General features: G+C 50.7%; 565 protein-coding genes, 5 tRNA genes, 1 rRNA gene, 1 other RNA gene, 4 pseudogenes and 3 riboswitches. Of the genes and pseudogenes, 448 read left to right on the top strand and 128 right to left on the bottom strand.

Translation table 11 applies throughout. The annotated features are described in order from the left end of the window. Window positions 1–200, bottom strand: a pseudogene (locus F456_RS0102955) (DUF4372 domain-containing protein); the annotation flags it as partial. A 232-nt stretch (window positions 201–432) separates the two neighbouring features. Continuing rightward, entirely contained in the window at window positions 433–645 is a 213-nt protein-coding gene (locus F456_RS0102950; protein WP_018975515.1) for a hypothetical protein, read from the bottom strand. Window positions 646–1,082: 437 nt separating this feature from the next. On the opposite strand from F456_RS0102950, the gene F456_RS0102945 reads away from it, so the two are divergent. From F456_RS0102945 to F456_RS0102885, 13 genes are all read left to right on the top strand, one after another. After that, entirely contained in the window at window positions 1,083–1,886 is an 804-nt protein-coding gene (locus tag F456_RS0102945; RefSeq protein WP_018975514.1) for an alpha/beta hydrolase, read from the top strand. Window positions 1,887–2,510: 624 nt separating this feature from the next. After that, window positions 2,511–3,521 carry a LacI family DNA-binding transcriptional regulator gene (locus F456_RS0102940; protein WP_018975513.1) on the top strand — a complete coding sequence of 337 codons (1,011 nt, stop codon included), beginning with the start codon at window positions 2,511–2,513 and terminating at the stop codon, window positions 3,519–3,521. A gap of 198 nt (window positions 3,522–3,719) precedes the next feature. Continuing rightward, entirely contained in the window at window positions 3,720–4,652 is a 933-nt protein-coding gene (locus tag F456_RS0102935; protein WP_018975512.1) for an ABC transporter permease, read from the top strand. Window positions 4,653–4,670: 18 nt separating this feature from the next. Then, complete coding sequence (locus tag F456_RS0102930; RefSeq protein WP_018975511.1) at window positions 4,671–5,579, top strand: carbohydrate ABC transporter permease; 909 nt, start codon at window positions 4,671–4,673, stop codon at window positions 5,577–5,579. 85 nt (window positions 5,580–5,664) lie between these two features. Next, window positions 5,665–7,278, top strand: coding sequence for a type 2 periplasmic-binding domain-containing protein (locus F456_RS0102925; RefSeq protein WP_018975510.1), 1,614 nt, complete (start codon window positions 5,665–5,667; stop codon window positions 7,276–7,278). A 328-nt stretch (window positions 7,279–7,606) separates the two neighbouring features. After that, a complete protein-coding gene (bglX, locus tag F456_RS0102920; protein ID WP_018975509.1) occupies window positions 7,607–9,766 on the top strand; it encodes a beta-glucosidase BglX in 2,160 nt (719 codons plus the stop codon). Between the two features lie 69 nt (window positions 9,767–9,835). Beyond that, on the top strand, window positions 9,836–13,189 hold the full coding sequence (locus F456_RS0102915; RefSeq protein ID WP_018975508.1) for a GH36-type glycosyl hydrolase domain-containing protein: 3,354 nt from the start codon (window positions 9,836–9,838) through the stop codon (window positions 13,187–13,189). Window positions 13,190–13,289: 100 nt separating this feature from the next. After that, on the top strand, window positions 13,290–14,276 hold the full coding sequence (locus F456_RS0102910; RefSeq protein ID WP_018975507.1) for a LacI family DNA-binding transcriptional regulator: 987 nt from the start codon (window positions 13,290–13,292) through the stop codon (window positions 14,274–14,276). Between the two features lie 155 nt (window positions 14,277–14,431). After that, complete coding sequence (locus F456_RS0102905; RefSeq protein ID WP_018975506.1) at window positions 14,432–15,901, top strand: carboxylesterase/lipase family protein; 1,470 nt, start codon at window positions 14,432–14,434, stop codon at window positions 15,899–15,901. A 299-nt stretch (window positions 15,902–16,200) separates the two neighbouring features. Continuing rightward, window positions 16,201–18,219: a transketolase gene (gene tkt, locus F456_RS0102900; RefSeq protein ID WP_018975505.1), complete on the top strand. Its 2,019-nt coding sequence runs from the start codon at window positions 16,201–16,203 to the stop codon at window positions 18,217–18,219. A 314-nt stretch (window positions 18,220–18,533) separates the two neighbouring features. Next, complete coding sequence (locus F456_RS0102895; protein ID WP_018975504.1) at window positions 18,534–19,889, top strand: glucose-6-phosphate isomerase; 1,356 nt, start codon at window positions 18,534–18,536, stop codon at window positions 19,887–19,889. 203 nt (window positions 19,890–20,092) lie between these two features. Then, a complete protein-coding gene (locus tag F456_RS0102890) occupies window positions 20,093–20,725 on the top strand; it encodes a YigZ family protein (RefSeq protein WP_018975503.1) in 633 nt (210 codons plus the stop codon). Window positions 20,726–20,730: 5 nt separating this feature from the next. Then, a complete protein-coding gene (locus tag F456_RS0102885) occupies window positions 20,731–21,333 on the top strand; it encodes a TetR/AcrR family transcriptional regulator (RefSeq protein WP_018975502.1) in 603 nt (200 codons plus the stop codon). A gap of 130 nt (window positions 21,334–21,463) precedes the next feature. Here the strand turns inward: F456_RS0102885 and F456_RS0102880 are convergent, their stop codons facing one another. Further along, window positions 21,464–21,865: a secondary thiamine-phosphate synthase enzyme YjbQ gene (locus F456_RS0102880; protein ID WP_018975501.1), complete on the bottom strand. Its 402-nt coding sequence runs from the start codon at window positions 21,863–21,865 to the stop codon at window positions 21,464–21,466. Window positions 21,866–22,105: 240 nt separating this feature from the next. On the opposite strand from F456_RS0102880, the gene cysT reads away from it, so the two are divergent. The 9 genes from cysT (at window position 22,106) to F456_RS0102835 (ending at window position 33,438) form a co-directional block, all read left to right on the top strand. Beyond that, window positions 22,106–22,939 (top strand): sulfate ABC transporter permease subunit CysT, encoded by an 834-nt coding sequence (gene cysT, locus F456_RS0102875; protein ID WP_018975500.1) that lies wholly within the window; start codon window positions 22,106–22,108, stop codon window positions 22,937–22,939. A gap of 2 nt (window positions 22,940–22,941) precedes the next feature. Further along, window positions 22,942–23,739 (top strand): sulfate ABC transporter permease subunit, encoded by a 798-nt coding sequence (locus F456_RS0102870; RefSeq protein ID WP_018975499.1) that lies wholly within the window; start codon window positions 22,942–22,944, stop codon window positions 23,737–23,739. Window position 23,740: 1 nt separating this feature from the next. After that, window positions 23,741–24,805 (top strand): sulfate/molybdate ABC transporter ATP-binding protein, encoded by a 1,065-nt coding sequence (locus F456_RS0102865; RefSeq protein WP_018975498.1) that lies wholly within the window; start codon window positions 23,741–23,743, stop codon window positions 24,803–24,805. Window positions 24,806–24,878: 73 nt separating this feature from the next. Further along, window positions 24,879–25,958, top strand: a complete 1,080-nt coding sequence (locus tag F456_RS0102860) for a sulfate ABC transporter substrate-binding protein (protein ID WP_018975497.1) — start codon at window positions 24,879–24,881, stop codon at window positions 25,956–25,958. 397 nt (window positions 25,959–26,355) lie between these two features. Further along, window positions 26,356–27,291: a carbohydrate ABC transporter permease gene (locus F456_RS0102855; protein WP_018975496.1), complete on the top strand. Its 936-nt coding sequence runs from the start codon at window positions 26,356–26,358 to the stop codon at window positions 27,289–27,291. Window positions 27,292–27,312: 21 nt separating this feature from the next. Next, complete coding sequence (locus F456_RS0102850) at window positions 27,313–28,152, top strand: carbohydrate ABC transporter permease (RefSeq protein ID WP_018975495.1); 840 nt, start codon at window positions 27,313–27,315, stop codon at window positions 28,150–28,152. A gap of 177 nt (window positions 28,153–28,329) precedes the next feature. Continuing rightward, window positions 28,330–29,688 (top strand): ABC transporter substrate-binding protein, encoded by a 1,359-nt coding sequence (locus tag F456_RS0102845; RefSeq protein ID WP_018975494.1) that lies wholly within the window; start codon window positions 28,330–28,332, stop codon window positions 29,686–29,688. Window positions 29,689–29,825: 137 nt separating this feature from the next. After that, the gene (locus tag F456_RS0102840; RefSeq protein ID WP_018975493.1) at window positions 29,826–31,802 is read left to right on the top strand and encodes a cache domain-containing sensor histidine kinase; all 1,977 of its coding nucleotides are present in this window, start codon (window positions 29,826–29,828) and stop codon (window positions 31,800–31,802) included. Further along, on the top strand, window positions 31,795–33,438 hold the full coding sequence (locus F456_RS0102835; protein WP_018975492.1) for a response regulator transcription factor: 1,644 nt from the start codon (window positions 31,795–31,797) through the stop codon (window positions 33,436–33,438). The genes F456_RS0102840 and F456_RS0102835 overlap by 8 nt, the downstream gene beginning before the upstream one ends. Before the next feature lie 92 nt (window positions 33,439–33,530). On the opposite strand, the gene F456_RS0102830 is transcribed toward F456_RS0102835, so the two are convergent. Beyond that, entirely contained in the window at window positions 33,531–33,740 is a 210-nt protein-coding gene (locus F456_RS0102830; protein WP_018975491.1) for a hypothetical protein, read from the bottom strand. 186 nt (window positions 33,741–33,926) lie between these two features. Here F456_RS0102830 and F456_RS0102825 point away from each other — a divergent pair, with 186 nt between their 5' ends. Together F456_RS0102825 and F456_RS0102820 are read left to right on the top strand one after the other, a co-directional pair. Further along, on the top strand, window positions 33,927–34,727 hold the full coding sequence (locus F456_RS0102825) for an MBL fold metallo-hydrolase (RefSeq protein WP_018975490.1): 801 nt from the start codon (window positions 33,927–33,929) through the stop codon (window positions 34,725–34,727). A 56-nt stretch (window positions 34,728–34,783) separates the two neighbouring features. Then, the gene (locus tag F456_RS0102820) at window positions 34,784–35,074 is read left to right on the top strand and encodes a hypothetical protein (protein WP_018975489.1); all 291 of its coding nucleotides are present in this window, start codon (window positions 34,784–34,786) and stop codon (window positions 35,072–35,074) included. Window positions 35,075–35,428: 354 nt separating this feature from the next. On the opposite strand, the gene F456_RS0102815 is transcribed toward F456_RS0102820, so the two are convergent. Continuing rightward, the gene (locus F456_RS0102815; RefSeq protein ID WP_018975488.1) at window positions 35,429–36,235 is read right to left on the bottom strand and encodes a Cof-type HAD-IIB family hydrolase; all 807 of its coding nucleotides are present in this window, start codon (window positions 36,233–36,235) and stop codon (window positions 35,429–35,431) included. 192 nt (window positions 36,236–36,427) lie between these two features. After that, window positions 36,428–37,429 carry a lipoate--protein ligase gene (gene lplA, locus F456_RS0102810; protein ID WP_018975487.1) on the bottom strand — a complete coding sequence of 334 codons (1,002 nt, stop codon included), beginning with the start codon at window positions 37,427–37,429 and terminating at the stop codon, window positions 36,428–36,430. A 265-nt stretch (window positions 37,430–37,694) separates the two neighbouring features. Here lplA and F456_RS0102805 point away from each other — a divergent pair, with 265 nt between their 5' ends. The 5 genes from F456_RS0102805 (at window position 37,695) to F456_RS21650 (ending at window position 42,084) form a co-directional block, all read left to right on the top strand. Continuing rightward, window positions 37,695–37,883 (top strand): hypothetical protein, encoded by a 189-nt coding sequence (locus F456_RS0102805; protein WP_018975486.1) that lies wholly within the window; start codon window positions 37,695–37,697, stop codon window positions 37,881–37,883. 35 nt (window positions 37,884–37,918) lie between these two features. After that, a complete protein-coding gene (locus F456_RS0102800; protein WP_018975485.1) occupies window positions 37,919–38,170 on the top strand; it encodes a hypothetical protein in 252 nt (83 codons plus the stop codon). Window positions 38,171–38,373: 203 nt separating this feature from the next. Continuing rightward, a riboswitch (cobalamin riboswitch) is annotated at window positions 38,374–38,563 on the top strand. 217 nt (window positions 38,564–38,780) lie between these two features. After that, entirely contained in the window at window positions 38,781–39,926 is a 1,146-nt protein-coding gene (locus tag F456_RS0102795; RefSeq protein WP_018975484.1) for an ABC transporter substrate-binding protein, read from the top strand. Beyond that, window positions 39,923–40,966, top strand: coding sequence for a FecCD family ABC transporter permease (locus tag F456_RS0102790; RefSeq protein ID WP_018975483.1), 1,044 nt, complete (start codon window positions 39,923–39,925; stop codon window positions 40,964–40,966). Before F456_RS0102795 ends, F456_RS0102790 begins: the two co-directional genes overlap by 4 nt. Then, window positions 40,963–42,084, top strand: coding sequence for an ABC transporter ATP-binding protein (locus tag F456_RS21650; RefSeq protein ID WP_018975482.1), 1,122 nt, complete (start codon window positions 40,963–40,965; stop codon window positions 42,082–42,084). The genes F456_RS0102790 and F456_RS21650 overlap by 4 nt, the downstream gene beginning before the upstream one ends. An 811-nt stretch (window positions 42,085–42,895) precedes the next feature. Here F456_RS21650 and F456_RS0102780 read toward each other — a convergent pair. Further along, on the bottom strand, window positions 42,896–44,584 hold the full coding sequence (locus F456_RS0102780; protein WP_018975481.1) for a methyl-accepting chemotaxis protein: 1,689 nt from the start codon (window positions 44,582–44,584) through the stop codon (window positions 42,896–42,898). A gap of 420 nt (window positions 44,585–45,004) precedes the next feature. Between F456_RS0102780 and F456_RS0102775 the strand changes: the two genes are divergently transcribed. After that, entirely contained in the window at window positions 45,005–46,399 is a 1,395-nt protein-coding gene (locus F456_RS0102775; protein WP_018975480.1) for an L-cystine transporter, read from the top strand. A 325-nt stretch (window positions 46,400–46,724) separates the two neighbouring features. Then, entirely contained in the window at window positions 46,725–47,441 is a 717-nt protein-coding gene (locus F456_RS0102770; RefSeq protein WP_018975479.1) for a queuosine precursor transporter, read from the top strand. 85 nt (window positions 47,442–47,526) lie between these two features. Here F456_RS0102770 and F456_RS0102765 read toward each other — a convergent pair whose 3' ends face one another. Next, a complete protein-coding gene (locus tag F456_RS0102765) occupies window positions 47,527–48,621 on the bottom strand; it encodes a M24 family metallopeptidase (protein ID WP_018975478.1) in 1,095 nt (364 codons plus the stop codon). Between the two features lie 555 nt (window positions 48,622–49,176). Here F456_RS0102765 and F456_RS0102750 point away from each other — a divergent pair. Both F456_RS0102750 and F456_RS0102745 read left to right on the top strand, forming a co-directional pair. Then, window positions 49,177–50,637, top strand: a complete 1,461-nt coding sequence (locus F456_RS0102750) for an RtcB family protein (RefSeq protein WP_051086680.1) — start codon at window positions 49,177–49,179, stop codon at window positions 50,635–50,637. Between the two features lie 115 nt (window positions 50,638–50,752). Further along, the gene (locus F456_RS0102745) at window positions 50,753–51,979 is read left to right on the top strand and encodes an ATP-binding protein (RefSeq protein ID WP_157059980.1); all 1,227 of its coding nucleotides are present in this window, start codon (window positions 50,753–50,755) and stop codon (window positions 51,977–51,979) included. Between the two features lie 149 nt (window positions 51,980–52,128). Here F456_RS0102745 and phnE (F456_RS0102740) read toward each other — a convergent pair whose 3' ends face one another. From phnE (F456_RS0102740) to F456_RS0102725, 4 genes are all read right to left on the bottom strand, one after another. Continuing rightward, window positions 52,129–52,926 carry a phosphonate ABC transporter, permease protein PhnE gene (gene phnE / locus F456_RS0102740; RefSeq protein WP_018975473.1) on the bottom strand — a complete coding sequence of 266 codons (798 nt, stop codon included), beginning with the start codon at window positions 52,924–52,926 and terminating at the stop codon, window positions 52,129–52,131. Continuing rightward, complete coding sequence (gene phnE / locus F456_RS0102735; RefSeq protein WP_018975472.1) at window positions 52,923–53,777, bottom strand: phosphonate ABC transporter, permease protein PhnE; 855 nt, start codon at window positions 53,775–53,777, stop codon at window positions 52,923–52,925. The genes phnE (F456_RS0102740) and phnE (F456_RS0102735) overlap by 4 nt, the downstream gene beginning before the upstream one ends. Then, window positions 53,774–54,565, bottom strand: a complete 792-nt coding sequence (gene phnC, locus F456_RS0102730; protein WP_026293607.1) for a phosphonate ABC transporter ATP-binding protein — start codon at window positions 54,563–54,565, stop codon at window positions 53,774–53,776. The genes phnE (F456_RS0102735) and phnC overlap by 4 nt, the downstream gene beginning before the upstream one ends. Before the next feature lie 194 nt (window positions 54,566–54,759). Beyond that, entirely contained in the window at window positions 54,760–55,731 is a 972-nt protein-coding gene (locus F456_RS0102725) for a phosphate/phosphite/phosphonate ABC transporter substrate-binding protein (protein ID WP_018975470.1), read from the bottom strand. Window positions 55,732–56,009: 278 nt separating this feature from the next. On the opposite strand from F456_RS0102725, the gene F456_RS0102720 reads away from it, so the two are divergent. The 3 genes from F456_RS0102720 to F456_RS0102705 all read left to right on the top strand — a co-directional run bounded on the left by F456_RS0102720 (window position 56,010) and on the right by F456_RS0102705 (window position 59,895). Beyond that, window positions 56,010–57,899 carry a bifunctional 2',3'-cyclic-nucleotide 2'-phosphodiesterase/3'-nucleotidase gene (locus F456_RS0102720; RefSeq protein ID WP_040924845.1) on the top strand — a complete coding sequence of 630 codons (1,890 nt, stop codon included), beginning with the start codon at window positions 56,010–56,012 and terminating at the stop codon, window positions 57,897–57,899. A 117-nt stretch (window positions 57,900–58,016) separates the two neighbouring features. Then, window positions 58,017–58,754 (top strand): HAD family hydrolase, encoded by a 738-nt coding sequence (locus F456_RS0102710; protein ID WP_026293605.1) that lies wholly within the window; start codon window positions 58,017–58,019, stop codon window positions 58,752–58,754. 124 nt (window positions 58,755–58,878) lie between these two features. Then, the gene (locus tag F456_RS0102705) at window positions 58,879–59,895 is read left to right on the top strand and encodes an iron-hydroxamate ABC transporter substrate-binding protein (protein ID WP_018975466.1); all 1,017 of its coding nucleotides are present in this window, start codon (window positions 58,879–58,881) and stop codon (window positions 59,893–59,895) included. 162 nt (window positions 59,896–60,057) lie between these two features. Here F456_RS0102705 and F456_RS0102700 read toward each other — a convergent pair whose 3' ends face one another. The 4 genes from F456_RS0102700 to F456_RS0102685 form a co-directional block, all read right to left on the bottom strand. Next, window positions 60,058–61,536, bottom strand: coding sequence for a Mur ligase family protein (locus F456_RS0102700; RefSeq protein ID WP_018975465.1), 1,479 nt, complete (start codon window positions 61,534–61,536; stop codon window positions 60,058–60,060). A gap of 353 nt (window positions 61,537–61,889) precedes the next feature. Next, a complete protein-coding gene (locus tag F456_RS21645; RefSeq protein WP_018975464.1) occupies window positions 61,890–63,503 on the bottom strand; it encodes a glycine betaine uptake BCCT transporter in 1,614 nt (537 codons plus the stop codon). Between the two features lie 91 nt (window positions 63,504–63,594). Then, window positions 63,595–64,578: a Gfo/Idh/MocA family protein gene (locus tag F456_RS0102690; RefSeq protein WP_018975463.1), complete on the bottom strand. Its 984-nt coding sequence runs from the start codon at window positions 64,576–64,578 to the stop codon at window positions 63,595–63,597. A 74-nt stretch (window positions 64,579–64,652) separates the two neighbouring features. Further along, a complete protein-coding gene (locus F456_RS0102685) occupies window positions 64,653–65,171 on the bottom strand; it encodes a DUF421 domain-containing protein (RefSeq protein WP_018975462.1) in 519 nt (172 codons plus the stop codon). A 238-nt stretch (window positions 65,172–65,409) separates the two neighbouring features. On the opposite strand from F456_RS0102685, the gene F456_RS21640 reads away from it, so the two are divergent. The 3 genes from F456_RS21640 to F456_RS0102670 all read left to right on the top strand — a co-directional run bounded on the left by F456_RS21640 (window position 65,410) and on the right by F456_RS0102670 (window position 68,371). Beyond that, window positions 65,410–66,057: a cyclodeaminase/cyclohydrolase family protein gene (locus F456_RS21640; RefSeq protein WP_018975461.1), complete on the top strand. Its 648-nt coding sequence runs from the start codon at window positions 65,410–65,412 to the stop codon at window positions 66,055–66,057. A 139-nt stretch (window positions 66,058–66,196) separates the two neighbouring features. Beyond that, window positions 66,197–66,655: a hypothetical protein gene (locus F456_RS0102675; RefSeq protein ID WP_018975460.1), complete on the top strand. Its 459-nt coding sequence runs from the start codon at window positions 66,197–66,199 to the stop codon at window positions 66,653–66,655. Window positions 66,656–66,727: 72 nt separating this feature from the next. After that, window positions 66,728–68,371, top strand: a complete 1,644-nt coding sequence (locus F456_RS0102670; protein WP_018975459.1) for a hypothetical protein — start codon at window positions 66,728–66,730, stop codon at window positions 68,369–68,371. Between the two features lie 200 nt (window positions 68,372–68,571). On the opposite strand, the gene F456_RS0102665 is transcribed toward F456_RS0102670, so the two are convergent. Together F456_RS0102665 and F456_RS0102660 are read right to left on the bottom strand one after the other, a co-directional pair. Continuing rightward, on the bottom strand, window positions 68,572–69,561 hold the full coding sequence (locus F456_RS0102665) for an RluA family pseudouridine synthase (protein ID WP_018975458.1): 990 nt from the start codon (window positions 69,559–69,561) through the stop codon (window positions 68,572–68,574). 217 nt (window positions 69,562–69,778) lie between these two features. Beyond that, window positions 69,779–70,216, bottom strand: a complete 438-nt coding sequence (locus F456_RS0102660) for a carboxymuconolactone decarboxylase family protein (protein ID WP_018975457.1) — start codon at window positions 70,214–70,216, stop codon at window positions 69,779–69,781. A gap of 332 nt (window positions 70,217–70,548) precedes the next feature. On the opposite strand from F456_RS0102660, the gene recQ reads away from it, so the two are divergent. Then, entirely contained in the window at window positions 70,549–72,501 is a 1,953-nt protein-coding gene (gene recQ, locus F456_RS0102655; RefSeq protein ID WP_018975456.1) for a DNA helicase RecQ, read from the top strand. 163 nt (window positions 72,502–72,664) lie between these two features. On the opposite strand, the gene F456_RS0102650 is transcribed toward recQ, so the two are convergent. From F456_RS0102650 to mnmL, 3 genes are all read right to left on the bottom strand, one after another. Beyond that, a complete protein-coding gene (locus tag F456_RS0102650; RefSeq protein ID WP_018975455.1) occupies window positions 72,665–73,765 on the bottom strand; it encodes an alpha/beta fold hydrolase in 1,101 nt (366 codons plus the stop codon). 231 nt (window positions 73,766–73,996) lie between these two features. Continuing rightward, on the bottom strand, window positions 73,997–74,581 hold the full coding sequence (gene mnmM, locus F456_RS0102645; protein WP_018975454.1) for a tRNA 5-(aminomethyl)-2-thiouridylate-methyltransferase MnmM: 585 nt from the start codon (window positions 74,579–74,581) through the stop codon (window positions 73,997–73,999). Window positions 74,582–74,586: 5 nt separating this feature from the next. Further along, entirely contained in the window at window positions 74,587–75,549 is a 963-nt protein-coding gene (gene mnmL, locus F456_RS0102640; protein ID WP_018975453.1) for a tRNA modification radical SAM protein MnmL/YtqA, read from the bottom strand. Between the two features lie 298 nt (window positions 75,550–75,847). On the opposite strand from mnmL, the gene F456_RS0102635 reads away from it, so the two are divergent. Both F456_RS0102635 and trmB read left to right on the top strand, forming a co-directional pair. Further along, the gene (locus F456_RS0102635) at window positions 75,848–76,033 is read left to right on the top strand and encodes a hypothetical protein (protein ID WP_018975452.1); all 186 of its coding nucleotides are present in this window, start codon (window positions 75,848–75,850) and stop codon (window positions 76,031–76,033) included. Window positions 76,034–76,310: 277 nt separating this feature from the next. Then, window positions 76,311–77,105 (top strand): tRNA (guanosine(46)-N7)-methyltransferase TrmB, encoded by a 795-nt coding sequence (gene trmB / locus F456_RS0102630; RefSeq protein WP_018975451.1) that lies wholly within the window; start codon window positions 76,311–76,313, stop codon window positions 77,103–77,105. Between the two features lie 198 nt (window positions 77,106–77,303). Here trmB and F456_RS0102625 read toward each other — a convergent pair whose 3' ends face one another. Both F456_RS0102625 and F456_RS0102620 read right to left on the bottom strand, forming a co-directional pair. Next, window positions 77,304–78,446: an MGDG synthase family glycosyltransferase gene (locus F456_RS0102625; protein WP_018975450.1), complete on the bottom strand. Its 1,143-nt coding sequence runs from the start codon at window positions 78,444–78,446 to the stop codon at window positions 77,304–77,306. Between the two features lie 221 nt (window positions 78,447–78,667). After that, window positions 78,668–79,195: a phosphatase PAP2 family protein gene (locus F456_RS0102620; protein ID WP_018975449.1), complete on the bottom strand. Its 528-nt coding sequence runs from the start codon at window positions 79,193–79,195 to the stop codon at window positions 78,668–78,670. Between the two features lie 617 nt (window positions 79,196–79,812). On the opposite strand from F456_RS0102620, the gene F456_RS0102615 reads away from it, so the two are divergent. The 12 genes from F456_RS0102615 (at window position 79,813) to F456_RS0102560 (ending at window position 93,690) form a co-directional block, all read left to right on the top strand. Further along, complete coding sequence (locus tag F456_RS0102615; RefSeq protein WP_018975448.1) at window positions 79,813–81,051, top strand: glycosyltransferase family 2 protein; 1,239 nt, start codon at window positions 79,813–79,815, stop codon at window positions 81,049–81,051. A 294-nt stretch (window positions 81,052–81,345) separates the two neighbouring features. Continuing rightward, window positions 81,346–81,843 (top strand): translation initiation factor IF-3, encoded by a 498-nt coding sequence (gene infC / locus F456_RS0102610; protein ID WP_018975447.1) that lies wholly within the window; start codon window positions 81,346–81,348, stop codon window positions 81,841–81,843. A gap of 12 nt (window positions 81,844–81,855) precedes the next feature. Next, entirely contained in the window at window positions 81,856–82,056 is a 201-nt protein-coding gene (gene rpmI, locus F456_RS0102605) for a 50S ribosomal protein L35 (RefSeq protein WP_018975446.1), read from the top strand. A 33-nt stretch (window positions 82,057–82,089) separates the two neighbouring features. After that, window positions 82,090–82,449, top strand: coding sequence for a 50S ribosomal protein L20 (gene rplT / locus F456_RS0102600; RefSeq protein ID WP_018975445.1), 360 nt, complete (start codon window positions 82,090–82,092; stop codon window positions 82,447–82,449). Between the two features lie 432 nt (window positions 82,450–82,881). Next, window positions 82,882–83,925: a BMP family lipoprotein gene (locus tag F456_RS0102595; RefSeq protein ID WP_018975444.1), complete on the top strand. Its 1,044-nt coding sequence runs from the start codon at window positions 82,882–82,884 to the stop codon at window positions 83,923–83,925. Window positions 83,926–84,177: 252 nt separating this feature from the next. Then, complete coding sequence (locus F456_RS0102590) at window positions 84,178–85,713, top strand: ABC transporter ATP-binding protein (protein WP_018975443.1); 1,536 nt, start codon at window positions 84,178–84,180, stop codon at window positions 85,711–85,713. Next, window positions 85,710–86,786: an ABC transporter permease gene (locus F456_RS24640; protein ID WP_018975442.1), complete on the top strand. Its 1,077-nt coding sequence runs from the start codon at window positions 85,710–85,712 to the stop codon at window positions 86,784–86,786. Before F456_RS0102590 ends, F456_RS24640 begins: the two co-directional genes overlap by 4 nt. 3 nt (window positions 86,787–86,789) lie before the next feature. Continuing rightward, window positions 86,790–87,761 (top strand): ABC transporter permease, encoded by a 972-nt coding sequence (locus F456_RS24635; RefSeq protein ID WP_026293602.1) that lies wholly within the window; start codon window positions 86,790–86,792, stop codon window positions 87,759–87,761. A 746-nt stretch (window positions 87,762–88,507) separates the two neighbouring features. Next, window positions 88,508–90,268 (top strand): biosynthetic-type acetolactate synthase large subunit, encoded by a 1,761-nt coding sequence (ilvB, locus tag F456_RS0102575; protein WP_018975440.1) that lies wholly within the window; start codon window positions 88,508–88,510, stop codon window positions 90,266–90,268. Between the two features lie 14 nt (window positions 90,269–90,282). Continuing rightward, the gene (ilvN, locus tag F456_RS0102570) at window positions 90,283–90,768 is read left to right on the top strand and encodes an acetolactate synthase small subunit (protein ID WP_026293601.1); all 486 of its coding nucleotides are present in this window, start codon (window positions 90,283–90,285) and stop codon (window positions 90,766–90,768) included. Between the two features lie 256 nt (window positions 90,769–91,024). Next, on the top strand, window positions 91,025–92,017 hold the full coding sequence (gene ilvC, locus F456_RS0102565) for a ketol-acid reductoisomerase (RefSeq protein ID WP_018975438.1): 993 nt from the start codon (window positions 91,025–91,027) through the stop codon (window positions 92,015–92,017). A gap of 125 nt (window positions 92,018–92,142) precedes the next feature. Next, on the top strand, window positions 92,143–93,690 hold the full coding sequence (locus F456_RS0102560) for a 2-isopropylmalate synthase (RefSeq protein WP_018975437.1): 1,548 nt from the start codon (window positions 92,143–92,145) through the stop codon (window positions 93,688–93,690). Between the two features lie 179 nt (window positions 93,691–93,869). Here the strand turns inward: F456_RS0102560 and F456_RS0102555 are convergent, their stop codons facing one another. Then, window positions 93,870–94,850, bottom strand: a complete 981-nt coding sequence (locus F456_RS0102555) for an aldo/keto reductase (protein ID WP_018975436.1) — start codon at window positions 94,848–94,850, stop codon at window positions 93,870–93,872. Window positions 94,851–95,146: 296 nt separating this feature from the next. Between F456_RS0102555 and leuB the strand changes: the two genes are divergently transcribed. From leuB to F456_RS0102500, 11 genes are all read left to right on the top strand, one after another. After that, window positions 95,147–96,226 (top strand): 3-isopropylmalate dehydrogenase, encoded by a 1,080-nt coding sequence (gene leuB, locus F456_RS0102550; RefSeq protein WP_018975435.1) that lies wholly within the window; start codon window positions 95,147–95,149, stop codon window positions 96,224–96,226. Window positions 96,227–96,366: 140 nt separating this feature from the next. Beyond that, complete coding sequence (locus tag F456_RS0102545) at window positions 96,367–96,912, top strand: peroxiredoxin (RefSeq protein ID WP_018975434.1); 546 nt, start codon at window positions 96,367–96,369, stop codon at window positions 96,910–96,912. Between the two features lie 225 nt (window positions 96,913–97,137). Beyond that, a complete protein-coding gene (locus F456_RS0102540; protein ID WP_018975433.1) occupies window positions 97,138–97,548 on the top strand; it encodes a hypothetical protein in 411 nt (136 codons plus the stop codon). A gap of 366 nt (window positions 97,549–97,914) precedes the next feature. After that, window positions 97,915–98,883, top strand: coding sequence for an AAA family ATPase (locus tag F456_RS0102535; RefSeq protein ID WP_018975432.1), 969 nt, complete (start codon window positions 97,915–97,917; stop codon window positions 98,881–98,883). Continuing rightward, window positions 98,884–100,038 (top strand): DUF58 domain-containing protein, encoded by a 1,155-nt coding sequence (locus F456_RS0102530; RefSeq protein ID WP_018975431.1) that lies wholly within the window; start codon window positions 98,884–98,886, stop codon window positions 100,036–100,038. It begins immediately after the preceding gene. Further along, complete coding sequence (locus F456_RS0102525) at window positions 100,035–101,312, top strand: DUF4129 domain-containing protein (protein ID WP_018975430.1); 1,278 nt, start codon at window positions 100,035–100,037, stop codon at window positions 101,310–101,312. Before F456_RS0102530 ends, F456_RS0102525 begins: the two co-directional genes overlap by 4 nt. Before the next feature lie 96 nt (window positions 101,313–101,408). Beyond that, entirely contained in the window at window positions 101,409–102,545 is a 1,137-nt protein-coding gene (locus F456_RS21635; RefSeq protein ID WP_169577826.1) for a DUF58 domain-containing protein, read from the top strand. Next, window positions 102,542–103,810, top strand: a complete 1,269-nt coding sequence (locus F456_RS0102515) for a DUF4129 domain-containing protein (protein ID WP_018975428.1) — start codon at window positions 102,542–102,544, stop codon at window positions 103,808–103,810. The genes F456_RS21635 and F456_RS0102515 overlap by 4 nt, the downstream gene beginning before the upstream one ends. 319 nt (window positions 103,811–104,129) lie before the next feature. Then, entirely contained in the window at window positions 104,130–106,229 is a 2,100-nt protein-coding gene (locus F456_RS23410; RefSeq protein ID WP_018975427.1) for a putative bifunctional diguanylate cyclase/phosphodiesterase, read from the top strand. A gap of 163 nt (window positions 106,230–106,392) precedes the next feature. Further along, window positions 106,393–106,469, top strand: a tRNA-Pro gene (locus tag F456_RS0102505). 19 nt (window positions 106,470–106,488) lie between these two features. After that, a tRNA-Gly gene (locus F456_RS0102500) sits at window positions 106,489–106,559 on the top strand. A gap of 203 nt (window positions 106,560–106,762) precedes the next feature. On the opposite strand, the gene F456_RS21625 is transcribed toward F456_RS0102500, so the two are convergent. From F456_RS21625 to F456_RS0102480, 4 genes are all read right to left on the bottom strand, one after another. Then, window positions 106,763–108,799, bottom strand: coding sequence for a sucrose-specific PTS transporter subunit IIBC (locus F456_RS21625; RefSeq protein ID WP_018975426.1), 2,037 nt, complete (start codon window positions 108,797–108,799; stop codon window positions 106,763–106,765). Window positions 108,800–108,831: 32 nt separating this feature from the next. Further along, window positions 108,832–109,815: a carbohydrate kinase family protein gene (locus tag F456_RS0102490; RefSeq protein ID WP_018975425.1), complete on the bottom strand. Its 984-nt coding sequence runs from the start codon at window positions 109,813–109,815 to the stop codon at window positions 108,832–108,834. After that, a complete protein-coding gene (locus tag F456_RS21620) occupies window positions 109,812–111,359 on the bottom strand; it encodes a glycoside hydrolase family 32 protein (protein ID WP_018975424.1) in 1,548 nt (515 codons plus the stop codon). Before F456_RS21620 ends, F456_RS0102490 begins: the two co-directional genes overlap by 4 nt. Window positions 111,360–111,537: 178 nt before the next feature. Continuing rightward, window positions 111,538–112,536: a LacI family DNA-binding transcriptional regulator gene (locus F456_RS0102480; RefSeq protein ID WP_018975423.1), complete on the bottom strand. Its 999-nt coding sequence runs from the start codon at window positions 112,534–112,536 to the stop codon at window positions 111,538–111,540. Window positions 112,537–112,710: 174 nt separating this feature from the next. On the opposite strand from F456_RS0102480, the gene F456_RS0102475 reads away from it, so the two are divergent. From F456_RS0102475 to F456_RS0102375, 18 genes are all read left to right on the top strand, one after another. Beyond that, complete coding sequence (locus F456_RS0102475; protein ID WP_018975422.1) at window positions 112,711–112,917, top strand: hypothetical protein; 207 nt, start codon at window positions 112,711–112,713, stop codon at window positions 112,915–112,917. 425 nt (window positions 112,918–113,342) lie between these two features. Next, window positions 113,343–115,283 carry a ribosomal protection-like ABC-F family protein gene (abc-f, locus tag F456_RS0102470; RefSeq protein WP_018975421.1) on the top strand — a complete coding sequence of 647 codons (1,941 nt, stop codon included), beginning with the start codon at window positions 113,343–113,345 and terminating at the stop codon, window positions 115,281–115,283. 582 nt (window positions 115,284–115,865) lie between these two features. Next, window positions 115,866–116,882 carry a phenylalanine--tRNA ligase subunit alpha gene (pheS, locus tag F456_RS0102465; protein ID WP_018975420.1) on the top strand — a complete coding sequence of 339 codons (1,017 nt, stop codon included), beginning with the start codon at window positions 115,866–115,868 and terminating at the stop codon, window positions 116,880–116,882. Between the two features lie 85 nt (window positions 116,883–116,967). After that, window positions 116,968–119,397, top strand: coding sequence for a phenylalanine--tRNA ligase subunit beta (pheT, locus tag F456_RS0102460; RefSeq protein WP_018975419.1), 2,430 nt, complete (start codon window positions 116,968–116,970; stop codon window positions 119,395–119,397). A 379-nt stretch (window positions 119,398–119,776) separates the two neighbouring features. Next, window positions 119,777–123,778 carry a cell division protein ZapA gene (gene zapA / locus F456_RS21615; RefSeq protein WP_018975418.1) on the top strand — a complete coding sequence of 1,334 codons (4,002 nt, stop codon included), beginning with the start codon at window positions 119,777–119,779 and terminating at the stop codon, window positions 123,776–123,778. Window positions 123,779–123,786: 8 nt separating this feature from the next. Continuing rightward, window positions 123,787–124,887 carry a GGDEF domain-containing protein gene (locus tag F456_RS23405; RefSeq protein WP_018975417.1) on the top strand — a complete coding sequence of 367 codons (1,101 nt, stop codon included), beginning with the start codon at window positions 123,787–123,789 and terminating at the stop codon, window positions 124,885–124,887. A 221-nt stretch (window positions 124,888–125,108) separates the two neighbouring features. Beyond that, window positions 125,109–127,472 carry an endonuclease MutS2 gene (locus F456_RS0102435; protein ID WP_018975416.1) on the top strand — a complete coding sequence of 788 codons (2,364 nt, stop codon included), beginning with the start codon at window positions 125,109–125,111 and terminating at the stop codon, window positions 127,470–127,472. A 25-nt stretch (window positions 127,473–127,497) separates the two neighbouring features. Further along, on the top strand, window positions 127,498–127,917 hold the full coding sequence (locus F456_RS0102430; RefSeq protein WP_018975415.1) for a DUF350 domain-containing protein: 420 nt from the start codon (window positions 127,498–127,500) through the stop codon (window positions 127,915–127,917). A gap of 490 nt (window positions 127,918–128,407) precedes the next feature. Then, window positions 128,408–128,908: an Lrp/AsnC family transcriptional regulator gene (locus tag F456_RS0102425; protein ID WP_018975414.1), complete on the top strand. Its 501-nt coding sequence runs from the start codon at window positions 128,408–128,410 to the stop codon at window positions 128,906–128,908. Between the two features lie 79 nt (window positions 128,909–128,987). After that, complete coding sequence (locus tag F456_RS0102420) at window positions 128,988–130,163, top strand: aminotransferase class I/II-fold pyridoxal phosphate-dependent enzyme (protein WP_229675604.1); 1,176 nt, start codon at window positions 128,988–128,990, stop codon at window positions 130,161–130,163. A gap of 230 nt (window positions 130,164–130,393) precedes the next feature. After that, complete coding sequence (locus F456_RS0102415; RefSeq protein ID WP_018975412.1) at window positions 130,394–130,939, top strand: type 2 periplasmic-binding domain-containing protein; 546 nt, start codon at window positions 130,394–130,396, stop codon at window positions 130,937–130,939. 46 nt (window positions 130,940–130,985) lie between these two features. Further along, the gene (locus F456_RS0102410) at window positions 130,986–131,585 is read left to right on the top strand and encodes a cob(I)yrinic acid a,c-diamide adenosyltransferase (protein WP_018975411.1); all 600 of its coding nucleotides are present in this window, start codon (window positions 130,986–130,988) and stop codon (window positions 131,583–131,585) included. Beyond that, a complete protein-coding gene (locus F456_RS0102405; RefSeq protein WP_018975410.1) occupies window positions 131,582–132,610 on the top strand; it encodes an RluA family pseudouridine synthase in 1,029 nt (342 codons plus the stop codon). Before F456_RS0102410 ends, F456_RS0102405 begins: the two co-directional genes overlap by 4 nt. A 118-nt stretch (window positions 132,611–132,728) precedes the next feature. After that, on the top strand, window positions 132,729–133,106 hold the full coding sequence (locus tag F456_RS0102400; protein WP_018975409.1) for an arsenate reductase family protein: 378 nt from the start codon (window positions 132,729–132,731) through the stop codon (window positions 133,104–133,106). Beyond that, the gene (locus tag F456_RS0102395; protein WP_018975408.1) at window positions 133,103–134,035 is read left to right on the top strand and encodes a 5'-3' exonuclease; all 933 of its coding nucleotides are present in this window, start codon (window positions 133,103–133,105) and stop codon (window positions 134,033–134,035) included. Before F456_RS0102400 ends, F456_RS0102395 begins: the two co-directional genes overlap by 4 nt. Before the next feature lie 636 nt (window positions 134,036–134,671). Next, a complete protein-coding gene (locus tag F456_RS0102385) occupies window positions 134,672–135,781 on the top strand; it encodes a phosphodiester glycosidase family protein (protein WP_018975407.1) in 1,110 nt (369 codons plus the stop codon). Window positions 135,782–135,818: 37 nt separating this feature from the next. Next, window positions 135,819–136,478 (top strand): MOSC domain-containing protein, encoded by a 660-nt coding sequence (locus tag F456_RS0102380; protein ID WP_018975406.1) that lies wholly within the window; start codon window positions 135,819–135,821, stop codon window positions 136,476–136,478. Window positions 136,479–136,640: 162 nt separating this feature from the next. After that, on the top strand, window positions 136,641–137,747 hold the full coding sequence (locus tag F456_RS0102375; protein ID WP_018975405.1) for an HRDC domain-containing protein: 1,107 nt from the start codon (window positions 136,641–136,643) through the stop codon (window positions 137,745–137,747). 176 nt (window positions 137,748–137,923) lie between these two features. Here the strand turns inward: F456_RS0102375 and corA are convergent, their stop codons facing one another. Beyond that, window positions 137,924–138,865: a magnesium/cobalt transporter CorA gene (gene corA, locus F456_RS0102370; RefSeq protein WP_018975404.1), complete on the bottom strand. Its 942-nt coding sequence runs from the start codon at window positions 138,863–138,865 to the stop codon at window positions 137,924–137,926. Window positions 138,866–139,463: 598 nt separating this feature from the next. Continuing rightward, a riboswitch (SAM riboswitch) is annotated at window positions 139,464–139,569 on the top strand. A 380-nt stretch (window positions 139,570–139,949) separates the two neighbouring features. Between corA and metA the strand changes: the two genes are divergently transcribed. From metA to F456_RS0102340, 5 genes are all read left to right on the top strand, one after another. Then, window positions 139,950–140,894, top strand: a complete 945-nt coding sequence (gene metA, locus F456_RS0102360; RefSeq protein WP_018975402.1) for a homoserine O-acetyltransferase MetA — start codon at window positions 139,950–139,952, stop codon at window positions 140,892–140,894. 126 nt (window positions 140,895–141,020) lie between these two features. Further along, complete coding sequence (locus tag F456_RS0102355) at window positions 141,021–142,205, top strand: aminotransferase class I/II-fold pyridoxal phosphate-dependent enzyme (protein ID WP_018975401.1); 1,185 nt, start codon at window positions 141,021–141,023, stop codon at window positions 142,203–142,205. Between the two features lies 1 nt (window position 142,206). Next, entirely contained in the window at window positions 142,207–143,508 is a 1,302-nt protein-coding gene (locus F456_RS0102350; RefSeq protein ID WP_018975400.1) for a trans-sulfuration enzyme family protein, read from the top strand. Between the two features lie 227 nt (window positions 143,509–143,735). Beyond that, entirely contained in the window at window positions 143,736–144,872 is a 1,137-nt protein-coding gene (gene mqnC / locus F456_RS0102345) for a cyclic dehypoxanthinyl futalosine synthase (protein ID WP_018975399.1), read from the top strand. 170 nt (window positions 144,873–145,042) lie between these two features. Next, window positions 145,043–146,518 (top strand): alanine/glycine:cation symporter family protein, encoded by a 1,476-nt coding sequence (locus tag F456_RS0102340; protein ID WP_018975398.1) that lies wholly within the window; start codon window positions 145,043–145,045, stop codon window positions 146,516–146,518. A gap of 210 nt (window positions 146,519–146,728) precedes the next feature. Here F456_RS0102340 and F456_RS0102330 read toward each other — a convergent pair whose 3' ends face one another. Next, a complete protein-coding gene (locus tag F456_RS0102330) occupies window positions 146,729–148,549 on the bottom strand; it encodes a S9 family peptidase (RefSeq protein ID WP_018975396.1) in 1,821 nt (606 codons plus the stop codon). A gap of 160 nt (window positions 148,550–148,709) precedes the next feature. On the opposite strand from F456_RS0102330, the gene F456_RS23400 reads away from it, so the two are divergent. From F456_RS23400 to F456_RS0102280, 10 genes are all read left to right on the top strand, one after another. Continuing rightward, window positions 148,710–149,378 carry an HAD family hydrolase gene (locus tag F456_RS23400; RefSeq protein ID WP_018975395.1) on the top strand — a complete coding sequence of 223 codons (669 nt, stop codon included), beginning with the start codon at window positions 148,710–148,712 and terminating at the stop codon, window positions 149,376–149,378. Between the two features lie 443 nt (window positions 149,379–149,821). Then, a complete protein-coding gene (gene thrS, locus F456_RS0102320; protein ID WP_018975394.1) occupies window positions 149,822–151,759 on the top strand; it encodes a threonine--tRNA ligase in 1,938 nt (645 codons plus the stop codon). Window positions 151,760–152,017: 258 nt separating this feature from the next. Beyond that, complete coding sequence (locus F456_RS0102315) at window positions 152,018–152,206, top strand: hypothetical protein (RefSeq protein ID WP_018975393.1); 189 nt, start codon at window positions 152,018–152,020, stop codon at window positions 152,204–152,206. Between the two features lie 163 nt (window positions 152,207–152,369). Beyond that, window positions 152,370–153,677: a cell wall-active antibiotics response protein LiaF gene (gene liaF, locus F456_RS23395; RefSeq protein ID WP_018975392.1), complete on the top strand. Its 1,308-nt coding sequence runs from the start codon at window positions 152,370–152,372 to the stop codon at window positions 153,675–153,677. Window positions 153,678–153,689: 12 nt separating this feature from the next. Next, window positions 153,690–154,814: a sensor histidine kinase gene (locus F456_RS0102305; protein ID WP_018975391.1), complete on the top strand. Its 1,125-nt coding sequence runs from the start codon at window positions 153,690–153,692 to the stop codon at window positions 154,812–154,814. Next, window positions 154,726–155,385 (top strand): response regulator, encoded by a 660-nt coding sequence (locus F456_RS0102300; protein WP_026293596.1) that lies wholly within the window; start codon window positions 154,726–154,728, stop codon window positions 155,383–155,385. Before F456_RS0102305 ends, F456_RS0102300 begins: the two co-directional genes overlap by 89 nt. 299 nt (window positions 155,386–155,684) lie before the next feature. After that, on the top strand, window positions 155,685–157,340 hold the full coding sequence (locus tag F456_RS0102295) for a S1C family serine protease (RefSeq protein WP_018975389.1): 1,656 nt from the start codon (window positions 155,685–155,687) through the stop codon (window positions 157,338–157,340). 163 nt (window positions 157,341–157,503) lie between these two features. After that, the gene (locus tag F456_RS0102290; RefSeq protein ID WP_018975388.1) at window positions 157,504–158,196 is read left to right on the top strand and encodes a response regulator transcription factor; all 693 of its coding nucleotides are present in this window, start codon (window positions 157,504–157,506) and stop codon (window positions 158,194–158,196) included. Between the two features lie 19 nt (window positions 158,197–158,215). Beyond that, complete coding sequence (locus tag F456_RS0102285) at window positions 158,216–159,751, top strand: sensor histidine kinase (protein ID WP_018975387.1); 1,536 nt, start codon at window positions 158,216–158,218, stop codon at window positions 159,749–159,751. Window positions 159,752–159,863: 112 nt separating this feature from the next. After that, the gene (locus F456_RS0102280) at window positions 159,864–160,823 is read left to right on the top strand and encodes a 4-hydroxy-3-methylbut-2-enyl diphosphate reductase (RefSeq protein ID WP_018975386.1); all 960 of its coding nucleotides are present in this window, start codon (window positions 159,864–159,866) and stop codon (window positions 160,821–160,823) included. A 154-nt stretch (window positions 160,824–160,977) separates the two neighbouring features. On the opposite strand, the gene F456_RS0102275 is transcribed toward F456_RS0102280, so the two are convergent. The 3 genes from F456_RS0102275 to F456_RS0102265 are packed head-to-tail and all read right to left on the bottom strand — an operon-like array spanning window position 160,978 to window position 163,882. Beyond that, window positions 160,978–161,688, bottom strand: coding sequence for a LutC/YkgG family protein (locus tag F456_RS0102275; RefSeq protein WP_018975385.1), 711 nt, complete (start codon window positions 161,686–161,688; stop codon window positions 160,978–160,980). Then, the gene (locus F456_RS0102270; RefSeq protein WP_018975384.1) at window positions 161,685–163,121 is read right to left on the bottom strand and encodes a LutB/LldF family L-lactate oxidation iron-sulfur protein; all 1,437 of its coding nucleotides are present in this window, start codon (window positions 163,119–163,121) and stop codon (window positions 161,685–161,687) included. The genes F456_RS0102275 and F456_RS0102270 overlap by 4 nt, the downstream gene beginning before the upstream one ends. Beyond that, window positions 163,118–163,882 carry a (Fe-S)-binding protein gene (locus tag F456_RS0102265; protein ID WP_018975383.1) on the bottom strand — a complete coding sequence of 255 codons (765 nt, stop codon included), beginning with the start codon at window positions 163,880–163,882 and terminating at the stop codon, window positions 163,118–163,120. Before F456_RS0102265 ends, F456_RS0102270 begins: the two co-directional genes overlap by 4 nt. A 161-nt stretch (window positions 163,883–164,043) precedes the next feature. On the opposite strand from F456_RS0102265, the gene aldA reads away from it, so the two are divergent. The 6 genes from aldA (at window position 164,044) to F456_RS0102235 (ending at window position 171,158) form a co-directional block, all read left to right on the top strand. Beyond that, complete coding sequence (gene aldA, locus F456_RS0102260) at window positions 164,044–165,522, top strand: aldehyde dehydrogenase (protein ID WP_018975382.1); 1,479 nt, start codon at window positions 164,044–164,046, stop codon at window positions 165,520–165,522. A gap of 454 nt (window positions 165,523–165,976) precedes the next feature. Continuing rightward, window positions 165,977–167,041 (top strand): 3-deoxy-7-phosphoheptulonate synthase, encoded by a 1,065-nt coding sequence (gene aroF, locus F456_RS0102255; protein ID WP_018975381.1) that lies wholly within the window; start codon window positions 165,977–165,979, stop codon window positions 167,039–167,041. Between the two features lie 281 nt (window positions 167,042–167,322). Then, entirely contained in the window at window positions 167,323–168,747 is a 1,425-nt protein-coding gene (gene glnA / locus F456_RS0102250) for a type I glutamate--ammonia ligase (protein WP_018975380.1), read from the top strand. A 259-nt stretch (window positions 168,748–169,006) separates the two neighbouring features. Then, the gene (gene serC / locus F456_RS0102245; RefSeq protein WP_018975379.1) at window positions 169,007–170,095 is read left to right on the top strand and encodes a 3-phosphoserine/phosphohydroxythreonine transaminase; all 1,089 of its coding nucleotides are present in this window, start codon (window positions 169,007–169,009) and stop codon (window positions 170,093–170,095) included. A gap of 151 nt (window positions 170,096–170,246) precedes the next feature. Continuing rightward, on the top strand, window positions 170,247–170,714 hold the full coding sequence (trmL, locus tag F456_RS0102240) for a tRNA (uridine(34)/cytosine(34)/5-carboxymethylaminomethyluridine(34)-2'-O)-methyltransferase TrmL (protein ID WP_018975378.1): 468 nt from the start codon (window positions 170,247–170,249) through the stop codon (window positions 170,712–170,714). 189 nt (window positions 170,715–170,903) lie between these two features. Further along, a complete protein-coding gene (locus tag F456_RS0102235) occupies window positions 170,904–171,158 on the top strand; it encodes an AbrB/MazE/SpoVT family DNA-binding domain-containing protein (RefSeq protein ID WP_018975377.1) in 255 nt (84 codons plus the stop codon). Between the two features lie 113 nt (window positions 171,159–171,271). On the opposite strand, the gene F456_RS0102230 is transcribed toward F456_RS0102235, so the two are convergent. The 3 genes from F456_RS0102230 to F456_RS0102220 form a co-directional block, all read right to left on the bottom strand. Beyond that, window positions 171,272–172,336 (bottom strand): phosphodiester glycosidase family protein, encoded by a 1,065-nt coding sequence (locus F456_RS0102230; protein WP_018975376.1) that lies wholly within the window; start codon window positions 172,334–172,336, stop codon window positions 171,272–171,274. Continuing rightward, on the bottom strand, window positions 172,333–172,737 hold the full coding sequence (locus tag F456_RS0102225) for a hypothetical protein (protein WP_018975375.1): 405 nt from the start codon (window positions 172,735–172,737) through the stop codon (window positions 172,333–172,335). Before F456_RS0102225 ends, F456_RS0102230 begins: the two co-directional genes overlap by 4 nt. Window positions 172,738–172,876: 139 nt before the next feature. Beyond that, on the bottom strand, window positions 172,877–173,596 hold the full coding sequence (locus F456_RS0102220) for a DUF2161 domain-containing phosphodiesterase (RefSeq protein WP_018975374.1): 720 nt from the start codon (window positions 173,594–173,596) through the stop codon (window positions 172,877–172,879). A gap of 171 nt (window positions 173,597–173,767) precedes the next feature. Between F456_RS0102220 and F456_RS0102215 the strand changes: the two genes are divergently transcribed. The 5 genes from F456_RS0102215 to F456_RS0102195 all read left to right on the top strand — a co-directional run bounded on the left by F456_RS0102215 (window position 173,768) and on the right by F456_RS0102195 (window position 180,816). After that, complete coding sequence (locus tag F456_RS0102215; protein WP_018975373.1) at window positions 173,768–174,784, top strand: LacI family DNA-binding transcriptional regulator; 1,017 nt, start codon at window positions 173,768–173,770, stop codon at window positions 174,782–174,784. Window positions 174,785–175,040: 256 nt separating this feature from the next. Next, window positions 175,041–177,587 (top strand): beta-mannosidase, encoded by a 2,547-nt coding sequence (locus tag F456_RS0102210; protein ID WP_018975372.1) that lies wholly within the window; start codon window positions 175,041–175,043, stop codon window positions 177,585–177,587. A 198-nt stretch (window positions 177,588–177,785) separates the two neighbouring features. Then, window positions 177,786–178,310 carry an acyl-CoA thioesterase gene (locus tag F456_RS0102205; RefSeq protein WP_018975371.1) on the top strand — a complete coding sequence of 175 codons (525 nt, stop codon included), beginning with the start codon at window positions 177,786–177,788 and terminating at the stop codon, window positions 178,308–178,310. 143 nt (window positions 178,311–178,453) lie between these two features. Then, window positions 178,454–178,610, top strand: a riboswitch (FMN riboswitch). A 193-nt stretch (window positions 178,611–178,803) separates the two neighbouring features. Then, window positions 178,804–179,805, top strand: coding sequence for a DMT family transporter (locus tag F456_RS0102200; RefSeq protein ID WP_051086678.1), 1,002 nt, complete (start codon window positions 178,804–178,806; stop codon window positions 179,803–179,805). A gap of 96 nt (window positions 179,806–179,901) precedes the next feature. Beyond that, on the top strand, window positions 179,902–180,816 hold the full coding sequence (locus F456_RS0102195; RefSeq protein WP_342342022.1) for an alpha/beta hydrolase fold domain-containing protein: 915 nt from the start codon (window positions 179,902–179,904) through the stop codon (window positions 180,814–180,816). A 36-nt stretch (window positions 180,817–180,852) separates the two neighbouring features. On the opposite strand, the gene F456_RS0102190 is transcribed toward F456_RS0102195, so the two are convergent. Beyond that, entirely contained in the window at window positions 180,853–182,409 is a 1,557-nt protein-coding gene (locus F456_RS0102190; protein ID WP_018975368.1) for a phospholipase D family protein, read from the bottom strand. 201 nt (window positions 182,410–182,610) lie between these two features. Between F456_RS0102190 and F456_RS21590 the strand changes: the two genes are divergently transcribed. Then, a complete protein-coding gene (locus F456_RS21590) occupies window positions 182,611–184,515 on the top strand; it encodes a PAS domain-containing protein (RefSeq protein WP_018975367.1) in 1,905 nt (634 codons plus the stop codon). A gap of 106 nt (window positions 184,516–184,621) precedes the next feature. Here F456_RS21590 and F456_RS0102180 read toward each other — a convergent pair whose 3' ends face one another. Together F456_RS0102180 and F456_RS21585 are read right to left on the bottom strand one after the other, a co-directional pair. Continuing rightward, window positions 184,622–185,470, bottom strand: coding sequence for a DegV family protein (locus tag F456_RS0102180; RefSeq protein ID WP_018975366.1), 849 nt, complete (start codon window positions 185,468–185,470; stop codon window positions 184,622–184,624). 187 nt (window positions 185,471–185,657) lie between these two features. Beyond that, complete coding sequence (locus F456_RS21585) at window positions 185,658–186,224, bottom strand: DUF4064 domain-containing protein (protein ID WP_018975365.1); 567 nt, start codon at window positions 186,222–186,224, stop codon at window positions 185,658–185,660. Between the two features lie 241 nt (window positions 186,225–186,465). Here F456_RS21585 and F456_RS0102165 point away from each other — a divergent pair, with 241 nt between their 5' ends. Next, window positions 186,466–186,849, top strand: coding sequence for a DUF423 domain-containing protein (locus F456_RS0102165; RefSeq protein WP_018975363.1), 384 nt, complete (start codon window positions 186,466–186,468; stop codon window positions 186,847–186,849). Window positions 186,850–186,969: 120 nt separating this feature from the next. On the opposite strand, the gene F456_RS0102160 is transcribed toward F456_RS0102165, so the two are convergent. Beyond that, entirely contained in the window at window positions 186,970–187,581 is a 612-nt protein-coding gene (locus tag F456_RS0102160) for a hypothetical protein (protein WP_018975362.1), read from the bottom strand. A gap of 216 nt (window positions 187,582–187,797) precedes the next feature. Between F456_RS0102160 and F456_RS0102155 the strand changes: the two genes are divergently transcribed. The 6 genes from F456_RS0102155 (at window position 187,798) to sufB (ending at window position 193,753) form a co-directional block, all read left to right on the top strand. Continuing rightward, window positions 187,798–188,262, top strand: a complete 465-nt coding sequence (locus F456_RS0102155; protein WP_018975361.1) for a Dps family protein — start codon at window positions 187,798–187,800, stop codon at window positions 188,260–188,262. A 317-nt stretch (window positions 188,263–188,579) separates the two neighbouring features. Continuing rightward, a complete protein-coding gene (gene sufC / locus F456_RS0102150) occupies window positions 188,580–189,368 on the top strand; it encodes a Fe-S cluster assembly ATPase SufC (protein ID WP_018975360.1) in 789 nt (262 codons plus the stop codon). A gap of 32 nt (window positions 189,369–189,400) precedes the next feature. Continuing rightward, window positions 189,401–190,702, top strand: a complete 1,302-nt coding sequence (sufD, locus tag F456_RS0102145) for a Fe-S cluster assembly protein SufD (RefSeq protein WP_018975359.1) — start codon at window positions 189,401–189,403, stop codon at window positions 190,700–190,702. Continuing rightward, window positions 190,702–191,922 (top strand): cysteine desulfurase, encoded by a 1,221-nt coding sequence (locus F456_RS0102140; protein ID WP_018975358.1) that lies wholly within the window; start codon window positions 190,702–190,704, stop codon window positions 191,920–191,922. Before sufD ends, F456_RS0102140 begins: the two co-directional genes overlap by 1 nt. After that, window positions 191,912–192,337 (top strand): Fe-S cluster assembly sulfur transfer protein SufU, encoded by a 426-nt coding sequence (gene sufU, locus F456_RS0102135; RefSeq protein WP_018975357.1) that lies wholly within the window; start codon window positions 191,912–191,914, stop codon window positions 192,335–192,337. Before F456_RS0102140 ends, sufU begins: the two co-directional genes overlap by 11 nt. 18 nt (window positions 192,338–192,355) lie before the next feature. Beyond that, entirely contained in the window at window positions 192,356–193,753 is a 1,398-nt protein-coding gene (gene sufB, locus F456_RS0102130; RefSeq protein ID WP_018975356.1) for a Fe-S cluster assembly protein SufB, read from the top strand. Window positions 193,754–193,834: 81 nt separating this feature from the next. Here the strand turns inward: sufB and F456_RS0102125 are convergent, their stop codons facing one another. Further along, on the bottom strand, window positions 193,835–194,134 hold the full coding sequence (locus F456_RS0102125) for a hypothetical protein (RefSeq protein ID WP_018975355.1): 300 nt from the start codon (window positions 194,132–194,134) through the stop codon (window positions 193,835–193,837). 518 nt (window positions 194,135–194,652) lie between these two features. On the opposite strand from F456_RS0102125, the gene F456_RS0102120 reads away from it, so the two are divergent. Beyond that, window positions 194,653–195,222: a hypothetical protein gene (locus tag F456_RS0102120; RefSeq protein ID WP_018975354.1), complete on the top strand. Its 570-nt coding sequence runs from the start codon at window positions 194,653–194,655 to the stop codon at window positions 195,220–195,222. Between the two features lie 50 nt (window positions 195,223–195,272). Here the strand turns inward: F456_RS0102120 and F456_RS0102115 are convergent, their stop codons facing one another. Next, window positions 195,273–196,322 carry an HD-GYP domain-containing protein gene (locus F456_RS0102115; protein ID WP_018975353.1) on the bottom strand — a complete coding sequence of 350 codons (1,050 nt, stop codon included), beginning with the start codon at window positions 196,320–196,322 and terminating at the stop codon, window positions 195,273–195,275. Between the two features lie 678 nt (window positions 196,323–197,000). On the opposite strand from F456_RS0102115, the gene F456_RS0102110 reads away from it, so the two are divergent. The 20 genes from F456_RS0102110 (at window position 197,001) to F456_RS0102015 (ending at window position 220,664) form a co-directional block, all read left to right on the top strand. Then, complete coding sequence (locus F456_RS0102110; RefSeq protein ID WP_018975352.1) at window positions 197,001–198,437, top strand: bifunctional metallophosphatase/5'-nucleotidase; 1,437 nt, start codon at window positions 197,001–197,003, stop codon at window positions 198,435–198,437. A gap of 99 nt (window positions 198,438–198,536) precedes the next feature. After that, window positions 198,537–199,631, top strand: a complete 1,095-nt coding sequence (locus F456_RS0102105; protein ID WP_018975351.1) for an HD-GYP domain-containing protein — start codon at window positions 198,537–198,539, stop codon at window positions 199,629–199,631. A gap of 142 nt (window positions 199,632–199,773) precedes the next feature. Continuing rightward, window positions 199,774–200,910, top strand: coding sequence for a radical SAM/CxCxxxxC motif protein YfkAB (gene yfkAB, locus F456_RS0102100; protein ID WP_018975350.1), 1,137 nt, complete (start codon window positions 199,774–199,776; stop codon window positions 200,908–200,910). A gap of 102 nt (window positions 200,911–201,012) precedes the next feature. Then, window positions 201,013–202,380, top strand: coding sequence for a hemolysin family protein (locus F456_RS0102095; RefSeq protein WP_018975349.1), 1,368 nt, complete (start codon window positions 201,013–201,015; stop codon window positions 202,378–202,380). Window positions 202,381–202,418: 38 nt separating this feature from the next. Beyond that, window positions 202,419–203,111 (top strand): HAD family hydrolase, encoded by a 693-nt coding sequence (locus F456_RS0102090; protein ID WP_018975348.1) that lies wholly within the window; start codon window positions 202,419–202,421, stop codon window positions 203,109–203,111. A 52-nt stretch (window positions 203,112–203,163) separates the two neighbouring features. Beyond that, window positions 203,164–203,508, top strand: coding sequence for a YlbF/YmcA family competence regulator (locus F456_RS0102085; RefSeq protein ID WP_018975347.1), 345 nt, complete (start codon window positions 203,164–203,166; stop codon window positions 203,506–203,508). 176 nt (window positions 203,509–203,684) lie between these two features. Continuing rightward, window positions 203,685–205,019, top strand: coding sequence for a DRTGG domain-containing protein (locus tag F456_RS0102080; RefSeq protein WP_018975346.1), 1,335 nt, complete (start codon window positions 203,685–203,687; stop codon window positions 205,017–205,019). 28 nt (window positions 205,020–205,047) lie between these two features. Further along, window positions 205,048–208,683 (top strand): DNA polymerase III subunit alpha, encoded by a 3,636-nt coding sequence (locus F456_RS0102075; RefSeq protein WP_018975345.1) that lies wholly within the window; start codon window positions 205,048–205,050, stop codon window positions 208,681–208,683. A 188-nt stretch (window positions 208,684–208,871) separates the two neighbouring features. Next, a complete protein-coding gene (locus tag F456_RS0102070; protein ID WP_018975344.1) occupies window positions 208,872–209,060 on the top strand; it encodes a hypothetical protein in 189 nt (62 codons plus the stop codon). Between the two features lie 101 nt (window positions 209,061–209,161). Further along, entirely contained in the window at window positions 209,162–210,055 is an 894-nt protein-coding gene (accD, locus tag F456_RS0102065; protein ID WP_018975343.1) for an acetyl-CoA carboxylase, carboxyltransferase subunit beta, read from the top strand. A 4-nt stretch (window positions 210,056–210,059) separates the two neighbouring features. Then, window positions 210,060–211,034, top strand: a complete 975-nt coding sequence (locus F456_RS0102060; protein ID WP_018975342.1) for an acetyl-CoA carboxylase carboxyltransferase subunit alpha — start codon at window positions 210,060–210,062, stop codon at window positions 211,032–211,034. Window positions 211,035–211,302: 268 nt separating this feature from the next. Continuing rightward, on the top strand, window positions 211,303–212,721 hold the full coding sequence (pyk, locus tag F456_RS0102055; RefSeq protein ID WP_018975341.1) for a pyruvate kinase: 1,419 nt from the start codon (window positions 211,303–211,305) through the stop codon (window positions 212,719–212,721). A gap of 301 nt (window positions 212,722–213,022) precedes the next feature. Then, on the top strand, window positions 213,023–213,559 hold the full coding sequence (locus F456_RS0102050; RefSeq protein WP_040924887.1) for an acyl-CoA thioesterase: 537 nt from the start codon (window positions 213,023–213,025) through the stop codon (window positions 213,557–213,559). After that, entirely contained in the window at window positions 213,549–213,941 is a 393-nt protein-coding gene (locus tag F456_RS0102045) for an FxsA family protein (protein ID WP_018975339.1), read from the top strand. The genes F456_RS0102050 and F456_RS0102045 overlap by 11 nt, the downstream gene beginning before the upstream one ends. Before the next feature lie 407 nt (window positions 213,942–214,348). Beyond that, a complete protein-coding gene (gene citZ, locus F456_RS0102040; RefSeq protein WP_018975338.1) occupies window positions 214,349–215,461 on the top strand; it encodes a citrate synthase in 1,113 nt (370 codons plus the stop codon). A 189-nt stretch (window positions 215,462–215,650) separates the two neighbouring features. Continuing rightward, window positions 215,651–216,952 carry an NADP-dependent isocitrate dehydrogenase gene (icd, locus tag F456_RS0102035; protein ID WP_018975337.1) on the top strand — a complete coding sequence of 434 codons (1,302 nt, stop codon included), beginning with the start codon at window positions 215,651–215,653 and terminating at the stop codon, window positions 216,950–216,952. 107 nt (window positions 216,953–217,059) lie between these two features. Beyond that, complete coding sequence (gene mdh / locus F456_RS0102030; RefSeq protein ID WP_018975336.1) at window positions 217,060–218,010, top strand: malate dehydrogenase; 951 nt, start codon at window positions 217,060–217,062, stop codon at window positions 218,008–218,010. A 253-nt stretch (window positions 218,011–218,263) separates the two neighbouring features. Beyond that, entirely contained in the window at window positions 218,264–218,692 is a 429-nt protein-coding gene (locus F456_RS0102025; RefSeq protein WP_018975335.1) for a hypothetical protein, read from the top strand. Window positions 218,693–218,775: 83 nt separating this feature from the next. Continuing rightward, entirely contained in the window at window positions 218,776–219,648 is an 873-nt protein-coding gene (locus tag F456_RS0102020; protein WP_018975334.1) for an SDR family oxidoreductase, read from the top strand. Window positions 219,649–219,782: 134 nt separating this feature from the next. Then, window positions 219,783–220,664 carry an SDR family oxidoreductase gene (locus F456_RS0102015; RefSeq protein ID WP_018975333.1) on the top strand — a complete coding sequence of 294 codons (882 nt, stop codon included), beginning with the start codon at window positions 219,783–219,785 and terminating at the stop codon, window positions 220,662–220,664. A gap of 224 nt (window positions 220,665–220,888) precedes the next feature. Here F456_RS0102015 and yfbR read toward each other — a convergent pair whose 3' ends face one another. Next, the gene (gene yfbR, locus F456_RS21580) at window positions 220,889–221,521 is read right to left on the bottom strand and encodes a 5'-deoxynucleotidase (protein WP_040924844.1); all 633 of its coding nucleotides are present in this window, start codon (window positions 221,519–221,521) and stop codon (window positions 220,889–220,891) included. 147 nt (window positions 221,522–221,668) lie between these two features. On the opposite strand from yfbR, the gene F456_RS0102005 reads away from it, so the two are divergent. The 18 genes from F456_RS0102005 (at window position 221,669) to rpoD (ending at window position 239,780) form a co-directional block, all read left to right on the top strand. Next, window positions 221,669–222,643: a bile acid:sodium symporter family protein gene (locus tag F456_RS0102005; protein WP_018975331.1), complete on the top strand. Its 975-nt coding sequence runs from the start codon at window positions 221,669–221,671 to the stop codon at window positions 222,641–222,643. Then, window positions 222,640–224,445 carry a two-component system histidine kinase PnpS gene (gene pnpS / locus F456_RS0102000; RefSeq protein WP_018975330.1) on the top strand — a complete coding sequence of 602 codons (1,806 nt, stop codon included), beginning with the start codon at window positions 222,640–222,642 and terminating at the stop codon, window positions 224,443–224,445. Before F456_RS0102005 ends, pnpS begins: the two co-directional genes overlap by 4 nt. Window positions 224,446–224,606: 161 nt before the next feature. Continuing rightward, window positions 224,607–225,341 (top strand): response regulator transcription factor, encoded by a 735-nt coding sequence (locus F456_RS0101995; RefSeq protein ID WP_018975329.1) that lies wholly within the window; start codon window positions 224,607–224,609, stop codon window positions 225,339–225,341. A 113-nt stretch (window positions 225,342–225,454) separates the two neighbouring features. Beyond that, window positions 225,455–226,702: a methyl-accepting chemotaxis protein gene (locus F456_RS0101990; RefSeq protein WP_018975328.1), complete on the top strand. Its 1,248-nt coding sequence runs from the start codon at window positions 225,455–225,457 to the stop codon at window positions 226,700–226,702. Window positions 226,703–226,816: 114 nt separating this feature from the next. Next, window positions 226,817–227,572, top strand: a complete 756-nt coding sequence (gene pstB / locus F456_RS0101985) for a phosphate ABC transporter ATP-binding protein PstB (protein ID WP_018975327.1) — start codon at window positions 226,817–226,819, stop codon at window positions 227,570–227,572. 34 nt (window positions 227,573–227,606) lie between these two features. After that, on the top strand, window positions 227,607–228,266 hold the full coding sequence (gene phoU / locus F456_RS0101980) for a phosphate signaling complex protein PhoU (protein ID WP_018975326.1): 660 nt from the start codon (window positions 227,607–227,609) through the stop codon (window positions 228,264–228,266). Between the two features lie 323 nt (window positions 228,267–228,589). Continuing rightward, window positions 228,590–231,283, top strand: coding sequence for a DNA polymerase I (gene polA / locus F456_RS0101975; RefSeq protein ID WP_018975325.1), 2,694 nt, complete (start codon window positions 228,590–228,592; stop codon window positions 231,281–231,283). 126 nt (window positions 231,284–231,409) lie between these two features. Further along, entirely contained in the window at window positions 231,410–232,258 is an 849-nt protein-coding gene (gene mutM, locus F456_RS0101970) for a DNA-formamidopyrimidine glycosylase (protein WP_018975324.1), read from the top strand. Further along, window positions 232,255–232,851, top strand: coding sequence for a dephospho-CoA kinase (gene coaE, locus F456_RS0101965; protein ID WP_018975323.1), 597 nt, complete (start codon window positions 232,255–232,257; stop codon window positions 232,849–232,851). Before mutM ends, coaE begins: the two co-directional genes overlap by 4 nt. Then, window positions 232,848–233,408: a lytic transglycosylase domain-containing protein gene (locus F456_RS0101960; RefSeq protein ID WP_018975322.1), complete on the top strand. Its 561-nt coding sequence runs from the start codon at window positions 232,848–232,850 to the stop codon at window positions 233,406–233,408. Before coaE ends, F456_RS0101960 begins: the two co-directional genes overlap by 4 nt. 58 nt (window positions 233,409–233,466) lie before the next feature. Beyond that, window positions 233,467–233,937 (top strand): transcriptional regulator NrdR, encoded by a 471-nt coding sequence (gene nrdR, locus F456_RS0101955; RefSeq protein WP_018975321.1) that lies wholly within the window; start codon window positions 233,467–233,469, stop codon window positions 233,935–233,937. 201 nt (window positions 233,938–234,138) lie between these two features. Further along, window positions 234,139–235,143 carry an ABC transporter ATP-binding protein gene (locus F456_RS0101950; protein WP_018975320.1) on the top strand — a complete coding sequence of 335 codons (1,005 nt, stop codon included), beginning with the start codon at window positions 234,139–234,141 and terminating at the stop codon, window positions 235,141–235,143. A gap of 1 nt (window position 235,144) precedes the next feature. Then, a complete protein-coding gene (locus F456_RS0101945) occupies window positions 235,145–235,888 on the top strand; it encodes an ABC transporter permease (protein WP_229675603.1) in 744 nt (247 codons plus the stop codon). 105 nt (window positions 235,889–235,993) lie between these two features. Then, window positions 235,994–236,398: a GntR family transcriptional regulator gene (locus tag F456_RS0101940; protein WP_018975318.1), complete on the top strand. Its 405-nt coding sequence runs from the start codon at window positions 235,994–235,996 to the stop codon at window positions 236,396–236,398. Then, a complete protein-coding gene (locus F456_RS0101935) occupies window positions 236,382–237,083 on the top strand; it encodes an ABC transporter ATP-binding protein (protein WP_018975317.1) in 702 nt (233 codons plus the stop codon). Before F456_RS0101940 ends, F456_RS0101935 begins: the two co-directional genes overlap by 17 nt. Beyond that, the gene (locus F456_RS0101930) at window positions 237,077–237,835 is read left to right on the top strand and encodes a hypothetical protein (protein WP_018975316.1); all 759 of its coding nucleotides are present in this window, start codon (window positions 237,077–237,079) and stop codon (window positions 237,833–237,835) included. Before F456_RS0101935 ends, F456_RS0101930 begins: the two co-directional genes overlap by 7 nt. Before the next feature lie 30 nt (window positions 237,836–237,865). Then, window positions 237,866–238,567 (top strand): aspartate/glutamate racemase family protein, encoded by a 702-nt coding sequence (locus tag F456_RS0101925; protein ID WP_018975315.1) that lies wholly within the window; start codon window positions 237,866–237,868, stop codon window positions 238,565–238,567. A gap of 322 nt (window positions 238,568–238,889) precedes the next feature. Continuing rightward, window positions 238,890–239,780, top strand: a complete 891-nt coding sequence (gene rpoD / locus F456_RS0101920; RefSeq protein ID WP_018975314.1) for an RNA polymerase sigma factor RpoD — start codon at window positions 238,890–238,892, stop codon at window positions 239,778–239,780. 116 nt (window positions 239,781–239,896) lie between these two features. Here rpoD and F456_RS0101915 read toward each other — a convergent pair whose 3' ends face one another. The 11 genes from F456_RS0101915 to F456_RS23390 all read right to left on the bottom strand — a co-directional run bounded on the left by F456_RS0101915 (window position 239,897) and on the right by F456_RS23390 (window position 251,623). Further along, entirely contained in the window at window positions 239,897–241,066 is a 1,170-nt protein-coding gene (locus tag F456_RS0101915) for a hypothetical protein (protein ID WP_018975313.1), read from the bottom strand. A gap of 15 nt (window positions 241,067–241,081) precedes the next feature. Continuing rightward, window positions 241,082–242,536, bottom strand: coding sequence for an ABC transporter permease (locus F456_RS0101910; RefSeq protein ID WP_018975312.1), 1,455 nt, complete (start codon window positions 242,534–242,536; stop codon window positions 241,082–241,084). Continuing rightward, window positions 242,533–243,423, bottom strand: coding sequence for an ABC transporter ATP-binding protein (locus tag F456_RS0101905; RefSeq protein WP_018975311.1), 891 nt, complete (start codon window positions 243,421–243,423; stop codon window positions 242,533–242,535). Before F456_RS0101905 ends, F456_RS0101910 begins: the two co-directional genes overlap by 4 nt. Continuing rightward, a complete protein-coding gene (locus F456_RS0101900) occupies window positions 243,417–244,190 on the bottom strand; it encodes a hypothetical protein (RefSeq protein ID WP_018975310.1) in 774 nt (257 codons plus the stop codon). The genes F456_RS0101905 and F456_RS0101900 overlap by 7 nt, the downstream gene beginning before the upstream one ends. Further along, window positions 244,187–244,735 carry an RNA polymerase sigma factor gene (locus tag F456_RS0101895; RefSeq protein ID WP_018975309.1) on the bottom strand — a complete coding sequence of 183 codons (549 nt, stop codon included), beginning with the start codon at window positions 244,733–244,735 and terminating at the stop codon, window positions 244,187–244,189. Before F456_RS0101895 ends, F456_RS0101900 begins: the two co-directional genes overlap by 4 nt. A gap of 283 nt (window positions 244,736–245,018) precedes the next feature. Beyond that, a complete protein-coding gene (locus F456_RS0101890; RefSeq protein WP_018975308.1) occupies window positions 245,019–247,415 on the bottom strand; it encodes an ABC transporter permease in 2,397 nt (798 codons plus the stop codon). Window positions 247,416–247,420: 5 nt separating this feature from the next. Beyond that, on the bottom strand, window positions 247,421–248,179 hold the full coding sequence (locus F456_RS0101885; RefSeq protein ID WP_018975307.1) for an ABC transporter ATP-binding protein: 759 nt from the start codon (window positions 248,177–248,179) through the stop codon (window positions 247,421–247,423). Window positions 248,180–248,334: 155 nt separating this feature from the next. Then, complete coding sequence (locus tag F456_RS0101880) at window positions 248,335–249,768, bottom strand: HAMP domain-containing sensor histidine kinase (RefSeq protein ID WP_018975306.1); 1,434 nt, start codon at window positions 249,766–249,768, stop codon at window positions 248,335–248,337. Beyond that, window positions 249,765–250,514: a response regulator transcription factor gene (locus F456_RS0101875; RefSeq protein WP_018975305.1), complete on the bottom strand. Its 750-nt coding sequence runs from the start codon at window positions 250,512–250,514 to the stop codon at window positions 249,765–249,767. Before F456_RS0101875 ends, F456_RS0101880 begins: the two co-directional genes overlap by 4 nt. Window positions 250,515–250,682: 168 nt before the next feature. Next, window positions 250,683–251,177, bottom strand: a complete 495-nt coding sequence (gene ybaK / locus F456_RS0101870) for a Cys-tRNA(Pro) deacylase (RefSeq protein WP_018975304.1) — start codon at window positions 251,175–251,177, stop codon at window positions 250,683–250,685. A gap of 128 nt (window positions 251,178–251,305) precedes the next feature. Further along, a complete protein-coding gene (locus F456_RS23390; RefSeq protein WP_018975303.1) occupies window positions 251,306–251,623 on the bottom strand; it encodes a hypothetical protein in 318 nt (105 codons plus the stop codon). A 261-nt stretch (window positions 251,624–251,884) separates the two neighbouring features. Between F456_RS23390 and htpG the strand changes: the two genes are divergently transcribed. The 3 genes from htpG to F456_RS0101845 all read left to right on the top strand — a co-directional run bounded on the left by htpG (window position 251,885) and on the right by F456_RS0101845 (window position 258,641). After that, the gene (gene htpG / locus F456_RS0101860) at window positions 251,885–253,765 is read left to right on the top strand and encodes a molecular chaperone HtpG (RefSeq protein ID WP_018975302.1); all 1,881 of its coding nucleotides are present in this window, start codon (window positions 251,885–251,887) and stop codon (window positions 253,763–253,765) included. 664 nt (window positions 253,766–254,429) lie between these two features. After that, a complete protein-coding gene (locus tag F456_RS0101850; protein WP_018975300.1) occupies window positions 254,430–255,005 on the top strand; it encodes a DUF6097 family protein in 576 nt (191 codons plus the stop codon). A 234-nt stretch (window positions 255,006–255,239) separates the two neighbouring features. Further along, entirely contained in the window at window positions 255,240–258,641 is a 3,402-nt protein-coding gene (locus F456_RS0101845; RefSeq protein ID WP_018975299.1) for a DEAD/DEAH box helicase, read from the top strand. A gap of 135 nt (window positions 258,642–258,776) precedes the next feature. Here the strand turns inward: F456_RS0101845 and F456_RS0101840 are convergent, their stop codons facing one another. Beyond that, entirely contained in the window at window positions 258,777–260,489 is a 1,713-nt protein-coding gene (locus tag F456_RS0101840) for a methyl-accepting chemotaxis protein (protein WP_018975298.1), read from the bottom strand. A gap of 389 nt (window positions 260,490–260,878) precedes the next feature. Then, window positions 260,879–263,029, bottom strand: a complete 2,151-nt coding sequence (locus tag F456_RS0101835) for an ATP-dependent Clp protease ATP-binding subunit (protein WP_018975297.1) — start codon at window positions 263,027–263,029, stop codon at window positions 260,879–260,881. A gap of 292 nt (window positions 263,030–263,321) precedes the next feature. On the opposite strand from F456_RS0101835, the gene F456_RS0101830 reads away from it, so the two are divergent. From F456_RS0101830 to F456_RS0101820, 3 genes are read left to right on the top strand one after another with little or no spacing between them, the layout of a single operon-like run. Continuing rightward, window positions 263,322–264,128 (top strand): MerR family transcriptional regulator, encoded by an 807-nt coding sequence (locus F456_RS0101830; RefSeq protein WP_018975296.1) that lies wholly within the window; start codon window positions 263,322–263,324, stop codon window positions 264,126–264,128. A gap of 20 nt (window positions 264,129–264,148) precedes the next feature. Further along, window positions 264,149–265,186, top strand: coding sequence for an alpha/beta hydrolase family protein (locus tag F456_RS0101825; RefSeq protein ID WP_018975295.1), 1,038 nt, complete (start codon window positions 264,149–264,151; stop codon window positions 265,184–265,186). A 16-nt stretch (window positions 265,187–265,202) separates the two neighbouring features. Then, window positions 265,203–265,658 carry an NUDIX hydrolase gene (locus F456_RS0101820; protein WP_018975294.1) on the top strand — a complete coding sequence of 152 codons (456 nt, stop codon included), beginning with the start codon at window positions 265,203–265,205 and terminating at the stop codon, window positions 265,656–265,658. Window positions 265,659–265,752: 94 nt separating this feature from the next. Here the strand turns inward: F456_RS0101820 and F456_RS0101815 are convergent, their stop codons facing one another. The 5 genes from F456_RS0101815 to F456_RS0101795 form a co-directional block, all read right to left on the bottom strand. Further along, the gene (locus F456_RS0101815) at window positions 265,753–268,083 is read right to left on the bottom strand and encodes a putative bifunctional diguanylate cyclase/phosphodiesterase (protein WP_018975293.1); all 2,331 of its coding nucleotides are present in this window, start codon (window positions 268,081–268,083) and stop codon (window positions 265,753–265,755) included. A 272-nt stretch (window positions 268,084–268,355) separates the two neighbouring features. Then, window positions 268,356–269,822: a glycoside hydrolase family 1 protein gene (locus tag F456_RS0101810; protein WP_018975292.1), complete on the bottom strand. Its 1,467-nt coding sequence runs from the start codon at window positions 269,820–269,822 to the stop codon at window positions 268,356–268,358. Window positions 269,823–269,913: 91 nt separating this feature from the next. Further along, a complete protein-coding gene (locus F456_RS0101805) occupies window positions 269,914–271,821 on the bottom strand; it encodes a beta-glucoside-specific PTS transporter subunit IIABC (RefSeq protein WP_018975291.1) in 1,908 nt (635 codons plus the stop codon). Between the two features lie 219 nt (window positions 271,822–272,040). Continuing rightward, window positions 272,041–272,877: a BglG family transcription antiterminator LicT gene (licT, locus tag F456_RS0101800; RefSeq protein WP_018975290.1), complete on the bottom strand. Its 837-nt coding sequence runs from the start codon at window positions 272,875–272,877 to the stop codon at window positions 272,041–272,043. 256 nt (window positions 272,878–273,133) lie between these two features. Further along, window positions 273,134–273,970: a helix-turn-helix transcriptional regulator gene (locus F456_RS0101795; protein ID WP_018975289.1), complete on the bottom strand. Its 837-nt coding sequence runs from the start codon at window positions 273,968–273,970 to the stop codon at window positions 273,134–273,136. Between the two features lie 144 nt (window positions 273,971–274,114). Here F456_RS0101795 and fabF (F456_RS0101790) point away from each other — a divergent pair, with 144 nt between their 5' ends. Further along, window positions 274,115–275,359, top strand: coding sequence for a beta-ketoacyl-ACP synthase II (gene fabF / locus F456_RS0101790; RefSeq protein ID WP_018975288.1), 1,245 nt, complete (start codon window positions 274,115–274,117; stop codon window positions 275,357–275,359). Window positions 275,360–275,513: 154 nt separating this feature from the next. Here the strand turns inward: fabF (F456_RS0101790) and F456_RS0101785 are convergent, their stop codons facing one another. Next, window positions 275,514–276,065, bottom strand: coding sequence for a PadR family transcriptional regulator (locus F456_RS0101785; protein WP_018975287.1), 552 nt, complete (start codon window positions 276,063–276,065; stop codon window positions 275,514–275,516). A gap of 99 nt (window positions 276,066–276,164) precedes the next feature. Here F456_RS0101785 and F456_RS0101780 point away from each other — a divergent pair, with 99 nt between their 5' ends. Continuing rightward, entirely contained in the window at window positions 276,165–277,349 is a 1,185-nt protein-coding gene (locus F456_RS0101780) for a serine hydrolase domain-containing protein (RefSeq protein ID WP_018975286.1), read from the top strand. Between the two features lie 200 nt (window positions 277,350–277,549). Here the strand turns inward: F456_RS0101780 and F456_RS0101775 are convergent. Beyond that, window positions 277,550–277,622, bottom strand: a tRNA-Ala gene (locus tag F456_RS0101775). Window positions 277,623–277,793: 171 nt separating this feature from the next. Here F456_RS0101775 and F456_RS0101770 point away from each other — a divergent pair. Then, a complete protein-coding gene (locus F456_RS0101770) occupies window positions 277,794–278,957 on the top strand; it encodes a serine hydrolase domain-containing protein (RefSeq protein ID WP_018975285.1) in 1,164 nt (387 codons plus the stop codon). A 202-nt stretch (window positions 278,958–279,159) separates the two neighbouring features. Here the strand turns inward: F456_RS0101770 and F456_RS0101765 are convergent, their stop codons facing one another. After that, window positions 279,160–280,353, bottom strand: coding sequence for an AI-2E family transporter (locus tag F456_RS0101765; RefSeq protein ID WP_018975284.1), 1,194 nt, complete (start codon window positions 280,351–280,353; stop codon window positions 279,160–279,162). 259 nt (window positions 280,354–280,612) lie between these two features. Here F456_RS0101765 and F456_RS24715 point away from each other — a divergent pair, with 259 nt between their 5' ends. Further along, window positions 280,613–280,900, top strand: a complete 288-nt coding sequence (locus F456_RS24715) for a DUF6171 family protein (RefSeq protein WP_083923449.1) — start codon at window positions 280,613–280,615, stop codon at window positions 280,898–280,900. Between the two features lie 392 nt (window positions 280,901–281,292). Here the strand turns inward: F456_RS24715 and F456_RS0101760 are convergent. Further along, a pseudogene (locus F456_RS0101760) lies at window positions 281,293–281,976 on the bottom strand (NAD(P)/FAD-dependent oxidoreductase); the annotation flags it as partial. Between the two features lie 352 nt (window positions 281,977–282,328). On the opposite strand from F456_RS0101760, the gene F456_RS0101755 reads away from it, so the two are divergent. From F456_RS0101755 to F456_RS0101705, 11 genes are all read left to right on the top strand, one after another. After that, window positions 282,329–283,441, top strand: a complete 1,113-nt coding sequence (locus F456_RS0101755) for a GntR family transcriptional regulator (protein WP_083923447.1) — start codon at window positions 282,329–282,331, stop codon at window positions 283,439–283,441. Window positions 283,442–283,489: 48 nt separating this feature from the next. Continuing rightward, window positions 283,490–285,199, top strand: coding sequence for a ribulokinase (locus F456_RS0101750; protein WP_018975281.1), 1,710 nt, complete (start codon window positions 283,490–283,492; stop codon window positions 285,197–285,199). Between the two features lie 162 nt (window positions 285,200–285,361). Beyond that, window positions 285,362–285,445, top strand: a tRNA-Leu gene (locus F456_RS0101745). A 283-nt stretch (window positions 285,446–285,728) separates the two neighbouring features. Beyond that, entirely contained in the window at window positions 285,729–288,305 is a 2,577-nt protein-coding gene (locus F456_RS0101740; RefSeq protein ID WP_018975280.1) for an excinuclease ABC subunit UvrA, read from the top strand. A 151-nt stretch (window positions 288,306–288,456) separates the two neighbouring features. Then, window positions 288,457–289,083 carry a 50S ribosomal protein L25 gene (locus F456_RS0101735; RefSeq protein WP_018975279.1) on the top strand — a complete coding sequence of 209 codons (627 nt, stop codon included), beginning with the start codon at window positions 288,457–288,459 and terminating at the stop codon, window positions 289,081–289,083. A 212-nt stretch (window positions 289,084–289,295) separates the two neighbouring features. Further along, window positions 289,296–289,583, top strand: a complete 288-nt coding sequence (locus F456_RS0101730; RefSeq protein WP_018975278.1) for a Dabb family protein — start codon at window positions 289,296–289,298, stop codon at window positions 289,581–289,583. A 97-nt stretch (window positions 289,584–289,680) separates the two neighbouring features. Then, complete coding sequence (locus tag F456_RS0101725) at window positions 289,681–290,118, top strand: DUF86 domain-containing protein (protein ID WP_018975277.1); 438 nt, start codon at window positions 289,681–289,683, stop codon at window positions 290,116–290,118. Window positions 290,119–290,155: 37 nt separating this feature from the next. Beyond that, window positions 290,156–291,271: a DUF4261 domain-containing protein gene (locus F456_RS0101720; RefSeq protein WP_018975276.1), complete on the top strand. Its 1,116-nt coding sequence runs from the start codon at window positions 290,156–290,158 to the stop codon at window positions 291,269–291,271. 179 nt (window positions 291,272–291,450) lie between these two features. Beyond that, complete coding sequence (gene racE / locus F456_RS0101715) at window positions 291,451–292,257, top strand: glutamate racemase (protein ID WP_018975275.1); 807 nt, start codon at window positions 291,451–291,453, stop codon at window positions 292,255–292,257. 84 nt (window positions 292,258–292,341) lie between these two features. Continuing rightward, window positions 292,342–292,647 (top strand): HesB/IscA family protein, encoded by a 306-nt coding sequence (locus tag F456_RS0101710; RefSeq protein ID WP_018975274.1) that lies wholly within the window; start codon window positions 292,342–292,344, stop codon window positions 292,645–292,647. 27 nt (window positions 292,648–292,674) lie between these two features. After that, window positions 292,675–292,902 carry a YuzB family protein gene (locus F456_RS0101705; protein ID WP_018975273.1) on the top strand — a complete coding sequence of 76 codons (228 nt, stop codon included), beginning with the start codon at window positions 292,675–292,677 and terminating at the stop codon, window positions 292,900–292,902. A 110-nt stretch (window positions 292,903–293,012) separates the two neighbouring features. Here F456_RS0101705 and F456_RS0101700 read toward each other — a convergent pair whose 3' ends face one another. Then, window positions 293,013–295,076: an LTA synthase family protein gene (locus F456_RS0101700; protein WP_018975272.1), complete on the bottom strand. Its 2,064-nt coding sequence runs from the start codon at window positions 295,074–295,076 to the stop codon at window positions 293,013–293,015. Window positions 295,077–295,088: 12 nt separating this feature from the next. Continuing rightward, window positions 295,089–296,234 (bottom strand): THUMP domain-containing class I SAM-dependent RNA methyltransferase, encoded by a 1,146-nt coding sequence (locus tag F456_RS0101695; RefSeq protein ID WP_018975271.1) that lies wholly within the window; start codon window positions 296,232–296,234, stop codon window positions 295,089–295,091. Between the two features lie 302 nt (window positions 296,235–296,536). Between F456_RS0101695 and F456_RS0101690 the strand changes: the two genes are divergently transcribed. The 29 genes from F456_RS0101690 (at window position 296,537) to F456_RS0101550 (ending at window position 321,085) form a co-directional block, all read left to right on the top strand. Further along, window positions 296,537–297,196: an O-methyltransferase gene (locus F456_RS0101690; protein WP_018975270.1), complete on the top strand. Its 660-nt coding sequence runs from the start codon at window positions 296,537–296,539 to the stop codon at window positions 297,194–297,196. Between the two features lie 237 nt (window positions 297,197–297,433). Further along, the gene (gene hemE / locus F456_RS0101685; protein ID WP_018975269.1) at window positions 297,434–298,504 is read left to right on the top strand and encodes a uroporphyrinogen decarboxylase; all 1,071 of its coding nucleotides are present in this window, start codon (window positions 297,434–297,436) and stop codon (window positions 298,502–298,504) included. Window positions 298,505–298,625: 121 nt separating this feature from the next. Beyond that, window positions 298,626–299,579 (top strand): ferrochelatase, encoded by a 954-nt coding sequence (hemH, locus tag F456_RS0101680; RefSeq protein WP_026293589.1) that lies wholly within the window; start codon window positions 298,626–298,628, stop codon window positions 299,577–299,579. Next, window positions 299,572–301,002 carry a protoporphyrinogen oxidase gene (gene hemG, locus F456_RS0101675; RefSeq protein WP_018975267.1) on the top strand — a complete coding sequence of 477 codons (1,431 nt, stop codon included), beginning with the start codon at window positions 299,572–299,574 and terminating at the stop codon, window positions 301,000–301,002. The genes hemH and hemG overlap by 8 nt, the downstream gene beginning before the upstream one ends. A gap of 278 nt (window positions 301,003–301,280) precedes the next feature. Further along, window positions 301,281–303,020, top strand: coding sequence for a CapA family protein (locus F456_RS23385; RefSeq protein WP_051086668.1), 1,740 nt, complete (start codon window positions 301,281–301,283; stop codon window positions 303,018–303,020). A gap of 48 nt (window positions 303,021–303,068) precedes the next feature. Next, on the top strand, window positions 303,069–303,257 hold the full coding sequence (locus F456_RS24185) for a hypothetical protein (protein ID WP_018975266.1): 189 nt from the start codon (window positions 303,069–303,071) through the stop codon (window positions 303,255–303,257). Then, window positions 303,251–304,027 (top strand): glycerophosphodiester phosphodiesterase, encoded by a 777-nt coding sequence (locus F456_RS0101660; RefSeq protein WP_018975265.1) that lies wholly within the window; start codon window positions 303,251–303,253, stop codon window positions 304,025–304,027. The genes F456_RS24185 and F456_RS0101660 overlap by 7 nt, the downstream gene beginning before the upstream one ends. A 120-nt stretch (window positions 304,028–304,147) precedes the next feature. After that, window positions 304,148–304,768 carry a fumarylacetoacetate hydrolase family protein gene (locus F456_RS0101655; RefSeq protein ID WP_018975264.1) on the top strand — a complete coding sequence of 207 codons (621 nt, stop codon included), beginning with the start codon at window positions 304,148–304,150 and terminating at the stop codon, window positions 304,766–304,768. 36 nt (window positions 304,769–304,804) lie between these two features. Next, a complete protein-coding gene (locus F456_RS0101650; protein ID WP_018975263.1) occupies window positions 304,805–305,626 on the top strand; it encodes a DUF92 domain-containing protein in 822 nt (273 codons plus the stop codon). Continuing rightward, window positions 305,623–306,201, top strand: coding sequence for a TetR/AcrR family transcriptional regulator (locus tag F456_RS21565; protein ID WP_018975262.1), 579 nt, complete (start codon window positions 305,623–305,625; stop codon window positions 306,199–306,201). Before F456_RS0101650 ends, F456_RS21565 begins: the two co-directional genes overlap by 4 nt. 149 nt (window positions 306,202–306,350) lie before the next feature. Continuing rightward, on the top strand, window positions 306,351–308,315 hold the full coding sequence (locus tag F456_RS0101640; RefSeq protein ID WP_018975261.1) for an ABC-F family ATP-binding cassette domain-containing protein: 1,965 nt from the start codon (window positions 306,351–306,353) through the stop codon (window positions 308,313–308,315). A gap of 306 nt (window positions 308,316–308,621) precedes the next feature. Continuing rightward, window positions 308,622–309,626 carry a DUF4238 domain-containing protein gene (locus F456_RS0101635; RefSeq protein WP_018975260.1) on the top strand — a complete coding sequence of 335 codons (1,005 nt, stop codon included), beginning with the start codon at window positions 308,622–308,624 and terminating at the stop codon, window positions 309,624–309,626. Window positions 309,627–309,771: 145 nt separating this feature from the next. Then, a complete protein-coding gene (locus F456_RS0101630) occupies window positions 309,772–310,473 on the top strand; it encodes an HNH endonuclease (protein ID WP_018975259.1) in 702 nt (233 codons plus the stop codon). A 173-nt stretch (window positions 310,474–310,646) separates the two neighbouring features. Next, on the top strand, window positions 310,647–311,684 hold the full coding sequence (locus tag F456_RS0101625; RefSeq protein WP_018975258.1) for a hypothetical protein: 1,038 nt from the start codon (window positions 310,647–310,649) through the stop codon (window positions 311,682–311,684). 187 nt (window positions 311,685–311,871) lie between these two features. Continuing rightward, on the top strand, window positions 311,872–312,354 hold the full coding sequence (locus tag F456_RS0101620) for a hypothetical protein (protein ID WP_018975257.1): 483 nt from the start codon (window positions 311,872–311,874) through the stop codon (window positions 312,352–312,354). A 126-nt stretch (window positions 312,355–312,480) separates the two neighbouring features. Further along, window positions 312,481–313,041 (top strand): hypothetical protein, encoded by a 561-nt coding sequence (locus tag F456_RS23380; protein ID WP_018975256.1) that lies wholly within the window; start codon window positions 312,481–312,483, stop codon window positions 313,039–313,041. A gap of 225 nt (window positions 313,042–313,266) precedes the next feature. Then, window positions 313,267–313,800, top strand: coding sequence for a hypothetical protein (locus F456_RS0101610; protein ID WP_018975255.1), 534 nt, complete (start codon window positions 313,267–313,269; stop codon window positions 313,798–313,800). A gap of 353 nt (window positions 313,801–314,153) precedes the next feature. Continuing rightward, window positions 314,154–314,807: a hypothetical protein gene (locus F456_RS0101605; RefSeq protein ID WP_018975254.1), complete on the top strand. Its 654-nt coding sequence runs from the start codon at window positions 314,154–314,156 to the stop codon at window positions 314,805–314,807. A 159-nt stretch (window positions 314,808–314,966) separates the two neighbouring features. Beyond that, window positions 314,967–315,209, top strand: a complete 243-nt coding sequence (locus F456_RS0101600) for a hypothetical protein (protein ID WP_018975253.1) — start codon at window positions 314,967–314,969, stop codon at window positions 315,207–315,209. Continuing rightward, a complete protein-coding gene (locus F456_RS0101595) occupies window positions 315,210–315,587 on the top strand; it encodes a retropepsin-like aspartic protease (RefSeq protein ID WP_018975252.1) in 378 nt (125 codons plus the stop codon). It abuts the gene before it with no gap. 183 nt (window positions 315,588–315,770) lie between these two features. After that, window positions 315,771–316,217 (top strand): hypothetical protein, encoded by a 447-nt coding sequence (locus tag F456_RS0101590; RefSeq protein WP_018975251.1) that lies wholly within the window; start codon window positions 315,771–315,773, stop codon window positions 316,215–316,217. Window positions 316,218–316,390: 173 nt separating this feature from the next. Next, window positions 316,391–316,900, top strand: coding sequence for a GNAT family N-acetyltransferase (locus F456_RS0101585; RefSeq protein WP_018975250.1), 510 nt, complete (start codon window positions 316,391–316,393; stop codon window positions 316,898–316,900). Between the two features lie 21 nt (window positions 316,901–316,921). Further along, a complete protein-coding gene (locus tag F456_RS0101580) occupies window positions 316,922–317,611 on the top strand; it encodes a class I SAM-dependent methyltransferase (protein ID WP_018975249.1) in 690 nt (229 codons plus the stop codon). Between the two features lie 65 nt (window positions 317,612–317,676). Continuing rightward, window positions 317,677–318,210: a GNAT family N-acetyltransferase gene (locus tag F456_RS0101575; protein WP_018975248.1), complete on the top strand. Its 534-nt coding sequence runs from the start codon at window positions 317,677–317,679 to the stop codon at window positions 318,208–318,210. Between the two features lie 9 nt (window positions 318,211–318,219). After that, entirely contained in the window at window positions 318,220–318,867 is a 648-nt protein-coding gene (locus F456_RS0101570; RefSeq protein ID WP_018975247.1) for a hypothetical protein, read from the top strand. Window positions 318,868–318,898: 31 nt separating this feature from the next. Next, window positions 318,899–319,552: an SMI1/KNR4 family protein gene (locus tag F456_RS0101565; RefSeq protein ID WP_018975246.1), complete on the top strand. Its 654-nt coding sequence runs from the start codon at window positions 318,899–318,901 to the stop codon at window positions 319,550–319,552. A 189-nt stretch (window positions 319,553–319,741) separates the two neighbouring features. Further along, on the top strand, window positions 319,742–320,434 hold the full coding sequence (locus tag F456_RS0101560; RefSeq protein WP_018975245.1) for a DUF4085 family protein: 693 nt from the start codon (window positions 319,742–319,744) through the stop codon (window positions 320,432–320,434). Then, window positions 320,415–320,741, top strand: coding sequence for a hypothetical protein (locus F456_RS0101555; RefSeq protein WP_018975244.1), 327 nt, complete (start codon window positions 320,415–320,417; stop codon window positions 320,739–320,741). The genes F456_RS0101560 and F456_RS0101555 overlap by 20 nt, the downstream gene beginning before the upstream one ends. Window positions 320,742–320,776: 35 nt before the next feature. After that, window positions 320,777–321,085, top strand: a complete 309-nt coding sequence (locus F456_RS0101550; protein WP_018975243.1) for a hypothetical protein — start codon at window positions 320,777–320,779, stop codon at window positions 321,083–321,085. Between the two features lie 138 nt (window positions 321,086–321,223). On the opposite strand, the gene F456_RS0101545 is transcribed toward F456_RS0101550, so the two are convergent. The 6 genes from F456_RS0101545 to F456_RS0101520 all read right to left on the bottom strand — a co-directional run bounded on the left by F456_RS0101545 (window position 321,224) and on the right by F456_RS0101520 (window position 326,060). Beyond that, window positions 321,224–322,033: a hypothetical protein gene (locus F456_RS0101545; protein ID WP_018975242.1), complete on the bottom strand. Its 810-nt coding sequence runs from the start codon at window positions 322,031–322,033 to the stop codon at window positions 321,224–321,226. 115 nt (window positions 322,034–322,148) lie between these two features. Next, on the bottom strand, window positions 322,149–323,189 hold the full coding sequence (locus F456_RS0101540; protein WP_018975241.1) for a M42 family metallopeptidase: 1,041 nt from the start codon (window positions 323,187–323,189) through the stop codon (window positions 322,149–322,151). Between the two features lie 113 nt (window positions 323,190–323,302). Beyond that, window positions 323,303–323,689 carry a LapA family protein gene (locus F456_RS21560; protein WP_083923465.1) on the bottom strand — a complete coding sequence of 129 codons (387 nt, stop codon included), beginning with the start codon at window positions 323,687–323,689 and terminating at the stop codon, window positions 323,303–323,305. An 84-nt stretch (window positions 323,690–323,773) separates the two neighbouring features. Continuing rightward, window positions 323,774–325,576, bottom strand: a complete 1,803-nt coding sequence (gene pepF, locus F456_RS0101530) for an oligoendopeptidase F (protein WP_018975239.1) — start codon at window positions 325,574–325,576, stop codon at window positions 323,774–323,776. A gap of 64 nt (window positions 325,577–325,640) precedes the next feature. Continuing rightward, a complete protein-coding gene (locus tag F456_RS0101525) occupies window positions 325,641–325,823 on the bottom strand; it encodes a hypothetical protein (protein ID WP_018975238.1) in 183 nt (60 codons plus the stop codon). A 3-nt stretch (window positions 325,824–325,826) separates the two neighbouring features. Next, a complete protein-coding gene (locus F456_RS0101520; protein WP_018975237.1) occupies window positions 325,827–326,060 on the bottom strand; it encodes a hypothetical protein in 234 nt (77 codons plus the stop codon). Between the two features lie 168 nt (window positions 326,061–326,228). On the opposite strand from F456_RS0101520, the gene F456_RS0101515 reads away from it, so the two are divergent. Further along, the gene (locus F456_RS0101515; RefSeq protein ID WP_018975236.1) at window positions 326,229–326,426 is read left to right on the top strand and encodes a cold shock domain-containing protein; all 198 of its coding nucleotides are present in this window, start codon (window positions 326,229–326,231) and stop codon (window positions 326,424–326,426) included. Between the two features lie 89 nt (window positions 326,427–326,515). Here F456_RS0101515 and F456_RS0101510 read toward each other — a convergent pair whose 3' ends face one another. Continuing rightward, the gene (locus tag F456_RS0101510) at window positions 326,516–327,826 is read right to left on the bottom strand and encodes a hypothetical protein (RefSeq protein WP_018975235.1); all 1,311 of its coding nucleotides are present in this window, start codon (window positions 327,824–327,826) and stop codon (window positions 326,516–326,518) included. A 305-nt stretch (window positions 327,827–328,131) separates the two neighbouring features. Between F456_RS0101510 and F456_RS0101505 the strand changes: the two genes are divergently transcribed. From F456_RS0101505 to F456_RS0101495, 3 genes are all read left to right on the top strand, one after another. Then, window positions 328,132–329,214 carry a tetraprenyl-beta-curcumene synthase family protein gene (locus tag F456_RS0101505; RefSeq protein ID WP_018975234.1) on the top strand — a complete coding sequence of 361 codons (1,083 nt, stop codon included), beginning with the start codon at window positions 328,132–328,134 and terminating at the stop codon, window positions 329,212–329,214. Window positions 329,215–329,229: 15 nt separating this feature from the next. Continuing rightward, window positions 329,230–330,201 carry a 6-phosphofructokinase gene (gene pfkA / locus F456_RS0101500; protein ID WP_018975233.1) on the top strand — a complete coding sequence of 324 codons (972 nt, stop codon included), beginning with the start codon at window positions 329,230–329,232 and terminating at the stop codon, window positions 330,199–330,201. 211 nt (window positions 330,202–330,412) lie between these two features. Next, a complete protein-coding gene (locus F456_RS0101495) occupies window positions 330,413–331,276 on the top strand; it encodes a DUF72 domain-containing protein (RefSeq protein ID WP_018975232.1) in 864 nt (287 codons plus the stop codon). A gap of 66 nt (window positions 331,277–331,342) precedes the next feature. Here F456_RS0101495 and F456_RS0101490 read toward each other — a convergent pair whose 3' ends face one another. The 4 genes from F456_RS0101490 to F456_RS0101475 form a co-directional block, all read right to left on the bottom strand. Continuing rightward, on the bottom strand, window positions 331,343–332,719 hold the full coding sequence (locus tag F456_RS0101490) for an MATE family efflux transporter (RefSeq protein ID WP_040924878.1): 1,377 nt from the start codon (window positions 332,717–332,719) through the stop codon (window positions 331,343–331,345). Between the two features lie 141 nt (window positions 332,720–332,860). Next, window positions 332,861–334,063 (bottom strand): putative glycoside hydrolase, encoded by a 1,203-nt coding sequence (locus tag F456_RS0101485; protein ID WP_018975230.1) that lies wholly within the window; start codon window positions 334,061–334,063, stop codon window positions 332,861–332,863. A 311-nt stretch (window positions 334,064–334,374) separates the two neighbouring features. After that, window positions 334,375–334,569, bottom strand: a complete 195-nt coding sequence (locus F456_RS0101480) for a hypothetical protein (protein ID WP_018975229.1) — start codon at window positions 334,567–334,569, stop codon at window positions 334,375–334,377. 188 nt (window positions 334,570–334,757) lie between these two features. Continuing rightward, window positions 334,758–335,573 carry a YitT family protein gene (locus F456_RS0101475; protein WP_040924877.1) on the bottom strand — a complete coding sequence of 272 codons (816 nt, stop codon included), beginning with the start codon at window positions 335,571–335,573 and terminating at the stop codon, window positions 334,758–334,760. 414 nt (window positions 335,574–335,987) lie between these two features. Here F456_RS0101475 and cshA point away from each other — a divergent pair, with 414 nt between their 5' ends. From cshA to F456_RS0101460, 4 genes are all read left to right on the top strand, one after another. After that, a complete protein-coding gene (cshA, locus tag F456_RS0101470) occupies window positions 335,988–337,565 on the top strand; it encodes a degradosome RNA helicase CshA (protein ID WP_018975227.1) in 1,578 nt (525 codons plus the stop codon). Window positions 337,566–337,772: 207 nt separating this feature from the next. Then, complete coding sequence (locus F456_RS0101465) at window positions 337,773–338,543, top strand: YesL family protein (protein WP_018975226.1); 771 nt, start codon at window positions 337,773–337,775, stop codon at window positions 338,541–338,543. A gap of 64 nt (window positions 338,544–338,607) precedes the next feature. Then, a non-coding RNA gene (gene ssrS, locus F456_RS23900) (6S RNA) lies at window positions 338,608–338,797 on the top strand. Between the two features lie 181 nt (window positions 338,798–338,978). Beyond that, a complete protein-coding gene (locus F456_RS0101460; protein WP_018975225.1) occupies window positions 338,979–339,371 on the top strand; it encodes a DUF1499 domain-containing protein in 393 nt (130 codons plus the stop codon). Between the two features lie 98 nt (window positions 339,372–339,469). Here the strand turns inward: F456_RS0101460 and tpx are convergent, their stop codons facing one another. Then, a complete protein-coding gene (tpx, locus tag F456_RS0101455; RefSeq protein WP_018975224.1) occupies window positions 339,470–339,988 on the bottom strand; it encodes a thiol peroxidase in 519 nt (172 codons plus the stop codon). Between the two features lie 198 nt (window positions 339,989–340,186). Between tpx and F456_RS0101450 the strand changes: the two genes are divergently transcribed. Further along, on the top strand, window positions 340,187–340,834 hold the full coding sequence (locus tag F456_RS0101450; RefSeq protein ID WP_018975223.1) for a rhomboid family intramembrane serine protease: 648 nt from the start codon (window positions 340,187–340,189) through the stop codon (window positions 340,832–340,834). An 85-nt stretch (window positions 340,835–340,919) separates the two neighbouring features. Here the strand turns inward: F456_RS0101450 and F456_RS21555 are convergent, their stop codons facing one another. The 3 genes from F456_RS21555 to F456_RS0101435 all read right to left on the bottom strand — a co-directional run bounded on the left by F456_RS21555 (window position 340,920) and on the right by F456_RS0101435 (window position 344,043). Beyond that, window positions 340,920–342,638: a histidine kinase N-terminal 7TM domain-containing diguanylate cyclase gene (locus tag F456_RS21555; protein WP_157059965.1), complete on the bottom strand. Its 1,719-nt coding sequence runs from the start codon at window positions 342,636–342,638 to the stop codon at window positions 340,920–340,922. Between the two features lie 253 nt (window positions 342,639–342,891). Next, a complete protein-coding gene (locus F456_RS0101440; RefSeq protein WP_018975221.1) occupies window positions 342,892–343,572 on the bottom strand; it encodes a zinc metallopeptidase in 681 nt (226 codons plus the stop codon). A gap of 30 nt (window positions 343,573–343,602) precedes the next feature. Then, window positions 343,603–344,043 (bottom strand): MerR family transcriptional regulator, encoded by a 441-nt coding sequence (locus F456_RS0101435; protein ID WP_018975220.1) that lies wholly within the window; start codon window positions 344,041–344,043, stop codon window positions 343,603–343,605. Between the two features lie 312 nt (window positions 344,044–344,355). Here F456_RS0101435 and F456_RS21550 point away from each other — a divergent pair, with 312 nt between their 5' ends. The 3 genes from F456_RS21550 (at window position 344,356) to F456_RS0101420 (ending at window position 347,723) form a co-directional block, all read left to right on the top strand. Continuing rightward, window positions 344,356–345,783 (top strand): ammonium transporter, encoded by a 1,428-nt coding sequence (locus F456_RS21550; RefSeq protein WP_051086665.1) that lies wholly within the window; start codon window positions 344,356–344,358, stop codon window positions 345,781–345,783. Window positions 345,784–345,900: 117 nt separating this feature from the next. Then, window positions 345,901–346,989 carry a DUF294 nucleotidyltransferase-like domain-containing protein gene (locus tag F456_RS0101425; RefSeq protein WP_018975218.1) on the top strand — a complete coding sequence of 363 codons (1,089 nt, stop codon included), beginning with the start codon at window positions 345,901–345,903 and terminating at the stop codon, window positions 346,987–346,989. Further along, window positions 346,986–347,723, top strand: coding sequence for an exonuclease domain-containing protein (locus F456_RS0101420; protein ID WP_018975217.1), 738 nt, complete (start codon window positions 346,986–346,988; stop codon window positions 347,721–347,723). Before F456_RS0101425 ends, F456_RS0101420 begins: the two co-directional genes overlap by 4 nt. 462 nt (window positions 347,724–348,185) lie before the next feature. On the opposite strand, the gene cimA is transcribed toward F456_RS0101420, so the two are convergent. Further along, window positions 348,186–349,802, bottom strand: a complete 1,617-nt coding sequence (gene cimA, locus F456_RS0101410; protein ID WP_018975215.1) for a citramalate synthase — start codon at window positions 349,800–349,802, stop codon at window positions 348,186–348,188. Between the two features lie 149 nt (window positions 349,803–349,951). On the opposite strand from cimA, the gene F456_RS0101405 reads away from it, so the two are divergent. From F456_RS0101405 to F456_RS0101395, 3 genes are all read left to right on the top strand, one after another. Next, complete coding sequence (locus F456_RS0101405) at window positions 349,952–351,253, top strand: DNA polymerase IV (RefSeq protein ID WP_018975214.1); 1,302 nt, start codon at window positions 349,952–349,954, stop codon at window positions 351,251–351,253. Between the two features lie 131 nt (window positions 351,254–351,384). Then, a complete protein-coding gene (locus F456_RS0101400; protein ID WP_018975213.1) occupies window positions 351,385–351,627 on the top strand; it encodes a ferredoxin in 243 nt (80 codons plus the stop codon). A gap of 133 nt (window positions 351,628–351,760) precedes the next feature. Beyond that, entirely contained in the window at window positions 351,761–353,116 is a 1,356-nt protein-coding gene (locus F456_RS0101395; protein WP_018975212.1) for a L,D-transpeptidase, read from the top strand. A gap of 78 nt (window positions 353,117–353,194) precedes the next feature. On the opposite strand, the gene F456_RS24515 is transcribed toward F456_RS0101395, so the two are convergent. Further along, entirely contained in the window at window positions 353,195–353,332 is a 138-nt protein-coding gene (locus F456_RS24515; protein ID WP_018975211.1) for a hypothetical protein, read from the bottom strand. A gap of 181 nt (window positions 353,333–353,513) precedes the next feature. Between F456_RS24515 and F456_RS0101385 the strand changes: the two genes are divergently transcribed. The 9 genes from F456_RS0101385 to F456_RS21545 all read left to right on the top strand — a co-directional run bounded on the left by F456_RS0101385 (window position 353,514) and on the right by F456_RS21545 (window position 361,445). After that, a complete protein-coding gene (locus F456_RS0101385) occupies window positions 353,514–354,605 on the top strand; it encodes a quinone-dependent dihydroorotate dehydrogenase (protein WP_026293583.1) in 1,092 nt (363 codons plus the stop codon). Window positions 354,606–354,636: 31 nt separating this feature from the next. Continuing rightward, entirely contained in the window at window positions 354,637–355,449 is an 813-nt protein-coding gene (yjbM, locus tag F456_RS0101380; RefSeq protein ID WP_018975209.1) for a GTP diphosphokinase, read from the top strand. Continuing rightward, on the top strand, window positions 355,439–355,945 hold the full coding sequence (locus tag F456_RS0101375; protein WP_018975208.1) for a DUF309 domain-containing protein: 507 nt from the start codon (window positions 355,439–355,441) through the stop codon (window positions 355,943–355,945). Before yjbM ends, F456_RS0101375 begins: the two co-directional genes overlap by 11 nt. Before the next feature lie 180 nt (window positions 355,946–356,125). Continuing rightward, window positions 356,126–357,796 carry an RsmB/NOP family class I SAM-dependent RNA methyltransferase gene (locus F456_RS0101370; RefSeq protein ID WP_026293582.1) on the top strand — a complete coding sequence of 557 codons (1,671 nt, stop codon included), beginning with the start codon at window positions 356,126–356,128 and terminating at the stop codon, window positions 357,794–357,796. Beyond that, window positions 357,793–358,554 carry a pseudouridine synthase gene (locus tag F456_RS0101365; protein ID WP_018975206.1) on the top strand — a complete coding sequence of 254 codons (762 nt, stop codon included), beginning with the start codon at window positions 357,793–357,795 and terminating at the stop codon, window positions 358,552–358,554. The genes F456_RS0101370 and F456_RS0101365 overlap by 4 nt, the downstream gene beginning before the upstream one ends. 250 nt (window positions 358,555–358,804) lie before the next feature. After that, the gene (locus F456_RS0101360) at window positions 358,805–359,947 is read left to right on the top strand and encodes a glycosyltransferase family 4 protein (RefSeq protein WP_026293580.1); all 1,143 of its coding nucleotides are present in this window, start codon (window positions 358,805–358,807) and stop codon (window positions 359,945–359,947) included. 109 nt (window positions 359,948–360,056) lie between these two features. Further along, complete coding sequence (locus F456_RS0101355) at window positions 360,057–360,629, top strand: xanthine phosphoribosyltransferase (protein ID WP_018975204.1); 573 nt, start codon at window positions 360,057–360,059, stop codon at window positions 360,627–360,629. Between the two features lie 92 nt (window positions 360,630–360,721). Continuing rightward, entirely contained in the window at window positions 360,722–361,051 is a 330-nt protein-coding gene (locus tag F456_RS0101350; protein WP_018975203.1) for a hypothetical protein, read from the top strand. Between the two features lie 121 nt (window positions 361,052–361,172). Next, window positions 361,173–361,445 carry a hypothetical protein gene (locus F456_RS21545; protein ID WP_018975202.1) on the top strand — a complete coding sequence of 91 codons (273 nt, stop codon included), beginning with the start codon at window positions 361,173–361,175 and terminating at the stop codon, window positions 361,443–361,445. 224 nt (window positions 361,446–361,669) lie between these two features. Here the strand turns inward: F456_RS21545 and F456_RS21540 are convergent, their stop codons facing one another. Then, a complete protein-coding gene (locus tag F456_RS21540) occupies window positions 361,670–362,161 on the bottom strand; it encodes a YhjD family protein (protein ID WP_018975201.1) in 492 nt (163 codons plus the stop codon). A gap of 162 nt (window positions 362,162–362,323) precedes the next feature. On the opposite strand from F456_RS21540, the gene F456_RS0101335 reads away from it, so the two are divergent. The 5 genes from F456_RS0101335 to msrA all read left to right on the top strand — a co-directional run bounded on the left by F456_RS0101335 (window position 362,324) and on the right by msrA (window position 368,404). Next, window positions 362,324–362,407, top strand: a tRNA-Leu gene (locus F456_RS0101335). A gap of 152 nt (window positions 362,408–362,559) precedes the next feature. Further along, window positions 362,560–365,298 (top strand): ATP-binding protein, encoded by a 2,739-nt coding sequence (locus F456_RS23375; protein ID WP_018975200.1) that lies wholly within the window; start codon window positions 362,560–362,562, stop codon window positions 365,296–365,298. A gap of 14 nt (window positions 365,299–365,312) precedes the next feature. After that, window positions 365,313–366,719 (top strand): dipeptidase PepV, encoded by a 1,407-nt coding sequence (gene pepV / locus F456_RS0101325; protein ID WP_018975199.1) that lies wholly within the window; start codon window positions 365,313–365,315, stop codon window positions 366,717–366,719. 43 nt (window positions 366,720–366,762) lie between these two features. After that, a complete protein-coding gene (locus tag F456_RS0101320; protein WP_018975198.1) occupies window positions 366,763–367,776 on the top strand; it encodes an asparaginase in 1,014 nt (337 codons plus the stop codon). A gap of 115 nt (window positions 367,777–367,891) precedes the next feature. Further along, a complete protein-coding gene (gene msrA / locus F456_RS0101315; protein WP_026293579.1) occupies window positions 367,892–368,404 on the top strand; it encodes a peptide-methionine (S)-S-oxide reductase MsrA in 513 nt (170 codons plus the stop codon). A gap of 147 nt (window positions 368,405–368,551) precedes the next feature. Here the strand turns inward: msrA and F456_RS0101310 are convergent, their stop codons facing one another. Further along, window positions 368,552–370,054 (bottom strand): PTS transporter subunit EIIC, encoded by a 1,503-nt coding sequence (locus F456_RS0101310; RefSeq protein ID WP_018975196.1) that lies wholly within the window; start codon window positions 370,052–370,054, stop codon window positions 368,552–368,554. Between the two features lie 68 nt (window positions 370,055–370,122). After that, window positions 370,123–370,263: a hypothetical protein gene (locus F456_RS24175; RefSeq protein ID WP_018975195.1), complete on the bottom strand. Its 141-nt coding sequence runs from the start codon at window positions 370,261–370,263 to the stop codon at window positions 370,123–370,125. 461 nt (window positions 370,264–370,724) lie between these two features. Here F456_RS24175 and F456_RS0101300 point away from each other — a divergent pair, with 461 nt between their 5' ends. The 3 genes from F456_RS0101300 to F456_RS0101285 all read left to right on the top strand — a co-directional run bounded on the left by F456_RS0101300 (window position 370,725) and on the right by F456_RS0101285 (window position 372,700). Next, window positions 370,725–371,414, top strand: coding sequence for a hypothetical protein (locus F456_RS0101300; protein WP_018975194.1), 690 nt, complete (start codon window positions 370,725–370,727; stop codon window positions 371,412–371,414). Between the two features lie 206 nt (window positions 371,415–371,620). After that, the gene (locus F456_RS0101295; protein ID WP_018975193.1) at window positions 371,621–372,013 is read left to right on the top strand and encodes a GNAT family N-acetyltransferase; all 393 of its coding nucleotides are present in this window, start codon (window positions 371,621–371,623) and stop codon (window positions 372,011–372,013) included. 219 nt (window positions 372,014–372,232) lie between these two features. Then, window positions 372,233–372,700, top strand: a complete 468-nt coding sequence (locus tag F456_RS0101285) for a GNAT family N-acetyltransferase (protein WP_018975191.1) — start codon at window positions 372,233–372,235, stop codon at window positions 372,698–372,700. A 38-nt stretch (window positions 372,701–372,738) separates the two neighbouring features. On the opposite strand, the gene F456_RS0101280 is transcribed toward F456_RS0101285, so the two are convergent. Continuing rightward, window positions 372,739–373,926 carry an MFS transporter gene (locus F456_RS0101280; RefSeq protein ID WP_018975190.1) on the bottom strand — a complete coding sequence of 396 codons (1,188 nt, stop codon included), beginning with the start codon at window positions 373,924–373,926 and terminating at the stop codon, window positions 372,739–372,741. A gap of 171 nt (window positions 373,927–374,097) precedes the next feature. On the opposite strand from F456_RS0101280, the gene F456_RS0101275 reads away from it, so the two are divergent. Both F456_RS0101275 and F456_RS0101265 read left to right on the top strand, forming a co-directional pair. After that, entirely contained in the window at window positions 374,098–374,688 is a 591-nt protein-coding gene (locus F456_RS0101275) for a TetR/AcrR family transcriptional regulator (protein WP_018975189.1), read from the top strand. A 182-nt stretch (window positions 374,689–374,870) separates the two neighbouring features. After that, complete coding sequence (locus F456_RS0101265) at window positions 374,871–375,269, top strand: hypothetical protein (protein ID WP_018975187.1); 399 nt, start codon at window positions 374,871–374,873, stop codon at window positions 375,267–375,269. Window positions 375,270–375,305: 36 nt separating this feature from the next. On the opposite strand, the gene F456_RS0101260 is transcribed toward F456_RS0101265, so the two are convergent. After that, on the bottom strand, window positions 375,306–375,572 hold the full coding sequence (locus tag F456_RS0101260; protein ID WP_018975186.1) for an excalibur calcium-binding domain-containing protein: 267 nt from the start codon (window positions 375,570–375,572) through the stop codon (window positions 375,306–375,308). Window positions 375,573–375,779: 207 nt separating this feature from the next. Here F456_RS0101260 and F456_RS0101255 point away from each other — a divergent pair, with 207 nt between their 5' ends. From F456_RS0101255 to F456_RS23370, 6 genes are all read left to right on the top strand, one after another. After that, window positions 375,780–375,983, top strand: coding sequence for a hypothetical protein (locus F456_RS0101255; protein ID WP_018975185.1), 204 nt, complete (start codon window positions 375,780–375,782; stop codon window positions 375,981–375,983). Between the two features lie 16 nt (window positions 375,984–375,999). Continuing rightward, complete coding sequence (locus tag F456_RS0101250; RefSeq protein WP_229675600.1) at window positions 376,000–376,461, top strand: SRPBCC family protein; 462 nt, start codon at window positions 376,000–376,002, stop codon at window positions 376,459–376,461. 134 nt (window positions 376,462–376,595) lie between these two features. Continuing rightward, entirely contained in the window at window positions 376,596–378,020 is a 1,425-nt protein-coding gene (thrC, locus tag F456_RS0101245; protein WP_018975183.1) for a threonine synthase, read from the top strand. A 49-nt stretch (window positions 378,021–378,069) separates the two neighbouring features. Further along, window positions 378,070–378,839, top strand: a protein-coding gene (locus F456_RS23895; RefSeq protein WP_229675591.1) for an IS5 family transposase whose coding sequence is annotated in 2 segments (ribosomal slippage) — window positions 378,070–378,417 and window positions 378,420–378,839 — 768 coding nt in all. Because the reading frame shifts where the segments join, the coding sequence is not laid out codon by codon here. Window positions 378,840–379,023: 184 nt separating this feature from the next. Continuing rightward, on the top strand, window positions 379,024–379,908 hold the full coding sequence (locus F456_RS0101230; protein WP_018975180.1) for an NAD(P)-dependent oxidoreductase: 885 nt from the start codon (window positions 379,024–379,026) through the stop codon (window positions 379,906–379,908). Window positions 379,909–380,061: 153 nt separating this feature from the next. Continuing rightward, a complete protein-coding gene (locus tag F456_RS23370) occupies window positions 380,062–380,712 on the top strand; it encodes a hypothetical protein (protein WP_018975179.1) in 651 nt (216 codons plus the stop codon). Window positions 380,713–380,829: 117 nt separating this feature from the next. Here the strand turns inward: F456_RS23370 and F456_RS0101220 are convergent, their stop codons facing one another. After that, window positions 380,830–382,212, bottom strand: a complete 1,383-nt coding sequence (locus tag F456_RS0101220; protein WP_018975178.1) for an alkaline phosphatase — start codon at window positions 382,210–382,212, stop codon at window positions 380,830–380,832. Window positions 382,213–382,530: 318 nt separating this feature from the next. Here F456_RS0101220 and F456_RS0101215 point away from each other — a divergent pair, with 318 nt between their 5' ends. From F456_RS0101215 to F456_RS24170, 4 genes are read left to right on the top strand one after another with little or no spacing between them, the layout of a single operon-like run. Beyond that, on the top strand, window positions 382,531–383,091 hold the full coding sequence (locus tag F456_RS0101215) for a histidine phosphatase family protein (protein ID WP_018975177.1): 561 nt from the start codon (window positions 382,531–382,533) through the stop codon (window positions 383,089–383,091). Continuing rightward, entirely contained in the window at window positions 383,088–383,531 is a 444-nt protein-coding gene (locus F456_RS0101210) for a ribosomal maturation YjgA family protein (RefSeq protein ID WP_018975176.1), read from the top strand. The genes F456_RS0101215 and F456_RS0101210 overlap by 4 nt, the downstream gene beginning before the upstream one ends. Window positions 383,532–383,589: 58 nt before the next feature. Next, window positions 383,590–383,985 (top strand): hypothetical protein, encoded by a 396-nt coding sequence (locus F456_RS0101205; RefSeq protein ID WP_018975175.1) that lies wholly within the window; start codon window positions 383,590–383,592, stop codon window positions 383,983–383,985. After that, a complete protein-coding gene (locus F456_RS24170) occupies window positions 383,982–384,152 on the top strand; it encodes a hypothetical protein (protein WP_018975174.1) in 171 nt (56 codons plus the stop codon). The genes F456_RS0101205 and F456_RS24170 overlap by 4 nt, the downstream gene beginning before the upstream one ends. A 217-nt stretch (window positions 384,153–384,369) precedes the next feature. On the opposite strand, the gene F456_RS0101190 is transcribed toward F456_RS24170, so the two are convergent. Beyond that, the gene (locus F456_RS0101190; RefSeq protein ID WP_018975172.1) at window positions 384,370–385,089 is read right to left on the bottom strand and encodes a 3-keto-5-aminohexanoate cleavage protein; all 720 of its coding nucleotides are present in this window, start codon (window positions 385,087–385,089) and stop codon (window positions 384,370–384,372) included. A 279-nt stretch (window positions 385,090–385,368) separates the two neighbouring features. Here F456_RS0101190 and F456_RS0101185 point away from each other — a divergent pair, with 279 nt between their 5' ends. The 7 genes from F456_RS0101185 to F456_RS0101155 all read left to right on the top strand — a co-directional run bounded on the left by F456_RS0101185 (window position 385,369) and on the right by F456_RS0101155 (window position 390,473). Further along, window positions 385,369–386,397 (top strand): HD-GYP domain-containing protein, encoded by a 1,029-nt coding sequence (locus F456_RS0101185; RefSeq protein ID WP_026293577.1) that lies wholly within the window; start codon window positions 385,369–385,371, stop codon window positions 386,395–386,397. A gap of 277 nt (window positions 386,398–386,674) precedes the next feature. Continuing rightward, a complete protein-coding gene (locus F456_RS0101180; protein WP_018975170.1) occupies window positions 386,675–387,289 on the top strand; it encodes a histidine phosphatase family protein in 615 nt (204 codons plus the stop codon). Window positions 387,290–387,409: 120 nt separating this feature from the next. Beyond that, the gene (locus F456_RS0101175) at window positions 387,410–388,189 is read left to right on the top strand and encodes an ABC transporter ATP-binding protein (RefSeq protein WP_018975169.1); all 780 of its coding nucleotides are present in this window, start codon (window positions 387,410–387,412) and stop codon (window positions 388,187–388,189) included. Between the two features lie 133 nt (window positions 388,190–388,322). Then, a complete protein-coding gene (locus F456_RS24510; protein WP_018975168.1) occupies window positions 388,323–388,481 on the top strand; it encodes a hypothetical protein in 159 nt (52 codons plus the stop codon). A 246-nt stretch (window positions 388,482–388,727) separates the two neighbouring features. After that, window positions 388,728–389,207, top strand: a complete 480-nt coding sequence (locus tag F456_RS0101165) for a GNAT family N-acetyltransferase (RefSeq protein WP_018975167.1) — start codon at window positions 388,728–388,730, stop codon at window positions 389,205–389,207. A gap of 153 nt (window positions 389,208–389,360) precedes the next feature. After that, window positions 389,361–389,837: a GNAT family N-acetyltransferase gene (locus F456_RS0101160; RefSeq protein ID WP_018975166.1), complete on the top strand. Its 477-nt coding sequence runs from the start codon at window positions 389,361–389,363 to the stop codon at window positions 389,835–389,837. A 189-nt stretch (window positions 389,838–390,026) separates the two neighbouring features. Next, window positions 390,027–390,473, top strand: coding sequence for an Hsp20/alpha crystallin family protein (locus F456_RS0101155; RefSeq protein WP_018975165.1), 447 nt, complete (start codon window positions 390,027–390,029; stop codon window positions 390,471–390,473). 93 nt (window positions 390,474–390,566) lie between these two features. On the opposite strand, the gene F456_RS0101150 is transcribed toward F456_RS0101155, so the two are convergent. Next, the gene (locus F456_RS0101150; RefSeq protein ID WP_018975164.1) at window positions 390,567–391,637 is read right to left on the bottom strand and encodes a hypothetical protein; all 1,071 of its coding nucleotides are present in this window, start codon (window positions 391,635–391,637) and stop codon (window positions 390,567–390,569) included. Window positions 391,638–391,982: 345 nt separating this feature from the next. Here F456_RS0101150 and F456_RS0101145 point away from each other — a divergent pair, with 345 nt between their 5' ends. From F456_RS0101145 to F456_RS0101095, 11 genes are all read left to right on the top strand, one after another. After that, on the top strand, window positions 391,983–392,924 hold the full coding sequence (locus tag F456_RS0101145; protein ID WP_018975163.1) for a DnaJ domain-containing protein: 942 nt from the start codon (window positions 391,983–391,985) through the stop codon (window positions 392,922–392,924). Window positions 392,925–393,010: 86 nt separating this feature from the next. Continuing rightward, the gene (gene clpB, locus F456_RS0101140) at window positions 393,011–395,614 is read left to right on the top strand and encodes an ATP-dependent chaperone ClpB (protein ID WP_018975162.1); all 2,604 of its coding nucleotides are present in this window, start codon (window positions 393,011–393,013) and stop codon (window positions 395,612–395,614) included. A gap of 231 nt (window positions 395,615–395,845) precedes the next feature. Further along, a complete protein-coding gene (locus F456_RS0101135; protein ID WP_018975161.1) occupies window positions 395,846–396,532 on the top strand; it encodes an HD domain-containing protein in 687 nt (228 codons plus the stop codon). Between the two features lie 50 nt (window positions 396,533–396,582). Next, window positions 396,583–397,164: a GNAT family N-acetyltransferase gene (locus F456_RS0101130; RefSeq protein WP_018975160.1), complete on the top strand. Its 582-nt coding sequence runs from the start codon at window positions 396,583–396,585 to the stop codon at window positions 397,162–397,164. 61 nt (window positions 397,165–397,225) lie between these two features. Further along, window positions 397,226–397,957: a metallophosphoesterase family protein gene (locus F456_RS0101125; protein WP_018975159.1), complete on the top strand. Its 732-nt coding sequence runs from the start codon at window positions 397,226–397,228 to the stop codon at window positions 397,955–397,957. A 173-nt stretch (window positions 397,958–398,130) separates the two neighbouring features. Next, window positions 398,131–399,663: an NAD(P)H-binding protein gene (locus tag F456_RS0101120; protein WP_018975158.1), complete on the top strand. Its 1,533-nt coding sequence runs from the start codon at window positions 398,131–398,133 to the stop codon at window positions 399,661–399,663. Between the two features lie 264 nt (window positions 399,664–399,927). Continuing rightward, on the top strand, window positions 399,928–400,404 hold the full coding sequence (fur, locus tag F456_RS0101115) for a ferric iron uptake transcriptional regulator (RefSeq protein ID WP_018975157.1): 477 nt from the start codon (window positions 399,928–399,930) through the stop codon (window positions 400,402–400,404). 185 nt (window positions 400,405–400,589) lie between these two features. Continuing rightward, window positions 400,590–400,937 carry a hypothetical protein gene (locus tag F456_RS21525; RefSeq protein ID WP_018975156.1) on the top strand — a complete coding sequence of 116 codons (348 nt, stop codon included), beginning with the start codon at window positions 400,590–400,592 and terminating at the stop codon, window positions 400,935–400,937. A 168-nt stretch (window positions 400,938–401,105) separates the two neighbouring features. Then, on the top strand, window positions 401,106–401,567 hold the full coding sequence (locus F456_RS0101105) for a GNAT family N-acetyltransferase (protein WP_018975155.1): 462 nt from the start codon (window positions 401,106–401,108) through the stop codon (window positions 401,565–401,567). A gap of 5 nt (window positions 401,568–401,572) precedes the next feature. Beyond that, the gene (locus F456_RS21520) at window positions 401,573–403,183 is read left to right on the top strand and encodes an ABC transporter substrate-binding protein (protein WP_018975154.1); all 1,611 of its coding nucleotides are present in this window, start codon (window positions 401,573–401,575) and stop codon (window positions 403,181–403,183) included. A 276-nt stretch (window positions 403,184–403,459) separates the two neighbouring features. Further along, complete coding sequence (locus F456_RS0101095) at window positions 403,460–403,723, top strand: AbrB/MazE/SpoVT family DNA-binding domain-containing protein (protein WP_018975153.1); 264 nt, start codon at window positions 403,460–403,462, stop codon at window positions 403,721–403,723. A 228-nt stretch (window positions 403,724–403,951) separates the two neighbouring features. On the opposite strand, the gene ymzB is transcribed toward F456_RS0101095, so the two are convergent. Further along, window positions 403,952–404,296 (bottom strand): protein YmzB, encoded by a 345-nt coding sequence (gene ymzB, locus F456_RS0101090; protein WP_040924865.1) that lies wholly within the window; start codon window positions 404,294–404,296, stop codon window positions 403,952–403,954. 215 nt (window positions 404,297–404,511) lie between these two features. Beyond that, on the bottom strand, window positions 404,512–405,159 hold the full coding sequence (locus F456_RS0101085; protein WP_018975151.1) for a TVP38/TMEM64 family protein: 648 nt from the start codon (window positions 405,157–405,159) through the stop codon (window positions 404,512–404,514). A gap of 466 nt (window positions 405,160–405,625) precedes the next feature. Between F456_RS0101085 and F456_RS0101075 the strand changes: the two genes are divergently transcribed. The 3 genes from F456_RS0101075 to F456_RS0101065 all read left to right on the top strand — a co-directional run bounded on the left by F456_RS0101075 (window position 405,626) and on the right by F456_RS0101065 (window position 407,676). After that, complete coding sequence (locus F456_RS0101075) at window positions 405,626–406,663, top strand: HD domain-containing protein (RefSeq protein ID WP_018975149.1); 1,038 nt, start codon at window positions 405,626–405,628, stop codon at window positions 406,661–406,663. Beyond that, complete coding sequence (locus tag F456_RS21515; protein WP_018975148.1) at window positions 406,660–407,292, top strand: histidine phosphatase family protein; 633 nt, start codon at window positions 406,660–406,662, stop codon at window positions 407,290–407,292. The genes F456_RS0101075 and F456_RS21515 overlap by 4 nt, the downstream gene beginning before the upstream one ends. 90 nt (window positions 407,293–407,382) lie before the next feature. Further along, on the top strand, window positions 407,383–407,676 hold the full coding sequence (locus F456_RS0101065; protein ID WP_018975147.1) for an antibiotic biosynthesis monooxygenase family protein: 294 nt from the start codon (window positions 407,383–407,385) through the stop codon (window positions 407,674–407,676). 15 nt (window positions 407,677–407,691) lie between these two features. On the opposite strand, the gene glsA is transcribed toward F456_RS0101065, so the two are convergent. After that, a complete protein-coding gene (gene glsA / locus F456_RS0101060) occupies window positions 407,692–408,639 on the bottom strand; it encodes a glutaminase A (protein WP_018975146.1) in 948 nt (315 codons plus the stop codon). Window positions 408,640–409,037: 398 nt separating this feature from the next. Here glsA and F456_RS0101055 point away from each other — a divergent pair, with 398 nt between their 5' ends. Continuing rightward, window positions 409,038–410,099, top strand: a complete 1,062-nt coding sequence (locus F456_RS0101055; protein ID WP_018975145.1) for an ABC transporter ATP-binding protein — start codon at window positions 409,038–409,040, stop codon at window positions 410,097–410,099. 258 nt (window positions 410,100–410,357) lie between these two features. On the opposite strand, the gene F456_RS0101050 is transcribed toward F456_RS0101055, so the two are convergent. Beyond that, window positions 410,358–411,719, bottom strand: coding sequence for an MFS transporter (locus F456_RS0101050; protein ID WP_018975144.1), 1,362 nt, complete (start codon window positions 411,717–411,719; stop codon window positions 410,358–410,360). A gap of 256 nt (window positions 411,720–411,975) precedes the next feature. Between F456_RS0101050 and F456_RS0101045 the strand changes: the two genes are divergently transcribed. Further along, window positions 411,976–412,959, top strand: a complete 984-nt coding sequence (locus F456_RS0101045) for a DUF4261 domain-containing protein (RefSeq protein WP_018975143.1) — start codon at window positions 411,976–411,978, stop codon at window positions 412,957–412,959. A gap of 213 nt (window positions 412,960–413,172) precedes the next feature. Next, on the top strand, window positions 413,173–414,015 hold the full coding sequence (locus tag F456_RS0101040; RefSeq protein WP_018975142.1) for a DegV family protein: 843 nt from the start codon (window positions 413,173–413,175) through the stop codon (window positions 414,013–414,015). A gap of 103 nt (window positions 414,016–414,118) precedes the next feature. On the opposite strand, the gene F456_RS0101035 is transcribed toward F456_RS0101040, so the two are convergent. The 4 genes from F456_RS0101035 to F456_RS0101020 all read right to left on the bottom strand — a co-directional run bounded on the left by F456_RS0101035 (window position 414,119) and on the right by F456_RS0101020 (window position 418,856). Next, window positions 414,119–415,480 (bottom strand): dipeptidase, encoded by a 1,362-nt coding sequence (locus F456_RS0101035; RefSeq protein ID WP_018975141.1) that lies wholly within the window; start codon window positions 415,478–415,480, stop codon window positions 414,119–414,121. Window positions 415,481–415,606: 126 nt separating this feature from the next. Beyond that, on the bottom strand, window positions 415,607–416,047 hold the full coding sequence (locus F456_RS0101030; RefSeq protein ID WP_018975140.1) for a hypothetical protein: 441 nt from the start codon (window positions 416,045–416,047) through the stop codon (window positions 415,607–415,609). A gap of 158 nt (window positions 416,048–416,205) precedes the next feature. Beyond that, complete coding sequence (locus F456_RS0101025) at window positions 416,206–416,397, bottom strand: hypothetical protein (protein ID WP_018975139.1); 192 nt, start codon at window positions 416,395–416,397, stop codon at window positions 416,206–416,208. Between the two features lie 122 nt (window positions 416,398–416,519). Then, complete coding sequence (locus tag F456_RS0101020) at window positions 416,520–418,856, bottom strand: outer membrane protein assembly factor BamB family protein (protein ID WP_018975138.1); 2,337 nt, start codon at window positions 418,854–418,856, stop codon at window positions 416,520–416,522. Window positions 418,857–419,130: 274 nt separating this feature from the next. Between F456_RS0101020 and F456_RS23365 the strand changes: the two genes are divergently transcribed. The 9 genes from F456_RS23365 (at window position 419,131) to F456_RS0100975 (ending at window position 426,879) form a co-directional block, all read left to right on the top strand. Next, window positions 419,131–420,081, top strand: coding sequence for an alpha/beta fold hydrolase (locus F456_RS23365; protein ID WP_018975137.1), 951 nt, complete (start codon window positions 419,131–419,133; stop codon window positions 420,079–420,081). A 2-nt stretch (window positions 420,082–420,083) separates the two neighbouring features. Next, entirely contained in the window at window positions 420,084–420,815 is a 732-nt protein-coding gene (locus tag F456_RS0101010; RefSeq protein WP_018975136.1) for a DUF1361 domain-containing protein, read from the top strand. Beyond that, the gene (locus tag F456_RS0101005) at window positions 420,805–421,404 is read left to right on the top strand and encodes an HAD family hydrolase (RefSeq protein WP_018975135.1); all 600 of its coding nucleotides are present in this window, start codon (window positions 420,805–420,807) and stop codon (window positions 421,402–421,404) included. Before F456_RS0101010 ends, F456_RS0101005 begins: the two co-directional genes overlap by 11 nt. Before the next feature lie 137 nt (window positions 421,405–421,541). Beyond that, window positions 421,542–421,727, top strand: coding sequence for a hypothetical protein (locus tag F456_RS0101000; RefSeq protein ID WP_018975134.1), 186 nt, complete (start codon window positions 421,542–421,544; stop codon window positions 421,725–421,727). 37 nt (window positions 421,728–421,764) lie between these two features. Then, complete coding sequence (locus F456_RS0100995) at window positions 421,765–422,289, top strand: hypothetical protein (protein WP_018975133.1); 525 nt, start codon at window positions 421,765–421,767, stop codon at window positions 422,287–422,289. 275 nt (window positions 422,290–422,564) lie between these two features. Beyond that, window positions 422,565–422,900, top strand: a complete 336-nt coding sequence (locus F456_RS0100990; protein ID WP_018975132.1) for an antibiotic biosynthesis monooxygenase family protein — start codon at window positions 422,565–422,567, stop codon at window positions 422,898–422,900. Window positions 422,901–423,138: 238 nt separating this feature from the next. Next, window positions 423,139–424,113: a phosphotransferase family protein gene (locus tag F456_RS0100985; RefSeq protein ID WP_018975131.1), complete on the top strand. Its 975-nt coding sequence runs from the start codon at window positions 423,139–423,141 to the stop codon at window positions 424,111–424,113. A gap of 347 nt (window positions 424,114–424,460) precedes the next feature. Continuing rightward, window positions 424,461–425,522: a lactonase family protein gene (locus F456_RS0100980; protein WP_018975130.1), complete on the top strand. Its 1,062-nt coding sequence runs from the start codon at window positions 424,461–424,463 to the stop codon at window positions 425,520–425,522. Between the two features lie 199 nt (window positions 425,523–425,721). After that, window positions 425,722–426,879, top strand: a complete 1,158-nt coding sequence (locus F456_RS0100975; protein WP_018975129.1) for an ATP-binding protein — start codon at window positions 425,722–425,724, stop codon at window positions 426,877–426,879. 119 nt (window positions 426,880–426,998) lie between these two features. Here the strand turns inward: F456_RS0100975 and F456_RS0100970 are convergent, their stop codons facing one another. Continuing rightward, window positions 426,999–427,310 carry a hypothetical protein gene (locus F456_RS0100970; RefSeq protein ID WP_018975128.1) on the bottom strand — a complete coding sequence of 104 codons (312 nt, stop codon included), beginning with the start codon at window positions 427,308–427,310 and terminating at the stop codon, window positions 426,999–427,001. Window positions 427,311–427,533: 223 nt separating this feature from the next. Here F456_RS0100970 and F456_RS0100965 point away from each other — a divergent pair, with 223 nt between their 5' ends. Next, complete coding sequence (locus F456_RS0100965) at window positions 427,534–428,526, top strand: sugar kinase (RefSeq protein ID WP_018975127.1); 993 nt, start codon at window positions 427,534–427,536, stop codon at window positions 428,524–428,526. Window positions 428,527–428,667: 141 nt separating this feature from the next. Continuing rightward, window positions 428,668–429,546, top strand: coding sequence for an NAD-dependent epimerase/dehydratase family protein (locus F456_RS0100960; protein WP_018975126.1), 879 nt, complete (start codon window positions 428,668–428,670; stop codon window positions 429,544–429,546). A 103-nt stretch (window positions 429,547–429,649) separates the two neighbouring features. Here F456_RS0100960 and F456_RS0100955 read toward each other — a convergent pair whose 3' ends face one another. Continuing rightward, window positions 429,650–430,903 (bottom strand): nitrate/nitrite transporter, encoded by a 1,254-nt coding sequence (locus F456_RS0100955; RefSeq protein ID WP_018975125.1) that lies wholly within the window; start codon window positions 430,901–430,903, stop codon window positions 429,650–429,652. A gap of 423 nt (window positions 430,904–431,326) precedes the next feature. On the opposite strand from F456_RS0100955, the gene F456_RS21505 reads away from it, so the two are divergent. Then, complete coding sequence (locus F456_RS21505; RefSeq protein ID WP_018975124.1) at window positions 431,327–433,570, top strand: FAD-dependent oxidoreductase; 2,244 nt, start codon at window positions 431,327–431,329, stop codon at window positions 433,568–433,570. Between the two features lie 24 nt (window positions 433,571–433,594). After that, complete coding sequence (locus F456_RS0100945) at window positions 433,595–435,778, top strand: molybdopterin oxidoreductase family protein (RefSeq protein ID WP_018975123.1); 2,184 nt, start codon at window positions 433,595–433,597, stop codon at window positions 435,776–435,778. A 113-nt stretch (window positions 435,779–435,891) separates the two neighbouring features. Here the strand turns inward: F456_RS0100945 and F456_RS0100940 are convergent, their stop codons facing one another. Beyond that, the gene (locus F456_RS0100940) at window positions 435,892–436,320 is read right to left on the bottom strand and encodes a threonine/serine exporter family protein (RefSeq protein WP_018975122.1); all 429 of its coding nucleotides are present in this window, start codon (window positions 436,318–436,320) and stop codon (window positions 435,892–435,894) included. A gap of 41 nt (window positions 436,321–436,361) precedes the next feature. Then, on the bottom strand, window positions 436,362–437,117 hold the full coding sequence (locus F456_RS0100935) for a threonine/serine exporter family protein (protein ID WP_018975121.1): 756 nt from the start codon (window positions 437,115–437,117) through the stop codon (window positions 436,362–436,364). Window positions 437,118–437,549: 432 nt separating this feature from the next. Between F456_RS0100935 and F456_RS0100930 the strand changes: the two genes are divergently transcribed. From F456_RS0100930 to helD, 3 genes are all read left to right on the top strand, one after another. Then, complete coding sequence (locus F456_RS0100930) at window positions 437,550–438,620, top strand: FUSC family protein (RefSeq protein ID WP_018975120.1); 1,071 nt, start codon at window positions 437,550–437,552, stop codon at window positions 438,618–438,620. Between the two features lie 115 nt (window positions 438,621–438,735). Beyond that, a complete protein-coding gene (locus F456_RS0100925; RefSeq protein ID WP_018975119.1) occupies window positions 438,736–439,065 on the top strand; it encodes a four-helix bundle copper-binding protein in 330 nt (109 codons plus the stop codon). 254 nt (window positions 439,066–439,319) lie between these two features. Beyond that, window positions 439,320–441,680 (top strand): RNA polymerase recycling motor HelD, encoded by a 2,361-nt coding sequence (gene helD / locus F456_RS0100920; protein WP_018975118.1) that lies wholly within the window; start codon window positions 439,320–439,322, stop codon window positions 441,678–441,680. A 231-nt stretch (window positions 441,681–441,911) separates the two neighbouring features. Here the strand turns inward: helD and F456_RS0100915 are convergent, their stop codons facing one another. Both F456_RS0100915 and F456_RS0100910 read right to left on the bottom strand, forming a co-directional pair. Next, window positions 441,912–443,960, bottom strand: coding sequence for a methyl-accepting chemotaxis protein (locus F456_RS0100915; protein WP_018975117.1), 2,049 nt, complete (start codon window positions 443,958–443,960; stop codon window positions 441,912–441,914). A gap of 91 nt (window positions 443,961–444,051) precedes the next feature. Next, complete coding sequence (locus tag F456_RS0100910; RefSeq protein ID WP_018975116.1) at window positions 444,052–444,954, bottom strand: helix-turn-helix transcriptional regulator; 903 nt, start codon at window positions 444,952–444,954, stop codon at window positions 444,052–444,054. A 261-nt stretch (window positions 444,955–445,215) separates the two neighbouring features. Between F456_RS0100910 and yicI the strand changes: the two genes are divergently transcribed. The 3 genes from yicI (at window position 445,216) to F456_RS0100895 (ending at window position 451,659) form a co-directional block, all read left to right on the top strand. Next, window positions 445,216–447,531, top strand: coding sequence for an alpha-xylosidase (gene yicI, locus F456_RS0100905; protein ID WP_018975115.1), 2,316 nt, complete (start codon window positions 445,216–445,218; stop codon window positions 447,529–447,531). A gap of 110 nt (window positions 447,532–447,641) precedes the next feature. Beyond that, complete coding sequence (locus F456_RS0100900; RefSeq protein ID WP_018975114.1) at window positions 447,642–450,767, top strand: glycoside hydrolase family 3 protein; 3,126 nt, start codon at window positions 447,642–447,644, stop codon at window positions 450,765–450,767. A 163-nt stretch (window positions 450,768–450,930) separates the two neighbouring features. After that, on the top strand, window positions 450,931–451,659 hold the full coding sequence (locus F456_RS0100895) for an MBL fold metallo-hydrolase (RefSeq protein ID WP_018975113.1): 729 nt from the start codon (window positions 450,931–450,933) through the stop codon (window positions 451,657–451,659). 100 nt (window positions 451,660–451,759) lie between these two features. Here the strand turns inward: F456_RS0100895 and F456_RS0100890 are convergent, their stop codons facing one another. From F456_RS0100890 to F456_RS0100880, 3 genes are all read right to left on the bottom strand, one after another. After that, entirely contained in the window at window positions 451,760–452,248 is a 489-nt protein-coding gene (locus F456_RS0100890; protein WP_018975112.1) for a MarR family winged helix-turn-helix transcriptional regulator, read from the bottom strand. 197 nt (window positions 452,249–452,445) lie between these two features. Beyond that, window positions 452,446–454,269 (bottom strand): sensor histidine kinase, encoded by a 1,824-nt coding sequence (locus F456_RS0100885; protein WP_018975111.1) that lies wholly within the window; start codon window positions 454,267–454,269, stop codon window positions 452,446–452,448. After that, entirely contained in the window at window positions 454,266–454,997 is a 732-nt protein-coding gene (locus F456_RS0100880) for a response regulator transcription factor (protein ID WP_018975110.1), read from the bottom strand. Before F456_RS0100880 ends, F456_RS0100885 begins: the two co-directional genes overlap by 4 nt. 163 nt (window positions 454,998–455,160) lie before the next feature. Here F456_RS0100880 and F456_RS0100875 point away from each other — a divergent pair, with 163 nt between their 5' ends. After that, on the top strand, window positions 455,161–456,399 hold the full coding sequence (locus F456_RS0100875) for a DUF418 domain-containing protein (RefSeq protein WP_040924857.1): 1,239 nt from the start codon (window positions 455,161–455,163) through the stop codon (window positions 456,397–456,399). A gap of 106 nt (window positions 456,400–456,505) precedes the next feature. On the opposite strand, the gene fsa is transcribed toward F456_RS0100875, so the two are convergent. After that, on the bottom strand, window positions 456,506–457,186 hold the full coding sequence (gene fsa / locus F456_RS0100870) for a fructose-6-phosphate aldolase (RefSeq protein ID WP_018975108.1): 681 nt from the start codon (window positions 457,184–457,186) through the stop codon (window positions 456,506–456,508). A gap of 237 nt (window positions 457,187–457,423) precedes the next feature. On the opposite strand from fsa, the gene F456_RS23360 reads away from it, so the two are divergent. The 7 genes from F456_RS23360 (at window position 457,424) to F456_RS0100835 (ending at window position 463,262) form a co-directional block, all read left to right on the top strand. Further along, window positions 457,424–458,245, top strand: a complete 822-nt coding sequence (locus tag F456_RS23360; RefSeq protein ID WP_018975107.1) for a DsbA family protein — start codon at window positions 457,424–457,426, stop codon at window positions 458,243–458,245. Between the two features lie 169 nt (window positions 458,246–458,414). Continuing rightward, a complete protein-coding gene (locus F456_RS0100860; protein WP_018975106.1) occupies window positions 458,415–458,885 on the top strand; it encodes a DUF2500 domain-containing protein in 471 nt (156 codons plus the stop codon). An 86-nt stretch (window positions 458,886–458,971) separates the two neighbouring features. Continuing rightward, window positions 458,972–459,532, top strand: a complete 561-nt coding sequence (locus tag F456_RS0100855) for an O-acetyl-ADP-ribose deacetylase (RefSeq protein ID WP_018975105.1) — start codon at window positions 458,972–458,974, stop codon at window positions 459,530–459,532. A 36-nt stretch (window positions 459,533–459,568) separates the two neighbouring features. After that, on the top strand, window positions 459,569–460,534 hold the full coding sequence (locus F456_RS0100850) for an acetylxylan esterase (protein WP_018975104.1): 966 nt from the start codon (window positions 459,569–459,571) through the stop codon (window positions 460,532–460,534). Between the two features lie 220 nt (window positions 460,535–460,754). Beyond that, window positions 460,755–461,609 (top strand): VOC family protein, encoded by an 855-nt coding sequence (locus tag F456_RS0100845; RefSeq protein ID WP_018975103.1) that lies wholly within the window; start codon window positions 460,755–460,757, stop codon window positions 461,607–461,609. 202 nt (window positions 461,610–461,811) lie between these two features. Continuing rightward, a complete protein-coding gene (locus F456_RS0100840) occupies window positions 461,812–462,525 on the top strand; it encodes a uracil-DNA glycosylase (protein ID WP_018975102.1) in 714 nt (237 codons plus the stop codon). Beyond that, window positions 462,522–463,262: a YjjG family noncanonical pyrimidine nucleotidase gene (locus tag F456_RS0100835; protein WP_018975101.1), complete on the top strand. Its 741-nt coding sequence runs from the start codon at window positions 462,522–462,524 to the stop codon at window positions 463,260–463,262. The genes F456_RS0100840 and F456_RS0100835 overlap by 4 nt, the downstream gene beginning before the upstream one ends. Window positions 463,263–463,593: 331 nt before the next feature. Here the strand turns inward: F456_RS0100835 and F456_RS0100825 are convergent, their stop codons facing one another. Then, window positions 463,594–464,409, bottom strand: a complete 816-nt coding sequence (locus tag F456_RS0100825; protein WP_018975099.1) for a GNAT family N-acetyltransferase — start codon at window positions 464,407–464,409, stop codon at window positions 463,594–463,596. A gap of 184 nt (window positions 464,410–464,593) precedes the next feature. Between F456_RS0100825 and fumC the strand changes: the two genes are divergently transcribed. The 9 genes from fumC to F456_RS0100780 all read left to right on the top strand — a co-directional run bounded on the left by fumC (window position 464,594) and on the right by F456_RS0100780 (window position 476,448). After that, window positions 464,594–465,973, top strand: a complete 1,380-nt coding sequence (gene fumC / locus F456_RS0100820; RefSeq protein ID WP_018975098.1) for a class II fumarate hydratase — start codon at window positions 464,594–464,596, stop codon at window positions 465,971–465,973. A gap of 142 nt (window positions 465,974–466,115) precedes the next feature. Next, window positions 466,116–466,673: a YfiT family bacillithiol transferase gene (locus F456_RS0100815; protein WP_018975097.1), complete on the top strand. Its 558-nt coding sequence runs from the start codon at window positions 466,116–466,118 to the stop codon at window positions 466,671–466,673. A 223-nt stretch (window positions 466,674–466,896) separates the two neighbouring features. Next, window positions 466,897–467,586, top strand: coding sequence for a ribose-5-phosphate isomerase RpiA (gene rpiA / locus F456_RS0100810; RefSeq protein ID WP_026293566.1), 690 nt, complete (start codon window positions 466,897–466,899; stop codon window positions 467,584–467,586). 260 nt (window positions 467,587–467,846) lie between these two features. Further along, entirely contained in the window at window positions 467,847–468,974 is a 1,128-nt protein-coding gene (locus F456_RS21495; RefSeq protein ID WP_018975095.1) for a cobalamin-dependent protein, read from the top strand. Then, entirely contained in the window at window positions 468,964–470,640 is a 1,677-nt protein-coding gene (locus F456_RS0100800) for an ATP-binding protein (RefSeq protein WP_018975094.1), read from the top strand. The genes F456_RS21495 and F456_RS0100800 overlap by 11 nt, the downstream gene beginning before the upstream one ends. Window positions 470,641–470,718: 78 nt before the next feature. After that, window positions 470,719–471,153: a GNAT family N-acetyltransferase gene (locus F456_RS0100795; RefSeq protein WP_018975093.1), complete on the top strand. Its 435-nt coding sequence runs from the start codon at window positions 470,719–470,721 to the stop codon at window positions 471,151–471,153. A 56-nt stretch (window positions 471,154–471,209) separates the two neighbouring features. After that, window positions 471,210–472,535, top strand: coding sequence for a 5'-deoxyadenosine deaminase (locus F456_RS0100790; RefSeq protein ID WP_018975092.1), 1,326 nt, complete (start codon window positions 471,210–471,212; stop codon window positions 472,533–472,535). 293 nt (window positions 472,536–472,828) lie between these two features. Continuing rightward, entirely contained in the window at window positions 472,829–473,314 is a 486-nt protein-coding gene (locus F456_RS0100785; protein ID WP_018975091.1) for a MarR family winged helix-turn-helix transcriptional regulator, read from the top strand. Next, a complete protein-coding gene (locus F456_RS0100780; protein WP_018975090.1) occupies window positions 473,311–476,448 on the top strand; it encodes an MMPL family transporter in 3,138 nt (1,045 codons plus the stop codon). Before F456_RS0100785 ends, F456_RS0100780 begins: the two co-directional genes overlap by 4 nt. A 480-nt stretch (window positions 476,449–476,928) precedes the next feature. Here the strand turns inward: F456_RS0100780 and F456_RS0100775 are convergent, their stop codons facing one another. Beyond that, a complete protein-coding gene (locus F456_RS0100775) occupies window positions 476,929–479,016 on the bottom strand; it encodes an elongation factor G (RefSeq protein WP_018975089.1) in 2,088 nt (695 codons plus the stop codon). A 248-nt stretch (window positions 479,017–479,264) separates the two neighbouring features. Continuing rightward, the gene (locus F456_RS0100770; protein WP_018975088.1) at window positions 479,265–479,693 is read right to left on the bottom strand and encodes a hypothetical protein; all 429 of its coding nucleotides are present in this window, start codon (window positions 479,691–479,693) and stop codon (window positions 479,265–479,267) included. A 227-nt stretch (window positions 479,694–479,920) separates the two neighbouring features. Between F456_RS0100770 and F456_RS0100765 the strand changes: the two genes are divergently transcribed. Continuing rightward, a complete protein-coding gene (locus F456_RS0100765; RefSeq protein ID WP_018975087.1) occupies window positions 479,921–481,588 on the top strand; it encodes a glycoside hydrolase family 13 protein in 1,668 nt (555 codons plus the stop codon). Window positions 481,589–481,744: 156 nt separating this feature from the next. Further along, on the top strand, window positions 481,745–482,575 hold the full coding sequence (locus F456_RS0100760; protein ID WP_018975086.1) for a Yip1 family protein: 831 nt from the start codon (window positions 481,745–481,747) through the stop codon (window positions 482,573–482,575). 212 nt (window positions 482,576–482,787) lie between these two features. On the opposite strand, the gene F456_RS0100755 is transcribed toward F456_RS0100760, so the two are convergent. Continuing rightward, window positions 482,788–484,815, bottom strand: a complete 2,028-nt coding sequence (locus F456_RS0100755; RefSeq protein ID WP_018975085.1) for a beta-galactosidase — start codon at window positions 484,813–484,815, stop codon at window positions 482,788–482,790. 122 nt (window positions 484,816–484,937) lie between these two features. Here F456_RS0100755 and F456_RS0100750 point away from each other — a divergent pair, with 122 nt between their 5' ends. From F456_RS0100750 to F456_RS0100725, 6 genes are all read left to right on the top strand, one after another. Beyond that, window positions 484,938–485,765 carry an AraC family transcriptional regulator gene (locus tag F456_RS0100750; protein ID WP_018975084.1) on the top strand — a complete coding sequence of 276 codons (828 nt, stop codon included), beginning with the start codon at window positions 484,938–484,940 and terminating at the stop codon, window positions 485,763–485,765. Between the two features lie 118 nt (window positions 485,766–485,883). After that, entirely contained in the window at window positions 485,884–486,552 is a 669-nt protein-coding gene (locus F456_RS0100745) for an SGNH/GDSL hydrolase family protein (RefSeq protein WP_018975083.1), read from the top strand. A gap of 209 nt (window positions 486,553–486,761) precedes the next feature. Further along, the gene (locus F456_RS0100740) at window positions 486,762–487,664 is read left to right on the top strand and encodes an SMP-30/gluconolactonase/LRE family protein (RefSeq protein WP_018975082.1); all 903 of its coding nucleotides are present in this window, start codon (window positions 486,762–486,764) and stop codon (window positions 487,662–487,664) included. A gap of 363 nt (window positions 487,665–488,027) precedes the next feature. After that, window positions 488,028–488,627 carry a 16S rRNA (guanine(966)-N(2))-methyltransferase RsmD gene (gene rsmD, locus F456_RS0100735; protein ID WP_018975081.1) on the top strand — a complete coding sequence of 200 codons (600 nt, stop codon included), beginning with the start codon at window positions 488,028–488,030 and terminating at the stop codon, window positions 488,625–488,627. Further along, on the top strand, window positions 488,627–489,130 hold the full coding sequence (coaD, locus tag F456_RS0100730; RefSeq protein ID WP_018975080.1) for a pantetheine-phosphate adenylyltransferase: 504 nt from the start codon (window positions 488,627–488,629) through the stop codon (window positions 489,128–489,130). The genes rsmD and coaD overlap by 1 nt, the downstream gene beginning before the upstream one ends. 103 nt (window positions 489,131–489,233) lie before the next feature. Further along, the gene (locus tag F456_RS0100725; RefSeq protein WP_018975079.1) at window positions 489,234–490,262 is read left to right on the top strand and encodes a YlbL family protein; all 1,029 of its coding nucleotides are present in this window, start codon (window positions 489,234–489,236) and stop codon (window positions 490,260–490,262) included. A gap of 48 nt (window positions 490,263–490,310) precedes the next feature. On the opposite strand, the gene F456_RS0100720 is transcribed toward F456_RS0100725, so the two are convergent. Next, window positions 490,311–491,555, bottom strand: a complete 1,245-nt coding sequence (locus F456_RS0100720; protein ID WP_018975078.1) for a nucleotidyltransferase — start codon at window positions 491,553–491,555, stop codon at window positions 490,311–490,313. A 303-nt stretch (window positions 491,556–491,858) separates the two neighbouring features. On the opposite strand from F456_RS0100720, the gene F456_RS0100715 reads away from it, so the two are divergent. The 20 genes from F456_RS0100715 (at window position 491,859) to trmD (ending at window position 512,273) form a co-directional block, all read left to right on the top strand. Then, the gene (locus tag F456_RS0100715) at window positions 491,859–492,368 is read left to right on the top strand and encodes a YceD family protein (RefSeq protein WP_018975077.1); all 510 of its coding nucleotides are present in this window, start codon (window positions 491,859–491,861) and stop codon (window positions 492,366–492,368) included. Between the two features lie 154 nt (window positions 492,369–492,522). After that, complete coding sequence (gene rpmF, locus F456_RS0100710; RefSeq protein WP_018975076.1) at window positions 492,523–492,696, top strand: 50S ribosomal protein L32; 174 nt, start codon at window positions 492,523–492,525, stop codon at window positions 492,694–492,696. 500 nt (window positions 492,697–493,196) lie between these two features. Then, the gene (gene fapR / locus F456_RS0100705; protein ID WP_026293563.1) at window positions 493,197–493,769 is read left to right on the top strand and encodes a transcription factor FapR; all 573 of its coding nucleotides are present in this window, start codon (window positions 493,197–493,199) and stop codon (window positions 493,767–493,769) included. Between the two features lie 101 nt (window positions 493,770–493,870). Beyond that, window positions 493,871–494,884 carry a phosphate acyltransferase PlsX gene (gene plsX / locus F456_RS0100700; RefSeq protein WP_018975074.1) on the top strand — a complete coding sequence of 338 codons (1,014 nt, stop codon included), beginning with the start codon at window positions 493,871–493,873 and terminating at the stop codon, window positions 494,882–494,884. 11 nt (window positions 494,885–494,895) lie between these two features. Continuing rightward, window positions 494,896–495,885 (top strand): beta-ketoacyl-ACP synthase III, encoded by a 990-nt coding sequence (locus F456_RS0100695; protein WP_018975073.1) that lies wholly within the window; start codon window positions 494,896–494,898, stop codon window positions 495,883–495,885. 49 nt (window positions 495,886–495,934) lie between these two features. Beyond that, window positions 495,935–496,870 carry an ACP S-malonyltransferase gene (fabD, locus tag F456_RS0100690; protein WP_018975072.1) on the top strand — a complete coding sequence of 312 codons (936 nt, stop codon included), beginning with the start codon at window positions 495,935–495,937 and terminating at the stop codon, window positions 496,868–496,870. Window positions 496,871–497,089: 219 nt separating this feature from the next. Continuing rightward, complete coding sequence (gene fabG, locus F456_RS0100685) at window positions 497,090–497,839, top strand: 3-oxoacyl-[acyl-carrier-protein] reductase (protein WP_018975071.1); 750 nt, start codon at window positions 497,090–497,092, stop codon at window positions 497,837–497,839. 109 nt (window positions 497,840–497,948) lie between these two features. Further along, complete coding sequence (gene acpP, locus F456_RS0100680) at window positions 497,949–498,182, top strand: acyl carrier protein (RefSeq protein ID WP_018975070.1); 234 nt, start codon at window positions 497,949–497,951, stop codon at window positions 498,180–498,182. 120 nt (window positions 498,183–498,302) lie between these two features. Beyond that, entirely contained in the window at window positions 498,303–499,547 is a 1,245-nt protein-coding gene (fabF, locus tag F456_RS0100675) for a beta-ketoacyl-ACP synthase II (RefSeq protein ID WP_018975069.1), read from the top strand. 12 nt (window positions 499,548–499,559) lie between these two features. After that, window positions 499,560–500,249: a ribonuclease III gene (gene rnc / locus F456_RS0100670; RefSeq protein ID WP_018975068.1), complete on the top strand. Its 690-nt coding sequence runs from the start codon at window positions 499,560–499,562 to the stop codon at window positions 500,247–500,249. A gap of 274 nt (window positions 500,250–500,523) precedes the next feature. After that, complete coding sequence (gene smc, locus F456_RS0100665; RefSeq protein ID WP_018975067.1) at window positions 500,524–504,093, top strand: chromosome segregation protein SMC; 3,570 nt, start codon at window positions 500,524–500,526, stop codon at window positions 504,091–504,093. Between the two features lie 32 nt (window positions 504,094–504,125). Then, window positions 504,126–505,139, top strand: a complete 1,014-nt coding sequence (gene ftsY, locus F456_RS0100660; RefSeq protein ID WP_018975066.1) for a signal recognition particle-docking protein FtsY — start codon at window positions 504,126–504,128, stop codon at window positions 505,137–505,139. A 192-nt stretch (window positions 505,140–505,331) separates the two neighbouring features. Continuing rightward, window positions 505,332–505,973, top strand: coding sequence for a PAQR family membrane homeostasis protein TrhA (trhA, locus tag F456_RS0100655; RefSeq protein ID WP_018975065.1), 642 nt, complete (start codon window positions 505,332–505,334; stop codon window positions 505,971–505,973). A 443-nt stretch (window positions 505,974–506,416) separates the two neighbouring features. After that, complete coding sequence (locus F456_RS0100650; protein WP_018975064.1) at window positions 506,417–508,051, top strand: DUF1593 domain-containing protein; 1,635 nt, start codon at window positions 506,417–506,419, stop codon at window positions 508,049–508,051. 144 nt (window positions 508,052–508,195) lie between these two features. Next, a complete protein-coding gene (gene ylxM, locus F456_RS0100645) occupies window positions 508,196–508,552 on the top strand; it encodes a YlxM family DNA-binding protein (RefSeq protein WP_018975063.1) in 357 nt (118 codons plus the stop codon). 87 nt (window positions 508,553–508,639) lie between these two features. Then, on the top strand, window positions 508,640–510,016 hold the full coding sequence (gene ffh / locus F456_RS0100640) for a signal recognition particle protein (protein WP_018975062.1): 1,377 nt from the start codon (window positions 508,640–508,642) through the stop codon (window positions 510,014–510,016). 71 nt (window positions 510,017–510,087) lie between these two features. Next, entirely contained in the window at window positions 510,088–510,360 is a 273-nt protein-coding gene (gene rpsP / locus F456_RS0100635) for a 30S ribosomal protein S16 (RefSeq protein ID WP_018975061.1), read from the top strand. Window positions 510,361–510,383: 23 nt separating this feature from the next. After that, window positions 510,384–510,614 (top strand): KH domain-containing protein, encoded by a 231-nt coding sequence (locus tag F456_RS0100630; protein ID WP_018975060.1) that lies wholly within the window; start codon window positions 510,384–510,386, stop codon window positions 510,612–510,614. Between the two features lie 217 nt (window positions 510,615–510,831). Then, entirely contained in the window at window positions 510,832–511,353 is a 522-nt protein-coding gene (gene rimM, locus F456_RS0100625; protein ID WP_018975059.1) for a ribosome maturation factor RimM, read from the top strand. After that, window positions 511,353–512,273: a tRNA (guanosine(37)-N1)-methyltransferase TrmD gene (gene trmD / locus F456_RS0100620; protein ID WP_018975058.1), complete on the top strand. Its 921-nt coding sequence runs from the start codon at window positions 511,353–511,355 to the stop codon at window positions 512,271–512,273. The genes rimM and trmD overlap by 1 nt, the downstream gene beginning before the upstream one ends. A gap of 211 nt (window positions 512,274–512,484) precedes the next feature. Here the strand turns inward: trmD and F456_RS23890 are convergent. Beyond that, a pseudogene (locus F456_RS23890) lies at window positions 512,485–512,565 on the bottom strand (PadR family transcriptional regulator); the annotation flags it as partial. A 204-nt stretch (window positions 512,566–512,769) separates the two neighbouring features. Between F456_RS23890 and F456_RS0100610 the strand changes: the two are divergent. The 8 genes from F456_RS0100610 to F456_RS0100575 all read left to right on the top strand — a co-directional run bounded on the left by F456_RS0100610 (window position 512,770) and on the right by F456_RS0100575 (window position 521,760). After that, window positions 512,770–515,187, top strand: a complete 2,418-nt coding sequence (locus F456_RS0100610; RefSeq protein WP_018975056.1) for a TPM domain-containing protein — start codon at window positions 512,770–512,772, stop codon at window positions 515,185–515,187. Between the two features lie 201 nt (window positions 515,188–515,388). Continuing rightward, window positions 515,389–515,733, top strand: a complete 345-nt coding sequence (rplS, locus tag F456_RS0100605; RefSeq protein ID WP_018975055.1) for a 50S ribosomal protein L19 — start codon at window positions 515,389–515,391, stop codon at window positions 515,731–515,733. 199 nt (window positions 515,734–515,932) lie between these two features. After that, window positions 515,933–516,559 (top strand): signal peptidase I, encoded by a 627-nt coding sequence (gene lepB / locus F456_RS0100600; protein WP_018975054.1) that lies wholly within the window; start codon window positions 515,933–515,935, stop codon window positions 516,557–516,559. 85 nt (window positions 516,560–516,644) lie between these two features. Next, window positions 516,645–517,508 (top strand): ribosome biogenesis GTPase YlqF, encoded by an 864-nt coding sequence (ylqF, locus tag F456_RS0100595; protein ID WP_018975053.1) that lies wholly within the window; start codon window positions 516,645–516,647, stop codon window positions 517,506–517,508. A gap of 247 nt (window positions 517,509–517,755) precedes the next feature. After that, window positions 517,756–518,433 carry a ribonuclease HII gene (locus F456_RS21490; protein ID WP_018975052.1) on the top strand — a complete coding sequence of 226 codons (678 nt, stop codon included), beginning with the start codon at window positions 517,756–517,758 and terminating at the stop codon, window positions 518,431–518,433. A gap of 293 nt (window positions 518,434–518,726) precedes the next feature. Continuing rightward, the gene (locus F456_RS0100585; RefSeq protein WP_018975051.1) at window positions 518,727–520,913 is read left to right on the top strand and encodes a hypothetical protein; all 2,187 of its coding nucleotides are present in this window, start codon (window positions 518,727–518,729) and stop codon (window positions 520,911–520,913) included. Then, window positions 520,910–521,215, top strand: a complete 306-nt coding sequence (locus F456_RS0100580; protein WP_018975050.1) for an EscU/YscU/HrcU family type III secretion system export apparatus switch protein — start codon at window positions 520,910–520,912, stop codon at window positions 521,213–521,215. The genes F456_RS0100585 and F456_RS0100580 overlap by 4 nt, the downstream gene beginning before the upstream one ends. After that, a complete protein-coding gene (locus F456_RS0100575) occupies window positions 521,212–521,760 on the top strand; it encodes a YraN family protein (protein ID WP_018975049.1) in 549 nt (182 codons plus the stop codon). The genes F456_RS0100580 and F456_RS0100575 overlap by 4 nt, the downstream gene beginning before the upstream one ends. 125 nt (window positions 521,761–521,885) lie before the next feature. Here F456_RS0100575 and F456_RS0100570 read toward each other — a convergent pair whose 3' ends face one another. Beyond that, on the bottom strand, window positions 521,886–523,463 hold the full coding sequence (locus F456_RS0100570) for a YifB family Mg chelatase-like AAA ATPase (protein ID WP_018975048.1): 1,578 nt from the start codon (window positions 523,461–523,463) through the stop codon (window positions 521,886–521,888). Between the two features lie 317 nt (window positions 523,464–523,780). Here F456_RS0100570 and F456_RS0100565 point away from each other — a divergent pair, with 317 nt between their 5' ends. The 45 genes from F456_RS0100565 to F456_RS0100345 all read left to right on the top strand — a co-directional run bounded on the left by F456_RS0100565 (window position 523,781) and on the right by F456_RS0100345 (window position 566,535). Continuing rightward, window positions 523,781–524,248 carry a MarR family winged helix-turn-helix transcriptional regulator gene (locus F456_RS0100565; protein WP_018975047.1) on the top strand — a complete coding sequence of 156 codons (468 nt, stop codon included), beginning with the start codon at window positions 523,781–523,783 and terminating at the stop codon, window positions 524,246–524,248. A gap of 306 nt (window positions 524,249–524,554) precedes the next feature. Next, window positions 524,555–525,715, top strand: coding sequence for an ADP-forming succinate--CoA ligase subunit beta (gene sucC / locus F456_RS0100560; protein ID WP_018975046.1), 1,161 nt, complete (start codon window positions 524,555–524,557; stop codon window positions 525,713–525,715). A gap of 119 nt (window positions 525,716–525,834) precedes the next feature. Then, complete coding sequence (gene sucD, locus F456_RS0100555; protein WP_018975045.1) at window positions 525,835–526,764, top strand: succinate--CoA ligase subunit alpha; 930 nt, start codon at window positions 525,835–525,837, stop codon at window positions 526,762–526,764. A gap of 156 nt (window positions 526,765–526,920) precedes the next feature. Continuing rightward, entirely contained in the window at window positions 526,921–528,048 is a 1,128-nt protein-coding gene (gene dprA, locus F456_RS0100550; RefSeq protein WP_018975044.1) for a DNA-processing protein DprA, read from the top strand. A 111-nt stretch (window positions 528,049–528,159) separates the two neighbouring features. Beyond that, entirely contained in the window at window positions 528,160–530,259 is a 2,100-nt protein-coding gene (gene topA / locus F456_RS0100545; RefSeq protein ID WP_018975043.1) for a type I DNA topoisomerase, read from the top strand. Window positions 530,260–530,281: 22 nt separating this feature from the next. Further along, on the top strand, window positions 530,282–531,631 hold the full coding sequence (gene trmFO, locus F456_RS0100540) for an FADH(2)-oxidizing methylenetetrahydrofolate--tRNA-(uracil(54)-C(5))-methyltransferase TrmFO (RefSeq protein ID WP_018975042.1): 1,350 nt from the start codon (window positions 530,282–530,284) through the stop codon (window positions 531,629–531,631). Between the two features lie 27 nt (window positions 531,632–531,658). Beyond that, window positions 531,659–532,198 carry an ATP-dependent protease subunit HslV gene (hslV, locus tag F456_RS0100535; RefSeq protein ID WP_018975041.1) on the top strand — a complete coding sequence of 180 codons (540 nt, stop codon included), beginning with the start codon at window positions 531,659–531,661 and terminating at the stop codon, window positions 532,196–532,198. Window positions 532,199–532,267: 69 nt separating this feature from the next. Further along, on the top strand, window positions 532,268–533,680 hold the full coding sequence (gene hslU, locus F456_RS0100530) for an ATP-dependent protease ATPase subunit HslU (RefSeq protein ID WP_018975040.1): 1,413 nt from the start codon (window positions 532,268–532,270) through the stop codon (window positions 533,678–533,680). A 300-nt stretch (window positions 533,681–533,980) separates the two neighbouring features. Next, window positions 533,981–534,385 (top strand): flagellar basal body rod protein FlgB, encoded by a 405-nt coding sequence (flgB, locus tag F456_RS0100525; protein ID WP_018975039.1) that lies wholly within the window; start codon window positions 533,981–533,983, stop codon window positions 534,383–534,385. A gap of 2 nt (window positions 534,386–534,387) precedes the next feature. Continuing rightward, window positions 534,388–534,840 carry a flagellar basal body rod protein FlgC gene (gene flgC, locus F456_RS0100520; protein ID WP_018975038.1) on the top strand — a complete coding sequence of 151 codons (453 nt, stop codon included), beginning with the start codon at window positions 534,388–534,390 and terminating at the stop codon, window positions 534,838–534,840. Between the two features lie 84 nt (window positions 534,841–534,924). After that, window positions 534,925–535,236, top strand: a complete 312-nt coding sequence (fliE, locus tag F456_RS0100515) for a flagellar hook-basal body complex protein FliE (RefSeq protein ID WP_018975037.1) — start codon at window positions 534,925–534,927, stop codon at window positions 535,234–535,236. Between the two features lie 44 nt (window positions 535,237–535,280). Next, window positions 535,281–536,870 carry a flagellar basal-body MS-ring/collar protein FliF gene (gene fliF / locus F456_RS0100510; protein WP_026293560.1) on the top strand — a complete coding sequence of 530 codons (1,590 nt, stop codon included), beginning with the start codon at window positions 535,281–535,283 and terminating at the stop codon, window positions 536,868–536,870. 12 nt (window positions 536,871–536,882) lie between these two features. Continuing rightward, complete coding sequence (gene fliG / locus F456_RS0100505; protein WP_018975035.1) at window positions 536,883–537,899, top strand: flagellar motor switch protein FliG; 1,017 nt, start codon at window positions 536,883–536,885, stop codon at window positions 537,897–537,899. Then, on the top strand, window positions 537,892–538,713 hold the full coding sequence (locus F456_RS0100500) for a FliH/SctL family protein (RefSeq protein WP_018975034.1): 822 nt from the start codon (window positions 537,892–537,894) through the stop codon (window positions 538,711–538,713). Before fliG ends, F456_RS0100500 begins: the two co-directional genes overlap by 8 nt. Before the next feature lie 195 nt (window positions 538,714–538,908). Next, on the top strand, window positions 538,909–540,228 hold the full coding sequence (gene fliI, locus F456_RS0100495) for a flagellar protein export ATPase FliI (RefSeq protein ID WP_018975033.1): 1,320 nt from the start codon (window positions 538,909–538,911) through the stop codon (window positions 540,226–540,228). Between the two features lie 12 nt (window positions 540,229–540,240). Beyond that, window positions 540,241–540,684 (top strand): flagellar export protein FliJ, encoded by a 444-nt coding sequence (fliJ, locus tag F456_RS0100490; RefSeq protein ID WP_026293559.1) that lies wholly within the window; start codon window positions 540,241–540,243, stop codon window positions 540,682–540,684. 40 nt (window positions 540,685–540,724) lie between these two features. Continuing rightward, window positions 540,725–541,687, top strand: coding sequence for a MotE family protein (locus tag F456_RS0100485; RefSeq protein ID WP_018975031.1), 963 nt, complete (start codon window positions 540,725–540,727; stop codon window positions 541,685–541,687). Between the two features lie 34 nt (window positions 541,688–541,721). Further along, on the top strand, window positions 541,722–543,083 hold the full coding sequence (locus tag F456_RS0100480; RefSeq protein WP_229675597.1) for a flagellar hook-length control protein FliK: 1,362 nt from the start codon (window positions 541,722–541,724) through the stop codon (window positions 543,081–543,083). A gap of 21 nt (window positions 543,084–543,104) precedes the next feature. Continuing rightward, complete coding sequence (locus tag F456_RS21485; protein WP_018975029.1) at window positions 543,105–543,725, top strand: flagellar hook capping FlgD N-terminal domain-containing protein; 621 nt, start codon at window positions 543,105–543,107, stop codon at window positions 543,723–543,725. Window position 543,726: 1 nt separating this feature from the next. Continuing rightward, the gene (locus F456_RS0100470) at window positions 543,727–544,101 is read left to right on the top strand and encodes a TIGR02530 family flagellar biosynthesis protein (protein WP_018975028.1); all 375 of its coding nucleotides are present in this window, start codon (window positions 543,727–543,729) and stop codon (window positions 544,099–544,101) included. Window positions 544,102–544,273: 172 nt separating this feature from the next. Then, window positions 544,274–545,092, top strand: coding sequence for a flagellar basal body rod protein FlgG (flgG, locus tag F456_RS0100465; protein WP_018975027.1), 819 nt, complete (start codon window positions 544,274–544,276; stop codon window positions 545,090–545,092). A gap of 70 nt (window positions 545,093–545,162) precedes the next feature. Continuing rightward, window positions 545,163–545,387, top strand: a complete 225-nt coding sequence (locus F456_RS0100460) for a flagellar FlbD family protein (protein WP_018975026.1) — start codon at window positions 545,163–545,165, stop codon at window positions 545,385–545,387. Continuing rightward, the gene (locus F456_RS0100455; protein ID WP_018975025.1) at window positions 545,384–545,848 is read left to right on the top strand and encodes a flagellar basal body-associated FliL family protein; all 465 of its coding nucleotides are present in this window, start codon (window positions 545,384–545,386) and stop codon (window positions 545,846–545,848) included. Before F456_RS0100460 ends, F456_RS0100455 begins: the two co-directional genes overlap by 4 nt. Before the next feature lie 83 nt (window positions 545,849–545,931). After that, window positions 545,932–546,930, top strand: coding sequence for a flagellar motor switch protein FliM (gene fliM, locus F456_RS0100450; RefSeq protein WP_018975024.1), 999 nt, complete (start codon window positions 545,932–545,934; stop codon window positions 546,928–546,930). Next, window positions 546,920–548,254, top strand: coding sequence for a flagellar motor switch phosphatase FliY (fliY, locus tag F456_RS0100445; protein ID WP_018975023.1), 1,335 nt, complete (start codon window positions 546,920–546,922; stop codon window positions 548,252–548,254). The genes fliM and fliY overlap by 11 nt, the downstream gene beginning before the upstream one ends. 28 nt (window positions 548,255–548,282) lie before the next feature. Continuing rightward, window positions 548,283–548,648, top strand: coding sequence for a response regulator (locus F456_RS0100440; protein WP_018975022.1), 366 nt, complete (start codon window positions 548,283–548,285; stop codon window positions 548,646–548,648). Window positions 548,649–548,664: 16 nt separating this feature from the next. After that, window positions 548,665–549,207 (top strand): flagellar biosynthetic protein FliO, encoded by a 543-nt coding sequence (locus F456_RS0100435; protein ID WP_018975021.1) that lies wholly within the window; start codon window positions 548,665–548,667, stop codon window positions 549,205–549,207. Next, entirely contained in the window at window positions 549,204–549,977 is a 774-nt protein-coding gene (gene fliP / locus F456_RS0100430; RefSeq protein WP_018975020.1) for a flagellar type III secretion system pore protein FliP, read from the top strand. The genes F456_RS0100435 and fliP overlap by 4 nt, the downstream gene beginning before the upstream one ends. 37 nt (window positions 549,978–550,014) lie before the next feature. Then, complete coding sequence (gene fliQ, locus F456_RS0100425; RefSeq protein ID WP_018975019.1) at window positions 550,015–550,284, top strand: flagellar biosynthesis protein FliQ; 270 nt, start codon at window positions 550,015–550,017, stop codon at window positions 550,282–550,284. A gap of 12 nt (window positions 550,285–550,296) precedes the next feature. After that, entirely contained in the window at window positions 550,297–551,097 is an 801-nt protein-coding gene (gene fliR / locus F456_RS0100420; protein ID WP_026293558.1) for a flagellar biosynthetic protein FliR, read from the top strand. Between the two features lie 55 nt (window positions 551,098–551,152). Then, window positions 551,153–552,211: a flagellar biosynthesis protein FlhB gene (gene flhB, locus F456_RS0100415; RefSeq protein WP_018975017.1), complete on the top strand. Its 1,059-nt coding sequence runs from the start codon at window positions 551,153–551,155 to the stop codon at window positions 552,209–552,211. A gap of 23 nt (window positions 552,212–552,234) precedes the next feature. Next, entirely contained in the window at window positions 552,235–554,268 is a 2,034-nt protein-coding gene (flhA, locus tag F456_RS0100410; protein WP_018975016.1) for a flagellar biosynthesis protein FlhA, read from the top strand. Then, the gene (flhF, locus tag F456_RS0100405; RefSeq protein WP_018975015.1) at window positions 554,265–555,689 is read left to right on the top strand and encodes a flagellar biosynthesis GTPase FlhF; all 1,425 of its coding nucleotides are present in this window, start codon (window positions 554,265–554,267) and stop codon (window positions 555,687–555,689) included. Before flhA ends, flhF begins: the two co-directional genes overlap by 4 nt. Beyond that, a complete protein-coding gene (locus tag F456_RS0100400; protein ID WP_018975014.1) occupies window positions 555,686–556,582 on the top strand; it encodes a MinD/ParA family protein in 897 nt (298 codons plus the stop codon). The genes flhF and F456_RS0100400 overlap by 4 nt, the downstream gene beginning before the upstream one ends. A gap of 33 nt (window positions 556,583–556,615) precedes the next feature. Further along, complete coding sequence (locus F456_RS0100395; RefSeq protein WP_018975013.1) at window positions 556,616–558,133, top strand: protein-glutamate methylesterase/protein-glutamine glutaminase; 1,518 nt, start codon at window positions 556,616–556,618, stop codon at window positions 558,131–558,133. Between the two features lie 29 nt (window positions 558,134–558,162). Beyond that, complete coding sequence (locus F456_RS0100390) at window positions 558,163–560,247, top strand: chemotaxis protein CheA (RefSeq protein ID WP_018975012.1); 2,085 nt, start codon at window positions 558,163–558,165, stop codon at window positions 560,245–560,247. Window positions 560,248–560,379: 132 nt separating this feature from the next. After that, window positions 560,380–560,841 carry a chemotaxis protein CheW gene (locus F456_RS0100385; RefSeq protein ID WP_018975011.1) on the top strand — a complete coding sequence of 154 codons (462 nt, stop codon included), beginning with the start codon at window positions 560,380–560,382 and terminating at the stop codon, window positions 560,839–560,841. Between the two features lie 3 nt (window positions 560,842–560,844). Further along, the gene (locus tag F456_RS0100380; RefSeq protein ID WP_018975010.1) at window positions 560,845–561,471 is read left to right on the top strand and encodes a chemotaxis protein CheC; all 627 of its coding nucleotides are present in this window, start codon (window positions 560,845–560,847) and stop codon (window positions 561,469–561,471) included. Next, entirely contained in the window at window positions 561,464–561,961 is a 498-nt protein-coding gene (locus F456_RS0100375) for a chemotaxis protein CheD (protein ID WP_018975009.1), read from the top strand. Before F456_RS0100380 ends, F456_RS0100375 begins: the two co-directional genes overlap by 8 nt. Before the next feature lie 3 nt (window positions 561,962–561,964). After that, window positions 561,965–562,426: a hypothetical protein gene (locus tag F456_RS0100370; protein ID WP_018975008.1), complete on the top strand. Its 462-nt coding sequence runs from the start codon at window positions 561,965–561,967 to the stop codon at window positions 562,424–562,426. Between the two features lie 2 nt (window positions 562,427–562,428). After that, window positions 562,429–563,217, top strand: coding sequence for a FliA/WhiG family RNA polymerase sigma factor (locus F456_RS0100365; protein WP_018975007.1), 789 nt, complete (start codon window positions 562,429–562,431; stop codon window positions 563,215–563,217). A gap of 72 nt (window positions 563,218–563,289) precedes the next feature. Further along, on the top strand, window positions 563,290–564,693 hold the full coding sequence (locus tag F456_RS0100360) for a FapA family protein (protein WP_018975006.1): 1,404 nt from the start codon (window positions 563,290–563,292) through the stop codon (window positions 564,691–564,693). Between the two features lie 60 nt (window positions 564,694–564,753). Next, window positions 564,754–565,071 carry a hypothetical protein gene (locus F456_RS0100355; RefSeq protein WP_018975005.1) on the top strand — a complete coding sequence of 106 codons (318 nt, stop codon included), beginning with the start codon at window positions 564,754–564,756 and terminating at the stop codon, window positions 565,069–565,071. 67 nt (window positions 565,072–565,138) lie between these two features. Continuing rightward, a complete protein-coding gene (locus tag F456_RS0100350) occupies window positions 565,139–565,720 on the top strand; it encodes a hypothetical protein (RefSeq protein WP_018975004.1) in 582 nt (193 codons plus the stop codon). After that, a complete protein-coding gene (locus F456_RS0100345) occupies window positions 565,720–566,535 on the top strand; it encodes an endolytic transglycosylase MltG (RefSeq protein WP_018975003.1) in 816 nt (271 codons plus the stop codon). Before F456_RS0100350 ends, F456_RS0100345 begins: the two co-directional genes overlap by 1 nt. A gap of 58 nt (window positions 566,536–566,593) precedes the next feature. On the opposite strand, the gene F456_RS0100340 is transcribed toward F456_RS0100345, so the two are convergent. Together F456_RS0100340 and F456_RS24710 are read right to left on the bottom strand one after the other, a co-directional pair. Then, window positions 566,594–566,836 carry a PF20097 family protein gene (locus tag F456_RS0100340; protein ID WP_018975002.1) on the bottom strand — a complete coding sequence of 81 codons (243 nt, stop codon included), beginning with the start codon at window positions 566,834–566,836 and terminating at the stop codon, window positions 566,594–566,596. 133 nt (window positions 566,837–566,969) lie between these two features. Beyond that, a pseudogene (locus tag F456_RS24710) lies at window positions 566,970–567,101 on the bottom strand (IS1595 family transposase); the annotation flags it as partial. Between the two features lie 246 nt (window positions 567,102–567,347). Between F456_RS24710 and rpsB the strand changes: the two are divergent. The 41 genes from rpsB (at window position 567,348) to pduL (ending at window position 615,262) form a co-directional block, all read left to right on the top strand. Beyond that, complete coding sequence (gene rpsB, locus F456_RS0100335) at window positions 567,348–568,046, top strand: 30S ribosomal protein S2 (RefSeq protein WP_018975001.1); 699 nt, start codon at window positions 567,348–567,350, stop codon at window positions 568,044–568,046. A 138-nt stretch (window positions 568,047–568,184) separates the two neighbouring features. Continuing rightward, window positions 568,185–568,832, top strand: a complete 648-nt coding sequence (tsf, locus tag F456_RS0100330) for a translation elongation factor Ts (protein ID WP_018975000.1) — start codon at window positions 568,185–568,187, stop codon at window positions 568,830–568,832. A gap of 118 nt (window positions 568,833–568,950) precedes the next feature. After that, entirely contained in the window at window positions 568,951–569,679 is a 729-nt protein-coding gene (pyrH, locus tag F456_RS0100325; RefSeq protein WP_026293554.1) for a UMP kinase, read from the top strand. Beyond that, entirely contained in the window at window positions 569,679–570,233 is a 555-nt protein-coding gene (frr, locus tag F456_RS0100320; RefSeq protein ID WP_018974998.1) for a ribosome recycling factor, read from the top strand. The genes pyrH and frr overlap by 1 nt, the downstream gene beginning before the upstream one ends. 81 nt (window positions 570,234–570,314) lie before the next feature. Further along, entirely contained in the window at window positions 570,315–571,091 is a 777-nt protein-coding gene (locus F456_RS0100315; protein ID WP_018974997.1) for an undecaprenyl pyrophosphate synthase, read from the top strand. A gap of 28 nt (window positions 571,092–571,119) precedes the next feature. Beyond that, window positions 571,120–571,920: a phosphatidate cytidylyltransferase gene (locus F456_RS0100310; RefSeq protein ID WP_018974996.1), complete on the top strand. Its 801-nt coding sequence runs from the start codon at window positions 571,120–571,122 to the stop codon at window positions 571,918–571,920. 69 nt (window positions 571,921–571,989) lie between these two features. Beyond that, complete coding sequence (locus tag F456_RS0100305) at window positions 571,990–573,126, top strand: 1-deoxy-D-xylulose-5-phosphate reductoisomerase (RefSeq protein ID WP_026293553.1); 1,137 nt, start codon at window positions 571,990–571,992, stop codon at window positions 573,124–573,126. Between the two features lie 109 nt (window positions 573,127–573,235). Further along, on the top strand, window positions 573,236–574,522 hold the full coding sequence (gene rseP / locus F456_RS0100300; protein ID WP_018974994.1) for an RIP metalloprotease RseP: 1,287 nt from the start codon (window positions 573,236–573,238) through the stop codon (window positions 574,520–574,522). A gap of 178 nt (window positions 574,523–574,700) precedes the next feature. Continuing rightward, window positions 574,701–579,032 (top strand): PolC-type DNA polymerase III, encoded by a 4,332-nt coding sequence (locus tag F456_RS0100295; protein WP_018974993.1) that lies wholly within the window; start codon window positions 574,701–574,703, stop codon window positions 579,030–579,032. 206 nt (window positions 579,033–579,238) lie between these two features. Then, complete coding sequence (gene rimP / locus F456_RS0100290; protein ID WP_018974992.1) at window positions 579,239–579,700, top strand: ribosome maturation factor RimP; 462 nt, start codon at window positions 579,239–579,241, stop codon at window positions 579,698–579,700. Between the two features lie 34 nt (window positions 579,701–579,734). Further along, entirely contained in the window at window positions 579,735–580,832 is a 1,098-nt protein-coding gene (nusA, locus tag F456_RS0100285; RefSeq protein ID WP_018974991.1) for a transcription termination factor NusA, read from the top strand. A 32-nt stretch (window positions 580,833–580,864) separates the two neighbouring features. Then, window positions 580,865–581,176, top strand: a complete 312-nt coding sequence (gene rnpM / locus F456_RS0100280) for an RNase P modulator RnpM (protein ID WP_018974990.1) — start codon at window positions 580,865–580,867, stop codon at window positions 581,174–581,176. Next, window positions 581,169–581,492: a L7Ae/L30e/S12e/Gadd45 family ribosomal protein gene (locus F456_RS0100275; protein ID WP_018974989.1), complete on the top strand. Its 324-nt coding sequence runs from the start codon at window positions 581,169–581,171 to the stop codon at window positions 581,490–581,492. Before rnpM ends, F456_RS0100275 begins: the two co-directional genes overlap by 8 nt. After that, on the top strand, window positions 581,485–583,995 hold the full coding sequence (gene infB, locus F456_RS0100270; protein ID WP_018974988.1) for a translation initiation factor IF-2: 2,511 nt from the start codon (window positions 581,485–581,487) through the stop codon (window positions 583,993–583,995). The genes F456_RS0100275 and infB overlap by 8 nt, the downstream gene beginning before the upstream one ends. Before the next feature lie 18 nt (window positions 583,996–584,013). After that, window positions 584,014–584,409 carry a 30S ribosome-binding factor RbfA gene (gene rbfA / locus F456_RS0100265; protein ID WP_018974987.1) on the top strand — a complete coding sequence of 132 codons (396 nt, stop codon included), beginning with the start codon at window positions 584,014–584,016 and terminating at the stop codon, window positions 584,407–584,409. Beyond that, on the top strand, window positions 584,396–585,373 hold the full coding sequence (locus tag F456_RS0100260; RefSeq protein WP_018974986.1) for a DHH family phosphoesterase: 978 nt from the start codon (window positions 584,396–584,398) through the stop codon (window positions 585,371–585,373). The genes rbfA and F456_RS0100260 overlap by 14 nt, the downstream gene beginning before the upstream one ends. After that, on the top strand, window positions 585,370–586,284 hold the full coding sequence (gene truB / locus F456_RS0100255; RefSeq protein ID WP_018974985.1) for a tRNA pseudouridine(55) synthase TruB: 915 nt from the start codon (window positions 585,370–585,372) through the stop codon (window positions 586,282–586,284). The genes F456_RS0100260 and truB overlap by 4 nt, the downstream gene beginning before the upstream one ends. 70 nt (window positions 586,285–586,354) lie before the next feature. After that, complete coding sequence (locus F456_RS0100250; protein WP_018974984.1) at window positions 586,355–587,296, top strand: bifunctional riboflavin kinase/FAD synthetase; 942 nt, start codon at window positions 586,355–586,357, stop codon at window positions 587,294–587,296. Window positions 587,297–587,462: 166 nt separating this feature from the next. Further along, window positions 587,463–587,732: a 30S ribosomal protein S15 gene (gene rpsO, locus F456_RS0100245; RefSeq protein ID WP_018974983.1), complete on the top strand. Its 270-nt coding sequence runs from the start codon at window positions 587,463–587,465 to the stop codon at window positions 587,730–587,732. Between the two features lie 173 nt (window positions 587,733–587,905). Beyond that, the gene (pnp, locus tag F456_RS0100240; protein WP_018974982.1) at window positions 587,906–590,008 is read left to right on the top strand and encodes a polyribonucleotide nucleotidyltransferase; all 2,103 of its coding nucleotides are present in this window, start codon (window positions 587,906–587,908) and stop codon (window positions 590,006–590,008) included. A 230-nt stretch (window positions 590,009–590,238) separates the two neighbouring features. Then, window positions 590,239–591,504, top strand: a complete 1,266-nt coding sequence (locus tag F456_RS0100235; protein WP_018974981.1) for a M16 family metallopeptidase — start codon at window positions 590,239–590,241, stop codon at window positions 591,502–591,504. Beyond that, window positions 591,482–591,928 (top strand): dUTP diphosphatase, encoded by a 447-nt coding sequence (gene dut / locus F456_RS0100230; RefSeq protein ID WP_018974980.1) that lies wholly within the window; start codon window positions 591,482–591,484, stop codon window positions 591,926–591,928. Before F456_RS0100235 ends, dut begins: the two co-directional genes overlap by 23 nt. A 200-nt stretch (window positions 591,929–592,128) precedes the next feature. Continuing rightward, complete coding sequence (locus F456_RS0100225) at window positions 592,129–593,172, top strand: aspartate-semialdehyde dehydrogenase (protein WP_018974979.1); 1,044 nt, start codon at window positions 592,129–592,131, stop codon at window positions 593,170–593,172. Between the two features lie 15 nt (window positions 593,173–593,187). Beyond that, entirely contained in the window at window positions 593,188–594,408 is a 1,221-nt protein-coding gene (gene dapG / locus F456_RS0100220; protein WP_018974978.1) for an aspartate kinase, read from the top strand. A 68-nt stretch (window positions 594,409–594,476) separates the two neighbouring features. Further along, on the top strand, window positions 594,477–595,358 hold the full coding sequence (dapA, locus tag F456_RS0100215) for a 4-hydroxy-tetrahydrodipicolinate synthase (protein WP_018974977.1): 882 nt from the start codon (window positions 594,477–594,479) through the stop codon (window positions 595,356–595,358). Between the two features lie 411 nt (window positions 595,359–595,769). Continuing rightward, window positions 595,770–597,452, top strand: coding sequence for a ribonuclease J (locus F456_RS0100210; RefSeq protein ID WP_018974976.1), 1,683 nt, complete (start codon window positions 595,770–595,772; stop codon window positions 597,450–597,452). 205 nt (window positions 597,453–597,657) lie between these two features. After that, entirely contained in the window at window positions 597,658–600,447 is a 2,790-nt protein-coding gene (locus F456_RS0100205) for an FtsK/SpoIIIE family DNA translocase (protein ID WP_018974975.1), read from the top strand. Between the two features lie 296 nt (window positions 600,448–600,743). Continuing rightward, entirely contained in the window at window positions 600,744–602,030 is a 1,287-nt protein-coding gene (gene yfmF / locus F456_RS0100200) for an EF-P 5-aminopentanol modification-associated protein YfmF (protein WP_018974974.1), read from the top strand. A gap of 2 nt (window positions 602,031–602,032) precedes the next feature. After that, window positions 602,033–603,313, top strand: coding sequence for an EF-P 5-aminopentanol modification-associated protein YfmH (gene yfmH, locus F456_RS0100195; RefSeq protein WP_018974973.1), 1,281 nt, complete (start codon window positions 602,033–602,035; stop codon window positions 603,311–603,313). Next, window positions 603,313–604,086 (top strand): elongation factor P 5-aminopentanone reductase, encoded by a 774-nt coding sequence (ymfI, locus tag F456_RS0100190; RefSeq protein WP_018974972.1) that lies wholly within the window; start codon window positions 603,313–603,315, stop codon window positions 604,084–604,086. Before yfmH ends, ymfI begins: the two co-directional genes overlap by 1 nt. 153 nt (window positions 604,087–604,239) lie before the next feature. Beyond that, window positions 604,240–605,007, top strand: a complete 768-nt coding sequence (locus F456_RS0100185; protein ID WP_018974971.1) for a DUF3388 domain-containing protein — start codon at window positions 604,240–604,242, stop codon at window positions 605,005–605,007. A 64-nt stretch (window positions 605,008–605,071) separates the two neighbouring features. Continuing rightward, a complete protein-coding gene (locus tag F456_RS21480; protein WP_018974970.1) occupies window positions 605,072–606,232 on the top strand; it encodes a helix-turn-helix domain-containing protein in 1,161 nt (386 codons plus the stop codon). Between the two features lie 28 nt (window positions 606,233–606,260). Next, entirely contained in the window at window positions 606,261–606,752 is a 492-nt protein-coding gene (locus tag F456_RS0100175) for a YajQ family cyclic di-GMP-binding protein (protein ID WP_018974969.1), read from the top strand. 240 nt (window positions 606,753–606,992) lie between these two features. Then, window positions 606,993–607,580 carry a CDP-diacylglycerol--glycerol-3-phosphate 3-phosphatidyltransferase gene (gene pgsA, locus F456_RS0100170; protein ID WP_026293551.1) on the top strand — a complete coding sequence of 196 codons (588 nt, stop codon included), beginning with the start codon at window positions 606,993–606,995 and terminating at the stop codon, window positions 607,578–607,580. A gap of 38 nt (window positions 607,581–607,618) precedes the next feature. Then, window positions 607,619–608,884 carry a competence/damage-inducible protein A gene (locus F456_RS0100165; protein WP_018974967.1) on the top strand — a complete coding sequence of 422 codons (1,266 nt, stop codon included), beginning with the start codon at window positions 607,619–607,621 and terminating at the stop codon, window positions 608,882–608,884. Between the two features lie 273 nt (window positions 608,885–609,157). Then, the gene (gene recA, locus F456_RS0100160) at window positions 609,158–610,219 is read left to right on the top strand and encodes a recombinase RecA (RefSeq protein ID WP_018974966.1); all 1,062 of its coding nucleotides are present in this window, start codon (window positions 609,158–609,160) and stop codon (window positions 610,217–610,219) included. Between the two features lie 159 nt (window positions 610,220–610,378). After that, window positions 610,379–611,179, top strand: a complete 801-nt coding sequence (locus F456_RS0100155) for a regulatory protein RecX (RefSeq protein ID WP_018974965.1) — start codon at window positions 610,379–610,381, stop codon at window positions 611,177–611,179. A 311-nt stretch (window positions 611,180–611,490) separates the two neighbouring features. Beyond that, window positions 611,491–613,035 carry a ribonuclease Y gene (gene rny / locus F456_RS0100150; protein WP_018974964.1) on the top strand — a complete coding sequence of 515 codons (1,545 nt, stop codon included), beginning with the start codon at window positions 611,491–611,493 and terminating at the stop codon, window positions 613,033–613,035. Window positions 613,036–613,169: 134 nt separating this feature from the next. Continuing rightward, entirely contained in the window at window positions 613,170–613,967 is a 798-nt protein-coding gene (locus F456_RS0100145) for a TIGR00282 family metallophosphoesterase (protein ID WP_018974963.1), read from the top strand. A 188-nt stretch (window positions 613,968–614,155) separates the two neighbouring features. Next, on the top strand, window positions 614,156–614,416 hold the full coding sequence (locus tag F456_RS0100140; protein ID WP_018974962.1) for a stage V sporulation protein S: 261 nt from the start codon (window positions 614,156–614,158) through the stop codon (window positions 614,414–614,416). Between the two features lie 273 nt (window positions 614,417–614,689). Beyond that, window positions 614,690–615,262, top strand: coding sequence for a phosphate propanoyltransferase (pduL, locus tag F456_RS0100135; RefSeq protein ID WP_018974961.1), 573 nt, complete (start codon window positions 614,690–614,692; stop codon window positions 615,260–615,262). A gap of 104 nt (window positions 615,263–615,366) precedes the next feature. Here pduL and F456_RS21475 read toward each other — a convergent pair whose 3' ends face one another. Then, entirely contained in the window at window positions 615,367–616,437 is a 1,071-nt protein-coding gene (locus F456_RS21475; RefSeq protein WP_018974960.1) for a transglutaminase domain-containing protein, read from the bottom strand. Window positions 616,438–616,809: 372 nt separating this feature from the next. Here F456_RS21475 and F456_RS0100125 point away from each other — a divergent pair, with 372 nt between their 5' ends. The 8 genes from F456_RS0100125 to F456_RS23885 all read left to right on the top strand — a co-directional run bounded on the left by F456_RS0100125 (window position 616,810) and on the right by F456_RS23885 (window position 625,030). After that, complete coding sequence (locus F456_RS0100125) at window positions 616,810–617,268, top strand: YlbF/YmcA family competence regulator (RefSeq protein WP_018974959.1); 459 nt, start codon at window positions 616,810–616,812, stop codon at window positions 617,266–617,268. A gap of 104 nt (window positions 617,269–617,372) precedes the next feature. Then, the gene (locus F456_RS23355; RefSeq protein WP_018974958.1) at window positions 617,373–618,437 is read left to right on the top strand and encodes a GNAT family N-acetyltransferase; all 1,065 of its coding nucleotides are present in this window, start codon (window positions 617,373–617,375) and stop codon (window positions 618,435–618,437) included. A gap of 73 nt (window positions 618,438–618,510) precedes the next feature. Further along, on the top strand, window positions 618,511–619,296 hold the full coding sequence (locus F456_RS0100115; RefSeq protein ID WP_040924836.1) for an NUDIX hydrolase: 786 nt from the start codon (window positions 618,511–618,513) through the stop codon (window positions 619,294–619,296). A 47-nt stretch (window positions 619,297–619,343) separates the two neighbouring features. Next, window positions 619,344–619,883, top strand: a complete 540-nt coding sequence (locus F456_RS0100110) for a cysteine hydrolase family protein (protein ID WP_018974956.1) — start codon at window positions 619,344–619,346, stop codon at window positions 619,881–619,883. Window positions 619,884–619,996: 113 nt separating this feature from the next. Beyond that, window positions 619,997–621,463 carry a nicotinate phosphoribosyltransferase gene (locus tag F456_RS0100105; RefSeq protein WP_018974955.1) on the top strand — a complete coding sequence of 489 codons (1,467 nt, stop codon included), beginning with the start codon at window positions 619,997–619,999 and terminating at the stop codon, window positions 621,461–621,463. Window positions 621,464–621,720: 257 nt separating this feature from the next. Further along, a complete protein-coding gene (locus tag F456_RS0100100; protein ID WP_018974954.1) occupies window positions 621,721–622,722 on the top strand; it encodes an acrylyl-CoA reductase family protein in 1,002 nt (333 codons plus the stop codon). Window positions 622,723–623,605: 883 nt separating this feature from the next. Then, the gene (locus F456_RS0100095) at window positions 623,606–624,592 is read left to right on the top strand and encodes a CobW family GTP-binding protein (protein WP_018974953.1); all 987 of its coding nucleotides are present in this window, start codon (window positions 623,606–623,608) and stop codon (window positions 624,590–624,592) included. Window positions 624,593–624,685: 93 nt separating this feature from the next. Then, the gene (locus F456_RS23885) at window positions 624,686–625,030 is read left to right on the top strand and encodes a four-helix bundle copper-binding protein (protein WP_083923430.1); all 345 of its coding nucleotides are present in this window, start codon (window positions 624,686–624,688) and stop codon (window positions 625,028–625,030) included. Between the two features lie 168 nt (window positions 625,031–625,198). Here F456_RS23885 and F456_RS23350 read toward each other — a convergent pair whose 3' ends face one another. After that, window positions 625,199–625,588 carry a carbohydrate ABC transporter permease gene (locus F456_RS23350; protein ID WP_051086664.1) on the bottom strand — a complete coding sequence of 130 codons (390 nt, stop codon included), beginning with the start codon at window positions 625,586–625,588 and terminating at the stop codon, window positions 625,199–625,201. A gap of 644 nt (window positions 625,589–626,232) precedes the next feature. Between F456_RS23350 and argS the strand changes: the two genes are divergently transcribed. Next, window positions 626,233–627,918, top strand: coding sequence for an arginine--tRNA ligase (argS, locus tag F456_RS0100080; protein WP_018974951.1), 1,686 nt, complete (start codon window positions 626,233–626,235; stop codon window positions 627,916–627,918). Between the two features lie 92 nt (window positions 627,919–628,010). Then, window positions 628,011–628,946, top strand: coding sequence for a protease complex subunit PrcB family protein (locus F456_RS0100075; protein WP_018974950.1), 936 nt, complete (start codon window positions 628,011–628,013; stop codon window positions 628,944–628,946). A gap of 150 nt (window positions 628,947–629,096) precedes the next feature. Here F456_RS0100075 and F456_RS21465 read toward each other — a convergent pair whose 3' ends face one another. Continuing rightward, window positions 629,097–631,232 carry an ABC transporter ATP-binding protein gene (locus F456_RS21465; protein WP_018974949.1) on the bottom strand — a complete coding sequence of 712 codons (2,136 nt, stop codon included), beginning with the start codon at window positions 631,230–631,232 and terminating at the stop codon, window positions 629,097–629,099. Beyond that, a complete protein-coding gene (locus F456_RS0100065) occupies window positions 631,222–632,994 on the bottom strand; it encodes an ABC transporter ATP-binding protein (RefSeq protein WP_018974948.1) in 1,773 nt (590 codons plus the stop codon). The genes F456_RS21465 and F456_RS0100065 overlap by 11 nt, the downstream gene beginning before the upstream one ends. A gap of 554 nt (window positions 632,995–633,548) precedes the next feature. Between F456_RS0100065 and F456_RS0100055 the strand changes: the two genes are divergently transcribed. Continuing rightward, window positions 633,549–633,842 (top strand): HesB/YadR/YfhF family protein, encoded by a 294-nt coding sequence (locus F456_RS0100055; RefSeq protein WP_018974946.1) that lies wholly within the window; start codon window positions 633,549–633,551, stop codon window positions 633,840–633,842. A gap of 110 nt (window positions 633,843–633,952) precedes the next feature. Here F456_RS0100055 and F456_RS0100050 read toward each other — a convergent pair whose 3' ends face one another. Together F456_RS0100050 and F456_RS21460 are read right to left on the bottom strand one after the other, a co-directional pair. Further along, window positions 633,953–634,459, bottom strand: coding sequence for a hypothetical protein (locus tag F456_RS0100050; protein ID WP_018974945.1), 507 nt, complete (start codon window positions 634,457–634,459; stop codon window positions 633,953–633,955). 92 nt (window positions 634,460–634,551) lie between these two features. After that, complete coding sequence (locus tag F456_RS21460; RefSeq protein ID WP_040924849.1) at window positions 634,552–635,559, bottom strand: YpdA family putative bacillithiol disulfide reductase; 1,008 nt, start codon at window positions 635,557–635,559, stop codon at window positions 634,552–634,554. Between the two features lie 626 nt (window positions 635,560–636,185). Between F456_RS21460 and rsgA the strand changes: the two genes are divergently transcribed. Continuing rightward, window positions 636,186–637,193 (top strand): ribosome small subunit-dependent GTPase A, encoded by a 1,008-nt coding sequence (gene rsgA, locus F456_RS21455; protein ID WP_040924848.1) that lies wholly within the window; start codon window positions 636,186–636,188, stop codon window positions 637,191–637,193. 16 nt (window positions 637,194–637,209) lie between these two features. Here the strand turns inward: rsgA and F456_RS0100035 are convergent, their stop codons facing one another. Both F456_RS0100035 and F456_RS0100030 read right to left on the bottom strand, forming a co-directional pair. Then, window positions 637,210–638,457 carry a carbamoyl phosphate synthase small subunit gene (locus F456_RS0100035; RefSeq protein ID WP_018974941.1) on the bottom strand — a complete coding sequence of 416 codons (1,248 nt, stop codon included), beginning with the start codon at window positions 638,455–638,457 and terminating at the stop codon, window positions 637,210–637,212. Window positions 638,458–638,708: 251 nt separating this feature from the next. Next, window positions 638,709–639,029, bottom strand: a complete 321-nt coding sequence (locus tag F456_RS0100030) for a hypothetical protein (protein WP_018974940.1) — start codon at window positions 639,027–639,029, stop codon at window positions 638,709–638,711. 201 nt (window positions 639,030–639,230) lie between these two features. On the opposite strand from F456_RS0100030, the gene F456_RS0100025 reads away from it, so the two are divergent. The 3 genes from F456_RS0100025 to odhB all read left to right on the top strand — a co-directional run bounded on the left by F456_RS0100025 (window position 639,231) and on the right by odhB (window position 644,573). Next, entirely contained in the window at window positions 639,231–640,061 is an 831-nt protein-coding gene (locus F456_RS0100025) for a PPK2 family polyphosphate kinase (RefSeq protein WP_018974939.1), read from the top strand. Between the two features lie 308 nt (window positions 640,062–640,369). Then, window positions 640,370–643,249, top strand: a complete 2,880-nt coding sequence (locus F456_RS0100020) for a 2-oxoglutarate dehydrogenase E1 component (RefSeq protein WP_018974938.1) — start codon at window positions 640,370–640,372, stop codon at window positions 643,247–643,249. 4 nt (window positions 643,250–643,253) lie between these two features. Continuing rightward, window positions 643,254–644,573: a 2-oxoglutarate dehydrogenase complex dihydrolipoyllysine-residue succinyltransferase gene (gene odhB, locus F456_RS0100015; RefSeq protein WP_018974937.1), complete on the top strand. Its 1,320-nt coding sequence runs from the start codon at window positions 643,254–643,256 to the stop codon at window positions 644,571–644,573. Window positions 644,574–644,685: 112 nt separating this feature from the next. On the opposite strand, the gene F456_RS21450 is transcribed toward odhB, so the two are convergent. Next, window positions 644,686–645,795, bottom strand: coding sequence for an AI-2E family transporter (locus F456_RS21450; protein ID WP_083923428.1), 1,110 nt, complete (start codon window positions 645,793–645,795; stop codon window positions 644,686–644,688). Window positions 645,796–646,358: 563 nt separating this feature from the next. On the opposite strand from F456_RS21450, the gene F456_RS0100005 reads away from it, so the two are divergent. Beyond that, window positions 646,359–646,560 (top strand): 16S ribosomal RNA (locus tag F456_RS0100005); the annotation flags it as partial.

Genomic DNA, 646,560 nt, shown 5'->3' with positions numbered 1-646,560 from the left:
CCGCTGGCGGCCAGACGCGGTTCGGCATCCCGGTACCCCTTCCACTGCTGCAAAGCCGCTTCAGCCAAAAACAGAAACAAATCGTAACCGGTGAACTTCCGAGCCACATCGACATAGCCGATTTCCGCGAGCAACTCTTCGATTTGCTCGCGGGGAAATACAGTTTGCAGAACACTCGAGAATGTCGTAGACTTTGTCATGAGGTCGCCTCGTTTCGATGTTTGTAGGGGTACAAACAGCTTAACAAACAGGCGTCCTTTTTGCTATTTTTTGGTTAATCAACAGGCCTACGCTGATACAATTAAATGATCGCTTTTTTCTCCAACGCTTCATTTATTGAATAAATAATTGTATCCACGCACTTATTTCAAGATAAAGTTGATCTGACGCTCATTTAACTGCATATTTGCAGCTATTTCGGACTCTCCCAAACTATCTTCTCAATTCATAAAATTCGCAAGTTTGACGGTCATAATAGTCGAGATCGCTGACGCTTGATTGGACGGCGATCATCGAGTCATCAAAGCGGATAATCAGGCCGCCGGCATTGATCATTTCGTCATCACGAAACACACGGATGGTTCGTTCTTGATCCATCGCTTCTTGGAAATCCAGCTCGCTTTCGAGCCTGCGATTGGTGGCCATGAGGTTCCTCCCTGTCTGCAATTAAGCTTTTTTTACGGCATAGTTCAATCATTTTAACACAGAAAGAAGAAGAGGAGGACAGCGTTCAATTTTGAAAGTCGACGGCTTTGAACACTTCCCGATTTTTATGGTTTACCGTGGCATATATATAGCTCAACAAATTTTTGGAAATGGCAGTTTTTCTATAAGGGATTCGTAATTAACGGAACAGCACATATTTTCCGAAACCCCTTTCGCTACATTCTCCAAAGCGTATAATGGGAAATGTAAGCCGCGAAGTGGAAACGTAAACCAACGTTTCACTTCCGGTAAGCCGCGAACAGAAACGTAAATAATGTTTCTGCTTCCGGTAAGCCGCGAACAGAAACGAAATCAACGTTTCTGTTCCGCAGCAGGCCGCAAAACGGCGCAGAAGCGATCCATAGGAGGATGAACGAATGAATCCCATAATATTATGGCCGGAAGGTGCTCCCCATGCACTTGGAATAAGCGATGAAGATGTACCTGCAATTTTTCCCTATTTGGTAGAAGGGGATAATCGTGCAGCCGTCATTGTATGTCCGGGAGGAGGTTATGAATTTCGCGCGGATCATGAAGGAGAACCGATTGCCCTGTGGCTGAATACGCTGGGAATATCGGCCTTTGTGCTTCGCTATCGTGTAGCACCTTACCGTTATCCGAATGCGCTCTCCGACGTTAAACGCGCCGTGCGTACGGTGCGCCACCGCGCGCCTGAATTCGGTATTGATCCTCAGCGGATCGGTGTACTTGGTTTCTCGGCAGGGGGGCATTTGGCTTCGACAGCCGGAACTTTGTACGATGCCGGAATGCCGGAAGCGGCCGATCCTATCGAACGCGGCTCCAGCCGTCCGGATCTGCTGATGCTGTGCTATCCGGTCATCACGCTGCATGAACCCTACACGCATGCCGGATCCCGTATCGCCCTGCTTGGAGCGGATGCTTCTTCAGAACAAATCGAAGCGCTCTGCAGCGAACGCAATGTTACAAGCGATACGCCGCCGACTTTCCTATGGCACACGTCCGAAGACGGCCTTGTACCTGTAGAAAACAGCCTGCTGTTCGCGTCAGCGCTGGGACGCAGCGGTGTTCCGTTCGATCTGCATGTGTATGCGCTTGGCGGTCATGGTATGGGAATGGCTGAAGGGGACAACCACGTTCGGCGTTGGACTGAAGAGTGCGCGTCTTGGCTGCGCTTGAACGGATTTACATCCGAAGTCTAATTTGTCAGAAAGACAATTAGGTTTTTATAAGGATGTAAGTACGAATACCGAATAAGAATTTAGCATCAAGAAATTATAAACAGCCGGACAGTGATGCTGCTCCGGCTGTTTTGCGCTGTCTAAAGGGAACGGAACGTTCTTCGCCGCTGAAGCAGCAATCCAACTGAACAAACAAGAAAAATGGGATAAGACGTTTCCTTTATTAAGAAGCATAAGAAGAGAACAAGCGGCACAAACAGCAATTGTCAGAAAGACGAAAATATGTGGAAACGTTTCCTATAAACACACTGAAAGATTTAATATGAGCTTTTTAATCCTTTAGAAAAACAAAACAGCAACAAAATGACAACGCTTACTTTATAATAAAATTTTATATGATCACGCTTTGATCCCAAAATGACTGGAGCATGGCGGATTACGTGTTTTAGAAAGTTGAATTTCAAAAAAAAGGATGTTGACACTTCCAATATTCAGGTTTATGATGTGTATCGAAACGATTCGATTAAGTAAGAAAGCGTTTACTGAATAGAGGAAACGTTTCCTATGAATGATGAAAACTGAAAGGGATCGGCTTATGGATGCTTCAATCAGTCGATTCATAACCGAGGTGAAGCGGCAAATAAAATGAATATTAAAGACATTGCCAAAATTTCCGGTGTGGGCATATCTACCGTATCCAGAGTGCTCAATAACAGCGGCGTCGTCAGCGATACCACGCGCGCCAAAGTGCTGGCTGTAGTCAAGCAGTACAATTATGTTCCTAACAGCAATGCCCGCAATTTGAAAAAAACACAGTCCAACATGATTGCACTGATGGTCAAAGGTATTTCGAATCCTTTTTTCGGCAATATGATGAAGGAAGTGGAGCGCCAAGTCCACCTAAGAGGTTATCCGTTGATGATCCAGCATGTGGAGGACGGAGTCGATGAGATTGCCGCAGCGATGCAGTTGATCAAGGAGAAAAATCTGTGCGGCATTATCTTCATGGGAGGAACGTACGATCACTCCGAAGAAGAATTCCGGCAGCTTGGAGTTCCGTTCGTCTTGACTACGATTACAACGCTTAAGGATGTTGATCCGTCCGTGTATTCGAGCGTATCGATTGATGATGTGCAGAGCGCTTATCGGGCAACGAATTATTTGATTTCATTGGGGCATCGAAACATTTGTTTCCTAGCTCGCTTTCCTTTCAAGGAAAATACAATCGGCAGCCGCAGGCTGCTGGGCTACAAAAAAGCGCTTGAAGAGCACGGAATCGAATACGATCCGGCGCTTGTTGAAGATTGCGAGTATGCGCCAAGTTCCGGTTTTGCGGCTGCCAAGCGGTTGATGAACAAAAACCTCGGCATAACGGCAATGTTCTCCGCGTCGGACGCGATTGCAATCGGTACTGCAAAAGCGGTGCTCTCTTCGGGATTATCGATTCCGGGCGATATTTCGATCGTAGGCTTTGACGGGATTGAAATGGCAGAGTATTATCACCCGTCGCTGGATACGATCAGCCAGCCTGGCGTTGAAATGGCTCACGTCAGCATTGAGATTTTGTTTGATCTGATCGGAGGAGAGACAGCGAATCGGCATGTGGTATTCGAATCCATGCTCGTCAAGCGAGGTTCCAGTCGTAAAATCAATTGATCAGTCGCAAGCAGGGCACAGTATTAGCCACGCGATTGAAGCAAGTTCCGTACGTTCTTTTGACCACTCAAATAAGTAAGCGCTTGCTGAAACCGTCCGTTCGATGACGGCTTTTCATTTGACGTCAATCGAAACGATTCACCAAACCTAAGTAGAGTGAGGAGATGTCATGTGAAACCCACAGCTGCGTCCTCAGGCATGTCCAAAGGGGAAGAATCAAAATTCAAAAGGCTGTTCGTCGAAATCTGGAAGTACAGAATGACTTATACCCTGCTCATTCCCGGCTTGATTTGGCTGTTTCTGTTTGCCTATCTGCCAATGGGCGGTTTATCGCTGGCATTTAAGGAATACCGTGCCAACGACGGGATTTGGAGCAGTGAATGGATCGGAATGGAGAACTTCAAATACGTATTTCGCGATCCGGCGTTTGCCGATGCGGTCTGGCGTACTCTCTATATCAACATTATCAAGCTGTTCATTACCTTCCCGTTTCCGATTTTGCTTGCGCTGCTGCTGAACGAACTGCGGATGCGACGTTACAAAAAAGCGCTGCAAACTGCGTTCACGTTCCCGCACTTCCTGTCCTGGATTATTGTATCGGGCATCATCATCAACGTTCTAGCCTATGACGGCCTGGTCAACAGCTTCCTAGCTTTGTTCGGATTTTCGACAATCAACTTCCTCGGTTCGGAGCAGAACTTCTATCCGATGATTATCCTAACGGATATCTGGAAGTCGACCGGCTGGGGAGCGATCGTATTCATGGCCGCCATCTCGGGGATCGACCAAGAGCAGTATGAGGCGGCGCAGATCGATGGCGCAACCCGGCTGCAGCAGATGTTCCGGGTCACGCTTCCGAACATCATGCCGACGGTTACCATCATGTTTATCCTGTCGGTAGGCGGACTGATGTCTTCCGGCTTCGACCAGATCTTCAACTTGGCGAATGCCGCAACGCAGAATGTATCGCAGGTACTCGACGTATACATCTACCGGATCACGTTCCAATCTTCGACCGACTTCTCGTTCTCGACTGCAGTCAGCTTGTTCCGTTCCATTGTGAACATGATTCTGCTGCTGCTTGCCGATAGAGCGGCGAAGTGGATGGGTGGAGACGGCCTGTTCCGATAAGAAAGGAGAACGCAATCCATGAGTACTTTGGCGAGAAAAACAAAAAAAAACAAATTCAGTACAGACAGAGTAACCGGACTCGATATTTTCATCTTCATTGTGCTGACTCTCGGCGCGCTGTCGATTCTGATTCCTTTCTGGAACGTGATCATGATTTCTTTCGCAACCCAGCGGGAATATGCGGAAAATCCGCTGCTCATGTGGCCGAAAGACCCGACATTGGCTTCTTATAAAGCGCTGTTCGCGGACGGCAGTATTATTACGGGGTACTGGAACACGATCAAACTGATGGCGGCCGGTCTTCCATTAAGTTTATTTCTTACAGTCAGCATGGCTTACGGTCTCAGTCGTCCCAGCTTTCCGGGCAAAAAGCCGATTTTCTTCCTTGTGCTGTTCACGATGATCTTCAATGGAGGCATCGTGCCGCTGTATCTGGTTATGAGAGATCTTAATCTGACTGGTTCGCTGTGGGCGGTTATTTTGGCTGGAAGCTTCAGTGTATTCAATATGATTCTGATGATGAATTACTTCCAAGGGCTGCCGGAATCGCTGATGGAATCGGCAAGACTCGACGGTGCCGGCGAATGGAGAATTCTTGTTTCCGTCGTACTGCCGCTGGCCGCGCCAATTATGGCGACGATTGCCCTGTTCTATGGCGTGGCATTCTGGAACAGCTGGTACGATGCGATGATCTTCCTTCGCAAAGCTGAGCAGCTTCCGCTGCAGAACGTGCTGCGGGCGATTATCGTCGAATCGCAAACCAATGCCTCCAACGCAACAAGCGTCGGTCAAGGTGTGGCGCAGTCCTTCTCGACGGGCATGAAAATGGCAGCGGTGTTCGTAACGATCATTCCGATCATGGCATTCTTCCCGCTGCTGCAGAAGCATTTCGCTAAAGGGGTATTAACAGGGGCTATCAAGACCTGAAGATACAATATAACAACACGATACAAAGTTTTACACGGGGTAAAGATCGGGCTTGCAAAATCCAAACGAAAATGGGGGTACACACATGAAAGTGAACAAAATGTTTTCGGTCAAGGCGCTTTTTCTTCTTGCATTGTCTGTAATGATGGTGCTGGTGACAGCCTGCTCGGGCGGCGGTTCGAGCGAGTCGGCAGCGGGAACTGCGGACGAGAAAAACGAGGATGGTACGTACAAAAATAATTTGACCATCTCGTATGCCAGCGTAACCGATCCGTCCAAGGCCGATATGAACGACAAGTTCCACAAATACTTTACCGACAAATTCAATATTACTTGGGATTACAACTACATTGACTGGGATTCATGGCCGGAGAAAATGCGTCTGTGGATCAACTCCGGCGAGATGACGGATTTTGCAAGTTGGAACTACGTTCAAGGTGACGCAGTGAAGTACATCGATCAGGGATTGTTCTACAAGTTCCCGGATGATTGGAAAGAGCGTTGGCCCGAAACGGCTAAAGCTTATGCTTCCACAGGTCTCGGCGAGCGTCTGGAAGAAAAAGTGGGCGGAACTTACGTACTGCCTAAACCGGTCTACTTCCAAAACCAACCGGCCGATCCGCTGCTGAACCAAATCGGCGTTATCGCACTGCGCAAAGACTGGGCAGAAGCGGTAGGGTTTGAATTGAAAGATGCTTATACGGTAACCGAGCTGATGGAATATGCGAAGCTGGTTAAAGAACAAGATCCGGGCAAAGTCGGCAGCCGCTTGATTCCGATGTCGTTCAACGCCGGGGATCTGCTGACCGGTTTCGTAATGGCTAACAACGAACATGCACGCGTGGAATCGGCTTTCTATAAAGGCGAGGACGGCAAGTATACTTGGGGTCCAGCCGATGAATCGACATTGACAGGTCTGAAATTGATGCAGCAGGCGTACAAAGAAGGTCTGTTGGATCCTGAATTCTACACTTGGAAAAATAGCGAAGGCGGCGACGCATTCAAAGTAACGGGAATTTCCGCAATTGCGGGTCTGGGCGGCTTGGCTTCCTACAGACAAGATATGGACAATGCAATGAAAAAGAACCTCGACCTGGACAGCAGCGAAGTGGTACATGAAGCGCTGATTCTGGGCGAAGACGGCAAATATCGCAATCTAGAGCAGGTTAACTTCTGGTCGTCGCTTGTATTCTCTCCGGATATTTCTCAGGAGAAATTCGAACGCATCATGGATATGATCGAATATTCCGTATCGGAAGAGGCGCAGCGCATTCTGAATTTGGGCTTTGAAGGCGAAGACTGGAAGGAAGAAAATGGCGAGCTTGTGAGCCTGCTGCCGGAAGGTACAACGCTGGAAGACAAATATCCGGGCCGCTTCGAAGGTCTCTATGTCCTAGGAGACGACTTCAGTGTCATCAATCCTTCGATTAAAAAAGAATTCCGCGATCGTTCGGTTGAACTGTACAAAGAGAAAGCGGCACTGAGTACCGAAGGCGGAGAAATGGCTGTCTATGATTGGGACTTCCAGCTGTACACGTCCAGATCGAAAGATCAGGCGAACTTCGATTATGCGACCGAATACGCGAACCTGATTCTCCAAGCGGGAGACCTTGAGGAGAATTGGAAAAAATGGGTGGAAAGCAAGCAGTCGCTGGTACAGCCGGTCATCGAAGAGCTGAACAACGAATTTGCGCAGTAAAAGCGTCATTCCTCATTCGTAAACCCGGGTCTGGACGGTACCCTGCCTACAGGCCCGGCCGTATGCCAAACCCGGTGCGCGCGGAACTTCCGCACGAACCGGGTTTCTCTTCTTTATGGCCGGTATCAATCAGCATCGGTTTATTTTCTAAATGAGGAATTTGCATAATTGATTCCTAAACCTTATATTCCCGACAATTGTGCAAAATCCTGAAACAAGGAGAAAGCCAACCGGCATTTTCAAGCTTTTCAACCTGAACTTTATTAAAAATTAGTTGAAGAAAATGAATTGAACATATACTTGAATTTTAAAGCTTGGAGGACTCGTTATGGACAATCAGCAGCTTCTCGACCTGCTCGGCGCGATGACGCTCGAAGCGAAAGTCGCCCAACTGATTCAACTTGCTGCCCCCTTCTACGAAGGAGCGGACAAAGGTGGTCAGATTACCGGCCCTCTTGAAGCAATGGGAATTACGGAAGAGACGGTTGCGAGCAGCGGCTCCATTCTTGGCTATGCGGGAGCTGCCGGAGCGATCGCCGTACAGAAGGCACATTTGCAAAAAAATCCGCATGGCATCCCGCTGCTGTTTATGGCGGACATTGTACACGGATTCAAAACGATTTTTCCCGTACCGCTTGCGATCGGCTGCTCCTGGGATACGGAGCTGGCCGAGAAAAGCGCGGAAATTGCAGCACGCGAGGCGGCCGTCTCCGGTGTGCACGTAACCTTCGCGCCAATGGTCGATCTGGTGCGCGATCCGCGCTGGGGCCGTGTAATGGAGTCGACAGGCGAAGATCCGTATCTGAACAGCTTGTTCGCCCGGGCTTTTGTCCATGGTTTTCAGGGCAAGGATCTGACGAAAGAGACCGAGCGGGTCGCAGCCTGTGTCAAGCATTTTGCCGCTTACGGAGCATCGGAAGCCGGCCGTGACTACAACACGGTCGATCTCTCCGAACGCCAGCTTCGCGAGTATTACCTGCCCGCTTACCAAGCCGCACTGGAAGAAGGCTGCGAGATGGTCATGACCTCGTTCAACACGGTCGACGGCATACCGGCCAGTGCCAACGAAAAGCTGATGCGCAGCCTGCTGCGCGAAGAATGGGGCTTCGAAGGTGTATTGATCTCCGATTGGGGTGCCGTCAAGGAATTGATCCCGCACGGGGCAGCGGAGGATGAGCGCGAAGCGGCTTATCGTGCGATTCGGGCAGGAGTGGATATCGAAATGATGACCGCCTGCTACGTGCATGAGCTGCCGGAATTGGTGCGCAGCAGACGCGTGGACGAGGGGCTGATCGACGAAGCTGTGCTTCGCATTTTGCAGCTTAAGAACAAGCTGGGATTGTTCGACAACCCGTACCGGGGAGCAAGCCCCAAGCGCGAGACAGAAATCGTATTCAGCCCGGAGCATCGTGCAGCAGCTTACGAGTTGGCGGCCAAGTCGACCGTACTGCTGAAAAATGAAGGAGTGCTGCCCCTTAATCCGGACGCTCGCGTGGTCCTGATCGGTCCATTCGCTCAAAGCGGAGATCTCCTGGGTCCCTGGTCGTGGAGCGGATCGACCGAAGACGCCGTGAAGCTGAACGACGCATTGACCGAGAGGCTCCGCGGCAGCCTAAATATAGCAGAAGGCTGCGGCATCGAAGAAGGCACGGAAGAACAGCTGCGCGAAGCGCTGGAAGCCGCGGCTTCCGCCGATGTGATTGTATTGGCGCTCGGCGAAGCGTCAGAGATGAGCGGCGAAGCCGGGTGCCGGACAGATATTCGTCTGCCGGGAATCCAGCTTGAACTCACAGCCCGCATCGCGGAGATGGGCAAGCCGACTGCGGCCGTTCTGTTCAACGGGCGCCCGCTCGATCTGCACGGCGTATACGACCAAGTCGGTGCGGTCGTCGAAGCCTGGTTCCCGGGCAGCGAAGGCGGGGCTGCGGTAGCCGACATTCTGATCGGTGCCGTCAATCCATCGGCGCGGCTAACGATGTCGTTTCCGTACTCTGTTGGTCAGGTACCGGTATATTACAACCCCTTCAATACCGGTCGCCCCAAAGGAGCTCCCGATGCCCAAGTGCGCTACGTATCGCAGTATCTGGATGCTCCGAACGAACCGCTGCTGCCTTTCGGCTTCGGCTTATCGTATACAACATTCGACTACGATGATTTGAAGCTTTCTTCGAAGAAAATGACGACAGATTCTCCGATTGTCATCAGCGTAAATGTAACCAATACGGGAGATCGGACGGGAACAGAAACGGTACAGCTGTATGTCCGCGATATCGCGGGCGACGTAGTGCGTCCGGTGCGCGAGCTGAAAAGTTTCGTCAAACTGGAGCTTGCTCCGGGCGAACGCGGCACCGCCGTATTCACTCTAAACGAAGAGCAGCTGCGGTATCACCATTCGGACTTAAGCTTCAGGAGCGATCCCGGACAATTTGAAGTTTTTGTCGGCCGCAGCAGCAGGGATACGTTGAACGATTTTTTCAGATTGGTTTGAAGCGATGACCCATCATGCTAAACCATTCAAGGCGATCACAAACTGATTGAAATAGGAGTGAATGCATTTATGACGACCATAGCAAATCCGAACTTGAAATTCAGCGTACAGGCCGGAAGCCTGAACTTTACTTTCTGGCCGAGCGGCGACCTGTATCAGGCGCTGGGCGGCAGTACGATGCTGAACCAGCTGTTGTCTTCTCCACTCGACGGTTCGCTGAACAATCTGTACCTGCGTATTCACAGAGAGTCCGGAATTTCCTTTTACCCGCTGATCGGTATTCGTTCCGGGAGCAAAGTGAGCCGCGGCAATCAGCGTATCGTCTGGGAAGGACGCGCGGAAAACATCGAGTATACAGTGACATTCGCGGTAACGGAACAGGATGTATGGTTCTGGGATGTAAAGACACGCGGTGAAGGCGTCAGCATCGACATCGTATACGGTCAAGATATAGGGAATGCCGAGCCCGGTGCGGTACGCAGCAACGAAGCTTACTTGTCGCAGTATATCGATCATGCAGTTTTCGAAGACAAGCATAAGGGCTATGTCGTCTGTTCCCGTCAGAATCAACCGCAGGGCGGAACATTTCCTTATATGCAGCAGGGCTCGCTGACGCGCGCTTCCGGTTACTCGACCGACGGCTTCCAGTTTTTCGGCCAGTCCTACAAGGAAAGTAACGTGCCGGAGTCGCTCGGCCGCAGCCAGCTGGCAAACGAAGTCTACCAATACGAGTTCGCCTACACGGCGCTTCAATCGGAAATGGTAACACTGAGCGGTGAAGAACGTTTTGTTTTCTATGGTTTGTACCGTGGGGATCATCCTTCAGCGATTACAGCGCTTCAGTTTGCGGACGAGATTCAGACAGCCTGGGAAGCTTACGAAGCGGAGCCTATCGGGAAGCTGCAAGCACTGCCTGAAGTGTCGCTCAAAGCCCATATCGGCGAACCGCTGCAAACGCTGGATTTGACGGAAGCAGAAGTTGCGGAGCAGTTTCCGGAGCGCTATCAGGAAGAGCGGGAGAACGGCAAACTGCTGGCCTTTTTCACGGATACTTACGAACATATTGTATTGAAGGAAAAAGAACGGCTTGTCGAGCGTCCGCACGGCCATATCCTGATGAGCGGCGGTAATGTGACGTTTGGTGTACCGGTAATGGCGACAACCGCATACATGTACGGCATATTCAATTCGCAGCTTGTACTCGGCAACACTAACTTCAATAAAATGATGAGTAATGCGCGCAATGCGCTGAATATTCCAAAAACGGCCGGACAGCGTGTTTACATTGAAATGGACGGGGTATACCGTCTGCTGACGATGCCGTCGCTGTTCGAGATCGGCTTCAATTACGCGCGCTGGACGTACAAGACGGAAAGAGAAACGATTTTCGTCACGACTTACACAACTGTCGATAGTCCTGAAGTGCGCTTGACGGTCCGCTCGAAGAGCGGTAGGGCGTACCGTTATTTGGTCACGACGCAGATCACAATGAATGTAAATGAATTTGAATTCCCGCTGCATATGACCGAACAAGCCGGCGTTCTGACATTTACGGCCGATTCGGCTTCGCTGAGTGCGAATGCTTATCCGGAACTGGCGTACCGCTTGAAAGTAGACGGCGCAAAAGTATCGGTCGGCGACGAGTCGATACTGGCAAACGGTATTCTTTCCGGCGACGCTTCCTTGGTGACGCTGACGGTTGAACCGAGCACGGAATGGACGATGACGATTCAGGGACTGCTGGACGGAGCCGACATTCCTTTTGTCCAACGTTCCCTGGAAGACGAAATCGTCAAATACCGCGAATTTTACCGGGATGTCATGAACGGATTCCGCCTCTCGAAGAGCGGAAGCGGTACCGGTGGGGAGCTGTTCAAAGTCAATGCGCTCGCCTGGTGGTACACGCACAATATGCTCGTTCACTATTCCTCTCCGCACGGTCTTGAACAGTATGGCGGTGCGGCTTGGGGAACGCGCGACGTTTGCCAAGGCCCGGTCGAATACTTTATGGCCACGCAGAAATATGGACAGGTCAAAGACATTCTAAAGACCGTGTATTCGCATCAATACGAAGACGACGGTGCATGGCCGCAGTGGTTCATGTTCGACAACTACTTTGCGATTCAGCAGGAGGAGAGCCATGGAGACATTATCGTCTGGCCGCTTAAAGTTCTGGCCGATTATTTGAAAACGACACGCGACTTCAGCATTCTGGATGAAAAAGTCCCGTACACCGTTAAGCATGAATTTGGATTTACGAAGAAAGAGTTTACGGTGCTGGATCATGCCAAAAAAGAAATTTCCTATATTAAAGAGCACTTCCTGCACGATACGTTCCTGTCTTCCTACGGAGACGGCGATTGGGACGATACGCTTCAGCCGGCAAATGCACAGCTCAAGCAGTACATGGTTAGCAGTTGGACGGTTGCGCTGACCTACCAGGCTGTAAATGTGCTGTCCGGTGCCATTCGGGAGAAGGATGCTGCGTTTGCAGAAGAATTGGCTCAACTTGCGGAGGGGATTCGCGCCGACTTTGGCCGCTATATGCTGAATACGGATGTCATTCCGGGCTTCGTCTATATGGAAGAAGCCGACAAGCCCAAAGCGATGCTGCATCCAAGCGACAAGGAAACGGGGATCGCTTACCGTCTGCTGCCGATGACACGCAGCATGATCGCCGAACTGCTCGAACCGGAGCAGGCGAAGTCGCACTATGAGCTGATCAAACGCGAATTTTTCTGTCCGGATGGCGTACGTTTGATGAATCGTCCCGCACAGTACGAAGGCGGCGTAAGCACACATTTCAAACGTGCCGAGCAGGCTTCGAATTTTGGCAGGGAAATTGGGCTTCAGTATGTGCATGCTCATATCCGTTATGTCGAAGCGATGGCAAAGTTGGGCCGGACGGACGAGACCTGGAATGGATTGGCGATGATTAATCCGGTCGGCATTAAGGACGTTGTGCCCAATGCGGAGCTGCGACAGAGCAATGCCTATTTCAGCAGCTCGGATGGCAAGTTCAACAACCGTTACGAAGCGCAGGAGCGCTTCGGCGAATTGAAAAGCGGGAAAGCTGCGGTCAAGGGAGGATGGAGAATCTATTCCAGCGGCCCGGGGATCTACATGAACCAACTGATCGGCAGTGTACTGGGCATTCGTCAGGAGGGCGGCGATCTGATCGTCGATCCGGTACTGCCGGATTCACTGAATGGAGTGCACTTCGATTTTAGCTATGGCGGTACTCCGGCGACCTTTGTATACCGGATCGGTACCGGGAAGTCCGGAATGGTAAAGCTTAACGGTCAAGAGATCGGCGAAAGAGCCGGAGACAATCGCTATCGCGAAGGCGGAGTACGCATCAGGCGGGCCGAGTTTGAAGCTGCCGCTGTAAAAGAAATCAATATTGTTGAAATTTTTGTATAAAATTTGTCGAAAAACACAAGGCGATCTTGACGGATCGCCTTCGTTGTCTGTTAGATGGATATAATAAGAAAAAAGGCAACCAGACAGGGGAGCGAGTGGATTGGTAAGTATCAAGGATATCGCCAAGAGAGCGGGAGTATCGATTTCGACAGTGTCTTATGCGTTAAACGGAAGCAGCAAGGTGACGGACGAGACGAGCGCGCGCATTTTGGCTATTGCGGAAGAACTGAATTATGTACCTAACGCCGCAGCACGCACGCTGAAGAAGCGAGAATCCCGTATCATCGGCGTGTTCCTGACCGATTTTCGCGGTGAAGTCTACGGCGATCTGCTCGACGGCGTCAAAAATGTGCTGAATCGGGAAGGCTACGATATGATCGTCTGCAGTGGTATTCAATCGCATCGTATGCTGCCCGAGCGGATGATCGACGGTGCGATCATTCTCGATTCGGGATTCGACAGCGAAGAGATTCTACGTTACGCGGATCGCGGTCATCGGATTGTTGTCATGGACCGCGAGCTGATTCATCCGAATATTAATCGTGTGCTGCTGGACAATCAAGCTGGTGCGGCGGCAGCAATGAACTATTTGCTTGAGCGGGGACACCGCAGAATGTATGTGGTTACAGGACCGGAAGATTCTTACGACTCAAATCAACGGCTGGCTGTTGTGCGGCAGATGGCGGCGGAACGACCGGACTTGATACTTACCGAGATCCAAAGCAATTTTGAGAAAAAAGGTGGAGAGGTCGCCGCACAACAAATTATCGAGGAGTACAAAGAGCCGGTGGCGGTGTTCTGTCTGAACGATGAGATGGCTGTCGGAATCTGCAATGTGCTGACCGATACCGGACTTCGTGTCGGCGAGCAGGTGCATCTGATCGGCTTTGATAATATCGAGCTGGCCAAGTACCTGCAGCCCAGATTGGCAACCGTAGATTATTCCCGGACTAAGTGGGGGGCGGCGGCAGCGGAGCATCTGCTCAAGATTTTGGCCGGCGAGTCGGTCGAGCACGAACGCATGCAGATCAAGTTGATCGAGGGCGGTTCGGTCGGAACGCTGAATGTTGAAGATTCGGTTAATTGAAAACGCATTCGATTGGGTGTCCTTTCAAGAGAAGGACACCTTTTTTCAATGTCATTAGGAAAGGCCAATGGTTTGAACCGCTCCTGCGCTCTGTGTTTAAATGGAAGAGAAAGAATAAACATAAGTCGTTTGATGCGGGAAAGGCAGGAGAAACGATGGAATATAAAATGATTGATACCAAGCAGGGGAAACTTCGAGGATCGGCGGCAAATGGAGCCGTATCATGGAAAGGGGTACCCTATGCCCGCCCACCCGTGGGTGAACTTCGCTTTCGGGTGGCACAGCCTGCTGAAGCTTGGAATGGCGTTCGGGATGCGCTGACGTTCGGTCCGATTTGTCCGCAGCCTCAGTCTGAAGACACATCGTTGTTCGGTTCGGGCATGGCGGAGATGTCGGAGGACTGCTTGTATCTGAACATATGGGCACCCGAAGACGATGTGACGGGACTACCTGTTATGGTCTGGATTCACGGCGGGGCTTTTATGTCGGGTTCATCCAGTATTCCGCTGTATGATGGTGCGCAGTTGGCCTTCCGTGGAAATTGTATCGTCGTATCGATCAATTACCGGTTGGGACCTTTGGGATTCCTGCATCTTTCTCCGCTTGGAGAAGAATTCGATTCCAATACGGGGTTATCCGATCAGGTGCTTGCACTGAAATGGATTCGGGAGAACATCGGGGCTTTCGGCGGCAATCCGGATAATGTGACGGTGTTCGGCGAGTCGGCGGGTTCAATGAGCATTGCGGCGCTGCTGGCAATGCCGTCTGCCAAGGGACTGTTTCACAAAGCCGTGATGCAGAGCGGAGGCTCACAGTATCTGGCTCCGGCTCAGGCCGAAGGCGTGGCAGCCGCTTATCTGCGCTATCTTGGTGTAGACGGAGGCAGTCTGGATCGTCTTAAATCGGCGTCGGTGCAAGAGCTTCTGAGCGCGGCAGCCGCATTAATGCAAGGAGCGGAAGGCGGCTCGCCGGGTCTTCCGTTCCAGCCCACACTGGAACCTTCGACGCTGCCTGTCGACCCGGTGCAGGCCGTATCCGAAGGATCTGCCGCAGGCATTCCGCTGATTATCGGAACAAATCGCGACGAAGGCGCATTTTTCCTACGGGACGAGTCGCAGCGCATGGATCCGGAAGCATTCGCCGGCATGCTGCATAGACTGACCGGATTGGACAATGCGGAGGAATGGATCAACAGATACCCATCCTCCATCGAGGGTCAGGCTGGAATGATGACGGATTTGTATTTCTGGCGTTCAGCCCTGATTTTTGCGGAAGCGCAGTCGGCGCACGCTCCGGTATGGATGTACCGCTTCGATTGGTCGCTTTCGAATCATCCATTTTTCGGTAAAGCGGTACATGCCGCCGAAATTCCGTTTGTGTTCGGGAATCTGGTTCTGCTGCCGCGCATGGGTGTACGGATTGAGCCGGCGATGCAAAATTTATCCGATGCTATGCGCAGCGCCTGGCAGGAGTTTGCCAAATCCGGAGAGCCTTCCACAGCAGCCCTTCCTTGGGAGCGATATGAGGCAGAAAATCGGATTACAATGATCTTCGGCACGGAAATTTTGTCCGTGCAGGATTTGGAACGCGAGAAGAGAGAGCGGCTGTTCGGTCTGAATGTCTGATCGTTAACGTGTGATAGCTGTTAAGCAAAATGCTTGCCCTGTTCTTCATGCATTTGTACGAACAAATTGTTTTGTGGGCGAGTATCGGGACGGCAGTCCGGGTAAAGTTCTATGTGGACAGGAGTGAAATTGCATTTCGGCAGAAAGGCCAAACAAGTTATTTACCTGAGAAATCGGCAAATTTCCGGCTTTATTTCGAATGCTATGGAAATGAATGTTTCAAAGTGATATACTAGATCACAGGAGTCTTCACAATCCGTTACCGTTTATCCGGAAACGACCGAGGAGGATATTAGAATATGGCTAACAATGTCAAAATCGACGATCTGTCGATTGCTACAATTCGTACCCTTTCGATCGATGCGATCGAAAAAGCAAAATCGGGACACCCAGGTATGCCAATGGGTTCCGCACCGATGGGCTACCAGCTTTTCGCTAAAACGATGAACCACAACCCGTCCAACCCGAACTGGGTTAACCGGGACCGTTTCGTTCTGTCTGCCGGCCACGGTTCGATGCTGCTTTACAGCCTGCTGCACCTGTCGGGCTATGATCTGCCGATGGAAGAGATCAAGCAGTTCCGTCAATGGGGAAGCAAAACTCCGGGTCACCCGGAATTCGGTCACACAGCTGGTGTAGACGCGACAACCGGACCACTGGGTCAGGGCGTAGCGATGGCAGTAGGTATGGCCATTGCGGAAGCGCACACGGCAGCCGTTTATAACCAAGGCGACTATAAACTGATTGACCATTACACATACGCAATCTGCGGCGACGGCGACCTGATGGAAGGCGTTTCGCACGAAGCGGCTTCGATGGCCGGACATATGCAGCTCGGCAAACTGATTATGCTGTACGATTCCAACGACATTACGCTGGACGGCGAAGCTTCGCTTTCGTTCACGGACAGTGTTGCTAAACGCTTTGACGGTTACGGCTGGCAGGTACTGCGCGTTGAAGACGGCAACGATATCGATGCGCTCGACAAAGCAATCGCGGAAGCGAAAATGGATACGGGACGTCCGACACTGATCGAAGTAAAAACGATCATCGGTTATGGCAGCCCGAACAAGCAGGGTAAAGGCGGACATGCGGGTACTCACGGTTCCCCACTCGGTTCCGACGAAACCAAGCTGACAAAAGAATTCTACAACTGGGTTTACGAAGAGGACTTCTACGTACCTGACGAAGTTCGCGAACACTTCGCCAAAGTAAAAGAAAAAGGCGAACTGGCGAACAAGATCTGGGACGATCAGTTTGAGAAATTCCAGAAGGAAAATCCTGAACTGGCTGCTCAGTTCCAGATGGCTTTCAACAGCGAACTGCCGATCGAATGGGACAAGGAACTGCCTAAGTACACAGTGGAAGACAAAGAAATGTCGACACGTGTCGCTTCCGGTAAAGCTCTGAACGGTGTCGTACATCGTGTGCCTCAGCTGTTCGGCGGATCTGCCGACTTGGAAAGCTCGACAATGACGCATCTGAACGACGTGACCGTATTCACGCCGCAGGAGCGTACAGGACGCAATATCTACTACGGCGTACGCGAATTCGGTATGGCCGGCGCAATGAACGGTATTGCTCTGCATGGCGGTATCAAAGTCTTCGGCGGTACATTCTTCGTATTCACCGATTACCTGCGTCCGGCGATTCGTCTGGCCGCTCTGATGAAACTGCCTGTTACGTACGTACTGACGCACGACAGTATCGCTGTCGGCGAAGACGGTCCGACTCACGAGCCGATCGAGCAGCTTGCGTCCGTACGCATCATTCCAGGCCTTACGGTTATCCGTCCGGCGGATGCGAACGAAACGTCTGCGGCATGGGCATACTCCCTGCAAAACAAAGAAAATCCGGTTGCTCTGGTCCTGACTCGTCAGAACCTGCCGATCCTCGAAGGTTCGGTTGAAGGCGCATGGGAAGGCGTAACACGCGGCGCTTACGTTGTATCTGATGCAAAAGACGGCAAGCCTGCCGCTCAAATTCTTGCTACAGGTTCGGAAGTACAGCTTGCTGTTAAAGCACAAGCCAAACTTGCGGAAGAAGGTATCCAGGTTCGCGTTGTCAGCATGCCAAGCTGGGATCTGTTCGAGAAACAGGACAAAGCTTACAAAGATTCCGTAATTCTGCCTGATGTCAAAGCTCGTCTGGCTGTGGAAATGGCTAGTCCATTCGGCTGGGAGCGTTACGTTGGTGATGCTGGCGCAATCCTTGGCATCGATACGTTCGGCGCTTCGGCTCCAGGTGGCAAGGTCATGGAAGAGTACGGCTTCACGCCGGAAAACGTCGTGTCCAAAGTCAAAGAACTGCTTAAATAAAAAATTTGGGGATCAATCCTTGACCGCTTGATCCAATCATTTCGGTCAAGGAAACACCCGAGTTTTTCACCGCCCCTGCGGCGTCCGTGCAAAAGTGAGCATCCGGTAATGGACTCCGGCCGGATGACGATAGGGGTGTTTTTTATGTAATAGAATGTCATAAGCATGAACAGAGATAGGGCTTTTTCGGTTAGAAGTGTGCCCTGCCTCGCTTGTCAGTACTTAATAAATCCAGTATGCTGGTTCTGGATGTTTAAACGTGCAAGATGATTGCGGCAGTAAAAGAAGCAAATTTAGAGGAGGTTTTTTTAACCATGGCCAAAAACGTTTATTTTGATTACAGCAAAGCGCTCGAATTTGTCGGACAGCATGAAGTCGAGTACTTCGCGGAGCCGATCAAACTCGCTCACGAACAGCTGCATAACAAGACCGGTGTAGGTTCCGACTACCTCGGTTGGATCGATCTGCCGAAAGAATACGACAAGGAAGAATTCGCACGAATCAAAAAAGCTGCGGAGAAAATCCAAAGCGATTCCGAAGTGCTGATCGTAATCGGCATCGGCGGTTCGTACCTTGGCGCACGCGCTGCGATCGAAATGCTGACGAACTCGTTCTACAACGTGCAGGACAAGTCCCAGCGTAAGACTCCTCAAGTCTTCTTCGCAGGCAACAGCATCAGCTCGACGTACATCGCACATCTGATGCAGCTGATCGAAGGTAAAGACTTCTCCGTAAACGTCATTTCCAAATCCGGTACGACGACTGAACCTGCGATCGCTTTCCGTCTGTTCCGCGCCGCTCTGGAGAAGAAATACGGTAAGGAAGAAGCACGCAAGCGCATTTACGCAACGACTGACAAAGAGCGCGGCGCACTTAAAAAGCTGGCAACTGAAGAAGGCTACGAGTCCTTCATCATTCCTGACGATGTGGGCGGACGTTACTCTGTACTGACGGCTGTAGGCCTGCTGCCGATCGCGGCTGCCGGTGTAGATATCGACGCCATGATGCAGGGCGCTGCAGACGCTTCGGAAGAGTTCTCGAACCCTAATGTAGCCGAGAACGAAGCGTACCAGTACGCCGCTGTGCGTAACGCTTTGTACCGTAAAGGCAAAGGCACGGAAATCCTCGTAAACTACGAGCCATCGCTGCACTTCGTATCGGAATGGTGGAAGCAGCTGTTCGGCGAAAGCGAAGGCAAAGACTTCAAGGGGATCTACCCGTCTTCCGTAGATTTCTCGACCGATCTGCACTCTATGGGTCAATTCATCCAAGAAGGCAGCCGAAACATTTTCGAGACAGTCATTCAGGTAGAAAACGTATCTGAGCAGATCACAATCGAAGAAGATCCGGACGACCTGGACGGCCTGAACTTCCTCGCCGGCAAAACGATGGACTTCGTCAACAAGAAGGCGTTCCAAGGTACGATGCTGGCGCATACAGACGGCCAAGTGCCGAATCTGATCGTTAACATCAAGGATTTCAGCCCTTACACATTCGGCTACCTCGTATACTTCTTCGAGAAAGCCTGCGGCATTAGCGGCTACCTGCTGGGCGTTAATCCATTCGACCAGCCGGGCGTAGAAGCTTACAAAAAGAACATGTTCGCGCTGCTCGGCAAGCCGGGCTTTGAAAAAGAAAAAGCGGAACTGGAATCGCGTCTGTCCGAATAATTCCGCGGAATATTTCTGACATGAATCTTTACGTTAACGCAAATTCCTGTTTTAATAAGAGAATAACCACCGGTTAATTCGTATTAGTGCGAAAATCGGGCACAAGAGGAAAGCAGTTCACCCATCCGTATCACGGTTTTATCGTGCATGCGGAGATGGGGAACTGCTTTCTATTATAAAGAAAGAAAGGTTCGAACAACGTTATGCTGGAACGCTACAAAACGGTTAGACATGAAGGAAACAAAGAAATTGTGATCCGCAAGTCGCGTTTTATCGGTCATATTCGTCCTGTTACAACGGAAGAAGAAGCTAACGCTTTCATTAATGAAATTAAGAAGATTCACCGCGACGCTACTCACAACTGCTCTGCTTATCTGCTCGGCGAGCGCGATGAAATTCAGAAACAATCCGATGACGGAGAACCAAGCGGAACGGCTGGAAAGCCTATTTTGGAAGTGCTCAAAAATCGGGAATTGAAAAATGTAGCGGTTGTCGTAACCCGTTACTTTGGTGGAATTATGCTCGGTGCGGGAGGCCTGATTCGTGCTTACGCGGACGGCGCGGTCGCTGCGGTTGAAGCCGGCGACGAAATTACGCGCGTGCTGCATACGCAGGTGTTTGTTACGATCGACTATACCTGGCACGGCAAAGTAGAGAACGAACTTCGCAGCCGCGAAGTCCGTACAGGCGAGACGCAGTTCACAGACAAGGTGACCCTTCTCTGTCTGCCGCCTGCGAACGAGGCGGATCATTTCGTTACTTGGATCACGGATCTTACGCAGGGTCAGGCCGATATTGTGAAAGGGGATCCGGTTTATTACATCGAAGGGGAATAACGACTATGGCGAGAAGAGCAGTAGAGCAGGAATTGTCGCGAGAGCGAATTTTGGAGGCGGCCAGACACTTGTTCATTACCAAAGGATACCGCGCCATTTCCATGCGCAGTATCGGACAGCATCTCGGTTACAGCCACGGGTCGCTCTACTATCACTTTAAAGAAAAAGCGGAGCTGTTTTACGCCATCGTCATTGAAGATTTCGGCTATTTGTCGAGCTGCCTGAACAGTGTGATGTCTCTGCCGGAAACTGGCGAGTTCACGCGCACGGAAATGCTGCTGCTGGAATTTATTCGTTTCGGCTTGGAGCATCCGCATCAGTATGAGATCATGTTCATGACGCGCGACGAAGAGCTGTTGGCATATTGTCGAAGCGAGCAGGGACGATGTCTGGAACAGTTTGCATCCATTGTCCGTGGACATTTGGATGACAATATGCACACGGATGAATCGCTAAAGAGCATTCCGCTCAGCTTGTTTTTGTCGGCGCACGGTTTTATTTCCTATTACATCCAGGAGAAAGCTTCATTTGAAGAGGTTCGTCCGGCTGCGATGGTGCATGTGCGCATCTTGTGCAAAAATCTGCATCTTCCCGCTTCAAGGCGTTGAATAGTTAACTTATAAACGCTTCAATGCGTCGTCGTATGGAAGGGGAAGTGAAAATGCCCGTATCTGTGGAGATACGGGCTTTTCGTGTGTTCAAATAAGCGAAAAATACGCTGGGCATCGGATTGATCTTTTACCCTTCCATAATCTTTACTTTGAATGCTCTTGAACGCGGTCCGTCAAACTCACAGAAGTAAATGCCCTGCCAGGTTCCGAGAACCAATCGTCCGCTGTCAATAATGATAGTCTGTGACGAGCCGCACGTAATAGCCTTTAGGTGAGCGGCAGTATTGCCTTCGGCGTGACGGTATTTGGGATGCGTCCACGGATAGACTTCGTCCAGAATCATTAAAATATCCCGCTTCACGTCAGGATCGGCATTTTCATTGATGGCGATCCCAGCCGTAGTGTGCGGACAGTAGACAAATGCAAGGCCGCTGGATATACCGCTCTGACGGACAAGATTTTCGACCTGCGGCGTAATATCGACGATCTCATCGCGCCGAGAAGTAGTCAGTTCAAAAGTGTGCAGCATAGTTTTCCTCCTTATAAAACGGAAATATGTAAGTTGGTATGTGTCTAAATGCTCTCTCCAGTATATACCCGGCAATCAGGTAGACACCTTCGTCCGATATGGATTCCTTTTGAAAAAAGCAATTGACGCTGATCGCTAAGCCTGTTACATTATGCATTAAGTTAAACCGAGTAGTCTAATAGGAATAATGAAAAAATACTCCCGACATGTATATCATTCTGACTTCGCGGGAGTCTCTAAATGGAGGAGTATCCGGTGCAAACGACATGGCTGCGTCACAAAGGCTGGACCTATGGTTTTCGCACAACAGTCCTGCTGTATTTCGTCATTTTGATTGTGCTTCCGATCGCGGGCGTATATGCGTACTCTTTCTCCGAAGGCTGGACGCCGTTCTGGGAAAGCGTCTCCGATCCTATCGCTTGGAAAGCAGTGCTGCTGACGCTCAAGCTGGCTTTGATCGCCACTGCCATTAATGTTCTGATTGGCACAATGATCGCTTGGGTGCTGGTACGCTATCGCTTTCCGGGACGGGCAGTACTGAACAGTCTGGTCGACCTGCCGTTCGCACTTCCGACGGCCGTCGGCGGATTGATGATTCTGCTGCTGCTGGGACCTAACAGTTGGGTAGGAAGTATTGCCGAACGGCTCGGTTTTGACATTGTATTTCATCAGCCGGCGATTGTTATTGCCATGGTGTTCGTGACTTTCCCGTTCGTTATTCGTGCGATTCAGCCGCTGCTTGAAGAGATGGATCCTTCGGCAGAGGAGGCTTCGTATACGCTTGGCGCATCACGCGCGACAACCTTTCTCCGGGTCATTCTGCCGCAGATTTCGCCGGGAATCGTAGGGGGAGCGATGCTCGCTTTTTCCCGGGCGCTGGCCGAATTCGGAGCGGTTGTACTCGTTGCAGGCAATATTCCGGCCAAGACGCTGACCGCTTCAGTATTTATTTACGGCGAAGTGGAGAGCGACAACAACTTGGGAGCGGCGGCAGTGTCGGTGCTGCTGTTGACTCTGTCACTGATCATCCTGTGGCTCATTAATCGGGTGCAGCGCAGAGGAGGACGGTCCTAACGATGAAAAAACTATGGATTGTATTGACGTATCTTGTATTTGCCGTTCTGCTGGTGGCGCCGCTCGCAAAGATGACGCAGAGTGCATTCGCAAACGGCTGGTCGGGCTTTGTTGAAGCGATCAGCCGTCCCGAAGCGCTGCATGCGCTCATGATGACCGGGCTTGTCGTGGTCTGCGTGACGCTGCTGAACGGCATTTTCGGCATCATGACGGCGCTGTATCTCGTCCGGGGCAAATGGCTCGGCCGCAGACTTCGCAGCGTTATGAACAGTATCGTCGACCTGCCTTATGCGGTATCTCCGGTCATTGGCGGATTGATGATCGTGCTGCTGGTCGGTCCGGATACGGCGTTAGGGTCTTTTTTTGCAGGGATTGGTTTTAATATCGTGTATGCATTTCCGGGGATGGTCATCGCCACGCTGTTTGTTACTTTTCCGCTGATGGTTAGAGAAATCATGCCGGTACTGGAAGAGATCGGGGACGATCAGGAACAGGCTTCGGCCACGCTGGGCGCTTACGGATGGACGACGTTTCGCCGGGTGACCTGGCCGTCGATCCGCTGGGGAGTCGCCTATGGGGCGGTGCTGACCATCGCGCGTTCGATGGGCGAATTCGGTGCCGTGCTGGTCGTCTCGGGAAATATTATCAATCGGACACAGACGGCAACGACGCTTGTGTATCAGGATGTGGAAAACTTCAATATTGCGGCGGCAGGAGGCATTGCCCTGCTGCTCGCGGCATTCTCGGCCGGGCTGCTGCTGCTGATGGAATGGACGAAGAAGAGAAGGGAAGTGCACTAAGATGCATGTGGAAGTTCGCGGACTCGATAAACATTTCGGCAGTTTCCATGCGGTAAAGGACGTCTCGTTCGGCATTCAAAAAGGGCATTTGATCGGCCTGCTCGGCCCGAGCGGCGGCGGCAAAACGTCCATTCTGCGTATGCTGGCAGGTTTGGAAAGTCCGGACAAAGGCGAAATCATTTTTCATGGAAAAAGGGTTAACGAACTGCCGCCGCAGGAGCGAGGGATCGGATTCGTATTCCAAAATTACGCCCTGTTCAAGCATATGACAGTGTTCGAAAATATCGCTTACGGTCTCAAGGTTCAAAAAGCGCCGAAAGCGCAGATCCGTGATCGGGTTATGGAATTGGTCGAGCTGACAGGTCTCAAAGGCTTCGAGCAGCGTTATCCGCAGCAGCTTTCGGGCGGACAGCGGCAGCGTGTGGCATTTGCCCGTGCACTTGCTCCCGAACCGCAGCTGCTGCTGCTTGACGAACCTTTTGCGGCAATCGATGCCAAGATTCGTCAGGAGCTGCGTTCCTGGCTGCGCGAGCTGATCGAGCGGGTCGGCATCACGTCGATCTTCGTTACGCATGATCAGGACGAGGCAATCGAAGTCGCGGACGAAATTATGGTCATCAGTCAGGGCAGAGTCGAGCAAAAAGGCACACCGTGGGACATTTATAAAGAGCCTGCAACACCATTTGTCGCTTCGTTTATCGGCGAATCGACGCAGATCGAACACGCGGCGAAACTGCATGGCTTCGATCAGGCAGCGAAAGCATCCGGCACGCGGGCATTGATTCGGCCTGAATATGTGGAAGTCGGGCGGCGGAACGAGTTCACGCTGCTGTCGGCGACAGAAGAAGGCGTCGTACGGCATCTGCATTTCCGCGGCAGCCAGTGGCTCGTCGAAGTGGAGGTCGGCGACCAGAGCCTGATCACGTACCGTTCGCTGGAGAAAGATGCTTTGCAGGTCGGAGATTCTGTGCGGGTATTAGTGCATCGCGCTTATCTCTACAATAACGAACGCAGCTGGATTGCCGAGAACCGGTTCAAAGCCGACCCGATGTCAGTCATGATCTGATGCCGCGCAGCTCTGCGATCGCGTAAATATTGACTGAAGCGTGGGGAACACTTCAAGCAAAGGTGTGAGACCGATGGGATACAAGAAAAGAAACAGCGCCGGACAAGTTAAGCGTGTATCCGGACTGCTGGCGGCAGTCGTACTGTTCGGCTCGATGCTTGCCGGATGCGGTGGGCAGCGTTCAGCCGAAGGCAGCGGTGGAGCGTCCCAACAGGGGGATGTGACACTGGTGATCGGTGCATACAGCGTCGTCAAAGACTCGGTGCAGGATATCATTCCGCTGTTTCAGCAAAAGTGGAAAGAAGAGACCGGACAGACAGTTTTGGTCCAGGAATCTTATGAAGCGTCCGGTACGCAGGCACGCGCGATCGTAGGCGGCTTCGAAGCCGACGTGACGCTGCTGTCGCTGGAAGGCGATATCGATAAGCTGACGAAAGCGGGTCTCGTAGACAAGAATTGGAAAGAGAAGCCGGAAGGCGGTATGATCACCCGGTCGGTAGTAGCGATCGGTACCCGGGAAGGCAATCCGCTGAATATTGGAAGTTTTGCCGACTTGGCGAAGCCTGACGTTAAAGTGCTCTATCCGAATCCGAAAACGTCGGGCGGTGCCCAATGGGATATCAATGCGGTCTACGGCGCCGGATTGAAAGAATCCGAGCGGGCAACCGGAGCGAAAGATTCTGCTTACGCCAAAGCCTTTCTCGAATCCGTCCACGCGAATATTGAGTCGCTCGACAAGAGCGGCCGCGCTTCGATGGCGGCTTTCGAATACGGCGTCGGCGACGCACTCGTAACGTACGAGAATGAGCTGATTGCCCGTAACAATCAAGGGGCCAAGTACGAGGTAGTCATTCCTGACGATACGATTCTCATCGAGAACCCTGCCGCCGTTGTTGATGAGAATGTCGATAAACGCGGTACGCGCGAAGTTGCCGAAGCGTTCTTGGACTTCCTCTGGTCGGCAGAAGCCCAGCAAATTTTTGCGGAAGACGGATTCCGGCCGGTAGATCCGGCAGTATATGCGAAGTTCGAAGCGAACTATCCGGAGCCGCCGGGGCTGTTTGATATCGAGTATTTGGGCGGTTGGAGCGAAGTGAGAGAGACTTTGTATGCGAAGCGCGGAATATGGTATGAGGTGTTGGCGGGGATCTGAGGGGCTCGCTGATTTCGATTGTGGGGGCTCGCTGATTTCGATTGTCGCTCCGGCTTGTTTTCCTCCCCCTTGATTAGGTAAAAGATTCAGAGGAGGGGGAGGAAAGCCAAAAGTCGCTCCAATTCGAAATCAGCTCGCCCGGCGGACCCCCGCGGGACGGGGGAGGGAGAGCAGGCTCCGCTTCGGCTGCTCCGCCTGGGAAGGGCAGGGCTCGCGTGCCGCATCGCCGAATGAAAAGTGAAAAAGTTGACTTGGGACCGCCTTAGGGCGGTTTTTTTTGTATGGAAAAAGAAGGAAAGGTCAAGAAAACGCGATGATGGGTCAAGATCGCGGCATCAGAACTGGAAGCGTCTTCTTTATAATGGGGTCATTCCATTAGATTAAAGGGGTGAACGTTATGAGTACCGCTCCCGTTACGGTCAAGAAAGCAGAGGCGAAAAGCAAGCGAAAAGTTTCGCTGCAGCGAGGGGAGACGATCGCGGGATTGTTGTTTGTAGGGCCGATGTTTCTCGGTGTAACGATTCTTGTACTGCTGCCGATTTTGGCTACCGTTTTTCTCAGCTTTACCAAATGGAACTTTGTCGCAGGTATTCAAGGGATCGAATGGACAAGTGTCGGTAATTACCAGGAGCTGCTAAAGGACGATATGTTTATCAAGTCGCTTCGCAACAACATGATCTTCCTGCTTGTCGTACCGATCTATATGCTCGTTTCGATGGTACTTGCTGTAATCATTGATCGCTTCGTTTATTTCAAAGGATTTTTCAAAGTCGCTTACTTCATGCCCTACATTTCCAGTATCGTGGCGGTAGCGGTTGTCTGGCAGGTGCTGTTTGAGCCTTCCTACGGACCAATTAACGAATTTCTCAAAGCATTTGGGATTACGGATCCTCCAAAATGGATTGCTGATCCGAATTTTGCGCTAATTTCGATCATGATGATCACCGTCTGGGTATCGATCGGTTTCAATATGATCGTGTATATGGCGGCGCTGCAGTCTATTCCAAAAGATTTGTACGAAGCGGCCGAGATCGACGGAGCAAACAACTGGATCAAATTCGCTCGTATTACGGTCCCCCTGCTGTCGCCGACATCCTTTTTCCTCCTCGTTACTGGTATTATCTCTACCTTCAAAGTGTTCGATATCATTGCGGTTCTGACGCAGGGCGGACCGATTGGCTCTACAACAATGCTCGTCTGGTATCTGTACGACACAGCCTTCCAGAATCTGAACATCGGTTATGCCTCTTCAATCGCTTCGGTACTGCTGGTGCTGGTACTGCTGATTACGCTCGGACAATGGGTTGCACAGAAGAAATGGGTCAATTACTAAACGGAAGAAAGGAGGGCTACCATGCATGATTTTCGTGCACTGGATTGGCGCAAAGCACTAGTGACCATTCTCATGTTCGCAGCCAGTGTTCTGTTTCTACTGCCGTTTATCTGGATGTTGGTCACGTCGTTCAAGACGGAAAATGAAGTGTTTACTTATCCGATCCGGTGGATACCAACCAGTTGGAACGCGGCAGAGAATTATCGGCAGGTCTGGTTCGGCGATTATCCGTTCATTTTGTATTACTGGAATTCGATTAAGGTAAGCGTGCTGACAACCGTCATATCGTGTACGGTATCGGCTATGGCCGCTTACGGCTTTTCCAAAATTCATTTTAAGGGCAGCAAATGGCTGTTTCTGATTATTCTGACCACGTATATGATTCCGTCGCAGGCTGTACTCGTCCCACAATTTATTTTATACCGCTATATCGGACTGTTCGACAGTCACTTGGGGCTTGTTATTATCGGAAGTTTCAGTGTACTCGGTACCTTTATGCTGCGGCAGTTTTTCATGGGTGTCCATCAGGAATTTATTGAATCGGCGAAGATTGATGGAGCAGGTCATGGACGTATCTTCTGGAGTATTGCCATGCCTCTTGTACGCCCGGCGATCGCGACTTACGCCATTTTGCGCTTCATCTGGACATGGAATGATTATCAGGGGCCGCTTATTTTCCTTCGATCAGATAATCTGTTCACTATTCAGCTTGCTATGCAGAAGTTCACGTCGATGAGCGGGCAGTTCTACTCGTTGATCATGGCTGCAGCCGTTTCCGCAATTTTGCCTCTGCTTATTGTTTTTATCATCGGGCAGAAAAGTGTCGTGGAAGGCATTGCACTCGGCGGAGTGAAAGGATGAGCCTACACTTATTTCGCGGACAGCCGTAAGGAAAGCCGGCTTATTTTCGCGAACGACCCAGGAAATTTCGGGCCGACGCACTTCCTTTTTTGAAACGGGCTTACAATAGACGAAGGATGTTGACTACAGAAAACGTTTGTCAGGGACCGCAATTCATTTTCTACAAGGAGGGTTCATATGAAAAAGAATATTTGGTCTGGACTGCTGGGAATTACGTTGATTGGAGGGCTGCTCGCAGGCTGCGGAAGCGGATCGGGTGGAGAAACTCAAGGTGCGGCAGCCGATGGGAAGACCGAAGTTCGGCTGTATACGTACGGAACAGAGGAAGCCTACAATTGGACCGGAACATTTGCCGCATTTGAAGAAAAGCACCCTGAAATCAAAATGACGCTCGTACAGCTCAGTCCAAAGGGAGATACGCAGGAAGCGATGAAAAAGCTTGACCTCGCCGCAGCTTCGAATGAAGATATGGATGTGATCATGTTCAGCGACCCTGGCAGCTACGCGCAGCATGTTGGTCTTGGGATGGCTGAGCCGCTAGAGCCTTATTTGGAAAAAGACGGCTATAAAGTGGAAGAAGACTATAAGATCGATACTCACATTGACGGAAAAGTGTATGCGCTTCCAGGGAAGTTCAATTCCTGGTATGTGCTGCTGAACAAAACAATGCTGGACGAGGCGGGACTCGAAGTGCCGACCGACTGGACTTGGGACGAGTTTGCCGAATATGCCAAAAAGCTGACTCAAGGAGAAGGGGCGCAAAAAACATACGGTACGTATTTCCATGGTCCGCAAAACGGAAGCTGGACCGAATACATGAAACTGATGCTCGTCAATCAGCCGGACAATTCGGATTTTCTTAAGGCAGACGGAACTTCCAATCTGGATGATCCCAATTTCAAAAAAACGCTGGAGCTTCGGTGGAAAATGGAAAAGGAAGACGGTTCCGCCACGCCGTACGAAACGATGCTGTCGCAAAAGCTCAATTATCGAAACGAGTTTTTCAACGAGAAAGCCGCAATGATTATTACAGGAAGTTGGATGACAACGGAAATCGGAGGAACGGACCAGACTCCGCTGAATTTCGAAGTGGCAGTAGCGCCGATTCCGAAAAACGCGGAAGGCGACGAAATCGGATATTCACCGGTTACAACCGACTTCGTATCTGTAGCCGCAAGCTCGAAACATAAGGATGAAGCCTATACCTTTGTCCGCTGGTATACGACAGAAGGCCAAGAAGCCCAAGGAAAAAATATTTCTTCGTGGAAGCAGTCGGGCGACGACAAACTTGAATCAACAATCGATACCATTCTGTCGGGAACGAAGGCACCTGACAAAGTCGATAAGCAGTCGCTGGTCGATACGCTTAAAAACTCAAAAGCCTCCAAACTCGTTCCGCCTGTCACGTATCAGAGCGAAATCTACAAAGCACTCAGCGAAGAATTCGAAAAGTTCATCTTCGGTCAGCAGGACGTTGATCAGACAGTCAATGCCTCGCAAGAACGCGTGCAAAAATTGATCGATTCCAATTCATAAAACGCGGTTATCCGGCGGAAGCCGGACCGGACGCCAGTGTTACATCTTACAGCTCAAAGGGTGCAGAACCTCTGCCCCTTTTTGTCGTTCTGATACGTTTCGGCAGGTGGAGCCGCGAATCCGGAAGGAGAGCTGCCGTGTTTCAACAACTTCGATCCGCATTTCTGATGTCTTCCCTTCGTCGTAAATTGACTGCCGCAGCTCTGCTTTGTGTACTGCTTCCTTCCATATTGAATCTGTCCATTTATAACCGGCTGACCGAAGATGCTGTAAAAAAGCAGGCGATCTACAATGCGGAAGAATCGCTGCAGCTTGTTAACGGATCTACAACAAATCTAATGAAATCGATGCTGAACATTGCCAACTATATACAAATGAACGTCGATCTGAATGCGTACTTTAAGCAGCTTTCCACCGGCAATACGGATTTTGATGCGGAAGATAAGTATGCACGTTTTATTAAAGATAGCAGCGTAACCCGGCAGCTCGAAAATTTTGCGGTTGTCGGGGAACGCTGTTATGTAACGGTGCTGTTGACGAGCGGAGAAGCCTATACGAATTATCCTTACTGGGAGTACGATCCTCATCGTTTCGAACAGGAAGACTGGTTCGATAGACTTGAAGAGCTGGGCGGGTTGGAATCGTACTGGACCGGCGCAGTTCCAACCGTATTTGAATCGGAGAAAAAGGACAGTCCATATCAGATCTCTGTTGTGCGGGCGCTGCGACAGGATAACTCGGTCCCTTACGGATATGTAATCGTGACCGCAATGGAGACACAGTTCAGCCGCATTTTGCAGCGTGTAAACGGACAGGAAGAACTGATGATTCTGGATAAGCAGGGACATATACAGGCACATCGGAATACAGAGAAAATTGGTACGGAAGCGGTTTTCGTAACATCATCTTTGAAATCGTCCTCGCAGATTATGCCGTCCGAGAAAGGCGATTATCTGGTAACCGGGCTGCCGCTTTCTTTTGCAGGCTGGCAGCTTGTATCTGCCCAGCCTTATTGGAGCGCCACCGTCAATATCAGCTCGATTTTTCATCGAATGTTCCTGTTTCAATTGGTGTTTTTTGCATTGTTTCTCGGGCTGCTGCTGTATCTGTTGAGACATTTCACCCGTCCGCTCGTTCAATTGGGAAAGACGGCTTCCGCCGTACAGCTGGGTAGACTCAACGTGCGGTCGGAAGTGCGCGGAGATGATGAAATCGGCAGGCTGGGCTATTCATTCGACGGGATGTTGGATCGGGTAGAAGAGATGATCCAAGAGGTGTCGAGAACTCAAGCACGCAAACGGAAGGCCGAACTAGCCATGCTGCAGGCGCAGATTCATCCCCATTTTCTGTTCAACGCGCTGAACTCGATCCGTATGAAGACCATGCGACGAGGCGATATGGAGAGTGCAGCTATGATTGGCTCGTTATCCAATCTGCTTCGGGCTACGGTCGGTGCGGATCGGGATTTGCTGCCGCTGCATGAAGAGATTCAGCTCGTTCGGGATTATGTAGGGCTGATGAATATGCGGCAGAAGGAAAGAGCGGAGCTGCTTCTCTCCGTCGATCCGGAAGCACTGCTGATTCCGCTTCCGAGATTCTGTCTGCAGCCTGCAATCGAGAATGCTCTGATCCATGGGCTGGAGTCGGGGGCAGGGAAGATTACCGTAGAAGCAAGACTGGATAGAGGAATCCTCATGCTGAGTGTGTCCGATGACGGAGTCGGTATAGATCAGGGTCGGCTTGAATGGCTGCGCAATCGACTGCGACACGGCAGCGGCGAAGAGGACGGAATCGGAAAGGATGAGAGCGAACAAAAGAGGAGCGCAGAAAATGATACTGAAGCACAGCTGAGTTTGCAGAGTATGGAATCCCAATATACTGATCAATTCGAATCTTTCAATCAATCCGAGCGTTCCGGTTCATTCGACGGGAAGCTATCGACCGGAACGGGACGAAGCGGCCGCGGGTTTTCCGGCATCGGGCTGTGCAATGTGCGGGAACGGATGAGCTTGACGTTCGGTCCGGCTTTTCGGATGAAGGTGGAGAGCCGGCAGGGAAGCGGGACGGAGATCCTGATGATCATTCCGCGGAAAGAGGGAGAAGACGATGTATAGTGTAATGCTGGTCGATGACGATTATCCGGTACTCGAATTTCTGGCTGAAGACATCCCTTGGACGGAGCTTGGGCTCAGATTAATCGGAGTGCACGAAAACGGACTTCTGGCCTGGGAACACATGCAGCGCGAAATGCCGGACATTTTGCTGACGGATATCGGGATGCCAAAGATGGACGGATTGGAACTGATCGGGAAGACCAGAGAGAGCGGACCAGGCATGCGCATTGCCATCTTGTCCTGCCACAGCGAATTTCAGTATGCCCAGCAGGCGATGCGTCTTAACGTACAGGATTATTTGATCAAGGATACACTGAATCCGGAAGAGCTCTGTATGCTGTTGGCACGATTTAAACGAAGCTTGGACGAAGAAAGGGAGACCGATCATCGTCGTACCCATTTGCTTCAGCTGGAGCGGGAAACAAGCGAACTGCGCCGAACCCAGTGGCTCAGAAACTTTCTGGAGCAGCCGCTGCTCTCGCTAGAAGACCGGGTAAGGGAAGCGCGCGAACTCGGCCTGCTGTTGGAAGGCGAGCAATGCCTGCCCGCCGTCGGCTTTATTGATGCTTATCGTCAGGTCAAACAGCGATTCCATTCCGACCAAACGCTGTCTTTTGCTGTAAGCAATGTACTGCAGGAGGTACTGCGGGAGCCACCGTGTCTAGGCATTCGGGCGCTGTCGTTCGTAACCGGACCAAGGGAAGTCGTGCTGCTGTTCGCTTATCGCCCGAACTTGGCGCTCGACCTGAATAGGGAAGTCGAACATTACCTCAAACGAGTTCGGGACTTGCTGGGCCAAGTTCTCAAGGTGGGCATGTCGTTTCTGATAGAACGGCAGTGCGAAGATGCGACTGTGCTCAGAAGACGTTTGAATCGTCTGCTGGGTGCAGAGGCACAGCGTTTCTACTTGAGCCCCGGCAGTATTGCCGCTTATGAAGAGCATAAGTTCTCTTCGGGAGATCCATTTACGAGCTATGATCGCGACGGCGCAGAAATCGGAGGAGCTCTGCTGGAGCCGAATGCCGAGCCGCTGCGTACCGCAGTCAAGAGGCGCATGAAACAATTAGGCACAGAGCGGATCGAACCCGAAGCGGTTAAAGACTGGACTTTCAAGCTGCTGTTGGACTTGCGATTAAAGCTTCAGGCGGCTCCCTTTGCCCGTTCGGGATTTACCCCAGAGCAGCTGCATAAGGAAATAACGGCAATCGATTCGGTCGATGAGCTCACGGAATGGCTCGTCAGTTATTTGGAGGGAATGAGGGTGCTAGCCTGCGGTGGTTCCGGCCAGTCGGGTGTACGGGCAGAAATTGCAGAGGCCTGCCGATATGTAATGGCGAATTCCGACAAACGAATTGGGCTTGAGGATATAGCGGAACGTCTATTTATGAACCCGAGTTATTTCAGTCGGCTGTTCAAAAAAGAAACGGGAGAGACGTTTATTGAATATACAACCCGCTTGAAAATGGAAAGAGCCCAGGAGCTGCTGGAACGTACCGACGAGTCGGTCGGCCGAATCTGCGAGCTTCTGGGCTACGATAATCCAAGTCATTTTATCAAAGTTTTCAAAATGCATTCAGGCAGGACGCCGGCAGAATACCGAAGAAGGCTGCCTGCCGGCTCGTGTCGTACTCTATAGAAGGCTGCCTACTACCAATAGAGGTTTAGGTTACTGGTAAAGGCCCCTTATTGCTGGGGATCCAATCTATAACGTACAGCGCAGTAGAGAGCTTACTTCCTGCCGCGACGAATGCCGCTGATTTCGAACATCAGGTAGACAACGCCGCCGATAACAACACCGGCAATCAGAGCGGCGATGAGAGCGGAAGTCAGGGCGGACAGAATGTTCTGGTTGGAATAAGTGAAGTTCTGCCAAATGCCGAGAATCAGCACCAGGATGAACGGAATCCAGAAGGCTTTGGATGTGATGAATTTTTTCATAATTTCTCCTTTGTCGCAATCTATATCGCGATCATAATCAAGGGAAACGGAGACATGGCTGCCGCTTCCACACACTCTTCATTATAACGGAGAAGGAGTTCCGCGTCTGCCGGGAAAGTTTTTTGAGAGAAGAAAGTCGGGTATAATTTGGAGGTGAGCAGGAAAAGTTCAGGAAGGTGAGGAAGAATGACGGAAGATCGGTTGGTATTTTGGGGGACGGGCGATGCTATGGGAGTACCAAGAGTATACTGCGAATGCGAAGTATGCTTGGAAGCGCGCGCGGAAGGTGTGAACCGGCGGATGAGATCGATGGTATCCGTAGAAAACGAGGACAGCCGCTTTCTGATCGACTGCGGACCGGACTGGCGAATGCAGATGGAGACGCTGGGAATCCGTACTGTAGATACAATTTTGGTTACGCATGCGCATTTCGATCATATCGGGGGACTGCCGGAATGGGCTGATCAGTGCCGATGGACAGGAATCCGTGGAAAGCTGTATGCGCCGGGCGAAGTATTGGAAGCCATTCGAGCTCGATATCCGTGGCTGGATCGGAACGTGGAACTGCACGAAACGGAGCCCGGACTTCTTCTGAACGGCTGGAGTATTTTCGATTGGAGGGTCAATCACGGGCAGAACGGTTATTCATACGCATACCGACTTGAAAAGGAAAGCTTTGCCTGGGTGTACTGTCCCGACTCGATCGGATTGTCCGAAGAGGAGATCAGGCCGATGCGGGAGGCGCATCTGCTGGTGCTCGGAACGAGCTTTGTACAGGAAGATGCGGACTATTCCACCCGGTCGATATATGATATGCGCGAGGCGGCGGAATTGGTGAGAGAAGTGGCTCCGCTGCGCACGATATATACGCATATGTCGCACAATGTTGATCTGAACCGCCTGCCGGAACTTCCCCCGAACGTGTCGGCAGCGAGGACGGGAACCGTTGTGAAGCTGGAATCGGAAAAGTCGGCAGATCGGATCTGAAATCAAATTTGCGAAACGATGCGAAAGTCTAATTCTAACACCTGGAGGGATGAACAATGAGAGAAAAAATCCACAAAAAAATTGATCCGTCGTCGGATAATACGACAAATATGGTGGACGATGGATCAATCGAGGACAGAGAAGTCGAAACGGAGCATTTGGATGAGGAAGAGCGTCCGGACACCCATGTCGGTGCTGTTCATGGTGAAGTAGACCCTCGTATGGCACAAGCGGCAGCGGAGATCAAGGACGAGCACGATCACTTGGATGCACAGAATGCCGCCGACGAGTCGAGAGAGCAAAATCCGATTGACGACACACGCAGCGGCTATACAGATAAGCAATAGGGTAAACCTTGGAAGATGGCACTCGATAAAACTCATGAGCTGACGGCATAATCGAAGTCAGTCGAGTGAGCCAAGGAAATTATGAAAAAGAGAGGGACTCCATGAGTCCCTCTCAACGTGTCGAGAAAGTCAGATTTCGAGTGAAACGAGGAGGCGGAGGGAGGAGTTCGGTGAAGGAGTGCTAACGTTCGCCTTTGAAATCGAGAAAACCCAATTGTAAAGTTTAATCCATTTTCTCGATTTCAACACGCGACCGGAACGAATTTCTCCCGCAGCCATTGAGCTTGCGAAACGAATAGGACTTTCTCGACAGCCTGAGAGGGACTCCACGAGTCCCTCTCTTTTGTATACGAATTAGACTTCTTTACCCAATACGAATTTATCAATGACCACTTTCACGCCGTCATCATTGTTGCCCAGCGTGATAAAATCCGCAATAGCTTTGAGCGGCTCGATTGCGTTGCCCATCGCTACACCCAGACCGGCGGCTTCGAGCATCTCGTGATCGTTCCACGAATCGCCGATTGCAATCGTTTCTTCCAGTGTGCAGCCGAAGTAATCCGCAAGGAAGGACAGCGCATGGCCTTTTGTTCCTTCGTGGTGCATAATTTCGAGGAAGTGCGGCTTGGATTTGGTGATGTGAACTTGATCGCCGAGCAGCTCGTGCAGCTTCGGAGCCAGCTCGTCCAGGAAGTCCGGGTCATCAATGATGAGCATTTTTGGTGTCGGCTGCGAGAACAGCTTTTCAAAATCCGGCTCCAGATAGAATTGGGTATTGTTCAGCTGCGAGTAGGCGACCAGTTTTTCGTTTTCTTCGCGTGCATACAGTTTGTCATCGATGTACGTTTGCAGATGCAGATTGTTTTCAAGGCAGTATTTGCCCAGTTTAAGTGCAGCTTCGATCGGAACATGACGTTCCAGCAGTACTTTGCCGTCAAGCAGGTTTTTGACCAATGCGCCCTGGTATGTAATAATCGGCACATTCAATCCTGTCTGGGCAGCAAGCTGCCTGGCGGAAGCGTAGGCGCGTCCGGTAGCCAATGTCACGACGACCCCGGCTTCGACCGCCTGCTCCAATGCCGTCTGTGTAGCCGGCGTTACCTGTTTGTCGTCGTTGATCAGCGTGTCATCGATGTCGATCGCAATCAATTTATAAGTCATGATTTCTCTCCTATTCGGTGTTTCTCTATTTGGGTATCTCTCTATTTGGGCGTTTCTCTATTTGTTATGCGTCATTCTATATTCCGGTGTTTTGTTTACTGGGGTATCGTTCGAACTGTACAGTTTGTCTGCTTTGTCTGCTTTGTCTGCTTTGTCTGCTTTGTCTGCTTTGTGTGGCCCCTTTTTTATAGCTTAGTCTTCTAGGAATACAAGCCCGATAAACTCTTCGGTCTCGATGTTGCCGAAGTAATGCTTGAGATTGACGCCTTCCAGCGCTGCACGAATTTCCGACTCCTCATAACGCTTGCCTTTCAGCATATCCGCCACTTCTGATGCATCGCCTACGCCAAAGAAGTCGCCGAAGATCGTAATGTTCTCGATACGGCCTTCCTTCACGAACATTCGAAGGTCGATAATGCCCACCGGGAACTTTTTGGCGTGCTTGACGTTGTATTCCGGTGACTGGCCGTAGTTCCAATCCCAATTGCGGTAGCGCTCTTCGGAAATCTCGTCGATCTTTTTCCAGTCCTCTTCGGTCAGCTTGTACTCCGGTACTTCATGGGGTTCCACTTTGAAAATATGACGCAGGATGCTGTCGCGGAATTCCTGCATCGTCAGCTTCTCGTTCATAAACTCCGAGATGTTGGCGACGCGGCTGCGGACAGATTTAGTGCTTTTCGATTTAAACTTTTCCGGATTGGCTTTCAGTGCCGAGTGTACATTATCCAGTTCAGAGTCGAACATGAGCGTACCGTGACTGAACATCCGGCCACGAGTCGAGAACTGAGCATTGCCGGAAATTTTCTGCTCGCCGACCTGAAGATCGTTTCGGCCCGACAATTGAGCTTCAACGCCTATATCGTGCAGCGCTTCAACGACAGGCTCGGTAAATTTGCGGAAATTGTGGAACGACTGTCCGTCGTCTTTGGTCAGGAAGCTGAAGTTTAGGTTACCCAGATCGTGATAGACCGCTCCGCCGCCGGACAAACGACGTACGACGTGAATATTGTTGGCCTTGACATACTCGCTGTTGATCTCCTCGATCGTGTTCTGATGCTTGCCGATAATGATCGACGGTTCATTGATGTAGAAGAGCAGATAGCTGTCGTCCATCGGCAGATGACGCAGCACAAATTCCTCGATCGCCAGGTTGATCCGCGGATCGTTAATGCCTTGGTTGTCGATAAAAAGCATGGTATGGCCTCCCATTTCGATATGAGTTTCATAAGTTCCGCAGAAAGCGAGTTTGTGAAAATGAATCGTTCATTTTGCTCGTTGTATTGCCTTTACTATTGTAAACCATACAAATTGCATAAGACTAGTACTGAAGAGAGATTGAAGGGGAGAAAAGGGCTTTTTTCGTTTAACGAAGAAGTGGGCGGGTAATACATAACTATCCAGACTCAACACCAATCAGCGAAGGACGCGAGAGCGGCCGGCGTACAGGAGGTTGAACGATATGGACGACAAAGCAAGGAAGCTGCTGGATCAGAAGAAAGAACACGATCACAGCGGCGAACTGAAAAATTTTGTCGAGCATCAAGTTGAAGGAACAGAGTCCGCGCTGCCGAACCGTATGGAGGCGACCAAGGACCAAATGCAGGATCAGCAGCACCGACTTAAAGATCAGCAAAACATGAGAAGATAAGCGTAAATAGACGCGTAAATAGGAGGTTGAGTAAAATGGAAGATAAAGCCAAAGAACTGCTGGAGCAGAAAAAGGAATATGATGAGGAAAAAAGCGGACAGCTGAAACAGTTCGTTGAAAATCAGGTCGAAGGTAAAAGCGGGAATTTGCTGGAAGATGCCGAAACGATGGAAGATCAGCGGCTGGAGCATCAGAACCGTACGATCGACCAGCAAAACCGGATGAAATCGCAGGAGCACCGCGGTTCGAATCATACCGCAATGCCGACAACAGATCGTAAAGGTTGATCCCTAAAGCTGCGAATCAGATTTGGTGTTTTACCTGGTAGACGTTAAGAACCCGGCGTCCGGATTCTTTTCCCTAGGGAAGAGAATCCGGGCGTTTTTGCGCTGCCGCGCTTGTCACCTCTTCGGGCATCGCCTATAATCGGAAGACAATAACTGCAGAAGTACAGCTGCCGAGGTGCCGGAAAGCGGAAATGCGTAGGAAGAGACGGACAAATCTTCTTCGCGCCGATTTACGGTTAAAAGGGAAGCCGGTGCAAGTCCGGCGCGGTCCCGCCACTGTAACACGGGCAGGAATCCATCATGCCATTGCAGGCGAAGAAAAGTCTGCGAGAAGGCGGATTCTGAAGCATTTATCCCGTGAGCCAGGAGACCTGCCCGGCAGACCCGATGCTGGTCCCGTTCTTCGAGGAAAGAGCGTTCACAGTACGTACGCCGATATGCGGTCCGTCCTTTTTAAGTCTGGGGCGGGCTTCTGTTGGCGTGCGTCCCGAACAAACCCTTTCCGCGTACGGCCCGGAGAGGGCTTTTTGTTTTGTCTTTCCGAACAGCTCGGAAGTCAGAGGTGAGGCAGAACTGTACGGCTCGGACTTGAACCAAGGGGGAAAAAACGATGGGAACAGCCAAGAATACCAATTGCAAAAAGAACAGCAGACAGACGGAGAGAAAACAGATCCGTGTATTTGGAAATGATGAACAGGGACTGTTCGAACAGATTAGGACTTCTCAAATAGGCAGATCGCTGCTGACCGGATCGACGGCGCTTTTGCTGGCTCTGGGCCTTGCGGCATGCGGGCAAAATGAGACAGCGGAAGCTCCACAGCCAACAGCTTCCGAGACTCAGACTGCCAGTCAGTCGTCGACCGAAGCTCCCGGCACACCTGAAGCATCCGATGATGCAAAAGTTTCCGGTACGACAGATACGGCAGACGAAACCGCAGCCACCGTATATCCGCTGACGCTGACCGACGCCACCGGTACGGAAATAACGTTTGAAGCCGCTCCGTCCAAGATTGTATCGCTTGCGCCGTCGGAGACTGAGGCGCTGTTTGCATTGGGACTCGGCGAGCAGATTGTAGGCGTTTCCGACAACGACGATTATCCGGAAGAAGCCAAATCCAAGCCGAAAATGGGCGGTTATGAACTGAATACTGAAGCAATTCTAACGGCTCAGCCGGATATTGTATTTGCTGCCGATCTGACAGACGATGCAACGATCGATTCGCTGAGGGGGCTCGGCCTGCGGGTGTTCAAGTTCAATCCGGATACATTAGAAGATGTTATGAACAATATTTCGGTCTACGGAGAGATTACCGATCATCAGGCCGAAGCGAAAGAGGTAACCGACAAGATGCGGGCGGATATCGAGAAGGTGCGCAGTGCTGCCGCTTCAATTGACGAAAAAGACCGAAAGACCGTTTATCTGGAATTCTCACCGGGGTGGACCGTTGGGAAGGGCGAATTTATGGACGAGCTGATCGGAACGTCGGGCGCAATTAATGCGGCAGCTGCAACCACAGGCTGGAGCGAAGTGGATGCGGAAACGATTATTCGGACGAATCCGGATGTTATCCTTTACAGTAAAATGTCTGTTGATCCAAAAGATATCAAGGCGCGCAGCGGCTGGAACGGTATTAAAGCGGTGAAGAATGATCAGCTGTTTGCAATCGATGACAATCTGGTCAGTCGACCGGGTCCTCGATTGACGGAAGGGCTGATCGAAGTCTTTAACGCAATCTATCCGGACAAGCTGCAATGATCCGCAGGCTGGGCGGATACGGAGCGGTATTTGTGCTGCTGATTCTGGTCAGCCTTGTTCTGACGCTCAGAATTGGATCCGTCGAACTGCCAGCGGGCCGAATCGCGGCCATTCTGCTGCATGAGCTGCCGGGAATCGGCCGCTGGTTTCCACAAGTCTGGGAAGATTCGGCGGCGCAGATCGTATGGAAAGTTCGGCTGCCGCGCATTGCGCTCGCCGCATTGGTCGGTGCGGCGTTGGCGGTGGCCGGAGCGGCATTCCAGGGCGTGCTGCGCAATCCGCTCGCCGACCCGTTTACGCTTGGCGTATCGTCAGGCTCTTCGCTGGGTGCGGCGCTGATCATTTTCTTTGGACTGCGTACCGCCTGGATCGGACAGTGGACCCTGCCGCTGACGGCATTTGTCACAGGCGCGCTGACGCTGTTTGCCGTGCTGGCGCTGGCAAAGGATCGGGGCAAGCTTCCGGTTCACGGACTGCTGCTGGCTGGGGTCGTCATGCAGTCATTTCTTGGAGCGGCAGTTACTTTCCTGTCGGCGATGTCGGACCGGCCGGTCAATGAAATTTTGTATTGGACAATGGGCAGCCTGAATCTCCGGGGATGGAGTTACTCCGGGATACTGCTGCCTTACGTACTGCTTGGCGGAATGTTTCTCTGGGCAAACGCCGGAGCGATGAATTTGTTTGCGCTTGGCGAGCGGCGAGCCGGGCATCTCGGTCTGAATACGGAACGGACGAAGACCACTGTTCTGCTCGTTGCCACGCTGGTCACAGCCGCCGCCGTATCAGTATCCGGCGTCATTGGCTTCGTAGGCCTTGTCGTTCCGCATATGATTCGTCTGATTGCAGGTCCGGATTATCGGCTGCTTGTACCGCTGTCTGCCCTGGGCGGCGCTCTGTTCCTGATGTGGGCCGATACGTTGGCCCGGTCATTGTTTGGAGGAACGGAAATTCCGCTTGGTGTCGTAACGGCCTTTGCCGGAGCTCCGTTCTTCGCCATGCTGCTGCAGCGGAGCAAGCGGGGGAAGGGGGAGATGGGGTGAAACTTCCGGATTGGTGGAGAAGGGAACGTCATGCTCAGGAAGGGAAAGGCAGACCTGCAGGAACGAACAGGCAGTCTGGGCTTAAGGAGACAAATCAGTGGATCGGAGATCCGTCCGGACAGCTTCAGCAGAAGAGCTGGCAGATAGGGGACCCGTCCGAACAGGTTCGGAAGAAGGGCTGGCGGATTGGAGATCCAGCTAGGAAGACCGGGAAGGTGAGCCAACAGACAGGGGATTTAGGCAGTGAGAGCGCAGCTGACGCTTGGTCCGCCGAAGGATCGCGGGCAGCGAATGAGGCTGCGCCGCCTGCAATCCAGCTCATCGGCGCTGCCTGCACGTACGATGAGGTCCAGGCTGTTCAGCCGCTGAACTGGACTGTGCGCCGCGGCGAATTCTGGGCCGTGCTCGGGCCCAACGGCAGCGGCAAATCCAGCCTGCTGGGGCTGGTCTCTGGTTCGGAACGTCCATCGGCCGGCGAAGTCAGGCTGGACGGACGTCCTCTGGCGGATTACAGCCGCCGCGAACTGGCCCGTCGGCTGGCTGTGCTGCCGCAGGAAGGTCTGCCGCCGCTCGGCATTACGGTACGGGATGCGCTGGAGATGGGGCGCTTCCCGTACCGTGACCGCTTCGGCCGCGAGCAGAATCCGGCAGCCGCGGAAGAGCTGCTTGCCCGCATCGCCGGGCGGCTGGAGCTGACGGTGCTGCTGCCGCGCCGCCTGGATGAACTCAGCGGCGGTCAGCGGCAGCGTGCTGCGCTCGGCCAGGTGATGGCCCAGCAGCCGGGAATTCTGCTGCTGGACGAGCCGACAGCTTATCTTGATGTTTACTATCAGCTTGATGTGATGGAGCTGGTGCGGGAGTGGCACGCAGAAGAAGGACTGACTGTCGTAGCCGTGCTGCACGACCTCAATTTGGCTGCCCAGTATGCGCAGCAGCTGCTCTTGCTGCGTGAAGGACAGTGCGAAGCGGAAGGAACGCCGGAGACTGTGCTGACGCCCGGCAGGGTCGGCGCTCTATATGGCGTCGCACCGCCTGTCATTGTGCGGCGCGAAGAGATCGGCGCACCGCAGCTGCTGTTCCGAGCAGGGGAACGGCGAAGCACTGACAGCGGAAAATAGAAATCTGTGAAGAGCGAAACAGACCGGGGAAATAAATCCCCGGTCTGTTTGGTTAAGGCCTGTACGGAACCCTATTTAAGCCAGATCCCAATCAAGATCAGCGCCAAAAAAGCTTTAATCATGCTCGCTGTTTCGCAATTTTCCAGAACTAATTGGGAGAGCATTTCGTATCCTTTAACGGATTTGAGAGCACACTTGAATTTTACGTACACGTCCTAAAAGAATATTAAAAGTATGAGAAAGAGACTCGCGAGGGTCTTCGGATGAGTCTATTGAAGGTGTAAGAAAGAAGAAAGAAAAAAGAAAAAAAGAAGAAAGAAAAATAAGTGCACATGTACACTTATTTTTCTCGAATTTTTAAATTTCGCTGAAATAAGTGCTTCCATACACTTATTTCAGCTTTTTTGCGTCTCTAACCGTATTCCCTGTTAAATAGTTGCACCTGTGCACTTATTGGACGATTTGGCGAACTTTTGCGGAAATTAATTGCATATAAGCACTTATTGGGCTTTACGTTGAGTCTTATTGATGAAATCTTATTAGATACACCTTATTAGTCGTTTCTTATTAATCGAATCTTATTAATCGCTTCTTAATTAGACGCATCTTATTCATCATTTCTTGTTGGATGCGTCTCATTACGGCGTGTACGCGAACCAATAATCGACTTCGTATTTTACGTTCAACGCTTTAATTAAATGGGAAAACCGGAGCTGGGCGTTGAAGAAATCTTTTATTCGAAAAAGTTGATGAGTTTGCCTACACGCCCTAGTCAATCTGCTGGAATAAGGATCCCTATTCCAGAGACGGCTCAGATCTTGAAGCGGCGTACCGTTTCTTCCAGCTCGTCGGCTTGGCGGCTGAGTTCGCCTACAGTGTGGGCATATGACTCCATTTCTTTCAACTGCTGCGCGCTGCCTGCGGATACTTCCTGTACACGTTCCTGTACATGCTCTGTAATGCGGGCCGTTTCTTCGACCGACGCGCTGACCTGCTGGCTGCTGGCAGAGACTTGTTCGGTGGAAGAAGATACTTCCTGAACGGATTGATTGAACTGCTGCATCAGGTTAACCAGCTCGTCGAACGCGCTGCCGGCGCTGCGCACCGCTTCCGCACCGGACATGATCTCGGTATGTACCGAGCCGATCGCTTCGACAGAGCGGGTCGAATTTTCGCGCAGAGCCTCAAGCGACTGTTCAATTTGTCCGGTTGCCTGACGTGATTGATCGGACAACTTGCGTACTTCGTCCGCTACCACAGCAAACCCTTTGCCATGCTCGCCTGCTCGTGCGGCTTCGATCGAAGCATTAAGGGAAAGCATTTGAATCTGCTTGGAGATGCTTGTGATCGCCTGCAGTACCTGCGTGATTTCGTCCGAACTCGAGCCCATCGTTTCAATATAGGCACGGGCCTGCACGGTAGTTTCCTGCACACGGTTCATCTGTTCGACAGCTTGATGGGCCAGTGCATTGCCGGATACTGCTTCTTTGGAAGCTCGAGCAATCTGTTCGTTAACTTCGGCAGTGGATTCGGCGATGTGCTGAATGCCTCTGCTGATTTCTTCCATGGCTTTGGCATTCTCGGCAGTGCTAGTAGCAACCGTTTCGCTGCTTTCTGCGATCTGCACAGCCGAAGAAGAAGATTGTCCGCCGATTTCATACAGAAGGCCGATGCCTCGAGACAATTCGACAGAGTCGCTTTTGACACGGTCTGCAGCTTCAAGTACCTGGCCGATCATACTCCGGAGGTTGACTGTCATCTGTTGAAACGCGGAAGCCAGCTGTGCGATTTCATCGCGTCCTTTTACTTCAATGTTCTTTTGAAGATCACCTTCGGCAACCAGGCGGGCATGCTTGACCAGACGGCCGAGCGGCTTGGTCATCCGGCGGCTGACAGCTGCGGCAACAAGTGCACCCAAGATGACGACAGCGGCTGTAATGCCGATGCTTGTCCACAGAATACTTTGGGTAACCTGCGTGACGAAGTCGGCATCCAGTGTGCCGCCTATAATCAATGTACTCCCGGAAATCGCATGATAGCCTTGAAGTTGGGCATTACCGCCGCTCTGAATAAGCGGAGTGACGATGGTCTCCGTAGGAGTCTTCAACGCCTGCTGCATATGTACGGTTGCTGGCAGCTTGTCTCCGACTTTAATTTCGGAACCTTGGCTGACGAGCGCAGCGGTTGCTTCATTATCTTGAATATTGAGGATATAAACGTTTTCAAGTCGGAATTCGGAAGCAGCTTCGTTTAAGTAGGTTTGGAGTTTCATCGAAGCGCCTGCATTGGCTTTGGCTGCCATACTGGCCTCGATTGGATTAACACTGCGCTGAATCTCCGTAACGCTCAGGTCAAGCGTTTTGCTGAATTCCGGTATAATTCGGCTGTGCAGGGTATTATTGAATATGAAGAAAAAACTGCCGCACAACAGCAGGCTTACTACCAGAATGATCGCTCCCGACAAGGCAATAATTTTATGGCTGATTGAACGATTTAGCATAGGTAAAGCTCCCCCTTTGTTGTGAATGGCAGACGTATCTTGAACAAGGCAGCTAAGTTCAAAGCCCTATAGATCGTCAGCCGACATAGATAGTAAACGAACAAGACTTCGACTAAATCCAGAAATAATACAGAAAAACTGGATCAAAAGGTCTAATTTATTTAAATATACCTCCCAAAGTCTTGCTTGCTGTCTCATATCATACATGTAAATAGACAATTTTGACCAGATTTATGTAAGCTTTTTTTGCAACTTCCGAATATTTTCTTTCTTTTCTCTTATCTATAAAAATAGGTCTGTAAAAAGTCTACCGAAATGATCGGAATAATGTTATTATGAATGGCAGATTTAAGATTTCATAAGGAAGAACAGATTGGTACTGTTCAAATCACCAATATATACATAGAGAGGGATTGGATTATGGAAACCTTTTTCGTTATTTTGAACATAGCTGTTCTGGCTGGACTGGCCGTGCTGCTGTACATCATGCAAAAGCGCCATGTCTCGTTCAGCAAACGGGTGTTTACCGCGCTTGGACTCGGAATCATTCTTGGCGGTGCACTTCAGTGGATCTACTCGGCCGATTCGGAAGTCGTCTCGCGGTCGATGGATTGGTACAATCTGCTTGGCGGCGGTTATGTTCGACTGCTGCAGATGATTGTTATTCCGCTTGTTATGGTATCGATCATTACCGCGATCATGAACATCAAGGGGGGCAAGAAGCTCGGCAAGATCAGCGCTTCGATCCTGATTACGCTTGTTCTGACGACGGCGATCGCCGCGGTAGTCGGCATTGCGTCGGCGATGACATTTGGTCTCAACGCAAGCGATCTGCTGAGCGGAGAAGCGGAGGAAGCGCGCGGACAAGCGCTGGAATCGAGGCTCGGCGATGTCGAGGGTCTCTCGCTGCCGGATCAAATCTTGTCATTCATCCCGGCTAACCCATTTGAGGATATGACAGGAGCCCGTCCTTCGTCGACGCTGGCTGTAGTTATTTTCTCGGCCTTTATCGGTCTCGCTGTACTGGGCTTGGATCGGAAGAATGCGCAGCAGGCGGAAACGTTCCGCGGCATGATCAATGCTGTGCACGGGGTAGTTATGCGGATCGTAACGCTGATTCTGCGTCTGACTCCTTACGGCATCCTGGCGCTGATTGCCAAAATGATGGCGACGACCGATCCGGGAGGAATCGCTAGACTGGCTGAATTCGTAGCGGCTTCGTACGTGGCGCTGATCGTCATGTTCGTGATTCACCTGATCATTCTGCTGCTGTTCGGCATGAACCCAGTGACATATTTGAAAAAAGTCGTCTCAACACTCATCTTCGCCTTCACTTCGCGTTCAAGCGCAGCGACAATTCCGCTGAATATCGAGACGCAGACGAAGAAGCTCGGCGTATCCGAAGGGGTAGCCAATCTGTCCGCAAGCTTCGGGGCGACAATCGGTCAGAACGGCTGTGCAGGCATTTACCCGGCTATGCTGGCAGTTATGATTGCACCTGCTGCAGGCGTTGAGATTAACCTGTCGTTTATTGTAACGTTGATCGCAGTTGTAGCTATCAGTTCGTTCGGGGTAGCGGGTGTAGGCGGCGGAGCCACTTTCGCAGCATTGATCGTACTCTCCACAATGAACCTGCCAGTCGCACTCGCGGGGCTGCTGATTGCGGTTGAACCGCTGATCGATATGGGTCGTACGGCATTGAACGTCAACGATTCCATGCTTGCCGGTGTCGTAACGGGCAAAGTAACGGGCGAGATCGACAAAAACACGTACGATTCCCCGGATACTCCGGAACTGGAAGCGGCACGCGCGTAATAGCAAGATTGGAAACCGTAGATAAGGGCAATCCTTAAACAAGTTTGCTCTATGAACAGACAGCCTTCGGGCTGTCTGTTTGTTATTTATGAACCAAGACAATGAAGATGATCAACATGGGAACAGAACATAGAGGTACCATAATCTTTTTACTGGACCACTTTTTCAAAAAAAGATGGTGCAAATACGGTCCTTATGGTAAAGTGATACGGGATTTCGGGTTCCAAAAGGAGCGCGGGGTTTTTTGTTCTGCTCTTCGGGAACCTTATTATTCCATAACGCGGTTCGTAACCATCCCGCGATACCAAAACTAGGAGGATTCAACTTGTTTAACTTCACATGGGGCGTTTTTTTCGTCCTGGTCAATTTTGCGTTTTTCCTGCTCTGTTTCAAATTTTTCGGCAAAAAAGGGCTGTATGCCTGGGTAGGTGTCGCTACGGTTCTCGCGAATATTCAAGTAACCAAAACCATTGAGATGCTGGGCATCACGATGACGCTGGGCAACGCAATGTACGTCAGCATCTATATGACGACGGATCTGCTAAATGAACGCTACGGTGTTAAGGCGGCACGCCGCGCAGTCTGGTTCGGATTCTTCATGCTTGTTATGACGACAGTCATTATGCAGATGGTGCTGGGCTTCGAGCCTTCAGCAGTCGATTTTGCCCAAGGGCCGATGAGCGAATTGTTTGGTCTGCTACCTAGACTGGCATTGGGAAGTCTGACCGCTTATCTGGTCAGTCAACTTCTTGACGTCTATCTATATGCCCGGATTCGCCGCCGCTTTGCGTCCGCCAATCAGCTGTGGATTCGCAACAACGGAAGCGGCATGATCAGTTCCTTTATCGATACGCTGATTTTCTGCGCGATTGCATTCACGGGTCCTGAATACGGAGGGTTCTCCATCTGGATTCAGCTGTTCCTTTCGACGTATATCTTCAAATTCATTCTTACGGCTGCCGGAACGCCAGTGCTTTATTGGGCACGCGGCATGAAAGTACCTGCAGTGGAAGCCGATTCCGGTCTGCCGCCGAGCCGTTGATGAATAAAAAGCGGTCTCCCGTTTATGGGAGACCGCTTTTTATTTTCGGATATTTTGGTTTTGTATTCGCTTCTCCGAAACAGGCTCAGCCGATTACGGTTAGCTCTTTCGGGAAAGTGGTCAGCACATCGACGCCGTCTTTCGTTACGATCACATCGTCTTCGATGCGTACACCGCATTCGCCGGCGACATAGATGCCCGGTTCGACGGTAAAGCAGAGGCCTTCCGTCACAAGTTCTTCATTGGCACCGTGAACGGACGGATATTCGTGCACATCCATGCCCAGTCCGTGACCAAGTCGGTGCATAAAGTACGGACCGTAACCGGCTTCGGTGATCACTTCACGTGCGGCGGCATCGACCGAGGCCAGCGTTACGCCGGGGCGGGTATGGGCGATCGCAGCCAGATTAGCGGCCAGTACGGTCTCGTAGATCTTGACGGCTTCGTTGTTCGGCCGCTCGGCTACAGCGAATGTACGTGTAATGTCCGAGGCGTAACCGTCGAGATAGACGCCCATATCGAACATCAGCATATCGCCGGCTTCGATCTTCCGCTGACCGGGATTGCCGTGAGGCAGCGCCGTGTTGTCGCCGGTCAGCACCATTGTATCGAACGAAGGGCCTTCCGCACCGAGTTTCTTCATTTGATATTCAAGCTCGGCTACGATCTCAATTTCTGTCGCGCCGACCCGGACATGCTTCAATCCTTCGGTTAGCACAGCTTCAATCAATCGTACAGCCGCACGGAGCTTCTCGATTTCGTCCGGTGTTTTGGCTGCACGCAGTGCGCTGAGCACGCCGCCTACATCAGCATAGCCCGAAGCGCCGAGTGCGGCATTCAGACGCTCGAAGCGGGCAACGGACAGATGATCTTTTTCGATGCCAACCATGCCGCGGCCGCTGCCAAGCCAGCCATGCAGCAGCGTATAAGCATCGTCCGTATCGGTATGAGTTCGGATCGTCGGAACGGAGGAAACCGCTTTGGCCGCTTCAAGATCAAGTGCGGGTACAATAAGAAATGGCTCGTCTTCTTTCGGGATTGCAAGTCCTAGAAAGCGTTCATGAGGGTCGGACATAAACCCGGTCAGATAGCCGACATGCTTCGGGTCAGTAATCAGCAGGCAGTCGAGTGCGCGTTCGTCCATATGGGTTCTGAGTTGGGTCCAGCGGTGATCGTTCATCAGCAGTTCACTCCTGTAGATTCGTTTTTCTTTTCCGCCTGCGCGGAATATTCATAGTGCCCATTATACATTCATGCTGTCTATTATAGCCCAGGATGGACCGGTCGGCCAAAAAACAGAGGCTTCCAGTATTAGGGTTGACAGTTCTTAAGGGGAAGGGCTATGATAAGTTTACTATTTGGCAAAGGAGGATGGCAGCAATGATCGTCGTTAATCGTTTGAAAGCCCATTTGACAACCGAACACTCGCCTTTCGTTCTGCCTGTCCTCGACGGGTACGGATTGGCTTGAATGCGTCCGAAGACGCGGTTCTTTTTGCGGAATGTTTATGTTTCTGCAGAAAAACTGTACGTCTGTCTCGGTGAAGCTTTGTTTGTCCGCGTTTTGCGGAAGAAACATGGCGGAGCCGTGCATCTGCATGCAAGTTGAACCGGCATTAGCCGCGGACGAGAGGTCCGCGGCTTTTTGTTATGTTTTTTTATCCCATATCCCCGATTTGCTCAAATAGAGAGGAATGAATATTTAATTGAAATCTTTTAATCCCATTGAAGCTAACCTGCCGAAATCTAACGCAGCGTCCGAATTTCCGGCGGAAGCCAAATCCTGTTATCATGAAGTTAAGCTCCCTGCTGGCAGTGTTCATGTGTTCGCGGACGAGAATCTGTTTGCAGGGCTGGATTCCAGAATTTTTGAAATGGCTAATCACAATTTACAAATACCCGGTATCCGCTATATGGGTTATACGCCTGATGTACATGTGGGCATCGGAACGTGTATCGGCACAACGGCGGTCTGGGGAATGAATGATGGTATCGTTTCCCCGTCGATCGTTGGCAGTGATATCGGCTGCGGCATGCGCGTTCATCTGACGAATCTGCACCGGCGCGATCTGCAGGATTTGCGGCTGCGCCGGAAGCTGGTCAATCGGATCGAAAAGTATCTGCCGATGGAGTCACATAAAAAAGGTGCTTTTTCCGATCTGCGAATGGATCATATCGTGCAAAAAGGACTCAAAGGACTCCCGAGTAAATATTTGCCGGACAGCGCTTCCTCCAAACGTTCGCCTTCGCTGACCCACGTGGAGAGAGCAAGATTCGCTTTTGATCCGGAAGAATTGAACGCGGTACAAGAGACATATTGGGTAAAAGGGCTGCGCCAACTGGGTACACTGGGCGGCGGCAATCATTTTGCGGAAATCCAGTATCTTGAGATTGCGGAAGAGAACCGGCATATCGCGGAGCAGTGGGGTATGAAGGATGGCCAGGTAGTCGTGATGATCCATTCCGGCTCTCGCGCTTGGGGAGCGATGGTCAGCCAGCATTACACATCAACGGCTGCCCGAGCGATGAAACGTCTGGGCCTCGGTACAAGCGATCCGAAGCTGATCTTCGCGCCGCTGGATTCGCCGGAAGGACGCCGTTATACCAATATGATGGCCTCGGCACTGAATGTCGCGGTCGTTAATCGGCATCTGATCGCTTATGCGATCCGCGAAGCATTCCTCGATGTGTTCGGGCCTTCATTCAAAATGAATATTTTGTACGACCTAATGCACAATTACGCTTGGGAAGAGCAGCACGGAGGACAGGATTGGTTTGTTCACCGTAAGGGTGCCACTCGTGCGCTGCCTGCCGGGCATCCGGATAATCCCGAGGCTTACATGCAGACCGGACATCCGGCGCTGATTCCGGGTTCAATGGGCACAGCTTCGTATATCATGGCGGGTCTGCCGAGCGGGGCCGACAATTATCATTCCATCTGCCACGGTGCAGGACGCATTCGTTCGCGCAGTGCAACAAAGCGTCTGGTAACGGTAGACGAATTCGCCGCCGCACTCAAAGTGGGAACCGAAGAAGAAGTCATCGTTAATCATAACTCCCTGGGTGTAATTCTGGATGAGTCGCCTCAGGCGTATAAGGATGTTGATCAGATTATCGGCAGCGTAACGGGAGCGGGACTCGCCTCCGTCGTTGCCAAATGCAGGCCGCTTGCGGCAGTGAAAGGAGCGAGGTCTTAATATGGAAAGAAAAATGGAGCAGTACGATACGGGTCTGCAGCTTCCGGGTTCATCCGGTGCGGCTGAAGCCGGCGAAGAGCGGGCAATCATCGCTTACGAGCCTGGCAATCCGAATATGAGCGAATACGAATCCTATGCGCGGGTTACGCGGGGCATCGAAGATATGCTGGAAGAGCGATACGGGATGACCTATACGCTCTATGCCAGCGATGACGGCAACAGCGACTATTGGGATCTGCTTGAAGAAGATGTGAAGAAAGGGTCGCCGGAAGTGGAATGTGCGGGGCGCATCTATGAAGGAATCGAAGGCCGTACGTTCGCTTACGATGAAGACAGCAGCACACCGGAATACAGTATTCATCCGGCGATTCGCAACAACGTCTTTGTATACCCGGAGCAGGGTGTGGCGTTGGCTCGTATTCCGATGTTTCGCCAGCATGGGATTTACAGCGAAGACTTCGTGTTTGCTACAGGCGACGAAGCGATCAGCCGATTCCTCAGCGGCGTTCGCGACCGTCAGCGGAGCCGGGAGAAAACCCGGATTACGGTGTTTACGGATACCAACAACGGGATTCAGCGGGAGAGCGAGCCGATCACGAGAGCGGTGTCGCGTGACGATGTCATTCTGCCCGAACCGTTGAAAAAAGAAATTTACCGGTCACTCGATCAATTTTTTGCGTCGGACCGCAGTTTCTACCGCAAGCATAATCTGCCATTCAAACGGGGCATACTGCTCTATGGGCGTCCCGGCAACGGAAAAACGACGCTGGTGAAGTCGATTGCCGGCAGTGTGCAGGGACCCGCTGCTTACTGGCAGATTACAGAATATACGTCCAGTGTTTCCGTGCAGGAAGTATTTGAGACGGCAGCACGGCTTGCGCCGATGGTGCTGGTTATCGAAGATATTGATTCTATGCCCCAGAGCGTGCGCTCATTCTTCCTTAACACATTGGACGGTGCGACATCGAAGGAAGGGATCTTCCTGATCGGTACGACCAACTATCCGGAGAAGATTGATCCGGGCTTAATGAACCGTGCGGGCCGCTTTGATCGTTCGTACGAAATCATGCTGCCGGATGCGGACCTTCGACGTGCGTTCTTGGAACGCCGCGGGATGCTTGATTTCGTCTCGCCAGAAGAACTGGAACGTGCCGTTGCATTGGCCAAAGGCTTCAGTATGGCGCAGCTCGGCGAGCTGTACGTTTCGGCCGCTCTAGACTGGAACGAGCATGGCAAAGCCGACATTGACGGGATTGTCCGTTCAATGAACGGACAGCTGAGCAAAGAGAAAAGAGGCAATTGGCTGGATGGACGGGATGGCGGAATCGGGTTTCAATTATAAGCGCCGGTTATCCGTCGGTACCTATGTGCCATAACAATAATGGAAGTAAAAATAGAAACGAAAATACAAATGAAAATACAAACAAAAAAGCGTCCCGAAAAATTTCGGGGCGCTTTTTCTTGAGCTTTAACAGGTAATCTGACTATCGATTAGATAATACGGCGGCGCAGCCATCCGGAGATCAGGTCGATAATGACAACCAGAACCACGATACCGAGCAGAATGATACCAACGCGGCTCCAGTTACGAGTCTGGAGAGCGAAGAGCAGCGGCGTACCGATACCGCCAGCGCCGACAAGACCGAGCACGGTTGCGGAGCGGATATTAATCTCAAAACGGTACAGTGCGTAAGAGATAAACTGCGGGATAACCTGCGGCAGAACGGCGAAGCGCAGTACCTGCAGCTTGCTTGCACCGCAGGCCTGCAGGGCTTCGCGCGGACCGTCGTCGACGGCTTCAATCGTCTCGGAATACAGCTTGGCAAGCATACCGATCGAATGGACGCCGAGCGCCAGCACGCCGGCGAACGCACCGGGGCCGACGGCGACAATGAACAGGATCGCCATGATGATTTCCGGGAATACCCGGATCACTGTCAGCACGAACTTGCCGCTGCCGGAGATGGCTCTCAAGCGGCTCATATTGGCCGAGGCCCAGAACGCGAACGGGATACACAAGAATGCCGAAATGAATGTGCCCAGAATAGAGATCGTCAATGTCTCCAGCAGACCGCGCAGCAGATCTTCTCCGTCCGGCAGGTATACGTAATCCCAATCGGGATGAGTAAAGCCTTCCCAGATCGAGGCCATAACTTGAAAGCCGTATTCCTGTATACCTTCGAATTTAAGTCCCGACAGCGACCAGATGAATAGGAGGATTAAGGCGACGCCGATCAGCCAGCTGCGGATAATCGTGCTGCGCGCTTTGGAAGGAACGGTTTGATTCATAGTAATTTCCTCCGTAAATAGGTACTGGCGTAATCGATAAGCAGCACGATTACGAGCGTAAGAAGAATAATGATCGAAGCACGGTCATAACGCAGCGAATTCAGCTGCTGGTCCAGATGCAGACCAATACCGCCCGCCCCGACGAAGCCGAGCACGGCAGCTGCCCGTACATTGACTTCAAAAGCGTACAGTACGTACGAGAAGAAGTAAGGCAGCGCCTGAGGAATGACGCCGAATACGATCAGCTGGATTTTGTTGGCACCTACGGAAGTCATCGCTTCAAGCGGACCCGGATCGATTGCTTCGATCGCTTCGTACGTCAGCTTGGCTACAAGACCGAATGAGAAGAAGACAAGTGCGAGCATACCGGCGAACGCGCCGATACCGAATACCGCTACGAAGATCGCAGCGAACAGCAGGTCGGGAATAGTCCGAACCAGATTCAGTACCATACGAACAGGAATACTCACAATCTTTTTCGGAATCACATTGGTGGCCGCCAGCAGTGCAACCGGAACAGCAAGGATCGATCCGATAACCGTAGCGGCAATGGCGATTTGAACCGTTTCAATCATCGGTCCAAAGATATCTTCTGCGTAACTCCAGTCCGGTCGGATCATTTCATTCAAAATCCGATTCACGTTGTCCCGTGCATTGGCACTGAACAAATCGAAGATGTTCGCGTCGACTTGATAGAAGCAGGCTGCCAACACAAGGATGAACAACAGCCAGGTTGCAAGCGTCTTATAGCGCTGCGGCCCCTTAGAATCCATAGTGGGCGCAGGCTTTTTGGAAGGCGGAGGGGGCGGTGCTCCCACTTCCGCCGATTCCGGCTTGGGAGCAGGCGTCATACGGTTACGCCTCCCTTTGCAGCCTCGGCCGCGAGCAGCTCGTCTTCATTGATCGGACGGCCATAGATTTCGGCGAACTTGGCATCGGTCGCTTCGGAGACAGGACCGTCGAATACAACTTCCCCGGCGCGCAGACCGATAATACGAGTCGCATACTCGCGAGCCAAGTCAATGAAGTGCAGGTTGACGATCGTTGTAATCTTCAGCTCGCGGTTAATGCGCTGTAAGTCATCCATAACTTGACGGGTCGTCAGCGGATCGAGGGATGCGACCGGTTCGTCGGCAAGAATAACTTTCGGTTTTTGAGCCAAAGCCCGGGCAATCGAGACACGCTGCTGTTGGCCGCCAGAGAGCTGGTCGGCGCGGATATAGGCTTTTTCGCGAATATTGACGCGGTTGAGCGCATCAAGCGCAATATCGTGATCCTCTTTCGGGAAATAGCCAAACATCGTACTGAATGTGGAATGGTAGCCGACACGACCAGACAGCACGTTGCGCAGAACGGTCGCCCGCTTCACCAAGTTGAAGCTCTGGAAGATCATGCCGATATCACGGCGTATACGGCGCAGCTGCTTGCCGTTCGCACGGGTTACAGACTTGCCGTCGATCAGAATTTCGCCCGCACTGATGTCATGCAGACGGTTGATGGACCGCAGCAGCGTCGATTTGCCTGCGCCCGACAGACCGACGATTACCACGAACTCGCCTTCGCCGATCGTAAGGTTGATATTGTTGAGGCCAACTGTGCCGTTGGGATACTGTTTGACTACATCTTTGAATTCAATCATCATGGCCTGCTTTCTCCGGGTATGCTTCCTGCGTCAGGAATACCGGTCAAATTTATGTCTTCTCCAAACGCCGCACAGCGCCGCTTGCGGGAGTAAAACCCGCAAGCGGCGCTGCATGATGGGCTGAAAATGGCGTGTTAAATCAGTTTTGTCGAGATGATATCTTGACGCTTTAGAACCGGTGAAGATGAGGACTATTCGATCTTCTGGCCTACAGCTTTTGCGGATTCGCGAACGATATCGAAGTTAGCGTCGTCGCCTTTTGCGTAGCCTACGTGCGTGTATACATCATTGATGATTTTTTGACCTTCCGGATCTTCGCCGAGAGCGATGAACGCGTCGGAAATTTTCGTTTTCCACTCGTCCGTCATGTCACTGCGCACGCTGATCGTGTCATTCGGAATCGGGTCTGTCGAGAACAGAATTTCTGTTTGTTCGAATACGTCCGGAATATCGCCTTTTACGGTGTTGCGAGCGTCTTGGAAGACAGCAACTGCGTCAACCTGTCCGTTCAGCAGAGCCAGTACCGCTTGGTCATGGCCTTTCAGCGTTACGCCTTGAACATCTTTGGCAGGATCCATGCCGGCTTTGACCATGGCTGCAGCCGGGAATACGTAGCCTGCGGAAGAGGTAACGTCCTGCCAACCCATTTTCTTGCCTTTCAGATCTTCCAGGCTCTTGATGCCGGAATCTTTCTTAACAAGAATCAGGGATTTGTAGAAGTCGACTTTTTCTTCCGTTGGTGCGCCTGTTGCTTCTTCTACGCCATAGCGCTGTGCTTGCAGCAGCAGATCGGCTGCATTTCTAACGTCGTGAGCCAGTACATAGCCATTCGGAGGCAGGAAGCCTACGTCAACCTGTTTCGCGGACATCGCTTCGATGATTGTATTATAGTTAGGAGAAACGCTGACTTTTACCGGAATACCGAGCTCTTTGCCGAGGAGTTCCTCAAGCGGCTTTGCTTTGGCTTCGAGTGTTTCTGCGTTCTGCGAAGGAACGAATTGAACGCGCAGTTCTGTAGGGGTAAATCCAGCGGCCTCGGCTGTCGTATCGTTGCCAGTTGCTGCTTCGCCGCCCGCTGCGTTGTTGTTACTGCTGCTGCCACACGCTGCCAAGCTGGCTGTAACTGCAAGAGACATGCAGATCGTAAGTACTTTCTTGAACAAAATCTTTTCCCCCTTGGTTGGTTATGTGCTGTATGAACTTTGCGGCTCGAAGCCGACAAACAGAAGTGTACCAGCAATTTCCTCCGGATGAGTAAAGTTGGAACACGATTTTTGTTAAATTAATGTAAAGTTCAAATGCGATATCTTGCGAAAAATACTGTTCAGTGGCATCCTAGTTCAAGCCGGGAAAATGAGCGCTTTTCGTTAAGCGGGTTCCAAAACCCGTAAGCTTATGGCAAACAGTACGATCAAGCAAAGGTCTCATTCTATCTTACATAATGGGGGAGAGTAAACTGAGTATTAAAACCAGTCTAAGAATATTGGAAACGACAGATCTTCATGTTCATATGATGAATTATGATTATTATGGGGATCGGTCGGTATTGGAGTACGGATTTGCCCAGACGGCGGCTTTGATTCGGCAGGCAAGAGCGGAGAAGAAAAATGTGCTGTTATTCGACAACGGCGATCTCCTCCAAGGCAATCCGATGGGCGACTATATGGCATCGGGCGGTCTTGAAAGCAGCGGCATCCATCCGGTCTATCAGGCGATGAACATTCTTGGTTACGATGCAGGTACACTTGGCAATCATGAATTTAATTATGGGTTGGAGTATTTGGACAAGGCATTGGAAGGAGCGAATTTTCCGTATACGAACGCCAATTTGTATCTGGATGGAGAAGATCTGCCGAAGCACTCGCATTATCTGCCTCCTTATCTGCTGCTTGAGCGGTCAATCGAAGATGAGGCGGGAGACATACATCCGATCAAGATCGGGGTAATTGGACTGGTGACGCCGCAAATCATGAACTGGGACAAAGCCAATCTCGAAGGCCGCCTAAAAGCGGAAGATATGGTCGAGACGGCTAAAATGTTTGTGCCGAAGCTGAAAGCCGAAGGCGCCGATCTCGTCGTTTTGTTGGCACACTGCGGCTACGAAGATATTCCGGAAGCCCCGATGACGGAAAATGCGGTTCTGCATCTGAGCCGGGTACCTGATGTCGATGTTATTTTGTTCGGGCATGCGCATAAAGTTTTTCCCGGAGCGGCGTTCGAAGGGAAAACGGGTGTTGACCTGACTCGCGGCACGATAAACGGTGTTCCCGCTGTCGAAGCAGGTTATGCGGGCGATCATCTCGGCGTCGTGGATCTGGAGCTTGAACGGACGGTTGAAGGGTGGAAAGTGACCGGGAGCCGCGCCGAAGCCCGTCCGGTCTACGATACGATGCAGGCGGCTGCACGGGTGCGGACGGATGAGGAGGCGGCCAGAGCGGTGAGTGCGGCACACGAAGAGACGCTGAATTATATCCGCACAGCAGTTGGAGAAACGACCGAACCGATCAACAGCTTCTTCGCTCTGACGCTCGACAGCGCTTCGGTACAGATTGTTAACGACGCGCAGCGCTGGTATTTGAAAAAAGAAATGCAGGGTACCCCCTATGAAAATCTTCCCGTGCTGGCAGCCGGAGCGCCATTCAAGACCGGAGGCCGCTATGGCCCTTCTTTTTACACCGACATTCCCGCCGGTCCGCTGGCAGTCAAACATATTGCGGATTTATACAATTATCCGAATACTCTATGTGCGCTGCTGCTGACGGGAGCGGAACTGAAAGAGTGGTTGGAATGGGCAGCCGGTCTGTTCCGTACAATCGATCCGCAGGGAGAGAACGGACAAAGTTTGATTGATCCGGACTTTCCGTCATTCAACTTTGATATTATCGACGGGGTAACTTATACAATCGATGTGACACGTCCTGCGAAATATTCGGCTTCGTGTGAACTTCTGAATCCCGAGTCCGAGCGGATCGGGAAGTTATGCTATGAAGGACGTCCAGTTGAAGCAGGAGAAAAATTCATTATCGCGACGAATAATTACCGAGCGTTCTCGACACCGATTGCAAACCTAGACGGACAGCGCATCGTTCTGGCATCTCCCGACGAGAATCGTCAGATTCTGACCGATTATATTCGCAGTTCCGGACGGCTGATGTCAAAAGCGGACGGTAACTGGACACTGATCGGAACTCCAAAAGGATTGACGGTTGAGCTGCTGTCTTCTCCGGAAGCCCGCAAATCTGACATGCCGATAGGCATATCATTCGCCGGTATGGCGGAAGGCGGATTTGCCCGCTTTGAAATTGATCTGTCCACGCTCGGTGGAAAATAAATCAATATGCAGCATACTGCCGGAAGAGAAATGACAGCATATCGATCCTTCGACAATCTAACGGCGGCGGCGGATATTCCGCTGCCGTACTTTTATAATTGAAGCAAAGGAGAGGGAATGCACTTGAAAAAAGCTGTTTTTTTCGATTTGGACGATACTTTATATGATCATTTGGAGCCGTTGGAACTTGGAGTACGCGAGGTACTCGGTACAGGAGACAAATTTCCGTATGAGCGGTTGTATCACCGGGTACGCTATTACAGCGATCTATTGTCCGCGACACAAGGACTTTCTCCCAAAGAAGGAGGCAGCGTCGGTGCGGCAGGAACGATGACATTGGAGGAAATGCGGCGTGAACGTTTTCAATTGGCACTGGGAGAATTTGATTACGAACTGACTGACGAGAAAGCACAAGCGCTTCAGGATGCTTATTTGTCCAAGCAGTATGCGATTACGCTTTATAAAGGAGCGCGAGAGCTGATTATGGAACTTCAGGATGCGGGGCGATTGGTCGGCGTTATTACAAACGGTCCGCCGGAGCATCAGCTTCGCAAGGCGGAAGCATTGGGACTACAGGAACTGATTTCGCCGGAACTGATCTTTGTGTCAAGGGCAGTACGTATTGCCAAGCCCGATGTGCGACTATTCGAACATGTGAACCGGGCAACGGAAACGTCGCCGGAAAACAGCTTCTATATCGGGGATTCTTGGCGTAATGATGTTGTCGGTGCGATCGATGCCGGCTGGACGGTACTGTGGTTTAACCCTCGTCTCGCCAAGCGGGAAACGGATCATGAACCGCATTACACAGCCGCCGATTACTCGGAAATTCGCCGAATCGTTCTGGGCCTCTAAAGTTTGGATAATCTTCTTGTAAAACAGCTTGGATTGGGGTAATATTCGAGTTACGTCCTGGTATTGATAATCATTATCATAATAAAGGGGCGGAATTCAGGCGACAAAAGGGGAGCTCACACACATGAAAACCTGGAGAAAGCTCGGATTTCTACTAGGAACGGTTCTGCTGCTGATTATGTTGGCGGCATGTGGAAACCAAACGGATACAGCAGCGACCGATACACAGACGCAGAATGAGTCGGCTGTAACCGATCCGGCGACGGCACCTGCCGAAGACCGTGCAGCGAAAGAAGCCGCTGCAGACGATTCGGAAACGATCGTATATGCAGCGGCTAACGGAGATATTACGATTCCGAAAAATCCGAAACGAATCGTCGTTATTGCGGATAGTTACTTTGGCGATTTTGTACAGCTTGGCATTACGCCGGTCGGTGCACCGGATCATGTATTCCAGAGCGCGGTGCTCAAAGAGAAGACGGATGGCGTTACCAATATCGGTGACGGCTCTTCGGTAGAAAGTGTTCTGGGAGTTGATCCCGATCTGATTATCGTTTGGGTTGGCAACGAAAATCTGGAGAAGTTTTCGAAGATTGCACCGACAGTTGCATTCGAATACGGCAAGTTGAATACGAAGGAGCGCATGTTGGAGTTCGGACGGATGACCAACCGCGAATCCGAAGCACAGGCATGGGTCGACAGTTGGGATTCGCGGATCGCCGAACTGAAGCCTGAAGTGCAGGCGGCAGTCGGAGACAAGACCGTTTCGATTCTTCAACCTTACGATAAAGGTATCTACGTCATGGGCGACACATTCGGCCGCGGCGGCGAGATCCTGTATCAAGAGCTGGAATTGAAGGCGCCTGCCGGCACTCAGAAGGAAGCGATCGACAGCGGCGCAGGATTTGCCAGCATTTCGCTCGAAACGCTGGAAGACTTTGCGGGAGATTACATCTTCACTGCGCCATGGCAGAGCGCAGATGATGGCCCTGCCGTCTATAACAGCAGTATTTGGAAGAACCTTCCGGGAGTAAAAGCCGGTCAGGTGTTCGAAATCGACCCGGTTGCGTACTATTTTAACGATCCGATTTCTCTCGACTCGCAGCTGACGTTCATTACGGACAGCCTGCTGGGCAAGTAGGTAAGTAATTCATAAAAAGGCTGTTCCTACGTCGTGTCAGCGACCGGAACGGCCTTTTTTATGTGGGTCATCGGTTGAAAAAGAACCTTTAGCCTTCGAAATCCGGAATCGGCATCAGGATGCACGCAGAATAGGATTGAGCATGCATCGGCTTCTTCAGACTCAGCGTGCAGCGGCTTCTTCGGACTCAAGAAGAGCACGCTTCTGCAGATAACGTATAGTTTCGGGATCGGAATGAGTCTTCAGTCGGAAATCTTCTTTGTACAGTTCGGGTCCTTTGCCGGTAATTAGAATGCACTCTCCGGGAACAGCGTTGTTCCAAGCTTCTTCGAGGGCCAGCGTACGATCGGCGCGAATATCTGTTTCTCCGCGGCTGAGTGACCGGTAACGCTCCAGCATGCTTTCGGCAGAGGTGAGGTTCAAATCATCGAATGTGAGCACCGTGCGGTCACTGTAACGTCTGGACAGTTTCAGCATCGTTTCCCATTTGTCTTCATCACGACCTCCGCGGAATCCGAAGATATGGGTCAGCCGCTTGGGGCTATAAGCTTTTACGGCATGCAGGCATTGAAGCAGGCCGTCCGGGGTATGGGCGTAATCTACAATCAACAATGCGCCGTTCGGATGAGAGTAAGTTTCCAGACGGCCTGGAACGCCGGGGAAATGCTGCAGAGCGCTGGCAATGCTTTCCGCCGGAATCCCTCGGCTGCGTGCGAGCAGAATGGCAGCCGCAGCGTTCCAAACGTTATGCAGGCCCGGCAGCGGGATTCGAAAGCGGATTGGTACGGCAGACCGCATGCCTTTTTCGGCGATTGTAAATTCGGTTGTTGTGCCGGAATCGGCAGAAACTAGTCGGAGATCATCATCTTCCCTCCGGCCAAAGGTCAGCGTATGAATGCCTTCGCTCTTCAATTCACCGACAAGCAGCCGTCCCCAGCGGCAGTTCGTGCAGACGACGGCTGTTCCGCCCGGTTTCAGCAGCTGGAATAAACGGGCTTTGGAACGGAAATAGATCTCCAGCGTTTGGTGATAGTCCAAGTGTTCCCGGCTGAGATTCATAAACACGGCATAGTCGAAGCGAAGACCGCTTACCCGATGCTGGTCGAGTCCGTGGGAAGAGACCTCCAGCACGGCACAGCTGTCACGGCTTTCCCGCAGCCAACGTTGGATTTGCAGCGCATCATGTGTTGTCATGGAGGAGGGATAGGAGCGCCCGTTCATACGCCGCTCGACCGTGCCGAGCAGCATCGCAGGCTGTTCGGTGCTTTCCAGCACATGATGAATCAGGTGGGAGGTCGTCGTTTTTCCATTTGTTCCCGTTACCCCAATCAGGGTACGCTCTGAACCCGGATGACCGTAAAACTCGGCGGACAACAGCGCCAGCGCCAAGCGGGCGTTCGATACGCCAATGCAGGGAACCGCACAATAAGACGGGGGATGTTCGCAGACGACCGCGCATGCGCCGGCCTCAACCGCGTCGGCTATGTAGCGATGACCGTCTGTACCGGTGCCGGCTATGGCAACAAACAGATCTCCCTGCCTTACTTGTTCGGAATGAAAAGCAAGTCCGCAGACGTTCGGATCAGCATCTACGGGGCAGGAATGGTTCAGAGCCGTTCCGAGCAGGTGGCTAAGCTTCATAGGGACCGCTCCTTTCAAATCAGAAATTCGTATTTGGATATCGACAATATGCCGTCATTCCGGACTCCGGTCCGCAAAAGGATATGGACGGAGAATTTGGAGCAGTCGGAAATAGACCGGACGGCCTTGCTGATGATATACCCTTTGAAAGGCCGCTTGCCCCAACTGCCGCAGGTTCGATTTTTAAAGTGTCGGGACAGGAAACTGTCGGATTGAAAAAAGCCCCGCCCACTTTGAGGTGGAACGGAGCTTTTTGACCTAAATGATCATGAACTTATTCATCCGCCATAAGTTTGAAATTCAAGCGGTAGATCCACCAGTCCACTTGTCGCGTGAATGGTAAGGCTGTCCAATCAGTCAGGTTTTTGAGTGTTTTTCGATGCTTTAGGAAGCTTCGGCGCTTTCGGTGCTTTCAACGTACCATTTTCCTTCAATTGCTGCTCTTTTGCGGCATCGAAGATGGATTTGTATTCGGCGAGCATTCGCTTATCGCGTTTTCTGCTTTCACGATGTTCTTCCGAAAGAGCTTTGTGAAGCGATACGCACATGCCGATCATAATGATGGCAAAAGGCAGCGCTACGACAATTGAGGCTGTCTGCAGAGCACTGAGACCGCCGCTGACCAACAGCACAATGGCGATCGAGGACTGTACGATACCCCAAGTGACTTTAATTTTTCCTGATGGATGAAGATCGCCGTTGGAAGACAGCATTCCGAGCACAAAGGTGGCGGAATCGGCCGACGTAATAAAGAACATGGCGATCAGCATAAGTGCAAGGAACGATACAATGATGCCCATCGGAAGGTTTTGCAGCATCAGGAACAGGGCGGACGTTACATCGTTTTGTACGGCGTCGGCCAATCCGCTGTTCTGATAGCGTTCGGAGTAAATGCCTGCGCCGCCGAATACTGCGAACCACAAACAGCCGAATAGGCTGGGAACAAGAAGAACGCCGAGCACGAATTCGCGAATCGTACGACCTTTGGAAACCCGGGCGATGAAAGTACCGACGAATGGTGCCCAGGAAATCCACCATGCCCAATAGAACAGCGTCCAAGCCGCAACCCAGGTGCTGTCAGAGAACGGAGTCATGCGCAGGCTCATTTGGACCAGATTTTGCATATATCCGCCGAGCGTGACAGTAAACGTATCGAAAATGAATGAAGTCGGGCCGACGAACAGTACGAACAAGAGCAGCAGGACTGCGATAACCAGATTGGCGTTGCTCAAGATCCGAATGCCTCGATCTAAGCCTGTTGTCGAGGAACCCAGATACAGGACGGTGACGATCACAATGATGATGACCATCATGAAGGTACTGCTTTGATAGCCGAAAATCTGCTCGATGCCGCCCGCAATTTGCAGCGTGCCCAGGCCGAGCGAGGTCGCTACGCCGAAAGTTGTCGCGATAATAGCGAGCACGTCGATCGTTTTACCGATCGGTCCATTGACCCGTTCGCCGAGCAGAGGCACGAACGTAGAACTGATGAGGCCTTTGTAGCCTTTGCGGAATTGGAAGTAGGCTAGCGACAGCGCGATAACCGAATAGATGGCCCACGGATGAAGCCCCCAATGGAAAAAGGAATAGCGCATGGAAATCCGTGCCGCCAAAGCGGTGCCGCCCTCCAATTCTTCGGGAGGATCGATATAATGCGATACGGGTTCCGCCACTCCCCAAAATACGAGGCCAATGCCCATGCCGGCGCTGAACAGCATGGCAAACCACGAGGTGGTGGAATATTCGGGTTCGTCCTCGTCTTTGCCCAGTTTAATGCGCCCAAAGCGTCCAAACGCCAGGTACAGGGCAAACACGAGGAATCCGAAAGCGGTCAGCAGATAAAACCAGCCGAATTTTTCCGTAGAAAAATCAAGCGCAATCTGCGCCGAGTTCCCGAGCTGTTCGGGAAAGAAAGCCCCCCATAATACGAATGCGATAATGATCGTAAGGGCAACCACAAAAACCATAATCTCTGCTCCTTTCTTGGGAGGTTTCTTTCTTGAGAAACTCTCTTCCAGTAACCATTACCCAAGTAAGCAGATAAAGAAAAAGGCCGATTTAACGATCGGCCGGAAATACAAGTCCAAATTGTTTGCGTGCTTCTTCCATGACTTCTGCTACCGTCGTCGAGCATGCACGGGAATTGACAGAAGATTCGGAAGCGCCTGCCGTAATAACATCAACAAATTCTTGAATTTCATAAGTCATAACCGGTTTACCGGCAGGTTCGCTCAGATCTTCGACGCTGCCGTCCCGATAGCGGATCTGGACACTGCGGGGTTCGCTGATCTTGTCGATTACGATGCTGCCGAGCTCTCCCTGGATTTCTGAAGGGGCAAGCGAATCGGTAATTTTGGAGAACATGACGACCGCATCCATATTTGCGTAGCGGGCCAGAAGGCTGCCTTCGCCGTCTACGCCGGATTCGAGCATATAGGCCGATGCTTTAATCTCCTCAGGCTTGCCGAACAGCAGGACCATCGGATAAATACAATACAGCCCCAGATCCATCAGCGCACCGTTCGAGAACTCCGGACGGAATGCGTTCAGTACCATGCCTTCCTTATAAGCGTCGTAACGGGACGAGTACTGCCCGTAGTTGGCGAAGTAACGCCGGATCGGTCCGATCTTATGCAGATTCTGACGCAGCAGGGCGAAAGCAGGAAGCAGCGTTGTCTTTACAGCTTCCATAAGCACGGCTCCACCTTCTTCGGCGGCTGCGAACATTTCCCTGACTTCGCGCGCGTTGGAAGCCATCGGTTTTTCACAGAGGACATGTTTACCGTGCTTCAGAAGCAGGATAGCCTGCTCCGCATGCAGCGAATTGGGACTGGCAATATAAACGGCGTCGATCCGGTCCGAAGCGGCCATTTCATTGAGGTCCGTAAATGTAAGCTCAACTCCATAGCGGTTCGCGAATTCGCGCGCGCGTGCTTCGGTGCGGGAATAGATCGCGGTAAGTTCCAGTCCTTCCGCCTGCCGAGCTGCTTCAATAAAACGTTCCGTAATAAAATTTGTACCGACCATGCCGAATCGAATCATAAATAAATTCACTCCCGGTTCAAGTATTGAAGAAAGCGATAACGTTCCAGTCCATCATAACACGAGTCGTCAAGTTAGGATTCGTAATTTTTAACATTCCGCAGGGTCGATTCGTCGCTGTCTCCGTCGGGCTTTGAAATGATAGACAGACTGCCGTTCGGCTCCAGTACGACCGCATGAATTTTCCCCATGGAATCCAAGCCTTGGTTTCGGGCAATTTGCCAAACTTCATCGGGACTCATTCGGCCTTTTTTCATCGCATCCGGTAGAAAGTGATCGTTATAGTAGAGCAGGGTAGGAGCAGATTTGACCAACTTTTCAAACGGTCTGAAACGCGAAGTCATCCATGAAACAAGGAACTGCATGCCTATAAGGACCAGATAAGCGCTAAGACCGTCGGCCAGTGTAATCGAGTGATTGAGCAGGATCGTAGCGAGTGTGGAACCGATTGCCACGCTGACGACCAGATCGAAAGCGTTCATCTGCGTCAAAGTCCGTTTCCCGCCAAAGCGGAGCATAACGACGAGTGAGATATAAGCCAATACGCCGATCAGCAGTGTTCTGCCTATAGATTCCCAACTGTTAAAGAACATTGTCCAGCCTCCTTTTCCAGCACTATTACCCAAAGTTCAACATTTGTAATGCCTTACGGCGTCAAACTTCCAGAGAAGCGTCCACCCGGCAGGCTGAATGTCAGCATCGCGTGATCGTGAAGGTTATAAGGGATTACCGAGTCGTTTTTTTGCGCATTTGTGTTCATTTGGGGGTAATGTAACGGGAAATGGAGCGGCACAAGCAGGATTCAGAAATGCGAAAAGGAGGAAAAACTCAATGAACGAACAATCACCTTGGGATTTAACAATCCGTGAGTTTATCGGACGCGCCGGCAGCGCGAAAGCGATACCTGGAGGAGGAAGCACTTCGGCATTGGCAGCTGCTCTCGGATCGGCAATGACATCGATGGCGGCCAATCTGTCCCATCGGGAGCGCACGCCGGATCAGAGGGAGGAGATTGACGCGGCGGAGGTCGAGATGCAAGAAATTGCGGCGGAATGCGAAAAGCTGATGTCGGAAGATATGCGCGGCTTCGCGAAATATTTGGAAGCAAGTGAAGCGGCCGATACCCATGAAGACAAGGCACTGGTCGAAGCGGTAATGCAGACGATTGAAGTACCGCTGGCAATGATGGAAGTCTGTGTTAGAGGTCTTCAAAGTGCACGGGGAATTGCTGACGCGACACGGGAGCATGTCCTGTCCGATCTTGGCATTGGCATCGTCATGTTCGAGGCCGCAGCCCGCTCGGCTTATCTGACCGTACGCATCAATCTTCCGGCATGTATGGACGAGAAGAAGCGCGAGATTTACGGCGACCGTGCCGACAGGCTGCTGCTTCAGGCGGAGCGTCTGAAGGAATTGGCACTCAATGAAGTTACGCAGGCGATAGAGAAGGAGATGGAGAGCAGTCGGAATGGCGATTGAGCCGGTGACCCAATGCAAAGCGCGGAGAGTGGGAACGGGATAGCGCGCAGACAGCGAGAGTGGCATAATAAAAAGGCGGGACCGGAAGCGGCGCAGCTGTGAAGCTTCCGGCTTTTGGTCTGTGGAAGGAGAGAAACATATGGAAGACATACAGCCAGATGAGATCATAAACAGCGGACAGACGCCCGAACATTGGAAAAGGCGGCGTAGTGAGCTGGGCCGCTGGGCAGAACGCGAGAAAGTTCGCCGCGAATCCAAACGGACGGGAATGCTGAATGGCGTTGAAGTCGACGCCGAACTGCTGGAAGCGCTGCGTCTTCTGAATGCGGCTGGAGTAAAAACAGAATACTCTTGTGCGGGCGTAAGTCCCCTTGACGAGCCCGAAGAGCATTCGCTGTATGCGTACATCACCTTGATCGAGAGCGAAGCAGCTCGGAATTTTGTCGATTACGCAATGCGGCGGATGGGCCGGCGGCTGCTCGTATCTTATGAGCCGGCGGGCCGCCGATACGATTTGTCCTCGTTCATGCTTGGACAGAACCGTTCGTTCTGCCTGCTGCTGGAATCCTGCGCCCGCGAATTTGCGCAGCAGGGATAGGATCAAGACAAATACGGGATACTCGCGCAATGCGGGATCGTAATCGTATAGGAAGGAGCTGGATATCAAATCATGCAGACCGTTGAGAAAAGAAGCCGGCAGATCGTCGGTAAGCTGGCGGCTCAGGCCGCTGCGCGAGAACTGCTTCCAAGCGGGTTGTGGTTCCACGACGATATACGGAACAATTTTTATTACGCGTCTTATTTGTACGCGGCTGCGTCTGACCCGGATATTCGGGTCCGCTTTGACCGTGAAGGGGCTAAAGAGACAGCGACAGCGGTACTTGAGCGTGTATTGGAGCTGCAGGATCGCCGTGAAGGCAGCGAAACTTACGGTCACTGGCCGCTGGGCTTGGGCGATGAGCCGGAGAGAGCAGAGCCGAATACGCTGCCGGTTGAACTGATGGGCAGTCTGATGCTTTATTTTGTCGAGCGCTGCGGGGAGTCGCTGTCGCAGAAGCTGCGTAAAGCTTTTGAAGAGGCACTGAAGGCAGTATACGACAGCCGTTTCTATGACCGTCCGTTGAAGGAGTATGGTCATCATGAGGCTAAGTATACGGCTGCCAAGCTGCTGTTCGGAGCATTTTACGACGATCAGCCTCTGTTGGAGGACGGCCGCCGCTCACTGAAAGATCTGCTGGAGTATGTGCAAAATCGCGGTATGCACGAATATGGATCGCAGCCGTGGTTCTGGCATTGGGTGCAGGCATTTACCTGCGTGCGTCTGCTGCTTGATGATCCGGAGATTACGGATGATTTGAACCGGATGCTGGATCTGTTATGGCGTGAGCGATCGCTGCATTACATCGGCGGTGCCTGGGCCGGGCCGCATGCCCGGGGGTTGGCAGTGGATGCGCCGAGGGATCGGAATGCGGCATTCGATTATTTGCAGTACGGCGACTTCAGGCTGCCTCCTGAGCTGGTACGCGCCGAGTATGCGGGCTTCTTGTATTATGAAGCGCCGGAAGACGCCCGAATTGCGGCTATTGACCGCCTTGTACCGACGGAGGTCAAGAAGAAGATTCTTAAGCCTCAGCCTAACGGATCGGATCGCGAGCTGCACAGCTACACGTATCTGACCGATGCCTATGCAGCAGGCGGCATGTGGGAGCAATCGGAAGAATTCGACAATGAACAGCACCGCTGGGATATTACGTTCCCACTGTCGTATGAACTGGGAAATGCGGTGAACCAGGCTTACTTTATCCATCCCGGAAAAGGATATGCCGAGGGAGATCTGCGTCACGAAAGCCCGTATGCAAAAATTTTGCCGGACCGCAGCGTAGTGATGGCAATGTATCCGGTGCCGGAGGGAGAAGACCCGACGATTGTCGGTGTACTGCCGAAAGGCGAGTGGATTCGCGAAGAGCGGGCTCTGTTCGGCCAAGTCGGAGGCGCTTATCTGGCGGTCTATTTACGAAACGAATATGAGCTCGAGGAGACGGAGGATCGCCTTAACGTACGCAGCACGGGATCTCACGGAGCCGTCGTAATCGAAGCGGCAAGTGTTGAGGAGGCGGAGAGTCTGGACGCCGACGATCTGGAAGGCTTCGCTGTCCTGATGCGCGATCGGACACCGTCGTTTGCTCCGGACGGCAGAAGCGTAAGCTATCGCAGTCTGCACAGCCGAAGACTGGAACTGATCCTTGCCGAAACAGGCGAAGCGGAAGCGAAGATTAACGGGAAAGCAGCGGAATTTTCCGATTATGTACGATAGAACTACGGCAATACAGAATTACAGAAATACAGCATTGAATCAGGGCAGCAGCAGGGCCCAATAAGCGGATTCCGCCGCTGCTGCGTTTCTTTATCACTCAAAAAATACGCATTCTACGACAAAAAGTCACGCTTCTATGCAAGAAGCGTGACTTTTTGATATAAAGCAAACCGATGGTATCAGCCTGAACTTCCTTGAGCTTACTCCGGTTTGTTTTCCTGGAATGCCGCAAAGAAAGGCTTCGGCGCTTCCGTGTCGAACTTCATTGTCTTACCCGTTGTCGGATGGACAAAGGTCAGTTGGTGTACATGTAGTCCCAGACGACCGAGAGTGCGCAGCGTCGATCCGTATTTCTTGTCGCCAACGACCGGATGTCCGATGTCTTCGAACTGGGCACGAATCTGGTTTTTGCGGTTGGTTTCTGTCGTAACTTCAAGCAGCGACATCTGACTGCCTGATTTCAGGAGCTTGTAGTGCAGAACGGCATGCAGACCGTCGCCTTCCTTGCGGCTGGCGTACATCTTCATTGTCTTCGTCTCGCGAAGCCAAGAAGTCACGGTATCAGATTCGGTTTTGACTTTGCCTTCTACAAGTACCATGTAAGACTGCTTGGCGGTTCCTGTGTTCCACTGTTCATGCAGCGCTTCCTTGGCCGCTTCCGTCTTGGCGAGCAGCATGACACCGGAGGCGTCTTTCTCAAGCAGCTGCAGTGCGAAAAGGCGTCCCTGCTGATTGGTCTGCCGAATATGTCCCATCAGTTGACGGTAGACCGTATTGTCTTCTTCGCGCGAAGCGGACATGGACAGCAGGCCGGCTTCTTTGCGAATCACGATGACGTCGTCGTCTTCGTGCAGAATGCGCATACCGCTCAATTTCATTTTCGGCTTGGCCCGTTCCTTGCCGACAACGACAGTCTGGCCGGGCTCCAGCGGATGGTTGTACAAGGTAACGACGGTGCCGTCGACCCGAACTTGTCCATGAGCCAGTACGGATTTGACCGAGTTTCGGCCCATACCTTTCATATGCTCCAGCAGGAAAGCCAGCAGTTCGGCAGGCTGGGTCACAGTGAAGCTGCGGGATTGAGCATCTGTTTTCGCACGTCTTGCTTCTTCTCGAGCTGTGTAAGAATTATCTTTCTTGACGCCGGGAGGACGCTTCTTACCGCCCGGTCGTTTATTCGTATAAGCCATAATCGGATGAACTCCATTCTTGAAAAGGGATCGTAGGTCGTACGCGGCCGATCAAGAGGTTGAAAAGTCAAGCATGAAGCCGCGATTCGCCGAGTCCAATATACCAGAGCCGCCGCCAAAAGGCCAGAAAATACCGAATAAGCCCGCCGGGTACAGCGGGCTTTCGATTTGCGAAAAAAGTCTGATCAGAGGATATTCGGCAGCGGACTCGCTGGAGTCAGACCGGCATCAAACGGGTCGAGACGGCGATCCGGTTCCAGCCGTTGATCACTACAATTGCCATGATCAGTTTGGCAGTGCCTTCTTGTCCGAATAGGCGGACAGCTTCGTCATAGACGTCGTCAGGCACGCCATGACGATCCAGACGGGTAGCAGCTTCGGTCAGCGCCAGTGCCGCCCGCTCTTCATCGTTGAAGAACGGAGTTTCCCGCCAAGCCGCCAGAACATGCAGACGCTGTTCGGTTTCGCCCAACTTGCGCGCATCACGTGTGTGCATATTGAGGCAGAAGGCGCAGCCGTTCAGCTGAGATGCGCGGATTTTGATCAATTCGAGAATTGTCGAGTTCAGATTCGCGCCAGCGATTGCCATTTCAAGTTCCATCATTTTTTTGTAGACGTTGGGAAGCACCTGCTGCATGTTCATACGCTGTTCCATCGTTGTATAATCTCCTTTGTATGTCGAATGGTGGGCAGGAGAAAAGGATAGGCACCTTTAGCACATTTCTTTCTACGCCGTTAAGATACTTTGTCTGCCCTTACGATACAGGAGACAAAATGGAAAAGGGGGATGTGACGTTTTTTGCGAAAAAGAATATTTGTTCCCATTCGGTTGTTGCCCGATTGACGCATGCCCGGTAAAATATAGAAAGAACACGCTCCAATAAAGTTCACGGATCTGTATGATTCGGGCTTCTAGTCGGGCGTCTTGACGAACAGTGAATCTACGGGGATGCCGCAGGCGGCATTCCCTTTAAGGAGTTTTGCATAATGGCTATTGAAGAAACGGTGCTGATGGAGCAGGCAGGCGAACTGCTGCAGAAATATTACGGTTATCCCGATTTTCGCGAGGGCCAGAAAAAAATTGTCGAAAGTCTGCTGACCCGCCGAGATACATTGGGAATCATGCCGACGGGCGGCGGTAAATCGATCTGTTATCAAATTCCGGCGCTGATGATGGAAGGATTGACGTTGGTCGTCTCTCCGCTGATCTCGCTTATGAAAGACCAAGTCGACGCGCTTGTAACGAACGGAATTGCGGCGGCATATATCAACAGCACGCTGAGCGGACGCGAAGTCAATGAACGCATTCGGGCGGCGCAGCGCGGCGAACTGAAGCTGCTGTATGTTGCGCCCGAGCGATTGGAACTGGATTGGTTCCAAAACGAGATGGCGAATCTGCGCATTGACTGTGTGGCGGTCGACGAAGCTCACTGCGTCTCGCAGTGGGGACATGATTTCCGTACCAGCTATCTAGCGGTTGCGCCCTTTGTCGATTCGCTGCCGCACCGACCGACCGTAGCCGCTTTTACCGCGACGGCGACGCCGCAGGTCATGGACGACATCGTCAGACTGCTTCATCTGCAGGAGGCGAATACGTTTGTCACCGGGCTGGGTCGCGACAATTTGGCTTTCACCGTACTGCGGGGCGAGAGCAAGAAGGACTACATTTTCGATTATGCCAAAAGCCATGCAAGCGAAGCCGGCATTGTATACGCGGCAACGCGCAAGGAAGTGGATGAGCTGTACTCCAAGCTGTCGATGCAGGGGCTTGCGGCCGGACGCTATCATGCGGGCATGACGGATGAGGAACGCGAAAGCGCACAGGAAGCGTTTCTGTACGACGATGTACGGGTGATGGTCGCAACCAACGCTTTCGGTATGGGCATCGATAAGTCGAATGTACGCTATGTCATTCACTATAATATGCCGAAAAATATGGAAGCCTATGTACAGGAAGCCGGTCGTGCGGGCCGGGACGGCGAACCGAGCGAATGTATTCTGCTGTTCAGTGCGCAGGACATCGTCGTTCAGAAATTCCTGATCGAGCAGAACGGACAAGAAGAAGAGCGGCGTCATAACGAATACCGGAAGCTGCAGCAGATGGTCGATTATTGTTATACGACAAGATGCCTGCGCAGCGCCCAACTGGATTACTTCGGCGAGGAGCACGAAGACAAGCCATGCGGCAGCTGCAGCTCCTGCCGGGACGAGCGGGAGATCATCGATATTACGGTGGATGCACAGAAGATCTTCTCTTGTATTTACCGGATGAGAGAGCGCTTCGGAGCTTCGATGGTAGCCGGTGTGCTCAAAGGCTCCCGCAACAAAAAAGTGCTGCAGTACAAGTTTGACCAGCTGTCGACTTATGGAATGCTTAACGGCAAAACGGAAAAAGAAATCGTCGATATGATCAATGTGCTCGCTTCCGAAGGGTATCTGGAGCTGACGGAAGGTCAGTATCCGGTTGTGAAATTAAGACCGCTTGCTACGGAAGTGCTCAAAGGTGGCCGGCAGGTATTCCAGCGCGAAGCGCGCAAAGCAGCGTTCGCCGCATCTTCGGGTTCCCGGAGCAGTCGGCCGCGTGCGGACGAGAAGCTTTCAGCGGTCGAAGTGACCATTTTCGAGCAGCTGCGTCTGATCCGGCGCGAGTTGGCGGAGAAGGAGCATGTGCCGTCTTATATTATTTTCAACGATGCAACGCTCAGCGAGATGAGTATTCACAAGCCGAAGACAGAGTTTGAAATGCTGCGGATCAAAGGCGTAGGTGAAGTGAAATACCGCAAATATGGACGTCCGTTCCTGGAGTTTTTCCAAAATCGTGAAGGAGATGTAGGAGGAGGCGCTTCGGACAATGACGGCTACTACGATATGGAAGCCCCGCCGGATGAAGAATTGAACGACTCGAATATGTTCGCATACTACGAAGATTACGAAAACTGATCGGATAAGAACCGTCAGGAATAAATGAGCAAATGAACAAATAAAAAAATGAGCAAATGATAAAAAGGGAGCTTTCCGCTTATAAGCGGGAAGCTCTCTTTTTCGTCCGGTCTCGTCGGATTTCGTCCGAATGTTCTGAATAACTTTTGCCGCATAGACATTGTCAACGGTTCGGTATGTCAATGTTCGAAGGCGGAATCGTTCCAAAGTGCCGGTCCATCCAGTCGATCCAACCGGAGATAATCTCGCTGCGGTTGACTTCGAATGCTAATTCATGGCGTGCCCCTCGGTAAACGCGGCACTCAAGATTTCGAATTCCGGCCTTTTCATAGAAGAGCTTTAGACGACGCACGCCTTCTTCACCGCCTACCGGATCGTGTTCACCGGAGCACAGCAGAACCGGGCCGGTAAATTCGATCCGGTTCGGAAGCTCCGGGCGCTGAATATCCAGCAGCAGTTGAAAGAAGTCGCGGAAAAATCCGCAGCTGAACAGCTTCCGGCCGTAATGGCGGACAAAGTCGTCGACGGCTCGTTCGTCGCGCGACAGCCAGTCGAAGCGTGTCCGCCGGGGCTTAAAACCTCGGCCAAAGGGACCAAACACAAGCGCGTTCAGCGCAAACGACGCGAACGCGGGCGAGAGCAGCCGCGCCTCGGCCGCCGCAAATGCGCGTCCGAGCTTCAGCGGCAGCGCAGCTCGGCGGCCGGAACTGCCGGTCAAGATGAAGCCGGCATAATAAGCCGGCTGGTCGGCCATCAGCTTTTGGGCGAGAAACGAGCCCATGCTGTGGCCGAGCAGGATCACCGGCGCACCCGGATGGCGCCGGGAAATCTCTGCCGCGATGATCAGCAGATCGCGGCACATGCCGTTCAGCCCATCAGGCCCGGCATAGCCCTGGCGCAGCGGTCCGTCCGGCGTCTCGCCGGACGTCCGGCCGTGACCGCGGTGGTCGCCCGCGTACACGGCATAGCCCGCCGCATTCAGCGCCGCGGCGAGATCGGCATAGCGGCCGCCGTTCTCGCCCATACCGTGCGAAATTTGCACGACGGCCTTCGGCTGGGCCAGCGGCCATGCATGAACGAAGAGCGTCACGCCGTCGGCGCCGTCCAGCAGAAAGGGACTGGCACCTTCCGACTCACTATGAGTCTGCCGGGAGAGACCGGCGTCGGCGGCTGTTTCGGCCGATTGTACCGAACGTGGGAATGTCTGGCCGTTCGGCGAAGCAGGCGCCATAGAAGCCATAGGATCTGTAGAGCGGTGAAGCATGGCAGTTCCTCCCGGAAGATCAATTTATACAGCTTGTTTGCTTCTTACTCGATACATACTTGTTCTCATACATACCCGTTTTTGCATTCCACTATTTCTTTATGCATAAAAAAGCCGGAAAAGAGGGATGTTTTCCTCTTTTCCGGCTTAGTAAAGTGTATCGCCGGTCCAAAGCCGTATTCGGTTCGGAATTTTCAATCTTGTACCTGCAGGAGCTTATAGTCCCTCTGATTAAACTTTTTCCACTGCAATCAGATAAGGGGCTTCCGGCCTTTGGGGCTGGCGATACAAAATGCATCGTGCCGCTGATCCCGGCAGTTCGCCGGCCCAGCGTTCGACGGCGAGCGCCTCTGCGCCGCCTCCGTCGTGTCCGGGATAGAGCACCGCGGTCAGAATGCCCTTGGGCCGCAGGAGAGACAGCGCGGCTTCAAGAGCGGGCAGCGTGGATACCGATGTCGTCATTACACTCAGATCTTCCGCTCCCGGCAGATAGCCTAGATTGAACATGACAGCGGCAACCCGGCCTTGATGATCCGCCGGCAGCGCCTCCGCCATCTCCGCATGACTGCGCAGCAGCAGCTCGGTGGAAGCCAGCTTTGTACCGGCTTCCATCTCGCGTTCCAGGCGCATCACTGCTTGATCCAGCGCAGACTGCTGGACATCGAATCCGTAAACCCGTCCGCGAGCTCCGGCGGTCCGTGCCAGGAAGAGCGTGTCTGCCCCTGTGCCGACCGTAGCGTCGACAGCAATATCGCCCGGCTGAAGCCTTTTCTGAATCAGCTGCTGGGCAAAGTTAAGTACCGATACAAATCCCATCTTTCTTAACCCCTCCAGTACTTGCCCTGCCAGGTTCCGCGATTCTCCAGTTCGGCATCAATGCCGTTCAGCACTTCCCACTTCTTCAAGCTCCACATCGGACCGATCAGCAGGTCGCGGGGCGCATCACCGGTCAGTCGGTGCACAATCATTTCCGGAGGCAGAATTTCCAAGGTGTCGACAATCAGCTTGATGTACTCGTCGCGCTCCAGGAAGCGGAGCAGTCCGGCTTCGTACTGCTTGACCATCGGCGTTTTGCGCATCAAGTGCAGCAGGTGAATCTTGATGCCCTGCACATCCATATTGGCTACCGCGCGTCCGGTATCCAGCATCATCTCATGCGACTCCTGCGGCAGACCATAGATGATATGGGCACAGACACGAATGCCTCGTGCCCGCAGCTTCGCAACCGCCTCCTCGTAGCAGGCCGTATCATGTGCACGGTTAATCAGCGTAGAAGTCGACTCGTGGATCGTCTGCAGGCCCATTTCAACCCACAAGTAAGTTCGTTCGTTCAATTCGGCCAGATAATCGATCACATCGTCCGGCAGGCAGTCGGGACGGGTAGCGATAGCAAGTCCGACCACACCGGGCTGCTTGAGAATTTCTTCATAGTACTCACGCAGCGTTTCCAGGGGAGCATACGTATTTGTATAAGCTTGAAAATAACCGATATATTTTGCGCTCGGCCATTTCAGATGCTGACGATCGCGAATATTGTTGAATTGAGTAACGAGATCATCACGGCGGCTGCCTGCAAAGTCGCCCGATCCGCGCGCGCTGCAGAACGTACAGCCGCCTTTGGCGATGGATCCGTCGCGGTTTGGACAGGTAAAGCCTGCATCAAGCATAACTTTAAATACTTTGTCGCCGAATTGGTCATGCATTTCGGTATTCCATGTATGGAACCGCTTATCGCTCCAGAGTAGAGGCTTCTCTGATGCAAGAGCCGGAATATAAGAAAACATTAGTCGAACTCCTTTCAAAATGGACAGAGGTTCATTACCGAGAGACACCTTATCCGTCAATCTTTAATTATATCAAAATCGCTTGGGAGTAAAAAGAATAATTCTGTGAAAATGGATTCCTTGAACAAAAATATACGATAAAAAAATAAATTTTGCGCTTGATATATCTTACATCGATGTGTTATATTTAACTTGAGATCGGAACACGGAAAAATAGCGATATATCAATAATGGTAACGCTATCTTTAGATTCCGGGAAGTGCCGATTATTCTTATAGAAACGAAGAGGTGATTGATAATGACTACTCAATTTGCACCGGATCATTCCGAGGAAAAAATTTCGGTCCAGCTGACCCGTGAAGAAGCGCTTGCATTGACAGGCGTGCGTTTCAACAACGGCCATCAGATCGAAGTGGGAGCCCGCAAGAAAATTCGCAGCGCATTTGAAAAGGCATTTGATTTTGCCGCGGATCGCACGGAATAAACGAGAACCAAGCGCAAAGGCGCTCTTTCGCTTAACCGGATTATTATCCCGGCATAGATAAGCGGCATCGGCAGATCGACGATCGTGCCGACCGCTCCAGAAGCCCTTCCCGAGCGGAAGGGCTTCTTTTTCGTCTTTACTTTTTGCAGGAACTTCGGCACAATAAGGCGGAGGCTCGAGCGTACGGATAATCGGACGACGGATCCATGCGGCAAAGCGCCGGAAGCGGTATGCATCGGAGATGGCCGAGCCGAGATTTTTATAGCGGAGGAATGACATGCGTTTACGCGGAAGAAAAGGAATCCGGGAAAACCTGGAGGCACAACCGGAATTGGTTGTCCTCGAACCGGAACAGTATAAGGGACGTTGGGCCGAATTGTTCGGCAACGACCACCCGATCTATGTAGAGCTTGGTATGGGCAAAGGCCGCTTTATCAGCGGTACAAGCGTGCGCAATCCCCAAGCGAATTTCATCGGTATCGATATGTATGACGAACTGGTTCGCCGGGCAAGCGAGAAAGCGAGAGCGGCTTGGGCGGAACAAGGTCATGATACGCCGCCGAGCTTGATGCTGGCACGTGCCAACGTCGAGAAACTCGAAGATATTTTTGCTCCAGGCGAACTGGAGCGCATTTATTTGAATTTCAGCGATCCATGGCCGAAGAAAAAGCATGCACGCCGCCGTTTGACGCATCCGCGTTTTTTGGATATGTACAAGCGTGTGTTGAATGCTAACGGACAAATTCATTTCAAGACGGACTCCGAGACTTTGTTCGAATTCTCGTTGAACTCGTTTGCGGATTCGGGTCTGCAGATGACCAACATTAGTCTGAACCTGCATCGCGATGGCATCAACGAAGAACATGTGATGACCGAATATGAGCACAAATTCATGGGCAAGGGCATGAATATCCATCGCTGCGAAGTTGTAATCGGCGAAAAGGCACTTGAACGATACGAAGAGGTTCGCATGGAGCCTTACCGTATTTCTTCGGACGAAAGAGCCGCTATGGCTGCCGAAGAAGCGGAGAATGAAACTCCGGTCGTCGAGGAAGAAAAGTCCGAGGTCTGATCGCTTTAGAACAGTTTTCGATACGTTTTTCCATTCTTTCGTTCAAGTTTGTTCGGAGGAACCGGCAAGCCGCAAACTCGAATAAATGTTAGGCCCAAGGTCAGAGGGTTCGCAGAAGCAGTGTTTTGCGAGCTTTCTGACCTTTTGGTCTGGTCCTGCATTTTCTGTGCCAAAAAGAAAAAGCGCCTTTCCGATTTCTCAGAAAGGCACCTTGTTCGTTGTTTCCAATATTTCGATGATTCGCCGCGCACTTTGCATCGGACGCAGCTTTTCGATGTTCAGACGGCTTTCTGCGCGCCGGCGTACCAACTCTTCATAAGCTTCCGCGTCGGTTAGCCGTGCCATCCACTTTCCGACCACTTCCAACGAAGAAAGCCGCTCGCCCCAGCCTTTGCTGGTAAAGTACTCGCAGTTTTCTTCTTCTTGTCCGGGAAGAGGATTGTGGAACAGCATCGGAATTGCTTTGGCAAGACCTTCCGTACAAGTCATGCCGCCGGGTTTCGTAATCAGCAGATCGGAGACTTCCATGAGTTTATCGATTTCTTTCGTATAACCCATAACGCGAATATGTTCGTGTTGAAAGCGTGGATCGCGGTTCAACTTGCGCATCGCTTTTTCGTTGCTGCCAACGCAGAAAACGAGCTGCACATCTTGACGCCAACGCGTCAGATACGGATTAAGTACGTCTCCATTCATTAGTCCCCAACCGCCGCTCATGACAAGAACGGTCGGCATATCTTTGAGACCCATTTGCTGTAGAATGCTCGCTTTGACCGGATGTTCCCAGAAGCTTGGATGAACCGGAATGCCGGTTACATCGATGCGGAACGGGGAAACTCCGCGCAGCAGCACCTTGTTTTTGACTTCTTCGGTGGAAACGAGATAATGATCGACTTCTCCGCTGATCCATGTGCCGTGCGCATCGTAATCCGTAATGACCGTACAGAGCGGTACATTCAGGCCCAAGCGCTTCAACCTTGAAATAACCGCGCTTGGAATCGGATGAGTGCACACAACAAGATCAGGTCTGAGCTGCTGGATCACGTCGCGCGCATGGGTGTAGAACAGCCGATGCAGCGCCAGTGTCGCCAGACGATTGATCGACTTTTTATACTGCTGCTTGTACATCATTCGCACAAGACGGGGCTGTGTGATGACCGTTTTCTTGTAAGCGCTGATGAACAGCGGAGCAACTTTGGGATTGAGAAAGCTTCCAAGCTCCAGTACCCGGCTTTGAACATCGGGTGAAAGTTTGCGAAGACTGCCGGACAGGGCATAGGCGGCCCTTGTATGTCCCGCGCCGAAGCCTTCCGACAGGATCAGCACTCTGTATTTGGACACGTTTTCGTCACCTTTTTCGGAAAAGCCCGCTCCTGCGCCTGCGGCACGAAAGAGCTGGCCGATTTTTCGATTCGCCCCTTACATGAACAACCGCATTTGATCCGTTATTCCGGACTGGCGGCGCCTCGTATAAAAATGAGGAAAGAGGGCGCGAACCAGACGTTGGATACGGTCGGCGGACCGGGTTGTTTTAGGCTGCGTACCCTTCTACGATAGCGGCTTTAAGGCCATAATGCAACTGTCAGCCAAGCGGTCAGGGATCCGATCGCACAGCCGGCCAATACATCGGAAGGATAGTGCAGGCCAAGGTACATCCGGGAGGTTCCTACAATTAATGCGACAGGAAGCAGCACGGGAGTCGTCCAAGGAAGCAGAAGCATAATGGGAACCGTGACCGAAAAAATTGCTGTGGTGTGTCCGGAAGGAAACGAGTGATCCACAAGCGGATTACGAAAAGTGTTTGTCTCGGGCAGCGCAAGGTGCGGACGCACCCTTGGATACAGCTTTTTGACAATTGCGACCGGTACGTGACTTACAGCCAGTGCGACGAGCGAGTGCAGGGCTGCCGAATTCCAGGGAGCGGGTGCAAGCCAAGAAGCAAGCACGGTCGCCGTGATGGTAAAGGTGGCGCCGCCCAGATGAGTCAAATAGTAGAGCAGGATACTGAGAACGCGATGGTGCAGACGACCGTTCACCCATTTGAAGATGCGCTGGTCCAATTGGCTCAGCTTGATTAGCAAGCTACGCATAGCAACATACCTCCGGATAAAGAGCCCGGCGAATGAAAAAGGCGACGGGGCTATCTTTTTTTTCTGCCAACGCCGGTCGGTTTAGGCGATTTGTTTTCTCCAAAGCGCCAAATCCGAAACAGTGCGGGACGGCAGTTCCACATCAGGTTGTACTTGAAGTTGTACTTTTGACTCTATCAACCCCGAATTATACAATGATTCAAGGCAATTATAATAGGGTTAAAAAAAATTAACCGAATTTGCCCAACTTTTATCAGTACTCCGCGTTTAATTTGATGACAGAGAGAACGGGAGGCGGGTCTAAACTCGAAATCTGAAAGAAAATGAGCAAGAAACGAGCAACTCGGCGTAATAAGGATATAACCGGTGCTGCGCAAGCGAATCAGATAGACCCGGCTTGTAATTTGAGGGTAGAAGCTTCTTTTTTTGACTTGCAGCACGATTTCACGCTTTTGACAAATGTCTGCAAAATCGCCAAAATCGAAAAGAATGATTCATGTTTAATCCAAAATAACAAAAGGGTCATTTTAAAGTCGCTATGGACATTATGCACAGAAGACACACAAACAAAAACTTTCTGTGTACATAGGGGTAAAAAAAAGGGGGTTCAACCAACCATGCTGCAAGTAACATTCGTAACACTCCAGGTGCTGCTGGCCATAATCGGAGTGTACCAGTTCGGATTTGCGCTGTTCGGACTGTACAAAAAACAAAAACAAAAATCATTTGAGCCGCAAAAATCATTTGCCATTCTGGTTGCCGCGCATAACGAAGAAGAGGTCATCGGAGCGCTGATGGAAAACTTGAAACGTCTGCGTTATCCGAAAGAGCTGTACGATGTTTTCGTCATTTGTGATAACTGTACGGACAAGACGGCAGACATTGTACGCGAACACGGTTGGAACGCTTGCGTCCGCACGAATCCGAATTTGCGGGGCAAGGGTTATGCGATCGAGTGGATGCTGGAGGAACTGTGGAAGCTGGAACGCGAGTATGACGGCATCGTCATGCTGGACGCAGATAACCTGGCACATCCCGATTTCCTGCTTGGCATGAACGACGATCTCTGCCGTGGAGCCAAAGTTATCCAGGGATACATTGACACAAAAAATCCGGACGACTCTTGGATTACGGCTGCTTACGGAATTTCGTATTGGTACATCAACCGGTTGTGGCAGCTGTCGCGTCATAATTTGAATATGGCCAACTTCCTCGGAGGCACAGGCATGTGCTTTGACAATAAGCTGCTGCAAGAGATGGGCTGGGGCGCAACAAGCCTTGTCGAAGACTTGGAGTTCACGATGCGCTGTGTCAAACGCGGCGTTTATCCGAAATTCAACTACCATGCCAAAATCTATGATGAGAAGCCGCTGACATTCAAAGCTTCTTCCGTTCAGCGTCTGCGCTGGATGCAGGGTCACTTCACAGTAGCGCGGAAATATTTCTTCCCACTTCTGTGGCAGAGCATCCGTGATCGCAGTCTGGTCAAGTTCGATATGGCGCTGTATGCGGTTAACGTGTACATCGTACTGCTGACGTTGATGCTGACCGTCGTATTGTACGGCGATATCGCTTTGTTTGGCGGACCGCATCTTCTGACCGTTTACGATTACATGCCGCTGTGGGTTGCTGCCGTTGCTATTGTTGCCCAGGTTGCCGTATTCTTCGTTGCCATGTTCCTGGAAAAGGTCAAATCGTGGAAAGTGTATGCGTACATGCTGCTGTTCCCGATCTACCTGCTGTCATGGTTCCCAATCACGTTCTACGCCTTCTTCACGCAAAACAACAAGCAGTGGAGCCATACTAAGCATACCCGGGTCGTGCGTCTGGACGAAGTGCAAAGCGAGCAAAGCTAAAGACATACAAGCCTTCGTGAAATTTTTCAAAAAAATGTTTACAAGCGCTTGGTGATCTGGTATAGTTGTAAAAGTGTTGTTTAACAACTTGGATTCAAAAGCAGAAGCTCCGCTTCTCACCTGTTCGGCGTAAAGCTGACTGGTTCCCGATCCAATCATTTATGAAGAATTTTTCTCATGAAGATTGAAGATCAACAGGGATGCGGACTGTCTGTCCGTATCCCTTTTATTATGGGCAAATAAGCCCCTGCAACAAAATCGATTTGGAGGTGGACGGTTATTAGTAAGGACCATATGATCAATGAGGAAATTCGGGCGCGCGAAGTACGCCTGGTAGGCGCAGAAGGCGAACAGATCGGAATCAAGCCATTGCGTGAGGCTCTCCAGATGGCTGCAGATCTTAATTTGGACTTGGTGAACATGGCACCTCAAGCAAAACCGCCAGTTTGCCGGATCATGGATTATGGCAAGTTCCGTTATGAACAGCAGAAGAAAGACAAAGAAGCGCGCAAAAATCAGAAAATCGTTGAGCTTAAAGAAGTTCGTTTCAGTGCGAACATCGAGGAACACGATTATATGACAAAACTGCGCAACGTGGTTAAATTCCTGGAAGCCGGAGACAAAGTAAAATGTTCCGTACGCTTCCGCGGACGGGAAATTACACACGCTTCGCTTGGCCAGAAAGTGCTCGAACGGGTACGGGACGAAGTATCGGAGATTTCCGCGGTCGACCGTCAACCGAAACTCGAAGGCCGCAGCATGATTATGATTCTGGCACCGAAAAACCAATAGGGGGAAACGACAATGCCTAAAATGAAAACACACAGCAGTTTGAAAGGCCGCTTCAAGATCACGGGAACTGGTAAAGTGACGCGCTACAGCTCGCACCGCAACCACCTTCTCTCGCATAAATCGAAGCGTGCTAAGCGCAACCTGAAAGCCGATCATCTGATGGCTTCCGGCGACGTTAAGCGTCTGGCTCAAGGTCTTAAGCAGCTTAAGTAGTTCTAAACACAATCGACTGGGAGGTCTTTAGATATGGCAAGAGTTAAGGGCGGATTCGTGACGCGTCGTCGTCATAAAAAAGTATTGAAACTGGCAAAAGGTTATTTTGGTTCTAAACACCGCATTTTTAAAACAGCAAAAGAGCAAGTTAACAAATCCTTGATCTATGCTTACCGCGATCGTCGTCAGACGAAGCGCAACTTCCGCAAACTGTGGATCGTTCGTATTAACGCGGCAGCACGCCAAAACGGTCTGTCTTACAGCAAAATGATGCACGGTCTGAAACTGGCTGGTATCGACATGAACCGCAAAATGCTGGCTGATCTGGCTGTGAACGACCTTACGGCGTTCAACTCGCTGGCATCTGCTGCAAAAGAAAAAATCAACGCTTAATTAAAGCGTACGAAAGATCCCCTAAAGGAAATTCCTATTTCCTTTAGGGGATCTTTTTATATCTTTATACTAAGAAGAGAACGATAGAAAGAAAAAAAAGAGGATTTTCACTAAGAATGGCTCTGTTAAAGCTTTTGTATTATTTAACACTTTAAAGCGTTTTAACGATGTATCCTTAAATAAAGAAAGATATTGTTCGTTATTAAGTCACAACGCATGTTACGTCTAAAGATAGTAAGCGGTTACAGTTCAAAAAAAACGAATTTTATTTTTTGAAATCAATGTTTAATAGTAGATTTTGTTTCGTACTGAATGTATAATCTGAAAAGCGAAAGCATCCTGTGCAGAGAGACGTTCAACGTACAGTCAGCGTAGTTTAAACGGCGAACGCTCATCCAATCAGGCAAAGATCCTAAGGGGGAACTATCCAAAATGAAGAAAGCTGTAAAACTCTCGCTTTTCATGCTGTTGGCCTTTTCACTTGTTCTGGCCGCATGCGGCAACAATAACAGCGGCAACTCGGCTTCTACTGGTAGTGAAGGGGAAGGAAGCAAGGCCGGAAGCGACATCAAAATCGGCATGGTTACCGACACTGGCGGCGTAAACGACAAGTCTTTCAACGAAACCTCTTGGGAAGCCCTGCAGGCGCTTAAGGAAGAGCAGGGGATCAAAGTTGAATATCTGCAAAGTACAAGCGAAGCGGATTATCAGCCGAACCTGAACAAATTTGTAAAAGGCGGATATGATCTGACTTGGGGTATTGGTTTCGCATTGGAAAGTGCTCTGGGCGAAATTGCCAAGCAAAATCCTGATTCCAACTTCGCTATTATTGACGCAGCAGTTGACGCTCCGAACGTAGAGTCCGTTCTGTTCTCCGAAAACGAAGGTGCGTTCCTCGTCGGCGTTGTTGCCGGTAAAATGACGAAAACTAATAAAATCGGATTTGTTGGCGGTATGGAATCCCCGACAATCAAGAAGTTCGAAATTGGCTTCAAAGCTGGTATCGAAGCTTCCAACCCGGATGCTGAATTCACAGCCGTATACGCGAGCGGATTCGACAAACCGGATGAAGGTAAAGCAGCGGCATCCACTCTGTACAACGAAGGCGTGGACATCGTGTTCCAAGCTGCCGGTGGTACAGGAAATGGTGTATTCAACGAAGCCAAAGACCGCAAAGGTCAAGGCCAAGAAGTATGGGTTATCGGTGTAGACAAAGACCAATCGCTTGATTTCGGTGATGATATCACATTGACTTCCATGATCAAACGCGTAGACGTTGCGATCAAGACGGTATCTCAGCAGGTAATCGACGGAACGTTCAAGGGCGGCACAACGACTGTCCTGGGACTTAAAGAAGACGGCGTAGGCATTGCTGACACATCCAGCGCTAACGTACCGCAGGAAGTTCTTGACGAAGTCGAGTCTTACAAAGAAAAAATTGTTAGCGGCGAAATCGAAGTTCCTACTGTAAAGTAATCACCTCGTGCCATATCATATTTGTGACAAGGCCGGTTCCTTGAACCGGCCTTGTCGTTACGTTTACCGTTAAATGCAGGACCACTAGCTTGTCTCACTTAAATAGTAGGATTTCGCTTGGCTGAAACGCACACGGTTTAAGTGCGATTCCGTCGGAGACTTCGTACACGGGTTAGGTACGAAATCTCAGACAGGCGAAACCGTTCATCTGATTGAGACAAGCTACCACTACGAAAGATGAAGGGTGATCTCATGGCTGCTGCAGCTCCCGTTGTCGAGTTAAAGCAAATTACGAAGCGTTTTCCCGGAATCGTTGCCAACGATTCAATCAGCATTAAGCTGCATAAAGGCGAGATTCATGCTCTGCTTGGTGAGAATGGTGCAGGCAAATCGACGCTGATGAACATCCTTTTCGGGCTGTATCAGCCTGACGAAGGACATATTGAAATTAATGGACAGTCTGTAGCGATTGACAGTCCAAACAAAGCGATCGATCTCGGAATCGGAATGGTGCACCAGCATTTCAAGTTGGTTCAGCCGTTTACCGTAACCGAAAATATTATTCTCGGTATGGAGCCTTCCAAAGGCGGTGTACAGATTGACTACAAGACAGCTTCGGAAAAAGTTAAGCAGTTGTCCGACCAGTACGGATTCCGTGTTGACCCAAATGCAAAAATCGAGGATATCTCTGTCGGCATGCAGCAGCGTGTCGAAATTCTCAAAACGCTCTATCGCGGTGCGAATATTCTGATTTTTGATGAACCGACTGCTGTATTGACTCCGCAGGAAATATCGGAATTGATCGAAATTATGCGCCGGCTTGTGGCCGAAGGCAAGTCGATTATTCTGATTACCCATAAACTGAAAGAAATTATGTCTGTGTCTGATACGGTAACAATTATTCGTCGGGGCAAAGTGATCGATACAGTCAAAACGAACGAGACCAGTCCCTCCCAGTTGGCCGAGAAAATGGTCGGTCGGAACGTCTCATTTAAGGTGGATAAAACACCGGCGCAGCCGAAAGAGAAGATTATCCAAGTCAATAACGTATCGATCAAAAATAAAGACGGTATATCTCTGCTTGATGGCATGACGTTTGACGTACATGCTGGCGAGATTGTCGGTGTAGCCGGTGTGGACGGCAACGGACAAACGGAAATTATAGAAGCACTGTCGGGTCTGCGGAAGATCGACAGCGGTTCAATCGTGCTGAACGGCAAAGAAATCGGCAGCCATACACCGCGTCAGATTTCTGAAGCAGGCGTGGGACATATTCCGGAAGATCGGCATAAGCACGGTCTTGTATTGGACTTCTCGGTCAGCGAGAACATGGTGCTGGAAAGTTATTACAAGCAGCCTTACACGAAGCGTGGATTCCTGAATTTCCGTGCAATCAACGATCTGGCAAAGCGTTTGGTGGAAAGCTTCGACGTGCGTACGCCGAGCATTCATACAAAAGCCCGTTCGCTGTCCGGAGGCAATCAGCAGAAAGCAATTATTGCCCGTGAAATCAACAAAAATCCGGACTTTCTGATTGCGGCACAGCCGACTCGGGGGCTTGATGTAGGCGCGATTGAGTTCGTTCAGACGCAGTTGATTCGGCAGCGTGATCAGGGTAAAGCGGTTCTGCTCGTTTCGTTCGAACTGGATGAGATTTTGAATGTCTCCGACCGGATCATCGTCGTATACGAAGGCAAAGTTATCGGAGAAGTACGTCCGGAAGAAACAAACGATCAGGAGCTGGGCCTCATGATGGCGGGCAGCCGGCAGGGAGGAATTAAGGCATGAGTAAATTTCTGAAATGGTTTGCGAGCGATTCGTTTGTCGTTTCGCTGGCAGCCATCGTCATGGGTCTTCTGCTGGGCGCAGTTGTAATGCTTACCGGCGGTTATAACCCAATCACTGCATATATGGCTTTGCTAAAAGGAGTCTTCGGTTCTCCTTACGGCTTCGGCGAAGCGCTGCGCGAGATGGCCCCGCTCGTACTCACTGGTCTTGCGGTTGCTTTTGCTTTCCGCGCCGGTATGTTTAACATCGGTGCAGCAGGTCAAGTACTGCTGGGCATGACGGGAGCTTCATTGATCGGGATCAAGCTGACAGGTCTTCCGGCAATCATTCATGCGCCGCTGGCGATCATTGTAGGCGGACTGTTTGGTGGTCTGTGGGCAGCACTTGCCGGCTACATCAAAGCCAAGCGGGGCGTCAACGAAGTTATCACGACAATCATGTTGAACTGGATCGCGTTATTCCTCTGTAACTATATTGTTCGGACATTCCTGCTGCTGCCAGGCAACCAGCGTTCGCTTGATGTGGAGTCTTCGGCCTGGGTTTCTATCGGTTGGCTGTCGGAAATGATGGGCAATGCCCGTGTCCACTGGGGGATTCTGGTTGCTATCTTAGCTTCAATATTCTTCTATTATTTCCTGTGGAAAACGAAACAGGGCTTCGAACTGCGTGCCGTCGGCAGCAATCCGGAGGCCGCTCGTTATGCAGGGATCAATGTTAATAAAAATATTGTTAAAGCCATGTTCATCAGCGGTGTGTTTGCCGGTCTGGCGGGTGCGTTTGAGACATTGGGCGTATTCCATTACCAGAGCGTATATTCTTCACTGCCGGGCTATGGCTTCAACGGGATCGCTGTCGCGCTGCTTGGGATGACGCATCCATTCGGTGTGCTGGCCGGTGCGGGATTGTTCGGTACATTGACTTATGGATCTTCGGAAATGAGTTTTGAGGCGGGCGTACCGTCGGAGATTATCCAGATCGTTATTGGCTCGATCATATTCTTTATCGCGGCTCAAGGAATTGTACGTTATCTCCTTAAACCCGTTTACAAACGTAAGAAAGAGAAGGTGTTGTAAATGATCGATCTTCTTACATTCGGTAATCTGATCAATACGACGCTCGTCTTCTCGACAGCTCTAATTTTTGCCGCGCTGGGCGGACTCTTCTCGGAGCGTTCGGGCGTTGTCAACATCGGACTTGAAGGTTTGATGGTATTCGGAGCGTTCGCAGCAGCGATCGGTACGTATTATGCGGAAGAAGCCGGCATGGGCGGAGCTTCGCCGTGGGTTGGTCTCGTAACCGCGATCGTCGTTGGTGTGCTGGGATCGCTGATTCATGCTGTCGCTACCATTACGTTCAAAGCGGACCAGACGATTAGCGGTGTCGTTATCAACTTCCTGGCGACCGGCATCACTTTGTACTTGGTAAAACTTCTGTTTGAGGGTGCCGGCGAGAGTCCGCTGCTGATGAACCGTCTGGCGAAATTGAGTTTCCCTGATATTGCCGCTATTCCCGTTATCGGACCAATCCTGGGAACCGGTATTCTGAATTCGTACCCAACGACATTCATCGCCATTATTCTCGTATTTGTTACGTACTACGTGCTGTATAAGACTAAATTCGGTCTTCGGATGCGGGCCGTCGGCGAGCATCCGAGTGCAGCAGACACAGTGGGTGTCAATGTCAATCGTATGCGTTATATCGGCGTTATGCTGAGCGGAGCGCTGGCAGGTCTCGGCGGTGCAACTATCACACTGACGACGACAGGGCTGTTCTCGCACACGACGATCTCCGGCCAAGGCTTTATTGCTATTGCCGCTCTGATCTTCGGTAAATGGAATCCGCTCGGTATTTTCGGTGCGGCGCTGTTCTTCGGTTTCGCGCAGGCGATCCGGAACTATGTACAGCTGTTTGAATGGTCGGCCAGCATTCCGCAGGATTTCATTCTGATGCTGCCGTACGTTCTGACCGTTATCGTTCTGGTAGTTGCGGTTGGCAAATCAAGGGCTCCGGCAGCGCTGGGAGAACCTTACGATCCGGGAAAACGCTAAGGGAAGAGTTAAACTTACTTTTGGATTTCCTTCGTTATCCCTGTCTTCCCTACGGCTTCCACTTATATTCCAAAAAGTCAGGAAACTGGCTTGCCAAACCGTTCCTCGATAAAGAGGAACGGTTTTTTTGTCCTCGAATGACGGACAAATTGTACGCCGGAGAAGTATTTTTAAAATCAGTTTTTTAGTTTTTATCGAAAATAGGTGTTGACTTCCCCAAAACTAAAGTCATATAATAACCCTAACATTCAGCACCATACAGCTTGAATAACTGATCGGCTATGAAGAGGACGAAGTTTTAAGGGCTCTTTTGCCAGAGAGCGGGGGAAGCAGTACGCTGGAACCTACCGCCAAAATCCCTTATATACGAGCTCACCTCGGAGCTGTTTCCCTGAACAACGAACGACTTTTCCGGCTGCTGCCGATATGAACTCGTTACGGCCTATTAGGGGGAATCGTGAGGTTCGCGTTATGAACCGCGTATTTGAAATTGGAGGTTTCAATTTCAGATTCGCTTGAGGCTGCACACCGTAAGGTGTGAGCAAATTTGGGTGGTACCACGTGAGGCTTATAACCTTTCGTCCCTCGAAGCAGAAAATCTGCTTTGCGGGACGGAAGGTTTTTTGGTTTATAAGAAGGACTCGATTCCGTAGCCTTTATGCGAAAGAGCGTGAAAACACCGCTCGAAAGGCCTGTTACAATCCGATGATGTGAGATTGATGTAATCTTTGGAAGGGGGAATAACGATGAGCGCACAAATGCCAGAAGCGAGATCGACAGAGGAATTGAAAGAAAAATGGGTGGATAAGCAGGAAGTCCTGACGGGTTCGGATATTCTGCTCCGCAGTTTGGTGCTGGAAGGTGTCAAATGCGTATTCGGTTATCCCGGTGGAGCGGTACTGTATATCTACGACGCTATGTACGGCTTCAAAGATTTCCATCATCTGCTGACCCGGCACGAGCAGGGAGCTATTCATGCAGCGGACGGATACGCTCGAGCATCCGGCGAAGTAGGCGTGTGCATTGCTACTTCGGGACCGGGAGCGACCAACCTGGTGACAGGCATTGCGACTGCCTACATGGACTCGACACCACTTGTTGTCATTACCGGCAACGTCGCTTCAACGCTGATCGGAACCGACGCTTTCCAAGAAGCGGACATTACCGGTATTACGATGCCGATTACGAAGCACAGTTATCTGGTACGAAGTGTCGACGAACTTCCACGCATCATTCATGAAGCTTTTCATATCGCGAATACGGGCCGTAAAGGTCCTGTACTGATCGATATACCCAAAGACGTATCGGCGGCAATGACCCTGTTCCAGCCTCATACAGAGCCGGTTGCACTGAGAGGTTACAATCCGCGGATGACACCGAACAAGCTGCAGGTTGAACGTCTGGGTGAAGCCATCTCGAAAGCGGAGCGTCCGCTCATTCTGGCAGGTGGCGGAGTCGTATATTCCGGAGGACATGAAGCGCTGCTGGAATTGGTCGAGAAGACCGGGATACCGATCACGACAACGCTGCTGGGACTCGGAGGTTTTCCAAGCGGAAACGAGCATTGGTTGGGGATGCCGGGCATGCATGGAACATTCGCTTCGAACATGGCGATTCAAGAAACGGATCTGCTGATCAGCATTGGTGCCCGCTTCGACGATCGGGTAACGGGCAAGCTAAACGGATTTGCGCCGAAAGCGAAAATCGCGCATATCGATATTGACCCAGCCGAAATCGGCAAGAACGTCAAAACGGATATTCCAATCGTCGGCGATGTAAAAACGGTGTTGGAACTGCTCAATAAGTCGGTTAAACGGGCCGAATTGGCGGACGAGTGGAGAGCGAAGCTTCAACAGTGGAAAGCGGAGAAGCCGTTCCGTTATAAAGACGATTACAAAGAAGACGAGATCGGTCTGAAGCCGCAGTGGGTAGTAGAACTGCTGAACGAAACGACAAATGGTGAAGCGATCGTGACGACGGATGTCGGACAGCATCAAATGTGGGCGGCTCAGTATTACAGATTCAATAATCCGCGTTCATGGATTACTTCCGGAGGTCTGGGCACGATGGGCTTCGGCCTTCCATCCGCAATCGGCGCGCAGATGGCGCAGCCGGAACGATTGGTTATCTCGATCAACGGTGATGGCGGCGTGCAGATGTGTTCTCAGGAACTGGCGGTTTGCGCCATTAACAACATCCCAGTCAAAGTCGTTATTTTGAACAATCAGGTGCTTGGCATGGTTCGCCAGTGGCAGGAACTGATCTACGAGAATCGTTACAGCCATATCGATCTGTCGGGCAGCCCGGACTTTGTCAAACTGGCGGAAGCTTACGGGGTCAAAGGACTGCGGGCATCGACTAAGGAAGAAGCACGCAAAGTCTGGCAGGAAGCGCTGGATACTCCGGGACCGGTCGTGATCGACTTCGTTGTCGAGAAAGGCGAGAACGTGTATCCGATGGTGCAGCAGGGCAAGACGCTGGATCAAATGCTGATGGGGGACGAATGACCATGACGAATACGATGCAGACCAAACATACCATAGCTATACTCGTAAACGACCAGCCGGGCGTGCTGCAGCGTGTATCCGGATTGTTCGGCCGGAGAGGCTTCAACATTGAGAGCATTACGGTAGGCCAATCGGAAGAGCAGGGGCTCTCCCGAATGGTCATCGTAAGCATCGGCGATGACAAGACGATCGAGCAGATCGAGAAGCAGCTGTACAAAATTATCGACGTAATCAAGGTAGTTGACCTCAGCGCCAATCCAATGGTCAGCCGGGAATTGGCTTTGATCAAAGTGAAGTCCGAACCGGTTACACGGCCGGAAATTATGGGATTGGTTGAAACTTTCCGCGCAGCTGTAGTCGACATCGGTACTCACAGTCTGACGGTACAGGTTGTTGGAGATACCGAGAAGATTGACGCGATGATCGAGCTTCTAAGTCCTTACGGTATCCGCGAATTATCGCGTACCGGAGTAACCGCGATGGTGCGGGGCAACGCCTAATCGAATCTTGCTGCATTGAAACTGTAATAGAATAAATAACGCACATACGGATTGACGAGTAAACGTACGGACTCGGGAAAAGTTGGCAGCGCCCACGAATCCCGAAGGTCCGTGTACATTCGCCCGAACGGGCGGGGAGCTGAACGGAGCCGGCTCTGAAAATCAGAATTGCAAGCTCCGGCAGATTTCCGGTTCCGCTGAGCTACCCGCTTGTTTGGGCAGGGTTGAGGCTTTATACACAAAGGAGGAAACAAGAATGGCAATTACGACTTATTATGAAAACGATGCAGACCTGAGCGTGATTCAAGGAAAAACGATCGCAATTATCGGCTACGGAAGCCAGGGACATGCGCATGCGCAGAACCTGCGCGACAGCGGACTGCAGGTAGTTGTCGGTCTTCGCGAAGGCAAATCGGCGAATAAGGCAAAAGAAGACGGGTTCGAAGTGCTGTCGGTTGCTGATGCGACCAAGCGCGCCGATATCGTACAAATCCTCATGCCGGACGAAACGCAAGCCTCCGTGTATAAAAGCGAAATCGAACCGAACCTCAAATCCGATGCGACTCTGTTGTTCGCACACGGCTTCAACGTTCACTTTGGTCAGATCGTCGCTAAAGAAGGCAACGACGTACTGCTGGTCGCTCCGAAATCGCCAGGTCACATGGTCCGCAGAACTTATGAAGAAGGCTTCGGCGTACCGGGTCTGATCGCAATCCACCAAGATGCTACCGGCAAAGCGAAAGACATCGGTCTGGCTTATGCAAAAGGTATCGGCTGTACTCGTGCAGGCGTTATTGAGACTTCGTTCCGTGAAGAAACGGAAACCGATCTGTTCGGCGAGCAGGCTGTGCTGTGCGGCGGTGTGAGTGCTCTGGTCAAAGCCGGATTTGAAACGCTGACGGAAGCCGGATATGCACCGGAAATGGCTTACTTCGAGTGCCTGCACGAGCTGAAGCTGATTGTCGACCTGATGTATGAAGGTGGTCTGTCGACAATGCGCGATTCCATCAGCAACACAGCGGAATACGGCGACTATGTAACGGGTCCCCGCATCGTAACGGAAGATACGAAGAAAGCGATGAAAGAAGTGCTGTCGGATATCCAACAAGGTAAATTCGCACGCGATTTCATGTTGGAGAACCAATCCGGACGCGCGTTCCTGACCGCTACCCGCCGCAACGAGTCCGAGCATCAGCTTGAAGTTGTCGGATCGCAGCTGCGCGAAATGATGCATTGGATCAAAAAATAAGTATTGAAAGCCCAGGCTGTGTTTGAGTGCACACCATAGGGACGGGGCTATCCCGCACCGCAGCATGCTGCATGCGGGACGGCCCCTTTTCATATTCATTTGAACAGAATGAAGGAGGCCAAACCGTGCGAAAAATTTATGTCTTTGATACGACTCTGCGCGATGGCGAGCAGTCGCCGGGCGTCAACCTGAATACGCGGGAAAAGGTCGAAATCGCGCATCAGCTGGAGAAGCTGGGCGTCGACCGCATGGAAGCAGGATTCCCTGCTGCTTCGCCGGGCGATCTGGCCGCGGTAAATGCAGTAGCACGGGCAGTCAAAAATGTCAGTGTTATCGGACTTGCCCGATCGCGGGAAAATGATATTGATGCGGTGCGCGAAGCGTTGAAAGGCGCTGCCGACCCTTGTCTGCATGTGTTCCTGGCAACATCGCCGATCCACCGAAAATACAAGTTGAAAATGGAGAAGCACCAAGTGCTGGAAGCGGCCCAGTCCGCGATCCGTTATGCCAAAAAGTATTTCTCCAAGATTGAATTTTCGCTGGAGGATGCAGGCCGGACTGAAGCGGATTTTCGTGCTGAAGTTGTGGCGATGGCGGTGCGCGAAGGTGCATATGTCGTCAATATCCCCGATACGGTCGGCTATCTCAATCCCGAAGAATACGGTGCGATATTCCGTCATCTCAAAGAAAATGTGCCGGATATTGAGAAAGTACAGCTCAGCGCGCACTGTCACGACGATCTTGGCATGGCCACGGCCAATGCACTGGCGGCCATTTTGAATGGAGCGGACCAGATCGAAGGTACGATCAACGGAATCGGGGAACGCGCCGGTAATACCGCGATCGAGGAAGTTGCAATGGCATTGGAGACGCGCGCTGACTACTTCGGAGCGAAGACCGGGTTGACACTGAGCGAAATCGCCAGAACAAGCCGGCTTGTCAGCAAGCTGACCGGCATGAGCGTGCCGGGCAATAAGGCGATCGTCGGCGCCAATGCTTTTGCGCATGAGTCGGGGATCCACCAGGACGGGATGCTTAAGGAAAAGACGACATACGAAATTATGTCGCCGGAGACGGTTGGCTATAAAGAAAGCAAGCTCGTACTCGGCAAGCACTCCGGCCGACATGCCTTCCGCGAGCAGCTGCTTGAAATGGGATACATGCTGGAAGAGGAGCAGTTGAACGAAGCATTCGCCAGATTCAAAGATCTGGCGGACAAGAAAAAAGAAATTACCGACGACGATCTGCTGGCGCTGCTCGAAGAGCGGCTGGCGGATGCACCGGAGCAATATGTATTGGAATCGCTTAGTTTCTCGTTTGCGACCGAAGCGGCTCCGACGGCGAAAGTTACAGTTTCCGCAGCCGGTGAAGGCAGCCGTACGGCGGAGTCCGGCGGTAACGGTACGGTCGATTCGATCTATAATGCTATCGATCAGGCCGTTGGCGAAGAAGTGACTTTGGTCGATTACGCGATCCAGGCCGTTACGCTTGGCAAGGATGCGCTTGGCGAAGTGCATGTGACGCTTCGTCAGAACGAAACGGAAGTACGCGGCCGAGGCGTCAGCACCGACGTGCTTGAAGCCAGTGCCCGTGCTTACATCGACGCGCTCAATCGTTTGGCAGAGAAACGCCGTCTTCCCGGCAGCCGCAAGGGAGCCGAGAAGGTCTGGTAAACTGGTAGATCTGGTAGAATAAGAATAGAGATAACAAAAAGAACGAGCCCCGGAAGAAATCCGCTGGTTCGTTCTTTTGTTATCTTATACAGAAAAGCAAGCGTTTCACCGTGTTAAAGTTCAACCCGCTGATACTCGATATTTGGTTTACCAATATGAATCAACATCAAATGTTTGATCTACCAGGCATAAGCATTCGGGGCAGAACCGCCTGGTCCCGGGAAGATCTCGTCCAGACGCTTGAGCGAGGATTCGTCCAACTTAAGGTCGACGATCCGCAGCGCATCCTGAAGCTGCTCCAGTGTACGCGGTCCGATAATCGGCGCGGTAACCGCAGGGTTGGACAGCAGCCATGCGAGCGCCACCGTATCCTGTGCTTCGCCGAGTTCCCCGCACAGTTCCGCAAACTGCTCAAGCTGTGCTTTATGCTGTTCAACCCGTTCGGCATTGCCGCCGCTGCGAGATCCTTCAATCTTTTTCAGCGCATTGCGTCCGAGCAGTCCGCCGTCGAGCGGGCTCCATGGAATCACGCCAAGGCCGAGTGCCTGTGAAGCCGGCAGCACTTCAAGTTCAGGCTGACGGGTCAGCAGGCTGTATTTATGCTGCTCGGAGACGAGGCCGACAATGCCGCGTTTCTCCGCTTCCTTTTGAGCGACAGCAATGTCCCATCCCGCAAAGTTACTGGAGCCGACATAGCCAATCTTGCCTTGGACGACAGCGACTTCAAAGGCATTCCAGAGCTCGTCCCAACCGACGTTTCGATCAATATGGTGCATTTGGTACAATTCGACGTAATCGGTCTGTAGACGCTTGAGCGAGCCTTCGAGGTGACGACGGATCTTGTAGGCGGACAGTCCGCGATCTCCGTTCGGTCCGTCGTTTTCATCGCCCATACCGCCGTATACTTTGGTTGCCAGCACGACTTTCTCGCGGCGTCCGCCACCCTGCTTGAACCAGCGTCCGATGATTTCTTCAGTCAATCCCGCTTGATCCTTGCCTCCGTAAACGTTTGCAGTATCGAAAAAGTTGATTCCGGCATCAAGTGCTTCATCCATGATGCGGAAAGCGTCCTGCTCGCTGGTCTGGTTTCCAAAATTCATCGTTCCCAGACAAATTCTGCTGACTTTCAATCCCGATTTTCCCAAATACGTGTACTCCATCTTGTTCGCTCAGCTCCTTAAAGGGGATGGTTTTGCGAATCTTCTTCTTCTCTAGTGTAACAACCGTTCGATAAGGAAGCAAATTTCATTAAGAAAGAGAAGCGTTATAGAGGTGATAAGTGCATACGGTGAATATTATCTTATAGGGAAAACCTATGGAACTGATAGCTTCTATATCTTGGTCAATTCCTGAGTGGGTATGTTACTGTTTTTAAATAGAAGATTCAAGCCGGAACGGCAGCGGAAAACAATTGTTATGTCGACCGGAATTCTACGGAGAATAGGGAGTGCGACAGATGGCTGAGACGAAAAAAATCGCAGTAATCGCAGGAGACGGAATCGGACCGGAAGTAGTAGCGGAAGCGGAAAAAGTGCTGCAAAAAGTCGGAGAAGTATTCGGCTATTCGTTCGAAACGGAGCATGCGCTGTTCGGTGGCATTGCAATCGATGAGAAAGGTACACCGCTGCCGGCCGAAACGCTTGAGGTGTGCAAACGGGCAGATGCTGTACTGCTCGGTGCGGTTGGCGGCCCAAAATGGGACAACAATTCGAAAGAACTGCGTCCTGAAACAGGTCTGCTCGGCATTCGCAAAGAGCTGGGTCTATTCTCCAATCTGCGTCCGGCTGTTGTCTTCGACTGCTTGAAAGACGCTTCGACACTGAAGCCGGAAGTATTGGAAGGTACCGATCTGATGGTCGTGCGGGAACTGACCGGAGGGATCTACTTCGGCGAAAAGTTCCGGCGTGAGACAGAGTATGGCGAGGAAGCGGTGGATACCTGCGCTTATAATGTCACTGAAGTGGAGCGCATTGCGCGTCAAGCATTCGATATCGCGATGAAACGTCGAAAGAAGCTGGCTTCTGTGGATAAGGCGAACGTATTGGAAACATCCCGTCTCTGGAGAGAAACTGTGATTCGGGTGTCGGCGGATTATCCGGAAGTCGAACTGGAACATGTATTGGTCGACAACTGCGCTATGCAGCTGCTGCGCCGACCTTCCAGTTTTGACGTTATCGTAACGGAGAATATGTTTGGCGATATTTTGAGTGACGAAGCGGCGATGCTGACCGGATCGATTGGGATGCTGGCTTCCGCTTCTCTCGGTGAAGGCAGCTACGGTCTTTACGAGCCGGTACACGGCTCCGCACCTGACATTGCCGGACAAGGACTGGCCAACCCAATCGCAACCATTTTGTCGACTGCATTGATGCTGCGTATCAGTTTCGGTTACGGTGAAGCAGCGGATGCGATCGAACGAGCCGTGGCTGAGGTGCTTGATGCCGGACATCGGACGAGCGACATTGCCGCAGGACGTGTCGAAGCGCTGTCCACGAAGCAGATGGGCGAGCTAATTCTCAAAGCTATTCGCAAATGATAATGATTATAAAAGAACAAGCGTTATAATCTTGACTTTGAAAAATCCCGGTGATAACATATTGACATTGGGTTTTATGTTTCAGAATATTCAGAAAACACTCATCACCGGGTGTCATTTTGAAGGAGGATTTTACTAACATGGCAGAACGTTTGGTAGGTAAACCGGCTCCGGCTTTTACAATGGAAACAGTATCCGGGGACGGACAAGATTTCGGTAAGGTATCCCTCGAAGATTACCGCGGTAAATGGCTGGTATTCTTCTTCTATCCGCTCGATTTCACATTTGTGTGCCCGACTGAAATCACGGCATTGAGCGACGCTTATGGTGACTTCCAGACGCTTGACACTGAAGTTCTCGGTGTCAGCATCGACTCCGTACACAGCCACAAAGCATGGATCGCAGCTCCAACGGAAATCGGTGGTCTGGGCAAGATCAACTTCCCGCTCGCATCCGACATTACGAAAAAAGTTGCAAGCGACTACGGCGTTCTGATCGAAGACGAAGGTGTGGCCCTGCGCGGTCTGTTCATCATCGATCCGGAAGGCGAACTGAAGTACCAGGTTGTTAACCATAACGATGTGGGCCGCAGTGTAGAAGAAACGCTGCGTGTGCTTCAAGCCCTGCAATCGGGCGGTCTGTGCCCAATGAACTGGAAACCGGGCGACCAGAACCTGCAAGGTTAAGGTCGAAGCCGCACATCGGCATCTTTGCCGATATGCCGACGGTTCATAAGTAAAGCCTTCTTTCCGGAAAATACCGGAAAGAAGGCTTTTTTGCACCTTTTGCAGCTGGCATATCAGGGATTTACATGCTAATATGGGGCTGAACCGAACGTGAATGTTCAAAGCGTGGAAATTGGGTTGATAGATATAATATGATTAGAAATAGATGAAGGAGTGTGAACGGCCATGAGTTTCTGCTGCGGAGCCAGTATGATCGGAACGAAGGGGACGCTGAAGCATTATCGGACGCAAGTTCATAACGTTCCTCTGTTATATTGTCCGGTATGTCAACGGATTGAAGTTCATTATAAAGTGGAAAGCGAGTATGAAATTCTGGCCGAATACGCGCATGGAGATGGCGAAGCAGAGATCAACTTCCAGGATTACGTTTTGGAGGACGAAGCGGAGATGTTTGCCAACTGCGTCAGCTTGGAAAGCGAAGACAAGCTTGAATCGGTCCGAAATCAGATCGATATGTCGCTTGACCTGCTCGGTGTTGCCAAAGGCATGGGCGACAAGCGCTGGCAGGTTGATCTGAAACGTCGCCTTGCGGTAATGAGTCAAAAGCTAGAGAAACTGCAGCATAGTAAACGCTGATCGGTCTCTAATCAGGATTGAAGAAACTGCTGACAATGATGAATTTCCTATACCAACCGGAAGTGATCTTTCCCGATCCTTCCGGTTTTATTTGTGTTTTTAAGATCAAGACGATTGGCGAAGGCTGTTTCTGCCAACTTATATCGCTAAATATTTACACAAAATACTAGATATTTATAAATGAAGAAACGCTTAAACATATTTAGCGTATTACCCCTATAGAAAGTCCATGTTTGGAAAAGAGTATCAGGTTTGCTAGAATAAAATGAGGAAAAAATAGGAAGAATAAGCTGAAGCTTCGGTACATATCTGGAACTTGTCATTTTCGAATTGTAAGGAAGCCTATGCAAAGACGGAGGAATATTCATGAGAAGAGTACAAGAACTGGCCGCCGAACTCAAACAAAACATCGGGAAAATTATTGTAGGCAAAGACGAAGAAGTTGATCTGCTGCTGACTGCACTGCTCGCTTCGGGACATGTACTGCTCGAAGATGTGCCGGGAACAGGCAAGACGATGCTGGCCAAGAGTCTGGCCGCTTCGCTCAGCTTGACCTTCCAGCGTATCCAGTTTACGCCGGACCTGCTGCCATCGGACTTAACGGGTATCCATTTCTATAATCAAAAAGATGGCGAGTTTCATTTCCGTCCCGGTCCGCTGTTTGCGCGTATCGTGCTGGCCGACGAAATCAACCGGGCTACTCCCCGCACTCAATCCAGTCTGCTCGAATGCATGGAAGAACGCCAGATCAGCGTAGACGGACAGACGATGAAGTTGGAACAGCCTTTTATGGTGCTGGCTACCCAGAATCCCGTCGACAATCAAGGAACGTTCCCGCTGCCGGAAGCGCAGATGGACCGTTTCATGATTCGGATGAAGCTGGGTTATCCTTCGGCGCCGGAAGGGCGGGAGATTCTGCGGCGGACCATGCAGGCCGAAGGCATTTCGGCAGAGACAACGACGGCGACAGCCACTGCGCAGCAAGTGCTTGAAGCGCAGCGCCAGTGCCGCCAAGTGACGATTGCCGATGATCTGCTGGATTATATTGTGGCGCTTGCAGAGGCATCGAGAAGCCATCCGGAACTTGCGCTCGGTATCAGCCCGCGGGGCACTCAGTCGCTGCTGCGAGCCTGTCAGGCTTACGCAGCGCTCAAGGGCCGGGATTATGTACTGCCCGACGATATCAAAACGCTGCTCGTTCCGGTCTGTGCGCACCGCCTGGTACTGAACAACCGCTATGATCTGCAGGACAATCCTGCGGAACGCATCTTGGCGGAGCTGACGGATCGAATCCCGGTTCCAAGCGAAGAGGGACTGGAAAGCGAAGTGAGATAGATGGCGCTGCTCGGATTTCTGATTATGGTCTCGCTGATTGTGATCGTGCAGGGCTGGCTGTTAGGGAGGCCAGCCTTGGCACGGCTCGATTACAAGCGCGATTTCAGTAAATATGCCTGTCGTGCAGGTGAACGGATTGAGATGGTTGAGACCATTTCCAACCGTAAGCCGCTGCCTGTTCCTTGGTTAAGACTGGAGTCCATGCTGCCCTCGGCATTGTCTTTTGCCCGAAGTGCCGAGACCAACGTCAGTGAAGGTAATATTTATCAAAATCATACGAGCTTGTTTACGCTGCCGCCTCGAACCAGAATTACGCGAACGCATCGGATCACATGCCGGGAACGAGGGATCTATCCAATTGAATCGGCTACAATGACAGGTGGCGATTTATTTGGAATGTATGCGCCTTCAAAAAGGATTGACCTTCGCAGCAGAATAGTCATCTATCCCCGATTGCTGGGAGACGGAGAACTGCCGATATCATGGAAGACATGGCAGGGAGAACTGTCGGTGCGCCGCTGGATCGTAGAGGATCCTTTTCTGATGACAGGAGTACGCGAATATGCGCAGGGCGATCCGATGAACCGGATTCATTGGAAAGCCAGTGCGCGCACAGGTCAGCTTCAGGTACACAAGAGCGGATATTCGGCCGATCCCCGAGTCATGATTCTGTTGAACATCGAAGACTCGGAAACGATGTGGAGTGTTGTAACCCGCCCAGGACTGATCGAGCGGCAGCTGTCATTGGCGGCGACCTGTGCGGCTTCGCTGATCGGCCAGGGGATGGCTGCTGGGTTTGCACATAATGGAGATTCTCAGCTTGGCGAAGACGGATACCGACTGGAAACGGATTACGGACCGGTGCACCTCAACAGGATGATGGAGACGATGGCTGCGCTTGAAATGAAATCACGCCAACCCTTCTCTGATCTGCTGCTGCTGGAAACACGTCGTGAGGCTAGCGAGCCGATCGACTATTTGATCATTACGGCTCACCGTTCGGCCAAGCTGGAGGAAGCGATCGCTGCACTGGAAGCGCTCGGTCATCGGGTAGGTGTGACAGGATTTTCGGCCGATGGAACCCATACTGCAGCTTCCGGCACCCGTTCGTCACAGAACCGTGAAGCGCCGCGCAAAGAGGAGGCCGTATTATGAAAACGATGGAGAAAGAGCCGATTCGACCGCCTATGCTGCAGGGTTTGGGCCGTCCGGCTGCCTATTCGCTTCTTGAAACACTGTCTGTTTATTCAGCTGTCGTTCTGCTGGCGCATTACATACTGCAGCTGCCGGATCTGCTGCTGCTATTCCCTCTATTTGTTCTGCATGCGGCTGCCAGTCTGATAGGCCTGCGGCAGGCACAAAGGCGCATGGGCTCTTGGCCGACGCTGCTGCCCTTCGCATTCGGAATTCTAATTGCGCTGTTGATCCCGGCCGGTCTGCTGATTCGGGGAGCCGCAGCTGCAGCCCTACTGCTTGCTGCTCTCCGAGGACTGCTGACCGGCCGCAGACAGCTGTGGGACAATATGCAGCTTCGAATTCCGCTCAGCGGGCTGGGTGCCATGCTTATTCTGTACGTAGTCGCCGGACGAACAGCCGAGCTTTCCACTTATCGGCCGTTCTTGTATATGATCGCCGTGCTGCTGCTGGCGCTTACTCTACTGCTGATCAACGGCGATCGGGTACGAAATGCCGCGGGTCAGGAGACGTCATCGCTTGGTGGGGTTCTGATGATGAACCGACGGTTGACTTGGATGGTGGCACTGCTTGTCGTTGTAGTCGGTATTATTGGAGGGCCGACAGGCATACTGGGAGCTATTCGGGAATGGTGGCTGTCCATCTTCTCAAATACGGGGGGGCAGCCGATTCCGGAAATTCCAAACATGCCAGCTGTCGATTACTCGGCGATTCAGGCTCTCGGTGAAGAGGGAGGAGAAACGCCGCTCTGGTTGAAAAGGGTCGGACTTATCCTGCAAATCTTGTTTACGCTGGTTATAGCCTCCGTGATTCTCTGGCTGCTGTACCGTCTATTCGGCCGCTGGCTGCCAAACGGTCTTCGCAATCTGATTCGAAAGATCGCGACCAGATTAGGACTTATGCGAGAGATTCGCGCTTCGCAAGAGGGTAAGGATTACACGGATCGGGCGGAGAAGTTGACCGCCGAGCAGGCAGGAACGAAAAAGCGCCGCTTCCGCCCTTTTCGCCGCGCAGCGGAATATACCGGTGAAGATCCGAAGCTTCGTTATCGCAGCATCATTCTTCATGCGGCCCGGCGGGGCTTTCTCTTCAAAGCCAGCCGTACGCCGGCGGAGAATGGCCGCGAATTGTCCGGAGGCCGTTATACGGAGCTCTCTTCCGCGGAATTGGAGAAGTTGGTGGAACGTTATAACGATGCACGCTACCGCAGCGGAAAAGAGAAGGAGCGCGAATAACGCTTCTCTTTTTTTTCTATTTAAATTCTTATCACTTATAATGGAGGAATAAGGAATATTAGGATGCACGTCCTCTTGAAGAAAGAAGGGATGAATTTGGCTTTATTTTGGATGATTTTTACGGGCATTCTGTTGGCTGTGCTGCAGGCGCAGCTGATCGGGCGTTTCGCGCTGCGGGGAGTTCGCTACAGCAGACGATTTGACCGGGAAAGATGTCACGCCGGAGAAGATCTGGAGCTGATCGAAGTGATCGAGAACGATAAAAAGCTGCCAATCCCTTGGCTGCGGTTGGAATCTGAATTCCCTTCCGTATTTCGTTTTCGCGGTCAGAAGTCTGTAAAAATGGCAGTGGGCAGCGTTTATCAGACGCATACAAGCGGCTTTGCACTGATGCCCCGGCGGCGAGTAACACGAAGACATTTTATAACCTGCGAAGGACGCGGCATATTCAAGCTGTCTACCGTGTTTATGACCGCTGGCGATCTGCTCGGCTTCATGGAACGCTCGCGTTCCGAACACGTCGGAAGTCCGTTAATCGTTTATCCCAAGCTGCTGGACCAAGCTCGTATGCCGTACGAGTGGAGAAGCTGGCAGGGTGAGTTTGCCGTACGGCGCTGGATTATGGATGATCCCTTTATGATCGAAGGTTCGCGCGAATATGCGCCTGGCGATCCCATGAACCGGATCGATTGGAAAGCCAGTGCCCGAACCGGAGGACTTCAAGTGTACCGGCAGGGACATTCTGCCGATCCGTACGTCATGATCGTGCTTGATATCGGACAGGTCGTTGTCGGCCTTCAGGGCGGTGGTGGAGAAGCCGAAGCGGAACACGTAATTAGCTTGGCCGCTACCTGTGCTTCCCAGTTAATTGCAGACGGGGTGCCGGTAGGCTTTACGCATAATGCGCATACGCTGTCTGCACAGCGGATTCCTCCGGGCGGAGGCTCGGCTCATCATCAGCTTCTTATGGAAGCAATGGCCGGAATACGGCTCCATAAACGCAGAAGTCTGGCCGACTGTCTGATCGCCGAGACGGAAGAGCGGGGCGTATCACGGGATTACATCGTCATTACATCTGCGGATTCCACGGAGATTCGCCAAGCGTCCAAGCGGTTGGAGCGCCTTGGGCACAAAGTGGTTACAATTAATCCTGTAGAAGCGGCAGCTCCGCCTCGCGCTCGCGAAGCGAAAGACTCTGTATACTCGGCTTTACGGAAGGAGGCCGGCGCATGAAAAAGATACTGACGAATTCGCTGGCTGTGGCACTCGGCCAAACGGCACTTTTTTACCCCGTGCTGCTCCTTATATCTATGTACATATTGGATGTTTCGCCATTCATTATTACAGCATTTTTCGGACTGAGCGTATTTGCAGGAAGCATCGCCGGTCAACGCTTGTCGAAAGAAAAAGCGCATCTGGCTGCAGTGATCTTTCCCGCTCTGTTGGCTGTGCTTATGGCTGTGCTTGTATCTATGGATGGACGGATTATCTTTCTGCTCGCGCTGCTGATCGCTGCAGGCACAAGAGGCGTATATCAGATGATCCGGGCTTCGGAGGGACGCTGGGAAACGCTGCTTGTCGGCTGTTCTCTGATTGGTGCTTTCGCATTGTACACGTGGGCACTGAAGCCAGGCATTCTTCAACCTTATGCATTCTCAGTCTATGCGGCGGGTACAGCCACTTTGGCGGTTCTGCTGCTCCGCAGGAATACGAAAAAAGTGCGGGAAGCTCTAGGACTGTCGGACAGCGAAGAAATTCCTTCAGGCCGACTGCTGATGATAAACCGCGGCTTTATGGCAGTTCTACTGACGGTAATTATAATCATTGGCGGCGTAACCCAGTTTTCTGTCGTTCTAGAATGGCTGTATCGCCTCTGGCAGCAGATTCTCGGCTTTGACTTTGACAGCGGGACACTGCCGTCAGAGCCGCCTCCGGAGTCGTCTGGGCTTTCAGAGGCCTATATCATTCCCGAAGAGGGTGAAGACGATCAAGGAGAAGCCGGGTGGGAGCGCTGGGTCATTTGGGGAGTTGCCGGCATTTTCTCGCTTGCTGCTGCAACTGCCATTTTTATGCTGCTAAGATGGCTGTATGCCATATTGTTTGAACGCTTCCCGGCTTGGCTGAAACGTTTGTTGGCCAATTGGCGCATTGCGGCGCGTCCTCTGCAGCAGCCCGAACAGATCGCTTATGCGGATACGACTGAGAAACTGGATGTCGGGGCACGGAAAAAGGTGCGACGGACCACCAGTAAGAGCCTCGAACCACCTGAAGGCCCGAGAAGAGCTTATTTTCGACTGGTTCGCGAAGCGGGAAAACGAGGTTACCAGTTCAAGCCCGGACTTACACCTGCTGAAACGGGACGTGATATTGCCGATAGTCCGTTTGCTCAGGAGCCGGACAGCCAACAATTGGATAAGCTGATTGAACAGTACAATGAAACGCGTTATAGCGGCCAAGCAAAGGAGAGGAACGGGGATCGTCGGCGAAACACAGTATAGCCACAAAGTTCATCCACTTGAAGCCTAAAGTGTTCCCCAAAAATCAAACAAAGCTCCGGAATTCGACTTATTCGAACATCCGGGGCTTTTTGCCGAATATGCAGAACATGAGATGCAGGACAGCCGTAATGCTCTGCCAGTTTTCTGTGATAATATTGTTGTACGGTAGGAAGCTTTTTCTTTCTTTATGAATGAAATTAGAAGAAATTTGACCGATTAGCTGTAGAACGGGCAGGAGTTGGCCGGGAAGAGTAGAATTTAACAACGAAGACGATACAAATTTGACCAGACGACATCCCAGCAGGACGGAAGTGAATGAATGAAAACGACTTCGGCGATTCGCCAATTGACCTTTTGTATCTTTTCCGTCTGTGCCCTTTGGCTTGTATGCCAAGCAATCGAATATATGATTAATACCGCAGGTGCCGATCGTCCGTGGCCTTACGCTTTAATGCTGCTGACCGCCTGCTTCTCCGTTACAGCTTGTCTAACGGTCTATTTTCATGTGACTCCGCTGTTTGAGCACAAAATCGGCAGCTACAGCAAGCGTATGGTCAGATTGATGGGGGCCGTAGGATCGGTCGAGATTTTCTACGTATGGACTAAGCTGTATCCCCTGTTTACATCAGCTCCGGAATTGGGCCGAGCGGATAGCGAATGGCTGTTGTCACTGTCTGCGCTCATATATGCGACAGGTCTGCTGCTGCTGTTCGCTCTGCCTGACCGACCGAGCCGCCTTCCGGTACGCCTGTTATATTTCGGACTGCCGCTTTTGACTGCCGCCGCAGCGGGTCTATTGTTTTTGGCTCGCGATCAATTGAAGCCTGGCAGAACCGAGACTATCGATCTGACGCTGGCTGTTTTAGCGCTTGCCGCAGTTTTAATCGCAGCGGGAAGATTATACATATGTTATCGTAAAAAAAGGGTTAAAGTGCTCTGGATTGCGGTACAGTCCTTGAGCATTTTTGGGGTGAGTCAGATTTTGCTGCTTCAGACCGGAGATTCCTCGAATGGTCCTCTGCTAGTCGTTTCGGCACTGCATGCGCTGGCTTACAGCATTTTTGTGAGTCAGGGAATCCGACTATCGATCTCAGAGCCGCTGCGGGAAAGACGCGAAGCGGAGGAACGAATCGAGTTTCTCGCTTATAACGACGATTTGACCGGTCTGCCCAACCGCCGCAGCCTGCATATTCGTTTGAACTCCCATTTGGCAGAGTCAAGCAGCAGCCAAACGTCGATTATGGTTCTGAACATTAACCGTTTTAAGACGATCAACGATTCGCTGGGATACGAAGCCGGCGATCGGCTGCTCGGTATCGTTTCGGAAATGCTGGGGCATCATATAGAGGGGCCGGAGGAAGTGTTTCGTACCGGAGGGGACGAATTTGCTGTTGTGCTGCCGCTGAGCGGACGTGAAGAGACGATGCGGCGTGCCCGCGCTCTGCTGAACCAATTCGAATGCCCGGTCAACGTAGGCGGAATAGAATACTACGTAGCCCTGTCGGTCGGAATTGCTGTTTATCCCGAAGACGGACATGCAGCGGACGCTCTGCTGCAGAGTGCGGATGCGGCCGTACATCTGGCCAAAGAGCAGGGAACCGAAATCAAATGTTTCTGCGAAGGAATAACGACAGCAGCTCGCGAGAAACTTCTGCTGGAAAGCGATCTGCGCAAAGGATTGGAGCGGAAAGAATTTTACCTAGAATATCAGCCGAAAATGTCAGTGGAGCACGGCCACATCTTGGGCATGGAAGCTCTTGTCCGCTGGAACCATCCGCAGCGAGGCGTTGTTCCGCCTAATGATTTTATTCCGTTGGCGGAAGAAAGCGGCCTTATTGTACCTCTGGGCGAATGGGTCCTTCAAGAAGCCTGCAGGCAGAACAAAGAATGGCAGAATCAAGGTTACCAATCGCTCTGTGTATCGGTTAACCTGTCGATTCGGCAGTTCCGCCAGCCGGGGCTGGCCGACCAAATTGAACGTATGCTCAAATGGATTGGTCTTGATCCGCAATATGTGGAACTGGAGATTACCGAGAGTATGACCGAGGATAAGAATGCGGCCTTTGAACAGTTGAAACGCTTCAAACAGCTGGGCCTGCATATCAGCATCGACGATTTCGGAACAGGATACAGCTCGCTGCATTATTTGAAAAACATGCCGATTGATCGTCTGAAAATCGACCGTTCGTTCGTTAGCGAAGTGATGAGCGGCGAGAGCGATGCGGCGATCGTGTCGACCATTGCTTCGATGGCACATCATCTGAAGCTGAAGGTTACGGCCGAAGGGGTAGAGAACAAAGAGCAGCTCGAGTTTCTTCGCCTTCAAAACTGTCATGAAGCGCAGGGGTTTCTGTTCAGCCGTCCGGTACCGGCAAAGCTTTTCGAACAGTTGTTTTTGAGGCAGAAGCAGTTAGGGTAGACTCTTGGCAAGCTATAAACATTGCTGTATATGTAAAAGTATTTTGCCGTTTTTATTCGGTAAAATACTTTTTTTAAAATAAAGCTTGCAATTAAGTTCAGGGCATGGTATATTATTTCTTGTCCTCAAGAGGACGCAGCAGCCAAAAGGCAATAGCTAATGTCGGGATGTAGCTCAGCTTGGTAGAGCACCTGCTTTGGGAGCAGGGGGTCGCATGTTCAAATCGTGTCATCCCGACCATTTTATTTTATCTACATATGCGGGTGTAGTTCAATGGTAGAACTCCAGCCTTCCAAGCTGGTAGCGTGGGTTCGATTCCCATCACCCGCTTTCATGAAGAAGCCCTGAGGGGCTTCTTTTTTTGTGTAATTTTCTTGAATCTTTAACTTCCGCTTTAACTGCAACCATAACCATAACTTATCTATAACTTATGCCTAACAGAAAACCCGCCGAAAATTCCGGCGGGTTTTTGCTTATGCTTATTTTGCATTTGTTTCTATCCTGTAATCGAAAGCTTATTCTGCAGGTCTGGATTACAATGCGTTGGAAGAGCGAACTCCGAGAACCGTCTGCTCGCCTGCAGTGACAGGCCCCTGCGTCTGAGGCTGTACGTCCAGCACGCTGTCGATGCCGTCCGGCACCAGGATTGGCGTGACAGCCGAGAGACCTGCTGCACGGATTACATTCAGATCAAACTCCAGCAGAAGCTGTCCGGCTGTGACACGTTCTCCGCTCTTTACATGGGCGGTAAAGCCTTGTCCTTTGAGAGAGACGGTATTGATGCCGACATGGATCAGAAGCTGGGTGCCGTTGTCGTGCTCGAGAATAACGGCGTGCTTACTCTTGTCCATTACGTGAGCCACGGTGCAGTCGAACGGCGCGAGTACACGGCCTTCCGCAGGGTCGACGGCGATGCCGCGTCCCATATGGCCTTCGGAGAACGCCGGATCCGGCACTTCCGACAATGGAAGGGCAGTGCCGGTAATTGGCGACCGAACTTCCAGCAGAGTGCTTGGAGATTCAACGACTGTTTCCGCCGCTGCATAATCCGAAGCAGCTGGGGCTGCATTCGAAGCTGCAGCAGAAGTCGATACGGAAGCTGCCGTAACTGCAGCCTTCTGTGTACTGCTTGTAGACGATTCGCTGCCTTGGGCACTGCCAGCTGTCGACGTATTCTCTACAAGGTTCTGGTCATCCTTGTAGCCGAACAGCCAAGTCAGAGCGAATGCGACTGCCGCACCGACCACGTTGCACAGAATGTACAGCGGGAGCTGATTGTTCAGGTACAGCAGCGTACCCGGAATAACGGTTACGGCCATGCCAGTACCTGCAAGGTGCAGCAGGGAGGCCAGGAAGCCGCCGACTCCGCCGCCGATCAGACCCATAATGAACGGTTTCATGTAACGCAGGTTGACGCCGAAGATGGCCGGTTCGCTGATGCCGAGGAAAGCGGACAGCGACGAAGGCAGCGCGAGTGCCTTCAGCTTGTTGTTCTTGGTCTTCAGGCCGACAGCCAGGCAGGCTGCGCCCTGCGCCGCCATTGCGCAGGTAATGATGGCGTTGAACGGATTGGAGCCGGTCCGTTCCAGCAGCTGAATCTCCAGGAAATTGAAGATGTGATGTACGCCTGTTACTACGACGATCTGATGGAAGAATCCGATCAACAGGCCTGCAATGCCGAAAGGCAGATCGAGCAGGAATGTTGTTCCGTGCAGAACGACGTTCTCCAGCGAATGGAACACAGGTCCGATCACGAATAGTCCCAACGTAATCATGACGAGCAGCGTGATAAACGGTGTCAGGATCAGATCAAGCGCTTCGGGTACTCTTTTGCGCAAAAATTTCTCGAACTTGGCGCCGAGCAGGCCGACGAAGAAGGCGGGCAGCACCGAACCTTGATAGCCGACCACCGGAATAAATCCAAACATCGTCAAGGCTTCGGCGCTGCCGTCAGCGACAGCGTAAGCGTTCGGCAGCGCCGGATTGACCAGCATAAGACCGAGAACGATACCGAGGATGGGACTGCCCCCGAACACGCGGAACGCAGACCAGGCAATGAGCGCCGGCAGGAACGCGAAGGCTGTGTCGGTCAGAACCTGCGTGAACAGCAGGAAGTTAGGCGAAATGCTATCTGATGTCGCGCCGAACCAGGCCAAGACTTGATCCTGCGTCAGCAGACCGCGCAGACCCATAAACAGGCCAGTAGCGACCAGGACCGGAATAATTGGGACGAAAACGTCGCCAAATGTGCGAACAGCGCGCTGGAAAGCATTACCCTGCTTTTTGCCCTGACTCTTGATATCTTCTTGGGAAGTGCTTTCGATACCGAGCTTTTCTACTTCTTCAAAAATGCGATTGACCGTGCCGGTGCCGAAAATGATCTGATACTGGCCGGAATTGAAAAAAGCGCCTTTGACTTTATCCGTATTTTCAATACGGTTCTGATCGATCTTCTCTTGGTCGTGTACCATGATGCGAAGCCGGGTTGCGCAGTGCGCGAACGAGGCGATATTTTCTTTGCCGCCGATGGCTTCGACGACCTCACGTGCGATGTCGCGATTTTCGGACATGTCGTTCATTCCTTTCGGGAGTGGGCTATCATTCAGGATGTCAGTTGTTGAGATTTCATGAGGGCTTCGATCGCCGCTGTATCAGGCAGAGCGGAAATGGCTCCTTTATTTGTCGTGGTGAGCGCTCCGCTTGCATTGGCAAAGTGCAAAATTTCTTCATGATAGTTGTCGAGTATATCTGTGAGTCGATCCGGAGCGGCTTCCCGCTTCAGCAGATGGAACAGAAACCCGCCTACAAAAGCGTCGCCTGCACCGGTTGTGTCTTGAGCCTGTACTTTGAAGCCTGGAGCGGTGTAGCGTCCATTCTTGGTATATAGTTCTGCTCCTTCGCTGCCGCGTGTGTAGACGACGGCTTGTACATCGCCCCGGAACAGAGAAGAGATCGCCGTTTCGATATCCGAGATGCCCGTAATGAACTCCAGCTCTTCGTCGGAAATTTTGATTAAGTGCGCTTTAGGCAGGAATTCCAGAATCGCCCGGCGGCAGCTTTCGGCATCGCTCCACAGAGGCAGACGCACGTTAGGATCGAAGCTCACAAGTCCGCCCGCTGCCTTGACCGCATGAATTGCTTTGCGGTGCGCCTGTTTCATCGGGCTGTCGACAAGATCGACCGAACCGAAGTGCAGAATGTCTCCGGCTTCGAACAGGTTTCCGTCAATCTCGGTTTCCGACAGCAGCAGATCTGCCGACGGATTGCGGTAGAAGGAGAAATCCCGTTCGCCGTTCTCCTTAAGGGAGACGAAGGCCAAACCGGTATTGGCTTCGCTTGTCCGAAGCACATGCTGCGTATCCACGCCGGCATTTTGCAGCTCCTCCAACAAGAAGTCGCCGAAGGCGTCGCTGCCCAGCTTGGTCAGCAGGGAGGATGGAGCTCCGTATTTGGCGACAGCAGCCGCTACGTTCGCGGGTGCTCCGCCTGGTGCTCGTTCAAAAGCTGTTACATCTTTGAGCGCACAGCCTTTTTGCAAAGGAATAAAATCGATCAGTACTTCGCCAATCGCGTAGAGACGGCTCATGGTTTCACCTTCCCGTTATTATAAATGTCGGCCGGACGTTCTTGAGGAATTGCGCCTTTATGATATGGCCAGAATGAAGCTTCAAATGCTGCGCTTCCACCGTTCGCGAAGAACGAAATCCCCGTGCTTGACGGATCTGGGAAAATGCGGGCGGTGAATACTTCTTCGCCGTCGCCGACGAAAATTTCCACGGAGGAAACATCCACAAACAAACGGAATTCGAGTGACTTTCTGTCCGTCTCATTCTCCAGGGTACAGCTGCGGGTCGTGCCGTATGCCGGACTTGCCGGAGCACCCGAATTTGATCGGTCAAGTGTGACCGTGCCGCTGCCGGCCTCGTAGGAGAGCACTGTTCGTTCGGATTCGCTTGTACGGAATTCGATGCCGAATGTGCCGCTGCTGTCGAACTGCTCAATGGTGAAGCTCAATTCGTAAGAAGAACCTTCGGCTCCTTCGAAGCGGCGGGTTTCGTCGTTCAATAGAGTGGAGAAGGAACGTTCCTCGCCCCGCAGACCTGCCAGTCCCGCAGCAGGACGCTGAATCAATCGTCCGTTCCGGATAGAGAGTTCTCGTGGCAGCGTCAGGCAGTGTGCCCAGCCATTGTCGTCCGTCGGATATTCTAGATCGGGCAGCCCCATCCATCCAACGAGCAGCCTAGTTCCGTCCGGTCCTTCCGTCGTCTGCGGTGCATAGAAGTCAAAGCCCCGGTCCAATTCGATAAATTCGCCGTGGTTGAATTCGCGGGTCGCTGTATTCAGTGGAGAGCCAAGCAGATACCCCGATTGATAAATATTGCGGAAGCGATCGCCTTCCGGCTCCAGCCCCTGCGGACAGAGCAGCAGTACGCCTGTGCCGTCCAATTCGAAATAATCCGGACATTCCCACATATAGCCGAAGGAAGGGAGAGAAGTCTTAAGCTCTCCTTCAAACGTCCAGTTTATCAAGTCGTTTGAACGATACAGAACAGCGGCTCCTGTCAGGTCGCTGCGCTGGGCGCCGATGACGGACAGATAGGAATCGCCATCCTGCCAGACCTTGGGATCGCGGAAATGATCGGTATAACCTGCAGGGATATCCGTAATCACCGCTTGTTCGTGCTTCGTGATCGTGCCATCCTTGTCCATGATCGCAAGACACTGATACGGATGGCGAATCCAGTCGCTGTCCCGAGTGTTACCTGTATACATCAGATGCAGGCGATCGTCCTTGACGATAGCGCTGCCGGAATAGGCTCCGTGCGAATCGTAGGAGTCGCCGGGCTCCAGTCCGATTCCGGCATCTTTCCAGTGCGCCAGGTCGGAGGAGACGACATGATACCAATATTTCATGCCATGGTCCGTTCCGAGCGGGAACCACTGATAGAAGAGATGATATTCGCCGTTGAAATAGGCGAATCCATTAGGGTCGTTGAGCAGACCGGTATGCGGCTGAATATGATAGCTCTGCCGCCAATCGCAGAGATCGACTTTTTCGGCCAAGTGCATCAGCTCGCCCGGTTCCGCCTGCCGGAGCAGCCGGTATTTTTGTTCGCGTGTCATTTTCATATGAGCAGGCATCCTCCGGTTTTTCAGAACCGGTTCCGTTTCGAAATGAAATGGATCGAAATGAAAAAAGGAACCGGTTCCGTTTGTAAATAAAAAAATAAGCCTTCTGTCAATCTACGAAGTCGGTTCCAAGAAGCGGACGATTGTCCGAACAAAACTGGAACCGGTTCCGATTGCATTATACCGAAGGCTTGTTCAAATTGTCAACGCTTTCTTGAGAATGGAACTCAACGTCTAGTACTCTGGAATGTTCAACTTCTTGGCCCGCAGTCAGCTTCAAAATGCTTTGTGCCGCTAGCCTGCCTGCTTCAAAATACGGAAAACGTACGGTAGTCAGCGCCGGATGGATAATTTCGGTTACTTCATAGCCACCGAAGCCGGTAACCGACAGATCCGATGGGATCGAAAGGCCGCGTATATGAGCCGTTTTTACGACGCCTAGCGCGATATTATCGGTAGCGCATACGATAAGCGTAGGCGAATAGTGATCCAGAATCTGTTCTGCTGCCAGCCGGGCATCGGAAATCTTGAAGCTGCTCTCGAAATAACGAACTTCGCAGTTCGGATACTCCGCTGCTGCCTGACGGAAGCCTTCTTTACGATGCAGGCCGACCGCTTCGTCTTCTTCGGTAACGCCCAGATAAGCGATACGGCGATGCCCCATTTCCAGCACATGACGCCCCATAAGCAGCCCGGCCCGGTGATCGTCATAGACAAGACTATGCAGTTCCCGATGGCCCTGGCCGACGAGGAGAACGGGAATGCCTACTGCTTCTGCTGTCCGCAGATGCTGCTCCGTAACTTCAGTAGCCATAAGGATGATTCCAGCCACTTTTTGCCGGGCAAGATCGATCATTGCTTCAATCTCCCGCTGACGATCCTGTCCAGCATTGTACACGAGCATTCTGCCGCCGGATGTCCGCAGTTCTTCATCAATGCCGGTCATCGTCTGCGCAGCTGCGAACGAGTCGAGCCGCGGAACGATGGTTCCGATCAGATTTGTCCGTTTGGCTTTGAGGCTTTGAGCGAACGTGTTGGGCACATAACCGGATTCCCGGGTGATACGTTCAAGTTTTTGCTTTGTTTTGGCACTGACGGAGCCGCCGTTTAGGTAGCGGGACACCGTGCTTTTGGCAACGCCTGCCATTTGTGCAATATCCGATATGGTCTTATTCATGTCAGCTGATTTCTCCTTACGTTTTGCTATGCCGATTTTACCACGTTCACACATTGTTTGCAGATGCGGGGTATCGAAAACGTATCGAAATGCCGATAAAAGGAAGGAAGAGCTTTTTATCTGAGCAAGAATCCAAGATAACAGGCCCAATTGAGGAACGGAGAGTGGTCGATTATGGAAAACCGCATGCACGGGAAAAGGGAAGCCCGAATTGAAAAGCAAATCGAAAATCGCATCGAAAAGCGAATCGGCGGCGGAATCCGGATCGGAATCGCGCTGATCGCAGGCATCGGACTGCTCGTTTATTTGGCTTTTATCGCAGGCGTAATCTTGATGGCCGGGACGGGACTGCATGCGGTTTGGGGATTCATTTTCGGCTGATCGGTTAAAAGAGGTTGTCACCGCTTTCAAATTTCGTTATACTGGCGGTGTTTACACAATCTGTAGAATTTGAGAGGTAACCACTATACGATGAAGTATAAAACGCATGACCTCATCTAACTCGGCATACCCGCTTTTTTGCACCATTCGGTCAACCGACCGTTTATTCGAATATGCAAAAAAAGCGGAACATGACAGACGAGCGGCGAAACGTTCGACTGCGGCAGGAGTGAGAGAGGGATACGTGCGTCTTCCATCGGGAGTGTGTGCCTCTTTTTGCGTACCGTTTTTTTCGGAATCCTTCCGGCGGCGCGCCTATCCTCCCGTGAAATACGCAGGTTTCTGCTCAATCCTTTATTCTCCTAAGTCCGCAGCGGCATTTTCCGCTCTGCGGACTTTTTTATTTGGAGAGAGGATGGTTTTTTATGCGTACATGGATGATCGCCAGAGATTTAGAGAAGGACTGGAACGGCCGAACGCTTTTTGAAAAGGTGAACATGGAAGTGACGGAAGGCGAGCGGTTGGCTCTGTTCGGACGCAATGGCTGCGGGAAGACGACGCTGCTGCGCATCTTGGCCGGCATGGAAGAGTCGACAGGAGGAAGTGTAGAACGGCTGCTGCCGCTTGAAGAATGGGGCATGATGAAGCAGCACGAGGAGATTCCTGCAGAAGTGACCGCGCTGGAACGGGCTTATCGGGAGAATGGGGAGCTGTATGCGCTGAAGCAAAGGCTTGATGCTCTGACGCGGGAGATGAGTGGAACCGGCAGTGAGGCACAGCAGGCGCTGGAAGCCTACGGTCCGGCATTGGAAGCCTATGAAGCGCTGGGCGGATTCGATTGGGAAAATGAAGTCGAGAAGCAGCTTCAGCGCATCGGTCTGCCGCAGGAAACATGGAACCTGCCTTACGCTTCGCTGAGCGGAGGGCAGAAAACAAGAGTGCGACTGGCGGCGCTGCTGGCCAGATCGTCGAAACTGCTCATTCTCGACGAGCCGACCAATCATCTGGACGAAGAGAGTCTGCATTGGCTTGAAGAGCAGCTCAAAGCTTATGCCGGTACGCTGCTGTTCGTTTCGCACGACCGGCAGTTTATCGATGAGGTAGCGACGGCAGTCTGCGAGCTGAACCCGGACGGAATCCAGAAATACCGCGGCGGTTACACCGATTATAAAGGGCATAAGGAGCGCGAACTGCGGGAGCACGAGGCACTGCACAAGAAGCAGGAGCAGCAGAGAAAAGCGCTGGAGGAGTCGATCCGCAATTACCAGCAGTGGTTCAAGCAGGCACATAATGCCGCTACCCACCAAAGCGAGGTCAAGATTACGCAGAGCTACTACAAAGCCAAAGCGAAAAAGAACATTTCCCGTTACCACGCCAAGCAGAAGCAGTTGGAACGACTGGATGCCGAAAGCGTCGGCAGTGTGCGCCAAGCGCCGCAGCTCAAAATGAGCTTGGAAGACGAAGGCTTCGAGGCGCGTACGCTGCTGCGATTTGAGCATGTGCATTTTGCCTATGGACCTTGCGTTATTGTGAAGGATGCTCATTTTCAGTTGGATCGCGGAGACCGGCTGGCGGTGCGAGGACCGAACGGAAGCGGCAAGACGACGCTGCTGCGGCTGGCCACGGAGAAACTTGCACCGTCTTCCGGCAAGGTCAAGCTGCATTCCGGCGTGAAGATCGGATACTTTTCGCAGGAATTGGAAGGGCTGCCGCTGGAGCAGAGTCTGCTGGACAGTCTGCTGGAACTCCCAAACATGACGCAGACAGAGGCCAGGACGCTGCTGGGATGCTTCCTGTTTTCCCGCGAAGATGTATTTAAGAAAATCAGCGATCTCAGCATGGGCGAAAAATGCCGTGCGGCATTTATCCGATTGTATTTTGGTGGAGCCAATCTGCTGGTGCTCGACGAACCGAACAATCACCTCGATATCGACACACGCGAGGTGATGGAAAATGCGTTGATGCGATATCAGGGTGCGCTGCTGCTGGTGTCGCACGACCGGATGCTGGTTCGTAAAGCGGCCAATCGAATCGCGGAACTGGATGGAGAGGGCGGTTTTGAGCTGTTTGAAGGTACATTGGCCGAGCGGGAAGAAAGCCGGCGGCTGCGGGAAGAACATCCGGGCGGACGCGAAGAGAACGAGCGGCGGCTGATGCTGGAGCTGAAACTTTCGGAGTTAATGCGGGGAGAAGGAGAAAGCGGCAGTATTTCGGGTAGTCACGACAAAAAGGAAAATGATGCCGATAAGGCAGGGCATAAGAAAAAAGAGAACGCTGCCTGGCCCGGCACGTTCTCCGCTGAAGTTATGGACGAGATCCGCGAGGTGAAAAGGGAACTGGCGGAACTGAAGCATCCCGGATCTTGATCCGATATGCTCGTGATTAGCGGCACATTTCTCCGCAAAATCGCTGCAGCTTTTCTTCAGGTTTAGGACTGGATCGGCAGGCGACTGGGGTAGGAGGGAGTAGGGGGAATCGTTAGGTGGGATTTGAGATTGACGCCGCCTATTGCTTTTTAGTAGAATAGATGGGCATCTTCTATTGTATCTATCATATGACTTTCGCGATGATGGAGAAGAGTAAGCGCCGACGCCGTACAGGGAGAGAATGCCATGGATTGAGAGCATTCCCACGATCACGCCGACGCCGAAGTTCGCTCCGGAGCCGCTTTCTGAACCGGGAATTCCCGCACTAGGAAAGCCGGGTTGACGATCCGTTATCTTCGTCTCTGAGAGAAGTCCGGCCGCTGCGGCCGCGCTGTTTCCCTGTCGCATGACCGGAGGAAGGCTTCTGAATTAGGGTGGTAACGCGATCTTTTCGTCCCTTGGGGCGGGAAGATCTTTTTGTTTTACGGAGTTATTGCGCGGGTTGTCTTCGATGCGATGCCAATGTCGTGCGAAGCTGCGGCGCCTATAATACTTCCCCGGCGGGAAAGGAGTCTGCGGACGATGAGAGAACGTTTGGAACAATTGAAAGTCGAAGCGCTCGAAGAACTTCAGAGCGTAACGGACGCAAAGCATCTCGACGAGCTGCGTGTCAAATACCAGGGCAAAAAGGGCAAGCTGACTGAAATTCTGCGCGGAATGGGCGGATTGTCGGCCGAAGAACGTCCGGTGATCGGACAGTTGGCGAACGAAGTACGCGATGCGATCGACGCTGCTGTTACCGAACTTAGCGAACGGTTCGAGCGCGAAGAGACGGAACGTCGTCTGGCTTCTGAGACAATCGACGTGACGCTGCCAGGACGCAAGCTGCCGCGAGGTGCTGTGCACCCGCTGACGCGTGTTATCGAGGAGATCGAGCAGATCTTTATCGGTATGGGCTACCAGATTGCGGAAGGCCCGGAAGTCGAGACTGACTACCACAACTTCGAAGCGCTGAACCTGCCGAAGGACCATCCGGCGCGCGACATGCAGGATTCCTTCTATATTACGGAAGATCTGCTGATGCGTACACAGACATCGCCTGTACAGGTCCGGACGATGGAATCGATGAACGGCGAAGTGCCGGTCAAAGTCATCTGCCCGGGCAAAGTATACCGCCGCGACGACGACGATGCGACCCACTCCTTCCAGTTCAACCAGATCGAAGGGCTTGTCATCGGCAAAAATATCCGTATGAGCGACCTTAAGGGCACTCTGCAGCATTTCATGCGCGAGCTGTTCGGCAGCGAAACGGAAATTCGGATGCGTCCAAGCTTCTTCCCGTTCACCGAGCCTAGTGCCGAAGTGGACGTCACTTATAAGAAGAAAGGCGCGACCGAAGCCGGCTGGCTGGAAGTGCTGGGCTGCGGGATGGTGCATCCTCGCGTACTGGAAATGAGCGGTTATGATCCGGAACAGTACAGCGGCTTCGCATTCGGTATCGGCGTAGAGCGCATCGCGATGCTGAAATACGGCGTCGACGATATCCGTCATTTCTACAATAACGACGAACGGTTCCTGGAACAGTTCGCGCATCAATAGAGGAACTAATAAGCGAAACGAATATAAATTTTTGACAGCTTAAAATTGATCCATCATCCATAACGAATAAGGAAGTGAGCGGACAGTGAAAGTATCTACGCAGTGGCTATCCGAATACGTAAACTTTGAAGGCGTAACGCCCGAAGAACTTGCGGAAAAAATTACTCGCGCAGGCATTGAAATCGACGAAATCGAGCATCGCAATCAAGGAGTACAAGGCGTAGTCGTCGGCTATGTCAAACATAAGGAAAAGCATCCCGATGCCGACAAGCTGAACGTCTGCACAGTCGATGTGGGATCCGGTGAAGATCTGCAGATCGTATGCGGAGCGAAGAACGTCGACGCGGGCCAGAAGGTACCGGTCGCTATTGTGGGAGCCGTTCTCCCGGGGGACTTCAAGATTAAGAAAGCCAAGCTGCGCGGTGTGGCATCGCAGGGTATGATCTGCTCCGCGAGCGAACTCGGTATGAACGACAAGCTGCTGCCGAAAGACCAGCAGGAAGGCATTCTCGTGCTGCCGGAAAATACGCAGATCGGTCTGCCGATCGTGCAGGTGCTCGGCCTTGACGACGCGGTACTGGAATTCGATCTGACGCCTAACCGCTCCGACTGCCTGAGCATGATCGGCGCGGCCTACGAAACGGCAGCCATTCTTGGCAGCGATGTAAAGCTGCCTTCGATCGATCTGATCGAAGCTGGCGGTTCCGCTTCGGAGCATGTCAATGTCTCGATTGAAGACAAGGAACTCTGCTCGCATTACGCGATCCGTTACATTTCCGGCGTGAAGATCGGTCCTTCGCCGCAGTGGATGCAGAACCGTTTAATGGCTGCAGGCATTCGTCCGACCAACAATGTCGTCGATATTACGAACTACGTCATGCTGGAGTGCGGGCAGCCGCTGCATGCATTCGATGCCGACAAGCTTGGCGCAAGCATCGGCGTACGTTCGGCTAGAGAAGGCGAAATGCTGACGACGCTCGATGGCCAGGAACGCAAGCTGGATCCGTCGATGCTGCTCATTACCGGCGACGACCGTCCGGCAGCGCTGGCCGGCGTGATGGGCGGACTGGAAACTGAAGTTACGGAATCCACGGTCAATATTGCGCTTGAATCGGCCAAGTTCTCCGGTTCTTCCGTACGTAAGACCTCGAGAAAGCTCGGGCTGCGCTCCGAAGCGAGCCTGCGTTTCGAGAAGGAAGTCGATCCGTCGGCGGTCAATGCGGCACTTGATCGTGCGGCGCTGCTGCTGGCTCGTCATGCGGGCGGCTCGGTGGCACACGGCGTTATCGAGCAGAAGGGCGAAGCCATTCAGGAAAAAGTCATTTCTCTGTCGCTGCCGAAACTAAATGCTTACCTGGGTACAGACATTTCGATGCTCGAGCTTAAAGCGATCTTCGCCCGTCTGAACTTCAAATCCGCAGACAGCGCGCAGGGCGTACTTGACGTACAGGTGCCGACACGCCGCGGCGATATTACACGCGATGTCGACTTGATCGAAGAAGCCGCGCGTATTCACGGTTACGACAATATTCCGACAACGGTCATTGAAGGACCGACCACGCCGGGCTTCTATACAAAATCGCAGGCAGTCCGTGTAGCTGTCCGCCGCACGCTGACGCACGGCGGTTTCCATGAAGCGATTACTTACTCGTTCACGCGTCCGGAGAACACGGAGCGTTTCACGTCATTCTCGGCCGGGACACATGCCGTACCGCTGGCTATGCCGATGAGCGAGGAGCGCAGTGTACTGCGCACAAGCCTCGTGCCGCTCCTGCTGGAAGCGGCGCAGTACAACGGCAACCGCAAGAATGCCGATCTATCCTTGTTCGAGATCGGCAAGGTGTTCCATGCCAGCGAACAAAAAGTGACGGCGCAGCCGGTTGAATTGACTATGCTGGGTCTGCTGATCAATGGCAGCCGGACAGACGGTGCAATTGGCACGACTGCACGTAAAGTCGATTTCTTCGATCTCAAGGGAGCTGTGGAACGTGTGCTGGAAGAGCTTGGACTTGAAGCCGAATTCCGTGCAGATTCACCGGACGGCTTCCACCCGGGCCGCTCCGCATCGCTGTATTTGACAGGAGCGCAGGACAAGCGCGTCGGCGTAATGGGGCAGCTGCATCCGCAGCTTCAGCGAGACTACGATCTTGACGACACTTATGCGGCCGAGATTTGTCTGGACGAGCTGTACGAGAGAGCGGTACCGGAGATCGAATACCGCGATCTGCCGCGTTATCCGTCCGCACAGCGCGATATTGCCGTTGTGGTCGATCTGGAAGTTGAAGCGGGAGCTCTGATTGGTGCCGTGCGTGAATCCGCCGGCGAACTGCTGCAAGATGTACGCGTGTTCGACGTTTATACGGGCGATCGGGTTGCGGAAGGCAAGAAAAGCGTAGCGCTGTCGCTGACTTACCGTCATCCAGAACGCACGCTTACGGACGAGGAAGTGGCCGCGGCTCATCAGAACGCTGTAGAACGTCTGGAACAAACTTTTGCCGCGGAATTGAGAAAGTAAGCTGAATCCGGCAGGAGATGAGCAAAACCGCATCGAATTCTTTAGGAATCCGGTCCGCCATGCGGATCGGTGCCTTGAAGAGGGATGCGGTTTTTGGGCGTAACGTCCAGTGTTGGTCGTTCGAAACTCATATTCGAGCAACTTTCGGAGAGATCGGACGTCATAACCCGATAGAAGCAGCAGGATTGGAGAGCCCGAAATAAGAAGCGGAAATCGCAGAAGCCGGCATGGTCTGCTCAACGGATGAACACCGTAGCAGAGCAGCTGAGACGATATAACCATTCAAATGAAGCGGCGACTGAACGCCTGCAGCCGGGTTCATTCGGCAAGTAATAGATGAGTTCATACTAGGAAGAACAATGGAGAGGAGCGGGCGAATATGGCTGAACGGAAAACAGTCAGCGTGGAGATCTACGGAACGTCCTATAAAATTTTCGGAAGCAGCCAAGATTATGTAAAACGGGTAGCCCGTTTGGTCGACGAGCGCATGACGGCGATCGCAACCGGACATCCTCGTCTGGATACGGTAAGAATCGCTGTTCTGGCTGCCGTGAATATGGCGGAAACAAATATAACAAATCAGGATCTTCAGGAGCAGTTAGACGAAGTGGCGGCACGTTCCTTGTCGTTGGAGGCCGAACTGGCCGAACTGCGCAGGTCGAGCGAAGCTCAGGAAGCTGCGGCGGAGCAGCTGCGTGCGGAAAATGCCAGATTGTCCGAAGCGGAGAAAGAACTGGCCGTACGCCGAGAAGAATTGAAACGTACGAACGGAGAGCTGGAACGCCTGAATGGAACCAAGAAGCAGCTTGAAGCGAAACTGGCAGACTCCGAGAAATCCGGCCGGGAAGTCCGCGATACATTGAAGAAGACCGGCGATCAGCTGGTTTCGGAGCGTCAAACGAATGAAGGTCTGACAAGCGAGCTGGAAGCAATCCGTTTGGAACTTCGCCGTGGAGAGGAAGCGCTGGCCGAAAGCCGCGAGCAGGCTGGCAAATTGGATGCGGAAAGAGAGGCGCTGCGTACAAGTCTGGCGGAAAGCGAGTCGCGCAGGGAAGAGTTGGAGCTGGAACTTGGTCTTCTGCGTGAAGAAGAGAGCCGCCTGAACGAACTGCGAAGCGTATTGGAAGCGAAAGTAGCCGAAATGGAGCAGAAGGCCGAACGAACGGCGGAGCAGAGCCGCAAGCTTGGCGAAGAACTGAGCGGACTGCAGACCCGCGAAGCCGAACTGCGCGAGTCGCTGCGCGTGTCGGAGCTTCGCTCCGCAGAGCTTGAGGAGAGCGGCCGGGAGCTCGCCGATATTCGGGCGAAGCTTGAGATCCGCGTAAGCGAACTGCAGGAAAGCGAAGGCATCTGGAGTGAGGAAAATACGCGCTTGGAATCCGAGCTGAACGAGACCCGGCAGCGTGAACATGAGCTGTCCGAGCGTTACGAGAATGCGCGGACACTGCTGGAAGATCTGCGGGGAAGCCTGTCTGCGGAGGAAGAGCGTCGCAGTCAATTGGAAGAAGAGCTTGCAGATTTACGCGAAACGGAACGCGATCTGCGCGAAGAGCGGGAGCGGCTTCGCCTGTCGGTTCAGGAAGAACAGAGTGAACGCGAAGCGCTTCATCTTCGGGCGTCTGCACTGGCAGAGGCGGAGGCTGCCCGGGCAGCGGAGAATACCGATCTTACAGCCAAGCTGGAGTCCTGGCAGCAGCGCGAGCAGGCCTGGGAGGAAGAGAAGGGCATGTTCGAATCGCTGCTTGAAGAAGCAGAAGCTTCGCGAAGCGAGTTGAACCGTGTGCTGTCCGAAAGCCAAGAGGAAATCTCCCGTCTGAGCGGTGAATTGGAATCGATCGGAGCGGACAAATCCCGTCTGACAAGTGAACTGGAAGCTGTATCTGCAGATAAAGTGCGTCTTGAAGACGAGCTGCAGACGGCGAGCGGGAACAGTTCGCGGCTTGAGAGCGAGCTGGAAACGGCGAACAGTGAGAAAACCCGTCTGGAAGAAGAGTTGGAGACATTGCACGCCGAACAGCGCCGTCTTCAGGAGAAGCTGGATTCGCTCTCGGAAGAGAAAGACACTTTGGAGCGCGAATGGATTGCGCTGGGTGAAGAAAAAGAACGCCTGGAGAACGAACTTCAGTCTGCAAATGGAGACAAGTCCCGTCTCGCAGACGAACTGCAAGCTGTACACGCAGACAAATCGCGCTTGGAAGGCGAGCTTCAGTCTCTGTCGAACGAGAAATCCGGACTCGAGAACGAGCTGGCCGGTCTGCGGATTCGTCTGACCGAACTGGAAGCGGGAAGCGCGGAACTTGAAGAAGTGCGTTCCCGTCTTGAAGAGCGTGTACGCGAATTGAGCGGAAGTGAAGAATATTTGACCGGCGAAGCCGTTCGATTGGAAGAAGAGCTGGCAGAGCTGATGGAGCGTGAGCGTCAACTGCAGGAAGAGCTGCGTGAGCGTGACGTGGCAGCGTCCCAACTGCGGTCGCGTATTGCCGATCTGGAAAACGAATACGGAACAATGGAGAGCGAGCTGCGGAGCGAACGCGAAGCGGCAGCCGTACTGAATGCGGAAAAATCCGAATTGGAAGCCGGGCTGGAATCGGCACGAGCCGAAGGCGATTCGCTGCGGGCCGACAACGATTCGTTGTCGGACGAGCTGTCGGCTGCACTCGAGGAGAGCGCACGTCTTGCGGAAGCAGAGGCCTCGCTGGAACTGCGTCTTGCGGCGCTGACAGAGAGCGCGGATGCATGGGCTGCCGAGAAGCAGACGCTGGAAGCTGAATTGGAGGAGACTCGTATACAGGCTGCTGCTTTGAATACGGACAAGGCGTTGCTGGAGCAGCGGTTGGAAGATTCCAACCGCCAAATTGAAGCGCTTCGGAGCGAGAAACATTCGCTTGGAGCCGATTTGGAAGCGAAGAACCGTGAGATGGAGGAGACACGTACCCGTCTGGAAGCGCGGGTACAGGACTTGATCGTCAGCGAAGAATACCTGACGGGCGAAGCGCTGCGTCTGGAAGAAGTGCAGTCCGGCCTGCAGGCCGAACTGCACTCGGCGCGCGAAGCTCTGGAGGCTCTGGAAAGAGAGCGTCAGGAAGTCTCTTCGAAGCTTCAGGGATTGCAGGCGCGTGCAGAAGCGTCCGAAGCCGAACGGAATACGCTGATCGGCCGTCTTACCGATGCCGAAGAGCGCGAGCGCGAACTGAACGTACTGCGAGAGAGTCTGCAGACGGAGCTGGACCGGACGCGAACGGAACACGATTCTGCCGTGCGGCATAACGGCGAACTATCGGTCGAGCGGGATAATCTGCGCGGACATCTGAGCGAATTGGAAGAGCGGTTGTCGAAGTTGTCCGGCGAACTGGACGATTATGTCCGCCGCGAAGCCGAATGGAACGACGAGCGCGAGCGCCAAGAACGCTTGACGGGAGATCTGGAAGAGCAGGTGCACAGCCTGCGCAGTCAGAAAGAAGAGTTGGAGCAGGGGCTTGAAGCGCTGACAGCTGGCGAGTCGGAGCGTGCGCGTGAATATGCGAAGCTTGAAAACGAGCTGGCGGCTTTCCGTGAACGCGAAGCGGCAGCAGAATTGAGAGAAAGCGATCTGAAGCAGCAGCTGGAGAACGATCGCCGTGCCGCAAACGAGTTGAATGAACGTGCATCTCGTCTTGAACTGCAGATTGTTAGTCTTGAAGAAGAACTTGAAGATGCACGGAACCGGCAGATTCAATCCGCTGAAGCACTGGAGTCGGCTGAACGCGAAGCTGGCCGCCTGCGCGAAGCCGAAGCGGAATGGCAGACCGAACGTGAACGAATGTTTTCCCGGGTTGCGGAATTCAGCGGCCGAGAAGCATCATGGCGGATCGAGACGGCGCGTCAACGCCGCGAATTGGAAGAGGCTGATGAGCATCAGCGTATGCTTACGAAGCAGAAGAATGCTGCGGAACGCAAGCTTGAAGAAGCGGAAGCGCGTGCAGCAAGAGCTTCCGAGGAGAGCAGTCGCCTGCAGGTTGAACTGCGCAGCGCACAGGAAGCGAGCCGCGAACTTGAGAAACGCAGCGACCGCCTGAACGCAGAACTGGAAAAAAATCAAGCCTTGGCACAGTCTCGGGCCGAAGAGAAGGCAGAACTCGAACAGCGCCTTGCAGCCGCCGAGAACGCCGGGCGGACCGAAGGCACAGCTGGCGAAAAACTGCAAAATGAATTGAGGCAGGTGACGGAACAGTATGAAATTCTTTCCCACCAGCTCCGAATTCTTCATGTCGAACGCGAGATGGAAAAGGAAAAGCGCGAGTCGACCGAGCGGGAGCATTCGCAGCTTCGGGAGCAGTATGCCGCGCTTCAAAAGGAATATAATGAATGGATGGAGCTGTTGGAGCAGGAACAGCGGCATTAAGGTGAGCCATGGGTAACGTTGATCAGCTGAATAGACAGGTTCTGAACGCTTACTGGATCGTTGTGGCGATGGTGTTGGTAGTAGAAGTTCTGTACTTTCTTTTCGGAAACAGCATCTTGTTCCGCAACGATCCGGTCTCACTGCTGAGCCGAAGCCTGTTGATTGTCGGCATCGCGGGTTTGGGAGAGCTTTTGTACGCCTGCTTCCGCCGCTACGGACGGCAGATTGTTGTAGGCGTCAGTCTGACTATAGCGTACGTCAACTATCTGATTCTGGGTTTGTATACGGAAAGTGCGCCGGGCATTTTGCTGATATTCCCTATGTTTATCCCATTAATTTATTTCGATCGCAGAATGCTGTATCTGTTTGGGGCTTTAAATATTGGGCTCTACACAGCATTTTATTTCACGGTCGAACGCTTGCTTTACGGGCGAGGGTTTGAAAATTTTTTGCTGCTGGAATTCATGCTTGTCTCTTCGCTGCTGCTGAGTCGCACTGTGCTTGTTCGTGCGATCGAGATTGGACGCCAGGTCGAGAGTTTAACGAAGTCCCAGCAGGATATGATTGTTGATAAGGCGGTCTCTCAGCGCCTGCTCAAGACCGATGCGCTGACACAGCTGTACAATCACGGGACGTTCTACGAATACCTGGAAGACCTGGTCGATCAATGCAGGCGCAACGGACTTCAAATTCAGGTTGCTGTGCTGGATATCGATAATTTTAAAAAAATTAACGATACATACGGTCATTTGATCGGAGACATGGTGCTGAAAGAAGTTTCGATTCGTCTGGGAATGGCGATTTCGCCGAACGATTTTGCTGCCCGTTACGGTGGCGAAGAATTCGCAATAATTTTTACCGAAAAAACGATCGAAGAATCGGCATCGTATGCGGAGATTATCCGAGCGGCCGTTCAAGGTGCCAATTATTCTTATATGGGCAATCATCCGGTTACGATCAGCGTAGGCATGGCCGGCTATGAATCAGATGACACGGCAGAGACTATGTTTGCCAAAGCGGATGCCGCTCTCTATCGCGCAAAACGATCGGGAAAAAATCGGGTCGAGCTGTATGATCGGAGTGTAGATACCGTAACCCGGCGCGGGTGAAGTGCCGCTTGTCGGCATAAATTCTACGTGGGCACATTCTGACAGGACGACAGCCCTCCCGGATGTTCGGCCGCTGGCCGTCGCATCCGGGAGGGTTGTTTTTCTGCACGCGGATATTATCCGGTGTAAGGACTTGCATGGTTTACCTGTCCGAAATTCGGTATAATAAAGGGACGGAGCGCCGCAGCGGCCTCCAGACCCGATAAGGAGTTGTCACGTTCTTGAACGATAAAATATTCGAAATTTTACAATATGCGAACATCTCGAATGCGCTTGCCGATCAAGCGCAGACGTCACTCGGCAAGGAAGCCGCACGGGCACTGAAGCCCGATACCGATCTTTCATCGGTACAGCGGCTGCTTCAGGCCACACACGAAGCGTTCGATGTCGACCGCTTGAAAGGTTCGCCGCCGTTTGGCGGTATTGTGGACATCCGGCCCGCCGTACAGCGGGCACGGATCGGCGGTATGCTGAATCCGCACGAGCTGCTGGGCGTTGCAACAACGCTGTATGGGTCCCGGCGTCTGAAGCGTTTTATCCAGACGCTGCACGAAGACCATCCGATTGAACTGCTGGACGGCTTGGCAGATCTGATTTCCGACCAGAAAGAGCTGGAACGTCTAATCAATTCTTGTATCGGCGAATCTGCGGAGGTCATGGATTCCGCAAGTCCGACACTGGCGGCGATCCGGCGCGAGCTGCGAGGCGGAGAATCCCGTATCCGCGAAAAGCTGGAGTCGATGATTCGCTCTTCAAGTGTCGCAAAAATGCTGCAGGACCAGCTGATTACAATTCGTGGAGACCGGTTTGTTATTCCGGTCAAGTCCGAATACCGTTCGCATTTTGGCGGCATTGTGCACGACCAGTCCAGCTCCGGCGCAACAATGTTTATCGAGCCGGAAGCGATTGTGGCGATGAACAACAAGCTGCGCGAAACGAAGCTGCGCGAGACGCGCGAGATCGAAATTATCCTGCAAAAGTTGACGGCCGCCGTTGGCGAGCAGGCAGAACTGCTGACATACGACGTGGACGTGCTCGCACAGCTCGACTTTATCTTCGCCAAGGGCCGGCTGGCCCACCGGATGAAGGCGACCGAACCGAAAATGAACGATCGCGGCTATCTGCGTATTCGCAAAGGTCGTCATCCGTTAATCGACCAGAAGTCGGTCGTGCCGCTTGACGTCGAGCTCGGCGGAGAGTTTTCCAGCATCATCGTAACCGGCCCGAATACAGGCGGCAAAACGGTTACGCTCAAAACAATCGGTCTGCTCAGCATGATGGCGATGTCAGGCCTGTTCGTTCCGGCTGACGAAGGCTGCGAGCTGTGCGTATTCGACGGCATTTATGCCGACATCGGCGACGAACAGAGCATCGAACAGAGTCTCAGTACGTTCTCCAGTCATATGACGAACATCATTCGTATCCTGCGGGATATGACGCCGAAAAGTCTTGTGCTGCTTGACGAAGTAGGAGCGGGAACCGATCCGGCGGAAGGCTCAGCGCTGGCAATTGCCATCCTCGAGTATATTCACCAATTCGGCTGCCGGATGGTGGCGACGACTCACTACAGCGAGCTGAAGGCATACGCCTACGAACGAGACGGCGTCATCAACGCCAGCATGGAATTCGACGTGGCGACGCTGAGCCCGACGTACCGGCTGCTCGTCGGCGTGCCGGGGCGAAGCAACGCGTTTGCGATCGCGGAACGCCTCGGCCTGCCGGGCACTATTCTCAGCTTCGCCCGCGGCGAAGTCAAGGAAGAAGACCTGCGCGTCGAGAACATGATCAGCGCGCTGGAAGAGAACCGGATTGGCGCCGAAGCGGAGCGCGAAGAAGCCGAACGGCTGCGCCGCGAGATGGAAGAACTTCGCGCGCGGCATGAACGCGAGCTCGAGAAGCTGGAGTCGCAGCGCGATTCCAGGCTTGAGAAGGCCGAGAATGAAGCCCGCGAGATCATTGCAAAAGCGCGTAAGGAAGCCGACGAAGTCGTATCTGAACTGCGCCGCCTTGCAATGGAAGAGGGTGCTTCGGTCAAAGAGCACAAACTCATTGCCGCTCGCAGACAGCTTGACGAAGCGGAGCCTGAAGCGCGAGTCAAGAAGTCGAAGAAAGCGTCCGGAGCCAAAGCTTCGCAAAAAATCGAGCCGGGCGACGAAGTGATTCTGACCAATCTAGGCCAACGCGGACATGTGATCGAAATGGACGGCAAAGAAGCGATGGTACAGGTCGGCATCATGAAAATGAAAGTGGCGCTCGGTTCGCTCGAACGTGTGCAGACGGCTCCGGTTGCGCTACCTAAGCAGAAGCCGGTAACGGCAGTCAAGCGTACCAAGGACGAAAGTACACGTTCCGAGCTTGATCTGCGCGGCGCGAACCTTGAAGAAGCGCTGATCGAGACCGATCGCTTTATCGACGAAGCCTTTTTGTCGAATCTCGGTCAGATCTATATTATTCATGGCAAAGGAACCGGCATTCTGCGCACCGGCATTCAAGAGCACCTGCGGCGTCACAAGCTGGTCAAGTCTTACCGGCTCGGCAATTATGGCGAAGGCGGCAACGGCGTGACCGTAGCCGAATTGAAGTGACGGAAAGGAGCGGGGTTCGGACAAGATGAATAGTGCAGTCGATTCTATTCTGGCGTCCCCGATCGGTTCTGCCGCAGCTTATTTCTCGGTAGCCGTTCTGGAATTGGTTGTGTTTTTGTCCATTTTCGAAGCGGTCACCCGATACAAATGCTGGGATGAGATCCGCAAGGGCAATGTGGCGGTTGCAATGGCAACCGGTGGTAAGATATTTGGCATCTGTAATGTTTTGCGTTTCTGTATCGAATCAGGATCCAGCATCTATGAGAGCATGTTGTGGTCTCTTGTCGGCTTTGTCCTGCTGATGATCGGATATTTCCTGTTTGAGTTTGTCACCCCGTTCTTCAAGATCGACGAGGAGATTGAACGGGATAATCGGGCAGTTGGGCTGATCGCCATGATCTTGTCCATATCGCTTTCTTATGTCATCGGCGTTTCGGTTCTCTAAAAGGCAATCGCAGCCGTTCTGTTTTTGAAGAAAACCGAACGGCTGCTTTTCATATTTTAAAGAGACTGCTTCTTTTCAGAAGCAGTCTCAACGTGTTGAGAAAGTCTTTTTTTGTGAGAATCCAATGAGCGGAAGAGGAAATTCAGTGAAGGAGCGCCAGCGTTCGCCTTTGAAATCGAGAAAATTCCACTAAAATTTAATCTCTTTTCTTGATTTCAACACGCGACCGGAACGAATTTTCTCTGCAGCCTTCACGGATTCTCTACGGATGTGACTTTCTCGACAGCCTGAGACTGCCTCTTTTCAGAAGCAGTCTCTTTATATATAAAATCCGCTCGAAGGTCTTTTTCGAACAGCGGCGGTATGCTTCAATTACGCGCAAACGGTAGCATAAGGGAATCTTTTCGGGTAAGATGAGGTACAATAAAGCAAATGCAAAGCTGACCTGTCTGGTCACTTACCAAGCGAAACTTATCTGGAGGCATGCGGAGTGAAAGAAACGAACAAGCTGAAATTGGACATTCTCGAACTGTTGGAAGAAGATGCGCGCCGTACGCCCGAACTGCTGTCCACCATGCTGGATATTCCGGAAGAAGAAGTGCAAGCAGCCGTTCAAGAGCTCGAACAGGATCGAGTAATCGTTAAATATGCGACGGTTGTCAACGAAAGTAAGGTCAACGATGAGAAGGTAACGGCGCTGATCGAAGTGCAAATTACGCCGGAGCGTGGACGTGGCTTTGAAGGCATTGCGGAACGCATTTATCGCTATCCGCAGGTTAAGTCGGTATTCTTGATGTCCGGCGCTTACGATCTTTTGGTCGAGGTGGACGGTCTGAGTCTGAAAGAAGTAGCCAGTTTCGTCTCCGACAAACTTTCGCCGATCGAATCCGTTTTGTCGACCAAGACCCATTTCATTCTCAAAAAATACAAGCAGAACGGTATCATTTTCGAGGAACATGAAGAAGACCGCCGTTTGATGATCTCGCCGTAAAGGATGCGAAACGATGATTACTAACCGGGAACTTAACGAAAACAGCACACAACAACCTTCGGATTCTGAGCATGGCTCCATGGAACGTTATTTGTCGCCCCTCGTTCGCGATATTAAGCCTTCGGGCATCCGCAAGTTTTTCGATCTCGTCAGCGCGAGCAAAGATATTATTACACTGGGCGTCGGCGAGCCGGACTTCGTGACGCCATGGCATGTACGGGAAGCATGCGTGTATTCGCTGGAGCGCGGCTACACCCGGTATACATCGAACGCGGGTATGCCGGAGCTGCGCGAAGCGATCTCGTCTTATTTGAAAGGGTCTTTCGGTACGGCTTATGATCCTGAAAAAGAAGTGCTGGTTACGGTTGGCGGCAGTGAGGCGATCGACCTTGCACTGCGAGCGTTGATCCGTCCGGGCGACGAGGTACTCGTACCCGAACCGTGCTACATCTCATATTCCCCGATCACATCGATTGGCGGAGGGGTGCCGATCGGGATCGAGACTTTTGCCAAAGACAACTTCAAACTGACGGCCGAAGCGCTGGAAAACAGTATCACGCCTAAATCGAAAGTGCTAATCCTCTGCTATCCGAGCAACCCGACGGGAGCGACGATGACGGCAGAAGACTGGATTCCGATTGCCAAAGTAGTCGAAAAGCACGATCTGATCGTCATTTCCGATGAAATCTATGCCGAGTTGAGTTACGGTCAAAGCAAACATGCGAGTTTCGCCGCTGCGCCGGGAATGAAAGATCGTACGATTCTCGTCAGCGGATTCTCCAAAGCGTTTGCGATGACCGGCTGGCGGATGGGTTATGCCTGCGGACATCCGGAGCTGATCTCTGCAATGCTTAAGATCCATCAATACACAGTTATGTGTGCACCGGTCATGGGCCAAGTCGCTGCGCTTGAAGCGTTGACCAACGGATTGGGCGAAAAGGACAAGATGGTAGAATCCTACAATCGCCGCCGCCGTCTCGTCGTTCAGGGACTGCGTGACGCCGGATTGGAATGCCATGAGCCGGAAGGAGCTTTCTATGCGTTTCCGAGTATTCAGTCTACCGGACTGACCTCCGAAATCTTCGCACAGCGTCTGCTGGCCGAAGGCAAAGTAGCTGCTGTTCCGGGCGATGTATTCGGTCTAGGAGGAGAAGGGTTCCTGCGCTGCTCCTATGCAACTTCCGTTGCACAGCTGAATGAAGCGATGGATCGGATTGGTCAATTTGTGTACAAGGTGAAGCGCGAAGGCGCCTGATCTGAAAGCAAAAGCGAACTAATCCAATAACGGAAAATCATAATGAATGATTAAAAAGGAAGAGACTTCGTTGAAGAAGCTCTTCCTTTTTCAATGGAAAGAATTTGATGCATAAAAAGAGTTCGCAGAGACAAAGAAGGAAGCGGAAGCCGGCAATGCTTGCGGCGGGTGAGTTGTGATATATTAATTAAGGAATACTTTTTACGGCAGGAGATTGAGGGGGAATCAAGGTGAAGCGAAGAAAAGCGGGAGTCTGGATGCTGATGATTGCGGCGATTATGCTGTTGGCCGGATGCGGCAAAGGAGATGACAATATCACGATTTTCATGTCGGATGAAGGGGCTGTCAGTCAGGATGCCATTGGTCTTGTTCAGGAGAAATTGAATACTGATCTGTCAGAACTGAAAGTAGAACTTAACTATTCGCCATTGTTCAATCTGCAAAAAGTGATGATCGAATATGCGGCAGGGGGCAATTCTATCGTCATTTTGCCGGAAGATACGATTAAAACGTACGGGAAAGACGGGGCTCATATCCCGCTCGATGAATATTTTGACAAATCCGAGTATCCGGAAGGCGTATTTGAAAGCGGTGTGCTGAAGGACGGAGAAAATGATGCGGTGCTCGAGGAGCATCTATTCGGTATTCCGCTCACAGAGATGAAAATGTTCCAGGACACAGGTTATACGCCTGAAGGTTTGCTGGCATGCGTACTGGTCAATGCGCCTGATAAGGAAGCGGCAGTCAAAGTGCTGCAAAAGCTGACGGAAGGCTGATGAAAACCGTTTGACAGCTTGCGAGAACCGGAAGGAGGACACGGATATGCGCATTTATACGAAAACGGGGGACGGCGGAGAAACATCGGTAATCGGGGGAAGAGTCCGTAAAGACGATGCCCGCGTAGAGGCTTACGGCACGATCGATGAATTGAACAGTTTTGTCGGTCAAGCTGCGGCACTGCTGCAGGACGATCGCTTCAAAGATCTGCGTGAACAGTTGGCCGTCGTCGGCCAGGAGCTGTTCGACTGCGGCTCGGATCTGGCCTATACGCCTGCGGCGCAGCAGCCGTACAAGACGCATGCTGCCATGACAGAGCGCCTTGAAGTCTGGATTGACCGATTGGAAGCGGGAAATCCGCCGCTGGATCGCTTTATTCTTCCGGGAGGCAGTCCGCCGGCAGCCGCACTGCATATCTGCAGAACGGTCTGCCGGCGTGCCGAGCGGCGTGTCGTGACCCTTACGGACGAGGGAGAAGTCAATCCGGAAGTGCTCCGGTATCTGAACCGCTTGTCCGACTACTTTTTCAGTGCTGCGCGAGCTGCCAATCTCAAGCTGAGAGCGGAAGACGTGGAATATGTGCGCGGTGCCCGGGTGTTTACCGGTGATACAGACCGCAAAAATGAACAAAAGCAGGGTGAATGAAGATCGAACCAACAGAGAACAGGCCGGAACCGTATGATTTTCCGAGAGAAAAAGGGATTGAGCCGGAACACGGCTATTATGATCCCATTGTTTACACCGTATCCGAACGCGAAAGCGGTTGGACACTCAAAACGCTGCTGCACAGCCGTCTGGGGGTATCGCGCAAGCTAACATCCCGGCTCAAAATGACCGAGCGCGGCATTATGCTGAACGGCAAACGTGTATACATCAGTGTGAAGGTACAGAGCGGAGACATGGTCGAGCTGCGAATGGAGCGCGAAGTGTCGGACGATATTCTGCCGGAGCAGATGCCGCTGGACATTGTTTACGAAGACCGAGAGCTGCTGATTATAAACAAGGCCGCAGGCGTAATCGTCCATCCTACGCATGGTCATTATACCGGTACGCTGGCGAACGGAGTTGTGCACCACTGGCGGGAACGCGGTGAACAGGTCCGTTTCCGTCCGGTGCACCGATTGGACCGCGAAACGTCGGGTGTGCTGGCTATTGCCAAAAATCCTTATGTTCATCAGCATATTTCCGAGCAGATGATCGCAGGAACGGTTGACAAGACATACAGGGCATTCGTTCATGGCTGTCCGCAGCCGGAAAGCGGGCGTATCGAAGGTCCGATTGATCGCGATCCGGACAATCCGCATGTGCGGATCGTTACGCCGACCGGCTATCCTGCTGCGACCCGCTATCGGACATTGGAGCATTATCTGCCTTACCGCGCGTCATTGATTGAGTTGGAGCTGGAGAGCGGGAGAACTCATCAGATTCGGGTGCATATGACGCATATCGGCTGTCCGCTGCTTGGCGATGAGATGTACAAATATACCGAGTCTTCTCCGCTGACATCCGAAGAGCGGGCAAGGGCAAAAGCGCTGGATGCGACGATAGATCGGCAGGCGCTTCATGCCTATCGTCTGGCATTCGTTCATCCGGGAACCGGAGAACGAATGACGTTCGAAGCTCCTTTTCCGCCGGATTTAAAAAGGTTGGAGCAGAGACTCAAGAGCTGAACAAGCCGTGATCAAGAAATATAGTTGTAGGATCAAAAAGTATAGTCATAGCATGATCAAAAGTACAATAAGATCAGATCATATAGCAACTTGGAAGAAAGAGATGTGAATCACAACCATGACAACACTGAAAGTTTATCACTACTCCAAATGCAGCACCTGCCGCAGCGCGATTAAGTGGCTGCAAGGCGAAGGGTACGAGCTGGAACTGATTCCGATTATAGAGCAGCCTCCCTCCAAAGAAGAAATACTGGATCTGATCGCCAAAAGCGGCCTGGAATCCAAAAAGTTTTTCAATGTCAGCGGTGAGGTCTACAAAGAGTTGGGACTTAAGGACAAATTGTCCGGTCTGGACGAAGAAGAGCGCGCCGAACTGCTGGCCTCGAACGGCAAGCTGATCAAGCGTCCGATCGTGACCGATGGCCGTCAGGTAACGCTTGGCTTCAAGCCGGAGATGTATGAACAAAGTTGGGGTAAAGGGGAGAAGAGTCAATGAGCGAACACGGCGGTATCGAAGGACTTCCGGAAAATGTACTGGCTCGCAAGCCAACACTGATGCTGGTCGACGGCATGGCGCTGCTGTTCCGGGCCTATTACGCGACAGCGCTCAAAGGCTACATCCGGCGCACTGATGCGGGCATACCGACTAACGGAATCTATGGTTTCGTGCGGTATATGTGGGATGCTATTCAGCAGTTTGACCCGACGCACGTCGTCTGCTGCTGGGATATGGGCGGGCGTACGTTCCGTACCGAGCAGTTCGAGTCGTACAAGGGCAACCGTTCGGCAGCGCCGGACGATCTAATCCCGCAGTTTGACCTCGTCAAGGAAGTGGTCGAAGCCATGGATATTCCGAATATCGGCGTACCGGGTTATGAAGCGGATGACTGCATCGGTACGATTGCCAAACGCTGCGCGAAGGAAACGCATATGGATGTGCAGATTCTGTCCGGCGATAACGACCTGCTGCAGCTGACGGACGAACGGATCAAAGTCATTATCATGAAAAAAGGTTATGGCAATTACCAAGTCTATACGCCCCAAGTTCTGATGGAAGAAAAGGGACTGAAGCCTTCGCAGGTTATCGATATGAAAGGCTTGATGGGCGACAGCAGCGATAACTATCCGGGTGTGAAAGGGATCGGCGAAAAAACTGCAATCAAGCTTGTTCAAGAGTTCGGGGATATTGACGGTGTTCTCGCCAATCTCGACAAGCTGACCAAGTCTGTCCGTACCAAAATCGAGAATGATCTCGATATGCTCCATATGTCCCGTTCCCTGGCAGAAATTCACTGCGAAGTTCCGGTTGAATGTCCGATTGATCTATGCGAGTTCCGGATCGACGATTCGAAAATCTCGGCGAAGTTCGAGGAACTTGAGATGAGCAGTCTGGGGAAAATGATGGGCGTAGATGTGTTTGGCTAAGGCGAGTTGTTCGCCTTAGTGAGCTGCGTGCACGGGGATACGCTGCGGGTGGAAGGGGCTTCGATCGCCGCTAAAATCAGATTCCCTTTGATTGGAGTAAGACATGTCTAAAGGCAGGAATCGGATTTTAGATGCGAGCGCTATCGCTTCTTCGCCTCCTTCCACCCTCCGCTCCGTCGTGCGTATGGCTTCATAAGGACAAACAGCCTCTCCTGAATTCTGGGAGAGGAAGAGACCGAAAGAAAAGGGGGAAGCGAATGCCGATGTGAAATCGGCATCGCTTCCTCAACGTGTCGAGAAAGTCTGATTCTAGGAAAACTCGGAAAGCGGAGAAGGGAATTCAGTGTAGGAACGATAGTGTTCGCCTTTGAAATCGGGAAAATTCCTCTAGAATTCAATCATTTTTCCCGATTTCAACACGCGACCGGAATGAATTCTCTTCGCAGCCTCTGCGAAATGTCCTGCTTATAAGACTTTCGAGGGCAACCTGGGGAAGCGAATGCCGATATGAAATCGGCATCGCTTCCTTTTTTTCTCCAAAAAGCAGGAAAAAGCACCGGTGATCGCCAAATAAAGAAAGAAGGCGAGCAGTAATGAGTCATCGCCAAAAACGATTCAGAGGGAGATCGGTCTGTGATGAAAAGCAAAAAATGGGGAATGATGCTGCTGGCGGGGGTGCTGGCGGTATCGGGCGTATTTGGCTTGACGGGGGAGAATCAAGTTCAAGCGGCGGCGTCAATTAAGGCGGAAGTACGTAAAGTATCGGTGTCGGGGCGCACGTATACGGTACAAACCGTGAAAATTCCGAAAGGCACGAAAGCAGCACTTGGACTGGCCGGAGGTAAAGTCGGTCAAACGCAGAGTTTCGCTTCGATTGTCAAAAACAGCAAAGCGACCGCCTCGATCAATGGAGCCTTTTTCAACTCCTATGGAGGTCCAACAGATCCTTACGGAACATTGATTTCAAAAGGAGAGGTCGTGCATACCGGTTATTACGGCACAAGCATCGGCTTCAAGAAGGACGGAACGGCGTTGATGGATACACTGCGGGTCAAGATTAGAGGCACTGTTACAAGCAAGCCTGACAAAAATGGGAAAAGTCGAACACAGAGCTGGTACGCTACTTTCGTTAACCGGACGCCGGATGCCGGACAAAACGTCGTATTGATGTACAATTCGATGCGCGGCATGAACGTCGGCTTCAGTGGAGGCACTGCCGTCACGGTAAGAAAAGGCAAGGTTGTCAAAAAGGCCGCCAATAAGAATGCAGCTATTCCTAAAGACGGCTACGTTCTGGTCTACCACGGTTCGGAACAAAACAGCGTAAATCGTTTCGCAGTCGGTTCGACGGTCGAAATGAACTTGGCTTACGAAGATGCCAAAGAGAAAACGATCCCTTGGAACGAAGTAGTGACATCGGTCGGAGCAGGTCCCCGTCTTGTCAAAGACGGTAAAGTGTCTCTGGATGCCAAAGGCGAAGGCTTCAATGATCCGAAAATCTTGACCGCTTCCGGAGCGCGAAGCGGAATCGCGATTATGCCGGACGGATCAGTGCTGCTGGCTACAGTAAACGGAGCCACCATGAAGCAGTGGGCGCAGGTCATGCAGAAATTGGGAGCCAAACAGGCGATGAACTTGGACGGCGGCGCTTCTTCCGCCCTATACGCGAATGGGCGGATGCTGACCGGCGCAGGGCGTCTGTTAAGCAATACGCTTGTGTTTGGACAAGGGGTATCCATGGAATAAGGACGGCGAAGCAGCCGTAGGATTGGAGAGAGGCAATATGAAAGAAGCGAAAGTCGCTTCGGTTAATGTAGGCCTGCCGAAAAGTGTACCGAACGGCAGGAAAGAAGTGGAGACAGGGATTTTCAAGCATCGGGTTGAAGGCACTGTACGTTTGAGCCAGCTCGGTTTTGAAGGCGACGGACAAGCCGATCTGAAAAATCACGGTGGACCGGATAAAGCGGCGTGCGTTTATTCAATAGATCGTTTTCCATTCTGGGAAAACGGCGTTCTGCCGAAGCTTGAGCCGGGCGCTTTCGGTGAAAACCTGTCGATTGAAGGCGGTGCGGAAGAGGATTTCTGTATTGGAGACACTTATGCGATTGGCGAAGCGATTGTGCAGCTCAGTCAGCCGAGGCAGCCGTGTTTTAAACTTTCGGTGCGCTATGGGGTACCGGAACTTCCGGCGAAAGTTCAGGAAACGGGATACAGCGGGTTTTATTTTCGGGTGCTGAAGGAAGGGGATGTTCGGGCGGGAGATCGTCTTAAACTGCTGCAGCGTCATCCTGCCGGTGTGACCGTTATGAGAGCCAATGAGATCAAATACCGATTGAAAGATGACGCGGAAGCGATTCGAAGCCTGCTGGCGGTGGAAGAGCTGGCTCAATCTTGGCGGGAACCCTTAGAGAAACGATTGGCCCTCTTAACCTCCGATGCTTGAAGCTTCAAGCGATCCGAATTCATCTTGACGATTATTCCTTATAAAGGGTATTATAGGGATAACAGCATACAAGCGCGGAGGAAGCACCTCTCTTACATATCCATGTAGGAGGGGTGCTTTTTTTGTGTTTCGGCTGAAATTTAAGGACAAGGCGGGAATGGGATGGCGATCGTATTTTTAAACCGGATGGAAATTGAGCGGGGAAGCGAAGTCGGAGCCGCTCAAGTATGGATTGAAGAGGAAGATGGCTTGTGGAGAAGCGGCTGGAACGAGGAAGGGGGTTCTGCGGAGGAGAAGCGTGAACTCTGGTATGAAGGAGAAGTATGGAACGAAATGCTTGCCGTTTATCGGCATAAGCTGGCTTCGAAGCTCGCCGAAGGTTATCGTCCGGTTATTCGGGATACTTTTCAGGAATACCTCGAATCCGCTCAACGTGGACGCTTTACGCAGAAGTTGATCTGTTACAGTGAGCAGCATACCAATGAAGAACTATACAAACGGATGGCTGTATGGAGAAGAGAACGATCGACAGAGGAACATCGTGCTCCTTATCTGATCGCTACCAATCGGGCGCTTCGACTGATTTCCACTTTCCTGCCCCAGACACTCGACGAACTGCGCGAATTGCCGGGGATTGGTGAAAATACGGTACAGCGCTACGGCCAAGGGCTGCTCGAACATACGAAGAATATCGAACGCACACATACTTTCCCGCTCGATTGGGTGGAACGTCGTCTGGGCGAAGAAGAGTTCGAAGAATGGAATTATAAAAATAAAGAACGGAAATTCAAGCGCGAAGCTGAGCGGGTAAGAGCTACGCGTCTGCTGCTTGAAGCTTCGCGCATTCAGAACGACAGTGTCTCGCTGACGCAGATTAGTCAGGATAGCGGACTGGAGCGTCGGGAGCTGATCGAGATGATGGAGTCGCTGGAGAAGAACGGATATAATCTGGAGTCTGTGATTGAGCATGAGCTTCGACTGATGCCTGAAGAGCAAAGCCTTGCTGTTATGCAGGCTTATGAAGAACTGGGCGATTCTTTCCTGAAGCCGGTGCTGAAGAAAGTGTATGGGGAAGAACCGCCGAGCGAACCGGGACTCGATATTTTGTATGAACAGCTGCGAATGCTGCGTATTCGTTATCGCAGGGAAGCGGAACGTCAAGAGCTGGAAGCCGGTGCCGCATTCTCCTCTCCATCCGTGCCTGAACTTGCCATTACGCCGAGAAAGCCGGCAAAGGGCAAACGTCAGCAGGAAGCCGGAGCGGGGTAGTCGACTTGGATGTCGGAAAGCAAGGAATAAGCAAAAGGCTGTTCCGCGTCTCCGAAAACGGAGACCTGGAACAGCCTTTTTATACAAACGACAGGATAGTGAACTAAAGATAGAATTTGCCTAACAACGGCATAATTTTTAAAAGAAGAAGGCAGCGTGTACAGCCAATCGGGGATTTACAGCCAGCCTTTTTTGCGGAACAGAAGATACATGGTCACACCCAGCGTGATCATGAGTATAATGACCATTGGATAACCGAAGGTCCAATGCAGCTCCGGCATATGATCGAAGTTCATTCCGTAAATGCCTGTTACTACGGTGAGCGGCATGAAGATGGTCGTGATAACCGTAAATACTTTCATGATCTCGTTCGCGCGGTTGGATATACTGGACTGATAGGCTTCGCGAAGGTTACCCATCAGGTCGCGATACGTATCGAAAGCTTCAGAGACTTTGATTGCATTTTCGTAAATGTCACTGAAGTACTTCTGCAGTTCATCGTCAATCAAACGCAGATCTCTCTTGTTCAAGATGTTGATCACCTCGCGTTGAGGAACCAGTACCTTTTTGAGCCAAAGAATTTCCGCTCTCAGACCGATGATGTCGTTCAAATGGGTTCGCTTGGTGTTCATCAGAATGTCTTCTTCCAGCTGTTCGATCTGGTCTTCGATTCGGTCGCCGACCGCGAAGAAATTGTCGATAACCCGGTCAATCAGCAGATACATAAACCGGTCCGGCGTATTGACTTCTTCTTCCCACATAATCGGCTTGACCGTTCGAAGTTCGTGGATTTTTTGCCGGGTAACCGTAATAATGAAATGCCGACCCAGGAAAATATTGAGGGCCCGCATGAAAATTTCTTCGTTGTCGAAGCGTATGCTGTTGACGACGGTAAAGTAATGGTTTTCGTAAATTTCGATTTTGGGACGCTGTTCTTCCTCGCCGAGCATATCCTCGACCGCCAGGTCATGCAGCCCAAAAGTATGTTGAAGCAGGGTAATGTCATCGAGATCTGCATCGATCCAGTAAAATCCTTCTTCTGGCGGAGTCAGTGTAACAGCCAGGTTTTCATTTTCAATCAGTGTAAAAACACCATATTTGACATGCCGGATTTTCATGCGGTTCACTCCTTCGAAATCGGACAGGACTGCCCGTGAAATAGTCTCGAATTTGCGGGAGAACGCAGGAAAAAACAGGCCGGCGCCGTAAAGCGAGCGTCGTCCTGAAGCGGCTGAAGCGATCAGACGCCAGGAAGGCTTCCGGTCGGTGAGTGTTCAGCAATGGAGGCATCGACGCCGGCCGGCCGTTTTTTCTGCTGTGAAACTGGAAACTGCATTCTCTTACGCTTAGGCCTCGGGTCGCCGTCCATCTGAAATTCACCTCTTGCTTTCCATATTGTTTTCATAAAACCCTTGTTAAGTATAACTTGCGCCCTAAGGCCTTTCAAGGCTTTGTTTGTGACGGCTTATACTCCCTTTACCGGTTCTTGTACCCGCATCCAAAGGCTTATAAAAAGGATGATGAATCCGAGAAGCAGAATACAGTGAATCGAAAATAAGCCTGAATCGATGCGCTGCCACCGGACTGCTTTGCAACCTGCTTCTTGCTTGAATATCTAAAATGTGTATAATTAATCTCAAGTTATCCCGTCCGAACGGACGGGAATCCGACAATTGAATATTTCCTCCGGCGTGCAGACGCCGGTCGAAAAGTGGAATCTTATCAAGAGCAGGTGGAGGGACTAGCCCGATGAAACCCGGCAACCGGCGACTTTGTCGTACGGTGCTAATTCTTGCAATTACCATGCGAACAAAGACGAGGAACGAGTCGATGAGTGCTCGTCGTCATGGGTCAATGTTTAGATTTTCACCGTGCGAACCGAGACGAGCCTAGAGCGAGTCGACAGTATTTATCGTCACGGTAACGTTGCGCCCATGTCGATTAATGTTGAATGCTCCAACCTCGTCGTTACGGAAGTCGAGCAGCCAGGTGAGACGTTAAACTTACCCAGCCAGCTCGTCCTCCCTTTTCGCATCGCAGTGGTAATTGACAGATGAGAGAGGCGCTAGCTTTGTATAGACCTTTCTCGGCTTGTCCAGAAAGGTCTTTTTTGTACTCATTTGTACAAGTGGAAACGCTCCGGCCGCCCAATGCTCGATAGATCAACGCTCAATGTCAATACCAAAAAGGAGTGAACGCGAGATGCCGATTAAAGTACCCGATAATTTGCCCGCTATGGAAGTGCTGCTGCAGGAAAATATTTTCGTTATGGACGAGAGCCGGGCTTACAGCCAGGATATCCGTCCACTGCGCATCGCTATTTTAAACCTGATGCCGACCAAAGAAACAACGGAAACGCAGCTGCTGCGCTTAATCGGCAATACGCCGCTGCAAGTAGACGTCGTGCTGCTTTATCCAAGTTCGCACACATCCAAGAACACGTCAGAAGAATACCTTAACACGTTTTACAAAACGTTTGATGAAGTTAAACATCTGCGCTTCGACGGTATGATTATTACCGGTGCACCGGTGGAACAACTGGATTTCGAACAGGTCAGCTATTGGGACGAGATCTGTCGGATTTTCGACTGGTCGAAAAAGAACGTCACATCGACTATGCATATCTGTTGGGCTTCGCAGGCTGGGTTGTACCATCACTTCGGCGTTAGCAAGATTCCTCTGCAGGAGAAGTGTTTCGGTGTATTTCCGCATACGCTGAACAAAACCAATGTACAGCTGCTGCGTGGTTTTGACGAATCGTTTTTCGTACCGCATTCCCGTCATACCGACGTGCAAAGAGAAGATATTTTGCGTAATCCTGAATTGGAAATTTTGGCAGAGTCCGAAGAAGCGGGTGTCTACCTTGTCGCTACTCGGGACGGCAGACAGATTTTCGCAACCGGACACTCCGAGTACGATCCGTTATCGCTTAAATGGGAGTATGACCGCGATATCGCCAAAGGATTGGATGTCGCCATTCCGAAAAATTATTTCCCGGGTGATGATCCGACGAAAAAGCCATTGTCCTCCTGGAGAGCGCATGCGAACCTGCTGTTCTCCAATTGGCTGAACTACTACGTATATCAAGAAACCCCTTTTGATCAGGTCAAAGAAGCGGAATTCAGCGACTACGGATCCGGAATCTAATCCAAGCTGCTGTGATACCGGATCGCAGTTTGTTCATTTGGCGCAGTTCCGCACACTTTGGCAGTTCAAGAAGGTGCAGCATCACAGTGTTACTCAAAACCCCATACCCAGCCAGGAGGAATGAACATGAAGGACGACAGACAGCTCAAAATCGAAAGCGCACTGGCGCAGATCGGCTCCCTTGAAGATCCGGCGACAGGCGCGGTCAATTATCCGATCTACCACTCGACCGCTTACCGTCATCCAGGTCTGGGACAGAGCACAGGGTTCGACTATACCCGGACGAAAAATCCAACCCGTACCGTATTGGAAGAGGCTGCGGCCAAGTTGGAATCCGGCGATGCCGGTTTTGCCTGCAGTTCGGGCATGGCGGCTCTGCAGACGCTGTTCGCGCTGTTTGGTCAAGGCGATCATCTGATCGTTTCGCTGGATCTGTACGGTGGCACATACCGGCTGCTGGAGCGGATTCTGTCCAAATTTGGGGTCACCGCCTCCTACGTGGACACCAATGATCTTGAAGCGATTGAGAAGCTGCGTACGCCCAATACAAAAGCCGTATTTATTGAAACGCCGACCAATCCGCTGATGATGATTACGGACATTAAAGCGGTAGCCGATTGGGCCAAGCCGCACGGTATTCTTACCATTGTGGACAATACGCTGCTGACGCCGTTCTTCCAGCGTCCGATTGAGCTGGGAGCGGATATCGTTGTGCATAGTGCAACCAAATATTTGGGCGGACACAATGACGTATTGGCGGGCCTGATCGTAACGAAAGGCAAAGAATTGTCCGAAGAAATGTTCTTCCTGCATAATTCGATCGGTGCTGTGTTAAGCCCAACCGACTCTTATCAGCTTATGCGTGGCATGAAAACGCTGGCTCTGCGCATGGAACGTCATGAGAGCAACGCGCTGGCGGTGGCTCGTTTCCTGCAAAACCATCCACAGATCGAGGCTGTGTATCATCCGGGCCTGTCTGAACATCCGGGATATGATGTTCAGAACCGGCAGTCGAGCGGAAACACCGGCATTTTCTCCTTTAAGGTGAAGGATGCGCGCTGGATCGAGCCGATCTTGCAGAATATCAAATTGATTGCTTTTGCGGAAAGCCTAGGCGGTGTGGAATCGCTGATGACGTATCCGTCGGTACAGACACATGCGGATATTCCGCTGGAGATCCGCGACGCAATCGGTGTAGACGATAAGCTGCTTCGTTTCTCTGTCGGGATTGAGCACATCGATGATCTGATCGCCGATCTGGACGGAGCATTGAAGGCAGCACTGAGCAAGACGGAAGGGGCGGAAGCATAATATGACAACTGGACGCGACGACAAAAACCATCCCGCCGGGAGTGAAGCAAGTCTGGAGACGGGAACAGAGAAGACGGCCCAGCCTCAGGGCCGAACACCGGAACAGGCCGACAAGGCACCTTCACAGCTGCAGACTCCGGAGCAGAGTGCCGAATCGCTTGCAGGTCGTCACTTTGATACCAAGCTGATTCATTTTGGAGCGGAAATCGATCCGGCTACCGGGGCATCCAGCGTACCGATCTACCAGGCATCGACGTTCCATCACTTCAATATTTACGATCCGCCGCAGTATGACTACAGCCGATCCGGCAGTCCGACGCGCCAGGCGCTCGAAGATTATATTTCGCTGCTGGAAGGCGGCGCGGGCGGTTATGCATTCGCGTCGGGTATGGCGGCTATCTCGGCAGCACTGATGATGTTTTCGGCCGGCGATCATCTGATCGTGACTGAAGATGTATACGGCGGTACATATCGGCTGCTGACAACGATCTTAAGCCGGATGCAGATCGAGACGACGTTTGTCGATATGACGGATCTGGAGCAGATCCGTGCAGCGCTGCGTCCGAATACGAGAGGCGTTTACATGGAAACACCTTCCAATCCGACGCTTAAGATTACGGATGTGGGCGCTGTGACAGCTTGGGCTCAAGAACATAATCTGCTGACACTGGTCGACAATACGTTCATGACTCCGTATTATCAGCGGCCGATCGAACAGGGAGTCGACATCGTACTGCACAGCGCGACGAAGTTCCTCGGCGGTCACAGTGACGTGCTGGCGGGTCTTGCGGTTGCCCGGACACCCGAGCTGGCTGCCGAGCTGAAGAAGCTGCAGAACGGTCTGGGTACCGTTCTGGGTCCGCAGGACAGCTGGCTTATGATCCGCGGAATGAAGACGCTTGGGGCCCGAATGGAGCGCAGCGAGATTGGGGCGCGCAGATTGGCGGAGTGGCTCGCAGAACGGGGCGATATTGCATCCGTCTACTACCCAGGTCTGCCGGGACATCCTGGACGGGAAATTCAGGAGAAGCAGTCGACCGGTTATGGAGCGGTTGTGTCATTCGACGTGGGTTCCGAAGAGCGGGCGAAGCGGCTGCTGAATCGGATCAAGCTGCCGCTTGTGGCCGTTAGTCTTGGAGCGGTGGAAAGTATTCTCTCCTATCCGCCAATGATGTCGCATGCGGCGATGCCGCGCGAGGTTCGTCTGGAACGAGGGATTGGAGACGGCCTGCTGCGCTTTTCTGTAGGCTTGGAAAATATCGAAGATCTGATTGCCGATTTGGAGCAGGCGCTGGCCGACTGATTTCGTTCGGCACATGAAGAAACCGGTTCGCTGAAGCGAGCCGGTCTTTTTATTTTTACAGAATGTAGTCGTGTACAAATATTTTATTCTCAATTGAAGTGTGGTAGGATTGAATGTATTGCAGTATCTATCCCAATGTTAACTATTTAAAATAGAGATTTTGCAGTGTACAAGATGAATTCGATTATCTCCATTTGAACCTATTTTCACAAAGGAGGCTGCATGAAATGAGTGCGGTTGACACTATACTGGATAAAGCTTTGCACGGAGGACGGCTGGATGTAGAGGATACGATTGCCCTGTACGAGTCCAACGAGATCGAAAAAATGGGACAAGCTGCAAATCAGCTGATGATGCGCAAAAATCCCGATCCGATTACGACATTCGTAATTGGTCGAAATGTGAATTATACGAATGTATGTGATGTATTCTGCCGCTTCTGCGCTTTTTATCGTCGACCGGGTTCCCCGGAAGGGTATGTACTGCCCGACGAAGTGATCCTGCAAAAAATTCAGGAAACGGAAGATGTAGGCGGTACGGAAATTTTGATGCAGGGCGGGGTCAACCCGGATCTGCCGTTCGAATATTACCTGAACATCCTGCGTAAAATCAAGCAGCATTTCCCGAATATTACAATGCATTCGTTCTCCCCTGCAGAGATTATGAAGATGCAAAAATTGTCGGGAATGTCGATGGAAGATACGATTCGTGCCATTCATGAAGCGGGACTCGATTCCCTGCCGGGCGGTGGCGGAGAGATTCTTGATGACCGTACCCGCCGTAAAATCAGTCGTCTCAAAGGCTCGTGGCGTGATTGGATGGATGTCATGCAGACGGCTCACAAAGTCGGCATGAATACGACCGCAACGATGGTTATCGGGTTCGGCGAATCGTTCGAGGAGAGAGCCCTGCATCTGCTGCGGGTACGCGAAGCCCAGGATGAATGCATCCGGAACGGATACAATTCCGAAGGTTTCTTGGCATTCATCTCATGGACGTTCCAGCCGGACAACACCAATATGAAAGTCGAGAAGCAGACGCCTGAGCAGTATCTTAAAAATGTAGCGATCAGCCGGATCGTACTCGATAATATTAAGCACTTCCAATCTTCGTGGGTAACGATGGGCCCGGAAGTAGGCAAGCTGTCGCTGCAGTACGGATGCGACGATTTCGGCAGCACGATGATGGAAGAAAACGTAGTTTCTGCCGCAGGAACGACGCATAAAGTCAATATCGAGCAGACGCTGGACATTATTCGGGAAGCGGGCAAGACTCCAGCTCAGCGTGATACAAAATACAATATTCTTAAAGTGTTTGACGATAAGAGTTTCAAGGTACAGCGCGACTTTATTATGCAAAACTAGTTAGAAAAGTTGGACCCGACATGAGAGATGTCGGGTCTTTTTATATGCAATATAGAGTCCACTGAAAAAATATCTCACATGGATATTGTCATCTTCCCGCTTTATCCTCTATAATTCGCGATATTAAGATTACATGATGTGAAAAGAAAATTAACTGAATCGGAGGCCCTATGGAAGAATTCGTGAATTGGTTTTCGGGTTTGTTGTGGAGTACGCCGGTTATTTATGTCTGTCTCGGTGTAGGTCTGGTCTTCTCTCTGTTGACTCGGTTCCTACAGGTAAGGCTCGTCAAGGATATGGTTAAGCTGATGTTTAGAGGGAAAAGTTCGGACTCGGGCGTTTCCTCGTTCCAGGCTTTGACAATTGCTCTTTCCGGTCGTGTCGGAACCGGCAATATTGCGGGTGTAGGAACGGCTATTGGATTGGGAGGCCCGGGAGCTGTATTTTGGATGTGGGCGATTGCGTTCATCGGAGCGGCCACAGCCTATATCGAATCGGCGCTGGGTCAGGTTTATAAGGTTAAACAGGACGGCCAGTATCGGGGCGGTCCAGCGTACTACATAGAAAAAGGAATCGGATGGAAATGGTTCGCCGTTATTTTCGCAATTGCTGCGCTTGCCGCAATGAGTCTGTTGATGCCAGGTGTGCAGTCGAACTCGATTGCCGTCGGCATGAAGAATGCATTCGGCATACCGTCCGTCGTTACAGGAATTGTACTCGTCGTTCTGCTTGCAGTTATAATTTTCGGCGGTATCCGGAGTATTGCACGAGTAGCTGAATTTGTTGTACCTTTTATGGCAGTCGGTTATATCTTAATGGCGATCGTCATCATTGGTATGAACCTGTCAGAGATTCCGGACGTACTGGGCCTGATCTTCCGCAGTGCTTTCGCCTCGGATGCCGCATTTGGTGGAATTATCGGTTCGGCAATTGCTTGGGGTGTCAAGCGAGGCATTTACTCAAATGAAGCGGGACAGGGAACAGGACCTCATGCTGCTGCGGCAGCCGAAGTGTCCCATCCTGCCAAACAGGGATTGGTTCAGGCATTCTCGGTCTATATCGATACTTTGTTGGTATGCTCGGCAACGGCCTTTATGATTCTGTTTACGGGAATGTACAACGTAGCCGATACAAATGGCGGATTCATCGTTGAAAACCTGCCCGGTGTCGAAGAAGGAGCAGGGTACACCCAAGCGGCGATCGAGTCGGTCGTTCCGGGATGGGGAGCCGGATTTGTTGCTATTGCACTGTTTTTCTTCGCTTTCACAACAATCATGGCCTACTATTATATCGCCGAGACCAATCTGGCTTATCTGTTCCGAGGAAGAAAGCTGCTCTGGCCCGCGCTGGTCTTGAAGGTAGTGCTGCTAGGTGCAACTTACTACGGAGCGGTCAAAACGGCTTCGATGGCTTGGGCATTGGGAGACATTGGTCTCGGACTCATGGTTTGGCTGAATATTATTGCGATTGTACTGCTTGCCAAGCCTGCGCTTGCCGTCCTGAAGGACTACGAGCAGCAGAAGAAAGCCGGACTTGATCCAATCTTCAATCCGGAGAAACTGGGTATCCGCAATGCGGACATCTGGATGGAAATCAACGGCAAGGAAAGTTCGATTCCTCCCGAGCGTAAGCGTACCGCTCGCTAATTCCGTAGGTTATAAAATCAATAGTTTTCGATTAGAGGTATGGTATATCAAAAGAGGTACGGTATATCAAAAAGTGTATAAAAAAACCGATTCGGCTGATGCCGAATCGGTTTTTTTATACGATCATAAAGATTATGTGCAGAAGCTCTTTCGAAAGTGTGGTCTTGAAATCGGCATCTTGATGAAGGTACGGGACTTCGTTCAAAGCATTTAGTCGGCCTGAATGACAGCAGGTTCTGTCTTAATCGCTTTTTCGAAAAATTCGAGCACTGCCCGATACACTTTCATCTCATTTTCTTTCTTCGAGAATCCGTGTCCTTCGTCTTCTAGCACGATATATTCGACGTCTGCGCCCTTATCTTTCAGCGCTTTGACAATCTGATCGGATTCGGCTTTTACGACGCGAGGGTCGTTGGCGCCCTGAATGACAAGCATAGGCTTCGTCATACCGTCCAGATAGGTAATCGGGGAGTAAGCGGTCAACTTTTCCTTGTCTTTGACCGGATCACCAACCCATTGGTTCATGATCGGCTTCCAATGTTCCGGTACCGATTCGATAAACGAGAAAAGATCGCTCGGGCCGAAGATGTCGACCACAGCTTTAAAGTAGTCGGCATGGCGTCCGTGCAGCAGAAGAGCCATATAGCCGCCGAAGCTTCCGCCCATCAGCAGCAGCTTATCGCGGTCGGCATATCCGTTCTCTACAATCCAGTCGAGTCCTGCGGTATTGTCCAGACGCGGGCCATCGCCCCAGTCGCCTTCAACGCGCTTGCAGAAAGAAAGACCGTATCCGGTCGATCCGCGGAAGTTAGGCGCAAAAATGTTGAAGCCGCGGTTGACAAGGAATTGGAACAGCGAGCGGAAAGCAAGTCTCTCGGCTGCTTGAGGTCCGCCATGCGGCCACAAAATCGTATGTCCGTTGGACGATTCCTCGGAAGCTCGGAAGAACAAAGCTTCAATTTCCAGGCCGTCGAAAGACGGATACGTCACGACTTCCGGGCGAACAAGCTCTTCCTCCGCAATCCCCGGAACGCCGTAATTGGTGCAGCATGTCCATTCCTCGGCAAGGCGTTCTTTTTTGAAAATGTTGGTTGGGCTGACTGCACTTCGTCCAAGCACATACAAACTTCCGCTTTCGCCCAGCTTCAGCGAGGTAATGACATCAACCGGAAGCGCAACGCCGCCCATTGAACTGGACTCCAAATCATAAGTATACAGATAATCCGAAACGCCTTTGCTTGCCGTAAGGTACAGTTGGCCGTGTTCTTTGTCATGGATAATGGACGTAAAGTCCACGCCTTCAAGCTCCAGCAGTTTTGTTTTCGTTTCGGTTTTGACATCGAATTTGGCCAGGTACGAGAAGTCACCGCCTGCCGTAGTCAAGAAATACAGTTCGTGTTCGCCTGTAAAAACGGAATCGGAAACGGTATACTCGCCTTCAGCTTCCGGATCAAGAGAAACATGTTTGTCGCCGAAACAGAGAAACCCCGGGGTATGCGTATTAGCAAACTGTTTAATATATACAAGATAGTCTTCTGTGGGGCTGATATCGATCAGATAAACGGGCGCATCGCCGGAACCCTGCAGGACGGACACTTCCTGGCCTGTCGCAAGATCGCAGCAGAGTGCACTGAGGTAGGTCTGATCTTCTTTGGTCGACGTATAATAAAGACGCTTGCCGTCCTCCGACAAAATAGGATGCATATGCCGATGTCCTTCTTTTACACACAGCGGAAGCAGTTCGCCTCCCCGCGGCTGAAGGGCATACAGCTGCGAATTTTCGTCGCCATCCCGATCGAATCCCACTACGAGAAAACGGCCGCGTTTGTCATATTTGATCGCATGACAATTTTGTCCGTTAAAGGTAAGCGGATACGGAAAAACGTTAGGAAGATCCATTGCCCACAAATCGAACTTGCCGCTCAGGTTGGTGCTGAACACAAGCTGATCTTCGTCCGGGCTTACCGCGAAATCCTGAATCGCAAATGTACGGAAGAACTGCTCGACATCGGGTTTTTTGAACGATAGCATGGAATCCTCCTTGTGTCGGCTTATTGCCGGTTGTTGGGTTATACAGGACGTGCACCATACAATATTCGTCATCCACATCCAAAACCCTTCCAATTTGGGTATAAGAAAGAAGAAATTCTATTTAAAACAGATGAATTAATGGACAGGGAGGATGAGAGAAATGGTTAAAAAAATGGAGCTGACACCTATAGATATCATCGCGTTCGACCTGGACGGTACGCTGATCGATACATCGGAGGCGATGCTGGATGTGTATCACCGAGTATTTGAAGAAGCGATTGAGAATGGAGATGCGGAGGAGCAGCCTTCCAAAGAAAATATTTATGCGACCTTTGGTATGATCGGCGATGAAGCATGGAAGACGGTTGCACCTGATATGCCCGAAGAAAAGCATGATTTTTATAAACAGCGACACTCCGATCTGTTAAGTGAACAGATGGGCAAAGCATCTTTTGCACTGCCCGGCATACCGAAGATGCTTCAAGAATTGTGCCAAACCTATGAGTTGGCTACTGCCAGCAACTGTGGAGAAAAATATCTGGGCAGCGTGCTGGCACAAGATGGCTTGGGCGACTGCATCACATACAAGCTGTGTGCAGGTACGATAACAGCTTCGCGGAAAAGCGAGGTGCTGAACGAACTCAAACGACAAGGCGAGGGCAAAAGAATTGTGATGGTCGGTGACCGAAAATCGGACGTCGAAGCTGCAAAGGAAGCGGGAATTCCCGTTATCGGGGTACGTTCGGAGTTTGCCGAACCCGGGGAGCTGGATGAGGCGGATGCGGTAATCGACCGGATTACCGATCTGCCGAAGCTTCTGAACCGGTAAGTGGAATAGCTCGCTGTCCGAGTATCTTGACGAGTGCTCGAAGCGCCTTTATAATAAACAGCAGCAAAAGCGACGACGAAGACATGAGTACACGGCACACGGCACCGCTCCAGAGAGAGGGAACAATGGCTGCAATTTCCTCCGGACCGTCCTGTATTTACCCCTTCCGAGCTGCGCTCTCGAACCCCGAACCGGGAAGTTGACGATCAATCGATCGCATCCTTTTTCACAGTACGGACAGTAGAGATCGCCGGAACCGCACTTCCGTTATTGATGTGCTCAACGAGGGCTTATCGTCCCGCCTCAGCTTAATCGGCTGTTCAGCGGACCGAAGCCGAATCAGGGTGGAACCACGGGTATAACACTCGTCCCTTCGCGGGACGGGTGTTTTTTGCGTTCGTTTCGCAGCTTATTTTCTCAAATTTGAAGGAGGAATTTTCATCATGGCTATTTCTATCAGTCTGCCGGACGGTTCCGTTCGGGAATACGCAGACGGCAGCACAATTGCGGATGTTGCCGCATCGATCAGCAGCAGTCTCAGAAAAAATGCACTTGCGGGCAAACAGAACGGGATCGTTGTCGACCTGGACACGAAACTCGAAAACGGCGCGGTTATCGAAATCGTCATGCCGGGTTCGCCCGAAGGCCTTGAAGTGGTTCGCCACAGTACGGCGCACTTGACTGCGCAGGCAGTACGCCGTTTGTTCGGTACGAAAGAAGTCAAGCTGGGCATCGGTCCGGTCATTGAAGAAGGGTTCTATTACGATATGGACCTTGAGCACGGTCTCAACCCGGAAGATCTGCAGAAGATCGAGAAGGAAATGGAGCGCATCGTAAACGAGAATCTGCCGATTACCCGCCGTGAAGTGAGCCGTGAAGAAGCTCTTAAAATCTTTGGCGAACTAGGCGATCCGTATAAACTCGAATTGATCAACGATCTGCCGGAAGATTCGAATATCACAATTTATGATCAGGGCGAATTCTTCGATCTCTGCCGCGGGCCTCACGTGCCTTCGACCGGCAAGCTCAAAGTATTCAAACTGTTGAGCGTAGCCGGTGCTTACTGGCGCGGAGACAGCAAAAACAAGATGCTGCAGCGCATCTACGGTACAGCGTTCTTCAAGAAAGCCGAACTGGACGAGCATCTGCACTTCCTGGAAGAAGCGAAAAAGCGCGATCACCGCAAGCTCGGCAAAGATCTGAAAATGTTCACCTTCAGCAATCTGGTCGGACAGGGTCTGCCGATCTGGCTGCCGAACGGTGCCAAGCTGCGTCGTACGCTGGAGCGCTATATTGTCGATCTGGAAGAAAAACTCGGCTATCAGCACGTGTACACACCGGTGATGGGTAACGTGGAGCTGTACAAAACTTCCGGTCACTGGGAACACTATCAGGAAGACATGTTTCCGCCGATGGAATTGGACAACGAATCGCTTGTACTGCGTCCAATGAACTGTCCGCACCATATGATGGTGTACAAGAGCGATATGCACAGCTACCGCGAGCTGCCGATTCGTATTGCGGAACTGGGTCTGATGCACCGTTACGAAATGTCCGGCGCGCTGACCGGCTTCCACCGGGTGCGTGCAATGACGCTGAACGATGCGCATATTTTCTGCCGTCCGGATCAGATCAAGGAAGAATTCGGCCGCGTCGTGAAGCTGATTGCCAAAGTCTACGAAGACTTCGGCATCGAAAGCTACCGCTTCCGTCTGTCTTACCGCGATCCGCAGGATACAGAAAAGTACTTCCAGAACGATGAAATGTGGGAAATGTCCCAGCGCATGCTGCGCGAAGTTGTCGAAGAGCTCGATCTGCCGTTCTACGAAGCGGAAGGCGAAGCGGCATTCTATGGACCGAAGCTCGACGTACAGATCAAGACCGCATTGGGCAAAGAAGAGACGCTGTCGACTGCGCAGCTCGACTTCCTGCTTCCAGAGCGCTTTGAACTGGAATACGTCGGCGATGACGGTCAGAAGCATCGTCCGGTCGTTATTCACCGGGGCATTATCAGCACAATGGAGCGCTTCACAGCATTCCTGCTCGAGAACTTTGCGGGCAATCTGCCTCTATGGCTGGCGCCGATGCAGGCCAAAATCATTCCGGTATCGGGCAACTACAGTGAGTATGCCGAGCAGGTAGCGGATAAACTGAGAGAAGCCGGTATTCGCGTCGAAACCGACGTGCGCAACGAAAAGTTGGGTTATAAGATTCGTGAAGCACAGCTTGAAAAATCGCCGTACATGTTCGTTGTCGGCGAGAACGAGAAAGAAGCCGGTGCCGTATCTGTCCGCAAGCGCGGCGAAGGCGACCTCGGAGCCAAGCCGCTGGACGAAGTGATCGCGCTGCTTCAGGAAGAGATTCGCACGCGCAAGATCTAATATCCGTTTAACTCAAACTTTGTTACATGTACAATTTGTTTGAATGCACAATAGAAGGCCGTTCCTTAGGGAGCGGCCTTTGTTGTGCTTGTTTTTCTTATACACTTCAAGTCTTTCTCAGCCCCGGGCCTGAGTCGTCTCGGGCGGCAGGCTGTCCGAAGGTTCGCTCCGAAGCAGGAAAAGTAAATCAATCCCGCGCCGCTTAAGCTCCTTTTCTTTTTCACCCATACTGAAAAAAACGAAGAGGAGGAGCGGATTATGAAACGCAATCGGAAAATGAAGAGACTGCTTAAGGAAGCCTATGGACGATTATTCGGTCGAAAAGGAAGGCAGGAGCAAAGCGTGGCCGCTTATCTCAGCCAAGAGAATGAGCGGAAAAGCATTCAAGAACTCTGGAGAGGAATAAATGAAGAATGGGCGCTGAGTTTTATGAAGGCACGTGTGTAACACCGAATCGGAGTAAACGTCTCGGTCTGGAGACCGAGACGAGTTTCATTCCCGCGCCGCTTCTGTCCGTATATCGTTTCCTTTACACTGAATTCAAGAGTGAAGGAACATTCCGAACTGCCGAATCGGCAGGATCCGGCCCACATAGAAGGAGGAACACACAATGAAGAAGAGCGGAGCGTTATGGCTGATCGCGATTGGCGGGTTCTTTTTGGCTTATCAGCTTGGGTATATCAGCTACAGCATTGGGGATTTAATTCGCACATTCTGGCCGATGATCTTGATTCTTGTCGGTCTTCAGCAGCTGATGGGAATGAAAAAGCACAGCTCGAGTGCAGTAGGGAACTTGATTCTGGTAGCAATCGGCGGATACTTTCAAGCCCGTAATCTGGGAATGATTATGCTGAGCCCAGGCGAATTTTTCAAATTTCTTATTCCTGCGGGACTGATTGCCACCGGCATTTACGTATTGGTGAAGCCGAGAAAATCTCCTGGATATCCGTCGGCAGAGCGTGAACTTCCCGAAGAGTTCTATGGCAAAGACGGATCGGTCAGAAATCGTCCGCCTGGGCCTCCGATGCCGCCGTCTCCAATTGAACCGCTGGAATCGCCGCTTGACCGCATGTTTGTGGATCTGGATAAGACAGACGCAGAAAAAGAGAAAAACCGCACCCGTGCAGCCGCGCAGGAGGGCGGCAGTGAGAAGATGGAGTCGGATGCCCGGCACGCATTTGGCAGCGATTCGAAAAATGGAGCCGAATTTCAAAAAATCGGAAGTATGGCCCGCGAGATCGGTAAGCAAACTGCGGATCAAGTGAGAAAAATCGATTTTTCACGAATCGCGGACGAAGTTAAGAACGAAGTAGGCAGCGCGATGAACGATTTCAGATCATCGATGAAGCAGGAAGACGGCAAACGTCATAAGTCTCGCAAAAACGGAATTTCTCTAGAAAAAGATTATTTTGAGGAAGAATTTTCAGAAAGAGGAAGGTTTTACGATAGCTGTGACGAAGATAGCAGATACGGATTCGGCAGTTATGACCGTGAAGAAATGAGAAAAGCCCGGGAAAAAGCGGACAAAGGCAAAAAGGAAAAAACGGTCAACGAGTCGAGTTTTATCGGAGATTATTACATTGGTAAAGACTACTTCCGGCTTAAACCGCTTAATGTTTCCCATTTTATCGGAGATACGGTTATCGATTTGACCAAGGCTCAGATTCCTTACGGAACAACGAAAATCGACGTATCCTGTTTTATCGGCGATATTGTCATCTATATGCCGAACGATCCGGAAGTAGGGGTCAAAGTACAGAGCAGCTCATTTATTGGAGACCACAATGTGCTGGGACACACACGCGGCGGAATGGGCAGTGGCGTAAACGAAACTTACAACTATGAAGATTGTGCAAAGCGAATCAAGATTTCGGTCAGCTCCTTCATCGCCGACATCAACGTCAATATTGTAGGATAAAGGCGGGCGCTTATGGGAAACTTATTGAAAAACACAAAGTGGGAACTGTTGTTTTACTTCCTGCTGAGCGGCGGGATTCTCGCCGCTTTGTTGTATTGGTCCAGCCTATACGGATTTGTACAGGTATTTCCTCGGCAAATCTGGCTGTTCTATCTTCTGGCCTCGGTACTGGTGGCGGTTATAACCGGTTATATAGCCGGTCAGCGCATTCAGCGGCGGATCGATGTGCTGCATTACAGTATGCTGCAGGTATCGCAGGGCAACTTGTCGCTTCGTTTGGGCGATACGGAAGATCAGTCGTTCGCCCGGGTCTACCGGGAGTTTAACGTAATGATGGATTCGATCGAGAATAAAACCAAACTGCTGCAAAAATTGGGCGAAAATGAGGCGGTCGGCAAAGAACAGCTTATCGAAAGCGCTGTGCGCGAAGAACGCCGCCGAATGGCACGCGACCTGCATGATTCGGTCAGCCAGCAGATGTTCGCCATTCATATGTCTGCCGCTTCGCTTCCCAAAGTGTTGGAACGCAATCCGGCTGCCGCAGAACCGGTTATGCAGCAGTTGATTCAAATGTCCAATTTGGCCCAGCGGCAGATGCGGGCGCTGATTACCCAGCTTCGTCCGGTCGAATTGGAAGGAACAGAGCTTCCCGAAGCATTGGATCGTTGGTTTCCTGATTACTGCATACAGAACGGATTGAAGGGAGTACAGGATGTCGAACTGTGTGACGAGTTGTCCGAAGCGATCGAGCAGCAGCTGTTCCTCATCGTTCAGGAAGCAATGGCCAATATCGTCAAACATGCTCAAGCAAGCATGGTCAGTCTATCACTCCGGGAAAATGAACGGCAGGTGCTTCTGTCGATCAGCGACGACGGCAGAGGCTTTTCCGGCGGCGCACCCCAGAAGCAGGGTTCGTACGGCTTGATGACGATGCGCGAGCGGGCAGAGAAGCTTGGCGGCAGAGCAGAGATTCTCTCCAAGCCGGGCGCGGGGACGACAGTCCGGATACATATTCCAAAATTCACAGAAGGAAAGGCAGTGGAAGAGAATGGACAAAATCAAAATTCTGCTGGCGGACGATCACGACATGGTGAGGATGGGGTTGAAAACCTATCTGATGCTGGAGCCCGGGTTTGAAGTGATTGGAGAAGCGGCCAATGGACGCGAAGTGATCGAGCGGCTTCGCATTACATCTGCGGAAGGCGGAGACCTACCGGATCTGATTCTGATGGATCTGATGATGCCCGAAATGAACGGTACCGAGTCGACTCGTCTTGTCGTATCGGAGTTTCCGGGTATTCGGGTTGTCATGCTTACCAGTTTCCTCGAAGACAAGCTGGTGATGGAAGCGATCGAAGCGGGAGCAGTCAGCTATGTATTGAAGACAGTAACGGCAGAAGAATTGATCTATGCGCTGAAAGGTGCTTATCGCGGTATGCCGGTCATGACTGGTGATGTCTCGCAAGCGCTGACGCGGGGTATCCGCCAGCGGACCGTCGAAGCCGACTCGTCGCCGCTGACCGAACGTGAGAAAGAAGTGCTGCTGCTGATCGCCGAAGGGATGGGCAACAAAGAAATCGGCGAAGAGCTGCATATCAGCATTAAAACGGTCAAGACGCATGTCAGTAACCTGCTCATGAAGTGCGAGTTGGAGGATCGGACACAGCTGGCAATCTATGCGCATCGACAGGGTATGGCCCGTTCGTAGTCTCTTACATAAGTTCATAAGTAAGATTGGCGTTTGAAGCCTTTTCCATGCGAAAAGGCTTTTTGGCATGTCTGCAGCAGATCATGGGTAATCTTTTAACCTATAAATTTCTTTTTCTTATCTATCTTTATGCCTCTTTTAATGTGTAATTAAGGTTGCTGCGCGAAAATAACTACAGAAGCAAACGACACTTCCCAATAAATTCCGGAAAGATTAACGTTCGGAAGTGCAGCTTAATCGGATGTACAAATCAAATTTACGTTATTGGGCGCAGCCCGAAAGCGAGGAGGAAAATAGAGATGGATGAAAAGAAATACGGAAATGGTTTCGACGAAAACAATGCAGCAGATAACAAGGGTACCCATGATCGCAGCGAGCACCGAGACGGAGCTTCCTCCGAGCAGACGGGCAATCGCCCAGACAGCTCATCCTATTATTACTCATACGGGCCTTTCCAGTCGGTTGGTGCATCCGATCCGGAAGCCGAAAAAGTACAAGATGTTGAAGTTACGTCTCCAATCGCTGTACGCGGTTATGATTCGTCCACTTCGTCGAGCGGCCTCGGAGGATCTGCTTCGAACAGCCAAAGCGGCGGCAATTGGAATTATAACCAGAAGCCGAAATCTTCGTTCAAACATGCGCTGACTTCATTTGCAGCCGGTGCACTTGGTGCAATTGTGATTACAGGTTCGGTATTCACAGCCGGACATGCCGGGTGGTTATCGAGCGACGAGGCATCTGCTGTGCAGCCGGCCGCCCCATCCAACAATTCAGGGAACACGGGCGGAGTCTCCACGGCAGCCTATACGATAGACTCGTCCAAAGATATCGCGGAAGTGGTAAACCAAGCCAGCCCGTCAGTTGTGAAGATCGAAACACTCTCCAAAGGCAGCTCATCCAGCAGCCGAGGCAATTCGACTTATAATGATCCGTTCTTCCAGTACTTCTATGGCGGTTCGCAAGGAGATAGCGAGAATGAAGGGAATAGCGGCTCGGGCTCTTCTTCGGATCAGTTGACGCCGCTTGGACTGGGAACAGGATTTATTTTTGACAAAGAAGGTTATATTCTGACCAACAATCACGTTGTCGAAGGCGGAGACGTCATCCAGGTTACGATGGACGGTACGACCAAGCCTTATGAAGCGGAACTGCTCGGTCATAGCGCCGACCTTGACCTGGCGGTTCTGAAAATCAAAAGCACCGACGGCAGCGACTTCCCTTATATTTCGCTTGGAGACTCTGATAATATGGCGATCGGAAACTGGGTCGTTGCTATTGGGAATCCGGAAGGCTTTGAGCATACGGTAACGACTGGTGTCCTCAGTGCCAAGGAACGCGAAATTTCGATCGCCGATCAAACAACGGGTCAAGCGACCGAATATAAGCATCTGCTTCAGACCGACGCTTCCATCAATCCCGGCAACTCCGGTGGCCCGCTGCTGAATCTGAACGGCGAAGTCATCGGTATGAATACGGCTGTCAGCACGGAAGCACAGGGAATCGGTTTCGCGATCTCCTCGAATACGATCAAGAATGTAGTGGAACAGCTGAAAAATAACGAAGAAATTCCGAAGGAAGCCGTTCCGTTTATCGGAGCCAGCTTGACGACAATGTCGGACAGCATTGCACAGCAGATGGGAGTCGACACGAAGGAAGGCTCTCTTGTCAGCAATGTGCTGTACGGATCTCCTGCTTATAAAGCCGATCTGCGCAGCTACGATATCATTACAGGAATTAACGGTACACCTTATGCATCAAGTCAAGAGTTGATTGAAGCGATTCAGGCATTCAAAGTCGGCGATACCATTACGCTGAACGTTGTGCGCAACAATCAAAAAGTAGACCTTAAAGTGACGATCGGCGATCGGAATGAGTATGAGAATTCGGATGCGGCCAAGCAGAACAATAACAGCCAGAACAATAACGGATTCATCAACCCGTTCGGCGGTCAATAATTCCCGCTGCCGGGGAAAGGCGAAAAACATGCCACAGGCGGGAGGGTCATTCCTTCCCGTCTTTGCTTTTTGCTCTTTTCTGTCTTTTGAACGAAACGGGATGCGAAGGCGAACAAACGTTGTTACAATAAGAAAAAAGAACGTAGAGGGGAACGAGGAAGATATGCGATCCAATATTTTGGTAGTGGACGATGACGAAAAAATCATTTCTATGCTGCGCAGGGGCTTGGCTTTCGAAGGCTACGAGGTACATACGGCGCCCAACGGAGCGGAAGGACTGAGATTGATGCGGACCACCGATCCCGATCTGCTTGTCCTGGACGTTATGATGCCTGAAGTGGATGGTTTCGAAGTGGTACGCAGACTGCGTGAAGCAGGCAGCGGAGTTCCGGTGCTGATGCTTACCGCCAAGGACGAACTGGAAAATCGGGTCAAAGGACTGGATTTGGGCGCAGACGATTACTTGGTCAAGCCTTTTGCATTAGAAGAATTGCTGGCCCGAGTGCGTGCACTGCTGCGTCGCAAGACGGACACCGTACGTGATGACGACGGAGAGCGGCTTAGCTTCGATGATCTGGTTATGAATGTAGATTCACGCGAGGTCACGAGGGAGGGACAGCGCATCGAACTGACGGCCAAGGAGTTCGAGCTGCTGCATCTCTTTATGCTCAATCCGAGACGGGTGTTGTCCCGCGATCTGATTATGGATAAAATTTGGGGTTATGACTACAGCGGCGAATCGAACGTATTGGAAGTCTACGTCGCGATGCTGCGGCAGAAGACCGAGGAATACGGCGGGAAACGTTTGATTCAGACGATACGCGGCGCCGGCTACATCTTAAGAAGCGATTCCTAAAAGGGGGCAGCCCTCTCACATGTCCATACGTTTACGTCTTACTGCCTGGTATTCGGGCATCCTCGCGCTAACTTTGTTAATGTTCAGCGCGGTTATCTATACTTTTGTCTATTACAACACGTATGAAAACACTTATGACACTTGGCAGAGCCGGATTCGGGAGCAGATTCGGCAGAGTATTGTCGAAGACAATATTGGGATGGTCACTTCCGATATCAGCATTGATAACATTTTGAAAACGATCGACAGCCGGCTGTATGTACAAATTTATTATTATGATAAAGGGGTTCTGCAGCAGTCGAATAATATGACATACGGCAGCAGCACTTTGAAGTTCGACATTCCTCCGTTCAATAACGTCAAACAGGAGTTCAGCCGTATCCGTTCCGACGGTCGACCGTATTTGATGTATCAACAGATGCTCCGAACCAAAGCTACGGGATCGCCCGTACTCCTTCAAATTGCAGCCAGTACCGAAGAAGCGGAAAACATGCTCTCCGATCTGCGCTTTATTCTGGTGCTCGGCTCGATTTCGACACTGATCTTCGCCTCGACGCTGGGAATGTTTCTTGCCCGTAAATCGATGGCGCCGATCGGAAAAGTCATCGAGGCGGCCAATGCGGTGCAGACGAGCAGCGATCTCAGTGTGCGTATCGATTATACAGGTCCGCAGGATGAGGTCGGTCAATTGATCAGTACGGTTAACCGAATGATGGCGCGAACGGAAATGTTCTATAAAGATTTGGAAGAATCGTATCGTGCACAGCGGCGCTTCGTGTCGGATGCCTCGCACGAGCTTCGTACGCCATTGACGACAATACGGGGCAACACCGATCTGCTCAAAAAGATATGGACAATGGAGACCATGCCTTCGGGGCTCAGTGAAGAAGATCTGCGGGAGATGTCGGTCGAGGCGATCGGCGATATTGCCGGCGAGTCGGAACGAATGAGCCGACTAATCAGTGATATGCTGTCGCTTGCTCGCGCAGATGCCGGCCAGACCATTCAGAAAGAGCTGCTGCAGCTGGGCCCGCTGGTGGAAGAAGTGGTCCGCCGCGCACAGTTTCTGCCGCATCGGGCGGAATGGGTTCCGGGCGATCTGACTGCACTCGACGGTATTGCCGTTGTAGGAAGCAAAGATTATTTGCAGCAGATGCTGTTTATCTTTATTGAAAATGCTTTTAAATACACAATGGAGGGCCGGGTATCACTTGATATTATTCTGTATCGCCAGCAGGTTGGCATTCGGGTAAAAGATACGGGAATCGGTATGGACAAAGACGAAGTGCCGCATATTTTCGAGCGCTTCTACCGGGCTGACGAATCACGGGGCAAAACGCCGGGAACCGGGTTGGGTCTGTCGATTGCGAAGTGGATTATTGACGAACATCAAGGTTCGGTCGAGGTTGTCACAGTCAAGGGAGAAGGGACGACCTTTATTATCTGGTTGCCGGCGCTGTTTCCCGAAATCAATTCGGCTGCAGCTGCGGAAGAAATTATCGATATCCAATCGCAGGACGAGAACGAAGAAGGAAAATTGGGAGAGCAGAAATAGCGCTGAACATACCGCTCCATTGGCCTCCTTTCTTCAAGGCGTCCAATACGGTATAATCGGGGTATGCGCGAACTGCGCTTAAGACAAGAAATCCGAAAGCAGGTGCTGATAGATGGAAGTTCTACGTATCGCCCCGCGCGGCTACTGTTACGGCGTAGTCGATGCGATGGTGCTCGCAAGACAAGCGGCCAAAAACCTCGATCTGCCCCGGCCTATTTATATACTGGGGATGATTGTGCATAATGCACACGTTACCCAATCGTTCGAGGATGAAGGGATCGTAACGCTCGACGGACCGAACCGTCTCGAAATTTTGGAGCAGGTGGACAAGGGTACGGTTATTTTCACCGCACACGGCGTATCGCCGGAAGTGCGTAAACGTGCGCGTGAACGGGGACTGACGACCGTCGATGCGACATGTCCGGATGTAACGAAGACACATGATCTGATTCGTGAGAAGACCGAGGACGGTTACACGGTTATTTATATCGGTAAGAAAAATCATCCCGAACCGGAAGGCGCCATCGGAGTCGCTCCGGATCATGTTCATTTGATTGAAAAAGAAGAAGAGATCGAGCAGCTTAATATACCGTCAGGCAAAATCATTATTACGAACCAGACAACGATGAGCCAGTGGGATATCAAAGTAATCATGAAAAAATTGCTGGAACGCTATCCGGGTGCCGAAGTGCATAATGAAATTTGCCTTGCAACCCAAGTGCGCCAGGAGGCCGTTGCCGAGCAGGCCGGCCAAGCCGATCTGGTTATCGTGGTCGGTGACCCTCGCAGCAACAATTCCAATCGTCTGGCACAGGTGTCGGAAGAGATCGCGGGAACGACCGCTTACCGGGTATCGGATGTCAGTGAGATCAAACAGGAATGGTTAATGGGCATTCAGAAGGTAGCGGTTACCGCCGGAGCTTCGACACCGACTCCGATTACGAAAGAAGTTATTCAATATCTGGAACAGTTCGAAGAAAGCGATCCTTCCACATGGGAGATCAAACGTACTATTGATATGAAGAAGCTGCTGCCGCCTGTACGGCAGAAGACGAAAGCCAAAGCGGAGTAAAAAGTAGAGTAAAGGCAGAGTGAACGCAGAGCAAAAGCAAAATCTGAAGTTTTTGAACGCTTTAGCAGACAGCATAAAAAGCCGGAATGCGAGGAACACGCATTCCGGCTTTTTGTGCGCAATCGTTTACAGGAACGGACAGAGTGACGAAAGACTAGATTAGCACATACGTGGCACGCAGCGGGCCATGTACGCCGACAACAAGCTGCATTTCAATATCGGCCGAGTTCGACGGTCCGGAGATCATATTGATGCAGGAGCCGATGTCTTCACCGGATTCAATACGGCGATTGAGATCGGTCATAGCCTGCGTCGAACGCGGTACGATGCTTTTGCGCTCAATTACGGCAATATAATGCGCCGGCAGAAAATGCAGCGCCCGCCCTTGATCAGGACGGCTCAGCAGTACAACCGTACCGGATTCGGCCAATGTATAATCGGCGAAAACGAGCGCAATATTTGCGGCCTCGGCACGCCGAATATTTTCCTGGCGTCCGGCCTGTTCCGACCATACGAAGTCGCCGGAGAAGGAGAGTCCGTATTCAGTGAACCGGGGGTCGCCGGAACGGATAAGCGGACCGCCGCCGTATCCGTCGATCAGGTCGTCCAGCGTGGACTGAAGCAGCGCAGGTGTCGATTCAATCACCTGCGTATGAATAAAAAAGCATTGTTCTTTAAGGATTTCGACCAACTGCTCCGGTGTCCGGTCGGCCAGTGTATCCAGGTGTACCGTATGCTTCCAATCGGGACGGCGAACAGGTTCGGTTCTGCGAGGACGCTTAAGGCTTTCCGCCACCCGGTTTAAGAACGACTCGCGTTTTTCAGTGTCGGTAGAACTTCCTTCATGGAAAGTACGGGGATTCATGGAAGCCGACCTCCTTCTTTTTTGGTCCGATTCTCATACCATGTGCGGAAGCCGTCCCGTTCTTTAACGGGCTGAGGCATGTCCCGCACACCGATCCAGCCCGATAGAGGAGCGGGACCGCGTACAACCCGTCCATGTTTGCTCATGAACTTGGTCATCGGGTTTGCCAGCCGCAGCGTACTGCGGAACATGCGCGGCGACGACAGCAGCTTGCCGGCCGCTTTCATCTGCGCCCGGTCGATCGCACCGGTCCGTCCCTGAGAGACAATATTCTGCCGATGAAGAATCAGCTGTTCATGCAGCGGAATTTTAACCGGACAGACATCGGTGCAGGCACCGCAAAGACTGGAAGCATACGGAAGCTCTTTGTATTCGTCATATCCGCCGAGAAGAGGAGTGATAACGGCTCCAATAGGTCCCGGATAGATTGAGCCGTAAGCATGTCCACCAATGTGGCGATACACCGGACAGACATTCAAGCAGGCACCGCATCGAATACATTGAAGCGCTTCCCAGAATTCGCCTGCCAGAATTTCCGAACGGCCATTATCTACGATAACCAGATGGAATTCTTCGGGCCCGTCGGATTCTCCCTCTTCCCGTGGACCCATAACGGTAATGTAGCTGGTCAGCTTCTGTCCGACTGCGCTTCGGCAGAGCAGGTTATCCAGAACTTCCATTTCTTCAAGCGTCGGCACGATCCGTTCCATGCCCATTACGGCAATGTGAGTCTTTGGAAGAGCAGCAGTCAAGTCGCCGTTGCCTTCGTTAGTAACGAGGTTGATTGCCCCCATATTCGCGACAGCAAAGTTGCATCCGGTAATGCCAATTTCGGCTTCAAGAAACTTCTCGCGCAGCACTTTACGTGCAAAGCCGGCCAAGTGTTCCGGCGTTTCGTCTCCTTTATAACTGAGTTTGGAAGCGAACACATCGCGAATCTGCTCCCGGTTTTTGTGCAGGGCGGGGGCGACGATATGCGAAGGCGGATCCCAATCGTCTTCCTGTAAAATATACTCACCCAGATCGCTTTCAATGACCTCGCACCCGGCTTTCATCAATACCTGGTTCATCTCGATTTCTTCCGTAACCATCGACTTCGACTTCACAACTTTCGTTGCCTGTTTGCTTTGGACGACATCCCGGATATAGCCGCTCGCTTCTTCTTTAGTTCGGGCAAAATAAACGTGGCCGCCGCGGCGCTCGACGTTATCCGCCATCTGTTCCAAATAATAGTCCAAGTTCTCCAGCGTATGCTGCCGGATCTGCTGTCCCAGCTCACGCCAGCGTTCCCAATCGCCCAGTGATGTGGCAGCGGTCAAACGACGTGTCTTTAGACTGTCCTGCGCAGAACCGACGGCACCACGCATGAAGGCGTCGCCGATTCCGTCAGCCGTACGTGTATCGAAATCCCGTTTGTCGGTTTGCATACTCATAGGAAAGCTCCTCCTTTGGCGGCAGAAGGCCGGATATTCGCAGGCGAAGCATGATTAAGAACTTCTGCAATATGCATGATTTTGATCGGTTTTCCTGTGCGCGACATACGTCCGCCAATGTTCATCAGACAGCCCATGTCCGCGCTGATGAGATACTCGGCTCCCGTTTCGGCAATGCAGGCGCTTTTCTCGTCAACCATCTGCTCGGAGATCTCCGGCATTTTAACCGAGAAGGTTCCGCCAAATCCGCAGCAGTTATCGGAATTTTTAAGGGGCTCCAGCTGCAATCCGTCGACATTTTCGAGCAGCAAAAAAGGCGTTTCGGTTTCTCCGAGCAGCCTGCTCATATGACAGGAGCGATGGTAAGTCGCACTGCCTTCAAGCCGGGCGCCCACATCGCTAACTCCAAGCACGCGGACAATAAACTGAGTAAATTCATACGATTTCTCTTTTAGAGCAATCGCTTTCATTTCCCACTGCGGATCGCCCTTGAAGATGTGAGGATACTCGTGGAACATCGCGATGCAGGAACCCGAAGGTCCCACAACATAATCAGAGTGTTCAAAAGCACGCATCATATTGATCATGGCTTGTTTTGATTCTTCCAAATAACCGCTATTGTAAGTCGGCTGCCCGCAGCATACTTGAGAAGCGGGAAAATCTGTTTCGCAGCCGAGCCGTTCGAGTACTTCGACCATTGCTTTGCCGACATCAGGGAACATGAGGTCGACCAGGCAGGTCGAGAAGATGCTGACTTTCATTCATCATCCCTCCGTTTCTTCTCCATTGTACTCCCCTCTATTCAACTTGAAAACCATAAAAGCAGAAAAACAAATTAAAAATCATTATAAAACAACATAAATAACACATTAAAATGTTGACAATAAAAATTGATAACGTTTACAATGCAAGAGAAGAAACTATGTTTAAACTCATTTTCGAGGAGGCAGGGCCGGTGCAAAAACATCAAATGTACATTGACGGACAATTTACCGATGCGGAAAATGGAGAATGGATGGATGTAACCAATCCGTCGACAGACGAGGTGGTTTCACAGGTGCCGAAAGCAACCCGGCAGGATGTTGTACGGGCGATTGATGCGGCAGAGGCTGCACAGGACGCATGGGAAGAGACTCCGGCTGTGGAGCGCGGCGTATATCTGCACCGGATTGCGGACGGGATCCGTGAACAGGCCGGAGAGATTGCACGCCTCATTTCGGAAGAAGTCGGTAAAACGATGGAATTGTCGACAGTGGAGGTTAACTTTACAGCGGATTATATGGATTATATGGCGGAATGGGCGCGGCGTTATGAGGGCGAGATTGTTCAGAGCGACCGCGACAATGAGAATATTTTTGTTTTCAAAAGAGCAATCGGTGTGACAACGGGTATTCTTCCTTGGAACTTCCCGTTCTTCTTGATCGCCCGCAAGATGGCTCCTGCTCTGATTACAGGCAATACGATCGTCGTCAAGCCGAGCGTCGAGTCGCCGAATAACGCGATCGCTTTTGCGAAAATCGTAGATAAGGTGGGTCTGCCGAAAGGTGTGTTCAACCTGGTGACCGGACGCGGCGGCGAAGTAGGCAATGAACTGGCGAGCAATCCGAAGGTGGGCATGGTCAGTCTGACAGGAAGTGTGCCTGCAGGACAAAAAGTTATGGAAGCCGCTGCCCAAAATATTACCAAAGTCAGTCTGGAGCTTGGCGGCAAAGCGCCGGCTATTGTGCATAAAGATGCCGACCTTGATCTGGCGGTCAAATCGATCGTCGACTCTCGTGTTATCAATACAGGCCAGGTCTGCAACTGCGCGGAGCGCGTGTATGTGCATGAAGAGATCAAAGAGGAGTTCACCAATCGATTGGTCGAAGCTATGAAAGCCGTCAAGTACGGAGACCCGCTAAAAGAAAACGATATTCAGATGGGACCGCTGATCAACAAGGATGCTCAAGACTCGGTTCAGGCGAAAGTCGATCGTGCTGTAGAGCAGGGGGCGAAGGTACTGCTGGGCGGCAGCAAGGTTGAAGGCGTAGGCAGCTTCTATGAGCCGACTGTTATTGGCGATGCAAGCAACGATATGGCAATCATTCAGGAAGAAATCTTTGGACCGGTTATTCCGATCGTATCGTTCAAGACGCTGGATGAAGCGATCACTCTGGCGAACGACAGCGAGTTTGGTCTGACTTCATCGTTGTATACGCAGAACTTGAATGTGGCTATGAAGGTAATCAAGCGTCTGAAGTACGGAGAGACGTACATTAACCGCGAAAACTTCGAAGCGATGCAGGGCTTCCATGCGGGTTGGAGAAAATCCGGAATCGGCGGCGCCGATGGCAAGCACGGACTGAACGAATATTTGCAAACTCATGTGGTCTACCTGCAATATGACAAGGGTGTTCAATAAAAGTCGAGTAAAACTTAATGAAAATCCAGTGGAAAATCAGTAATGATTCCGTGAAGTTCAGTAAAATTAAGTGAAAGCCAGGTAAGAAATCTGAAGTCGTAGAATGTGGAGAACCGCCGACAGGCGCGTTCTTCACATTTTCTTTTTCATCAAACGATACAAGTTATGGCTTGTCGCCTGTGGCTTATGGCTTGTGGCAATACGGTTTGCAGAAATGCGCCGAGAAAGCGAAGGATAAGACTTAAGCAGAAAAGCTGTGTTTGATCGCAAGCGGATGTTGTGATTTTAAACGTAATTTCATGCTCTTAGGGTTGACGAAGAGCATTTTTTTTGTTAACATTTCTTTACTGGGTAAAAGCATAAAAGCATAGAAGCGTTTAAGTGAGAAAGAGTGCGTCAGTCGAAGACAATCGGGAACCTTGTTCCCATTCCCATAATGGAAGGAAGAGATAATATGATCGCTATTTTGTCGAACCAAGCTCCGGAGGAGCAGCTGCAGGAAGTTATCCGCGTTATTGAAAAAGAAGGATTGACCGTTCATCTGTCGAGAGGAGCGGACCGTACGGTCGTGGGTCTGATCGGCAAAGCCGAGCCAAGATTGGCCGAGCATCTGCGCCAAATGAAAGGCGTCGAAGACGTCGTGAAGATCTCCAAATCGTACAAGCTCGCAAGCCGGGACTTCCATCCGGAAAATACCGTTATTCAGATTGGTGACGTTAAGATCGGCGGCGGAGAACTCGTTGTTATGGGCGGACCGTGTGCAGTCGAGTCGGCAGAGCAGATCGACGAGATTGCCCGCCTTGTAAAGGCAGCCGGAGGCCAAGTGCTGCGAGGCGGCGCTTTCAAACCTCGTACTGGTCCTTACAGCTTCCAGGGCGTTGGAGTCGAAGGATTGATCATGATGGCCGAAGCAGGTAAAAAACACGGTCTGCTGACGATCACTGAAGTCATGACGCCGGAATACGTTGATATCTGTGCGGAGTATGCGGACATTCTACAAATTGGTACGCGCAATATGCAGAACTTTGATCTGCTGCGCAAACTGGGCACATGTGGTCGTCCGGTTCTGCTCAAGCGCGGCTTCAGTGCAACATACGATGAGCTGCTGAACGCAGCCGAGTATATTTTGGCAGGCGGCAATCCCGACGTTATGCTGTGCGAGCGTGGTATCCGCACGTTTGAGTCCTATACGCGCAACACGCTTGATCTGGCGGCGATCCCTGCTTTGCAGAGCTTGAGTCACCTTCCGGTCATTTCCGACCCGAGTCACGGGACAGGGCGTCGTGAGCTGGTCGAACCGATGGCCAAAGCTTCTGTTGCCGCAGGTGCGGACGGTCTGATTATCGAAATGCATACCGATCCCGACAACTCTATGACGGGTGACGGTGTTCAATCCTTGTTCCCTGACCAGTTTGCCGGACTGCTCCGCGATCTGGAACAGCTGTCCCCAATTGTAGGCAAGAGTTTCGCTACATCGAAAGCGGAAGCGGATGCTTTTAAAAATTGGGCAATCGTTTAAATTTTTAAGGCGGTCGTTCAAAAAAGAATGCCCGCTTCGCCTGCTTGAAAAAAACGGAAAGCCCGCGTCGTACCGCTGTTTGTGGTCGACGTCGGGCTTTCTTGACAAAGCTCCCTAAATTGCATCAAAGTGTGAGCATAACTCACATTGCCATAAAAAATACCTGACATGAGTATTGACTGCTAAATAGCGTCGTTTTATAATGACGACAGCGAAAAAAGAGCATGAACGTTTCATAATGTATATCCGTTCAATGTTCGGAAATTTGGGAGGAAAGTGACATGTCGGTAGAAAAAGTATTGAAGCTTATTCAAGAGAATAGCATCGAGTGGGTTGATTTCCGTTTCGTGGATCTGTCTGGAAAAGTTCATCACATTTCGGTTCCTGCCAGCGCTGTTGAAGAAGAAACGTTTGAGAACGGGGTAGCTTTCGACGGATCGTCGATTCCGGGCTTCCGCGGTATCGAAGAATCGGATATGGTCATGATACCGGATGCTGAATCGGTATACATTGACGCTTTCACTGCGCATCCAACATTGAACATCATGTGCGATATCTATACGCCGGACGGCGAGCACTATGACCGCGATCCGCGCGGTATTGCCAAGAAAGCCGAAGCGTTCATGCAGGCAAGCGGCGTAGGTTCCGATGCGTTCTTCGCGCCGGAGTCCGAGTTCTTCATCTTCGACGATGTCCGTTACCAAAGCGGCATGAACAGTTCCTCGTACTCCGTCGATTCCGAGGAAGCAGCCTGGAATACCAACCGCAAGGAAGAAGGCGGCAACCTGGGCTTCAAAGTAGGCGTCAAAGGCGGATATGTACCGGTCGCTCCGGTGGACAGCCAACAAGATATCCGCAGCGAAATGTGCCGTCTGCTCGAAGAAGCGGGCCTTGTGATCGAACGTCACCACCATGAAGTGGCGACAGCCGGACAAGCGGAAATTAATTTCCGTTTCGACACGCTTAAGAAAACGGCAGACAATCTGCTTAAATACAAATACATTGTACACAACACTGCTCGCCAGTACGGCAAAACGGCAACGTTTATGCCTAAACCGCTCTTCGGCGACAACGGCAGCGGCATGCACGTTCACCAATCGATCTTCAAAGATGGAGAGCCGCTGTTCTACGAAAAAGGCGGTTATGCAAACTTGAGCGAGACGGCACTGCACTATATCGGCGGTCTGCTGTATCATGCTCCGTCTCTGATTGCGCTGACCAATCCGAGCACGAACTCGTTCAAACGTCTCGTTCCGGGCTATGAAGCGCCGGTTAACCTGGTCTTCTCCAAAGGCAACCGTTCTGCAGCCGTACGTATTCCGGTTGCTGCCGTAACGCCTAAAGGCTGCCGCATCGAGTTCCGTACGCCGGACTCCACGGCCAACCCTTACCTGGCATTCTCGGCCATGCTGATGGCAGGCCTGGACGGTATCAAGAAAAAGATCAATCCGATCGAGCTGGGCTACGGTCCTGCCGACAAAAACCTGTATGAACTGCCGGAAGAAGAGAAAGCGAAAATCCGCAGCGTTCCAGCTTCGCTCGAAGAAGCGCTCGATTCGCTCGAAGCGGACAGCTCCTTCCTGACTGAGGGCGGCGTGTTCTCCGAAGATTTCATCGCCAACTATATCGCGTTCAAACGCGCCGAAGCCAAAGCCGTAGCGATTCGTGTTCATCCGCACGAATTCAGCCTGTACTACGACTGCTAATCGCCTTTATAAGCGATGGCCAAAAGGACCTGATTCCAACAAAAACAGCCTCCGCTCTGTTTCAGAGCAGAGGCTGTTTTTTTAGAAGCAATTTTCTCGTACGGGCTAAATCCGAACAATCTCGAAAAAATGACAAAAAACGTACAGCACAGGGAAAACGACTCGTTATCGCTTTATCGCGTCTTGGTTTTACTTGAAGTAATGTTAGATTGCTGTTATGATTAACCCTAAATTATGGGCTTGAGGGGGCATTAGATTCATGGGCAAACGGGCTTACAACTTTAATGCGGGACCAGCGGCGCTGCCGCTGGAAGTACTGGAGCGCGCACAGGCGGAATTTGTGGAATTTCAAGGCACGGGCATGTCGATCATGGAAATGTCCCATCGGGGTGCCGTGTATGAGAGTGTACATAATGAAGCGCAGGAGCGGCTGCTGAAGCTGCTTGGCAACCCGACCGGCTACAAGACGCTTTTCCTTCAAGGCGGAGCCAGCACACAGTTTGCAATGCTTCCAATGAATCTGCTGACCCCAGGGAAGAAGGCCGGTTACGTGATGACGGGAAGCTGGGCTTCCAAAGCGGTCAAGGAAGCGAAATTGATCGGTGAAACTTACATCGCAGCTTCGACGGAAAGTGAAAAATTCACGCGCATGCCTTCCCAGGAAGAGATCAACGTGCAGGATGACACAGCTTATCTGCACGTCACTTCGAACGAGACGATCGAAGGTACCCAATTCGCTGATTATCCGGATACCGGCAGCGTACCGTTGATCGCCGATCTGTCCAGCGATATTTTCTGCCGTCCTCTCGATATCGAGAAGTTCGGAATGATCTATGCAGGCGCCCAGAAAAACCTGGGTCCGTCAGGTGTAACGGTTGTGGTCGCCCGAGAAGAACTGTTGACTGCAGAAGTCAAAAATATTCCGACCGTATTCCGTTACAGCACCCATTTGTCGAACAACTCGCTGTATAACACACCGCCTTCCTTCTCGATCTATATGGTCAACCAGACACTGCGCTGGATTGAAGAACAGGGTGGGCTTGAAGGCATCGAGGAGAAGAACCGCGCCAAAGCAAATCTGCTGTATGAAGCAATTGACGGCAGCGGTGGTTTCTACAGCGGCGTTGCTCAGGCAGACAGCCGTTCTCTGATGAACGTAACGTTCCGTCTCGGCTCCGAAGAGTTGGAGAAAGCATTTGCCAAAGAAAGCGAACAGCAGGGATTTGTGGGACTAAAAGGTCATCGCAGTGTCGGCGGACTGCGCGCTTCCATCTACAATGCCGTTCCTCGGGAAAGCATTGAGGCGCTGGTTGACTTTATGAACGACTTCATGAAACGCAACGGCTGATCATAATCTTCCCTTAAGCCGGCGATTCGGGTAAAATAGGAAGTAGAAGAGACGGAAAAGCCGCCCAACTTCGGGCGGCTTTTCTTCGCGTTTGCGCCTGCTTCAGCAGAATCGGGCCGTCTCGGTTTAAGAAACGGAGTGAATATCAATTATGGCACTGCATATCGTGCTGGTCGAACCGGAAATACCGGCAAATACCGGCAATATCTCAAGAACTTGCGCCGCTACAGACACCCATTTGCATCTGGTGCGTCCGTTGGGATTCCGCACCGACGATGCTTCACTGAAACGTGCTGGACTCGATTATTGGCCGTCCGTCAAGCTGGAATACCACGATTCGTTTGCTGAACTTCAAGCCAAGTACCCCGAAGGCCGATTTTTTTATGCGACAACGAAGGCTACAAAACGCTACAGCGATATTGAATTCCACGATGGCGATTTTCTTGTATTCGGGAAGGAAACCAAAGGGCTGCCGCCCGAACTTCTTGAAGCTAATCGTGAAAGCTGTATCCGAATGCCTATGAGAACGGAGCATGTTCGTTCCTTGAACTTGTCCAATTCGGTAGCAATCATGCTCTACGAAGCACTCCGCCAACTGGATTTTCCAGGAATGGAGTAACAGAAATTATTTTATGAATTTATGAAGTACCTGATTAGACAAAAAAACGATTATTAACCAACGTTTATTTTTTTATCCGGGAAGAAGGAATTCTCGATTGAAGATCGAATACTTAATGTTGGGTTTGCAGAATTACTTCTGCAGGTGGGGCAGAAACAGCAAACTAAAACAGAAGAGGTGTTTTCAATCATGAAACCAGCTGGAGTAGTCCGGAAAGTCGACCAATTGGGACGCATTGTCCTTCCGAAATCGCTAAGAAAAAGATATCAGATGAACGAAGGCGACCCGGTCGAAATTTTGGTCCAGGGAGATCATATTATTTTGGAGCGTTACCGTCCGAAGTGTGTGTTCTGCGGTTCAATCGATGAAGTCAGCGAGTTTAAGGATCGTTACATTTGCGGAGCATGCGTCTCTGATATGATGCAGCTTCCTAAACATGGCTGAACGGCATTGAAAACATCCGTATCACGCAAAAAAAGAGCCTAAAGGCTCTTTTTTTGCGTTAAGGCGGAAATTGGATCCTTCGCCTGCACAAGTATAGGTCGGTTCATATTGGGTCATTTGAAAAACAGGAAATTTGTCGGTACAGGACGAAGATTGCCGTCCGATGGACGGTTAACGACTCTGCCGTTCATCACAAGCGAGGAAGATCCTCCGCCGTCAAGATTGTAGGCATTCACGACGCCGATCTTGTACAGTTGGTTCTGAATCTCTTCCAGTGTCGCGCCGGAACGGCCGCCTTCATTGTACCCGTCGATAACAAAGATAATCAGCTGATCATCTTTGTAGCTGCCGATGATCGTACGCGGAGCTCTTTTCGGCGAAGCCTTCCATTTGGAAGGAATGGCCGTCTTTTTCCCATTCTCAAGCAGGATCGGAACAAACGAAGCGCCGAACTGCGGCCGCAGTCGGTCCAGTTCATTTTGACGATTGAATTTGCCTCCGATCAGCTTGCCGGAATTGTTCAGACCGACAAAATACAGATCTTTGAAGCTGGACTCAAATCCGGTGAGATACTTGCCGTTCATAACGGTCGTACTGAGCGGATAACGCTTGCCGTCCTGATCCGCAAAGCCTCCGGCATTGATTCCGGCGATTGCGCCGTTACGTTTTACCGCTTTGAGCGTCGTCTCCGAGCTGCCGAGCGTCTCGCCTGCCAGACTCATCCGCATGGCGGATGGGTCTTTCAACTTGACCTTCATCGCATAGCCTGTATACGTAACCGCGTTGACACGGAACAGTTCGATGCGGATCTTATCGCTATCGACCGTCTCAACGGGGCGTCCCAGCTTGGAACCGATTCTCTTATCATAAATACCTTCCGGCCGTTTAGCCTGAATTGACGCTCTTTGTACAATGGATGACATAGCCTGTGTCGTTTGATTGTACAGATTCAGCGTTTTCTGCAGCGACTCGGAGGTTGCTTTGGCATTCTGTTCGGCGACATTCAAATCTTCAAGCAGTTTGGCGGATGCAGCATTCAAGTTTTTATCCGTTTTGTGAGCATCCGTATTCAATTGAAATTCGGTATTGGGCGGAAACAACAGCAGACAGAGCAGCAAGCCGATTACCGGTGCCGCCAACATCAGGAAGAAGCGGTTCATCCGCTGGACGCTCGTCATTTCAGCAGGTCCATTTTCTTCTGAAGCTGGCTGAGCTGGGCCTTGACCTCGTTCAGCTGTGTGTAAAGCTTGTTGCTGTTGTCCGTCTTATTGTTCGCATTATCTTTAGTGAATGTCAGCAGCTCGTTAAACGAATCGACCTTGTTCTGAAGCGCGGCTACTTGTCCATTCAGCTCCGAGAACTGATTTTCGTAATCGGCGCGAAGCTCGGCCATCTGCGTTTCTGTTTGAGTCTGTAGAGCCGAGAGTGTCTGCTCCTGCAGCCTCTGGCTGTACTCGTAAGCGGCGTAGACGAATAAGGCGATAAGTAGGATCCAAAACAACAGAAACCATCTGACGGGAAGCCTGTCCTTTTTCATGGTGCGGGACGGAGCGGAGGTAGGTCCCGTTGAAGCTTTCATTACATCACCTCATTGAAATTTTAAAAAAAGGGCGCCGAGCCCGAATTTCAGTCTTCATTCTATCATGTGGGGTTTTTTTTCGCAAAAGGCGGTTTGTATGCTTTTTCAAACAAAGTTTTCAAATTTCCGCTTAAAATGGTCACCCATTTTTCCTATTATCTTCCCATGCGGATACGACAGATGCATAATCGTTTAGCGCGGCGGCTCCGGCTTCTGTCAGTTTGTAACGCCCTCGTGCTACCCGCTCAAACCAGCCGTAATAGTTCGCCTGCAGCAGGGAAGCGGCTTTGCCGACTCCGCTCGCTTCTTTGAGCATGAGAGGGGAAGCTTCACCGAACATCCACAGCTGGCGGGCGACCTTAAGAGCATTTTCGCGATAAGCAGTCACAATTTTTCGTTTGTTGGAGCCTCCGGTATTATGATCTCCGCTGCGTGCATCAAATTCTGTACGAAGCCGCTTGGCACGAATGCCGGAAGATCGGCCTTGAGGTGCTCCCGCCTCGCACAGTACTTCGACGAACGGCGGTTTTGTCTGGTAAAAGGTAACTGTAATCAGCCCCAGTCCAAGCCGCTCGCAGAGCAGCGTAATCTCACTGAACCGCTGATTGTGAGCCCCTTTCTTGGAACGGTTGCGTTCAACCGCCAAGTAGACGATTCCCCCGGTGCGCTGACGGTCAGAACCCTGCAGCAGCAGCTCAAGGGTAAACGTCTTTTTGATCTCCACAATAAGAGGGCGTTCTTCGTCTTCGCGGTAACCCAGAAGATCGCAGTGACGCACCTCGCTCTTGACCGAATAGCCGCGCTGTTCGAAAAATGATTTGAGCGGTGGATACAGTTCGGTCTCATATTTGACGGCCATGATCCATATACCTCCGATCTAAAATTCAATATCTTATCATACCTCTAAAGAAGGCTCCTGGCAAAAAAGCTTGTGGCGCAAACGACACCTATATATAATAGAAGGAAAAAACATGGGTTTCCGGGCGGAAGAGGGCAGTATGCAGAATCCGGCCGGGAAGGAGGTAGAACGATGGCTTCGATTCACGACGTAGCCAAGGAAGCGGGAGTATCGGTCGCAACCGTTTCTAAGGTGATTAATAACTATCCTGATGTAAGTGATAAAACGCGCAAAAAAGTTAGTCAAACAATCAAGAAACTGAAATATCATCCGAATGTAGCGGCCAGAGGATTGGTTAAAGGACGCTCATGGACAGTAGGTGTGTTCGTTACAACATCTTTTACCAATCCTTTTGTCACAGAGCTTCTGGAAGGAATCAAGACGGCGCTGCAAAACAGCGGTTATGACCTGCTGCATTTGTCGACACGGTTTGACGATCCGACTTATTCTTTTGTCGAACATTGTCTGAGTCGGAATGTGGACGGAGTTGTCGGTTTCGGTATAGATCGAAATGATCCGCATTTGGAAGAGCTGCTGGACTCCGATATTCCGACCATGTTAGTGGACTCGGACATTCAAGGCCGCAGAGCGGCTTATATCACTACGGAAAATAAGACGGGCATTATGCAGGCTGTTGCCCATCTTGCAGAATTGGGACATTCGCGCATTTCCTTTGTTTCCGGCGAGCTGGATAACGCAGTCGGCCAACTGCGTCACGAAGGTTACGTTGAAGGGATGAAGTCGCATAAACTTTCTGTAAATCCGGCGTACGTTAAGATCAGTGACTATTCGATGGAAGGCGGAGCGCAGGCAATGACCGAACTGTTGGAGCTTGAAGAGCGTCCAACCGCCGTCGTTTGTACATCGGATATGATGGCAATCGGTGCTATCAATGTCATTCATCGCAGCGGACTGTCGGTACCGGAAGATATTTCGGTGATCGGATTTGACAATACGTATTATTCGGAAATTTTCAGCCCGGCATTGACGACAGTGAATCAAAATATTCGCTCGATCGGTTCGCATGCCATCGAAACTCTTATCGCAATGATTGAGAATGCGGACTTTACACCATCCGTCGTAACGGAGCCGTCCAACCTTGTCGTTCGCTGCACGACTGCCCAGCTTCGCGATAAATCTGCACTGTAACGCGATTACGCTTTGAATTCCGAAACTGCCTCATACCTTGTTTAATTCTGTATGATTCTAACCCTGACCGTATAACGGCAGGGTTTTTTAATATGTGTTTTATCAATGCTAACAAAATCATAATTTCAATTATTGTTTTCCTAAAAAAATAAAATCAAGATAATAAATATTGATTGTGTTGAAATTTAGAGCGTAGAATGGTACGTTGTTGATAGGATTAAAAGCGGTTACAAATTCGGTATTGGAGGAAGACGCCTTGAACGAAATCAAATGGGAATTGAATGAATGGACTTTTAGGGCTGCAGGAGAAAAAGAGTGGCTTCCAGCGGTCGTCCCAGGCTGTGTGCATAGTGATCTGTACCGGAACGGAAAGATTTCCGACCCTTATTATGGAACAAACGAGCATGATCTTCAGTGGATCGACAAGCGTGATTGGGAATACGAGAGCGTCTTCACCGTGCCGGATGAACTGCTTCATCAGGACAACCTCAGTCTTGTGTTTGATGGATTGGACACCTACGCCGACGTTGAACTGAACGGTCAACGCATATTGTCTGCCGATAATATGTTTCGCACTTGGAGCCTGCCGGCTAAGACTTATCTGCAGAGCGGAGAGAATCGTCTGAGCCTTACCTTCCGTTCCCCCATCAACGAAGATCTTCCGAAGCTGGAGAAGTTGGGGTACGGGCTGCCGGCAGCCAATGACCAATCCGAGTTGGGAGGTCTTGGCGATAAGCGGGTGAGCGTATTTGCGCGCAAAGCGCCTTATCACTATGGTTGGGATTGGGGCCCTCGTTTTGTGACAAGCGGTATTTGGCGGGCGGTTCGCTTGGAAGGATGGACAGGACTGCGAATAACAGATCTGTTTATCCGACAGAATGAAGTCACTTCGTCCAAAGCCAAGCTGACCGCACAGGTGACCATCGAATCCGATCGTGACTTCGAAGGAAGATTGCGTATTGCGACAGAGGGACTGATATTCGAACGGACCGAAAACATTCGTCTAGGTGAAAATACATTGCGTTTCGAATTTGAGCTGGACGATCCAAAGCTGTGGTGGTCGAGAGGACTTGGCGAGGCTTATCTGTATACATTTGCAGCGGCGATTTTGGAAGGAGATTCGGTCAGCGCAGAAAAAAGTGTGAAGACCGGCCTGCGCAGCGTTAAGCTGAAGCGTGAGCGGGACAAAGCCGGAGCTTCGTTCTACATTGAACTGAACGGCGTACCGGTATTCGCCAAAGGCGCCAACCATATTCCAAACGACAATTTCGAGACAGACGTGACCAAGGAAAGATATCATTATGAGATTGTGTCGGCGGTTGAAGCGAATATGAATATGCTTCGCGTATGGGGCGGCGGCATATACGAAGAAGACGTTTTTTATGAACTGTGCGACGAATATGGGATTATGGTCTGGCAGGATTTCATGTTTGCATGCAGCATGTACCCGGGCGACGAGGATTTCTTGGAAAGCGTACGTCACGAAGCCGAAGACAATATTCGCCGATTGCGCAGCCACCCAAGTATCGTACTATGGTGCGGCAACAATGAAATCGATTCGGCATGGGCTCATTATATTCCTGATGGCGGATGGGGCTGGAAGAAAGATTATACGCCGGAACAGCAAAACAACATTTGGGCGGATTACGAAGCAATATTCCACCGGCTGCTGCCGACGGCTCTGTCTAAATATGCGCCGGGTGCGGAGTATTGGCCCTCTTCTCCGCTCGTGTCGCTGAGTAGTGATGCCAATCAGCATGCACATCCGGAAACGTCCGAGGGTGATATTCATTACTGGGGAGTTTGGCACAATTCGGAACCTTTCGAAAACTACAATAAATATATCGGCCGCTTCATGAGCGAGTACGGATTCCAGTCTTTCCCCGAGCACAAATCAGTACTGCAGTATGCACCGGAAGATGCGCTGCAGCTCGATTCCAAGATCATGCTGGCACATCAGAAAAATGGACGCGGCAATTTCCTGATCAAGGAATACATGGACAAGTACCTCCCGGAGCCGAAAGATTTCGTCTCGTTCCTGTACATGAGCCAAGTGCTGCAGGCCGAAGCGATGAAATCGGCGATCGAAGCGCATAGACGCCGTAAGCCTTACTGTATGGGAACGCTGTATTGGCAGATGAACGACAGCTGGCCGGTCGCCTCATGGTCGGGCATTGACTACTACGGACGCTGGAAGGCGCTGCATTATTATGCTCGCCGCAGCTTCCGGGATTTGTCCGTCTCTATTGACGGAACGAACGGGAAAGATCTGAACTTCCATATTCTAAACGATCGTTTGCAGCCGGCAGAGGCTTCGCTTCGTCTTCAATTGCTGAGCTTCGGCGGTGAGATGCTGCATGAACTGGTGCTGCCGGTAGAAGTGGGAGCCAATACCGCGCTTCAAGTCTACTCGGTCAAAGAGGAAGATCTGCTTGGGCAGGAGATTCCAGAGCGTACCGTGCTGCTGGCGGAGCTGGAACAGGAAGGCCAAATCCTTGATCAGCGCACGCATTATTTTGTATCGGCACGCGAAATTGAACTGCCGCAGCCGAATATCCGTGCAACCCGGTCGGACGACGGGGATGGCCGGACGACGATCGCTCTGGAAACAGATGTCCTGGCCAAACAAATCTGGTTGTCGGCGGAAGAGGAAGGTGTGTTCACTGACAACTACTTCGACCTTGTCCCGGGCGAAAAAATCTTTATCGAGTTCTGGGGTCGTCAACCGGATGGCACGCTGGCGCATGGCGACGCAGGCGCTGTTAAAGTCAGATCGATGGCCGATTTCATCAAGCGAGATTAGACTTCCTACAGCAGTATAACGAATACCGTAATAGAAGTACTCTTTTCTAATAAAAGCCGATCAAACCGAATAAACCGCCGTCTCTTTCGAGAGATGGCGGTTTTGCGTTTGACTGCGAAGGCTTATGCTTGTTCCGCTAAGTAAGAGAGGCGTATAATAAACAGATGAGAGTTTAAAACGAGACGAGGGACGTGCAAAATGGAGCCAACACCGATCCGAACTACGCGCAGTTACAAGATGGCTCGCGTATTTCCTACCGACGTCAACAGTTATCAGACCCTATTCGGGGGCAGATTGATGGCTTATATCGACGACATCGCTTCAATCGCCGCGGCCAAGCTGTCGCGTGCCAACACCATTACGGCTTCGACGGATTCCGTCGATTTTCTGTATCCTATTTATATGACCGACTCGGTGACGCTGGAATCATTCGTGACTTGGACAGGACGCAGTTCGATGGAGACATTCGTGAAAGTCATCCGTGAAGATCTGAAAAGCGGCGATCGGCAGATCGCCGCGACGGCATTCTTGACCTTCGTGGCGATGGATGACCATGGACGGAAAATCGAGATTCCGGCAGTTTATCCGGAGACGGAAGAGGAACGCCAGCTGCACGAAAGTGCGCCGATAAGGGCTGAAATGCGCAAGCAGCGTAGGGAAGCAAGCCGTACATTGGCCGGATTTTTAACGACAAGTTATCCATGGGAGCCGGAGCGAGATTAGGTTGTAAAAAGATTCTAACTTTATTTTATTAAGCTACTTGTAAAAAAGATCATCATCATTTATGATGGAATGAGAAATGAGAATTCTTTTGCCAAAAAATGGTATATCAAATAATGAAAAAATGTAATGAAAACAAATGAATAAAGGATCTTCGGGGTAGGGTGAAATTCCCGACCGGCGGTAATGGTTCGTGTGACGAACCTAGCCCGCGACTCCGATGGTTTCTTCAAAAAGAAACTGTTGGACTGATCTGGTGTGATTCCAGAGCCGACGGTACAGTCCGGATGGGAGAAGATCAGCGCAGACATGCCGGTGCAATCCGACTGCAGGTTTCTTAATCGATCCTGCTGTGGAGAAATGCGCTGTATTTGTCAGACCGCTCGAGCCTTCGATGGACGCAATAAAAAGCCCTGAACTGCCAAACTTTTGGCTTCAGGGCTTTTTTGCGCACGAGATCCCCCTTATTCGGATGAGGAGACTTGGGAAGATGAAAATGGCCAATCGTAATAGCTTTGTTAATACCACTACAGGAGGCACAGGGCCTTCACTTTTTTCTAAAACCGGAAACGGATTTTGGTTAATTGTACTGGGAGCGGCACTTTGGGGGGTTGATCCGCTGTTCCGGATTCTGCTGTTGGAGTCAATGACTTCTTCGCAAATTGTACTGCTGGAGCATGTAATCATCGCTCTATTTGTAGCTCCGATTCTCTGGAAGAACCGCGGTGAACTGAAAGGACTTGGTCTGCGTCAAGTTCTCGCCCTGCTCTTCATTTCCTGGGGAGGTTCGGCACTGGCAACGCTCATGTTCACCCTAGCGCTGCAATATGCGGGCGGAGCCTATAATACGGTGCTTCTGCTGCAAAAGCTTCAGCCCTTGTTCGCTATTATCCTGGCGCATTTTATGTTGAAAGAATCGCTTCCTCGCCGATTCGGACCGCTGCTGCTTGTGGCTCTGATCGGTACGTATCTGCTTACGTTCGGCTTCACTTTTCCTGTCGGTCATGCTGGAGAATTTCTGCAGTTAGGCAGTCTGCTTGCACTTGGAGCCGCCGCGCTGTGGGGAGGATCGACCGTAATGGGACGTTATATGGTCGGCAAGCTGAAATATGAGACGGTCACTTCGCTGCGATTCATTTTGGCGCTGCCGCTGCTGCTGGCTATTACTGCAGGAGAGGGGCATGCCTGGATTCTGCCCGCAGGTGGAGCAGCACTTACGTTAGTCGGCATTAACCTGCTGGCACAGGCGCTGCTGCCGGGTCTGCTCAGCTTATTGGCTTATTATAAAGGCCTTAAAACGACAAAAGCTTCAGTTGCCACACTGGCCGAGCTGAGTTTCCCGATGGTCGGCGTGCTGGTCAATTGGCTGTATGGCGGAGAAGTGCTTACGGCAGCGCAGGTCATTGGATTTGTGTTAATTTGGTCGGTGCTGTTTGTTTTCTCCCGCCAGCAGACCCAAGAAATCGGTCCGCGTCAATTGTCGAAACAGGCTGCTTAATGTTTTTCATAGTTTGTCAGACGCTCTTCCCATTTAAAAGGAAGAGCTTTTTTCTTTTGACCAAATGGAAGTTTATCGAAGCAGAATGATTATGTTATGATGGACATACTTGCGTTTTGGATTCATTTTCTTATTATGTGCGCAGAAACGGAGAGATTTTGTATGAATAAACAAGAAACATGGCCGGCGCGTTCGAACGACCGACCTTTCGTCCGGCTCGTACCGGATGTACAGTTCGCCCGTTTCGCAGGCGGTAAGACACTAAGTCTGAACCTGCTGCTGCCGTCCGGAGACGGTCCTGCACCGCTAATTCTGTGGATTGTCGGCGGTGCGTGGGTCAGCTGCAATTCGGCACGGAATCTTCCGCAGTTGGTCCGACTTGCAGAACGAGGCTATGCGGTTGCCTCGATCGAATATCGACTCGCGCACGAAGCGCGTTTCCCGGCACAGATTGAGGATGTGAAGAGTGCACTGCGGTTCCTACGCGCCAATGCGGACAAGTATGGAATCGACAGTCAACGTGTAGGCGTATGGGGACATTCCGCCGGCGGGCAGCTGGCAGCGCTGCTTGGTGTAACAGGCGGTTCATCCGAATTTGAGGCCGATGAACATCTGGAGCAATCGACGCGCGTGCAGGCGGTCGTAGATTTCAGCGGACCTACCGATATTGCGCTGGATTTTCAGAGCGAGTATCATATGCCAGTCATGGCGCTGATCTTGGGCGGTACGATCGGGATGAAGCCGGACTTGGCCCGTCGTACAAATCCCGTGCATTATTTGGACGGCCGCGAAGTGCCGCCTTTCCTGATTATGCACGGAGATGCAGATACGACTGTACCTCTTCGACAAAGTCAGCTTCTGTATGATGCACTGACCGAAGCTGGCGTGCATTCCGAATTTTGCGTACTTGAAGGGACAGGGCATTCCACTTCGGAAATGCTGACACGAAACGATATTCTCGATAAAGTCGAAGACTTCTTCGACAGACATCTGAATTTCTCCAAAGCATAATAAAAAGGCACGGCGACATGTTCGCCGTGCCTTTTTTTAGAACGTTGTAAAGCCGAGACGCATTTGAATCCGGTACACGAGGTCTTTAAGCCAAGTCGTTTTTTCAAGATGTTTTTCCAGTTCGTTCGTGTATTCGGCATCTTCATTGTTCCAAATTCGTTCGAAATAGTTTCGAACATCGCCGATCAATTCGCTGTCTTTGGCTCCCTGTACAAACAGTTCGTTTTCCAGGTTGTAATCTTTAAGATTACGCGGTGTGAAGTTGGTAGAGCCGGCCAATACGCTGCTTTCGCCATCTGTACGGTCAACAAACATCATTTTGGTATGATACTGTTCTTTGACCGTATTGTACCAGCGAATCTCAAGCCTACCCTGCGCTTCGTCTTGAGCTTTGTCGTGCAGCTGAGCGGCAACGGGGCGGTTGGGGATACCGATCTTGTCCCGACCAAACGCATTCTCATTGGGATCGAGCACCAGTCTAACCGTAACGCCGCGATCGACCGCTTCATTCAAAGCCTCTAAGATCTTTTTATCCGCAAGATAGAACATGCCCATCCAGATTGTATCGCCGGAAGATGCGCTGCCGATCTCCTTGAGCGCACGATCGTAGGTTTTGCCTTCCGTCAAATACTGGATGCCGTATTGTCCGTCTGTGCCTGTCTCGGCTGCGCCGGAGTAGATGGGAAGGGTACCTCCGCCGGAGAAGTTCAGCACAGCTTGTTCGGCTTTCAGCATATCGCCGATAATGGGACCGCTGACTTCAAGCGCGGTATTGGAGTGATAAGCGCTGGCATCATGGATATTTCCGCTTGAAACGATAGCCGCCTTTTCCGTAATAAAAGCCTTACGGTGATTGGCTTTGACATTCAACACTTTCATATAAGAGCGCAGTGTAATGTCCGGCCCGTCTGTTGCCATCAGATTTGGAATCCAACCATTCCCCGATTGACCGAACCACTGGATAAACGTTCGCCAGAATGCTGAATAGATCGGAGTAGAATCGCGCAAAGGATCGGTATTGGTGATGATAACCCGGATACCGGCCTTTTTCATACTTTCCAGCAGCAGATTGGGAGCCGAACCGTAATTGGTGTTCACTTCGTCGGTGATGAACACGATATCAAGTTCCGGCACAGCTTGTTTGCGCTCGATAAGCGTCTTCGCCAGCTTTGCGCTGACTTTCGGATACTGCTGTCCTTCATGAATATAATTGTTGAACAAGAAAACATCGAAGACGATAAACTGCTCCGCTTCGCCGATCAGCTCAATCGTCCGGTCGAAAATTTGCCTCTCTTGGGTAAACTCGCTTGTCTGCGCAGGATACGTCAGGTCATACAAAAAATCGACCTGATCCGTGCGATAGACGGGGCTTTCATAAGAAACACCTTCCGGAAGCGGCTTGTTCATTTGAAACAGTATGACACCGAGCAGCCATAGAACCAACAGCAGAAGCGCAATTCGGACCATTCGTCCTCGTGATACCGATACAGGGGCCTTGGGTCCACTGCCGCTCCGCCGGGTTCTGCCTCCTTTTTCGTGCGACCGCATAATTGTTCCGCTGCGGTGCGTCTTCCATAATTGATCGTCCCACATTGCCGTTCATCCTTCCCGTTTCGGGCTGCAAGCTCACTACCTTTATATAACAACAAGCAAGCGATATTGACGCAGTGAACAGACGATGTGTTCCGGTAAACAGAAAAGGTTCAATACACTCTGTTTTTTCATGAAAACTTCATATAAAATACGCTGTATGAAGAGTAGACTGAGTACGCAGGAAACGAAAGGGAGTCCGCCTTGAAAAACTCATTCGATTTGTCAGAAGCGATGTTTGCGGAAGGCGAAATTTACCGTCCGTTATTTGTTTATCATCCCGACCCAATTTATGTCTTGAACATGGCAGGGAAACTTATATATGCAAACCCTGCGACGGAACAGATGAGTGGATATACGCTCGAAGAGCTTACGACGATGGACATCGGCAAACTGTATCCCCAAGGAGAGCACAGTAGAAGTTTAGCAGCCCGGCAAGCATTAAGCGAAGCCAAAAGACTTGATTTCAAGCTGCGACTTATTCGCAAAGACGGTGTAATCCGGATGCTATCAGTAACTTATGTGGCGATCGAGCAGGGCGGTCGTATGGTAGGCATCTATGGCATAGCTAAGGATATTACAGAAGAAGAACAGAAAAATCGCAGGCTGAGGGAGCAGGAGAGACTGTACCGTTCGTTGTTCGAATACAACCCGGCAGGCATTCTTTCATTCGATTTGGAAGGCCGATGCCTGTCCGCCAACCCTAACATGGAGTCCATGATAGGCTGTTCGGAACATGAGCTGCTGGGACAGAATTATCGGTTCTTTTTTGCTCCCGGATTGATCGAATCGCTGAACAAACATTTTGAACAAGCGCTGCAGGGAAAATCGCACAATTTCGAGTCCCAACTGCTGGCCAGGGATGGGCAGTATATCGACGTTAACATGACCAGTCTGCCAATCTTGATCGACGAACAGGCAGTGGGTGTGTACATCATTGCGCTCGACATTACGGAGTGGAAACGGCAGATGCAGCGAAGTCGGGAACTGACCGACCAGTATACATCAATTTTGAACACGGTGTCCGAAGGCATTTTCGAGGTTAACCGTGAAGGACGTTCGGTGTTTATCAATCGGGCGGGAGCGCGGATGCTGGGATATGAAAATCATGAGTTTCAAAATGTTTATAATCACGATCTGATCCATCACAGCCGTTCCGACGGCAGTCCTTATCCGGTCGAACAATGTCCGATTCGCCGATCAGTGAAGGAAGGGATTTCTTCGACGGTCGAAGGGGAAGTGTTCTGGCGCAAAGACGGAAGCAGCCTTCTGGTCGAATATCGGGTTGATCCGCTGTTTGAGAACGGCGAGCCGGCCGGGGCCGTCGTTGTATTTAAAGATGTGACCAGCCGCGATGAGATTGTTCGGCAGAAGAATGAGGCGCAGCGCGGATTAGCTGCGAAAACGGAATTTTTGAGCCTGATGAGTCATGAGATCCGAACACCGCTCAATGGCGTATTGGGGATGGCTGAACTGATGTTGGGAACGGAACTGACGGAGGAACAGGAGACTTATATGGACGTACTGCTCCTCAGCGGCCGGGGACTGCAAACGGTCGTTAACCGTATTCTGGACTTTAATGCAGCAGAAAACGGAACGATTCACTTCGAAAGCGAAGCATTCGATGCGCGTACTCTGCTTGAAGAATCGGTCGATTTCTTTTCCTTTCAAGCTGCGCGTTCAGGTGTTGATCTGACGCTTGATATCGCGGAGGATTTTCCGGACGAGCTGTTGGGCGATGCCGGAAAGCTGCGTCAGATTGTGATCGGACTTGTCGGAAATGCAGTCAAGTTCACATCGAAAGGTGCGATTCAAGTCAAAGCCGGATGCATGGTTCGCCCGAGGACAGGAATAGGCGAAAAAATGCGCTGCGTATTAAGTGTGGAAGTGAAAGACAGCGGAATCGGAATCCCGGCAGACAAAATGGAGCAGCTATTTGAGCCGTTCTCGCAGATTCATTCAAAATTGGACCGCAGCTATGAAGGTACAGGCCTGGGTCTTGCTATCTGCAAGCGCTGGATTGAGCGTATGGGAGGAGCAATATGGGCAGAAAGTCGGGAAAATCAGGGGTCGACTTTCTCATTTACGCTTCCTATGCTGTGCAACTAGAGGTATATAACAACAGACCGCCGATTCACCTCCATGTAGGGGGAGAATTGGCGGTCTGTCGTTTTCCGGTGCTGCCGGCCGATTTTGAAAGAGACAGCATCCGAAATCAATTCGACTTGGCGTACATCAGACCGATTGTGCCTGGTCCGCAGTGTGTCGAAATTACACATCCGGCTGTAGTCATCATTACATCATTAATGCCTGTTTCACGGATGATAGTCTCCCGTAGACGACGAGCATCTTCTTCGGCTGCCGCATGTACGACGACGACAGGACCTTCCAGACGATCCTTGTTGGCAAGAAAGTTTTGCAGCATTTTATCGATCGCTTTTTCACGTTTGCCGCGAACTTTGTAAGCAGGAGCCATCTTGCCATCCATCACTTTAATAATCGGACGGATACTGAGCAGGCTGCCAATCAAGTTCTGCATGCCGGAGCAGCGGCCGCCTTTGTATAAGTATTCCAGAGTATCAATAGCGAACTCTGTTTCGACCCGAGAGCGCGAAGATTCTAATTTCTGAACGATCTCTTTAACGTCCATGCCGGATTGGCTCAAATTTACTGCCCGCAGGACTTGAATGCCGATTGCCGTCGAGAGATTCAGCGAATCATACACGGTCACGCTGCCTGGCTCAAAATCATCAGCCGCAATGCACGCATTTTGATAAGTAGAAGACAGTTCGGAAGATAAGCTTACGTACAGGATACGTTCTCCTTGTTCGATATGCGGGGCAAAAGCACGGCTGAAATCTGCAGGCGAAGGCGCCGCCGATTTAGGGAGCTTACCCTGCCGGGCTACTTTATCGAACAGCTGGGCCGGCGTAAGATCGAAGCCGTCACGATAGGTTTCGTCTTCAAACACGACATACAGCGGCACGATACCAATTCCGTACTGCTGCAGCAGTTCTGCAGGCAGGTCGCAGGTACTGTCGGAAAAAATTCGGATGTTGGACATGTTCATCTCCTCATAACCGCTCACAAGCACGAGAGAGCGGGCGAAATAAGCGAAGCTTAGCATTCTTATCGAACGGCTCCGGTTCCAGTATATCATGATCCGAAGAAAAGAGGCAGACTAAGGGCCGGCGCTGTCTGAGCGCCGGCCCTTAATCAAACCTTGGATGATACCGGTCATTCCGGCAAACTTACATGCCTGCACCGGTAATTGTGCTGATTACGATGATTCCGCCTCCAATCAGCAGACAGAGGCCGTTCAACACCGTACCAATTATGGCAAAGACTTTCTTGCGATCTTTCATGACAAGACCAACGATTCCCAGAATCAGTCCGATAAAATTCAGCAAAGCGCTGCCAAGCAGACCGAGGCCCGCAAGTCCGATTGCAAGAACCTCGCCGCCAGGTTCCATCGAATCGAAGTTGTTCAATATCTGCTCGGGAGAATTGGCAATCGAGGCAAAAATACCAATGATTGCTACGAAGCAGACGATATACAGGGCGATACTGATCAGCGAAAGAACGAATGAAGCAATGCCCAGCCCCGAATGCTTCAGCCTGCCCATTTGACGATCATCGCGAGGAAATTCGTCATAAGGGCTGAACGGAGGATTGACCCTTTCTTCATAACTGCTGCCTTCCGGGTCGCTGCGATACGGATCTCCAGCATGATTTTGATCTTGCTCGTTATGAGCCGAATCTTTACGCAGATCCGGTCCGGTCGGACGGTCATCCGACGGTGGAAAACGATTGTCCATACTTCAACTCTCCTTTATTGTAGAAGCTTGCATGAGATTACTTTTTCATATCCAGAAGCAAAAAGCAACCCTGAATTACCGTCTTTTCCCTGCTTTTCGCAAAACGGAAGTAAGAAGAAAACGTGAAAGTTTTGGCTTGGTTCTGGTTTTTCACAGCACAACCCCCTATAATGAATGTCGATTTGCAAAAATGAAAATCAGATTTTTCAAAATTTAAACATCATGGAGAAGAGGGAAAGCCATGCAAAGAAAAATTGCGGTCACTGCCTGCATCATGGCGATGATTGCTGTAGGTCTCGGCGCATTCGGGAGTCATATTCTCGGTGCAAAAATCGGCGAAGAGTCTATGAAAACCTTTCAAACCGGAATTCAATATCACTTTGTACATGCTTTGGCTATGCTGATTGCTGCGATTGGGATAGGAGTGTGGGGGGAATCCCGACAGCTCATCTGGGCAGCATGGTTGTTCTTAGCGGGAATTCTAATGTTCTCGGGCAGCCTGTATCTGCTCAGCACAACCGGGCTTCGAATCTTTGGACCGATTACCCCACTGGGCGGAGCTGCTTTTATCGCAGGATGGATCTTATTTGCATTGGGAGCCGGCCGCCGCTCCGCATCGCTTTGATCCGGATAAGCTTTGCCAGGCAAACAAGATAAGTATGCTCAAGCAAAAAAACAGCCGAAACGGTTTACGTTTCGGCTGTTTTTTATTTTCGAATGGTTGCGGCTCTATAATTTAGAGAAGTTACTGACCTGTTAATTCGTCGATTTCGTTAAGCGAAAAGCTGTACACTTGTTTCTCATCGACATGGTATACATTTAGCAGCTGGGACGATTCGTCAAAGTTAAGAATTCGGCACGGGATACTAAGCCGGCTGCCGCCCGATTTATTAACAGTCAGACGTACCAATCTGTTTTTGCTGATCGAATCCCGAATATCATCAGGTGTAAAATAAGAAGCCGACTTTGCTTGGACGGCCTGCTTTAAAACAGCCTTTGCGGCAGCCTCGGAAGCGGCAACTTTAGACTGGAAGTTTTTTGCGGAAGAAAGGTGGACTTTGGATTTTTCGACGTAATTTGTCTTTAAGGAAGCCAAAGCAGCGTCAATTATTTTCCCAAGCTCAATGCCTGAATTGACGCGAAGGTCAACAACCTTATCCGAATCGTTCAGTAAAGCGAGGAGAGATTGCAGAGCCTGAGCGTTAGTTGAATCATCGATCAGAATGTCTACATTGAATAAATACCCAGAACGTTCTCGCGATGTCTTGTTAGTCATAATTCCCCCGGTCTGCACCAGATAAAATTTGGATTCCTGATCCTGACAGATTCGGAATCCGGCGTCTTTCCATAATAGCATGACTTTTGGCATAATCCTAGTCCCGGTACTAGCGGATAAAAGGGGATGCGACGTCAAGTACAAGGGGTCCAGTGCTCTTGTTTTGTTTCGCCTGATTTTCGAACGGGTAAACTCTAACTAGAAACGACGAAGAGCAAGCCGACGTCGTACCCATTTACGGGGAGCTGCCGAATCTGGAAAAGCGGCAATCCAAATACAAGGAAAGAGGGATTAACCATGACGAATACAAAAAGTGAAGTCCAAACAAAGACGCTCGAAGAGATTTTGAACCGCCAGGTTGCAAATCTGAACGTTCTTTATGTAAAGATCCACAACTTCCATTGGTACGTTAAAGGTGAAAACTTCTATACGCTGCACATTAAATTCGAAGAACTTTACAATGAAGTAACGGAAAAAATGGACGAGATTGCAGAGCGTATGCTGACAATTAAAGGCAAGCCGGCAGCGACAATGAAAGAATATCTCGAACTTTCCAGCATTCAGGAAGCGGCTGGTGGCGAAGATTATCGCACAATGGTGCAAACCATCATCGAAGACTTTGCAACGGTAGCTGAAGAGATGCAGGAAGGCCTTGAATTGGCCGAAGAAGCACAAGATCAGGCAACAAGCGATATGCTGGTCGGTATGAAGCAGGATCTTGAGAAGCATATGTGGATGCTGCGTTCGTTCCTCGGTCACTAAAACAAGATGTTTTTTAATACCGGCTTTGCCGGATTTATATGGAAAGCCCGGTCTGAACAGGACCGGGCTTTTATATTTTAAAGCGGACCTCAACAGCTTTGGTAGCCTGTCAAATAATTGCGCAAAATTCATTAGTCGCACGTTTGAATTTTAAAATATAGGACTATTCGTTGAACTGAAAAATAAATTCAGGTAAAATGGATTGAGAATCAGCTATAATCAGTTTATAATCATTATAAGATTATAATTATTTTTGATTAGAGTTTTGATCGAGGATATTACGGATTTACTATTATATTTTTGGAGGGACGCTCACTATGGCAACTAAATTCGTCATCGAAGGACTCAAGGCGGAGATTGAAGGCAAAGAAATTCTGAAAGGCATCAACCTGGAAATGAACGGTGGAGAGATCCATGCGATCATGGGACCAAACGGCACCGGTAAGAGTACACTGGCTTCCGCGCTGATGGGACATCCGAAATATGAAGTAACAGCAGGCTCTGCTACGCTGAACGGAGAAGACGTACTTGAAATGGGCGTCGATGAGCGTGCACTTGCAGGTCTGTTCCTCGCGATGCAGTATCCGAGCGAAATTGCCGGCGTAACAAACTCCGACTTCCTGCGCAGTGCGATCAATGCACGCCGCGGCGAAGGTAACGAGATCTCGCTGATCAAGTTTATCCGTCAAATGGAGAGCAGCATGAAGGGGCTCGAGATGAATCCTGAGTTCGCTCACCGTTACTTGAACGAAGGTTTCTCCGGCGGCGAGAAGAAGCGTAATGAAATTCTTCAAATGTCGATGCTCGATCCGAAAATCGCGATTCTCGACGAGATTGACTCCGGTCTGGATATTGACGCTCTGCGTATTGTAGCGAACAGCGTGAACGAAATGAAGAACGAAGATCGTGGTTTCTTGATCATTACCCACTACCAGCGCCTGCTGAACTACATCACGCCGGACTTCGTCCACGTCATGATGCAGGGCCGAATCGTGAAGTCCGGTGGACCTGAACTTGCTGCTCGTCTGGAGCAGGACGGCTATGACTGGATCAAAGAAGAGCTGGGTATTACCGACGAGACAGTTGGACAAGAACAAGAAGCTTAATATAAATAGGAACGGAAGGAGGAACACCGATTATGACATTGCAAACCATTCTTCCGGTACAGGCCGCGCAGATTAAGGAATGGGCCGAAGCCCGCGGCGAAGCTGCATGGCTGACCGAGCGCCGTCTTCAAGCGTTGGAACTGGCCGCTTCACTGGAACTGCCGAAGCCGGAAAAAACAAAACTGGATCGCTGGGACTTGAGCGGATACGGAACGTTCAAAGCAGGCGAGAAAGTGACTTCGACCGACAGTCTGCCGACTGCAGCGAAGGACTTGATCGATGAAGGTACACAAAACCTGATTGTACAGCGCAACTCTGGTGTCGTTTATGCGACGCTGTCGGAAGAGCTGAGCGCCAAAGGCGTTATCTTCACTGACTTGGAAACAGCTGCACGTGAGCACGAAGTGCTGGTTAAGAAGCACTTGGGTACAGCTGTAAAAACAAGTGAACATCAGGTTTCTGCGCTGCATTATGCGGCGTGGAACGGAGGCGTTTTCCTCTATGTGCCTAAAAACGTTGAAATCGAAGTTCCGCTGCAGGCTGTATTCCTGAGCGACGATGCTTCTGCTTCGTTTGCACCGCATATTCTGATCGTGGCAGATACAAACAGTCGCGTCACTTACGTGGACAACTATGTATCCGCAGGCTTGAACGGCACCATTCTGCATAACGGCGCTGTTGAAGTGATTGCATTGGACGGAGCCAAAGTTCAATACGCGACTGTTCACCAACTTGGCAAAGAAGTCACGGATATTTCTTACCGCCGTGCGCTGCTGTCGAACAATTCCAGTATTGAATGGATTATCGGCGAAATGAACGAAGGCGATACGATTGCGGATACGGCGACAACGCTTCAGGGCAGCGGCACGAATTCCGATGCTAAAGTTATCGCAATCGGTTCGGGTTCGCAGAAGATCAACTATACGACGCGTGCTGTTCACTTCGGCAAATCGTCGGAAAGTGATATGTTCACCCGCGCTGTAATGCGTGAAGAAGCGCAGGCGATCATTAACGGAATTACAAAGATCGAGCACGGCGCGACAAAAGCAAACGGTCAGCAGACAGAAAAAGTTCTGATGCTAAGCCCGAAAGCTCGCGGCGACGCGAACCCGATTCTGCTGATTGATGAAGACGACGTCATGGCTGGGCACGCAGCTTCCGCCGGCAAAGTCAATCCTGAGCAAATCTACTATCTGATGTCGCGTGGCATTTCCCGAGCGGATGCCGAGCGTCTGATCATCTACGGCTTCCTGGCGCCGACCATTGCGGAAATCCCGCTCGAACTGCTGCGTACCCGTTTGCAGCGTATCGTTGAGAGAAAGCTGGGGCAGTAATGAACGCTTCGGTGCGGGAGCAATTCCCGATTCTGAGCCAGGAAGTAAACGGACATCCGCTGGTCTACCTGGACAGCGCGGCAACTTCACAGAAGCCTCGCGCTGTTCTGGACGCGATGAAGCATTATTACGAGTGGGACAATTCCAACGTACACCGCGGCGTACACACACTGGGCAGCCGGGCAACCGATGCTTATGAAGGTGCTCGTGAAAAGGTTGCGAAGTTTATCGGCGCAGCTCATCTCGAGGAAATTGTGTTTACCCGCGGCACGACAACGGCGCTGAACCTGGTGGCGGATTCTTACGGAAATGCCAACGTAAAGGAAGGCGACGAAATTGTCATTACGCCAATCGAGCATCACAGTAATCTGATTCCTTGGCAGCAGCTTGCCAAACGAACAGGCGCTGTCCTGAAATATATCGAACCTAACCCGGACGGAACGATCGATATCGAAGCGGCTGGAAAAGTCATTACTGACCGGACCAAGATCGTCGCTATCGCATATGTCTCGAACGTGATGGGCGTTATTCACCCGGTAAAAGAGATCGCTGCGCTTGCGCATAAACACGGAGCGGTTATCGTGGTAGACGGCGCTCAGAGCACTCCGCATATGAAAGTCGACGTACAGGATCTGGACTGCGATTTCTATGCGCTGTCGGGTCATAAGATGTGCGGTCCGACAGGAATTGGTGCATTGTACGGCAAGAAGGCGCTTCTTGAAAGTATGGAACCGATTGAATTTGGCGGAGAAATGATTGATGAAGTGGGCCTGTACGAATCGACATGGAAAGATCTTCCTTATCGATTTGAAGGCGGAACTCCAATTATTGCTGGAGCTGTAGGTCTTGGGGCCGCAATCGACTTTCTAAGTGAGCTTGGCATGGACAATGTGGCTGAACACGAGCACAGATTGGCGATGTATGCGATGCAGCGGATTAACGAAATCGAGGATCTTCAGGTCTTTGGTCCGCAGGAACGCAAAGTCGGCATCGTGACGTTCAATCTGAACGACGTGCACCCGCACGACGTGGCAACTGTTCTGGACTCTTATGGAGTAGCAATCCGTGCCGGTCATCACTGCTGCCAGCCGCTAATGCGTTGGTTAAATGTAAGTTCGACGGCACGCGCAAGCTTTTACCTGTATAATAATGAACAAGACATCGACCGCTTGATCGACGCCTTAATCCAAACAAAGGAGTATTTTGGAGATGCAACTTGACGATTTGTACCGACGCGTCATTATGGATCATTACAAAAACCCGCGGAATAAAGGCAAGTTCGAGGAGGAAGGTGTCACCATCGACCTTAACAATCCGACCTGCGGCGACAAAATTTCGCTCCAGCTTCAGTTGGAAGACGGAATTGTCAAAAATGCACGCTACACCGGAGACGGATGCTCCATCAGCATGTCTTCCGCATCGATGATGACGGAAGCCGTCAAAGGTAGAACGCTGCCGCAGGCGCTCGAACTGGCCGAACGGTTTTCTTCCTTAATGAAGGGCGAGGACGTAGAGTTCGAAGAATACGAAGATATCGAAGCCTTATCCGGCGTCAATAAATTCCCGGCGCGCATCAAATGTGCCACCCTTGCCTGGAACGCTCTGCGTAAAGGAATAGAACGGGAAACCCACTAACGAAAGGGAGGAATCACCATGGCTAAACAAGCACCGATCAGCGATGAGTATCAATATGGCTTCCGCGACGAGCATGAATCCATTTACAAAAGTGGTCTGGGTCTGACAAAAGAAATCGTCATTTCCATTTCGAAAATGAAAAACGAACCAGAATGGATGTTGGACTTCCGTCTTAAAGCTTTTGAGCAGTTCCTGAAGATGCCGATGCCTACATGGGGCGGCGATCTTAGCGAACTGAACTTCGAAGAGATCCAATACTACGTTAAGGCTTCCGAAGGACAGAGCAAAACGTGGGAAGAAGTACCAAGCGAAATTAAGGAAACGTTCAACAAATTGGGTATTCCGGAAGCGGAACAGAAGTTCCTTGCCGGCGTTTCTGCCCAATACGAATCCGAAGTCGTTTACCACAACATGCAGAAAGAATTGGAAGACCAAGGCGTTATCTTCATGGATACCGACACTGCTCTGAAAGAGCACCCGGAAATCCTGAGAGAGCATTTCGCTAAAGTTATTCCACCTTCTGATAACAAATTTGCAGCATTGAACAGCGCAGTATGGTCAGGCGGCAGCTTTATCTACGTGCCAAAAGGCGTGAAGTGCGAAGTTCCGCTGCAGGCTTACTTCCGCATCAACTCGGAAAACATGGGTCAATTCGAACGTACACTGATCATCGCCGACGAAGGCAGCTTCGTACACTACGTTGAAGGCTGCACGGCGCCGGTATACGGTACGAACTCCCTGCACAGTGCAGTTGTTGAGATCATCGTGAAGAAGGACGCACGCGTTCGCTACACGACAATCCAGAACTGGTCGTCCAACATCTACAACCTCGTGACAAAACGTGCGGTTGCAGAAGAAAATGCGAACATGGAATGGGTTGACGGCAACATCGGCTCCAAGCTGACGATGAAATATCCAGCTGTCGTGCTTAAGGGACGCGGTGCAAAAGGATCCGTTCTGTCGATCGCGGTTGCCGGTAAAGACCAGCATCAGCATGCGGGTGCGAAAATGATCCACTTGGCTCCAGATACGACGTCGACAATTATTTCCAAGTCGATCAGTAAACACGGCGGCAAAGTAACGTATCAAGGTCTGGCTTCGTTCGGCCGTAAGGCGCAGGGTGCCAAGTCGAATATCAAGTGTGATACGCTGATTCTCGACAACCAGTCCACATCGGATACGATTCCGTACAACGAAGTTCTGACCGATGATGTGATGCTGGAGCACGAAGCAACGGTATCGAAGGTATCTGAAGATCAACTCTTCTACCTGATGAGCCGTGGTCTCAGCGAGAATGAAGCAACGCAGATGATCGTTATGGGCTTCATCGAGCCGTTCACGAAGGAACTGCCGATGGAATACGCGGTCGAAATGAACCGTCTGATCAAGTTTGAGATGGAAGGTTCGATCGGTTAATCACCATTTTCGAGCAAATTGTTAGTATAAAAAGAGGCGAACCTACAGGTTCGCCTCTTTTTTGTCATTGCAAAAATCACTTTATTCCGAATTTTTGCTCCTTGTTTCTTTATGTACAGCAATCTGTAATTGGTTCAAATAGATTTTGATTTCACCTTGCTGCTGCTTTGTTCGATTGTTGAATACGAAGCCGAGAATGCCCAGAGCTGTTTCAAGCTGTGCATAAATTTGGACGGGAGAATAAATAGGTAATACATGGGGTTCAAATATGCCATCTGCCTGCCGGATTTCTCCAAAATACTCTGCTCTTGCTGATATTGACTTTTGTACACACCGATCAACGGCAGCTTTAACTTCTTCAAGCAGCGTCTCACCCAACATAGGAGCTTCAACCCCTTTTTCAACTACAGGATAACCCTGTGTAATAGACGAATAATTACAGGCAACCGTTTTACAAAAGCTCGTTTTGGCTCTCTTCTTTTTATTTGAAGCGTATAGAATGTCTAAAACCGGCAGTCTATATCGTTTTCTGGCTGCTTAGTCCTATATTAGTCGAGGATTCCATAAGTAGAAGTAAAAGAAAGTAGCGATCACTCTATTCTCTTCTTTTGAGAACGAATTCGCTCTTCTTTTTTCAACTCGCCCGAGAGACAGTTCGTCTGGTATACTGAGAAAGCTGACGTTTTCTTTTAATTCTGAGGAGCAGGCAGGAAAAAAGACCGCAGTCCGCGAATTAGTTAGCTTACGACGTGTACGCAAATGGCGCATCATGGCTTTCCTCGCTGAGCAGAGCAGCGGATTTCGGAGGTGCGCTTAAAGATCGAACGACTGACTGTGCTTCCGTTCGCAGTCGTCATGATGGATTTGCGTACACGCCATAGAGAAGGAGGAATAAAGAAATGAGCTTCATTTCCGTAATTGCAAAAGAGAATTTTATAACCGTAATGAGCGATAGCGAGGCTGTCGGTTCGGAGTCTACACCAAATCCGGAGCAGCATGTCGTTAAGGTGGGAGAGAAAGAATTCGTAGCGACAGCCGGTGGAGACCGTGAAGCGCGCGAAGTCATTGCCAAGCACATCTCGGATTTGTTGATTGAAGGAACGCCTTATGACCGGATTTTAGTTATTCTGGAGATGACACTGGCTGCTTTTTCCGAAAAAGGCAAGTCGGTAATGACTGCGTTCGGTGGAATTAATGCCAGCGGTGAAATCGAAGTATGCACGTATGATCCGAACAGCCGAGCAGAGCGCCATTTGAAACCGAGAGGCAGTGATATTGCTTATTTCTTCCTGGCGGAAGGAGCGGGTAAGTACGGCAACCTGTACGAATTGCTTCAGAATTATTGGAAAGAGACCGGAACAGAAACGCCAAGCGCAATGATTCAGTCTCAGAAACTGCTGAACCGATACGTTGCTTCAAAAGACGAAGATGTAAGTACTTCGACAGTTAAGCTTGTATTGAAAAGGTAATCAAAAAACACGTATCCGCTGATAAAGGATACGTGTTTTTCTGTCTTGAATTAATTATCAGAAAAAATTTCCGCAATATTAAGGTCAGTTTCAATCGACAGGTCGACAAATCGGTCACTGACGCGAACCAACGGTCGGAAGAAGTCGGTCGGATGGTTCATTACAATATAACCGTGCTCCCCATTTGTCAGGCGAACTTTCTTGTTAATAAAGTAAGGAAGCATATTGCGAATAAATGTATGAGTTGGTTCTGCAGCCAATTGACCAAAGCTAAGCGAATACAATTCCTTCAGCACATTGATCAGTTCCTGCTTATCCTGATAGACACGGTTGCTGGTCATGGCACTGTAAACGTCCGCTACGGCGATAATGCGTGACCACGGATGCATTTCTTCTTCCTTGATCCCATAAGGATAACCGCTGCCGTCGCCGCGCTCATGATGCTGTAAAGCTGCAGTTGCCGCAACCGTATCACCAAGAGAGTTGCGAATGATTTGATAACCGTTAACCGTATGCATTTTGACAATTTCGTATTCTTCACGAGTAAGTTTACCCGGTTTATTTAGAATTTCTCCTGGAATCGTCGATTTGCCGATATCATGCAAATAGCCGGCTTGGCAAATTTGCGAAGCCTCATCATGCGGATATCCAAGCCAAAGTGCAAGATAGTAAGACAGCATACCGACTTGCATGGAATGTACATACGTGTAGTTGGCGTCCCGGTTAAGAAGCAGGAGAAGCGCAACAGCATCTTTTTGAGAAGCCAGTACGTTAAATAAAGGCTGCATGATGTCTTCAACAAGTTCGCTGTTAAAACTTCCTGTCGTCATCGATTCATGAAACAGCGATTCGAACATTAGAATGGCGTCGTCAAATGTCGATTTGATTTCAGGGAAGAAATAGGCGGCGGAACTAGCATTGGAGTAAACCTCTTGCATAGAAGTATGAACTTCGACATAGTCTATACTATGCTGGACCAAGCGGGCGATTTCCGCATCGTGCAATGCTGTTCCCTTCGCGAGAATATGCACACCGTGCCGGTTGAAGGTATCGGCAATCAGGCGATCGCCAGGCTTAAGATCTGTAACGTGAACTTTCAAAAACGATGTCCCCTTTCATAACAAACAATTGCTGCGGAAGAACAAACGAGGTGACCAAGGACCCCCACCCATTGGCTTCGTCATTCTCCATTTTCTGTATTTGCAAATCGGCATCTTCTGATCTCTTTGTCATACTGCCACTTTCCGTTTCCGCTCGCAGATTCCATATCAGTTTACGGACAAAGCACAAGTTCGAACCGGAATTTAAGTGGGCAGGAGATCGACTGGATACATTTTAGAAGATTGCATAGGTCCACAGACCCGAACAACCCAAAGCCCATTACTTGGTATATCGGCAGGATTGGTCCAATTTGTTTGCTGGTTGCTATCTGACATAAATATGATGCTGACTTTCTAAATATATCATATCTATCATTATCTATCATTAAAATGGCGCATATGAACCAGACATATCTATCATACAAGGGTAAATTATCCTTATTTTTCTTTGGGCTCTTGATTCTGATGTCAATATTTTATTCAAAGAGAATGGCTTGTTCTTTCGGAGGGACCTGAGGCATGTTAAAATACTGGCATAAGGACCGTAATTCGACTTGTGTGTTTCCGGTTATGGCTTTATGATTGGAATTTAAGGCGAATGCGATTTTAGTGAGCGAGAGCCTGGACCTGTGATTCCGCTCTGCGCAGGATGCCTATGTCCAAAGGAGGACGGTCTCTATGGGCTCAAAGACAGAAGAGCAAAATACGCTGACGATTCTGCATACTAACGACATTCATAGTCACTTTGAGCAGATGGGCCGAATCGCCGCTTTTATCGCTGCAGAAAAATCGCTGGGAAGACCAGTGTGCACGCTCGATGTAGGCGACCATATGGATCGGATGGCCATCGAAACGGAAGGCAGTCTGGGATCGGCGAATGTCGATATTTTGAACCGTTCCGGTTATGATGCTATAACGATCGGTAATAATGAGGGCTTAACCTTCACACCGGAGCGTCTCGGAGAAATTTACGCCTCCTTAAAATGCCCCGTTGTATGCGGAAATGTGCGGATGGCAGATGGCACCCTGCCGGATTGGCTTCAAGAAACTGCGATTGTCAATACCGGAGGTTTTCGAATCGGCATATTGGGACTCACTGCACCTTTCTCCGATTTTTATCGTTTATTGGGGGTTGAAGTGTCCGATCCATTTTTTGCCTTACAGGACCGGGTGAATGAACTGCGTATGCATGCGGATATTGTCATTTTGCTTTCTCATCTGGGCTTGGCTTCGGATGAACGAATTGCGGGTATGATTGAAGGCATCGATCTTATATTGGGAGGCCATACGCATCATCTGCTTGCGGAACCGATTGCAATCGGACAGACTCTTGTGTGTGCGGCAGGTAAGTTTGGACGTCATATCGGGCGAATTGTTATTGAGCGTAATCCCGTTTCAGGAACTTGCAGGATACGGGAGGCTGGATTGATCGAACTCGACGAATCAGCAGTGTCAGATTCTGAGGTTGACCGCGCAATCAAGCGGCATCATGAAGATGCGGCTTATCGACTGCAGCGTACAGCTGCGGTATCGGAATGCGAACTGGCAGTCGATTACGAACATGAATCCGAACTCGGCAATTTGCTTGCCCAGTCGGTTCGGCGTTTTGCTGGCGGTGAATTTTCTCTTGTTAATTCCGGCCAGGTACTGGGACCGCTCCCACCTGGAGAAATTACCGAAGGAATGCTGCATGCTCTATGTCCGTCGCCTATCAATCCCTGTGTCGTTACGCTGAGAGGCAGCGATATTCTGCGAAGTCTTGAACAATCGCTGCTGCCGGAATACACAGGTAAGAAACTGACCGGATTTGGATTTCGCGGAGAAAGGTTGGGCGGGTTGTGTGCAGACGGATTGACAATTTTGTTTGATCCAGAGGCTCCTGCATATTCTCGAATTCTCGAAGCTCGGACTTCCGGGCGAAAGATTGAGCCAAATGAAGAATACCGAGTCGGTACGCTGGATATGTTTACATTCGGTGCCGGTTATGAATCGTTAAGTCGGGGGACAGATAAAACGTTTATTTTGCCTGAATTCTTGCGGGATTTGCTGCGTATGGAACTGGGGCGTCCGGGTGCGGCGCAAGAAGCTTCTTCTTGCCGATGGATTCGCGCCTGAGGTGCCGGACGGTACCATTTTGGAGATTGAGTTCAAAATATAAACGGCCCTCGCCACCGGAAGTGCCAGTCGCAGGATCCGGACTACGAGACGGCTTAAATGGAGTGGAAGTTTGTGCGGCTGCTGTCAATCGGACAAATACAGCCCGGCATGAAGCTGGGCAAACGCATTTATAGTGAAGAGGGTTTGACGCTGCTGGCCGAAGGGGCCGAGCTGACAGCTTCGATTCTTCGCAGGCTGGAGAAGCTCGGTGTAGATATGCTTTACGTCCAAGATAAAGTCACAGACGATGTTGTAGTACCCGAGATGGTTACCGATGAGACGAGACGGCAGGCGATTAAACAAATCCGAACCGTCTACCGCAGTATGATCAACGATACGATGGGGCGGATCTCATACCCGCATCTGGGCTATAATTTTCGCAAGATGACTGAAGAAATCTTAAACGATTTAGGATCGAGAGAAGATGTTTTAATTATGCTCGGTGATATTCATACAACGGATCATTATTTGTACACGCATTCGTTTAACGTATGTCTATACACGCTGACGCTTGGAATGGCGGCAGGGTATTCGCGGGATGATCTGTTTACAATAGGTATGGGTTCGATGCTGCATGATATAGGAAAAACGAGAATTTCTCCCAAGGTGCTGCTAAAGTCCGGCAAGCTCACCGACGAAGAATTTGCGGAAATGAAGCGCCATACGGAATATGGGTTTGCCATATTGAAAGACGAACCTTTCGTACCGCTGCTTGCTGCTCACTGCGCTTTTCAGCATCATGAACGGTTGGATGGCAGCGGATATCCGCGTGGGATTGCCGGCAGCGAAATTCACGATTTTGCCAAGTGGATTGCCATTACGGATTCTTATGATGCAATGACTACAAATCGGGTATACCGGTCCGGCATGCTGCCGCATCAAGCCGTAGATATTCTATATGGCGGTTCCTGCACACAATATGACCAGCGCAAGTTGGAGGTATTTCGTGATAAAGTGGCACTCTATCCAGTAGGGTTGACGGTCAGACTCAGCACCGGAGAAACCGGCGTTGTGACAAGGGTGCCATCCAAAACGCCAAACCGTCCAATTGTGCGTGTGATCGAAGATGCGGAAGGGGCCAGCATTCAACCGTATGAAGTGGATCTGTCCCAGCATTTGTCGGTTATGGTCGATCGGATCGCAAATCGCTAGTATCTCGATATTCGGATTCCATGCGATTTAGGTGTATGCTGTAGATAAACGGTTATATAAAAGAAAAGCGGGCTTCATCCTTTGAGGCCGATGCAGAAATTGCAGCGGTCCAAGGGAGTTCTCGATAATAAAGGTGGTCCAAATGACTGTAATTAATAACGGCGGGCTTCAACTGCGTGATTTGTCTCCGAGCTACGATCCTTGGGATCCGATCCGCTCGCTGCGCAAACATGGCAGGCACCGCCTGACCAGCGTGGAAATGACGGTTACGAATCTGTGCAATATGCGATGCGAACACTGTGCGGTCGGCGATACGCTTGTCATGAACGAGCCGGATATGATCCCGCTCGATCTTATGCTGCGCAGGTTGGACGAGGTCGAACATTTGGAGACAATCAGCATTACGGGAGGAGAACCTTCTTTCCGTCGACAGACCGTCGACAACGTGATTGTACCTCTGCTTCGCTACGCCCGTGAACGCGGCATTCGTTCGCAGATCAATTCGAACTTGACGCTGGACCTGGATCGCTACGAGAAACTTCTGCCTTATCTGGACGTGATGCACATTTCGTTCAACTATAGAGGGGCGGAAGACTTTCACCGGACGGGATTCGCGAACAGCGGACATCCCGTTCCATTCGCGGCGGCCGAAAAAATGTATAATCGAATGATCGACAATGCAAAAAGCCTCAGCAAGTCAGGCATGTTCATTTCTGCAGAGACGATGATCAATTTCCGTACACATAAGCATCTACCGCAGATGCACGAAGCGATTCTTGAAATGGGCTGCCGGCGTCACGAGGTTCATCCGATGTATCCGTCGGCTTTCGCGGCCAATCTGCCGGTGCTGTCTTTAGACGAAATGCGGCTGGCTATTCACGATCTGCTTGATCATCGGGATGAAAATGTATGGATGCTGTTTGGTACTCTGCCATTTTTCGCCTGCGGAAACACTGATGAAGAACGCGCATTACTACGCAAATTGTACAGTGCCAAGAACGTCACAGTACGCAACGACCCGGACGGACGCAATCGGGTCAATGTCAATATGTTTACTGGCGAAGTGTTTGTCACAGATTTTGCCGCTATTCCGTCTTTTGGCAGCGTGTATGAGAGCAATCTCGATACAATCTTTGAGGAATGGACGACGAATCATCCGCTGAACCGGACTGTCAACTGCCACTGCGATGCGGCAAGCTGCTGCGGCCCCAACCTGCTGGTAGCGGATATGTATTACAAAGATGTCGATTTCAAATCGCGCCGCGCCCTTCTGGATTAAAGCCTTCTGGACTAAATTTTCGACAAGTTTCTACAGACTCATGCATTCCGGGGCATTCCCCCAACAACGGCATGCAAGCGTTGAAGAAAAGAGGAGATTTTATTGGGCCATGAGATACATCTGGGAGAATTAGCGATTAATTTGTTTATCGTACTGCTGCTGGTTTTCCTGAATGGCGTATTTGTCGCTGCAGAATTTGCGCTTGTCAAAGTTCGGCATTCCAGGCTCATTCAGCTCAACGGCGAAGGAAACCGTCTGGCTCCCTACGCGCTTAAAGTCGCCAATAGACTGGACACGTATCTGTCTGCAACCCAGCTTGGCATTACGCTGACTTCGCTCGGACTTGGTTGGCTGGGTGAACCGGTTGTCTCGGAACTTTTGGTCGAGCCGCTGATGTATCAGGTCGGATTTACCGACCCGACACTGATCGGAGGGGTGTCTGTAGCTGTTGGATTTGCGATCATAACGTTCATGCATATCGTACTTGGCGAACTGGCTCCCAAGTCGCTTGCGATTCAGAAGTCTGAAGGCACCTCGCTTGCGCTGGCAGGACCGCTGCTCGTATTTTATTACGTATTTTTCCCGGTGATTTGGCTGCTCAATCATGCAGCGAATGCGTTTCTGCGATTGTTCGGTCTTCAACCGGCAGGTGAAAACGAAGCTGCCCATTCCGAGGAAGAAATTCGTATTCTGATGAATCAAAGTGCAAAAAGCGGAGCAATCGATCTGGAAGAAGTCAAGCTGATGGACAATATCTTCGACTTCTCCGATATGCTGGCACGCGAGGTTATGCTGCCGCGAACTGATATGGACTGCCTGTACGTCAACCTCCCGCTCAAAGAAAATTTGAAAATTATTACCGAAACTCGGCATTCCCGTTATCCGGTAGCCATTGAGGACAAAGATCAGATTATCGGCTTTGTTCACATCACTGATATTCTGCTGTGGCCGGCGGGATCCGAGCCTAATCTAAGGAAGTTGGTTCGCCCCATTCTTAATGTGCCGGAGTCAATGGAGATCAGCCATGTGTTGAGACTCATGCAGCAGAAACGTGCGCAGTTAACGCTCGTTGTTGATGAGTACGGCGGAACTGCCGGGCTATTGACTGCCGAGGAGATTCTGGAAGAAATTGTAGGGGATCTTTACGATGAATTCGAGAATGAGCGTCCGGAAATCGAAGTGCTTGGAGATGTGATCTCCGTTGACGGCCGCCTGTTAATCGAAGACGTTAACGATCTGGTCGGAGCCGATATTGACGACGAAGAGGTCGATTCGATCGGAGGCTGGATGTTTAAGGAGCTTGAAGGCAATCCGCAGCCAGGACAGAGAGTCGAACTTGGCCGAAATATATTTGAAGTTGCCGAAGCTGAACGTCTGCGTATTACCCGTGTCAATATCCATAAGTCGCATGAAGAATCGGACGAAGGTAACCAAAAAATCGGGGATGAAGACGAACGGGGCGAGGATTGATCCGGATTCGTTTTACGGGAGAGAGGATGAGGCTGAACATGCAAAATCCAACAGGAATGTACAAGCCTGAAGCGATGATTTTCGATATGGACGGTACATTGTTCCAGACGGAAACTGCACTGCTTCCGGCCTATCACAAGATGTTCGATGTGCTGCGCGCGGAGGGCTTATACACAGGCGATACACCGCCGGAACGCTTGATTCTGGGCAGCCTTGGGATGCTGCTCGAAGAGATCTGGCAGATCGTGATTCCGGAAACTGATGACCATGTTCGCAGCAGAGCAAATGAGCTGCTGCTGGAGCTTCAGCTGGAAGTGCTGAAGGGTGGAGAAGGACTTCTCTATCCCGACGTCAAAGAGACACTGGAGCAGCTTCAAGAGCGCGGCGTCCGTCTATTTGTTGCCAGCAACGGTCTTGAAGATTACGTCAAAGGCGTATCGGCAGCTCTCGGTATCGCACCGCTGTTTGAAGCCCAGTACAGTGCGGGCGAGTATCAGACCGCAACCAAAGTGCTGCTGGTAGAGATGCTGCTTAAAAAATACAATGTGAAAAGCGCCTGGATGGTTGGGGATCGGTCGTCGGATGTGCAGGCCGGCCGCGGTAACAACTTAAGTGTAGTCGGCTGCGCCTACGCCGAATTTGGAGCCAATCAGGAACTTGAAGATGCGGACGTACAAATTACGAAATTTGCTGAGCTGCTCGAACTGTATGACAATGCGCCTTCCAATTAGAAAAAGATTCAAATAAAAGCGGGGGAAAGCCCCAAAAGGAGATCTACTACCTATGACGAACATTTACGATAAGGCTCACGACCTCGCAAAGTCGCTCCAGGAAAGCCAAGAAGTGCAGGATATTACGGCCGCACTGAAACTGATCGAAGTCGACACGGAGAGCAAACGCATGCTGGACGATTTCCGTACACGCCAAATGAACATTCAACAGCGAATGATGAGCGGAGACATGCCTCCACAGGAAGAAATGGAACAGATGGAGAAATTGTTTGAAGTGCTCAGCCTGAACTTGAATATCCGTCGTCTGTTCGATGCTGAACAGCGCTTGAGCGTAATTATTCAGGACGTGAACAAGATCATTTCCGACAGCTTGGCGAATATGTACGACCCGCGCTAATTGCAGCATAAATAAGAAATCCCTGAACACCTATTCATGAAACGAGGTCTCGGTTTCCCTTGGGAATACCGGGGCTTTTTGCTTTTTCCTCAGGGTGGTGAACAATTTTCAATACGGATATTTATGTTATAATAGTGAAACAGCATAATACAGATTTCTGGAGAGGAGTACAACAGTTGGAAGGGCATGAGCAAACCGTGACGAAGCACGAGCAGCTGCTGCAGCATATCGAGCAGCTGAAGGTCGGCACCAAGATCTCCGTCCGCAAACTGGCCAAGGAAATGGGCGTCAGTGAAGGAACGGCCTATCGTGCTGTCAAAGAAGCCGAAACGCTCGGCATCGTGATTACGAAAGAGCGGATCGGAACCGTCCGTGTAGAAAAGAAGCCGCGTAATATCACGGATCAACTGACCTTTGCAGACGTTGTCGATATTGTAGAAGGACATGTACTCGGAGGCAATGAAGGGCTGTCCATCACGCTGCACAAATATGTGATTGGGGCTATGAAAGTCGATGCAATGGCACGTTACATCGACACAGGCAGCCTGCTGATTGTAGGCAACCGTGAGAATGCGCATTCGCTTGCTATTGAACATGGAGCGGGCGTGCTGATTACCGGCGGGTTCGGAACGAGCCGCGAAGTCAAAAGTCTTGCGGACCGCCTTGGCCTGCCCATTATATCCTCGCGTCACGATACATTTACGGTCGCATCAATGATTAACCGGGCGATTTTCGATCGACTGATCAAGAAAAAAATCATGTTGGTGGAAGATCTGATCGGTCTGAAGCCGAAGCCGTACTCCTTGAAAACTACCAGTACTCAAGAAGATTTTCGGCGCATATCGGAGCGTACCGGAGCGACAAGTTTCCCTGTAACCGATGAATGGAACCGGGTGCTTGGTATCGTCAGCCGCAGGGATATTGAGAATCTCGAATCTGGCCAGACGATCGAACGGGCGATGGTACGCAGTCCCGTAACGGCAGGTATGCTGACTTCGCTGGCCTCCGCGGCGCAGATTATGACTTGGGAAGGAATCGATTTTCTTCCGGTTGTCGATCGCAATCGCAAACTGGCGGGCGTGCTGACACGGCGCGAAGTTCTGCAGGCTATGCGCGACGCACGCGAGCAGAGCAGCCTGGGCGAGACATTCGATCATCTGATATGGAACGGTTTTGCCGAAGAGAGAGATGAAGAAGGTCGACTCTTTTTTCACGGATTTATTACACCCCAGATGGCGACCGATCTTGGCACGATATCGGAAGGCGTGATGACATCCGTCATGATCCAGGCCGCACTGCGCATGGCGAAGGACTACAGCGGCAACGATTATGTCGTTGACAATATGAGTACGTATTTTATTCGTCCGGTTCAGATCGAGGATGCGGTGACAGTCATGCCGCTCGTATTGGAACTTGGACGCCGGATCTGCCGGTTGGAAATTGCGATTTCGCACCAGGACCAGACGGTATCCAAAGCGATCATGACGCTGCATTCGATCGAAAACGGCTAACATTGAACGGAAAAGGGGGAGCGTCCGCATGAACGATTTTGTCCATCTGCATGTACACAGCGAATACAGTCTGCTCGACGGAGCGGCGAGGATCAAGGAACTGGTAGGGCGTGCGGCCGAGCTCGGTATGAAATCGCTCGCGCTGACCGACCATGGCGTCATGTATGGCGCCATTCCGTTTTACAAAGCATGCCGGGCCGCCGGCATCAAGCCGATTCTCGGCTTTGAGGCTTATTATACGTCGGGCTCACGGCACGACAGGGCCAATCGCAAAGATCAGCCGATCTATCATTTGCTGCTGCTGGCGAAAAACGAGACCGGATACCGCAATCTAATGAAAATGTGTTCGGCCGGTCATTTGGAAGGATTTCATTACAAGCCCCGAATCGATCGTGAGGTTCTGAAGCAGTACAGCGAAGGGATTGTGTGTACCAGTGCTTGCATCGGGGGGGAGATCCCACAGCACTTTCTGAATGGACGACCGGAAGAAGCTAAAGCTGCCGCACTGCGGTACAAAGAGATTTTTGGAGAAAACTTCTACATCGAGCTGCAGGATCATGGAATTGCAGAGCAGAAGAAAGTAAACCCGATGCTGATCGCGTTGGCGGAAGAAATCGGCGTAGAGCTGATTGTCACCAACGATTCGCATTATTTGGCCGAACCGGACGCCGAAGTTCAAGATGTACTGATCTGCATCGGTACCGGCAAGACGGTAGAGGATGAAGAACGTTTGCGCATCCCTACTCGTCAGTTGTACCTGAAAAGCGGCGCAGAGATGGCGAAGTTGTTCCCTCATCTGCCTAAAGCACTGGAAAACACGGCTAAAATTGCGGAGCAGTGTCAGCTGGAAATTGAACTTGGCCGCTCGATTTTGCCTGAGTATCAGCCGCTGCCGGAAGGCAAATCGCCGCAGGAATTTCTAATCGATCTCTGCAGCGAAGGGCTTCGGCACCGTTACGGCAGCATGCCCCAATGGGATGAGCCGGAGTACCGGGCCAAGCTGGATCAACGATTGGAATATGAGCTGGGCGTTATCGGCACGATGGGCTTTTCCGATTACTTTCTGATTGTGTGGGACTTTATCCGTTATGCGCATGAACAAAAAATTGTCACGGGACCCGGACGGGGCTCGTCGGCAGGCAGTCTTGTCGCTTACACGCTCGGCATTACCGATGTCGACCCGATCAAGTACAATTTGCTGTTCGAACGCTTCCTGAATCCTGCGCGAATTACGATGCCCGATATTGATATCGATTTTAGTGACGAACGTCGTGACGAGGTAATTGCTTATGTGACGGACAAATATGGTTCTGATCGCGTTGCACAGATCATCACATTCGGAACATTGGCTGCCCGTGCTGCTGTACGCGACGTAGGACGTGTGCTTGCGCTGCCTTACAGCGATGTCGACAGAACGGCCAAGCTGATTCCTGTACAGGTCGGTATGACGATTGATCGGGCGCTGTCCCAGAATACCGCGCTGCGCGAGCGGGTTGATGCATCGCCCGATACGAAAAAGCTGATCGACATGGCCCGGAGAGTCGAAGGAATGCCGCGTCACGCCTCGACACATGCTGCCGGGGTCGTAATTGCACGAGGCCCACTGACAGATTATGTTCCGCTGCAGGAAGGCGGAGAGAAGACCGCGCTGACGCAGTACCCGATGGAAAGTCTGGAATCCGTTGGACTGCTTAAGATGGACTTCCTCGGCCTGCGTACACTGTCGATCATCGAGCGCTGCCAGAACTGGATTGCAGAGCGTACCGGGGCGGCAGTTGATTTCAAAAAAGTTTCCGACAACGATCCGGGGACGTATGAACTGCTCGGGCGCGGAGATACGACAGGTGTCTTTCAGCTGGAATCTCCAGGCATACGCCGGGTGATGAAAGAAATGAAACCTTCGGTCATTGAAGATATCATTTCCGTTGTCGCTCTGTATCGTCCGGGTCCGATGGAATTCATTCCGAATTATATTCAAGTTAAACACGGAGCGGTAACGGCCGAATATCCGCACGAAGATCTGCGGCCGATTCTGGAAGACACGCACGGCATTATCGTGTACCAGGAACAGATTATGCAGATCGCCTCCACGATGGCCGGATTTTCACTCGGGGAAGCGGATTTGCTGCGGCGCGCCGTATCGAAGAAGAAGCGGGAGACGCTGGATCAGGAACGCGAGCACTTTGTCCGCGGCAGTCTGGGTCAGCATTACAGCGAGGAAGATGCCAACAAGGTATACGACATGATTGTTCGTTTCGCCGATTATGGATTCCCTCGTGCTCACGCTGCGGCTTACGGTGTGTTGGCGTTCCAGACCGCCTATCTTAAGGCGCATTATCCGGTCGAATTTATGGCGTCGATGCTTGCGGCGGTTACCGGCAACCATCGCAAGGTAGCCGAATATGTCGTGGAGACCCGACGGATGAATATTCCGGTACTGCCGCCGGACGTGAACAAGAGCGGCATGCTGTTTACACCTTCGGAAGAAAACGGAATACCGAGCCTGAGATTTGGACTGGCTGCAATCAAAAATGTCGGGACCAATGCGATTCGCAATTTGATGGAAGAACGTGCGAAGCAGCCTTTCGAAAGTTTGCTCGACTTCTGCAGACGGGTCGATCCGAAGACATGCAACCGCCGTGTGATCGAGGCGCTGATTCAAGCCGGCGCATTCGATTCGCTGCCGGGACACCGTGCGCAGCAGCTTGCCATGCTGGACGAAGCGCTTGATGCCGCCGCCAAGTGGCGCAAGGAACGCGAAGATTTTCAGATCCAGATGTTCGACTTTATCGAGACGCCGAACTGGGAGATCGAATATCCTGATGTACGTGAGTATACAGGAACGGAGCAGCTTGATCTGGAACGCGAACTGCTGGGTTTGTATTTGTCCGGGCATCCGTTGGACGATTACGAGCGGACGCTGGATGAGACCGGGGCCCAGAAGCTGATGGAGCTGGGCGAGGCTCCCGATGAAAGTCACACTGTAACGGCGGGGATGGTCGTCAGCCTCAAAACGATTACGACCAAGCAGGGTAAGGCAATGGCCTTCGCCGAGATCGAAGATCAGATCGAGCGCTGCGAACTCGTGCTGTTCCCCGAAGTGTGGAAGCGGAGCCAGGAAGCGATGCTGCCGGGCGCTCTGATTGCACTGCGAGCGAAGGTGCAGCAGCAGGACGAAGGGTTCAAGCTCCTTGCCGACACGGTACTGCCGCTTGGCGAAGAAGCCGTGCGCGGTCTTCTCGCCCGCAGCGAAGCACGCGGTGCCGCTCAAAGTCAGGGCCGTCCTGCCCGAACTTCCCGCAGTACAGCAAACGCCGCTTCGGCAGACGCAGTCAAGCCTTCAGAGAAAGGCGGACGGACTCATTCATCCGTCTCGGAGGCTCCGCCTGGAGCTTCCGGCAGTGCAGCCTCTGCTGCGGTAAGGCCGGATGTGCCGACGCAGCGCGTCTTCATCAAGATTGCGGAAGGCCGCCGGAATCCAGAGCTGCTCGAAGCGCTTAAAGCTATGCTGCAGAATCATCCTGGACCCATGCCGACGCTTCTTTTCTATGAAGACACCCAGAAGCTGATTGCTCTGAGCGACGCTTACCGAATTCAGCCTTCTCCGGAATTGTTTGCACAAATGGAAGGGCTGCTCGGCAGCGGAACGGTCCGCGTGAAATAAGATTTGTTCGCTGTTGATATTTGTAGAGCCGGCGCGTCTTGTACAGGCATGCCGGCTTTGCTCTTTCGTCCGTTCTACGGTGCCCAGACCGATTCTGTTGCTAAAAAAAACAGCCTTATGGTATCATTAAGCCATTATGCGGGGATACGGGTTCATTCGGGCAGTCGACAAGGGGGACATATTTGTTCATGTGGACGGTGATTTATATCGCCTCTACCGCTAAAAAGGCGGAGAAGCTCAGTAGCAGGCTGACCGACGAAGGATTTCTTGTCAAAATCCGTCCCGTCAACATGTCCAAACAGCAGTTCGAGATTTTGGTCCCTTCCGGCGAGCTTGAAGAAATTCAAGAGGTGCTGAATTTTATTTTGCATCCCTAAAAGCTGCCGGTTCCGGCCGGGATCAAGCGCGAGAGTGAGCACGGTGTCAAGATCGACCTTCAAGGCGAGGCCCGCCAAATAACGGCTGAAGAGGTGTAGTGGTGTTCAAGGATTTATTTCAGAAAAAGAGAAAGTACGCAACCCTTCCTCCCGACCGTAGTGCCGGTAGCGGCGAAGCGGAGACGCAGCAGCGTCCAAAGCGGGAGATACCGGAAGGGCTTATGAATAAATGCAGCAAATGCGGCACTATCCAGTACAGCAAGGAACTGGAGAAAAATTTGAAAGTATGTCCTTCCTGCGGTCATCATATGCGGCTGAACGCCATGGAGCGCATAGCAATGACTCTGGATGAAGGCAGCTTCGTTGAGCATGACAACGATGTTGTTTCGATCGATCCTCTCGAATTCCCGGGCTATGCCGGTAAACTCGAAGAGCAGAAGCTGAAATCGGGATTGAATGAAGCGGTCGTTACCGGCGAAGGTGCTATTAATGGTCAGCCTGTCGCAGTTGCGGTCATGAGCTTCGACTTTTTCAGCGGAAGTATGGGATCGGCAGTCGGCGAAAAAATCACACGGATTATCGAACACGCCGGAGAATATGGTTTGCCGCTCATCATTTTCTCAACTTCGGGCGGAGCACGTATGCAGGAAAGTATCCTCAGCTTGATGCAGATGGCTAAGACGAGTGCTGCTTTGGGGCAGTTTGCGGAAAAAGGCGGACTGTATCTGTCGGTTATCACCGATCCTACGATGGGCGGAGTGTCAGCCAGTTTCGCTATGCTTGGAGATATCATCATCGCGGAACCGAAAGCCGCATTCGGCTTCGCCGGTCGCATTGTCATCGAGCAGACGATTCGTCAGAAGCTGCCCGACGACTTCCAGACAGCTGAATTCAATATGCAGCATGGACAGCTGGATTTGGTCGTGCATCGCAAAGAAATGAAAGCAATGCTGGGCAAATTGATCGGCATGCACAGTAAAAAGGAGGGGCTCTAAACGAATGGCAGGGGAATTGACGTTTGAACAGCCTCTTGTAGAGCTGCGCAAGAAGATCGACGAGCTTAAGCAGTTCGGACAGGAAAAAGGGATTGATTTCAGTGACGAAATCTCCCGGCTGGAGGAGCGCTATGCGCAGCTTCAGCATGAAATTTATACGAATGTAACACCGGCCCAGAAAATGCATTTGGCACGTCACCATCAGCGTCCGACGACGCTTGATCTGATTCCTTATGTGTTCACGGATTTCATTGAACTGCACGGAGATCGGCTGTTCGGTGACGATATGGCGGTTGTAGGCGGCCTAGCGCGTTTCCGCGGTACGCCGGTCACGGTTATCGGTCATCAGAGAGGCAAGGACACGAAGGATAATATCGCCCGTTTCTTCGGTAGTCCCCATCCTGAGGGATTCCGGAAAGCGCTGCGGTTGATGCAGCAGGCGGAGAAATTCGGCCGTCCGATTATTACGTTTATTGATACTAAAGGCGCCTATCCCGGCAATACGGCGGAGGAGCGGGGTCAATCCGAAGCGATTGCACGCAATCTGCGCGATATGGCGATGCTTAAAGTACCGGTAATCTGTGTCGTAATCGGCGAAGGAGGCAGCGGAGGCGCTCTTGCGCTCGGCGTAGGCAATCGCGTTCTGATGCTGGAAAATGCGATTTATGCGGCAATTTCGCCGAACGGAGCGGCCTCTATTTTGTGGAAGGATGCTTCCAAGGCGGATCAGGCGGCAGAAGCGATGAGAATTACCGCTTCAGACCTGCTGGAGATGAAAGTAATCGAAGACATTGTGCCGGAACCGCGGGGCGGAGCGCATCGTGATTACGAAGCGACGGGATTGGCGATTCATGAATCGTTGGCTCGCCATCTGGATGAATTGGCATTACTGGACGAGCAGGGTCTGATTAATGACCGTTACGAGAAATTCCGTAAGATCGGACAGTATGCTTCCGGACGGATTTTACCGAATTCCTGAGCAATTTTTACTTTTAAAACCTATACAAAATCGCGTTTTTAGTGTAGATTTAATTGTTGGTGAGGATTTTATGACCATCCGCAAACCGACTTCCGAACGCGAATCACAGAGAGGTCGGGGCACTGCGCACCGGTCTCTTTTTTCATGTCCGGGGCAGATCGATGGCAATAAATTTTCCGTTTGTAGAAAGAAGCAGCAAAACAGACAGAGAGTCTCCTTAAGAGACCCAAACAGAGATCGTCAGAGATCATAAAACGGAGGAACCCAAATGCGCAAAACGAAAATCGTATGTACGATCGGACCGGCAAGCGAATCGCTGGAAAACACAAAGAAATTGATTATGGCGGGCATGAACGTCGCTCGAATGAACTTCTCCCACGGTGATTTCGAAGAGCACGGCAACCGCATTAAAAATATCCGTCAGGCGTGCCAAGAACTCGGCAAGAGCGTTGCTCTGCTGTTGGACACCAAAGGGCCGGAAATCCGCACAGGCAAAATTGCGGTCGAGCCGCTTGATCTGGTAGAAGGCGAAAGCATTACGCTGACGACGGAAGAAATCGCTGGCGACAAAAATCGTCTGTCCGTATCTTACCAAGATCTGCCGAATGACGTATCGGTTGGTTCCACAATTCTGATCGATGACGGCCTGATTGGCCTGACGGTTACGGAAGTGGAAGGTACGGAAATCAAGTGCAGCATCGTTAACGGCGGACAAATCAAAAGCCGTAAAGGCGTGAACGTACCGGGCGTAAGCATTTCGCTGCCAGGTATTACGGAAAAGGATACAAACGATATCGTATTTGGTATTGAACAAGGCGTTGACTTTATCGCCGCTTCGTTCGTCCGCAAAGCGAGCGATGTGCTGGAAATTCGCGAGCTGCTGAAAAAGCACAACGCAGAGCACATTCAGATCATTTCCAAAATCGAAAACCAGGAAGGCGTCGACAACCTGGATGAAATTCTGGAAGTATCCGACGGCCTGATGGTTGCCCGCGGCGACCTGGGCGTTGAAATTCCGGCGGAAGAAGTTCCTCTGGTTCAAAAGCAGATGATCGAGAAGTGCAACCGTGCCGGCAAACCGGTTATCACGGCAACACAAATGCTCGATTCCATGCAGCGCAATCCACGCCCGACTCGCGCTGAAGCGAGCGACGTGGCTAATGCGATCCTTGACGGAACAGACGCAATCATGCTGTCCGGCGAAACAGCTGCCGGCAAGTACCCAATGGAATCGGTACAAACGATGTCCCGTATCGCGGAGAAAGCGGAGTCTGCAATGGCTAACCGCGAGATCCTGAAAAAACAAAGCGAAGCGCAGCAAAAATCCGTTACCGAGTCGATCAGCCAATCGGTTGCTCACGCGGCATGGAACCTGGACGTCAAGGCGATCGTGACTTCGACGCAGTCGGGTACAACAGCGCGTATGATCTCCAAGTACCGTCCAATCGCTCCAATCATCGCGGTAACGACACAGGAGCAAACGCTGCGTCGTCTGGCTCTCGCATGGGGTGTCATTCCGGTCAAAGGCGAAGTTGCCGAAACGACAGACGAACTGTTCGAAAGCGCCCTACAGGGTGCGAAGAAATCCGGTCTGGTTGAAGACGGAGACCTGGTTGTCATTACGGCAGGCGTGCCTCTCGGCCGCTCCGGATCCACAAACTTGATCAAGGTTGATCACATTCACTAAGCTTTCTTTTGAAAAGCTTTATGCCTCAGCGGCCGGTTCCATCCTTGAGATGGAACCGGCCGCTTTTTCATGCGTATAATCTTCTATGCGAAGCATTATCGCTTGCGATGGATGAGTCGTTCGCGACTCAATCTCCAAGGTCGCCGTGAAGGCGGCTTTTTCCTTGTCTCGCTTTTCCGAGTATGGCAGGATTGGAAATCGGGGGTCCGTTTCGTATACAATAAATAGACAGGCTTAAAGACGCAGGACAAAGGAATGAGGCGTTCTGTCGATATAATGAGGAGTGGAAGGCATGGTCGATATGAAAGCGAAAGAATCCCTAACAAAGGGACACTGGTTTCGTACCGGATTGAAAGTGCGTTACCAGGAGACCGACAAAATGGCTGTCGTTTATCACGCCAATTACTTGAACTGGTTTGAGATCGGACGGACGGAGATGATTCGGGGGATGGGATTTTCGTACAGGGAGATCGAAGAACAGGGCATATACCTACCAGTGCTTGAAGTTCGATCACGTTTTGTCAATCCTGCCCGTTACGATGACCGGATATGGATTTATACACGTATCAGCGGATTTTCGCCACTGCGCCTTGAGTATGAATACGAAGTCCGCCGCTGCGAAGATGAGGAAGAATGGAGTACCGAGACTGCGGAATTTGGAAATGAAGAGCGTCCGGGTACCCTGCTTAATACAGGCAGCACCGAGCATGTCTGGCTCAGTTCCGATTGGAAGCCGATTCGATTGAGCAAAGCGGCGCCGGATTTGTACGGGGCGCTCGCAAACCGGCTTGCTGCAGGAGCGGCCGACGAACAAGGGGGAACCATGAATGAAAAATAAAATGTCGCTGCTGTTTATTCTCGCTGTAATTATTGAAGCTGCGGCTTTCGTTTGGCTGATCGATACTTTCGGATTTTTTAAGACAATTGTTCTAACGCTGGCTACGACGGTAATCGGCATCGCAATGGTACAATTTGAGGGAAGAAAAGCGATGAACGATCTTAAAATGCTCGCCGAAAGCGGACAGCCGCCCGGCCGCAAACTGGTTGACGGCGTATGCATCATGGCTGGGGGGGCCATCCTGATTGCCCCTGGTCTTATCACCGATCTTATCGGAATTTCGCTTGTTTTCCCGCTGACCCGACCTCTTTATCATCGTGCAGCCATGCGTTGGATCGAGAAACGCATGAAGAAAGGAAATATTACGTTTTACCGTCGTTAATTTTTGTTTTTCTACAGCCGTCTGCCCCGAGCAGACGGCTTTTAACGTTTTCCAAAACTTGCAAACGCTTGCTCTCTCCTGTAACATATATCATTGTAAGGGGTTGCAAGAATCGCTTATCGCTGCGATAAAACAATTTGATTCCCGTTAAGTGTGCAGAAACGTTCAAAAAATTGACAAAATCCGGTATGATGACAATGAAGTGACGTTACATGCCTTGTTGTTTTTGAACAGGATGCCGGAATCAGGAACCAAGCCGTTTGCCGGCCGTTAAAAACGGTTACAAAAACTTGGGGTGTGTTTTCGAGTCCGTATGGTGGGCGACGCAGGGGAGTGAAAACATACCATGCACCCCCAAAAGTTAACGCCTGCATTTATCCGTTCCATTCACAAAGGAGAGATGTACGATGACAGCGACTAAAGGTCTGGAAGGCATTGTAGCCGCAACTTCCTCGATCAGTTCGATCGTGGACGGTGTGCTTACATACCGGGGGTATAACATCGACGATCTGGCCGCCAACGCCTCGTTTGATGAAGTGGCTTATCTGCTCTGGCACGGCATGCTGCCGAATGAAGAACAGTTGGAGAAGCTGCGGAGCAACCTGCAGCGTTATGCAGCGGTTCCGCCTCAGCTGCTCGAGCAGATGAAGCTGTATCCAAAGGATATGAACATGATGGCTGCGCTGCGTACGGCGGTATCCGCTCTTGCACTCTATGATGCGGACTCCGATGATATGAGCCGCGAAGCGAATGTGACCAAAGCCGAGCGTCTTCAGGCGCAGCTGCCGACTCTGGTTGCCGCACTGTCGCGTATTTCCGAGGGTCAGGAGCCGATTGCTCCAAAAGATGGCCTCGGCCTAACCGAGAATTTCCTCTACATGATGAGCGGTGAGATGCCGGAACAGACGGCGATCGAGGCATTGGACAAGGCGCTTGTCCTGCACGCCGATCATGAGCTGAACGCTTCGACATTCGCTTCCCGTGTTACAGTAGCTACGCTTTCGGATATTTATTCCGGCGTAACTTCTGCAATCGGCGCTTTGAAGGGACCGCTGCACGGCGGCGCCAACGAAGCAGTTATGCGTATGCTGGAGGAAATCGAGACTCCTGATAAGGTAGAAACGTACATTCAGGACAAGCTGAACAATAAAGTCAAGATCATGGGCTTTGGACATCGGGTCTACAAAAACGGTGATCCGCGTGCAAAGCATTTGATGGAAATGTCCCGTCGTCTCGGCGAAATGAACGGCGATTCTTCGCTCTACGAAATGTCGGTCAAGATCGAAGAACTGGTAACTTCCCAAAAAGGATTGAAGCCTAATGTAGACTTCTACTCCGCTTCTGTCTATACGATGCTGGGCATTCCGCGCAAACTGTTCACACCAATCTTTGCGATCAGCCGCGTATCGGGATGGACCGCACATATTTTGGAGCAGTACGAAGATAATCGTCTGATCCGCCCGCGTGCCGAGTATGTAGGCGAGCTGGACCTGACGTACGTGCCTCTCAAACAGCGTTAAGATTAGGATAGCAAAAAGAACCGCCCGGCAGCTTTGCAGGCGACGGGCGGTTTTATTTTGGCCAAAGAGATTTGTATCGGTATAAAATCTGGCTCTTATGGGCTACAATAGAAAAGACTGCGGGTTTTAGTGCGTTTAAAACGTGCCTGGCCCGAACTTCATCACCACTTCAAAGGAGGAATTCCATTCATGTCTACTTTTGAAAAATTCACTGCACCGACCGAGGGAGAAAAAATTCAGATCGAAGAAGGCGGTAACCTGCTCGTTCCGAATAATCCGGTTATCCCGTTCATCGAAGGCGACGGCACAGGGCGTGACATCTGGAAAGCTTCCAAGCGTGTGCTTGACGCAGCTGTAGAGAAAGCTTACGGCGGCGAGAAAAAAATTGCCTGGTATGAAGTGTTTGCAGGCGAGAAAGCATTCAATACATACGGAGAATGGCTGCCGGCCGATACGCTGACGGCTATCCGTGAATATACTGTAGCGATCAAAGGACCTTTGACGACGCCAATCGGCGGCGGAATTCGTTCCCTGAACGTAGCACTTCGTCAGGAGCTGGATTTGTACGTATGTCTGCGTCCGGTACGCTACTTTGCCGGCGTACCTTCGCCAGTGAAGCGTCCTGAACTGGTTGATATGGTTATTTTCCGTGAGAATACGGAAGATATCTATGCAGGCATCGAATACCAGGAAGGCAGCGAAGAAGTCAAGAAAGTGCTGGAATTCCTGAAAAACGAAATGGGCGTCAACAAAATTCGTTTCCCGGAAACGTCGGGAATCGGTATCAAGCCGGTGTCGGAAGAAGGCTCCAAGCGTCTGGTTCGCGCGGCAGTTCAGTATGCCGTTGACCACGGCCGCAAGAGCGTAACGCTCGTACACAAAGGCAATATCATGAAGTTCACCGAAGGCGCGTTCAAAAACTGGGGTTATGAAGTGGCTGAAGCGGAATTCGGAGATAAAGTCTTCACATGGGCACAATATGACCAGATCAAGGAGCAGGACGGTACAGATGCGGCAAATGCAGCGCAGAAGGCTGCCGAAGAAGCCGGAAAAATCATCGTAAAAGATGCAATTGCCGACATCGCTCTGCAGCAGGTACTGACTCGTCCAACAGACTTCGACGTGATCGCGACGCTGAACCTGAACGGCGACTACCTGTCCGACGCTCTGGCTGCACAGGTAGGCGGCATCGGTATTGCACCTGGCGCCAACATCAACTATGTAACGGGTCACGCCATTTTCGAAGCGACGCACGGTACAGCTCCGAAATATGCGGACAAAGACGTTGTAAACCCGGGTTCGGTTATTCTCTCGGGCGTTATGATGCTGGAACATCTGGGCTGGCAGGAAGCCGCTCAACTGATCTATAACGGACTGGAAGCGTCGATCAACAACAAAACAGTCACTTACGACTTTGCCCGCCTTATGGAAGGTGCAACAGAAGTGAAGTGCTCGGAGTTCGCCGACGAAGTCATCCGCAACATGAAATAATAGCGTTTGACACGCGGACGGAAAGTAGCCGGCAACGGCCCGCTTTTCCGTCCGCTATTTTTTTGGCTTGATCCTAAAATAGATTTCACCAGGGAGGTATCATCCTTATGACCATCGTACGCAAAAAGATTACGATTGTCGGTGCAGGCTTTACAGGCGCTACCGCTGCGTTAATGATTGCGCAAAAAGAACTCGGAGACGTCGTACTGCTTGATATCCCACAACTCGAAAATCCGACAAAAGGCAAAGCGCTCGATATGCTGGAAGCTTCTCCTGTTCAAGGATTTGATGCGCGCATTACAGGAACATCGGATTACGAGGAAGCCCGAAATTCTGATCTGGTTATTATTACGGCAGGCGTTGCACGTAAACCTGGTATGAGCCGCGACGATCTGGTCAGCACAAACGCGGGCATTGTCTGCTCCGTCTGCGAGCGGATCAAAGAAGTTGCTCCCGAGACGACAGTGCTTGTCCTCAGCAATCCGGTCGATGCAATGACGTATGCGGCTTACCAGACGCTCGGATTTCCGAAAAATCGGGTAATCGGGCAGTCGGGCGTTCTCGATACGGCCAGATACTGCACGTTCATTGCCGAAGAGCTGAACGTGTCGGTCGAAGATGTAAGAGGTTTTGTACTGGGCGGCCACGGGGACGATATGGTTCCTCTCGTGCGTTACTCCAGTGTCGGCGGCATCCCCATCGAAACATTGATTCCAAAAGAACGAATCGCAGAGATTGTGCAGCGTACTCGTGTCGGCGGCGGAGAGATTGTCAATCTGCTCGGCAGCGGCAGTGCCTATTATGCGCCTGCTGCTTCGCTGGCTCAGATGGCCGAAGCGATTCTTAAGGATAAAAAGCGTGTGCTTCCGGTAATTGCGCTGTTGGAAGGAGAGTACGGTTACCATGACCTCTTCTTGGGCATACCGGCTGTGTTGGGAGGAAGCGGCATCGAGCGGATTTTCGAACTTGAATTGACGGACGAGGAGAAGTCGGCATTGGACAAGTCGGCCGATTCGGTACGCGGAGTTATCTCTGTAGTGGCTGCGGGAATGAATTGATATCTGCGCAGGACGCAAAGATGACTCGGGAACAGATGCTTTAAAAGGCTCTGTATACCCGTGTAAGCGAGGCAATTTGTATGGCATGACCAAATGGGCGTCCGCTTCGGCTTTAGTGCCGTAAAACGGGCGCTTTATCATGCCGTTTATATCGCTGACATTAAACGCAGAATGCGGTAAAATGATGCAGAAAGTCCGGTTCGGAAAGTGTCGGGACTTAATAAGAAAAAGAAATTGTTAAGGAGGAGAAGAGATGGATCGATTTATTTTGTTTCTGCACGTGCTAGGAGCCGTAGCCATGGGATTTTATCTGCTGGCCCCGCTAATTGTCGCACAGCTAAGCCGCCTGGAAGGCGAAGCGAAGAAGGGCGTTTTGTCCGTAATGCGCTCGTTGAATACATACGCACAGTTCGGTCTGGTGCTGGAGCTGCTGACAGGTGTATACCTGTTTCTGCAGGGGGACTACTCCACTCTGTGGATCGTGCTGACCTTCGTATTGTTTTTGCTGATCGGTGCATTCGGCGGCATGATGGGCGGTCCGCTGCGCCGGGCACTTAACGGAATCCAGGAACGTCGCGATATTTCTTCGGAATTGAGAAAGCTTCAAGTGTTCAGCACAATGGTCTGCGTATCGTTCGTTGCCATTTTGTTCGTGATGATGTTCCACCGTTGGTTCGCTTAATTTAAATATTGCAGTTTGGCTCCTTTAGCAGAGTGGTAATGAGGATTCGTAAGGACACTCATTTTGCGAAAGGAGCTGTTTTCATGTCTGCAAATGAAGGGAAAATTCAGACGCCACCGGCGCAGCAGCAGAAGCAGGACTCGCACGGCAAAGAAACTGAGATGACACCGCAGCCAATCGTAATTAACGAACACTACAAAGCCGCAGGTAAACTTACCGGAATGACAGCAATTATTACCGGAGGCGACAGCGGTATCGGCCGCTCGGTCGCTGTGCATTACGCCAGAGAGGGAGCCGATGTGGCAATTGTGTATCTGAAAGGACACGAAGATGCCGAGGAAACGAAGAAAATGGTGGAGGCCGAAGGCAGAAGCTGCCTACTGCTGTCCGGCGATATTGGCGACGAAATGTTCGCTCAAGAGGCGATCCGGCGCACAATGGATAAATTCGGGAAGCTCGACATCATCGTTAATAATGCCGCCGAGCAGCATCCTCAGTCGTCAATCGAGGACATTACAGCGGAGCAGTTGGAACGAACGTTTCGGACCAATATTTTTGCCATGTTTTACTTGACCAAGGCAGCGCTCCCGCATCTCAAAGAAGGCTCGTCGATCATCAACACGACATCGATAAATGCTTATCGGGGCAACGCCGGCCTGCTTGATTACTCGTCTACCAAAGGTGCGATCGTCAGCTTCACCCGCTCGCTGTCAATGAACCTCGCGGAGCAAAAAATCCGGGTCAACGGCGTAGCGCCGGGACCGATCTGGACACCGCTCATTCCATCAACGTATCCGGCTGAAGAAGTGAAGTCGTTTGGCGGAAATCAGCCGCTCGGACGAGTTGGTCAACCGGCAGATTTAGGCCCGGCATACGTTTATCTCGCTTCGACAGATTCTTCCTATGTCACGGGGCAGGTTATTCACGTTAACGGCGGCGAAGTCATCAACGGTTAGGAAGTCGGTAAATCGGGAAGACTTGGCTTATTGTGTCTATTTTGGTATTTGATGTTTGGTGTTCGGATAACTGTGGTAATTATGGAACGGAAGCTAAAGACAGCCGAAGACCAACACGAAGGGAGTTTTCAGAGATGCCAACCAACGAACAGCAAGCCAACGAAATGAAACCGAAAAGTCCGCCTGCCCAGCAGCTTGAAGGACATGGTACCGAATCGGAAATGACGCCGAGACCGGAATATATTTCTCCAACTTATAAAGCCGCGGGCAAGCTTCAAGGTATGACCGCCCTGATTACCGGAGGAGACAGTGGGATCGGCCGCTCCGTAGCTGTACACTACGCCAAAGAAGGCGCCGATGTCGCAATTTTGTACTTCAGTGAACACGGGGATGCGGAGGAGACTAAGCGTCTTGTTGAAGCCGAAGGCAGGCAGTGTCTGCTTCTGGTAGGCGATGTGGGCGACGAGTCGTTCGCACAGGAATCGGTCAAGCGCGTAATTGACAAGTTCGGCAAACTCGATATTCTTGTTAATAACGCTGCCGAGCAGCATCCGAAAGAGTCGCTGACCGACATCACGGCAGAGCAGCTGGAGAGAACGTTCCGCACGAATATTTTCGGAATGTTCTTCATGAGCAAAGCGGCACTGCCTCATTTGAAAGAAGGCTCTTCCATCATCAATACAACGTCGATTACGGCTTATCGGGGCAGCCCGGAACTGCTGGACTATTCGTCCACTAAAGGTGCAATCACAAGCTTCACCCGTTCCCTGTCGATGAGCTTGGCAGAGAAAAAGATTCGGGTCAACGGCGTAGCGCCGGGACCGATCTGGACACCGCTGATTCCGGCAACATTCCCGGAAGAAAAGGTCGAAACATTTGGCGAGAGTCAGCCAATGGGCCGGATGGGACAGCCATCGGAACTGGGACCGGCTTACGTGTACCTGGCTTCGCCGGACGCTTCCTACGTAACGGGACAGATTATTCACGTCAACGGCGGCGAAGTCGTCAACGGCTAATTAAAAGCCGCTTTTATAGATGAAATCGGAGAGAGGCCAATATAAGCCAAAGGCCGATTTTCCTAAGGACAATAAGAAAAAACCGTTCCCACATCGCGTTATGCGATGACGGAACGGTTTTTTCATGCTTTGCTTTGTCTTGTCTTATCTTACTTTGTTTAATCTTGCTTTTTTATTTGCAGTGCTTTGTTAGGTTTTAATCAGAAGCCGGAAAGCTCAGCGAATCAGCGGATCTCTGGACGTTGAGCTTCTTCGCCGATCTGTGCAGACAGTTCATCGAGTGTCATTTCGAATGCAGGCGCGAGGTGTTTAAGGAAATACTCGACTTCCGGCATAGCCGACTCGGCCAATTTTTCTTCGGTCTGCAGTTTGGCAACGGCGAATTCCCGGTTGCCAGCTGCAACTTCCCAGGCACATTTAAGGTAAGCATCGATTCGATCTGCAGCTTTGACGTACGCATGAAGCTGTCGGTCTTCCTCATTCGGCTCAGTCGTACCGATCAGCGGAGCATAGACGGCTTGAAGGGGTTCCGGAACCATTGCAGTCAGACGCTGCGCGCCCATCTGCTCAATCAGTCGGAAGTTGGACAGCAGCGCCTCGTTATGGTGCTTGACAGGCGTAGGAATATCGCCTGTGAATACTTCGGGAGCATCATGAAACAGAGCCAATGCTGCAGCCCGATCGGCATTCAGCGACTTGCCGTACAGTTCATTGCCGATTGTACAGAGCAGATGGGAGAGCAGCGATACATGATAGGAATGTTCAGCTACATTTTCGGTCATCGTACTGCGCATCAGGCTCCAACGCTTAATATGTTTAAGACGATATAAATAAGCGGAAAATGGATAAGTAGTCAATTGCGGCACCCTTTCTTTTGCGGCTTTCTCGACTTTCGGTCTTCAAACTTTGTGGTAAGATAAGAAGACACGTTATCCATTATAGCAGGATTGAAAGGAAGGGGCGCAAGTGAAAGTTGCAGCATGGAAGCGTGAGGGCAGCACTGCATGAAGAAAAAAGCTCTGGCGTTCAGCAGCTGGGTGGATCGGGGCATGTTCTGGATTACACCGCTAATGCTCGTGCTGGGCTTGGTTTTCTCCAAGCCGTTTCTTCCATGGGTACCTGCTATTCCGTATTTGTTCGCCTATATCACTTTCGTAATGGGGGTCGGCTGCGGCCGGGAACATCTGAGACAGGTATTCGCACGGCCTATGCCCATTGTGCTGACTTTGGTACTCAGCCACCTGGTTGCACCGCTGGCTGCGTTCGGAATTGGCAGTGTACTGTTTGGCGCTTCCTCAGCGTATACGGTCGGTCTGGTACTATTCACTATTATTCCGCTCGGCGTCTCATCTGTACTCTGGATCGAGCTGTCGGGAGGCAGTCTTGCGCTCGGATTGGCTATGGTGCTGCTCGATTCTGCGCTCAGTCCTATTGTCGTTCCCGGATTGATCCAACTGTTCTTCGGTGCGGAGCTTACGTTCGATACACTTCATCTGATGCGCGACCTGCTGCTGATGGTTGTTGTACCGACTGCGCTGGGTGTCATCATTTATGAACGTTCCGGCGGCAAATTCAAGCAGAAGGCCGGACCGGTGCTGCTGCCCATTTCCAAAATTTTTTTCATGCTTGTCATTGTGCTGAATGCGGCCGGTATCGCTCCCTATGCTTACGAGCTGCGCGGAGATCTCGCTGCGGTGATTCCGTCCGTGCTGTTTTTGGTTGCATTTGGCTATGTGCTTGGATATTGTGCGCCCCTGCTGCTCAAGCGGCGTACGCCCGAGCTGGCGGTGACGATTTCGTTTGCGGCGGGGATGCGCAACAATTCACTGGGGCTCGTGCTTGCGCTGGGTTACTTTTCGCCGCAGGCCGCCGTTCCGGTTGTGCTGGCCATTTTGGTCCAACAGCCGCTTGCTACACTGCATCAACTGCTATTACGCAAGTTTAAACCGTATCCGTCGAAGGAGAGCCTGCATTCATGAAACCTTTTCGTTCCCGCTTAACTTTGATTTTGCTGCTTTTGGTCGGTATTTCGGTATTGGCTGCAGGCCTGACGATGGCCAAGGTATTCCGGGATTCGCACATTGCTTCACTGGAAGATTATATGGCTAGGGAAATCAGTCTATTGGAGGAACTGCTGGATCTTCCGGCCGCTCCCGAAGCGGATGATAACCTTCCATCCGTATTCGTGGCCGAAGCCAAGCGTCTTGGAGAGCTTACGGACTCGCGTGTTACTTTTATAGCGCGAGATGGACGAGTACTCGGCGATTCGCTGAGCGATCCGGCTTGGATGGACAATCATCTGCAACGCGAGGAGATTCGGACATCGAGTCCGGGTAACCCTGGACATGTGGTGCGATACAGCGACACCCTCGGCCACAACATGCTGTATGTAGCAGCTCCTATTGTTTCCGATGAAGGCTTCGATGGTTATCTCCGTTTGTCGATGAGTTTGGATATTGTTGGAGAGGGCCTGCAGCGAGGTTGGATCATCATGGGAAGTGCACTCGTTATACTTTTCCTGTTTGCAGCCCTAGTCAGCTATCGATTGGCGGCAGGGTTAACCCGTCCGATTGAACATATTATGGATACCGCCAATCGAATTTCAAAGCTTGATTACGACGCAAGAGTAGGGGCCATGCGCCGGGACGAAATCGGTCAGCTTGGCGCTTCGATTGATAATATGGCCGACAGTCTTCAGGCACAGATGCATACGATACGTGATAATGAAAGTTTGCTGCAAAATGTATTGGATAATATGACCGGCGGTATTCTGATGATTGACGTGGATGAAAATATTGGTCTGGTCAATCGTCAGGCCGAGCGTATGCTCGGTATCCGTGCCGATCGAGTCGTCGGACGCACCTATCTTGAACTCAAGCGCTTCTATGAGCTGACACGCTTCATTGAAGAAGGGCTGCAGCGGAAAGCTCGAATGCACGACGAGCTGACGCTGTTCGTACCGGAAGAAAAGCTGATCTCGCTGGACGGCGTTCCAATGACAGTGGCGCATGACGAGTCCTACCATGGCATGCTGTTCCTATTTCAGGATGTATCGGATATCAGGCGGCTGGAACGGATGCGGAGCGAATTTGTCGCAAACGTTTCGCACGAGCTTAAAACGCCGGTCGCTGCCGTTCAGGGTTTTGCAGAGACGCTGCTGGCCGGCGGAGTGAAGGACGAGGATACGGCACGCTCTTTCCTTAAAATTATTTATGATGAGGGCAATCGGTTGAACCGGCTGATCGGAGATATCCTTGATTTATCAAAGATCGAGTCGCGCCGTATCCAGCTTGATTATGCGCCGGTTCATGTACTGACATTGTTCCAGTCGGTCGGCAATGTACTTGAGGGCACGGCAGAATATAAGCGTATCGAAATTCGTATCGATGTACCGGAGGAACTCTTTATCGAAGCGGATGAAGACCGATTGCGGCAAATTTTTATTAACCTGGTCGCCAATGGAATAAGTTATACGCCGGAAGGCGGAAGAATTGTAATTAAAGCTGAAGAGTTTACGGATGAGGAGTATGAAGACGAACGTATCCGGTTCAGCGTATCCGACAACGGCATCGGCATTCCGAAAAAAGATCTGCCGCGCATTTTTGAACGCTTTTATCGGGTGGACAAGGCGCGTTCGCGCAGCTCGGGCGGAACTGGACTGGGACTGTCGATCGTCAAGCATCTGGTCGAACTTCATCGTGGAACCATTTCGGTCGAAAGCGAGCTTGGTATCGGAAGTACCTTTATTGTAGAACTGCCGATCCTACAGGAAAATCCTTAAATTTTTACACAGAGTTAACAATGCCGTGATATGCTGATGAAGGTCAAAACAAGGCGTATGCGCAACCAGGCCGTTGATCATCCGAAAATTGTAAAATTAAGGATGAACGGCTTGCGATTGATGCAAAACGCCGGAGGCAAATGAAATGGGGGATCGAGCCAATGGCTAGGAAACTGCTCGTCATCGAAGACGAGCCGACGCTGTCCCGGTTGATTTCTTATAACCTGTCCCAGGATGGCTACGAGGTCGTACTCGAAGAGCACGGAACAGGTGGGTACGAAAGGGCGCGCAGGGAAGCATTCGATCTGATCCTGCTCGACCTGATGCTGCCCGGCATGAGCGGAATCGAAATTCTGGAGAAGCTTCGCGGATCCGGTGTTAAGACGCCAATTGTCATTCTGACAGCCAAAAATGCGGAAGAAGACATTGTGCTCGGACTGAAGCTCGGCGCTGACGATTACATTACAAAGCCGTTCGGCGTTTCGGAAATGTTGGCACGTGTCGGCGCAGTTATTCGCCGAACATCGGGCGAAGAGACGGAATATGCGGTACCGGCCGCATCCGAATCGAAAATCAGCCTGGGTGCGCTGACCATTTATCCGGATAAATACGAAGTAACGCTCGGTCAACAGGCGATCAACTTGAGACCAAAAGAATTTGAAGTTCTGTTGTACCTGGCACGTAAGCCGGGCGTTGTTATGACACGAGACGATTTGATGAATGCTGTATGGGGATTTGATTATATCGGCGGACAGCGCACCGTAGACGTACATGTAAGTTCTTTGCGGAAAAAACTTGAACTTGATCCCGGATCGGTACATATCGACTCGATTCGCGGCGTCGGCTATAAACTTGTTGTAGCTCAGGCCAAAGTAGACTCCAGACCGTCCCTTTAAGGGAAGGTTGGAGTCTTTTTTTGCGTCTTTTTACCTAATCTTAACCCGGCGTTGATGTAAAGAGAACGAGAAAACTATATAATGAAAGAAAAAATGATGGGGGAGAACCATTAATGCCGGAAGCTGGGATCATGGAGAAAGAAGAGATAGGTCTAAAGTTTCGATTGGAGCAAGTTACATCCGAAGTTTTATCCGCTTCTTTCGATAACGGCGTCAGTCTGACAGAAACAGTGCAGCACTTGGAAGCACAAGAAGAGGGAGAACTTACATATGCAGAGTCCGAGGGGAACCCTTTAGACCCGGTATTGGCGGATTATATGCGGCAGGCTCCGGTGATCGGCCCCGAGATGAGCTGTTTTGAGGCGCTCCAGGTATTTAAGCGGGAACCGGGCGCTCCCTGCGTGGTGGTCTGCTCTGCTGCCGGTGAGCCTATGCTGCTTCTTATGCGCGATGCCTTCTATCGTAAGCTTACCGGACGTTTTGCACCTGAGCTGTTCTATGACCGTCCGGTTGCGGAAGCGGCTGGAATGCCTCCGCTCCTGGCTGAAGCTTCCATGTGTCCCGGCGAACTGCTTGATGTTGCTTTGGCAAGGGATGACGAATCGTTTGCGGACTGCGTCGTGCTGACACGCGGCGGAGTTTATGAAGGTGTGCTTACTGTAAGAGATATGATTCGCCTGTCGCGAGATCTGCAGGAGCAGGCCGCGCAGGAGCGCCAGAATCAGATCGCAGGAAGCCGGCATATGCTTGGACGAGTGGCCGGATCGCTGTCGGAGATTCACGGTGCCGCAGGCAGCGTTGTGAATGAAGCGGAGCGGATGAGCCGCCGGACAGAGGATGGACGCAGAGCGCTTGCTGATGCGGAACGCGCATTCGCAGAAGCTTCGGAAGCGATCGCCGGCCAGCGCAGCTCAATCGGCAGTATGCTGTCCTGCGCCAAAGAGATCGCCGAAGCAACCGGTTCTATTCGCGGTATTGCCGGTACCAGTTCGCTGCTGGCATTAAACGCCTCAATTGAGGCTGCGCGCGCAGGCGAAGCTGGACGGGGATTTGCCGTAGTTGCCGGTGAAGTACGTGCATTGGCCGAATCGACTCGGCTGCTGTCAGATGAAATCGGCAGTCTGCTGGATCGTATGAACCTGCTCAGCATGGGAGCTGCTAACGGCATGGAAGAAGCCGAGAAGCGCATACGCGGAGCTGCTAAACAGATGGAAGCCGCTGATGGGGAATTCCGGGAAGTCTCAGGATCGGCGCGCAGTTCCGAAGAGGGAGGGCGCTTTACATTTGGTTTGACACAAAGTGCATTGCAGGAGATTGAAGTGGTTAGACAGGCGTTGGAGCGTTCATTGGGCGGCAGATAACAAAGTAAGCCGTATTTTCAATGAATTTTACTCTGCGTTTACAATTCTTCTTAATGTCCTTAACATTCCAAAGATAAACTGGCTTGAGGAGAACCGCGAAGGAGACTCAGAAGAATGGAACCGATTATCCGTACCGAAAACTTGGATCTGTATTACGAGCAATTTCATGCACTTAAAAGCGTCAACCTGGATATTCCCGAAAAAGCGGCAACTGCCTTTATCGGTCCTTCGGGCTGCGGCAAGTCGACGCTCCTCCGGACACTGAACCGGATGAACGATCAGATTGCCGGAACCCGGATTGAAGGACTGGTGTCCCTCGGCGGCGCTGACATTTACGATAAGAATATGGAAGTGGAATCGCTGCGCAAACGTGTAGGCATGGTATTCCAGCAGCCGAATCCTTTTCCAAAATCCATTTACGAGAACGTAGCCTACGGACCGCGTCTTCAAGGGATCAAGAAGAAGTCCGAATTGGATGAGATTGTTGAAGAAAGTTTGAAACAAGCAGCACTGTGGGACGAAGTCAAAGACTTCCAGAAACGCTCGGCTTTGGGCTTGTCCGGCGGTCAGCAGCAGCGTCTGTGCATCGCACGCGCGCTTGCCGTAAAGCCTGACGTTCTGCTGATGGACGAATCCACTTCGGCGCTTGACCCAATTTCAACAGCTAAGATTGAAGAACTGATTCGTCAAATTAAAAATCGTTATACTATTGTTATGGTTACACACAATATGCATCAAGCGGCTCGGGTTTCTGATAAGACCGTCTTTTTCCTGAATGGCGAGGTCATTGAAGCGGCGGAAACAAAAACCTTATTCTCCACGCCGGAAGATTCGCGCACGGAAGATTACATTTCCGGCCGGTTTGGGTAAAGAACATATAATAAGGTAAGGAGGTTGTTGCGATATGGCCCGCAGAACAGACTTTGACGAGGGATTGAATCAGCTTCGTGAACTGCTAATCAGAATGGGTACACATGTGGACGGAGCGTTAAAAGAAGCTGTTGAATCGCTCAAAAATTCCGATCTGGCAAAGGCTGAAGAAGTCAATCGCCGGGATGCCGAGTTAAACGCGATGGAAGAAGAAATTTTGGAACTCGGTTCGCAGCTTATCATTACGCAGCAGCCCGTTGCAAAAGACCTTCGCCGAATTATTGTAGCGTTTAAAATCTCAAGCGATTTGGAACGGATGGGCGACCTGGCTCGTGATATCGCTAGAGTAACAATTCGTATGGACGGACAACCTTTAGTGAAGCCGTTAATTGACATTCCTCATATGGCGAGCATTGCTTCCACGATGATCTCGGAATCGATTCGTTCGTATATGGATGAAAATACCGACCTTGCTTACAAAATGGCAAAAGATGATGACGAAGTCGATGAGCTGTATAGCGCTATGCTGCGCGAACTGTACACGCTGCTGCTCGACAAACCGGAATCCGCGCCTCAAATGATGCTGCTCCAAATGGTCGGTCGCTACATTGAACGGATTGCTGACCATGCGACCAATATCGGTGAAAATGTTGTCTTTCTCGTAACCGGCCGCCGGCCGGACCTTAATTCGTAATTTTTAACACGATTCGTATTGATGCCCGCTTTCCGGTGCTCCCTGCCGGCAGAGCGGGTTTTTCGTTTGGGATTTATTGAAGCCTATACCTGAATGGTCCTGGCCGCTGGGCTGAGGATTTTCGCTGGCGGTTATTACGTCGGCTGCAGGGGCTGCCTATTGATAGTCAGGCTCGGATTGTTAAAAGCAAAGACTGTAAGAGCATATGAGAGGGGCGGCTTTGTCCCGGTTTTACTGCCGGTCTTTCGCAAACGCGGGGTTCGGCTTTTGCTGCGTTTAATGATATGATGGAATTACGAAGATTACACCTACGGAGGTTGCGCATGGACAAATTAATGATGATCGACGGCAACAATTTGATCTACCGGGCTTTCTACGGTATTACTGCTCCGCTGCAGACGGCCGATGGGCGGCCGACCAATGCGGTATACGGTTTTATGCTGATGCTGCTTCGGCTGCTCCAGGACGAGAAACCAACACATATTCTGGTTACGTTCGATGCGGGTAAGACGACATTTCGACACGAGACGTTCGGCGAATACAAAGCGGGACGTCAGAAGACACCGCCAGAGCTCAGCTCGCAGTTCCCTCTGTTGAAAGAACTGATCGAGGCCCTCGGCATTAAGCAGTACGAACTGACAAATTATGAAGCGGACGATATTATGGGTACGCTTGCGAAGCGGGCGGACAGCGAGAAGTGCGAAACGGTCATTGTGAGCGGCGATCAAGACGTACTGCAGCTTGCTTCGGAATACGTAAGAATCAATCTGCTCAAAGGCAAAGGAGTTGGCGATGTGCTGCCTCATGGGCCTGAGCAGATTAAAGAGCGTTTTGGTCTGACACCGGAGCAGATCATCGATCTTAAAGGGCTGATGGGCGACTCGTCCGATAACATTCCTGGTGTGCCGGGAGTCGGAGAGAAGACGGCACTGAAACTGCTGCACGAATACGGCAGCGTTGAAAATCTGCTTGCAAATACCGACAAATTGAAAGGCAAGCAGAAAGAGCGGATCGAAGAGAACGCGGAAAGCGCGAGAATGAGCAAAAAGCTGGCGACTATTTTCTGTGATGTGCCGCTGCCAATCGAGTGGAATGAGCTGGCCTATGCCGGTGCGGATCGCGAAGCGGCGGTACCTGTTCTGCGCAAGCTGCAGTTCAACTCGCTGATCGAAAAAATTCCTTATGCGGACGGAGGCGAAGGTGCGGAAGCAAATGACGATCCTTTTGCAGAGCCTGCTTCGAAAGCCGCCGAGCGCCCATCACTCGACGTACGCATTGCGGACGAAGAATCGCTTGGCGAACTGGCAGAATTCCTGCCGAATGTGGAAGTGATCCATGCCGAAACACACGGCGACAACCCTCATCATGCCGAACTGGTCGGACTGATGCTGCACGGGGGAGAGCGTTACTATTACGTGTCCTTCGACCTGCTCAAATCTCCGAAAGCTTCGCCGGTACTGGACTGGCTGGAAGATCCTGCGGCGTCGAAAAGCGGCTACGACCTGCACCGGCTTGATCTGGTGCTGCATTGGCATGGTATCCGATTTGCAGGTGCGGCGTTTGATTCCCAGCTTGCGGCGTATTTGATTGATCCGACGGAGACCGCGACAAATGTCAGCGGACTGGCGGTCAAATACGAACTTCCGGCGCTAACTGAAGACGATGAAGTTTACGGACGCGGGGCCAAGTTCACTTGGCCGGACGCGGAGACGTTGGCTGCACACTCGGCACGCAAAGCGGAAGCGATTGAAGCGATTATTCCTAAGCAGCGGGAGCTGCTGGAAAGTTTTGAAATGAACCGATTGTTCTTCGAACTGGAGATGCCGCTGTCACGTATTCTTGCGGATATGGAGAAGCAGGGCATCGCGGTCAATCCGGACGATCTGGAAGCATTGGGCGGAGAGTTCGAGATTGAAATCAAGCGGCTGCAGTCCGAGATCTACGAACATGCCGGTATGGAATTCAATATCAATTCGACGCGTCAGCTCGGCGAGATTCTGTTCGACAAGCTGGGGCTTCCGGTGAAAAAGAAAACCAAAACCGGCTATTCGACCGATGCGAAGGTGCTGGAAGAATTGGCACCTTATCACGAAATTGTACGGGTGATTTTGCAGTACCGCCAGCTGTCCAAGCTGCAGTCGACTTATATCGACGGCCTGCTGAAAGAAATTCGTCCGGAGACGGGTAAGGTCCATACGTATTATCGTCAAGCGCTTACCGCGACCGGACGTCTCAGCAGCCAGTATCCGAATTTGCAAAATATTCCGATCCGGTTGGAAGAAGGCCGTAAAATTCGCAAAGCGTTTGTGCCATCAGAACCGGGCTGGACCATTCTGGCAGCGGACTATTCACAGGTCGAACTGCGGGTTCTGGCACACATCTCGGATGATGAGCGATTAAAAGATGCCTTCCTGAACGATATGGATATTCATACGAAAACGGCGATGGACGTATTCGGTGTAACGAAAGATCAAGTAGACTCGAATATGCGCCGCTCGGCCAAAGCTGTTAACTTCGGCATTGTATACGGAATCAGTGATTACGGATTGTCGCAAAATCTTGGGATTACGCGGAAGCAGGCTGCAGAATTCATTGAGCAGTATTTTGCCGTATTCAAGGGCGTACAACAGTATATGCACGATATCGTGGAAGAAGCGAAAAAGGACGGTTACGTCAAAACGCTGCTGGAACGCAGACGTTATCTGCCGGATATCCATAACCGGAATTTCGCTCAGCGCTCATTTGCGGAACGTACGGCTATGAATACACCGATACAAGGTACCGCCGCGGACATTATCAAGCTGGCGATGGTTCAGGTGGATGCCGTACTTCGCGAGCGCGGACTGAAAAGCCGTATGCTGCTCCAAGTACATGACGAACTGGTTTTCGAGGTTCCGGAAGACGAGCTGGAGCTGATGAAAAAGCTTCTGCCGGAAACAATGGAAGGTGCACTGAAGCTGTCCGTGCCACTGAAAGCGGATGTCAGCTTCGGCAGCAACTGGTACGAGGCCAAATAAAATTAAATTAAAAGCAAAATTAAAGCAAATTCAAATCAGAGAACGTCTCAGAATCAGTCCGCGAAGACACTTCGCCGATCAACGGGAGAATATCTTCGCGGGGTCATACAGGAAAGGTGATAAAGCATGCCGGAATTACCTGAAGTCGAAACCGTCAAACGGACGCTAAATATGCTGGTCGCCGGCAAAAAAATCGAGCGAGTGACCGTGTCTCTGCCCCGGATCGTACGGCGGCCCGAAGATCCTGCATTATTCGCTGCGCTGCTGGAAGGCCAGACAATCCGTAATATCGAACGCAGCGGCAAATTTCTGCGCATCAATCTTGACGGGTGGGTCATCGTATCCCATCTGCGGATGGAAGGGCGTTACGGAGTGTATGATGCCGCAGATCCGGTCGAAAAGCATACTCATGTCATCTTCCATTTTAATGACGGTACGGAACTGCGATATCGCGATGTCCGGCAGTTCGGAACGATGGATTTGCTGCCTATAGGCGAGGAATTTATGGGTGCGCCGCTGCATAAGCTGGGGTTGGAGCCTTTGGCACCGGAGTTTACTGCAGCAGCACTGGGTGCGAAGCTGGCAGGGAAGAAGAATCGGATCAAGACTGTGCTGCTTAACCAGGAAGTGGTCGCCGGAATCGGGAATATTTATGTGGACGAGACATTGTTTCGTGCGGGACTGCATCCTGAGCGTGCAGCCGGAAGCCTGAATGCGGAAGAACTGAAAAAGCTGCACCGCTGCATTGTGGATATTTTGACCGAAGCGGTAGCGGCTGGAGGTTCTTCGGTTAAATCCTATGTGAACGGCCAAGGGGAATCAGGATCTTTCCAAGATCAGCATCGCATTTACGGACGTAAAGGACAGCCGTGTCACAACTGTGGGACGCCGGTGGAGCGCATTGTAGTCGGCGGTAGAGGGACGCATTATTGTCCGGAATGTCAGAAGCCGAATGAAGGAGGAATCCGAGCATGAGAATCGGACTCACTGGAGGCATTGCAACCGGCAAGAGTACAGTCTCGCGCCTGCTCGAAGCCGAAGGCGTACGGATCGTTGATGCCGATGTGATCGCACGCAACGTTATGAACCCGGGACAGCCGCTGTTGGAAGCTGTCGCCAAGCGTTTCGGACCGGAATTTCTGCTGCCGGAAGGCGGACTGGACCGTCGCCGAATGGCGGAGCATATCTTTAATCGACCGGAGGAGCGCGAGGCGCTGAATGCGATTGTACATCCTGCAATCCGGGCCGAAATCCGTCGACAGGTAGAAGCTTGGGAAGCGGCAAGCCCGAACGTGATCGTCGCCGCAGACATTCCTCTGCTGTACGAGTCGGGGCTGGAAGAGCTGTACGAGAAGATCGTCGTGGTCTATGTTCCTCAAGAAGTGCAGCGATCCCGATTAATGCTGCGAGACAAGCTGTCGCCGGAACAAGCGGACAGCCGGCTGAACTCCCAGCTTGATATCGAAGAGAAGAAGCACAGAGCCGATTATGTGATCGACAACAGCGGTTCCATGGAAGACACGAAACGTCAAGTGGAAGAACTGTTGGAAAAACTGAGGTCGCGATGAGAATGGTGAAGAAACGATTTGTTCTCCCTCTATTTCTGCTTATGCTGATTGCACTCTTTTTCAGCAGCGGCTGGATGGCCTGGGTTTATCCGATCGGTTACAAGGAAGAGATTCGGAAACAATCCGATTCCTACAATATCGACCCCTTCCTGATCGCTTCGATTATTCGGGTGGAAACCAATTTTAAGTCGAGTAAGGAATCCCGTGTCGGTGCAATGGGGGTCATGCAGCTGATGCCGGATACGGCAGATTGGGCGATTGAGCAGGGAAAGCTCCCCGAAGCGACCCATGACCGTATCAAACACGAGCCTGCAACCAATATTGAAATCGGAACCTGGTATTTGCGCAATTTGTCGAATCAATTTGGCGACAACAGTCTGGAAGTTATTGCTGCTTACAACGCCGGACCGGGTAACGTCAAAAAATGGTTGAAAGAAGGAACTTGGGACGGAACGCTGGAAAATGTGCGGGATATCCCGATTGGGGAGACCCGGCACTATATACAGCGGGTCGTTTACTATTATAATCAGTATACAAAGGTTTACGAGACATTTTGAACCGGACGGAGGCGGCCCGGTATATTCCGAGCCGCCGGTAGAAAGGAAGTGAAGACATTTGAAATGTCCTTATTGCGATTACAGCGGTACAAGGGTACTGGATTCAAGACCGGCCAATGAGAACAAATCGATCCGAAGAAGACGCGAATGCGAAAGCTGCGGCCGAAGATTTACGACGTTCGAGATGGTGGAAGAAACTCCGCTGATTGTCATCAAGAAAGATGGCAGCCGCGAAGAATTCAGCCGTGATAAGATTTTGCGCGGTCTGATCCGTGCCTGCGAGAAACGTCCGGTATCGATCGACCAATTGGAAACGATCGTTTCCAGAGTCGAGCGTTCGCTGCGCAATACCGCAGTAGCGGAGATCGAGAGCCGCAGTATCGGCGAGCAGGTCATGCAGGAGTTGTATCCGGTAGATGAAGTTGCTTATGTACGCTTTGCTTCAGTGTACCGGCAGTTCAAAGATATCAATATGTTTATGAAAGAGCTGAAGACGCTGCTGTCCAAAGACGGCGGGTTGGAAGGCTAATTAGACTTGAGTATTTGATTTTTGGCGAGGGCGTTTGTTTCCTAACTGGGGGAACAAACGCCTTTTTTGCATGCTGGCAGAAGGCGGATCGGAATGGGCTGCTTTTGTTTGGTATTTTTTTGAAATTGAAGGTTTACAACTTTTAAGTGTTAGTGTACTATTTAAGTATAACACTAGTACATGAAAATGGAGGGTGAACAAATGAATGCAGCGCAATCAAACAAAATGAGTCAATCAAACCAATCAAACCAATCGAATCAACCTAGGCAAGTTGGCGGAGCAGAACCGGTACTTCGGCTTCAGAATGTAACCAAACGAATCGGAAGAAAAACGATCGTGGACAAGTTATCGTTCGACGTACATACCGGTGAGATTGTTGGTCTTTTGGGACCCAATGGAGCGGGTAAGACAACGGCAATTCGTATGATGACCGGACTGATCGGGATTAGCGAAGGCGACGTACAGATCGCAGGAAGAAGCATTCAGAAGCATTTCAAGGAAGCGATTGTCCATGTAGGCGGAATCATTGAAAATCCGGAATTTTATCCGTATATGAGCGGCTACGATAATCTGAAGCAGGCGGCGCGAATGACTGATTCGGTCACCGAGCAGCGGATTATGGAAGTAATCACGCTGCTCGGTTTGCAGGAAGCTCTGCATAAGAAAGTCAAAGCCTATTCGCTTGGCATGCGGCAGCGTCTCGGTATTGCGCAGGCGCTGCTCGACCGGCCTAAGCTGCTGATTCTGGATGAGCCAACCAACGGTCTTGATCCGGCAGGCATTCGCGAAATGCGGGATTATCTGAAAAAGATTGCACAGGCGGAAGGAATGGCTATTTTGGTCTCCAGTCACCTGCTGTCTGAAGTTGAGCAGATGTGCACTCGAGTCGTCGTGATCCAAAACGGACGTTTCGTTACGGAGCAGCATATCGGCGAACAAGGAAGAGTGGGAGCACTGCCGGAACTGCAGATTCGAGTAGACAAGCTGGAGACGGCAAGACAGGTACTTGAAGCGCTGGAGACGGTTCAGGTAACGGAAGTCCGTGAGTCGAAGTCGGAGTTGATCTGCCAGACGGAAGATCGTGAAGTGCCGGCTCTGATCGATGCTCTACGTCATGCCGATGTAGCCGTGTACCGGATCTCCGAGACGAAGAAGACGTTGGAAGACGAATTCCTGCAGTGGACGGGAGGTAACCAAATTGCGTAATATGACGAGATTGATTCAGAACGAATGGCTGAAGCTGACGAAAAAAAGAAGCTTCTGGATACCGCCGCTTATGTTAGCTGTGATTGGAGCTGGGGTCACGTTCATGCTGTACAAATTTTCAACGAATGTGGCGGAGATGGATTCAGTCACCGTTTATCTGGCGGGCATGTTAAATGCTTCAGGACTGGGCCAATTTGTCGCTATTTTATCGATCATTGGAACAGCCGGCATGATCGCTCAAGAATATGCACAGGGGACCATCAAATTTCTGCTGATCCGCTCCCGCAGTCGGGGTCAAATTTTCGTATCCAAATATATAGTGGCGGTCTTTTATACGCTGATGATGACTTTGATAGCAGGAGCTGCACTTTATGTATCAGGCGGAATTGCATTCGGCTTTGGAGGAACGGCAGCGGAATGGTTGAATGTGCTGCAGCAGGGGGCATACGGATTTGTATACGCGCTGGTATATGTGACGTTGACCTTTATGGTCGGTGCACTGACTCGTTCGACCGGCGTAGCGATCGGGATAGGACTGGCAAGTACTATGTTTAGCGGAATTGTGATTTTCAGAGAATTTTATAAGTATGTATTGTTTCCAAATGCGGACTTGTCCGTTTACGGAACAATGGGACCTCCGATTCCAGGCATGACGGTTGGGTTCTCGCTGATCGTATTAGCTGCATACATGGCGCTGTTTATAGCGGCAGGGTATACTGTGTTCAGACGCCGGGACGTGGCTTGATGAAGCCGGGTGGCAGCAGCATGAAAGGAATACATTCGAATTCGATCGTATCCGACCGTGCGGCCTGTACGCGAACCGGCATGCGGAAAGGTGTGAACGTCAGACGTGACTATCGAATTCAATAATAATCTGCCGATTTATCTTCAGATTATGAACTATATCAAACTGCAAATCGTGACCGGCAAATTGGGACCCGGAGAGAAAATTCCTTCGGTACGCGAGCTGGCTTCCGAGCTGAAGATCAATCCGAACACGATTCAGCGAACGTTTCAAGAGCTCGAGCGTGAAGGGGTGGCAGAGAGCCGCCGGGGTCTGGGGCGGTTCGTAACAAGCGAGGATGAGAAGATCATGAGTATCAAAAAAGAGATGGCTTCCGAACTGCTTGAGCGTTTTATCGGCGGTATGCGGGAGCTGGGATTTGATGGTGACAATATCGTAAAAATCGTGGCGGAGTCTGTAGAAGACGGTAAGCGCGAACCGGGAGGCAGTCATAGTGGAACAACTGCTTGAATTCGAAACGGTGAGCAAGAAATTTGGCAGCAAAGCCGCACTGCAGGGCATTTCCCTATCAGTGAACCCCGGCCGGATCGTCGGGCTGCTCGGCAGTAACGGCAGCGGTAAATCGACGCTGATGCGGATTGCGGCCGGCCTTATTCGGCCCGACTCCGGTAAAGTACGGGTGTTGGGAGATGAACCGGGGGTACAGTCCAAAGCTCGTGTATCGTTTATGCCCGACAAGCCGCAGTTTGAGTCATGGATGACGGTGGGAGAGGCGCTGAATTTTCAGAAAGATTTCTTCCCCGACTTTGATCCAGACAAATCAAAACGGATGCTTGATTTTATGAAGCTCTCCAGAAAAGACAAAACGTCTTCATTGTCCAAAGGCATGCAGGAGCGTCTGCAGCTGACACTTGCGCTGTCACGCCGGGCTTCTCTGTATCTGCTGGATGAGCCGATCGGAGGGGTTGATCCGGTTGCGCGCGATCACATTCTCGATGCGTTGGTGGAGTTCTACGAAGAGGACAGCAGCGTTATCGTCTCGACGCATCTTATTGCGGATATTGAGCGAATATTCGACGAAGTGCTGATGATCAAGGACGGAAGTCTGGTACTACGGGAAGATGTGGAACGGATCCGTCTGACCTCGGGAAAAAGCGTGGATCAATTGTTCAAAGAGGTGTATGCCGAATGCTGAGACTGCTCAAATATGATTTGAAGCGAGATATGTATGTGCTGCTGGGAGGCACGATCGCACTGCTGTTAGGGCTGCTCGTAATCGAACTCGGAACAAAAAGCATCACCACAAGTGTGACTGCAAAAGCTGTATTAAGCTTTATGATGTATACGTTTTTTGGAATTTTAATTCTAATCGCGACCTGCAGGGGCTTTCAGGCAAATATTTGTTCCATTGGCCGCCGGCTCGTTCCGCTGGGCAGCATTCATTATATAGGAGCTGCTTTGCTTTACGGAGTACTGCTCAATGCCGTATTGTTGGCAATTGCGGGACTGCAGGTGTTGTATTATGATTCCGTTGGCATTCTGGAGGAACTTTGGCGACTGGGGGCTTTTACGGTGAATTGGAATTCATCGATTCCGCTGCCGCTTGGCGCCTTGTTGATCATTCTCTGGGCCACCCTGTTTCTGCTGACGCTGCTGCTGTTGGTTATGGCGTTGACAGAAAGCATAAAATTCAAAGGCCGCATTCTGATCGCTCTAGCGGTGATTGTCCTGCTCAGCAGCCTGATCTCTTGGGCAGAGAATCATTTTTTTGGTGGTCTGAGCAGCCAGGCGCTAACCGGGTTCCGTATTGAAGATCAATCGCAGATGATCTTACCGTCGCAAAGTTTCAGAACAGGCCTGCTGAGATTCATATTCAAACTTGTCGTCGGGGCAGTGTTCATATGGCTGACAGTCAAGCTGATCGATAACCGTGTAAAGGTTGATTGAGCGGCTAAGGTAAGAGGAGAGGAGATTGAAATGAAAAAAATCGGTCTAATCGGAGGCATGAGCTGGGAATCTTCCGCAGAATATTATCGGCTGATCAACGAAGAGGTTAAGCAAAAACGGGGAGGACTGCATTCAGCAGAGTGTATCCTGTACAGTGTGGATTTTGCAGAGATCGAACGCTTCCAAGCAGAAGGGGATTGGGAATCCGCAGGCCGCAAGCTTGGAGCGGCTGCTTCTTCGCTGGAGCGGGCAGGGGCGGACTTTATCGTACTCTGTACCAACACCATGCACAAAGTGGCGGAAGCGATCGAAGCGGAAGCGGATATTCCGCTGCTGCATATCGCTGACGTTACTGCGGAAGCGGTACGTGCGGCTGGCCTGCAGACAGTAGGACTGCTTGGCACGCGGTATACGATGGAGCAGGATTTTTACCGCTCTGCGGTCGAAGCTCATGGGATTGATGTACTGACGCCGGATGAAGGGCAGCGTGCTGAAGTCAACCGGATCATTTACGAAGAGTTATGCTTGGGTGAGATTCGGGAAAGTTCGCGAGACTATTACGCAGAAACGATACGCGGTCTTATGAAGCAGGGAGCGGAAGGGATCATTTTCGGCTGTACGGAGATTGGACTGCTGATCGGGCCGCAGGATTCTCAGGTCCCTGTTTTCGATACGACTAAGCTGCATGCGAAGGCTTCCGTACATAAAGCGCTGGATCTGCCGAATCTTTAAATAGGTAGCAAAAATAAAAAAAGAGACTTTCAGAAGATTTCGATTCTGAAAGTCTCTTTTTGTGTTAATCGTAAGAGATACAAGGAATGAAATAAAAAAACATATTATCCAGTTGATTTTCAACAGAAAATATGTTACACTAATAGCTGTCCGTAATTTAGTTGTTTATAAACAAATATATTAAAATCATAGCACGGATTGATTTTATTGTCAAATAATTTTTGGTACGAATTACTAAAGAATCAACCCTTAATTTACTAAAAAATCAAATCTTATGACTAAAGAATTAAACCTTAATTTTGTTAGGAAGGGGAAACTATATATGGATCGAAACCTGGAAACCGAATCCGCTCAGATTCCGGAAGAGGCCGTTCTAACCGGTGCGGGAAGCGACGACTCCGTACGGATGTACCTGAAGGAGATCGGGCGCACGCCCCTTCTGTCCGCCACTGAAGAAATCTCCCTTGCCGAGCGTATCGTGCAGGGTGACGAAGAAGCAAAACGGAGATTGGCTGAGGCCAACCTGCGTCTCGTTGTCAGTATTGCCAGACGTTATGTAGGCCGGGGCATGATGCTGCTCGACCTGATTCAAGAGGGCAATATGGGTCTGATCAAGGCCGTCGAGAAATTCGACCATACGAAGGGCTTCAAATTTAGTACGTATGCGACATGGTGGATTCGTCAAGCGATCACCCGTGCACTGGCTGACCAAGCCAGAACGATCCGCATTCCGGTGCACATGGTCGAAACCATGAATAAATTCATGCGCGTATCCCGTCAGATGCTGCAGGAACTTGGACGCGAACCATCGGTTGAAGAATTGGCCAAAGCTATGGAAATGACCGAAGAAAAGATCCGCGACATCATGAAAATTGCTCAAGATCCGGTTTCGATTGAGACACCAATCGGCGACGAGCAGGATTCCAAGCTGGGCGATTTTATCGAAGATAAAGAAGCGATCGCACCTTCGAAGTTTGCAGAAGCAGGTCTGCTGCGCGAACAGCTCGAAGAAGTACTCGACACGCTCACTGAGCGCGAAGAAAACGTACTGCGTCTGCGCTTTGGACTTGAAGACGGCCGTGCCCGCACGCTCGAAGAAGTCGGCAAAGAGTTCGGCGTTACACGCGAACGTATTCGTCAGATCGAAGCGAAAGCACTGCGCAAGCTGAGACACCCTAGCCGCAGCAAGATCCTCAAGGGTTACCTGGAGTAGGATCTGCATGAAATACACAGAAGACCCGCATCTCTACGGAGAAGCGGGTCTTTTTGTGTGAAAGAAACGAATATCGCCTCGGTTTCACTTGAATTACATGTATCATACATATAGCGCTAACCTACAATATCCGAAGCTTTTTCCCGTCGCCAGCGGAAAATCAGTGTACCGGAGATGACGAGCATTAGTCCTCCATACAGCAGAGGCTGAGTAAGGCGATCATAGTTTATGGTGGTTAGATCGGTAATCAGCGGTTGTCTGCCCCAATAGACGAAGACGACGACAAGCATAGCTAAGCTGCCGATGATCGCCATATAGTTCGGTACGACACTGGATAGCAAAGCGGTGACCAGCACAGCGAGCAGACAAACGATATAGACGGCGGCGATTGTCAGCATAATATATTGAATAAAGGTCAGATCGAACCAAGAGACCGGCCAAAAGTTCAAATAAGAATGCAATTTTATGTGATAAAAGACGTCGATATTTTTTTGTGAAAACAAAACGGCCAATACGGCAAGTTGTACGCTGAGGACCAAAAAAGCCGAACACAGTGCCGCCGCGATCTTTTTGCCGAATAAACGTCTGCCTGTCGCTGAAGCATATTGAAGCTGGATCAAGCCGTTGTGTCGATCTCTAAGAAACAGCGGCACGGTAATCAACAGGACGCTGACCAGCGCAAGCAGAGAAGAGTACTGGAGAACATCCAGATAATAACGGACTGCTGTATCGCTTTGTATGGAAGTCATTGATCCGTCGTCGATTCGCCGCTGCACGGTTTCCAATACGGCAGGGGAGGATTCAAGGGCTCGCCACTGAATCAACTCCGCTTCTCCTCCTCCTTCATAAGCTTCGATCATCCATTCTCTAGATTGGAGTTCCCAGAATAAACTTCCCAAAGTATTCGGGTCGCTTGATAAGGAAAAGTCGATATGTTCATCAAGTTCGCTAAAAGGATTTTCTCCTGCCCGGGTTTGATACTGTTCATAGTTATGAAATCCGTATTTCGCGAACTCCGGATCTCCGGCAATACGTTCGTCGGCTACGAGCTTTCTCTGTTCATACTCAGCTTTAAAAACTTGAAATTCCTCTGCATCCATCCGACTGCCGAACCGCTCGACCATCTTAAGCTGAATGTCATAGGTATCCATACTTGGCCTTCCGTTCGGAAAATGTTGAAAATAAAAGCCGAGGTACATCCAATAAAAAAGCAGGTTGAACGCCAGCAGTAAAATCAGCGTTCCCGGACGGAAGATATGCCTTATCTCGTGTAAAATCACTCTCATAACCAAGCCTCCCCTCTACAGATTTTGCCTGCCAAACCTTTTTAAACCCAGCAGTACCGCAAAGCCTATCATCCCGCTCCAGACACTCAGTGTGATCCATTCTTTGCCTTCATACAGCAGCGTCCCTGCGCCCATAAACAATCCATGCGGATTGAGGATCAGATAAAACGGCGTGAACATGCTGTAGATCCAAAATGAAGCATCTCTCGGTACGATCGAAGGCAGCATCACGAACAGTCCGTAACACAGCGCAAATCCTGCAAATACATAGTAGCTGTTTTTCAAAAACCCAGATAATACGAACGACAGCGCTGCAAAGATCAGTTGAACTACCGCAATAAGTACGAGCGCGGACAGCAGATACGTGCGCACGGTCAGAGGGGTCCAGGTCAGATAAGGGAAGTCCAGTTCCATATTGAAGTAGCTGCTGATCGGTGCGTTCCACAGGCCTCCGTAATCGTAAATACCGAAAAAGATGAGTAGGGTGACAGCGCACAGTCCGGCAGTCAGCAGAAAAGAGGCGGACAGCGAAGCCAGCAGTTTGTCAGCCGCTGTCCGCCTGCCGCGCCGAGTCGCATATACAACGGCAGCGGTACGCTGTTCGAACTCGTATTTGGCGATCGTGCCAGTGACGAGTACGGTAAGCAGCAGACTTTCGAAGATCAGGAATCCGAGCATCGTTTTAAACAGTAGGCTGTGCATTTTGTACATAGGCCCCGGAAAAAATAGCGCTCCATGATCGCCGCTTGAGACGATTTCTTCGGTCCGTTCATCCAGTTTTGCGTACTGTTCCCGAATGACATCCGCCGCTGACCCGCTGAGACCGAATTTACCGATTTGGAATTCGGCGTAGTTCTGCACATCGAGATTACGGTAAAAAGCTTCGGTATCGGGTGTCACAGCATACCACTCCATGACGGCTGTGAGGTAAAACTCGTCCAGCTCCTCCTCCGTATAGGGAACGCCAAAGCCATTATTTTGCGGATTCGAGTCAGGCAGCACGGTAGTCGGGTTAGACAACACTGAGGGATGGGACGGCGGCACTGTGGACGGGTCAGGAGGCAGGGCGTCAGTTGAGTCAGTCGGATCGCTCGCAGTGGAACCGGCCGCTTTTCCTGATTGGGCCGCCCAAAAATCCGCAGCATGCTCATACGTAACCCCTTCTTTTTCCACAGCAATCTCGTTTAAATGTTCCATACCGCTCCGGTAGTCTGCTTGCAGCTGAGTGTACCCGGGCTCTTCCGTACGGATGCCGTATTTTTCCGCAATTCCGCTCAGCATCTTGATTTCACCGCGCAGCGGGAAAGCATTGGCAGTAAGCATAACGAAAACGTTCAGCAGCAGAAAAGCCGCACACAGAGCCGGTACGACAGGTCCCCGCAGACTTTTGCGCAGCTCGTATCCGATCAATCGCAGCCAGAGGGGGATTCGGCTCCTTGAAGTAGGAAATGAATCTGTTAATCCGTTCATTTCGCCGGCTCCTTGTCTTCCTGTTCCTGCCCGTCCCGGTAAGTGTAGATGAACAGATCCTCCAGATTGGGCATGACCGGCGTCCAACCTGGCATGGCTTCGCCTTCGTGCAGGAAACGGATTTTGAGCCGTGATGATTCCTGCTTCTCGGACAGTGACAAATAGCGTGAACGGAAGGTTTCCGCTTCGTCATGCTCGACGTACGTTTCGAACACCCGGCCTTCGATTCGGCGGCACAGATGGTCTACCGTATCTTTGTAAAGAATCCGTTGGTCTTTGATCATGATGACCTCGCCGGCGATCGGCTCCACATCCGACACAATATGCGTGGACAGAATGACGATCCGGTCACGGGCCAGCGAAGTCAGCAGATTACGGAATCTCACCCGTTCTTTGGGATCAAGACCCGCAGTTGGCTCGTCGAGAATCAGAATCTTCGGGTCGTTCAGCATCGCTTGGGCAATCCCGACGCGCTGGATCATACCGCCGGAAAACTTTTTCATCTTTTTGCCTGCGACGTCTTCCAGTGCGACCAATTTCAGCAGCTCGGCGATCCTGGGGGATGCTTCCGCCTGGGACATGCCTTTGAGCGCGGCGATGTAAGTCAGATACTTTTGCGGCGAATCGTTTTTGTAGTAGCCGAACTGCTGGGGCAGATAGCCAAGCAGATTACGGTAGCGGGCGTCCATCGCCGTGATATTTTCGCCGTTATACGTAATTTCGCCTTCCGACGGAAACAGCAGCGTGGCCAGCATCTTGATCAGTGTCGTTTTGCCTGCTCCGTTGGGAGCGAGCAGTCCGTAGACGCCGTTCGCAAATTCAAGATCAATGCTCCGCAGAGCTTGGAAGCTGCCGAAATTTTTGCTTACCTGATGAACGTTTAGCATGAAAAATGTCCTCCTTGACGCTGCAGATCGGCGAGCCGGCGCAGATTTTTCAGGAAAAAGAAAGCGAACAGGGCACCGAGCGGCAGGTAGAGATAAAAGGGAATAGAGTCAGGCGAGAAAAAAGAACCGCTCTCGTTCGGTCCAAGCAGCAGGATACATAATGCCGCATAACTTGAGCCGAGGACAATCCGCATCATATTCGAACGCACCCGCAGCAGCACGTACAGAAAAAGCGATGCGAACAGCAGAAGCGAAGCGGCAGACAGGGTCAGCGCAAGTGGCAGGTTGAAAGTACCGGTATCCAGCCGAAGCCGCAGGAAGATCAGTACACCGGAGTTGATCAGCAGCGCGGCCGCACCAAACACCAGCATGCGCAGCGAAGCGATCTGTTGTCCGCTGTACGTACAGCTCATTTCCACTTCATGTATGGGATCCTGCATACGGCGTACGAAGAACAGCAGCGACAGGGCCAGGTACACAAGCGGCGACAGCATGAAGATAAAAGCGTAAGCGCGCTCTGCGGCGAAGGAAGGTTGGTCGGCCGCCGCTAATGCAGTCAATATACCGAGCGAGATGAACAGCAGCAGCGTGAACAAAATCTCGGTCCAGTCCCGGAACAGATGACGGAAGCCGAGCTGCTTGTACATGCGCCATAGAAAGACCGGGAAAGATTCATTCGGAGCAAGCGCCGTATCAACAATCTGCCGTATCTGCGCTGCGATGACGTCTTCTTCCGGTGGATCGATAGGGAAATGATTCTTGTTCATGATCGGTCGCCTCCAAGTTCGTGTTGGATTTTGCGAATCAAGGCATAATATTTGGATTTGACGGTGGATTCGGAAAGCTTCAGCAGTCCGGCGATCTCTGAAAACGTACAATCGGCGAAAAATTTCAAACGGAAAATAAGCTGTGCGGTCGGCTCCAGTCTCTGAGCGGCGTCCAGTACCTGCTGCGCTTCGTCGCGTCGTTCGACCTCAAGCGTAAAGTCGATCCCGTCGCTCCAATCTTCAGCAATCGGCGGAGATTGACCGGCATATCGGTAATGCGCCGATCTGTAGTGGTCGACGATTCGATTGCTCGCGATCCGATACAGCCAGGTGCGAAAAGAAGCGCGGGAACCGTCAAAGCCGCGGAGCGACTGGAGCGCAGAGATGAAAACCTCCTGTGTAAGGTCCAGCGCAAGCTCCGGGTTTGAGGTCTGCTTGCGGACAAAGCCGTAGATTTCACGATAATATCGGTCCACGAGAGCGTTGGCCGCCTTTTTGTCCGACTTGTGCTGTATTTGGCGAATCCATTTGATTTCCTCGTCCATGGCGTCCCTCGCTTTCCCTACACATCAATGTCTATGTTCTTATACATATGCGGAATGGTATGCAAAATAGTTTGAACCGGATAAAACTTTTTGTACAGTTCGCTCGGACTGCGCAAAACTGCCCGACCGGCGTTGGCGTCGGTCGGGCAGAAGAAAGGTCAAGCGGCACCTTACAGTCATAAGCTCCGGATCTGTCGGGTACGTATCTCCAGTTATTTGTTTATCTGCGCACCTACCTACCTGTCTGCTTAACTGTCTGTTTGTCTGTCACCGTTCTCGATGTTTATTCAACAGTCAGAATCCGTGGCGAAGTCTTGGCTACGATGCGTGAGGACAACCAGCAGCCGGCGGCGGAAGCTGCGGTACTGAACAGCACGGCGGCAACGGTACCGGGAAGACTGACGGCGAGCGGGAGCTCCTGCAGACCGTAGTTAGAGAGAACGCGGTTCAACAGCAGCGGAAGCAGATAGATTCCGCCGATGGCTCCAACGGTTGCACCGGCTGCTGAGACAAATATGATCCCCAGCGTGACCGATCGCCGAATACGGAGCGAAGATAGGCCTATGGATTTGTAGATGCCGTAGGTTCGGCTGTTCTTGCGAACTTGAATGCGGCAGACGCTGTAGACAATCAGGCAGGTAACGGTCAGGAAGAGGATGCCCATCATACCGAGCGGAAGCAGCAGAGAACGGACGGCTTCTCCGAACACCGCATCGATCAGAGAAGCCTGTGAAGCGGCCGACAAGGCACCGGGATAAGCGGTATTCCATTCCTTGGCGACTTCTTCCGCATCTGCTGAATCCTGAAGGGATACGAAGGCAGTGCGCTCTGTCAGGTTCGTCTGGACACCCGAATCCGAGGGCATATTCATGACCAGCCGAGCCGAATTCGACATATTGGCGACCGACTGATAAATTCCCGTAATCGTAAATGTACGTTTCTCTCCCCGAATGTAGAGGTCAACGAGATCGCCGATCGTACGTCCGGCAAATTGGGCAGCATTCAGGCCGAGTGCGACTTCATCCGAAGTTCGGGGGTTACGGCCGGTTAGCACTTCATAACCCAATGAGTCGTAGCTGCCATCAAGCAGACCCAGATAGACGTTCATGGAAGTGCCGGCAGCCGAAGGTTCATCACTTTTAAGCAGACCGGATGCGCCGGTATACCAGCCGTATTCGGCAATGCGCGGATCGTTATCCAGACGTTCGGCAAAGTCGCTGCGGGCAAGAAGAGGTTCGTTAATGATTGTTACCGAGATGTCGGTAGCATCGTAGCCCCATTGACCGGCATTTTGGCCGGTCGCCAAAATGCTGGACAGCAGCAGAACACCGAAGACCAATACGGAAGACGATACCAAGGCGATCAATCCGGTAAACAAGGAAGCCCTGCGGCTTCCGGTACTACTTCTGGCTGCGATGACCAGATCAACAGGGAAATGTCCGAGACCGATTCCGCCTTTATGATTTCCTTGGGTGCTTCGGCCGCTGTCTGCTTCTGCCATCCCGTAGCGAATAGCTTGAGCAGGCAAAATGTGACGGGCCCTGCTGGCATATAGGGCAGCGCATAGAAGGACAAACAGCACAAGCAGTATTCCGGTCAGTATCAGCCATCCGGTGCCGTGCAGCATAAGAGGAACGTCGCCGGTTCGCAGGACCGACAAGGTATTTTCAAGGATGGCTGCAGCCGGGAAGCGGCTGAGCAGCAGCCCGATCCCGATGGCAGGAATACCTAACAATCCGTATTGAAGCACATAAGGTGCCGTAATACCGGTTATCGTCAGTCCCATGGAGCGCAGTACGCCGATCGTTCGGTAATTGGTCAGAAGCGCGTCGGCTACGGTGAATCCGATGGTCGCTAACGCAATAGCAGCCATCACGGTGCCGAGAAAGATCATGACGAAGCCGATAATTCGGTTCAAGATCAGATAGAAAGCCGAAATTTCCGTAAAATCGGTTCTTGTCTCCAGATATGGGGAATTCAGCGCCTGCTCGAAGCGGGTCCAATATTCGGCTTGTTTGGCGTAATCGTCGAAACGAAGTCCCATCATATAACGATCGCCGCCTTCGACGGCAGCCAGGTGCTTCCGGTAATCGCCGTCATTCATCCAAATGCGGGCGCTTGTGCTGAAGGGAGAGCCGTATGGGACGTCTACGACGACTGCAGACACTCGAAGTTCGAAGTAGCCGCCGGGCGCCTGGAAGCCGATCGTATCGCCTTCACCGATTCCGCTTGAAGCAGCCAGCGAAGTAGGGATCCAGACCGTGCCCGGAGTCGGTATGCGTTCCGGAGAAGTCTCTCCAGCGAATAACAGTTCATCTACACCGAACGGAAGCTCCGGCGTATTCATCATGTAGAGATAGAGATTGGGAAGGGACTCGTTATTGTAAGTAAGTCCGGACAGGCTTTTGTAGGGCAGCAACTTTGATACCTGTACGCCGGACTGTTCTTCCCACCAGCGGTATACAAAGGCAGGATCGTGAAGGCCTTGATCCAGCGTCAGAATTTGTTGGGAACCGTTTGTTTTGCGGTGAGCGTCTTCGAATAAATTTTCCGTATTCAGCAGAACGGTCAGTGCGGTTCCGAGCAGCAGGGCGGAGAGAAGCAGAAGCAGCGCGGTTAACAGATTTTGCAGCTTCTTGCGCCGCAGCATGGATAACGTCAAGATCCAAACGGTATGCATGGCATTCACTCCTTCCCTGTGACGAAGGCAAAGATCATTTCCTCGCGCTGCGCGGTATTCGCCTCGGGGAATTCGCCGAAGTCCAGCTCGCCGCCGATACGCCCATCGCGGATCAAGATCAGACGATCCGCCCGGGCAGCGGCTTTGATATCGTGAGTCACCATGACAATAGATTGTCCGCGGCGGTTGTATTCGCTCAAAATGTCGAGAACCGCAGCGCCATGCTCGTAGTTGAGGCTGCCTGTCGGTTCGTCGGCAAACAGCAGATCAGGCGAATGAATAAGCGCACGGGCGATCGCCGCACGCTGCTGCTGGCCGCCCGATACCTGGGAGGGGAGTCGGCGCCGGAGATTTCCGATCTCCATTTCGTCCATCAGCTCGGCAGCTCTTTTTTGAACTGTCGATTTGCCGAGGCCCGCGATATACCCCGGCAGTGCGATGTTCTCGAACAGGTTCAGATCCGGTACCAGATTGATGCTCTGGTAGATATAGCCGATTTTCCGGGAACGGAAAGCGGCCATCTGTTTTTCTTTGTACCGGTCAATGCGTTCTCCGCCAAAATGAATCTCGCCCGAAGTCTGCTCATCCATGCCGCTTAGCACATAGAGCAGGGTGGACTTGCCGGAACCGGAGTCGCCCATAATAACGGTGAATTCGCCCTGCCGGATGTCCAGGGATACATTGCGGACAGCATGGAACTGCTCACCGCCGGAGTTATACGTTTTGCACAAGTTGACGGCTTTCAAAATAACGGATGGGTTCAAAGGAGTGTCCTCTCTTTCCTGTCGAATGAAGATCTAAGAGGAGTATAGCCGCCGAATCTTACAGGACCCGGCTCCAATTCTTAATAAAGTCTTACAGTGCTCTTCGAGCAGACGGAAAGGGCTCCCGAATTATGGCTGGGTAATGTTCCAGAATCTTATCCCAGCGGAATCGTAAAGCGGAATACCGTTTCACGGTCCGGCATACTCCGAAAAGTGATCCCTCCGCCATGCGCTTCTACAATCTGTTTGCAGATGGCAAGCCCAAGCCCACTGCCGGGATCGGAAGTGGAAGAGTGATACGGCTTGGTAGTGCTTCCTCTGAAGTAGCGCTCGAATACGAACGGCATATCTTCGGGACGTATGCCGCTGCCGCTGTCTCTCAGCGATACCTGCAAATAACCGGGTATCTCTTCGAACGACATTCCGATCACATCTCCGGGTTGTGTATGTTTGAGAGCGTTGGCCAAAAGATTGAACACAACCTGCTCAACTCGGAAAGCGTCGGCTTGGATCAGTAGATTCGGCGGTTCGGTCGGACCGCCAAATATTCGGCCGCTTGCGGCAGTACGATGGGCGACCGTTTGCAGCATCGGACCGAATACGTCGCGGCTGTACTGCTCGCGAGGTTCGACAGAAATCTGCCCCAGTTCCTTCAAGGCGTGCAGCAGCAGGTCATCAATCAGCCGTGTCATTTTCTCCGCATGCGTGTTCATGACGTTTATGTATTCGATCATTTTGTCTTTGCTTGGGCAAAGCCCGGTAAGTATGGCTTCCATGTAAGCCCGAATTGTAGTCAGCGGAGTCTTTAGATCGTGGGAAATGCCGGAAACCAATTCTTTCTGTGCCTGTTCCTGACGATCACGGCGCTCGTTCAGCTCCCGGATCTGCAGTCTCATCTGGTCAAACGAAGCGTACAGCGTGCCGATTTCGTCCCCGTGTCCGTATTCGGCGGATTGAGAGTAATCGCCTTTTACAATTTGACCGGCATGCAGCTGAAGCTGCTCCAACGGATCTATAATCCGGTGTCGGAGTGTGCGGAGGTTCAGCAGAAGCAGCGCGCAGGCCGCCAACAGACAGAGGACCAGCGCCGCCAGCAGGTAGGAAGGGAAGGAAGCCGCAGGCGGGAGAACGTCTTCGGCACGAAGCGTGAAGACCGCATGGCCAACCAGAGCTCCGCTGTCCGATACGACAGGAAAAGCGACCGTATGGTGTCCCGGGTCCGTCTTCAATGCATGAAGATCGTAATGCAGATCGTGCTTGAGATCGAAGGGACTTCCGCTCGGCTGTTTGTCTGACGTGTCGAAGCGGACAAAGCCGTCTGTTCCCACGTAGACCAGCTCGGCGCCTGCTTCTCTGCTCAGCCTGCCGATCTGATCCGGAATCCCTTCTTCGCCTGCACCGGATTCCAGTTTTTCCAACTCGTGCAGAATCGGACCGGTCAGTACACGTGCGCGGTTGACGGTTGTCCTAGCGTCTGTACGATTCGATTCGCCGACAGCCAGAAGCAGCCAGACGCCCAAGGCCAGAGCGCTCAGGAGCAGCAGAATGACAGCCAGGGTCCTGCGGCGGAATGTCGACTGTAAGCTCACGGCCGTTCCCTCCCTAGAGCGAGCTCGCCGCCTCTGCCATCGAATTTATAACCGACACCCCAGACGGTTTTTAGATAAGTGGGATTGGAGGGATCGATTTCGATCTTCTCGCGGATACGCCGAACGTAGACCGTCACCGTTCCTTCGTCGCCATAAGAGTCATAGCCCCAGACTGCGTCGAGCAGCTGGGACTTGGAGAAGACCTGCCCCGGATGGAGGGCGAGGAAATGCAGCAGTTCGAATTCGCGGGCGGAAAAAGAGATTTCTTGTTCCTGGAGTTCAACCTGATATGCTTTTTTGTCGATGACCAGTGTGCCAAAAGAAAGAACGTCTTCCGGCTTGGAATCCGTACGAAGTCGGCTGTCCGGCGTCAGCATCTCGGTGCGGCGCAGATGCGCTCCGATCCGTGCGGTCAATTCGCCGAAAGAGAACGGCTTCGTCATATAATCGTCGGCCCCGAAGCCGAGTCCCAGAATTTTGTCCGTTTCGCCGCCGCGTGCGCTCAGAATCAGGATCGGTACGATCGAGTCTGTGCGAATCTGCCGGCACAATTCGATTCCGTCGATATCGGGCAGCGTCAGATCGAGCACAATCAGGTGAGGCTTCCAGCTTCGTGCAAGTTCCAGCCCGCCCCGGCCCGTTTCGCCTGTACGAACCTCATAGCCGCTTAACATCAATACATCGTTCATGATCTTGGCCATGTCGGTCTCATCTTCGATAATCAGAATGCGTTTGGTTTCGTTCATGTACGTACTCCCGTATTCGTAATTGCTATCCCTTTGCGGAAGGCAGGCACCAGCTTATATTCTTAATCTATATCTCTAACTTATATCTTTAAGTAGAACAGCAAAGCGGATATCTGTAAACGGAAATATGACAAAAAAACCGGTCTCTGTCTGAAAGAGTGCCGGAATTTATTTGTCTGCCCGCTTGACCAGATCCGCAAACGAGGCTTTGGCCGCGTCCGCCAATTTTGCAGGAGCGAGAACCATCTGCATACCGATTTTGCCCGCGCTTACGGCAATCTGCTCCAACGATTCGCCGGCCGCATTGATGAACGTCGGAAAATGCTTTTTCATCCCGATCGGCGAGCAGCCGCCGCGGACATATCCGGTCCACTTCTGCAGATCCTTCAGCGGCAGCATTTCGATTTTCTTTTCTCCCGCTGCCCGGGCCGCCTTTTTTAGATCCAGTTCTTCTCCAACGGGAATGACAAACACGAATCCGTTCTGACCGGCATGGGCGACCAGCGTCTTGAATACCGTTTCCGGTGCCAGACCAATCTTTTCCGCGACCGCACTGCCATGGATTTGCCCGTCCTCGTTATCGTAGTGCAGAATTTCGTAGGCGATGCCAAGATCTTCAAGCATGCGCATTGCATTCGTTTTGTGTGCTTTTGGAGCTGACATGAAATACCTCCTAATTCTATTGAGGTGTATATCGGATTATGTCTGTATTCGAAAATACGCAGTTCAACAATAAGGGCAATTCAATAATAAGTTAAGGGCAATTCAATAATAATTAATGAACGAAAATATCATACAATCTTTTCGTGCTTCTGCCACATTCTAAAGTTGTAAGCCAAATAAATTCCGGAGATCACAGCATACACTACAGTAAAAGTGATAGCGCTCCCTACGGGCAAGAAGGCAGAATTGTAGGATATCATAAACAAGATGATCAGCACGATCGGGAAAAGGATCAGATCTCTGATCATTCTTCTTCTATAATTCAATTTATAATAGAGAAATTGAAAACCTTTATCCGTTTTGTTTTTGCCTTTAAAGAAAAAAACTAAAGCAATATTAACAAGGAGAACGGCGAGTAAAATGATAATCAAAACAGGTTGAGGCATCTTCTTCCTCCTTTTATAATGTCATTTTTATATCCTTATTTTAGCATGATTTTCTTTATTCTAAAATTTCTCATACAATATGCCTGCAAAATACATTAGAGGACTGAGTAAAGAAGGTCGTTTCTTGACACGATATATTGAACAATGCTATAACAGAAATTGAATTAGCACTCCGCAGTATCGAGTGCTAACAACGAAGCGAGTGAGTTTTCACCCCGCACAACCAATAACAGTTTTGACCAATCGGAGGGAGAATCACGCATGGAAAAGAAGCAGTTCCAGGCCGAATCCAAACGCCTGCTCGAAATGATGATCAACTCCATTTATACGCAGAAGGAGATCTTCCTGCGCGAGCTGATCTCGAACTCGAGCGATGCTATCGACAAAATCTACTACCGGGCACTGACCGATGATAATCTGACGTTCGATCCGGATAACTACTACATTAAAGTGTCCGTCGACAAAGGGAATCGTACGCTTACGCTTACAGATACCGGTATCGGCATGACACGGGAAGAACTGGAGAACAATCTCGGCGTCATCGCCAAGAGCGGATCGCTTGCTTTCAAAAAGGAAAACGAAGCCAAAGACGGCCACGACATTATCGGGCAGTTCGGCGTCGGTTTCTACTCGGCATTCATGGTCGCAGACCGCGTTACCGTGACAAGCCGTGCCTTGGGCGAAGAATTGGCCTACCGCTGGGAATCCGACGGAGCCGACGGTTACATCATTGAGCCGGCGGAGAAAGCCGAAGTAGGTACGGAAATTGTTCTGAACATCAAGAACAATACGGAAGAAGAAAGCTACGACGAATTCCTCGAGGACTATCGTCTGCGCTCGATCATCAAGAAATACTCCGACTTTATCCGCTATCCGATCAAGATGGATACGACGGTTCGTACACCGAAAGAAGGCGCCGAAGGCGAATTCGACGAGCGGGTTGAAGAAGAGCAGGTCAACAGCATGGTGCCGATCTGGCGCAAAAACAAAAGCGAACTGACCGATGCGGACTACGAGAACTTTTATGCCGAGAAGCACTACGGATTCGACAAGCCGCTTTCTCATGTGCATATCAACGCCGATGGCGCGGTCGTATACCGTTCGATTCTGTTCATTCCGGAAACGCCGCCGTTCGACTTCTATTCCCGTGAATACGAAAAAGGACTGGAGCTGTACGCAAACGGCGTGCTGATCATGAACAAATGCGCCGACCTGCTTCCGGATTACTTCAGCTTTGTCAAAGGTATGGTCGATTCCGAAAGTCTGTCGCTGAACATCTCCCGCGAGATGCTCCAGCATGACCGTCAGCTCAAGATGATCGCGAAAAATATCGAGAGCAAGATCAAGAGCCAGCTTAAGTCCATGCAAAAAGACGACCGTGAGAAGTACGACAAGTTCTTCGAAGCATTCGGCCGTCAGCTGAAGTACGGCGTGTACAGCGATTACGGCACGCACAAAGACGCGCTGCAGGATCTGCTCATGTTCTACTCTTCGACAGAGAAAAAACTGGTTACGCTGGACGAATACGTTTCCCGCATGCCGGAAGAGCAGAAGTACATCTACTACGCGGCGGGCGCTTCGCACACGCGGATCGAGAAGCTGCCGCAGACCGAGATGGTGGCGGACAAAGGCTACGAGATCCTGTACTTCACCGACGATATCGACGAATTCGCGGTGAAAATGCTGATGAGCTACAAAGAGAAGGAATTCCGTTCCGTATCTTCGGGCGATCTGGGCATCGAAGAGAGCGAAGAAGACAAGCAGGACGAGACGGAAACCGAAGGCAGCAAGGAGCTGTTCGAGTACATGAAGGAGCGTTTGTCCGGCAAAGTATCGAACGTTCGCGCATCCAAGCGTCTGCGTTCGCATCCGGTCTGCCTGAGCACTGACGGCGAAGTCTCAATTGAGATGGAGAAAATCCTCAGCATGATGCCGGATAATCCGAATGTCAAAGCGGAAAAAGTGCTGGAAGTGAACGTGAACCACGACGTATTTGCTTCGCTGAAAGCTTCGTTCGAAGGCGACAAGTCCAAGCTGGATCTGTACACGGATCTGCTGTACAACCAAGCGCTGTTGATCGAAGGACTGCCGATCGAAGATCCGGTGGAGTTTACGAATATGATGTGTAAAGTAATGGTGTGATGGAAAAGGCCCTCTTCGGAGGGCTTTTTTGTCGAGAAAGTCCTATTCGCTTTAGAAGCTTGAATGCTATAAGAGAAATTCGTTCCGGTCGCGTGTTGAAATTGAGAAAAATGATTAAACTTTAGTGGAGTTTTCTCAATTTCAAAGGCGAACGCTGGCGCTCCTTCACCAAATTTCTCCCTCCGCCTATTCGCTTCGCTTTGAATTAGATTTTCTCGACATGCTAAGCTCTCTGAAGAGGGCTTTTTTATTTTGGGGAGGAGAAGTGTATAGTAAAAAGCATCTATAAAGATAAAAAACAAAATGGAATGGAAAAATCGGCAGGGAGTGAGAAAACATGGAAGAAGATTGGCACGAGATCTCAGAGGAAACAAAAGAACGACTGGAGAAGACATACGCACTCACAAGACCGGAAACAAATTCGCTGGAACAATCAAAATCCCGGAAAGTGTCCCGGGACCGGAAAGTGTCCCGGGAAATGTATCGGAATCGGGAAGCCGGAGCTGCTGTTGTAGGAAAGCCCGGTCGCAGGTCCTCTATTCACGGTCAAACCATCAAGCTTTAGGTCCAAAGCCTTTCGGCCGCGAGAGGCTTTTTTTGCTTCTTTCAATCCCCTATACTGGAAGCAACTGAGAAAGTATGCGAAGAACAGGAGGGAATCCGAATGAGTCTGATGAGACAGGCGGTGCTGGGGCCGCGAGAATCCCGGATGGTCAGCTCACATTTGTCGGCGGCACAGAGACTGATCGATTATTATTTGCTGCCGGTGGAGAAAGAATATTCGAGCTTCCGCAAGCAGATGATTCATCTGGAACGATATGCGGGCGAAGTCGGGTTCGAGCGTGCGGCGGGAAGATTGCGCATAGCCGACTACGGGCTGAGCGGACTGTCGCTGTTGGTCCTGCTGGCTGTTTTCGGAACGGCGGGACTTGATCTCGTCTGGCCTGCACTCGGTGTGCATGAAGCGGTTCTTAACGGGATCACAGGAAACTTGGAAGCGGTTCTGCTTGCAACAGCGGCACTGCTGATGCTGTTTGTAGCGCTGATGGGAGTCCGCCGTTCACTGCAGAACGAACTGGATCATCATCTGGTTCTGCTGTGGCAGCGTGTGCTGGAAGTCGTGAATCCGGCGCTGGATATGCCGGCGGGATCGCCGTATGAGCTGTCCGAAGCGTTGAACGAATGGATGAACCGCCAAACGACCAGAGATGAACAGGCGTATACGGATTCCTTTTTCTGATTATACAGGTCCTGGTTATACATAACAGGCAGGAGGTATACCGGAACCTTGGGTGTGCCAACTGCCATTTCATGCGAAACGACCAACGGTTTTCGTCCGGTAAACTACCGGCGAAAGCCGTTTTTGTGATAGCTGCACGATAGATTTTTATGCAAATCATAATGCGAACACGATGCAAACAGGAGTTCCTTCTGATACACTGGGACTCATACCCTATGCAATGGAGGAAGCGCATTGAGAGAACGAACGGCCGAGGCGGAATGGAACGAACGGATGATCAAGTCGTTATGCGGCACAAGCAGCTACCGGAAAGGAGAAACGTTGTTCCGGGCAGGAAAAGTGAAGCTGCATCGGCTTCAAGGAGAAGGGCCGGGTGCATACGAAGCTTATGTGCGCGATAGAGATGTTCTGCACGTAATTCTGCATTTTGGAAACGATGACGCAGTGGCGGCTGAATGTCCGTGTTCGGCCGGCTTTGAATTTGATCAGTATTGCAAACATACGGCTGCAGCGCTGCTGCAGCTGCTCCATTTAAGGCGGGAAGGTCTGCTGTCTTCCCTTTCCGCAGGCGATACGGAACTGTCCGATCTATCGGATGAGGAATCCCGATATGCAGCGGAAATGAATGACGGGATAGAGGAGAAAGGTACAATTAAAAACCGCTCGGGGAAAAATGCTTCTGCAGGTGGAGGCCGTCCCGAAGATCGTCTCGTCGGCCGGGTCATGGATTTGTTCCGTCAACAGCCCAGAGCGCTTGCGGGTTCGCGTTCAATCTTCGAATCGCGCCGTGAACTGACAGCAGAATTCCTAATCTCGCCTTATTCGGACGGCCCGCGCAGAGGGCTGCTTGGCATTGAGATTCGGGTCGGTTACGAACGGACTTATTCGGTGCCGGATATCCGGGAATTTCTGAACAGATTTGAGCGTGGCGAAGCCTATTCGTTCTCCCGTCACTTCCGGTATGACCCGGCCGGCGACTGCTTCGGCCCGCGCGACGACGCTGTGATGCTGCGTTTGGCGGAAATCCGGCGCAGCGAGAAAATGCAGCGGGCTTCCGCAGGCGCGCTGTATACGGGCGAGATCGGCGATCCGCCGTCGCTGCCGCTGCCGCCGCATGCTTGGGAGGGGATTGCCCCGCTGTTGGAAGCGGCTCCGAAAGCGGCAATCCGCAGCGGAGGACGAACATATCCCGGAATCGGAATTTCTCAAGATCCGATCCCGCTTCGGTTCGAGTTTGAACGTACAGCGGCAGGCGGGCTGCGTATGCGGGTTAGAGGCATGGCTGAAACGAATGTACTTGAATCCTATGGACTGACACTTCATGACGGTACATTCTACCGTCTTGCCGCCGCAGAAGCACGCAGATTGGCCGAATTAAGACAGATTTTGCTTGCGGAAGAAGAGGGAGGCGAAGTTCTCGGTGAGACGGTACATATTCCCGAAGCACAGATTGGTTCGTTTATGGAACGAGTAGTACCCGGCTTGATGAAGCTGGGAGACGTTTTTTTCGCGGAAAGTGTATCGGATCAAATTGTACAGATTCCGCTGCGGGCCAGCGTTTATCTGGATCGGGTGAACGACCGGATGCTGGCTGGACTGGAGTTTCAGTACGGGGATATTGTAATCAATCCGCTCGAACGAAACTCGGAGCGGCGAGGCGAAAGCCGCATCCTGATTCGGGAAGGCGGCAAGGAGCTTCGCATTTTGGAGATTATGGAGGAAGCCGGCTTCACGAGAACGGAAAGCGGCTACTACATGCAGGAAGAGGAGCGGGAATTTGCTTTTCTGCACGGCATTGTGCCCCATCTGGAGAAGATGGCCAAGGTCTACGCGACGACTTCCGTCAAGGAACGCGTCATTCGTGTCAGTCCGCCGCCCAAAATTTCGGCACAATTTGACGAACGGTCCAACTGGCTGGAGTTCCGCTTCGTTATTGACGGGATTCCCGAAGCGGAGATCCGTGAGGTAATTGCGGCCCTGCAGGACAAGCGCAAGTATTATCGGCTGCGCAGTGGTGCGCTGCTTCCGCTGGAGACGCAGGCATTCCGAACGCTGGTAGACTTTCTGAACGGAAACCGACCTTTTCTTTCCGAAGAAGACTCGGCCTCTTTCCGCCTGCCGGTAGCGGAAGGTCTGCATATGCTGCAGGATGTCCATTCCGGAATAGACGGCCTAATGAGGCCTGATCGGGGGCTGCGACGTCTTCTGGACAGTCTGCGCAGTCCGGATCTGCTTGATTTTCCGGTGCCGGAGCCGATGCTTCCGGTGCTGCGCGACTATCAGCAGACCGGCTACCGCTGGTTGAAGACGCTGGCCCATTACCGGCTTGGCGGCGTACTCGCCGACGATATGGGTCTCGGCAAGACAATCCAAAGTATCGCCTATCTGATGTCAGTGCTGCCGGAGATTCGGCAGAGCGGACGTCCGGCATTAGTCGTCGCGCCCGCCTCGCTGCTGTACAACTGGCGCAGCGAGCTGGAGCGATTTGCTCCGCAGATTTGTGCTGCCGTGGCCGACGGAACGAATAGTGAACGCGAAGCCGTACTGAATAGAGCGAAGGGTACCGACGTTCTAATTGTTTCGTATCCGCTGCTGCGCCGGGATCTGCCGCTGTACGAGCGTATGGAACTGCATACGCTCGTACTTGACGAAGCGCAGGCGATCAAGAATCCCGATACTCAGACGGCCCGGGCAGTCAAAGCGCTTCGCGCCGGTTTCCGGTTCGCACTGACCGGTACGCCGATCGAAAATTCGCTGGAGGAGCTGCGTTCCATATTCGATGCCGTGCTGCCGGGATTGTATCCCGGACGCCGCAAGTTTGCGGAACTGACACGCGAAGCGGTAGCCAAAAGATCGCGTCCGTTTCTGCTGCGCCGCCTAAAGAGCGATGTGCTGGGCGAGCTGCCTGCGAAAATTGAATCGCTGCATGTGACAGAGCTGCTGCCCGAGCAGAAGAAGTTGTACGCCGCCCACTTGGCGAAGCTGCGCTACGAAACGCTGAAGCATTTGGATAACAGCGAAGAGCTGGGGCGCAGCCGTATTCAGTTTCTGGCCGGGTTAACCCGTCTGCGACAGATCTGCTGTCATCCATCGCTTTTTGTGGAAGATTACAATGGACGATCGGCCAAATTCGAGCAGCTGCTGGAGACTCTGGAAGAATGCCGACGTTCCGGTCGGCGGGTGCTTGTATTTTCGCAGTTTACCGAAATGCTGGGTCTGATCGGCCGAGAACTTGGCTATCGGGAGATGCCGTTTTTCTATCTGGACGGCAGTACGCCGGCGAGAGAACGGCTTGAACGGTGCGAACGATTCAACGATGGAGAGAAAAACGTATTTCTGATCTCGCTTAAAGCAGGCGGTACGGGTCTCAATCTGACTGGTGCCGACACGGTCATTCTGTACGATCTCTGGTGGAATCCGGCAGTGGAACGTCAGGCCGAAGACCGGGCACATCGCATGGGCCAGACCAAGGTTGTACAGGTTATTCGTCTTGTGGCCAAAGGCACCGTAGAAGAGAAAATGCATGAGCTGCAGCGGAAAAAGAATGCGCTGATCGACGAAGTGATTCGGCCGGGGGAAGAAAGCGTGATGTCATTGACGAACGAAGACATTTTGGAGCTGCTTGGACCGGAGTGAAGGAATTGCAGGCGATAGCAGAGAGGGCTGCCTGCAACAACCAATCTGACAATATGCAAAAAGGACGACATCTTGTGGATGTCGTCCTTTTTGTCCGTTTTTCATGTTGATATTTTGCATGCTTGGATGAACGCATTAAACTTTGAAACGTTCAATCGACGTCTGAAGATCCTGAGCCAGCTTGCTGAGGTAAGCGGACGAACCGGTTACTTCTTGTACGGAAGCGAGCTGTTCTTCGGCTGCGGCCGCTACGCTTTGAGTCATTTCCTTGGTGCCGCCTGCGATAGATGCGGACGATTCGACAGTTGCCAGTACCTGCTCGGAGCTTGCCGACATCTGTTCGGTGACGGCGGATACTTCATGCAGCTGTACGGACAGATTCCGAGTACTGCTCATAATACCGTCGAACACACGGGATACATCGCCCATGACTACCTTTCCGTTTTCCGCTTGGGAGCGGCTGATTTCCATGCTCTGGAAGGCGATCTGTGTCTCGGTCTGAATCTGATGGATCAATCCCGATACGTTAGCCGAAGATTCCTGCGTCTGTTCAGCCAGCTTTTTGACTTCGGCTGCAACTACGGCGAATCCACGCCCTTCCTCGCCGGCACGGGCCGCTTCGATTGCAGCGTTAAGCGACAGCAGACTTGTCTGATCGGCAATGGCTTTGATCGTATCGGTAATGTCGCCAATGCTGGCGGATTTGGCGTTAAGCGAAGTAACAACGTCCGCAAGATTGCTGATGGATAGGTGGATCTGTTCCATCTCGCGAATCGCTTCATCAAGCTTACCGTGACCTTTGATTACATTGGATTCCGAATCTTGGGAATCCGAAGCCAATTCGGTTGCAGATTCGGCAATACGTTGAATTCCGACATTCATCTCTTCGATTGTACGGCTCATTTCGACCGCTCCGCGTGCTTGAGAATCCGTGCCTTCGCTAATTTCCTGAATTTGTGTTGAGATATGCTCTGTCGCCTGCGCGCTTTGCTCGGAGCTTGCGAGCAGCTGCTCGGAACTTGCGGCTAATGTAGCGGCATTTTCCGAAATCTGCTTGACCAGGGAGCCGAGTGATTCGACCATCTTGTTATAAGAGTTTGTCAGGGCACCAGTCTCGTCTTTGTACAAATAGGTTCCTTGGCCTGTGAAGTCGCCTTCTGCAGCCTGCTGCATTAAGGTTTGCAGCTTTCCGATCGGGCGAGTAATGGAACGAGTAATAAATATGGACAGCAGACCCAGCAGAAGTGCGGCGACGATAACGCAGACAATGCTCGCCGTTTTAGAAGCGGCACCGGCTGCCATATTTTCATGGTGGCTGACTTTGGCGTCAGCTTCGACCAGATCGGCCATCTCTACAAGCATGCCTTCGATTTTGTTTTTCTGCGGCTCCAGCTCGTTAACATAAACCGAATACGCTTCGACATTTTCATTTTGCATAGCCAAGTCGATTACTTTATATTCCAATTCCAACAGAAGCTTTCTCGAATCGCTGATCCGGTTGTACACTTCCTGTTCGGCAGCATTCATTGGCAGGTCACCGTAGGCGTTCAACAAAGCCGAATTTTGGTCGGAAGTTTCTTTAAAATTCTGCTGCAGCTCCGCATTTTTTGCTGTGTCTTTTGTCAGCATCAACTGCAAAATGTCATTCATGATTCGATTGAAGTTGGTTGCAACTTCATTGATCGTTTTGACTTTCATAAGATTTTCTTCGTACATGTCTTGGGAGTTGGAAGTCATCTGTCCAACACTGACGTAACTGACCGACCCTATAGTTAACAGGAATACAACAGCTATTGTATTCAGTATCAACAATTTGGACCGTAACTTGAAATTTTTAAAACTTTTCATTCTTAATCACTCTCCGTTATCGAGAAATAAGTAGCTGAGACAGTTCGGATAACTTGGCTGTTTCCGTTCGTCACTTGTATTGTTTTTATCGGCAAGATTCGACACAAAGTTAGAAGGCTGGATAGGAAGAACCTCTTATATTCGATACAGTAGAGAGACCCTTTTTCGGAAGACGTTTTCAAAAAAGAGGCGCCAGAAGGGCGCCACCGCATTTAAATTTTTAAAATACGCTTCGTACAAGACCTTCGCCGACCCGCATGGCCTCCTCGGTTCAGTTCGGCAGGTTCGTATGCCAACACAAAAAAGCTGCCCCGCCTTTTATGGAGGGACAGCTTCTTTTGCTTTCTAATGAGAATAACTGCTTTCTAAATGAAAACAATTCTATAGGGTTAAGCCCGTACGACACGAATTTGATCTTCCGATACTTCAACTGTAATGCTTGTCACGTCTTCATCGTCCAGAAGCAGATCCGTGATGCCGTCTTCTACATGTTGTTGAATCATTCGGCGCAGCGGACGGGCACCGAATGCCGGATCATATCCCAGCGCAGCCAGCTTGCTTTTGGCCTCATCCGATACTTGGAGCGAGATGCCGCGTGCCGACAGGTTGCCCGATACTTCAGCCAGCATATTGTCGACGATCGTGACCAGATCCTCTTCTTTGAGCGAAGCGAACGGCACGATACCGTCGAAGCGGTTCAGGAATTCGGGACGGAAATGACTGCCAAGCGAATCGAGAATGGAGCGTGTTTGTTCCGCTTTGCCTGCCGCAGCGAAACCGACGGTAGCTTTCTTTTCGGTGGTGCCGGCATTGGAAGTCATAATGATGACCGTATCTTTGAAGCTGACCTTGCGGCCTTGGCTGTCGGTCAGTCGGCCGTCATCCAGAACTTGAAGGAACATATGTTGAACATCAGGATGCGCTTTTTCGATCTCGTCAAGCAGAATGATGCTGTACGGATTGCGGCGTACTTTTTCCGTCAGCTGACCGGCTTCTTCGTGACCGACATAGCCGGGAGGAGAGCCAATCAGTTTGGAGACGGAATGCCGTTCCATGTATTCGCTCATATCAAGACGGATCATCGATTCGCTGCTGCCGAACAGTTCGTCGGCCAGAGCTTTGGACAATTCGGTCTTGCCGACGCCGGTCGGTCCGACGAACAGGAACGAGGCGATCGGCTTGGAGTCGCTGCGCAGACCGGCGCGTCCACGGCGAACCGCTTTGGACACTTTATCGACGGCTTCGCTTTGACCAATCACGCGGCCTGCAAGACGTGCAGCCAAATTTTTCATCTTGCCGCGTTCGTCCGCCTGCAGCTTGCCGACCGGAATGCCGGTTTTGCGTTCGATGATACTCTGGATGTCTTCCACACCTACTTGGAGCATATCCGCATCGGCCGATTCGCCGTTCAAGCGCTTCATCAGGCTGACTTCTTCATCACGCAGCTTGGCAGCACGTTCATAGTCTTCCTCGCGGGCTGCTGCGTCTTTTTCGACTTTGATCTGCTCCAAACGGATACGGATTTCATCAGCACCGCCGGTTGAAGCGCGAAGATTCAATTTGGCGCCGGCTTCATCAAGCAGGTCGATCGCTTTGTCGGGCAGGAAGCGATCCTGAATATAGCGGCTCGACAAGCGTACGCATGCTTCGAGTGTTTCGTCCGAATAACGTACACCGTGGAACTGTTCGTATTTCGCGCGCAGTCCTTTCAGAATTTCGATGGCTTCTTCAAGACTCGGCTCGTCAACCATAACCGGTTGGAAGCGGCGTTCAAGCGCGGCGTCTTTCTCGATCTGCCGGTACTCTTTGAGCGTCGTGGCGCCGATCACCTGTAGTTCGCCGCGAGCCAGCATCGGTTTCAAGATATTTCCGGCATCCATAGAACCTTCTGCGGAACCTGCACCGACGAGCAGATGGATTTCGTCGAAGAACAGCAGAACGTTTTTGCGCTGTTCCAATTCGGCAATCAGCTGCTTGATCTTCTCTTCAAATTGACCGCGAATCCCTGTACCTGCGACGAGAGAAGCGATATCCAGCGAGTAAACTTCTTTATTCAGCAGTTTTGCGGGTACAGTGCCTTCCGTAATACGCAGTGCAAGCCCTTCGGCGATTGCGGTTTTGCCGACGCCGGGTTCGCCGATCAGTACAGGATTGTTTTTATTGCGGCGGTTCAAAATTTCAATGACACGGTCGATCTCTTCGTCGCGTCCAATCACATTGTCGATTCTGCCGTCTCTCGCAGCGTCGTTCAGATTCCGGCCGAGCTGATCGAGCAGTCCGCCGCCGCGTCTTCCGTTTTGAGTCTTAGCACCGGACGGCTGCTGTGCAGCCCCAGAATTCGGTTGATCGGATTGCATGAAGCCGCGGAACAGATCTTCTAACGGGGATTGGCCGGTAGGGCCGAAGCCTGCCGTAAACGGTACACCGCCGCTTACTTTCGTATAACAGTCTTCGCAGAGAAACATCTTTTCTGATTTATTATTAAGCGTGAGGCTCAGACCTACGGTTGCTTGATTGTGGTTGCAATGTTGACAGCGCATGAAGGCATGCCCCTTTCAGTTTGGTTTTAGTATAAATTGATTTGGATATGGTTTGAATTCGACTATAGGTTTACTTTAGAAGGATTGATTTATATTGACTTTAACTTTGACTTTCTTTGACCTTATTATACCGCATTAAAAATAGGAGTCAATAGTTTTCGGTTATTTTTAGTAAGTTTATTGTAAAAGGTGGTGAATGTAAATTCATTTGCCGGATTAGCTTGACCTTAGGTCTGACCTAACCTTTATAGTAAATAAATCGGATAAGAAAATGAGCGAAAGGAGATAGAGAATGAGCGACTTCTTGAGCATCAGCGAATTTGCCGGAATGATGGGCGTATCCGTACATCAAATTCGGTATTTTGAAGAAAAAGGGCTGCTGCAGCCTTCTTATATCGAACCTAACGGGTATCGCCGCTACGGTGTGGATGAAATGTACCGCCTGGCTCATATTTTGCTGCTGCGGCAGTTGAATGTTCCGGTAGCGGAAACCGGCCGGGCAATTGACCGGTACGGAGCGGATGAATGCGAATCGCTGCTCCGGCATTCTTTGGATAAGGTACGGGAAGAAATCGGCCGACTGCAGCGATTGGAGCATTTTACGGCGGAACTGCTGGAAGAAAGAAAGAGGAAAAGAGGCTCTCAAGTCAAGGGAGAACTGCAGCGCCGCCCTTCTCGTTATTTGAGACGTTGGGTCAAGCTGGAACAAAGTGCAGCCGGTCCGACGGCAAGATCGTTGTTTGAAGCTTTGCAGCGTCCGGGAAACATGTTCGAGACCGATTTGTTTTATGTGCGAGACGGGGGGGAGACCGCTCTGTATTTTGAGATAGATTCCGGTGAACCGGGAAAGACAGGGGATCTGCTGCTTGAAGAAGGGCTCTACTGGTGTGAACATTTTGCATCTGCGGAAGATGAGGAAACAGAGCGGCGTATCGAAGAAGCATGCCGGCAGGTGGCAGACCGATTCGGATTTGAAGCGGAACTTCTTGTCTTGAGGGAAAAATCTTATTTGTCGCTGTTCGACGGAGAAGCTGTACGACTTGAACTCGAGATTCGGATAGGCGATCTGCCGGAGTCGGAGGGTAGGGGCGACTACTAAGCACAAGGAGAAATTCAAAAATGAGCAAAAAATTCAAAAAAGGCGGGCTGATCGCAGGAGGGGCAATTTTGCTTCTTCTATCGGCGCTGATTGTCTTATTTTTGGCGCAAAATACATATCGCATGGAAGAAAGGGAAGTGGTGATCGAGACCCCGGAAGGAGTGCTGACCGGTACGCTGGCTCTGCCGCAAGCATCGGATAGGCCAGTCGGACTTATTGTATTCGTCCATGGCGATGGGCCGACAAACTCAACGTATGACGATGCTTACAAGCCGCTGTGGGAAGCTTTTGCCCTGGAAGGGTACGCTTCGCTATCGCTGGATAAGCGCGGCGTCGGGGGCTCGGAGGGGAATTGGCTGGAGCAGGATATGGAAGACCGTGCACGGGACACGAAGCTTGCCATCGAATGGGCGCGTTCGCAGCCGGAAATCGATTCGTCGCGAATCGGTCTCTGGGGTGCGAGCCAAGCCGGCTGGGTCATTCCGAAAATCGTGAGAGACGAGCGGGATTTGGCATTCAGTATCCTTGTGGCGCCGGCAGTGAACTGGATCGAGCAGGGACTATACAACACCCGCCGGGAAATGGAGCAGAACGGGGCTTCGACGGAAGAAATGGCGGCGGCCGAGCAGAAGGATCTCAAGGTGCTGGATCTGCTTCGGCGAGGAAGTTCTTATAAGGATTATCTTCGCGAAGCTTCCCCAGCGGAAGGAAAAGTGATGTCGGAAGATCGTTGGACGTTTGTTTCAAAAAATTTCAAGTCGGATTCCAGAGAAGAGCTGCACGCATTCAATCATCCTGTTCATCTTGTGCTGGCTGGACGGGATCTGAACGTCGATTCCGACGATACCGAAGCGGTTTATCGTGCAAAAATCCCTGCAAGGCTGCTGAGCGTGACCCGACTGCCAGATGCCGATCATTCGATGCTCAAACAAAGTGCAGCCCGATCGGAGATGCGGACGGTGATCACCGCAGTCTTCCTGCCAAGGCAGCTGTTCGACGAAGGATATTTGAGTGACATGCGGCAGTTCTTGCGTACAATGGAAGCAAGAAAGCGATGAAGAAAGGAGCATGAAGATGAAGGATCCAAGCAGTGAGCCGTTCAGACGCGTCAGCGTCGTTCATGTATTCCTGATTTGGGAAGGGAAAATTGTGCTGCTTAAACGGCAGCATACCGGTCATCAAGACGGCCGATACGGACTGCCTTCCGGGAAGATAGAAGCGGGAGAAAGGGCCGATCAAGCGGCGCTGCGCGAAGTGTACGAGGAATGCGGGATCGTAATCGACCCCACAGACCTACGTATGACCGGCATTATGCAGATCGGCGCGGCGGAAAAGGGAGCAGACGAACGGATCGATTTCTTTTTTGAAACAGAACGCTGGAGAGGAGAGATCATCAACCGCGAACCGGACAAGTGCGAAGAGCTGCGCTGGTTCCCGTTTGATCAGCTGCCTGCAGAGACCATTCCGTTCGTTCGGGTAGCCTGGAACAATGCACGTCAAGGCAAATGGTACGGAAGCTTTGGCTTTTAAGTAGTCGATCCGGGTATGATCGAACGTACAAAAGATACATAAATAAGCCGACCGCTTTTCCTTATGGAAAAGCGGTCGGCTTTGATTGGATGGATTAAGAACTTTTGGACTCCGGCGGCAGCTTGAACTGCTTCCTCATGATGTGCAGACGCTCGGTGACTTCTTTTCCCGGCAGCGGACGTGCAATCAGATAGCCTTGAGCTTCGTTACAGCCGGCATCTTCGAGGAATTTAAACTGCTGCGCCGTCTCGACGCCTTCAGCAAGCACTTCGATATTGAGGCCATGTGCCAAATTGATAATGGCGCACACCATATTATCGGCATCTTCATCCTGCTGTCGAACAGAGCTGATAAAGCTGCGATCGATCTTCAGCAGAGAAGGTTTGAAATTTTTTAAGTATTTTAATGAAGAGTAGCCGCTGCCGAAGTCGTCGATTGCGATCTGAATGCCGATCTTTCTCAATCGATCAAGCTTGCTTACAACTTTGGGGATATCATTTACGGCAAACGTTTCGGTAATTTCTAGAACGAGTTTGCCAGGATCGATACCGGTCGAGTGAATAATATGTGCAATACGCTCTACAATCTCATCGTGCTGAAGCTGGTAAGCCGAGATGTTTACGCTCATACGCAGACTTCCGTAACCGGCATGCTCCCAATCCCGCTGCTGCATACAAGCCTGCCGTAGCACCCATTCCCCGATAGACTGGATATCGCCTGTCTCTTCTGCAATCGGAATAAAATCTGCCGGTGAAATAAACCCTTTTACAGGATGATTCCACCGCAGTAGCGCCTCTACTCCTTCTACCTTATTCGTTCCCATCTGCACCTGAAGCTGATAATGCAGCGACAGTTCGTTTCGTTTCAAGATATCTTTCAAATCGTTCTCGATTTCCATACGGTGTTCGAGAGTAGTGCCAATCGAAGAATCGAAAAAGACCGCTTTATGATCGTTGTTTTTCTTTGATTGATACATGGCCGCATCTGCGTTTTTCAATAATTCATTGATGGAGAGTCCGTTATCCGGATAAAGGGATACGCCGATACTGGTCGATACGTGCAGGGAATGTTCTTCAATCTGCATCGGTTTTTTCAAGCTATCATCGATGGCCTGAACGACCCGGTGAATAGTTTGTCTGAAAGGAACCAGAATAACAAACTCGTCTCCGCCAAGCCTCGCCAGAAGGCAGTCGTCCGGCAGCTTCCGGGTGAACCTCCGCGCGGCTTCCTGCAGCATTTGATCGCCAATGGCATGTCCAAGCGTATCGTTTACATATTTGAATCGGTTGAAGTCCATAAAGACAATGGCGAATTTCGTATGTTCTTTCGTCTCCGCTTGTTCGATGGCCTGTTGAAGCTGCATATTGAACATCCGGCGGTTCGGCAGTCCGGTGAGTTCGTCATGGTTGGCGGCATAATCACTGACTTTTAGATACTTGCCCAATCGGTTCAGCAGTTCTTCATTTTCGGTAAGTGTCAGAACCTGACGAACAGTAACCAGAAGAATGCCGATCATGCAGCACATTACAATGACATTGAAGTAAGGCAGCTGCAGCAGCATAACAATCATAAGGGTGACCAGACTGACATATGGCAGCAGACGTCTCGTCCAGTTTCCTCCATGTTCGCATTTTTTTTGCCGTACTATATTTTTGGGCTGTGCAGGATCCAGCGACTGGATGCCGGCAAGTGCCATCATCATTAACGACATACTCCACAGCGGATCAATAAAGCTTCCGACCTCATAAGCATCGTTGGAGACTAGGTACAGATAAATCGAATCTCCGACAACAAAAAGCAGAATGGAAGCAAACAGCATATACTGCGTTTTTTCTGTCAACGTCCGATGTTCCGACAGCATCAACAGCATCAGTAGGAACAGAAAGCTTAAGTCTTGGATTGGATAACTCACATTAATAATCATAAAAATCAAATTTCCGGTGGCTGCCGCCTGGGCGTAGAGAGGCTGAATCAAAACAAGCCAACTCAAAGCGATCATGGTCATCATGAATATGGAGGCGTCAAGCAGCAGCCGTACAGCGCCCAGTCCTTTGAGCTGTCGATAATTTAGGAAGAGGAGAGCCGCACATATAAGAATGCCCTCTGCAAACCATAAATAATCGGGGGGAGCGGGTGTTGCAAGTTCGTAAGTGGGGCTTACGGCAGCCCAGATCCAGAAGAACATGGCCAGCATATAAGCCAGACTGCTGAACATGAGCAGCAGCCAGAATGTTCGAATGGAAGACGAAGTTTTGCGGGAGACAAACCAGAGGATGACTGATGCTGCCGCAGCCGGAATTGTGTTGAGCAGATTGCCCATCCAAGCCATGACAGAGTCATTATTCCGAAAAGCTGCCAACAAAATGTAATAAATAATCAAATAAACAAGGGTTGCCAGATAGAACGAACGATGATGTCTATACATACACTTACCTCCGACTCCATTAACTCTCTCATACAAAAGTCCTGTCGTACAAAAATACTATATAACTATATATCGTCCTTTATTTCGTGAATTGAATGGTTGGTTGATAGAAATTGATTGAAAGTTTATCGACAATGGTGGATCGTGAATGATTTTTAATGAATTGACAAAAAACCTTTATTTACCTTGTTCAGATAGATAAAGGTTTTTGATGTTGGTGAAAGTCGGAACTGTATAAGTTATATGCATGGAGTCAAGCTTATTGAGTAGATTTATTCGCCTCGTTCTTCAAGCGTTTCGCCGTTGCTCGCGATGACCTGCTTATACCAGTAGAAGCTGTCTTTGCGGGAGCGGTTCAGCGTGCCCTTGCCTTCGTTGTCTTTGTCGACATGGATGAAGCCGTAGCGCTTCTTCATCTCGCCTGTGCCTGCGCTGACCAGATCGATACAGCCCCAAGGCGTGTAACCGATCAGATCGACACCGTCGATGACTGCTTCCTTCATGGTCTTGATATGTTCGCGCAGATACTCGATCCGGTAGTCGTCATGAATGGAACCGTCCGGCTGGACTTCGTCGACCGCGCCGAGCCCGTTCTCGACAACCATCATTGGAATGCGATAGCGGTTGTAAATATTGTTCAGCGCCCAGCGCAGTCCCTGCGGATCGATCTGCCATTCCCAAGCGCTTGCCTTAAGATACGGATTTTTGAGACCCATCGACATATTGCCGCCGATCTTCTCCTGCTCCGGATCCGCACTGACGCAGACGGAAGAGTAATAGCTAAATGTATAATAGTCGACCGTGCCTTCGCGCAGAATCTGCTCGTCGCCTTCTTCAATATGCAGATCGATGCCTTTTTCCGCAAAATAACGTTTGGCGAACCCCGGATATTCTCCGCGAACCTGCACATCACCGCACAGGAAGTTGCTTAGGTTATCTTTCTGCTGGGCGAGCAGTACATCGACAGGGTTGCTGGTAAGTGGATAGGAGCAGAGATAAGCGATCATGCAGCCGATTTTGAAATCCGGATCAATGGAATGTCCCAGCTTAACCGCTTTGGCACTGGCGACGAACTGATGATGCAGCGCCTGATAGCGGGCCTGCTCGGTGCTGGCGTTCGGATTGGTCAGTTCAAGCCCGCCTTCCGGCAGCATAGCACCAGCCAGGAAGGTGCCCATCGGCATCGTCAGAATATTGATTTCGTTGAATGTAAGCCAATACTTAACGACGCCTTTGTAACGTTTAAACAGCGTCTCGCAGTAGTTGACATAGAAATCGACAAGACGGCGGTCTGACCAGCCATTGTATTTCTGCGTCAGACCAAATGGAGCTTCATAGTGAGAGATCGTAACGAGCGGCTCGATATTATGCTTTTTCAACTCGGCAAATATGCGATCGTAAAATTTCAATCCTTCTTCGTTCGGCTCGGCATCATCTCCATTTGGGAAAATCCGGCTCCAGGCAATGGAAAGGCGGAACACTTTGAAACCCATTTCGCCGAATAGAGCAATGTCTTCGGCATAGCGGTGGTAGAAGTCGACGGCTTCGTGACTCGGATAGTTTTCGTTTTCTAGCAGCTCGGGGGTAATGCGGCGGGCTACAGTATGTGTACCGGCCGTCATCATATCGGAAGTGCTGAGACCTTTGCCGTCTTCATTATATCCGCCTTCAAGCTGGTTGGCAGCGGTAGCGCCTCCCCATAGAAATCCTTCGGGAAAACCTGTCGGAATCTTATACATGTATATTTCCTCCTCATAAGTAGGGGCGGGGAAGCATGCGCCGCATATGCGGTGCTCTTCCCGATCGCCCGTATTGTTTGCTGGATCGAATTTAGATGACGACTGTCAGCAGACCATCGTTATAGCCGATGTCTTTCTTTTCCGTCTCAATGACATCCAGATAATTGCCTGTATTCGAGATAATAATCGGAGTTGTCAGAATATAGCCTTCCTTGCGAATTGCGTCCATGTCGAATTCCATCAGCAGATCGCCTTTTTGAATGGTATCGCCCTGTTTGACTTTAGGCGTGAAGTACTTGCCTTTGAGTTTGACGGTATCCTGTCCGACATGGATCAGGATTTCGACGCCAGTGTCGCTCGTGATGCCAATGGCATGTCCCGAAGAGAAAAGGGAAGTCAGCACACCGTTGACCGGCGAGTATACTTTGCCTTCGATTGGTTCAATTGCAACGCCTTTACCCATTGCGCCGGTGGAGAATGCTTCGTCTTTGATTGTAGACAACGCGATGACATTGCCTTTCATCGGGCTGCCTACCGTTTCCTGCTTGATGACGGAATCGTCTTTCTTAACAGGCGTATTGTCGCTCGTTACGACATCGTCTTTGAACATGAACAGGGTGATGATTAAGCCAAGCACAAAGCTGACACTGATACCGATGATGGCACCCAGGAAGCCGTTATCAATGCCGTTCGGTCCAATGTAGGACGGGATGCCGAAAATGCCGAGGCCGCCGATGCGGTAGCCCTGCGTGCCCATCGCGCCGATGATCGCGCCGCCGACTGCGCCGGCAATACAGCTGATGATAAACGGTTTTTTGCGCGGCAGAGTAATACCGTAAATTGCAGGTTCAGTGACACCAAAGATACCGGAGATGAAGGCAGGAACCGACAGCGACTTGAGCTTTTTGTTTCTTGTTTTCAGCAGGATGGCCAGTACGACGCCTGTTTGGGCGAAGGAAGCTCCGAACATGCCGGCCAGAACCGGGTCTTTGCCCAGAATCGTCAAGTTGTTGATGGCGATTGGAACGAATCCCCAGTGGAGACCGAAGATAACGAAGACCTGCCAGAAAGCGCCCATGATAATGCCTGCGGCAATAGGGCTGAAGTTATAAACAGCGAGCGTACCATTGCCGATCAGCGTGCCAGCCCAGGTAGCGATAGGACCGATAAAGATAAATGTCAGCGGTACAATGACGAGCAGCGTGCAGAAAGGAACCAGGAATGTTCTGACTACGCTTGGAATCGTTCTCTTGAAGAAAGCTTCAATCTTGGAACCGACATAAGCGGCGATGATGATCGGAATAACGCTGGACGAGTAAGTCATCAGGATAACCGGTATGCCCAGGAACGTAATGTAGACCGGCGATTCGAATAACGTTCCGCCGAATAACGTATACAGCGGTGCTGCACCGGACGACGTGATGCCTGCGATGCTCGGATAGACAAGCGAAGCGCCTATTGCCATGCCGATAAAGTGATTGCCGCCGAATTTCTTCGATGCCGTGAAGCCCAGGAAGATCGGGAAGAAGTAGAAGAGGCAGTCGCCGATCGCGTTGAGAATCTGGTAGGTGCCCGATGCTTCAGTCAGCCAGCCCAGTGTCAGGAACAGGGCATTGAAACCTTTGATCATACCGGTTGCGGCCAGTACGCCGAGTGTCGGTGCGAATACGCCGGAGATCATGTCGACGAATCGGCTGAACAGGCTCACTTTTTCGCCGGAACCCGAATCGGAAGAATTGGATTCGGAAGTGAATCCGCCTGCGGCGTTTACTTCTGCGTAAACGTCAGATACATGGTTTCCGATTACGACTTGATACTGTCCACCGCTTTTAACCACCGTGACTACGCCGTCCATATTTTTCAATACGTCAGTATTGGCTTTGTTTTCGTCTTTCAATCTGAACCGGAGTCTGGTGACGCAGTGTTCAAGACTGTTAACGTTGTCTCTGCCCCCTACGTTTTGGATAATATCTTTTGCCAATTGTTCGTATTTTCCCATTGTTCTCGCTCCTTTGCGCAAGTAATGATTAGGAAGAACTTTATAAAAAAAAGGCGAGACCAAGGAAGCGCGCGTCCCGGGGGAACATGCTTCCTGTTGGTCTCGCCTGCATTACCAGTCACGATCCGTCATTTTATGAAATTGAGTTGGATGAAGAGATTCAAAGTTTTGAATACGCTTACTGAATACGCTTGCTTTTTGTTAGGGAGGACTCCCTGGCTAAGGGGCGGCTTCCCGGGTGACACGATGGATGTGCAGTGTCAGATACAGCTTTTCTTCGTCGGGCAGTTCGGTCTGCAGGTACGTTTCGACCTTAAGCATACATCCGTAAGCTTTTTTGTACTTCGATTTGACCTGCTGGAGAAGAAAGTCGTCTTCAAGCTCACTGCGCCTTGGTCTGCCAATCCGCTGGAAGAAGAATCTCAAATGCGTGACAAAGCGTTCGTAGCTGATTGAATTCTCGTCCGGCGATGTTCCGTAAGTGTACTTGATAATGTTCAAGATGTCGCGGATCTTTTCCGTCTGGGCGGTTATATTTCCCGTCCGGCGGGAAGAATGGTCGATCTGCGCGTTAATCAGATGCAGGGCGACATTCGCCGCTTCGTCCTCCGGAAGTTTTTTGCCAAGTGAGTCTTCAATAAACTCCAGCGCTTTTTTTCCAATCCCAAACTCTTTCGGATAGATGCGCCGGATTTCCCAAATCAACGGGTTGGTCGTTATAATGCCTTCGTCAAACAGATTCAGCGCGTTGTTCATGTGATCGGTCAGCGTTACATAAATGTAATCGCTCAAGGGAACATCCAGCATGTTTTTGCCGTATTCGATGATGTCGTAGCACAAGGAGATGTACTCGGGCGGCACATCTTCCAGCAGAAGCTTGAATTTTTCCGAAGCATCTTTCTGCTGCAAAACGAAGATTTTCTCAACCAGATCCTGCTCGACAGGTTCTCCGACTTTTTTCTTAAATGCGATGCCTCGACCCATCACGACGAATTCACTTTTGCCGACGTCACTGGCGATGATGGCGTTGTTGTTGAATATTTTTGCGATAATCATCTGCCGCCCTCCTTATCCTGCGAAATCATGAAGCGGGCAATGTAAAGACTTTACACCCGAAACCCTGAGATGAAAAAAGACTGTGACGAAAAAAGGCAAAACCCAGCACATATACAGCTTGCACATGTGGTGGGTTTTGCCTTCTTCAGTAACAATCCCAAGGTCATCATAGCAGGTCGAAAATCATTTGGCAAGGAAAAAGTATGCGCTTTCTTTTTATATTTTCACGAACACGTTTTCGAATAAACCAATAATTTCATTGTTCCATCAACCGCCGCAATTTGGCTTCCGTCGTTGTCTCGGGAGCGGGTGTATAAATGCTGAAGCGAAGGTCATCTTTTCCGTACACGCTAAGGGAAGTTAACTCATAGACCATCTTCCCTGCTTTGGCATGGCGGAATTCTAGATGTACCTCGGGAGCATAGCTGACCTGCCCGTGTTCCCACATGGCCTTGAATTCCGGATAGGCGGCGGTCATTTCTGCCAGAAACTGCTCGTACCATTCGTCACCGACGTAGCGTCCATAATAAGAGCGAAACATGGACAGAAATCCGTTGGCGAACTGCTCCCAATTGACGGCCAAGCGTCGAAATTCACGCCGGCTGAACAGCAGACGGATCATATTGCGTTCGTCGGTGGGGATACGCTCAAAGTCCAGAAAGACATGGCGGGCCGCTTCGTTCCAGCCGACAATATTGCACATGCGGTCGGATACGATGGTAGGACAATGCTCAAGTCCCGTAATGATCTTCTGCAGCGCCGGACTGATCTTGAGCGTTTCCGTTTCTGCGTGATGAATGGCAGAACCGTCTTCCAGCGCAAGCGAATACAAATATTTGCGTTCGTCGGCGTTCATGCGAAGTGCGCTTGCGACACAGTCGAGCACTGATTGCGAAGCCTGGATGTCGCGGCCTTGTTCCAGCCAGGTGTACCAGGTTGTGCTTACGCCTGCCAACTGAGCGACTTCTTCCCGGCGCAGTCCCGGCGTCCTGCGTCTTGTTCCTACGGGAAACCCGACGGTTTCCGGCGCAATTTTGGCACGCTGACTTTTGAGAAAGGCGGAAAGGGCTTGTAATTTAGCAGTAGAATTCACGATAAACCCTCCTATTCAGACATCGATACACTTTAAATAGCAGTTTTTATACCCGTATAAACGGTAACTTGTACTAGGATATTTCCCATGCCATTATAGCGGTACGAAAAGCAAACGACAAGGAACCGAAAGGGGAAGTTATATATGGACAAAGAAAGGGTCGTTATTACGGGAATGGGCGTCGTATCGCCGCTGGGCATTGAGGTAGAAACATTCTGGTTGCGCTTGGTCCGGGGCGAATCGGGCATAGGACTGATCGAGTCGTTCGATACGGACAGTCATAAGGCGAAGATTGCGGGCGAGGTGCGAGACTTTGATCCCGCTGCGCTGCTGGGAGTGAAAGAAGCCCGGAAGATGGATCGGTTCTGCCAATTCGCATTGGCTGCGGCGGAGCAGGCCGTTCTGCAGTCGGGCTTGAATCTCGAAGAAACGAATCGTGAGCGAATGGGCGTGTACGTAGGATCGGGAACAGGCGGAATTGGCACGCTTATGAAACAGGCAGAGACTCTTTCGACCAGAGGACCTTCGCGGATCAGTCCCCTGCTTGTTCCTACGATGATTACGAACATGGCTGCGGCAATGATCAGTATCCGCTACGGCGCACACGGTCCTTCGATGGCTCCGGTTACTGCCTGCTCGATCGGCAACACGGCAATTGGCGAAGCCTTTTTCTATATTCAGGCGGGACGTTCGGACGTGATGATCGTAGGTGGGACAGAGGCCGCACTGAGCGACATTGCGCTGGCGAGTTTCTCGAACGCAACGGCGCTGTCGACACGAAATGACGAACCGCAAAAAGCGAGCCGGCCGTTCGACGCGGCCCGGGATGGGTTTGTCATGGCGGAAGGGGCCGGTATTTTGATTCTGGAGTCACTTAGTCACGCGCGTAACAGGGGAGCCGTTATCTTAAGCGAAGTGATCGGATACGGAGCAAGCTCGGATGCATATCATATGGTAGCGACGCCGGAAGACGGGAGTGGAGCGGCACGCGCAATGCGGACGGCGCTGAAGGAAGCGGGATTATCGCCTGCGGAGGTTGATGTAATCAGTGCGCATGCAACGAGTACAGTGCTTGGCGATCGCTCGGAGACGGCCGCGATCAAATCCGTTTTCGGCGAAGATGCCTACCGCATTCCGGTAACGGCAAACAAATCGATGACGGGGCATATGCTGGGCGCTTCGGGAGCGGTAGAAGCGATTGCACTGGTTAAAATGCTGCAGACAGGCCTTGTTCCGCCAACGATCAATTTGGAACAAGCTGACCCGCTGTGCGATTTGGACTACACGGCGGGCGAAGCGAGACGGACAGAACCAGGGATCGGGATTTCAAATTCGTTCGGGTTCGGCGGGCATAACTCGGCGATCGTGTTGAAGAAATATGGAGGGTAAACCAAGTTCTTATAGCGCGGCTGCTCTCTTCACCGTATCTACCGCAAAAAAGCTGTAATGAACAGGCATGAGCAGGTTAACTTATACACAATTTTAGTTCAAAATCCAAAAATGAAACGTCACCACAATCTGTGGTGACGTTTCATGCCTAACTTTACGATTTAAACTTTTCTCTTTGATCCAACTCGGTGTGGAACTTTCTGAACCACTCCTTCGCAAAGCCATGCATCTGAATACCGTAATCCAGCGTTGCAAGCTGATACGTTAGTACCTTTTGATGTGATTCAGGGACCTCTGATTCCCGTATATTGTCTTTTAGCTGCTTTAAACCTATTTCGACCTCTTCGACTTTATTTATAACGTCCTGAACGACTGTTTTCCGTCGCTCAACATCTTCAACCAGTCCTAGAAAAAACAACTTCGACAATGCCGTTACCTCTAAACGTGCGGTTGAAACTTCGGACTCCATCCACTCATGGAACGCCTTCTTTCCCTCCTCCGTGATCATATATACTTTTTTATTCCGTCCCTTGTCTACCATTTCCTCAAACTCCACGAATCCTTGTCCAACAAGCTTCTTCAATGCGCTTTGCAAACTACCGTAGCTCGCACTATAGAATAAAGCGATTCCCTGCTCAAATGCTTTATTGATCTCGTACAATGTTTGGTTTCTCAACATTAGTAATCCAAGCACAACATATTCCATTTTTTTCTTCCTCCATATTGCATATTTTCAGAGCCTATACTACTATTAGTGATATAACTTATAGTAGTATAATTTAATTTGAAATTCAAGGAGGCAGTCATGTACATTTTCATAATTATATCTATTATTGTAGTATTCGCTTTGCTGTATTTCATTTTGTCCAGAAGTTCCAGAAAACTCTTAACCTCCGAAGAGGCGAAGGCAAAGCTCGACGACTATTTCACCAAGTTTCTCCTCAAATCCGGAAATCAAACTTCCATCCAGATCGCTGTGAACAGCAGGACATTCGACTACCGTTTCGCCAATGGATACATTACCGCTGACAACAACAAACCCGTCTCCATCGATCAACCTTTTCACACGGCCAGCATTGGAAAAGTGTTTACCGCTGTATTAATCATGAAGTTATTCGAAAGAGACATGCTTACCCTTGATGACCCTATTGTCAATTTTCTGGGTGAAGTTGAATTGGAAGGCCTATTTGTTTGTGACAACATTGATTATTCGAAACAAGTGACGATCAGGCAGCTGCTTGGGCACACATCAGGCATCGCAGATTATTTTGAGAGCAGTACGGTCAATTCGCAAAAAATTACCGACCTTATCATCTCCCAGCCCAATACATTCTGGACACCAAAAGCATTAATCGATTTTACCAGACACCATCAAAAAGCGGTTGCCGCGCCGGGAACAAGATTTTATTACTCGGATACCGGCTACATCTTACTCGGCCTTATCATCGAATCCGTAACTGGCATATCCTATGGTGAAAATCTACAGCATGAATTATTCGAGCCTCTTCAGATGGAAGATTCGTATCTCATGTTTTACACGGAACCGAAACGGCAGCCAAAAAAATCAATTCAAGATATCTGGTTGAACGGTATTGAAATAAGCCGGTTTCAGAGCTTAAGCTGCGATTGGTCTGGCGGCGGTACTGTGACAACACTCGAAGATTTACTGCGTTTTCAGAAGGCTTTGCGCTCCGGACAGATTATCCATCCATCATCGTTAAAGGAACTTGATACATTCGATAGTAAATTCCGAACTGGCCTTCGATACGGACTTGGGATGATGGAAGTGCGTTTCGAGGAATTTTTCTTTATGCTGCGCGGGCTTCCCAAACTTCGGGGACATATCGGTATCCTTGCCACACATATGTTTAGTGACTCATCCGAGGATACATCGATTGTAATGAATTTCGGATCTACTTCCTCTATGGTAAAAAGCTTCCGTGCACTTATCGAAGTGACAAACACCCTTAGCCGTATTCGAGAGCATTAAGCCATGTCCGAATCCCGATTAAACGTGCTGCGAAACTAAATCGACGTACAGATCGCTAAGTAGATTCAGACGCTGTGCTCGTCCGCCTTCAGCTCCTTGGGTGCGGACTGAACGATGCGGGATGCTCCCCTTGTTTGGTAGTCCATGCGCAGTCCATAACAAAAAGCACCAATCCTATGTGGATTGGTGCTTCTTCGTTATGGAGCCTAGGGGGATCGAACCCCTGACCTCATCGCTGCCAGCGATGCGCTCTCCCAGCTGAGCTAAGGCCCCTTGCTTAATTACTCACAAGAAATAATATATCATAGTCAAATTTCTCGGTCAATAGGTTTTTTTCTTGGCAGAACTACTGGATAAACCGGTTTCGGTCTGTCAAAATAACTGTATAGATTGGGTAAAGCTTTTAGACCCAGAATCATTATAGATAAAAAGAGGAGACTTTTAATGGCACAATTCGATCATTTGTCCGCTTTGCTGAAATCGTTCACGGATACGGGACCAGCGGGAGGCGCCTGCATGATCTCGAAGAACGGAGAGGTCGTTTACGAACAATATTTCGGTCAGGCAAATCGGGAAAAAGGCATCGAAGTCGGGCCTGACACCGTATTTCGTCTGTATTCAATGACCAAAGTTATCGTTTGCACGGCAGCCATGATCCTGTTCGAGCGAGGAAAGTTTCTGCTGAATGAACCGCTCCATATGTATTTGCCGGAGTTCAAAGATGTGCAGAAAACAGTTACAGACCCGAATGGACAAGTACATACGGAACCGGTAGAAAATCCGATCCTGATCCGTCATGCGTTTGGCATGATGACCGGTCATCCTTATCCATACGGAGAATCACTCTCTGCCAGGGAGATCACGCGGCTGAGAAAGGAACTGAGCGAGCAGACAGGGGGGCGCTACACGCTGCGGGACGAGATCCGGGCGACAGCGAAGGCACCGCTCATGTTCGAACCGGGTACTCGGTGGTTGTATGGCTATGGACATGATCTGGTGGCCGGCTTGATCGAAGTCATTTCGGGAAAAAGCATCGGCCAATTTCTTCAGGACGAGATTTTCGGGCCGCTTGGGATGACCGATACCGGCTACCGCTATCGTGACGATATTGAGGAGCGTATGGCCGTCATGTACGAGCGTGCCGAAGACGGAACGCTGACGCCGGCATCGGAAGAGATGGATGCGCTCCACCGCCCTGATGCACTGCTGGAATTGGGCGGACAAGGGTTATACGCCACGACTCGAGATTATCTGAAATTTGCAAGTATGCTGGCTGCCGGGGGAACATGGAATGGCGTGCGTATTCTGGGACGAAATACGATCGATCTGATGCGGACCAATCATCTGGATGACGCGCAAATGAAAGACTTTACCGGTTCCTATACGGCAGGTTACGGTTACGGACTTGGGGTACGAGCGCTGGTCGACCGTGCAGCCGGCGGCAGCAGCAGCCCGCTCGGCGAATTCGGCTGGACGGGGATGGCAGGTACCTGGACTTCGATTTCACCGGAGACTGAGACGGCCATTGTCTACATGCATCAAATGCTGCCGAACATGGAAGAGCATTATCATCTGCGCGTTCGGGCTGCGGCTTATGGAGCGCTGTAAGGCAGCTTTTCACTTTTATCGAACCTTAAGTTCTTTTTCAGCTCCTTTTCAGGTAAGCGGCTTAATATGTAATCAATCCCCTCTAATCATAGAGATTGACCCCGGCGAAGCCACCTCGCCGGGGTCCTTTTTATATAAAAAAGGCCGTGTAGAGCTATTGATCGCTCTATCCGGCCTTTTTCATATTCTCATTGCATAATCTTTATTGAATCCTCGGCGGCATGGCCGGAGGTTCGTTTTTCTTGAGTTTGGATGTCTTGCCTTCGGGCTCAAGCGGCACTTCCAAAATATCGAGCAGGAAGATGAAGATTGGTACGCCGACAATCAAGCCCCATACGCCGAGGAAATGCTCACCCAAGAGCAGAATAAGGAAAGTGAAGAAAATCGGCAGATGCGTTTTGTTTGACATGAATTTCGGATTGAGAATGTAAGCTTCGAATGCGTGCAGGACGACGATCATAATCAAAACGTACAAAATCATCTGCAATCCGCCAATATTGAATGCGATAGCGCACAGCGGAATCAACGAAACGACAACGCCCATAACCGGCACGAGTCCGAGCAGGAAGATCATCAATCCCAGCGCAATCAGATTCGGGAAGCCAAAGATCCACAGGAACACGAGCGACAGCAGCGCGTTAGTCAATGCGATCATGAACTGGACTTCAAGTACTTTGCCGAATGAAGAAATGAACTTGCGGCCGAAGTATTCCAGTTCTGTGAAGAAGTAAGCGGCTTTGCTGTAGCGGAACTTGGACATCAACGAAGCTACTTTATCTTTTTCAAGGTTGAAGAACAAGCTCAGAATGAAGGCAATCAGCAGATGCAGGCTCAACTTGCCGATATCTGTCAGCGTATGCACTAGGAAATCAATGCTTCCTTGAACATAGCTTGCGATATCGAATTCCTTGATCGAATCCATGATGTATCGGGTGAACGCGTTATCCGGAACAACCAGGGTAGATAGATTGTTATAGAACGAAATGACCTGAGTAATCAGCTGCTGAATTTCAAAAATAAAGACAGGCAGATAGCGATAGATGCCGAACCCTAGTGCAAATACTAACAGAGCATAAATTAAAACGAGCACAAGCTTGCTGTTCAATTTAATGCGATCAGTACCTCTGCGAATAAAAAGATGCAAGCGGTTCATCAAGTAGGTCAGAATAAAAGTGATGAGCAGCAGGTTCAGCATACTTTTCAGTGAAATTAGCAGGACAACGGCCAAAATCAGCGCCAGCGCTCTGCGAACTCCCGGCATTAGAAAAAACTCTTTGAGGGCCTTCATAAAATCGTGGTTCTCTCCTTCGGAATCAGACTTTTCGGTGCCCTGCGGCAGCGGTGTCGGACGAATAAGATTGAAGTTCGATTCGGCATGCTCTGCAGGATCAAACACAAAGTGAGCAAGCTAAAGTCGAAATGTTCAATCAGGTCAGTGCACCGGAGGGACATTTTGCATGAGGTCTACAAGTAATAGTTTAGAGTCTCAAGGGGGATAAAAGCAAGGTCGCAAAAGCTACAATACTGTTGCAACCTGCAAAACCAGAGACCGATTGACGAAAGCTGGTGCTTTGCTTCTATAATAAAAAAATGATCAATGTTAATCATTTGGGAAAAGGCGAAATAAGACTCGGTATAGAGAGGAAGGGATCATAATGGCTCAAACTAATCAAACATGCCGAAGCTGCAGCGACGAATTTGCTGTAAACGAGCGGCAGATGGAGAGACTGTTGGCTTCGCCGGCATTTGCTCCTGAACTTCGAGTACCGGTAGAAGATTATGAAGCGCGGCTGCAGGCCTGCCAAGAATGTCCGAAGTTCCAGGGAGGTACAACATGCATGCTCTGTGGATGCCTTGTCCCGGTTATCGCTCATTTGAAAAGTAAAAGTTGTCCATACCCTGGGGGCAGCCGATGGGCCGACAAAAAGCCGTTAATCCTTTAAAAGGGTTGACGGCTTTTCATACACGAACTCGAATGTTCGATTAGGGCATACGCGCCGTAAGTTAAAGAACTTTTTTGTGATAACGCATCTATATTTCACTACCCTCTTGTATATAGATGAAGCGATTGAAGCGGTCTTTATTGCCTTTTTTGAAGCGAAAAGAACGGCATAGGCAGATTATTGAACGAGAATACGCGGCAGGTATGATCGTTCATGGCATCCACTGTGCACAATAAGCAAATGTGCAAAATAAACGAACTGACGTCGATCAAATATCGTCGTCAGTTCGTTTATTAACGTGCTTGTGATTGAGCTTAGAATAATATTTGGTTCAATAAATACCGGTAAGTTTCTTAGGAAGCCGATCGCATCTCCTGCCCTGCTTTCTGCTGCTCGCTTTCTGATAGCTTGCGTACGCGGTGATCTCCGGTCATTTCCGCTGTTGATTTGCCCATTGCGAACTTGATGCCTTGACGTTCCAACTCCGTTTTGAGCATAGCGGAAGCCTGACTGTCCAGCTGACGTTCCATCAGATCATTCATCAAGTGCACGACCGCAACGTCCACGCCGAGACCTACAAGACCTTTGGCCGCTTCCAGACCGAGCAGCCCGCCGCCGATAACTGCCGCCGTTCTATACTGTTTGGCTGCTTCGAGCATCTGGCTGCAGTCTGCAATATCGCGGAAACCTACGACGCCTTCGCGGTCGCTGCCCGGAATCGGGAGCATCAACGAATTCGAACCTGTAGCAATCACCAGTTTGTCGTAGCTTTCGGTATGACCATGGTCTGTCATAACCTTTTTGTTTGCCGTATCGATCTTTGTAACTGTCGTACCGGTGTACAACATAATGCCATTATCCGTATACCAACTCCAGTCGTTCAATACAATGTCTTTAAGCGTTTTGCTGCCTTCGAGTACGTAGGAGAGCATGATGCGATTGTAATTGGGGTGCGGCTCGCTGCCGAATACGGTAATGTCGAAACGATCCGTTAATTTCAGGATTTGTTCCAGCGTATTAATGCCAGCCATACCGTTGCCGATTACGATTTGAAGGGGTGAAATTTTCTTCTTTATGTTATTTACTGCTTATTTCCAAGCCGAAATATCGGTCAATATGAAGTTTGGCTTGCATTTTAACGAAGCGGGAATTAAGATTTACTTGTACGTACAAATAAGTTGGAAGTGAGTCTGCCTTTCAACAAAATATGTACAATTAATCGACATCGCTGCTTTGTGTTTTGTAGAATAAGAAACGGAACTTTTAGATTATCTTTGCAAGAACAAGTTTAGATACAGGCTACTATCAAAATGGAAACGCTCTCTTTTTGCTTTGAACCGGCAGCAGTACTTACACACTCTCAAGTCAGTCGAGGAAGCCGATGAGCAGTTGGATAAAGACGAGAAGATTCCTTACAAAGAGGTGTGAATGACAATGGGCAAGCGGCTTCCCAAATATATCGTATTGAAAAATGAACTGCTGAGTTGGATGGAAACCGGCAGACTATCTCCCGGCAGTCAAGTACCATCGGAGAACGAAATCGCCGAACAGTTTTCACTCAGCCGTCAAACCGTTCGTCAGGCTTTCTCAGAGCTTGAGCGGCAGGGGCTGCTGGAGCGTGTACAGGGTAAAGGAACTTTTGTGCGCAGTGCGGGCATTCGAGAGGAAGCGCCTCAGCCCAGGACGATCGGTATCGTCACGACGTACATTTCCGACTACATTTTTCCTCATATCGTAAGAGGGGCGGAAGCCGAGCTGCGAAGCCGTGGTTACCGGCTTCTGCTGGCTAGCACGGATAATGATAAGGAAAAGGAGATGGAGTGTCTGCGTCTCATGCTGAGTGAACCGCTCAGCGGTTTGATTATCGAGCCGACGAAGAGTGCCGAAGGCAATCCCAATCTGCCTTTCTACCTATCGATGCAGATGAAAAACCTTCCTTTCCTAATGATTAACGAACGTTACCGCGAACTGGAAGTACCCTGCCTGAAAGTGGACGATGAACTTGGCGGCCTGACGGCGGCGCGTTATTTGATTGCGCAGGGACATCGCCGGATTGCCGGCTTTTTCAAGACAGACGACCTTCAGGGCGTCAATCGTCTGCGCGGCTTCATGCATGCACACCGGGAAGCGGGCATTATGCTCTCGCCGGAACATGTGGTCACATATGCAACCGGGCAGAAGAGCGAACTGCCGGCGAAAAAAGTGCGGGAGCTGCTCGCATCTGCGGATCGTCCAACGGCATTGGTTGCCTATAACGACGAGCTGGCCGTCCCTCTGATGAGCATAGCTCGAGAACTGGGTCTGTCTGTTCCCGGCGATCTGTCTGTAGTCGGCTTCGACGATTCCGCGTTGGCTCTGGCCGCAGGTGTGCCGCTGACCACGCTCACGCATCCCAAAGAGAAAATGGGACGGGAAGCCGCGCGCAAACTGATAGCCATGATCGAAGGCGGGCCTTCGGATCCGAACCAACAATCGGGCGATATCCTGTATGTGCCGGAATTGATTGAACGCGACTCGGCAGTAGAACCGAAGAAGGCATAAGGAACAAGAACGTCTATTACGGTCAGAGCAGACGAGGAGGAATATAGCATGGCTAAATATACGATCGGGGTCGATTACGACACCCAGTCGGGACGCGCGGTGCTGGTCGAATTGTCCAGCGGACGCGAAGTAGCCGGCCACGTTACACCTTACCCGCATCACGTGATTGACGAGCGGCTGCCGGAATCGGGCGCGAGGTTGGAGCATGACTGGGCGCTTCAGCATCCGGGCGATTATCTGGAAGTGCTGCGCCGCTCCGTTCCGGCTGTGCTGAAGAAGTCAGGCATCGACCCATCGGACGTAGTCGGGATCGGGATCGACTTTACGGCCTGTACAATGCTGCCGGTTGACGAGAAGGGCGAACCCCTCTGCTTCGATCCTGCGCTCAAGAAGGAGCCGCACAGCTGGGTCAAGCTGTGGAAGCATCATGCCGCGCAGCATGAAGCCAACGAAATCAATCGAATCGCGGAAGAACGCGGAGAAAACTTCTTGATGCGCTATGGCGGCAAGATCTCGTCGGAATGGATGATTGCGAAGATCTGGCAGGTTCTCGACGAGGCTCCGGACATCTACGACCGTACCGATTTGTTCCTTGAGGCAACGGATTGGGTCATTTCGAAAATGGCGGGCAGAATGGTACGCAACAGCTGTGCAGCCGGGTACAAAGCGATCTGGCACAAGCAGGACGGCTATCCTTCCACAGAATACTTCAAGGCTCTGCATCCGCGTCTGGAGGATCTGACTGACACCAAGCTGCGCGGCGAAGTCGTTCCGCTGGGCACAAGAGTAGGGGGCCTGACCGAAGAAATGGCGCAGATCACCGGCCTTAGAGCCGGTACGGCCGTGGCGGCAGGCAATGTCGACGCGCATGCGGCTGTGCCTGCCGTCGGCGTTGTAACGCCCGGCAAGTTGGTAATGGCGATGGGAACGTCGATCTGCCATATGCTGCTTGGTACGGAAGAGAAGCCGGTCGAAGGGATGTGCGGGGTTGTCGAGGACGGCATCATTCCGGGATTGTACGGTTACGAAGCCGGTCAGTCGGCGGTTGGCGATATTTTCGAATGGTATGTCGAAAAAGCGGTACCGTTCCACGTCAAAAAGCAGGCTGACGAAGAAGGCATCGAGGTTCATGCTTGGCTTGAACGCGAAGCATCCAAATACAAACCGGGCGAAACGGGTCTGCTGGCGCTTGATTGGTGGAACGGAAATCGCTCCGTACTTGTGGACACGGATCTGACGGGCTTGATGCTCGGTATGACCCTGCTGACCAAGCCGGAAGAAATTTATCGTACGCTGCTGGAAGCGACGGCGTTCGGCACACGGAAAATTATCGAAGCGTTCCATAACAGCGGCGTTCCGGTAGATGCGCTCTATGCCTGCGGTGGACTGCCACAGAAAAATGCGCTGCTTATGCAGATCTATGCCGATGTAACCAACCGCGAAATTTTTGTGGCGGAGTCCAAGCAGACGCCTGCGCTCGGAGCGGCGATGTTTGCTGCCGTGGCTGCGGGAGCGGAAGCCGGCGGTTATGACAATATCTTCGATGCCGCCGGGAAAATGGCCCGGATAAAAGAAGTGTCGTATAAGCCGATTCCGGAAAATGTTGAAGTATATGAGAAACTGTTCGCGGAATATGAAAAGCTGCACGAATACTTCGGGCGCGGCGGGAACGACGTAATGAAGCGCTTGAAGAGCATCAAGAAATCGGCCGGACGCACCGAGGACGATGTCAAGGTGACGCCGGGCATGCAGCTCTAGCGGCCGATGACTCCCGACCAGACCGCTGTCCAAGGACTTAACTGCCAATGGACAAACCGCCGTTTGGCACAAACTGCTGAATATTCTTGCCAAAAGGGCTTGCACACTGCCTGCTAACCGTGTTATATTATTCGGGCAGGGCAAATGCCCGGTATATAATAGGCGGTCGTGGCGGAATTGGCAGACGCGCACGGTTCAGGTCCGTGTGGTAGCAATACCGTGGAGGTTCGAGTCCTCTCGACCGCATTATAGGCAAGATCAAAGAAGCTCCCAGCATGCTGGGAGCTTCTTTTTTACGTGCAACAACCTCATTGAATTTTTTGGAGACTTTTCAATATATAAGTTTCCTGCACCGCTCAGACTCAGCTTTTTGACTTGGCATTGAAAAGACTTCTTGTTTCTGAAAGCCGCTATTCTGGTAAAGAGGAAAGGAAGAGGGCCGGCAGCCGGTTCGATACCGAAGCGGAATCCGATCCGCAAAATCTGTCTCGGTATATGCAGGATAAGAAGCCGCGAAGGAGGACTTTCCATGGATGCAAAAAGCAATCAAAACAGCAATGAAAACAACAATCGAAACAGCAGCAGAGATAGCAATAGCAAACCGGAAGGCTTTATTCGCGTAAGAGGTGCCAATGAACATAATCTGCAAAACGTTGATCTCGACGTTCCGCGCGATGCTCTGGTTGTATTTACCGGGGTTTCGGGTTCGGGTAAGTCATCGCTCGCCTTTGGGACGCTCTATGCCGAAGCGCAGCGCCGTTATCTCGAATCTGTCGCTCCCTACGCTCGTCGACTGATTCAGCAGGCGGGTACGCCTCAAGTGGAGAGCATCGAAGGACTGCCGCCTGCAGTCGGTCTCCAGCAGCAGCGGGGCGTGCCGCAGGAGCGTTCGACAGTCGGCAGCCTGACAACTATTTCCAATGTGCTGCGTATGCTGTATGCCCGCGCCGGCGATTACCCGGAAGGACAATCGGTGCTGTATGCGGAAGACTTCTCGCCGAATACGCCGCAGGGAGCTTGTCCCGAATGCCAGGGGTTGGGAAGAGTCTACGATGCGACAGAAGCTTCAATGGTGCCCGATCCCAGCTTAAGCATCCGGCAGCGTGCGATCGCTTCCTGGCCGGGAGCTTGGCACGGTCAGAATTTGCGCGATATTCTGATTTCGCTCGGTTACGATGTGGATCGGCCGTGGAAGGACCTGCCGCAGCAGGACAGGGAGTGGATCCTGTTTACCGACGAACGGCCTTCGGTTCCCGTACACCCGGGGCTGAGCCATAAGGAAATTGAAGAAGCGATCGCTGCCGGCCGTCGACCGGACTATATGGGCAATTATATGGGCGCACGCCGTCTTCTGCTGCAGACTTACGCTTCCGCAGAAGATGCCGGCAGAAGACGGCGTCTGGAGCCGTATCTGGTCGTCCATTCCTGCCCGCTCTGCAGGGGCAAACGACTGAAGCCTGAAGCGCTGTCCGTCACGTTCGCCGGATTCGATATTGCAGATTTGTTCCGGATGCCGGCCGCTTCCCTCAAAGAAACGCTGGAAAACGCCGTTATGCCCGAACGGGAACGTCAAGGAGGACGGGAAGCGGAGAAGGCGCTGATTGCCCGCCGTCTCGTAGGAGACGTCACAGGACGCTTGGAGCGGTTGACCGATATTGGAATCGGCCATTTGTCGCTTGACCGCCCGGCGCCTACGCTGTCTTCAGGTGAACTTCAGCGGCTGCGGCTGGCTTCTCAACTGATCTCCAAACTGTTCGGCGTCGTTTATGTACTGGACGAGCCGTCGGCCGGCCTGCATCCCGCGGACGGCGAAGCACTGCTGGATGCGCTGGCGGCGCTGCGCGATGCCGGGAACTCCGTCTTTGTCGTCGAACATAATGTCGATGTGATGCGGGAAGCGGAATGGTTGGTCGATATTGGTCCGGAAGCGGGAGAGCGGGGAGGTCGTGTGCTGTACAGCGGCCCGCCGCAAGGATTGACGGACGTTGCGGAGTCCGTAACGAAAAATTATTTGTTCGGGCCGGAAACAGGACTTCTGCGCGAACGCAGAGAAGCGGACGGATGGCTGACCCTGACAGACGTCACATTCAACAATTTGAACGGATTGGACACCGCTTTTCCGCTGGGCTGCCTGACTGCCGTAACCGGAGTGTCCGGTTCAGGGAAATCAAGTCTCGTTTCGCATGTCCTGCCTGCGCTGCTTGCCCCTCATCTGGGAAGCCTGCCAGCGGAACCGGAAGAAGAGTCCGACAATGCCGAACCTGCCGAGATGACAGGACGTGCCGGCGGCGACTTAGCCTCTTTGCGCCGGATGGTTCGAATTGATCAGAAACCGATCGGACGGACACCGCGATCGAATTTGGCGACCTACACCGGTCTGTTCGATCATGTACGCCGGCTGTTCGCGGATACGCCCCTTGCCCGTGAGCGGGGATACAAAGCGGGACGGTTTTCTTTTAATGTAGCGTCGGGCCGCTGTCCGGTCTGCGAAGGCCAAGGATTCGTCCAGGTCGAGCTGATGTTTCTGTCGAGCCTTTACGTCCCCTGCGCTGAATGCGGAGGAACGCGTTACAATGCGGAGACACTGGAAGTGACTTGGAATGATCGGTCGATCGCGGACATACTGGCGCTCAATGTGGAAGATGCCGCGGAAGTATTCCGGGAACAGGCTTCCATTGCCAGAACATTGTCCGTTTTGCTGGACTTGGGATTGGGTTACCTGAAACTTGGACAGCCGGCGACCGAATTGTCGGGCGGCGAGTCGCAGCGAATCAAGCTGGCTGCGGAACTGCAGCGGATGCAGCGCGGCCGTACACTCTATCTGCTGGACGAGCCAACCAACGGACTGCATCCAATCGATGCCGATCGGCTGCTCCGTCATCTGGATGCCCTGGTGCGGGCGGGACACACAGTTGTCATGGTGGAACACGATATGCGGATGGCCGCCCAGGCCGACTGGGTAATCGATCTGGGACCGGGTGCAGCACGTCAAGGGGGGCAAATTGTTGCAGCCGGTACGCCGGAGGAAGTAGCTGCCGTCCCGGAGAGCCGCAGCGCCGCTTATTTGGCCCGTTATCTGGTTGGGGTGGAGATATCGGAAACTTAAGAAAGGCATCGTTTTGACCTGCCATTCGCAAGCCTATGATACAAGTTAGCTGCTCTGGGGTAATAGGATAAGGTGAAGACGGTGAAGCTTTCCGGATTTGAGGAGAACTATTCATCGCCGAATTGTCCAATTCCAAGGAGGTCGATTGATTATGAGTAAAGCACTGACAGCTGAAAAAAGAACCGCTTTTAAAAGTTCAGATATTAAAAGTCTTCGCCAGAGCGGTCGCGTTCCGGCAGTCGTATATGGCAAAAATTCCGAAGGCATTCCGGTACACGTCGATGCCAAAGATCTGATGCGTCACGTGCAGCTCGGGGGTGCGGATATCTTCTCTCTGGATGTATCCGACGGCTCGCCGATGCAGGTCATGATCAAAGATATTCAACGGTTGAATGGACGAATCATTCACGCCGATTTCGTGAAGATCGACAAAAACACGGCGGTACGTGCGACGATCGCAATTGATTATCAAGGCGAAGCCAAAGGGTCCAAGGAAGGCGGGATTTTCCAGGTTCAGGCGACTGAACTTGAAGTCGAAGCGCTCCCGAACGATCTGCCGTCCTCGCTGGAAATCGACATCTCGAACATGGAGATCGGCGACAAATTGACGGCCGGCGATATCAAGCTGTCCGACAAAGTTAAACTGATTTCTTCGGAAGAAGAAATTTTGGCTTCTGTCGTTCTGCCGCAGGTAACTGCAGAAGATACGGACGACAATACATCCGGAGAGCCGGAAGTGGCTCCGGAACTTGTTGGAGACGAAGGAAAAAGCGAGTAACAAGATTTGGGAAAGGCTCAAAGCCTGTTGATCTTTATATAGCAAAGCCGTCTTCCTTAGGGAGGCGGCTTTTTGCGCAGCCTGCCGCAGAACTTTCAAGAAGTTGCCCTTCGCAAGTTTGGCTGCAAACGCTCTCCTTGTGATATAGTTTCTTTGTGAGCTTTTTTCTGAGGCGTACTCAGCCCATATTCTGCATCGGGAGATGAGAAAATATGATCAAACACATCGTCTTTATCAAATTGCAAAATCGTTCGCCTGAAAGCTTGGCGGAAGCGGCCGACGTGCTGCGCAGCATGGACGGTAAGATCGAACAGCTCAAGTCGCTGGAAATCGGTGCCGATATTTTGCGCTCGGAGCGTTCTTACGACATCGCGCTGACGGCGACAGTCGAGACTTTGGATGATCTGCAGGCGTACCAGATACATCCAGTGCATCAGAAGATTATTGAATACATCAACAGTGTGAAGGAAGTATCCTACGCGGTTGACTACGAAATCTAAAGATCCGTCAGGGCTGCGAAGTCGGCATGCAAAGCGTTGAATGAACGGCCTGTCGGCATTGTGACAGCAAGGACGAGAGATACGGGAGGAACCGACATTGTATTACGTGAACCGGGAACAGATTGAGAAACGCCTGCTGTCGCTGCCGCAAACGATCGAAGCGATGCGTTTGGTTGCAGCAGATTGGGAAGGTACACTGCTGCAGGGACTGGCGCAGGAACGTGCTCTGCATCTGGCGTTGGAAGCGGTCACCGACATCGGCAGCTACCTGATCGACGGCTTTATTATGCGCGACGCGGGCAGCTACGAAGACATCGTCGAGATTATTCACGGAGAAAAGGTGATCGACGATGAGCTGCGCAGCACGATGCTGCGGCTGGTCAGGCTGCGCCGCCCGCTGGTGCAGGATTATTACGAGTGGGATCGGAAGACGCTTCATCCGTTGACGATGGAGCTGCCCGCTGCACTCGAACGGTTTGCAGACCGGGTAAACCGGTACTTGCTCAGCGAACTCGGCGAAAGCCGTCCGCATTGAGCGAACAGACCGGATAGACACGGAGGAGGAAGCGGACATGACTGATTCGTTAGGGGAACAACCTAGAGAAGGCAAGAAAATGAAACCGGGATTTCTTCCGGTTTATGCAGTCGAGCTGCTGTTCCGGGAGGAGCCGGAGCTTGACGTTTCAAGCATTTTGAACAAGATTCACGAGCGCATTCGGAAGACTGCAATCAATACGGGGCCTTTTCGGGAACCGGAACGGGTCGAGAACGAAGCACTGCGCCGCAAGGAGACGACGGGCAGCGACCGATTCGAGCTGGCGGCTGTTTTTTACCATGGCGATTACACGGTAGCTTTTACAGATGCGGAAGTTCCGGCACAAACGAGACTTTTCCATCCAAGAGAAATCCGTGAGGATTTGAAATGGGACGGCGTACTACAGCAGAGCTGGAAATGGGAAGGCGGCGAGGAGCGGCTGAACGAATACCGTTATGCTGTCACTCTATGCGATTGGTACGCGGCCATGCTGCCATTTCAGCGCCGAATCGAGATGTTCCATTCTGTGCTGGCAAGTGTGATCGAGACGACAGGCTGCGATGCGGTTTACTGGCAGCCGAGCGGTCAGTTGATCGACGCTGGTGCTTTCATAAGCGCTTACCCGAATGAGCCGCTGTACGGGGCGCTGAATGTCCGTGTATATCAGATGCAGCAGCAGGACGAAGTGCTTGTCGATACGCTCGGGCTGACTGCAATCGGCGTACCGGACGTACAATGCCGGGTCACGGAGCTTACGCCGGACCGGGTTATTCCGATGATCTACGGCGCGTCATATTATTTGTACGGCAATGGTGGAGAGGTCGAAAATGGACAGCTGCTCGGCGGCGCGGGACTGCGATGGCGCTGCGAGCGTCAGCCTTCCGTATTGGGACCGGAGCGTACAGTCATCGATCTGAATCCCGGCCATCCGTATTATGCGGGCACACAGACGGTCGACCCGGTCGGTTACGAGAAAGATGACGATCCCGGAGATTCAGCCGGCTGGTCGAACGAAGAAGACCCAGGCTCCGGCTACCGGCTGCGCGAGGAGGACGGAACGGAGTTCCGCTCCGAGCGGGAATATCGGATGCGGGAACATGGACAGAAGTCCGAACATGGCGAAGCGAACAATAAGGCGCCTGACGAAGGGTAATCGATAAAGAAGAGTAATCCATAAAGAAGAATAACCGACTGCGTCTTTCTTCAAAAGCGGCTTGCGGCACGATTGCTGCTTCGTTAAAATAGTGGTTAGGCTTAAATTCAATCCCAATCCGCTGCGGGCAGCATGTCCGCGCGGATATTGGGAAAACGATAGGAAAGAAGCGTGTACTCGTGCAGCAAGCTATTGCGATAATGGATTCGGGGGTTGGCGGTTTGACTGTGGCGCGAGAGGTGATGCGCCAACTGCCGAGAGAGCAGATCATCTATTTTGGGGATACGGCGCGTACGCCTTACGGACCGCGCGATCTTCAGGAAGTTCGCGCATTTACGGAGCAGATCGTCGATTATATGATGACGTTCAATCCCAAAATGATCGTCATCGCCTGCAACACGGCGACCGCTGCGGCACTTGATACGATCACTGCAAAAGTCGATATTCCGGTTGTCGGCGTTATCCATCCGGGAGCCCGTGCCGCGATCAGCAAAGCAAACCAGGGAATTATCGGCGTGATCGGAACAAAGGGAACAGTGGACAGCGGAGCCTATGCTCACGCGCTAAAGCAGATTTCTCCTTATGTCAATGTCGTAAGCCGGGCTTGCCCTCCGTTTGTACCGCTGGTCGAACAAGGACATTTCAGCGGGCGGGCAACCTACGAGATCGTCAAGAACGAACTGCTTCCGCTGCGCGCGCTCCCGCTCGACTGCTTGATCTTGGGCTGCACACACTACCCATTCCTGTCGGATACGATTCAGCGGGTGATGGGACCGTCGGTGAAGCTGATCAATTCGGCCGAAGAAACCGCACGCGAAGTCAGTACCATTTTGTATGAAAAAGGACAGCTGGAAAGCGGCGATACGGTTCCTGAACATCGGTTTCTGCACAGCGGACAATCCGACATGTTCGAGAAAATCGCACAAAAATGGCTGGCCGAGTATATTGCAAGAACCAAAGCGATCTGGCAGGTGGCGTCTTTCTAGACGCGGACCTGCCGCTTCGATTTGTCGGCGTATAACTATTCCATTACGAGCCGCAGCCGATGCTGCAGGCGGGAGGAGTCTGTCATGAAAGTCAAAATTACGCGCAACGCTGCGAAAAAACTGCTGGAAGAACTAAACAAGGAAGAAAATAAGGATATGAAGCTGCGGGTATTCGTTACGCATTCCCACGGCGATCATGCTCATTACGGCATGGATCTGGACCAGCAGAAGGAAGGCGACGAACTCGTCTCGACAGACAAAGAAATCGACGTTCTGGTAGACGCAAGCGAGCCGATGCTCGACGGAGTGAAGATCGACTATCTGTACAGTGCCCAGGAAGAAGGCTTTGTCATTACGAATCCTCTGAAAGGCAATCACGGCGACCACTAAGATTTGCCGAAGAAGAAGGGAATCATCATGGCTAACGATATTCGTGTCTGCGATAAATGCAAACATACCCGTATGAAAACGATTGTGCCCAAGCTGCAGAAAATGGCGCCCGATGCTGAGATCAAGATCGGATGCAAGTCTTACTGCGGTCCCTGCGCCAAGCGGGCCTTCGTATTCATTAACGGACGATATGTCAGCGCTCCGACGGAAGCCGAAGTGCTGGAGAAAATTGCGCCTTTTATCAAGAAATCGTAAGCGGTACGGCGAAAGTCGAGAAGCCGCCTGACCAACAGCAAAACCCCGAGATCCGGTCGACCGGATTTCGGGGTTTTCTATTGAGAGTCCGGTAGAAAAGGCTCTCGTTCTCAGTTCTGCTGCAGCACCGGAATCAAATCGCGGGTGATGATATCGTCGGAGATCGCCAATCGATTGACCGCTTCCGCATAACCGGCTCTGGCTTTGTTCACATCCGTTTGCTGTCCGGTGGCAAGGTCGTAGCAGATGCCGTTCTCAAATACTCCGTCAGCCGAAGGCGTGTAGTAGATCGTTCCATCGGTAAACGCGCCGCTGCGCAGGACAACCAGTCGATTCTTGTCCGCACTGCGATCCAGCAGATTGCTCCCCATGAAGAAGTAATCGGCGGTGTCTATCCCAAGGAGGGGTAGCAGCGTTGGCATCAGATCCAGCTGTCCGCCGGGATTCTCGTAAGTTCCGGCCATTGCTCCGTCCGGCAGATGAATAAGCAGCGGCACCTGAGCCATCATCCGTTCATAGTCAAATGCGGATACTTCCCCTCCGAGCAGTCTGCTTACGGCCGCCGATTCGTTCAGCGAGTAATCGTGGTCTCCGTAGAAGACGAAGATTGTCTTTTCCCACAGTCCATCTTCTTTCAAGCGGTTCACCATGTCGCCGAGTGCGGAGTCCAGGTAATGCATGGATTGCAGATAATTGCCGAATGTGGAATCCTGGAACTCGCCGAGATCGATCCGATCTTCTTCCTCCAGATTCAAGTTATACGGGTGATGGCTGGAGAGCGTAATCAGGAACGAATAAAAAGGCTGCGAGGTCTGTTCCATAAAGCCGACCGATTGATTCAGAAACGACCGATCACCGAGCGACCAGCCGAGCCGTTCATCGATCTCAAAATCATGTTCGGCATAAAAACGGTCATAACCCATCTCTTTGTACATGCGGTTCCGGTTCCAGAAACTGCCGTCATAGGCATGATACGCATTGGCTGCGTAACCTTGCTGCTTCAAGATGGACGGCATCGTATGGAAGACATTTTCGGCGTGCCGGATAAAGACCGATCCCGAAGGGAGCGGATGCAGCGAAGCATTGGCGCTGAAATCGGCATCTGACGTGCGTCCTTGACCGGTTTGATGATAGAAGTTGTCGAAATACAAGCTGTCTTCCATCAGTTTGTCGAGATTAGGTGTAAGAGACTGACCGTTCAACTTCTTCCCAACAAAAAAGTTCATGAACGCTTCGCCTTGAACGACGATGATGTTGCTGTCCTTGTAACGGCCGAACAGGGCATCGGTACCGGAAGTCTTGGATTCCCGTTCCGCAAACCACTGTCTGATCTCATCGATCCGTTCGCTGGGCAGTTCCCGACCTTTACCAATCGCCGTCTGCGCATACTGATAAGCATCAATGGCATGAAAAGCAAGCAGTCCCGTGACATTGTACATCGACATGTTCCACCAGTTGTTCTCCAGCAGATTTTTGGCCCAGGTCTGGGAAGCATGACGAATAGGAAAAACGGCGGCCGATAAGCCCAGCGTCAATACAAGCAGTCCGGCGGCAAAACGGCGAAGCAGCCGTCTGCTGCGTCTGCCCACTGCAGATGAAGCTGCGGCAGAAGCAGGCAGCGGTCCGTATCTGTAGGAGGAACGTCCTTCAATTTCAAAGCTGTCGTCAAAGCTGCCGTGTGAAGCCGAAGAAGCCAACCGTTTCACCGCGCTTCGTCGTCTCCAGCTCCACAGGCCGGCGGCTAACATGAGCGGCCAATCGGCGAACAGCCATAGATCCTGCCAACGCAGCAGTTCGGCGATGCTTCCTCCCAGCGATTCCATTTGTCCGGCCTGAAGCAGTACGGGCACCGTAATAAAGTCGCCAAAATAGCGGAAGTAAATCAGATCCGCAAAGATCAGTCCCGTGATTAGCAGATGGAGGCCGGCCAACGCCGGAAGCTGTCCTCCTGACGGCAGCCAGAAAATCCAGAACGACAGAGCCAGCAGACTGCCTATGGCAATCAGAACATTGGCGGCATCCATCGTAATGTAAGGTAGCTGAAGATTGGAATGGAGCAGCCGAAGCTTTCCTAGGGTCGATAAAATGAAAAGCGCATACAAGGCAAGGGTGAGCAGAAAGCCCGGCTGGAGGCCGGGCTTGGACGAAGATGGATTCAAATGGAATAGACGCAAAGGTTCAACCTCCTAACGGCGCGGAGGCAGCGGTCCCAGGAACTGCAGGAACTGACACTCGATGCGTCCGTTGAACAGCTTACGGCGCTTATCGGCACGTTTGCCGAAGTTCTGCTCGAAATTGGCTGTTGGCGTAATCGCGAAGAATGACCAGTCCGGCAGATCGAGCGCAGCACGTCCGAGCTGGCGGATCATTTTCTCAACTTCTTCTTCCTCGCTCAGACGCTCGCCGTAAGGAGGATTGGTAATGACGCAGCCGAACTTGCCTTCCGGCTTGAAGCGTGCGACCGGCTGTACGGTAAAGTTGATTACGCCGTCAAGTCCTGCACGTTTGGCCGATCCTCTGGCGATCTCGATCGCTTCCGGATCAACGTCGCTTCCGCCGATCTGCAGCGGGATATCGTCGCGCACGGCGTCGAACGCTTCCTCGCGCGCCTGGCTCCAGAGTTCCTCGGGTACGAATTCCCAACGTTCGGAAGGGAAGCTGCGGCGCAGCCCTGGTGCGATATTCCAAGCGATCATGGCTGCTTCAATAGGCAGCGTGCCGGAACCGCAGAACGGGTCATAGAACGGACGGTGAGGGCCCCAGCGGCTGAGCAGAATCAGCGCAGCGGCCATCGTTTCCTTGAGCGGCGCTTCGACAGTCGTTTTGCGGTAGCCGCGTTTGTGCAGCGAGGGCCCTGTCGTATCCAGCGTAATCGTCGCGATATCGCTCAGAAGCGAGACTTCGAGTGTATAGCGAGGACCGTCTTCGTCGAACCATTCGGTTCCGTACGATTCTTTCATTTTTTCGACGACCGCTTTTTTGACGATGGATTGGCAGGCCGGCACGCTGGACAGCTGCGATTTGTACGAGCGTCCGTTAACCGGGAATTCACCGTACTCCGGAATGTAGCCTGCCCAGTCGACGGCTTTGACGCCCTGGAACAGCTCTTCAAATGTTACTGCCGGGAATTCGGCCATCTTGATCAGCACCCGATCGGCAGTACGCAGCCACAGATTAGTGCGGCAAATATCGGCAGGCGTACCGGTAAAGGTAACGCGGCCATTGTCCGTTTTGGCGTCGGCATAGCCGAGGTCTTTCAATTCGCGTGCGACAACTGCTTCAATACCCATTGGGCAGGTAGCGATCAGTGTCAGTTTTTCTGGAATTCTCATTAAGTTCAGCTCCGTTTAAAAGTAAAAATGATAGATCCTCACAGCTCGAAAAAGCAATCAATGCCAGATTCGCCGCTTGTGAAGGATACAAGAAAATTGTACAATCGTGAAATAGAGATTTGGCGGAAGCCGAGCGGTTTCCCGACGCGGCAGGCGTGACGGGAAAATTTGCGCGTCCAATGCTCAATCTAGTATAGGTGAACGGTGTTGCGGTTACAATATATTAAGAGTCATCCGACAAATAAGGTTGAGTAGAACAAGATTGAAGTGAATCAGGTTCAAGCGAAAACGGAGAGTGGAAAATGATGAACGTTCAACAAACGGATGCTGCGGCAGCCGAAGCTTATATGGAAAGTCTGGCAAATGAAGACGAGCTGCTGCTCAAGATCAAGAGAGTCATTCGCGAATCGGGCATGCCCGAAGTATCGGTAGCTGCAGGTTACGGCAAAATGCTGACCCTGCTGACTCAATTGAGCGGAGCCAAGCATATTTTGGAAATTGGGGCGCTCGGCGGTTACAGCGGTGTATGTATGGCGCGGGGAATGGCTGAAGGTGGCACATTGACTTCGCTCGAGCTGAAACCCGAGTATGCCGAAGTGGCAGCCCGTCATCTGGAAGAAGCCGGTTTCGGCGGTCAGGTGCGTTATCTGGTTGGCCCGGCGACAGAAGGATTGGAGATTCTAAAAGCGGAAGGGCGTAAATTCGACTTCTTCTTTATCGATGCGGACAAGTTAAATTATTTGAATTATTTGGACGCGGCGCTGGAGATGGCAGAGCCGGGGGCGCTGATCGTGGCGGATAATTTGCTGCTTCGCGGCCGCACGCTGAATAGAGAACGCAACGGTCCGGCAATCCTGACGGTAAGAGAGTTTAACCGCCGGATGTCCGAGGACCCTAGACTGATCGGTACGCTTCTGCCTGCCTATGACGGTCTGGCTATCGCAATGGTGAAGAAAGCGTGAATGTTAAATGAGAAAGTGCCGGAATCGGTTTTCAAAACGCCGGTTGGGGTGGATAATAGATTAGGTGGAAAACGTCAAGGAATCGTCGCAAAGTAGCCTTGTGACAAATGGTTCAAAGGCGCATAATGAAAGTTGACTGTATTTTCGGGCGCATTTTCACCCCCGTCGGCCTGCTCGGCCGATCCGCGTATGCGCCGCAGGGATTGACATAACCCGGTATTGGAGGACCCAACCGACATGACTTATAACGATCGTTTTATCCGGGCCTGTTACGGTCAGGAATTGGATCGTCTGCCTGTATGGTATATGCGGCAGGCCGGCAGGTACGATCCGGAATATCGCAAGATCAAAGAAAAATATTCGCTGCTTGAAATTTGCCGGCAGCCCGACCTTGCGGCGGAAGTAACACTGATGCCGGTGCGCAAGCTGGGCGTTGACGCTGCCATTTTGTATTCCGACATTATGAATCCGGTCGCGTCGATCGGTATCGATTTTGATATTGTGAAGGATATCGGTCCCGTCATCGACAATCCGATCCGCAGCATGGCCGATGTGGAGCGGCTGCGTCCAATCGACGTGGAAGGCGATCTGGGCCATGTACTGGAGACTATTCGGATTCTGGACCGCGAACTGGACAGACCGCTGATCACATTTGCCGGAGCTCCGTTTACGATCGCCAGCTATTTGATCGAAGGACGGCCGTCCAAAACCTATATTCGTACCAAAACGATGATGTACAGTGAACCGGCGACCTGGTTTGCTCTGATGGACAAGCTGGGCGACATGGTGATCACTTATCTGCGTGCTCATGTGCAGAACGGCGGCAAAGCGTTCCAGGTGTTCGACAGCTGGGTAGGCGCACTGTCGCCGCAGGATTTCTCGCATTACGTACTGCCGACGATCAAACGGATTTTCGATGAACTGTCGGCTATGCCGGAAATGAAAAACATTCCGAAAATTTACTTCCCGGGCGTGAGCTCGGGCGAGCTGCTGCCGACACTTCGCGGGCTGCAGGCCAACGTAATCGGATTGGATTGGCGCGTATCGGTTGCGGAAGGCCGCAGACGGCTGGGACCGAACTATGCGGTGCAGGGCAATCTCGATCCGTTCCTGTTGACGGCCCCTCAGGAAATGATTCACAAGAGAGCGGCGGAAATCATCGACGAAGGCGTGCAGAATCCGGGGTTCATTTTCAACCTGGGTCACGGGCTGTTCCCGGAAGCGTCGCTCGACAAACTGCGTATCCTGACAGAATTCGTTCACGAATATTCGGAGCGTGCACTGTCACGCGCAGCGGCGCAGGGCTAAATTCCGCAGCTTGAAATGCAATGAATCGGTGTATAAACCCGGAAGTTTGCCATTTGGAACGGAGACGGGGGACGCCCGGCGTTCTGCCGTCTTCCGCTATGCCAAGAGAGGGGATATGAAGTTGAAGAAGAAAATCGGAGTACTTGTCATGTCTTACGGAACCCCGAAAAGTCTGGACGATGTCGAAGCCTACTATACACACATTCGCAGAGGCAGACCGCCCGAGCCGGAACAGCTCAAAGAATTGAAAGACCGTTACGAAGCGATTGTGGGCGGCGTATTTCCACTGCGCGAAAACACCGACCGTCAGGTCGAACACATGCAGGCTGAACTGAACAAGTTCGATCTGCCGGATGTGGAATTCGTCTGCTATCAGGGCTTGAAGCACAGCGATCCGTTTATCGAAGACGGGGTGCAGAACATGGCAGCGGACGGTATTACGGATGCTATTGGGATCGTACTGGCTCCGCATTACTCGATCATGAGCGTCGGCAGCTATATCAAACGCGCCAAAGCGACAGCGGAAGAATCCGGTATGAACATTCGTTTTATCGAAAGCTACCATCTGCATCCGAAACTGATCGAAGCGTTTGCGAACCGGGTATCGGCCAAGCTGGATCTGTTTGTTGAGACCGGCGCGCAGCGCGACGACGTTAAGGTTCTGTTCAGTGCGCACAGCCTGCCGGAAAAAATTCTGGCCATGGGCGATCCATACCGCGACCAGCTGCTCGAAACGTCGCGTGCCGTTGCGGAAAAAGCCGGCGTAACCAATTGGCAGTTCACTTGGCAGAGCGCGGGACGCACGTCGGAGCCTTGGCTCGGTCCGGACGTACTGGAGACGATGAAAGAACTGTCCGAGCAGGACGTCCGTTATATGCTCGTTTCGCCGCTGGGCTTCGTATCGGATCATCTGGAAGTACTGTACGATCTGGATATCGAAGCTCAAGAAGTGGCCGAAGAGCTGGACGTCCGCGTGATGCGGATCGACTCCCTCAATACGGACCCGCTTTACATGCAGACGCTGGCCGACTGCGTGGTTACCGAATGCCGCAAAGGGGCGCTGCTTCATGGCTGAACAGCGTAGAGTCGTCATTATCGGCGGGGGCCTGACCGGCCTCAGCGCCGCTTTCTACACCCGGAATTTTCTGAAAGACGCAGGCTTTGAGCCTGTGGTCACTGTACTGGAAAAAGGGCACTCATGGGGCGGTAAGATCGAGACTTTGCATAAAGACGGTTTCGTTATCGAAAAAGGGCCGGATTCGTTTCTGGCCCGCAAGACGGCGATGGTCGACCTGGCAAAAGAACTCGAGATCGATCATGATCTGGTGACGACCAATCCGGAAGCCAAAAAAACGTACCTGCTGCACAAGGGCAAGCTTCACGAAATGCCTGCGGGGCTCGTACTTGGCATTCCGACGCAGCTCAAGCCTTTTTTGTCGAGCAAGCTCGTCTCTCCGGCGGGCAAACTGCGTGCGCTGATGGATTACGTGCTGCCTCCAAAGCGCAGCGAGGAAGACGAGTCGCTGGGACACTTTATCGAGCGCAGACTGGGGCATGAAGTTCTGGAAAATGTAACGGAGCCGCTGCTTGCAGGCATTTACGCGGGGGATACCCGTCATCTCAGTCTTCAGTCGACATTTCCGCAATTTGGAGCAGTCGAACGCGAGCACGGCAGTTTGATCCGGGGCATGATGAACGGCCGCAAGCCGGTCGAGACGCATACCGGCACCAAAAAAAGTACGTTCTTGACCTTCCGGCAGGGTCTGCAAAGCCTGGTGCATGCCCTGGTGAACGAACTGTCGGGCACGGTCGATCTGCGTTCCGAAACGGCGGCGGCTTCGATACGGAAACAGCCGGAAGGCGGATATGCGCTTGAACTGGAAGACGGGAGTATGCTTGCAGCCGATTCGATTATTATAACGACGCCGACATTTGCGGCTTCGAAGCTGCTCTCGCCGCACGTAAATACGCAGCCGCTTGATTCGATCAATTACGTATCGGTCGCCAACGTCGTGCTGGCATTCGACAAGCGGGACGTCAAGACGACGTTCGACGGTTCAGGATTCCTCGTTCCGCGCAAGGAAGGGCGAACCATTACGGCTTGTACCTGGACGTCTGCGAAATGGCTGCATACCAGTGCCGACGACAAGGTGCTGATGCGCTGCTATGTAGGCCGTGCAGGCGAGCAGGAAGCGCTGAAGTTGGACGACGCCGGACTGGTGGAATTAGTCCGCAAAGATATTTTCGAACTGATGGGCATCGATGCACAGCCGCTGTTCACCGAAGTAACCCGTCTGAACCATTCCATGCCGCAGTACCCGGTGGGGCATCTGCAGCAGATTGCCGGTCTGCGCCGACAGTTGGCCGAAGAGATGCCGGGCGTCTATATTGCGGGAGCCGGCTACGACGGTGTGGGCCTGCCGGACTGTATCCGCCAAGCGAAAGAGATTTCCGCGAAGCTCGCTGCCGCGCCTGCAGCGGCAAAGTCAGTGGGTTAAGCGAACCTTTTCGGAGGCAGCTGCAGTCCGATACCTGCCGGAAAAAGGTTCAACATGCCGTGAGCCGCTATGCAGGGAGCCGTTTTGTCATCGGAAGATGACGGAGCGGCTTTTTTGTATGATCACAGGTGCGGAGCGGAGGAGGAGAGAGGGCGCTAACGCTATTTTGTCGACTCTCCTTCTATTTGTGCCGGATAACCTGCTATAATAGGGAATAGTTTTCACAGCCACTTGATGTTTCTGGAATCAAGCGAACGAGCCGAAGGAGATTTTGAATTTTGAACCATTCATCCCGTTCGAGAAGCACTCGAACCGCGAAAGCCCGGGTACGCAAACGCCGGGTGTTATTGATTGTCAATCTGACGATGCTGATGTTGATCGTCACAGGCGGAGCATTGATTTATGCACGCGAACAAGCCGTACGCGAGGCGCGTACAGCGGACGCCCTGCGCGCGTCCGCAGCGCAAACGGAGGCTCTGCTGGCATCCGTTGGTGAACCGTCGGACATGGGATTGTCAGACGGTGATGCGATGAACGTAGCATCGTTGGACAGCGCTGGCAGCAAAGCGGCGGACGTCGAGCCATCGGACATCGAAGTGACGGATGCTGAACCGCCAAGTGTCGACTCGCCGTACGACGAATCGTCGGCCGACCGGGCGCCGACCGGCCTTGAACAGCCGTCCGCCTCGGGAGCGGCGGACGCGGAAGACTCCGCAGGCAGCGATGCAGCCGGCGGGGAAGAGCCTTCCGGCGCGGCTGCGCAGCCGGAAGAACCAGCCGCGGCCGGCGATGCGGCCGAGGCAGCGCCGCAGGGCGGCGAAGAGGCGGATTCCGCTGCGGCGAATCCGCCTCTGACCGCCGGCGCCTCCATAGGCGCGGCCTCTCCAGCGGCTGCAAGCGCCGCCGTGCCGGCCGCCCCTGCGGGCGACGGCGAGCCGGAGAGCGAAGCTTCCGGCGGGGAAGCCGCTTCTGGCAGCGATGCAGCCGACAAGCAGGCTCCGGCCGCTTCTATAGGAGCGGCCCCGGCGGCCAAGCAGCCGGCAGCAGCTTCGCCTGGCACCGGAGCAAAAGGTGCGGTCGTCAATCTGACTTTTGCAGGGGACGTGATCTTCTCCGGAAAAGTGCAGTCGCTGCTGGATCAGCAGGGCTACGACTATCCCTATACTTATGTGCAGGACCGGTTTAGAAGCGACGACTTGACGGTTATTAATCTTGAAACGCCGGTTACGGCGCTGACTACGAAGGGTGCGGAGAAGACATATGTGTTCAAGTCTCCTCCGAAAGCTCTGGGACCGCTCAATAATGCAGGAGTCGATGTCGTGAACCTGGCGAACAATCATACGCTGGACCAGGGAATTGACGGTCTGATCGATACGATAAAAAATTTGGATAAAGCCGGAATCGCTCATGTGGGAGCCGGCAAGGATGCTGCCGCCGCTTATGCGCCGGTATATGTGGAGCGCAAAGGCGTGAAGATCGCGATTATCGGCGTCAGCCGAGTGCTGCCCGAGACCAGTTGGGCAGCTGGTAAGAATCATCCCGGAGCGGCGAGCGCCTACGATCCGGAAGCGGCAGCCCGTGCTGTAGAGCAGGCGAAGCGGAACGCCGACGTCGTCGTGGCGATCGTCCATTGGGGCAAAGAACGGGTAGACATGCCCGACAGCAACCAGACAGGGCTGGCGCATCGGATGATCGATGCCGGAGCCGATCTGATTATCGGCGGTCATGCCCATGTGCTGCAGGGCTTTGAGCAGTACAAAGGAAAATGGATCGCCTATGGAACGGGGAACTTCATCTTCACCCGTTCGGCGACCGCGAAAACATGGGAGACCGGCGTATTCCAAGCCGAATGCAGCAAGAACGGCGATTGTTCGCTGAAGCTTGTGCCGCATTGGGCCGAAGTAGGCCGCCCTGTACCAATGGAAAAAGCCGACGCGCAGAAGCTGCTGCAGCGTATTCAAAGCCTGTCGCCCGGCGTGAAGATCGACTCGGATGGCCGAGTGCGCGCAGGCGGATGAGCGATAGCCTATACTTTCCATTGACCGAAAGTTCAGATTCAAATAGATTTGGTCGAAGTCGAAGTCGAAGTCGAAGTCGAAGTCGAAGTCGAAGTCGAAGTCGAAGTCGAAGTCGAAGTCGAAGTCGAAGTCGAAGTCGAAGTCGAAATTAGGATAGGATTAGATTTACGACTTCGCCTTAAAGCTTTCAAACTTTCAAGTCAAGTTCATCGTCTCTGGGAGATGAAATCATGTTGAATAACCGCTGCGTGGCGCACCGTGGTTTTTCCGGCGCCGCGCCCGAAAATACACTGGCGGCAATCCGGCTGGCCATGAAAATGCCGGAAGTCGAATGGATCGAGATCGACGTTCAGCTGTCGAGCGACGGCGTACCGGTTTTGATTCACGACTTTACGCTGGGGCGCACGACAAACGGCAGGGGAGCGGTGCGGGAGCATACGCTTCACAAACTGCAGAGCCTGGATGCCGGACGCTGGAAGTCGCGTATATTTTCCGGTGAATCGATCCCTACATTGGAGCAGGTTCTGAGTGAGGTCCGTGGACGCCTGAAGATCAATATCGAATTGAAAACGACTGCCGAGTGGCATGCCGGGCTGGCATCCGCAGCAGCGGAAGCGGTCCGGATGCAGGGAATGGAAAATGAAGTGATCTTCACTTCGTTTGAACCGCTGGCGCTGCTTGAAGCGCGGGATGCGGCACCCGAGATTCGGCGGGGACTGATTATCGATTCGCGTCCGGCCGATTTGTCTGCCAGACTTGAGGAATACGGCTGCACCCTGCTGTCGATCGGTCACAGCCGGGTCGATACCGCATTTGTTCGCTCGACCATTGAGCAGGGTATCGATATGATGGTCTGGACGGTCGACAACCTGCGCCGGATGCGCGAACTGGGCTCCATGCATCCGGAGCTGATGATCTGTACCAATCGGCCGGATCGCTGGCTGCTGGCGAAGAAGCTGCCCGCTGTCCGCGAGCGCTCCTTTTGGCGGCGCTGGCTGGGCTTTTGAAGCATTGGAGAAGACTGCAAATCCGTTTTTCCTATTACAGCAATCAATCGGCAGTCAGGGATTTGCGGAGTGTGCGGCTATACGACATGTGACTATATGAAAACGAAGGTGGTATTTGCGATGATAGCTGTAACGAATGTGTACTGCGTAGGGCGCAACTACAAGAAGCACGCCGAAGAACTTGGCAATGACGTGCCGTCGGAACCGATGATTTTCCTCAAGCCTTCCCATGCGGTCTGCGCAATGAATGACGGTACGGTCAATCTGCCGCAGAACAGCGGCGAGATCCATTACGAAGCGGAGCTTGTGCTGCATATCGGCCGGGCTTACGAGCCGGGCATCAAGGTCGAAGATATCGTCGGATCGGTTGCGCTGGGCATCGACTTCACGCTGCGCGATGTGCAGTCGAAGATCAAGGCGAAGGGCCATCCGTGGACAGCGGCCAAAGGCTTCCGAAACTCCGCTCCGCTCACTCAGGAAAGCAAATTCCCGGGTTTTGAAGCGTTGAACGAAGGCTGGTTCTCGCTGCGCAAGAACGGTGAGACCGTGCAGCGCGGCAATATCCGGAATATGATCTTCGATCTGCAGACATTGGTTGATTATATTGGCGAACATTACGGTCTTGGCGAAGGAGATCTGATCTATACGGGTACACCGGAAGGCGTTGGACCAACGCAGGCCGGAGACGTGCTGGAATTATATTGGAATGAAGAAAAGTGGGGCGGCTGCACCGTCGGCTAGACGGGCGCTGCCGCTGCGCGGGAGGCGTGTCATCAAGTGGATTGGATTATCGGATTAATCGGCGCCTGCCTCGTGGCGGGCGCCGCCTATGCCAAGCGGTCGCTCTCAGCATCCGGAGCGATCGCGGCTGTCGTTATGGGTACGATCTATTACGGAGCGGGCGACATCTTCTGGTTTGGTCTGCTGCTGCTCTTTTTTATCACTTCGAGCGTGCTGTCCAAAGTGAAACAGGCAGAGAAGCGGCAGGCGGAACAGATGTACGAGAAATCGGGACGCCGGGACGCTGTACAGGTTATGGCCAACGGCGGGATCGGCATGCTGCTGTGTCTAGGTAATTATTTTTGGCCTTCGCCAATCTGGTTCGGAGCCTTTGTCGGCGTAATGGCAACGGTAACGGCCGACACATGGGCGACAGAGTGGGGCAGCCTCAGCCGTAAGCTTCCGCGTTCGATCGTAACCTGGAAGCCGCTTCCGGCGGGAACGTCCGGCGGGGTGTCGATGCGCGGCAGCGCGGCTGCAGTCGTGGGCGCAGGGATGATCGGTACGGCGGCTGCGGTGCTGCTGCTGTGGACCAATAACGGACCGGATTGGCCGCTGTGGGCGTGGATTCCGGCAGGAGCGCTGGGCGGAACGCTCGGTGCATTTGTCGACTCGTATCTGGGCGCAACCGTACAGGTCATGTACCGCTGTCCGAAATGCGGCAAGAGCGTGGAGAGCCGAATGCACTGCGGAGTCTCGACCGTACGTTATCGCGGCTGGTCGTTTATGAATAACGATGCGGTTAATCTGCTGTCTTCGGCGGCAGGAGGAGCGTTGGCGCTCGCGGTCATGATTTTGGCAGGGAGGTGGTTCGGATGAGCGGAGCTCAGCGCGAGAAACATGAATCGATTCTGGACGCGGCTTTTGAGGTGTTTGGCAAAAAAGGATTCTATGACACGAAAATTTCCGATATCACCGAACATGCCGGAATCGCCAAGGGTACGATGTATTTGTATTTTAAAAGCAAGGAAGAACTGTTTGCGGCCGTAACAAGACGGGACTGGGAAACTTTCCTGCGGGAGCTGAACTACCAGATCAAACATGCGGACGGTCTGCGGGACAAACTGCAAAAGGTAGCGAAGCATCATCTGGAATATTATTACGAACGCAAAGCACATACCAAGCTCTTTTTCCATGCTCCCAACAACGATCCCGAACTGATGCAGATGATGCACGGATTTTTGACTCGCTATATGGCGGCAGTTCGAGAGGTGCTGGAAGAATCGGGCATGTCTGATCCGGACTTTTACGCGAAAGCTTATATCGGCATGCTGGACCGTTTGAAGATGGACATTTTGTTTGAAGGCGATTTTACACGCGAGGCGCTGGAGAAGCGGGTGCAGCAGACGGTGCGGCTGTTCCTTCAGGGCATCGAAAAGGAATTGAGCGAATAAGCGCGGCCCGAAATCCCGTATTCCGGAAGCCGGCTTTGAATGTCCGGGCTTCCGCGGGCTGCGGGGGACCGGACTTTTTGATAGGCATCGCGACGCAGTAGACTGGTGAAGTATAAAGTGCTGCGACTGACGAAGGGGGAATTACGGCAATGAATATCATGACCGTTGAAAAAGTGTCGAAAAGTTATGGAGAAAAGGTGCTGTTCGACGAAGCATCGTTTGGTATGGAAGATCAGGATAAGATCGGTCTGGTCGGCGTAAACGGCACAGGTAAATCGACTTTTCTCAAAATCATCGCAGGGCTTGAGCAGCCGGATTCCGGACAGGTCGTCAAAAGTGGTGGGGTTCGTGTCCGCTATATGGATCAGAACCCGGATTTCGATCCAGAACTGACCGTTCTGCAGCAGCTGCTGCACGGCGAGGGCGAAGAATTGGAAGCTGCTCGGGCTTACAGCGAAGCGACCTTGAAGTTTGAGACAGATCCCAACTCCGAAGTCTTCCAGCAGCTGCTGATGGATACGGGACAAGAGCTCGACCGTCTGAACGCATGGAGCCTCGAAAGCGAAGCCAAAAGCGTGCTGTCGAAGCTGGGACTCGATATTTTCGATGCGAAGATGGGCTCGCTTTCGGGCGGTCAGCGCAAGCGCGTCGCGCTGGCAGCTGCACTCGTGCAGCCATCCGAACTGCTGATCCTCGATGAGCCGACCAACCATATTGACTCGGAATCCGTAGCATGGCTGGAAACGTATCTGAAAAAGCGCCGGGGCGCGCTGCTTATGGTGACCCACGATCGCTACTTCCTTGACCGTGTAGCAGACGTCATGCTAGAACTGGATTACGGCAAAATGCACCGCTATACGGCGAACTATTCCCGTTTCCTGGAGTTGAAAGCAGAACGCGAAGAACGCGAATCGGCGACCGAAGATAAACGACGGAATTTGCTGCGCAAAGAGCTGGCCTGGATTCGCCGCGGAGCCAAAGCCCGTACGACTAAGCAGAAAGCGCGTATCGACCGTTTCGAACAGCTGCAGGATGACAAGCCGCAGCAGAAAAACGACAATCTGGAAATGGCGAGTATGTCTACACGCTTGGGCCGCAAAGTGCTCGAAATCGATCATATCAGCAAATCGCTGGCAGGACGCCTGCTGATCGACGATCTGCATTATATGACCGTTCCCGGTGACCGGATTGGCATCGTGGGTCCGAACGGACGCGGTAAGTCAACGCTGTTGAACTTGATCGCAGGCGATCTGGAGCCGGACAGCGGTCAGATCGACCAAGGCTCGACTGTGCGTATTGGCTACTTCCGCCAAGAACCGGCAGAGATGGACCCAGCTATGCGGGCGATCGATTATATCAAAGAAGCTGCAGAGACGGTGAAAACAGACGAAGGCACCGTAACCGCATCGCAGATGCTGGAACGTTTCCTGTTCACACCGACCGCGCAGTGGACGCCGATCGGTAAGCTGTCCGGCGGCGAACGCCGTCGTCTGTACCTGCTGCGGATTCTGATCACGGCACCGAACGTTCTGCTGCTGGACGAGCCGACCAACGACTTGGATATCCAGACGCTGACGGTGCTTGAGGATTACCTTGACGATTTCCCTGGCGTGATGATTACCGTATCTCACGATCGCTACTTCCTGGACCGGGTATGTGACAAGCTGTTTGCATTCGAAGGCGGCGGCAAAGTGGCGATCCATGCCGGCAACTACAGCGAATATATGGAGCGTACCGGCGGTGGTTCGTTGAAAGACGGCATGTCATCGAGCGGCAAAGGAGGTCTGGCGACTTCGGCCGATATGGACGCGGTCCAAACCCCGGCTCCTGCAGCCCCGGCAACAGCGAGTGCTCCGGCAGCTTCGACTCCGGGCAAGAAGGTCAAATTCACATTTAACGAACAGCGCGAATACGATACCATTGATGCTTCAATTGAAGCGGCCGAAAAGAAAATCGCAGACCTCGCTGTGCAGATGGAACGTTCCGCCAGCGATTCGGCCAAACTTCAAGAGCTGATGGAACAGCATAAGGCTGCGGAAGAGAAGCTGGAAGAACTCATGGAACGTTGGGCTTATCTGAATGAACTGGCGGAGCAGATCGAGCAGAGTAAGTAACTGGTCAAGAATGATGGCGATGAGCTGTATGTACAGGTTCAATGCTGCATAGATTTAATGAAAAAGTCTCAGGATGATTACTCATCTTGAGACTTTTTTTGTGCAAAGTTCGGTATCTAAAATCCATATTCCCATATTTTCCAGTAGATGATAAACTGAGAAGGCAAGCAGCTTCAGGAATAACGGTGATATTGTGGAATTTACGAAGTTCGGGAATATCGCAGAGTGAAGGGATTTACGAAGTTCGTAAATAAGACGTTAAATGAAATCGGATAAAACATAAAACTGTTGAAAGGGATGACTAGTATGGCATATAGAAATCAGCATTATGTACCACAAGCTTATTTGAAAGCTTGGACAGATTCGAATGATAAATTGTATGTTTTGAATAAAAACAAATCAATCCATAAACATTCCAAAACTGATAGTATCCTTTATAGCCCAAATCTGTATACACGGACTGTAAGGGATGAATTGATTCTTACACCTGAAGATATTGAAAGTATTTTTGGAAAGCTTAAAGACTATATTATTAAAATTAATGGAGTAATTATTGACGACATTAATGAGTATGCCAATCAATACGCTTTTTTTGATAAGTGGGAAATCTTTAATAAGGACGAGACCTTGGCAAGAAAGAAACAAATCAAACATGAAATTGATACAGTTAGAATTACTACAACAGAACATAGATGGGATCAAATTGAAAATAGATGGAATGAACTAAAAGAAAAAATTGAAAAATTTATTTTCGAGAAGAAAGAAACTTTAAGTAGTAATGATCTGAATCAGCTTCATAATTTTATAGTAGCTCAAAAATGGAGAACACCGAAATCTATTCAATATTATAGAGATATGATTAGCGAAGAGATTGAACGTAATGAGGTTCAATTTGTCGAACAATATGGTGAAATATCAGAGGAAGCAATAGACCAATTTGCTTTGGCTTATTTCAAAAAAAAATTAATGGGATATCAAGATAAAGATGAAAAAAGCCATATTATCAAAGAGATTGAATTAGCAGGACAATATACTATAGTTTTTTATGTTACAGAAAGTGAGAATTATTTCTACACTTCTGATAATCCGGTGTTCACTCTGATTGATGCAGAATTTCATAACTCGATGTTTAACGGTATGTACTTTCCTGTAACACCACGTATATTATGTGCTATTTGTAAGGGTGATCCGAACGAAATCATAGTTGGGACAATGGGAATTGAATTACTTGAAGAATTTAATGAATTGATCATTAAAAACTCTCAAAATTATTTTATTTCTCTATTAGAAATAGAACAAAATAATATGTAAGTATTTCAGGAAGAATCCGACATCATTTAACATAATATTCACGCTGTGGACATACGTCCTTGGTCCGGCATTCGCCGGACACCCAGCATGCGCTGGGTCGTGAATACAGGAACGTTATAGGAAATACAGTAAAAAGGAGACTTTGATGGTATCAAACAAATATTTTACTAAAGATATACTTAGAGAAGCGAATAACGCTGCTATTCGAGAAAAACGAAACAAAGCGATTAAAAAAGAAGCAATTGAGGAATTGGGGGAAGAAGATGTTTTTCCAATAATATTTAAAATTTATCATAATACTACTGATGAAATTCGTGTTATGATCCGCATTGGCGAATTTTCTCCACTTCTTGATATGTCTCAATTGAGGTATGATTCGCTACCAACTTTCATAAGTAATAAAAATGGAGAGTTAATCTTAGAAGAAGAAGAATCCTTTTTAGCTAGAAGACCTTATCCAAACAAACGCGAATGGCAAGAAGTTAGTATTTTGAAGCCACTTAGAAGGCAAAATCCATTTAGAAACAAAATTCTAGAATTATATAATAATCAATGTGCAATCTGTAATATAACCAATTCTACTGTTTTAAGAGCTGCTCATATTTGGCCTGTTTCTGATGGTGGGAAGGAAGAGGTTCAAAATGGAATATGTTTGTGCGTTATACATGAAGTGGCGTATGACGCTAATCTTTTTGAAATAACTGATGAAGGCTACATTATTTTAAATACAGATGATGATTTGAAAATTGATTATTTTAAAATTCGCCCTCCTTTAGAAAAAGATGCATATCCATCAGCATTTAATATTATTAAAAGAAAAGAATATTTCGATAAGAAAAAGAAATAGAAAATTCAGAGAGCTAATTGTACTTCCTATAACATATATTCACGCTGCGGACATCCGTCCTTGGCCCGGCATTCGCCGGACACTCAGCATACGCTGAGTCGTGAATACAGGAACGTTATAGGAAATCAGCAAAACAGAAGGTAATCAATAAAACTAAAGGAGAGTTTAACTTTATGAAAGAGTGTTCTTACTGTGGTAATCAAGCTCCAAGCTTTACAAAAGAACATATTATTCCTTCAGGTCTAATAGAAATGTATCCAGATCAGGATGTGACTTTTAATACTACAACTACCCAAAGTAGAATGTATAAAGACAACCAAGGACAATCTATCAAGGACGTATGTGCTAACTGTAATAATAACTTGCTCGGTAAACTAGACGCTTATGGAGTACGATTGATTCGACAATATTTTTTGGAGAAGTATAACGAGGATTCAATTATTAATATGGAATATGATTACCATCTCCTTCAACGATGGTTATTAAAAATAATTTATAATTCGATACGAAGTTCTGGAATTGAAAGTGATTGGTTTAATGATGAAATTCAATATATTATCTCAGATGAAATTCAAGATAGGTTCCCCCCGGTCTCGATATTTGGAGGTATTCACGTCGACATGACAGCTTTTGGAGAAGATAAAGCGCTGCTTACAAGCCCACTTAGCTCTTATCAACCACTGTATGTTCTTCATTCTCCTTCAATATTAATCAATGGTATTCAATTTAATCGAAAACGTGGGAGATCAATTACTCATGATAAAATGAAAATTCGTCGTGCCGATCATGTTGTTACTATAAGATTTGCTTCTGCTATGTTTTTAGTTGTTTTATGGAATAAAGATACATTTCCAAGTGCAATTGAAAAATTCAATTCAGAATTTGAAGCTGATTACCCATATGTGTTGATTAAACAGAATCAAAATAATGTTGTCTTACAAAGGGCTATAGATAGTGTTAGCTGTTTGAAACCAGGAATAATTCAGAGTAAGAAGGCGATGATTGAAGCGGATGAAGATATTAGAATGACATTAAGTGGAAGAAGTATATCCGAGACGCAACAGGAATGGAATCAAAGTTGGTCACAAGAAGATCAACAAAAAGGCAGAGTCTTAATTGATAATTTGCTTTTTCCTGATAATAAAAGTGTACAAAAAAATATGAAGAATTGTTCGGAAAAAGAACAGATGAGTAAAAACATTAAAAACTAAGATTTAAAAGTATTTCAATGAAGTTGCTGACATCCTATAACATAATATTCACGCTACGGACATTCGTCCTTGGTCCGGCATACGCCGGACACCCGACATGCGTCGGGTCGTGAATACAGGAACGTTATCCGAAATCACTGAAAACCTTGAAGACATATGAAAATCATATAAATTAGGAGAAGATATTTTGAATCAGCCGTTATTCGAGAACTTTTTGGTTGTTGCCAAGAAATTAAATGACAAATTCGGAATAAGTCCCTTACTCTATGGATCACTAGGACTAGAAATATTAACAGGCAAAGCTATTCATCCTAAAGATATCGATTTACTAATTCCTTTAGAATTTATTCGAGAAAGATGGGGAGAACTTAGAAGTGAACTTGAAGATCAAGGATATAAATTGATAGATGCTAATGAGCATGAATTTAGTAATGGTCACCACAAAATAGGGTTTTCTTTTATTGAGGACTTAGAGAAATACGCAGGCATAAAAATAAATGAAATCGAACAAAGAAACTATAAAGGCATAAAATACAGGTTGTTAAATCTTATACAATATCACCGGGTCTACAGTAGATCCGTAAAAGATGGATATCGAATACATACAAGAAATAAGAAAGATGCGAAGAAAATCGAATTAATTGAAGAAATATTGAAAGAAGTTGAATGATTAATCGAAGAAGTCAGTGACATCAGATAACATAATATTCACGCTGCGGACATTCGTCCTGGGTCCGGCATTCGCCGGACACCCGACATACGTCGGGTCGTGAATACAGGAACGTTATCTGAAAGATTGGAAAACCAATTGAAAGATGTGAATGTTATGAATGACTCTATTGAAGAGAGGCTATTTATTCAGAAATACGAAGTTGTAAGTAAATATATGAAAGAATTTAATTTTAATATGGGTGAGTCGGAAGTATATCAATCTAAATTAAATGAGATAACTCATTTGATAACATCAAATAAGATTAATATAAATGACTTGACTCAAGAAATCATTCAACTAATTAAAGCTCAAAATAAAGAAATAAATGCTGTTGATATAAAGGGAGTCCGAACAGTTGCGAAGAAAATATTTTATGAATGTAATGCTGTTGGAGGGATAAGTTCAAGTGTAGTAATGATTAAATTAGAAGAAAATGAAATAATAATAAGCTACAAATTTGGACCTGATGAATTCAAGACCGGATTGATTGAACTAAATAAAATAACTGAATTTATAAAGATAGAAGATGTTTTGGAAGATCCTCATTCTAAAAGATATGCAGAGCATGCGGGAAGGAGATTGGCGAAGCTATGGAAAGAGAAATCAGATTTTCCGGAAAAAATAATAATAACTCCTGGTTGGTAGTAAATTGAGAATACCAACATAATATTCACGCTGCGGACATTCGTCCTTGATCCGGCGTTCGCCGGATACTCGACATACGTCGAGTCGTGATTACAGGAACGTTAAAGGAAATCAGCGTAAGAAATTAAAAGCTAAGTTAATCCTTTACCGAATAGAATGACGGATTAACAGTAATTACAATCTCACAAAATATTAACGCTTATTTGATAAGGGGGAGGATTAAAAGTGAAATTTTTATATTTAGCAACAGTAGCCTTTTTAATATTTTTAATCGTTGGTTGTTCACAGCAACAAACATTTGAGGGTTTTTTTCATAAAAAGATGGAGCAAATGCATATGGGCGAAAAAGATTATTCCTACGAGCTTGTTTATAAGGAATTTAATGTGGTACATCAAGATGATGCGGTGGCAGTTTTTAAAGAAAATAATAAATATGGAGATCAAATATTTATAGCTTATTTTGAGAAACAAGATAATCAATGGAGTTGGAAACAATCAAGCGGGGCTGAATGGAATTCCCCAGTGAAATGGTCTTCAATGAATCAAACACCTTTTATATATTCAGGTACAATAAGTGGAAATTCAATTAGTGAAGTATATGCAGGGAATGAACCTGCTGAAATTATTGAGGTTGAAGAGGATAAGAAGTTTTGGTATGCAATTAGTCCCATTGAAGATGTGAAAGTAATGGTGGTAAAAGAAGATGGTACTAAAGAAATCATTGAAGAAATTAATTATAAAGAATTATCAAGTGAATAATTTCAATAAGTGGTTTACTTAAGAGCAAGCGATAGGATAAGGATGAGTTGGAAATATAGTTAGAAGATGATTCTCAAAGCATTGAATAAACGAAAATAAAATTATCAGAACTGAATATATAAAATGTAGAAGAATTAAGTGATTTGGGAATGAATTATTGCATAAAGATTGAATAGAATTAGTGGGTTAATTCATAGAAGATGCTGACATCCTATGACATAATATTCACGCATCGGACATTCGTCCTCGGTCTGGCATTCGCTGGACACCCAGCATGCGCTGAGTCGTGAATACAGGAACGTTAACTAAAATTCCGGTGCGATTGAATTGTAAGGGAAATAGGGGGATCAATAATGCCGTGGCCAATGGTTCACTTCGCAATATCTCAACAATTATATTCAGGGAGCCCGACACCAAACCTATTATTAGGAAGCATTGCACCTGATGCAGTACATATTAGAGGAGATGTTACAAGAGAAGAAAAAGGTTTGACTCATCTTGTACATGAAGGTAGATTGGCCCAAAAAAAACAGATATTTGAGAAGCTCGAAGAATACCTACAGATGCAATCAGAACCAGAATGGATTGATTTTATAGTGGGTTACTTTACTCATATTTATACGGATTTAAGATGGACAGAAACGTTATATACTGATTTCGAGAAAGTCTATAAAGGAGATCACATTAGAGAAGCTTATAAGAATGAAGTAAGCCAAATTGAATTTGAACTTCAAAAATCCATGAATAATATTTTGGACATGAAGAAGCAGTTAGTACTAGCGAAAGGATATTCGATCTATCCTTTCGTAACGGAAGATGAAGTCAAACAATATAGAGATCTTAAATTGATATGGTTAAATGAGCCAAACAATGAGCCGAAAATACAAAACATTTATTTTACTACAGATAAAGTGAAACAGTTCATTTTAGAAACAACAAAAGAAGTAAAAGAGAATTTAAGAGAAAACAATATTGAGTATTTCAAAGAAGGCCGGAACATCAGTTAACAATATATTCACGCTGCGGACATTCGTCCTTGGCCCGGCATGCGCGGGACACTCAGCATACGCTAGGTCGTAAATACAGGAACATTAAGTGAAATTCCAGTGAGAGTTGTAGGCTTGCGAAATGGTATAATATAACCATCAAAAAGAGGAGGGACAATGATGAAATGGCAAGAAGTACAACAGATTTTTCCGAATCAATTTGTGAAATTCGAAGTTCTTCATTCTGAAGAAACAGACAATCAAGAGATCATTGATGATGTGGCCGTAATTGGCCCGATCAGTGATGAAGAAGCAACTCGCGAATTATTGAACAGCAGAGACAAAACCCTCGTTTATCATACTTCCAAAGATCAAATCGTTGTGAAGGTGCGGAACAATATAGGATTAAGGAGAAGTCTTTAAATGAATATTGAATATCGAGACGGACTGTTATTTACGGAAATAACAGTCCATTTTAATAAGCAAAAGAAAGTGATATCGAATATCGTGATCGATACCGGAGCCAGCCATACCTTGATCTCACAAGATGAAGTGGATGAAATCGGGGTACAAGTGAGTATGGAAGATGAAATCATAACCAGCTATGGGATTGGAGGCAAAGAGCATGCATTTAGTAAGAAAATCGAGGGTATACAGGTAGGGGATTTCATTTTAAAAGATGTATACATAGATTTCACTTCATTTAAATATCACAACATAAACGGACTTTTGGGGCTTGATGTACTGACTGAAGGAGAATTTAATATTGATCTAAAGGCATTTAAATTACTTCGTTCATAAGAGATAAAGAACATAAGAAATTGAGTGAGTGATTTGATGAAGACTGGAACATCACTTAACAATATATTCACGCTGCGGACATTCGTCCTGGAGCCAGTATACGCCGGACACCCAGCATGCGCTGGGCCATAAATACAGAAACGTTATCTGAAACCAGTGAAAAGAAAGGAAGTAAACTTGAACATGAATAAGAGATATGAAATTAAAGCGCCTAAATCTAGCTATGTCCAAATATTCGGTGCTATTTTATCTGCTATTTTACTGTTACTAATCGTTCAAAAAGATGATTTTTTATCTGTATTTTTTGTCGTTATCTTATTCTTAGCTAGTCTAATACAAGTAGTTATGCTGCTGAAAGGGAATTTAAGGAAAAATAACGAGCTAGAAATTACAGAACACACAATTAAGATTAATCATACTGAAGTACCTATACAGAAAATCGAGAAGGTTATTATACAAGGTTATTTTGCACAGAGTATCGGTATTAAGCTATCCGGAAGAAAATTAGTTAAAATGAATTTGCATTTTAGATTCAAAAATAATGAAGAGAATAACGTAGAAGAATTAAAACAGTGGGCAAGTATGAACAGCATTGAAGTAACTAATGGGAAGATCTATAGGTGGATATAGCCAGCATGAAAGTAACTCAGGATGAAGGGGTATCACATAACATCATATTTACGCTGCGGGCATACGTCCTTAGCTCGGTATCCGCCACTACCCCGACATATATCAGGTTGTGAATACAGGAACATTATTAGAACTTCTGCACCATCCTAATAGTATAGGAAGGAGTTTTACAAATGTTTTATATCAAGGAAGTCAAACAAGAAGACGCTGAAATCTATTGGAAGTTACGGTTGGAAGCATTAAAAACGAACCCAGAAGCATTTGGAGCATCATACGAAGATTCCATCCATACTCCGATATCTGAAGTCACAAAGAGGATAAAAAATGAGAGTGACAATTATATATTGATGGCTTTCACAGAAAGTGACCAAGCTGCTGGAATGATCGGATTCAGAAGAGAACAAGGGATCAAACTCAGACATAAAGGAATGATCTGGGGAGTTTATGTCTCATCGGAACATCGGGGCAAGGGAATTGCTGCAGAACTATTAAAGGAAGTCATACATAGAGGAAAAGATTTAGAAGGCTTGAAACAAATAAACCTGTGCGTTGTGACTACAAACCAAGCGGCAGTAGATCTTTATAAGAAGTTAGGATTTAAAACGTATGGAATAGAGAAAAATGCTCTAGAGTATAAAGGTCAAGGATATGACGAGGAGTTAATGGCTTATTTTTATAAGTAAACCAATTGGAGGAAATCTTTTATGACTAACCATAAGGAAGTTTATAATGACCGATCCTACTCATACGAAGACATGATTAGTCGGCAGCCTGATTTAACGGAAGTTATCAAAGAAATAAAGCCTTTTAAAGGACTCGATGTATTGGATCTAGGAGCAGGCTCCGGCAGGCTTTCTAGTTTTATTGCTCCAGAAGCGAAATCATTAGTGTGTACGGATATATCTCAGTCTATGCTGGATCTTTTGAATGAAAAATTAACGAACCAAAACACTACTGTAAATTGGACTACACTAGCAGCGGATCATCGAGAACTTCCTATAGAAGATGCATCTGTTGATCTAGTGATTTCTGGATGGAGTATCAGCTACTTAACGAATTCTGGTCAGGAAGATGGAAATAAGAACCTGGAGATCATTCTAAAAGAGATCAAAAGAGTTTTAAAGCCGAATGGATCAATTATTATTTTGGAAACGCTAGGGACAGGAACAGAAACACCAAATCCCCCGGAATTTTTGAAGGAATACTATTCGCTTCTTGAACATAAATATGATTTTTCACATCGTTGGATCAGAACAGACTATGAATTTTCTAATACATCGGAAGCTAAGGAAAATACAGAATTTTTCTTTGGAGCTGAGCTGGCAAGAAAAATAGATGAGAATCAATGGTCAACAGTTCCGGAATGCGCAGGGATATGGTGGAAACATCTGTGAGGGAATCGAAAATGGCCTAACAGCGACTAACCTTTAAACCAATAAAAAGGAAGGGATAAGCTCATATGATTACTCTTGAGTATTTTGAACCGGCCGACTTTAATCAGCTTATGGAATGGATGGAAGATGAAGCTTTCTTGCTCCAATGGTCCGGACCTCAATTCAAGTATCCTCTAACTTCGGACCAATTGCTTGATTATGTACATGATGCAAACGATAAGATCACCTCAAGTAGATTCATCTATAAAGCGGTGGAAGAAGAGACAGGCCAATTTGTGGGACATATATCTCTTGGAAACGTGGATAGATATAATCGATCGGCACGAATCGGCAAAGTACTGCTTGGTCGAGACCATAGAGGTAAAGGCTACGGGCGGCAGATGATCAATAGTGTGCTGCATATCGGATTTGAAGAGTTTAACTTACACCGAATTAGCCTGGGAGTATTTGATTTCAACACCTCAGCGGTCAATTGTTATGAAGGCGCAGGATTCGTAAGAGAGGGATTGATTAGAGATGCCAGAAGATATCAAGATACTTATTGGAATCTGATTGAAATGAGCATTTTGGAAGAGGAATGGAGAAGCGGGAAAGGGTGAAGTGATTTCATGACCATCATAAGCATGGAAGGCGCAAGCGCTGCAGGGAAAACGACCACGTCGGCTGCGTTCGCGCTCCGAAATGACGCTTTTCATATTCTCGAAGTCGACTCTTTGTGGGAGAAGCCGGAACAGGAATATCCGGAGTGGTTCTTCGAGCGCCAACTGGATCGATGGAGATTGGCCGTTGAAAAAGAACAAGAACAGCAGGTTATCGTCGATATCGATTTGTTTCAGCCTTTCTGGTATAACTGGGCATTTGATTTCACTCTCTTCAATGGACAAACATTGGCATTCGTCGAAGAGTTTTATAGACCTTTAATCAGCGAACAGAAACTGGGCTTTCCGGACAAGTATTTTATTCTTTACGCCCCGGAAAATCGATTAAGGGAAAGAAAAGCAGGCGACTCCACACGTTTACGAAGAGGGTTCGAGTTAAATCTGACGTTTATCGAACCGCAGAAGAGGTACTTCCAAGAGCTGAACGAATACTGCCCAGGATTGGTGACATTTATCGAGTCGGTCAGTATTGAAGAAAATGTGCGCCGAATCGAAAGCGAGCTGCCAAACGTTCGAAGCGGTCATCGTTATTCGATGGAACTATTCGATTTTATGGTGAACTGGCTGAAAAATAATCGAGCAGCAGAACTTTTGTGATCGCTTACCTAACTCAAAGGGAGAGAATCGTATGTCGTTTTCGTTTGAGGTCATTCAAGAACGAGTGGATCGGGTTGCTGTTCAAGTTATTGCTGGAGGCGGCGTAGTTCCAGCAATCAGCATTGGAGCGCCTGCAGCGGAAGACCAAGTTGAAGAAGTAGAACGCCAATTGGGTATGAAACTGCCGCTCAGCTTCAGACAGGTGCTTCTCCAATGCTCTGGCGAATTTGATTTGCGCTGGTTTCTTGACGAAGATACCGAACTCCCTTCTCCGTATCAGGGAATATTCTGTGGAATTTTGCAGTGGAGTCTTACCAGTCTCCTGGAAATCGACGAAGCAAAGGATTTTTGGGTTGAAGGAAATTTCTCAGATCCAAGCGACGAGTACGATAAGGTCTGGCATAACAAACTGGCATTTATGGAGGTTGGTAACGGCGATTATCTAGCGTTCGATTTGCTTGAGAGCGATAATCCCGTTGTATACTTGAGTCATGCCGATGGGCAGGGACATGGTTACACGCTTGGACGAAACTTCATTGACTTTCTGGAACGCACATCAAAAATAGGGTTTGTAGGTCCTGAAGATTGGCAGTGGCGGATTTTCGTTGATTCTAAGCACAGCGGATTGAACCCGGAAGGCACTGCTGCTGCCCAGTTTCGGAAGCTGATGGGATTCGAACTTTGAAACGCTGAACGAATACTGCCCGGGATTGGTAACATTTATCGAGTCGGTCAGTATCGAAGAAAATGTATGCCAAATCGAAATTGAGCTGGTATACGTTTGAAGCGGTCATCATTATTCGGTGAAACTATTCGATTTTATAGTGAACTGGCTGAAAAATAATAGCAGCGGCCATCCCTACGGAGGTATTTCATGAAATATATATTTACCAAGGAATGGTACAACGAAATGCAGGTATCTGGAAGTTTAGTGTTCCCGGAATCTAAAGAGGATTGGGAAGAGCAGATCGCATTTTATAAATCTGAAGGTATGGATTACGAGGAATTAGCTAAGACAAACTTGGAGTATATCAAAGAGGATTTGTTGAAATTTTTGCCCGAAAAGATTCATCCTTACATACATGATGAAACGTTAAAGAGTCAATTCCCATCCCCTGAGCTGAGAAAGATGGTTGAAGAATGGCAAAGTGAATATCTGGAACGAAGTAGGATTAAGGCGAATGAATATCGAAAGTACTATGAATCCATTACAGATATCCTTCCTAAAAATGCCGTTTTATTAATGGAAGAATACTTACATGATGCCAACATATTATCTTTCGATAAGCCTGGAAATGATCAATTTGTCATGATATTGGATCGTGGATACGGGGATTCGGGTCAGATCCAATTAACGTTTCTAGGTGTAAAGACGTTGGATCTATCAGAAATCGAGATAGGAAGCAGTTGGATTTATAGCGAGATTTATGCTGAAGATGAGGGGTACGAACTTCATGTTTTGTTTGACAGTCCTCTTGGAGAAATGACGATTCGTGCCGCGGATGTACAAATCAGAGAGCTGTCCACAAATGAAGGAGATCTCTTAAATGAAGCGTACCCTTTTTAAGACAGGAATGCTGCTTGCTCTAACCGCAGCGTTGTTTACCGCCGGCTGCTCCAAACCAGATAACGAACCGTTTGAGTCTATTACTACCTCAATCCGAGTCACGGAGAAAGGTCAATCGGACGATCTCGCAGAAAAATGGATCATTGCCGCTAATTCAAACAATAATGGACTCGGTGATGTACGTATTGAAGTCGAGAATGAAATGGTATGGAATCTGATCGAGGTGAACCGGGAGTATTTTGTCGCTTATCAAGGCTCGAAGCAAAAGGGTTATGTGCTGGGACAGATCGAACAGGTCGAAGAATGAAATGGATAAAATAAAATAAATTCGGAGGTATTTCAATGAATCAGCGTTTTCGGATTACAAGATCCATGCAGGAAAATAATACGGAGCCGGCGATCTCTTTGGAGGAGTGCCAACAATATTTTGCATCCAAACCCGACTTTGTGTATTCCAATGTTTGGACGGTGCAAGGACCGGAAAGCCGTATGGCGATCGACGGGGATTTTTTCATATGGAAGCGTGGGGACTTAGAAACTCCTTTTCGGCTTTATCAGGGTGATCTATATGCAGCCGTTTCGGACGAAGCCGTAGTTCCCAAGATGATCGAAATTGCCACTGACCTGCAAGCAGACATCACGGAAGGTTAAAAAGGATCAAGACTGATCGCTTCCATAAAAAATAAGCGTACGACAAAAGAGAATCAGCGTACGGCCAAAAACCTTCACCACCGCTATGCGCGGAGTGAAGGTTTTTTTATAACGCATTCTTACCCATTGAAATGAGTTTCATTCTTCCGCCGACACCGCAATCATCTGCACAACCATCCGCCCGTCACCGGTTAGCAGAATCTCGTCGGCATTCATCTGCGATGAACCGTCTCCATCGAGGAAGATGCCTTCACGGCCTTCGCCAGGGACACTATCCAGCAGAGCCGCTCGGAAATCGGTTGCCGTGCTCAAGGTCGGCGTGACGACCAGCCAGAGCTGCCCGGCATTGTTATAGACGAGCGCAGAGCGCATCCGTGGTTCGTCGGCATAAGGAAGGTGTTGGTCGATGCTGATAGTCTGCCAGTTTTCTTCATCCGACAGCTTCAGGCTTACTCCGCCTTGAGCCCAGTAATGGCTGCGATTCCTTACCTTGATTTCATCCGCTGAAGAGACCGTCTGTACGGAAAACTTCCGCTGCTTCCCGTCCCAGACCAGTGTGCCGCGGGCGTATTTGACGTTGGACCAGCCGGAACCGTAGTCGCTGCGTTTCCCGGCTGTAGGTTCGTCGTTCTGAACGGCGATCGACAGCAGCGAATTTTCATAGAAAAATCCGCCGTTGATACCGTAGGCATGAATCTCCTGCAGCGGCAGCCGATCTGCCCGAAGCACGATATCATCGGGAGAAACGGACATCATATGCAGTTCCGGCTGACCTGGCTTTTCCGCTTCCAGATACGTATAGCGCTTGGGCAGATCTTCGAACATTTCGGCCGGTTTGAAAGGGGAGAAGAGCAGCCAGAAAGCGGAAGCGCAGACGGCAAGCAGGAGGATGAATAGTCCGACGGTCAGACGTCTGCGGTGAAGATTTCGATTAGACTGCTTGGTCAAGCGCTACACCCCATTTCTGTTCTCGGCTTTCGGCAAACTTGGCGGAGGCTTTTTTTCATCTTTTTAGGCTAATTTGATTCTGAAGAGATTCCAAACGTTCTATAGTTCTATATCTTTATTCGCCTCGGACATAAGCGCACAGCAGCCGCGCTGTGCCGATGACGGCACGGGTATGCGTCCGCTCCATGGAGTGCGAAGCATGTACGCCAGGACCGATCAGCGCCGCTCGGATATTGCTGCCTCCGCGCAGTGCGGCCGAAGCATCGGAACCGTAGAACGGATAGATGTCTACCGCGTAATCGATTCCCTGCGCTTGGCACAGTTCAATGAGTTTGCCGGTCATATGATAATCGTATGGACCGGACGAGTCTTTGGCGCAGATCGAGACGTCGGTTTCTTTGCATGTCAGATCTTCGCCCATACAGCCCATGTCCACCGCGATCATCTCGGCAATATCCGATGGGATATAAGCGGTACCGTGGCCGACTTCTTCATAATTGGAGATGAGAATCTTAACCGGACGTTTCGGCTTCCAGCCTTCGCGCTTGGCCGATTCCAGCAGGCCGAATAGGGCGGCAACGCTCGCTTTGTCATCCAGATGGCGGGACTTGATGTAGCCGCTTTCGGTTATTACCGCACGGGCGTCGAACGAAATGTAGTCGCCGGTCATAATGCCGAGACCTTCCACATCTTCGCGGGAAGCGACCAGTTCATCGATCCGGACTTCCATATGTTCTTCGGAGCGTTTGAAGTCGCGGGCATCGGCGTAGACGTGCACGGAAGGATGCTGGGTCAGGATCGTCCCGGTGTAGGTTTGGCCGCCGCGGGTATGAATGATGCAGTATTCGTTCTCGATACTGGACATGGCGAAGCCGCCCAGCGAAGTGATCTTCAGCGTGCCCTGCGGTGTGATAGAGCGGACCATCGCGCCGAGCGTATCCACATGGCCGCTCAGGCCGACGGTATACGAATCTTCTTCGCCTTCCATGCTGATGATCGCGCCGCCTTTTTCGTTGAACGTTACCGGAAAGCCGAGCGATTCGGCTTCTTCGCGGATCAGATCGATAATATGATGCGTGTAGCCGGTTGGGCTCGGAGTGTCGAGCAGTTTTTTGAGCAGAGTTACAACGTAGTTCTCATCGATATGTACAGTCATGTTTAATTCCTCCCGGATAAATGAATAAATGAACGGCCTTCAAGAAGAAAACCGCACCCTCAAAGCGAGGTCGCGGTTTTTCTCGAACGCTTTTTTGATCAAACAACATTGTGTTACTTGTCCGCACGGAACCCTCGTGAATCGCGTGTTCGATCCAGATCGTCCGAGATCGGTTCAAGCGGCGCAGAGTCCGCGGATACCGTCGGCTCATCGTAAGCCGGCGGTGTACCGACGGACGATACGGAAGACTGATTGCGCAGCTGCTCGTTCTCCAGGCGCAATTTCTTCAGTTCGCGCTGCGTCTGGAACAAACGGTAGATGCCGAACAGACCGACAATCAGACCACCGAACAGTGCGCTGCTCAGAATCAGCAGAACGAGTGGTACATCGGCATAGCCGAACAGGAAATTCACTTCTACTGGGTTCACGTTGATAACCGCGAAGATCGCTGTAATCAAGGCGAAGACGAGCATCAAAATCAAAGACCATTGAACTTTCATATCCATTTGCCCCTTTCCCTTAAAGGCTTCATAAGCATCATTGTCCGATTGACGGTTGTTTGACGCAGAGCCTTGAATGGGACATTAATTGGCCAGCTGTTCCATTTGCTCGATCAGCGCTTCGAAGACGCTCATCGCTTCGCGGACCGGTTCCGGAGAAGACATGTCTACGCCGGCCTGCTTCAGGATATTGATCGAGAAGTCGCTGCCGCCGCTTTTCAGGAAACCGAGATAGCGTTCAACAGCCGGTGCGCCTTCATCGAGAATCTGCTTGGAGAAGCTTGTCGCGGCGGAGAATCCAGTCGCATATTTGTAAACGTAGAAGCTGTTGTAGAAGTGCGGAATACGCGCCCATTCCATCTCGATATCGCGGTCTACGACCATATCCGGTCCATGGTACTGAACGTTCAGGTCATAGTAGATGTTCGAGAGATCTTGAGGCGTAAGCGATTCTCCGGCTTCGGTGCGCGCATGAACGATCTTCTCGAACTCGGCGAACATCGTCTGGCGGAATACGGTTGTCCGGAACTGATCCGCGTAATACGTTAGCAGATACATTTTTTCTTTATTGTCGGTGGCTTTTTTGAGCAGGTAATCCATCAGCAGCGCTTCGTTGGTCGTCGAAGCGACTTCCGCGAGGAAAATGGTATACTGTGCATCGCGGTATTTCTGATTTTCGTCGGAATAGTACGAGTGCAGCGCGTGGCCCATTTCGTGCGCCAGCGTGAACATGCTGTTCAGGTTGTCCTTGTGGTTGAGCAGTACGTAAGGGTGTACGCCGTAAGCGCCGGAAGAATAAGCGCCCGTCCGCTTGCCTTCGTTCTCATAAACGTCGATCCAGCCGCTCTTGAAGCTGTCGTCCAGTACTTTTAAGTAATCTTCGCCGAGCGGCTGAAGCCCTTCGGCTACAATCTTTTTCGCTTCATCGTAAGTAATGTCCATCTTGAACTCTTCCACAAGAGGAGCGAACAGATCATACATATGCAGTTCGTCCACGCCCATCAGCTTCTTGCGCAAACGCATGTAGCGGTGAAGGATTGGGAGACTTTCATGGATAGCGTCCAGCAGGTTGTCATAGACGGATACCGGGATGTTGTCGCCGTAAAGTTTCATTTCCAGTACCGACGGATATTTGCGGGCGCGAGCATAGAAAATGTTCTTGTTCACGTTGGCGGTCAGCGACGCGCCGATCGTGTTCTTCAGCTTGGCGTACGTTGCATAGATCGTCTGGAAGGCCTGGCGGCGTACTTCGACGTTCGGGTTCTCCAGGAACTGAATGTAACTGCCGTGCGTCAGTTCGACTTCGTTGCCGTTCTCGTCCTTAATGTTCGGGAACTTAAGGTCGGCGTTGTTGAGCATACCGAAAATGTTCTGCGGCGCCTGGGCCAGATTTCCGACCTGGGCGAGCAGCGCTTCTTCGGCCTGCGTCAGCACATGCGCTTTTTCACGCTTCATTTCCTGCAGCGTGAACCGGTAATCTTTCAGCGATTCCGCTTCGATCAGCTGATCCAGCTGGGCATCGTCGAGAGACAGAATTTCGGGCGTGATAAAAGACATCGCTTCGCCGGCTTCGACCAGCAGCTTGCGTCCTTTTTGCGTCAGCGCCTGGTAAGTCGGGTTGGCGGTGTCCTGGTCATGATACAGATGCGTATAGACGTACAGCTGCTCCAGCTTGAGGGATACTTCGTCCTCGAACCGGAAGCAGGCGCCGATACTTTCTTCGTCGCTCAGCTTGCCGCGGAACTCTTCGAACTTTTTCAGCTGTCCTTTGACTTCGTCATAAACGTTGTCCCAGGACTCTTGATCCGCAAACAGGTCGGTCAGTTTCCATTGATGTTCGGAAGCCACTTCGCTTCGCTTGGGTAGGGTTTTGGGCATTGTGCTCATTCTCAGGACCTCCTTAAGGTTGTTCGGCTGTGCCGGTTGGGATGATCGCCGAAGAAGATTCGGCTCAGGAGCCCATAGTGAAAAGCGTATAGGCGGTCATAATGAAGGTAAGCAGCAGCATAAGAGCGACAGCGATCGCAAGACCTCGCTTCAGCTTCTGCGGGATCGTATCCTTATAAAAAACAACGACGCCGCCGAGCAGCAGCGTCAGGACGATCAGGATGGCGAGGTTGGTCGTATCGTTCATCCTTTATACCTTCTTGAGCGCATCCATGATGCTCTGCCACTCTTCATCGGTGCCGTCGAATTTCTCCTTATTGAAACGGGACTTGGCCCATTCCATCATCTCAGGCCGGCTGATAAACGTGTGCGAATCTTCGCCCCACTGGTCGGAAATTTCGCGCAGCACAAGCTGACGCCCGTGAACCTCGACCGTCATCATGTTCCAACTGTCTCTTTTGTAAATCGTGTGCTTTTTAATCATGGTTGCCATTCCTCGTTTCACATTGTTTCTTAAGTAAAATCATAACCCACGCGCCCCGGCAAAAGCAACGCCTCAGCCCATTTCAAGTTTTCAATTGCCAAAGGTTTTTTATTGCAGTATAATAATTATATTCATCATAGATGGTGATATTTTTAGGAGGTTGTTCATTTGAAAGGTACAGTTAAATGGTTTAACGCAGAAAAAGGTTACGGTTTCCTTTCCGTAGAAGGCGGAGAAGACGTATTCGTTCACTTCTCGGCAATCCAAGGCGACGGATTCAAGACTCTTGACGAAGGTCAAGAAGTTGAGTTCGAAATCACCGACGGTAACCGTGGACCACAAGCAGCTAACGTAATCAAACTGTAAGAATTTTTTTCTTACCTGATTTGATAACATAGCAAACCCAAGGCACAGCTCCTCCCCAGGAACTGTGCCTTTTTGCATGTCTTTTGTTTTTATGCCGATTTGTTCATCCGGGGTTCGCGTCCCATGCGGCGTACGACAAGGAAGATGATGATCGCTTCTGCGAGAAGGCCGAGCGACTGCGCCAATGCGCCGACCATCCCGTTCCAGTGCGGAACAAGTGCAACCAGCAGGAACAGCACCGCGATCGTGCAGCCCGCATTGGCCAATTGGGAGCGGAACATGACTTTGGTCTGTCCGTCCAGCAAAATCAATCCGTTGCCGTAATCAAGCCAGGGCATAACGAGCGGGTACAGGATAAAAGCCTGCAGCGTGCGAAGACTTTCTTCGAGCAGCCGACCTTCCACGTTCATCACTTGTCCGAATACCCAATAGCCGAGCGGCGTATAAGCGATTGACGCGACGAGGACAGCAGGGATAAAGCCGATTGCCAGCGAGAACTTGCGCACAAGCACAGGATCAATCCGGTAGTAATTGAGTACAATCTGATGAATATACATAAAAAAGCTGAGCATCAGCTGCATAAGGCTGGCTGCCACGGCAAAGGAGGAGATGGCGAGCGCCACACCGTCCGTTCTGCCGAGCATGATGTTCAGTGCAGGGCCGATAAACATGGCGACGAGTGCGGAATACAGCAGCGGCTTATAGAAACGGAATACATCGCCGCGCGTCTCGACTGAATGACCTTCCTTTTTGGCGGGCAGTCTTCGGGCAATATTTCGACCTTCAAAAAAACTCACCGCAGCTTCGATCACCATGCCGGCAAGGAAAATCACAGCACCGACGATTCCGCTGGTTACACCGTGAATGTTTACAAAATACAAGGACAGCAAATACATGCCCGCCAAGCGGATAATCATACCGATCGTCAGCCATTTGGTCCGGTTATGGGTAATGATGATGCCTTGATAAATATTGCGAATTACCGAAAAAACGCTGACAAACATCAGAACGCCGTAGACGGCAAGTACGCTTGGCAGCAGCTGACGATCTACGCCGAATACCAGCCCGAAGATGCCGCGTCCGATAGGAGTGTAGACGATTAATACCCCGATCAGCATGACGCAGACCAAAAACACGTAAGTCACGAATGTTAACGCCCGAAAAGAAAGCTTGTCTCGGACGAGTGCCGAACAGGTTTGCCTCAGCAGTGTGGACGGACGTTCCGTAATGGCGAGCAGGCTGCCAGCCAGCGCATAACTGGCGATAACCGTTTCCGGCGAGGCGGCAGAAGCTAGCGTACGGTTAATAATGACATGGGACAGCGTAACGAGCGAAGCGGACAGACCCAGCGGAATGAAGAACATGAGCAGCCGCTTCCAGGATAAGGGAACATCGGACATGAGGAACTCCTTTCGTGAAAAAGTTATCCGGACAGAGCCGAATTCGAAAAAAAACGGAATACTTTTGAGTATAGCATGACTGGAAACGCTTGCAATTCTGAGGGAGAGAAAGTTTGGTGAAATAGGACATTTTGGGACGGGAAAGGCGAAGGAATAGGCATCAAACAGGATGATATGCCGAATTTTGCGGAAAAAAAGCCAAAAAAGAGTTTGAATATGATGAAGGTTATTTGTACAAAGCGGGACTGCATATTATAATGGGAATGAATTTAGGGAGACTCATGACTTGTACTTGGAGGTACGCTTTGAACCGACTCAGAACCGCTTATACTGTTCCCGAAGACCCGGTCAGCCTGATGCGGTGCGTGTACAAAATCGTCCTGCCGGGGGTCAAAGAATCGCTCGGAGGCTGGAGAGACCGTGCCGGAACCATTCCCGATCCCGAGCTTCGAACCCAGGCACTGGCGAGCATCGCTGATAAAGAGTTCCATTGTCAGGGAGGCTCGGTATACGCAGCAATCAATTTGGACAAAAAAGATGTACTTATTCCGCTGATCGTGGCGCTTCAGACCATCAGCGACTATCTCGACAATTTGTGCGACCGAAGCACATCGCTGGACCCGAAAGATTTTCGTCTCTTACATAAGTCTATGCTGGACGCGGTGGACCCGTCCGCACAGCCGGAAAATTATTATCGGTTCCGTGATGAACAGGACGACGGGGGATATTTGAATGCCCTGGTCACTGTTTGTCAAGAGAACATCCGCCAGCTGCCCGGTTACGTCCATGCTCAGCCTTATGTACGTCGTCTCGTCGGTCTGTACGGTGACCTGCAGGTCTATAAGCATATTGCCCCCGAACTTCGCGAGCCGTCGCTGACGGCCTGGAGAGCGGAGAACGCCGACCTTGCGCCCGACTTGTACTGGAACGAGTTCGCCGCGGCAACCGGATCGACGCTCGGCATGTTCATGCTGTTCGCCGGTGCGAGCCGTGAAGATTTCGACGAGCAGGCGGCGCGATCCGTATACGAAGCTTACTTCCCTTACGTCTGCGGACTTCATATTATGCTCGATTATTTGATCGATCAGGAAGAAGACCGTATCGGAGGCGACCTGAATTTCTGCAATTACTACGAGAGCGGGGAAGCCATGCTGGGACGCGTTGAAGAAATTGTGAACGGTGCACGCCGCGACGTGGCCGGGCTTCCGCATGCCGCTTTCCACCGAATGATTATTGAAGGATTGCTCGCTTTGTATCTGTCCGATCCGAAGGTCAGCGAGCAGAGAGACGTGCGAACCGTGTCTAAACGATTGATGAAGAAAAGTCCGTTAACGCGTCTGTTTTTCTTCGTCAACAGTATATGGATCCGCAAACATAGGCAGCACTAACAAGGAGGAAGCAACATGTCAGCAGTGAAAAAAATTGCAGTATTAACCAGCGGCGGAGATTCCCAAGGAATGAATGCCGCGCTTCGCGCCGTTGTGCGCAGCGCGCTTTACCACGGAATCGAAATTTTCGGAATCCAGCGGGGGTATCAGGGCCTGCTTAACAACGATATTTTCTCGATGGACCTGCGCAGCGTCGGCGACATTATCCAGCGCGGAGGTACTGTGCTCCAATCCGCTCGCTGCAAAGAGTTCTATACGGAAGAGGGACAGCGCAAAGGAGCCGAGATTCTGCGCAATTACGGAATCGAAGGTCTTGTAGTTATCGGCGGCGACGGTTCGTATCAAGGCGCGAATAAGCTGAGCAAGCTCGGCATCAATACAATGGGTCTGCCGGGCACGATCGATAATGATATTTCGTTTACCGACTATACGATTGGTTTCGATACTGCTGTAGGCGTTGTCGTTGACGCAATCAACAAGCTTCGGGATACGATGTCTTCGCACGAACGGGCTTCCGTCGTTGAAGTTATGGGTCGTCACTGCGGCGACATTGCGCTGCATGCAGGTCTTGCTTCGGGCGCCGAGACGATTCTCGTACCGGAAGTACCATACGATCTGGGCGAAGTTGCTCAGCGCATGACGCACAACTTCGCAATGGGCAAACGCCACAGTATTATCGTGGTAGCCGAAGGCGCAGGCAAAGGCGACGATATCGCAAGCGAGCTGGCGAGACATTCCAGTCAGATCGATGCGCGCGTTACCGTACTGGGCCATATCCAGCGCGGCGGCACACCGACTCCGTTCGACCGCAATCTGGCCAGCCGTCTGGGCGATTTTGCTGTTCGCTCGCTGATCCGCGGCGAGAGCGACAAAGCATGCGGTATTATCAAGGGCGAACTGGTACTGACGGATATCGATAAAGTCGTCAACACCAAGAACAAGTTCGATAACGAAATGTACGAATTGGCGCTGCGTCTTTCGCAGTAAACGGATGTCTGTATAGGCGTTGGAAGCGGCAAAGGGATAACCTCCGTGCCGGAAAGGCAGCTTGTCTGCTCTTTTCGGTACGGAGGTTTATTTAGGTTTGCAGATCGGGTAAGAGCAGACATGGAGATTATTTCGAGGATTCGTTTCAAGGGTTTATTTCAAGAGTTCGTTTTAAAAAAGTTAAATTGTTCCAAAGAAAGGAGGCGTGCGGATGATTACAATCGGATTGACCGGATGGGGCGATCACGATTCCATCTATACGACAAAAGAAGCGGCGAAGCAGAAGCTGACTACTTACGGCAAGCTGTTTGGAACCGTCGAGGTGGACAGTATGTTTTATGCGGTGCAGTCCAAGCGGAACATGGAAAAATGGACGACGGAAACGCCGGGGGATTTTCGTTTTGTCATCAAAGCGTTCCAAGGGATGACTGGGCATTCACGCGGCAAAATTCCGTTTGAAAGTGAAGACGAAATGTATGAAGCTTTTCGTCTGTCGATCGGCACGATGCAGCAGGCGAATAAGCTGAAGGCGGTGCTGTTTCAATTCCCGCCCTGGTTCGACTGTACACGCGAGAATGTGGCGAAGCTGCGCGAGATTCGCGCACGAATGGATGATGTCCCGTGTGCATTGGAGTTTCGGCACCAGAGCTGGTTTCAGCCGGTGATGCGGGAGCGTACGCTGAAGTTTATGCGGCAGGAGCGCTGGATTCACAGTGTATGCGACGAGCCTCAGGCGGGAGTCGGTTCGGTGCCGATCGTTGAAGAAGTGACCGACGATGAATTGACGATTGTACGCATGCATGGACGAAATACAGCCGGCTGGCAGTCTGCCAATCAGCCGAATTGGCGGGAAGTACGCTATCTGTACCGCTACAATACACAGGAGCTGGAGGAATGGGCGGAACGACTGCGGCGTTTGGAGAAGCAGTCGAAAGAGGTGTATGTCGTCTTCAACAATAATTCCGGCGGAGACGCTGCGGATAACGCGCGAGAGCTGATGGCCATTCTCGGTCAGGATGTACCGAAGCTTCCCGGAGAAGATGAACCGCAGCAGCTTGATTTATTCGAATTCTAGTCATCTGTAGTCATCCAAGCCAAAAAGGTTGTTCCCGTTATCTATTTCAGGGGAACAACCTTTTATCTACACTTGGATCGCGTTAGGGTCGGGAGGACGAACGGCATGCAGACGCTGGACCTTGAGCAGCCGGAGCAGCAGAAGCGCCGCTCCGACGGCCAACCCGGCAATCAGGCCCAACCAGTAGCCGAACGGGCCGAAAGATGTATAGACGGCCAGCACGTAGCCGACAGGGAGTCCAATTCCCCAGTAAGCGATCAGCGTGATGAAAAATGCCGGTGTCACATCTTTATAGCCGCGCAGCGCTCCCTGAATAGGCGTAGCAAGCGCATCAGACAGCTGGAAGAAGATCGCATAGACGAGGAATTGAATGATGAGCGCTGTTACGGCCGGATCGTTCGAATAGATCAGGGCCACTTTGTCTCCGAACAGCACCAGAAGGGCGGCGGTAACGAGCGCCATTCCTATAGCGGAACCGATGCCGATAAAAGCGTACTGCCTGGCGTCTTTATTGCGACCTGCCCCCGCTTCGTAACCGACGAGAATGGTCAGCGCCATGCAGATCGCCAGCGGAATCATATACAGTGTGGAAGCAAAGTTGATCGCGGCGGAATGTGCGGCGACCGCATTTGTTCCAAAGCGGTTCATCAACAGTGTCACGGCGGCGAAGATGGACGTTTCGAAAAAAGTCGCAAAGCCGATCGGAATACCAAGCTGCAGCAGTTCTTTCTGCTTCGCCCAAGAGATCCGATGCCATTTGCGGAAAAAACCGAAGCTTGCAAAAGGCTCGGCCCGGTGCATGACAGCCAAGGCGATCAGAAAGATCACCCAATAGGTGACAGCACTTGCAATGCCGGCACCTACGCCGCCCAGCTCGGGGAAGCCGAACTTGCCGAAGATCAGCAAATAATTGAGCAGCAGCTGTACAGGCAGCGAACACAGTGTGATGGCCATTGATACGCGGGTCTGGCCTAAGGAATCGATACAGCCGCGCAGTACGGTGTAGCCGAATAAGGGAACAATGCCGAAAGCCAGACAGATTAGAAATTTATAAGCGGTATCCGCAACTTCGGCTTCCGCATTCATGAATTCGATCGCTGGACGCAGCAGCATAGCGCCAAGCAGCAGCACGGCAGCCGAGAACAGCAGCGACAGCAGAAGTCCCTGGAATACATTAAAGCGGACATCGCGTTCCCGGCCGCCTCCCACAAGCTGGGAGACAATCGGCATGATGCCGTTCAATACGCCGTTAAGGCCGGTCTGGATCGGAATCCATAGACTGACGCCGATCGATACACCGGCTTGTGCGGCCGGACTAACGTGACCGGTCATGCTCGTATCGAAGAATGCCATGGCGGACAGCGTAATCTGCGTTACGAAGATCGGTAGGAATACGATAAGAAACTGGGCGATTTTTTGTTTGAATGATGAAGTGGGCTGCATGCTCTTGACAGGTCCTTTCAGTATGGCGGCAGCTCGTATGGACGCAGGCAAAAACCCGGCCTTGAAGGCCGGGTTGTCGCCGTACATTTGCCATGCGCGATATCGCCGTTTGTATGAAATAAGAGAGACGGCTTAAATCTATCAGTCCTTAGGACCGTAGTTGGCGTCCTTGGTGTAGCGGTTGGAAGCATTCCAGAGCAGATACTCCTCCACACCCATATCGGCCATTGCTTTGATCTGGGCATCCACTTCGGCTTTGCCGTACTTCGTATAGTGGCCGCTGCCCAACCAGCTGGCAGTGAAGTCCTGAATCCATGGACGTACGATCGGACGCTGCGATTCGTCTTCGATCTCATCCAGCTTCTTGAAAGTGTCTTCCATGGAGCCTTTGATCGTTACATAAGGCTCTCTGTCCGGATCTTTGGCACCGAACCAGCCGGTCGAGTAATGACTCGGGTAGACCATAGGTGCGATAACATCGACGTTTTCCGAAATTTTCGTGAAGTCTTGTCCGATTCCTTCTGCAGCTGGTACGGATGCCGCATAGCCAAAAATGTCGACCGATACGCGAACGCCGAGCGGAGCCAGTTCTTTGCGCGCGTACTGCACGAATTCGGAAACGGCTTGGGTACGCGTTTTGTCGGTTTTTTCGTAAATGAGCTTGTCGGCGCGGTTTTCGAAACCTTCCGCGAAGCGAACATAGTCGAACTGGATTTCCTTGAAGCCTTTGGCCGCCGCTTCTTTTGCAATGTCGACGTTATAATCCCAGACTTCCTTGCTGTACGGATTGACGAAAGCGTCGCCTTTTCCGTTTTTCCATACGCTGCCGTCCGAGTTGGTGAAGGACAGCTCCGGATGGTTCTCTGCCAGAATCGTATCCTTAAATACAACGATACGAGCGATCGGATAAACATTGTGATCTTTAAGCTTCTTCATCAGTTCATCGATATCCGGAATAAACTTTTGGGAAGTGCCCATTTTCAGCAAATCTTTGTTTTCCGTTTTGTACGTTATGTACCCCAAGTCGTCCTTGACGTCGATAACCATGGAATTGAGGCCGGTATTGTCAAGCAGATCCAGCAGTTCGCTCATTCGAGCGCCGCCTGCACTATAGGCCGTTACATAAATGCCCTTAACGGTCGGGGCATCCGGCTGCGGATCAATCTTGAGCGGCGGATTGTCCGCGTCGATCACTACACTGTCTTTCTGAGCAGTCAGGGCACTCAGGTTCCACGCCGATTGAACGGCTGTGTTGATCGGGTTGGTACTTACCTGCGCAGGTTGTACGCTTTCCGGATTGGAAGCGCCGATTGTCAAAGCCAGCAGGCTCCATAAGATGTCCATTTTTTTCTCTCCCTTGTCTGTACGTGATTCTTGGTTGGAATGTCTTTTCCAGTATAGCCTTTTTGTGTCGGTCGTGGAGTGAATTTGTAACAAATTTCTAATTGTTCCGGCAAGTTGGCATACTTTGAGTCTTTAACCGCCATGCAGACGAACGAATCCGATTTTTGCTAAAACCGTTCATCATATGTAGGGCCGCCCCTTCTCGAAAGAAGAGCGCGGCCTTATGAAGAAGCTTTTGAAGAGATTCAAACGGACTGCAATGCGAATCATATGAAATCTCTAGTGCAAAATCTCTTTGGCGCAAAATCTTTTTAGTGCAAAATTTCCGGTGACTGATGTTCCAAAATGCTGTGGTGAATAATGTCGAGCGCGTCTTCGGCTTCAAGAATACCCAGGCCGTCGCGAAGGACGATCACGGAATCAAGCTCCTGCTGCTTCAAAAAAGAAAGCATGTCGGGGTACCATTTCATCACGATTTGCTCAAGTTTTACGGCTTCCATTTCCATAGTCGTCACCCTTTCTTTTCCGGAATCGTGCGTCATTGTCTGACTCGAATACCTTAGAAAAGCGAACCATGCGTGCCTATGAACCTGAAGCGTGAAGCTTGCCTAACCGGGACTCCGGGGAGCCCCGGAAGCGGTACGGACTCATTATAACATACCCCTACCCGGAATTCGATTTTACCTTGTCAATATTATAACGAGCGCTTTCGGAACGAACCCATTACGCCTACCGTTTCGACAATGTTGACGAACGCCCGCGGATCGGCTTCTTTAATAATACGCTTGAGCTCGGCCAGTTCGTACATGGTCGTAACGGTCATCAATACATCCTTTTTCGAGTGGGAAAAGGCGCCTTCGGCCGAAATGCGGGTAATACCGCGCTCGATCTGAAGCAGACGGGCGAGTAGGGCATCCGTATCGTCGGTAATGATGAACAGGGTAACTTTTACATGACCGACGTGAATTCCATCCATCACTTTGCCTGTAATATAGATGGATACCATCGACAGCAGTGCGAGGTTCCAATCCCCTTGAAGATAACCCATCACGAAGATGACCAATCCGTTAAGGGCTACCGTAACGGTGCCGACAGGGAAGTCCCGGTAGCGGGTAACAATAGAACCCAGAATATCGAAGCCGCCGCTTGATCCGCCGACACGGAACGAGATGCCCGCTCCGACACCGACCAGAACGCCTCCGAAAACGGAAGAAATAATCGGATCGCTTGCCACCATGCTTTCCGGAACAAGCGCGATCATAATCGTTGTAGCGGCAACCGAGATGATGCTCAGTAAACTAAAACGCCGTCCGAGCAGGAACCAGCCTGCAATCAGGAGTGGCACATTATAAACAAAATACATGACGCTGACCGAGACCGGGGTAAAGTAGGCGGTAAGCATGGAAAGTCCCGATACGCCGCCGCTGAGCAGTTGATGCGGAATCAAAAACAAATTGAAGCCGGCCGCGATTAATAAGGCACCGATGACCGTTGTAATAACATGACCCATTCGAATAAACAAACCCACCACTCCTGAAAAATAAAATGAAAAAACGAAAACAAAATGAAAACTATGAAAAAATGTGACAAAGTCTTGAAGGTTTACTAGCTTTTCGATAGCCGCTTATGGTATAATGATTTAGATGTTCTTGAGTAGATCTTTCTCGTTTCCGTAACCGTCAACGACTGAACGGAAGAATCACGAGTAAAAGGATAAACGGTATATAATAAGGCTTCGGCTTTTCGGCTTCGGCTTTGAAGAAGCTCCTCCCTTGTCCAAGTGGTGCGGAAAACTTGGTGTCATTAGCATATGAGGAACCCTTCGGTTATCGATCGGTTGCGGCTACTTAAGAATACAGAATACGAAAGTGGCTTGTCCACAGGTAAAGTGGCGATCCGCTTACAATAAAGGAGCATGAATCTATTGGCAAATTTTGTAGACTTCGATTTGGAACCAAAAGTATTGCAGGCAATTACAGAGATGGGCTTTGAAGAAGCGACTCCGATCCAGTCGCAGGCGATTCCAATCGCCTTGTCCGGAAGCGACATGATCGGTCAAGCACAGACAGGTACAGGTAAAACGGCTGCATTTGGTATTCCGATGATCAGCAAGATCGCTCGTGAAGAAGAGAAGATCTCCGCTCTTATCATGGCACCAACACGCGAACTGGCTATCCAGGTTGCCGATGAAATCGAGAAGCTGGCACGCTTCAAGGGACTGCGTTCCCTGGCAATCTACGGCGGTCAAGATATCGTTCGTCAGATCCGCGCATTGAAGAGAAAGCCGCAGATCATTATCGGTACGCCGGGACGTCTGCTTGACCACATCAACCGTAAAACAATCAAGCTCGACGATGTGCACACAGTCGTGCTGGATGAAGCGGACGAAATGCTGGATATGGGCTTCATGGAAGACATTCAGTCCATCCTGAAGCTGGTTCCGGAAGAACGCCAAACACTGCTGTTCTCGGCAACGATGCCTGCCAACATCAAGCGTTTGGCTGAGCAGTTCCTGCGCAACCCGCAGCACGTATCGGTTATTCCAAAACAAATCAGCGCACCGCTGATCGAGCAGGCTTACGTTGAAGTGCCTGAGCGTCAGAAGTTTGAAGCTCTGACACGTCTGCTTGACATGGAATCCCCTGAGCTGGCAATTCTGTTCGGACGTACGAAGCGCCGGGTAGACGAACTGGCTGGAGCCCTGCAAAAACGCGGTTACTCGGCTGACGGCCTTCACGGTGACCTTTCGCAGAACCAGCGCGATGCCGTTATGCGCAAATTCCGCGACGGCAGCATCGACGTACTGGTTGCGACGGACGTAGCAGCACGCGGTCTCGACGTATCGGGCGTTACGCACGTAATCAACTTCGACCTGCCGCAGGATCCGGAAAGCTACGTTCACCGAATCGGCCGTACAGGTCGTGCCGGCAAAGAAGGTAAAGCTTGGTCCTTCGTAACGCCGCGCGAACTTGATCATTTGAACTTCATCGAGCGTGTGACACGTCACAAAATCGCTCGCAAGCCGCTTCCTACAATGAGCGAAGCGATCGAAGGCAAACAGCGCATTCTGGCTGAGCGCCTGCTTGAAGTAGTACAGGACGGCGAACTGAACGAATACAAAGGTATCGCAATTCAACTGCTTGAGCAGTATGATTCCGTTAACCTGCTGTCTGCAGCAATGAAGCTGATGACCGGCGAGAAGAAGGATGCCAAGGTCGAGCTGACACCTGAGGATCCGGTTAGAGTAAAACGTCGCAGCAGCGGCGGTTACAAGGGCGGAAGCCGTAGTTCGACTGGCGGCTATAAAGGCGCAAGCAGCGGCGGTTACAAAGGCGGCTACAAAGGCGGAAGCAGCCGCAGTGGCTACCAGGGCAGCGGAAGCCGTACTGGCGGAACAGGCGGTTACAAAGGTTCGAAAGAAGGCGGCTACCAGGGACGCGGAGGAAAATCTTCGTACCAGGGAGATCGTCCAAGCACGAACCGCGACAATCAAGAAGGTTAATTTCTGAACGGACTTAAGGCGGCGCAGCGATGCGCCGTCTTTTTTGTGCAGAGGAAGAATAAGAGGGAGCGATATTCGTTTCGCCGCCCTTTTGTCAAAGGCTGGTTTTTGCTCGCTGGAATCGGTATAATTGAATATCATACGGCATATGGTGTGTGATCATGCACCCCACTGGCGATTATGCGATTTTTCGAGGAGGAATACCTGTTGGAATTTAGGGGGCTTACGGGAGGCATATACCGCTTGACCGAGTGGATTATGCGTCTCTCGGGAACGAATCTGCTTTGGGTGCTGTGTTCGGCGCCGTTCTTGTTCATTCTGTATCTGCGGCTGGCCATCGATCCGCAGTACGTCAATGAAGCATTGACGCTGAATTGGGCGCTCGGTATTCTGGCACCGGTTACATTATTCCCGGCTACATCAGCGTTGTTTACTGTTGTACGCAAATGGGTGATGGGAGATCCGGATGTCAAAATTATGCGCACGTTCTTTAGAGGTTACAAGGAGAACTATAAGCAAAGCTTGGTTGGCGGACTTTTCTACACGGTATTGTTTGTCGTCATGTACGTCGATATTACCGTTTATATGGTCCAATTCCCCAATTTGCAGCTCTTCGGTATCTTGATGCTAATTCTGATGATTCTTCTGTTCGTCTCGCTGTTTAACTTCTTCTCCATGGTTGCTCATTATCATATGAAGATCGGCGGCATTTTAAAAAATGCAATTCTGCTGACACTGCTGCGTCCGTTCCGAGTGTTTTCGACGCTGATCGGAGCGATCGCAATTCTCTATATTGGATGGCAGATGCCGGTATTGTACGTAATTTGTGCCGTGAGTGTAATGGCTTGGTTCGCTTTCTTTAATTTCTATGCGACATTCCTGAAAATGCAGGAGCAGGCGAAAAAGCGGGAAGAAGCTCAAAATTCCGATGAAGAGTCGGAACTCATTGAGCTTGGCAAAGAGAAAAAAGAAAAGTGAAGATTCCTTTGTAAAAAAACCTGGATGGAGTTTACATTAGCTGTCGCAAGCGCTATAATAACTCTACATCCTGCGATGTACGTTTCGGTTTTTCGTTGTTTTGAACCAATGAATGAGTCTCGGGAGACCTAAATCGAACGCCGCAATGAAAAGCCCTGTCTATATGACATGGGGACTTCAAAGCCCGTTTTGCGGTCACCCACCTGCGATAGCAGGTTCGAGACAATGTTACCGGACGGCAGAGCGGGATTCCCTTTTATGATCCATATACGAGGGGGCAGGCTGAAGAGCCATTGTTCCCAAACGTGATAAAACGTCCCTGCACCGAAGAAGTTATCGGAGCAAGGACGTTTTTGCTGTGTTTTTCTTTTGTTCTTAATCGAACAATGATAAACTAGAAGTAGATCGGCGGGTAACGTTAAAGGAGGAAAGATCTTGTCGTTTAAACGTACATTGGTCGGGATCATTCGCAGTCAGGAAGGCACAAGTGACCGCGCGACCGACCCAAACATGAAAACGAGATACTACAGCCTTTCCAGAGAAAGAGCTTGGGAAGAAGTCAGCACGACGTTGAAGAAAATTCCCGGGTACAAGGTGCTGCACGAAGTGGCTGGCGTAGGCGAGATCACATTAGAGAAACGGACAAAGTTTGGACGAACGATGGATATTACCGTTTCTGTTTTGGCTGTTAGTCCAGTCAAAAGCGCAGTCGATATTTATTCGGCTTCTCGAGGATCGCTGGGCGATCTAGGCGCGAATTATCGGAATATTATAAGCTTGTTCGCTATTCTCGACAAAAAGCTGGCCGCTCACAAAACGACAAACTAGACGTTTTGTAAAATCTTATGTAAGCGCACCCGCCCTGCGGATTTCCCGCCGGGGGTGCGCTTTTTTTCATAATATACGATGGGAAAATGAAGTACAGCCTACAGCAAAGCTTTGACTGCGGCGATCGCCTGCTCGTAATTCGGATGCTCGCTCATTTCCTGCAGATATTCCACGTAAGATATGCGGTCGTTTTTGTCGAGCACGAAAATGGCGCGCATATCAAGCTGAAGCTCGTCAATCAGGACACCATATGCTTCGCCAAAGGAGCGGCTTTTGTAATCGGACAATGTGACCACTTGATCAACACCCGCTGCTCCGCACCAACGGGCTTGAGCGAAAGGAAGGTCGACGCTGACGGTCAGGATAACAACGCGCTCGCCCAAATCGGCGGCTTCTGTATTGAAACGACGTGTCTGCGCATCGCAGGTGCCTGTATCCAGGGATGGAACGACGCTGATCAGTTTGATCTTCCCGGAAAAATCGGATAGGGAAGCTTCGTCCAATAGAGTACGATTGAGTTTGAAATCCGGTGCTTGATCGCCTACTTTGAGCTCGGGGCCTACCAGGGTGATCGGATTGCCTTTGAACGTAGCGATACCGGTTCTTTGTTGTGTCATTGCGAATGACCTCCTCATATTTTCTTGCGGGAAATCAGAGAGTTTGGATTTTCCCGCGCTGTTTCATTATAATGTTTCTTATGGGGGTTCTTCAAATGAATGTATCGTTCAAAGGATTAAAAGTAAGAGAACGATACAAGTTGATCCCTGCCGTAGAATTGCCAGCAAACAAAGAGAACAATGGAAAAGGGGAAAATCATGATTTTTGTAAGGTACGAAAAATGGAATCAGTACCTGAAGTTCTATCCGATTACGGCGTTGATTGTGCTGATCAACGTAATTATGTTTATCGTTCTGGCGATAAATGGCGCTTATAGTCAAGGTGCTTCAGGAGCCATATTGCTGGAGTACGGAGCGCTTTCCAATGTAACGGGAGTACCCGGAATCGAAAATGTAGATTCGCCTTGGCGCTATCTGACTTCAGTTTTCCTGCATGGAAATTTTGGGCATCTATTATTCAACTGCTTCGCTCTTCTTGTATTCCTTCCGCCGCTTGAGCGTCTGCTGGGACATATTCGTTATGCCGTGTTGTATCTGGTAAGCGGAATTATCGCAAATGTCATCAGTTTGGGTGCGTATAATCGTATGAGTGAGTTTTTCATCTCCGTAGGGGCTTCGGGAGCAATCTATGGCGGTTATGGAGCTTTTCTGTACATGGCGCTGTTTCAACGCAACAAGATGGATAAGGGATCCAGACAGACTGTTTATGTCCTGCTTGTTATGGGCTTGATTTTGAGTTTTGCAACTCCGGATGTGAATATATGGGCACATTTTGGTGGAGCAGTTGCCGGCTTTTTCCTATACGGATTAATGATGCGGCTTCCACTGGGCAGAAAGATTGGTTAATGAGTAAGAGAATTGAGCAGGTAAGAGAACTGATTGGAAAAAAGCCGATCCCTTTAGGGATCGGCTTTTTTTGTAACACAATATGTCAGTTATTGTGAGCTGATTGCTTAAAAGGCCAATCAGGAAGTGGGGTCATATCGGCCAATTCAACACGATTACGGCCGTTCTTTTTGGCACGATACAGCGGTTTGTCGACTTCGGAGAAGAGGAAATTCAGATATTCTTTCATATTTTCACCGATCTGTACGTGATGGAGATCTTGAATAGACAGAACTCCCACACTGACAGTCACACTTATCGGCTCGACAAGCTGTTCCAAATGGACCATATTGCTTTCAACGGCATAGCGGACCTGTTCGGCAATTTTTTTCGCGGTTTTGTTATTCGTATATGGCAGATACAGCATAAATTCTTCGCCTCCGTAACGGGCCAAGATGTCTGTGCTGCGTATACACTGCTTGACGGCTTGTGCTGTACGGTACAGCACTTCGTCTCCTGCAACATGGCCGTAACGATCGTTGATCGTTTTAAAAAAGTCGATGTCAAACAGAATTAACGAAAAAGGGAGACGCTGTTCTGCAGTGGCATTAAGCTCCTGAGACAACCTCTGGGTTAAGTAATAACGGTTGTAACAATGAGTTAGACTGTCTGTCAATGCCAGCTCTTCGAGTCGGCGGTTCGCAAGAGAAAGGTCAAGACGGGTGCGATCAAGTGATCGATTTTGCTCATGAAGAAGTTCGTTCTGTCGGTTCAGTTCCTGTACCAGACTCCGTTCTTGTGTAACGTCCCGGAAAATAAAAATGTGTCCAAGAGGAATGCGCTTGGCATCGAAAATAGGTGAGGTTTGCAAAATAAAGTGCAGGTTTCTTTGCTCGGAAAAGAGCTCAATCTCGGATAAATCGGTTTCTCGAAGCTTGTATTGTGCGATGAAATGTTGAAGATTGTCTCCGGTCCGAACAGAAGACAGTAAAGTCTCGATATCGAAAGTATCGCCTACTTCAATGTCAACAAATAGATGAAGAGCCCGGTTGGTTTCGATTACCGATTCCTCTTCGTCCAATACGAGAATACCGTGTGGAATTGTATTGATAATATCTTCATGCGCAATGGTTACCAGATCGAATACTTTGTATCTTGTAATAACAAATACGAAGAATAAATCTGTGATGAACATACCGAGTGAAGTTAAGCCGGGAATGATAGGCAAGAAATCTTGTAGGACAACGTTGAGAATAACGTCGGTTCCTGCAAAAGCCACGAGGACGCAGATACCCCAGAGGACGATCCGGATTTGCTTTTTGAGACTCCTGGAAGATGCGGGCGATCGGAGCGTACGGAGCAGAACGACGAGGGAACTCAGGAAATATCCTGTTAGTACGATTAGGGTAATCCAAAATAGTGGTCCGTAAGTACGGTTGATATAGTTATCTGCTGCCGGACTGGCAAATGAGTGAAGCGGATTAATCATAACGCAGATTGAAACGAGTAAGGCGGGAGTGAATAACAATCCGACAGATTTGCGGTTCAGCCGCTTTGTGTTTCCTGCCAGAAACAGCGTGAATAACAGCCATCCGCTTGCCAGCATCAGGGAAGAAGCGAAGGATAGTGAAACGAAGAAAAATTGAACCTCGAGATCCTGTACCACATGAGTGGCGAACTGGCACAATGGCCAGAGCATGATGAAGAAGTGGAAGATGAAATAAACCTTATGCAAATTGGTGATCCGTACAGTAAAAAAAATGTAGATAAACAGGACGGACAACAGGGTGAGTAAACATAGATCGTACCACATGGATAGGCTCACAAACTTTCTCCTTTATGTATGAAAACTTCGATCAGCTTCAGCTTTTTGAAGTAAGTAGGAAGTAGATGTATAGTACCATAAAAGTAGGCGAGTTAGCCAATATTTCTTGTGCACACGACAATTTTTAGGGCTGAAGACTCAGGGGTACGGACAAGTGTCTGAATGCACTAAAAAACCGGCACGGGCTAAGCCCATGCCGGTTTTGAGAAACATATGCCTGCGAATTGGATCGAACCTCACACCGATTTTCGATTTAGTCACGGCTGTTGAAGATTCCGATCAGACGAATCAATTCAAGCAGTGAGACAAGGGCAGCGGCTACATAAGTAAGTGCAGCTGCGTTCAGCACTTTGCCGACTCCGCGCTCTTCTTCATTCGTTACATAACCTTCGGACACCATGATGTCGCGAGCCCGGTTGCTGGCATTGAACTCAACTGGCAGTGTGATCAACTGGAACAGTACGGTAACGGCGAAGAATAGGATACCTACACCGATCAGGCCTGTTGCGCTGAAGAGGAAGCCGCCGAGAATGAGAAACGGAGCGACACCGGATGCAAAATTAACGACCGGGAAAATTCTGTGACGCAGCGACAGCATCGGATAAGCTTCCTTGTGCTGGATGGCGTGCCCGATTTCGTGGCAGGCGACCGAGACGGAGGAGATGCTGTTACCATAATAAACGTCTTCCGAAAGAGCCACCGTACGATTAATCGGGTTGTAATGGTCAGACAGCATACCCGGTACCGAAATGATTTGAACGTCATGCAGTCCGTGCGTATCAAGCATATGACGAGCGGCTTGGTAACCCGTAATACCGCTGTTTACCTGAACTTCGCGCCATTTGTTGTAAGTGCCTTTAACACGAAACTGTGCCCAGATCGTCAAAATAAAAGCTGGAATGATCAGGATATACATTAATACGTTAAAACTCATATTCGTTTCCCTCCATTTGTAGTGAAAACCTTACATCATAGGATTCTGTCCGAGCAGCAGCTTTATGGCTTCCATGCAGGCAATGCCTTGAGGGACGAGCTGCGAGAACGTTTTTTTCGCCTGTGCCGGATCAAGATCCTGCAGCAGAGGCTGAAGCTCCTTTAACTCTTTCTCAACTTGAGCCAGATGAGTTTCCAGCGCTGTGAGCTTTTCTGAAACGCGTTCGTCTCCAGTTGCTTCGCTCCATTTGTCGAGCCGCTCCCGGATTTCTTCCAAGGTAAACTTTTCGTTCTTCAATTCATGAATACGTTTCAGACGGAGCAAAGTTTCAGGTCCGTATAACCGGTAATTGGTCATCGAACGATCCTGCGGCCGAATTAGCCCCAGTTTGGTGTAATAGTCGATGGTTCGCTCACTGGTACCTGCAGCTTTGGCCAGTTCACCGATCCGGAACAACTTCGTATCCCCCATCGCTGTCTCACCCTTTCTATAAGAAATAACAAAAGTAAGCTGGTGTAAAAAGTTGGTATTGACAAATTCAATTATATCCAATTTAAAGCATACAGTCAAACGTCACGGTTTATCTTCAGGTTATCTTTAGAGATGTTTTTACGGGTCAAGTATTATTCTCTGATGCAGAGCCGAATAGGTGAATAAAAAAGGTGTAAAATAAATTTGTTTTTTTACAAAAATGCACTTGTCAGCTTTCTTGCCACAGTTTATAATGACACCAAGAGTTTCACATAGTGTTAGATAAAATTACATGAAGAGGGTGTGGGGAATTTGAAAAAGAAGTGGTGTGCAGCAGTTGGAGCCTTAACAGCAGTGTCGGCATTTCCGGTAAGTACATATGCGGCGGAGGCTGCAAGTACAGAGACATTAACTAATGGCATCAATATGGCTTTCGTATTTATTGCGGCTGTACTTGTTATTTTGATGCAGGCTGGGTTTGCACTGCTGGAGGCCGGGTCTGTTCGAATGAAGAATGCTGGTCACGTAGCAGGCAAGACCATTCTGTCGTTCGGTGTAGCCAGCATTGCTTTCTGGGCACTTGGCTTTGGCTTTGGTTTCGGTAACGGCAACGGCTTCTTCGGTTACGAAGGATTTTTCTTCGGAGGAGACGAAGCAGCCGCTTCCTTCAATTCCGTCAACGGCTTCGGCCTTCCGGTTTCGCTGATGTTCCTGTTCCACCTTGCCTTTGCAGGCGTGTCCCTTGCGATTGCCGGCGGAGGACTAGCGGAACGCGCAAAACTGAGTGTATACATCGTATTCGGTGCGCTGTTCACAATCGTCATTTATCCGGTTATTGCACACTGGGTATGGGGCGGCGGCTGGCTCGGTGAGTTGGGGATGCAGGATTTCGCAGGTTCGACGGTCGTTCACTTAACCGGGGCAACAGCGGCTCTGGTCGCCACAATTATGCTCAAACCTCGTCTGGGTAAATACAATAAAGACGGAAAACCAAACAGTATTCTTGGACATAACCAGGTTCTATCGGTACTCGGCGTTATTATCTTGTGGGTAGGTTGGTTCGGCTTCAACCCGGGCAGCGCCTTGACGGTTGAGGACGGATTCTTCGCTTACGTTGCCCTGACAACGAACATTGCAGCTGCGGCTGGCGGTGTAGCGGCGCTTCTGATCTCTTGGATGGTCTTCGGCAAAGCTGATATTCCAAGCATGCTGAACGGCGTGCTGGCAGCGCTTGTTGCCATTACAGGTTCGTGTGCATTCGTTGCTCCGTGGGCAGCAGTCGTTATCGGTCTGGTGGCCGGCGTATTGACTTTCTTCACAGCGCAATGGTTTGAAAGAGCTGGTGTGGATGATCCGGTCTTCGCATTTTCCGTACACGGCGTTGCAGGTATCTGGGGTGCGCTCTGCACAGGATTCTTCGCACTGCCTTCCCTGTCTGTGGACGCAGGTCTTGGCCAAGCAGGATTGTTCTACGGTGGCGGGCTGCACCAGTTGGGCGTTCAGGCGCTGGGTGTAATCGGTACACTGGCATTCGTTGCGGTCGTAACGTTCATCATTTTCTACGTCATGAAAGTTACGATGGGCATCCGTGTAACTGAGGAAGAAGAAATGATGGGTCTGGATATCAGTGAGCACGGCAGCTACGGCTATCCGGAGCAAATGAAAATGGCGGGCGACACGACGTTTCATGGTCCAACCAATCCCGAATCGGGCGGAAAACGTACTTCAGTCAACGCATAATCGATTCGCTATTCAAAATGTTTGTCAGTCCGAATAATCTGGAAACAGAAAATGGTCGGGCCGCAGGTACGATGTTCCGTGGCCATGCAGGCCGTGAAGGGAAAAAGGGGGGATCGGGTGAAACCGACAAATTCGTATACGGACCAATTACTCGCATTCCGCGAAAATTTATCGCAGATCCGTTCCCCCGAAGCGCTCCGAGAAAAGCGGATCGTCATGCAGCGAGAATTGCTGAAAGCGGCTGTCGGACGGAAAGCTGCCGACTTGAACGAAGCGATTAATAGTATGCATGACTTATTGATGAAAAGTGCGGTCGAATTGTGCGAGCGTGAGATGGGGGAGGCGGGCTTCGGTCCGCCTCCCGTCTCTTACGCTTTCGTCGTATTCGGCAGTGCCGGACGGCGTGAGCAGACACTCTGGAGCGATCAGGATAACGGACTGATTTTGTCGGATGAGAAACATGAAGACAAAGAAGTCTATTTTGCTGAATTTGGCCGTCGATTGACCGATATTCTGCAGACGGCCGGGTATGAGAAGTGCGAAGGGAAAGTCATGTGTTCGGAACCGAGATGGCGTCAGACTTCTTCTGACTGGGCATTGCAGCTTAAATCGTGGCAGAGTGATCTCAGTTGGGAACCGGTAAGATATTTGATTATTGCTTCGGATCTGCGTCTGATCGCAGGGAACGAAGATCTTGCACAAGAATGGAAACGAAACTTCTACGGGGGACTGCGCGGCAATGCAGAACTGCATGCCGCTATTCTTCGCAATACGGTCCGCCATAAGAAGACGCTGAATGTGCTTGGGCAGGTAGTGACCGAACGTTTTGGGGACCACGCCGGAGACTTTGATGTAAAGTACGGAATGTATATTCCTCTGGTTAACGCAGTCCGTTTTATGGCGCTTCAGCATGATGTGGAAGAGTCGTCGACGCTGCGCAGACTGCAGCGGCTGATCCAATTCGAGGCAGGTTCGCTGCCGCTGCTGGAACCGACCTATGAAGCCTTTCTGACGGCGCTTCGGCTGCGAAACATGACGGCGGTATCCGATCGAGGAGGCCTGCTGCAAAGTGCCGGTTATCTGCCGAATGAAGAGCTAAAGAAAAAGGAGCAGTTCTATGAACTGCGCGAGAGCCTGATTCTGGTGCGCAAACTGCATCGTGTGCTTCAGCGTCAGCTCAGATTCGCGGAAAGGAGACGAGCATGAAAGAGCCAGCTGGGTCGAGAAGCGGATTCTGGAATATGCTGCGCAGCGGAGGAGTGCCTTCCGCAGTAGCTTCGGTATTCGGCGGACCAAGCGCCCATCAGATGGCATTCATCCGCTCGCTCAGCCGCGAGCAGCGTAGACCGGAAGCGCTCATTACTCCGTTGAATGAGCTGGAAACCGTGGTATTCGATCTGGAAACAACAGGTTTTAACTGTCAGAAAGGCGATGAAATTTTGTCGTTCGGAGCGGTTAAAATGAAGGGAGAACAGGTACTGGAAGACGAAACGTTCTATACGCTTGTCAATCCGCGCATCGATATTCCTTCGCATATCACGGACTTGACGGGCATCACACCGGCCATGGTAGCGGATGCGCCGCCGCTGATCGAAGCGCTGCATGACTTTATGGCTTTTATCGGCCATTCGGTGCTGGTTGCTCACGCCAGTGCGCATGACAAAGCTTTTCTTAATACGGCGCTCTGGAGAACATCAAAAGTACGTCTTACGCATCGTGTGATCGATACGATGATGATTGCCAAGCTGCTTCATCCCTCTAGGCAGGGTTATGGATTGGACGAACTGCTGCAGGAAGAAGGCATTCAAATTGTAGGACGTCACCATGCGTTGGAAGACTCGCTGATGACCGCAAAGCTATGGGCCGGTTACATGAATCGGGTTCGGGAGAATGAGATTTCTACGCTGGGAGACTTGTATGCTCATCTTGGCAGCACATAACCGGAATTGAAACGAAGACAGACAAAAAGCCGGGAATCGAATCATGCTGCGGAGCTTTAAGCTCCGTTACATAATCGATTCCCGGCAGGCTGCATCGCTGAAGAGCAGCAGTGCGGCGGGTTTGGCGCTACGGTGCGTACCGCTGTTCTATGCCGGTACGCATGCCGCCCGCTGCAACTATTCGGTTTCCGAGTGAAATGTTTTACGATTGGGAACCGATTGTAAGACCTTGTTCGATCTCGCAGACTCTGAATGGAGCGAATGCCGAGCGAAGAACCGAATTCCAGGCAGGGACCGGTACTTTTTGAAAAAGCGGCATGTCGTTCCCCCAAAGTCTGCAACCCATGTTTACCCCTCTCAAACTGGGCTTTCCGCTGTAGCGGGAAGCCGCTTTTTTTGTTTGAGAACTTTTTACTAAGATTTTTGAGAAGATATTTTGTTTACGGGCTGTTTATTTACCGGTTAATGATTGAGCAGACCTTGACGCGGTTCCATGAGAGCGACGGCTTTAACTGGTTCCTGGCCGAGCAGAGCATAACGCATACTGTCGACAAGCGCTTCCCAACTCGCTTCGATTACGTTGCCGGATACACCGACCGTGCTCCAAGCACTTTTGGCATCACGAGATTCAATCAGCACACGGACCTTGGAGGCGGTCGCTTCTTTGTCATCCAATACGCGCACTTTGTAATCGCTCAGATGCATATCGGTAAGCTGTGGATAATGCTGCAGAAGCGCTTTGCGCAGCGCATTGTCGAGCGCATTGACCGGACCGTTGCCTTCACCGGCCGTATAGAGGCTTTCGCCGCCAATTCGCAGTTTGACAAAAGCTTCGGAGATAACCGGTTTTCCGGCAGACTTCTCCACCAGCATTTTGAACGATTCAAAAGTAAATAATTCCTGTACTTCACCGCTTGCTTCGCGAAGAAGGAGTTCAAGCGAAGCGTCGGCCCCTTCGAATTGATAGCCGCGGTGTTCCAGATCCTTGATTCGCCCAATCGTTTCGGATGCCTGCGGGCTTTTTGGATCCAGTTCGATGCCGAGTTCCTGCGCTTTGGACACCAGATTGCTCTGACCAGCCAATTCGGAGACGAGCACCCGCTGTTTATTGCCGACAAGTTCCGGAGCGATATGCTCATAGGTGCGGGAATCGCGCAGAATGGCTGAGACATGAATGCCTCCCTTGTGAGCGAAGGCTGCGCTGCCGACATAGGACTGACCGGCCGGCATATGCACATTGGCGATTTCGCTTACATAACGAGCCGTCTGGGCGAGCAGTGCCAGCTTTTCTTCCGGCAGACAGTGAAGGCCCATCTTAAGCTGGAGATTTGGAAGAACCGAACACAGATTGGCATTACCGCAGCGTTCGCCGTATCCGTTGATTGTGCCCTGCACCTGCAGAGCGCCCGCCGATACCGCACTGAGCGAATTGGCCACCGCCAGCTCGCAGTCATTGTGCGTATGAATACCGAAGCGTGCCGCCGGCATTTCTTCAACCAGCGCAGATACCGTATCTCCGATTTCGTTAGGCATTGTCCCTCCGTTGGTGTCGCACAGAACGAGCCAATCCGCGCCCGATTCCGAAGCGGTAAGCAGCACCAATTTGGCGTATTCGGGATTGTGCTTGTAACCGTCGAAAAAGTGCTCCGCATCAAAGATGACTTCCAACCCGCGTTGCTTCAGAAAGCGAATCGAATCTCCGATCATCGCCAGATTCTCTTCAAGAGTCGTTTGTAGAGCCGTATACACGTGGAAGTCCCACGACTTGCCGACAAGTGTTGCCGCCTGCGCACCGGAGTCCGCGATTCGCTGCAGATTCTCATCGTCTTCGGCGGAAGCGCCTTTGCGCCGAGTGCTGCCGAAGGCCGTAATCTTGGCTTTGAGATCCAGCTCCTGAACTCGACGGAAAAATTCGACGTCTTTGCCGTTGCTGCCCGGATTGCCCCCTTCGATATAATGTACGCCGAGCTCGTCCAGCTTGACGGCAATCTTCAGCTTGTCGTCGGCCGACAGGCTGATGCCTTCCCCCTGTGTTCCGTCTCTTAATGTCGTATCGAAAATGGTAATGGACCGTGTCATGGAACTGCTCCCTTCCGTCCGTATTAATTGTCGATTATAGCATGAACGCTTTAAACCGGTATAGTGGGCAGAGAGACATTTTTACGGTAAAATAGGGAAACAAATGTTTGGCGAGCGGAAATGCGAGAATAAGAAAGGAGGCGCGGGCGATGAGCGAAGATACATCCAGTTACTACCCGGCTAAGGGGCGGGTCATTTTGCATGTCGATATGAACGCTTTCTACTGCTCGGTGCATGAAGCGGAGAACCCTGAATTATACCGTGGGAAAATGACGGCTGTAGCCGGGGACAGCGAGAAGCGCCGCGGAATTGTAGTGACCAGTTCCTATCCCGCAAGGCGTAAAGGCGTGCGTACCGGTATGACAGTCAATCAGGCGCTTCGATTATGTCCTTCGCTCATTTTGATCAAGCCGGACTTCCAAATTTACCGCGCTTATTCAAGAGCTTTCCGCGAAATTCTCTATGGCTATACGCCGCAGATCGAAGCAACATCCATCGACGAGTGTTATATGGATATTACCGGCTCCAAGCAGTTCGGTACGCCGCTGGAAATTGCGGAGGAGATCCAGAGGCGCATCCAGAGCGAACTGTCGCTGCCCTGTTCGATCGGCGTGGCGCCGAACAAGCTGCTGGCAAAGATGGCATCCGATATGAAAAAACCGAACGGGATTTCCGTGCTGCGTATCCGGGATCTCCCGCTGACGTTATGGGGCAGGCCGTGCGGCGAATTGTTCGGAGTGGGAGCCAAAACGGCGGAGAAGTTGAACCGACTGGGCATTCGTACAATTGGCGAGCTGGCACAGACCGACGAAAAAAGACTGCAGGCCGCATTTGGTGTATTCGGTGCCTGGATGAAACGCGCGGCTAACGGACAGGACCGTTCGGAGGTGCAGGCGGTACCCGAACCGAGCAAATCGGTCGGTCATACGACGACGCTGCCTTACGACGTGACCGAATCAGGGGATGCACTGCGCGTGCTGCTCAATCTTAGCGATCAAGTGGCACGCCGCATGCGCAGGCAGCACCTCATCGCAGGCGCGGTACAGATTACGATTCGAACCCCCGAGATGAAGACCATTACAAGATCGAAAACGCTGGATACTCCGACAGAAGCGGCAGACGATATCTACCGCGAAGCGAAGGCGCTCTATTTGCGGCATTGGAGCGAAGGCAGACCGGTTCGACTGCTCGGCGTTGCTGCCCAAAGTCTGACAGACAAAAGTATGGCGGCAATCCAGCTCGACTTGTTCGATTACGAACAGCAGCCGAAAAAGGAAAAGCTTACCGAAATTATGGACAAGCTGCGCGACAAATTTGGAGAAGATGCGCTGATGACGGCAGGAATGCTGGAAGATGATGGGACAAAACGGTTGAAAGCGGGACGTACGCCAGGGGTTTCTTTTCATGGCGAACGAAACGATAAGAAAGAAAATGGGCAAGAAAACGGATGAAAATGAAACGCAGCAAACATTGAAATCAAAAAAGGTTTATATTATAGTTAGAGGGATGAAGACTCCGGCGTAAGAGACTTCTTGATAAAAAATCGGTACAACCGATAGAGAGTATATAGGAGGGAATACACATGGCTAAATATACATGGGTTGACAAAGATACCTGCATTGCATGCGGCGCGTGCGGCGCGACCGCTCCCGACATTTATGATTACGATGATGAAGGCTTGGCCGAAGTTATTTTTGACGGCGACAGCAACCATGGCGTCAAAGCCATTCCGGAAGATATGCATGAAGATATGATCGATGCATGCGACGGATGTCCGACCGACTCGATCATGATCGCGGACGAACCGTTTAACAAAGAAGGCTGATTCGACTCGCAAGCGCCGAATACAGGGCAGACCCGGGGTAAAGCGTCTCTCTCCTGAACATACAGGCGGGAGGCGCTTTTTTTGCGAAGCAGATGTGTGCAGGCGTATTTTTCCGGCAAAGGAGCGAAGGGTGATGACCCGTTTTCCCCATTTGAAGCAGTATGTGCGCGAGCATCCGGACAATAAGATGGCTTGGTATTTGCTTGGCAAAGAGTACGAAGCGGACGGTCAGGAGGGCAAGGCGAATTACTGCTTCAACAAAGCGCAGGGAGTCTATGAGGCTTACGAGCATGCGCACGTACCGGAGGATATTCTGGCCGAATACGAAACAAAACTGCACGAGGCGGCGATAAAAAGACAGCAGCTTGCAAAAAGGCGGCGGAATTGGCTGCTTCTGGCTGTACTGCTGCTTCTGGCCGGCTTTCGTTACGCGGAGGCTCCGGGTATAGAAGCGTCAAGGGTGTCCGCAAAGTCCGATGTACCGCTTGCCGGCGATCCGGTTGTTCCGTCTATCGTTTTTACGGCGGCCGAAAAAGACAAACCTGCATCCATAGGAACCGCAGCGGCAGCTTATTTGCAGGACGGGCGCAGAACCTCGGCTTTCGTGCTGGGTATGGAACGCCGAGGCAAATGGCTGCTCTGGAACAAAGAGCTGCCGGTCATTGCGGAGATCGAGCCTGGAGAAGAGGCTGGAGAGAGCTTGATCCGCAGCTTCGATCCGCTGACGTGCGACTGTGAAGCGGATACTTCAGGTGCACAGCGTAAAGCCGCACGATCTTGGACCAACGAGCAGGAGAGTCTTGCGGCTCTGTCTTCCGCTATCGTCCACTATCGGAAGAACGAGGGAAAGCTGCCTGAGAGTCTGTCGGAACTGAACCGACCGTTCCCGAGCAATGTACTGTCGGGCTCTACGCCGGTCATGGGAAAAGCGTTCAAGACCATGAATGGCGTATTGAAGCGTAAAGCCTACGGACAGGAAGTGCCGTCTCTATCCGAAGGAGGGCGGCCGATCTCCGCGGCCACGCTGGGCGGCAGCCCGTACCTGGCCGATCCGCTGGAAATTATCGTCGACCGAAGCCGACATCGGCTGGCTGTGGTAAGCGGAAATATACTGCTGCGAAACTATGAGGTAGGATTAGGCGGAAGCAGAACACCGACAGGTACCTATGCAATTAGCGATAAAGTAGTTAATCCGAACGGAAAACCGAATGGAGAATTCGGCAGCCGCGGCATGCAGTTGTCGAATACCGACTACGCCATTCATGGAACGGACGAACCGGAAAGTATCGGAGGCGACGAGTCGCTTGGGTGCGTGCGGATGAATAAGGAAGATATCGAAGAGCTGTTCGACCTGGTGCCGGCCGGCACCCAAGTAACGCTGACGGATAATGTGCTGCCAGAGGAAACGCTCATGCCGAAGCAGAGATTTCAATCGGAGCAGCGTCAAGATCAAACGAATAACAAAAAAATATATAAGTGGCTGAATTAATGTGAAAGCCCGGCCTTTGGCGGATAAGCCGAAGGCCGGGCTAAGCCGTGAAGAGGGCTTCAAGAAATTCAGAAACAACTAAAGCTGTGACCATACGATCAGTACACTGACTGCAAGAATGAATAGGGCGATGCTGCCGCCGATCCAGAGAGCGGCCTTGCGATTGACTTGTTCCTTTTTCTGTTGAAGAACGGGTGGTTTGCGTTTTGCGGCCATTTTTATCTTCTCCTTTAATCGATCGGTATGTTTTTATTGTAAAACGCTTTTCGCCGGATTGTAAGGGGGTTCGTTCCGCAGACAGCAATCAAGTGCGAAAACGAAATCCGAAACGCTTTCTTTTTAACCGTGTTCCGGGTAAAATTAAATAGGTGAAAAGAGAAGAATGGGAGTGAACCGCTTGCTGTATGAACGCCTTGCCAAACCGTTGTTATTTCGGGTGGATCCCGAAAAAGCCCATCATCTCGTCATTGACGGTATGCGTCGGGCAGCCGAAACGCCCGGGGGATTGACGCTGCTGAAAAGCCTGTACGGAACCCCAAGAGACGAAGCACTGTCTTTGGAAGTGGCGGGAATGTCCTTTCCTTCGCCAGTCGGACTGGCCGCAGGGCTGGACAAGAATGCCGAGGCGGTACCGGGCTTTTCCTCGGTCGGTTTCGGCTTTATGGAAGTCGGGACAGTCACTCCGGTCAGTCAGCCAGGCAATGAACAGCCACGGTTATTCCGTCTTCCGTCCGATCAGGCACTGATCAATCGTATGGGCTTCAATAATAAGGGTGCCGAAGATATGGCAGGCCGTCTTGCGAGTCTCAAGGAGCGTCCGGTACCGATCGGCGTCAATATCGGCAAGAATAAGATAACTCCCAATGAGGAGGCTCATCTCGATTATGAGCGCTGTATTCGGGTATTGTACCCGTATGCGGACTTCTTCATTGTCAATATCAGTTCGCCGAACACCCCGGATTTGCGGCGGCTGCAGCATGGCGACGAGCTGCGTACGCTTCTGTCTGCGGTAAGGGCTGAATTGAAGCATCAGGCGGGCGAGGGAGCCTCCAAACCGGTATTTGTCAAAATTGCGCCCGATCTGGATGACGGCGAACTTGAAGAAACGGTTGATGCTATTGAATCGAGCGGCGTATCGGGTCTGATTGCGACCAATACAACATTGTCCCGAGAAGGACTCACTCATCGTAACCGCGGTGAAGCTGGTGGACTTAGCGGCCGCCCGTTAACTGGCCGTTCAACCGAGATCGTCCGCCGGGTTTATTCACAGACAGCAGGGCGGCTTCCGATTGTCGGCAGCGGAGGCATTTTTACGCCGGAGGATGCATATGCCAAGATCCGCGCAGGAGCAAGTCTGGTCGAGATCTATACGGCAATGATTTATAAAGGGCCGGAGATCAACCGCCAGCTGCATGCGGGTCTCAAACGGCTGATGCAAACAGACGGGTTCACTCATATTGCCCAAGCGGTCGGCGCCGACCATCGCTGAAAGAGTGAAGGAAGACGAGGAGGCACATAGGATGGATAGTAGAAACTGGGAAAACTTTTTGCTTCCATATGAACAGGCGGTCGAAGAACTGAAAGTCAAGTTCAAAACGATGCGGTCCGAATTGAAAAAGCGCGAGGAGTATGCGCCAATCGAGTTCGTCACGGGACGGGTCAAGCGGATCTCCAGCATTTTGGAGAAAGCCGAACGGCTGGACGTGCCAATGGACAATTTGGAAGAAGGAATCGAAGACATCGCCGGCATCCGCATCATGTGTCAGTTTGTCGAAGACATTCGCCGGGTTGCGGAATATATTCGGTCCAGGAAAGATTTGACGGTCCTGTACGAAAAAGATTACATCACGAATTACAAGGAAAGCGGCTATCGCAGCTTCCATATGATTATTCGTTATCCAATTCAAACGGCGCTGGAGCATAAAGTCGTACTGGCCGAAATTCAGATCAGGACCCTTGCAATGAACTTTTGGGCGACGATCGAGCACTCGCTGAATTACAAATATCGCGGCGGCCTGCCGGGCGATATGAGACTACGTCTGCAGAAGTCGGCACAGGCGGCTTCGGTGCTCGACAGCGAAATGTCGAGCATCCGCGAAGAAATTCTGGCTGCTCAGAAGACATTTGAGGACGACGCAAATATTGTATCGACCATGCTTAAGACCATCAATCGGCTCTATTCGTATCATCTTGTTGCGGAAGCGATCAGCTATCAGGAGCAGTTCAATCAGCTGTTCCTGAATCGCGACTTCGACAGTATGAAGGACATGCTGGCGGAGATCAAAGCCATCATGGCTGCCAAACATGTGGAAGAACCGGAAGATGAACATTGAGCCGAAGCTTGTGGCGTTTCTAGTCTATTTCAATCGAGATCGCGACTACTTCGAGTGCCATGAAGTGCTCGAAGAACTATGGTTGGAACGCGGCCGTGATCCGCTGTATTCCGGGCTGCTGCAGATCGCCGTGGCGCTGTACCATTTTCGCAACGGCAGCGTAACGCATGCTTACAACAAGATCGAGGGAGCCCGCAAAATGATGCGAAGCGCCGTACGCAAACTGTCGGATTATCCGCCCGATGCGCTCGGCATCCGATTGGATCGGCTGACGGAGCATGCCCGTGAATATATGTCGCGTCTGGATCGTTACGAACAGGAACCCTTTGATTTTTATCCGCTGGAAATCGAGATTACGGATCCGAAGCTGAAGCAGCGAGTGGATCGGGCATTCGATGAGATCGAGCCGAACGTACCGCAGCGTACCGGGTACGCCCGCGGTCCCAAAGCCAAGCCGGAAGAAGCGGGAGAAATGCTCGGTGAACAGGAATCGTAAACGCGAATAGACGAATGGCAGACGGAACAGATTGAACCGCAAAAGATTGATATGATATCAGGCCCGCTCCGCCGGGCCGCGGCGAGCAGCCGCGAGGCGGGGCGGGCTGTTTCATGCCTGCAATTCGGCCGGTCTTGGCAGTCGGCTTCGTCAGGCAAAGAAAAACTGGAGGAATTCAACATGAGTATTCAGCTTCCGCCATTGTTCGAGTCGCGTATGCAGCGCTGGCTCGGCGGCGAATATGAAAATTTCATCGCCAGCTATGAGCGATCCCGGTATGCTGGGATCCGTGTCAATACGCTGAAAATCGGACTGGAAGACTTTGCAGCGATCAGCCCGTTCGAGTTAAAGCCGATTCCATGGTGCGAAACGGGCTTCTATGTCGACGAGAACGAACGGCCGGGCAAGCACCCTTACTATCACACCGGCCTTTATTATATTCAGGAACCGAGTGCGATGGAGCCGGTGGAAGCGCTGCGTCCCGAACCTGGCGACCGGGTGCTGGATCTATGTGCCGCTCCGGGCGGGAAGTCGACGCAGATTGCCGCTAAGCTGGGCGGCCGAGGTGTGTTGGTTACCAACGACATCAGCGCAGAACGGACCAAGGCATTGGCCAAAAACATTGAAATGAGCGGAGTGCGCAATGCTGTTGTGCTGAACGAAACGCCGGAGCGAATCGCAGAGAAATTCCCGGCTTACTTCGACAAGATCTTAGTCGACGCTCCCTGCTCCGGTGAAGGAATGTTCCGCAAAGATCCAGACGCAGTTCGTCAATGGGAAAAGCATTCAGTGGAAGTATGCACCGTCATGCAGCGGGATATTCTTGACACGGTAGCCTCGATGCTCGCACCGGGGGGACGTATTGTTTATTCGACATGTACGTTTGCACCGGAAGAGAACGAAGCGATGATTGCGCTGTTCCTGGCGCGCCACCCGGACTTTGTTGTCGGCGAGCTGCCGCACTCGCCGCTGTTTGCTCCGGGCCGGCCGGAGTGGGTGGCCGGCCTTGTGGAGAGCGGCGGCGGGCTGTCGCCGCTGCTGCATGAAGCGGCTGAAGGCGAAGAGCCGCTCCTATCGCGGCCGGAGCCGCTTGCGCAGACGGCGCGGGCGGCGCGCATTTGGCCGCATCTCGCCGAAGGCGAGGGGCATTTCGTGTGCGTGCTGGAGCACACGGGAGAGAGGGCGGCGCGTGATGAAGCCGCCGCCGGCTCCGCACCCGGCCCGGTCATCGGGGCCGGGGAATCCCTGCCCGCCGCGGAAGCCGGCGGGCGGCAGGGCGGCGGCCCGAAAGCAGGGGGCCGCCGGGAAGGCCGCGGTGCCGCATTGCCGCGCCGCGAGGATAAGTCCGCGCGCCAGGCTCGCGGACGGAACAAGGACGCTTACATCCGCGAGGAGGCGTCCGAAGACACCGTGCGCCGTGCATGCCTACAGTTTCTCGCGGCGCACGTAACCGTGCCGATCTACGGCACCCTGCTGATCTCGGGCGACTATGCGTACGCCTGTCCGGTAGAGCCGCATCGGCTGCACGGACTGAAAGTTCGCCGCTCCGGCTTCCAGCTCGGCATGGTCAAATCCGGCGGCCGATTCGTGCCGTCGAATGCTTTGGCCGCTGCACTGCTGCCGAGCGAATCGGCACGGACGCTCGATCTGTCCTCCGCACAGCAGGAGGCGGTCTCGTACTTGAAAGGCGAGACGCTGACACTTGACGCGGAAAGGATTCGATGCGCCGAAGGGACGGACGCCAAAGGCTACGTGCTTGTCTCGATCGACGGATACTCCGCCGGTTGGGGCAAGTGGGCTGCAGGCGTATTGAAGAACGAATATCCGGCAGGATGGAGATGGAACGGATGACCAATGAATCGGGCAAGAAAATCGGCAAGAAACTGCGTTTGGACAAAATACTGTCTCACCTCGGGTTGGCTACACGAAGCGAGAGCAAAAAGCTGGTCAAGCAGGGCCGAATTACGGTTGACGGCACGATTATTAAAGACAGCGGTCTTCAGGTCGATCCGGAAGTTTCGGCAATCGAACTCGACGGTCAGCCGGTTCGATATCGCGAATTCGTCTATCTGATGCTGAATAAACCGCAGGATGTGATTTCCGCAACCGAAGATCGGCACGACCGTACGGTTATCGATCTGCTCGACGCCGAATATCTGGCATTCGAACCGTTCCCGGTCGGACGTCTGGACAAAGATACGGAAGGGCTGCTGCTGCTGACGAACGACGGCAAGCTTGCGCACGAGCTGCTGTCGCCGCGCAAGCACGTTCCGAAGACTTACGAAGCTATCGTATTCGGCGCGGTGGACGAAGCCGACGGCGCAGCGTTCAAGGCCGGCGTGGAACTCGATGACGGCTACAAGACGATGCCGGCAGAACTCGAGATTATACGCCGCTATGAACAGGACGGAGCTCCTCATTCCGACATTCGGTTGACGATTATGGAAGGTAAGTTCCATCAGGTTAAGCGTATGTTCGAAGCGGTCGGCAAAAAGGTCGTATTCCTCAAACGCGTATCGATGGGACCGCTCCCGCTCGATCCCGAACTGTCTCCCGGAGAGTACCGGGAGCTGGATGAGGAAGAACTGAGGTTGCTTCGAGGCGAATAGACCTTCGGAGCCAGCAGCCGTGCGTCTGCCTTTGAAGCAAACAGCCTGGTGCCTAATATCTGGCTTCCTTAACAATTGCCTATCTATCGGTTAAGTAGTTTAAGTGGAAAACTTCTGTCGATTAAGCCGTCCGGGTAAGCTTCCGGGCGGTTTTTATCGTCTTTGCCAGCCAGCTTGCCCTTTACCTACAGCCCCTTGTGGGCTATCATCAGTAGAAAGAACGATTGACGCACGGAAGGGGAGACTGGCTGTGAGATTGCTTCAAGCGTTATTTTTTCCGCCCGAACAGCCGGGGGGTGTATCGTCAATGATTCCTTATCTACAGGAAAAATTTGCATCAGACCGTTGGGAAATGGAACTGTTTTCGCTGCCCAAGCGGATTCGAGGCAAAGGACGTGAAGAAGTCGTATTCGAGACATTCGATTGGACCCAATACGGGGACAGTCCGGTTGTACAGAAATACATGCAGACCTACCGGGATTATTTATGGTGGACCCGCTTAAGGGTGCAGAAACCTTACGATCTGATCCATGCGCATCATCCAATTGCCGCTCTGGCCATGAAGACCGTATTCCCGGATACCCCGGTGCTGCAGACGATTCACTCCAGCTATGAACGGGAGCTGATTCTAAATGGCAGGATCGAGGAAGGGGGAGCGGAACATCGCTTCTTCCTTTCCATCTATCGGGAGTTGGAAGCGAAGACGGATCAGCTGATTACGGTATCCGAAGCGTTCCGCCGATATATGAGCCCGTATATTGACCATCCCGATCGTATCCGCATCATGCCGAACGGCTACGACGAGCGCCGCTTCAAGCCGGTGCCGCATGAGAATGAGATTCCGCAGCTGATGTGTGTCTGCCGCCTCGTTCCGGCCAAAGGCCTGGATGTGCTGCTTAAGGCCTGCTCGCTGCTCAAAGAGAGAAATGTTCCGTATGTGCTGCATTTGATCGGAGACGGTCCTTCACGACAAGAATTGGAAGACATGGCACAGAAGCTCGGGGTTTACGACGATACTATTTTCTACGGATACACGCTTCACCCGGAGGAATTTATGCCGTTTTTCGATATTTTTGTACTCCCGTCTCGTGCCGAGGCTTTCGGATCGGTATTTGCGGAAGCCGCGCTTTGCTGCCTTGCGCTTGTCGGGACAAGCGTAGGCGGCGTGCCGGAACAGATTGAACATGGAGTAAACGGGCTGCTTGTACCTCCCGATGATCCGGCAGCATTGGCGGATGCGCTCGAGCAGGTAATCGGCGATCCTGCATACCGTTATGAGTTGGCCCGTACGGCTTGTGAAAAAGCCAAGTCGCAGTATTCGCTCAATCGCGTAGCGATCGAGTTGAAGCGGCTTTATCTCAGTTATGAAGATCGAAATCGTCGGAGCGTATAAGCGTAGACGAGAAGAATCCCGATCTTCCCAAGCCGTGTTACCTTGAAAAAAGACAATCAAAATGCTATTTTTACGAAAAGCGCGAAAGTGAATCTGGAGGGTTGATCATATGGAAGAATTAAAAGAGCGAATCAAGCGCGAAGGCGTCGTTGCTTCGCAGCAGGTGCTGAAACTGGACGCCATCTTGAATCATCAGGTCGATCCGGCGCTGACGATGGAAATGGGACGCGAATTCGCTGCACGCTTTAAAGCCGACGGTGTGACAAAAGTGGTAACCGTCGAGTCTTCCGGCATTCCGGTTGCTTTTGCCGTAGCGCTTGAACTCGGTGTGCCGATGATCTTTGCCCGCCGAAAAAAGACGCTTCTTGCCGACCCTGATTCTTACGTAGAACGTGTTCCTTCTTTTACAAAAGGAATCGTGACCGATTTAATGCTTCCCAAACGGTTTATTAAAAAGGAAGACAGAGTACTGCTGATCGACGATATTATCGCCAATGGCGACGCCGCTCGCGGACTCGTCAAAATCATTCATTCTTCCGAAGCGACATTGGTCGGTACGGGGATCGTCGTCGAAAAATGCTTCCAATCCGGCGCGCAGAGTCTGCGGGACCAGGGAATTCGTCTGGAATCGCTGGTTCGTATTCAGTCGCTGGGGGAAGACGGGATCGTATTTGCAGATTGAAGAAAGTTAAACCAAGAGCTGTATTTCCCGCTTTACCCCTCCGGCAATGTTACGTATAATATCTTTTAAGTAGGGAGAGGAGGAAGAAGAACATGAGCGATCAAGTAGTAAATGCCGAATTTTTCATCAAAAAAGTCAATGAAGCTAAGGTGCATTTCGAACGTGCTCTAGATTGCAAGCATACGGAATTTGATGACCTTTATCCCTATATGATTGAACACCCTCAGTTTTTCTGGTATAAACGCTATGTCGCATGGTCCGAACTTCTTACACTTGCCGATCTGTGCGAAGAGCTGTCTTTCCCATGGAGAGATGAGTTCACGACGCAGCAGGTCGAATATATCGAACAGCGTGTTATGTCGGCCAAGGTACTCGACTTCTGGTTTGAAAATACGGATTCGAAGGAACACGCCCAGCGCTAACGAACCTTCCGTTCGGGAGATTATACTGTACGGCTTCTTAGACCGGCCCGTTCGCGTTTACGCGCGCGGGCTTTTTTTAATGACGGAATAATGACATCTAAGGGAAAGAAGGAAGAAGATCATGATCAGTGACGAACAGCTTAATGCCTATCGACTGTCAGGGGAAAAAGTTCGGGTCGTACGAGACGGATTGAAAGAAAATGATGTTCGGGGAATTGTGGTAGCTTGGGACGATACACATGTTCTTATCCGGCGGCCTAATCGCAACGTTGTGAAGCTGGACCGGAACTATATCATTCAACCGTCCAAGGAAGAGAGGATTGATCCGACGACCGAAGTTCCTGAGTGGGGAGCGGAGTCGGGGAATAGTGACTCTCTTAAGGAAGAGGATTAATCCGAGAAAGATCTTAATGCAGCGGTTATGACATTTCGAATAAATATGCGAGAAAAGAAGAAGGCCTCTCTATCATCTATTCGTTCAAATAAAGCCCGCCTGGTCCGGAGATTCTGGACCAAGGCGGGCTTTATCGAATGCATATGCAGAAAATTTATATATCATTCCTAACTGCCGATTGCATACTGGGGAAAGGCATGCAACTGGCAGCCGGGAGAGGGGGGTTAGGCAAAAGTGCCGGTAGAATAAGAACGAGAATTCTTCTTGCCGCCGGTTCCGATCGAAGAAGAACGCTGATGATAACCGCGAACAGGCGGAGCTGCTTGGCGACCGGAATCGGTAACGACAGGAGCAACTTGAACACCCATGTAAGCGCGCATTCGTAAATCAGCTTCTCGGTGAAACGGTTCGCTATCGATATGAAGAGTACCGTGAAGACCGCGGCAGAGATAATCGGTATCTACACCATTTTCGCCGTGATTCACTTCACAGATCCGAATGTTGCGTTTCTTAAATTCACGCCGGATACCCGATAAAAGTACGGCGGCGCAGCTTGAAGCGCTTCGGATCATTTCAGTATATAAAGGTGAAGTTTGCATCGGCGCGTCGGACTCCAGTCGCTTAGCGTCGGTATCAAATACTTTAAGGATATGCGTTAGAAGTAAGTAACTTTTAATTAACGAAAGTTCGTCTCGGGTCGTCTGTACAGCGGTCATGCTCTTCACCACCTCATAGGAACTTGTGTTCTGTTCTTATTATAAACGAACACATGTACGCTTGCAAGCGTAAAGAGACTTTTTATAAAAAAATATTGACGAGTTTTATGGTGGCGTGATATGATCTATCTTGTCGCTGTAATAAATGGCGATTGTAAATGAGCGGTCGTGGCGGAATTGGCAGACGCGCACGGTTCAGGTCCGTGTGGGCTAACCCCCGTGGAGGTTCGAGTCCTCTCGACCGCATCTGTAAGGAAAGACCCGTATTGGCGCTTCGGCACCCGTTACGGGTCTTTTTTTGTGTTTTGACGTAAAGAATGAAAATTCGCCATCTTACGTTTGCCTGTTTGTCGTATAATGAAGAAAGTTAAAATTCAAGTCAAGTCTTGGAGGGCACAATGAGCGAGCACATCATGGAATTGAATCAGTTGGTCAGTGTGTCCGCCGGAGGACATATTTTATACCTGTATGACAATGCGGATGTCTATGTGGATAATGTATCCGCTTATTTGATTTCAGGTGTGCAGAGCGGAGATCTGGTCATTTTGATCGAACGCAGTGAGTGGATCGAGCAGATTCGCAGCCATGCGCTTCAGACGTTGAGTAAGGAAGAAATCGAACGAATCGTGTACGTGGAAGCGGAGCAATTTTACAGTGTTCACGAGAGCTTTCAGTATGAAAAAATCGTCGAGCATTTCGAGGCATTGACCGAGCCCTATCGAAATTGTTCGCACAGGATCAGAACTTGGGCTCACGTTACTTGGAAAAGCGAAGAAGGCGTCGAAAAAGAGTTGGAAAAATTCAAAGAGTTGGCTTCTCGGACTGTAGAAGATTTTCGGATGCTTTCGGTATGCGCTTATGAGGGCCGTTCGATCAGTGCGTCGCTCCAAATCAAAATGCTGCGTGTGTACGACTATGTTATGACCGACGATCAAATCAGCAGTACGGGCCTAACGGGTCAAAGCAGGGGAGCCGTGTTTCCATCGCTGTCGGAACAGCGGAAAATGGACGAGTGGAGTTCCAATCTTCGACTGGAGCTCGAAGCGGCGGCACGGCATTTGGAAAGTATTATCGCCAATCAGCTCGATCCGGTCGTCCTTTTTGACGAAGAGGGAAGGGTTGTACGGCTTAATGCGGCTTTCGAACGGGTTTTTGGCTGGCTAACGGATGAGCTGGTTGGTATAGGCGAGGAAGAGCTCAAAGTACGAATCGGACTGAATGATGTTCAGGGGCACCCTGTTTCACAGTACGAACAGATTCCGACACCCGACTCTGGTAAGTTGGGAGAGAGTATTAAAAGCTTCGAGGCGGCGGCCCGTACACGCGGCGGAGATCCGCTCGATCTGCTGCTGACCGGATTTGCACTCGGAAATGAAGACCGTCCGGCAGGCTACGCGGTCATCTACCGTGATATTACCGATTTCCGAAATTCGGAGAGAAGACTTCAAGAGTCGGTGGAACGATATACGTCGCTCAAGAAGCATAATCACGACGCAGTGTTTTCTATCGATCGGGACTGGCGCGTCATCAATACCAATCCTGCGGCTCAGAATCTGACCGGTCTGACAACCGATAAGATGATCGGCCGCCGTTTTACCGATTGGGTAGCGGAAGGTGATATGCAGGATATTGTTTCTACGGCCAATGGCGAAGAAGAAAGTGCTTCCTCGTCTCTCCTGATTCGTCATATTGACGGCCGGGAAGTTGAGGTGTTGACTTCTACAGCTCCAATTATGATCGGAGGAGAGAATGTAGGCTGCTACATTCTGGCCAAAGATATTACCGAGCATAAGCGGCTGCTGATCGAAAAGCAGGCAGCAGAGGAACGAAATCGGGCTAAAAGTGAATTTCTGGCAGTGATGAGTCATGAAATCCGTACGCCAATGAACGGGGTCATTACGCTGACACAGCTGCTTTTGGAAACGGAAGGGCTGAGTGACGAGCAGCGCGAATATGTAGAAGTCATCCAACGAAGTGGAAATTCTCTGCTGGATATTATCAATGACATTCTGGATTTCTCCAAGATTGAAGCGGGGAAAGTCGAGCTGCAGGTAGAGCCAATGAATTTGCGTGAAGATGTAGCACGTTCTTTTGATATTTTGCTGGCGGATTCGCGTTCGAAAAAACTGGAGCTGGGTTTGTCTGTAGCTCCGCACGTTCCTGATATTGTAATAGCCGATTCGAATAAGCTGCGTCAAATACTCGTGAATCTAGTGGGTAATGCGATCAAATACACGGAAAAAGGCGGCGTATTCGTCTCGATCACCAGCGAAGACGGAGCGTCCGAAGGGCATATTCGCTTGGCGTTTCGGATCCAAGACACCGGTCTGGGAATTCCTGAGGAACAAACTGCACATTTATTCGATCCATTTTATCAGTTGGATAATTTTATGACGCGCAAGTCTCAAGGAAGCGGATTGGGACTTGCAATTACCAAAAAGCTGATCGAACTCATGAACGGAACGATTCAAGTCGAATCCAAGCCTGGAAAAGGTTCCGTATTCCGATTCTTAATCGAAGTGCAGCTTCCGGAGTTTACGAAGAAGAACGGCGAGAAAGAGGAGTATACTCAGCGGCCGATCGAAATTCCGGTTTTACCGCCAGTCTTGCCGACGATCGAAACTTCGGGCTTATCGACGATCGAGACTCCGGCGACGTCCGGAACTTTGGTTACACCGTCAACTCCAATTTCCGTTCCGCTGCGAATTTTGATTGCCGAAGACAATAAGGTCAATCAGCTTGTCATGGAGCGTCTGCTTCGAAAGCTGGGCTACATAGGCGATCTGGCCGAGGACGGGTTAGAGGCGCTGAAGGTTGCTGCCGAATCCCGCTATGATGTCATTCTCATGGATGTCAGAATGCCGAAAATGGATGGATTTGAGGCAACACGCCGGATCAGGGAACAGCCGCAAACATACGGTCATCCTTATATCATCGCGGTTACCGCTAATGCAATGCGAGGTGACCGCGAACGCTGTCTGGAAGCCGGAATGGACGAATACATGAACAAACCTATTGATGTGAAGAGGCTGGAGAAGCTGCTCTCGAACACGGAGAAGTGTATTCGGCATTTTGCGAAAAATAATGGTAAGATAAAAGGCGAATCGCAAAGCCCGATAGAGGGAAAGGATCAATAAGGAGGCAGGGATAGATGATCGATTGGCAAAAAGAAGCGGAATCGCGGCGTGAGGATTTGCTGCAAGACTTGAATGGCCTGCTTCGTATCCAGAGCGTCAAAGACCCGGTTACCGCATCCAAAGGACGTCCAATGGGACTTGCAATCAGCGAGGCTCTCGACTATATGCTGGAGCTTTCGGAGAATATGGGGCTGAACGTCGAAAACGTGGACGGTTATGCTGGCTACGCTCAGTACGGTACTCATGACCCGGTGACGACGGTCGGCATTTTGGGACATCTTGATGTGGTTCCCGCAACAGGAAACTGGATGAGTCCGCCTTTTGAACCGACAATCCGCGAAGGCCGCTTGTACGCTCGGGGAGCGATCGACGATAAAGGTCCGACAATTGCCGCCCTATACGGACTGAAGATTGTGATGGATCTGGGGCTTCCACTCACTAAGAATGTCCGGATGATCTTCGGTACGGACGAAGAAAGCGGAATGAGCTGCATGCAGTATTATGCGGAGAAGGAAGGCATGCCGACGGTCGGATTCGCGCCAGACGCGGAATTCCCGATGATCTATGCGGAAAAAGGCCAATTCAATCCGACTCTGGTTCCGAAGCGCGCTCCAGTAGAAACCAAATCGCTTCTGAAACTGGAGTCGTTCGAATCCGGCCTGCGGATCAATATGGTGCCGGAACGTGCACATGCGGTAGTCAGCGGCGATATCCGTCCGCTGGTCGAAGAATTTGAAGATTTCTGCCGCAAGCACCGTGTTAAAGGAGAAGCCGAAATCAATGCGGGAGAAGCGATGTTTACCCTGATCGGTGTGTCGGCTCACGGTTCGGAACCTTCGCAGGGCGTCAATGCCGGCACAATGTTGGCTCTGTTCCTGGAGGATGCTTCTCTGCAGCCGGAAGGCAAATCTTTCGTTAAGCTGTTGAACGCCATGCATGAGGATTTTCATGGCGAAAATTTAGGCATTGCCTGCAGTGATGATGTGACGGGAGCGTTGACGGTCAATCCCGGTATTATGCGTTTTGGAATGGGAGAAGAGGAGACGCTGATCCAATTCACGGCCCGCTGTCCGGTAAATGCAGATTACGGTTGGATCAAAGCTCAGCTTGAAGAGTCGGTAGACGGTTTCGATTTCCGGATTTCGGATGTGCGGGAAACAAGTTCGCATTATGTGGCAAAAGATGAGCCGGTGATCAAGGCGCTGCAGACCGCCTATCAGGAAGTGACGGGCGATGAACCTACCCTGCTGACTACAGGTGGAGCAACTTATGCTAAATTCATGGCAAAAGGCGTTGCATTCGGAGCCTGCTTCCCAGGCAAAGAAATGACAGCTCATCAAGCGAATGAATATATCGAAATCGATGATTTGCTCAAGGCGACTGCCATCTATGCACGGGCAATCTACGAACTGGCCAAATAAGATGAAGCACGCCATATTATATACAGAAAGAAGAGATTAACCGATGTCTCAGGATGTACAAGTTACCCGTGGCCACTATGTAGAAAGCAGTCATAAAATTCACGCGGCAGTCGTGGACCATGCCGGTCGTTTGCTGTACAGCGTAGGGGATCCCAATCGTCTTACTTTTCCCCGTTCGTCGATGAAACCTTTCCAAACAGTACCTTTGATTGAGTCCGGTGCCGCCGACGCTTATGGCTACGGCGATGCCGAGATTTCCCTAAGCTGCGCGTCGCACAGCGGAGAGCCGATTCATCGGACAACGGTATTGGATGTTCTATCCCGTGCGAATTTGTCTGAAGATGCCCTACAGTGCGGGACTCATATTCCGCGCGACGGCAAGAGCTACCGGGAACTGATCCGCGAAGGTCGCGAGCTGACACCCGTGTTCAGCAACTGTTCCGGCAAGCATTCGGGGATGCTGCTGACAGCAGTGCATCTGCATGAGGATACGGAAACGTATCGAGAAATCGAACATCCACATCAGCAGCGCATTTTATCGGTTATTTCCGATATATGCGATATTTCGCCGGAAGAGATCGGCATCGGCGTGGACGGGTGCGGAGTACCGGTGCACAGGCTTCCGCTGCTGAACGCGGCACTAGGCTTTGCCCGTCTGGCCAAGCCGGAAGGCACGGTATCTTCAGAGCGAGCGGAAGCGCTGAATCGTATACGTACGGGCATGACGAACCGTCCGGAAATGGTAGCGGGCAGGAAGCGCTTTGACACGGATTTGATGAGCGTTTTCGGCAGCAATCTGGTCTCAAAAGTCGGTGCCGAAGGCATACAATGCATCGGTGTAGCCGACCGGGGAATCGGGATTGCGATTAAGGTAGAAGACGGCAGCGAACGCGCAACCTCCGTTGCGGCCATGGAAATCTTGAAGCAGCTTGGCATCGGAACGGCAGAACAGTTCTCGGAACTGGCAGATTATGTACATGCGCCGGTATTGAACGCTCGTCAAGAGCGGATCGGCGAGATCAGACCGAACTTTGAGCTCCAGGCTTCTGCGGAGTAAACGATCGGATGCGGCATATCGTGCTGTGATTCGGGAATCATTGAACAAGTAGAGGAGCGGAACACCCATGACTCAGGAACAACAAGGCTTTGCGCAAAATGCAGGCGAAAACAAGATCGAAAAAGCGACGTTTGCCGGCGGATGCTTCTGGTGCATGGTAACGCCTTTTGAAGAACTGCCGGGAATCCATGGAATCGTATCGGGGTATATGGGCGGTACAGTGGAGAACCCAACATACGAGCAGGTCAAGACGGGTACAACAGGACATTACGAAGTCGTGCAGATTACGTTCGAACCGGATGTTTTTCCGTATGAGCGGCTGCTTGAACTGTACTGGCCGCAGACAGACCCGACAGATGGCGAAGGTCAGTTCCAAGATCGCGGAAGTCAGTATAAGCCGGCTATCTTCTTCCATAACGAAGAGCAGCAGCAGGCGGCGCTTGCATCCCGTCAGGAGTTGGAGAACAGCGGACGCTTCGACAAGCCGATCGTAACGGAAATTATTCCGGCACAGGAATTCTATGAAGCCGAAGATTACCACCAGGATTATCATAAGAAAAATCCGAAGCACTATAAGGAAGACCGGCAGCAGTCGGGACGCGACGAGTTTATTGAGTCCAACTGGTAACGGAAGCAGGAGATCAAGAGCGGAATGATCAAGCATTTTGAAATAGCATAATGAAATAAGCGTAATGAAATAAGCATATAGAAAGGGCGGACCCACTGGGCCCGCCCTTTCTATATGCTTCCGTTTACTTCCGTGACTTCGAAAAAATTACAGCATTTTTTCGATCTCGTTCTTGATCCGCTCGGACTGCGTGCCGAACACAATCTGAACCGCACCCTGACCAAGCCTCATCACGCCAGAAGCACCAAGTCTTTTGAGTGCTGCGTCGTCCACCGCTTTGTCGTCGCCGACGACCAGCCGCAGCCGGGTAACGCAGGCATCGATATCGACAATATTGGCAGCACCGCCGACATGCTCCAGAATCTGGGCAGAACGGCTCGACGAATCCGAACTTGTCTTTTGAACGTTAGCAGTGGCGTTTCCGGCAAGAACATTTCCGGCAGCAGCGTTTCCGCCGGATACTTCGCCGACTGCTTCAAAATCATCTTCGCGTCCCGGCGTTTGCAGATTGAATTTTTGAATAATGAAGCGGAACAGGACATAATAGACCGCAAAAAAGACCAGTCCTACCGGAAGCAGAAGCCACGCATTATTCGACAGTTTCATATTAACGAGATAATCGATCAACCCTGCGGAAAATCCAAAACCCAGACGAACGTCCAGAACATACATAATCAGTCCTGAAAGACCGGTCAGTACAGCATGTACGACATATAGTACAGGCGCGACGAACATGAATGAAAATTCGAGAGGTTCAGTGATGCCGGTAAGGAAAGAGGCGACCGCTGCGCTGATAAAGATCGAAGCAACTGCTTTGCGATTTTTCGGTTTTGCCGTATGAATGAACGCAAGTGCTGCGCCTGGAAGAGCAAACATCATAATTGGGAAGAATCCGGTCATAAACATGCCTGCCGTCGGATCTCCGGCGAAGAACCGTGTCAGATCGCCGTGTACAACTTCGCCAGCGGCGTTCGTAAAGTCCCCGATCTGAAACCAGGCGATCGAATTGAGAACATGGTGCAGGCCGATCGGAACGAGCAGCCGATTGGCTGTGCCAAATGCGAAGGCGCCGAATTCGCCAAGGCCCACGACCCAGTTGCCGAATACGCTGATCACGTCTTGAACCGGACTCCAGATCATTCCGATCAGAACGGACAGCACAATGGTGGAAGCGGCCGTAATAATCGGCACAAAGCGTTTGCCAGCGAAGAAACCGAGCCATTCCGGCATCTTAACATTATGATATCGCTTGTAGAGGAAAGCGGCCCAACCGCCAGCAAAGATGCCGCCCAGTACGCCCATATTCAGCACAACATCGTCCCCGATAAAAGGCATTTGCCCAGGCAGCGCTTCGAGAATACTGCTGAGGATCAGGTACGCAATCAAAGCGGATAAGGCGGCAACGGCATCACCCGCGAATCCGATCGCTACGCCAATAGCAAAGATCAGCGGCAGGCTGCCGAATATAGTACCTGCGCCTACGTTTAGAAACGGAGCGACATATTGATTTAGAAAGCCTCCGATTGTGCTGCCGAGCGGAATATCTTTTTCGTAATCGAGAAGACCAAGTCCCTGCAGAATAGCCGCTGCAGGAAGCGTGGCGACCGGAAGCATCAACGACCGGCCAAGCTTTTGCAAAAATCCTAACATAGTGATCACCCTTCATATGTAAAATGGTTGAAGCCGTTAAGAAGTTGGAACCTATTTGGAAGCGCTTATCAATCGATGCAGATGATAGCCAGAAATCCGATCCTTTTGCTAATCACGATGAATTCTTCGCTGCTTTGTTCTCCCTGGGCCATGACGACGCTGCTGCCGATTACCCGCTGCACACAAAAATCTTCTGTCGTTTTCGTCATGCTGCTTGCTCCTTTCCAAGTCCGAGCTGCAAAAAGCAAAAAAGGCCAAGAAACTTCCCTTCATGAGTGAGAAGTTCTTGGCTCATGCCCTTGCGGTAACACGCCGATTGGTTTATTCAAATGTGAAAAAGAGGTTTATTGCATTTATAATAAAAGGAACAGGCGGAGGTCGTCAATTACTTTATGAAAAAAATTATCACAATAACAAGAGGAAGTATGAAAATTTATTTGTTTGAATAAAAGAATCTGATTGAATATATCGTCTGAATGGGAATAACTTCGCATTCATCATAAAGCACTTACGAAAAGAAATAGGAAAGAGCGGGCTTACCGTGTTGTACAATAGCGGATAAGATAGAGGTATAAAGGGATTTTATAAATGCGGCTCTTCCGGAGCCGGAATCGAAGAGATGGGAATGCCAAGAGCCTTCACTTCATTTTACATACAAAGGGGAATTCATATGCTGATTCCGGATAACGGACAAACAATGGAGCGGCTGAAAGGTTTTATCTGCAAATGGGCGGGTCCCGCCAAGCCGGAATACGGAATCCGGCAGGAAGATATTCCGGGCGATCTTCCCGCCGTGCTGAAGGACTTCTATGCTTTTGCGGGCAGATGGCCGAATCCTTCATTCGCTTCAAGCGATTATCCGACCGAATTTCGTCCGAAATTGTTCGGAGCGCAGGATCTTTTATTGGAACCGGAGGGACAGAAACGGGATAACGGACGAGCGGCTTTTCTACTGGAAAATCAAGGGAGCTGGACCTGCCAGGTCGATGTCGGTCGTGACGATTCTCCAGTCTATAGCGACGCTGCGCGTTTATGGGACGACCGTTTGGAAGGCAGCGAAGTTGTCTGTTCGTCGCTACCACATTTTTTGACCACGTTTTGTCTGCAAGAACTGGTATTCGGAAGCCGTCATTTTGGGAAACTGGATGGGGGGCTTGATCCGGCCGCTTTTCGAGATACACTGCATCCGATTTGGTTGGACGGTTATTATGTCTTCAAAGAGCCTTCCCATTCCTTCTATCTGTGCGGCGACAATTTGCTGATTATGGATTATTATTCGGATGTATGGTATGGAAGTCTTCATGAAAGCGCGCTGTCATTGATTGCCGATCCAGGTATGGTCAAGCCAATTGAACCTTAATCGTTAATTATATGATCGGCAGACTATAATCATCGAATGCCGGCCCGGAGCGTACAATACGGCGCCCGGGCTTTTTGCTATAAATTTGTATCGGCTGTGAGTGAAACGACTTAGGAAATATATAGGAAGGTCTCGACTTTAGAGGGAATTTCGGGCATAGTCAAGACAATCGGGAACGACTTTACCGACAAGGAGGCCTCGGACGCATGGTGGTCATCAAGCTGCACACGGAAAAACCGGTTTCTCCGCTTCAATTGCTCAAGCTCTATCAGGATGCTGATTGGTGGCCAAATCGGACCAAAGACGGTATTCGCAAGCTGCTTGCACACGGGGTGGTAGTAGGTGCCTGGGAAGACAAAAGATTGGTCGGCTTCTGCCGGGCGGTGTCGGACGGCGTATATCGAGCTTATGTCGAAGATGTCGTTGTATTAGAGACGTACCGCGGACAGGGAATCGGCCGCCAGATGATGGACAAAATGATGAAGGAATTAAGCGAGATTGAAGTTGTCAGCCTGTTCTGTTCATCGAAGCTGACCGAATATTATCAAGAAAACGGATTTCAGGCGACCCGTCAGGTCGTTATGCATCGAAACAAATGATGGTTCGATTATAGACTGGAGCAGTTCGCATCTTACATATCCAATGTAGACGGTTTGCGATGCGGAGATTGAGTGTCGGATGATTCTGGCTGCTGCTGCGCGTCTGATTGAGCTCATTCCAGATGTTGAAAAGGAAAAGCTGCTCCGGTTGATTAGAAGGCGCTTGTCTACATTGAACGAACTTTACCGAAAATACGAAGAGGTAAGGAGAAATGAAAAATGACCGAGATCTACAACGGGATAAGCGTTCGATCGGCATCGCTGCCGGATTTGGAGCGGTTGGTGCCGCTGTTCGATGCATACCGAGTGTTTTACCGACAGCCTTCGGATCCTGAAGGAGCCGCTCGATTCCTATCGGAACGGCTGGGACAGCTTCAATCCGTCGTTCTGTTGGCTGAAGAGCCGGAGTCGGGAGAAGCCGCTGGATTTACGCAGCTGTACCCGACCTTTTCCTCGGTATCCATGAAGCGATCATGGATTCTGAACGATCTGTACGTTAGCGAAAGCTTCCGCGGCCGGAGAGTCGGAGGAATGCTGCTGGATGCGGCCAGACAGCATGCGGAGCTCACTGGAGCAAAAGGCATTGCCCTATCGACGGCTCCGGAAAATGTCACTGCGCAAAAGCTGTACGAAGGTCGGGGATACCGACGGGACGACGAATATTTGAATTACTTTTTAACACTTTAGAATTGGCATTCGCTAACGATGCTGGAGAGAACGCTTTCCTACAGAGAGCGTTCTTTTTGCGTCCAGATCCAGAACAGCAGAGCGAGCGAGCTGACGAACGCACCAAGCAGAGCGACTCCGTTCCAGCCGTATGCGGCATGTATGCGCGTAGACAGAAAAGCGCCCAGTGCACTGCCGAATGAATAAAAGATCATATAGACGCCGGTTAATCGTCCGCGCGCTGCAGGCAGTGCGGCGAACAGCAGACTTTGATTAGTCACATGAACCGCTTGAACCGCGAAGTCAAGCAGCAGAATACCCACAACCAGCAGCGCAAGCGAATAGTGGAGCATGCCTATTGGAAGCCAGGAAACAAGCAGCAGAACTAAAGCAGTTCTAGTCATAGGCTTTCCTAATCCGCGATCGGCCAAACGTCCGGCGCCTACGGCACCTAAAGCTCCGGCGGCTCCCGCTAATCCAAAGAGGCCAATCACTGTAGGAGACAAAGAAAGCGGAGGTTCGCCGAGCTCAAGGGCCAGCGGCGTCCATAGTATTCCGAAGGCAGTGAAAATAAAAAGAGCAAGTGCTGCGCGAATGCGCAGAAGACGTTCTGTCACAAACAAGCGCAGTAAAGACTTGAGCATTTGTCCATAGGCAATAGGTGGTTTATGAGCAGTATCGCGAGGCAGCACAGACAATAGAGAGAGCGTAACGGCAAATGTCAGGGCTGAAGAAACCAGGTAGACGGCACGCCAACCGGCAAGATCGCTGACAATGCCAGCAAATGTGCGGGCCAAAAGTATCCCAATCACAACGCCGCTGGTCACTATGCCTACAACCTGTCCGCGCTGCGTTTCTGGAGCAAGTGCCGAAGCAAAGTTGACCAGCACTTGGGTAACGACGGCCATCAAGCCGACAGCAGCAAGAGCGGCGAGCAGTACGGCGTAACTCTTGGCGAATCCGACTGCAAGAAGAGCGGCGGCAATCGACAGCAGTTGTGTGGAGATCATGCGGCGTCGGCTCAAGAAATCACCAAGCGGTACGATGAGCAGCAGACCTATTGCATAGAAAAGTTGAACAACGGCAATGATCGTTCCGACAACGGAATAGGAAATGGAAAATTCTTTTGCCAACTGCCCCAACAGCGGCTGGGTATAGTAGATGTTAGCAACGGCCAAGCCGCAGGCAAAAGCGAAAAGCAGCGATACATGCAGAGACCAAGACTTGGATGAAGGCAGTGGACTCATAAAAAATCCTCCTAAATTTCATTTTGTACCGATCGGTATGTAATGTGCGCCTGCTCAATATAACGGCTCCTTTTGCCTCTTGTCAATCTTTTGCTAATCAAAAAGAAGTCAATTATACTGGTCGGTATAATAAGAAAATATCAGCTCGAAGATTTTTGGAGGAGGAATAGGGTGAGAACACGCGCTTTTGACGAAGAACAGGCGCTTGACGCCGCTATGAGGGTGTTTTGGGAAAAAGGATATCAGGCATCTTCCCTAAGTGACTTGACCGATAGAATGAATATTCGCAAGCCAAGTCTCTACGCAGCTTTCGGAGATAAACGAGAGCTGTTTGACAGAGCGCTCGATCGCTATATGCGGAAGCATGCGATTTATATGCAGCAGTTGTTGGATCGAGAGTCGAAAGTCATTCCGGCGTTTGAAGGACTGCTGCTTGATCTGGCTGCCGGAGGATGCGCTGGAGATCCGGCGCTCGGCTGTCTGATCGTGCTGACGATTGACGAGCTGGCTCCAAGTGAACCGGAATGGACAGCAAAAGCACGGGAACATCAGCTGTGTCTGGCCGGATTGTTCCGTGATAAAATTGCAGGCGGACTTGTATCGGGTGAGCTTGCGCCAGGACAAAATGCTGAAGCATTAGGCAATGCCCTGCTGACATCAGTGATCGGGTTGACAATTATGCTTAAAACGATGCCCGATGCCACTTTTATTGAAACGACAATTGCTTCGATACTGACAATGTTCCAACAAGGGCAATCCTAACGACGATCTCTCTTTTCCGTAACATTTTCTTCTGCAAAGCGTTTATAATAAATATAACATTCCTTATTTTTGAAAAAACGGGAGGTGCAGCCGTTGGAAATCCAAATCAGAATTATCGGGTACAAAGTGTCGGCTCCGGTGCGACTGCTGCAGGATGCGGGGTACAAGCAGCCTTTATGTTAATGCTCACTTACCAACATTATGAAACTGGGCAGACCGGTACTGTAATGAGTTCGATCAGTGTCTGGGTTACGCTGGCTTGGGGTTTGTTCATGACAATTGTTGCATTATCTGCAATCCGGCAGATGTTCAGACCCGCTTACACGCTTCAGATGGAGAAGGACAGCATAGCGCTGCGCAAACGGGAACTGAAGGCTGGAAAAATCAAACGAATTTATGTATCGGAAGAAGAGGATCCGGCAATCGGCATTAAGCCAAGAGGATTGTGGTTCGTGCTGAACGATTGTGCTTTTAAATTTGAAGGTGAAGCAGGAAGCGACTCCCAGCTGCGAGAGCTGATCCGCTGGGCCGGTGAGCATCAAATTCCGGTTATTCGAAAACAAGCGGCCCGCTGGATGTAACAGTCTGCAGCAAGAAAGGGATGCCCTAAGGCATCCCTATTTTTCACAGGCGATGAAATCTCTGTCCCGGTCTTTGCTTTTATTCGCTTTGTACAATTCCGCGGACACAAACGGTTTGTATTTGGTTTTGCCGCCTTTGTTTTTCACGCCTGCCGATTTTGCGACGCCGCCTTTGTAATCTTTGTTCAATTCCGTACAGTTCTTGTACTTCTTGGGTGCTGCGTGAGCGGTCTCTTGGGAGACAGGAAGCGCCACAGCAAGCAGCAGGACGAAGCTTAATCCGTAAGTCAGGCCTTTTCTCATCATCAATTCCTCCGATTGTTCAAGTGATCGCTGCAGATCAAAAAAGACCCCAGCGGCATCCTTTATTGATATCGGGCGGAAGGACGATAAATTTAAGCGGAAGGACTTTCTTTGATCCCAAGATCATAGACTAAGAGCTGGGCAGTAAGTGATGCGATGATCAGTCATATGGATGTGCAAGCTGAATTTTGAACGGAGGTTTGTAGAATGAAGAAGCAGGATGAGGGCTTTTTTGAAAAGGAAGAATGGGGTGGGCGCATCATGCTTCTATATATCCGGTACGCCTGTTTGTGGGTGATGCGGCGTTTATCGGCGGACAAACGACGTTACGATAGTCGGTTGAAGCGTCTACAAAGCGTTCTGGATGATGCGAAAAAAATTCGGATGCAGGATAAATGGGTTCGTTCGTGAGGAGAGGACACTCTTGGTGCGAATCAGCGAAGAAATAGTCATTCGAGCGCCGATCGGAATCTGCTTCGACGCCGCACGGAATATCGGACTGCATCCCCAAACGGTCTGGCCGTCTACGAGAGAACGGGCGCTGCCCAGCGGGAGAACGGAAGGACTGATCGAAAAAGGAGAGACGGTCGTGTTCGAAGCGATTCATTTCGGTGTGCGTCAACAATTGGTTTCGGTCGTGGAAGAAATGGACAAACCGCATGTTTTCGTGGATCGGATGCATAAGGGCGCTTTTCGGCATATGATGCACCGGCATGAATTTGAGGAAACGGCAGAGGGAACCTTAGTGCGGGACATTCTGGAATTCGGCTCTCCTCTGGGACCGATTGGGCAGGTATTCGATGCTCTTGTGCTGAAGCGATATATGCGATCATTCATCCTGTATCGGCAGCGCAAAATGAAAAATTTAATTGAAAATGTACACCCATAGAAGACAACAGTCCTGTGAGGACGAAGTTTCATAGGGATCCAACAAAGAATTTTTGAATGAAAATACAAAAAAAGACTGTCATCCGATGTCCGTTTCGAGGTATGATTGGTAAAAAAATCGCTTGGGGGCTTACGATGAACTACATCAGCACAAGAGGTCAAGTTGAACCGAAGGGCTTTATCGACACGGTCCTGATGGGATTGGGCGAAGACGGAGGATTGATGGTGCCGGAAACCATTCCGTCCGTGTCCGCCGAGACGCTGAACAAATGGAAAGGTTTGGAGTTCCGCGAGCTGTTTATCGAAATTTTCTCGCTATATGCGAATGGAGAAATTCCGGAAAATGATTTGAAAGAGCTCGTGGATGCCAGTTATGCTTCTTTCCGCGATCCTGAAGTTACACCGGTCCGCAAACTGAACGATTCCCTGTATATTTTGGAATTGTTCCACGGACCGACTTTCGCGTTTAAAGATGTGGCGCTGCAGTTTATGGGCGAATTCTACTCGTATGTGTCAAAGACGCGCGGCGAGATCATTCATATCCTTGGCGCAACATCCGGCGATACGGGTGCGGCAGCGATCCAGGGCGTACGCGGCAAAGAAGGCATTAAGATCTGCATTCTGCATCCGCATGAGAAAGTCAGCAAAGTGCAGGAACTGCAGATGACGACCGTGAACGACAAGAACGTACTAAACCTGTCGGTCAAAGGCAATTTCGACGACTGCCAGCGTATTATCAAGGAGCTGTTCTCCGATCTTTCGTTCAAGGGCGAACATCATCTGCGGGCGATTAACTCGATCAACTTTGTCCGCATTCTGGCACAGACCGTGTATTACTTCTATGCATACTTCCGCGTAAGCGATCAGCTTGGCAGCGACGCCGCTTCCAAAAAGATCAACGTCAGCGTGCCGTCCGGCAACTTCGGCAACATCTTCTCGGGCTTCCTGGCGAAAAAGATGGGTCTGCCAATCAACAAGCTGATTATTGCAACGAACGAAAACAACATTTTGGAGCGCTTTGTACAAACAGGCGAATATCGTCCGGGCGAATTCCGCAAAACGCATAGTCCATCGATGGATATCCAGGTGGCGAGCAACTTCGAGCGCTATCTCTATTATCTGCTGGACGAAGATTCCGCCAAAGTGTCCGATTACATGGCTCAGCTTGCAAGCGAAGGCCGAATTTTTGTCGAAGGCGAGCTGCTGGAGCGTGTGCAGAGCGAACTGCATGCACTGGGAGCCAAGAACGAGCAGGGGCTTGAGTTGATACGCAAATACAAGTCGGAGTACGATTATCTGCTTGATCCGCATACAGCGTGCGGCGTTGCGGCTTATGAAGCATTTAACGAAGAAGGCGAAGTAACGGCGGCATTTGCAACGGCGCATCCCGCGAAGTTCGACGAAGCGGTGCGGCTGATCAATATTGTGCAGGAATTCCCGGTACAGATCGCGGAGCTGGTCGCCAAGGACCAATTCCAGACTGTAATTGAAAATGACAAAGCCGAAGTGACGCGTCAGCTCGAAGCGTTCTTTGCAGGTGATACGGTAAGTAAGGCTTAGGGCGTGTCTTCAAAATGCACGCACCCTCATTTTAGGTTAAATCTGAAGTATGGAAACCAATTCTCGATATGAACTTCGTGACGATCAATGGGAACGTCTTGTGCACTTGCTGCCACCGGAGCGAACCGGAAAGAAAGGAAGACCGGCTCACGACAATCGGAACATGGTAAATGCCATGCTTTGGATCAATCGTTCCGGCGCTCCGTGGCGCGATCTGCCTGCCACTTATGGGTCCTGGAAATCGGTCCATACGCGCTTCAGACGCTGGCGGGAACTCGGGATTTTCGAACGAATTTTGGAACAACTGGCGAACGAACCTGACGAAGAAAGTCGGATGATTGATGCGACCCATGTTCGAGTTCACCAACATGCAGCAGGCGCAAAAGGGGGCGCTTCAAGCAGGCAATCGGACGATTCCGAGGCGGACTGACCACAAAAGTTCACGCGATCGTCGATGCGTTGGGCAATCCGCTTCGGTTTCGGCTCACGCCAGGGAATTTCGCCGATTGTACAATCGGTTACGACATGCTGGCATCCATGGATCTGCGTGGACGAATCGTGATTGCCGATCGGGGTTACGATACTGATCGGATTTTAAATCTGCTGCAAGAGCAGCAAGCGACAGCTGTGATTCCAAGCCGACTTCATCGGCGAGTTCAACGAGAAACGGATTGGTGGGTCTACAAAGAGCGCCATTTGGTTGAATGCTTGTTTAATAAGCTGAAAAACTACCGAAGATTAGCGACGCGCTACGATAAGTTGGCCGCTTCGTTCTCCGCTTTTTTATCGTTGGCTGCGATTGTATTATGGTTAGCATGAATTTGAAGACACGCTCTAACGAATATCATTTAAAAGTTTATTCAAAAGTGCTTCCGCCAAGGAAGCACTTTTTTGCATAGGAAATGAACAATCGAGAAACAGTCGGGCACACATGACTCCTGCTGCCCATTGCGGTATGCTAAATATAAATGAAAATGAATCGCGAAGAAGGAGTGTTGAAAATATGAAAAAATTGGCTTGGATCGGAACGGGGTATATGGGCCTGCCGATGTCCCGTAATCTGCTGAAAGCAGGATATTCGGTGAACGTATACAATCGCACAGCAGAAAAAGCCCGGCCGTTGGAACAAGAAGGGGCAGTACTTACCGATTCGCCGCAGGCAGCTGCAGTAGACGCCGAAGTCGTATTTATTATGCTGACGAAAGGGTCGGCTGTGGAAGAAGTACTGGAAGGTGAGAAGGGACTGCTGGCAGGGCTTTCCGCAGGCAAGATTGTCGTCAATATGAGCACCATTGCGCCGGAAGAAGCCCGTCAGTACGCGAATCGCGTAGAAGAAAGGGGTGCTGTCTATGTCGATGCGCCGGTATCCGGTTCGGTCGCTCCGGCAGAAAACGGGCAGCTGGTCATTCTGGCCGGAGGGACAAAGGATGCGGTAGCGCTGTGCGAGCCCTTCTTTGACATTCTTGGCAAAAAGACGATTCACTTTGGCGGGGTTGGCGCAGGAAGTTCGGCCAAACTGTCGATTAATCTGCTTCTCGGCGTTATGGCACAGGGCATCTCGGAGTCGCTGCTGATCGGTGAACGCGCTGGACTGGACCGTGCACAATTGATTGAGATGATCGGCGAATCCGCTGTCAACACACCAATGCTGGCTGGAAAAAAAGACATGTGGATGAACGAACAATTCCCTGCTGCGTTCATGGTCAGCCTGCTGTCCAAGGATCTGGGACTGCTGACGGCGGAAGCGAAGCGTGAAGGGATTCATCTGCCGCTGGCGGAAGCTGCAGACCGGACTTATGCCGATGCCGTACGCAGCGGCAAAGGGGAGCTGGACATGGCGGGCATCTGGCTGGAGCTGAAGGAGCGGAACGAAAGCAGCGGGAAGTAAAAGGCTGCAATATGAAGTGTAAAGCTTAACCGGCGGCCTGCAGGAGTAAAAACGATAAATGCGTTTATCTATAAACTTAGATGAGACGCAACTTGTGCTTCTTTTTTTGCGTTTAGAAGATAACAAAGAACGCTTAAGAAGGAGGAATAGGCAATGCACGCCAAACGGTTCGCACGAAAAAGTCCCAACCAAAGCAAGGCAGGAATTCGCTTATTTTTTGTGCTGTTGATCGCATTGGCAAGCATAGGCACAGGATTGACCGTCAATCCAAAACCAACGTATGCCTGCAGCTGCGCGATCATTGATACGGAGCAGGCGTCCGCCTACGCACATGCGATTTTCTCGGGTACCGTCGTCGATCGGCGTGAGAGTCCGGGTGGATTTGATGGAGCGCGATCAAGTGCCGATCCTGTGTATTATGTTTTTGAAGTCGATAAAGCCTGGAAAGGGGATGCTTACGAAACGACAACTGTTTCGACAGCTATGAGCAGTGCATCCTGTGGTACCGACTTTAAAATGGGCGAAAATTATCTCGTATTTGCGCGTGAAGATGAAGATCGAGGGATACTGACGACAAGCCTTTGCTCCGGCAATGAATGGTACGAATCGGGCATCGAACCGGCTGCTGTGCAGGAGTTGGGTAAGCCGGTTGAACTGCGGGACGGCGTTTCTCCTGGTTCGCCGGAAGAACATGGAGAAGATGTCACTATACCGGCTTACGTATGGTGGACAAGCGGGATTTTGGTGCTGCTGATCGCTGCGCTGGCGTTTGCTCTTTACCGTCGCAGGAGTCGCGTTAAGTGAAAGGGAGCCCTTGAACAAAAAATAAAAGTAGGCGAATGAAAAAGGGATACGGCTGATCAGCCGTATCCCTTTTTGTCAATTTTCATTCCTGTTTCGTTCCTGTCGGATCCTTGCTGCTTAACGCGTCGGCTTTCCGCCGAGCAGTTCGAAAATGATCTTCGCGTTGTCGGTGTTATCGATCAGTCCTCGGAAACGCTCGCTGCTTGGTCCGTAAGCGTAAACCGAAACGTCTTCACCGGTATGGCCGCCAGTCGTCCAGCCGGTAAACGAGCGGGTGTTAAAGATTGCTTCAATCGCGTTATCGATTGTTGTGAGATCTTTGCTCTTCGCCGCTTTTTTCACGGAAGCACGCTCTTCGTTTGTCAGCTTAAGCTTAATATTCTTCTTCAACACACTTTCTACCGATTCGCCCGCCACGATCTTAGCCGCCATGTAATCCGGTGTATGAACGGCCGCCTTGATCGGCGTTACGTCGAAGTTATATTCGCCGTTCGCTCCAAGGCTTAGTCCGCCGGTTGAGTGATCGGCCGTCGCGACGACGAGCGTATTGCCATCTTTTTTCGCAAAATCGATTGCGGCTTGGAACGCGCCTTCGAAGTCTTTCATTTCGCTCATTGCGCCGACGATGTCGTTATCGTGTCCCGCCCAGTCGATCTGACTGCCCTCGACCATAAGGAAGAAACCTTTGTCGTTATCGCTCAGCCGGTCGAGCGCGGCGTTCGTCATTTCTTTTAGCGAAGGCGTGGCGGAGGAACGGTCGATCATTTTGTCGAGGCCGCCGTCTGCAAACAGACCCAGCAGCTGCTGGTCTTTATTGGCCAGCAGACCTTTGCGGTCGGAAACATAACCGAAGCCGGCTTTTTTGAATTCTGCGGTCAAATCGCGGTCTTTTCGTACAAAATTGCTTTTTCCGCCGCCGAGCAGTACGTCAACCTTATGTTGGCCGCCAATCATTTCGTCGAAATAATCGTCCGCGATCGCGTCCATGTTTTTTCGGCTGATGTCATGTGAACCGAAAGCGGCCGGTGTTGCATGTGTGATCTCGGAAGTGGCGACAAGACCGGTAGACATACCGTTTTCTTTGGCCTGCTCCAGAACCGTTTTCACTTCCTTCTGATCGTTATCGACAGCGATTGCCGCGTTGTAAGTCTTGACTGCCGAAGACATGGCTGTCGCCGCCGAAGCAGAGTCGGTAATATTCTGGTGCTCGTCTTCAGGGTACGTCGTTTGTGCGCCGACCAGATACGAGTCAAACACGGTCTTTTCCATCAACGGCGTGGAAGATTTGTCTTTCATGTAGCGATAAGCCGTCATGTAAGAAGGGCCCATGCCATCGCCAATCAGGAAAATAACATTTTTGGCTGTTCCGGATGCCGGAACAGCTGCTGCAGTTGGAGCGTTTGCCGGAGAAGCCGGCTCTGCGGCTCCGCTCAGGGCGGGTGCTACCGCCAGGGTCAAGCCAAGTATGGCGGGGAGTCCTTTTTTAAATAAGCTGTTCATTTCAATTTCCTCCTTAAAATTATGTATCTTTTTCCAACAGATTCATGCTTAATCCATTCTGCTGGCGAAAAATAATAGTTGAACATATGAATAAGTATATATCTTTATCGTAAACTCAAGATCAGTGTTATGTAAAAATTGTGATAAAGTAAAAAGGAGGTGTCGCCTACCTAACTGTCTCAACAAGCAGGCATTTGAGACGAACGACGCTTCCTTTTTAGAACGGAGAAAGGTAGAGTGATAGTAAGGCCCTAGCGGGGCAGAAGAAATGCGCTGGAGATCGGCCGCGTCGAATTGTAGAAATCGGAGGCCGTGCCGATGGGAAAGGTGAGATCAGTATTGACGGTATTCTATTTGATTCGGCATGGAGAGCCGGATTGGCATACGTATAAGCCGCTGCGGCTAAAAGGGAACGGGCGAGATCTGGTGCCGCTCACGGAAGAAGGCGTACGGCAGGTAGAAAGAACTTCGGGCGATTCACGGCTGCGGGAAGCGGAGTTGATTCTCTCTTCGCCGTACACCCGGGCCATGCAAACGGCAGGCATTCTATCAAGGCGGCTGGATCTTGAACTGAAGGTCGAATACGATCTGAGAGAATGGCAGCCGGATCTGACATTCGAGTATGACAGTGAAGAACGGATGCGCGAACTTCGCGATGAATACAGCCGCTGCGGCGGCGTCTATCCAAATGGAGAAACCAAGCTGTGGGAAAGTCGGGAAATGCTTCTGAACCGGCTTGAGAATGTGCTGGAACGTTACTCGGGTTATTCGAAAGTGATAGCTGCTGGGCATGGTACATTGTTTGGCACACTTATTGGCCGAAGTGATATGGCTCACGCGGAGATTGTGGAATACGATACGGAGGCGGGACGAAGATGAGGGGCGATCGCAAACGCCGACATCGGCGGCGCTTTTATGGGCGCAGACGAGCCGCTTATCTAACCGCTGTGGTCATTGTCATGCTGTTGGGTCTTGCTTCGCGGACTTATGGCTTGGAACTGCCCGGATTTCTGGCCGTTCATACGGGAGATGCATTGTGGGCGGCTATGCTCTATCTGCTGTTTCGTCTGCTGCTGCCTGATCGGAGCCTGTTCGTGTGTGCCATAGCTGCATTGGCCTTAAGTTTCACGATCGAATTCAGCCAGCTGTACCGGGCGGATTGGATTAATGAGATTCGTGATTCGACGTTAGGTGCATTGATGCTGGGCCAAGGATTTTTGACTGCGGATTTGGCACGTTATGCAGCCGGAATTGCTGGGGCATTGGCAGTGGATATAACGGTTCTTTCTCTGCTGCGCCGATTAAATCGTCAGAAGTGAAGAACGAACGGGGAATCTTGGATTTGGGAAAGCTTGCAAAAGGGAAGGGGGACGAACGATGAGGAAGACCTTGATCGGCTGTGTATTAACATTGGTCGGCGCATGGATGATCGGATGTATTTTTATCGCAGCCGCGATATTTGTTCCTAACATGTCTACTTGGGAAGGAACTCGGATATGGTATGCCATTTTCGGAGACGGACCTTATGAAGCAGATTTGCAGCAAAGTATGGCGTTGGGACTGCCGTTTGCTGTTGGAATCCTGATATTAGTAATCGGACTGTTGATTTTGGCTGTCGAATACTTCCGTACAGAGAGGGTCGGTGCCGGAATGTCAGCGCCAACCCAGTCTCCTGCCGACGGTGAAGAGACAAAGCGGACGCTTCTTACTGTAGACAAGCCGCTTGCGGCAGGAGCAGAAGACATCCCGACAATGAAAGAGGTTCGCTCTTGAATAGGCCGATTGTCTCAATAGGCGGTGGTCAATTCCAAGCTGTGATCGGCAATAACGTACCCGTTACGCACACGACTTCAGTCATTCCAATCATTCTGGCGGTATGGATACAGTCCTACGTAGAGAAATTCTTCTCGTTCTTCGTTCATGAATCAATCAAAAAATGATTGCTGGCTGCTCCGGTATTGGCTCAAGCCGACGCCCCGAAAGGCGTATCGATTCCCGAAATTCCTGCGCTTGACAAGGAATTTGCGCCGGGGATTTCAGCAAATGAATTCAAGGGATTTGCGAAGCGTCTGAAGCATTCCGGCAATATCAACGAATAATCGGCAATAATACTTTTTGAAAAGACCTGCTTCCCGTTACCGGGAATGCAGGGCTTTTTTAAAAGCGTCCTTCAATCAATTTGGCTGTCTGGACCAGTTCTTCATTATCTTTGGCCGTAATACCGGACAGCAGCATGCTGCCGTCTTCCAAGCCGATTCGGCCGCCGAACCCTTGGAGCATGGCTTCTATGTACATTGACCACATCGTTCTCTCCGAGCCATGAAGTAGAATGGGCAGAGTGCATCCGACCCGCTTCAGCACACGCTGGATTTGCCGAACGGCTGCGGATTCCCGGCCGGAGTCAGGCTCATGGATGCCGACCAATATTCTCAGGCACGCTTCGCAGCCGGGCATAGCCGCAAAACGTTCCGCATCCGCTTCGGAACAGAGACCGGCTTCTACGTCGATTCCTAAAGAAAGCGCTGTCGCAATAATCCATTCGGCATCCGGTTCACGGATATTGATCGAGACGTAATCGGGGAGCACCTTCCAAGACCGCATAAGCTGCATTCTGGCTCCACTGTCAGGTACAATGGATCGAACGGTGGAAATACCGATTGGAATACCGGAGACCCGCTCGCGTACAGCCAGAAGCGTACGTGCAACGTCGATCGCCTCAAGACTTTCGCTGCCTTGTTCGTCGCGAACATGGATATGAAGTTCAGCCGCTCCGGCACGAACCACTTTTTCGGCATCGATCGCGATTTCTTCCGATGTGAATGGGATGGCCGGATGGTCGTTCCGATTTCGAGATCCGTTAAGACAGGCTTGAAGCATTTAGAATTCTCCTTTTTTAAAGCATAAAATCGCTTCCTGGTATATTCCAATTATCGGAAAGTGAGAGCGGTTTCTTTAGAGATAATTAATAATGAATTCCAATTTTATATAACCATATAATTACAAAATTATAAAATTGAAAGTAGGTGTTTGGCCTTATTTCTACGCTTTTTTACCCAACTAAAGTCGTCTTTACTGCTTGCTTTCTAATAAAAAAGGATTCATGTCCGATATTTCTTTTAAAGAGGAAATTTGTAAGTACTTTGGGAGGGTGGTCCATTGCGAATCCATGTAACAGATCTTCAGTACGGCGATAGGTTAAGAGAGGACGCATTTAGTCCAATGGGACTGCACGTGCTGCCGAAAGGTACAGCGGTCAAGGTCGAAGAGACCGACCTGTTGAATCGTCACAGGATCGATTACGTTGAGATTGAGCCCCGCACTTCGCAGACGGGAATGGGTGTACTCAGCGCAGCCATGCAAAGTCATATCGATCTTGCAATTCGTGGTTATCAGTCTATTTTCCTTGAAGCGCTGACCAATGGTGAATTTGAAGAACGATCGGTGGATCTGCAGTTGGAGCCGCTGCTTCAGACGGTGGATGAACATCGCGATATTGTATCTTTGCTGCTTGTATTGGAGCGGGAAGACGTTAGCTTGTATAATCATTCGATGCAGGTTGGCATGCTGTCCTACTATATAGCTACCTGGCTGGGGTACTCGCGCGAAGAATGTTATGCGATTAGCAGGGCTGGTTATCTTCATGATATCGGAAAAAGCAAAGTTTCTCCGGCAATCCGCAATCATGAGGAATATTTAACGGATTACGATAGGCAAGAACTGCGTAAACATACGAAATTCGGTTACGACATTATCCGAAATTCAATGGAAGACGAGATAGCGGCTATGGTCGCTTGGCAGCATCATGAACGCGAGGATGGTTCAGGTTATCCGCTGGGTCTAACCAAGGAGGACATCCACCCTTATTCGCAAATCGTGGCTGTAGCCGATACATATTTAGGGTTGTCAGAAAGCAAAAGAGGACAACCCAAGCGCCCGCTGCTTGATATTTTGCGGGAAGTACATGAATTGGGCTTTGGTAAGTTAAATGAAAGGCCGGTTCAGGCACTTGTCCAGCATTTGATGTCCAATTTGCTCGGCAAAGGTGTACGATTGAACAGCGGAGAGATCGGAACGATTATTCTTAACAACCCTTCAGATATTTTTAAGCCTCTTGTCCAGGTAGGCAATCAATTTTATGATTTGTCGCGGGAGCGGAGTTTAATTGTCGAAGAGGTTTTTATTTGAATAACGTTTGCGGCAAGGTCGATATTCGAGCTCATAAGACCTTGCCGACTTTCAACTAAGGGACTGCCCATTTCGGGAACGGTCCCTTTTGCAGCTTCAAGAGGCAGAAGTTTTTGTATCACTAGTCCGAACATGATCTAAATGCTGGCTATTCCTATAATTTAAAAACAGTACCTGAAAAATTCATGATAGAATCTGCCGATTGAACAAGCTTGGAAAAAGGCCGAAAATGAACATAACCGATAATCTAAAAGCAAACATGGGGGGATAAAGTAGAATGATAGAATTGTTGGTCGTGCGGCATGGCGAGTCGCAGGCGGATCTTGAAGACCGTCATGAAGGCCGGGCGGACTTTGAATTGACGCCGCTCGGCGAACGGCAAGCCGGGCTTGCCGCAGCCTGGATTGCCAAGCGATATCGTCCACATCAGATTTTGGCAAGTCCGCTGAAGAGAGCCGCGCGTACGGCGGAAGCGATCGCCCAGGAATGCAAGCTCATGGTCGCTTATGACGAAGCGTTAATGGAATGGAATAATGGGCTTCTGGCTGGCCTCAAGCGTGAGGAAGCACGGCTGCGTTATCCGCTTCCGCCCTCCGGCAGACAGCCTTACGATACGTTTGCCGATACGGAGTCGGAAATTCAATTTCGTGCACGTGCGGAAGACTTTCTAACGAGACTGCTGTTTGTGCATCGGAACAAGTCCGATCTGCACCGGATTTGTATCGTTTCGCATGGGGGAATGATCAATATGCTGTTTCAAAGTCTGCTGAATCTGCCGTTTCATACCGAACTGTCACTGGCTACCGGGGATACCGGAATTCATCTGTGGCGAATCGAAGGTTCGCGCAAGCGTATTGTGTTTACGAACGCTCAGGAGCATCTGCGCAGTTAAGCATTTATATCTTCTATCAAAACCGCCGCTCGGCGGTTTTTTGCGTTGTACACTACACTTTGCAAAACGTTTCTTCTTAGGCTACGATAAAAAAATCGACGCTTTAAAGGAGGAAAGAAAGTGGCAGCGGTAATTGAATTGAAAAACGTTTCCTGGAGACGTGGGGAACAAACCATTTTGCAGGATATCGAATGGACTGTCGAAGCGGGCCAGCACTGGGCAGTTCTGGGCCTTAACGGCTCAGGAAAGACAAGTATTCTCAACATGATCAATGGCTACATGTGGCCGTCAAGCGGTGAAATCTCTGTGCTCGGCCATAAATTTGGTACGATTGATCTGCGTGAACTGCGTAAATCGATCGGTTGGGTCAGTTCTTCGCTGCAGGAGAAGATTCGTCCAAACGAGCAGGCGCTCGATATCGTTGTCAGCGGCCGTCACGCTTCGATTGGTCTCTATGCACAGATCGAGAGTCAAGACCGACAGAGAGCTGAAGAGCTGATGCAGGATTTAGGGTGTTCACATCTGCTTGGGCGTACTTATCAGACCTGTTCGCAGGGAGAAAAGCAGAAGCTGCTGATTGCCCGTGCACTGATGGCGTCGCCTAAACTGCTGATTTTGGACGAAGCCAGCAACGGATTGGACTTCATTTCTCGGGAAGCGCTGCTGCAGAGCATCAATCGGCTAGCTTCAAGGCCCGATGCACCGACTTTGCTGCTGGTAACGCACCATACAGAAGAAATATCCGCTGTATTTTCGCATTCGCTGCTTATTCGTCGCGGCCGAATATTCGCCAAGGGACGATCGCAAGATGTGCTGCAGGATGAGAATTTGTCCGACTTTTTCGAGATGCCGGTAGGTGTCGATTGGCGCAATGGTCGAGCCTGGCTTTCCGTGCGCTGAGGGAAATCCTTGCTCAATGTGTACGGCCGGTCAGCAGGCAAGGTTACTAAAAAAGTGTTTGTCTCTCGCTCCAGCGGGTAATGATAGGATGTTGAGCAACAATAAATTAGAACACGCTGAGGAGGAAACCAACATGACAGATCAAAACCAAGATCCGAATCAACAAAGTGCCGGCGAAGATACGCTGATGGAAAAAGAAAGAAAAGAAAAAGGCGCAAATGTCGAGACGCAAGCGGACGAATGGGCAAATGACACTTCTCCAAAAGCGGACGGCGACACAGACGGAAAATAATGCTGGCTGTATAGTCAGCCTATTTACAGCACGTCATGCAAAAAACCGATGCCATTGTTAAGGGCATCGGTTTTTTGTATCGGGATTTCAAATTTGCGCACAGAGAGGCCTAAGTTCGTTAGAGATCACCCTGATTCCTCCAGCAGAATCCTTTTTGCCTAATAAACGGAATTTTAGTAGAATGAAGATTGCTGATAGTCCGATAGACCTTTGGCAGGCAACCCACAACAGACGGGAGCGAATACAATGAGCGAATTGATCATGCGCACGGCCGAAATCGACGATATTGCGCAGCTGGCCGAAATGCGTTACGATTCAACGCTGGAGAATCATCCTGAATTGAGAATTACAGATGAACAGAAACGCGATTACACCGATGAAATGCATGAGTTTCTGGAGGAAGTGATCGGTTCGGAGCATTGGGTGCTATGGGTTGCGGAGTACGGAAATGAGATCGTTTCGCATGCCTATCTGGAAGTGGTCCGGAAAGTTCCCTGTCCCGGCCGCATGACCAAGTCTTTTATTTATATGACCAATGTGTATACCCGTCCCAAGCATCGGGGATTGGGCATCGCAAGTCGGCTGACTCAAGTTATTGAAAAATGGTCGAGAGAGCTGGAGCATGACTTTATCTTGGTGTGGCCGGACAAGCGGGGCGAAGCCTTTTATACAAAAAACGGCTATACGATATGTTCGGAGCCGATGGAGCTGAAGCTTTCAAATTAAGCGCAGCCCAAAACTTCGGTATATACTTATCATCGAAAGCACAACCATAGGGTATCGGAAAAAGTCAGTGCGCGGTCATGTCCGCATACTGGCTTTTTCGTTTAATATACGGGATATATTCACATGATAATACAGCGGAAAGAAGGAAAACGAATGGCAGATTCAAGTAAGCAAAAGTTATCTCAGCTGACTGTCAGAAGGGAAACGGACAGTGAAGCTGAACAGCTGTGCGAACTGTTCGGCCAACTTGGATATCCTACAGAACCGACAGCTTTAGCTGCCCGATTGCGTGTGCTGCGTGAACATGGCGATTATGTAACGCTGGTTGCGGAGCAGTCCGACAAGCTGACCGGCGTGATTACGCTGCACAAGGAACAGCCGCTGCTTCACGATCAATCCGAAATTTGGGTAATGGCTCTAGTAGTGTCGGAGAATCATCGGGGAGAAGGAATTGGGGGTAAACTGCTCAAGGAAGCGGAAAAGTGGGCAAGTGAGCTGGGAGCGCTTTATGTCAAGTTGAATAGCGGCAATAGGGATGAACGGCAGGCCGCACATCGTTTCTATCGGAGTCAAGGATATACTGCAGGATCAACAGGATTTTCTAAAAGGATACAAATCGAAAATGCTTAGAAAAGAAGAAAATTTCTACTAAATTCCGAAAATGGTCCATAAATATACAAATTCGCCTGTAAAATGCCTGGAACTCTTTTGCTAATTCTGCGTATTCGCTTTATAATGAAGTAGTAAAGTCAATAAAGGTCAAACAAACTTCAGACAAAGTGCTTCATCGACTAATCGATTTCGAGAGGAGAATGGACGATGTTTGAACAAGGCCCTTTTGGCAGACAGGCAGAAGAGATGATCGAGCAGTTGAAAAAGACGTTGGGGGATACGTTCGGCGAAGACTTTACGGCTTCGGTACGCGAACGTGCCATGTCTTTTCGTACAGATCTTATTGAGGAAGACACGCGTTTTTTGTTGGAGGCCGAGCTTCCTGGATTCCGCAAAGAAGAGATTGACATTGACTACACAGCTTCTTATCTGACGATTCGCGCTGTTCGGCATGAACAGAATCCGGAAAGTGATGAGACACGACGCGTGATACGCAGCGAGCGCCGATATGGAGAATTTGTTCGTCGCTTCTTCATCGAAAATGCCGACCGTGATAAAATCCGTGCATCGCTTAAAGACGGGATTCTTAAGCTGGACATTCCTAAAAAGGAGGTTGCCGGTGGTAAACGCATCTTGATTGAAGGCGAAGACTGATCAGTCGGACAAAGTCCCCATACAAGTAAAAGACACCGGATCATTCTTCCGGTGTCTCTTTTTAATTCTTTCAATAATATTCAACTAAATTCCTTAAGGACGCAGTTTAGAATGGAATATAGCGACCGCTTCGACCAGTGAAGCTCGTGCCTCGCTTAACTGAGCCTGCGAAGAATTTCTGGAAAGTGTCAAAGCTGACTTGTTAACCGCTTTGCGCAGTTCGCCAAATGCGGAGTTTGGATATTGTCCTGAACGAATGCCTTTAGGCAAATCGTACAGCTTGCGGGCTTCGTCCAACTCATTAGCCAGCTGTATCCCTTCGTCAGCAGATATTCCTTCCTGACAGGCATTATAAGCACTTTGTACACAGCGAGTTGCGGCTTCAACAGCCAGCAGGCCGGATGTTCCGTTCAAGAGCTTATCCAACTCGTCGGCCTGAACTTTGAAAGCTTCCACCAGTTTGTCGGAGTTTTCGTCTGAAGAGGCGTTAGCAGCTAGAGCTTCGATCGTTTGGCGCTCAGTGTTCAATTTATTCAGACGATCTGCCCGATCAAAATTCATAGAGTCGTTTAATGCCGCGGCACCCTCTATGTATTTGCGATATTGATCACAGAACTGAGAAACCGTCGAACTTTCATTGTAAACAACCGCTTGAGCTTCTTCGATGATGGCAAACATTTTATCTGCGGCATCTTGTGGATATGTCCCTGGAGTCGTTCCAATCGAATCGTTCAGCATTCGGGCCATTTGAAAAGTCTGGCGTTCGAGAATGGAAGCGTCACGGATATACTCTTCAATGTAAGCGGTAAGAGCGGAATCGAGATTGGCGTAAGCAAGGTTGAGTTCAGCGGGGGAGGACGCAGGATTGAGCAAAAGAATGCGCGCGCTGTCTGAATGTAACTTTATCGCTTGATACCGGGCATTATCCGGATCACTGTAAAAGTCGCTGGAAGCTTGGTTGCAGATGGCGAGCATTTTTACCAACGCAGCTCGTTCTACACTGTTCCAATAAGAGAGATGGGAGGATGAAGCGGTTTGATCAACGGAAGCAGCATGAGCGATTGGTCCGAATGACGGCACGGCCCAGGCTCCTCCAAAAGTTACACTGAAAGCCAGTACGGCGGTTACCCATTTTCCCGTTCCCGGCATTTTGGATCTATTCAAAAAAACTCCTCCTCATATATCTTGATGTCTGCATGCAATTTAGTTCCTGATTTATCTTAAACAAATTCCGCAAACTGAAACCGCTTAATTGAAAAAAAAGAAGAAAATACATATAAGTATTTTTATGTTTCTATAAACAAGTTAAATGAGCCTAATTTAAACTCACAATCATACGTTTACAGATAATTTGAGATGCAACGAATCCTGTCGAATATGCGTAACAAAGGAAAGGAACAAACATAAAAGGAAGGTACACGGCTTGCTTTTCTATAAAAGGAGAGAGATTCGGGTATAGAGAGGTAAGGAAGGCGGGCAGAAGCTCGGTTTATAAGGGGGAGGAAGGTCATGCCGGACAAAAACCATTACCATGTACTCGGGGTCGAAGCAAACGCCTCCCAGTCGGAAATCAAGAAAGCCTATCAAAAACTGGCCAAGCAGTGGCATCCTGACGTGAACAAGACGCAGGGAGCGGAAGAGCGCTTCAAAGAAATTGCCGCCGCCTATGAGGTGATCGGCAGTGAGGATAAGCGCCGCGAATACGATGCTCATCGGCGCCGCTCTGCAGACGGTTTTGGAAGCAGAACTTCTCGGGATCGGCACAGGGAATCGGAATTCGGTTCTCAAGGAAGAGGTTTCGGAAATTCAGGGGGAAGTTTCGACTGGATTAATGATCTGCAGCACGAAGACATTTTTGATATGTTTTTCAACGAACGTGTGGGCGGAATGGGAGGTTTCGGCAGTACGGCAGCTGAAGCGGAGATGCGGGGACCGGCTCAGTCTACGCTTGAGGTAACGCTTGAACAGGCGTATCGTGGAGAGACAGTTCGAATTATGCTTGGAGGCAAAACAATTGGGCTGCGGCTGCCGGAACGATCAAGAAACGGTAATACGATTCGAATGACCGGAAACGGAAGCAACGGATTGGCTTCGGGAGAAGAGCTGCGAATCGTGCTTAACATATTGGAACATCCTGTTTATACGCTGGAAGAGGAGAATCTTGTAGCCGCGCTGCGTATTGCACCGTGGCAGTCGGCACTCGGAGGAAAGGCGCGAATTATGCTGCCCGATGGAGCGGCGGTCAATCTAAACATTCCGCGAGCGATCGCTGCCGGCCGGAGACTTCGCATTCCGCGCCGCGGGCTGCGTCGCGCGGATGGAACTTACGGTGATTTATTTGCCGAGATCGAGATCATAGTGCCGGAACCTACTTCGGCGGAAGAAGAATTGTACCGTCGTTTGGCAAATCTGTCAGGCTTTCAACCGCAGCTAGGAAAGCGGAAGTCCTGAATACTGCCCGGAATCGACATTCGGCAAAATATTATGCAGAGCATCATAGCAAGAGAGCCTAACCTATAGAGTTGGAGGAGAACAAGATGGATTTCAACCGATTGACGCAGAAGCTGGAGGAAGCGATCTCGGCTTCGCAGGCGCTTGCATCATCGAGCGGCCATCAAGAGATCGATACTCCTCACTTATTTCACTCACTGTTGAAGCAGAGCGGAGGGCTGCTGCCGAGACTGCTTCAGCGTCTAGACGTTTCCGAAGCGCGGATACTTTATAAAGTGGATGAACTTCTGAGGCGGAAAGCGCGAGTCAGCGGAGGTGTACAGCCTTATCTTTCAGCAGATATGCTTGCTGTATTGGAACGAGCGCAGAAGGAAGCGGAGCAAATGAGCGACGAGTTTACGGCCGTCGAACATGTCACGCTTGCTTTTGATCAAGATAAACGGGGCGGAATACGAGAACTGTTGCGTGCCGAAGGCATAACACGCGAGAAGCTGCTCGGTGTGTTGAAGGACATTCGCGGCAGCCAGCGGATCACAAGCCGCGAACCGGAAGGGACGTATGAAGTGTTGGAGAAATATGGACGAGACCTTGTCGCTGAAGTACGTGCAGGTCGGATTGATCCGGTTATTGGACGAGATGTCGAAATCCGCCGCGTTATTCGGATCTTATCTCGCAAAACGAAAAATAATCCGGTGCTGATCGGTGAACCTGGAGTCGGCAAGACGGCAATCGTTGAAGGATTGGCGCATCGAATCGTTCGCCGTGATGTGCCGGAAGGGCTGAAGGACCGTACTATTTTCTCGCTCGATATAAGCGCACTCATTGCGGGAGCGAAATACCGGGGCGAATTTGAAGAAAGACTGCAGGCCGTACTTCGCGAAATTAAGGAAGCAAATGGACGAATTATTCTGTTTATTGATGAAGTGCATACCATTGTCGGTGCAGGCAGATCCGAGGGAGCAATGGATGCGGGAAATATGTTGAAACCTATGCTGGCGCGAGGCGAGCTGCACTGTATTGGAGCGACCACTTTGGACGAATATCGGGAGCATGTAGAGAAAGACCCGGCATTGGAACGCCGATTCCAGAAAGTGCTGGTCGGCGAGCCAAGCGTAGAAGATACCATCTCAATCTTGCGCGGTCTCCGAGAGCGATTCGAAGTTCATCATGGGGTCAAGATTTATGACAGTGCTCTAGTGGCAGCCGGTGTGCTGTCCAATCGTTATATTTCCGACCGTTATCTTCCCGACAAGGCAATCGATCTTGTGGACGAGGCTTGTGCGATGATCCGAACCGAAATCGATTCTATGCCTGGAGAGATGGACGAGGTGACCCGCCGAATGATGCAGATGGAGATTGAAGAGGCCGCTCTTCGCAAGGAGACGGACCCGGCCAGCAGAAAACGTCTGGATAATCTCCAGCGCGAGCTGGCCGATCTCAAAGAGCAGCATTTGGTTATGAAAGAACGCTGGGAGCAGGAGAAAGCCGCAATTGAGGGAGCACGTGAACTGCAGCGCCGACTAGAGCAGGCACGCAAAGATTTGGAGCAGGCGCAGGAAGAGTACGATCTGAATAAGTCGGCTGAACTGAGTTACGGTATCATTCCCAATCTGGAACGTGAACTGAAGCAGGTCAAGGAAGCTGCGCAGCATGGACAGGAAGATCGAATGCTGAAAGAAGCGGTAACCGAATCGGAAATTTCGGATATCGTATCCAAATGGACAGGAATTCCGGTCAGTCGTCTTGTTGAAGGCGAGCGGGAAAAGCTGCTGCGTCTAGAAGACATCCTGCGTGAGCGGGTTGTGGGTCAGGATGAAGCGATAAGCCTTGTCACGGATGCTGTACTCAGAGCGCGAGCAGGTATCAAGGACCCAAATCGTCCGATCGGTTCCTTCCTCTTCCTGGGCCCAACGGGCGTCGGTAAAACGGAATTGGCCAAAGCCTTGTCTGCCGTATTGTTCGATCGGGAAGAGAGCAGAATTCGGATCGATATGTCCGAATACATGGAGAAGCACAGCGTGTCGCGTCTGATTGGTGCGCCTCCCGGGTACATCGGCTATGAAGAAGGCGGTCAGCTGACCGAAGCGGTCCGGCGGCAGCCTTACTCCGTCGTTCTGCTTGACGAAGTGGAGAAGGCGCATCCCGATGTTTTCAATATTCTTCTGCAGCTGCTTGATGACGGACGTTTGACTGATTCGCGAGGTCGTAATGTCGATTTTAAAAATACAATTGTAATTATGACTTCAAATATCGGCTCGGCATATCTAAGCGGTGGTATTTCAGAGGGTGGAGTTTCAAATGGCATTTCAGAAGCGGCGCGGGAAAACGTCATGCGTGAGCTTCGCAGTCATTTCCGGCCCGAGTTTCTTAACCGGATCGACGATGTCGTGCTGTTTAAGCCGCTTGGGATGTCCGAGATCGAGCAGATTGTGCTAAAACTGGCCGATGAACTGCGCAGCCGTCTGTCGGAACGCAGAATCGAACTTGAATTGTCCAGACCTGCGGCTCGGTTGATTGCCCGGGAAGGTTTTGATCCCGTCTATGGCGCACGTCCGCTCAAGCGATTTATACAGCGTTCATTGGAGACGAAGGTTGCCCGGGCTCTTATTGCCGGCGAAGTACAGGATGGTGAGCGGCTGCTGGTTGATGAAGAGGACGGCTCGCTGACTATAAAGGTTGGACCCAATTAGAAATGAATGGCTGCTAACCAAACGGGAATATCTGCGCCTTTATTAGGGTTGACGCGGTAGATGCTGTTGAAATAGGGAAGACCTTTGTCCAGCGGGATACTCCGTTCGGATGAGGGTCTTTTTATGTTGTTTCTATAGACTTCCCCTTTGCTCGGCTTCCGGTTTTCGGTACAATAATAGAATAGCGCTGCGGATATGACGCGGCACGACAAGCGGCGAAGGAGATTTGGCATGGATCATACGAACGGTGAAAACACGAAAGAGCTGCGGCAGCAGGACATTTTGCATGCAGCTGCAGCGCTGGCGAAAAGCACGTTGGAGCATGAAGGCAGCGGGCACGATTGGTGGCACATTTACCGGGTGACCGAGCTTGCTAAACATATTGCGGCAGAAGAGGGAGCGGATCTTTTTATTTGTGAGCTGGCCGCACTGCTTCACGATTTGGCGGACGAAAAGCTGGTGGACGACCATGAAGAAGGAATGAAGCAGACAGAGAACTGGATGCTGGAACACGGCGTTACCCGGGAAGAAACCGCTCATGTAATGGAGATCATCTCAACAATGTCATTTCGCGGGGGTACGGGCCTGCCGATGAGTACGCTTGAAGGCAGGATTGTTCAGGATGCGGATCGGATTGATGCATTAGGAGCGATTGGTATAGCCAGAACGTTTGTTTATTCGGGTAAAAAAGGCCGGCCCATGTACGATCCGAGTATCCCGGTTCGTCATCATATGACACCGGAAGAATATCGAAACGGCAAAGACACGGGCATCAATCATTTCCACGAAAAGCTGCTCAAACTGAAAGATCTGATGAATACGCAGGCCGGTCGCAGAATTGCGGAAGATCGACACGTGTTTATGGAACAATTCCTGCAGCGGTTCGAACGGGAATGGAACGGAATAAATGAGATCTAGCGGTATAGATTATAGGATGGTCTTAAGGAGAAGAGAAGGAGAGAAAAGCCATGAGTGTCAAAACACACCCCATTATGCTCGATTTTCCCGATCGGTTCGAAACGGAGCGTCTGTTGATCCGTGCAACCCTTCCCGGTGACGGGGCGGAGTTGAATGCGGCGATTCGTGAAAGCCAGCAGGAATTGTCGCCGTTCCTGCCGTTTGCGCGTATTCTGCCGGAGCCGGAAGAAACGGAGCAGCTTGTGCGCCTCAAACGGCTGCATTTTCTGGAGCGGACCGACATGATGATGCTGATGACCGAACGGGAAACGGGATTAATCCTGGGCGCAAGCGGGCTGCATCGGTTCGACTGGAGGGCACGGCGGTTCGAGATCGGTTACTGGATTCGTACCTCTTACGCAGGAAAAGGACTGGTTACGGAGGCGGTACACGGTCTGACGGATTTTGCCGCCCGATATTTGGAAGCAAACCGGGTCGAAATTCGCTGTGATGACCGAAATAAGCGCAGTGCGGCTGTTGCCGAACGCGCAGGCTTCACTTTGGAGGGTGTTCTGCGAAATTGGAAGCTTGAAGAAGATGATACACTTGTAAATGAAATGATATTTGCGAAAGTTCGCGGCCTTGACTTCTAGTGTTGAAAAATTATAAAAAGTTCGACACCGAGGCAATTCGACATCAAACGGGGGATTACCGATGACTAAAATAGCGATTATATCCGATATTCACGGCAATCTTCCCGCACTGGAAGCGGTGCTCGAAGATATCGAAAGCCGAGGAATTGCGGACATTTACTGTCTGGGAGACCTGGTCGGCAAAGGTCCAAGCTCGGATGTAGTGATCGATCTGATTCGCAAGCACTGCAAATATACAGTACGGGGAAACTGGGATGAATTCACGCCGCAGCCGACAGAATTTCAAACGCTTGCTTGGCACCAGCGTCTCCTAGGAGAAGAACGTCTTAATTATTTGCGTTCGCTTCCTTTCTCGATCGAATTTATGATGAGCGGACGGTACGTCCGGCTGTTCCATGCTTCGCCGCGCAGCGCTTTCGAGCGGGTTCAACCTTGGGACGATTACGAGCGCAAGCTCAGCTTGTTCGAACCTTCCGACCTCAGTCTGGAACCGATCAAAGCGGACGTGGCCGGCTATGGCGATATCCACAACGCTTATATGCAGATTATGGAAGGGCGCATGCTGTTCAATGCCGGCAGCGTAGGCAATCCGCTCGATATGACTCAAGCGTCTTATGCCATTTTGGAAGGTGAACTCGGAGAACGGCGCAAAACGAAATTTGATCTGACGTTTGCACGCGTACCTTACGATATTGCTCTGGCTGTTCGTCAGGCAGTTGAAGCGGAGATGCCTGAGCTGGATGCCTACGTACAGGAACTCCGGACCGGACGCTATCGCGGTCTAAAGAACTAACAGCATGGAAGCTTAAAATTGATTTCTCTTATAGTTAGTTTCAAAAAACCCGTTCTCTCGGATGACAAGCCGAAGAACGGGTTCTTTTCTGGGAGAGCGGGTAATGAACAGAAAGCGGCGGCCGGGCTGCGTTCAAGGTCATCCGAGAAATCTCAAACAAAGAAGGTGTGCATATGGAGACTACGCCAATCGTGAACAAGGAACGTCCAAAAGTCATTTTAACCGGAGCCAGCGGTTATATCGGACAAAACCTGCTGAAAAAGCTAAAGGAAGATTATGATGTTATTGCTCTTTCCCGCCACGGAGACTCGAAAGAAAACGAAGAGCATGTGGAATGGAGAAGCTGCGATTTTTATTCGACGGGCGATGCGCTTGAAGCTCTTCAAGGAGCAGACTATGCATTCTACCTGATTCATTCCATGATGCCGACAGCCAAGCTTACTCAAGGGAATTTTGAAGACATGGATGCGATCTTGGCCGATAATTTTGCTCGTGCGGCACGGAAGAATGGCATTGGTCATATCGTGTACCTGAGCGGAATCGTACCCGAAGATCTTCCGGAAGAAAAATTGTCCCGTCACTTGAGAAGCCGCCTGGAAGTGCAGCGTATTCTCGAATCGTCAGGAGTTCCCGTAACGACAATTCGTGCCGGACTGATCGTAGGCCCGCAGGGTTCATCTTTCCCTATTTTATATAAGCTGGTACAGAGACTGCCGATTATGACGCTTCCAACTTGGACACGGACCGAGACGCATGCCATTGCCCTGGACGATGTCTTGAATGCTCTTAAGAACAGCATCGGCAATGAGGAAGTAAAAGGACGGGCGGTTGATGTAGGCGGCCCCGATGTGATGAGTTATAAAGAAATGCTGCGGCAAATGTCGGAAGTATTGGGAGTGAAGCGTCGGTTTATCGATGTTCCGTTTCTAACTGTGAATTTGTCGAAAATATGGGTCACGCTCATTACCGGATCGACCCGCGAGATGGCGTACCCACTGATCGAAAGTCTAATTCATCCCATGGTGGCGAACCCCGAACGAATGGTGGACGGGATCAGCAACGGACAAACCTCGTTCAAAGAGGCGGCTCAAGCAGCGCTGGATAAAGAACGTCAAGAAAAAGTCGAAGCCGAGCGCAAAAGTCAGGAATCGTCGAAGCCCGAAAAGTCGAAGCCGACGCTAACTGCGACAGCTGTAAAAAAATCCAGTGTCCGTTCGGTTCAACGGGTTACGCTGCCGGAAGGCAAGGATGCGCATTGGGCAGGTCAGTATTATCTCGAATGGTTGGGCAAAGCGCTGGGCCCGTTTATCCGGGTTCATACGGGAGAAGATGGCGTCAGCCGGGTATATATCCGCTTTTTGAGCAGGCCAATCCTTGAATTGAGCTATGATCCTGTCAAAAGCGGTGAAGATCGGGCGGTATATCTGATTACAGGCGGAATGTTTGCGAATGCGAAAGACGCTCATTCCGGCAGGCTGGAGTTTCTGATGATTCCGGAAACGAGCGACTGTGTCGTAGCGATCCACGATTATCTGCCGGCTATGCCTTGGTTCCTGTACAAATATACACAGGCCAAGCTGCATCTGATCGTCATGTACGCTTTCCGCAAGCATCTGGAACACACAAGAACTCTCGGCAGATCGAGTACATCGGAGAAAGCAAGCGGATCGGTCGGCACTCCAGCTTCTGTGGAAGCACAAAGTTAAGCGGACAGGTATTTGCCATAGGTGTACAACATCATTCATATGTACGTCCAATCAAAAGAGCGAACCGTAACGGTTCGCTCTTTTGATGCGTTCGAATATACATAACCAAAGTGAGGCTTTATTTCGAAAAGCGACAAAAATCTTTGCGAATTTTCAAGATTTACGTTATTATTAAATTATAATCATTCTAATTTAAAAAAGCGACTTCGGGTCGGCCGAACTGCGAACAGGCAGCATGTAGAGCTCAAAGGAGGTTCGAAGATATTGGTTATCGTAGAAGAACAGCTCAAATCCATGAAACAGCAGATGATTGCCAAAGGATACAAATCAACCGTTCAGCGCGAAGCGACTATGCGTGTACTGCTTGAACATGAACGCGACCATATGAGTGCGGAAGATGTGTATATGCGGGTTAAGGAACGTTTTCCGGAAATTGGATTAGCTACGGTGTACCGTACGTTGGAACTGTTAACGGAGCTGCATTTGGTCGAAAAAATGAATTTCGGCGATGGGGTAGCCCGTTTCGACTTGCGCAGCGAAGGACACGAACATATGCATCATCATATGATCTGCTCAATCTGCGGAGAAGTCGAAGAAATTCAAGATGACTGGCTGATTGAATTGGAGCAGCGGGTGAAGCGCGAGTACGGATTTAACGTATCGGATCATCGGCTTGATTTTATCGGGACGTTCACATCCTGCAAGCATGGCGATTGTCAGCGTCATGGCGAGACGGCTTGATAGGAAAGAATCGATAAAAGGGAATAAAAGATCGACAAGCCGGAAAGAGGCAGCTTTTAAGCTGTCTCTTTTTGTATGTCAACATTGACAAAACAGATAAGCGTGAATACATTTGTATACATACCTGATGTTGATCCTGTAAGCCGGCGTTTCAAAGCATCCGGTTTAACCAAGGGGGATTCGGAATGTCCGAAGAAAAAGAAAAACGGTTTTTACAAGAAAAAACGATGGATCAGAATGAGTCAAGAAAAACAAAAGAGGGTCGACGTGGACGCGGCGAGGGAGCCCAGACATTCCGGCGCGGACGCGCTCTGCATTTTCTGGAACGGTTGGAGCTGCGCCGTAGTACACTGACCTCACAGTTGAAAGAAGAGTCGCTTGCAAGTATTCATCCTGTAATTGCGGGTGAGCTGAAAGCGGTGGACAGCATCATTCAAGAATTTGTTCAAGTATTTGAGCTGTATGAAAAATCGGAAAGCGATGAACAGCGGAATAACGAACATTGCGACAGCGTTCATAGGAGGAAACGCTAAAAAATCATGGAACGAAGATGTGATATTGTGTTATATTTATTCAAATATCTTCCTTGTATTTGCTCTTTCATTAGCTCCCGAAAAAGCGGGTACAAGAAGCCTTATCATTCCCTGGAAGGTTGTGTCGTCTAAAGAAAAATCTCGCTACGTAAAAAGGAGGATGTACGCATGCAAATCATTACGTGTACGGAAGAGCACCAGGATCGGTTGACGGAAATCTGGATGATGTCGATACGCCGTACGTTGTCTGATTTGGACCCGGGCGACATTCAGTTCTACGCTCGCCTGTTCGGAGAAGAAATTCTCGAGCGGCTGGAGCTGTATGCGGTTCAGAGCCGATTTGGAGGAGAGCTGACCGGATTTATTGCCATGAACGGCTCAAAAGTCGAGCTGCTTGTCGTTCATCCTCATTATCAGGGTCAAGGTGTCGCGGGAATGCTTCTCGATCATGTTGCGCAGCGCGGAGAACTTGCTGTGGAAGTCGGGGATCAGGCGCCTGCAGTTTATGATTTCTATCATCGCTTCGGCTTTGTCGAAACGGGTCGTTCGGAACAGAATCATTCCGGTCGTTCTGGCGCAACTGTACACCTTTTGCGTCCGCAGCTTGAGCAGCATCCAGGAGCTTCCTAATCGTCATGATCGACAATGAGCACGTGCTGCTTCGTGAGATTGCCGCACTTCTGCTGGACGACGAGAGGGATGAAGATACTTTTTTTGCAGGATCGCCAACATGGATTGTGGTAGAAAGCGGAGTCGGTGTCGTTCGTGTTGACGGTACTCTAATCAACCTTTATGCCGGCGCAGCAATTCTTGCCGAATACGGAATGAAAATTGAATTGCGCAGAGCTTCGCCCGAGCATTTGAGACTGTATCGGATCAGCTTTGATCGCTATCGTCTTGCCCTTGAAGGGCGCGGCGAACTTGTGTACCAAGCCGACAATGAAGCACTGCCCTCTGCGGGCCTCGTCCATTCGGGACTGCCGCGGCGGGCTTTTTCTTTGATGCGAGAGCTGGCAGCAGATGAAGGGCGAGACGGACAGACGTCGGAAAAATCGTTGACCCGGCAGAGGCACTGGCTTGAGCTTTTTCAAATGCTGCTTCTGCCTGTACCCGCAGCCAGAGAACAAGTCAAGGAGCCGCCGATTCACCGAATCCTCCGGCGAATCGATACCGAATATGCACAGAAGCTGTCTCGAGAAGAGCTGGCGGAAGATTCCGGCTACCATCCGCATTATTTCTCCAGATTGTTCCGACAGGAAGCCGGAATGAGCTTTTCCGATTATGTACTGCGTGTACGTATAAATAAGGCAAAGGAGCTGCTTATGCTCAGTCGTCTGAGTATGAGTGAGATTGCTGTCCGGGTAGGTTACCCGGACGGATTGTATTTCAGCCGCAAGTTCAAGCAGGCGGAAGGGCTTCATCCGACAGAATTTCGTCGTCGGCCGAAGCGAATAGCAGCGCTGCAGTTCGCTGGTGCACTGCTGGCGATGGGGCTGAAGCCGGCAGTTGTCGAGCGCCGAATATCCGATTACTCCCTGCAGCTTGCGGAAGAATTGGAGAATGCGGTACGGATCGATGAGACCGATTCGGAAGCCATTGAACGGCTGAAACCGGATCTGATTCTGGCGCCGGCGTATCTGAATCGCGAACGGCTGGAGGAACTGCGAGAAATCGCACCGACGATCGTGCATCCATGGCTTGAAGCGGACCCTGTGCGTCAGCTTGAACATCTGGCGGCCAAGCTGGGCCGCTCTGCCGAGGCGTCGGATTGGATCGCCGCCTTCCAGCGCCGCGCAGCCGAGGCGCGAAGCAGGGTTCAGGCCGTTTTCCCTCCGGGTGAAACGGCGGCTTTCTATGAGATTGCTTACGGCAATCTGTACGTGCTCGACCAGGGAGTCCGCGGGGCTTACGTGCTGCACGAAGCACTTGGACTGCGTCCGCCCGAGCGCGTGCACCGGGACGTTATTGTGCCGGGACGTTACAAGCGAATTGCGCCTGAGCGGTTCGCCGAGTATGCGGCGGACCACATGTTCTTTACCGTCTATACCGAAGACGGTGAAGCCGGCAATGAACGGCTGTTTCAGTCGCCGGAATGGTGCCGACTTCCGGCAGTACAGGAAGGCCGAATCTATCGGGTTCCGCTTGAACGATTCTGGTTTAATGACGGAGTTTCGATCGAACGACAGCTGGATTGGATAACAGGGCTGCTATTGGAACGATTATCGGAGCAATCGGCGGCTGATTGACGAATTTTTTCCCAGATGATTGAAGAAAATGGATAGCAAAATTGAGTAAGAAATGAAAAAAAGAACAAGGAAAAGAAAGCGAAACGTCCAATTGGAACGTTTCGCTTTCTTTTTTTCACAAAATATAAAAATATTTTACCGTAGTATAAATTTCCATATTGACAAGATATATAAAGCAGAGTACAGTATAAGCAAGCACAATATGTCGAATAATATCGAATAACGACGATCTTTTGTCGACAACTAACATTTTAATCGAAATGGGGAATTATAGCAATGAAAGCAACAGGTATCGTAAGACGCGTAGATGAACTCGGACGGGTTGTTATCCCAATTGAACTTCGCAGAACAATGGGAATCGACATCAAAGACGGACTGGAAATTTTCGTAGACGGCGAACGCATCATCTTGAGAAAATACGCTCCAACTTGTATCTTCACTGGTGAAGCTGAAGACCTCGTATATTTCAAAGGCAAAATGGTCAGCAAAGCTGCAATCGAAGAATTGATCGAACTGTACCAAAGCTCCGAAGCTAAGTAATTTGATTTCATTTACGCTCTGAGCGTTTATCATAGAGCTCGTCTTACTCCTGTATAAGGAATAAGACGGGCTTTTTTGATAGTGCATTCTTTAATTTTTAAATCAAATGAATGTTAAAATTAGGTGCAAAATGAGGTACAAAATGAGATACAAAAAGAGGCTCTCCGCCTGGAGAGCCTCTTTTTATCATATTCAGCTTTCTTTATCGAAACGTCGGTGCAGCAGCGATCAGTTCTGCTGGACGACATCCAGCGTATACTCGGCGCGGTCGTTCTTCAAAGTCAGACGCTCCTCGTTTTGGCTGTCGACCTGAAGATCATTCAATACAATCTCATAAGTGTCGCCGGGTACGGGAACTTTCTCGCCATCCGCATTGAGAATGCTGCCCGATCCGCGCAGCAGCAGTGCACGTTCCAGATAATCGTCTACAGGATTGTCTTGTGGACGTTCACCGATCTCTTCAAGTTCGAAATGGACAATGTCCGTGTCGTCGTTTTCCTTTTTTTCGATCTTCAGCGTTTGCCCGGCTTTGCCGTTCAACCATTCGGTCAGCGCTTGAATTTGTTTTTCCATGGTCTCCACCCTTTCTTTCGGCGGTGCTTCGCGCATCGCCTGCATACTGTCCATTTACCCCATGGACCGATGCGGCAAACGGGCTTGCCCGCCGACTCTATTTCGACTGCGTGAAGTCAGGAGCACAAAGAGGATTGTACGGACGACGTATTTTAAGCGGAAACGGACGACTTGCTGCTGTTCGAATCACTTCTGGAAGAATATATTTATAACCCTCATTCGGCGTTTTGCTCCGATACCGGTTTGCTGTCGTTCGTAGAACGAAAGCGAAGACGGTAAACGGCATAGGCAGCAATCAGGAATCCCCCATACAGGCCGAGTATAGTCAGCGTTTTCGGCAGATCGGTAAACAAATTCTGGCCTACGAAGGCAAAGACGAGCATTGCCGGAATTTTCCCGAGTGCGGAAGCGGTAACATACACGATCGGCCGAATATTAAGGAAGGCGGGATACAGATTGACCAGCGCATGGGGAACTACCGGAATAAGCCTGGCAGCGAGAATGACGGCAAAAGGATGCTGCTCCATCAGACGCCCCGTGCGCTCAAGGCTTGAAAAACGATTCAACAGTGCACGGCCCTGCTGCTGAAAAAATTGGCGTACAAGGATATACTGCAGCAGCCCGGATGCCGTTACAGCCAGCCAAGCGATCAGTGCACCGACTACCGGTCCATAGAGGAACCCAAGCGAGCCGATGATCAACTTATAGGGCAGAACAGGGAAAAATCCGAACAAAAAAGCAAGGCCAAAACTATAAGAGACAGGCAGAGAAACATTCTCCAGCAGTGCCTGCAATTCATGACGATAGATTAAAATGAAGATCAGAGCGGCGGCGTATAACGTAATCGTGATCCATTTTTTCATGCGGTGTCGCAGCTCCTTTTCAACGGGAGAATGTTATTTCGTTTTCATCCCGTCATCCGATTGTATAACAGGACAATGACGCAAGTCGAGCTTATCGGATACAACTTCCGCCGTTTCATCAGAACGTAAGTCTATCGAATTTTACCTGAAAGTGGAATAAAGGGTATACTTGGTGAATAGGTATTTGACAGCGGATAAAGGTACGGAAAAGAGACAGAGAAAGGTTTTGAAATACAGTTTTAGTTGTCCGCGTAGAGAAGACTATTGAGTGTGGAGGATGTACGATTTGAAAGCTTGTTCGCAGTTCTTGAAGACTCGGATCGAAAACTGCTAAACCTGCTGCACTGCATACAGGCGAAGAGGTGGGTGCGGCGGAATGAGACCGGCTTAGAGAAGAGGAAAGAATGGAAGCATGGATGTATGAAAAGGGAGAGAGATTAAGAAAAGGAGAGAGATCAAAGTGCCTATGAAATCGGAATCCGCATATGGCGGACAAATGCTGCACGGGATATACGGGCAAATGGCCGGTCCGGGCAAGCTGCGGGATCCGCTGTGGAATACGATAATTTCGCCAAGCGATATCGAAACGGAGCTGCTGCGCACCAAGGCGATGCGACGGCTGCATTACGTTCGCCATGCCGGACCGGCGGCGCTGCATACGCAGCATACGTCGACGCGGCTGCAGCATACGCTGGGCGTATTTGCGCTTATTGCCTACCTGGCGCCCGACTGGCCGGAACTGCGGGCCGCTGCGCTGCTGCATGACGTCGGCCACGGACCTTTCAGCCATGCGTTGGAAGGAATCGAAGGCTTCGACCATCATCGGCGATCGGAAGAGGAACTGCATGCAGAGGAGATCCGCCTTATTCTGAAACGCGGACGATTGCATCATGCAAGCGTGCTGGACCTGATTGAGGGAACGACCGCAAGTCCGCTGCGCAACAGCGAAAAGATTCTGCATGCCGACCATCTTGATTCATGGGTACGCAGTGCCGCTTCTTTCGGCATTCTGCCCAAGCCCGCGCCGGATCTGCTGCGCGGCTTCCGGCTTGCCGGTCCGCATTTGGAAGCGGATGCGGACACTGCCGAGCTGACGCTGCGGCTGATTCTCCACGAAGCGCATTACCACGCTTCGCCGGACAACATCGCGCCCGTGACCGTACTCCGGGCGCTGACGCAGCGTTTGATCGACGCCGGCGGCCTGCTCCCCTCGGAGCTCGGAAGCTTGGCCGACGACGAACTGCTGACGCTGCTGCGGCGGCATCCCGTCACCGCGGAAGAGACCGACCGGCTGCTGTACCGGCCGCAGGATCTTATCGTCGTACGCGCCGGCGAACCGGCACCGGAACACGCTTACCGTCATTGCCTGCGCAAATTGTATTTGGCGCTGCCGCTTGTTCAAAATGGGACTGCCTCTGCGTCTCTGCCTTCTTATCCGCAGCTTGATGAATTGCCCGGCCTGCTAGGCGAGTATTTTGTATTTTGGAAGGAGGAAGAAAAATGAATGTTGGCGCGGCAAAGACAAGCAGTCAATCGGCTTGCGAAACCCGGCTGTATTTTATTCGCCATGCCCACTCGGATTACGTACACGGCAGAGAATTGGAACGGGGATTGTCTGCGGAAGGGATGCAGGCGGCCAAAACCGTCCGGCTCAGGCTGGAGGGAGAAGGCATCGGCGTCTTCGTCTCAAGTCCTTACCGTCGAGCCGTCGATACCGTTCGTCCGTTGGCGGAAGCTGCCGGACGCGAGATTATGATCTATGACGATTTGCGGGAACGGCTGGTCACAGGAGTCAGCGATCTAGGACCGGAAGGATTTCTGGAAGCGAAGCGGCTCTGCTACGCGGACCTTCGTTACCGGCCACCGGGAGGGGAGAACAGCGAAGAAGCCCGGAAGCGCGCTTTGTCCGTTATTCACGGATTGCTGCGGCGTTATCCGGGCGAACGTATCGCGATCGGTACACACGGTGACATTTTGACACTGATGCTTGGAGGATGGGACGAACGTTACGGTTTTGATTTCTGGGAGAAGTTATCTATGCCGGACGTGTACTGTGCCCGGTTTGCCGGACAAACGTTTATCGGAGCCGAGCGAATTCCGACAGAGGTTCCGCATTCCAGTACATTTGATTGAAGTGATTAAGATGATTAAGGCCGCATATTTAAGTTGACGAAGCAGCAGTCCCCCACTATACTGGCTCAAACGCAAAGGAGTGAAGAGCCAATGATTTTGGAAGCGGCAATGCTGCAGGTCAAGCCGGACCGTACAGGAAAATTCGAACACGATTTCCGTGAGGCGTCCGACTATATATGTCAGATCTCTGGCTACCTTGGACACGAGCTGCAAAAATGTTTGGAGGATGAACATAAATACCTGCTGCTTGTCCGTTGGGAGACGCTGGAGGATCATACCGAAGGATTCCGCGGATCTCCACAATATTTGGAATGGAAAAGATTACTCCACGATTATTACGAGCCTTTTCCTATAGTCGAGCATTTCACACGCATCTATCCTTGAAGATGTATTCGAGATTCAGAACAAACTCCAGTCCATCCGCTGTGACAATCGTTCGATCAAATGCACGCCAGCGCTGCTGTTGCCTTTGGCATTCAGCGCAGGACCGACGACCCCGATGCCGAGTGCGCCCGGAACAAAAGCCAGAATGCCGCCGGATACGCCGCTTTTGGCAGGAAGTCCTGCTTTAATAGCGAATTCGCCGGAAGCGTTATACATACCGCATGTGATCATGAACGTTTTGGCGATCTGCACATAACGGCGGGGAATCAGATACTCTCCGGTAAGCGGATCGGTACCATCTCCAGCTAGAACCAGAGCCATACGGGCCAGATCCCGGCAGGTGGCTTCAATAGAGCAGTGGCGGAAGTACACGGACAAAATTTCTTCAATATTCCCATCCAATACGCCGTTTTCCACCAGGAAGTAAGCAATGGAGCGATTAAGGTTGCCCGTAGCGAATTCGGACTGGTAGACCGCCTCATTGACTTCAAGCGAACTGCCGCCAGACAAGCGCCGGAAAAAATCGAGAATGCGCGCCGATTTTTCTTCGGGAGTAGCGCCGCGGATCATCGAAGAAATTGTAATGGCACCGGCATTGATCAGCGGGTTGAACGGAATGCCTGGTCGGACGAGTTCCAGCTTCAGCATCGAGTTGAAGTTATCGCCGGTCGGTTCCATGCCGACACGCTCGAATACGGCGCTCTCACCATTATCCATCAGAGCCAGAATAAGGGTAAACACTTTAGAGATGCTTTGCAGGGTAAATGACATACCGCAGTCTCCGGCCAACGCCGAATCGCCCTCTACATCGAGCAGATGTACGCCCAGCGCATCGTGTGGGGCTTTGGACAGTTCGGGAATATAGGAAGCCACTTCTCCGGAAGCGGCTTCTTTGCGGCTGTATTCCAGCCATTCCGGCAGAAATTGACGGACTTCCGCCAGCCGACTTTCTTTGTTGATCATCAGATGCAGCCTCCTTCGCAAGCAGCGGATAAATTTTACGGATGCGTATATGCCGTATGCCGCTTTAACCATCATACCGTTTTGTCTTCCAATTTCAATGCTTGGTCTGCTATCCGTGCGGGGCAAACAATTATCGCTTTCTTCTACGACAGCTGTTCTAAAAATCTGGCCTGCCGGTCTCTCCGAGAGAGACATCTAACATCTAATGTCCGCTTGACTGCCAGATAGGCAAGCAGTTACAATATTATATACGGTTTCGTACAACAATGTTCTCATGATCATACAAAAACGTTCGGAAATGCGATGTGCGCGGCTGCGGACAAAACGCGAGAACGATATGCGAAAAGCGACAAACGGCCCGTTCCAACGTGAACGGGCTTTACTAGGGAGTGGAGACTATGGAGAGACTTCTTGAGGTCAAAGATTTGGCGATTTCATTCAGAACGCGGGCCGGCGAAGTACAGGCGATTCGCGGCGTTAACTTCCATCTGGATAAAGGCGAGACGTTGGCAATTGTCGGCGAATCCGGCTCGGGCAAAAGCGTAACGTCCCAAGCGATCATGAAGCTCGTTCCGGAGCCGCAGGGACAGTACAAGCGCGGCCAGATTCTGTTCGAAGGCCAAGATCTGATTGGGAAAACGCAAAACCAAATGCAAAAAATGCGCGGCAAGGAAATTGGAATGATCTTCCAGGATCCGATGACTTCGCTCAATCCGACGATGAAGGTTGGCAAGCAGATCACCGAAGTGCTCTTCACGCATGAGAAAATTTCTGCAGCGGACGCACGCGCACGCGGCTTGGAGCTGCTGAAGCTGGTCGGTATCCCGAATGCGGACAGACGTTTCAATCAATACCCGCACGAGTTCTCTGGCGGTATGCGTCAGCGTGTCGTGATCGCGATGGCTTTGGCCGCAAATCCGAAGCTTTTGATCGCGGATGAGCCGACAACGGCACTTGACGTAACGATTCAGGCGCAGATTCTCGAACTGATGAAAGAGCTGCAGGCGAAGATTGGCACAGCCATCATCTTTATCACTCACGACCTTGGTGTCGTAGCGAAGATGGCGGATCGCGTTGCCGTTATGTATGCCGGTCAGATTGTTGAAATGGGTACGGCCGAAGAGATCTTCTACGATCCGCGTCACCCGTATACTTGGGGACTGCTGTCCTCGATGCCTGCGCTCGACAGCAACGGCGAACAGAAGCTGACAGCGATTCCTGGAACGCCTCCAGATCTACTGCATCCGCCGGTTGGCGATGCATTTGCTCTGCGCAGCAACTATGCCATGAAGATCGATTTCGAGAAAGAGCCTCCGATGTTCAAAGTGTCGGATACTCACTTCGTGAAATCTTGGCTGCTGCATCCGGAAGCACCTACAGTTCAGCCGCCTGAAGCGGTACTGCGCCGTCAGCGCAAGCTGAGCAATGCCTACGAAAAGCCGGTTCTCGTCGAAGCCTAAGCAAGCGCAGGTCGACATTAAACCGAGAATCATTCATGGAACGACAGAATCGAATTTTCGATTCTGTCGTTTTTTTGTGGAATTTCTTGCTTTTCGACTTAACGATTCCACAGCGATAAATTCCGGAATAAGATATGCATTAAGCTAAGCGGAAGAGGAACGAGGTGCCTTAACGCGGCTGTTCTTCCGCACAAAAAAACCGTACCTGACGTTTCCCGTCACGGTACGGTTTTTTGTGCGGACGTAGATGAGGAAGGCTCAACCTGCCGGCGAAACTTTCATTTGGCGTTTTGAACGAGGCTCCCGGAATTTGAAATAGTACAGCAGGGAGGCCGTCACATAGAGGACACCTGTAATACTGAAAGTAATGGCGTATCCCCAATAATTGCCGTAAGTTGTCACAAGATGAGATTGGACAGGACCCATACTTGCCCATCCAAGCATAAAGGCTGTCTGAGTCAGTGAATTGGCAATGCCCCTTTTGTTGTCCGGAATTCGGTCCACCATAATTGCGGATTGAATCGGATTAGCCGCATTCATTAGAGCCTGGCGGAATAGGAAGGTCACCGAAGCAATGATAGCGACGTTTGTAAATCCGGTCGTGAGCAGGAAAGGGAGCGACAGCATCTGGAAAATGACGACGGCATTGACTGGTCCGACTTTCCTGGAGAGGGAAGGACCGATCAGCATAGAGACGATCGTCATGATCTGACCCAGCGAGATGAGCAGGCTCATTGTCGTCAGCGAGACACCGAAGCGGTTCGTGAAATACAAGTTTAGATAAGGGACGACAAGTCCAGATCCAAGTCCGATCGGAAGCTGGGCGAGTACGAACCAGAAGATGATTCGCGAGCTGCTTTCCGGCTTTTTGGCGGCAGCTTCAGGTTCGGCAGTTTTTGCACTCGGATTTTCGGAAACATGTGTGTTCAATTCGCCGGAAGTCTGATGGTTCGCTGCATCCGGCTTCCGACCAACGGCCGCCGGAGAAGTCTTGGGCGGCTCGGATTGTCTGCGAGCCTCACGAATGAACAGCATCGGTGCAAAAGCCGCGAGAGTGGCAATGCCGCCTGCGAACAGCGTAAAGCGAAGACTCGTTACACGATCGAATCCATTATGCTGCAGAAAATCGGCAAGTACGCCGCCCCCCATGCTGCCCAATACCTGTGCAGCGAGCATTAACGAAGAATACGCACTGAACAGGGCCAGACGTTGGGACTTCTTAACGTTTTCGGCCAAGAACGGGATCGCAAGGACCTGGAAGAAGGCGGCGAATATACCGGAACAGACAGCGAGCACAAGCAGCATAGGTTCCGTTTCGGCGATCGCGCGCAGAGCGAAGACGACCCCGCTGAACAAAGCGCCAATGATCAGCAGCATCTTGCGGCTGAGACGGTCGCCGAAGAGTCCAATCGGAATAAAGATACAAGCTGTCGCAAGCGACTGAATACTGACAACACGGCCGTTCATGGCATCCGTATAGCCAATGCCCTGAATGTAGAGATTGTAGAGAACGGAGAACATGCCGCCGCCGATCTGATACAGCAGATTAGCGGCGAAAAACAGTTTAACGTTGCGCGGCCATCCGGCGATACCGGCCATCAAGCGCCTGAGCGATTCCAATTGCGGCCCCCCTTTTTTACACATAGCTTTTTCATTTTACCAGTTTGTCCGAACATCGGAAAGGAAATGCGTCAATCCAAAAGAGCTTTGCAGCAAGTAAGTGTTTTATCGAATGGGAGGATTGGGAAATTGTTGTCTGTATCGTTTATACTAAGAAGATCTATTGAACGGCAGTTTTGATCGTACATACGGTTCTTATTATTCGAGCTGACAGGTCGGCTTAACGGTTCCTACACCACTTAAGGGGGCATAAGAGATGACAAACGAACAAGAACACTTCGAGACGGAAGAACGGAGCGAACAAGAGCCAGAGTTAACTGCTGAAGATATGCTGGCGTCAGAACGAGATTTCGGTTTTGCTCGGGTATATACGGTGGAACTGAAGTACAAGAAAAAGCCTAATTTTTCGAGAGAAAGATTGTATGAGAAGATGCAGCTGTATACGGGAACGGTTGATCGGCCGGAGGAACAGAAGCTGAAGGACAACTTGGCTGTATGGGAACCGTCGTCCGAGACGGAGACAGATATGCTGCACTTTTTTCATCTGAACTATCCCGTCAAATTTGCGGATGGCGAAATGCCTGCCCAGACCTCCTTGATTCCGACAAAGAACCGTCCGGCTTCCGAATACGAGACGGCGATCCAGCAGGCTTGGCATTGGCCGGAGGCAGGAGCGGTCGTTGAGGAATGTCAATATTCCGTGCGGCTGATTGACATGATGGCTTCGGGGCTGCTGCCGCAGGAAAGGCTTCGGCTTATTACCGGGGCGCTGCGAGCGATGCTGGAGACCGCTCCGTGCGACGCTGTGTATTTCCGGGAAAGCGACAAGCTGCTGGAACCTGGCGATTACCTGACGGCGATCGAAGCCGGCGGAATTTTGTATGGGGCGATGAATGTACGCTTTTTCAACGTGCAGAATACAGATACAGATATGGGCAGTAAACGCAGCGAAATGCTGATGGATACAGTTGGCTTGGCCGCTCTGGGCGTTCCCGATGTGCAGTGTCATTTCTACGACCTGGAGCCGAATGAGGTTGCCGGTCAGCTGACGAATCTGGGATATTATTTGTTCGACTGCGGAGATGTCATCAAGGATGGAGAGACATTCGGGCCGACGGAGAACGTTCGATGGCGCTGCGAGCATCAGTATGCGCTGGCCGCTCCTCACCGCATTGTGCTTGATGTCGATCCGGGACAGCCGCATTATGCGGGAAGACAATCAGCGCCCACTTCCGATTAAACGAAAATCAAACAGGGTATTTTGTTTATATGAAGATGTGAAATTTTTATTTATATAAATACATGAAATTCTTATAAGTGAAATTTTGCATATTTGTTCTGGGTTTGTGTAACGCCTGCAAGCTTTGTATACTGAATAGACAGCTATGACGAACATCTTCCCATGCAGTTGGCGGCAGAAGATGTCGGCTGATTGGGTACAGGAGAGTGACGAATGCGCAAAATTAAAGTGGTTACGGATTCGACTGTCGATTTGAGCGAAGCGGTATTGAAGGAACATGAGATTGAAGTCGTTCCGCTCTCTTTTACAATTGAGGGACAGACGTATATGGATGGGGTTGATATCACGCCCGAATCCTTTATTCAGAAAATGATTCAATCGGCTGAACTGCCCAAAAGTTCGCAGCCCGCGGCCGGCACTTTTGTCGAGCTTTACGATCGCTTGGGCGCGGAAGGCTTCGATGTTATTTCCATCCATATGACCGGCGGCATGAGTGGTACAGTCCGTTCGGCAGCAATGGCAGCGGATATGACAGATACGAATGTGACTGTAATCGATTCCAAATATATTTCCAAAGGACTTTCTTTCCAAGTGCTCGAAGCTGCAGCCATGGCAAAGGAAGGGCGAAGCATGGATGAGATTGTAACCCGGCTGGATGAGATTCGTGCTGCGACAAGGCTGTTTGTAGTCGTGGATACACTGGAGAATTTGGTGAAAGGCGGACGAATCGGCAAAGGCAAAGCATTGATCGGCTCTCTGCTCCACATCAAACCGATCGGTACGCTGAAAGACGGCGAGTTCGGTATCGTAACGAATGCCCGCAGTCATGCCCAAGTCGTCAAGCATCTTGCCCGGCAGTTTGCCGATGACGTAAAGGGACGCACAATCAAGGGAGTTGGCTTGGTACACGCGGAAGGCTTTAAGCTGGCAGAAAACCTTAAGGATAAGATTCATGAGATGACCGGTTATTCACAAGTTGAAATCGCGTATACGACGCCGATCATCAGCACGCATACGGGACCTGGAGCCATCGGCTTTATGTACTATGCGGAATAGATGGCTCATCATAAAAAAGCCGTTCCCTTTTAGGGAACGGCTTTTTTCATTTTAGATAACTGCTCAAATAACTACTTAAATAACTGCACAAGCCGAACCGGCGTTATAGCGTTTTTAAGTATTGAACGAGAGTCAGCAGACCCTTGTCGAAATTCTCCAGATTGAAGTGTTCGTTCGGAGCGTGCAGATTCTCGTCGGGCAGGCCGAATCCCATCAGGACAACCGGAGCGCTCAGTACGCGAGAGAATGCTTCAATAATTGGAATAGAGCCGCCGTCCTTGGTAAACAGGGCACGAACGCCGTATACCGCTTCGTAGGCATCCGCCGCTTTTTGCAGGAAAGGATGGGACGGATCGATATTGAACGCAAACGCTTTTTCACCGGGAACAATCGTGATCTTGGCACCGACCGGCGTATGAGCGTGCAGATGACGTTCGATCTTGTTCAGAATATCCTGCGGGTCTTGATTCGCCACAAGGCGGCAGGTGATTTTGGCGTGCGCTTCTTTCGGGATCACCGTCTTGGTGCCTTCGCCCTGAAATCCTCCGTATACGCCGTTCAATTCGAGCGTCGGGCGTACGCCGGTGCGTTCCAGGAATGAGAACCCCTCTTCGCCAAACAGGGCATCAAGGCCCAGGTCGCTTCTCAGCTTGCCTTCGTCGTACTGCATCTTCTCCAGCTCGCTGCGTAGTTCCTCGGTCAGCGGAAGAACGTCGTCATAGAATCCGTCGACAAGCACACGGCCGGTTTTTTCGTCATGCAGCGAATTCAGCAGGCTGACCATGCCATGCAGAGCATTTGGCACGCCGCCGCCAAATGAACCGGAGTGCAGATCGGTATTAGCCGTATTCAGCGTGACTTCAAGCGAGCACAATCCGCGCAGACCGGTGCTGATCGCCGGCTTGCCGCGTTCGAGCAGCGAGGTGTCCGAGATCAGGACGGCGTCGGCCGCGAGTGCATCCGCATTGGCATTCAGAAATTCTACTAGATTCGGGCTGGATACTTCTTCCTCGCCTTCGATGCAAAGTTTAACGTTCACAGGAAGCCTGCCTTCCTGTTGAAGAACGGCTTCGATCGCTTTCACGTGCAGGAATACTTGACCTTTGTCATCTGTCGATCCGCGTGCATACAGTTTGCCGTCCCGCTCGGTCGGTTCGAACGGCGGGGTGTCCCACAAGTTCAGTGGGTCGACTGGCTGTACGTCATAATGACCGTAGATCAGCAGGGTCGGTGCGCCTTCCGCATGCAGGTAGTCGGCTGTCAGGATCGGATGTCCGTCTGTTTCGTTCAGCTTTACATTTTCAAGTCCGGCACGGACCAGTGCATCTTTCAGCCATTCTGCCGCTCGGCGAACATCGCCCTTATGCTCGGACAGCGCTGAGATACTTGGAATGGACAGCCACTCTTTCAGTTCGCTGATATGCTTGTCACGGTTCTGTTCAAAATAAGTCTGGTAGTTGTTCATCGAATTAAAAAGAAGCCTCCTTGTACAATCGTCTCGGGGCTTATTGTACTACAAAAAAACGCATACCGGAAAGGTATGCGTCATGTGCGTGTCAGCGTATCGCTTCGTAAAGAAGCAAACAGCCGCTTATTGATGCAGCGAAAAATTGATCGTACCGATCATCGTACCGCTGCGGGCAAAAGTCAGCTCGTAAATGCCCGGTTCCCAATCCACGTTTTCCAAATCCATGCGGATGACCTCGGTACTGTCGTTTTCTTCAATCTGCTGCTGTTGAATGACTTTGCCCGTACTCTCGGAAATAACGGACATAATCGCCGTCTGATTCTTGGTTATGTCCGTATCCGGGTAGTGGGCAAAGGCATAGATCGGTTTGGTCCGGCTGAATGATTTTCCGTTATCCGTAACGCCTGTGCTGTCCGCATTCAATGTCTGTCCCATCTCCAGTCCAAACGGATTTTCCTGCGGGTTCGCTCTTGCGATAACAAGAAAAATAATGAGCGCGACTATGGCGATTACTGCGACAACACCTGCGGCAATGCCGATCGCTTTTTTTTGACGGGTATTCATTTGGGGGTTCCTCCTCGAAAATTCACTCCGTTATTCAGTATACGCCAATTGGGCTTCCTGCCGCAAAAAAAGGAAAAAGAGCCTGTCCCTTAGCCTTGGGCAGACTCATAAATGAAAAACGCCAACTGAGCGCTTCTGCGGATAGCGATAACAACGTGTCAGCCGATTCTGCGACGGCTTCTTCTGCGAAGCAGATAAACCTGATCGCGCATGGAAAGATGGAAGCGAATGCTGTTCATCAACTCCGGATTGTCCTCCCGTTCGACTTCTCGGATGCGCTGCTCTTTGACGGGATCGGAACTGAGTAAAAACTCGGTCATCCACAAAGCATAATTCGGTCTGCCTGTCATAACGGTCCCTCCTCGAAATTTGGGGTGAGGTGTGGTAGGTCTTGATATCATTATACGCTTCCCACGCAAAAAAAGATGAATCCTGGATTAAATTTATTCGCTGTCTGACTTCTTTTTTTGTTTTACTCGGAAGCCGGAATCTGCATGATGTCGTCAAGCGCTTTTTCTATCTCTTTGGCGTTATAAGCTGTGAACTGTCCATTTGCTGAACCGACGTATATCGTTTGCCCGTCGTTGTTGAGTATCCCGTTTCGGATCAAGCGGCCGTTGTTCTCGTTGTATGTGACGGAAAATCCGTCGATTCGGCGCAGCAGTTCACCTGTCCCTTTGTCGAAAGAGAGCAGGTCTGGACCGTACGGCAGAAGCAGATAATCGCCGATTTGCATAAAGCTTCCCGCCTGAACGGGTCCCCGAAGCTCGCTCAGAGCGAATTCCGAAGTCTCCGTTGTCCAGATCGGCTGTCCATTCTCCAGTGACAATGCCGCGGGAATGCCGTTCATCAATACATACAGCCGATCTTCGCCGAGCAGCGTACGTTCGGCACGTCCGGGTATCGTCCACAGTTCCCGGTCTTCTTTTGCATTGTAAAGAATGGTCTCAAACAACGAACCAGACTCGTAATTTGAAGCGTTGACTGCGCGTCGGATCAGCAGGTAATCGCCGCCCAGCGCATCGATCTGTTCGTTGAAACGTTTTGGATAACGGCCCAAAATTTCTCCGCTGGACGTGTTCAGCCGCACCCAATCGCCGCCGAGCGTGACCCAGCGTGTTCCGTCGTTCTTGACGAACAGGTCTGCTCGTTCGCTTGCAAGGTAATCGGAAGTCAAATAGGGACTTGGCTGTGTATATTCGTCCGCTTTCAAGCTCCAGGCGGCTTGACCGGTACGATGATCAAGCGCCTGAATCCAGCGTCCCTGCTGGATCAGAACGTACGGATCATCCGAACCCTGGTTCAGTACCGTATACGGGTCGGTAAATTCTTTGCTCCAGCGAACGATGCCCGAGCGCTGGGACATCGCGGTCAGTATTCCTTTTTCGTTCTCACTCGGCTGAGTGCTGAGCAGGAGAGACGTTCCGGCCGCTGCCATGCGTAGAGAGAGAGCCTGCTCGGCTTCGCCGGCTTTGCGGCTCCAACGCAGTGCACCGTCGCTTAAGCGCACGCTTCGCAGCATAGGAGGATGGCCTTCCTGCGAAGCGGTTCCGGTAAGTACGAGTGCCGAATTTTTGTTAATTCCGATCAATACGCCCAGTGCTCCATAACCGGTATCCAAGCTCCAAAGCCGCTCTCCGTTCGAACGGTCCAGCGCATAGATGCTGCTCTTCGGTTGATTACTGCCGATATAAGCGTTGTCTTCCTGCACAAGCAGCACATCGTCTGCTGCCGCCAGTAAATACTGGGCATCGAGAGACGACTGAGATTGCCAAAGCGGCTTGGGCGAGACGGAGAGAGCAGGGGGAAGAGTACGGAAATCGTATTGGAACGTGTAGGGGGGTTGACTCGAATTGACACCCACCTGCGCCGCTTCCGCCGTCGGCAAAATCCAGTTCCATCCACTCAGCCTGCCTGCTGCATCGAACGAAATCGTCAGTTGAGCGTCGCTTCGCTCATATCGCCACAGTTCGCCGCGTTCCTTCTCTTCGCCTTCTGCCGAAGAAGTCTCGAAATGAGGGAGAGGCGTGCGCGAATAAGGCTCGCCAAGCAGCTGGAGCACCCGCTCCTCCGCCGTTCCAGTATGCAGTGTCGTTTCGGTCAGACTGCGGACCATATCCGTCGGAACAGTAGAATCGGCCGAGAGCAGACCGGACGGCTGCTGTTGGGTGCTCTGCACCTTTGCAGCTTGGACCCACAACAGGGCCGGACGAACGACGGACCCATTTTCATAACCTGGTTCCGTCTGCAGGGATATGCCGTACCAGTCGCCGTAACGGATGGCGGAGAGGGCACCGACCGGGGCATAAGCAGCCGGCCAGGACAGCTCGCTATCCGGGAACAGATGCAGTCTGGCATCGGGACGCAGCTGAACAATAACCGGATTTGATTTCTTAGTCTCGGCCGCTTGGGCTTCGGTATACCAACCGGGTACGTAAGCCTTCTCGCCGAAAGGTGTTCGTACTTCAAGCAGTTCTCCCGTACGGCCTGTTACATTAAGCGGGACGCCGGCTTTTTCGTAATAACTGACACCGAGTGAGGCGCTGTTGTTCTCCACAGGTATTTTTTTGAAATAAGGAACGGGCAGCTGAGACATCGTCGTCTTTAAATCTGTCAAAGCGGGACTCTCCTGCTGCGGAATAAGCGCTGCCGAATAAGCGGGTGTCGCCGCGGCAGGCAGCAGAATCAATGGCAGACAGAGAGCAGCACCGATCCGGACTACAGCATAACGCTCCCGTTTTGAACGACGCAGTTCGCGTTTATGTTTAAGTGCCGCAGTGCGCGGCTTCTCTATAGATGTATATTTCATAATGACCTCCTGATTTGGACAAAATTCGGCTGCATGCCGCAGTCTCTGCGGGAAGCCGGCCGAAGCAAGGAATAATGGAAATACTCCCTCTTTTCATTATACCAATTCCATTCTTTTAGACGCTTTAGAAGTGGAAAAAGTTTACCCAAAATCGGAGAAGACTGAAAAATGTCCGGCCTGGGCTATTCGTAGTTTGCATGAGAGCTATAGTATAATAAAAAAAAACGAGCGAAGGCGGCGTAAATGTTTCCTTTGCCGATAAGGGGTGGAGCCGATGAATAAGCAAATACACAGGGGCTCGGTCCTCCCCGCTGGACAAAAAGTCGACGGTTTGCACGCTGTGCTTGCCGGAACTTCCAGCAGGTATCCGCCTGTCGTGTTCGAGCACGGCTGCGGGGTATCCTCCGAAGTATGGACGCTGGTCTATCCGGAGATCGCAAAACTGACACAGACGCTCGTCTACGACCGGGCAGGGTACGGTTTTAGCGATCCGGGCCCTCTGCCGAGAACGAGCGACCGCTGTGTAGAAGATCTGCGACGTCTCGTCGAACATTTGGGTATCGTTCGCCCTTTTATTCTGGTCGGCCATTCGCTCGGCGGTTTTTATGCTCGTCTGTATGCGGAGCGGTATCCGGAAGATGTGGCAGCACTGGTGCTGATCGATGCTTCGCATGAGGACGAAATCCGAGGTCTTTTTCCGATTCCGTATCTTAAGCGTCAGAGACTTAGCGTTCGTCTATACGGTCTTGCCAAGCATGTGGCCCGTACAGGATTGCTGCCCTGGCTGGCGGAGCGCCGCTGGATTCCCGGCTTCGGCAAATTTGCAGCCAAGCTGCCGGAACAAGCCGAGAATGCCATATGGACGAGTGTGTTCAGGGCCAACAGCCTGGAAGCGGCCGAGAGCGAGTATAACTGCTTTGTCGGCGAGACGGGCAGCGTACCAAGGTCGCGCTTTGCACGGCTTCCGCTGGCCGTTATCAAGGCGGGCATTTACCGACCTGCCGGATCGCCCAAACCGACGATCCGGCAGGAGGTTGAACGGACGCTGTACAGCACGGCACTCAAGATGCAGCAGCTGTCGGAAAAAAGCCGATTAATCGAAGTTGAAGGCAGCGGCCATCATGTTCAGGTAGATAAGCCAGGCACGGTAATCGGCATCGTGAAGCGGCTGCTTGAACTGACACGTGCAGAAAATAACTCATCCTCCTGTACGAACGGAGGTTAACAATGAATAAACTCAGATCGCTTCAATATCCTTGGAAACTGTACATTTGGCTGACGCTTCTGCTGCTTACCCTGCTGGACCTCGCTGTACTGCTGGATATCCGCAGCGGTGCAGGCGTTCGTCAGTACCGCTTTATGCTTTGGAATTATTTTCTCGCTTGGATACCTGCAGCGGCGGCCATAGGGCTTGACGTGGTCTTCATCGGTCGGCAGGGAGCGATTCGCCGAATACTGCTTGCCGGAATAGGACTGCTGTGGCTGTTCTTTTATCCGAACGCATCCTATCTGCTGACGGACCTGCTCCATGTATTCCGGAACTATGCGTTCGATCCGCGGCAGCGCTTTTGGGGTGATATCGGATTCTGGCATCATCTGCTTCCGATGCTGTTGGCGGCATTAATCGGTCTGCTGATCGCTTCTGCAGCGCTTTATTCAGTGCACCGATTGGTTTCCCGTGCTTACGGACAAGTCGTCGGTACGGCATTTGCCGTAATTGTACTGCTGCTCTCAAGCTTTGGTGTTTACATGGGGCGCTTTATCCGCTGGAACAGTTGGGACGTTGTATCCGATCCGCTGATGCTCATTCAGGACATGGCAGCACTAATGAGCGATCCAGCTTGGATGAGGCATTTGATCCTGTTCGGTGGAGGGATGTTTGTACTGCAGGGAGGCATATATGCCGTACTCTATCTGTTTACAAAATTAAATTCGGGAGAAAATCATCATGAACGCTGAGGCACGGACTAGGCTCCAACTCGTATTCGATGTTGGCGGCGTATTGGCGGATAATCTGGATCATTTTTGGAGCGGATTGGCGCAGGAAGAGGCGATCGATAGAACCTTTTTGCGAGCTCAATACAAAAAAGAGATCGGTTCCGGATTGTGGCAGGGAACGATTGTGGAAGACGAGTTTTGGAACTGGCTGAGAGAAGTCTGCCCGAATGTACCGAGCGTCAGAGCAAAAGAACTGTTGAAGCAGACACTAATTCCGCTGCCGGCGCTTGGCAGGTTGGAAGGTTGGAGTGAGCGCGCGGACATTCATATTTTGAGTAATCATGTGGCATCATGGATCATGCCGCTGTTGGAAGGGCAGGAAGACCGTATCAGCAGTATAACCGTATCCAGCGAAGCCGGGTTCCATAAGCCGGACATTCGATTGTTTAGGGTCGCGTCGCTGCATCTGATGGGATCGGAAATCTGTTTCGTCGACGATAAGGAAGATAATTTGGAGACCGCCCGAATGATGGGTTGGGATACGCTTTTGGCCGATCCTGAAGGAAAGTGGATACAGGAGGTCGAAGACAGACTGAAGGTGTACGAATAATCGAACAGCCCGAACGTCCGAATCCAAACTCTTGACCGGGTGCTAATATTGTAAAAGTCGTCAAAACCTTTTGCCGTTTCCGCAAGTCTAATCCGCAGAATACTTGTTAAGCTGATTATGCGAAGAGGAGTGACGGAATGTTCGATTTTGTATCCGGAATTATTATGCTGGTCATAGGTTTTGATTTTGCTTACGATATGGTTAGTCGGGGCAGATCGCCAATTACGGGAAGTATTCTCGGAATTAAGGTGCCGATACGTTTACTGCAGGCGGTTGTGTCGCTGTTAATGATGGCGGGAGGCATCTATCTGCTGTTAAGATAAGAGTTTGGCTTAAATGAACTTTGATGGAGGGAATACAATGAACCTGCAAGAATGGGTGAATGCCGCGCTGCGCGCTGATATTGGGGAGGAAGAGGTTCAGCAGGCGCTATGGGCACTGTCGAACACCCCGCTGCTGTACGATGACGGGAAGACGATTGCGGTCGAAGACTATATGAAAGGGCTGGAAAGCCAGCCGTCCGCCGGTGAGCAGGAAGCGTTGGACGAACTGTTCGGAACTGCAGTGCTGCTGTGTCGGCGGTATGCCGAACCGGCAGACTATGACCGTATGCAGGATGTGCTGAGCTTACAGTTTGATCTGTGGGCACGGGGCGTACTGCGGTTGGAGGACTGGATGGCCTGGCTTTTGGGAGCGACAGAAGGGTCGGTCGAACTGCCTGCTTACGATTTCGATGAAGTGTTGGGCAGTGCACCGGAAGATTTTATGATTCAAGATTTCCACGACGAGCTAAATTTTCGACTGGAAGATGCTCCGGAGGACGAATGGGCGCTGTCGCATCTTGACGAATTGTATCGCCGTGTTGGCGTTACCGGAAAAGCATAAAATTGTGGATAAAGGTTGACGGTACGCTTTAAAGTGGATATTATAAGTTGCAACGGGAGACGAGCCGACAACGGCTTGTCTCCCGTTTTCTTTTGTTAAGCAATTTTCGATAGGCGAAGATAAGTCTTTTTCGTCGAAATAAGGCAGTACATATTCCATTATTTGACTTGACAATGATAATCTTTATCAATTAGGATATAGAAATGATGGAGCGCAGCTTTTCCGACTTGCAGCAGAAGGGCAAAAATCGAACGTGAACGAAGGAGGCGGCAAATATGTTTGTCGTGATGAGAACGATTACGGTAAAAGAAGGAACTTCAGGACTTGTGGTCGAACGATTTTCCCAACCGGGAATTGTAGAAGAGCAGCCTGGGTTTGTCGATATTCAAGTGCTTGTGAAAGAAGTACGGCGCGGTGAAGAGGAAGTCGTTGTGCAGATTCGCTGGGAATCCAAAGAAGCATGGAAAAACTGGGAGAAGAGCGACGCGCACATCCAAGGTCATCGCAACAGCCGCGGACAACAGCCGCCGGATCACGTATTATCCACTTCGCATGCAGCCTACGAGCTCAAAACGCTTAAACTGCCGCGCAATGCGGAAAATCGTGTCTAAAAACTGAATCCTATGTACGTAACCCGATGATACAAATTCATGGACGACCGTCCTCCTCCAGGAGGACATTTTTTTGTTAAAAAGGCTTGTTTTACACATAAATGCAAGGATGATTCCCTCTAATTTCCTTCAAAAACAAATCATTTGCGCGTATAATCAAGCACAATCTATGAATCTAAGGTCATGCACAAATTTGGGCCGAGTACGGAACATTTCAAAGCGGAAGGGAGTGAAATAGGTGAATGGTATAGGCGACATGAACGGTACGAACGGCGGTGAAAAATCGGAAGTTGGCGCTGCAGAACTGTTGGGGAGAAAAATTGCCCCACTGGGGGAAATCATCGAAGCCTGGCCGCTGCATGGCGGGACATCCTGCGACCGGAAATACAAAGTTCATTTCTATGGTTACGATGGCGCTTATCTGCTGCGTTTGTTCAGTGAAGCCTCTGTCGCGCGCAAGCGGACGGAGTTTGAAGCACTGCACCGAATTCAGGCCATACCTGTAAATTGTTCGCGGCCGATCGCTATTGGACTGTGGGAGCCGGAAGGCATTCACTTTCTGCTGGTTTCTTATATCGAAGGTGAAGATGCCGGGCAGGCACTTCTGTCTTCCTCCAAGCCTCAGCAGTTGAGAATCGGGATGCAGGCCGGCGAAGCGTTAAGAAGAATTGCAAGCTATGAGGCTCCCGAAGAGGCGGAGAAATGGTCGGATGACTATGGCAGGAAGATTGCCGGAAAGTTGGCTCGACTCGAAACCGAAAGCATATCGTTCGAAGGATTCGAAGCGATCGCATCAAGAATTTGTTCGAGAGAAATTTTGCTGGAAAACCGGCCGACCGTTTTTCAACACGGCAATTTTCAGCCGGCGAACCTAATTGTACAAAACGGCAGACTCGCAGGAGTTGTCGGCTTTGAGCGTTTTGGTTGGGGAGACCCCATATACGAATTTTCCGGCTTAGGGCTCGGCGGACGCGAAATCAGTACATTATTTTGTACCGGACAGATTTTGGGCTATCATGGAGGCCAGGAACCGGAGCCTTATTTCTGGGAACTGTATGCCTTCTATGCCGCTTCAGGTGCCGTTTCTCTGCTGGTCGAGACACTGGATCGTTTCCCTGAGCGTCTGCCTCAGGCCATCTCCCTTGTTGAACGTCTTGCTGCCGATCATGACGGTTTCAGCCGGGATCAGCCTTCGTGGTTCGCAGCTCTCTGAATTAACTCTAAATTCGTCAGGCGGATCATTGAACAGACGGCTTGAAGGTATAAAGATTACGGAATAACGACGTGCTTCTATGGTGCAACTATATAGCTGCATGATGTACAGCGGCAGGGCCGGCAGAAATTGCCGGTGGGCTGCTTTCGTTTGGGATTTAACACCGACTACGGTATACTTAATTTATATCGCTCAGTCAACCGAGCCACCGGCGATCGCCGGGAAATAAGCCGCATCCGCGGAAGGCGCGGCTTGGAGCACGTCTTCGGAATGGGTATGTAGGGAAGATGCGCCAGAGTGCGTTAACCGTTTGGGATCACGGCAAATGACGATCAGGAGGAATATACATGACGCAAGATCAGAAAATGTTCGTTTTCGTTGGTTCGTATGCAGAATCGACGTCAAGCGGCGTATACACTTACGAGTTCAATGAAAAAGAAGAAACGCTCAGCCTGCTGGATCAGACTTCAGGATTGAAAAATCCGACATTCTTGAATGTGGATACGGACAATCGGCGTATTTACGCAATCGGTGAAACAGAACCGGCCGATGGCGATAAAAGCGGTGAAGTCATGATGATTTATTTTGACGAAAACGGTACGTTGACCCGATTTAACCGAACAAACACAACGCCGAAGACAACCTGCCACGTACAGCGCGATTCGGATAACCGCTTCCTCGTTGTATCAAGCTATCATGGCGGCATGGTCGGACTCGTGTCGCTTAAGGAAAACGGTCATATCGGCGAGCTGCTTGATGTGCAGACCCATCAGGGTACGGACGGAGCTTCGTCTCATGTGCATTCTGCATTCTTCAGCCCGGACGAGAAATTCCTGCTCGTTCAAGATCTTGGTCTCGATCTGATTCGCACGTATTCGATTGACCATGCAGCCGGTAAGTTGATCGCTCACGGCGATACCCATACGGCGAAAGGTGCTGGGCCTCGTCACCTTGCTTTCCATCCCGGCGGCCAATTCGCTTTTGTCATCAACGAGCTGAATTCGACGATCGCTTCGTATCGCTATAATGCCGAAGACGGATCGCTAAGCGAGATCGAAGTTGTACCGACGCTTCCGGCCGATTATACGGGCGAAAACGGCTGTTCCGAGATCGCATTGTCGGCAGACGGACGTTTCGTGTACGGCGCCAATCGCGGCCACGACAGCATCGTCGTCTATGCCTTTGACGAAGCGACCGGTCAATTAACCCTCGTACAGCATATTTCGTCCGAGGGCGGTCATCCTCGTCACTTTGCCCTTACGCCAAGCGGCAGCCACCTGCTCGCGGCCAATCGTGACTCGGATAACATTGCGGTATTCACTGTCGATAAAGACACCGGACGTTTGACATTTACCGGTAATACGGTCAGTGTGTCGAAACCGGTATGTGTACGACCTTATTACATGTAAAGACTTGTATTCCGAATATAACTAACCGTCGTCCGTATATGCTTAAGTCGAGCGGTTCTTCCGATTTAGTGGAAGAACCGCTTTTTTTACGAGAACCGGAGAACAAGTTGGCAAAAAAGATAAGTATTATGATACGCTGGATAAGATTTGAGTTTTAAGCGTTTCGCTGTGGGGCGAATAGGAGAGGAGAACGGAAGAGATGAACGACTTGCCGGCCCAGGCGCCGGATTGGGCACAAATTATTAGCGAGCTTCGTTCTTCGGTCACCATTACGGATGCTCTGCATCCGGAACAGCCGCTGATCTTCGTTAACAACTATTTTCTGGAATTGACCGGTTATTCTCGCGAGGAGGTACTTGGACACAACTGCCGTTTTCTGCAAGGTCCAGATACGCGAAACGAGACAACTCGTGAGATCCGCAAACGTCTGTCACAGTGTCTCCCGGTAAGGACAGAAATTTTGAATTACCGACGTGACGGAAGTCCATTCTGGAATGAGTTGAATATTGATCCGGTCTTTGACGCTGAAGGTCGCTGCATTTTGTTCGTCGGCTTACAGTACGATGTGACCGACCGCAAGCTGCTGGAAGAGGAGGCGGCCCGCACGGCCCAAGCTGCCGATCAGCAAAACCGTGGGCTGATCGAATTTGTAGGAAAACTCAACCACGAGTTAAGGAACAATCTAAACGGAATGCTGGGTCTGATGGATATTGTATTGATGGACGAAAGCCTGCCGGAAGATGTGCGGGAACATTTGGAACTTGCGAAAGGCAATGGGGACACGATGCTTACCATCGCCAATGATACGCTGGATCTGGCTCGTGCCGTTGATGGTCATATAAAGCTGGAGCGGATCGGATTCAACTTGAGACAAATGTTGGATTCGATTTTGCATACACATCGTCTGCGCGCCGATAAGAAGAATCTGAAGTTTTATCTGGAAATTGAAGGGAACTTGCCGCAGCGAATTTTCGGCGATCCTCATCGTCTTCGACAGGTGCTCGACAACTTGCTCGGGAATGCGTTGAAATTCACAAATGATGGAAGTGTGACGCTGACTGTTGAAGAGCTGAGGAGAGAAGTCGAACGTGGGGAGCGGCTGATCCGCTTCTCGGTAGAGGATACCGGAATAGGTATTCCGGCGGAACATATCGACGGTTTGTTCGAAGCATTCAGCCAGACGGACGTTTCGCATACACGATTGTATGGAGGCTCCGGGTTGGGACTCAAGATTTGCAAAGAACTTGTCACGCTAATGGGTGGGGAAATATCTGTGGAAAGCCGCGAAGGCGAAGGCAGTATGTTTTGCGCCGATATTCCGTTTTCGCAGACAGATGAGCGGGGCCTGCCGGTTTAAATATTGGTCTGCGGCTTTTTGTTTCAGCAAATAGATTGGCAAACAGGCAAACAGCCCGTCCCTACATTGAATGAGGGCGGGCTTATTTGAATTGAACGATTTTGTTTTTAGAACACTGCTTACGAATGTTTTCGTTCGACAAAACGTTCGAGCTGATCGTATAAGCCTTCGCTTCGCAAAATATCGGCCTGCCTGGAACCGATCAGATCAAAATGAGGATAACGTTCGCGGTGATGAATATAAGCAGGGTCGAGCCCATGATCAAGACACCAGCGTGACAAACGATTGAGGTCGGAACAGCCAACCTTCGTTACCGATGTGATGCCCGGAAAGCGGGGATCCAGCCAAAAATGAGTCAGATAAGCGATTTCGCCGCGATTTACGGAAGCTTTCCAGCACATAAGCTCCTGTCTGTCGATGCCGAATGCCATAGAATCCCCTCTTTTCTTCAAAACGTTCTCTAATTATAACAGTGTCGGCTGCCCATGGGCCACCTGATAAACAGTCGGAGCCGAGCAGGTTAATAGGGTTGTCCGTAAGGGGTTTAACGCGTAAACTGGAAGAAGATTAATGATAGCGCATTCAATAGATGGGGTCGCTGACTGCAGCGGCAAACATGGAGCGGCACTAGAGCCGGGAAGGGGACAAAAAGAGATGCAGGAAAATCGAGTAGACGTCGTGACACTCGGAGAAAGCATGATTTTGTTTCAATCGTATAACCAAGGGGCGCTGCAGTACGAGCCTTTATTCACCAAATCGCTGGCAGGCGCGGAATCAAATGTAGCGATCGGATTATCGAGACTGGGCAAAAAGGTGCGTTGGGTAGGACGGCTCGGCAGCGATCCGTTCGGCGATCTGGTGCTGACGACACTGGCAGGGCAAGGGGTCGACGTGTCTCACGCGGTTCGTGATCCGGAAGCGCCGACGGCTGTTTATTTTAAGGACTTCAAGCGTTACGGCGACCCGGCAGTCTACTATTATCGGAAGGGCTCTGCCGCAAGTCGGTTATCTCCGGATATGATCGATGAATCCTGGTTAGAGGACGCCGGTCACCTGCACGTAACAGGCATTACACCGGCTCTTGGCGAGCATACGGCGCCCGCTGTGCGGAAGTTGATGGAGTTGGCCCGGGAAAAAGGATTGACAGTTTCGTTCGATCCCAATTTGCGCCGCAAGTTGTGGAGCGAAGAGACGGCACGGGAAACGCTGCTCTCGCTTATTCCGCTCTGCGACATTTTTATGCCGGGCGATGAAGAAGCGGAATTCTTGCTCGGTCATCGGGATATTGAAGCGTATGGCCAAGCATTTCTGAAGATGGGGCCAAAAATTGTGGCAATGAAGCTTGGGGCGGAAGGCTCGATCGGATTTACGGAAAAGGCTTCTGTACGTGCAGAACCTTTTAAGGTGGATCGATTGATTGATACGGTTGGAGCAGGAGATGCATTCGCTTCGGGGCTGCTCTCTGTACTGCTCGAGCATCGGGAACAGTTGACGGAAGGTCTTGGCGAAGAAGTGCTGCACGAAGCGCTGCATCGGGCCAACCTGCTCGGTTCAATGGCTACTCAGTTTAAGGGTGACTGGGAAGGGCTGCCGACATTGGCCGAAGTGCGCGGTGTGCTTGACGGTGAGAAGCATATAACCCGCTAAATAGGGCCAGGAGTTTCTCAGGTCAGAGGGGTTTTATTCAGAATGCGATTCGTTTATGCTGATAAAGCGTACCGGTGTAAATAGTTTGGACATTTGCACGCGGTACACGAATTTGGTCGGACGAAGAGGAGGGCTTACATAATGACACAGAATGTACTGGTGCTGGGAGGCACACGCTTTTTCGGCAGACATTTGGTAGAAAAATTGCTTGAAGCCGGTCATTCGGTGACGATCGCCACACGCGGAAATACAGAGGACCCGTTTGGCGAACAGGTAAATCGTATCAAGGTAGACCGCACGGACGAGACTGCATTGTCTGTGGCTGTCCAAGGAAAAAATTGGGATGTTGTCTACGATAACATCTGCTATACCGCTGATGAAGCACGTGCGGCAATCCGTGTATTCACCGGTAAAGTGGGTCATTATGTGCTTACATCCACTCTGGCTGTGTACGGCGTGGGTTCTGCCGATAGGAAGGAAGAAGAAGTGGATACGACCGCACTCGAAATAGCGCCAAGTCCGGTCGGTCAAGTTTCCTATGGAGAAGGAAAAATCCAGGCGGAAGCTGTATTTTTCCGCGAAGCGCCTTTCCCGGCGGCAGCGGCACGTTTTCCGATTGTACTCGGTCCCAACGATTATACGAAACGGCTGCATTTCCATGTGGAGCGTATCAAAAATGGCGTTTCATTCGTCATGCCCAATACGGAAGCCAGAATCTGTTTTATCCATGAAGAAGAAGCGGCGGATTTTTTGAAGTGGCTTGGCGAAACGGGACAGAGTGGGGCGTTCAATGCCGCTTCGGACGGCAAGCCGAAGCTGCGCGAACTGTTTGCCATGATTGATCGGGAAACGGGCGGTTCTACAATCGTCCTACCGGAAGGACCGGAGGGCGAAGCTTCGCCGTTTGGCATCGAGGACGATTGGGCAATGGATACAACACGTGCTGCCAAAGCTGGTTTTGTTTTCCGCCGTTTAGACGACTGGATGCCGGAATTGATCGAACATTTGGCGCGCGGCTAAAACCGTATTCTGGGTGTTCAGAATACGGTTTTAATAGAAATTATACAAAAACGGCTTTCCCGAAATGTTCTTCAGGGAAAGCCGTTTTTTTGTTAATCAGATATTAGGACTCCATTCGGCTCGACATTGCAGTCACCGGAGCGGCAGCAGCTACGCCTCCCGCAGCAGCCCATGTTGTACGCCATCTAAGATGCATGAAGACCAACAGGCCGAGTGCGAGCAGGACAATTCCACTGAGGCAGATAAATCCTGGCGTATAACTGCCTGTAGTTTGATACAGTTTGCCAAGCAGCATAGGGAGCGCGAATCCGCCCAAGCCGCCGGCAGCTCCAACAATGCCGGTCATTAATCCCAGTTCGCTGGCGAAGCGTTGTGGAACAAGTTGGAATACAGCTCCGTTACCGGCGCCCAAGCACATCATGCCGGCAAATAGGATCGAGACGACAGCCACAAGGGGTGGCATGGAAGCGACAAGGGCAAGCATAACTCCCGCGCCGCAGAAGAGAATTGTCAGCATTCGGATTCCGCCGAATCGATCGGACAGATAACCGCCGAGGGGACGGAAGAAGCTGCCCGCAATAACGCAGAGGGTCGTGAAGTCGGCTGCCCTTACCGCGGATAGACCGTACTGCGCATTGAAGAAAATAGTCAAATAATTGGAAAGGCCGACAAATCCGCCAAAGGTTACGGCGTAGAACATGCAGAATACCCAGGCATCGCCCTGACGCAGTACCGATGCATAATGAGACAGCTTTTTGGGTGCAGGGCGGTGCGGACTGTTGCGGGCAAAGATCGTAAAGATAATGAAGACGATGGCAATCGGGATGATAGCCAATCCGAACACAACTTCCCAACTGCCGAAGTGCTGCGCGATCCGGTTAGCGAACAGTGTGGACAATACGGTGCCGCTGTTGCCCGCTCCAGCGATGCCCATAGCCAATCCTTGATGTTCTTTCGGATACCATTGGCCAGCTAGCGGCAGTGCAGCAGCAAAAGAAGCGCCGGCTACACCAAGAAGAAGAGCGACAACGTAGAGCTGATCAAGAGAATGGACGAACTTCCATCCGATAACCAACGGAACCAAAGTGGCCAACATTCCGATCTGACCGGTCAGCTTGGGACCTATGTAGTCGGTAAGCGCGCCAAGTACCAAGCGGAGAATTGAACCCCCCAGTATGGGCAGAGCGACAAGCTGAGCTTTTTGCAGCGGATCCATCGGATAATCGGCTGCGATGATAACGGCCAGCGGTCCGATCATTACCCATACCATGAAGCTCATGTCAAAGTACAAAAAAGAACTGAACAACGTTGGGGTATGCCCGCTTTTCCAAAAACTTTTTCTCTCTGTCTCCATCATCTCTCATCTCCTCACAAATGGTCTAAGGTTGTCAAAAATCCGAAAAGGCCGCAGTTCGTCCTTAGAAATAAGAACGAACCGCGGCCTCGTTGCCGGATTGGGACTGCACATCATTGTGCGGCCTTTGATTAAGCAAAGTATAAAAATTTAAGTGCCCTATGTCAATATAATTGACTTAAAAATTTTTATTTCTGAAAAATAAAGCTGTTCATCAGCATTTCAATGAAATTTATGTTATATAATCTGACGTAATTGTTGACTTTGAAACGATAATCCCCTAATCTGTGATTAGTCACGCGGTACAATGGAGTACCGCTTTGCATCGGCAATGAAGCCTACACTTCTTTCTTATGGAAAGAGGGTAGGCTTTTTATGTCCGAATTTCCCTGAATACGAACTTTTACCAAGGAGAGGGGATGAAGTATGGTCGCGCCTAAAGCCAGACTGGTTGTAATCGGAAACGGAATGGCCGGGATTCGCTGTATTGAAGAAATTTTGAAGTTAAGTCCCGATCGTTTCGAGATTACAGTGATCGGGGACGAACGGCATCCCAACTACAATCGCATCCTGCTCTCGAAAGTGCTGCAGGGCAATGCTTCCTTTGATGAGATCGTGCTTAATCCTTATGAATGGTACCGGGAGCACGGCATTACTTTGTATACCGGAGAACGGGCAATTCGTATTCAAACCGGCGAACGGCAAGAAATCGAGACAGCTTCGGGATTGCATATAAGCTGGGATTATCTAATTATCGCGACAGGCTCATCTGCCTTTGTTCCTCCGATTCCGGGAACAGACAAAAAGGGCGTCATTTCCTTTCGAAATCTAGAAGATTGTTCGGCGATGATTCAAGCTTCTGAAACATGCAGTCGGGCTGTCGTAATCGGAGGCGGACTTCTCGGACTGGAAGCCGCTCGGGGACTGTTGAATCTTGGTTTGGAAACGGAAGTTATTCATAACGCATCCTATTTAATGAATCGTCAGCTTGATGAAACGGCGGCGAAACAGCTTCAGCGGGAGTTGGAGAGGCAGGGGATGAATTTTCGATTAAACACGATCACTGAAAGTATTACCGGCATAGGCCGTGCAAAAGGTCTTCTTTTTTCGGATGGAAACCGAATCAAAGCAGATCTGGTTGTTCTTGCAGTAGGGATTCAGCCGAACGCAGCACTTGCCGCAGCCAGCGGTATCCATATTAACCGCGGGATTTTGGTCGACGATCACCTTCAAACGAGTATGCCCGGCGTTTACGCAATCGGCGAATGCGCCGAACATCGGGGGATCGCCTATGGTCTCGTGGCTCCGCTGTATGAACAAGCCAAAGTATTGGCACACCGGTTGTGCGAAGTGCCCACTGAACCGTATAGAGGATCTACTGTATATTCGCAGTTAAAGGTATCGGGCATTGATGTGTTCTCGGCAGGCGAAATTCGCGAAGGCGAAGCTGATGTTGCGCAGCGGATGGAAGACGGTATCCGTGGCGTTTACCGCAAAGTGACGATGAAGGAAGGAAGAATTGTTGGCGCGATCTTATACGGAGATACTGCCGAATCCGGAGCGCTTTTGAAGCTGATCCGGCAGAGAGCTTTTGTGGCGGCGCTGTCTTCGGAGTCGAGCGGACGGAACAGTGCGGAAGAGGCTGCTGCTGCGCTCCCTGAAGCGGAAACGGTTTGTGCTTGCAATAGTGTGAGCAAAGCGGCGATTATGCGGGCTGTAACGGCAGACGGCCTCACGGCAGTCGATGAAGTAAAGCGCGCTACCGGTGCTTCAGGTTCCTGCGGCGGCTGCCGACCAATGGTTACGGCTCTTGTCGAATATGCAAAATCCGGAAGAGCCTTGTCAAAAGCGCCTGCGGAAGAGCCTGCCGAGGAAGCGGTATGCGGATGCGTGCCTGTCGGAAGAGCCGAATTCAAAGCCGCAGTTAAGGCAGCTGCCGCGTTCGTTCCGCAGACATCTTCATTTGCGAAAGAAACAAGCAAATCTTTGCCGTCTATTTCGTTGACGCCTGAAGTGAATTGGGAAGGAGGATGCGAGATCTGCCGTCCGGCGGTCCTCTATTATCTGTACGGTCAGCGGGGAGAGAGAATGGATGGCGGATGTGAAGACAAAGCAGCGCCAATTTATGGAGTGACCGTTCACTTGTCTTCAGCAGCTAAGCCTTCAACCGTACCGGAAAGTGAGACGTACAGCATTGGGGAGAAATGGTCCGAACGCTGGCGGGCGATCGAGCTCCCGGGTCCCGTTGAAGCAGCATTGTCTGCCGGCTCCGCCTATCCTTCGGGTGTGCTGGTTCGGGATATCGGGCTGCGGCGATGTCCGGTAGGCTGGGAACTGTATGCCGGCGGACATGCTGAATATCCGGTTCGTCAGGGAGAACTGATCGGCGTGGCCGGTAGTCCGGAAGAAGCAGCTGTGCTCGGCGAAGCCTTACTGCAAATGTACCGTGAAGAGGCCTTTTACGAAGAGGCGCTCTGGGAGTGGTTCGGACGCGCAGGTCTGCGCAACATTCGTGAAGTTCTGCTTGATCCGGTGCGTAGAGATGAACTTTCCGGACGCTTCAATCGGGAACGATATGCCGGAACGGAAAGCGGAATGGCAGATCGTTTCGAAGTTCTTGGTATAACGGAGCAGGAAGAGGAAAGAGACTTTGAGTCCACTGCGAATTAATCAATCGACGAAGGAGGAACAAATATGTCCAGCAGCTTACTTGGCAGACCGTCCGGAATTAGTGAACCTTTCGGAGGGCGGACGCAGTGTCCTTTTTGCAGCGTACAGTGCAAGATTCGATTGAGCGAGGAAGGAGTGCCGGGAGAAAAGGTAACAATTCGCGCGCAGGGGGACGACAATGCGGCTTCTGAAGGCCGCCTCTGCGTGAAAGGACAGAACGCGCACCAGCATGCGTTAAGCAGAGAAAGACTGCTGCATCCGCTGATTCGCCGAGACGGACAGCTTATTCGGGCAAGTTGGGAGGAAGCGATGCAGGCAGTGACTGATCTTTTTAAGTCGACTGCACAGCGTTATGGTCCCGATGCAGCAGGGGTGTACGGAGGAGGATCGTTATCTAATGAGTCGGCTTATTTGCTCGGTAAGTTCGCTCGCTTGGCTCTGGGAACCCGATATATCGATTATAACGGCCGTTTCTGTATGTCCGCTGCGGCCTCTGCCGGAAGTAAGACATTCGGTGTCGACCGCGGTTTGACTTTCCGGCTGTCGGATATTCCGCAGGCAGAGTGCATTATATTGGCAGGCACGAACTTAGCAGACTGTCAGCCAACCCTTATGCCTTACTTCAACCGTGCCAGGGAAAACGGTGCATCGATTATTGTGATCGATCCCCGGGCTACGGCAACGGCTGCTGCTTCCGATCTCCATCTTCCGATCCGTCCGGGAACGGATGCAGCGCTCGCTGCAGGTATGCTGAAAGTGTTAATTGAAGAAGGGCTGATCGACGAAAAATTCATCAATGAAAGAACGCGAGGGTTCGAAGAGATCAGGGAACGCGCTCTCGGACAAATGCCGCTGTCACAGACCGCCGAATTTTGCGGAGTTCGCGAAGATCTGATTCGGCGTGCGGCTATCATGTACGGCCGTGCTCATACCGGAATGATTATGACGGCAAGAGGGGTCGAACAGCAGACGGACGGACATCTTGCGGTACGAGAATTCCTGAATTTGGTTCTGGCCACCGGCAAGATCGGACGCGAAGGATGCGGGTACGGGGCGATTACCGGGCAGGGCAACGGACAAGGAGGTCGTGAACATGGTCAGAAAGCCGACCAACTGCCGGGCTACCGTTCCATTACGGATCAAGCCGACCGTGCTTATGTCGCTTCTGTCTGGGGAGTGGAACCGGAGAGGATACCGGGAGCAGGAGTCTCGGCTTACGAAATGATGGAACTTATTCATCGTAGAGAGATTCGGACGTTGTTTGTTATGGGATCGAATCCGGTCGTATCCAATCCGAATGTCTCTATGGTCGAAGAAGGGCTGAGGAAGCTCGACGGATTGATTGTTGCAGATATGTTCTTGTCCGAGACAGCGGAAATGGCCGATATCGTACTGCCGGTAACTTCATATATGGAAAACGCAGGGACACTGACAAATCTGGAAGGCAGAGTACTGCTGCGGGAAGCGGCGCGTCCGTCGGTAGGCGAATCCCGTCATGACTGGGCAATTTTATGCGAAGTGGCAGAAAGGTTGGGACGCGGATCAGAGTTTCCTTTCCAGTCCGTTGAAGAGATCTTCGATGAGCTTCGATTGGCCAGCAGGGGAGGCCGTGCCGACTATTACGGCATTACGTACGAACGGCTGCGCAGGGAAGAAGGGGTCTATTGGCCCTGCGGCGAAGACAGAGACGGCGGAAGCGGCCTGATGTTCGAACAGTCTTTCGCCCATGCGGATGGACTGGCGGTATTCTCTGCTCCTCCGCTGGTTGAAACAAGCGACAAAGCGATTTCTGCAGCTTACCCGCTAATTCTGACAAATGGACGGGTACTTGCCCATTACTTGACGGGTGTACAGACGCATCGGAGTCCTACGCTCGAAGCCCGAGAGGTCGCAACCTTTCTCGAGATCCATCCGTCTGCCGCAAAGCGTATACGAGCGAGAGACGGAGAATGGGTGCAGATCGACTCGGAAGCCGGTTCTTTTTATGCACGCTGCCGGATTACGGAAAAAATTAGGGAGGATACAGTATTCGCTCCCATGCACTGGGGCGGCCAACAGAACGTTAATCAGGCGACGCTGCCCGGGTTGGATCCGATTTGCAAAATGCCTGGCTTCAAAACGACTCCGGTCCGCGTGAGTTCTTACAGGGGGACGCCAAAAAAAGAAGCTCTTCCGCGCTTAGAGGCCGGTTCGGTATTTCCTGTGTAGGCCGAGCGAAATGGGCAGGCCAAATAAAGCGCCGCTGTCATGCAGTTATTCTGCAGGACAGCGGCGCTTTGTGCGTTTCTGAGCGATTGAAGAAATGATTTTGGTGAGATTATTCAGACCGCTGCAGTCGGACGCCGCATCATCTGGTTCAATACTTCAGACAGTACAAGGCCGGCGGCAATAGCGCCCGCGATCATCAACGTTTGCGCGCCGGTATGCAGCGCTTCGTCATAGCGGTTTTCGACAAACAGCCGCATCGCGTTGTAAGCCATTCCGCCGGGAACGAGCGGAATAACGCCCGCTACGCTGAAGATGATGACCGGAGTCCGGTAAAACTTCGCGCACAGCTGACACAAGATGCCGACAAGCAGCGAAGCGGCCAGAGTCGCTGGCGCTTCGCCGATCTCCTCGCGAATAGAGACATACAGCACCCAGCCCAGCATACCGACGAGACCGCATTGCAGCAGCGACTTTTTCGGCGCGTTGAAGAGGATGACAAATGCAGCTGCAGCGAAGAAGCTGGTTAGAAAGTGAGCCCACATAGACGTTGTCCTCCTCGGTGTAGGTTATTGAGCAAATGAAATTAAGGGAAAAAGAGCAGTGCAACGGCGATGCCCGCTCCGATCGCAAAAGCGGTCAGGCAGGCATCGGCGCCTTTGGAAATGCCGGACACAAGATGGCCGGCCATCAGATCGCGGATCGCGTTCGTAATGAGCAGCCCGGGTACGAGAGGCATAACCGAACCGACCGCGATCCGGTCGAACTCCCGTCCCAAGCCGGCCCAAATAAACAGAAGGCCAAGCAGGCCGACCAGCAGCGCAGCCGAGAATTCGGCGAAGAATTTGACCTGTACAATCCGGTGCAGGTAGACCGAGGCAGCGAAGCCGGCGCCTCCGGCTGCAAAAGCGGCCGGAAAGTCGCTCCAAATGCCGCCGAACATAATAAGGAAGCAGGCACTTGTCAGAGCCGCTGCCAGAACCTGAGTAGGCAATTTATAATGAAACGCAGTCGTTTCGGCTTCGATCAGCAGCGCTTTAGCTTCGTGTGCTGACAGCTCGCCGCTCACAATCCGTCGGGAAATCGCATTGACAACGGCAATCTTGTCTAAATCGGTTGTACGTTCTTCAATCCGGATCAGCTTGGCCGGCTGCTCACCGCTGGTCGAGAAGATCAGGGCGGTCGGCGTGACATAGCTGTGGCTCTCCGTCAGACCGAAGGCGGCAGCGATCCGTCCCATTGTATCCTCGACCCGATAAGTCTCGGCGCCGCTTTGCAGCATGATTTTCCCGGCCAACAAGCACACCTCGATCGTTTCATAAATGGAAGTTTTCTGCTCCAAAACGCTCGTTCTCCTTCATTTGTTCATTAGTCAGTCAGCTCGTAAAAAGCTTCATTCTTACACGCTGTGAAAGCTGCGGCAACTCATTGTAACACAACTGAAATCTGTTTTTCAGCTTGTCTTAAGCTTTAACGTTTAATCTATTTATACAACCCCCTTTGAAACATATATGAATGGACCGCAGGCGCGAAAAGCGCGGCGGTCTCTTTTTTGTTGTACAGACTTTGCTCAGACCGCTGCAGCGGGTATACTTAAACATCGAGTGTTTAAAATAAAGCTTTGCACGTAGGTCTTTTCTGCTTTCAAGCTGCCGGCCTACCAATGCGCATTGCTTAGTGTCATTCCCGAAACGGTTAATATCGGAGAAAGGCAGGACAGAAGGGAACCCCCGGAGTGCGGATATCCGACTGTCTGAACAAAGGAGGAATCGGCGTGAATTTCGGCGCACGTATGCTGAAAACGGGGATCGCGGTAACCCTGGCTCTATATCTGACTATGCTGCTCAACCTGACGCCGCCCGTCATTGCCGCCATTGCGGCCATTTTTGCCATGCAGCCTACCATCTACAAATCGTGGACGTATTTCTTAGATCAGATGCTGACCAATACGCTTGGTGCAGTGATTGCGGTAAGCTCGGGCCGTCTGCTGTCCAACGAACCGATTGCGGTCGGCTTAACCTGTATCGTTGTCATTATGATTTGTCTCAAAATAAAACGCGCGGATACCATCGGCCTGACGCTTGTTACGGTTATCTCGGTCATGGAAGCATCCGGGCAGTGGGATTTTGCGCTCAACCGCTTCCTGCTTAACGTCGTCGGCATTTTTGCCGCCTTTATCGTTAATGTAGCGGTACTGCCTCCCAATCCGCGTGGACAGTTTCTCGGCCAGATTCAGTCAACGTTCAGCCAGCTGTCACTGCTGATGCGAACTGCGGTGTCCGACGAGATCAAAGAGAGCGTATTTCGGGATCAGCAGAAGGAATTGGACGGCTCGATTCAATCGCTGACGGAAAAATACAGTCTGCTTGAAGAGGATCAACATAAGCGTCAGCGACCTTCGTATACGGAAAGCCGGCATCTCGTTGTCTACAAGCAGATGCTGCATACGCTGCGCAAAGGAAGCGAAGTGGTAGAAGCTGTAGAGGAGCATTATTTCCCGGCTTCTCGAACCCTGATGCTGGATCAACTATTCGACCAGCAGTTGGAGTACATGGTCAAGTATCATGAACATGTGCTGCTGAAATTCGAAGGTAAGCTGAAACCCGACGATCTTCCATGGCAAAATCTTGATGAAGAAAATGAAAAGTTTGCCCGCACGATGCAGGAATATATGCAGCAGCAGGAAGGCAGTACGATGCGGCTCTCGATCGTTACGGCCGAGATTCACGCGTATAGCTATCAGCTTGAACGACTTAATCGCCTGGTGGAACATTATGACAGCGAGCGCGATGGTAAAAAGCCGTGGAGCTACTGGCTGAATCCTAAAAATTGGCACGGCAGATAAAGGGCTGGGCAATCGAAAATTTCAGGAACCTTCCGCAACTTCGTTTATGTCAAAAAGCCAAGGGTAATAATAAAAGATGAATTTATCCCTGTTTAACAAAAAGGAGGAGTTTGCAATGACGAAAGAGCAAATGCGCGAATGTATCGATGAATGCTTGAAATGCATGGAAGTGTGCAACAACTGCTACGATGCCTGTCTGCAGGAAGAAGACGTAGCGATGATGCGCGATTGTATCCGTCTTGACCGGATGTGCGCAGACATGTGCGAATTTGCGGCCAGAGCCATGACGCAAAACAGCCCGTATGCAGCACAAATTTGCGCACTGTGCGCGCAAATCTGCGAAGACTGCGGCAATGAATGCGCCAAGCATGATATGGAGCACTGTCAGCGCTGCGCAGAGCAGTGCAAGCGCTGTGCCGAAGTATGCCGTAAAATGGCCGCGTAAATCGATATCCGAACGTGAAGAAAGGGAAGGAGGACCGGATGTCCGGATCTCCTTCCCTTTCTCTATGGTCGGAATCGCCAGGGGTATAGTAAAATAACTCAAAAAGACCTTACCGCGAAAGATTGATTTCGTGAACTTGCAGGCGTACAATCTAATTCTGTCATCATTTCGAAAAAGGTTATAATTTACATTTAACTAATAAAATATAAGATTATAAAATGAACAATGTGAACAGCGGAGAAGGGGATGGAACTATGGAAATTACGGATCTCGAATGGAAACGGGAGCAGGAGCGTGTTGACGACGTCACAAAGAAGATCAACCGTCGTATCAGCGGACTGGAAGCCCAGGTCGGCGAGATGCGCGGAGATGTCGTAGGGCTCCGCAAAGAGTTTTGGGACGAGGTCACGATGAACTTCGCCGAGCCGGACGATCTGGGCGAAACATCGACCAGTATGCGTCAGCAGTCGCAGGTACTGGCAGAGCGCGAATTTGGCCATAAAAGAGCATTTTCCCAGCTGGGCAAGCTGCGCAGGCTGAAGAACTCGCCGTATTTCGGCCGGATTGACTTTCGCGAGGAGGGAGAGGCTTCGGCCGATCCCATCTATCTCGGCATCGCTTCGCTGCAAGACGACAACGATCAGGATTTCCTGATTTATGACTGGCGTGCTCCAATTTCAAGTCTGTATTACGACGGTTCGCCGGGAAGTGTCTCATACCGTACGCCTGGAGGCAGCGTGGAAGGCGAAATGGAATTGAAGCGACAGTATGTTATTCGCGATGCAAAGATCCGGGTGATGTTCGACACTGGCATGACGATCGGCGACGAGCTGCTGCAGGAAGTGCTCAGCCAGAGCGCTGACGACAAGATGAAGAGCATTGTCTCGACGATTCAGCGCGAGCAGAATGCGATCATCCGCAATGAGCAGAGTCGTCTGCTTGTCGTACAGGGTGCGGCCGGCAGCGGAAAGACCTCGGCCGCGCTGCAGCGTGTCGCGTATCTGCTGTATCGATATCGCGATACACTGAGTGCAGATCAGCTCGTACTGTTCTCGCCGAATTCGTTGTTTAACAGCTATGTCTCCACGGTACTGCCGGAGTTGGGCGAAGAAAATATGCTGCAGACGACATTCCAGGCTTATCTGGAACGCCGAATTGGCCGTGAATTTGAATTGGAAGACGCCTTTGATCAATTGGAATATCTGCTCCAAGGGGATGTGTCGGAAGATGGCGATTACGAAGCGCGGCTGGCCGGTATTCGTTATAAGTCTTCGCTGGATTATCTGGAAGTCATTCGCGCATATCGGGAGCATCTGTCGGAGCGGGATATGATGTTCCGACCGATTCGATTCCAGGGACATGAGATCGTCTCGGCCGCAGACATGCAGCGCAAATTCTACGAGTTCGACCCTTCCATTAAGATTCCAAGCCGGATCGAGCAGATGGGCAAATGGCTGCTAAAGGAAGTCAGCGAATACGGCAAAAGCCAGCGCGATGAGGAATGGGTGGATGATCAGATTCAACTGCTTGATTCCAGCGCGCTGCACAAAGCGTACAATCAGATGCGCCGCAATCAAAAAGGTGCGGCGGATACTTTCGACGACTTCGACCAGCAGCGTGAAGCAGCAGCTCGTATGATTGTGAATGATTGGCTGAAGCCGGTGCGCAAATGGATCAAGCGTCAGCGCTTTGTCGATGTCAAAGGCATGTACCGCCGATTGTATAAGGACGAGACGTTGTTTAGACAGCTGTCCGGCGGCCGTCCTCTTCCGGCGATGTGGCATGAATTTGCACGTCTTACGATCGACCGTATGGCCAAGTCGGAGCTGATGTTCGAAGATGCCACACCACTGCTGCTGCTGCGCGAACTGCTGCAAGGGTTTATCACCAACACGGCAATTCGGCACATGATCGTCGATGAAGTGCAGGACTATACGCCATTCCAACTTGAATTTCTCAAACGCCTCTTTCCGCGTGCTCGCATGACAGCGCTTGGCGATCTTAACCAAGCGATCTATGGTCATGATTCGGCATTGGATGATTACGATCCGCTGCTGAATCTGTACGGTCGCGAAGAAAGCATGGTACTGCGGCTGACTCGCAGCTATCGTTCGACACGGGAGATCACGGAATTCACAAAAGCGATGCTGCTGGAAGGCGAGATGATTGTTCCGTTCACCCGAACCGGGGAGAAGCCGGTGCTGCGCCGATTTGCCAAAGAAGCCCAGGCGGAGATGGAGGAGGCAGTTGCTTCAGATATTGAGAAGCTGCGCGATCAGGGATTGGATTATACGGCGATCATTTGTAAGACGCAGAGCGAATGCAATGAGCTGCACAAGCGCTTGAAGAACCGACTGGATACAAGGTTGATTACCAAAAACACACCGGCGTTCGAGAAAGGGACAGTAATCGTGCCCGCCTACCTGGCCAAAGGCGTCGAGTTTGACGCGGCACTATTGTACAATGCTTCGGCCGAGCGGTATTCGCGCGAATCGGAGCGGAAGCTGTTCTATACAGCATGTACACGTGCCATGCACGTACTGCATTTGTATACACTGGGAGAAGAGAGCCGGTTCATTGGCGATGTGAAGCAGGAATTGTATGACGTAAGATAATCGACGGAGTCTGCGAACTGTATCGTTCTGTATCGTTCAATGCTTCATAATGTATTCCAAATGTATTCCAAAAAAGTGCAGCACTAAAAAAGCTCCTACAGGGAAGCAGGCGTTTGTGAGTTCGCCTGTCTACTTTGTAGGAGCTTTCTTAAAACTAAGGGAACTATTAATTAAGTGACCTCTATTTGATCTTGAACTGCTCGATTCTACTTGATCTTGAACTGCTCGATTTTACTTGATCTTAAACTGCTCAATCAGATGCTGAAGCTCCTGCACCATAGAGCTTAAGGATTGGGCGGAAGAAGAGACTTCTTCCATTGAAGCCTGCTGCTGTTCGCCGGCTGCGGCGACATTATGAGTGGCGTCTGAAGCTTGTCCCGAAATACGGGCGAGATCTTCCATTGTGGCGCTTATTTGTTGAGAACTGGCAGCCATTTGTTCGGAAACTGTGGTAACTTCAAGAATTTGGTTCACAATTTGCCGGATTTCCTTGACGATTTCGGTGAAAGCTTGTCCTGCGTTTTCTACAAGAAGCGTTCCAGAATGGACGGCTTTCGTTCCGTTTTCGACCGATAGTACCGCAGCTTCCGTTTCTCCCTGCATTTCTTCGATAATTTCCCGGACTTTTTGAGCGGAATTATTAGATTTCTCAGCGAGTTTACCGATTTCGGCGGCAACTACCGCAAATCCTTTGCCATGTTCTCCAGCGCGTGCTGCTTCGATTCCCGCGTTTAGAGACAGCAGATTGGTTTGCGTACTGATTCCGCTGATTACATTGATAATATTGCCGATATCGCTCGAACGATTTCTAAGCTGCTCCATATGCGTAGAAGTAACCGATACAGAACGATTGGCTTCATTCATTTCACGAACAGCCTGCTGAATAGTTTTATTCCCTTGCTCCGCCTGCTGCGAGGTCTGCTGCGATGCATCGTGTAAAAGGGATGAGGATTCCGAAATTCGCTGAATGCCGATCGCCAGTTCCTCAAGTGAGGCTGCACTTTCTTGAGTGCCCAGAAGCTGTTTGCTGGCACCGGTCGCTACGTTTTGAATAGTTTCGGCAATATCTTCAGCTGCTGCATTGGTCTGTTCTGCACTTGCTGTCAATTGTTCCGCAGTTGAAGCGACGTGCAGGGAATGTTCGGTAATTGTACCTATCATTTTATTCAACAGATCGCTTGTATGATTTAAATTTTCCGCCATCCTGCCGAATTCGTCCTGCGTTCTTACTGGAATGGAGTATGTGAAATCCCCCTGCGACAGATGTTCAGCCATCGAATTGACACGCTTCGTATGAGCAGTCAAGTTGCGAGCGTACAGCAGGATGACAGTCACGATCAAAGCTATGCCAATGACAAGAAACAGCAGCGCCTGCAGCAGCATAGCGTTTACTTTTTCTTTGAGTTCCTGATCTGGTAAAGCCAGAGCGATAATCCAGCCCGTTTGTTCCAGTTTCGAGAAGTACACATGGACAGGCCCATCGGAAGAAGAATAAGCGGCGCTGCCTGTTCCATCTTGTAGAATTGTGTTTGTCAATGCGGCCAACTCCGGGTCCTGCGCCTCCTGGAGTTTAACTTTCATAATCTTGTCGGTGTCGGGACCTGCCAAATAAGTGCCGTCCTGATCCAGCATAAATGCCCAGCCGCTGTTTCCTACCTGGGTTTCCGAGACAATGTTCTGCACGGTATTCAAATTGATGTCTCCGGTTGCTACACCAACAAATTTCTCCTGATCGTCATACATGGGGACGGATGCGGTAACCATCGTGGATTGGGTCGTTTCATCATAAAAAGGAGCGGTGTACCGAATCTCTTTTTGACCTGCTGCGATCTGATACCAAGCTTGAGCCGGATAATTGTAAGCGGGATCGCTGTAATCATGGGTCACGGTGACTTGATTTTGATTGCGGAATGCATATGAAGAAAAGAACTGCGTATCGCTTCTGTACATATTCGGCTCGAAATAAACACCTACACCAAATGTATCTTTGTTGATATTCAGCGAATCTTGGAGCAGCGCATCATAATCGTCCAGACTCAATTTGCTGTAATGACCCTGAACGGATGCAGCTAACGTTTCCGGCACTCTGCCGTGAGAAACAATCCGGTTCTGAATATTTTGATAGGTATTTCCGAGCTGCTGATTCATGCTGTTCTCCGTCTGTTCGAGCAGCAAATCATGCGATCTTAAAATAACGGCAGCAGTTACACCTATAACGATCACCAACAAAACTGGCATAATAAGAAGCAGTAATTTGGCTCTAATACTTTTTAATCTCACTATACAGCTCCTTTCCCAAATAAATGGTCTTTGCTTTCATATCGACAAGTTTCGACAATTAGTTTAGGGGAAAGCTTATTTTTTTATGGTGTTAGGATTCGGCTGGCATGGATGCTCCTTCAATCAGCCGCTTGCGGTACTGCGAAGGTGTGCATCCTTGATGCTGTTTGAACACCGAGATGAAATAACTTAAGCTGTCGAATCCGACTTCCATGGCAATTTCGACAATCTTGTGACCGCTGGTTTCCAGCAAACGGCAGGCCTGCTGGGTACGGTAGCGGTTAATATAGTCGACAGGGCTTTTATGCGCCATACTTTTGAAAAATCGGCAGAAATGTCCCTCGCTCATGCCGAGCAGTCTCGCAAGATCGCCAAGCTTGATGAGGGAGGCGTAATGCTCGTGAATATAACCCAATACCGTCTTGAGCCGTTCGACCTTTTCGCGGTCGGCACTCGGGACGGCAGGCGCATTTTCACGCATATGTCCCTGCAGCAGTGCGAAAATTTGAAGCAGCCGTGCTTTTGTCATCAGTTCGAATGCCGGAACTGACTGCTCGTTATCAGAAATAACCGCTTCGATCAGCTTTAGAATTTCGCGTTCCCACTCTTCATGTCCGGTGAGATGCGACGGAGGGAGCGTCTTTTTTTGTAGCAGAGGCTCGATAAACTTCTCCTGAAGCGCATCATAGCTGCGGCTCAGCAGAAATTCCGCTCCGAATACGATCGCGGAGAATGCGCAGGGCTCGTCTCCGACCCGATAGCCCGCGTGAAGTTCTCCGCCATGCACGAACATCGCTTCGCCTGCGGACACCTCATAATATTCTGTGCCAATCTGGAATTTGATTTTCCCTCGTGTAACAAGAGTGAACTCCCATTCTTCATGCCAATGGCAGTCCATGATGGTGGTATAGTCGAGGTCTTCCATAACGTAGGAACTAACCGGATACATCGGATTGCCGTGAATACGTTGTTCTTTTAATAGTGCTCGGTCCATAGTAAGCTCCTTTGTCAAAAGCGACGAAGCGCCAATTTGTATGAAATCGTTTCCAAATAGTGGGGCATAAACAAGGACAGGAGGAAATAAACATCAAAATACTGATACTTTGTATCAAAATAACGGAAGAAATTCAGTTAAAAGATCAATATCATTATAAATGAAGAAAGCGCTAAATGTGAAGCGCTTATCAGGTTAAGGCTGCAGAGGTTCGTTTCAAATTCTGCGGCGCTTCCATAACTTCCAAGGAGGCTATTATTAATGAAATTTACCGATGGATATTGGATGACGCGAGAAGGATATCATATGCAAAACCCGGTGGACATCCGCGACGTCGTTCAAAAAGGCGATTCGTTGACTGTATATGCGGCAACGAAAAGAGTTGAAAAGAAAGGCGATACGCTCAACGCGACGCTGCTTAAGTCAACATTCAGCTCCCCGATGCCGAATGTGATCCGCGTCCGCCTGAACCGTCACGCCGGAGGCGTAAAGAAATCTCCTGAATTCGAACTGTACGAGTTCGAGACGAACGTACAGATGACTAATAATGACGAAGAGATCGCACTTCAAAGCGGTGAGCTGCGTGTCAGCATCAAGAAAAATACCGGTTACGCAACCGAGTTCCATTACGGCGATCGCCGCATTACGGGCAGTGCGTTCAAACGCGCCGCTCATATCGAAGCCAAAGCCGAAGGCAAAACGTATTTCCGTGAACAGCTCGATCTGGGCATGGGCGAGTACGTCTATGGTCTGGGCGAGCGCTTCACTCCGTTCGTGAAAAACGGCCAAGTCGTCGATATCTGGAACGAAGACGGCGGTACAAGCAGCGAGCAGGCTTACAAGAACATCCCGTTCTACCTGTCGAACAAAGGTTACGGCGTCTTCGTCAATCATCCGGAGAAAGTCTCGTTTGAGATCGCGTCTGAGAATGTATCGAAAGTGCAGTTTAGCGTAGAAGGCGAAACGTTGGAATACTTCATCATTGGCGGCGAAACGCCAAAAGATGTACTCGATAATTACACCAAACTGACCGGAAAACCGGCACTGCCGCCGGCCTGGACGTTCGGTCTGTGGCTGACGACTTCGTTCACGACGGATTACGACGAAGCGACGGTTAACCATTTTGTCGACGGTATGAGCGAACGCGATCTGCCGCTGTCCGTATTCCACTTTGACTGCTTCTGGATGAAAGAATACCAGTGGACGGACTTCGAGTGGGACAAAGACGTCTTCCCGGACCCAGCGGGTCTGCTGAAGCGACTGAAGGAAAAAGGACTGAAAATCTGCGTATGGATCAACCCGTATATCGCGGAAAAATCCGTCCTGTTTGACGAAGGAATGGAAAACGGTTATCTGCTGAAGCGCGCGGACGGAAGCGTCTGGCAGTGGGACATGTGGCAGGCGGGCATGGGTCTCGTCGATTTCACGAATCCGGCAGCCGTCGAATGGTACAAAGGCAAACTGTCCGAACTCGTCGATCAGGGCGTAGACAGTTTCAAAACGGACTTCGGCGAAAGAATTCCGACGGATGTTGTCTATTATGACGGTTCCGACCCGGTCAAAATGCACAACTATTATACATTCCTATACAACAAAGCGGTATTTGAAGTGCTGGAAGAAAAGCTCGGCAAAAACGAAGCGGCGCTGTTCGCCCGTTCCGCAACGGTCGGCGGTCAGCAGTTCCCGGTTCACTGGGGCGGCGATTGCTCGTCGAACTACGAGTCGATGGCGGAAAGTCTGCGCGGCGGACTGTCGCTCGGCGTATCCGGTTTCAGCTTCTGGTCCCACGATATCTCGGGCTTTGAAATGACGGCTCCGGCCGACGTGTACAAGCGTTGGGTACAATTCGGCCTGCTGTCTTCGCATAGCCGTCTGCACGGCAACGAATCGTACCGGGTACCTTGGTTGTTCGACGAAGAAGCGGTGGACGTGCTGCGCAAGTTTACGAAGCTCAAAAACTCACTCATGCCGTATCTGTTCAACCAGGCGGCGGAATCGGCTGCCCGTGGCATTCCGATGATGCGTCCGATGTTCCTGGAGTTCCCGGAAGATCCGACCTGCGGACCGCTTGATCTGCAGTACATGTTCGGCGATTCGATTCTCGTAGCACCGATCTTCAATGAGCAGGGCGATGTAACTTACTATCTGCCTGCAGGCAGATGGAGTGGTCTGCTGGACGGCCAAGTGAAAGAAGGCGGACGCTGGTACAGCGAGAATTACGACTTCATGAGCCTGCCGGTCTTTGTCAGAGAAGGCACGCTGCTGGCCGTCGGTTCCGACGACAGCAAGCCGGACTACGATTACGCGGACGGCGTCACGCTGCACCTGTTCCATTTGGAAGACGGCAAGACGGCTTCCGCGAACATCGTGGGCATCGATGCGCAGCAGCAGTTGGAAGCTTCGGCCGTACGGAGCGGAAACGAAATCAAGATCAGTGTTTCCGGAAGCACCGAAAATGTCAAAATCGTACTGCGCGGCATCAGTGAAGCCGCGGGTGTGGAAGGCGCTTCGCAGGAAGCGGGCGAACAGGGTCTTGTACTGACGCCTGCCGGGGGCAGTGTGACGGTTACTCTGTAAATAGAACGAATGCCAAGGGTAAGACCGCTTTCCAACGGGAAGCGGTCTTACCCTACTTTCATATCTGCATCGCAAAAATGATAACGCTTTAATTGAAGGAGGGAAAAGAAATGACGGAATTATATTTGGATCATACTCGAGCGCTGGAAGAAAGGATTCGCGACTTGGTATCGCGCTTTACGCTGGAAGAAAAGCTGTCGCTGCTGCCCACCCGGCCGGCGGCAGTGGATCGTCTCGGTGTACCCATGTACCGCATCGGCGGAGAGGCAGCGCATGGTGTGGCCTGGAAAGGTGTCGCAACCGTGTTTCCACAGCCGATCGGCTTGTCTTCCACCTGGAACAAAGAGCTGCTGCGCGAGATCGGTTCTGTGATTGGAGACGAAGCGCGCAGCTATTATAAGAGCGAACCTGAGATGCATGGATTGACACTGTGGGCGCCAACGGTCGATATGGAGCGCAATCCGCTCTGGGGACGTACGGAAGAGGCTTACGGGGAAGATCCGCATTTGGCGGGCAAGCTGGCAGCAAATCTTGTGCGCGGCATGCAGGGCGAACATCATTTTTATTTGAAGATGGTCGCAACGCTCAAACACTTTTTCGCCAATAATAATGAAGTCGGGCGGTTGGACGGCTCATCGAGTGTAACACCGCGAAATATGAGGGAATATTATCTTGAAGCATTCCGTATTCCGTTTGAAGAAGGCGGGGCACTGTCGATGATGACCGCTTATAATTCGATCAATGGTACGCCGGCAATCGAAAGTCCTTACGTCCAGCGCTTTGTGAAGGACGAATGGAAAATGGACGGCTTTATCGTCTGTGACGGAGGCGACTTGTCGCAGACGGTCAATTTTCACAAGTATCACGAGTCGCATGCCGAGTCGGTGGCGGGAGCGCTGCTTGCCGGGGTGGACAGTCTAACGGACGAACCCGAACTTGTCATTCAGGCAGCTCGAGAAGCATTGGAACGCCGCTTGATTGGTGAGGAAGAAATTGATCGTGCACTGGTCAATATTTTCCGCATCCGCTTCCGGCTTGGTCAGTTCGATCCGGAAGAAATCAATCCGTATGCCGCAATCCCGGAATCGGTCCTCTGCGCTCCGGAGCATGCCGTGCTGGCGAAAAGAGCGGCTGTCGAATCCGTTGTGCTGCTCAAAAACGACGGATTGCTTCCGCTGCGCAGCGCGGACTTATCGAGCGCAGCCGTTGTCGGACCGACGGCTGACGCAGTCTGGACAGATTGGTACAGCGGCACACTGCCGTACCGCATATCGATTCTGGATGGCGTCCGTGTGAGGCTGGATGCCGGGTTCCGCGCCGAGCCCGGTACGGACAATGACTTGGCACGGCGTGCTGCCGCAGCGACTACCGTGAGGGAAGCGAATGAAGCGGCGGCGGATACGGACGAAGCGGTACGCTGGATGACAGCAAGGGCAAGGCGGATGGTTGCAGCGGAAGGAGAAAGCAGCGGAACCGCTGTGCATTATGCGGAAGGCAGCGATACAATCCGGCTGCACGACGCTGAGGACGGAGGTGTACTGTTCGTACAGGCGAATGCAGGCGGTCTATTGGAACTGAAAGACACGGAGGAGACAAAGGAATCTTCGGAACACGGCGAAGACAGCATGGAGGCAGCCGAAAAGAACGATGTATGGAATACGGACGCCAACGGAACTTCGCTCTTGGAGCTGACCCGTTGGGGGTGGGGACAGCATACCCTGCGCGCCCATGCCAACGGCAGATTCGTCAGCGCTCAGGATGCTCAACCTCTCGCTGCTTCCGCTTCACAAGTCGGCGGTTGGTTTGTGAAAGAACTGTTGGATCTCAAAGAAGGACGTAACGGAGAAATAACGTTGAGTCAGTGGAACGACGCAGCGATCGGTTGGAGCGAAACCTCACGGGGAGTAAATTCGGAAAGCTCGCATGAGCAAGGTCCGCGTACACTGCGCGCTCTAATTGCCGGTAACGAAGACACTGCGGCGAAGCTGCGTCTGGAGACCGTGAAGGACGGAATTGCGGAAGCCGCCGAGGCTGCGCGTCTCAGCGACGTCGCGATCGTCTGCGTCGGCAGCAATCCTTATATCAACGGGAAAGAAGAGATCGACCGGCCTTCGCTTGCGCTGCCGCCGCAGCAGGAGAAGTTGATCCGGGCTGTTCACGCGGCCAATCCGAATACGGTAGTCGTGATTGTAGGAAGTTATCCGTTTGCACTGGGAGAGATTGCCGAGAAGGTTCCGGCAATTGTGTACACCGCCCATGGCGGCCAAGAGATGGGCGCTGCGATTGCCGACGTGCTGTTCGGCGAAACCTCGCCTGCGGGACGGCTCAGTATGACTTGGTATCGTTCGGAAGAAGACCTGGCTTCCATATTGAATTACGATATCATCAAAAGCGGACAAACCTATCAATACTTCGAAGGCGAGACACTGTATCCATTCGGACACGGACTAGGCTACACGGAGTTTCGATACGGCAATCCAAAGTTGAACGGAAAATCATTCGGTCCGGAAGATATCGTCGAAGTGAAGATCGATATTGCGAATATAGGCAAAATGGATGCAGATGAAGTGCCGCAGCTGTATGCAAGGGCAGAACATTCGAGAGTTAAGCGTCCTCTGAAACATCTCAAGGGATTCGAACGCATCTTCATTCCGGCCGGCAAGACCCAAACGGTGACATTCAAGCTTCCGGTATGCGAATTAGCCTTTTGGGACGTGACGAGGGATAAATTCTGCGTGGAATCTGGCTCCTATACGCTGCTGATCGGCTCGTCGTCTGGCGATATCCGTGCACAAACGTTGATAACGGTACAGGGGGAAGAGGTTCCTCCGCGCAATCTTTACAAGATGACACGTGCCGAAAATTTTGACGATTATGAGAATATTCGGATCGACGAAGGCGAGCATGGACAGACGTCAGCAAGGCCCGACGACCTTACGCGGCCGGGAGAAATGATCTTTCATGATGTCCATCTTGCTGAGGGAATTGGAGGCTTCAAGCTGAGGGTATGTAATACAGGAACCGCCGGCCGGATTGAACTGCGTCTGGGCGGAAATGCGGATGGGATCGTGCTCGGCACCGGAGATATTCCGGGGGCAAAGGCAGGAGATTGGAGTACGCTTCATATTGAGCGTTTGGCCAGCGCTGCGCTTTCTTCGGAGCCAATCGAACTGCGTATCCTGCTGTTCGGTTCGATTATTCTGGGAAGCTTGGTCCTAGTTCCGGAGGAAGAGTAGGATTTGTATGACAGAATCATCAGCCACAGAAACGCTTGACAGTCAAGAAACCGCCTCTTATGGTCAAGAGGCGGCTTCTTGAGGTGCTGAATTTAAGACGTCAGTAATTTATCGTACAGGAAGCAAGGAAACGAACCTAACCTGTGGAACGGAGCGATTAAGCATGGCAGTAAAAGTCATTACGGATTCTATCAAAAGTATAAGTGTCTGGATGGGAATCTCGATTCACGTATGGATTGTGGCGGAGGAAGACGGAGTGACGTTAGTTGATACCGGCCTATCCTTTATGACCAGTTCCATCCTGAAAGAGATTGATCGAATGAACGCCGGCCCACTGAAACGGATACTGCTGACGCACGGTCATTCCGATCATGTAGGTGGTCTCAAAAAGTTGCTGCGCACCCATGATGTTCCCGTCTATATGCATGCCAAAGAGATCCCCTATGCGGAAGGAGATCTGGCTTATCCCGGCAAAGAGCGAGCTTACGCACATGTGGAAAAAGGATTATTGCAGCCGCTGCCTGTAACTGCAGGGAAAAACGGAGAATTGGCTGCAATCGGCGCATTGATCCCCTATTTTACGCCAGGACATTCGCCGGGACATACCGTCTACTACCACGATAAAGAACGGGTGCTGCTGGCCGGCGATATGCTGAATGCCAAAAGCGGCCGGATTATTCCTGCCAGATTTACTCCAGATCCTGAAATGGCAATGCGCAGCGGTTCAGATATCCTTCGTCGGCTGGATCCCGAGCGGATGGAAGTTTGCCACGGCGGCACAGTGTTCCGACCTGCAGGACAGCTGGACGATCTGGAAGAAGGATTGAAACAGGCTCGTGAAGCAGAAGCAAGACTGCAGGCCCGCAAAGATTCGAAAAAGCGTCGGCACTGAGCTGAACGCTTTTTCATTTGCACAGTGAACCCGGCTGATTGCGTCTTGTATGCAAACTGCGAATAGCGAATAGGTTCTCTGTTTGAACTTTTTGAGAAGATCAAAACGGTTCAGTGACATTCGGCTCTTCTACAGAACTTCCATCTCCAGAACTTCCGTCTTCGTAGCGCTCCGCGTTGCGTTCGATTTTACGGAATGCTTCAAGCAGCAGCTCAAGCTGTTCGGGTGTAAAATCTTCAATCATGGCTTCGTTATGATGACGTTCAATGACCGACGTCTCCTCCGTAATTTGACGGCCTTTGTCGGTCGGGAAAATCAGATAGGCACGGCGATCCGCATGGTCGCTGCTGCGCATAATCAGCCCCTTGCGGTGCAGCACATTAAGGATACGGGTAACGGTCGGCTGATCCTTTACCGTACGTTCGGCAATCTCTTTTTGGTTCATGCCTTCTTTGAAGCAAATACAGCACATGACGGACCACTGCTCAGGGGTCAAATCATAATCTTTGAGCCGAGCGGCAAGACGGTTGCTGACTTTGCGGTAGATCACACCCAATTGAAACCCGATCGAATCTTGCGGTTGAGACAAGGGGAGCCCTCCTCTAAAGCGGCCGTTTTCTGCCTTAGAAGGCCGGCCTGCTTGTTCTGACTTTGCTGCTTGCTCAGGCAAGTATACGAAGTTCAGAAAGCGGTGTCAAATGTCTAATGGACGAAAAATTGGATTTCGAAAAAGTGCGCATTCTCTTCTTATTCGAAAGAAGAACGCGCACTTTTTCAATGTGAATTTTAAGTCGTTCGGTTCGATTTCTCCAACCTATGCTGGTCTGCGGAAATGGTTTCGGGCAGAAGAGGGGCTAAGGGGAATGTTAAGATAATCAGAGTGCCTTTACCCGGTTTGGAGTCTACGGTAATCGTTCCCTTGTGTGCGGTTACGACGGCGTAGGCGATGCTCATGCCAAGACCGGCACCGTCGACTCCTTCGTCGGTGTTGGTTCCCCGATAATAGCGGTCGAACAGGCGCGACTTCGTTTCCTCGTCCATGCCGCTGCCGTTGTCTCGAACTTCAATGACCGCTTCATTCCCGCATTTCCTCACACACAATACGATTTCCGTACCGGAATCGTTATGTTTGACAGCGTTTGAGATCAGGTTGTCGAGCAGTCTTTGGAACCATTTGGAGTTTGCGAGAATAATGACAGGCGTCTGATTTTCTTCAAAATCAAAGACAGCATTGTGCAGCGAGGCATCGTTGACGTAACGCAGCACCGTCCGCCGAACGAATTCATTTAGTTCGAGCGGTTCCAGATTTTCGCCCGGCGTATGGTTCTTGAGCTCAAATGTAAGCGAGAAATCCTGCAGCAGCTCCAGCATGTAACCACTTTTTTCCCGGATGACGCCGCCCATATTCCGCAGCTCTTCGTTGCTCCATTGAAACTGCCCGCTCTCCAGCAGATGACCGTAACCCTGTACCGCTGCCAGTGGTGTGCGCAGATCATGTGAGATGCCGGCCATCCATTCTTCACGGGACTGCTCCAGACGCAGACGTTCGTTACGCGCACGGGCGAGTTCGTCCGCCATATCGGAGAATCCGGCAATTACCTCGCGATACAGCTTGTAACGAGCGCGGAAACGTCCGTTTTTGCGAAAAATTTTTCGGCGCTCCTTCTCCGTGAAGACCTGCTCGTATTCGCCACGGCCCATACGTTCGAAGCCGCGCATGAACAGGAGTAAAGGACCTCCGTACCGGTAACCATGCCAAGCGGATACACCGAAGGTCAGCAGCAGAATGGAACCGCCGACAATGCTCGAAACGATAATAAGCGTTCGGAACATCGGCTGATTCGCTGTTTGGGTATTCGGTTTAGGCCATTCCAGCAGCCAAGTATACTCGGAAAAGGGATCGTAATAGTAAGCGAGTTCCGTATCTGATTTGCCCGGGGCGTTGCGAAGCTTGATCAGATCCAATGCGCCGTATGCTTCAAGATTCGTATCGCTCCCGATACTCTGTATGGTACGCCCCTTATTATCGAGCACCCGAAGCGAGGCACCCAGATTAGAGGCTTGATTCCCGAGCAAAGTCTGAACGGAAACGGGAATTTGTCCGCCTTCCGCATATTCGTTGAACCATTCGCGGAGCATTTCTCCATTGACGTCTTCCCGCCCGAGAAGATAGAAGATTCGAATGCCGGCTAGGTCTTCATAAAAGGTTGCGAGCCGATGTTTGTTCAAGCGTCCGGTGTCATTGATGAGCAGCAGCTGGGAGGATGTATAGCGGCCGGGAATCTCTTCCGGGACGTTAGAGGCGTAGATGACTTCTCCTTGATCGTTGACAATCTGCAGCCAATATTCCAGTTCGACGAGCTGTTCCGGCCAAAAAGACGGAATTTCGACGCTGTTGTCATTCACGATTGCTTCTGTAGAAAGCGACTCTAGAATGCCGGCCGGAGAGCTGCTGCGCAGCTGTTCGTTGCCAAGGTAATGGAGGATGGCGAACAAACAGACGAAAATGGTCAAAATTACGGACAGCCACGTCATAAGAAATTGGATTGTAAAATGAAGGCCGAGCCTTCGCGCAATTCGAACCCTCTTAATCTTGGCCTGTTTCTTCATGTCCGGTCGCCTTCTACCAGCTTATAGCCAAGTCCCCGGACTGTCAGCAAATAGCGCGGAGAACCCGGATCACATTCGATACGCTCGCGGATTTTTCGAATATGGACCGTCACTGTATTATCATCGCCGAATCCGTTGAACCCCCAGACTGATTCGTACAGCTGCGACTTCGAAAAAACGATATTCGGATGGCGGCATAAAAACAGCAGCAGTTGATAAGCCTGTGCGGGACAAGGGACGGGATGTCCATTTACCAGCAACTCGCCCGCTCCTTCATCGAGAATAAAACCGCCAAAATCATAACGCTGTCTCGAACTTTCTTCGACTGCCATTGGGGGGCTAGATATATGCTGCTCGGGCAATGAGCGTCGCAGCCGCGCATTGATCCGGGCCGCAATCTCAAGCGGATTGAACGGCTTGGTGACGTAATCGTCACCGCCGACCGCAAAGCCGGTCAGCCGATCCAGATCGGTTGTCCGCGCCGTCAGGTAAATCAGATGCGCATCTGTCAGAGCACGAATCTGAGGACCCAGTTCAAAGCCGGTTCGATCAGGCAGCATCACATCCAGCAGGATGACGTCCGCACCGTGTTCCCGCAGCAGAGCCATACCTTCCGCAGCGGAACCCGCCGTATCGATATGTTTGAAGCCTTCCTTCCGCAGCACGATCTCGATCATCTGTACGATCGCTTTTTCGTCGTCCACGATCAGAATTCTGGCTTGATTCATTGCTGTATTCCTCCTTATGTACATTTGTTGCTTTCAATAGTGTATCAGAGAAACCTTAACGGAAGTTAAACAGTCACAGATCCCTTTTTCCCATTGTTAAGCAAACGTTAAGAGAGGCTTTAACGTCTCTTTAGAGAGTGTGGTTATGCTGAAGGTAGAGGTGATGAAAGTGAACAAATCGACAAAACGGGTTCAATTGATCGATGGATTGAGAGGGTTCAGCCTAGCAGGTATCATTCTAGCCAACATGTTGATCTTTCAGTACGGGATACTTGGGGAAAGCGAGCCGAAGCTGTTTGGTATCGAAGGAGCAGACTTGGCGTTTCATTCTTTTCTATTTATTGCGGTAGTGGGCAGTTTTATGCCGATCTTCGCTTACATGTTCGGCTTCGGCATAGTCAAACTGTCGGACAGCCTGCAGGCGCGTGACTTGCGGCCCAAATGTCATCTGGCCCGGCGTTTTCTGCTGTTGATCGGCATCGGAATGCTGCACGCGACGTTTCTGTGGGAAGGCGATATTTTGACGTTTTATGGAGCAACCGGCTTTTTCCTACTGCTGTTTCTGAACCGCAAGCCGAAGACGCTGCTGGTCTGGTCTGTGCTGCTGTTGACCGTCATGGGAGCAATCGGTATGGTGCCGGTCAATCTGGAGGAGTCTACTGCGGAGTCTTCATCCCATACACGCAGCTACATTATGCAGAGCCGGGATGTCTATGGCAGCGGAACTTACTTGGAAATCATGAACTTCCGCAATCATGCAGCGATGTTCAGTGAAGAAGAAAGCAGCGTAATGCTTGTTGGAATTCTATTTGCGCCCATTTTGATTGCGCCGATGTTTCTTCTGGGAATGAGAGCCGCAAAAAGAGGCACATTCGATAATCCGCAGACGATGCACAGAACCTATGCGCAGCGAGCTGCAATCTTTATTGCACTCGGCTTGATTCTGAAAGCTTTCAGCGTACTGGCACCTCGCTTTTTCACAGGGACGCTGCCGGGCCTCGGTCTAGGCGATCTTCTCGGAGGGACGCTGCTTGCGCTTGGTTATATTTACGCTTTTGCACTGCTTTACACAACTGTTCGGCGGTTCTCTCTGCTGCAAAACTTCGAGGCGGTAGGCAAACTGTCGCTGACCAATTACCTATTGCAAACGGTGATCTGTACAACAATCTTTTATGGGTACGGGTTAGGGCTGTTTGGTCGGGCTGGTGTGTTTGTCGGAGCCGTTATTGTATTGGCCGTTTATGCGGTTCAGCTGTGGCTCAGCCCGCTGTATTTAAAAAGGTTCAAAACAGGGCCGGTTGAGAAAGTGCTGCGTATCTGGACTTACCTGTCTTGGAAAGGCCAGCCGAGAAAGCCGAGGAAAGATTTGACGCTGCCGGAGGAGAGAGGTCAAGCTTCGTAAGTATTAGAAGAAAGACGCTTTTGATTCGGTGAACATAAAGAAGCCCGCTCCTTGAGGAGCGGGCTTCTTTACGTCGGACAGCTATTTGGTTTAAATCAGCAGCTTCTTACTTGGTGTTAGCTTCTTCTTTGACTGCTTCCGCGGCCTGTGGAACGCTTTCCCAGTCTTTCAGGAACTGCTCGATACCTTTGTCGGTCAGTGGGTGTCCCCACAGCTTCGGCAGAATGGAACCCGGGATGGTCGCGATATGCGCACCTGCGAGCGCTGCCTGCTGAACATGGCCGATATTGCGGATGCTGGCTGCGATAATCTCGGATTTGAGGCCGTGAATATCGAGCATGCTGCGTAGATCGCTGATCAGCTGCATACCTTCCAGACCGATGTCGTCAAGGCGTCCAATGAACGGGCTGATAAATGTGGCACCCGCCTTGGCAGCCATAAGACCTTGCGCGGCCGAGAAGATCAGCGTTACGTTGGTCTTAATACCTTTTTGCGTCAGCTGATGGCAGGCGTATAGACCCTCTTCCGTCATCGGCAGCTTGATGACTACGTTCGGGGCCCACTGCGAGATCTCCATAGCTTCTTCGAGCATTTCATCGCCTTTGAGCGATACGACCTCCGCACTAACGGGACCGGGAACGATTGCCGTGATTTCCTTGATGACGTCCTTGAACTGGCGGCCTTCTTTTGCGATAAGCGAAGGGTTCGTCGTTACGCCATCCACCAAACCCAAGCGGACAATCCGCTTGATTTCTTCCAGATTACCGGTGTCCAAGAAAAATTTCACGTCAATTCCTCCTCGTGTAAATTGGGAATTCTTTAGGATGCCGAAAGGCATCGAAATTCCCCTACCCAATTTTTTCCCCATTTTAAGCAATTTTGACGCATTATTTTTACGCATGATGCTTGTAAGCTTGAACCTAACCGTCAAAACTCGATATAATGTAAGGCAGTCGAGCCTGCGGATGTCGGTTTTCAGGGCCGAATGGCAAGCAGGCAAACTTTGAAGATAAGGGGAAAAGGGATGAGCAAAAACAAAAAGCCGGCACCGAAAAAGGGTAAGCCGCAAAATGCTGCGAAAAACACGGGGGGAGCTCCGAGACCGAAGCCGCAGAACCAAAATGCATCGGCTTCCCAATGGACGTCGGGATCGAAGCGCAAGAAGAGCAATCTGGGCGTCATCGCTTTGGGCTTTGTCGGCCTTGTTGTGGTGCTGATGGTGCTGATTTATGTACTGACCAAAGCAGGGGAAACCCAGCCGACCGATTCGGCACAGACGACGGAATCGGTTGTATTGACCAATTACGATGCATCCAATCAGCCGACACTGGGCAATCCGGATTCGAATGTCAAGATTGTGGAGTTTGGCGATTATAAATGCCCGGACTGCAAGATCTGGTCGGAAACGGTACTGCCTGAACTGCAGACCAAATACCTCGATACAAATGAGGCTTCGTTCCAGTTTGCGGACTATCCATTCTTGGCCGCCGATTCCACACTTCTGGCTCTGGGCGGACAATCGCTGTACGAACAAAATCCGGACTATTTCTGGCCTTACTACAAAGCCGTATACGCGAACCAGGATACGACTAAGGTGAAGGAAAACTGGATCACGGAAGATTACATTGTTGATCTGGTGAAGGAAAGCGTGCCGGATGCCGATATTGAGAAGTTCACGAAAGATCTGAAAAACAAAACGTACCAGGCTGACGTCGACGCCGACGTCAAAGCTGGAAACGACAGCAAAATCACGGGTACGCCGACAATCTTTGTTAACGGCGAGAAAGTCGATAATCCGACGCTTGCAAACGTAGAAGCGGCGGTCGAAGCAGCTAAAGCGAAATAATTGAATATTCGAAACTTTTGAGCAAAACTACCAGCCAGCTTACCGAACTCCTTCGGTTCGCTGGCCGGTAGTTTTTTTGCGGAAAAAGAAACTTGATCGTTCCTGACTGCGTTCCTTAATTAAGCAAGCATCTTATGAAGTGAGTATATAAGGGCAAGGAGGAAGAGATATGGAACAAGATCCTTTTAATGAGGGCGAGTTTATCGAAGATGTTAATGGAGATATCGTGCATGTCGTTCCCGAGGAAGCCGGGATTATGAGCGAGATTTCTGGTTTTTTTGACGGTGCGCCGCTGTGGTTTGTCATTCCTTTTCTCGTTATCATGCTGCTGGTTGTATCTGTCTTTGTGTTGGGTATTGGCTCTACCATCATCAAATCAATGAGAGAAAAAAGAAACAACAACGCGGCAGGCGTTTCGACGCTGCCGGCGCGTGTATTCGGCAAGCGTACCGAAATGCAGGGCGGCGGAGAGTTTCGGGTCAGAACAGTTTATCATGTGGCTTTTGAACTGGAAACCGGAGAGCGGAAAGAATTCGAAGTATCCGGCGAACAGTACGGAATTATAGGCGAAGATGATCGGGGAATGCTGACATTCAAAGGGACCCGATTCGAACAGTTTGATCGCAATCTGGTGTCCTAATCTTGTCCATAGATGAGACTGCCGCTGCAGCAGGACCACATTCGGGTAAGGTTTACGTTAGAATCCGATTTGGGAGGTTATCATCTATGGAGAGCATGATAAACGGGACAGCGGTCAAAATCGTTCGCGGAGATATCACTCGTTATGAAACGGACGCTATCGTCAATGCGGCCAATTCGTCGCTGCTTGGCGGCGGCGGTGTAGACGGTGCGATTCATCGAGCTGGCGGTCCCGCCATTCTGGCAGAATGCCACAAGATCCGAGATCGACAGGGCGGCTGCGATACGGGGGATGCGGTGGTCACGACAGCTGGACGGCTTCCGGCGAAAATTGTTGTACACACAGTTGGACCTGTATACCGGGGCGGCCAGGATCGGGAAGAAGAACTGTTGAAAAGCTGCTACCTTCGTTCGATTGAAGAGGCTTGTGCAGCAGGGGCGCAGCGAATCGCTTTCCCGAATATTTCTACGGGTATTTACGGCTATCCGAAGGAAGCGGCGGCGAAAGCGGCTTTGTCAGCTGTACTTGACCTGCTGCGAACGTCGACTAATGGAAATGATGAAGTGTGTCCGCAAGAAGTCGCTTTTGTTTGTTATGATGAAGAAAATGAACGAATATACCGGCAGCTCCTGGAGCAAGAAAGTTGAGGACCGATAAAGGAGATGCAGAGAGGAAGGATGGCAATGACTCATGCGATTGAAGCGCGAATTCAAGAGTTGGAGCGGTATAATCCCTGTCTGACCGCACCGGCGGATCTTGATGAATTTTGGGAAAAGACATTGGCCGATTACTCGAATAAGCCGTTGAATGGAACGAGAGAGCTTGTTCATACTCCGATGAGCGGAATGAATGTGTATCGGACGACTTACGAGGGAGCGGATGATACGCCGCTGCATGCCTGGTATTTGACTCCCAAGTCATCAAATGAAGAACAATTTCCCTGTGTGGTCCACTACCACGGATACGGAGGCAGCAAAGGGATGCCGGAGCATTTTGCCCATTACATCCTGATGGGATTTGCTGTGCTGTCCATTGATATACGCGGTCAGAGTGGAGATACGGGAACTCGGTTGGAGCAACCTTATGGCGCAGTCAAAGGCTGGCTGACACCAGGGATTTTGGACCGTGAGACCGCTTATTATCGAGCGATTACATTGGATGCGATCCGTGCGGCGGAATGGGCGTCAGCGCAGCCAGAAAGCGATCCGAACCGTATTTTTCTCATTGGCGGAAGTCAGGGAGGGGGTCTTGCGCTGATCGTCTCCGCACTAAGCTCTGTACCGAAAGCCGCAGTCGCACATATTCCAAACATGTGTCATATGGATTTCGGGATTCTGAATTCCAACAGCTCGCTGTCCGAAGCGGCGGAATTCGTCAGCAAGCATCCGGAACATTTGAATTCGGTCCTGCATACGCTGAGTTATTTTGATAACTTGAATCTCGCGCCGCGGATCAAGATTCCGATTATGATATCATGCGGACTCAAAGATCCGTGCTGTATGCCGGAGACGGTATATGCGGCATACAACCGGATTGCTTCGGAAAAAGAAATGAAGGTGTACCCGTTCGATGGACATTGGGTATCAGATGGACAAAATCGTTTGGCGATGGAGTTTTTGGCCCGTCACGCAGCATTCTCAACGTCTTAAAAATAAGCATTTCGCAATGCTATCTCATTAACATAAAAAAAGCTTACAGAAATCAGCGGCGTAAGCCCGCGATCTTTGTAAGCTTTTTTATATAACATAAGCAGAATAGTTTATTTTAATCACCTACTTTACTTTTGTAACCATTTGGATTAAGATAAACACATCGAAATATTACTCATGAAAAACAAATAATGATATAAGGAATGAGGAGGTTCAACCCATGACTCACTATCGGATTCATCCCGATGCACATATGGGACGTGTACAGTTGAAAGTCAGCCAAATCGAACGTTCAATCCGTTTTTACCACGATGTAATTGGACTGACGTTGATCGCGCAGACGGAAAAGACGGCCGAATTCGGCGTAAAAGGCAGCGGTGTGCTGCTCGGTATTGAAGAAGTTGCGAATGCACAGGTTATGCAGCAGCAGAGCGTAACCGGTCTGTACCATTTTGCAATCCTGCTGCCAGACCGCGCATCACTCGGTACAGTACTGCGCCATCTGGCGGAGAGTGGGATGAGTATCGGTCAAGGCGATCACCTGGTCAGCGAAGCTTTTTACCTGAATGATCCGGATGGCAATGGTATCGAAATTTATGCGGACCGTCCGCGCTCACAGTGGCAAAAAGATGCGAACGGCGAATATATCATGGGAACCGATCCGGTTGACGTGGACTCGCTGCTGCAGCTGGCGGGCGTGTGGAATGGACTGCCGGCAGGAACGGTCATCGGACACGTTCATCTGCACGTCGGCAATTTGCCGGCAGCTCGCAAATTTTACGTAGACGGACTTGGCTTTGATGTGGTGCTGCATTTCGGCGGAAGTGCGCTGTTCGTCTCGGCGGGCGGTTACCATCACCATATGGGGCTGAACACGTGGGCAGGCGTCGGCGCTCCCGCTGCTCCCGCGAATGCGGTCGGTCTGAGTTACTTCACGATCGAATACCCGAATGCGGAAGAATGCAGCAGAGCGGCTGCTGCACTGCAAGCGGCTGGTATAGAAGTGACGGATACGCCTGAAGGTCCTTCCGTGCTTGATCCGTTCGGCAACCGTGCCGTTCTGCGAGTTTCCTAAGAATAGAAGTTGACGGTCTTCCCGGAGGGAGGCCGTTTTCTTTGTGTATAGGCTGCTGTATAATTTGAACAAACACGCTAAATGGCAGTGTTGACAGCCAGCAAGCAGCCGGCAGTTAACAACCGATAGCCGACAACTAACAGCTGACAGCCAACGGCCATGCGAGATGCCTGCCGCGAGAACGGAAAGGAAGCCGATAAACATGAAACCAATTTTTACAAATGATTGGGCGGATATCCTGCATCCTGAAATGCAGAAGCCTTATTATCTGGAACTGCGGCGCAAATTGGCAGATGAATACCGGAGCCATACTGTATATCCGGACATGTATCGGATCTTCAGCGCTTTTCATTTGACGTCTTTCGCCGATACGCGGGTCGTCATACTGGGGCAAGATCCGTATCACGGACCGAACCAGGCGCACGGTCTCAGTTTTTCGGTGCAGCCCGGAAGGCATGTGCCACCCTCGTTGGAAAACATTTATCGCGAACTGCATGACGATCTGGACTGTCCGCCGGTGCGTCACGGTTTTCTCGAACATTGGGCGAAGCAGGGCGTTCTGCTGCTTAACCATGTACTGACGGTGCGAAAAGGGCTTGCGGCTTCACATCAGGGGCTCGGCTGGGAGATGTTCACGAATGCGGCGATCGCGGCGATTAACGAGAGAGAGACTCCGACAGTATTTATTCTCTGGGGACGCAGCGCGCAGGAAAAAGGTTCATTTATTGACGAAAGCCGGCACCTGGTCATCAAGTCGGCGCATCCGAGTCCGCGTTCGGTGGACCGAGGTTTTTTCGGCAGCCGGCCGTTCTCGCGTACGAACGATTTTCTGCGAGCCAAAGGACTGCCTGAAATCGACTGGTGCCTGCCCGCCGTCGTGGAAGCATTGAAGGAAGAAGGGGAAACGAAAACATGAAAAATTACCGATACATTCTGTTTGACGCGGATGACACACTGCTTGATTTTCGACGCTGTGAGCGGGAAGCACTAGCCAGCTCGCTGAGTGAAGCCGACTTGAACTTGGACTTGGCGGACTGCCTGACCCAGTACACGGCTATCAACCGGGCACTGTGGCTCGATTTCGAGCAGAACAAGGTCACGCAGGCACAGCTGCGCAGCGAACGCTTCCGGCGGTTGTTCGTGGAGCTCGGCATTGAGGGAGACTCTGAATCTTTCGGGGCTATTTATTTGAGGCATTTTGCTGCTGGCTCGTTCTTAACGCCGGACGCGCTGGCGATATGCGATGCGCTGAAGCCGTCGTACGATCTCTCGATCATTACGAACGGTGTCAGCGACGTACAGTTCTCGCGTATTTCAGGCTCGGAGCTGAAAGATCACTTCGATCATATCATCGTCTCGGACGATGCGGGGTTCGCCAAGCCCGCACCAGAAATTTTCGATTATGCGCTGCGAAAAATCGGCTGCGTCGACAAATCCGAAGTGCTGATTGTCGGCGATTCGCTGTCCTCGGACATTCGGGGAGGCCATAATTACGGCATCGACACCTGTTGGTACAATCCGGAGCTTTTGGAGAATGGCAGCGGGATCACGCCGACTTACGAAATTGAGAAGCTGACCGAACTGCTCGAGCTGCTTCCGCTGGGATCGCGTCGGGACATCACAAATGCAGCGAGTTTGCCGAGCTCGATGTAAAAGCCTTAAAAAAAGACGGAGTGTCCTACAGACGCTCCGTCAGGCTGTCGAGAAAGTCCAATGTACCGAACAGCCGCAGAGGCTGCAAAGGAAATTCGTTACGGTCGCGTGTTGAAATCGGGAAAAGGATTAGATTTTATTGGAATTTTCCCGATTTCAAAGGCGAACGCTATCGCTCCTTCACTGAATTCCCTTCTCCGCTCCCAGACTTTTCGTAAGATTGTACTTTCTCGACACGTTGACGGAGTGTCCCACGGACGCTCCATCTTTTATGCGGCTGCCGCACGTCTTTTCAAACCTTCTTTTTAAAGCTTTGATCGTATGCAGTCCGTTAATCGTTCAATATCCGATAATGATGCTGCGCCAGGATCTTGAATTCGAGCGCTTCGTACAGCCGTACTGCTGGCAGATTATCCTGTAAAACTTGAAGATACATATCCCGAGCGCCATGTTCGACAGCCCAGCCGGACAGTTCTGCCATTAGGCGAAATGCCAATCCGCGCCGCCGAAATTTCGATGCGACAGCTATACTGCTGACATAAGCGCAGCCGTCCTGTAGAACAGAAGCTCCTATTGCTGCAGTTTCTCCTGCGATTCGCAGCCTGACGAACGTTTTTTCAGGGCCAGCCGCGTTGAAGATGGCGGCGTACCCCGGACCCTTTTCAAGAGGGAAGCCTTCAAGCTCCAGAAAGTCTTCCAGCCAATCGGGGTTTGCTGATCGAGTGCCAACCTCGACTTGCTGCTGCCATGCGGTTTCCGGCTGTTCACCTTCAATCAAACGTCCGGAAGATAGCTTCCGGATAAGCGCAGCCGACCCGTTCATCAGAAAGCAGGCATCGCGAAACGTATATCTGGCCTTTTCCAGCACTGCGTCCAGATCTTCCGGAGATGTATCGCTCACATAGAAGCAGGGAGCAATACCGTGTCGTTCGGCAAAATCTTCCGCATGACTCAGCCATCCTCCTTCAACATCCGGATAAGGCGCTCCGGTCCAGATGCTGTTGGCCCGCTTACTGATTCCGTTTGACGCGCGCATTAGCCAGCCGCCCAGCGGCTGACGGACTCTCGGCGGCCATGCTTCGATCGCCAACCGTTCCAGGGATTGCGCTTGTTCCAGATGCGGCCCGTTTTGTTCGACTTTCGTCATTCGCATTCTTCCTTCCCGGCAGGTAATGGTTCCGATTATAGCAAGGCGGTTGTGCCGGGACAATCGTCATTCCGCTTTCTGTAAAAAATGTTGGGCAGAAAGCTATCTTTTTGACTCTTGAAAACGCTACAATTAAAATTGAAGTGTGACTATTTTGTGATCATGACGAAGGAGGAGACGGATTTTGGATTACCGCATCGAAAAAGATACGCTTGGAGAAATGAAGGTGCCCTCAGATAAAATGTGGGGCGCACAGACGCAGCGAAGCAAAGAGAACTTTCCGATCGGCCAGGAGAAGATGCCTTCCGAAGTCATCCGTGCTTTTGCGATCCTGAAAAAATCCGCTGCACTTGCCAATCGCGACCTTGGTAAGCTGTCCGAAGCTAGAGCCGGTGCAATTGCCCAGGCAGCTGACGAGATTCTTGAAGGACTGCTTGACGATCACTTCCCGCTCGTTGTCTGGCAGACGGGCAGCGGCACACAGTCCAACATGAACGTCAATGAAGTTATCGCCTATCGCGGCAATCAGCTGCTTGAGGAAAAGGGGACAACTGAAGAACGGCTGCATCCGAACGATCATGTCAATATGTCCCAGAGCTCAAACGATACGTTCCCTACTGCGCTTCACGTAGCGGGAGTCATGGCTGTCGAAGACAAACTGCTGCCTGCGATCTCCGTACTCAAGGCAACGTTCGACGAGAAGACGGAAGCGTTCAAGGATGTCATCAAGATCGGACGCACGCATCTGCAGGACGCGACTCCCCTCACGCTCGGTCAGGAGATCAGCGGCTGGTCCGCGATGCTGGAGAAGAGCGGCTACATGATCAAGGAGAGCGTGCAGCAGATGAAAGAGCTTGCGATCGGCGGAACAGCGGTCGGAACCGGCATCAACGCGCATCCGGAATTCGGTGACCGAGTAGCCGAGTATATCTCGCAGTTCACGCAGGCCAAATTCACATCCGCGAAAAACAAATTCCATGCGCTGACGAGCCATGATGAAACGGTCTACACCCATGGCGCGATCAAAGCTCTTGCAGCCGACCTCATGAAGATTGCCAACGACGTGCGCTGGCTGGCAAGCGGACCGCGCAGCGGTCTCGGAGAGCTGACGATTCCGGCCAACGAACCGGGCAGCTCGATCATGCCGGGTAAGGTCAATCCGACCCAGCCGGAAGCCATCACTATGGTGGTCGCCCAAGTATTCGGCAATGATACAACAATCGGGTTCGCCGCAAGTCAGGGCAATTTTGAGCTGAATGTGTTCAAGCCGGTATTGATTTATAACTTCCTGCAGTCCGTCAATCTGCTGGCAGATTCGATTATTGCTTTCAATGACAAGTGCGCGGTAGGCATTGAAGCCAATCTCGATAAAATCGGACATAACCTGCGCAACTCGCTGATGCTGGTTACGTCGCTGAACCCGCACATCGGATACGAAAATGCGGCCAAGATCGCGAAGAAAGCGCATGAGGAAGGAACATCGCTTAAGGAAGCGGCGCTGGCGACAGGTCTGTTGACCGAAGAAGAATTCGATCGCTATGTCGATCCGAGCAAAATGATCTGAGTCGAATAGAATCATCCAAGTCGAAATGACATGATCCAAGCTAAAATAGATGGAGCCGAAAGGAGCCGCTCTGCCACAGCCAAGCTGTGCAGAAGCCCTTTTTGATTACAATCGACAAGTATCATCCGGAGGGGAAGAAACCATGACTGAACACGCTACGAGTGAAGCTGAATTGGAATCTATGCGTTATCCGATCGGGCGTCCGAATGACGCGCTTGAATCGGATGAAGAGAAGCGCGAAGAGTGGATTGAACATATTCGACGTCTACCGGACCGGCTGGAAGACGCGATCGAAGGTTTGAGCGAGGAACAGCTGGATACGCCATACCGACCAGGAGGTTGGAGTGTGAAGCAGGTTGTCCACCACTTGGCCGACAGCCATATGAACGCTTATATTCGTCTTAAGCTTGCGCTGAGCGAAGACGGTCCGACGATCAAGCCTTATGAAGAAGCGGTGTGGGCGGAACAGCCCGACACGAAGCTGGCCGTCGGTGCTTCGCTGATGATTCTGCGCGGGCTGCATGTACGCTGGGCATTCCTGCTGGAGTCTTTGACGCCGGAGCAGTGGCAGAAGACTTTCTATCACCCGGAGTCCCGGGAATGGAATCGTCTCGATACGCAGACATCGCATTATGCTTGGCATGGACAGCATCATACGTCTCAGATTGCTGCTCTGCGGGAACGCTCGGGTTGGGAGTAAGAGATCGGCTGGAATTATGAAGACTTCAAGTCTCGCTGCGGCGGAGCTTGAAGTCTTTTTATTTATGGGCTTTTTTTGAAAAGAAAGAATATTGAACAAGGCTGCGACCCAAGCATCCGGGTTTGAGAATATTAAGAAAAAGATTGTTTTACGAAAACCAATTGCCTAAAATAAACAAGGAAGACTTTTCAAAAAAATGTCGAATCGGGACGGAGTGGTGGAAATGAATACGAAGAAACTGGCCGCCGAACGGGCGGTAGAAGCAATAGAAGACGGTATGACAGTTGGTCTTGGCACAGGATCGACGGCCTATTATGCGATCGAAAAGTTGGGCGAGCGGGTAAAGGAAGGGCTGAATATCCGCGCTGTCGCTACATCAAAACGCTCGGAGGAGCAGGCGCGAGGTCTGGGTATCTCCATTGTGCCTTTTGCGGAAGTGGGGCAGATCGATATTACGATCGACGGTGCGGACGAAGTGGATCGCAGCCTGCAGCTGATCAAGGGCGGTGGCGGAGCGCTGCTGCGCGAGAAGATTGTGGCGGCACGAAGCGACAAAATGTTCGTGATCGTCGGGGAAGACAAGCTTGTCGATACGCTCGGCGCTTTTCCTTTACCGGTGGAGATTATTCCTTTTGCCCATGAGTGGACTCTGGATGCGCTGAAAGCGCTGCAATTGAACCCGGAGCTGCGTATGGAAAACGGAGAGCTGTACATAACGGATAATGGCAACTATATTGCGGACTGCCGCTCGATATCGATTCCCGATCCGGCTTCGCTTCATGCGCAGCTCAATGCGATTCCTGGTGTGGTCGAAAATGGACTGTTCGTCGATATGGCACATACGGTCATCGTCGGCCGTGAAGACGGAAGTATCGATACGATAATTCGTTCTTCCCTGGCAGATTCCGAGTAATTTTATCGTTCGGCGATCCCTTTTTGCAGATGGGCCTGCTCCTAAAATCTCAACGAGATTGCGGCGTAAGGGGAGGCAAACCACAGTCCGCTCAGTACGAGGTAACTACCTTGTAAAGTTGCGCATCTCTTCTCGGTATGGGAAGATGTAGCCGAGGCACAGCTGAATCGGCAGCGACAAAATGAACGGGGGAGGGATGCGCAAATGACTAAGACAGCGGAGAGAAATTGGTTTTTCCGCTCCCCAAGCGGGCAATTGTTATGACATTATGGACCGAAGAGACTTTGTTCGCGGGGATTGAACAGCTCGCGCTTGAAGTGACGGAAGAGCAGTACAAAATTCAACCGGATCTGATGGATCGATACGGGCGGCCCGGATTTGAAAAATCCCGCAGGGATACCGTCTATACATTGAATTATTTGGCGGAGGGCGTAATGATGGACAGCCCTTCGCTGTTTGTGCATTATATCGGCTGGCTGAAGCAGCTTTTGGCCGGTTACGGGCTTACCGACATTGATATTCGAATGAAACTTGAACTTATTCTCGGACGGGTGCGTGCGGGGAAACGAAACGAACAGGTGGAGCGAACGATTCGGATTCTGGAAATGGGCATTTTGCGAACTGAGCAGCCAGCTGAAGTTCCGTCCTTTATTTCCGAAGATCATCATCTGGGCCGGGAATCCCGAAGCTACCTGGACGCGCTGCTGAGAAATGACCGCCTTGGTGCTTATGCTTTGGTGGACAGCTTGTTTGAGCGTGGAGAAATTATCAGGAACATTTATCGGTATGTGTTCCAATCCTCGCAGTATGAAGTAGGCCGGTTGTGGCAGACCCAGCAGATCAGTGTTGCGGACGAACATTACTGTACAGCGGTTACGCAGAGCGCTATGTCGCGCCTGTATACACAATGGATTGGTGGGGAACGTCCAAAAACAGGTGGTGTGCTCGTGTCGGCCTGCGTTGGAGGAGAATTGCACGAGATCGGTTTGCGAATGCTTACCGACGTGTTCGAGATGGAAGGCTGGGATACGCACTACCTGGGCGCGAATGCCGACGAGGAAAAGCTTGCGGAAATGGTTGTACGTAGAGGTGCAGATCTGGTTGCGCTGTCGGCTACAATGACTTTTCACGTGCATTTGATGAAAAAGCTGATCGGCCATCTGCGTGCGGACAAGCGTTTGGAAAATGTGAAAATTATGGTGGGAGGATTGCCTTTTAACCTTGATCCTTCATTGTGGAGTCGCGTCGGCGCGGATGGATATGCGCCTGATGCCGAAAGCGCGCTGCATGAAGCGGAGCGAATGATGCGGGAACGCATACGCGAAAGCAGACCTGAAGAAACGGGTCGGCGTCTGGAAGTGAGGGGAGGGCATCAATTTGGAAGTTGATTTACAGCGCGAGATTGAACGTATGAGTTCCGTTATTGAAGAACTGAATGACCGAATTGTACGCGGACAAGTACAAGAGGAACGGATTTTGAATGAGTTTTCATCCATGAACAACGAAATGGTGACGCTCCAGCGCGAGCTGGCCAAAAGTAATGCGAAACTGGAAGAAGCGGTACATGAAGCGAAAAGAGCGAACGAAGCGAAAAATTATTTCCTGGCGATGATCAGTCATGAGTTTCGCACGCCGATGAATGGTATTCTGGGTATGACCGAGCTGCTGCGCGGAAGTGTGCTTACCGAAGAACAGCGGACCTGGACAGGGCTGGTCGAAGAATCAGCTTCATCGCTGCTGGGAATGGTCAACGACTTGTTGGATCTCTCGAAAAGTGAAGCGGGAGCGCTGGATATTGAAGAAAAGCCTTTTGATCTGCGAGAAGTCGTTACGCATGCCGTACAGCTGCTTCAACCGCGGGCGAAAGGCAAAGGGAACATGGTCGAATGCGAAATCGACGATTCGATTGCCCAAGCGCTCAGCGGCGATCCGACACGTATCCGGCAAATATTAATCAATTTAATCAACAATGCCAATACGTTTACCGAAAACGGTAAAATTCGTATATCCGTACATCCCGGGGCTGCCGGACCGAATATTATGCGTTTTGAAATCAGGGACAGCGGTATCGGAATCTCGCAAGAAGGGATTGAAAAACTGTTCAAGCCGTATTCGCAGACCGAAGCCGGTAAAGCGAAAGAAGGAACCGGGCTTGGCCTTATGATCTGTAAGTCATTGGTTGAATCGATGAAAGGCGAGATCGGCGTATTCAGCCGGGAAGGTGAAGGTTCGAATTTTTGGTTCCAAATCACTCTGCCGCCTGCCGAAGTGCCGGAGAGCGACGGGGCTTCTCTGCGTGCGGTACCCGTCTTCGGAACTCCGGGTATGGAAATTCCGATTTTGGTCGCCGAAGATAACCCCATTAACAGCCAGGTCATTCGCATGCAGCTCAAGAAGCTGGGACTGAATTCCGTAGAGGTCGTCGGCGATGGTCAGGAAGCGGTATCCGCCTTTCTCAGCCGACCGTATGCTGTAATTTTAATGGATAAGCATATGCCGAGCATGGACGGTCCTGAAGCGACGCGCAAAATTCGCGAGATCGAACGCGGAGAGATGCGTCGGCCGATTCCGATCATCGCGCTTACAGGAGATTCCTTGGACAGTGAGCGGGAAGTTTGTCTCCAAGCGGGGATGAACGACTTTCTCGGCAAGCCGGTCAGCATGGATTCATTAGGCTCCATGCTGCAAAAATGGATCTCGAAAAATTCCGAAAAGGCGCTTGATTCACAGGTTATCCGTGAAATTATTGATCTGGACGAAGACGGGGAACCGGAAATTTTCCGCTCTCTGCTGCTTGCCTACGAAGAAGAGACTCCCAAAAAACTGGCTCAACTTGAGATGCTGGTCCTTCAAGGCGACTGCAAACAGGGGATGTATGCGGCTCACGACTTGAAATCCGGCAGTCTGAGTATCGGAATCGATTATTTTGCCAAGCTGCTTGAAACGATCGAGCATGCGCTGCGGGAAGAGCGTACGGAAGAAGCGAGAGATGTGCTGCCCAAGCTGTACGGTGCTTATGAAGCGGCCCGGGAAGAACTGCACCGGTTTGCCTGAATTCAGGCAAACCGGTTGTTTCATCTCATCTATAAAAGTCCAAATCCAAATCTAAATGAAATCATACAGGAGGAAAACATGCTGCAATCCGTTAAAGACCAAGTACGTGAACCAAATATTGCCGGCCTTCTTGAACTGGCCGTGTTTCCCGATCCCGAACATGTAGAACAGGCAATCAAATTTTACGAAGAGAACGATGAAGCTCAACTGCTGACATATGTCGAAGAAGGAGAGAACCTGGGGATCATCGGTTATCGCTCCAGCGGAGAACGGGAAATTACGATTACTCATCTTGCTGTGGAACCGGAGAGCCGGGGGCTCGGCTACGGTCGGGGTATGATTCTTGAGCTGATGGTAAGGGAAAAACCGGAACGCGTCATCGCGGAAACGGACGAAGAAGCGATCGACTTTTATCGGAGCGTCGGGTTTGCCGTCATTGGACTCGGCATCAGTTCGTCGGGACTTGAACGATTCCGCTGTGTATACGACGTGGAGGAAGACGAAGAAGAGTAAGAATAAGGTTGCTGTAAGGCTGTTGAAAGAAAGGCGTGGAAGGCGGAGGATCGGATATGGGAACACTGTTGATTCAAGGCGCTCAAATCGTCACGATGAACGACAAACAGAACGTATTTACCGGAGACCTGCTGATAAAAGACGATCGTATCGTCGGAATTGGCGAAGACTTGTCGAGTGAAGGAGCAGACCGGGTGATCGATGCGCGGGGCAAAGTGCTGCTGCCCGGATTTATTCAGACGCATGTTCATTTGTGTCAGACTCTGTTTCGCGGCCGGGCCGATGACCTGGAACTGCTTGACTGGCTGCAGCAGCGGATATGGCCTCTTGAAGCGGCACATGATGAGGAATCGATCTACTATTCGGCGATGTTGGGCATCGGCGAACTGATCTCCAGCGGTACGACCACTCTGCTTGATATGGAGACGGTGCACCATACTGATTCGGCGTTTCACGCGATAGCGGAGACCGGCATTCGGGCTGTATCCGGCAAAGTCATGATGGATCACGGCATTGAAGTTCCGGCGCCTCTGCAGGAGAAAACAGAACGTTCCTTGGAGGAAAGCGTGCGTCTGCTTGAGAAGTGGAACGGTTATGATAGCGGCCGTATCCAGTATGCGTTCTGTCCGCGATTTGTCGTTTCCTGCACCGAAGAGCTGCTGATTGGGGTCCGCGATCTGTCTGAGCAGTACCAAGTTCGGGTTCATACGCATGCTTCGGAAAACCGGGGAGAGATCGAGGTTGTGGAGCGAGAACGCGGCATGCGCAATATCGTGTATCTCGATCATATCGGTTTGGCCAAGCCCAACCTGATTCTCGCTCATTGCATCTGGCTGGATGAGCAGGAAAAGACCATTATCCGCGAGAGAGGCGTCAAGATGACGCACTGCCCGGGTTCCAATCTAAAGCTGGCTTCAGGTATCGCGGAAGTTCCCGATATGCTGAGTCGCCATGTGCCGGTCGGACTGGGAGCGGACGGCGCACCATGCAATAACAACTTGGATATGTTTCAGGAGATGCGGCTGGCCGCACTGATCCAGAAGCCGATACATGGCCCTACAGCGATGGATGCTCGAACGGTACTGCGTATGGCGACAATGGGCGGCGCGGAAGTACTCGGCATGGAAGAAGAAATCGGCAGCCTGGAAGTTGGCAAAAAAGCGGATCTGGTCCTGCTTGATCTGTATGATTTTCATACGTTCCCTTCTCATGAGGTTGACGTCTATTCCCGAATTGTATATTCCGCAACGCGAGGGAATGTCGATACAGTCATTATTGATGGCAAAATTGTGATGGAAAATCGCGTTGTCCGTACGCTTGATCGCAATATTGTACTGAGGGAAGCGGATCGTTCAATTGCGCGTCTTGTCAAACGTGTTTGAACGTACGAACAAAGCATCAATGTCCAGTTCAGTCCGATAATTCGAAAAAATTTCAGCACGCTATTTCTAATCTCAGTAAAATTTCTTCGTTTGCATAACATCAACAGACTAAGCCTTTTCCTATACGGATTGGGCTTTTTGTGCGTCTGATTTGCAGTTTGACGAAATGTCTGCAGGTTGACAGCTGTAGGAAAAAACTTTATAGTTTCATTGGTGAATAGTTTCATTGGTGAATCATTCGATTATAGAACCATTCGATTGTAGAATCATTTTATGAAAGGGGCGAGTAAAAGATGGAGGAACCGAAAGGCATGCCCAATCCTGTTACAGAAAATGCCAAGCAGCTGATCGATCGCTTTCTGGGATCTTGGATAGCAATTGAACGAGAATTCGGTGCTTTGGTACGCAGTCAGATGCAGGAAGATATGACAAGTGATCAATATTATCTGCTGCAGACGATCATTCAACGGGGTCCCTGCACGTCTTCCGAGCTGGCCGAAGCGTTCAAAGTGGTCAAAAGTTCGATTACGGCGATCGTGACACGTTTGGTCGATCGCGGACTTATCGAACGAACCCGGAGCGAGCAGGATCGCCGTGAAGTGTATTTGACGCTGACCGAACGGGGACGGGACATGGCTGTTCAGGCCGAGCAGCGAATCACCGAGTCGTTCGCAAAATATTTGGAGCATTTTGAAGAGAAGGAAGTCGAGACCGTTCTGGCCGCATTCGACAAACTTGCGATGCTGGTCAAAGAAGATGGAGGCAGTGAGAAAAAATGAGAACGATACTGAAAGCCAGATGGCTGGTATTAGTACTCTGGCTGGCGGCGGCAGTAGGATTGTTTCTGACTGCGCCGTCCATGTCGGATCTGGTGCGTGAAAAGGGCGGTTTTTCCGTACCTGATGGATACACATCGACAGACGCTTCACGAATTTTGAATGAAATGGCCGCTCAGGAAGGCGGATCGCAAGGTACGACCATTGCGCTCGTCTTCCACAATCCCGACGGATTGAGTGCCGAAGAGAAAGAGCAGGCGGAACAAGCTGTTCAAGCGCTTGATCAAAATAAAGAGAGCCTGCATATTACGTCGATTCTCAGCCCGTTCGAACAGAGCGAACTGGAAAGCCAGATGGTTTCGGAAAACGGGCAGACTATTCTTGTCTCATTGAGCGCCGAAATTCCTGAAGGCGAAGTGACCACAGTCCAGAACAGCATCGAGCAGACACTTGATGCTTATCAGGTGGAGCACTATCTGACCGGTGAATCGCTGATCGGCGAGGATACGGTGCGCAGTTCCGAAGAAGGGTTGAAGAAGTCGGAATATATTACGGTCGTCTTCATCCTGCTGATTCTGATTCTCGTATTCCGTTCGATCGTAGCGCCATTGATTCCGCTGCTGACCGTCGGAATCAGTTATATCGTCTCGCAAAGTATTGTGGCTTTCCTTGTAGATCGCTTCGACTTCCCGCTGTCGAACTTCACGCAGATCTTTATGGTTGCGGTCATGTTCGGGATCGGAACGGATTATTGCATTCTGTTGATCAGCCGCTACAAGGAAGAGATTGGACGTCACGAAAGCAAGTGGGACGCGATCATCGAAACTTACCGGACAGCGGGTCGTACAGTAATCGTATCCGGTATTGCGGTATTGGTTGGCTTTGCAGCAATCGGCTTCTCGCAATTCATGCTGTATCGTTCGGCAGTAGCCGTTGCTGTCGGCATTGCAGTGATGCTGCTTGCGATGGTCACGATCGTACCGTTCTTCATGGCGGTATTGGGTCAGAAAATGTTCTGGCCTTCACGTAAAGCGATCGGACACAGCGAAAACAAGCTGTGGGGCTGGGCCGGCAATTTCTCGCTCAAACGTCCTTGGGCTGCCATGCTGATTGTATTGGCCGTAACGCTGCCGTTTCTGCTGACTTCAAGCGGAAAGCTGTCGTTTAACAGCCTGGAAGAGATTCCGCCGAATTATAAATCGGTACAAGGATTCAATATTATCTCGGACAGCTTTGGCGCCGGTCAGGCCATGCCTGCCAAAATCGTGATCAAAAACGATGAAACGATGGACAATGCGGAATACGTTTCGCTGGCGGAACGGATCAGCCGCGAAGTTAGCAAGGTGGCCGGTGTCGATACGGTACGAAGCGCCAGTCGTCCGACTGGCGAAGAAATTCAGGACTTCAGTGTAGCGGATCAGGCCGGAACATTGAAGGAAGGGCTTGGCGAGGCTGGAGAAGGATTGACTCAGATTCAGGACGGACTCGCCGAAGCCAGCCAGCAGTTGAGCGACAATGCGCCGCAGATTCAAGAAGCGGCTTCCGGAGCTGATCAGCTTGTCAGCGGCACGGAAGAGCTTAAGACAGGAATCGGACAGCTCGGAGAGGGCCTCTCACAGATTGAAGAAGGCATTCGTTCCGGAGCTGTCGGTGCAGGCGAACTGCAGGCAGGTCTTCAGCAGATGAAAGCCAGCGCTCAGCAGCTTGCCGACGCCCATGCACAGCTGCTGGCGGGTTATCAGCAGGTTGGCACAGGACTCGGCGCCCTGAACGGCGGAATGTCCCAATTGGGCGATCAACTGACCGCGCTGTCAGGTGCGCTAAGCAGCGTACAGGGAAGATTCGGCAGTCTGGAAAGCAAATTCCCGGCACTGCTGCAGGATGAAGATTACTTGACGATTCGCGGCACGGTCACTCAGACTGGGCAAGGCGCTGCTGCTCTTGCGGATGCTTTCGGCCAGGTGCAGGGACAAGTATCCCAAGTTGCCGCCGGTATCGGTCAAGCCAATCAGGGTTATGCTCAGGCACTGGACGGTCAGAATCAGCTGACAGGCGGTTTTGATCAGTTGATTGCAGGCATTGACCAACTGCAAAGTGGCCTGAATCAAGCGGCGGACGGCCAAGGTCAGATTGTCGGCGAAGTGCCGTCTATTACCGAAGGCTTGGATCAGCTGCAGGACGGTCAGCAGCAGCTGGGCCAAGGATTCAGCGACCTGTCGGATCAGCTCATGCAGCTGACGGACGGACTCGACCAGAGTGTCGACGGACTTAAACAGGTCGGAGACGGTCTGGGTTCGGCTGAGGATTATCTGGGGCAGCTGCAGAACAATTCCGATGCGGAACTTGGCGGATGGTTCATTCCACAGGAGGCGCTCGAGAACGAAGACTTCCAGCAGGTGTTCGATAATTATATGTCGAACGACCGAAAGATCATGACGCTCGACGTTGTATTGTCGGACAATCCGTACAGTACGGAAGCGCTCGCCAATATCGACGATATCCGTGCAGCCGTTGACCGCGCGACACAGGACACGGCGCTGGAACAAGCCGATGTGGCAATCAGCGGCGTAACGAGCACGTTCGCTGATCTACAGACGGTATCCAACTCAGACTACAGTCGTACGGTATATCTCATGATGGGCGGCATTCTGATCATTCTGATCCTGCTGCTGCGCTCCATCGTAATGCCGCTGTACTTGATGCTGTCGCTGTTTGTGACCTACTACGCGGCTATGGGCGTAACGGAAGCGATCTTTGTGGATCTGCTTGGATACTCGGGTATTACGTGGACCACACCGTTCTTTGGTTTCGTTATGCTCATCGCGCTCGGTGTCGATTACAGCATCTTCCTGATGGATCGCTTCAATGAACATCGGGATATGGATCCCAAAGACGCTATCGTGCATGCGATGCGCAATATGGGAACCGTCATTCTGTCGGCTGTGCTGATTCTCAGCGGGACTTTCGCTTCCATGATTCCGTCGGGCGTATTGTCGATGATGCAGATCGCGACTGTCGTTCTGTCGGGACTCGCGATCTATGCGCTGTTCATGCTTCCGTTCTTCGTTCCTGTTATGGTGAAGACGTTTGGGAAAGCGAATTGGTGGCCGTTTGGGATGAGGGAGGAGAAGGAGTAAGGTTAGGTTGGAGGGGCGCTTCGGAGGCGCTCTGGAGCTGCAGGGCCTTCAATCGCTGTTTCAATTGGATTCCCTCGATTAGATGAGAGCAGGGGGAATCCAATTTCAAAGGCGACCACTTCGTTTTTCCGGCTCCTGCAGCTCCTCCGCTCACCGACCGCCGCTTCCATCAACCATTGAAGGACGCAGGTATTCCCTCATCCCTATTTGATGAGGGAGGAATAAAAAGAAGGACTGTTTCCCATGAACTAGGGAAACGGTCCTTCTTTCGATTTCAGGAAAAGAGGCGTGTGCTCTGCACAACGCGAAAAGGCTGAAGAGCAGGCGTGTGCTCTGCACAACGCGAAAAGGCTGAAGAGCAGGCGTGTGCTTAGCAGAACGCGGAAAGGCCGAAGAGCGGGCGTGTGCTCTGCACAACGCGGAAAGCTGAAAGGCGGGCGTGTACGCTGCACAACGCGGAAACCTCTCCCGTAGGGAGGGTCACAGAGCGCTTCGTGCGCTCAGAATATATTTGGCTTCATCTAGCGGATTGATGCCGGTGCGAGGGCGGGATGCTTCGGTACCTTCCGGGGCATCTTGATAGCCTTCGAAGGAAGCGGTCATCATGCCTTTACCGCCGCTAAAAGAACGCAGTTCGGCAGAGTAGTCCATCGAAGTGGCGGCGGGGACAGTGCCTTGGATAACAAAGCGGCCGCTTTCTATAGAAGGCGAAGAGAATTCGGCGCGCATACGGGATAAATCGCTCATGACGCGGCCTGCGTGTTCTTCGGGTACGGAAATACGAAACCGCAGCACGGGCTCCAGCAGTTTGGTTCCTCCGGTAGCCAATCCGTTCATGATGCCCATGGGTGTAGCGATGACAAAATCGAGTGGATGGGTATGCCAGACATGATGCTGTCCGTAGGTCAGAGTGACAACAAGATCGGTCACTTCCCAGCCGTAAAGTCCCTGCTTCAGTGCTTCGGGAACACGGCGTTCGACTTCATTTTGGTAAGCCGGCAGGATATCGTCGGCTCGAGCCAATGAACGGTATACAAGTCCGCTGCCGCGCTCACCCGGTTCGATTTTGAAATGCAGGATCGCCCAGCAGGGCTTAGGTGCAAGGTAAGCAACCCGGCCTTCGCACACTTGAGCAGGCGTTTCTTTGTAGATGACGGATGGAGGACCGAATTCAACGTTCAGACCGAAACGGGATTGCAGGATACTGGCCAACACTTCAAGCTGGATCGCACCCATCATGCGAACATGAAGTTCGCGCTGCTCCGGCAGCCAAGCCAGATCAAGCAAAGGATCTTCGTCGGTCAGTTCCTGCAGTGCTTCGGCAGTACGGGTGTAATCAGCCTCGCTCTCGGGAAGGACTCGCGCCGTCAGCAGCGGGACAGCCATTTCCGGCGTTTTCGGCACGAGAGACGCATCGCCGATGATGTCGCCGATCGCGGCGTCCGGCAGTCCATAGACGGCGGCGATGTCACCGGGCCCAATCTCGCCGGCATCCACTTTTTTAAGGCCGTCGAGCATACGGATTTGTGTAATCTTGCTCTCATTTTCGTGGCCGTCAAGCCGGACAATGTCGCGATTGCGCAGGAAACCACCGTACAGACGAATCCAGGCGGCGCGTCCCATCGAACGTTCACGCTCAACCTTGAATACGATCCCAGCAAGATCCGGTTTGGGCGGTGCGGCGGGGAGGAACGTCAGCACAGCGTCAAGCAGTTCTTCGATACCTAATCCTTTTTGCGAGCAGCCGCAGCAGATCGGATAGAGATGTCCTGCCGCCGTATGCCGGATTAGCAGCTGATTCGTCTCTCTGTCATCCGGAATATCGCCTTCGATATATCGAAGCAGCAGCTCTTCGTCGAATTCGGCCATTTTTTCGGCAGCCGCCGAACGAAAATTTCTTTTTTTCGCTTCAAAAGAAAAGGGCAAGGAAGATGCGTCAGAAGATGATAAACCAGGAGCTGATGAAGCGGAAGAAGTTCCCCCAAGTTCCTTCTCGGAATCCCCACTGTGCAGGGAGGCAGTATCGGCTGGCTTCTGCCAAAGTTCATGCAAGTCGGTAAATAGGCCGTCCTCCGTATAAACGGGATGCTGTACAGGAAGAACCGCAGACGACAGCAATCGTTCGATATCCTCCAGCGTCCGCTCAAATGAAGCACCGATTCGGTCAAGCTTATTAATATAGATGAGCGTAGGGATATTCATCAGTCGGAGCGCCTGCCACAACACTTCGGTCTGGGCCTGAACGCCTTCTGCGGCAGAGATGATTAATACTGCGCCGTCCATTACGCCAAGCGAACGTTCCACTTCAGCGAGAAAGTCGGCATGACCCGGTGTATCGACAAGATTGATCTTATGTCCTTTCCAGGTCAGAGAGGCTGAAGTCGCTTTAACGGAAATGCCCCGTTCTCTTTCCACGTCGAGAGAGTCGGTAGAGGTGGTGCCCGCATCAACGCTGCCAAGTGCACGTATGCTTCCACTGCGGTACAGCATATGTTCAGTAGTTGTCGTTTTACCGGCATCAATATGGGCGAATATGCCGATATTTCGTACGGATTGAGAGTCATTCAACGTAATATCCGCCTCGATTCTGTAAGAAGTAAATAAAGCGATTTCAATTTTCGTTTTTTTGATACTTCGATACCTTGTATGCTATAGGTTTGGTACACAATCACGAATTCGGAATATCAATGAGCAGGTTTCTTGATTATATCATGACCTAGGAAGACAGCTGAAGACAAACGTAAAAAGGCGCCGCTTCACGCCGGAAAATCCAGCTTGAAACGACGCATATGTATGGTTTACGGGCTTACGAATTTCTACTTTTGGGATTTGATCTTGTACGTAAATTCCCAGACAGCCTGGTGGCCCGAATAACGTCCGCGATTTTCAGTAACGATAACTTTTATTTTGACCGTAGTTCCGGAAGAGGAAACAGAAGAGGTCTTGATCGTTTTGTTCGCTTTACCGATATCCGGAATTTTGTCCTGCTCTTCGGCGTAAGCATATAACTTGATGTTTCCCGAAGAAACTTTAACACTGGAACCTTCTCTTACGTTTTTGCCGTTGACCGATCCTTCGGTGTACCAATCGCTGCCGACATGGCTGTTCGATACCAGACGTGCGCTTTGGAAAGTGACGACGTATGTACCCGCGGCAGCTGCCTTTTCAGGTACGTACAAACCGCCCAACACAAGTGTCAGCGCAATCAGCAGGATTCCCGATGCTTTCGTAAACATCCTGTTCATTTCTTTAATCCCCTTTTTTGTTAAATTAATGGAACGCATTTATTGTATATAGAAAACGTTTTCTTGTATAGGGACTTTTATGGAAAATTTGCTCAACATCAATTTTTTTAAGTTATCATTTCTACCGCTCAAGCTGGCGTTTTCTGGGTAAATGGGGTAAGACAGGGCTTGCTCGCCAGTAAGGTGGGAAAACGCTACAAGCGAACAGTGGGGAGGAATGGATAGGTATGGAACGTACTTTTTGGAAAGAAGCGGTTGTGTATCAAATTTATCCGCGCAGCTTCATGGACAGCGACGGAGACGGTGTAGGCGATCTGCGGGGCATTATTATGAAACTGGATTATTTGAAGGAGCTTGGCATAGATGTGGTCTGGCTATCGCCGGTGTACAAATCGCCGAATGACGACAATGGATACGATATCAGCGACTATGAAGACATTATGGATGAATTTGGCACGATGGCGGATTGGGAAGAGCTGCTGGCGGGTCTGCATCAACGCGGAATTAAGCTGATGATGGATCTGGTTGTTAACCATACGTCGGATGAGCATGCCTGGTTTGTGGAATCGGTCCGGAATCCGGATAGCGAATACGGCGATTATTATGTATGGCGCGATGCTGCACCCGATGGCAGTCTGCCGAATAACTGGGAATCTTTTTTCAGTGGACCGGTCTGGGAATACAGTGAGGAACGCGGCCAATATTATCTGCATCTGTTCTCGAAAAAGCAGCCGGATCTCAACTGGGAGAATGAAAAGGTACGTCATGCCGTATACGATATGATGAAGTTTTGGCTGGATAAAGGGGTAGACGGCTTCCGCATGGATGTCATTAATCTGATTTCCAAAGTGGAAGGGCTGCCTTCGAACGGAAACGCTCCGATCGCGGACGGCAGTATGTATTATACCGACGGACCTCGCATCCATGAATTTTTGCAGGAGATGAATCGGGAAGTACTGTCGAAGTATGACATTATGACTGTTGGCGAAATGCCGGGCGTAACAATCGAGGAAGCGAAAAAGTATACGGGCGAGGACCGCGGGGAGCTCCAAATGGTTTTCCAGTTCGAGCATATGCGTCTGGACGGCGGTCCGGGCGGCAAATGGGACATTGTGCCGTGGAAACTGCCGCAGTTCAAGGCTGTTATGCACAAATGGCAGATTGGACTGGCGGAAAAAGGTTGGAACAGCCTCTACCTGAACAATCATGATCAGCCGCGTATGGTGTCGAGATTCGGCAATGACGGCGAGTATCGCGTTCAGTCAGCCAAGCTGCTGGCAACACTGCTGCATACGCTCAAAGGAACGCCTTATGTATATCAGGGCGAAGAGCTTGGCATGACCAACGTCAAGTTTAAAATGATCGACGACTACAAGGATATCGAGAGTTTGAACATGTATCATGATCGCGTAACATATGGCGGTGCCGATCCGGGTACCGTGATGGCGGCGATTCAGACAAGAGGACGCGATAATGCCCGTACGCCGGTGCAGTGGGATGACAGCGATTATGCAGGCTTCACAACGGGAACGCCGTGGATCGGAGTAAATCCAAATTATGTAGAAATTAACGCCAAGCAGCAGCAGAGCGACCCGGATTCCGTCTTCCATTACTACAAAAAGCTGATCGCACTGCGCAAAGAAAATCCGATTATGACTTACGGCGATTATGAGCTGCTGCTGCCGGATCATGAGACGCTGTACATGTATACAAGAACGCTTGAACAAGAAACATGGCTGATCGTGCTCAATTTCTCTACGGAGAAGACAGCGCTTGAATGGCCGCCGAACCTATTGGGGAAAGAAGCCTCGCTTGTGATCGGTAACTACAGCGAAGAGGGTATGGATGAAAAGGAACTGCGACCTTATGAATCCCGGGTATACGCGATAAAGTAAGTTTACAGAGCTGAACAGATCCTACAGCTTACATGCGGAAGTTTGACAAAAAAGCAGGAATATGAAAAATCTTTTATAGCCCCAGCATATATACTTTAAACTAATATTGTATAATTAAGTTCCAAAATCATACAAAGAAACGGTGGGGCTGGAAGAATGTACGGACGTTACGGGAATAATGGAAATAGTGAAGACAGCGGTGAAAGGGGAGACTCCGGAAAAGGAAAGGATGGTCTATTTGGCCGGGAGAACTTTGATGAAAGCCCCGGAAGGAGAAAGGTAACCGACTATCCGGAACGTGAAGGTAGAGGCGGTATGAAAAATGGTCAACCTGCTCCGAGCGGTTTGTCGCCGTGGCTTCGTGTATGGATTCACCCGAGGCAGGTAACAAGGGATTTCCTTTATTCGTCGAATCCGCTGAAAAACGCACTCCTGTTAGCTTTGATTGCCGGTATTTTCAACGCGTTGAACAGTGCTTCCGGTAGAAACGCAGGCGACGATATGTCGGCAGGAGGAATCGCTGTCAGTGTGGTCATCAGCGGGATCGTGGGCGGATTGGCGACCTATTATATCGTATCATGGCTGCTTAGGTTGATCGGCGGCTGGCTGGGCGGAACAGGTTCGACCAAAGACATGCGGGTCGTAAGCGGCCGAATTTACGGCATGCTTGGCATTATGGTCGGATTGCTTTGGATTCCGGAACTGCTGATTGCAGGTATGGAAAACTTCACTTCCCTTACGCCGAATCTGGATGAAAGCGTCGGTCGAAGTATGCTGTATCTGGGCCTGATCATGCTGGAACTCGTGTTCGGAGTCTGGTCGTTCATTGCTATTCTGCATGCGACAGGTGAAGCTCATGGGTTCTCTGCCTGGAAATCGCTGCTTCTGTACGTCATTTTGTTCTTCGCCGTATTGATTGTTGCCTTCGTGCTCATTTTCGTCGTGCTGACTGTGTTTGGCGTTACGTTAGGCGTCTTCGGGATTTGATGCTGCCGCTTGAAGGAGACCGCCCGGCAGATCATAAAGCTGCGTAAAGGCGCGAAAAAGTGGCCAACAGCTCATACAAAGAAGTTCTGTGGAACTGAAAAAACGTCCGCGCATCGACAAACGATGCGCGGACGTTCATTATCTCCACCGTATTTGAATGGTACCCATCCGAAATACCGGGTTTCTCCGCATGATTGCGGAAGCTTCCGTCATTATTTTGCCGGACTCAAGATTTGCACGTCTCGTCCAGCGATCTTGGAGAATCCGCTTAAGGCATTGCCTGTTAACAGGTTAACGTAATCGCCGCTCAGCTCATAGGCCGACTCTTCGGCGTTATGGTTCATCACGAACAAGAACTCTTCGCCGTCTTTGACCCGTTTGGTGACTTCGACGCCTTCGGGGGTGTCCAGCAGCGGTTGAATCCCTTTGTCGGCGCAGAGCTGTTCCAGCAGGCCGTCCAGGAACGACTGCTCTGGATCGGAAGCGACATAGTAAGCTTGTCCTTCACCGAAAGTGTTACGGGTCAATACCGGCATGCCTTTGTAGAAGTCATCACCGTATTCGGCCAATGTCTCGGCACCTTCCGTATGCAGCAGATCGCACAGCATACCGCATTCGTACTCGCCTTTGAGGCTGCCGAATTCGCCGTTCACAACAATTTTGTTGCGCATATCCGGGAACAGCGCATCGATCTCTTCGACCCAGATGCCCAGTAGGTTCCGAAGTTCGCCGGGGTAACCGCCGGTCTTAACTAGATCGGACTCGTCGACGATCCCGCTGAAGAAGGTGGTCAAGAACGTGCCGCCGCCGTTCACAAAGCTTTCCAGCTTGTCGGCAAGGCCGGGCTTGACCATGTACAGTACTGGAGCGACAACAATATCGTATTTACTGAAGTCGGAATCGACGCTGACGATATCGACCGGAACATTGCGATCATAGAACGATTTGTAATATTTGTGGATCTGATCAACATAGTTCAGTGCAACAGTCGGTCCGCTGGACTTCTCGACAGCCCACCAGTTTTCCCAGTCGAACAGAATGCCGACTTTAGACGGAAGACGGGAGTCGAGCAGGCGATCGCCCAAGTCTCCGAGTTCGCGGCCAAGTTCCGATACTTCGCGGAAGACGCGGGTATTTTCATGACCGACGTGTTCGATCACGGCACCGTGATACTTTTCGCAGGCTCCGACCGAGCGGCGAAGCTGGAAGAACATGACTGTGTCTGCACCGTGTGCGACCGCCTGATAGCTCCACAAACGCATAACGCCAGGACGCTTGAGCGAGTTATAAGGCTGCCAGTTCTGTTGACTCGGCGTCTGTTCCATCAGCATGAACGGTTCGCCGTCCTTGAGTCCGCGCATAAGATCATGAGCCATTGCCGTGAAGCTGACCGGTGTTTGCAGACCCGGATAATTGTCCCAAGAAACAATATCCATTTCTTTCGCCCATTTGAAATAATCCAGCTGTTTGAAGAAGCCCATCAGATTGGTCGTGATCACAGCGTTCGGAATATGCTTTTTGATCACCGCGTGTTCCAGCTTGTAGCAGTCCAGCATACTGTCGGAATTGAACCGGGAATAATCGAGCGAGATTCCCTGGAATGTCGAGTTGTTGTCGCCCCAGTGCTCGCTTAAATTGTTCGGCAGAACGATCTCGTCCCAGTCGTAGAATGTATGTCCCCAGAAATTTGTATTCCAAGCGCGGTTCAATGTCTCAATCGTACCGTAGCGCTGCTTCAGCCACACGCGGAACGCTTTCTCGCAGTTCTCGCAGTAGCAGTCGCCGCCGTATTCATTGGATACGTGCCAGACGAGCACCGCCGGATGGTCTTTGTAACGCTCGGCCAGTTTCTCTGCAATCGCTTCCGAATATTTACGGTAGGTAGGACTGTTTGGGCAGGAATTGTGGCGTCCGCCGAATTTACGTTTGCGTCCGTCGGCATCCGTGCGCAGAATGTCCGGATAACGTTTCGCCATCCATGCAGGGTGCGCGGCTGTACTGGTCGCCAGACATACATAGGTGCCGTTCGCATGCAGACCGTCCAGCAGCTCATCGAGCCATTCGAAATTGTAAGTGACTTCATCGGGCTGATTCAGCGCCCAAGCGAATACGTTGATAGTTGCGATATCGATACCCGCCAGTTTGAACATGCGCAGGTCTTCGCGGTGGGTCGCTTCATCCCACTGCTCCGGGTTATAATCGCCACCGTAAAAAATTTTGGGAAGTTTGCTGCTAATCATTACAATCACCTCAACATATAAGAATAATTCTATTTTAATCTACTGAAAATTATTATAAAATATAATAAAAAGGGAACAGCGTATAAAAAAAGAGAAATATTCGATCTGAAGGGGATACGGCAATGAACAGCGCGCATAGACGATATTTCACAGAGCTCAAAGACCTGCCTCTGCCTCTCTACACGGAAAGTATCGGCTACAATCCCGATCAGGAAGTGGTCGCAAGGCCTGACGGGTACAACTGTTACCATTGGCTGCAAACGCTCGGCGGCAGAGGAGAGATTACGATGGGCGGAGCGAAGTATGTGCTGGATAAAGGGACAGGCATTCTGCTGCTGCCCGGTGAAGCTCACGAATACCGACCATTGGAGGAGCGATGGGAAACTTATTATATGACATTCGGGGGCGCACAGGCCGGAGCCATTCTTGGTACATTGGGGCTGCCGGTATCTTCGTACTACACTTGGGATGAAGGAGCGGAATTGAATGGTTTTGTACCTGCCTTACTGAACAGTATAGGCAGTGAGCGGGATTTGTCGGGTCTGAACATATCGGTAGAAGTGTACCGTTTCCTTACTCTGCTCAAAAAGGACGGCCGGGTCAATCGTATGCCATCGCTGTCGAATTCTGTCCGCCGGCTTACACCGGTGCTTGAATTTCTCGATCGTCATTACGCCGATTCGGACGTAGGGCTGGAGGACATGGCAAGACGTGCGGATATTACGCCCCGGCACCTCAATACCTTATTCAAACAGGCATTTGGGATGACTGCTTATGCTTACCTGATTCTTCTGCGGCTGCGCAAAGCCAAAGAAATGATGACGCTGCATCCCCGAATGACGATTAAAGAAGTATCGGGATTGGTCGGCTTTCGCGATGCCAGCCATTTCGTAGCAACATTCCGCAAGCAGGAAGGCGTTACGCCGGAACAGTTTCGGACGCTTCATTGATCCAGCTTATTGAAGCGGCAAAAAGCGAAAATTAAACAACAAAGGAATATGCCGGGCAGATCTCGAATTTCTGAATAGATCCCAATATCGAGCTGAATTTAAGGAGATGGAATAGAATATGAAATTGACTCAAAACGATAAGCTGCTGTTGATCGGCGACTCGGTCACCGATGCCGGACGGGATTATCCGGTCGGTTACAAAAACGGTCTCGGAAACGGTTACCCCGCTCTGGTCGACGCGCTGCTGCGTACCGGCTATCCGGAACTGAACCTGCTGGTGCTCAATACCGGTATCGGAGGCAATACGGTGCGTGATTTGAAAAAACGCTGGCAGAGCGATGTATTGGATTTAAAGCCGGATTGGCTGTCGATCATGATCGGCATCAACGATGTATGGCGTCAGTTTGATACGCCGGAAGCTGTCCAATCTTTCGTGACGTTGGAAGAATACGAAGCAACGCTGCGTGAGCTGCTTGATGCTGTACAGCCGGGGCTCAAAGGCTTGATCTTGGTGACACCTTACTATATGGCCGTACATGAAGATCCAATGCGCTCCTTGATGGATCGCTACGGTGCAGTCATTAAGCGTCTGGCCGGTGACTACGGCGCAGAGTTGGTCAATACCCAGGCGGCATTCGACCGAATGGGGCATCATATGATTCAATCTTCGCTGTCGAACGGGTGGGACCATGTGCATCCGAATACGGCTGGCCACATGTTAATCGCTCGCGGTTTGCTGAATGCGCTTGATTTCGAATGGGATCGGGGCTCACCAATAGGAAATTAACACTCCAGCCTTTAGCAGGGTCTTTGCTTCGCTGCAGGCCTAGGCCGCAAAAATACCAAGAGTGCCAAAGTTGCCAAAAGTGCCAAAAGTGCATGCAAAACTCCTTAAGAAAGTCATATACCGTCCAAATTGGGTAAAGATACGGCGAGAGCCGCGAGACTGCGGCCCGGAAAGCGATCATGAATTCATCATGCGGGAGGAGCAGCGATATGAGTGAACTGAAAGGCATCAAACCGGAGCCGGTCTCCGATTACCGGGCGACACTGGGCGAAGGTCCGGTCTGGCTTGAGGATAAGCGGATACTGATGTGGGTCGATATCGAAGGCAAGCAGCTTCGTTTCTACAATCCGGCGGACGGAAGCGAAGAGGTACATGAGCTGCCCGAAAGAGTAGGCGCAGCAGTTGGACATACGGACGGCAAGATCGTACTGGCTGCAGAAAAAGGGTTTGCTTTCTACGATCTGGACAGCCGTGAACATACGCCGATTCATGATCCGGAGAACCGTGAAGACAATCGCTTCAATGATGGGAAATGCGATGCGGCAGGACGCTTCTGGGCCGGTACAATGAGCCTGGTCGGCAAAGAGAAGCAGGGGGCTTTCTACTGTATGGACGGGGACATGTCCGTGCGGCATATTTTCGGCGAAGTATCCACATCCAACGGCTTGGGCTGGAGCCCCGACGGAACGGTGATGTATTATATCGATACAGGTACGGGAAAAGTTCAGGCTTTTGAGTTTGATGTAGAAAAAGGCGAACTGGGCGCAGAACGCACAGTCGTTTCTTTTGAAAACGAAGAAGGCTTCCCGGACGGCATGGCAGTAGACGCCGATGGCAATCTATGGATTGCGCACTACGGCGGCGGACGCGTCAGCAAATGGGATTCCACAGCCGGATTGAAGCTTGGTGAGATCATGCTGCCTGTCGACAACGTCACCTGCTGCACTTTTGGCGGAGAAGATTACGGCGATTTGTACATTACGACGGCGATTGACGGTTTGTCGGATGAGCAGAAGGCGCAGCAGCCGCTGGCCGGTGCGCTGTTCTGCTGCAGACCGGGACCTAAAGGGCAGCCAGCGCATGTATTTCGTCAGACGGCCGCAGCCAAGTAAAGCGGCGGAAATCAGCAGACTGAAAGTGAAAGGAGAAAGCCGGTGTTGACGAAACATGTCGCTCGGCTCCTGCAAGCCCAACAGTCGATCAGGTTTGATAAATCCATTATTCAACAAGATAACTCTGTGACAATAAGATAACTTTATGACCAATACGATAAGTCCGTATAGGTAAAAGACCGCGGCCGCAGCCTCCGAAAGGAGTGGAGCGGTCTTTTTATATCAGGATGAAGCAGAGAGTGACGGGAGCCCTGACGGGCTTCCCCACTAAAGTTCTTGCCGTTTTCCTCTCCGCCGGGTTGTGTTACGATAAGGAAAGCCGATAGGCAGGCACAGCATGAAAGAACGGGAGGACAACTTAGCGTGAGAGTAGTAGCGGGGGAAGCCAAGGGGAGACCCCTTAAAGCGGTACCGGGCAGCGGAACGCGTCCGACGACCGATAAAGTGAAAGAAGCGATATTCAGTATGATCGGCCCCTTCTTCGACGGAGGACAAGCGCTCGATCTGTTTGCCGGAACGGGCGGACTTGCGATCGAAGCGCTGAGCCGCGGAGCAGAGCGGGCGGTCTTGGTCGACACCGATACCAAAAGCATCGAAGTAATAAAGTCCAATCTTAAAGCAACACGATTCGAAAATCGGGCCGAAGTATACCGCAATGACGCGCAGCGTGCGCTCAAAGCGCTGACGAAGCGTGAGACAGCGTTCGATCTGGTCTTTCTGGATCCGCCTTACCGAATGAAGAACGGGGCGGAGCTGATGCTTCGTATGGAAGAAACCGGTCTGTTGAACGCGGGAGCAACTATCGTTCTGGAATACGAATCTTCATACGAGTATCCGGAAGCGTTCGGTTCATTTGTTCTGCAGCGTAAGGCCGTATACGGTGAGACTGCCGTTTCCATCTACGATTGGAATCCGGAAGAGGGCGAAGAAGACCCACCTACAGAGGAGGACTTGGACGCATAATGGAAAAGGAAAGCAGAATCGAACGTATTGCCGTATATCCGGGAAGCTTTGACCCGGTGACGCTCGGACACATGGACATTATCCGGCGCGCCGCGAGACAGTACGATCGTTTGATTGTGGCGGTTCTCAATAACCTGAGCAAAAAGCCAATGTTTACGGTTGAAGAACGGGCAGAACTGCTGCGGCAGGGAACGGCTGATATGCCGAACGTAGAAGTAGACGTATTCCGCGATCTGCTCGTCAACTATGTGGATCAAAAAAAGGCACAGGTCGTTGTACGGGGGGTTCGCTCGGTAACGGATTTTGAATACGAGCTGCAAATTGCCACGACGAACCGGAAGCTGAATGAAAATGTAGAAACCATTTTTATGATGACCAACCCATTGTACTCGTACCTAAGCTCCAGTGTGGTCAAAGAAATCGCGCAGTTCGACGGTGACGTGAGCGAACTAGTGACGCCCGAAGTTCAGGCGGCGCTAAAGTCGAAGTTGCACGGCAAATAAGATCGCACGACAGATAGCCCATAAAGTCTCGCCCGTAGGCGGCCTCTGCGAGTAGAGGCTGCCTACGGGCGCAAGTACAAGCAAGAGGAGATGAACGACCATTATGCTGCGTTCCACAATTCCGCGGATCCGGACTCTGGCTTATCTGCTCTGTCTCGCCCTGCTGGTGTACGTCGTCGTTTATATGCCGACTTCGTATACGATCGAGCGGCCCGGCAGCGCGGACGAAGTGAAACCGATGGTGCGCGTAGCGGAGGGAGAGATGGAAGAGCGGGGCTCATTCATGATGACAACCGTCTCCGTCACATACGCTAACCTGGCCCTGCTGGGACTCTCGCTGTTGGACGAAAATGCCGATATCGGCAAGCGTATCAAGGATCAAGACGATGACGAGTACCGGATCACGCAGCAGTATTATATGAACTCGTCGCAATCCTCGGCGATTGCGGCCGCTTATCGTGAAGCCGGAGTCAAATTCGGTATTGAGACGGAGTACGTTTTTATTACGACCGTGCCCGATCGTGACCCGCAGCAAAAAGAGTTTATCACCGGAGACAAAATCATTGCAGTGGAAGGCGAGAAAATCTTCACGTTGGAGGGACTGCGCAATTTGCTTGAAAGCCATTCCGTCGGCGATGTCGTGGAAGTATCGATAGAGCGGGCAGGACGGCCGATCGAACAACCCGTAAAACTGGTCGCTATTCTGAACGACGACGGCACGACCCGCCCAGGTTTCGGCGTTTCGACGGGCGAGGTGCTTCGCATCGATCCTGAGAATCCTTCCGATGAAGTCTATTTTACTCAAACTCAGGTAGGAGGCCCTTCGGCGGGATTGATGTTTACGCTGGAGATCTACAACCAGCTGACGCCCGGCGATCTGACCCGCGGTTACCGGATTGCAGGCACCGGAACGATCAAGTCCGACGGAACAGTGGGCGAAATCGGCGGCATTCAGCACAAAGTTGTAGCCGCTGAACGCAGAGGCGCCGACATCTTCTTTGTTCCCGAAGGGAATTTTGCGGTTGCAGAGAAAAAAATGAAAGAAACCGGAGGGTCAATGACGCTTGTTCCTGTGAAAACACTGCAAGATGCATTAGCGTATATCGATAAACTTCCTGTTAATTACGGTTAACCATTATACAAAAAAGAAGAGAATTTATAGATTTTCCCGGTCAGGGAATTAAAATTCAGTGACCGGCGGTGCATAATAGTCGGCATACATTTCCCGGACTTGAGGAGATGGAAAAGCCGAACCGTGAACGGCGGAAGCTTGGATGTCGAGCGTAAGCTGCGGATGGGAACAATCCGCGGCCCGGACGACAACCGGCAGTTTCGCCGTTTTTTTCATGTTTTTGAGCAGTTGGCGGCCTTTCGGCGAAAAGCCGAGCACGCGGAGATACTGCGGTCCGGAGGAGAGGCTTTCGCGGTCAAACATGGGACCGCGATGGTTCAGAAGCGCATGCGCCAGCAGCCGCTGAAGACGGGTGCGCGTATAGCGCTTGGTCTTGATCGCGGCGAGCAGCGCCTCTACGCCCGGTTCGGGCAGGCGCGGCAGCGCGGCCGCGATGCGGTGCTCTAAGCCCTCGGCGGCTTCCGGGACGAGGGCCAGCTCTTCCGGCGCGCGGGTGATGAGCGCGGCCAATAGAGGCTGCGCCAGCGCCTCCCAGCCGTCCGCCAGCATGCGGCCGGCCTGCGCTTCGCGGCGAAGCACGCGCAGCGAGGAGGGAGGCAGGTAAGGGGCGGCCTGTTCAAGGCCGTCCGCCCCGCGCGCGAGAGCCGCGCGCACTGCCGTCGCGCTGGCGATGGCTCCGCCGACGGGCAGGTCGGCATCATGGTAGCCGGCCTGCTCGCGCCGCACGGCGAGCGGCGTGATCCCGCTGGCGAGGCGGCGCAGCGCCAGCACGTAATGCAATCCGAGCGTATCGTTCGGATTGCCCAGCAGGGCGGCGGCCGCGGCGGAATGGCCGCCGTCCTGCCCAGAGGCCGCCTTCGCATAGGCGGCCGGGTAGCTCAGGCCCGCATTCAGGGCCTGACGCAGTGCTTCGCGCATGGCCGGCGATTCGCCGCCCTGCATGCGCGAAGCCAGCTCCTCCAGCGGCGCGATCTCGCCGCTCTCGCTGCCAAAGCACATGCTGTCCACGACTCCGGTCGCATCAAGCAGCGACACAGCGCCGAAAGCGAACCATTCCGCAGGCTGCAGAGCGTATAAAACGGGTAATTCCAGCACAAGATCTACGCCGGCAGCCAAAGCCATTTCGGCGCGGGCGCGCTTGGATAGCAGGGCGGGTTCGCCGCGCTGAGTAAATGGCCCGCTCATAACGGCGACCGAGGCTTCAGCGCCTGAAATTTCGAGCGAGCGCTTCAGGTGCAGCAGATGTCCGTTGTGAAACGGGTTGTATTCGACAATTAAACCGACTGTTTTCATGAAAGAACACGTCTCCTCTCTTAACAAGGAAGAAAATATATGGTAGAATAAACATTCGTCCGGTATTGCCGAGCTCGTTGAATTTTCAAACAGGCTGGTGATTCCGCGGAGGACAAGAGCGGATAACGGAATTCGCGCACACTTCTTCTAGCTTACACGCGTGAAGGCTTCGGCGAAAGGGTGAAACACTCTCTTAAGCCGCGCTGGGCGCCGAAAAGGGCGTAAATGAAAAATACTTGACTGACGGTTGACAAAACGGAAGTAAAGTCGATATAATAACTTTGTTTGTTTGGAGTGATGAATATGCGTCTGCATATGCGCAGAACGATTCAAAACGGCGAACCGGTTCGTTTGGACGGCAGTGTGCCGATTGAACGATCAATCGAAGGTCGCACGGATGTAATCTCCGCTGCTCCTTTCCATGCCGATCTGACGGCTTACCCGACGATGGATGGATTGGTAGAAGTACGCGGAACGCTTTCGGGACATTTGGATATGGTTTGCTCGCGCTGTTTGGAACCCGCCCACATTAAGCTTGATATTCCGTTCGATGAACGGTTTAAGGAGCGTGAAGAGGGCGAGGCCGATCTTGAAGATGATGAGGATATGATCCTCGCGAGTGTGGACGAAGTTCTGCTGACACCGTACTTGGAAGAGTATGTGACGCTGGGCGTGCCCAACTCTCCGCTCTGCAAGAAAGACTGCAAAGGTCTATGCCAGACATGTGGAACCAATCTGAACGAAACGGCCTGCGGATGCGACAATACGGTAATCGACCCCCGGCTTGCCGGACTCAAAGATTTCTTTAAGTAAGTGCTTGTCCCGAAATGAGCGATTATTACGAGAAACGGAGAACCATCCGGCTTTTTCGTTGCATTTCTTTGTTTTGGAATGAGCATGAGCGCACAGCGTTTCAGGCTAAATTCCGGCCTTCGGGCCGGTTGACTTGAATAAGGAGGTGTTAAACATGGCAGTACCTCAACGGAGAACGTCCAAGACACGCCGCGACAAGCGCCGCACGCATTTCAAGCTGGCGGTGCCGGGCATGGTGAAGTGCGAACAATGCGGAGAGCTGAAACTGGCTCACCACGTATGCAAAGTTTGCGGAACTTACAAATCCAGAGAAGTTATTTCCCAATAAGGAACTTATGAGAAGATGAGTGCCGCTTTTGAAGAACGAGTTCCCGTTATTTCGGCAGCTTGAACATCAATTTGGCGGGGCCTGTCGACTCGTAGTCTTTAAAGATTCTCAGGAACAGGCCGGCTAACCGGTCTGTAGAAAGCCTCGCCTTTGGCGGGGCTTTTTCTTATGGAATTTTTACTTTTTTAAACCTACCGAGCGTGTGATTCCTAGGGGTGTTTCTGCTGACCTCTTTCTTTTTTGAAAAGAATGCTTTATACTAGCGGTTAGTACCAGGTTCTAAAAAGTTTTTGCGCCGGTTATACATAATAAGCGCACTTGATTGCGCAGCCCGCGCGAAGTCTTTGATTCAAAGGGGAAGCGGCCCGGAGACGGGCGCGAATATCGGATCCGTACGTTGTTCGGCATGATGGGGGACAACGTACAAACAGCAAGCCTTAATCAGGCGGTTCAGGAACGGCCGGCGCCCTTGCGGACGTCGGCATAAGGAGGAGACCGGCATCGAACGTTTACCAAAACGTCAGCGCCAGCAGAGGCTCGTCGAACTGATCGACGAGAATCCGTTCGTAACCGACCGGGAACTGACCCGCCGTCTCAAAGTCAGCATTCAGACTATTCGTCTCGACCGGATGGAGCTCGGGATTCCTGAGCTCCGCGAGCGAATGAAGCTGATGGCGGAACGGTCGTACGATCAGGTGCGGTCGCTGGCTGCGGAAGAAGTCATCGGCGATATTATCGATCTTCAGCTTGACCGGAGCGGCATTTCGATTTTTGAAATTCGCGAGGAACATGTATTCAGCCGCACGCAGATTGCGCGCGGACATCATATTTTCGCCCAGGCCAATTCGTTGGCTGTTGCAGTCATCAACGATGAGATCGCACTTACCGCTTCTGCGGATCTGCGATTTGTCCGTCCGATCCATCTTGGCGAGAAGTGTATCGCCAAAGCGTATGTGCGGAGCAGTCCGGGCAAGGCGGGCAGAGCCAAAGTCGAAGTGCTGTCTTATGTCGGCGAAGAAATGGTCTTTCAAGGGAATTTCATTATTTACCGATCCGACGACAAGAGCCGGTAACCCGGTCACGAACGCGTTGACCGAGTGAAGTTCCGGGAATTCGGAAGCGTCAAACGAAAACCAAAACTAGAACGAGGTCAACGCACAGGGAGGATTCGGAAATGATTATTGCAATAGACGCCATGGGCGGGGATCATGCACCGGAAAGTGCGGCAGCGGGAGCACTTGCGGCGGCTGCCGAATGGAGCGACATCACCATCAAGCTCGTTGGCGACGAGGTCAAGCTCAAGCCGCTGATTGGCGAGGGCAGGCCAAATCTTGAAATTGTCCATGCAGGCGAAGTTATTTCTGGCGATGACGAGCCGGTCAAGGCTGTTCGCCGCAAGAAAGACGCTTCGATGGTTGTGGCCGGACGTATGGTCAAGGAAGGCGAAGCCGACGCCATGATCTCGGCGGGCAACACTGGTGCATTGATGACGGCTGGACTGCTTGTCGTCGGTCGAATGAACGGCGTGGAGCGTCCGGCATTGGCGCCAATGATTCCATCATTGGACGAGGATGGACGCGGTACGCTTGCACTTGATCTGGGCGCCAACATGGACGCCAAACCCGAGCATCTGGCGCAGTATGCGCTGATGGGCAGCCTCTACCGGGAAAAGGTACACGGTATCGAGCGTCCGCGAGTCGGCCTGCTGAATGTCGGAACGGAGCCGGGCAAAGGCAACGAACTGACGAAAGCGGCGTTTCCGCTGATTTCGGAACTGCCGGTAAATTTTGTCGGCAATGTCGAAGCCCGCGACATTCTGGACGGTGTCTGCGACGTTCTCGTCTGCGATGGCTTTGCCGGCAACATCATGCTTAAATCGCTTGAAGGAACAGCGGGGGCCGTATTCAAGCTGCTCAAGAAAGAACTAACTTCATCATTCAAGGCAAAGATCGGTGCTGCGCTTGTCATGCCCCAACTTCGCGGTCTCAAGTCGAAAATGGATTACAAGGAGCATGGCGGAGCGCCGCTGCTCGGACTTAACGGTCTTGTTATCAAAGCGCACGGATCCTCCGACGCCGAAGCGATCAAGAATGCGGTTCGGCAGACACGTACGGCATTGGAACATCATCTTGTCGAGAGTATTTCGGCAAGTATGGAAAGTGTGAATCAGCAAATCAGCGGGAAGTGAGTGACATAAAGATGAAGAATTTACGGCCGGTCGGCGTGATCGGAACGGGCAAATATGTACCGGAGCGTATCCTGGACAATGCGGAGCTCGAAAAAATGGTGGATACGAACGACGAATGGATTGTCAGTCGCACAGGAATCCGGGAGCGTCATATCGCGGCACCGGAACAAGCGACTTCCGATCTGGCTTACGAAGCGGCGGTTCATGCATTGGAGTCGGCGGGAATGACAGCCGATCAGCTGGATCTGATCATCGTAGCGACAGTTACTCCGGATACGTCTTTCCCTTCGACGGCCTGCATTTTGCAGGACAAGTTGGGTGCCAAGAAAGCGGCGGCATTCGATCTTGGCGCGGCCTGCTCGGGCTTTGTCTACAGCCTTGCGGCCGCAACCGGCTTTATTCAGAACGGAATGTATAACAATGCCCTGGTTATCGGCGCGGACACTCTGTCGCGCATTACCGATTACACCGACCGCAATACCTGCGTACTGTTCGGTGACGGCGCAGGAGCAGTCATTCTCGGCGAAGTACCGGAAGGACGCGGATTCCAGTCATTTGATCTGGGAGCCGAAGGAGCGGGTGGTGGTCTGCTGCAGCAGGCAGCGGGCGGTTCCCGTCTTCCGGCTTCGCAGGAAACGATTGATCAACGTCAGCATTTTATTCAAATGAACGGTCGCGATGTTTTCAAATTCGCAGTGCGGGTTATGGGGACGGCGACCGAAGAAGTGCTGCGTAAAGCGGAGATGACCAAGGAAGACATCGACTTGTTTATTCCGCATCAGGCCAATATCCGAATCATTCAGTCTGCGATGCAGCGTTTGGATCTGTCGGAAGACCGGGTGATGATCAACGTGGACAAGTATGCCAACACGTCGGCAGCTTCGATTCCGCTGGCATTGGTAGAAGCGGTCGAAGAAGGTCGGGTCAAAGAAGGCGATCGGGTGATTATGGTCGGATTCGGCGGCGGTCTGACTTGGGGCGGAGCGGCTCTGATCTGGTAAGCCAGGTCTTGTAAAGGATTAATGTCAACGGAAGGTAGGAGAGTTTGCAATGGGTAAAATTGCATTTGTATTTCCCGGTCAGGGCGCACAGAGCGTAGGCATGGCCCGCGACGTTTACGATGCGCTGCCGGAAGCCAAGTCCCTGTTCGAAACGGCGGATAAAGCGCTCGGATTTGACTTGACGAAGCTGGTCTTCGAAGGCCCTGCTGAAGATCTAAAGCAGACGGCCAATACGCAGCCGGCACTTCTGACGGCTAGTCTGGCTTTGCTGCAGGCCGTAAAGGCAAAAGGGATCGAAGCCGATTACGCGGCCGGCCACAGTCTGGGCGAATACAGTGCGTTGGCGGCAGCTGGCGTACTTTCGTTCGAAGATGCGGTATCGACAGTCCGTGCCCGCGGACAATTCATGGAAGCTGCTGTTCCGGGAGGACGCGGCGCTATGGCGGCGGTTCTCGGTGCGGAACGAACGAAGCTTGCCGAGCTGTGTGCCGAAATTTCGGCATCCGGGACGGTCGTGGAGCCGGCGAACATCAACTGCCCAGGTCAAATCGTCGTATCCGGATCTTCGGAAGGTGTGGAAGCGCTGATTGCCCGTGTCAAAGAAATCGGCGCCAAGCGGGCGATTCCGCTTGAAGTTAGCGGCCCGTTTCACTCTTCGCTGATGAAGGAAGCGGCGGAACAGCTGGGTGAAAAGCTGGCCGGCATAACGTTCAATACCGGTTCCGTACCGGTTGTCGCAAATGTCGGCGCCCGTCCAGTAACCGGTGCGGAAGACATTCGTGAATCCTTGATCAGTCAGGTTTATTCCCCGGTACTGTGGGAAGACAGCGTACAGTGGTTGATCGGAGAAGGTGTCGATACCTTTATCGAGATTGGACCTGGAAATGTATTGAGCGGTCTGATCAAAAAGATTGATAAGTCCGTACGGATTTTTAGTGTGAATAGTTTGGAAAGCGCAGATGCGCTTGCCGAAGCGCTGGCGTAAGCAAAGCCCGGTCCGACCAGAAAAAAAGGTTTCGGGAGAACGAATCAGCTCGAACTTTATGGACCGGAACTTACAATTTGGAATTTATACATTAAAAATTAGAGCTCAAAACTTAGAGATTGAAACTTAGAGAGCGAAACTTACGGATGCGACTTATTTTCAGGACGTTCCCTGCTGCCGCTGTGCAGCAGCAAGAGACGCGCCGAAGAGGAGGTTAACATGGAACAACCAATTAAAGGGCAGAATGCACTTGTAACGGGCGCTTCACGCGGTATTGGCAAAGCGATCGCACTTGAGCTGGGACGCCGCGGCGCCAATGTCGCAGTCAACTATGCGGGCAACGAAGCGGCGGCACTCGAAGTGGTACGTGAGCTGGAAGCGTTGGGCGTCAAAGCGGCTGCCTTCAAAGCGAACGTTGGCAAGAGTGCGGAAGCGGACGAGCTGATCAAAGCGGTATCTGCGGAATTCGGCAGTCTCGACATTCTGATCAACAATGCGGGCATTACCCGCGACAACTTGGTTATGCGTATGAAGGAAGAAGAATTCGACGACGTGATCGAGACAAATCTTAAAGGCGTATTTAACTGCATCAAAGCGGCGTCCCGTTCAATGATGAAGCAGCGCTCGGGAAAAATCGTCAATATCTCGTCGGTTGTAGGTGCGATCGGTAATGCCGGACAGGTTAACTATACGGCTGCCAAAGCCGGTGTAATCGGCATGACGAAATCGTGCGCGCGCGAATTCAGCAGCCGAGGCATCACGGTAAACTGTGTCGCTCCCGGCTTCATCGATACGGACATGACGGATGTACTGTCAGAGGAAATCAAGACGGGGCTGCTGGGCAGTATTCCGCTGAACCGCCTCGGCCGTCCGGAGGAAGTCGCGACGGCCGTTGCTTTTCTGGTTTCGCCTGACGCTTCGTATATGACAGGACAAGTCCTGCATGTCGACGGCGGCATGTATATGTGAACCATTGATGGGAGGGGCTGTCAAACACTTGTTTGCAGTGGCATTTCGCAAACAGTGGCATTTTGGCGGAGCTTCTCGTATAATACCATTTGAAGAGGAGGTGAATCGGATGTCTGATGTACAAGAGCGCGTAACGCGTATCGTTGTGGACCGTCTTGGTGCCGACGAAGCGGAAGTTACGCCGACGGCTTCTTTCAAGGAAGATCTCGGAGCGGACTCGCTCGACGTGGTCGAATTGGTAATGGAGCTTGAAGACGAGTTTGACATGGAAATCTCTGACGAAGACGCAGAGAAGATCACGACCGTAGGTGATGTTGTTAGCTACATACAATCTCATACCTAAGGGCGTTTAAAAGTCCCGCTCCGCGCTTTTTTATAAAAGCCGGCTCGGGACTTCTCCTTCATTATGGAATAAAATAAGAGGCCCCTCATCGGGGATTCGTAAACTATAGAGGTGACCCATATGGAACAGCAGCACAGAGTAGTCGTTACCGGTATGGGAGTCGTGACTTCCCTCGGCAAGGACGTGGAAACGTTTTGGAACAGTTTGCTCGCAGGCAAATCGGGGATCTCGAAAATCGAGAGCTTTGATGTCAGCGAGTATCCGACGCAGATTGCCGCGGAGATTCACGACTTCAATCCGGAAGATTACGTAGAGCGCAAGGAAGCACGTAAGATGGACCGCTATGTGCAGTTCGCCTATGCGGCCTCCACGCAGGCGCTGCAGGACAGCGGCCTGAAGATCGGCGATACGGTCGAAGCGGAACGGATCGGAGTTATTGTCGGTTCGGGTATCGGCGGCCTTGGAACTTGGGAAGACCAGTTCACGACGCTGATGCAAAAAGGACCAAAGCGGGTAAGCCCGTTCTTTATTCCAATGATGATTGCGAATATGGGTTCCGGCGACGTATCGATTAAGCTGGGTGCTAAAGGCCCGAATACGTCGGTCGTAACGGCCTGCGCAACGGGTACGCATTCGATCGGCGATTCCTTCAGGTTGATTGCGCGCGGCGATGCCGATGCAATGATCTGCGGCGGAGCGGAAGCGACAATTCGTCCGACGGGACTGGCAGGTTTCTGTGCAATGCGGGCGATGTCCACACGCAATGAAGAGCCGTCCAAAGCAAGCCGTCCGTTTGATAAAGACCGTGACGGATTTGTTATGGGTGAAGGAGCCGGAGTATTCGTTCTGGAATCTCTGGAACATGCACAGGCCCGTGGTGCGCATATTTATGCGGAAGTGGTTGGTTACGGCTTGAGCGCGGATGCGCATCACATGACTGATCCGGATCCAGACGGCGCGGCGCGATGCATGAAAATGGCGCTGAAAAGTGCCGGACTTCAGTCGGAAGATCTGGACTACATCAATGCGCACGGTACGTCGACGCCGGCCGGCGACAAGTCGGAAACGACGGCAGTCAAAAAAGCGCTCGGCGACCACGCCTACAAAATTGCGGTCAGCTCAACCAAGTCGATGACCGGACACCTGCTCGGCGCGGCCGGCGGAGTGGAAGCGGTCATTTGCGCCCTGTCGTTGGAACATCAAATGCTGGCGCCAACGATCAATATCGACAATCAGGACGAAGCATGCGATCTGGACTATGTGCCGAATACGGCCCGTAAAGCGGACTTGAATGTGGTCATGTCCAACTCGTTCGGGTTCGGAGGCCATAACGCTTCCGTCATTCTCAAAAAATTCGAAGCGTAAGGAGTCGGGGTGTTGAGCGGAGATCTGAAACAACTGCAGCAGAAACTAGGAATCCAATTTGTGGACAAGCCTCTGCTTAAACAGGCTTTTACACATGCGTCGTATGTCAATGAACACCGGTTCAGTCAGCATCATGATAATGAGCGGCTCGAATTTTTGGGCGACGCGGTACTAGAGCTGACGGTGTCGGAATTTCTCTACAACCGTTTTCCCGGTCGCCCGGAAGGAGAGCTGACCAAGCTGCGTGCGGCAATCGTCTGTGAACCTTCGCTGGTCAAGTTCGCTGAAGCACTGAACTTCGGTGCCTATGTCCTACTGGGCAAAGGCGAAGAGCTGACGGGCGGCCGCAGCCGTCCGGCTCTGCTTGCGGACGTGTTTGAATCGTTCGTAGGTGCGCTGTATCTGGACCAGGGGTTGGAAGCGGTAAGAGGTTTCCTCGACCGTTATGTATTCCCTCAGGTCGCATGGGACGGGAAACTGCAAATGAGCGATTTCAAAACGGAACTTCAGGAACTGACCCAGCATCATAACCTCGGCGTACTCGAGTACCGGATTGTGGAAGAGCGCGGTCCGGCGCACGAGCGGGAGTTTGTCTCGGAAGTCTATATGGGCGAACGCAGCTTGGGCCGCGGGATGGGACGTTCCAAGAAGGAAGCCGAGCAGCAGGCCGCGGCTGCGGCACTGGAAACGCTGAAATTGTAGGGCGCGTATGCCACACGCCATGATACAAGTGAAGAGCAAAGAGCGGCCGCAAGCTTTAAGTCGGAATTATCCGAGTATGCCTAGGCCGCTTTTTGCTCTTTTTCGTTGTAGAATCTTGCTTCGCCTGAATCAAGGCTTAGGCCTGTCTGAAACGCACACGGTTCAAGTGCGATTCAGGCGGGCCTAAGCTTACACTTAACCGAAGCAAGCCAGCCAAGCACCAAAACTATAGCCAGCTAAGGATTAACACTATAAGGGGAGGTGAGCACCGGTCATGTATTTGAAAAGGATCGAACTCGCCGGATTCAAATCGTTCGCCGACAAAACGGAAATGGAATTTGTTCGCGGTATTACTGCGGTTGTCGGTCCGAACGGAAGTGGAAAAAGTAACATTTCTGACGGCATTCGCTGGGTACTGGGGGAACAAAGTGCCAAAAGTCTGCGCGGCGGAAAGATGGAAGATATTATTTTTGCAGGCAGCGATGCTCGAAAAGCGGTCAATTACGGCGAAGTATCCCTGACACTCGATAACACCGATCATATGCTTCCGCTTGATTTTTCCGAAGTGACGGTTACAAGACGGGTCCATCGGAGCGGAGACAGCGAATATCTGATCAACCGACAGCCGTGCCGTCTGAAAGACATTACCGAGCTGTTTATGGATACGGGCATCGGCAAAGAAGCCTACTCCATTATCGGACAAGGGCGAATCGAGGAAATTTTGAGCACACGCTCGGAAGACCGCCGTGGTATTTTCGAAGAAGCGTCAGGCATCGTCAAATATAAATCGCGCAAAAAGGAAGCAAACCGTAAGCTGGCCGATACGGAACAGAACCTGCTTCGCATTCATGATCTGGTTACGGAGCTGGAAGATCAGATCGGACCGCTGAAGGCGCAGGCCGAGAAAGCTCAGCGGTATAAAGCGCTGAAGGAAGAGCTGAAAGACAAGGAGATCGCTCTGTTCGTGTATCAGATTGGCGAGATTCATGAAGCTTGGACCGAAGCAAGCGGAAAGCTGGCGGAGCTTGAACGTCAGCGCGAACGTCTGGCCGCAATTGTGGAACAGCATGATCGGACACTGGACAGCGAACGGCAGGCACTGCGTGCGGTGGAAGCTGAGATTGAAGAGCTGCAGGGACGGCTGCTTCGCTACAGCGAACTGTCCGAGAAATCGGAAGGCTATGCGCAGCTCCTTGAGGAGCGCCGCCGCAATTTGGAGCAGTCGCGCGAACAGTTGAAGGAAGCGATCGAGAACGAAGGCGAGCGTTTTGACCAGCGCAAGCAGGAAGGCCTTTTCGTACAAAATAAGCTTGACGCGGCACGTCTGGAACTGGAGCGGCTTCGCAGCGAACTGTCGGCGGAGCAGGCCAAGCTGACGGGCGTAACCGAAGGCGTAAGCCATGAGCAGGAAGAGAAATTAAAAGGCGAATTGCTCGAGCTGATGAACAAGATGGCACAGACCCGCAATGAGATTCGCTACGCCGATCAACAGAGGGAAGGCGTCATGCGGCGCATGAACCGTGTTGATGAAGAATCCGGACGCTGGGAAGCGGAGAAGAAGCGCTTGGAGCAGGAATTAGCCGATCGCCAAGCTGCGCTTCAGCAGGCATCCGCTGATATTGCATCGCTGCGCCGTTCGTATATCGAAGAGAGCGAGAAACTGCATACGCTGCAAAAAAACGTATCCGAAAGCTCGTCTGCCGCACGCAAATGGGAACAAAAGCGCGAAGCGTTGGTATCCCGCCGCGATACGATGCAGGAGATGCAGGAAGATTTCGAAGGTTTTATGGTCGGAGTTAAAGAAGTGCTCAAAGCATCGCGCAGCCTTCAGCTTGAAGGGGTACACGGAGCGGTAGCGGAGTTGATCCGCGTTCCGCAAAAGGTCGAGACCGCGATCGAGACGGCGCTTGGGGCGTCACTTCAGCATGTCGTAATGGAAAATGAAGCCGTGTCGCGAAAAGCGATCGGTTACTTGAAGCAGCGTCAGCTTGGGCGTGCGACTTTCCTGCCGCTGGACGTTATTCGTCCACGGCATATGTCCGAAAGCGATAAGCGTGCGGCCAGCGGCGCCGAAGGCTTTGTCGGGATCGGTGCGGAACTGGTCGAAGCCGATGAGCGGTATGCCGGCATTGTCGGCAGCCTGCTCGGCGGATTGGTCGTTGCCGAAACGTTGGAAGACGCAAATAGGATCGCATCGCGCCTGAATTACCGTTACCGTGTCGTCACACTGGACGGCGACGTTGTCAATGCCGGCGGCTCAATGACAGGCGGCAGCCAGAACCGGCGCGGCGGCAGTCTGCTCGGACGCAAAAGGGCGTTGGAGCAGTTGGAACTCGATATCAAGGAAAGCGAGCGGGAGATCGCGCGTCTGGCTCGCGAGGAACGCGAAAACGGCGAGTTGGCCGAGGCGAGTGAACAGAGATTGTCGGCACTGCGCGAGAAGGGCGACTCCCTGCGTGCGGAAGAACAGCGGCTTGATGGTGAACTGAAGCAGACTGAGCACGGACTTCGACATGTAAACGAGCAGTTTGCGCTGCATGGGGAGGAACGCTCGGGTTATACCGAGGAGCTGGAAAGTGCCGGCGAGAACCGCAAGCTTGCAGAAGAACGTCTGAAGGAATTGGAAGCCGAAGAAACGTCGATCCGCCAAGCGATTGCAGCGGCCGAATTTGCGCGCAAGGCGAGCGAATCGGCCAAGGAAGAACTGCAGGATAAGCTTACGGAGCTGCGGGTTCAGGAAAGTCGCTTGAGTCAAGAGACCGCTTCGCTTGAAGAGCGTCTTGGCCGTCTGGGCGAAGAGACCGGCACGTTCTCCAGCCAACTGGCCGATCGGCGAAAGATGCTGCGCGCCGCGGAAGCGGAACTTGCGGCAAATCGCCGGGACGCCGAGGAGCATGTCCGGGAACTGCGAGAAGCCAAAGAGCTGAAGAGCGGTACGCAGGAACGGCTTGAGGAGAAGCGCGGGGAACGTCTGCAGTGCCAGACCAAGCTTGAAGAGCGCGAGAGCGAGACGCACAAGCAGCGCAGTGAACTGAAGACGGTTGAAGAGCATATTCGGCACACGGAAATTCAGGCCGCGCGTCTGGATGTGGAGCTGGAAAATACGCTGCAGAAGCTGACCGAAGAATATGGGATCGGCTATGAGCTCGCCAAGCAGCGTTACGAGGTACCGGAAGATCCGGAATCAGCACGTCTGGATGTACGGGAAATCAAGCGCAAAATGACGATGCTCGGCGAAGTCAATCTGGGTGCAATCGAAGAATACGAGCGGGTAGGCGAACGTTACGAATTCCTCAGCGAACAGAAAAACGATCTTATGGAAGCGAAAGCTCAGCTGTATCTGGTAATCCGCGAAATGGACGATGAGATGTCAAAGCGCTTCAAAGTGACATTCGACGCAATCCGGCGGCAGTTCGGTGCAGTGTTCTCCAAGCTGTTCGGCGGAGGCCGCGCCGATCTGGTGCTGCTGAATCCGGAAAACCTGCTGGAGACCGGTATCGATATTGTCGCTCAGCCTCCGGGAAAGAAACTGCAAAACCTGCAGCTGCTGTCGGGCGGGGAGCGTGCACTGACGGCAATGGCGCTGCTGTTCGCCATTCTGCACGTCAAACCGGTGCCTTTCTGTGTACTGGATGAAGTAGAAGCGGCGCTTGATGAAGCGAACGTTACCCGTTTTGCCCAATACTTGCGAGAATTTGCAGAGCAGACACAGTTCATCGTTGTAACTCACCGCAAAGGAACGATGGAAGAAGCGGACGTGCTGTACGGCGTAACGATGGAAGAAGGCGGCGTGTCGAAGCTGGTTTCGGTACGATTGGAAGACGAGGAAGTCGGAATTGCCTGAGAATTCACATCTATGACTGGAGGAACTAGAGTATGAGCTTTTTTCGCAAGTTGAAAGAAAGCATTGCGGGTAAAACCGAGACGGTCACCAAACAGTTTAAGGACGGCCTGGAGAAAACACGTAAAGGTTTTGTGGATCGCGTATCGAGCCTGATGGTCCGCCGCCGCAAGATCGACGAAGAATTTTATGAAGAATTGGAAGAGATTCTGATCGGTGCAGACGTAGGCGTCAACACGGTCATGGAATTGATTGACGATCTGCGCGTCGAAGTCAAAAAGCGTCGTTTGAACGATGCGAGCGAGCTGCGTCCGGTATTGTCCGAGAAGCTCGTCGAACTGCTGCGGGGCGAGGAAGACAATTCGATCAAGATGAACCCTGATGGCCCGACCGTCATTCTATTCGTCGGTGTCAATGGAGTCGGAAAAACGACGACAATCGGCAAATTAGCACATAAGTTCAAAAACGAAGGCAAAAAAGTACTGCTTGCGGCCGGTGATACGTTCCGTGCCGGAGCAATTGAGCAGCTTGAAGTATGGGGAACCCGTACAGGCGTCGAGGTAATCAAGCAGGGTTCCGGTTCCGATCCGGCTGCGGTTATGTATGATGCCGTTCAAGCCGCGAAACAGCGCCGTGTAGACGTACTGATCTGCGACACGGCAGGACGTCTGCAGAACAAGACCAACCTGATGGATGAGCTGAACAAAATTTTCCGTGTCATTCAGCGCGAAATTCCGGGCGCACCGCATGAGGTGCTGATGGTACTTGATGCGACGACGGGACAGAACGCATTGAGCCAAGCCAAATTGTTCGGCGAGAAGAGCGGCGTGACCGGCCTTGTGCTGACGAAACTTGACGGAACAGCCAAAGGTGGCATCGTCGTTGCGATCCGTCAGGAATTGAATATTCCGGTGAAGCTGGTCGGTCTCGGCGAAAAGATGGAAGATCTTCAGGAATTCGATTCCGAGCAGTTTGTTCATGCCTTGTTTGCCGGATTGATCGAGGAAGAGTTGGTCGACGAGAACGGAGAGCCGCAGCAGCCCGAATAAGAATCGGCTGCGAGCGCAGCCGAATATGACAGGCAGCCGACAACTGCATATTGCATGCTGTTTCAACTGCCAAGCGAAGGGTCCAAAGTAGTAATGCGCAGAGGAAGCCGGTATAATCGAAATATGATGTTTCTGAAAATGATGCACATCAGATGAAAATGTATCATTTTAAAGAGAAGGAGGAATGCCTCTATGGCTAATACGCATACGTATTCCCGCCGGGAAGAAGTTGCCAATGCGGTTACACACGGAATCGGAGCCGTTCTCAGTATTGTGGCGCTCGTTTTGTTGATTGTTTTTGCGACTGCTAAAGGCAATGCCTGGCATGTTGTAAGTTTTACCGTCTACGGCGTTACGATGCTGCTGCTCTACACGAGTTCGACGCTTGTGCACAGTTTTCCCGAAGGCAAAGTGAAGGACTTTTTCGAGTTCATGGACCATTCTTCAATCTACCTATATATTGCGGGTACCTATACGCCGTTCATGTTGGTAGCGGTTCGTGGAACACTCGGCTGGACACTGTTCGGACTTGTGTGGGGGATTGCGATCGGCGGAGTTGTGTTCAAAGCCTTTTTTGTGAAAAAGTTTCTGTTCATCTCAACGCTGTTCTATCTGCTGATGGGCTGGCTGATCGTGCTTGCCTGGGGTGCGCTGACTCAAGCCATTCCGGCGGAGGGCATTCATCTGCTCGTCGCCGGCGGTCTTATGTATACGGTTGGTACAGTCTTTTACGTATGGCGGGGCTTCCCGTATCACCATGCGATTTGGCATTTGTTCGTTTTGGCGGGAAGTATTCTTCATTTCTTCTGTATTCTGATGTACCTGCTTCCTTAAATCCAAAAGCGAGTTCCAATAGACCGAAAAAGAAGCCGGACGATTCAACCGGCTTCTTTTTCTTACCCGCGAGCGGTTCAATCAAATTAAGGAAGCAGGCTTTGAGGGAGGACGTGTCATCTAAAAGTGCATGTGAAAAGCGGCTTACTCGTACCTGCGAGCCAGAAATCGAAATAAGAAACGGACTTCAGTGGATGACGTTTTTTCCGAAATTGAATTTAAAAATCCGCTGTCTTACCCTCATATCTCTAAAATAAACCGTTTACATTTGATTTATTCTCCCTTATTCTTTAAATAGGATTGTGACTGGTCATGCAGGCAAAACCTGATTGCTGCGGCGTTCCCCTGGGAGATGCTGTGGCGATCAGGTTTTTTTGCGTAAAAGGGGCCCTTACGGAACAATTGTATGACCGGTAAAAAACAAAAAGAGAGGGTGCAGAAGAATGAACAAAGTAAGATGGGGGAAGATGCTGGCTGTATTGAACTTGAGCGCCGTACTGGCTGTAGGAGGCAGCGCACAGGCTTATGCGACGACAGCATCTCAGGGAATGGGGAGTGAGGGCACAGCTGTGCGGCCGGCTGTGGAACAAAACGCACAGTTAAAGCAAAACCAAGCCAGAACGGTCATTACGAACGATGGAGAAGTCGACGACATGAACTCGATGCTGCGTTTTCTGCTTTATGCCAATGAGGTAGACCTGGCAGGCATTGTCCTTACCAGCTCGGTATATCATTATGCAGGGGACTCGGCCAAAAATATCGAGCCCTACCGCTGGACAGGAACACAGTGGCTAACCGATATGATTGATGCCTACGCGCAGGCCTATCCGAATCTGATCAAGCATGCCGACGGTTATCCGACTCCCGATTATTTACGCAGCGTGACGAAAATCGGCAATATCAGCTACAAAGGCGAAATGGAAGAGGTAACGGAAGGCTCGGAATTTTTGAAGGAACTGTTTCTCGACAACGATCCGCGTGATCTCTACGTTCAGACATGGGGCGGTACAAACACGACGGCACGCGCATTGAAATCGATCGAAGAACAATATAAAGGAACGGCGCAGTGGGCGGAAATTCAGAAGAAAGTCAGTGATAAGCTGGTGGTGTACATTATTTTGGACCAGGACGACAGCTACAACGAATATATTGCCAAAAGCTGGCCGGACATCCGCATTCTCAACGACCAATCAAACTTCTGGCACTTCGCCTACGCTTGGCAGTACCATACGCCCGCGGTGAACGATAAACTGCAGGGGAAGTGGAATTTTGAAAACATTGGAAACGGACATGGGCCGCTGCTTGATTTGTACGCGTTAATGGGCGACGGAAAGATGATCGAGGGAGAACTGATCGAAGAGCAGCGCGGAAGCGAAGAGTATTTGGCTGCCAATCCTCAATATAACCGGTACGATTTTATTTCCGAAGGCGATTCTCCGTCCTTCTTCTATCTGATCGATAACGGGCTGCGCAGTATGGAAGACCCAAGTTACGGCGGCTGGGGCGGACGCTTCGGGAAAGTCAACGATACACTGTATCGCAATAATGTGCTGGATTACGACGTATACACTACACGTTATGAAGCCGAATATACGTTGATGCGCTGGTTCGATGATATTCAGAACGATTTTGCTGCAAGAGCGGATTGGGCAATTGCTTCGGAATATTCGGAAGCCAATCATAATCCTGTGCTGAGCATAAAAGAAGGACTGGATATTACGGCATCTCCCGGACAATACGTAACGCTGCATGCAACAGGAAGTGATCCGGACGGCGACAATCTGAGTTATCGCTGGTGGCGTTATCACGAAGCGGATACTTACAACGATTCCCCGGTGGAACCTATGGAAGTTGTGAAGGAAATGGCCGGTGACCTCTTGCTCGGACTTCATCGGGAAAAAGCCGAAGGTGAACATCGCAATAAGATCGGCATGCGGAACGCCGACACGGCTGTCATGAGTTTCCGCGTTCCAAAGGATGCCGAGCGAGGCGATACAATCCACATGATTGCGGAAGTGCAAGACGACGGAGCGCATAATCTTAAGCATTATCAGCGGGTCATTATTACTGTGAAATAGACGGATCGGCATGCAGAAAAACAAATTTTATTAAACCTTAAAGATGTTAAGCACAAACGCTTGACATCTTCTTTTGTTTTCGGTATGATAGGGAACGTTGATTGATGTGTAAAGTGTTTGGCCTTGACGAGAGGGGCGTTCCGGATGAGTCAAGAAAATCGTCTGGAAAAGACGAATCGAATCAACCTGCTGTTCGCTTTCTATGAACGATTGTTGACAGAGAAGCAGCAGACTTTCCTGAAGTATTATTTTCACGACGATTTCTCGCTGGGCGAGATCGCTGCGGAATTCGAAATTAGCCGCCAGGCGGTGTACGAACACATTAAGCGGGCTGAGCAGACGCTGGAGAATTATGAAGCGAAGCTTGAGCTGCTAAAGCGGCACGAAAGCCGATTGCACGAAATTCGCGAACTGGAAGCTCTGTCGGAAAACGACGGACTGCCGGAAGAGACGCGAAGCAAGCTCGGCATGATTGCTGAGAAACTGCAAGCTCTGGAATAGCGAATGGCTTGAAACCTCACAAATTCGATAAATGAATACCGTTCGATATATAATGGTAGAGAATAGAAGCGGAACGGGGGTGAACATATGGCATTTGAAGGATTGACTACCCGCCTGCAGAATGTATTCGGCAAACTGCGGGGCAAAGGGAAAGTATCCGAAGAGGATGTAAACGACGCGATGCGCGAGGTGCGGTTGGCTCTGCTTGAAGCAGACGTCAACTTCAAAGTCGTGAAAGACTTTATCGGCAAGGTGAAGGAGAAGGCACTGGGCAAGGAAGTGACCGAAAGCTTCACGCCGGGCATGGTCATCATCGATATCGTTAACAAAGAATTGACCGACCTGATGGGCGGTACGCAGTCGAAGCTGAACAAAAATACTCGACCGCCTACCGTAGTGATGATGGCGGGTCTGCAGGGTGCGGGTAAAACGACCACCACCGGCAAACTGGCCAAGATGCTGCAGAAGCAGGGCAGCCGCCCACTGCTGATTGCAGGCGACATTTATCGTCCGGCAGCAATCAAGCAGCTCCAGGTTCTTGGCGAGCAGTTGAACGTTCCGGTATTCTCGCTTGGCGATCAGGTGAGTCCGGTGGAGATTGCGCGCCAAGGTCTGCAGATGGCGAAGGACAAGGGTCACGATTACGTGATTATCGATACCGCAGGCCGTCTGCACATCGACGAGCAGCTGATGGATGAGCTGAAGCAGATTCATTCGGAAACGAAGCCGGATGAAGTACTGCTGGTCGTAGATGCCATGACCGGTCAAGACGCTGTCAACGTCGCTCAGAGCTTTAACGAGCAGCTTTCGCTGACCGGCGTTGTGCTGACCAAGCTGGACGGGGATACTCGTGGCGGTGCGGCACTGTCGGTCAAAGCCGTTACCGGCTGTCCAATCAAGTTTATCTCGCTCGGCGAGAAACTGGATGCGCTGGAGCCGTTCCATCCGGAGCGGATGGCGTCGCGAATTCTCGGCATGGGCGATATGCTCTCGTTAATCGAGAAGGCGCAGGCCGGCATCGACGAGAACAAGGCGAAGGAAATGGAGCGCAAAATGCGCAACGCGGAATTCACCTTTGACGACTTCTTGGAGCAGATGGAACAAGTCAAGCAGCTTGGACCGCTCGATCAGATCATGGATATGATCCCGGGCATGAACAAGATGAAACAGAAGACCGACATGAAGGTTGACGACAAGCAGGTCGGTCGAATCGAAGCGATCGTGCACTCGATGACGAGCGTGGAAAAGCAGTCGCCGGACATCATCAACTACAGCCGACGCAAGCGGATTGCCGCAGGAAGCGGTACTTCGCTTGCCGAAGTCAATCGTCTGATCAAGCAATTTGATGAGATGAAGAAGATGATGAAGCAGCTCTCCGGGATGATGGATCCTAAGGGCGGCAAGAACAAAGCGATGAAGCAAATGCAAAAAATGAGCAAGGGAATGAAGTTCCCGTTCCGTTAAGCGGAGAAGGAACATTTTTATAAAGACTGCAGATATCTGAAGTCGTTTATTTCTTGAAGGAGGTGATTTTCGTGGCAACTCGTATTCGTCTGAAGCGCATGGGTGCGCATAAAGCGCCTTTCTATCGTATCGTGGTATCGGACTCCCGTTCCCCGCGTGATGGACGCTTTATCGAAGAGATTGGTTACTACAACCCGGTCGCTGAACCGCAAGTAGTAAGCATCAACGAAGAAAAAGCTCTGGCTTGGCTGCAAACTGGCGCGCAAGCGTCCGATACTGTTCGCAACTTGCTGAGCAAAGCTGGCATCATGAAGAAATTCCATGAAGCTAAACTGCAAAAATAAGACAGTGACTCGGAGGGGTTGACATGGAACAGTTAGTAGCGGTTATCGCAAAAGCTCTGGTCGATCATCCGGAAGACGTCAAGGTCCGTACCGTAGAGAAAGAGTCCTTGGTCGTATACGAACTAACTGTGCATCCTGAAGATGTAGGTAAGATCATTGGGAAGCAGGGGCGTATCGCCAAGGCACTGCGTACGGTCGTGACGTCGGCAGCGGTCAAACTGGACAAGCGGGTTACCGTGGATATCCAGTCTTAAAGGGAAGTTTCGTGCGTTGAATAAGTCTTCTAATCGTTGACATGCTCAACGTACCGATAATTTCCGGTCTTAAAAATATACGAAAAGGGGTTAGGAGATTATTTTCCTAGCCCCTTTTCGTACATGGTCAAGACTTCAGCAGGAGCAGCTTTCTGTAAATATAGATTACAATAAACAGCTAATGATAAGAACGAAAGGACAAGATGCGAATATGAGTATGGAACCTGAATTTTTGAGTGTAGGCAAAATAGCGAATACGCACGGAATAAAGGGAGAACTGAAAATTTTCCCGTTTACCGACTTTCCGGAGATCCGCTTCGCCAAAGGTAAAGAGCTTCTGATGATTTCGCCGGAGGACGGATCGACTTTGAAAGTGAAAATTATTTCCTCACGCGAGCAGAAAAACGTGTATGTGGTGAAATTGGAAGGGTACGACAACATCAATCAGGTAGAGAAATATAAAGGTTGGGATGTAAAGGTACCAAAGGAAGAAGCGGTAGAAGCGGAAGAGAATGCATTCTATTTCCACGAAATTATCGGCTGTAAAGTATTCACTGTAGAAGGCGAAGAATTGGGTACGATTACGGATATTTTAACGCCGGGTGCCAATGATGTATGGGTAGTGAAACGTAAAGGCGGCAAAGACGTGCTGATTCCGTTTATTGAAGATATCGTCAAAGACGTCAATGTGACCGAAAAAACGGTGCGCATCGAAGTTATGGAAGGACTGTTAGACTGATGCGGATTGACGTGCTGACTTTGTTTCCGGAAATGTTCGAGGGTGTGTTCGGCGCCAGCATTCTCGGCAAAGCGAGAGACAAAGGTATTGTACAGCTGTCTGCAGTCAATTTCCGGCAGTATTCCACCAACAAGCACGGGCAGGTTGACGATACGCCATACGGCGGAGGCGGAGGGATGGTACTTAAGCCCGAGCCGATCTTTGCCGCAGTCGAGGATCTGCTGCAGCGCCGAGAGCAGGAAAACGGCGAATATATGCACCGTGAGGGAAATCGTATTGTAGAAACGGAACAGGAAGTGCTGGCAAAGCTGGCTGCCGAATCCGTTTTGGGAAAAGACGATTCACTGTGTGCGGAACAGAGCGGACTTCCTGCAAGCGAGTTGGAAGTCATGGCCGACAGCAGCCCTTCCCGTCCACGTATTGTACTGCTCTGCCCACAAGGTGAGACGTTTACGCAGCGGAAAGCGGAGGAGTTTGCGGCGGAAGATCATCTGATCTTTATCTGCGGTCATTATGAGGGTTACGACGAACGCATTCGTACAGGATTGGTGACGGACGAAATTTCGATTGGGGACTATGTATTGACAGGCGGAGAGCTGCCGGCGATGGTCATGATCGACAGTACGGTCCGGCTGCTGCCCGGCGTGTTGGGGAATGAGAACAGTGCGGTAACGGATTCGTTCAGTACCGGACTGTTGGAATACCCGCATTATACTCGTCCTGTGGAGTTTCGGGGAATGAAAGTGCCGGAGGTTCTCATGTCGGGACATCATGCCAACATCGAGTCGTGGCGACGGAGAGAATCGCTGCGCCGTACGCTGCAGCGTCGTCCGGATCTGTTGGATGCAATGGAACTGAGCAAGCAGGATTTGAAATGGTTGGAAGAATTGAAGCGGGAAGAGCAGCAGCGAGATATTTGATATTCGATTCCATCTGAAATGTTTAAGCGCTGAAGATGAAATCGACTCACAGTTTGCGCATAGGCTGTAATTTCAGCTTTAATTTCATGGGAAGGCCCCGAACGTTTCGCTGAAGCGAAACGTTCGGGGCCTTTATTAGGATTGGCTAATGTTGATGTCGCCGGAACTGAGCTCAATAGACAAGCGATCGGCAGTTAATTTACCGAAGTCGCCCGTGCCGGTCTTTGCGTCCAATCAGAACAAGTACGCAGAGTTCAAGCACGCCTTTTTTAAATTGAGTATTTACGTTCATATGCAGGGGCCTCCTTCAAACTCTTCGGGAACATCATATCACTAGCTACTGAATAATAGAAGGTAGTGATTATCGAATAGATCTTTGTTGTTTTTTTGGAGGAAATGGTAAACTATACGGAAGAGCCGGAGGCGGTAGAATGATACACAAAAAAGAACATCGAGCGGCGTACCGGTATAGGAAATGGAAACGGAGGACTGAATAATGCGAAAAGCTAAATCGAAGAACATGCTGCTCTCGCTGATTGCGCTGACGCTTCTGCTGATGCTGGCTCTGCCGGTGCAGGCAGCAGCTCCGCAAAAGGGCGGAATTGTGACGGATGAGGCCGGGCTGTTCACACAGCGTCAGATTGAACAGCTGGAGCAGAAGCTTGCGGAAGGACCGTATACCGTCTATGTATTGACCGAAAGCGGCTTGAGCGACAGAGAAGCGGCAAGACTGTCTCAGCAGACTTACAGGGACTGGAATTTGGGAAGAAACGAGCTGCTGCTGCTGATTGTGACCGATCCCAATAGTGTCTACCTCGAATTAAACAATCAGTCTCTCGGCAGTGCGCAGCGAATTATCGACCGCGCTTTTGTTCCAGTGGCGGGAAATGACGGCCCGGCTGCAGGAGCACTTGCTGTCGGCGAATATGTCAACGGTATAGGAGGAGCAGGGAGTACAGGCGGAATAGGAGCTTCGTCTTCGAGCGGTCTGTTCTCCAGCAACACTTGGCTCTATGCAGTTCTTGCGCTTGGCGTACTCGCTATCGCGGCCTATGTGCTGTTCAGCATGTTCCGCTCCGGTTCAAGAGTGAAAAAACGGGCGGAGGAGCTGCGGAATCGCCAAAAAGAAACAGCAGCTCTTGTAGATGGAATTATGGTATCGGAGCTGTTCCGCGAGGTGGAGATGGGCTTTGTGCAGGGAGAAACGCTTAAAGAAGCGGAAAGTATCAGTCGTGAAGCGGTAGAGCTGCATCAAGCTGGCGGGGAGCTGGCGTCGCGCCTGGAAGCATTCCATCCCGGAACTTTCGCTTCAGGTTCACAGCGCAGGAAGTTGGATACATTAACCCGGGAAACACAGAGTTGGTCCGAGCGGGTTGAAGCGCTGAATATTCGTTTTGAGGAAGTTTCCGCAAGCTTTGCTGAAGTTCGTCGTCGGGTGAAGGAAGGTAAAGAGCTGGCGGAGGAAACCCGTCAAGCGCTGGAAAAGCTGCGCTCGGATACCGGATACCCGCTTGAGACCATGCAGAGAAGCTATGATAACGCCGCTGCACTGCTGGAGCGGGCGGACAGTCTCGACAATTTTGACGTTATGCAGGCTGCCGCACCGGCGGAGCAGGCTTTTGCTCAATTGACAGAACTTTCTGAAAATGTTCAATGGATGGGCAAATTGGCCGAAGAAGCGGCAGAGTGGCCGGGGAAAATTGTACGGATGGAGCAGGAACTGCGTCCGGTTGTGCAGCGGGAAGGTCTGCTGCTGAGCGAGGAAGATCCGTTTCGGGTACTGAGCGAAGCAGGCGGAGAAACGCAGCGTCTGGAAGCTCTTATTCGTGCAGGCGATGTACCGGCGGCGAAGGAATGTTCGGCGGGGATTGGCGCAAGAATCGATGAAGCGAAAGATATCGTTCGCCGCCGAATCGACAGTCGAACATCATCGGCAGAGTCACTGCGCAACGCCGAAACGCTGCTGCGCGAAATTGAAGAGTTTAAGCCGCGTTATGAACAGGAGTTGACTCAGCTGCGCGGACGCTATGCCGAATCTCATCTTGGAGCGCAGCGAGAACGCCAAGAAGAGATCGAACGTGCCGACAGCGAAATTCGCCGACTGCTGCCGGAGATCCGCTCGGCGTTGAATCCTCAGGTGCAGTATTATAAGGCCGCACGTGAAAAGGCAGATCGAACGGACGAACTTGCAGTTCGCTCGCGGGAGCTGATGTCGGAGGCGCTGGACTATGCCCGTGTACTGGATGCGCAGCAGAGAGCGGCTCAGCAGCGGTTTGAAGGAGCGCGCAGCGTATTTCACCAAGCGGGCGGAACGTATAGGGGTCTTGGTGTGCGCATGGCGGAATATGACCGTGTATTGGACTCGTCGGAGAGGGAAGGCGAAGCGGTCGAATCGGCGCTGCGCAGCGAGCCGATCGATCTGCTGCGTGCAGAGCCGCTGCTGGCAGCTTATGAACGGAAGGCGTCGGACTTCGCGCAGCATATTCGCGATCTTCAGGAGCGGCGCAGCGAAGCTGTGCGTCAATTGGAACAATTGAGCAGCGACTTTTTCAGCCGAGAGCAGATGTATCGACGTCATCTGCAGACGCGCCGCTACACTGGACGTTATAATGAATTTGAAGCGGAAGCTCGGCGGTTGATTTCATCCGGACATTTCGAAGATGCGTTGGCTCAAGCCGCTTACGGACGGCAGGTTCTCGAAGAGATGGAGCGGGATTACCGGCGAGCTGTCCAGAGGGCAAACAATACCCGAGGAGGAGGCGGCTTCGGGGGTGGTTTCGGAGGCGGCTTCGGCGGACCTGGCGGAGGCCGTTCATCCGGCGGATCAAGCTGGGGAGGCGGCCGGTCAAGCGGTTCTTCTTCATGGGGCAAAGGAGGCGGAGGAGGACGTTCGTCCGGTTCTTCGAAATGGTGAGCCTTCTTTCCGATAAACTTTTGGAAATCGACTATACATGAGGACGGGGTCCGAAGTTTTTTATGTGTAAGTATTGCCTTTTTGCATGGATTCATGGTAAAATCAATCCGTTGTGTAATCTTGCGGTCCTCTGCGAATGATGAGGCGGAAAAAGGTTTCCGAAGAAGACGTATGAACGCATGTGTGGAAGGAGGAAATAACATGAATTTGATTCAAGCTCTGACTCAAGAACAACTGCGCACAGATATCCCGAGCTTCCGTCCTGGCGACACTTTGAAAGTGCACGTTAAGGTTATCGAGGGAACTCGCGAGCGTATCCAGTTGTTCGAAGGCGTCGTAATCAAGCGCAAAGGTGGCGGTATCGCCGAAACATTCACAGTTCGTAAGATCTCTTACGGCGTGGGTGTGGAAAGAACTTTCCCGCTGAACTCGCCTAAAATCGACAAAATCGAAGTCGTGCGTTACGGTAAAGTACGTCGCGCGAAACTGTACTACCTGCGTGAACTGCGCGGTAAAGCAGCAAGAATTAAAGAAATTCGTCGTTAATCTTCCCTTATGGGAAAGATTGATGGGCGAAAAATGGGGAGCTTGGAAACAAGCTCCTTTCGTTTTATTCTCAAAATTAAGGATGGGACTCATAAATATGAGCATTTCTCAAAACCGGACGGCCGCACTCGGAATTTCGCACTCGGACGTTTTTGCAAAATGCTGATGTTTGAACATCCATGTAAGGAGAGGGCAAGGTATGGAAGAAAACGTGAACCAATCCGCGGCGGCATCGGAAAACGCGCCTAACAATCCGCAAAACAAAGTGAAAAGCGAAGTGTTCGAGTGGATTAAAGCAATCGTGATTGCGTTGGTACTGGTTTTTGTAATCCGCTGGCTGCTGTTCGCACCTTATATGGTCGACGGGACCTCAATGGAACCGAATTTTCATAATAGCGAGCGCGTGATTGTCAATAAGATCCTCTACGATATCCGTCCACCGAAAAAAGGCGAGGTCATCGTTTTTAAAGTGCCTTCCGAAGATAACAAGGAGTTTATCAAACGCGTAATCGCACTGCCTGGCGACACTGTCAAAGTTGAAGGCGACGTAGTGACCGTCAATGGCGAGGTTATTAGCGAACCTTATATTCAGGATATGATCGACGCTGCGAAAGCGGACGGAGGAACGTATAACAACAATACGAACTTCCCGAACCCAGACTTTCCCGACGGAACCGTTCCTGAAGGCCATGTATTCGCAATGGGAGACAATCGGCCGAACAGCAAAGACAGTCGGATGATCGGTTACGTTCCTTACAGCGATATTACCGGCCGCGCCGATCTGGTCTTCTGGCCGTTCAGCGACATTCATATCGTCAATCATTAATTGCCGTTCGATACGGCAAATGCAAGCATGATCGGCCGGAGCGCGAATGAACGCATCTGGCCGCCGAGAGAGGTGAAACACCGTTATGACAATTCAATGGTTTCCCGGTCATATGACGAGAGCGCGGAGACAGATCGAGGCAAAGCTGAGTCTGATCGACTTGGCGATCGAGCTGCTTGATGCTCGTCTGCCGCTGTCCAGCCGCAACCCGATGATCAGTGATATTTTGAAAGACAAGCCGCGTTTGATTTTGCTCAACAAGTCGGATTTGGCAGATCCTGAAGTTACAAAAAAGTGGATCGAATACTTCCGCGAGGAAGGCCATATCGCTGTCGAGACCGATACACCGGGCGGACGGGGAGTCAAGGATATATCCGTGCAGGCGAAAATGCTGCTGCAGGAAAAAATTGATCGTCAGATCGCCAAAGGAATGAATCCACGGGCGATTCGGGCGTTGATCGTCGGCATTCCCAATGTCGGCAAATCTACGCTGATCAACCGTCTCGCAGGCAAAAGTATTGCCGAAACCGGGGATCGTCCGGGCGTGACGAAGGGCCAGCAGTGGATCAAAGTCGGCAAAGAAATGGAACTGCTCGATACACCAGGTATTCTGTGGCCGAAGTTTGAAGATCAGAACGTAGGCATGAAGCTGGCCGTTACCGGTGCAATTAAGGAAGACGTATTGAATGTCGAAGAAGTCACTTTCTTTGCAGTCAAATACTGCGCCGAACATTACTGGGCTCGTTTGTCGGAACGTTATTCGCTGGGAGAACGCCCGACCGCTTTTGACGATGCGGATGAAATTGTACGTATTATGGAAGAGATCGGACGCAAGCGCGGCTGTCTCATGAGCGGCGGACGCGTGGATCTCCAAAAAGCTTCCATTCTGTTCCTGCGTGAACTTCGTGCAGGGAAAATGGGCCGATTCTCGCTTGAAGAACCGTTCTAAAATGCATAAGCGGGCAAGCTGCATAATGTAAATTCAATATCGATCGAAACAATAAACCGTGCAGGCAGCGCGGTGTAGGATCGCCGAAAAAGTGTGTAGACCGATTGATGACGGATGTTCGTTCAACGAACATGTCCTCCGGTTGATACACGGGCTTCGGCGGTCCTTTTTATATCCATTACACAAAAAAGAGTTGGAAATCGGTTAAACTAGAAAGAAATAGACGGGAAAATTAGGAGAGAATGAAATGCCAAGAACGAAAAAAAGTGTTGAAACGGGGATCAAGTCCAAAAAAGAAAAGGTAGACATCGACCGTCTTCTGCTGGAGAAAGAATTGTGGTCGGAAGGGTTTGAAAAAATTGCCGGTGTCGATGAAGTCGGACGCGGCTGTATGTTCGGCGACGTCGTAGCGGCAGCGGTTATTCTGCCGGCAGGCTTGAAGCTTGAAGGGATCGACGATTCCAAAAAACTGTCGGAGAAAAAGCGCGATGAACTGTACGATATTATTATGAGCGAAGCGATTGCTGTTGGTGTAGGGCGGGTCGACCCGCAAACGATCGATCGGATCAATATCAAGCAGGCGTCGCGTCTGGCGATGAAAATGGCTGTCGAAGCATTAACGGATCAGCCAGATGCCCTGCTGGTGGATGCGGAAACTATTCAGATGGAACTCCCTCAGCGGGCAATTATCAAAGGCGATTCGCTTAGTCAGAGTATTGGAGCGGCTTCGATCATTGCAAAAGTTACGCGGGATCGGTTGTGTACGGGGGACTGGGAACGGGATTATCCCGGTTACGGTATTGCGATCCATAAAGGGTATGGGACGGCTGTTCATCGAGAGCGGATTCTGGAGCTTGGAATCAGCAACATGCACAGACACAGCTTTCTGGTCAAAATGAAGGCGGAATACGAGCAGCTGCGTTAAATTTGAGATGAAGCGGTTGATAAAATACTTGGTAAAGTCATCGAGTAAAGCTGCCGAGTCCTCGCGGCCACAAGAGTCGCAGAGCCTCGCTGTTTTGGAAAAGATTAAAGGGGATTAGGCGGGAAATCATTAAGATTGCTGCTCTCTAAATTGGAGGACATTTGATTCTCTCGCAGAAAAGTTCGTCGAGTTGACTGCCTCTTCTTATTGCCCAGAGCTTTTTTTCCGATATATCGGATAGTGGGTGCTTCCTGAGTGAGGCGAGCATCAAATAAGGAAGAGAGGTGAGCGAGATGAATATCGGTTCGCTGTTCAAAAGTATGATAGGTGAATCCAAGCCTGGAGAAATAAAACAGCTGGATCTGCGTGCAGGGCAGGTGGTCAGAGGTGTTGTTCAATCTGTATCGGACGACGGTAAGGAAGCGGTCGTTCAAATTCAGGGTGTGAAGGTCAGTGCCAAGCTTGAGACGCCGCTGCAGACGGGACAGACCGCTTTTATGCAGGTTCAGCCTGCCACGGAAGACGGTTCAATCGTGATGAAGCCGGTCGCAGCTCCGCCGGGAGCCGCTGCTGCAGGAGCTTCTATGGAGGAGACGCTGAAGCAGGTCGGGCTGCCGGATAATAAGCAGAACAGGGAAATGATTCGCATGATGCAGCAGGCGGAAATTCCTGTAACTCGTGAGCAGACTGCCGAGATTCGCAATCTGTTGGCACAGAAGCCTGCAGCTGTGGATGCACAGCAGTTTATACGATCGATTGGCATTTTGCAGCAGCGGGGACTGCCTGTCACGCCGCAAAGTGTAGCGGGCATGCAGCAGGCGGTGTTTGGTCCTCCTGCCTCGGCGCTGCTGAATAACCTGGAACAGCAGGTTGCGGCTGCGCTTGCTCAGCTTGGTGATAGTGCGGGAGATGAGGCTCATGTACCGGGCCGCATTCCGGGAAATGTGCAGCCGGGAGCGGCTGCAGCGAACGGAGCGCTGCAAAATGGAGGAAGCGCAGGTACGGGGATGGCTGCTGGGCAGACTGCTGCCGGGGTAGGAGGGAATCCTATCGGTGCTGGAACGGCTGGAAACGTGAATACCGGCTCTCCTATATCCGGCAGCTCTGCCGGGGCTCTTGCGGCAGGTGCGTCTGCGGGTGTACTCGCAGACGCGGCGGAAGGCGGGCCGCAGGCACAGGCCCGCCCTGCCGCTCAAGCGGCATCCGGCGCTGTCGGAGGCGCCGGAAACGCGGCCGAACCGGACACCGCGCCGCAGGCGTCCGGTTCGGCGCGGACTGCGGATAGCGCAGCCTCCGCAGCCGCAGTCCGTGCCGGCGCAAATCAAGCGCCGGCGGCAGGCCCGGCGCCGCAGGGCGCGCCGGGGACCGCCGCTCCGCAGGCCGGCGCCTCGGCGTCCGCTTCTTCGGACGCCGTACTGCTGCGCAAGGTGCAGGCGCTGCTGGGCGAGCTGCGCACCGCAGCAGCGGGCAGCACGGGCGCAGCGAGCACGGCGGAGAATCCTTCTGCCGCTGCAGCCGGTCAAGCTGCACAGCAGGCCAAAGGTGCCGATGCCGATCCGTGGGTCGGCCGTCTGCTGAAGATGCTCGGGACGGAGCACGAGCAGCAGACCGCGCGTTCTACATTGTTGAACACCGCGCCTTCGACTTCCAATGCAGCATCTGCTGCGCAGCAGCAGACGGCTCAGACCGTTCAAGCTCAGTCTCAATCACCGCAGCAGGCAGGGTCATCGGCTCAGCCGCAGCAGGCTGCTGCGGCACAAGCGGCAGGTACGGCAGCAGCAAATACCGAGGCGCCTGAGGGATTATCGGCGGCGGTTCGCTCCGCTGCAGACCAGGCACTGCGAGCCCTTCAGGGTGAGGGCGGTCGTCCCGATTCTGCATCATTGGCAGATGATCGGTCAGCTCCGCTGCCTGCTGGGCAGCAGGCAGCAGCCGAAGTTCGCGAAACGTTAAAATCGCTGCTGCTGCAGCTTTCCGCATCCGATTCGCTCCCGGCAGGGCTGAAGGATGCCGCGCAGCAGGCCGTTCAGCAGATGACCGGCCAGCAGCTGCTGCTTAATACGGATCGTACCGCTCCTTTTGCACAAGTTACAATGTTTCTGCCGTTTGTAGGACCGGACGGCAGTCAGACGGCTGCCGTGCAGATTGAATCAAGACGTGGTCCCAAAGGGGAACTTGATGCTTCCAACTGCCGGCTATGGTTTGATCTCGAGATGAAAGCGCTTGGTCGCACCGTCATTGATGTACAGGTTGTGGATCGTAATGTCAGCTTGAACTTCCGCAATGACGAAGAATGGGCAGGACCACTACTTGAAGCGGGCCAAGCTCAGATTGCGGCAGCGCTGGAATCTGCGGGCTATCAGCTGATGGCACTCCGAACCGATACACTGCCGGTACGCAGTACCGAAGCGGCTGCAGACACCAATGCTTCGTTATCGTACACTCCGCCTTCTTACCGGGGAGTTGATGTGAAGATATGAAAAAGAAAGCAAGTACACCGGAGGAGACCATACGTAAGCGAGCGGTCGCGCTGAAATATGCTCCCGAGCAGATGTCTGCGCCTACCATTGTAGCGAAAGGCAGTGGAAACATTGCTGAAGCGATTCTCAATCGCGCTCAAGAAGCAGGCGTCCCGATCCAAGAAGACGCCGCTTTGGTCGAAGTGCTGTCCAAGCTGGATCTGGATCAGCAGATTCCTGCCGAGCTTTATGGTCTCGTTGCCGAGCTGCTGTCATTCGTTTATCGAAGTGATCGTGAAGCAGGAAGGAGACTGAATCAATGAAGGAGTCGGAATATCGAATCTCTGCGGACAGAACAGCAGCTTCGAAGAAAGGCTCCGATTCGAAGCGTCGGATGGTGTCTTCCAAGGATGGACAGATCAATAAAATCATACAGCCGTCTTCCAACTCTGCAGAATGCTCTGCGGCCGGAGGCGGTTCTTCTGTACATAGAATATTTGAAGCCCCTGCTCCTACACGCAAAGATAAAGGCCGCGCTGCTGAAGAAGCGGCTGCCCTATATTTGCAGAGCAAAGGTTGGGAAATTACGGAACGCAATTGGAGCTGTCGCAGCGGGGAACTTGACCTGATTGCTTTCAAAGGTGAAACGATTCTGTTTGTGGAAGTTCGCAGCCGCAGCGGTACAGGATTCGGCCTGCCGGCGGAATCGATTGATAACCGAAAAATGATTAAAGTCAGACGAACTGCCGAGATTTATTTGCAGCGTTTCGGATTATTGGATCGGCATATTCGTTTTGACGTGATCGCGGTCATGCTGGATCGCAATCTTCAGATCCGCTCGCTGGATCATATTGAAGAGGCTTTTTGAGACGTTTGCGAAATTCATTAAGAAGAAAGATGCCGAAAAGACAGGATCTGATGCAGCCCGAATAAGCCTGCGCTCCAAGCGCCAGGCTTATTCGGGCTGCAAATAGGCATAGTTTGTATCTAAATCTATTCCGGCATCCGTCGATCCATCTGTCTGTACTGCAGGGCTTCCGCAATATGTTCCGTCCGAATTTCGTCCGAACCTTCCAGATCCGCAATAGTTAGCGCCAGTTTCAAAATTCGATCGCGAGAACGCATGCTTAAGCCCATAGCGCCGATCGCGTTTTCCAGCATCATCATCGCTTCTTGGCCCGGAGCAGCATATTTGCGGAGCAGAGCGCCGCTCAACTCGCTGTTGCACTGAAGAGACAGTGAACGATAGCGTTCCCTCTGCCGCAGTGAAGCTGCTTCGACCATACTTCGCAGCTCAGCGGAAGAAGCTCCTGGGCTTAGCCGCTCGTTTGGAGCGGGCTGCGGGACCTCTACCTGCATATCGATCCGGTCAAGCAAAGGGCCTGAAATGCGGCTGCGGTAGCGGGCAATCGCAAGCGGAGAGCAGGAGCAGGAGGATTGTCCGTCCTGCTCCCGCCCTCCGCCGCACGGACATGGATTCATGGAACAGGCCAGCATGAAATGCGCGGGAAATGTGAATGCGGCCCGGGCGCGGCTGATTGTGACCGTTCGATCTTCCAGGGGCTGACGAAGAACTTCAAGTGCACCACGTGAAAATTCCGGCAGTTCGTCAAGGAAGAGTACACCGCGATGAGCAAGGCTGACTTCACCGGGACGAGGGATCGATCCGCCTCCTGCCAGACCCGAGGGCGTGATCGTATGGTGAGGCGAACGAAATGGCCTGCGGCGTATCAATCCTTGACGTGCATTCTGTAGTCTTCCTGCCGCACTGAGAATCTTCGTCGTTTCCAGTGCTTCGCTTTCCCCTAGCTCCGGCATAATCCCAGGCAGGCGCTTGATCAGCATCGTTTTACCTGTACCCGGCGGTCCTGCCAACAAAATATTGTGCATGCCTGCTGCTGCAATGGTCAACGCTCGCTTGGCATGCTCCTGCCCCAGGACGTCTGCGTAATCTTCATAGTCTGAAGAATGCCGGTCAACTTCGGATCCTGGCTGACCCGAAATGAATCGAAGGCCTGCTTCATCAAAGGGGTAACACTTCTCTTTGCCGGAGGCAAGCTCCTGTCTGTGAGATTCCGGCACAAGCAGCCGAAGATGCGGCAGCGAGTAAACCTCCAGGCCGTCGACCAATGCCGCTTCGTCCGCACTGCCAGGAGGAATCAGAATAGCGTCAAAACCTTGTCGGCGAGCACAGTCGGCCATAGCCAGTACGCCTGGAACAGGACGAAGCGACCCATCGAGCGATAACTCGCCGACTGCGACAAAACGGCGCCCTTTTGGAAGTTCCAATTGTTCGTCGGTCAGCAGAATGCCCAGTGCAATAGCCAAATCGAGTGAAGAGCCTTCCTTACGTAGATCGGCCGGCGCAAGATTGATCGTAATACGGCGATTGGGAAAGCGAAAGCCGCAGTTCTTGATGGCGGCCTTGACGCGGTCGGTAGCTTCACGAATGGCTGAATCGGGCAGTCCAATGATTGCGGTTTGCGGCAGACCGTTCGTAATATCAACTTCAACTTCTACAATAACGCCGTCCACTCCATACAAGCAGGCGCTATAACTTTTTCCATACATAACAAAAACACCTCTTTTTCGCAAGATAACGGAATGGTTCCGCTTATATCGAAAAAGGGTGCTTCCTCTTTTTTCGGAATATGAGAATTCGATGGAAAATCTATCATTCATTATTAAACCGATAAGTTTGAAAGTCAAGGCCGTGCTATCCAGTATTTTTCCATGAAACCCACTATATGAGCGTTCTTTAAGGAGGTTTTTTACGGAAATTCACAGATAAAGTATTTACAACAATCAAATTTAATGCGATTATGTTTGTAAAGATTCTGGGAAATTTTTTTGGGAAATTCAGTCGTTAAAGAGGGGGAGTACGCAGAATGAGCAAAGTGAACGAATATCCGCAGCTGCAGTTGGAAAACATGCTGTGCTTCTCAATTTACGCCAGCTCGCGCGAAATCACTAAAATGTATCAGCCATACCTGGAAGACTTGGGTGTAACCTACTCGCAGTATTTGGTATTGATTGTATTGTGGGAGCAGGACGAAAGAACGGTTAAAGAATTGGGCGAAGAGCTGTTCCTGGATTCGGGTACGCTGACTCCACTGCTTAAGCGTCTGGAAAATGCAGGTCTTGTCGCACGCAATCGTTCGACGGAAGACGAGCGCAAAGTTTTCATTTCGCTTACGGACAAAGGGCGCGAGCTGCAGGCCAAAGCGGCGCGTATCCCGGAGTGCATGGCAAAAGATCTGAATATGGAAACTTCGGAATTTGTTGAACTGCTCGGTAGATTCCAGAACCTGCTTGCCCGGGCGCATCAGGTCAATGTAACTTCTTCCGGCAAGTAAAGGCGAGCATTTGATCAAGGCATGACTTTGAGTGACAAATAAAACCGGAACCCTCTAAGGGTTCCGGTTTTTGGCATACCGATTTTTAGCATACCGATTCTTAGCTTCACATTTTTTGTCGGAAGAAATAAAAAAGACTGGATAAGTACAATAAACGGTAGAGAAAAATGTCGAAAAAAGTGGAATAGTTCGAATTTTAAGAAAGCGTTTTAAAATTACTTGTCAGTCGTGCTATAATGATTGAGGTTGTACTTTTCTGCCTGGCAACCCGCCTGGTGCGAGCCAATTTGATAGGAGGATTCACACATGAATATCCACGAATATCAAGGCAAAGAAGTTTTGCAGCAGTACGGAGTCTCCGTGCCGCGCGGGAAGGTGGCGTTCAACGTCGAAGAAGCCGTGAATGCGGCCCGCGAACTCGGAAGTCCGGTCGTCGTCGTCAAGGCGCAGATCCATGCGGGCGGACGTGGCAAAGCCGGAGGGGTCAAAATTGCAAAAAGTCTGGATGAAGTGCGGACTTACGCTGAAGAATTGTTCGGTAAGGTACTCGTGACCCATCAGACAGGCCCTGAAGGTAAAGAAATTAAGCGGCTTCTGATCGAAGAAGGCTGCGATATCAAAAAAGAATATTATGTTGGCGTTGTTGTTGACCGGGGTACGGGAAGTGTCGTACTGATGGCCTCGGAAGAAGGCGGTACGGAGATTGAGGAAGTGGCTGCCGCCACTCCGGAAAAGATCTTCCGTGAGGTCGTTGACCCAGCAGTCGGATTGCAGCCGTTCCAAGCGCGTCGTCTGGCGTATGCAATCAACATTCCGAAAGAATTAGTGAACAAAGCGGCTAAGTTCATGATGGCGCTCTACAGCGCATTCGTGGATAAAGACTGCTCGATTGCCGAAATCAATCCGCTTGTTGTTACCGGTGGAGGCGAAGTCATGGCGCTCGATGCCAAACTGAACTTCGATTCCAATTCGCTGTTCCGTCACAAAGATGTTTTGGCGCTTCGCGACCTGGATGAGGAAGACGAAAAAGAAATTGCGGCTTCCAAGTTTGATCTTAGCTATATCGCTCTGGATGGCAACATCGGCTGCATGGTTAACGGTGCAGGTCTGGCGATGGCAACGATGGATATCATCAAGTACTACGGCGGCGAACCCGCGAACTTCCTGGACGTAGGGGGCGGTGCAACAAAGGAAAAGGTGACGGAAGCATTCAAGATCATCCTTTCCGATCCGGAAGTCAAAGGAATTTTCATTAATATCTTTGGCGGAATTATGCGCTGTGACGTTATTGCGGACGGTGTGGTCGAGGCGGCTAAACAGGTCAAACTGGACAAGCCTCTCGTCGTACGTCTTGAAGGAACAAACGTCGATCTCGGCAAAAAGATTTTGAACGAATCGGGACTCAACATCGTATCTGCAGACTCGATGGCCGATGGCGCGCAAAAAATCGTCGAGCTGGTGCGTTAATCAAGTTCGATTTGTTGTGCAGACCGAACAGGCAGCATGGTTAACGTATAGGCAGAATCACCTGAATCACCGCGGCGTCAGTTTCGCAAACCGACTTTAAACGGAGGATGTGGATCGGCATGAGTATTCTGGTTGATAAAAATACAAAAGTGATTACACAGGGCATTACAGGCGAGACAGGTCTTTTCCATACAAAGGGTGCACTGGAGTATGGAACGCAGATGGTAGGCGGCGTGACCCCAGGTAAGGGTGGCACGGAAGTTGAGATCCAACTCGAGAGCGGCAGCAGCGTGAAGCTTCCGGTATTCAATACGGTAAACGAGGCTGTAGCGGCAACGGGTGCTACGGCAAGCGTAATCTACGTGCCGCCAGCATTTGCCGCAGATTCGATTATGGAAGCGGTAGACGCGGAGCTTGACCTTGTTATCTGTATTACGGAAGGCATTCCGGTACTGGACATGGTTAAAGTCAAACGGTACATGGAAGGCAAGAAGACTGTTCTGATCGGACCAAACTGTCCGGGAGTCATTACGCCGGACGAATGCAAAATCGGCATTATGCCGGGTTATATCCATAAAGCGGGCAAAGTAGGCGTCGTATCCCGAAGCGGAACGCTGACCTACGAAGCTGTACATCAACTGACTACACGCGGTATCGGTCAGTCCACGGCAGTCGGTATCGGCGGCGACCCGGTCAAGGGTTCCGAATTTATCGACATCCTGAAGCTTTTCAACGAAGATGAAGGCACACAGGCGGTTGTTATGATCGGTGAAATTGGCGGTACAGCCGAAGAAGAAGCGGCTGAGTGGGTCAAAGCTAATATGACCAAACCAGTTGTCGGTTTTATCGGTGGTGCTACGGCGCCTGAAGGCAAGCGGATGGGACATGCCGGTGCCATTATTTCGGGTGGTAAAGGCACTGCGGCGGAGAAAATTTCCAAGCTCGAAGAGTGCGGAATTCGTGTAGCTCCAACTCCGGCCGAAATGGGTGCAACGCTCGTCTCCGTTCTTGAAGAACGCGGAATTTTGGACACGTTCACAGCGGGTTGATTTTCGGGCCGATTGTCTGTAAATTTATACAAAACGAACGATAATACAGTAAGATGTGCGAACAAGGCAGGCAGCCTTTCTTTCCTCTTGGGAAGAAAGGCTGCTTTTTGCGTTTTTTCGCCATACTGTTGGGAAAATGAAGGGAGAGAATGCTAAATGACCGGACAACGACTGTCAGAAGCGATGTGGCTGCTGGCACTGCATGAAACGAAGGGAATAGGCTGGCTCAGCCTGCAGACGCTGCTCAAGATTGTATCGAATAACGGTATTCCTTATGAAGAACTCTTTCAAATGAAGGAACGGGATTGGAAAGAATACGGAGCAGAATCCAAGTTAGCTGCCGCCGCGGGAAACTTAAATGAAGATCAGACTTGGCAGCGAATTGAATATTTGCGCAGTCAGGGGATTGAACCGGTTACTTTTTTGGACAATGAATATCCTGTTCTAATGAAGGAAACCGTCAAACCACCCTGGGTATTATATACGATCGGCCGCAGGGAATTGTTGAACGATTTCGGAATCGCTATTGTAGGGACACGTGCTCCCACCACTTACGGCCGCGTCATATGCGAAAGGATCGCCGGTTCGCTTGCCGAACGGGGAGTATGTTTAACTAGCGGAATGGCTAGAGGCATCGACGGGGTTTGTCATAGGGAAGCTCTTCGGCGCGGAGGAGCGACTATTGCCGTATTGGGTGCGGGACCGGATGTGATCTATCCTCCTGAACATCGGCAGCTGTACCGTGAAATTGCCGAGCAGGGGCTGATCGTATCGGAATTTCCGCCGGGCACCCGTCCTTCTCCCGGTCTGTTTCCGCTGCGGAATCGAATTATTGCCGGACTTTCCCAAGGTGTGTTGATTGTCGAGGCAGCAGAAAGAAGCGGTTCATTGATCACAGCCGATTGTGCGCTTGACAGCGGCCGAGACGTATTTGCAGTGCCGGGACCTGTTACATCGCCGAAAAGTATGGGAACATTTAAGCTTATCAAAAATGGGGCAAAACCGTGCGCCAGCGCAGAAGACATTTTGGAGGAATATGCGCATCTCTTCATTCCTTCCCCGCAGAGCATCGCAAAAAAAGAGGTACATGAAAAATTGACAAAAGAGGAGCGGAAGATATACGTTATATTGGAGCAAGGGGATGCAAGCATTGACGAACTGCAGCGGAAGACATCTTGGGAGTTTGGACTTTTGCATTCCGTTCTGCTATCGTTGATCATAAAAAGCCAGGTAAAGTCGCTCTCCGGTGCCGTTTATACATGGATAGGAGAACCGCCCCACTGACCCCAAACGACAACGAATTTACATTAATCATGCTAATAATTGAAAATGACGCGGTTCAGGGCAAGGGGCTCGGAAAGCCGCGTCTGCATAACCTGAGAGGAGGACGAACCTATGGCAGATTCGCTCGTTATCGTAGAATCGCCCGCAAAGGCGAAGACGATCGGCAAGTACTTAGGCAGTAAATTTATCGTTAAAGCATCCATGGGACATATTCGGGATCTGCCTAAAAGCCAAATTGGTGTTGAGGTCGAAAATGAATTTAATCCAAAATATATTACGATTCGCGGCAAAGGTTCTATCCTGAAAGAATTGAAAGATGCCAGTAAAAAAGTTAAAAAAGTCTATCTCGCGGCCGACCCGGATCGTGAAGGAGAAGCCATTGCCTGGCATTTGGCGCATGCGCTCGATATCGACAATGTACAGGATTGCCGCGTCGTATTTAACGAGATCACCAAACAAGCGGTTAAGGACGCATTTAAGACCCCTCGGCCAATCAATATGGATTTGGTCAACGCTCAGCAGGCCCGGCGTATTCTTGACCGGCTTGTCGGTTACAAGATCAGTCCGCTGCTTTGGAAAAAAGTGAAAAAGGGTTTGTCCGCTGGACGTGTACAATCGGTAGCCGTGAAACTGATTATTGACCGGGAAAATGAGATTGCCGAATTTGTACCGGAGGAATACTGGAGCATAACGGCCAGGCTCGCTGTCAAAGGCAACGACTTCGAAGCGAAGTTCCATCAGTTGGACGGAGGCAAGAAAGAGCTTCGCAGCGAACAGGATGTTCAGGAAGTGTTGGGTGCTTTAGAAGGAAAGGATTTTGTCGTAGGCGAAGTGAAAGAAAGAGAGCGCCAACGCCATCCATCCCCTCCGTTTACGACAAGCTCACTGCAGCAGGAGGCCGCTCGTAAATTGAATTTCCGCGCAGCTAAGACGATGTCGGTCGCTCAGCAGCTTTATGAAGGTATTGATCTCGGTAAGGAAGGCACGGTCGGTTTGATCACGTATATGCGTACCGATTCCACCCGTGTTGCCGGCAGTGCCCAGGAAGAAGGCAAAGCATTTATCACCGAGCGTTACGGCGAAAAGTTTGTACCTGAGACGCCTCGTCAATATTCCAAAAAATCGGCGGGATCTCAGGATGCGCACGAAGCGGTTCGCCCGACTTCAATCGAGCGGGATCCGGAATCGATGAAAGCGTTTATGAGCCGGGATCAATTTCGTTTGTATAAACTGATCTGGGAACGTTTTGTCGCCAGTCAAATGTCTTCGGCGGTTCTTGATACGCTTTCGGTCGATATTGCGGCAGGCAGTGCGACATTCCGGGCTGTTGGTTCGAAAGTTCGTTTTCAGGGCTTCATGAAAGTCTATGTGGAAGGCAATGATGACGGCAGTGTGGAAGAAGACAAATTTTTGCCGGCGCTTGCCAAGGGTGACAAGCTGGATCGCAAAGAAGTTGAGCCGAAACAGCATTTCACTCAACCGCCTCCGCGCTATACAGAAGCCCGGCTCGTAAAAACGCTTGAAGAGTTGGGAATTGGTCGTCCGAGTACGTATGCCCCAACTTTAGAGACCATTCAAAAACGCGGCTATGTTGCCATCGAAGAGAAGAAGTTCATGCCGACGGAGCTCGGAGAACTGATCAACGAGCAGATGGAGCAGTTCTTCCCCGAAATTCTGGATGCCGAATTCACCGCGCAGATGGAGAAAAACCTTGACCACGTGGAAGAAGGCGAAGAGCAATGGGTACGTGTTCTCCAAGAGTTCTACGGTACGTTTGAGAAGCGCCTTGAGTTCGCTGAAGAAGAAATGAAAGAAATTGAGATTCAAGATGAAGTGTCGGACGAAATATGCGAAAAATGCGGCAAGCCGTTGGTATACAAAATGGGACGTTTTGGCAAGTTTCTGGCTTGCTCAGGCTTCCCGGACTGCCGCAATACACGCCCAATCATCAAAAACATCGGCGTAACTTGTCCGAAATGCAAAGAAGGACATGTAGTCGAACGACGCAGCAAAAAAGGTCGTATCTTTTACGGCTGCGATAAGTATCCGGAGTGCGACTTTGTATCATGGGATCGGCCTTCTGCAAAGCCGTGTCAGGTATGCGGTTCTTTGATGATAGAAAAGCGCAGCAAGCAGGGGACGAAGCTGCAGTGTACGTCATGCGATCATACAGAACTTCTGGAAGACAACGAAGACACGGCAGAAGCTTAACTTAATATAGGGGGAACATGAAGTGAGCATCAATCAAGAATCGAACAACCAGAGAGTAACGGTAATTGGAGCAGGTCTAGCAGGAAGCGAGGCGGCTTGGCAGATTGCCAGCCGCGGCGTACCGGTTACACTTTACGAAATGCGGCCGAAAGTCAAAACGCCGGCCCATCATACTTCTTATTTTGCGGAATTGGTGTGCAGTAACTCGCTGCGGGCGAATGGTTTCACGGGAGCAGTTGGCGTATTGAAAGAAGAAATGCGCCGGCTCGATTCTCTGGTTATCGGCAAAGCCGATGCCAGTTCGGTACCTGCTGGCGGCGCACTCGCTGTCGACCGCGATCTTTTCTCGGGAGGCATCACACAGGCGCTGAAAGAGCATCCGCTTGTCGATGTACGGGAAGAGGAAGTAACAGAAATTCCAGAGGATGGGATTACGGTCATTGCGACTGGCCCGCTAACTTCTCCATCGTTATCGGCGCAGATTAAAGGCTTCATGGGTGAAGAGTATTTTTACTTTTATGATGCGGCTGCACCGATTATTGAAAAAGATTCTATCGATATGGATAAAGTTTATTTGGCTTCCCGTTACGACAAGGGTGAAGCTGCATACTTGAACTGCCCTATGACCGAAGAAGAATTTAATCGCTTCTACGAGGCACTGATTGCAGCGGAAACCGCCGAGCTTAAAGAATTCGAAAAAGAAATTTATTTCGAAGGCTGTATGCCGATTGAAGTGATGATGCGCCGAGGTCGTCAGACGGCTCTGTTCGGTCCGATGAAACCTGTTGGTCTACCGGACCCTCGTACGGGTAAGATTCCTTATGCCGTCGTGCAGCTGCGCCAGGACAACGCGGCAGGTACGCTGTATAACCTGGTCGGTTTCCAGACTCACTTGAAGTGGGGTGAGCAGAAGCGGGTATTCCAGATGATTCCGGGTCTTGAAAACGTAGATATCATTCGCTACGGGGTCATGCACCGCAATACGTTCATCAACTCGCCAAAGCTGCTTGAGCCGACCTATCAGTGCAAAAATCGTCCAAACCTTTTCTTCGCCGGACAAATGACCGGTGTTGAAGGATACGTCGAATCGGCTGCATCCGGCCTGATTGCCGGTATCAATGCAGCACATCTGGCACTGGGACGCGAACCGATTGTATTCCCGGAGGAAACGACTCTCGGCGGTATGGCACGATACATTACGAATGCCGATCCGGAACATTTCCAGCCGATGAATGCCAATTTCGGTTTGCTGCCGAAGCCTGAACAGAAAATTCGCAATAAAAAAGAAAAAAATGAAGCTCTGGCAATGCGCGCGCTCGATAAGCTGGCGTCGTTTACGGAAGAACATTCGCTGAACGCCGTACGCAGCTGATCGCGCCGCAGGAAAAGGAGGATCACAATGGACATCTCGTTTCATGCAACGACTATTTGCGCAGTACGTAAAAACGGTAAAGCCGCAATCGCAGGTGACGGACAAGTAACCATGGGTCAGAACGTCATCATGAAGCAGCATGCCAAAAAGGTCCGCAGATTGTACAGAGGTCAGGTATTGGCCGGTTTTGCAGGCTCTGTCGGCGACGCAATTACTTTGTTCGAAAAGTTTGAAGCCAAGCTTGAAGAGCATCAGGGCAATCTGCAGAGAGCTGCTGTCGAACTGGTAAAAGAATGGCGAACGGATCAAATGCTGCGTAAGCTTGAAGCATTGATGATCGTGATGGACAAAGATGGCATGCTGTTGATTTCGGGCAACGGAGAAATTATTGAACCGGATGACGATATTATCGCTATCGGTTCCGGAGGCAATTTCGCTTTGTCGGCGGCACGTGCTCTTAAGCGTCATGCGGAACTTGAAGCCAAAGAGATTGCACGGGAGTCACTGCAAATCGCTGCTGAGATTTGCGTCTATACGAACGACAACATTATCGTCGAAGAACTTTAACGCCAATTAAGGTATAGGTTCAGCCGTTTAACCGGTTGTGCATATACCATAGAAGTGGAGGTTACGGTCATGAAAAACGAAACCCTGACACCGCGTGAAATCGTAGCGGAATTGGACAAGTATATCGTAGGACAGAAAAAGGCAAAGAGGTCGGTAGCAGTAGCTTTGCGTAATCGCTACCGTCGTAATCTGCTGCCTGAAGAAGTCCGGGACGAAGTGGTGCCGAAAAATATTTTGATGATTGGTCCTACCGGCGTCGGTAAAACGGAAATTGCACGTCGTTTGGCGAAGCTTGTCGGGGCACCGTTTATTAAAGTGGAAGCGACAAAGTTTACGGAAGTTGGCTATGTCGGGCGTGATGTCGAAGCAATGGTTCGGGATTTGGTAGAAACTTCTATCCGCATGGTTAAAGCGGAGCGTACCGAAAAGGTAAAAGACCGTGCGGAAGAAATGGCAAATGAACGCATTGTCGAAATTTTGGTGCCTGCGGCCAAGTCATCGTCTTCTTCGCAGCGGAATCCGTTTGAAATGCTTTTCGGCGGCCAAGGGAAGAGCACACCTGAACCTGAGCCAGAGAAAACCAGTTACGAAGAAGGCAGCCTTAGCGAACGCCGTCGTAAAGTCCGGTTCGATCTGTTAGCCGGCAAGTTGGAAGAGGATGTTATTGAAATCGACGTCGAAGACGCGATGCCGAATATGTTCGATATGCTCGCTGGACAAGGCAATGACCAAATGGGTATGAATATTCAGGAAATGCTCGGAAACTTTATGCCTAAGCGAACTAAGCGTCGTAAACTGCCGATCAGAGAAGCCCGCAAAGCCTTGATTCAGGAGGAAGCTTCAAAGCTGATCGATATGGACGATGTCAATCAGGAAGCGGTGCGCCGTGCCGAGCAGTCCGGTATTATTTTCATCGACGAAATTGATAAGGTTGCCGGGAGCGGAAGAGGACATGGACCCGATGTGTCTCGTGAAGGGGTCCAGAGAGATATTCTTCCTATTGTCGAAGGATCGACAATCGTTACAAAATATGGCCCGGTAAAGACGGATTATATTTTGTTTATTGCAGCCGGTGCTTTCCACGTTTCCAAGCCTTCGGATCTTATTCCCGAACTGCAGGGCAGATTCCCGATTCGGGTTGAGCTGGAAAGTCTCACTTTGGAAGATTTCATTGCTATTTTGACAGAGCCGCAAAATGCATTGACCAAACAGTATATCGATTTGTTGAAAACCGAGAACATTGAAATCGGATTTTCACAAGAAGCTATCTACGAAATTGCAAGCATAGCGGCCTCAGTAAATCAAAATACAGAAAATATCGGTGCGCGTCGACTTCATACCATCCTTGAAAAGCTGCTTGAAGACTTGTCTTTTGAGGCTCCTGAACTGAATTTGGAACAAATGACGATCACACCGGAATATGTGCGTGAGAAACTGTCCGATATTGCCAAAGATCGTGATCTTAGCCAATATATTTTATGACGCAAATCAATTGAATTTTGCTGTAATCGTCGCTTAATGAAGGTTTGAAAAAAAATAAGATAAAGCCCCGTCTTTCTATAACAGAAAGATAGGGCTTTTTTCTCATTGTTTTATAGGCCCAACTCTAAGAAACTTAGTATAGATATTAAGGGGACAGCGACGTGAGTCATGTATGAAGAAGATGCGGTTAAGAAATGCATCTATTTTTAGACAAAACTGTAAAAAAACAATAGTGAAATTGAAATTTCTTATGTATAATCTATAAAACTATAAGGCTTATTAACTAAAGGAGTGGAATCGATGAATATTTTGAACGATGCTGGCTTTAATCGTCTTAGAAGCGCGATCAATGCTTCGAACACAAGACAACAAGTAATTTCCAACAACATTGCGAACGCGGATACGCCGTATTTCAAACGTTCCGAAGTATCCTTTGAGAACTTGCTTCAGTCGGAAATGAACGGTGTAAGTTCGATTAAAGGGCGGATGACAAATCCCCGGCATATCGTAATCGGTTCCGCTTCTATTCCTACTGCAAAAATCAACACAGATAACAGCACGGCAATGAACAACAATATGAACAACGTAGATATTGATAGTGAAATGACAGGCCTTGCTGAAAACCAGCTGCGATATAACACTTACATCGAAGAAGTCAATCATCAAATCAAAATGATGCGTACAGCACTGGGAGGCAATGGTTAATAATGAGAATCAGCAGCGGATTTGACGTAAACGCTTCGGCCTTGACGGCACAACGTCTCCGAATGGATATTATATCGTCCAATATTGCTAATGCCGACACAACAAGAGCTCAAGTTGTAAACGGAGAGGTTCAGCCTTACAGACGTAAAGTTGCAATACTGTCCGAAAACAATCAGACGCCCTTTGCAAAATCGTTGAATGCGGCAATGAATGGGAAAAGTCCGGCAAGCGGCGTGAAGATCACAGGAATTCATGAAGACAGCGAACCGTTCAAGCTGGTCTACAACCCAACTCATCCAGATGCAGACAGAAACGGATACGTTCAAATGCCGAACGTTGACATTGCAAAAGAAATGGTGGACATGATTTCGGCAACACGTTCTTACGAAGCGAATGTAACGGCATTGAATGCAACGAAATCAATGATTTCAAAAGCTCTGCAAATCGGAAAATAAGATTTAGATTCAGTTGGTACGGCTTCGGATAAAATTCAAAGAAATACGGCCGTATAAGCGAGCCGATCAGAAAGGGAGATTGCGATGATTCAAAATCATATGTTCAACCCGGCACAAGTTGCCAACCGTACGATTTCCGGACTTCAAGACAAGTCGATTTCCACACCGCAGGAAACGATGCAGGACTTCGGTCAATATCTGCAAAATGCTTTGCAGGGAGTTGCCGATATGGAGAAAACGGCAGACACAACTGGAAAACAGTTTATGATCGGACAAGCTAACGTAGACGAAGTTATGATTACTGCTGAAAAAGCTCTTCTCGGACTTCAAATGACTTCGCAAGTGCGTAACAAAGTGATCGAAGCTTATCAGGAAGTCATGCGTACACAACTGTAATTTCAAAGTAAATTAAGCATAATGCTGCGTAGTGGGGTGAAATTGTGAACGAAAGACTGACCCGAATGAGGGATTCGCTCTTGGGGTACTGGAACCGACTCAGCAAAACCCAAAAGGCCCTGCTGGTATCGACTGTCGCTATTACACTGCTGACAATCGTGATTCTGACCATGCAGTTTTCAAAAACACAATACGAAGTGGCCTTTAGAGATATGACTAGCGAAGATTCGGCTGCGGCTATGGCTTACTTGGATTCAGCCGGGATTCCTTATCAACTGAGTCCGGATGGCAAGAGTTTGTCTGTGCCAAGTACTAACGCTGCAAAAGTGCGGGTGGATATCGCATCACAAGGCATTATTCAAAATGGATCGATTGGATTCAACAAAATGTTTGGCACGACAACCTCAGCTCTTGGCATGACCGAAAATGAGTTCGATGTGAAATACAAAAGCGCTTTGAGCGGCGAAGTCGAATCATTGCTCAGAATGATGAGCGGTGTTGAGACCGCAAAAGTTTTGGTGAATCTGCCGGAAAGAAGCCTATTTGCAAGTACAGAGGATCAAGAACAAGCTTCGGCATCGGTCGTTATGACATTCAAACCGGGTTTTCGCCCGAGTCAGGAAGTTATTGACGGCTACTTCAATCTCGTAAAGACTTCAGTGCCGAATCTTCCGCTCGATAATATTACAATTACAAGCGATAACACTGAACTGTACGCCTCGAACGCGGGTAACGGTTTTGGAGCAGGTTCCGCAGGGGCGATTCAAGATAACCTGGCTATTCAGCGTAAATATGAAAGTGATATTGAAAAAAGCGTAAAGATGTTTCTCTCAAATATTGTCGGTCCCGACAAAGTCAATGTGCTTGTCGCTTCGAAGTTGAATTTTGACCAGGTAAATACGAATGAACTTCGGTATGAGCCGGTAGATGAAGAAAATATGCGAGGAATCGAAATCAGCGTTCAGGATATACAGGAAAGTTATACGGGCGCTGCAGGTTCAAACAGTGGAGTAGCTGGAACGGGTACAGAGGCTGTGCCTACTTATCCAGGGGATACTGCTGCAGGGCAATCTACTTCGGAGAATTCCAATCGGATTGTCAATTATCAAGTCGACCAAATCACCAGGCAAATTGTTCAAAGCCCTTATATCGTTAGAGATTTAACCATAAACGTGGCAATTGAACCACCTGAGGGCCAAACAACATTGGACGAAGGTACTCGAGAGAATATTGAAGGGATCTTGGCGAACATTATTGGTGCTTCTCTTGCAGATTCCGGTGTCGAGTATACGACCGATGATATCGAAGCGAAAGCACTCGTGTTTTCTTCAGTGGCTGCAGGACAAACGGAAGAAGCCGATACAGGAATTTCCAGAACGCTGTTGTGGAGCATTATTGGAGGACTTGTCGCCCTATTGGGTGTTGCAGCTTTCCTGATTGTGCGAAGAAGACGGAAAAATCGCGAAGAAGAACTGCTCGAAGAAATGGAACTGCCGACACCGGCAGAGATGCCTTCCATCAATCTGGATACAGTCAGCGGAGAAAGTCAGATGCGAAAACAGCTTGAATCACTCGCCAAAAAGAAACCGGATGAGTTCGTCAATCTGCTGCGCACCTGGTTAGCCGACGAATAGGAGTGAAAAAGTGTGGCTAAAGCAAGCGCGCAAACTTTAAGCGGACGGCAGAAAGCGGCCATTCTGTTGATTTCGCTTGGGCCTGAAGTTTCGGCTCAAATATTCAAACATTTACGTGACGAAGAAATCGAGCAGTTGACGCTTGAGATCGCCAATGTACGCAAGGTCGACAGTACCGAGAAAGATACGGTTCTTGCCGAATTCCATCAGATTTGCTTGGCACAGGAGTATATTTCGCAAGGCGGTATCAATTATGCGAAGGATATTCTGCAAAAAGCACTTGGAGAGCAGAAGGCACTTGAAGTCATTAATCGTCTGACAGCTACACTTCAAGTTCGTCCGTTTGACTTTGCACGCAAAGCGGATCCAAGTCAAATTTTGAATTTTATCCAGAACGAAAATCCACAGACGATTGCACTTGTTCTTTCCTACCTAAAATTTGATCAGGCGTCGGTCATTCTGTCCTCGCTTCCTCAGGAAAAACAAGCTGAAGTGGCAAGACGGATTGCGATGATGGATAGCACTTCTCCGGAAGTTATCGCTCAAGTTGAACGTGTGCTGGAGCAAAAACTTTCCTCTACCGTTACTCAAGATTTTGCGACGGCAGGCGGAGTCGAATCTATTGTATCTATTCTCAACGGCGTCGACCGGGGAACGGAACGTACCATACTGGATTCTCTGGAGATTCAAGATCCGGAATTGGCAGAAGAAATCAAAAAGAGAATGTTCGTATTCGAAGATATTGTCAATATTGACGATCGTTCCATTCAGCGGATTATCCGCGATCTGGAAAATGCCGACCTGCAGCTTGCACTTAAAGTTGCCAGTGAGGAAGTACGCGAAGTTGTCTTCAAAAATATGTCCAAGCGTATGGCTGAGACTTTCCGCGAGGAAATGGAATTCATGGGGCCAGTACGGCTGCGTGACGTTGAAGAAGCTCAAACTCGTATTGTAACGATCATCCGTAAGTTGGAAGAGTCGGGTGAGATTATTATCGCACGCGGCGGAGGAGATGATATCATTGTCTAACCTCATTAAGTCTTCGCAATATGTACCCAAGGAAGAGTTTGTGAAGCTCGATCTGCATCGGCATTATGCTGCGAAACAGGAACATTCCGACGAAGATCGCGAACCCGGACTACCGGTTGCAGATCAGCAAACGGTAATGCTTAAGGATGAAATGATTCGCGATGCGCAAGAATTCGCCGAGCTTCAAATCCGGGAAGCCGCCGAACAATCGGAGAGAATGTTGGTCGAAGCGCAGCAGCAGATCGAAATCTGGTGGCAGGAAAGACGCGAACAGGACGAACATCTGGTAGAGGCAATCAAATCTCAAGGGTTCCGCGAAGGATATGAGGAAGGCAAGATTCAAGCGGAAGCAGAAATCTTGATTCGAATGCAGCAGGCAGCCGAAGAATCACAGGCTCTCATTCAGGAAGCGGTTCGGACAAAAGAAGAAATTATTCAAGAAGCCGAACCTTTCCTGGTTGAGCTCAGCTCGGCAATTGCAGAGAAAGTAATCGACCGTAAATTGGGTGATGACGAAGAGTTGACGTTGAGTCTGATTCGTAAAACTTTGCTGCGAAAAAGGGAACAAGGAACGATTGCACTGTGCGTCGCTCCTTCACAATTCTCCTTAATCAATTCTGCGCGTGAAGAGCTTGCTATGTCGATTGATTCCCAGGCGGAATTGCAAATTCTCCCTGATGCTACTGTTCAAGACCGTGGATGCGTAATTCGATCAAACTTTGGAAGCGTCGATGCCAGAATTGATACACAATTGGCAGAGATCAAAAGAGAACTGTTAAGACTTGCCCGTCATGAAGAAGATTCAAATGCTTAATTCGTGAAATGACTGGGAATTCCTCCAAAGACGTACAAATTGGTGGAGGTACTAGTCAATTCTCATTGGAGTAGGAAGTGTAGTAGGGTACGGGGGTTTTTTGAATTCGATAAATAGCACTTTTTAGCCTTAGTGGTTTTTTTATAAGGGTGTAAAATGATGAATATAAAGCAACGACGGTATGGAGGTGAAGGGATGAAAGAAATTTTAGTCGACAAATACTTGGATCAACTGAGGCAGCTTGATCCGGTTCGAGTGAACGGTAAAGTCACACAGGTCATCGGGCTGATGATTGAATCAGAAGGACCAGATACTAGTATTGGCGAAGTTTGCTACATTTATCCTAACAAAACGTCACCTCCGCTTCAGGCCGAAGTTGTCGGATTTCGGGACAATAAAGTACTGCTGATGCCGCTTGGCGAACTGCAGTCAATCGGCCCGGGATGCGACGTTGTCGGCACGGGTAAGCCGCTTACCGTACAGGTCGGATCAGAATTGCTCGGCAAAGTGTTAGATGGACTTGGAAGGCCGCTGGACGGATCGCTGCTTCCGGCACGTATGGCTCATGCATCAACGTTTAATGCGCCGAGCAACCCACTGCAGCGGCCAAGAGTACAAGAACCGATCAGCGTTGGGGTTCGAGCGATTGACGGACTTCTTACAATCGGGAAAGGACAGCGGGTGGGCATCTTCGCCGGCTCGGGTGTCGGGAAAAGTACTTTGATGGGCATGATTGCTCGAAATACTTCAGCGGACATCAACGTTATTGCATTGATTGGAGAACGTGGACGTGAAGTACTCGATTTCATTGAACGGGATCTTGGTCCGGAAGGTTTAGCCCGATCGGTCGTTATCGTGGCTACTTCCGATCAACCCGCACTGGTTCGAATCAAAGGAGCTTTGATTGCAACAAGTATAGCTGAGTATTATCGGGATCGCGGAATGAACGTCATGATGATGATGGATTCGGTTACCCGATATGCAATGGCTCAGCGTGAAGTAGGATTGGCTGTAGGCGAGCCGCCGGCGATGAGAGGTTATACCCCTTCAGTATTCGCAAGCCTTCCGAAACTTTTGGAAAGGGCAGGAACGGGACCAACCGGTTCGATCACCGCTTTCTATACCGTGCTTGTCGACGGAGATGACATGAATGAACCGATTGCCGATGCGGTCCGGGGGATATTGGACGGACACATCGTTTTGAACCGGGGAATTGCTAACCGAGGACATTTTCCAGCGATTGATGTACTGGCAAGTATCAGCCGGGTTATGAAGGACATTTCGCCGGAAATACAAACAGATGCGGCCAACAACTTGAAGCGGCTGCTGTCGGTCTATAAGGAATCTGAAGATCTGATTAACATTGGTGCCTATCAGAGGGGCTCAAGCGCAGAGATCGATGAATCGATCGAGAATATCCAGAGGATCTGGGATTTCACCAAACAAAAGGTAAACGAAAAGACAACGCTGGATGAGTCGATAGAACGTTTAATCCAAGAATTTTCAAGGAGCTGACCTTAAGGAATGTTGAAATTCAACTACTCATTTCAAAAAGTCGTGGATCTGAAAACGAGTGAGAAAAGTCATGCAGAGATGAAACTTTCTTCGGCCATGGGAGAATTGCAGGCTGAGGAACAAACGCTGAGCCAGCTGTTCTCGGACAAAGATTCATTGTTCGACACTCTGCAAAATCAGACTGTAAACGCAGTTTCAGCTGTCCAACTCCAACAAATGCAGGATTATATCAATTACATCGATCAATGCATTCTTCAGAAGCGCCAAGATATTCAAAGTGCTCAAGTAAAAGTCGAAGAAAAGAAAGAACACCTTACAACGAAAATGTTGGATGAAAAGGTATGGCTGCAGGCTCGTGGTAAAGCGTTGGATTCTTTCCAAAAAGAAGAGATGCTGCGTGAGCAAAATACTCTTGACGAAATGGCAACGATTCGTTTTGTCTCTCGCGCCCGTTAAATCACCAGTAGGACAGCAATTGTAGAAGGAGGTCAAGTGCGTGGCAAAAACCGAAACCCAAGCCGATATGGGTTTGGAAGAAGAGTCGGGAAGTAAAGCAGGTCGGATTCTGTTGTTCGCAGTACCCATTCTGTTTGCAGTCGTGCTAGTTGGAGTACTGCTTACTGTGATGAACCCGAATGCGCGAAACACAGTACTGGAAACAGCTAATCAGATTCCGGTTGTCGGATCGCTTCTTCCCAAACCGACTTATACACCAGAGCAGCAGGCACAGCGTAAGGAAGAGCAGCAGGCGGCAAGTGCAGAAGCTACAATCAATCAGCTCAAAACTCAACTCGCACAGAAAAATGCTGAATTAAAAACGACTCAGCAGGCTCAAACTGATACGCAAACTCAGTTAGAAACTTTGCAGAAACAGCTGGAAGAGACTGAAGCTAAGCAGAAGGAAGAAGCAGAAGCGGCAGCTGCTGCAGAGCCAAAAGCTGAAGATAAGCCAAGCGATAAAGTCAAACAGCTGGCTCAAACTTACGGATCCATGAGCGCAAGCAAAGCAGCTCCAATCATACAGACGCTGACAGACGAAGAAATGGCCATGATTCTCAATGCAATGAATACGGAACAGCGTTCTGCAATTCTGCAAAAAATGACGGCCGATAAAGCGGCCAAAGTTTCAATTATGCTTAAAAACGCCGCTTCTGCAGCTCAACTTGAAAAAGCGGCCAACACGGCGCGTGCCGCAGTCAGCAGTTCGGATCAGTCTTCGCAAAAGACTCCTTCCACAAGCGGATCACTTAATCAAGATCAACTGAGTCAAACTTTTTCTTCTATGGATGCTGCCAGCGCGTCAGCACTGCTGACTCAGATGGCTAAGACCAATCAAGCAAAGGTACTGACAATTTTGAAATCGGTAGATGATGCTACACGATCCAACATATTGTCTCAAATGGCAAATACGGATAGTGAAACGGCCGCGTCTTTGGCCAATAAATTAATCGGCGGTTAATTTGGATTGAGGGAGGTGAAAAAACAAAGTGGGAATGACGATTCCGGGAATGACAGTAAGTGCAGCACCCGCTGCCACAAGTAAATCTCCTGTTGGTGCTACAGCGAGCGGAGCAGCTGCTGTATTTGGACAATCCCTTCAATTATTAATGGGAGCTGTAGGAACTGACAGTTCCGGAGGAGAAACAGCTGAGACACCGTCAAATCCTCTTTTGGCGGCGCTTCAGCAGTTGATTGCAGCAGCTGGAGTGTCTTCTGAGGAAGTCCAAAATGGAACTCCAGGCGACAATGTCAAACAGTTGGAAGCTAAATTGGAAGAACTTCTGGGACAGCTTGATGTGATTGACGAACAGCTGCTTGAAAATCCTCAGCTCGTGTCTATGCTGCAAAATTGGGTTCAACAAGCGCAGGTTCTGCTAAATGGACAGCAGAGTGAACCCCAGCTTCAAGAAGGACAACAGCAGTCAGCAAATGCAGTTGAAATGTTGGCTTCCAATCCGTCAACGTTAAAATTTGCGCTTCAGGATATAGTTGCACAATTAGTGGAACTGCAGAAAACCGCACAGACTGCCCCTGAATTGAAAGTGCAGGCTCAGCAGGCGCTGGCGGCGCTTGAACAAACGGTTCAAATGGCCGATGAAAACATAAGCCAAACAGCTGCCAAACAGCCAATACAGCAGGTAGTCCAAACGGAAGTTGTGCAAGATGAAAAACAATTGGCGGCGAAGACATTGGTTAAAGCTGAAGACCAACCGACTATTGCAGCAGCAAAGAATCAGTCCCAACAGTCCGGATCAGGTATGCAGCAGGATAGCGATTCGTCTCAAGAACAACAGCAGGACATCAAACCGCAGGGAACAATTACGGCAGGAGAATTGGCATTGCGGGCAAACGGCTTAACACCGGCCAAACCAGTCGAAGCTGTTCCTGTCAATCAGATGGCTAAAGAAGTAGAGAAACTGGTCGTAGACCGACTTCAGATTTTGCAGAAGCAAGGATTTACGGAAGCCAAGATTACCATGACTCCGGAGCATCTCGGCAAGGTTGATATTCGTATCACTATGCATGCCGGTCAGCTTGTCGCTCACTTCATTACTGAACATGCAGCTGCCAAAGATTTGCTGGAACAGCAAATGGTTCAGCTTCGCGGATCGCTTCAAGGGCAGGGATTGACGGTAGAACGATTGGAAGTTACACAAAGCTCCTCACTGCAGTCGCAGATGGATCATAATGGCGGTCAAGGAGGAAGCGGGCAACAGCAGGGGAAACGTTCGCGTTCGAAAGAAGAAAGTAGCGACGATGCCCGTTTGACAGCCGAGCTTGGCGAAGAACTTGGCGAGTGGTTGAGACAGAAGACGGCCGCGCAATCCGGAAGCTCATTTATAGCAGAAGCTTAACTCAGATAGGAGGTTATCTTTTTGGCAAACAGCTCGGTTTCGACATCAAATATTTGGCCTAATTATTCGGCGCAGAACGTACAAAATGCAGCTGCAAAAACTTCGAAAGATTCTGCAACAATGGGCAAGGAACAATTCCTGACAATTTTGATCGCACAGCTTAAAAACCAGGATCCTCTGGCTCCAATGGACAATTCTCAATTCACTGCCCAGATGGCCCAGTTTTCCTCCTTGGAGCAGCTGATGAACATGTCCACTCAGCTGACGCAAATGAATTCTTCAATGGGCACAGCTTCACAGCTTATCGGTCAAAAAGTTACATGGTACGATTCAGAAACGAGCAACTATTTGACAGGTAATGTCGCTTCCGTTCTTCAAAAAGACGGTAAAATGTTTGCAGCAGTAGGCGATTATTTGGTGCCGACTACCGATATCACAATGGTTGAAGCAGGCGGAGCGGAATCCGGCACTGCGGCGGAAACTCCAACAACATCTCAGGAGGCTGCAGCAGAAGATTCTTCAAGTTCTACAAACGAGCAGACTCAACCAGCTTCGGGACAGGAAGATGTGACGGCCCAATCTTCTCAAAACTCCGCAGAGGAGGCAGCCGGAACAGCTCAGTCCGGTGATAAGGAGGTGTAAAATGAATGACCCGATTCGTGTAGGCCAGTTATATCCGGCTAAAATTCCGCCGGGAACTTCGCGGAATCAAGCGGTCTCTACGCCCGGACGCGAAAATTTTCAGTCCGTACTCGAAGAGAAGCTGCTAAAATTCAGCGGGCATGCTTCAAAGCGGCTTGAGCAGCGAGGCATTGAATTCAATCCCGATCAGCTTCGCAAAATTGAAAGCGCGATTGATAAGGCGGCAGCTAAAGGTTCCAAAGAATCTCTGCTTCTTATGCAGGACATGGCTTTGATTGTAAATGTACGGAATCGTACAGTCGTTACTGCGGTTGACGGCAATTCCATGAAAGACAATGTATTCACTCAAATTGATAGTGCAGTCATTGTTTCCTAGTCTCACCGGCTGGCCCGATAGGAAGCCGAAGTACCGTGGAACGCATGAAGCGGTACAAAATAGCACTTTTAGCTAGGACTTTTTCTGACGAAAGAAAGTACAATGGAATAAGTTAAGTAACATATTGCAGGTAAAAATTAAAAGTGTGCGAAACCATAGGAGGAATCATTTAATGTTGAGATCCATGTATTCGGGCGTGTCGGGTATGAAAGGCTTCCAGACGAAATTGGACGTCATCGGTAACAATATCGCGAACGTAAACACGACCGGCTTCAAGTCTTCCCGCGTAATGTTCAAAGACATTTTGAGTCAGATGTCGGCAGGTGCTACAGCTCCTACAGACGAATCAGGCGGTTCGAATGCCAAGCAGATCGGTTTGGGTGTATCGATCGGATCGATCGATACATTGCACCTGGCTGGCAGCGCAATGACAACGAACAACCCGACAGACCTGCGGATCGATGGAGACGGATTCTTCGCAGTGGCTCTTGAATCCGGTGCCGAACCAGGTAACGTTTTCCTTACCAGAGCGGGAGACTTCCATGTAGATGGAGGGGGCAACTTGGTGAACTCTGATGGACTCTTCGTACTCAATACGGACAGTGAAGCTATTAATATCCCGCAAGGATCGAGTTTTTCTATCGGTAGTGACGGTACAGTATCTATTAGAGACGCTGAAGGAGAAGTAGATGCAGAGAACCGTTTGGCAGTTGTCGTAGTACGGAATCCGGAAGGCTTGGAGAAGGCTGGCGGCAACTTGTATCGTGTAGGGCAAAATGCAATGGGGCCTGAAATTGAGATTACACTTGAGGCAGATGAAGCAAACGCGATGGCGGGCAGCATCGTAGCCGGCCAACTGGAAATGTCGAACGTCGACCTTACGGGCGAATTCACTGAGATGATTACAGCACAGCGCGGTTTCCAAGCAAACTCCAGAATCATTACGACTTCCGATGAAATGCTGCAGGAAGTTGTTAATCTGAAGCGTTAATCGGATAATTAGCGGCGGAAAGGCTAGCTGATCAAATCCGCTTTTCCGTCAGCTTTACGGGAGGGAAACCATGATTCCAGTGACTCGTTTAAACGGATCTCCATTGTGGCTTAATGCGCTGCAGATTGAGACGGTAGAAGAAATGCCTGACACTTACGTTACATTGGTTAACGGCAAACGTATGATCGTGCTTGAGAAAGCCGCAGACGTTGTCAAGCTGATGACCGAATATTATGCCGCTATCGGCCTGCATACCGCTTCGGTGAAAGTGCAGAATACGGGGGAAGAAGAATGAAGAAACTTTTGCCATGGCTTATTACGATGCTTTTGGCGATTACGCTGATCGTTGTAGCCGTGTTCCTGGTACTGGGAAAAGGTGATGAGACGACAGCCGCATCTGCTGAAAAAGAAGCAGCAAAGCAGGAAAAACAGCTGTCTGCTAAAGATATCGTAGCAGTCAGTTCGGATATGACAGGAATCAAAACGAATTTGTCGGACCCTTCCTACATCGTTCAAGTAGATTTCTCTTTCCAGCTTGACAGCGCGAAAACAAAAGCGGAATTTGATACGATTAAGGATATTACTGTCAAACCGATCGTCTTGATGACACTGGCCGACATGGACCCGGAAAGCCTGGGTACGTCGAAAGGCAAAACGCAGCTAAACACAAAGCTTAAAAATCTCATTAACAAGTCGCTGCCGGAAGGCGAAGTTGTGAATGTTAACATCACCAACTTCATCCTGGCAAGTATCTGAACAGCGCAGCTTTGCGGTTCTCCGCGTAAGTTTATGGTCGCGTCCAAGGGCGCGGCCGTGTCTATTGGGAGGGGGTGAAAGGTTTGGTTGATGTATTATCACAAAATGAGATTGACGCTCTATTGGCTGCGCTATCTTCAGGCGAAATGGATGCCGATGAACTCAAAAAAGAAGACACACAGCGTAAAATTCGCTCTTACGATTTTAAAAGGGCTGTACGTTTTTCCAAAGACCATATTCGAAGCCTGACCCGAATTCATGAAAACTTTGCGCGAAATTTAACTACTTATTTCTCTGCTCAGCTTCGTACCTTCGTTCAAATCAGCGTCGTGCAGGTCGAACAGCTGCCTTACGACGAATTCATCCGCTCCATTCCGAAAATGACCGTTCTGAACATTTTCGAAGCGGAGCCGCTGGAAGGCCGAATGGTGCTTGAAGTGCATCCTAATATCGCCTATGCCATGGTGGACCGTATGCTGGGAGGCAGCGGGACGGCTCCACTTAAACCGGGAGCGCTCACCGAGATTGAGACGATGATTATGGAACGGATTTTCAGCAGGGCATTGGAAAATTTGCAAGAAGCTTGGAAGACAGTTTACGACATAACGCCAAGGATGGAAGCGTTGGAAACGAATCCACAGTTTATGCAGATTGTATCGCCCAATGAGACCATCGCACTGATCTCGCTCAGTACAAAAATTGGTGATACAAGCGGGATGATCAACCTGTGTATCCCCCACGTAGTCATCGAGCCTATTATGTCGAAATTGTCGGTACACCATTGGTTCGTATCGCAGAAAAAAGCGCGTGCTCCGGAAGAACTTGAAGCCTTGCGTCAACGGGTAACCCGCGCTGAGCTTCCAGTTATTGCTGAGCTTGGGCAGTCCCAACTGACGATTCGCGAATTTCTCAGTTTGTCTCAGGGAGACGTTATTACGCTAAATAAGGCTACCGAAGAAGGTCTCGCCATTAAAGTTGGAGAAAAACTGAAGTTTATCGGAAGCCCGGGTATGATTAAAGATCGGGTTGCCGTGCAAATCGACGAGATCGTCAACGAAGGAGTTGAAGAATTTGACGAGTAAAGATTATTTGTCCCAGGAAGAGATTGACGCATTGCTGCAGCAGTCTGGATCTGACGATGCAGACGTTCCTTCAGGTGCCGAACAGACCGTTGAGGATTTTCTGACTTCTCTGGAACAGGACGCGCTGGGTGAGATCGGGAATATCACTTTTGGGAGTGCGGCTACCGCATTGTCTACTCTCTTAGGCAGAAAAGTGGATATTACGACACCAAAAGTATCGGTTATTACAAGAAGCAAGTTTGAATCCGAATTTCCAAAGCCGCATGTTGCGGTGCACGTCAATTATGTTGACGGATTCCAGGGTATTAATTCTCTTGTAATCAAGCAAAGAGATGCCCAAATCATCGCCGATCTTATGCTTGGCGGAGAGGGAGATCCGCAGGATGAAGAGCTGAATGAAATCCATATCAGCGCCGTGCAGGAAGCTATGAACCAAATGATGGGCTCCTCCGCGACGTCCATGTCCACCATTTTCAACCGCTTTGTCAACATATCACCGCCGGCTATCGATATTTTGGACGTTAGCAACGGAGACGGAGTCAGTAACCTTCCGGCTGAAGAAACGTTAGTTAAAGTTTCTTTCCGGCTTCTGATCGGTGATCTGATCGATTCGACGATCATGCAGTTAATTACTATTGACTTTGCTAAAAGTATGGTTGGAATGCTTCTTGGAGGATCAGGAGATGAAGCGGAACCGGAGACACCAGCTCCGCAGCAGCCTCAGGCTTCCGCTCCTTCGCAGTCTGCAGCCGAACCGCAAATGCAGCCGCCGGCTCAGCAGGCTCCTTATCAAGACCCTTATGCAGCTTCACCGCAGCAGGGGCAGGGAATGCCACCTTACGGCATGCCGCCTTACGGAATGCCGGGACAGCCGCCGCAAGCTCCATATCCGGGTTATGGGGCACCAGGAGCCCAACCAGAGTATGGTATGCCTTATCCAGGATACGGGCAAATGCCTCCGCAGCAGCAGCCGAATCATTACGGGAATGCTCCTGGCCGCAACGTAAACGTCCAGCCGGTTCAATTCGGCAACCTTCAGAACGGCGGTTACGGTCAGGCGGATGAAAATAATTTGGGATTATTGATGGACATTCCCCTCAAAGTCACCGTAGAATTAGGAAGGACCCGAAAGCAGATTAAAGATATTCTGGAATTGTCCCAGGGATCTATCGTTGAGCTCGACAAGCTGGCGGGCGAACCGGTCGATATTCTGGTCAACAACAAGCTGATCGCCAAAGGTGAAGTCGTTGTCATCGACGAAAACTTTGGTGTTCGTGTCACAGATATTGTCAGCCAGTGGGACCGGATTCAAAACTTACAATAACGCAATCAACAGGGAGGATTTTTAATCAATGGCAAACCGTATTCTTATTGTGGACGATGCAGCTTTCATGCGCATGATGATCAGAGATATTCTTACAAAAAATGGATTCGAGGTTGTGGGCGAGGCACAAGATGGCTCACAAGCGGTAGAGAAATTCAAAGAACTTAAACCAGATCTAATTACAATGGACATCACAATGCCTGAAATGGATGGAATCGCTGCTTTGAAAGAAATTAAAAAACTTGATGCTGGAGCGAAAGTCATTATGTGTTCGGCAATGGGGCAGCAGGCCATGGTTATCGATGCAATCCAAGCAGGTGCCAAAGACTTTATCGTAAAACCGTTCCAATCCGACCGAGTTATCGAAGCGATCAACAAGACGCTCGGCGCGTAAGACGGGAACTTTGCCTATGTTTTTATTGAACGAAGAGCGGCCGAACTTTACGGCGGATACCGGCGTGTATTCCTATCTGGTATGGGTAATCTTCGTCTTGATTGCGATAGTTGCCCTTATCGTTTTTTTGATCCGCTACTTGGGCAAAAAAAACCGGGGCTGGTTCGGTGGCCGCTCTGTCCGTACACTTGGTGGAGTCGGCCTCGGCCAAAATAAATCGCTGCAAATTGTCGAAATCGGCGGCAGCATTTATTTGATCGGCGTCGGCGAGAATATCTCGTTAATCGACAAAATTTCCGGAGCAGAGGAAGTGGAGGAGCTTATTGCGGCACTTGAGCAGGAAACTGCCGGGCCCAATATTGCTTTGCCCGCCTGGGCGGAGAAACTTACATCCAGATTCCGAAGCGGAACAAGCACTCCCGCCGAAGCGGAAGAGCTTGAGTCGTCTTCGTTCCAGCAGCTGTTTGAAAATCGGCTGAAGGAAGCATCGGATCGCCGTCGCAAGGTCGACGATCTGTTGAAAAAAGATGAATCTGCTGACCGATCGAGGGAACCATGAAAAAAAAGTTAACGATTACGTTTGTACTGTTGATTGTATTTGTTTTTATTCATGTTTTGCCGTCCGCGCATGCGACCGGCACGGAGAACCCGATCCCAAATATCGATCTTCAGATAGGCGGCGATTCAGAAGGAGCTCCAGCAACAAGTACGTTATCAGTTCTGCTATTAATTACTGTCATTAGTATTGCGCCGGCTTTGCTGGTTCTGATGACAAGCTTTACCCGTATTGTCATTGTGCTCAGTTTCGTCAGAACGTCGCTCGGTACGCAGCAAATGCCGCCGAATCAGGTGCTCGTGGGACTGGCACTTTTTTTAACGCTTTTTATTATGTCTCCTACGTTGTCAGCAATTAACGATACAGCATTACAGCCTTATGTTCGTGGAGAATTGACACAGATGGAGGCCTTGGATGAAGCGGCCGTGCCAATGAAAGAGTTTATGTTCAAGCATACCCGGGAAAAGGACCTGCTGCTTTTCATGGACTATACCGGAGCGGAACAGCCTGAAAGCTTTGAAGATATTCCTTTGACAGTTCTGGTTCCGGCTTACGCTATAAGCGAGATGAAGACTGCTTTTCAAATGGGTTTTATGATCTATATTCCTTTTCTTGTAATCGATATTGTCGTATCGAGTACGCTTATGGCGATGGGGATGATGATGCTTCCGCCGACCGTCATTTCGCTGCCGTTCAAGATTTTGCTGTTCGTGCTTGTGGATGGTTGGTATCTGGTCGTCAAGTCGCTGCTTCTCAGCTTTGATACCGGCTGAGGCGCTGAAGATCGGATGAATTCGGGAGGGAAACGACATGGATTCAAATTTCATTATCGGTCTTGCAGGCGAAGCCGTGTACGTTGTGTTGAAAGCCAGTGCCCCAATGCTTACTCTGGGGCTTCTAGTTGGCTTGATTGTCAGTGTATTTCAGGCAACGACGCAAATCCAAGAGCAGACGCTCGCCTTCGTACCGAAGATTGTAGCCGTCATGCTATCGGTTTTGATCTTCGGTCCGTGGATTCTTAATACGCTGGTGGACTTTACGTACAACATTTTAAATAACCTGCATTTGTATATTGGGTAAGGCTGGTTCATGATGATTAATGTGATGCAAGCTTTTCCGGTATTTTTACTTATCTTTTGTCGGGTAACGTCCTTTTTCGTAGTAGCACCTTTAATCTCTTCTCGAAACGTACCGAACCGGTTCAAAATCGGTTTGGGGACCATAGTGGCGATTCTGATTTACCTCAGTTATGGGACTAATCAAGAAGCGGCATTTGACGAAGGCTACATTTTATTGGTTGTACGAGAAATTTTGATGGGTTTACTGCTCGGATTTGTCGCTTACATGTTTCTGATTGCCATTCAGCTGGCAGGCGCGGTACTTGATATCCAAATGGGTTTCGGTATGGCAAGCGTGTTTGATCCGACGACAGGAGCGGTTACGCCGTTAACAGGTCAATTCAAGTATATGATCGCAATGTTAATTTTTTTATCGATGAACGGTCATCATAGGCTGCTCGATGCAATTGTATACAGTTATAACTGGGTTCCGCTGGATAACGAATTATTTGTCAGAATTTATGATGGCAGTGTATCCGAGTTTTTTCTTAAGGTACTTGGAATGGTGATGGTGGTAGCGTTCCAGATGGCCGCTCCTATTGTCGTAGCTTTATTTTTAACAGACGTAGGTCTAGGCTTCCTGGCGAAAACGGCTCCGCAGTTCAATATATTTGTTATCGGTATTCCTATTAAAATTCTTGTCGGGCTTACGCTGCTTTTATTGTTAATGCCAAGTCTGACTTATATTTTCGATCATTTATTTTCACTTATGGCCCGATCCATGGAAGAACTATTGGGCACGGTTGGGGAAAGGCCCGGAGCGGGCGATCCATGACGGACAGCGAGAGGTGGCAGGAAGCTTGAAGCTTAGGCATACACTTGACCTCCAGATGTTTGCCGGAGAAAAGACAGAAAAAGCGACGCCGAAAAAACGGGAAGAAAGTCGCAAAAAAGGTCAAGTTGCGAAAAGTCAGGAACTTCCGGCGGCAGCAGTCTTAATTACGGCAATTGCTATTTTGATGATTTTCGGCAGCAATTTCCGGACGGTCATCACTCACCTGTTTACCGATACGTTCAGCAACAGGATGAATATGGACATTACGATTGACAATGTGATGATCATGATGATGCAGTATATGCTTGAAATTTTCAAACTTCTTGCTCCGATCTTTATCGCTGCCGTTTTGATCGCCATTATCGCCAGTTTTGCGCAGTATGGTCTCTTGTTCACAGGAGAAGGGCTCAAAATGAGATTCAGCAAGATGGATCCGATTAAAGGTTTTAAAAATATTTTCTCCATGCGATCAATTGTCGAGATGCTAAAATCGCTGCTTAAAATGACCATTATTGGAGTGCTGGTATATACTACCTTGCGAGGTGAAATTACCACCATTTCGAAAATGCACGCAATGTCTCTTGAAGATACGCTTGATTTTGCGGCTTCGGTTACAATTCTGCTCGGAATTAAGATTGGATCTGCACTGTTGATCCTCGGAGTATTCGATTTTATGTATCAAAAATACGAATTTGAAAAAGGAATTCGAATGTCCAAGCAGGACATTAAAGACGAGTATAAAAAAGCGGAAGGCGATCCGTTGATCAAAGGCAAAATCCGCGAACGACAGCGCAGGATGGCGATGCAGCGGATGATGCAGGACGTACCAACCGCTGATGTCATTATTACGAACCCAACGCATTACGCGGTAGCGCTCAAATATGATGGAAACCAAATGCAGGCTCCGGAAGTTGTAGCGAAAGGCAAAGATTTTGTTGCGCTGCGTATCAGGGAAGTTGCCAAGGAAAATGGCGTTATGATTATGGAAAATAAGCCGCTGGCACGTGCACTGTTTGCTCAGGCCGAAATTGGAGATAATGTTCCTGCCGATCTATTTCAGGCAGTGGCCGAAGTGTTGGCTTACGTATATAGGTTAAAAGGTAAAGTGAAGTAATCGAGCCCGGAAGGAGAAAAGATATGAAGAAAACGGACATAGTAATTCTTGCCGGAGTGTTGGGAATCGTCATGATGATGATCCTGCCGATTCCTACCTGGCTGCTTGACGTCCTGATCGTCATCAATATTGCGGTCGCAATGCTGATCATGCTGCTCGCTATGAGCACCAAAGAAGCACTGCAATTTTCAATTTTCCCGGCGCTGCTTCTGATCACGACATTGTTCCGTTTGTCGCTAAATATTTCGACGACAAAATTGATTTTGGGACAGGCGGATGCCGGATCGGTAGTAAGAACGTTCGGTGAATTTGTTGCGGGCGGCGAAATTGCGATTGGCTTTATCGTTTTCCTCATTCTGATTGCCGTTCAGTTTATCGTTATTGTAAAAGGTTCGGAACGCGTAGCCGAAGTAGGGGCGCGCTTTACGCTCGACGCGATGCCCGGTAAACAGATGAGCATCGACGCCGATCTGAACGCCGGCCTGATTAATGAACAGCAGGCGCGGGAAAGACGTTCCAAAATCGAGCGCGAAGCGGACTTCTACGGCGCAATGGACGGTGCAAGTAAATTCGTCAAAGGCGATGCAATCGCCAGTATTATTCTTCTTATCATTAACTTGGTCGGCGGCTTTATTATCGGTATGACGATTCACGGAATGGAGTTTTCAGACTCTTTGTCGACCTACTCCATTTTAACCATTGGGGATGGTCTGGTCAGTCAAATTCCTGCACTGTTGATTTCTACGGCATCCGGCCTGATTGTAACTCGAGCAACTTCGGAAGGCAATCTGGCGGACGATGTGGTAGGTCAGCTCTTCTCCTTTCCAAAGTTGCTGTACATTGTGGCTATTGCTATCGCTCTGCTTGGTTTCCTGACGCCAATCGAATGGTTCTCGACGCTGCCGCTTTCGATCCTGTTATTCTTTGCGGCGCGCCGCATGCAGACGAATTTGGAGAAAAAGCAAATTTCAGAAGAAATGCAGGAAGAAGAACAACAGATCGAAGAAGTACGCAGTCCAGAAAGTGTCATCAGCCTGCTTCAAGTGGATCCTATTGAATTTGAGTTTGGCTATGGTTTGATTCCGTTAGCTGATATGCAGCAGGGCGGCGACTTGCTGGACAGAATTATCATGATCCGCCGGCAGTGCGCATTGGAATTGGGACTTGTCGTTCCTGTCATTCGGATCCGTGACAACATCCAGCTCAGACCCAATGAATATATTATAAAAATCAAAGGTAATATTGTGGGTCGGGGTGAGCTGCTCCTCAATCATTATCTCGCAATGAGTCCAGGCTTTGATGACGAAAGTATTACCGGCATTGAAACGATGGAACCTGCATTTGGCCTTCCGGCGCTTTGGATTGACGAAGCAACCAAGGAGCGGGCAGAATTGTCGGGTTATACGGTTGTAGATCCGCCTTCTGTCGTCGCAACACATTTGACCGAGCTGGTTAAGCGGCATGCACATGAACTGCTTGGCCGTCAGGAAACAAGAGCGTTGGTTGATAATCTGAAGGAAAACTATCCGGTTCTGGTGGATGATCTTATTCCTTCGACCCTGGCAATTGGCGATGTTCAAAAAGTGTTGGCAAAGCTTCTCAAAGAAAAAATCTCTATCCGCGATATGGTCACCATTTTTGAAACGTTGGCTGATTACGGAACTTATACCAAAGATCCGGACATTCTAACCGAATATGTGCGTCAGGCACTATCCAGACAAATTACTCAGCAGTTTACCCAACAGGGAGAAACCATGCGTGTCATTACTGTCGGTCCAAATTTGGAGAAGAAAATTGCGGAAAGCGTTCAGCAAACGGAACAGGGAAGCTACCTTGCGCTTGATCCGGTATCGACGCAGACCGTTTATCAGAGGTTGACCGAGCAGGTAAACCGCTCCATTCAGTCGGGTCAGCAGCCAATACTGCTTGCCTCACCGACAATACGTATGTACATGCGCCAAATTATTGAGCGTACGATGCAGGATATTCCGGTGCTCTCCTACAGTGAACTTGAACCGAGCGTCGAAATTCAAAGTGTCGGAGTGGTGAACTTATGATCGTAAAACGTTACGTAGTGGAGACCATGATTGAAGCGATGCAAAAAATTCGTACTGATCTTGGATCGGATGCCGTTATTCTAAGTACAAAAGAAATCAAGGTAGGCGGGATATTCGGTTTATTTGGTAAAAAAAAGCTTGAAGTTGTGGCTGCTCTGGAGAGTACAAAAAAGGAACCCGAGCCTGCTCGCCCTACTGCGGAAGCAAATTCGGTGCCCCCTCCGGCAGCTATTCCGCGAAGTGCCGGAGCAGGAGCTTATCAACGGGCAAGCGCTGCCGCTAATTCTTCGAAATCTACAGCAGAATCGACAAAAAACGAGCTCAAAACCGAAAAAAACGTCAAATCTGCGCCATCAGAATCAGGTCTTGAGAACCTATATATAAAACCTGAGGCCCAATCGACCGATAATTGGACTAACGGGATTATTCCGACTGAAGGTTCTTTGGAACAAAGGCCGGGATTTTATGAAGAACCCGTTTCATCTCCTCTTTCCGAACAGCAGCGTCAATTAGAGCGCAGCATCCGCGAACACCGGGAAGAACGGGTACAAGATAAGGAGGGTCGTCTGTACGAAGAGCTGCATCAAATGCGGCTTATGATCGACAAGTTATCTAAAAGTAAAGATGAGTTGGCTCCGCTGCCGGAAAATTTGGAAAAGCTGCTTGAACGCTTGCGGGAACAAAATGTAGAAGAAGAGCTTGTCGAAGAATGGCTGGAAATGGTTAGGGAAGAGCCGGATTTAACGTTTTCCGAATCGTCTGCTGACAAACTTCAAGAGAAAATTCGTACCTTTGCAAAAGAGCGCGAAGGTGGCGGGATTGAAAAAGAAACTCGGATCGTTTATGTTGCCGGTCCTACCGGCGTAGGGAAAACAACGACGATTGCCAAAATGGCTGCCGAGCAAATGTTTAAGCATAAGCGAAAGGTAGGCTTTATCACTTCGGATACCTATCGGATTTCTGCAATCGAGCAGCTTCGAACGTATGCCTCTATTTTGAATGTTCCGCTTGAAGTCGTACAATCGCCGGGAGATTTGCAGCGCGCTTTTCAGAAGCTTGAAAACTGCGATCTGATTCTGATGGATACGGCCGGGCGGAACTACAGAAATGAGCTGCTGGTTTCGGAGCTGCAAGCGTTAATCGCTCCTGTCGAACGCAGCGAAACTTATCTGGTATTGAGTCTAACTTCCAAATATAGGGATATGGCTGAGATTACAGATAATTTCAGCCAGTATAGACTCGACAAAATTATTTTCACCAAAGCTGATGAAACGGGCAGCTTTGGAAGTATTTTCAGTCTTCTGCATCGCTATCCGCTCAAGTATTCTTACATCACGAATGGGCAAAACGTGCCAGATGATCTGCTGCTTCCTGGCGGAGATCTGCTCGCTAGCCTTCTGCTGGGAGAGCAAACGTTATGACTGATCAGGCCGCGGCGCTCAGGGAACTGATTTCTTCTCTTCGCACCGATCCATCGAGGCAGCAGGACTCTTCCGGAACTTCGGGGAAAACGGCCCATGTCGTCGCCGTAACTAGTGGAAAAGGGGGCGTCGGCAAGTCGAACTTTACCTTGAATTTTGCGTTGGAGCTGCAAAAGCTTGGGCAAAAGGTGCTTGTTTTTGATGCCGATATCGGAATGGCAAACATCGACGTTTTGATGGGGGTCCGTTCACGGTATAACCTGTTTCACCTGTTAAAGCGAGAAAAGAGTATAAGCGAGATTATCCAAGTCGGGCCGAATTCGCTGCCTTTTGTTGCAGGAGGTTCAGGCCTGACAGAATTGTTTTCGCTTTCTGAAGAAGATCTGCTGTACTTTACACATCAGATTGAAGAGGTCGCGCAGGATATGGATTATATTCTGTTCGATACCGGAGCTGGGTTGTCGAAAGAAACGATCCGCTTTATTACCGCTTCTGATGAGTCTATTGTCGTCACCACACCGGAGCCGACTTCAATTACCGACGCTTATGCATTGGTCAAGGTTGTTCACGATTTGGAAGAGACAGCTCGCTTTCGTCTGGTTGTTAATCGGGCTTCAAATCGTCGGGAAGCTCAACAGACTGCAGATAAGATTAGACTTGTAGCAGATCAATTTTTGCATTTGGATATTCCTCTTCTCGGTCACATCAGTGACGATTCTCATGTCAGTCAAGCGGTCAAAAAGCAAACGCCTTTCTCGATCCGCTTTCCTAACAGCCAGGCTTCAAAAGATATTCAAGAGCTCGCATTCCGATACACGCAGCGTTCCATGCAGATTCGATCCGATTCACCGAAGGGGATCAAAGGCTTTGTAAGCAGACTATTAAAACGGTGAAATTGATTCTGGAGCAGGACAGGAGTTGAAGTTATGACGCCATACCGGGTGCTTGTGGTCGACGATTCCGCATTTATGCGGAAAATCGTGTCCGACCTGATCGAGAGGGACGTATCGTTTACCGTTGTCGATACGGCAACAAATGGGCGGGAAGCCGTTGAGAAAATCACGAAAATCAAACCAGATATTGTAACAATGGATGTAGAAATGCCCGAGATGAACGGACTTGAATCGTTAAAGCGTATTATGCGCGCTTATCCGCTGCCGGTAATCATGCTGTCGGGTATTAACGAAGAAGGAATGCGCGAGACAATTATGGCTCTTGAAGCGGGAGCATTCGATTTTATTCGTAAACCTTCTGTATCCAGCTCGCAGGACATCCAGGCAGTCGGAGAGACACTGCTTCGCCAACTTCATGCAGCGGTTCACGATTCGACTTGGACCAAAGACAAACCGGCTCTTGCACAGCCTTCGGCGGCATTGATTGAAGAAGCTGCTGGAACGCAAAGTCTTGACGAGACAACCGTGGTTCCACCTGAAGTACGACGGAAGGAAGAACGCTCTACAGAAATGCTGCGGGCCAAAATTGAACCGGCTGCCGCACAGGATGAGCGGACACGTACGGATCGGCTCATAGGGGGAGCAGCCGCGCAGCGAAGCGCATCATCTGTGCCAAAACCAAAAGCGGCAGTGTCTCCGCCGCCTGCGCCTCTTCAGCCGCCGCGTCCTCCGGTTCAAGAAAAATCCGTACGTGAAGAGAAAAAGCAGGAACGACAGGTTCACCCTCGCCCGGCGGCAAAGCCGGTACCGCGGTCAGAACCTCCTGCAGCACCAGTTAAAAAAAATACGGTCGCGCCAGTTCAATCTTTAAAAAGTCAGGTTTCAAAAAATCAGGTCTCAGAACGCAAAACGCCGGAACGTCCGGTTTCACCTCCGCCAAATGTATCCCGTTCGTCAAGCGGAGGAGACACAATCGACCAGATTGTTGCTGTCGGTTGTTCAACTGGAGGGCCGAGAGCGCTGAAAGAGCTGTTGGAAAACATACCTGCTTCGTTTCCAGCGCCGATTGTAATTGTACAGCATATGCCGCCAAAGTTTACCCACTCACTGGCACAGAGACTAAATACGCTGAGCCCGCTTAATGTAGTGGAGGCCGAGCACGGTATGCCGCTGCGTAAAGGAACAGCTTACATTGCGCCTGGCGGTCAGCATTTGCTTGTCAAACGTTCAGGCAGCGGACAATTCGCTATCGAGCTGTCCGACGCTCCGCCGCAAAATGGTCACAAACCTTCAGTGGGAGCCATGTTCGATTCTATACAAGGATATGGTGATATTCGTAGACATGCGGTTATTATGACCGGAATGGGCAGCGATGGAGCTAAAGAAATGAAAAAACTTTACGACTCGGGAATTTCCACTACGATTGCAGAAAGCGAAGAGACCTGCGTGGTTTACGGCATGCCTCGCTCGGCTGCCGAATTAAACTGTGTGATGCACCTGCTTCCGCTGCCGCAAATTGCTACAAAATTAAACCAGGTCGTCAAAACTTAACTGCACTTTAATGGAGGAGGTGTCTCGCAATGGACATGAACCAATATTTATCCATGTTTATTGATGAGTCGAATGATCATCTACAATCGTTAAATGAAAAAATGATGGAGCTGGAAAGCAGTCCTGAGGATATCGGGATTGTACAAGTTATTTTCCGTTCCGCGCATACGTTGAAAGGTATGGCGGCTACAATGGGCTTTGAAGACCTTGCGGCCTTGACTCACCAGATGGAGAACGTTCTTGATCTCGTCCGCAATGACAAGCTGAAAATGCAAAACTTCATTTTCGATACCTTGTTTAAGAGCCTTGATGCGCTGGAAGCAATGGTTCAGGATATTACCCAGGGGGGCGAAGGTAAAGCGGACGTCACTTCAATCGTGGAAGCTCTGCAAGCAATCGTACGAGGCGAAGTGCCGGGCGGGGAGAGCGCATCAGCTGCTTCCTCAGAAACAAAGCCCGCCGCTGCCGGAGCTGTAATGTCCAAAGAACAGGTTCAACTCGACGAATTTCAGCACTCGATTCTCGAACAGTCGCTTGCAGCAGGACATCGGGTACTGTATATCGAAGTTTCTATTCGGGAGGATTGCCAGCTAAAAGCTGCGCGGGCCTATATGGTCTTTGATCTATTGGAACGAAGCGGGGAAGTTGTGAAATCCCATCCGACGGTTCAGGACATTGAGCAAGAGAAATTTGATCGCAGCTTCTCGCTCTATTTCATTACCGAGAAAGAGCCGGAAGAATTGCACGCCATGATTTTGAACCTGTCTGAAATTGAAGATGCCAAATTGACTCCAATCGATTCTGATACGCTGGTACAGCTGACGGAGAAGCAGGAGGAAGTCAAAGCACCTGTAGAGGTTGAAGCTGCTTCGATTGAACCGGCTGCAGCTTCGGCGGACAACACATCCGCTCTTGTAAGCGACAAGGACAAGCAGCCGGCTGCCAAAAAGGTCGTTGCTGCGCCATCCCGTACAATCCGTGTTGATATTGAGCGTTTGGATGTGCTGATGAATCTGTTTAGTGAACTGCTGATTGATCGTGTCCGTTTGGAACAGCTGGCAACGGAAATCAAGAATCAGGAATTAAGCGAATCTGTCGAGCATATGGGCCGCGTCAGCAGTGATCTGCAGAATATCGTAATGAAGCTGCGGATGGTCGCAATCGATACCGTATTCAACCGCTTCCCGCGGATGGTACGCGATCTGGCAAAGTCCTTGGGTAAAAAGCTTGATCTGGTCATTACCGGAGCTGAAACCGAACTTGACCGAACCGTAATTGACGAGATTGGCGATCCGCTGGTCCATCTGCTTCGCAACTCTGTCGATCACGGCATCGAATCAATTGCTGAACGGATTGCAGCAGGTAAGCCGGAAACGGGAACCGTAAACTTGCGGGCTTTCCACAGCGGCAATCATGTCTTTATCGAAATCCAGGATGACGGCAAAGGAATCGACCGTAACAAGATTCTGGCATCGGCGATTAAAAAGGGCGTTGTAACGGAAGATGAATCGCGTTCGATGACGGATGAGCAGGTTTATCAGCTGCTCTTCGCGCCGGGATTCAGTACGGCAGAGAAAATTTCGGACATTTCGGGACGCGGTGTAGGCCTCGATGTCGTAAAGTCCAAGATTTCATCGCTTGGAGGTCACGTCATGGTAACGTCGACGCTTGGCGAGGGAACACTGTTCTCCGTCCAACTGCCATTGACGTTGTCCATTATCTCCGCAATGATGATTCGTCTGGGTTCCGAAAAATATGCGATTCCGCTGTCCTCTATCGTAGAAACCGGCATTATTCGCAAAGAGCAGGTTCGCAGCGTACATGGAAGCAAACTCATTCCGTATCGCGATGCGCATATCCCGCTTATGTCGTTAAGCCGCTTCTTCGACGCTCCGGACTATAACGAAGACGATGAAGAAGAAACAGAAATCGTCGTTATTCGTAAGGGCGATCGCTTGGCTGCTCTAGCTATCGATTCTTTCATCGGCCAAAATGAAATTGTTATCAAAAACCTGGGGAAATACTTACCTCAGGCTCAGGGGATCTCCGGTGCTACAATACTCGGAGACGGTCAAGTCGCTTTGATTCTCGATCCGAACGCACTTATTAAATGATCGGAGCCAAGTTCCTTGGCCGGGTTTAAATCAGCTTCCCAATTGTCATCCATTCTAGAAAATAAGGATGAAAGTGATAAGCGGAATCTAAAATACGGTCAAGGAGTCAGGCTCGATAAAGGGGGATTTTTTATGGCAGAACAAATTAAGGTAATTGTCTTTGCATTGGGTAATGAAGAGTACGGTATCGACGTAGATAAAGTGCGTACGATTGAACGCATGATGCCGATAACCCGCGTACCTAAGACCTACTCATTCATCAAAGGGGTAATTAACCTGCGCGGAGTCGTCATTCCGGTCATCGACCTGAGAGGACGCTTTAACCTGGAAGAAACGGAATATACGGATCAGACCCGGATCATCATTGTCGCTGTAGGCGAAATGGAAGTCGGCTTCATTGTCGATGCGGCCAACGATGTTGTTGACCTGGATCGCGATAATATCGATTCCCCGCCGGAAGTAGTTGGAGGCGTCAAAGCCAAGTATTTGGATGGTGTAGCCAAGGTTGGTGAAGATCGTCTGCTGATTATGCTTAATCTGGCAGAAGTGTTGAGTCGTGGTGAAATGACACACCTCGAGCAGTTAGAGGACTAAGGAATGGAAATCTTTTCGAAACTCGAAGGATTCAAGCTTGACGTATTGAAAGAAGTCGGCAATATTGGAGCGGGACATGCTGCAACTGCACTGTCCCAGCTGCTTAACAAACCGATCGATATGGGTGTTCCAAAAGTGCAGCTTCTTCCCTTTGAAGATATCGCAGAGAAGGTCGGAGGCGCGGAAAAAATTGTGCTGACCGTTTTCTTTAGAGTCGAAGGTGATGCTCCAGGCAATTTGTTTTACATTATGGCACCGGAAGCAGGAAAGTCCCTGCTTCATCGGCTTGGAGGCTTCGAACCGACCGAAGGGTTGGATCTGACCGAAATGGAGCAGTCGGCACTTGGAGAAATCGGCAATATCTTGGCAGGTTCCTATCTGTCTTCATTAGCGGATTTCACTAACTTGTCGATGTCTCCTACCGTTCCGGCGCTTGCACTGGACATGGCAGGGGCTATCCTCAGTTATGGGATGATTCAGTTTGGTGAAATGGGAGACGCTGCACTGCTGATTGACACAACCTTTGTGCAAGGGAACGATGAGGTTGAGGGACAATTTTTCCTCATTCCGGATCCGGAGTCGTTTGATAAAATTTTTACTGCGCTTGGAGTTCCGTTAGATAATGATTGAAGGACAGAATCTGGTAAAAGTCGGTATGGCCGATCTCAACGTTGTCGGGAATTCCGGAATTCTTCGTACAACGGGACTCGGTTCCTGCGTCGGTCTGACGCTGTATGATCCGCAGATCAAAGTAGCGGGTATGGCTCATGTGATGCTTCCTTCATCGGAGATTGCACGTGAAAGCCAAATCAATATTGCTAAGTATGCGGATACCGCACTGCCAGATTTGGTCGACAAAATGATCGGACTTGGAGCGTCTAAACGCCGACTAGTCGCCAAGATGGCTGGAGGCGCACAAATGTTTGCATTCGCCGGGAGTGGAGATACAATGCGTATCGGCCCTCGTAACGTCGAATCATGCAAGGAAATGCTTAAAAAACTTGGCATTTCCCTGCTTGCCGAAGATACGGGAGCAAATTACGGTCGAACCATTGAAATTAGTTCGGACACAGGAATTTTGACCATACGGAGTGTTCAAAAAGGGGTAAAGGAATTGTAGCTGATGAAGGGAACCATACGAGTAAATCTGATATTCGCTTTGATCGGATTTGTTATTACTTTTTTATTTGCGATCCGAACGAATCTCCCCGTGACCAGTTTGATCCGGGGGGGCATCGGAGCGTTAGTCTGGTTTCTTCTAGCCTTTCTTTTTCGCATCGTACTTGGAGCACTCGAGCCGCTGCCTAAAGATAATCCGGTTGGCAATTCTGCGCCGCCGGATAAGGCTTCGGATGATGAGGTGCGCGGTGCCAGACTCGATATGGTAACACCGGATGAGAGCGACGAGCTGAATGATTTATTGAAACCGAATGCGGATAAGACTCGGAATATCGAAGAGCGAACGGTTCAAGAAAACGATTTTCAGCCGCTCAAACCGCCGAAACTAGTATCGATGAAAGATAAGGATGCCGAAGAACTGGCGAAAGCCGTACGTCATCTCACGGAAGATGAAGGAGGGAGATAGCAATGGATGAACGCAAATCCGGTCAGTTGAACCATCTGGATTTATGGATCCGCTGGAAAGAACATGATGATATCGAGGCTAAGAAGAAACTGATCGAGAATCACTTATCCATTGTCGATTACGTCTCTTCGCGGCTTGCGGTTGGGCTCCCGAAAAATGTTTCCAAAGACGATCTGGCAAGCAATGGAGTCATGGGACTGATCGACGCGATTGAGAAATTTGATTATAAAAGAGGTTTACAATTTGAAACGTATGCTTCGTGGCGTGTGCGCGGCGCTATTCTAGACGGGCTGCGGCAGGGTGATTGGGTGCCTCGTTCCGTAAGAGAAAAAGCGAAGAAAATTGAAGAAGCCTATCAAAAGCTTGAACAAGAAAATATGCGCGGTGCTTCGGATAAGGAAATGAGCGAATTTTTGGGTGTATCCGAGAAAGAGTTCCATCAAATGCTTCAGGATGTCTCGGTCATGTCTCTGGTGTCGCTTGAAGATCCAATTCGTGAAGAAGAATCGGAGACCCGTATATCTGTTTTGGTTGACGAAAAAGCAAAAAATCCGGACCATAAAGTAAATGAGTTTTATTTAAAAGAGGCGTTGGCTAAGGGCATTGAAAAACTGACAGATAAAGAGCGGATTGTTGTGTCGCTCCTTTATTATGAAGATCTGTCGCTCAGCGAAATTGCCGAAGTAATGTCCCTTTCGCCTTCCCGGATTTCGCAGCTGCATTCCAAAGCGATCCTACGTTTGCGAGGAGCGTTAGATAAGCAAAAAGGCCTGCTAATGCAGGACCATTAAGCTTAAAGGGAGCTTTTAAGCAGGTTTCGATCTGTCAACAAAGCAAAGTAGAGTTGAAAAGAGGGATTGTCCGTGGTTGAGGAGTTGGCTTTGGATCGGCACCTTGCCGTTTCGTTCGAAGCGTCTAAAATGTCGGCTCATTTGCGTTTTATAAAGCCTGAAGAAGAATTTCAGTGCACTGAAGAGGATCTGAGACGATTTCTGCACGATCAGGAGGTCCGCTTTGGGATTTTGGACGAGCAGATCAGTAAGTTTGTTGCTTCGCCAGAGCATTACTTTTTTGAAGAGATTGAGATAGCTCGAGGTGTACCGGCGATTGATGGGCGAAACGGCCGAATCGAGTTGTTATTTGAACAAAGCGGAGAAGTAAGACCTGCAGAGAAAGAAAACGGCGTAGTCGATTATAAAGAGTTGATGCGTTTGAGCAACGTGAACAAAGGGCAGCTTCTGGCACGACGTTATCCTGCAGAGAACGGTACGCCCGGCAAGTCGGTGACCGGCGAGGAAGTTCCATTTAAACCCGGTAAAGAAGCGCGTTTTAAAGTTGGAAAAAACGTCGTCATGGACGCCAATCATACATCGCTGTATGCGACGATCGAAGGCATGGTCAGCTGCACAGACAATGGAAAAATCAATGTTTTTACTGTCTATGAGGTGCACGGCGATGTAGATTACAGTACGGGTAATGTGGACTTTGTCGGAACTGTAGTCATTCGCGGTAGTGTGCTTCCCGGTTTTCGGGTCAAAGCCGCAGGCGATATTCGGGTGCGCGGAGGCGTTGAGGGTGCCGAGCTGTTTGCAGATGGATCAATCGAAATTTCAGGCGGAATTATCGGTTATCACAAGGGAATTGTTAAAGCTGGAATGAATGTAACGAGTTCCTTTATTCAAGACGGAAACGTTGAGGCTGGCGAAAATGTTGTGGTGTCGCAAAGCATTATGCATTCCGAGGTTAGAGCAGGGAAAAGCGTAGTTTGCAGCGGTACAAAAGGACTGATTGTCGGGGGACATGTCCAAGCTGGCGAAGGAGTTACGGCGCGCACAATCGGCAACACAATGGCAACAGCAACCGCAATTGAAGTAGGCGTTCTGCCGAATCTTCGTAACGAATTGGCGGACCTACATAAAAGACTGCGGGAAATTGCCGACGGTATACAAAAAACGACCCAAGCGCTCGGCCTGTTGGAACAGATGGCACAGGCAGGAAGCCTTGGCGCAGATAAATTGGCACTGCGGGCAAAATTGAGTGTGACAAAACGTCAGCAGGAACAAGAGCGTTTGCAAGTAAAGGAACGGATCATAGAGATCGATCAAGTGCTTGAAGATACGGGGCGGGCCAAAGTTATGGTGAAAGATGCCATTTACGGAGGAGCAAAAATCGCCATTGGACGTTATACAAAGTTTTTGAAAGAAACGGCACATCGGGTATCCTTCCAATATACCGAGGGAGACATCGTGATGACGATTAACCAGTAAATGTCCGCTTAATGTCGGCAAACTTTCTGGTAAATCAAAAAGGCACAGGGGGAACCGATTATGAAAGCGATCGAAGTTCAGTTGGCAGTTCATCGGGCTCCCGAAACGAGTCGTATGCAGCAGGAGCATCTGCAGCGCCCCCTTATCGACCAAGTTCAGCTCACAGAGCAGGCGAATATCGAAGTCGAACGTGCCCGGCATCGAAGTGCTCCTTCTGCAGAAGCATCAGATGCGCATATGCGTAAGGACGGCAAAGAACAGGAGAAGCATCATTCCCATCAGGGAAAAGAGAGCAAAACTCCCGATCAGGAGTCAAACTCTCATTTTGCAGCCGCTCCTCATCCTTACAAAGGAAAACATCTTGATTTGTCATTGTAATGCGTTGACCGGATAAAATGCGACATTTCAGTTCCAATTGGGTCAACGCAATAGAAAGGAAACTGAGATGAACGATGCCTGGCTTTATGTAGTTCTACTCGGTGCCGCAGCCGTCTTATACGCCTTTCTGATTCCGAAAAACAAATCAGGCAAACAATCGGCTTCCGGCAGCGACAGTGTCGTACGCGAAGTGGAACAGACCTTGGAACAGTATATGGTTGAAATGGAAAAAGAAAATGATGACTTAGTCAATCTATTGGTGCAAATTCGTCAAGAGACCGGTGCCAAACAGCTTGCACTGCAGGAACAGCTGGCCGAAATGCGCAGCCGGCTCTCTGAAATGGAGCGCACGTCCGGCAAACATGAAGTGCGTATCGAGCAGCTATCTTCTGTCGAACAGGCAATTCCGGAAGTGCGAACATCTCAAGAGACAGCGAAGCGGCTAAAAAACGAGTTAATTGAGATCGCTGTCGAGCAAGAGCAGCTAGAGCCGGAAGTGGAGCCGGAGGATTCCGTACGCAGCCGCTATTCCCAGCTTTTCGAAATGCATGATCAAGGCAAATCGATTGATGCAATCGCCAAGACTACAGGTATGCAGCGTGGCGAAATTCAATTGATTTTGCGTTTGGCGAAGAGGGAGGATGCGTAGTGCTTAAAAATCGCTCTTTTATGCTTGGTCTTGGTATCGGCATTATTATGGGAGCCCTGCTGCTGCAGCTTATGCTTTTGGCTCAAAGTGGCAGGGAAGGAGTTCCCGGAACTGTGGAGTCACCCGCTAGTGAACAGCAGAACAGCACGCAGGAGGAATCTCCAGGTGCTGTTGAAGACGGTACGACGGATGAGTCGGAAGAGAATCCGGAAGAGCAGAATGAGGCAGTTGAGGAAGAACAGCAGCAGGATACCTCCCCACCTTCAGAGCCGGAAACGGAGCCTGCAAATCCGCCAAATGCCGAAGAAGCTCCAGAGACGGACAAAACTCCGACTGCATCGGAACCTGCTGCCGAAGAAACCAAGTCTCCGCAAGCTCCAAACTCTTCTTCAGCCGACAAGCCTGCTGCGCCGAAAGAGCCGTCAAATGCAGTAACTTCCAATCCGGAAGCTGAAGCACCTAAAGCTCCTGCAACGTCGGAGAATGTGCAGCCGAAGACGTCAAGTGCAGCAGTTTCTGATCAAACAGCTCAAGCCCCTAAAACCCCTGCAAAGCCTTCGCCGTCAAAGGATGTAGAGCCGAAGACATCAAGTGCAGCAGAAACTTCACGAGTTTCGTTCGAGATCGGACGAGGGATGAACCTCAAGTCTGTGTCGCAGGCACTAGAGAGTGCGGGAATTGTTGACGATGCTGTCGCTTTTCAGCGTCAGGCAGCAGAGGCGGGAGTGACAGCTAAGCTGCAGGTTGGCAATTATTCTTTCCAACCCGGTGACTCTTACGAGAAGATCATTGAGAAAATTTCAACACCCAAGTAAGAATGGTACAAATCAAAAAGCTGCAATTCCAAAGCGGAATTTGCAGCTTTTTTCTTTTTCAGTCTTCATTATCAGAATAATCAATGAGCACTTTTTTACAATTTTCACAAAGATAAGCATCAACATAATTGATAGAGAAACGACTTTGTTCAGACAACAAAACTGAATCCTTGTTAAGGCTTGGTTCAACACTCAATTTTGAAACCTTCGGAACCCATGCAAGCCTTGTTCCACTTTGTATATAACCTTTCTTCATTTCTTTATCGCAAATTGGACATTTATTACTGACATTAACACTCATATTACACCTCCTGGGAATTGGTGATAACTTTAGGTGATCTATGAATTGTGAACTGCAAATGTAACTTGAATATACACTTTACTTGTGAAACAATCATTTTGTCATGGTCTCTCGGAACGACTGTACATCCTTATTCATTATTAATACCACGCTTTTTGGCCGAACTAGCACATTTCCAAGGTTTTCTATATTTAAATTTTCTTTCTCCCTTTTCTGAGTACAGCAAGTATGTCTCGTCCATTTCAACAATATCTTCAAAGTTATTCAAAATTAAGAGTTTCCATTCTTATTTTTATGTTCAGATATTTCGTGAAGAACGGTTCCAGTCAAATATGCAAAATAATGCTTGTCTAGGATTGCGAAAGCATAGTATTTATGATAAACTAGACAACGGTGTTAAAACACACGCTGATTAATTCTGCGGAAGGTGCTTCGCCCAGGGCGGAGTCTCCACAGGAAATGATTTCGGCGGAGGGACATCATACAAAAACCATTAGGAGGTGTATGGAGAATGGCAGTTATCTCCATGAAACAGCTTCTCGAAGCTGGCGTACACTTCGGACACCAAACACGTCGTTGGAATCCGAAGATGGATCGTTACATTTTTACAGAAAGAAACGGTATCTACATCATCGACTTGCAAAAGACAGTTAAGAAGGTTGACGAAGCGTATAACTTCGTTAAAAGCCTGGCTGGCGAAGGCGGTACGATCCTGTTTGTAGGTACTAAAAAACAAGCTCAGGATTCCGTGAAAGACGAAGCGGAACGCTGCGGCATGTACTTCATCAACCAGCGTTGGCTCGGCGGTACGCTGACCAACTTCCAAACGATCCAAAAGCGGATCGACCGTTTGAAGAAGCTGGAACTTTGGGAAGAGGACGGCACTTTCGAAGTGCTGCCTAAGAAAGAAGTTATCTTGCTTCGCAAAGAAAAAGATCGTCTGGAGAAATTCCTAGGTGGCATCAAGAACATGAAGAAGCTGCCTAGCGCGCTGTTCATCATCGACCCACGCAAAGAGCGTATCGCGGTTGCTGAAGCACGCAAGCTGAACATTCCGATCGTAGGTATCGTTGATACAAACTGCGATCCGGACGAAATCGACTATGTTATCCCAGGCAACGACGACGCGATCCGTGCCGTTAAATTGCTGACTGGTAAAATGGCTGATGCTGTTATCGAAGCGAACCAAGGCGAACAAACGACTGCATAAGTTTGGCTCTACCGGTAACGGTGCCTAACCATGCAGAGTTGAAAAAAAGAGGGTGGTTGGTGGTGAATAGCCTCTTAACCGCCCTTTTTTTAGGGATAAAGATCCAAAACTAATACTTAATCCTGGAGGGAATCCACAATGGCAGTAAATGCGAGTGCAGTAAAAGAACTTCGTGAAAGAACAGGCGCAGGTATGCTTGATTGCAAAAAAGCGCTTGAAGAAACAAATGGCGATATCGCCAAAGCGGTAGACGTACTGCGTGAAAAAGGCCTGTCTGCAGCAGCAAACAAAGCCGGCCGTGCTGCTACTGAAGGTACAGTTGAATCTTACATCCATGCAGGAGGCCGAATCGGCGTTCTGGTTGAAATCAACTGCGAAACAGACTTCGTTGGTAAAACTGACCAGTTCAAAAACTTTGCACGCGACATCGCTATGCACATCGCTGCTGCAAACCCGCTGTATGTTCGCCGCGAAGAAGTACCGGCTGACGTTATCGAGAAAGAAAAAGAAATTTTGAAAGCTCAAGCATTGAACGAAGGCAAACCAGAAAAGATCGTTGAAAAAATGGTTGAAGGCCGCGTTAACAAGTACTATGAAGAGTACTGCCTGCTGGAGCAATCCTTCGTTAAAGATCCGGACAAGACTATTTCGCAGCTGCTGAACGAAAAAATCAGCACAATTGGCGAAAACATCTCGATCCGTCGTTTTGCACGTTTCGAACTGGGTGAAGGCCTGGAGAAAAAAGTCGACAACTTCGTTGAAGAAGTTATGGCTCAAGTAAAATAATTTTCATCAGTAACTAAAGACAATCACAGCTTCTGTGTAGGGGGGAACACTTGGTGTTCCTTCTTTTTTAACCAGGGTTCTCCTCATACTCAGGCAGCGGAAAAAAGCGGAGGGTAAATTGATGCAGCCTGCATTTAAGCGAGTGGTACTCAAAGTTAGCGGAGAGTCGCTTGCGGGACAGAACGGATTCGGAATCGACGGATTGACTATTGCGGATATCGCCGAACAAATTAAGGAAGTCGTGGAACTGGGCGTGGAAGTTGCGGTCGTTTGCGGCGGCGGGAATATTTGGCGGGGAATCGCCGGCAGCGCCAGCGGAATCGATCGTTCAACTGCAGACTATATGGGAATGCTGGCAACAGTCATGAACTCGTTAGCACTTCAGGACGCATTGGAATCGATCGGTGTGCCAACCCGTGTGCAGACGTCAATCGCCATGCAGCAGATTGCCGAGCCTTACATTCGCCGTAGAGCGATTCGACATCTGGAAAAAGGCCGTGTCGTGATCTTTGCCGCAGGCACGGGCAATCCATTCTTCTCGACCGATACGACTGCTGCGCTGCGCGCTGCGGAAATTGAAGCGGAAGTAATCCTGATGGCTAAAAATAAAGTGGATGGCGTATACTCGGCCGACCCGTTCGTCGACAGTACTGCCGAAAAATTCGAACAGCTCACTTATATGGAAGTGCTGAATCGCAATTTGGGCGTGATGGACTCCACCGCTTCTTCATTGTGCATGGACAACAATATTCCGCTGATTGTATTTGCCATTACCGAAAAAGGCAATATCAAAAGAGTCGTTCTCGGTGAAAAGATCGGAACGATCGTCAAAGGGAGTGTAGATTAATGCCTCAAAGCGTAAAACAAAACGCGGAAGAACGCATGGGCAAAGCCATCCAGTCGCTTCAGCGCGATCTGAGTACGCTGCGCGCCGGACGCGCAGTACCGGCTCTGCTCGACCGAATTCAAGTCGAATATTACGGAGCTCCGACTCCGCTCAATCAGCTTGCGAACATCAATACGCCGGATTCCCGGACACTGATGATTCAACCGTGGGACAAATCGTCGTTAAACGAAATCGAACGCGCTATTCAAAAGTCGGATCTTGGTTTGACGCCGTCCAACGACGGTAACGCGATTCGTCTTGTGATTCCGGCACTGACGGAAGAGCGCCGCGGTGAACTTGTCAAACTGACGAAAAAATTCGGAGAAGAAGGCAAAGTAGCGATTCGAAACATTCGCCGCGATGCCAACGATGACATTAAGAAGAAAGAAAAAGGCGAAATCTCCGAAGACGAATCCCGTGGCCATCAGGAAGATATCCAGAAGCTTACGGATAAATATATCGCGGAAGTCGACAAAGTGATCGCTGCAAAAGAAAAAGAAATTATGGAAGTTTAAGACCCCGCGACCCCTCCGTTCCAGGTGGGGTTGTGTCTTTTTTAGGGACATCCGCGGGAGCTGAAGCATGGAGGAGAAGACATGATAAATCGGTTTCGCTCATGGATCGGTCCTAAAGAGCGCGAGCAGATGTCCGGACCGGCCGAACCGTCGGCGGAGAACGTGCCGCAGCATATCGCCATCATTATGGATGGTAACGGTCGATGGGCCAAGAAACTCGGCATGCCGCGGATTGTCGGTCACCAGAGCGGGATGAAGGCGGTCAAGCGTGCAACAATTGCTGCAGACGAACTGGGAGTCCGCTATTTAACTTTATATGCCTTTTCCACAGAAAATTGGAGCAGGCCCAAAGAAGAAGTCGACTTCCTCATGCGTCTGCCCCAGGAGTTCTTGGCGCTGGAGCTTGAAGAGCTGATTGCTAAAAACGTGCAGGTTCGCATGATGGGCAATATGGAAAATTTGCCTGAACACACATTGAAGGCGATGCGGGAAGCGACCCGTCGTACTCAAGACAATACGGGTCTGGTGCTGAACTTTGCGCTGAACTATGGTGCACGGCGCGAGTTGGTTGAAGGGATAAGAGAAATCGCCAGAAGTGTTGAAGCAGGAAGAATTCGTGCAGAAGACATCGACCAAGAAATGATTTCTGCCCATCTGCAGAGCGGCGACATGCCCGACCCGGATCTTCTGATTCGTACAAGCGGTGAACTTCGCATCAGTAACTTTATGCTGTGGCAGATCGCTTATAGCGAATTGTGGTTTACGGACGCCTATTGGCCGGAGTTCAGTAGAGAACATCTGAGAGAAGCGGTAGCCGAATACCAGCGTCGCACACGCAGGTACGGTGGCTTGAAATAGCGGCGTCGCCCGGACGGAGGATGAGACGGTGAAACAGCGAATTGTAACCGGCGTTGTAGCTGGAGGGTTGTTCTTGGGATTATGCCTTGTCGGCGGGTTATGGTATCCGGCATTGATTATGTTGATGGCGCTTGTCGGCTATTATGAGTTTGCAAAAATGAGCACGGGGGCTCCGTTTCATGCGGAGGCTTGGATCGGTTATGCAGGTGTAGCCTATTTAACTTTTCCCTGGCAGGTATGGGATTTGGAGTTTCCGATCCCTCCTCAGCATGCCATCTGGCTGGTCTTGCTGCTGCTGCTGTGTATGACAGTGCTCACCAAAAACGAAATCAATATCAGGCAGGCATCGCTGCTGCTGCTTGGCGCGGTGTATGTCGGCTTGGGTTTTTATTATATTGCAATTTCCCGGGACACTCCCGATGGGCAAGGGCTATTCTGGACATTCCTTCTGCTGCTGAGCATTTGGGGCAGCGATGCCGGTGCATATTTTGTAGGAAAAGCGTTTGGTAAAAATAAATTATGGCCGGCAATCAGTCCAAATAAGACCATTGAGGGAGCTGTCGGTGGTGTTTTGATTGCTATTCTTATTGCTTTTGGAATTTCACTGGCAGCCCCCGAACTGCTGACTCCACAGCGCGCCATACTGATCGGTTTGGCTTCTTCCGTTATTGGACAGATGGGTGACCTGGTCCAGTCCGCCTATAAGAGAATGTACGGAATTAAAGATTCTGGCAGTATTCTTCCTGGACATGGAGGCATACTTGATCGGTGCGACAGTTGGCTTGCCGTATTCCCTTTCGTACATATACTATTTTTGCTTCCTTACTAGGCCGGAATAGATATACAATGTTAGGTCGATAAAGGGAATGCAAGGGAACGGAAAGGGGAAACCGAAATGATTAAAAAAATAGCACTGCTCGGTTCGACGGGTTCCATTGGTACTCAAACGCTGCAGGTAGCTGCGGAACATCCCGAACGCTTCCGGATTGAAGCTTTGGCAGCTGGCACCAATACTGCGCTGCTTCTGGAGCAAGTCCGACTGTTCAAACCTTCAAAGGTATCGGTAGCGACACGGGAAGCTGCAGAAACGCTTAAGACCGAAGTGCCCGCTGGAACACAAGTTTTTTATGGGGAAGAAGGACTAATCGAAATTGCTGCCGGTACAGATGCTGACACGTTGGTTACAGCCGTGACCGGCAGTATGGGACTACCGGCGACCTTGGCTGCGATTGATGAAGGTAAAACCATTGCTCTGGCGAACAAAGAGACACTTGTAACGGCAGGACACCTCGTGATGAGCCGTGCCGAACGGAAAAACGTATCGATTCTTCCTGTAGACAGCGAGCATTCGGCAATCTTTCAATGTCTAAACGGTGAACCCAAGGATCGTCTGCTTGGCATCACGCTTACCGCTTCGGGCGGTTCGTTTCGTCATTTAAGCCGACAGGAATTGGAGAGTGTTACAGTGGAAGACGCACTCAAACATCCTAACTGGTCCATGGGAGCCAAAATCACGATTGATTCGGCAACAATGGTCAATAAAGGTCTTGAAGTCATCGAAGCACATTGGTTGTTCGGGCTCTCTTACGATAAAATTGGTGTGCTTCTGCATCCCGAAAGTATTATTCATTCATTCGTGGAGTTTGAAGATACAAGCATTATTGCTCAGCTCGGCAATCCCGATATGCGGGTTCCTATCCAATATGCACTGACTTACCCCGATCGCATTCCGCTTCAAGCCAATCGTTTATCGCTTGCCCAGATCGGAAAGCTGAATTTCCGGGAAATGGATTTTGACCGTTTCCCTTGTTTAAGAATGGCTTACGAATGTGGTAAAATAGGTGGTACCGCACCAACCGTATTCAATGCGGCAAACGAGGTCGCTGTAGCACGTTTCTTACGTCGTGAGATTTCGTTTTTGCAGATTGAAGATATACTGGCGCAGGTGGTGGGTCGTCATAAGGCGGAAATGAATCCGGATTTGGAAACGATTCGTGAAGCCGATGCTTGGGCCAGACGAATTGCAGCCGAATGACGGTTGTCGTATTGGATTGTCTGCTTGACTTATTCTGCCGGTCTTCTTCCGGATGGAATTCTTGCTCCGCCTATTTGGGGCTTCACGAACAGGGAGGATCAGACCATATATGATGACACTTCAGATCGTTGTGCTGACCGTATTGATGTTTTTTGTTGTCGTTACGGTGCACGAATGGGGACACTATTATTTTGCCAAACGAGCGGGTATTCTAGTCCGTGAATTTGCGATCGGCTTCGGTCCTAAGCTGTTTTCTTATAAACGAGATGAAACGATGTTCACCCTGCGTATGCTGCCGCTCGGTGGCTATGCGAGAATGGCTGGCGAAGATCCGGAGCTGGACCCGATCCAACCGGGACAAACCATTGCAGTTCGTTTGTCCGATGAAGGAGTCGTCAAGAAAATTTATCTTGACCGTCTGGATACTCGTCGCAATGTAGTCATCGGCGAGATCGAATGGATCGACATTGAAGAGCGGATGCAGCTCCGCCTTAATGTCGATGGCGAAACCCAACATCTTGATGTTGATCGTAAAGCCGATATTGTAACGCGCGGTCAGGAGCTTCAAGTAGCGCCAAAAGATCGACAGTTCCGCAGCAAGAGCGTAGGCAAGCGAGCGCTTGCGATTTTTGCAGGACCGCTGATGAACTTCATTTTGGCTTTCGTTCTGTTCCTGATTTACGTGCAGGTTGCGGGAGTGCCGGACGAAAATGCGGCAGGAGTGAAAGTGGCCGATGTTGTAGCCGGTACACCGGCGGCTTCTGCCGGACTGCAAAAAGGCGATATCGTGCAAACAATAGACGGACAGCCGGTAAGTGGCAGCCTGACCAAAGTAACAGAACTGGTCAATGCCTCCGGCGGCGAAGCGGTGAATATGTCTGTACAGCGAGGCGGCGAAGCGCTGCAAATTCCGGTCACGCCGAAACTGGTTAAGACGGAAGATGGCCGCGAAGTGCTGCAGGTAGGCATTGCGCTGAGTCAGCTCAAACGAAGCGCTTCGTTTACCGAGACTTTCCAGTTTGCGGGGGAATCTTTCAAAAGCGGCAGCACAGCTATTCTTGATGCGCTGCGTCGACTGGTGTTCGAACGTTTCGACATTAATCAGCTGGCCGGCCCAGTCGGTACACTGCAGGCGACGGGACAGATTGCCAGTCAGGGTATCGACCAGATGATTCTGTGGACGGCTTTTGTAAGTATCAACCTCGGTATTTTCAATCTGCTGCCGATTCCGATGCTGGACGGAAGTCGACTGATCTTCCTCGGAATCGAAGCGGTACGAAGACGCCCCATCGATCCGAACAAAGAAGGGATTGTCCACTTTGTCGGCTTCGGACTGATTTTCCTGCTAATGATCGCTGTAACGTATAACGATATTTTGCGCATCATTAACGGATAAAGCAGATTAATCGAAAACCAGTATAATTTCCTCCTCACAAGGGGATTTGCAGTACCGGGCCTGCAGGGCCGGACAACCGGATGATGCAGGCTCGGAATGAAGCTTCCGGCGGCGAGGCGAAGATTACAGCCTGTCGCGGAAGCTCTTCTCTTTTCTAAGACACAAAGGGGGACAGACGATGAGTGAGACGGCGGAGCGCAGGCAGCGGCTTGAGCTGCTGATGAAGCAGGCAGAGATGCCGGCCAGCGCAGCAGACCCTTATTTTAACGACGGATATATCGACCGGGTGGAAATCAGCCGCTCGAACCGTGACTGGAAGATTATAGTTGTCAAAGATTCGCTTGTGCCGGCGCAGGTTTACCGGACGTTTTGTTTGCAGATTCAGGAACGGCTCAAGCACATTGCGAAGATCCGCTTCCTTTTTCAATATACGGGGGAAAATAGGGAAGCCGAAATCGTAAACGAATACTGGAAGCTGTTTATCGAATGGGCGCAGCGTGAAATTCCGTCGGTTAACGGTTGGATGGCAAGAGCTCAGGCGGTAACGGAAGGAACACTGACTACAGTATCATTTGCCGATTCGATGTCCTTGGAGATGGCACGCAAAAGGAACATAGACCGCGCCCTGACCGATTTTTATGAGAAGTATTTCGGGCTTCAGCTGCAGGTCAAATTGAATGTCGGCGAAGGGGAACATGCGGCTCAAGCTGCGAAAGCCGAGTTTGAAGAAATGCGCCGTCGTGAAGAACTTGCTGCGATCGAGAAAATGATGGCCGAGATCGATGCCGAAGTCAGTGCAGGCGAAGGCAGTGACGAAGACGAAAATATCAAATTGCAGATCGGTTACGACATTCGGGACGATGCGGTACCGCTGCAGAATGTTCAAGACGAAGAAAAGAAAGTTACGATTCAGGGGCTTATTTTCGGGTTGGAGAGCAAAGAACTGCGTAATGGCAGTACCTTGTTTACTTATTACCTGACCGATTACAGCGATTCTCTTCAGATGAAGATGTTTGCCAAAAATAAAGAAGATCTTAAAGTGATGAGCCTGCTTGCAAACGGCAAGTGGGTCAAAGCGCGAGGACGCGTCGAATTGGACCGTTTCATGCAGATTCCGGAATTGGTCATGATCCCTTCGGATCTGATGGAAGTCAAATCCCCACCGATACGGATGGACAACGCTTCAGAAAAGAGAGTCGAATTTCACCTGCATACGAAAATGAGTACGATGGACGCCGTCTGCTCAATCGATGAATATGTTAAGCGCGCGGCTAAATGGGGGCATAAAGCCATCGCGGTAACCGACCATGGCGGGGTACAGTGTTATCCGGATGCTGCAAAAGCGGCTAAGAAGAACGGAATTAAAATGATTTACGGACTTGAAGCCAACGTCGTAAACGATTCGGTCGCCGTTGTGGAAAATCCGCGTGATGAAGACTTGAAAACGGCTGAGTATGTGGTATTCGATATTGAAACTACCGGTCTGTCGATTACGCAAAACAAGATCATCGAGATCGCGGCGGTCAAAATGAAAGATGGGCAGGAGACAGGACGATACTCGACATTTGTCGATCCTCATGAGCGGATTCCTTATCACATCCAACAGCTCACAAACATTACCGACGATATGGTACGGGGAGCGCCGGAAATCGACAGCGTTATTCGCGAATTTGTGGAATTTGCGGGAGACGCTGTTCTGGTCGCACATAATGCACGGTTCGATATGGGCTTTATCCAGGCAACATTGAAAGGATTCGATCTCCCAGAACTGACCAATCCTGTACTCGATACATTGGAATTGGCACGTTTGCTGCATCCGTCAATGAAAAACCATCGTCTGAATACGCTGGCCACCAAGTACAAAGTCGCGCTTGAAAGCCATCACCGCGCTATTGACGATACAATTGCGTTGGGCGGCATTCTCAACGGCCTGATCGAAGAAGCAGTCAAGGAACGGAATTTAAAAAATCTCAGCCGCTTGAATGACTTTGTCGGTATGGACTTGTCAAACTCGCGTCCTTTCCACTGCGGCATATATGCGCTTAATGACGTCGGTCGAAAAAACCTATACAAGCTCGTTTCGTTATCGCATACCGAACACTTCAAGCGAGTGCCGTGCATTCCGAAGTCCAAGTTGGAAAAAATGCGGGAAGGCCTGCTGATTCTTTCGGGCTGCGAAAAAGGTGAATTTTTCGAAGCGGTGCTGAACAAAACGGTCGAAGAAGCAGAAGATATCGCGCAGTTTTACGACATTTTGGAAATTCAGCCGCTGACCATGTACATGCATCTGGTAGACAAAGGGTTGGTCGGAAGCGCGGAAGAATTGAAAATCGCAGTCGAAAAAGTATGCAAAATCGGAAACAAATTGAATAAGCCGGTTGTAGCGACAGGGAATGCGCATTATCTTGATCCCCGCGACAAACTTTACAGAGATATTACTATTCATGGTATTACCGGTTTCAGTCCGCTGAAGGACCAGAACAAGCCTGACGCGCATCTGCGTACGACAGAGGAAATGCTTGAAGAGTTCAAATTCTTAGGCGAAGAAAAAGCCAAGGAAGTCGTAGTGACAAATACTTCCGAGTTGGCTGATCGCTTTGAGGAACTCAAGCTGTTCCCTTCGGAACTGTATACTCCCGTAATCGAAGGGGCCGATCAAGAAATTCGCGATACCTGCTACAGTACGGCAAAGGACATGTATGGCGAAGAGCTGCCGGAAGTGATTATTGCACGTCTAGAAAAAGAATTGGAGCCGATCATCAAATACGGTTTCTCCGCCAACTATCTGATTTCCGAACGTTTGGTGAAAAAATCGAACAAAGACGGTTACCTTGTAGGTTCACGGGGATCGGTAGGTTCGTCCGTTGTCGCGATGTTCCTTGGCATTTCCGAGGTGAATCCGCTGCCTCCGCATTATATATGCCGCAATAAAGAATGCAAGCACAGCGAATGGTTCCTTGACGGCAGCGTACGAAGCGGATTTGACCTGCCCAATAAAGAATGTCCAGATTGCGGATCGACGATGTTGGGCGAAGGTCACGATATTCCGTTCGAGACTTTCCTTGGCTTCAAAGGCGACAAGGTTCCCGATATCGATCTTAACTTCTCGGGCGAATATCAGCCGGAAGCGCATAATTTCACTAAAGTTATGTTCGGACCTGACAATGTATTCCGTGCCGGGACGATCGGTACGGTTGCAGAGAAAACGGCGTTCGGATTTGCGAAGAAATATGAGGAAGAACATCAGAAACGCTGGCGCTCTGCCGAACTCAATCGTCTGGCTTCCGGTTGTACGGGCGTTAAACGGAGTACCGGTCAGCACCCGGGCGGTATCGTCGTTCTGCCGGATTATATGGAGATCGAGGACATTACGCCGGTGCAGTACCCGGCCGACGATGTGAATGCGGAGTGGAAGACGACGCATTTCGATTATCACGCTTTTGACGAGAACCTGCTAAAGCTCGATATTCTGGGACACGATGATCCGACCATGATGCGGATGCTGCAGGACCTTACCGGTGTTGATCCGACAACCATTCCGATGAACGATCCGAAAGTAATGAGCATGTTCAACTCGACGGAGGCACTGGGCGTTACTCCAGAGCAGATTCGTACGCCGGTCGCAACTTACGGCGTACCGGAGATGGGAACGAAGTTCGTTCGCCAGATGCTGATTGAAGCAAAACCATCCAGCTTTGCCGATCTGCTGCAGATCTCGGGACTATCGCACGGTACCGGAGTTTGGCTGGGCAACGCCGATCAGTTGATCAAAAACGGTACTTGTAACATCAAGACTGTAATCGGATGTCGTGACGATATTATGCTGTTCCTGATTTATAAGGCCGGCATGGATGCGGGGCTGGCGTTCAAGATTACGGAGAGTGTGCGAAAAGGCAAAGGCTTGTCCCAGGAATGGATTGACGAGATGAAGCGCTGCAAAGTGCCGAACTGGTATATCGATTCCTGCCTGAAAATTCAGTACATGTTCCCGAAAGCTCACGCTGCGGCCTATGTTATCTCGGCTGTGCGGACAGCTTACTTCAAGCTGTATCATCCGATTGAGTATTATGCGACTTACTTCTCGGTTCGTGCAGCAGACTTTGATATCGAACTGTTCTGCCAAGGCTACGAAGCGATCGGGCGCAAAATTGTCGAAATCGAACAGAAAGGTTTCCAAGCGCTGCCGAAAGAAAAAGCGATGCTGCCGATATTGGAGATGGCGCTTGAAATGACGGCCAGAGGCTTCACGTTTAAGTCGATCGACCTGTATCGTTCCGATGCCAACAAATTCATTGTTGACGGCACCAGTCTGCTCTTCCCGTTCGGTGCACTCCCTGGACTCGGAGAGAATGCAGCCCGCAGTGTTGCGGCCGCACGCGAACATGGCGAGTTTCTCTCGATCGAAGATTTCCAACAGAAGTCAAAGGCTTCGAAAACAATCATCGAACTGCTCGGTCAGCTGGGCTGCTTCCGCGGATTACCGGAGAGTAATCAGCTCTCATTGTTCTAATGACGGGCTTGGAACATGGTTTGTAAAGCATCTATACTTGTCACCATAGAGGGATTATGGTATAATTACTAGAGGAAATTGGAGTTTGACACAGTAGGAGATAGACCTTTGCGTAGAGAGTGGGGCAACCCACTCTTTACTTTTGGGCTTAAATCTTCTGCGCCGCCCATGCGGACGGAACCTGACAACGCTTGGAGGGTGAATGCTTGAGCACACCGAAGATCAAAACAACCGTAGAACAGATGATCGAACCTTACCTGGCTGAACATGGATTTGAGCTGGTGGACGTGGAGTACGTTAAAGAAGGCGGAAGCTATTTTTTGCGAATTTACGTAGACAAAGAAGGCGGCATCGACATCGACGACTGCGGGCAAATCAGTGAGTACATGAGCCAGAAGCTGGACGAAAACGACCCGATTGAAGAGGCCTATTTCCTGGAAGTATCGTCTCCTGGAGCCGAACGTCCGCTGAAGAAAGCGGATGATGTTCGCAAAGCGGTCGGTAAAGACGTTTTCGTTACGACTTACGAGCCAATCGGCGGATCGAAGGAATTCGAAGGCAAACTGCTTTCGTTTGAGGGCGACGAGCTTGTAATCGCTATTGGCAAGAAACAGGCGGCAGTGCCTTATGATAAGGTCGCCAGCGCCAGACTGGCCATAATTTTCTAATATAGATAGTCTTGGAAGGGGGAGCGTTGGGCAAATGAGTACGGATTTTATTGAAGCTTTGAATGAGCTGGAGCGTGAAAGGGGGATCAGCAAAGAGGTGCTTTTCGAAGCCATTGAAGCGGCGCTGATCTCTAGTTATAAGCGCAATTTCAATACAGCTCAAAACGTGCGGGTGGATATGAATCGCAATACCGGGGTAATCAAAGTATATGCACGCAAATTGGTTGCGGAGGAAGTCCTTGATCCAAGAACCGAAATTTCGCTCGAAAGTGCACGGGAGATCAACCCTCACCTGCAGATCGACGATATTGCGGAGATTGAAGTGACTCCACGCGACTTTGGCCGTATCGCGGCGCAGACGGCTAAGCAGGTCGTTACGCAGCGTATCCGCGAAGCGGAACGCGGTCTGATCTACAATGCTTTCGTCGACAAGACGGAGGATATTGTAACAGGAACTGTACAGCGTATGGATGCCCGTAACCTGTATGTCGATCTCGGCAAGATTGAAGCGGCTCTGCCGCTTACCGAACTGATGCCGGGTGAAAAGTTCGCGCACAACGAACGGATCAAAGGTTACATTACTAAAGTGGAGAACACGACGAAGGGACCGCAAATTATTTTGTCCCGGACTCATCCAGGCCTTTTGAAGCGTTTGTTCGAACTTGAAGTGCCGGAAATTTTCGACGGTGTCGTCGAAATCAAGTCGGTAGCGCGCGAAGCGGGTTTCCGCTCCAAGATCGCTGTCTTCTCCCGCAATTCGGAAGTCGATCCGGTTGGATCCTGCGTAGGCCCGAAAGGTGTACGCGTCCAAACTATCGTGAATGAGCTTCGCGGTGAAAAGATCGATATCGTAAATTATTCCGAAAGCGTGGAAGAGTATGTGGCGAATGCGCTCAGTCCTTCCAAAGTACTTGAGGTCGAAGTGTTTGAAGCCGAGAAGATGGCTCGTGTTGTCGTGCCTGATTATCAGCTGTCGCTCGCTATCGGCATCAAAGGCCAGAACGCTCGTCTTGCGGCGAAGCTGACAGGATGGAAGATCGATATTAAGAGCGAAGCGCAAGCTGAAGAAGAATTCGGCAGAGAACGTACGTATGACGGCGAAATGCCGCAGGACTCCGTGTCCTTCGATTGAACGTCGGATTCGGAAAAGCGGGGGATCCAGACATGAAAAAGAAAAAGGTTCCGCTGCGCAAATGCGTAGCGAGCCAAGAAATGCTGCCCAAAAAGGAATTGATCAGAGTCGTCCGTACACCGGAAGGCCAAATTGAGATCGATCTTACGGGCAAAAAATCCGGCAGAGGCGCTTACCTGCGCGCGGATGCAGACTGCTTCAGGCTTGCCCAGAAGAACAAGTCGCTTGACCGTGCGCTCAAGCAGCCGGTGCCGGCCGAAATCTATGAACAGCTTGCCCGGGAATTCATTCGGGTGGAACAACAATTCCGTGAACTACAGGAGAGAGAGACAGACGATGAATAATGAGCTTTCGGGACTGGGGCTGGCCATGCGCGCCGGGAAGATGGTTACCGGAGACGAGTTGGTCCTTAGAGCCATCCGGTCGCGTGAAGCCAAGTTAGTCGTCTTGGCCGGCGACGCCTCGTCCAATACCCAAAAAAAGTTTCGCGACAAATGCGGCTCGTACGGCATTCCTCTGCTTGTCGGTTATGACCGTGAGCAGCTCGGCGCCAGTATTGGTAAGCCGGAAAGGCTTGTACTCGCGCTAACCGACCAGGGATTTGCCGACATGATCCGCAGGAAACTGGGGACAACGTCGGAGGTGGAGTATATTGAGTAAACCAGAGAACAAAGTTCGGGTCTATGAATACGCCAAGTCGCTCGACATGAGCAGTAAAGAAATAATTACCATTTTGAAGAAACTCGATGTACCGGTTAATAATCACATGAGTGTGATGGAATCAGAGACAATCGGCAAAGTGGAGCAATTTTTTCAGAAAATCAAGTCGAATGCCTCCAAGCCGGCATCTCCAAGTATTAAGCCGCAATCGAACGGCGATAGTCAACCAAAAAAATTACAAGAAAAGCAGGTAGGTATGGATAATAAAACTCAAACCCCAAATAGTAGTCAGTCGCAAAGTCAAGGCGGTAACCGTCCTCAGGGCAACCGCAGTTCTTCCGTAGGAGGAGGACAAAGTCGTCCGCAAAGCAGCGGCGGCAATCGTCCGCAGCAAAGCGGACAAGGCCAACGCCCAAGCGGCAGCGGTCAGGGTACTCAAAGCGGCACTCGCAGCGCCAGCCAGGGCGGACAGCGTCCTGCAGGAAGTGGCGGAAGCAGCACAGCTAATCGCAGCAGCAGTGGCACTTCGTCTTCGAACAGCAGCTTCGGCGGCAGCCGTACAGGCGGCCAAGGAGGCCAGGGCGGTAATCGTGGTGGCGGAAGCGGCGGCGGTAATCGCAGCGGCCAAGGCGGACGTCCGGGCGGCCGCAGTGGAGGCCAAGGCGGTAAAGGTGGATTCCGTGGAAGCAATAACGGCGGACGCGGAGGCAGAGGCGGTCGCAGTCAACAGCCGCCAAGAGAAAAAATCGATAATACGCCGAAGAAAATTATTGTACGCGGTACAATGACGGTTGGCGAAACGGCCAAACTTCTTCATAAAGATGCTTCCGAAGTAATCAAAAAGCTTATTATGCTTGGCGTAATGGCGACGATCAACCAAGAATTGGATATCGAGACTATCCAATTGCTTGCCGGTGATTTCGGTGTAGAAGTTGAAGTCAAAATCCCGGTCGAAGACGATCGTTTTGAAACGATGGAAGAAGTCGATGACGAAGCCAATCTGAAGACGCGCCCACCGGTTGTAACGATCATGGGTCACGTCGATCATGGTAAAACAACTCTGCTTGATGCTATTCGTTCTACAAATGTAACCGGTGGCGAAGCTGGTGGTATTACCCAACATATCGGCGCTTATCAAGTTGAAATTAACGGTAAGAAAATTTCGTTCCTGGACACTCCGGGTCACGAAGCGTTTACAGCGATGCGTGCCCGCGGTGCGCAAGTTACCGATATGACGATCATTGTAGTCGCAGCAGATGATGGCGTTATGCCTCAGACGGTCGAAGCGGTTAACCATGCAAAAGCGGCTAATCTGCCGATCATTGTAGCGGTTAACAAAATCGACAAGCCGGGCTCTGATCCGGATCGCGTCAAGCAGGAACTGACCGAATATGGTCTGGTACCGGAAGAGTGGGGCGGCGATACGATTTTCGTGAATGTATCTGCCAAACAAAGAATGGGTCTTGAAGATCTGCTCGAGATGATTCTGCTCGTTGCGGAAGTTAACGATTATAAAGCCAATCCGGACAAGCGTGCCCGTGGTACGGTCATCGAGGCCGAATTGGACAAAGGCCGCGGACCGGTAGCTCGGATTCTCGTTCAACATGGTACTTTGAAAGTTGGCGATGCCTTCGTAGCAGGTAACTGCTTTGGCCGCGTACGCGCAATGGTCAACGATAAGGGACGTCGTCTGAAGGAAGCCGGCCCATCGACTCCGGTTGAAATTACGGGTCTGACGGAAGTGCCTCTTGCAGGCGATCCGTTCATGGTATTCGAAGACGAGCGTAAAGCACGTAGCATTGCCGACAAGCGCGCGATCACGCAGCGCGAGTCCGATATGGGAGCAAATACCCGCGTTACACTGGATGACTTGTTCAAGCACATTAAAGACGGCGAGATCAAAGATCTTAACGTAATCATCAAGGGCGACGTGCAGGGTTCTGTCGAAGCGCTTAAAGGATCGCTTGCGAAGATTGAAGTCGAAGGCGTTCGCGTCAAGATCATCCACAGCGGTGCCGGCGCAATCAATGAATCCGATATTATTCTTGCGGCAGCTTCCAATGCTATCGTAATCGGCTTCAACGTTCGTCCGGATAACCAGGCTTCGATTACGGCAGAGCAGGAGAAAGTTGATATTCGTCTGCATCGCGTTATTTACAACGTAATCGAAGAAATCGAACAAGCTATGAAGGGCATGCTCGATCCGGTTTATAAAGAAACGGTTATCGGACAAGCTGAAGTTCGCAGCACGTTCAAGGTCAGCAAAGTCGGCGTAATTGCTGGTTCGATGGTTATTCAGGGTAAAATGGCTCGTAACGCGGAAGCACGCCTGATTCGAGACGGTATCGTTATTTACGAAGGTAAGATCGACTCGCTCAAACGCTTCAAAGACGATGCCAAGGAAGTCGCGCAGGGTTACGAGTGCGGCATTACGCTGGATTACAACGACATCAAAGAAGGCGATATCATCGAGGCATTCGTCATGGAAGCCGTCGAACGCTAAAAGATGGGGTGAAGACAAATGGCTAAGATTAGAGTAGGCCGGGTTGCGGAAGAAATCAAAAAGGAACTCAGTCAGCTGATCCAAAGCGAACTGAAAGATCCCCGGATCGGGTTTGTTACCGTCACCGATGTAGAGGTGACGGGCGACCTGTCCCAAGCAAATGTATACTTGAGTATCTTCGGCGACGATGAGCAGAAAGAAAAGTCGCTTGCAGGTATTTCTAAAGCAACAGGATTCCTGCGCAGCGAGATCGGTAAACGAATCCGCCTTCGGCATACGCCGGAGCTGCTGTTCCATATCGATCAGTCGATTGAATATGGAAGCAAGATCGAAAGCCTGCTTGGGCAGATCAAGACGGACGAACCGGGAAAAGAGAAGCAAAGCAATAAAGGAGACGGCGATGCAGACGTATAAGCAGGATTTAATCGATGCCCGACGATTTATCGAAATGCACGATGACTTCCTGGTTGTGGCGCATGTACAGCCCGACGGAGACGCAGTCAGTTCCACCCTTGCGGTGGGCTGGCTTCTCTCGCGTTTAGGGAAAACCTTCACAATGATCAATGAAGGCCCTATCCCGCCGCGGATGACTTATATGCAGGGAGCCGATCGGATTCTCAATATGAGTTTAACTGAACGTACGCGAACTTACAGTAACGTCATCTGTGTAGACTGTGCAGATTTTCAGCGCGTAGGTCTCGTCTCGGAGTGGATGGATAAGGAATCGAATATGCTGAATATCGACCATCATCCAACCAATAACGGTTATGGCACACAGACGCTCATCAAGTCGGATGCGGCTGCAACAGCGGAGATTTTGTATGACTTGCTGGCAGCGTTCGAAATAGGGTGGGATCGTGACGTTGCAGAAATGCTGTATACCGGTATTTTAACGGATACAGGCGGTTTCCGTTACTCCAGTACGTCGCCCAAAGTAATGCAGATTGCTTCACATCTGCTGGAATTGGGGGTCAATGGTCCGGATCTGGCCGACTCTCTTCTGGAGCAGCTGACCAAACCGCAGTTCGATGTGCTGACGATGGCACTTGGTACACTGCGGATGTCGGACGACGGAAAAGTCGCATGGGTTCATGTGACGCCGGAGCATATGCTTCAAGCAGAAGCTTCCAACGAAGATTTGGAAGGTATCGTCAATTATCCGCGAAATATTCAGGGTGTTGAAGTTGGCGTCCTGTTCAAGGTAATTAACGATAAGGCGGTCAAGGCCAGCATGCGTTCGGCCGGCAGAGTGGATGTAGCAGCGATCGCTGCTGAATTTGGCGGAGGCGGACATGTGCGTGCTGCCGGCTGCCGGCTGGAAGGCTCGCTTGAGGAAGTGACCGAGCTTGTTCTCGAAAGGATCAGACAATCGCTATGAATGATTTTGACGGTGTACTGCCTGTACACAAGCCGGCTGGAATGACGTCCCACGATGTCGTCTCCAAATGCCGCAGGCTGCTGCAAATGAAACGTATCGGTCATACCGGTACGCTGGATCCGTCCGTAACAGGTGTACTTCCGCTTTGTTTGGGGCGGGCCACACGGATGGTCGAGTATTTACAGGAAATGCCGAAAGAATATCGAGCCGTACTTAAGTTCGGGATTTCGACGGATACTGAAGATTTGACCGGAACCGTGATTCAGGAGATGCCAAAGACCGGTATAACGGAGAAACACGTGCGGGGAGTGCTATCAGACTTTATTGGTCCGATTATGCAGACACCGCCTATGTACTCCGCAATCAAAGTCGACGGCAAGCGGCTGTATGAGCTGGCGAGAGAAGGTAAGACAGTTGAACGCAAAGCCCGTGAAGTTGTCATTCATGAACTGGAAATTACAGGTTTTGAGGACGGCGATCAGCCTGAGGTATCGCTGCGCGTATTGTGTTCCAAAGGAACTTATATCCGTACATTGTGTGTTGATCTGGGTGCCAAGCTGGGCGTACCATCGACGATGGCGAAGTTGGAGCGTACATTATCGGCAGGAATCGGAATCGACCGGTGCTTAACCTTTGAAGAAATTGCGGAGAGGGTAGAAGCCGGTACGCTGGAATCAGCTCTGATTCGCGCGGACAAGGCCGCTTTGCATATGCCGGAACATACAGTGGACGAGAGCAGGTTAGAGAACGCGCTGCGTGGGCAGAAACTGGCGGCATGGGCCGTTACGCCTTCCGCAGAAGGTTATGCCGGTCAATTCAGATTATATGCTCCGGATGATCGGTTTATCGGAATATACAGATGGGATGAAGAAGCCGGCAAAGTCGTCCCGGTTAAAGTTTTCCTTCCCTAAGCGTACAGCGAAGGGGGAGGATGGCGGATGTTGAGGACGATGATCCGGCGGAAATGCAGGTGATCGAAAAGTGAAGACGGTAACGCTAACTTATCCTTTAACCGGGAATGAAGATCAAATTCCCGTCCAGCGCCAGATCGTGGCTATCGGACAGTTCGATGGTCTTCATCTCGGGCATGTCAGCGTCATTCAGCATGCAATCGAGTTGGGACGCAGTCAAGGACTGCCGGTTGCGGTGCTGACGTTCTATCCCCATCCGAAGGAAGTTATGGGAAAAGGCGACTACGAAGGTTATCTGACGCCGCTGCGCGACAAGGAGCAAATTCTTGAACAGTTGGGCATCGATTATTTGTACGTAGTCGAATTCACATCGGCATTTTCCAAAGTACTGCCCAGTGATTTTGTAAACGGAATGTTGGTGCCTTTGAAAGTGGCGACAGCTGTAATCGGTTTTGACTTCCGCTTTGGCTTTATGGGGGAAGGTACTCCTGAAGCGATCGGTCCGCTCAGCGGCGGCAGCATTGCGGTCGAGACAATCCCGGCGTTTCTGCTGGACGGAGAAAAAGTCGGAAGTTCGGGAATTCGCATCGCACTCAAAGCTGGTGATGCGGAGAAAGCACAACGATGGCTGGGGCGTCCATACCGGGTACGGGGAACGGTAGTGGGCGGTGATAAGCGTGGGCGCACTATCGGTTTTCCAACAGCGAACGTCGCTCCGTCGGGTCCATACGTGCTGCCGGCGAAGGGTGTATATGCCGTTCGATTCGGTCTAAAGGACGAGATCTTCGAAGGTGTAATGAATGTGGGCGTCAAGCCGACGTTTACCGATGGCAAGGTCAAGCCGACATTTGAAACGCATTTGTTCGATTTCGATCGCAGTATTTACGACGAAAAAGTATGGATGGACTTCGTGCGCTTTATCCGTCCGGAACGTAAATTTTCGGGAATCGACGAACTGGTTGCGCAGATTGCAAAAGATGCTGAAGAAGCGCGGGCAATCTTAAAGGGATGACCATAAATTTCAAGTAAACGAAGAGTTTACTTTTTAGCGAACCTTTGTTATACTGAATTACGTTGCTCACGTTCGCGTAAGCAACTTAACCATGGCTTGGTTGTCGGCTTTCACCAGCCGCTACGAGGCTATCGGCGATTATATAACGAATTAGGAGGTGAATAGGATGGCATTGACTCAAGAACGTAAACAGCAGCTGATTGAAGAGCACAGAACTCACGAGTCCGATACAGGATCTCCGGAAGTTCAAGTCGCTATCCTGACGCAAAACATCCACAATTTGACAGACCACCTGCGTACGCACAAGAAAGACAACCACTCGCGTCGCGGTCTTCTGCAAATGGTCGGACAACGCCGCAGATTGCTGGCTTACCTGAAAAACAAAGACGTTAAGCGCTACGGCGCCCTGATCGAAAAGCTCGGTCTGCGTCGCTAAAACTAAACAGTCTTGCACAAGCAGCCTGGTTGTGAACCGTATGGTCTTTTTTGGAGCCGACGGCAGCAGCCGGGTTGTTTTTGTAACCGTGATTACCCTGAATGTTGTTTAGGGATAAGCATGTGATCTTTATATACTTAAGAATGATCGAAGAACATTCGAGGAGGAATTTCATGGAACAGCAAGTAGAAATGCAGCTGGGGGGACGGACCCTCACGCTGAAGACCGGCCGCTTGGCCAAACAGGCGAACGCGGCAGTTATGGTCCATTACGGCGAAACGGTTGTGCTGTGCACGGTAACCGCATCGACACAGCCAAAGGATCTTGACTTTTTCCCGCTGACTGTTAACTACGAAGAAAGAATGTACGCTGTAGGCAAAATTCCCGGAGGATTTATCAAACGGGAAGGACGCCCAAGCGAAAAAGCGATTCTGTCTTCCCGGTTGACAGACCGCCCGATTCGCCCGCTGTTCCCTGAAGGTTTCCGCAACGACGTTCAAATTCAAAATATCGTCATGAGCGTGGACCAGGACAATGAACCGCAAATCGCCGCGATGATCGGCACATCCGCAGCGCTGAGCATCTCCGATGTACCATTTGACGGACCAATCGGCGGAGTTGCCGTTGGACGTGTAGAAGGTCAGTTCGTCGTAAATCCGACACTTGCCCAGCAGGAAGTCAGCGACCTGTATCTGGTTGTTGCCGGTACGAAAGACGCGATTATGATGGTCGAAGCGGAAGGTAACGAAGTACCGGAAGAAATCATGTTGGAAGCTATTATGTTTGGACATGATGCGGTCAAAGAAATCGTAGCTTCTATTGAACAGCTTGTTGAGAAATCAGGCAAACCGAAAATGGAAGTGAAACTGCATGCCGTTGACGCTGAAGTAAGTGCGGCTGTCCGCGCATTCGTTGGCGATCGTCTGGTAGAAGCAGTACGGATTGCCGAAAAGCATGCTCGTCAGGATGCCATCGATGCGATCAACGAGGAGACCGTTGCGCATTTCGCTGAACAATATCTGGAGACGCCGGACAAAATGGACGACGTTAAAGAAATCCTGCATGATATCGTTAAAGAAGAAGTACGCCGCCTGATTACGCATGACAAAGTGCGTCCGGACGGACGCGGTCTTGCCGAAATTCGTCCGATCAGCTCCGATGTGGCCCTGCTGCCGCGCGTTCACGGTTCGGGTCTGTTTACTCGCGGACAAACGCAGGCGCTCAGCATTTGTACACTCGGCGTACTGGGCGACGCACAGATGCTTGACGGCGTTGCACCGGAAGAAACCAAGCGGTTCATGCACCATTACAACTTCCCGCCGTTCAGCGTAGGCGAAGCCCGTCCGCTGCGAGCACCGGGACGCCGCGAAATCGGGCACGGAGCACTTGGCGAGCGTGCGCTGATGAAGGTTCTTCCTTCGGAAACCGAATTCCCGTATACGATCCGCCTTGTTTCCGAAGTACTGGAATCAAACGGCTCTACATCGCAGGCAAGTATCTGTGCCAGCACGCTGGCTATGATGGACGCAGGCGTACCGCTTAAAGCTCCGGTGGCCGGTGTAGCGATGGGTCTGATCAAAGATGGCGAGCATGTATCTATCCTGTCGGACATCCAGGGCATGGAAGATCACCTTGGCGATATGGACTTTAAGGTTGCGGGAACCAAGGACGGCGTAACCGCAATCCAGATGGATATCAAGATCGACGGCATCAGCCGCGAAATCCTGGCCGAAGCGCTAACGCAGGCTCGTGAAGGACGCCTTCATATCCTTGATCAAATGCTGCAGGCGATTCAAGAACCGAGAACGAAAATGTCGAAATACGCACCGAAGATCATGATCATTAACATCAAGCCGGAGAAGATTCGCGATGTTATCGGAGCGGGCGGTAAGATTATCAATAAGATCATCGAAGAAACCGGCGTCAAGATTGATATCGAGCAGGATGGCCGCGTGTTCATCGCTTCTAACGACGAAGATATGATCAACAAAGCTTCCGAAATCATTCAGGGCATCGTGCGTGAAGTGGTTGTCGGCGAAGTCTACGAAGGTACGGTAAGACGGATCGAGAAGTTTGGCGCATTCGTTGAGCTTTTGCCGGGCAAAGACGGATTGGTGCATATTTCGCAGCTTGCTGCCGAGCGTGTAGCCAAGGTCGAAGACGTCGTAGCGATCGGGGACAAACTGCAGGTGAAAGTTACGGAAATCGACGGTCAAGGACGGGTTAACCTGTCGCATAAAATTTTGTTGACTTCCGAAACGCCGGCAAATTCTTAAGTAGTTGATGATTAAACATATAAAAAAGAGACAGAATTCGCTTCTGGCTCTTTTTTTGTTTGTGTGATAGAAATGACAGCAGCAAATTTTTCAGTGGATGCATGTCCATGTTGTGCGGACTAAGGTTTGAGAGCTTATCCGGTTGAGCATGGACCGGAAATTTGCTAGGATAGAGTCTGCACGTTCATTGAACCGATAGCTATCGGAAGGACGTAGGGGGGAGTAACGCTTTGGAAAAATATACACTGAGCAGCGGCCTGCGGGTGGTGGCCGAGCATATCCCGGGTTCGCGCTCCGTTTCGTTCGGCATCTGGGTGAAAAATGGATCGCGAAACGAAAAAGAAGCCGATAACGGCATTTCGCATTTTATCGAACATATGCTGTTTAAGGGCACAGAGCGGCATGATGCGCGGGATATTGCCGAGCAGTTCGATGCAATTGGAGGCAATGTCAATGCTTTTACTTCAAAAGAGTACACGAGCTATTATGCAAAGGTACTCGATGAACATTTGCCGATCGCAATGGACATTTTGTCCGACATGTTCTTTAACTCCAAGTTTGATCCGGAGGAACTGGCACGGGAGAAAAACGTTATTTTCGAAGAGATTTCAATGTATCTCGATGATCCAGATGATCTCGTACATGATCTGATTGTGGAAGCGGCCTATGAAGGCCATGCGCTGGCCATGCCGATTCTTGGTACGCAGGAGCATTTGGCGGCAATGGCATCCGACGATCTTCGACGTTATATGAACGATCACTATACGGTGGACAATACGATCGTGGCAATTGCCGGCAATCTCGGAGAGAATCTTCGGGAGATGTTGGAAAGTCATTTCGGTTCCTTCAATCGGAAAGGGACCGAATCTCCGATTACTCTGCCGTCCTTCGGGGGCGGACTGGTTTACCGCAAAAAGAAAACCGAACAGAACCATATCTGTTTGGCATTCCAAGGTTTTGGCTATGACGATCCTCGTCAGTACGCGATGGCGCTGCTGAACAATGCGATTGGCGGAGGAATGAGTTCGAAACTGTTCCAAGAAATTCGCGAAAAACGCGGACTCGCGTATTCCGTGTATTCTTACCACAGCGCGCATGCGGACAGCGGCTATTTTACAATTTACGCAGGTGCTGCACCTAAACAAACGTCCGACGTGTTGAAACTGACACAAGAAGTTTTGCATGACGTCCGCACAAATGGACTAACCGAAATGGAGATTCACAAAGGCAAGCAGCAGCTTAAAGGCAGTCTAATCATGGGACTCGAAGGCAGCGGCAGTCGAATGAACCGTTTAGGGAAAAATGAGTTGATGATCGGACGCCATGAGACGATTGATGAGACAATCGCCAAAGTCGAGGCCGTAACGGAAGCTGACGTCCGGCTTGCACTTGATCATTTGTTTGCACAACCGTTCGCAGTCGCGATGGTCGGGAATTCCGATCGTGCGCTAAATGCATTAAGGAGAGATGAACTTGTCCCACCTGGTACAAATTAAACGATTCGCTGGGAATGAAGATTTGGCTCTGCCGCGAAAAATGACGGAACTGGCCGCAGGATACGATCTGCAGGCTGCTGTATTGGAACCGATCGTGCTTGCACCGATGGAACGTGCCCTTGTGCCTACCGGAATAGCTATCGCTATGCCGGGCGGACTTGAAGCACAGATTCGCCCGCGCAGCGGACTGGCATACAAGCATGGCATTACCTGTTTGAATACACCGGGTACCATTGATGCAGACTACCGCGGCGAAATCAAAGTTCTTCTGATCAATTTTGGGCAAGAGCCGTTTACAATTGCTCGAGGAGAGCGGATTGCGCAGATGGTATTCCAAGAGGTACCGGAAACTGTTTTGGCGGAAGTCGAGGAACTTTCCGAGACCGTTCGGGGAGCCGGCGGCTTCGGACATACCGGTAAATAATTCGGACTTTGCGGGAAGCCGAGACGGCTTTGCCGTATGCCCACGGCTTCTTCAATAGTGAAGAAAGCCGTGGGCTTTTTTTGTTTCAAAACCCTGACATCGAAAGTGAACGTCTTGCTTTTTACCCCGATACAAACTATGATATTCACAATGCAAACCTTGATGTTTAGCGATTTTTTCCATATAAAGGAGAGACCCAGATGTCGAATGAAACGTTTAATGTTGCCGTCGTCGGCGCGACCGGTGCGGTCGGTGAACAAATTCTCAGATTGCTTGAAGAGCGCGATTTTCCTGTCAATACCTTGAAATTGTTGTCGTCCGCGAGAAGCGCAGGAACGAAGCTTAAGTTCAAAGGCGTTGACGTTACGGTTGAAGAAGCAACACCCGAGAGTTTTGAAAATGTACAAATTGCATTGTTCAGCGCAGGCGGAGATGTAAGTAAGGCACTTGTGCCGGAAGCCATCAAGCGCGGAACAGTATGTATCGACAATACAAGTGCTTTCCGGATGGATCCGACCGCTCCGCTTGTCGTACCGGAAGTCAATGAAGAGAAAATTTTCGAGCATAACGGCGTTATTGCCAATCCGAACTGCTCGACGATCCAGATGGTCGCTGCACTGAAACCTCTGCAGAAGCGCTACGGACTCAAACGGATCATTGTATCGACTTATCAAGCGGTATCCGGTTCGGGTGCCAAAGCAATCGCTGAGCTGGAACGTCAGACCAAAGCGATCGTAAACGGAGAGCCGGTCAATCCCGACGTGCTGCCTGTTGCCTCGCTGCCGGTAAAGCATCAGATCGCATTTAATGCCGTACCGCAGATCGATAAGTTCATGGACAACGGTTTTACGTATGAAGAAATGAAAATGGTTAACGAGACCAAAAAGATTATGGGTGACGAATCGATTCAGGTTACGGCAACCTGCGTGCGCATTCCGGTCGTCTACGGCCATTCGGAATCCGTCTATGTGGAACTGGGATCGGAATACGATCTTCAAGAAGTGCGTTCGCTGCTGGAACAGGCACCGGGAATTACCGTTGTCGACGATCCGGCCAATCAGGCTTACCCGCTGGCTACCGATGCGGCAGGCAAAAACGACGTATTTGTAGGACGGCTGCGCCGCGACCTCGATTCGCCGACCGGCCTCAATATGTGGATCGTTTCGGACAACTTGCTTAAAGGCGCAGCGTGGAACGCTGTGCAAATTGCAGAAATTATTGCGGCGCGTTTGCGGCAGGCATAACGAAAGGAAGAGACCATGGCTATTCGGGTTCAAAAATTCGGCGGAACGTCGCTGTCTTCGGAAGAAGCGAGAGCGCACGTCGTCCGTCATATCCAGCGTGAGCTGAATTCCGGCTATCAATTGGTAGTCGTTGTTTCCGCTATGGGGCGCAGCGGCGACCCTTATGCTACCGATACACTGCTCGGATGGGCAGGGTCGACAAGCGGCAAGTCGCTGCCGGCCAAAGAGAAAGATTTGCTCATGGGCTGCGGAGAAATCATCTCCGCAGCTACGCTTTGCGGCATTTTACATCAGGAAGGCATTGATGCAACTGTTCTGACGGGAGCACAAGCCGGATTTATGACAGACAGTCACTTCGGCAATGCGCGCATCCTGGAGATGCGCCCGGAGCGGATTTTGCGCGAGCTGCAGGACCACAGCGTTATTATTGTGACCGGTTTCCAAGGGCAGAACGAATACGGAGACCTCACTACGCTTGGAAGAGGTGGCAGCGACACGTCTGCAACGGCGTTAGGCGCCGCGCTGCATGCTGAAATCGTCGATATCTATACAGACGTCAATGGCATCTTGACCGCTGACCCCCGTTTGGTGGAAGATGCCAAACCTCTTGAGGTCGTCAGCTATACCGAAATTTGCAACATGGCCTACCAAGGAGCGAAAGTCATCCATCCGCGTGCTGTGGAAATCGCTATGCAGGCTCAGATTCCGGTTCGCGTACGTTCAACATTTTCCGAAGACGAAGGAACATTGGTTACACATCCGGAAAACTTTGCGGACGTATCGGCCGGCGTAGTAGATCGTTTTGTAACCGGAATTGCATATGTAAGCAACGTAACGCAAATTACGGTTGAACAGCCGGATCCGAGTGGACAGCTGTCGTTGAACGTATTCAAAGCGATGGCAGAAAATGCGATTAGCGTCGACTTTATCAATGTAACTCCGGTTGGCGCAGTGTATACCGTGTTCGACTCCGAAGCGGAACGTGCCCTGACTGCCCTTCGGGATATCGGTTATGAGCCGCGCGCGCTGAGCGGATGCGCCAAAGTGTCCGTCATTGGTGGAGGTATTAATGGCGTTCCCGGCATTATGTCGCACATTGTCGAAGCGCTAACGCTTCAAAATGTACAGATTTTGCAATCGGCGGACTCCAATACGACAATTTGGGTGCTGGTGAAAAAAGAAGATATGGTCAAAGCACTGAAGGCGCTGCATACCCGTTTTGAGCTTCATCTTTAAAAGCTACTAAATGATTAGCCTAAAATGCAGTGAATTGCACAAAGCCACGAAGAAGGAGAGAATGGATAATGGATTTCGGACGACTGATAACCGCCATGGTCACTCCTTTCGACGGGCAGGGGGAAGTGGCATGGGATCAGATTCCTGTGTTGATCGACATGTTGATTGAGCAGCGAACCGAGTCGATCGTCGTATTTGGTACGACGGGAGAGTCGCCTACGCTGACCGATGAAGAGAAAATTCGATTATTGGAAATTGCGGTGCGTCATGCGAACGGCCGCTGCGGCATTATTGCCGGTACCGGCAGCAACGATACCCATCACAGTATTGAGCTGACAAAAGCTGCGGAAAAAGCTGGAGCGGACGGTGTTCTGCTGGTCGTGCCTTATTACAACCGACCGAATCAGGACGGATTGTACGCGCACTTTGCTGCAATTGCGCAGGCAACGTCGCTTCCGGTTATGCTCTATAACGTTCCGAGTCGAACAGCTTCCAATCTTGAAGGAGAAACGACGCTGCGGTTGGCGCAGCTGCCGAATATTGTGGCAGTTAAGGAGTGTGCTCCAGCCGATCAAGTCGCGTATATTGCTTCCCGTGCGCCGGAAGGGTTTCGCGTTTATTCGGGAGACGATGCGGCCTCACTGCCGGCTCTGTCTGTCGGTGCATATGGTATTGTCAGCGTAGCCAGCCATGTCGTAGGAACAAAAATGAGCGAGATGCTTGCCGCTCACGTTAGCGGAAGCGCATCTGAAGCGACGCGTATTTATCATTCGCTGCTGCCTGTATTCAAAGGATTGTTCTCCTGCCCCCATCCAGTGCCGAATCCTGTTGCCGTTAAGTATGCTCTGACGCTGCGCGGTTATCAGGTAGGCGGAGTCCGCCTACCGCTGGTGGATGCGACAGAAGAGGAAAAAACGTATATCGAACGATTTATGGCCGATTTCACCTGATTAAAGGATAAGTGTCCGTTAACGTCTTATAAAGTCAGCAAGCGCCGTTTCTTCCGGGAAACGGCGCTTTTTTCATGTCTAAAAAGCCTCGAAAGCGTGGTTCAAATAAAAGGATAAAGCGAGAAGGCAGGGAATGAGAGGGCTTTCGACTTGTATTTTGGGTTTTCATTCATGTATAATGAACGCAAGTGACTGGGTGCGGGTTATAGAAAAACAACACGAACCATATTTGACGGAGGTTCGTGCATCGGCTTGATCGGATGATATCGAGCGGCTTTTGTGTATAAAAAGCCCTCTCGAATCGTCAACGATGAAAGTCCTTGTTCGAGCTATGCCAAAAACCGGAAAAATAGCAAACGTCCAACTTTTATAGAACAAACACAATACTACATTTTAGGAGGTTTACCTATCTTGGCAAAGAAAAGTAACAACTCAGAAAAGCTGATGATCTTCGCACTTGGCGGCGTCGGCGAAATTGGTAAAAATATGTATGTCGTTCAGTATGATGATGACATTGTTGTCGTGGATGCCGGATTGAAGTTCCCGGAAGAAGATATGCTCGGAATCGATCTTGTCATTCCGGATATCAGCTATCTGACAGAGAACCGCGATAAAGTCCGAGGCATTATTGTCACTCACGGTCACGAAGACCATATCGGCGGACTTCCTTATGTTCTGAAGCATCTGAATGTGCCGTTGTATGCGACGAAGCTGACCCTCGGTCTGATCGAAAACAAGCTGCGTGAAGCAAACCTGCTTGGCGAAACAAAACGTATTCTGATCAACGCAGATTCCGAGCTGAAGCTGGGAAGCACGCTGACAGCAACATTTTTCAAAACAAACCACAGCATCCCGGACTCCGTTGGGGTCTGCATCGATACGCCGGAAGGCAACGTGGTTCATACGGGTGACTTTAAGTTTGATCATACGCCGGTCAACGATCAGTTCGCGGATCTGCAGCGTATGGCTGAAATTGGTCAAAAAGGCGTATTGGCGCTTCTTTCGGATAGTACCAACGCCGAGAAACCTGGCTTTACCCCTTCGGAAAAAAGCGTAGGAATCGTATTGGAAGATATTTTCCGCAAAGCCCGTCAGCGCGTTGTCGTTGCAACTTTCGCTTCCAACGTTCACCGGATTCAGCAGGTTGTCAATGCTGCCGACGCTACCGGCCGGAAAATTGTCGTAGTAGGACGCAGTATGGTTAACGTCGTGTCTATCGCTTCGGAACTGGGTTATCTGGAAATTCCGGAAGGCATGATCATCGAGCCTGAAGAAATCAACCGAATCGGCGCAGACCGCGTTGCCATTTTATGCACAGGCAGCCAGGGCGAGCCGATGTCGGCATTGAGCCGCATGGCACGCTCTACGCATCGTAAAGTGGACATTCTGCCGGGCGATACGGTAATTATCGCCGCAACGCCAGTACCGGGTAACGAAAAATATGTCGGCCGCACGATTGATGCCTTGTTCCGCCTTGGAGCAGAAGTCATCTACAGCGGTTCGAACAAAGGCGTACACGTATCGGGTCACGGTTCCCAGGAAGAGCTGAAGCTGATGCTCAATCTGATGCGTCCAAAGTTCTTTATTCCAATCCACGGTGAATACCGCATGCTGCGCAAGCACGCACAGTTGGGCGAATCCGTTGGCGTTGATCCAGACAATATTTTCCTGGTCGATATCGGTGATGTCGTTGAAATCCATAATGGCGAAGCACGCAAAGCGGGCAAAGTGCCTTCTGGCAACGTTCTGATCGATGGCCTTGGCGTTGGTGACGTTGGCAATATTGTACTGCGAGATCGCAAGCTGCTGTCGCAGGACGGTATTCTGGTTGTTGTAGTTACGCTCAGCAAACAGGATGGACGCATCGTTTCCGGTCCGGATATCATTTCGCGCGGTTTCGTGTACGTACGGGAATCCGAAGGGCTGCTCGATGAAGCGAACCGTGTCGTAACGAGTACGCTGCAGCGCCTGATGAGTGAAAATGTGAATGAATGGGCTTCGCTTAAGTCGGGTGTCAAAGATTCGCTCGGACGCTTCCTGTTCGATCAGACCCGCCGTCGTCCAATGATTCTGCCGATTATTATGGAAGTATAAATATCGTATATTCCGCGGGAATGCTTTACAGCACTGCGAAAATATAGAGATAGCTTAAAAACCTCTTCCCAAACGTTAAAGTGAACGTTTTCGGAAAGAGGTTTTTTGTTGTGGAAGAGAAACGGTAGAGCCTGTTTTCCTCTGCCTTTTGGCGAACTTATGTGCTATTATGGGGAGAGTGTGTCAATGGCAGGGGGGATTAAAAGTGGCACAGAAAAAAGGTGCAGGAACACGAAGCGGGAGCACAGCCCGTTCAGGCGGCGGTCGTACGCCTGCTAAAGGCAAGAAAAAAAAGCAGAGTTCGCTGGCAAGCGCTCTTAAATATGAAATTTACGGTATTGTGCTCATTACGCTGTCTGTCATCGGATTATCCGGCCAGGCTTTTATTGGTCAGCTGCTCTCGGCCGGGTTCGGCTTTGTACTGGGTAAGGCTTATGCAATCATTCCGCTGCTCGGCATATATACGGGCCTGTATTTGATGATCAGACGAGGGATGCCTTATGGGTGGAGTTCGCGCAAATCGGGACTGCTTTTGGTTGCTTTGGCAGGCATACTGATGCTGTCGATCGGCGAGGCGCAGAGTCACCCTGAACTTAAGGGGCAGATGAGCGCAGGCGGCATTCTATCCGCTGTGCAGGGGGACCTTCATCGTTCTTTGATTTCGCCGGATGAAACGATGAGCCGTACAACGCCATTTCTTCGTCCGATCGGCGGCGGTTACTTCGGAGGACTGCTGCTGTCCTTGTTGTTCTTGATGTTTGGTATGTCTGGAGCTAAGCTTGCTTCTGCTGTGCTGCTGATTATTGGGGTTATGCTTGTCACGCAGATGTCTTATGTTGATCTTATGAATTTGATTCGCCGAAGAGCAGGCGAAGCGGCACGCTCGGCAGGAGAACGACTAAAGGAAGAGCGTAAGGCATCCGAGCAGCGCCGGATCGAATCCGAACAGCGTGCCGAGATTCGCGCCCAAGAGAAGGCGGAAGCTGCAGAGCGAAGACGCGCTGCACGGCCGGAAACGGGCGAAGACGAGCAGGAGAAACGCAGTTTGAGCGGGGCTTTGCGTGGGCGACGTCGAACGGCTGTCGAAGAGGTGGAAGAAGAAGCAGCACCGCGAGAAGAATTTAAAGTTACCGGAGTCTACCGCGTGCCGAGCGAGCTTCGTGGTCAGGGTAGCACTGACAATGAAGCGGCAGAGCTTGATGGTTCTCAAGAGAAGGACAATTTATCAGCTCATTCCGACAAAGGCAATGAAGCAATTTCGGACAACAACCGTCATGCGCCGATTATTCGCGATTTCTTCGAACATATTCGCTCGGAAAAGCGGATTGAAGAGGAGCCCGGAAGCGGAGCGGCCCTGTCGACAGACGATGCAGAGGATTTTGAAGAAGCATCCGTCATTTCGTCTGCCAAGCTTGCGGGTTCGGAAGCCGCACGTTTGGCAGTGGACCCAACTTCCGATATAAGCGAGGCTTCACTGCTGCCGGAAGGAGATCCATCTATTCCGGCAGCGGCCGGCGAACTGCTGGAAACTGCCGAAGGCGAGAAGATCAAGCCTCCGCCAAAACCTTACAAGCTTCCGCCGCTGAAGCTGCTGGCGATGCCGAAGGAAGATCCTTCTTCAACCAGCCAAGCGGATTATATGCAAACGGCTCGCAAGCTTGAAACGACGCTGGAAAGTTTCGGTGTTCGGGCGCGTGTATTGGAAGTTGTGCGGGGACCTGCAGTTACCCGATATGAGATTCAGCCCGATGTCGGTGTAAAGGTGAGCCGGGTCGTTGGCCTGACCGATGATATCGCCCTGGCCCTTGCAGCCAAAGATATTCGGATGGAAGCACCGATTCCGGGCAAGTCCGCCATCGGCATTGAAGTACCGAACAATGAAGTATCAATGGTTACAATGCGCGAGGTAATGGATTCGCCTGTGTTCGCTGAAGCACCCTCCAAATTGACGGTTGCTTTCGGCCGGGACATTTCCGGTCAGACGATTGTCGGTAATCTGGCGCGTATGCCCCATTTGCTTGTCGCAGGTGCCACCGGTTCAGGCAAATCGGTCTGTATCAACGGCATTATAGCAAGTATTCTATACAAGGCTAAGCCGGATGAAGTGAAATTTTTGATGGTCGATCCTAAAATGGTTGAGCTCAACGTCTATAACGGTATTCCGCATCTGTTGGCTCCGGTCGTCACGGATCCGCGCCGCGCTTCGCTTGCGCTTAAAAAGATCGTGGTTGAGATGGAAAAACGCTACGAGCTGTTTTCCAAGTCGTCGACTCGAAACATTGAGGGCTACAATACGTTGATGAAGGACAATCCGTCTGCCATTTTGCCGTATATCGTAGTCATCGTCGATGAGTTGGCTGACCTGATGATGGTGGCCGCAGGCGATGTGGAAGATGCGATAGCGCGCCTTGCCCAGATGGCGCGTGCCGCGGGTATCCACTTGATCATTGCTACGCAGCGGCCGTCCGTCGATGTTATTACAGGGGTTATCAAAGCGAACATCCCGTCCCGGATCGCATTCGGCGTTTCGTCGCAGGTCGATTCGCGCACAATTCTGGATATGGGCGGGGCCGAGAAATTGCTTGGGCGAGGAGACATGCTGTTTATGCCAATGGGGGCTTCCAAGCCTGTACGGGTACAGGGAGCTTTCCTCAGCGATAACGAAGTTGAGGAGATTGTCGCTTACTGCAGTGGTCAGGCGGAAGCGCAGTACGATACGGACTTGGTGCCGGAGATCGACGACAACGCCGCTGCACCCGAAGAAGCGATGGACGAGCTGTACGATCAAGCGGTACAAATCGTTGTCGAGGCTAAGCAGGCATCTGTATCGCTGCTGCAGCGGCGCATGCGGGTCGGTTATACACGTGCAGCGCGCCTGGTTGATGCAATGGAAGCTCGTGGCATCGTCGGCCCGTATGAAGGCAGTAAGCCTCGCGAGGTCTTAATCTCCATCGAGCAGCTTCAGGCCAGTCGTGCAGCAAATTCACCCAATTGATGTCTTGAATGTTGGCGAAATGCTCTGTAGAGCTTCAGGTGCCATTTTTTGTTCAACTTTTTATTCAATTTATGTTTGATTTATGTTCAAGAAAATTCCGTCGTTCGCATTTGACGCATCCAGCGTCTTTTGCGGCCGCCGGATTTTTTATGTGCAGGAAGTCTGTGTGTGAATCGTGAGCGGCACTTAAGTTGATTCCCCTCTTGACAGTAGTATAGAATAATTAAGAATGGTTAAAGAGTTAAAGGATACTTATATCGAGCGGAATCCGCCGACAGCCTAAGGAGTGATTAATGATGAGTACTACGGGATTTGAACGGGCAGCGGAAGGACGGATTCGCATTCATGTGCTGCCGACCAAGCGTTTCAAGACGTTTGCCGTTTCTTTATATGCCGGAGCGCCGCTCCATGAAGATACTGTAACGCCGATCGCGCTGACACCTTTTGTATTGCGCCGCGGCAATGCCTCCTATCCGGAGACAATTCTGTTTCGCGAGCGTCTGGAAGAGCTGTATGGAGCCGGCTTCGGATTTGACGTGTACAAGCGAGACGGAGCTCAGATTGTGCAGTTCCGCATGGATACGATCAACGATGCTTTTGTAAACAATGACGAACCGCTGCTTGAGAACTCGCTGGCTTTTTTGGGAGAAACGCTTACCCGGCCTGCGCTTGAGAACGGCGTGTTCAAGAGCAAATTCGTCGATGCCGAACGCGACAACGTACGCAAGAAGCTTGATGCTGTAATCAACAATAAAGTTCGTTATGCCGGTGCACGCTGCGTAGAAGAGATGTTTGCAGGCGAGTCTTATCGTCTGAACGCGCTCGGCAAACGGGAAGCATTGGAGGAGTTGGATGCTTCCGCTCTGCACGACTCCTATCGCAAGTGGCTGTCCGAAGCGTCGCTGGATCTATATGTGGTCGGCGATACGACGCTGGATGAAGTTCGCGGTATTGTACACAAACATTTCGATATCGCCGGACCTGGACATTCGCCGTATGAATATTCGAGAAGCTCCAAGAACGAAGGGGTAGGCAATCCTCATATCGTCACTGAAACAATGGATGTCTCGCAGGGCAAGCTGAACATCGGCTTCAAGACGTCGATCGACTATGTCGATGACCGTTATGCCGCTGCTCTCGTATACAATGGCATACTTGGCGGTTATCCGCATTCGAAATTGTTCCAGAATGTACGCGAAAAAGCGAGTCTGGCTTATTATGCTTCTTCCCAATACGAGCCTCATAAAGCGTTTGGTACCATTCAATCGGGGATTGAGATCGGCAACTATGATCGTGCGCTCGAAATTATTCGCCTGCAGCTCGAAGCGATAAAAGCTGGCGAAATTACCGAAACGGAGCTGAGCCAGACCAAAGCCATGCTCGGCAACGATCTGCGCGAAGTTCGCGATTCCGCTTTCCAGATGATTCATCAGGACTTTGGAGGCAGACTTTCCGGTCGTGTGCGCGCCGTATCCGAATTGATCGAGCAGGTGGAGAGCATGACGCTGGAACAGGTGGCCGAAGCTGCACAAAACTTCCGGCTCGACACCATTTACTTTTTGACGGGAAAAGAGGGGGAATAACGATGGAGCGCATTGTTTACGAACATCTGCAGGAGACACTGTATCACGAGAAGTTGGATAACGGACTAAGTGTCTATGTTCTGCCCAAAGAAGGCTTTCAGAAGACGTATGCGACGTTCTCGACGAACTACGGCTCGGTCGATAACCGTTTCCGCGTCGCAGGGCAGGAAGAACATCGTGTACCCGATGGCATTGCCCACTTTCTGGAACATAAAGTATTCGAAGAACCGGAAGGTGACGTATTTCTGAAATTCTCTTCGCAGGGTGCTTCGTCCAACGCGTTCACGAGCTTTGACCAGACGGTATACCTGTTTTCGGCAACAGAGAACATCGAAGAAAACTTGGAGACACTGGTCAATTTCGTGCAGAATCCCTATTTCACTGATGAAAACGTAGAGAAGGAAAAAGGGATTATCGGTCAAGAAATTCAAATGTATCAGGACAATCCCGATTGGCGCGTCTATTACGGCCTGATCGAAGCGCTGTACAAAGTGCACCCGGTGCATATCGATATTGCAGGAACAATCGAATCGATCAGCGAAATCACGAAGGAGACGCTGTACACCTGCTACAATACGTTTTACCATCCGAGTAATATGCTGCTGTTTGTAGTAGGCGGCGTCGATCCGGAAAAGGTCATCGAGCAGGTAAAAGCCAATCAAGCTACGAAAAATTACGGTCCTCAAGCCGAGATCGAGCGTTTCTTCGATCCGGAACCGGATCAGGTCGCGCAGGAGCGCAAAGAGCTGAATCTGCCGGTATCGCTGCCGAAATGTCTGTTTGGTTTCAAAGAGCCGGCACCTAATGTAAGCGGACCAGAACTAATTAAAATGGACCTGACAACAGAGGTAATGCTGGATTTGCTGCTCGGCAGCAGTACGCCCCTGTACCAGAAGCTGTACGACGAAGCTCTGATTACCGACGGATTTGGCGGAGACTTCCGTGCGACTAGCCAGTATGCATTCTCTGTGATCGGAGGCGACACCCGCGATCCCGATCTGCTGATGGAGCGTATTCGCGAAGAGTCCGAACGGCTGGTCGAGACCGGGTTTGACGAGAAAGCTTTCGAACGGGCGCGCAAGAAAAAAATCGGGAACTATTTGCGGATGCTGAATTCTCCGGAAAATATTGCCCATGAGTTTACCCGCTACAAGTTTGGCGGAGGCGACCTGTTTACGGTGCTGGGCATCTATGAAAATATGACGTTGAACGAAGTCAATGCGCGTCTGCGGGAACATGTTCGCTGGGATCGCCGCGCCGTATCGATCGTACGAGGCGCTTAATGACGGACGGACTTGCTAAAGGACGGCGAAAGCCGTCCGATACTGCCGTTCTCGTTACCGGAGCTTCGGGCGGAATCGGTTCTGCGATTGCTGAACGGTTCGCTGCCGACGGATGCCGGGTGGCTCTGCATTACTCGGCGTCGGAGGCAGCGGTTCATGCGGCGGCTGACCGCTGTGCGTCACTGGGAGCGTCCCAGGTGCTGACGGCGCGCGCAGACGTGCGCAAGCGTGCGGAAGTGCTGCGTATGCGCGACGAACTCAAAGCAGCGGGATTTGTGCCCAATGTGCTTGTTAACAATGCCGGAGCTGCGCATTACGGTATGCTGTGCGACGTAACGGATGAAGAGTGGGATCGTGTGATGGATGTGAATCTAAAAGGAACATTTCTGTGCAGCCAAGCTTTTATGGAAGAAATGGTGTCGCAAAAATACGGACGGATTATTAATATTTCGTCTATATGGGGCTTAACCGGAGCTTCGTGCGAAGTCGTTTATTCCGCAGCAAAAGGAGGAATCAACGCCTTTACCAAGGCGCTTGCCAAAGAACTCGCTTTGTCGGGCGTTTCGGTAAACGCGGTGGCTCCTGGAGCTGTGCGAACAGCGATGCTGGATGCACTGTCTTCCGAGGAGATCGAAGCGATCGCGGAGGAGATTCCGGCCGGTCGTCTGGCCGAACCGAAAGAAATTGCGGAGACGGTCCGTTTTCTGGCGCTACCGGAATCGGGATACATGACCGGACAAATTTTAAGCCCAAATGGCGGATGGGTCACCTAACGAAATCACGTCAGATTTGCGGTTGATGAAAGATGAAGAATCTGTTCCTTGCGTTTAAACGGCATTTTTAATATCATTAGACGAAGGTTAAAGTCCATGAATGTGCCTGAATTCAGGCCTCAAAATCGCGCGGACACGGAAGAGAGATGGATCATGGAAACGAAACAATGGTATATGGAATATCGCATACATAAGAATCGACCGGGTCTGCTGGGAGATATCGCGTCGATTCTAGGCATGCTGGAAGTCAATATTATTACAATTAACGGTGTAGAAGGCCGTACCCGGGGAATGCTGTTGGAAACGACCGATGATGAAAAAATTCAATTGGTTGGTGCCATGCTCAAAAAAGTTGACAGCGTTACGGTAACGGCTCTGCGCCCTCCAAAGCTGGTCGATATTTTGGCTGTACGTCACGGGCGTTATATCGATAGGGATTCGGACGATCGCAAGACGTTTCGCTTTACGCGCGACGAGCTCGGACTGCTGGTTGACTTTTTGGGTGAGCTGTTCAAACGAGAGGGCAATCAGGTGATTGGGCTGCGCGGTATGCCACGGGTCGGCAAAACCGAATCGATTATTGCAGGCAGCGTCTGTGCCATGAAGCATTGGACGTTTGTTTCGTCGACACTGCTGCGCCAGACCGTTCGCAGTCAGATGTCGGAAGACGAATTAAATCCGAACAATGTCTTTATTATTGATGGCATTGTAAGCACGATTCGATCGAATGAAAAGCACTACCAACTGCTCAAAGAAATTATGGCGATGCCGTGTACGAAGGTTATTGAACATCCGGACATCTTTATGCGCGAGTCGGATTACGACTATGCTCAGTTCGACATGATTATTGAACTGCGCAGCACACCGGACGAAGAGATCGTTTACGACACGTTCGCCACGAGTTATACCGACGATATCTAGGAATCTGGGCCGCACCGGCACAAACGGAAGCGGCTTTTGAATACGACAAGGAGGGATCAACGGAATGTCCGATCTGGGGCAGCAGTTAAAAGAAGCCCGTTTGCAAAAAGGGCTGTCACTTGAAGATGTGCAGGAAATGACCAAGATCCGCAAACGTTATTTGGAAGCAATCGAGCAGGGAGACTTTAAAGTCCTGCCAGGAAGTTTTTATGTAAGAGCATTTATTAAAACTTATGCCGAGGCGGTAGGACTTGACCCCGAGGCGCTGCTGCAAAGTCATCCGAAAGACGTACCGGCGGTTGAATCGGAAAGCGTGATGGAACCTGTACTGACCAAACGTTCCTCCCGCACATCCGGAGCAGGATCGGCTGGCGGTGGACGTGGCGAAGGTAGTAAGGGATTGTCAACGGCATTAATGTGGACTTTTCCGATTCTGATTCTGCTGATTGTAGCGATTGTCTGGTTCAACAATCAGAATAAGCAAACTGCAGACAACGGAGCAGAAGAGACTCCGACTACTGCGCAGCAGCCGGCGGATAGTGGAACGGCTGCCAACGATGCGGAATCGACCGACACAACTGGCGGCGGTACACAAACTCCTGGTACAACTCCGCCAGCCGGAACGGAAGAAACAGCCGAAAACGAAGGTGCCGCAAACGAGAGCGAAACAGCGACACCTCCGACCGATACTGGAGCCGAATCGACGGACCCGGCTGGAACCGAATCTGCGGAAGGAACGCAAACCGAAGATCCTGCCACAGAGACAGAAACGGATACAGAAACGGATACAGAAACGGATACAGAAACGGATACAGAAACGGATACAGAAACGGATACAGAAACGGATACAGAAACGGAAAATGGTGAAGAAGCCTCTGGTGAAGAAGCTGGCACCGAAAATACAACAGGTTCGACAATCGTGACACCTGCCGGACAGCAGGGTAAAACTACCGTGTACAATGCTCAACCTGCACCAGGCGATACAGTCAAAGTTACGATCAATGCAAGCGGCTTGAGCTGGTTGGAAGTCTATCGTGGCAGCACAAGCGGAGAGCGGTTGTATTATCAGAATACGCAGGAAGGCGAATCATTGGCGTTCGATCTTGACTCGCAGGGTCTGTACATTAAGGCCGGCTATTCGCCATATACCGATATTCGGATTGACGGACAGCCGATCACCGATGGGAAGGTTACTTCCCGATTCCAGGTTAACCTGGTGAACTAAATCTTTTACCCGGAAAGGAAGAGGAATTGTGGCTTCGGAAAATTCGATGGATATCGTATCCAAAATGGATATGCAGGAATTGAAAAATGCGATCGATCAGGCAGAGCGTGAAATCGCGAGTCGGTTCGATTTTAAAGACAGCAAAACAAGTTTTGAATTGGACAAAGATTCGTTGACAATTATGTCGGACGACGAGTATAAGCTGGGCGCCGTTATCGATGTTCTGCAGTCGAAAATGATCAAACGCGGAGTACCATTCAAAAATTTGGAGTTCGGCAAGATCGAATCCGCTTCGTTGAACACTGTCCGCCAGAAGCTGGGACTCAAATCGGGCATTGAATCGGACAGCTCGAAGAAAATCAATACGCTGATCAGAGACTCCAAGCTGAAAGTGAAGAGTCAGATTCAAGGCGATCAAATTCGTGTTACGTCCAAAAGTCGAGATGATCTTCAAGCTGTGATGAAACTGCTGCGTGAAGCGGATCTGCCGATCGAATTACAGTTTACCAATTTCAAATAAGAGGTTCCGAATATAGATGCCCTTCGTTTCTTTTACGGAAACGAAGGGTATTTTTATGCGGTGGCTGTAAACGGGGAATAAGCGGGCAAGCGTTTTGACACTAAAACTTTCGGATATTATACTTGTAACGTCGTGGCTTCTAACTTTCGGCTTACATTAAAGATTTAAAAAGTTTGAAGGCACAGCAATGTTGAAATGAGAAAATCGGGTTTTTCCCGACTGGAAGGAATGGATGCACAAATGAATCTTCCCAATCGTATTACAGTGAGCCGGATTCTGTTGATTCCGATTATGATGATCTTTCTTCTGGCGGAACTGCCCTTTCTGCCGAAGCCGATCATCTGGTATGGAGTAGAGCTGGACTGGGGGCAGCTTATTGCCTGCATAATTTTTGTTGTTGCGGCGTGTACGGATGGAATCGACGGGTACATCGCGCGCAGCCGCAATCTTGTCACAAGTTTGGGCAAGCTGCTTGACCCTCTTGCAGACAAGCTCTTGGTGTCAGCTGCGTTCATCTCGCTTGTTCAAATGGACAAAATGGCTGCCTGGATGGCAATCGTTATTATCAGCCGAGAATTTGCCGTTACCGGACTTCGCCAAATTGCACTGCTCGAAGGAGCCGTGATGGCAGCCGGAGCAGGCGGTAAGATCAAAACCGTGCTGCAGATCGTTGCAATCGTCCTGCTGCTGCTCAATAACCTTCCGTTCGAGCTCTGGGGCATCCCAGCCGATACGATCTTCGTTTGGGCCGCTGTGATTGTCACCATCTATTCAGGTGTAGATTACTTTATACGTAACCGTCGATTACTGAAACTGTCGAACGCGTAAGCGAGACCCTATTCTTCAAAATTGGAGTGTGACGCATAATGAAAGCCGAAATCATCGCAGTAGGTACCGAACTCTTACTCGGCCAAATTGTAAATACCAATGCTCAGTATTTGTCTCAGGAATTGGCGGCTCTCGGTATCGACGTTTACTTCCAGACCGTAGTCGGAGACAACAAAGAACGTCTTAAGCAGGCGATTCGGCAGGCGCAGGAACGGGCGGATGTGCTTGTCTTCTCGGGAGGCATCGGACCGACTCAAGACGACTTAACGAAAGATGCTATTGCCGAACTTCTAGGTCGAGAGCTCAGAACGGATCGGCCGGCTATGGACAAGCTTACCGAATTTTTCGCAGACCGCGGCGTGGAAATGACAGAGAACAACAAACGTCAAGCGCTAGTTATCGACGGATGTGCCCCTCTCCCCAATGCTACGGGTCTTGCGGTAGGTTTGGCACTAAGTGACGGGGAGCATCATTATATCGTGCTGCCGGGGCCTCCGAGCGAATTGAAGCCGATGTTTGAAAACGAAGCGAAGCCGTGGCTTCTGCATCAAGTACTGACGGAAGAGATGCCTCTTTACTCCCGAATTCTGAAGTTTGCGGGTATCGGTGAATCAACTCTTGAAGACAAGCTGATCGACCTGATTGACGCTCAGACCGATCCTACTATTGCGCCTTATGCAAAAGAAGGGGAAGTCGCGATTCGCTTGTCAACGAAAGCCGCCAATATTCAGGAAGCGAACAACAAATTGACTGCGTTGGAAGTACAGATCCAAAGTCGTCTGCCTGAACACATGTATGCGAGCGAAGACGTACCGATCGAGGACACGATCGTTAAAATGATGGCCGATCTTGGCTTGACTGTAAGTGCTGCGGAGAGCTGCACAGGGGGAATGGTGATGGAGAGTTTGACCACTATTCCCGGCAGCGCATCGATGCTCAAAGGCGGTATCGTATGCTATTCCAACGAGATGAAAGAGAAAATGTTGAACGTGCCGCGTGATTATCTGGAAGGCGAGAATGCTCCGGGCGCCGTCAGCCGCGAAGTGGCCGAAGTATTGGCCGAACAAGTGCGTATGATTGCCGATACGGATTTTGGTTTGTCCGTTACAGGCGTTGCAGGCCCCGGCTATTCGGAGCGTAAGCCCGTAGGGCTTGTCTACATCGGTATTGCAGAACGCGGCGGGGCAACAGAAGTGTTCGAACTGCGCATCAAAGGCAACCGGGATACTGTTCGGAAACGTTCTACAAAGACCCTTTTGTACCGACTGTGGCGGCGATTGGTAGAAGCGGAAAAGCAGCATTAAACTGTGCTATTTGTTTGACCGCAACTGTACATTTTGATATAATAAGAGTACGGAAGAACCGCGGCGATACCTATGACTCGCTCGCGGTTTTTTTGTGGACATGAGGGGTTTTTTTAACAGATTTGACCGTAAAACGGGGGAAAGGCGTTAGGCAGCTGTTCGAAAAAAATACGAATGTATGTTCGAAAAAATGCTTGGCAAACCCGTTGAAAAGCGGTATGATAGATATACAGAAGAGATACAAAACCAATAATATAAAAGGGTGTGGATATATTGTCAGATCGTCGTGCTGCGCTGGATATGGCGCTTCGCCAAATAGAAAAACAATTCGGAAAAGGTTCCATCATGAAGCTCGGAGAATCGACACACATGAACGTCGAAGTCGTGCCTAGCGGCTCGATCGCATTGGACGTCGCTCTCGGCACAGGCGGTATGCCGCGAGGTCGTATTATCGAAATCTACGGACCGGAATCTTCTGGTAAAACGACAGTAGCTCTGCACGCAGTAGCCGAAGTACAAAAAGCTGGCGGACAAGCTGCATTCATCGACGCAGAGCACGCACTTGATCCTAAATATGCTCAGAAGCTCGGCGTTAACGTTGATGAGCTTCTGCTCTCCCAGCCAGATACGGGCGAACAAGGCCTGGAAATCGCTGAAGCCCTTGTACGCAGTGGCGCAGTCGATATCATCGTTGTCGACTCTGTAGCAGCTCTTGTTCCAAAAGCGGAAATTGAAGGCGAGATGGGCGACTCTCACGTCGGCTTGCAGGCTCGTCTGATGTCTCAAGCGCTCCGTAAGCTGTCCGGTGCGATCAGTAAGTCGAATACGATCGCGATCTTCATCAACCAACTTCGCGAAAAAATCGGCGTTATGTTCGGCAATCCGGAAACAACACCGGGTGGACGCGCTCTGAAGTTCTATTCTACTGTACGTCTTGACGTGCGTCGGATTGAATCTATCAAGATGGGTAACGACGTTGTCGGTAACCGTACGCGGATCAAAGTTGTCAAAAATAAGGTAGCTCCTCCGTTTAAACAAGCGGAAGTTGATATCATGTATGGAGAAGGCATCTCCAAAGAAGGAAGCTTGATCGACATGGGGACCGATTTGGACATCGTCGAAAAGAGCGGCGCTTGGTATTCGTATTCGGGAGAGCGTCTCGGTCAAGGCCGTGAAAACGCGAAGCAGTACCTGAAAGAGCACAAAGACATCGCGTTTGCGATTGAATCGAAGATCCGTGAGGCCAGCAACCTGGTAACGGCGGTTGAACCTCCTTCAGAGGCACAAAAGAAAGCCGAAGAACGGGAAGAGCAGGAACTGCTGGAACTTGAATAAGAATGGCTCACAGGCCGTTTAAATAAGTGAAAGAGCTTCGGCCCGTATGCGGCCGGAGCTCTTTCTTTTATGAGCGTGATGAAGCCCACGGTGTGGTGGGCAGAAGAACTGGACGATGCTTGAGGACGGATGAATACTTTATATGAAAAGAGGGATGATATGAGCTTCGGAAGAAAACCGTATGGGAAGTCGCAAGGCGGCAGACGCAGCGGAAGTCAGGATGGGGAAGACGGAGAACAGAAGCGCAGTCGTTCGCGTGAAGAGCAGCTTCACCATCTTTTTGAATTCCCGGAAGAAGAACCGCAGGAGGTTACACTTGTTGAACTGCTGCAGCGTCCTCGTCATTCCTACCGCATTTATTTCGGTCCCCATTATGTAACGGTACATGAATCCACTATGATTCGGTATGGGATGACCAAAGGCAGCTTCTTTAATAAAGATATGGTTCATGAAATTGTCCGTGATAACGAACGACAGATCGCTTATGCACAAGCCATTAATTATTTGAGCTTCAAACCTCGTACCTCCGGAGAGATCGAACAAAAGCTGCTTGAGAAGGAGATTGATCCCGAAGCCGCAGCAGATACGGTTCGTCGTCTGGAGGAAGAGAAACTGGTCGACGATGCCGCGTATGCGCAGGAATGGGCGTACCAGAGGGTGACCGGCCGCAAGAAAGGAAAAGTTTTGGTGAAACAGGAGCTGCGCCGCAAAGGGATCGATCAGGAGCTGATTGACGATGCGTTGGATGCTTTGGATGATGACGACGAGATGCAAAGTGCAGAAGAACTGGCTGCCAAGAAGTGGAGAACGACCAAGGGAGATACGTGGGATCGCAAGCGCAAGACTGCAGCTTTTATTATGCGCCGCGGCTTTTCCAGCGACATTGCACGCAAAGCGGTGGATCGTGTTTTGAGTCATGAAGGAGAAGACTCGGAAGACCTGGGAACGGAATTTGATTGAAGATAAAAGAATGCTCAAGCAAATTTGGCAATAGCTTGACAATAACTTTTGACCAAGACTACAATAAATGAGGAACGTCGGTGGGTAGAAAGCCTTTTTCCTTCCAAAATCGCGCTTTTACATCCCCATGTTCTGCCTAATTGACTCTCCCCCGCTTGTAAAAGTCGGGCTCGGCAGTCGGTGTTTGTTACGCCGCCTTGCCTTATGGGAACGGTCTTGATCGATCCTTGAATGGACGAATGAGGGTATGAAAAACCAATGGCTTCATCCCGAGGAATACCTTGGAGGAAACAACGAGGAGGTGAGCAGAAATGTTAGATTTCTGGGTCGCGATTCTCGTTGCAGTCGCATCATTATTCTTTGGGTTCGTGATCGGATATTTTATTCGCAAATCTCTTGCTGAAGCTAAGATTTCCAGTGCGGAACAAGCTGCGGAACAAATCGTACAAAATGCGAAAAAAGACGCGGAAGCGCTGAAAAAAGAAACGGTTCTGGAAGCGAAGGACGAAGTCCACCGGATCAGAACTGAGGCTGAAAAAGACATTCGTGAACGTCGGAATGAAAATCAACGACTAGAGAGACGATTGTTGCAGAAAGAAGAGTCGCTGGATAAAAAATTGGAATCGCTCGAACGTAAAGAAGAACAAGTGACGAGCAAAGAGAAACGCATTGAAGAGACCAAACAGCAGATTGAAAAGACACTTGCTCAGCAGTTGGAAGAGTTGGAACGCATTTCTAACTTGACCACCGAAGACGCAAGAAGCATCATTTTAAGTAGTGTGGAGCAGGAGACGCGCCACGAAGCTGCACAGATGATGAAAGACATCGAAATGCAGGCTAAGGAAGAAGCGGACCGCAAAGCGAGAGAGATCATTTCGCTCTCGATTCAACGCTGCGCCGCCGACCATGTGGCTGAAACAACGGTGTCCGTTGTCGCTCTGCCGAACGAAGAAATGAAGGGCCGAATAATCGGCCGCGAAGGACGGAATATTCGTGCGCTGGAGACGCTGACGGGGATTGATCTGATCATCGATGACACGCCGGAAGCCGTTATCTTGTCAGGCTTCGATCCGATTCGCCGCGAGATTGCCCGTACTGCGCTCGAGAAGCTCGTTGCAGATGGACGTATTCACCCGGCTCGAATCGAGGAAATGGTGGAGAAATCGCGCAAGGAAGTGGACGAGCGTATTCGCGAATACGGCGAACAGGCGACGTTCGAAGTCGGATCTCACGGACTGCATCCGGATCTGATTAAGATTCTGGGCCGTCTGCGCTTCCGTACAAGCTACGGACAGAACGTACTCAAGCATTCGATGGAAGTGGCTTATTTGGCCGGTCTGATGGCCGGAGAATTGGGTCAGGACGTTACGCTTGCAAGAAGAGCGGGGCTGCTGCATGACATCGGCAAAGCGCTTGATCACGAAGTGGAAGGTTCGCACGTCGAAATCGGCGTCGAATTGGCCAAAAAGTACAAGGAGCATCCGGTTGTTATCAACAGTATTGCTTCTCACCATGGAGATACCGAAGCGACTTCGATTATTGCCATGCTGGTCGGAGCGGCAGATGCTTTGTCCGCGGCAAGACCGGGAGCACGGCGCGAGACGCTGGAGACCTACATTCGCAGACTCGAAAAGCTGGAAGAGATTTCCGAGTCCTTCGAAGGAGTCGAAAAGTCTTTCGCGATCCAAGCGGGACGCGAAGTTCGAGTTATGGTGCAGCCTGATCGAATTGGCGACACCGAAAGCTTTAAATTGGCACGAGATATTACCAAGAAGATCGAAAATGAGCTCGATTATCCGGGGCACATCAAAGTCACCGTTATCCGTGAAACACGGGCGGTCGAATACGCGAAGTAAACCGGGACGCCTTGGGCAAATCGGCTGAATAGCGTAAATCGTATGGAATGCCAAGACAGTAGAGAAACGGCTGCTTTTCCTTCACGGGACGGAGCAGCCGTTTCTTCTTGCTTGTTACAGAAAGGGAGAACAAAATGAAATTGATTTTTATCGGCGATATTGTTGGAAGTCCGGGACGCCGCGCCATCAAAGAAAAACTTTCATACTTAAAATCCAAATATAATCCTCATATCATTATTGCCAATGCTGAAAATTCGGCTTCAGGACGAGGAATTACCCATGCGATTGCCAGACAATTGTTCGAACAGGGGATACACGGGATTACAATGGGCAACCACACTTGGGATAACAAAGAAATATTCGATTTTATTGACGATGAGCCGCGTATGATTCGTCCTGCCAACTTCCCGCCGGGTACGCCGGGCCGCGGTTACACTGTAATTAAAGCGAATGGCAAAGAGTTGGCAATCGTTAATCTGCAGGGACGAACATTCTTGCCAGCAATCGATTGTCCGTTCCGTGCAGCGGATGAGATTGTGGATGAGCTGCGTCAGAATCACAAGTGCATTCTTGTCGATTTCCATGCTGAAGCAACTTCGGAGAAGATTGCTATGGGCTGGCATCTGGACGGACGGGCATCGCTGGTCGTTGGAACACATACGCATGTACAGAGTAACGACGATCGAATTTTGCCAGGCGGAACAGCTTATTTGACTGACGCCGGCATGGTCGGACCGCGCGATGGAATTCTCGGCATGCAGCAGGAAGGCGTTTTGTATCGTTTTAAAACTCAGCTGCCTTCCCGTTTTAATGTGGACGAAGAGGGGAAATGGCATTTTCATGGCGTTTATGTAGACATTGATGAAGAGACGGGACATGCGCGGAAGATTGAAAAGATCCGTCTGATGGAAGACGAATGGCGGATGGAGTAAACGGACGCAAACTTTTGATACAGCCGTAATATTTTGCTATGGCCTCTTAAAAAAGAAGGATTTTACGGAAGTACAGCGAATAGAATAATCGTTCAAACAGCAAATTCTTTGAAAGACTGATCCGCTGCTCGCCATCACTATACACCGTACTACTGTCTATCACTTCTTCCCAGAGGAGGTACCTGCTCATGGATGTATTAAAAGTTTCTGCCAAGTCCAATCCTAATTCCGTTGCCGGCGCGCTTGCAGGCGTACTGCGCGAGCAAGGAGCCGCCGAGCTTCAAGCGATTGGTGCGGGAGCGCTCAACCAAGCGGTTAAAGCAGTAGCCATCGCCCGGGGATTTGTGGCGCCGGGAGGGGTCGATCTGATATGTATTCCGGCCTTTACCGACGTCGTCATCGATGGAGAGGAACGAACAGCAATCAAATTGATTGTGGAGCCGAGATAGTTTTTGCAGCATGCACGCGGGTTATAGCGAAGGGGGTATCTTTCTGCCGAACGGTGGAGAGTATCTCCTTTTTGCAGTGTCTGTTTTTTGATGATCAGTTTTCGATTAACGACTTCTCCCTCACTGACCAACAATCGTATGACTGTTCGGGTATCGTGCTTTTTCTTTTCCCGTGTAAGGTGTATAATGGAGGATGCGCGGGTATTTTATAGAGAATGCCTGATTATCGATCGGCGCAGAAAAGATAGAGAAAAGAAGAGGAGTGACTCGCAAATGAGTAAAATCGTACCTGTTGGCGTGTCCGCACGTCACATCCATCTCACTCAAGAACATGTGGAAACATTGTTCGGACAAGGATACCAACTGACTGAAATGAAGCCTCTGTCGCAGCCTGGACAATTCGCAGCCAATGAAACGGTTGAAGTTGTCGGCTCCAAAGGCACTTTCCCAAAAGTTCGTATTCTGGGCCCGGCTCGTCCTGCAACCCAACTGGAAATTTCGCAGACAGACTCGTTCGCATTGGGCGTAAAAGCTCCGGTTCGCGAATCCGGTAATATTGATGGAACTCCAGGAATTACGCTTAAGGGACCGGCTGGCGAAGTGACGATTGAGGAAGGCGTTATTGTAGCCGCTCGTCATATTCACTTCCACACATCCGATGCCGAAAAGTGGAACATCCAGGACAAGCAGCTGCTGAAAGTTCGTTTCGGCGGCGACCGCGGCGTTGTATTCGAAAATGTTGTAGCACGCGTTTCTGATTCGTTCGCACTCGATATGCATATCGATACCGACGAAGCGAATGCGGTACTGGCAAAAACAGGCGATACAGCTGAAATCATCGATTAAGATCCGTACGGATTTTATCTGCATAATGAAAAAGGAACCGCCCAAGGGCGGTTCCTTTTTTCTTATTACAGCTTTTCTTGTTACAGCGCTGAAGCAGCTCATATTCAATAAGTGAATGTGAATACCAAAGTTGCAGTCCCGTTGTCGGCAGTTCGGTAAGCGTAACGAACTTGCTTCACTACCGTATTGGAGCAGGCTTTCATAATTCGATCCAATTGAGTTTTCGGCGAAAAAGAACCGAAATCGTGAATCAAGGTCAGACTCTCTCTTTGTTTTTCAATAGCGCCGATTACTTTTTGCTGCAGCGAAGCGGTCGTGGAAGTGATTTCTCCGCCGATAGCGGCCAGCATATTACGGTGCTTGGCGCTGCTTTTCGCTTTCTGTGCCAGCTGTGCCCGGTAATCGGAAACGGCAGCCGGAACAGTTTTTTTCGTCCATGTATGATCACGGCTCAGCAGTTCATCGTTGACGAGATAGTAGGCGTACGAAACTTCATTTTTACGGTCCGGAGTCGGGTCGTCCCAAGTCAAGTCAAGATTATACCAGCGGCCGTCTACTTTGACCTTATTCCATGCATGACTTTGTCCGCCGGCTCTTCCTTCGACAATTCGTGTATCGATTCCTGCGAGCGTCAGCATCCGGTAACCAAGAAGCGTATAACCTTGACATACGGTTGTACCTTTGGTCAGACCTTGATAAGCCGAATAGCGGGTCATGGATTCATCGTAAGCGAAGCGTTTGACAATGTAGTCGTGAATGACCTTTACTTTTTCCTCTTGACTCATACCGGGCTTAATAATTTTCTTAAGTGCGGCTTTAGCTTGGGCAGTTACGTATTCCATCTGCTGTTTATTTTCCAAATAAACGGCAGTAAAGCGAACCGAAGCCTGGGAACCTGTAAGAGTGGCCCGTGTATCAATCCGGTCAATTGTATAGCGCGAGTAAGGCTCGGCTTTAGCTGCGGCACTGGCTAGAAGAGCATTTACCCGCGAAAATTGGACTTTAGTCATCTTTAACGTAAATGTCGGCTTCTTTTGTTCAATAGCGGTCGTGATGGATGCAATTACCGACGCGTCGGATGAAGCGGCGACTACAACTTGCGGAGCGATCGGCAGTACGGCGGAAAATCCGATAAGTACTGCAGACAGGTATAAAGCGATACGATTCTTCTTCAACTGGTGTTTCCCCCTGCAAAGTGTATGCGAGCCAGCAAGCGACTCGTGTATGCCTAAGTATAACGTAAAATGACTGCGAGAAGGAAAACAAATGGAATGAAAGAAGGCAGTGTGATATAATTTTCTATCGTACAAGGAATGTCTATACAGCTGCAGCAGAGAAAAAAGATATAAAGTATGAAACGGGTATCGAGAAGGTTGGAAATGAAGACGAGCCTCAAGATCATTTCGATTTAATAGGATGTATGAGGCGCGGAAAGTTTAGTAGAACTGATGATTTATACGGGATGATGCGACAATGATGGGATTTAAGATCATGAAGATAAATAGCCGCAGCAAACGGTTTGAATATATACAAAGAGGAGCGCGAAAATGAATACACAACAGCACGAGGAACCGGGAAATATTCGGGAACACGCAGCAGCCGGCGTTCCCGCAGCAGTTTGGAGCCGGGAAGATATTTTGAACAAGAGTCGAGAATTGGCGGATTTGATCTCTTCCAGTGAAGAAGTACGCGTGTTCCAACAGGCGGAGAGACAAATTCAAGGACATGAACGGATTCAATTCCTTATTTCCGCGATTAAAAAGAAGCAAAAAGAAATTGTAGCATTCGAAGCCATGAAAAATGCAAAAATGGCTGCAATGATTGAAGCGGAAATGCAGGAGTTTCAGGAAGAACTTGATGGAATTCCGATTGTCGGCGATTATCAGCAGGGACAAGTCGAGATCAACGATTTGCTGCAAATGGTCGTTTCGGCCATTCATTCTACCGTATCCGAGAAGATTGCCGTGGAAAAAGGGGCGGATACTCCGCCATCTTCCTGCGGTTAAAGTCGGAAGAAGCGGAAGAAAACGAAAGGCGCGGGCGAATGTTTCCGCGTCTTTTGTCTTTCGGAGCTTGGGATAAATCGTAAGATCGAAGAGGGGCGGGCCTTATGGAACGTGATCAGATCGATGAAACGGAAGAAATCGGCTATGAAGCCTATCCAGAAAGACTGCCGATAGAACTGTTGGAAAAAGGCGATCCGCTCAAGTGGCGAATCGAAACTTATTTACAGGAAGCGGATTGGTGGACACTGCGGGAGAATGGACAGATTGTGACTGCCGTAGGCTGTCTTCGAATGGGCGCGGAAGAAGCGGAAATCGTTAACGCGGCAATTATGAATTGGAAGGACGACAATGTCGAGCAGCTCAGACGGGTCCTTCAGATTGCAGCTGCAGCGATGCGCGATTCTGGTGTTCGCCGTCTGGTTGCTTACACAGGGAATTGGGAGACAAAGCTTGCGAAAGTTTACCAGCGTTCGGGATTTCGTATAATAGCGGTCGAGCCGGATTACTATACAAACAGCCGACTGCAGCCCGTAAAAGGGAACGACCTGCCGAAGCAGGATCGGTTGATGCTCGAATTTCTGACGGAAAATCTCCAAGAAAAAGCTGTTGACTACACCCGGATTTCAGCCGGCAGTTCTGCAGCAGGCCCGATTGTACGCAGGATCGAGCTGCACGACAGCCAGAAGCTGCTTGCGATGAAAAAGCAGCTTGATCGGGAGACGACTTCCATGCTCTATGAGCCCGGAGAACGTCGCATGACTGACGGCGACCAGCTTGAACAAGTTCGAATGCTGCTGCGAAGTTCCAATTCAATGATGTGGGTCGCCGAGTATGAAGGGCAAATCGTCGGTTATTTGGAAGCTACCGGCGGCAAAGTGCGGCGCAATCAGCATACGGTCTATGTAGTCATTGGAATTTTGGAACCCTACACTGGACAGGGACTCGGTCGAACGTTTTTTAGAGAGCTGTTCGATTGGGCAGCAAGACGTCAAATTCTTCGCGCCGAGCTGACCGTTCAAGCGCCTAACCAGCGTGCCTATAGATTGTACCGCTCCATTGGATTCAAGTTGGAAGGGATTATGCGCAGTGCATTAATCATTGAAGGCGAATCGATCGATTTGTATCAGATGGGCTGCGATATGCGTACAATTCATCTAAGGCAGGGTTGACAAATAAACCGAGTGTGTCATAATGATATTATCATATTTGAAACTTGTATAATCGATTTTATTAAATGCTGCGATGGTGATGCCAATGAACGACCAGAATGAACAATCGAATTACGATGTGAAGAAGTACCGGACACCCGATGGGGCACCGGCTGACATCGTAATGTTTACATTGACGAAGAGAGAGCGCAAGACTGTAACTAAGACGCTTCCTCTGCGAGAACTGCGGGTCATGCTGATCCGACGCCGAGCCTGGCCTTTTGCCGGTAAGTGGGCGCTTCCTGGCGGCTTTTCTCGCGATGATGAATCCCTGTACGAAACAGCTATGCGCGAGCTCAAAGAGGAAACGGGCGTCGTAGGGCGGCACTTGGAATATTTGAGCGTATACAGCGACCCGGGACGGGATCCCAGAGGCTGGATTATCTCTCATGCCTTTTTCGCGCTTGTTGAAGAAGAGGTGTTGGAGAAACGCCAGGCCGCCGACGATGCCGGGGAAGTGGGATTGTTCACAATCGAAGAAGCGTTGGAAGAGCTTGATCTCGGTTTCGACCATCGCGATATCATTGCCGACGCTTATCGAAGAATTCAGGAAAAAATGCTGCAGACAACAATTGCACGCAAATTTTTACCGCAGGAATTTACATTGAGTGAATTGTATCAAGTAATCAAAGCGGTTGTTCCGGATTTTGAAGAACCGAATTTTATCCGTAAAATCACTTCGACACGCAGTCGAAAAGGCATTCTTGAGGAAGTTAGGGACGAAAACGGAAATCCGGTCAGTTCGAACCAGTATTCGCAGCGTCCAGCCCAGTTGTACCGGTTTTTGGACAATGTACCTCGTCTGTCGATTTACTCTTAATTTCTTATGCTTAGTTTGATCTGGATAAGACAAGAGGAGGATGTTCGATGAAAGCTCTGATTGTGATTGATTATACGAACGACTTTGTAGACGGTAATCTGCCAGTAGGAGAACCCGGTATTGCAATTGAAGATCGGATTGTCCAATTGACCGAACGTTTCGCTGCAGATGGCGACTATACGGTCATGGCAGTCGATCTTCACGATGAGAATGATGGGTACCACCCGGAAAGCAGTCTGTTCCCGCCGCATAATATCCGCGGAACTGCGGGAAGAGAACTGTATGGGCGGCTTAAAGATGTGTACGAGCAGCATCAAGCGAATATTTATTGGATGGACAAGACAAGATACAGTGCTTTTGCCGGTACGGATCTGGCGATGCGTTTGCGGGCAAGAGGAATCACCGAAGTTCATCTGATCGGCGTTTGCACCGATATTTGTGTTCTGCATACGGCGGTCGACGCCTATAATTTGGGCTTTTCTATCGTCGTGCATGAGGATGCGGTCGCCAGTTTTAATGAGATCGGACACAAATGGGCGTTGGAACACTTCAAAGGCAGTTTGGGAGCGAAGGTCGTATCGGGCTGACAGGGGCAGAGTTATACCTGGGGGACGGAAATTCTAAGGGTGATCGGCCGACCGCATAATTCATGACTCTTATGCGGTCGTACTGGAGGCACCGGATTGAAGGAGGAAACGGTATGGATATGCCCGGAATGGCTTTACATACAGACAAATATCAGATCAACATGATGTATGCTCATTGGATGAACGGTACGCATAAGCGCAAGGCGGTGTTTGAAGCCTACTTCCGCACATTACCGTTCGGCAACGGCTATGCAGTATTTGCAGGGCTCGAACGAATTGTGAATTATGTATCAAACCTTCGATTCCAAGAAGACGATATCCGCTATTTGTCCGAACAGGAAGAACAATATGATTCCCGCTTTCTGGAAGAACTGCGTACGTTCCGTTTCAACGGGACTATGTATTCGATGCGTGAAGGTGCCGTAGTCTTCCCTAATGAACCTCTGATTCGTGTAGAAGGTACAATTTTTGAAGCACAGTTGGTCGAAACGGCGCTGCTGAACTTTATGAATTTCCAGACGTTAATTGCCACAAAAGCAGCTCGAATCAAGCAGGCGGCGGATGGAGATACACTGCTGGAATTCGGTACACGCCGGGCTCAGGAAGCAGATGCTGCCGTATGGGGGGCGCGCGCCGCTTACGTAGCCGGTTTCCATGCCACATCGAATATGATGGCAGGCAAGCGCTTTGGCATCCCGACCAAGGGAACGCATGCCCACTCTTGGGTTCAGAGCTTCGAGAGTGAGCAGGAAGCATTCGACAAATACGCCGAAGTACTGCCCGACGGTTCGACTTTGCTCGTGGATACATTCGATACGCTCAACAGCGGCGTTCCGAATGCTATCCGAACGGCGAAGAAGCTTGAGCAGCGCGGCAAGCGATTGAATTCGATTCGCTTGGATAGTGGAGATCTTGCATACTTGTCAATTGAAGCCCGCAAGATGCTGGATGAAGCGGGGCTGCAGTATGTGAAGATTGTCGCTTCCAACGATCTTGACGAACATACGATTACTGAGCTGAAAACACAGGATGCCCGTATCGATGTTTGGGGAGTGGGCACACAGCTGATCACGGCACATGACCAACCTTCCTTGGGCGGCGTGTACAAGCTGGTAGAGCGCGAAGTGGACGGAGCCATGCAGCCGACAATCAAAATCTCGGCGAATCCGGAAAAAGTAACGACGCCGGGCAAGAAAGACGTTTACCGAATTGTCGATCGCGGAACAGGCAAAGCCGTAGCGGATTATATTTGTTTCCCTGACGAAACGGAACCGAAGGAAGGGCGTCAATTGAAGCTCTTCAACCCGCTGCACACTTATATTCGTCGTTATGTGAAAAATTACGATGCTCACAGCATGCTGACGCCAATCTTCGAAGACGGCCGGCTTGTGTATGAAATGCCTTCGCTGGATGAGATCCGCAGCTATCACGCTTCGCAGTTAAGTTTATTCTGGCCGCAGTATCTGCGTAAGTTGAATCCAGAAATCTACCGTGTCAATATCAGTGAAAAAGCATGGAAGCTCAAACAGGGATTGATTGACCGATACATGGAGGAAATAGAAGCTTCGCCGGAAAGCTGAACTCTTAAAAGTTTTAGAGGGCAGGAACCTTCAAAATAGAAGATAATCGGATAAGAAGAGGAGTCCTTCAATAGGGATTCCTCTTCTTTGCATATTTTGGAATTAGGCTCTGAAATTAGGCTCCGGAATTGTTGTTCCCGACGTATAGTCATGGATCTGTACGTTTCTGGCATTCGGGAATTCATTGGAGTAGGATGAAGAAGAGGCGGCAGTTCTGTATAGTCCGCATAGAAACCGAAGTACGGGAGGAAAAGCATATGACAGAGAAATTTCGTGCCTACTGGTTGGAAGAGTCGGAAGGGGCAGTTACCGGTTCCTTGAAAGAGATTGAAACGGATCATTTACCGCAGGGCGAGGTGCTCATTCGCGTTCATTATTCTGACGTCAATTACAAGGATGGATTAGCCAGTATCAAGGAAGGCCGTGTCGTTCGGGAGTATCCATTCATACCGGGCATCGACCTGGCCGGCGAGGTAATCTCTTCGGAGGACCAACGATTTGCTGTCGGTGACAACGTGCTGTGTACCGGTTACGGACTTGGAGTATCGCATTTCGGTGGTTACAGTGAGCAGGCGAGAGTGCCAGCAGACTGGTTGATCAAGCTGCCAGAAGGATTGACGACGCGCGAAGCGATGGTTCTCGGTACGGCAGGCTTTACAGCCGGTATGTCGGTCGAAGCGATCCTGTCTGCCGGAGTCACACCCGAGAGCGGACCTGTGCTCGTAACCGGCGCTTCGGGGGGCGTCGGTAGTGTCGCTGTCGCTATATTAAGCAAGTTAGGTTTTGAAGTAACAGCAAGCAGCGGAAAGGAACAGGAGTGGGAGCTGCTGAAGAAGCTGGGAGCTGCGCATACCATTTCACGCGAAGAAGCGCAGAATCCGTCCAAAGGACCGCTCGGCAAAAGTCTTTGGGTCGCAATCGTTGATCCCGTCGGAGGAGCGGGAACCGGTGAGCGTCTCAAAGCGATTCGTTATCGCGGTGTGCTGGCACTCTCCGGTCTGACGGGAGGCGGCGACTTCGCAACAAGCGTTCATCCGTTCATTCTGCGCGGCGTAACGCTGGCAGGTATCGATTCTGTAGAATGTCCGCGTCCGCTTCGATTGGATATCTGGAACAAGCTGGCTGGCGAATGGAAGCCGGATGCTGTATTCCAACAGGCGGTACACGAACTGCCGCTCGAGCAGCTTCCTGAAGCGCTTGCCCGTATTTTAAAAGGTAAAGCGGTTGGACGTCAGTTGGTTCGCATATCTGCCGAATAATCCGCAGGAATACGGATACTTCGGTATAAGGCACATAAGCAGATATAAACAGGGAGAACATGCAGAATTCTGCGTGTTCTTCTTTTATGAGGGTTCAATAGGGCCTGTATGCAAACCTATTTCAGCCTAAATCCGAAAGAATCTATTGAAGGTATAAGAGGGCAAAAAATAAGTGCGCCTGTACACTTATTTTTTCCGAATTTTCAACTTTCGCTGAAATAAGTGCTCCCATACACTTCTTTCAGCGTTTTTGAGTTTTTAACTGTATTTTCACGTGAAATAGTTGCACCTGTGCACTTATTATGCGATTTGGTGAGCTTTTGCGAAAAATAATTGCATATAAGCACTTATTGGGCTTTGCGTTGAATCTCATTGATCGGATTTTATTAATCAGATCTTATTATTGGTTTCACATTGCTTGTTTTTCGTTGGTTGTTTTCGTTAGTATTTCTTATTAGTCGCTTTTTAATTTGAAGTATCTTATTCATCGTTTATTATCATTTAGAAGCACCCTATTCATCGTCTCTTATTGGATGCAGCTTATTCATTTTCTTATTGAAGAAGTCCCATTACGGTGTGTACGCGAAGCAATAATGAACTTCGTGTTTCACGTTCAATGTCTTCATTTAAATTGGAAAACCGGAGCTAGGCGTTGAAGAAATCTTCTATTCGAAAAAGTTGAGGATTTTGCGTACACGCTCTGGGTTATACAATTTTTTACTTAGACAACTGTCTTCTATTGTTGCACTTCGTCTTCAGCCGTTGCACTTCGTCTTTTGCTGTAGTAGACTCAAACATCGGACGGTTTGTGCACCGATTGAACGGAAGCACATATCCGACAAGGAGTTATATAAAAATAACAACCGATATAGGAGGTCTACATATGCATACGGAAGTACCGGTATATCTGCTGTCCGGATTTCTCGGCAGCGGGAAGACTACGATGCTGCAGCGGCTCGTGGCTTATTGGCAGGAGAAGGGAATGAAACCGGGTGTCGTCATCAACGAGCTGGGAGATGTTAATCTTGACGGTCTGCTTGTCGAATCGGAAGTTCCGACAGCCGAACTGTTGGACGGCTGCATCTGCTGTACGGTTCGTGAAGATCTTGCAGGAGAATTGGCTATGCTGGTCGAGCGCGATCGACCGGATGTCGTAGTCATAGAAGCGACGGGCGCCGCCAATCCGATCGATCTGCTCGATTCGGCGACGGAAACGGCGATGTATGCCGGCATCAACATTAAAGGTCTGATTACGGTAGCGGATGCCGCTCATCTGTTAGAGATGTACCGGAATCGCGGAGGAAGAACTTATGCGCTCATGCAGGATCAGATCCGCTGCGCTTCGGTCATTGTGTTGAACAAAATGGACAGAGTGAGCAAAGAAGAGGCGGCTGAACTGGAATCGGCAATTTCAGGTTGGAATGCTTACGCACCGATTATCCGTACCGTTCGCTGCGAAACGGATCTTGGCATATTGCTGGATATAGGGTTTTCGCCGGAGCGTCAGGAACAAGAACCTCTGCAGAAGATGCCGTCAGGAGGCTTCGCTATGCTGGGTTCAGGACATGAGCATGTTACTTCCTACACCCATCGCTTCAACCGTCCGGTCGACAGCGAGCGATTCCAAGCGATGATCAAGGATCTTCCGCGTGAAATATATCGGGCAAAGGGACTGCTTACTTTTTCCGATACGGCGAGCCGATTCCTGTTCCAATACGCTTTTCAAGAACTGGATTTCATCAAAGTGACTCCGCAGGGACAGTTGGACGACATAGCTGTCTTTATCGGTGAGCATTTCTCAGCATCGGAACTGTTTGAGAAGCTCACGGAGCTGGAAGCGGACAGCGAACAAGCAGAGGCAGACGAGTAGGCATTCTAAAATGGTTTCAATTTTGTCATCTGTCGGGTAATAGTAAGCATCAGAGGCTAGCAAGCCTTAACTATACACTGGGAGGAAAACAACATGACAAATTTGACCGTGACTACATATAAAGAGTGCATTGATGCCTGCATCCGCTGCATGAACGTCTGCAATGTCAGCTACGTTTCAAGCCTCAAAGGACTCGAGATTTTCGAACTTCGTGAGTGTCTGCGCCTTGATCGTGAATGTGCGGATTTGTGCGGGGTTGCTATTCAAGCCATGACCCGCAACAGTCCTTTCGTGGCCGAGATTTGTGAACTGTGCGCCAAGGCCTGCGATGCATGTGCGGAAGAATGCATGAAGCATCCGCATGAACACTGCCAGGAATGCGTTCGCGTCTGCCAAGAGTGCGCCCGCATCTGCCGCGGTGTGCGGGTAGCCGCTTAATCTGCCACGTCCGCGAAAAGCTTATCGAAGGCCGTCCTTACAGGGCGGTCTTTTTTATGAGAAATTGTATCGCATAACCCATGTTGAACAGCTGGAATGCCTGATTCCACATATAGAGATTGTAGAAGAGCGGTGGGCCCATCGGGCCTCCGTTCCCACTGTCGGTCATCACATAACCTTCCTGAAAAATCTGAATCCGCCGATAAAGCTCGTAACTACGTCAAAAAAGATGACCGGCGAGATCATAGGAAGGGTAATATGACAGAATCGACGGAATGCGAAAGCGCCATCCAGCTTGGCCGATTCGTAGAGCTGTGACGATACACCCTGCAGGCTGGCAAGGTATAACAGCATGCCGACGCTCCACAGCTTCATCATGATGATAGCGGGTTTGGTCCACATTGGATCGCTGAGCCAAGCCGGTCCGGCAATGTCGATCCAGCCGAGCATAGTATTGATCAGACTAGTTGACGGTTTGAACAGCTGAATCCACAGAAAGTAAAAGCCAACATCCGACAGAACGGCAGGCAGATAAGAGATGGTTCGGAAAACTTGCATGCCTGCAATCCTTTCATTGAGCATGTACGGAACCAATTGTCGTCAGCGGTACCATAAGAGCGACGTAATAGAGCGTGTGATACAGAAATTTTTAGAACAAAGGATTGCTCGTGAATATCTGAGTATAGTTGCCGAACCCGATTAGACTATACGGGAGGTTAAACGGCCGGCAAATCGTTGAATCCGTTAAAGTGTTCAAGCTGGCAAAAAAATGATAAGTGTCGAAAATTGTGTAATTCCCGCTTGCTTCAAAATAATTAAAGTCCTATAATAGCGAAAAGATAATCGACAACGTTTATGAACGGGAGAGTATTTGTAAGGGGACAGGCGAGCAGCGAGCCGGGAGGGTGAGAGCCGGCGCCAAACCTTTCGAAGAAACGCACCCGGGAAATGGCGATTCGAATGAACTTCCGCTAGGAGCGGTTGGTTCTGTGTAGATTCGTCCGGTTACGGCGCCGTTACCGCCGCTCGAGAGGTCTGTGCCCGTTTGTTTGCGACGCTGCCGGGCTATAAGAGTGGTACCGCGGGACCGAAAGCTCTCGTCTCTTTATAGAGACGGGAGCTTTTCGTCGTGCTTTTTGTCGTGCTTTTGCAAAAAGATGTGACTGTTGAATAGCTGCAGCTTTATCAAAGGAGGAAACAAGATGATGTTATCGCAAATTGCCGCTGCGCTTGATGCGCTGCTGGAATGGGAACAAGGTACTGCGGAGACTATGATTGAACTTCCGCCTGATCCGAAGCTGGGAGATGCGGCGTTCCCATGCTTCACGCTGGCGAAGACACTGCGAAAGCCGCCGCAGCAGATTGCTGCGGAACTGGCCGAGCGCTTCACGCTCGAAGGCGTAGAAGCATCGGCGGCAGGAGCATACCTGAATTTTCGGCTTGATCGTGCGATTTATGCCGGGCGACTGCTTCAGGAGGCCGAGGGCTCTCCGATTACCGGAACGGGAGAGACGGTCGTTATCGATATGTCTTCGCCAAATATTGCCAAGCCGTTCGGTGTGGGGCATCTGCGCTCGACCGTGATCGGAGCAGCTTTATACCGGATGCATGCCGAAGCCGGCTATAACCCGGTCAGTGTCAACCATCTTGGCGATTGGGGGACCCAGTTCGGCAAGATGATTACGGCCTATAAGCATTGGGGCAGTGAAGAGAAGCTGAAGGATTCGCCGATCCGTGAGTCGCTGAGCCTCTATGTTCGTTTTCATGATGAAGTCGAACAGGATCCTTCACTCGATATCGAAGCCCGCGATTGGTTCCGCCGGCTGGAGAATGGAGATGAAGAAGCGCTGCGGCTCTGGCGCTATTTTGTCGAGGTTAGCCTGACAGAATTCAATCGGATGTACGATCGCCTTGGTGTTCATTTTGACAAAGTATTGGGAGAAAGCTTTTATAATGACAAAATGGGAGCGGTTGTCGACGAGCTGCGTGCCCAAGGTCTGCTGGAAGAAAGCGACGGGGCGCAGGTTGTTCGGTTGGATGATCAAGAGATGCCGCCCTGTCTGATTCTTAAATCCGATGGCACAACGATCTATCCGACCCGCGATCTTGCCACAGCCATGTACCGTCACGATCAGCTAGGAGCAGACAAACTGCTGTATGTGGTAGGGGCGGAGCAGTCTCTGCATTTTCGTCAAGTGTTCGCAGTTCTGCATAAAATGGGCAGAGAGTGGGCAAAACACTGCATGCATATTCCGTTTGGACTGATGAAGTTTGAAGGGAAAAAGATGTCCACCCGCCGGGGGAAAGTCGTTTTTCTGGAGGAAGTATTGGATGAAGCGGTCTCTCGTGCGGCAGCCATTATTGACGAGAAAAACCCTGAGCTTCAAAATCGGAAAGAAGTGGCGGAAGCGGTAGGGATCGGTGCCATCATTTTTGGAGATCTGAAAAACAACCGGATCGGAGAGATCAACTTCTCGCTTGAAGAAGCCGTCCAATTTGAAGGTGAGACGGGACCATATGTGCAGTATACGTATGCCCGAGCTTGCAGTGTACTGCGCAGAGCGGGAGACGATTATAGGGGGAAAGTGCCGATAGAATCCGATGCATTATCCGGTTATGTCTGGGATGAAGCATCGTGGGAACTGCTAAAGCGGCTGTGCGATTATCAAACGGAGCTCAAGCGGGGGCTGCTGCGGTACGAGCCTTCGGTCATCGCCCGTTATGCACTGGATTTAGCCAAACTGTTCAATCGCTTCTATCATTACAATAAAGTGCTGACCGACATGCCGATTGAACGGAAGATCAGATTGCAGATTACGCATTTGACTGCACAGAGACTGCGTTGGGCACTAGGGTTGTTGGGAATCGGAACTCCGGAAGAAATTTAAACAAGAGCTTAAATTTGCAGTTTACTGCAACTTTAAGACAGGCTTTCCCGTCTGAAAGGGTGAGAATAAGAACTTATGAAGAGGTGACTTCCATGAAAAAGACAATAAAAGCTTGTGCAGCTCTTGTTATGGCAGGATCGTTCGCTTTTGCCACATCCGCTTCAGCATTTAGTGATGTAACGGATGCAAGTAATGCCAAAATTGCGGAAGCTCTGCAGCAGCAGGGTGTAATGCAAGGTGTCGGTTCCGACCTTTTTGCTCCACAATCCGATCTGACCAATGCCCAAGCGATTCAGCTGATCGTCAATGCCTTTGACTTGAAGACCGATCCGGGAACCGATGATAAGCCGGTTTCTTCTTTCAATACGGATGCCTGGTATGCTCCGGCTTATGAAGCGGCCCTGGATAACGGAATTGAGACGGTGAAGAAGAGCGATTCCGTGAATGCTAAGATCACGCGCGAAGCATTTGCAAGTCTATTATTAGAAGGCATTAACACGACAGGTCAGTATCCGACAACGAAAATGTACATTGCATTTGAAGACGAAAAAGAATTTACCGATACTCATATGGGCGCGGTACAAACGCTCGGCAATATGCGAATCTTGTCCAGAACCGAAAGCAAATTCCGTCCGCAGGATCCGATTACCCGAATGGAAGCTGCCGAAATGGTATATAATGCTCTTGAGTTCATCAATAACGTCGGAGGCGATAACCAGACCGAAGACGGAACGGGGGCGAACGATTTGAACGTAACGACGAAGACCGAAGCCGACGGACGGATCAAAGCGACGCTGAAAGCTTCGATGCCGAATCCGGGTTATGGACTGAAGATCGAAAACGTAAAGTACGAAAATGGTAAAGCCATTATCGAGTACCGTGTAACGAATCCGGAACCGGGGATGATGTATCCGCAAGTTATTACTGACGTTGAAGTTTCGACTTATTTGACTGAAACTCATACGGAAGTTGCAGCTCAGCCAATTGACGGTTCGACCGGTGGCAGTGATGCCAAACTGCTGCAGTAAGATTAGAGGCAGTAAGATTAGAAAAGTAAGGTTAGAGATGAAAAAAAGAGCGCTCCAATTGGAGCGCTCTTTTTTGTGAGGAAAGTTTGGCCTAAAACGCACTAAATAGGCATAGGGAGAAATTCAATAAAGAAGGAGAAGGAAAGCAGCTTAGTCGCCGCGCACTCCTCCAAAGGCGGGACTGGCTTCAAAACCCGATTCCGGCTTGCCGATTACCGGAGTAATCGAATCGCCGCCGCCCTGCTGCAGTTGGTACATTTGGAAGTAACGTCCGCCGAGTGCCATCAATTCGTCATGGCTGCCGCGTTCCATAATTTCGCCGCGGTGCAGGACGAGAATTTGGTCGGCGCTGCGGATTGTCGACAATCGATGCGCGATTACGAATGTTGTACGGCCTCGTTTGAGTACGTTCAGTGCCGATTGAATCAGTGCTTCGGTCTCTGTATCGATATTGGCAGTCGCCTCGTCGAGAATCAGAATAGCTGGATCGAAAGCAAGAGCTCTGGCGAACGAGATCAACTGCCGCTGTCCAGCTGACAGCGTACTTCCTTTTTCGATGACCGGTTCGTCGAAGCCGCCGGGCAGATCCGCAAGAATTTTGTCCGCACCGACTTCCCGAAGTGCTTCCACGGCACGCTCACGGCTGATCCGCTCGTCGCCCAGACTTACATTCGATACAATCGTGCCGGTGAACAAATAAGGATCCTGCAGCACAATGCCCATATGCTGGCGAATATGCTGCTTGGGCAGATCACGTACGCTTTGGCCGTCGATCATGATCGTACCTTTTTGCGGATCGTAAAAGCGGAACAGTAGGTTGATGATCGAGCTTTTGCCCGAACCCGTATGGCCGACGAGTGCGACTGTCTGACCCTGCGCTGCTTCGAACGAAATATTTTTAAGTACATAATCTTTTTTGTAAGCAAAAGATACATTGTCGAACTTGACGTTACCTTTATAACGAGGCATGCTTCCGTCGGTAACATTCTCTCCTTTTTCGTCCAGCAGCTCGAACACACGGCCGGCCGACACCATCGCGGAATCAAGCGCGGCAAGCTGGTTGACCATACCTGTAATCGGCTGGAACAGGCGGCCGAGAATGTCGACAAATGCGTACAGTGCGCCAAGTGAAATGATGGATGCGGCACCTTCGATCGTCGAAGAGCCGAAATACCAGATCACGACGGTAAAGGCGATGTTGCGCAGTACGTTTACCAGATTATGAGAGGTCAGCGAGTTCAGGTTGAGCATTTTGTTCTGATGCTTCATGTAGTCGCCGTTCAGTTCCTCGAATTCGTCGCGTGTTTGCTTTTCACGACGGAAGACTCGGATGATCGACATCCCCTGGATCGACTCATTGATGATTGCATTCAGCTCGCTGAGACGCGAACGGATAATTGTATTGTATTTGGTCGCCACTTTGCGGTACAGATAAATCCACAGAACGATCAATGGCACGATAAAGAGCGAGACTGCCGCCAAACGCGGATCAAGTATAAACAGCGCAATATAGATGCCGGTAATGTATACAACGCCCGTTGTAAAATTTGACAGTACGGCAATGAATAGATCTTTGACTGCTTCCGTATCGTTGGTAACACGGGAAACGACTTTACCGGCCGGCAGATTATCGAAAAAGTTAACTGGAAGCCGCTGAATATGAGCGTACAGATCCAGACGAAGTTTCTGGATGACGCGGTTGGCCGAAGATTGCAGCCAGTACGTTTTTCCGAATTCCATCACGATCGAAATGGCCAGGAACATGAGGTAGAACAGAATCAACCGCATGATCCCGGGGATTTCCGGTTCATAGAAGCTGAACAGTTCTCCTTTGGACAGCTGACGTGCCGGGTAGGTATCCGTGCCGTCTGCCGTTTGAATAGTCAGTGTGCCGTTTTCGAAGCTGCGGTCGCCTTCCGGAGTTTCGACAGGCTGATCGACAAAGACGAATCCGCGTCCGACCTGCAGAATCCGGACCTCTGCACCATGCGCTTCACCTTCTTCAAAGCGATCGCTCCGCTTGTAATAAGAGTCTTGATAAGCGACAACACCTTCTCCTGCTCTGTCGGTTTCGTAAAACGGATTTTCGATGCCCATCATGTGATCATCGATCATCATTTTGGCGATGAACGGACTGGCCAGTTCAGCTCCGACGCCGATCGCCAGTGCGATAATAGCGGCGATAAATGTGCCTTTGGCCGTCATAGCATACTGGAACAGCCTTCGTGCCGTTTTTTTCTTGGGCACCGAAGGTTGATCTTCGGTGCGTTGAGTATTATTTTCCATGATTGCTGCGTACCTCCTCGGAGGAGAGATTGGATTCGACCTGCTGCCGCTCGTATTGCTCGCGGTACCAGCCGTTTTGCGCAATCAGCTGTGCATGCGTGCCTTCTTCCACAATACGTCCTTTTTCAAGCACGACAATATGATCGGCATGCTCGACGGCAGACAGGCGGTGGGTTGAGATCAGTGTCGTTTTGCCTGCACGTTTCTCTCGAATATTTTGGATGATACGTGCTTCGGTACGCGCATCGACGGCGGATAATGCGTCATCGAGAATCAGAATCTGCGGTTCGGCGATAAAGGCTCGGGCCAGAGAAACGCGCTGTTTCTGACCGCCGGAGAGTGAGACCCCGCGTTCGCCGACTTTGGTTTCCAAGCCGTCTGACAGCGTTTCAAGATCGCTTTCGAAAGCGGCGGTCCGAATCGCTTCCATAATTTCGGAATCGTCTGCATTGTGCTTGCCGTACTGGATATTTTCACGCACGGTTTTTGAAAATAGAATTTGTTCCTGCGGCACATACCCGATCCAGCTGTGCAGTCTTTCCTTACTCAGCGATTCGATCGGAGTATCGCTAAGCAGAATATCGCCGGAGCCTGTCGGATATTCGTGCAGCAGCTGCTTAAGCAGCGTCGATTTACCGCTTCCGGTCCGGCCTACGACGCCAAGCGTCTGTCCGGCATACAGCTTCAGATTCACGTGTTCCAAATTGTTGACTGTAGAAGTCGGATAACGGAACGTGACATCGCGGAATTCAATATAATCCGGTGCAGCGACATCGATCGGAGTCTCCGGTTCTTCAATATCGGCTTTTGTAAACAGCACTTCGTTTACCCGGTCCAAGGAGGCTCCGCCGCGCTGCATAATATTGATCAGTTCGCCAATCGCAAACATCGGCCAGATCATCATACCGAGATACATATTGAACGTGACCAGATCGCCCAGCGTCAGTTCACTTTGGAAAACCAGATAAATCCCGTAGGCGAGGCCGATCAGATAGCTAAGGCCAACGCATAAGCGGATGTAAGGTTCGAATACGGCGTCGACTCTGGCTACTGCAAGGTTTTTTCGATAAACATCGTTCGTAATGTCCGAGAAGCGTTTCTCATCATGACGTTCCTGAACGTAAGCACGAATGACTCGAATTCCTGCAACCGATTCAAGTACTTGGTCATTCATATCACCGAACGAGTCTTGAGCGATCGTATAGCGCTTATGAATGATTTTCCCGTAAATACTCATGCCGATCGCGATAAACGGAAGCGGAATCAACGCCGCCAATGTCAGCTTCCAACTGACAATGAATCCCATTGCGAGAAGTACCGTCAGCAGGAATAAGGTAGAGTCGGTCAGTGTAAGCATACCGAATCCGGCTGTCATAGCGACGGCTCTCAAGTCATTTGTCGCCCGGGCCATCAGATCGCCGGTTCGATTTCGCTCGAAAAACGGAGGCGTCATCCGAAGCAGATGTGCCATAAAGCGGCTGCGAAGCAGTCGTTCAACGATATTTGATCCGCCGAACAGCTGACGCATCCATATGTACGTAATACCATACATAACAACAAGCAGAACCAAAATGCCGCCAATGTACATGATCAATCGTTCGCTTGTGATCAATCCGCCGGCGATGTCGTCGACAGCGAGGCCAATTAGTCTGGGGGGAAGCAGTTCGATGACGCCTACCAGAACGAGGAAAAAGACTCCGATCAAATAACGTCGTTTTTCCTGCTGGAAAAACCAGCCGAGATTGCGAAGGACGGAAAACATTCCATCACTTCCTTTCTTCATTTGTGATAGATTTACCAATCATGTTTGCGAAAATCGCAAAAAAAAGCATATCGCAGCGCGCGATATGCTAAAAAACGATTCATATGGCGGTCGATGAGGACAAAGCCTACGCCGCTTTTTTGGTTGAAGGCAGAAGTATCGCTCAGACTGCAGGGCAGCGGAGGGCACAAGCCGACAAATTTTGGACGGAGGCTTCATCGATATGAAGTTCGGAAAGGGCGCGCTGCTGAGAATAAGTCGTATGAAGACGAACGGCAAAGCTTTCCTTGAACATATACATCGAATTCACTCCTTCCTGTAGTTGATGATCGCAAAATGATCTCGTATGCTTCCGATTTTAGCATCCGCTTTCAGAAAAAGTCAACGAAAAAGTTTTAGATTGTGAACAAAATGTGAACACAGCTTGTAGGTCATCGGTATTGTAAGGTCTTGTCTGCTTGTTTGTAGGGAAGGACATTCTGAGGTATGATAAGGCTGTAAGCGGAATGTCGGAAAAGCACATTCCGTTATCAGGTAAAGGAGGGAAACACGGTATGAGTCTCAATATTACGCAGCAGGCTGCCGACTGGTATAAGAAGGAGCTGGGACTGCAATCCGGCGATTACATCCGTTTTTATGCCCGCTACAGCAACACCAGCGAAATCCATCCGGGATTTTCACTCGGAATCACGACTGAAAATCCGAGCAAGCCGGGACTTACGCAGTCTTCGGAAGGTATAACTTTCTACATGGAAGAGAAAGATCTATGGTATCTGGACGGTTATCGGCTGAATGTCACTTATTTGCCGGAGCACGACGATATTTTATACGCTTACGAGCGGGAGTAGTACGGTGGAAATTTGCAGTCCTCGGCAAAAAAGACGAACAACCGGTTTACCGGTCGTTCGTCTTTTTGTTTATGGTCTGATAGAAATCAAATCTGCCGTTAATCGGCCTCTTACAGATGCGCTGTACCTTCCAACGCGAATTCGAAATCGTCGATATCAAAGACCTGTACCGGTACGGAAGCCGAGATAATGCGTTGGATCATCTCAAGCTGATCGGTCAGGACGGGAGCTTCCTCCTTGAGTGACGAAAGCAGTACTTCCGTCTCGATCGGATCAAACAATTCACCGTAATGGGCATTGTCTACCGCATTAACGATAGTAAGTTTGATTTGATCGCCGAGCAGAATCGGGGCACTTTTTGCCCATGGAATCGACAGAGCCTTTTGAATCTTCTTCTTGTTGAACGGCTCTTCGAAATAAGCGATCAGCTCTTTAACTTTTTCTTTTACATAATGGTCGTCGCCGGGTTCGTTCATTAGCGGCTCGGCACCTTCTTCGAATTCGTAAAGTTCCAGTACCGTAGTATAAGGAACAATATATTCGACCGGACGGTTCACCGAGAGCAGCTGCCCATAGATGGCGACCATAACGGCTTCAATGACAAAACGTTGAGACATAAGCAGCGGTCCTCCTAGCGGCCGGCCCGCATTCTGCAATGGGTTCGGCCAAATCCTGTATGTGGGAAGTATAGCACAAGCGGCCGATGAAATCAGCTTTTTACCGACTTTTCCCCTTTGGCTGCCCGAGCGGAAATATGGGCGGCAATCAGACCTCCGTGCAGACGGCCGCTTTCGATAAATACTTCGTTGGCATTGCTTCCGGAAGCGATAACGCCTGCTACATAGAGTCCCGGTACGCCGGTCTCCATCGTTTCAGGGTCGAATACGGGTTTATTAAGCTCATCCGACATCTGTGCGCCTGCTTCGGTCAGCAGCTTACGGTCCGGACGAAAGCCTGTCATCGCGAGAACGAAGTCGTTTTTAATACGTGACTCGCCTTCCGGTCCTTTGACAATTGCATAATCTTCGCCAATTTCGGTCAATTGAGAGCCGAGATGCAGTGTGATTTTGCCTTTGGCGACCATGCCTTCAAACAATGGACGAACCCAAGGCTTGATATGTTGGGAAATTTCTGTACGGCGGTAAACCATATCAATCTTGGCACCGACACGAATCAGTTCCAGTGCAGCGTCAACCGCAGAGTTGCTTCCCCCGACGATCGCTACATTCATCCCTGCGTATGGATGCGCTTCTCGGAAATAATGGGTAACTTTATCTTTCTCTTCACCAGGGATACCAAGCTCGTTGGGATGATCAAAATAACCTGTCGAGACAACTACGCTGCCGGCTTCGTATTGGCGGACATTTCCTGCGCGATCACAGGTTTCGACACGAAAGGAACCGTCAGACTGAGGATTTACAGCCAGCGCTTCTTCATAAGACGAAATACGAAGGTTATAATGTTTCGCAACTTTGCGATAATAGGCCAGCGCTTCGTGCCGGAAAGGCTTCTCGTTCGGCGAAGTAAACGGTACATCGCCAATTTCCAGCAGTTCGGCAGTGCTGAAAAATTGCATATTCGTCGGATACAAATAAATCGAATGAACGACATTATACTTTTCGATAATCCGTACGGAAAGTCCGCAACGGCCGCATTCAATAGCGGCGGCCAGTCCGCAAGGTCCCGCACCGATAATCAGAACATCTTCTTTTTCCATATTGTTCGTCCGTTCCCCCTTGAATTGGTCGTAGTCTCTATATTTGCGGCTGCCTGCACCCGGCATGCGGCCTCTTCGTCCATTATCGCGCAAAGCTTCTTTTTCGTCCAACACTCACAGCCTGAAACTACTATCAATTAACAATATTTATATAAAAAGAGCTTGACAACCTTTTTTGTGCTCGGCTAGAATGAGTGGCAAATACCGCTGAAGGGAGAGATGAGCTATGCGTACTTTACATTCGATTGTGTGGACTAGTCGCAAACTCTCTCGACTTCCGGCGATGCGAACGGACTGAATACGTTTCTGTCTTCTTGTTTTTAAAGACGGAAGAGTAGTATTCTAAAGCTTTTTCGCTTGCGGATGATGTCTGACTGCCGATCTGTGTATGACCCTTTAGATGCTAAAGCGGTTGTGCATCGGCAGGACAGCCGGGGAGAGTGTTCTCCCCGGCTTTTTGTGTGCTTTTCAATCGGAACGTACAGGGGAGAGTCGGTGAATTGAGCTGCAATTTATCAAAACCCCATTTTCCGGAGGTAAACATGAATAAAACAACAAATGAAAATGAACGAAATATTTCTAGTATATTATCGTCATCTGTATCTTCAAATGATTATAAGAACTTTATGGCATTTCCCGAATCTTATGGTTGGGATGATCATTGGAAAGAGGTTTGGAAGGAAACGGGCTTTGAAGAGAGAGGACTTCTACCTGTACGTATGACGGCGGATTACGGCCAACAATTCAAAGTCGCGACCGGCAGCGGCGAATATAAGGGCGAAACCAGCGGACGGCTGCGGCATCTGATTGAAAAGGAAACGGATCTCCCTGCCGTCGGAGACTGGTTGGCGGCCGAACTGCTTCCCGGCGAACGGCGTGTCCGTGTCCATGGTGTGCTGCCTCGCCGGAGTATCATTTCCCGTAAAGCTGCAGGTACGCCTATCAGAGAACAGATTATCGCTGCAAATATCGATGTCCTGTTTTTAGTCACGTCACTTAATTTTGATCTGAATATCCGTCGGTTGGAGCGTTATCTGATTATGGCTTGGAATGCGGGAACGCAGCCTGTTATTTTGCTGAGTAAAGCCGATCTATGCAGCGCCGATTTTCGTCTTCGTGCACTGGCTGACGTTTCGCTTGCAGCGCCCGGAGTGCCAATTCATATCGTCAGTGCACAGACCGGTGAGGGAATGGAGGCCGCAGCCTCTTATTTCAGGGAAGGAAAAAGCGGCGCACTGGTTGGGACATCGGGCTGCGGCAAATCCACGCTTACTAACTGGCTGATGGGCAGCGAACTGCAGCATACAAGCGGTATTCGGGAAGACGACAGCCGTGGACGTCACACGACAACACACCGTCAAATGTTCCTTCTTCCCGGAGGTGGAATATTGATCGATACCCCCGGTATGCGTGAACTGCAGCTTTGGGATGGGGAGGAAGGCTGCGCAGTACTTGAAGCGGTTGACAGCGGGATATTGGATGCCGGCCGATTGACAGGCTATCGTAAAACGCAGCGTGAACTCGCCTTTCTTGAACGCAAAGAAAAAAGCCGATCCATTTCCGGACATCCTGCCGGAGTGGGCAGGAAGACCAAGAAGGAGCGGCGCAGCAAGCATTGGAGTTATGAAGATTAATTGTTTATAAAGAATTCTAATAAGCGGACGGAGCAAGCACTTTCTCAGCAGAAGGGGCGGCGCTGTCCGTTTCTTTGTGCTGCGGAATAGGAAGGGCGGCCTCGGAAATTTTGGAGGAAAGTTCGGCAGCCACGGTATTGTTAGCAATTGCTGCAGGCTTACGGGTGCCGGCCGATCCGGACGTATTCGACTGGGATTTAAAAGCGGAGGCCATTTCAAGGAAGCGATCGAACAGCATATTACTGTCACTCGGTCCTGGAGCGGCTTCCGGATGAAACTGTACGGAGAAGGCAGGCGCACCTTTATGCTGAAGACCTTCAATACTGCCATCATTATTGTTAATATGCGTAATCGCCAGCTCGGTTCCCTGCAGACTGTCTTCAAGTACGGAATAGCTATGATTTTGCGATGTAATCAAGCAGCGACCCGAGGCCACTTCTTTCACCGGATGATTCGCTCCACGGTGACCAAATTTCAGTTTTGTCGTATCGGCACCCGAAGCAAGTGCAAACAGCTGATGGCCGAGACAGATACCGAACAGCGGCAGTTGGCCAATCAACTGACGAACCGTCTCGATCGCTTCTGGTACATCTTTCGGGTTTCCCGGACCGTTCGACAGCAGAACGCCGTCAGGGTTGAACCGAGCAATATCTGCAGAGCTTGCCGTATGCGGAACGACGACCACATCGCAGCCCCGTTCGCTCAACTCACGTACAATTCCAGCTTTACTCCCGTAGTCGACGACTACAATTCTTTGACGGGTACCCGGAACGCGGTAAGCGCGAGGTGTGGATACCCGGCTGACTTGATCGCGTGGCGCAGCGGTTGCATGGAGTTGTTCCAACAATTCTTCCGTACTTGCCGAACCGGTCGTAATCAGACCACGAAGTGTTCCGTGGTTGCGAAGAAGACGGGTCAGCATTCGAGTATCAATGTCTGCAATTCCTGGAATATCATATTCCTTCAGCATTGTGCCAAGATCGTATTCGGACCGCCAGTTGCTTGGGGCAGTCTCATGACGGCGCACAACGAAACCGTGAATCCAAGGACGGATCGCTTCGAAATCCTGCCGATTAATGCCGTAATTGCCAATCAGCGGTTGGGTCATGGTGACAATCTGACCGCAGTAGGACGGATCGGACAAAACCTCCTGATAGCCTGTGATTCCTGTGTTGAATACAACTTCGCCTGATGTTTGTGTATCACTCCCGAATGAAGTTCCTGTAAATAATGTTCCATCTTCCAAAATCAATCTGGCTTTCATAGCGTTTCCCTCCTTGGACTACTGTCTACGTTAGGGTCGCAGAATAAGTCTTCGGAATAAGTCTTCCTAATTTATAAAGGTTATATTAGGTCAACTTATTGTATTGAAGGCCAATTGCAACTCCACAAGTTTGTTTAATTAAATATACAATACTTAGAATAAATATGCAAACTATTCAATGAAAAAACGGGCTGTTCGCCCGTTTGGTTTACTATTTGCAGAGCTGAATTGCATCGGCAGAGAATAAAAGATCATCTGGAGAAACCGGCTGTACTGTAATAAGGTTCCGTTCTGTATGAAGTACTGACGGGAATGGCGGCTTCTTCCGCAGCTTCACCGATATCGATATAACGGTCATTAACGCAGTCGTATTCTACGAGAAACCGATTGGGTTCTGTACAAGCGGTACAAAACGTACTGCCTTCGAGCAGCAGACGGTCTGGCTCTTTTACAAGCAGTTTCATCCAGGCAACGGCTCCCGTAATATAGCGGGCTCCGTCGGGACCAAAAGCACCGGTGCATTCGAAAGTTCGGAAACAATGGATGCATGTGCAGCTTTTTTTCAAGAACATAACCGAACCTCCTTTGCAGATCCTTTATTACCTTATATAAAAATTATTCTTGACAAACTATTACCACGGACTTTTTTATTGAAACTTTTTTGCGAAAATAGTCGTTAGCTCCTTGGTCTTTTCAAGCTTCGCGGCAAAAAGGACGGAAACGGGTATTAATAAAAGACGAAAAGATCCTAATAAAGGAGTGAATAATCTTCTATGAAATTAAAAACGCAGCTATGCACCGGAGAAAAAATCCATCTAAAACAAATTGAAACGGATTATCGTTCAGGAGAACGTCCGGACGATAAAGAAATCAAAGCGGAGAAAAAAAAGCTCGGCCGTAAACTCGAACATCTTCAGGAGAAACTGTTTGCTTCGGGAAGCCGCGCCGTATTGTTTGTTTTTCAAGGCATGGACTGCAGCGGTAAAGATGGCACGATAAACCATGTTTTTTCTGAAGTAAATCCGCAGGGCGTGCTGACGCACAGTTTCAAAGCGCCGACGGATGAGGAGTTGAATCACGATTATCTTTGGCGAGCCCACCGCTATGTACCGGAACGAGGATACATCGGTGCCTTTAACCGTTCCTATTACGAGGATGTGCTGATTACGCGGGTACACGGCACGATTAAGGAATCCACTGCGCAGAAACGTTTTAAGCAGATCAACGACTTTGAACGCATGCTGTCGGAAAACGGTGTAACGGTTGTCAAAATCTTTTTGCATATTTCAAAAAGGTTTCAGCTGAACAAACTTATTGCAAGGATCGAGAACCCAAACAAAAATTGGAAATTTGACCCCAGCGATCTGGCGGAGCGTGAACATTGGGATAAATATCAGACCTGCTATGAAGACGTACTAACCGAGTGTGCCAGCAAAAAGATTCCTTGGTATGTTGTCCCTGCCGACGATCGAACGATGCGGGATCTTGCAGTGCTGCAAATCGCAGTCGAGACGTTGGAGAAGCTTGATCCTGCTTTTCCCCCTCCGGTTCCGGAATTGCAGCATCTGCTTCCAAAGCTGTATGAGGAGCAGAAAAAGTACTAAAATAAAAGCGATTGAGTTAGTACGGAAGAGACAAGCAAAACCCGCAGATTTCGTTTATTTTCTGAACTTTGCAAGAAGAGCCGATAAAGAAGTTTTTTGAGTGATTATAGTGTCGAATACAGTCGAAAAAGTGAACGCTTACACATCAAACGACGTTTCGGGAAAAATTTAGCAAGGAACGTTCCGAATAAATTGAACTTGCTAGCAAAAAGCGGTACAATCGAGGAGTAAATGCTTTGTTCACTAATTTGTAAAAAAGTATTCTATTGGAATCGGCTTTTGCAAACACAAGACGGAGGGTGGCAGCGATGACGAAACAAAATTCGAACACGCATGAGCCATGGGAAAAGTATTACGGTCCGAACCTCGGATACGTACAGGAGCAGTATGAACGTTATCAGGAGGACCCGGGATCGGTGGAACCTTCCTATCGGGAGCTGTTCGAACGCTTCGGCGCACCGCCGCAGCATCGCATTTTGGAAGCACCGGTGTCTTTGGAGACGGGAGTATCAGCGACTGATTCGCAATCATTAAAGAAAGCGGTTGCAGCAAGCAAGCTGGTATGGAATATTCGTACTTACGGCCATTTGGCTGCGGATATTGATCCGATTGGACTGGATGAGAAACCACAAGTTTCATTTCTGGAACCGAAGGAAGTCGGTCTGACCGAACAAGATTTGGCTGCCTTGCCCGCTTCGCTGATTTGGGAAGATGCACCGGATGATGTTGCGACAGGATTGGACGCAATCCGCAGATTGCAGGAAGTGTACACGGGCACAACAGCTTATGAATTTTCACATGTGCATGACGAGAAGGAACGCGAATGGCTGAATCGGCGTGCCGAGCGTCAACCATCGTCGAAAGAACTGAATCCCGACGAGCGTAAAGCGCTGCTTGAACGTCTTGTGCAGGTGGAGCAGTTCGAAGAATTTTTACACCGCACGTTCGTAGGGCAAAAACGTTTCTCCATTGAAGGTATTGATATGCTTGTTCCGGTAATGGATGAGCTGGCGCGCGGATTTTCAAAAGCGGGTGCGGAGCACGTTCTGATGGGAATGGCCCACCGCGGGCGATTGAATGTACTTGCGCATGTCTTGGGCAAGCCTTATAGCCGGATTTTCTCCGAATTCCATCATGCACCGAACAAAGACATTATGCCTTCTGAAGGCTCTATGGGCATTAATTTCGGTTGGACTGGCGACGTTAAATATCATTTGGGAGAAAAACGGGATATTGCTGGAGAAGGCAGAACAACGCGTCTTATGCTAGCCAATAACCCGAGTCACTTGGAGTATGTCGATCCCGTAGTCGAAGGTTTTGCGCGCGCGGCGCAGGAGGACCGAAGCGTACCGGGATATCCGAAACAAAATACGAACAGCGCAGCGGCGATCCTCGTTCACGGCGATGCCGCATTCCCGGGGGAAGGCGTTGTGGCGGAAACGCTTAATTTTAACCAGCTTCCAGGGTATCAAAACGGCGGGACGGTACATATTATCGCCAATAACCGTCTTGGTTTTACTACTGAAAGCGGCGATTCTCGTTCTACGTATTATGCAAGTGACCTTGCAAAAGGTTATGAAATTCCGGTTGTTCACGTGAACGCGGATGATCCGGAAGCTTGTATTGCAGCGGCACGTATGGCTTGCGAATACCGGATGACATTCAAAAAAGACTTTTTGATTGATCTGGTCGGTTACCGCCGTTACGGTCATAACGAAACGGATGATCCGGAAACTACGCAGCCGTTGATCTACAAAAAAGTTAGAGCGCATGAAACTGCTGCAACCGTTTTTTCGAAAAAACTGCAGCAAAGCGGTTTGATTGGCGAAGATGGGCTGAAGGAACTGCGCGATCGCATAACAGCGGTATTTAAAGAAGAATACGAGCTGATGAAAAGCGGCAAGCAAGGGGAAAGCAACCCGTTCCCGTTCGCTTCAAGCATCGATGAGACGCCGCTTGAGTCTGTATCGACGTCCGTCGATTACGATAAACTGCAGTCGATTAACGCAAACCTCTTGAAGCGTCCGGATACGTTCAATGTATATCCAAAGCTTGAGCGCATTCTTCAGCGCCGCAGCAACTCGCTTGAAGAAGGAGAAAAGGTGGATTGGGGACAAGCGGAAACGCTGGCCTTCGCTACAATTTTGTCGGACGGCACGCCAATTCGCATCACCGGACAGGATGCCGAACGCGCAACGTTTGCTCATCGCAATCTGGTGCTGCATGATGCCCAGACCGGAGAAACGTATTGTCCGCTGCACGCACTTCCGGAAGCCAAAGCTTCATTTGCCATTCACAACAGCCCGTTGTCCGAAGCATCGGTCATCGGTTTTGAATACGGATATAATGTATTTTCTCCGGAGACGATGGTCATCTGGGAAGCGCAGTACGGCGATTTCGCCAATGCCGGACAAGTGCTGCTCGATCAGTTCGTTATGCCGGGACGTTCCAAATGGGCGCAGAAGTCGAGCCTCATTATGCTGCTTCCTCACGGATACGAAGGTCAGGGTCCTGAGCACTCCAGTGCCAGATTGGAACGTTTCCTGCAATTGGCCGGAGAAAACAACTGTACGGTTGTCAGCCTGACAAGTGCCGCTCAGTATTTCCATCTGCTGCGTCGACAGGCTGCAATGACAACCCGTGAAGATGCTAAGCCTCTGGTGGTCATGTCACCAAAGAGTCTGATTCGCAATCCGCGTGTCGCTTCGCCGGCTTCCGACTTTACGGACGGCAGCTTCAAAGCCACTATTGAACAGCGTGGTCTTGGTGCTTCGTCAGATCGTGTAACGCGTGTACTGCTGGCCAGCGGAAAAATTGCGATCGAGTTGGAAGATGCAATTGAGAAAGACGCGGACGCCGACTGGAGCTGGCTGCATATTCTTAGAGTCGAGCAGCTGTATCCGTTCCCTGCACGTGAAGTCGCCCAATTCCTGGAGCGCTTTGAAAATTTGGAAGAAGTTTATTGGGTTCAGGAAGAACCTCGCAATATGGGAGCTTGGCGCTATATTGAACCGAACATCCGTGAAGTTTTACCAAAAGGAATCGAAGTTACCTATACGGGTAGACCTGAACGTTCCAGCCCGGCGAGCGGCTACCAGCATGTCCATACTTTTGAGCAGCAGAAGATTATCCAAACGGCCCTGGGCCAAAATACGTCGAAAAAAAATCAAATGAGTTTGGGGAGGTAGTCCTGTGAGCGATATTAAAGTACCGGAAATGGGAGAATCCGTAACCGAAGGCACAATTCTGCGCTGGACGGTTGCGGAAGGCGAAGCTGTTCAACAGGGAGACGTCCTGTTGGAACTGGAGACAGACAAGGTCAATCTGGAAGTGAGCGCGGAATCGAGCGGACTGCTCGAGACCCGTTTGCGGCAGGAAGGAGATACCGTTCAAGTTGGTGAAGTAATCGGACGTATTCGTACAGGTGATGCGGCATCTTCGACAACGGGAACGGCTTCCGCACCGCTTGGTGAGGAGAAACCTTCTACCCCGGCAGAAGCGGCTGCACCGTCAGCTTCGCTGCCTCAAAGCCCGAAAGCTGCAGAGGCAGTCAGCCCACCGCCTGCGGAAAGCGGCGATTCATCCAAGAAAGCCTCGCCAGCGGCGCGGAAATTGGCGCGTGAACGCGGTGTCGAGCTTGGCAGTGTACCAAGCGCGGATCCAATCGGCCGTGTATACTCCGACGATGTAAAATCGTTCGCCAATGGCAGCTCGGCTGCCCAGTCCCAACCGACTTCCCAGCAGCCTGCCCAATCGGCTCCACAGCCTGCAGCTGCCGCACCAAAAGCACCGGCTGCTTCCGATCCGTCAAAGCCGGTTGAGCGTCAGCGTATGTCGCGACGCCGTCAGACAATTGCAACTCGTCTTGTCGAGGCACAGCACAATGCTGCGATGCTGACGACTTTCAACGAAGTGGATATGACGGCAATTCTGGACCTGCGTAAGCGCCGTAAAGATGGATTCAAACAGAAATACGAAGTGAACCTCGGCTTCATGTCATTCTTTACAAAAGCGGTTGTTGGTGCACTCAAAGCATTCCCGGCCGTAAACGCAGAGATTGATGGAGACGATGTCGTATATAAGAAGTTTTATGATATTGGTATTGCGGTAGCAGCGAAGGAAGGACTCGTCGTACCTGTCGTTCGTGATGCGGATCGTTTGGGCTTTGCTGAAATCGAGCGCAAGATTGGCGAGCTCGCCGGTAAGGCGCGCAGCAACCAATTGGCTTTATCAGACTTGCAGGGCGGTACGTTTACCATTACCAATGGCGGGGTGTTCGGTTCCCTGCTATCGACTCCGATTCTTAACGCACCTCAAGTCGGTATTCTAGGCATGCATAAAATTCAGCTTCGCCCAGTTGCGATTGACGAAGAGCGTATGGAAAACCGTCCTATGATGTATATTGCACTTTCGTACGATCACCGCATTATTGACGGTTCGGAAGCTGTCAGCTTCCTGGTTAAGGTGAAGGAACTGCTTGAAGATCCGGAATCGCTGTTGATCGAAAGCTAAACAAGCTGCATATTATTGGCTGCTCGGTAGATATTTTTTGTAGGCATTCAAAGAACCCCCACATCGAACTTTGTGTTCGAGTGGGGGTTTTGAATTTTTTATACATAGGAAATTACTGAATATCAGGGCGAGCAAGCTTATTGCTGCGGTAGAAACGATACAGATGGATCGCGACAATCTTAACTACCATGTAAGTGGGAATAACAATAAGGATGGCAATAAATCCTCCAATTGCTCCGCCTCCAAGCAGAAGGAAGACAGTTGTCAAAGGATGAATATCCAGCGCTGAGCCATAAATAATAGGGGAGAGCAGATTGTTTCTCAGCATTTGCCCAAGCGCAATAACTAGAATAATCCATAGTACGTTCGCAGGGGAATCGATAAACCCTACGAGAACTGCCGGAATCGCTCCAAGATAAACGCCGATATAAGGAATCATGTCAGTTGCAATAATAAACAGCACAAGCAGCAGCGGATAAGGAATGTCTATAACAAGAAAACCGATCAGATCGAAAATACCAACGCAGGCTGCTAAAAAAACTCTTCCTACAATAAAGCTGCTAAGTGCAGAGTCAATATCTTTCGCCATGTGACGAAAAATAGAACGGTATTTCATGGGAACGGCTTTTAACAAGAAAGCATAACCTTTACGATCATCTTTCAGCATAAAATACAAAATCATCGGTACAGTTGAGACAACCAGAAAAATCCAAGCTGCAACTGACAATACGCTTGTCAAAGAATTACTGATCGAGTTAATGAAATTTTCCAAATAGCCTGATAGCTGCTGTGGGATATCAATTCCAACGTCGATGTCATTAATAGGTGTTCCCCAAATTTCTTGTTCTTGAACTTGCAGCAAAAGCGTTTGCAGCTGATCGGAAAAGGTTTGAGCCAGCGAAGGCAAATTTTCGCTAAAATTCAAAAATTGTGAGCGGAAAATAGGCCATACCCAGATTACACATCCTGCAAAGACGCTGACAGCGACCACATATAATAGGAGAATAGACCAGGGCCTTTTAATTCTCCATTCATTCAGCTTACGAATTGTAGGTCGAAATAAATAATAAAAGAACAGCGATAAAGCGATTGGGAAAAAGATAAGACTGAAAGCTGCTTTAAGTGGAGCGAGAATACCTGGGATTTTAGTTAAGAGGAATAGAATAAGCAGGACAAAGATAATATGTAAGCTGATTCGGGTGAAACGGTCAGACCTGAACATATAAGCCTCCTTCAGCGCTTTAAAAAGTAAGAGTAAATCTGGAAAGAAAGCGTTTCAATTCTGGTGCAGATGGATTATTACTATAATAGGTCACCAATTTCAATACAGCAAAACTTCTCTTTACTCATTATACCCAAATGAATAAACTTGATACGTCCATGATGGCTAACTCAAATCTTTCCGAACAGAAAATAAAAAAAGCTTGCAATATGAAAATGAGCATGGTAATCTATAAACCTAGTCGCCAAACGGCAGCTCGCTTGTTCGTTAGAAGAGCTGTTGAGTTAGGGACTGGGATTAATGAGTTTGTTCTTTGAAAACTGAACAGTGAGCAACGAGAATCACTTATCCCAGCCGGGCATAGTGATTCGAGGAACCGCGACAAGCGAGAAGGTTTTGCCTTTGCTCTTGGACGGTTCGAGTGAATATAGAGAATGAAAATTCTCGCCAGCCGGAACGAAAATCACGGATCCCTTTGGGCAAAGTGATTTGGCAGTTCCAGCGTCTAGCTTTAACGAGCACATGGTGCTTTCTAGATAAGTCGATTCCTCGGAATCGCAACTTTAATGGAGAGTTTGATCCTGGCTCAGGACGAACGCTGGCGGCATGCCTAATACATGCAAGTCGAGCGGAGTAAGGTGGAACTTGTTCCACCGAACTTAGCGGCGGACGGGTGAGTAACACGTAGGCAACCTGCCTTTCAGCCCTGGGATAACTTCCGGAAACGGATGCTAATACCGGATACATCATTTTCTGGCATCAGAG

This window comes from Saccharibacillus kuerlensis DSM 22868 (genome assembly GCF_000378145.1).
Classification (GTDB): Bacteria; Bacillota; Bacilli; order Paenibacillales; family Paenibacillaceae; genus Saccharibacillus; species Saccharibacillus kuerlensis.
This window is presented reverse-complemented; position numbering and strand designations above follow the sequence as displayed.

What these genes read in the sequence shown, in the direction of transcription:
- rplT (WP_018975445.1), top strand. Translation starts at nt 82,090, where the DNA reads ATGGCAAGAGTTAAGGGCGGATTCGTGACGCGTCGTCGTCATAAAAAA.
- F456_RS0102590 (WP_018975443.1), top strand. Translation starts at nt 84,178, where the DNA reads ATGGCTGCTGCAGCTCCCGTTGTCGAGTTAAAGCAAATTACGAAGCGT.
- F456_RS0102915 (WP_018975508.1), top strand. Translation starts at nt 9,836, where the DNA reads ATGACGACCATAGCAAATCCGAACTTGAAATTCAGCGTACAGGCCGGA.
- F456_RS0102350 (WP_018975400.1), top strand. Translation starts at nt 142,207, where the DNA reads ATGACAACTGGACGCGACGACAAAAACCATCCCGCCGGGAGTGAAGCA.
- citZ (WP_018975338.1), top strand. Translation starts at nt 214,349, where the DNA reads ATGACAGCGACTAAAGGTCTGGAAGGCATTGTAGCCGCAACTTCCTCG.
- F456_RS0100940 (WP_018975122.1), bottom strand. Translation starts at nt 436,320, where the DNA reads ATGTGGGCTCACTTTCTAACCAGCTTCTTCGCTGCAGCTGCATTTGTC.
- F456_RS0101565 (WP_018975246.1), top strand. Translation starts at nt 318,899, where the DNA reads ATGTCGTTTTCGTTTGAGGTCATTCAAGAACGAGTGGATCGGGTTGCT.
- trmL (WP_018975378.1), top strand. Translation starts at nt 170,247, where the DNA reads ATGGCACTGCATATCGTGCTGGTCGAACCGGAAATACCGGCAAATACC.
- F456_RS23400 (WP_018975395.1), top strand. Translation starts at nt 148,710, where the DNA reads ATGGTTAAAAAAATGGAGCTGACACCTATAGATATCATCGCGTTCGAC.
- F456_RS0102110 (WP_018975352.1), top strand. Translation starts at nt 197,001, where the DNA reads ATGGGCTCAAAGACAGAAGAGCAAAATACGCTGACGATTCTGCATACT.
- F456_RS24175 (WP_018975195.1), bottom strand. Translation starts at nt 370,263, where the DNA reads ATGACGAAAACGACAGAAGATTTTTGTGTGCAGCGGGTAATCGGCAGC.
- F456_RS0101220 (WP_018975178.1), bottom strand. Translation starts at nt 382,212, where the DNA reads ATGAACAGCTTATTTAAAAAAGGACTCCCCGCCATACTTGGCTTGACC.
- F456_RS0100380 (WP_018975010.1), top strand. Translation starts at nt 560,845, where the DNA reads ATGGAAATCTTTTCGAAACTCGAAGGATTCAAGCTTGACGTATTGAAA.
- F456_RS0102545 (WP_018975434.1), top strand. Translation starts at nt 96,367, where the DNA reads ATGGCAGAACGTTTGGTAGGTAAACCGGCTCCGGCTTTTACAATGGAA.
- F456_RS0100125 (WP_018974959.1), top strand. Translation starts at nt 616,810, where the DNA reads ATGAATACACAACAGCACGAGGAACCGGGAAATATTCGGGAACACGCA.
- F456_RS0100050 (WP_018974945.1), bottom strand. Translation starts at nt 634,459, where the DNA reads ATGTCTCAACGTTTTGTCATTGAAGCCGTTATGGTCGCCATCTATGGG.
- F456_RS0100695 (WP_018975073.1), top strand. Translation starts at nt 494,896, where the DNA reads ATGAAGAATTTACGGCCGGTCGGCGTGATCGGAACGGGCAAATATGTA.
- F456_RS0100900 (WP_018975114.1), top strand. Translation starts at nt 447,642, where the DNA reads ATGACGGAATTATATTTGGATCATACTCGAGCGCTGGAAGAAAGGATT.
- F456_RS0102775 (WP_018975480.1), top strand. Translation starts at nt 45,005, where the DNA reads ATGGAAACCTTTTTCGTTATTTTGAACATAGCTGTTCTGGCTGGACTG.
- F456_RS0100790 (WP_018975092.1), top strand. Translation starts at nt 471,210, where the DNA reads ATGGGAACACTGTTGATTCAAGGCGCTCAAATCGTCACGATGAACGAC.
- fliE (WP_018975037.1), top strand. Translation starts at nt 534,925, where the DNA reads ATGATTCAAAATCATATGTTCAACCCGGCACAAGTTGCCAACCGTACG.
- leuB (WP_018975435.1), top strand. Translation starts at nt 95,147, where the DNA reads ATGGCTGAGACGAAAAAAATCGCAGTAATCGCAGGAGACGGAATCGGA.
- F456_RS0100095 (WP_018974953.1), top strand. Translation starts at nt 623,606, where the DNA reads ATGCATACGGAAGTACCGGTATATCTGCTGTCCGGATTTCTCGGCAGC.
- F456_RS0101550 (WP_018975243.1), top strand. Translation starts at nt 320,777, where the DNA reads ATGAATCAGCGTTTTCGGATTACAAGATCCATGCAGGAAAATAATACG.
- smc (WP_018975067.1), top strand. Translation starts at nt 500,524, where the DNA reads ATGTATTTGAAAAGGATCGAACTCGCCGGATTCAAATCGTTCGCCGAC.
- F456_RS0100100 (WP_018974954.1), top strand. Translation starts at nt 621,721, where the DNA reads ATGACAGAGAAATTTCGTGCCTACTGGTTGGAAGAGTCGGAAGGGGCA.
- F456_RS0101395 (WP_018975212.1), top strand. Translation starts at nt 351,761, where the DNA reads ATGACCCGTTTTCCCCATTTGAAGCAGTATGTGCGCGAGCATCCGGAC.
- F456_RS0101710 (WP_018975274.1), top strand. Translation starts at nt 292,342, where the DNA reads ATGAAAGTCAAAATTACGCGCAACGCTGCGAAAAAACTGCTGGAAGAA.
- F456_RS21495 (WP_018975095.1), top strand. Translation starts at nt 467,847, where the DNA reads ATGACATTATGGACCGAAGAGACTTTGTTCGCGGGGATTGAACAGCTC.
- F456_RS0102705 (WP_018975466.1), top strand. Translation starts at nt 58,879, where the DNA reads ATGAAAACCTGGAGAAAGCTCGGATTTCTACTAGGAACGGTTCTGCTG.
- F456_RS0102125 (WP_018975355.1), bottom strand. Translation starts at nt 194,134, where the DNA reads ATGTTGGGTGAGACGCTGCTTGAAGAAGTTAAAGCTGCCGTTGATCGG.
- F456_RS0100895 (WP_018975113.1), top strand. Translation starts at nt 450,931, where the DNA reads ATGGCAGTAAAAGTCATTACGGATTCTATCAAAAGTATAAGTGTCTGG.
- trhA (WP_018975065.1), top strand. Translation starts at nt 505,332, where the DNA reads ATGGCTAATACGCATACGTATTCCCGCCGGGAAGAAGTTGCCAATGCG.
- F456_RS0101945 (WP_229675603.1), top strand. Translation starts at nt 235,145, where the DNA reads ATGACGAGATTGATTCAGAACGAATGGCTGAAGCTGACGAAAAAAAGA.
- F456_RS0101255 (WP_018975185.1), top strand. Translation starts at nt 375,780, where the DNA reads ATGAAGAAGCAGGATGAGGGCTTTTTTGAAAAGGAAGAATGGGGTGGG.
- tkt (WP_018975505.1), top strand. Translation starts at nt 16,201, where the DNA reads ATGGCTAACAATGTCAAAATCGACGATCTGTCGATTGCTACAATTCGT.
- F456_RS0101915 (WP_018975313.1), bottom strand. Translation starts at nt 241,066, where the DNA reads ATGAGAGTGATTTTACACGAGATAAGGCATATCTTCCGTCCGGGAACG.
- F456_RS23390 (WP_018975303.1), bottom strand. Translation starts at nt 251,623, where the DNA reads ATGCCTCAACCTGTTTTGATTATCATTTTACTCGCCGTTCTCCTTGTT.
- mqnC (WP_018975399.1), top strand. Translation starts at nt 143,736, where the DNA reads ATGAGTGCGGTTGACACTATACTGGATAAAGCTTTGCACGGAGGACGG.
- recQ (WP_018975456.1), top strand. Translation starts at nt 70,549, where the DNA reads ATGGCTATTGAAGAAACGGTGCTGATGGAGCAGGCAGGCGAACTGCTG.
- F456_RS0102745 (WP_157059980.1), top strand. Translation starts at nt 50,753, where the DNA reads ATGAGCGAATACGAATCCTATGCGCGGGTTACGCGGGGCATCGAAGAT.
- F456_RS0102620 (WP_018975449.1), bottom strand. Translation starts at nt 79,195, where the DNA reads ATGCGTAGCTTGCTAATCAAGCTGAGCCAATTGGACCAGCGCATCTTC.
- F456_RS0102950 (WP_018975515.1), bottom strand. Translation starts at nt 645, where the DNA reads ATGGCCACCAATCGCAGGCTCGAAAGCGAGCTGGATTTCCAAGAAGCG.
- F456_RS0101475 (WP_040924877.1), bottom strand. Translation starts at nt 335,573, where the DNA reads ATGGGTCATGTTATTACAACGGTCATCGGTGCCTTATTAATCGCGGCC.
- F456_RS0102540 (WP_018975433.1), top strand. Translation starts at nt 97,138, where the DNA reads ATGAGTTTCTGCTGCGGAGCCAGTATGATCGGAACGAAGGGGACGCTG.
- F456_RS0100355 (WP_018975005.1), top strand. Translation starts at nt 564,754, where the DNA reads ATGAAAGCGATCGAAGTTCAGTTGGCAGTTCATCGGGCTCCCGAAACG.
- F456_RS23375 (WP_018975200.1), top strand. Translation starts at nt 362,560, where the DNA reads ATGAGCGAGCACATCATGGAATTGAATCAGTTGGTCAGTGTGTCCGCC.
- pepV (WP_018975199.1), top strand. Translation starts at nt 365,313, where the DNA reads ATGATCGATTGGCAAAAAGAAGCGGAATCGCGGCGTGAGGATTTGCTG.
- F456_RS0101695 (WP_018975271.1), bottom strand. Translation starts at nt 296,234, where the DNA reads ATGAGAATTCCAGAAAAACTGACACTGATCGCTACCTGCCCAATGGGT.
- fabG (WP_018975071.1), top strand. Translation starts at nt 497,090, where the DNA reads ATGGAACAACCAATTAAAGGGCAGAATGCACTTGTAACGGGCGCTTCA.
- F456_RS0100610 (WP_018975056.1), top strand. Translation starts at nt 512,770, where the DNA reads ATGCGAAAAGCTAAATCGAAGAACATGCTGCTCTCGCTGATTGCGCTG.
- F456_RS0101300 (WP_018975194.1), top strand. Translation starts at nt 370,725, where the DNA reads ATGCTGATTCCGGATAACGGACAAACAATGGAGCGGCTGAAAGGTTTT.
- F456_RS0100035 (WP_018974941.1), bottom strand. Translation starts at nt 638,457, where the DNA reads ATGAAAGCCAGATTGATTTTGGAAGATGGAACATTATTTACAGGAACT.
- F456_RS0100835 (WP_018975101.1), top strand. Translation starts at nt 462,522, where the DNA reads ATGAAAAATTACCGATACATTCTGTTTGACGCGGATGACACACTGCTT.
- ybaK (WP_018975304.1), bottom strand. Translation starts at nt 251,177, where the DNA reads ATGTCAGCTCCAAAAGCACACAAAACGAATGCAATGCGCATGCTTGAA.
- F456_RS21645 (WP_018975464.1), bottom strand. Translation starts at nt 63,503, where the DNA reads ATGGTTTTTGTGGTTGCCCTTACGATCATTATCGCATTCGTATTATGG.
- F456_RS0102690 (WP_018975463.1), bottom strand. Translation starts at nt 64,578, where the DNA reads ATGATTCGATTCGGCATGGTCGGTACAAATTTTATTACGGAACGTTTT.
- F456_RS0102070 (WP_018975344.1), top strand. Translation starts at nt 208,872, where the DNA reads ATGTGGACGGTGATTTATATCGCCTCTACCGCTAAAAAGGCGGAGAAG.
- F456_RS0101950 (WP_018975320.1), top strand. Translation starts at nt 234,139, where the DNA reads ATGAATGCAGCGCAATCAAACAAAATGAGTCAATCAAACCAATCAAAC.
- flhF (WP_018975015.1), top strand. Translation starts at nt 554,265, where the DNA reads ATGATCGTAAAACGTTACGTAGTGGAGACCATGATTGAAGCGATGCAA.
- phnE (WP_018975472.1), bottom strand. Translation starts at nt 53,777, where the DNA reads ATGACGCCTGCTCCCAAGCCGGAATCGGCGGAAGTGGGAGCACCGCCC.
- F456_RS0100480 (WP_229675597.1), top strand. Translation starts at nt 541,722, where the DNA reads ATGACGATTCCGGGAATGACAGTAAGTGCAGCACCCGCTGCCACAAGT.
- ymfI (WP_018974972.1), top strand. Translation starts at nt 603,313, where the DNA reads ATGACGGACGGACTTGCTAAAGGACGGCGAAAGCCGTCCGATACTGCC.
- F456_RS0100570 (WP_018975048.1), bottom strand. Translation starts at nt 523,463, where the DNA reads ATGTATGGAAAAAGTTATAGCGCCTGCTTGTATGGAGTGGACGGCGTT.
- F456_RS24640 (WP_018975442.1), top strand. Translation starts at nt 85,710, where the DNA reads ATGAGTAAATTTCTGAAATGGTTTGCGAGCGATTCGTTTGTCGTTTCG.
- zapA (WP_018975418.1), top strand. Translation starts at nt 119,777, where the DNA reads ATGGCTGAACGGAAAACAGTCAGCGTGGAGATCTACGGAACGTCCTAT.
- flgB (WP_018975039.1), top strand. Translation starts at nt 533,981, where the DNA reads ATGAATATTTTGAACGATGCTGGCTTTAATCGTCTTAGAAGCGCGATC.
- F456_RS0102410 (WP_018975411.1), top strand. Translation starts at nt 130,986, where the DNA reads ATGCGCATTTATACGAAAACGGGGGACGGCGGAGAAACATCGGTAATC.
- F456_RS0102515 (WP_018975428.1), top strand. Translation starts at nt 102,542, where the DNA reads ATGAAAAAGATACTGACGAATTCGCTGGCTGTGGCACTCGGCCAAACG.
- F456_RS21540 (WP_018975201.1), bottom strand. Translation starts at nt 362,161, where the DNA reads ATGACCGCTGTACAGACGACCCGAGACGAACTTTCGTTAATTAAAAGT.
- F456_RS0102315 (WP_018975393.1), top strand. Translation starts at nt 152,018, where the DNA reads ATGAAACGCAATCGGAAAATGAAGAGACTGCTTAAGGAAGCCTATGGA.
- sucD (WP_018975045.1), top strand. Translation starts at nt 525,835, where the DNA reads ATGAGTATTCTGGTTGATAAAAATACAAAAGTGATTACACAGGGCATT.
- F456_RS0101490 (WP_040924878.1), bottom strand. Translation starts at nt 332,719, where the DNA reads ATGCAGCCCACTTCATCATTCAAACAAAAAATCGCCCAGTTTCTTATC.
- F456_RS0101595 (WP_018975252.1), top strand. Translation starts at nt 315,210, where the DNA reads ATGAATATTGAATATCGAGACGGACTGTTATTTACGGAAATAACAGTC.
- F456_RS0101895 (WP_018975309.1), bottom strand. Translation starts at nt 244,735, where the DNA reads ATGGACGAGGAAATCAAATGGATTCGCCAAATACAGCACAAGTCGGAC.
- F456_RS0100275 (WP_018974989.1), top strand. Translation starts at nt 581,169, where the DNA reads ATGAATAATGAGCTTTCGGGACTGGGGCTGGCCATGCGCGCCGGGAAG.
- F456_RS21545 (WP_018975202.1), top strand. Translation starts at nt 361,173, where the DNA reads ATGATCAGTGACGAACAGCTTAATGCCTATCGACTGTCAGGGGAAAAA.
- F456_RS0100630 (WP_018975060.1), top strand. Translation starts at nt 510,384, where the DNA reads ATGGAACAGTTAGTAGCGGTTATCGCAAAAGCTCTGGTCGATCATCCG.
- F456_RS0101925 (WP_018975315.1), top strand. Translation starts at nt 237,866, where the DNA reads ATGAAAAAAATCGGTCTAATCGGAGGCATGAGCTGGGAATCTTCCGCA.
- F456_RS0101280 (WP_018975190.1), bottom strand. Translation starts at nt 373,926, where the DNA reads ATGAGTCCACTGCCTTCATCCAAGTCTTGGTCTCTGCATGTATCGCTG.
- F456_RS0102395 (WP_018975408.1), top strand. Translation starts at nt 133,103, where the DNA reads ATGAGCGAACACGGCGGTATCGAAGGACTTCCGGAAAATGTACTGGCT.
- polA (WP_018975325.1), top strand. Translation starts at nt 228,590, where the DNA reads ATGGACAAATTAATGATGATCGACGGCAACAATTTGATCTACCGGGCT.
- F456_RS0102940 (WP_018975513.1), top strand. Translation starts at nt 2,511, where the DNA reads ATGAATATTAAAGACATTGCCAAAATTTCCGGTGTGGGCATATCTACC.
- F456_RS0100845 (WP_018975103.1), top strand. Translation starts at nt 460,755, where the DNA reads ATGACTCACTATCGGATTCATCCCGATGCACATATGGGACGTGTACAG.
- F456_RS0101310 (WP_018975196.1), bottom strand. Translation starts at nt 370,054, where the DNA reads ATGTTAGGATTTTTGCAAAAGCTTGGCCGGTCGTTGATGCTTCCGGTC.
- ymzB (WP_040924865.1), bottom strand. Translation starts at nt 404,296, where the DNA reads ATGGAAAAACAAATTCAAGCGCTGACCGAATGGTTGAACGGCAAAGCC.
- F456_RS0100990 (WP_018975132.1), top strand. Translation starts at nt 422,565, where the DNA reads ATGTTTGTCGTGATGAGAACGATTACGGTAAAAGAAGGAACTTCAGGA.
- F456_RS0102275 (WP_018975385.1), bottom strand. Translation starts at nt 161,688, where the DNA reads ATGAATCCCCGTACTTTCCATGAAGGAAGTTCTACCGACACTGAAAAA.
- F456_RS0102045 (WP_018975339.1), top strand. Translation starts at nt 213,549, where the DNA reads ATGAAAAATAAAATGTCGCTGCTGTTTATTCTCGCTGTAATTATTGAA.
- F456_RS0102895 (WP_018975504.1), top strand. Translation starts at nt 18,534, where the DNA reads ATGGCCAAAAACGTTTATTTTGATTACAGCAAAGCGCTCGAATTTGTC.
- F456_RS0100370 (WP_018975008.1), top strand. Translation starts at nt 561,965, where the DNA reads ATGAAGGGAACCATACGAGTAAATCTGATATTCGCTTTGATCGGATTT.
- F456_RS23355 (WP_018974958.1), top strand. Translation starts at nt 617,373, where the DNA reads ATGGAACGTGATCAGATCGATGAAACGGAAGAAATCGGCTATGAAGCC.
- F456_RS0102020 (WP_018975334.1), top strand. Translation starts at nt 218,776, where the DNA reads ATGTCTGCAAATGAAGGGAAAATTCAGACGCCACCGGCGCAGCAGCAG.
- yfmH (WP_018974973.1), top strand. Translation starts at nt 602,033, where the DNA reads ATGGAGCGCATTGTTTACGAACATCTGCAGGAGACACTGTATCACGAG.
- F456_RS0101930 (WP_018975316.1), top strand. Translation starts at nt 237,077, where the DNA reads ATGCTGAGACTGCTCAAATATGATTTGAAGCGAGATATGTATGTGCTG.
- F456_RS0102375 (WP_018975405.1), top strand. Translation starts at nt 136,641, where the DNA reads ATGGCGATCGTATTTTTAAACCGGATGGAAATTGAGCGGGGAAGCGAA.
- F456_RS0100365 (WP_018975007.1), top strand. Translation starts at nt 562,429, where the DNA reads ATGGATGAACGCAAATCCGGTCAGTTGAACCATCTGGATTTATGGATC.
- F456_RS0102945 (WP_018975514.1), top strand. Translation starts at nt 1,083, where the DNA reads ATGAATCCCATAATATTATGGCCGGAAGGTGCTCCCCATGCACTTGGA.
- F456_RS21520 (WP_018975154.1), top strand. Translation starts at nt 401,573, where the DNA reads ATGATCGACAATGAGCACGTGCTGCTTCGTGAGATTGCCGCACTTCTG.
- F456_RS0102380 (WP_018975406.1), top strand. Translation starts at nt 135,819, where the DNA reads ATGAAAGAAGCGAAAGTCGCTTCGGTTAATGTAGGCCTGCCGAAAAGT.
- F456_RS0101820 (WP_018975294.1), top strand. Translation starts at nt 265,203, where the DNA reads ATGAAGGATCCAAGCAGTGAGCCGTTCAGACGCGTCAGCGTCGTTCAT.
- F456_RS0101540 (WP_018975241.1), bottom strand. Translation starts at nt 323,189, where the DNA reads ATGACTGTACATATCGATGAGAACTACGTTGTAACTCTGCTCAAAAAA.
- F456_RS0101750 (WP_018975281.1), top strand. Translation starts at nt 283,490, where the DNA reads ATGGCTAAATATACGATCGGGGTCGATTACGACACCCAGTCGGGACGC.
- sucC (WP_018975046.1), top strand. Translation starts at nt 524,555, where the DNA reads ATGAATATCCACGAATATCAAGGCAAAGAAGTTTTGCAGCAGTACGGA.
- nusA (WP_018974991.1), top strand. Translation starts at nt 579,735, where the DNA reads ATGAGTACGGATTTTATTGAAGCTTTGAATGAGCTGGAGCGTGAAAGG.
- licT (WP_018975290.1), bottom strand. Translation starts at nt 272,877, where the DNA reads ATGATTATCGCAAAAATATTCAACAACAACGCCATCATCGCCAGTGAC.
- F456_RS0101850 (WP_018975300.1), top strand. Translation starts at nt 254,430, where the DNA reads ATGAGTCTGATGAGACAGGCGGTGCTGGGGCCGCGAGAATCCCGGATG.
- F456_RS0101990 (WP_018975328.1), top strand. Translation starts at nt 225,455, where the DNA reads ATGCCGGAAGCTGGGATCATGGAGAAAGAAGAGATAGGTCTAAAGTTT.
- F456_RS0102420 (WP_229675604.1), top strand. Translation starts at nt 128,988, where the DNA reads ATGGAACGTTATTTGTCGCCCCTCGTTCGCGATATTAAGCCTTCGGGC.
- yjbM (WP_018975209.1), top strand. Translation starts at nt 354,637, where the DNA reads ATGGATAGTAGAAACTGGGAAAACTTTTTGCTTCCATATGAACAGGCG.
- F456_RS0101210 (WP_018975176.1), top strand. Translation starts at nt 383,088, where the DNA reads ATGAGGGGCGATCGCAAACGCCGACATCGGCGGCGCTTTTATGGGCGC.
- F456_RS0100980 (WP_018975130.1), top strand. Translation starts at nt 424,461, where the DNA reads ATGACGCAAGATCAGAAAATGTTCGTTTTCGTTGGTTCGTATGCAGAA.
- rpoD (WP_018975314.1), top strand. Translation starts at nt 238,890, where the DNA reads ATGGATCGAAACCTGGAAACCGAATCCGCTCAGATTCCGGAAGAGGCC.
- hslU (WP_018975040.1), top strand. Translation starts at nt 532,268, where the DNA reads ATGAAAAACGAAACCCTGACACCGCGTGAAATCGTAGCGGAATTGGAC.
- sufC (WP_018975360.1), top strand. Translation starts at nt 188,580, where the DNA reads ATGGCAACTAAATTCGTCATCGAAGGACTCAAGGCGGAGATTGAAGGC.
- F456_RS0101165 (WP_018975167.1), top strand. Translation starts at nt 388,728, where the DNA reads ATGAGCGAATTGATCATGCGCACGGCCGAAATCGACGATATTGCGCAG.
- tpx (WP_018975224.1), bottom strand. Translation starts at nt 339,988, where the DNA reads ATGACACAACAAAGAACCGGTATCGCTACGTTCAAAGGCAATCCGATC.
- F456_RS0102355 (WP_018975401.1), top strand. Translation starts at nt 141,021, where the DNA reads ATGAAGGACGACAGACAGCTCAAAATCGAAAGCGCACTGGCGCAGATC.
- F456_RS0102820 (WP_018975489.1), top strand. Translation starts at nt 34,784, where the DNA reads ATGAGAGAAAAAATCCACAAAAAAATTGATCCGTCGTCGGATAATACG.
- F456_RS0102015 (WP_018975333.1), top strand. Translation starts at nt 219,783, where the DNA reads ATGCCAACCAACGAACAGCAAGCCAACGAAATGAAACCGAAAAGTCCG.
- F456_RS0101350 (WP_018975203.1), top strand. Translation starts at nt 360,722, where the DNA reads ATGAGCGATCAAGTAGTAAATGCCGAATTTTTCATCAAAAAAGTCAAT.
- F456_RS0101030 (WP_018975140.1), bottom strand. Translation starts at nt 416,047, where the DNA reads ATGAATACCCGTCAAAAAAAAGCGATCGGCATTGCCGCAGGTGTTGTC.
- F456_RS0101815 (WP_018975293.1), bottom strand. Translation starts at nt 268,083, where the DNA reads ATGTATAGACATCATCGTTCGTTCTATCTGGCAACCCTTGTTTATTTG.
- F456_RS0100565 (WP_018975047.1), top strand. Translation starts at nt 523,781, where the DNA reads ATGAGCAAAGTGAACGAATATCCGCAGCTGCAGTTGGAAAACATGCTG.
- F456_RS0100745 (WP_018975083.1), top strand. Translation starts at nt 485,884, where the DNA reads ATGAAATTGACTCAAAACGATAAGCTGCTGTTGATCGGCGACTCGGTC.
- F456_RS0102285 (WP_018975387.1), top strand. Translation starts at nt 158,216, where the DNA reads ATGTCCATACGTTTACGTCTTACTGCCTGGTATTCGGGCATCCTCGCG.
- F456_RS0102805 (WP_018975486.1), top strand. Translation starts at nt 37,695, where the DNA reads ATGGACGACAAAGCAAGGAAGCTGCTGGATCAGAAGAAAGAACACGAT.
- F456_RS0102385 (WP_018975407.1), top strand. Translation starts at nt 134,672, where the DNA reads ATGAAAAGCAAAAAATGGGGAATGATGCTGCTGGCGGGGGTGCTGGCG.
- serC (WP_018975379.1), top strand. Translation starts at nt 169,007, where the DNA reads ATGGGCAAACGGGCTTACAACTTTAATGCGGGACCAGCGGCGCTGCCG.
- F456_RS0100460 (WP_018975026.1), top strand. Translation starts at nt 545,163, where the DNA reads ATGATTCCAGTGACTCGTTTAAACGGATCTCCATTGTGGCTTAATGCG.
- F456_RS0101085 (WP_018975151.1), bottom strand. Translation starts at nt 405,159, where the DNA reads ATGAAAAAATGGATCACGATTACGTTATACGCCGCCGCTCTGATCTTC.
- F456_RS21525 (WP_018975156.1), top strand. Translation starts at nt 400,590, where the DNA reads ATGTCCGAAGAAAAAGAAAAACGGTTTTTACAAGAAAAAACGATGGAT.
- F456_RS0102665 (WP_018975458.1), bottom strand. Translation starts at nt 69,561, where the DNA reads ATGGCTTATACGAATAAACGACCGGGCGGTAAGAAGCGTCCTCCCGGC.
- F456_RS0100945 (WP_018975123.1), top strand. Translation starts at nt 433,595, where the DNA reads ATGTCCAGCAGCTTACTTGGCAGACCGTCCGGAATTAGTGAACCTTTC.
- sufU (WP_018975357.1), top strand. Translation starts at nt 191,912, where the DNA reads ATGCAACTTGACGATTTGTACCGACGCGTCATTATGGATCATTACAAA.
- F456_RS0102215 (WP_018975373.1), top strand. Translation starts at nt 173,768, where the DNA reads ATGGCTTCGATTCACGACGTAGCCAAGGAAGCGGGAGTATCGGTCGCA.
- phnE (WP_018975473.1), bottom strand. Translation starts at nt 52,926, where the DNA reads ATGAATCAAACCGTTCCTTCCAAAGCGCGCAGCACGATTATCCGCAGC.
- F456_RS0101730 (WP_018975278.1), top strand. Translation starts at nt 289,296, where the DNA reads ATGATCAAACACATCGTCTTTATCAAATTGCAAAATCGTTCGCCTGAA.
- F456_RS0101040 (WP_018975142.1), top strand. Translation starts at nt 413,173, where the DNA reads ATGCGCAAAATTAAAGTGGTTACGGATTCGACTGTCGATTTGAGCGAA.
- F456_RS0102235 (WP_018975377.1), top strand. Translation starts at nt 170,904, where the DNA reads ATGAAACCAGCTGGAGTAGTCCGGAAAGTCGACCAATTGGGACGCATT.
- F456_RS0101155 (WP_018975165.1), top strand. Translation starts at nt 390,027, where the DNA reads ATGTTTGAACAAGGCCCTTTTGGCAGACAGGCAGAAGAGATGATCGAG.
- F456_RS0100140 (WP_018974962.1), top strand. Translation starts at nt 614,156, where the DNA reads ATGGATGTATTAAAAGTTTCTGCCAAGTCCAATCCTAATTCCGTTGCC.
- pgsA (WP_026293551.1), top strand. Translation starts at nt 606,993, where the DNA reads ATGAATCTTCCCAATCGTATTACAGTGAGCCGGATTCTGTTGATTCCG.
- F456_RS0102280 (WP_018975386.1), top strand. Translation starts at nt 159,864, where the DNA reads ATGGAAGTTCTACGTATCGCCCCGCGCGGCTACTGTTACGGCGTAGTC.
- F456_RS0101640 (WP_018975261.1), top strand. Translation starts at nt 306,351, where the DNA reads ATGAATATCATGACCGTTGAAAAAGTGTCGAAAAGTTATGGAGAAAAG.
- acpP (WP_018975070.1), top strand. Translation starts at nt 497,949, where the DNA reads ATGTCTGATGTACAAGAGCGCGTAACGCGTATCGTTGTGGACCGTCTT.
- F456_RS0101215 (WP_018975177.1), top strand. Translation starts at nt 382,531, where the DNA reads ATGGGAAAGGTGAGATCAGTATTGACGGTATTCTATTTGATTCGGCAT.
- F456_RS0100020 (WP_018974938.1), top strand. Translation starts at nt 640,370, where the DNA reads ATGACGAAACAAAATTCGAACACGCATGAGCCATGGGAAAAGTATTAC.
- F456_RS0100025 (WP_018974939.1), top strand. Translation starts at nt 639,231, where the DNA reads ATGAAATTAAAAACGCAGCTATGCACCGGAGAAAAAATCCATCTAAAA.
- rpsB (WP_018975001.1), top strand. Translation starts at nt 567,348, where the DNA reads ATGGCAGTTATCTCCATGAAACAGCTTCTCGAAGCTGGCGTACACTTC.
- F456_RS0102300 (WP_026293596.1), top strand. Translation starts at nt 154,726, where the DNA reads ATGGACAAAATCAAAATTCTGCTGGCGGACGATCACGACATGGTGAGG.
- F456_RS0101510 (WP_018975235.1), bottom strand. Translation starts at nt 327,826, where the DNA reads ATGTCCGATGTTCCCTTATCCTGGAAGCGGCTGCTCATGTTCTTCATT.
- coaD (WP_018975080.1), top strand. Translation starts at nt 488,627, where the DNA reads ATGGAAAAGGAAAGCAGAATCGAACGTATTGCCGTATATCCGGGAAGC.
- sufD (WP_018975359.1), top strand. Translation starts at nt 189,401, where the DNA reads ATGACATTGCAAACCATTCTTCCGGTACAGGCCGCGCAGATTAAGGAA.
- F456_RS0100970 (WP_018975128.1), bottom strand. Translation starts at nt 427,310, where the DNA reads ATGGCATTCGGCATCGACAGACAGGAGCTTATGTGCTGGAAAGCTTCC.
- metA (WP_018975402.1), top strand. Translation starts at nt 139,950, where the DNA reads ATGCCGATTAAAGTACCCGATAATTTGCCCGCTATGGAAGTGCTGCTG.
- F456_RS0101075 (WP_018975149.1), top strand. Translation starts at nt 405,626, where the DNA reads ATGAAATCGGAATCCGCATATGGCGGACAAATGCTGCACGGGATATAC.
- trmB (WP_018975451.1), top strand. Translation starts at nt 76,311, where the DNA reads ATGCGTTTACGCGGAAGAAAAGGAATCCGGGAAAACCTGGAGGCACAA.
- corA (WP_018975404.1), bottom strand. Translation starts at nt 138,865, where the DNA reads ATGAAAATCCGGCATGTCAAATATGGTGTTTTTACACTGATTGAAAAT.
- F456_RS0102340 (WP_018975398.1), top strand. Translation starts at nt 145,043, where the DNA reads ATGGAAGAATTCGTGAATTGGTTTTCGGGTTTGTTGTGGAGTACGCCG.
- F456_RS0101655 (WP_018975264.1), top strand. Translation starts at nt 304,148, where the DNA reads ATGATAGCTGTAACGAATGTGTACTGCGTAGGGCGCAACTACAAGAAG.
- F456_RS21625 (WP_018975426.1), bottom strand. Translation starts at nt 108,799, where the DNA reads ATGTCCGAAAATCGCGACATCGCACGTGAGGTCGTCGAAGCCATCGGC.
- F456_RS0102475 (WP_018975422.1), top strand. Translation starts at nt 112,711, where the DNA reads ATGGAAAACCGCATGCACGGGAAAAGGGAAGCCCGAATTGAAAAGCAA.
- F456_RS23350 (WP_051086664.1), bottom strand. Translation starts at nt 625,588, where the DNA reads ATGCAAGTTTTCCGAACCATCTCTTATCTGCCTGCCGTTCTGTCGGAT.
- F456_RS24515 (WP_018975211.1), bottom strand. Translation starts at nt 353,332, where the DNA reads ATGGCCGCAAAACGCAAACCACCCGTTCTTCAACAGAAAAAGGAACAA.
- F456_RS0102800 (WP_018975485.1), top strand. Translation starts at nt 37,919, where the DNA reads ATGGAAGATAAAGCCAAAGAACTGCTGGAGCAGAAAAAGGAATATGAT.
- F456_RS0100435 (WP_018975021.1), top strand. Translation starts at nt 548,665, where the DNA reads ATGTTTTTATTGAACGAAGAGCGGCCGAACTTTACGGCGGATACCGGC.
- F456_RS21460 (WP_040924849.1), bottom strand. Translation starts at nt 635,559, where the DNA reads ATGGAAAAAGAAGATGTTCTGATTATCGGTGCGGGACCTTGCGGACTG.
- F456_RS0102270 (WP_018975384.1), bottom strand. Translation starts at nt 163,121, where the DNA reads ATGAGTATGCAAACCGACAAACGGGATTTCGATACACGTACGGCTGAC.
- F456_RS0101735 (WP_018975279.1), top strand. Translation starts at nt 288,457, where the DNA reads ATGAGTAAAGCACTGACAGCTGAAAAAAGAACCGCTTTTAAAAGTTCA.
- htpG (WP_018975302.1), top strand. Translation starts at nt 251,885, where the DNA reads ATGGAAAAGAAGCAGTTCCAGGCCGAATCCAAACGCCTGCTCGAAATG.
- F456_RS0101740 (WP_018975280.1), top strand. Translation starts at nt 285,729, where the DNA reads ATGGATGCAAAAAGCAATCAAAACAGCAATGAAAACAACAATCGAAAC.
- F456_RS0100340 (WP_018975002.1), bottom strand. Translation starts at nt 566,836, where the DNA reads ATGAGTGTTAATGTCAGTAATAAATGTCCAATTTGCGATAAAGAAATG.
- F456_RS0101095 (WP_018975153.1), top strand. Translation starts at nt 403,460, where the DNA reads ATGAAAGCAACAGGTATCGTAAGACGCGTAGATGAACTCGGACGGGTT.
- F456_RS0101875 (WP_018975305.1), bottom strand. Translation starts at nt 250,514, where the DNA reads ATGAACGAAACCAAACGCATTCTGATTATCGAAGATGAGACCGACATG.
- F456_RS0102225 (WP_018975375.1), bottom strand. Translation starts at nt 172,737, where the DNA reads ATGAAAGCTTCAACGGGACCTACCTCCGCTCCGTCCCGCACCATGAAA.
- F456_RS0100260 (WP_018974986.1), top strand. Translation starts at nt 584,396, where the DNA reads ATGCAGACGTATAAGCAGGATTTAATCGATGCCCGACGATTTATCGAA.
- F456_RS0102860 (WP_018975497.1), top strand. Translation starts at nt 24,879, where the DNA reads ATGGGATACAAGAAAAGAAACAGCGCCGGACAAGTTAAGCGTGTATCC.
- F456_RS0102180 (WP_018975366.1), bottom strand. Translation starts at nt 185,470, where the DNA reads ATGTCCAACATCCGAATTTTTTCCGACAGTACCTGCGACCTGCCTGCA.
- F456_RS0102140 (WP_018975358.1), top strand. Translation starts at nt 190,702, where the DNA reads ATGAACGCTTCGGTGCGGGAGCAATTCCCGATTCTGAGCCAGGAAGTA.
- F456_RS0101560 (WP_018975245.1), top strand. Translation starts at nt 319,742, where the DNA reads ATGAAATATATATTTACCAAGGAATGGTACAACGAAATGCAGGTATCT.
- F456_RS0101830 (WP_018975296.1), top strand. Translation starts at nt 263,322, where the DNA reads ATGAGCGACTTCTTGAGCATCAGCGAATTTGCCGGAATGATGGGCGTA.
- F456_RS0100185 (WP_018974971.1), top strand. Translation starts at nt 604,240, where the DNA reads ATGGAAACGAAACAATGGTATATGGAATATCGCATACATAAGAATCGA.
- F456_RS0100715 (WP_018975077.1), top strand. Translation starts at nt 491,859, where the DNA reads ATGCGTCTGCATATGCGCAGAACGATTCAAAACGGCGAACCGGTTCGT.
- icd (WP_018975337.1), top strand. Translation starts at nt 215,651, where the DNA reads ATGTCTACTTTTGAAAAATTCACTGCACCGACCGAGGGAGAAAAAATT.
- F456_RS0101320 (WP_018975198.1), top strand. Translation starts at nt 366,763, where the DNA reads ATGTCTCAGGATGTACAAGTTACCCGTGGCCACTATGTAGAAAGCAGT.
- F456_RS21565 (WP_018975262.1), top strand. Translation starts at nt 305,623, where the DNA reads ATGAGCGGAGCTCAGCGCGAGAAACATGAATCGATTCTGGACGCGGCT.
- F456_RS0100110 (WP_018974956.1), top strand. Translation starts at nt 619,344, where the DNA reads ATGAAAGCTCTGATTGTGATTGATTATACGAACGACTTTGTAGACGGT.
- fliQ (WP_018975019.1), top strand. Translation starts at nt 550,015, where the DNA reads ATGGATTCAAATTTCATTATCGGTCTTGCAGGCGAAGCCGTGTACGTT.
- F456_RS0102005 (WP_018975331.1), top strand. Translation starts at nt 221,669, where the DNA reads ATGAAGAAAAAAGCTCTGGCGTTCAGCAGCTGGGTGGATCGGGGCATG.
- coaE (WP_018975323.1), top strand. Translation starts at nt 232,255, where the DNA reads ATGAGAATCGGACTCACTGGAGGCATTGCAACCGGCAAGAGTACAGTC.
- F456_RS0102330 (WP_018975396.1), bottom strand. Translation starts at nt 148,549, where the DNA reads ATGCTATCGTTCAAAAAACCCGATGTCGAGCAGTTCTTCCGTACATTT.
- F456_RS0102830 (WP_018975491.1), bottom strand. Translation starts at nt 33,740, where the DNA reads ATGAAAAAATTCATCACATCCAAAGCCTTCTGGATTCCGTTCATCCTG.
- argS (WP_018974951.1), top strand. Translation starts at nt 626,233, where the DNA reads ATGATGTTATCGCAAATTGCCGCTGCGCTTGATGCGCTGCTGGAATGG.
- F456_RS0100455 (WP_018975025.1), top strand. Translation starts at nt 545,384, where the DNA reads ATGAAGAAACTTTTGCCATGGCTTATTACGATGCTTTTGGCGATTACG.
- F456_RS0102195 (WP_342342022.1), top strand. Translation starts at nt 179,902, where the DNA reads ATGATGGACATACTTGCGTTTTGGATTCATTTTCTTATTATGTGCGCA.
- F456_RS0102265 (WP_018975383.1), bottom strand. Translation starts at nt 163,882, where the DNA reads ATGAAAGTCAGCATCTTCTCGACCTGCCTGGTCGACCTCATGTTCCCT.
- F456_RS0101835 (WP_018975297.1), bottom strand. Translation starts at nt 263,029, where the DNA reads ATGCGCTGTCAACATTGCAACCACAATCAAGCAACCGTAGGTCTGAGC.
- thrS (WP_018975394.1), top strand. Translation starts at nt 149,822, where the DNA reads ATGGCTATTTCTATCAGTCTGCCGGACGGTTCCGTTCGGGAATACGCA.
- F456_RS0100725 (WP_018975079.1), top strand. Translation starts at nt 489,234, where the DNA reads ATGCTGCGTTCCACAATTCCGCGGATCCGGACTCTGGCTTATCTGCTC.
- F456_RS21490 (WP_018975052.1), top strand. Translation starts at nt 517,756, where the DNA reads ATGCCAAGAACGAAAAAAAGTGTTGAAACGGGGATCAAGTCCAAAAAA.
- rpmF (WP_018975076.1), top strand. Translation starts at nt 492,523, where the DNA reads ATGGCAGTACCTCAACGGAGAACGTCCAAGACACGCCGCGACAAGCGC.
- F456_RS0100755 (WP_018975085.1), bottom strand. Translation starts at nt 484,815, where the DNA reads ATGATTAGCAGCAAACTTCCCAAAATTTTTTACGGTGGCGATTATAAC.
- cimA (WP_018975215.1), bottom strand. Translation starts at nt 349,802, where the DNA reads ATGACACGGTCCATTACCATTTTCGATACGACATTAAGAGACGGAACA.
- infC (WP_018975447.1), top strand. Translation starts at nt 81,346, where the DNA reads ATGATCAATGAGGAAATTCGGGCGCGCGAAGTACGCCTGGTAGGCGCA.
- ilvB (WP_018975440.1), top strand. Translation starts at nt 88,508, where the DNA reads ATGAGCGCACAAATGCCAGAAGCGAGATCGACAGAGGAATTGAAAGAA.
- mnmL (WP_018975453.1), bottom strand. Translation starts at nt 75,549, where the DNA reads ATGTTTTCTTATATTCCGGCTCTTGCATCAGAGAAGCCTCTACTCTGG.
- F456_RS0102230 (WP_018975376.1), bottom strand. Translation starts at nt 172,336, where the DNA reads ATGACGAGCGTCCAGCGGATGAACCGCTTCTTCCTGATGTTGGCGGCA.
- F456_RS0100470 (WP_018975028.1), top strand. Translation starts at nt 543,727, where the DNA reads ATGAATGACCCGATTCGTGTAGGCCAGTTATATCCGGCTAAAATTCCG.
- F456_RS0101160 (WP_018975166.1), top strand. Translation starts at nt 389,361, where the DNA reads ATGGCAGATTCAAGTAAGCAAAAGTTATCTCAGCTGACTGTCAGAAGG.
- F456_RS21450 (WP_083923428.1), bottom strand. Translation starts at nt 645,795, where the DNA reads ATGTTCAGGTCTGACCGTTTCACCCGAATCAGCTTACATATTATCTTT.
- F456_RS0101020 (WP_018975138.1), bottom strand. Translation starts at nt 418,856, where the DNA reads ATGAAATATACATCTATAGAGAAGCCGCGCACTGCGGCACTTAAACAT.
- F456_RS0102935 (WP_018975512.1), top strand. Translation starts at nt 3,720, where the DNA reads ATGTCCAAAGGGGAAGAATCAAAATTCAAAAGGCTGTTCGTCGAAATC.
- phoU (WP_018975326.1), top strand. Translation starts at nt 227,607, where the DNA reads ATGGCCCGCAGAACAGACTTTGACGAGGGATTGAATCAGCTTCGTGAA.
- abc-f (WP_018975421.1), top strand. Translation starts at nt 113,343, where the DNA reads ATGCGTACATGGATGATCGCCAGAGATTTAGAGAAGGACTGGAACGGC.
- F456_RS0101495 (WP_018975232.1), top strand. Translation starts at nt 330,413, where the DNA reads ATGATTACAATCGGATTGACCGGATGGGGCGATCACGATTCCATCTAT.
- lepB (WP_018975054.1), top strand. Translation starts at nt 515,933, where the DNA reads ATGGAAGAAAACGTGAACCAATCCGCGGCGGCATCGGAAAACGCGCCT.
- F456_RS0102490 (WP_018975425.1), bottom strand. Translation starts at nt 109,815, where the DNA reads ATGAGCCGTCTCTACGCGATTGGCGAAGTACTGATCGATTTTATTCCT.
- F456_RS0101130 (WP_018975160.1), top strand. Translation starts at nt 396,583, where the DNA reads ATGAGTGTCAAAACACACCCCATTATGCTCGATTTTCCCGATCGGTTC.
- F456_RS0102295 (WP_018975389.1), top strand. Translation starts at nt 155,685, where the DNA reads ATGGATGAAAAGAAATACGGAAATGGTTTCGACGAAAACAATGCAGCA.
- rpsO (WP_018974983.1), top strand. Translation starts at nt 587,463, where the DNA reads ATGGCATTGACTCAAGAACGTAAACAGCAGCTGATTGAAGAGCACAGA.
- hslV (WP_018975041.1), top strand. Translation starts at nt 531,659, where the DNA reads ATGGACATCTCGTTTCATGCAACGACTATTTGCGCAGTACGTAAAAAC.
- F456_RS0100815 (WP_018975097.1), top strand. Translation starts at nt 466,116, where the DNA reads ATGACTGAACACGCTACGAGTGAAGCTGAATTGGAATCTATGCGTTAT.
- F456_RS0100995 (WP_018975133.1), top strand. Translation starts at nt 421,765, where the DNA reads ATGAACCTGCAAGAATGGGTGAATGCCGCGCTGCGCGCTGATATTGGG.
- F456_RS0101755 (WP_083923447.1), top strand. Translation starts at nt 282,329, where the DNA reads ATGACAATGGGCAAGCGGCTTCCCAAATATATCGTATTGAAAAATGAA.
- F456_RS0101690 (WP_018975270.1), top strand. Translation starts at nt 296,537, where the DNA reads ATGATGAACGTTCAACAAACGGATGCTGCGGCAGCCGAAGCTTATATG.
- F456_RS0102190 (WP_018975368.1), bottom strand. Translation starts at nt 182,409, where the DNA reads ATGTGGGACGATCAATTATGGAAGACGCACCGCAGCGGAACAATTATG.
- F456_RS0102905 (WP_018975506.1), top strand. Translation starts at nt 14,432, where the DNA reads ATGGAATATAAAATGATTGATACCAAGCAGGGGAAACTTCGAGGATCG.
- F456_RS0100145 (WP_018974963.1), top strand. Translation starts at nt 613,170, where the DNA reads ATGAAATTGATTTTTATCGGCGATATTGTTGGAAGTCCGGGACGCCGC.
- F456_RS0101435 (WP_018975220.1), bottom strand. Translation starts at nt 344,043, where the DNA reads ATGGGGGATACGAAGTTGTTCCGGATCGGTGAACTGGCCAAAGCTGCA.
- cysT (WP_018975500.1), top strand. Translation starts at nt 22,106, where the DNA reads ATGGAGGAGTATCCGGTGCAAACGACATGGCTGCGTCACAAAGGCTGG.
- yfkAB (WP_018975350.1), top strand. Translation starts at nt 199,774, where the DNA reads ATGACTGTAATTAATAACGGCGGGCTTCAACTGCGTGATTTGTCTCCG.
- F456_RS0102400 (WP_018975409.1), top strand. Translation starts at nt 132,729, where the DNA reads ATGACAACACTGAAAGTTTATCACTACTCCAAATGCAGCACCTGCCGC.
- F456_RS0101180 (WP_018975170.1), top strand. Translation starts at nt 386,675, where the DNA reads ATGATAGAATTGTTGGTCGTGCGGCATGGCGAGTCGCAGGCGGATCTT.
- F456_RS0101705 (WP_018975273.1), top strand. Translation starts at nt 292,675, where the DNA reads ATGGCTAACGATATTCGTGTCTGCGATAAATGCAAACATACCCGTATG.
- rsgA (WP_040924848.1), top strand. Translation starts at nt 636,186, where the DNA reads ATGGCATTTCCCGAATCTTATGGTTGGGATGATCATTGGAAAGAGGTT.
- mnmM (WP_018975454.1), bottom strand. Translation starts at nt 74,581, where the DNA reads ATGGGATTTGTATCGGTACTTAACTTTGCCCAGCAGCTGATTCAGAAA.
- fabF (WP_018975069.1), top strand. Translation starts at nt 498,303, where the DNA reads ATGGAACAGCAGCACAGAGTAGTCGTTACCGGTATGGGAGTCGTGACT.
- F456_RS0102405 (WP_018975410.1), top strand. Translation starts at nt 131,582, where the DNA reads ATGAAGATCGAACCAACAGAGAACAGGCCGGAACCGTATGATTTTCCG.
- F456_RS0100925 (WP_018975119.1), top strand. Translation starts at nt 438,736, where the DNA reads ATGACGAAAGAGCAAATGCGCGAATGTATCGATGAATGCTTGAAATGC.
- F456_RS0102930 (WP_018975511.1), top strand. Translation starts at nt 4,671, where the DNA reads ATGAGTACTTTGGCGAGAAAAACAAAAAAAAACAAATTCAGTACAGAC.
- F456_RS23360 (WP_018975107.1), top strand. Translation starts at nt 457,424, where the DNA reads ATGAGCAAAAACAAAAAGCCGGCACCGAAAAAGGGTAAGCCGCAAAAT.
- F456_RS0101910 (WP_018975312.1), bottom strand. Translation starts at nt 242,536, where the DNA reads ATGAACGGATTAACAGATTCATTTCCTACTTCAAGGAGCCGAATCCCC.
- F456_RS0100105 (WP_018974955.1), top strand. Translation starts at nt 619,997, where the DNA reads ATGGATATGCCCGGAATGGCTTTACATACAGACAAATATCAGATCAAC.
- pnp (WP_018974982.1), top strand. Translation starts at nt 587,906, where the DNA reads ATGGAACAGCAAGTAGAAATGCAGCTGGGGGGACGGACCCTCACGCTG.
- F456_RS0100055 (WP_018974946.1), top strand. Translation starts at nt 633,549, where the DNA reads ATGAGTCTCAATATTACGCAGCAGGCTGCCGACTGGTATAAGAAGGAG.
- F456_RS0102305 (WP_018975391.1), top strand. Translation starts at nt 153,690, where the DNA reads ATGGGAAACTTATTGAAAAACACAAAGTGGGAACTGTTGTTTTACTTC.
- F456_RS0101480 (WP_018975229.1), bottom strand. Translation starts at nt 334,569, where the DNA reads ATGGAAATGGAAGCCGTAAAACTTGAGCAAATCGTGATGAAATGGTAC.
- F456_RS0101190 (WP_018975172.1), bottom strand. Translation starts at nt 385,089, where the DNA reads ATGCTTCAAGCCTGTCTTAACGGATCTCGAAATCGGAACGACCATCCG.
- F456_RS0102165 (WP_018975363.1), top strand. Translation starts at nt 186,466, where the DNA reads ATGCAAAGAAAAATTGCGGTCACTGCCTGCATCATGGCGATGATTGCT.
- F456_RS0101065 (WP_018975147.1), top strand. Translation starts at nt 407,383, where the DNA reads ATGATTTTGGAAGCGGCAATGCTGCAGGTCAAGCCGGACCGTACAGGA.
- F456_RS0100165 (WP_018974967.1), top strand. Translation starts at nt 607,619, where the DNA reads ATGAAAGCCGAAATCATCGCAGTAGGTACCGAACTCTTACTCGGCCAA.
- fabF (WP_018975288.1), top strand. Translation starts at nt 274,115, where the DNA reads ATGGACAAAGAAAGGGTCGTTATTACGGGAATGGGCGTCGTATCGCCG.
- F456_RS0100115 (WP_040924836.1), top strand. Translation starts at nt 618,511, where the DNA reads ATGGTGATGCCAATGAACGACCAGAATGAACAATCGAATTACGATGTG.
- F456_RS0102220 (WP_018975374.1), bottom strand. Translation starts at nt 173,596, where the DNA reads ATGGCCGTCAAATATGAGACCGAACTGTATCCACCGCTCAAATCATTT.
- F456_RS0102825 (WP_018975490.1), top strand. Translation starts at nt 33,927, where the DNA reads ATGACGGAAGATCGGTTGGTATTTTGGGGGACGGGCGATGCTATGGGA.
- F456_RS0102635 (WP_018975452.1), top strand. Translation starts at nt 75,848, where the DNA reads ATGACTACTCAATTTGCACCGGATCATTCCGAGGAAAAAATTTCGGTC.
- aroF (WP_018975381.1), top strand. Translation starts at nt 165,977, where the DNA reads ATGATCGCTATTTTGTCGAACCAAGCTCCGGAGGAGCAGCTGCAGGAA.
- F456_RS23885 (WP_083923430.1), top strand. Translation starts at nt 624,686, where the DNA reads ATGACAAATTTGACCGTGACTACATATAAAGAGTGCATTGATGCCTGC.
- rseP (WP_018974994.1), top strand. Translation starts at nt 573,236, where the DNA reads ATGATGACACTTCAGATCGTTGTGCTGACCGTATTGATGTTTTTTGTT.
- F456_RS0101600 (WP_018975253.1), top strand. Translation starts at nt 314,967, where the DNA reads ATGAAATGGCAAGAAGTACAACAGATTTTTCCGAATCAATTTGTGAAA.
- pduL (WP_018974961.1), top strand. Translation starts at nt 614,690, where the DNA reads ATGAGTAAAATCGTACCTGTTGGCGTGTCCGCACGTCACATCCATCTC.
- rpiA (WP_026293566.1), top strand. Translation starts at nt 466,897, where the DNA reads ATGAATACGAAGAAACTGGCCGCCGAACGGGCGGTAGAAGCAATAGAA.
- thrC (WP_018975183.1), top strand. Translation starts at nt 376,596, where the DNA reads ATGAACTACATCAGCACAAGAGGTCAAGTTGAACCGAAGGGCTTTATC.
- F456_RS0101400 (WP_018975213.1), top strand. Translation starts at nt 351,385, where the DNA reads ATGGCTAAATATACATGGGTTGACAAAGATACCTGCATTGCATGCGGC.
- F456_RS0102700 (WP_018975465.1), bottom strand. Translation starts at nt 61,536, where the DNA reads ATGAAGCTTAGCCACCTGCTCGGAACGGCTCTGAACCATTCCTGCCCC.
- F456_RS0100885 (WP_018975111.1), bottom strand. Translation starts at nt 454,269, where the DNA reads ATGAAGAAACAGGCCAAGATTAAGAGGGTTCGAATTGCGCGAAGGCTC.
- F456_RS0100825 (WP_018975099.1), bottom strand. Translation starts at nt 464,409, where the DNA reads ATGACGAAAGTCGAACAAAACGGGCCGCATCTGGAACAAGCGCAATCC.
- F456_RS0101105 (WP_018975155.1), top strand. Translation starts at nt 401,106, where the DNA reads ATGCAAATCATTACGTGTACGGAAGAGCACCAGGATCGGTTGACGGAA.
- F456_RS0102845 (WP_018975494.1), top strand. Translation starts at nt 28,330, where the DNA reads ATGAAAAAGAATATTTGGTCTGGACTGCTGGGAATTACGTTGATTGGA.
- mutM (WP_018975324.1), top strand. Translation starts at nt 231,410, where the DNA reads ATGCCGGAATTACCTGAAGTCGAAACCGTCAAACGGACGCTAAATATG.
- F456_RS23405 (WP_018975417.1), top strand. Translation starts at nt 123,787, where the DNA reads ATGGGTAACGTTGATCAGCTGAATAGACAGGTTCTGAACGCTTACTGG.
- F456_RS0102660 (WP_018975457.1), bottom strand. Translation starts at nt 70,216, where the DNA reads ATGGAACAGCGTATGAACATGCAGCAGGTGCTTCCCAACGTCTACAAA.
- F456_RS0100400 (WP_018975014.1), top strand. Translation starts at nt 555,686, where the DNA reads ATGACTGATCAGGCCGCGGCGCTCAGGGAACTGATTTCTTCTCTTCGC.
- helD (WP_018975118.1), top strand. Translation starts at nt 439,320, where the DNA reads ATGGAAATTACGGATCTCGAATGGAAACGGGAGCAGGAGCGTGTTGAC.
- F456_RS0101440 (WP_018975221.1), bottom strand. Translation starts at nt 343,572, where the DNA reads ATGAGTTTTAACGTATTAATGTATATCCTGATCATTCCAGCTTTTATT.
- ftsY (WP_018975066.1), top strand. Translation starts at nt 504,126, where the DNA reads ATGAGCTTTTTTCGCAAGTTGAAAGAAAGCATTGCGGGTAAAACCGAG.
- F456_RS0100750 (WP_018975084.1), top strand. Translation starts at nt 484,938, where the DNA reads ATGAACAGCGCGCATAGACGATATTTCACAGAGCTCAAAGACCTGCCT.
- F456_RS0101580 (WP_018975249.1), top strand. Translation starts at nt 316,922, where the DNA reads ATGACTAACCATAAGGAAGTTTATAATGACCGATCCTACTCATACGAA.
- F456_RS0100780 (WP_018975090.1), top strand. Translation starts at nt 473,311, where the DNA reads ATGAGAACGATACTGAAAGCCAGATGGCTGGTATTAGTACTCTGGCTG.
- F456_RS0101025 (WP_018975139.1), bottom strand. Translation starts at nt 416,397, where the DNA reads ATGACAGGCAGACCGAATTATGCTTTGTGGATGACCGAGTTTTTACTC.
- F456_RS0102615 (WP_018975448.1), top strand. Translation starts at nt 79,813, where the DNA reads ATGCTGCAAGTAACATTCGTAACACTCCAGGTGCTGCTGGCCATAATC.
- F456_RS0101420 (WP_018975217.1), top strand. Translation starts at nt 346,986, where the DNA reads ATGAAAGAGCCAGCTGGGTCGAGAAGCGGATTCTGGAATATGCTGCGC.
- rpmI (WP_018975446.1), top strand. Translation starts at nt 81,856, where the DNA reads ATGCCTAAAATGAAAACACACAGCAGTTTGAAAGGCCGCTTCAAGATC.
- fliR (WP_026293558.1), top strand. Translation starts at nt 550,297, where the DNA reads ATGATTAATGTGATGCAAGCTTTTCCGGTATTTTTACTTATCTTTTGT.
- F456_RS0102525 (WP_018975430.1), top strand. Translation starts at nt 100,035, where the DNA reads ATGAAAACGATGGAGAAAGAGCCGATTCGACCGCCTATGCTGCAGGGT.
- F456_RS0102870 (WP_018975499.1), top strand. Translation starts at nt 22,942, where the DNA reads ATGAAAAAACTATGGATTGTATTGACGTATCTTGTATTTGCCGTTCTG.
- F456_RS0100720 (WP_018975078.1), bottom strand. Translation starts at nt 491,555, where the DNA reads ATGAAAACAGTCGGTTTAATTGTCGAATACAACCCGTTTCACAACGGA.
- F456_RS0102060 (WP_018975342.1), top strand. Translation starts at nt 210,060, where the DNA reads ATGGCAGGGGAATTGACGTTTGAACAGCCTCTTGTAGAGCTGCGCAAG.
- F456_RS0101405 (WP_018975214.1), top strand. Translation starts at nt 349,952, where the DNA reads ATGAGCGAAGATACATCCAGTTACTACCCGGCTAAGGGGCGGGTCATT.
- F456_RS0101785 (WP_018975287.1), bottom strand. Translation starts at nt 276,065, where the DNA reads ATGGAATATGTTGTGCTTGGATTACTAATGTTGAGAAACCAAACATTG.
- F456_RS0100955 (WP_018975125.1), bottom strand. Translation starts at nt 430,903, where the DNA reads ATGATGGAGACAGAGAGAAAAAGTTTTTGGAAAAGCGGGCATACCCCA.
- F456_RS0102430 (WP_018975415.1), top strand. Translation starts at nt 127,498, where the DNA reads ATGAATAGTGCAGTCGATTCTATTCTGGCGTCCCCGATCGGTTCTGCC.
- F456_RS0102710 (WP_026293605.1), top strand. Translation starts at nt 58,017, where the DNA reads ATGCACTTGAAAAAAGCTGTTTTTTTCGATTTGGACGATACTTTATAT.
- mdh (WP_018975336.1), top strand. Translation starts at nt 217,060, where the DNA reads ATGACCATCGTACGCAAAAAGATTACGATTGTCGGTGCAGGCTTTACA.
- bglX (WP_018975509.1), top strand. Translation starts at nt 7,607, where the DNA reads ATGGACAATCAGCAGCTTCTCGACCTGCTCGGCGCGATGACGCTCGAA.
- F456_RS0100225 (WP_018974979.1), top strand. Translation starts at nt 592,129, where the DNA reads ATGTCGAATGAAACGTTTAATGTTGCCGTCGTCGGCGCGACCGGTGCG.
- F456_RS0102480 (WP_018975423.1), bottom strand. Translation starts at nt 112,536, where the DNA reads ATGAATAAGACCATATCGGATATTGCACAAATGGCAGGCGTTGCCAAA.
- F456_RS0100155 (WP_018974965.1), top strand. Translation starts at nt 610,379, where the DNA reads ATGAGCTTCGGAAGAAAACCGTATGGGAAGTCGCAAGGCGGCAGACGC.
- F456_RS0101625 (WP_018975258.1), top strand. Translation starts at nt 310,647, where the DNA reads ATGAAAGAGTGTTCTTACTGTGGTAATCAAGCTCCAAGCTTTACAAAA.
- F456_RS0102155 (WP_018975361.1), top strand. Translation starts at nt 187,798, where the DNA reads ATGACGAATACAAAAAGTGAAGTCCAAACAAAGACGCTCGAAGAGATT.
- F456_RS0101555 (WP_018975244.1), top strand. Translation starts at nt 320,415, where the DNA reads ATGAAGCGTACCCTTTTTAAGACAGGAATGCTGCTTGCTCTAACCGCA.
- F456_RS0100975 (WP_018975129.1), top strand. Translation starts at nt 425,722, where the DNA reads ATGAACGACTTGCCGGCCCAGGCGCCGGATTGGGCACAAATTATTAGC.
- F456_RS0101365 (WP_018975206.1), top strand. Translation starts at nt 357,793, where the DNA reads ATGACCAATGAATCGGGCAAGAAAATCGGCAAGAAACTGCGTTTGGAC.
- F456_RS0100765 (WP_018975087.1), top strand. Translation starts at nt 479,921, where the DNA reads ATGGAACGTACTTTTTGGAAAGAAGCGGTTGTGTATCAAATTTATCCG.
- F456_RS0102050 (WP_040924887.1), top strand. Translation starts at nt 213,023, where the DNA reads ATGAAAGCGAAAGAATCCCTAACAAAGGGACACTGGTTTCGTACCGGA.
- aldA (WP_018975382.1), top strand. Translation starts at nt 164,044, where the DNA reads ATGTTTAAACTCATTTTCGAGGAGGCAGGGCCGGTGCAAAAACATCAA.
- F456_RS0102595 (WP_018975444.1), top strand. Translation starts at nt 82,882, where the DNA reads ATGAAGAAAGCTGTAAAACTCTCGCTTTTCATGCTGTTGGCCTTTTCA.
- F456_RS0102105 (WP_018975351.1), top strand. Translation starts at nt 198,537, where the DNA reads ATGGAGTGGAAGTTTGTGCGGCTGCTGTCAATCGGACAAATACAGCCC.
- F456_RS0100295 (WP_018974993.1), top strand. Translation starts at nt 574,701, where the DNA reads ATGAGTGAGACGGCGGAGCGCAGGCAGCGGCTTGAGCTGCTGATGAAG.
- F456_RS0101135 (WP_018975161.1), top strand. Translation starts at nt 395,846, where the DNA reads ATGGATCATACGAACGGTGAAAACACGAAAGAGCTGCGGCAGCAGGAC.
- glsA (WP_018975146.1), bottom strand. Translation starts at nt 408,639, where the DNA reads ATGATCAACAAAGAAAGTCGGCTGGCGGAAGTCCGTCAATTTCTGCCG.
- plsX (WP_018975074.1), top strand. Translation starts at nt 493,871, where the DNA reads ATGATTATTGCAATAGACGCCATGGGCGGGGATCATGCACCGGAAAGT.
- F456_RS0102160 (WP_018975362.1), bottom strand. Translation starts at nt 187,581, where the DNA reads ATGCTATTATGGAAAGACGCCGGATTCCGAATCTGTCAGGATCAGGAA.
- flhA (WP_018975016.1), top strand. Translation starts at nt 552,235, where the DNA reads ATGAAGAAAACGGACATAGTAATTCTTGCCGGAGTGTTGGGAATCGTC.
- fliP (WP_018975020.1), top strand. Translation starts at nt 549,204, where the DNA reads ATGAAAAAAAAGTTAACGATTACGTTTGTACTGTTGATTGTATTTGTT.
- dapG (WP_018974978.1), top strand. Translation starts at nt 593,188, where the DNA reads ATGGCTATTCGGGTTCAAAAATTCGGCGGAACGTCGCTGTCTTCGGAA.
- F456_RS0102925 (WP_018975510.1), top strand. Translation starts at nt 5,665, where the DNA reads ATGAAAGTGAACAAAATGTTTTCGGTCAAGGCGCTTTTTCTTCTTGCA.
- F456_RS0101450 (WP_018975223.1), top strand. Translation starts at nt 340,187, where the DNA reads ATGATTTTTGTAAGGTACGAAAAATGGAATCAGTACCTGAAGTTCTAT.
- hemE (WP_018975269.1), top strand. Translation starts at nt 297,434, where the DNA reads ATGACTTATAACGATCGTTTTATCCGGGCCTGTTACGGTCAGGAATTG.
- pheS (WP_018975420.1), top strand. Translation starts at nt 115,866, where the DNA reads ATGAGAGAACGTTTGGAACAATTGAAAGTCGAAGCGCTCGAAGAACTT.
- F456_RS0100740 (WP_018975082.1), top strand. Translation starts at nt 486,762, where the DNA reads ATGAGTGAACTGAAAGGCATCAAACCGGAGCCGGTCTCCGATTACCGG.
- F456_RS0101960 (WP_018975322.1), top strand. Translation starts at nt 232,848, where the DNA reads ATGAGAATGGTGAAGAAACGATTTGTTCTCCCTCTATTTCTGCTTATG.
- topA (WP_018975043.1), top strand. Translation starts at nt 528,160, where the DNA reads ATGGCAGATTCGCTCGTTATCGTAGAATCGCCCGCAAAGGCGAAGACG.
- F456_RS0100785 (WP_018975091.1), top strand. Translation starts at nt 472,829, where the DNA reads ATGGAGGAACCGAAAGGCATGCCCAATCCTGTTACAGAAAATGCCAAG.
- fabD (WP_018975072.1), top strand. Translation starts at nt 495,935, where the DNA reads ATGGGTAAAATTGCATTTGTATTTCCCGGTCAGGGCGCACAGAGCGTA.
- F456_RS0100860 (WP_018975106.1), top strand. Translation starts at nt 458,415, where the DNA reads ATGGAACAAGATCCTTTTAATGAGGGCGAGTTTATCGAAGATGTTAAT.
- F456_RS0101000 (WP_018975134.1), top strand. Translation starts at nt 421,542, where the DNA reads ATGTTCGATTTTGTATCCGGAATTATTATGCTGGTCATAGGTTTTGAT.
- dprA (WP_018975044.1), top strand. Translation starts at nt 526,921, where the DNA reads ATGACCGGACAACGACTGTCAGAAGCGATGTGGCTGCTGGCACTGCAT.
- F456_RS23410 (WP_018975427.1), top strand. Translation starts at nt 104,130, where the DNA reads ATGAAAACGACTTCGGCGATTCGCCAATTGACCTTTTGTATCTTTTCC.
- F456_RS0101630 (WP_018975259.1), top strand. Translation starts at nt 309,772, where the DNA reads ATGGTATCAAACAAATATTTTACTAAAGATATACTTAGAGAAGCGAAT.
- F456_RS0102835 (WP_018975492.1), top strand. Translation starts at nt 31,795, where the DNA reads ATGTATAGTGTAATGCTGGTCGATGACGATTATCCGGTACTCGAATTT.
- F456_RS0100315 (WP_018974997.1), top strand. Translation starts at nt 570,315, where the DNA reads ATGATAAATCGGTTTCGCTCATGGATCGGTCCTAAAGAGCGCGAGCAG.
- tsf (WP_018975000.1), top strand. Translation starts at nt 568,185, where the DNA reads ATGGCAGTAAATGCGAGTGCAGTAAAAGAACTTCGTGAAAGAACAGGC.
- F456_RS0100770 (WP_018975088.1), bottom strand. Translation starts at nt 479,693, where the DNA reads ATGAACAGGATGTTTACGAAAGCATCGGGAATCCTGCTGATTGCGCTG.
- F456_RS0102200 (WP_051086678.1), top strand. Translation starts at nt 178,804, where the DNA reads ATGGCCAATCGTAATAGCTTTGTTAATACCACTACAGGAGGCACAGGG.
- lplA (WP_018975487.1), bottom strand. Translation starts at nt 37,429, where the DNA reads ATGCTTTTTATCGACAACCAAGGCATTAACGATCCGCGGATCAACCTG.
- ffh (WP_018975062.1), top strand. Translation starts at nt 508,640, where the DNA reads ATGGCATTTGAAGGATTGACTACCCGCCTGCAGAATGTATTCGGCAAA.
- F456_RS0102290 (WP_018975388.1), top strand. Translation starts at nt 157,504, where the DNA reads ATGCGATCCAATATTTTGGTAGTGGACGATGACGAAAAAATCATTTCT.
- F456_RS0102675 (WP_018975460.1), top strand. Translation starts at nt 66,197, where the DNA reads ATGGAAGACATACAGCCAGATGAGATCATAAACAGCGGACAGACGCCC.
- F456_RS0100375 (WP_018975009.1), top strand. Translation starts at nt 561,464, where the DNA reads ATGATTGAAGGACAGAATCTGGTAAAAGTCGGTATGGCCGATCTCAAC.
- F456_RS0101035 (WP_018975141.1), bottom strand. Translation starts at nt 415,480, where the DNA reads ATGAACAACTACCAGACTTATTTTGAACAGAACCGTGACAAGCATATC.
- rnpM (WP_018974990.1), top strand. Translation starts at nt 580,865, where the DNA reads ATGAAAAAGAAAAAGGTTCCGCTGCGCAAATGCGTAGCGAGCCAAGAA.
- F456_RS0102530 (WP_018975431.1), top strand. Translation starts at nt 98,884, where the DNA reads ATGGCGCTGCTCGGATTTCTGATTATGGTCTCGCTGATTGTGATCGTG.
- F456_RS21620 (WP_018975424.1), bottom strand. Translation starts at nt 111,359, where the DNA reads ATGAAAATGACACGCGAACAAAAATACCGGCTGCTCCGGCAGGCGGAA.
- F456_RS0102670 (WP_018975459.1), top strand. Translation starts at nt 66,728, where the DNA reads ATGCAGACCGTTGAGAAAAGAAGCCGGCAGATCGTCGGTAAGCTGGCG.
- F456_RS0102535 (WP_018975432.1), top strand. Translation starts at nt 97,915, where the DNA reads ATGAGAAGAGTACAAGAACTGGCCGCCGAACTCAAACAAAACATCGGG.
- rny (WP_018974964.1), top strand. Translation starts at nt 611,491, where the DNA reads ATGTTAGATTTCTGGGTCGCGATTCTCGTTGCAGTCGCATCATTATTC.
- frr (WP_018974998.1), top strand. Translation starts at nt 569,679, where the DNA reads ATGCCTCAAAGCGTAAAACAAAACGCGGAAGAACGCATGGGCAAAGCC.
- F456_RS0100585 (WP_018975051.1), top strand. Translation starts at nt 518,727, where the DNA reads ATGAATATCGGTTCGCTGTTCAAAAGTATGATAGGTGAATCCAAGCCT.
- F456_RS23365 (WP_018975137.1), top strand. Translation starts at nt 419,131, where the DNA reads ATGAATAAGCAAATACACAGGGGCTCGGTCCTCCCCGCTGGACAAAAA.
- F456_RS0101205 (WP_018975175.1), top strand. Translation starts at nt 383,590, where the DNA reads ATGAGGAAGACCTTGATCGGCTGTGTATTAACATTGGTCGGCGCATGG.
- F456_RS0100850 (WP_018975104.1), top strand. Translation starts at nt 459,569, where the DNA reads ATGACTCATGCGATTGAAGCGCGAATTCAAGAGTTGGAGCGGTATAAT.
- F456_RS0101375 (WP_018975208.1), top strand. Translation starts at nt 355,439, where the DNA reads ATGAACATTGAGCCGAAGCTTGTGGCGTTTCTAGTCTATTTCAATCGA.
- F456_RS0100385 (WP_018975011.1), top strand. Translation starts at nt 560,380, where the DNA reads ATGGCAGAACAAATTAAGGTAATTGTCTTTGCATTGGGTAATGAAGAG.
- F456_RS0100840 (WP_018975102.1), top strand. Translation starts at nt 461,812, where the DNA reads ATGAAACCAATTTTTACAAATGATTGGGCGGATATCCTGCATCCTGAA.
- clpB (WP_018975162.1), top strand. Translation starts at nt 393,011, where the DNA reads ATGGATTTCAACCGATTGACGCAGAAGCTGGAGGAAGCGATCTCGGCT.
- F456_RS0100350 (WP_018975004.1), top strand. Translation starts at nt 565,139, where the DNA reads ATGAACGATGCCTGGCTTTATGTAGTTCTACTCGGTGCCGCAGCCGTC.
- F456_RS21505 (WP_018975124.1), top strand. Translation starts at nt 431,327, where the DNA reads ATGGTCGCGCCTAAAGCCAGACTGGTTGTAATCGGAAACGGAATGGCC.
- F456_RS0100650 (WP_018975064.1), top strand. Translation starts at nt 506,417, where the DNA reads ATGAACAAAGTAAGATGGGGGAAGATGCTGGCTGTATTGAACTTGAGC.
- dapA (WP_018974977.1), top strand. Translation starts at nt 594,477, where the DNA reads ATGGATTTCGGACGACTGATAACCGCCATGGTCACTCCTTTCGACGGG.
- F456_RS0100880 (WP_018975110.1), bottom strand. Translation starts at nt 454,997, where the DNA reads ATGAATCAAGCCAGAATTCTGATCGTGGACGACGAAAAAGCGATCGTA.
- F456_RS0102025 (WP_018975335.1), top strand. Translation starts at nt 218,264, where the DNA reads ATGGATCGATTTATTTTGTTTCTGCACGTGCTAGGAGCCGTAGCCATG.
- trmD (WP_018975058.1), top strand. Translation starts at nt 511,353, where the DNA reads ATGCGGATTGACGTGCTGACTTTGTTTCCGGAAATGTTCGAGGGTGTG.
- F456_RS0101825 (WP_018975295.1), top strand. Translation starts at nt 264,149, where the DNA reads ATGAGCAAAAAATTCAAAAAAGGCGGGCTGATCGCAGGAGGGGCAATT.
- F456_RS0100390 (WP_018975012.1), top strand. Translation starts at nt 558,163, where the DNA reads ATGGACATGAACCAATATTTATCCATGTTTATTGATGAGTCGAATGAT.
- pstB (WP_018975327.1), top strand. Translation starts at nt 226,817, where the DNA reads ATGGAACCGATTATCCGTACCGAAAACTTGGATCTGTATTACGAGCAA.
- flgC (WP_018975038.1), top strand. Translation starts at nt 534,388, where the DNA reads ATGAGAATCAGCAGCGGATTTGACGTAAACGCTTCGGCCTTGACGGCA.
- rbfA (WP_018974987.1), top strand. Translation starts at nt 584,014, where the DNA reads ATGGCTAAGATTAGAGTAGGCCGGGTTGCGGAAGAAATCAAAAAGGAA.
- rplS (WP_018975055.1), top strand. Translation starts at nt 515,389, where the DNA reads ATGAATTTGATTCAAGCTCTGACTCAAGAACAACTGCGCACAGATATC.
- F456_RS0101900 (WP_018975310.1), bottom strand. Translation starts at nt 244,190, where the DNA reads ATGAACAAGAATCATTTCCCTATCGATCCACCGGAAGAAGACGTCATC.
- F456_RS0101905 (WP_018975311.1), bottom strand. Translation starts at nt 243,423, where the DNA reads ATGCTAAACGTTCATCAGGTAAGCAAAAATTTCGGCAGCTTCCAAGCT.
- F456_RS0100760 (WP_018975086.1), top strand. Translation starts at nt 481,745, where the DNA reads ATGTACGGACGTTACGGGAATAATGGAAATAGTGAAGACAGCGGTGAA.
- F456_RS0102790 (WP_018975483.1), top strand. Translation starts at nt 39,923, where the DNA reads ATGATCCGCAGGCTGGGCGGATACGGAGCGGTATTTGTGCTGCTGATT.
- sufB (WP_018975356.1), top strand. Translation starts at nt 192,356, where the DNA reads ATGGCTAAACAAGCACCGATCAGCGATGAGTATCAATATGGCTTCCGC.
- F456_RS21585 (WP_018975365.1), bottom strand. Translation starts at nt 186,224, where the DNA reads ATGGACAATCGTTTTCCACCGTCGGATGACCGTCCGACCGGACCGGAT.
- glnA (WP_018975380.1), top strand. Translation starts at nt 167,323, where the DNA reads ATGTCGGTAGAAAAAGTATTGAAGCTTATTCAAGAGAATAGCATCGAG.
- F456_RS0100575 (WP_018975049.1), top strand. Translation starts at nt 521,212, where the DNA reads ATGAAGGAGTCGGAATATCGAATCTCTGCGGACAGAACAGCAGCTTCG.
- F456_RS0102885 (WP_018975502.1), top strand. Translation starts at nt 20,731, where the DNA reads ATGGCGAGAAGAGCAGTAGAGCAGGAATTGTCGCGAGAGCGAATTTTG.
- ylxM (WP_018975063.1), top strand. Translation starts at nt 508,196, where the DNA reads ATGAGTCAAGAAAATCGTCTGGAAAAGACGAATCGAATCAACCTGCTG.
- ilvC (WP_018975438.1), top strand. Translation starts at nt 91,025, where the DNA reads ATGGCAATTACGACTTATTATGAAAACGATGCAGACCTGAGCGTGATT.
- F456_RS0100580 (WP_018975050.1), top strand. Translation starts at nt 520,910, where the DNA reads ATGAAAAAGAAAGCAAGTACACCGGAGGAGACCATACGTAAGCGAGCG.
- F456_RS0102865 (WP_018975498.1), top strand. Translation starts at nt 23,741, where the DNA reads ATGCATGTGGAAGTTCGCGGACTCGATAAACATTTCGGCAGTTTCCAT.
- F456_RS0102815 (WP_018975488.1), bottom strand. Translation starts at nt 36,235, where the DNA reads ATGACTTATAAATTGATTGCGATCGACATCGATGACACGCTGATCAAC.
- F456_RS0101230 (WP_018975180.1), top strand. Translation starts at nt 379,024, where the DNA reads ATGAAAAAATTGGCTTGGATCGGAACGGGGTATATGGGCCTGCCGATG.
- F456_RS0101120 (WP_018975158.1), top strand. Translation starts at nt 398,131, where the DNA reads ATGGAGACTACGCCAATCGTGAACAAGGAACGTCCAAAAGTCATTTTA.
- F456_RS0101810 (WP_018975292.1), bottom strand. Translation starts at nt 269,822, where the DNA reads ATGTATAAGATTCCGACAGGTTTTCCCGAAGGATTTCTATGGGGAGGC.
- F456_RS0100910 (WP_018975116.1), bottom strand. Translation starts at nt 444,954, where the DNA reads ATGGACCGAGCACTATTAAAAGAACAACGTATTCACGGCAATCCGATG.
- F456_RS0102555 (WP_018975436.1), bottom strand. Translation starts at nt 94,850, where the DNA reads ATGGAGTACACGTATTTGGGAAAATCGGGATTGAAAGTCAGCAGAATT.
- F456_RS0101635 (WP_018975260.1), top strand. Translation starts at nt 308,622, where the DNA reads ATGGCATATAGAAATCAGCATTATGTACCACAAGCTTATTTGAAAGCT.
- F456_RS0100065 (WP_018974948.1), bottom strand. Translation starts at nt 632,994, where the DNA reads ATGTTTTCCGTCCTTCGCAATCTCGGCTGGTTTTTCCAGCAGGAAAAA.
- F456_RS23370 (WP_018975179.1), top strand. Translation starts at nt 380,062, where the DNA reads ATGCACGCCAAACGGTTCGCACGAAAAAGTCCCAACCAAAGCAAGGCA.
- F456_RS0101520 (WP_018975237.1), bottom strand. Translation starts at nt 326,060, where the DNA reads ATGATTAAAAAGCACACGATTTACAAAAGAGACAGTTGGAACATGATG.
- F456_RS0101590 (WP_018975251.1), top strand. Translation starts at nt 315,771, where the DNA reads ATGAATAAGAGATATGAAATTAAAGCGCCTAAATCTAGCTATGTCCAA.
- F456_RS0100855 (WP_018975105.1), top strand. Translation starts at nt 458,972, where the DNA reads ATGGAGAGCATGATAAACGGGACAGCGGTCAAAATCGTTCGCGGAGAT.
- F456_RS0100965 (WP_018975127.1), top strand. Translation starts at nt 427,534, where the DNA reads ATGCAGGAAAATCGAGTAGACGTCGTGACACTCGGAGAAAGCATGATT.
- F456_RS0100030 (WP_018974940.1), bottom strand. Translation starts at nt 639,029, where the DNA reads ATGTTCTTGAAAAAAAGCTGCACATGCATCCATTGTTTCCGAACTTTC.
- F456_RS24715 (WP_083923449.1), top strand. Translation starts at nt 280,613, where the DNA reads ATGGCTCAAACTAATCAAACATGCCGAAGCTGCAGCGACGAATTTGCT.
- F456_RS0102075 (WP_018975345.1), top strand. Translation starts at nt 205,048, where the DNA reads ATGAACGATTTTGTCCATCTGCATGTACACAGCGAATACAGTCTGCTC.
- F456_RS0101295 (WP_018975193.1), top strand. Translation starts at nt 371,621, where the DNA reads ATGGTGGTCATCAAGCTGCACACGGAAAAACCGGTTTCTCCGCTTCAA.
- pfkA (WP_018975233.1), top strand. Translation starts at nt 329,230, where the DNA reads ATGTCAGCAGTGAAAAAAATTGCAGTATTAACCAGCGGCGGAGATTCC.
- yicI (WP_018975115.1), top strand. Translation starts at nt 445,216, where the DNA reads ATGAAATTTACCGATGGATATTGGATGACGCGAGAAGGATATCATATG.
- F456_RS0101805 (WP_018975291.1), bottom strand. Translation starts at nt 271,821, where the DNA reads ATGGGAAAATACGAACAATTGGCAAAAGATATTATCCAAAACGTAGGG.
- F456_RS0101260 (WP_018975186.1), bottom strand. Translation starts at nt 375,572, where the DNA reads ATGAGAAAAGGCCTGACTTACGGATTAAGCTTCGTCCTGCTGCTTGCT.
- F456_RS0102120 (WP_018975354.1), top strand. Translation starts at nt 194,653, where the DNA reads ATGAGCTTCATTTCCGTAATTGCAAAAGAGAATTTTATAACCGTAATG.
- F456_RS0102650 (WP_018975455.1), bottom strand. Translation starts at nt 73,765, where the DNA reads ATGCTTCACCGCTCTACAGATCCTATGGCTTCTATGGCGCCTGCTTCG.
- F456_RS0100440 (WP_018975022.1), top strand. Translation starts at nt 548,283, where the DNA reads ATGGCAAACCGTATTCTTATTGTGGACGATGCAGCTTTCATGCGCATG.
- pyk (WP_018975341.1), top strand. Translation starts at nt 211,303, where the DNA reads ATGCGCAAAACGAAAATCGTATGTACGATCGGACCGGCAAGCGAATCG.
- F456_RS0102685 (WP_018975462.1), bottom strand. Translation starts at nt 65,171, where the DNA reads ATGTTCTTTAACAGTTGGGAATCTATAGGCAGAACACTGCTGATCGGC.
- F456_RS0101010 (WP_018975136.1), top strand. Translation starts at nt 420,084, where the DNA reads ATGAATAAACTCAGATCGCTTCAATATCCTTGGAAACTGTACATTTGG.
- F456_RS0102780 (WP_018975481.1), bottom strand. Translation starts at nt 44,584, where the DNA reads ATGCTAAATCGTTCAATCAGCCATAAAATTATTGCCTTGTCGGGAGCG.
- F456_RS0101890 (WP_018975308.1), bottom strand. Translation starts at nt 247,415, where the DNA reads ATGCATACCGTTTGGATCTTGACGTTATCCATGCTGCGGCGCAAGAAG.
- rimM (WP_018975059.1), top strand. Translation starts at nt 510,832, where the DNA reads ATGGAACCTGAATTTTTGAGTGTAGGCAAAATAGCGAATACGCACGGA.
- fliI (WP_018975033.1), top strand. Translation starts at nt 538,909, where the DNA reads ATGAAAGAAATTTTAGTCGACAAATACTTGGATCAACTGAGGCAGCTT.
- F456_RS0101125 (WP_018975159.1), top strand. Translation starts at nt 397,226, where the DNA reads ATGACTAAAATAGCGATTATATCCGATATTCACGGCAATCTTCCCGCA.
- F456_RS0101570 (WP_018975247.1), top strand. Translation starts at nt 318,220, where the DNA reads ATGACCATCATAAGCATGGAAGGCGCAAGCGCTGCAGGGAAAACGACC.
- F456_RS0101485 (WP_018975230.1), bottom strand. Translation starts at nt 334,063, where the DNA reads ATGGACATCTTATGGAGCCTGCTGGCTTTGACAATCGGCGCTTCCAAT.
- F456_RS0101285 (WP_018975191.1), top strand. Translation starts at nt 372,233, where the DNA reads ATGACCGAGATCTACAACGGGATAAGCGTTCGATCGGCATCGCTGCCG.
- F456_RS0101265 (WP_018975187.1), top strand. Translation starts at nt 374,871, where the DNA reads ATGCTCACTTACCAACATTATGAAACTGGGCAGACCGGTACTGTAATG.
- F456_RS0102890 (WP_018975503.1), top strand. Translation starts at nt 20,093, where the DNA reads ATGCTGGAACGCTACAAAACGGTTAGACATGAAGGAAACAAAGAAATT.
- F456_RS0101355 (WP_018975204.1), top strand. Translation starts at nt 360,057, where the DNA reads ATGGAAGAATTAAAAGAGCGAATCAAGCGCGAAGGCGTCGTTGCTTCG.
- truB (WP_018974985.1), top strand. Translation starts at nt 585,370, where the DNA reads ATGAATGATTTTGACGGTGTACTGCCTGTACACAAGCCGGCTGGAATG.
- F456_RS0101720 (WP_018975276.1), top strand. Translation starts at nt 290,156, where the DNA reads ATGACTGATTCGTTAGGGGAACAACCTAGAGAAGGCAAGAAAATGAAA.
- F456_RS21640 (WP_018975461.1), top strand. Translation starts at nt 65,410, where the DNA reads ATGAACGAACAATCACCTTGGGATTTAACAATCCGTGAGTTTATCGGA.
- pepF (WP_018975239.1), bottom strand. Translation starts at nt 325,576, where the DNA reads ATGAGCACAATGCCCAAAACCCTACCCAAGCGAAGCGAAGTGGCTTCC.
- flgG (WP_018975027.1), top strand. Translation starts at nt 544,274, where the DNA reads ATGTTGAGATCCATGTATTCGGGCGTGTCGGGTATGAAAGGCTTCCAG.
- F456_RS0100960 (WP_018975126.1), top strand. Translation starts at nt 428,668, where the DNA reads ATGACACAGAATGTACTGGTGCTGGGAGGCACACGCTTTTTCGGCAGA.
- F456_RS0101005 (WP_018975135.1), top strand. Translation starts at nt 420,805, where the DNA reads ATGAACGCTGAGGCACGGACTAGGCTCCAACTCGTATTCGATGTTGGC.
- ilvN (WP_026293601.1), top strand. Translation starts at nt 90,283, where the DNA reads ATGCAGACCAAACATACCATAGCTATACTCGTAAACGACCAGCCGGGC.
- F456_RS0102090 (WP_018975348.1), top strand. Translation starts at nt 202,419, where the DNA reads ATGCAAAATCCAACAGGAATGTACAAGCCTGAAGCGATGATTTTCGAT.
- F456_RS21560 (WP_083923465.1), bottom strand. Translation starts at nt 323,689, where the DNA reads ATGAAAGTTCAATGGTCTTTGATTTTGATGCTCGTCTTCGCCTTGATT.
- F456_RS0102720 (WP_040924845.1), top strand. Translation starts at nt 56,010, where the DNA reads ATGGGGGAGAGTAAACTGAGTATTAAAACCAGTCTAAGAATATTGGAA.
- F456_RS0101045 (WP_018975143.1), top strand. Translation starts at nt 411,976, where the DNA reads ATGACAAACGAACAAGAACACTTCGAGACGGAAGAACGGAGCGAACAA.
- F456_RS0101995 (WP_018975329.1), top strand. Translation starts at nt 224,607, where the DNA reads ATGGCTAGGAAACTGCTCGTCATCGAAGACGAGCCGACGCTGTCCCGG.
- F456_RS21465 (WP_018974949.1), bottom strand. Translation starts at nt 631,232, where the DNA reads ATGGAAAATAATACTCAACGCACCGAAGATCAACCTTCGGTGCCCAAG.
- F456_RS0102855 (WP_018975496.1), top strand. Translation starts at nt 26,356, where the DNA reads ATGAGTACCGCTCCCGTTACGGTCAAGAAAGCAGAGGCGAAAAGCAAG.
- ylqF (WP_018975053.1), top strand. Translation starts at nt 516,645, where the DNA reads ATGACAATTCAATGGTTTCCCGGTCATATGACGAGAGCGCGGAGACAG.
- F456_RS0101605 (WP_018975254.1), top strand. Translation starts at nt 314,154, where the DNA reads ATGCCGTGGCCAATGGTTCACTTCGCAATATCTCAACAATTATATTCA.
- F456_RS0102880 (WP_018975501.1), bottom strand. Translation starts at nt 21,865, where the DNA reads ATGCTGCACACTTTTGAACTGACTACTTCTCGGCGCGATGAGATCGTC.
- F456_RS0101770 (WP_018975285.1), top strand. Translation starts at nt 277,794, where the DNA reads ATGGCACAATTCGATCATTTGTCCGCTTTGCTGAAATCGTTCACGGAT.
- liaF (WP_018975392.1), top strand. Translation starts at nt 152,370, where the DNA reads ATGAAGAAGAGCGGAGCGTTATGGCTGATCGCGATTGGCGGGTTCTTT.
- phnC (WP_026293607.1), bottom strand. Translation starts at nt 54,565, where the DNA reads ATGATTGAATTCAAAGATGTAGTCAAACAGTATCCCAACGGCACAGTT.
- F456_RS0101660 (WP_018975265.1), top strand. Translation starts at nt 303,251, where the DNA reads ATGTTGAATAACCGCTGCGTGGCGCACCGTGGTTTTTCCGGCGCCGCG.
- F456_RS0102085 (WP_018975347.1), top strand. Translation starts at nt 203,164, where the DNA reads ATGACGAACATTTACGATAAGGCTCACGACCTCGCAAAGTCGCTCCAG.
- F456_RS24510 (WP_018975168.1), top strand. Translation starts at nt 388,323, where the DNA reads ATGACAGATCAAAACCAAGATCCGAATCAACAAAGTGCCGGCGAAGAT.
- pnpS (WP_018975330.1), top strand. Translation starts at nt 222,640, where the DNA reads ATGAAACCTTTTCGTTCCCGCTTAACTTTGATTTTGCTGCTTTTGGTC.
- F456_RS0102850 (WP_018975495.1), top strand. Translation starts at nt 27,313, where the DNA reads ATGCATGATTTTCGTGCACTGGATTGGCGCAAAGCACTAGTGACCATT.
- F456_RS0101585 (WP_018975250.1), top strand. Translation starts at nt 316,391, where the DNA reads ATGTTTTATATCAAGGAAGTCAAACAAGAAGACGCTGAAATCTATTGG.
- F456_RS21515 (WP_018975148.1), top strand. Translation starts at nt 406,660, where the DNA reads ATGAATGTTGGCGCGGCAAAGACAAGCAGTCAATCGGCTTGCGAAACC.
- flhB (WP_018975017.1), top strand. Translation starts at nt 551,153, where the DNA reads ATGTTTGCCGGAGAAAAGACAGAAAAAGCGACGCCGAAAAAACGGGAA.
- F456_RS0101145 (WP_018975163.1), top strand. Translation starts at nt 391,983, where the DNA reads ATGCCGGACAAAAACCATTACCATGTACTCGGGGTCGAAGCAAACGCC.
- F456_RS0101370 (WP_026293582.1), top strand. Translation starts at nt 356,126, where the DNA reads ATGAGTATTCAGCTTCCGCCATTGTTCGAGTCGCGTATGCAGCGCTGG.
- F456_RS0102765 (WP_018975478.1), bottom strand. Translation starts at nt 48,621, where the DNA reads ATGAACGATCACCGCTGGACCCAACTCAGAACCCATATGGACGAACGC.
- F456_RS21480 (WP_018974970.1), top strand. Translation starts at nt 605,072, where the DNA reads ATGTCCGATCTGGGGCAGCAGTTAAAAGAAGCCCGTTTGCAAAAAGGG.
- F456_RS0100395 (WP_018975013.1), top strand. Translation starts at nt 556,616, where the DNA reads ATGACGCCATACCGGGTGCTTGTGGTCGACGATTCCGCATTTATGCGG.
- F456_RS0102795 (WP_018975484.1), top strand. Translation starts at nt 38,781, where the DNA reads ATGGGAACAGCCAAGAATACCAATTGCAAAAAGAACAGCAGACAGACG.
- F456_RS0101840 (WP_018975298.1), bottom strand. Translation starts at nt 260,489, where the DNA reads ATGAAAAGTTTTAAAAATTTCAAGTTACGGTCCAAATTGTTGATACTG.
- hemG (WP_018975267.1), top strand. Translation starts at nt 299,572, where the DNA reads ATGGCTGAACAGCGTAGAGTCGTCATTATCGGCGGGGGCCTGACCGGC.
- F456_RS0100075 (WP_018974950.1), top strand. Translation starts at nt 628,011, where the DNA reads ATGAAAAAGACAATAAAAGCTTGTGCAGCTCTTGTTATGGCAGGATCG.
- F456_RS0101525 (WP_018975238.1), bottom strand. Translation starts at nt 325,823, where the DNA reads ATGAACGATACGACCAACCTCGCCATCCTGATCGTCCTGACGCTGCTG.
- F456_RS0101575 (WP_018975248.1), top strand. Translation starts at nt 317,677, where the DNA reads ATGATTACTCTTGAGTATTTTGAACCGGCCGACTTTAATCAGCTTATG.
- yfmF (WP_018974974.1), top strand. Translation starts at nt 600,744, where the DNA reads ATGAGTACTACGGGATTTGAACGGGCAGCGGAAGGACGGATTCGCATT.
- F456_RS0101780 (WP_018975286.1), top strand. Translation starts at nt 276,165, where the DNA reads ATGTACATTTTCATAATTATATCTATTATTGTAGTATTCGCTTTGCTG.
- F456_RS0101055 (WP_018975145.1), top strand. Translation starts at nt 409,038, where the DNA reads ATGGAGAGACTTCTTGAGGTCAAAGATTTGGCGATTTCATTCAGAACG.
- F456_RS0102205 (WP_018975371.1), top strand. Translation starts at nt 177,786, where the DNA reads ATGGAGCCAACACCGATCCGAACTACGCGCAGTTACAAGATGGCTCGC.
- F456_RS0100795 (WP_018975093.1), top strand. Translation starts at nt 470,719, where the DNA reads ATGCTGCAATCCGTTAAAGACCAAGTACGTGAACCAAATATTGCCGGC.
- F456_RS0100875 (WP_040924857.1), top strand. Translation starts at nt 455,161, where the DNA reads ATGAAAGTGAACAAATCGACAAAACGGGTTCAATTGATCGATGGATTG.